This is a genomic window from Burkholderia sp. KL41 (assembly GCF_057005415.2).
The window spans coordinates 57672-964346 of sequence record NZ_CM174446.1 but is presented as its reverse complement, the minus strand read 5'-3'; the positions used below and the strand labels follow the sequence as shown (position 1 = coordinate 964346).

Annotated in this window: 839 protein-coding genes, 13 tRNA genes, 6 rRNA genes, 1 other RNA gene, 5 pseudogenes and 5 riboswitches; of the genes and pseudogenes, 351 read left to right on the top strand and 513 right to left on the bottom strand. The window is 66.2% G+C overall.

The window, feature by feature from the left end:
• Positions 1–571: 571 nt before the first annotated feature.
• The 6 genes from PQB87_RS04550 (at position 572) to PQB87_RS04525 (ending at position 8326) form a co-directional block, all read left to right on the top strand.
• On the top strand, positions 572–2038 hold the full coding sequence (locus PQB87_RS04550; RefSeq protein WP_489242634.1) for a carbohydrate porin: 1467 nt from the start codon (positions 572–574) through the stop codon (positions 2036–2038).
• A gap of 65 nt (positions 2039–2103) precedes the next feature.
• Positions 2104–3237, top strand: coding sequence for a hypothetical protein (locus tag PQB87_RS04545; protein WP_059621502.1), 1134 nt, complete (start codon positions 2104–2106; stop codon positions 3235–3237).
• An 11-nt stretch (positions 3238–3248) separates the two neighbouring features.
• Positions 3249–4547 carry an iron uptake transporter deferrochelatase/peroxidase subunit gene (efeB, locus tag PQB87_RS04540; protein WP_489242633.1) on the top strand — a complete coding sequence of 433 codons (1299 nt, stop codon included), beginning with the start codon at positions 3249–3251 and terminating at the stop codon, positions 4545–4547.
• Between the two features lie 65 nt (positions 4548–4612).
• Positions 4613–5647, top strand: coding sequence for an iron ABC transporter substrate-binding protein (locus PQB87_RS04535; protein WP_489242632.1), 1035 nt, complete (start codon positions 4613–4615; stop codon positions 5645–5647).
• A 2-nt stretch (positions 5648–5649) separates the two neighbouring features.
• Positions 5650–7248, top strand: a complete 1599-nt coding sequence (locus PQB87_RS04530) for an ABC transporter permease (RefSeq protein ID WP_489242631.1) — start codon at positions 5650–5652, stop codon at positions 7246–7248.
• 28 nt (positions 7249–7276) lie between these two features.
• Positions 7277–8326, top strand: a complete 1050-nt coding sequence (locus PQB87_RS04525) for an ABC transporter ATP-binding protein (protein ID WP_489242630.1) — start codon at positions 7277–7279, stop codon at positions 8324–8326.
• Positions 8327–8507: 181 nt separating this feature from the next.
• On the opposite strand, the gene PQB87_RS04520 is transcribed toward PQB87_RS04525, so the two are convergent.
• The 9 genes from PQB87_RS04520 to PQB87_RS04480 all read right to left on the bottom strand — a co-directional run bounded on the left by PQB87_RS04520 (position 8508) and on the right by PQB87_RS04480 (position 17349).
• The gene (locus tag PQB87_RS04520) at positions 8508–9023 is read right to left on the bottom strand and encodes an SRPBCC family protein (protein WP_489242629.1); all 516 of its coding nucleotides are present in this window, start codon (positions 9021–9023) and stop codon (positions 8508–8510) included.
• 44 nt (positions 9024–9067) lie between these two features.
• Positions 9068–9700, bottom strand: a complete 633-nt coding sequence (locus tag PQB87_RS04515) for a LolA family protein (protein WP_027788221.1) — start codon at positions 9698–9700, stop codon at positions 9068–9070.
• A complete protein-coding gene (locus tag PQB87_RS04510) occupies positions 9697–10128 on the bottom strand; it encodes a quinol oxidase (RefSeq protein ID WP_489242628.1) in 432 nt (143 codons plus the stop codon). The genes PQB87_RS04515 and PQB87_RS04510 overlap by 4 nt, the downstream gene beginning before the upstream one ends.
• 28 nt (positions 10129–10156) lie before the next feature.
• Positions 10157–10942: an anti-sigma factor family protein gene (locus PQB87_RS04505; protein ID WP_174414710.1), complete on the bottom strand. Its 786-nt coding sequence runs from the start codon at positions 10940–10942 to the stop codon at positions 10157–10159.
• Positions 10939–11454, bottom strand: coding sequence for a sigma-70 family RNA polymerase sigma factor (locus tag PQB87_RS04500; RefSeq protein WP_027788224.1), 516 nt, complete (start codon positions 11452–11454; stop codon positions 10939–10941). The genes PQB87_RS04505 and PQB87_RS04500 overlap by 4 nt, the downstream gene beginning before the upstream one ends.
• Before the next feature lie 27 nt (positions 11455–11481).
• Positions 11482–11841, bottom strand: a complete 360-nt coding sequence (locus PQB87_RS04495) for a COG4315 family predicted lipoprotein (protein ID WP_059492614.1) — start codon at positions 11839–11841, stop codon at positions 11482–11484.
• Positions 11842–12127: 286 nt separating this feature from the next.
• On the bottom strand, positions 12128–14758 hold the full coding sequence (locus tag PQB87_RS04490; protein WP_489242627.1) for a beta strand repeat-containing protein: 2631 nt from the start codon (positions 14756–14758) through the stop codon (positions 12128–12130).
• Positions 14759–15257: 499 nt separating this feature from the next.
• Entirely contained in the window at positions 15258–16502 is a 1245-nt protein-coding gene (locus PQB87_RS04485; protein WP_420483036.1) for an NAD(P)/FAD-dependent oxidoreductase, read from the bottom strand.
• A gap of 67 nt (positions 16503–16569) precedes the next feature.
• Positions 16570–17349: an ABC transporter substrate-binding protein gene (locus PQB87_RS04480; RefSeq protein WP_489242626.1), complete on the bottom strand. Its 780-nt coding sequence runs from the start codon at positions 17347–17349 to the stop codon at positions 16570–16572.
• A gap of 378 nt (positions 17350–17727) precedes the next feature.
• Here PQB87_RS04480 and PQB87_RS04475 point away from each other — a divergent pair, with 378 nt between their 5' ends.
• The 5 genes from PQB87_RS04475 (at position 17728) to PQB87_RS04455 (ending at position 23108) form a co-directional block, all read left to right on the top strand.
• On the top strand, positions 17728–18690 hold the full coding sequence (locus PQB87_RS04475) for an ornithine cyclodeaminase family protein (protein WP_059685064.1): 963 nt from the start codon (positions 17728–17730) through the stop codon (positions 18688–18690).
• Positions 18687–19481, top strand: a complete 795-nt coding sequence (locus PQB87_RS04470; protein WP_027788230.1) for a helix-turn-helix transcriptional regulator — start codon at positions 18687–18689, stop codon at positions 19479–19481. Before PQB87_RS04475 ends, PQB87_RS04470 begins: the two co-directional genes overlap by 4 nt.
• 231 nt (positions 19482–19712) lie before the next feature.
• Positions 19713–20444, top strand: coding sequence for a DsbA family oxidoreductase (locus tag PQB87_RS04465; protein WP_059685066.1), 732 nt, complete (start codon positions 19713–19715; stop codon positions 20442–20444).
• Positions 20445–20580: 136 nt separating this feature from the next.
• Entirely contained in the window at positions 20581–22020 is a 1440-nt protein-coding gene (locus tag PQB87_RS04460; RefSeq protein WP_489242625.1) for a DHA2 family efflux MFS transporter permease subunit, read from the top strand.
• A 299-nt stretch (positions 22021–22319) separates the two neighbouring features.
• Positions 22320–23108, top strand: coding sequence for a sulfite exporter TauE/SafE family protein (locus tag PQB87_RS04455; protein WP_059685068.1), 789 nt, complete (start codon positions 22320–22322; stop codon positions 23106–23108).
• Positions 23109–23263: 155 nt separating this feature from the next.
• Here the strand turns inward: PQB87_RS04455 and PQB87_RS04450 are convergent, their stop codons facing one another.
• The 3 genes from PQB87_RS04450 to PQB87_RS04440 all read right to left on the bottom strand — a co-directional run bounded on the left by PQB87_RS04450 (position 23264) and on the right by PQB87_RS04440 (position 28306).
• On the bottom strand, positions 23264–25099 hold the full coding sequence (locus PQB87_RS04450; protein ID WP_059685071.1) for a S10 family peptidase: 1836 nt from the start codon (positions 25097–25099) through the stop codon (positions 23264–23266).
• A 614-nt stretch (positions 25100–25713) separates the two neighbouring features.
• Entirely contained in the window at positions 25714–27804 is a 2091-nt protein-coding gene (locus PQB87_RS04445) for a D-(-)-3-hydroxybutyrate oligomer hydrolase (RefSeq protein WP_489242624.1), read from the bottom strand.
• Positions 27805–27940: 136 nt separating this feature from the next.
• On the bottom strand, positions 27941–28306 hold the full coding sequence (locus PQB87_RS04440; protein WP_059685075.1) for a BON domain-containing protein: 366 nt from the start codon (positions 28304–28306) through the stop codon (positions 27941–27943).
• 423 nt (positions 28307–28729) lie between these two features.
• On the opposite strand from PQB87_RS04440, the gene PQB87_RS04435 reads away from it, so the two are divergent.
• The 3 genes from PQB87_RS04435 (at position 28730) to PQB87_RS04425 (ending at position 31921) form a co-directional block, all read left to right on the top strand.
• Positions 28730–30172: a TAXI family TRAP transporter solute-binding subunit gene (locus tag PQB87_RS04435; protein ID WP_489242623.1), complete on the top strand. Its 1443-nt coding sequence runs from the start codon at positions 28730–28732 to the stop codon at positions 30170–30172.
• A 94-nt stretch (positions 30173–30266) separates the two neighbouring features.
• Entirely contained in the window at positions 30267–30905 is a 639-nt protein-coding gene (locus PQB87_RS04430) for a DsbA family protein (protein ID WP_027788237.1), read from the top strand.
• A gap of 68 nt (positions 30906–30973) precedes the next feature.
• Positions 30974–31921, top strand: coding sequence for a LysR family transcriptional regulator (locus PQB87_RS04425; RefSeq protein WP_060066139.1), 948 nt, complete (start codon positions 30974–30976; stop codon positions 31919–31921).
• Between the two features lie 49 nt (positions 31922–31970).
• Here the strand turns inward: PQB87_RS04425 and PQB87_RS04420 are convergent, their stop codons facing one another.
• The 4 genes from PQB87_RS04420 to xdhA form a co-directional block, all read right to left on the bottom strand.
• Positions 31971–32372, bottom strand: a complete 402-nt coding sequence (locus PQB87_RS04420) for a nuclear transport factor 2 family protein (protein ID WP_060066265.1) — start codon at positions 32370–32372, stop codon at positions 31971–31973.
• A gap of 88 nt (positions 32373–32460) precedes the next feature.
• On the bottom strand, positions 32461–33078 hold the full coding sequence (xdhC, locus tag PQB87_RS04415) for a xanthine dehydrogenase accessory protein XdhC (protein ID WP_048023658.1): 618 nt from the start codon (positions 33076–33078) through the stop codon (positions 32461–32463).
• 84 nt (positions 33079–33162) lie between these two features.
• The gene (gene xdhB, locus PQB87_RS04410) at positions 33163–35526 is read right to left on the bottom strand and encodes a xanthine dehydrogenase molybdopterin binding subunit (RefSeq protein WP_489242622.1); all 2364 of its coding nucleotides are present in this window, start codon (positions 35524–35526) and stop codon (positions 33163–33165) included.
• A gap of 18 nt (positions 35527–35544) precedes the next feature.
• Positions 35545–37089 (bottom strand): xanthine dehydrogenase small subunit, encoded by a 1545-nt coding sequence (gene xdhA, locus PQB87_RS04405; RefSeq protein WP_489242621.1) that lies wholly within the window; start codon positions 37087–37089, stop codon positions 35545–35547.
• A gap of 348 nt (positions 37090–37437) precedes the next feature.
• Between xdhA and PQB87_RS04400 the strand changes: the two genes are divergently transcribed.
• A complete protein-coding gene (locus tag PQB87_RS04400) occupies positions 37438–38652 on the top strand; it encodes an MFS transporter (protein WP_027788242.1) in 1215 nt (404 codons plus the stop codon).
• 95 nt (positions 38653–38747) lie between these two features.
• Here PQB87_RS04400 and PQB87_RS04395 read toward each other — a convergent pair whose 3' ends face one another.
• The 3 genes from PQB87_RS04395 to PQB87_RS04385 all read right to left on the bottom strand — a co-directional run bounded on the left by PQB87_RS04395 (position 38748) and on the right by PQB87_RS04385 (position 41028).
• Positions 38748–39470 (bottom strand): RES family NAD+ phosphorylase, encoded by a 723-nt coding sequence (locus PQB87_RS04395; RefSeq protein WP_489242620.1) that lies wholly within the window; start codon positions 39468–39470, stop codon positions 38748–38750.
• A complete protein-coding gene (locus tag PQB87_RS04390; RefSeq protein ID WP_059685089.1) occupies positions 39353–40024 on the bottom strand; it encodes a hypothetical protein in 672 nt (223 codons plus the stop codon). Before PQB87_RS04390 ends, PQB87_RS04395 begins: the two co-directional genes overlap by 118 nt.
• Positions 40025–40137: 113 nt before the next feature.
• Entirely contained in the window at positions 40138–41028 is an 891-nt protein-coding gene (locus PQB87_RS04385) for a DMT family transporter (RefSeq protein WP_059685091.1), read from the bottom strand.
• 137 nt (positions 41029–41165) lie between these two features.
• Here PQB87_RS04385 and PQB87_RS04380 point away from each other — a divergent pair, with 137 nt between their 5' ends.
• Complete coding sequence (locus tag PQB87_RS04380) at positions 41166–42101, top strand: AraC family transcriptional regulator (protein WP_153487906.1); 936 nt, start codon at positions 41166–41168, stop codon at positions 42099–42101.
• An 18-nt stretch (positions 42102–42119) separates the two neighbouring features.
• Here the strand turns inward: PQB87_RS04380 and PQB87_RS04375 are convergent, their stop codons facing one another.
• Entirely contained in the window at positions 42120–43331 is a 1212-nt protein-coding gene (locus tag PQB87_RS04375; protein ID WP_489242619.1) for a pyridoxal-phosphate-dependent aminotransferase family protein, read from the bottom strand.
• A 755-nt stretch (positions 43332–44086) separates the two neighbouring features.
• Here PQB87_RS04375 and PQB87_RS04370 point away from each other — a divergent pair.
• From PQB87_RS04370 to PQB87_RS04350, 5 genes are all read left to right on the top strand, one after another.
• Entirely contained in the window at positions 44087–45070 is a 984-nt protein-coding gene (locus tag PQB87_RS04370; RefSeq protein ID WP_021157144.1) for a LysR family transcriptional regulator, read from the top strand.
• Between the two features lie 30 nt (positions 45071–45100).
• A complete protein-coding gene (locus tag PQB87_RS04365; RefSeq protein ID WP_060359557.1) occupies positions 45101–46099 on the top strand; it encodes a 2-hydroxyacid dehydrogenase in 999 nt (332 codons plus the stop codon).
• 179 nt (positions 46100–46278) lie between these two features.
• Entirely contained in the window at positions 46279–47049 is a 771-nt protein-coding gene (gene bluB, locus PQB87_RS04360) for a 5,6-dimethylbenzimidazole synthase (RefSeq protein WP_489242618.1), read from the top strand.
• Positions 47050–47287: 238 nt separating this feature from the next.
• Positions 47288–48457, top strand: coding sequence for an MFS transporter (locus PQB87_RS04355; RefSeq protein ID WP_489242617.1), 1170 nt, complete (start codon positions 47288–47290; stop codon positions 48455–48457).
• Between the two features lie 103 nt (positions 48458–48560).
• Positions 48561–49721, top strand: coding sequence for an MFS transporter (locus tag PQB87_RS04350; protein ID WP_059685101.1), 1161 nt, complete (start codon positions 48561–48563; stop codon positions 49719–49721).
• Positions 49722–49931: 210 nt separating this feature from the next.
• Here the strand turns inward: PQB87_RS04350 and fahA are convergent, their stop codons facing one another.
• From fahA to PQB87_RS04325, 5 genes are read right to left on the bottom strand one after another with little or no spacing between them, the layout of a single operon-like run.
• A complete protein-coding gene (gene fahA, locus PQB87_RS04345; protein WP_489242616.1) occupies positions 49932–51236 on the bottom strand; it encodes a fumarylacetoacetase in 1305 nt (434 codons plus the stop codon).
• On the bottom strand, positions 51233–52567 hold the full coding sequence (hmgA, locus tag PQB87_RS04340) for a homogentisate 1,2-dioxygenase (protein WP_048026668.1): 1335 nt from the start codon (positions 52565–52567) through the stop codon (positions 51233–51235). Before hmgA ends, fahA begins: the two co-directional genes overlap by 4 nt.
• Positions 52568–52582: 15 nt before the next feature.
• The gene (locus tag PQB87_RS04335) at positions 52583–53944 is read right to left on the bottom strand and encodes an MFS transporter (protein WP_059685105.1); all 1362 of its coding nucleotides are present in this window, start codon (positions 53942–53944) and stop codon (positions 52583–52585) included.
• Positions 53941–54171: a DUF2783 domain-containing protein gene (locus PQB87_RS04330; RefSeq protein ID WP_021157152.1), complete on the bottom strand. Its 231-nt coding sequence runs from the start codon at positions 54169–54171 to the stop codon at positions 53941–53943. Before PQB87_RS04330 ends, PQB87_RS04335 begins: the two co-directional genes overlap by 4 nt.
• A gap of 28 nt (positions 54172–54199) precedes the next feature.
• Positions 54200–55852 (bottom strand): FAD-dependent oxidoreductase, encoded by a 1653-nt coding sequence (locus tag PQB87_RS04325; RefSeq protein ID WP_489242615.1) that lies wholly within the window; start codon positions 55850–55852, stop codon positions 54200–54202.
• A 373-nt stretch (positions 55853–56225) separates the two neighbouring features.
• Between PQB87_RS04325 and PQB87_RS04320 the strand changes: the two genes are divergently transcribed.
• Positions 56226–57029, top strand: coding sequence for an EAL domain-containing protein (locus tag PQB87_RS04320; RefSeq protein WP_021157154.1), 804 nt, complete (start codon positions 56226–56228; stop codon positions 57027–57029).
• 147 nt (positions 57030–57176) lie between these two features.
• Here the strand turns inward: PQB87_RS04320 and PQB87_RS04315 are convergent, their stop codons facing one another.
• Positions 57177–57587 (bottom strand): GFA family protein, encoded by a 411-nt coding sequence (locus tag PQB87_RS04315; RefSeq protein WP_027788255.1) that lies wholly within the window; start codon positions 57585–57587, stop codon positions 57177–57179.
• A gap of 149 nt (positions 57588–57736) precedes the next feature.
• Positions 57737–58528, bottom strand: coding sequence for an IclR family transcriptional regulator (locus PQB87_RS04310; RefSeq protein WP_027788256.1), 792 nt, complete (start codon positions 58526–58528; stop codon positions 57737–57739).
• A gap of 127 nt (positions 58529–58655) precedes the next feature.
• Between PQB87_RS04310 and PQB87_RS04305 the strand changes: the two genes are divergently transcribed.
• Positions 58656–59843, top strand: coding sequence for an acyl-CoA dehydrogenase (locus PQB87_RS04305; protein ID WP_489242613.1), 1188 nt, complete (start codon positions 58656–58658; stop codon positions 59841–59843).
• A 150-nt stretch (positions 59844–59993) separates the two neighbouring features.
• Here PQB87_RS04305 and PQB87_RS04300 read toward each other — a convergent pair whose 3' ends face one another.
• Positions 59994–60632 carry a peroxiredoxin gene (locus tag PQB87_RS04300; protein ID WP_059497291.1) on the bottom strand — a complete coding sequence of 213 codons (639 nt, stop codon included), beginning with the start codon at positions 60630–60632 and terminating at the stop codon, positions 59994–59996.
• Positions 60633–60950: 318 nt separating this feature from the next.
• Between PQB87_RS04300 and PQB87_RS04295 the strand changes: the two genes are divergently transcribed.
• The 3 genes from PQB87_RS04295 to PQB87_RS04285 all read left to right on the top strand — a co-directional run bounded on the left by PQB87_RS04295 (position 60951) and on the right by PQB87_RS04285 (position 62252).
• Positions 60951–61253: an ElaB/YgaM/YqjD family protein gene (locus PQB87_RS04295; protein WP_006494044.1), complete on the top strand. Its 303-nt coding sequence runs from the start codon at positions 60951–60953 to the stop codon at positions 61251–61253.
• Between the two features lie 122 nt (positions 61254–61375).
• Positions 61376–61765 (top strand): phage holin family protein, encoded by a 390-nt coding sequence (locus PQB87_RS04290; protein WP_021157159.1) that lies wholly within the window; start codon positions 61376–61378, stop codon positions 61763–61765.
• 43 nt (positions 61766–61808) lie between these two features.
• The gene (locus tag PQB87_RS04285; RefSeq protein ID WP_021157160.1) at positions 61809–62252 is read left to right on the top strand and encodes a DUF3318 domain-containing protein; all 444 of its coding nucleotides are present in this window, start codon (positions 61809–61811) and stop codon (positions 62250–62252) included.
• A gap of 54 nt (positions 62253–62306) precedes the next feature.
• Here the strand turns inward: PQB87_RS04285 and PQB87_RS04280 are convergent, their stop codons facing one another.
• The 7 genes from PQB87_RS04280 to glyA all read right to left on the bottom strand — a co-directional run bounded on the left by PQB87_RS04280 (position 62307) and on the right by glyA (position 67098).
• Entirely contained in the window at positions 62307–62699 is a 393-nt protein-coding gene (locus PQB87_RS04280; RefSeq protein ID WP_489242612.1) for a type IV pilin protein, read from the bottom strand.
• 50 nt (positions 62700–62749) lie between these two features.
• Positions 62750–63274, bottom strand: coding sequence for a hypothetical protein (locus PQB87_RS04275; protein ID WP_489242611.1), 525 nt, complete (start codon positions 63272–63274; stop codon positions 62750–62752).
• A 140-nt stretch (positions 63275–63414) separates the two neighbouring features.
• A complete protein-coding gene (locus PQB87_RS04270) occupies positions 63415–64248 on the bottom strand; it encodes a PilW family protein (RefSeq protein WP_489242610.1) in 834 nt (277 codons plus the stop codon).
• Positions 64238–64642, bottom strand: coding sequence for a hypothetical protein (locus tag PQB87_RS04265; protein WP_111942311.1), 405 nt, complete (start codon positions 64640–64642; stop codon positions 64238–64240). Before PQB87_RS04265 ends, PQB87_RS04270 begins: the two co-directional genes overlap by 11 nt.
• A gap of 5 nt (positions 64643–64647) precedes the next feature.
• Positions 64648–65211: a GspH/FimT family pseudopilin gene (locus PQB87_RS04260; RefSeq protein WP_051392154.1), complete on the bottom strand. Its 564-nt coding sequence runs from the start codon at positions 65209–65211 to the stop codon at positions 64648–64650.
• A 153-nt stretch (positions 65212–65364) separates the two neighbouring features.
• Positions 65365–65844 (bottom strand): transcriptional regulator NrdR, encoded by a 480-nt coding sequence (gene nrdR, locus PQB87_RS04255; RefSeq protein WP_006476792.1) that lies wholly within the window; start codon positions 65842–65844, stop codon positions 65365–65367.
• A 6-nt stretch (positions 65845–65850) separates the two neighbouring features.
• Positions 65851–67098: a serine hydroxymethyltransferase gene (gene glyA / locus PQB87_RS04250; protein ID WP_021157166.1), complete on the bottom strand. Its 1248-nt coding sequence runs from the start codon at positions 67096–67098 to the stop codon at positions 65851–65853.
• Positions 67099–67235: 137 nt separating this feature from the next.
• Positions 67236–67336: riboswitch (ZMP/ZTP riboswitch) on the bottom strand.
• A gap of 180 nt (positions 67337–67516) precedes the next feature.
• Between glyA and PQB87_RS04245 the strand changes: the two genes are divergently transcribed.
• From PQB87_RS04245 to PQB87_RS04205, 9 genes are all read left to right on the top strand, one after another.
• Positions 67517–68263 carry an SDR family NAD(P)-dependent oxidoreductase gene (locus tag PQB87_RS04245; RefSeq protein WP_489242835.1) on the top strand — a complete coding sequence of 249 codons (747 nt, stop codon included), beginning with the start codon at positions 67517–67519 and terminating at the stop codon, positions 68261–68263.
• 101 nt (positions 68264–68364) lie between these two features.
• Positions 68365–68850: a tol-pal system-associated acyl-CoA thioesterase gene (ybgC, locus tag PQB87_RS04240; protein ID WP_042973175.1), complete on the top strand. Its 486-nt coding sequence runs from the start codon at positions 68365–68367 to the stop codon at positions 68848–68850.
• A 130-nt stretch (positions 68851–68980) separates the two neighbouring features.
• Positions 68981–69658: a protein TolQ gene (gene tolQ / locus PQB87_RS04235; RefSeq protein WP_021157170.1), complete on the top strand. Its 678-nt coding sequence runs from the start codon at positions 68981–68983 to the stop codon at positions 69656–69658.
• Between the two features lie 10 nt (positions 69659–69668).
• On the top strand, positions 69669–70118 hold the full coding sequence (gene tolR, locus PQB87_RS04230; protein ID WP_233343780.1) for a protein TolR: 450 nt from the start codon (positions 69669–69671) through the stop codon (positions 70116–70118).
• On the top strand, positions 70115–71170 hold the full coding sequence (gene tolA / locus PQB87_RS04225) for a cell envelope integrity protein TolA (protein ID WP_060066188.1): 1056 nt from the start codon (positions 70115–70117) through the stop codon (positions 71168–71170). The genes tolR and tolA overlap by 4 nt, the downstream gene beginning before the upstream one ends.
• A 109-nt stretch (positions 71171–71279) precedes the next feature.
• On the top strand, positions 71280–72575 hold the full coding sequence (gene tolB, locus PQB87_RS04220) for a Tol-Pal system beta propeller repeat protein TolB (RefSeq protein ID WP_059685118.1): 1296 nt from the start codon (positions 71280–71282) through the stop codon (positions 72573–72575).
• 17 nt (positions 72576–72592) lie between these two features.
• Positions 72593–73105 carry a peptidoglycan-associated lipoprotein Pal gene (pal, locus tag PQB87_RS04215; protein ID WP_021157174.1) on the top strand — a complete coding sequence of 171 codons (513 nt, stop codon included), beginning with the start codon at positions 72593–72595 and terminating at the stop codon, positions 73103–73105.
• A 19-nt stretch (positions 73106–73124) separates the two neighbouring features.
• Positions 73125–73874 carry a tol-pal system protein YbgF gene (ybgF, locus tag PQB87_RS04210; protein ID WP_021157175.1) on the top strand — a complete coding sequence of 250 codons (750 nt, stop codon included), beginning with the start codon at positions 73125–73127 and terminating at the stop codon, positions 73872–73874.
• Between the two features lie 108 nt (positions 73875–73982).
• Positions 73983–74059, top strand: a tRNA-Lys gene (locus PQB87_RS04205).
• A 98-nt stretch (positions 74060–74157) separates the two neighbouring features.
• On the opposite strand, the gene PQB87_RS04200 is transcribed toward PQB87_RS04205, so the two are convergent.
• The 9 genes from PQB87_RS04200 to PQB87_RS04160 form a co-directional block, all read right to left on the bottom strand.
• Complete coding sequence (locus PQB87_RS04200) at positions 74158–74568, bottom strand: DUF3592 domain-containing protein (RefSeq protein WP_489242608.1); 411 nt, start codon at positions 74566–74568, stop codon at positions 74158–74160.
• A gap of 65 nt (positions 74569–74633) precedes the next feature.
• Positions 74634–75578, bottom strand: coding sequence for a fatty acid desaturase family protein (locus PQB87_RS04195; RefSeq protein WP_489242607.1), 945 nt, complete (start codon positions 75576–75578; stop codon positions 74634–74636).
• The gene (locus PQB87_RS04190; protein WP_059590803.1) at positions 75578–76195 is read right to left on the bottom strand and encodes a phosphatase PAP2 family protein; all 618 of its coding nucleotides are present in this window, start codon (positions 76193–76195) and stop codon (positions 75578–75580) included. Before PQB87_RS04190 ends, PQB87_RS04195 begins: the two co-directional genes overlap by 1 nt.
• On the bottom strand, positions 76192–77349 hold the full coding sequence (locus tag PQB87_RS04185; protein ID WP_226146748.1) for a glycosyltransferase family protein: 1158 nt from the start codon (positions 77347–77349) through the stop codon (positions 76192–76194). The genes PQB87_RS04190 and PQB87_RS04185 overlap by 4 nt, the downstream gene beginning before the upstream one ends.
• A complete protein-coding gene (locus PQB87_RS04180) occupies positions 77346–78095 on the bottom strand; it encodes a hypothetical protein (protein ID WP_489242606.1) in 750 nt (249 codons plus the stop codon). Before PQB87_RS04180 ends, PQB87_RS04185 begins: the two co-directional genes overlap by 4 nt.
• Positions 78092–79108 carry a hypothetical protein gene (locus tag PQB87_RS04175; protein WP_174414687.1) on the bottom strand — a complete coding sequence of 339 codons (1017 nt, stop codon included), beginning with the start codon at positions 79106–79108 and terminating at the stop codon, positions 78092–78094. The genes PQB87_RS04180 and PQB87_RS04175 overlap by 4 nt, the downstream gene beginning before the upstream one ends.
• A gap of 64 nt (positions 79109–79172) precedes the next feature.
• Positions 79173–80237 (bottom strand): glycosyltransferase family 2 protein, encoded by a 1065-nt coding sequence (locus PQB87_RS04170; RefSeq protein ID WP_489242605.1) that lies wholly within the window; start codon positions 80235–80237, stop codon positions 79173–79175.
• Between the two features lie 138 nt (positions 80238–80375).
• On the bottom strand, positions 80376–80819 hold the full coding sequence (yiaA, locus tag PQB87_RS04165; RefSeq protein WP_027788274.1) for an inner membrane protein YiaA: 444 nt from the start codon (positions 80817–80819) through the stop codon (positions 80376–80378).
• A 102-nt stretch (positions 80820–80921) separates the two neighbouring features.
• Entirely contained in the window at positions 80922–81869 is a 948-nt protein-coding gene (locus PQB87_RS04160; protein ID WP_489242604.1) for a cupin domain-containing protein, read from the bottom strand.
• Positions 81870–81999: 130 nt separating this feature from the next.
• Between PQB87_RS04160 and PQB87_RS04155 the strand changes: the two genes are divergently transcribed.
• Positions 82000–82329: a carboxymuconolactone decarboxylase family protein gene (locus tag PQB87_RS04155; RefSeq protein ID WP_027788276.1), complete on the top strand. Its 330-nt coding sequence runs from the start codon at positions 82000–82002 to the stop codon at positions 82327–82329.
• A gap of 214 nt (positions 82330–82543) precedes the next feature.
• A complete protein-coding gene (locus PQB87_RS04150; RefSeq protein WP_489242834.1) occupies positions 82544–83377 on the top strand; it encodes a class II glutamine amidotransferase in 834 nt (277 codons plus the stop codon).
• 24 nt (positions 83378–83401) lie between these two features.
• Here the strand turns inward: PQB87_RS04150 and PQB87_RS04145 are convergent, their stop codons facing one another.
• From PQB87_RS04145 to PQB87_RS04115, 7 genes are all read right to left on the bottom strand, one after another.
• Entirely contained in the window at positions 83402–84076 is a 675-nt protein-coding gene (locus PQB87_RS04145; RefSeq protein ID WP_489242603.1) for a GNAT family N-acetyltransferase, read from the bottom strand.
• Positions 84073–85401 carry an aminotransferase class I/II-fold pyridoxal phosphate-dependent enzyme gene (locus tag PQB87_RS04140; protein ID WP_027788280.1) on the bottom strand — a complete coding sequence of 443 codons (1329 nt, stop codon included), beginning with the start codon at positions 85399–85401 and terminating at the stop codon, positions 84073–84075. The genes PQB87_RS04145 and PQB87_RS04140 overlap by 4 nt, the downstream gene beginning before the upstream one ends.
• Positions 85402–85465: 64 nt before the next feature.
• Positions 85466–86383 (bottom strand): UDP-3-O-acyl N-acetylglycosamine deacetylase, encoded by a 918-nt coding sequence (locus tag PQB87_RS04135; RefSeq protein ID WP_059487189.1) that lies wholly within the window; start codon positions 86381–86383, stop codon positions 85466–85468.
• Positions 86380–94014, bottom strand: coding sequence for a type I polyketide synthase (locus tag PQB87_RS04130; protein ID WP_489242602.1), 7635 nt, complete (start codon positions 94012–94014; stop codon positions 86380–86382). The genes PQB87_RS04135 and PQB87_RS04130 overlap by 4 nt, the downstream gene beginning before the upstream one ends.
• Positions 94015–94017: 3 nt before the next feature.
• Entirely contained in the window at positions 94018–95550 is a 1533-nt protein-coding gene (locus PQB87_RS04125) for an LTA synthase family protein (protein ID WP_489242601.1), read from the bottom strand.
• Complete coding sequence (locus PQB87_RS04120) at positions 95547–96335, bottom strand: SDR family NAD(P)-dependent oxidoreductase (RefSeq protein ID WP_489242600.1); 789 nt, start codon at positions 96333–96335, stop codon at positions 95547–95549. The genes PQB87_RS04125 and PQB87_RS04120 overlap by 4 nt, the downstream gene beginning before the upstream one ends.
• The gene (locus PQB87_RS04115) at positions 96328–97533 is read right to left on the bottom strand and encodes a capsule polysaccharide biogenesis protein (RefSeq protein WP_489242832.1); all 1206 of its coding nucleotides are present in this window, start codon (positions 97531–97533) and stop codon (positions 96328–96330) included. Before PQB87_RS04115 ends, PQB87_RS04120 begins: the two co-directional genes overlap by 8 nt.
• Before the next feature lie 338 nt (positions 97534–97871).
• Between PQB87_RS04115 and PQB87_RS04110 the strand changes: the two genes are divergently transcribed.
• Genes PQB87_RS04110 through PQB87_RS04100 form a run of 3 tightly spaced genes read left to right on the top strand, consistent with a single transcriptional unit; the run spans position 97872 to position 100544 of the window.
• On the top strand, positions 97872–99020 hold the full coding sequence (locus tag PQB87_RS04110; RefSeq protein WP_489242599.1) for a KpsE/RkpR family capsule polysaccharide export protein: 1149 nt from the start codon (positions 97872–97874) through the stop codon (positions 99018–99020).
• A 47-nt stretch (positions 99021–99067) separates the two neighbouring features.
• The gene (locus PQB87_RS04105) at positions 99068–100126 is read left to right on the top strand and encodes a polysaccharide pyruvyl transferase family protein (protein ID WP_489242598.1); all 1059 of its coding nucleotides are present in this window, start codon (positions 99068–99070) and stop codon (positions 100124–100126) included.
• Positions 100092–100544, top strand: a complete 453-nt coding sequence (locus PQB87_RS04100; RefSeq protein ID WP_489242831.1) for a GDP-mannose mannosyl hydrolase — start codon at positions 100092–100094, stop codon at positions 100542–100544. Before PQB87_RS04105 ends, PQB87_RS04100 begins: the two co-directional genes overlap by 35 nt.
• A 60-nt stretch (positions 100545–100604) precedes the next feature.
• Here PQB87_RS04100 and fcl read toward each other — a convergent pair whose 3' ends face one another.
• Together fcl and gmd are read right to left on the bottom strand one after the other, a co-directional pair.
• Positions 100605–101579 carry a GDP-L-fucose synthase gene (fcl, locus tag PQB87_RS04095; protein ID WP_489242597.1) on the bottom strand — a complete coding sequence of 325 codons (975 nt, stop codon included), beginning with the start codon at positions 101577–101579 and terminating at the stop codon, positions 100605–100607.
• Positions 101576–102703, bottom strand: a complete 1128-nt coding sequence (gmd, locus tag PQB87_RS04090; protein WP_489242596.1) for a GDP-mannose 4,6-dehydratase — start codon at positions 102701–102703, stop codon at positions 101576–101578. Before gmd ends, fcl begins: the two co-directional genes overlap by 4 nt.
• Before the next feature lie 494 nt (positions 102704–103197).
• On the opposite strand from gmd, the gene PQB87_RS04085 reads away from it, so the two are divergent.
• A complete protein-coding gene (locus PQB87_RS04085; protein WP_489242595.1) occupies positions 103198–103989 on the top strand; it encodes an ABC transporter permease in 792 nt (263 codons plus the stop codon).
• Complete coding sequence (locus tag PQB87_RS04080; RefSeq protein WP_489242594.1) at positions 103986–104642, top strand: ABC transporter ATP-binding protein; 657 nt, start codon at positions 103986–103988, stop codon at positions 104640–104642. The genes PQB87_RS04085 and PQB87_RS04080 overlap by 4 nt, the downstream gene beginning before the upstream one ends.
• A gap of 24 nt (positions 104643–104666) precedes the next feature.
• Here PQB87_RS04080 and PQB87_RS04075 read toward each other — a convergent pair whose 3' ends face one another.
• The 5 genes from PQB87_RS04075 to PQB87_RS04055 form a co-directional block, all read right to left on the bottom strand.
• A complete protein-coding gene (locus PQB87_RS04075) occupies positions 104667–105956 on the bottom strand; it encodes a glycosyltransferase family 4 protein (RefSeq protein ID WP_489242593.1) in 1290 nt (429 codons plus the stop codon).
• Positions 105957–106015: 59 nt separating this feature from the next.
• The gene (locus PQB87_RS04070) at positions 106016–107983 is read right to left on the bottom strand and encodes a tetratricopeptide repeat protein (RefSeq protein ID WP_489242592.1); all 1968 of its coding nucleotides are present in this window, start codon (positions 107981–107983) and stop codon (positions 106016–106018) included.
• A 22-nt stretch (positions 107984–108005) separates the two neighbouring features.
• Positions 108006–109562 (bottom strand): glycosyltransferase, encoded by a 1557-nt coding sequence (locus tag PQB87_RS04065; protein ID WP_489242591.1) that lies wholly within the window; start codon positions 109560–109562, stop codon positions 108006–108008.
• Complete coding sequence (locus PQB87_RS04060; protein ID WP_489242590.1) at positions 109559–110791, bottom strand: glycosyltransferase; 1233 nt, start codon at positions 110789–110791, stop codon at positions 109559–109561. Before PQB87_RS04060 ends, PQB87_RS04065 begins: the two co-directional genes overlap by 4 nt.
• A gap of 70 nt (positions 110792–110861) precedes the next feature.
• Positions 110862–112037 carry a polysaccharide biosynthesis/export family protein gene (locus tag PQB87_RS04055; protein ID WP_489242589.1) on the bottom strand — a complete coding sequence of 392 codons (1176 nt, stop codon included), beginning with the start codon at positions 112035–112037 and terminating at the stop codon, positions 110862–110864.
• A gap of 138 nt (positions 112038–112175) precedes the next feature.
• Between PQB87_RS04055 and PQB87_RS04050 the strand changes: the two genes are divergently transcribed.
• The 4 genes from PQB87_RS04050 (at position 112176) to PQB87_RS04035 (ending at position 117789) form a co-directional block, all read left to right on the top strand.
• Complete coding sequence (locus PQB87_RS04050) at positions 112176–113327, top strand: glycosyltransferase family 4 protein (RefSeq protein WP_489242588.1); 1152 nt, start codon at positions 112176–112178, stop codon at positions 113325–113327.
• A gap of 179 nt (positions 113328–113506) precedes the next feature.
• Positions 113507–115351 (top strand): capsular polysaccharide export protein, LipB/KpsS family, encoded by a 1845-nt coding sequence (locus PQB87_RS04045; protein ID WP_489242587.1) that lies wholly within the window; start codon positions 113507–113509, stop codon positions 115349–115351.
• Complete coding sequence (locus PQB87_RS04040) at positions 115348–116775, top strand: mannose-1-phosphate guanylyltransferase/mannose-6-phosphate isomerase (RefSeq protein WP_489242586.1); 1428 nt, start codon at positions 115348–115350, stop codon at positions 116773–116775. Before PQB87_RS04045 ends, PQB87_RS04040 begins: the two co-directional genes overlap by 4 nt.
• A 201-nt stretch (positions 116776–116976) precedes the next feature.
• Positions 116977–117789 carry a mechanosensitive ion channel family protein gene (locus PQB87_RS04035; protein ID WP_059649556.1) on the top strand — a complete coding sequence of 271 codons (813 nt, stop codon included), beginning with the start codon at positions 116977–116979 and terminating at the stop codon, positions 117787–117789.
• Between the two features lie 70 nt (positions 117790–117859).
• Here the strand turns inward: PQB87_RS04035 and PQB87_RS04030 are convergent, their stop codons facing one another.
• A complete protein-coding gene (locus tag PQB87_RS04030; RefSeq protein ID WP_059487168.1) occupies positions 117860–118543 on the bottom strand; it encodes a DedA family protein in 684 nt (227 codons plus the stop codon).
• A gap of 183 nt (positions 118544–118726) precedes the next feature.
• Here PQB87_RS04030 and mutL point away from each other — a divergent pair, with 183 nt between their 5' ends.
• Positions 118727–120727, top strand: a complete 2001-nt coding sequence (gene mutL / locus PQB87_RS04025; RefSeq protein ID WP_489242585.1) for a DNA mismatch repair endonuclease MutL — start codon at positions 118727–118729, stop codon at positions 120725–120727.
• The gene (gene miaA, locus PQB87_RS04020; protein ID WP_489242584.1) at positions 120724–121698 is read left to right on the top strand and encodes a tRNA (adenosine(37)-N6)-dimethylallyltransferase MiaA; all 975 of its coding nucleotides are present in this window, start codon (positions 120724–120726) and stop codon (positions 121696–121698) included. The genes mutL and miaA overlap by 4 nt, the downstream gene beginning before the upstream one ends.
• A gap of 3 nt (positions 121699–121701) precedes the next feature.
• On the opposite strand, the gene tetR is transcribed toward miaA, so the two are convergent.
• Positions 121702–122334 (bottom strand): tetracycline resistance transcriptional repressor TetR, encoded by a 633-nt coding sequence (gene tetR, locus PQB87_RS04015; RefSeq protein WP_489242583.1) that lies wholly within the window; start codon positions 122332–122334, stop codon positions 121702–121704.
• Between the two features lie 63 nt (positions 122335–122397).
• On the opposite strand from tetR, the gene tet reads away from it, so the two are divergent.
• Positions 122398–123591, top strand: coding sequence for a Tet(A)/Tet(B)/Tet(C) family tetracycline efflux MFS transporter (tet, locus tag PQB87_RS04010; protein WP_489242582.1), 1194 nt, complete (start codon positions 122398–122400; stop codon positions 123589–123591).
• 34 nt (positions 123592–123625) lie between these two features.
• Here tet and PQB87_RS04005 read toward each other — a convergent pair whose 3' ends face one another.
• Together PQB87_RS04005 and purM are read right to left on the bottom strand one after the other, a co-directional pair.
• Complete coding sequence (locus PQB87_RS04005) at positions 123626–124021, bottom strand: YybH family protein (protein ID WP_059590854.1); 396 nt, start codon at positions 124019–124021, stop codon at positions 123626–123628.
• A gap of 110 nt (positions 124022–124131) precedes the next feature.
• The gene (gene purM / locus PQB87_RS04000; RefSeq protein ID WP_006484927.1) at positions 124132–125187 is read right to left on the bottom strand and encodes a phosphoribosylformylglycinamidine cyclo-ligase; all 1056 of its coding nucleotides are present in this window, start codon (positions 125185–125187) and stop codon (positions 124132–124134) included.
• A gap of 250 nt (positions 125188–125437) precedes the next feature.
• On the opposite strand from purM, the gene hda reads away from it, so the two are divergent.
• From hda to PQB87_RS03960, 8 genes are all read left to right on the top strand, one after another.
• Positions 125438–126172, top strand: coding sequence for a DnaA regulatory inactivator Hda (hda, locus tag PQB87_RS03995; RefSeq protein WP_006484992.1), 735 nt, complete (start codon positions 125438–125440; stop codon positions 126170–126172).
• Between the two features lie 11 nt (positions 126173–126183).
• The gene (locus PQB87_RS03990) at positions 126184–126861 is read left to right on the top strand and encodes a histidinol-phosphatase (protein WP_021162206.1); all 678 of its coding nucleotides are present in this window, start codon (positions 126184–126186) and stop codon (positions 126859–126861) included.
• Positions 126862–126866: 5 nt separating this feature from the next.
• Positions 126867–128402: a polynucleotide adenylyltransferase PcnB gene (pcnB, locus tag PQB87_RS03985; protein ID WP_059685171.1), complete on the top strand. Its 1536-nt coding sequence runs from the start codon at positions 126867–126869 to the stop codon at positions 128400–128402.
• 35 nt (positions 128403–128437) lie between these two features.
• Positions 128438–128980, top strand: coding sequence for a 2-amino-4-hydroxy-6-hydroxymethyldihydropteridine diphosphokinase (gene folK, locus PQB87_RS03980; protein WP_021162208.1), 543 nt, complete (start codon positions 128438–128440; stop codon positions 128978–128980).
• Positions 128977–129663, top strand: a complete 687-nt coding sequence (locus PQB87_RS03975; protein ID WP_027788310.1) for a deoxynucleoside kinase — start codon at positions 128977–128979, stop codon at positions 129661–129663. The genes folK and PQB87_RS03975 overlap by 4 nt, the downstream gene beginning before the upstream one ends.
• A 44-nt stretch (positions 129664–129707) precedes the next feature.
• Complete coding sequence (gene panB, locus PQB87_RS03970) at positions 129708–130523, top strand: 3-methyl-2-oxobutanoate hydroxymethyltransferase (RefSeq protein ID WP_059685174.1); 816 nt, start codon at positions 129708–129710, stop codon at positions 130521–130523.
• Positions 130524–130711: 188 nt separating this feature from the next.
• Positions 130712–131092 carry a BPSL0067 family protein gene (locus tag PQB87_RS03965; protein WP_080981970.1) on the top strand — a complete coding sequence of 127 codons (381 nt, stop codon included), beginning with the start codon at positions 130712–130714 and terminating at the stop codon, positions 131090–131092.
• A complete protein-coding gene (locus PQB87_RS03960) occupies positions 131089–131538 on the top strand; it encodes an STY0301 family protein (RefSeq protein ID WP_233343801.1) in 450 nt (149 codons plus the stop codon). The genes PQB87_RS03965 and PQB87_RS03960 overlap by 4 nt, the downstream gene beginning before the upstream one ends.
• 19 nt (positions 131539–131557) lie before the next feature.
• Here PQB87_RS03960 and PQB87_RS03955 read toward each other — a convergent pair whose 3' ends face one another.
• The 5 genes from PQB87_RS03955 to grpE form a co-directional block, all read right to left on the bottom strand.
• On the bottom strand, positions 131558–133510 hold the full coding sequence (locus tag PQB87_RS03955; protein WP_489242581.1) for a chorismate-binding protein: 1953 nt from the start codon (positions 133508–133510) through the stop codon (positions 131558–131560).
• A gap of 13 nt (positions 133511–133523) precedes the next feature.
• Positions 133524–134660, bottom strand: a complete 1137-nt coding sequence (gene dnaJ / locus PQB87_RS03950; protein ID WP_021162212.1) for a molecular chaperone DnaJ — start codon at positions 134658–134660, stop codon at positions 133524–133526.
• Between the two features lie 266 nt (positions 134661–134926).
• The gene (gene dnaK / locus PQB87_RS03945; RefSeq protein ID WP_060065971.1) at positions 134927–136879 is read right to left on the bottom strand and encodes a molecular chaperone DnaK; all 1953 of its coding nucleotides are present in this window, start codon (positions 136877–136879) and stop codon (positions 134927–134929) included.
• Positions 136880–137026: 147 nt separating this feature from the next.
• Positions 137027–137437, bottom strand: a complete 411-nt coding sequence (locus PQB87_RS03940) for a thioredoxin family protein (protein WP_059528987.1) — start codon at positions 137435–137437, stop codon at positions 137027–137029.
• 10 nt (positions 137438–137447) lie between these two features.
• Entirely contained in the window at positions 137448–137993 is a 546-nt protein-coding gene (gene grpE, locus PQB87_RS03935) for a nucleotide exchange factor GrpE (protein ID WP_059685182.1), read from the bottom strand.
• A 356-nt stretch (positions 137994–138349) separates the two neighbouring features.
• Here grpE and PQB87_RS03930 point away from each other — a divergent pair, with 356 nt between their 5' ends.
• The gene (locus PQB87_RS03930) at positions 138350–138511 is read left to right on the top strand and encodes a hypothetical protein (RefSeq protein ID WP_006476841.1); all 162 of its coding nucleotides are present in this window, start codon (positions 138350–138352) and stop codon (positions 138509–138511) included.
• Here the strand turns inward: PQB87_RS03930 and PQB87_RS03925 are convergent.
• The 3 genes from PQB87_RS03925 to hrcA form a co-directional block, all read right to left on the bottom strand.
• Entirely contained in the window at positions 138483–138890 is a 408-nt protein-coding gene (locus PQB87_RS03925; RefSeq protein ID WP_021162216.1) for an RNA-binding S4 domain-containing protein, read from the bottom strand. The genes PQB87_RS03930 and PQB87_RS03925 overlap by 29 nt on opposite strands.
• Positions 138887–139960, bottom strand: a complete 1074-nt coding sequence (hemH, locus tag PQB87_RS03920) for a ferrochelatase (RefSeq protein ID WP_059685184.1) — start codon at positions 139958–139960, stop codon at positions 138887–138889. The genes PQB87_RS03925 and hemH overlap by 4 nt, the downstream gene beginning before the upstream one ends.
• A gap of 147 nt (positions 139961–140107) precedes the next feature.
• Positions 140108–141130: a heat-inducible transcriptional repressor HrcA gene (gene hrcA, locus PQB87_RS03915; protein WP_021162218.1), complete on the bottom strand. Its 1023-nt coding sequence runs from the start codon at positions 141128–141130 to the stop codon at positions 140108–140110.
• A 131-nt stretch (positions 141131–141261) separates the two neighbouring features.
• Between hrcA and PQB87_RS03910 the strand changes: the two genes are divergently transcribed.
• Entirely contained in the window at positions 141262–142164 is a 903-nt protein-coding gene (locus PQB87_RS03910) for an NAD kinase (RefSeq protein WP_059528978.1), read from the top strand.
• Positions 142165–142183: 19 nt separating this feature from the next.
• Entirely contained in the window at positions 142184–143833 is a 1650-nt protein-coding gene (gene recN / locus PQB87_RS03905; protein ID WP_059685185.1) for a DNA repair protein RecN, read from the top strand.
• Between the two features lie 128 nt (positions 143834–143961).
• Here recN and glnE read toward each other — a convergent pair whose 3' ends face one another.
• Positions 143962–146766, bottom strand: coding sequence for a bifunctional [glutamate--ammonia ligase]-adenylyl-L-tyrosine phosphorylase/[glutamate--ammonia-ligase] adenylyltransferase (gene glnE / locus PQB87_RS03900; protein ID WP_489242580.1), 2805 nt, complete (start codon positions 146764–146766; stop codon positions 143962–143964).
• Positions 146767–146997: 231 nt separating this feature from the next.
• Between glnE and PQB87_RS03895 the strand changes: the two genes are divergently transcribed.
• The 6 genes from PQB87_RS03895 (at position 146998) to PQB87_RS03870 (ending at position 155888) form a co-directional block, all read left to right on the top strand.
• The gene (locus tag PQB87_RS03895) at positions 146998–151197 is read left to right on the top strand and encodes a YhdP family protein (RefSeq protein ID WP_489242579.1); all 4200 of its coding nucleotides are present in this window, start codon (positions 146998–147000) and stop codon (positions 151195–151197) included.
• Between the two features lie 63 nt (positions 151198–151260).
• Positions 151261–152088: a carbon-nitrogen hydrolase family protein gene (locus PQB87_RS03890; protein ID WP_048022322.1), complete on the top strand. Its 828-nt coding sequence runs from the start codon at positions 151261–151263 to the stop codon at positions 152086–152088.
• Positions 152089–152173: 85 nt separating this feature from the next.
• Positions 152174–153640 (top strand): metalloprotease TldD, encoded by a 1467-nt coding sequence (gene tldD, locus PQB87_RS03885; RefSeq protein WP_021163847.1) that lies wholly within the window; start codon positions 152174–152176, stop codon positions 153638–153640.
• Between the two features lie 396 nt (positions 153641–154036).
• Positions 154037–155110, top strand: coding sequence for a 3-deoxy-7-phosphoheptulonate synthase AroG (gene aroG, locus PQB87_RS03880; protein ID WP_059685192.1), 1074 nt, complete (start codon positions 154037–154039; stop codon positions 155108–155110).
• 122 nt (positions 155111–155232) lie between these two features.
• Positions 155233–155502, top strand: a complete 270-nt coding sequence (locus tag PQB87_RS03875) for a type II toxin-antitoxin system Phd/YefM family antitoxin (protein ID WP_489242578.1) — start codon at positions 155233–155235, stop codon at positions 155500–155502.
• Positions 155499–155888, top strand: coding sequence for a type II toxin-antitoxin system VapC family toxin (locus tag PQB87_RS03870; RefSeq protein WP_059487139.1), 390 nt, complete (start codon positions 155499–155501; stop codon positions 155886–155888). The genes PQB87_RS03875 and PQB87_RS03870 overlap by 4 nt, the downstream gene beginning before the upstream one ends.
• A gap of 75 nt (positions 155889–155963) precedes the next feature.
• Here PQB87_RS03870 and hmpA read toward each other — a convergent pair whose 3' ends face one another.
• Together hmpA and PQB87_RS03860 are read right to left on the bottom strand one after the other, a co-directional pair.
• Positions 155964–157172, bottom strand: coding sequence for an NO-inducible flavohemoprotein (hmpA, locus tag PQB87_RS03865; RefSeq protein ID WP_489242577.1), 1209 nt, complete (start codon positions 157170–157172; stop codon positions 155964–155966).
• A 106-nt stretch (positions 157173–157278) separates the two neighbouring features.
• Positions 157279–157830 carry a cob(I)yrinic acid a,c-diamide adenosyltransferase gene (locus PQB87_RS03860; protein WP_027788325.1) on the bottom strand — a complete coding sequence of 184 codons (552 nt, stop codon included), beginning with the start codon at positions 157828–157830 and terminating at the stop codon, positions 157279–157281.
• A gap of 173 nt (positions 157831–158003) precedes the next feature.
• Here PQB87_RS03860 and PQB87_RS03855 point away from each other — a divergent pair, with 173 nt between their 5' ends.
• The 6 genes from PQB87_RS03855 (at position 158004) to proC (ending at position 165484) form a co-directional block, all read left to right on the top strand.
• On the top strand, positions 158004–159413 hold the full coding sequence (locus PQB87_RS03855; protein ID WP_027788326.1) for an FAD-binding oxidoreductase: 1410 nt from the start codon (positions 158004–158006) through the stop codon (positions 159411–159413).
• 41 nt (positions 159414–159454) lie between these two features.
• Positions 159455–160948: an FAD-linked oxidase C-terminal domain-containing protein gene (locus PQB87_RS03850; RefSeq protein WP_489242576.1), complete on the top strand. Its 1494-nt coding sequence runs from the start codon at positions 159455–159457 to the stop codon at positions 160946–160948.
• Positions 160949–161134: 186 nt separating this feature from the next.
• Positions 161135–162223, top strand: coding sequence for a glycolate oxidase subunit GlcE (glcE, locus tag PQB87_RS03845; RefSeq protein ID WP_059685198.1), 1089 nt, complete (start codon positions 161135–161137; stop codon positions 162221–162223).
• A gap of 339 nt (positions 162224–162562) precedes the next feature.
• Positions 162563–163789 carry a glycolate oxidase subunit GlcF gene (gene glcF / locus PQB87_RS03840; protein WP_489242575.1) on the top strand — a complete coding sequence of 409 codons (1227 nt, stop codon included), beginning with the start codon at positions 162563–162565 and terminating at the stop codon, positions 163787–163789.
• Between the two features lie 131 nt (positions 163790–163920).
• Positions 163921–164619, top strand: coding sequence for a YggS family pyridoxal phosphate-dependent enzyme (locus PQB87_RS03835; RefSeq protein ID WP_153487861.1), 699 nt, complete (start codon positions 163921–163923; stop codon positions 164617–164619).
• A 52-nt stretch (positions 164620–164671) separates the two neighbouring features.
• Positions 164672–165484, top strand: coding sequence for a pyrroline-5-carboxylate reductase (proC, locus tag PQB87_RS03830; protein ID WP_027788329.1), 813 nt, complete (start codon positions 164672–164674; stop codon positions 165482–165484).
• A gap of 109 nt (positions 165485–165593) precedes the next feature.
• Here proC and ubiA read toward each other — a convergent pair whose 3' ends face one another.
• From ubiA to PQB87_RS03815, 3 genes and pseudogenes are all read right to left on the bottom strand, one after another.
• On the bottom strand, positions 165594–166466 hold the full coding sequence (ubiA, locus tag PQB87_RS03825; RefSeq protein ID WP_059685202.1) for a 4-hydroxybenzoate octaprenyltransferase: 873 nt from the start codon (positions 166464–166466) through the stop codon (positions 165594–165596).
• A 209-nt stretch (positions 166467–166675) separates the two neighbouring features.
• A pseudogene (locus PQB87_RS03820) lies at positions 166676–166912 on the bottom strand (DNA starvation/stationary phase protection protein); the annotation flags it as partial.
• Between the two features lie 28 nt (positions 166913–166940).
• A complete protein-coding gene (locus PQB87_RS03815) occupies positions 166941–167810 on the bottom strand; it encodes a S66 peptidase family protein (protein ID WP_233343850.1) in 870 nt (289 codons plus the stop codon).
• Positions 167811–168232: 422 nt separating this feature from the next.
• On the opposite strand from PQB87_RS03815, the gene PQB87_RS03810 reads away from it, so the two are divergent.
• A complete protein-coding gene (locus PQB87_RS03810; protein WP_489242573.1) occupies positions 168233–168532 on the top strand; it encodes a transposase in 300 nt (99 codons plus the stop codon).
• Between the two features lie 35 nt (positions 168533–168567).
• On the opposite strand, the gene PQB87_RS03805 is transcribed toward PQB87_RS03810, so the two are convergent.
• The 4 genes from PQB87_RS03805 to recG all read right to left on the bottom strand — a co-directional run bounded on the left by PQB87_RS03805 (position 168568) and on the right by recG (position 175065).
• Positions 168568–168723 (bottom strand): hypothetical protein, encoded by a 156-nt coding sequence (locus PQB87_RS03805; protein WP_489242572.1) that lies wholly within the window; start codon positions 168721–168723, stop codon positions 168568–168570.
• A 102-nt stretch (positions 168724–168825) separates the two neighbouring features.
• The gene (katG, locus tag PQB87_RS03800; RefSeq protein ID WP_111942402.1) at positions 168826–171012 is read right to left on the bottom strand and encodes a catalase/peroxidase HPI; all 2187 of its coding nucleotides are present in this window, start codon (positions 171010–171012) and stop codon (positions 168826–168828) included.
• A gap of 643 nt (positions 171013–171655) precedes the next feature.
• Positions 171656–172615, bottom strand: coding sequence for a LysR substrate-binding domain-containing protein (locus tag PQB87_RS03795; protein ID WP_006483664.1), 960 nt, complete (start codon positions 172613–172615; stop codon positions 171656–171658).
• 125 nt (positions 172616–172740) lie between these two features.
• A complete protein-coding gene (gene recG, locus PQB87_RS03790; protein WP_059675555.1) occupies positions 172741–175065 on the bottom strand; it encodes an ATP-dependent DNA helicase RecG in 2325 nt (774 codons plus the stop codon).
• A gap of 167 nt (positions 175066–175232) precedes the next feature.
• Here recG and queA point away from each other — a divergent pair, with 167 nt between their 5' ends.
• The 6 genes from queA (at position 175233) to PQB87_RS03760 (ending at position 183164) form a co-directional block, all read left to right on the top strand.
• Positions 175233–176300, top strand: coding sequence for a tRNA preQ1(34) S-adenosylmethionine ribosyltransferase-isomerase QueA (gene queA, locus PQB87_RS03785; protein WP_060065939.1), 1068 nt, complete (start codon positions 175233–175235; stop codon positions 176298–176300).
• 236 nt (positions 176301–176536) lie between these two features.
• Positions 176537–177733, top strand: a complete 1197-nt coding sequence (gene tgt, locus PQB87_RS03780) for a tRNA guanosine(34) transglycosylase Tgt (RefSeq protein ID WP_059709672.1) — start codon at positions 176537–176539, stop codon at positions 177731–177733.
• A gap of 233 nt (positions 177734–177966) precedes the next feature.
• A complete protein-coding gene (yajC, locus tag PQB87_RS03775; RefSeq protein WP_006476868.1) occupies positions 177967–178290 on the top strand; it encodes a preprotein translocase subunit YajC in 324 nt (107 codons plus the stop codon).
• A gap of 106 nt (positions 178291–178396) precedes the next feature.
• The gene (gene secD, locus PQB87_RS03770) at positions 178397–180418 is read left to right on the top strand and encodes a protein translocase subunit SecD (RefSeq protein WP_021163786.1); all 2022 of its coding nucleotides are present in this window, start codon (positions 178397–178399) and stop codon (positions 180416–180418) included.
• A 16-nt stretch (positions 180419–180434) separates the two neighbouring features.
• Positions 180435–181385, top strand: a complete 951-nt coding sequence (gene secF, locus PQB87_RS03765; RefSeq protein WP_021163787.1) for a protein translocase subunit SecF — start codon at positions 180435–180437, stop codon at positions 181383–181385.
• A 216-nt stretch (positions 181386–181601) separates the two neighbouring features.
• The gene (locus PQB87_RS03760) at positions 181602–183164 is read left to right on the top strand and encodes a S41 family peptidase (protein ID WP_489242571.1); all 1563 of its coding nucleotides are present in this window, start codon (positions 181602–181604) and stop codon (positions 183162–183164) included.
• Between the two features lie 18 nt (positions 183165–183182).
• On the opposite strand, the gene PQB87_RS03755 is transcribed toward PQB87_RS03760, so the two are convergent.
• From PQB87_RS03755 to PQB87_RS03740, 4 genes are all read right to left on the bottom strand, one after another.
• A complete protein-coding gene (locus tag PQB87_RS03755; protein ID WP_489242569.1) occupies positions 183183–184460 on the bottom strand; it encodes an MFS transporter in 1278 nt (425 codons plus the stop codon).
• 192 nt (positions 184461–184652) lie between these two features.
• Positions 184653–185234, bottom strand: coding sequence for a YceI family protein (locus PQB87_RS03750; protein WP_027788340.1), 582 nt, complete (start codon positions 185232–185234; stop codon positions 184653–184655).
• Positions 185235–185298: 64 nt separating this feature from the next.
• Positions 185299–185859, bottom strand: a complete 561-nt coding sequence (locus tag PQB87_RS03745; protein WP_042972699.1) for a YceI family protein — start codon at positions 185857–185859, stop codon at positions 185299–185301.
• 8 nt (positions 185860–185867) lie between these two features.
• Positions 185868–186428, bottom strand: coding sequence for a cytochrome b (locus PQB87_RS03740; RefSeq protein WP_060065936.1), 561 nt, complete (start codon positions 186426–186428; stop codon positions 185868–185870).
• Positions 186429–186686: 258 nt separating this feature from the next.
• Between PQB87_RS03740 and PQB87_RS03735 the strand changes: the two genes are divergently transcribed.
• From PQB87_RS03735 to PQB87_RS03700, 8 genes are all read left to right on the top strand, one after another.
• Positions 186687–187349 carry a paraquat-inducible protein A gene (locus PQB87_RS03735; protein WP_059685221.1) on the top strand — a complete coding sequence of 221 codons (663 nt, stop codon included), beginning with the start codon at positions 186687–186689 and terminating at the stop codon, positions 187347–187349.
• Entirely contained in the window at positions 187346–187975 is a 630-nt protein-coding gene (locus PQB87_RS03730) for a paraquat-inducible protein A (protein WP_021156371.1), read from the top strand. The genes PQB87_RS03735 and PQB87_RS03730 overlap by 4 nt, the downstream gene beginning before the upstream one ends.
• Entirely contained in the window at positions 187968–189587 is a 1620-nt protein-coding gene (locus PQB87_RS03725; protein WP_027788344.1) for a PqiB family protein, read from the top strand. Before PQB87_RS03730 ends, PQB87_RS03725 begins: the two co-directional genes overlap by 8 nt.
• Positions 189584–190309, top strand: coding sequence for a PqiC family protein (locus tag PQB87_RS03720; protein WP_059487123.1), 726 nt, complete (start codon positions 189584–189586; stop codon positions 190307–190309). Before PQB87_RS03725 ends, PQB87_RS03720 begins: the two co-directional genes overlap by 4 nt.
• 480 nt (positions 190310–190789) lie before the next feature.
• The gene (locus PQB87_RS03715) at positions 190790–192919 is read left to right on the top strand and encodes a site-specific recombinase (protein ID WP_489242568.1); all 2130 of its coding nucleotides are present in this window, start codon (positions 190790–190792) and stop codon (positions 192917–192919) included.
• A gap of 164 nt (positions 192920–193083) precedes the next feature.
• The gene (locus PQB87_RS03710; RefSeq protein ID WP_021164196.1) at positions 193084–194385 is read left to right on the top strand and encodes a THUMP domain-containing class I SAM-dependent RNA methyltransferase; all 1302 of its coding nucleotides are present in this window, start codon (positions 193084–193086) and stop codon (positions 194383–194385) included.
• A 459-nt stretch (positions 194386–194844) separates the two neighbouring features.
• Positions 194845–195261 (top strand): VOC family protein, encoded by a 417-nt coding sequence (locus PQB87_RS03705; protein WP_059649531.1) that lies wholly within the window; start codon positions 194845–194847, stop codon positions 195259–195261.
• Between the two features lie 73 nt (positions 195262–195334).
• Complete coding sequence (locus tag PQB87_RS03700) at positions 195335–196021, top strand: helix-turn-helix transcriptional regulator (protein WP_059685224.1); 687 nt, start codon at positions 195335–195337, stop codon at positions 196019–196021.
• Between the two features lie 72 nt (positions 196022–196093).
• Here PQB87_RS03700 and PQB87_RS03695 read toward each other — a convergent pair whose 3' ends face one another.
• On the bottom strand, positions 196094–197017 hold the full coding sequence (locus tag PQB87_RS03695; protein WP_059685226.1) for a carbon-nitrogen hydrolase family protein: 924 nt from the start codon (positions 197015–197017) through the stop codon (positions 196094–196096).
• An 80-nt stretch (positions 197018–197097) separates the two neighbouring features.
• Here PQB87_RS03695 and PQB87_RS03690 point away from each other — a divergent pair, with 80 nt between their 5' ends.
• From PQB87_RS03690 to mnmA, 3 genes are all read left to right on the top strand, one after another.
• Positions 197098–198018, top strand: coding sequence for a LysR family transcriptional regulator (locus PQB87_RS03690; protein WP_489242567.1), 921 nt, complete (start codon positions 197098–197100; stop codon positions 198016–198018).
• Between the two features lie 304 nt (positions 198019–198322).
• A complete protein-coding gene (locus PQB87_RS03685; protein ID WP_021164203.1) occupies positions 198323–198832 on the top strand; it encodes an NUDIX hydrolase in 510 nt (169 codons plus the stop codon).
• Complete coding sequence (gene mnmA, locus PQB87_RS03680; RefSeq protein WP_111941373.1) at positions 198829–199977, top strand: tRNA 2-thiouridine(34) synthase MnmA; 1149 nt, start codon at positions 198829–198831, stop codon at positions 199975–199977. Before PQB87_RS03685 ends, mnmA begins: the two co-directional genes overlap by 4 nt.
• A 65-nt stretch (positions 199978–200042) precedes the next feature.
• On the opposite strand, the gene PQB87_RS03675 is transcribed toward mnmA, so the two are convergent.
• Positions 200043–200417 carry a winged helix-turn-helix transcriptional regulator gene (locus PQB87_RS03675; RefSeq protein WP_059528874.1) on the bottom strand — a complete coding sequence of 125 codons (375 nt, stop codon included), beginning with the start codon at positions 200415–200417 and terminating at the stop codon, positions 200043–200045.
• A 74-nt stretch (positions 200418–200491) separates the two neighbouring features.
• Here PQB87_RS03675 and PQB87_RS03670 point away from each other — a divergent pair, with 74 nt between their 5' ends.
• A complete protein-coding gene (locus PQB87_RS03670) occupies positions 200492–201256 on the top strand; it encodes an NAD(P)H-dependent oxidoreductase (protein ID WP_174416033.1) in 765 nt (254 codons plus the stop codon).
• A 197-nt stretch (positions 201257–201453) separates the two neighbouring features.
• Positions 201454–203073 carry an FMN-binding glutamate synthase family protein gene (locus tag PQB87_RS03665; protein WP_021162498.1) on the top strand — a complete coding sequence of 540 codons (1620 nt, stop codon included), beginning with the start codon at positions 201454–201456 and terminating at the stop codon, positions 203071–203073.
• A 112-nt stretch (positions 203074–203185) separates the two neighbouring features.
• Here the strand turns inward: PQB87_RS03665 and PQB87_RS03660 are convergent, their stop codons facing one another.
• Positions 203186–203797, bottom strand: coding sequence for a glutathione S-transferase family protein (locus tag PQB87_RS03660; RefSeq protein ID WP_489242830.1), 612 nt, complete (start codon positions 203795–203797; stop codon positions 203186–203188).
• A 187-nt stretch (positions 203798–203984) separates the two neighbouring features.
• Between PQB87_RS03660 and PQB87_RS03655 the strand changes: the two genes are divergently transcribed.
• The 10 genes from PQB87_RS03655 (at position 203985) to PQB87_RS03610 (ending at position 214511) form a co-directional block, all read left to right on the top strand.
• Positions 203985–205370 carry an aminopeptidase P N-terminal domain-containing protein gene (locus PQB87_RS03655; protein ID WP_027788358.1) on the top strand — a complete coding sequence of 462 codons (1386 nt, stop codon included), beginning with the start codon at positions 203985–203987 and terminating at the stop codon, positions 205368–205370.
• Between the two features lie 40 nt (positions 205371–205410).
• Complete coding sequence (locus PQB87_RS03650) at positions 205411–206598, top strand: UbiH/UbiF/VisC/COQ6 family ubiquinone biosynthesis hydroxylase (RefSeq protein ID WP_489242566.1); 1188 nt, start codon at positions 205411–205413, stop codon at positions 206596–206598.
• A gap of 124 nt (positions 206599–206722) precedes the next feature.
• Positions 206723–207790, top strand: a complete 1068-nt coding sequence (gene dusB / locus PQB87_RS03645; RefSeq protein ID WP_042977079.1) for a tRNA dihydrouridine synthase DusB — start codon at positions 206723–206725, stop codon at positions 207788–207790.
• A complete protein-coding gene (locus PQB87_RS03640; RefSeq protein WP_006476892.1) occupies positions 207787–208020 on the top strand; it encodes a Fis family transcriptional regulator in 234 nt (77 codons plus the stop codon). Before dusB ends, PQB87_RS03640 begins: the two co-directional genes overlap by 4 nt.
• A 44-nt stretch (positions 208021–208064) precedes the next feature.
• Positions 208065–209630: a bifunctional phosphoribosylaminoimidazolecarboxamide formyltransferase/IMP cyclohydrolase gene (purH, locus tag PQB87_RS03635; protein WP_021162493.1), complete on the top strand. Its 1566-nt coding sequence runs from the start codon at positions 208065–208067 to the stop codon at positions 209628–209630.
• A gap of 154 nt (positions 209631–209784) precedes the next feature.
• Positions 209785–210327 (top strand): crossover junction endodeoxyribonuclease RuvC, encoded by a 543-nt coding sequence (gene ruvC, locus PQB87_RS03630; protein WP_027788361.1) that lies wholly within the window; start codon positions 209785–209787, stop codon positions 210325–210327.
• A 164-nt stretch (positions 210328–210491) separates the two neighbouring features.
• Positions 210492–211073: a Holliday junction branch migration protein RuvA gene (gene ruvA, locus PQB87_RS03625; RefSeq protein ID WP_113047452.1), complete on the top strand. Its 582-nt coding sequence runs from the start codon at positions 210492–210494 to the stop codon at positions 211071–211073.
• A 108-nt stretch (positions 211074–211181) separates the two neighbouring features.
• Positions 211182–212252 carry a Holliday junction branch migration DNA helicase RuvB gene (gene ruvB / locus PQB87_RS03620; RefSeq protein WP_021162489.1) on the top strand — a complete coding sequence of 357 codons (1071 nt, stop codon included), beginning with the start codon at positions 211182–211184 and terminating at the stop codon, positions 212250–212252.
• A 24-nt stretch (positions 212253–212276) separates the two neighbouring features.
• Positions 212277–213230, top strand: a complete 954-nt coding sequence (locus tag PQB87_RS03615; RefSeq protein WP_059685234.1) for an oxygenase MpaB family protein — start codon at positions 212277–212279, stop codon at positions 213228–213230.
• Between the two features lie 153 nt (positions 213231–213383).
• On the top strand, positions 213384–214511 hold the full coding sequence (locus PQB87_RS03610) for a ParB/Srx family N-terminal domain-containing protein (RefSeq protein ID WP_489242829.1): 1128 nt from the start codon (positions 213384–213386) through the stop codon (positions 214509–214511).
• A 60-nt stretch (positions 214512–214571) separates the two neighbouring features.
• Here PQB87_RS03610 and PQB87_RS03605 read toward each other — a convergent pair whose 3' ends face one another.
• From PQB87_RS03605 to tyrS, 3 genes are read right to left on the bottom strand one after another with little or no spacing between them, the layout of a single operon-like run.
• Positions 214572–215234, bottom strand: coding sequence for a histidine phosphatase family protein (locus PQB87_RS03605; RefSeq protein WP_060065915.1), 663 nt, complete (start codon positions 215232–215234; stop codon positions 214572–214574).
• Positions 215235–215257: 23 nt separating this feature from the next.
• The gene (gene dtd, locus PQB87_RS03600; protein WP_011350959.1) at positions 215258–215716 is read right to left on the bottom strand and encodes a D-aminoacyl-tRNA deacylase; all 459 of its coding nucleotides are present in this window, start codon (positions 215714–215716) and stop codon (positions 215258–215260) included.
• The gene (gene tyrS, locus PQB87_RS03595) at positions 215713–216954 is read right to left on the bottom strand and encodes a tyrosine--tRNA ligase (protein WP_059685236.1); all 1242 of its coding nucleotides are present in this window, start codon (positions 216952–216954) and stop codon (positions 215713–215715) included. Before tyrS ends, dtd begins: the two co-directional genes overlap by 4 nt.
• A 142-nt stretch (positions 216955–217096) precedes the next feature.
• Here tyrS and PQB87_RS03590 point away from each other — a divergent pair, with 142 nt between their 5' ends.
• The gene (locus tag PQB87_RS03590) at positions 217097–218245 is read left to right on the top strand and encodes an anhydro-N-acetylmuramic acid kinase (protein ID WP_060065912.1); all 1149 of its coding nucleotides are present in this window, start codon (positions 217097–217099) and stop codon (positions 218243–218245) included.
• A gap of 107 nt (positions 218246–218352) precedes the next feature.
• On the opposite strand, the gene erpA is transcribed toward PQB87_RS03590, so the two are convergent.
• The 3 genes from erpA to rplM form a co-directional block, all read right to left on the bottom strand.
• Positions 218353–218724 (bottom strand): iron-sulfur cluster insertion protein ErpA, encoded by a 372-nt coding sequence (gene erpA, locus PQB87_RS03585; protein WP_006751888.1) that lies wholly within the window; start codon positions 218722–218724, stop codon positions 218353–218355.
• A 218-nt stretch (positions 218725–218942) separates the two neighbouring features.
• Positions 218943–219335, bottom strand: coding sequence for a 30S ribosomal protein S9 (rpsI, locus tag PQB87_RS03580; RefSeq protein ID WP_011883283.1), 393 nt, complete (start codon positions 219333–219335; stop codon positions 218943–218945).
• Positions 219336–219345: 10 nt separating this feature from the next.
• Positions 219346–219774 (bottom strand): 50S ribosomal protein L13, encoded by a 429-nt coding sequence (rplM, locus tag PQB87_RS03575; RefSeq protein WP_009687896.1) that lies wholly within the window; start codon positions 219772–219774, stop codon positions 219346–219348.
• Positions 219775–220085: 311 nt separating this feature from the next.
• On the opposite strand from rplM, the gene PQB87_RS03570 reads away from it, so the two are divergent.
• On the top strand, positions 220086–220391 hold the full coding sequence (locus tag PQB87_RS03570; protein WP_027788366.1) for a DUF1090 family protein: 306 nt from the start codon (positions 220086–220088) through the stop codon (positions 220389–220391).
• A 410-nt stretch (positions 220392–220801) separates the two neighbouring features.
• Positions 220802–221266 (top strand): OsmC family protein, encoded by a 465-nt coding sequence (locus PQB87_RS03565; RefSeq protein WP_027788367.1) that lies wholly within the window; start codon positions 220802–220804, stop codon positions 221264–221266.
• A gap of 70 nt (positions 221267–221336) precedes the next feature.
• Here PQB87_RS03565 and rnpB read toward each other — a convergent pair.
• From rnpB to pyrC, 3 genes are all read right to left on the bottom strand, one after another.
• Positions 221337–221748, bottom strand: an RNA gene (gene rnpB, locus PQB87_RS03560) — RNase P RNA component class A.
• A gap of 12 nt (positions 221749–221760) precedes the next feature.
• Complete coding sequence (locus tag PQB87_RS03555; RefSeq protein ID WP_174416039.1) at positions 221761–222651, bottom strand: DUF3025 domain-containing protein; 891 nt, start codon at positions 222649–222651, stop codon at positions 221761–221763.
• On the bottom strand, positions 222648–223712 hold the full coding sequence (pyrC, locus tag PQB87_RS03550) for a dihydroorotase (protein ID WP_027788369.1): 1065 nt from the start codon (positions 223710–223712) through the stop codon (positions 222648–222650). Before pyrC ends, PQB87_RS03555 begins: the two co-directional genes overlap by 4 nt.
• Before the next feature lie 205 nt (positions 223713–223917).
• On the opposite strand from pyrC, the gene PQB87_RS03545 reads away from it, so the two are divergent.
• A complete protein-coding gene (locus PQB87_RS03545; RefSeq protein WP_489242565.1) occupies positions 223918–224835 on the top strand; it encodes a class II glutamine amidotransferase in 918 nt (305 codons plus the stop codon).
• A gap of 591 nt (positions 224836–225426) precedes the next feature.
• Positions 225427–230688: an autotransporter outer membrane beta-barrel domain-containing protein gene (locus PQB87_RS03540; RefSeq protein WP_489242564.1), complete on the top strand. Its 5262-nt coding sequence runs from the start codon at positions 225427–225429 to the stop codon at positions 230686–230688.
• A gap of 91 nt (positions 230689–230779) precedes the next feature.
• Here the strand turns inward: PQB87_RS03540 and PQB87_RS03535 are convergent, their stop codons facing one another.
• From PQB87_RS03535 to PQB87_RS03510, 6 genes are all read right to left on the bottom strand, one after another.
• Entirely contained in the window at positions 230780–231505 is a 726-nt protein-coding gene (locus PQB87_RS03535) for an amino acid ABC transporter ATP-binding protein (protein ID WP_111941385.1), read from the bottom strand.
• Positions 231502–232179, bottom strand: a complete 678-nt coding sequence (gltK, locus tag PQB87_RS03530) for a glutamate/aspartate ABC transporter permease GltK (protein ID WP_042977589.1) — start codon at positions 232177–232179, stop codon at positions 231502–231504. Before gltK ends, PQB87_RS03535 begins: the two co-directional genes overlap by 4 nt.
• Entirely contained in the window at positions 232179–232919 is a 741-nt protein-coding gene (locus PQB87_RS03525; protein WP_027788374.1) for an amino acid ABC transporter permease, read from the bottom strand. The genes gltK and PQB87_RS03525 overlap by 1 nt, the downstream gene beginning before the upstream one ends.
• An 84-nt stretch (positions 232920–233003) precedes the next feature.
• The gene (locus tag PQB87_RS03520; protein WP_059687209.1) at positions 233004–233897 is read right to left on the bottom strand and encodes a glutamate/aspartate ABC transporter substrate-binding protein; all 894 of its coding nucleotides are present in this window, start codon (positions 233895–233897) and stop codon (positions 233004–233006) included.
• 218 nt (positions 233898–234115) lie between these two features.
• Positions 234116–235402 (bottom strand): Glu/Leu/Phe/Val family dehydrogenase, encoded by a 1287-nt coding sequence (locus PQB87_RS03515; RefSeq protein ID WP_021163078.1) that lies wholly within the window; start codon positions 235400–235402, stop codon positions 234116–234118.
• 278 nt (positions 235403–235680) lie between these two features.
• Positions 235681–236634 carry a LysR substrate-binding domain-containing protein gene (locus tag PQB87_RS03510; protein WP_059484606.1) on the bottom strand — a complete coding sequence of 318 codons (954 nt, stop codon included), beginning with the start codon at positions 236632–236634 and terminating at the stop codon, positions 235681–235683.
• 230 nt (positions 236635–236864) lie between these two features.
• Here PQB87_RS03510 and purB point away from each other — a divergent pair, with 230 nt between their 5' ends.
• Positions 236865–238253: an adenylosuccinate lyase gene (gene purB, locus PQB87_RS03505; RefSeq protein ID WP_027788377.1), complete on the top strand. Its 1389-nt coding sequence runs from the start codon at positions 236865–236867 to the stop codon at positions 238251–238253.
• Positions 238254–238327: 74 nt separating this feature from the next.
• Here purB and PQB87_RS03500 read toward each other — a convergent pair whose 3' ends face one another.
• Complete coding sequence (locus tag PQB87_RS03500) at positions 238328–239749, bottom strand: NAD(P)/FAD-dependent oxidoreductase (protein WP_174416042.1); 1422 nt, start codon at positions 239747–239749, stop codon at positions 238328–238330.
• Positions 239750–240025: 276 nt separating this feature from the next.
• On the opposite strand from PQB87_RS03500, the gene PQB87_RS03495 reads away from it, so the two are divergent.
• Positions 240026–240673, top strand: a complete 648-nt coding sequence (locus tag PQB87_RS03495) for a TetR/AcrR family transcriptional regulator (protein ID WP_059687155.1) — start codon at positions 240026–240028, stop codon at positions 240671–240673.
• A 73-nt stretch (positions 240674–240746) separates the two neighbouring features.
• Here the strand turns inward: PQB87_RS03495 and PQB87_RS03490 are convergent, their stop codons facing one another.
• The 4 genes from PQB87_RS03490 to edd form a co-directional block, all read right to left on the bottom strand.
• Complete coding sequence (locus PQB87_RS03490; RefSeq protein ID WP_027788380.1) at positions 240747–241250, bottom strand: gluconokinase; 504 nt, start codon at positions 241248–241250, stop codon at positions 240747–240749.
• A gap of 13 nt (positions 241251–241263) precedes the next feature.
• Positions 241264–242625 carry a GntP family permease gene (locus PQB87_RS03485; RefSeq protein ID WP_059687156.1) on the bottom strand — a complete coding sequence of 454 codons (1362 nt, stop codon included), beginning with the start codon at positions 242623–242625 and terminating at the stop codon, positions 241264–241266.
• 220 nt (positions 242626–242845) lie between these two features.
• The gene (gene eda / locus PQB87_RS03480; RefSeq protein WP_011350938.1) at positions 242846–243472 is read right to left on the bottom strand and encodes a bifunctional 4-hydroxy-2-oxoglutarate aldolase/2-dehydro-3-deoxy-phosphogluconate aldolase; all 627 of its coding nucleotides are present in this window, start codon (positions 243470–243472) and stop codon (positions 242846–242848) included.
• Positions 243473–243491: 19 nt separating this feature from the next.
• Positions 243492–245348: a phosphogluconate dehydratase gene (edd, locus tag PQB87_RS03475; protein WP_489242563.1), complete on the bottom strand. Its 1857-nt coding sequence runs from the start codon at positions 245346–245348 to the stop codon at positions 243492–243494.
• A gap of 294 nt (positions 245349–245642) precedes the next feature.
• Here edd and PQB87_RS03470 point away from each other — a divergent pair, with 294 nt between their 5' ends.
• Positions 245643–246491: a MurR/RpiR family transcriptional regulator gene (locus tag PQB87_RS03470; protein ID WP_021158790.1), complete on the top strand. Its 849-nt coding sequence runs from the start codon at positions 245643–245645 to the stop codon at positions 246489–246491.
• 96 nt (positions 246492–246587) lie between these two features.
• Here PQB87_RS03470 and PQB87_RS03465 read toward each other — a convergent pair whose 3' ends face one another.
• The 9 genes from PQB87_RS03465 to PQB87_RS03425 form a co-directional block, all read right to left on the bottom strand.
• The gene (locus PQB87_RS03465) at positions 246588–247010 is read right to left on the bottom strand and encodes a CopD family protein (RefSeq protein WP_011350935.1); all 423 of its coding nucleotides are present in this window, start codon (positions 247008–247010) and stop codon (positions 246588–246590) included.
• Positions 247011–247029: 19 nt separating this feature from the next.
• Positions 247030–248301 (bottom strand): glutamate-5-semialdehyde dehydrogenase, encoded by a 1272-nt coding sequence (locus tag PQB87_RS03460; protein WP_059484648.1) that lies wholly within the window; start codon positions 248299–248301, stop codon positions 247030–247032.
• A gap of 135 nt (positions 248302–248436) precedes the next feature.
• Positions 248437–249531, bottom strand: a complete 1095-nt coding sequence (gene holA, locus PQB87_RS03455; protein WP_027788384.1) for a DNA polymerase III subunit delta — start codon at positions 249529–249531, stop codon at positions 248437–248439.
• 18 nt (positions 249532–249549) lie between these two features.
• Complete coding sequence (locus tag PQB87_RS03450) at positions 249550–250104, bottom strand: LPS-assembly lipoprotein LptE (protein WP_027788385.1); 555 nt, start codon at positions 250102–250104, stop codon at positions 249550–249552.
• A 38-nt stretch (positions 250105–250142) separates the two neighbouring features.
• Complete coding sequence (leuS, locus tag PQB87_RS03445) at positions 250143–252737, bottom strand: leucine--tRNA ligase (RefSeq protein WP_059687160.1); 2595 nt, start codon at positions 252735–252737, stop codon at positions 250143–250145.
• 291 nt (positions 252738–253028) lie between these two features.
• Complete coding sequence (locus PQB87_RS03440; RefSeq protein WP_059484611.1) at positions 253029–253490, bottom strand: ExbD/TolR family protein; 462 nt, start codon at positions 253488–253490, stop codon at positions 253029–253031.
• Positions 253491–253514: 24 nt separating this feature from the next.
• Positions 253515–254183 (bottom strand): MotA/TolQ/ExbB proton channel family protein, encoded by a 669-nt coding sequence (locus PQB87_RS03435; RefSeq protein WP_111941391.1) that lies wholly within the window; start codon positions 254181–254183, stop codon positions 253515–253517.
• Between the two features lie 18 nt (positions 254184–254201).
• A complete protein-coding gene (gene dapB, locus PQB87_RS03430; protein ID WP_489242562.1) occupies positions 254202–254999 on the bottom strand; it encodes a 4-hydroxy-tetrahydrodipicolinate reductase in 798 nt (265 codons plus the stop codon).
• A gap of 62 nt (positions 255000–255061) precedes the next feature.
• Positions 255062–255877 (bottom strand): outer membrane protein assembly factor BamE, encoded by an 816-nt coding sequence (locus PQB87_RS03425; protein WP_027788389.1) that lies wholly within the window; start codon positions 255875–255877, stop codon positions 255062–255064.
• A gap of 142 nt (positions 255878–256019) precedes the next feature.
• Here PQB87_RS03425 and fur point away from each other — a divergent pair, with 142 nt between their 5' ends.
• A complete protein-coding gene (gene fur / locus PQB87_RS03420) occupies positions 256020–256448 on the top strand; it encodes a ferric iron uptake transcriptional regulator (RefSeq protein WP_006400349.1) in 429 nt (142 codons plus the stop codon).
• A gap of 224 nt (positions 256449–256672) precedes the next feature.
• On the opposite strand, the gene PQB87_RS03415 is transcribed toward fur, so the two are convergent.
• The 3 genes from PQB87_RS03415 to PQB87_RS03405 form a co-directional block, all read right to left on the bottom strand.
• Positions 256673–257197: an ureidoglycolate lyase gene (locus tag PQB87_RS03415; protein WP_059687211.1), complete on the bottom strand. Its 525-nt coding sequence runs from the start codon at positions 257195–257197 to the stop codon at positions 256673–256675.
• 14 nt (positions 257198–257211) lie between these two features.
• Positions 257212–258219, bottom strand: a complete 1008-nt coding sequence (gene alc, locus PQB87_RS03410; RefSeq protein ID WP_489242561.1) for an allantoicase — start codon at positions 258217–258219, stop codon at positions 257212–257214.
• Between the two features lie 106 nt (positions 258220–258325).
• Positions 258326–259648: a C4-dicarboxylate transporter DctA gene (locus tag PQB87_RS03405; RefSeq protein WP_060065994.1), complete on the bottom strand. Its 1323-nt coding sequence runs from the start codon at positions 259646–259648 to the stop codon at positions 258326–258328.
• A gap of 213 nt (positions 259649–259861) precedes the next feature.
• Between PQB87_RS03405 and PQB87_RS03400 the strand changes: the two genes are divergently transcribed.
• The gene (locus PQB87_RS03400) at positions 259862–260584 is read left to right on the top strand and encodes a FadR/GntR family transcriptional regulator (protein ID WP_021159281.1); all 723 of its coding nucleotides are present in this window, start codon (positions 259862–259864) and stop codon (positions 260582–260584) included.
• Between the two features lie 36 nt (positions 260585–260620).
• Here the strand turns inward: PQB87_RS03400 and cynR are convergent, their stop codons facing one another.
• Positions 260621–261511 carry a transcriptional regulator CynR gene (gene cynR, locus PQB87_RS03395; RefSeq protein ID WP_059687212.1) on the bottom strand — a complete coding sequence of 297 codons (891 nt, stop codon included), beginning with the start codon at positions 261509–261511 and terminating at the stop codon, positions 260621–260623.
• Between the two features lie 294 nt (positions 261512–261805).
• Here cynR and PQB87_RS03390 point away from each other — a divergent pair, with 294 nt between their 5' ends.
• On the top strand, positions 261806–263005 hold the full coding sequence (locus tag PQB87_RS03390) for an MFS transporter (protein ID WP_489242560.1): 1200 nt from the start codon (positions 261806–261808) through the stop codon (positions 263003–263005).
• Positions 263006–263124: 119 nt separating this feature from the next.
• On the opposite strand, the gene PQB87_RS03385 is transcribed toward PQB87_RS03390, so the two are convergent.
• The 4 genes from PQB87_RS03385 to PQB87_RS03370 form a co-directional block, all read right to left on the bottom strand.
• Positions 263125–264183: an L-idonate 5-dehydrogenase gene (locus PQB87_RS03385; protein WP_059687164.1), complete on the bottom strand. Its 1059-nt coding sequence runs from the start codon at positions 264181–264183 to the stop codon at positions 263125–263127.
• Positions 264184–264193: 10 nt separating this feature from the next.
• The gene (locus PQB87_RS03380) at positions 264194–265150 is read right to left on the bottom strand and encodes a 2-hydroxyacid dehydrogenase (RefSeq protein WP_489242559.1); all 957 of its coding nucleotides are present in this window, start codon (positions 265148–265150) and stop codon (positions 264194–264196) included.
• Positions 265151–265219: 69 nt separating this feature from the next.
• On the bottom strand, positions 265220–266668 hold the full coding sequence (locus PQB87_RS03375) for an MFS transporter (RefSeq protein ID WP_059484618.1): 1449 nt from the start codon (positions 266666–266668) through the stop codon (positions 265220–265222).
• Between the two features lie 154 nt (positions 266669–266822).
• Positions 266823–267596 (bottom strand): SDR family NAD(P)-dependent oxidoreductase, encoded by a 774-nt coding sequence (locus tag PQB87_RS03370; protein WP_027788397.1) that lies wholly within the window; start codon positions 267594–267596, stop codon positions 266823–266825.
• Between the two features lie 151 nt (positions 267597–267747).
• On the opposite strand from PQB87_RS03370, the gene PQB87_RS03365 reads away from it, so the two are divergent.
• Positions 267748–268638 carry a LysR substrate-binding domain-containing protein gene (locus PQB87_RS03365; protein WP_021159274.1) on the top strand — a complete coding sequence of 297 codons (891 nt, stop codon included), beginning with the start codon at positions 267748–267750 and terminating at the stop codon, positions 268636–268638.
• Positions 268639–268713: 75 nt separating this feature from the next.
• On the opposite strand, the gene gap is transcribed toward PQB87_RS03365, so the two are convergent.
• Both gap and tkt read right to left on the bottom strand, forming a co-directional pair.
• A complete protein-coding gene (gap, locus tag PQB87_RS03360) occupies positions 268714–269724 on the bottom strand; it encodes a type I glyceraldehyde-3-phosphate dehydrogenase (protein ID WP_006485712.1) in 1011 nt (336 codons plus the stop codon).
• A gap of 86 nt (positions 269725–269810) precedes the next feature.
• A complete protein-coding gene (gene tkt / locus PQB87_RS03355; protein WP_111941399.1) occupies positions 269811–271838 on the bottom strand; it encodes a transketolase in 2028 nt (675 codons plus the stop codon).
• Positions 271839–272097: 259 nt separating this feature from the next.
• On the opposite strand from tkt, the gene speE reads away from it, so the two are divergent.
• The 3 genes from speE to PQB87_RS03340 all read left to right on the top strand — a co-directional run bounded on the left by speE (position 272098) and on the right by PQB87_RS03340 (position 274318).
• Positions 272098–272955 (top strand): polyamine aminopropyltransferase, encoded by an 858-nt coding sequence (gene speE, locus PQB87_RS03350; protein ID WP_027788400.1) that lies wholly within the window; start codon positions 272098–272100, stop codon positions 272953–272955.
• A 161-nt stretch (positions 272956–273116) separates the two neighbouring features.
• On the top strand, positions 273117–273533 hold the full coding sequence (locus PQB87_RS03345) for a VOC family protein (RefSeq protein ID WP_021159271.1): 417 nt from the start codon (positions 273117–273119) through the stop codon (positions 273531–273533).
• Positions 273534–273550: 17 nt separating this feature from the next.
• A complete protein-coding gene (locus PQB87_RS03340; protein ID WP_059484620.1) occupies positions 273551–274318 on the top strand; it encodes a 16S rRNA (uracil(1498)-N(3))-methyltransferase in 768 nt (255 codons plus the stop codon).
• A gap of 75 nt (positions 274319–274393) precedes the next feature.
• Here PQB87_RS03340 and PQB87_RS03335 read toward each other — a convergent pair whose 3' ends face one another.
• The 15 genes and pseudogenes from PQB87_RS03335 to PQB87_RS03265 form a co-directional block, all read right to left on the bottom strand.
• Positions 274394–275227, bottom strand: coding sequence for a hypothetical protein (locus tag PQB87_RS03335; protein WP_059687168.1), 834 nt, complete (start codon positions 275225–275227; stop codon positions 274394–274396).
• Between the two features lie 286 nt (positions 275228–275513).
• The gene (locus PQB87_RS03330; protein ID WP_146756345.1) at positions 275514–275930 is read right to left on the bottom strand and encodes a hypothetical protein; all 417 of its coding nucleotides are present in this window, start codon (positions 275928–275930) and stop codon (positions 275514–275516) included.
• A gap of 87 nt (positions 275931–276017) precedes the next feature.
• Complete coding sequence (locus tag PQB87_RS03325; protein ID WP_153487830.1) at positions 276018–279293, bottom strand: hypothetical protein; 3276 nt, start codon at positions 279291–279293, stop codon at positions 276018–276020.
• A gap of 163 nt (positions 279294–279456) precedes the next feature.
• Positions 279457–279747, bottom strand: coding sequence for a hypothetical protein (locus tag PQB87_RS03320; protein WP_146756347.1), 291 nt, complete (start codon positions 279745–279747; stop codon positions 279457–279459).
• 385 nt (positions 279748–280132) lie between these two features.
• Positions 280133–280654 (bottom strand): hypothetical protein, encoded by a 522-nt coding sequence (locus PQB87_RS03315; protein WP_146756348.1) that lies wholly within the window; start codon positions 280652–280654, stop codon positions 280133–280135.
• Complete coding sequence (locus PQB87_RS03310) at positions 280617–281132, bottom strand: hypothetical protein (RefSeq protein WP_146756349.1); 516 nt, start codon at positions 281130–281132, stop codon at positions 280617–280619. The genes PQB87_RS03315 and PQB87_RS03310 overlap by 38 nt, the downstream gene beginning before the upstream one ends.
• Positions 281119–281622, bottom strand: a complete 504-nt coding sequence (locus PQB87_RS03305; protein WP_146756350.1) for a hypothetical protein — start codon at positions 281620–281622, stop codon at positions 281119–281121. Before PQB87_RS03305 ends, PQB87_RS03310 begins: the two co-directional genes overlap by 14 nt.
• Positions 281623–281904: 282 nt before the next feature.
• Positions 281905–283143, bottom strand: a complete 1239-nt coding sequence (locus tag PQB87_RS03300; protein WP_489242557.1) for an HlyD family type I secretion periplasmic adaptor subunit — start codon at positions 283141–283143, stop codon at positions 281905–281907.
• Positions 283144–283283: 140 nt separating this feature from the next.
• Positions 283284–285059: a type I secretion system permease/ATPase gene (locus PQB87_RS03295; protein ID WP_489242556.1), complete on the bottom strand. Its 1776-nt coding sequence runs from the start codon at positions 285057–285059 to the stop codon at positions 283284–283286.
• Position 285060: 1 nt separating this feature from the next.
• On the bottom strand, positions 285061–286401 hold the full coding sequence (locus PQB87_RS03290; RefSeq protein ID WP_111941405.1) for a TolC family protein: 1341 nt from the start codon (positions 286399–286401) through the stop codon (positions 285061–285063).
• 260 nt (positions 286402–286661) lie between these two features.
• Positions 286662–286772, bottom strand: a pseudogene (locus PQB87_RS03285) (barstar family protein); the annotation flags it as partial.
• Positions 286773–286941: 169 nt separating this feature from the next.
• Complete coding sequence (locus tag PQB87_RS03280; RefSeq protein WP_111941407.1) at positions 286942–287679, bottom strand: hypothetical protein; 738 nt, start codon at positions 287677–287679, stop codon at positions 286942–286944.
• A 216-nt stretch (positions 287680–287895) separates the two neighbouring features.
• Complete coding sequence (locus PQB87_RS03275; protein WP_021159266.1) at positions 287896–288459, bottom strand: barstar family protein; 564 nt, start codon at positions 288457–288459, stop codon at positions 287896–287898.
• Positions 288460–288475: 16 nt separating this feature from the next.
• Positions 288476–288907 (bottom strand): guanyl-specific ribonuclease, encoded by a 432-nt coding sequence (locus PQB87_RS03270; protein ID WP_006476946.1) that lies wholly within the window; start codon positions 288905–288907, stop codon positions 288476–288478.
• A 376-nt stretch (positions 288908–289283) separates the two neighbouring features.
• The gene (locus PQB87_RS03265; protein ID WP_489242555.1) at positions 289284–291626 is read right to left on the bottom strand and encodes an NADP-dependent malic enzyme; all 2343 of its coding nucleotides are present in this window, start codon (positions 291624–291626) and stop codon (positions 289284–289286) included.
• Positions 291627–291760: 134 nt separating this feature from the next.
• Here PQB87_RS03265 and thiL point away from each other — a divergent pair, with 134 nt between their 5' ends.
• From thiL to PQB87_RS03250, 3 genes are read left to right on the top strand one after another with little or no spacing between them, the layout of a single operon-like run.
• Positions 291761–292759 (top strand): thiamine-phosphate kinase, encoded by a 999-nt coding sequence (thiL, locus tag PQB87_RS03260; RefSeq protein WP_489242554.1) that lies wholly within the window; start codon positions 291761–291763, stop codon positions 292757–292759.
• Positions 292749–293300: a phosphatidylglycerophosphatase A family protein gene (locus PQB87_RS03255; protein ID WP_059687178.1), complete on the top strand. Its 552-nt coding sequence runs from the start codon at positions 292749–292751 to the stop codon at positions 293298–293300. Before thiL ends, PQB87_RS03255 begins: the two co-directional genes overlap by 11 nt.
• Before the next feature lie 31 nt (positions 293301–293331).
• Positions 293332–293832, top strand: a complete 501-nt coding sequence (locus PQB87_RS03250; RefSeq protein ID WP_021161868.1) for a CinA family protein — start codon at positions 293332–293334, stop codon at positions 293830–293832.
• A 36-nt stretch (positions 293833–293868) separates the two neighbouring features.
• Here PQB87_RS03250 and PQB87_RS03245 read toward each other — a convergent pair whose 3' ends face one another.
• The 18 genes from PQB87_RS03245 to mpl form a co-directional block, all read right to left on the bottom strand.
• Entirely contained in the window at positions 293869–294927 is a 1059-nt protein-coding gene (locus PQB87_RS03245; protein WP_048026119.1) for a hypothetical protein, read from the bottom strand.
• Positions 294928–295169: 242 nt separating this feature from the next.
• On the bottom strand, positions 295170–295997 hold the full coding sequence (pyrF, locus tag PQB87_RS03240; RefSeq protein ID WP_021161870.1) for an orotidine-5'-phosphate decarboxylase: 828 nt from the start codon (positions 295995–295997) through the stop codon (positions 295170–295172).
• 39 nt (positions 295998–296036) lie between these two features.
• Positions 296037–297098 (bottom strand): aldose 1-epimerase, encoded by a 1062-nt coding sequence (locus tag PQB87_RS03235; protein WP_111941415.1) that lies wholly within the window; start codon positions 297096–297098, stop codon positions 296037–296039.
• Positions 297099–297147: 49 nt separating this feature from the next.
• Positions 297148–297954 carry an SDR family NAD(P)-dependent oxidoreductase gene (locus PQB87_RS03230; RefSeq protein WP_489242553.1) on the bottom strand — a complete coding sequence of 269 codons (807 nt, stop codon included), beginning with the start codon at positions 297952–297954 and terminating at the stop codon, positions 297148–297150.
• Positions 297955–297983: 29 nt separating this feature from the next.
• Positions 297984–299000 carry an L-arabinose ABC transporter permease AraH gene (gene araH, locus PQB87_RS03225; protein ID WP_060359803.1) on the bottom strand — a complete coding sequence of 339 codons (1017 nt, stop codon included), beginning with the start codon at positions 298998–299000 and terminating at the stop codon, positions 297984–297986.
• A 70-nt stretch (positions 299001–299070) separates the two neighbouring features.
• Positions 299071–300582: an L-arabinose ABC transporter ATP-binding protein AraG gene (gene araG / locus PQB87_RS03220; RefSeq protein WP_489242552.1), complete on the bottom strand. Its 1512-nt coding sequence runs from the start codon at positions 300580–300582 to the stop codon at positions 299071–299073.
• Positions 300583–300650: 68 nt separating this feature from the next.
• Positions 300651–301646, bottom strand: a complete 996-nt coding sequence (locus PQB87_RS03215; RefSeq protein WP_059687181.1) for an arabinose ABC transporter substrate-binding protein — start codon at positions 301644–301646, stop codon at positions 300651–300653.
• Between the two features lie 111 nt (positions 301647–301757).
• Entirely contained in the window at positions 301758–302537 is a 780-nt protein-coding gene (locus PQB87_RS03210) for an SDR family oxidoreductase (protein WP_042976654.1), read from the bottom strand.
• Positions 302537–303214: a 2-dehydro-3-deoxy-6-phosphogalactonate aldolase gene (locus PQB87_RS03205; RefSeq protein WP_059687182.1), complete on the bottom strand. Its 678-nt coding sequence runs from the start codon at positions 303212–303214 to the stop codon at positions 302537–302539. Before PQB87_RS03205 ends, PQB87_RS03210 begins: the two co-directional genes overlap by 1 nt.
• Positions 303215–303236: 22 nt before the next feature.
• Entirely contained in the window at positions 303237–304262 is a 1026-nt protein-coding gene (locus tag PQB87_RS03200) for a 2-dehydro-3-deoxygalactonokinase (protein ID WP_489242551.1), read from the bottom strand.
• Positions 304259–305158 carry an IclR family transcriptional regulator gene (locus PQB87_RS03195; RefSeq protein WP_021161879.1) on the bottom strand — a complete coding sequence of 300 codons (900 nt, stop codon included), beginning with the start codon at positions 305156–305158 and terminating at the stop codon, positions 304259–304261. Before PQB87_RS03195 ends, PQB87_RS03200 begins: the two co-directional genes overlap by 4 nt.
• Before the next feature lie 350 nt (positions 305159–305508).
• Positions 305509–305907: an EF-hand domain-containing protein gene (locus PQB87_RS03190; protein ID WP_021161880.1), complete on the bottom strand. Its 399-nt coding sequence runs from the start codon at positions 305905–305907 to the stop codon at positions 305509–305511.
• A 79-nt stretch (positions 305908–305986) separates the two neighbouring features.
• Positions 305987–307597 carry a S10 family peptidase gene (locus tag PQB87_RS03185; RefSeq protein WP_165843589.1) on the bottom strand — a complete coding sequence of 537 codons (1611 nt, stop codon included), beginning with the start codon at positions 307595–307597 and terminating at the stop codon, positions 305987–305989.
• Between the two features lie 448 nt (positions 307598–308045).
• A complete protein-coding gene (gene mtgA, locus PQB87_RS03180) occupies positions 308046–308783 on the bottom strand; it encodes a monofunctional biosynthetic peptidoglycan transglycosylase (protein WP_042976647.1) in 738 nt (245 codons plus the stop codon).
• Positions 308784–308797: 14 nt separating this feature from the next.
• Positions 308798–309664 (bottom strand): shikimate dehydrogenase, encoded by an 867-nt coding sequence (gene aroE / locus PQB87_RS03175; RefSeq protein WP_048026102.1) that lies wholly within the window; start codon positions 309662–309664, stop codon positions 308798–308800.
• The gene (locus PQB87_RS03170; RefSeq protein WP_489242550.1) at positions 309661–311757 is read right to left on the bottom strand and encodes a ribonuclease catalytic domain-containing protein; all 2097 of its coding nucleotides are present in this window, start codon (positions 311755–311757) and stop codon (positions 309661–309663) included. The genes aroE and PQB87_RS03170 overlap by 4 nt, the downstream gene beginning before the upstream one ends.
• Before the next feature lie 80 nt (positions 311758–311837).
• On the bottom strand, positions 311838–312407 hold the full coding sequence (locus PQB87_RS03165; RefSeq protein ID WP_021161885.1) for a YqiA/YcfP family alpha/beta fold hydrolase: 570 nt from the start codon (positions 312405–312407) through the stop codon (positions 311838–311840).
• Positions 312404–313993, bottom strand: coding sequence for a UDP-N-acetylmuramate:L-alanyl-gamma-D-glutamyl-meso-diaminopimelate ligase (gene mpl / locus PQB87_RS03160; protein ID WP_224052407.1), 1590 nt, complete (start codon positions 313991–313993; stop codon positions 312404–312406). The genes PQB87_RS03165 and mpl overlap by 4 nt, the downstream gene beginning before the upstream one ends.
• A 42-nt stretch (positions 313994–314035) precedes the next feature.
• On the opposite strand from mpl, the gene PQB87_RS03155 reads away from it, so the two are divergent.
• The 10 genes from PQB87_RS03155 to PQB87_RS03110 all read left to right on the top strand — a co-directional run bounded on the left by PQB87_RS03155 (position 314036) and on the right by PQB87_RS03110 (position 322272).
• The gene (locus PQB87_RS03155; protein ID WP_027788425.1) at positions 314036–314680 is read left to right on the top strand and encodes a hypothetical protein; all 645 of its coding nucleotides are present in this window, start codon (positions 314036–314038) and stop codon (positions 314678–314680) included.
• A gap of 7 nt (positions 314681–314687) precedes the next feature.
• Positions 314688–315239 (top strand): TlpA family protein disulfide reductase, encoded by a 552-nt coding sequence (locus PQB87_RS03150; protein WP_021161888.1) that lies wholly within the window; start codon positions 314688–314690, stop codon positions 315237–315239.
• Positions 315240–315433: 194 nt separating this feature from the next.
• A complete protein-coding gene (gene aroQ, locus PQB87_RS03145) occupies positions 315434–315886 on the top strand; it encodes a type II 3-dehydroquinate dehydratase (RefSeq protein ID WP_011350880.1) in 453 nt (150 codons plus the stop codon).
• 66 nt (positions 315887–315952) lie between these two features.
• On the top strand, positions 315953–316426 hold the full coding sequence (gene accB / locus PQB87_RS03140; RefSeq protein ID WP_021161889.1) for an acetyl-CoA carboxylase biotin carboxyl carrier protein: 474 nt from the start codon (positions 315953–315955) through the stop codon (positions 316424–316426).
• An 84-nt stretch (positions 316427–316510) separates the two neighbouring features.
• A complete protein-coding gene (accC, locus tag PQB87_RS03135) occupies positions 316511–317878 on the top strand; it encodes an acetyl-CoA carboxylase biotin carboxylase subunit (protein WP_021161890.1) in 1368 nt (455 codons plus the stop codon).
• A 2-nt stretch (positions 317879–317880) separates the two neighbouring features.
• Positions 317881–318783 (top strand): 50S ribosomal protein L11 methyltransferase, encoded by a 903-nt coding sequence (prmA, locus tag PQB87_RS03130; RefSeq protein ID WP_021161891.1) that lies wholly within the window; start codon positions 317881–317883, stop codon positions 318781–318783.
• A 45-nt stretch (positions 318784–318828) separates the two neighbouring features.
• On the top strand, positions 318829–320178 hold the full coding sequence (locus PQB87_RS03125; protein ID WP_111941431.1) for a zinc-ribbon and DUF3426 domain-containing protein: 1350 nt from the start codon (positions 318829–318831) through the stop codon (positions 320176–320178).
• A 73-nt stretch (positions 320179–320251) separates the two neighbouring features.
• On the top strand, positions 320252–320755 hold the full coding sequence (tpx, locus tag PQB87_RS03120; RefSeq protein WP_011350875.1) for a thiol peroxidase: 504 nt from the start codon (positions 320252–320254) through the stop codon (positions 320753–320755).
• An 85-nt stretch (positions 320756–320840) separates the two neighbouring features.
• Positions 320841–321779 (top strand): carbohydrate kinase family protein, encoded by a 939-nt coding sequence (locus PQB87_RS03115; RefSeq protein ID WP_059687189.1) that lies wholly within the window; start codon positions 320841–320843, stop codon positions 321777–321779.
• A gap of 19 nt (positions 321780–321798) precedes the next feature.
• The gene (locus tag PQB87_RS03110; RefSeq protein WP_021161893.1) at positions 321799–322272 is read left to right on the top strand and encodes an outer membrane lipoprotein; all 474 of its coding nucleotides are present in this window, start codon (positions 321799–321801) and stop codon (positions 322270–322272) included.
• Between the two features lie 258 nt (positions 322273–322530).
• On the opposite strand, the gene PQB87_RS03105 is transcribed toward PQB87_RS03110, so the two are convergent.
• From PQB87_RS03105 to PQB87_RS03075, 7 genes are all read right to left on the bottom strand, one after another.
• A complete protein-coding gene (locus PQB87_RS03105) occupies positions 322531–323199 on the bottom strand; it encodes a histone H1-like DNA-binding protein (protein ID WP_021161894.1) in 669 nt (222 codons plus the stop codon).
• 28 nt (positions 323200–323227) lie between these two features.
• Positions 323228–323554 (bottom strand): hypothetical protein, encoded by a 327-nt coding sequence (locus PQB87_RS03100; protein WP_080982133.1) that lies wholly within the window; start codon positions 323552–323554, stop codon positions 323228–323230.
• Between the two features lie 83 nt (positions 323555–323637).
• Positions 323638–324849 (bottom strand): ribonucleotide-diphosphate reductase subunit beta, encoded by a 1212-nt coding sequence (locus PQB87_RS03095; protein WP_059687190.1) that lies wholly within the window; start codon positions 324847–324849, stop codon positions 323638–323640.
• 365 nt (positions 324850–325214) lie between these two features.
• Entirely contained in the window at positions 325215–328208 is a 2994-nt protein-coding gene (locus PQB87_RS03090; RefSeq protein ID WP_027788430.1) for a ribonucleoside-diphosphate reductase subunit alpha, read from the bottom strand.
• Between the two features lie 451 nt (positions 328209–328659).
• The gene (ampD, locus tag PQB87_RS03085) at positions 328660–329250 is read right to left on the bottom strand and encodes a 1,6-anhydro-N-acetylmuramyl-L-alanine amidase AmpD (protein WP_021161899.1); all 591 of its coding nucleotides are present in this window, start codon (positions 329248–329250) and stop codon (positions 328660–328662) included.
• Positions 329247–329567, bottom strand: a complete 321-nt coding sequence (locus PQB87_RS03080) for a PP0621 family protein (protein ID WP_111941435.1) — start codon at positions 329565–329567, stop codon at positions 329247–329249. Before PQB87_RS03080 ends, ampD begins: the two co-directional genes overlap by 4 nt.
• Positions 329568–329580: 13 nt before the next feature.
• Positions 329581–330474 (bottom strand): cytochrome C assembly family protein, encoded by an 894-nt coding sequence (locus PQB87_RS03075; protein ID WP_027788432.1) that lies wholly within the window; start codon positions 330472–330474, stop codon positions 329581–329583.
• A gap of 89 nt (positions 330475–330563) precedes the next feature.
• Here PQB87_RS03075 and ffh point away from each other — a divergent pair, with 89 nt between their 5' ends.
• Positions 330564–331931, top strand: coding sequence for a signal recognition particle protein (ffh, locus tag PQB87_RS03070; protein ID WP_021159890.1), 1368 nt, complete (start codon positions 330564–330566; stop codon positions 331929–331931).
• Positions 331932–332025: 94 nt separating this feature from the next.
• On the top strand, positions 332026–332577 hold the full coding sequence (locus PQB87_RS03065; RefSeq protein ID WP_060274616.1) for a hypoxanthine-guanine phosphoribosyltransferase: 552 nt from the start codon (positions 332026–332028) through the stop codon (positions 332575–332577).
• 86 nt (positions 332578–332663) lie between these two features.
• Here PQB87_RS03065 and PQB87_RS03060 read toward each other — a convergent pair whose 3' ends face one another.
• A complete protein-coding gene (locus tag PQB87_RS03060) occupies positions 332664–333266 on the bottom strand; it encodes a MarC family protein (RefSeq protein ID WP_009688453.1) in 603 nt (200 codons plus the stop codon).
• A 21-nt stretch (positions 333267–333287) separates the two neighbouring features.
• Entirely contained in the window at positions 333288–335024 is a 1737-nt protein-coding gene (locus PQB87_RS03055) for a proline--tRNA ligase (protein ID WP_059687192.1), read from the bottom strand.
• A gap of 228 nt (positions 335025–335252) precedes the next feature.
• On the opposite strand from PQB87_RS03055, the gene PQB87_RS03050 reads away from it, so the two are divergent.
• Both PQB87_RS03050 and PQB87_RS03045 read left to right on the top strand, forming a co-directional pair.
• On the top strand, positions 335253–335900 hold the full coding sequence (locus tag PQB87_RS03050) for an RNA pyrophosphohydrolase (protein WP_048026088.1): 648 nt from the start codon (positions 335253–335255) through the stop codon (positions 335898–335900).
• A 13-nt stretch (positions 335901–335913) separates the two neighbouring features.
• On the top strand, positions 335914–336522 hold the full coding sequence (locus tag PQB87_RS03045; RefSeq protein ID WP_034195819.1) for a CNP1-like family protein: 609 nt from the start codon (positions 335914–335916) through the stop codon (positions 336520–336522).
• Positions 336523–336626: 104 nt separating this feature from the next.
• Here PQB87_RS03045 and proB read toward each other — a convergent pair whose 3' ends face one another.
• The 4 genes from proB to rplU all read right to left on the bottom strand — a co-directional run bounded on the left by proB (position 336627) and on the right by rplU (position 339736).
• Complete coding sequence (proB, locus tag PQB87_RS03040) at positions 336627–337745, bottom strand: glutamate 5-kinase (protein WP_027788436.1); 1119 nt, start codon at positions 337743–337745, stop codon at positions 336627–336629.
• Between the two features lie 90 nt (positions 337746–337835).
• Positions 337836–338948, bottom strand: a complete 1113-nt coding sequence (obgE, locus tag PQB87_RS03035) for a GTPase ObgE (protein WP_059687193.1) — start codon at positions 338946–338948, stop codon at positions 337836–337838.
• A gap of 188 nt (positions 338949–339136) precedes the next feature.
• A complete protein-coding gene (gene rpmA, locus PQB87_RS03030; protein WP_006476999.1) occupies positions 339137–339400 on the bottom strand; it encodes a 50S ribosomal protein L27 in 264 nt (87 codons plus the stop codon).
• Positions 339401–339424: 24 nt separating this feature from the next.
• A complete protein-coding gene (gene rplU, locus PQB87_RS03025) occupies positions 339425–339736 on the bottom strand; it encodes a 50S ribosomal protein L21 (protein ID WP_006025184.1) in 312 nt (103 codons plus the stop codon).
• Between the two features lie 210 nt (positions 339737–339946).
• On the opposite strand from rplU, the gene PQB87_RS03020 reads away from it, so the two are divergent.
• The 9 genes from PQB87_RS03020 (at position 339947) to PQB87_RS02980 (ending at position 347858) form a co-directional block, all read left to right on the top strand.
• Positions 339947–340942, top strand: a complete 996-nt coding sequence (locus PQB87_RS03020; protein WP_059236288.1) for a polyprenyl synthetase family protein — start codon at positions 339947–339949, stop codon at positions 340940–340942.
• Between the two features lie 177 nt (positions 340943–341119).
• Positions 341120–341196: transfer RNA gene (locus tag PQB87_RS03015), tRNA-Pro, on the top strand.
• Between the two features lie 142 nt (positions 341197–341338).
• Positions 341339–342631 carry an HlyC/CorC family transporter gene (locus PQB87_RS03010; protein WP_021159896.1) on the top strand — a complete coding sequence of 431 codons (1293 nt, stop codon included), beginning with the start codon at positions 341339–341341 and terminating at the stop codon, positions 342629–342631.
• 83 nt (positions 342632–342714) lie between these two features.
• A complete protein-coding gene (locus PQB87_RS03005) occupies positions 342715–343992 on the top strand; it encodes a GspE/PulE family protein (RefSeq protein ID WP_059687195.1) in 1278 nt (425 codons plus the stop codon).
• Positions 343989–345200, top strand: a complete 1212-nt coding sequence (locus tag PQB87_RS03000) for a type II secretion system F family protein (RefSeq protein ID WP_111941441.1) — start codon at positions 343989–343991, stop codon at positions 345198–345200. Before PQB87_RS03005 ends, PQB87_RS03000 begins: the two co-directional genes overlap by 4 nt.
• Before the next feature lie 45 nt (positions 345201–345245).
• The gene (locus tag PQB87_RS02995; RefSeq protein ID WP_489242549.1) at positions 345246–346157 is read left to right on the top strand and encodes a prepilin peptidase; all 912 of its coding nucleotides are present in this window, start codon (positions 345246–345248) and stop codon (positions 346155–346157) included.
• Between the two features lies 1 nt (position 346158).
• Entirely contained in the window at positions 346159–346767 is a 609-nt protein-coding gene (gene coaE / locus PQB87_RS02990) for a dephospho-CoA kinase (RefSeq protein WP_489242547.1), read from the top strand.
• Positions 346768–346876: 109 nt separating this feature from the next.
• Positions 346877–347632 carry a cell division protein ZapD gene (gene zapD / locus PQB87_RS02985; protein ID WP_489242546.1) on the top strand — a complete coding sequence of 252 codons (756 nt, stop codon included), beginning with the start codon at positions 346877–346879 and terminating at the stop codon, positions 347630–347632.
• Positions 347633–347657: 25 nt separating this feature from the next.
• Positions 347658–347858, top strand: coding sequence for a DNA gyrase inhibitor YacG (locus PQB87_RS02980; protein WP_027788444.1), 201 nt, complete (start codon positions 347658–347660; stop codon positions 347856–347858).
• A gap of 60 nt (positions 347859–347918) precedes the next feature.
• Here PQB87_RS02980 and PQB87_RS02975 read toward each other — a convergent pair whose 3' ends face one another.
• The 4 genes from PQB87_RS02975 to secA form a co-directional block, all read right to left on the bottom strand.
• A complete protein-coding gene (locus PQB87_RS02975) occupies positions 347919–348377 on the bottom strand; it encodes an NUDIX domain-containing protein (RefSeq protein WP_059687199.1) in 459 nt (152 codons plus the stop codon).
• Complete coding sequence (locus PQB87_RS02970; protein WP_021159904.1) at positions 348374–349243, bottom strand: ATP-binding protein; 870 nt, start codon at positions 349241–349243, stop codon at positions 348374–348376. Before PQB87_RS02970 ends, PQB87_RS02975 begins: the two co-directional genes overlap by 4 nt.
• A gap of 19 nt (positions 349244–349262) precedes the next feature.
• Complete coding sequence (gene argJ / locus PQB87_RS02965; RefSeq protein ID WP_489242545.1) at positions 349263–350504, bottom strand: bifunctional glutamate N-acetyltransferase/amino-acid acetyltransferase ArgJ; 1242 nt, start codon at positions 350502–350504, stop codon at positions 349263–349265.
• A 142-nt stretch (positions 350505–350646) separates the two neighbouring features.
• A complete protein-coding gene (gene secA, locus PQB87_RS02960) occupies positions 350647–353445 on the bottom strand; it encodes a preprotein translocase subunit SecA (protein WP_059687200.1) in 2799 nt (932 codons plus the stop codon).
• Between the two features lie 256 nt (positions 353446–353701).
• Here secA and PQB87_RS02955 point away from each other — a divergent pair, with 256 nt between their 5' ends.
• Positions 353702–354178: a DciA family protein gene (locus PQB87_RS02955; RefSeq protein ID WP_021159908.1), complete on the top strand. Its 477-nt coding sequence runs from the start codon at positions 353702–353704 to the stop codon at positions 354176–354178.
• 80 nt (positions 354179–354258) lie between these two features.
• Here PQB87_RS02955 and lpxC read toward each other — a convergent pair whose 3' ends face one another.
• From lpxC to coq7, 18 genes are all read right to left on the bottom strand, one after another.
• Positions 354259–355176: a UDP-3-O-acyl-N-acetylglucosamine deacetylase gene (gene lpxC / locus PQB87_RS02950; RefSeq protein WP_027788449.1), complete on the bottom strand. Its 918-nt coding sequence runs from the start codon at positions 355174–355176 to the stop codon at positions 354259–354261.
• A 240-nt stretch (positions 355177–355416) separates the two neighbouring features.
• Complete coding sequence (locus tag PQB87_RS02945) at positions 355417–355923, bottom strand: peroxiredoxin (RefSeq protein ID WP_027788450.1); 507 nt, start codon at positions 355921–355923, stop codon at positions 355417–355419.
• Positions 355924–356111: 188 nt separating this feature from the next.
• Entirely contained in the window at positions 356112–357308 is a 1197-nt protein-coding gene (gene ftsZ, locus PQB87_RS02940) for a cell division protein FtsZ (protein ID WP_021159911.1), read from the bottom strand.
• A 113-nt stretch (positions 357309–357421) separates the two neighbouring features.
• The gene (ftsA, locus tag PQB87_RS02935) at positions 357422–358654 is read right to left on the bottom strand and encodes a cell division protein FtsA (protein ID WP_006487138.1); all 1233 of its coding nucleotides are present in this window, start codon (positions 358652–358654) and stop codon (positions 357422–357424) included.
• 26 nt (positions 358655–358680) lie between these two features.
• Complete coding sequence (locus PQB87_RS02930; RefSeq protein WP_021159912.1) at positions 358681–359433, bottom strand: cell division protein FtsQ/DivIB; 753 nt, start codon at positions 359431–359433, stop codon at positions 358681–358683.
• A gap of 19 nt (positions 359434–359452) precedes the next feature.
• A complete protein-coding gene (locus PQB87_RS02925) occupies positions 359453–360394 on the bottom strand; it encodes a D-alanine--D-alanine ligase (RefSeq protein ID WP_021159913.1) in 942 nt (313 codons plus the stop codon).
• Position 360395: 1 nt separating this feature from the next.
• The gene (murC, locus tag PQB87_RS02920; protein WP_489242543.1) at positions 360396–361793 is read right to left on the bottom strand and encodes a UDP-N-acetylmuramate--L-alanine ligase; all 1398 of its coding nucleotides are present in this window, start codon (positions 361791–361793) and stop codon (positions 360396–360398) included.
• Entirely contained in the window at positions 361790–362893 is a 1104-nt protein-coding gene (murG, locus tag PQB87_RS02915; protein WP_489242542.1) for an undecaprenyldiphospho-muramoylpentapeptide beta-N-acetylglucosaminyltransferase, read from the bottom strand. Before murG ends, murC begins: the two co-directional genes overlap by 4 nt.
• A complete protein-coding gene (gene ftsW, locus PQB87_RS02910) occupies positions 362890–364173 on the bottom strand; it encodes a putative lipid II flippase FtsW (protein WP_021159916.1) in 1284 nt (427 codons plus the stop codon). The genes murG and ftsW overlap by 4 nt, the downstream gene beginning before the upstream one ends.
• Positions 364170–365684, bottom strand: coding sequence for a UDP-N-acetylmuramoyl-L-alanine--D-glutamate ligase (gene murD, locus PQB87_RS02905; RefSeq protein WP_027788452.1), 1515 nt, complete (start codon positions 365682–365684; stop codon positions 364170–364172). Before murD ends, ftsW begins: the two co-directional genes overlap by 4 nt.
• Before the next feature lie 28 nt (positions 365685–365712).
• Positions 365713–366882 carry a phospho-N-acetylmuramoyl-pentapeptide-transferase gene (gene mraY, locus PQB87_RS02900; protein WP_006477019.1) on the bottom strand — a complete coding sequence of 390 codons (1170 nt, stop codon included), beginning with the start codon at positions 366880–366882 and terminating at the stop codon, positions 365713–365715.
• A gap of 16 nt (positions 366883–366898) precedes the next feature.
• Positions 366899–368305 carry a UDP-N-acetylmuramoyl-tripeptide--D-alanyl-D-alanine ligase gene (locus tag PQB87_RS02895; protein WP_489242541.1) on the bottom strand — a complete coding sequence of 469 codons (1407 nt, stop codon included), beginning with the start codon at positions 368303–368305 and terminating at the stop codon, positions 366899–366901.
• Positions 368302–369840, bottom strand: coding sequence for a UDP-N-acetylmuramoyl-L-alanyl-D-glutamate--2,6-diaminopimelate ligase (locus PQB87_RS02890; RefSeq protein WP_111941447.1), 1539 nt, complete (start codon positions 369838–369840; stop codon positions 368302–368304). The genes PQB87_RS02895 and PQB87_RS02890 overlap by 4 nt, the downstream gene beginning before the upstream one ends.
• Entirely contained in the window at positions 369837–371684 is a 1848-nt protein-coding gene (locus PQB87_RS02885) for a peptidoglycan D,D-transpeptidase FtsI family protein (protein ID WP_027788455.1), read from the bottom strand. The genes PQB87_RS02890 and PQB87_RS02885 overlap by 4 nt, the downstream gene beginning before the upstream one ends.
• Positions 371681–372022 carry a cell division protein FtsL gene (ftsL, locus tag PQB87_RS02880; RefSeq protein ID WP_021159919.1) on the bottom strand — a complete coding sequence of 114 codons (342 nt, stop codon included), beginning with the start codon at positions 372020–372022 and terminating at the stop codon, positions 371681–371683. The genes PQB87_RS02885 and ftsL overlap by 4 nt, the downstream gene beginning before the upstream one ends.
• Positions 372019–372960 carry a 16S rRNA (cytosine(1402)-N(4))-methyltransferase RsmH gene (gene rsmH / locus PQB87_RS02875; protein WP_489242540.1) on the bottom strand — a complete coding sequence of 314 codons (942 nt, stop codon included), beginning with the start codon at positions 372958–372960 and terminating at the stop codon, positions 372019–372021. The genes ftsL and rsmH overlap by 4 nt, the downstream gene beginning before the upstream one ends.
• A gap of 23 nt (positions 372961–372983) precedes the next feature.
• On the bottom strand, positions 372984–373412 hold the full coding sequence (mraZ, locus tag PQB87_RS02870; protein ID WP_006487094.1) for a division/cell wall cluster transcriptional repressor MraZ: 429 nt from the start codon (positions 373410–373412) through the stop codon (positions 372984–372986).
• Positions 373413–373798: 386 nt separating this feature from the next.
• The gene (gene coq7, locus PQB87_RS02865) at positions 373799–374425 is read right to left on the bottom strand and encodes a 2-polyprenyl-3-methyl-6-methoxy-1,4-benzoquinone monooxygenase (RefSeq protein ID WP_027788457.1); all 627 of its coding nucleotides are present in this window, start codon (positions 374423–374425) and stop codon (positions 373799–373801) included.
• A gap of 276 nt (positions 374426–374701) precedes the next feature.
• On the opposite strand from coq7, the gene PQB87_RS02860 reads away from it, so the two are divergent.
• A complete protein-coding gene (locus tag PQB87_RS02860) occupies positions 374702–375853 on the top strand; it encodes a porin (RefSeq protein ID WP_027788458.1) in 1152 nt (383 codons plus the stop codon).
• A 279-nt stretch (positions 375854–376132) separates the two neighbouring features.
• On the opposite strand, the gene PQB87_RS02855 is transcribed toward PQB87_RS02860, so the two are convergent.
• From PQB87_RS02855 to PQB87_RS02820, 8 genes are all read right to left on the bottom strand, one after another.
• On the bottom strand, positions 376133–377806 hold the full coding sequence (locus PQB87_RS02855) for a long-chain fatty acid--CoA ligase (RefSeq protein ID WP_489242539.1): 1674 nt from the start codon (positions 377804–377806) through the stop codon (positions 376133–376135).
• Between the two features lie 136 nt (positions 377807–377942).
• The gene (locus PQB87_RS02850) at positions 377943–380018 is read right to left on the bottom strand and encodes a molybdopterin-containing oxidoreductase family protein (protein ID WP_489242538.1); all 2076 of its coding nucleotides are present in this window, start codon (positions 380016–380018) and stop codon (positions 377943–377945) included.
• Positions 380019–380462: 444 nt separating this feature from the next.
• A 5S ribosomal RNA gene (gene rrf / locus PQB87_RS02845) occupies positions 380463–380575 on the bottom strand.
• 155 nt (positions 380576–380730) lie between these two features.
• Positions 380731–383611, bottom strand: a 23S ribosomal RNA gene (locus PQB87_RS02840).
• A 287-nt stretch (positions 383612–383898) separates the two neighbouring features.
• Positions 383899–383974 (bottom strand) — tRNA-Ala (locus tag PQB87_RS02835).
• 87 nt (positions 383975–384061) lie between these two features.
• Positions 384062–384138 (bottom strand) — tRNA-Ile (locus PQB87_RS02830).
• Positions 384139–384201: 63 nt separating this feature from the next.
• A 16S ribosomal RNA gene (locus PQB87_RS02825) occupies positions 384202–385734 on the bottom strand.
• Together the 16S, 23S and 5S rRNA genes with 2 tRNA genes alongside form the textbook arrangement of a ribosomal RNA operon.
• A gap of 566 nt (positions 385735–386300) precedes the next feature.
• Entirely contained in the window at positions 386301–387077 is a 777-nt protein-coding gene (locus PQB87_RS02820; protein WP_059688475.1) for an enoyl-CoA hydratase, read from the bottom strand.
• A 129-nt stretch (positions 387078–387206) separates the two neighbouring features.
• Between PQB87_RS02820 and paaN the strand changes: the two genes are divergently transcribed.
• From paaN to paaK, 5 genes are all read left to right on the top strand, one after another.
• Positions 387207–388913: a phenylacetic acid degradation protein PaaN gene (gene paaN / locus PQB87_RS02815; protein WP_111943144.1), complete on the top strand. Its 1707-nt coding sequence runs from the start codon at positions 387207–387209 to the stop codon at positions 388911–388913.
• Between the two features lie 87 nt (positions 388914–389000).
• The gene (pcaF, locus tag PQB87_RS02810) at positions 389001–390203 is read left to right on the top strand and encodes a 3-oxoadipyl-CoA thiolase (protein ID WP_489242537.1); all 1203 of its coding nucleotides are present in this window, start codon (positions 389001–389003) and stop codon (positions 390201–390203) included.
• A 45-nt stretch (positions 390204–390248) separates the two neighbouring features.
• Positions 390249–391040: a 2-(1,2-epoxy-1,2-dihydrophenyl)acetyl-CoA isomerase PaaG gene (gene paaG / locus PQB87_RS02805; RefSeq protein WP_060060615.1), complete on the top strand. Its 792-nt coding sequence runs from the start codon at positions 390249–390251 to the stop codon at positions 391038–391040.
• A 1-nt stretch (position 391041) separates the two neighbouring features.
• On the top strand, positions 391042–391494 hold the full coding sequence (paaI, locus tag PQB87_RS02800) for a hydroxyphenylacetyl-CoA thioesterase PaaI (RefSeq protein WP_048026362.1): 453 nt from the start codon (positions 391042–391044) through the stop codon (positions 391492–391494).
• 38 nt (positions 391495–391532) lie between these two features.
• Positions 391533–392831: a phenylacetate--CoA ligase PaaK gene (gene paaK / locus PQB87_RS02795; RefSeq protein ID WP_059498650.1), complete on the top strand. Its 1299-nt coding sequence runs from the start codon at positions 391533–391535 to the stop codon at positions 392829–392831.
• A 260-nt stretch (positions 392832–393091) separates the two neighbouring features.
• On the opposite strand, the gene mltA is transcribed toward paaK, so the two are convergent.
• On the bottom strand, positions 393092–394216 hold the full coding sequence (gene mltA, locus PQB87_RS02790; protein WP_063806836.1) for an MltA domain-containing protein: 1125 nt from the start codon (positions 394214–394216) through the stop codon (positions 393092–393094).
• 28 nt (positions 394217–394244) lie between these two features.
• Here mltA and PQB87_RS02785 point away from each other — a divergent pair, with 28 nt between their 5' ends.
• Positions 394245–394391 (top strand): hypothetical protein, encoded by a 147-nt coding sequence (locus tag PQB87_RS02785; RefSeq protein ID WP_027788468.1) that lies wholly within the window; start codon positions 394245–394247, stop codon positions 394389–394391.
• 14 nt (positions 394392–394405) lie between these two features.
• Here the strand turns inward: PQB87_RS02785 and apaG are convergent, their stop codons facing one another.
• The gene (gene apaG, locus PQB87_RS02780; RefSeq protein ID WP_011350820.1) at positions 394406–394780 is read right to left on the bottom strand and encodes a Co2+/Mg2+ efflux facilitator ApaG/CorD; all 375 of its coding nucleotides are present in this window, start codon (positions 394778–394780) and stop codon (positions 394406–394408) included.
• 178 nt (positions 394781–394958) lie between these two features.
• Between apaG and rpe the strand changes: the two genes are divergently transcribed.
• The 8 genes from rpe (at position 394959) to PQB87_RS02740 (ending at position 402273) form a co-directional block, all read left to right on the top strand.
• On the top strand, positions 394959–395645 hold the full coding sequence (gene rpe, locus PQB87_RS02775; protein WP_006482066.1) for a ribulose-phosphate 3-epimerase: 687 nt from the start codon (positions 394959–394961) through the stop codon (positions 395643–395645).
• Between the two features lie 4 nt (positions 395646–395649).
• Entirely contained in the window at positions 395650–396414 is a 765-nt protein-coding gene (locus tag PQB87_RS02770; RefSeq protein WP_060060611.1) for a phosphoglycolate phosphatase, read from the top strand.
• Between the two features lie 357 nt (positions 396415–396771).
• Positions 396772–398265, top strand: coding sequence for an anthranilate synthase component I (gene trpE, locus PQB87_RS02765; protein WP_042973047.1), 1494 nt, complete (start codon positions 396772–396774; stop codon positions 398263–398265).
• Positions 398266–398278: 13 nt separating this feature from the next.
• Positions 398279–398869, top strand: a complete 591-nt coding sequence (locus tag PQB87_RS02760) for an aminodeoxychorismate/anthranilate synthase component II (RefSeq protein ID WP_027788471.1) — start codon at positions 398279–398281, stop codon at positions 398867–398869.
• A gap of 13 nt (positions 398870–398882) precedes the next feature.
• The gene (gene trpD, locus PQB87_RS02755; protein WP_027788472.1) at positions 398883–399914 is read left to right on the top strand and encodes an anthranilate phosphoribosyltransferase; all 1032 of its coding nucleotides are present in this window, start codon (positions 398883–398885) and stop codon (positions 399912–399914) included.
• Between the two features lie 29 nt (positions 399915–399943).
• Positions 399944–400729, top strand: coding sequence for an indole-3-glycerol phosphate synthase TrpC (gene trpC, locus PQB87_RS02750; RefSeq protein WP_174415795.1), 786 nt, complete (start codon positions 399944–399946; stop codon positions 400727–400729).
• On the top strand, positions 400729–401355 hold the full coding sequence (locus tag PQB87_RS02745; RefSeq protein ID WP_048026371.1) for a CYTH domain-containing protein: 627 nt from the start codon (positions 400729–400731) through the stop codon (positions 401353–401355). The genes trpC and PQB87_RS02745 overlap by 1 nt, the downstream gene beginning before the upstream one ends.
• A gap of 12 nt (positions 401356–401367) precedes the next feature.
• Positions 401368–402273 carry a uracil-DNA glycosylase gene (locus PQB87_RS02740; RefSeq protein ID WP_059688471.1) on the top strand — a complete coding sequence of 302 codons (906 nt, stop codon included), beginning with the start codon at positions 401368–401370 and terminating at the stop codon, positions 402271–402273.
• 114 nt (positions 402274–402387) lie between these two features.
• Here PQB87_RS02740 and PQB87_RS02735 read toward each other — a convergent pair whose 3' ends face one another.
• The 4 genes from PQB87_RS02735 to PQB87_RS02720 all read right to left on the bottom strand — a co-directional run bounded on the left by PQB87_RS02735 (position 402388) and on the right by PQB87_RS02720 (position 407035).
• Positions 402388–402984 (bottom strand): FMN-dependent NADH-azoreductase, encoded by a 597-nt coding sequence (locus PQB87_RS02735; protein ID WP_048026373.1) that lies wholly within the window; start codon positions 402982–402984, stop codon positions 402388–402390.
• Between the two features lie 147 nt (positions 402985–403131).
• Positions 403132–404931: a M61 family metallopeptidase gene (locus PQB87_RS02730; RefSeq protein WP_489242536.1), complete on the bottom strand. Its 1800-nt coding sequence runs from the start codon at positions 404929–404931 to the stop codon at positions 403132–403134.
• Positions 404932–405037: 106 nt separating this feature from the next.
• A complete protein-coding gene (locus PQB87_RS02725; RefSeq protein ID WP_489242535.1) occupies positions 405038–405766 on the bottom strand; it encodes a DsbC family protein in 729 nt (242 codons plus the stop codon).
• A 90-nt stretch (positions 405767–405856) separates the two neighbouring features.
• Positions 405857–407035, bottom strand: a complete 1179-nt coding sequence (locus PQB87_RS02720) for a UbiH/UbiF family hydroxylase (RefSeq protein ID WP_027788478.1) — start codon at positions 407033–407035, stop codon at positions 405857–405859.
• 247 nt (positions 407036–407282) lie between these two features.
• On the opposite strand from PQB87_RS02720, the gene ychF reads away from it, so the two are divergent.
• Positions 407283–408377 carry a redox-regulated ATPase YchF gene (gene ychF / locus PQB87_RS02715; RefSeq protein WP_027788479.1) on the top strand — a complete coding sequence of 365 codons (1095 nt, stop codon included), beginning with the start codon at positions 407283–407285 and terminating at the stop codon, positions 408375–408377.
• Between the two features lie 166 nt (positions 408378–408543).
• Here the strand turns inward: ychF and gabP are convergent, their stop codons facing one another.
• The 3 genes from gabP to PQB87_RS02700 all read right to left on the bottom strand — a co-directional run bounded on the left by gabP (position 408544) and on the right by PQB87_RS02700 (position 412087).
• Positions 408544–409935: a GABA permease gene (gene gabP, locus PQB87_RS02710; RefSeq protein WP_027788480.1), complete on the bottom strand. Its 1392-nt coding sequence runs from the start codon at positions 409933–409935 to the stop codon at positions 408544–408546.
• Positions 409936–410347: 412 nt separating this feature from the next.
• The gene (locus PQB87_RS02705) at positions 410348–410692 is read right to left on the bottom strand and encodes an MmcQ/YjbR family DNA-binding protein (protein WP_233345716.1); all 345 of its coding nucleotides are present in this window, start codon (positions 410690–410692) and stop codon (positions 410348–410350) included.
• 81 nt (positions 410693–410773) lie between these two features.
• Positions 410774–412087 (bottom strand): MFS transporter, encoded by a 1314-nt coding sequence (locus PQB87_RS02700; RefSeq protein WP_489242533.1) that lies wholly within the window; start codon positions 412085–412087, stop codon positions 410774–410776.
• Between the two features lie 193 nt (positions 412088–412280).
• On the opposite strand from PQB87_RS02700, the gene gcvA reads away from it, so the two are divergent.
• From gcvA to ettA, 3 genes are all read left to right on the top strand, one after another.
• The gene (gcvA, locus tag PQB87_RS02695; RefSeq protein ID WP_111943122.1) at positions 412281–413198 is read left to right on the top strand and encodes a transcriptional regulator GcvA; all 918 of its coding nucleotides are present in this window, start codon (positions 412281–412283) and stop codon (positions 413196–413198) included.
• A 106-nt stretch (positions 413199–413304) separates the two neighbouring features.
• Positions 413305–413613: a DUF3761 domain-containing protein gene (locus PQB87_RS02690; RefSeq protein ID WP_111943120.1), complete on the top strand. Its 309-nt coding sequence runs from the start codon at positions 413305–413307 to the stop codon at positions 413611–413613.
• A 190-nt stretch (positions 413614–413803) separates the two neighbouring features.
• Positions 413804–415471 carry an energy-dependent translational throttle protein EttA gene (gene ettA / locus PQB87_RS02685; RefSeq protein ID WP_027788485.1) on the top strand — a complete coding sequence of 556 codons (1668 nt, stop codon included), beginning with the start codon at positions 413804–413806 and terminating at the stop codon, positions 415469–415471.
• A gap of 136 nt (positions 415472–415607) precedes the next feature.
• Here the strand turns inward: ettA and PQB87_RS02680 are convergent, their stop codons facing one another.
• From PQB87_RS02680 to PQB87_RS02660, 5 genes are all read right to left on the bottom strand, one after another.
• Positions 415608–416231 (bottom strand): HAD family hydrolase, encoded by a 624-nt coding sequence (locus PQB87_RS02680; protein ID WP_059688464.1) that lies wholly within the window; start codon positions 416229–416231, stop codon positions 415608–415610.
• A complete protein-coding gene (locus PQB87_RS02675; protein ID WP_111943118.1) occupies positions 416228–416779 on the bottom strand; it encodes a cysteine hydrolase family protein in 552 nt (183 codons plus the stop codon). Before PQB87_RS02675 ends, PQB87_RS02680 begins: the two co-directional genes overlap by 4 nt.
• A 54-nt stretch (positions 416780–416833) precedes the next feature.
• Positions 416834–418648 (bottom strand): aminopeptidase P family protein, encoded by a 1815-nt coding sequence (locus PQB87_RS02670; RefSeq protein ID WP_060060599.1) that lies wholly within the window; start codon positions 418646–418648, stop codon positions 416834–416836.
• An 18-nt stretch (positions 418649–418666) separates the two neighbouring features.
• A complete protein-coding gene (locus PQB87_RS02665; RefSeq protein WP_027788489.1) occupies positions 418667–418921 on the bottom strand; it encodes a DUF1129 domain-containing protein in 255 nt (84 codons plus the stop codon).
• A gap of 129 nt (positions 418922–419050) precedes the next feature.
• Positions 419051–419176 carry a hypothetical protein gene (locus tag PQB87_RS02660; RefSeq protein WP_267131051.1) on the bottom strand — a complete coding sequence of 42 codons (126 nt, stop codon included), beginning with the start codon at positions 419174–419176 and terminating at the stop codon, positions 419051–419053.
• A 54-nt stretch (positions 419177–419230) separates the two neighbouring features.
• On the opposite strand from PQB87_RS02660, the gene PQB87_RS02655 reads away from it, so the two are divergent.
• The 7 genes from PQB87_RS02655 (at position 419231) to PQB87_RS02625 (ending at position 425200) form a co-directional block, all read left to right on the top strand.
• A complete protein-coding gene (locus tag PQB87_RS02655; protein ID WP_228395625.1) occupies positions 419231–419854 on the top strand; it encodes a response regulator transcription factor in 624 nt (207 codons plus the stop codon).
• 26 nt (positions 419855–419880) lie between these two features.
• Positions 419881–421179, top strand: coding sequence for a glutamyl-tRNA reductase (hemA, locus tag PQB87_RS02650; protein WP_048023606.1), 1299 nt, complete (start codon positions 419881–419883; stop codon positions 421177–421179).
• 82 nt (positions 421180–421261) lie between these two features.
• Positions 421262–422344 carry a peptide chain release factor 1 gene (gene prfA, locus PQB87_RS02645; protein ID WP_027788492.1) on the top strand — a complete coding sequence of 361 codons (1083 nt, stop codon included), beginning with the start codon at positions 421262–421264 and terminating at the stop codon, positions 422342–422344.
• Between the two features lie 7 nt (positions 422345–422351).
• Complete coding sequence (prmC, locus tag PQB87_RS02640; RefSeq protein WP_489242531.1) at positions 422352–423194, top strand: peptide chain release factor N(5)-glutamine methyltransferase; 843 nt, start codon at positions 422352–422354, stop codon at positions 423192–423194.
• Between the two features lie 67 nt (positions 423195–423261).
• Positions 423262–423573 (top strand): Grx4 family monothiol glutaredoxin, encoded by a 312-nt coding sequence (gene grxD / locus PQB87_RS02635; RefSeq protein WP_021161789.1) that lies wholly within the window; start codon positions 423262–423264, stop codon positions 423571–423573.
• 19 nt (positions 423574–423592) lie between these two features.
• On the top strand, positions 423593–424189 hold the full coding sequence (locus PQB87_RS02630) for a UbiX family flavin prenyltransferase (RefSeq protein WP_059688460.1): 597 nt from the start codon (positions 423593–423595) through the stop codon (positions 424187–424189).
• 219 nt (positions 424190–424408) lie between these two features.
• Complete coding sequence (locus PQB87_RS02625; RefSeq protein ID WP_489242530.1) at positions 424409–425200, top strand: DODA-type extradiol aromatic ring-opening family dioxygenase; 792 nt, start codon at positions 424409–424411, stop codon at positions 425198–425200.
• A 112-nt stretch (positions 425201–425312) separates the two neighbouring features.
• On the opposite strand, the gene PQB87_RS02620 is transcribed toward PQB87_RS02625, so the two are convergent.
• On the bottom strand, positions 425313–426911 hold the full coding sequence (locus PQB87_RS02620) for an APC family permease (RefSeq protein WP_021161792.1): 1599 nt from the start codon (positions 426909–426911) through the stop codon (positions 425313–425315).
• A gap of 420 nt (positions 426912–427331) precedes the next feature.
• Between PQB87_RS02620 and PQB87_RS02615 the strand changes: the two genes are divergently transcribed.
• Positions 427332–427535, top strand: coding sequence for a cold-shock protein (locus PQB87_RS02615; RefSeq protein WP_006477070.1), 204 nt, complete (start codon positions 427332–427334; stop codon positions 427533–427535).
• A 99-nt stretch (positions 427536–427634) separates the two neighbouring features.
• Here the strand turns inward: PQB87_RS02615 and PQB87_RS02610 are convergent, their stop codons facing one another.
• The 3 genes from PQB87_RS02610 to PQB87_RS02600 all read right to left on the bottom strand — a co-directional run bounded on the left by PQB87_RS02610 (position 427635) and on the right by PQB87_RS02600 (position 431126).
• Complete coding sequence (locus PQB87_RS02610) at positions 427635–428885, bottom strand: Hsp70 family protein (RefSeq protein WP_060060593.1); 1251 nt, start codon at positions 428883–428885, stop codon at positions 427635–427637.
• Between the two features lie 186 nt (positions 428886–429071).
• The gene (locus PQB87_RS02605) at positions 429072–429677 is read right to left on the bottom strand and encodes a nitroreductase family protein (protein ID WP_059688458.1); all 606 of its coding nucleotides are present in this window, start codon (positions 429675–429677) and stop codon (positions 429072–429074) included.
• 165 nt (positions 429678–429842) lie between these two features.
• The gene (locus PQB87_RS02600) at positions 429843–431126 is read right to left on the bottom strand and encodes an MFS transporter (RefSeq protein ID WP_489242529.1); all 1284 of its coding nucleotides are present in this window, start codon (positions 431124–431126) and stop codon (positions 429843–429845) included.
• 220 nt (positions 431127–431346) lie between these two features.
• On the opposite strand from PQB87_RS02600, the gene PQB87_RS02595 reads away from it, so the two are divergent.
• Both PQB87_RS02595 and PQB87_RS02590 read left to right on the top strand, forming a co-directional pair.
• Complete coding sequence (locus PQB87_RS02595; protein WP_301863038.1) at positions 431347–431967, top strand: TetR/AcrR family transcriptional regulator; 621 nt, start codon at positions 431347–431349, stop codon at positions 431965–431967.
• A 76-nt stretch (positions 431968–432043) separates the two neighbouring features.
• Positions 432044–432616 carry a DUF1415 domain-containing protein gene (locus tag PQB87_RS02590; RefSeq protein WP_059498636.1) on the top strand — a complete coding sequence of 191 codons (573 nt, stop codon included), beginning with the start codon at positions 432044–432046 and terminating at the stop codon, positions 432614–432616.
• Positions 432617–432675: 59 nt separating this feature from the next.
• On the opposite strand, the gene PQB87_RS02585 is transcribed toward PQB87_RS02590, so the two are convergent.
• From PQB87_RS02585 to PQB87_RS02570, 4 genes are all read right to left on the bottom strand, one after another.
• A complete protein-coding gene (locus PQB87_RS02585; RefSeq protein ID WP_021161799.1) occupies positions 432676–433566 on the bottom strand; it encodes a class I SAM-dependent methyltransferase in 891 nt (296 codons plus the stop codon).
• Positions 433567–433655: 89 nt separating this feature from the next.
• A complete protein-coding gene (locus PQB87_RS02580; RefSeq protein ID WP_111943110.1) occupies positions 433656–434789 on the bottom strand; it encodes a methyltransferase in 1134 nt (377 codons plus the stop codon).
• Between the two features lie 156 nt (positions 434790–434945).
• Positions 434946–435278 carry a YegP family protein gene (locus PQB87_RS02575; protein ID WP_027788501.1) on the bottom strand — a complete coding sequence of 111 codons (333 nt, stop codon included), beginning with the start codon at positions 435276–435278 and terminating at the stop codon, positions 434946–434948.
• A gap of 165 nt (positions 435279–435443) precedes the next feature.
• Positions 435444–435938 (bottom strand): LEA/WHy family protein, encoded by a 495-nt coding sequence (locus PQB87_RS02570; protein ID WP_042976607.1) that lies wholly within the window; start codon positions 435936–435938, stop codon positions 435444–435446.
• Between the two features lie 639 nt (positions 435939–436577).
• On the opposite strand from PQB87_RS02570, the gene PQB87_RS02565 reads away from it, so the two are divergent.
• Positions 436578–438746 carry a M1 family metallopeptidase gene (locus PQB87_RS02565; RefSeq protein WP_111943106.1) on the top strand — a complete coding sequence of 723 codons (2169 nt, stop codon included), beginning with the start codon at positions 436578–436580 and terminating at the stop codon, positions 438744–438746.
• Positions 438747–438900: 154 nt separating this feature from the next.
• Here PQB87_RS02565 and PQB87_RS02560 read toward each other — a convergent pair whose 3' ends face one another.
• Positions 438901–439821 (bottom strand): LysR family transcriptional regulator, encoded by a 921-nt coding sequence (locus PQB87_RS02560; RefSeq protein ID WP_174415804.1) that lies wholly within the window; start codon positions 439819–439821, stop codon positions 438901–438903.
• Positions 439822–439982: 161 nt separating this feature from the next.
• Here PQB87_RS02560 and PQB87_RS02555 point away from each other — a divergent pair, with 161 nt between their 5' ends.
• Both PQB87_RS02555 and PQB87_RS02550 read left to right on the top strand, forming a co-directional pair.
• Positions 439983–440960, top strand: coding sequence for a quinone oxidoreductase family protein (locus PQB87_RS02555; RefSeq protein ID WP_489242528.1), 978 nt, complete (start codon positions 439983–439985; stop codon positions 440958–440960).
• Positions 440961–440984: 24 nt separating this feature from the next.
• Positions 440985–441134: pseudogene (locus PQB87_RS02550) on the top strand (DUF1427 family protein); the annotation flags it as partial.
• A 16-nt stretch (positions 441135–441150) separates the two neighbouring features.
• Here the strand turns inward: PQB87_RS02550 and PQB87_RS02545 are convergent.
• Both PQB87_RS02545 and PQB87_RS02540 read right to left on the bottom strand, forming a co-directional pair.
• The gene (locus tag PQB87_RS02545; RefSeq protein ID WP_059688453.1) at positions 441151–442176 is read right to left on the bottom strand and encodes a transporter; all 1026 of its coding nucleotides are present in this window, start codon (positions 442174–442176) and stop codon (positions 441151–441153) included.
• Positions 442177–442381: 205 nt separating this feature from the next.
• Positions 442382–443356: a phage tail protein gene (locus tag PQB87_RS02540; protein ID WP_489242527.1), complete on the bottom strand. Its 975-nt coding sequence runs from the start codon at positions 443354–443356 to the stop codon at positions 442382–442384.
• Positions 443357–443477: 121 nt separating this feature from the next.
• On the opposite strand from PQB87_RS02540, the gene PQB87_RS02535 reads away from it, so the two are divergent.
• The 4 genes from PQB87_RS02535 (at position 443478) to PQB87_RS02520 (ending at position 450489) form a co-directional block, all read left to right on the top strand.
• Complete coding sequence (locus PQB87_RS02535) at positions 443478–444323, top strand: M15 family metallopeptidase (protein WP_021161809.1); 846 nt, start codon at positions 443478–443480, stop codon at positions 444321–444323.
• A gap of 301 nt (positions 444324–444624) precedes the next feature.
• Positions 444625–448569 (top strand): type VI secretion system membrane subunit TssM, encoded by a 3945-nt coding sequence (gene tssM, locus PQB87_RS02530; RefSeq protein WP_489242526.1) that lies wholly within the window; start codon positions 444625–444627, stop codon positions 448567–448569.
• On the top strand, positions 448566–449555 hold the full coding sequence (gene tagF, locus PQB87_RS02525) for a type VI secretion system-associated protein TagF (protein ID WP_027788508.1): 990 nt from the start codon (positions 448566–448568) through the stop codon (positions 449553–449555). Before tssM ends, tagF begins: the two co-directional genes overlap by 4 nt.
• 4 nt (positions 449556–449559) lie before the next feature.
• The gene (locus tag PQB87_RS02520; RefSeq protein ID WP_489242525.1) at positions 449560–450489 is read left to right on the top strand and encodes an OmpA family protein; all 930 of its coding nucleotides are present in this window, start codon (positions 449560–449562) and stop codon (positions 450487–450489) included.
• An 85-nt stretch (positions 450490–450574) separates the two neighbouring features.
• On the opposite strand, the gene tssA is transcribed toward PQB87_RS02520, so the two are convergent.
• The 9 genes from tssA to PQB87_RS02475 all read right to left on the bottom strand — a co-directional run bounded on the left by tssA (position 450575) and on the right by PQB87_RS02475 (position 461563).
• The gene (gene tssA, locus PQB87_RS02515) at positions 450575–451696 is read right to left on the bottom strand and encodes a type VI secretion system protein TssA (protein ID WP_059699704.1); all 1122 of its coding nucleotides are present in this window, start codon (positions 451694–451696) and stop codon (positions 450575–450577) included.
• A gap of 39 nt (positions 451697–451735) precedes the next feature.
• Positions 451736–454405, bottom strand: a complete 2670-nt coding sequence (tssH, locus tag PQB87_RS02510) for a type VI secretion system ATPase TssH (RefSeq protein WP_059498631.1) — start codon at positions 454403–454405, stop codon at positions 451736–451738.
• Positions 454406–454449: 44 nt separating this feature from the next.
• Complete coding sequence (gene tssG, locus PQB87_RS02505) at positions 454450–455550, bottom strand: type VI secretion system baseplate subunit TssG (protein ID WP_153487788.1); 1101 nt, start codon at positions 455548–455550, stop codon at positions 454450–454452.
• Positions 455514–457349: a type VI secretion system baseplate subunit TssF gene (gene tssF / locus PQB87_RS02500; RefSeq protein ID WP_489242524.1), complete on the bottom strand. Its 1836-nt coding sequence runs from the start codon at positions 457347–457349 to the stop codon at positions 455514–455516. The genes tssG and tssF overlap by 37 nt, the downstream gene beginning before the upstream one ends.
• Positions 457350–457426: 77 nt before the next feature.
• Positions 457427–457912 (bottom strand): type VI secretion system baseplate subunit TssE, encoded by a 486-nt coding sequence (tssE, locus tag PQB87_RS02495; RefSeq protein WP_006477092.1) that lies wholly within the window; start codon positions 457910–457912, stop codon positions 457427–457429.
• A 371-nt stretch (positions 457913–458283) separates the two neighbouring features.
• Positions 458284–458787, bottom strand: a complete 504-nt coding sequence (locus tag PQB87_RS02490) for an Hcp family type VI secretion system effector (RefSeq protein ID WP_006477093.1) — start codon at positions 458785–458787, stop codon at positions 458284–458286.
• Between the two features lie 70 nt (positions 458788–458857).
• Positions 458858–460348, bottom strand: a complete 1491-nt coding sequence (gene tssC / locus PQB87_RS02485; protein WP_006477094.1) for a type VI secretion system contractile sheath large subunit — start codon at positions 460346–460348, stop codon at positions 458858–458860.
• A 15-nt stretch (positions 460349–460363) separates the two neighbouring features.
• Positions 460364–460879 carry a type VI secretion system contractile sheath small subunit gene (tssB, locus tag PQB87_RS02480; protein ID WP_027788514.1) on the bottom strand — a complete coding sequence of 172 codons (516 nt, stop codon included), beginning with the start codon at positions 460877–460879 and terminating at the stop codon, positions 460364–460366.
• Between the two features lie 48 nt (positions 460880–460927).
• On the bottom strand, positions 460928–461563 hold the full coding sequence (locus PQB87_RS02475; RefSeq protein ID WP_489242523.1) for a tetratricopeptide repeat protein: 636 nt from the start codon (positions 461561–461563) through the stop codon (positions 460928–460930).
• A 373-nt stretch (positions 461564–461936) separates the two neighbouring features.
• Here PQB87_RS02475 and tssJ point away from each other — a divergent pair, with 373 nt between their 5' ends.
• From tssJ to icmH, 3 genes are all read left to right on the top strand, one after another.
• On the top strand, positions 461937–462548 hold the full coding sequence (gene tssJ, locus PQB87_RS02470; RefSeq protein WP_027788516.1) for a type VI secretion system lipoprotein TssJ: 612 nt from the start codon (positions 461937–461939) through the stop codon (positions 462546–462548).
• A 102-nt stretch (positions 462549–462650) separates the two neighbouring features.
• Positions 462651–463997, top strand: coding sequence for a type VI secretion system baseplate subunit TssK (gene tssK, locus PQB87_RS02465; RefSeq protein ID WP_011350756.1), 1347 nt, complete (start codon positions 462651–462653; stop codon positions 463995–463997).
• Positions 463994–464776: a type IVB secretion system protein IcmH/DotU gene (icmH, locus tag PQB87_RS02460; RefSeq protein ID WP_059688446.1), complete on the top strand. Its 783-nt coding sequence runs from the start codon at positions 463994–463996 to the stop codon at positions 464774–464776. The genes tssK and icmH overlap by 4 nt, the downstream gene beginning before the upstream one ends.
• A gap of 92 nt (positions 464777–464868) precedes the next feature.
• Here icmH and PQB87_RS02455 read toward each other — a convergent pair whose 3' ends face one another.
• The 9 genes and pseudogenes from PQB87_RS02455 to PQB87_RS02415 all read right to left on the bottom strand — a co-directional run.
• A complete protein-coding gene (locus tag PQB87_RS02455) occupies positions 464869–465564 on the bottom strand; it encodes a DUF7716 domain-containing protein (RefSeq protein ID WP_489242522.1) in 696 nt (231 codons plus the stop codon).
• Positions 465561–465926, bottom strand: a complete 366-nt coding sequence (locus PQB87_RS02450) for an immunity protein Imm33 domain-containing protein (protein ID WP_489242521.1) — start codon at positions 465924–465926, stop codon at positions 465561–465563. The genes PQB87_RS02455 and PQB87_RS02450 overlap by 4 nt, the downstream gene beginning before the upstream one ends.
• Positions 465923–466333, bottom strand: coding sequence for an SMI1/KNR4 family protein (locus PQB87_RS02445; RefSeq protein ID WP_489242520.1), 411 nt, complete (start codon positions 466331–466333; stop codon positions 465923–465925). Before PQB87_RS02445 ends, PQB87_RS02450 begins: the two co-directional genes overlap by 4 nt.
• 82 nt (positions 466334–466415) lie before the next feature.
• Positions 466416–466904 (bottom strand): DUF4265 domain-containing protein, encoded by a 489-nt coding sequence (locus PQB87_RS02440; RefSeq protein ID WP_489242519.1) that lies wholly within the window; start codon positions 466902–466904, stop codon positions 466416–466418.
• 103 nt (positions 466905–467007) lie between these two features.
• Positions 467008–467784, bottom strand: a complete 777-nt coding sequence (locus tag PQB87_RS02435; RefSeq protein WP_489242518.1) for a hypothetical protein — start codon at positions 467782–467784, stop codon at positions 467008–467010.
• A gap of 92 nt (positions 467785–467876) precedes the next feature.
• The gene (locus tag PQB87_RS02430; protein WP_021161827.1) at positions 467877–468200 is read right to left on the bottom strand and encodes a DUF7716 domain-containing protein; all 324 of its coding nucleotides are present in this window, start codon (positions 468198–468200) and stop codon (positions 467877–467879) included.
• Between the two features lie 260 nt (positions 468201–468460).
• Positions 468461–468886, bottom strand: a complete 426-nt coding sequence (locus tag PQB87_RS02425) for a hypothetical protein (RefSeq protein ID WP_489242517.1) — start codon at positions 468884–468886, stop codon at positions 468461–468463.
• 589 nt (positions 468887–469475) lie between these two features.
• The gene (locus PQB87_RS02420; protein WP_489242516.1) at positions 469476–469784 is read right to left on the bottom strand and encodes a hypothetical protein; all 309 of its coding nucleotides are present in this window, start codon (positions 469782–469784) and stop codon (positions 469476–469478) included.
• A 525-nt stretch (positions 469785–470309) separates the two neighbouring features.
• Positions 470310–470444, bottom strand: a pseudogene (locus PQB87_RS02415) (RHS repeat-associated core domain-containing protein); the annotation flags it as partial.
• A gap of 176 nt (positions 470445–470620) precedes the next feature.
• On the opposite strand from PQB87_RS02415, the gene PQB87_RS02410 reads away from it, so the two are divergent.
• Positions 470621–471421, top strand: coding sequence for a transporter substrate-binding domain-containing protein (locus PQB87_RS02410; RefSeq protein WP_021161832.1), 801 nt, complete (start codon positions 470621–470623; stop codon positions 471419–471421).
• Between the two features lie 59 nt (positions 471422–471480).
• Here PQB87_RS02410 and PQB87_RS02405 read toward each other — a convergent pair whose 3' ends face one another.
• Entirely contained in the window at positions 471481–471684 is a 204-nt protein-coding gene (locus PQB87_RS02405) for a hypothetical protein (protein ID WP_027788527.1), read from the bottom strand.
• A gap of 349 nt (positions 471685–472033) precedes the next feature.
• On the bottom strand, positions 472034–472576 hold the full coding sequence (locus PQB87_RS02400) for a hypothetical protein (protein WP_113046980.1): 543 nt from the start codon (positions 472574–472576) through the stop codon (positions 472034–472036).
• Positions 472577–472990: 414 nt separating this feature from the next.
• Here PQB87_RS02400 and PQB87_RS02395 point away from each other — a divergent pair, with 414 nt between their 5' ends.
• The 3 genes from PQB87_RS02395 (at position 472991) to PQB87_RS02385 (ending at position 475591) form a co-directional block, all read left to right on the top strand.
• Positions 472991–474076, top strand: a complete 1086-nt coding sequence (locus PQB87_RS02395) for a sensor histidine kinase (protein WP_301826851.1) — start codon at positions 472991–472993, stop codon at positions 474074–474076.
• 1 nt (position 474077) lies between these two features.
• On the top strand, positions 474078–474812 hold the full coding sequence (locus PQB87_RS02390; protein WP_027788530.1) for a LytR/AlgR family response regulator transcription factor: 735 nt from the start codon (positions 474078–474080) through the stop codon (positions 474810–474812).
• A gap of 164 nt (positions 474813–474976) precedes the next feature.
• Positions 474977–475591, top strand: coding sequence for a hypothetical protein (locus tag PQB87_RS02385; protein ID WP_124536112.1), 615 nt, complete (start codon positions 474977–474979; stop codon positions 475589–475591).
• A gap of 121 nt (positions 475592–475712) precedes the next feature.
• Here PQB87_RS02385 and PQB87_RS02380 read toward each other — a convergent pair whose 3' ends face one another.
• The 4 genes from PQB87_RS02380 to PQB87_RS02365 form a co-directional block, all read right to left on the bottom strand.
• Positions 475713–475970: a PAAR domain-containing protein gene (locus tag PQB87_RS02380; protein ID WP_080741844.1), complete on the bottom strand. Its 258-nt coding sequence runs from the start codon at positions 475968–475970 to the stop codon at positions 475713–475715.
• A 14-nt stretch (positions 475971–475984) separates the two neighbouring features.
• Positions 475985–477328, bottom strand: coding sequence for a virulence factor (locus tag PQB87_RS02375; protein WP_489242515.1), 1344 nt, complete (start codon positions 477326–477328; stop codon positions 475985–475987).
• Between the two features lie 641 nt (positions 477329–477969).
• Entirely contained in the window at positions 477970–478152 is a 183-nt protein-coding gene (locus PQB87_RS02370; protein ID WP_124673535.1) for a pyridoxal-phosphate dependent enzyme, read from the bottom strand.
• Positions 478153–478155: 3 nt separating this feature from the next.
• Positions 478156–478356, bottom strand: a complete 201-nt coding sequence (locus tag PQB87_RS02365; protein ID WP_181523106.1) for a hypothetical protein — start codon at positions 478354–478356, stop codon at positions 478156–478158.
• A 591-nt stretch (positions 478357–478947) separates the two neighbouring features.
• Here PQB87_RS02365 and PQB87_RS02360 point away from each other — a divergent pair.
• From PQB87_RS02360 to PQB87_RS02350, 3 genes are read left to right on the top strand one after another with little or no spacing between them, the layout of a single operon-like run.
• Positions 478948–480354 (top strand): 3'-5' exonuclease, encoded by a 1407-nt coding sequence (locus PQB87_RS02360; RefSeq protein ID WP_489242514.1) that lies wholly within the window; start codon positions 478948–478950, stop codon positions 480352–480354.
• Between the two features lie 5 nt (positions 480355–480359).
• On the top strand, positions 480360–481028 hold the full coding sequence (locus tag PQB87_RS02355) for a DarT ssDNA thymidine ADP-ribosyltransferase family protein (RefSeq protein WP_084900107.1): 669 nt from the start codon (positions 480360–480362) through the stop codon (positions 481026–481028).
• The gene (locus PQB87_RS02350) at positions 480997–482826 is read left to right on the top strand and encodes an ADP-ribosylglycohydrolase family protein (RefSeq protein ID WP_084900104.1); all 1830 of its coding nucleotides are present in this window, start codon (positions 480997–480999) and stop codon (positions 482824–482826) included. The genes PQB87_RS02355 and PQB87_RS02350 overlap by 32 nt, the downstream gene beginning before the upstream one ends.
• A 1266-nt stretch (positions 482827–484092) precedes the next feature.
• Here the strand turns inward: PQB87_RS02350 and PQB87_RS02345 are convergent.
• Genes PQB87_RS02345 through PQB87_RS02335 form a run of 3 tightly spaced genes read right to left on the bottom strand, consistent with a single transcriptional unit; the run spans position 484093 to position 486481 of the window.
• Positions 484093–485211, bottom strand: a complete 1119-nt coding sequence (locus PQB87_RS02345; RefSeq protein ID WP_489242513.1) for a type VI immunity family protein — start codon at positions 485209–485211, stop codon at positions 484093–484095.
• A gap of 11 nt (positions 485212–485222) precedes the next feature.
• Entirely contained in the window at positions 485223–485954 is a 732-nt protein-coding gene (locus tag PQB87_RS02340; protein ID WP_084900098.1) for a VRR-NUC domain-containing protein, read from the bottom strand.
• Positions 485951–486481: a PAAR domain-containing protein gene (locus PQB87_RS02335; protein WP_084900095.1), complete on the bottom strand. Its 531-nt coding sequence runs from the start codon at positions 486479–486481 to the stop codon at positions 485951–485953. The genes PQB87_RS02340 and PQB87_RS02335 overlap by 4 nt, the downstream gene beginning before the upstream one ends.
• A gap of 209 nt (positions 486482–486690) precedes the next feature.
• On the opposite strand from PQB87_RS02335, the gene PQB87_RS02330 reads away from it, so the two are divergent.
• On the top strand, positions 486691–487419 hold the full coding sequence (locus PQB87_RS02330) for a hypothetical protein (protein ID WP_084900093.1): 729 nt from the start codon (positions 486691–486693) through the stop codon (positions 487417–487419).
• Between the two features lie 339 nt (positions 487420–487758).
• Here PQB87_RS02330 and PQB87_RS02325 read toward each other — a convergent pair whose 3' ends face one another.
• The 14 genes from PQB87_RS02325 to PQB87_RS02260 all read right to left on the bottom strand — a co-directional run bounded on the left by PQB87_RS02325 (position 487759) and on the right by PQB87_RS02260 (position 497553).
• Positions 487759–488214, bottom strand: coding sequence for a hypothetical protein (locus tag PQB87_RS02325; RefSeq protein WP_084900090.1), 456 nt, complete (start codon positions 488212–488214; stop codon positions 487759–487761).
• Positions 488215–488216: 2 nt separating this feature from the next.
• A complete protein-coding gene (locus tag PQB87_RS02320) occupies positions 488217–489356 on the bottom strand; it encodes a TrbL/VirB6 family protein (protein ID WP_489242512.1) in 1140 nt (379 codons plus the stop codon).
• 10 nt (positions 489357–489366) lie between these two features.
• Positions 489367–489606 carry an EexN family lipoprotein gene (locus PQB87_RS02315; protein WP_489242511.1) on the bottom strand — a complete coding sequence of 80 codons (240 nt, stop codon included), beginning with the start codon at positions 489604–489606 and terminating at the stop codon, positions 489367–489369.
• 139 nt (positions 489607–489745) lie between these two features.
• Positions 489746–489907, bottom strand: a complete 162-nt coding sequence (locus PQB87_RS02310) for a hypothetical protein (RefSeq protein ID WP_154302346.1) — start codon at positions 489905–489907, stop codon at positions 489746–489748.
• A gap of 5 nt (positions 489908–489912) precedes the next feature.
• Positions 489913–490554: a helix-turn-helix domain-containing protein gene (locus tag PQB87_RS02305; protein ID WP_231716641.1), complete on the bottom strand. Its 642-nt coding sequence runs from the start codon at positions 490552–490554 to the stop codon at positions 489913–489915.
• Positions 490555–490649: 95 nt separating this feature from the next.
• The gene (locus PQB87_RS02300; protein ID WP_038761028.1) at positions 490650–490862 is read right to left on the bottom strand and encodes a hypothetical protein; all 213 of its coding nucleotides are present in this window, start codon (positions 490860–490862) and stop codon (positions 490650–490652) included.
• A gap of 407 nt (positions 490863–491269) precedes the next feature.
• The gene (locus PQB87_RS02295; RefSeq protein WP_489242510.1) at positions 491270–492313 is read right to left on the bottom strand and encodes a tyrosine-type recombinase/integrase; all 1044 of its coding nucleotides are present in this window, start codon (positions 492311–492313) and stop codon (positions 491270–491272) included.
• A 97-nt stretch (positions 492314–492410) separates the two neighbouring features.
• Positions 492411–492486, bottom strand: a tRNA-Thr gene (locus PQB87_RS02290).
• 18 nt (positions 492487–492504) lie between these two features.
• On the bottom strand, positions 492505–493032 hold the full coding sequence (locus PQB87_RS02285) for a ClpXP protease specificity-enhancing factor (RefSeq protein ID WP_111943150.1): 528 nt from the start codon (positions 493030–493032) through the stop codon (positions 492505–492507).
• Between the two features lie 71 nt (positions 493033–493103).
• Positions 493104–493715 (bottom strand): glutathione S-transferase N-terminal domain-containing protein, encoded by a 612-nt coding sequence (locus tag PQB87_RS02280; protein ID WP_006400565.1) that lies wholly within the window; start codon positions 493713–493715, stop codon positions 493104–493106.
• A gap of 93 nt (positions 493716–493808) precedes the next feature.
• Positions 493809–494567 (bottom strand): cytochrome c1, encoded by a 759-nt coding sequence (locus PQB87_RS02275; protein WP_021161843.1) that lies wholly within the window; start codon positions 494565–494567, stop codon positions 493809–493811.
• 21 nt (positions 494568–494588) lie between these two features.
• Positions 494589–495971 carry a cytochrome b gene (locus tag PQB87_RS02270; protein ID WP_091924937.1) on the bottom strand — a complete coding sequence of 461 codons (1383 nt, stop codon included), beginning with the start codon at positions 495969–495971 and terminating at the stop codon, positions 494589–494591.
• Positions 495968–496588, bottom strand: coding sequence for a ubiquinol-cytochrome c reductase iron-sulfur subunit (gene petA, locus PQB87_RS02265; RefSeq protein ID WP_011350741.1), 621 nt, complete (start codon positions 496586–496588; stop codon positions 495968–495970). The genes PQB87_RS02270 and petA overlap by 4 nt, the downstream gene beginning before the upstream one ends.
• 218 nt (positions 496589–496806) lie before the next feature.
• A complete protein-coding gene (locus PQB87_RS02260) occupies positions 496807–497553 on the bottom strand; it encodes a Nif3-like dinuclear metal center hexameric protein (protein WP_111943154.1) in 747 nt (248 codons plus the stop codon).
• Between the two features lie 21 nt (positions 497554–497574).
• Between PQB87_RS02260 and PQB87_RS02255 the strand changes: the two genes are divergently transcribed.
• Complete coding sequence (locus tag PQB87_RS02255; protein ID WP_021161847.1) at positions 497575–498780, top strand: Do family serine endopeptidase; 1206 nt, start codon at positions 497575–497577, stop codon at positions 498778–498780.
• A 204-nt stretch (positions 498781–498984) separates the two neighbouring features.
• Here the strand turns inward: PQB87_RS02255 and tatC are convergent, their stop codons facing one another.
• The 29 genes from tatC to PQB87_RS02110 all read right to left on the bottom strand — a co-directional run bounded on the left by tatC (position 498985) and on the right by PQB87_RS02110 (position 520523).
• Positions 498985–499773: a twin-arginine translocase subunit TatC gene (gene tatC / locus PQB87_RS02250; protein WP_021161848.1), complete on the bottom strand. Its 789-nt coding sequence runs from the start codon at positions 499771–499773 to the stop codon at positions 498985–498987.
• A gap of 41 nt (positions 499774–499814) precedes the next feature.
• A complete protein-coding gene (gene tatB / locus PQB87_RS02245) occupies positions 499815–500345 on the bottom strand; it encodes a Sec-independent protein translocase protein TatB (RefSeq protein WP_059491978.1) in 531 nt (176 codons plus the stop codon).
• A 26-nt stretch (positions 500346–500371) separates the two neighbouring features.
• On the bottom strand, positions 500372–500602 hold the full coding sequence (gene tatA, locus PQB87_RS02240) for a Sec-independent protein translocase subunit TatA (RefSeq protein ID WP_021161850.1): 231 nt from the start codon (positions 500600–500602) through the stop codon (positions 500372–500374).
• 93 nt (positions 500603–500695) lie between these two features.
• Positions 500696–501061, bottom strand: coding sequence for a histidine triad nucleotide-binding protein (locus tag PQB87_RS02235; protein ID WP_111943156.1), 366 nt, complete (start codon positions 501059–501061; stop codon positions 500696–500698).
• Positions 501062–501092: 31 nt separating this feature from the next.
• The gene (locus PQB87_RS02230) at positions 501093–501485 is read right to left on the bottom strand and encodes a DUF4870 family protein (RefSeq protein ID WP_011350734.1); all 393 of its coding nucleotides are present in this window, start codon (positions 501483–501485) and stop codon (positions 501093–501095) included.
• A 69-nt stretch (positions 501486–501554) separates the two neighbouring features.
• Positions 501555–501920 (bottom strand): phosphoribosyl-ATP diphosphatase, encoded by a 366-nt coding sequence (locus tag PQB87_RS02225; RefSeq protein WP_006485344.1) that lies wholly within the window; start codon positions 501918–501920, stop codon positions 501555–501557.
• Entirely contained in the window at positions 501917–502333 is a 417-nt protein-coding gene (gene hisI, locus PQB87_RS02220) for a phosphoribosyl-AMP cyclohydrolase (protein WP_021161852.1), read from the bottom strand. Before hisI ends, PQB87_RS02225 begins: the two co-directional genes overlap by 4 nt.
• On the bottom strand, positions 502333–503106 hold the full coding sequence (gene hisF, locus PQB87_RS02215) for an imidazole glycerol phosphate synthase subunit HisF (protein ID WP_011350732.1): 774 nt from the start codon (positions 503104–503106) through the stop codon (positions 502333–502335). The genes hisI and hisF overlap by 1 nt, the downstream gene beginning before the upstream one ends.
• 106 nt (positions 503107–503212) lie before the next feature.
• A complete protein-coding gene (hisA, locus tag PQB87_RS02210) occupies positions 503213–503968 on the bottom strand; it encodes a 1-(5-phosphoribosyl)-5-[(5-phosphoribosylamino)methylideneamino]imidazole-4-carboxamide isomerase (RefSeq protein WP_021161854.1) in 756 nt (251 codons plus the stop codon).
• Between the two features lie 163 nt (positions 503969–504131).
• On the bottom strand, positions 504132–504773 hold the full coding sequence (gene hisH, locus PQB87_RS02205; protein WP_034189815.1) for an imidazole glycerol phosphate synthase subunit HisH: 642 nt from the start codon (positions 504771–504773) through the stop codon (positions 504132–504134).
• Positions 504770–505390 carry a MarC family protein gene (locus tag PQB87_RS02200; protein ID WP_027788538.1) on the bottom strand — a complete coding sequence of 207 codons (621 nt, stop codon included), beginning with the start codon at positions 505388–505390 and terminating at the stop codon, positions 504770–504772. The genes hisH and PQB87_RS02200 overlap by 4 nt, the downstream gene beginning before the upstream one ends.
• Positions 505391–505456: 66 nt before the next feature.
• A complete protein-coding gene (gene hisB / locus PQB87_RS02195) occupies positions 505457–506044 on the bottom strand; it encodes an imidazoleglycerol-phosphate dehydratase HisB (RefSeq protein ID WP_011350728.1) in 588 nt (195 codons plus the stop codon).
• Positions 506045–506109: 65 nt separating this feature from the next.
• Positions 506110–507183 (bottom strand): histidinol-phosphate transaminase, encoded by a 1074-nt coding sequence (gene hisC, locus PQB87_RS02190; RefSeq protein WP_021161857.1) that lies wholly within the window; start codon positions 507181–507183, stop codon positions 506110–506112.
• A gap of 145 nt (positions 507184–507328) precedes the next feature.
• Positions 507329–508645: a histidinol dehydrogenase gene (hisD, locus tag PQB87_RS02185; protein WP_059688387.1), complete on the bottom strand. Its 1317-nt coding sequence runs from the start codon at positions 508643–508645 to the stop codon at positions 507329–507331.
• A 24-nt stretch (positions 508646–508669) separates the two neighbouring features.
• Positions 508670–509323, bottom strand: a complete 654-nt coding sequence (gene hisG / locus PQB87_RS02180) for an ATP phosphoribosyltransferase (protein WP_060060623.1) — start codon at positions 509321–509323, stop codon at positions 508670–508672.
• Positions 509324–509331: 8 nt separating this feature from the next.
• Complete coding sequence (gene murA, locus PQB87_RS02175; RefSeq protein WP_489242828.1) at positions 509332–510594, bottom strand: UDP-N-acetylglucosamine 1-carboxyvinyltransferase; 1263 nt, start codon at positions 510592–510594, stop codon at positions 509332–509334.
• Positions 510595–510695: 101 nt separating this feature from the next.
• Positions 510696–510935, bottom strand: a complete 240-nt coding sequence (locus tag PQB87_RS02170; protein ID WP_006477131.1) for a BolA family protein — start codon at positions 510933–510935, stop codon at positions 510696–510698.
• A 56-nt stretch (positions 510936–510991) separates the two neighbouring features.
• On the bottom strand, positions 510992–511819 hold the full coding sequence (locus PQB87_RS02165; protein WP_226127385.1) for an ABC transporter permease: 828 nt from the start codon (positions 511817–511819) through the stop codon (positions 510992–510994).
• Complete coding sequence (locus PQB87_RS02160; RefSeq protein WP_021161862.1) at positions 511816–512742, bottom strand: ABC transporter ATP-binding protein; 927 nt, start codon at positions 512740–512742, stop codon at positions 511816–511818. Before PQB87_RS02160 ends, PQB87_RS02165 begins: the two co-directional genes overlap by 4 nt.
• Positions 512743–512934: 192 nt before the next feature.
• Positions 512935–513210 carry an STAS domain-containing protein gene (locus PQB87_RS02155; protein WP_027788544.1) on the bottom strand — a complete coding sequence of 92 codons (276 nt, stop codon included), beginning with the start codon at positions 513208–513210 and terminating at the stop codon, positions 512935–512937.
• On the bottom strand, positions 513207–513836 hold the full coding sequence (locus PQB87_RS02150; protein ID WP_059522369.1) for an MlaC/ttg2D family ABC transporter substrate-binding protein: 630 nt from the start codon (positions 513834–513836) through the stop codon (positions 513207–513209). The genes PQB87_RS02155 and PQB87_RS02150 overlap by 4 nt, the downstream gene beginning before the upstream one ends.
• Positions 513837–513947: 111 nt before the next feature.
• Entirely contained in the window at positions 513948–514886 is a 939-nt protein-coding gene (locus tag PQB87_RS02145) for an MlaA family lipoprotein (protein WP_059688477.1), read from the bottom strand.
• Positions 514887–514917: 31 nt separating this feature from the next.
• Positions 514918–515481, bottom strand: a complete 564-nt coding sequence (gene mlaD, locus PQB87_RS02140) for an outer membrane lipid asymmetry maintenance protein MlaD (protein ID WP_111943194.1) — start codon at positions 515479–515481, stop codon at positions 514918–514920.
• 30 nt (positions 515482–515511) lie between these two features.
• Entirely contained in the window at positions 515512–516279 is a 768-nt protein-coding gene (gene mlaE, locus PQB87_RS02135; protein WP_021164333.1) for a lipid asymmetry maintenance ABC transporter permease subunit MlaE, read from the bottom strand.
• Entirely contained in the window at positions 516276–517097 is an 822-nt protein-coding gene (locus PQB87_RS02130; protein ID WP_006477138.1) for an ABC transporter ATP-binding protein, read from the bottom strand. Before PQB87_RS02130 ends, mlaE begins: the two co-directional genes overlap by 4 nt.
• Before the next feature lie 84 nt (positions 517098–517181).
• Positions 517182–518306 carry a thiamine phosphate synthase gene (gene thiE / locus PQB87_RS02125; protein ID WP_174415298.1) on the bottom strand — a complete coding sequence of 375 codons (1125 nt, stop codon included), beginning with the start codon at positions 518304–518306 and terminating at the stop codon, positions 517182–517184.
• Positions 518303–519118 (bottom strand): thiazole synthase, encoded by an 816-nt coding sequence (locus tag PQB87_RS02120; RefSeq protein WP_059688384.1) that lies wholly within the window; start codon positions 519116–519118, stop codon positions 518303–518305. The genes thiE and PQB87_RS02120 overlap by 4 nt, the downstream gene beginning before the upstream one ends.
• Before the next feature lie 38 nt (positions 519119–519156).
• A complete protein-coding gene (thiS, locus tag PQB87_RS02115) occupies positions 519157–519354 on the bottom strand; it encodes a sulfur carrier protein ThiS (RefSeq protein WP_011350713.1) in 198 nt (65 codons plus the stop codon).
• Between the two features lie 32 nt (positions 519355–519386).
• Positions 519387–520523, bottom strand: coding sequence for an FAD-dependent oxidoreductase (locus tag PQB87_RS02110; protein WP_489242509.1), 1137 nt, complete (start codon positions 520521–520523; stop codon positions 519387–519389).
• Positions 520524–520748: 225 nt separating this feature from the next.
• Positions 520749–520872: riboswitch (TPP riboswitch) on the bottom strand.
• Positions 520873–521141: 269 nt separating this feature from the next.
• Here PQB87_RS02110 and PQB87_RS02105 point away from each other — a divergent pair.
• The 4 genes from PQB87_RS02105 to PQB87_RS02090 all read left to right on the top strand — a co-directional run bounded on the left by PQB87_RS02105 (position 521142) and on the right by PQB87_RS02090 (position 526553).
• The gene (locus PQB87_RS02105) at positions 521142–522911 is read left to right on the top strand and encodes an ABC transporter ATP-binding protein/permease (RefSeq protein ID WP_489242508.1); all 1770 of its coding nucleotides are present in this window, start codon (positions 521142–521144) and stop codon (positions 522909–522911) included.
• Positions 522908–523684, top strand: a complete 777-nt coding sequence (locus PQB87_RS02100) for an SDR family NAD(P)-dependent oxidoreductase (protein ID WP_059688381.1) — start codon at positions 522908–522910, stop codon at positions 523682–523684. The genes PQB87_RS02105 and PQB87_RS02100 overlap by 4 nt, the downstream gene beginning before the upstream one ends.
• Before the next feature lie 246 nt (positions 523685–523930).
• A complete protein-coding gene (locus tag PQB87_RS02095) occupies positions 523931–525193 on the top strand; it encodes an MFS transporter (RefSeq protein WP_489242507.1) in 1263 nt (420 codons plus the stop codon).
• A gap of 25 nt (positions 525194–525218) precedes the next feature.
• On the top strand, positions 525219–526553 hold the full coding sequence (locus tag PQB87_RS02090; protein WP_174415296.1) for a D-amino acid dehydrogenase: 1335 nt from the start codon (positions 525219–525221) through the stop codon (positions 526551–526553).
• A 126-nt stretch (positions 526554–526679) separates the two neighbouring features.
• On the opposite strand, the gene thpR is transcribed toward PQB87_RS02090, so the two are convergent.
• From thpR to PQB87_RS02065, 5 genes are all read right to left on the bottom strand, one after another.
• The gene (gene thpR, locus PQB87_RS02085) at positions 526680–527246 is read right to left on the bottom strand and encodes an RNA 2',3'-cyclic phosphodiesterase (protein ID WP_489242506.1); all 567 of its coding nucleotides are present in this window, start codon (positions 527244–527246) and stop codon (positions 526680–526682) included.
• Positions 527243–528733: an alanine/glycine:cation symporter family protein gene (locus PQB87_RS02080; RefSeq protein ID WP_489242505.1), complete on the bottom strand. Its 1491-nt coding sequence runs from the start codon at positions 528731–528733 to the stop codon at positions 527243–527245. The genes thpR and PQB87_RS02080 overlap by 4 nt, the downstream gene beginning before the upstream one ends.
• 311 nt (positions 528734–529044) lie before the next feature.
• Complete coding sequence (locus PQB87_RS02075; RefSeq protein ID WP_021162703.1) at positions 529045–530511, bottom strand: glutamate synthase subunit beta; 1467 nt, start codon at positions 530509–530511, stop codon at positions 529045–529047.
• A gap of 85 nt (positions 530512–530596) precedes the next feature.
• Positions 530597–535300 (bottom strand): glutamate synthase-related protein, encoded by a 4704-nt coding sequence (locus PQB87_RS02070; RefSeq protein WP_059688376.1) that lies wholly within the window; start codon positions 535298–535300, stop codon positions 530597–530599.
• Between the two features lie 288 nt (positions 535301–535588).
• On the bottom strand, positions 535589–536302 hold the full coding sequence (locus PQB87_RS02065) for a transposase (RefSeq protein ID WP_489242504.1): 714 nt from the start codon (positions 536300–536302) through the stop codon (positions 535589–535591).
• A 193-nt stretch (positions 536303–536495) separates the two neighbouring features.
• Here PQB87_RS02065 and PQB87_RS02060 point away from each other — a divergent pair, with 193 nt between their 5' ends.
• Entirely contained in the window at positions 536496–537227 is a 732-nt protein-coding gene (locus tag PQB87_RS02060; protein ID WP_021162706.1) for an OmpW/AlkL family protein, read from the top strand.
• A 164-nt stretch (positions 537228–537391) separates the two neighbouring features.
• On the opposite strand, the gene ugpQ is transcribed toward PQB87_RS02060, so the two are convergent.
• From ugpQ to PQB87_RS02000, 12 genes are all read right to left on the bottom strand, one after another.
• On the bottom strand, positions 537392–538156 hold the full coding sequence (gene ugpQ / locus PQB87_RS02055; RefSeq protein WP_489242503.1) for a glycerophosphodiester phosphodiesterase: 765 nt from the start codon (positions 538154–538156) through the stop codon (positions 537392–537394).
• A 28-nt stretch (positions 538157–538184) separates the two neighbouring features.
• The gene (locus PQB87_RS02050) at positions 538185–539270 is read right to left on the bottom strand and encodes a sn-glycerol-3-phosphate import ATP-binding protein UgpC (RefSeq protein WP_060233273.1); all 1086 of its coding nucleotides are present in this window, start codon (positions 539268–539270) and stop codon (positions 538185–538187) included.
• A gap of 32 nt (positions 539271–539302) precedes the next feature.
• Positions 539303–540148 carry a sn-glycerol-3-phosphate ABC transporter permease UgpE gene (gene ugpE / locus PQB87_RS02045; protein WP_104768339.1) on the bottom strand — a complete coding sequence of 282 codons (846 nt, stop codon included), beginning with the start codon at positions 540146–540148 and terminating at the stop codon, positions 539303–539305.
• Positions 540145–541029, bottom strand: a complete 885-nt coding sequence (gene ugpA / locus PQB87_RS02040; RefSeq protein WP_027788563.1) for a sn-glycerol-3-phosphate ABC transporter permease UgpA — start codon at positions 541027–541029, stop codon at positions 540145–540147. Before ugpA ends, ugpE begins: the two co-directional genes overlap by 4 nt.
• 96 nt (positions 541030–541125) lie before the next feature.
• Positions 541126–542460: a sn-glycerol-3-phosphate ABC transporter substrate-binding protein UgpB gene (gene ugpB / locus PQB87_RS02035; RefSeq protein WP_048025746.1), complete on the bottom strand. Its 1335-nt coding sequence runs from the start codon at positions 542458–542460 to the stop codon at positions 541126–541128.
• A 90-nt stretch (positions 542461–542550) separates the two neighbouring features.
• Complete coding sequence (locus PQB87_RS02030) at positions 542551–543759, bottom strand: deoxyguanosinetriphosphate triphosphohydrolase (RefSeq protein WP_021162708.1); 1209 nt, start codon at positions 543757–543759, stop codon at positions 542551–542553.
• 41 nt (positions 543760–543800) lie between these two features.
• Positions 543801–544880 (bottom strand): 3-dehydroquinate synthase, encoded by a 1080-nt coding sequence (aroB, locus tag PQB87_RS02025; protein WP_027788565.1) that lies wholly within the window; start codon positions 544878–544880, stop codon positions 543801–543803.
• Positions 544877–545431 carry a shikimate kinase AroK gene (gene aroK, locus PQB87_RS02020; protein ID WP_027788566.1) on the bottom strand — a complete coding sequence of 185 codons (555 nt, stop codon included), beginning with the start codon at positions 545429–545431 and terminating at the stop codon, positions 544877–544879. The genes aroB and aroK overlap by 4 nt, the downstream gene beginning before the upstream one ends.
• Positions 545432–545471: 40 nt before the next feature.
• The gene (locus tag PQB87_RS02015) at positions 545472–547115 is read right to left on the bottom strand and encodes a type IV pilus secretin PilQ (RefSeq protein WP_301863000.1); all 1644 of its coding nucleotides are present in this window, start codon (positions 547113–547115) and stop codon (positions 545472–545474) included.
• Positions 547112–547978, bottom strand: coding sequence for a pilus assembly protein (locus PQB87_RS02010; protein WP_301862999.1), 867 nt, complete (start codon positions 547976–547978; stop codon positions 547112–547114). The genes PQB87_RS02015 and PQB87_RS02010 overlap by 4 nt, the downstream gene beginning before the upstream one ends.
• Positions 547975–548583, bottom strand: a complete 609-nt coding sequence (locus PQB87_RS02005; RefSeq protein ID WP_489242502.1) for a fimbrial protein — start codon at positions 548581–548583, stop codon at positions 547975–547977. Before PQB87_RS02005 ends, PQB87_RS02010 begins: the two co-directional genes overlap by 4 nt.
• Positions 548580–549500, bottom strand: coding sequence for a type IV pilus biogenesis protein PilM (locus PQB87_RS02000; RefSeq protein WP_233345699.1), 921 nt, complete (start codon positions 549498–549500; stop codon positions 548580–548582). The genes PQB87_RS02005 and PQB87_RS02000 overlap by 4 nt, the downstream gene beginning before the upstream one ends.
• A 225-nt stretch (positions 549501–549725) precedes the next feature.
• On the opposite strand from PQB87_RS02000, the gene PQB87_RS01995 reads away from it, so the two are divergent.
• Positions 549726–552113: a penicillin-binding protein 1A gene (locus tag PQB87_RS01995; RefSeq protein WP_153487753.1), complete on the top strand. Its 2388-nt coding sequence runs from the start codon at positions 549726–549728 to the stop codon at positions 552111–552113.
• 79 nt (positions 552114–552192) lie between these two features.
• On the opposite strand, the gene cyaY is transcribed toward PQB87_RS01995, so the two are convergent.
• A complete protein-coding gene (gene cyaY / locus PQB87_RS01990; protein ID WP_021161744.1) occupies positions 552193–552519 on the bottom strand; it encodes an iron donor protein CyaY in 327 nt (108 codons plus the stop codon).
• Positions 552520–552555: 36 nt separating this feature from the next.
• Between cyaY and lptM the strand changes: the two genes are divergently transcribed.
• Positions 552556–552834, top strand: a complete 279-nt coding sequence (gene lptM / locus PQB87_RS01985; protein ID WP_021161743.1) for an LPS translocon maturation chaperone LptM — start codon at positions 552556–552558, stop codon at positions 552832–552834.
• 76 nt (positions 552835–552910) lie between these two features.
• Here lptM and msrQ read toward each other — a convergent pair whose 3' ends face one another.
• The 5 genes from msrQ to PQB87_RS01960 all read right to left on the bottom strand — a co-directional run bounded on the left by msrQ (position 552911) and on the right by PQB87_RS01960 (position 558959).
• Entirely contained in the window at positions 552911–553597 is a 687-nt protein-coding gene (gene msrQ, locus PQB87_RS01980; RefSeq protein WP_111943190.1) for a protein-methionine-sulfoxide reductase heme-binding subunit MsrQ, read from the bottom strand.
• Positions 553598–553617: 20 nt separating this feature from the next.
• Positions 553618–554613, bottom strand: coding sequence for a protein-methionine-sulfoxide reductase catalytic subunit MsrP (gene msrP, locus PQB87_RS01975; protein WP_027788573.1), 996 nt, complete (start codon positions 554611–554613; stop codon positions 553618–553620).
• A 158-nt stretch (positions 554614–554771) separates the two neighbouring features.
• The gene (gene ccsB, locus PQB87_RS01970) at positions 554772–555962 is read right to left on the bottom strand and encodes a c-type cytochrome biogenesis protein CcsB (protein ID WP_021161740.1); all 1191 of its coding nucleotides are present in this window, start codon (positions 555960–555962) and stop codon (positions 554772–554774) included.
• Positions 555963–555966: 4 nt separating this feature from the next.
• On the bottom strand, positions 555967–558183 hold the full coding sequence (locus tag PQB87_RS01965; protein ID WP_233345698.1) for a cytochrome c biogenesis protein ResB: 2217 nt from the start codon (positions 558181–558183) through the stop codon (positions 555967–555969).
• A 122-nt stretch (positions 558184–558305) separates the two neighbouring features.
• The gene (locus tag PQB87_RS01960) at positions 558306–558959 is read right to left on the bottom strand and encodes a c-type cytochrome (RefSeq protein WP_027788576.1); all 654 of its coding nucleotides are present in this window, start codon (positions 558957–558959) and stop codon (positions 558306–558308) included.
• A 214-nt stretch (positions 558960–559173) separates the two neighbouring features.
• On the opposite strand from PQB87_RS01960, the gene yihA reads away from it, so the two are divergent.
• Both yihA and hemB read left to right on the top strand, forming a co-directional pair.
• On the top strand, positions 559174–559833 hold the full coding sequence (gene yihA, locus PQB87_RS01955; RefSeq protein ID WP_021161737.1) for a ribosome biogenesis GTP-binding protein YihA/YsxC: 660 nt from the start codon (positions 559174–559176) through the stop codon (positions 559831–559833).
• Between the two features lie 253 nt (positions 559834–560086).
• Positions 560087–561085, top strand: a complete 999-nt coding sequence (hemB, locus tag PQB87_RS01950) for a porphobilinogen synthase (RefSeq protein WP_021161736.1) — start codon at positions 560087–560089, stop codon at positions 561083–561085.
• Positions 561086–561180: 95 nt separating this feature from the next.
• Here the strand turns inward: hemB and dsbD are convergent, their stop codons facing one another.
• The 49 genes from dsbD to PQB87_RS01705 all read right to left on the bottom strand — a co-directional run bounded on the left by dsbD (position 561181) and on the right by PQB87_RS01705 (position 599292).
• Positions 561181–563031: a protein-disulfide reductase DsbD gene (dsbD, locus tag PQB87_RS01945; protein WP_489242501.1), complete on the bottom strand. Its 1851-nt coding sequence runs from the start codon at positions 563029–563031 to the stop codon at positions 561181–561183.
• Positions 563024–563350 (bottom strand): divalent-cation tolerance protein CutA, encoded by a 327-nt coding sequence (cutA, locus tag PQB87_RS01940; protein ID WP_489242827.1) that lies wholly within the window; start codon positions 563348–563350, stop codon positions 563024–563026. The genes dsbD and cutA overlap by 8 nt, the downstream gene beginning before the upstream one ends.
• A 208-nt stretch (positions 563351–563558) precedes the next feature.
• A complete protein-coding gene (rplQ, locus tag PQB87_RS01935) occupies positions 563559–563954 on the bottom strand; it encodes a 50S ribosomal protein L17 (RefSeq protein WP_027788579.1) in 396 nt (131 codons plus the stop codon).
• 148 nt (positions 563955–564102) lie between these two features.
• Positions 564103–565080: a DNA-directed RNA polymerase subunit alpha gene (locus PQB87_RS01930; RefSeq protein WP_006477176.1), complete on the bottom strand. Its 978-nt coding sequence runs from the start codon at positions 565078–565080 to the stop codon at positions 564103–564105.
• A 124-nt stretch (positions 565081–565204) separates the two neighbouring features.
• The gene (rpsD, locus tag PQB87_RS01925) at positions 565205–565828 is read right to left on the bottom strand and encodes a 30S ribosomal protein S4 (protein WP_021161733.1); all 624 of its coding nucleotides are present in this window, start codon (positions 565826–565828) and stop codon (positions 565205–565207) included.
• Positions 565829–565982: 154 nt separating this feature from the next.
• Positions 565983–566384 carry a 30S ribosomal protein S11 gene (rpsK, locus tag PQB87_RS01920; protein WP_004197937.1) on the bottom strand — a complete coding sequence of 134 codons (402 nt, stop codon included), beginning with the start codon at positions 566382–566384 and terminating at the stop codon, positions 565983–565985.
• Positions 566385–566412: 28 nt separating this feature from the next.
• Positions 566413–566778, bottom strand: a complete 366-nt coding sequence (gene rpsM / locus PQB87_RS01915; protein ID WP_006400641.1) for a 30S ribosomal protein S13 — start codon at positions 566776–566778, stop codon at positions 566413–566415.
• A gap of 38 nt (positions 566779–566816) precedes the next feature.
• Positions 566817–566933, bottom strand: a complete 117-nt coding sequence (gene rpmJ / locus PQB87_RS01910) for a 50S ribosomal protein L36 (RefSeq protein WP_004199844.1) — start codon at positions 566931–566933, stop codon at positions 566817–566819.
• 20 nt (positions 566934–566953) lie between these two features.
• A complete protein-coding gene (gene infA, locus PQB87_RS01905; RefSeq protein WP_004521905.1) occupies positions 566954–567172 on the bottom strand; it encodes a translation initiation factor IF-1 in 219 nt (72 codons plus the stop codon).
• Positions 567173–567180: 8 nt separating this feature from the next.
• The gene (gene secY, locus PQB87_RS01900) at positions 567181–568530 is read right to left on the bottom strand and encodes a preprotein translocase subunit SecY (RefSeq protein WP_006482915.1); all 1350 of its coding nucleotides are present in this window, start codon (positions 568528–568530) and stop codon (positions 567181–567183) included.
• A 41-nt stretch (positions 568531–568571) separates the two neighbouring features.
• Positions 568572–569006: a 50S ribosomal protein L15 gene (gene rplO, locus PQB87_RS01895; protein ID WP_006482880.1), complete on the bottom strand. Its 435-nt coding sequence runs from the start codon at positions 569004–569006 to the stop codon at positions 568572–568574.
• A gap of 26 nt (positions 569007–569032) precedes the next feature.
• Positions 569033–569215 carry a 50S ribosomal protein L30 gene (gene rpmD / locus PQB87_RS01890; RefSeq protein ID WP_006400644.1) on the bottom strand — a complete coding sequence of 61 codons (183 nt, stop codon included), beginning with the start codon at positions 569213–569215 and terminating at the stop codon, positions 569033–569035.
• A gap of 15 nt (positions 569216–569230) precedes the next feature.
• Entirely contained in the window at positions 569231–569749 is a 519-nt protein-coding gene (gene rpsE / locus PQB87_RS01885) for a 30S ribosomal protein S5 (protein ID WP_006482895.1), read from the bottom strand.
• A gap of 14 nt (positions 569750–569763) precedes the next feature.
• Positions 569764–570129, bottom strand: a complete 366-nt coding sequence (rplR, locus tag PQB87_RS01880; protein ID WP_006477183.1) for a 50S ribosomal protein L18 — start codon at positions 570127–570129, stop codon at positions 569764–569766.
• Positions 570130–570141: 12 nt separating this feature from the next.
• A complete protein-coding gene (rplF, locus tag PQB87_RS01875; protein ID WP_006758786.1) occupies positions 570142–570672 on the bottom strand; it encodes a 50S ribosomal protein L6 in 531 nt (176 codons plus the stop codon).
• 18 nt (positions 570673–570690) lie between these two features.
• Complete coding sequence (gene rpsH / locus PQB87_RS01870) at positions 570691–571086, bottom strand: 30S ribosomal protein S8 (RefSeq protein WP_006477185.1); 396 nt, start codon at positions 571084–571086, stop codon at positions 570691–570693.
• A gap of 14 nt (positions 571087–571100) precedes the next feature.
• Positions 571101–571406 (bottom strand): 30S ribosomal protein S14, encoded by a 306-nt coding sequence (gene rpsN, locus PQB87_RS01865; RefSeq protein ID WP_011350676.1) that lies wholly within the window; start codon positions 571404–571406, stop codon positions 571101–571103.
• A gap of 7 nt (positions 571407–571413) precedes the next feature.
• The gene (gene rplE, locus PQB87_RS01860; protein WP_006482882.1) at positions 571414–571953 is read right to left on the bottom strand and encodes a 50S ribosomal protein L5; all 540 of its coding nucleotides are present in this window, start codon (positions 571951–571953) and stop codon (positions 571414–571416) included.
• Between the two features lie 16 nt (positions 571954–571969).
• Positions 571970–572278, bottom strand: a complete 309-nt coding sequence (gene rplX, locus PQB87_RS01855; protein WP_006477187.1) for a 50S ribosomal protein L24 — start codon at positions 572276–572278, stop codon at positions 571970–571972.
• A 9-nt stretch (positions 572279–572287) separates the two neighbouring features.
• On the bottom strand, positions 572288–572656 hold the full coding sequence (gene rplN / locus PQB87_RS01850; RefSeq protein ID WP_006482918.1) for a 50S ribosomal protein L14: 369 nt from the start codon (positions 572654–572656) through the stop codon (positions 572288–572290).
• Positions 572657–572965: 309 nt separating this feature from the next.
• Positions 572966–573238 (bottom strand): 30S ribosomal protein S17, encoded by a 273-nt coding sequence (rpsQ, locus tag PQB87_RS01845; protein WP_006477189.1) that lies wholly within the window; start codon positions 573236–573238, stop codon positions 572966–572968.
• The gene (gene rpmC / locus PQB87_RS01840; RefSeq protein ID WP_006400652.1) at positions 573235–573429 is read right to left on the bottom strand and encodes a 50S ribosomal protein L29; all 195 of its coding nucleotides are present in this window, start codon (positions 573427–573429) and stop codon (positions 573235–573237) included. The genes rpsQ and rpmC overlap by 4 nt, the downstream gene beginning before the upstream one ends.
• 9 nt (positions 573430–573438) lie before the next feature.
• Positions 573439–573855 carry a 50S ribosomal protein L16 gene (gene rplP / locus PQB87_RS01835; RefSeq protein WP_006482873.1) on the bottom strand — a complete coding sequence of 139 codons (417 nt, stop codon included), beginning with the start codon at positions 573853–573855 and terminating at the stop codon, positions 573439–573441.
• Between the two features lie 2 nt (positions 573856–573857).
• Positions 573858–574658 (bottom strand): 30S ribosomal protein S3, encoded by an 801-nt coding sequence (gene rpsC / locus PQB87_RS01830; protein ID WP_006482899.1) that lies wholly within the window; start codon positions 574656–574658, stop codon positions 573858–573860.
• A gap of 11 nt (positions 574659–574669) precedes the next feature.
• Positions 574670–574999: a 50S ribosomal protein L22 gene (gene rplV, locus PQB87_RS01825; protein WP_004199272.1), complete on the bottom strand. Its 330-nt coding sequence runs from the start codon at positions 574997–574999 to the stop codon at positions 574670–574672.
• Positions 575000–575011: 12 nt separating this feature from the next.
• Positions 575012–575287: a 30S ribosomal protein S19 gene (rpsS, locus tag PQB87_RS01820; RefSeq protein WP_004199273.1), complete on the bottom strand. Its 276-nt coding sequence runs from the start codon at positions 575285–575287 to the stop codon at positions 575012–575014.
• Between the two features lie 10 nt (positions 575288–575297).
• On the bottom strand, positions 575298–576125 hold the full coding sequence (rplB, locus tag PQB87_RS01815) for a 50S ribosomal protein L2 (RefSeq protein ID WP_006482900.1): 828 nt from the start codon (positions 576123–576125) through the stop codon (positions 575298–575300).
• Positions 576126–576127: 2 nt separating this feature from the next.
• A complete protein-coding gene (gene rplW, locus PQB87_RS01810) occupies positions 576128–576442 on the bottom strand; it encodes a 50S ribosomal protein L23 (protein WP_004199275.1) in 315 nt (104 codons plus the stop codon).
• Positions 576439–577059 carry a 50S ribosomal protein L4 gene (gene rplD, locus PQB87_RS01805; RefSeq protein WP_006477192.1) on the bottom strand — a complete coding sequence of 207 codons (621 nt, stop codon included), beginning with the start codon at positions 577057–577059 and terminating at the stop codon, positions 576439–576441. Before rplD ends, rplW begins: the two co-directional genes overlap by 4 nt.
• Positions 577059–577709, bottom strand: a complete 651-nt coding sequence (gene rplC / locus PQB87_RS01800; RefSeq protein WP_006482922.1) for a 50S ribosomal protein L3 — start codon at positions 577707–577709, stop codon at positions 577059–577061. The genes rplD and rplC overlap by 1 nt, the downstream gene beginning before the upstream one ends.
• Before the next feature lie 178 nt (positions 577710–577887).
• Entirely contained in the window at positions 577888–578199 is a 312-nt protein-coding gene (gene rpsJ, locus PQB87_RS01795) for a 30S ribosomal protein S10 (protein WP_004199280.1), read from the bottom strand.
• A 284-nt stretch (positions 578200–578483) separates the two neighbouring features.
• Entirely contained in the window at positions 578484–579674 is a 1191-nt protein-coding gene (gene tuf, locus PQB87_RS01790) for an elongation factor Tu (protein WP_057056448.1), read from the bottom strand.
• 39 nt (positions 579675–579713) lie between these two features.
• On the bottom strand, positions 579714–581816 hold the full coding sequence (gene fusA, locus PQB87_RS01785; RefSeq protein WP_021161762.1) for an elongation factor G: 2103 nt from the start codon (positions 581814–581816) through the stop codon (positions 579714–579716).
• A 123-nt stretch (positions 581817–581939) separates the two neighbouring features.
• On the bottom strand, positions 581940–582410 hold the full coding sequence (rpsG, locus tag PQB87_RS01780) for a 30S ribosomal protein S7 (protein ID WP_006477195.1): 471 nt from the start codon (positions 582408–582410) through the stop codon (positions 581940–581942).
• 172 nt (positions 582411–582582) lie between these two features.
• Entirely contained in the window at positions 582583–582963 is a 381-nt protein-coding gene (gene rpsL, locus PQB87_RS01775; RefSeq protein WP_006400662.1) for a 30S ribosomal protein S12, read from the bottom strand.
• Positions 582964–583190: 227 nt separating this feature from the next.
• The gene (gene recQ, locus PQB87_RS01770; RefSeq protein WP_021161761.1) at positions 583191–585038 is read right to left on the bottom strand and encodes a DNA helicase RecQ; all 1848 of its coding nucleotides are present in this window, start codon (positions 585036–585038) and stop codon (positions 583191–583193) included.
• A 317-nt stretch (positions 585039–585355) separates the two neighbouring features.
• Entirely contained in the window at positions 585356–589603 is a 4248-nt protein-coding gene (gene rpoC, locus PQB87_RS01765) for a DNA-directed RNA polymerase subunit beta' (RefSeq protein WP_021161759.1), read from the bottom strand.
• 21 nt (positions 589604–589624) lie between these two features.
• Positions 589625–593731: a DNA-directed RNA polymerase subunit beta gene (rpoB, locus tag PQB87_RS01760; RefSeq protein ID WP_027788581.1), complete on the bottom strand. Its 4107-nt coding sequence runs from the start codon at positions 593729–593731 to the stop codon at positions 589625–589627.
• 377 nt (positions 593732–594108) lie between these two features.
• Complete coding sequence (gene rplL / locus PQB87_RS01755) at positions 594109–594483, bottom strand: 50S ribosomal protein L7/L12 (protein WP_021161757.1); 375 nt, start codon at positions 594481–594483, stop codon at positions 594109–594111.
• Between the two features lie 63 nt (positions 594484–594546).
• Positions 594547–595044 (bottom strand): 50S ribosomal protein L10, encoded by a 498-nt coding sequence (rplJ, locus tag PQB87_RS01750; protein ID WP_027788582.1) that lies wholly within the window; start codon positions 595042–595044, stop codon positions 594547–594549.
• A gap of 296 nt (positions 595045–595340) precedes the next feature.
• Positions 595341–596039, bottom strand: coding sequence for a 50S ribosomal protein L1 (rplA, locus tag PQB87_RS01745; RefSeq protein ID WP_006482906.1), 699 nt, complete (start codon positions 596037–596039; stop codon positions 595341–595343).
• A complete protein-coding gene (gene rplK, locus PQB87_RS01740; protein WP_006477201.1) occupies positions 596040–596471 on the bottom strand; it encodes a 50S ribosomal protein L11 in 432 nt (143 codons plus the stop codon).
• Between the two features lie 141 nt (positions 596472–596612).
• A complete protein-coding gene (nusG, locus tag PQB87_RS01735; protein ID WP_006400672.1) occupies positions 596613–597170 on the bottom strand; it encodes a transcription termination/antitermination protein NusG in 558 nt (185 codons plus the stop codon).
• Between the two features lies 1 nt (position 597171).
• Positions 597172–597552: a preprotein translocase subunit SecE gene (secE, locus tag PQB87_RS01730; protein WP_006482892.1), complete on the bottom strand. Its 381-nt coding sequence runs from the start codon at positions 597550–597552 to the stop codon at positions 597172–597174.
• A 43-nt stretch (positions 597553–597595) separates the two neighbouring features.
• Positions 597596–597671, bottom strand: a tRNA-Trp gene (locus PQB87_RS01725).
• 59 nt (positions 597672–597730) lie between these two features.
• The gene (tuf, locus tag PQB87_RS01720; protein WP_006482910.1) at positions 597731–598921 is read right to left on the bottom strand and encodes an elongation factor Tu; all 1191 of its coding nucleotides are present in this window, start codon (positions 598919–598921) and stop codon (positions 597731–597733) included.
• Between the two features lie 69 nt (positions 598922–598990).
• Positions 598991–599065: transfer RNA gene (locus tag PQB87_RS01715), tRNA-Thr, on the bottom strand.
• Between the two features lie 24 nt (positions 599066–599089).
• Positions 599090–599163: transfer RNA gene (locus tag PQB87_RS01710), tRNA-Gly, on the bottom strand.
• 43 nt (positions 599164–599206) lie between these two features.
• A tRNA-Tyr gene (locus tag PQB87_RS01705) sits at positions 599207–599292 on the bottom strand.
• Between the two features lie 1251 nt (positions 599293–600543).
• On the opposite strand from PQB87_RS01705, the gene PQB87_RS01700 reads away from it, so the two are divergent.
• A complete protein-coding gene (locus PQB87_RS01700; RefSeq protein WP_222157080.1) occupies positions 600544–600738 on the top strand; it encodes a hypothetical protein in 195 nt (64 codons plus the stop codon).
• Between the two features lie 704 nt (positions 600739–601442).
• Here the strand turns inward: PQB87_RS01700 and rrf (PQB87_RS01695) are convergent.
• The 6 genes from rrf (PQB87_RS01695) to PQB87_RS01670 form a co-directional block, all read right to left on the bottom strand.
• A 5S ribosomal RNA gene (gene rrf, locus PQB87_RS01695) occupies positions 601443–601555 on the bottom strand.
• A 155-nt stretch (positions 601556–601710) separates the two neighbouring features.
• A 23S ribosomal RNA gene (locus PQB87_RS01690) occupies positions 601711–604592 on the bottom strand.
• 283 nt (positions 604593–604875) lie between these two features.
• Positions 604876–604951 (bottom strand) — tRNA-Ala (locus PQB87_RS01685).
• 38 nt (positions 604952–604989) lie between these two features.
• Positions 604990–605066, bottom strand: a tRNA-Ile gene (locus PQB87_RS01680).
• 62 nt (positions 605067–605128) lie between these two features.
• Positions 605129–606661, bottom strand: a 16S ribosomal RNA gene (locus PQB87_RS01675).
• A gap of 562 nt (positions 606662–607223) precedes the next feature.
• Complete coding sequence (locus tag PQB87_RS01670; protein ID WP_301863641.1) at positions 607224–608495, bottom strand: SGNH/GDSL hydrolase family protein; 1272 nt, start codon at positions 608493–608495, stop codon at positions 607224–607226.
• A 198-nt stretch (positions 608496–608693) separates the two neighbouring features.
• On the opposite strand from PQB87_RS01670, the gene paaA reads away from it, so the two are divergent.
• The 8 genes from paaA (at position 608694) to PQB87_RS01630 (ending at position 614973) form a co-directional block, all read left to right on the top strand.
• The gene (gene paaA, locus PQB87_RS01665; RefSeq protein ID WP_027788584.1) at positions 608694–609692 is read left to right on the top strand and encodes a 1,2-phenylacetyl-CoA epoxidase subunit PaaA; all 999 of its coding nucleotides are present in this window, start codon (positions 608694–608696) and stop codon (positions 609690–609692) included.
• Between the two features lie 37 nt (positions 609693–609729).
• Positions 609730–610014: a 1,2-phenylacetyl-CoA epoxidase subunit PaaB gene (gene paaB, locus PQB87_RS01660; protein WP_027788585.1), complete on the top strand. Its 285-nt coding sequence runs from the start codon at positions 609730–609732 to the stop codon at positions 610012–610014.
• 10 nt (positions 610015–610024) lie between these two features.
• Entirely contained in the window at positions 610025–610828 is an 804-nt protein-coding gene (gene paaC, locus PQB87_RS01655; RefSeq protein WP_021158570.1) for a 1,2-phenylacetyl-CoA epoxidase subunit PaaC, read from the top strand.
• 23 nt (positions 610829–610851) lie between these two features.
• Complete coding sequence (paaD, locus tag PQB87_RS01650; RefSeq protein ID WP_021158571.1) at positions 610852–611412, top strand: 1,2-phenylacetyl-CoA epoxidase subunit PaaD; 561 nt, start codon at positions 610852–610854, stop codon at positions 611410–611412.
• Between the two features lie 5 nt (positions 611413–611417).
• Positions 611418–612506, top strand: a complete 1089-nt coding sequence (gene paaE, locus PQB87_RS01645; RefSeq protein ID WP_059687836.1) for a 1,2-phenylacetyl-CoA epoxidase subunit PaaE — start codon at positions 611418–611420, stop codon at positions 612504–612506.
• Between the two features lie 128 nt (positions 612507–612634).
• On the top strand, positions 612635–613459 hold the full coding sequence (locus PQB87_RS01640) for a DUF1835 domain-containing protein (protein ID WP_059490190.1): 825 nt from the start codon (positions 612635–612637) through the stop codon (positions 613457–613459).
• A gap of 16 nt (positions 613460–613475) precedes the next feature.
• On the top strand, positions 613476–614081 hold the full coding sequence (locus tag PQB87_RS01635) for a TetR/AcrR family transcriptional regulator (RefSeq protein ID WP_011350658.1): 606 nt from the start codon (positions 613476–613478) through the stop codon (positions 614079–614081).
• 244 nt (positions 614082–614325) lie between these two features.
• On the top strand, positions 614326–614973 hold the full coding sequence (locus tag PQB87_RS01630) for a GNAT family N-acetyltransferase (protein ID WP_021158574.1): 648 nt from the start codon (positions 614326–614328) through the stop codon (positions 614971–614973).
• A 58-nt stretch (positions 614974–615031) separates the two neighbouring features.
• On the opposite strand, the gene PQB87_RS01625 is transcribed toward PQB87_RS01630, so the two are convergent.
• Complete coding sequence (locus PQB87_RS01625; RefSeq protein ID WP_021158575.1) at positions 615032–615556, bottom strand: Lrp/AsnC family transcriptional regulator; 525 nt, start codon at positions 615554–615556, stop codon at positions 615032–615034.
• 212 nt (positions 615557–615768) lie between these two features.
• Here PQB87_RS01625 and hppD point away from each other — a divergent pair, with 212 nt between their 5' ends.
• A complete protein-coding gene (gene hppD, locus PQB87_RS01620) occupies positions 615769–616866 on the top strand; it encodes a 4-hydroxyphenylpyruvate dioxygenase (protein ID WP_059687838.1) in 1098 nt (365 codons plus the stop codon).
• A gap of 132 nt (positions 616867–616998) precedes the next feature.
• Here the strand turns inward: hppD and PQB87_RS01615 are convergent, their stop codons facing one another.
• Entirely contained in the window at positions 616999–617193 is a 195-nt protein-coding gene (locus PQB87_RS01615; RefSeq protein ID WP_027788593.1) for a hypothetical protein, read from the bottom strand.
• Between the two features lie 329 nt (positions 617194–617522).
• Here PQB87_RS01615 and PQB87_RS01610 point away from each other — a divergent pair, with 329 nt between their 5' ends.
• On the top strand, positions 617523–621113 hold the full coding sequence (locus PQB87_RS01610) for an indolepyruvate ferredoxin oxidoreductase family protein (protein ID WP_489242500.1): 3591 nt from the start codon (positions 617523–617525) through the stop codon (positions 621111–621113).
• A gap of 142 nt (positions 621114–621255) precedes the next feature.
• Here the strand turns inward: PQB87_RS01610 and PQB87_RS01605 are convergent, their stop codons facing one another.
• A complete protein-coding gene (locus tag PQB87_RS01605; RefSeq protein WP_027788595.1) occupies positions 621256–623526 on the bottom strand; it encodes an NADP-dependent malic enzyme in 2271 nt (756 codons plus the stop codon).
• Between the two features lie 458 nt (positions 623527–623984).
• On the opposite strand from PQB87_RS01605, the gene PQB87_RS01600 reads away from it, so the two are divergent.
• The 7 genes from PQB87_RS01600 to PQB87_RS01570 all read left to right on the top strand — a co-directional run bounded on the left by PQB87_RS01600 (position 623985) and on the right by PQB87_RS01570 (position 631572).
• Positions 623985–624671, top strand: coding sequence for an orotate phosphoribosyltransferase (locus tag PQB87_RS01600; protein WP_489242499.1), 687 nt, complete (start codon positions 623985–623987; stop codon positions 624669–624671).
• A gap of 240 nt (positions 624672–624911) precedes the next feature.
• The gene (locus tag PQB87_RS01595; protein ID WP_059687839.1) at positions 624912–625532 is read left to right on the top strand and encodes a YbhB/YbcL family Raf kinase inhibitor-like protein; all 621 of its coding nucleotides are present in this window, start codon (positions 624912–624914) and stop codon (positions 625530–625532) included.
• A gap of 256 nt (positions 625533–625788) precedes the next feature.
• On the top strand, positions 625789–626361 hold the full coding sequence (locus PQB87_RS01590; protein WP_021158582.1) for a flavodoxin family protein: 573 nt from the start codon (positions 625789–625791) through the stop codon (positions 626359–626361).
• Positions 626362–626514: 153 nt separating this feature from the next.
• A complete protein-coding gene (gene argC, locus PQB87_RS01585) occupies positions 626515–627465 on the top strand; it encodes an N-acetyl-gamma-glutamyl-phosphate reductase (protein WP_021158583.1) in 951 nt (316 codons plus the stop codon).
• 437 nt (positions 627466–627902) lie between these two features.
• Positions 627903–629330: a DUF2957 domain-containing protein gene (locus PQB87_RS01580; RefSeq protein ID WP_174415934.1), complete on the top strand. Its 1428-nt coding sequence runs from the start codon at positions 627903–627905 to the stop codon at positions 629328–629330.
• 139 nt (positions 629331–629469) lie between these two features.
• Entirely contained in the window at positions 629470–630720 is a 1251-nt protein-coding gene (locus PQB87_RS01575) for a DUF2957 domain-containing protein (protein WP_059687841.1), read from the top strand.
• A gap of 18 nt (positions 630721–630738) precedes the next feature.
• Complete coding sequence (locus PQB87_RS01570) at positions 630739–631572, top strand: OmpW/AlkL family protein (protein ID WP_042974143.1); 834 nt, start codon at positions 630739–630741, stop codon at positions 631570–631572.
• A gap of 184 nt (positions 631573–631756) precedes the next feature.
• Here PQB87_RS01570 and PQB87_RS01565 read toward each other — a convergent pair whose 3' ends face one another.
• Positions 631757–632686 (bottom strand): LysR family transcriptional regulator, encoded by a 930-nt coding sequence (locus tag PQB87_RS01565; RefSeq protein ID WP_233345749.1) that lies wholly within the window; start codon positions 632684–632686, stop codon positions 631757–631759.
• Positions 632687–632783: 97 nt separating this feature from the next.
• Between PQB87_RS01565 and PQB87_RS01560 the strand changes: the two genes are divergently transcribed.
• Positions 632784–634079, top strand: coding sequence for an MFS transporter (locus PQB87_RS01560; protein WP_233345750.1), 1296 nt, complete (start codon positions 632784–632786; stop codon positions 634077–634079).
• 76 nt (positions 634080–634155) lie between these two features.
• Here the strand turns inward: PQB87_RS01560 and PQB87_RS01555 are convergent, their stop codons facing one another.
• Entirely contained in the window at positions 634156–634797 is a 642-nt protein-coding gene (locus tag PQB87_RS01555) for a LysE family translocator (protein ID WP_021158591.1), read from the bottom strand.
• A gap of 75 nt (positions 634798–634872) precedes the next feature.
• Entirely contained in the window at positions 634873–635742 is an 870-nt protein-coding gene (locus PQB87_RS01550; RefSeq protein WP_059687845.1) for an NAD(P)-dependent oxidoreductase, read from the bottom strand.
• Positions 635743–635838: 96 nt separating this feature from the next.
• Here PQB87_RS01550 and PQB87_RS01545 point away from each other — a divergent pair, with 96 nt between their 5' ends.
• Positions 635839–636609 carry a Mut7-C RNAse domain-containing protein gene (locus tag PQB87_RS01545; protein WP_489242498.1) on the top strand — a complete coding sequence of 257 codons (771 nt, stop codon included), beginning with the start codon at positions 635839–635841 and terminating at the stop codon, positions 636607–636609.
• Between the two features lie 79 nt (positions 636610–636688).
• Here PQB87_RS01545 and PQB87_RS01540 read toward each other — a convergent pair whose 3' ends face one another.
• Complete coding sequence (locus PQB87_RS01540) at positions 636689–636922, bottom strand: invasion associated locus B family protein (protein WP_021158594.1); 234 nt, start codon at positions 636920–636922, stop codon at positions 636689–636691.
• 370 nt (positions 636923–637292) lie between these two features.
• Between PQB87_RS01540 and PQB87_RS01535 the strand changes: the two genes are divergently transcribed.
• Genes PQB87_RS01535 through PQB87_RS01520 form a run of 4 tightly spaced genes read left to right on the top strand, consistent with a single transcriptional unit; the run spans position 637293 to position 641555 of the window.
• A complete protein-coding gene (locus tag PQB87_RS01535; protein ID WP_489242497.1) occupies positions 637293–638498 on the top strand; it encodes an efflux RND transporter periplasmic adaptor subunit in 1206 nt (401 codons plus the stop codon).
• Between the two features lie 7 nt (positions 638499–638505).
• Complete coding sequence (locus PQB87_RS01530) at positions 638506–639204, top strand: ABC transporter ATP-binding protein (protein ID WP_027788609.1); 699 nt, start codon at positions 638506–638508, stop codon at positions 639202–639204.
• A gap of 21 nt (positions 639205–639225) precedes the next feature.
• Positions 639226–640380: an ABC transporter permease gene (locus PQB87_RS01525; protein WP_489242496.1), complete on the top strand. Its 1155-nt coding sequence runs from the start codon at positions 639226–639228 to the stop codon at positions 640378–640380.
• Positions 640381–640388: 8 nt separating this feature from the next.
• The gene (locus PQB87_RS01520) at positions 640389–641555 is read left to right on the top strand and encodes an ABC transporter permease (RefSeq protein WP_060062363.1); all 1167 of its coding nucleotides are present in this window, start codon (positions 640389–640391) and stop codon (positions 641553–641555) included.
• Positions 641556–641574: 19 nt separating this feature from the next.
• Here the strand turns inward: PQB87_RS01520 and PQB87_RS01515 are convergent, their stop codons facing one another.
• The 3 genes from PQB87_RS01515 to PQB87_RS01505 all read right to left on the bottom strand — a co-directional run bounded on the left by PQB87_RS01515 (position 641575) and on the right by PQB87_RS01505 (position 643910).
• Complete coding sequence (locus PQB87_RS01515) at positions 641575–642906, bottom strand: carotenoid oxygenase family protein (RefSeq protein ID WP_059687848.1); 1332 nt, start codon at positions 642904–642906, stop codon at positions 641575–641577.
• Between the two features lie 17 nt (positions 642907–642923).
• Positions 642924–643550 (bottom strand): DUF2239 family protein, encoded by a 627-nt coding sequence (locus PQB87_RS01510; protein WP_060062358.1) that lies wholly within the window; start codon positions 643548–643550, stop codon positions 642924–642926.
• Positions 643551–643673: 123 nt separating this feature from the next.
• Entirely contained in the window at positions 643674–643910 is a 237-nt protein-coding gene (locus tag PQB87_RS01505; protein ID WP_502291549.1) for a hypothetical protein, read from the bottom strand.
• Between the two features lie 162 nt (positions 643911–644072).
• On the opposite strand from PQB87_RS01505, the gene PQB87_RS01500 reads away from it, so the two are divergent.
• The 3 genes from PQB87_RS01500 (at position 644073) to PQB87_RS01490 (ending at position 647311) form a co-directional block, all read left to right on the top strand.
• A complete protein-coding gene (locus PQB87_RS01500; RefSeq protein ID WP_489242494.1) occupies positions 644073–645413 on the top strand; it encodes an MFS transporter in 1341 nt (446 codons plus the stop codon).
• Positions 645414–645475: 62 nt separating this feature from the next.
• Positions 645476–646873, top strand: a complete 1398-nt coding sequence (locus tag PQB87_RS01495) for an enolase C-terminal domain-like protein (RefSeq protein WP_489242493.1) — start codon at positions 645476–645478, stop codon at positions 646871–646873.
• 126 nt (positions 646874–646999) lie between these two features.
• Positions 647000–647311 (top strand): hypothetical protein, encoded by a 312-nt coding sequence (locus PQB87_RS01490; RefSeq protein WP_059490215.1) that lies wholly within the window; start codon positions 647000–647002, stop codon positions 647309–647311.
• A gap of 63 nt (positions 647312–647374) precedes the next feature.
• Here the strand turns inward: PQB87_RS01490 and PQB87_RS01485 are convergent, their stop codons facing one another.
• From PQB87_RS01485 to PQB87_RS01445, 9 genes are all read right to left on the bottom strand, one after another.
• Positions 647375–647632: a PAAR domain-containing protein gene (locus tag PQB87_RS01485; RefSeq protein ID WP_081057209.1), complete on the bottom strand. Its 258-nt coding sequence runs from the start codon at positions 647630–647632 to the stop codon at positions 647375–647377.
• 9 nt (positions 647633–647641) lie between these two features.
• Positions 647642–649108, bottom strand: coding sequence for a virulence factor (locus tag PQB87_RS01480; RefSeq protein WP_111943615.1), 1467 nt, complete (start codon positions 649106–649108; stop codon positions 647642–647644).
• Positions 649105–651291 (bottom strand): T6SS effector phospholipase Tle3 domain-containing protein, encoded by a 2187-nt coding sequence (locus PQB87_RS01475; RefSeq protein WP_059620891.1) that lies wholly within the window; start codon positions 651289–651291, stop codon positions 649105–649107. Before PQB87_RS01475 ends, PQB87_RS01480 begins: the two co-directional genes overlap by 4 nt.
• Before the next feature lie 183 nt (positions 651292–651474).
• Complete coding sequence (locus tag PQB87_RS01470; RefSeq protein WP_059687852.1) at positions 651475–654261, bottom strand: type VI secretion system Vgr family protein; 2787 nt, start codon at positions 654259–654261, stop codon at positions 651475–651477.
• 427 nt (positions 654262–654688) lie between these two features.
• Positions 654689–654764 (bottom strand) — tRNA-Ala (locus PQB87_RS01465).
• Positions 654765–654830: 66 nt separating this feature from the next.
• Positions 654831–655193 carry a c-type cytochrome gene (locus PQB87_RS01460; protein WP_059490222.1) on the bottom strand — a complete coding sequence of 121 codons (363 nt, stop codon included), beginning with the start codon at positions 655191–655193 and terminating at the stop codon, positions 654831–654833.
• The gene (locus PQB87_RS01455) at positions 655190–655987 is read right to left on the bottom strand and encodes a BON domain-containing protein (RefSeq protein WP_027788619.1); all 798 of its coding nucleotides are present in this window, start codon (positions 655985–655987) and stop codon (positions 655190–655192) included. The genes PQB87_RS01460 and PQB87_RS01455 overlap by 4 nt, the downstream gene beginning before the upstream one ends.
• Before the next feature lie 17 nt (positions 655988–656004).
• Positions 656005–656589: an SIS domain-containing protein gene (locus tag PQB87_RS01450; protein WP_060062398.1), complete on the bottom strand. Its 585-nt coding sequence runs from the start codon at positions 656587–656589 to the stop codon at positions 656005–656007.
• A 126-nt stretch (positions 656590–656715) separates the two neighbouring features.
• On the bottom strand, positions 656716–657144 hold the full coding sequence (locus PQB87_RS01445) for a YraN family protein (RefSeq protein ID WP_174415947.1): 429 nt from the start codon (positions 657142–657144) through the stop codon (positions 656716–656718).
• Positions 657145–657190: 46 nt separating this feature from the next.
• Between PQB87_RS01445 and rsmI the strand changes: the two genes are divergently transcribed.
• Entirely contained in the window at positions 657191–658072 is an 882-nt protein-coding gene (rsmI, locus tag PQB87_RS01440) for a 16S rRNA (cytidine(1402)-2'-O)-methyltransferase (protein ID WP_059687855.1), read from the top strand.
• A 108-nt stretch (positions 658073–658180) separates the two neighbouring features.
• Here the strand turns inward: rsmI and PQB87_RS01435 are convergent, their stop codons facing one another.
• Positions 658181–658792, bottom strand: coding sequence for a septal ring lytic transglycosylase RlpA family protein (locus PQB87_RS01435; protein WP_027788623.1), 612 nt, complete (start codon positions 658790–658792; stop codon positions 658181–658183).
• Between the two features lie 657 nt (positions 658793–659449).
• Here PQB87_RS01435 and PQB87_RS01430 point away from each other — a divergent pair.
• The 3 genes from PQB87_RS01430 (at position 659450) to PQB87_RS01420 (ending at position 661300) form a co-directional block, all read left to right on the top strand.
• The gene (locus tag PQB87_RS01430; RefSeq protein ID WP_027788624.1) at positions 659450–660094 is read left to right on the top strand and encodes an MBL fold metallo-hydrolase; all 645 of its coding nucleotides are present in this window, start codon (positions 659450–659452) and stop codon (positions 660092–660094) included.
• Positions 660091–660750, top strand: a complete 660-nt coding sequence (locus PQB87_RS01425; RefSeq protein ID WP_027788625.1) for a 3'-5' exonuclease family protein — start codon at positions 660091–660093, stop codon at positions 660748–660750. Before PQB87_RS01430 ends, PQB87_RS01425 begins: the two co-directional genes overlap by 4 nt.
• A gap of 79 nt (positions 660751–660829) precedes the next feature.
• On the top strand, positions 660830–661300 hold the full coding sequence (locus tag PQB87_RS01420; RefSeq protein WP_006477376.1) for an Lrp/AsnC family transcriptional regulator: 471 nt from the start codon (positions 660830–660832) through the stop codon (positions 661298–661300).
• Positions 661301–661345: 45 nt separating this feature from the next.
• Here the strand turns inward: PQB87_RS01420 and PQB87_RS01415 are convergent, their stop codons facing one another.
• From PQB87_RS01415 to PQB87_RS01405, 3 genes are all read right to left on the bottom strand, one after another.
• Positions 661346–662503, bottom strand: a complete 1158-nt coding sequence (locus tag PQB87_RS01415; RefSeq protein ID WP_059493948.1) for a cation diffusion facilitator family transporter — start codon at positions 662501–662503, stop codon at positions 661346–661348.
• A 243-nt stretch (positions 662504–662746) separates the two neighbouring features.
• Positions 662747–663040 (bottom strand): H-NS histone family protein, encoded by a 294-nt coding sequence (locus PQB87_RS01410; protein WP_006491875.1) that lies wholly within the window; start codon positions 663038–663040, stop codon positions 662747–662749.
• Between the two features lie 365 nt (positions 663041–663405).
• Positions 663406–664065 carry a HugZ family pyridoxamine 5'-phosphate oxidase gene (locus PQB87_RS01405; RefSeq protein ID WP_226219380.1) on the bottom strand — a complete coding sequence of 220 codons (660 nt, stop codon included), beginning with the start codon at positions 664063–664065 and terminating at the stop codon, positions 663406–663408.
• Positions 664066–664305: 240 nt separating this feature from the next.
• On the opposite strand from PQB87_RS01405, the gene PQB87_RS01400 reads away from it, so the two are divergent.
• Positions 664306–665523: an MFS transporter gene (locus PQB87_RS01400; protein WP_059493946.1), complete on the top strand. Its 1218-nt coding sequence runs from the start codon at positions 664306–664308 to the stop codon at positions 665521–665523.
• Positions 665524–665617: 94 nt separating this feature from the next.
• Here the strand turns inward: PQB87_RS01400 and PQB87_RS01395 are convergent, their stop codons facing one another.
• Both PQB87_RS01395 and PQB87_RS01390 read right to left on the bottom strand, forming a co-directional pair.
• On the bottom strand, positions 665618–666760 hold the full coding sequence (locus PQB87_RS01395; protein ID WP_489242492.1) for a branched-chain amino acid ABC transporter substrate-binding protein: 1143 nt from the start codon (positions 666758–666760) through the stop codon (positions 665618–665620).
• 415 nt (positions 666761–667175) lie between these two features.
• Positions 667176–668255, bottom strand: a complete 1080-nt coding sequence (locus PQB87_RS01390; protein WP_222155808.1) for an NAD(P)H-dependent flavin oxidoreductase — start codon at positions 668253–668255, stop codon at positions 667176–667178.
• Between the two features lie 282 nt (positions 668256–668537).
• Between PQB87_RS01390 and PQB87_RS01385 the strand changes: the two genes are divergently transcribed.
• Together PQB87_RS01385 and PQB87_RS01380 are read left to right on the top strand one after the other, a co-directional pair.
• Positions 668538–669230 carry a dienelactone hydrolase family protein gene (locus tag PQB87_RS01385; protein WP_027788631.1) on the top strand — a complete coding sequence of 231 codons (693 nt, stop codon included), beginning with the start codon at positions 668538–668540 and terminating at the stop codon, positions 669228–669230.
• A gap of 81 nt (positions 669231–669311) precedes the next feature.
• The gene (locus tag PQB87_RS01380) at positions 669312–670790 is read left to right on the top strand and encodes an amidase (RefSeq protein WP_059709501.1); all 1479 of its coding nucleotides are present in this window, start codon (positions 669312–669314) and stop codon (positions 670788–670790) included.
• A gap of 89 nt (positions 670791–670879) precedes the next feature.
• On the opposite strand, the gene metF is transcribed toward PQB87_RS01380, so the two are convergent.
• The 9 genes from metF to PQB87_RS01335 form a co-directional block, all read right to left on the bottom strand.
• Positions 670880–671710 carry a methylenetetrahydrofolate reductase [NAD(P)H] gene (metF, locus tag PQB87_RS01375; protein ID WP_021164275.1) on the bottom strand — a complete coding sequence of 277 codons (831 nt, stop codon included), beginning with the start codon at positions 671708–671710 and terminating at the stop codon, positions 670880–670882.
• A gap of 25 nt (positions 671711–671735) precedes the next feature.
• Positions 671736–672089 (bottom strand): phage holin family protein, encoded by a 354-nt coding sequence (locus PQB87_RS01370; RefSeq protein ID WP_006477367.1) that lies wholly within the window; start codon positions 672087–672089, stop codon positions 671736–671738.
• Positions 672090–672251: 162 nt separating this feature from the next.
• Positions 672252–673670: an adenosylhomocysteinase gene (ahcY, locus tag PQB87_RS01365; protein WP_226147313.1), complete on the bottom strand. Its 1419-nt coding sequence runs from the start codon at positions 673668–673670 to the stop codon at positions 672252–672254.
• A 32-nt stretch (positions 673671–673702) separates the two neighbouring features.
• Positions 673703–673828: riboswitch (S-adenosyl-L-homocysteine riboswitch) on the bottom strand.
• Between the two features lie 99 nt (positions 673829–673927).
• Entirely contained in the window at positions 673928–674662 is a 735-nt protein-coding gene (locus PQB87_RS01360) for an RNA polymerase sigma factor FliA (protein WP_006484033.1), read from the bottom strand.
• 22 nt (positions 674663–674684) lie between these two features.
• Positions 674685–675503 (bottom strand): nucleotide-binding protein, encoded by an 819-nt coding sequence (locus PQB87_RS01355; protein WP_059687862.1) that lies wholly within the window; start codon positions 675501–675503, stop codon positions 674685–674687.
• Entirely contained in the window at positions 675496–677253 is a 1758-nt protein-coding gene (gene flhF / locus PQB87_RS01350) for a flagellar biosynthesis GTPase FlhF (protein WP_489242491.1), read from the bottom strand. The genes PQB87_RS01355 and flhF overlap by 8 nt, the downstream gene beginning before the upstream one ends.
• Complete coding sequence (gene flhA / locus PQB87_RS01345; RefSeq protein WP_021162676.1) at positions 677250–679349, bottom strand: flagellar biosynthesis protein FlhA; 2100 nt, start codon at positions 679347–679349, stop codon at positions 677250–677252. Before flhA ends, flhF begins: the two co-directional genes overlap by 4 nt.
• A complete protein-coding gene (gene flhB / locus PQB87_RS01340; RefSeq protein WP_060229221.1) occupies positions 679346–680542 on the bottom strand; it encodes a flagellar biosynthesis protein FlhB in 1197 nt (398 codons plus the stop codon). Before flhB ends, flhA begins: the two co-directional genes overlap by 4 nt.
• Before the next feature lie 402 nt (positions 680543–680944).
• Positions 680945–681325, bottom strand: a complete 381-nt coding sequence (locus PQB87_RS01335) for a DUF805 domain-containing protein (RefSeq protein ID WP_021162679.1) — start codon at positions 681323–681325, stop codon at positions 680945–680947.
• Between the two features lie 375 nt (positions 681326–681700).
• Between PQB87_RS01335 and PQB87_RS01330 the strand changes: the two genes are divergently transcribed.
• A complete protein-coding gene (locus PQB87_RS01330; protein WP_153487711.1) occupies positions 681701–682105 on the top strand; it encodes a hypothetical protein in 405 nt (134 codons plus the stop codon).
• A 94-nt stretch (positions 682106–682199) separates the two neighbouring features.
• Here PQB87_RS01330 and PQB87_RS01325 read toward each other — a convergent pair whose 3' ends face one another.
• From PQB87_RS01325 to flhD, 16 genes are all read right to left on the bottom strand, one after another.
• Complete coding sequence (locus PQB87_RS01325) at positions 682200–682697, bottom strand: VOC family protein (RefSeq protein ID WP_021162681.1); 498 nt, start codon at positions 682695–682697, stop codon at positions 682200–682202.
• 170 nt (positions 682698–682867) lie between these two features.
• Complete coding sequence (locus tag PQB87_RS01320) at positions 682868–684106, bottom strand: DUF3443 family protein (RefSeq protein ID WP_060062321.1); 1239 nt, start codon at positions 684104–684106, stop codon at positions 682868–682870.
• Positions 684107–684122: 16 nt separating this feature from the next.
• Positions 684123–684626, bottom strand: coding sequence for a DUF2844 domain-containing protein (locus tag PQB87_RS01315; RefSeq protein WP_059687867.1), 504 nt, complete (start codon positions 684624–684626; stop codon positions 684123–684125).
• A gap of 268 nt (positions 684627–684894) precedes the next feature.
• Positions 684895–685626 (bottom strand): protein phosphatase CheZ, encoded by a 732-nt coding sequence (gene cheZ / locus PQB87_RS01310; RefSeq protein WP_027788643.1) that lies wholly within the window; start codon positions 685624–685626, stop codon positions 684895–684897.
• A 1-nt stretch (position 685627) separates the two neighbouring features.
• The gene (gene cheY, locus PQB87_RS01305; RefSeq protein ID WP_006485893.1) at positions 685628–686023 is read right to left on the bottom strand and encodes a chemotaxis response regulator CheY; all 396 of its coding nucleotides are present in this window, start codon (positions 686021–686023) and stop codon (positions 685628–685630) included.
• Between the two features lie 67 nt (positions 686024–686090).
• Positions 686091–687182 (bottom strand): protein-glutamate methylesterase/protein-glutamine glutaminase, encoded by a 1092-nt coding sequence (locus tag PQB87_RS01300; protein WP_059667679.1) that lies wholly within the window; start codon positions 687180–687182, stop codon positions 686091–686093.
• Positions 687179–687958 (bottom strand): chemoreceptor glutamine deamidase CheD, encoded by a 780-nt coding sequence (cheD, locus tag PQB87_RS01295; RefSeq protein ID WP_059587977.1) that lies wholly within the window; start codon positions 687956–687958, stop codon positions 687179–687181. The genes PQB87_RS01300 and cheD overlap by 4 nt, the downstream gene beginning before the upstream one ends.
• Complete coding sequence (locus PQB87_RS01290) at positions 687955–688947, bottom strand: CheR family methyltransferase (protein WP_059678247.1); 993 nt, start codon at positions 688945–688947, stop codon at positions 687955–687957. The genes cheD and PQB87_RS01290 overlap by 4 nt, the downstream gene beginning before the upstream one ends.
• Before the next feature lie 3 nt (positions 688948–688950).
• Positions 688951–690918 (bottom strand): methyl-accepting chemotaxis protein, encoded by a 1968-nt coding sequence (locus tag PQB87_RS01285; protein WP_153487708.1) that lies wholly within the window; start codon positions 690916–690918, stop codon positions 688951–688953.
• 37 nt (positions 690919–690955) lie between these two features.
• Entirely contained in the window at positions 690956–691471 is a 516-nt protein-coding gene (cheW, locus tag PQB87_RS01280; protein ID WP_021164320.1) for a chemotaxis protein CheW, read from the bottom strand.
• Positions 691472–691522: 51 nt separating this feature from the next.
• Entirely contained in the window at positions 691523–693796 is a 2274-nt protein-coding gene (gene cheA / locus PQB87_RS01275) for a chemotaxis protein CheA (RefSeq protein ID WP_489242490.1), read from the bottom strand.
• 33 nt (positions 693797–693829) lie between these two features.
• Complete coding sequence (locus tag PQB87_RS01270; protein ID WP_021164383.1) at positions 693830–694207, bottom strand: response regulator; 378 nt, start codon at positions 694205–694207, stop codon at positions 693830–693832.
• A 24-nt stretch (positions 694208–694231) separates the two neighbouring features.
• Positions 694232–695251: a flagellar motor protein MotB gene (gene motB / locus PQB87_RS01265; RefSeq protein WP_027788648.1), complete on the bottom strand. Its 1020-nt coding sequence runs from the start codon at positions 695249–695251 to the stop codon at positions 694232–694234.
• A 13-nt stretch (positions 695252–695264) separates the two neighbouring features.
• On the bottom strand, positions 695265–696125 hold the full coding sequence (motA, locus tag PQB87_RS01260; protein ID WP_011350592.1) for a flagellar motor stator protein MotA: 861 nt from the start codon (positions 696123–696125) through the stop codon (positions 695265–695267).
• A gap of 201 nt (positions 696126–696326) precedes the next feature.
• Complete coding sequence (gene flhC, locus PQB87_RS01255) at positions 696327–696881, bottom strand: flagellar transcriptional regulator FlhC (RefSeq protein WP_011350591.1); 555 nt, start codon at positions 696879–696881, stop codon at positions 696327–696329.
• A 96-nt stretch (positions 696882–696977) separates the two neighbouring features.
• On the bottom strand, positions 696978–697298 hold the full coding sequence (gene flhD / locus PQB87_RS01250) for a flagellar transcriptional regulator FlhD (protein WP_027788649.1): 321 nt from the start codon (positions 697296–697298) through the stop codon (positions 696978–696980).
• Positions 697299–697961: 663 nt separating this feature from the next.
• Here flhD and PQB87_RS01245 point away from each other — a divergent pair.
• Complete coding sequence (locus PQB87_RS01245) at positions 697962–699026, top strand: glycosyltransferase family 4 protein (protein ID WP_111941719.1); 1065 nt, start codon at positions 697962–697964, stop codon at positions 699024–699026.
• Positions 699027–699132: 106 nt separating this feature from the next.
• On the opposite strand, the gene PQB87_RS01240 is transcribed toward PQB87_RS01245, so the two are convergent.
• Positions 699133–699429, bottom strand: coding sequence for an H-NS histone family protein (locus tag PQB87_RS01240; RefSeq protein WP_021162849.1), 297 nt, complete (start codon positions 699427–699429; stop codon positions 699133–699135).
• A gap of 304 nt (positions 699430–699733) precedes the next feature.
• On the opposite strand from PQB87_RS01240, the gene aqpZ reads away from it, so the two are divergent.
• Positions 699734–700474 carry an aquaporin Z gene (gene aqpZ / locus PQB87_RS01235; protein WP_021162848.1) on the top strand — a complete coding sequence of 247 codons (741 nt, stop codon included), beginning with the start codon at positions 699734–699736 and terminating at the stop codon, positions 700472–700474.
• A gap of 118 nt (positions 700475–700592) precedes the next feature.
• Here the strand turns inward: aqpZ and PQB87_RS01230 are convergent, their stop codons facing one another.
• Positions 700593–701417: a Cof-type HAD-IIB family hydrolase gene (locus tag PQB87_RS01230; protein WP_048025307.1), complete on the bottom strand. Its 825-nt coding sequence runs from the start codon at positions 701415–701417 to the stop codon at positions 700593–700595.
• 143 nt (positions 701418–701560) lie between these two features.
• Positions 701561–702442, bottom strand: a complete 882-nt coding sequence (locus PQB87_RS01225) for a glucosamine kinase nucleotide-binding domain-containing protein (protein WP_060313919.1) — start codon at positions 702440–702442, stop codon at positions 701561–701563.
• A gap of 142 nt (positions 702443–702584) precedes the next feature.
• Here PQB87_RS01225 and PQB87_RS01220 point away from each other — a divergent pair, with 142 nt between their 5' ends.
• Complete coding sequence (locus PQB87_RS01220; RefSeq protein ID WP_059490251.1) at positions 702585–703187, top strand: DNA-3-methyladenine glycosylase I; 603 nt, start codon at positions 702585–702587, stop codon at positions 703185–703187.
• A gap of 192 nt (positions 703188–703379) precedes the next feature.
• Here PQB87_RS01220 and PQB87_RS01215 read toward each other — a convergent pair whose 3' ends face one another.
• Positions 703380–704615, bottom strand: a complete 1236-nt coding sequence (locus PQB87_RS01215) for a PepSY-associated TM helix domain-containing protein (RefSeq protein WP_489242489.1) — start codon at positions 704613–704615, stop codon at positions 703380–703382.
• Positions 704616–704842: 227 nt separating this feature from the next.
• Between PQB87_RS01215 and PQB87_RS01210 the strand changes: the two genes are divergently transcribed.
• The gene (locus PQB87_RS01210) at positions 704843–706966 is read left to right on the top strand and encodes a TonB-dependent siderophore receptor (RefSeq protein ID WP_489242488.1); all 2124 of its coding nucleotides are present in this window, start codon (positions 704843–704845) and stop codon (positions 706964–706966) included.
• Between the two features lie 151 nt (positions 706967–707117).
• On the opposite strand, the gene rpsU is transcribed toward PQB87_RS01210, so the two are convergent.
• Positions 707118–707330 carry a 30S ribosomal protein S21 gene (gene rpsU, locus PQB87_RS01205; RefSeq protein ID WP_006401410.1) on the bottom strand — a complete coding sequence of 71 codons (213 nt, stop codon included), beginning with the start codon at positions 707328–707330 and terminating at the stop codon, positions 707118–707120.
• Positions 707331–707850: 520 nt separating this feature from the next.
• Here rpsU and PQB87_RS01200 point away from each other — a divergent pair.
• From PQB87_RS01200 to vioA, 5 genes are all read left to right on the top strand, one after another.
• Positions 707851–709020 carry a flagellin gene (locus tag PQB87_RS01200; RefSeq protein ID WP_111941727.1) on the top strand — a complete coding sequence of 390 codons (1170 nt, stop codon included), beginning with the start codon at positions 707851–707853 and terminating at the stop codon, positions 709018–709020.
• Between the two features lie 132 nt (positions 709021–709152).
• A complete protein-coding gene (gene fliD / locus PQB87_RS01195) occupies positions 709153–710661 on the top strand; it encodes a flagellar filament capping protein FliD (protein ID WP_048025301.1) in 1509 nt (502 codons plus the stop codon).
• A 25-nt stretch (positions 710662–710686) separates the two neighbouring features.
• Positions 710687–710986 carry a flagellar protein FliT gene (gene fliT / locus PQB87_RS01190; protein WP_111941729.1) on the top strand — a complete coding sequence of 100 codons (300 nt, stop codon included), beginning with the start codon at positions 710687–710689 and terminating at the stop codon, positions 710984–710986.
• Between the two features lie 246 nt (positions 710987–711232).
• The gene (locus PQB87_RS01185; protein ID WP_153487697.1) at positions 711233–713572 is read left to right on the top strand and encodes a tetratricopeptide repeat protein; all 2340 of its coding nucleotides are present in this window, start codon (positions 711233–711235) and stop codon (positions 713570–713572) included.
• Between the two features lie 28 nt (positions 713573–713600).
• Positions 713601–714743 carry a dTDP-4-amino-4,6-dideoxy-D-glucose aminotransferase VioA gene (gene vioA / locus PQB87_RS01180; RefSeq protein ID WP_059490261.1) on the top strand — a complete coding sequence of 381 codons (1143 nt, stop codon included), beginning with the start codon at positions 713601–713603 and terminating at the stop codon, positions 714741–714743.
• Between the two features lie 10 nt (positions 714744–714753).
• Here vioA and PQB87_RS01175 read toward each other — a convergent pair whose 3' ends face one another.
• From PQB87_RS01175 to PQB87_RS01150, 6 genes and pseudogenes are all read right to left on the bottom strand, one after another.
• A complete protein-coding gene (locus PQB87_RS01175; RefSeq protein WP_060062304.1) occupies positions 714754–715416 on the bottom strand; it encodes an acetyltransferase in 663 nt (220 codons plus the stop codon).
• 92 nt (positions 715417–715508) lie between these two features.
• On the bottom strand, positions 715509–717449 hold the full coding sequence (locus PQB87_RS01170; RefSeq protein WP_489242487.1) for a tetratricopeptide repeat-containing glycosyltransferase family protein: 1941 nt from the start codon (positions 717447–717449) through the stop codon (positions 715509–715511).
• A gap of 39 nt (positions 717450–717488) precedes the next feature.
• Positions 717489–718232: an LbetaH domain-containing protein gene (locus tag PQB87_RS01165; protein WP_489242826.1), complete on the bottom strand. Its 744-nt coding sequence runs from the start codon at positions 718230–718232 to the stop codon at positions 717489–717491.
• A 418-nt stretch (positions 718233–718650) separates the two neighbouring features.
• Positions 718651–720312 (bottom strand): TIGR04222 domain-containing membrane protein, encoded by a 1662-nt coding sequence (locus PQB87_RS01160; protein ID WP_489242486.1) that lies wholly within the window; start codon positions 720310–720312, stop codon positions 718651–718653.
• A 150-nt stretch (positions 720313–720462) separates the two neighbouring features.
• Positions 720463–720791: pseudogene (locus tag PQB87_RS01155) on the bottom strand (helix-turn-helix domain-containing protein).
• On the bottom strand, positions 720788–721057 hold the full coding sequence (locus PQB87_RS01150; RefSeq protein WP_155633573.1) for a hypothetical protein: 270 nt from the start codon (positions 721055–721057) through the stop codon (positions 720788–720790). The pseudogene PQB87_RS01155 and the gene PQB87_RS01150 overlap by 4 nt, the downstream one beginning before the upstream one ends.
• Before the next feature lie 267 nt (positions 721058–721324).
• On the opposite strand from PQB87_RS01150, the gene PQB87_RS01145 reads away from it, so the two are divergent.
• Complete coding sequence (locus PQB87_RS01145) at positions 721325–722371, top strand: hypothetical protein (RefSeq protein WP_489242485.1); 1047 nt, start codon at positions 721325–721327, stop codon at positions 722369–722371.
• Positions 722372–722435: 64 nt separating this feature from the next.
• On the opposite strand, the gene PQB87_RS01140 is transcribed toward PQB87_RS01145, so the two are convergent.
• The 5 genes from PQB87_RS01140 to PQB87_RS01120 form a co-directional block, all read right to left on the bottom strand.
• The gene (locus PQB87_RS01140; protein ID WP_489242484.1) at positions 722436–723653 is read right to left on the bottom strand and encodes an acyltransferase family protein; all 1218 of its coding nucleotides are present in this window, start codon (positions 723651–723653) and stop codon (positions 722436–722438) included.
• A gap of 61 nt (positions 723654–723714) precedes the next feature.
• On the bottom strand, positions 723715–724317 hold the full coding sequence (locus PQB87_RS01135) for a hypothetical protein (RefSeq protein WP_489242483.1): 603 nt from the start codon (positions 724315–724317) through the stop codon (positions 723715–723717).
• Positions 724318–724758: 441 nt separating this feature from the next.
• Positions 724759–725085 carry a helix-turn-helix domain-containing protein gene (locus tag PQB87_RS01130; protein ID WP_059688434.1) on the bottom strand — a complete coding sequence of 109 codons (327 nt, stop codon included), beginning with the start codon at positions 725083–725085 and terminating at the stop codon, positions 724759–724761.
• On the bottom strand, positions 725069–725323 hold the full coding sequence (locus PQB87_RS01125) for a type II toxin-antitoxin system RelE family toxin (RefSeq protein WP_059688433.1): 255 nt from the start codon (positions 725321–725323) through the stop codon (positions 725069–725071). Before PQB87_RS01125 ends, PQB87_RS01130 begins: the two co-directional genes overlap by 17 nt.
• A 48-nt stretch (positions 725324–725371) precedes the next feature.
• Entirely contained in the window at positions 725372–725653 is a 282-nt protein-coding gene (locus tag PQB87_RS01120; RefSeq protein WP_489242482.1) for a hypothetical protein, read from the bottom strand.
• Positions 725654–725750: 97 nt separating this feature from the next.
• On the opposite strand from PQB87_RS01120, the gene PQB87_RS01115 reads away from it, so the two are divergent.
• On the top strand, positions 725751–726452 hold the full coding sequence (locus tag PQB87_RS01115; RefSeq protein WP_489242481.1) for an SOS response-associated peptidase family protein: 702 nt from the start codon (positions 725751–725753) through the stop codon (positions 726450–726452).
• Between the two features lie 26 nt (positions 726453–726478).
• Here the strand turns inward: PQB87_RS01115 and PQB87_RS01110 are convergent, their stop codons facing one another.
• Both PQB87_RS01110 and PQB87_RS01105 read right to left on the bottom strand, forming a co-directional pair.
• Positions 726479–727531, bottom strand: a complete 1053-nt coding sequence (locus PQB87_RS01110; protein WP_489242480.1) for a phage portal protein — start codon at positions 727529–727531, stop codon at positions 726479–726481.
• A complete protein-coding gene (locus PQB87_RS01105; RefSeq protein WP_060222673.1) occupies positions 727531–729282 on the bottom strand; it encodes a terminase ATPase subunit family protein in 1752 nt (583 codons plus the stop codon). The genes PQB87_RS01110 and PQB87_RS01105 overlap by 1 nt, the downstream gene beginning before the upstream one ends.
• 149 nt (positions 729283–729431) lie before the next feature.
• Between PQB87_RS01105 and PQB87_RS01100 the strand changes: the two genes are divergently transcribed.
• From PQB87_RS01100 to PQB87_RS00965, 28 genes are all read left to right on the top strand, one after another.
• On the top strand, positions 729432–730250 hold the full coding sequence (locus PQB87_RS01100; RefSeq protein WP_489242479.1) for a GPO family capsid scaffolding protein: 819 nt from the start codon (positions 729432–729434) through the stop codon (positions 730248–730250).
• Positions 730251–730284: 34 nt separating this feature from the next.
• Entirely contained in the window at positions 730285–731310 is a 1026-nt protein-coding gene (locus tag PQB87_RS01095) for a phage major capsid protein, P2 family (RefSeq protein WP_489242478.1), read from the top strand.
• Positions 731307–731993, top strand: coding sequence for a phage terminase small subunit (gpM, locus tag PQB87_RS01090; RefSeq protein ID WP_059688426.1), 687 nt, complete (start codon positions 731307–731309; stop codon positions 731991–731993). Before PQB87_RS01095 ends, gpM begins: the two co-directional genes overlap by 4 nt.
• Before the next feature lie 104 nt (positions 731994–732097).
• Complete coding sequence (locus tag PQB87_RS01085; protein ID WP_059688425.1) at positions 732098–732580, top strand: head completion/stabilization protein; 483 nt, start codon at positions 732098–732100, stop codon at positions 732578–732580.
• Positions 732580–732792: a tail protein X gene (locus tag PQB87_RS01080; RefSeq protein ID WP_060222668.1), complete on the top strand. Its 213-nt coding sequence runs from the start codon at positions 732580–732582 to the stop codon at positions 732790–732792. Before PQB87_RS01085 ends, PQB87_RS01080 begins: the two co-directional genes overlap by 1 nt.
• A 2-nt stretch (positions 732793–732794) precedes the next feature.
• Entirely contained in the window at positions 732795–733169 is a 375-nt protein-coding gene (locus PQB87_RS01075) for a putative holin (RefSeq protein ID WP_226161328.1), read from the top strand.
• Positions 733169–733489 (top strand): phage holin family protein, encoded by a 321-nt coding sequence (locus PQB87_RS01070; RefSeq protein ID WP_059688422.1) that lies wholly within the window; start codon positions 733169–733171, stop codon positions 733487–733489. The genes PQB87_RS01075 and PQB87_RS01070 overlap by 1 nt, the downstream gene beginning before the upstream one ends.
• On the top strand, positions 733482–734285 hold the full coding sequence (locus PQB87_RS01065) for an N-acetylmuramidase domain-containing protein (RefSeq protein ID WP_489242477.1): 804 nt from the start codon (positions 733482–733484) through the stop codon (positions 734283–734285). Before PQB87_RS01070 ends, PQB87_RS01065 begins: the two co-directional genes overlap by 8 nt.
• On the top strand, positions 734282–734773 hold the full coding sequence (locus tag PQB87_RS01060; protein WP_489242476.1) for a hypothetical protein: 492 nt from the start codon (positions 734282–734284) through the stop codon (positions 734771–734773). Before PQB87_RS01065 ends, PQB87_RS01060 begins: the two co-directional genes overlap by 4 nt.
• On the top strand, positions 734770–735177 hold the full coding sequence (locus tag PQB87_RS01055; protein ID WP_489242475.1) for a phage tail protein: 408 nt from the start codon (positions 734770–734772) through the stop codon (positions 735175–735177). Before PQB87_RS01060 ends, PQB87_RS01055 begins: the two co-directional genes overlap by 4 nt.
• A 4-nt stretch (positions 735178–735181) precedes the next feature.
• Positions 735182–735634: a phage virion morphogenesis protein gene (locus PQB87_RS01050; protein WP_489242474.1), complete on the top strand. Its 453-nt coding sequence runs from the start codon at positions 735182–735184 to the stop codon at positions 735632–735634.
• A gap of 84 nt (positions 735635–735718) precedes the next feature.
• Positions 735719–736180, top strand: coding sequence for a hypothetical protein (locus PQB87_RS01045; protein ID WP_489242473.1), 462 nt, complete (start codon positions 735719–735721; stop codon positions 736178–736180).
• Positions 736181–736290: 110 nt separating this feature from the next.
• Positions 736291–736998: a phage baseplate assembly protein V gene (locus PQB87_RS01040; RefSeq protein ID WP_321966501.1), complete on the top strand. Its 708-nt coding sequence runs from the start codon at positions 736291–736293 to the stop codon at positions 736996–736998.
• Positions 736995–737360: a GPW/gp25 family protein gene (locus tag PQB87_RS01035; protein WP_489242472.1), complete on the top strand. Its 366-nt coding sequence runs from the start codon at positions 736995–736997 to the stop codon at positions 737358–737360. Before PQB87_RS01040 ends, PQB87_RS01035 begins: the two co-directional genes overlap by 4 nt.
• Complete coding sequence (locus PQB87_RS01030; RefSeq protein ID WP_489242471.1) at positions 737357–738262, top strand: baseplate J/gp47 family protein; 906 nt, start codon at positions 737357–737359, stop codon at positions 738260–738262. Before PQB87_RS01035 ends, PQB87_RS01030 begins: the two co-directional genes overlap by 4 nt.
• Entirely contained in the window at positions 738255–738806 is a 552-nt protein-coding gene (locus tag PQB87_RS01025) for a phage tail protein I (RefSeq protein WP_489242470.1), read from the top strand. The genes PQB87_RS01030 and PQB87_RS01025 overlap by 8 nt, the downstream gene beginning before the upstream one ends.
• Positions 738807–738811: 5 nt before the next feature.
• Positions 738812–742321 carry a phage tail fiber protein gene (locus PQB87_RS01020; RefSeq protein ID WP_489242469.1) on the top strand — a complete coding sequence of 1170 codons (3510 nt, stop codon included), beginning with the start codon at positions 738812–738814 and terminating at the stop codon, positions 742319–742321.
• Between the two features lies 1 nt (position 742322).
• Positions 742323–742754 (top strand): tail fiber assembly protein, encoded by a 432-nt coding sequence (locus PQB87_RS01015; protein WP_060286230.1) that lies wholly within the window; start codon positions 742323–742325, stop codon positions 742752–742754.
• 63 nt (positions 742755–742817) lie between these two features.
• Positions 742818–743156 carry a hypothetical protein gene (locus PQB87_RS01010; protein ID WP_226161350.1) on the top strand — a complete coding sequence of 113 codons (339 nt, stop codon included), beginning with the start codon at positions 742818–742820 and terminating at the stop codon, positions 743154–743156.
• Positions 743157–743305: 149 nt separating this feature from the next.
• The gene (locus PQB87_RS01005; RefSeq protein ID WP_226161352.1) at positions 743306–743491 is read left to right on the top strand and encodes a Com family DNA-binding transcriptional regulator; all 186 of its coding nucleotides are present in this window, start codon (positions 743306–743308) and stop codon (positions 743489–743491) included.
• Positions 743464–744213 carry a DNA-methyltransferase gene (locus PQB87_RS01000; RefSeq protein ID WP_226161354.1) on the top strand — a complete coding sequence of 250 codons (750 nt, stop codon included), beginning with the start codon at positions 743464–743466 and terminating at the stop codon, positions 744211–744213. The genes PQB87_RS01005 and PQB87_RS01000 overlap by 28 nt, the downstream gene beginning before the upstream one ends.
• Before the next feature lie 136 nt (positions 744214–744349).
• Positions 744350–745522, top strand: a complete 1173-nt coding sequence (locus PQB87_RS00995) for a phage tail sheath protein (protein ID WP_489242468.1) — start codon at positions 744350–744352, stop codon at positions 745520–745522.
• Between the two features lie 28 nt (positions 745523–745550).
• Positions 745551–746060, top strand: coding sequence for a phage major tail tube protein (locus PQB87_RS00990; RefSeq protein WP_060222653.1), 510 nt, complete (start codon positions 745551–745553; stop codon positions 746058–746060).
• A gap of 59 nt (positions 746061–746119) precedes the next feature.
• A complete protein-coding gene (locus PQB87_RS00985; protein ID WP_489242467.1) occupies positions 746120–746431 on the top strand; it encodes a phage tail assembly protein in 312 nt (103 codons plus the stop codon).
• On the top strand, positions 746431–746550 hold the full coding sequence (locus tag PQB87_RS00980; protein WP_226161360.1) for a GpE family phage tail protein: 120 nt from the start codon (positions 746431–746433) through the stop codon (positions 746548–746550). Before PQB87_RS00985 ends, PQB87_RS00980 begins: the two co-directional genes overlap by 1 nt.
• Positions 746547–749966, top strand: coding sequence for a phage tail tape measure protein (locus PQB87_RS00975; protein WP_489242466.1), 3420 nt, complete (start codon positions 746547–746549; stop codon positions 749964–749966). The genes PQB87_RS00980 and PQB87_RS00975 overlap by 4 nt, the downstream gene beginning before the upstream one ends.
• A gap of 12 nt (positions 749967–749978) precedes the next feature.
• Complete coding sequence (locus tag PQB87_RS00970) at positions 749979–750407, top strand: phage tail protein (protein ID WP_059688406.1); 429 nt, start codon at positions 749979–749981, stop codon at positions 750405–750407.
• Complete coding sequence (locus tag PQB87_RS00965) at positions 750404–751546, top strand: phage late control D family protein (protein WP_060286226.1); 1143 nt, start codon at positions 750404–750406, stop codon at positions 751544–751546. The genes PQB87_RS00970 and PQB87_RS00965 overlap by 4 nt, the downstream gene beginning before the upstream one ends.
• Before the next feature lie 8 nt (positions 751547–751554).
• On the opposite strand, the gene PQB87_RS00960 is transcribed toward PQB87_RS00965, so the two are convergent.
• Positions 751555–751794, bottom strand: a complete 240-nt coding sequence (locus PQB87_RS00960) for a hypothetical protein (RefSeq protein WP_226161366.1) — start codon at positions 751792–751794, stop codon at positions 751555–751557.
• Between the two features lie 226 nt (positions 751795–752020).
• Here PQB87_RS00960 and PQB87_RS00955 point away from each other — a divergent pair, with 226 nt between their 5' ends.
• Positions 752021–752401, top strand: a complete 381-nt coding sequence (locus tag PQB87_RS00955) for a LysR family transcriptional regulator (RefSeq protein ID WP_321966491.1) — start codon at positions 752021–752023, stop codon at positions 752399–752401.
• On the opposite strand, the gene PQB87_RS00950 is transcribed toward PQB87_RS00955, so the two are convergent.
• Positions 752392–752883 carry a helix-turn-helix domain-containing protein gene (locus tag PQB87_RS00950; RefSeq protein WP_059688403.1) on the bottom strand — a complete coding sequence of 164 codons (492 nt, stop codon included), beginning with the start codon at positions 752881–752883 and terminating at the stop codon, positions 752392–752394. The two genes, PQB87_RS00955 and PQB87_RS00950, sit on opposite strands and share 10 nt — an antisense overlap.
• A 75-nt stretch (positions 752884–752958) precedes the next feature.
• Between PQB87_RS00950 and PQB87_RS00945 the strand changes: the two genes are divergently transcribed.
• The 15 genes from PQB87_RS00945 (at position 752959) to PQB87_RS00875 (ending at position 760683) form a co-directional block, all read left to right on the top strand.
• Positions 752959–753186, top strand: a complete 228-nt coding sequence (locus PQB87_RS00945; protein WP_226161370.1) for a hypothetical protein — start codon at positions 752959–752961, stop codon at positions 753184–753186.
• Positions 753187–753202: 16 nt separating this feature from the next.
• A complete protein-coding gene (locus PQB87_RS00940) occupies positions 753203–753394 on the top strand; it encodes a hypothetical protein (RefSeq protein WP_059688402.1) in 192 nt (63 codons plus the stop codon).
• Between the two features lie 28 nt (positions 753395–753422).
• On the top strand, positions 753423–753614 hold the full coding sequence (locus tag PQB87_RS00935) for a hypothetical protein (RefSeq protein ID WP_059688401.1): 192 nt from the start codon (positions 753423–753425) through the stop codon (positions 753612–753614).
• A gap of 27 nt (positions 753615–753641) precedes the next feature.
• Positions 753642–753890, top strand: a complete 249-nt coding sequence (locus PQB87_RS00930) for an Ogr/Delta-like zinc finger protein (protein WP_059688400.1) — start codon at positions 753642–753644, stop codon at positions 753888–753890.
• A gap of 89 nt (positions 753891–753979) precedes the next feature.
• Entirely contained in the window at positions 753980–754174 is a 195-nt protein-coding gene (locus PQB87_RS00925; protein WP_059688399.1) for a hypothetical protein, read from the top strand.
• A gap of 11 nt (positions 754175–754185) precedes the next feature.
• Positions 754186–754383 carry a hypothetical protein gene (locus tag PQB87_RS00920; RefSeq protein ID WP_059688398.1) on the top strand — a complete coding sequence of 66 codons (198 nt, stop codon included), beginning with the start codon at positions 754186–754188 and terminating at the stop codon, positions 754381–754383.
• Positions 754384–754403: 20 nt separating this feature from the next.
• Positions 754404–754595, top strand: coding sequence for a hypothetical protein (locus PQB87_RS00915; RefSeq protein WP_226229778.1), 192 nt, complete (start codon positions 754404–754406; stop codon positions 754593–754595).
• A gap of 4 nt (positions 754596–754599) precedes the next feature.
• Entirely contained in the window at positions 754600–754980 is a 381-nt protein-coding gene (locus tag PQB87_RS00910) for a hypothetical protein (protein WP_489242465.1), read from the top strand.
• 4 nt (positions 754981–754984) lie between these two features.
• Positions 754985–755188, top strand: coding sequence for a hypothetical protein (locus tag PQB87_RS00905; protein ID WP_489242464.1), 204 nt, complete (start codon positions 754985–754987; stop codon positions 755186–755188).
• Between the two features lie 125 nt (positions 755189–755313).
• The gene (locus tag PQB87_RS00900; protein WP_489242463.1) at positions 755314–755676 is read left to right on the top strand and encodes a hypothetical protein; all 363 of its coding nucleotides are present in this window, start codon (positions 755314–755316) and stop codon (positions 755674–755676) included.
• Positions 755673–755921 (top strand): hypothetical protein, encoded by a 249-nt coding sequence (locus PQB87_RS00895; protein ID WP_489242462.1) that lies wholly within the window; start codon positions 755673–755675, stop codon positions 755919–755921. The genes PQB87_RS00900 and PQB87_RS00895 overlap by 4 nt, the downstream gene beginning before the upstream one ends.
• 2 nt (positions 755922–755923) lie before the next feature.
• A complete protein-coding gene (locus PQB87_RS00890) occupies positions 755924–758716 on the top strand; it encodes a toprim domain-containing protein (protein ID WP_489242461.1) in 2793 nt (930 codons plus the stop codon).
• Positions 758717–759036: 320 nt separating this feature from the next.
• A complete protein-coding gene (locus tag PQB87_RS00885; RefSeq protein WP_489242851.1) occupies positions 759037–759399 on the top strand; it encodes a hypothetical protein in 363 nt (120 codons plus the stop codon).
• Positions 759326–759739 (top strand): helix-turn-helix domain-containing protein, encoded by a 414-nt coding sequence (locus tag PQB87_RS00880; protein ID WP_489242460.1) that lies wholly within the window; start codon positions 759326–759328, stop codon positions 759737–759739. Before PQB87_RS00885 ends, PQB87_RS00880 begins: the two co-directional genes overlap by 74 nt.
• Positions 759652–760683 carry a tyrosine-type recombinase/integrase gene (locus PQB87_RS00875; protein WP_230954559.1) on the top strand — a complete coding sequence of 344 codons (1032 nt, stop codon included), beginning with the start codon at positions 759652–759654 and terminating at the stop codon, positions 760681–760683. Before PQB87_RS00880 ends, PQB87_RS00875 begins: the two co-directional genes overlap by 88 nt.
• 54 nt (positions 760684–760737) lie before the next feature.
• On the opposite strand, the gene PQB87_RS00870 is transcribed toward PQB87_RS00875, so the two are convergent.
• A tRNA-Arg gene (locus tag PQB87_RS00870) sits at positions 760738–760813 on the bottom strand.
• 252 nt (positions 760814–761065) lie between these two features.
• Between PQB87_RS00870 and PQB87_RS00865 the strand changes: the two genes are divergently transcribed.
• Entirely contained in the window at positions 761066–761959 is an 894-nt protein-coding gene (locus PQB87_RS00865) for a c-type cytochrome (protein WP_048025223.1), read from the top strand.
• Positions 761960–762123: 164 nt separating this feature from the next.
• Here PQB87_RS00865 and PQB87_RS00860 read toward each other — a convergent pair whose 3' ends face one another.
• Complete coding sequence (locus tag PQB87_RS00860) at positions 762124–764211, bottom strand: UvrD-helicase domain-containing protein (protein ID WP_027788668.1); 2088 nt, start codon at positions 764209–764211, stop codon at positions 762124–762126.
• A 287-nt stretch (positions 764212–764498) separates the two neighbouring features.
• Between PQB87_RS00860 and PQB87_RS00855 the strand changes: the two genes are divergently transcribed.
• The 8 genes from PQB87_RS00855 (at position 764499) to PQB87_RS00820 (ending at position 774810) form a co-directional block, all read left to right on the top strand.
• Complete coding sequence (locus tag PQB87_RS00855; protein ID WP_489242459.1) at positions 764499–765206, top strand: SGNH/GDSL hydrolase family protein; 708 nt, start codon at positions 764499–764501, stop codon at positions 765204–765206.
• Positions 765207–765442: 236 nt separating this feature from the next.
• Entirely contained in the window at positions 765443–766495 is a 1053-nt protein-coding gene (locus PQB87_RS00850; RefSeq protein WP_059490274.1) for an oxidoreductase, read from the top strand.
• Positions 766496–766665: 170 nt separating this feature from the next.
• Entirely contained in the window at positions 766666–767028 is a 363-nt protein-coding gene (locus PQB87_RS00845; RefSeq protein ID WP_021164193.1) for a hypothetical protein, read from the top strand.
• A gap of 113 nt (positions 767029–767141) precedes the next feature.
• Positions 767142–767242: riboswitch (glycine riboswitch) on the top strand.
• A gap of 34 nt (positions 767243–767276) precedes the next feature.
• A riboswitch (glycine riboswitch) is annotated at positions 767277–767410 on the top strand.
• Positions 767411–767494: 84 nt separating this feature from the next.
• Positions 767495–768613, top strand: a complete 1119-nt coding sequence (gcvT, locus tag PQB87_RS00840; protein ID WP_059694458.1) for a glycine cleavage system aminomethyltransferase GcvT — start codon at positions 767495–767497, stop codon at positions 768611–768613.
• A gap of 118 nt (positions 768614–768731) precedes the next feature.
• Positions 768732–769112 carry a glycine cleavage system protein GcvH gene (gcvH, locus tag PQB87_RS00835; RefSeq protein WP_021164191.1) on the top strand — a complete coding sequence of 127 codons (381 nt, stop codon included), beginning with the start codon at positions 768732–768734 and terminating at the stop codon, positions 769110–769112.
• A 63-nt stretch (positions 769113–769175) separates the two neighbouring features.
• A complete protein-coding gene (gene gcvP / locus PQB87_RS00830; protein WP_489242458.1) occupies positions 769176–772103 on the top strand; it encodes an aminomethyl-transferring glycine dehydrogenase in 2928 nt (975 codons plus the stop codon).
• A gap of 151 nt (positions 772104–772254) precedes the next feature.
• Positions 772255–773391: an alginate lyase family protein gene (locus PQB87_RS00825; protein WP_174415863.1), complete on the top strand. Its 1137-nt coding sequence runs from the start codon at positions 772255–772257 to the stop codon at positions 773389–773391.
• A 30-nt stretch (positions 773392–773421) separates the two neighbouring features.
• Positions 773422–774810, top strand: a complete 1389-nt coding sequence (locus PQB87_RS00820; RefSeq protein WP_021164187.1) for an L-serine ammonia-lyase — start codon at positions 773422–773424, stop codon at positions 774808–774810.
• 86 nt (positions 774811–774896) lie between these two features.
• Here the strand turns inward: PQB87_RS00820 and PQB87_RS00815 are convergent, their stop codons facing one another.
• Together PQB87_RS00815 and vapB are read right to left on the bottom strand one after the other, a co-directional pair.
• Positions 774897–775298 carry a type II toxin-antitoxin system VapC family toxin gene (locus tag PQB87_RS00815; RefSeq protein WP_059687888.1) on the bottom strand — a complete coding sequence of 134 codons (402 nt, stop codon included), beginning with the start codon at positions 775296–775298 and terminating at the stop codon, positions 774897–774899.
• Positions 775298–775534 carry a type II toxin-antitoxin system VapB family antitoxin gene (vapB, locus tag PQB87_RS00810; protein ID WP_059528333.1) on the bottom strand — a complete coding sequence of 79 codons (237 nt, stop codon included), beginning with the start codon at positions 775532–775534 and terminating at the stop codon, positions 775298–775300. The genes PQB87_RS00815 and vapB overlap by 1 nt, the downstream gene beginning before the upstream one ends.
• A 413-nt stretch (positions 775535–775947) precedes the next feature.
• Between vapB and PQB87_RS00805 the strand changes: the two genes are divergently transcribed.
• Complete coding sequence (locus tag PQB87_RS00805; protein ID WP_059678233.1) at positions 775948–777651, top strand: thiamine pyrophosphate-binding protein; 1704 nt, start codon at positions 775948–775950, stop codon at positions 777649–777651.
• Entirely contained in the window at positions 777648–778745 is a 1098-nt protein-coding gene (locus PQB87_RS00800; RefSeq protein WP_194290280.1) for a glycosyltransferase family protein, read from the top strand. The genes PQB87_RS00805 and PQB87_RS00800 overlap by 4 nt, the downstream gene beginning before the upstream one ends.
• Before the next feature lie 201 nt (positions 778746–778946).
• Here PQB87_RS00800 and PQB87_RS00795 read toward each other — a convergent pair whose 3' ends face one another.
• The 3 genes from PQB87_RS00795 to exaC all read right to left on the bottom strand — a co-directional run bounded on the left by PQB87_RS00795 (position 778947) and on the right by exaC (position 782615).
• Positions 778947–779978, bottom strand: a complete 1032-nt coding sequence (locus tag PQB87_RS00795) for a helix-turn-helix domain-containing protein (protein WP_059687891.1) — start codon at positions 779976–779978, stop codon at positions 778947–778949.
• A gap of 205 nt (positions 779979–780183) precedes the next feature.
• Entirely contained in the window at positions 780184–780729 is a 546-nt protein-coding gene (locus PQB87_RS00790; RefSeq protein WP_059591617.1) for a hypothetical protein, read from the bottom strand.
• 359 nt (positions 780730–781088) lie between these two features.
• The gene (gene exaC, locus PQB87_RS00785) at positions 781089–782615 is read right to left on the bottom strand and encodes an acetaldehyde dehydrogenase ExaC (protein ID WP_021163584.1); all 1527 of its coding nucleotides are present in this window, start codon (positions 782613–782615) and stop codon (positions 781089–781091) included.
• A 200-nt stretch (positions 782616–782815) separates the two neighbouring features.
• Between exaC and PQB87_RS00780 the strand changes: the two genes are divergently transcribed.
• A complete protein-coding gene (locus PQB87_RS00780; RefSeq protein ID WP_489242457.1) occupies positions 782816–783364 on the top strand; it encodes a pyridoxamine 5'-phosphate oxidase family protein in 549 nt (182 codons plus the stop codon).
• Between the two features lie 108 nt (positions 783365–783472).
• Here PQB87_RS00780 and PQB87_RS00775 read toward each other — a convergent pair whose 3' ends face one another.
• Entirely contained in the window at positions 783473–785086 is a 1614-nt protein-coding gene (locus PQB87_RS00775) for an MFS transporter (RefSeq protein WP_489242456.1), read from the bottom strand.
• A 155-nt stretch (positions 785087–785241) separates the two neighbouring features.
• Here PQB87_RS00775 and PQB87_RS00770 point away from each other — a divergent pair, with 155 nt between their 5' ends.
• Positions 785242–786126: a LysR family transcriptional regulator gene (locus tag PQB87_RS00770; protein ID WP_489242455.1), complete on the top strand. Its 885-nt coding sequence runs from the start codon at positions 785242–785244 to the stop codon at positions 786124–786126.
• A 98-nt stretch (positions 786127–786224) separates the two neighbouring features.
• Here the strand turns inward: PQB87_RS00770 and eutC are convergent, their stop codons facing one another.
• From eutC to PQB87_RS00750, 4 genes are all read right to left on the bottom strand, one after another.
• Positions 786225–787019, bottom strand: coding sequence for an ethanolamine ammonia-lyase subunit EutC (eutC, locus tag PQB87_RS00765; RefSeq protein ID WP_021164100.1), 795 nt, complete (start codon positions 787017–787019; stop codon positions 786225–786227).
• Positions 787016–788413, bottom strand: coding sequence for an ethanolamine ammonia-lyase subunit EutB (locus tag PQB87_RS00760; protein WP_489242454.1), 1398 nt, complete (start codon positions 788411–788413; stop codon positions 787016–787018). Before PQB87_RS00760 ends, eutC begins: the two co-directional genes overlap by 4 nt.
• A 95-nt stretch (positions 788414–788508) precedes the next feature.
• Positions 788509–789921 (bottom strand): ethanolamine permease, encoded by a 1413-nt coding sequence (gene eat, locus PQB87_RS00755; RefSeq protein WP_111941759.1) that lies wholly within the window; start codon positions 789919–789921, stop codon positions 788509–788511.
• 247 nt (positions 789922–790168) lie between these two features.
• Complete coding sequence (locus tag PQB87_RS00750; RefSeq protein ID WP_174415857.1) at positions 790169–791632, bottom strand: mechanosensitive ion channel; 1464 nt, start codon at positions 791630–791632, stop codon at positions 790169–790171.
• Positions 791633–791910: 278 nt separating this feature from the next.
• Between PQB87_RS00750 and PQB87_RS00745 the strand changes: the two genes are divergently transcribed.
• The gene (locus tag PQB87_RS00745; RefSeq protein WP_059490293.1) at positions 791911–792789 is read left to right on the top strand and encodes an AraC family transcriptional regulator; all 879 of its coding nucleotides are present in this window, start codon (positions 791911–791913) and stop codon (positions 792787–792789) included.
• Positions 792790–792948: 159 nt separating this feature from the next.
• On the opposite strand, the gene PQB87_RS00740 is transcribed toward PQB87_RS00745, so the two are convergent.
• Together PQB87_RS00740 and PQB87_RS00735 are read right to left on the bottom strand one after the other, a co-directional pair.
• Positions 792949–793305, bottom strand: coding sequence for a zinc ribbon domain-containing protein (locus tag PQB87_RS00740; protein WP_489242453.1), 357 nt, complete (start codon positions 793303–793305; stop codon positions 792949–792951).
• Between the two features lie 10 nt (positions 793306–793315).
• Positions 793316–795958, bottom strand: coding sequence for a heavy metal translocating P-type ATPase (locus PQB87_RS00735; RefSeq protein WP_489242452.1), 2643 nt, complete (start codon positions 795956–795958; stop codon positions 793316–793318).
• A 91-nt stretch (positions 795959–796049) separates the two neighbouring features.
• On the opposite strand from PQB87_RS00735, the gene cadR reads away from it, so the two are divergent.
• Together cadR and PQB87_RS00725 are read left to right on the top strand one after the other, a co-directional pair.
• A complete protein-coding gene (gene cadR / locus PQB87_RS00730) occupies positions 796050–796481 on the top strand; it encodes a Cd(II)/Pb(II)-responsive transcriptional regulator (protein WP_014895515.1) in 432 nt (143 codons plus the stop codon).
• Between the two features lie 68 nt (positions 796482–796549).
• Positions 796550–797122, top strand: a complete 573-nt coding sequence (locus tag PQB87_RS00725) for a PadR family transcriptional regulator (protein WP_060062282.1) — start codon at positions 796550–796552, stop codon at positions 797120–797122.
• Positions 797123–797167: 45 nt separating this feature from the next.
• Here PQB87_RS00725 and PQB87_RS00720 read toward each other — a convergent pair whose 3' ends face one another.
• The 4 genes from PQB87_RS00720 to PQB87_RS00705 form a co-directional block, all read right to left on the bottom strand.
• On the bottom strand, positions 797168–798598 hold the full coding sequence (locus tag PQB87_RS00720) for an FAD-binding oxidoreductase (protein ID WP_489242451.1): 1431 nt from the start codon (positions 798596–798598) through the stop codon (positions 797168–797170).
• 15 nt (positions 798599–798613) lie between these two features.
• A complete protein-coding gene (locus tag PQB87_RS00715) occupies positions 798614–799402 on the bottom strand; it encodes an ABC transporter substrate-binding protein (protein WP_048026164.1) in 789 nt (262 codons plus the stop codon).
• 72 nt (positions 799403–799474) lie between these two features.
• Positions 799475–800629, bottom strand: coding sequence for a pyridoxal phosphate-dependent aminotransferase (locus PQB87_RS00710; RefSeq protein ID WP_027788697.1), 1155 nt, complete (start codon positions 800627–800629; stop codon positions 799475–799477).
• A gap of 210 nt (positions 800630–800839) precedes the next feature.
• Positions 800840–801508, bottom strand: coding sequence for a TetR/AcrR family transcriptional regulator (locus PQB87_RS00705; RefSeq protein WP_222154649.1), 669 nt, complete (start codon positions 801506–801508; stop codon positions 800840–800842).
• 121 nt (positions 801509–801629) lie between these two features.
• Here PQB87_RS00705 and PQB87_RS00700 point away from each other — a divergent pair, with 121 nt between their 5' ends.
• Both PQB87_RS00700 and PQB87_RS00695 read left to right on the top strand, forming a co-directional pair.
• The gene (locus tag PQB87_RS00700) at positions 801630–803282 is read left to right on the top strand and encodes an acyl-CoA dehydrogenase family protein (protein WP_111941773.1); all 1653 of its coding nucleotides are present in this window, start codon (positions 801630–801632) and stop codon (positions 803280–803282) included.
• Positions 803283–803350: 68 nt separating this feature from the next.
• Positions 803351–804859, top strand: a complete 1509-nt coding sequence (locus PQB87_RS00695; RefSeq protein ID WP_111941775.1) for a class I adenylate-forming enzyme family protein — start codon at positions 803351–803353, stop codon at positions 804857–804859.
• 150 nt (positions 804860–805009) lie between these two features.
• Here the strand turns inward: PQB87_RS00695 and PQB87_RS00690 are convergent, their stop codons facing one another.
• From PQB87_RS00690 to hemE, 4 genes are all read right to left on the bottom strand, one after another.
• A complete protein-coding gene (locus tag PQB87_RS00690; RefSeq protein WP_059527972.1) occupies positions 805010–806149 on the bottom strand; it encodes a branched-chain amino acid ABC transporter substrate-binding protein in 1140 nt (379 codons plus the stop codon).
• Between the two features lie 84 nt (positions 806150–806233).
• A complete protein-coding gene (gene putA / locus PQB87_RS00685; RefSeq protein ID WP_060062274.1) occupies positions 806234–810166 on the bottom strand; it encodes a trifunctional transcriptional regulator/proline dehydrogenase/L-glutamate gamma-semialdehyde dehydrogenase in 3933 nt (1310 codons plus the stop codon).
• Between the two features lie 531 nt (positions 810167–810697).
• Positions 810698–812959, bottom strand: a complete 2262-nt coding sequence (locus tag PQB87_RS00680) for a primosomal protein N' (RefSeq protein WP_027788705.1) — start codon at positions 812957–812959, stop codon at positions 810698–810700.
• 454 nt (positions 812960–813413) lie between these two features.
• Entirely contained in the window at positions 813414–814508 is a 1095-nt protein-coding gene (gene hemE / locus PQB87_RS00675; protein ID WP_279609151.1) for a uroporphyrinogen decarboxylase, read from the bottom strand.
• Between the two features lie 149 nt (positions 814509–814657).
• Here hemE and PQB87_RS00670 point away from each other — a divergent pair, with 149 nt between their 5' ends.
• The gene (locus PQB87_RS00670) at positions 814658–815458 is read left to right on the top strand and encodes a transporter substrate-binding domain-containing protein (protein WP_027788707.1); all 801 of its coding nucleotides are present in this window, start codon (positions 814658–814660) and stop codon (positions 815456–815458) included.
• A gap of 743 nt (positions 815459–816201) precedes the next feature.
• Here the strand turns inward: PQB87_RS00670 and PQB87_RS00665 are convergent.
• From PQB87_RS00665 to PQB87_RS00545, 25 genes are all read right to left on the bottom strand, one after another.
• Complete coding sequence (locus PQB87_RS00665; protein ID WP_060062269.1) at positions 816202–817929, bottom strand: AMP-binding protein; 1728 nt, start codon at positions 817927–817929, stop codon at positions 816202–816204.
• Between the two features lie 254 nt (positions 817930–818183).
• Positions 818184–818609 carry a F0F1 ATP synthase subunit epsilon gene (locus tag PQB87_RS00660; protein ID WP_006477288.1) on the bottom strand — a complete coding sequence of 142 codons (426 nt, stop codon included), beginning with the start codon at positions 818607–818609 and terminating at the stop codon, positions 818184–818186.
• A 153-nt stretch (positions 818610–818762) separates the two neighbouring features.
• Positions 818763–820157 (bottom strand): F0F1 ATP synthase subunit beta, encoded by a 1395-nt coding sequence (atpD, locus tag PQB87_RS00655; protein WP_011350527.1) that lies wholly within the window; start codon positions 820155–820157, stop codon positions 818763–818765.
• A 66-nt stretch (positions 820158–820223) separates the two neighbouring features.
• Positions 820224–821099, bottom strand: a complete 876-nt coding sequence (gene atpG / locus PQB87_RS00650) for a F0F1 ATP synthase subunit gamma (RefSeq protein ID WP_021160445.1) — start codon at positions 821097–821099, stop codon at positions 820224–820226.
• A 69-nt stretch (positions 821100–821168) separates the two neighbouring features.
• Positions 821169–822710 (bottom strand): F0F1 ATP synthase subunit alpha, encoded by a 1542-nt coding sequence (gene atpA / locus PQB87_RS00645; RefSeq protein ID WP_021160444.1) that lies wholly within the window; start codon positions 822708–822710, stop codon positions 821169–821171.
• 44 nt (positions 822711–822754) lie between these two features.
• Positions 822755–823294 (bottom strand): F0F1 ATP synthase subunit delta, encoded by a 540-nt coding sequence (locus PQB87_RS00640; RefSeq protein ID WP_006482713.1) that lies wholly within the window; start codon positions 823292–823294, stop codon positions 822755–822757.
• Between the two features lie 2 nt (positions 823295–823296).
• Positions 823297–823767, bottom strand: coding sequence for a F0F1 ATP synthase subunit B (locus PQB87_RS00635; RefSeq protein WP_021160443.1), 471 nt, complete (start codon positions 823765–823767; stop codon positions 823297–823299).
• 129 nt (positions 823768–823896) lie between these two features.
• Positions 823897–824169: a F0F1 ATP synthase subunit C gene (gene atpE / locus PQB87_RS00630; RefSeq protein WP_021160442.1), complete on the bottom strand. Its 273-nt coding sequence runs from the start codon at positions 824167–824169 to the stop codon at positions 823897–823899.
• Positions 824170–824244: 75 nt separating this feature from the next.
• A complete protein-coding gene (gene atpB, locus PQB87_RS00625) occupies positions 824245–825096 on the bottom strand; it encodes a F0F1 ATP synthase subunit A (RefSeq protein WP_059687911.1) in 852 nt (283 codons plus the stop codon).
• A gap of 109 nt (positions 825097–825205) precedes the next feature.
• Positions 825206–825730, bottom strand: coding sequence for an ATP synthase subunit I (locus PQB87_RS00620; protein ID WP_021160441.1), 525 nt, complete (start codon positions 825728–825730; stop codon positions 825206–825208).
• Between the two features lie 569 nt (positions 825731–826299).
• Positions 826300–827430 carry an SLC13 family permease gene (locus PQB87_RS00615; protein ID WP_048023974.1) on the bottom strand — a complete coding sequence of 377 codons (1131 nt, stop codon included), beginning with the start codon at positions 827428–827430 and terminating at the stop codon, positions 826300–826302.
• Between the two features lie 10 nt (positions 827431–827440).
• Positions 827441–828334: a ParB/RepB/Spo0J family partition protein gene (locus PQB87_RS00610; protein ID WP_027788713.1), complete on the bottom strand. Its 894-nt coding sequence runs from the start codon at positions 828332–828334 to the stop codon at positions 827441–827443.
• Between the two features lie 31 nt (positions 828335–828365).
• Entirely contained in the window at positions 828366–829145 is a 780-nt protein-coding gene (locus tag PQB87_RS00605; protein ID WP_027788714.1) for a ParA family protein, read from the bottom strand.
• A 56-nt stretch (positions 829146–829201) separates the two neighbouring features.
• Complete coding sequence (rsmG, locus tag PQB87_RS00600; RefSeq protein ID WP_048023976.1) at positions 829202–829888, bottom strand: 16S rRNA (guanine(527)-N(7))-methyltransferase RsmG; 687 nt, start codon at positions 829886–829888, stop codon at positions 829202–829204.
• A complete protein-coding gene (mnmG, locus tag PQB87_RS00595; protein ID WP_489242450.1) occupies positions 829885–831855 on the bottom strand; it encodes a tRNA uridine-5-carboxymethylaminomethyl(34) synthesis enzyme MnmG in 1971 nt (656 codons plus the stop codon). Before mnmG ends, rsmG begins: the two co-directional genes overlap by 4 nt.
• A gap of 578 nt (positions 831856–832433) precedes the next feature.
• Entirely contained in the window at positions 832434–833189 is a 756-nt protein-coding gene (locus PQB87_RS00590) for an ABC transporter ATP-binding protein (protein WP_301863761.1), read from the bottom strand.
• Complete coding sequence (locus PQB87_RS00585; protein WP_021160434.1) at positions 833189–834973, bottom strand: branched-chain amino acid ABC transporter ATP-binding protein/permease; 1785 nt, start codon at positions 834971–834973, stop codon at positions 833189–833191. Before PQB87_RS00585 ends, PQB87_RS00590 begins: the two co-directional genes overlap by 1 nt.
• Positions 834974–834977: 4 nt before the next feature.
• Positions 834978–836033 (bottom strand): branched-chain amino acid ABC transporter permease, encoded by a 1056-nt coding sequence (locus PQB87_RS00580; RefSeq protein WP_027788718.1) that lies wholly within the window; start codon positions 836031–836033, stop codon positions 834978–834980.
• Positions 836034–836233: 200 nt separating this feature from the next.
• Positions 836234–837391, bottom strand: a complete 1158-nt coding sequence (locus tag PQB87_RS00575) for an ABC transporter substrate-binding protein (protein WP_021160432.1) — start codon at positions 837389–837391, stop codon at positions 836234–836236.
• 1128 nt (positions 837392–838519) lie between these two features.
• Positions 838520–839494, bottom strand: coding sequence for a branched-chain amino acid ABC transporter permease (locus tag PQB87_RS00570; RefSeq protein ID WP_059490387.1), 975 nt, complete (start codon positions 839492–839494; stop codon positions 838520–838522).
• Entirely contained in the window at positions 839494–840378 is an 885-nt protein-coding gene (locus PQB87_RS00565; protein WP_021160429.1) for a branched-chain amino acid ABC transporter permease, read from the bottom strand. Before PQB87_RS00565 ends, PQB87_RS00570 begins: the two co-directional genes overlap by 1 nt.
• A 130-nt stretch (positions 840379–840508) precedes the next feature.
• Positions 840509–841708 (bottom strand): ABC transporter substrate-binding protein, encoded by a 1200-nt coding sequence (locus PQB87_RS00560; RefSeq protein ID WP_048023983.1) that lies wholly within the window; start codon positions 841706–841708, stop codon positions 840509–840511.
• A gap of 76 nt (positions 841709–841784) precedes the next feature.
• Positions 841785–842540, bottom strand: coding sequence for an ABC transporter ATP-binding protein (locus PQB87_RS00555; RefSeq protein WP_021160427.1), 756 nt, complete (start codon positions 842538–842540; stop codon positions 841785–841787).
• Positions 842537–843316 carry an ABC transporter ATP-binding protein gene (locus tag PQB87_RS00550; RefSeq protein WP_021160426.1) on the bottom strand — a complete coding sequence of 260 codons (780 nt, stop codon included), beginning with the start codon at positions 843314–843316 and terminating at the stop codon, positions 842537–842539. The genes PQB87_RS00555 and PQB87_RS00550 overlap by 4 nt, the downstream gene beginning before the upstream one ends.
• Positions 843317–843764: 448 nt before the next feature.
• Positions 843765–845450: a GMC family oxidoreductase gene (locus tag PQB87_RS00545; RefSeq protein WP_489242449.1), complete on the bottom strand. Its 1686-nt coding sequence runs from the start codon at positions 845448–845450 to the stop codon at positions 843765–843767.
• Positions 845451–845633: 183 nt separating this feature from the next.
• On the opposite strand from PQB87_RS00545, the gene PQB87_RS00540 reads away from it, so the two are divergent.
• Together PQB87_RS00540 and PQB87_RS00535 are read left to right on the top strand one after the other, a co-directional pair.
• Positions 845634–846533: a LysR family transcriptional regulator gene (locus PQB87_RS00540; RefSeq protein ID WP_060062259.1), complete on the top strand. Its 900-nt coding sequence runs from the start codon at positions 845634–845636 to the stop codon at positions 846531–846533.
• 170 nt (positions 846534–846703) lie between these two features.
• Entirely contained in the window at positions 846704–847237 is a 534-nt protein-coding gene (locus PQB87_RS00535; RefSeq protein ID WP_048023987.1) for a class IV adenylate cyclase, read from the top strand.
• Positions 847238–847399: 162 nt separating this feature from the next.
• Here PQB87_RS00535 and PQB87_RS00530 read toward each other — a convergent pair whose 3' ends face one another.
• Positions 847400–847885: an Lrp/AsnC family transcriptional regulator gene (locus PQB87_RS00530; protein WP_006408082.1), complete on the bottom strand. Its 486-nt coding sequence runs from the start codon at positions 847883–847885 to the stop codon at positions 847400–847402.
• 139 nt (positions 847886–848024) lie between these two features.
• Here PQB87_RS00530 and phhA point away from each other — a divergent pair, with 139 nt between their 5' ends.
• A complete protein-coding gene (gene phhA, locus PQB87_RS00525) occupies positions 848025–848918 on the top strand; it encodes a phenylalanine 4-monooxygenase (RefSeq protein WP_059857622.1) in 894 nt (297 codons plus the stop codon).
• Positions 848919–849082: 164 nt separating this feature from the next.
• Positions 849083–849391 (top strand): 4a-hydroxytetrahydrobiopterin dehydratase, encoded by a 309-nt coding sequence (locus PQB87_RS00520; RefSeq protein ID WP_027788725.1) that lies wholly within the window; start codon positions 849083–849085, stop codon positions 849389–849391.
• Positions 849392–849483: 92 nt separating this feature from the next.
• On the opposite strand, the gene PQB87_RS00515 is transcribed toward PQB87_RS00520, so the two are convergent.
• Positions 849484–849714 carry a DUF3717 domain-containing protein gene (locus PQB87_RS00515; RefSeq protein ID WP_021160419.1) on the bottom strand — a complete coding sequence of 77 codons (231 nt, stop codon included), beginning with the start codon at positions 849712–849714 and terminating at the stop codon, positions 849484–849486.
• A 122-nt stretch (positions 849715–849836) separates the two neighbouring features.
• Here PQB87_RS00515 and PQB87_RS00510 point away from each other — a divergent pair, with 122 nt between their 5' ends.
• Together PQB87_RS00510 and PQB87_RS00505 are read left to right on the top strand one after the other, a co-directional pair.
• Positions 849837–850529, top strand: coding sequence for a response regulator (locus PQB87_RS00510; protein ID WP_006401494.1), 693 nt, complete (start codon positions 849837–849839; stop codon positions 850527–850529).
• A 119-nt stretch (positions 850530–850648) separates the two neighbouring features.
• A complete protein-coding gene (locus tag PQB87_RS00505; RefSeq protein ID WP_489242448.1) occupies positions 850649–852133 on the top strand; it encodes a sensor histidine kinase in 1485 nt (494 codons plus the stop codon).
• A 134-nt stretch (positions 852134–852267) separates the two neighbouring features.
• Here the strand turns inward: PQB87_RS00505 and PQB87_RS00500 are convergent, their stop codons facing one another.
• The 7 genes from PQB87_RS00500 to mnmC all read right to left on the bottom strand — a co-directional run bounded on the left by PQB87_RS00500 (position 852268) and on the right by mnmC (position 861178).
• Positions 852268–852798 (bottom strand): SET domain-containing protein, encoded by a 531-nt coding sequence (locus PQB87_RS00500; protein WP_301863766.1) that lies wholly within the window; start codon positions 852796–852798, stop codon positions 852268–852270.
• Positions 852799–852977: 179 nt separating this feature from the next.
• A complete protein-coding gene (locus PQB87_RS00495; RefSeq protein ID WP_174416000.1) occupies positions 852978–854090 on the bottom strand; it encodes an NADH:flavin oxidoreductase/NADH oxidase in 1113 nt (370 codons plus the stop codon).
• A gap of 215 nt (positions 854091–854305) precedes the next feature.
• The gene (locus tag PQB87_RS00490; RefSeq protein WP_059687954.1) at positions 854306–855016 is read right to left on the bottom strand and encodes a glutamine amidotransferase; all 711 of its coding nucleotides are present in this window, start codon (positions 855014–855016) and stop codon (positions 854306–854308) included.
• Between the two features lie 28 nt (positions 855017–855044).
• Positions 855045–855683, bottom strand: a complete 639-nt coding sequence (locus PQB87_RS00485) for a MarR family winged helix-turn-helix transcriptional regulator (RefSeq protein ID WP_027788730.1) — start codon at positions 855681–855683, stop codon at positions 855045–855047.
• A 508-nt stretch (positions 855684–856191) separates the two neighbouring features.
• Positions 856192–857307 (bottom strand): YbdK family carboxylate-amine ligase, encoded by a 1116-nt coding sequence (locus tag PQB87_RS00480; RefSeq protein ID WP_021160413.1) that lies wholly within the window; start codon positions 857305–857307, stop codon positions 856192–856194.
• Between the two features lie 14 nt (positions 857308–857321).
• The gene (locus PQB87_RS00475; RefSeq protein ID WP_027788731.1) at positions 857322–858536 is read right to left on the bottom strand and encodes a cation:proton antiporter; all 1215 of its coding nucleotides are present in this window, start codon (positions 858534–858536) and stop codon (positions 857322–857324) included.
• A gap of 671 nt (positions 858537–859207) precedes the next feature.
• A complete protein-coding gene (gene mnmC / locus PQB87_RS00470) occupies positions 859208–861178 on the bottom strand; it encodes a bifunctional tRNA (5-methylaminomethyl-2-thiouridine)(34)-methyltransferase MnmC2/FAD-dependent 5-carboxymethylaminomethyl-2-thiouridine(34) oxidoreductase MnmC1 (RefSeq protein WP_489242447.1) in 1971 nt (656 codons plus the stop codon).
• Positions 861179–861566: 388 nt separating this feature from the next.
• Here mnmC and PQB87_RS00465 point away from each other — a divergent pair, with 388 nt between their 5' ends.
• The gene (locus tag PQB87_RS00465; RefSeq protein ID WP_006401505.1) at positions 861567–861845 is read left to right on the top strand and encodes an HU family DNA-binding protein; all 279 of its coding nucleotides are present in this window, start codon (positions 861567–861569) and stop codon (positions 861843–861845) included.
• Between the two features lie 118 nt (positions 861846–861963).
• Here PQB87_RS00465 and PQB87_RS00460 read toward each other — a convergent pair whose 3' ends face one another.
• Both PQB87_RS00460 and PQB87_RS00455 read right to left on the bottom strand, forming a co-directional pair.
• A complete protein-coding gene (locus PQB87_RS00460) occupies positions 861964–863277 on the bottom strand; it encodes a GTP-binding protein (RefSeq protein WP_027788733.1) in 1314 nt (437 codons plus the stop codon).
• A gap of 159 nt (positions 863278–863436) precedes the next feature.
• On the bottom strand, positions 863437–863886 hold the full coding sequence (locus PQB87_RS00455) for a lytic transglycosylase domain-containing protein (RefSeq protein ID WP_027788734.1): 450 nt from the start codon (positions 863884–863886) through the stop codon (positions 863437–863439).
• A 367-nt stretch (positions 863887–864253) separates the two neighbouring features.
• Between PQB87_RS00455 and gspD the strand changes: the two genes are divergently transcribed.
• From gspD to gspF, 3 genes are read left to right on the top strand one after another with little or no spacing between them, the layout of a single operon-like run.
• Positions 864254–866599: a type II secretion system secretin GspD gene (gspD, locus tag PQB87_RS00450; protein ID WP_489242446.1), complete on the top strand. Its 2346-nt coding sequence runs from the start codon at positions 864254–864256 to the stop codon at positions 866597–866599.
• Positions 866596–868095 (top strand): type II secretion system ATPase GspE, encoded by a 1500-nt coding sequence (gene gspE, locus PQB87_RS00445; protein WP_489242445.1) that lies wholly within the window; start codon positions 866596–866598, stop codon positions 868093–868095. Before gspD ends, gspE begins: the two co-directional genes overlap by 4 nt.
• 4 nt (positions 868096–868099) lie before the next feature.
• Complete coding sequence (gene gspF, locus PQB87_RS00440) at positions 868100–869317, top strand: type II secretion system inner membrane protein GspF (protein ID WP_021160406.1); 1218 nt, start codon at positions 868100–868102, stop codon at positions 869315–869317.
• Positions 869318–869347: 30 nt separating this feature from the next.
• Here the strand turns inward: gspF and PQB87_RS00435 are convergent, their stop codons facing one another.
• Positions 869348–869758 (bottom strand): type II secretion system protein N, encoded by a 411-nt coding sequence (locus PQB87_RS00435; RefSeq protein ID WP_027788737.1) that lies wholly within the window; start codon positions 869756–869758, stop codon positions 869348–869350.
• 175 nt (positions 869759–869933) lie between these two features.
• On the opposite strand from PQB87_RS00435, the gene gspG reads away from it, so the two are divergent.
• The 8 genes from gspG to PQB87_RS00395 are packed head-to-tail and all read left to right on the top strand — an operon-like array spanning position 869934 to position 875943.
• Entirely contained in the window at positions 869934–870386 is a 453-nt protein-coding gene (gene gspG / locus PQB87_RS00430; protein ID WP_011350483.1) for a type II secretion system major pseudopilin GspG, read from the top strand.
• Positions 870387–870425: 39 nt separating this feature from the next.
• Positions 870426–870995: a GspH/FimT family pseudopilin gene (locus PQB87_RS00425; protein WP_060062249.1), complete on the top strand. Its 570-nt coding sequence runs from the start codon at positions 870426–870428 to the stop codon at positions 870993–870995.
• A 2-nt stretch (positions 870996–870997) separates the two neighbouring features.
• Complete coding sequence (gene gspI / locus PQB87_RS00420) at positions 870998–871432, top strand: type II secretion system minor pseudopilin GspI (RefSeq protein WP_027788740.1); 435 nt, start codon at positions 870998–871000, stop codon at positions 871430–871432.
• The gene (locus tag PQB87_RS00415; protein WP_080982182.1) at positions 871410–872099 is read left to right on the top strand and encodes a PulJ/GspJ family protein; all 690 of its coding nucleotides are present in this window, start codon (positions 871410–871412) and stop codon (positions 872097–872099) included. The genes gspI and PQB87_RS00415 overlap by 23 nt, the downstream gene beginning before the upstream one ends.
• Positions 872100–872101: 2 nt before the next feature.
• Positions 872102–873235, top strand: a complete 1134-nt coding sequence (gene gspK, locus PQB87_RS00410; RefSeq protein ID WP_059687955.1) for a type II secretion system minor pseudopilin GspK — start codon at positions 872102–872104, stop codon at positions 873233–873235.
• Between the two features lie 26 nt (positions 873236–873261).
• Positions 873262–874620, top strand: a complete 1359-nt coding sequence (gene gspL, locus PQB87_RS00405; protein ID WP_153487620.1) for a type II secretion system protein GspL — start codon at positions 873262–873264, stop codon at positions 874618–874620.
• Positions 874617–875123, top strand: a complete 507-nt coding sequence (locus PQB87_RS00400) for a type II secretion system protein M (RefSeq protein ID WP_111941805.1) — start codon at positions 874617–874619, stop codon at positions 875121–875123. The genes gspL and PQB87_RS00400 overlap by 4 nt, the downstream gene beginning before the upstream one ends.
• Before the next feature lie 31 nt (positions 875124–875154).
• Complete coding sequence (locus PQB87_RS00395; protein ID WP_489242444.1) at positions 875155–875943, top strand: type II secretion system protein N; 789 nt, start codon at positions 875155–875157, stop codon at positions 875941–875943.
• 22 nt (positions 875944–875965) lie between these two features.
• Here the strand turns inward: PQB87_RS00395 and PQB87_RS00390 are convergent, their stop codons facing one another.
• Together PQB87_RS00390 and PQB87_RS00385 are read right to left on the bottom strand one after the other, a co-directional pair.
• Entirely contained in the window at positions 875966–877531 is a 1566-nt protein-coding gene (locus PQB87_RS00390) for an efflux transporter outer membrane subunit (protein ID WP_489242443.1), read from the bottom strand.
• 285 nt (positions 877532–877816) lie between these two features.
• Positions 877817–878101 carry a multidrug ABC transporter ATPase gene (locus tag PQB87_RS00385; protein WP_081064836.1) on the bottom strand — a complete coding sequence of 95 codons (285 nt, stop codon included), beginning with the start codon at positions 878099–878101 and terminating at the stop codon, positions 877817–877819.
• 174 nt (positions 878102–878275) lie between these two features.
• Between PQB87_RS00385 and PQB87_RS00380 the strand changes: the two genes are divergently transcribed.
• From PQB87_RS00380 to PQB87_RS00365, 4 genes are all read left to right on the top strand, one after another.
• A complete protein-coding gene (locus PQB87_RS00380; RefSeq protein WP_059687928.1) occupies positions 878276–878767 on the top strand; it encodes a MarR family winged helix-turn-helix transcriptional regulator in 492 nt (163 codons plus the stop codon).
• A 178-nt stretch (positions 878768–878945) separates the two neighbouring features.
• Positions 878946–880508 (top strand): DHA2 family efflux MFS transporter permease subunit, encoded by a 1563-nt coding sequence (locus PQB87_RS00375; protein WP_021162228.1) that lies wholly within the window; start codon positions 878946–878948, stop codon positions 880506–880508.
• Positions 880509–880606: 98 nt separating this feature from the next.
• The gene (locus PQB87_RS00370) at positions 880607–880855 is read left to right on the top strand and encodes a type II toxin-antitoxin system Phd/YefM family antitoxin (RefSeq protein ID WP_321898983.1); all 249 of its coding nucleotides are present in this window, start codon (positions 880607–880609) and stop codon (positions 880853–880855) included.
• On the top strand, positions 880852–881238 hold the full coding sequence (locus PQB87_RS00365; RefSeq protein WP_233345600.1) for a type II toxin-antitoxin system VapC family toxin: 387 nt from the start codon (positions 880852–880854) through the stop codon (positions 881236–881238). Before PQB87_RS00370 ends, PQB87_RS00365 begins: the two co-directional genes overlap by 4 nt.
• 23 nt (positions 881239–881261) lie before the next feature.
• Here PQB87_RS00365 and PQB87_RS00360 read toward each other — a convergent pair whose 3' ends face one another.
• Positions 881262–882188 (bottom strand): LysR family transcriptional regulator, encoded by a 927-nt coding sequence (locus PQB87_RS00360; protein WP_027788749.1) that lies wholly within the window; start codon positions 882186–882188, stop codon positions 881262–881264.
• 140 nt (positions 882189–882328) lie between these two features.
• On the opposite strand from PQB87_RS00360, the gene PQB87_RS00355 reads away from it, so the two are divergent.
• The 17 genes from PQB87_RS00355 (at position 882329) to PQB87_RS00275 (ending at position 900185) form a co-directional block, all read left to right on the top strand.
• Positions 882329–882805 (top strand): CidA/LrgA family protein, encoded by a 477-nt coding sequence (locus tag PQB87_RS00355; RefSeq protein ID WP_021162231.1) that lies wholly within the window; start codon positions 882329–882331, stop codon positions 882803–882805.
• Positions 882806–882818: 13 nt separating this feature from the next.
• Positions 882819–883541, top strand: coding sequence for an LrgB family protein (locus PQB87_RS00350; RefSeq protein ID WP_048024005.1), 723 nt, complete (start codon positions 882819–882821; stop codon positions 883539–883541).
• A gap of 200 nt (positions 883542–883741) precedes the next feature.
• The gene (gene fliL / locus PQB87_RS00345; RefSeq protein ID WP_049097223.1) at positions 883742–884278 is read left to right on the top strand and encodes a flagellar basal body-associated protein FliL; all 537 of its coding nucleotides are present in this window, start codon (positions 883742–883744) and stop codon (positions 884276–884278) included.
• A gap of 22 nt (positions 884279–884300) precedes the next feature.
• Positions 884301–885299, top strand: coding sequence for a flagellar motor switch protein FliM (fliM, locus tag PQB87_RS00340; RefSeq protein ID WP_059687930.1), 999 nt, complete (start codon positions 884301–884303; stop codon positions 885297–885299).
• On the top strand, positions 885292–885783 hold the full coding sequence (gene fliN, locus PQB87_RS00335; RefSeq protein WP_021162235.1) for a flagellar motor switch protein FliN: 492 nt from the start codon (positions 885292–885294) through the stop codon (positions 885781–885783). Before fliM ends, fliN begins: the two co-directional genes overlap by 8 nt.
• Positions 885780–886352 carry a flagellar biosynthetic protein FliO gene (fliO, locus tag PQB87_RS00330; RefSeq protein ID WP_489242442.1) on the top strand — a complete coding sequence of 191 codons (573 nt, stop codon included), beginning with the start codon at positions 885780–885782 and terminating at the stop codon, positions 886350–886352. The genes fliN and fliO overlap by 4 nt, the downstream gene beginning before the upstream one ends.
• A gap of 36 nt (positions 886353–886388) precedes the next feature.
• Positions 886389–887150, top strand: coding sequence for a flagellar type III secretion system pore protein FliP (gene fliP / locus PQB87_RS00325; RefSeq protein WP_027788754.1), 762 nt, complete (start codon positions 886389–886391; stop codon positions 887148–887150).
• Positions 887151–887169: 19 nt separating this feature from the next.
• Positions 887170–887442, top strand: coding sequence for a flagellar biosynthesis protein FliQ (fliQ, locus tag PQB87_RS00320; protein ID WP_021162238.1), 273 nt, complete (start codon positions 887170–887172; stop codon positions 887440–887442).
• A 25-nt stretch (positions 887443–887467) separates the two neighbouring features.
• Positions 887468–888250 (top strand): flagellar biosynthetic protein FliR, encoded by a 783-nt coding sequence (gene fliR, locus PQB87_RS00315; RefSeq protein ID WP_060062239.1) that lies wholly within the window; start codon positions 887468–887470, stop codon positions 888248–888250.
• A gap of 167 nt (positions 888251–888417) precedes the next feature.
• Positions 888418–889422 carry an ABC transporter substrate-binding protein gene (locus PQB87_RS00310; RefSeq protein WP_233345604.1) on the top strand — a complete coding sequence of 335 codons (1005 nt, stop codon included), beginning with the start codon at positions 888418–888420 and terminating at the stop codon, positions 889420–889422.
• Between the two features lie 115 nt (positions 889423–889537).
• Positions 889538–890335: an ABC transporter ATP-binding protein gene (locus tag PQB87_RS00305; protein ID WP_027788757.1), complete on the top strand. Its 798-nt coding sequence runs from the start codon at positions 889538–889540 to the stop codon at positions 890333–890335.
• 38 nt (positions 890336–890373) lie between these two features.
• Positions 890374–891231, top strand: a complete 858-nt coding sequence (locus PQB87_RS00300; protein ID WP_226219529.1) for an ABC transporter permease — start codon at positions 890374–890376, stop codon at positions 891229–891231.
• A gap of 88 nt (positions 891232–891319) precedes the next feature.
• The gene (locus PQB87_RS00295; protein ID WP_060062388.1) at positions 891320–892687 is read left to right on the top strand and encodes a sensor histidine kinase; all 1368 of its coding nucleotides are present in this window, start codon (positions 891320–891322) and stop codon (positions 892685–892687) included.
• A gap of 13 nt (positions 892688–892700) precedes the next feature.
• Complete coding sequence (locus tag PQB87_RS00290; protein ID WP_047851516.1) at positions 892701–893378, top strand: response regulator; 678 nt, start codon at positions 892701–892703, stop codon at positions 893376–893378.
• Positions 893379–893659: 281 nt separating this feature from the next.
• The gene (locus PQB87_RS00285; protein WP_059687933.1) at positions 893660–894790 is read left to right on the top strand and encodes a porin; all 1131 of its coding nucleotides are present in this window, start codon (positions 893660–893662) and stop codon (positions 894788–894790) included.
• 350 nt (positions 894791–895140) lie between these two features.
• Positions 895141–897159: a site-specific DNA-methyltransferase gene (locus PQB87_RS00280; RefSeq protein ID WP_059687934.1), complete on the top strand. Its 2019-nt coding sequence runs from the start codon at positions 895141–895143 to the stop codon at positions 897157–897159.
• Positions 897159–900185, top strand: coding sequence for a type III restriction-modification system endonuclease (locus PQB87_RS00275; RefSeq protein WP_222154670.1), 3027 nt, complete (start codon positions 897159–897161; stop codon positions 900183–900185). Before PQB87_RS00280 ends, PQB87_RS00275 begins: the two co-directional genes overlap by 1 nt.
• A 255-nt stretch (positions 900186–900440) precedes the next feature.
• Here the strand turns inward: PQB87_RS00275 and PQB87_RS00270 are convergent, their stop codons facing one another.
• The 5 genes from PQB87_RS00270 to egtB all read right to left on the bottom strand — a co-directional run bounded on the left by PQB87_RS00270 (position 900441) and on the right by egtB (position 904107).
• On the bottom strand, positions 900441–900815 hold the full coding sequence (locus PQB87_RS00270; protein WP_060159610.1) for a hypothetical protein: 375 nt from the start codon (positions 900813–900815) through the stop codon (positions 900441–900443).
• A gap of 184 nt (positions 900816–900999) precedes the next feature.
• A complete protein-coding gene (locus PQB87_RS00265; RefSeq protein WP_069253099.1) occupies positions 901000–901254 on the bottom strand; it encodes a hypothetical protein in 255 nt (84 codons plus the stop codon).
• A gap of 37 nt (positions 901255–901291) precedes the next feature.
• Positions 901292–901594, bottom strand: coding sequence for a hypothetical protein (locus tag PQB87_RS00260; RefSeq protein ID WP_111943699.1), 303 nt, complete (start codon positions 901592–901594; stop codon positions 901292–901294).
• A gap of 292 nt (positions 901595–901886) precedes the next feature.
• Positions 901887–902900: an L-histidine N(alpha)-methyltransferase gene (egtD, locus tag PQB87_RS00255; RefSeq protein ID WP_489242441.1), complete on the bottom strand. Its 1014-nt coding sequence runs from the start codon at positions 902898–902900 to the stop codon at positions 901887–901889.
• Positions 902884–904107: an ergothioneine biosynthesis protein EgtB gene (egtB, locus tag PQB87_RS00250; protein WP_124544925.1), complete on the bottom strand. Its 1224-nt coding sequence runs from the start codon at positions 904105–904107 to the stop codon at positions 902884–902886. Before egtB ends, egtD begins: the two co-directional genes overlap by 17 nt.
• Positions 904108–904664: 557 nt before the next feature.
• Between egtB and PQB87_RS00245 the strand changes: the two genes are divergently transcribed.
• On the top strand, positions 904665–905141 hold the full coding sequence (locus tag PQB87_RS00245) for a carboxymuconolactone decarboxylase family protein (protein WP_153487599.1): 477 nt from the start codon (positions 904665–904667) through the stop codon (positions 905139–905141).
• The gene (locus tag PQB87_RS00240) at positions 905141–906022 is read left to right on the top strand and encodes a sigma-70 family RNA polymerase sigma factor (protein ID WP_489242440.1); all 882 of its coding nucleotides are present in this window, start codon (positions 905141–905143) and stop codon (positions 906020–906022) included. The genes PQB87_RS00245 and PQB87_RS00240 overlap by 1 nt, the downstream gene beginning before the upstream one ends.
• 119 nt (positions 906023–906141) lie before the next feature.
• Here PQB87_RS00240 and PQB87_RS00235 read toward each other — a convergent pair whose 3' ends face one another.
• The gene (locus tag PQB87_RS00235; RefSeq protein WP_489242439.1) at positions 906142–906657 is read right to left on the bottom strand and encodes a DUF2628 domain-containing protein; all 516 of its coding nucleotides are present in this window, start codon (positions 906655–906657) and stop codon (positions 906142–906144) included.
• Positions 906658–906675: the final 18 nt, after the last annotated feature.

Sequence of the window (906675 nt, the reverse complement as noted above, 5' to 3'; positions counted from 1 at the left end):
GAAGCCTTGCTTCGACAACAGGGCCGTCCGGATCTGAACGAGCCTCGACGTCAGCCGCCGGAACCCGCACGAATACGACAAATAATCCCTTAACAACGCAAACCCTGAGGAGCGCCCGCGGGCCAGGCCGGCAGGCCCGCGCGGCCCAGAAATCTCATCCAGCCCCGTCGGGACACCGGGAAAGCACGGAGTTCCTGCGATCGACGTCATCACACAAAAACTTCCCTAACGGCACCGCTTCCGTCCGCTGACACGCCCCCTCCGGCACCAGCCGGATGCCTCGCGCGCCCCACCGCGCAGATCCATCGACTCGCATCCAAGCATTCATTTTCATTACGCCGATATTTACGGTTTACCTCTGCACTAAACACGCCAAACGCCCTGTCCGTAAGCCTCTGGATTACATTCGGTAATTTAATGCGAATCATTCTCGTTTACATTGACTTTCCCATTTGACACTCCTACGATGCGCCGCGTTGCGCTTTTCTTCGTGCGCCGGCCAATCGGAGCCGAGCGTCCGGACAGCGGCCGACAAGCAGGACTCCACACTAATTAAAACCATGGATTTGATATGAAGTTTGCGTCGTTCCAGGGAGACAGCGTCCGTGCCCGGATGCGCCCCGCCGCCTGCGCGGCCATCCTTGCATGCGCGTCGTTCGCGAGCGGCGCCGCTTTCGCCGACGTACCCGTCGACGCACAACCCGAAGCACCCGAAGCCGACCTCTCGATCCAGGCGAAGCCGACCAACATGTGGACCGGCATCTGGACGCGCCAGAGCCTGCTCGGCGACATGGGCGGCATCCGCCCGTGGCTCGGCAAGTACGGCGCGACACTGCAGATCACCGAAACCAGCGAATACCTCGCGAACCTGCGCGGCGGCCTGAACCGCGGCGGCGCCTACGACGGATTGACGACGGCCACGTTGACGGTCGACACGCAGAAGGCGATCGGCCTGGCCGGCGGCACGTTCAACGTCAGCGCGCTGCAGATCCACGGCACCAACCTGAGCGCGCGGAACCTCGGCACGCTCAACACCGCGAGCGGCATCGAGGCGCAGGGCACGACGCGCCTGTGGGAGCTGTGGTACCAGCAGTCGTTCCTCGACAAGCGCGTCGACGTGAAGATCGGCCAGCAGAGCCTGGACCAGGAATTCATGGTCAGCACGTATGCGAACACGTTCGTCAACACGATGTTCGGCTGGCCCGCGCTGCCGTCGTACGACCTGCCCAACGGCGGCCCCGCGTATCCGCTCGCGGGCCTCGGCGTGCGCGTGCGCGCGCAGATCACGCCGAAGCTCACCGCGCTCGCGGGCGTGTTCGACGGCGACCCGCTCGGCAACAACCCGAACAACCTCAGCGGCACCAACTTCAACGTGCACAACGGCACGCTCTATATCGGCGAGCTGCAGTACGCGCTGAACCAGCCGTCCGACGGCGAAATGGACACCGGCCGCTCGAACGGGCTGCCGGGCACCTACAAGATCGGCGTCTGGTATCACAACGGCCGCTTCGCGGACCAGAACGTGGGCACCGACGGGCTGTCGCTCTCCGATCCCGCGTCGAACGGCAACGCGCAGCTGCGCCACGGCGACTACAGCTTCTACGCGGTGGCCGACCAGATGATCTGGCGCCCCGACCCGACCGGCCCGCGCAGCCTCGGCGTGTTCGCGCGCGTGATGGGTGCGCCGGGCGACCGCAACCTGGTGAGCTTCTCGGCCAATGCGGGGATCGTGCTGAAGGCGCCGTTCGAAGGCCGCGACAACGACAGCGTCGGCCTCGGCGTCACGTACATCCAGGTCGGCAACCACGTGACCGACCTCGACCAGGCCGCGCGAACGTTCGCGACCGGCCCGTACGGCGTGCGCACCCGCGAGACGACGCTCGAGGCGACCTACCAGTACCAGGTGAACCCGTGGTGGATCGTCCAGGCCGACGCGCAGTACACGTTCAACGCGGGCGCCGGCCAGAACCCGAGCGACGCGACGCAGCCGCTGCGCAACACGTTCGTGCTCGGCGCGCGAACGACGATCACGTTCTGAGCGACGCGCCCACGCTACCCGTTTTTCGCGCGCCGCCCGGACGGCGCGCCCTCCAGGAGATTCACATGATTCAATCCGCCCCGCTTCGCCGCCTCGCGACGGGCGCACTGGCCGCCGCCGCACTGACGGCCGCCGCCGGCGCACTCGCCGAGCCGCAAGGTTTCCTCGAGACGCTGCATCGCCACACCACGCTCGTCAACACGGTGCCCGACAACGGCGACCAGAACCCGTACGCGATCGCGGTCGCGCCGGTGTCGGCCGGCACGATCCAGGCGGGCGACGTGCTCGTCGACAACTTCAACAACTCGGCGAACCTGCAAGGTACCGGCAGCACGATCGTCGACTACCGCCCGTCGACGAAGCAGCTGAGCCTGTTCGCATCGATCCCGCGGGACCTGAAGGCGTGCCCGGGCGGCATCGGCCTGTCGACGGCGATGACGATGCTCAAATCCGGCTGGGTGATCGTCGGCAGCACGCCGAGCAACGACGGCACGACGAACACCAAGGGGGCCGGCTGCCTGATCGTACTCGATCCGCAGGGCAAGATCGCATCGACGTGGTCGACCCCGAACATCAACGACCCGTGGGGCAACATGGCCGTGGTCGACCGCGGCGACAGCGCGACGCTGTTCGTCAGCATGGCCGGCTTCGGCGTCGGCCGCGCGGACGGCAACCCGCCCGTCTACAAGCAGGCGACTGTACTGCGCCTCGATCTCGACGTGCCGGCGGGCAAGCCGCCCGTGATCAAGCAGGAAACGGTCGTCGCGAGCGGCCTCGGCGCGCAGGCCGACAAGGGCGTGTTCCTGGTCGGCCCGACCGGCCTCGCGTTGTCCGGCGACCAGAAGAAGCTGTACGTGTCGGACGCGATCGGCAACCGGATCGTCGAGATCGACGATCCGCTCACGCGCGACACCAGCGCGGGCGTCGGCCGCCAGGTCACCGCCGACGGCTTCCTGCGCCGCCCGCTCGCGCTCGCGACCGCACCGAACGGCCACCTGCTCGCGACCAACGCGCAGAACGGCCAGGTCGTCGAGATCGACCCGGTCGCCGGCAAGCAGCTCTACGCGCGCTGGATCAACACCGACAAGGCACAGTCGCCCCCCGGCAACGGCAACCTGTTCGGCATCGCGATGACGCCCGAGGGCGACGGCTTCTACTACGTCGCGGACGACGTCAACACGCTGTTGCTCGCGAAGTAACGGAACGAACCATGGCAGACGATCACAACCAGCCGCCCCGCCCCGCACGGCGCGGCTTCCTGAAGGCGGGCGGCGCCGCGGTGGCCGCCGGCCTCGCGGCGGCGTCGATGCCGGCCGCGAAGGCGGCGGATGCCCCCGCCGCCGCACCGGCCCCCGCGCACGACGGCGTCGAGCCGTTCTACGGCCAGCACCAGAGCGGCATCGCGACGCCGCAGCAGCGCCACGCGTATTTCGCGGCGCTCGACCTGACGACGGCGCAGCGCGCGGACGTCGTCGCACTGCTGAAGACCTGGACCGACGCCGCCGCGCGGATGACACGCGGCGACACCGCGCAACCGCTCGCCGCGACGGGCGGCGACGAAGTCGCGCCGGCCGACGGGGGCGACGCACTCGGCCTCGGCCCCGCGCGCCTGACCATCACGTTCGGCTTCGGGCCCGGCCTGTTCGCGCTCGCGGGCAAGGACCGCTACGGCCTCGCGAAGCATCGCCCCGCCGCGCTCGTCGACCTGCCGCGTTTCAACGGCGACCAGTTGCTGCCCGAGAAAACCGGCGGCGACCTGTTCATCCAGGCATGCGCGGACGACGCGCAGGTCGCGTTCCACGCCGTGCGCCAGCTCGTGCGGCTCGGCGCGAACGCAACGCAGATGCGCTGGGGCCAGGCCGGCTTCACGTCGGGCAAGCCCGGCGAGACGCCGCGCAACCTGATGGGCTTCAAGGACGGCACGATGAATCCGCCGATGTCCGACCCGGCCGCGATGAACGAATTCGTGTGGGCCGGCAGCGAAGGCCCGGCATGGATGAACGGCGGCACCTACACGGTCGTGCGCCGGATCCGCATCACGCTCGAACACTGGGACAACACGGAGCTCGGTTTCCAGGAACAGGTGGTCGGCCGCCATAAGTACAGCGGCGCGCCGCTCGGCCGGAAGCACGAGTTCGAGGCGCTCGACCTCGACGCGGCCGACAAGGACGGCAACCCGGTGATCCCCGACAACTCGCACGCGCGCCTCGCATCGCCGCAGGTCAACAACGGCGCGCAGATCCTGCGCCGCGCGTACTCGTACAACGACAGCACGAGCTTCTACATCGAACGCTGGCCGCCGTGGCGCCAGCAGACCGAGTACGACGCGGGGCTGATGTTCGTCGCGCACCAGCGCGACCCGCGCAAGGGCTTCATTCCGATCAACGAGAAGCTCTCGAAGCTGGACATCATGAACCAGTTCACCACGCACGTCGGCAGCGCGATCTTCGCGTGCCCGCCGGGCGCGCAACCCGGTTCGTACATCGGCGCCGCGCTGTTCGAGGCATGACGTCGCGCCACGCACGCCAACGCACACCTTTCCGGCCCGGCCGGATGCAACCTGCTGAAAACGACATGATCACTACACCCGTTAGCCGCCCGCTGCGGCACCTGATTTCCGCGGCGGCCGCCGCGCTGATGCTGACCGGCGCGCTGCACGCCACCCGCACGCATGCCGCGACGCTCACGCTGTACAACGCGCAGCACGAGCAAGTCGTGAACCAGCTCGTCAAGGACTTCGAAGCGCAGAGCGGCATCACCGTGAAGGTGCGCTCGGGCGAGGGCCCCGCGCTCGCCGCGCAGATCGTCGCGGAAGGCGACCGCACGCCGGCCGACGTGTACTTCACCGAAAACTCGCCGGAGCTCGTGCTGCTCGACCGCAAGGGCCTGTTCGCGAAGACCGACGGCGCCACGCTGCAGTCGGTGCCCGCACGCTTCAACCCGGCCGACGGCAACTGGGTCGGCGTGCTCGCGCGCGAGAACGTGCTCGTCTACAACACCGCGAAAATCCAGCCGCAGCAGTTGCCCGCGTCGCTGCTCGATCTCGCGAAGCCCGAATGGAAGGGCAAGGTCGGCGTCGCGCCGAGCGACGCGGACTTCCTGCCGCTCGTGAGCGCGGTGCTCGCGCTGCATGGCGAGGCCGCGACGCTGCAATGGCTGAAGGGCCTGAAGGCCAACGCGCAGATCTTCGACGACGACGAAGGCGTGACGGCGGCCGTCAACCGCGGCGGCGTGCTGACCGGCATCGTCAACAACTACTACTGGGACCGCCTGCACGCCGAACTCGGCGACAAGTCGACGCGCAGCGCGATCCACCACTTCGGCCACGGCGACGTCGGCGGTGCCGTCAACGTGTCCGGCGCCGCGGTGCTGAAAGCGTCGAAGCACCAGCCGGAAGCGCAGAAGTTCGTCGCGTATCTCGTCGGCGAGCGTGCGCAGAAGCTGATGGCGGGCGGCCATGTCAGCTTCGAGTATCCGCTGCATCCGGGCGTCGCTCCCGATCCGATCCTGAAACCGTTCAACGAACTGAGCCCGCCGGCGCTGACGTTCGAACAGCTCGGCGACGACAGCCAGGCCGGCAAGCTGCTGCGTCAGGCCGGCCTCCTCTGAGCATGAGCGACGCCGTGTCCCGCACGGCGCGCACCGCGCGCGACGGCGAGCGCACCGCGACCCGGCGGCGCCCGTCGCGCGCGCTCGTCGCCGCGGCCGCGTGCGGGCCGCTCGCGATCCTGTTGCCGCTCGGCTTCACGCTGTACCGCGCGGCCACCTTCGGCGTCGACGATGCGATCGAGCTGCTGTGGCGCCCGCTCGTCGGCGAGTTGCTCGTCAACACGCTGTCGATCACGCTCGCCGCGACCCTCGCGTGCACGCTGCTCGGCACGTCGCTCGCGTGGTTCATCGAGCGCACCGACCTGCCGGCCCGGCCGCTGTGGACCGCGCTGGCGGCCGCGCCGCTCGCGGTGCCGCCGTTCATCACGAGCTATGCGTGGGTGTCGCTGAGCCTCGACCTGCAGGATTTCCTCGGCGCGCTGATCGTGCTGACCTCCGCGTACTTCCCGCTCGTCTACCTGCCGGTGGCCGCCGCGCTGCGCGAACTCGACCCCGCACTGGAGGAAAGCGCGCGCACGCTCGGCTGCTCGCCGTGGCATACCTTCTTCCGCGTCGTGCTGCCGCAGCTGCGCCCCGCGCTGTGCGGCGGGATGCTGCTCGTCGCGCTCGGTGTGCTGTCCGAGTTCGGCGCATTCCAGTTGCTGCGCTTTCGCACGTTCACGACCGAGATCTATGCGGAATACCGCACCGCGTTCGACGGCGGCGGCGCATCGCTGCTCGGCTGCGTGCTGATCGCGCTGTGCCTGCTGTGCCTCGCGATCGAGGCTCGCGCACGCGGCCATGCGCGCTACGGTCATACGCACCGCGCCGCACGCCGCGTCGCGATGCGTTATCCGCTCGGCAACCTGCGCGGCCCCGTCACCGTCGCGTTCGCCGCGCTCGCGGCCGCGACGCTCGGCGTGCCGCTCGCGATGATCGGCTACTGGCTCACGCAACAGGGCGCGGCCGCCGTCACGCCGGCCGACGTGTCGCCCGAGCTGCTGTGGCAGGCCACACTCGCGTCGTCCGGCTACGGCCTGATGGCGGCGGCCGTCACGACGCTGCTCGCGCTGCCGCTCGCGTTCCTGCTGGTCCGTTATCCGGGCCGCGTCGCCACCCTCCTCGAGCGCACGGCGATGACCGTGCAGGGCGTGCCGGGCATCGTCGTCGCGCTGGCGATCGTGTCGATCACGGTGCGGCTGCTGCAGCCGCTCTACCAGAGTGCACCCGCGCTCGTCGCCGCGTACGCGATCCTGTTCCTGCCGCTCGCGGTCGTCAGCGTGCGCGCCGCGCTGTCGCACGTGCAGGTCCGGCTCGAGGAAACCGCGCGCTCGCTCGGCCTCGGCTGGCGCGCGACGCTCACGCGCGTGGTGCTGCCGCTCGCGGCACCCGGCCTCGGCGCGGCCGCGACGATGGTGTTCATCTCGGTCGTGACGGAACTCAACGCGACGCTGCTGCTGTCGCCCATCGGCACCCGCACGCTCGCGACGCAGGTGTGGAGCGATACGGCGACGCTCGCGTTCGCCGCCGCGGCGCCCTATGCGGCGCTGCTCGTCGCGCTGTCGCTCGGCGCATCGGGACTGCTGTTCCTGCTGCTCGGCCGCGCGTCGGTGCGCGATTGAGCGCCGCCCTTTTTCCCCGGAACCGCCCATGAGCGAACTACGCATCCACGGCCTGTCCAAATCGTTCGGATCGCATACCGTCCTGCACGACATCGACCTCACGGTGCGGCGCGGTTCGCGCCTCGCGCTGCTCGGCCCGTCCGGCAGCGGCAAGACCACCCTGCTGCGCGTGCTGTGCGGCTTCGAGCGCGCCGAGCGCGGCACCGTCGAAATCGACGGGCGCCGCGTGGCCGCGCCCGACCTGCACCTGCCGCCCGAGGCACGCCGGATCGGCTACGTGCCGCAGGAAGGTGCGCTGTTTCCGCATCTGTCGGTGGCCGACAACATCGCGTTCGGGCTGCCGCGCGCGGCGCGGCGGCGCCATCATCGCGTCGACGAACTGCTCGAGATGGTCGGGCTGCCCGCATCGTATGCGAGCCGCGCGCCGCAGCAACTGTCGGGCGGCCAGCAGCAGCGCGTCGCGCTCGCCCGCGCGCTCGCGCCGGAGCCGTCGCTCGTGATCCTCGACGAACCGTTCTCCGCGCTCGACACGTCGCTGCGCCACGAAACGCGCAGCGCGGTCGCGGATGCGCTCGCCGCGGCGGGCGCGACATCGGTGCTCGTCACGCACGACCAGCCCGAGGCAATGACGCTCGGCGACGAAGTGGCGGTGATGTGGCACGGCCGCCTCGTACAGACGGCCGCGCCGCAGACGCTGTACCGGCAGCCGGTCACGCGCGACGTCGCGTCGTTCGTCGGGCAGGCCGTGCTGCTCGCCGGCCGCGTGCGCAGCGTGCGCATCGCCTGCGCGCTCGGCGAACTGCCGCTCGTCGCGCCGTTGCCCGACGGGCCGGCCGACGCGATGCTGCGCCCCGAGCAGATCGGCATCGTGCCGGTCACGCAGGCCGATGCCGCGCGCGGCCATACGGCGCGCGTCGAAGCCACGCAGTTCGCGGGCCAGGATGCCGACGTGGTCGTGCGCCTCGATACCGATCCCGACGTGCTCGTGCGCGCACGCGTGCCGGGACACCGGTGTCCGGCCGTGGGCGAACGTGTCGCGCTGGTGGTGGATGGCGCGGTGATGGCGTACGCGCGCTGAGCGGCGCGGCGGTTGGCGGTTGGCGGTTGGCGGTTGGCGGTTGGCGGTTGGCGGTTGGCGGTTGGCGGTTGGCGGTTGGCGGTTGGCGGTTGGCGGTTGGCGTTCGGCGTTCGGCGTTCGGCGTTCGGCGTTCGGCGTTCGGCGTTCGGCGTTCGGCGCTTTTACACGCGTTCACGCACGTTCAGGCATCGGCGCAACCCGCATCCGGCAACGGCCGGAAAATCCGGCCGTCCGTCTCGACGGCCACGCCCAGCAGCCGCGCGAGCCCCTTCGCACCTTCGCGCATCACGACGTCGTGATTCCATCGGAACAGCGGCCGACCCAGCGGCTCCAGCCGGTTCATCCAGCGCACGTGCGTGCGGATGTGCCAGTCGTAGCGCACGATGGTGCGCGCGCCGTCGGCGGCGAACGACCAGCATCCGTCGCCCTCGATCGCGCCGCTCGCGCGGCCTTCGAGCGCATGACGCGGCTCGACGCGTCGCACGCGCATGTCGAAGGTCAGCCGGTACGGCAGCGCGCCCTTCCACGTGTACCGGTGCAGCGCGCCGACGCCGCGCACGTCGCCCGGTTCGATCTCGACGGTACGCACGGCGCCCTTCCACCAGTCGGGCCAGCGGTCGACCTGGTAGATCGCGTCCCACACCGCCGCGAGCGGCGCGTCCACGTGCCAGGTCGTCGAGAACCGGTATTCCGCCATGCAGCCTCCGGCATGCCCGTCAGGGGCATGAGTCAGTGCACCGCTCAGGGCGCGAAGAAGCGTTCGGGAAACGCGACGTCGATCTCGACGTCGTCGAGCGTCACGGTTTCGAGCGGCACGTCGCCATCGTCCGCGAAGCTGACGACCTTCAGCGGAAAACCGTCCTCGGTATCCAGCCACAGCCGGTAGCGATGCACGCCGTCGACCGCATGCGCGGGCGCGCCCGTGACCGACACACGCAGCGCGGTCCGGCCGCCGACGGCCTCCTCGCCTTCGGTCACCGTCGAGCCGCCCTCCTGCAGCGCGTGAACGTTGCGCAACAGCTCGCCGACGTCGGACCGGTCGACCCGGTGGCCGCTGCGGTCGCGCACGAGCGGATTGGACGGCGACAGCGTCAGCGCGGGCGGTGCATGCGCGCCGAACGGGCGCAGCCGCACCTTGCCGTCGCCGGGATCGTACGCGAGCACCGCGCCGTGATGCGGCGACACGAAATCCATCCGGACGAAGCCCGGTTTCAGGTACGCGTAACGGAATTCCGTATGTTCGCCGCTGCGCGCGGACGAGCGGATCGTCGCGCGGTACGAGCGGACGTGGTCGAAATGCGCCTGCGCGACGGTCACGGGATCGGCGGTCATGCTCGCTCCTATCAGGCTCGCGGCCAGCAACGCGGCGATCACGGCGCCGCCTCGACATCGAGCACGCCTTCCATCCCGCGCTCGCGATGGCTGCTGAAAAACAGCAGCCGATGCGTGCAATAGTAGGCGAACCGGCCCGGCTGCGCCGGCGTGAAGCGAAACGTCTTCGGCGTCGTGCCGAGGTCCATGTGCACCACGATGCCGGCCTGCGGCGCATCGATTTCGAAGCTGTGCGGCACCAGGCCGGGCTCGGCCGACACGGTCAGCTCGACCGGCACGTGCGCCCGCACGATCACGTGGTTCGGTCGGAAGAAATAACTGCCGCCGACGATCGCGACCCGCTGCACGCCGTCGGCGTCGACGGGCACGCGCACGGGTGCGTCACCCTCCGCCCGGGCAAGCGCGGTGCCCGCGGCGAGTGCCGCCAGCATCGGGATCAGCACGAGCCCCTTCGTCATCGTCATCTTCATCGCGTGCTCCGTAGCGGCGCCGCGCGCGTCACCCCTTCCACGCGTCGGTCTGGCCGCCGAGCTCACCGCACGCTTCGATCGCGAGTTCGCGCAGGCGCCGTTCATCGCCCTGGCCGGACAATGCGTAACCCATCCCGCGATCCGACCAGAAATACGTGTAGCGGTCGCCGGCCGACATCGCCCGCGGTGCGACGCGCCGTGCGTCGTAGGCCGTCATGTACAGCGTCACGCGCTCGCCGTCCGCGCGCTGGTACATGAGTTGCGCGGCCGGCCCCGCGTCGCCCGGGAGCAGCCGGCCGCCGAGCAGCGCGTAGCCGTATTCGTCGAGCGACGGCGCGCGCACGGGCCGCCCGAGACGCGCGGACAGCCACCCGGCGAGGCGTTGCGAGTCGCCTGCTCCGACTTCGACCGGATGTTCGCGATCGGCCACGTACGTCGCGTACGCGACATCCGCGCGCGCGGCGAACGCCGGTTCGCTGTCGAGCGCGACCCAGCCCGCGTGCAGCGCGATGCCGATCAGCAGCCCGGCCGCGAGCCCCGCGAGCGCATAGGCGATCCCGCGCCGACGCGGCGCGCGGCGCTGCACGAACAGCGCGGGCGCGGCACCCGGCAGCGGAAACAGCGCCTGCAGTGCGTCGCGCTGCGCCCGGTAATGCGCGAATCGTTCGGCCTCCTCCGGATCGGCCTGCACCCGCTCGAGCATCTCGTTTCGCTCGCGCCCGGACAGCTCGCCGTCCAGCAATGCGGACAGCAGTTGCGCCGACGCATCGTCGTCCCGCTCGTCGTTCGAAGGTTTGCGCGGTTCGTCCATCATGTCTTCCCGATCACCCGTAACGCGGGCGTGCCGTGCGCCGACGGCTCGTCCGACAGCATCGCGCGCATCTGCCCGCGCGCCCGTGCGAGGCGCGACATCACCGTTCCCACCGGGACCCCGAGCACCTGTGCGGCATCGCGATAACTCAACTCCTCGAGCGCGACCAGCAGCAACACCTCGCGCTGCTCGACCGGCAGCCGGTACAGCGCGCGCTGCACGTCGCGCAGCACCAGCCCGCCGATCTCGCCGGCCGGCGCGGCCATCGTCTGCCACGGCGCCGTCGCATCGTCGACCGCGATCTCGTGCCGCGCGCGCAACTGGTCGATGAAGCGGTGCCGCAGCAGCGTCAGCAGCCACGCGCGCAGGTTGCCGCCATCGCGCGGCGGGCGGTTCAGCGCACGCTCGAGCGTGTCCTGCACGAGATCGTCCGCCCAGGCGCGGTCGCCCGTCAGCGCGCGCGCATAGCGCGTGAGATGCGGCAGCCACACCAGCAGATCCGATTCATAGCTCATCAGGATGCCTCGCGCACCGCCACACGGTCACGGGCGCGCAACGTGCCACATGCCGCCGATCCCGTCGCCGCCCGCGTCGCCGGGCTTGCGATCCTGCTTCCAGCGATACAGCGGGCGCCCGCGATACGCCCATTGCTTGCGGCCGTCGTCGCGCGCGACGAGACTCAGCGCACCCACGGCCTTGTCATACGCGTCGGCGAGCGCGGGCGGCCAGTTGGCCGCGCACGCGCTGTCGCACGCGCTCTTGCCGGGCGCGTCGCGATCGAACACGTAGAGCGTCATGTGATCTTCGTCGACCAGTTTGCCGTCGCCGGCACGGGGCGGTTCCGCGGCGGCCGGCCGCACGATAGCCGCCGTCAGCGCGGCGGCAACGAGTATCCGTTTCATGTCCTTTCTCCTTGGCACGGCATCGCGACACGGCGGCACCGGCAGGGACGATCGGCTTCGTCACGACCATTATCCCGCCGGCCGGCGCTGCCGGGATTCGGTATGTAAACGGACGAAGGAGGCCGATTATTCCGCGTCGGCCGACGCGCGCCGGCCGCGGCCGTTCATGTGACGAAACAAAGCGCGCCCCAAAAAGGACAACGCGGCATGACATCCCTGTCATGCCGCGTTGCGCGACCCGTTGCGCACGGCGGCCGATCTCGCGCCGCCGTGCGTGTCCGGCCGATTACTTCGGCAGTGCGCCCGTCAGCGACTGGAGCAGCGACGACACCGGTGCGAGCGGGTTGCCCGGCGCGCTGTTGCCCGAATGCGGCGTGACCGACAGGCCCGGCGCGGAGCCGAGCGCCGTGCCCACCGTCGTGCCGACCGCGTTGACGACCGTCGCCGTCGCGTTGCCGCCCGTCGTCAGCAGCGAGCCAACCGCACCCGCCGTGCCGCCGGCCGCATTCGCGCCCGAGCCAAGCAGGCTGCCGCCCGCCGCTGCCGTCGAACCGGCCGCGCCCGACAGCGCGCCGGCCGCCTGCCCGAGGGCCACCGGACCGTTCGCGAGTGCGCCCGTCACCGAACCGAGCGCACCGGTCAGTGCGCCGGCCGGGTTGCTGCCGCCCGTCAGGCCGCTCACGAGGTTCGTGATCGGTGCGATCGGGTTGTTGCCCGCCGCGCCCGACAACGTGCCGACGACCTGGTTCACGACGCCTTGCACCGGCGCCAGCGGGTTCGACCCGCCGAGGTTGCCGAGCGTGCCGACCACCTGGTTCACGACGCCCTGCACCGGCGCCAGCGGGTTCGTGCCGCCGAGGTTGCCGAGTGCGCCCACGACGGAGCCGACCGCGTTACCCAGTGCGTTCGTGGCCGTGCCGACCGCATTGCTGTTGCCCAGCGTGCCGACGACCTGGTTCACGACACCCTGCACCGGTGCCAGCGGATTCGAGCCACCGAGGCTGCCGAGGCTGCCGAGTGCGCCCGTCACCGAGCCGAGTGCACCGGTCAGCGCACCAGCCGCATTGCCGCCCGTCGGCAGCGCGTTCTGCAGGCCGTTGACGAGGTTCGTGATCGGCGCGATCGGGCTGCCGCCGCCGGCGCCGGACAGCGTGCCGACGACCTGATTCACGACGCCTTGCACCGGCGTCAGCGGATTCGAGTCGCCGAGCGTGCCCGCGAGCTGCGTGACGACACCTTGCACCGGCGCCAGCGGGCTGCCCGCGCCGCCGACGTTGCCGAGCGTGCCCGTGATCGTGTTGACCGCGTTGCTCAGCGTGCCGGCCGGGTTGCCGCTGCCGAGCGTACCGGTGACCTGGTCGACGACGTTCTGGATCGGGGCCAGCGGGTTCGAGCCGCCGCCGATGCCGCCCAGTGCACCCGTCACCGTGCCGAGCGCGCCGGTCAGCGCGCCGGTCGGGTTGCCGCCGCCGAGTGCGCCGGTGACCTGGTTCACGACACCTTGCACCGGGGCCAGCGGGTTCGAACCGCCGCCGATGCCGCCCAGTGCACCCGTCACCGTGCCGAGCGCGCCGGTCAGCGCGCCGGTCGGGTTGCCGCCGCCGAGTGCGCCGGTGACCTGGTTCACGACACCTTGCACCGGGGCCAGCGGGTTCGAGCCGCCGCCGATGCCGCCCAGTGCGCCCGTGACCGTACCGAGTGCGCCGGTCAGCGCGCCTGCCGGGTTGCCGCTGCCGAGCGCACCCGTTGCGGTACCGAGTGCGTTGCTTAGCGTCCCGGTCGCCGTGTTCAGTGCGCCGGTCAGCGCACCCGCGGGATTGCCGCCGCCGATAGCGCCCAATGCGCCGAGCGCCCCCGTCACGTTGCCGATTGCACCGGTTACCGTGCCGGCCGGATTGCCAGCACCGAGCTCACCCGCCACGGTACCGAGCGCACCCGTCAATGCACTGGCCGGGTTGCCGTTATTGAGCGCAGTCGTTACTTGATTGACGACGCCTTGAACCGCCCCCAGCGGGTACGAACCGCCGCCGATACCGCCCAGTGCGCCCGTCACTTGATTGACGACGCCTTGAACCGGCGCCAGCGGATTCGCGCCACCACCGACATTGCCCAGCGCACCGGTCACCGTGCCGAGTGCCCCCGTCAACGCCCCAGCCGGGTTACCACCGCCGAGCGCGCCCGTCACTTGATTGACGACACCTTGAACCGGCGCCAGCGGATTCGCGCCACCACCGACATTTCCTAGCGCACCGGTCACCGTACCGAGTGCACCCGTCAACGCACCAGCTGGATTGCCACCGCCGAGCGCGCCCGTCACTTGATTGACGACACCTTGAACCGGCGCCAGCGGATTCGCCCCGCCGCCGACATTGCCCAGCGCACCGGTCACCGTGCCGAGTGCCCCCGTCAACGCCCCGGCCGGGTTACCACCGCCGAGCGCGCCCGTGACTTGATTGACGACACCTTGAACCGGCGCCAGCGGATTCGCGCCACCACCGACATTGCCCAGCGCACCGGTCACCGTACCGAGTGCCCCCGTCAACGCGCCAGCCGGGTTGCCGCCGCTCAGCGCACCCGTCACCTGGTTCACCACACCCTGAACCGGCGCAAGCGGCTGCAAGGTGCCACCGCCGAGTGCGCCCGTCACCGCCCCCACGGCGCCCGACAGTGCCTGGCCGGGATCGCCAAGGGACGTCTGGATCGCGCCCGCCCCGCCCGCCGCCACGGTGACCGAACCCAGCGGCGACGTCCCCGTCGCGACCAGCCCGACCGAGACGCTGTTCGTCGGCGGGTTGACGATCACTTGCGGGATCGGCAGCCCATCAAGGGGCCCCGCCACCGCGGAACCCGAAGCCAGTACCCCGAACACCGTCGCGACCGACAGCGCTGCACCCGTCAATTTCAGATTGTGTCCCATCTTTGTTTTTCCCCATCTCGGTTGGCACAACGTTGATAAAGCATGGGGACGGATTGCACGAAGTGTGCCAATTCGAAAAACCGGATTGATTCGTCTGTCTATTGGCGCGCAATAACGCTTTTTTAATCGATTTCAGACGAAAAGCACGACCCCGGCATCGCAATCATCTGATGAAAAAGGACTGCGGAGAACGGATGTAACGTAACGTTTGCGAGCCCCGTGGTAACGTGTTCCGGTACATTCCGCGTAACACCGGAACGCGCTGGCGGCGCGGTGCATCAGACCGTCACGAACGGCGGCCGATTACACATTTCAGCAAAATGAAAATGCATTGATAAATCGCCGATTTGCTTATTTTCTTTATTTGGCGATCATCTTTCTTTCCGATTACGCAGATCATTTCCGATTGCGCGATTTCCGGTAATCCGGATAGCAGAATGAAACATTGTAAAGGCCGCGTCGCAACCGGCGCGCGCGCGAGGCCGCGCGCGCCGCCGGATCAGCCGAAGCGTGCGGGCCGGTACGGATGGGGATCGATATAGGTCGGCGCGCCCGTCATCATTTCGGCGAGCAGGCGCCCGGTCGCAGGGCCGAGCGTGAGCCCGTGGTGACAATGGCCAAACGCGAACCACAGGTGGCGATGGCGCGGCGCGGGCCCGATCACCGGGCGCATGTCGGGCGTGCACGGCCGCATCCCGAGCCACGGCTCGGGATCGAGCCGCTCGCCGATGCCGAACGCGTCGCGCGCCAGCGGCTCCGCACGCGCGAGCTGCACGCCGGTCGGCGGTGCGCCGCGCAGCGCGATCTCGACGCCGGTCGTGAGCCGCAGCCGGCCGCCTTCCATCGGCGCGACGACGAAACCTTCCTCGGTATCGCACACGGGCACGTTCAACGGCGCGCGCGTCGGCCGGTAGTGCATGTGGTAGCCGCGCTTCGCGCGCAGCGGAATCCGGTAGCCGAGCGGCGCGAACACGTGATCGGACCACGGCCCGAGCGCGACCACCGCCGAGCGCGCCGAGATCGGCCCGTGTTCGGTACCGACCTGCCAGCCGTCCTCCACCTGCACGAGCGTCTTGGCATCGCCGAGCACGAACGTGCCGCCGTCGCGCTCGAACAACCGGGCGTAGGCCTTGGTCAGCCCGCCCGGGCTCGACACGGTCTTCGGGTCCTGCCAGTGGAATGCGCCGCAGAACGCGTCGCTGACGCCGGGCTCCGTCGCGCGCAACGCACGTGCGTCGAGCACCGTCATCCGCAGCCCGTGCGCGTCGGCCACGCGCTGCTGCACGCGCGCTTCCGCATCGAACAGCGCGGGCGACCGGAACGCTTCGATCCACCCGCCGTCGTGCACGAGCGGCTGCGCATCGGTACGCGCGAGCAGCGCGTCGTGCTCGACGACGCTCGCCGCGACGAGCGGCAGCAGGTCGCGCGCGGCGGCCGCGAGCCGCTGCGGCGACGATTCGCGCCAGAAGCGCGCGAGCCAGCCCGCATACGCGGGCAGCGCGCGGTAGTCCCAGTAGAGATCGACCGAGCGATTGCGCGCATAGCGCAGCAAAGTACCGAGCCGGCGCGGAAACGCGTACGGCACGACCGACGAGCGTTCGATCAGCCCCGCATTGCCGTGGCTCGTTTCCTCGCCGGGCGCACGCCGGTCGACGAGCGCGACGCGCAACCCGCGATCCTGCAGATGCAGCGCCGACGACACGCCGACGATGCCGGCCCCCAGAACGATGACGTCGAAATCCATGGTTCCCCGTACTGCGTCGAGATTCGATGCGGCACGCACCGGCCCGGCGGCCGACGCGCGGCGGTCATTACTTCGCGACGATGTCGCGCTTGAAGTACTTCTGCGACAGCGCGCCGAGCGTGCCGTCCTTCTTCAGCGCGTCGAGCGCGCCGACGATCTTCGCCTGCAGCGCCTTGTCGTTCTTGCGCATCCCGAAGCCCGTGCCTTCGCCGAGCGTCGCCGGATCCTTCAGCGGCTCGCCGACGATCTGGTAGTCGCGGCCGGCCGGCTTGTCGAGGAAACCGTCCTGCGCGGTCTGCGCTTCCTGCACGGCCGCGTCGAGACGACCCGCGACGAGATCGGCGTAGATCTGGTCCTGATCCTGGTACGACACGACGGCCACGCCCGCGTTGGCCCAGTGCGCCTTCAGGAAATCCTCCTGCGACGAGCCCTGCAGCACGCCGACGTGCCTGCCGCGCAGGCTCGAGACGTCGGGCCGCAGCGGCGAGCCGTGCTTCGCGACCATCACGATCGGCACCACGTAGATCGCCGGCGTGAAGTCGATGCTCTGCTTGCGCTTCGCGGTGATGTTCATCGCCGAATTGATCGCGTCGAACTTGCGCGCCTGCAGCGCCGGAATCAGGCCGTCGAACGAATTCTCGACCCACACGCACTTCATGTTCAGCTTCGCGCACACCGCGTTGCCGATGTCGACGTCGAAACCCTGCAGCTGACCGGCCGGCGTCTTGCTCTCGAACGGCGGATAGGCGGCTTCGATCCCGAAGCGCAACGTGGTCTGTTCGGCGTGGGCCGTGACGGCCGCACAGGCGAGCGCCGCAGCGGCGCAGAGGGAGAGCTTCCAGTTCATGACGGTCCTTCCGTTCTGGATTGAGGCGATGAAGATCGGTACACGACGGCCGCGGCCGGGCGCCGGATCGGCATTCGAAGCAGGCGGTCGCCACGCGGCGGCGGGTCGTGTCCTGCACGCGAAATATAGACTCAAAGTCTACTATAGACTATAGGGGATACGAGAATCGTGCCCCGATACGCGGCATCGGAAATTCTCCCGACATCGAAAACACCCTTGATTTCTCGATGTTTTTCCAGAATCCCGCGATGACGCAAAGTCTCGAAAAGAAAAATTCTCCCGATTTCGTTTGTCTATATTAGACTTTTCGTCCATCACGAACACTGCCGGACACGTCGATCGAGACAGTCCAGTCCGGCCCCGACCGGAGATGTCCTCATGACGCAAACCGCCCCGACCCTGCCGCTGACCGTCGACGAAGCCGCGGTGCGCGCGGCCCTGCCGTCGCTCGACGTGCTCGGCACGCTGCGCAGCATGTTCGCGTCGCTCGCCGCGGCGCGCGCGGTGCAGCCGCCGCAAACACTCACGCTGTTTCCCGGGCAGGCCGGCGACTTCATCACGTATCTGGGCGCGCTCGCCGACGCGCAGGTGTTCGGCGCGAAGCTGTCGCCTTATGTCGTGACGGGCGGCAAGCCCATCGTCACCGCGTGGACCGCGCTGATGTCGATGCGCACGGGCCAGCCGCTGATGTGGTGCGATGCGGGCCTGCTGACGGTCGAGCGCACGGCCGGCACGACCGCGCTCGCGGTCGATTGTCTCGCGCCGGGCAACGCGCGCCATCTCGCGATCGTCGGCGCGGGCGCGGTCGGCCTCGCGCACCTGCGGCACACCGCGGGACTGCGCGACTGGGAAACGATCCGCGTGTACTCGCCCGCGCTCGCCGGCGACGCGGCGCAGCAGGCGGCGCTTGCGCAGCTCGACCCGCGCGCACGCGCCGCCGCGAGCGTCGAAGCCTGCGTGCGCGACGCGGACGTCGTGATGCTGTGCACGTCGTCGGGCACGCCCGTGCTCGGCGACGGGATGCTCACGCGCCCCGCGCTCGTCACGTCGATCAGCACGAACGTCGCGCGCGCGCACGAGATCCCGCCCGCCTGGCTGCCCGGCATGGACGTGTACTGCGACTACCGGCACACGACGCCCGCGAGCGCCGGCGAAATGCAGATCGCGACGGCCGAGCACGGCTGGGAAGCCGCGCGAATCGCCGGCGACCTGCCCGCGCTCGTCGCCGGCACCTGCCCGGCACCGTCGTATGCCCGTCACGCATTCTTCCGCTCGATCGGCCTCGGGCTCGAGGACATCGCGATCGCGCACGCGCTGTACGCGCACCTGACGCGCGCATGAGCGGCACGCGAGCGCGGGGCCGATACAATGGCGCAACCGCCGCGGCGGCCGCGCGCGGGCGCACGGGCATGCCGGCCACCGGCACGCCGCCTCGCCGGCCCGATGGGCCGCCCGGCCCCCGCCCACCCGAGATGGCGACACCGATGCGCAAGAAGAAATCCCCCGTCAAAGACCTGCTGCTCACCCGTTATGCGCCGATCGCCGACGGTATCGCCGCGCTGTTCTTCCCGTACGCGGAAGTCGTGATCCACGACCTGCACGACCAGACCGTGCTGTATCTCGCGAACAACCTGTCGAAGCGCGAGGTCGGCGACGATTCCGCGCTGGAGGAAATCGATCATTCCGCGCGCGAGCGCGTGATCGGCCCGTACGAGAAGCTGAACTGGGACGGCCGGCGGATGCGCTGCGTGAGCAACGTGCTGTTCGACGACGAAGGCCACCCGGCCGGGATGATGTGCATCAACTTCAACATCGCGGTGTTCGACGAGGTGCGCGCGACGCTCGACCTGTTCATCAAGGGTGCGGGCGTGGTCGCGCAGCCGGACGAGCTGTTCCGCGACGACTGGCAGGAGCGCATCAACACGTTCCTGCACGGCTGGCTGCGCGAGCGGCAGGTCGGGCTGAACGGGCTCACGCGCGAGCACCGGCGCGAGCTCGTCGAAGCGCTGTACGCGGAGGGCGCGTTCCGCGGCAAGAGCGCGGCGAACTACGTCGCGAATGTGCTCGGGATGGGCCGCGCGACGGTCTACAAGCACCTCAAGCACCTGAAGGAAACGCAGGGCGACGCGTAAGCGAAACGCGGGGGCGGGCGGGTTCGCCCGTTCGCCGGGACGACGAAACGCCTGTTCGTCGGGACGCGCGGCGGCGGCCGGTATCGGCCATCGCTATCGGTGCGCCGCTTCCGTGTCTATGCTTCGTGATGCGGCGGGCGCCCGTTTCACGCACCCGCCCGGCCTGGACGAAGCGTCGAAGCACAAAGTGATATAGTCCCGGTTACACTTTTTTGCTGCCCGGAACCGCCCATGACGACCGCTCCCGCCCCGATTGCCCGCCCGACCCTGACCGTCGAAATCTGGTCCGACCTGATCTGCCCGTGGTGCTGGATCGGCAAGCGCCGCTTCGACGAGGCGCTCGCCGCGTTCGCGCACGCCGAGCGCGTCGACGTCGCGCTGCGCGCATACCGGCTGATGCCGGGCCAGCCGGTCGAGCCGGTCGAGGCGATGCTCGCCGGCAAGTACCGGATGTCGCCCGCGCAGGTCGACCAGATGCTGCGCCAGGTGACCGATGCGGCCGCGAGCGTCGGGCTGCGTTACGACCTGCCCGGCACGCTCGTCGGCGACACGCTCGACGGCCACCGGCTCGTGAAGCTCGCGGAAGCGACGGGCCGCGCGCACGCGCTGACCGAGCGGCTGTACCGCGCGTACTTCTGCGAGCACGGCTCGCTGTTCGATCACGCCGAGCTGACCGAATTCGCGGTCGAAGCGGGGCTCGAGCGCGCGGCCGTCGAAGACGTGCTGCGCAGCGACCTGTACCGCGACGAAGTCGAAGCCGATATCGCACGCGCCGCGCAGATCGGCGGGCGCGGCGTGCCGCTGTTCGTGTTCGGCGGCCGTTACGCGGTGTCGGGCGCGCAGCCGGCCGACGCGTTCGCGCAGGCGCTCGACCAGGCATGGCGCGACGGCATCGTCGAACTCGACGGCGGCGACGCGGCCGCATGCGGCCCCGACGGCTGCGAACTGCCGGCGCGCGCGTAACGCCCGTCGCATCCGTCACGCGCGTCCCGCCCGGACGCGCGACTACGCATCGCTCCTGCCACAAACCGGCAGGAAGCCCGCGCCGAGGGGGCCTACAATGCATCCTTTCAAATAACTATCAGAAGGCTGCAAGCCCATGACCCACGGGATCCACGGCGAGAAGCGCTGGTACGCGCTGATCGTCCTCTGCCTCGGCGTGCTGATGATCGTGCTCGACAGCACGATCGTGAACGTTGCGCTGCCGTCGATCAGCACCGACCTCCATTTCACCGAGTCGGCCCTCGTGTGGGTCGTCAACGCGTACCTGCTGACGTTCGGCGGCTGCCTGCTGCTCGGCGGCCGGCTCGGCGACCTGTATGGCCAGCGGCGCATGTTCCTCGCCGGCCTCGTCGTGTTCACGCTCGCGTCGCTCGCATGCGGCCTCGCCCAGTCGCAGACGATGCTGATCGCCGCGCGCGCGGTGCAGGGGCTCGGCGGCGCGGTGGTGTCGGCCGTGTCGCTGTCGCTGATCATGAACCTCTTCACCGAGCCCGGCGAACGCGCGCGGGCAATGGGCGTGTACGGCTTCGTCTGCGCGGGCGGCGGCAGCATCGGCGTGCTGCTCGGCGGGCTGCTGACGAGCTCGCTGTCGTGGCACTGGATCTTCCTCGTCAACCTGCCGATCGGCATCGCCGTCTATGCGATGTGCGTCGCGCTGCTGCCGCGCCTGCGCGCGCCGGCCGGCACCGCACGGCTTGACGTCGCGGGCGCGGTCACCGTGACCGCGTCGCTGATGCTGGCGGTCTACGGGATCGTCGGCGGCAACGAAGCCGGCTGGCTGTCGACGCAGACCGTCGTGCTGATCGGCGCCGCGGTCGCGCTGCTCGCCCTGTTCATCGCGATCGAGGCGCGCGCCGCGCATCCGCTGATGCCGCTCACGCTGTTCGCCGCGCGCAACGTCGCGCTCGCGAACGTGATCGGCGTGCTGTGGGCGGCCGCGATGTTCGCGTGGTTCTTCCTGTCCGCGCTGTACATGCAGCGTGTGCTCGGCTACGGACCGCTGCAGGTCGGTCTCGCGTTCCTGCCGGCGAACCTGATCATGGCCGCGTTCTCGCTCGGGCTGTCCGCGCGCATCGTGATGCGCTTCGGGATCCGCGGCCCGATCGCGGCCGGCCTGCTGATCGCGGCCTGCGGCCTCGCCCTGTTTTCGCGCGCACCGGTGGACGGCGGCTTCGCCTGGCACGTGCTGCCCGGCATGACGCTGCTCGGCATCGGCGCGGGCGTCGCGTTCAACCCGATGCTGCTCGCCGCGATGAGCGACGTCGATCCGGCCGATTCCGGGCTCGCGTCGGGGATCGTCAACACCGCGTTCATGATGGGCGGCGCGCTCGGCCTCGCCGTGCTCGCGAGCCTCGCGGCCGCCCGCACCGACGTGCTCGCGGCCGCGAACGCCGCGCCGCTCGACGCACTGAACGGCGGCTACCATGCGGCCTTCGCGTTCGGCGCGGCATTCGCTGCCGCCGCCGCGCTGATCGGGCTCGCGCTGCGCATCCGGCGGCAGGACGCCGTCGAAGGTACCGGCCCCGCGATGCACTGACGCCGAAGAGCCGCAGGCGGCGGATGAATCCGGCCGTTTGCATCGAACCTGGGGCGCGCACCGTCGCGCCCTTTTTCTTCTTCCGGGTGCCGCGCACCGCCCGTCCTGTCGTCGCAGGCCGGCACCGGCCACCACGTTGGCCCTGCCCCGTTCAAACGCCCGTTTCAGCGCCGCCTGCCGCCCGCGCCTTCCCGGCCGATTTTTAACGCAGTCGTACACCGACCCGCCACATTTGCGACAATGGCGGACTTTGACCCACGCGCCGCTACCGCCGAACGCCGCATAACCGCCTCCTTCCGATGTCGCTTCCCCATATCGATCTGCTGTACTCGTTGTCCGGCCTGTTCGTCGGCATCCTCGTCGGCCTGACCGGCGTCGGCGGTGGTTCGTTGATGACGCCGATCCTCGTGCTGCTGTTCGGCGTCCACCCCGCGACGGCCGTCGGCACCGACCTGCTCTATGCGGCCGCGACCAAGGCCACCGGCACGCTCGTCCACGGCCTGAAGGGTTCGATCGACTGGCGCATCACGGGCCGGCTCGCGGCAGGCAGCGTGCCGGCCGCGGCCATCACGCTGTGGTGGCTGCACACGCACGGGATGAATACGCCGGGCACCGCGCGGATGATCCAGCTCGTGCTCGGCGTCGCGCTGCTGCTCACGTCGCTCGCGCTGATCTTCCGGCCGCAGCTCACCGCGTTCGCCGCGCGCAACCCGCTCGCGCCGAGCCCCGCGCGCACGCTGTGGTCGACCGTGCTGACGGGCGCCGTGCTCGGCGTGCTCGTGTCGATGACGTCGGTCGGTGCCGGCGCGATCGGCGTCACCGTGCTCCTGCTGCTGTATCCGATGCTCGCGACGACCCGCATCGTCGGTTCCGACATCGCGCACGCGGTACCGCTCACGCTGGTCGCGGGCATGGGCCACTGGCTGCTCGGCTCGGTCGACTGGTCGATGCTGCTGTCGCTGCTGCTCGGCTCGTTGCCGGGCATCGTGCTCGGCAGCCTGCTGTCGGCGCGCGCACCCGAGCGGCTGCTGCGCAACCTGCTCGCCGCGACGCTCGTCGCGGTCGGCGTGAGGCTCGTGCTCGCGTAGGCAGGCGCCGATCCCGCCCTTCACCCGCGGCTCCGCCCTTTCCCGGCCAGCGCATCCGACGCGCGGCGCCCTCCGCTGCCGATAAAAAACAGCCCGACCGGCCTGCGCCGATCGGGCTGTCGTCCGTCCGGGGCGGCTCGAGCCGCCCGCCGCGCTTACTGCCCCTGCTGCTGCAGTTTCTGCTGCTTGAGCTGCTGCGTGCGCGCCTGCAGTTTCAGCACCCGCTGCAGGGCGGTGCGGTTCGCGAGGATCCCGTCGTAGAAGTTGGCGAGATCGCCCTTCAGCGCGGTCCGCGACGCGTCGTTCAGGTAGATCATGTGGCCCGACGGGTAGTTCTTGATCGTCAGGTTCTGCGCCTTGAGCGTCGGGTCGAGCGGCATCTGCGCGAGCGTCAGCTCCGTCTGGTGGAACGGCGTGACGGCGTCGAAATAGCCGTTCGCCGACAGCACCTTCAGGTCCGGGTTCACGCTCATCGTCGACGCCAGGTCGCCGGCCGTGTACAGCGTGTTGCCGCCGCCCTTGTTCGCGCCGGTCGGGTCGGTGTGGCTGAAGTCCCAGTTGTTGAAGACCTGGTCGTTCAGGTCCACGAACGACGACGTCGACGTGTACTTGAGGTCGGTGTTGATGTAGCTGTTCCACAGCACCGTATACGCGCCGCCGACGTTCGTGATCGACGGATCGTTGCTGCCCGAGTTCGGCAGGATGTACGGCGCGATGCCCTTGCCCGTGAAGTTCGCGCGACCGTCGTACTGGCCGATCTGCGTGCCCGGCACGAGCGTCAGGAAGAACGTGTACGGCGGGTTGTCGTCCGACGACGGCACGTTGCCGAGCGCGGCCGGGTTACCGAACGTCTGGATCAGCGACGTCGGGTCCGTGCCGATGTACGCGCCCATCTGCTGCGCGGTCTGCAGGTTCAGGTTCAGCCGCACGTTCACGAAGCCGCCATCCTGCGGGTTCGGCTTCTGCGCGAGCGGCGCGAGCGTGTTGTCCGCGTAATTGCGGGCCTGGACCATGTACGCGTCGAGATCGGTCGGCGTCGGGTTGAGCGTCGTCTTCTTCCAGTAGAACGCGTCGGCCGCGAGTGTCGGGAACGTGCCCGGCGCGGACAACGCATTCGCGTAGTCGAGGATCGACGACTGCAGCGTGATCCCGTTCAGGTCGATGCCGTCCTCGTGCAGCACCCACGACACGACCGCGCTGCGCGCGGTGCCGTACGACTCGCCGTACAGGAATTTCGGCGAATTCCAGCGCGAGTACTTGGTCAGGTAGCGCTGGATGAAGCGGTCGATCGAGCGGGCGTCCTGGTCGGTGCCCCAGAAGTCCTTGTTCTTCGCCGGGGCGATCGCCGTCGAGTAACCGGTGCCGACCGGGTTGATGAACACGAGGTCGGTACGGTCGAGCAGGCTGTCCGGGTTGTCGAGCAGCTTGTACGGCGCGGGCGGCGTGAAGTTCGGGAACGACGACTGCAGGCGCTTCGGCCCGTACGAGCCGAGCAGCAGGTAGACCGACGACGAGCCGGGGCCGCCGTTGTAGAAGAACGTGACCGGGCGCGGCTTCGACGGGTCCGGATTGTCCTGCGTGTACGCGACGTAGAACATCTTCGCGTTCGGCGCCGACGTGACCGGGTCGATCGTCGTCAGGTGGCCCGTGGTGGCCGTGTACTTGATGGTCTTGCCGCCGATCGTGACCGACCGGTGGACGACGGCCGCCCCTTCCGTGGAATCCGTGACCGCGTCGTTCGGCCCGGTGCCGTACACGTCGTTGTCGACGTACGGCTGGTCGGCCGCCGCGGCCGTTGCGCTGGTGTTGGCCGACGTGCTGGCGCCGGCCGACGTCGCAGCCGCGGCGGCGGCCGAAGCAGCCGGGCTCGGCCCGTCGTCGCCGCCGCACCCCGTGACGAGCAGCGCCGCGGCCGCGGCTGCGGCGAGCGGCACGCTCAGTGTCGTTCCGAATAGCGCGAAACCGTCTTTCAAGGACTTCCGTGTCGTCATTATTGCCTCTCGAACAGAACGATAAATACCGCCGGTCGCAAAGGATCATTTGCGCCGGCGCTCCGCACCAGGAATGCATTCGTTATGCGACGCACTCCGAGTTTTTTACCGGATCGGCGAATACCGATCGGCACGATTTACCCCACCCATGTTTTTTTGCAACCGCACAATGGAATCAATTCCATTGCAAACGGCAATTCAATAATCCGCAGCAATACGAATTCATTGCGCGAATTCGCATGCACACAAAACCGACGGCAAAAACACACCCCGCAAGGCCCGCCCGACAAGGGCACCTCGCTTGGAACAGACGAACAATCCCCCTCGGCGAGATACCGATTAATCGCAGAACAGCGATCTACCGCGACTCGAGCCGATTTAACAAAATCGAAAGGATCGATTAACTAAACGGAAAGGAATATCTTCGTATCTGTAATTTATTAAATTAAGTGAAAATACCGGCGCATATTAGGGTTCTGATTTACCGCCGTAAAGTAAGAATTTGTTACAGCGCTCGCCATTCGGACAAAAGCCAATCCGGGACCGATTCCATTCGCTCAAAGGAAAAAGCCGGACGGCTGTCCGGCTTCGTGCGGGCGGCGCGGTGGGCGCCGTCAGAGCGGCACGTCGATCGTGCCGGCACCGGTCGTGATCGCGTTCGCCCCCGGCGCGGCCGAGATCGGCGGCAGGTTCGCGCTCGTCAGCGCGGGCGCGGCGCCCGGCGTGCCGCCGCGCGGCACCGTACGGATCACCTGCGACGGCGGCAGCGGTGCACCGTTCTTCAGGTGCCGCCACATCAGGTTCAGCGCCTGCACGTTGTAGTAGTGAACCGGCACGAAGCGTGTATCGAAGCCCGGCACCGGCAGGAATGCGTCGAAGTGCTGGCCGTTCGTCACCTCGTAGAACACGAGCCGGCTGCGCCCGCCTTCGCTGATGCCGTTCTGCGCGACGTACGCGCGCGATGCGTGGTTCACGGGCACCAGCGCATCGCTGCGGCCCTGCACGATGATCGCCGGCTTGCCCTGCAGGTTCGCGTTCACGCGCACCGCGTCGACGTTCGCGGGCATCCCGAGCATCCCGTTCGTCCAGAGCTGGCGCAGGCACAGCGCGCCCGCGAAGCTCGCATCGGGTGTCGCGAGCCGGTGGTCGATACCCGCGCCCGTGTTGAACACGAGGTTGATGCCGGCCGTCGGCGGCACGCCGTTGCCGACGCCGAATACGGCCGGCATCGGCGACGTGGCCGGCGCGGCGACGGCGCCCGTTGCCGGGTTCGTCGTCGCGAAGCTGAAATTGCACAGGTTGTCGGTGACGCGCGAGCGCGTGTACGCGTTCGCATACGTGACGGCGATCGCCGGAATCGCCTGCGAATCCCACATCGGCGCTTGCAGCAGGTCGGAATCGGCAAGGTAGCCGGCCGCGTGGAGCTGCGCGAGCGCGTCGGCGGCCTGGCTTTGCGTATCGGCCCCCGACACGAGCCCGGCCGCGGCGAGCGTCGCGCAGCGCTGCGTGCGGATCGACTGCGTGGTCGCCGCCGGCAGCGCGCTCAGGTACGGCGCACCGGCGAGCGACGCCGACGCGGCCGCGCACGGCTGAAGCAGGTTCGCGAGGGTCGCGTAGTCGGCCAGCGGCCGGCCGAACGACGGCACCGGCTGGCCGCCCGAGCGCACGACCGCGTTCGGCGCCATCCGCACGTTGATTTGCGGCTCGCCGACCACGACCGCGGTGATCCAGCCGCGATTGTCCTGCTCGGCCGCCGCGAGCGACGCGCCGCCGCCGTTGCTGACCGACGCGGCGATCGTCGTGATGTCGCCCGCGCGATAGCGCACGCCGTGATGCGAGCTGTCGATCAGCGGGCCGAACTGCTCGTTGAGCGCCCAGTACGCGAACTCGACCGACTGCAGCGTCACACGCCCCCAGTCCTGCTCGGGATTCTGCTGCGAATGCGCGTGCTTGAACGCGTAGCGGTTCGGGAAGCGGGAATTGAAGGTGGCGAGATCGCCGCTCGTCACGTTCGCGGTGAACAGGCTCGCGGTGCCGGCCAGCACCGCGTTGGCGAGCGTGCCGTCGATCAGCGTGACGGTGTCCGACATGAGTTCGTGCGCGCCGTTGCCGCCGCCCTTGTCGTTGTAGGCAACCGCGCAGCCGCGCTTGAGCGCCCATTCGCCGGCCGCGGAAATCGCGCCGTACACGCCGCGCGAGCCCGACGACGTCGCGGTGACGATGCACGGCTGCGCGGGATTGAAGCTGGCGGGCACCTGCACGAGCAGCGTCACGTTCTTGCTGCCGCTGCCGTCGTCGGAATACGCGAGATATTCGGTGCCGGGGATCTTGCCTTCGCCGAGCGTGTCGTTGCCGTCGAGATCGACGTTCGGCCCCCAGAAGCGGCCGTAGCCGCCGTTCGCGCTCATGTCGACGAGCGCGCGGTAGTTCGACCAGATCGCCAGGCGGCGCAGCTCGGCGCCCGTCGGCCGGGCGGCGTTCGCGAAGCCGGGGGCGGTGGCCGAGCCGAGGCCCGTCTTGCCGAGGCCGGCCGTCAGCAGGTCGTCGCTCGCGCCGTCATAGGCTGTCGTGCGCACGCTGCCGGACACGAAACCGGGCAACCGGTTGCGCTCGGCCGATTCGTCGCCGTTGCAGGCGCCGAGTAGCGCGATCGCGGCCAACGCCGCGCCGAAAACCATCCGCCTGCCCCACCCGAGCCTCGTCATCGCCGCCCTCTCGATATCGTTATCGGTCCGCCGCCGCTTCATGCGGCTTGCGGCCTCTCAAGCGCAAACGGGCCCCGGCATGCCGGGGCCCGCCTGGAAACGGGCGCACGCGGCGCTCGCGCGCCGCCGCCCGGCATCACTGCTGCTGAACCGTCAGCCTGTTCGTGACCGACGTCACGCCCGCCACGCCCTTGGCTGCAGCTTCGGCCTTGTCGATCTGGTCCTGGGCCGGCATCGTGCCTTCCAGCGTGATCGCGCCGCCCTTCGAACGCACGACGAGGTTCGACACGTTGACGCCCGATTCCTTCGAAATCGCCTTGCGCACCGTATAGCCGAGCTTGCGGTTCGCCTTCTTCGCGGTTTTCGCGGCGGCCTTCGGCGCGCTGGTCGCTGCCGCGGGCGCTTCCGTTGCCGCCGCATCGCTCGACTGCGCATACACGCTGCCCGACAGACAGGCCGCCACGGCGGCGACACCCAACGCTCTCAACACGATCGACTTCATGCTATCTCCTTATCACTCCGGAACGGCCGTGCACAGTACGGCCGGATACCCCCAAAAACAGCCGGCCCGCGCGCGAACGGGCGGGACAGCCGGTGTTTTCCACGGCGATACGAGAGAGGCAAGACGGGCTGGCGGACGGCGCACGCGAGTGCGGGCCGGCCGGGCCGGACAGCCGCCGGCCGGACGCGCCCGGTCTCATTGCGTGCCGGGTCGCGCGCGAATCGGGCGCGGCTGCGTCGCACAATGTAATCCAGCGCCCGCGGAAGCGCAAAGCTTTTGACGCGGCGGCCCCCGCCGCTGTCGTCGCGCCGCCGCGCCGCACTCGCGCACGCACCGCGAAACCGGGTACCATCGCCGCGAGAATCCGCATCGTCCGCGCCGACCGTCACCGATACGTCACGCCAGCGTCATCCGCCGCCCCCCATGAAGCCAGCCCGCCCCCGCCCGCCTCGCCGCATCCTCGCCCGCTTCGTCGCGGTGTCGTGGCGCGACCTCGCGCTGTCGATCGGCCCCACCGTGCTACTCGCCGCCACAGCCGTCTGGCTCGCGGTCAAGCTGATCCAGCCGGCCCCGCCGTCCACGCTCGTGATCTCGTCCGGGCCGCCCGGCAGCACGTACTGGAACGCCGCGCAGAAATACAAGACGATCCTCGCGAAGAACGGCGTCACGCTCGACGTCCAGTCGTCCGAAGGGTCCGCCCAGAACCTCGCGCGGCTGTCGAACCCGGACGCGCCGGTCGACGTCGGCTTCGTGCAGAGCGGCATCGGCCCGAAGGAGCGCGACGAGCACCTCGTGTCGCTGGGCAGCATCGGCTACGTGCCGCTCGCGATCATGTACCGCGGCCCGGTCGTCGCGCGCCTGTCCGACTTCAAGGGCAAGCGGCTCGCGCTCGGCGCAGAAGGCAGCGGCGCGCGCGAACTGAGCCTCGCACTGCTGAAGATGAACGGCATCGTGCCGGGCGGGTCGACCGAGCTGCTGCCGACCGCCGGCGAGGATGCGGCCACCGCGCTGCTCGACGGCAAGATCGACGCGGCATTCCTGTCCGGCGACTCGACGCAGATCCCGGTGATGGCGAAACTGTTCCGCGCACCGGGCGTGCACGTGTATTCGTTCACGCAGGCCGAGGCGTACGCGCGGCGCTTCCCGTACCTGACCGCGATCACGCTGCCGATGGGCGTCTACGATCTCGGCCGCAACCTGCCGCCCGCCGACATCCACACGGTCGCGCCGACCATCGAGCTGGTCGCACGCGACTCGCTGCACCCCGCGCTGTCCGACCTGCTGATCGAGGCCGCGCGCGAGGTGCACGGCCACGCGACGATCCTGCAGCACGCGGGCGAATTCCCGTCGTCCGTCACGCGCGGCTTCCCGCTGTCCGACGATGCCGCGCGCTACTACAAATCCGGCAAGAGCTTCCTGTACCGGCGGCTGCCGTTCTGGGTCGCGAGCCTCGTCGACCGGCTGCTCGTCGTGGTCGTGCCGCTGATCGTCGTGCTGATCCCCGGGCTGCGGCTCGTGCCGTCGCTGTACGGCTGGCGCGTGCGCTCGCGCATCTACCGCTGGTACGGCGCGCTGATCGCGCTCGAGCGCCGCGCGCTCGGCGAGCACACGGCCGACGAGCGCGTGCAGTTGCTCGACGAACTCGACGACATCGAGGAAGCTGTGAACCGGATGAAGATGCCGCTCGCCTATGCGGGCCAGTTCTACGTGCTGCGCGAGCACATCGGCTTCGTGCGCGAACGGCTCACCGCGCACGACCACGACACGCCGGCCGGCCCGCCGGGCACCGGCGGCCCGCCGCAGGCACGTGCCGACGCCGCGCCGCCGGCCGGCACGCCCCCTCGGGCGACTCCCGGTTCCGCTTGACCGGACGATCCGCGATCATTGCCGCATGCGTGCGCCGCCGCGTAACATGGAGGCCGCCGCCAGACGCCGCACGCCCCATCCACTGGAGATCGACATGACAACCGGCCTCGATATCGCCCAGCCCGCCTGGTTCTTCGACTTCGTGTCGCCGTTCTCCTACCTGCTCCTCGAACAGCACGACAAGTGGCCGGACGTGCCGTTCGAACCCGTCGCCGTGTCACTGCCCGACCTGCAGCGACACTGGGGGCAGCGCCCCAGCGCCGACGTGCCGGCCAAGCGCGTGTTCACGTACCGTCACGCGCTGTTCCGCGCCGAGCAGCTCGGCATCCGCTTCAAGATGCCGCCCGCTCACCCGTTCGAGTCCGACAAGGTGCTGCGCCTCGCGATCGCGCTGCGCGCCGACATCGCGACCGTGCTGGAGATGTTCCGCTTCATCTGGCGCGACGGCAACGATCCGTCGACGCCGGAAGGATTCGCGGCATTGTGCGAACGGGTCGGCGTCGGCCACGGCGACGAGCTGATCGAATTCGAGGAGACCGCCGCGCAACTGGCGCGCAACAACGCCGACGCGATCGCGCTCGGGGTGTTCGGCGTGCCGACGTTCTGGATGAACCAGCAGCTGTTCTGGGGCGAGGACGCGCTGCCGATGGTGCTGTACTGCGCGCGCACGCCGAACTGGCTCGAATCGCGCGAGGTCAAGCGGATCAGCGCGCTGCCGAAGGGCCGCGCGTGATGGCCGGTATCACGCACGGCAACGCGCGATTACGGTAACGTTACGCGTCACCCGAATCACCCCCACCGATGGAAGACGACGACCGTACCGCCTCGCTCGATATCTGGCTCGTGCGTGTGCTGCGCACGCTGCTGCTCGAGCGCAGCGTCACGCAGGCCGCGCTGCGGCTGAACCAGACCCAGCCCGCGATCAGCACCGCGCTGCGCAAGCTGCGCGAGACGCTGAACGACCCGATCCTCGTGCGCGGCAAATCCGGCATGGTGCCGACCGAATACGGCGCGTCGCTGCTCGAGGCCGCGCAGCGCGCGCTGCGCGAGGTCGATTTCATCGCGACGCCGCACGGCGACTTCGATCCGTCGTCCGCACGGCGCACGTTCCGCGTCGCCGCGCCCGATTACCTGAACGATTTCTTCATGCCGACGCTGATCGAGCGCTTTCGCGACGCGGCGCCGCATGCGCACCTGGAAATCGATTCGCTGAATCCCGCGCTCGATCACGCGGGCGCGCTCGAATCCGGCGCGCTCGATCTCGTGATCGGCAACTGGCCGAAGCCCGACCCGCAGTTCGCACGCCAGGACCTGTTCTCCGACACGATCGTGTGCCTGATGCGCGAGGCGCACCCGCTCGCGCACGGGCCGCTCACGCGCGAAGCGTACGCGTCGGCCGCGCACGTCGCGCCGACGCCGTACACCGGCGACAAGCGCAACGCGATCGAGATCGGCCTTGCCCGCGCGCACCTCACGCGGCGCATCGTGACGACGCTTCCGTACTTCGGGATCGTGCCGCAGGTGCTGCTGCAATCGGACCTGATCTTCACGACGACGCGCCGCTTCGCGACGCATTACGCGCAGTTGCTGCCGCTCGTCGTCGTCACGCCGCCGGTGCCGTTTCCGCGCATCAAGAGCTACCTGCTCACGCATCCGCAACCCGACCGGCCGACCGACATCGCGTGGCTGTGCGCGCTGATGCAGAGCGTGTCCGACGAGCTGACGGTCGCCCGCGGCCGCAAGCGCTGAGCCGCGAACGTCGAGCCGAGCTGAGCCTCGGCTCGGCCGCTCAGGCCGCTCAGGCCGTGCAGAAGGTTTCCTGCAGATGGGTCCAGCGCACGACGCCCGCCGCGTCACGTTCGAACACGGCGGTCGCACGGCGCGCGGGCAGCTCGCCCGAGGCCGCGTGCTGCGCTTCGAGATAGGTGAGCGTCGCATGCGACGCGTCGGCCGTGAGCACGCGGGTGTCCGACAGCGTGATGCGCAGCCCCGGCTTCGCGCCGGCGAGCTTCGCGAACAGCGCACGCGTGCCGTCGTGGTCGACCTCGCGGCCGTCGGTCAGGATCATCGTGAAATCGGCGGAAAACGAAGCGAGCAGCGCGTCGAGCGCCCCGGGCGCGGTATCGACGCCGGACAGCCAGCGCTCGATGGCGACGAGGCTCGCATCGAGCGTGTCGAGATAAACCTGGTGATCGGACATGGTGCGTGCACGGTAAGGCGCGGCCCGGTGCCGCGCGTCGTCGTGCAGTGTATGCAAAAACGCGCGGCCATGCGCCGGCCGCGCGGGGCTACCGCGCGCAGGACACGTCGTCGCGCGCACGCCCCGCCGCCGCGGCCTTCGCATCGGCCACCGGCATGCCCGAGCGCGCCTGCAGCAGCTCCGCGCACACGGCCACCGCGATCGCGCCCGGCGCCTTGTCGACGATACCCGCGACGCCGATCGGGCACACCATCTCGACGAGCCGCGCCGGATCGACGCCGCGCGCGGCAAGCCGGCGTTCGAACTTCACGCGCTTGGTGCGCGAGCCGATCATCCCGAAGTACGCATAGTCGCGCCGCCGCATGATCTGCGCGGCGAGCGAGAAGTCGAGCGCGTGGTTGTGCGTCATCACGAGGAAATATGCGCCGGGCGGCGCCGCGTCGACGACGGCCTCCGGCGTGTCGGTCGGCTCCGGCTGCACGTTCGGCGGACATTCGTCCGGGAACAGCTCGTCGCGCGTGTCGACCCACTGCACGACGCACGGCAGCGCGCCGAGCAGCGTGACGAGCGCGTGACCGACGTGCCCGGCGCCGAACAGCACGATGTGCATCGGCGCCCGCGTGCCGCTCGCGCGGTTGCGCTGGCCGGTGCCCTGCGCGAACGCTTCCGGCGGCGCGGTGCGAAGCGAGCGTGCGGGGCCGTTCATGTCAGCCTCCGCCGGGCCGCCCCAAGGAGGCTGACCGCCTCCATCGGAAGCAGCGAACGAAGCGAGCGTGGGAGCCGTTTCATCTCAGCCTGCCTGACCGGCGCGCGCCGCACGCACCGCGCTGACCGCGCGCAGGATCGACTCGCCGGTGGCCGGCGCGTCGAGCGGCGGGTTCACCTGGTAGTCGCCGACCGCGGCCACCGCGTCGCGCACCGCGAAGAACACCGAGAACGGCAGCAGCAGCGGCGGCTCGCCGACGGCCTTCGAACGGTGGATGCTGTCCTCGACGTTGCGGTTCTTGAACAGCCGCACGTTGAACTCGGGCGGCGTGTCGTTCACCGTCGGGATCTTGTACGTCGACGGCGCATGCGTCATCAGCTTGCCGCCCTTGTTCCACCACAGCTCCTCGGTCGTCAGCCAGCCCATCCCCTGGATGAACGCGCCTTCGACCTGGCCGATGTCGAGCGCCGGGTTCAGCGATGCGCCCACGTCGTGCAGCGCATCGACGCGCAGCGTGCGCATCTCGCCCGTCAGCGTGTCGATCACGACTTCCGACACGGCCGCGCCGTACGAGTAGTAGTAGAACGGCCGGCCCTGCAGCTTCGACTGATCCCAGTACAGCTTCGGCGTCGCGTAGAAACCGTCGGACCACAGCTGCACGCGCGCGAGGTACGCCTTCGCGACCACGTCGCCGAACGGCACGCCGTTGCCGCCGACCCACACGAAGTCGTTGCCGAACTTCACGTCGGCCGCATCGACCTTGCCGTCGCCGAACTGCTTCGCCGCGAACACCGCGAGCCGTTCGCGCAACTGGCGCGCCGCATCCTGCGCGGCCTTGCCGTTCAGGTCCGAGCCCGTGGAAGCGGCCGTCGCGGACGTGTTCGCGACCTTGCTGGTGTCGGTCGCCGTCACGCGGATCCGGCCGAAGCGGATGCCGAGCTCGTGCGCGACGACCTGCGCGACCTTCGTGTTGAGCCCCTGCCCCATCTCCGTGCCGCCGTGGTTCACGAGCACCGAGCCGTCGGTATAGATGTGCACCAGCGCGCCGGCCTGGTTGAAGTGCGTGACGTTGAACGCGATGCCGAACTTCACCGGCGTGAGCGCGATGCCCTTCTTCAGCACCGTGTTGCGTGCATTGAATTCGCGCACGCCCGCACGCCGCGCGCGGTAGTCGCTCGTCGCCTCGAGTTCGCCGAGCAGCTCCTGCAGCACGTTGTCCTCGACCGTCTGCCCGTAAGGCGTCACGTTGCGTTCGGTCTTGCCGTACAGGTTCGCGTAGCGCACGTCGAGCGGATCGCGATCGAGCGAACGCGCGATGTCGTCGAGGATGTACTCGATCGCGAACGCGCCCTGCGGGCCGCCGAAGCCGCGGAACGCGGTGTTCGACTGCGTGTTGGTCTTGCCGCAGTAGCCGGCGATGTTCACGTCGCCGAGCCAGTACGCGTTGTCGAAATGGCATACCGCGCGCGTCATCACCGGGCCCGACAGGTCGGCCGAGAAGCCGCAGCGCGACGTCATGTCGAGCGCGACGCCGTCGATGCGGCCGTCGTCGTCGTAACCGACGTCGAAGCGGTAATGGAAGTCGTGGCGCTTGCCGGTGATCATCATGTCGTCGTCGCGATCCGGACGCAGCTTCACCGGGCACAGCAGCTTCCACGCGGCGAGCGCCGCGCAGCACGCGAACAGGCCCGACTGCGATTCCTTGCCGCCGAACCCGCCGCCCATCCGGCGACACTCGACGAGCACGTTGTGCGACGCGACGCCGAGCACGTGCGCGACGAGGTGCTGCATCTCGCTCGGGTGCTGCGTCGAGCAGTACACGTGCATCCCGTCGTCGTCCTTCGGCACCGCGTACGCGATCTGCCCTTCGAGGTAGAACTGCTCCTGGCCGCCGAGCAGCATTTCGCCCGACTCGCGGTGCGGCGCGACGGCGAGCCGTGCGGCCGCGTCGCCGCGCGCGAGCTTCAGCGGCGGGATCACGTAGGTTTCGGCCGCGCGCGCTTCCTGCGCGGTGAGAATCGCCGGCAACTCCTCGTAGTCGACCTGTGCGCGGCGCGCGGCGAGCCGCGCGGTTTCATGCGACGTCGCGACGACGATGAACATCGGCTGGCCGACGAACTGCACGATGCCCTTCGCGAGCACCGGGTCGTCGTGGATGATCGGGCCGCAATCGTTGACGCCCGGAATGTCGTCGGCCGTGAACACGGCGACCACGCCCGGCGTCGCGCGCACCGCGTCGAAGTTCATCGACACGATCTTCGCGTGCGGCTTCGCCGACAGGCCGAGCGCCGCGTGCAGCGTGCCCGCGACGATCGGGATGTCGTCGGTGTAGGTGGCACGTCCGCTGACGTGCAGGTGCGCGGATTCGTGCGCGCGCGAGACGTGGACCTGCGCGGCGTCGGCTTGCGGATCGAGGGTGTTCAGGAACGGTTCTGCTTGCTGGTTCATGTTCGGGGTTCTCCGTCTTCAGACGCGCGCCGCGTCGGTGCCGGTTTCGGCGGCCACTTCACGCACATTCAGGGCTTGCGGCGGCAGCGGGTCGTGCGGGCGCGTCTCCAGCCAGAATCGGTACATCAGGTTCTTCGCGGTATCGAGGCGGTACGTGCTCGTCGCGCGCATGTCGGACAGCGGCTGGTAGTCGCGCTCGAGCGCCTGCATCGCGGCCTGCGCGGTGGCTTCGTGCCATTGCGCGCCGTCGAGCACGCTCTCCGTGTGCGTCGCCCGCTTCGGCGTCGCGGCCATCCCGCCGAACGCGATGCGCGGCTCGCGGATCGTGTCGCTGTCCGCGATGAACGCGAACGCCGCGCACACGGCCGAGATATCGGAGTCGAACCGCTTCGACAGCTTGTACGTGCGGAACTGCAGCTTCGCGCGCGCGCCGGTGCGGGTCGGCACCTTCAGGCCGACGACGAATTCGTGCGGCGCCATGTCCTTCTGCTGGTAGCCCGTGTACAGCGCCTCGAGCGGCAGCTCGCGCACCGTGTCGCCGCCGCGCAGCACCACGCGCGCGCCGAGCGCGATCAGGCCCGGCATCGAATCGCCGATCGGCGAGCCGTTCGCGACGTTGCCGCCGATCGTGCCGGCGTTGCGGATCGGCAGCGACGCGAAGCGCTTCCACATCTCGGTCAGCTCCGGATACGTGCCGGCCAGCGCCGCATACCCGTTCTCGACCGTCACGCCCGCACCGATCTCGATCCAGTCGTCGCCGTGCACGACGCGCTGCAGTTCGGCGATCTGGCCGACGTAGATCAGGTCGTCGAGCCGGCGCATCTGCTTCGTGACCCACAAGCCGATGTCGGTGCTGCCCGCCAGAATGCGCGCGTCGGGCCGCTCGGCCTTCAGCGCGGCCAGCGCGTCGAGCGTGCGCGGCGCCGCGAAGCGCGCGCCGTCGAGCGTCGTGTAGTCGAACGTGTCGTCGCGCTTGAGCGACGCGAGCGTGCGGGCCAGCGCGGCCGTGTCGACCGGCGCCGACGGCGCCGGCCCATCGAACATCTGCACGGCCGCGTCGACGATCGGGCGATAGCCGGTGCAGCGGCACAGGTTGCCGGTGAGTGCATCGGCGATCTCGGTGCGCGTCGGTACGTCCTTCGCCTTCGCGCACGCGCTGCCGCAGCCTTCGTGGCCGTGCTTCTCGTACAGCGCCCACATCGACATCACGAAGCCCGGCGTGCAGAACCCGCATTGCGAACCGTGGCAGTCGACCATCGCCTGCTGCACCGGATGCAGCGCGCCGTCCGGCTGACGCAGGTCCTCGACCGTCAGCAGCGCCTTGCCGTCGAGCGTCGGCAGGAACTGGATGCATGCGTTGACGGCCTTGAACTCGACCGCGCCGGTGTCGGTCAGCTCGCCGACGACGACCGTGCATGCGCCGCAGTCGCCTTCCGCGCAGCCTTCCTTGGTGCCGGTGCAATGCGCGTCCTCGCGCAGGTATTGCAGCACGGTGCGGGTGACGTCCGCGCCGCTGACTTCGCGGATCGCGTGACGATGGTAGAAGCGAATCGGCTCACTCATGTCTCGAGGGTTCTTCAAATGGGGGGCAAGGCGGCCTGCGCAGTGCGCTCGACCGACGTTTTTCTGACAGTTTGCACGCTATCACCATCAAATTTCGCAACCCATAGCCCATCACGCATGGGGCCCATATAACTGCCGCGATATGAACGCCGGGGAGCGCCGGGGCCGCCCGCAGCCCTTTCCGCACGGTGCCCTGCCCCCGTTCCCGATGTCTTCGACACCGTCCGTCATCGTCAAAAACGGGGCGCGACTAACTAAATGGTACCTGCGTGAAAACCGGTTCCATGGGAAAATCCCGATTCCCTTTTTCGCCGTCTTCCGTTCGTTTCGTTCATTCGTTCCGACCCCATGTCAACCGATTCCGCCACACCGCCGCGCAGCGGGTTCGCGGTCACGCTGCAAATCGTGTCCGTCGTCTGCTTCACGTTCATCTGCTACCTGACCATCGGCCTGCCGCTCGCGGTGCTGCCGGGCTTCGTCCATGACGACCTCGGTTTTTCCGCGATCGTCGCGGGCGGCGCGATCAGCGTCCAGTATTTCGCGACGCTCGCATCGCGGCCGCTCGCGGGGCGCTTCGCCGATACGCTCGGGCCGAAGCAGACGGTGCTGCGCGGGCTGGTCGGCTGCGGGGTGTCGGGCGTGCTGCTGCTCGTCGCGCTGCTGCTCGCGCACTGGCCGGTCGCGAGCCTCGTGCTGCTGGTCGCGAGCCGGCTCGTGCTCGGCGTCGGCGAGAGCCTGTGCGGCACCGGCGCGATCCTGTGGGGCATCGGCCGGGTCGGCGTCACGCACAACGCGAAGGTCATCTCGTGGAACGGGATCGCCACCTACGGCGCACTCGCGCTCGGCGCGCCGGTCGGCGTCGCGATCGCGCATACGCTGAATCCGGCGCTGATCGGCGTGATCGTGATCGCGCTCGCCGCGACCGGCTTCTATCTCGCGCGCCTGATCGATTCCGTGCCGCTCGTGCACGGCGAACGGATGTCGTATGCGAGCGTGTTCACGCGCGTGCTGCCGCACGGCCTCGGCCTCGCGCTCGGCTCGGCCGGCTTCGGCTCGATCGCCACCTTCGTCACGCTGTACTACGCGGCGCGCCACTGGCCGAACGCCGCACTGTCGCTGACCGTGTTCGGCACGCTGTTCATCGGTGCCCGCCTGCTGTTCGCGAACACGATCAAGACCTACGGCGGCTTCCGCGTCGCGATCGTGTCGTTCGCGTTCGAATGCTCGGGCCTCGTGCTGCTGTGGCTCGCGCCGGTGCCGCACGTCGCGCTCGTCGGCGCCGCGCTGACGGGCTTCGGCTTCGCGCTGATCTTCCCGGCACTCGGCGTCGAGGCCGTCGCGCTCGTGCCGCCCGCGAGCCGCGGTGCGGCGCTGTCCGCGTACTCGGTGTTCCTCGACCTGTCGCTCGGCATCACGGGCCCGCTCGCCGGCTATGTCGCGGGCGCGTTCGGTTATCCGCAGGTGTTCCTGTTCGCGGCGGTGGCCGCCGCCGCGGGCGTCGCGCTGTCGATGGTGCTGTACCAGCGGCAGGCGCGGGTTGCGGGGAGCGGCGCGGCGGCATGAGCACCCGGGCCGCGGGATATCGCGCGAGCCCTCCTTCCGATGAAAGCCGCGCGGGGCCATTCGTCGGCGTCCGGCGAGACACGGCTTGACGTGACTTAACGCGGCAATATGTTGAAGTCCCGCAGCACGCGGGCAGCGTCGACGTGGTGCCGGAACGGCACGGCGCGCTCGAGCGTGAGCTTCGGTTCGGCACGATCGAAAAGCACGAGCGCTTCCGACGTGTTGAGATGGCGTGACATATACAGAAAACCGTCGACCCGGCGGCCATGCCCGTGCACGGCGAGCGACCATTGCTGCGGGATGTCGTACGGTACGACGGTCGACAGCGCGCCGTCGCCGCCAAGGTTTTTCAGCGGCAAGCCGTGCAGGACGGCCACCGTCAGCGGCGAGCCGGTAAACGACAGCACGAAGCGCTCAAGCTCCGTCGTCACGAGCGGAAAGCCGCCAACGGCGAGATCGGCGATTTCGTCGTGCAGCACCGTCTCGGCGAACGCACAGTGCAGGTCGAAACCGAAATAGCTGGTGCCATACCGGCGCCGCTTGCGCGGGTCGTCGAAACGGTTGCCGCCCGACTTGCCGAAGTACGGCTCGCGCGTCTCGTACCGGAAACGCGCACCAGCGCCGCCGGCGGAATCGTCCGCGTAACCAGCGTCGCATTCGCGAAGTGTTCGCTCGGCGGCCTCAACGTCAACCGCGCCTCCTAGCGTTCCGCGAACGCCGCCGCGGCACGCTCGACCTCGGCAAGCTTCCCCTGCGACAGCGCCTTCAGCGGCGTGACGTTGCCGAGGGACGCCTTGGGCGTCGTGAAGAATTGCCATTTGCTCCACCCCGGCAACCCGCCCAGGCATTGCGTCACCTTTCCGAGCGTCTTGCGATCGATATCGCCCGTCAGATAAAAGGCCGGGTAGTACTGCGCCGCCCCCACGTCGACCGCGAAGATGCGCCCCGACACGACCGCCTTGCTGAGCGCCTGCCGTGTCATGCCGAGCCCCGCCCAGATCTCCGCGGCCGGCAGCAGCGCGCCCTTCGCGACGAGCGCCCGCCGTTCGGCCAGCGCACGCTGCTCGAAATCGGCGGCCGCGGCATCCGCGCGGGCCACCGGCCTCGCAGGCGGTTTCCTGCGAACGGACGGTTGCCTGTCGCGGGTCGCGGCGGCAGCGATGCCGAACGTGATCGTGCCGGCCAGATCGATGACCTGGGCGATGCCGACCTTGAACAAGTGCCCCAGCTGTTCGTCCGACAGCCTGAGCAGCGCCCGGGCCCGATCGGGCCCGAGCATGGTCGCGGCGCCGACGGCGCTGCGCAGCGCCTCCTCGGTCTCGACATCGAGAACCGCAGCCACGCCTTCAAGCGCATGAGCCTGCCTGACCATCGCTACCTCCTCGCACGACCGGAAGCTCGAGAGTAGATCCGATTCGAAACCAAGTCAACCATGACAACCAAACTGACGACCGGGCAGGCGACATCGGGCAGCCCGCTCATCCGTCACGCCGTCCTCGGAAACAGCCTCCGCGTCAGGTCGAACGCGACCAGGTTGCCGGCCACCACCAGCAGCAGCCCGACCACCGAGAGCGGCGACCACTGGTAACCCTCGAACACCGTCGACACCGCCAGCGCGACGATCGGGAACAGCACCGTGCAGTACGCGGCACGCTCCGGCCCGATCCGGCCGACGAGGGTCAGATAGGCGGTGAAACCGATCACCGAGCCCGGCACGGCCAGGTAGACGAGCGCGCCGAGATAACGCGGGCTCGTGTCGAGCGTGAACGGCAAGCCGGCCGCTGCGCTGCCGACGGTCAGGATCGCCGCGCCGATCAGCATCGCCCAGCCGTTGGTCGCGAGCGGGTGCAGCCCCATCGACTGCATCCGGCTCGACAGCAGGTTGCCGGCCGAGAAGCACATCGTGCCCGCCAATGCGATCGCGAGCCCCGTCCAGGTCGCGTGGTCGTCGAGATGGCCGGCCATCTGCTGCCAGAACAGGCACGCGATGCCGGTCAGGCCGAGCAGCGCGCCGGCGATCGCCGACGGACGCAGCGGGCGGCCCATGAACAGCCGGCCGTTGATCGAATTCAACAGCGGCGCGGTCGAGAAGATCACCGCGACGAGGCCGCTCGGGACGACCTGTTCCGCGTAGTAGAAGCACAGGAAGTTCAGGCAGAACAGCGCGAAGCCCTGCGCCAGCAGGAAACGCCACGCTTCGCGCGGCGGGCGCACCGGCCGGCGCATCACGCGCAGCAGCGCGAACAGCACGGCGGCCGCGAGCCAGAAGCGCCATGCGATCGACACGGGCGGCGGCACGGAGCCGAGCTGCCACTTGATCGCGATCCAGGTGGTGCCCCAGATCAGCACGGTGACGAAATAAAGCGACAGGTTCATGGCGGCAACGATCCAAAAAAGCGGGTGAAACGGGACTCCGACTATGCCGCCGCCCGGCGCGCGCCGATTGTCCGGAATTGCGGTCTTTTTCGGGCTGCCGCCCGCGGCACCGCCCGCCCGCTTATACTCGGCCCATCATGAGCCTCACCCTTTCCGCGCCCCCCATCGACCACCCCGCCGCCCTGGCCGGCGGCGATCTGCCGTTCGGCCTGCAGTCGGTCTGCCGCACGCTCGCCGACGCGAACGCGACGCTCGAGCGCTTCGCGTGGCTCGGCGACCATCTCGCGATCGCCGAATGGACGCGGATCACCGACGAAAGCGAGACGATCTACGAGCAGCCGGGCCACCACACGCTGTCGTGCTACCTCGACGGCGGCTACCAGACGGAACGCCAGCGCGTGCCGCGCTACGGCGCGCCGAGCCTGCTGTGCGCGCTGCCGGGTGACCACGAATCACGCTGGTGGGTGCGCGGCGAGATGCACTTCGTCCATCTGTATTTCCTGCCCGAGCACTTCACGCAGCGCGCGATCCGCGAACTCGACCGCGAGCCGCGCGAGCTGAAGCTCGCCGACCGCACCTACTTCGAGGATGCGCGCGTCGCCGCCCTGCTGCGCTCGCTCGCGCTGGACGGCTGGGACGATGCCGACGAGCGGCTGCGCGTGAACGAGACCGCACACGAGGTGCTGAGCCTGCTGCTGCGCGGGCAGAGCACGACCCGCACCGACACGTCGTTCCGCGGCGGGCTCGCGCCGGCCGTGCGCCGCCGCGTGCGCGACTACATCGACACGTACCTGACGCAGCCGCTGACGCTCGGCGAACTCGCCGACGTCGCCGCGCTGTCCGAGTACCACTTCTCGCGGATGTTCCGGTTGTCGTTCGGCCGGGCGCCGCACGCGTGGGTGGCCGAGCAACGGCTGGCGCGGGCGCGCGAGCTGTTGCGCACGACGGCGCTGCCGCTCGCGCAGATCGCGGCCGACTGCGGCTATGCGAACGCCGGCCATTTCAGCCATCGCTTCCGCGACGCTCACGGTACGACGCCGATTACCTACCGGCGTGCGATGCAGGGCCGCTGAGCGCGGCCCCGTCGCGGCTTACGCGCCGCGCCGCGACAGTTCCTGTTCGAGCGCCGCGACGCCGGCCGGCAGGTCGACCGGCACCTTCAGGTCGACCATCGTGCGACCGAACGCATGCAGCGTACGGAACAGGTTGTGTTCACGGCACTGCTCGCCCATCTGTCCGATCCGCACGATCGGCAACCCGAACGAGCCCGAGATCTCGACCTGGTACTGCTTCGAGATGTGGCCGCAGACCATCCCCGGTGTCAGCCCTTCCGGCGTCTCGATCCCGACGACCGAGTTCAGCCGGCAATGCTTCGGCGCATAGAGCTTGAGCCCCATCGACTCGACACCTGCCTGCAGCGCAAGCGAGCAGCGCAGGTGGCGCGCGAAGCGGCTTTCGAGCGTCTCCGCGCAGACGAGCCGCAGCGCTTCGTGCAGCGCGAGCACGCCCGACACGGGCGCCGTGTAGTGATAACCCGCGTTGTGCCAGAAATTCTCCGCGAGCGCCATGTCGAGGCACCAGTGCGCGTTCGGTTCGGGGCGCTGCTTCATCCGGTTCCACGCGGCGTCGGAGAACGCGATCAGCGACACGCCGGGAATCGACGACAGCCCTTTCTGGCCGCCCGTGATCACCGCGTCGATGCCCCACGCGTCCATCTCGAGCGGCATCGTCGACAGCGTGCACACCGCGTCGACCACGACCAGCGCACCGGCCGCCTTCGCGAGCGCCGCGATGTCGCGCAGGTCACGATTCCACACGGTGTTCGACGTCTCGCCCTGCACGATCGTGACGATCTCGGGCCGCTCGCGCGCGATCGCGTCCGCGATCTCGTCGAGGCTCGCGATCGCGCGGTCGGCCACTTCGAGCGTCGCGACGTCGGCGCCGACGCGCGTGGCCATCTCGGCCATCCGCGCGCTGAAGAAGCCATTGCGGATCGACAGCACGCGGGTACCGCGCCACGCGAGGTTCGAGATCGCCATTTCCATCGCGGCCGAACCGGGGCCCGCGACGCCGAGCACCCACTTCGTGCGGGTCTGGAACACGTAGCGCGCCATCTCCTTCACCTGCTCGATGATCTTCGCCATCGTCGCGCCGAGGTGGTTGATCACGATCGTGTTCGCCTTCGCGACGGCGGCCGGGATCGGAACCGGGCCGGCCCCCATCATCAGCAGCGGTTCTTCGGGCAGGATCGCGTCGAGCGGCACGACGACGGGACAGGGAATCGGCGAGTAATCGATGGACATGGCGGGTAAAAGGTGAGGAAAGGAAGTGCACGGACGCTCGCCGCGCTGCATGGCGAACTGATCGATCATTCCGTGTTCCGCCGCCTTGCGCAAGAGGCACGCACGGCCGGACAGCGCAACGCTGGCCCGGTCGCCGGACCGGGCCAGCCAGCCGTGCGCGTGCCGCACGCCAGCCATTCGAAATGAGAAACGATTGCGGGCCAGGTTGTGAAACGGTTCCATTCGTACGCCAAGCGCACGATTTTCTCCGTCAATAACACTGCGATTCGTCGAAACCGCCGCTTCAACGCGACTTCTGCATCAAAAAAATAGGCCGAATCCGCCCTAAAAATCGCTTCACGGAATCCGGCACGCAAAATCGACGTGCAGCCCCAAAAAACATCTATTACTTCTGCATGTATTGGGGTACGCTTCCCTTCAATACCGGAACAAGCGCGCCAGAATTGCCGACAACCCATTGATTAACATAGGAAATACTCGAACCACCGCGCTTATTCTAATACCCTGCCGCCTTTGAACGGCAGGCATCGATACAGCACCGTGTTTAACGCGTTACTCCCTATTTCGATTTTCCGCAACCCGCCCCTTTTCTCAGGTTGACGGATATCGCTTCTGTATTGAACAATCGTCTGCGGAATCGAAAAAAACGATTTTTCGATACGAAGGAAAACTGGGTGCCGCGCGATACGCTTTCGAGGTTGCGCGGCGAAAAGCGTCAACCATAATCAATCAACCGGGCCAGAAATACGCAAGCCATGAACCAGATTCAGACCATGCGTGTATTCGTCTGCGTCGCCGAGCAGCAGAGCTTTCGGCGCGCGGCGCACCATCTCGGCGTGTCCAATGCACTCGTCACGCGTTCGATCGCGATGCTCGAGGGCCACCTGAACACACGGCTGATCCACCGCACCACGCGCAACCTGTCGCTTACCGAGGCCGGCGTGCGCTACCTCGACGGGTGCCGTGCGCTGCTCGAGGAATTCGACCACCTCGAATCGTCCGTCGCGCATGCCGTGCGCGAACCGGCCGGCACGCTGCGCGTCGTCGCGTCGGGCCTGCTGTCGCCGCTCGCACTGACGCCGCTCGTCAGCAGCTTCCGGCACCGCTACCCCGAGTTGCGCGTGCAGCTGACCGTCTCCGAGGGGCCGCTCGACGTGCTCGATTCGGGTTACGACGTCGGCATCGTCACGGGCAACCGGCTCGACGGCAACCCGACGCTGATCGGCCACGCGCTCGCGCCGAACCCGTTCGTCGCGTGCGCGGCACCGGCCTATCTCGAGCGACGCGGCGAACCGCGCTTGCCCGACGACCTGCCGGGCCACGACTGGGTCACGCTCGCATCGCACCAGCATGCGCCCGCGTGGCAACTGGTCGGCCACGACGGTATCGCGCATTCCGTCACGGTGCGCCCGACCTGCACGGTCAACCAGCTCGCGCTCGTCCAGGCGGCCGCCGTGGCCGGCGCCGGCATCGCGGTGCTGCCCGAGCCGTGCGTCGCCGGCGCGCTCGCGAGCGGCACGCTCGTGCGGCTGATGGCCGGCTACCGGATCGACGATCCCGACACGCAACTGTCGCTCGTCTACCCGAACCGCCAGTACGTGCCGGCCCGCACGCGCAGCTTCGTCGAGCACGCGCTCGACCACTTCAGTGCGCAGCCGGCCCGCGAACGAACCGACTACGGCTTCCTGCGGCCGCCGCGCGGGCCCGACCGCTCCGACATCGTCACGGGCCTGCAGTAAACTGCGCGCGTCAGCCTTCGGAGGTGCAGCGTGCGCGTGATCCTGTTCAGCAGCCGGCAGTACGACGACGATTCGTTCGCTGCCGCCAACCGGCAGTTCGGCTATCGGCTGCACTTCCAGCCGTCGCACCTCGACGCGGAAACCGCGATCCTCGCGCACGGCTATGAGGTCGTCTGCCCGTTCGTCAACGACACCGTCGACGCGGCCGTGCTCGAACGGCTGGCCGACGGCGGCACGCGCCTGATCGCGCTGCGCTCGGCGGGCTTCAACCATGTCGACCTGGCCGCCGCCGAGCGGCTCGGCATCACGGTCGTGCGCGTGCCCGCCTATTCGCCGCACGCGGTGGCCGAGCACGCGGTCGCGCTGATCCTCGCGCTCAACCGCCGCCTGCCGCGCGCGGTCGCGCGCACCCGCGAAGGCGACTTCTCGCTGAACGGCCTGCTCGGCTTCGACTTGCACGGCAAGACCGTGGGCGTGATCGGTACCGGCATCATCGGCAGCGTGTTCGCGAAGATCATGATGGGCTTCGGGATGCATGTGCTCGCGCATTCGGTGCCGCCGTACAACGACGAACTGATCGCGTTCGGCGCGCGTTATGTCGAGCTCGACGAGCTGCTGCACCACGCCGACATCGTCAGCCTGCACTGCCCGCTGCTGCCGTCGACGCACCACCTGATCAACGAGCGGACGCTCGCGCGGATGAAGCATGGCGCGATGCTGATCAACACCGGGCGCGGCGGCCTCGTCGATGCGCAGGCGCTGGTCGATGCGCTCAAGAGCGGCCAGCTCGGCCATCTCGGGCTCGACGTGTACGAAGAGGAAAGCGGGCTCTTCTTCGAGGATCACTCCGACCTGCCGCTGCAGGACGACGTGCTCGCCCGGCTGCTGACGTTCCCCAACGTGATCGTCACGTCCCACCAGGCGTTCTTCACGCGCGAAGCGCTGGCCGAGATCGCGCACACGACGCTGCTGAACATCGAGGCGTGGCATGCGGGCACGCCGCGGAACGTCGTGACCGCGAATCGCTGACAAACCGACGAAAACGGCTCATTTGACGGTTGCCGGCGCCACCGCAATCGTTTGCTTGTGGCCATCGCCGCAAACGACGCGCGTTTCATCAACAATTTCGCGCTTTGTTTCGACTGATGTAACGATTCCGGTGCGCCGTCTGCTATCGTTGCGCCGACGTTATCCCGCCCCTCCCGCTCATGCGTTTCGACGATTCCGACATCGCCGCCGTCTACCGCGCCATTTTCGAACGGCGCGACATGCGCCACTTCACGCCGGCGCCCGTCGATCCCGCCGTGCTCGCGCGCCTGCTGCGCGCGGCGCATCACGCGCCGAGCGTCGGCTTCATGCAGCCGTGGCGCTTCATCCGCATCAGCGATCCCGCGCTGCGCACCGCGATCCACGCACTGGTCGAGGCCGAGCGCCGCGCGACCGCCGACGCACTCGGCGAGCGCCAGGACGAATTCATGCGACTGAAAGTCGAAGGCGTGCGCGAATGCGGCGAGCTGCTGGTCGTCGCGCTCGCCGACGGCCGCGAGCGTCACGTGTTCGGCCGCCGCACGCTGCCGGAGATGGATCTCGCGTCCGCCGCGTGCGCGATCCAGAACATGTGGCTCGCGGCCCGCGCCGAAGGGCTCGGGATGGGCTGGGTCTCGCTGTTCGACGTCGACGCGCTGCGCGCGCTGCTGCGCATGCCCGACGGCGCGAAGCCGATCGCCGTGCTGTGCGTCGGGCACGTCGACGCGTTCTATGCGAAGCCGATGCTCGAGCAGGAGCGTTGGGCCGCACGGATGCCGATCGAAGCGTGCCTGTTCGAAAACGGCTGGGACGATCCGGCCCCGATCGATGCCGCCGGCACGCCTTCGTCGCGCGCGGACACGACAGCAGGCACCGGCACGGCCCCCGGCTCGGCAAGCAGCCCGGGCGCGTCGACCACGAGCGTCGACGGCTCCCCCGAACGCATCGCCTGACGAGCACGCGGTCGCCGGCATCGTGCCGGCACCGGCACATTCACCGCGGCAAGCCCCATTGAATCCCACACTGTGAGCTTCACGCGCGCAGCCTCGTCGCACGCCGGCAACATCCGTTTTGGCCCCGAGCATAGGGGTTTTCACTGAAGTAGAATCGCGACTGTCGTTCGCCTTCCCGCCCGCCCGTCCCGCGCATCCTGCGCCAGCCCGAGCGGCGGCTTTTCCCGAGCCCACCGCGATGCCCTTACCTCTTTTCGCCCTCGCCGTCGCCGCATTTGGAATCGGTACCACCGAATTCGTGATCATGGGGCTGCTGCCCAACGTCGCGCGCGATCTCGGCGTGTCGATCCCGGCCGCCGGGATGCTCGTGTCGGGTTACGCGCTCGGCGTGACGATCGGTGCGCCGATCCTCGCGATCGTCACCGCGAAGATGCCGCGCAAGCGCGCGCTGATGGGCCTGATCGGATTGTTCATCGCGGGCAACCTGTTCTGCGCGATCGCACCGGGCTACGCGGTGCTGATGGCCGCGCGCGTCGTCACCGCGTTCTGCCACGGCGCGTTCTTCGGGATCGGCTCGGTGGTCGCGAGCAACCTCGTCGCGCCGAACCGCCGCGCACAGGCGATCGCCCTGATGTTCACCGGCCTCACGCTCGCGAACGTGCTCGGCGTGCCGCTCGGCACCGCGCTCGGCCAGGCATTCGGCTGGCGCGCGACGTTCTGGGCCGTCACCGGCATCGGCATCGCCGCGGCCGCCGCGCTCGCCGTCTGCCTGCCGAAGCACCTCGCGATGCCCGACACCAGCATCACGCGCGAATTCAGCGTGCTGAAGCACCCGCAGGTGCTGATGGTGCTCGGCATCAGCGTGCTCGCGTCGGCAAGCCTGTTCAGCGTGTTCACCTACATCACGCCGATCCTCGAGGACGTGACGGGCTTCTCCCCGCGCCAGGTCACCTACGTGCTGCTGCTGTTCGGCCTCGGGCTGACGGTGGGCGGCACGCTCGGCGGCAAGCTCGCCGACTGGCGCCGGATGCCGTCGCTGATCGCGACGCTCGCGCTGATCGGCGTGGTCCTCGCGCTGTTCGCGGGCACGATGCACCTGCCGTTCGCCGCGCTCGCGACGATCTTCGTGTGGGGCATCCTCGCGTTCGCGATCGTGCCGCCGCTGCAGATCCTGATCGTCGACCGCGCAAGCGATGCGCCGAACCTCGCATCGACGCTGAACCAGGGCGCATTCAACCTCGGCAACGCGACGGGTGCGTGGCTCGGCGGGATGGCGATCGGCTCGGGCGTGTCGCTCGTGAGCCTGCCGTGGGTCGGCGTCGCGATGGCCTTCGCCGCGCTGGCGCTCACGCTGTGGTCGGCGTCGCTCGAACGCCGCCCGGTGACCGTGCCGACCGAATACGTGTAACGCCGCCCCGCGCGCATTCGTTGCGCGCGCAACGCCAGCAACACCATCCGAACCTGATGGCCTTCATGGACCTTTCAAGGTCCGCGGTGTAGCATCCCGGCCGATGAAAGCCATTCTTAATCGCGATTTCCTCGCGCTGATCCTGAGCGTCGCGGTCGTCGGCCTCGGCACCGGCGCCACGCTGCCGCTCACCGCACTCGCACTGACCGAGGCCGGGCACGGCACCAACGTCGTCGGCATGCTGACCGCCGCGCAGGCCCTCGGCGGCCTCGCGATCGTCCCGTTCGTCACCGCGCTCGCACGCCACATCGGCTCGCGCCGCGCGATCGTCGTATCGGTCGTGCTGCTCGCGGCAGCCACGGCGCTGATGCAGTTCACGTCGAACCTGATCCTGTGGGGCACGCTGCGCGTGCTGTGCGGCGCCGCGCTGATGCTGCTGTTCACGATCGGCGAGGCGTGGGTCAACCAGCTCGCCGACGATTCGACGCGCGGCCGCGTCGTCGCGATCTATGCGACCAATTTCACGCTGTTCCAGATGGCGGGGCCCGTGCTCGTGAGCCAGATCGCCGGTGCGACGAGCATCCGCTTCGCGCTGTGCGGCGCGCTGTTCCTGCTCGCGCTGCCGACGCTCGCGACGATCCGGCGCGCGCCGCTCGCCGGCGACGACGCGCATCACGAAGCGCACGGCCGCTGGCTCGACGTGCTGCCGCGCATGCCCGCGCTGATCATCGGCACCGGGTTCTTCGCCCTGTTCGATACGCTCGCGCTGTCGCTGCTGCCGCTCTACGCGATGGATCACGGCGTCGCGAGCGCCACGGCCGTGCTGCTCGCGTCGATCATGCTGTTCGGCGATACCGCGATGCAGTTCCCGATCGGCTGGCTCGCGGACAAGCTCGGCCGCGAACGCGTGCACCTCGGTGCGGGCTGGATCGTGCTGGCCGGCCTGCCGCTGCTGCCGCTCGTCATCGCGAACCCGTGGCTGTGCTGGCCGCTGCTGTTCGTGCTCGGCGCGGCGGCCGGCAGCATCTACACGCTGTCGCTCGTCGCGTGCGGCGAACGCTTCCGCGGCGCGGCGCTCGTCACCGCGAGTTCGCTCGTGTCGGCGTCGTGGAGCGCCGCGAGCTTCGGCGGCCCGCTGGTCGCCGGCGCGTTGATGGAGCAACTGGGCAGCAACGCGCTGGTCGGCGTGCTGGTCGTCTGTGTCGCCGCGTTCGTCGCGGCCGCGCTGTGGGAGCGCCGCGCCGCGTTGCAGCGCGCGGTCTGATACCGGCGATGTCGATGTCGATGTCGATGTCGATGTCGATGTCGATGTCGATGTCGCAAACGCAAACGCAAACGCAAACATTGACGCTCATACTCGGCGCCCCACACGGACGCACACGCGCCGCCCCCGGCCTGCCAAACGAAAACGGCCCGCGCAATGCGGGCCGCCCTGTCCTTCCGGACGATCTGTTGCGTGTCGCGCCGAGCCCCGTCACGCGCTCCGCGCGGGCAGGATCTTGCCGGCACACGTGCCGAAGCCGACGCGATAGCCGTCGCCCTGGCACCATCCGGCGAGCGTGAGCTCGTCGCCGTCCTCGATGAACGCGCGACTGCCGCCGCCGTTCAGCGCAACCGGCTCCTTGCCGTTCCACGTCAGTTCGAGCAGGCTGCCGAACGAATCCTTCGTCGGCCCGCTGATCGTGCCCGAACCCATCAGGTCGCCCACGCGCGTGTTGCAGCCGGCCACCGTGTGATGCGCGAGCTGCTGCGCCATCGTCCAGTACATGTGCCTGAAATTCGTGCGGCAGATCGACGTCGCCTCCGCCGCCCCTTCCGCGCGCAGCGTCACTTCGAGCGCGATGTCGAACGCATGCTTGCCCGCGTGCTGCAGATATGCGAGCGGCTGCGGCGACTGCTCGGGCTGCGCGACGCGGAACGGTTCGAGCGCATCGAGCGTGACGATCCACGGCGAGATCGTCGTCGCGAACGTCTTCGCGTTGAACGGGCCGAGCGGCACGTATTCCCACTGCTGGATGTCGCGCGCGCTCCAGTCGTTCAGCAGCACCATCCCGAAGATATGTGCTTCCGCGTCCTCGCACGCGATCGGCTCGCCGAGCGCATTGCCGCGGCCGACGATGAAGCCCGTCTCCAGTTCGATGTCGAGCTTGCGGCATGCGCCGAACACCGGACGCTCCTGGTCGGGCAGCTTCAGTTGCCCGTTCGGGCGCCGCACCGGCGTGCCGCTCACGACCACCGACGACGCACGGCCGTTGTAGCCGATCGGCATCTCCGACCAGTTCGGCAGCAGCGCGTTCTTCGGATCGCGGAACATCGACCCGACATTGGTCGCATGCTCCTTCGACGAATAGAAATCGGTGTAGCCGGGAATCTCGACCGGCAGATGCAGCGTCGCGTCGCGCTGCGCGACGAGCACCTGCGCGCGCAGCGCCGCATCGTCACGCAGCCGCGGGTTGTCGCGCGAGAACAGGTCCGACAGCTGCACGCGCACGCTGCGCCATGCGTCGCGGCCGAGCGCGATGAACGGATTGAGCGTCGGCGCGACGAACACGTCGGCGCCGGCCGGCAGCGTCACGAGGCCCGCGCGTGCGAGCGCGGCGAGATCGACGATCCGGTCGCCGAGCGCGACGCCCGCGCGGCGCGCCGTCTGCTTCGCATCGCTGAAGATCCCGAACGGCAGGTTCTGGATCGGGAAATCGCAGGCGGGATCGTTCGCCGTCTCGACCCAGCTCTTGCGGGCCGGGTCGAGCGTCGCGCGCCAGTCTTGGGTATCGCTCATCGTTGCTCCGGGTTGAAGTGTTTCCTGATGCCTTGCCAGCATTCGAAGTAGTCGGCCTGCAGCTGTGCGGTGTCGAGCGCGTAGCGCGTCGGCCGGATCAGCGTGCGGGTCTCGAACATGAACGCCATCGTCGCGTCGACCTTGTGCGGCTTGCTCGTATCGCTCGCGGACGCCTTCTCGAACGTGTCCGCGTCGGGCCCGTGCCCCGACATGCAGTTGTGCAGGCTCGCGCCGCCCGGCACGAAGCCTTCGGCCTTCGCGTCGTACGCGCCGTGCACGAGCCCCATGAACTCGCTCGCGACGTTGCGGTGGAACCAGGGCGGGCGGAACGTATCCTCGGCCGCGAGCCAGCGCGGCGGGAAGATCACGAAGTCGATCGTGTCGACGCCCGGCGTGTCGCTCTGCGACTGCAGCACCAGGAAGATCGACGGATCGGGATGGTCGTAGCTGATCGAGCCGATCGTGTTGAACAGGCGCAGGTCGTATTTGTACGGCGCGTAGTTGCCGTGCCATGCAACGACGTCGAGCGGCGAATGACCGATGTCCGCGCGCCACAGCCGGCCGTTCAGCTTCGCGATCAGCTCGAACGCGCCTTCGCGGTCTTCGTAAGCGGCCTGCGGCGTCAGGAAGTCGCGCGGGTTCGCGAGACCGTTCGAGCCGATCGGGCCGAGGTCCGGCAAACGCAGCAGCGCGCCGAAGTTTTCGCAGATGTAGCCGCGCGCATCGCCGTCCGGCAGGGCGACGGAGAAACGCACGCCGCGCGGGATCACCGCGATCTCGAACGGCTCGACGTCGAGCCGGCCGAATTCCGTCGCGATGAACAGGCGCCCCTGCTGCGGCACGATCAGCAGTTCGCCGTCGGCGCTGTAGAAAAAGCGGTCCTGCATCGAGCGGTTCGCCGCGTACAGGTGGATCGCGCAACCGTTCATCGCGGCGGCCGACCCGTTGCCGGCCATCGTCACCAGCCCTTCGACGAAATCGGTCGGCTCGACCGGCATCGGCAGCGGGTCCCAGCGCAGCTGGTTCGGCGGCGTCGGCGGCACGTCGGCCGAGTCGCCGAATTCCGACACGAGCCGCTGCGGGCCCGCGTACGGCTCGAACGGCCGATGCACGGCCGCCGGGCGGATGCGGTACAGCCACGAGCGGCGGTTGTGGCCACGCGGCGCGGTAAACGCGGTGCCCGACAGTTGCTCCGCATACAGCCCGTACGGCGCGCGCTGCGGCGAGTTGCGGCCGTGCGGCAGCGCGCCGGGCAGTGCCTCGGTCGCGAATTCGTTCGCGAAACCGCTCAGGTAGCCGGCATTTGCCGGTTTCGACAGGTCAAGCGTCATCGTTTCCTTTCTCCCTCAATTCGTGGCGGCGGTCGGCGCCTGCACGCCGTTGCGCCGCGTTACGCCCGCAAGCCCGAGGACGAACAGCGCCGAGCACAGCACGGGCACCGCGGCCGCGTGGAACAGCGCGCCGTTCGACCAGTTGAGCGCAATCAGTTGCCCGCCGACGAGCGGCCCGAGCACCGAGCCGATCCGGCCGATGCCGAGGCTCCAGCCGATGCCCGTCGAGCGCAGCGACGTCGGGTAATACTGGCCCGCGAGCGCGTTCACGGCCGGCTGCCCGCCGACCACGCAGAACCCGCCCGCGAACACGACCGCCAGCAGCCACGGCAGCGCATGCGCGACCGAGCCGATCAGCCCGACCGACACCGCGGCGCATGCAAAGCAGGCGAACAGCACGCGCACGAAGCCGTAGCGTTCGATGAACCAGCCGAGCGACAGCGTGCCGATCACGCCGCCCGTCTGCAGCACCGTGCCGACGATCACGGCCGTACCCGGCGAATAACCGGCATCGCGCATCACCGTCGGCAGCCAGTTCGACAGGAAATACAGGTCGATCAGGTTCATGAAGCTGATCGCCCACAGCAGCAGCGTGACCGGCAGGCGGCCATGGCTGAACAGCTCGGCGACCGGCGCGCCGGTCGCGGCCCGCTCGCGCACGACGAGCCGCGTGTTCGCATCGATGCCGGCCTGCGGCGCGAAACCCGCGAGCCAGTCGCGCGCCTGCGCGACGCGCCCTTTCAGCACCAGAAACTGCAGCGATTCGGGCAGCCGCGCGACCATCGCGATCGTGAGCACGAGCGGCACCGCGCCGCCGACGAAGAACACCGAGCGCCAGCCGAGCGCCGGAATCAGCGCGGCGCTGATGAAGCCGCCGAGCGCCGCGCCGAGCGTGAAGCCGCACGATACGATCATCATCCGCTTCACGCGATGCGCGGCCGGGCTGAACTCGCCGACCAGCGCCATCGCGTTCGGCATGATGCAGCCGAGGCCGAGGCCCGTGACGAAGCGCAGCGCCATCAGCACCGGGATCGAACCCGCGAACGGCGTCGCGAGCATCGTCACCGCGAAGAACAGCGTCGAGCCGATCAGCACCGGGCGCCGCCCGATCCGGTCGGCCAGCACCGACAGCCCGAGCGCGCCGAGCAGCATCCCGAACAGGCTCGCGCTGAACACCGGCCCGAGCGCCTGCTTCGGCACGCCCCATTCGGCAATCACGCTCGGGGCGACGTAGCCCATCGCCTGCGCATCGAACCCGTCGATCACGAGGCACAGCCCGCACAGCACGAGCAGCATCCAGTGAAAACCCGGGCGATGGGTTTCGTCGATCACGTGCTCGACTTCGAGCACGCGCGCGTCGGCCGGCGCCGCGCTCATTGCGCGACCTCGGCGGCCGGATGCACGGGCGGCGTCACGCCCTGGCGCGCGAGCGCCATCGCTTCGCGCAGCACGTCGGCGTCGCCGATCTGGTTCGCGAGCAGCAGGATCAGCTTCGCGTTGACGAGCTGGCTGTCGGCGTCGGACAGGTCGCGATGCATGTCGATCAGCGCTTCGTAGAACGCGTCCGGGTCAGCCAGGCGCGGGCGGGTGTCGAGTGAGGGCATGACGGAGTCTCCGGTGTCTTTATCGTATTCAGCGTGCGCAGGTCGCGCGCGCCAGTGCGTCGGCAAGCGCCTGGCGCTCGAGCGTGCGCATGCGGGCGCAGACATGCTGGTCGGGGCGCAGCAGGTAGAACGTGCCGGGCTTCGCGTCGTAGCGTTGCGCGGCGAAACCGTCGACGTCCTCCACGACGTCGACACCCGCGACCGGCTGCGCGTGCCCGGCCGGCACCACGAGCACGGGCCGCACCGGCAGCGCGAGGCCGTCGAGCGCCTGCGCGAGCGCGCCCGCATCGCCCGGCAGCCCGAACAGCACGCCGGTGAAGCCGCTGCCCAGATGCTGCAGCAGCCAGCCCGACGCGCCCTGCGCACGCACCGGCGCATCGGCTGCCGCCGCGCCCGGGCGCATCGCACCCGCGAATGCGTCGCCATTGCGGTCCGGCGTGTTCAGCGGCGAATCGGCCAGCACCGACGGCACCGACAGGCGGCCGCTGTTCACGAGCTTGCGCGCGAACTCGCAGTCGCGCGCGAGCTTCAGCGTCGCGTCGCGGAATACGCGCGACACCGGGCTTTTCGGCGTGATGAAGTCCGTCGAGCGCGTCGAGTTGCGGATGTTCTCGTCGGCCGCGAACTCGCGCTCGCTCGCATACGTATCGAGCAGGCTGTCGGCCGAACGCCCGTCGAGCACGAGCTTCAGCTTCCAGGCGAGGTTGTCGGCGTCCTGCACGCCGCTGTTCGCGCCGCGCGCGCCGAACGGCGACACGCCGTGCGCGGAGTCGCCCGCGAACAGCACGCGGCCGTGACGGAACGTATCCATCCGCTGGCAGCGGAACGTATAGACGCTCACCCATTCGAGCTCGAACTCGACGTCCGGCCCGAGCAGCGCGCGCACGCGCGGGATCACGCGCTCCGGCTGCTTCTCGGCGACCGGATCGGCATCCCAGCCGAGCTGGAAGTCGATGCGCCACACGTTGTCGGGCTGGCGATGCAGCAGCACCGACTGATTGGGGTGGAACGGCGGGTCGAACCAGAACCAGCGCTCGGTCGGAAACTCCGCCTTCATCCTCACGTCGGCGATCAGGAAGCGGTCCTTGAACGTGCGGCCGTGGCTTTCGAGGCCCATCATCGTGCGCATCGGGCTGCGCGAGCCGTCCGCCGCGATCACGTACTGCGCGCGCAGCGTCGCGAGGCCGTCCGGCGTCTCGATCGTCAGCACCGCGTGTTCGGCCGCCTGCTCGATGCCCGTCACCTTGTGCTTCCAGCGGATATCGATGTTCGGCAGCTCGAACGCGCGATCGGCCAGATAACCTTCGACGTAGTACTGCTGCAGGTTGATGAACGCGGGGCGCGCATGCCCTTCCTCGGGCAGCAGGTCGAATGCGTACAGCTGCTCGTCCTGCAGGAACACCTTGCCGACGTGCCAGCTGACACCCTTGTCGACGAAGCGCTCGCCGCAGCCGAGCCGGTCGAAGATCTCGAGCGTGCGCTTCGCGAAACAGATCGCGCGCGAGCCGGTGGACAGCGTGTCGTCGTCGTCGAGCAGCACGACGGGCACGCCCTGCTGCGCGAGGTCGATCGCCGCCGCGAGGCCCACCGGGCCCGCGCCGACGACGATCACCGGGTGAACGGTTGCGTCCTGCGCACGCGGACGGTATTCGAACTTCAGCGTCTGGTAATCGATGCTCATGGTCGCCGTCCGCCCCTCAACCCTGCCGGGCGCGCGCCGGCTCGCCGGTCATCCCGCCCGTCGCCTGCCGGCGCGCCGCGCCGCCGTCCCGCGTGCAATTCCTGTCAACCGCCACGTCTCGCTCCTTGCTTCCTGTTGATTCGCGAACGGCGCCGTTTCGCGGCGCCCGCCTGCCGCATTTCTTGATCGGCGACAAATTCTGGATTTACGAATAGTAAAACCAATTACGAATAGTGAAATTAACGTAAACCCTAGGCGAAGGCTCGAAGACGGGATAACCATATAAGTGAAACGCCGAGCCGAGCTTGGCCGGCGCTGCTAATATCAAGCTACGAGGCGGCCCGTTCGGCCGCCGTTTTTCCTTCTTACGCCGATGATTCCGCCCACCATTCCCGAGCTGGTCGCCCGTGCCGGGCAACTGCCGTATCTGCGGGATCACCTCGCGCTCGCCGATGGCGGCACCGCAAGCGCGAACCTGCCCGAGCGCACGCTCGGGAGCGCCTACGAACCGATCTACGACGTGACGATGCCGGGCGCACCGCAATCGACGTCGTTCGCCGACGCCATCGAGCGCTATGGCGACGAACTCGGCTTCCAGGCCGTGACGGTCGTCACGGGCGCGCCGCACGATCCGGTCGACTCGGCCGTCGACGACCAGACGCTCGTGGCGATCGACCGCCTGTCGCGCGCGCTGCACGCGATCAATTTCTTCGGCGCCCAGCGCCACGGGCTGTTGTTCCTGCGCGTGCACGAACGCCTGCTGAAGAGCGTGAAGTACGACCACGGCAAGCATTTCTCGTCGGTGCTGCAGCGCTTCGGGCTGCCGCCCGAGCGGATCGTGATCGAGCTGCCGGCGGTCGCGGTCGCGCACAAGACCTTCCTCGGCTACCTGACACGCAGCTACCAGCATCACGGCTTCAAGGTGGCGGACAAGCTGCCCGACCCGGGCCGCATCCTCGCGGTCGAATCGGACATGGCGCGCCCCGACTACATCAAGATGGATGCGGGCATCGCGTTGCGCGACGGGATGGTCAAGGCGCTCGTCGCGTATGCGCAGCGCGTGCGGATTCCGCTGATCTTCGACGGCGTCGTCGACGAAACGCAGTGCGAGCTGCTGCGCCAGCACGACGTGCGGTTCATGCAGGGGCCCGTGTTCGCGAAGGTCGTGACGGCCTGAACGGATAGGCGGTAGCCGGCGCACGCGGGGAGCGGCGCGCCGGATGCGCGGCGAGGGTGTGGCGCCGCTTGAAGAAGGACGAAGCGATCGGGTGGCCTGGCGTGACCCGCGGCTCGACGCCTGCCCGTCAGTGCAGACGGTTACCGCTTACGCGCTTCCACCATCGTCGTACTTGGGCAGATCGTCGTCGATCTCGATGCCCGGGAAACGATCCCCATACCAGACGTGCCACGCCGGACGTAGCCGCGACGGCTCATCGAGCGTGGCGTAATTGATCTCGACCGTTTTCGGCGCGTCGATCAGCCGGTATTCGAGCTGCGCGCCGCAACGGCCGCAGAAGCGCCGCTCGCCCCACGCGCTCGACGCGTAGACGGTCGGTTCGCCCTGCAGGTATTCGAACGCGTCGATCGGCACCGATGCCGATGCGACGACCGCCGCACCGGTCGTGCGCTGGCAGAGCCGGCAGTGGCAGAAGCCGGCGTCGGTCGGGACCTGGGCGATACGGTAACGGATCGCGCCGCACGCGCATCCGCCTTCCATGGATTCCGGGTGAGACATCGCAGACCTCGTCGTCGGGAAGCTGGCGAACGATGATGAGCGCGGTTCGAGCGCGGCACAAGAGCCGGCGGCAGCCGCCGCCCGGCGTCACCATCACCATCACCGACGACGACGCGGTTGCGGTGCGAGGGCAACGGGCGCCGCGTTTCTCAGGCCGTCTGCCCGAGCCGCTGCGCGAGCGCCTTCAGCTTCGGCCCGACCTGCGTGCGAAACACCTCCTCGTCCATCGACGATGCGGGGCCGCTGCAGCTCAGGATCAGCCAGCGCCCCTCGCGCGGCTCGCGAAACGGCACGGCCGCCGCGTTGACGTCCATGTGCCACGCCCGGAACGAATAACAGCAACCGCCCGCCGAGAACTCGGCCACCGCGTGCTGCGCGGCGGCGACGAGCGCATCGGCGTCGGCCGCGCCGCCGGCCGCGCGGTGCAGCTCCGCATAGAGCGCGCGGCGCACGTCCTCCGGCTGTACGGCCAGGTACGCGCGCCCCATCGAGCTCGTCAGCATCGACAGCCGCGAACCGGGCGCGAGCCCGAGCGTCAGCGCGGTCTCGCTGCGGATCGTCTCCAGATAGATCATGTCGAGCCCGTCGCGGCAGCCGAGCGACACGGCCGCGCCGATGTCGCGCGCGAGCGCCTGCATGTGCGGCCGCGCGAGGTCGAGCGTCCCCGAGCCGGACAGCAGCGCGTAGCCGAGCGACAGCACGCCGGCGTCGAGCGCATACTTTCCGAGCGTCTCGTCGTAGCGCAGGTAGCCGAGCACGGTCAGCGTATAGGCGAGCCGGTTCACCGTCGCTTTCGGCAGCCCCGTGCGCTCCGCGAAGTCGCGGTTGCCGAGCATCGTCTCGCCGGGCCGGAATGCGCGCAGCAGGTCGAGCCCGCGCGCGAGCGCGACGACGAACTTGCGCTCGTCGATCGTGGTTTCGTCGATGGTTGAAAGTGTCATCTGGTGCTACACTGGGTTCGATTTGCAAAACATTGTTCCGCACAGCGGAACGCGAGTCAAGCGAACTTTTGGCATGGGGCCAGAGTAAGCGCTGAAGCGCCAACTCTGCCCGACAGGAGATGAGACGATGAGTGCTGCAACTTTTCATTGGGACGATCCGCTGCTGCTCGACCAGCAACTGACCGAAGAAGAGCGGATGGTGCGCGACGCGGCGCAGGCGTATGCGCAGGACAAGCTCGCCCCGCGCGTCACCGAGGCGTTCCGCCACGAGCGCACCGACGCCGAAATCTTCCGCGAGATGGGCGAAGTCGGCCTGCTCGGCCCGACGATTCCCGAGGAATACGGCGGCCCCGGCCTCAATTACGTGAGCTACGGACTGATCGCACGCGAAGTCGAACGCGTCGATTCGGGCTACCGGTCGATGATGTCCGTCCAGTCGTCGCTCGTGATGGTGCCGATTTACGAATTCGGCTCCGACGCGCAGAAGCAGAAATACCTGCCGAAACTCGCGACCGGTGAATGGATCGGCTGCTTCGGGCTGACCGAGCCGAACCATGGCTCCGACCCGGGCAGCATGGTCACCCGCGCGAAGAAGGTGCCCGGCGGCTACTCGCTGTCCGGCGCGAAGATGTGGATCACGAACTCGCCGATCGCCGACGTGTTCGTCGTGTGGGCGAAGCTCGAGGAGAACGGCAAGGACACGATCCGTGGTTTCATCCTCGAGAAGGGCTGGAAGGGCCTGTCGGCGCCCGCGATCCACGGCAAGGTCGGGCTGCGCGCATCGATCACCGGCGAGATCGTCCTCGACGAGGTGTTCGTACCGGAAGAGAACCTGATGCCGAACGTGAGCGGCCTGCGCGGCCCGTTCACGTGCCTGAACTCGGCCCGCTACGGGATCGCCTGGGGCGCGCTGGGCGCCGCCGAATCGTGCTGGCACACCGCGCGCCAGTACGTGCTCGACCGCCAGCAGTTCGGCCGGCCGCTCGCCGCGAACCAGCTGATCCAGAAGAAGCTCGCGGACATGCAGACCGAAATCACGCTCGGCCTGCAAGGCGTGCTGCGCCTCGGCCGGATGAAGGACGAAGGCACGGCGGCCGTCGAAATCACGTCGATCATGAAGCGCAACTCCTGCGGCAAGGCGCTCGACATCGCCCGGCTCGCGCGCGACATGCTCGGCGGCAACGGCATCTCCGACGAATTCGGCGTCGCGCGCCACCTCGTGAACCTCGAAGTGGTCAACACGTACGAAGGCACGCACGACATCCACGCGCTGATCCTCGGCCGCGCGCAGACGGGCATCCAGGCGTTCTTCTGACCGGCCGGATGCGGCGCGCCCGGCAGCCATGCCGCGCCGCGCACGCATAAACGACACGGCCCGCCCGGCATCACTGCCGGGCGGGCCGTTTTTCATCGGGTCCGCGCTCCGGGCCGGCGGCCCGGTATCGCGCTCACGTGCCGCCGATGCTTACTTGTTCGGCTGCGGCGTGAGGCGCAGATACGGACGCACTGCGTTGAAGCCCTTCGGGAAGCGCTTCTTCAGCTCTTCCGGATCCTGCAGCGACGGCACGATCACGACGTCGTCGCCATCCTTCCAGTTGCCGGGCGTCGCGACCTTGTAGTTGTCGGTCAGTTGCAGCGAGTCGATCACGCGCAGCACTTCGTCGAAGTTGCGCCCCGTGCTGGCCGGATACGTGATGATGAGCCGCACCTTCTTGTTCGGGTCGATCACGAACAGCGAACGCACCGTCAGCGTTTCGTTCGCGTTCGGGTGGATCATGTCGTACAGCTGCGAAACCTTGCGGTCCGCATCGGCGATGATCGGGAAGCCGACGACCGTCGACTGCGTTTCGTTGATGTCGTTGATCCAGCCCTTGTGCGATTCGACACCGTCGACCGACAGCGCGATCACCTTCACGTTGCGCTTCTCGAATTCGCCCTTCAGCTTCGAGGTCAGCCCGAGTTCGGTCGTGCATACCGGCGTGTAGTCGGCCGGATGGGAGAACAGGACGCCCCAGCCGTCACCCAGCCACTCGTGAAACTTGATCGGGCCCAGGCTCGATTCCTGCTCGAAATCCGGTGCGATGTCGCCAAGACGCAGACTCATGATGTTCCCTCCTCGAACGATGCTGGTTGAAACCGCGCCCGGGTCGGCGCGGGAAAGTGTGTCAGCTTACGGGAAGCAATGGGGCATGCGAACGATTATTCCGTTTGATATTCATACTTTTTTGTCATTTTTGCCCGGTGTCGGTGCAGCGCGGGCAGCCCTGCGGGAAACTTTTCACCCCGTTTGCCGCTCTGTTGATGATTACAAGTCGTTTACCATGCGGTCTTGCGCTGCCGTCGTGTTTCTTCCCGGCTCGCCAGCAGGCAGGCGTTTCGCTACGATGTGAACCTGCAGCATGACAGCATGAAGGGAGTTGCAATGTCGGAAATCAACAAGGAGAAACTGATGTCGGATATCAAAACCGTTCTCTCGGACGCCGAAGACCTGCTCAAGCAAGCTGCGAGCAGCACGGGCGACCGTGCGGCCGAGCTGCGCGAGAAAGCCATGTCGCGCCTGAAGCAGGCCAAGGAAAAGGCAGCCGACGTCCAGGTCGTCGTGGTCGAGAAAGGCAAGAAGGCCGCCCGCGCGACCGACGATTACGTGCACGAGCATCCGTGGACGTCGATCGGCGTCGCCGCCGGCGTCGGCGTGCTGATCGGCCTGCTGATCAACCGCAAGTAACGCGCCCTGCGCGTTCCGTCCCGCGGGCCGCTTCACGCGGCCTGCGGGCGTCGAAGCCAGCCGGCGGTTTCCGCCGGCCGGCTTTGTCCTAGCTGCACACTGCACGCGCACGCACCTCACCCATGACGACAGACACCACCTCGCAGCCGTCCGGCCAAGGACCGCTGCGCCGCCTCGTCGGCTCCGCGATCGGGCTTTTGCAAACGCGCCTCGAACTGGTGGGCATCGAGCTTGCCGAGGAGAAGGAGCGCCTGATGGGCGTGCTGTTCCTCGGGCTCGCCGCGATGATGCTCGCGACGATGGCACTCATCAGCCTGACCGTACTCGTCGCGATCGCGTTCTGGGATACCTACCGCTGGCAGTCGCTCGCGGCGATCACCGCGCTCTATGCCGCAGGCGGGATCGCGTGCGCACTGAAAGCCCGTTCGGGCCTGCGCGACGCGCCGACCGTATTCGAGGCGACGCTCGCCGAACTCGAGAAAGACCGCGAACTGTTCCGCGGCAAGCCGTGAACGCAGTCGCGCTCACCCCTCCCACCTACTTCGCCGACGCGCCATGAGCCAGAACGTCACGGGCAATTCCCCCCGCTCCCATTCGTCGCGATCGAACTGGAGCGCGTCGCAGCATCGCGCGCTCCGCAAGGAACTGTTGATCCTGCGATCCGAAGTCGAGCGGCTCGAACTCGCGGAAGCCGCCGGCGAAATGCGCCAGGCCGTCACGCGCTTCAGCTGGCTCAAGGTGTTCATCCCCGGCCTGTCCAGCAACAAGTTCGGCCAGTCCGCCAGGAACCTCAACGCGAGCCTCGGCCAGCTCGTCAACCAGTATCCGATGCTGAGTTCGCTCGCATCGCTCGTGCTCGCCAAACCCGTTCGCTCGCTGCTGCGCGCGAGCGCGGGGCCCGCGCTGAAGTGGGGCACCCTCGGTTTCGCTGCATGGGAGGTCTACCGGATCTGGAAGGCGTCACGCGACGAGCGCGGGCTCGACGCGCACGACGACTGATCGTCGGCATCCTGCGCGCACGGCCATCCGCCGTGGCACGCCTTTCGTTCGAACTCAACGCACACCCCAGCACGCGGCGTCCTGTCCGTCGACGGCATCACTTCGGACATTGCCTTTCGCCCCGTCCGAGCGCAACGTGAACGCGCCGCATGCATCGCCGTGCATCGGGCCGGTGTCGAGCGGGATGGCTTCCAGCTCATAGCTCACGGCCGAATCGTCGCCGTCCGGCCGCCGGAGCGCCAAACGATAGACCGCGCGCCCGTCCGGCGGCGCTTGCGCGAGTGCCGTGGGCAATGCCGAAGGCGGTACGCCCTCGAGTGCTTCGAGATATTGGGCCGCCCGGTACAGCGCGGCGACTGCCGATGCGCGATGAGCGCGCGCCACATGCTCGCGATACGACGGGATGCCCCATCCGGCCAGCACCGCGACGATCGCGAGCACGATCATCAGCTCGATCAGCGTGAATCCCGCCGAGCGGTACGTTGACGGGCAACCGCTCATCGAAGCACCGTCGCGACGTGACGCCAGCGCAAGGCGACGATGTGCCCGTCGCGGATCGCGACCTGATGCTGCAGCCAGACGACGCTCGATGCATGCGCACCGACACCGCGCGCGGTGACCACGTACGCACGGGCGTCGGCCGGCCCGGCCCCGCCCCACGCTTCGATCATGCATCGCGGCGGTTGCACGACCGCCGGCCATCCTGCGACCGGCGCGAACGCTTCGGCCGCCGCCAGCGCCGGCGCGCGCCGCCACGCGTCGGGCTCCGCGTGCGACTCTCCTTCGCTTACGTAGGACGCCGAGCCCCGGCGCAATCGCGCGGTGCACGCAGCAAGCGCGGCATCGGCCGCGTGAAATGCGACCAGCCGATCGGACAACGCGCGCGTGCGGCGCGATTCCGTCAGTGCAGCCTCGAACCACGTGCCTGTCAACGCCGCAACCGCCGCGCCGACCGCGATCACCGCGGGCAATGCAAGGCCCGCTTCGCGACGCCGATCGCGGCTGGTTGGCCGCAAGCGCATGTGCAACACTCGCCGTCTCGACGCCAGGGCCTCCGCACCCGCAGCCCGCCGCAGGTCTTCGCCACTTGTCGCGACACGCTCGTGCGTGTTGCCTGCCGCGCCGCATCCCGACCGCTGCGGCGCGTACCGCCCCGCTCCGCTCATCGCAGCACCTCGCGTTCATCCGTTGCATCGCGCGGCGTATCGTCGAATGCGCCCGCGGCATTCCTCAACGCGACGATGCGATCGAGCGTCATGCGCGCGCGGCCGTCTTGTGCAACGACGGTGCGGCCATCGCAGTCGACGTGCCGCGCCGGCTCGCCCGACGGTTCGCCGCGCGCCCGCACGCAGACATGCACGGCCACGACCTCGTGCCAGTCGTCGACGCCCATGGCATCGGCATCGACGAACTGCGTGCCGCCGCGACGAAGATAGCGCACCCGCAACTGATCGATTCCCGACACGACCGGCTGTGGCGTGCCCGGACGGCCGTTTCCTTCGCAGTACAGTTCGGGCTCGCCCGTCGACGGACTAACGTGCACATCGAAGCGGTTCTCCACCGGCGCACGTTCGCCGGCCCCGCCAATACCCTGCCCGAGGCAATCCGACACCTGGCCGCTAACGGTGGGCCACGTCGACACGGCGTCGCCGACATACCGGACCAGCAGCGCGTCCGATACAGCGCGCACGGGCTCGCACCGCACTTGCGCGCCACTTCCCCTCACACGCGCCATCGAACAGCCGAACACCGGCGGCAACGACGACACGCCCCCTGCATCGAGCGGCCGGAATCCTGCCATCTGGATCTGCTGGCCGATCAGCATCAGTGCGGTGCCGGCCGCATCGCGCATCCGGAACCCATCGTCCGCACGCCGCTGGGCGATGCGCTGCGCGTGGAGCAGCGCACCGGCCGCCGCGAGCACGAGCAGACCGACGGTCATCGCAATCAATACTTCAAGCAGCGTATGCGCACGCATGCGGCGATCAGCGTTCATCGGCGTCAGTCTCCCGATACGGAATCCGGACGCAAGGCGGCGGCTGCGCCGGCCTGCCCGTCGCATCGCATCGCGGCCCGGTAGCCGCATGACCGCCGCGCCAGCCGACAACCGCGTAGCTGACGCCACCCGGCCCATCGCCACGCATCATCGCGCCGCCGGGCAGCGACGCCGCGGCCCGCGCCGCGAGGCCATCGTCAGCCTGCGCGGCCACGTGCAAGCGCTCGATACGCGCATCAGCTAGCCACAGCGCGCGTTCACGCCAGATCGTCGCGCGCTGCGCACGCGCCATCGCAAGCTGGCTGCCCGCCACGGCCAGCATTACGGCCGCGAGGAGCGCGACGGCCAGCATCGCTTCGAGCAGCGACGTGCCGCGCATTGCGTTGCGCATCATGACACTCACGCCGCGTCGCAGCGGCCGGCGACAACCCGCGCCCGCCCACCTGCCGCGATCCGCACGCAACGCGACGCACGTGTGGCGTCAGCTCCCGATATGTCGCGTCGTGGACTCAATTCGAAGCGCCGGATACCACCGATTGCCTGACCGACCGGCGGCGCAAACGCGAGATCGTGCGCCGCACCCGCGACGGCCACTTCGACATCGCGCGGATAGCGCCTCAGCACGCGTGACTGCCCGTCGACCTGCCCGCTGACGATCCAGTCGCACGACCATTCGGCCGGATCGCACCGCTCACCCGCACGCAAACAGGTGCCGCCGCTCCCGGCCCTGCACAGCGTGACGCGCACGCCGAGGCGCATCGCCTCGGTACGTGCAAACGACAGCGCGCCGAGCAACGCGCGCGAGCGTGCATCCACACGTTCACGCATGCGCCACTGATCGAACGCGGGCGCCGCATGGAGCGCGAGCCCGGCCGCCAGCGAGAGGGCGACCATCAGCTCGACGAGCGTGAACCCGCCCGAGCGGCGCAACACATTATTCAGGGGTAAAGCGTGCAGTCCCATCGCAGCCGTCCTTCGCCAAGGTGATGCGACGACTGTAGCGACGCGTGCGGACGCGCGCCATTTGCCGAACGGCCGACTGGCGGCATGCGGTCGCGACCGACACAATCGGCGCGAACTGATCCAACGGAGAAGACGATGAACGGACGCAGCGCGTCAGCGCTTACGCGGAGTCTTGGCGGGAGAGGCGCGACGGAACTCTTCGATCACGTCGGCAAATTCGGAAACGTCCTCGAACCGGCGATACACCGATGCGAAGCGGACATAAGCGATCGTATCGAGGCCACGCAACTCGTTCATCACGAGTTCGCCGAGCTTCTCGCTACGCACTTCGCGCTCGCCTGTCGCGAGCAGTTGATACTCGATGCGGGCGACCGCCGCGTCGATCGCGTCGGCAGCAACCGGCCGCTTGCGCAGCGCGAGTTGCATGCTGGCAACGATCTTGCGACGGTCGAATTCCGTGCGGCTGCCGTCCTTCTTCACGACGAACGGCAGGGACAGCTCGACCCGCTCGTACGTCGTGAAGCGCTTGTCGCAAGCCGAGCAGCGACGGCGCCGCCGGATCGCGGCGCCATCTTCGGACACGCGCGAGTCCACGACCTGCGTGTCGTCATGCCGGCAGAACGGGCAGCGCATCGTCGATCAGCGATAGACCGGGAAACGCTTGGTCAGCTCGGCGACCTGCGCGCGCACGCGCTCGATCGTCGCTGCATCTTCCGGGTTGTCCAGCACGTCAGCGATCAGGTTGCCCACCTGTTCCGCTTCTGCCGGACCGAACCCGCGCGTCGTCATCGCCGGCGAGCCCAGGCGCACGCCGCTCGTCACGAACGGCTTTTCCGGATCGTTCGGGATCGCGTTCTTGTTCACCGTGATGTGCGCGGCGCCGAGCGCGGCTTCCGCTGCCTTGCCGGTAATGTTCTTCGCGCGCAGGTCGACCAGCATCACGTGGCTTTCCGTGCGGCCCGACACGATCCGCAGCCCGCGCTTCACCAGCGTTTCGGCCAGCACACGTGCGTTCTCGACCACCTTCTCCTGGTACGCCTTGAATTCCGGCGACAGGGCTTCCTTGAACGCCACCGCCTTGCCCGCGATCACGTGCATCAGCGGGCCGCCCTGGATCCCCGGGAAGATCGCCGAATTGATCGGCTTCTCGTACTCCGCCTTCATCAGGATCACGCCGCCGCGCGGGCCGCGCAGGCTCTTGTGCGTCGTCGTCGTCACGAAGTCCGCGTGCGGCACCGGGTTCGGGTACACGCCTGCCGCGATCAGGCCGGCGTAGTGCGCCATATCGACCATCAGGTACGCACCGACCGACTTCGCGATCTTCGCCAGACGCTCGAAATCGATCTTCAGCGAGAACGCCGACGCGCCCGCGACGATCAGCTTCGGCTTGTGTTCCTGCGCAAGCTTCTCGGCCGCTTCGTAATCGATGTCTTCATTCTCGTTCAGGCCGTAGCTCACCACGTTGAACCACTTGCCCGACATGTTCACCGGCGAACCGTGCGTCAGGTGGCCGCCGTGCGCGAGGCTCATGCCCATGATCGTGTCGCCCGGCTTGAGCATCGCGAAGAACACGCCCTGGTTCGCCTGCGAACCCGAGTTCGGCTGCACGTTCGCCGCTTCCGCGCCGAACAGCTGCTTCACGCGATCGATCGCCAGTTGCTCGACCACGTCCACGTATTCGCAGCCGCCGTAGTAGCGCTTGCCCGGATAACCTTCCGCGTACTTGTTCGTGAGCTGCGAACCCTGCGCGGCCATCACCGCCGGGCTCGTGTAGTTTTCCGACGCGATCAGCTCGATGTGATCTTCCTGGCGGCGGTTTTCCTGCTCGATCGCAGCAAAGATTTCGGGATCGACGTTCGCAATGGTGCTTTGGGCTCTGTCAAACATACGGTTTCCGTTAAGTGTGTACAGGTTGACCGAAGTGGCCGAGTACGGTGCGCTGCTGGCGGGACCAGCTCGACGTGGCGGAAGAATCCGTATGACGCGAGGCAGGACAGCCACCGGCGATGCACGCGACGGCGCACAACGGCTGCCCAGGCGAACGGCAAAAACGGCGCCCCGCGCTTCACGGTGGGATGCTCCACCTTGAACCCGAAGGGTTCTATCGCCAGTCACGCAGGGGTGATGAGCGCGTTAGTGTATTGGATGCGTCATGAATAGGCAACCGCACGGCGGTGCGCCCAGAGCAATTGGGGCCAGACTCTACGCGCCCGTGCCGGAACGCTTTGCCGCCTTGCCGCGGTGCGGCATTCTCAGTAGGCTTGCGGGATATCACCCGCTATTTTGTCTTCGACCAGGAGCAGCAATGATCGTGTTCGTCACAGGCGCGTCCGCCGGCTTCGGCGCCGCCATCGCCCGTGTCTTTGTCAACGGAGGCCACCGCGTCGTCGCGACCGCGCGTCGCAAGGATCGTCTCGATGCGCTCGCCGCCGAACTCGGCGATTCCCTTCTGCCGCTCGAGCTCGACGTACGCGATCGCGCGGCCGTCGAGGCCGTGCCGGCCGCCCTTCCCGCCGAATTCGCGGCGCTCGACGTGCTCGTCAACAACGCCGGCCTCGCGCTCGGCGTCGAGCCGGCCCAAAAGGCCAGCCTCGACGAATGGCACACGATGATCGACACGAACTGCACGGGCCTCGTCACGGTCACGCACGCGCTGCTGCCCGGCATGATCGAGCGCGGCCGCGGCCATATCTTCAACCTTGGCTCGGTCGCAGGTTCGTACCCTTATGCAGGCGGAAACGTCTACGGGGCGACCAAGGCTTTCGTCAGACAATTCAGCCTGAACCTGCGCGCCGACCTGCTCGGCACGCCGTTGCGCGTCACCGACATCGAGCCCGGCCTGTGCGGCGGCACCGAATTCTCGAACGTCCGCTATCGCGGCGACAACGAAAAGGCGGCTAACGTCTACAACAACGTCCAGCCGCTCATGCCCGAGGACATCGCCGACACGATCTACTGGATCGCGACGCGCCCGGCGCATGTCAACGTCAACACGATCGAGCTGATGCCGATCGCGCAAGCACCCGGCGGCCCGACCGTCCAGCGCGGCTGAAGCCCCGCTGGCCGGCCCCTTCGGGCCGGCCAGCAGTGTGCTACCGCATACTACATTCCGTTACGAATCGGTTACGAATCAGGCTCCTGCCTTCCGGTAGAATGCGCGCCATGACCCAGCCTACCCGCTCCCCGGAAGCGCCATCCGGCTTCATCTGGCCGGTGCGCGTGTACTACGAGGATACCGACGCAGGCGGCATCGTCTTCTATGCCAACTACCTGAAGTTCTTCGAACGCGCCCGCACCGAGTGGCTGCGCGCATGCGGCATCGACCAGCGTCGGCTCGCCGACGATACCGGTGCGATCTTCGTCGTCCGCAGCACGTCGCTCGACTACCGCGCACCGGCGCGACTCGACGACACCCTGGCGATCACGAGCCGGCCCGGACGCATCGGCCGCGCATCGGTGGAGTTCACGCAGGAAGCCTGGTGCGGAGACACGCTGCTCGTGGCCGGGCACATCCGCCTCGGTTGCGTCGACCGTACCGGCATCCGGCCCGCGGCGATCCCGCCGGCCGTGCTCGACGCGCTGGAACGCGGGCCCGTCATCGACGACGGGCAGACTGCGCTGTCAACGAAGCTCGCATGAGCGCCGTTTAGACACAGCCTATGAACTTGCCTTTCTGATTCGATACTAAGCAAGGTTCGGCGCCAGGCATGGCCGGCGCGCCGCGCCGCACGCATACCGGGCGCCCCGAAGGGACGTTACTCAAACCTCTATGAACACTTCTCAAGACCTGTCGATCATTTCCCTCGTCCTCAACGCGAGCGTGCTGGCCCAGGCCGTGATGGGGCTGCTGCTGCTGCTGTCGCTGATGTCGTGGACCTTCATCTTCCGCAAGTGGTTCGCGATCCGCCGCGCACGCGCGCAGACCGAACGCTTCGAGAAGGATTTCTGGTCGGGCGGCGACCTGCAGGCGCTGTACCAGAGCGCAGCCAACAACCGCCACACGATCGGCGCGCTCGAGCGGATCTTCGAATCGGGCATGCGCGAGTTCCTGAAGGCGAAGGAAAAGCGCATCAGCGATCCGGGCCTCGTGCTCGACGGCGCACGCCGCGCGATGCGCGCGTCGTTCCAGCGTGAGATGGACGTGCTCGAAGCGAACCTCGCGTTCCTCGCGTCGGTCGGCTCGGTCAGCCCGTACATCGGCCTGTTCGGCACGGTCTGGGGGATCATGAACTCGTTCCGCGGCCTCGCGAACGTGCAGCAGGCCACGCTCGCGAACGTCGCGCCAGGCATCGCCGAGGCGCTCGTCGCCACCGCGATCGGCCTGTTCGCCGCGATTCCGGCCGTGGTCGCGTACAACCGCTACGCGCACGACATCGACCGCCTCGCGATCCGCTTCGAGACCTTCATCGAAGAGTTCTCGAACATCCTGCAGCGTCAGGCCCAGTAAGGAGCGCGCCATGGCAGGAAGCCCCATCCGATCCAGCATGCGCGGCGGCCGCTCGCGCCGTGCAATGGCCGACATCAACGTCGTGCCGTACATCGACGTGATGCTGGTGCTGCTCGTGATCTTCATGGTCACCGCACCGCTCGTCGCCCCGTCGATCATCAACCTGCCGACCGTCGGCAACGCCGCGCCGCAGGAGCAGGCGCCGCCCGTCGTCGTCAACATCAAGGCCGATCGCACGATGAGCGTCAAGTACAAGGGCGACTCGGGCGCGACCCAGGAAGACACGATGACGAAGGCCGAGCTCGACAGCTTCATCGTGGCCCGGCAGGCCGATCATCCCGACCAGCCGGTCGTGATCGCGGCCGACAAGACCGTGCAGTACGATGCAGTCATGACCGTGATGTCCGATCTGAAGGCGCGCGGCGTCAAGCGCGTCGGCCTCCTCGTCAAATCGCAATGAACCGGCAGCAATCCACGCGCAGCTCCGCCTACCCGCCTCAGCCTCCCCGCGAGCGCGGTACCTGGCGCGCATTCGCGCTCGCCGCGCTGATGCACGTGCTGCTCGCGCTGTTCCTCTATCACGGCGTGCAGTGGCAGAACAGCACGCCGGCCGGCGCCGAAGCCGAGCTGTGGACCGAGGTGCCCGACGTGCCCGCACCGCGGCCCGTCGTCACGCCCACGCCGCCCGCGAAGGTCGCGCCCCCCGCTCCCCCCGTGCGCGACGAGCAGGCCGACATCGCGCTGCAGCAGAAGAAGCGGCAGCAGGAAGCGGCCGCGCGTGAAGCGCTGCTCGAGCAGCAGCGCCGCGCACAGCAGTTGAAGGCGCAACAGGAAGAGGAAGCCCGGCGCGCGCAGCTTGCCGCGCAGCAGGCAGCCGCACTCGCCGCGCAAAAGGCCGCGGAACGCGACCGGCAGAAACAGGCCGACAAGCTCAAGCAACAGCAGCTCGCCGAGCAGCAGAAGCTCGAACAGCAGAAACTCCAGCAGCAGAAGCAGGCGCAGCTCGAAGCGCAGCAGGCGGCGAAGGCGAAGGCCGACGCGGCCGCGAAGGCAAAGGCGGAAGCCCAGGCCAAGGCGAAGGCCGAAGCCACGGCGCGCGCGAAGGCCAATGCGGCGGCGAACGCGAAGCTCGACCGCGAGCGCAGCGCGCGTCTCGCGCAGATGCAGGGCCTGTCCGGCGCCGGTGAAGGCGGCGGCGAAGGCCTCGCGAAAAGCGGCACCGGTACGGGCTCCGGCGGCAATGCCGCGACGCCCGGCTATGCCGACAAGGTGCGCCGCCGCGTCAAGCCGAACATCGTTTGGGGCGGCGAGCGGGCAGGCCTGACCACCGTCGTCAAGATTCGGTGCACGCCGTCCGGTGACGTATTGAGCGCATCGGTCTCCCGCTCCAGCGGGAATTCGGGGTGGGATCAAGCCGTGGTCAATGCGATCCACGCATCGGTCCCGTTGCCGCCCGATTCTAACGGTCGTACCCCGTCTGACATTACGATTACCTTCAAGGCGGCGGAGTGAAACGAAATGCGCTTACACTCCGGGCGTCGCTGTCGGACGGGAACGAATCGGGTATTTTTACTGTCTCTGCCGTTGCGCAGCGATCCAAGCCATACGGGAAGCAAGAAGCATGAGTTTGATGACAAAGCTAGGTTTCAGGGCACTCGTGGCCTCGTGTCTGATTACGGCGGGCAGCGCCGCTAACGCTCAGGTCAACGTGCTGATCACCGGTGTCGGGTCGACCCAGTTCCCCATCGCCACCGCGAATTTCGCGAACGAGGCGAACCTGCCGCAGCAGGTCACGTCGATCGTCCGCGCCGACCTCGCCCGCAGCGGCAAATTCACCAACATCGACGCAGGCAGCACGCCCGTGCCGGAAACCGCATCGGTCGATCTCGGCGCATGGAAGGCCAAGGGCGCCAATGCGTTCGTCGCCGGCAGCGTGAACCGCGAGGCGAACGGCCAGTACAAGGTCAACTTCATCCTGTACGACACCGTGAAGCAGCAAAGCCTCGGCGGCCTGTCGCTGACGGCCACCGACACCACGCTGCGCACGGCCGGCCACAAGATCGCCGACTACATCTACCAGAAGCTGCTCGGCGTGCGCGGCGTGTTCGCCACGCGCCTGTCGTACGTGATCAAGACCGGTAACCGCTACCAGTTGCAGATCTCGGATTCGGACGGCCAGAACGCGCGCATCGCGCTGTCGAGCACCGAGCCGATCATCTCGCCGTCGTGGTCGCCGAGCGGCACGAAGGTCGCGTACGTGTCGTTCGAGCGCAAGAAGCCGATCGTCTACATCCACGACCTGCCGACCGGCCGCCGCTACATCGTCTCCGACCAGAAGGGCAACAACAGCGCACCGGCATGGTCGCCGGACAGCAACACGCTGGCCGTCGCGCTGTCGCTGACGGGCAATACGCAAATCTATACGGTCAACTCGACGGGCGGCGGCCTGCGCCGCCTCACGCAGAGCAGCTCGATCGACACCGAGCCGTTCTACTCGCCGGACGGCCGCTGGATCTACTTCACGAGCGATCGCGGCGGTGCGCCGCAGATCTACCGGATGCCCGCACAGGGCGAGAGCGCCGGTGCCGCGCAGCGCGTGACCTTCACCGGCAGCTACAACACGAGTCCGCGTATCAGCCCGGACGGCAAGCTGCTCGCTTACATCTCCCGCACGGGCGGGGGCTTCAAGCTGTACGTTCAGGATCTGCAATCGGGCGCGGCGAACGCCATCACGAATACGAATCGCGACGAATCGCCGAGCTTCGCGGCAAACGGCCAGTACCTTCTGTACGCTACCCAGTCGGGTGGTCGCAATGTTCTGGCAGCAGTGCCCTCCGACGGCAGCGCGCCGCCGCAAATCCTGTCCGTCCAGGGCGGCTCCGTACGTGAGCCGTCGTGGGGGCCCTTCATGCAATGACCACAAGGAGAGTAACCATGATGTCGAATAAAGCTCGTCTGGCCCTGGCCGTGATGATGATCAGCGCGCTCGCAGCGTGCAAGTCGGGCGTGAAGCTCGACGACAAGGCCAACAACGCGGGTGCGGTCAGCACGCAGCCGAGCGCCGACAACGTCGCGCAAGTGAACGTCGATCCGCTGAACGACCCGAACAGCCCGCTCGCGAAGCGCAGCATCTACTTCGACTTCGACAGCTATTCGGTGAAGGACGACTACCAGTCGCTGATGCAGCAGCACGCCCAGTACCTGAAGAGCCACCCGCAGCGCCACGTGCTGATCCAGGGCAACACCGACGAACGCGGCACGAGCGAGTACAACCTCGCGCTGGGCCAGAAGCGTGCGGAAGCCGTCCGCCGTGCGATGGCACTGCTCGGCGTGAACGATTCGCAGATGGAAGCCGTGAGCCTCGGCAAGGAAAAGCCGCAGGCAACGGGTCACGACGAAGCATCGTGGGCGCAGAACCGTCGCGCCGACCTCGTCTACCAACAGTAAGTAACGGAAGAATCGCCGTATGACGCACCGTGTATCCCTGCTGCGCGTTGCCGCAGCATTCTGCGTCGCGGGCGCGGCGTGGTCGGTCGCGCCGGCGCACGCCGGCGTGTTCGACGACAACGAAGCGCGCCGCGCCGTGCTCGATCTGCGCACCAAGACCGACAACCTGGCCAGCCAGTTGTCGGCCGCCCAGCGTACGATCCTCGATCAATCCGGCCGTCTCGACCAGCTGAACCAGCAGGTCGCGACGCTGCGCGGCGAGAACGAGGATCTGACGAACCGGCTGACGACGCTCGAACGGCAGCAGAAGGAGTACTACCAGGATCTCGACACGCGGCTCAAGAAGTTCGAGCCGCAGCAGGCGACGATCGATGGTGTCGAAGGCACCGTGCAGCCGGGTGAAACGGATGCGCTCAATGCGGCGCAACAGCAGTTCCGCAACGGCAACTTCAAGGCGGCCGCGGCTTCGTTCCGCGCGTTCATCGCGAAGTATCCGCAGAGCCCCTACCAGCCGACCGCGCAGTACTGGTACGGCAATGCGCAATACGCACTGCGCGACTACCGCGGTTCGACTGCAACGTGGCAAGGGATCGTCAGCAAGTTCCCGCAGCACCCGCGCGCGGCCGACGCCCTCGTGGCAATCGGCACGAACCAGCTCGAGCAAGGCCAGAAGGCGGCCGCGAAGAAGACGTTCGAGCAGGTCGTTTCGCAGTACGCCGGGTCGAATGCTGCACAGACGGCGCAGGGCAAGCTTGAAACGATCAAATAATTATCGCGGCGGAATGTTGACAGCCTGACATTCCGTCGCTATAATATTTTGCTCTTTGGGTCGTTGCCCAAGTTGTTCAAGCAACGAACCGACAGGTTTCAAGAACGTGGGGTGGTAACTCAGTTGGTTAGAGTATCTGACTTTTAATCAGAGAGTCGAGGGTTCGAGTCCCTCCCACCCTACCAACTATCTTTGATAGTGCAAATAAAGCCTCCCAAGCGGAGGCTTTTTTGCGTCTGTCGCATCCGTGTCGATGGCAGGCATCTCCGCGATGCCTGCCGCACTACTCGGCGCCTCCCCCCGGCTTCGGCAGAAGCGACTTTCCCTTCAAGCCGGCGTAAGGAAACGCCATCGTGAACGCGATCGAGATGATCGACTCGAGCCACATGTTCGTGAACGTGTCGACTGTTGCGCTGGCTCGCGGCCTGGCCGGGTCGTAGCGCACCGGCACCGTGTCGCCGAACTCCACCGTCACGAAGCTCCCCGGAAACGATACGCGTTCGCCGCTTTTCGACACGAACTCGATCGACGGGTGATGCGCGCCGTGGGTCAACCGGACGACCGCCCCCTGCACGGCAACGGACGATCCGATAAACGCGAGCCGTTCGTCGATCGTTTCCGCACCCCACCCCGCCAGGATCGCGCCGATCGCCAGCGCCACGTAATTGAACCTCGCAGGCTTGTCGACCACCATGTTCCCGGTATCGATCCGCTCATGATTCCCGCCCCGGACGGGGCCGGCAATGCCCTTTTCGCGCGTCAATGCACGCTGACGTCGCGCAGCACCTCACCGTATCCCGCGTACAGATTGCCGTCAGGCAGCAACTGCCGCTGCACGAGCTGCCGATGCACGGCCGGCAGGTGATGAAACGGCATCCGCATGAACAGGTGATGCTCGATATGAAAATGAATCGCGTGCGGGCCGAACAGGAACGTCTGCCACGAACGCCGGGCGATCGTGCGCGCGTTGCGGCTCTGGTCGGCGCCTGCCGGCAGCCCCGCGTGCTCGAAGATCGCGCGCACCTGCCCGGCGAGCGGCAGCAGCGTGACGGACGGCACGATCCACAACGTGACGTACAGCAGCGGATGTCCGGCCCACGCGAGCGCACCGAACAGCACACCGTTGCCTGCGAGCATCGACACGACCTCCCACGCGGCATACGCGCGCGACTTCCCGACCTTTGGCAACGCATGGGCGAACTCGCCGCGTGCGAGCTTCACGACACTCGTCACGTAGCCGATCCCGCACGCGTACGCGAGCAGGCGGCCGATCAGGCGCCTGCGCGTCACCGGATAGTCGTGCACGCCGAACAGCAGCGCGACGGGATCGTCCGGCCGCATCGGCGCGCGATGGTGCTTCAGATGGCCTGCGCGATATGTGCGCAGCGACAGCCACAGCGGGCCGGCCGCGAACAGCTGGCCCAGCGCGTCGTTGACGCGCCGGTTCCGCGCCAGCAACCCGTGCGCGCCTTCGTGCATCATGACCGCGAGCGCCAGCTGGCTGCGCGCGATCACGACCGCGGCCAACGCGTACACGAGCGGATGCGCAAACGCGATCGCAACGGCGAACGCAGCGGCAATCATCAGCCAGTCGCCCGCCAGCGCCGCACCGACACGCGACGCGCTCACGCGAAACAACGCGGGATCGGGCACGAACCTGGCAAGCTCGGCATTCGGCCCGGCCGGGTGAACGCGGGTATCCATCAAGCGAGCCTCCTGCGCAGCGAACGCCGCTCGACCCACAGCGCACTGACCATCGCGAGCGCCACGCCGCCCAGTACATCGGCGACCGTATGCTGCTTGAGCGTCAGCGTCGACGTGCAGATCAGCAGGCCGACCGTCACGGTCGCGAGCCGCCGCCGGTCCGCCAGCATCCGGCAGGCCAGACACGTCACCGCGACATGCAGGCTCGGAAAGCCGTTGGCGGCGAGATCGAGCTGCCACATGCGCGCGAGGCGGTGGCGTACGAACGCGTTGCCGATCTCCGCGACGTCGGGCCTCGGCACGGCTTCCGGAAACAGCAGAAAACACACGACACCGAGCACGAACGCGATCAGCACCGCTTCCTTGAACGCGGCAAACGCGGGCGGCCGGGCATACCCGGCAAGCGCAATCACGAACGGAAAGAAGCCGACATAGACGAACCACGACCACGCGATGAACGGAATCCGCGCATCGATCGCCGTGGCGAACACATGGCGCGGCGTGACGCCGCGCTCCAGCAGGAAGAAAATCGCGAGACCGGCCGCCATGCCGAACGTCGCGGCCAGCATCTGCCGGATATCGGGCCGGCGATCGTCACGAAACGACAGCGAATTCATCGTGGCGCCGGCGCCTCGCATCGCGTATCGGAATCGGCCACCTGCGCACACGGTCGCAGCGCGAGGAGGCGCGACGTCCATGCGTCCACGCGCGCACGCGCATGCTCGCGGCCGGCAATCGTTCCTGCCTGCGTACCGGGATCGCGCATCAGCTCGGCCGCGGCCTGCCCGACTTCCCGCCGGAACGCGGCCGCATCGCCGCGCCATGTGACAACGCGGTGCACGAGCTGCAGCTGTGCAGCGCGCGCAGCGTTGCTCGCCTGCTCGGGCTGGTCGGACTGCACGAGCAGGATCGGACGGCGATACACGCGCGCGATCGACAGCGCAGCCATGCCGGGTGCCGACACGATCAGCGGTGCATGGGCGGCCCGCGTCACCCAGTCGGCGTCGACGCCGGTCCAGCCGTCGTGCCCCGCATAGCCCTCGCCCACACGGTGTGCGGCGAGCCCCGCGTCGCGCATGCCGGCCGACAACGCATCGGCGAGCGCGATATCGCGGAAGTGCGGATTCAGATAGACGGCTGCGGCGGCCGGCTCCGAGGCCGGCCGTTCGGCGACGATCGGCACCGGAGTCGGCAGCCGGCAATACGCGTGGGCCCGCCGGACTTCGTCGGCCGCATCGTATGCAAAATCGTGTTCGATGCAGCATCGCGCCGAATCGATCTGCCAGTCGACGATCCGTGCGAAAGCACGCGCCAGCACGCGCGGCAGCCGCGCATCGAAATTCGCGGTCAACGCGCGGCGCAGGCTGCCGCCGTACACGTGAACGACGCGGCGCCGCCAACCCGGCATCGCGCCCATGAACAGCAGCGCCGGATGAAACGAGTCGTTGATCACGAGATCGGCATCGCGACCGATCGCACGCAGCCGCGCGATGTCGCGCAGCATGCGCGTCGGCCGGAACACGTAATGCGCGACATTACGATCGGTCGCATCGCGCAGCATGTTCTGCCGTTCGTCGAACTGCACCGCGTAGTGACGGGACAGCACGGCTGCGTCGATGTCGAACGCGGCCAGAAACGCCTGCCCCGCATCGGACGTCGTCAGCACGTCGACCTGCGCGCCGGCCGCGCGCAACGCATGCACGAGCAGTTGTGCGCGCATCAGGTGGCCGCGCGCGTCGGCCGTCGCGAGATAGACGATCCTCGGCATCATGCGCGCGGACGAAGCGACTGGAGCCAGCCGGCCGCGTACATCGCCAGCGCGCCCGTCACGCCGAAACCGGCTTCGATCGCGCGGATCTCGTCCAGCAACGCGGCGAGCCGCGCAAGCTCGGACGGCGCGACGAGACGGCGCAGCGTGTCCGCGCAGAGCCGGACGTGCCGCGTCTCGTCCGCGAGCACGCGCGAAAGCAGCGGATACAGCGGATGGGCAGCGCCGATCGTCGCGCAGTGGCGCGCGAGCACGCGCATCGCCATCTGCTCCGCGCACAGCCCCGTCGCATAGGCCGGCACGAGCACGCCTTGCGCGAAATGCGGCGCATGGCGCTGCGCGAGCCGGCGCCACCGCATGATCTTGCGCCGGCTCAGCCAGTCCGGCTCGTGCGGCGCGGTCGACGGCGCGACGCCGCGTGCGCGCAGCGCTTCGGCGAACGCGGCCGCGTGGCGACGCTCGTCCGCGAGATGCTGCTCGATCCGCGGCGCGAGCCAGTCCGGCGGCTGGCCGGTCCAGTCCTCGTGCAACGCGCACTCGGTCGCTTCCTCGCCGATCAGGTACATGCGCAGCACCCAGCGCTCGCCATGCGTGCTGCGATGAAGCTGCCGGATCGCCGCCCGCTTGATGCGATCGACGAGGTACGCACGCACCCGCGCCGCACCGCGCGGCTCGGGCGCATCGAGACAGTCGAAGCGCCCATCGGGCGACGCCGGCGGCGACGCGGGCAGCTCGCCTGCCGCAGTCATGCCGGCACGCCCCGTGCGGACGCGGATTTCGTCGCGGATGCCGCGGCGGCGGCCGGATCGCGACGCCATCCGAGGATCAGGCCGATGAAGCTTTCCTGCATGAACGCATGCGCGGACGCGGTCGCCCCCGCGAATGCCTCCTCGCGGCCGTTCACGCGCAGATAACCGTTGCCGTCGCGCGCGCCGAACTCGATCCGGTCGCTCTTGCGGAAACCGCGCTCGCGCACGTCTTTCAGCAGCGCACTGCCGTCGAGACCGAACAGGAACAGCTCGCGCTGCGCGACCCACACCGGAATGTGATTGCTCAGTGCGTCGAAACGGATCGACCACGTGCCCGATGCCAGTGCGCGATCGACGTCCGCATCGTGCGGCGCGCTCGACGTGAAGCTCGCGCGCGCGACCGACTTCGTCAGGCCGCCGACGCCGAGTGCGATCGTGATGTCGTCCGCGGACGGCTGCTTCGGATCGGTCGCGCTCACCTTCACGAGATGCCGCGCGAGCCGCGATGCCAGCGACGGATGCGCGAACAGTGCCGGCGTTTCGTCCGGCGTGAGCACGTCGCGTTCGCCATCGCCCTCCTTCACGCGCACGCGATACGGATCGATCCGGACATCGGTAAACGTGCCGTGCACGGGCGCATGGACGTACACGTCACGGTCCCATTTCGCGCCGTCGCGACGCAGCAGCACGTGCACGCTCAACGGCACGCGCCGGCCGTCGCGGTCGACGCCCGTGCCCTGAAGCAGCACGTCGCCGAGCACGTCCTTCGTGCGGCGCGTCGCATCGCTCGAGAAGACGATCGCGTGCGCATCGGTATCGATGCTCGCGTGAACGTCGGGCGCATCGAGCGCGACGCGATTGCAGTCGGCGGCGGCCGCGTTCGCGAACGGGCAGCCGCTTTGCGACGCGAAGTGGTAGATCCCGCGCCCCGCGTGATCGACCGGCGCGGCATGGGCGCCGATGCTGGCGGCAAACAGGGCGATGCTGGCAACACGGGTGGCGAGAGAAGGCATGGTCGTGGTCGGAATGAAGGCAGGGTGCGGCGTGTCGTGGCCGCGCGCGATGCGCGGCGCCGGTTCAATGACGGTGATAGGACAGCGCCTCGAGATCGCGCCGGGCCGATGCGCGCCCGGCGAGACCGAAACCGCGCGCGAGCGCACCGAGCGTATCGACGGCGGACGCCGCGATCGTGACGCCGACGGCCGCGAGATAACGAATGGCGCCGAGCCGCGGCAGCTGCTGGCGATCGAGCGCGCGCAGGCTGTAGCCGAGCCGCATCGCCATCACGCAGAACGGGCCGAGCGGGCCGCTGCGTCCGAGCCACTGCCATCCGCGCGGCAGGTACGCGTTCACGAGATACGGCGTCAGCCCGACGCTGTCCTCGCCGCGCATCCAGCGCAGCTTCAGCGATTCGCGATGCGTGTCCGGCAGCCGATGTTCGGTATGCGCGGCCGGCGCGAATTCGACGGCCACACCGGCCGCCTGCATCCGCAGCCCCATCACCTGGCAGTGCGCGCGATAGACGCCGTCGAGCGGCTCGTAGCGAAATTGCGCGAACACGTCGCGCCGGAACGCGACGTTGTTCGCGTAGAAGTTGCGCGTCGCGCCGGCGCGCAGCGGGCTCGGGAAATACATAAAATCGATCGACGTCAGCGCGATGCCGAGCACGTTCGGCGCATAGCTGGTGCGCCCCGCCACCGCGACGGGTGCATCGCCGGCTTCACGTGCAAACGGCGCGAGCAGGTGCTCGAGCCAGTCGTCGGCCGGCCGGCAATCGGCATCGCCGAACACGACGATGTCGCAGCGATCCGCGTCGACGCGATCGAACCCGTCGTTCTTCGCATCGTAGTAGCCGGTGCTCGCGCCGATCTCGACGAAGTCGATCGGGCGGCCGGCCAGCGCGACGATCTCCGCGCACGCATCGGCCGGCAGCCCGTCGTGCGTGATGATCCATTGCGCGAGTGCCGCGGGTGGCACGGTCTGCTTCGACAGCGCCGAAACGAGGCGCTTCAGGCTATCGACGGCCTGCGCGAGGCCGGCACCGCCGCGCAGGTTGTTCGTTTCCAGCACGAGCGCGGCCTTCGCCGCCACGGCGTGAGCCGCCGTGCGCGTGCGCGGCGAGGTTTCCGTGATGTCCGGCATCCTGAATGTCTCCATCGTCATGCGCGACGGCATGGATGAAACGAATGGGCGACGAACCCGCGCGCATTGGCGGGTGCGGGTCGCCCGCGACCGTCGTCGCAAAACGGGCGGCCCGGAAGGCGCCCGCCTCGCGCGTGGTCACTCCTGGACGGACGGCGCCGATTCGGCGTCGGTATAGCGCGGCTTTGCGTTCTGCAGGTCGCGCGTGTTCTTCTGCACGGCCACCGAGCCGAACAGCGCGAGCACGAACGACATCGCGTAGAAGCCTTTCTCGCTCAGTTGCAGCGTTGCATTGAAGAGGCCGACGATCAGCAGCGCGATCGACAGCAGCAGCGCGATCCAGCTGAGGCCGTAGTAGATGCCGGTGACGGGAATGCCTTCCGCGCGGTCGCGCACGCTCTTCTGCAGCGAGATCGCCGCGTAGAGGCCGAACACCAGCACGGTGAAGTAGTAGCCCTTCTCGTTGAGCTGCATGCCGGCGTTCCAGAGACCGATCAGGAATGCTGCGAAACCGGCGAGCAGCGCGGCCCACGACGCGGCCACGAACGCGAACGACGGTTGCTGGATGGTGGTCTGGTTCATTGCTTTGCCCTCTCTTTCTTCTTGTTCGAAATCGTTTTCGTTGAACTGCGTTTCGCGCATGGTAGCAGCTTTGGCACGCGGCAAGACGGCTTGCTTGCAGTCTTACGATTCGCGCTGCGCGCGTCGCCAGCGCCCCGGCGTCGTGCCGAGCACCGCGCGAAACGCCTTGCCGAACGCGGCTTCCGACTGGTAACCGACCGCCTGCCCGATCTCCGCCTGCCCGCGCTGCGTGTCCTGCAGCAGCGCGCACGCATGCATCATCCGGATCTGCGCGACGAACGCGCCGACGCTCATTCCGGCCCGCTCGCGGAAATGCCGGGCGTACGTCGCACGCGACATCGCGGATGTGTCGCCGAGCGACTCGACCGTCCACGGCTTCTCCGGCGCCTGCAGGACGGCCTGTACCGACGGGCCGAGCCGCGCATCGGCAGCGAGCGCAAGCCAGCCGGACGGCACGCGCGCGCCACGGCCGTATGCGCGCAACGCATACGCGAGCAGCGCCTGCCCGAGCGCGTTCACGATCGCGCCGGCGCCCGGCTGCCCATTCGACGCCTCGGTACGCAGCACGCTCGTCAGCAGTTGCAGCGGTGCGAACCCCGACGCCTCGCGCAGCCCGACATGCAGCACGTGCGGCAGCGTGCGCATCAGCAGTTCGCCCGCGCCGCGCGCATAGACGAACCGTCCGCAGAGCAGATCCACGCTCGCGCCGCCCGGTTCGGCCGGATCGAGATTCGACTTGACCGGCAGCACCGCGCCGCCGCCGGCGCCGTGTTCGCGCAGCGCCGCAACCGGCCGCGACCGGCCCGCGCCAGCGTCGAGCAGCTCGTGCGCGCCGCCCGCGGGCAGCAGCACGAAATCACCGTCGGCGAGCTGCAGCGTGCGCCCTTCCGCGGTATGCAGCCGGCACGTCCCGGCCAGCACCAGGTGAAACGCCGCCTCGCCCGGCGGCAGCGGGTCGTGCAGCATCGCGAACGGCCCGCCGAGCAGGCAGCGCACGTCGAGCTCGACATGGCTGCGGCCCAGCGACAGCAGTTGACTCAGGGCATCCATGAGACGATTGCGCTAAAAATTGACACTCTAGCGTATCGAAACCCTCAGCGCGAACGATCAGAATAAGCCTGCATCGCCCGAGATCGCGGCGCCCGCCGCCCTCCTCACCTCTTCTCGAAAAGGACGCATCATGCTGAACTGGAACGAATACCGGAAGGAACTCTCGACGCGCATCGGCGACATCGCCAAGCTGTCGCCGGACACGCTGGCCGGCTACCAGGCGCTGGCCGGCGCCGGCGCCAAGACGGGCCATCTCGACGCAAAGACGCGCGAGTTGATCGCGCTCGCGGTGGCGGTCACGACACGCTGCGACGGTTGTATCGCCGTGCACACCGCCGAAGCGGCCAAGCATGGCGCGACGAAGGAGGAAGTAGCGGAAGCGCTCGGCGTCGCGATTGCGCTGAACGCGGGTGCGGCGCTCGTCTATTCGGCGCGCGTGATGGACGCGCTCGGCGACTGAACCTGACGGCCGCGGCGCTGCCGTCGCGTGGCGGCGCCCGGCTGTATGGTTTCATGGCTGCATGTCTGCCCGGTTGCGCACCGCGCATCCGGGCAAATGACGTATGACGATTGGCCAGTGTACCCGCCCGAATGGCTGGCTTGGCGCACGCAGGCGAGGATGCGCTGCGAAGTCGGCTACCATGCGCGAACGATCCATCGTGAAGGAGCGCCCCATGTGCCGCTGGCTCGCCTATACGGGTAATCCGATCCATCTGGAGACCGTGCTGTTCCGCGCGAAGCATTCGCTGATCGACCAGAGCCTGCATTCGGAGCTGGGGGCGACGACCACCAACGGCGACGGCTTCGGCATCGGCTGGTACGGGCGCCCCGACGAACTGCCGTTCCGCTACCGCTCCGTGCATCCCGCGTGGAACGACCGCAACCTGCGCGAAGCCGCACGCGCGATCCGCTCGCGGATGTTCATCGCGCATATCCGCGCGGCCACCGACACGCCGGTGCAGGAAACCAACTGCCACCCGTTCCGCCACGGCCGCTGGCTGTTCGCGCACAACGGGCTGATCCGCGACTTCCACAAGCTGCGCCGCGACCTGACGATGAAGGTCGATCCCGCGCTGTTCCCGACGCTCGAAGGCTCGACCGACTCCGAACTGATGCTCCGCCTCGCGCTGACCTACGGCCTCGAGCAGATGCCGCTGCCCGCGCTCGAGCGGATGGTCGGCATGGTCGAGGAAACGGCCGCGCGCCACCGCGTGGCCGAACCGCTCAACATGACGATCTGCGCGACCGACGGCGAGCGGATCATCGCGGTGCGTTACTCGAGCGAACGGCAGTCGCGTTCGCTGTTCCACAGCACGTCGTTCAAGCACCTCCATGAGCTGTATCCGCACAACCCGCGCATCGCCGAAGCCGGCGACGACGCATTCATGGTCGTGTCCGAGCCGCTCGTCGACCTGCGCGGCGCGTGGGAGGAAGTGCCGGAGAGCATGGCGATCGTCGCGCAGGGTGCTGATGTGCAGCAGCGGCCGTTCGCGCCGCGGCGGAAATAGCGCGGCAGGCTGCCATACGCGCCGTCAGGCGCGGCGCGAAAAACGCATCCGAACCGAATCAAGTCCGGCGGGCAGCCGGCGCGAACGGGCGCGCGGCCGCGGCAGTGCGGTGAACCCGAGCCGTTCGTACAGCGCGCGGGCCCTCGCGTTGCGGGTCAGCACGTCGAGGACGACATCGCGGCTGCCGTCGGCCGGCAATGCCCCCGTGTCCAGCGCGTCGCGGAACAACGCACTGAAGATCCCCGTGCCGCGCTGTCGCTCGTCGGTTGCGCAATGCGCGACGAGAATCTGCGAACGCTTCGGCGCCGGAATTTCCGTTTCGAGAATCAGCCCGCGCAACAGCTGCCCGATCGTGCGGCGCACGCCGAAAAAGCGCGCCAGCGCCCACACGACATGCACGTCGTCGAACATCGTCCGTTGCCCGTCGTGAATCGCCATCACGGCGAGCACGCTGCCGTCGTCAGCGACCGCGACGCGATGCCGGCGCCACGAGAAGCGCCCATGGCGCGACCGGAATGCCTGCTGCAGGAAAGCGATGCAGCGCGCATCGCTTTCGCCGAGAAAAAAACCGAATTCCGCCACGCCGGACGCAAACACGAGCGGCCCGCACGACGCCGCGTCATTCGCCTCGGCCGCACGAAACCGCACGCGCTCGCCGGCACGCGGAGCCGCTTGCGCGAACGCACCGGCCAGCGTCATCCGCTGCGCCCCGCGAGTCGCGACAACACGGCGACCGTCCGGCTGATCTGTTCCGGCTCGTGCGTCGAGCAGATGAAGAAGCGCAGGCGCGCAGCCTTTTCCTCGACGGCCGGGTAGAAGATCGGCTGCACGTTGATCCCTTCGTCGAACATCGCATTGGCCCATTGCGCGGCCTTCAGCGAGCTCCCCGTGATCACCGGCACGACCGCGAACCCGGCACTCGTGCCCGTATTCAGCCCGGCGGCGCGCGCTTCGTTCAGGAACTGCCGCCCGCGCGCCTGCAGTCGCGCGACGCGCTCCGGCTCGGCCTGCAGACGCTCGAGCGCGGCCAGCGACGCTTCGGCGAGCGTCGGCGCCAGCCCGACGCTGTACAGGAAGCCCGGCGCCAGATGGCGCAGCATGTCGACGAGCGGCTGGCAGCCGGCGATGAAGCCGCCGCAGCCGGCCAGCGTCTTGCTCATCGTGCCCATCCACATGTCGACCTGGTCGGGCGCGACGCCGCAATGCTCGCGGATGCCCTTGCCCGTCGCGCCGAGCACGCCGAGCGAATGCGCCTCGTCGACCAGCAGGAATGCACCGTGGCGCGTTTTCACGTCGACGAAGCGCTGCAGGTCGGGGAAATCGCCGTCCATGCTGTACAGCCCTTCGATCGCGATCAGCACGTGCCGGTATTCGCGGCGCACGCGCGCGAGCAGCTCGTCGAGCGCCTGCCAGTCGTTGTGCGCGAAGCTCAGCCGCTTCGCGCCGCTCAGCTGCGCGCCCTGCACGATGCTGTTGTGCGCGAGCGCATCGTGGACGATCAGGTCGCCCGGGCCGAACAGGGCGCCGATCACGGTCACGTTCGTCGCGTGGCCGCTCACGAACGCGACGCAGTCGTCGGTTTCGTAGAACGTGGCCAACGCGCGTTCGAGATCGCGCTGCACCGGGCGTTCGCCCGCGACCATCCGGCTCGCCGATGCCGACGTGCCGTACCGGTCGATCGCGGCTTTCGCGCGCGCGGACACGTCCGGATCGCCAGCCAGGCCGAGGTAGTTGTAGTTCGCGAAGTTAAGGTATTCGCGCCCGCCGATCTGCGTCGTCGCACCGGCGACGCCGTCGTGCACGCGGAAAAACGGCGAGTCGACGCGCAGCTTCTCGCCCATCTCGCGCATGATCCGGACCTGCTGATACTGCGGCATCGATTCGAAGCGGCTGCGCGCCGATGCGGTCTGCGCTGCCTGCGTGCCGGGCACGCCCGGTGCCGCGGCAGCATCCGTCGCGCGCTCCAGCTGCCGTTTCAGCGCTTTCGCCGCCAGTTGCTGGCGAAGATGCTCTCCCAGTGCCATTGCTTCCTTCGCTTAATCTCGAAAAGACGCTATGTTACGCCGCGCGTCATGAAAAGACGCGGTGTCACGCGTCGGAAAACTCGGCCCACTGCCACGCGTCGGGTGCGGCCAGCAGCGCGTCGACCAGCCGGAAATTCATCTCGTGGCTCGGCCGCAACGCACTCACGCGCGCCAGCAGCGGCGCGCCGGCCAGCGCGAGATCGCCGACCAGGTCGAGCACGCGGTGCCGGACGAATTCATCCGGCAAGCGCATCCCGCCCAGCACGCGGCTGCCGACGATGGACGCGGTGCACGACGGCCGTGCGCCGCGCAGGATCGGCACGCCGCGCAGATAGCCGGCGACGATCGCCGGCACGGCCCATTTCACGCGCCCGTACGAGCGCGACGGCGCGATTTCGGTTTCGAATGCGGCCGGCGTCAGCGCACCGTCCCAATGCATGTCGCCGAAGCCGCGCAGGTCGTTGCGCACGCTCAGTTCGTAACGCGGTGCCGGCTCGATCCGCATTTCGCGCCGCTGATCACCCTCGCCATCCCCGACGACGACGGGCCGCAGCACGCGGATGAAGCGTTTCGGCGCATCGAGCGCGACCCGGCCGCACGCACGGATGGCATCCACCCACGGCGTGGCGCTGCCGTCGAGAATCGGCACTTCCTCGGCGTCGATCTCGACGATCGCGTGATCGATCTCGCACGCGAGCAGCGACGCGAGCAGATGCTCGATCGTGCGAACGCCGACGCCGTCGGCATTGCGCAGCATCGTGCAGAGCGGCTGGGCGCGGCGCAGCGCGGGATCGACCGGCAGCGTCGCGAGCGTGCGCCCCTGCGCGACGCGACGGAACACGATTCCCGTCACGCCGTCTTCCGGCCGCGCGGGCAGGATCCGTACACCCACCCGGCGCCCCGTGTGCAGCCCGTGGCCGTCGATCGCCAGCGGACCTGCCAGCGTGCCCTGGCGCGTCGCCCAGCCGGACGGCGCGCTCATCGCGCGACCTCCAGCGTCGGCGACACCTGGCCCGCCACGGGCGCCGGCCGCGTATCGAGCATCGCGCGCGCCTCGCCTTCGATCGCGTGTTTCGCGGCAAGCGCCGCGACGGCCTCCTGAGCGGCATCGGTCGCCGCCCCGGCGTCGGACGCATCGGCCGACGCGCCGATCGAATCGACGATGCGTCCGGCCAGCGTCGTCACCGACGCGCCCTCGGCAATCGCCATCACCGACAGCTTGACCTCGAACGCTTCCTCGACCGCCAGGCCGAGCTCCATCCCCATCAGCGAATCCATGCCCATGTCGAGCACCGACTTGTCGAGCGCGATGCGATCCGGCGTCATGTGCAGGATCCGCGCGATCTGCGCCTGCAGCGTCCGGGCAACCAGCGCGATCGCTTCGTCGCGCGGCAAGGCCAGCACTTCTTCCCGCAACTGCGTGCCGCCGTCGCGCGCATCGCCGCCCTTCGCATGCGATTGCAGCAGCGAATACCGGCGTGCCTTCGCGGCGGGCATCCCGCGCGCCACGGCATGCCAGTCGAGCCGGACCACGGCTTCGCCGGCCGCGCCCGCGACCAGCGCGCGCTCGAGCGCGGCCATCGCCTCGTCGGACGTGATCGATGCACCGCCGATCCGCGACTGCAACGCCTCGCGCGTATCCGCGTGGCGCGCGAGGAAGCCGACGTCCTCGAGCGGGCCCCACGCCATGAACGTGCCGGGCAACCCGGCCGCGCGGCGATGTTCGACGAGTGCCTCGAGGAAGGTGTTGGCCGCGACGTAGTTCGACTGCCCGGGATTGCCGAGATAGGTCGTCGCCGACGAATAGACGACGAACAGGTCGAGCGGCAGCGCGCGTGTCGCGCGGTGCAGGTTCCACGCGCCGGCCACCTTCGGTGCGAGCACCGCGGCCATCCGCGCATCGTCGAGATTGCGCACGAGACCGTCGTCGATCGACATCGCGGAATGCAGCACGCCCTTGAGCGGGCTGCCGCGCCGCACGATCGCGGCAATCATCGCATCGACCGCCGCGGCATCGGTCACATCGCACGAGACGACATCGACCGTGACGCCGAGCGTCGCGCGCCAGCATTCGACCTCCTCGCGGGCCGCACCGGCAAGCTCGCCGGAACGGCTCGCCAGCGTCAGCCGGCGAGCGCCGCGCTCGACCATCCAGCGCGCGCTCGCAAACCCGAGCCCGCCCGTGCCGCCGACCACCAGGTACGTGCCATGCGGATCAAGCGCGAGCGAGCCCGCGCGCGTGACGCCGCGCGTCGGGGCCGGCGTGCCGGACGGATAGGTCACGAGTACCTTGCCGATCTGGCGCGCCTGCTGCATGTAGCGGAACGCATCCTCCGCCCGTTCGGCGGGGAACGCGCGATACGGCAGCGGATGCAGCACGCCTGCGGCGAACAGCGCCATCACTTCGCCGAACAGGCGTTCGGTCAGCTCCGGCAACGCACCCATCAACTGGTCGGCATCGATGCCGAAATAGCTGATGTTGTTGCGGAACGGCCGCAGCCCGATGTGGCTGTTTTCGTAGAAATCGCGCTTGCCGAGCTCGAGGAAACGACCGAACGGACGCAGCGTGTCGATGCTGCGCACCATGGCCTCGCCGGCGAGCGAATTCAGCACGATGTCGATGCCCTGCCCGCCCGTCAGCACGCGAATGTCGTCGGCGAACGCGAGGCTGCGCGAATCGAGCACGTGGTCGGCACCGAGCAGGCGCACGAACTCGCGCTTCTCGTCGCTGCCGGCCGTCGCGAACACTTCCGCGCCGAAGTGGCGCGCAAGCTGGATCGCGGCGATCCCGACGCCGCCCGCGCCGCCGTGCACGAGCACGCGCTCGCCGCGGCGCAGCCGCGCGAGTTCGACGAGTGCGTAATACGCGGTGAAGAACGTGGTCGGTACGGTCGCCGCTTCCTCGAACGTCAGACGCTCGGGTTTCAGCGCGATCGCCTGCGCGCGCGTCCTGACGCGCGTCGCGAACGAGGCCGGCGCGAAGCCGAGAATCGCATCGCCCGGCGCGAATGCCGTCACGGCGCCGCCCACCCGGACGACGCGGCCGGACAGTTCCATGCCGATCGTCGCGCCCGCGAAACCGGTCTCGACCGCTTCATCGGACAAGAGCCCCATCGCATACATCACGTCGCGGAAATTGAGGCCGGTCGCAACCGGCTCGATCTCCACCTCGTCCGCGCCCAGCGCGCTTTCCGGCAACGCGAACCATTCGAGATTGCGCAACGAGCCCGGGGCATCGAACGCGAGCACGGCCGCACGCGCAATCGCGCCATCGCTGCGGGCTGCGGCCTGCGCGGCCGTCAGCATGCGCGGCACCAGGCGCCCGTGTGCGCCCAGGACGACTTCTTCCTCGACTGCCGAGCCGGTCAGCTCGCGAATCAGTGCGTCGGAAATCCCGTCCACCGCGCGATCGACGTCGATCAGGCGGCACGCGAGTTCGGGATGCTCGTTCGCCAGCACGCGACCGAGGCCCCATAGCGTTGCCTGTTCCGGATGCGCATTCGCGGCCCCGGCGAACGGCGCACTGCCGCGCGTGACGACGGTCAAGCGCGTGGCCGCGTTCGGCTGCGCGCCGAGCGCGCGGACGAGCGCCGCCAGCGCGATCGCGCCGTGACGCTGCGCAGCCATCAGGCCGTCGCCCGTCGCCGATTCGGCCAGCGGCGTTTCCGGTGCGCAGAACACCACGTGCGCCGGCTGCCCGGCCGGCAACGACGCAATCGCGTCGGCCGCATGCGTGATGTCCACGATGTCGGCCGGATAACCCGCGCGCGCCAGCGCATCGGCCAGCTGCCCGCCGAAACCGCCGGCGGCACCCGGTGCGTGCATCACGAGCCATTGTTCGTTGCGTGCGAGCGTATCGAGATCGCTCGCGTCGCTGCCGCGCTGCGTGGCCGCGGTGCTCCTAGGGTTGCGCGCGATGACGAACGTCGGCGTACCGTCCAGATCGAGCGATTGCTCGACGTGCCGCACGACGTCGACGTAACCCGCGCGTGCGAGCGCTGCCTCGAGATCCGCCGGCGCCAGCGGCGCGGGGGCAGCGGCTTCCGTCGACGTTGCCTGCGAGGCGAACACGATGTCGGAGAAGCGGCCGTGACGCGACTCGGCCAGCAGCAGCAGTCCGCCCGGCGCCAGCCACGACCGCATCGCATTCAGTGCATCGACCACATCATGACGGTCGCTCAGTGCGCGGTTCGCGACGATCAGGTCGTAAGGCCCGGCGTCATCGGCCGACAGCGACAGCCGCTCGCCCGACTGCAGCGCCACCGTGCGCACCACCGCTTCCGCATCCGTGTCGAAACCGGCCAGCTGGCCGGCCGTCGCCGCGATCGTGTGGTCGCAGCGCGCGGCAGCGAGATGCATGCCGAGCGTCTGCAGCACGTCGCCGTCCGTCGCGCCCAGTTCGAGCACGCGCAGCCGGCGTGCCGGCTGCCATGCATCGACCGCCTGCTCGACGCTTGCGGTCAGCAACGCGTGCACGTGCTGCCACGTCGGCGACGCGGCAAGGAGCTGCTCGACCAGGCTGTGCCCGGTCGGCGACAGCAAGCGCGCGCCATCTTTCGCGCCGCCCAGCACGTCGGGCAACGCCGCGCCGCAATGCGCGAGCAGCGTCAGTTCGGCCACGTGCCCCGGCGATTCGGCCAGCAGCCCGCGCCACAGCTCGTCGAGCGGCGGCAGCGCCGCGCACGCTGCGTCGTCGCGCACGAGCAGCGCGCCGTCGCGATGAGCGAGACCATCCTCGACCAGCATGTCGGCAAGACGCGCGGCCAGCGCCGCACGCCCGGCCGCCGGCTGCCACGTGCCGGCGAATGCGCCGAGCGTATCGAACGCGCGCAGCGCGTAGAGGCTCGCCAGCACGTCGAGCAGCGGCAGGATTTCGGTCAGATGCTGCGTCCGGCGGACGTCGTTACCGGTTGCCTCCAGCCGCGCGACGGCCTTCGCAAGCAGCGCGTCGGGAGCCGGCAAACCGGCTGCATCGACGTCGCCCGGCAGCGGCATGTCTTCAAGGCGATAGACGAAGCGTGCAGGCAGGTTCTGCCGACGGCCGACGAGATCGACGCGCCGGAACCGGCAACCGCCGAGCCGTGCGACGATCGCGCCCCGCGCGTCGAGGAATTCGAAATGCGCGACGATCGAATGCGGGCTGTGCCGGTCGATCTGCACGCGCACCCGCTCGACCGTGTCGCCGCGCAGATAGTCGACCCGGCCGATCTGCACCGGCACGTACGCCGGATGCTCGCCTTCGCGTGCGTGCGCCGCCAGCAAGGCGAACAGCGGATGAAACCCGCTGTCCATCAGCGCCGGATGCAGCAGATACGCGGACAAGGCCCGCGCATCGCCGCATGCGGCCGGCGCGGCGACGTCCGCCAGCGCCGCGCCGTCACTCGCGGCAACCCGCACGGTGCGAACCCAGCGGAACGCTGGCCCGTAGCCGAGGCCGATGGCCGCGGTGTTTGCGTACAGCGTGTCGCCGTCGGCCGCGGGCAGCGCGAGCAGACGATCGAGCGCGGCGGACGGCACGACGCTCGTATCGCCGAGCGCGTTGCCGCTTTCCAGCATTCGCCCTGTTACGTTCAGCGTCCACGCGCTGTCGGACATCCGGTCGCGCGTCTCGATCGTGAAGGTCGCGGTGCGCGGCTCGATCACGAGCCGGAACAGTTTCGCCTGCTGCGGCTGGAATACGACCGGCGTGCGGATCTCGACGTTTTCGAGTGCCGCATCCGGCGTATCGAAGAAGGTCCGTGCCGCGGCGAGGGCCATTTCCACGTAACCCGCGCCCGGGAACGCCACGCCGCCGTCGACGACGTGATCGGCCAGCATCGGCAGCTTCGCCGGATCGAGCTGGTTTTCCCACGCGAATGCGTGCTCATGCAGGCGATAACCGAGCAGCGGATGCTCGCGGCGGCGATTGACGAGGCCATAGCCTTCGACGGTCGGCGTCAGCCAGAAGCGGTCGCGCTGCCACGGATAGGACGGCAACGCAGCACGCGATTGGCCCGGCGCAAAGCGGTCGGGATCGACGCTCGCGCCGTGCGCGATCGCCGCGAGAATCGCCTGCCGCAGCGTCGCCGCGCTGCCGTGACCGCGCTTGAGCGTCGGCAGCGCCGTGCCGGTTGCACCGGCGGCCGTGAGCGCCTGCTTCACGTACGTACGCAGGATCGAATGCGGCGAAACCTCGACGAACAGGCGCACGCCCTGCTCGATCAGATGCGCGATGCCGTCGCCGAAGCGCACCGGCTCACGGATATTGCGCCACCAGTAGCGCGCATCGAGCTCGGTGCCGGCAAGCGCGCCGCCGGTCACGGTCGACACGAACGTGCCGTTGCCCAACTGCGGCCTCAGGCTCGCCAGTTCGGCCAGCACGACTGGCTCGATGCGATCCATGTGGCTGCTGTGGAACGCGTAGTCGAGATCCAGCATCTGGAAGAACTTGCCGCTGCCGCGCAGCGCCGCTTCCAGTGCCTGCAGACCCTGCAGCTCGCCCGCAAGCGTCACCGCATCGGGACTGTTGATGCCGGCGATCTCGACACGGCGCGCAAGCCCGTGGCGCGCGATCAGTTCGCGCGCCGCTGCATCGCCGATGCCGATGGCCGCCATCCGGCCGCTGCCGCGCGTCATCGCCTGCGCGCGGCTGCGGATCTTGATCACGCGCACCGCATCGGCGAGCGACAGCGCGCCCGTCACCCACGCCGCCGCAATCTCGCCGACGCTATGGCCGACCGCCGCGTCGTAACGCATCCCGTGCGCGTCGATCACGCGGATCATGCCGACCTGGATCGCGAACAGCAGCGGCTGCGCGTTCTCCGTCGCGGCCAGCCATTCGGCGCCCTCGCCGGCCAGCCATTCCGCGCTCGGGCCACCGCGCATCACGTCGACCAGCGACGGGCTGCCGTCGGCGCACCACAGCGCGTCGACTTCGTCGAGCGCCGCGCGGAAGACGGCGTTCTCGGCATAAAGCTCGTTGCCCATCCCGACCCACTGGCAGCCGTTGCCCGAGAAGACGAGCGCGGTGCGTGGCGTATCGGCCGGGGCCTGGCCGGTCGCCACGCAGGCGGGCAACCCTTCCGGTGCCGGCTGGGCCAGCGCCGCGAGTGCCGCACGGCCTTCGGCCGCATCGGCCGGTGCAACGATTGCGCGATGTTCAAGCCATTGGCGGCGACGTGCGGCCGCGGCGGCAAGCGCCTGCCAGTCGCCGCCGTTGTCGAGCATCGACAGATAGCGGCCCGCGAGCGCGCCGAGCGCATTCGCGCTGCGCGCGGTCAGGACGAGCGGAGACAACTGCGCGTGAGTCGGCTCGGGCGCGGCCGCCGACGCCTCGTTTGCAGCCGGCGCCTCGGTCAGCACGACGTGTGCGTTCGTCCCGCCGAAGCCGAACGAGTTGACGCCGACCGTCAGCGGCGCGTCGCCCGCGTCGAGCGGCATGAAGCGATCGACGACACGCAGACGCCCGCCGTCGAAATCGATCCCGGGATTGGGTGTAACGAAGTGCAGCGAGCGCGGTACCGCGCGATGCTTCAGGCACAGCACGGCCTTCAGCAGCCCGGCCATGCCGGACGCCGTTTCGAGGTGGCCGATATTGGTCTTCACCGAACCGATGAGCAACGGACGATCGGCCGGGCGCTCGCCCGACACGACGTCGATCAGCGCACGCGCCTCGATCGGATCGCCGACCGCCGTGCCGGTGCCGTGTGCCTCGAGATACGCCAGGGACTGCGGATCGATGCCCGCGCGCGCGTAGACGCTGCGCAGCAGCGATGCTTGCGCGGCCGCGCCCGGCACGCTGATACCGCCCGGCGAGTGGCCGACCGAGTTCACGCCGGAGCCGGCGATCACCGCATGGATCGTGTCGCCGTCGGCGAGCGCGCGATCGAGCGGCTTGAGCAGCACGAACGCGCCGCCTTCCGAGCGAACGTAACCGTCGCCGGTTGCATCGAACGCGCGGCAACGGCCGCGCGGCGACAACATCGACGCCTTGGAGAAGCTGACGAAACCGAACGGGTGCAACAGCAGGTTGACGCCGCCCGCGAGCGCCACGTCGGCTTCGCCGGACTGCAGCGCCTTGACGGCCTGGTGGAGTGCGACGAGCGACGACGAGCAGGCCGTATCGACGGACATGCTCGGGCCGCGCAGGTCGAACAGGTAGGACACGCGGTTCGACGCGATACTCAGGGTGTTGCCGGTCGCCGAATACGGATCGATCACGTTCAGATCGTCCATGTTGCGGTTGCCGTAATCCATGCTGGCGGCGCCGACGAAGACGCCGCAGTTGCTGCCGCGCATGTCGGCCGGGCGCACGCCTGCGTCCTCGAACGCTTCCCACGCGAGTTCGAGCAGCAGGCGCTGCTGGGGGTCCATCTGGGCCGCTTCGCGCGGGGAAATGCCGAAGAACGCGGCATCGAAGCCGGCGACGTTGTCGACGACGCCGGCCGAGAACGTGTAGCTCTTGCCCGGTTCGCGCTTGGACGGGTGCTGGTAGAAATCGGTGCCGAAGCGATCGGCGGGGATTTCGGTCACTGCGTCGCGTTCGTCGCGCAGCAGTTGCCAGAAGCCGCCAAGATCGTTAGCGCCCCCGGGAAACCGACAAGCCACCCCAATTATTGCAATCTTACTGTTCATCTTTTATGTCGCTTTCTCGGATGCGCACGGCTGTTTCGTGCGGTTTCCGTCATCTTGTACCACATGCAGCAGTGCCGATCCGAGTTCCTCGGCCGCCAGATTTCGGCATTCGGGGGTATCTGCGCCGTAATTCCGCCAAATGAAGTAGTCGCTGGTTTGCGGTGTGACGCCCAGCTTCTGGAACACATGAGGCAACGCGGGAACATGGTCGCCGTAAAAGCAAACGACTGTTTCACGATCGCTGGTACGCAAGTAATCGAGCAAGCGCCCGATCATTGCGTCAGCATTTTCAATGTGCCGCAAGTATGCGGTCAGGTCGCGCCAAGACTCGTCTTCGCCAAGAGTATGCCGCGAAGACGATTCCCCAGGCAAAACCTGCTCCAGGTGAAGCGGGCCGTGGTTCTCCATCGTCATAGCGAAAATGAAGCGCGGCCGCTCCTCGCCCGCCGCCTCCAGTTCCGCAATGATCGCGCCGGCGACAGCCGCATCTGCGACGTAAGGCCCTGCCCGTGGCGCCGACGAAAAATGTCGAATATCAAGAAAACGCGTAAAACCAAACAACGGGAATACACGATTCCGTCCGAAGAAGTCGGCGTAATAGGGATGAATCGCCACTGTCTCGTAGTCGCAACGAGCAAACCACGATGCAAGTGAGGTAATTTTTTTTCTTACAAATGCGTAAGGGTAAAATCGCGCATACCCGAGCGACAATGATTCAATGCCAGTCAGCACCGCGAATTCCGTTCGCATCGTGTTTGCGCCCCACGCAGGCACCGTCATCTCGCCATGCCGAACCGCCTCGTGACGCGCTTCATCGAAATTCCTGAAGAGTTCCGGGGCGACCGCTTCGCCGAGTCGACGCGCATCAAAGAACGATTCGCTCTGGATCATGATCACGTCCCGATGCTGCACCGGCTTGCCGGCTGCGAACGCGCCGGCCGCCATGACCTCATTGAACCGCCTAAACGTGGCGGGCCGCAGACCATTGAGCAGGTAGGCAACGAACACGGAAAAAAAACCGCTTCTCCGTTGGTCGACATCCGGATCAAGCGTGAGCGGCACGCGTGCAGCCAACAGCACGGCAAGCGTGAACGGCAGCGCCGCTGCAAACCACGCCAGTGCACGAGAGCCTGACGACACCGGTCGCTCGACGACGAAGCCAGCGATCACCAACACGATGCCGGCACCGATCGCGACGACCTTGTCGACGCTCAAGAACGGCAGGTAAAGACGGGGGTACGAAAACAACTGGCTGAAAAGGCTCAGATCGGTAAAGACGAACGGTTCACGCAGTGACTCGTACTTCGCATTGCTGACCGCGGCGACGAGACCGACGAGCGCGAGCGACGCGCCGGCCGAGAACAGCGGTCGCGAGGTGGCAGCGAACACCAAGTCGAATATGAAGAGTACGGAAAGAATATGAAGTACTGACGACAGCCACGGCCGCCGTATCGGTGCACGCGGAACTGCGATCGCGTCGACCGCGTACGACAGCGCGATGGTGGCCGCCAACGTCACGACGAGACATGCGCTCAATTGACGCGGTCCTTCGGTGGCAGATAGGACAGACGGTCGAGAATCGCGTCGGCAATCGCAACGGGCAAGAGCGACAGGAGCCGCATGCCGAACGCAAGCAATCCCGGGAATGCAATCTCGCTGCGACCCAAGTCGAGGCGCTTCTGAATGTATGCGGCCGAACGCTCTGCACTCCAGAGAAACGGCTTCTCGCCGGGAAACACATCGCTCATCGCCGTCTTCACGAAGCCTGGCAGGATAACCGTGACCCCCACACCATCGCGAGCCAGCAGTGGGCGTACGGAATCGCCGTAGGCCTTGATTGCGGCCTTGCTCGCACAATAGGAGGGCGAGATCGCCATGCCGCGCAACGCAGCGATCGAACTTACCATCGCGATTCGACCTCGCTTGCGCTCGCGCATCCGGTCAATGATCGGCAGGACCGTATGCAACGTTCCGTAGAGGTTCGTGTCGATGACGCTGGCGGTGCGCTCGAGGCCTTCCCAATCGTTCGCGTCGGCGATCGTGCTGGCCAGACCCGCGTTCGCAATCAGCAGGTCGATCGGATAACGAGCGTCGAAATCGGACAACCACGCGGCAGTGGCCGCGGCGTCGCGCACATCGATCGTGCCCGCCTCGGCCGTCGCACCGTTCGCGCGGCAGGCCGCTGCCGTTATATCGACCTCGGTGGTGTTGCGCCCCACGATCCCGAGCGTCGCGCCCGGCCGCGCATAGGTGAGTGCGAGCGCACGGCCGAGCCCGGCGCTGGCGCCGGTAATAACGACATTACGGTGCACACTAGCCATGCTCGGCCTCGAGTCGCTGAACCGCGCCTGCGGTTGCCATTGCGATACCTTGACGCGTATAGAAATCGCCATTGATCTGCGTGTGATACATCACGTAGTCAAGAAACGCCTGATAGAGAGCCAGTTGCGGAGGTACGCAACCCCTCCAGAATTCGTCCAGTCCACCCTGCCAGGTCAACCCCGGCATCGCGTAGATTGCATCGCCGAGCGCGATCAGCGGACGTCCGTGGTGCAGCGCCGACAACCCCACCGTACTATTGACGACCACGACGCCACGGGCACGCTCGAGCAGGGTCGGCAAGTGTCCCGCGTCGACAAAGCGATACCGGTCCGCCATCCCCAATTCGTTCGCAAGATCGAGCGCAAAGCGCCGGTAATCGATCAAACCTGTATCGAGCGGATGATTTTTGATCACAAGCCAGGTATCTGCCGGCGCATGCCGCGCAAACGAACGCAGCACCTTTTCGATCGCGTCTCGTACGCCATTGAACGGCGAATGAACCGTGATTTGTGTATCGGAATTTAGTTGCAACGGGAACAGGTAATACTGGCGCGCGGCACCCAACAGGTCACGAGTGACGTCATTCGCCTGCCTTTCGTATTCGTGCTGGCGCAGCATCCGCCACGCCAAGCCTGCGTATTCGACCGCACCGTTTCTCGGGCGGTGACTACGGTAATGAGGAAAACGGCTCCCATAGAATACGTTAGCGCCGCGATAACGAATGTCGTGAAAGGCTCGCTCATACAGGTTGTAGCCGGTTGGCTGCCCCGGCCGGCTGGATGGCGTCACCGCGCGTTGCTCAAGATACCAAACTGGATCCTTCGGCAGCAGCGAGCGACCATTCACGCCATAGCGCTCGAGCGTCAGCCAGTATGGGCGAATATAGCCCTCTTCGAAAACATGCACGCGGATGCCATTTGCGCCCGCCACCACATGCATGTCGCGATGAATGTCCCGGCAATCGCCAAACATGACGACGTCTGTAACCGAATCCGCACGCACTCGTGCCACATACCAATCCGTCAGGTCTTCAATCCGGCCGCTATAGTCGAGCGACCGGTTCGTATCATCATACAATACGTCGCCGCCGCAAAAATTCACTTTACGGACATCATGTCCACGCGAGGTCAATGCGCGCGACAGGTGACTGAAAAATGGGGAAGCCGTGCCTTGCAGCACAAGAAATGAGCGAGGCATCGGAAACGTGATCGACGAAACAGCTGTCACGGCGGCAGGTCACACCTGTCAGCGGAAACGTGCGGCAAGCCTTTTTAATAAACGCCGGACTGTGGGCGAGAACGCCCCCTTCTAGGGGAGCAAATATAACACCACGGTCAGGATAAGAATACTGGCTGTTCCAAAAAGCGCCACGCGATGGCGAATTTAACTGTCACTGGCTATAATCAGCCGCCTCTAGACGGACACGTTCAGACGTGTCTATTACAGCGCCAGCCGCTGTAACAGACCGTCATCTGACTCTCTTGACGTCGTCATTTCGGCGTCACAGAGAAACCAATCGGCATGGAAGACGAAAGTTGGAAAACGCACCTGGCAGCATGCAAGCCTCGCCCGAGGCCAAACGCAGTTTGTTTGACCGGCTCAAAGGCATCAATCGGCTTTTCGCCGCGACCGTCGTCATTCCCACGACCATCGCCATTGTCTATTTCGGCGCAATCGCATCCGACGTCTACGTTTCGGAGTCGCGCTTTGTGGTTCGTAGCCCACAACGCCAGAGCCAGGTAAGCCTGGTCGGAGCATTACTGCAGGGAAGCGGCTTCTCGCGCGCCCAGGACGACACCTATCCAGTCATCGACTATATACAGTCGCGCGACGCACTCGCAGCACTCAACCAGAACGGCCGCATCGCCAACGCGTACGGCGATCACGGCGATATCCTTAGTCGCTTCCATCGCAGCCTCGACGACAGCTTCGAAGCGCTGTGGAAGTACTACGATAAACACGTCGTGTCGGTCGACTTCGATCCGACCTCATCGATCACCACGCTGCAGGTGCGCGCCTTCACGTCTGAAGGCGCCCGCGAGATCAACAACTCGCTGCTTTCGCTCAGCGAACAGCTGATCAATCGGATGAACTCACGAGCAGCGGCAGACTCTGTCGATTTTGCGCAACAGCAGGTCGACGTCGCCGCGGCGAAATCGAAGGATGCGGCTGCCGCGCTCGCGACTTACAGAAATTCGAACACCGTATTCGATCCCGACCGACAATCCGCGCTGCAACTGCAACAGATCACCAACCTGCAATCGCAGAGATTCGCAGCACAGGCTCAACTGCAGCAGCTGCTGGCGATTTCACCGCAGAATCCGGAGATTCCGGTACTGAAAACGAATATCGCCTCGCTGGACAAGCAGATCCAGGCGTCGACGGGCGACGTCACGGGTGGCAAAGGAGCTCTCTCCAACAAGGCTGCCACTTATGCGCGCTTGCAGCTCGACGCAGAGTTTGCGAACAAGCAGCTCGCATCGACCATGACTGCGCTCGAAAACGCTCGCGCCGAGGCACAGCGCAAGCAGTTGTACCTCGAACGCCTAGTACAAGCCAACCAGCCTGACATCGCCGTCGAGCCGAAGCGGCTCAAATCGATTGTCATCGTATTCGCGCTCGGCATGATCACCTGGGGCGTACTGAGTCTCCTGATCGCCGGCGTGCGCGAACACAACGACTAACCAAACACTGTTGCACACGACGGACCAGTATTTTCAGGCAAGATACCGTGAAAACTATTTTAATCGGCGGCTTCGGAGCGGGCAATCTCGGAGATGACCTCATTCTCGCCTCGATGCTTGATATCGATGCGAACGCGACGGTCGTCGCTTATGGTCAGCCGCTCATCGAGCGACGGATCGAGTACATTGCGTTCGACACATTCTTTCGCAACGCTCAAGCGATTCTCGGCGCACATGACCGAGTGATCCTCGGCGGCGGGGGCATTTTCTGGTCGCAGGAACACATCTACGAACTACTCGTCATCGCCCTCATTGCAAAAGGGCTGGGGCAACGCGTCGAACTGCGGCGCGTCGGCCTGCACGGCTTCCACTACGCGATGGATGCATCGCGGCATCTGATGCGGATCGCGGATGTAGTGACGTTCCGCGAACATGACTCCCTCGACCTTGCGCACCGCCTGCTGGACTGCCCAACGGCCACTTTTGAGCAGGACTATGCATGTGCTCGGCTGAGTCCCACGACTCCCCCGCGAAACGCACGACTCCGGGTGGGCATCAACATCGCCAGCACCCGCTTTATCGACGACCCCTCATTCTCGAATCACCTGCAGCAGATCTACGCTCATCTTGCGCACCGTTACCACGGCACCGCTGACTTCCACTACGTTCCGTTCTGCTCGCACATGTCGTCACACAATCAAAACGACTTTGCAAAGGCCGATCTGCTGTTCGCCGCATCAGAAGGCCGTATCAAATGTCGGAGTATCGCGACGACCGTGGAGCGCCTAATTACGGAATGCGCAACAATGGATCTTTTCCTGGGCGAGCGCTTCCACATGCACACGATCGCGCACGTACTGGGACGTCCGATCATTCCGTTCATTCAGAATGAGCAGACCAAGTATCGCGCGCTGGCACTGGAATATGGTGATGCTCCCGTGTTCTACGAAATGTCGCAGGCAATGATCGTCGACCAGCTTACCCACCGACTCGACGCCGCCATTTCATCTGTGCTGGCATCCCAGCACGCCGCCGCCCCGACCATTACCGAAGTCCTGCAACATGAACTCACTGCTTCCGACCAAAACATTCCTGCAAGTTATTGATGCCACCCCCCTCGTCGCGATCGACTTGATCGTCGGCGACGATGCTGGCGGCTATCTGCTTGGGCAGCGCACCAACCGGCCCGCCCAACACTTCTGGTTCGTACCGGGTGGCCGCATCCGCAAGAATGAACGTCTTGACGACGCGTTTCAGCGCATCGTGGAAATGGAACTCGGGATCGCCGGCGTCACGCGCGAGAGTGCGACACTGCTCGGCGTGTACGAACACCTGTACGAAGACAACTTCAGCGGCACACCCGATATTTCGACCCATTACGTCGTGCTCGGATACCGCCTTCCACATCCGGCGAATCTCTTGTCCCTGCCCGATGAACAGCACGATGCATATCGCTGGATGCATTCGGGGGATATCCTTGCAGATGCAACAGTCCACCCGAACACTCAGGCCTATTTCCGCTAATCACGATGTTCCGACGCCAGCCCGTCGGTAACCGAACTGGCGCCGTCTCCCGCGCGGCGCTCAGGAGCGATAGCGGTCCTGATTGTCCAGGAACCACTGATAGCTGCCACGCAGACCATCCTCGAGACTGATCGTCGACATCCAGCCGAGCGAGCCCAAGCGGCTCACATTCATCAGCTTGCGCGGCGTGCCGTCCGGCTTGGTCGCATCGAATACCAGGCGGCCGCGATAGCCAGTCACCTTGGCGACTGTCTCGGCCAGCTCTCGGATTGTGCAATCAACGCCCGTACCCACATTGATATGCGACAGCATTGGCTGCGTGTTCGCCGCATAGGTCGGCGTGTCCAGCTCCATCACGTACACGCTGGCGGCTGCCATGTCGTCGACATGCAGGAACTCCCGCATCGGCGTACCACTGCCCCAGATAACCACCTCGGGCGCATCCGCGTTCACTGCCTCGTGGAAACGCCTCAACAGCGCCGGAATGACGTGGCTGTTCTCCGGATGATAGTTGTCATGCGGTCCGTACAGGTTCGTCGGCATCACACTCCGATAATCGCGCCCGTACTGACGGTTATAGCTTTCGCACAGCTTGATGCCTGCAATTTTCGCCACCGCGTACGGCTCGTTGGTCGACTCGAGCGTCCCCGTTAACAATGCCGTCTCGGCCATCGGCTGCTCAGCCATTCGGGGATAAATGCACGATGAGCCGAGGAATAGCAGCTTGTCGACGTTCGCCTGATGCGCCGAATGGATGACATTCGCCTGCACCATCAGGTTTTCGTAAATGAACTCCGCCGGATAGTCGTGATTTGCCTTGATGCCCCCGACCTTCGCTGCCGCGAGATATACTTGGTCGATACGGTGCCTGCGAAAGAACGCCTCGACGTCAGCCTGCCTCGTGAGATCCAGCTCGGCATGCGTAGCCGTGACCAAATTGCGATAGCCCAGTGACGTCAGCCTTCGAACAATCGCGGAACCCACCATGCCACGGTGTCCCGCGACAAAGATGACTTGATTGCAATCACCGCTCATACACCGCTCTCCAGCGACACCGGCACCGGATAGCCGTGCTCGATCAGCAGCGCCTGACGCTTCGCGATCTTAAGATCCTCCATTACCATCTCCTCGCACATCTCGGGTAGCGTGATTTCCGGCACCCAGCCGAGCTTATTGGCGGCACGCGACGGATCACCGAGCAGCGTCTCGACCTCGGCCGGCCGGAAGTAGCGCGGATCAACGCGCACGATCACATCGCCCGGCTTAACGCTCGGGGCATGCTCACCCGTCACTGCCGTCACCGTGCCGACTTCATCGACACCCACGCCAGAGAACTCCAGCGTGACGCCGAGCCGGGAAGCCGCCATTGCCATGAATTCGCGCACCGAATACTGAAGGCCGGTGGCAATAACGAAGTCTTCAGGCTGCTCCTGCTGCAGCATCAGCCACTGCATCCGCACGTAATCTTTCGCGTGCCCCCAATCTCGCAATGAATCGAGATTACCCATGTACAGGCACTTTTCGAGTCCTTGCGCAATATTCGCAAGGCCGCGCGTGATCTTGCGCGTCACGAATGTTTCACCGCGTCTCGGCGATTCGTGATTGAACAAGATGCCATTACACGCATACATCCCGTAAGCCTCACGATAATTCACCGTAATCCAATATGCGTAGAGTTTCGCCACTGCATACGGGCTGCGCGGATAGAAAGGCGTGGTTTCACGTTGCGGGGTCTCTTGAACGAGGCCATACAGCTCAGAAGTCGACGCTTGGTAGAAGCGGCAGGATTTTTCGAGCCCCAGCAGACGAATGCCCTCCAGGAGTCGCAAGGTTCCCAGCGCATCGACGTCCGCCGTGTATTCCGGCGCCTGAAAGCTGACCGCGACATGAGATTGTGCGCCCAGGTTATACACTTCGTCCGGCCGGACGTCCTCCAGGAGGCGGATGAGATTCGACGAGTCCGTCAAATCACCGTAGTGAAGAATAAAGCGATGATCGACGGTATGTGGATCTTCGTAGATGTGATCGACCCGCTGCGTATTGAACTGGGAAGCGCGCCGCTTGATGCCGTGCACCTCATAACCCTTTTCGAGCAACAGCTCCGCCAAATAAGATCCGTCCTGTCCGGTAACACCGGTAATTAGTGCCTTTTTACTCATCGTTTTCGCTTCAACATTAATGGCAACAGACTCACGCGCGGGGCTTCCCCCGTTCGCGCACCTCTCGATTACAACGAACCACCAAAAACGAGCATCCTCATTTCATTTCGTGGCGCAGACACGTGATGCTAAACGCTTAGCCAACGCAGCGCCACAAAAAAACTCCTACGCATAACGGTATCTGACACTGACTGCTTCGCGCCCCTTCGCGCGCGGTGGAACGACAGAAAATGCTCGATCTGATTCTCAAAGCCCCCGCGATACCCTAAAATGTGCATCCGACGTGCGCCTTGCGTCCGGGTCGAGCCGGCAAATAAAGTCGCCCTGCCACATCCAGACGTATCGCGGTCCGCACTGCCCGGCTGGCGGTATTTTTTTGCCGACTTCACTGGCTACATTTTTCTGTCACACATTCGTGACCTACCGGGATTCAAAAAATCAGGTCGTGATGCAACATAGAGACACCTGTCATGCGCTCATGGAACGGGACAGCCATGCAACTTGAAGGCTCTTTCCTGAATTCACTGCGTATTCAACTACGCGTAGTGGGCGCGCTACTCATGCGCGAAATCCTGACACGCTACGGTCGGCACAACATCGGCTTCCTGTGGGTGTTTTTCGAACCGATGCTGTTTACACTCGGCGTGACCGCATTGTGGACCGCCACAAAGGCCACGCACGGATCCAATCTGCCGATCACTGCATTCGCGGTCACTGGCTATTCGTCGGTGCTGCTGTGGCGAAACTGCGCCAATCGCTGCGCGCTCGCCATTCTACCCAATCAAAGCCTGCTGTATCACCGCAACGTGCGCGTCGTCGACCTCTTCTGGGCACGCGTCACGCTCGAGATCGCCGGCGCAACCACGTCCTTCGTGTTTCTGATGCTGCTATTCATGACGATGGGCCTGATGGCGCCGCCCGTCGATCTCGGACCCATGCTGGTTGGCTGGGTGCTGCTTGCACTCTTCGGCATCGGACTCGGGTTCACAGTCGGCGCGCTAAGCGAGCGCAGCGAGACGGTCGAACGCGTGTGGCATACGATTTCTTATCTATTTTTCCCATTTTCCGGTGCACTCTTCATGGTCAACTGGCTTCCCCCGCTAGCGCAGAAAGTGGTCTACTGGTTCCCCATGGTGCACGGCACGGAAATGATTCGTGGCGGCTATTTTGGCGCGCAGGTCAGGCCGAAATATGATTTCGCGTTCCTGTGCGCGGTCGATATCGTGCTTCTTTTGGTTGGCCTGTTCCTGGTCCGCGAAGCAGGCAAGCGCGTGGAGCCGGAATGATTGAACTCGTGAATCTCGGCAAAGGCTATCACACGCGCCAAGGTTGGCGGCAGGTGCTCGATGGTATCAATCTGAATGTTCGTCGCGGCGAAAAAATCGGTATCCTTGGGCGAAACGGCGCCGGCAAATCTACGATGATCCGCATGATCAGCGGGGCTGAATTGCCGACCACCGGGCGTGTTCGACGCCTGATGAGCGTATCGTGGCCGCTCGCGTTCGGCGGCGCGTTCCAGAGCAGCTTGACCGGGATGGACAATCTGCGCTTCATTTGCCGCGTCTACGGCTCAGATCCGACGCTCGCCGAGCCCTTCGTCCAGGAGTTCTCGGAACTAGGCTACTACCTGCGCGAACCCGTAAAGACGTACTCGGCAGGGATGCGTGCACGCCTCGCGTTTGCGATCTCGATGGCTATCGATTTCGAGTGTTTTCTGATCGACGAAATCGTCGCGGTGGGCGACAGCCGGTTCCATGCGAAATGCCACGACGAACTCTTCGTGAAGCGCAAGGACCGGTCATTCATTATCGTCAGCCACGACCCCGGCTATATTCGCGAGCATTGCGACCATGCCGCAGTGCTAGTTGGCGGAAAGCTTCAAACGTTCGACTCCATCGACGCAGCCTATGCGTTCTATGCAGATCCGCCGCCAGCCTGAGCAGTACGCGGCACCGCCACCCGATTACAGCAGCGACCGGTAGACTGCCTGCACCCGCTGCGCATAACGCTCTGGGCTGAACAATTCCGCCTGGATCAACCCCTTTTGCTCAAGCGACAGGCGCAGCGCGTCATCCGACTCCAACGTCTTCATCGCAGCACCAATCGAACGGATGTCATATGGATCGACGTAGCACGCCGCGTCGCCGGCCACCTCGATCAGACTGCCGACCCGCGACGTAATCACTGCAGTCCCACAAAGCATCGACTCCAGCACCGGCAATCCGAATCCCTCATACAGCGACGGAAACACGGTCGCCTTTGCGCCCCTGATCACACTCACCAGCAACTGGCGCGGCAGATATTCGAGCCGCAGCACTCGCTCGCGCACCTTGCCCGGTAACGATGCCAACATCTTGAGCAAGCGTAGTTCGTCCTCAGATTTCCAGCCTGGTGCACCGACCAGCACAAGCGGAGTCCGGATACCGGAGGCCAAATATGCTTCCAGCAGCCGATTCAGGTTTTTCTTCGGCTCCACCGCGCCAAAAAACAGAAAGTAACCCTTGAACGGCAAATTGAATAGGCCCCGCAGCTCCTCCTCGACCTGCTCATCGCTACGCTCAAGCGCCCCGGGTGGCAGCGAGACAGCCTGGAACGTATTGGTCACCTTAGCGGGATCGGCATCGAGCAGGTTGACGATGTCCTGCCGCGAAGTTTCGGACACCGTGATGATGTGATCTGCGGTGTCGACGAGTTCCTTGCACATCCGGTAGTAACGGCGCTTGTGATCGAGCGTCGTGTGCGGCAAGCGCAACGGTACTAGATCGTGCAGCGTATAGACATTCCGCGCGCCATGCGCGCGAATCGGCAACGGATAGGTCCAGTGGGCAATGTCCGTACCGAGCAGGTCAACTCGCGCAAATGCGCCGAACCAGCGAAACGAACGATGCGCGCGCTTATAGAGTTCTGAGCTGTTCCACAGACGATCGAACTGCGGGAGGCGCGCCTTGAGCGAGTCATAAATCACCCGCCCGGAAATCGGCACTTCATCGACCCGGCACCCATAGGGCGACACCATGGCCCGCCCCAGCATGCGAGGTATGTCAGCGACCGATGGACGGCGTGCAACGGTAGCATCGAAGAACGCCACCTCGCTCAGCAGTGCATTGCGCGAACGCGTTGAACGGCCGCCATACAACACGCCGACCTGGTATCCGAGCTGTTTGGCCGCATGACAGAGGTTATGCCCATATGTCGCCACCCCGGTGCCCTTTTCCAGGCTCAGGTTGTAGGCATCCACCATGATAGACGGCATTGCGATTGATTCCTTGCGTGGCGCCACGGGCGCCGGGTGTCAGGTTGGTAATCCACCACTCAGTCGAGCCAACGATAGTCGACCGCATTCCTGAACGAGTGGACGCTCCGCGAAATCCGGTCCAAGCATTCATGCCAATAGTGATCCAGCTCGCGCGGAAACGCGACCATGCCACCAATAGCATAGCGCCGATCGCTCGCCAGTCGTGCCGGCAGCTGCGCAACGTCGAGCACGGCCACGTAGCGCTGCTGCGCATATTCGCGCTCATGCTCCTTCGGCGCAGCATCGCACGTGTGCCAAAAGGTCCGAACGACACGCCAGTCACGTCCATTCTCCGCAGGCGCCACCTCGTGAATTGCAAAACGACATATGATGTCATCCCGCACGTCGAAGGTCGGACGGAAGTCCACGCTCGCCTGCTTAGCCGCCAAGAACGTGCCAAACGAATGGGTCATGCCCCAGCCTTCGCCGGTCAGCATCTCGAGCCCATCTGCCTCGCTAAACTGACGATGTCCCGCCCTCATCCGCTCGAAGCCATAAAACATACCGTAATCGAGTAGCGCCACGGATTCCGCGCCGCGAAAATCGCCAGCAGGATCCGCCACCAGTCGCTTGAGCGCAGCGCTCCATGGTGCGAGCAGGGGGGCACTCACATCCGCACCCTCGAGCTCCGAAGCCGCCCTGAACCCATCCGCTGCCGCAGAAAAATAGCGCACGTTGGCACCAAGCGTATCGAAGACCCCTCGATGCCGCGCATGGCTGATCACTGTCGCGCCGCCACGCAATGCATGCGCCGCCCAGATCTCGCCATCCGACCTGTGCTCCGGGATCAGGAGCGTTGCGACTTCGCCGTTTGCGATTTGCGACCACGCCACCTCGGAACGAACGGGGGTGCATGAATCTCGGCCATGAGGCACGGAAGCCTCTCCCCCGCACGGCAGGTCCGCCACGCCCACCTGCGGCGGATCCTTGAGCATACCGATCTGCGCGTCGAGCGCGTGCCAATCACGGACGCGCTCCGGCGCCAGCACGATTACCCCCGTGCCAAGCGCCCGCTTGACGACCGGAAGTACCATGGGTGCGACACGTTCAATCGTTGCGACGCCAGCCTGGGTCCGCGAGGTCTCGCGCACAAGGCCTTCAAGCCAATCCCGGTCTGAACCGGGACGAGTTAGCAAGACATTCGCATGTCGAGCCAGCAGGCGCAGCTTGTCGAGTTCGCTGGCCCCATGCGCGGAATCGGAACCCGACGTGTCACAATTCGCGCGCACGATGCCGATCACGGACATCCGGGCATGCCGCCGGACCGCCGCCAGATGCCGGACCCACTCGCTCACGGCAGGTGCGACGGACACGCTCGTCACCCACGCAGCATGGCCATGAGGCGGCACGAACACGGGGGCGCCCGGCGATGCGGTCACATCGAACGCGTATTGATGGAACCAACCGCTCGTCACATCAAACACGACGGGCTGTACCTTGAAAACGTCCGCAAACGCCCGGCCGAGATCATGAAACCACTGTGCTTCTGCCGAAAACTCCGTACGCCCCTCACGAAACGCGTGCTGCGCCGAACAGTCCCACCACACCGACTGGATAGGCTGCGTGTGCGTCGCATCGTCGACGTTGGCAAACACGTTCCGCAGCATGGCGGGATCGAAGGCACCCAGTTCGCGCCGCGCGTGAACGTTGTTCCGGTCAAGATTCAGCGCCTTCACATACCATTGAGCGGCGGCATCGCTCCGGCCACACACCTTATGCAGATGCCCCATTTGCAGCGCAGTGTCGGACACGGTCGGCTCTAGTTTTAACGCGGTCAAGTAGGCCTGCTCCGCACCCGCAAGGTCACCACTCTCCTTGCGCATGTTGCCCAGTTGCACCCAGATCCCCGTCAGCCCGGGTTTGACCAACACAGCTTTCTCATAGAGAAGCGCCGCTTCCTTCCAGTTTCTTTCGTCGCGCGCGCGATCGGCCGAACGAATCCATTCGCTGGCGCCATCACGAAAGCCGAACATCCTTTTGATCATGCCCGTTCCATTCCGTTATGCGTCACGCAAATTCAACGCCCGCGAGACCCCACAGACCGCGCGCGGGTGCGCTGCCCTTATCGGAGGAGCGAAGGATCTGGATTCGCAGCACGTTGTTACGTTTAAGTGTGTGTGCCGGCACGGTGTGAACGAGGTCGCCCTCGGCGTCGCTCAACATTCCGATACCAATCGACCACCCGTTCAGCATCAGCAAATACTGTGCGCCATCAGCCTGTTCGTCAACGCGACGGTAACTCACACGCAATGAGTCCGTCACGCCCAGCGATGGGTCTAGCGCGAAACCGAAGGTCAAGCCGTCGCCCGCAATCCACGCGCAATCGTCTTCAATGTGGAAATTGCCTTCCATCACATATCGCCCGCTGCCCGGCACCGATGGGTCAAAGCGGTTCTGTTCGAGCCACGGCATCGAGGTAGCGCGTTGCAGATGCCTCTTCGCGACCGCGCTCCGCGCATCGATGCGTTGCATTGACAACATACCGTTTTCGAGCACCCGCGAGCTGACTTCATCGTCGTAGAGCACGTCGAGATAGTGCATGTTGCTCATCAAGAACGACTTGTACTGCTCGATCCCTGCTTCATAGTGCGCGATCAGTGAGCGGGCGAAGTCGGCTGGATCCGGACGCTTATCGAATACCGGCTTGGGCGTCGTCCGGATGAATTCCACGATCTCTGCCTCGGCCGCCAGCCAGCGCTCGTAGCCCTGCTGAGCGGTCTTCCACGCCATGCGGCCCAGTCCGGCCTCGCGCCCATGCATTTCCACGTGGCCTACATTATCCGGATTGAATAGCACCCCGTTGACCCAGTTCGCAATGTATTCGTCGTGTGTCGCATCATCCGACGCGAACACCAGGCAACCCCGGCTCATCGCCTCGATAAATGCCATGCCGATCCCTTCCGAGCGGCGCGGCGCAATGAACACGTTCGCAGCATCGAGCAGACGCGCATATTCACCAGACGACTTGAACCACGTCGACGTGGTCAGCGCGTAGCTGGACAGGGTCGGTTTCAGGTAGGGCGCCGAATCGATCAGTTCGTCATCCGGCGTATCGTGCACATGCAGCGTGCTGATCTGGTCACCCAGTAAGCGCTCGATGGTGTGCAGATTGATGCCGTGTTCCGGACGTCGCTGCCACAACAGAACGTTCAACTTGTCGAACGTCTTGATTTGGTTTTCGCGAACAGGTGGCTTGAAATACTTGACCAGCAGCGATTCCGAACCGCATCGCGTCACCTTCGCATGGATCTGTCGGCTGAAGTTAACGAAACGGGCCTGCTTCGCCCACAGCCAGTGAACATCAGGCATGTTGGCCGAGCCGTCATACATCGGAATCACAACGACCCGCAATCCCATCGCAAGAAAGATCGGCGCGAGATAATCCATCTGCCACAGCACGACAAGATCGCGCGTACCCTCGCCAAGCCCCTCAAGAAGGCGAGCGGGATCGTCGGGATCGACATAGATGGTCCGGACATCGAAGAATCGCTTCAGCAACGAACGGAAGAATTCACTCGAGCGCGTTTTCTGATGAAAGATGTGATCGACGAAAAGGATCTTCATAGGGCGATTTGCAACCATTTATCGTAAGTACCGTCCATGTCGGCCGTCAATCGATGGCGAGCCTGCAACGCACGCTGCGCGATCTGGTTTCGGTCCTCTTTCGCGAGTGACAAGACGGTGTCCGCCATCTCGCCGAGCGAACCGCACACGGTGCCGAGCGCGTAGTAGCGGATCTGGTCGCAAAACGACATGTGGTCAAGCGATACCACGGGACGACCGAAACACGCCGCCTCCATGAGCGCCGCCGAACCCCGCCATTTATAGACCGTGTGATCGTACGGCAGCAGCACGACCGACGCCTTACGATAGTGCGCGAGCATGTCCTCTTCCGAAATCATCGACGGCAACACATCGACGCCCGGCAGCGCGTACAACTGTGACAAGTACTTCTGGAAAGGTGCCGCCTCACGATCAGGCAGGCTCTGCATAACGAAGCGGATCGTCAGATCAGGATCCCGCGCACGGATCGATGAAAACAGTTCGAAAAGATGCAGGACGCCTTTGTCAAAGCGCGCCGACCCCGGACAGAAGCAAGTCATCGGGCCGCTCTTCGGATATGGGAATGCCTCACCGATCGCAGGATATGGCGTCACTGCAACCGGCATCTCAAGCATGCTCGCAAGGCGATCTGCCAGTTTCGGGGTCTCGGCGGACAGCGCGAGGCGCGCGCCGTTCTCGGCCGCGACGATCAGCCGGCGAACGAGTTCGATTTCCGGGTCGCGATAGGTATGCGATGCATTCTCCATCACCCCGATGAAGCGCAGGAAAATACGGGGTTGCCTGTTGACGGGCTGCTCGGCAAGCGCGTTAAGCAAACCGATAACGCCGTAGATGTCCAGACTCGGAAAGAACAGCGTGTCGTCCCGGCCGAGCGCGTAGCGGCTGATCAGCGTCCGCGCATCTTCGGTCGCCTGCGCTTCAAGCGGATCCGCATAGCCATGCGACAACAGCGCGTGATCTTCGCCGCCACGACGAGGCACCGCAATGTAATCGTGATAGTAGAAGTCATACAACGGCGCGAAGCCGTACTGCTTCACCGTCTTTTCCGGTAGCAATCGACTGCATAGCGGAATGATTTCATCGAAAATATGCCGGAATGCGTTAGCAAAATAATTAAGCGCGACGACATTGTGGCCGAACGGCTGCACGCAAACCGGATCGCAAATAAACAGGCGCACTGTCAAACCCCAGTGTTTAATGTCATGTGTAATATGAGAACGTCGCGCCATGCACCAAATTCATGCATTGCGTCGCGTGCGCCCCTCAGATCATGCTCATGGTGCGCAGATCAGATCGTTGTCATTTGAAAGATTGCACCCCGGTCACCACCGGATACGCGACCGAGAAAACGAGATTCAGGACCTTCTGCAATTCGGTAATCGGCGCATTCGATACGTACAGCAAGTCCTTGTTGTCCATCATGAAGCTTTGCGCAACAAAAAACGAATTGGGATCGCGCAAATTTACCCTGTAAATGACCGGCACGCGGCCGTCGGCGGTGGTCCGGACTGGTGAGGTCGGCCACTGCAGTGCACGGGCATCCTCGAGACGGAAGATAAAGATGCCTTGCGCATCGGAGCGCGAATCCTGCAGGCCTCCCGAGCGTGCGAGAGCCTGCGCGAGAGTGATGCCCTGCGCCTCGAAGTTGATTTCCTGATTCTTGCCGGTCGCACCGAGCGCCAGGAAACTGTAAGGTTGGAACAGCGCCGTCACCACGTCACCGGCTCGCAACGGGACATTCTGACGCGGATCCTTGATCACCGACTCAAGCGGCAACGACGTGACCGAATTGCCTCGAGTGATCTGAATCGTAATCTTGTCGACAGGCTGCCGCACGCCTCCTGCGACCGCCAGCGCATCCAGCAGGCGCTCGCCACGCGCGGTCAACGGCATGCGAGTATTGTTCACCACGTCGCCGACAATCGTCGTATACGACGTCACATTCTTTGACAGTTTGACGAGCACCTGAGGGTCGTGCGCAATGTTCTTCAAGCGCCCGGCAATATCCCGCTGCAGCTGGCTGGGCGTGCGCCCAGCCGCCTTGACCGCCCCCGCGAACGGCACGTTGATCAAACCGTCCCCGTCGATCACCTGATCGGGCAGCACGGTCACGCGCGCATTGCTCGAACCGACCGTACGGGCATCCCCCACGCCCGCACCAAACAGTGTGGCGGGAGGAGCCTCCCATATCGATACCTCAATAGTGTCGCCGATGCCGAGTTGCTGACGGAACAGCGCACCATCGCCGAGGACGCTCGCAAAATCCCCGGAGCGACGCTCCGCGAGTAGCTGGCGCGCGACGCCATCGGTGAGATCGACTACCTGAATTCCTGTCGCAACCGCGTCGACTCCTTTCGATGCTTGGCCGATCTGCGCGGCGCTCGGACCAGATGTTGGAATGCTGGAGCATCCCGCCAATGCAAATGCGCCCAAAGCGCACACGATTCCCAACGAACCCAATGACAGACGCTGCATGTAATGACAGAGAGAAGATACGAATTTATCGCGAATTGTCGCACGAGGTCGGGTAGAATGCTATGCTGCAAGAAAAAAATGCGTGCGAGTTGACGCGCGATAGAATCTTGCGAGCTAACAAACGCGCGTGTCACTTTCGTGTCGACCATTTTTCTTGATGTGAGTCGTCTCTTGACTCGGCTCTACAACGGGCAGCTTCCAACAGGCGTCGACCGGGTCGGACTCGCCTATATTCAACGATACTGCACCAATGCACGCGCCGTACTCAGCGAACGCGGCTTTCTTCGTGTTTTAACGGAGAAAGATTCGAAACGGGTGTTTTCGTGGCTCATGTCTTCAGCACGCAGCAAGCATGAAATACGTGGCCTCGTCGCACGTGGCCTGTTGAGCCGCTTCGACAGCACACATATGAGGCGTGGCGTATTACTGCATACCAGTCACAATGGCATGGAGTATCCACGTTATTATCAGATACTGAAACAATATCAAATTCGTACCGTATTCATGGTACACGATCTGATTCCGATCACTCATCCCGAGTACTGCCGGCCGGGCGTCGGTGACACGCATCGGCGGCGCATCCATACAACGCTACGGCATGCGGACGGCCTCATAGCAAACTCCCGCTTTACGCTTGACTCGCTGACAGATGAAGCGCATCGCGCCAATCTGCCGCTGCCACCTCACGTCATCGCGCATCTCGCACCTGGTGTACATGGGCGTTCGGATAGCCCGCCACCACTCCAAGCGCCCTACTTTGTGATAGTCGGCACGATCGAACCACGTAAGAACCACTGGTTCATCATGCACGTGTGGCGACGGTTGGTGGAGCTTCATGGTGCCGACGCCCCGAAGCTCGTCGTGATCGGACGACGAGGTTGGGAATGCGAGAACGTCATCGACATGCTCGAACGCTGCGACACGCTGCGCGACACCGTGATTGAAGTGCCCGACTGCAGCGACTCAGCATTGCAGTCCTGGATCGCACATGCGCGTGCACTGGTGTTCCCGTCATTTGTCGAAGGCTACGGCATGCCGCTCATCGAGGCACTCGGCGCGGGCGTTCCGGTACTGGCAAGCGATCTCGACGTATTCCGCGAAATCGCAGACCACATCCCTGATTACCTCGATCCGCTTGACGGCCCCGGCTGGCTGGCCCGCATCAACGCTTATGCGCAAACCGACAGTCCCGAGCGCGCAGCGCAGATGAATCGCCTCCGCGACTTCCGGCCGCCGACCTGGTCGAATCATTTTGACCGGATCGACGCCTTCCTCTCGGGACTGGCTTGACCATGCGTGCAGCATCGACTTCCCTCCACGTTGCACGCGTTTCAAGCCGCGCTTACCTACGGCGGGGCGCGACGCACCTTCCAGGCCCAGTCTGGTCGACACGCGAAGCGGGTGCCTTACCGCTATCGTGGATCGAACCACCTGTTCCGTGCACGAGCTTCACGTCGTTCATTGACGCATTGAACGCCCACCTTTCGCACTATCCGGATGCGCAGAACCTCGCGGCTACGACGCGACTGATGGCGCGCGTCGCACAAATTGGCGCCACGCCGGCGCGGCAGGTGTCCTGGGCATGCCCAGCAGCGCTGCGCGAGCATGGCGCTGTCCCCCGCGTCTTGCTGATCGATCAGCGCCGCGTATCACGAGGATTTGGCGCCTACCGGGAACGTCACGCAGCACGCGCATTCGAGCGCATGGTCGACACCGCGCAACGCGCACATCCGGACGCGGAATTCTGGCTTGCGCGTTCAGGTGATGCTGGCACGGGACGCTGGCTGTCCGAGCTCAGCACAGCCGCGTTGCCCGCATGCAAGCGCATCGACACGGACGGCGCTTTGTGTAATGCGTTGCGCCACGTCGATCACGTATATACGGTCAGCGCCTCCGAAGGCATGCACGCGCTATTGGCCGACGCCACGCTGCACGTGTTCGGGCAGCCGTACTATGCCGGCTGGGGGCTATCCGACGACGCCATCGACTTGCCCCACCGAACTGCGCGCCCCACGCTCGCTGCGCTATTCGAGGCAGTTTTCGTCTGCATGGCGAAATATCCGGACCCCGTGACTCACGGCCCCGGCACACTCGACGCGATACTCGATTGCCTTGAACTGCAGCAAGCGGTTCGCCAACGCTATGCCGACCTGCGACACATCGCCGGCATGCGGTTCCAATACTGGAAGCGCCCCTTCGCCACCCCATTCCTGCTGGCAGGCGGCGGCGCACTGCGCTGGCTGCACGATACAGGGCAACTAGCCGAGACCGAATACGCGGCCCTGTGGGGCGGCCGGAATGAACACTCGTTGCCCGCCAGTACCCCCCGCATTCGGATCGAAGACGGCTTCCTGCATTCGGCGGGCCTCGGCTCCGACATAAGCGCGCCGCATAGCCAAGTACTCGACCGATGCGGCCTGTATTTCGATGCCACTCGCCCGAGCGACCTCACCGCGATTCTCAACGATACGCAATTCGATGAAACGGAACTCCAGCGGGCCGCTAACCTGAGACGCCGCATCATCGAATGTGGCGTGACCAAATACAATCTGGGTAGACGACCGGTCAATTGGACGGCGCCGAAAGGCCGACCAGTCGCGCTCGTCATTGGCCAGGTTGCCGACGACGCATCGATCCAGCTCGGCACTCGCGGCATCACCACGGCCGACGAACTGCTGCGTGAAGTGCGCGCGCGCCGCCCCGAAGCATTCGTCGTATACAAGCCGCATCCCGACGTCCTGTCAGGTAACCGACGAGGAGTTATCGGCACCGCTGATGCAGATATCGTGGACGACAAAGCCGACGTACTGTCGCTGATCGACATGGCCGACGAAGTGCATACGCTGTCATCGCTTGCTGGCTTCGACGCGTTGCTGCGCGGCAAGCCGGTTTTCACGTACGGCCTACCCTTTTACGCCGGATGGGGACTGACACATGATGCGCTGGCGCCACTGCCTTGGCGAACGCGCACGCTTAACCTGGACATGCTGACGGCAGGTGCACTGATCCGCTATCCGGTCTATTTCGACTGGGCGCTGCGCATCTATACGACGCCAGAAGCGGTCGTCGCCGCACTCGCTCCAGGCGCGAGCCGGAAACTCGAGCCGATACGGGGCAACCCGATTCGCCTTCCATTGAAGATGTTTCGATGGAGCCGAAACGTCATCAAACATGTGCTCTGGCGATATGGACCGGGACATGCATCATCGCCCCCCCTCCATACCCTATCAGCCCGGGCCACGGACTGGTGTGACAGAGAGGGCACGCTTGAATCAATCATCGAAGTAACACGCAACGCGAGGGAAATTAAATGAATATTCATCCAGTGATTCTGTGCGGCGGCAGCGGCACCCGCCTATGGCCGATGTCGCGCGGCGGCTATCCGAAGCAATACCTGAAGTTGACGGGCGATCAGACGCTTGTCCAGCAGACGGCAGTCCGCCTTCAACACATTCCCCACGCGGCGGCACCCATCGTTGTTACCAACAACGAACAGCGCTTCCTGGTCGCAGAACAACTCCGTCAGGTCAACATCAAGCCTTCGTCGATCGTGCTTGAGCCGGTAGGTCGCAATACCGCCCCCGCAATCGCAATCGCTGCACTGCTCGCAATGCACGAGTCGCCCGACGCGCTACTGCTGGTACTGCCGTCGGATCACGTCATTCTCAACGAACCGGTATTCATCTCGGCCGCCATCGAGGCGGCTGCAATCGCGGACGACAAGTATCTCGTCACTTTCGGTATTACGCCGACCGAAGCCAATACTGGTTTCGGCTATATTCACCGTGGTCCGGCCATTGTCGACGGCCGACAAGTCTACAAAGTAGAGGCGTTCGTCGAAAAACCTGACGCGGCTACCGCCGAACGTTTCGTCGCGGATGGCAACTATTACTGGAATAGCGGCATGTTTATGCTGAAGGCCTCCACGTACATGGAGGAATTGCACCGTCATGCACCCGAGATTGCCCGCCAGGCTGAACTTGCCATTTCGTCTGCCAAGCGTGACAACGACTTCGTCCGTCTCGACGCTGACGTGTTCGCATCCTGCCCAAACGTCTCGATCGACTACGCGGTGATGGAAAAGACCGAGCGCGCAGCCGTCGTCGCGGCGGCCGACCTCGGCTGGAACGATATCGGATCGTGGAGCGCGCTTGCGGACATCGCGGACGCAGACGATCAGGGCAACGCGCTCATCGGCGACATCTTCACCGACGCGGTGAAGAACTCGTACATCCGCGCGGAACACCGCATGGTTGCCGCCCTCGGCCTCGACAACATCGTGATCGTGGAAACCGCCGACGCCGTGCTGGTCGCGCATCGCGACAAGGCCCAGGACGTCAAGAAAATCGTCGAATGGCTCAACGCCTCAGGCCGCCACGAATCGGTCACGCACCGCCGCGTGGTCCGTCCGTGGGGCTCGTACGAAGGCATTGACCAAGGCGACCGCTTCCAGGTCAAACGCATCATCGTGAACCCCGGCGCGCAGTTGAGTCTTCAGATGCACCACCACCGCGCCGAACACTGGATCGTCGTCAAGGGCACGGCGATGGTCACGAACGGCGACAAGGAAATCATGCTGACCGAGAACCAGTCGACCTACATCCCGCTCGGCGCGACCCACCGGCTGACGAACCCCGGCAAGATCCCACTCGAACTGATCGAAGTCCAGTCTGGCGCGTACCTCGGCGAGGACGACATCGTCCGCTTCGAAGACACCTACGGCCGCGCAGCGTCGTAATCACGGCAAAATCCGGCTCGCGCGCCGTGCACAGCCGCGCGCCAGATACGTCTCCAACGGGCAGCACGCACCCGCGTCCTGCCCGTTTTCCATTACGTCAAGCAGTGTCAGACAGGTTGCCGCCCCTCCCGGCTCGGGTTATAAAAGCGCCACCCACCCGGTGCATGCGCCGCCCTTTCTACCCCTGACTTCGGAGAACGCATGATCGATCTCGCCACCGCCCAGCAATTCCTGATGACCCGCGGCCTCGACTTCGGCCTCAACCTCCTCGCCGCGATCGTCTTGTGGTTCGTCGGCCGCTGGGCGATCCGCATCGGTACCCGCCTGCTCGGCAAGGTCGTGCGCCGCAGCGGCAAGGTCGACCCGACACTCACCGACTACCTGACCTCCGTCGTCGGCGTGCTGTTGACGATCCTGCTGATCCTCGCGATCCTGCAGATCTTCGGCGTGCAGACCACCTCGTTCGCCGCGCTGCTCGCCGGCCTCGGCCTCGCGATCGGTACCGCCTGGGGCGGCCTGCTCGCGCATTTCGCCGCTGGCGTGTTCATGCAGGTGCTGCGTCCGTTCAAGATCGGCGACGTGATCAACGCGGGTGGCGTCACGGGCACGGTCAAGGAACTCGGCCTGTTCGGCACGACGATCGTCACGCCGGACAACATCGTGACGATCGTCGGCAACAACAAGATCTTCTCGGACAACATCGCCAACTACAGCGCAACGTCGTATCGTCGCGTCGACCTGACCGCGAAGATCGCGAACGGCGTCGATGCGGTCGACGCGATCAACCGCCTGAAAGCGTCGATCCAGCAGATCCCGAACGTGCTGACCAGCCCGGCGCCGGACGTCGGCGTGCTGCAGTTCACGCCGGAAGGCCCGCTGCTGTTCGTGCGCCCGTCCACGCAACCGGAAAACTACTGGCAGGTGTACTGCGACACCAACCGCGTGATCCTCGAGACGTTCCGCGACGCGCAATACCCGACGCCCGAAACACCGCTCTTGCATCGCAGCGCATGACGGCGGCACCGGACGAAAAAAAAGCGTGGCACCCGCCACGCTTTTTTATTGACTGAAGCAAAGCCCCCGCTCAACGCCCGCCCGTCTTCTGCGCGTTATCCGACTGCTTCCCGCGCACCAGCTTCCACACCGCGCCGAGCGCGACCGGCACGATCGCCGCACCGATCCCGACCAGCACGATCACGTTCAGGTACTGGCGGATGAACGGGATGTTGCCGAAGAAATACCCGAGCAGCACGAGCAGCAGCACCCACACCAGCGCGCCGATCACGTTGAAGAGCTGGAAGCGCGCGGCGCTCATCGACGAAGCGCCCGCGACGAACGGCGCGAACGTACGCACGACCGGGATGAAGCGCGCGAGCACGATCGTCTTGCCGCCGTGCTTGTCATAGAACGAGTGGGTTTTCTGCAGCGCGGCGCGGTCAAGGAAGCGCTCGAGCACCGGGATATGCGTATTGAACACCTTCGGGCCGACCCAGCGGCCGATCAGGTAGTTCACGGTGTTGCCGGCGATCGCCGCGACGAGCAGCAGCACGATCAGCGCGCCGACGTTCATTTCGCCCGTCGCCGCGAACGCGCCGCCGATGAACAGCAGCGAATCGCCCGGCAGGAACGGGAACACGACGAGCCCCGTCTCGCAGAACACGATCAGGAACAGCACGAGATAGACCCACGCGCCGTACTGCCGGATGAAATCGCCGAGGAAGGCGTCGATATGCAGGACAAGGTTGACGAAATGAAGCAGCGTATCCAAATGCGATTCCTCGAAGGCGATAGGGCCGGAACGGCCGAAACAGGCCAGACTTGGCGGAAGCGCCCGCCGGCCAAGGCGGCGCGCGAAACGGAGTCATGATACCGAAACTACCTTAAGGCTCCGTGAAAAAACGTAACGCTCCGCCGCCCCGGCACGCATCCGCCGCCTCGCTATAATTCGGCCATGTCCGAAATCACCGAAACGGCCGCGGGCGACACGCCCGCCCCTGCTCCGCGCCCGCTGCGCGCGATCCAGCCCCTGCCCGACCAGCTGATCAGCCAGATCGCCGCCGGCGAGGTCGTCGAACGTCCGGCGTCGGTCGTCAAGGAACTGCTCGAGAACGCGATGGACGCCGGTGCCACGACGCTGCGTATCGTGCTGGAAGAAGGCGGCGTCAAGCGCATCTCGATCACCGACGACGGCTGCGGGATTCCGCCCGACGAGCTGGCGCTCGCGCTGATGCGCCATGCGACCAGCAAGATCCGCTCGCTCGAGGAGCTCGAGGCGGTCGCCACGCTGGGTTTCCGCGGCGAAGCGCTCGCGTCGATCGCATCGGTCGCCGAGATGTCGATCACGAGCCGGACGGCCGATGCCGCGCATGCGATGAAGATCGACGCGCAGACGGGCGTGCTGTCGCCCGCCGCCGGTGCGACCGGCACGACGATCGAGGTGCGCGAGCTGTACTTCAACACGCCCGCGCGGCGCAAGTTCCTGAAGAGCGAGCAGACCGAGTTCGGCCACTGCCTTGAAATGATCCGCCGCGCGGCGCTCGCGCGGCCGGACGTCGCGATCTCGGTGCTGCACAACGGCAAGGCCGTCGAGCACTGGAATGCGACCGAGCCCGCGCAGCGCGTCGCGAAGATCCTCGGCGACGGCTTCGCGACCGCGCACCTGCCGCTAGACGAGCAGGCCGGCCCGCTCGCCGTCTACGGCTGCGCCGGGCTGCCGACCGCAAGCCGCGGGCGCGCCGACCAGCAGTATTTCTTCGTGAACGGCCGCTTCGTGCGCGACAAGCTGCTGACGCACGCGGTGCGCGCGGCCTATGAGGACGTGCTGCACGGCGACCGCTACCCGTCGTATGTGCTGTTTCTCGACCTGCCGCCGGAGGCCGTCGACGTGAACGTGCATCCGTCGAAGATCGAAGTACGCTTCCGCGATTCGCGCTCGATCCACCAGTACGTGTTCCATGCGGTCCAGCGCGCACTCGCGCGCCATGCGGGCGCGTCGCCGGAAACCACGGCGGGCGGCCATGCCGCGCATATCGAACCGGCACCGCGCGGGCCGTCGTCGTTCCTCGACACGCCGCTCGGGCAGAGCCAGGGCCACGCGAGCGGCGGCATCGGTGGCACGGGCGGCAGCGGCTTCTCGTCGCCGTCGTCCTCGTCGGCAGGCAACACCTGGATGCGCCAGGCACGGATGACGCAGGGCACGCTGCCCGTCGCGCAGCCGCTCGCGCTCTACGACGCGATGTTCGGCCGCAAGGATAGCGGCGCCGGCACACCGGACGGCACGACCACCATCGCGCGCGATTCGGCCGACACGCCGCTCGCACCGCTGCCCGGCTTCACCGTATCGCCGATCGCCGCCACCGCGCACGACGAGCAGCCGCTCGGCTTCGCGCTCGGCCAGATCCACGGCATTTACGTGCTCGCGCAGAACGCGCACGGGCTCGTGATCGTCGACATGCACGCGGCACACGAGCGGATCCTGTACGAACAGTTCAAGAACGCGCTCGCCGACCGTTCGGTCGCCGTGCAGGCGCTGCTGCTGCCGATCTCGATGACGGCCACGCCGGTCGAGATCGGCACGGTCGAGGAAGAGCGCGACACGCTCGAATCGCTCGGTTTCGACCTGGCGGTGCTGTCACCGACGACGCTCGCGATCCGCGCGGTGCCGGCGCTGCTGAAGGATGCCGACCTGCAGTCGCTCGCGCGCGCGGTGCTCTCTGACCTGCACGCGTTCGGCGGCTCGCGCGTGCTTACGGAGCGCCAGCACGAGCTGCTCGGCACGCTCGCCTGCCACCACGCGGTGCGCGCGAACCGGCGCCTGACGCTCGACGAGATGAACGCGCTGCTGCGGCAGATGGAGGCGACCGAACGCGCGGACCAGTGCAATCACGGCCGGCCGACGTGGTATCAGCTCACGCTGAACGATCTCGACCGCCTGTTCATGCGCGGACAATGAGCGCTTCACCGCAGTCCTCTCCGACGACGATCGCCTGCCTGCTCGGCCCCACCGCATCGGGCAAGACGGCCGCGGCGCTGGCGCTCGCCGCGCGCCGCCCGATCGAGATCGTCAGCGTCGATTCGGCGCTCGTCTACCGCGACATGGATATCGGCACCGCGAAGCCTTCGCGCGAAGAACGCGCGAGCGTGCCGCACCATCTGATCGACATCATCGATCCAGCCGACGCGTATTCGGCCGCGAGTTTCCGCGCCGACACGCTGCGCCTGATCGGCGAGATCGCCGCGCGCGGCCGCACGCCGCTGCTCGCGGGCGGCACGATGCTGTACTACAAGGCGCTGACGCAGGGGCTCAACGACCTGCCCGGCGCCGATCCGGACGTGCGCGCGACTCTCGATGCCGAAGCCGCGCGCGATGGCTGGCCCGCCCTGCACGCGCGACTCGCGCAGGTCGATCCCGACACGGCCGCGCGGCTCGCGCCGAACGATTCGCAACGGATCCAGCGGGCGCTCGAAGTGTTCATGCTGAGCGGGCAGCCGATGTCGGTGCTGCTCGCCGCCCCGCGACGCAGTGACGATGCGGCCGCCGCTTACCGCTTCGTGCCGGTCGCGCTCGAACCGTCCGATCGCGCGGTACTGCACGCACGGATCGCGCAGCGCTTCGACGCGATGCTCGACGCGGGCTTCATCGACGAAGTCGAGCAGCTGCGCCGTCGCGAGGATCTCCATCCCGACCTGCCGTCGATGCGCTGCGTCGGCTACCGGCAGGCATGGGAATTCCTCGACGGCGACACCGATTACCGGACGATGCGCGACAAGGGCATCTTCGCGACGCGCCAGCTCTGCAAGCGCCAGATCACCTGGCTGCGCGCGATGCCGGAGCGGATCGTCGTCGACTGCATCGCGCCGGACGCCACGGCCCGCGCGCTCGACGCGCTCGAACGCGTGCTCGACGGCGGCACGCCGGCCTGACCGTCAGCCGCGCCCGCGTGCTGCCAGGCGCGCGCGGGCGCCGTCGACGATCAGCGCGACGCCGCGCTCGAACGCTTCGTCGCCGCCGCGCGCGCGCAGCGCGGCCCAGCCCTTGGCGAGCAACGGATAGTCGGCCGCGTCCGGCAGCGGCGCATCGGCCTCGCCTTCGGGTTCCGCCTGTTCCTCCAGCACCCATCCAACCACGAAGCGGCCCAGCGCATACATCACGTCGACCGCCTCGTCCGGCGCGAAACCCGCTTCGCCGAGCAGCGCGACCTTGCGTTCGATCGAGCTGAAATGCAGCGCCCGCGGCCGCGTACCGGCATGCAGGCGCGCGCCGTCGCGATAGGCCAGCAGCGCGCGGCGAAAACTGCGCGCGTTGTCGAGAAGCCACGCATCCCACGCCTCGCCCTGCCGCGGCAGCGACGCATCGTGCCGCTCGAGCATGATCGCCTCGGCCATCGCGTCGAGCAGTTCGGCCTTGTTCCGGAAATGCCAGTAAAGCGTCGGCGACTGCACGCCGAGCCGCTCGGCGAGCCGCCGCGTCGACAGCCCGTCGATGCCGACCTCATCGAGCAGGTCGAGCGCCGCGCGCAGTACCGTGTCGCGCGTCAGCCGCGCTCCTGTGTCCTTCATCTCTATCACCGATAGGGAAAGCTGTGGAATAATTGCCACTCTATCACCGATAGAGTCACACCCTTGAATCCGTCCCTGATTGCCATTCTGGCCACGGTCCTGCTCGACGCGATCGGCGTCGGGATCGTGATGCCAATCCTCCCCGGGCTCCTGCGTTCGCTCGCCGATGCGGGCAGCACCGACACCCACTACGGGATCCTGCTCGCGCTGTACGCGTTCGCGCAGTTCCTGTGCGCACCGCTGCTCGGCGCGCTGAGCGACCGCTTCGGCCGCCGGCCCGTCCTGCTCGTGTCGCTCGCGGGCGCCGCGCTCGACTACCTGTTGATGGCGCTCGCGCCGACGCTCGCCTGGCTCTACGTCGGGCGGCTGATCGCGGGCATCACCGGCGCGAACGTCGCGGTAGCGACTGCATACGTCACCGACGTCACGGCCGAACCCGACCGCGCACGACGCTTCGGCCAGCTCGGCGCGATGATGGGCATCGGCTTCATCGCGGGCCCCTTGATCGGCGGCCTGCTCGGCGCGCTGCATGTGCGCGCGCCGTTCGTCGCGGCCGCCGTGCTCAACGCGCTCAATCTCGTGCTCGTCTGGCGCGCGCTGCCGGAATCGCGGCCGCGTTCGGCCCGCGAAGGCCAAACGGCCGGCGCGCTCAACCCGTTCGCCAGCCTGCGCCGGCTGACCGGCTCAGCGGCGCTCGTGCCGCTGATCGGCATTTACGTGATCGTGGCGCTGGTGTCGCAGGCGCCCGCCACGCTGTGGATCCTGTACGGCCAGGAACATTTCGGGTGGTCGACACCGATCGCGGGGCTGTCGCTGGCGGGCTACGGTGCGTGTCACGCGCTCGCGCAGGCTTTCGCGATCGGGCCGCTGATCGCGCGGCTCGACGAGCGCCGCGCGCTCGCACTGGGCCTCGCGGGCGACGCGCTCGGGCTCGTGGCGATTGCGTTCGCGACCGCCGCGTGGGTGCCGTTCGCGCTGCTGCCGCTGTTCGCGGCGGGCGGCATGACGCTGCCGGCGCTGCAGGCGATGCTCGCGCGGCAGGTCGACGATGCGCGCCAGGGTGAACTGCAAGGCGCGCTCGCGAGCGTGGCGAGCCTGATCGGTGTCGCGGGGCCGCTGGTCGTCACCGCAACCTATGCGGCGACACGAGCGACCTGGCCGGGGCTCGTCTGGGCCGCGGCCGCGCTGCTTTATCTGCTCGTCCCGCCGTTGCTGGCCGGTGCCCGGCCGGCGGGCGCGGCGCGGCCGTCCGCATGAGCGCCGGCCGGCACCGTCACGCCCGCCGCCGCGCTCAATGCGCGAGCGTCACGAGATTGGCATCGCGGACGAGCCGCCAGCGGCCGTCGGCCTTGCGGAAGATCGTCAGCGTATGGCCGGAACGGCGGATCGTCTCGCCGCCCGGCGGAGTCGCCTCGATCTCGATGAAATTGCGCATGTACGCCCAATCGCCCAGCACGCGCAGTTCGTCGATCCGGTAACGGCCGTCGATCGTCGGCGCGGGCCCGCCCCCGGCGTTCGCGTCACGCGACGCGGCCGCAAACGCCGCCTTGTCGAACGGCGGCCTGCCGGCCACCATGAAGATCGCGTCGTCGGCGATCAGGTCGAGCACGGTCGCCAGGTCGCCGCGGCGGCTCGATACGAACCAGTTGTCCACGAGTTCCCGGATCGCGCGTTCGTCTTCGGTCATCGTCGCTCCTCCTTCATCGGCGCGCGCCCGCACGCCGCGCGGCGCCCGAAAAAAAAGCCGCCCGGATCGACTCCGGGCGGCTTTCCTTGCTGCATCTTGCTGGCCGTGCGTCAGACCACGACGGTCTGCGCCTCGCCTTCGCGGGTCGCACGCACGGTGCCGATCTTCCACACCTGTTCGCCGGCGGCGGTCAGGTCGGCGATCGCTGCGTCGGCATCGGCCGCCGAAACGATCACGGCCATGCCGATCCCGCAGTTGAACACGCGGTGCATTTCCGCGTCGGCGACGCCGCCGTGCTCCTGCAGCCACTTGAACAGCGGCGGCAGCGGCCACGCGTTCTGGTCGAGCTCGGCGGTGAGGCCTTCGCGCAGCACGCGCGGAATGTTCTCGACGAGGCCGCCGCCGGTGATGTGCGCCATGCCCTTCACCGACAGCTTCTGCATCAGCGCGAGCAGCGGCTTCACGTAGATGCGCGTGGGTGCCATCAGCGCATCGGCGAGCGAGCGGCCATGGAAATCGGCCGACAGGTCGGGGTTCGCGCGCTCGATGATCTTGCGCACGAGCGAGAAGCCGTTCGAGTGGATGCCGCTCGAAGCGAGGCCCAGCACCACGTCGCCCTCGGCGATCGTGCTGCCGTCGATGATCTTGCTCTTCTCGACCGCGCCGACCGCGAAGCCGGCCAGGTCGTATTCGCCGTCCGGGTACATGCCCGGCATTTCGGCCGTTTCACCGCCGATCAGCGCGCAGCCGGACAGTTCGCAACCCTGCGCGATGCCCTTGACGACCGTTGCCGCGGTATCGACGTCGAGCTTGCCGCACGCGAAGTAGTCGAGGAAGAACAGCGGCTCGGCGCCCTGCACGAGGATGTCGTTCACGCTCATCGCGACGAGATCCTGGCCGACGGTGTCGTGTTTGTTCAGATGAAAGGCCAGCTTGAGCTTGGTGCCCACGCCGTCGGTGCCCGACACGAGCACGGGCTCCTTGTACTTCTTCGGTACTTCGAACAGCGCGCCGAACCCGCCGATGCCGCCGAGCACGCCGTCGCGCAGGGTTTTCTTCGCAAAAGGCTTGATCTTGTCGATGAGCGCGTCGCCCGCGTCGATGTCGACGCCTGCGTCGCGATAGGACAGACCTTGGGCGTCGGGAGCGGATTTCGGAGGATTCATGGGGGAATGCGAGAAGGTCGGTAAAATGCGATTTTACCCGAAGCCGGCCCGTTGGCCGGAATTCCCAGCACCGAATCGTCAGGGATTGCATCTTGGTCAACACGTCCCCGTTTTCATCGCCGAGCGAACCGCGCCGAAACCGGCGTGGCGCCGTGCGTGCGGGCGCGCGTGAAGCCCGCGAAGGCGCAGTTCCCGGCGCGTGCCCGGCGTATGGCACGCGTATTTTCAACCGACCCGCATTGTGACTGTTGTGTCCCGTCAACTGACGCTCGATCTCGGCACGCCGCCGCCCGCCACGTTCGACAACTTCATCATGAACGAGGAGAACGACGAGCTCATCTCGCGCCTGCAGAAGCTCGACCTCGCGCTCGCGGCGGGCCCCGTGCCGGACCGGTCGTTCTATATCTGGGGCGAGCCCGGATGCGGCCGCACCCATCTGCTGCAGGCGCTCGTGAGCGACGCCTCGTACGGCTATGCGCGTTATCTCACACCGCAAAGCCCGCTCGGCGCGTTCACGTTCGACCCGCGCATCGGCATCTACGCGATCGACGACTGCGACCGGATGAGCGACACGCAGCAGGTCGCGCTGTTCAACCTGTTCAACGAAGTGCGCGCGCACCCGTCGAGCGCGTTCGTCGCGGCGGGCCCCGCGGCACCGCTCGCGCTCGACGTGCGCGAGGATCTCCGCACGCGCCTCGGCTGGGGGCTCGTGTTCCACCTGTCGCCGCCGTCCGATGCCGGCAAGATCGCCGTGCTCAAGCTCGCAGCGAAGGAGCGCGGGATCGCGCTCACCGACGACATCGCCGCGTACCTGCTGACCCATTTCCGCCGCGACATGCCGAGCCTGATGGCGCTGCTCGACGCGCTCGACCGCTTCTCGCTCGAGCAGAAACGCGCCGTCACGCTGCCGTTGCTGCGCCGCATGCTGGCGCGTCCCGGCGACGACATCACCCCACCGGGCACGGGCCCGAACCGCTTCGAGTAAAATGCGCTTCCATGACTAATCTGGCACTCTTTGACCTCGATCACACGCTGATCCCGACCGATAGCGACCACGAATGGGGTCGCTTCATGGTGAAGCTCGGCATCGTCGACGCGGAAAGCTTCTCGCGTCAGAACGACCAGTTCTTCGCCGACTACAAGGCCGGCAAGCTCGACATCCACGCGTACCTCACGGCGATGCTCACGCCGCTCGCGAAGTATTCGCGTGCGCAGCTCGCGCAATGGCACGAGCAGTACATGCACGAGGTGATCCGGCCCGCAATGACGCCCGCCGCGCTCGAACTCGTGCGCAAGCATCTCGATGCGGGCGACCTGTGCTGCGTCGTGACGGCGACCAACGAATTCATCACGCGCCCGATCGCCACCGCGTTCGGCGTCGACACGCTGATCGCCTGCGAGGTCGAGACGACCGACGGGCATCCCGATTCGCCGTACACGGGCCGGCCGACCGGCACGCCGAGCTATCGCGAAGGCAAGATCGTGCGGACCGAAGCGTGGCTCGCGTCGCTCGGCAAGCAATGGAGCGACTTCACGCACACCTACTTCTACAGCGACTCGCACAACGACATCCCGTTGCTCGAGAAAGTCACCGACCCGATCGCGACCAACCCTGACGACACGCTGCGCGCGCATGCAAGCAACCGCGGCTGGCGCATCCTCGATCTCTTCTGAACGTCGTGATCAAAAAATTCATTCGCAAACTGCTCGGCCAGGACGAAACCGAGCAAACCTCTCCCGCAGCGGCCCCGGCCGACGAAGCGGCCCCTGCTACCCCGCGTGCCCCGAAAGGCGCCCGCGGCGGCACGAAAAAGCCGCGCAGCAACCATGAACCGACCGTCGTGCCGGCCAGCGTGCACGGCATCAACCCGGCGCTGATCTCGAAGAATGCCGTGCGCGTGACCGACACGCTGCAGCAGGCGGGCTTCCGCGCCTTCATCGTCGGCGGTGCGGTACGCGACCTGCTGCTCGGCATCGCGCCGAAGGATTTCGACGTCGCGACCGATGCAACGCCCACCGAGGTGCAGCGCCTGTTCCGCCGCGCGCGCCTGATCGGCCGCCGCTTCCAGATCGTCCACGTGCAGTTCGGCCAGGAGCTGATCGAGGTGTCGACGTTCCGCGCGCTGGTCGATGCGCCGCCCGAGGCGGCCGCTGCCGAGCCGCCGAAGCGCCTGAAGCGCGACGAACTCGATCGCCGCACCCACGCGGTCGACGCGAGCGGCCGCGTGCTGCGCGACAACGTGTGGGGCGAGCAGCACGAAGACGCCGCACGCCGCGACTTCACGATCAACGCGATGTACTACGACCCGTCGACGCAGACGGTGCTCGACTACCACGACGGGATGGCCGACGTGCGCGCCCGCCTGTTGCGGATGATCGGCGATCCGGCCACGCGCTTCCGCGAGGATCCGGTGCGGATGCTGCGCGTCGTGCGCTTCGCGGCGAAGCTCGGTTTCGAGATCGAGCCGCACACGCGCGAGCCGATCAACGCGCTCGCCGACCTGATCAACAACGTGCCGGCCGCGCGCCTGTTCGACGAAATGCTGAAGCTGCTGCTGTCGGGCCACGCACTCGCGTGCCTGCAGCAGCTGCGCAAGGAAGGCCTGCACCACGGGCTGCTGCCGCTGCTCGACGTCGTGCTCGAACAGCCGCAGGGCGAGAAATTCATCACGCTCGCGCTGAACAACACCGATGCACGCGTGCGCGCCGGCAAGCCGGTTTCCCCGGGCTTCCTGTTCGCGACGCTGCTGTGGCACGACATGCGCCAGCGCTTCGAGCAATACACGGCCGAAGGCGAAATCCCGGTGCCGGCGCTCCATCGCGCGATGGACGACGTGCTCGACATGCAGACCGAGAAACTCGCGATCCACAAGCGCTACTCGGCCGACATGCGCGAGATCTGGGGCCTGCAGCTGCGCCTCGAGAAACGCTCGGGCCGCAGCGCGATGAGGCTGCTGGAACACCAAAGGTTTAGAGCGGGGTATGATTTCCTCCTGTTACGCTGCGAATCCGGCGAGCTCGATACGGAAGTCGGACAGTGGTGGACGGATTTCATCGAAGGCGACGCGGCCGCTCGCGAGGCATTGCTCACGCAGGGCGGCTCGAAGGAAAAATCGCCCCGCAAGCGGCGCCGCCGCGGCGGTGCGCGAAACCGCAAGCCGGGTGAAGGTGCCGCCGAGCAGGCACCGGACACCTCGGGCGGTTCCGACGACTGACGCGCACGACGGCGAACGACGTAGGAAGTGATGCCATGACGGTTGCATATATCGGACTGGGGGCGAATCTCGGCGATGCGCGCCAGACCCTGAAGGACGCGGTGGTGTGCCTCGCGCAGCAGCGCACCATCTCGATCCTCGGCAAATCGAGCCTGTATCGCACGGCGCCCTTCGAAGCGGGCGGCGACGACTACTACAACTGCGTCGTCAAGCTCGACACGACGCTGTCGGCGCGCGAGCTGCTCGCGCTCTGCCAGAAGATCGAACATCACTTCGGCCGCGAGCGCCCGTATCGCAACGCGCCGCGCACGCTCGACCTCGACATCCTGCTGTTCGGCGCCGACTCGATCGACGAACCCGACCTGATCGTCCCGCACCCGCGCCTCACCGATCGCGCGTTCGCGCTCGTGCCGCTCGTGGAGATCGAGCCCGCACTCGACATTCCCGCGCGCGGCCGTGCCGAAACCTTCCTCGCCGCCGTCGCGGATCAGCGTGTCGAGAAGGTGCAGACCTGCCAGTGCCTGATGCAGAAGGCACTCGCCGCCAGCGAAGACGCCGACAAGAACCGCTGCCGATGACCCCGACACCCCTCACCGTCACTGCGCCCGACCTGCGCGCCCCGCACCGCTATCTCGTGATCGAAGGCCCGATCGGCGTCGGCAAGACGACGCTCGCGCGCCTGCTCGCCGAACGCTGGTCGATGCAGACGCTGCTCGAGCGCCCGCAGGACAACCCGTTCCTCGAACGCTTCTATCGCGATACCGCGCGCTACGCGCTGCCCGTGCAGCTGTCGTTCGCGCTGCAGCGTGCGCAGCAGGCACGCGAGCTGATCGGTGCGCTCGAAACGGGCCGCCCGGTCATCGCCGATTTCATGCCGCAGAAAAACGACATCTTCGCGCGGCTGAACCTGCCGGAAGACGAGTGGCAGCTCTACCGTTCGGTCGCCACGCACGTGGACGTGCCGCAGGCGCCGTCGCCCGACCTCGTCGTCTACCTGCAGGCGAGCCCCGAAGTGCTGTTCTCGCGCATCCAGAAGCGCGGGCTGCCGATGGAGCTGCAGATCAGCGACGCGTACCTGCGCTCGCTCGTCGACGCGTACAACGAATTCTTCTACCACTACGACCGCACGCCGGTGCTGACGGTCGCCGCGGAACACCTGAACCCGCAGGATTCCCCCGAAGATCTCGCCCTGCTGGTCGAGCGCATCGAGACGATGCGCGGCCGCAAGGAATTCTTCGTCAAGGGCGAGACGACGCGCTGACGCGTCCTCGCCTGTCGTTCCTTACCATCCGAACCGGATTTCCCATGACCTATCTCCAGGAATCGAGCCGGCCTGCCGTCACGGTGCCCAAGCTGCAGGCAATGCGCGTCGCCGGCGAGAAGATCGCGATGCTCACCTGCTACGACGCGAGCTTTGCCGCCCTGCTCGACCGTTCGGGCGTCGACGTGCTTCTGATCGGCGATTCGCTCGGCAACGTGCTGCAGGGCCACACGACCACGCTGCCCGTGTCGCTCGACGACATCGCGTATCACACCGCCTGTGTCGCCCGCGCGCAGCCGCGCGCGCTGGTCGTCGCCGATCTGCCGTTCGGCACGTACGGCACGCCGGCCGAGGCGTTCGCGAGTGCCGTCAAGCTGATGCGTGCCGGTGCGCAGATGGTCAAGCTCGAAGGCGGCGAATGGCTCGCCGAGACGATCCGCTTCCTCGTCGAGCGCGCGGTGCCCGTATGCGCGCACGTGGGCCTCACGCCGCAATCGGTGCACGCGTTCGGCGGCTTCAAGGTGCAAGGCAAGACCGAAGCCGGTGCCGCCCAGTTGCTGCGCGACGCGCGCGCGATCGAGGATGCGGGCGCACAGCTCGTCGTGCTCGAAGCCGTGCCGACGCTCGTCGCCTCCGAAGTCACGCACATGCTCAAGATTCCGACGATCGGCATCGGCGCGGGCGTCGACTGCTCGGGCCAGGTGCTCGTGCTGCACGACATGCTCGGCGTGTTCCCCGGCAAGCGGCCACGCTTCGTGAAGGATTTCATGCAGGGTCAGCCGAACATCCAGGCGGCCGTCGAAGCGTATGTGCACGCGGTGAAGGATGGTTCGTTCCCCGGGGCGGAACATTCGTTCTGATCGGGAGGGCAGCGCCGCGGGCGCGCTGTCGGCGATCGCCGACGCACACTCGCTGACGTGGCCGGCAATGCGGTACGCCGCTTCTCATACTGCATTGTCGGACAACGTGTACTTTCTAACTCGTCCTATTTCCGCTCTTCTTCGTCGCTGCGACCATCAAGCCTTCGTCAATCGAAGGCGTGTGAAAGATGGCTCATGTGTATGAAAAGGCAGCTGACCTCGTCGGGCAAAAGCTGGCAGGCGACGGAGAATGCGTCGCACTGGTCAAAATTTATACGTCCGTCGGCCCCACCGCCATCTGGCGACCGGAAAGGAAGGCAGCAGGCGACCGGAGTATCCGCGTCGGGACCGTCATTGCAACTTTCGAGAACGATCGCTACCCAAGCCGATCGCATGGCAATCATGCTGCGTTCTATCTGAGCCAGGATGTACGCGGTATCTACGTCGTTGAACAATGGCGCTCACTCAAGGCAATTCAGAGACGATGCATTCCGTTCAAAGGCAAGGACAAAAATGGCCGTTACATCGATCCGAGCAATAACGCCGATGCATTTTCGGTCGTGAAATGACGATGCGCATCCGCCAAGCACCGTATCGGCTGCTCGCCATCGCCATGCTCGCATACGGTCCGCTCATCACGTTACCTGCGTCCGCTGCGACAACAGATTGCCCCGCACGCGTCGCCGTTACTCAGCAGCTCGACGGTCAACCGCCCGACGGCTGGAAAAACTTCGACGCGCAAAGCACCTATCCGCTTGCCAGCGTCACCTTCTGGTCGGGGCCACCGGACCGGATGACATCGTTGCTGCCGAACCGCTCGCGCTCCGAGTCCCAGAGCGACATTTATGTCTGGTCGCTCGCCGAAAACCGTGAAGACTACTGGGTCTCATGTGACTACGCCAATACGAGCGTCGTGATCGCACGGCCGCTCGGCAAACAGGCACAGACTTGCGTCGCGCGTTACAGGCACGGGCACGCCATCGTGCAAAGCTGGCAATGTACGCCGCGGAAATAATCCGCGTTCAGGTCGGTGTTCAGCCGTGAATCAGCCGCGCCACCATCGGCCCGCGCAACGCGTTGCAGATCATCAACTCATCCGCGTTCAGCACATCGTCGAGCGTCAGCGCACGCTCTTTTGCGCCTAGTGCCGGATCGTCGAGCAGTACACGACGCATCACGCCCGGCAGCACGCCGGACGCCAGCGGCGGCGTTACCCACTGGCCGTCAAGCTTCACGAACACATTCGAGCGCCCGCCTTCCGTCACCTCGCCGCGTTCGTTGACGAACAGCATGTCGAAACCGCCCAGCGCCTCCGCCGCCTGCCACGCGCGATCGTATTCGGCGCGGCGCGTGGTCTTGTGCAGCAGCAGCGCATCGCTCGCGCGGGTCGGCGCGAAACCGTGCGCGGACGCCAGCAACACGCCGACCGGCCCCGCCGGCAGCGGCTTGAGCGGTGCCGCGACGATCTCGATCGTGCCGTCCTTCGCGAGCGCGAGCTTCATCCGGTAGATGTCGTCGCCGTCGAGCGCCGCGCAGCGCGCGTCGATCTCGCGGCGTAGCGCCTCGGGGTCGAAGCGGAAGCCGAACGCATCCGCGCTACGCTGCAGCCGCGCGAGATGGCGATCGAGGTGCCGGATGCCGTCCGCACGCGTGGCAGCGGTCGTTTCGAACAGCTGGAAGCCGGGATCGGCATCCGTCAGGAATCGTGCTTTCAATTCGCACTCCGCATATTCGTCGGCCGCGACACTGTCGAGCACGATGCCCGCGCCGACGCCCATCGTGCCACGGCGCCGGCCGGCGATTGCCGTCGCCGGACTGCGTGCTTCGGCACCGGTCGCACCTTCGCGGTCAGCGCCTTCGCCGGCCGCACCTTCACCGGTAGCATCGAGCGTCAGCGTCCGGATCGCGACCGACAGGCAAAAATCGCCACACCCGGACAGGCGCTCACCCTGCACGTCGGAATCGACGCCTTGCTTCGCGGCGTCAAGCCAGCCGATCGCGCCCGTATAGAGGCCGCGCGGTGTCGACTCGATCGCATCGATCAACTGCATCGTCTTGTACTTCGGCGCGCCCGTGATCGATCCGCACGGAAACAGCGCACGCAGCATCTGCGCGAACGTCGTCCCTGCGCGCCAGCCGGCCTCGACCGTCGACGTCATCTGCCACACCGACGCATACGGCTCGACGGAGAACAGCGCCGGCACGCGAACCGTCCCGGTGCGTGCGATCCGCGATATGTCGTTGCGCAGCAGGTCGACGATCATCACGTTTTCCGCGCGGTTCTTCGGATCGTTCGCGAGGAACGCGGCCGCCGCCGCATCGTCGCGAGGGTCGGCCGAACGGGGCGCGGTGCCCTTCATCGGCCGCGCGCGCAGCACGTCGCCGTGCTTCTCGACGAACAGCTCGGGCGAACACGACACGACCCACGCCCCGTCGGACAACGCAACCAGCGCGCCGTAGCGCACCGGCTGGCGCGCACGCAGCCGCCGGTACAGCGCGAGCGGCGTGCCGAACACGTCGAAGTTCAGCCGGTACGTGTAGTTGACCTGATACGAATCGCCCGCGCGCAGCGCGTCGTGCACCGCGGCGATCGCCGCATCGAACGCATCGCGCGACACGCTCTTCGCGACATGTGCGACACCCGCGATCGACGGCGCATCGCTGCCGCCGTCCTGCTGCGCGAGCCACGCGTCGACTTCGTCGCGCGACAGGCATTCGCAGCGCGCATACAGCAAAAAGCGCAGCGGGGCATGGCCCGGCTGCGCCCGTTGCAGGTTGCGTCCGAATTCGTAATCGCCGACGACGACCGCATGCAGCCCGTCGCGCAGGTCCTGCGCTACCGCCGCATCGACTGCGTCGAGCCGCGCCGGATCCGTGCACACGCGTTCGCGCACGAATCCCGAATACAAACGACTCGACCGCGCGGACGCGGTCGAGTCGCAATCGTCCAAGAGCGCGAACGACGCGCTCTCGTTGCCTTCAGTCATGCTGTTACTCGAGTTACTCGAAGAAGCTCTTCACACGATCGAACCAGCTCTTGCTCTGCGGGCTGTGACGCGCGCCGCCTTCGGCCAGCGACTTCTCGAACTGCTTGAGCAGGTCGCGCTGGTTGTCGGTCAGCTTCACGGGCGTCTCGACCTGCACGTGCACGTACAGATCGCCCGCGATGCTCGAACGCAGCCCCTTGATGCCCTTGCCGCGCAGCCGGAACGTCTTGCCCGACTGCGTGCCTTCCGGCACCGGGAACGATGCACGGCCGGCCAGCGTCGGCACCTCGATCTCGCCGCCGAGCGCGGCGGTCGTGAACGGGATCGGCATCTGGCAGTGGAGATCGTCGCCGTCGCGCTCGAACACCGAGTGCGGCTTGATGTGGATCTCGACGTACAGGTCGCCCGGCGGCCCGCCGTTGATGCCCGGCTCGCCGTTGCCGGCCGAGCGGATGCGCATCCCGTCGTCGATCCCGGCCGGGATCTTCACTTCGAGCGTCTTGGTTTCCTTCACCTTGCCCGACCCGTGGCAATGCACGCACGGCTCGGGGATGTAGGTGCCCGTGCCGTGGCACTTCGGGCAGGTCTGCTGGATGCTGAAGAAGCCCTGCGACATGCGCACCGTGCCCTGGCCATGGCAGGTCGGGCAGGTTTCCGGCTTCGTGCCGGGCTTCGCACCCGACCCGTGGCAGACCTCGCACGACACCCAGCTCGGCACGCGGATCTGCGTGTCGTAGCCGTGTGCGGCCTGCTCGAGCGTGATTTCCATGCTGTAGCGCAGGTCGGCACCGCGATACACCTGCGGGCCGCCACGGCCGCCGCGCGCGGCGCCGCCCGCGGCCTGGCCGAAGATGTCGCCGAAGATGTCGCCGAACGCATCCGCGAAGCCGCCGAAGCCCTGTGCGCCCGCACCGCCCATGTTCGGATCGACGCCCGCATGGCCGTACTGGTCGTACGCGGCCCGCTTCTGGCTGTCCGAGAGCATTTCGTAGGCTTCCTTCACCTCCTTGAAATGCTCTTCCGCATCCTTGTTGTCCGGATTGCGGTCAGGGTGATACTTCATCGCAAGCTTGCGATATGCCTTCTTGATTTCGTCGTCGCTCGCATTCTTCGCGACGCCCAGAACCTCGTAGTAATCCCGTTTCGCCATATCGATTCACTGTGCCGCCACGCATCGCGCACGCGGCGGCTCCTTTCGCCCGCAGTAAAGTCTCTCGACTCGTCTGGCGCTGCGCCCGTCCGCGGACGGCTCGTGCAGCACCCGCCAAAAAACAAATGTGCCCGGAGGGCCGCAAAGCCCGCCAGGCGTGGAGTCGATCCGGCCATCCGGAAGGAAAGACAGACCGCTTGTCAGCCAGCCCGCCAGCCGCGCCGCGCGCGTGTTGCGCGCGGCGTGCGGCACCGGGGCAACCCGGCTTAGTCCTTCTTCACTTCCTTGAACTCGGCGTCGACGACATCGTCGGCAGCCTGTTGCGCGCCGCCCGCGTGGGCCGCGCCTTCCGCTGCACCCGCTGCGCCGGCCGCACCCGCTTGCTGGGCCTGCATGTCGGCGTACATCTTTTCGCCGAGCTTCTGCGAAACCTTGCCGAGTTCCTCGACCTTCGCGTCGATCGCAGCCTTGTCGGCCGACGTGTCCTTCAGCACTTCCTCGAGCGACTTCAGCGACGCTTCGATCGCTTCCTTCTCGCCCGCGTCCAGCTTGTCGCCGTACTCGGTCAGCGCCTTCTTCGTGCTGTGGACCAGCGCGTCGCCCTGGTTGCGCGAATCGGCCAGCTCGCGCAGCTTGTGATCTTCCGCTGCGTTCGCTTCCGCGTCCTTGATCATCTGGTCGATTTCAGCCTCGGACAGACCCGAGTTCGCCTTGATCGTGATCTTGTTTTCCTTGCCGGTCGCCTTGTCCTTCGCGCCGACGTGCAGGATGCCGTTCGCGTCGATGTCGAAGGTCACTTCGATCTGCGGCACGCCACGCGGTGCGGGCGGGATGCCTTCGAGGTTGAACTCGCCGAGCAGCTTGTTGCCGGCTGCCATTTCGCGTTCGCCCTGGAACACCTTGATCGTCACGGCGCCCTGGTTGTCGTCCGCCGTCGAATACACTTGCGCGTGCTTCGTCGGGATCGTCGTGTTCTTGCTGATCATCTTCGTCATCACGCCGCCGAGCGTCTCGATACCGAGCGACAGCGGGGTCACGTCGAGCAGCAGCACGTCCTTGCGGTCGCCCGACAGGACCTGGCCCTGGATCGCCGCGCCAACCGCGACGGCTTCGTCCGGGTTCACGTCACGGCGCGGATCCTTGCCGAAGAACTCCTTCACCTTCTCCATGACCTTCGGCATGCGCGTCTGGCCGCCGACCAGGATCACGTCGTCGATGTCCGACACCTTGACGCCTGCGTCCTTGATCGCGATGCGGCACGGTTCGATCGTGCGCTCGACGAGGTCTTCCACCAGCGCTTCCAGCTTCGCGCGGGTGATCTTCAGGTTCAAGTGCTTCGGGCCCGACGCGTCCGCCGTGATGTACGGCAGGTTGATTTCGGTCTGCTGGCTCGACGACAGCTCGATCTTCGCCTTTTCGGCGGCTTCCTTCAGGCGCTGCAGCGCGAGCACGTCCTTCGACAGGTCGACGCCCTGCTCCTTCTTGAACTCGCCGATGATGTAATCGATGATGCGCTGGTCGAAGTCTTCGCCGCCGAGGAACGTGTCGCCGTTGGTCGACAGCACTTCGAACTGCATTTCGCCGTCGACGTCCGCGATCTCGATGATCGACACGTCGAACGTACCGCCGCCGAGGTCATACACGGCGATCTTGCGGTCGCCCTTCTCGGCCTTGTCGAGGCCGAACGCGAGCGCGGCTGCGGTCGGCTCGTTGATGATCCGCTTGACTTCGAGGCCCGCGATGCGGCCGGCATCCTTGGTTGCCTGGCGCTGGCTGTCGTTGAAGTACGCCGGCACCGTGATCACGGCTTCCGTGACCGGCTCGCCGAGGTAGTCTTCGGCCGTCTTCTTCATCTTGCGCAGCACTTCCGCCGAAACCTGCGGCGGCGCGAGCTTTTCGCCGTGCGCTTCGACCCATGCATCGCCGTTGTCAGCCTTGATGATGGTGTACGGCATCAGGCCGATGTCCTTCTGGACTTCCTTCTCTTCGAAGCGGCGGCCGATCAGGCGCTTCACCGCGAACAGCGTGTTCTTCGGGTTGGTCACCGATTGACGCTTGGCCGGCGCGCCGACGAGCACTTCGTTGTCGTCCATGTAGGCGATGATCGACGGCGTGGTGCGCGTGCCTTCCGAGTTCTCGATGACCTTGACCTGGTTGCCTTCCATGATGGCGACGCACGAGTTCGTGGTGCCGAGGTCAATACCGATGATCTTTCCCATTTTTCCTAATCTCCAGAAATGCTTGTTTGCTGCGCAAAACCCCGCGTTTTGGGGCGGTTTCGCGCGCCAGAATTCAACTCTGTTCCCGAAATGCGTCCGGCCGGTCCGTTTTCAAGACCCGCCGAGCGATGCGGATATTAAATTTTTTCAATCGCCGCCGGCTAGGGGATCGCTGCCCGCCGCCGCGATTTTCGCGCGTGCCGCCGACACGGCCGCCTGGAACTGCGCGAGGCCATGCCAGCCCGTCGCACGGCCGAGCCGCTTGCCGCGGTGGAAGAAGAACCACGTCGGCACACCGTGCAGCCCGAAGCGGCGCCCCAGCTGGTGGTGTTCGTACACGTTGCAATGGAACCACTTCAAGCCCAGCGCGCGGATGGCGTCGGGCTGGGCGAGCATCGCCTTCTTCGCGATCTCGCAGTTGAAGCAGTCGACGCCCCAGAAGAACACCACCGCAAGCGCGTCCCCCGCGCCGTCGATCGCCGCGTCGAACGTACCGGCGTCCAGCGCCTGCATGTCGAACGCGTCAAATGCGGCCGGATCGACGCCGGCGGGCACCATCGCGACGCCCTTACTTCGGCTGCGCGACGGTGACGAGCGCCGGACGCAGCACGCGGTCGGCGATCGTGTAGCCCTTCTGCAGCACCGTGACGACGGTGTTCGGCTCCTGCTCGGCCGGCACCATCGAAATCGCCTGGTGCTGGTGCGGATCGAACTTCTCGCCGACCGGGTTGATCGCGACGACGCGGCCCTTCTCGAGTGCGCTCGTCAGCTGGCGCAGCGTCAGCTCGACGCCTTCGCGCACCTTCGCGATATCGCCGGACGTATCGTTGACGGCCGCTTCCAGGCTGTCCAGCACGGGCAGCAGGTGCTCCGCGAAGCTCTCGATCGCGAACTTGTGCGCCTTCGAGACGTCGTCCTGCGCGCGGCGGCGGACGTTCTCGGTCTCGGCCTTCGCCCGCAGGTAGCTCTCCTGCAGCTCGGCGACCTTGGCTTGAGCCTCCGCGAGCGCCGCGTCGGCTGCTTCGGCGGCGGGAGCAGCGCCTTGCGCCGCCTGCTTCTCGCTGCCGATATCTTCGGCCGATTGGGTAGCCGGGTTCTCTTGCGTGTTTTCCATGTCGCTGAAAGTCGATTAGAGGTTGAAGCCAAATCGGCAACCGCCGGACCGTATACCCGGCGGCACCGCACATTGCTGGTGCAAATAAGGGTGAAAACTGCGATTTCAAGAGGGTTATTCGCCGGCATTCTCCAATGCCGCGAAACAACCGCGCGTCGCACCGGTGCATCGCCCGCATAGTCCGCCACGGCAGGCGAAACGGGCTGTAACAACGCTTACCTGGCAAGTACTAGCTTGGCACAGTCCCGCTGCACTACACTCCACTCAAGCGTCGGAAAAGCGTGTTTACCCTTAGCTGACCGACGCCTTACAACCACCACCTGGCGCCGTTTTCACCCCTTCTCGAGGGGAGTACCGTGAAACTGACCTTTGCGATATCGGTGGTCGCGCTGGTACTCATTGCCGGCACCACCACCATCTGCCTGTCGGGAGCCGTGACCGACCGCACGACCGAATACGGGAGCGCGCGGGCGACGTTCGACCAGATGTTCAGCTCCCACCAGAAAATCTGTCGATGATGCGCCGGTCGCGCTTCGTCGGCCGGCCGTGCAATTCGGCCGCCGGCTCGCGATACGTGCGACGCCGCTCCAGTTCGGCGAGCCGCGCGGCCCGCCCCGCTTCCGTTTCCTCGTAAAGCGTCTGCGCGACGCTCGCCGGCCCGCGCACGTCGCACACGCCGAGGACGGCAATGTGCCAGACGATGCCGTCGATCGCAATTTCGACCTCGTCGCCCACGCGCACTTCCTTCGCCGGCTTGACTGCAGCCCCGCCGATCTTCACGTGCCCCTTGTCGACCGCGTCGGTCGCAAGCGAGCGCGTCTTGAAGAACCGGGCCGCCCACAGCCATTTGTCGATGCGCAGCTTCGCGCCCGGTTCGGTCGAAATCTTGTAATTCATCGCACCTCACCCGCCGTTTCCGGCTGCGCGGCCTTGACCGGCCAGCCCTGCAGATTTTCGGCGACGATCTCGCCGAGCGCGCCGATCCACGCGGGCGCGCCGTTCAGGCACGGAATCCGGTGGAACGCCTTGCCGCCACCGGCGAGGAACTCGTCGCGCACTTCCATGCCGATCTCCTCGATCGTCTCCAGGCAATCGGCCGTGAAACCGGGACAGAACACGTCGGCCCGCTGTACGCCGGCCTCGCCGAACTCGCGCAGCGTCGGCGCGGTATAAGGCTGCAGCCATTCGGCCTTGCCGAAACGCGACTGGAACGTGACGCGGCACTCGGTTGTCGACAGCCCGAGCGCGGCCATCAGCAGCGCACCCGTCTGCTGGCACTGGTCGTGATAGGGATCGCCGAGGTCGAGCGTGCGCTTCGGCACGCCGTGAAAGCTCAGCACGAGCTTGTCGCCGGCCGCGAAGTCCGGCCGGCCGTGCTGCGCCCAATACTGGCGCACCTGCTCGGCCAGCGCGTGGATATAGGCCGGATGGTCGGCGTAGTGCCGTATCGTGCGCACCTCCGGCTGGTTGCGCATGCGCGAAAGCGCGTCGAATGCGGCGTCGAATGCGGTGGCCGTGGTCGACGCCGAGTATTGCGGATACATCGGCATCAGCAGCACGCGCTCGACGCCGGCGCGCTTGAACTGCGCGAGCGCGTGCGAAATGTTCGGACTGCCGTAGCGCATCGCGTAGTCGACCTGCACTTGATAACCGTTCGACGCGAGCAGGTGCCGCACGCCGTCGGTCTGGCGCACGGTATGCACGCGCAGCGGCGAGCCCTCGGGCATCCAGACGGCCGCGTATTTCTTCGCGGACGCACGGCCGCGCAGCGGCAGGATCAGCGTGCGCAGCAGCACCTGCCAGATGGCCTGCGGAATCTCGACGACCCGCGGATCCGACAGGAATTCGGCCAGATAGCGCCGCACGGCACGCGGCGTGGGCGCATCGGGCGTGCCGAGATTGATCAGCAGCACACCGATGCGATGGGCGGCCGCGATACTCGAAGGCGGCTCAAGATCGAAACGCATGGGCAAGAACGTGCTCGGGGCACGGGACCGGACGGCTCTCAATTATAGCGGGCCGCCTCGCGCCGGTCGGCTGGCCGTTCGGCCGACTGTCGGCGCACGCGGCGCCGCGGCACGATGACGGGGCGGGATCGGGCTGGCGCTCGCAGGCTACTGCTGGCTCAGCGTGAGCGACAGCAGCCGCGCGGTGATGTCGACGATCGGGATCACGCGGTTGTACGCCATGCGGGTCGGGCCGATCACGCCGAGCGTGCCGACGATCTGCCCGTTCACCTCGTAAGGGGCGGTAACGACGCTCATTTCCTCGATCGGCACGAGTGTCGATTCGCCGCCGATGAAGATCTGCACGCCCTGGGCGTGGCTCGACACGTCGAGCAGTTGCAGGAGGCCCGTCTTTTGGTCGAATACGTCGAACAGCTTGCGCAGCCGGGCCATGTCGGACGACAGATCCGCCACCTCGAGCAGGTTGCGCTCGCCGGAAATCAGCACGGTGTCCTCGGTGTCGGGCACCTCGGTGCTGGCCGTCACGGCCGCATGCATCAGCGTGGTCATGTCGCCGCGCAACTGGTCGATCTCGTCGCGCAGGCGACGGCGCACCTCGTCGAACGACAGCCCGGCGAAATGCGCGTTGATGTAGTTGGACGCCTCGGTCAGTTGCGACGGCGAGTAGTCGCGCGGCGTCGCGAGCATCCGGTTCTGCACGTCGCCCTCGGGCGTCACGATGATCAGCAGGATGCGCTTGTCCGACAGGCGCATGAACTCGATCTGCTTGAACACGTGGCTGCGGCGCGGCGTCAGCACGACGCCCGCGAACTGCGACAGGTTCGACAGCACGCTCGCCGCGGCCGCCACGACGCGCTGCTGCGGCTCGCCGGCCTGCAGCGTGTTCTGCACCTGCCGCGCGACGGCCTCTGCGTCGATCGGCACCTCGACCGTCAGCATCGTGTCGACGAACAGCCGGTAGCCGCGCGGCGTCGGCACGCGGCCGGCCGACGTGTGCGGGCTCGACACGAGGCCGAGCTCCTCCAGGTCGGACATCACGTTGCGGATCGTCGCCGGGCTCAGCTCGAGCCCGGAGTAACGGGACAACGTGCGCGATCCGACTGGCTGACCGTCGGCGATATACCGTTCGATCAGGGTTTTCAGGAGGGTTCGTGCGCGAGGATCTAGCATGGTGGAAAATTTTAGCGCAACCGCGCGACCGCGGCGAGTGGCGTCAGCCACCGATGCGCGGGCCGACCCGATCCGGCCCCGTCAGCGAACAGCCGGTTCTTTTCGTCAACGAGCTATGGTGTAATGCCGGCATGAAAACCGGTAATCAGTTCAACACTGTCGCGCTCGTCGGCCGGAGCAACACGCCGAACATCGCCGAGCCGCTCGCCACGCTGGCCGCCTGCATTGCCAAGCGGGGCTTCGAGGTCGTCTTCGAAGCCGAGACCGCGCGCGAGATCGGCATCACCGGCTACCCGGCGCTGACCCCGGCCGAAATCGGGGCGCGCGCCGACGTGGCGGTCGTACTGGGCGGCGACGGGACGATGCTCGGCATCGGCCGTCAGCTCGCGCCGTACAAGACACCGCTGATCGGGATCAACCACGGGCGGCTCGGCTTCATCACCGATATCGCGGCGGCCGACATGCAGGCACTCGTCCCGGTGATCCTGTCGGGCAAGTTCGAGCGCGAGGAGCGCTCGCTGCTCGAGGCCCGGATCATGCGCGACGGCGAACCGATCTACCACGCGCTCGCGTTCAACGACGTCGTCGTGAACCGCAGCGGTTTCTCCGGGATGGTCGAGCTGCGCGCGTCGGTCGACGGCCGGTACATGTACAACCAGCGTTCGGACGGCCTGATCGTCGCCACGCCGACCGGCTCGACCGCTTACGCGCTGTCGTCGGCCGGCCCGATCCTCCATCCGCAGCTGCAGGGCATCGTGCTCGTGCCGATTGCGCCGCACGCGCTGTCGAACAGGCCGATCGTACTGCCCGACGATTCGAAGATCGCGATCCAGATCGTCGGCGGGCGCGACGTCAACGTGAACTTCGACATGCAGTCGTTCACGTCGCTCGAACTGAACGACACGATCGAGGTGCGCCGCTCGAAGCACACGGTGCCGTTCCTGCATCCGATCGGCTACAGCTATTTCTCGACGCTGCGCAAGAAGCTGCACTGGAACGAACACGCCTCGAACGAAGACGACAAGGCGTCCTGACGCCGCTCCGCCCGACACCATGCTCCGCCACCTCTCGATCCGCGACTTCGTCATCGTCGCCGCGCTCGATCTCGAATTCGACAGCGGCTTTTCCGTCTTTTCCGGTGAAACCGGCGCCGGGAAATCGATCCTGATCGACGCCCTCGCCCTCGCGCTCGGCGAACGTGCCGACGCGAGCGTCGTGCGCACCGGCTGCGGCCGCGCCGACATCACCGCCGAATTCACGCCGCACGACCGCGTCGCGCGCTGGCTCGACGAACACGCGTTCGACACCGAGGACACCGTGATGCTGCGCCGCGTGATCGACGCGAACGGCCGGTCGCGCGCGTTCATCAACGGCACCAGCGCGACGCTCGCGCAGCTGCGTGAACTCGGCGAAATGCTCGTCGACATCCACGGCCAGCATGCGCACCAGCTGCTGATGCGGCCCGACGCGCAGCGCGAGCTGTTCGACACGCACGCAGGGCTCGTCGCCGATGCGGCGAACGTCGCGCGCGCGTGGCGCGTGTGGCGCGACGCGACGCAGGCGATCGAGGCCGCGAAGGCGCACGAGCGGGAGCTGCAGCTCGAACGCGAAAAGCTCGCGTGGCAGCTCGCCGAGCTCGACAAGCTCGCGCCGCAGCCCGGCGAATGGGACGAAGTCAGCAACGAGCACAAGCGCCTGTCGCATTCGGCGAACCTGATCGACGGCGTGCGCGGCGCACTCAACGCGTTGTCCGAGGCCGACGACGCGATGCTCGCGCAGCTCGGCGCGATCGTGTCGAAGCTGCGCAGCCTGGCCGACTACGACACCTCGCTCGGCGACGCGCTCGCGTCGCTCGAACCAGCCGAGATCCAGCTGCAGGAAGCCGTCTACTCGCTGTCGCACTATGCGCAGCGCGTCGATCTCGATCCCGAGCGGCTCGCGCAGGTCGAAACGCGCCTCGATGCGCTGCACTCGACCGCCCGCAAGTTCCGGTTGCCGCCCGACACGCTGCACGAAGAACACGCGGCACGCCGCGCGCAGCTCGCCGCGCTCGACGCGGCCGCCGATCTCGGTGCGCTCGAGGCGACGCAGGCCAAGGCGCGGGAAGCCTATCTCGCCGATGCCAGGCATCTGTCGAAGGCGCGCGCGCAGGCCGCCAAGGCGCTCGGCACGGCCGTCACGGCCGGCATGCAGGAACTGTCGATGGCGGGCGGAAGCTTTGAAGTCGCGCTCGTCCCGCTCGCCGACGGCGGCCCGCACGGGCTCGAGCAGGTCGAATTCCGGGTCGCCGGCCACCCCGGCGTGCCGCTGCGGCCGCTCGCGAAGGTCGCGTCGGGCGGCGAACTCGCGCGGATCAGCCTTGCGCTCGCAGTGATCGCAAGCGCGGCGAGCCCGACGCCGACGCTGATCTTCGACGAAGTCGATACGGGGATCGGCGGCGGCGTCGCCGAAGTGGTCGGCCGCCTGCTGCACCAGCTCGGGCGCGATCGCCAGGTGCTGTGCGTGACGCACCTGCCGCAGGTCGCCGCGCGCGGCGACCACCACTTCCAGGTCGCGAAGGGCGCCGACGAGCGCGGCGGCACGGTGTCGACGGTCGTCGCGCTCGACCGCGCCAACCGGATCGAGGAAGTCGCGCGGATGCTCGGCGGGCTCGAGATCACGGCCACGACGCGCAAGCACGCGAAGGAAATGCTGGCGGCCTGACGCGGGCACCGCGTCGGCCGAATGCAAAAAGACCGGCGCATGCGCCGGTCTTTTTTTACCGCACGGCCGCTCGCCCGACCGCGCCCGCCCTGCTCCGCGAGTTCGAACGCCCGATTCGAACACCCGACTCAAACGCCCGTTTCAGCCGTCCCGAACACGCGCGCCCACAGCGCCGTCACGGCTGCGCGCTCGTCGGCCACCACGGCCGGATCGACCCGCGCCTTCTCCATCCCGTCGAGCCGCAGCTTGTGCTGCAGCTTCCGGTACTTCCGGTAGGCCGCGCCGACGCGCTCGGCCTCGTCCTCGCCCATCAGCCCGAAGCGCGCGACCTCGCGCAGCAGCGCGATGTTGCCCGTGTTGCGGATCAGCTCGGCGTCGCTCGACGCGTGCAGCAGCACCCAGTACTGGACGATGAATTCGATGTCGACCATCCCGCCGCGATCGTGCTTCAGGTCGAACAGGTCGGTCTGGTTCGGATGGCCGGCAAACACCTTGCCCCGCATGTCGACAATCTCCTTCGCGAGCACGCCGCCGTCGCGCGGCGTCGTCAGCACCTGCTGGCGGATCGCCTCGAAGTCAGCGCCGATCTGCGCGTCGCCCGCGCTGTAGCGGGCACGCGTCAGCGCCTGGTGCTCCCACACCCACGCGGTGTTCGCGGCATCGCCCTCGCGCAGCTGGTAGCGGCGGAACGCATCGAGATCGGTGACGAGCAGCCCGGCCTCGCCGTTCGGCCGCAGCCGCAGGTCGATGTCGAACAGCGCGCCGGCCCCGGTCGCCGTGGTGAGCCACGTGATGAGCCGCCGCGTGAAGGTCGTGTAGACGTCCGCCGAGCGCTCGTCCGCGTCGTCGTACAGGAAGATCAGGTCGAGATCGGATGCGTAGCCGAGCTCCTTGCCGCCCAGCTTGCCGTACGCGATCACCGCGAACTTCGGCACGTCGCGATGGCGCTTCGCGAGCTGGGACCAGACGACTTCGATCGTCACGTCGAGCACCGCGTCGGCCAGCTCGGACAGCCGGTCGCTCACGTGCTCGACCGACAGCTGCCCGGCCAGGTCGATCAGCAGGATCCGGAACACCTCCGCGTGCTGCGCGTGCCGCAGCAGGTCCATCTGCTGCTCGGGGCCGTCGGCCGCCGCGAGGCGCGCGCGCAGCGCGTCCTTGAACGCAGGCCAGTCGAACGGGCTCGCGATCGCCTCGTCGTCGAGCAGCTCGTCGAGCAGCTGCGGGTGGCGGATCAGGTAACCGCCGCCCCAGCGCGTCGCGCCGAGCACCGACAGCACGCGGTCGAGCGCGGCCGGATACTCGGTCAGCAGCGCGAGATAGACGCCGCGCCGGCTGACCGTCTCGAGCAGGTCGAACAGGCGCACGATCGTGTCGTCGCGGCGTGCGGCGTCGATGTTCGGCGCGGCCTCGAGCGCCCGCTGCGCGACGCTGTCGAAGCGCTGCCGGCTCTTTTCCGGCAGGCCCATGTAGCGCGTCGATTGCCAGATCGCACGCAGCCGCGCGAGCACGGCGGCCGGATCGGCAAAACCGAGGCCGTCGAGGCGTGCGACCAGCGCATCGTCCTCGCCGTCGTCGCCCAACGCGCCGCTCCAGATCCATGCGGCGGCCGTGTCGTCACCCGCCGCGCAAGGGCCGCCGCCCTTCACCTTGTCCGCGAAGATCTGGTCGAACTGCGCCTCGACGAAGTTCCGGTGCTCATCCAGCACCGTCATCAGCGCCGCATAGTCGGCAAAGCCGAGCGACGCGGCCAGCGCCGCGCGTTCATCCGGCTCGACCGGCATCGCGTGCGTCTGCGCGTCGTTGCGGTACTGCAGCCGGTGCTCGAGCGTGCGCAGGAAGTTGTAAGCATCGGCCAGGCGCGCGCGCACGTCCTCGCCGATCAGCCCGCGCGCCTGCGCATGGCGCAGCACCGCGAGCGTCGGCCGCACGCGGAATTCCGCATCCTGGCCGCCCCGGATCAGCTGGAATACCTGCGCGCTGAACTCGATCTCGCGGATCCCGCCGCGCCCGAGCTTGATGTCGTCGGACTTGTCGGGCCGCATCGACGCGCGGCGCGCGGCTTCCTGCCGGATCTGCTGGTGCAGCGAGCGGATCGCGCCGATCACGCCGAAATCGAGATAGCGGCGATACACGAACGGCTTGACGATCGACTCGAGCTGCGACTCCAGCCGTCGCGCCGCGTCGCTGTCGCCTTCCGACACGAGCCGCCCCTTGATCCACGCGTAGCGCTCCCACTCGCGCCCCTGCACGTAGAAATATTCCTCGAGCATGCCGAGGCTGCAGACGAGCGGACCCGAATCGCCGTTCGGACGCAGCCGCATGTCGACGCGAAACACGTAGCCGTCGGCCGTGACCTCGGACAGCACGCCGATCAGGCGCCGGCCGAGCCGCGTGAAGTATTCCTGCGTGGACAGCGGCGAACGCGCGCCGCCGGTCGTCTCGCCGTCGTCCTCGTAGACGAAGATCAGGTCGATGTCCGACGACACGTTCAGCTCGCGGCCGCCCAGCTTGCCCATCCCGACCACGCCGAGCACGACGCGCTGGCCGTCGGCGCCGCGCGGCTCGCCATACAGCGCCTCGAGTTCAACCGACAGCAGCGCGAGCGAGCGCTGCACGGCCACTTCGGCGAGATCGGTCATCGCGCCCGTGACCTCGGCGACGTCCGCCAGCCCGCGCAGGTCGCGTTCCGCGACCGCGCCGAACGCCTCGGCACGCAACTGCCGCAGTGCGCGCTTCAGTTGCTCCTCGGACGGCGCGGCCGTGCCGGCCGGCGTCGCCAGCAGCTCGGTGAGGCGCGCGTCGAGCTGCGCGCGGCCGAGCGGCGCGGCGGCCCACGCGGCAACCTGTTCGGCCAGCGCGGGACGCGCGGCAGCCGCGCGAGCAAGGTATCGGGAATAGGACGTGCTGATCAGGGCGGAAGCGTCGGTCATCGAGAAGCGGGCCTGGCGGAAAGGCCGGCCGGCAGCGGGCCGGCGCGTGCGCGCCCCGCTACCGGCCGGCCCCATGGATTCGGCGCGGCATCGCGGGGCGCGCGTGCGCCCGCCGCGAAACCGCGCGCCGGAAAGCCCGTGCCGCGCTGCCGCAACGGCCGCCGGCACGAACCCGTGTGATACATTTCAACGTCAGTCTGCAAAACTACCATATCGCCGCCCGTCCGCCGCATGTCCGACCGTCAGGAATCCGCCGTAGCTGCGCCCGAAGCGGGACCTCCGAAGCACGATCATCCGGTCCTGCGCCGCGTGTTCCGGGTGACGCTGGCAGTCGGGCTCGGCACCTACTTCGTCGCGTCCGGCGCGTTCCTCGGGCTGCGCTACGTACTGCTGCCCCGCATCGACGAATTCCGCCCGCGCATCGAGCGCGCGGTGTCCGACAAGCTCCACGCGCAGCTTTCGATCGGCAAGCTTTCCCCGAACTGGTCCGGCATGCAGCCGGGCGTCGAACTCACGAACCTGACGATCCGCGGCCACGACGGCAAGGTCGCGCTGTCGGTGCCGCATGCAACGGCCGCGCTGTCGTGGATGTCGCTGCTGCGGCTGTCGCCCGCGCTGTCGAGCCTGATCGTCGACCAGCCCGACCTCGTCGTCGCGCGCGCGGCCGACGGCTCGCTGAGCATCGCGGGCGTCGGCGTGGCAACCACCCATGGCGGCAACGACACGTTCGGCACGTGGCTGCTGAAGCAGGAAGCGATCGTGCTGCGCGGCGGCACGCTGCGCTGGCGCGACGCGCAGCACGACGCGCCGGAGCTCGTGCTGTCGGGCATCCGGCTCGCGGTGCTCAACAACGGCCGCGTGCACAAGGCCGCGCTGCAGGCGCCCGCGAACGGCACGCTGCTGCTCGGCCCGCTCGATTTCCGCGCGCGCTTCAGGCACAAGCCGCTCGCCCCGGTCGGCAAGCCGTCGAACTGGTCGGGCGACGCGTACCTGTCGACGGGCCCGGTCGACCTGCAGACGCTCGGGCGCTACCTCGACATGCCGCTCACGATTCACGCGGGCCGAATCGACAACGCGATCTGGGCCACCTTCAGCGACGGCCACCTGCATTCGGCGGGCGGCGACCTGCAGGGCGCGGACGTCGCGCTGCGCGTGCGCCCGACGCAGCCGCGGCTCGACGTGCCGACGGTCGGCTTCGGCTGGGACATGCAGCTCGATGCCGGCCACGACTACACGCTGCACCTGACGCGCTTCAACGCGGAACTCGGCCAGCCGCCGCTGCCGGACGGCACGCCGCTCGCCCGCTCGCTCGCGCTGTCGACGCTGACGGCCCGCTACCGTGTGCCGACCGCCAGCCAGGGGCAGCTGTTGAGCGTCGTCGGCGACCGCGTCGATCTCGGCATTCTCAGCGAGTTCATTCGCGGGCTGCCGCTGCCGGCGCGCCTGCGCAACGAGCTGATCAAGATCGACCCGCGCGGGATGGTGTCGAACTATCACATCGAGGTCGAACGCGCGAAGCCTGCGCGGGCCGACCTCGCCGACGAGGAGCGGCGCATGGGCGCCGCGCCGATCGTCCGCTATCGTTTCCTCGGCGATCTGCAGGGCATCAGCTTCGCCGCGCAGGAGCCGCCGCCCGGGCTGTCGCCGCGTGGCCACCCGCGGGCCGGCTGGCCGGGCGTCGAGAACCTCTGGGGCCGCGTCGATGCGAACGAAACGGGCGGCAGCGCGCATTTCGATACGGTCAACGCGGCGGTCACGGTACCCGGCGAATTCGACGAGCCGCGCCTGACGTTCGACCGGTTACGCGGCAACGCAAGGTGGGCGATCACGCCCGCGGCCGGCGAAAAGCATGCGCGCGTCGACGTGACCCTGCCCGACCTGCTCGTCTCGAACCCCGATGCCGAAATCGCGGTGTCCGGCTCGTACACGAACCCCGGCCACGGCCGCGGCTCGCTCGACCTGCGTGCCGATTTCGCGCGTGCGTCGGTGGCGCGCATTCCGCGCTACCTGCCGACCGGGATGTCCGAACACCTGCGCGACTATCTCGGCCACGCGCTGCAGGCCGGCCAGGTGACCAAGGGTGCGTCGATCGTCGCCCGCGGCCCGCTCGAGAAATTCCCGTTCGAACACGAGCCGGACGCCGGCGTGTTCCACATCGTCGCGCCGTTCACCGGCGGCCGCTTCGAACCGACGCCGTACCCGCCGCGCAAGCTCGCGAACGGCACGCCGAGCGTCTGGCCGGCGCTCGACGGGATCGACGGCGTGTTCGAACTCGCGCAGAACAAGCTGCGCTTCGACATCGATCGTGCGCACTACAAGCGCGTCGCGCTGACGAAGGTCGCGGGCCGCATCGACGATCTCGGCAACCCGAGCCACTCGCCGCTCATCATCGACGGTCATGCGCAGGGCCCGCTCGCCGACCTGATCGACTACGCCGACAACAGCTCGCTCGGCACGATGAGCGGGCATATCGGCCAGCGGATCGATGCGCAGGGGCCCGCGTCGCTCGCGCTCAAGATCACGATTCCGCAGCACGTCCCGCATCCGCACACGCACATCGAAGGCGCGCTCGCATTCGGCGGCAACACGCTGACGACGAGCGGCGTGCCGCCGCTGTCCGCGCTGCGCGGCAGTGTCCGGTTCACCGAGGCCGGCGCATCGCTGCGCGACCTGTCGGGGCGCTTCCTCGGCGGCCCGGTGCGCGCGAGCGGCAACTTCCAGTCGCACGGCCCGTATACGGTGGACGTCGACGGCCGGCTCGCGCTCGACGCCGCGCGCGGCCTGAACCTGCACGGCCCGGCGGCCGCGCTGCTCGAGCACGTGGTCGGCGACGCGCCGTACAAGGTCGCCGTGCGCGGCGCGCCGGGCCGCCTGCCCGACATCAGCGCGCATTCCGACCTGACCGGCGTGGCATTGAATTTCCCCGCGCCGTTCGCAAAACCGGCCGGCACGCCGATGCCGTTCAGCTTCACGCTGCAGCCGGCGCCGCAGGCGGACGGCAAGCGCCTCGAGCACGCCGACCTGACGCTCGGCCCCGTGTCCGCAACCTACCTGCTCGACGCGACGCGCGGCCAGCCGCTGCGTGCGGTGCGCGGCGCGATGGGCATCCACCGGATGCCCGACATGCCGCAGGACGGCGTGAGCGCGGCCGTCGACGTCAACGAACTGGACGCCGATGCGTGGCTCGCGCTGGCCCATACGCTGAAGCCCGACACGCCGCGCGAGCAGGAGCCGCAAGCCGCGCCGCACGTCGATTTCGCCAGCTTCGCGCCGAAGCGTTTCGCGCTCCATTTCGGCACGCTGAAGCTGCTCAAGCGCAACTGGGAAAACGTGATCGTCGGCGCGTCGCACGTCGACGAGCTCTGGCAGGCGAACATCGCGTCGAACCAGGTGTCGGGCTACCTGTCATGGGCGCCGGGCGGCGGCCACAACGGCGCGGGCGTACTGAATGCGCGGCTCGCGAAGCTCGTGGTGCCCGACAGCGCGCAGCACGATCTCGTCGGCCGCGCGATGAACCTGCCGACGCCGACCGACCGCCCGATGCCGTCGATCGACCTGATCGTCGACCAGGTCGTCGCGCGCAACCACGACATCGGCCGTCTCGTCGTCAACGCGCGCAACATCGACGAAGCCGGCACGCCGGTCTGGCAGCTCGACAAGCTGGAGCTGTCGAACCCGGCCGCGAAGCTGACGGCGACCGGCAACTGGCGCACCTCGCGCCGCGCACTTGCCCGCGGTGCCGATGAAAACGACGCACCGCGCCGCACCGTGTTCGACTTCAAGCTCGACATCGACAACGCGGGCGCGCTGCTCGACCGCGTCGGCCTGCCGCGCACGCTTGCGGACGGTCACGGCACGGTCACCGGCAAGGTCGGCTGGCGCGGCGGCCCGACCGCGGTCGACTTGCCGTCGCTCGGCGGCCAGATCGCGCTCGACCTCGAACACGGCCAGATCCTGAAGGTCGATCCGGGCGCGGCGAAGCTCCTCGGCGTGCTGAGCCTGCAGAGCCTCGCGCGCTTCCTGACGCTGAATTTCCGCGACGTGATCGGCAAGGGGCTGCCGTTCGACAAGATCACGGGCACCGGCCGGATCTCGAACGGGATCGCCCGCACCGACGACTTCTCGATGATGACCGGGCCCGCGAACGTCACCGTGCGCGGCGCAGTGGATCTCGGCACCGAGACGCAGGACCTTCACGCGCACGTCGCGCCGAAAATCAGCGCGGGTGCGGCCGCGATCGGGGCGGCCATCGTCAACCCGCTGCTCGGCGTCGGCGTGCTGGCCGCGAACTACGCGCTGTCGGAGACGCTGTCGCGCGCGTTCGCGCTCGACTACACGATCACCGGCTCGTGGGCGCACCCGCACATCGAGCGGGTGCGGGGCGATCAGGGTAAGATGAATCACGGTCCGGCCGATGCGGCGAGCCATTGAGCCGCGCGTCGGGCCGCGCACGGTGCCGGGCCGCACCCCATTTATGACGCAACCGATCCAGCGATGACCGACCACACCCGTTCCGCCACGCCCTTCCAGGTCGCCGCGCTGCAGATGGTGAGCACGCCGGACGTCGCGCGCAATCTCGCCGAGGCGCGCCGCCTGATCGCGGAAGCCGCCGGCGAAGGCGCGCAGCTCGTGCTGCTGCCCGAGTACTTTTGCTTCATGGGTCACCGCGACACCGACAAGCTCGCGCTCGCCGAACCTTACCGGGACGGCCCGATCCAGCATTTCCTCGCGGACGCCGCGCGTCGCCACGGCATCTGGGTGATCGGCGGCACGCTGCCGCTGAAGGCCCCGGAGCCCGATCGCGTGCTCAACACGACGCTCGTGTTCGACCCATCCGGCAACGAAGCCGCGCGCTACGACAAGATCCACCTGTTCAACTTCGAGAAAGGCGACGAGTCGTTCGACGAGGCGCGCACGATCCGCGCGGGCGATACGGTCGTCACGTTCGACGCGCCGTTCGGGCGGGTCGGCCTGTCCGTCTGTTACGATCTCCGCTTTCCGGAGCTGTATCGCAGGATGGGCGACTGCGCGCTGATCGTCGTACCGTCGGCATTTACGTATACGACCGGCCGCGCGCACTGGGAAACGCTGCTGCGCGCGCGGGCCGTCGAGAACCAGTGCTACGTGCTCGCGGCCGCGCAGGGCGGCAAGCACGAGAACGGCCGGCGCACCTGGGGCCACAGCATGCTGATCGACCCGTGGGGCGAGATCGTCGCGGTTCGCGACGTGGGCGCAAGCGTCGTGCTCGGCGCGCTCGATCCGCAGCGCATCGCCGACGTGCGCCAGAGCCTGCCCGCGTGGCGGCACCGCGTGCTGACCTGAATCGGCCGCACCGCTTGAAACACCGCGCGGCCAACCCATCTGCCCAGAAGCACCCGACAACTTTTTGAGAAACCCCGATATCCGCATGAACATCATCGAACCCGGCATCCGCAACCTCGCGCTGGCGAAGGACATCCTGCTCACGCCGTACGGCCTCGACGAAAGCCTGCTCACGCGCACGATAGCCGACATCTTCACGCATCGCGTCGACTATGCGGACCTGTACTTCCAGGCGACCCGCAGCGAAGCGTGGAGCCTCGAGGAAGGCATCGTCAAATCGGGCAGCTTCAGCATCGACCAGGGCGTCGGCGTGCGCGCGGTCGCGGGCGACCGCACCGCCTTCGCGTACTCGGACGACCTGTCCCCGGAAGCGATCGCGCAGGCGGCCGCGGCCACCAAGGCGATCGCGGCGGCCGGCGGCGGCCGCCAGAAGATCAAGGCGGCCACGTCGCTGAAGGGCATCTCGGGCCGCGACCTGTACCTGCCGTCCGATCCGCTCGCGTCGCTCGACGCGACGGCCAAGGTCAAGCTGCTCGAGCGCATCGAGCAGATGGCGCGCGGCCGCGACCCGCGCGTCACGCAGGTGATGGCCGGCCTCGCCGGCGAATACGACGTCGTGCTGGTCGCGCGCAGCGACGGCGCGCTCGCCGCCGACATCCGCCCGCTCGTGCGCGTGTCGGTCACGGTGATCGCCGAGCAGAACGGCCGCCGCGAGATCGGCTCCGGCGGCGGCGGCGGCCGCTTCGACTACGGCTACTTCACCGACGAAGTCCTGTCGCGCTACGTCGACGACGCCGTGCATGCGGCGCTCGTGAACCTCGACGCACGCCCCGCGCCGGCCGGCGCGATGACGGTCGTGCTCGGGCCGGGCTGGCCGGGCGTGCTGCTGCACGAAGCGATCGGCCACGGCCTCGAGGGCGACTTCAACCGCAAGGGTTCGTCCGCGTTCGCGGGCCGGATCGGCGAGCAGGTCGCCGCGAAGGGCGTGACGGTGGTCGACGACGGCACGCTGCCGAACCGCCGCGGCTCGCTGAACATCGACGATGAAGGCAACCCGACGCAGTGCACGACGCTGATCGAGGACGGCATCCTGAAGGGCTACATCCAGGACACGCTGAATGCGCGTCTGATGAAGATGCCGGTCACGGGCAACGCGCGGCGCGAATCGTACGCGGCGCTGCCGATGCCGCGCATGACGAACACGTACATGCTGAACGGCGACAAGGATCCGCAGGAAATCATCGCGTCGGTGAAGAACGGCCTGTACGCGGTGAACTTCGGCGGCGGCCAGGTCGACATCACGAACGGCAAGTTCGTGTTCTCGGCGTCCGAGGCGTACATGATCGAGAACGGCAAGATCACCTACCCGGTGAAGGGCGCGACGCTGATCGGCAGCGGCCCCGAATCGCTGAAGTACGTGAGCATGATCGGCAACGACATGTCGCTCGACACGGGTGTCGGCGTGTGCGGCAAGGAAGGCCAGAGCGTGCCGGTCGGCGTCGGCCAGCCGACCCTGCGGATCGACAAGATGACGGTCGGCGGTACGGCATAACCGCATCGCGGCGCAGACATTCCGCGCATTTTGAAGAAAACGCGCGGAATGTCCGCATTTTCGACGCTCCCCGGTTGCCAGCCGCCCGGCGACGGGGTATAAATTCCGAATCAACTTTTTTGACGAACCGAATCTCCGTCATGTCCGCCAAGTTTTACTTTTACTTTTTTTGGCATCTCAGACCGCTGGCGGATCGAGAGGGTTGATGGCGCGTAAAGCGCAACCGAAATTCCCGAAAAAACCGCCGGCGAACCCGGCGGTTTTTTTTCGCCCTTCGCTACCCGGTCGCCGCCGCAGCGGTTCCGCGGCCCCGACCGAAATCACTGAATTGCTTGAATTGATGAATCTGCCGCACGCCCACTGATCGAACGGCGCCCGGAACCAAGGAGAAACAGCATGCCCCCGCACAACACCGACGACGTCCGCATTCGCGAACTCAAGGAACTGACGCCGCCCGCCCACCTGATCCGCGAATTCGCGTGCTCCGAAGCCGCGTCCGAGCTGATCTACAACTCGCGCCAGTCGATGCACCGCATCCTGCACGGGATGGACGACCGGCTGATCGTGGTGATCGGGCCGTGCTCGATCCACGACACGAAGGCGGCGATCGAGTACGCGGGGCGGCTCGTGAAGGAGCGCGAGCGCTTCAAGGGCGAGCTGGAAATCGTGATGCGCGTGTACTTCGAGAAGCCGCGCACGACGGTCGGCTGGAAGGGGCTCATCAACGATCCGCACCTCGACAACAGCTTCAAGATCAACGAAGGGCTGCGCACCGCGCGCGAGCTGCTGCTCCAGATCAACGAGATGGGCCTGCCGGCCGCGACCGAATACCTCGACATGATCAGCCCGCAGTACATCGCCGACCTGATCTCGTGGGGCGCGATCGGCGCGCGCACGACCGAATCGCAAGTGCACCGCGAGCTCGCGTCGGGGCTGTCGTGCCCGGTCGGCTTCAAGAACGGCACCGACGGCAACGTGAAGATCGCGGTCGACGCGATCAAGGCCGCATCGCAGCCGCACCATTTCCTGTCGGTGACGAAGGGCGGCCATTCGGCGATCGTGTCGACGGCCGGCAACGAGGATTGCCACGTGATCCTGCGCGGCGGCAAGACGCCGAACTACGACGCGGACAGCGTGAACGCCGCGTGCGCGGACATCGGCAAGGCCGGCCTCGCCGCACGCCTGATGATCGACGCGAGCCACGCGAACAGCTCGAAGAAGCACGAGAACCAGATCCCCGTCTGTGCCGACATCGGCCGCCAGATCGCGGCCGGTGACGCCCGCATCGTCGGCGTGATGATCGAGTCGCATCTCGTCGAGGGGCGCCAGGACCTGAAGGAAGGCTGCGAACTGACCTACGGCCAGAGCATCACCGACGCGTGCATCGCATGGGACGACAGCGTGAAGGTGCTCGAAGGCCTCGCGGAATCGGTGAAGGCACGCCGCGTCACGCGCGGCAGCGGGAACTGACGGACGCAAACCGGCCGGTCGCATGGCACCGCCCCGTGGCGGGTTGGCCATGCGGTTAGCTGGCGGTCGTCGCGTCGCCCTGCTAGACTAGCTAACGTTATCTAGCTAACCAAGGGGCGCCCATGGCGACCGTCAACATGCACGATGCCAAGTCGCGGCTCTCAAGCCTCGTCGAAGCGCTTGAATTGGGGCGCGAATCGGAAGTCGTCATCGCCCGCAACGGTCATCCGGTCGCCCGGATTGTTCCTTATGCCGCACCGAAGCGGATCGGCGCAGCCCGTCAGTTGCTTGCCGGGTTGAACATCCCGACAACCGTCGAGGCATTCAATGCCGGCGATGAATCGATCGCCGCCGACTTCGATGCCAGCTCGGAACAGCGACTCGCCCCGTGAAGCTGCTGCTCGACACGCACATCGCGCTATGGGCAGCCGAAGGCGCACCTCAACTTTCCGCGACTGCGGCCGCGTTGATCGAACATCCCGAAAACACGCTGTACGTCAGCGCCGCGTCCATCTGGGAGATTGCGATCAAATACCGCAAAGGCAATCTGCCGGTCCATCCGCGCGATGCACGTTCGGCATTCCGACTCGCAGGTTTTGCGGAGTTGCCAATCAGCAGCGATCACGTCGAAGGCGTCGCCGCACTGCCGGATTTTCCGGATCACGCCGATCCGTTCGACCGCGTGATGGTCGCTCAGGCACTCCATGAAGGCATGCCGCTCATCAGCGCCGATGCCAAAATATGGCGCTATCACGCGACGCTGATGCTGCGAGCATGACGCTCATCCCGCTACAAAATCAAAGCCCGGCCCGCACCGGGCTTTTTCATGCACCGCAGGTCTTGCGCGCAAGCATCACTCGAGCGCGCCCGAACCGAAGATCTCGGTGTTGATGCGTTCCGGCGCGACGCCGAGCGCGACCAGCGCATCGCGTTGTGCCTTCATGAAAGCGATCGGGCCGCAGACGTAGTAGTCGGCGTCTGGCACCAGCGCGTAGTGCCGCACGCGCTCCGGCGTGAGGCGCCCTTCCAGATCGTGGTCGACGCCGACGCGATCGTTCGGGCCGACCAGCTCGTACAGCACCGTGCGTTTGACGTTCGCATGCTCGCGCACCGTGTCGTTCAGCCAGTCGCGGAACGCGTGCACCGCGCCCGAGCGGCATGCATGGACGAACCGCACGTCACGCTTGCTGCCTTCGTCGACCAGCGTCGACGCCATCGACACCATCGGCGTCAGGCCGACGCCGCCGGAAATCAGCACCACCGGCGTCTCGACGCCACGCTTCAGCGAGAACTCGCCCATCGGCGCGGTGACCTCGACGATCGCGCCCTCTTCCACGCCGTCGTGCATCAGCGTAGACACCTTGCCGGCCGGAATGACTTCCGGCTTGCCGGCTTCGCGCTTCACCGAGATGCGCAGCCACTTGCCGTGCGGCGCGTCGGACAGGCTGTACTGGCGCGGCTGGTCGACGCCGAGATCGCCGACGAAACGCTTCACCGTGATGTACTGGCCGGGCTCGAACGTCGGCGCCGCGCCGCCGTCGGCGGGCGTCAGGTAGAACGACGTGATCTCGTCGCTTTCGCGCACCTTGCGCTCGACCTTGAACGGGCGGAACCCGCTCCAGGCGGCACCCGCGTACAGGTCGGCCTCGGCGCCGATCAGGATTTGCGCGAGCTGGCCGTAAGCCACGCGCCACGCCTCGAGCGTGTCGGCATCGACCGCGTCGCCCAGCACCTCGACGATCGATGCGAGCAGGTTCTCGCCGACGATCGGGTAATGCTCGGGGCGGATGTTCAGGCTCGCGTGCTTGTGCGCGATGTGCGACACCGCCCCGCCCAGCGCACCGAGATTGTCGATGTTCGCCGCATACGCGTAGACGGCCTTCGCAAGCGTTTCCGGCTGGCTGCCCGTCGTCTGGTGCGTCTGGTTGAACAGGTTCTTCAGTTCCGGATGGCGCGCGAACATGCGCTGGTAGAAGTGCTTCGTGATCGTCGCGCCGTGCACGGCGAGGACAGGGGCAGTGGCCTTCACACGAGCCATCTGGTCAGCGGTGATGTGGGTCATGTTCGTTCTCCGTTAAACATGCACACACAATACCTTTTTAAGAATTCGATGCCCCTCGGGCAAATTGTCGCAGCGCGCCAAGGGTAAGGGGGCGAATCGTCAGCGGTCAGCGGACACGGCCGCGTTCCCACAGCACGTCCGATCCGCCGTCGGCACGGTTCAGCACGCGCGCCAGCACGAACAGCAGGTCCGACAGCCGGTTCACGTAGCGCCGCGGCGCATCGTTGAGCGTTTCGGTACGCCCGAGCGCGACGATCGAACGCTCCGCGCGACGGCATACGGTTCGGCACACGTGCGCGAGCGACGCCGCGCGCGAGCCGGCCGGCAGGATGAATTCCTTCAGCGGCGGCAGCGTCGCGTTGTAGTCGGCGAGCCAGCGATCGAGACGCGCGAGATGCGTGTCGTCGAGCACCGTATGGCCGGGAATGCACAATTCGCCGCCGAGATCGAACAGGTCATGCTGGATCGTCACGAGCGCCGTGCGGATATCGTCCGGCAGCGTTTCGGCGAGCAGCACGCCGAGGTTCGAGTTCAGCTCGTCGACGTCGCCGATCGCGGCGATCCGCGTATCGTCCTTGCCGATACGCCGGCCGTCGCCGAGGCCGGTGGTGCCGTCGTCGCCGGTACGCGTGGCGATCTTGCTCAAGCGGTTGCCCATGCGGATGTCCTCTCGTGCGCGGCCGCGATGCGGCCCGGTTGCGTTCGAACGCGATTATCGCAGCCCGCGACGGCAGGCGCAGCAGGCGTTACAGCGTAGAATGGGCCGAAACCCAGCAGCACGGGAGCCGGGTCGGCGCCAACGCGCTCATCCGGATCGACAAGGAGACGTTCGTGAATCACCCTGCCCCGCCGGCCGCCACGCGCCGCCCCCTTCCCCCCGCCATGCTCGATGCGCTGCGCGCCGCCTTCGGCGAGCGCGTGTCGACCGCCGACGCCGTCCGCGCCCACCACGGCCGCGACGAATCGCCGTTCGATCCGCAACTGCCCGACGCCGTCGTGTTCGCGCACAGCGCGGACGACGTGCGCGAAGTCGTGTCGCTGTGCTCGCTGTACAGCGTCCCGCTGATCCCGTACGGCGCCGGTTCGTCGCTCGAAGGCCACCTGCTCGCGGTGCGCGGCGGCATCTCGCTCGACCTGTCGGAAATGAACCGCGTGCTGTCGATCAACGCCGAAGACCTGACCGTGACGGTCGAGCCGGGCATCACGCGCAAGGCGCTCAACGAGGCGCTGCGCGACACCGGCCTGTTCTTCCCGATCGACCCGGGCGCCGACGCCAGCATCGGCGGGATGACCGCCACGCGCGCGTCGGGCACCAACGCCGTGCGCTACGGCACGATGCGCGAGAACGTGCTCGGCCTGACCGCCGTGCTCGCCGACGGCCGTGTGGTGAAGACCGGCTCGCGCGCCCGCAAGTCGTCGGCCGGCTACGACCTCACGCGCCTGTTCGTCGGCTCCGAAGGCACGCTCGGCGTGATCACCGAGATCACGCTGCGCCTGCATCCGCTGCCCGAAGCCGTATCAGCCGCGATCTGCACGTTCCCGTCGATGGGCGACGCGGTGCGCACCGTGATCGAGACGATCCAGATCGGCGTGCCGATCGCGCGCGTCGAATTCGTCGATGCGCTCGCCGTGCGCTCGATCAACCGCCATTCGAACCTGACGCTCACCGAAGCGCCGACGCTGTTCTTCGAATTCCACGGCACCGAGGCCGGCGTGAAGGAACAGGCGGAGCTCGTGCAGGCACTCGCGGGCCAGAACAACGGCCAGGGTTTCGAATGGGCAACCCGCCCCGAAGACCGCACGCGTCTCTGGGCCGCACGCCACAACGCGTATTTCGCGATGCTGCAATTGAAACCCGGCTGCCGCGCGGTGACCACCGACGTCTGCGTGCCGATCTCGCAGCTCGCCGCGTGCGTCGAGGAAACCGAAGTCGACCTGCGCGCCTCGTCGCTGCCCTGCCCGATCGTCGGCCACGTCGGCGACGGCAATTTCCACGTCGCGATCCTGATCGACCCCGACAAGCCCGAGGAAATCGCGGAAGCCGAGCACATCAACGACCGGATCGTCGAGCGCGCGCTGCGCCTCGGCGGCACCTGCACGGGCGAGCACGGCGTCGGGCTGCACAAGATGCGCTTCCTGCCGAAGGAGCACGGCGACAACGCGATCGACACGATGCGTGCGATCAAGCTCGCGCTCGATCCGCGCAACCTGATGAATCCGGGCAAGATTTTCACGTGCTGACACGGCGGCGCGACGCCGCGCCGCCTGCTGCAGGAGACCCAATGAACGCTCCCGTCGAACTGTCGAGCGCGGCACGCGCGCAGCGCCAGCGCGAAGTCGTGCAGGCGCTGATGGCCGTGCTGCCGACACACTGCCTGCTGTACCGCGACGAAGACACGGCGCCGTACGAATGCGACGGCCTGTCCGCGTACCGCCGCCTGCCGCTCGCGGTCGCGCTGCCCGAAACGGAATCGCAGGTGCAGCGGATCGTGCAGATCTGCCGACGCATGGAAGTGCCGATCGTGCCGCGCGGCGCGGGCACGAGCCTGTCGGGCGGCGCGTTGCCGATCGCGCTCGGCGTCGTGCTGTCGCTTGCGCGCTTCACCCGCATCGTCGAAGTCGATCCCTACGCGCGCACGGCGACCGTGCAGCCCGGCGTGCGCAACCTCGCGATCTCGGAGGCCGCCGCGCCGTACGGCCTGTACTACGCGCCCGATCCGTCGTCGCAGATCGCGTGCACGATCGGCGGCAACGTCGCGGAAAATTCCGGCGGCGTCCATTGCCTGAAATACGGGCTGACCGTGCACAACGTGATGCGCGTGCGCGCGGTGACGATCGACGGCGAGATCGTCGAATTCGGTTCGCTTGCGCTCGACATGCCGGGCCTCGACCTGCTCGCCGTGATGATCGGCAGCGAAGGGATGTTCGCGATCGTCACCGAGGTCACGGTGAAGCTGATCCCGAAGCCGCAGACGGCGCAGCTCGTGATGGCGAGCTTCGACGACGTCGTCAAGGGCGGCGAGGCCGTCGCGGCGATCATCGCGTCGGGGATCATCCCGGCCGGGCTCGAAATGATGGACAAGCCGGCCACGCAGGCCGTCGAGGCGTTCACGCACGCGGGCTACGATCTCAAGGCGAAGGCGATCCTGCTGTGCGAATCGGACGGCACGCCGGAAGAAGTCGCGGAAGAGATCGTGCGGATGACGGCCGTGCTGCGCGAACATGGCGCGACACGCATCCAGGTATCGCGCAACGAGCACGAGCGGCTGCGCTTCTGGTCGGGCCGCAAGAATGCGTTCCCGGCCGCCGGCCGCATTTCGGCCGACTACTACTGCATGGACGGCACCGTGCCGCGCCGCGCGATCGGCCCGCTGCTCGCGCGCATCGAGCAGCTCGAAACGCAATACGGGCTGCGCTGCATCAACGTGTTCCACGCGGGCGACGGCAACATGCATCCGCTGATCCTCTACAACGCGAACGATCCGGACGAACTGCACCGCGCCGAGCAGTTCGGCGCGGAAATCCTCGAGTGCTGCGTGGAATTCGGCGGCAGCGTGACGGGCGAGCACGGCGTCGGCATCGAGAAGCTCAATTCGATGTGCGTACAGTTCTCGCCGCAGGAGCGCGACGCGTTCTTCGCGGTCAAGCGCGCCTTCGATCCGGCGGGGCTGCTGAACCCGGACAAGGGCATCCCGACCCGCGCGCGCTGCGCCGAATACGGTCGCCAGCACGTGCGCGGCGGGCTGCTGCCGCACCCCGACCTGCCGCGCTTCTGAGCGGCCCGTGCGGGTCGCGGCCGGTGCCCGCGGCACGAGCCGCGGCATTCGACCGTGCCCGCGGCGCCCGTTCATGCGGCGACGCGGGCAGACGCCCCGCGATACCGGGCTTAGGGATAGTCGCGATGTGGAATCGCGCCACCCCGGTACAATCGACCGAACAACAAGTCGAGGCAGCAACAGAACATGGAAGAGGACGACATCGTCGCCGGATGGGCCGACCGCGTCCGCGCCGCCAGCGCCGACGGCCGGCCGCTGCGGATTCGCGGCGGCGGCACCAAGGACTGGTACGGCCAGGCGCTCGAGGGCGAAATTCTCGACACGCGCGCATTTCAGGGCGTCGTGTCGTACGACCCGGCCGAACTCGTCGTCACGGTCCGCGCGGGCACGCCGCTCGCGCAGCTTGAAACCGTCCTCGCCGAGTGCGGCCAGATGCTGCCGTTCGAGCCGCCGCACTTCGGCCGCGCGGCCACCGTCGGCGGCTGCGTCGCGGCCGGCCTCGCGGGCCCGCGGCGGGCCACCTGCGGCGCGCCGCGCGATTTCATGCTCGGCGTCACGCTGATGAACGGCCGCGGCGAAGTGCTGCGCTTCGGCGGCCAGGTCGTGAAGAACGTCGCCGGCTACGACGTGTCGCGGCTGATGGCCGGCGCGCTCGGCACGCTCGGGCTGATGCTCGACCTGTCGCTCAAGGTGCTGCCGATGCCCGTCGCCGAAGTCACGCTGAAGTTCGAGATGACCGCGACCGACGCGGTGCGCAAGCTCAACGAATGGGGCGGCCATCCGCTGCCCGTCAGCGCGAGCGGGTGGCGCAACGGCACGCTCGTCCTGCGCCTGTCGGGCGCCGAAGCGGCCGTGAAATCCGCGAAGACGCTGCTCGGCGGCGAAGTCGTCGACGCGGTCGAGGCCGAGCGCTTCTGGGCCGGCCTGCGCGAGCATACCGACCCGTTCTTCCACGGCATCCCGCCCGGCTATGCGCTGTGGCGTCTCGCGCTGCCGTCGATCACCGAACCGATGCACCTGCCCGGCACCCAGTTGATGGAATGGGGCGGCGCGCAGCGCTGGTGGATCACCGACGCCGATGCGCAGACCGTGCGGATGAGCGCCAAGCAGGCCGGCGGCCACGCGACGCTGTTCCGCGCGGGCGACGCGTACGACCGCAGCGCGGGCGTGTTCACGCCGCTCCCCGCCCCGATGATGAAAATCCACCGCGGGTTGAAAGCCGCGTTCGATCCCGCGCGCATCTTCAACCGCGGCCGGCTCTACCCGGATCTTTAGGGTCTGTTTACCTATGGAACGTACATGCGAATGCCCGAAATCGCTCGTCCCCCAAGGGGACTTCCTAACGGGGCGCAGGCAAGAAGTGAGGAGCGCCGTTTGGCCGAGCCAAACGCCCCGCAGGAAGTCCCCTTGGGGGACAAGGGACGAGCGACGCCGCCATGCGGGCGATTTCGGGCATTCCCGTGACATGGATTTTTTAAATTGGGGTTGCCACGAGAACGGCCGCTCGCCGCGTTGCGCTCCTTGCGAATACGTCAGTATTCGCGGCGTCACGCGCCTCGCGAGCGGCCGTTCTCGTGGCAACGCATGCGCGCTCCATAGGTAAACAGACCCTAAATGCAGACGAACCTCGCCGATTTCATCCGCAATACGCCCGACGGCGACGAAGCCGACGCGATATTGCGCAAGTGCGTGCATTGCGGGTTCTGCACCGCGACCTGCCCGACCTACCAGTTGCTCGGCGACGAACTCGACGGCCCGCGCGGCCGCATCTACCTGATCAAGCAGATGGTCGAAGGCGCGCCCGTCACGCGCAGCACGCAGCAGCACCTCGACCGCTGCCTCACGTGCCGCAGTTGCGAGACGACCTGCCCGTCCGGCGTCCAGTACGGCCGGCTCGTCGAGATCGGCCGCAAGCACGTCGAGGCACAGGTTCAGCGCCCCGTGCAGCAGCGTCTCGTGCGCCGCGTGCTCGCGAGCCTCGTGCCGAACGCCGCGCTGTTCTCGCCGGTGATGCGGCTCGGCCAGCACGTCCGTCCGCTGCTGCCGAAGCGGCTGCGCGACAAGGTGCCGCCGCGCACGCGGCTGCTCGAATGGCCGCACCTGACGCATACGCGCAAGATGCTGATGCTCGGCGGCTGCGTGCAGCCGTCGATGCTGCCGAACATCAATATCGCGACCGCGCGCGTGCTCGACGCGCTCGGCATCGAGACCGTCGTCGCGCCCGATGCCGGCTGCTGCGGCGCGATCCGCCTGCACCTGAACTATCACGACGAAGCGCTCGACGACGCGCGCCGCAACATCGACGCGTGGTGGCCCCATGTCGAACAGGGTGTCGAGGCGATCGTGATGAACGCGTCGGGCTGCGGCGCGACGGTGCTCGAATACGCGCACCTGCTGCGCGACGACCCGGCCTACGCGGAGAAGGCGCAGCACATCGTATCGCTGACGCGCGACATCTCCGACGTGCTGCTCGCGTTCGAGGCCGAGCTCGCGACGCTCGCGCGCCGCCGCGCGGTCCATACGGTCGCGTACCACCCGCCGTGCACGTTGCAGCACGGCCAGCAGTCGCGCGGCAAGGTCGAACGCCTGCTCGAGACCCTCGGCATCGACGTGCGGCTGCCGGCGGACAGCCATCTGTGCTGCGGCTCGGCCGGCACCTATTCGCTGACGCAGCCGTCGCTGTCGTACCGGTTGCGCAAGCAGAAGCTGCTGAAGCTGCAGGCGCTCGAACCGCAGATGATCGTCTCCGGCAACGTCGGCTGCATCGCGCACCTGCAGAGCGGCACGCAGATTCCGGTGGCCCACTGGATCCAGCTCGTCGAGCACCTGCTGTATGGCTAGGGCCTGTTCATACGAATGACGGGCGGGCCCTGGGCCTCACGCCCGGCGTCCGTATAATGGGCGGATCGATGCGCCGCGTGCCGCGGCGCATCCGCTACATGCCTGCTTCCGTGCCTGCTTTCGTGCCCGTCATGTCCGATCTCGCCGCCCGCCTCGAATCCGTTCATCGCCGCATCGCCGACGCCGCCCGCGCGGCCGGCCGCGATCCCGCCACCGTATCGCTGCTCGCCGTCTCGAAGACGTTTCCCGCCGCCGACGTGCGCGCCGCGCATGCGGCCGGGCAGCGCGCATTCGGCGAAAACTACGTGCAGGAATCGATCGACAAGATCGACGCGCTCGCCGACCTGCGCGCGGGCCTCGAATGGCATTTCATCGGGCCGCTGCAATCGAACAAGACGCGCCCGGTTGCCGAACGCTTCGACTGGGTCCATTCGGTCGACCGGCTGAAGATCGCGCAGCGCCTGTCGGAACAGCGCCCCGCGCACCTGCCGCCGCTCAACGTGTGCGTGCAGGTGAACATCAGCGGCGAGGCGTCGAAGAGCGGCGTCGCACCGGCCGACGTGGCCGAGGTCGCGCGCGCGGTCGCCGCGCTGCCGTCGCTGCGGTTGCGCGGCCTGATGGCGATTCCCGAACCGGCCGGCGACACCGACGCGCAACGCATGCCGCATCGCGCGCTGCGCACGCTGTTCGACGCGTTGCGCGCCGACGGCCTGCCGCTCGACACGCTGTCGATGGGCATGTCCGCCGATCTCGACGCGGCCGTGCTCGAAGGCGCGACGATCGTGCGCGTCGGCACCGCGATCTTCGGCGCGCGCGATTATTCGCACTGAACGCCGCGCCCTTTTCCGCCTTTCCGTTCACTCACTCGCTCATTCGGACATCATGAAAATCGCATTCATCGGCGGCGGCAACATGGCCGCGGCCCTGATCGGCGGCCTGATCAAGCGCGGCGTCGCCGCTGACGGCCTGTATGCCATCGACGTCAACGAAGAGGTGCGCGCACGTGCCGCGCAGCAATTCGGCATCCGCACCGGCGCGGCCGTCGACGCAACGCTCGCCGACTACGACGCGATCGTGCTCGCGGTGAAGCCGCAGGTGCTGAAGGACGTCGCGCAGGCGCTCGCGCCGCACCTGAAGACACAGCTCGTGATCAGCATCGCGGCCGGCATCCGCGGCAGCGATCTCGCGCGCTGGCTCGGCGACTACGCACGCGTCGTGCGCACGATGCCGAACACGCCCGCGCTCGTCGGCATGGGCGTGACGGGCCTCGCCGCCCTGCCGGGCGTCGATGCGGCGGGCCGCGAACTCGCATCGAACGTGCTCGGCGCGGTCGGCGAGATCGTGTGGTTCGACGACGAGTCGAAGCTCGATGCCGTCACGGCCATTTCGGGCAGCGGCCCCGCTTACGTGTTCTATTTCATCGAAGCGCTGCAGGAAGCCGCGCGCCAGCTCGGCATGAACGACGAACAGGGCCGCGCGCTCGCGGTCGCGACGTTCACGGGCGCCGCGCAACTCGCCGCGCAATCGGGCGAGCCGGCGAGCGTGCTGCGCGAGCGCGTGACGTCGAAGGGCGGCACGACGGCCGCCGCACTCGCATCGTTCGACGCGCAGGGCGTGAAGGACGCAATCGTGCGCGGCGCGCTCGCGGCCGAAGCGCGTGCGAAGGAAATGGGCGACGAACTCGGTCGCGCATAAGCGTCGCGCCCGCCCCGGGCCTCCCTTCCGGCACCGCCAACAAAAAAGCGGCCTCGGCCGCTTTTTTGTTGGCATCGCGCATCGCGTCGCGCGCCGGCGCGCGGCCGCTTCAGTTGGCCGCCGGCCCCGCCAGCAGGTAATGCGCGGCGATCCCCGCGAACAGCACGCCGCCGAGCCAGTTGTTGTGCCGGAACGCGGCGAAGCACGGCATCCGCTCGCGGCCCTTGATCAGCGTGTAGTGATACAGCGCGCAGCCGACCGCCGCCGCCCAGCCGGCCCAGTACGCGAGGCCGAAGCCGAGCGTCACGCCGATCCACACGTAGATGCCGAGCGTCGCCGCATAACACGCCATCACGGCCGCGACGTCGAAGCGGCCGAACGTCAGCGCCGACGTGCGGATGCCGATCTTGATGTCGTCGTCGCGATCGACCATCGCGTATTCGGTGTCGTACGCGACCGACCAGAAAATGTTCGCGACCAGCATCACCCACGCGATCGCCGGCACCGTGTCCTGCACGGCCGCGAACGCCATCGGAATGCCGAAGCCGAACGCGATGCCGAGATACGCCTGCGGAATCGCGAAGAAACGCTTCATGAACGGATACGAACCCGCGACGAACAGCGCGACGACGGACAGCTCCTTCGTCAGCGTGTTGAGCGGCAGGATCAGCAGGAACGAGATGAATGCGAGCCCGACGGCGATCGCAACGGCTTCCCACGCACGGATCTTGCCCGACGTCAGCGGCCGGTCGGCCGTGCGCTTCACGTGGCGGTCGAAATCGCGGTCGGCGTAGTCGTTCATCGCGCAGCCGGCCGAGCGCATCAGCAGCGTGCCGAGCGAGAAGATCACGAGCAGCGGCCAGCGCGGATGGCCGTCGGACGCGATCCACAGCGCGTTGAGCGTCGGCCACAGCAGCAGCAGGCTGCCGATCGGCTTGTCCATCCGGACGAGCCGCAGATACAGGGGAAAGCGGGCAAGCATGGCGAGGCACCGGGAAGATAACCCCGGCATTTTAGAGCCGAGCGGTGCTTCGCGTCATGTCGGGGCGGCCCGCGGCCGGCAGCCGCCCGGCGCGCCCGGGCCGCCCGGGCCCGCTGCGCAGGGCCGGGCCACGATTTGCGCCAATCAAGGGACGGATTCGATCACTCCGGATCGGGCGAGTCAACGCGCCCTCTCCGGCCGCACCGCACTTACGCGAGCGGCGAGCGCAGCATCCTCGCGGTTTTCATGCGTCTGCAGGCGCTGCGCCAGCAGGTCGGCAGGTCGGCGGTGGGCTCGTCGCTCGCCGCGTCGGCGATCGGGAAGATCGGGCGCGCGGTTCGCACGACGGCCTCGTGCCCTTCGACGAGCGGGCGGATCATGTCTTCCGCCGCCGGCACGCCCTTCGCTTCCGGCACCGACGACAGTTTCGCGAAATCGCCGAAGGTACGCATTCCTGTCCTTCCGGATTCGACGCTACGCGCCGAACCGGATCGCGCCGTTCTCGATGGCAGCCTGGCTGCCGTATTGCCAGGTGATGTTGCGGTGTTCATGTCCGATCGGCAGACCCGAGTAGATCGGCAGGCCGAAGCCGCCCAGCACGTCGACAAGCATCTGCTCGAGCGTGAAATCCGCGCCGTCCGGGATCGGGCAGCGCGTGAATTGCCCGAGCACGAACGCACGGGCTCCGTCGAACGCGCCGCTCAGACGCAGTTGCGTCAGGCTGCGGTCGAGCCGGTAGCCGAACTCCGTCACGTCCTCCAGCAGTACGATCGCGTCGCGTGAGCGAAGCGACCAGCGCGTACCCGCGACGCTCGCGAGTACCGTCACGTTGCCGCCGCACAGACGTCCCCGCACGGCACCAGGGGCGCCGGACAAATGCCGCAGACTCAGCGCGGCGCGTTCGTCGCCGGTCAGCACAGCGCGAATGTCGGCGCGCGTCGCGTCGTCGACCTTGGTCGCCAGACTGTGAAATGTCGGGCCATGCAGCAAACGCACGCCGGGCCGATCCGCGAGTGCGCAGAACAGTGACGTCGCGTCGGAAAAGCCGATGATCGTCTTCGGCGTTGCGATCTCGTCGGGCAAGTGCTCAAGCAAATGCGCGCAACCGAATCCCCCCCGCGCGAGCCACACGATATCGATCGACGGATCCATCAGGGTGCGCCGCAGGTCGTCCGCGCGCTCCTCGGCGGTACCGGCGAAATAGCGGTACCGGCTGCCGAGGTGCGCGCCCGCCCTGACCTCGAAGCCCCAACTTTCGACGAGCGCAATGCCACGCGCGATGCCTTCCGGATCGGGCACCCCCGCAGGCGCGACCACGCCCACTGCCTTGCGTCGTGATTCCATTGAATGGCTACCTGGATGATGGAGAACCTGCTGAATATATCCGACACCGCTTGCTGACGGCTCAGCCTTGTCGCGCAGCGTCGTGCGCGCGGGGATGACGATCGCCGGCGCCCGCGAAACCGCCGCGTTGCCGGCGCCGCCCGAGAATCACCGTCGCGGCAAAATCGCCAACCGATCGATGCGGATCCCGTTCGATCAACGAACCAGGCAGCACATCGAGCGGATGCACCTCGGAGCCGCCGGCGTTGCGGGCCCTTCCCGGCCTCAACGCGTCGGTCGGTACCGCGGCGATCGCATCGCTGTCGAATCCGCGAAACCACGACAGCGCACGCTTCATCGCAAGCGCCTCGACCGGACCGTTTCCCGATGCTCATTTTTCCAAAGCACGATGGGCACGTTTGGATTGACGGAGCCAGTCAGCCATGTCGAACGCAGGGATTCGTGCCCATCCCCATCGGATGTACACGCAAGCATTCAGGCAGCAGGTGATCAGGGAAACATTGGAGCCCGGCATGCCGGTGTCGATTGTTGCGCGCCGGCACGACATCAACGCCAATGTGGTGTTCGGACGGCGCAAGCAATATCGTCAGGGCACCCTCAACCGGGTAGATCTGGATGGATCGCGGGTCTTTATGGACATGTTGCGGACTCCTCACTCAATCAACCGGAGCAATCCAGGCGAACCTGTTGACCTGCATGCCGACACCGCACCACCCGTATGACTCGCCACTGCAGCGTGGCGTGCGATCCGCCGCGCTCAGGCGGCGGCGATCGCGTGCAGCGCCTGCGACACCAGTTCGGCCGCACCGCCCACGACGATCGCGAATCCGACTACGTACCGCGCGATCTCGGCCGGCGCCCGCAACTTCGGTGCCGCCAGCGCGGCACGCATGTTCAGCATCATTTGCGTCATGATCGTCACTCCTTCAACGAAATCCAGGATCGGGACGAAACGGCCGGCCGGACGACCGGCCGTTTCCCGTTACTGCCTCACCGTGCTACTGCACGGCAACGCTCACGCGAGGTCGAAGCGGTCGAGGTTCATCACCTTGTTCCAGGCCGCGACGAAGTCGCGCGCGAACTTCTCCTTCGCATCCGCGCTGCCGTACACCTCGGCCAGCGCACGCAGCTGCGCATGCGAGCCGAAGATCAGGTCGACACGCGTGCCGGTCCACTTCACCTTGCCCGTCGCGCGATCGCGCCCTTCGAACACGTCGTTCGCGGCCGACGCCGGCTTCCATTCCGTGCCCATGTCGAGCAGGTTCACGAAGAAGTCGTTCGTCAGCGCTTCCGGACGGTCGGTGAACACGCCATGCTTCGCCTCGCCGGCGTTCGCGCCGAGCACGCGCAGGCCACCGACGAGCACCGTCATCTCGGGCGCGCTCAGCGTCAGCAGTTGCGCCTTGTCGACCAGCAGCGCCTCGGCCGGCGTCTTGTACGCGTGCTTCAGGAAGTTGCGGAAGCCGTCCGCGACCGGCTCGAGCACGGCCATCGCTTCGATATCGGTCTCTTCCTGCGATGCATCCGCACGGCCCGGTGCGAACGGCACCGTCACCGCGACGCCCGCGTTCTTCGCGGCCTGCTCGACGCCGGCCGCACCGGCCAGCACGATCAGGTCGGCGAGCGACACCTTCTTGCCGCCCGTCTGCGCGTCGTTGAACGCCTTCTGCACGCCTTCGAGCGTCGCGAGCACCTTCGCGAGCTCAGCCGGACGGTTCACTTCCCAGTCCTTCTGCGGCGCCAGGCGGATACGCGCGCCGTTCGCGCCGCCGCGCTTGTCCGATCCGCGGAACGTCGCGGCCGACGCCCATGCCGTCGACACGAGCTGCGACACCGACAGGCCCGTGGCCAGCACCTTCGCCTTCAGCGCGGCAACGTCGGCATCGTCGATCAGCGGGTGATCGACTGCCGGGATCGGGTCCTGCCACAGCAGGTGTTCCGCCGGCACTTCCGGGCCGAGATAACGGGAGCGCGGGCCCATGTCGCGGTGCGTGAGCTTGAACCACGCACGCGCGAACGCATCGGCGAACTCGGCCGGGTTCTCGTAGAAACGGCGCGAGATCTTTTCGTAGGCCGGGTCGAAACGCAGCGACAGGTCGGTCGTCAGCATCGTCGGGCGATGCTTCTTCGACGCGTCGAACGCATCGGGAATCACTTCGCCGGCGTCCTTCGCGACCCACTGATGTGCACCGGCCGGGCTCTTCGTGAGCTCCCACTCGTAGCTGAACAGGTGCTTGAAGAAGTCGTTGCTCCACTTCGTCGGCGTCGACGTCCACGTGACTTCGAGGCCGCTCGTGATCGCGTCCTTGCCCTTGCCCGTGCCGAACGTGCTCTTCCAGCCGAGACCCTGCTCCTCGAGGCCCGCGGCTTCCGGCTCGGGGCCGACGTTCGACGCCGGACCGGCACCGTGCGTCTTGCCGAACGTGTGGCCGCCCGCGATCAGCGCGACCGTTTCTTCGTCGTTCATCGCCATGCGTGCGAACGTCTCGCGGATGTCATGCGCGGCGGCGACCGGGTCGGGGTTGCCGTCCGGGCCTTCCGGGTTCACGTAGATGAGGCCCATCTGCACGGCAGCGAGCGGGCTTTCGAGCTCACGCTTGCCCGAGTAGCGGCTGTTCGGGCCGCCGCTCAGTTCCAGCCAGATCTTTTCCGAGCCCCAGTAGACGTCGTCCGGTTCCCACGTGTCGACGCGACCGCCGGCATAGCCGAAGGTCTTGAAGCCCATCGATTCGAGCGCGACGTTGCCGGTCAGGATCAGCAGGTCGGCCCACGAGATGTTGCGGCCGTACTTCTGCTTGATCGGCCACAGCAGCCGGCGTGCCTTGTCGAGGCTGACGTTGTCCGGCCAGCTGTTGAGCGGCGCGAAGCGCTGCTGCCCGCCGCCCGCGCCGCCCCGGCCGTCGGCCGTGCGATACGTGCCGGCGCTGTGCCAGGCCATGCGGATGAACAGGCCGCCATAGTGGCCGAAGTCGGCCGGCCACCAGTCCTGCGACATCGTCATCAGTGCGTGCAGGTCCTTCTTCACCGCCGCGAGGTCCAGCTTGCTGAACGCTTCCGCGTAGTCGAAATCCTTGTCCATCGGATCGGACAGCGCCGAATGGCGGTGCAGGATGTTCAGGTTGAGCTGATTCGGCCACCAGTCCTTGTTCGTCGTGCCGCCACCAGCGGTGTGGTTGAACGGGCACTTCGTTTCGTTCGACATGCGATTTCTCCTTGGCTTGCTCGTATGACTCCATCGGTTCGCTCCGGCGGCATGCCGGGTGCGGTTGGTGGAGTGTCATTGCGGGGATGGGAAACGGAACAGGTTGATTCTCCTGTCGTACTACGGGATGTCGCGCGGGGCCTGTAACGCGCGTTCCCGCTGCGACGCGCCGCGGGCGGGACGCTCGGGGAACCGGCTGCCGGCAGGCGTCGTGACGACGCCGCGGGCGGAACTCCAGCTTTCGGACATGCGATGCTCCCTCATGGCTTGATGGCGGGTGAATCGGGGGAACACTGAACCGGCGCGCGGCGGCGTTCAACCGCCATACACACGGTCCGCGAGGTACGCGAACGCAATCGGACGCAGGCTGCGAACCGCCGCCCTGGCGCGATGTACGACCGCGTCGCGCGGCGGGATGTTCCGCTGCGCGTGCTGCAATACCGACCGCATCATGACATCCTCCTTTGACGCTTGCACTCAACGTGCAGACCGGTCGTCGACAGGACACCGATCCATATAGAGGATTCTATATACGTCTATCGATTACTTGAATTTAATTAATTTCATCTATGCGATAGAGAAAAATAAACGGGGTCGCAAGACCCCGTTCATCGGGCTGCCACACGCGCATGCCGCAGCGCGCTCAGTTCATCGTCGCCGGCATGTCGAGCTTCGCGACACCCGGCAGCTCGCAGGCGGAAATCGCGTCGCTGATCGCGTCGATCGCGGGCATCCGCGTGAAGCTCTTGCGCCACACGAGCACCACGCGGCGGTCGGGCACCGGCTCGTTGAACGGCACGTACGACAGCAGTTCGGCATCGGGGCCGTTCGCGCGCGGGCCGATCTCGGCAACCGACATTCGCGGCAGCACCGTGATGCCGACGCCGCTCGCGACCATGTGGCGGATCGTCTCGAGCGACGAGCCCTCGAAGGTCTTCTGGATGCCGTCGGCCGTCTGCGAGAAGCGCATCAGCTCCGGGCACACGCCGAGCACGTGATCGCGGAAGCAGTGACCGTTGCCGAGCAGAAGCATGGTTTCCTGCTTCAGGTCCTCGGCGTCGATCTCGTCGCGCTTCTCCCACGGATGGCCGGCCGGCAGCGCGACAACGAACGGTTCGTCGTACAGCGGGCGCACCATCAGGCCGGTTTCCGGAAACGGCAGCGCCATGATCGCGGCGTCGATCTCGCCCTGCTTCAGCAGTTCGAGCAGCTTGAGCGTGTAGTTTTCCTGCAGCATCAACGGCATCTGCGGGACACGCTGGATCATCTGCTTGACGAGCGTCGGCAGCAGGTACGGCCCGATCGTGTAGATCACGCCGAGGCGGAACGGGCCGACCAGCGGATCCTTGCCCTGCTTCGCGATCTCCTTGATCGCGAAAGTCTGCTCGAGTACGCGCTGCGCCTGCGTGACGATCTGGTCACCGATCGGCGTCACGCTCACTTCGCTCGCGCCGCGCTCGAAAATCTGCACGTTCAGCTCGTCTTCGAGCTTCTTGATCGCCACCGACAGCGTCGGCTGGCTCACGAAGCAGGCTTCGGCCGCACGGCCGAAATGCCGTTCGCGCGCGACCGCGACGATGTATTTCAATTCAGTCAGCGTCATTGTGGGTCAATCAGAGATATACAGGCGATAGGTTTAATTTATACACCCTGTGACACCGGTTCGCCAAGTTTCTCTGCATCGGCATGCGTCGAATGGCGATTCCGGATCCGGCCCCAACCCGCGGATCAGGCCTTCAGATACTGCTCCCGCGCGCCGAGCCAGCGCGCGAGATGCTGCGTGACGATTTCGGGATACGCGGCAATCAGCCGCGTCGCGGCTTCGCGGGCCGGATCGATCAGCCAGCCGTCGGTCTCAAGGTTCGCGAAGCGCAGCATCGCCGCGCCCGACTGGCGGGCGCCGAGGAATTCGCCGGGGCCGCGGATCTCGAGGTCGCGCCGCGCGATCTCGAAGCCGTCGGTCGTCTCGCGCATCGTCTTCAGCCGCTCGCGGCCGGTGAGCGACAGCGGCCCCGTGTACAGCAGCACGCACACCGACGCCGCGGTGCCGCGCCCGACCCGGCCGCGCAACTGGTGCAGCTGCGCGAGGCCGAAGCGCTCCGCGTGCTCGATCACCATCAGCGACGCGTTCGGCACGTCGACGCCGACCTCGATCACGGTCGTCGCGACGAGCAGCTGCACTTCGTTGCGCGTGAACGCTTCCATCACGGCCGCCTTGTCGGCCGGCGACAGCCGGCCGTGCACGAGCCCGACCTTCAGCTCCGGAAGCGCGGCGGCCAGCGTCTCGTAAGTCTCGACGGCCGTCTGCAGCTGCAGCGTCTCGCTCTCCTCGATCAGCGGGCACACCCAGTACACCTGGCGCCCGGTCAGCGCGGCCTCGCGCACGCGGGCGATCACCTCCTCGCGCCGCGCATCACCGACGAGGCGCGTCAGCACCGGCGTGCGGCCCGGCGGCAGCTCGTCGATCGTCGAGACCTCGAGGTCCGCGTAATACGTCATCGCGAGCGTGCGCGGAATCGGCGTGGCCGACATCATCAACTGGTGCGGCTGGAAGTCGCGCGCGCCGTTGGCCGCGTTCGCGGCCTTCGCCCGCAGCGCGAGCCGCTGCTCGACGCCGAAGCGGTGCTGCTCGTCGACGATCACGAGGCCGAGCCGGGCGAATTCGACCGTGTCCTGGATGATCGCGTGCGTGCCGATCACGAGCTGCGCGGTGCCGAGCGCGGCCGCCTCGATCGCCGCGCGCTTCTCTTTCGCCTTCAGGCTGCCCGCGAGCCACGCAACCGTGACGCCGAGCGGCTCGAGCCACGCGCGCAGCTTGCGCGCATGTTGCTCCGCGAGGATTTCGGTGGGCGCCATCAGCGCGGCCTGGTAGCCGGCGTCGATCGCCTGCGTGGCGGCCAGCGCCGCGACCACCGTCTTGCCGCTGCCGACGTCGCCCTGCAGCAGGCGCTGCATCGGGTGCGCGAGCGTGAGGTCGCGCGCGATCTCGTCGACGACGCGCGCCTGCGCGCCCGTCAGCGTGAACGGCAGCGCGGCATAGAGCCGGGTCGTCAGCGCATCGGCATCGCTCGCGGTGCGGCGCGGCATCGCGGGCGCCGCGCGCGTGCGGCGCTCCTCGTGCGCGCGCTTGAGCGACAGTTGCTGCGCGAGCAGTTCCTCGAACTTGATGCGCGTCCACGCCGGATGCGAGCCGTCCATCAGCGCGGCTTCGTCGGAATCGACGCGCGGGTGGTGCAGGATGCGCACGGCCTGCTCGAGCGTCGGCACGTCGAGCGGCTTCAGGTAGTCGCGCTGGATCTCGGGCGGCAGCAGCTCGGGCAGCGGCGTGCGCTCCACCGCGTTCTCGATCGCCTTGCGCAGGTACGCCTGCGACACGCCGGCCGTGCTCGGATAGACGGGCGTGAGCACCTGCGGCAGCGGCGCATCGGCTTCGACGACGCGCACGGCCGGATGCACCATCTCCATCCCGAAGAAACCGCCGCGCACGTCGCCGCGCACGCGCAGCCGCTGGCCGACGGCCATCTGCTTGACCTGCGAGCCGTAGAAATTGAGGAAGCGCAGCACGAGCTGCTCGCCGTCGTCGTCCTGGATCTTCACGACGAGCTGGCGGCGCGGGCGATACGCGACCTCGTTGTCGAACACGACCCCTTCGGTCTGCGCGATGCCGCCCGGCAGCAGCTCGCCGATCGGCGTGAGCGTGGTTTCGTCCTCGTAGCGCATCGGCAGATGCAGCACGAGATCGATCGAACGCGTGAGGCCGAGCTTCGCGAGCTTGTCGACGGTCTTCACGGGCTTGTCGGCGGCCGGCTTCTTCTTGCGCTTCGTGCCGGATGCGCCGGCCTCGCCCGCTGCATCGCCCGCGGCGGCACCGTCGGCATCGGGCGCGGCGGCTGCCGGCTGCGCGAGCCTGCCGTCGGCGCCGCGCTTCGGGCCGGCACGGCGCGGCACGGTGCGCGCCGCCGTGTCGTGCACGGGCGGCGCGGCATCCTCCGCGTCGAACGGATCGGCGGAATCGGCAACGGCAGCGGAGGAGCGGCGTGGTGACACAGGCATCGGATCGTCTGGGTGCTTCACAAGGCAAGTACAATAGCGGCTTTCACGTCGTCCGAACGAACGACGCCGGCCAGGCCGCGCATCCCGCCATCATAGCGGCTCGCGCGCCCCATTCATGCGTTTCCGCCCTGTCGGCGGCGCCCGCCGGCCGTTTCGAACCAGCCCGCATGTTCACGCTTTCCGATTTCGATTTCAATCTGCCGCCCGAGCTGATTGCGCAAACCGCGCTGCCCGACCGCACCGCGAGCCGCCTGCTCGAGGTCGACGGCACCGTCGAGCCCGCGCGCCTCGTCGACCGCCGCTTCGCCGAGCTGCCGTCGTGCATCGCGCCCGGCGACCTGCTCGTGTTCAACGATACCAAGGTGCTGAAGGCGCGGTTCTTCGGCCAGAAGGCCAGCGGCGGCAAGATCGAGGTGCTGGTCGAGCGCGTGACCGGCACGCACACGGCGCTCGCGCAGATCCGCGCAAGCAAGTCGCCGGGTGCCGGCACGACGCTGCGTCTCGCCGATGCGTTCGACGTGACCGTCGGCGAGCGCGTCGAGCCGTTCTTCACGCTGGTCTTCCCCGAGCCGTGCCTCGATCTCATCGAGCAGTACGGCCGCCTGCCGCTGCCGCCCTATATCGAGCACGATCCGGATGCGACCGACGAGACGCGCTACCAGACCGTCTACGCGAGCAATCCGGGGGCGGTCGCCGCACCCACGGCCGGGCTGCACTTCGACCAGCCGATGCTCGACCGGCTCGACGCGATGGGTGTCGAGCGCGCGACGCTGACGCTGCACGTCGGTGCCGGCACGTTCCAGCCGGTGCGCGTCGACAACATCGCCGAGCACAAGATGCACAGCGAGTGGTACGACCTGCCGCAGTCGCTCGTCGACAAGATCGCCGCGACCCGCGCGCGCGGCGGCAACGTGATCGCGGTCGGCACGACGTCGATGCGCGCGCTCGAAGCCGCGGCGCGCGCGGCCGACGAAGCGGGCCGCCCGCTCGCGGCGACGCAGGCCGAGACCGACATCTTCATCACGCCGGGCTATCGTTTCCGCGTGGTCGACCGGCTCGTCACGAACTTCCACCTGCCGAAGTCGACGCTGCTGATGCTGGTGTCCGCGTTCGCGGGCGTCGAGACGATCCGCTCCGCGTACCGGCATGCGATCGAACAACGCTACCGCTTCTTCAGCTACGGCGACGCGATGCTGCTCACGCGGCGCGACACGCCGGAGACGCCGCGCGCCTAGCACGACAGGCGCGAACATGCAGCGGCCCGCGATTGCGCGGCGGCCGTTGCGCTTCGCGCTGCCGCACGCCGCGTGGGTGTCTCCGCGCTGTTGCCCCGCGCGGTTGCCCCCGCGGTTGCCCCTTTTCCCACGGTACGCGCTACGATGGCGCGCACCTGTTTTTCCCCGCCGCCGGCCTGCCGGCGGCGTTTCCAACATGCGCCGGACTGTTCTCCGGTGGCAAGGAGAATAAAGCGATGACCGAAGGTTCATCCCACGATACGCACGATGCACACGCCCCCGTGCAGGACCGCCCCGCAAACGGGCTCGAATTCGAACTGCTGACGACCGACGGCCATGCGCGCCGCGGCCGCGTGAAGCTCAATCACGGCGTGGTCGAGACGCCGATCTTCATGCCCGTCGGCACGTACGGCACCGTGAAGGCGATCCAGCCGCGCGAGCTGCACGAGATCAAGGCCCAGATCATTCTCGGCAACACGTTCCACCTGTGGCTGCGCCCGGGCCTCGACACGATCGACGCGCACGGCGGCCTGCACGGCTTCATGGGCTGGAACAAGCCGATCCTGACCGACTCGGGCGGCTTCCAGGTGTTCTCGCTCGGCGACCTGCGCAAGATCACCGAGGACGGCGTCACGTTCGCGTCGCCGATCAACGGCGACAAGCTGTTCCTGTCGCCGGAAGTGTCGATGCAGATCCAGAAGGTGCTGAACTCCGACGTCGTGATGCAGTTCGACGAGTGCACGCCGTACGCGACCAACGGCGTGCCGACCACGCACAAGGAAGCGGCCGACTCGATGCGCATGTCGCTGCGCTGGGCGAAGCGCTCGCTCGACGAATTCAACCGGCTCGGCAACCCGAACGCGCTGTTCGGGATCGTCCAGGGCGGCATGTTCGAGGACCTGCGCGACGAATCGCTCGCGGGCCTCGCGGAACTCGGCTTCCACGGCCTCGCGATCGGCGGGCTGTCGGTCGGCGAACCGAAGGAAGACATGATGCGCGTGCTGCGCCACGTGGGCCCGAAGCTGCCGGCCAACAAGCCGCACTATCTGATGGGGGTCGGCACGCCGGAGGACCTGGTCGAGGGCGTCGCGAACGGCGTCGACATGTTCGACTGCGTGATGCCGACCCGCAATGCCCGCAACGGCTGGCTCTTCACGCGCTTCGGCGACGTGAAGATCCGCAACGCGACGCACAAGAACTCGCTGAAGCCGCTCGACGCGAGCTGCTCGTGCTACACGTGCCAGAACTTCTCGCGCGGCTACCTGCATCACCTGCACCGCGTCGGCGAGATCCTCGGCGCGCAGCTCAACACGATCCACAACCTGCACTACTACCTGCAGCTGATGAGCGAGATCCGCGACGCGATCGAGACCCACACGTTCGACGCGTTCCGCCAGCGCTTCGCGGAGGATCGCGCGAGAGGCGTCGACTGACGGGCCGGCTGCCCGCGCCGCGGCCCGTCACATAGGACGAGTACTAAATAATGCGTCCCAACTGTCGAATCCGGTCGCCAAACATTACAATTGCCTTTCCAAACGAGTCGCAACGGTACCGGTTCGCGCTTTAACAGCTTGATCCGAAAGCGCATTTGCCGAGCCGTTTGCGCATGGGGCCGGTGGTAGAATAACCGGCTTATTTTTCGATCTTCCCCTACGGAGAGACCAACGTGCCGTTCATTTCCAACGCGTTCGCCCAAGGTGCCGGTGGCGCCGAATCGAGCCTGATGAGCTTCCTGCCGCTCATCCTGATGTTTGCCGTGCTCTACTTCATCATGATCCGTCCGCAGATGAAGCGTCAGAAGGAGCACCGCAACATGCTCGCGGCCATGGCCAAGGGCGACGAAGTCGTCACGAGCGGCGGCCTCGTGGGCAAGGTGACGAAGGTCACCGAAGGCTACATCGGCGTCGAGATCGCCGAGGGCACCGAAATCACCGTGCAGAAGGCCGCGGTCACGACCATTCTGCCGAAGGGCACGATCAAGTCGCTGTAAGCCCTTCACCGAGCGTCCGGCTCCCCGCGCCGTGCCCGCCTGAGAGAGCGGGCCGCCGCGGCGCCGGACGCGACGCTTTCACGCCAACCACCCGTTCGGCTCCCTCATGAATCGTTATCCACTCTGGAAATATGTCGTGATGGTCGTGGCGCTCGCCATCGGCCTTCTGTACACATTGCCCAACTTCTTCGGCGAAGCGCCGGCGGTGCAGGTGTCGAGCGGCAAGGCCACGGTCAAGCTCGACTCGACCACGCTGACCCAGGTCGAATCGGCGCTCGCCGCCGCGCAGATCACGCCGGACGACGTCACCTTCGAGAACACGGCGACCAACGCGAACATCCGCGTGCGCCTGAAGGACACCGATACGCAGCTGCGCGTCAAGGACCTGCTGCAGAAGTCGCTGAACGCCGACCCGAACGATCCGCAGTACGTCGTCGCGCTGAACCTGCAGAGCGCGTCGCCGCGCTGGCTGACCGCGCTGCACGCGCTGCCGATGTATCTCGGCCTCGACCTGCGTGGCGGCGTCCACTTCCTGCTCCAGGTCGATATGACGGGCGCGCTCACGAAGAAGCTCGATTCCGACGCGTCCGACGCGCGCACGCTGCTGCGCGACAAGAACATCCGCGACGGCGGCGTGAGCCGCGTCGACCAGTCCGTGGTCGTCAATTTCAGCGATGCGCAGACGGCGGAAGACGCCCGCAAGGTGCTCGCGCTGTCGATCACCGAACTGCAATGGGCGACCCAGCCCGGCGGCGGCGGCACGCAGGTCGTCGGCACGTTTACGCCGGCCGTGCAGAAGTCCGTCGAGGACGCCGCGCTCAAGCAGAACCTGACGACGCTCCACAACCGCGTGAACGAACTCGGCGTGTCGGAGCCGATCCTGCAGCAGCAGGGCAGCGACCGTATCGTCGTCGAGCTGCCGGGCGTGCAGGACACCGCGAAGGCGAAGGACATCATCGGCCGCACCGCGACGCTCGAAGCGCGCCTCGCCGACCCGATCAACACGCACCCGAACCCGAACGACCCGGTGCCGCCGGGTGAAGAACTGTTCACGCAGGGCAACCAGGCGCCGGTGCTGCTGAAGAAGGAAGTGATCTTCACGGGCGACCGCATCATCGATGCATCGGCCGGTTTCGACGATCACCAGCGTCCGTCGGTCAACATCCGCCTCGATTCGGCGGGCGGCCGCTCGGTGCGCGCGGTGTCGCGCGAGAACATCGGCAAGCCGATGGCGATGGTGCTGTTCGAGAAGGGCAAGGGCGAGGTGCTGACGGTCGCGACGATCCAGTCGGAGCTCGGCGACCGCTTCCAGATCACGGGCCAGCCGACGCCGCAGGCCGCGGCCGACCTCGCGCTGCTGCTGCGCGCCGGTTCGCTCGCCGCGCCGATGGACATCATCGAGGAACGCACGATCGGCCCGAGCCTCGGCGCCGACAACATCAAGATGGGCGTCCACTCGGTGATCTGGGGCTTCTGCGCGATCGCCGTGTTCATGATCGCGTACTACATGCTGTTCGGCGTGATCTCGGTGATCGGCCTGTCGGTGAACCTGCTGCTGCTCGTCGCCGTGCTGTCGCTGATGCAGGCCACGCTGACGCTGCCCGGTATCGCCGCTATCGCGCTCGCGCTCGGTATGGCGATCGACTCGAACGTGCTGATCAACGAGCGCGTGCGTGAGGAACTGCGCGCGGGCCAGCCGCCGCAGCTCGCGATCCAGTCGGGCTACGCGCACGCATGGGCGACGATTCTCGACTCGAACGTCACGACGCTGATCGCCGGCCTCGCGCTGCTCGCGTTCGGCTCGGGCCCGGTTCGCGCGTTCGCGATCGTGCACTGCCTCGGTATCCTGACGTCGATGTTCTCCGCGGTGTTCTTCTCGCGCGGGATCGTCAACCTCTGGTACGGCGGCCGCAAGAAGCTGAAGTCGCTCGCGATCGGCCAGGTGTGGAAGCCGGAAGGCGCCGCTGCCGCCGCACCGTTCGCCGAGGCGGACGATGCGACCGACACCGCGCGTGCCGCGAAGCTCGCCGCGCCCGCGAAGGGCAACGCGCCGCGCACCGGCAAGCCGCAGCTGCGCAACCGCGCGCAGCAAGGCGTGTCGCCGAAGAAACCGGGCTCGACCCAATAAGGCCCCGGAGAAGACCATGGAATTTTTCCGCATCCGTAAAGACATTCCGTTCATGCGGCACGCGCTGGTGTTCAACGTGATCTCGCTGGTCACGTTCCTCGCCGCCGTGTTCTTCCTGTTCCACCGCGGGCTGCACCTGTCCGTCGAATTCACCGGCGGGACGGTGATCGAGGTGCAGTACCAGCAGGCCGCCGAACTCGAACCCGTGCGCGCGACGCTCGGCAAGCTCGGCTACGCCGACGCGCAGGTGCAGAACTTCGGCACGTCGCGCAACGTGCTGATCCGGCTGCAGCTGAAGGAAGGCCTCACGTCCGCTCAGCAGAGCGACCAGGTGATGAGCGCGCTGAAGGCACAGAGCCCGGACGTCACACTGCAACGCGTCGAATTCGTCGGCCCGCAGGTCGGCCGCGAACTCGCGACCGACGGCCTGCTCGCGCTCGCGTGCGTCGTGATCGGCATCGTGATCTACCTGTCGTTCCGCTTCGAGTGGAAGTACGCGGTGGCCGGCATCATCGCCAACCTGCACGACGTCGTGATCATTCTCGGCTTCTTCGCGTTCTTCCAGTGGGAGTTCTCGCTGGCGGTGCTCGCGGCCATCCTCGCGGTGCTCGGCTACTCGGTCAACGAGTCGGTCGTCATCTTCGACCGGATCCGCGAAACGTTCCGCCGCGAACGCAAGATGACCGTGCAGGAAGTGATCAACCACGCGATCACGACCACGATGTCGCGTACGATCATCACGCACACGTCGACCGAAATGATGGTGCTGTCGATGTTCTTCTTCGGCGGCCCGACGCTGCACTACTTCGCCCTCGCGCTGACGGTCGGCATCATGTTCGGCATCTACTCGTCGGTGTTCGTCGCGGGCTCGCTCGCGATGTGGCTCGGCATCAAGCGCGAAGACCTGATCAAGGAAAAGAAGACCGCGCACGATCCGGACGATCCCAACGCAGGCGCGCAGGTTTAAGCGCCGCGCTGCTTCGGCACCGACGAAAAACCGGCCCGGTTGGGCCGGTTTTTTTTCGCCCGTATTTTCGCCCGTACCGCCGGCGTGGAGCGCGCGGCCCGCTCGCCCTGCCCGGCCACGCGCGTCGGCTACAATCGTGACCGTCCCGCCGCGCCGCCCGCCGGCCGTGCGCCGGCGGGACAGCACCTTCGCCCTCCGTTCCAACGTGCGGTCCCGATGATGCCTTCCACGCGTACCGTTCTTCGCCTTGCCGTTTGCGCAGCCGTCACGGCCGCGTTCCTGCCGTGCGCGTCACCGGTCGGTGCGCAACAACCGGCACCCGCCCCGCCCGCCGCTGCTCCCGCCACTTCATCCTCGTCCCCCGCCTCACCCGCCACCGCCCGGCCGCCTTCGCCCTGCCCGCCCGACTGGGAGCCGCAGATCTGCGAGCTCAAGGCGGCGGTGGAAGTGCTGAAGCGGCAGCACCTGACCGACGTCGACATCGGCGCGCTGCTCGACGCCACGACCCACGCGGGAATCAGGACGCTGCCGTACGCGCGTTTCTTCGATGCGAAGGAGGAGCAGGAGCGGAGCGAAGACGAACGGCGCGCCCGCGACGGCACGCCCGGCATCGGCATCGTCTTCGAGACGCGGCCCGACGGGCTGCACATCGTCGACGTGATTCCCGACGCGCCCGCGGAACAGGCCGGCGTGCGCCCCGACGATCTCGTCGTCGCGATGAACGATACGAGCGTCGTCGGCATCGACGCCGCCGACCTGACCAAACTCGCCAAGGGCGACGCGGGTGTGCCGCTGAAGCTCACGGTACAGCGCGGCCCGTCGCACGCGATGCTGAGCTTCGCGCCCGTGCGGACGATCCTCAAGCCGCACCCCGCGACCGCGAAACGGCTTGCCGGCGACGTCCTGTACACGCGGCTGTCGAGCTTTCCGGAGCCCGCGGTCGGCGCCTACGTCGACGCGGTGCAGGCCGCACGCCGCGCGGGGCCGCCCGTGAAAGGCGTGATTCTCGACCTGCGCATCAACGGCGGCGGCGCGCTCAACGCGGCGATCGGCATCACCGCGCTGTTCGCGGGCCGCGATCGCACCGCGATGGTGACGGTCGAGCGCGGCGACGCCAACCGTCGCCGCTACACGACCAACTGGCCCGATTACGCGTTGCCGGTCATGCACGGACAGGATCCGCTCGCGCCGTTGCAGGCCGACGACTGGTGGCGCACCGTGCCGCTCGTCGTGCTCGTCGACGGACAGAGCGCGTCGGCCGCCGAAGCGACCGCGGCGGCACTGAAGGATCTCGGCCGCGCGAAGCTGCTCGGCATGCCGACCTACGGAAAGGGGCTCGCGCAGACGGGCGTCGACCTGATCGACGGTACGCGCCTGAATTTCACGTTCGCGCGCAACCTGCGGCCGAACGGCTGCCCGATGGATGGCTACGGCGTCGTGCCCGACTGGCTGGTGCCGCCGCGCCGCGACTCGGACGTCGACGGCGTGCTGCTGTGGTACCGCGAAGCCGATCTCCCGCGCGCGCCGTATGCCGACCGGCTGGCGCCCGACCCGTTCGCGAAGGTGCGCAAGGAACGGCAGAAGCTGCGCGAGCAGCGTGCGCTTGCAAAGATCGGCTCGGCGAAAAGCGCGGCGCTGCCGCAGCGCGAGTTCGGCACGGCCTCCGACTGGCAGCTCGGGCAGGCCCTTGCCGCGCTCGCGGGGCGCCCCGTGCGAACGGTCGACGCCAAGCCGCAACTGATGCCCGCGCAACCTGTATGCGAGCGCGCCGGCAACTGACGCGCGCCGCCTGCCCTGTTACCGGAAGCCGAACCGCCGGCGCAGCACGACCAGCGCCGCGAGGCTCAGCACGGCCGCGAACATCAGGTAGAAGCTCGGCACCGTCTTCATCCCGGTCGCCTTGATCAGCCACGCGATGATGAACGGCCCGAAGCCGCCGAAGATCGTCACCGCGACGTTATAGGCGAGCGACATCCCGGTCGTGCGCGTCTGCACCGGAAACACTTCGGACAACAAACCCGGCAGCGCCGCGAAGTAACCCGTCATCAGGAATGCGAGCAGCACCTGCAGGGCGATCAGCGTGCCGAAGCCCGGATGGGCGACCAGGTACGCGAATGCCGGATAGATCAGCACGAGGATGCCGATCGCCGGCGCGATCATCACGCGCACGCGGCCGTAAGTGTCGGACCAGTGGCCGACGAGCGGTGCGAACACCATCTGGATCACGCCGACGACGAGGATCGCCGCGAACGCGGCCGACGGCGCGAGGCCGAGCTGCTTCACGCCGTAGGTCGGCATGAACAGCACGAGATAGGTCGCGACGGTGCCGAGCACGACCACGCCCATCGCGGCGACGAGACGCGCCTTGTGCGACGCGAACGTGTCGCGCAGCGGGTTCGCGGTGCCTTCCGCGGCAAGGAATTCGGGCGTCTCGTCGACCTTCGTGCGGATGTAGTAAGCGACGGGCCCGAGCAGCAGGCCGAAGAAGAACGGCACGCGCCAGCCCCACGACGCCATCTGCGCGGCCGAGAGCTGCGCGTTCAGCACGGTGCCGAAGCCGGCGGCGAGCAGCGTCGTGAGCCCCTGGCTCGCGACCTGCCAGCTTGCGAAGAAGCCGCGCCGGCCCGGCACGTGTTCGGCGAGGAACGCGGTCGCGCTGCCGAATTCGCCGCCGGCCGAGAAGCCCTGCATCAGCCGCGCGGCGACGAGGATCACCGGCGCCGCGACGCCGATCGCCCCGTAGGTCGGCAGCACCGCGATGATCAGCGTGCCGGCCATCATCAGCAGGATCGACAGCGTGAGCGCGGCCTTGCGGCCCGCGCGGTCGGCGTACGCGCCGAGCACGATCGCGCCGAGCGGGCGCATGAAGAACGACACGCCGAACGTGCCGAGCGTGAGCAGCAGCGACACGGTGTCGTTGCCGGCCGGGAAGAACAGCTTCGAGATCGTCACCGCGAAAAAACCGTAGACGACGAGATCGAACCACTCGAGCGCATTGCCGATCGACGCGGCGACCACCGCGCGCCACACGCGCGGCGACGAGGCAATGGGACGGGACTGCGTGACGGCATGCATCGGCGATCTCCTTGTCGTTGTACGTTCTGTTCGAGGCGGCCGCGGCCACGCGCGCGCCGTCGGCGCCGCCCGGGCGCCGCAAGCGGCGCTCGGGCGATTATAGGCGCGCAAAAAAACCGCCGCGCCCGTGGAACGGGAACGCGGCGGTTGGCGCGCGACGGGCCGGCGCGGCGGCCGGCCCGGCTGGCGGTATTACTGCTGCTTGACGGCTTCGGCCGTGATCAGCAGCTTCGTCTTCATCTTGAAGCCGTACTGCTTGCCGTAGTCGAGGCCGAAATCGTCGCGGCTGAATTCGCCGACCGCGTCGACGCCGCACACTTCACGCTTGAGCATCGGATGCGGCATGCACTTGAACGAGTCGATCTTCAGCGTCAGCGGCTTCGTGACGCCATGCAGCGTCAGGTTGCCGACCACCGACACCGGCTTGTCGCCGTCGAACTTGATCGTGCCCTTGTAGTTCGCCTGCGGGAACTTCGCGACGTCGAAGAATTCGTTCGTCTGCAGGTGCTCGTCGAGCTTCGCGCTGCCGGTGTGGATCGACGCGATGTCGGTCGTCACGTCGACCGTACCCGTCTTCGCCGCGCGATCGAGCGTCACGGTGCCGCTCGACTTGTCGAACTTGCCGCGCCAGACCGACAGGCCGCCGAAGTGGTCGGCCTCGAAGCTCGGGTACGTGTGCGACGGATCGAACTGGTAGGTTGCGCTGTCGGCGAATGCCGAGAACGACAGCGTGGCAGCCAGTGCGCCTGCGGCGATCATCAGATGCTTTTTCAACTCTTTCTCCTTGGAACGGCGCCGCGCCCTCGCGCGGCATTCGGGTGATGCGATGGTTCGCCGCTTACTTCGTGGCGACGAGATGGAACTTGATCTGCACTTCGTCCGCGACGACCGACGTGTCCTTCCATTCGCCGGTGCCGACGTTGAAGGCCGAACGCTTGATCGGCAGCACGCCGTCGAACGTCTGCGTCGCGCCGTTCTGCGTGACCGTGACGGGCACCGTGACGGTTTCGGCCTTGCCCTTGATCGTCAGCTTGCCGGTCACGTTGTACTTGTTGCCACCGGCCGGTGCGATCGCCGACGACACGAACGTCGCCTGCGGGAAAGCCTTCGCGTCGAACCAGTCCTTGCCGGCGACCTGGTCGTTGTACATCTTGTCGCCGAGGTCATAACTCGCGACGTCGATCGTCATCTGGGCGCTGCCCTGCGCGGCCTTCGCCGGATCGAACTTCACCTGCGCGGAAAACTTCTTGAACGCGCCTTCGGTCGGCACGTTCATCTGCTTCGACACGGCGGACACCTTGCTCTTCGCGAGATCGACATCGGCGTGCGCCGCGCCCGACGCGACAAGTGACACCGCGGCGAACGCGGTCAGCATGGAGCGGGAGAAAGACACTTTCATGGGATCCTTCATTTGGCAAAGGGAAGCATCCGCGACAACAGGCCGTCGCGGTCCAACAACTGGTGCTTGAGCGCCGCGAGCACGTGCATCGCGACGAGCGCAAGCAGAATGTAATTCAAGGACACGTGGAGCGTCTTGAAGATTTCCTTGAGCGCCGGATCGGGGTCGATCAGCCGCGGCAGCGGCACGATGCCCAGGTAGACGACCGGGATGTTCGAGGCCGAGCTGTACAGGTAGCCCGTCACGGGGATCACGATCATCAGCACGTACAGCAGCATGTGCACGCCGTGCGATACCACGCGCTGCCAAGCCGGCGTGTCGGCCGGCAGCGGCGGCGGCACGTGCGTCGCCCGCCACAGCACGCGGATGACGGCCAGCGCGAACACCGTCACGCCGATCCACTTGTGCCACGAGAAGTACTTCAGCTTGGTCGGCGTGAAGCCGGGGATGTCGGTCATCACCCAGCCGAGCGCGAAGCCGCAGATGATCAGCAGCGCGATCAGCCAGTGCAGCGCGATCGCGGTATGCGCATAACGTGCCGGCACGGCCGGCGGCGATTTCGATACCATCCTGGATTCCTCAGTTCAGCGAACAGCCGCGCCGGCCGTTCGTCCGACGCTTGTCAAGGGCGCCATGCTACCGCAACCTTTTGACGCGCGCGGACTCTGAGGACAGGCATGTCAGCCGGCTGACGGCTTCCCGTCATGTTACCGGCCGGTCACAAACCGCACGATCCTTGACACGCCGAAAAGGCCCTTTTGGTAAGATTGGCGCGGGTTCCGGCCCCGTCGACGCGTGTCCCCAGCCGTCGCACAACTGCCTTTTCCATGCAACGATACGACCTGATTGCCTGTCACGAGTGCGACGCACTGTTGCACAAACCGCGCCTGAGCGGCCGCGAAATCGCGCGTTGCCCGCGCTGCGACGCGCTGCTTTATCGCAACAGCGCGGCGCAGATCGAGCGGATCTGCGCGCTCGCGCTCGCGGCACTGATCACGTTCACGATTGCCCAGGCGTTCCCGATCCTCGAAATGGACGTGAACGGCAACCGCGTGCAGACCACGCTGATCGGTGCGATCGACTCGCTGTGGCGCCAGGACATGGCGATCGTCGGCGTGATGGTGTTCTGCTCGACCGTGCTGTTCCCGCTCGTCGAGATGTCCGCGCTGCTGTACCTGCTGCTGCCGATCCGCCGCGGCGTCGTGCCGCCCGGTTTCAACCTCGTGCTGCGCGCGATCGAGCTGGTGCGGCCGTGGGGGATGATCGAGGTGTTCATGCTCGGGATCCTCGTCACGATCGTCAAGATGGTGAGCCTCGCGCGCGTCGTGCCGGAAGCCGCGCTGTTCGCGTTCGCCGCGCTCACGCTGATGATCGCCGTGGTGCTGATGTTCGATCCGCGCACGCTGTGGGACATCGCCGACGACCTGCGCGCCGGGCGCTCGCCCGGGCAGCCCGACGCCGCCCCGCTGCCGGAAGCCGCCCGCCGATGACGATCCCGACCGCCGCCCGCGAGGGCTACGTCAGTTGCCACACATGCGGGCTCGTGCAGACGCTCGACCATCCGCACGCGCATTGCGCGCGCTGCGGCAGCGCGCTTCATTTCCGCACGCCGAACAGCCTGATGCGCACGTGGGCGCTGCTGCTCGCGGCCGCGATCCTGTACATCCCGGCGAACCTGCTGCCGATCATGCGCACCGCGTCGATCGTCGGCTCGCAGGAAGACACGATCATGAGCGGCGTCATCTATTTCTGGGTGTCGGGCGACTGGCCGCTCGCCGTCGTCGTGTTCGTCGCGAGCATCCTCGTGCCGATGCTCAAGCTCGGCGTGCTGCTGATCCTCGTGATCAGCGCGCAGCGCCGCACCGCATGGCGGCCGCAGCAGCGCACGCGGCTGTTCCGGATCGTCGAGCGCATCGGCCGCTGGTCGATGCTCGACATCTTCGTCGTGACGCTGACCGTCGCGCTCGTCCATTTCCGTTCGCTCGCCGTCATCACGGCCGGCCCCGGCGCGCTCGCGTTCGGTTCGGTCGTGATCCTGACGATGCTCGCGTCGATGCAGTTCGATCCCCGCCTGATCTGGGATCCAGTCGAAACCTCAGGGAATCACCATGAATAGTCCACAAGGCCCGCAGCACGACGCGCCCCGGCCGCCCGATCCGACGATCTCGACGAAAAGCGGCTGGCTGCCGTCGCTCGTCTGGCTCGTGCCGCTGATCGCCGCGCTGATCGGCATCGGCCTCGTGATCAAGTCCGTGCGCGAACGCGGCCCGGAAATCACGATCAGCTTCCACAGCGCCGAAGGGCTCGAGCCCGGCAAGACCCAGGTCAAGTACAAGGACGTCGAGATCGGTATGGTCAAGACGATCAAGCTGTCGAAAGACCTGTCGCGCGTGCTCGTCCAGGTGCAGCTCAAGAAGGAAGCCGAGGACTTCGCGGTCAAGGGCTCGCGCTTCTGGATCGTGCGGCCGCGCGTCGGCGCGACCGGCGTGTCGGGGCTCGGCACGCTGCTGTCAGGCGCGTACATCGGCGTCGACGCCGGCCGCGGCCAGGACACGCTGACCGATTTCACGGGCCTCGAGACGCCACCGGCCGTCACGGGCGACCAGAAAGGCACGCAGTACGTGCTGCGCGGCGATTCGCTCGGCTCGGTCGACATCGGCTCGCCGGTCTACTACCGCCGCGTGCAGGTCGGCCAGGTGGTCGGCTTCTCGCTCGACAAGGACGGCACGGGCGTCACGTTCAACGTGTTCGTCAATGCGCCGTACGACCAGTACGTCGGCATCAACTCGCGCTGGTGGCAGGCGAGCGGCGTCGACCTGCGGCTCGATTCGAGCGGCCTGAAGCTGAACACGCAGTCGCTCGCGACGGTAATCCTCGGCGGCATCGCGTTCCAGACGCCGCCGAACCAGGGCTCCGGCACGACGGCGCCGAACAACACGACGTTCCGCCTCGCGTCCGACGAGGGCGACGCGATGCGCGACCCGGACGGCCAGCCGCTGCAGGTCGTGATGAACTTCAACCAGTCGCTGCGCGGGCTCGCCGTCGGCGCGACGGTCGACTTCCGCGGCATCGTGCTCGGCGAAGTGACGAACATCGGCATCGACTTCGATCCGAAGACGAAGAACTTCCTGATGCCGGTGACGATGAACATCTATCCGGAACGCCTCGGCCGGCGCTTCCGCGAAACGATCGAGAGCAAGGGCGAACCGGCACGCCGCGAGATCGTCGAGCGGCTCGTCCAGCACGGGCTGCGCGGCCAGCTGCGCACCGGCAACCTGCTGACGAGCCAGCTGTACGTCGCGCTCGACTTCTTCCCGAAGGCACCGGCCGTGAAGATCGACACGGCACGCCAGCCGCTCGAGCTGCCGACCGTGCCGAACACGCTCGACGAGCTGCAGCTGCAGGTCGCCGACATCGCGAAGAAGCTCGACAAGGTGCCGTTCGACCAGATCGGCGCGAACCTGAACAGTGCGCTCGCGAACGCCGACAAGCTGTTCAAGCAGCTCGACACGCAGGTCGCGCCGGAAGCGCGCGACACGCTGTCGGCCGCAAAGCAGACCTTCTCGACCGCCGAAGCGACGCTGCAGCAGGATTCGCCGCTGCAGTCCGACGTGCGCGGCGCGCTGAAGGAACTCACGCGCACGCTGCAATCGCTGAACGCGCTCGCCGACTACCTCGAGCGTCACCCCGAATCGCTGCTCAAGGGCAAGCCAGGAGATCAACCATGACGACACGCGTGAACGGTTTCGCGAGCGGCGCGGCGGCGGTTGCCGCCGCCCTCGCGCTCGCCGCGTGCAGCTCGCCGCCCGCGCGGTTCTACACGCTCAGCCCGGCCGACGCCGCGGCGCCGCTGCGCACCGCGCCGGCCAACCCGGCGTTCCTGATCGAGGTGCCGTCCGTCGGCGTGCCCGAGCAGGTCGCGAAAAACCAGCTGGTCGTGCAGAAGAACGCCGCGCAGGTCGACGTGCTCGAGCAGGAACGCTGGGCATCGCCGCCCGCCGACGAGATCCGCCGCGCGCTGTCGGACGATCTCGCCGCGCAGCTCGGCACGATCGACGTCGCGAATTCCGCGACTCCGCCCGGCGTGCCCGTGTATCGCATCAGCGTGAACGTGCAGCGCTTCGAGTCGTGGCCGGGCAAACGGGCGGCGGTCGATGCCGTGTGGAGCGTGCGCTCGCTCGCCACGCAGGCCGTGATGACCTGCCGCACGAGCGTCGCCGAACCGGTCGCCGACGGCTACGACGCACTCGTCGCCGGCCACCGGCGCGCGCTCGACGTGATCGCCACGCAAGCCGCGGCCGGCGTGCGTGCCATGGCCGCGCGCCGTGGCGCATCGGCTGCCACGGCACCCGCGGCCGGCGGCAAGACGGCCGCCGCGCCGGTCGTGCCGTGCCCGGCCAATCCGGCGCCGGGCGGCGGCGCCGGCGCGACGGGCAAGTCCGGCGCATAAGCGGGCGGCGGGCGTGCGGCGCGCAGGCGAACGCTCGACGGCGTACACGCCTGCGCGGCTTCGTCCAGCGCGGCGCGTCCGATAGCGCCCGCCGGCCGCCACCGGCGATGCGCTGTCGCGGCCGGCCCCGGCCCCGCATCGCGCTCCCCGGCCGGACGGCCATGACATTGTTTGTCAAAGTCGGCCGGAACCGGCTTCGTGCAACGCGGTCGGCTTGCGTTTTCCGGCCCGATTGACGATCCTACGCACTTTCAGGCCCGCGCCGCTCGTCGTGCGCGCCAGCCAGCGGCGCCGGGCCGCGTTCGGCCCGACCGCCGTGCCGCCCGGCGCCCGCACCGTGCACCGCAGCAGGGCAGCCGCATCGCGGGTCGCCTCGCATCGTCCGGCAACCTGCCCCGTCTCACCCGTTCTCCCCGGCGCCGCGCCGTTTCCCGGCCGGCATCCCGAACCCGCCCGCCGAGGGCTTTCGCTATTCCGTTTATGTTTCGTTCCCTGACGACCCTGATCAAGAAGTGGCGCGCGTCGCGCAATGCCGGTCACCAGCTCGATGCGCTGCTCGCGCACGCCGACGCCGATGCGTCGTACGCCGAGCGCAGCGAATGGCTGATCGAGCTCGTGCACTGGCTGCGCCGCACCGGCACGATGCAGGACGCGCCGGCCGATCGCGACGCCGATGCGCGCGCGTATCCGGCCCACGCGCGGTTGCGCTACCTGTTCCACGTGCTCGATCGCAACCCCGCATGGAAGGCGCATGCCGCGCGCATCCTGCGCGGCATCCTGCGCGAGTGCGACGGCATCTCGCTCCTGTGCGACGCCGGCATGCCCGTGCACTCGGGCTTCTTCGGCGCGCTGTTCGAGCGGATCGACTCGTCGCTGATCCCGCCGGCGCCGAACCGCCGCGAGCTGTCGGCGCTCTTCACGCTGATGTTCCCGACGCCGGAAGACGCGCAATGGATCGACGCGCTGCCCGACGATCTCCTCACGCGCCTCGCCGACCTGTTCTCGTTCGACGTCACCGACGAAGAGCGCCACGAGCCTGGGTCGTTCTCGCGCGACCTGCTGGCCGCGCTGCACAACCTGACCTGCCAGATCAGCTCGACCGGCCTGTCGCAGACGGTGCGCAGCCGGCTCTCCGACGACGACGCGCGCAAGCCGCTGGAACGCCAGCCGCTGGAAACGCAGCCGTTCTATCGCCTCACGCGCGCGATGCTCGCGGTCGAGACCGCGCACGCGGCCGTCGAGGACGGCGGCGACCCGAGCAAGCTATTGCACGAGGTCAACTACCTGCGCGTGCTGCTCGACGAATGCCGGATCGCCGTCGACGAGGTGTTCTCGCACCTGTACCGCAACGGCGTGTCGGTCGACATCGTGTTCCAGGTCGAGCGGATGCGCATGCGCATCCTGCGCGCCGAGATGCTGCTCAACGCGTGGATGGCGCGCGACGACCTGCACGGGATGGCGCACCTGACGGCCGAGCTCGTCGACGCGAACCACAACAGCCAGAGCGTGTCGCACCTCGTGCGCAGCAACTTCTCGCTGTTCGCGCGCAAGCTCGTCGAAACCAACGCGGACACCGGCGAGCACTACATCTCGCGCGGCCGCGCCGAGTACCTGAAGATGCTGCGGATGGCCGCGGGCGGCGGCCTCGTCACCGTCGTGACGGTGTGCGTGAAGTTCGCGATCACGGGCGCGCACCTGCAGTCGATGCTCGAAGGGCTGCTCGCGGGCATCAACTACGCGGCCAGCTTCATGCTGATGCACTTCCTGCACTTCACGCTCGCGACCAAGCAGCCTGCGATGACCGCGCCGACGCTCGCGCGCGAGCTGGACGACACGGGCCACGACGAAGGCGTGAAGGCGTTCGTGGCATCGGTGATCGCGCTGATCCGCACGCAGGCCGCCGCGATTTCGGGCAACGTGCTCGTTGTGCTGCCTGTGTGCCTGCTGGTGCAGCTGTTTGCCGGCAACCTGCTGCATGCGAACCTGATCTCGCCGGAGAAGGCGCACGCGACGCTGCACTCGTTCTCGCTGCTCGGCCCGACGCCGCTCTACGCGGCGCTGACCGGCGTGCTGCTGTGGGCATCGAGCCTGCTCGCGGGTTGGGCCGACAACTGGTTCGTGCTGCACCGGGTCGGCGACGCGCTCACGTACAACCGCCGGCTGCGCCTCACGCTCGGCGCGGCCGGCGCCGCGAAGCTCGCGCATTTCTGCCGGTCGAACGTGGCCGGCGTGGTCGCGAACGTCGGCCTCGGCCTGATGCTCGGCCTCATCCCCGCGATCGTCACCGTGTTCATGTTCCCGTTCGAGGTGCGGCACGTGACGCTGTCGGCCGGCTCGATCGGGATCGCGCTCGGCGTGCTGGGCAAGGGCGCGCTGGGCACCCCCGAGCTGTGGTGGGCCGGCGCCGGCGTGCTCAGCATGGCGATCCTCAACGTGCTCGTGAGCTTCGCGCTCGCGTTCACGATGGCCGTGCGCTCGCGCAGCCTGCGCCCGACCAAGGTGCGCGCGCTCGTCGCCGCGATCGTCCGCACGGTGCTGTCGAATCCGCTCGCGCTGTTCTGGCCGGGCAGCAGCCCGGCCGCCCGCGCCGGCCAGCCGGGCTCGCACTGAGCCCACGGCGGCCTGGCGGTGCCCGCCCGGGTGCCGCCGGGCCGCCCCCGGCACGCACGCGCGGCGCCCGGGCCCGCGCCGCGGCACCGAAACGCGACGCAACGCCGGCCCCGGCCGCCCGCGCCGCGTACAATAGTGGACTTTTGCACGTCCTCACCCGCCTTATGTCCTCGCCCACCCTGTACGAATTCTTCGCCCCCTGCCCGCGCGGCCTCGAAGCGGCGCTTGCCGCCGAGCTGGCCGAAATCGCCGGCCGCCACCTGAACGGCGCGCCGTTCACCGCGGGCGCGCAGGTGCCGGGCGGCGTCCACTTCAGCGGCGGCTGGGCCGCCGGCATGGCCGCGAACCTCCATTCGCGGATCGCGAGCCGGGTCCTGCTGAAGATCGCGCACCGCGCCTACCGCAACGAGCAGGACGTCTACGCGCTCGCGCTCGAGCAGCCGTGGGAGCGCTGGTTCGCGGCGACGCAGACGCTGCGCGTCGACATCACCGCGATCAAGTCGCCGCTGAAGAGCCTCGAATTCGCGACGTTGCGCGTGAAGGACGCGATCTGCGACCGGATGCGCGAGAAGACCGGCGCGCGCCCGAGCATCGATACCGGTGCACCCGACGTGCGCGTGTTCGCGTTCCTGACGGCCAACGAGTGCACGCTGTACCTCGACACGTCGGGCGAGCCGCTGTTCAAGCGCGGCTGGCGTCTCGACAAGGGCGCGGCGCCGCTGCGCGAGAACCTCGCGGCCGGCATCCTGCGCCTGACGGGCTGGACGCCCGGCACGGCGCTGTACGACCCGATGTGCGGCAGCGGCACGTTCCTCGCGGAAGCCGCGCAGATCGCGCTCGGCGTGGCACCCGGCGTCGAGCGCCGGTTCGGCTTCGAGAAACTCAAGCAATACGACATCACCGCATGGCAGGGGCTGAAGGTCCCGGCGCTGGACGCGAAGCGCGCGGCGCGCGGCAAACGCGGCGAAGCGCTCGGCGTGTACGGCAGCGACATCTCCGGCGACATGCTCGAGAAGGCACGCGCGAACCTCGAGCGCGCGGGCGTGCCGTCGGTGTGGCTCAAGCAGGTCGACGCGCGCGGGATGACGCCGCCGTGCGACGGCCCGGGCATCATCCTCGCGAACCCGCCGTACGGTGAGCGGATCGAGGTGCGCGGCCGCAGCGCGCGCGGCGAGGTGCGCGAGACGGGCCGCAACCGCGGCAACGACGACGCGTTCCGCCGCACCCACACCGACGCACCGGACAGCGAGTTCTTCAACGCGCTCGGCGATGCGCTGAAGCAGCGCTTCACGGGCTGGCAGGCGTTCCTGCTGACGTCCGACCGTTCGCTGCCGGGCCAGCTGCGGCTGCGCGAATCGGCCAAGACGCCGCTGTTCAACGGCGCGCTCGAATGCCGGCTGTTCCGCTTCGACCTGATCGCCGGCAGCGTGAAGGCGCGCCCGGCCACGCCGGAAGGCGACGCGTAATCCGCATCATGGTCGCGACGGGGCCGCCGATACGGCCCCTGCGCGGCAACCGGAACGCCGCCGTTACCGCATCCGCGGCAACGGCGGCGTTCCGTTTTCAATGCTTCGACTTCTCCCGGCGCCCCGTCGTGAACGGCAGCGCCTGCCCCGTCTCGAGCAGCGTCTTGCGACTCGACAGCACGACCGGCCACCCGCCGCGAATCCCGCGATCCATCTTCCATCTCCGAGCCCGGCACCAGCCCGTCGTGCGTGACGGTCGGCTTCACGACGCAGGTCACGCGCGATTCCCCACTCTCCCCCGACGGCGGGCGCCACGTGACGGCCAACCGGTGCGGCGGATCGTTCCCGACCTCTACTGACAATACGGTGTCAGCAGACCGCGATCACACTGCAATCCCGGCGCAATGCAAGGCTGGTTTCCGCACCGAACCCGAACAACAACGCAACAAGGAACTCGTCATGACGTCCGCAACTGCAACTGCCACCGCCACTGCCACCCCCGAGCGCGCAATCGCGTGGTTCGACATTCCGTCCCTCGATTTCGACCGGGCGATCCGCTTCTACGAAACCGTGCTGCAAACGACGCTGCAGCGCGAAGTCATCGGCGGCGTGCCGATGGCCACGTTCGACCGCGACGCATCGAGCACGGGCGGCAGCATCGTGTTCGATCCGCAGCAGATCAAGCCGAGCGCGAACGGCGTGCTCGTCTACCTGAACGCCGGCGAATCGGTCGTCGCGGCGCTCGAACGCGCGAAGCGCGCGGGCGGCGTCGTGCAGGGCTCCGTCGTCGAGCTGCCGAACAACTACGGCTACGTCGGCTACCTGATCGATACCGAAGGCAACCGCGTCGGCCTGCACGCGCCGAAATGCCACTGAGCGCAGCGGCCATCGGGCGCGCGCGGCGCTATCATCGCGAAGTCCCCATTGCCGTTGGAGCCGAGGTGCCGTCATGACGCGCCGTGCCGACCGCCTGTTCCAGATCGCCGAGCTGCTGCGCGGGCGTCGTCTCACGACCGCACAGCAACTGGCCGACTGGCTGTCGGTGTCGCCGCGCACGGTCTACCGTGACGTGCGCGACCTGCAACTGTCAGGGGTACCGATCGAAGGTGAAGCCGGCATCGGCTACCGGCTGAACCGCAACGCGAGCCTGCCGCCGCTCACGTTCACGGCCGAGGAGCTCGCGGCGCTCGCCACCGGCGCACGCATGCTCGAAACCTGGGGCGGTGCGCGCTTCGCGAGCGGCGCACGCTCGGCGCTCGCGAAGATCGCGTCGGCGATGCCGGCCGACAAGCGCACGACGCTCGACCGCCTGCCCGTGTTCGCGCCGTCGTTCCACATCGACGAGACGTTTTGCGCGAAGGTCGATGCGATCCACCAGGCCATCGATACGCGCCACGTCGTCAGCTTCGACTATCGCGACCGGCTCGGCGCGCATTCGCAACGCCGCGTGTGGCCGCTCGGGCTCGTCTACTGGGGCGGGCGCTGGACGATCGGCGCGTGGTGCGAGCTGCGCGGCGATTTCCGCACCTTCGACATCGCGCGGATGGGCGACATCGTCGTGCACGAGCAGTTTCCGGACATGGAAGGACGGCGGATCGCCGATTACATGCGGATCGCGGAAGCGCCGATGCGCTGACGCGGCACGGCGGCGGGCGCACCGCCGCCGTTCACGTTCCGGGCCGCCGTGCGGCGCCCGGCCCGCCTTACCCTACGCGCCGAACACCACCGTGCGCTTCGGCCGCTCGTCGACGTGCAGCGAGAACACGTCGGGCCGCGCGTAATGCCCGACCACGTCGAAGTCGTAGCGCGCCCGCACGAGTTCGTCGGTATCGATACGCGCGGTCACGAGCCCGGCCGTGCCGATCAGCGGCTCCGTCAGCAGGTCGCCGAGCGGCCCGACGATCACGCTGCCGCCGCGGATCAGCGGCCGCTCCGGATCCCAGCCCGGCACGTCGATGCCGAGCGCGCGCGGCGACGGCTGCACCTGGCACGCGCTGACGACGAAGCAGCGCCCCTCGTGCGCGATATGCCGCATCGAGCTCTGCCACACGTCGCGCTCGTCGACGGTCGGCGCGCACCAGATCTGCACGCCTTTCGCGTACATCGCGCAGCGCAGCAGCGGCATGTGGTTCTCCCAGCAGATCGCGGCGCCCGCGCGGCCCGCGGCCGTCTCGACGACGGGCAGCGTCGAGCCGTCGCCCTGCCCCCAGATCAGCCGCTCGGTGCCGGTCGGCATCAGCTTGCGGTGCTTCGCGACGAGCCCGTCGCGCGGATCGAAGAACAACGCCGTGCAGTACAGCGTGCTGCCGCCGCGCTCGATCACGCCGACCACGAGGCTCGCACCCGTGCGCTGCGACAGCGCGGCCAGCTCGTCGGTTTCCGGCCCCGGCACGTCGATCGCCTGCGCGGCGTAGCGCGCATACGCGTCGCGGCCCTCGGGCAGCCGGTAGCCGAGCCGCGTGCCGAAGATCTCGCCTTTCGGATAGCCGCCGAGCACGGCCTCGGGCAGCACGACGAGCGACGCGCCGCTGTCGCGGATCGCGGTTTCGTAGCCGAGGATCGTGTCGAGCGTGGCGCGCGTGCCGGCGGGCGATGCGCCGATCTGCAGCGCGGCGATGACTGACGTGGACATGAAGGCGTCTCCGGTGAATGGGATAACGCCATCTTTATCGATATGATGTCATCGATCAAATCGATAGAACGATAAGTGTCATGAATGCGGATGATATCGCCGGCCTCGACCTGAACCTGCTGAAAGTGTTCGAGGCGCTGTACGAGGAAGGCGGCGCGAGCCGGGCGGCGCTGCGGCTCGGCCTCACGCAGTCGGCGGTGAGCGCGGCGCTCGCGCGGCTGCGCGTGATCTATGCCGATCCGCTGTTCGTGCGCACCGGCCGCGGGCTCGCGCCGACGCCGCGCGCGGACGAACTGAAACCGATCCTGTCCGACGCGCTCGACCGTTGCCGCGAAAGCCTCGCGATCGCGGCCGACGGCGGCGACCGCATCGGCCGCACGATCTCGATCGGGCTGTCGGACGACTTCGAGATCGCGCTCGGCCGCGCGCTGATCGACGCCGTTGCACGGGAAGCCGCCGGCATCCGGCTGATCTTCCGGCAGACGCACAGCGGCATCGCCGGCGACGCGCTGCTGCGCCACGGCGTCGACCTCGCGATCGCATCGGGAGGCTTCTCGGCGAACGGGCTCAGTCGGCGCGCGGTCGCGACGGGCGGCTACGCGTGCCTGATCGACCCGGCCGCCCGCCCACGGCCGCCGCGCACGCTTACGCTCGCCGATTTCCTGCAGCGCGACCACCTGCTCGTGTCGTCGGGCGGCGTGATCGGGATCGTCGACGAGGCGCTGGCCACGCTCGGCCACAAGCGGCGCGTCGCGGCGTCGACCACGCATTTCGCCGCGTTGCCGTACCTGCTCGCCGGCTCCGACGCGGTGGCGACGATTCCCTCGCACGCGGCGCACGCGATCGCGCGATCCACGCCGCTGCGCGCGCTCGCCTGCCCGGTCGACTTGCCGCACTACCCGGTCGAAATCGGCTGGCGCACGAGCACGCAGCGCGACCCGGCGATCGTGCGCGTACGCGACACGATCGCCGCGTGCATCGCGAACCTCGTCGCACCATGAAACGGCCCGGCCGGCTTGCGCCGGTCGGGCCTGTCCTTCGAGGCTGCCCGTGAATCGAGGCAGGCGGCCTGCGTTGCCGGCGCATGCGTCAGTCGACTGCCTTCACCATGTCCTCGATGACCTTCTTCGCATCGCCGAACTCCATCACCGTCTTGTCCATGTAGCTTTGCACACGATCGCGCGAGATCGACGCGTCAGCCTGGCCGGCGTGGCCGCGCCTCGGCGCGACGGACGATTACGAGGGTCGGATTCGTCTGACCGAACGCCGGGCAGCGTTCGGGCGCAACCGGTAAAATGCCGAACCATGAAACCCGAAATCTGGACCCCGCATGTGACGGTCGCGGCGCTCGTCGAGCATGCCGGCCGCTTTCTCGTGATCGAGGAAGAAACCTCGTCGGGCCTGCGCATCAACCAGCCGGCAGGCCATCTCGAAGCCGGCGAAACGCTGGCCGACGCCGTGATCCGAGAGACGCTCGAGGAAACCGCGCACCCGTTCACGCCCGACGCGCTCGTCGGCGTCTATCTGGCGCACTACGACCGTCCCGGCACCGCCGGCGCGACCTACCTGCGCTTCACGTTCTGCGGCACGGCCGGCGAGCCGGTCGCGGGCCACGCGCTCGACGACGGCATCGTCCGCACGCTGTGGATGACCGCCGACGAACTGCGCGCGTGCAGCGAGCGCCATCGCTCGCCCGCGGTGATGCGCTGCGTCGACGATTACCTCGCCGGGCGGCGCATTCCGCTCGATTTCGTGCATACGCATTCGGTCGCGCCGCGCCCCGAAGCATTCGAACGTCAGGCGGTCAACAAATGAGCAAGCGCCGTGTAGTGGTGGGCATGTCGGGCGGCGTCGATTCGTCGGTGACCGCGTGGCTGCTGAAGGAACAGGGTTACGACGTGGTCGGCCTGTTCATGAAGAACTGGGAAGACGACGACGACGGCGAATACTGCTCGACGCGCCAGGACTGGATCGACGTCGTGTCGGTGGCCGACCTGATCGGCATCGACGTGGAAGCCGTCAACTTCGCGGCGGAATACAAGGATCGCGTGTTCGCCGAGTTCCTGCGCGAATACTCGGCCGGCCGCACGCCGAACCCCGACGTGCTGTGCAACGCCGAAATCAAGTTCAAGGCGTTCCTCGATCACGCGATGTCGCTCGACGCGGAAATGATCGCGACGGGCCACTATGCGCGCGTGCGCGAACGCGACGGGCGTTTCGAGCTGCTGAAGGCCTTCGACCATACGAAAGACCAGTCGTACTTCCTGCACCGGCTGAACCAGGCGCAACTGTCGAAGACGATGTTCCCGCTCGGCGAGATCCCGAAGACGACGGTGCGCGAGATCGCCGCGCAGATCGGGCTGCCGAACGCGAAGAAGAAGGATTCGACCGGCATCTGCTTCATCGGCGAACGGCCGTTCCGCGATTTCCTGAACCGCTATCTGCCGACCAAACCCGGCCCGATGAAGACGCCGGACGGCAAGGTCGTCGGCGAGCACATCGGCCTCGCGTTCTACACGTTCGGCCAGCGCAAGGGCATCGGCCTGGGCGGCAGCAAGAGCGGCAGCGGCGAACCGTGGTTCGTCGCCGCGAAGGACATCGCGTCGAACACGCTGTACGTCGTGCAGGGCCACGATCATCCGTGGCTGCTGTCGCGCGAGCTCGTTGCCGGCAACGTGAGCTGGGTCGCCGGCGAGCCGCCGGCCGAGGGCTTCGCGTGCGGCGCGAAGACGCGCTACCGGCAGGCCGACGCGGCATGCGCCTTCGGCGCCGCCGTGCCCGGCCCGGCAGGCGAAGCACGCTTCTCGCTCGCGTTCGACGATGCGCAGTGGGCCGTCACGCCCGGCCAGTCGGCCGTGCTGTACGACGGCGAGATCTGTCTCGGCGGCGGCATCATCGAAAGCGCGGCAACCAGCGACCGGCAGGCGCTCGACGCGCCGGCGCTCGCGGCCGCGCGCTGACGCGCCGCCGGTGCCGCGCGGGCGGTGCCGGCCGAAAGCGGCCGCGCCCGCGGCCACCCGCCTGTTCAACGCATGTGCTGCACGGCCGCGTCGTAGCGCTCGCGCGCCGCGTCGAGCACCGGGAAATGGCGCTCGGCCCAGCGATCGAGCGCCACGAGCGTGTCCACCAGCGATTCCGCCACCGGCGTCAGCCGGTATTCGACATGCGCACGCCGCGCGGCGATCGCGATCCGTTCGATCAGCCCGTTGCGCTCCAGCTCGCGCAGCGTCTGCGTGAGCACCTTCTGCGAGATGCCGCCGATGCGCCGCAGCAGCTCGCCGTTGCGCAGCGGCCGCTCGGCCAGCGCCGGCAGGATCAGCAGCGTCCATTTGCCGGCGATCAGCGCGAGCGCGTCGCGCGCCGAACAGTCCGCCGCATAGACGTCGCCGGGAAATGCCATGGTTACCTCCGGGTGCGTGATTGCGCGGCCCCGCTGCCGCCGGCCATCATCGTCGCACACTCACGGAGCCCGCCATGCATGCGCTGATCGTCGTCGCCCATCCCGAACCGCAGTCGTTCAACGCGGCCCTCTCCCATGCGGCGGCCGATACGTGGCGCGCCGCCGGCCACACAGCGACCGTCGCAGACCTGTACGCCGACGGGTTCGACCCGAGCGAGGCGCCGCGCCATTACGCCGATCGGCTCGACACGGCACGCTTCGACGCGCAACGCGAGCAGCGCCACCACTGGGAGCGCGGCACGCTCGCGCCGGAGGTCGGGCATCACGTCGGGCTGCTGCAACAAGCCGACGCGCTGATCCTGCAGTTCCCGCTGTGGTGGTTCGGCGCACCGGCGATCCTGAAGGGCTGGATGGATCGCGTGTTCGTCTACGGCGGCCTCTACAGCAGCCGCCGGCGCCATGACAGCGGCGTGTTGCACGGGCGCCGCGCGCTGCTGAGCGTGACGACCGGATCGTCGGCCGCCGCCTGCGCGCCCGACGGCCGCGAGGGCGACACGCGCCTGCTGCTGTGGCCGCTCATGCATGCGCTGCGCTACGTCGGCTTCGACGTGCTCGAACCGCACCTGATCCACGAGGTTCGCAGCGATCCGGCCGGCGACGCCGCGCGGCACCGCGACGCGCGCCTCGCGCAAGCGCTCGCGGACTACCGCGCGCGGCTGCGCGCCTGGCACACGTGGCCGCGGGTGCCGTTCAACCGCGACACGGACTTCGAAGCCGGCGTCAGGCTGAAGCCCGACGCGCCCGCATACGGCCCGTTCATCCGTCACGCGGGCACCTGACGCGGCGGGCCGGCTCGGCAACGCGAGCTTCACGGGACCCGTAGTAGACTCTCGACCATCGTGGGCGCCGGCGGCGGCCAGGCACGGCTCGGGCACCCTGCCCGCCGGCCCGGCGCGACGCCGAGGGCGCCGACCTGCCGGCCGCCGCGCGACCGCTCGCGAGCGATGGCCATCCAGATAATTACGACGGAGTCCCCATGTTTTCCCGACGCTATCTCGCGATGTGGTGCGCGGTCCTGCTGTTCGTGGCCGTCGCGGCGCTCGCCGCGCGGCACGCGATCGCGTGGCTGTGGATCCTGATTCCCGCCGCCCTCGTCGCGCTCGGCCTGTACGACCTGAAGCAGGACCGCCACGCGATCCTGCGCAACTACCCGCTCTGGGGCCACTTCCGCTTCCTGTTCGAATTCATCCGACCTGAAATCCGCCAGTATTTCGTCGAGGACGACACCGACGAAAAGCCGTTCTCGCGCGCGCAGCGCAGCCTCGTCTACCAGCGCGCGAAGAACGTCGCAGACAACCGCCCGTACGGCACCGAGCTGAACGTGAAGGCCGTCGCGCACGAATGGATCAGCCACTCGCTCGCGCCGACGAAGCTGCCGAACCATGATTTCCGCGTCCGCGTCGGCGCGAATCGCGCGCAACCGTACGACATTTCGATCTTCAACATCTCGGCGATGAGCTTCGGCTCGCTGTCCGCGAACGCGATCCGCTCGCTGAACCTCGGCGCGAAGAAAGGCGGTTTCGCACACGACACGGGCGAAGGCTCGCTGTCGAAGTACCACCGCGAGAACGGCGGCGACATCATCTGGGAAATCGCGTCCGGCTACTTCGGCTGCCGCAACGACGACGGCACCTTCAACCCCGACAAGTTCGCGAAGCAGGCCGCCGATCCGCAGGTCAAGATGATCGAGGTCAAGCTGTCGCAGGGCGCGAAGCCCGGCCACGGCGGCGTGCTGCCGGCCGCGAAGATCACGCCGGAGATCGCCGAGACGCGCGGCGTGCCGATGGGCAAGGACTGCATCTCGCCCGCGACGCACTCGGAATTCTCGACCCCGCGCGGGCTGCTCGAATTCGTCGAACGGCTGCGCACGCTGTCGGGCGGCAAGCCGACCGGCTTCAAGCTGTGCGTCGGCCATCCGTGGGAATTCTTCGGGATCGCGAAGGCGATGCTCGAGACCGGCATCGTGCCGGACTTCATCGTCGTCGACGGCGCGGAAGGCGGCACGGGCGCGGCGCCGCTCGAATTCACCGACCACGTCGGCGTGCCGCTGCAGGAAGGGCTGCTGCTCGTGCACAACACGCTCGTCGGGATCGGCGTGCGCGACCGCGTGAAGATCGGCGCGAGCGGCAAGATCATCACCGCGTTCGACGTCGCCCGCACGCTCGCGATCGGCGCGGACTGGGTGAACTCGGCGCGCGGCTTCATGTTCGCGGTCGGCTGCATCCAGGCGCAGACCTGCCACACGGGCCGCTGCCCGACCGGCGTCGCGACGCAGGACCCGGTGCGCCAGCGCGCGCTCGTCGTGCCCGACAAGGCCGACCGCGTGTACAACTTCCACCGCAACACGCTGCACGCGCTGCAGGAGCTCGTGCAGGCGGCCGGCCTCGCGCATCCGTCGGAGCTGCGCGCGCATCACATCGTGCAGCGCATCGCGCCGCACGAGGTCCGGCTGATGTCGCAGCTGCTGAAGTACCTGAAGCCCGGCGCGCTGCTCGACGGCAACACCTGCGGCTTTACGCTGTACGACAAGTGGTGGCCGATTTCGCGCAGCGATTCGTTCACGCTCGGCGAGGCCGTCTACGCGTCGATCGAATGATGCAGGCGAGCGCCCCCGCCGCGGGGGCGGCCCGGCAAAAAGAAAAGCGCCCCGCGGGGCGCTTTTCTTTTGTCTGCCGAATGCGTGAATGCGCGTACGCGTCGCGTGCGGCTCAGTTCTGCGGCAGCGTGTCGGCGAACGACTGGCGCTGCACCAGCTTCACGAAGTGCTTGTCGAGGTTCGGGTGGCGGTCGCGCCAGTTGAGCTCGGGCATCCGGAAGTCGAGATAGCCGAGCGCGCAACCGAGTGCGATGTCGGCGAGCGTGTAATGATTACCGACGCACCACGTCTTGCCGCCGAGCCCTTGCGACATCGCGACGAGCGCGTCGTCGATCTTGCGCTGCTGGCGCGCGATCCAGCTCGCGCTGCGCTGCGCTTCGTCCCGCAGCGTGTATTCGAGACGAATCGCCACGGCCGCGTCGAGCACGCCGTCGCCCAGTGCTTCCCAGCAACGCACTTCGACGCGCTCGCGCCCCGACGGCGGAATCAGCTTGCCAACCGGCGACAGCGTGTCGACGTATTCGCAGATCACGCGGGAATCGAACACCGCGGCACCATCCTCCATCACGAGGCACGGGACCTTGCCGAGCGGATTCGAAGCATGAATATCCGTCTCCGGCGCCCACACGTTCTCGAGCTCCAGCTTGTAGTCGATCTTCTTTTCAGCCAGCACGATCCGCGCCTTGCGGACGTACGGGCTGCTGAGCGAACCGATTAATTTCATCATCTGCCTTTTTAAGGGAACCGCCGAGAGTATACGTTGTCGCCGATCATAACCGGCCGGCGTCGCGCGACAGAAAATCGCCCGACCGGCCTGTGGATGGTTTGCAACAACCGTCACGCGGGCCGCCCGGCGCGGCTTCCCGCCCCCTCTCTCACGCGCGGCGTCACGCGGCGCTACAATCGCACGAATGAACGCGCCCCTCGATACCGCCATCGCCGTCGACGTCTACCGCCAGCGCCGTGAACGCGTGCTTGCCGCACTGCGTGCCGCCGGCGGCGGCGTCGCCATCGTCCCCACCGCGCCGGAACTGCTGCGCAACCGCGATACGGCCTACCCGTACCGGTACGACAGCTACTTCCATTACCTGACGGGCTTCACCGAGCCGGATGCGGTGCTCGTGCTGAACGCGGCCGCGCCGCACGGCGCGCCGGAGTCGATCCTGTTCTGCCGCGGCAAGAATGCCGACCGCGAGATCTGGGAAGGCTTCCATTACGGGCCCGAAGCCGCGCGCGATGCGTTCGGCTTCGACGCGGCGTTCGCGGTCGACGTGATCGATACGGAGATGCCGCGCCTGCTCGCCGACTCCGGCACCGTGCACTACCGGTTCGGCGCATCGGCCGACTTCGACCGCCGGCTCGCGGGCTGGATCGACGCGGTACGCGCGCTGGCGCGCACGGGCGTCGCCGCACCGGACGCGATGCTCGACCTCACGCCGCTCCTCGACGACATGCGGCTCGTGAAGGACGAGCACGAACTCGCGATCATGATGCGCGCCGCGCACATCTCCGCGCTCGCGCACCGCCGCGCGATGCAGGCATGCCGCCCCGGCATCCGCGAATACGAACTCGAAGCGGAGCTGCTGTATGTGTTCCGCAAGCACGGCGCGCAGTCGCCCGCGTACGGTTCGATCGTCGCGGCCGGCGCGAACGCGTGCGTGCTGCACTACCCGGCCGGCAACGCAACCGCGAAGGACGGCGACCTGATCCTGATCGACGCCGCGTGCGAACTCGACGGCTACGCGTCGGACATCACGCGCACATTTCCGGCCAACGGGCGCTTCTCGCCCGCGCAACGCACGCTGTACGACATCGTGCTCGCCGCCCAGCAGGCCGCGATCGACGCGACGCGCGCCGGCGTGCCGTTCGAAGCACCGCACGACGCCGCCGTGCGCGTGCTCGCGCAGGGGCTGCTCGACACCGGCATCATCCCGAAAACGCGCTTCTCGAACGTCGACGACGTGATCGCCGAGCGTGCGTACACGCGCTTCTACATGCACCGCACCGGCCACTGGATCGGCATGGACGTGCACGATTGCGGCGACTACCGCGAGCGGCTCGCCGAGCGCGACGGCAACGGCGCGCTGCCATGGCGCACGCTGAAGGCCGGCATGACGCTGACGGTCGAACCCGGCCTGTATGTGCGCGCCGCCGACGACGTGCCGCCCGAGTACTGGAACATCGGCATCCGCATCGAGGACGACGCGATCGTGCGCGAGCAGGGCTGCGAGCTGATCACGCGCGGCGTGCCCGTCGCGGCGGACGAGATCGAAGCGCTGATGCGCGCACTCGCATGACCGGCTGCCGCCGACCGTTACCTCCGTTTCACGAATCAAGATGACGACCGCCTCCTCCCCGGCCACGCCGGACTACGACCTCGCCATCGTCGGCGCGGGCCCCGTCGGGCTCGCGCTCGCCGGCTGGCTCGCGCGCCGCAGCGCCACGCAGCACGCATCGATCGCGCTGATCGATGCGCGTGAACCGGCCGCGAGCGCAAACGATCCGCGCGCGATCGCCGTGTCGCACGGCAGCCGCGTGCTGCTCGACACGCTCGCGTGGCCCGCCGACGCGACGCCGATCGAGCACATCCACGTATCGCAGCGCGGCCATTTCGGCCGCACGCTGATCGACCGCGACGAACACGACCTCGCGGCGCTCGGTTATGTCGTGCGCTTCGGCTCGCTCGTGCAGGCGCTCGCGGGCGCCGTGCGCGGCACCCGCGTCGACTGGCTCACGTCGACCACCGCGCGCGCGCCGCAGCAGGATGCCGACGGCGTCACGCTGACGCTCGATGGCCCACAAGGCGAGCGCACGCTGCGCGCACGCATCGTCATCAATGCCGAAGGCGGGCTGTTCCACGAACAGCGGGCCGATACCGGCAAGCATCGCCGCGACTACGGCCAGACCGCGATCGTCGGCACGGTCACGGTATCGGCGCCGCGCCCGAACGTCGCGTGGGAACGCTTCACGCACGAAGGCCCGCTCGCGCTGCTGCCGCTCGGTGGCCCGCGCCAGGCCGAGTATTCGCTCGTGTGGTGCTGCTCGCCCGACGAAGCGGCGCGCCGCGCCGCGCTGCCCGACGACGCGTTCCTGCGCGAGCTCGGCAGCGCGTTCGGCGAGCGCATGGGCGACTTCGTCGCGATCGCGGGCCGCGCATCTTTCCCGCTCGGCCTGAACGCCGCGCAGACGCTCGTCAACGGGCGCGTCGCGATCGTCGGCAATGCCGCGCAAACCCTGCACCCCGTCGCGGGCCAGGGGCTCAACCTCGGGCTGCGCGATGCGCATACGCTCGTGGACACGCTGTCCACGCAAGGCTTCGAAGCGACCGCACTCGCCACCTTCAACGCGCGCCGCGCACTCGACCGGCGCTTCACGATCGGCGCGACCGACACGCTGGCACGCCTGTTCACGATCGACTCGGGCCCGCTCCCGCTGCTGCGTGGTGCCGCGCTCACCGCGCTCGAGTTCGTGCCGCCGCTCAAGAAGGTGATCGCGCGCCAGATGATGTTCGGCCAGCGCAACTGACACCCGGCGCGCACAGTCGCGCCACTCAAACCGGGTCAAATCGGCGGGGCATGGGAATACGGTAAAATGCGCGTTTCCGTCTGCCCTTTCCATGCCCGCGCCCGCCGCGGGCGGTGCCATTGCGATGCCCGTTATCGGCTCTCACGTATTGCGTAACAACCTGTTCGTCGCCCCGATGGCCGGCGTGACGGATCGTCCGTTCCGCCAGCTCTGCAAGCGGATGGGGGCCGGTTACGCCGTGTCCGAGATGGTCGCGTCCAACGCGCAGCTGTGGAAAAGCGCGAAGACGATGCGGCGCGCGAACCACGAAGGCGAGGTGGAGCCGATCGCGGTCCAGATCGCGGGCGCCGATCCGGCGATGATGGCCGAAGCGGCCCGCTACAACGTCGACAACGGCGCGCAGATCATCGACATCAACATGGGCTGCCCGGCGAAAAAGGTCTGCAACGTCGCGGCCGGCTCCGCGCTGCTGCAGAACGAGCCGCTCGTGCAGCGCATCGTCGAGGCGGTCGTCGCGGCGGTCGGCACGGGGCCCGATGCGGTGCCCGTCACGCTGAAGATCCGCACCGGCTGGGATCGCGAGCACAAGAACGCGATCACGGTCGCGCGCCTGGCCGAAGCCGCCGGCATTTCGATGCTCACCGTGCACGGCCGCACGCGCGCCGACCTGTACCGCGGCGACGCCGAGTACGACACCATCGCGGCCGTGAAGGCGGCGGTGCGGATTCCGGTGGTCGCGAACGGCGACATCACGTCGCCCGCGAAGGCGAAGGCCGTGCTCGACGCGACCGGCGCCGATGCCCTGATGATCGGTCGCGCCGCGCAAGGTCGGCCATGGTTGTTCCGCGAAATCGATCATTTCCTGCAAACCGGCGAGCTGCTGCCCCCGCCGCGGATCGACGAGATCCAGCACGTGATGAACGAACACCTGGAAGACCACTACGCGTTCTATGGTGAATTCACGGGAGTCCGTACTGCGCGCAAGCACATCGGCTGGTACACTCGCGGCCTTTCCGGTGCCAACGGGTTCCGGCACAGGATGAACACGCTCGATTCCACCCGCGAGCAGCTCGCCGCCGTCAATGCATTCTTCGAGGCGCAAAAAGCGCTGTCGGACCACCTCGTCTACGTCGACGACGAAGAGGAAAACGGCCAGGGCGAGTCGGACGACCATAACCAGTTAGCAGCATGAGCAAGCACAACATCGAACAATGTGTCCGCGAGAGCCTGGACGTGTATTTCCGGGATCTAGACGGCTCCAATCCGCACGACGTCTATGAAATGGTGATGTCCTGCGTCGAAAAGCCGATGCTCGAGGTCGTGCTCGTACAGGCAGGCGGCAACCAGTCGCTCGCCGCGGAGTACCTCGGCATCAATCGCAATACGCTGCGCAAGAAGCTGCAGCAGCACGGCCTGCTGTAGGCAGCCGTCCCGTCCCCGTTTCCCTGGCTATTGGTGGTTCCATCATGATCAAGCAAGCGCTCATTTCCGTTTCCGACAAGACCGGCATTGTCGACTTCGCGAAGTCGCTGTCCGACCTCGGCGTCAAGCTGCTGTCGACGGGCGGCACCGCGAAACTCCTCGCCGACGCCGGCCTGCCCGTGACCGAAGTGGCCGATTACACGGGCTTCCCGGAGATGCTCGATGGGCGCGTGAAGACGCTCCACCCGAAGGTGCACGGCGGCATCCTGGCCCGCCGCGACCTGCCCGAGCACATGCAGGCGCTGGAACAGCACGGCATCCCGACGATCGACCTGCTCGTCGTGAACCTGTATCCGTTCGTCGCGACGATCGCGAAGGACGACTGCACGCTCGCCGACGCGATCGAGAACATCGACATCGGCGGCCCGACGATGCTGCGCTCGGCCGCGAAGAACCACCGCGACGTGACGGTCGTCGTCGATCCGGCCGACTACGCGGTCGTGCTCGACGAAATGAAGGCGAACGGCAACGCGGTGGGCTACGCGACCAACTTCCGCCTCGCGACGAAGGTGTTCGCGCACACCGCGCAATACGACGGCGCGATCACGAACTACCTGACGAGCCTGACCGACGAGCTGAAGCACGCGTCGCGCAGCACGTACCCGGCCACGCTGAACCTGGCGTTCGACAAGGTGCAGGACCTGCGCTACGGCGAGAACCCGCACCAGAGCGCGGCGTTCTACCGCGACCTCGCGACGCCGGCCGGCGCGCTGGCGAACTACCGCCAGCTGCAGGGCAAGGAACTGTCGTACAACAACATCGCGGATTCGGACGCGGCGTGGGAATGCGTGAAGACGTTCGACGCACCGGCCTGCGTGATCATCAAGCATGCGAACCCGTGCGGCGTGGCAGTGGGCAACGATTCGGCCGACGCGTACGCGAAGGCGTTCCAGACGGATCCGACTTCCGCATTCGGCGGCATCATCGCGTTCAACCGTGAAGTGGACGAAGCGGCTGCCCAGGCCGTCGCGAAGCAGTTCGTCGAAGTGCTGATCGCCCCGTCGTTCTCCGATGCCGCGAAGCAGGTGTTCGCCGCGAAGCAGAACGTGCGCCTGCTCGAGATCGCGCTGGGCGACGGCCATAACGCATTCGACCTGAAGCGCGTGGGCGGCGGCCTGCTCGTGCAGTCGCTCGATTCGAAGAACGTTCAGCCGAGCGAACTGCGCGTCGTCACGAAGCGCCAGCCGACCGCGAAGGAAATGGACGACCTGCTGTTCGCATGGCGCGTCGCGAAGTACGTGAAGTCGAACGCGATCGTGTTCTGCGGCAACGGCATGACGCTCGGCGTCGGCGCCGGCCAGATGAGCCGCGTCGATTCCGCGCGCATCGCGAGCATCAAGGCGCAGAACGCGGGCCTGACGCTGGCCGGTTCGGCCGTCGCGTCGGATGCGTTCTTCCCGTTCCGCGACGGCCTCGACGTCGTCGTGGCGGCCGGCGCGACCTGCGTGATCCAGCCGGGCGGCTCGATGCGCGACGACGAAGTGATCGCCGCAGCCGACGAGCACGGCATCGCGATGATCCTGACGGGCGTGCGTCACTTCCGTCACTGATCGCGGCATGCGGCCCGCGCGGCCGCTGCACGACAACCCGGCGGCATTGCACCCGCCGGGTTTTTTATTGCGTTGCGCCGGCGCACGCAACCGTGCGGCCGGCGCCGCGCACCATTCGTTGTAGTATCGCTGCATCAGGTTTTTCTCCTCACTCATGCGAATTCTCGGCATCGACCCCGGCCTGCGCGTCACCGGTTTCGGCATCATCGACGTCAGCGGCCACCGGCTCGCCTATGTCGCGAGCGGCGTGATCCGCACGCCGACCGCCGACCTGGCCACCCGGCTCGGCACGATCTTCCAGGGCGTCTCGACCATCGTGCGCGAGCACGCACCCGACCAGGCCGCGATCGAAAAGGTGTTCGTCAACGTGAACCCGCAGTCGACGCTGCTGCTCGGCCAGGCGCGCGGCGCCGCGATCTGCGGCCTCGTCGCGGGCGGCCTGCCCGTCGCCGAATACACGGCGCTGCAGCTCAAGCAGGCCGTGGTCGGCTACGGCCGCGCGACCAAGACGCAGATGCAGGAGATGGTCACGCGGCTGCTCAATCTCTCCGGACAGCCGGGCTCCGACGCGGCCGACGCGCTCGGCATGGCGATCTGCCACGCGCACGGCGGCGACACGCTCAACACCCTCGGCGGCCTCGCGCCGGCGCTCGCGAAGAAAGGGCTGCGCGTACGGCGCGGGCGGCTGGTCGGCTGACATCGCGCGTGCCAGCGTGCGGTCTGCCGGATCGACCGTGTCGACCATTTCGACCGCACGCGGCACACCCACGACACCCGTTGCCCCGGCCTGACGGCCGATCCCGTCGGCATTGCGCCGCACGTGCGCTACACTCGCGCTTTATTCCTCGCATCCCGCCCTCCATGATCGGTCGCATCGCCGGCATCCTGCTCGAAAAGAACCCGCCTCACCTGCTCGTCGACTGCAACGGCGTCGGCTACGAAGTCGACGTGCCGATGAGCACCTTCTACAACCTGCCGCAAACGGGCGAGCGCGTCGTGCTGCTCACGCAGCAGATCGTCCGAGAGGACGCGCACCTGCTGTACGGCTTCCTGACGCCTCAAGAGCGCACGACCTTCCGCGAACTGCTGAAGATCACCGGCATCGGCGCGCGCATGGCGCTCGCCGTGCTGTCCGGCATGAGCGTGCAGGAACTCGCGCAGGCCGTGACGATGCAGGACGCCGCACGCCTCACGCGCCTGCCCGGCATCGGCAAGAAGACGGCCGAACGCCTGCTGCTCGAACTGAAGGGCAAGCTCGGCGCCGATCTCGGCGCGCTCGCCGGCGCCGCGTCGCCGTCCGACCACGCAACCGACATCCTCAACGCGCTGCTTGCGCTCGGCTATTCCGAAAAGGAAGGCCTGGCCGCGATCAAGAACGTGCCGGCCGGCACCGGTGTATCCGAAGGCATCAAGCTCGCACTGAAGGCGCTGTCGAAGGCGTAACGCGCGTTCAATCCGGCCGTCGAAACCAGTGTCGCGCGGCGCGGCATTGCGCGCCAGTCGGCCGTTCGGCCAGGTGGGCCCGAGTGCGGCGCGCGGTACAATGGCCGCATGATTGAAACCGACAAACTCGCCACCGAGCAGCGGATCATCGCCGCCACGCCCGCCTCGTCGCACGAGGAGGTGTTCGAACGTGCGCTGCGGCCGCGCCAGCTCGACGACTACGTCGGCCAGGAAAAGGTGCGCGGCCAGCTCGAGATCTTCATCGAAGCCGCCAAGCGCCGCTCCGAGCCGCTCGACCACGTGCTGCTGTTCGGGCCGCCGGGCCTCGGCAAGACGACGCTCGCGCACATCATCGCGCGGGAGATGGGCGTGAACCTGCGCCAGACGTCCGGCCCCGTGCTCGAGCGCGCGGGCGATCTCGCCGCGCTGCTGACGAACCTCGAGGCGAACGACGTGCTGTTCATCGACGAAATCCACCGGCTGTCGCCGGTCGTCGAGGAAATCCTGTATCCGGCACTCGAGGATTACCAGATCGACATCATGATTGGCGAAGGCCCGGCCGCGCGCAGCGTGAAGCTCGACCTGCAGCCGTTCACGCTGGTCGGCGCCACCACCCGCGCCGGGATGCTGACCAACCCGCTGCGCGACCGTTTCGGGATCGTCGCGCGCCTCGAGTTCTACGACGCCGATCAACTGTCGCGCATCGTGCGGCGCTCGGCATCGCTGCTGAACGCGCAGATCGATCCGAACGGTGCGCTGGAAATCGCGAAGCGCTCGCGCGGCACGCCGCGGATTGCGAACCGGCTGCTGCGCCGCGTGCGCGACTTCGCGGAAGTGAAGGCCGACGGCCAGATCACCGCGGCCGTCGCCGATGCCGCGCTCGCGATGCTCGACGTCGATCCGGTCGGCTTCGACCTGATGGACCGCAAGCTGCTCGAGGCGATCCTGTACAAGTTCGACGGCGGCCCGGTCGGTATCGACAACCTCGCGGCGGCGATCGGCGAAGAGCGCGACACGATCGAGGACGTACTCGAGCCCTACCTGATCCAGCAGGGCTTCCTGCAGCGCACGCCGCGCGGGCGCGTCGCGACGCTGCTCACGTATCGCCACTTCGGGCTTTCCGTGCCCGACGCCGGCCGCACCGAACGCGGCGAGTGGGATACCCCCGACGGGAAGTAACCCGTCGCCCGAGCCGCACCCGCCATGACGACGCCGCCCAGCCGCCACCCCGCCGCACCCGCACCGGGCCCGCGCTGGGCCGAGCCGATCCGCAAGCGGCTCGTGGCCGGCGTCACGCACCTGACGGCGGGCGGCGGCGGCCCGTCGCTCGACCTCTCCTCTCCGCCCGGAGACCCGGGGCTGTTCGGCCCCGACGCCGTCTGCTGGCGCGTGCATGCCGACTTCACGTCGATGATGACAGGCGGCATCGCCGCACTGCTGCTGCAGGCGCTCCATCCGCTCGCCCTCGCGGGCGTCTGGGATCACTCGTCGTTTCGCACCGACATCCTGGGTCGCTTGCGGCGCACCGCCACGTTCATCACCGGTACGACCTTCGGCAGTCGCGCGGACGCACTCGCACTGATCGAGCGCGTGAAATCGATCCACGCGCACATATCGGGCACCGCACCGGACGGCCGGCCGTATCGCGCCGACGATCCGGCGTTGCTGACCTGGGTGCACGTCGCGGAAGTATCGAGTTTCCTCGCCGCGCATCTGCGCTACGTGAATCCGGCGCTGCCGGGCGAATTGCAGGATCGCTACTACGCCGAGACCGCACTGGTCGCCGAACTGCTCGGTGCACACGAGGTTCCCCGTTCGCGTGCCGAGGTGGCCGCGTATCTCGCGCGCATGCAGCCCGAACTCGAGGCCGGGCCGCGTACGTTCGACGTGATGTCCATCCTGCTGAACGTGCCGGTCGCGAAGCCTGCGCTGCGGCCGGCCGCATCGCTGGTGATGCATGCCGGAATCGACCTGCTGCCGCCGTGGGCGCAGCGCATGCTCGGCGTGTCGACGTTCGCGCCGCTGCGGCGCGCGGTGGTCCGGCCCGGCATACGGGTCGTCGCGCCCGTGCTGCGCTGGGCGCTCGTGAACGGCGCGTCAAAACGTGCGCGCCGCCGCGCGGCCGCAGCACCGCCCGACGGCACCCCGCCCGCCTGACGATCCGCTTCTTTCCGCCATTTCAATTTGCTGTCAAATACCTGTGACAAGCTGACGGGCTTGCACCCGCGCACGGTCGCACGCGCCGTCCGTCCCGCCTGTCCGTGACCCGCGCGGTGCTCCCGCCAATCCGACCGACACCCGATGCCCGCGATGCCACGCCTGCCGATCCGTTTCGCCCTCGCCGCCAGCCTGTCCACCGTCCTCGCCCTCGGCGCCTGTGGAGGCGACGATGTCGCCGCCGTCGCGCGTTCGGACGCGCAAACGCCGTCCGGCGGCACCCCGACTGCGCCTGCCCCGGCGCCGCCCGCTACCGTCACGCCGCAACCGGGCAAGTGGAAGGCCGCCCGTGCGGGCGACCTGATCGACGTGACGCTCGGCGACCTCCATCCGACGCAGGGTGCAATCGGTTACGACCAGATCTACTACAAGCTCGGCCGCTACGAACTGCAGCCCGACAAGAAATTCGACGACTTCTGTGCGGACGAAGGCCTCGGCGGTATCGCTTCGGCGGGCTACACGGCCAGGTCGGTGCTGCGCGATCCCGCCAGCTACGCGTGCAAGACGACCGACGCGAACGCCCGCGACCGGTCGGTGCTGAACCCGGTCGTGATCGGCCCGAACGGCGATGCGCTGTACCTGACCGACGGCCACCACGGCCTGTCGACCTACTACGAGACGCCCGACGGCGGCCCGGCGCTGCACGTGCACGTCGTCGTCAAGGACAACCTCAGCGACTACTCGGGCGACGCGTTCTGGCAGCAGATGCAGAGCCGCGGTTATCTGCGCCTCAAGAATGGTGAAGGCAAGCCGATCACGACCGCCCAACTGCCGACCGGGCTCGGCCTGAAACTCGGGATGACGAACGACCGCTACCGCTCGCTCATCTATTTCACGCGCGACATCGCCTACAGCAAGCCCGCACAAGCCACCGACTACCTCGAGTTCTACTGGGCCGACTGGCTGCGCGCGCAACCGGGCACGTTCTCGCTCGACGGCTACGACCTGACGCGCGCCGGCGCAACCGATCCCGATCCGGCAAAGGCCGACACGGGCTACCTGAACGCAGTCTGGAATGCGTCGGCGCGCATGGTCGCGGCCACGGACCCCGTGATCGACGGCAAGACGGGCGCCGACCTCGGGCGCGCGGACGCGATCAACGGCGGGAAGAAATACAACAAGGGGGAATTCGACAAGCTGCGCCAGCCGATCGCGGCGGACAAGCCCGGCAAGGTCGCGTACGCGCTCGACTACAAGACCCGCCACGCACTGCCGCAGTAAGCGGCGAGCGCCACGCGGGAAGGAAGCCCCGGCCGGCCATGCCGGACGGCGCCTGTCGGTTCAGAGCACCTTGCGGTACCCGTCGTCGTCGCTTGCGGCGTCGAGGTGCGACACGTCGGCCCACTGCACGACCTGCGCACGGCCATCCACGTAATCGACGACGTTGATGCTCGTGTTGAGCAGCTGATAACTGCGCGGCGCCGACAGTTCGATGCCGTTCGCAAACCGGTACACGCTGTCGAGCACGCCGCCGTGCGCGACACACGCGATCCGGCCGCCCGGGTGCGCGGCCACGATCGGCTCGAGCGCGTGCAGCACGCGGTGATAGAACACACGCTGCGACTCGCCGCCTTCCGGCGCGAAGCCCGGATCGCGCGTCTGCCACGCCGCGTATGCGTCCGGAAACAACGCCTCGATCTCGGTACTGTCGTGCCCCTGGAATGCGCCGTACGAGCGTTCCCGCAGCCCTTCCCGCAGCAGCAGCGGCAACCCGAGCGCATCGGCGAAGGGCTGCGCGGTCTGTTGCGCGCGCATCAGGTCGCTCGAATAGACCGCGTCGATCCGTGCACCATCACGCGCGTCGCGTGCGAGCCGCGCGGCCAGCTTTTGGGCCTGCGCGAGCCCCGTGTCGGCCAGCGGGATGTCGATATGACCCTGGATGCGCTTGATGCGATTCCAGGCCGTCTCGCCATGGCGGATGAAAAGAATCTGCGTGGTGGCCATCGCGGGGCGTCTCCGGGGAAGAATCAGGGCCGCACTTGCAGCCAGAATGTCACGGGGCCGTCGTTGACGAGCGACACCTGCATGTCGGCGCCGAACTCGCCCGTCTCGACGACCGGATGGCGCGCACGCGCGGCCGCGACGAAATAGTCGAAAAGCCGCGCGCCTTCGTCGGGCGGCGCGGCCGGCGTGAAGCTCGGACGCAGCCCGCTGTTGGTATCGGCCGCCAGCGTGAACTGCGACACGAGCAGCAGGCCGCCTGCGCGGCCCTCGCCGTCGATATTCGACACCGGCAGGTTCATCTTGCCGGCGGCGTCGCTGAACACGCGGTAGCCGAGCATTTTCGCGAGCAGCTTGTCGGCCGCTGCGTCGGTGTCGCCGCGCTCCGCGCAGACGAGCGCAAGCAGGCCCGCGCCGATCTCGCCCGTCGTGCGGTCGCCGACGCGCACGTCGGCGCGCTTCACGCGCTGGATCAGCGCGATCATGCGGTCAGCGTGACGCGCGCGAAGCGGCGCTTGCCGACCTGGACGACGAACTCGCCGGCTTCGACCTTCAGGCCCTTGTCCGACACGGTCGCGCCATCGATCTTCACCCCGCCCTGCTCGATATTGCGCAGCGCTTCGCTCGTCGACGGCACGAGGCCCGCCTGTTTCAGCAGCTGGCCGATCGCGAGCGGTGCGCCCGCGAGCGTGACCGACGGGATGTCGTCCGGCACGCCGCCCTTCGCGCGGTGGTTGAAATCCTCGAGCGCACGTTCGGCGTCGGCCTGCGAGTGGAACCGCGCGACGATTTCCTGCGCGAGCAGCACCTTGAAGTCGCGCGGGTTGCGGCCGCCTTCGGCCTCGCGCTTGAAGCCGGCGATCTCGTCGAGGCCGCGGAACGACAGCAGTTCGAAGTAACGCCACATCAGCGTGTCCGAGATGCTCATCAGCTTGCCGAACATGTCGGTCGGCTTCTCGCTGATGCCGACGTAGTTGCCCTTCGACTTCGACATCTTCTCGACGCCGTCGAGCCCTTCGAGCAGCGGCATCGTGAGAATGCACTGCTGTTCCTGGCCGTACTGCTTCTGCAGCTCGCGGCCGACCAGCAGGTTGAACTTCTGGTCGGTGCCGCCCAGCTCGAGATCGGCGTTCAGCGCGACCGAATCGTAGCCCTGCATCAGCGGGTACAGGAATTCGTGGATCGAGATCGGCACGCCGCCCTGGAAGCGCTTCGTGAAATCCTCGCGCTCGAGGATCCGCGCAACCGTGTAGCGCGATGCGAGCTTGATCATCCCGTCCGCGCCGAGCGGCATCGACCATTCGCTGTTGTAGCGGATCTCGGTCTTCTCGCGATCGAGCACGAGCGCGGCCTGCTCGAAATAGGTCTTCGCGTTCGACTCGATCTGCTCGCGCGTGAGCGGCGGGCGCGTCGCGTTGCGGCCCGACGGATCGCCGATCAGCGACGTGAAATCGCCGATCAGGAAGATCACCGTGTGGCCGAGGTCCTGCAGCTGACGCATCTTGTTCAGCACGACGGTGTGGCCGATGTGGATGTCGGGTGCGGTCGGGTCGAGGCCGAGCTTGATGCGAAGCGGCGTGCCCGTGGCCGCGCTGCGCGCGAGCTTCTGCGCGAACTCTTCCTCGATCAGCAGTTCGTCGACGCCGCGCTTCGTGACGGCGAGCGCATGCCGGACTTCGTCGGTGATCGGGAAAACAGGCTTGGAACTGGGTTCGGTGCTCATCGGTGCCAGGAAGAATGTCGCAAAAACAGGGATTTTCCCATAACTTGCGCGCCCATCGCTTAACGGCGCGCCGCGTTGCGCGGATAATCGGGCGCAAGGCGCGCGGCACCGGCCCGCGCCGCACGATCCAGGAGAACCCAACGTGCCGCAACGACAGCCGCAAAACGCCCATCCGGCCGACGGCATCTACTTCGGGCTGATGTCGGGAACCAGCATGGACGGCGTCGATGGTGTCGCCGTGCGTTTCGAGGCCGGCAAGGCGCCGGTCGTGCTCGCGGAAGCGTTCGTCGGCTTCGCGCAATCGCTGCGCGACGTGCTGTTCGCGCTGCAGCAGCCCGGCGACGACGAGATCGACCGCGAATCGCTCGCCGCGAACGCGCTGGTCGCGCGCTATGCGGTGTGCTGCCACGAATTGCAGCGCACGGCCGGGCTGTCGCGCGACGAGATCCGCGCGATCGGCGTGCACGGCCAGACCGTGCGCCATCGCCCCGAGCGCGGTTATACGCGGCAGATCAACAACCCGGCACTGCTCGCCGAGCTGACCCAGGTCGACGTGATCGCCGATTTCCGCAGCCGCGACGTCGCGGCAGGCGGCCACGGGGCACCGCTCGCGCCGGCCTTCCATGCCACGGTGTTCGGCGCCGCGGGCGAGACGCGCGTCGTCTGCAATCTCGGCGGAATCAGCAACATCACGATCCTGCCCGGCGAAGGCGGCGACGTCCGCGGTTTCGACTGCGGCCCCGCGAATGCGCTGCTCGACGAATGGGCGACCCGCCATCTCGGCAAGCCGTACGACGACGGCGGCAAGTTCGCGGCGCGCGGCACCGTCCATGCAGCGCTGCTCGACGCGCTGCTCGACGAGCCCTATTTCGCCGCACCGCCGCCGAAAAGCACCGGGCGCGACCTGTTCAATCCCGCCTGGCTCGACGCGAAGCTCGCCACGTTCTCACACGTCGCGCCGCAGGACGTGCAGGCCACCCTCACCGCGCTCACGGCCGTTTCGGTCGCGCGCGAGATCGCCCAGCATGCAGCGGGCTGCAAGGCCGTGTTCGTATGCGGCGGCGGCGCACGCAATCCGGTGCTGCTCGATGCGCTCCGGCACGCGCTGCGCGAGGCCGGCGTGCCGGCCACGGTCGATACGACAGCGGCACTCGGCGTGCCGCCTCAGCAGGTCGAGGCACTCGCGTTCGCGTGGCTCGCGTACCGTTTCACCGCGCGCCAGCCCGGCAATCTCGCGACGGTCACCGGTGCGGCCGGCAACCGCGTGCTCGGCGCGCTCTATCCGCGCTGACGCGATGCCGCCCGCGCGGCGAGCGCCGCGTGGAAAACGGGCACAAAAAAACGGGGCATGATGCCCCGTTTTTCATTCCGGCGAACCGGCGTGAATCTGTCGTGCGCTCAGACCGAGAACGACGAGCCGCACCCGCAGGTGGTGGTCGCGTTCGGGTTCTTGATCACGAACTGGGCGCCGTTGAGGTCGTCCTTGTAGTCGATCTCGGCGCCGACCAGGTACTGGTAGCTCATCGAGTCGATCAGGAGCTGGACGCCGTTCTTGTTCATCACGGTGTCGTCCTCGTTGACTTCCTCGTCGAACGTGAAGCCATACTGGAAGCCGGAGCAGCCACCGCCCTGCACGAACACGCGCAGCTTCAGGTCGGGATTGCCCTCTTCGTCGATCAGTTGCTTGACCTTGTCGGCTGCGGCGTCGGTGAAGACGAACGGAACCGGCATTTCGGCCGTCGTTGCTGCGGATTCGGTAACAGCGTTCATTGCGAACTCTCCAAAAAGCTTTAGCCGCTATTGTAGGGCCGATCAGAAGATCGTGCTGAAGTCCATGAAATCAATAGGTTCTTGTCGATTTCATCAAACACGCATGCGCAGGCCGCGGCAGCACGCGCCTGGAAACGGACATAAAAAAACCGCCAGCGCAAAAGCTGGCGGTTTTTCCGGCGGACGCCGCCCGGGAGCGGCGCGGCCATGAAGCGGAATTAACGCTTCGAGAACTGCTTGGCGCGGCGTGCCTTGCGCAGACCGACCTTCTTACGCTCGACTTCACGTGCATCGCGCGTGACGAAGCCTGCGTTCGACAGCGACGGCTTCAGCGTCGCATCGTAGTCGATCAGTGCACGGGTGATGCCGTGGCGCACTGCACCTGCCTGACCCGTTTCACCGCCGCCGTTCACGTTCACCTTGATGTCGAACGTCTGGCCGTGGTTCGTGAGTTCCAGCGGTTGACGCACGATCATCAGCGACGTTTCGCGCGAGAAGTAGTCAGCGATGGGCTTGCCGTTGACGATGATGTCGCCCTTGCCAGCCTTGATGAAGACACGTGCGACTGCGCTCTTGCGGCGGCCCGTACCGTAGTTCCAGTTACCGATCATGTGGGTCCCCTTAGATCTCGAGCGCCTTCGGCTGTTGAGCCGAGTGCGGATGCGTCGCTTCTGCGTAGACCTTCAGCTTCTTGATCATCGCGTAACCGAGCGGGCCCTTCGGCAGCATGCCCTTGACCGCCTTCTCGAGCGCGCGGCCCGGGAAGCGTTCCTGCATCTTGCCGAACGTCGTTTCATAGATACCGCCCGGGTAGCCCGAGTGACGGTAGTACTTCTTGTCCAGAGTCTTGTTGCCCGTGACCTTCAACTTGCTCGCGTTGATGATGATGATGAAATCACCAGTGTCGACGTGCGGGGTGAACTCAGGCTTGTGCTTGCCGCGCAGACGGCGTGCCACTTCGCTGGCAACACGGCCGAGAACCTTATCCGTCGCGTCAATCACGTACCATTCGCGCGTCACCTCATGGGCTTTTGCGGAAAACGTCTTCATGATCGATCCAAAAAAATTGCTTTGCCCGATGTGTTCTTCCTGCTTGTCTGTGTGCGCTTCGAGGCGCGGTGCAGGCTCTCCCTGTTCTTTTTCCGTGGGCATGAATGCGGAAAAGCCCTGAATTATAAAGGAAATACCGCAACGCGGTCAAAGGGAATCCGCTCCCCGTGTCCACGGCGGCCGAAATGGGCCAAAATCCGGTCGTGCCCCGACACGCCAGGCGAACCGAGCGCCCGGGGAGGCACCCAGCGAAGCGCGGCACATGACCTTGCCGCGCCAGACCGGCCGAACACGGAAAACAACAAACAAGCATGATGAATCAACGACTTACACCCTTCCTCGCGGCCGTGATGCTGGCCGCCGCGGCACCTGCCGTCGCCGCCCGCGCCGACTGCGAAGCCAAGCTCGAAGCCCTCGATACACGCCTTGCCGAAGCCCGTGCCGCGCATGCCGAGGATCGCGTCGCCCGCCTGCGCGCGGTGCGCGAACGCGTCCGCCACTTCTGCGCACGCGGGCACGGCCATGCGTCGGCCGTCCACGCGCCGGCGCCCGATGCGCGCCCGCGCGGCACGCCGCCCGACGCGACCTCGCAGCCTGCCGCCAGACAGCCCGCGTAACCTTGTCGGAGCGCGCAAACCGCGCGCCGATGTTTGCATGGGACGAAAAAAAGCCCGAACGGCTGGTTCGGGCTTAATCCACCATAGGAGGAGGGTGGAGGAGACATTCGGAGGTTGCCGCAGCGCGACAACCAATGAGGCTCATTATACGAACGCGTCGTCGACTCCACAAGAAAATTTGCATTGCGAAATCAAACGCCACAATATGAAATTTAATGCGGCGCGTTTGAATCACCGCTTTTCTCTTTGAAATCAATGGCCTGATTCCGGAAAGCACGATCAGGCGCCGCCCTCGTCTAGAGCAAAACCCCTAAGTCCGAAGGGGAATTGAATGTCCGGGGCGCCGCTCGCGCGGCGCCCGCGTTGCGCGTCGTGCACCGCATCAGCCGGCCGTTGCGCCGCGGGCTACAATGCCGGATCGAATCCGAATCAGGCAACGCTGGAGTGCAAGCATGGAATGCAAAGTAAGCTGGATGGGCCAGGACGGCATGGCGTTTTCCGCCGAGACCGGCAGCGGCCACCTCGTCGCGATGGACGGCGCGCCCGAAGGCGGCGGTCACAACCTGGCGCCGCGCCCGATGGAGATGGTGCTGCTCGGCACCGGCGGCTGCACGGCCTATGACGTCGTGCTGATCCTGAAGAAGAGCCGCCAGGAAGTGAGCGGCTGCTCGGTCACGCTGAAGGCCGAACGCGCGAGCGAAGACCCGAAGGTGTTCACGAAAGTGCACTTCCACTTCACCGTCACCGGCCGCAACCTGAACCCGGCCACGGTCGAACGCGCGATCAACCTGTCGCACGACAAATATTGCTCCGCGTCGATCATGATCGCGAAGACGGCCGAGCTCACGCATTCGTTCGACATCGTCGCCGGCTGAACGCACGGCAAGCGCACATGAAAAAAGGGCCGGCGCTCCGTTGGGAGACGCCGGCCCTTTCGCATTCGAACGGCAAAGCAGGCCGATAAGCCGGATTCTGTGCACGCTGCGCGCCGAAGCACGCAACGCGTGGCAGCCATTCCTCTAGGCGCGCCATTGCTGACGCGCTCAAGCTTCCTACCCGCAGACGAGACGGGGGCCCCGTCCTGCATCCGAAGATGCGCGCCTGCCTACTTGGAATTGCTCCGGGTGGAGGTTACCGTGCCGGCGAACGTCGCCGTCGCCGCGGTGCGCTCTTACCGCACCGTTTCACCCTTACCTGATCCCGGCTTGCGCCGGGCCATCGGCGGTTTGCTTTCTGTTGCCCTGTTCCGCGTGTCGCCACGGATGGCCGTTAGCCATCACCCTGCCCTGTGGAGTCCGGACTTTCCTCGCCCCCGCGCGCCCGAAGGCGGCGAGGCCGCGACTGCCTGGCCTGCTTTGCGACGCGCATTCTAGCACTGCGCGCCGCCGCCGGCAGCGCGCGAACGGCGGCCGCTGCGAAATACGGCCGGATCGTCGTAGAACGCGGGCTCGGCATTCGCATCGCACCAGCCCGGCACGCCTAGCACCGGGAGCGGCGCGAAATCGCGGCTCGTCAGCGCGCGCGTCGCGAGTTCCGCGGCGACACAGGCGTCGACATGCGCGATGCGTTGCGCGTCGGGCCACGAAAAATAGTCGGCGCCCACTTCGACGATCCATGTGTGCGCGGTGCAGGATTTGTAAGGCGCGACGAGTTTCTCGAGCAGCGCATGGCCGACCAGCCGCGCCTCGCAGCGCGTGCCCCACGCATCGCGCGCGGCGACCAGCAGCTGCAGCCAGTCGAACCCGCGCAGCGCGTCGGCGAGCGCACGGTCGGCCGTCACGAACAACGCGGCGTTCTCGTCGAACAGCGTGAGCGCGTCGCGCAACGTGCCGCGCACGGGGCCGACCCCGCCCGCCGCGTCGATCGCCGCGGCCTGGCGCGCGTTCAGTGCGGCCTTGATGCGCGGATATGCGAACCAGACGAGCGCATTGAAGAAGTCGTGCAGATTGTGGCGGGTCGGGACACCGCCCGTCTCCGCGATATGGGTCTCGTACGCGACGCCGGGCGGCAATGCTGCCTGCGGCACGAACCGCAGCGGCCGGCCACGGCCGCTGATGCGCGGGCCGTCGGGCCCGGTATCGCTCAGGGCGCCATTCAGCGCGTCGAGCAACGCGGCCTCGCCCGCCCTTGCGGCCGCCTGTACAACGCGGCCGGGGCCCGCGTAAGGCGCGAGCCACGGCACGGACCAGTCGATCCGCGCAAAATCCGCCGCCCCGCTACCGGCCGCTTGGCCAGGTTCGCGCGGCGGCGCGAAGGTCACGCCAGTTTCCAGCCGATCGTCTCGCCGCCGCGCAGCGGCACAACAGGCGTATCACCCGCGAAGATCTCGCGCGGCAACTCCCATGCCTCGCGACGCAGCGTGACCGTCTCGGCGCTGCGCGGCAGCCCGTAGAAATCGGCGCCGAAGAAGCTCGCGAAGCCTTCCAGCTTGTCGAGCGCACCGGCGTGGTCGAACGCTTCCGCATACAGTTCGAGCGCATGCAGCGCCGTATAGCAGCCCGCGCAGCCGCACGCGGTTTCCTTCGCGTCGCGCGCATGCGGCGCGCTGTCGGTACCGAGGAAAAAGCGCGGGTTGCCCGACGTCGCGGCCTCGACCAGCGCGACGCGATGCGTCTCGCGCTTCAGCACCGGCAGGCAGTAGTAATGCGGGCGAATCCCGCCGACGAACAGCGCATTGCGGTTGTACAGCAGGTGATGCGCGGTGATCGTCGCGCCGAGCAGGCCGGGCGCCGCATCGGCGTCGCGCACGTAGTCGGCCGCGTCCTTCGTCGTGATGTGCTCGAACACGACCTTCAGACCCGGGAAATCGCGGCGCAGCGGCGTCATCACGCGGTCGATGAAGACCTTCTCGCGGTCGAACAGGTCGATCGATGCATCGGTCACCTCGCCGTGCACGAGCAGCGGCATGCCGGTTTCCTGCATCGCCTCGAGCGTCTTCGCGCATTTCGCGAGATCGGTGACACCGTGGTCGGAATTCGTCGTCGCACCGGCCGGATACAGCTTCACGCCGTGCACGAAGCCGCTTTCGCGCGCGCGGCGGATCTCGTCGGGCGGCGTGTTGTCGGTCAGGTACAGCGTCATCAGCGGCTCGAACGTCATCCCGGCCGGCAGCGCGGCGAGGATGCGCTCGCGATAGGCCTGCGCCTGCGCGGTGGTCGTCACCGGCGGCTTCAGGTTCGGCATGACGATCGCGCGGCCGAACTGGCGCGCGGTGTGCGGCAGCACGGCGGCCAGCATGTCGCCGTCTCGCAGGTGCAGGTGCCAGTCGTCGGGACGGGCGAGCGAGAGCGTCGCCGGGGAGGAAGCGTTCGAGGCAGTCATAGGAGGCGTCGTGAGGAACGGCCGGGCCATCGGCGGGGCCGGAACGCGCGTGCGCGGGCCGACTGACGGCAAACCGCAACACGGGGCCTTTGGCCAGCGGAATCCGCTTTTTACCGCTCAGGGCTCGGTGATATGCTAGAAGCCGCATTGTACCGGGGTTCGCCCGGTTCGTTACCCCCCGCCTGAGCCTGCTGCCCCAAGTAAAATGTGCCAACTCTTAGGAATGAACTGCGCCGCGCCGACGGACGTCACATTCTCCTTCACAGGTTTCGCGGCCCGGGGCGGGCTCACCGATCACCATGCCGACGGCTGGGGCATCGCGTTCTTCGAAGACAAGGCCTGCCGCCTGTTCATCGATCACCAGGCATCGGCCACGTCGCCGATCGCCGAAATGGTGAAGCGCTACCCGATCAAGTCCAAGAACACCATCGCGCACATCCGCAAGGCGACGCAGGGCCACATCCTGCTCGAGAACAGCCATCCGTTCATGCGCGAGCTGTGGGGCCGGCACTGGATCTTCGCGCATAACGGCGACCTCCAGGACTACGCACCGGACATGGACGGCAGCGTCTATCATCCGGTCGGCACGACCGACAGCGAACAGGCGTTCTGCGTGCTGATGCAGGGGCTGCGCGAAACGTTTCCCGGCGCGCAACCGCCGTTGCCCGAACTGTTCGAGCGCGTCGGCGAGCTGACACGCGGCATCACCGATCACGGCGTGTTCAATTTCCTGATGTCGAACGGCCAGGCGCTGTTCGCGCACTGCTCGACGCGGCTGCACTACCTCGTGCGGCGCTGGCCGTTCTCGACCGCGCATCTCGTCGACGAAGACCTGTCGATCGACTTCGCGAAATACACGACGCCCGAGGATCGCGTCGCGGTGATCGCGACGCAACCGCTCACCGACAATGAAGTCTGGACCGCGTTCGAGCCGGGCGAACTGATCATGTTCCAGTGCGGCGACGTCGCCGCGCGGATGCGGATCCCGGTGCCCGAACGCGTGCTCGAGAAGCTGCGCAATCCGGCGCTCGACGCATCGGCGTCGGCGCCGCGTGACACACGCGAGGCGCTCGCCGCCGCCGCCGACGTCGACGTCGATTCCGACGACGCGATCGACTTCTGAGCCCGGCGCGCCAGCGCCCCTCCCCTGTCAGCCACTGTCAGCCACTGTCCGGCAAGTCGACGGCTCGCCGCCGGGTCATATCGCTCGCCGGGTGCCGATTCCGGTTCATCCGGGCCAAATTCCCGTATATCGAAGCGAAGCAACACGACATTCGCCCGATTCGATTCGTTTCAATATAAAACGATCCAGGCGGGAAAATAATAAATCACTCAATCGGAATGCAGACAATCCGGAAACCGCATTTTAACGTATCGACCTGACGCAAACCGTGCGCCACCCCACTGATCCGGCGATCACGAACCGGCACGTAAATAATCGGCAGAATCCTTACCCCACAAGGCTTTCAGTTCGATTCGTCACACAATCAAGAAATACAGAATAAAAACAGCACTATTGCCGCATTTGTTAGCTTCCCGACAATTCACCTCCTTCCCGATCAGTAGAGTCCGCTCATCCTCGGTGTAACGAATCGCGAATGGCGGAGATACGGCCACAACCGCCGCGCATCCATTCACGCCATTCCTCACCGCGGATTGCGATTTCACTGCACCGCGGTGAAAACCACATGAAAACAAGAGAGAGGGGCTTGTCGTGAATCACTCATTTCGATCGATATGGAGCGAGACCACCGGCTGCTGGGTCGCGGTTGCGGAAACGGCGCGGGCGCGCGGCAAGCGGTCGGGCAGCCCATCCGGCGCAGGCCTGCGCGCCGCCCACACGGCAGCGCGCCGGACGCCGCTTCGCGCCGCGGCACTCGGTGCCGTGCTGGCCATGCTGTCGGCAAGCTCCGCGTACGCATCGACGTGCGGCAGCGGCGCGGCCGTCGCGAGCGGCGGTACCTGCGCGCTCGGCAGCTTCAGCCCGACCGTCAATGACGACCTCGCCGGCGCCACGACCGTGTCGGGCGGCGACCGCGTCGGCCTGACGGGCGCATGGACCGGCGCAACCGGCGACATGGGCTACACGCCGATGCCGTTCGCCAACACGCCCATCATTTCCGGCAATCCGGATCAGCCGCTGGTGTCGCTCGGCGGCAAAACGCAGAGCGTCGGCACCCCCGACTCGATCACGGGCGGCCATACGTCCGTCGCCACTTACGACTCGGCCGCGTTCGTCGCGTCGAACGCGGGCTCGACCGTCGTGCAGGTCTATCACGACGTGAACGGCGACCAGTACGTGAACACGCGCATCGGCACGGTCGCGAATTCGGGCGGCACGCTCGACATATCGATCGGCAATCCCGCGAACGCGCCCGCGGCGACCGGCAACGCAATCACGATCGCGGCCAAGCAGACCGACCTGACCTACGCGGACGGCACCGGCTCGACACCGAGCGTCATCAACTGGAATTCGCGGAACCAGGTCTGGTTCATCACCGGCGACTATCTGGCAAGCGGCGGCCCCATCGGCCGCGTCGAGCTCGACGTGCCGACCTACGCGGGCACCTTCACCGCGTTCGACGGCAGCAAGTGGACCGTCACCGACGCTGCGTCGCTCGCCGCGTACAACAACTTTCTGGTGCGTTCGGTCCAGAACGGCGCACTCGGCTCGCAGGCAGCCTACGACAATGCGTTCGGCCAGGCCGTGACGTTCGCCACGCAAACCTTCGAGTATGCGAACAACGTGTCGCCCGACGACAAGAACGCGCTCCCCAGAAACTATCCGTCGGCGATGCACGGCACGGGCGCGAACGCGACGCTGCATATCGGCAAGGACGGCCAGATCGACTTCCGCGGCGCCAATACGATCGACGCGAGCGCGGCCGTCGTCGCGGAAAACGACGCGCACTTCGTCAACGACGGGCGCCTGTCGGGCGACTTCAACCTGGTGCGCCTGTTGAGCGGCGCGAGCGGCGTCAACAACGGCGTGATTTCGTCCGGTTACACGGCGGGCGACAATGTCAGCACGGGCGGCACTGCATCGCCCGACAATTTCGGCCTCAATACGTACGTCGAAGGCAGCGGCGTGTATGCCAACGGCACGGGCACCACGTTCGTCAACAACGGCGTGATGAACGTCGGTGCGTGGAATCTGGACCGCAACCGGCTCGACCTGCAGAACTACGCGATCGCCGCGACCGACGGTGCGAGCGCATCGAACGCCGGCACGATCAACGTCGGCGTCAACGCGACGACGCTCGACAGCCAGGTGATCGGCGGCCTCGTCGCCGGCGGCAGCTTCACGAACGAAGCCGGCGGGACGATCTATCTCGGCCGCGCGGCCCAGTACGATGCCGGCACGCCGGAGGCCGCGAACGACGTCGCGCTGTCCGCGCACGCATACGGCATCCTGCTCGGCCCGTCGGGCACCGCGAACAACCTCGGCACGATCGTGATCGGTTCGCTGACGCAAAACGGCGCCGCCATGGCGAGCATCAACTCGTCGTCCGGCACGCTGACCAACGCGGGCTCGATCGTCGTCAATGGTGCCGCGCCCGGCACGCCGCTCGCCGACGTCGGCATGCTCGCGGCCAACACGGCGGCGACCGTGACCAACACCGGCACCATCACGCTGAACGGCGTAAACGGCATCGGCATCATGGTCGTCGGGACCGGCACGAACGCGACGGCCGCGACCTCGACCGGCACGATCAACGTGGCCGGCGGCCTCGATCCCGCATCGGGCACACGAAACTACGGCGTGTGGGCCGAGGGGCCGCACGCGAAAGCCACGCTCGACGGCGCACTCAACCTGACGGGCACCGGCGCGATCGGCGTGCACGCGCGCTCGGGCGCGACGATCGACGTCGGCGCCAACGCGGTGCCGGCGTTCATGTCGGGCACCAGCCAGATCGGCTTCTATGCCTATGGCGCCGGCTCGAAGATCAACGTCGCCGCGCAGCACCTGAGCGTCGACACCGACGATTCGACGCTGTTCCGAGTCGCGGGCGGCGCTGCCTACACGGGCGCGTCGGCAGCCGGAACGCTGACGACCGACGTCAACGGCCAGCGCGCGCACGGCGTGCTCGCGACCGACGCCGGCACCGTGCTATCGACCGGTAACGCGATCTACAACGTCAACGGCGCGAACGGGATCGCGATCGGAGTCGAGGGCGGCGCGCAAGGCACGATCGACACGGGCGCGACGATCAACCTGAATGCCGCAGGCGCGATCGCAGGCGTCGTCGACGGCCAGGCGCACGACCTCGCCGGCGCCAATGCCGGCGCGCCGGTCGCGACGACGCTGACCAACGACGCGGCCGTTACGTCGTCGACCGCGGGCGTGACGGGCTTCGTCGCGCAGAACCTCGGCACGCTCGAGAACCGCGACTCGGTGCTGCTGACGGGCGCCGGCTCGACGGGCGTCGTGGTCGGCACGCTCGGCACGGTGAACAACGCGTCGACGATCCGCGTATCGAACGGCACCGGTGCGCTCGTGCAGGGCGCGTCGGCCACGCTGGCCAACGCGGGTTCGATCGAAGCCGATGACGGCGTCGCGGGCGTGCGTCTGACGGGTGCCGGCGCATCGGTCGCGCTGTCGGGCACCGGCACCGTGATCGCGAACGGCAGCGCCGACGGCGTGCTGATCGACTCGACCGTATCGGGCGGCGGGATCGCGGCCGGTGCGACGTCGATCGCGGCCGGCGGCTCGGGCAGCGGGATTCACAACCTCGGCACGAATACGACGATCGCGCTGTCCGGCACACAGGTCACGACGACCGGCGGCGGCGCGAACGGCATCGTGTCGACGGGCGGTGGCGCGCGCATCGCGGCCGATGCGGCGACGGTCGTGCGCACCGCCGGCAGCAACGCGCTCGGCATCCACGTGACGGGCGCGGATTCGACGCTCACGGCGACCGGCACGACCGTCGCGACGACGGGTGCCGGCGCACACGCGATCGTCATGGATGGCGGCGCGACGGCCCTGCTGTCGGCCGCGAAGATCGCCGCATCGGGCAGCCTGGCCGACGGCATCGTCGCACGCAACGGCGGCCGCATCGGCGATACGGGCTCGACGATCGCCAGCGCCGACGGCAACGGCGCAACCGCCGACAGCGGCGGCGTGCTCGCACTGACCGGCACGACGCTCAAGGGCGCGGCGGCCGGCGTGCTGACGTCGGATACGCTCGCAAACGGCGCGACGAGTTCGGTGCTCGTCGACGGCGGCAGCGTGACGTCCGCGACCGGCCCGGCCTTCGCCGCTCGCGGCGGCACGGCCGACATCGCGGTGCGCAACGGCACGGTCGTGACGGCCGGCAACGGTACGCTGCTCGACCTGTCGAACGGCAGCAACGCCACCTTCACCGCCTCGGCCGTGAACCTGGCCGGCGACATCGTCTCGGACGCCTCGAGCACCGGCAACGTGCTCCTCGCGAACGGCACGACACTGACCGGCAAGATCGACCCGGTCGCACTGACCGTCGACCCCACCAGCACGTGGCGCATGACGGGCAGCTCCGTGCTGAGCAGCCTGAACAACGCAGGCCTGGTCGCATTCGCCGCGCCGACCGGTTCGCCGACGCTCGCGGGCAGCTACAAGACGCTCACGACCGGCAGCTACGTCGGCAACGGCGGCACGATCGCGCTCAACACGTTCCTCGGCGCCGACGCATCGCCGACCGACCGGGTGATCGTGAACGGCGGCACGGCAAGCGGCACGACGGGCCTGAAGATCGCCAACACGGCCGGCACCGGCGCGCAGACGAAGGGCGACGGGATTCCGGTGGTCGTCACGACCAACGGCGGCACGACCACCGCATCGGCATTCCAGCTCGCCGGGCCCGTGCAGGCGGGCGCGTACGAATACCGGCTCTATCGCGGCGGGCAAGGCGACGCGAACGGCTGGTACCTGCGCTCGCAACTCGATCCGTCGGACCCGGGCGACCCGATCCACCCGTCCGGTGGCGGCGACGGCGGCGGGAACGGCAACGGCGGCACGCTCGCGTATCGCCCCGGTGTCGCCGGCTACGCGCTCACGCCGCTGCTGAACGCCGACTACGGCTTCTCGACGCTCGGCAAGCTGCACGAGCGCGTCGGCGACATCGCCAACCTCGACAAGCAGCAGCCCGGCAATCACGACGGTGTGTGGGGGCGCATCGGCGGCCAGAGCCTCGACGCGAACGCGGGCCGCTTCTCGGCCGACGAGCGCACCTTCTTCGCGCAGTTCGGCAAGGACTGGACGCTCGACCAGGCGCCGAACGGCGGCGCCAGCACGCATGCGGGCGTGACGGCCAGCATCGGCGTGTCGAACGCGAGCTTCAGCGACATGGCGCGCGCCGATACGGCCAACCTGTCGACGTCGACGGGCTCGGTCGAGATGCACGCGCAGAGCGTCGGCGGCTACTGGACGAAGTACCTGTCCGACGGCACGTACTTCGACAGCGTCGGGCAGGTCACGCACTATGGCAACCGCTATCGCGACAGCTACGGCAACGAGGCGTCGCAAAACGGCTTCGGCGTCGCGCTGTCGCAGGAAGTCGGCAAACCCTTCGCGATCGGCGGCCTGCCGGTCGCGGTCGAGCCGCAAGCGCAGCTGATGTACCAGTACCTGAAGCTGAACGGGTTCAACGACAACGTATCGGCGGTATCGGGTACGACGACGAACGCGCTGCGCGGCCGCGTCGGGGTACGCATCTTCCGGCCGAACCTGCAGTCCGGTTCGGGCGGCAGCGCTGCCACGCCGTATTTCACGGCCGACGTGCTGCACGACTTCCTGTCGCCGGGCCAGACCGTCGTCGGCGGCACGCCGTTCGCGACGCATCTCGGCCGCACGTGGTACGAGCTCGGCGTCGGCGTGACCGCGAGCTTCGGCAAGTCAGGCGAGCTGTACGCGAACGCGAAGATCGCGCGCAACATCGGCGGCGACTATCGGCGCGGCATCGTCGGGCAGGTCGGCTACCGCTACAGCTGGTAACGCCCGCGAGCGGCGGACAGCGAACGAAAAAAAACCGCCCGGCGCTCGGCCGGGCGGTGTTCGCATCGACGCGCTTGAAGCGCGTGAACGCTCAGTGCAGGATCTTCGCGAGGAAGTCCTTCGCGCGTTCCGATTTCGGATTCGAGAAGAAATCGTCCTTGCGATCGTCCTCGACGATCGCGCCCTTGTCCATGAAGATCACGCGATGCGCGACCTTCTTCGCGAAGCCCATCTCGTGCGTGACGACCATCATCGTCATCCCTTCCTGCGCGAGTTCGACCATCACGTCGAGCACTTCGTTGATCATCTCGGGGTCGAGCGCGGATGTCGGCTCGTCGAACAGCATCGCGATCGGATCCATCGACAGCGCGCGCGCGATCGCGACACGCTGTTGCTGGCCGCCCGACAGCTGGCCCGGGAACTTGTGCGCATGCGCCTTCAGGCCGACGCGGTCGAGCAGCTTCAGGCCCTTGTCGTTCGCCTCGTCCTTGCCGCGGCCGAGCACCTTGATCTGCGCGAGCGTCAGGTTCTCGGTGATCGACAGGTGCGGGAACAGCTCGAAATGCTGGAACACCATCCCGACCTTCGAGCGCAGCTTCGACAGGTTCGTCTTCTTGTCGCCGACCGACTGGCCGTTCACGAGGATCTCGCCCTGCTGGAACGGCTCGAGGCCGTTGACGGTCTTGATCAGCGTCGACTTGCCCGAGCCCGACGGGCCGCACACGACGACCACTTCGCCTTTCTTGACCTCGGTCGTGCAATCGGTGAGGACCTGAAACTGGCCGTACCACTTCGAAACGTTCTTGATGGAAATCATCTTGTGACCTTTTTCTGGAGACCCTTGACGAGAGCAGACGCCAACGAGCAAATCACGAAATAACATGCGCCGGCGAACAGGACCATCTCGACGGTCGTGCCGTCGCGATCGCCGACGTTGGCGGCCGTGCGGAAGAAGTCCGCGAGGCTGATCACGTACACGAGCGACGTATCCTGGAACAGGACGATCGCCTGCGTGAGCAGCAGCGGCACCATCGCGCGGAACGCCTGCGGCAGGATCACGAGGCGCATCGCCTGCGCGTAGTTCATGCCGAGCGCGAACGCGGCGTTCACCTGCCCGCGCGGCACCGCCTGGATACCGGCGCGGATGATCTCGGAATAATACGCGGCTTCGAACAGCGAGAACGCGACCATCGCCGATGCAAGCCGGATGTCGATCGTCGGCGACAGCCCGAGCACGCCCTGCAGCACCTGCGGCACGATCAGGAAGAACCACAGCAGCACCATCACGAGCGGGATCGAGCGGAACACCGTCACATACGCCTTCGCGAACCACGCGAGCGGCTTCACGCCGGACAGCCGCAGCAGCGCCAGCAGCGTGCCCCAGACGATGCCGACAACGATCGCGATCAGCGTGATCTTGAACGTGACGATCGCGCCCGTCCACAGCGTCGGTATCGCGCCGGGAATACTACTCCAGTCGAACTGATGCATCACTTGCCTCCGATATAGCCGGGCAGCCGCGTGCGGCCTTCGATCCAGCGCATGAACGCCATCACGACGAGGTTGATGATCACGTAGGCGAGCGTCACCGCGATGAAGGATTCATACGTCTGCGCGGTGTAGTCGACGAGCTGGCGCGCTTGCGCGGACAGGTCGAGCAGGCCGATCGTCGACGCGACCGCGGAGTTCTTGAAGATGTTCAGGAATTCCGACGTGAGCGGCGGCACGATGATCCGGTACGCAACGGGCAGCAGCACATAGCGGTACGTCTGCCATTGCGTGAAGCCCATCGCGAGGCCGGCGGCGCGCTGGCCCTTCGGCAGCGCGTTGATCCCCGAGCGCACCTGTTCGCACACGCGCGCGCCCGTGAACAGGCCGAGACAGATGATCGACGCGGTGAAGAACTGCGTGGTGGGCGGCAACTGCTTGATCCAGGTGCCGATCGACGCGGGCAGCAGCTCGGGTATCACGAGATACCAGACGAAGAACTGCACGATCAGCGGAATGTTCCGGAAGATCGACACGTACACGGTGCCGATCGCGGACAGCCATTTGTTCGGCACGGTGCGCAGCACGCCGAACAGCGATCCGACGATCAGCGCGATGACCCAGGCGACGAGCGACACTTCGATCGTCACCCAGAAGCCGGACATCAGCCATCCGAAATAAGTCGTCGGCTCGCCGGTCGACACGGGGCTCAGGAAGATGCCCCAGTTCCAGTGGTAAGACATGGGCAAGACTCCAGCAAAAAGAGACGGAAGAAGCGTGGCCTCTTCCGTCTCATTAGCGTCATTTCTGCATCAACGGCCCTGCGGTCAGTCGAGTGCCTTGTCGTTCGGGTTCGCGTACAGCTTCTTCATCGAATCGGACAGCGGGAAGTTCAGGTTCAGCCCCTTCGGCGGGATCGGGTTCTCGAACCACTTCGCGTAGATCTTCGCGGCTTCGCCCGACTTCTCGACTTGCGAGATCGCGTCGTCGACGACCTTCTTGAAGTCCGCATCGCCCTTGCGCATCATGCAGCCGTACGCTTCTTCCGATTGCGGCGTGCCGACGATCACCCACTCGCCCGGCTGCTTCGCCTTCGCGCGCTCGCCCGCGAGCAGCGCGTCGTCCATCATGAACGCGACCGCGCGGCCCGATTCCAGCGTGTTGAAGGAATCGCCGTGATCCTTCGCGCTGATGATGTTCATGCCGAGTTGCTTGTCGTTGTTCATCTTGCGCAGCAGGCGCTCCGACGTCGTGCCGGCAGTCGTCACGACCGTCTTGCCCTTCAGGTCGGCGAAATCCTTGACGCCCGAATCCTTCTTCGTCATCAGGCGCGTGCCGATCACGAAGATCGTGTCGGAGAACGCAGCCTGCTGCTGGCGTTCGGTGTTGTTGGTCGTCGAGCCGCACTCGATGTCCACCGTGCCGTTCTGCACGAGCGGGATGCGGTTCTGCGACGTGACCGGGATGTTCTTCACCTGCAGGTTCGGCAGGTTCAGCTTCTTCTTCACCGCGTCGACCACCTTCAGCTGGAATTCGCGCGAATAGCCGACCACCTGCTGGTTCTGGTCGTAGTAGGAGAACGGAATCGACGATTCGCGATGGCCCAGCGCGATCACGCCCGTGTCCTTGATCTTCTTCAGCGTGCCCGTCTCCTGAGCGTGCGCGCCGCTTGCGAACGCGCAAAGCGCCGCGACCATCAGGACTGCCTTTTGGTATTTCATTTTGGTCATCTCCTTGGCTAAAACCCGCGCCAGTGTATCAAAGTAATATTTTTGAAAGTACTGTTGTTTACCGCACGTCGCAGCGCCCCTGGCAAAGCCTTCCTCCCGGCTCCAGGCGCCCCGAATGCGCGCGCGGGCGATGCCGGATTCGGCACCGCCCGCGAAGGTTCATATCCGCAACCGGGTGGATTGCGTCATGAATGGATCATAGTCAATGATCAGGGGTAGAGGCCACGCATTTCGCGCGCCATCAGGATGCGCTTGCACGCCACGATGAACGCCGCCGTACGCACCGACACCTTGTGCTCTTCCGCAACCGCCCACACGCCGGAGAACGCTTCGCGCATCACGCGCTCGAGACGGTGGTTGATCTCGTCTTCCGTCCAGAAGAAGCTCGAGAAATCCTGCACCCACTCGAAGTACGACACGGTCACGCCGCCCGCATTCGCGATCACGTCCGGGATCACGAGCACGCCGTTCGCGGTCAGGATGTCGTCGGCCGCCGTCGTCGTCGGGCCGTTCGCGCCTTCGACGATGATCTTCGTGCGGATCTTCGCTGCGTTCTTCTCGGTGATCTGGTTTTCCAGTGCCGCCGGGATCAGGATGTCGGTTTCGACCGTCCAGAACTCGTCGTTCGGCATCGGCTCCGCGCCTTCGAAGCCCGCGACGCCGCCCGTGCGGGCAACGTGGTCGAGCAGCTTGTTCGAATCGAGGCCGGCCGGCTGGTAGATCGTGCCCGTGTGATCCTGCACCGCGATCACCTTCGAACCCGCTTCCTGGAACAGCTTCGCCGCGATGCCGCCGACGTTGCCGAAGCCCTGCACCGCGATGCGCGCGCCTTCGATTTCCAGGCCCTTCTTCTTCGCCGCTTCGGAGCCGACGACGAACACGCCGCGGCCCGTTGCTTCCTTGCGGCCGAGCGAACCGCCGAGCGCGATCGGCTTGCCGGTCACGACGCCGGTCGACGTCTGGCCCTGGTTCATCGAGTACGTGTCCATCATCCACGCCATCACCTGTTCGTTGGTGTTGACGTCCGGTGCCGGAATGTCGGTGTTCGGGCCGATGATGATGCCGATTTCGCTGGTGTAGCGGCGCGTGACGCGCTCGAGCTCACCACGCGACAGCTTGCGCGGGTCGACGCGGATGCCGCCCTTCGCGCCGCCGTACGGCACGTTCACTGCTGCGTTCTTCACGGACATCCACGCCGACAGCGCCATCACTTCCGACAGCGTCACGTCCTGGTGGTAGCGCACGCCGCCCTTGCCCGGGCCGCGCGACACGTTGTGCTGCACGCGATAGCCTTCGAAGTGCGCGACGGTACCGTTGTCGAGCTCGATGGGGCAGTCGACGATCAGGATGCGCTTCGGACGCTTCAGCGTTTCGAGCCAGCGCGACAGCGAGCCGAGGTACGGTGCGACGCGATCGACCTGCTGAAGGTAGTTGCCCCACGGGCCGAGATCGTCGGCGTGCAGGTAGGACGGGATGGACTGCTGTTGCGAAGACATGGATGCTCCAACGTTCAACGAAGTGCGCACATTGTCGAAAAACCCGTTTTTTTTATCCAATGCCGTTTGCTTATTCGATTATGCGTTTCTTGCATGATCGCGATTTTTCGCAAATCTGCGGTCGATTTGCGCAAGAACGCCCGCGATCGGCCGTGCATCGCGTGCTTGAATAATCGTGTTGCGCGGGCGCGGGCCGGCCGCCGGGCAGGCGCCCGACAGGCGCCGCAAGCCCGACGTCAGCCGGCCGGGCCGGACGATCGACGGTTAACCGCCCACGGTTAACCCGCGGATTCGCGCAGTTCGTCGCGCACGACGTCCCACAGCGCACGCACGAGCTTCTGTCGTGGATCGTCGCCCTGCAGCGCGAGCTTGTCGCAGTACAGCCGGATCTCCATCGTCAGCGTGAACGGATGCGCGCCGCCGCGCACCGACCGGTCGAGCCGGATCAGGCGGCCGCCCGCCACCGCATCCTCGACCGCGCTGTGCGGCAGGAACGCGATGCCGTGGCCCGCGAGCGCCATCGCCTTCAACCCTTCGGCCATGTCGGTTTCATAGACGCGATCGAGGAACAGCGGCGTCGACGCATTCGCGACGATGACCTCCGTCATCCGGCCGAGATACGCGTTCGGCGTATATGACAGGTACGGCACGCGCGCATCGGCCGTGCCGGGCAGCGTATAGCGCGGCCGGCCCGCACGGCCCGGCGCCGAGAACGGGCTGATCGGCTCGCTGCCGAGGATCAGCATGTCGTAGCGCGCCGGGTCGAGCGCGACGGGGTGGCTCGGGTGGTGGTAGCCCATCACGAGATCGCAGCCGCCCTCGACGAGCGACAGCACCGCGTCGTGCACGTTCAGCGCGCGCAGCCGCGTGTGAACCTGGCCCATCTTCGCCTCGATCCGCTGCAGCCAGCGCGGGAAATACGTGAGCGACAGCGTGTGCGGCACCGCGAACTCGATCGTCGGCACCGGCGCACCGACATGGCCGCGCAGCAGCGTGCGCGCCTCGTGCGCCTGCGACAGCATCGTCAGCGCCTGCTCGTAGAAGATCTGCCCGGCCTGCGTCAGCCGCGTCGGATAGACCGAACGATCGATCAGTTCGGTCGCGAGCCATGCCTCGAGCGCCTGGATGCGCCGCGAAAACGCCGGCTGCGACACGTGCCGCAGCTCGGCGGACCGGCTAAAGCTGCGCGTTTCCGCGAGCGAAACGAAGTCTTCGAGCCATTTCAGTTCCATGCAGGCGGGCGCGGCGGGCGGCGGTCGGGAAGAAGCCTGCATTCTACCGGCGGGCGGGCCCGGCCGGCGGCCGCGCAAGCGGCCCGGCGCGCGGCCGGATGCGGGCGCCGGCATGGCGGCGGCGCGCGGCGGCGGCGGCTCGCCGGGCGCGGCCGGAATCGTCCCGCGCCGATGGTAAAATGCCGGATTCTCCCTCCTCGCTCGACCCGGCCCTCAAAGCCCGCCCGATCATGTCCGACACTCGTCCCGATACGCTTTTCGCCCTCACCGCGCTCTCGCCCATCGACGGCCGCTACGCCAGCAAGACCGAAGCGCTGCGCGACTGGCTCTCCGAAGCCGCCTTCATGCGCCACCGTGTCACCGTCGAGGTGCACTGGCTGATCGCGCTGTCGCGCGCCGGCTTCGCGGAAGTCCCGCGCTTCTCGGAAGCCTCCGAGCAGTTCCTGCTGCAGCTCGCCGAGCGCTTTACCGCCCACGACGCCGCGCGCATCAAGGAAATCGAGCGCGTGACGAACCACGACGTGAAGGCCGTCGAATACTGGCTGAAGGAATCGGTGAAGGGCCAGGAAGAACTCGAAAAGGCCAGCGAATTCATCCACTTCGCGTGCACGTCCGAGGACATCAACAACACGTCGCACGGGATGATGCTCGCCGGTGCGCGCACGCACGTGATCGTGCCGGCGCTGCGCACGGTCCACCAGCGCCTCGTCGCGCTCGCGCACGCGCTGGCCGACCAGCCGATGCTGTCGCGCACGCACGGCCAGCCGGCCAGCCCGACGACGCTCGGCAAGGAGCTCGCGAACGTCGCGGCCCGTCTCGACCGCGCGATCGCGCGCATCGAGAAGGTCGAGATCCTCGGCAAGATGAACGGCGCGGTCGGCAACTTCAACGCGCACCTGTCCGCGTATCCGGAATTCGACTGGGAAGCGTTCTCGCGCGACGTGATCGAAAACCGCCTGAAGCTCACGTTCAACCCGTACACGATCCAGATCGAGCCGCACGACTACATGGCCGAGCTGTTCGACGCGGTCGCACGCGCGAACACGATCCTGCTCGACCTCGACCGCGACGTGTGGGGCTACATCTCGGTCGGCTACTTCAAGCAGAAGACGAAGGCCGGCGAGATCGGCTCGTCGACGATGCCGCACAAGGTCAACCCGATCGACTTCGAGAACTCGGAAGGCAACCTCGGCCTCGCGAACGCGACGCTGCGCCACCTCGCCGACAAGCTGCCGGTGTCGCGCTGGCAGCGCGACCTGACCGACTCGACGGTGCTGCGCAACATGGGCGTCGCGCTCGGCTACTCGCTGCTCGCATACGACTCGCTGATCCGCGGCCTCGACAAGCTCGAAGTGAACCCGCAGCGCCTGAACGAAGATCTCGACAACTGCTGGGAAGTGCTCGCCGAGCCGGTGCAGACGGTGATGCGCCGCTACGGCATCGAGAACCCGTACGAGCAGCTGAAGGAACTGACGCGCGGCAAGGGCATCACGCGCGAAGCGCTGCAGGAATTCGTCGGCACGCTCGCGATCCCGCAGGACGCGAAGGATCGCCTGCTCGCGATGACGCCTGCGTCGTACATCGGCAAGGCCGTCGAACTCGCGAAGCGGATCGCGTAAGCGCCCGTCTCCGTACGTAAAAAAGCCCGATGCGAGCAATCGCATCGGGCTTTTTCATTGCGTGCCGCGTCCGCTCAGAACGAAATCATCCGCCCCGGATTGAGCGCGCTCATCACGCTCATCGCCGCCTTCGCCGCCGGGATCGCGATCGGCGACAACTGGCGGCCGAGCGGAATCGCGCGATGGTCGATGCCGGTCAGCATCGAGAAATCGTCGTTGCGTCCGACGAAATCGTCGCAGATCGCCTTGCCGATCCGCACCGTCTGCGCGACGCCGTGGCCGCTCCAGCCCTGCACCATGTACATCGGCACGCGGCCGTCGGTCTTGCGGCTGTCGGTCGCGCCGTTCAGCGTGAAGTCGCTGACGCCGCTCCAGCAGTAATCGAGCGCGAACTGGCCGTCGACCTGCGGGAACACCGTGTTCAGCCGCGTCAGCAGATACGCGTTGACGTCGGGCTGCGCCCAGCACGTGCCGGTGCCCTGCCCGCCGAACAGCAGGCGGTTGCCGCGTACCGGCCGGTAGTAGTCGATCTGGAACTGCGTGTCGTACACGGGCATGCCGGCCGGCATCAGCGTCGCGACGTCGACGTCGAGCGGTGCCGTCACGCTTACGTAGGTAAAGAACGGCACGGTCGTCGCGGCGCCGTCGTCGAGCAGCCGGAACGTCGTGTTGTGCAGCGCGAGCACGACACCCTTGCGGGCGGTGATCGTGCCGCCCGGCGTCGTCGCGACGATGCCCGCGGGCGTCTCGTCGAGCTCGACCACCTCGGTGCCTTCGTACAGCGTGCCGCCGTTAAGCCGGAAACCATGGACGAGCCCGCGCACCAGTGCGAGCGGATGGATCTGCCCGCCGATCGCATCGATCGCCGCGCCGTGGTACAGCCCCGAACGCACGTATTCGTCGTGCAGCTGATGGCGGCCGACGAGCGTCACGCCCGCGTCGCCGAGATGACGGCGCGCATCCGCGCCGTCCAGCAGCGCACTCATGTGGCCGGGGTGGACGGCCGCCGTGATGTGCCCGCGTTTGCGGTCGAGTTCGAGCGCGTAACGCGCACCGATCGTATCGATCAGGTCCATCGATTCGGCCGACGCGAAGCGCCACAGCCGCTTCGCGTCGTCGTGCGACAGGTGGTCGATCATGTCGGCCGCTTCCCAGCGCGCGAGGCCGGGCGTCAGTTGCCCACCGTTGCGCCCCGATGCGGCCGAGCCGACGTGGTGCTTGTCGACGAGGATCGTGTCGACGCCCGCTTCGGCGAGATGCAGTGCGGCCGATGCGCCGAGCAGACCCGCGCCGATCACGAGCACGTCGCATACCGCGTCGTGCGCGAGCGGCGCGGTGTTTTCATGGCGCGACAGCGACGCCTCGTACCAGTTCGCCGGGCGCTCGCCGTCGTAGCGGGCCGGATCGCACCAGTTCCAGTTGTCTTTTTCGATGTTCAGTTGCGTTTGCTCGAAACGCGATTCGCCCTGGATCAGGGGTTGATTGTTGAAAGTCATGATTGCACTTGCATGGTCTTGGGCCGCCTGTCGAAGAGCCTTCTGGCTTCGCGGGTGGGGCAGCCGGTTCCACATGGGTGTCAACGAGAAAAGAGGCGCGATGGCCCGTGTTGACGGCGGGCACGCTCGTGCCGCCTGGATCCCGGACTGTGCGAAAGCACGTATTGAAAGGTGCCGGGACACCCAATTTCTACACCGCAGAAATAATTCTACAGTGTAGAATCAGCTTTCGTCAAGTTTACAACCGGTGCCGCACCGGCACACCGGCCCGTATCGATGAAAGACAAACCCGCCCAGGGCCCGCGCGGCCTCGACAAGGATGCGATCGTCGCGGCAGCGCTCGCGCTGCTCGAGGACGTCGGCGAAGCCGCGTTCAGCGTGCGCAAGCTCGCGCAGTCGGTCGGCTGCGACCCGATGAGCGTGCTGTACCACTTCAAGTCGAAGGAAGGCCTGAGCCGCGCGATCGCGAACGCGCTGTCGCGCTCGCTCGTGCCGGTCGACGCCACGCTGCCGTGGCGCGAACGGCTGCGAGATCTCGCGCGCCAGTACCGCGCGCTCGCGCTGCGCTACCCGGCCGCGTTCGCACTGCTGCAGCGGCACATGAGTACCGGGCCGGCCGATCTCGCGCACATCGAGGCCGTGCATCGCGCGCTGGCCGACGCCGGCATCCCGCGCGCGGCGCTGCCATCGGTATGCGTCGGCTGGTATGCGAGCGTGATCGGGCTTGCCGCGGCCGAAGCCGGCGGCCTCACGCGCGCCGCGAACGACGTCGAGCTCGCGGAAATGGAGGCGCTGTCGGACGCCGCGCATCCGCTCGTCAAGGCGGCCGCCCCGCTCTATGCGCAGCTCGATCCGGCAGCCGTGCACGACACGATGCTCGACGTGCTGCTCGACGGCATCGCGAAGCAGGCGCCCACCACCTGAGCGGCCCGCCGGCCACCAACGCAAAAGGCGCCCCGAGGGGCGCCTTTTGCGTGATGATTGCCGCGAACCGCGCTCAGTGCTGCTGCGCGATGCCGATCTTCAGCATGACCTGATCGACGATCTGTTCGGGCGTCAGCTCGATGCTGACCTCGATCGCTTCGTCCGGGCCCGGTTCCTCGAGCGTGTCGAGCTGGCTCTTCAGCAGCGACGGATCGAAGAAATGGCCGGTGCGGCTCTTCAGGCGCTCGTGCAACACCTCGAACGAACCCTTCAGATACACGAACCGCACGTCGGTGTCGGTGCCGCGCAGCACGTCGCGGTACGACCGCTTCAGCGACGAGCACGTGAACACGGCCGTCTCGCCCGCGCGCTGCTTTTCCTCGATGGCCGCGCGAATCGTGCGCAGCCACGGCCAGCGGTCGTCGTCGGTCAGCGGAATGCCGTGGTGCATCTTTTCCTTGTTCGCCGCGCTGTGAAACGCGTCGCCGTCGGTATAGCTGCACGACAGGCGTTCCGCCAGCATTTCGCCGATTCGCGACTTGCCCGCGCCCGACACGCCCATTGCGATCAGAATCATTGACTACCCCTTGTTACAAAACCATGCTCAGCAGCAGCGTGAAGCTCAGGCCGAGCACCGAGATGATCGTTTCGAGCAGCGTCCAGGTCTTGAACGTCTGGCCGACCGTCATCCCGAAATATTCCTTGATCAGCCAGAAGCCGCCGTCGTTCACGTGCGAGAAGATCAGCGAGCCCGAGCCCGTTGCGAGCACCAGCAGTTCCGGACGGACCGCCGCCCCCGATGCCGCCGCGATCGGCGCGACGATGCCGCAGGCCGTCGTCATCGCGACCGTTGCCGAGCCCGTGGCCAGACGAATCAGCGCGGCGACGAACCAGCCGAGCAGCAGCGGCGACAGGTGCGCCTGCGTGGCCGTTGCGACGATCTGCTGCGAGATCCCGCTATCACGCAGGATACCGCCAAAGCCGCCGCCCGCGCCGACGATCAGCGTGATCCCGGCGATCGGCGCCAGGCACTCGCCGCAGAACTTCTGGATCTGGTCGCGGTTGAAGCCCTGCAGCTTGCCGAACGTGAAGAAGCTCACGAGCACGGCGATCAGCAGCGCGACGTCCGAGTTGCCGGCAAAGCGCAGCAGGTTGTTCGGCAGCGTCTTCGGCGCGAACAGCAGGTCGGCCCAGCTGCCGACCAACATCAGGATCACCGGCAGCAGGATCGTGAACAGCGTGATGCCGAAGCCCGGCAGTTCGCGCTTCTTGCCTTCGGTGTGCGTGTCGACGAATTGCGCGGCGAGCGGGTTGTTCTCCGGCAGCTTCACGAACTTCGAGATCGTCAGCGCGAACAGCGGGCCCGCGACGATCGCGGTCGGCACGCCGACGATCAGGCCGAATGCGATCGTCTTGCCGATATCGGCGCCGTACTGCTGGACCGCGAGCAGCGCGGCCGGGTGCGGCGGGATCAGCCCGTGCACGACCGACAGGCCGGCCACCATCGGCAGGCCGACGACGAGCAGCGACTTGCCGGTGCGCTTCGCGACGTTGAACGCGATCGGGATCAGCAGCACGAAGCCGACTTCGAAGAACACCGGCAGGCCGACGATGATCGCGACGAACATCATCGCCCAGTGGATGTTCTTTTCACCGAACCAGTCGATCAGCGTGGTCGCGATCCGTTCGGCGCCGCCCGATTCGGCCATCATCTTGCCGAGCATCGTGCCGAGGCCGACGACGATCGCGATGTGGCCGAGCGTATTGCCGTTGCCCGTCTCGAACGACTTGACGATCTTGTCCATCGGCATCCCGACCACCAGGCCGAGGCCGAGCGACACGATGATGAGCACCAGGAACGGATAGATCTTGAACCGCGCGATCATCACGATCAACGCCACGATCGCGATCACGGTATAGATGAGCAGCATGCTGCCTTGGACAGCCCCCATGTGGACTCCTCCTTGGGATTATTCGAACCGGGCGGATCGTTGCGAGTATGCCCGGCTATGCAGGTCTCCGAAACAGCGGGGAGACCCCCACCGTCAGGACGCTGAATTTTACTTATCTTTACGGTTCGCGGATAGAACCGGTTCCATCAGCAAAAACCCTCGGTAAAACAAGCACTAAGCGCTTGTCTTCCGAGGGTCAAACCATCATTCCGTACAAGTCTTAACGGGGAAGCTGGCTCGCGGCTTGCGCGAGACGCGTGACTTCGGCCCAGTCCTGCGCGGCGAGCGCGGCCTTCGGCGTGAGCCACGAGCCGCCGACGCACACCACGTTCGGCAGCTTCAGGAAATTCGGGGCGGTTTCGACCGTGATGCCGCCGGTCGGGCAGAACTTCAGCGCCGGGAACGGGCCGTGGAACGCCTGCAGCATCGGCACGCCGCCCGCTTGTTGAGCGGGGAAGAACTTCACGATCTCGTAGCCGAATTCGAGTGCCTGGATGATGTCGCTCGGCGTCATCACGCCCGGCAGCAGCGGCAGGCCCGCGTCGAGCGACGCGAGGTGCAGCTCTTTCGTCAGGCCCGGCGACACGCCGAACTTCGCGCCCGCGCGCTTCGCCTGCTCGCAATGCTCGGGCTTCGTGATCGTGCCGACGCCGACGACGATGTCGTCCGCGAGCTGGCTCGCGCGCTGGATCGCTTCCAGGCCAGCCGGCGTGCGCAGCGTGATCTCGAGTACCTTCACGCCGCCCGCGTGCAACGCGCGCGACACGTGTTCACCCTGCTCGACCGAGTCGAACGCGAGCACCGGGATGACCGGGCCCAGCTTCACGATTTCAGCAATCGTCTTCATTGAATTGGCTCCTTGAAATTCATGCGGCGACGTGGGCGGCCGATTCGCCGACCAGCGCGCCGAAAACCGATGCGCCCTGCTCGGCCGGCGCGGCGGCCGCGCGGAACACGCCGAACAGTTCACGCCCGAAACCGACCTCGTTCTCGGCCTGGTGCAGCGGCTGCGCGACCGGACGCGCGTGCCACTCGGCGTGCTCGACCTCGATGTCGAGCACGCCGGCTTCGGCGTCGATCACGAGCGTATCGCCCGTCTTCACCTTGCCGAGCGGGCCGGCCAGCAGCGCTTCCGGCGACACGTGGATCACGGCCGGCACCTTGCCCGACGCGCCCGACATGCGGCCGTCGGTGACGAGCGCGACGTGGAAGCCCTGATCCTGCAGCACGCCGAGCAGCGGCGTCAAACGGTGCAGCTCGGGCATCCCGTTCGCGCGCGCGCCCTGGAAGCGCACGACCGCGACGAAATCGCGCTTCAGCTCGCCGCGATCGAAGGCTTCCTGCACGGCTTCCTGCGAATCGAACACGATCGCGGGCGCCGTCACCTTGCGGTGCTCGGGCGCGACCGCCGAAATCTTGATCACGCCGCGGCCGAGCCGGCCCTGCATCAGGCGCAGGCCGCCGTCCGGCTGGAACGGGTCGCGGATGCCGCGCAGCACCTTCGTGTCGTGGCTCTCGGCCGCGCCGTCGACCCACGTCAGCTTGCCGTCGATCAGCTTCGGCTCCTTCGTGTAGTGCGACAGTCCCTTGCCCGCGACGGTCGTCACGTCTTCATGCAGCAGCCCGCCTTCGAGCAGGTTGCGCACCAGGAAGGCCACGCCGCCCGCCGCGTGGAAGTGGTTCACGTCGGCCTTGCCGTTCGGGTAGATCTTCGCGAGCAGCGGCACGACGGCCGACAGTTCGTCGAAGTCGTCCCAGTCGATCAGGATGCCGGCCGCGCGTGCGATCGCGACGAGGTGCAGCGTGTGGTTGGTCGAGCCGCCCGTCGCGAGCAGCGCGACGATCCCGTTGACGATCGCCTTCTCGTCGATCACATGGCCGATCGGCGTGTAGTGGCCGCGCTCGACGGTCAGGTCGAGCACGCGGCGCGCGGCCTCGGCCGTCAGCGCGGTGCGCAGCGGCGTGTGCGGATGAACGAATGCCGAGCCCGGCAGGTGCAGCCCCATCAGCTCCATCAGCATCTGGTTGCTGTTCGCGGTGCCGTAGAACGTGCAGGTGCCGTGGCCGTGATACGCGGCCGATTCGGCTTCGAGCAGTGCGTCGCGGCCGACCTGGCCGGTCGCGAACTGCTGGCGGATCTTCGCCTTGTCGTCGTTCGACAGGCCGCTTGTCATCGGGCCGGCCGGCACGAAGATCGTCGGCAGGTGGCCGAACTGCAGCGCGCCGATCAGCAGGCCCGGCACGATCTTGTCGCAGATGCCGAGGCAGAGCGCCGCGTCGAACATGTTGTGCGTGAGCGCGATCGCCGTGCCCATCGCGATTGCCTCGCGCGAGAACAGCGACAGCTCCATCCCCGGGTTGCCCTGCGTGACGCCGTCGCACATCGCCGGCACGCCGCCCGCGAACTGCGCGACACCGCCGTTCTCGCGCGCGGCCGCCTTGATGATCTCGGGAAAATCCTTGTACGGCGCGTGCGCGGACAGCATCTCGTTGTACGAGGACACGATGCCGATGTTCGGCTCGCGGATCGCCTTGATCGAGAACTTGTCGTTGCCCTCGAGGCCCGCGAAACCGTGCGCGAGGTTCGCGCACGACAGCGCGCCGCGTGCCGGGAACTTGCCCTGCGCGCCGTCGATGCGCTGCAGATAGGCGGAACGGATCGATTGGCTGCGGGCGATCACGCGTTCGGTGACCTTCGCCAGAGTGGGGTGCAGCGATGTCATGCTGGGCGCTCCTGTATGCCGGCCGACACCGGCGGTTGGAATCGTGGGGACGATCGAGTGCATCGAACGAACGAAGCCAGTCTAGTAGAAAAACTACAAGCGCGCAATGTCGATCCGCATGCGCGCAACCCTTATTCCCGCCACCAGCAAGGCCTTACCTAGTGAAAACCCTAATCATCGGTATCCCGCATGCCATGAAATGCCGACAAATCAGCTAGTAATTTCATGTAGATTTTCTACAATTCGATTGCGATACACTCGCTCATCCGAACCCGATTTCTGCCTGCCCGTCCCATGCTGCCCCGCATTGAAGCGATCCGCGCCGAGTTGCGCCCGTCCGAGCGCAAGCTCGCCGACTACATCCTCGCCGCGCCGCGCGAGGTGCTCGACCTCGCGATGACCGAGCTGTCGACGCGCGCGGGCGTCAGCCAGCCGACGATCGCGCGGTTCTGCCAGGCGCTCGGCTGCAGCGGTTTCCGCGAATTCAAGATCCGGCTCGCGCAGAGCGTCGCGCCGGGCGTGTCGTCGGTCTATCGCGACGTCGAGCCCGACGAACCGGCGCCCGGCATCATCGGCAAGGTGTTCGACCGCACGATCGGCGCGCTGATCGAAGTGCGCAACAGCCTGTCGGCCGGCAGCGTCGCCGAAGCGATCGCGCTGCTGTCGAACGCATCGCGGATCGAGTTCTACGGCGCCGGCGGCTCCGGCATCGCCGCGCAGGACATCCAGCACAAGTTCTTCCGGCTCGGCGTGCCGAGCGTCGCGTATTCGGACCCGCACACGTTCTCGATGTCGTCGGCGCTGCTCGGGCCGCACGACGTCGTCGTCGCGATCTCGAACACCGGCCGCACGCGCGACATCGTCGACGCCGCGCGCTCCGCGCTCGCGTGCGGCGCGAAAGTCGTCGCGATCACGCAGAGCCATTCGCCGCTCGCGAAGCTCGCGACGGTGAGCCTCGCGTCGAACGTCGCGGAGGAAACCGACGTGTTCTCGCCGATGACGTCGCGGATGTCGCATCTCGCGATCGGCGACATCCTCGCGGTCGGCGTCGCGCTGTCGCGCGGCCCCGCGCTCATGGAACGGGTCGGCCGCGCGAAGGAGGCGATCACGCGCCGCCGGATCGACGACGGCACGAAGGACTGAGCAGGCGGCAGGCAGAGCGCACGTAAACGACGAACGGCGCCCCGAGGGGCGCCGTTGCGCAGGGTTCCGCACCGGCAACCGCGCCGGCCGCGCCGCTCAAAACGGCTTGATCACGACCAGCGCGACCGCCGCGAGCATGCCGAGCACCGGCAGCTCGTTGAACACGCGATACCACTTGTCGGTGCGACGGTTCTCGCCACGCTCGAACACCCGCAGCAGGTGCCCGCAATAGGCGTGATAGACGATGAGCAGCAGCACGACCGTCACCTTCGCGTGGATCCAGCCCTGCCCCTGCCCGATGCCGATCGAAAGCCACAGCCACAACCCGCAGGCCAGCGCCGGCACCGCGATCATCGTCATGAAGCGGAACAGCTTGCGCGCCATCAGCAACAGGCGCCGCACGGCGGCCGGATCGGTTTCCATCGCCAGGTTCACGTAGATGCGCGGCAGGTAGAAGAGCCCCGCGAACCACGCGGCGATCAGTACGATATGGAACGTCTTGACCCAGAGCATCGCCATCGGTTGTGTGCCTCGCTTGTTATTGGCGGCCTTCGCCGTGCCCGAGCACGACGTACTTCAGCGACGTCAGCCCTTCCAGGCCGACGGGGCCGCGTGCGTGCAGCTTGTCGTTCGAGATGCCGATTTCCGCGCCGAGGCCGAATTCGAAACCGTCCGCGAAACGCGTCGACGCGTTGACCATCACGCTCGCCGAATCGACTTCGCGCAGGAACCGCATCGCGCGGTCGTGATCCTCGGTGACGATCGCATCCGTGTGATGCGAGCCGTAATGGTTGATGTGCTCGATCGCGGCATCGAGGCCGTCGACGACCTTGATCGCGAGCACCGGCGCGAGATACTCGGTGTGCCAGTCTTCCTCGGTGGCATCGACGAGCGGGCCGACGCCCGCATCGGCGAGCACCGCGCGCGCGGCCGCATCGACACGCAGCTCGACCTGCTTGTCGCGATACAGCTTGCCGAGCGGCGGCAGCAGCTTCGCCGCGACACCGCTCGCGACGAGCAGCGTCTCCATCGTGTTGCAGGTGCCGTAGCGGTGCGTCTTCGCGTTGTCGCAGACGGTCAGCGCCTTGCCGAGGTCGGCGCGATCATCGACGTACACGTGGCAAATGCCGTCGAGGTGCTTGATCATCGGTACGCGCGCCTCGTTGATCAGGCGCTCGATCAGGCTCTTGCCACCACGCGGCACGATCACGTCGACGTATTCGGTCATCGTGATCAGCTTGCCGACCGCCGCGCGATCGGCCGTTGCGACCACCTGCACCGCGTCCTGCGGCAGGCCGGCGGCTTCGAGCCCTTCGCCGATCAGCTTCGCGAGCGCCGCGTTCGACTCGAGCGCTTCGGAGCCGCCGCGCAGGATCGTCGCGTTGCCCGACTTCAGGCACAGCGCGGCCGCGTCGATCGTCACGTTCGGGCGCGATTCGTAGATGATGCCGATCACGCCGAGCGGCACCCGCATCTGGCCCACCTGGATTCCGCTCGGGCGGTACTTGAGGTTGCCGATCTCGCCGATCGGATCGGCCAGCGACGCAACCTGGCGCAAGCCCTCGACCATCGTCTTCAGCGCCTTGTCCGACAGCGTCAGGCGATCGACGAACGCTGCATCGAGCCCCTTTTCACGGGCACGGGCGACGTCGCGGGCATTCGCATCCTTCAGTGCCTGCGCGTCGCGTTCGATCGCGCGAGCCACGGCGTCGAGTGCCGCGTTCTTCGCGGCCGTGCTGGCGCGCGCCATCGCGCGGGAAGCGTGCCGGGCGCGACGGCCCAGGTCGGTCATGTACTGATCGATATCCATCGTGTGACTCGAGAAGCGCGCCGCGCTGGGCGGCATGAATTCGTGGGGAAGCGTGGACGGCGGCCGGAGAGCCGCGCCCGTGATCGAAACATTGTATGCGGGTTGCGCAGCGCGCGCTGAAGGCCCGGACGGGACTTAGCGTCGCACGCGACCCGCGGTCGGCGGTCGCTCGCCGCGGGCACCGGCCACCGTCATCGCGAGCTGGAACAGCCCGTCCCACGGATCGGGCGGCGGTTCGTCCTGCGTGCGGCGGCCCGGCACGACGGCCGTGAGCCCCTTGACCTGCCGGTCGAGCTTCGCGGCAAACGCGAGTGCCTTCTCGAGCACGGCTTCCGACACCCGGTTCAACGCGGGGCCGATCAGCCGCTCGCGCGGCCCCCATACGCGGTTCTCGCGCAGCAGCGTCGCCAGCGGCTTGCCGGCCGTCGTGCCGCGCTTGATCCGCAGCAGCGTGCGCAGTTCCTCGACGACGGCCCACATCACCAGCACGATCGCCTCGCCCTCGCCCTTCAGCCCGTCGATCATCCGCGCGAGCCGCGCGGCGTCGCCGGCGAGCATCGCTTCGTTCAGCTTGAAGACGTCGTAACGCGCGACGTTCAGCACCGCATCGTGCACCTGTTCGAACGACAGCGCGCCCTGCGGATACAGCAGCCCGAGCTTCTGGATTTCCTGGTGCGCGGCGAGCAGGTTGCCTTCGACGCGCTCGGCGATGAACTGCAGCGCGCGCCGTCCGTCCTCGCCGGGCGCGGCGCGCTGGCCCTGCATCGCGAGACGCTGGCCGATCCAGTTCGGCAGCTGCGCGCGGTCGACCGGATCGATCTTCAGCGCGACGCCACCGTTCTGCAGCGCGGTAAACCAGGCGGATTTCTGCGTGGCCGCATCGAGGCGCGGCAACGTGACGAGCATCAGCGCGTCGGGGTTGGGCGTGGCCGCGAGCGTCTTCAGTGCGTCGGCGCCTTCCTTGCCGGGCTTGCCCGACGGAATGCGCAGCTCGATCAGCTGGCGCTCGCCGAACAGCGACATCGCCTGGGTCGCGCCGAGCAGCACGCTCCAGTCGAAACCGCGCTCGACCGTATGCACCGAACGCTCGGTGAAGCCGGCCGCGCGTGCGGCCGCACGAATGCGGTCGCACGCCTCCTGCGCGAGCAGCGGCTCGTCGCCGTACACGGTATAGAGCCCGGCCAACCCCTTCGCGAGGTGCGGCTCCAGTGCATCAAGTCGCAATTGCATCGGTGCGTATGCCGTCGATCAGAGCGGCGGCGGCGGCAACGGCGCGCGCGGTGCGACGCCCGGCACCACGTCTTCCGGCGCCGGCGTCAGCGAGTGGACGATCGCGAGACGCCGCATCAGCTGGTCGACCGCGTCGTTCTGCATGTCGCCGTACAGGATGTCGGCTTCCTGCGCCTTCGCGTTCGTGTACTGGTCGCTGTACGTCATCGCGCGATTCAGCGCGATCGCGCTCGGCGGGATCAGCACGGTGCCGTCCTTGCTCGTGAGCGTGTAGCTCAGCGTATAGAACAGTGCGTATTCCTGCGCCGAGCCGAACTTGTTGAGCGTCAGCGTATTCTGCCCGCGCGACTCCCACATGCGCAGCACGGCATCGGCGTCGTCCGCCGACTTGACGATCTTCGTGTCGCTGCCGGCCTCGACGAGGCGCACGAAGCGCGCCTCGACCGGCGCCGGCGCGCCGACGATCAGCAGGTGCTTGAACGCGTAGTCCTGCTGGCCGCGCAACTGGAAGCCGCATGCCGACAGCGCGACCGCGCTGCCGACGGCGAGCATCAAAAACGATCTGCGGATCACCTTCGCTCCTTCTGGGTACGTCCGACGGCCGACGGCCGTCAGACGACGATGTTCACGAGGCGGCCCGGCACGACGACGATCTTCTTCGCCGGCTTGCCGTCGCTGAACTTCGCGAACGCGTCGTCGGCCACCGCCGCAGCTTCGATCGCCTCGCGGCTCGCGTCCTTCGCGACCTTCAGCGCGCCGCGCACCTTGCCGTTCACCTGCAGCACGAGTTCGATCTCGGCCTGCTCGAGCGCGGCCTCGTCGACCTTCGGCCACGGTGCGTCGAGCAGCGGGCCGAATTCGTCCGCATAGCCGAGCGCCTTCCACAGCTCGAACGTGACGTGCGGCACGACCGGGTACAGCACGCGCAGCAGCACGCCGTATGTTTCGCGCAGCACGCCGGGCGTCGCGCCCTTCGCGCCGTCGATCGCGTTCAGCATCTTCATCGCGGCCGACACGACCGTGTTGTATTGCAGGCGCTGGTAATCGAAATCGGCCTGCTTCAGCACGCTGTAGATTTCGCGGCGCAGCGCCTTGTCGGCTTCGCCGAGCGCGGCCGCATCGAAGCCCGCGCGCGCGGCGAGCGCTTCACGGTTCGTCGCACCGAAGCTCCACACGCGGCGCAGGAAGCGGCTCGCGCCCTCGACGCCCGCACCCGACCATTCGAGCTGCTGCTCGGGCGGCGCGGCGAACATCGTGAACAGGCGCGCGGTATCGGCGCCGTACTGGTCGATCAGCACCTGCGGATCGACACCGTTGTTCTTCGACTTCGACATCTTCTCGATGCCGCCGAGCACGACCGGCTGGCCGTCCGTGTTCAGCGTCGCGCCGACCGGGCGGCCCTTGTCGTCGTGCGTGACCGTCACGTCGGCCGGGTTGTACCAGGTCTTCTTGCCGGAAGCGTCTTCACGGTAGAACGTCTCGTTCAGCACCATCCCCTGCGTGAGCAGGTTCTTCGCCGGCTCGCCGAACTTCACGAGGCCGAGGTCGCGCATCACCTTGGTCCAGAAGCGCGAATACAGCAGGTGCAGGATCGCGTGCTCGATGCCGCCGATGTATTGATCCATCGGCATCCAGTAATCGGTGCGCGCGTCGACCATCGTCTCGGCGTCCGGCGCCGTGTAGCGCGAGAAGTACCACGACGAATCGACGAAGGTGTCCATCGTGTCGGTTTCGCGCTTCGCGGCCGCGCCGCACTTCGGGCACGAACAGTTCAGGAACGCTTCCGACTTCGCGAGCGGGTTGCCCGAGCCGTCCGGCACGAGGTCTTCCGGCAGCACGACGGGCAGATCCTGCTCGGGCACCGGCACGTCGCCGCACGACGGGCAGTGGATGATCGGGATCGGCGTGCCCCAGTAGCGCTGGCGCGATACGCCCCAGTCGCGCAGGCGCCACGTGACCTGCTTGTCGCCGAAACCGCCGGCGTTCAGGTCGGCCGCGACCGCGTCGACGGCTTCCGTGTAGCGCAGGCCGTCGTACTTGCCGCTGTTCACGCAGACCGCGGTTTCCTTGTCGCCGTACCACTCCTGCCATGCGTCGAGCGAGTACTGCTGGCCTTCGGCCGAGATCACCTGCCTAATCGGCAGGTCGTATTTCTTCGCGAACGCGAAATCGCGCTCGTCGTGGCCCGGCACGCCCATCACCGCGCCTTCGCCATAGCTCATCAGCACGTAGTTGCCGATCCACACCTCGACCGGCTCGCCGGTCAGCGGGTGCGTGACCGAGAAGCCCGTCGCGACGCCCTTCTTCTCCATCGTCGCGACGTCGGCCTCGGCGACACCGCCGCGCTTGCATTCGTCGATGAACGCGAGCAGCTCGGGCTTGTCCTGCGCGAGGCGCGTGGCCAGCGGATGCTCGGCCGCGATCGCGCAGAACGTGACGCCCATGATGGTATCGGCGCGGGTCGTGAACACGCGCAGCAGCTTCTTCTCGCCGTCGAGTTCGTACGGGAAGCCGAAGTTCACGCCGAAGCTCTTGCCGATCCAGTTCTGCTGCATGATCTTCACGCGCTCGGGCCAGCCGAGGCCGTCGAGGTCGTTCAGCAGCTCATCCGCGTACTGCGTGATGCGCAGGTAGTACATCGGGATCTCGCGCTTCTCGACGAGCGCGCCCGAGCGCCAGCCGCGGCCGTCGATCACCTGCTCGTTCGCGAGCACGGTCTGGTCGACCGGGTCCCAGTTCACGGTGCCCGTCTTCTTGTACGCGATGCCCTTCTCGAGCATCTTCAGGAACAGCCACTGGTTCCACTTGTAGTAGTCCGGCTTGCACGTCGCGATCTCGCGCGACCAGTCGATCGCGAGGCCCATCGACTGCATCTGGCCCTTCATGTAGTCGATGTTGTCGTAGGTCCACTTCGCGGGCGGCACGCCGTTCGCCATCGCGGCGTTCTCGGCCGGCATCCCGAACGCGTCCCAGCCCATCGGCATCAGCGTGTTGTAGCCGTTCATCCGCAGATAGCGGTACATCACGTCGTTGATCGTGTAGTTGCGCACGTGACCCATGTGCAGCTTGCCGGACGGGTACGGCAGCATCGACACGCAGTAGAACTTCGGCTTCTGCGAATCTTCCTGCGTCTTGTAGGCATCGGCTGCGCGCCAGTCGCCCTGGGCGGCGGCTTCGACGTCGGCGGGTACGTATCTCTCGTGCATGGTGTGGTTCGGACTAGGCTTTAAGCGGCGCGACGGCGCGCGCGCAGGAGTGGATCGAAAATCGTGCTTGCCCGGCGGACCTGCAGGTTCGCTGTTGCCGACCTGTTCACGGTTTCCGGGAATTTTCCGGGTAACCCGCAGCATGCCCGGGTAGCCTGGAAAATTCCGGGTTACCTGAAAAGAGCCTGCCAACCGGGAAAAACGTTGATTATACCGCCCGCGCCGGCCCATTCGACCGGTCTTGCGGCGTGCGGCCCGATCCCGCGCCAGGGACGGGCCCGCCGGATCCGCTCAGCGGTTGGCCGGCACGGCAGGCGCCGCCGCGGCACCGCCCGCCTGCGGCGGCACGTCGGTCACGAAGCCGATCCGCGTGAGGCCGGCGGCCTGCGCGGCGCCCATCACCTGCGCAATCACGTCGTAGCGGGTCGCGCGCGACGCTCGCAGCCGCAGCTCGGGCGGCGCACCGCCCGCGGCGGCGGCCCGGAAGCGCGCGGGCAGCGCGTCGAGCGCCACCGGCGCGTCGTCCCAGTACAGCTTGCCCGCGTCGTCGATCGACAAGGTGACGGATTGCGGTGTGTCGCGCGCGACGCTGGCCGCGACCTTCGGCAGGTCGAGCCGGATCGCATGCGTCATCAGCGGCGCGGTGATGATGAAAATGACGAGCAGCACCAGCATCACGTCGATCAGCGGCGTCATGTTGATCTCCGCCATCGGCGCGGACGTCTTGTGGTGCTCGAGTCCGCCGAATGCCATGGTCGCTCCTCCGGAATGGACGCGTCAGGCTTCCTGCGCGCACACGAACACGTGCAGGTCGCGCGCGAAACCGTCGAGTTCCTCGGCGAGCTGCCGCACGAGCCGCCCGAGGATGTTGTAGGCCAGTACCGCGGGAATCGCGACCACGAGCCCGAACGCGGTCATGATCAGCGCCTCGCCGACCGGCCCCGCGACGTTCTCGATCTGCGCCTGCCCGCTCGCGGCGATGCTGCCGAGCGCGTGATAGATACCCCACACGGTGCCGAGCAGCCCGACGAACGGCGCGGTGCTGCCGATCGACGCGAGCAGCACCTGCCCGAATTCGAGGCGCCGCTGCGAGCGCAGCATCGCGTGCCGCAACGCACGCAGCACGCGTTCGCCGCGCTCGACGCGCGCGGCCAGCGCGGCCGGGTCGTGGTCGTCGGCCGCATCGCGCGCGGCTTCGGCGAGCGGCACGAACACGCGCTCGCGATCGGCGCCGGCGAGCGCGGTTATGCCCGCGTCGAGCGACGGCGCGCGCCAGAACGCGGCGAGCGCGCGCGGCCCCTGCCGCTTCGCGCGGACCAGCAGCCAGGCTTTCATGAGGAGGAAGCACCAGCTGGCGACGGACATCGCCAGCAGTACATAGGCGACGGCATGCGTGATCGCATCGCCGCTTTCGAGGTAGTGGACAACGCCGGTGGGTATCGCCATCGGAGTTTCCCCGTGGGGTCAGCGCAGGCCGAGCACGTCCTGCATGTCGAACAGGCCGGCGCCGCGCGCCGACAGGAAGCGGACCGCGCGCAGCGCGCCCTGCGCATACGACACGCGGCTCGACGACTTGTGCGTGATCTCGATGCGCTCGCCGATCCCGGCGAACAGCACGGTGTGATCGCCGACGATGTCGCCGCCGCGCACCGCCGCGAAGCCGATCGACGACGGATCGCGTTCGCCCGTCACGCCGTGGCGGCCGTACACCGCGCAATCGTCGAGCGAGCGCCCGAGCGCGCCGGCGACCGCTTCGCCCATCATCAGCGCGGTGCCCGACGGCGCGTCGACCTTGTGGCGGTGATGCGCCTCGATGATCTCGATGTCGTAGCCGTGCGAGAAGTGCTTCGCCGCGAATTCGAGCAGCTTCAGCGTGACGTTCACGCCGACGCTCATGTTCGCCGCGAACACGATGCCGATCTTGCCCGCCGCGGCCTGCAGCCCGGCCTTCTGCTCGGCGGTGAAGCCGGTCGTGCCGATCACGAGCTTCACGTCGTGGCGCAGCGCGGCCTCGATATGGGCCATCGTGCCTTCCGGACGCGTGAAGTCGATCAGATAGTCGGCCTGCGCGAACACGGCGTCGAGATCGGCGGTCAGCCTGATCCCGGTTTCCTTGCCGAGGAACGCGCCGGCGTCCTGGCCGAGGAACGGCGAATCGGCGCGGTCGAGCGCGCCGACGAGCTGCGCGTCGGAATCGTTGAGAACGGCTTCGATCAGCATCCGGCCCATACGGCCCGATGCGCCGGCAATCGCAATCTTCATGGCTTTCTACACGACAGGTCTAAAGGCGGGCGGCGCATGCCGCCCTGTTTCCGCGCGCGGGCTTACTGCGCCGGCGCGGTGAGCGGCTGGTTCTGCAGCGTGTCGGAACCTTGCGGGCCGACCGGCGGCGACGCCTCGTTCGACGCGTTCGGCGGCGGCGGACGATGGAACTGGAACTGCGGCTGGATCGCCGGAACCGCGCCCGGCGGCTGGCCGCCCGGCACCGGCGCACCGCCGGAAGCCTGTGTGGACGGCGTGAACCGCCGCGCGGCCGAGCCCTGGCCCGACACCTGGTTGGTCGCGCGGTTCGCCGCGCGGGCGGCCTGCGCGTTCGCATCCTGGTCGACCACCGCGCCGGACGCCGGCACGGTGGACGGGCTCGCGACCGTCTCCGGCGCCGGCGCGCTCGCCGCCTGTGCGGCGCTCGCGGCGGCGGCAGCCTCGGCGGCCTTCTTCGCCGCTGCGGCCGCCTTCGCCTTCTTGCCGCCGCGGTCGCCGTCGATGTCGGCCAGCAGGTCGAGTTCCGAAGGCAGGTTGTCCGCCCCCGTCCAGCCCGCGACGCGATCGCCCGAGAACGTCACGACGAGATCGCGCTGCTGGACGACCGCCGTCGAGCCGCGCTTGAAGTAGAAGAGGTAATCCCAGCGGTCGGCGTGGAACATGTCCGCCAGCAGCGGGGTGCCGAGCAGCGCGCGTACCTGCTCGCGCGACATGCCGACCTGCAGCTGCGAGGCTTTCTCCTGCGACACGAAGTTGCCTTGCACGACGGTGATCCGGTAGGGGGTGATGCTCTGCGCGATGCGCTGCGTCACGCTGTCGTACGACGAACAACCAGCCAGCGCGGCAACGGCGGCGGCAGCGATGATGACACTCCGCATGCGGCTCCTCTGAAAGTGCGAAAGAGATTCTGGAATCATTTCCCTCACCGTGCAGGCCCGCGTCGCAGGCCGCGCGTGTTTCTGGAACGGCGAAAAGCCGGTAACATTGAAGCCCTGCATTGTACTCTAGGGATGCCTAGCCATGACCAATCCGACGGATCTCAAGAATATCGGGCTAAAGGCCACCCTACCGCGCCTCAAGATTCTCGAGATCTTCCAGCAAAGCCCGGTGCGCCACCTGACCGCAGAAGACGTCTACCGGAACCTGCTCAACGAGCAGCTCGACATCGGGCTTGCCACCGTCTACCGCGTGCTGACGCAGTTCGAGCAGGCCGGCCTGCTGTCGCGCAGCAACTTCGAATCCGGCAAGGCCGTGTTCGAACTGAACGAAGGCTCGCACCACGACCACCTCGTGTGCCTCGATTGCGGCCGGGTCGAGGAATTCTTCGACGCCGAGATCGAAAGCCGCCAGCAGGCGATCGCGAAGGAGCGCGGCTTCCGGCTCCAGGAGCACTCGCTGGCGATGTACGGTTCCTGCACGACCGAGAACTGCCCGCACCGCAAGCACTGAGATCCAGCCGCGCGCGCGGCGCATGCAGGACGGCCCGGACGGCGATTCGCCTTCCGGGCCGTCTTCTTTTCGGAATACGCAAGAGGCGCCCGCCCGGGGAAACCGGCTGCACGCCGCCGCCCCACGGGCGGGCCCGCCCAGGCTTTCGCCTCCCCTTCGCGTTGCCTGCCCGGGCGGCCCCGGGCGACATCAGGCCGCCGGAGGGGTCCGCCTGCCCGCCCTCGTCATGCCGCGCCCGCGCAGGCCGGCTCGAACTCGAGCGCCCATGCGCGCTCGAGCGGGATTTCGTCGCAGTTCGGCTGCGGGCCGCCGCGATCGACGATCACGAAATCGCTGACCGCATCCAGCGCGAGCAGCGGATGGTGCCAGACGCCCTTCGCATAGTTCACGCCCTGCCAGCCTTCCGCGAGGAACGCGCGCATCGCGTCGGGCCGGAACTCGCCGGCCGGCGCGACGACGATCGCGTAACGCGACACCGCCGCGAGCGGGATGAACGCCTGGCTGCCGTGCGGATGGCGCTCCATCAGCGTGACCGCGACCGGCAGCGCACGCGGCTGCGCGCGGAATACGCTGACGAGCGGGCGGCCGCCGTCCGCGCACACGTCGATCGTCGCGAGATCGTGGAAGCGCTCGGTCGTGCCGCCGTTGATCGGGAAATGGCGCGCGCCTTCGAGCGCGATCACGTCGCCGAACGGCGCGAACGCTTCGCGGGTCAGGCGCTCGACGCGCAGGATACGGGATCCGCTCATGCCGTTGCCCTCCTTCAAGCCGGCTCGCCCCACAGACGCAGGCGCGACACGCCGCCGTCCGGGAAGATGTTGAAACGCACGTGCGTGACGGGGCCGAGCGCCGCAAGCTGGTCGAACGTGTGGACGTGGTCCATCGACAGCTTCTGCTCGCCGAGCAGTTCGGCCCAGAACATCGCCTGCGTGACGAGCGAGTCGTCGGTGCCGCCCGCCACCCTCGCGGCCTGCAGCGAGCAGCGGTCGGGGAAATTGCCCTTGAAGAACGCGGTATCGACCTCGACGCGCCGGATGATGCCCGGCCTCGCGAGCGCGACGATCGCCCAGTCGTTGCCGGGCTCGCGGCGGCGCCGCGTTTCCCAGCCGTCGCCCATGTTCGCGCCGCGCCCCGGCATCAGCATCTGCGATGCCAGGCCGAAGTGCTGGTTGTTCGCGGCCACCAAGTAGCCGCCGTTCTCGATCGCCGCGAGATCGACGAGCTCGCCGGCCGGCACCTGGCGCCAGTCGCGCTGCGGCTGGCCGTACACGCGCAGCCGCGCGAGGCCGCCGTCCGGGTACAGGTTCACGCGCAGGTGCGTATAAGGCTGCGCATCGTCGACGCTCACGTAGTGATGCGAATTGCCCTGCAGCGTCGTCGCCGGGACGATCGTGCGCCACTCGGCGTTGTCGGACGGCGTGTCGCCTTCGGCGACGCACGCGTCGATCGACGCGGCCGGCGGGAAGTTACCGGTGAAATGGCTCGTGTCGAGGTCGACGCCGTGGATCACGCCCGGCCGCGCGAGCCGCACCACGCAGAAGTCGTGGCCGGTCGTGCGCTTGCGGCGCGTTTCCCAGCCGTCCATCCACTTGCCGTGGTCGTCGTACTTGCCGGGGATGAACACGGCCGGCTCGGGATTCAGCATGCGCTCCTTCGGCGCGAAGAACTCGTCGCTGGCAAAGAGCGCCTGCGCCCCGAGGCGCGGGTCGGCGAGGTTCATGTAACGCCGCGTAAACGCCGGCGCATCCGGATCGAGGATGGGGGCTGCCATGTCGTCTCCTGTAGTTTGATGAAGGGCCGGCGCATCGAGGCGCCGGCCACATGAATGCCAAGTGCGCGGGGCGGCCTGGGGCAAAGCCGCCCGCGCGGGGTCGCGCTCAGAGCGCGTGAGCCTGGTCGCCGGCAACCGGTGCCGCGCGGTCTTCCTCTTCGGCCGGCACGTAGCGCAGCTCGCGGTTCAGCACGCGCTTCGCGCGGGCCCGGTCGATGTCGTTCTCCCACACCGCGACGACCACCGTCGCGACGCAGTTGCCGATCAGGTTGGTCAGCGCACGGGCGATGCCGACGAACCAGTCGACCGGCAGGATCAGTACGAGGCCGAGCACGGGAATCGCGGGGATCGCCGACAGCGTCGCCGCGAGGATCACGATCGCCGAACCCGGGATCCCGTGTGCGCCCTTCGACGTGACGAGCGACACGAGCAGCACGACGATCAGGTCGTGCGTCGACAGCGGCGTGTTGGTGGCCTGTGCGATGAACAGCACGGCGAGCGTCAGGTAGATCGAGAAGCCGTCGAGGTTGAACGAATAGCCGGTCGGGATCACGAGGCCGACCGTCGAATCCTTCACGCCCATGTATTCGAGCTTGCGCATCACCTGCGGCAGCACCGCGTCCGACGACGCCGTGCCCAGCACGATCGACAGTTCCTCGCGCAGGTAGCGGATCAGCTTGAACACCGAGAAACCCGCGAGCCGCATCACCACGCCGAGCACGACCGTGACGAACACGAAGCAGCTCAGGTAGAACACCGCGACCAGGTAGCCGAGCTGCTTGAGCGACGCGACGCCGTACTTGCCGGTCGTGAACGCGATCGCGCCGAGCACGCCGAGCGGCGCGAGCTTGATGATGAAGCCGATGATCCGGAAGAACACGTGCGACAGTTCCTCGATCAGCGAGTTGACGCGTTGCGCCTTGTCGCCGAGCAGCGACAGCGCGGAACCGAACAGCACCGCGAACACGAGGATCTGCAGGATGTCGCCCTTCGCGAACGCGTCGATCGCGGTCTCGGGGATGATCTTCATCAGGTAGCCGGCCGTGTCCTTCAGGCTCTCGGCGTTCTTCGCGTACGACGCGAGCGACGACGCGTCGAGCGAGCGCAGGTCGATGTTCATCCCGACGCCCGGGCGCGTGAGCCACGCGAGCACGAGGCCGATGCCGAGCGCGAGCGTCGTCATCACCTCGAAGTAGATGACGGCCTTCAGGCCGACCCGGCCGACCTTCTTCAGGTCGCCCGCGTTCGCCATCCCGCTGACCACGACGCAGAACACGATCGGCCCGATCACCATCTTGATGAGCTTCAGGAAGCCGTCGCCGAGCGGTCGCAACGACTCGGCGAAATGCGGGAAGAACGCGCCTAGCGCGATCCCCAGGATCAATGCGACGACTACCCGGCCAAACAGCGAATTGAGGAATTTCGACACGGCGCTCTCCCGATCCAACGGTTGCAGTTTCGTCTGTTCATACTGGTAAGACCAGTGATGTTATGGTGGATAGTAGGAAGCCGATATAGTGGCGTCAAGGACGGACAAAATAGGGATTTCCCACCCCCTCCCCGCCCGCCTGACACGCACCGGACAGGGGCAGATCGTGGCTTTCCCGTAGGGCGTTCATGCACCGCCTGCGTGCGGATTACAATGCCGGTCAGACCGGCCAAAGTTCACCTCATGAAAAACGTTCCGCATACCGTGACCGACGCCGCCATCGCGACGATCCGCGACCGGATCGAGGCAGGCGTGTATCCGGTCGGCAGCCTGCTGCCGGCCCAGCGCCAGCTCTCCGAGGAGCTGGAGATCAGCCGCGCGTCGCTGCGCGAGGCGCTGTCGACGCTCGAGGCGCTCGGGATGCTGCGCATCCGCGCGGGCAAGGGCGTGTATGTCGAAAGCGCGCAGGCCACGGCTGCCCATGCGTGGCGGTTCGCCGAGCAGTCGTCGCCGCCCGATACCTACCAGATGCGCTACGCGCTCGAAGGATTCGCCGCGCGAATGGCCGCGCACGTCGTCACCGACGACGACATCGCGTGGTTCGAGGACAATCTCGCCGACCTGCACGTCGCGCTCACCGAAAGCGAGCTCGACGCGGCATCGCAGCTCGACTTCGACTTCCACATGCGGATCATCCATCTCGCGGGCAACGCGGCGATCGAATCGATCCTGCGCAGCAGCGCCGACATCATGAAGGAAAGCCAGCGCATGCCGTTCTACCGGCGCGAGCTGCTGCTGTCGACGTGGACCGAGCACCGCGCGATCGTCGACGCGCTGATCGCACGCGATGCGGCCGCCGCGGGCACCGCGATCGAAACGCACATCGCGAACGCCGCGCAGCGCGCGGGCATCTTCTTCCCGACACCGCGCACCTGACGGCCCGGGCGGCCGCGCGCCGCCCCGTCGTACCGGTCAACCTCCCGACGGATCCCGATACGCGAGCGCACGCTCGATGAACGCGCGCGCCGCGACGCTGCGGTACGCGCCCTTGCGTGTCAGCAGCGCAGCCGTGCGCGCGGGCAGCGGCGGATCGATCTCCAGCGCGCACAGGTCGGCACTCTCGCGCGCGACCGCGTCGGGCAGCACCGTCGCGAGCCGGCCGCACCGCACGAGCTCCAGCACCGCGCTGACCGTATTCGTCTCGATCGCGATCTTCGGCCTCGCGCCGTGCTCGATGAAATAGCGGTCGATGCTCTCGCGCGTCGCGAACGCGCGGCTCAGCAGCACCAGCGGCTCGCCGCCGAGCTCGGCCGGCGTCAGCGCGCGGCGGCGCCGCGCAAGACGGTGCGTGCGGCCCGTCACGAGCGCGAGCGGCTCGTCCCACAGCGGCAGTGCGTCGACGTCCGGCGCGCGCGGCGGCATGAACGCGAAGCCCGCGTCGAGCCGGTCGTCGGCGAGCAGCGCCTCGATGCGTTCCTGCGGCATCGCGTCGATCGTCAGCGCGACGTTCGGATAGTCGGCATGGAACGCGTCGATCAGCGAGCCGCTCAGGTAGGCCGCGAAGGTCGGCATCATCGCGAGCCGCAACGACCCGCTGCCGAGGCCGGCGACGTCGTGCAGCGCGCGCTGCCCCGTATCGAGCTCATGCAGCGCGGCACGCGCGTGGCGCGCATAGACCTCGCCGAACTCGGTGAGCTGCACCATGCGGCCCGAGCGGTCGAACAGCTGCACGCCGAGCGTTTCCTCGAGCTGGCGGACCTGCTGCGACAGCGTCGGCTGCGACACGTGCAGCGCGTCGGCCGCGCGCGTGAAACTGCGCTGCTCGGCGACGGCCAGGAAATAGCGGATGTGGCGGAGTAGCATGGCGGCCGTTGTATTGGTTTTGCCAATGAAGACCATAACGATCCAGTCTTGGACGCTATGGTTCGATTCCCGCATCATACGCACATCCGTTCCGGCGCATCGCACCTGTTTCCCGCACCGGAACGGCCCGCCGGGCCCGCCTGCCTGCGCCCGCCGCACGACGATCCGCCGCCCGCCCGATCCGGGCCCGGCCGCGATCCGCCCGGCGCGCATCGGTTCACCGCCGATCCGTTGACGCCGGCCCCGATTTCCGTCACCCCGTGCCGCCGGCCGGCGCCGCTGTTTTTCGCAACCATGGAACCGCATCAAGACAACCATCCTCCCCTGACCCGCGGCATGACGCTGCTGTTCGCGTGCGCGTGCGGCATCGTCATCGGCAACATCTACTACGCGCAGCCGCTGCTCGCCGCGATCGCGCACAGCTTCGGCCGCGCGCCGACCGAACTCGGCTATCTCGTCACGCTGACGCAGCTCGGGTATGCGGCGAGCCTGCTGCTGATCGTCCCGCTCGGCGACGCGGTCAACCGCCACACGCTGATCGTGCGGCTGCTGATGCTCAACGTCGTCGCGCTGGCCGCGGTCACGTTCAGCACGAACTTCACGATGTTCGTCGTCGCGAACGTCGCGGTCGGCTTCGTCACCTGTTCGACGCAGCTGCTGGTGCCGTTCGCGGCGTCGCTCGCCGACGCGCGCTCGCGCGGCCGCGCGGTCGGCACCGTGATGAGCGGGCTGCTGCTCGGCATCCTGCTCGCGCGCGTCGCGGCCGGGGCGATCGCCGACGGGTTCGGCTGGCGGGCCGTGTACGGCATCGCCGCGGTGATGGTGCTCGCGCTGACGGCCGTGCTCGCCGTGAAGCTGCCGAAGGATCGCCGCGACACGCGCGTCGACTATGCGGCGCTGATGCAGTCGCTCGTCGCGCTGGTGCGCGCGCAACCGCTGATCGCGCTGCGCTCCGCCTACGGCGCGCTCGTGTTCGCGTGCTTCAGCCTGCTGTGGACGGGCCTCACGTTCCTGCTGAGCCAGCCGCCGTACAGCTATTCCGAAGGGCAGATCGGCCTGTTCGGCGTCGTCGGCGCGGTGGGCGCGCTCGCGGCGACGTCGGCCGGCCGGCTGGTCGATCGCGGACACGGCAATGCGGCGACGGGCTTGTTCGCGGCGGCCGTGCTCGCGTCGTTCGCGCTGATCGCGACCGGCGCGCACTCGCTCGCGGCGCTGATCGCGGGCATCCTGCTGCTCGACGTCGGCGTGCAGGGCGTCCACATCTCGAACCAGAGCGTGATCTATGCGCTGGCCGGCAACGCGCGCAGCCGCGTGACGACGATCTACCTGACGAGCTACTTCATCGGCGGCGCGCTCGGGTCGTTCGCGGCGAGCGTCGCGTACGGCATCGACGGCTGGCGCGGCGTGTGCATCGCGGGCGCGGCGCTCGCGGGCGTGCTGGTCGTGTTGTGGCTCGCGTCGCAGCGCGTCGGCGTGCGGCAGGTCACGCAGTAATTCAGCGGGGCGTTTTCTCGTCACCATGAAAAAGGGCACGCCCCGCGAAGCGCGGGCGTGCCCTTTTCACGATCGCGTCGAGACAGTCGCGCGCTAGTACGCGACCGTCTCGCAGACCGTCACGCAGCCTCGTCGGCGAAATCGATCAGCACCTTCATCGCACGCTGCCGGTCGCCGGCCAGTTCGAACGCGAGGTTCGCGTCGCGCATCGGGAACACGCGCGTGACGGCCGGCCGCAGGTCGACGCGCCCCGCATTGATGAGCTGCACCGCGAGCGCGAATTCCGCGTGAAAGCGGAACGAACCGCAGATCGACAGCTCCTTCGCGACCACGACGTTCTGCGGCAGGCTGACGTCGCCGCCGAGCCCGAGCTGCACGACGACCCCGCGCGGACGCATCACGTCCAGCCCGTCGCGCAGCGCGCGCGCATTGCCCGAACACTCGATCATCACGTCGAACGTGCCCTTGTCGGCGCTGTAACGCTCGACCCATCCGGCGTCGGCCGCCGCGTTGATCGTGCGGTCGGCGCCGAGCGCGCTCGCCACTTCCAGCGGCGCCTCGACGACGTCGGTCGCGACGATCTCCGCCGCGCCGTGCACGCGCGCCGCCGCGACCGCGAGCACGCCGATCGGCCCGCAGCCCGACACGAGCACGCGCTTGCCGATCAGCGGGCCCGCGCGCGACACCGCATGCAGCCCGACCGCGAACGGTTCGGCGAGCGCCGCGAGCGACATCGGCACGTGATCGGCAACCTTCACGCACTGCACCGCGTCGCACACGAGCGCGTTGCGGAATGCGCCCTGCACGTGCGGCATCCGCATCGCGCTGCCGTAGAAGCGCATGTCGAGGCACTGGTTCGGCAGCCCTTCGAGGCAGTAGCGGCACGCACCGCACGGCCGGCTCGGATTGACCGCGACGCGATCGCCGACCTTCACCGACGTCACGTCCGGCGCGACTTCCGCGACCGTGCCGGCGACCTCGTGGCCGAGCACCATCGGCTGCTGCAGCCGGATCGCACCGAAGCCGCCGTGCCGGAAGTAATGGAGATCGGAGCCGCAGATGCCGCCCATCGCGACCTCGACGCGCACCTGACCCGGGCCGATCTCGCCCGCGTCCTGCTCTTCCACCCGCAGGTCGTTCGGCCCGTGGATCACGACACACATGCAACGCATACGCATGACAGCCTCCTCAGACGACCGGCGTGACCAGCGGCGCGCCGGCGAAGTGCGCGGCAAGGATGTCGCGCACCAGCCAGCCCATCGCCTGGCGCGTCTCGATCGTGCCGCTCGCATGGTGCGGCTGCAGCAGCACGTTCGGCAACGCGAGGAAACGCGGGTCGATGCGCGGCTCGTTCCAGAACACGTCGAGCGCCGCACCGGCGATCGCACCGCGCTCGAGCGCGTCGAGCAGCGCGGGTTCGTCGACGGTCGTGCCGCGCGACACGTTCACCAGATAACCTTGCGGCCCGAGCGCGTCGAGCACGGCGGCGCCGACGAGGTGACGCGTCGCCGGCCCGCCCGCGAGCGTGACGATCAGCAGGTCGCACCAGCCGGCCAGCTCGGCGAGGTCGCCGAAAAAGCGGTGCGGGCTGTCCGCGCGCGGCGAGACGTCGAAGTAGCCGAGCTCGACGTCGAAGCCCGACAGCCGGCGCGCAACCGTCGAGCCGATCCGGCCGAAGCCGACCACGCCGACGCGCTTGCCATACAGCCGCGTGACGAGCGGCATGTCGCCGTCGCGCCAGGCACCGGAACGCACGTACGCGTCGCCGGCGCCGATGCGGCGCATCATCGCGAGCGCGAGCCCGACACCGAGGTCGGCCACGTCGCCGGTCAGCACGTCGGGCGTGTTCGTCACGCGGATGCCGCGCTCGCGCGCGGCGGCCAGGTCGATCGCATCGGTGCCGACGCCGTAGCACGCGATGATCTCGAGCTTCGGCAGCGCGGCGATCAGCGCGGCATTCGCGCCGAGATCGCCGCGTGTCGCGATCGCGCGCACGCCGGCGCCGTGTTCGGCGAGGAACGCCGCGCGGTCGGCGGCTTCCCACAGCCGGTGGACGTCATAGCCTGCCGACAGCCATGCGTCGTCCCACGGCTGGTAAGGGCCCGTCATCAGCAGTTCGGGCCGCTGGGTCGATTCGTGCGCCATCTGCGCTTGCTCCTGTCGAGGTAAGTTGAATGCGAAGGCAGGCCGGGCCGCGTCAGCCGCCCGGCCCGTTCATGCGTGACGCGCGAGCGCATCGGCGCCCGGGGCCTGCGCCACCTGTGCCGCGTCGAGCGGATCGTCGAGATCGCGGTTCAGCGTTTCGGGCATCCGCGACGTCGTGAACAGCGTGATCAGCGTCAGCAGCACCAGGTACGCGGCGATCGGCACCCAGGCGCGCACGCCGGCCGCGTGATCGCCGCCGTGCAGCGCGATCACGGTCGCGATGATCGTCGCGCCGACGAGCGGCGCAATCCCGCCCGCGAGCACGGCCGACACTTCGCGCGAGAACGACACACCCATGTAGCGATGGCGCGCGCCGAACAGTTCGGGCAGCAGCGCGGCCTGCGCGCCGAGCATCCCCCAGTTCGCGAAGCCCTGCGCGACCGAGATCGCGATCACGCTCGCGACCACGTTCCCCTGGCTGAAGATCCACCACACCGGGAACGCGAGCGCGAGCTGCAGCCACGCGAACGTGCGATACACGCGCACGCGGCCGAAGCGGTCGCTGAGCCGGCCCGCCAGCGGCACCGTACACGCGCCGACGGTCGCCGCGCACACCAGCGCGAGCGCGCCGATCGGCCCCTTCATGCCGATCACGCCCGCGAGATAGCTGACGGCGAGCGCCTGGTAGATCGACGAGCCGCCGTTCTCGGCCATCCGCAGGCCGATGCCGATCAGCAGCGAGCGCTTCGAATGCTGCACGGCGCTTTTCAGCGGATTCGCCGATACCTGCGCGCGCTTCTCGAGCCGCACGAAGGTCGGCGACTCGTGCAGCCGCACGCGCATGTAGATCCCGACCGCGACGATCACCGCGCTGAACAGGAACGGCACGCGCCAGCCCCAGCCGTCGGTGACGCGATCGAGGTTGGCGAGCAGCAGGAAATAGACCGCGGCCGCCAGCACCGTGCCGAGCTGGATGCCCAGGAACGGCAGCGACGCATAGAAGCCGCGCTTGCCGGGCGGCGCGTATTCGGTCATCAGCACCGCGGCGCCGGCCTGCTCGGCACCGGCACCGAGGCCCTGCAGGATGCGCAGCAGGACGAGCAGCCCGGGGGCCCAGTAGCCCGCCGTTTCGAAGGTCGGCAGTACGCCGATCAGCGTGCTCGCGACGCCCATCAGCAGCACCGTCGCCGTCAGCACGAACTTGCGGCCGATCCGGTCGCCGAGCACGCCGAACACGACCCCGCCGAGCGGGCGCACCGCAAAGCCGACGAAGTAGGTGCCGAAGCTCGCGATCAGCCGCATCTCGGCGGTCTGCGCGGGAAAGAACAGCGGCCCGAAAACCAGCGCCGATGCGAGCGTGTACAACGCGAAATCGTAGTATTCGAGCGCGCTGCCGAGCGAGCAGGTCCATGCCGCGCGGTTGAGCTGCTTCGTGTCGACGCCGCGGCGCTCGACGGTTTCGCCCGGCGCACCGGACCCTGCATCGTGCCGCGCGGGCGGCGGGGAAATGCGATCCATCGTTGTCTCCTGTCTCCTGCCTTCCGTTCCGGAACCCGGCCGCGTACCGCGACCGGGACATCGGCCCGCTCGTGCGGCGGGCTCTTCTGGGAATTCGGATGCCGGCCGCAGCCGGCGCAACGGCGCTGCGCGCATGGCGCGCTCGCGCCGCCGCTCAGACGGCGCTGGTCAGGCCGCCGTCGACGAACAGCGTCTGGCCGTTCACGAAATCGGACGCGGCCGATGCGAGGAAGATCGCCGCCCCGCACAGCTCGTCGACGCGCCCCCAGCGGCCGGCCGGCGTGCGCTTGCACAGCCAGTCGGAGAACGCGGCGTCGTCGACCAGCGCGCGGTTGAGTTCGGTTTCGAAATAGCCGGGCGCGAGGCCGTTCGCCTGGATGCCGTGGCGCGCCCAGTCGGCGCACATCCCTTTGGTCAGCATCCGCACCGCGCCCTTGGTCGCGGCATACGGCGCGATCGTCGGCCGCGCGAGCTCGCTCTGCACCGAGCAGATGTTGATGATCTTCCCGCGGCCGCGCGCGATCATGTGCCGCGCCACCGCCTGCGCGACGTTGAACACGCCGTCGAGGTTCACGCGCATCAGTGCCTGCCAGTCGTCGGGTTCGAATGCGTCGAGCGGCGCGCGGCGCTGGATGCCCGCGTTGTTCACGAGGATGTCGATCGCGCCGACGCGCGCCTCGAAATCGTCGATCGCCGCACGCACCTGCGCGTGCTCGGCGACGTCGAATACCGCGTAGTCGGCCGTGAAGCCTTCCTCGCGCAGATGCCGCACGAGCGTCGCGGCCTTCTCCTCATTGCGATCGTTGATGACGATCGCCGCGCCGGCTTCGGCCAGCCCGCGGGCGAGCGTCAGCCCGATCCCGCGTCCGGAACCGGTAATCAGTGCGCGGCGGCCGTCGAGGCGGAACCGTTCGAGCGCGTGGGTCATGCGTGTCTCCTCATGCCAGTCGAGCCGGCGGCCCATCGCGGCCGGTCTCGCGTTGACGGTATCTTCGGCCGCCGGCCGGGCACTGCGCCAATGGTCTTTTTTGATCCGGTTATCATGAAATCTGATTACCGCCCACGCCTGCCCGCCGCCCATGGAACTCAAGCAATTGCGCGCCTTCGTCACGCTCGCGGAAGAACTGCATTTCGGGCGCGCCGCGCAGCGCCTCTTCATCGTGCAACCCGCGCTGAGCATGCAGATCAAGGCGCTCGAGGAGGAACTCGGCGCGCGCCTGTTCGAGCGCGACCGGCACAAGGTCGAACTGAGCGAGACGGGGCGCGTGTTCCTGCCCGAGGCACGCGCCACGCTGCAGCAGGCCGCGCGCGCGGAACAGATGGCGCGGCTGTCGAGCCGCGGCGAGATCGGCACGCTGCGGATCGCGTTCGTGTCGTCGGTGCTGCCCGCGCTGCTGCCGGCCGTGCTGCGCACGATGCGCGAGCGCTATCCGCTGATCACGCTCGAACTGAAGGACATGCCGACGCCCGACCAGGTCGCCGCGCTGCGCGACCGGCGGATCGATTTCGGGATGATCCGGCTGCCGGCCGCGTATGCGGGCATCGACACGCGCGTGGTGCTCGAGGAAGGCTTCGTCGTCGCGCTGCCGCTCGACCATCCGCTCGCCGCGCACGACGCCATCCCGCCGGCCGCGCTGCGCGGCCAGCCCGCGTTCGTGCTCGCGCGCCGCTACGCGCCGGGCTTTCACGACGACATGCTGCTCGCGCTGAGCCGCGCGGGCACGACGCTCGAGATCGCGCAGGAGTTCGGGGAGTTCACGACGATGCTCGCGCTCGTCGCGGCGGGGATGGGAATCGGGCTGATGCCGGCGGAGGCTGCCAGCGCGCTGCCGCCGAACGTGCTCGCGCGGCCGCTCGACCTGGCCGGGCACCGCACCGGTATCGGCCTCGCGTGGACCGATCTCGACAGCCCGCTGAAGCGCGCGTTCGTCGACGCGCTCGAACACGTGACGGCGAACGCCGGGCAATAAAAAACCCGGCCGGAAAACCGGGCCGGGCTCGTTCGCCACGCCGGCCGCCTTGCGGCGGCCGCGCAACGTGCGGGATTACTTCGCGTTCGCGAATGCGACAGCCGTATCCAGCATGCGGTTCGAGAAACCCCACTCGTTGTCGTACCAGCTCGACACCTTCACGAGGCGGCCCGACACCTTGGTCAGCGTTGCGTCGAACGTCGACGAAGCCGGGTTGTGGTTGAAGTCGATCGACACCAGCGGTGCGTCGTTGTAGCCGAGGATGCCCTTCAGCGCGCCTTCCGATGCTTCCTTCATGATCGCGTTGACTTCCTCGACCGTCGTGTCGCGCTTCGCGATGAACGACAGGTCGACGATCGACACGTTGATCGTCGGGACGCGGATCGCGTAACCGTCGAGCTTGCCGTTCAGTTCCGGCAGCACGAGGCCGACGGCCGAAGCCGCGCCCGTCTTCGTCGGGATCTGGCTGTGGGTAGCCGAACGCGCGCGGCGCAGGTCTTCGTGATAGACGTCCGTCAGCACCTGGTCGTTGGTGTAAGCGTGGATCGTCGTCATCAGGCCGGTTTCGAGGCCGATCTTGTCGTTCAGCGGCTTGACGAGCGGCGCGAGGCAGTTCGTCGTGCACGATGCGTTCGAGATGACGGTGTGCTCGGCCTTCAGCACGTCGTGGTTCACGCCGTAGACGATCGTCGCGTCGACGTCCTTGCCGCCCGGTGCCGAAATGATGACCTTCTTCGCGCCGCCCTTCAGGTGCGCGCTCGCCTTTTCCTTCGTCGTGAAGAAGCCCGTGCATTCCATCACGACGTCGACGCCCAGCTCGCCCCACGGCAGTTCTGCCGGGTTGCGGTTCGCCAGCACGCGGATCTTGTCGCCGTTCACGACGAGGTAATCGCCGTCGACCGACACTTCGCCCGGGAACTTGCCGTGTGCGGTGTCGTACTGGGTCAGGTGCGCGTTGGTCTTCGCATCGCCCAGGTCGTTGATCGCGACGATCTCGAGATCGTGCTTCTTGCCGTTTTCATAAAACGCGCGCAGCGTGTTGCGGCCGATACGGCCGTAGCCGTTGATTGCGACGCGAATCGTCATGGTCTATCTCCTGATGGCTGAAAAAATTCGTTTCGTGCAGCTTCACGTGCGACGCGCGCGAGGGGTGGCGCGCGTCGCGTATGTCTTTAGGCCAGCACGGCCTTGGCGGTTTCGACGACGTGCTCGACGGTGAAGCCGAAGTACTTGAACAGTACGCCGGCCGGTGCCGATTCGCCGAACGTGTCGATCCCGACGACGCCGCCTTCGAGGCCGACGTACTTGTGCCAGAACGCGGTCACGCCCGCTTCGATCGCGACACGGCGCACGCCGTGCGGCAGCACGCGTTCACGGTATTCGGCGTCCTGGCGGTCGAACACGTTGGTCGACGGCATCGACACGACGCGTGCCGCGATGCCTTGCTGCGCGAGCGGCTCGACGGCCTTCATCGCGAGTTCGACTTCCGAGCCCGTCGCGATCAGGATGATCTTGCGCGCGACGATCTCTTCGTCCCAGTCCTTCAGCACGTAGCCGCCCTTGTCGATGTTCGCGATCTGCGCATCGGTACGCGGGTTGAATGCCAGGTTCTGGCGGCTGAAGATCAGGCTCGACGGACGGTCGGCGGCGACCGCGTGGGTCCACGCGACGGCCGTCTCGACCGTGTCGGCCGGACGCCACACGTCGTGGTTCGGGATCAGGCGCAGGCTCGACACGTGCTCGATCGACTGGTGGGTCGGGCCGTCTTCGCCGAGGCCGATCGAATCGTGCGTGAACACGAAGATCGACGGCACCTTCATCAGCGCGGCCACGCGCAGCGCGTTGCGGCTGTAGTCGGAGAACGTCAGGAACGTGCCGCCGAACGGCTTGTGGCCGCCATGCAGCGCGAGGCCGTTGATCGCGGCGCTCATGCCGAATTCGCGCACGCCGTAGTTGATGTGGTTGCCCAGCACGACGCCCGGGCCTTCCGGATTCGCGCGGACGGCCTTCGACGCCTTCCAGTTGGTCAGGTTCGAGCCGGTCAGGTCGGCCGAGCCGCCGAGCAGCTCCGGCAGCGCGGCAGCCAGCCCTTCGATCGCCTGCTGCGACGCCTTGCGGGTCGCGACCGTCTCGGCGCGCTCGTTCGCGCCGGCGATGATCGCCGCGGCCTTTTCAGCCCAGTCGGCCGGCAGCTTGTTGGCCATCCGGCGCTCGAATTCGGCGGCTTCTGCCGGGAACTTCGCGCGATAGGCGGCGAACGTCGCGTCCCATTCGGTTTCGGCGCGCTTGCCGGCTTCCTTCGCATCCCATGCCGCGTAGACTTCCTGCGGGATCACGAACGGCCCCCACTTCCAGCCGAGCGCTTCGCGCGTCTTCGCGATTTCTTCCGCGCCGAGCGCCGCGCCGTGCACGTCGTGGCCGCCGGCCTTGGTCGCCGCGCCCTGGCCGATCACCGTCTTGCAGCAGATCAGCGTCGGCTTGTCCGACAGCTTCGCCTTCGCGATGGCCGCGTCGACCGCGTCGACGTCATGGCCGTTCACGTTCGGGATCACGTTCCAGCCGTAGGCTTCGAAGCGCTTCGGGGTGTCGTCGTGGAACCAGTTCACGACGTCGCCGTCGATCGAGATGCCGTTGTCGTCGTACAGCGCGATCAGCTTGTTCAGCTTCAGCGTGCCGGCGAGCGAGCAGGCTTCGTGCGAGATGCCTTCCATCAGGCAGCCGTCGCCGAGGAACACGTACGTGTGGTGATCGACGATCTTCGCGCCGTCACGGTTGAACTCGTCGGCCATCAGCGCTTCGCCGAGCGCCATGCCGACCGCGTTCGCGAGACCCTGGCCGAGCGGGCCGGTGGTCGTCTCGACGCCCGGCGTGATGCCGTATTCCGGGTGGCCCGGCGTCTTCGAGTGCAGCTGCCGGAAGTTCTTCAGCTCTTCCATCGGCAGGTCGTAGCCGGTCAGGTGCAGCAGCGAGTACAGCAGCATCGAGCCATGGCCGTTCGACAGCACGAAGCGGTCGCGGTCCGCCCAGTGCGGGTTCGTCGGGTTGTGCTTCAGGTGGCGCGACCAGAGCGCGACGCCGATTTCGGCCATGCCCATCGGCATGCCGGGGTGGCCGGAGTTCGCTTGCTGGACGGCGTCCATCGCGAGCGCGCGGATCGCGTTGGCCATCAGGGTGGTAGAGGCGGGAGACGAAGTCGTCATGTCGAGTCCGGAGAACGAGTCGAGGAAACGGGGCACGGCGGCATCCGGAAGCTCGGGCGTCGATCGTTCCCGGCGCGCGGTGCGGCGCCTGACGGACGCGAAGCGGACGGAGCCTACGGACGAGGCTGCAAAGCTCGTCATTTTAACAGATGGCCTGACATTTCCCTTGTCGGCGCGTAGTGTTCAGGCACGGTTTTCCGTCAAACCGCCCGCCTCCTATAATTCAGACGTCGGAACTCCCTGCCCTGGCGGCCCGCCCGTGAGCACGACCCTTCTCTTTCATCCCACGCCCGACGCCGCGTACGGCTTCCCGAACGCCCGTCGGCTCGCGCACGTCGCGTCGCCGCACCAGCAGATCGAAGTCTGGGAAACGCCGCAGCTCGGCCGCCTGTTTACGCTCGACGGTCGGCCGATGACGTCGGTCGGCGACGAATACGTGTACCACGAGTGCATGACGCACCCGGCCGCGCTCGCGCATCCGTGCCCGAGGAAGGCGCTCGTGCTCGGCGGCGGCGACGGCGGCGCCGCGCGCCAGTTGCTCAAGCACGCATGCATCGAGCGGATCGTCGTCGCGGAGCTCGACGACGAAGTGGTCGGCATGGCGCGCCGTTATCTCGACGACGTGCACCAGGGCGCGCTCGACGACCCGCGCGTCGAGGTCGTGATCGGCGACGCCGCGCATTTCGTCACGTCGACCGTCGAGCACTTCGATCTCGTCGTGTTCGACCTCACGCCGCCCGATTCGCCGGCAGCCGGCCTCTATACGCGCGAGTTCTATGCGCGACTCAAGCGGATCCTCACGCCGTGCGGCGCGATCTCGATGCACCTCGGCTCGCCGCTGTTCCACACGGCGCGCATCGCCGCGCTGCTCGACGACCTGCGCGCGAGCTTCTCGGTCGTCGATCCCTTGTCCGCGCACGTGCCGCTGTACGGCTCGCAGTGGCTGATGGCGATCGCGAGCGACACGCTCGACGCGGCCGCGCTGTTCGCACACGACGTCGACGAACGGCTCGCCGCCCGCCGCGTCCAGGGTTTGCGCTACTACGACGCCCGGCTGCATGCGTCCCTCTTTGCCCTGCCGCGCGCGCTGCGCGATACACTGGGCGTTCGCCGCTGAGCGTCGGCGCGGCCGCCTCGCTTCGCTTTCCCGTCGTGTCTTCGCAAAATGCGTGACGTGCAGCACCGGGGCGAGTCGCCCCGGACGCCGCGCCGCCCCCTGAACGAACGCCGAAGCATGGAATCAGCGCAAGCGCCGAAGCGCCCACACAGGAGATTTTCATGACCGATCCACGTCCGGCCAACGTGCCTTGGTTGACACCCTACCTGGCCGTACGCAACGCGCGCGCGGCCATCGATTTCTTCAAGGCCGCATTCGGCTTCGAGCTGCGCGACGTGCACGACGAGGACGGCGCGATCATGCACGTCGAGATGGCCTACCGCGGCCAGCTGATCGTGATGTTCGCGCCCGAGGGTGCGTTCGGCTCGACCGCGCTCACGCCGAAGAGCGCGAACGCCACCGCGCCGCAGTCGTTCTACCTGTATGTCGACGACGTCGACGCCACCTGGCAGCGCGCGCTCGACGCGGGCGCGAAATCGCTGAGCCCGCCGCAGGATCAGTTCTGGGGCGACCGGTTCGCGCAGATCGAGGATCTCGACGGCTACCGATGGGCGCTCGGGCGCCGTCTCGACGCATGACCCCAACCGCTACACGCATGAACGAAGCCACCACCACCGCGGCCGTGCCGCGCTTTTTCGTCGACGCGGCACTGCGCGCCGACGCCACGCTCGCGTTGCCGGCCGATGTCGCGCGCCACGCGCAGGTGCTGCGCCTGCAGCCCGGCGACGTGCTCGCGCTGTTCGACGGCACGGGCGGCCAGTACCGCGCGCGGCTCGTCGAGATCGACAAGCGCAGCGCGCTCGCGCAGATCGACACGTTCGAGCCGGCCGAAGCCGAGCCGCCTTATCGCGTGACACTCGCGCAGGGCATCGCCGGCGGCGACAAGATGGACTGGGTGATCGAGAAAGCCGTCGAGCTCGGCGTTGCGGCGGTCGTGCCGCTGTCGACCGCGCGCGGCGTCGTGAAGCTCGCGGGCGAGCGCGCGGACAAGCGTGTCGCGCACTGGCGCGGCGTCGTGCGCGCGTCGTGCGAACAATGCGGGCGCAACCGCGTGCCCGACGTCGCGCAGGTCACCGGCTTCAACGCGTGGCTCGATACGCTGCCGGCCGCACCGGCCGACGGCGAGCTGCGGCTGCTGCTGTCGCCGCGCGCGAGCATCCCGTTCGCGTCGCTGCCCGACGCGCCGCCTGCGGCAACCGTCACGCTGCTGATCGGGCCGGAAGGCGGGCTGTCGCCGGACGAGGAAAACGCGGCCCGCGCACGCGGGTTCACCGCGCTGTCGCTCGGGCCCCGCGTGCTGCGCACCGAGACGGCCGGCGCGGCGGTGCTCGCGGCGCTCGCGGCGCGGTGGGGCGGGTGGTGATACGTGGCGACGAGGCAATACGGGCCTGCCCTGCCCCAGCCAGCGCGGGCCGATTCCCCCGTCGAATGACACCGGTCACGGTTTCAAATTCATCGGTTGAATATCGATCAGTTGGCTCTCCTGTAGCGCCGATGCCATCGCGTCGACGTTTTTCGCATCGTAAGGAATAGACGCGGATTCCATTCGTAATTTGCGATCGGGAGAAGCCGCCGTGACCGCTTTGAGCAACGGGCTTCGGTATCGCAAGTTCATCATCAGCGCGTTGCCCTGCGCGGCCGTGAGCGGGACACCGCGATTCCGGTGAACGGCGGCGTCCACGACGTCATTCCAGCCCTGAATGAATGCGCCGGCGTCGATCCGGATATTCACCGCAACAAACTGCTGCATCGCTGCCGCGGGAGTGCTGGCCGACTCACGCATTGCACTGATCGCCTTCCTCACGCCGTCGTCGTGTTTTGTCCGCCAAGCCATGAATCCGAGAGCGAATACCATGTTGTCCGGCAATACGTCGTCGTCGGACACGACATCATAAATACGACGAGGAACCTGACCCTCGACGAACGACGGCGTAAACATCCATGAGCTGCCCACTCGCGTGGCGCCAAAGGATCGCCCCTGGCTTGCTTCGCTCGAGTCGATCGAAATCCGCGTCAGCAAGCCAGAACGAACAAGTTCATTCAGTTGTTCGGTCAAGGCAGGCGAATCCTGTACCGCGTTGGCAAATACTTTGTACTGCTGCTCTGTCGATCGACGACGCAGATCGCTCAGAATGGTTTCGATCGAAATACTCGAGGATTCGACACTCGGCACACGATGCAGCGAATCTGCGGCCGTGGCCGCCAGAGGCGAGGTGAAAAACAAAAAAAGCGCCAACCACATGCCTACACCGAATCGATTAAAATTTTCCATTCGTTACTCCGCTATGCCATTTCAAAGAAATGGCCAACCAATCAAAATAATTCAACACCCTCACTTGAAAATCTCGTGTCACCCCGAGACTTTTTGGCGCATGATGTTGTCGAACCCAAAAAAGCAAGGATCGTCACTGCGTCATGGCCGGCCAAGACGCCTCACTCATCGAATCGACATAAATAATTCCGGCCCCTTCCAAATCGATGAAGGTCGCGCGCGCATTGCTCGTGCTTGTTGACCACCGGATTTAGCGCGCATGAAGGAACTCGCGGGTAACTTGAATTCACTCCGCGGCGATAAATTGTATTGTTGTGTTTGGAGGCAGTCCGTGCAGGCGCATGATCGCGCGTACCGTGACGCCGATCTGTCCGTCATGCATATCGGCCTTGTACTCGCAGTAATCTTCCGGGATATTCATGACGGCCGCCGTATCGCCCATTGCCATCACGAGAGAGCGCTTTCGCTGGGGACCGACTGACGAGTTCTCTTGTCGCGATGTCCCGGGCACCACGGTTCGGGGCTCGGATGCGTCGGCTCGACTAGTGGATATGACAAGAACGCCTTGCTTCGATCGAAAATCGATTTTCACACCACCGTCAACACGACTTACTTGATCGATCCAGCAAATGTGCGCAGCCTCTGCGCGACCGACATGCAAGCACATTGCGAAGACTAACGTCATCAGAAAGGAAATTTTCATATCGTTGAAACTCCATCAGGCAAAACTGATATCGACCTGCTAGCAGGAATCATCCAGCCGGCCTTACGGCGGCACGTGATCAATCCCTCAGAATGACATGGCCCACCCGACGGAACCCCACGGCGAGGTAATCGGCCCTTTGTAGCCCCAACTGCTGCCGCCGCTGACATAGATCGAGGCATTCGAGATCCATTGCCCGTCACCGCTAAATTGCGATTTCGCAGTCATGTAGCCGGACGCGTTGTAATCGCTCGCCCAGTATGTGCCGTCATTGTTGTAGGCGTACTTCGTGAATCCGGTCACCGCTCCCGTCGTTGTGTTGAAGCGATCCATTTCGACCTGGCGTCCGGCTTTGTCGAAGAAACCGCGCTCGTACAGTTTCCCACCCGAAAGCTTGTAATAGTCGTAGATGATGTTGTTCACGCCGAACAGCGCCGCCGTTTCATAGTAACCGTCGAAAGTTCGAGCGACATAGCTCTTGTCGACCGAAAAATCGTATTGCTTCGCTCTGGCGCCGTTGTTATAGAACACGTATTTCGTATTGAATCCGCTTGCGTCGAATGCCGCGTACTCGATCATCTTGCCGTTACTGCCGAACAGCGCGCCCGCCTGTGTGCCGTCATGATTGAACACGTGTGACATGTACGTGCCGTCCGGATTGAATTCGAATTTCTTCTCGACCTTGCCATTCGCGCCGTAGAAAAGATCGAGCGTCTTCTTGCCGGCGGCGTTGAATGTCGCGTGTTCGGTCATCTGGCCGTTTGCGCCGAACAGCGCCGCCGTCTGGGATCCGTCGGAGTTGAACGTGTACGCGGTGAAACTGCCATCGAGCTTGAAATCGAACTGCTTGGCCTTGCTGCCATCGGCGCCGTAGTAAATACCTTGCGTCTTGAAACCATTCGCATTGAACGCCGCGTACTCCGTGATCTGGCCGTTCGCACCGAACAGCGCGACCGTCTGCGAGCCGTCCGTACCGAACACATACTTCGTCAGGCTCTTGTCGGCGTGGAAATCGTATTGCTGCGTCTTGGCGCCATTCACCGCGAAGTAAATCGCCTGGGTCTTGGTGCCTGCCGCATCGAACGATGCGTATTCCTTCATCTGGCCGTTCGCGCCAAACAACGCCACCACCTGCGAACCGTCGTCGTTGAACAAGTACTTCGTGAAACTCTTGTCGGTACGGTAGTCGTATTGCTCCGTCTTCTTGCCGTTCGATGCGTAGAAGATATCGTGTGTCTTGAAACCGTTCACGTCGAACAGCACGTATTCGGCCATCTTGCCGTTCTTGTCGAACACGGCAACCGTCTGTGAGCCGTCGATGTTGAACACGTATTTCTTCGTGGTTCCGTCGAGACTGAATTCATATTGCTGCGTCTTCTTGCCGTTCGACGCGTAGAAGATGTCATGCGTCTTGAAGCCATTCACGTCGAACAGCACGTATTCGGCCATCTTGCCGTTCTTGTCGAACACGGCAGCCGTCTGCGAGCCGTCGATGTTGAACACGTATTTCTTCGTGGTTCCGTCGAGACTGAATTCATATTGCTGCGTCTTCTTGCCGTTCGACGCGTAGAAGATATCGTGTGTCTTGAAGCCGTTCACGTCGAACAGCACGTATTCGACCATCTTGCCGTTCTTGTCGAACACGGCGGCCGTTTGCGAACCGTCAATGTTGAATACGTATTTCTTCGTGGTTCCGTCGAGACTGAATTCATATTGCTGCGTCTTCTTGCCGTTCGACGCGTAGAAGATGTCATGCGTCTTGAAGCCGTTCACGTCGAACAGCACGTATTCGACCATCTTGCCGTTCTTGTCGAACACGGCAGCCGTCTGCGAGCCGTCGATGTTGAACACGTATTTCTTCGTGGTTCCGTCGAGACTGAATTCATATTGCTGAGTCTTCTTGCCGTTCGACGCGTAGAAGATATCGTGCGTCTTGAAGCCGTTCACGTCGAACAGCACGTATTCGACCATCTTGCCGTTCTTGTCGAACACGGCGGCCGTTTGCGAACCGTCGATGTTGAACACATACTTCCTGAAGGTTCCGTCGACGCTGAACTCGTACTGCTGCGTCTTCTTGCCGTTCGACGCGTAGAAGATATTGTGCGTCTTGAAACCGTTCACGTCGAACAATGCGTACTCGACCATCTTGCCGTTCTTGTCGAACGCGGCGGCCGTTTGCGAACCGTCGATGTTGAACACGTACTTCTTGAAGGTTCCGTCGACGCTGAACTCGTACTGCTGAGTCTTCTTGCCGTTCGACGCGTAGAAGATATCGTGTGTCTTGAAGCCGTTCACGTCGAACAATGCGTACTCGACCATCTTGCCGTTCTTGTCGAACGCGGCGGCCGTTTGCGAACCATCGATGTTGAACACGTACTTCTTGAAGGTTCCGTCGACGCTGAACTCGTACTGCTGAGTCTTCTTGCCGTTCGACGCGTAGAAGATATTGTGCGTATTAAAACCGTTCACGTCGAACAATGCGTACTCGACCATCTTGCCGTTCTTGTCGAACGCGGCGGCCGTTTGCGAGCCGTCGATGTTGAACACGTATTTCTTCGAGGTCCCGTCGACGCTGAACTCGTACTGCTGCGTCTTCTTGCCGTTCGACGCGTAGAAGATATCGTGCGTCTTGAAGCCGCTTGCGTCAAACAACGCGTGCTCGACGAGCTTGCCGTTCGCACCAAACAGCGTCGCAGTATTCAGACCATCGCCGTCGTACTTGTTCGTTTGGCTCTCGCCGTTCGAAAAGGTCAATGTTGCGAACTCTATGAGTCCGGTGACAGGATTCAGCGCATACTTGACGTCGACGACAGGTGCTTTAGACAAGCGCTTTGGCTCCGCGCCATAGAGCGGCATGCAATACTCGTAGTAGGTCTGACCAGGCGTTCCCCCGGGGTTCGTTTGTGCAATGAAGCTTCCCGCTGCTGCGACCATCGACTGCTCCAGCGCTTCTGCCGGCATCTTTCCGACGTTCGCGTCGTACATCTTGCTGAGCATGTTGTAGATGTCGTAACCAGGTGCGGTGGGATAGTCCGGACGGTCTCCCAGCATGGCGATCGGTGCACCACCATTTTTGACTATTTCGCGGGCAACTCTCCAGTTGTTATAGGCTGCGTCTCCCTCCCTCGCGATACAAACCATTGCGGCAATGTCAGGATCAGTTTTGATGAGCGATGCGTACTGTTTTTCTCTAGCCTCGTTGCGTGCATCGTAGACATAGTGCCCAATTTCATGGCTCAAAATACCCACAAAAAGCCACGGTTCAAGCTGGTCGTAGGTTCTGCCATCATAGATGCCAAACGTTATCACCCGTGCGCTAGAATTCCATGTCATTCCAGATGGTTCATTTTCTACGGCAATCATCTTGGCCCTTCCATCCAGCACCTCTTGACTATAATTCAACAGTTGCCGCACGAGAATAGGGCTCTTATTGATCAAGTCCATCACCTCTTGCGTCAACTTGACATTCCCGAAAATCAATTCTTGGCCGGTAATGAACGACATAGTTTCCACCTCTCAGATTATTTCAACGATTATCAACATTGTGAAGACTGCACACATAAAATCCACCACCGCTCAACGTCAGCGCTCTCAACCACAAATCAATCACAGCATTTTTCGCCCCCTTGATGCATGAAAATATTAGAAAGGCAACATTCAACTGATCTTTTTCATTATCGGCGCCCCCAGCTATACCCGACCATCTCATCGCCACCCAGAATTTGCCCCAGCGCAGCTTACAGAACTGCCGCCCAATTGACTCGAGCTGCGCATTAACAGGAATTGCGTTTATAAATCTCTCACCTTGATTCACCATCGCCAACTTTGCTAGCCGCGACTGGATCGCACCAGTACATTAACCGGCGCGCATCCATTTCCGATCACGAAATAGCCTCACGCGCCGTGGTCAATGCTCGATCAAACAAACGACAACAACTCGGCATACCGATCCACGCCCCCGGATCACCGTTTCGTTGAGACGAACGATCGATAACACTTATCAAATTCCTGGCAAGGCCAAATGCAACTTCATTGCTCTTCCTGTTTCTCCAGATACCTCGTCACGCCGAATTTTCGCTTCCATCGGGCTCCACTGCCCTTGAGGGAAGTCACTTGTGACCAGTCGACATGACGCACCGGCGAAAGCCCCACCTAACAATGAAACCAGATTATCGAATTCGATTACCTCAACCTACTCATCACTAAAAATCCCCCTGACGCAGTCCAAATTTATAGAGACACCCATCATTAAAAAATTGGAAATACAACAAGACAGCCTTCTCTCCGCACCCTTGATACGAATACTCCCACCCAGATCCATGACCGTAAGGACGACGACGTGCCCCCTTAAATATCCCGCTTACATCAGATGATGAAACACAGATCATCTTCCGGTTGACTCGCGCCGACACGAAAATCCTCCTAATTTCACCACCTCGCAAAAAGAACATCGAATACGAAAAATTCTCACTCCCGTCATACTCCTTTGCGACTGCAACAGCCCTCAAACTCACCTTATACCCCAACACCTCCCTCTGATTCTCGGAATAAATATTTCGCTCATCCTCCACATCGAAATCAACCCTCAGCCATTTCGAAGTAGTCGCAACATCAGCCAGATCACCCGCATCCACAACTTTTTTGATGTTGCGCAAAAAATCCCTCTGTTCTCGAACCGGTATTTGGTCAACAGATAATGGCGAGCACGCGGAAAGCAGCGCCAACGTCATCACCTCCACCCCGATCCGTCTTTTTGACTTTGATCTTCTTTCCATAACGACTTTTCTCCCTGTTCCAATCACCGAAACCGATCTGGATGGCCACGATGTATTCCGAAATCACCGCGACTGCTTCGGACGTTAACCCGTTGTCAATGGCCTGCTGCACATTTAGTTCGATCGCTCCGCCCAGTCCGCCCTTCAGCAAAACATGCCCTAGTTCATGCGCCAAGCCGGACGCGAAAACTTTGGAAGTTGACGACCACTCCGATGCCACCTCAATAAATTTTCCAGACGAATTAACAAATGTTCCGGAATCTTTATCTGCAAGCCTAAATCTCCAATCTTCGAGCGCGCCAAACCCATTTATCAATTCAGAAAGAAATTTCGAATTTTCAGCAAAAGTCAGAATTTCCCCATAGGCATCTGAAGCCCCACCAAATCCATCCATCAACTTCGATTTTGCATCCTCACTCAGCAACATATCCGCCTCCACTATCAACCTCGACAATGATCGAACTCAAATACCCCGCAGGATTAAAACTCAGCCTCACGAATCTCTTCACTCCCTCAACTTCCTCCCTGTATATCCAGCTCTCGTTACCATGAACAGCCGTCGGTTTAGGAACCCTCTCCGGATGCGAATACCTCCCTCTTTCGTCTTCACGCAAAAAATTCAGACCAAATATCGATATCGACGCATCAAAATCCACATCACTGCGCCTCACGCCGAAATTTACCGAAGCCTTTATCGATCCATTTCCGAAAACACTTACCCCACCCACAATGGAAGCCCCCGGGACAACAGAATTAGTCCCCGCAATTTCCACAAATGGAAATATTTTTCGAGATAGAGGCCCGATAATTGACACCCCGCTCTTTACGCCGCCCCGCTCCCTTTTATTAAAAATATCAAGCCGCTCAAAATTGAACGTTTCCGCGAGCCCGTTCCTCGAATAGAACCCCTCGTCCAAGAGAAGGTTTCGGCGAAAAATAAATTCCAGATTTTCAATAATCTCGATGGCCGTACGCGGCCTCAATATCAAGGCATCGATACGGCCACTCGACGACACATGATTTCGCTCCACTGCCGGTGGCCGCGCCACCGAGACTTGTCCATTGCCGTCTACCTGCCCGCGAGCCGGTACGTGACCACCGGTCAATGGCGCGCAAGCCGAGAGTGAAATGGCCATCACCATCGCGGCACCGCAGCTCCTTCTCATCAACGTCGCCCCTCCTTCCCCATATCCCTCCCCTCAGTCCCGCATCGACCGCCGCATCCCGTCCACAATCGGCTCCAACAAATAATCCAGCGCAGACCGCGCCTGCTTGCGGATATAAACCTCCGCACGCAACCCAGGCCCCAGCGACACCGGCTGTGCAGCCAGCCGGTTCGCTCTCGCCACCGCATCCGCCGGCACCTCGACCCGCACCACATAGAAATGACTGCGCGCCTCCTTGTCGGTCAGCGCATCGGCGGACACATACGCCACCCGGCCCTCGAGCATCGGCGTCGTGCGCGAGCTGTACGCGGTCAGTCTCACGTCCGCCTGACCGCCTGGAACGATTGCCCGCACGTCGTCAGGACGCACGTTCGCCTCGACGATCAGCGGCGCGCCTGCGGGCACCACGTCCACGATCGGCTCTCGCGGCCCGACGACCGCGCCGATCGTATGAACCCGCAATCCGACGACGGTCCCGTCGACGGGAGCCGTCACGCGCGCTCGGATCGACGCGTCCTGCGCGGGGCGCAGGCGCTCGCCGAGCTGGAACGCGCGACTCGTCGCCTCCTTCAGTTCGTCGTCCGCCATCCGCACGTATTCATTGCGCAGGCCCGCGATCTTCATTTCGAGATCGACCTGCCGCTGCTTCGCCCGACTCAGCTCAGCCTTCGCGGACTGCATGCGCGACAGCGCATCGGCCTCGACCCGCCGCGTATCGAGCACCTTCATGTCCGCGACGAAACCTTCGCGGTTCAACGTTTCGTTCGTTTCGCGCTGGCGAACGGCCATCGCATGACTGCCGCCCATCGTCTGCACCAGCTGCGCGCTGACCGCGATTTCCTGCCGCGCATGTGCAAGCTCCGCCCGCAGCATCGACATCTGGTCCTGGAAGGTGCGACGCCGCGTCGCGAACAGCGTGGATTCCCGCTGCAACAGCTCGGCGACGTGCGGGTCGTGCTGCCTGCCGGTCAAGTCGGCGGGGAACGCCAGCCGATCCTTGAGATCGCGCTCCGCAGACAGGCGGGAGATCCGCGCATGTTCCGCGTCGCGCTGCGCGCGCAACGCAGCGAGTTCCGCCGCCGGGCTCACGTTGTCGAGCACGACCAGCACCTGTCCGGCCTTCACGCGATCGCCGTCCTTCACCCGGATCGCCTTCACGATCCCGCCTTCCTGGTGCTGCACCGTCTTGCGCTCGCCTTCCGTCCGCACCACGCCTTCCGCGACGACCGCGCCGGACAATGGCGCAAGCGACGCCCAGAGTGCGAGCAGCACAAGTCCAACCGCGCCACCGACGCAACTCCACGCGATCAGCCGACGCGGCAGCGGTAGCGCATCGCCCGCAGACGCACGCGGGCGTGTAGACAATCTGTTCCGAATGACCGTACCGGCGCACCGAATCCAGTTCCCCGCTTTCATCGCGCCACCCATTTCGGTTCGTCGTCCAGATGCTGCCGCGCCGGCGCGAGCGACGACGGTGGCACCGCCCTGAGCAGCCCTTCGTCCGGCATCGTCGATTCGTCCGACACGCCGCCAGTGCCTCCGCCTTCCTCGACGCGCACCGGCGGCCCGAAACGTTCGACCGCGCCGTCATGCAGATGCAGCACCCGATCGGCCAGCGCGAGCATCGCCGGGCGGTGCGTGACCGCGATCACCGTCACGCCGTCGTCCTTCAGTCCGCGCAGCGCCGTTTCGAGCACCGCCTCGCCGGACACGTCGAGGCTGGCGTTCGGCTCGTCGAGCAACACGACGGACGGTTCGCCATACAGCGCCCGCGCCAGCGCGATACGTTGCCGTTGACCGCCCGACAGCGTTTCGCCGCCGTCGCCGATCTGCGTTTCATACCCTTCGGGGAGCGCGAGGATCATGTCGTGTACCCCGGCGCGCTGCGCGGCCCGAACGATCGCCTGCGAGTCGAGCGGCAGCGGCTTCGCGGTGCGGCCGATGTTCTCCGCGACCGTGCCGGCGAACAATTCGACGTCCTGCGGCAAATAGCCGAGATGAGGGCCGAGTGACGCGCGCGGCCACTGCGCCGTGTCCGCACCGTCGAGCCGCACGACGCCGGCCTGCGGCCGCCACAAACCGGCAATCAGGCGCAGCAGCGTGGATTTGCCGGACGCGCTCGGTCCGGTAACGACCAGCGTCTGCCCGGCGGCCAGCTCGAAACTCACGCCGCGCAACAACAGGCGTCCCGATCCCGGGACACGCGCGGGTACGCTGAACGTCGCGTGCTCGACGCAGAGGTGGCCTTTGGGCGGCGGCAATTCGAGGAGCGGCACGTCCGGTGCCTCGGCCAGCAATGCGTTCAGCCGCGGCCACGCTTCGCGCAGTTCTCCCGCCAGCTTCCAGCTGCCGATGAGCTGCTCGATTGGTGCGAGCGCTTTCCCGAGCAGAATCGTGGTTGCGAGCATCACACCCGGCGTCGCATGTGCGTCGATCACGAGCCACGCGCCCGCAGCCATCATCACCACCTGGATCGTCTGGCGCAGCATCTTCGTCACGTCGCGATAGAGCGCATTGGTATCGGCCAGCTCGCGTTGGGCATCGATATAGCCGCGCTTGCGCCGGTCCCACGCGTCGACGATGTCGTCAGTCATCCCGAGCACCGTCAGCACTTCGGCGTTGCGCATGATCTGCTGATGCGCCGCTTCGCCTTCGCGCTGGCGCGGCAGATACGCTTCGATCGCACGGCGGGCGTGCCGCTCGTTGATCAGGGCGATGCAGAACAGCACGACGGCGCTGGCAGCGGCGATCGCGCCCAGACTCCAGTGGAACAGGCCGATGACGACCAGGTAGAACGGCAGCCACGGCGCATCGAGAAACGCGATCACGCCGGGGCCCGCCATGAACGCGCGCAGCACGTTGACATCGCCCTGGGTCGCGATGAACGCACCCGGCAAGCGACGTGCGCGGGCCGACACATGCGCGGCCAGTGCGAGCCTGTCCAGCCGGTCGCCGATCCTGAGGCCGAGATCGGACAGGATTCGACTGCGCGCGATATCGGTGACGAGCATCGTGGCGAGCGCGATCGCCATCATGATCGTCAGCATCGCCAGGGTTTCGAGGCTGCGGCTCGGCAGCACCCGGTCGTAGACTTGCAACAGGTAGATGGTCGGCGCGAGCAGCAGCAGATTCGAGCCGATACCGAACGCGGTCGCGGCGAGCAGATGGGATCGGACGAGCCGGAACATGCTATCGGCCTCCGTTTTGATCTACGGCCGCGCGTTGCAGAAGGCTGGCGTCGACGGCGGCCAGTTCGGCCGTGTCGAGCGCGCCGACGCTCGCCTTGAGCCGCAAGCCGTGCATCAGGGTTTCGTAGCGGGCGCGAGCAAGGTCGCGTTGTGCGCGATAGAGCTTGTCGCCGGCCTCGAGTACATCGGCATTGACGCGCACCCCGACGCGATAGCCGGTCTGGTTGGATTTCAGCGCGACGGCGGCAGACTTCACGGCCGTGCCGAGCGCATCGACGCGCGTTCGGCCGCTCGTCACCCCAAGGAACGCATCGCGCGCGACCAGCGCGGCGTTGTCTCGCGCGTCGGCGAGATCGTGCCCGGCCTTCTCTTCAAGCGCGAGCGCCTCGCGCGTCCGGCTGCGGGTCATCAGGCCGTCGGTCAGCGGCAACGCGATCTGGATGCCGATCGCGCCCGCAGTGCCGCGATTGCCGCCCGTGTAGAAGTTGGCCTGACCGTTGATAAATGCAGCGTTGCCGTTGTTCAGGTTGCCGACGAGGGACACCGTCGGAAAATGCCCCGCGCGCACCTTGGCCCGCTCGCGACGCGCGATCTGCACCGCGATCTCCTTTCTGCGCACGTCATGGCTCGACAGCCGAGCGGCCTCCAGCCACGGTGCCAATTGCGCCGGCTCGATCGGCGGCAGGCGCGCATCGTCGCGAAACGTGTCGATGCGCGCGACCGGATGACCGACCTTCTTCTCCAGCGCCGCGACCTTCACGTGCCGCTGGTTGTCGGCCGCGACCTGGTCGGCAACCGCGGCATCGACCGCTGCCTGCGCCTCGTTCACGTCGACGATTGTTGCGTCGCCGGTGGCGAAACGTCGTCGCGCCAGCACGAGTTGTGCCGCCACCGCGTCCTTGTGCCCGGCGGCAAGCGTCGCATCGTCGCCCGCTCCGAGCACGTCGACATAGGCCTGCGCAACCTGCAGCAGCAATTCCTGTCGTGCGGCGGCGAGTGCGAAATCGGCATCGGTCGCATACAGCCGGCCCTGCTGGTAGGCTTCCCATGCGTCGAGCTTGAAAATCGGCTGGTTCAGCGTGACCGTGAAGCCGACCGTCGAGTAGCCAGGCACCGACATCCCCGGAATACGCACGCCGTTGCGATAGACGGATTGCTGCACGCCCAGTTGGGGCAGCAGTCCCGCCCGCCCCTGCGGCATTTTCTCGATGCCGGCGCGCCATGCGGCCTCCGCGCTCCGATAGGCGGGATCGGCCGCAAGCGCATCGGCCGCCAGATCCGCCAGCCCCGCAGCCTGCGTGGTGCCTGCCGCAATCGTCAGAATTCCTGCGATTCGCTTCATGAATTTCGGTAGACAAATGAATTGGCGAAAATGGTATTTCGCCTACCGAAAGGAATTCGTCAGGTTGTCTCGTACGGACAACAGATCAGTAAAATCTACGTTGTCCGATTGCGCCGATGCACTGCTGCTGCCAGTCTCGCGACGATTTGACTTGCACCGGCAGACGCAAAAAAAACCCGCTCGATGGCGGGTTTCTTTGGTGTTACCAGTATGACGCCGGCAGGAAAACGTATCCGAGCCGGTAGCCTGCAGTCTCGCGCTTACGCGAACGAGTAGAACACGCGGAACGCGACCTTGCGCTCGACCCGGAATTCGGCCGCCTCGCAGAACACGTCGAGCGGCGTCTCGCGCCCTTCCTTGTCGAATTTCTCTTCGGGCGTCAGCACCGCCGCGTGCGCGGCACCGGCCACGGCGAGCGCAGACAGCACGGCCGCGCGCGTCGCGCGGAACAACGGACAACGCGCGCCGCGGCGCGCATGAAGGGAAACGTCCCTCGGTCGGGTCATGTCGGTATCGAATCGATCGGCCGGCGCGGCAGCGTCATTGCTGGCTGACGGCGACCGCCGCGACAACCGGGCCGGACAGCGCATCGACGACGGGCTTCAGCAGGCTTTCGGGGCTGTCGGTCGTCCAGCCCTTGCTGTCCGAACCGACCATCTCCACCTGCCCGTTGATGCGCCGGCTGACCGGAGCGTCGTTGAACGCGCGCGCCACGTCCGTGAACATCGTCCTGGCCGCCGCGAAGCGCTGCTGGTCGGTTTTCGCGTTCGCGCGCGCTTTCGTGGCCGCGTCGCCCGGTGGCGTGACGTCGGCCACCTTGCACTCGAAACCGACCGTGGCGCGTTCCTGCCCCTTCCCGCCTGCACCCGGCGTGCGCTTGACGCCGGTGACGTTGCATTGCGAGCGCCGCAACGCGCCCGTGTACGCGACCAGCATCGAGTCGAGCGACGGCGCCAGCGCCTCGCGCGCGGATTCCGACATCAATGCCAGCGTCTGCCCGAGCATCTGTTCGCGCATGTCGCCGTACATGTCGGCCGGCAGCAGCATGTTCCGGGCCTCCTTCGGATCGGCGGTCTCGCGCACCGTGTCGTTGAATTGCTCGACCTTGGCCGCGTCGTTGTTGACGATGGCGCCCAGATAAACGTCGACGGTCTGTTCGGGTGTGAGCGCCGCGGCCTGCGCGGCAAGCGGGATGCCGAGCGACAGCACGCACGCGGCCAGCGCGCGGACGAGCGGGCGGCGCGCACGGGCGCGCGCCGCAAATCGGGTAGCGGTCATGGGAAAACGGCCCTCTCTCGAATGATTGGTGTTGTGCGCCCGGCGCGGCGGCCGCGGCCGGGCTGACCGATTGTCGCGGAAAAAGGTGCGCGATGAAAGGCATTTGTCGGGCCGGGCGCGGCGCGTGCACGCGCATCGCGCGCGGACGCAAAAAAGCCCGCTCGAAGCGGGCTTTGGGCGAGTGTTTCGCCGGATCGGCCGTTGGCCGACCCGTGCTTACGCGAACGAGTAGAACACGCGGAACGCGACCTTGCGCTCGGCCCAGAACTCGGCCGCCTCGCGGAACACGTCGAGCAGCGTCTCACGCCCTTCCTTGTCGAACTTCTGCGCGATCGGCAGCCCTTCGAGGACGATCACGAAACCGGGCTGTGCGCCGGCCTTCGCGACGAGGTCGGTCAGGCAGTCGTACAGCGCGTCGTAGTTCTTCCCGAAATGCTTCGGGAACAGGAACGACGTCGCGATCGTTTCCATCACTTCCTGCTTCGACTGCGCGGCGCCGCAATACGCATACAGGAAATGCTGGCCGAGCCGGCCGGCTTCGTCGGCAAGATCCTGCACGCGGAACGCGCGGATCGACTGCACGAGATTGGGTCGCACGGTCGTGAAAAGGCTCATAGGCTCCTCGTTCGATGAAAGCCCGGGCTCGGCTTCCTGTTGCTCCGGCGTGCCGCCGGCCTGCGCCGCCGCGTGCAGTTGAATCACGCGCTGAAACAGATTGCCGTCGCCGGCTGCGAACAGTTCCGCCGCCGCCGTTTCGTGCGCGTAGATGGAGTCGCTCATGCCATTCGTCCCGAAGTCATTCAACAATACGTTTAAAACTGTTGTAGTGGTCGCCCGTGTAATAACAGTTGTCGATCCGGCGCAACGGCCCGCCACAGACGATCCGGCGCGCGCCGCGATTGCGGGCACGCGGCGTCGGTACCGTGTACTCATGGTAGTAGCCGCGCTTCGCTTTTGGCAGGATCCGCTCGCGGTTGCCAAACACGACGCCGTCTTTCTCGTACGGATAGGGGCCGCCAGCGCCGATCAGGCCCAGCGTGGTCACGGCCTCGCGCGGAAGACTGGCGGTCGGAATCGTATCGAGCCCGCTCGCCGCGACGTCGGCCGGAACGGCCTCCCGTGCGTAAGCGGCGGAAACCAGACTGCCCGTCGGCGTACCGACGATACCCATCGCGAACATCGCGAAGACGGACGCGAGCGCGCCGTTGCGGAGCCACTTGCGTGCCATGAACCAGGGTTCCCGCTGTTAAATCAAGTAGTTGACGACCAACAAAGGCGTTAGCGTAGCGTTATTGGCCGCGCGAATCAATGTCCGTTTGGGAATCGAAAGCATCGCGATGCCCGGAATGGCGCATTTTTTACCGAAATTACACTACATTTATCTTATGCGAGATAGAATAAAGGCGGCATCTCTCGTATGGCAAGACCTGCCTCCTTGCCGCGCTCGCTACCAGGAGTGGAGAGATGCTGCTGTTGCCTTGAGGGAAGCGCGTTTGCGCCCTGCCCGCGGCGTGCCCATTGCGGGCACGCCTCTTTTTGCTTTTGTTTACAATTTCGCCCGACGCGCCACGCCGGTTCGATCGGCCTGGCGCGTTCGTTTTGGCTCAGCGCGCGGCGTTCACGTCGGCGACCAGCAGCGCCGCCATGTTGACGATGCGACGAACGGTCGCCGATTCGGTCAGCACGTGCACCGGCTGTGCGGCACCCAGCAGGATCGGCCCGATCGCGATGTTGTTGCCCGCAGCCGTCTTCAGCAGGTTGTACGCGATGTTCGCGGCGTCGATGTTCGGCAGGATCAGCAGGTTCGCTTCGCCTTCCAGCGTCGATTCCGGCAGGATTTCCTTGCGCAGCGCCGCGTCGAGCGCGACGTCGCCGTGCATCTCGCCGTCGACCTTCAGCTCCGGCGCACGTTCCTGCAGGATCGCGAGCGTATCGCGCATCTTCTTCGCCGAAGGTGCGTTGCTCGTGCCGAAATTCGAGTGCGACACCAGCGCGACCTTCGGCTCGATGCCGAAGCGGCGCACTTCTTCCGCGGCCATGATCGTGATCTCGGCCAGTTCTTCCGGGGTCGGATCGACGTTCACGTGCGTGTCGACGAGGAAGATCTGGCGGCCCGGCAGCACGAGGCCGTTCATCGCCGCGTACACGCTGCAGCCCGGGCGCTTGCCGATCACCTGGTCGATGAAGTGCAGGTGGCGGTGCGTGGTGCTGATCGTGCCGCAGATCATCCCGTCCGCTTCGCCCTTCTTCACCAGCATCGAGCCGATCAGCGTGGTGCGGCGGCGCATCTCGACGCGCGCGAGCTGCTCGCTGATGCCCTTGCGCGCCATCATCTTGTAGTACGTCTGCCAGAAGTCGCGGTAGCGCTCGTCGTGCTCGGTGTTGACGACCGTGAAATCGGTGCCCGGCGTCAGGCGCAGGCCGTAGCGCTGGATACGGTGCTCGATCACCGACGGGCGGCCGATCAGGATCGGCTTCGCGAGTTTTTCGTCGACGATGATCTGAACGGCACGCAACACACGCTCTTCTTCGCCTTCCGCGAATACAACGCGCTTCTTCTCTTCCGGCGCGGCGCGCGCGATCTGGAAGATCGGCTTCATCGTCGTGCCGCTGTGGTACACGAACTGCTGCAGGTGCTGCTTGTAGGCGTCCATGTCCTCGATCGGGCGCGTCGCGACGCCGCCGTCCATCGCGGCCTGCGCGACGGCCGGCGCGATCTTCACGATCAGGCGCGGATCGAACGGCTTCGGAATCAGGTATTCGGGCCCGAACGACAGATCCTGGATGCCGTATGCGGTCGCGACGATGTCGCTCTGCTCGTGCTGCGCGAGCTCGGCGATCGCGTTGACGGCCGCGATCTCCATTTCACGCGTGATCGTCGTCGCGCCGACGTCGAGTGCGCCACGGAAGATGAACGGGAAGCACAGGACGTTGTTGACCTGGTTCGGGTAGTCGGTGCGGCCGGTCGCGAGGATCGCGTCGGGGCGCACTTCGAGCGCCGCTTCCGGCAGGATTTCCGGCGTCGGGTTCGCGAGCGCGAGGATCAGCGGGCGCTCGGCCATGCCCTTCACCATCTCCGGCTTCAGCACGCCTGCGGCCGACAGGCCGAGGAAGATGTCCGCGCCGTCGATCACTTCAGCCAGCGTCCGGGCTTCCGTTTCGCGGGCGAAACGCTCCTTGTCCGGGTCCATCAGCTCGGTGCGGCCCTTGTAGACGACGCCGGCCAGATCGGTCACCGTGATGTTCTCGAGCGGCAAGCCGATGTCGACCAGCAGGTCGAGACACGCGAGCGCGGCCGCGCCCGCGCCGGACGCGACGAGCTTGACCTTCTTGATGTCCTTGTTGACGACCTTCAGGCCGTTCGTGACGGCCGCGGCCACGACGATCGCGGTGCCGTGCTGGTCGTCGTGGAACACAGGGATTTTCATCCGCTTGCGCGCTTCGCGCTCGACGATGAAGCAGTCAGGCGCCTTGATGTCTTCCAGGTTGATCCCGCCGAAGGTGGGCTCCAGCGCGGCGATCACGTCGACGAGCTTGTGCGGATCCGACTCGTTCAGCTCGATGTCGAACACGTCGATGCCCGCGAACTTCTTGAACAGCACCGCCTTGCCTTCCATCACCGGCTTCGACGCGAGCGGCCCGATGTTGCCGAGACCGAGCACCGCCGTGCCGTTCGTGACGACGCCGACCAGGTTGCTGCGCGCGGTGAAGCGTGCCGCGTTGAGCGGATTCTCGACGATCTCCTCGCACGCGTACGCCACACCCGGCGAGTACGCGAGCGCGAGGTCGCGCTGGTTGATCATCTGCTTGGTCGGGGCGATCGCGATCTTCCCGGGCGTCGGGAATTCGTGATAGTCGAGGGCGGCTTCGCGGAGCTTGGCTTTGGAGGAGGATTGGGTGGACATGTGTCTCGTGACGGGCGGATTAGAATAACTGTTCGACGGCATTGTAGCGCCAATCATCGGCCGCCAGACCGGCGATTCGGGTGCAACAGCCGCGACAAAAATGGTCCGGATGGTGCAGAAGCGCCGCCGTTCGCCTCGTACAATGCCGTTCCTTCAACCGTTCCGGATCGCCCGCCGTGCCAGCCGCCCTCTCCGAGTTTTCACTGATCGAACGCTTCTTCACGCGCCGCGCCGCGCAGGGCGCGCGCGCGTCGACGCTCGGTATCGGCGACGATTGCGCGCTGATCACGCCTCGATCCGGGAAATTGCTGGCCATTTCGACGGACATGCTGGTGGAAGGCCGCCACTTCTTTCCCGATGTCGCGCCCGATGCGCTCGGCCACAAGACGCTCGCGGTCAACCTGTCCGACCTCGCGGCGATGGGCGCCGAACCGCGTGCCTTCACGCTCGCGTGCGCGCTGCCGCGTGCCGACGCGGCGTGGCTGGAAGCGTTCAGCAACGGGCTGTTCGCGCTCGCGGAGCGCTACGGCTGCGAGCTGATCGGCGGCGACACCACGAGCGGCCCGCTGAACCTGTGCGTCACCGTATTCGGCGAAGTCGCGCCCGACGCCGCACTGCGGCGCGATGCCGCGCGCGACGGCGACGACGTCTGGGTGTCCGGCACGCTCGGCGCCGCGCGCGCCGGCCTCGGCGTCGCGCGCGGCGAATGGGCGGCCGGCGCGGCCGAAGCGGCTGCGTTCCGGCACGCGCTCGAGCGCCCCGAGCCGCGCATCGCGCTCGGCCTGGCGCTCGCGGGCGTCGCGCACGCGGCGCTCGACATCTCGGACGGCCTCGCCGGCGACCTGCAGCACATCCTCGCCCGCTCGCACGTATGCGCCGAGATCGATGCCGACGCGGTGCCGCGCTCGGCCGCGCTCGCGACGCTGCCGCCCGACGTGCAGCGACGCTGCACGCTGGCCGGCGGCGACGACTACGAACTGTGCTTCACCGCGCCGGCGGCGGCCCGCGCGGCGGTCGAAGCGGCCGGCCTGACGGCCGGCGTGCCGGTCACGCGAATCGGTACAATACGCGCGTTGTCCGCGCCGTCGGAACAGCCCGCGATCGCGTGGCGCGACGCCGCCGGCGCGCCCCTCGCCCTCACGTTGCACGGCTTCGACCACTTCCATGCAGACTGACCCGACGCCCGCGCACGCCGCGGCCGAGCCCGGCGCCGCACCTGGCGGACACGCGCCGCAGCGCGCGACCGCGCGCTTCATGCTGTCGCACCCCGCGCACCTCGTGTCGCTCGGCTTCGGCAGCGGGCTCGCGCCGCTCATGCCCGGCACGTTCGGCTCGCTGTTCGGCTGGCTCACGTTCGTCGTGCTCAACCGCTACCTGACGGTGCCCGAATGGTGGGCGCTGATCGCGGTCGGCTTCGTGGCGGGCACGTGGCTCACCGGTTTCACCGCGAGAAAGATGGGCACGTCCGATCCGGGCGCCGTCGTCTGGGACGAAATCGTCGCGATCTGGCTCGTGATGCTGTTCGTCACGCCCGCGACCTTCATCGGCCAGCTATGGGCGTTCGTCGCGTTCCGCATCTTCGACATGCTCAAGCCGCCGCCGATCCGCTATTTCGAGCGCCGCCTGAAAGGCGGGCTCGGCATCATGGTCGACGACCTGGTCGCCGCGTTCATGACGCTGCTCGTGATCGCCCTGTGGCGCTCCGTCGTCGGCTGACCGATTTCCCGACTCCCGTTTCCCGACGCGCATGCCAACCGATTCCGTCGTCCACCAGCTTGCGATCCGCGCAGGCAACAAGCTGCGTGACGAGCACCTGACGCTCGCCACCGCCGAATCCTGCACCGGCGGCATGATCGCAACCGCGATCACCGACATCTCCGGCAGCAGCCAGTGGTTCGAGCGCGGCTTCGTCACGTACTCGAACCAGGCCAAGATCGACATGATCGGCGTGCCGCCCGACCTGATCGACAAGCACGGCGCCGTCAGCGAGCCCGTCGCGCGCGCGATGGCCGAAGGCGCGCTGCGCAACAGCCGCGCGCAGGTCGCGCTGTCCGTCACCGGCATCGCGGGCCCGGCCGGCGGCAGCGAGAAGAAACCGGTCGGCACCGTGTCGTTCGGCTGGAGCAACCGGCTGCATACCGACGTCGAGACGCTCGTGTTCAAGGGCGACCGCGATCAGATCCGCACGCAGGCGGCCGCGCATGCCCTGCGCGGGCTGCTGAAGCTGCTCGACGAGCGCGAGGGCTGACCGGCCGGGGCGCCCGCCGCGCCCCTGCCGGCCCGCTTACTGGATCGCGTCGGGCTTCACGACGATCCAGTTCTTGTCCGCCGTGACCGGCAGGCCGAGCGACTTCTGCCGCGCGGCCGATTCATCCGACCACGCGCGGATCTGCGCCATCTGCTTGTCCTTCTTGTTCACCCACACGCGCACGCCGCCGCGCGCGACGTCGGTCGCGTTCAGCAGCATGTAGCCGTCGGACGTCGGCGTGTCGCCCGCGACGAGCACCGGCTTCTTCCACTGGTCGATCCAGCCGACGATCGAGCCGAGCTTGCCTTCGTACCACGTCATCGGGTTCATCAGGAACGGCGTGATCACGAGGCTGCGGTTCGCGGCCTCGTCGTACTTGCCGGCCTTGATCTGCAACCGGGACGTCGTCAGCGCGCCGGTCGCCGGGTTGCGCAGCAGCGTCGTCACGCCGATCACGTTCTGCGGCTTCACGTTGTAGCCGTACTTCGGGTCGGACAGCACGAGCCGCGCGAGCTCCTCGTGCGCGGCCGTCATCACGTAGACCTCGATCCCGTTCTCGCGCAGCGCGTTGTACAGCTCCTGCATCCCGCGGAAGAAACGCGGCGGGTTCACCGTGCCGTCGGCCACCTTGTCGCCCTGCCAGTAGCGGATCGGGATCGGCTTGCCGTCGGCGAGCATCGCGTCGACGTGGCGCTTCAGGTCGGCCAGCGACTGCCCGGCGAACGCCTGCGCGATCCACGGGTAGCAGACCAGGTCGTCGATCTCGCAGAGCCGGTAGTAATAGCTCGTCAGCGATTCCTTGTAGTCGGCGGAATCCTTGAACGGGATCAGCTTCAGCGACGGGTCGAGCGTGTCGCGCGTCAGCACGCCGCGGTTCTCGAGGTACGGCAGCAGCGACTCCTCGAGGTCGTAGCGGTAGGTCGTGTTGTCGGCGTCGAACACCGCGTAGTCGCCGCGATGCGCGTGCGCGGCGATCATCGCGTTCAACGCCTTCGCGCTGTCGGCCGGCCAGTGCGACAGGTCCGCCGCGTGGGCGAAGCTCATGCACAACGACGCGGCAAGCGCGCTCAGAAGACGTCGGGACAGCTTGGGCATGGCATCACTCCCTTTCTTGACAGTTTCGTTACAGACCGATGACAAGCGGGAGCATCGCGCGATTGGCGCGCGGGCATGCAGTGCGGAAACGACGGGAAGTTGCCCGTGCGCGTCAGTGCGGCGGCCGGGAAGGTGGGGAAACGGAGGCGGTAAAGCGGAGAACGCGGAGAACGCGACACGGGCCCGCGAACGCGGGCCTGCCGGAACCGGCTGCCCGCGCGGGCAGCCGGCGCCCTTCTCGATCAGCGATGCGCGTTGATCGTGTCGCGGGTCTTCTGCGCGGCGAGCGCCGCGGCTTCGGCGAAATCCTCGCCCTTGCTCGCGTACAGGATCGCGCGCGACGAGTTGATCATCATGCCGGTGCCGTCGGCCGTGCGGCCTGCGTTGACGGTCGCCTGCACGTCGCCGCCCTGCGCGCCGATGCCGGGGATCAGCAGCGGCATGTCGCCGACGATCCCGCGCACGATCTCGATTTCCTTCGGGAACGTCGCGCCGACCACGAGGCCGAGCTGGCCGTTCTTCGCGTTCCACTTGTTCGCCGCGAGATCGGCCACGACCTGGTACAGCGGCCGGCCGTTCGTGTCGAGGAACTGCAGGTCGGAGCCGCCCGGGTTCGACGTGCGGCACAGCACGATCACGCCCTTGCCTTCGTGCTCGAAGTACGGCTCGACCGAGTCGTAACCCATGTACGGGTTCACCGTGACGGCGTCCGCGCGATAGCGCTCGAACGCTTCGCGCGCGTACTGCTCGGCCGTGCTGCCGATGTCGCCGCGCTTCGCGTCGAGGATCACGGGCAGGCCCGGGTGCTGGAGGTGGATGTGCGCGATCAGGCGCTCGAGCTGGTCTTCCGCGCGATGCGCGGCGAAGTAGGCGATCTGCGGCTTGAACGCGCTCGCGTATTGCGCGGTCGCGTCGACGATCTGCCGGCAGAATTCGAAGATCGCGTCGGGCTGGCCGTCGAACTGCACGGGAAAGCGCGACGGCTCGGGATCGAGGCCGACGCACAGCAGCGAATTCGTGCGCTGCCACGCGGCGCGCAGCGATTCGATGAAACTAAGCGGGGAAGACATGGCGGGTACTCGCGGCAAACCGTTGGTAGACCGCGTATTTTACCCGCGTCGCCGGCGCGCCTCGCGTGTCGCGCCATTGCCGCGCGCATCGGCGCGTTCCACGGTGAACGCGAACCGCCGCGTGAGCCGCTCGCCGGGCGCGAGCAGCGTCATCCCGTGCGCAGTCGCGCCGCCCGGCAGGTTCACCGCATTGATCGGATGATCGACCGGCTCGAAGCAGAAGAAATCCTCGCCGGGCGGTGTATAGAGCACGTACGCATCGGCGTCGGCCGCCACCGTCAGCGACAGTCCGCGGCGCGGCCAGCTCACCGTCGCGTGGCCGCCCCAGCCGGTGAATGCGTGATTGACGAGCGCGGCCGGCAGCGGATACGCGACGCCGAACTGCCAGGCCGGCGGCACGCTCACGTGCCGCACCGGCAGGAAATCGGCGCCCGACAGCCACAGCCCGCCGGCGGCCGCGGCCAGCTCGGTCACGTCGTCACGTACCAGGAACGGATGCACGCCGAGCCCGAACGGCAATCGCGCGCGCCCCGCATTCTCGATCGTCAGCGCGATCGACAGCGTCGTATCGTCGAGCTCGAACGACTGGATCGCGCGAAACGCATACGGCGCACCGGCGGTGCGATCGAGCGACAGCTGCAGCGACGTGGCGGTCGCATCGTCCACCTGCCATGGCGCGAGCCAGCCGTCGCCATGGATCGGCAACGGCTCGTCGCGGCGGTTGCGCGGCACCGCGACGCTGCGCCCGTCGCATTCGAAACGCGCACCGCCGATGCGGTTCGAGTAAGGCAGCAGCGGATAGCACGCGAGCTGGTTCGGGTCCGTCGCCGTCTCCGGGTGTTCGCAGCGGCGGAACACCGGCATCAACGCGCCGTTGTCGCCGCGCCAGTCGAAGCGCGCGATGCCGCCGCCGAGATGCGGCAGCACGTCGAGCCGCAGCGCCGCGTTCGACAGCGTGACGGCCGCCGCATGCGCGGCGCCGACGCCCTGCGCGAAGGCGGCCGTCTGCGGGCCGGGGCTGACCGGCTGCGCGGCGGCGGCCAGGCGCGCGCGGCGCGACTGGCTGGTGGACGACGATGCGCGCGAGGACGTGGCGGTCATGATGAACTCCTTTCCTTCGTCGAAGAAACGATGCGGGTCGTGCGAACGGTCAGGCCCAGCCGCCGTCGACGATCACGTCCTGCGCGGTGATCATCCGGCTGTCGTCGGCCGCGAGGAACAGCGCCATCCGCGCGAGATCGGCGGGCAGCAGTTCGGCGTCGATGCACTGGCCGGCCTTGATCGCCGCGCGGCCCGCGTCGTCGAGCCACAGCCGGCGCTGCTTGTCGGTCATCACCCAGCCCGGCACCAGCGAATTCACGCGGATGCCGAACGGGCCGAGGTCGCGCGCGAGACCGCGCGTCAGCCCCTGCACGGCCGCCTTCGCCATCACGTAGACGGGATAGCCGCCGTTCTTCAGCATCCAGCTGATCGAGCCGAGATTGATGATCGCGCCGCCGCCCTGCTGCTTCATGTCGTCGATCACCGCCTGCGCGGCGAAGAACTGGTGACGCAGGTTCACTGCGATGCCTGCGTCGAACGATTCGGGTGTCACGTCGCCGATCGCGTGGCGCGCGTCGTTCGCCGCGTTGTTCACGAGCACCGCGATCGCGCCGATGCGCGCGCGGATCGCGTCGATCGCATGGCGCAGCGCGCCGACGTCGGTCAGGTCGCACTGGATGAACAGCGGCGCATGGCGTACGTGCGCGAGGCTGTCCGCCAGCGCGGCGCCGGCGGCCGCGTCGAGATCGACGAACGCGACGCGTGCGCCCTGCAACGCGAAGTGTTCGACGAACGCCGCGCCGATGCCGGTCGCGCCGCCCGTGATCAGCACCGCGCGATCCTCGAGGCTCGGGTAGCGTGCGTAGCGCGCGAGGCTCGCTGCGTGCGGGCCGGACGCGGAAGTGTCGATGGTCATGCGGTTCGTCTCCGTGGAAACAGGTCGGGTCAGTCGCGAACGCCGCGGTTCTTCAGCTGGTCGAGCAGCACGGCCGCGAGCAGGATCGCGCCGCGCACGAGGTACTGGTAGAACGCGTCGATGTTCAGCAGGTTCATCACGTTCTCGACCGTGCCCATGATCAGCACGCCGATCACGACGCCGGAGATCGTCGCGCGGCCGCCCATCAGCGACACGCCGCCGAGCACGCACGCGGAGATCACGTTCAGCTCGAAGCCCTGCGCGGCGTTCGGCTGGCCCGACGTGATGCGCGACGCGAGGATCACGCCCGCGAGCGCCGTCACCGCGCCCTGGATCAGGAAGATGTACACGCGCGTGCGTTCGACGTTGATCCCCGCGAGACGCGACGCCTCGGGGTTGCCGCCGATCGCGAGCGTGTTGCGGCCGTACACCGTCTGATTCAACAGCACGCCGAACGCGATGAAGCACAGCAGCGTGACCCAGATCGGCAGCGACACGCCGAACAGCGACAGCCCGCCGAGCGCGATGAACGTATCCGACGACACGCCGACCGCCTGCCCCTTCGACACGATGAAGCCGAGCCCGCGCACGATCTCCATCGTCGCGAGCGTCGTGATCAGCGCGTTGATGCGCAGGTAGGCGATCACCGCGCCGTTCACGAAGCCGATCGCGGCGCCGGCCGCGACCGCCGCGACGATCGCGACGAACGTGTTGTCGGTCGCGTTCAGCACCATCGCGCACAGCACGCCCGAGAACGCGACGGTCGAGCCGATCGACAGGTCGAAGTCGCGCGACGCCAGACAGAACATCATCGTGCACGCGACCATGCCGATCTGCGAGATCGACAGCGCGAGGCCGAGCATGTTGTCGATCGAGAAGAAGTGATCGACCGTCAGCGACATCGTGATGAACATCACCGCGAAGATCGCGATCAGGCTGTATTCGGTCAGGTGCTGCCACCACTTCTGGCGGTCGCTCTGCTGCGGCACCAGCGCGTCGGCCGTGGGCTTCACGGCGGCGCTGCCGAGGTTTTCGTTGACTTGCATGATTGTGTCTCCTGCTCCTGCATCGCGCGGCCCGCGCCGCGCGTGTTCGATTCGATTGTCGTGTCCCGCGTCAGGCTGCCTCGACGGCGCTCGTCTGCGGCAGCGCCAGGCTCAGCACCGCGTGCTCGTTCGCCTGTTCGCGCGGCAGCTCGCCCGCGATCCGGCCTTCGCGCATCACGACGATGCGGTCGGACACGCCGAGCACTTCCGGCAGCTCCGACGACACCATCACGATCGCGCAGCCGCGTTCCGCGAGCCGGTAGATCACGTCGTAGATCTCGTGCTTCGCGCCGACGTCGATGCCGCGCGTCGGCTCGTCGAGGATCACGACCTTCAGGTCGGGCTCCGCCAGCCAGCGCGACAGGATCGCCTTCTGCTGGTTGCCGCCCGACAGGAAGCGGATCTTCTGGCGCCGGTTCGGCGTCTTGATCTTGAGCCGCTGGATGAAGCGGTCGGCGGTCTCGCTTTCGGTCTTGCGGTTGATGAACAGCCCCGCGCGCAGCGAATGGCGGCGGCAGCTGATGTTGATGTTCTCCGCGACCGACGCGATCGCGATGATCCCTTCTTCCTTGCGGTCCTCGGGGCACAGCACGATGCCGTGGCGGATCGCGTCGCCGGTGCGCTTCACGTCGATGCGCGCCCCGTCGAGCGTCAGCACGCCAGCGCGCCGGTGATCCGCGCCGTACACGAGCCGCATCAGCTCGCTGCGGCCCGCGCCGACCAGCCCGAAGAAGCCGACGATCTCGCCCGCGCGCACCGAGAAGCTCGCGGGTTCGCGCAGGGCATGGCCGTCGACGCCTTCGGCGGAGAACCGCACGTCGCCGAGCGCGCGCGGCGCGTAATGGTAGATGTCCGAAATCTCGCGCCCGACCATTTCGGCGACGAGCCGTTCGCGCGGCACGTCGGCGAGCGATTCGTGCGACGCGATCTTGCGCCCGTCGCGGAAGATCGTGCACGCATTGCAGAGCCGGTAGATCTCGTCCATCCGGTGCGAGATGTAGATCAGCGCGCGGCCCTGCGCGCGCAGGTCGTCGACGAGCTTGAACAGCACCTCGGTCTCGCGATGCGACAGCGAACTGGTCGGTTCGTCGAGCGCGATCACGCGCGCATTGCGCATCAGCGCCTTGCAGATCTCGACCATCTGCCGCTGCGCGATCGACAGCCGCCCGAGCTTCGCATCGGGATCGAGATCGACACCCATCGCCGCGAGCCGCTCGCGCACATAGCGCTTCGCCTCGCGCTTCCTCACCCAGCCGAACGCATTCGGCAGGCGGCCGAGCAGCAGGTTTTCCGCGACCGTCAGGTCGGGCACGTACTGCAGCTCCTGGTGAATCACCGCGATGCCGGCCGCGATCGACGCGGCCGCATTCGCGAACTGCACGGGCTGGCCGTCGACCAGCACGCTGCCCGCATCGGGCTGGTATTCGCCGCCGAGAATCTTCAGCAGCGTCGACTTGCCCGCGCCGTTCTCGCCCATCAGGCCATGCACCTCGCCCGCATGCACGTCGAACGAGATGCCGTCGAGTGCGCGCACGCCGGGAAATACCTTGCCGATATTGTCAAAACGCAGTGCCGCTGACACGTCGCCTCTCCACTTCCGGAATCGATCGACCGCCGGCCGCCGCATCGCCGCGGCGGCCGGCGGGCCGCTTACTTCGACGCGAGCCCCATCTCGTCGCGCACCTTCGACACGTTGTCGCGCGTCGCGAGCATGCCCGTCGTCAGCGTCAGCGCCGGCGGTGCCTTGCCCTGCGTGATCCACGCGTACATCAGGTCGGAGGTTTCCTCGCCGTGGCGCTTCGGGCTGATGATCACGGTGCCGTAGAAGCCCGTCGGCTGCGGCTTCTTGAACTCGTTCAGCGCCGAATCGGAGCCGCCGATGCCGATGCCGATCATGTTGTCGGCCTTGAAGCCGCGCCCTTCGGCCGCGCGCACCGCGCCGAGCACGGCCTCGTCGTTCAGGCCGTACGCCACCCAGTGCTTGAACTGCGGGTTCTTCGTGAGCGCGATGTTCGCCGCGTTGAACGCATTCTCCGTGTCGGTCTTCGCCTGCGGCGCGGCGATCACGTTCGCCTTCGGGAAGCCGGCGGCCACCAGCGCGTCGGTCGCGCCGCTCGTGCGGTCGTGCGCGGTCGGCAGCTGCTCGTAGGTGATGTCGATCGCGCCGACATCCTTCATGTCCCAGCCGCGCTTCCTGATCTCGGCCGCGATGCCGTCGCCGACCTGCTTGCCGATGTTGTACGCGGAGATCCCCATGTGCGGCACCGACTCGATCGGCTTGCCCGCGCCGTCGACGAGGCGGTCGTCGACCGTCATCATCTTCAGGTTGTGCGACTTCGCCTTCGCGACGATGCCCGGCCCGAGCTTCACGTCGGGCGTGCAGATGATGAAGCCCTGCGCCTTCTGCGCGGACAGGTTGTCGATCGCGCTCATCACCTTTTCGCCGGACGGCGCACCGATCTTCACGAGCGTGAAGCCTTTCGCCTTCGCCGCCATCTCGGCGAACTTCCACTCGTCCTGGAACCACGGCTCTTCCGGCTGCTTCACCAGGAAGCCGATCTTGACCGGATCGGCCGCATGCGCAACCGGGCTCCCGATCACCACCGCGGCCGCGGCGGCCAGCGTTACGAACGTTCTGCGTTTCATCTCCAGTGTCTCCTTGTCTTCATCGAACAGGATGCAGCCGCTTGTTGGTTTCGACGCAGCGTGCGCGCGGCCGTCGCACGTGCGGTCTTTCGAATCGCTACGTCAATCGTGTCAGTCGTGGTACAGCGCCGCACGCCCGCCGTCGACGGTGATGCATGCGGCATTGATGAACGGCGCCTCGTCGGACGCCAGGAACACGGCCGTCATCGCGACCTCCTCGGGCCGGCCGATCCGCTTCATCGGCTGCAGCGCGAGCGTGTCGGCGCGCGCGGCGGCCGGATCGGGCTGCGCGTCCCACCAGTCGCGCGTGAGCTGCGTCTCGATGTAGCCCGGCGCGATCGCGTTCACGCGCACGTTGCGCGCCGCGTATTCGATGCCGAGCGCACGCGTTAGACCGAGCACGCCGTGCTTCGCGACCGGGTACGGAAAGCAGCCCGGGATGATCCTGAATGCATGCGTCGACGCGATGTTCACGATGCTGCCGCGACCGCGTTCGACCATCCCTTCCAGCGCCGCGCGGCAGCCGTGCCACACGCCGTCGAGGTCGACCGCGAAGCAGCGGCGCCAGTCGTCGTCGGTCATCGTCAGCGGATCGGCGAACACGTTGATCCCCGCGTTGTTCACGAGCACGTCGAGCGGGCCGAACGCCGCCTCGGTCCGCGCCACGGCATCGCGCACCGCATCCTGGCGCGCGACATCCGCCTGCAGCGCCAGGACGCGCGCGCCGGCGATGTCGTGCGCAATTCCGGCGGCGGTGCGCTGCGCCTGCGGGAGGTCGAGATCGACGAGCGCGACGGCCGCGCCCTCGCGAACGAACGCGCGGGCGATCGCGGCGCCGATGCCTCGGCCCGCGCCCGTCACCATCGCGACCTTGTCCGCGAGGCGGCCCATCATGCGGCTCCGCCGCGCGCCGCGCGCAGGCCGGCCTGGAACGCACGCGCGTTCGCGGCAGTCTCGTCGGCCGGCTGGCCGGGCCGGTACAGCGCCGAACCGAGCCCGAAGCCGTTCGCGCCGGCCGCGAGGAACGGCTGCATGTTGTCGGGTGCAATCCCGCCGACCGGGATCAGCGGCACCGCGCGGTCGATCACCGCGCGCCACGCCTTCACGACGATCACGCCCAACTGCTCGGCCGGGAACATCTTCAGCACGTCCGCACCGTTCGAAAGCGCCGCGAACGCTTCGGTCGGCGTCGCGACACCCGGCGCGCTCGCGAGGCCGCGCTCGCGTGCGCGGCGGATAACGGCCGCGTCGCTGTGCGGCATCACGATCAGTGAACCGCCCGCATCCTGCACGCGATCGACGTACTCCGCGCGCAGCACCGTGCCCGCGCCGACGATCGCGTCGTCGGGCAGCGCGCGCCGCAGCGCCGCGATGCTGTCGAACGGGTCCGGCGAATTGAGCGGCACCTCGACGATCCGGAAACCGGCTTCGTACAGCGCACGGCCGTGGTCGGCCGCTTCGGCGGGCGTGATCCCGCGCAGGATCGCGATCAGCGGACACGCGTCGAACGCGCGCATCAGTGCGGCGTGAGGCGTGTACGGCGCGGGTAACGTAAGGTCGGACGGCATCAGGGGTTCCTCTGCAATCGGTTCATTGGTCGGCGCAGACGGGCTCGCCGTCCGCGCGCACGAGCCCGGCGCGTGACGCGATCCGCCACAGGCCGCGCTCGGTCGCATGCGCGACGACTCGCGCGTGCGGGTGGCCGAATTCCTGAAGCGCATCGGCGTAGCGCGCGCACAGGCCGTCGTCGCCGATCAGCAGCAGCGGCTGGTGTGCGAGCGCGATGCCGCGCTCCGCGAGCATCGCGTCGAGCGCGTTGAGCTCATGGCCGATCAGCAGGCCGGACAGGTAGTCGCCCTGCGCATCGGGCGCGAGCCGGTCGGTCAGGCCGAGCGTGCGCGTGCTGAAAATCGTCGCGAGCAGCCCCGTGTGCCGCGCGCCGCGCGCGACCGATACGCCGCGCACGAACGCCGCGCGATCGGGCGACGCACCGGCGCGCATCGTGCGGCCGAGGATCGTGTGGTCGCGCAGCACCGCGAACAGCTCGCCGGTCATGAAGGTCTGGAACCGCTCGATCAGCCCGTCCGTCACCCACGCCCATTTCGCATGCGTGCCCGGCAAGCCGATCAGTACCCCTGAACGATCGGCGCCAAGCGTGGGATCGCTCGCGAGTGCGCCGACTATCTGCGTCTCTTCGCCGCGCATCACGTCGGGCAATTCGCCCGTGGCGATCACACCCGGCACGATCGAGATCGTCGCACCGCGCGAGGTCGTCACCGTGATGAGGCCCGCGACGAGCGCGTCGGCGCCGGCCGGCACCGCGACATACGGCGCCTCGCGCCAGCCCTGCGCGCTGCCGACCATCCCGGCGGCGAGCACCGGCAGGCCGGGCGAGCGGTCGAGCCAGTCGCCGCAGGCTTCCTCGAACACCGCGTCGAACGCGCGCGCGCCGCCGCCCGGCACATGCATGACGCCCGCCGGACGGCTGCGCGTGTCGATGAGCGCGCCGTGCGCGTCGTACAGATACGCGCGCAGCGAGGTCGTGCCCCAGTCGAGCGCGATCAGCGACGGGGTGGCGGAGGTGGCGTCCGGAACGGGCCGGGTCGAAGTCGTCATCGTTTGATCCTGCGGGTACCCTGCGGCGGGCTCCAGCCCAGTTCCGCGGAAATGGCTCGCGCTTCGCGCTGCACGAGCGGAATCAGTTCGTCCATCCGGTCGTGCGGCATGTACGGAATCGTGCTCGCCACCGACACCGCCGCGACGACCGCGCCCGATGCGTCACGGATCGGCGCCGCCACGCAGCGGATCGACGCCTCGTTCTCCTCGAGGTCGAACGTATAGCCGCCCGCTGCGTAATGGGCCATGCGCTGCAGGAACGCGCTCGTCTCGGGCCGGTTGTCGGGCTTGAAATTGACGCCGGCCAGCGCGCGCCGTGCGGCCTCGAACAGCGAGCGCCACAGGTCGGGATCGAGGTCGAGCATCATCGCCTTGCCGATGCCGGTCGACGCGAGCGGCATCCGGTGGCCCACGCGCGAGCGCATCTCGAGGCCGCGCGTACCGGGAATCTTGTCGATGTACAGCACGTCGTCGCCGTCGCGCACGCCGAGATGGATCGTGTCGAGCGTCGCTTCCGCGAGCGCTTCGAGGTGCGGGCGCGCGACCGCGGTGAGCGGCATCTGCTCGAGCGCGATCGTGCCGAGCTCGATCAGCTTCGGGCCGAGCAGGTAGCCGCCCTGCACCTGGCGCAGGTAGCGCGCCTGCACGAGGCTGCTGACGAGGCGGTGCGTCGTGCTGCGCGTCGTGCCGAGTGCGGCGCCGATCGCGCGCATGTCGCGCGCGCCGTTCGCGATCGCCTCGAGGATCGCCAGACCGCGCAGCAGCGTCTGCGTACCGGCCTGCTGGGCAGCGAGATCGAGCGGCGTGCTGGTCGCGCCGATGCTGTCGGTCAGCGACGCATCGTCCGGCGTCGCGCGCCGGGCGTCGAGGGCAAGGGAGTCGGGCATCTTGGTCATGGGGCGGGCTTCTTCAACGGAACCGGTGAAGCCGTTCGCGCGACGCCGGAACTGCGTCCGGCATCGCGGCGAGGCGGCGGTCGATGCACCGAATAAAGCGCCCTGCGAACTTCATGGAAGGTGTCTCCGTGTGCGTCGGGCGCCGCGCGATGCGTGGGTCCGAAGCTGTCGATGTGCTTCGGATTGTAGGAGCGCACGCACTCGCCTCCAATATTTGAATGCGTTGCCCAGATAATGAGAATTCGACGGGAATCCGCGGCAGGCACGCCGTAACGGCCGCGCCATGTGCACGGGGGCGGAACCCGCCGTGTCGCAGGTTCCGCCCCCCGTTGGTTCACCGCGCGCCGCGCTTACTGCTGGCTCGTGCTGCGTGCCTGCATGTAGCGCTGTACGTCCGCGAACGACACGCGGCCGTTGCCGCTCGAGTCGATCTGCCGGAAGTGGTTCGCGACATAACCGAGGCCGGCCGCGCGCGCCTGCGATTCGGTGATCGAACCCGTGTTCTGCGAGTCGGCCGCGCTGAACTGCCGCGCGAGCTTGCGCACCACCTGCGCATGCAGTGCGGCGCCCGTCGTCTGCGTGCCGGCGGTCGGCTTGCGCGCGGCCGGCGGCACGTACGGATCGCCGAGCTGCGCCTGGCGCGCGCGCGTCGGCGCGGCGGCGTCGCTCGCCTGCGCGAACGCGGATACGGATGCTGCGGCGCCGACACATGCGAGCGCCGCGGCAACGACGATGAAACGATTCTTCATATCAGGCTCCAGTCTGGAATGAGGTCGTCGACGGCCGGCGCGGCGCCACCGCGGGCGCCGGTCGCCGGCCAGCGCAGCATCAGTGCGCGGCCGCGTTGTAGAACGTCACGAGGTCGGCTTTCTCCTGCGGACGCGACGTATCGTCGAGATAGACCATGTGTCCGCCCTGATAGTCCCTGATCGTCAGGTTCGGTTGCGTCCCGAGCCGCGCGAGGTCGAGCTCGGTCTGGTAGAACGGCGTCGCGATGTCGTGATACCCGTTCAGCGACAGCACCTTCAGTTGCGGGTTCAGCGCCAGCGCCGCGGCGAGATCGGGGATCGTGTCGGGCATCGCGAGCCCGTCGTGCGTCCAGTCCCACGTGTTGATCGCGTTGCTGCTCAACGAATACGCCGACTGCGCGGTGTACTTCAGCTCGTTCGGCAGGTACTGGCCGATCGTGTCGGTGAACGGCTTCGTGATGAACGAGCTCGACGGATCGCCGTCTGCGGCAAGCGGGCTCGACACCGGCACGTTCACGCGCGCGTCGTAGCGGCCGATCAGCGTGCCCGGGATCAGCGACAGCTGGAAGCTGTTGTCGAAGAAGGTCGGGATCACGTTGAAGTCCGCATTCCACAGCGACTGCTTCACGCCGGTCGAATTCACCATCGTCGTGACGAGGGCCGGCGGCGGCGGCGTATGGCTTGCCAGGTACGCGTTCACGGCGGGCGCGTAGCTGCCGGCCGTCAGCAGGCGCATCTGGTCGGCATACTGCGGCAGGTTCGACGGGTTCGGGTTGTCGAGCTGGTAGTACGCACCGACGGTGCCATACGACGGCACGAAACCCGCGCAACTCACCGGGCTCGACCCGTTGTTCGAGTTGCCGATGTAGTCGCTCGCCATGTCGCAGTTCGTGTTGTAGTTCAGGATCGACGACTGCAGCACGATGCCGTCGAGCTTCACGCCCGCCGTCTCGAGCAGGTTCGCGAGCACGTCGGTGCGCGGCGTGCCGTACGACTCGCCGAACAGGTATTTCGGCGATGCGCTGCGCTGGTTCACGGCGAGGTAGCGCGTGACGAAATCGCGGAACGCGCCGCCGTCCTGGTCGACGCCCCAGAACGTCTGGTTCGTGTTCGGCGCGATCGCTTCGGAGAAGCCGGTGCCGATCGCATCGACGAACACGAGGTCGGTCGTGTCGAGCAGGCTTTCCTGGTTGTCGACGAACGGGAACGTCGACGTGTTCGCGTTCGGGTCGCCCGTCTGGATCCGGCGCGGGCCGAACGAGCCGAGGTGCAGCCACACCGATGCCGAGCCGGGGCCGCCGTTGTACAGGAAGGTGACGGGCCGCTTCGCCGCGGGCTGGTTGTCGGCCGTATAGGCGACATAGAAGAACGAGGCTTCAGGTGCGCCCGTCTGCGGATTGCGCGCGACGAGGTGGCCGGCCGTGGCCGTGTAGCGGATCGTCTTGCCGTTCAGCGTGATCTGGTGATGCGTGACGGCGGCCTTTTCAACCGCGGCGGAGGCGTCGAGCGACGCGTTCGCGCTCGACGAATAACTGTTCGGATCGTTGTACGCCCTGTCCACCTGACCGGCGGGATCGGCTGAGTTGTCGGCGCTGGCAGCAGCGGACGATGTCACGTCGTCGTTGCAGGCCGTCAGAATCAGCGAAGAAAACACCACTCCCAACAACAGCTTCGCTTTGCTCGCTGGCATCGTTGCTTTCCTTCTCTCGGATGTTTTTTGTATCGAGCAGCCGGATAAGCCGCCCCCCGCCTCGATCGCGGCCGATAAGCCGAGGCGCTGGCCAATATACGCGAGGCCGTCAGCTTTGAAAAATTTTGAAATATTTGGCCGGCGACCGGTGCGGCGCACACCTTTCAGGAATGCTTCGGTTCGCGAAACGTTGCATTTCACGTGCCTTTCACAGACTTTCGCGTTTACCCGGGAATACTAAAAATTCCAGGATTTCGTGCCATATCGGCCAACAAACGCCCGTGATCGCGAGCATTGCTCAGCAAAGCGAAATAGACGGATTCGTCTAATGGATGTGACCCGAAATGCGCGTGACGCGCATGCGCTGCAGCGCACAAACGGCCCGCAAGCGACCCGCGTGCGGCGCACGGGCATCGAAACGGTCAATGTGACGGCGCGCTCGCGCCGTTCACTCCGATTGCGGCAGTTCGGCCGCGCCCATCCGGCGGGCGATGACTGCCGCGCGCTGCGCCTGGTAAGCCGAGCCGCGGTGCGCGTCGAACCAGCGCGGCTTCGGCAGCATCACCGCGAGGCGCGCCGACTGCCACGCGCCGAGCCGGCTCGCGGGAATCCGGTAGTAATAGCGTGCGGCCGCCTCGGCACCGTACACGCCGCGCCCCCACTCGACGGAATTCAGGTAGATCTCGAAGATCCGCTCCTTGTCGAGCACCGTTTCGAGCATCCACGTGATGATGAGCTCCTGCCCCTTGCGGATGTAGCTCTTCTCGCGCGACAGGAACAGGTTGCGCGCGAGCTGCTGCGTGATCGTCGAGCCGCCCGCGACGATCCGGCCGCGCGCCTTGTTCTTCTCCCACGCCTGCAGGATCGCGTCGACGTCGTAGCCGTTGTTGGTCGCGAAGGTCGAGTCTTCCGACGCGATCAGCGCGCGCTTCAGGTTGCGCGAGATCTGGTCGTAAGGCACCCACTGGTGCTGGATCTGCGCGGGCGGCTTGTCGCGCGACAGCCACCACGCGTCGGTGCGCATGAACGCGGTCGAGCCCGGGTTCACGAACGACCACAGCGCGATCTGCACGAGATAGAACAGTTGCGTCGCGAGCCACGCACCCGCGAACACCGATCCCGCATAGACGATCCAGCGCGTCGGGCTCACCGTCCGCGTGTGCTGCGTGCCGCTCACCGCCACCACGTGCCGCGCCCCGTTCAGCTCGCCGCGAGCGCCTGGCGCAGCGCGGCCAGCACCGGTGCGCCGTCCGGACGCACGCCGCGCCAGATGAAGAACGATTCGGCCGCCTGCTCGACGAGCATTCCGAGCCCGTCGGCGGTGCGCGCGCCGAGCGACGCCGCATGCTGCATGAACACCGTCGGCTGCGCGCCGTACATCATGTCGTACGCGAGCGTGCCCGCGCCGAACGCGGCCGCGTCGCACTCCGGCAGCGCGGCATCGAGGCTGCCGGCCGTCGCGTTGATCACCACGTCATATGGCTCCGCGCGCACGACGTCCGGGCCGCCGCCCGCGAGCGTGCAGCCCGCATCGTGGGCGGCCTGCATGAACTGGCCGACGAGCGCCTCGGCCTTGCTCGCGGTGCGGTTCACGATCGTGATCGACAGCGGCGCGCGGTCGAGCAGCGGCAGCACGACACCGCGCGCCGCACCGCCCGCGCCGAGCAGCAGGATGCGCGCGCCCGCCAGCGACACGCCGAGATTCGCCTCGATGTCGCGCACGAGGCCGACGCCGTCGGTGTTGTCGCCGTGGATACGGCCGTCGGCGTCAATGCGCAGCGTATTCACCGCGCCCGCCGCCGCGGCGCGCGGCGACAGCGTGTCGGCAAGCGCATGCGCCTCGAGCTTGAACGGCACCGTCACGTTCGCGCCGCGACCGCCTTCGGCGACGAAGGCGCGCACGGCGGCTTCAAAGCCGTCGACCGGCGCGAGCCGGTGTGCGTAGTCGACCGGCTCGCCCGTCTGCGCGGCGAACTGCGCGTGGATGAACGGCGACTTGCTGTGCGCCACCGGGTTGCCGAACACGACATAGCGGTCGGCGCCACTCGTCGACGCAGCTGCGGTCATGATGCGCGCCCCTCTTCTTCGGCGTTGCCGCCCGTGGCTTCGCCGCCTTCACCACCTTCGCCGGCTGCCGCGCCGTCCGCCTCCGCCAGCGCTTCCGCCTCGGTTTCGGCCGTTGTGTCTTCGGCGTCGATCAGCGTGTCGTCGCCGCCTTCGGCGTCATCCTCTTCGTCGGCCGCGTCGCCGCTCGTCACGGTCGGCGCATCGAGCACGTTCAGCAACCGCACCGATGCCTCGATCGTCAGCTCGTCGAGCGACATCACGTCGAGCAGCACGCGCGTGCCGCGCGCATGCACGCCGAGCCCCGGCACGTGCAGCAGCAGCGGAATTTCCTCGAGGCGCACGAGATCGCCCTTCACCACGCTCGCGACGACCTGCTTCTTCTGCTCCTGCGCGAGCCAGCGCAGGCACCAGAAGTACTCCATCCGGCGCTGGTAGTCGGCGTAGGCCGTATACGTGTCGTCGAAGCCCTGCACGACCGCGTACAGGTCGGCGTCCTTCGGCTTGAACGGTGCGGCGAGCTTCGCGGTGACGCCGTGCTGCACGCACGCGAGCAGTTGCCACTGGTTCACGAGGTCGACGTAGCGGCGCAGCGGCGACGTGCTCCATGCGTACTGCGCGACGCCGAGACCTTCGTGCGGCGCGGCCGTCGTCTGCATCCGCGTGCGCTTCGGGCCCGGTGCGCCGAAGCCGCGCTGCGAGCGGTAGATGCCCGGCACCGTGTGATCGTGCAGGAACGCGCCCCACGTCGAGTTCGCGAGGATCGCCAGCTCCGACACGATCAGGTCGAGCGGCGAGCCGCGGCGGCGCGGCGTGATCGTCACGTGCTCGCCTTCGACGTAGAAGTTGTAGTCGGTGTTGCGCTGCACCTCGCGCTTCAGGCCGTAACCCGCGCGCGCGACCTGGCGCTTCTCGAACAGCGCCTGAGCGAGCGGCCACAGCACGGCGATGTCGTCCTTGTGCGGATAGTCGCCGGTGCCGGCCGCGAGCGTCTCTTCGTTGACGAGCTCGTCGAGGTTGTTGTGTCGCAGGTTGTTCTTCACGAACACGAGCTCGGCGCGCGTCTCGTTCGCGACGATCTCCTGCGTTTCGCGGTTGACGATGATGTACAGCGACAGTGCCGGGCGGTAGTCGCCCTCTTTCAGCGTGAACACGTCGACGACGTCGTCCGGCAGCATCGTGATCTTGTCGCCCGGCATGTAGACGGTCGACAGGCGCGTGCGCGCGATCGCGTCGATCGCGTCGCCGCGCACGATGCCGAGCGCCGGCGCCGCGATGTGCACACCGATGCGCACGCGGCCGTCGGAGAGATGCTCGACCGAGAATGCGTCGTCGATTTCGGTCGTCGTGATGTCGTCGATCGAGAACGCCTCGACGTCCGCGCGCGGCAGGTCGTCCGGCAGCGGGCCGACCGTGACGGCCGGAAAGCCCGTGCCGTGCGGGAAGAACTCCGCGAGGAAGCGCGCCTCGTGCAGCGCGCGCGGCGACGCGATGCCGCCGCAGTCGAGCATCAGCCGCGCCGGCGACACGCCGCGCGCACCGGCCGCCGCTTCCATCGCCTTGTATTCGATCGCGTTCTTGTCCGGCCGCGTCAGCAGCCCGAGCACCTTGCCCGTGAACGCTTCCGGCAGCTTGCCGGCCTTCAGCTCCTCTTCGTACTGCGCCTGGACGAGCGCCTGCTGGCGCTTGCGCTCGAGCGATGCGAGCGCCATCTTGAGCTGCTCTTCCGGCGCGCGCTGGTACTGGCCGCGCCCCTTGCGGCGGAAGTAGACGGGCGAGCCGTGCAGTCGCAACACCAGCGCCGCACGCTCCACCGGGCCGTACGTCGCGCCGAAGTATTCCGCGGCCAGCGCCGTATACGCGAACTCGTCGGTCGGCGCGCATTCCCACAGGAAATCCAGGTCGATCTGCTGCGCGGCCGTGTCGGCTTCCTGCATCAGTTCGCCCGCGGCCGGCTTGTCGAATTCGATCAGCACGTCTTTCGCGCGCACCTTGGCCCGCCGCCCGCCGGGCAACTCGACCTGAAATGCGTCGCCCTGGCGCGACAGCACGCTGCCCGCCTTGAAACTGCCCGATTCCTCGAAGAAAACGTTCACTCAGTACTCTCGTTCAGACTGCCGGGCACCGCGTCCGCGGCGCCGCATGATGATGGGAATTCGATCGGCACATGGCCGGATTAAGACGTCTTTCCGTCGCAAAACGCGAGAACGTCGTCGACATAGTCGGCAAATTCGCTGATCCCGTGATCGCTGCCTTCGATCACGCGCGTCTTCGCGCCCGGGTAATGCGCGAGCATCTCGCGGTAATCGAGCACTTCGTCCCCGGTCGCCGCGAACAGATAGTAGCGTTCGGCACGCGTGATTGCCGGCACGCGCAGCGCGTCGAGTTCATGCAGGTGATGACGCTCGACGACGATCGTGCCGCCGCCGTGCCACAGCGGCTGTTCGCCCAGGTGCTGCTCGAGATCGCGCTGCGGCACGATGGCCGGATTCAGCAGCACGGCCTTCCAGCCGTGTTTTTCGGCCAGCCAGGTGGCGTAATAGCCGCCGAGCGAGCTGCCGATGACGGTCACGTCGCGCGCGCCGGCCACCTCGGCTTCCGCGACCGCGATCGCTTCGAGCGGCGACACCGACAGCGACGGGCACCGCCACTCGCCGCTGCGGCCGAGCTCGGCCATGCGCGCGGCGAGCTGGCGCGACTTCTGCGATTCCGGCGACGACCGGAAGCCGTGCAGATACAGGATCACGAGCGGCTCCCGAGCGCATCGAGCAGCTTCTGATGGACACCGCCGAAGCCGCCGTTGCTCATCACGAGCACGTGGTCGCCCGGGCGGGCGGCTGCGACGACGGACTTCACCAGCAGGTGCAGGTCGTCGAACGCATGCGCGCGGTCGCCGAGCGGCGCCAGCGCCTCGGCCAGATTCCAGCCGAGCGCGTCGCGCCCGGCCGGCGCGCCGTAACCGAACACGAGATCGGCGTCGGCCAGGCTCGCCGGCAATTGCGACTTCATCACGCCGAGCTTCATCGTGTTCGAGCGCGGCTCGAGCACGGCGAGAATGCGGGAATTCTGACGGCCGATGCGTGCACGAAGGCCGGCGATCGTGGTTTCGATCGCGGTCGGATGGTGCGCGAAGTCGTCGTAGACGGTCACGCCGTCCACGCTGCCGCGCACTTCCATGCGGCGCTTCACGTTGCGGAACGACGCGAGGGACGCGGCGGCCTGCGCGGGCGGCACGCCGACGTGGCGCGCGGCCGCGATCGCCGCGAGCGCGTTCATCCGGTTGTGATCGCCCTGCACCTGCCATGCGACTTCGCCGACGCGTTCCGCGTGCGAATACACCGCGAAACGCTCGTCGACCGGCACGCCGTCCTCGGCCGGCAGCGCCTGCCAGCCGCCGTCGACACCGAACCGCTCGACCTCGCTCCAGCAGCCGCGCGCCAGCACGCGCTCGAGCGCGTCGGAACGGCCGTTCGTGACGATCCTGCCGACACCGGGCACGGTACGCACGAGATGATGGAATTGCGTCTCGATCGCGGCGAGATCAGGGAAGATGTCGGCGTGATCGAATTCAAGGTTGTTCAGCACCGCGGTGCGCGGCCGGTAGTGGACGAACTTCGAGCGCTTGTCGAAGAACGCCGTATCGTATTCGTCGGCCTCGATCACGAAGAAGCTCGAATCGGTGAGCCGCGCCGACACGCCGAAGTTCAGCGGCACACCGCCGATCAGGAAGCCCGGGTTCAGACCGGAGTCTTCCAGCAGCCACGCGAGCATCGACGACGTGGTCGTCTTGCCGTGCGTGCCCGCGACCGCGAGCACCCACTTGCCGGCCAGCACGTGCTCGCCGAGCCATTGCGGGCCGGATACATAAGGCAGGCCGCGATCGAGGATCGCCTCCATCAGCGGATTGCCGCGCGTGACGACGTTGCCGATCACGAAGAGATCCGGTTTCAGGTCGATCTGCTCGGCGCCGTAGCCCTCGATCAGCGTGATGCCCTGCGCCTCGAGCTGCGTGCTCATCGGCGGATAGACGCCCGCGTCGCAACCCGTCACCGTGTGGCCCGCCTCGCGCGCGAGTACGGCGAGACCGCCCATGAAGGTGCCGCAGATGCCAAGAATGTGGATGTGCATAGATGAATGCTTTCGCGCCGCCGGGCGCCGTCGATTCGGAAAGGATGTGTGTGCGGCGCGCCGGACGGGCCGCGCGGCCGGCGCCCGGCCAACGGCTTTTGCCGCGACACAAAGAGCACTATTGTAACTGACGGCCTGCCGTGCCCGGCGGCCCGAACGATGCGCGCGAGCGGCGCCGGCACGCCGGGCGGCAGGCCGCCGCACCCGCGCTCGGGCGCCGCGGCGATCGAGTATGATTGCCGGATCATGTCTCGCAAACCTCTTGTCGACCCGCGGCGCCTCCGCGAGGAAATTGCCCAGTCCGCCGCCCGCCTGATCGCGGAGGACGGCCTCGACTATGCCGGCGCAAAACGCAAGGCCGCGCGCCAGTTGCTGGGCGACTCGCGCGTTGCAGGCGAATGGCTGCCGGATAACGACCAGATCGAGGAAGAACTGCGCGAATATCTCGCGCTGTTCCAGAGCGACACGCAGCCGGACGAACTGCGCCGCCTGCGCGAAGTCGCGCTCGACTGGATGCGCCGGCTCGCCGAATTCCATCCTTATGTGACGGGTGCCGTGTTGAACGGCACCGCGAACGCGCATTCGGATATCCATTTGCAGGCATTCACCGACAACCCGAAGGACGTCGCGATCTACCTGCTGAACCAGAACGTCCAGTACGACGTGTCCGAGACGCGGCATTTCGCGGGCCGCGCCGACGTCGAGACGCTCAGTTTCCTGTGGCGCCCGCGGCGCGACGTGGATGCGATCGGCATCCATCTCGCGCTCTATGCGAGCGACGACCTGCGCGGCGCGGTCAAGGCCGACGCGCGCGGCCGGGTCGCCCGTGCGGATGCCGCCGCGCTGCGCGCGCTCGTCGAAGCAGGCAAGGCCCCTTCCGAACCGGAATGATTCAACGATGATGATGAAACGCATGTTGGCGCTCGCGGTCGTCGCGGCCGCCGCCGTTGCCGGCGGGCTCGCCGCCGGCCATTGGTTCCGCGGCACCGCCGATGACGGGGTCGCCGTCGCCGCGCCCGCCGCACAGGGCAGCCCGGTCGAACAGTTGTGGGCGGCCTCCCTGACGGGTGTCGACGGCAAGCCGGCCACGCTGTCTGCCTTCAAGGGCCAGAAGGTCGTCGTCAATTTCTGGGCGTCATGGTGCGGCCCGTGCGTCGAGGAGATGCCGGAACTCGTCGCGCTGTCGCACCAATACAAACAGAAGGGCATCCGTTTCATCGGGATCGGCGTCGATTCCGAACAGAACGTGAAGAACTTTCTGCAGAAGGTGAAGGTCGACTATCCCGTCTTCGTCAGCGGTTACGCGGGTGCCGATCTGGCCCGCAATTTTGGGAATACCGCCGGCGCGTTGCCGTTTACGGTCGTCATCGACCAAACAGGCAAGATTCGCGAGACAAAATTGGGACAAATCCAGCCGGCCGAGCTGAAAAAGACGCTCGACGCGCTGTAACCTGTCCGAACGGCAGCCCGGACGTTGTCGGCGATTTACCCGTCGATCGCCGCAATTTCGCGTGAATTCGCCGATACTTTGCATGCGCGCCGGTAATTCTTGCAGGTCCCGCGCGCTCGGCCGCTCGGCAAAACTAGACAAATTTCTCTAAATAGCGCTAAAGTTCGCGCAATTCCGCAGAAATAGAAGCGACCATGACACGATTGCTGGTGCTGCACGGCCCCAACCTGAACCTTCTCGGCACCCGGGAACCGGAGGTGTACGGCCGCGTCACGCTCGCACAGATCGATCAGGCGCTTGCCGCGCGTGCCCGGGAAGCCGGCGCCGAACTGTCGTCGTTCCAGAGCAACCATGAAGGCGCGCTGGTCGACCGCATCCAGGCCGCGCGGGAGGAACAGACCGATTTCATCCTGATCAATCCGGCCGCGTATACGCACACGAGCGTCGCGATCCGGGACGCGATCGCCGGCGTTGGCATCCCGTTCGTCGAGGTTCACTTGTCGAACGTGCATCGCCGCGAAGCGTTCAGGCACCACTCCTACTTTTCCGACCAGGCCGAAGGCGTGATCTGCGGGCTCGGCTGGAAAGGTTATCTGTACGCGCTCGAGTACGCGCTGGACAAGCTGCAAGGCACGTCGCGCGGCTGAATTCGCGATCTAGATTCAGCGCCGGCCCCTAACCGGCGCTTTCACGTATTGAAAGGGGAATTCCCGATGGATCTTCGTAAGCTGAAAACTCTGATCGACCTCGTTTCCGAATCCGGCATCTCCGAGCTGGAAGTGACGGAAGGCGAAGGCAAGGTGCGCATCGTCAAGAACGCGCCGCCGGTCTACGTGCAGCCGACGGCTGGGTATGCCCCGCAAGTCAGCGCGCCCGCTCCGTCGGTCGCGCTGCCGACCGAAGGCGCTGCCGCGCCGGCCGCTGGCGGCGCTGCCGCACCGGCTGCCCCGCAGGGCCACGTCGTGACGTCGCCGATGGTCGGCACGTTCTATCGCGCGCCGTCGCCGGGCGCGGATCCGTTCGTCCAGGTGGGCGACACGGTCAAGGAAGGCCAGACGATCTGCATCATCGAAGCGATGAAGCTGCTCAACGAGATCGAGTCGGACAAGGCCGGCGTGATCAAGGAAATCCTCGTCGAGAACGGCCAGGCCGTCGAATACGGCCAGCCGCTTTTCGTGATCGGCTAAATCCGCCGCGCGGCCCGCGGGCCGCGCACCGCCGATGCTCGCCAGGCGCCGTTCGCGCGCCCCTCGAAGAGACGAATACTCGCTATGTTTGAAAAAATCCTCATTGCCAACCGCGGTGAAATCGCGCTGCGCATCCAGCGTGCGTGCCGCGAGCTCGGCGTCAAGACGGTGGTCGTCTACTCGGAAGCCGACAAGGAAGCCAAGTACGTGCGCCTTGCGGACGAAGCCGTCTGTATCGGCCCGGCCCCGTCGAACCTGAGCTACCTGAACATGCCGGCGCTGATCAGCGCCGCGGAAGTCACCGACGCCGAAGCGATCCACCCCGGCTACGGCTTCCTGTCGGAGAACGCCGATTTCGCGGAACGCGTCGAGCAGTCGGGCTTCACGTTCATCGGCCCGCGCCCGGAAACGATCCGCATGATGGGTGACAAGGTCACCGCGAAGCAGACGATGATCAAGACCGGCGTGCCGTGCGTGCCGGGCTCGGAAGGCGCGTTGCCGGACGATCCGAAGGAGATCGTCAAGATTGCGCGCGCGATCGGCTATCCGGTCATCATCAAGGCGGCGGGCGGCGGTGGCGGGCGCGGGATGCGCGTCGTGCACACCGAGGCCGCGCTCGTCAACGCGGTCAACATGACCCGCGAGGAAGCCGGCCGTGCGTTCGGCAACCCGCAGGTGTACATGGAGAAGTTCCTCGAGAACCCGCGCCACATCGAAATCCAGGTGCTGTCCGACGCGTACAAGAACGCGATCTGGCTCGGCGAACGCGATTGCTCGATGCAGCGCCGCCACCAGAAGGTGATCGAGGAAGCGCCGGCGCCCGGCATTCCGCGCCGCCTGATCGACCGCATCGGCGACCGCTGCGCGGACGCCTGCAAGAAGATGGGCTATCTCGGCGCGGGCACGTTCGAATTCCTGTACGAAAACGGCGAGTTCTACTTCATCGAGATGAACACGCGCGTGCAGGTCGAGCATCCGGTATCGGAGCTGATCACGGGCGTCGACATCGTGCAGGAACAGATCCGCATCGCGGCCGGCGAGAAGCTCACGCTGCGCCAGCGCGACATCCAGTTCCGCGGACATGCGATCGAATGCCGGATCAACGCCGAAGATCCGTTCAAGTTCACGCCGTCGCCGGGCCGGATCACGTCGTGGCATACACCGGGCGGCCCCGGCGTGCGCGTCGATTCGCACGCCTACAATGGCTATTTCGTGCCGCCGAACTATGATTCGATGATCGGCAAGCTGATCACCTACGGCGCGACGCGCGAGCAGGCGATCAGCCGGATGCGCATCGCGCTGTCCGAAATGGTCGTCGAAGGCATCCAGACCAACATCCCGCTGCACCGCGAGCTGATGATCGATTCGAAGTTCGTCGAAGGCGGCACCAGCATCCACTACCTCGAAAACCGGCTCGCCCAGAAGCAGCAGGTCGCACCGGAAGAAGCGTAAGCATGAGCTATCGCGAACTCGTCGTCGAACTGGCCCGTGAGCATGCGGAGGCACTGTCCGACGCGCTGCTCGAACTCGGCGCGCTGTCGGTGTCCGTGGAAGACGCCGACGCCGACACGCCCGACGAACAGCCGCTCTTCGGCGAGCCGGGCCTCGTGCCCGACCGCACCGCGTGGCAGCACTCGCGCGTGGTCGCGCTGCTCGCGGCCGAGCATGAGCCGGCCGTGCTGCTCGCCGCGGCTGCCAACGAGATCGGCATCGCTGAAACGCCGACGTTCGTCGTCCGCGAAGTCGAGGAACAGGACTGGGTGCGACTCACGCAATCGCAGTTCGAGCCGATCCCGATCGGCGAGCGGATCTGGGTCGTGCCGTCGTGGCACGATGCGCCCGATCCCGATGCGCTCGTCCTCGAACTCGATCCGGGCCTCGCGTTCGGTACCGGCAGCCATCCGACCACGCGCCTGTGCATGGAATGGCTCGAGCAGTCGGTGAAACCCGGCCAATCGGTGCTCGACTACGGTTGCGGTTCGGGCATTCTCGCGATCCTCGCGAAGAAATGCGGGGCGAACCCCGTCATCGGCATCGACATCGATCCGCAAGCCGTCGAATCGGCACGGCAGAACAGCGAACGCAACCGTGCGGAAGTCACGTACGGGCTGCCCGATGCGTGCCCGGACGGCGAATTCGACATCGTCGTCGCGAACATCCTGTCGAATCCGCTGAAGCTGATGGCGTCGATGCTCGCATCGAAGGTCAAGCCGGGCGGGCGCATCGCGCTGTCGGGCGTGCTCGCGCGCCAGGCGGACGAAGTCGCGGCCGTCTACGCGCGCTACGTCGACATCTCGGTCTGGCGTGAACACGAAGGTTGGGTATGCCTCGCCGGAACCCGGCGCGAAAGCCATTAGAATAGCGCTGTCCTTCACTCTGGCCAGCAGGCCGCCCGGCTCGACATGCTTCTTGCGACGCGCTGCCCTCATTGCGAAACCGTCTTCCGGCTGCAGCAGGAACAGCTCTCGCTGCATCAAGGGCTCGTGCGCTGCGGGCATTGCCACGAAGTCTTCAACGCATCCGAGTCGCTCGTTCACGAGCACGTGCAGCAGCCCGAGCCGGCCCTGACCGAACCGGCTGCCGCGCCGGACGAAGGCAACGCGCACCATCCGGCCCCGCCGGCCCGGCTGTTCACTGCCGATGCGCCGGCCGGGGTATCTTCCGACACCGATTACAAGCCGGAAGGCTGGGACATGTGGGCGCCGTGGCTCGACGCCGGCGTCGACCCGTCGCTGCAACACAACGTGCAGACCGTGCGCACCGAGCCGCTGATACCGCTCGCCCTTCCGTCCACCGACGCCGGCGTCGTTCACTTGTCGGGTACGCCCGCGCCGTTCGCCCCCTCCCCGACCGAGCTGGACACTTCCGCGGCCGTCGTGCAACCAGCCGAATCGCTGCAGACACAAACACCGCGGGATACCGAATCATCGGCCGCGCCCGTCGAGCGCGACCCACGTGAGCCGCGCTTCGTCGCGCACCGTCCGTCGGACGCAGATACCGCTCACGATGCCGCCGAACCCGTCGGCACCGCGCACTTCGCCGTGCCGGACGACGAACGCGCGCCGCGCGAACCGCGTTTTGCATTCGCGCCGGCACCGGCCATCGCAACAGCCGGATCCGAACCCGACACCGGTACCGACGCAAAGGCACCGCACGACGAGAAACCAGCCGCGGCCGCCAGCGCGCCGGCCGCACCGTTCCCCGCTGCGCTGACCGACGACGATCGTCCTCACTTCGCCGTCACGCGCGAGACGCGCGCCCCGCAGCGGCGCGGAATGCTCGGCGGCTTTTTCGGCGGCCTCGTCGCCGCCGTGCTGGCCGTGCTGCTCGTCGCGCAACTCGCGTGGTGGCAACGCGAAACGCTGATGATCCACTGGCCGGTCACGCAGGGCTGGTTCCGGCAGGCCTGCGCGCCGCTCGGCTGCGCGGTCGCGCCGCCGCGCGCGATCGACGGCCTGCGGCTCGACGCGACCGACCTGCGCCAGCTCGACGGCCCGCGCGAGCTCGAGCTGAAGGTACCGCTGACGAACCGCTACCGCGTCGCGCTCGCCTACCCGTCGCTCGAACTGACGCTGCTGGACGACACCAACCACGTGACCGTGCGCCGCGTACTCGCGCCGCGCGACTACGTGCGCCCGGGCACGCCGATCGACGCCGGGTTGCCGCCCGGCACGACGCAGACGATGGTCGTCCGCCTCGAAACGAACGGCACGCCCGCCTCGAATTTCCGCGTCCAGATCTTCTATCCGTGACGCACCGCGGCGCGCGCATGCGCGCCCGTCTCAACCCGCGCGCCCGAGCGGCGCGCTCATTCGGAGCACGAACATGAGCAAAGTTACGCTGGGTGGCAACCCGATCGATCTCGCCGGCACGTTCCCGGCCGTCGGCGCGCAAGGCGCCGATTTCAAGCTGGTCGGCAAGGATCTCGCCGACCTGTCGCTCGCCAGCTTCGCCGGCAAGCGCAAGGTGCTGAACATCGTACCGAGCCTCGACACGCCGACCTGCGCGACGTCGACCCGCAAGTTCAACGAAGCCGCATCGTCGCTCGACAACACGGTTGTCGTCGTCGTGTCGGCCGACCTGCCGTTCGCCGCGACGCGCTTCTGCACGACCGAAGGCCTCGAGAACGTCGTGACGGCTTCGACGTTCCGCACCGGCCGCGCATTCGCGAACGCGTACGGCGTCGACGTGACGAGCGGCCCGCTGAACGGCCTGACCGCCCGTGCGGTCGTCGTGCTCGACGCGCAGGACAAGGTGATCCACGCGGAACTCGTCGGCGAAATCAAGGACGAGCCGAACTACGATGCAGCGCTCGCCGCACTGAAGTAAGCTTTCTTTCGCTTTCCCCTGCCGCGCCGCGCCTTTCGCGCGGCGTTGTCGCGCAGGGTCCCTCATTTCTACAGGAACGCACACCTTGGCTACGTTGATTTGCGGCTCGATCGCCTACGACTCCATCATGACCTTCGAAGGGCGGTTCCGTGAGCACATCCTGCCCGACCAGGTGCACCTCATCAACCTGAGCTTCCTGGTGCCGACGATGCGCCGCGAATTCGGCGGCTGCGCGGGCAACATCGCGTACGCGCTGCACCAGCTCGGCGGCGATGCACGCATGATGGGAACGGTGGGCGCGCTCGACGCGCAGCCGTATCTCGACCGGCTCGACCAGCTCGGCCTGCGCCGCGACCACGTTCGCGTGCTGCCCGATACCTATACGGCGCAGGCGATGATCACGACCGATCTCGACAACAACCAGATCGCGGCGTTCCACCCGGGCGCGATGATGCAGTCGCACCTGAACCACGCGGGCGACGCGCCGGACATCAAGCTCGCGATCGTCGGCCCTGACGGCTTCGACGGGATGGTGCAGCACGTGGAAGAGCTCGCCAAGGCCGGTGTGCCGTTCGTGTTTGATCCGGGCCAGGGCCTGCCGCTGTTCGACGGTGCGACGCTGCGCCGCAGCATTGAACTTGCGACCTATGTAGCGGTCAACGACTACGAGGCCAAGCTGGTGAGCGACAAGACGGGATGGTCCGAAGATGAAATCGCCAGCCGGGTCGACGCCCTCGTCATCACGCGTGGCGAGCACGGCGCGACCATCCGCCACAAGCAGGGTGCGGAGCAGATTCCGGTCGTACCGGCCGAGCACATCGCCGATCCGACCGGCTGCGGCGATGCCTTCCGGGGCGGCCTGCTGTACGGCATCGAGCATGGCCTCGACTGGGCAACCACGGGCCGCCTCGCGAGCCTGATGGGCTCGATCAAGATCGCCCACCAGGGGCCCCAGACTTACGTACTGACGCGCGCCGAGATCGACGCGCGCTTCGAGACTGCATTCGGTTACAGTCTCAAATGAATATTGTGGGAGAGCAAAGATGTTGACGAAAAAGACCCTCACGCTCGCGGCCATGCTGACGGCCTCGCTGACGCTCACCGGTTGCTTCACCGCGCCGGGCTCGGCGGATGTCTATAGCGTCGGCCAGGCGCAGCGCGAACAGACGGTTCGCATGGGCACGGTCGAAAGCGTCCGTGCAGTGCGCATCCAGTCCGACGGCGGCGGCAGTGCGATCGGCACGCTCGGCGGCGGCGCACTCGGTGCGGTGGCAGGCAGCGCGATCGGCGGCGGCAAGGGATCGATCCTGACCGCGATCGCGGGCGGTCTCGTCGGTGCGGTCGCGGGCAACGCGGTCGGCGAAAACCTCAGCACGGCGAACGGTGTCGAAATCACCGTGCGCCTCGACAACGGCGATCTGCGCTCGATCACGCAGGCAGCAAGCGGCGAAGCGTTCCGCGCCGGTGAGCGGGTGCGACTGCTGTCGAGCGGCGGCGTCACGCGCGTCACGCACTAACAGGTACCTCAGCTCGCGGCGCAAGCCGCGGTCGAACGCATGTGCGAAGCTGCACATGCGTTTTTTTTCGTCCGTACTCGCCGCGGCCCGCATACGGGCAGCCGGCATACGGGCAGCCGGCACACCGGCTCCCCGGCACATCGGCAAACACGGACGAAAAAAATCCCGCCACCTGAGCCAGATGGCGGGACTGATTGAGTAGCGCTACTCAACCCACGGACACCATGTGAGTGTCCGGGTGGTACGGGTCAGCCTCGATTACGGACGGCTGCCGGTCGGGAACGGCCATGCCGCTGCCGGGTTGAGCGCGGTCTTCACGCCCGATGCCGGCGCAACCGATGCGGTCGACGCGGTCGTTGCCGGCGCAGCCTTCTTCACGACGGCCTTCTTCGGAGCTGCAGCCTTCTTGGCCGGTGCAGCAGCCTTCTTCGCCGGAGCAGCGGCCTTCTTCGCAGGAGCAGCGGCAGCCTTCTTCGCAGCAGGCGCAGCCTTCTTCGCGGCAGCCTTCTTCGCAGGCGCGGCCTTCTTCGCAGCAGCCTTCTTAGCAGGCGCGGCCTTCTTCGCAGCAGCCTTCTTCGCCGGTGCGGCCTTCTTCGCAGCAGCCTTCTTCGCCGGTGCGGCCTTCTTCGCAGCAACCTTCTTCACTGCGACTTTCTTGGCTGCGACCTTCTTCGCTGCGGCCTTCTTCGCCGGTGCTGCCTTCTTCGCAGCAACCTTCTTCACCGCGACCTTCTTGGCTGCAACCTTCTTCGCTGCGGCCTTCTTCGCCGGTGCTGCCTTCTTCGCGGCAACCTTCTTCACCGCGACCTTCTTCGCAGCAACCTTCTTCACTGCAGCAGCCTTCTTCGCCGGAGCAGCAGCCTTCTTCGCAACGGTCTTCTTGGCAGCAACTTTCTTAGCAGCCGGTTTCTTCTTGGCGGTAGCCATGTTGTTCTCCTTCAGGTTCAGATGAGAGTCAGTTCAAACTACACCCTTCGTCAAAACCCGCTTCCCGCGGACGCTGTTCAGGACGTGCGCTTCGAAGCGGGCTATTCATCGGCGTACGCGGATACCACGCGCTTACGCTAATGAATACGGTATGGCGCGCGTGACCACCCGGCCTCGCGCGCCAAATCAAGTCGGTAGCCGGCGCACCTCGCGCCGCTACCCCTAATCGCTTGATCAAGCGGACCGCCACACGGCCGTCCGCTTTTTCCGGAGGGAAGTTTGCCCATCCCACTGAAGGGTTCGCAAAGTGCCTGTCGTGTCGTTGGGCCGTTAAGGCACCGGGCATGCTTTGCATCAGGCGTTCTTGCTCCTAAACCTTGGGCCGGGGCCGAGAGGCCACCGGCTGCTCACATCATGTGACAGGTTCGCTGCTGCGGGTTATTCCCAGGACAGCGCACCGCCCGTCTGATACTCGATCACACGCGTCTCGAAGAAGTTGCGTTCCTTCTTCAGGTCGATCATCTCGCTCATCCACGGGAACGGGTTTTCCTCGTTCGGGTACAGCGGATCGAGGCCGATCTGCTGGCAACGGCGGTTGCTGATGAAGCGCAGGTAGCTCTTGAACATCGACGCGTTCAAACCCAGCACGCCGCGCGGCATCGTGTCTTCGGCGTAGCGGTATTCGAGTTCGACAGCCTGCTTGAACAGCTCGCGGATCTCGGCGCGGAATTCCGCGGTCCAGAGATGCGGGTTCTCGAGCTTGATCTGGTTGATCAGGTCGATGCCGAAATTGCAGTGCATCGACTCGTCGCGCAGGATGTACTGATATTGCTCTGCAGCACCCGTCATCTTGTTCTGGCGGCCGAGCGCGAGGATCTGCGTGAACCCGACATAGAAGAACAGGCCTTCCATGATGCAGGCGAACACGATCAGCGACTTCAGCAGCTTCTGGTCCGCTTCGAGCGTGCCGGTCTTGAAGGCCGGATCCGTCAGCGTGTGGATGAACGGGATCAGGAATTCGTCCTTCGCGCGGATCGACGCGACCTCGTGGTACGCGTTGAAGATCTCGCCTTCGTCGAGACCGAGCGATTCGACAATATATTGGTACGCGTGCGTGTGGATCGCTTCCTCGAACGCCTGGCGCAGCAGGAACTGCCGGCACTCGGGCGCCGTGATGTGGCGGTACGTGCCGAGCACGATGTTGTTCGCCGCGAGCGAATCGGCCGTCACGAAGAAGCCGAGGTTGCGCTTCACGATGCGGCGCTCGTCCTCGGTCAGACCGTTCGGGTCCTTCCACAGTGCGATGTCGCGGGACATGTTGATTTCCTGCGGCATCCAGTGGTTCGCGCAACCGGCCAGATACTTTTCCCACGCCCACTTGTACTTGAACGGCACCAGCTGATTCACGTCAGTCTGGCCGTTGATGATGCGCTTGTCGGCGACATTGACCCGCGCTTCCGAACCGCCGGCGGGAACAGCCGATGCTTGCGGCGGCACCGCAAGATCGCCTTCGAAAATGTCACGGACCTGATGGGCGGCAGGCGTTGCAGCCTGCATTCCGACAGCCATCCCGGCGGAGGTGCGCATTGCGTTTTGCTGCGCTCCGCTCGCGGGGGTTACGGCAGTCTTCTCGTCATCCCAGTTGAGCATAAATTCTCACCATCAATTTAGAACGGTTTGTACCATCTTTTCCTGAGCGATAAAAGGGTTCGCTCACGAAAAATCCTTTTTTCGATTCGCGTTGCGACCTCGATACAACACTTTGAGCAACGCATCGTCATTCATGCAGCGCGCGATGTGAGTCGCGCGTGTATCGCGAGGTGCGCTCGACGCATCGAACGCTGATCGAAACGCGACGTCGTCGGGGATGTTTCGATCGCTTGTCACTGCCTGCAACGCAGGTGCCGCGTTACAGATTCCTTATCATTTTTTTAGTTGAGAGCGGCGCACACTTCAACCTCGATCGGTCGTCGTGTGCGCCGCCCTTGCCTGCTTCTCAGGTCAGGCGCACTGCGTTACTGGCACGCTTCGCATTCGTCGAAGCCAGGATCGCCCGGACGCATCGTGCACACCGGACCATCCGCCTCGACCGGCGCGAGTGCCGGCGCTGCGTTGACCGCGCCCGACGACGCATCGCCGCCCGCCGCACCAAAGCCGCCCGCTGCGCCTTGCGCGCCGCCGCTGCTCGAGCCGCCGCTCGTCGGCACTGCGTTCAGTGCGCCGTGCGCGACCGTCGATTTCTCGACGTGCGTCGCCGCCATCGTGCGGAGGTAGTAGGTCGTCTTCAGGCCGCGCAACCATGCGAGCTTGTAGACCTCGTCGAGCTTCTTGCCCGACGCGCCGCCCATGTAGATGTTCAGCGACTGCGCCTGGTCGATCCACTTCTGGCGACGCGATGCCGCTTCGACCAGCCACGTCGGGTCGACTTCGAACGCGGTCGCGTAGATCGCGCGCAGGTCGGCCGGGATGCGGTCGATGCGCGACAGCATGCCGTCGAAGTACTTCAGGTCGGCGACCATCACTTCGTCCCACAGGCCGCGTTCCTTCAGGTCGCGGACGAGGTACTCGTTGACCACCGTGAATTCGCCCGACAGGTTCGACTTCACGTACAGGTTCTGGAAGGTCGGCTCGATACAGGCCGACACGCCGATGATGTTCGAGATCGTCGCCGTCGGCGCGATCGCGACGCAGTTCGAGTTGCGCATGCCGTGTGCGGCGATCCGCGAACGCAGCGACGTCCAGTCGAGCGACTCCGACGTGTCGACCTCGACGTAGCCGCCGCGCGCTTCCGTTAGCAGCTTCAGCGTGTCCTGCGGGAGGATGCCGCGATCCCACAGCGAGCCGCGGTAGCTCGAGTAGCGGCCGCGCTCTTCGGCCAGCTCGGTCGACGCGTAGTACGCGTAGTAGCAGACCGCTTCCATCGAACGATCGGCGAACTCGACCGCCGCTTCCGACGCGTACGGCGTGCGCAGCAGGTGCAGGCAGTCCTGGAAGCCCATGATGCCCATGCCGACCGGACGGTGCTTCAGGTTCGAGTTACGCGCCTTCGGCACCGCGTAGTAGTTGATGTCGATCACGTTGTCGAGCATGCGCATCGCGACGCTGATCGTGCGCTTCAGCTTCTCGTGGTCGAGCGCGTAGCTGCCGTCGGCCTGCTTCACCAGGTGGGCGACGAGGTTCACCGAGCCGAGGTTGCACACCGCGATTTCGGTGTCGCTCGTGTTCAGCGTGATTTCCGTGCACAGGTTCGACGAGTGGACGACGCCGACGTGCTGCTGCGGCGAGCGCACGTTGCACGGATCCTTGAACGTGATCCACGGGTGGCCCGTCTCGAACAGCATGCCGAGCATCTTGCGCCAGAGCTGCTGCGCCGGGATCTTCTTGAACAGCTTGATCTCGCCGCGCGCGACCTTCTCTTCGTAAGCCGTGTAAGCCTTCTCGAAATCGGCGCCGAACTTGTCGTGCAGGTCCGGGCAGGTCGACGGCGAGAACAGCGTCCAGTCGGCGCCTTCCATCACCCGCTTCATGAACAGGTCGGGAATCCAGTTCGCCGTGTTCATGTCGTGCGTACGGCGGCGGTCGTCGCCGGTGTTCTTGCGCAGCTCGAGGAATTCCTCGATGTCGAGGTGCCACGACTCGAGGTACGCGCAGACCGCGCCCTTGCGCTTGCCGCCCTGGTTGACCGCGACGGCCGTGTCGTTCACGACCTTCAGGAACGGGACCACGCCTTGCGACTTGCCGTTCGTGCCCTTGATATGCGAGCCGAGTGCACGCACGCGCGTCCAGTCGTTGCCCAAGCCGCCGGCGAACTTCGACAGCAGTGCGTTTTCCTTCAGCGCTTCATAGATGCCGTCGAGATCGTCCGCGACCGTCGTCAGGTAGCACGACGACAGCTGCGAGCGGTGCGTACCCGAGTTGAACAGCGTCGGCGTCGAGCTCATGAAGTCGAAGCTCGACAGCACGTTGTAGAACTCGATCGCGCGCGTCTCGCGGTCGATCTCGTTCAGCGACAGGCCCATCGCGACGCGCATGAAGAATGCCTGCGGCATTTCGATGCGGGTGCCGTCGACGTGCAGGAAGTAACGGTCGTACAGCGTCTGCAGGCCGAGGTAGCCGAACTGCAGGTCGCGGTTCGCGTCGAGCGCTTCGCCGAGACGCTTCAGGTCGAACTGCAGCAGCTTGTCGTCGAGCAGGCCGGCGTCGACGCCGCGCTTCAGGAACTGCGGGAAGTATTCCGCGTAACGGGCCGGCATCTCGGCCTGGACGACTTCCTCGCCGAGGATCTCGCGACGGATCGTGTGCAGCAGGATGCGGGCCGTGACCTGGCTGTATGCCGGGTCCTTCTCGATCATCGTGCGCGCCGCGAGGATCGCCGAGTCGTAGACCTGGCTCATCGGCACGCCGTCGTACAGGTTCTTCACCGTTTCGGCGACGATCGGGTCAGGGTTAACCGCAGCGCCGAGGCCGTCGCATGCCGACACGATCAACGCGCGCAGCGCGTTCAGGTCGAGCGGACGCGTGACGCCGTTGTCGACGACGTTGATACCGGTGCTCGATTCGCCGCCCGCTGCCGCTGCTTCCTCGCCCGCATGCTGGCGCTCCAGGTGACGCTTCTCGCGATACAGCACGTACGCACGCGCGACGTTGTGCTCGCCGCCGCGCATCAGCGCGAGTTCGACCTGGTCCTGGATGTCTTCGATATGGAACGTACCGCCGTTCGGGCGGCTGCGCACGAGCGCGCGCACGACGTTGTGCGTCAGCTGTTCGACCTGCTCGCGCACGCGCGCCGATGCCGCGCCCTGCCCGCCGTTGACGGCCAGGAAAGCCTTGGTCACCGCGATCGCGATCTTCGAAGGTTCGAACGATACGACGCTGCCGTTGCGGCGGATCACCTTGTAGTCGGCGAACGTGGCCTGCGGCGCGAGCGCCTTCGCGCCCTGTTCGGTCCCGCCGAGCGGACGGCTCGAGGCGCTCTCGTACTGGGACGTCGCGTTGTCGGTGGTTTGCATGTGCAAAGCTCCTGGTGTTGGATGGTGCGGAGAGAACCGCGGATTAAAACGAACGCTGCGCAACGCGGTGCGCGAGCGGTAAGAGGCGAGCGATGCGCCGGGGAAGCCGGTTCGGTCGATGCGCGACAACCGAGCCGGTCGTGTGCTTCGTCATGTATCCCCTGCCCCGTCGAAGTTCGCTGCGCTGATCGCGACGCCTGGACCGTCCGGCCTGACGCGCCGCCCTGAGAACCCTGTCCGCCGGCGTTGGCCGCCGGCCGGTGCCGCTCGGGTTTCCCCTGCGACACACACTATATCTAGTGCAGAACCGCTCAACTGGCACCAAGTATAGTGGACATTCGGAGGACGTCCAAACGGATAATTTGCGGTGGAGGTCTTGACATCGCTCACGCGCAGACACGACAAGGCATTGGTCGGAGAAAAAACTTTCTCCGGTCAAAAAACCCCGCGATCAGTGCTGACGGAAAGGAAAGTATTCGGCGGAAAACCCGGCATCGCTCGCGAAGCGTTGCCAATCGAAATGCGGGCCCGGGTCGGTCTTGCGGCCCGGCGCGACGTCCGAGTGCCCCGCGAATGCGTCGACCGGGTAGCGTGCGGCGAGCGCGCGGGAGAGTGCGGCGAGCGTCGCGTACTGCGCGTCGTCGAACGGCACGTCGTCCGCGCCCTCGAGCTCGATGCCGATGGAGAAGTCGTTGCAGCGCGGCCTGCCGAAGAATTCGGACGAGCCCGCGTGCCACGCGCGCTCGTCGCACGACACGAACTGCACGAGTTCGCCGCTGCGGCGGATCAGGAAGTGCGCGGACACGCGCACGCCGCGCAGGTGGCTCTGGTAATAGGGGTGCGCATCGCAGTCGAGGCGATTCAGGAACAGCGCCTCGATCGCGTCGCCGCCGAACTCGCCGGGCGGCAAGCTGATGTTGTGGACGACGACGAGCGTCGGCACCGCGCCTGCGGGCCGCACCTCGTAATTCGGCGACGGCGCGTGGCGCGCTTCACGCACCCAGCCGTGTGCGTCGACCGACAGTCGTGCTGCGTCGTTCATCGGGCGTCGTGGCCGCTCGCGCGTGCGCCGTGGCGCTGCGCGTGCTCGGTGCTGCAGAAGTATTCGCCGCCCGCGACGACGGCATCGCCCTTCGGCGCATGCACGCCGCATTCGGCGCAGCGCACCATCGGCTCGGGCAGCGAGCGAGCGGCGTCGCCGTTCGGCCGTGCAGCCCCGGGGCCACTGGTGCCGGGCGCGCCGTCGTAACCGGCGCCGCGGCCGGTGCGCGCCTGCGCGTGCTCCTGCGCCTGGCGCAGCTTGCGCGCGAGCCACGAACCCGCGAAGAAGAGAAGGATCAGGAGAAGAATCTGTCGCATCGGAAACCTGCGTTCAAACCACGGAACGGTGCAGCAGCACCTCGAAAACGAACCGGCTGCCGACATACGCGAGCAGCAGCGCGGCGAACGACACGAGCACCCAGCGCGCGGCACCGCGGCCACGCCAGCCCGACGTCTTGCGGGCGACCAGCAGGCCGCCGAACATCAGCCACGACAGGATCGCGAATACGGTCTTGTGGTCGAGCCGCAGCGCGCGCGCGTCGACCTGCTCGCTGAACAGGATGCCCGACGCGAGCGTCAGCGTGAGCAGCACGAAGCCGGCGCCGATCAGGCGGAACAGCAGCTTCTCGAGCGTGAGCAGCGGCGGCAGCGTCTCGAGCCAGCTCGCGATCCAGCCCGTCGAGCCGTCGCGTCCGCCGCTCCTCAGCGACTGCAGGCGCCGCTCGACCATCAGCATCAGGATCGCGTGCAGCGCGGCGATCGCAAACAGCCCGTACGCGATGTTCGCGATCAGGAAGTGCAGCTTGAACAGCGGCGCTGCGGCATAAGGAAGCACCCGCACGCCGCCGAACACGAGCGGCAGCAGCGACGCACCGCACGCGAGCGGCAGCACGAGCAGTCGCAGGCTGTCGAGCGGGAAGAAGAAGCTCTCGATCCAGTAGATGCCGGCGCCGAGCCAGAACATCGCGGACAGCGCGAACGCGAAGCCGAACACCATCGCGTCGTGCGGGAAGATGGTCGTATGGAGCAGCACGCCGTGCGCGACGAGCGCGGCGAACAGCAGCGCGCGGCCGGCCCCGCTCATCCCGGACGCGGCGGACGCGGGAACCGGCACGGCCGGCACGCTCGCGACGAGCGGCGTCGCGCCCTGGCGGTGCGTGCGCCAGCCTGCGACGGCAAGGCCGCCGTACAGGAATGCGGTGAGGGCATACAGTACAATATCCATGTTCGAAGTTTACACTAGGCCCCCTTCCCGCGACGGCTCCCTTTGTTCGGTTCCGCCGCGCCTTCGGGCCCCACTGTCCATCGCTCCCCATGCTCGACAATCTCACTCAACGGATGGCGCGCGTCGTCAAGACGCTGCGCGGCGAGGCCCGGCTTACCGAGGCGAACACGCAGGAGATGCTCCGCGAGGTGCGTCTCGCGCTGCTGGAGGCCGACGTTTCGCTGCCGGTCGTCCGCGAATTCATCGCCAAGGTCAAGGAAAAGGCGCTCGGCGAAGAAGTGATCAGCAGCCTGTCGCCGGGTCAGGCGCTCGTCGGCGTGGTCCAGAAGGAACTGACCGCCGTGATCGGCGGCGACTACGAAGGCAAGGCCGCCGAGCTGAACCTCGCGGTCACGCCGCCCGCGGTGATCCTGATGGCCGGCCTGCAGGGCGCGGGCAAGACCACGACCGCCGGCAAGCTCGCGAAGCTGCTGCGCGAGAAGTACAAGAAGAAGGTGCTGACCGTGTCGTGCGACGTGTATCGCCCGGCCGCAATCATGCAGCTGAAAACGGTGAGCGAACAGGTCGGCGCCGACTTCTTCCCGTCCACGCCGGACCAGAAGCCCGTCGACATCGCGGTCGCGGCCGTCGACTGGGCGAAGCGCCACTACCATGACGTGCTGATCGTCGATACGGCCGGCCGCCTCGGTATCGACGAGGCGATGATGCAGGAAATCGCCGCGCTGCACGGCACGCTGAAGCCGGCCGAAACGCTGTTCGTCGTCGACGCGATGCTCGGCCAGGACGCGGTCAATACCGCGAAGGCGTTCAACGACACGCTGCCGCTCACCGGCGTCGTGCTGACCAAGCTCGACGGTGATTCGCGCGGCGGCGCCGCGCTGTCGGTGCGTCACGTCACGGGCAAGCCGATCAAGTTCGTCGGCGTGGCCGAGAAGCTCGACGGTCTCGAGGTGTTCCACCCCGACCGGATGGCAAACCGGATCCTCGGCATGGGCGACATCCTCGCCCTCGTCGAGGAGGCGCAGCGCGGCGTCGACGTGCAGGCCGCGCAGAAGCTCGCCGACAAGGTCAAGAAAGGCGGCGACTTCGACCTGAACGATTTCCGCGCGCAGATCTCGCAGATGAAGAACATGGGCGGCCTGTCGTCGCTGATGGATAAGCTTCCGGCGCAGTTCCAGCAGGCGGCGGCCGGCGCCGACATGGGCCAGGCCGAGAAGTCGATCCGCCGGATGGAAGGCATCATCAGCTCGATGACGCCCGCCGAGCGCGCGAAACCCGAGATCATCAAGGCGACGCGCAAGCGCCGCATTGCAGCCGGCGCGGGCGTGCCGGTGCAGGAAGTCAACCGGATGCTGAACCAGTACGACCAGATGCGTACGATGATGAAGAAGCTGAAGGGCGGCAACATGCAGAAGATGATGCGCGGCCTGAAGGGCATGATGCCCGGCATGCGCTGATTCCGCCGATCGGCCGGCGCGCGGGTTTTTGCTGTAGCGCGCGCCGTCCGTTCTGCTTCATTCTTATTTGTATACCGACTGCCCGCCAGAACACATGAACCGCGAAGAAGCCCTCCACATTTTCAACCACTCCGAAGAGATCGTCTCGGCCGACGCCGTCAATGCGTCGATCTCCCGGATGGCCGACGCGATCCGCGCCGAGATCGGCGATGCGTTCCCGCTCGTTCTCTCGGTGATGGGCGGCGCCGCGGTGTTTACCGGGATGCTGCTGCCGCATCTCGATTTCCCGCTCGAATTCGACTACATCCACCTGACCCGCTACCGCAACACGACGCAGGGCAGCCCGGAAATGCACTGGCGCGTCGCGCCGCGCGAATCGGTGAAGGACCGGATCGTGCTCGTGCTCGACGACATCCTCGACGAAGGCGAGACGATGGCCGCGATCCGCGACCGCATCCTCGACATGGGCGCGAAGCGCTTCATGTCGGCCGTGCTGTGCGAGAAGACGCTCGCCAAGGCGAAACCGCTGCACCCCGACTTCTGCGGCTTCTCGGTGCCGGATCGCTACGTGTTCGGCTGCGGGATGGATGCGAAGGGCTACTGGCGCAACCTGCCGACGATCCGCGCGCTGACCACGAACGTCTGAGCGCCCCGCTCCGCACTATATAAATAGAAAGCGGCGCTCCGGTTTCCCGGAGCGCCGCTTTTTTTTGTGGGCACGCGCCGCGCCGCCTACAGCTGGTGCACGAATGCGCGGATGCCGCCCAGCATCATCTCGACCGAAATCGCGACGAGCACGAGGCCCATCAACCGCTCGAACGCCGCGACGGTCCGTTCGCCGATCCATTGCTGGATCCGCTCGGCCAGCACCAGCGTCACCGCGCAGACGATCATCGTGACCGTCAGCGCGCCGACCCACTCGAGCATCTTGCCGGGCCCCTGCGACGTCAGCAGCATCACCGTCGCGAGCGCCGACGGCCCGGCGAGCGCCGGAATCGCGAGCGGCACGATGAACGGCTCGCCGCCCGCGCGCGGATCGTTGCCGAGTGCGCCGTCCGGATGCGGGAAGATCATCCGCAGCGCGATCAGGAACAGCACGATCCCGCCGCCGAGCCGCAACGACAGGTCGGTGAGGCTCATCATCCGCAGGAAGCGGTCGCCGACCAGCATGAAGAACAGCAGGATCACGAACGCGATCCCCACTTCACGCAGGATCAGCTTCACGCGCCGCTCGCGCGGCACATCCCGCATGGCCGAAATGAACAGCGGGATGTTGCCGAGCGGATCGGTGATCAGCACCAGGAGCACGGTGGCCGACAGGAAGGTGTATTCCACCGCGTTCCCCGGTCGGTGCGCTTAGCGCGCGAGCGCGGCGCGGATCTTCTCCGCGACCGTCGCCGCAGCCGCGTCGGCCGGCAGCAGCGTCGCTTCGGCGTCGCGGCGGCCCTGATACTCGATCTTGCCTTCCTTCAGGCCGCGCTCGCCGATCACGAGACGATGCGGCACGCCGATCAGCTCCCAGTCGGCGAACATCACGCCCGGGCGCTCGCCGCGATCGTCGAGGATCACGTCGATGCCGGCCGCGGCGAGTTCCGCGTACAGCTTGTCGGCGGTCTCGCGCACCATGTCGCTGCGGTCATAGCCCATCGGGCACAGCACGACTTCGAACGGCGCGATCGATTCGGGCCAGATGATGCCGCGGTCGTCGAAGTTCTGCTCGATCGCCGCGCCGAGGATACGCGTGACGCCGACGCCGTAGCAGCCCATCAGCATCGGCTGCGGCTTGCCCGACTCGTCGAGGAACGTCGCGCCCATCGCTTCCGAATACTTGGTGCCGAGCTGGAACACGTGGCCGACCTCGATGCCGCGGCAGATGTCGATCACGCCCTTGCCGTCCGGCGACGGGTCGCCCTTCTTCACGTTGCGCACGTCGGCGACGTCCGGCTCGGGCAGGTCGCGGCCCCAGTTCACGCCGGCGATGTGATAGTCGACCTCGTTCGCACCGACGACGAAGTCGCTCATGTTCGCGACCGTGCGATCGGCGATCACCTTCACCGGCTTCTTGGTGCCGACCGGGCCGAGATAGCCCGGCGGCGTGCCGAACCACTCGACGATTTCCTGCTCGGTCGCGAAGCGGTGGTTCTTCAGGCCCGGCAGCTTCGACACCTTGATCTCGTTCAGGTCGTGGTCGCCGCGCAGCATCACGAGCCAGATGGTCGGCTCGGCGCCTTCGTTGTCGGTCGCGAGCACGATCGACTTGATCGTGCGCTCGAGCGGGATGGCCAGCAGTTCGGCGACGGCTTCGCACTTCGCCTTGCCCGGCGTCGCGACCTTCGCCATCGCCTCGGCCGGCGCCGCGCGTTCGGTGCTCAGCGGCAGCGCTTCGGCCGCCTCGACGTTCGCCGCGAACTCGGATGTCGGGCAGTACGCGATCGCGTCCTCACCGGTGTCGGCGATCACGTGGAATTCGTGCGAGAAGTTGCCGCCGATCGAGCCGCTGTCGGCCGCGACCGCACGGAACTCGAGGCCGAGGCGCGTGAAGATGCGCACGTACGCGTCGTACATCTTGCGATACGACTCGTTCAGGCCGGCCGCATCCTTGTCGAACGAGTACGCGTCCTTCATGATGAATTCGCGGCCGCGCATCACGCCGAAGCGCGGACGGATCTCGTCGCGAAACTTCGTCTGGATCTGGTAGAAGTTCACCGGCATCTGCCGGTAACTCTTGATCTGGTTGCGCGCGATGTCGGTGATGACTTCCTCGTGCGTCGGCCCGATCACGAAGTCGTTGTCCTTGCGGTCCTTGAAGCGCAGCAGCTCGGGGCCGTACTGTTCCCAGCGGCCCGACTCCTGCCACAGTTCGGCTGGTTGCACGGCCGGCATCAGCAGCTCGATGGCGCCCGCCCGGTTCATTTCCTCGCGCACGATCGCCTCGACCTTGCGAATCGAACGCAGGCCGACTGGCAGGTAGTTATAGATGCCGCCGGCGACGCGACGGATCATGCCGGCGCGCACCATCAGCTTGTGGCTGACGATCTCTGCGTCGGCGGGTGCTTCTTTCAGGGTGCCGATAAAGAAACGGGAAGCTTTCATGCGGACGGTTCCAAAAACGGCGCCCCCAGGCGGGGCGCCCGAAAAAGTTTCAAGGTGAAAAAGCTGCGCGCGGCGAACAGCAATGGACGACGATGGCGCAGACGACGTAGCAGACTAATCAGGGACAATTCAGCCGGTGTACCCCGCGCGGATTCGCTCCGCTACGGTGCGCAGCGCCCGTTATCTGTTTATAATCAAAGCAATTTTAAAGGATTCGAAGGTGGTTGTATGCTGGATCGTGAAGGCTTTCGCCCGAACGTCGGCATCATCCTCTTGAACGCGCGCAACGAGGTGTTTTGGGGCAAGCGGCTCCGCGAGCATTCCTGGCAGTTTCCTCAAGGTGGGATCAAGTACGGCGAGACCCCCATGCAGGCGATGTACCGGGAGCTGCACGAGGAAACCGGCCTGCATCCGGAACACGTCAAGATAATCGGCCGCACTCGCGACTGGTTGCGTTATGAGGTGCCTGACAAGTTCATCAAACGCGAAGTACGCGGTCATTACCGCGGCCAGAAGCAGATCTGGTTCCTGCTGCGGATGGTCGGACGCGATTGCGACATTTGCTTGCGCGCGACCGACCACCCGGAGTTCGATGCGTGGCGCTGGAACGAGTACTGGGTGCCGCTCGATGCGGTGATCGAGTTCAAGCGGGATGTCTATCAGTTGGCGCTGACGGAACTGTCGCGCTTCCTGCGCCGCCCGGCGCAGCGAGCCGAGAAGCCGCGTGGGCCGCGTCTGTCGCGCTATCCGCGCGTCATTGGCGCACAGGCCCAGCAGACGCTGACGATTGTCGACGCATCGGTAGTCTGTTCGGAGATCGAAGTGGAAGCGAGCACGCTCGACGAGATGCCGCCCCACGTGATCGTCGGCAAATGACGAATCGAACTGCATGACCGGGCGCGACCTTGGTGTCGCGCCCTTTTTTTACGAGGAATGCATATTGAAAGCGATTGCTCTCGCGCTCGCATCGATTGCCGCGGTGGCCACGCTGGCAGGTTGCGCGAATTCGAAGACGCCGACCAACAAGGATGACAGCGAGTTCGTGTATCTGCTGGACCGCCAGGGAACCTGGAAGGAAAACACGGTCGACTCGCTGCCGCCGCTGCCGCAGGCGAGCGACCTGCTGCCGTTCAACGTATCGCAGAACACGCCGCTCAAGTTCTTCGTCGATGCGAAGTCGCTCGCGGTCGGCACCGACGGCGTCGTGCGCTACGCGGTCGTCGTCACGAGCCCGGCCGGTGCGCGCAACGTGAACTACGAGGGCATCCGCTGCGACACCTACGAATGGCGGCAGTATGCAGGCCTGAATTCGGACCACGACGGCTGGGATCGCACGGTCGAGAACGATTGGCAGCGCATCGAGAACGGCGAGCTGAATGCCTACCACTCGGCGCTGTATCAGGATTACTTCTGCGCGAACAAGATGCCGCAAGGCTCGACCCGGCAGATCCTGGAGAACATCCGGTTTCACCGTACCGCGATGAGCCAGTTGCGCTGATGGCGCGCGGCGCGCGGCGCCGCACTTTCTGCCGTCCGCTGCATGAAAAAGCCCGCATCACGCGGGCTTTTTCATTTGACGGCCTGAACCGGCACGGCAAATGATCACACCAGCACCAGATTGTCGCGATGGATCAGTTCGGGCTCCAGCATGTAGCCGAGCACGGATTCGATCTCGCCGCTCGGCTTGCGGTGAATCAGTTTCGTCTCCGCGCTGCTGTAGTTCGTGAGCCCGCGCGCCACTTCGCGCCCGTCGGGGCCGACACACGCGATGACTTCGCCACGCGCGAACGCACCCTGTACGTCGATCACGCCGATCGGCAGCAGGCTCTTGCCGCCGGCCGTCAGTTTCTCGACCGCGCCCGCATCGATCACGACATGGCCGCGCACCTGCAGGTGGTCGGCCATCCACTGCTTGCGTGCCGCCATCCGCGCAGTACGTGCGATCAGCTGCGTGCCGATCGCCTCGCCGGCCGCCAGACGCACGAGCACGTCGGACTCCCGGCCGCTCGCGATCACCGTATTTGCACCGCTGTGCGCCGCGCGCTTCGCCGCGAGGATCTTCGTCAGCATCCCGCCGCGGCCAAGGCTCGAGCCCGCACCGCCCGCCATCGCCTCGAGTTCCGGCGCGCCCGCATTCGCTTCCGCGACGAGCGTCGCGTTCGGATCCTTGCGCGGATCGGCCGTAAACAGCCCCGACTGATCGGTCAGGATGATCAGCGCATCGCCTTCGATCAGGTTTGCAACGAGCGCGCCGAGCGTGTCGTTGTCGCCGAACTTGATTTCATCGGTGACGACCGTGTCGTTCTCGTTGATGATCGGCACGACGCCGAGCCGCAACAGCGTCAGCAGCGTCGATCGCGCATTCAGGTAGCGCTCGCGATCCGCCAGGTCGGCATGCGTCAGCAGGATCTGCGCGGTGCGGATGTCGTGCTCGGTGAAGCGGCTCTCGTAGACCTGCGCAAGCCCCATCTGGCCGACCGCGGCCGCCGCCTGCAACTCGTCGATTTCCCGCGGCCGCTTGCTCCAGCCGAGCCGCTGCATCCCTTCGGCGATCGCGCCCGAGCTGACGAGCACGACTTCCTTGCCCTGGGCGCGCAGCGCGGCGATCTGGGCCGCCCAGCGGCCGATTGCAGCATGATCGAGCCCCTTGCCGTCGTTGGTCACGAGGCTGGAGCCCACCTTCACCACCAATCGCTTCGAATCCGCGATGATCGAACGCATCCTGCACTGTCTCCTGTATCTGATGCCTGCCCGGCCGGGCGCGATTGAGCGCCGACGCCGGGCGGCACACCCAGCGCGCTCCGGAACCACTCAGTCGTCGTCGCCCGGCGCGGCCTCGCCCTTCGCAGGCGGCGCGTCGCGGAAACGCACGTCCGCTGCGAGATCTTCCGCCTCCGCCGCGCGATGCGCGTCCGAATGTTCGGAGAGGTAGTCGTAGATCGCGTAGCACAGTGCTTCACAGCCCTGGCCCGTCAGTGCCGAAATCTCAAACACCGGGCCGTCCCACTCGAAGCGCTCGAGGAAATCCGCGACGCGCGCCTTGCGCTCGTCTTCCGGCACCATGTCGAGCTTGTTGAGCACGAGCCAGCGCGGCTTCTCGTAGAGCGCCTCGTCGTATTTGCGCAGCTCGCCGACGATCGCCGTCGCTTCGGCAACCGGATCGACGCTTTCGTCGAACGGCGCGAGATCGACCAGATGCAGCAGCACGCCGGTGCGCTGCAGGTGGCGCAGGAACTGATGGCCGAGGCCCGCGCCTTCGGCGGCACCCTCGATCAGCCCCGGGATGTCGGCGATCACGAAGCTCTTGCTCGGGCCGACCCGCACCACGCCGAGATTCGGCGCAAGCGTCGTGAACGGGTAGTCGGCGATCTTCGGCCGCGCATTCGACACCGACGAGATGAACGTCGACTTGCCTGCGTTCGGCATGCCGAGCAGGCCGACATCGGCGAGCACCTTCAGCTCGAGCTTCAGCATGCGACGTTCGCCGGGCTTGCCGTCCGTCTTCTGGCGCGGCGCGCGGTTCGTGCTCGACTTGAAATGCAGGTTGCCGAGCCCGCCGGCACCGCCCTGCGCAAGCATCACCTGCTGGTCATGCTCGGTCAGGTCGGCGATCAGCTCGCCGGTATCCATGTCGCTGATGATCGTGCCGACCGGCATGCGCAGCGTGACGTCGTCGCCACCCTTGCCGTAGCAATCCGAGCCTCGCCCGTTTTCGCCGTTGCGCGCCAGATGCTTCTTCGCGTAACGGTAGTCGATCAGCGTGTTGATGTTGCGGTCGGCGATCGCGTACACGCTACCGCCCCGACCGCCGTCGCCGCCGTCCGGCCCGCCGAACGGGACGAATTTCTCGCGGCGCATCGACGCACTGCCATCGCCTCCGTCGCCGGCGATGACTTCGATTCGTGCTTCGTCAATGAACTTCATTCGTCACTCCGCCCAGTATTTCCGCTATTGTGCCGCGCGCCGGCACGCTTGAACAATCTGCCGTTCGGCCGATCGTACGCCGGTTGCGCAACGGTCGCCGGAACGCGCATGCGCCCGGCGGCCAAATAAAAAAAGGCCCCGCGAAGACTGCGGGGCCTTTCGGCTACGAAGCCCGTGGGTGCCTGAACTTAGGCAGCCGCCGGGACGACGATGACCAGATGCTTCTTGTCCGCGCCCTTCGTCGCGAACTTGACGTGACCGTCGACCAGCGCGAACAGGGTGTGATCCTTGCCCATGCCGACGTTCTCGCCTGCGTGCATGCGCGTACCGCGCTGACGCACGATGATGCCGCCGGCATTGATTGCCTGGCCGCCGTACACTTTCACGCCGAGACGTTTCGACTCGGAGTCGCGGCCGTTCCGGGAAGAGCCGCCTGCCTTTTTGTGTGCCATCTGATTGCTCCTTTACCGAGGCGCTTACGCGTTGATCGCGTCGATGCGCAGCTCAGTGTAGTTCTGGCGGTGGCCGCCGTGCTTTTGGTAGTGCTTCCGGCGACGCATCTTGAAGATGGTGACCTTGGCATGACGACCGTGCGACACAACGGTGGCCTTGACGGAAGCCCCACTGACCAGCGGCGTACCGAACTTAATCGATTCGCCTTCGCCCACTGCGAGAACCTGGTCGAGCGTGATTTCAGCGTCAATGTCAGCCGGTATCTGTTCTACTTTGAGTTTTTCGCCAACGGCAACCTTGTACTGCTTGCCGCCGGTTTTTATGACCGCGTACATTGAGAACCTCACTCTGGATCCAATTTTTCCGCACACCACGCGCGGAAAACACGTGATTATACATGGGGTTAGCACCGAAGTCAAAACCGATCGACGATTGCCACGCGCGGGCCTCGGCCGAACGGCCAAATTCGCGGCTGCGGCACGTGTGACAGACCGGGATATCTCGGATTCGACTTATAATCCGCGGCATCACCCAATTCCATCATCATGTCGTCGTCCACCGCCTCCCCCACCCTCAGCGCCGCCCACCTGCTCGCTCCGATCACCAGCGACATGGAGCAGGTGAATCGCGTTATCCGGCAAAGCCTCGCGTCCGACGTGCTGTTGATCAACCAGATCGCCGAGTACATCATCGGCGCGGGCGGCAAGCGGCTGCGCCCGGCGTTGCTGCTGCTCGTCGCCGGTGCACTCGGCGAGACGTCGCACCAGCGGCACGTGCTGGCCGCCGTCGTCGAGTTCATCCACACGGCCACGCTGCTGCACGACGACGTCGTCGACGAATCCGAGCTGCGCCGCGGCCGCCAGACCGCCAATGCGCTGTTCGGCAACGCGGCGAGCGTGCTGGTAGGCGACTACCTCTATTCGCGCTCGTTCGAGATGATGGTCGGCGTCGGCAAGATGCGCGTGATGGAGATCCTGTCCGAAGCAACGACGATCATTTCCGAAGGCGAGGTGCTGCAGCTCCTCAACATGCACGACGCGGACGTCGACGAAACGCGCTACATGCAGGTGATCCGCTACAAGACGGCCAAGCTGTTCGAGGCATCGGCACGCCTGGGCGCGGTGCTCGCGGGCGCCGATGCGCCGACCGAGGCCGCCGCCGCCGAATACGGCCGCCGGATCGGCACCGCATTCCAGATCATGGACGACTGGCTCGACTACGCGGGCACCGTCGAGGCAATGGGCAAGAATGCCGGCGACGACCTCCGCGAAGGCAAGCCGACGCTGCCGCTCATCTATCTGATCGAGCGCGGCACGCCCGAGCAGGCAGCGCTGGCACGCGAGGCGATCGAACAGGGCGGCACCGATCGCTTCGACACGATTTTCGAAGCGATCACGCGCTCGGGCGCACTGGATCACACGCTCGAATGCGCGCGCCAGGAAGCGCAGGCGGCAGCGGCCGCGATCGCCGCATTCCCCGATTCGATCTACAAGGAGAGCCTGCTCGCGCTGTGCTCTTACTCGACGTCGCGGCAGTCCTGATTGCATGTCATGTGTCGCCGCCACGGCTGCGACACATGTTCGACACGGGAAAATCACCTGTCTCGAAAAATTTTTTCTCCAAGGGCTTCCCTTCTTGAAGAAACGTCGTTATAGTTATGTTCTTGCTTGACGACGCAGCGGTCTTGAAGAAGACGGCGAAATCGGAAGAGTACAAATCGGGGTGTAGCTTAGCCTGGTAGAGCGCTACGTTCGGGACGTAGAGGCCGGAGGTTCGAATCCTCTCACCCCGACCAGATTTTGAAAAAACCGTGCACCCTGTGCACGGTTTTTTTTCGTCCGGCCGCCGCGGCCCCCTCGTGTCGCGCACGACACATCACGGTCGCCGGCCTCTGCTATATTTCCCCCATCCCTGTCCTTCACTGCTCCTTCCAACGCGTGGACCAAATTCCCTTATGGGCGCAAATCGGCGCCGTCTTCCTGCTTCTCCTCTGTTCCAGCTTCTTTTCCATTTCCGAGACCGCGATGATGGCGCTCAATCGCCATCGGCTGAAGCATCTCGCCGGCCAAGGCGCGCTCGGTGCGAAAACCACGCAGGGGCTGCTGACGCGCACTGACCTGCTGCTCAGCGTGATCCTGATCGGCAACAACCTGTTCAACACGATCATCCCGGTCCTGACGACGTCGCTCGCGCTCCATACGTTCGGCCGCAACAATCTCGCGCTGTCGATCGCGACCGGCATCGTCGCGTTCCTGATCATCGTGTTCGCCGAAATCGCGCCGAAGATCGTCGGCGCGACCTTCCCCGAACGCATCGCACTGCCCGCGAGCCTCGTGATCGCGCCGCTGATGCGCGTGTTCAAGCCGGTCGTCTGGTTCGTCAACGCGCTCGCGAACGGCGTGCTGTGGGTGCTGCGCATCAACACGAAGAAGGGCCGCGACCAGCGGATGTCGGCCGACGAGCTGCGGGCCATCGTGCTCGAGTCGAGCAGTTTCATGCCGACCAAGCACCGTAGCATCCTGCTCAACCTGTTCGACCTCGAGAACATCACGGTCGACGACGTGATGGTGCCGCGCCGCCAGATCGAGTCGCTCAACTTCTACGCGCCGCTCGACGACGTCCTGCACCAGCTCGAAACCTGCTATCACAACCGGCTTGTCGTCTACGAAGGCGACATCGACAAGGTGCTCGGCGTGCTGCACGTCCGCAAGACGCTGACCGCGCTGCACAACCAGGAGTTCGACCGCGAGACGCTGCGCACGCTGCTGGCCGAGCCGTACTACGTGCCGTCGGGCACGCCGGTGGTCCAGCAGCTCCAGTTTTTCCAGGAAACGCGGCAGCGGACCGCGCTCGTCGTCAACGAGTACGGCGAACTCGAAGGGCTCGTCACGCCCGAAGACATCATCGAGGAGCTGATCGGCGAATTCACGACATCGATGCCGCGCAGCGAACGCGCGGGCGGCTGGGACGAGAACGGCGAATGCATCGTCTCGGCGAGCATGCCGCTGCGCGAACTGAATCGGTGGCTGCACCTGAAGCTGCCGACCGACGGGCCGAAGACGCTGAACGGGCTGGTCCTCGAAATCCTCGAGGAAATTCCTGAAGACGACGTGTGCCTGAAAATCGGCGACGTGATGCTCGAGGTGATGCGCAGCGACGATCAGGCCGTGCGCACCGTCAAGCTCTTCAAGCCGCGCGGCTCGCGCACCGCACGCGCCGCCGCGCGTTAGCCGAACGGCCGACTGCCGGCGCCGCCCGCGACGCGCGACCATCTGCTGGTCACGGTCAACTGGCGGCCAGCGTGCCGGCTCACATGCATTTCACTCCTCCCGGGGCGCCGCTGCGCACGCAGCCGCCGCCCGCTCATTCCGATGCAGCGCCCGTCACCGCACCGCGCGCGCTCGACGCGGCCCAGCTCGACGACGCGCCGGCTGTGCGGCTGCTGACGGACACGCTTCACGCAGCACGCGTGCGCGACGCATCCGACATCCACGTCGAACCGTTCGAAGCCGGCTGGCGCATCCGCCTGCGCATCGACGGCGTGCTGCACGAACATGCGCGGCCGCCTCTTCATCTGCGCGACGCGCTCGTCACGCGGATCAAGGTGCTCGCACGCATGGACATCGCCGAGCGACGGCTCCCGCAGGACGGCAGGCTGCGTATCGCGATCGACGGCGGTACGCGCGGCGACTACCGGGTCAGTTCGCTGCCGACGTTGTTCGGTGAAAAACTCGTGCTGCGGCGCCTCGAAACCCTGCCGACCGACCTCACGCTCGCCCGTCTCGGCTTCGACGCGCAACAGGCGGCCGCGATGGAAGCCGCGATACGCGCACCGCATGGCCTCGTGCTCGTCACGGGCCCGACCGGCAGCGGCAAGACGCTGTCGCTCTACTGCGCGCTGCAGATGCTCGATCGCGACGCGCACAACGTCTGCACGGTGGAGGATCCCGCCGAGATCCAGCTCGACGGCATCAGCCAGGTCGGCGTCGCCGAAAAGGCGGGGCTCACGTTCGCGACGGCACTGCGCGCGCTGCTGCGGCAGGATCCGGACATCATCATGGTCGGCGAGATTCGCGATGCGGAGACGGCCGACGTCGCGATCAAGGCCGCGCAGACCGGCCATCTTGTGCTGTCGACGCTGCACACGAACGACGCGCCGGCCGCCGTCGCGCGGCTGCTCGACATCGGGGTCGCCCCGTACAACCTCGCGGCCGCGCTGCACCTCGTCACCGCGCAGCGCCTCGTCCGGCGGCTGTGCACCGCCTGCCGCATGCACTCGGACGCACCGGTGCCCGTATTGCACGAAGCCGGCTGCGACCCGGCTGCTCTCGCCGCAGGATGGCGGCCGTTCGTCGCGCGAGGCTGTTCGGCCTGTCACGGCATCGGCTATCGCGGCCGTATCGGCCTGCATCAGACGATGCCGGTATCGCCCCGGCTGGCGGAACGCATCGTCGCCCGGGCAAGCGTCGGCGAACTCGCGCAATGCGCGGCGGCCGAAGGCGTGCGCAGTCTGCGCGACGCGGCGTTCGCGCGTGTCCGGGACGGCACGACGAGCATCGCGGAGGCCATCGCCGCGACACCTGCTGCATGAGCATGCGCACAACGCCGCGCGAAAGTCGCTTCGCATGGCGCGGCCGCCATCGCGACGGCACACCACGCCGCGGGATCATCATCGCGTTCGACGCCGCGAGTGCACGCGCCGCGCTCGCACGCGACGGCATCGCAGTCCTGTCGCTCGACATCCGCGGGCCGGCCCGGCCGCCAACGGCCGGCACGCGGGACGTCACGCGCTTCACGCGCCAGCTCGCGAGCCTCCTGCAGGCCGGGTTGCCGCTCGCGCCGTCGCTCGAGATGCTCGCGCGCACGCGGCCACGCGACGGCCTGCCGCGCATCGCCGCCGGTCTCGCCCGCGAGATCGTCGGTGGCCATCGCTTCGCCGATGCACTCGCACGCTATCCGGCGCAGTTCGGCACACTGTATCGCCAGCTGATCGAGGTCGGCGAAGCGTCAGGCTCGCTCGGCGTCGTGCTGACACGGGTCGCGGAGTACCGCGAGCGCACCGACGCGCAATGGCGCAAGCTGCGGGCCGCGCTTGCCTATCCGGCGGCCGTCATCCTGTTCGGGCTCGCGATCTCGGCCGCGTTGATGGTGTGGGTCGTACCGACGTTCCGCCAGATCTTCGACGGTTTCGGCGCCGCACTGCCGGCACCGACCCGTGCGCTGCTCGCGTTGTCCTCGGCACTGTCGGCGTGGGGCGGTGTGCTGGTTGCCGGTACGGCGGCAGCCGCGCTGGCCGCCGATCGCGCGCTACGGCTATCGGCACCGCTGCGCCACGCCGTCGCGCGGCGCCTGCTGCACGTCCCGCTCGCGGGGAGCGCGATGAGCCGGTTCGCGGCCGCGCGCTGGTGCCGATCGCTGGCGACGCTGCTCGGCGCCGGCGTGCCGCTCGCAGACGCCTTCGCCACGCTCGAACGCACGGCCGGCCATCCCGTGTTCGAGCGCGCCACCACCCACATCGCCGCCCACGTGCTGCGCGGCGCGCGTCTCGCGGACGCGATGCAGTCGGCCGGCTGCTTTCCGGACGACGTCGTGCAGCCGATCGCCGTCGCCGAGGAGACCGGTACGCTCGACACGATGCTCGCCGACATCGCCACGCTGTGCGAGCGCCAGCTCGACGCGCATCTCGACACGCTCGCCGCGCTCGGCGAACCGCTGATCGTGATCGTACTGGGCGCACTCGTCGGCGGCCTCGTGATCGCGATGTACCTGCCCATCCTTCAGCTCGGCAACGTGGTGTAGCATCGCAACCGATTCTGTCGCCTTTTAGCCCGAACCTTGAGCCTCATGACACCCGCGCCCCTGTACGCTGTTACCGATTCGCCCGAGAGCACGCTGCTCGCGCTGGCGATGCTGCCGCCCGCGCTGCAGTACGCGTTCGCGGTCGTCATCGGCCTGTGCGTCGGCAGCTTCCTGAACGTGGTCGTGCACCGGCTGCCCGTGATGATGCAGCGCGCATGGCAGGCCGAGATCGACGAAGCGACCGGCAACACGAGTGCCACTCCCGAAGACGGCTACCCGCCGCGCTACGATCTGTGGCACCCGCGCAGCACCTGCCCGCATTGCGGCCACGTGCTGCGTGCATGGGAAAACATCCCGCTCGTCAGCTACCTGATCCTGCGCGGGCGCTGCCGACGCTGCAGCCACGCGATCGGCATCCGTTATCCGCTCGTCGAGCTTGCGTGCGCGCTGCTCGCCGCCGGCTCGCTCGCGGCATTCGGCCCGACCGTCGCCGCGCTCGCCGCGTTCGTGCTGTGCGCCGCGCTGCTCGCGATGAGCGCGATCGATGTCCGGACCGGCTACCTGCCCGACTCGATGACGCTGCCGCTCCTCTGGGCCGGGCTCGTGCTGAACCTCGGCGGCACGTTCACATCGCTGCGCTCGGCCGTGATCGGGGCCATGGCCGGCTACCTGTTCCTGTGGTCGGTCTACTGGCTGTTCAAATGGCTGCGCGGCATCGAGGGCATCGGTTTCGGCGACCTGAAACTGCTCGCCGCGCTCGGCGCATGGATGGGCTGGGCCGCACTGCCGCAGGTCGTGCTGTTCGCCGCGGTGACGGGCGCGGTCGTCGGGCTCGTCGCGACCTGGCGCGGTCGCATGCGCTTCGAGGAGCCGATTCCGTTCGGCCCGTTCCTTGCGGCGGGCGGTGTTGCGACGCTGTTTTTCGGCACCCCTTTCTATTCGGCGCTCGGAGGCTGACATGTTCGCAATCGGACTCACCGGCGGCATCGGCAGCGGCAAGACGACCGTCGCCGACCTGTTCGCCGCCCGAGGCGCATCGCTGATCGATACCGATCTGATCGCCCATCGCATCACCGCGCCGGGCGGCCTCGCGATGCCCGCGATCGAACAGGCATTCGGCCGCGGCTTCGTTGCCGTCGACGGCTCGCTCGACCGCGCGCAGATGCGCGCACTGATCTTCAGCGACGACGACGCGCGTCGGCGCCTCGAAGCGATCACGCACCCGCTGATCCGGGCGGAGACCGATCGTGAGGCGCGCGAAGCGCAGGGCCCATACGTGATGTTCGTCGTGCCGCTGCTCGTCGAATCCGGCAACTGGAAGGCGCGCTGCGATCGCGTGCTCGTCGTCGACTGTCCGGTCGAAACGCAGATCGCACGCGTGATGCGGCGCAACGACTTCACGCGCGAGCAGGTCGAGGCGATCATCGCGCGGCAGGCGTCGCGCGAGGCCCGCCTCGCGGCGGCCGACGACATCATCGTCAACGACGCGACGACGCCCGATGCGCTCGCCGCGCAGGTCGATGCACTGCACCAACGCTATCTCGGGTTCGCGGCCGCCGCGCACTGAGCCTCGCGCGCGATCGTGATGGTGTACGAAATTGGCGCGTTGCTAGGGTAGAGCGTGGGCATTAGAATGTCCTGCATTGTTTCAATCCCTACCCAAGAGGCGAGCGCGCTTGATTCTTTACGAGTATCCGTTCAACGAGCGAATTCGCACGCTGTTGCGCCTCGAAGATCTCTTCGAGCGCTTCGCGTTCTTTTTGGCTCAGGAGGACCCGCGTGAACACCACGTCGCGCTGACGACGCTGTTCGAAATCGCCGAGGTAACGGGCCGCGCGGACCTGAAATCGGATCTGATGAAGGAGCTCGAACGTCAACGCCAGACGCTCGCCCCCTTTCGCGGCAATCCGGGCATCGAGCAGAACGCGCTCGAAGCCGTGCTCGGCGAAATCGAGCAGACGCTCGCGAATCTCGCGCAGATGCAGGGCAAGACCGGGCAGCACCTCGTCGACAACGAATGGCTCGCCAGCATCCGCAGCCGTGCGGTGATTCCGGGCGGCACGTGCAAGTTCGACCTGCCGTCGTACTACGCATGGCAGCAATGGCCCGCCGAGCAGCGGCGCCAGGACATCGCGAAATGGATCCTGCCGATGCTGCCGCTGCGCGATGCCACTGCGATCGTGCTGCGGCTCGCGCGCGAATCGGGTCAGGCGTCGAAGGTCATGGCGATGCAGGGCAGCTACCAGCAGATGCTGTCCGGCCGCACCTACCAGTTGATGCAGGTGCGCGTGGCACCGGAATTGCGCGTCATCCCCGAGGCAAGCGCCAACAAATACATGTTGTGGGTACGATTCACCATGCAGGACGGCGATGTGCGGCCGCGCGCGGTGGACATCGACGTGCCGTTCCATCTGACACTGTGCAATCTGTAACGGCCGCGTGCCGGATCGCTTTCGTATGACTACCGTTGTGAAATGCCCGTCGTGTGGCGCCGAAGTGCGCTGGACGCCCGAAAATCAGTTCCGTCCGTTCTGCTCGGCCCGCTGCAAGCAGCTCGACCTCGGCGCCTGGGCCGCGGAAAAGTACCGGATCGGGGGATCCTCCGACGAAGGGCCCTCGTCGGAAGAAGACGGCACGGACGGCCGCCGCGACAGCTGAGCGGCGCTCGGCACCGTCAGCCAGTGATGTGGCCCGCCTTTCCGGCAGGCCATCGTGGCGTCAGATCGACGCGGCTTCCTTCTCGAGCAGTTCAAGCACCGGCAGCGCGGCCGGCAGCAACGGCGCGACCTCGACCGGCAGTTGCTGCCACACGAACGCCTGCCCTTCCTTGCTGTGCGGCTCGCCCGTCCAGCCCGTCACCTTGCAGAAATAGAGCCGCACATAGGCATGCGGATAATCGTGCTCGAGCGTGTGCCAGCGATGGCTGGCCGTGACCTGGATGCCGAGTTCCTCGTGCAGTTCGCGCGCAAGCGCGTCCTCGACGCTTTCGCCGGCCTCCAGCTTGCCGCCCGGAAATTCCCAGTAGCCTTCGTACGGTTTGCCTTGCAGCCGCTGCGCAAGCAGATAGCGGCAGCGGCCGACCGGGCCATCAGGCTGCACCATCACGCCGACCGCCACTTCCGTCACCTTGCGGCCATCGGGCGCGCGTACGGCGCCTTGTGCGAGATCCGCGCTCATGCTTGCTCCTTGCGACCCGACCAGTCCCGCGCAAACTGCCACGCGACGCGCCCCGACCGCGAGCCGCGCTCGAGCGCCCACACGAGCGCATCGCCGCGTGCGGACTCGATCTCCGCATCCGGGCAACCGAAATGACGCAGCCAGTGCCCGACGATGTCGAGATAGTCGTCCTGCTTGAACGGATAGAAGCTGACCCACAGACCGAAGCGCTCCGACAGCGAGATCTTCTCCTCGACGACTTCGCCGGGGTGAATCTCGCCGTCCGGGAGATGCTTGTACGTCTCGTTGTCGCTCATGTACTCGGGCAGCAGATGGCGGCGGTTCGACGTCGCGTAGATCAGCACGTTGTCCGACTGCGCGGCGATCGAGCCGTCGAGCGCCACCTTCAGCGCCTTGTAGCCCGACTCGCCTTCCTCGAACGACAGGTCGTCGCAGAACACGATGAAGCGCTCGGGACGCTGCGAGATCAGGTCGACGATGTCGCCGAGATCGTGCAGGTCGTCCTTGTCGACTTCGATCAGACGCAGCCCGTCCTTCGCATACGCGTTCAGGCACGCCTTGATCAGCGACGACTTGCCGGTACCGCGCGCGCCGGTCAGCAGCACGTTGTTCGCCGGCTTCTGCTGCACGAACTGCCGCGTGTTCTGGTCGATCAGCCCTTTCTGGCGATCGATGTTGTGGAGGTCGTCGAGCGTGATCGACGACACGGCCGGCACCGGCTGCAGATAACCGCGCCCCTGGCGCTTGCGCCAGCGGAATGCGTGTGCGGCATTCCAGTCGACCGCTGCCTGCGCGGGCGGCAACATCCCCTCGAGACGACCGAGCAGCGCTTCCGCGCGCGTCAGAAACTGTTCAAGCTTGTCCATGTCGTTCAGGCACTCCCGATCAGGAGCGGTAATCCGCGTTGATGCTCACGTAGTCGTGCGACAGGTCGCACGTCCAGATGGTGGCCTGTGCGTCGCCGCGGCCAAGCAGCACGCGGATCGTGATTTCGCTCTGCTTCATCACGCGCTGGCCGTCCTCTTCCTGGTAAGCCGGGTTGCGGCCGCCCGCCTTCGCGACGAGCACATCGTCGAGATAGAGGTCGATCTTGCCGACGTCGAGATCCGCGACGCCCGCATAGCCGATCGCCGCGAGAATCCGGCCGAGGTTGGGGTCGGATGCATAGAAGGCGGTCTTCACGAGCGGCGAATGGCCGATCGCGTAAGCGATCTGGCGGCATTCCGCGACGCTCTTGCCGCCTTCGACCTGCACCGTCATGAATTTCGTCGCACCTTCGCCATCGCGCACGATCAGCTGCGACAGCACCTGCGCGACTTCCGTCACCGCATCGCGCAGCGCCGCATAGGCCGGCGAATCCGTCGACGTGATCGCCGGCAGCGTGCTCTTGCCCGACGCGATCAGGACGAACGAGTCGTTCGTCGACGTGTCGCCGTCGATCGTGATGCAGTTGAACGAGCGGTCGGCCACTTCCTTCACGAGCGTGTCGAGCACCGGCTGCGCGACGTTCGCGTCGAACGCGAGGAAGCCCAGCATCGTCGCCATGTTCGGCTTGATCATGCCGGCGCCCTTGCTGATGCCCGTCAGCGTGACCGTGTGACCGTCGATCGTCACCTGGCGGGACGTGGCCTTCGGCAGCGTATCGGTCGTCATGATCGCCTGCGCGGCGTCGAACCAGTTCGCGGCCTTGCGGTTCGCGAGCGCGGCCGGCAGCCCGGCCTTCAGGCGGTCGATCGGCAGCGGCTCGAGGATCACGCCGGTCGAGAACGGCAGCACCTGCGCCGGCTCGATGCCCGCGAGACGCGCGAGTTCCGTGCAGGTCTCGCGTGCGTTCACGAGGCCCGGCTCGCCGGTGCCCGCATTTGCATTGCCCGTATTCACGACCAGCGCGCGGATGCCCGCGCCGCCCGCGCGCACCTTCGCCAGATGCTCGCGGCAGACGGTGACCGGCGCTGCGCAGAAACGGTTTTCGGTGAATACGCCCGCGACCGTCGCGCCCTCGTCGACGGAGATGACCAGCACGTCCTTGCGATTCGGCTTGCGGATGTTCGCTTCCGCCCAGCCGAGCGTGACGCCGGCGACGGGATGCAGTTGGGCGGGATCGATCGACGGAAAATTGACAGCCATGGGGCACACCTGCCGGATGGAAAATGCCGGCACGTGCCGGCATCGATTGGAAGAACCGGCGGCCCCACGCGGGCCGCCACAACTCACATCACTGACTCGAAGCTGCGAACGACGCGGCACGCGTCACGCGCGCCGCCGCCGATCATGACAGCTTCCCGTGACATTGCTTGTACTTCTTGCCGCTGCCGCACGGGCACGGGTCGTTGCGGCCGACCTTCGGCATTTCGCCGCCGGGGCCGCTGTGCGTCATCGCGCTGCCGACCATGTCGGCCGTTGCCGTGGCCGCCGCGGCAGCCGTGACGTTCGCCACCGGCGCACCGGTTTCCGCATAGTCGGCGTGCTGGTACTCGACGTTCTCGAGGTGACCTGCGCGCTCCTCGATCTGCTCGGCCGCTTCCTCGAGCTGTTCCGGCGACTGGATCTGCACGTTCATCACGACGCGCGTGACTTCCTGCTTGATCGCCTCGAGCATCGCGGCGAACAGTTCGAACGCTTCGCGCTTGTATTCCTGCTTCGGGTTCTTCTGCGCATAGCCGCGCAGGTGGATGCCCTGGCGCAGATGGTCGAGCGCCGCGAGGTGCTCGCGCCACAGGCGGTCGACCGTCTGCAGCATCACCGAGCGCTCGAACGCGCTGAACGATTCGCGGCCGACCATCGCGACCTTCGCCTCGTACTGCTCGTCGGCGGCCGTCATCACGGCGTCGAGAATCTCCTCGGCCGTAATCGACGACGACTCGTTCACCATTTCCTGGATCGCGAGGTCGAGCTGCCAGTCGTTGCGCAGCGCTTCCTCGAGCTCGGGCACGTCCCACTGCTCCTCGATGCTGCCTTCCGGCACGAACTGGCGGACGACTTCGGCGATCACGCCGTGACGCATCGCGGAGATCGTCTCGGTGATGTCGTGCGCTTCGAGCAGCTCGTTGCGCTGCTGGTAGATGACCTTGCGCTGGTCGTTCGACACGTCGTCGTATTCGAGCAGCTGCTTGCGGATGTCGAAGTTGCGCGCTTCGACCTTGCGCTGCGCGGACTCGATCGAGCGCGTGACGATGCCGGCCTCGATCGCCTCGCCTTCCGGCATCTTCAGGCGATCCATGATCGAACGCACGCGGTCGCCCGCGAAGATGCGCAGCAGCGGATCGTCGAGCGACAGGTAGAAGCGCGACGAGCCCGGATCGCCCTGGCGGCCCGCACGGCCGCGCAGCTGGTTGTCGATCCGGCGCGATTCGTGGCGCTCGGTGCCGATGATGTGCAGGCCGCCAGCGGCCTTCACCTGCTCGTGCAGCGTTTCCCACTCGTCGTGCAACTGCTGGATGCGGCGCGCCTTTTCGTCGGCCGGGATCGCGTCGTCGGCCTCGATGAACGCGGCCTGCTTCTCGGCATTGCCGCCGAGCACGATGTCGGTACCGCGGCCGGCCATGTTGGTCGCGATCGTGACGCGCTTCGGACGGCCGGCTTCCGCGACGATCGCCGCTTCGCGCTCGTGCTGCTTCGCGTTCAGTACCTCATGCGGCAGCCCGGCCTGCTTCAGCAGGTGCGACAGCAGTTCCGAGTTCTCGATCGACGTCGTGCCGACCAGCACCGGCTGGCCGCGCTCGTGGCATTCGCGGATGTCGCGGATCACCGCGTCGTAGCGCTCCTTGGCCGTCTTGTAGATCTGGTCCTGCTTGTCGATCCGCTTCGGCGGGCGATTGGTCGGGATCACGACCGTCTCGAGACCGTAGATCTCGTTGAATTCGTACGCTTCGGTGTCCGCGGTACCGGTCATGCCCGCGAGTTTCGCGTACATCCGGAAGTAGTTCTGGAACGTGATCGACGCGAGCGTCTGGTTCTCGCTCTGGATCTTCACGTGTTCCTTCGCCTCGACTGCCTGGTGCAGGCCGTCGGACCAGCGGCGGCCGGCCATCAGGCGGCCCGTGAATTCGTCGACGATGACCACTTCGCCGTTCTGCACGACGTAGTGCTGATCCTTGTGGAACAGCGTGTGTGCGCGCAGCGCCGCGTACACGTGGTGCATCAGCGTGATGTTCTGCGGCGCGTACAGGCTCTCGCCCTCGCCGATCAGGCCCCATTCGGCGAGCAGGCGCTCGGCCTTCTCGTGGCCCGATTCCGTCAGGAACACCTGGCGGGCCTTCTCGTCGAGCGTGTAGTCGCCCGGCTTCTCGACACCCGTGCCGTCGGCCTTCTCTTCGCCGATCTGGCGCTCGAGCAGCGGCGGCAGTGCGTTCATCCGCACGTACAGCTCGGTGTGATCCTCGGCCTGGCCCGAAATGATCAGCGGCGTGCGCGCTTCGTCGATCAGGATCGAGTCCACTTCGTCGACGACCGCGAAGTTCAGTGCCCGCTGCACGCGCGCGTCGGTCTCGTAGACCATGTTGTCGCGCAGGTAGTCGAAGCCGAACTCGTTGTTCGTGCCGTACGTGATGTCCGCCGCGTAGGCCTGCTGCTTCTGGTCGTGCTCCATGCCGGACAGGTTGATGCCGACCGACAGACCGAGGAAGTTGTAGAGGCGCGCCATCCATTCGGCGTCGCGCTGCGCGAGGTAATCGTTGACGGTCACGACGTGCACGCCGCGGCCGGCCAGCGCGTTCAGGTACACGGGCAGCGTCGCGACGAGCGTCTTGCCCTCGCCGGTGCGCATTTCCGCGATCTTGCCGTAGTGGAGCACCATGCCGCCGATCATCTGCACGTCGAAGTGCCGCATCTTCAGCACGCGACGGCTGGCCTCGCGACAGACCGCGAACGCCTCGGGCAGCAGCTTGTCGAGCGACTCGCCGGCCGCGACCCGCTGGCGGAATTCGTCCGTCTTGCCGCGCAACTGGTCGTCCGTCAGCTTCTCGATCTGCGTTTCGAGCGCATTGATCGTCGTGACGGTCTTTTGGTATTGCTTGACGAGCCGCTGGTTGCGGCTGCCAAAAATTTTCTGGAGAAAACCGGTTGTCATCGGATCGGATCCTGCGTCGCAGCACCGGCGCCCGGCGCGTGTTGCGCGCCCCGACGCCCGAGCCTCGGCGGCTTAGCGAATTAGTGGACTCAAACGTCGAATTTTAGCACGCGGGGAAGCGCGCGCCCGTGTCTCGGCCGGACGGGCACTGCGCGCCGACGGCCGGGCCCACGGGGCGAAAGCCGCCCGTGCACGGGCCCGCGCGGGTACAATCGGCGTCAACGTCCGCGCGCGTGCGCGCCCGAAGAATGTCTCGATGAACCGATTTTCCAAGCGTTTCGGCCCGCTCGCCGCCTATCGCCCGCAACCCGTGTCCGAAGTGCTCGGCCGCACCGACGCGTTCGCGGCACTGCGCGCCGGCGTCGAGCAAATCGCGTCGCTGCAGCGCGATCTTGCCGCGCTCCTGCCCGATTACCTTGCGAACCACGTCGAACCCGGCTTCGTGAAGGACGGCACCCTGACCCTCTTTGCCGCGCACAACGCGCTGGCCGCGCGGCTGCGGCAGGTCGAGCCGCGGCTGCTCGGCGATCTGCAAAAGCGCGGCTGGCCGGTCTCGACGCTGCGCGTGCGCGTGCGCCCGAAGGATGCGCCGGAGCCGCCGCACGTGAAGCAGGCGCGGATGACGTCGGTCGGCGCGGCCGCGTTGCGGGATCTGGCCGACCATCTCGAACCGTCGCCGCTGCAGGCCGCGCTTGCGCGGATGGCGGCCCGGCACGGCGCAAAGCCGCGCTGACGGCTTGCGCCGCCGGCATCGTCCGGCCAACAAAAAAGCAGCCCGAAGGCTGCTTTTTTGTTGCTTGCGCCGAACGCAGTTCAGGCGAAGGCCGTCTGCGCGTCGAACGCGAAACCCTTCGGCGCGGCTTGCGGATCGTCGAACGTGACGATCTCGTACGCATCTTCGTTCGCGAGCAGCTCGCGCAGCAGCGCGTTGTTCAGCCCGTGGCCCGACTTGTACGCCGTGTACGACGCCAGCAGCGGATGACCGATCACGTACAGATCGCCGATCGCGTCGAGCATCTTGTGCTTCACGAACTCGTCGTCGTAGCGCAGCCCGTCGTTGTTCAGGATGCGGTACTCGTCGAGCACGATCGCATTTTCCATGCTGCCGCCGCGGGCGAGGCCCATCTCGCGCAGCATCTCGGCCTCGTGCGCGAAGCCGAACGTGCGTGCGCGCGCGATCTCGCGCACATACGACGTATTCGCGAAATCGACCTCGAGCTCCTGGCCGGTCTTGTCGACGGCCGGGTGACGGAAGTCGATCGAGAATTTCAGCTTGAAGCCGAAGTACGGATCGAGACGCGCGAACTTGTCGCCGTCACGGATTTCGACCGTCTTCTTCACCTTGACGAAACGCTTCGGCGCGTTCTGCTCCTCGATCCCGGCGGACTGGATCAGGAACACGAAGGTCGCCGCGCTGCCGTCCATGATCGGGATTTCCTCGGCCGTCACGTCGACATAGAGGTTGTCGATGCCGAGGCCGGCACATGCCGACATCAGGTGCTCGACGGTCGACACACGCACGCCATCCTTCTGCAGCACCGACGCGAGCCGCGTATCGCCGATCGACGTCGCCGCGGCGGGAATGTCGACGGGCGTGGGAAGGTCGACGCGGGAGAACACGATGCCCGTGCCCGGTGCGGCGGGACGGAGCGTCAGCTCGATCTTGCGGCCCGAGTGGACACCGATACCCACGGTCTTCACGATGGATTTGATGGTGCGCTGCTTCAGCATGATGTTCTTCGTCGTGATTGAATATATCAATCAGGAGTTATATTCGATAGGAGGGATTATAGCGTAATTCCCTATTCAACGCAGTTTGAAACTGCGTATCAATCTGTTTCGGCTGTTTACCCCTGCCGATACGGGACGGGCCGATGCCCGGAACGGAGGCGTTTCCGGTCATCAGCCCGTGTTACAACTGCCCTGAGGCCGGTGAGCAGCGTTGCCGGCAGGCAACGGCGCACCGCACGATCAGGACGTCAACGTCGCGAGAACACTCGCCGCATCGCTCACTTCGAATTTGCCCGGCGCCTCGACGGCCAGCGTCTTGACCACACCGCCGTCAATCACCATCGCGTAACGCAGGGAACGAATCCCCATGCCACGCGCGGACAAATCCTGTGTCAGCCCCAGCGCATGAGTGAAAGCCGCGCTGCCGTCCGCCATCATGCGCACCTTGCCCGCGGTGTGCAGATCACGTCCCCATGCGCCCATCACGAATGCGTCGTTGACGGACACGCACCAGATCTCGTCGATACCCGCCGCGCGCAGTTGCTCGGCGTGTTCGACGTAGCCCGGCACATGCTGCGCCGAACAGGTCGGCGTGAAAGCGCCCGGCAATCCGAAGATCACCACCCGCTTTCCCGCAACCTGATCGCGCACGCTGCAGGCGTTCGGCCCCAGCGTGCACCCTTCGCGCGCGTCGTCGATGTACTCGAACAGTTGCGCGTCGGGCAGCGCGTCGCCCACTTGAATCATGGCTGGTCCCTCATAGCGATACGGTTTTTCAGCGTGTCGCGGACAGCACGGCCCATCCCGCCCCGCTTCTGCGGAGAGGGCACGTTTCCCGGCCCGGCGTCGCAGCCGACGCGGCCTGTCGTGGTCCGTAGCATCCGTCACGCCGGCGATACCGCGGCAGTTTCGCCGCGGCTTCGCCTGTGTTTGCGTCAGTCAGCCTGCTTGCGCAGGAAAGCCGGGATGTCGTACGTGTCGACACCCTTCTCCTGCAGCGCCTGCACGTGCGATGCCGCGGTTTCACGCGAATTGCGCCACACCGCCGGCGTATCGAGTGCGCCGTAGTCGGCCGTGCTGACGTGATGCGCCGGTGCATAGCCGTGCGACACCGCGCTGACCGGCTGGTTGTCCGTACCCGTGCGCAGCAGCGTCATCGGTGCCGACTGCTGCTTCTTCGCCGCACGGCCCAGACCCGTTGCCACGACCGTCACGCGCAACGCATCGCCCATCGCGTCGTCGTACACCGCACCGAAGATCACCGTCGCATCTTCCGCCGCGTAGCTCTTGATCGTGTTCATCACTTCGCGCGTTTCCGACAGGCGCAGCGAACGGCTCGACGTGATGTTGACCAGCACGCCGCGCGCGCCCGACAGATCGACGCCTTCGAGCAGCGGGCTCGCCACGGCCTGTTCCGCCGCGAGGCGCGCGCGATCGACGCCGGCGACCGTCGCCGTGCCCATCATCGCCTTGCCCTGCTCGCCCATCACCGTCTTCACGTCTTCGAAGTCGACGTTCACGAGGCCATCGACGTTGATGATTTCAGCGATGCCTGCAACCGCGTTGTTCAACACGTCGTCCGCGCACTGGAAGCACTTGTCCATCTCGGCGTCGTCGCCCATCACGTCGAACAGCTTGTCGTTCAGCACGACGATCAGCGAGTCGACGTGATCCTCCAGTTGCTGCGAACCTGCTTCAGCGACGCGCATGCGCTTGCCGCCTTCGAACTCGAACGGCTTGCTGACGACACCGACCGTCAGGATGCCCATCTCCTTCGCGATCTGCGCGACCACCGGTGCCGCGCCCGTGCCCGTCCCGCCGCCCATGCCGGCCGTGATGAACACCATGTGCGCGCCGCGCAGTGCGTCGGCGATGCGCTCACGCGCTTCTTCCGCTGCCGCACGGCCCATTTCCGGCTTCGCACCGGCGCCGAGGCCCGTGTTGCCGAGCTGGATCACCGACGACGCGCGCGAACGCGACAGCGCCTGCGCATCCGTGTTCATCACGATGAAATCGACGCCCTGCACGCCGCGGTTGATCATGTGCTGGACGGCATTGCCGCCAGCGCCGCCAACGCCGACCACCTTGATGATGGTGCCGTTGGTCTCGGTTTCCAGCATTTCGAATTCCATGTTGCCTCCGTCAAGAGAAAAACTGCTAATCGGCCGTTATTCGGCAGGAGATCGGGCAACCCCCTGTCGCGCGCCAGCCGCCGGCACCAGCGCGAATTTCGAGATTCGGTTTGTCAGAAGTTGCTCAGGAACCATTCCTTCATCCGCGAGAACACCTGCCCCGCGTTGCCGGACTGCACGGCGACCTTGCGGCCGCGCATGCGCTGGGCACTGCCTTCGACGAGCAGCCCCATCGCCGTCGAGTAGCGCGGATTGCGCACGACGTCGGAAAGGCCGCCTGCATACTCCGGCGCGCCGATGCGCACCGGTTTCAGGAAAATGTCTTCGCCGAGCTCGACCATGCCGGGCATCATCGACGCACCGCCGGTAATGACCACGCCGGAGCTCAGGAGTTCTTCGTAACCGGATTCGCGCACGACCTGCTGCACGAGCGAGAACAGTTCCTCGACGCGCGGTTCGATCACGGCCGCGAGCGCCTGGCGCGACAGCGTGCGCGGGCCGCGTTCGCCGAGGCCCGGCACTTCCACCATTTCGTCCGGATCGGCGAGCGCCTGCTTCGCGATCCCGTAGCCGACCTTGATGTCTTCCGCATCCGGCGTCGGCGTGCGCAGCGCCATCGCGATGTCGCTCGTGATCTGGTCGCCGGCGATCGGAATCACCGCGGTGTGGCGGATCGCGCCTTCGGCGAAGATCGCGATGTCCGTCGTGCCGCCGCCGATGTCGACCAGCACCACGCCGAGATCCTTCTCGTCTTCCGTCAGCACCGCCAGCGACGACGCGAGCGGCTGCAGGATCAGGTCGTTCACTTCCAGCCCGCAGCGGCGCACGCACTTGACGATGTTCTGCGCGGCGCTCACCGCGCCCGTCACGATGTGCACCTTCACCTCGAGGCGGATGCCGCTCATCCCGATCGGCTCGCGCACGTCTTCCTGGCCGTCGATGATGAATTCCTGCGTGAGGATGTGCAGCACCTGCTGGTCGGTCGGGATGTTGATCGCCTTCGCGGTCTCGATCACGCGCGCGACGTCGGTCTGCGTGACTTCCTTGTCCTTGATCGCGACCATCCCGCTCGAGTTGAAGCTGCGGATGTGGCTGCCGGCGATCCCCGTGAACACGTTGGTGATCTTGCAGTCCGCCATCAGCTCGGCTTCCTCGAGCGCGCGCTGGATCGACTGCACGGTGGCCTCGATGTTGACCACCACACCTTTCTTCAGACCCTTCGACTCGCTCTGGCCGAGACCGATCACCTCGTAGTGACCTTCGCCCTTCAGCTCGGCGACGATGGCCACCACCTTCGACGTGCCGATGTCGAGGGAAACCAGCAGATCCTTGTAGTCTTTGCTCATAAAGTGCTCTTGCGTGTGATCTCTCGTTACTTCTTGCGCTTGTCGGTATCGGTCAGGAACCGCATGCCTGCCGCGCGAATCGCGAATCCGTTCGGATAACGCAGGTCCGCGTACTCGATGTCGTTGCCCCAGCGCTCCGTGACCGCCGGCCAGGCGGCGACCAGACGCTGGCTCCGGTCATGCAGCGATTCGCTGTTGCGTTCCTTGCCCAGCTCGACCTGCATGCCGTTCGACAGCTTCACCGTCCACGCGTACCGCGCCGACAGCGTCACTTCTTCCGGCGCCGCCTTCAGCGGCGCAAACCATTTCCCGAAGTCGCGATACCGCGTGACGACTTCCTTCGCACTGCCCTCCGGGCCGTCGAACGCCGGCAGTTCCTGATCCAGCTCGCCCTGGTTCGCGGTGAACAGCTCGCCGTCGACGCTCACGAGCTGGTCGCTGCCCCAGGTCCCGAGCGGTTTGTACTCCTCGAGCGTGACAGCCAGCGCATTCGGCCACACCCGGCGCACGCTCGCATGGCGCACCCAGGGCATCTGCTCGAACGCGGCGCGCGCGGCGTCGAGATCGACCGTGAAGAAATTGCCCTTCAGCCGGCCGACCACGCCCGCGCGCACCGTCGGCGAATTGATGTGCTCGGTGTCGCCGTCGATCCGGATTTCCCGCAACGCGAACGTCGGGCGCTGGATCAGCCAGTAGCAACCGGCCGCCGCCAACACGAGCAGCAGCAGCGCGTACAGCGCGCTGGCGGCAAGGTTGAGTTGGCGAACGTTGTTCCACATACGTCGTTCCGTTCCTGCGTCAGTCGTTGAGCGTGAGCGACAGCACCTTCACGACCAGCTCCGAATAGCTGATGCCGACCGCGCGCGCGGCCTTCGGCGGCAGCGAGTGGTCGGTCATGCCCGGCGCGGTGTTCACTTCCAGGAAGTACGCATTGCCGTCGGCGTCGAGCATGAAGTCCGCGCGGCCCCAGTCGGTGCAGCCGAGCACGTCGAACGCGCGGCGCGCGACGCGCTTGAGCTCCGCTTCCTTGTCGGCGGGCAGCCCGCACGGGATCAGGTATTGCGTGTCGTTGGCGATGTACTTCGCGTGATAGTCGTAGAACTCGCCGGCCGGCACGATCTTGATCACCGGCAGGTCGAGATCGCCGGCGATGCATGCGGTGTATTCGCCGCCGCCTTCGATACTCTTCTCGACGATCACGATCGGGTCGTGCTTCGCGGCTTCCTCAAGCGCAGCCGGCAGCGCATCGGCCGTCTTCACCTTCAGCACCGCGACGCTCGAGCCCTCGCTCGCCGGCTTCACGAACAGCGGCAGGCCGAGCTTCGCGACGATGTCCGTCGCGCGCGCCGCGAGGTCGTCGCCGCGCAGCACTGTCTCGAACGGCGGCGTCGGCACGCCCGTCTGCTGCCAGACGAGCTTCGTGCGGAACTTGTCGAGGCCGAGCGCCGACCCGAGCACACCGCTGCCCGTGTAACGGATCCCGTAGAAATCGAGCGCGCCCTGGATCTGGCCGTTCTCGCCGTAACCGCCGTGCAGCGCGTTGAACGCACGCACGAACCCTTCGTCCTTCAGCGCCGCCAGCGGGCGCTCGGCCGGGTCGAACAGGTGCGCGTCGATGCCTGCGTCGCGCAGGCCCTGCAGCACGAGCTGGCCGGACGTGAGCGAGACCTCGCGCTCCGAGGACTCGCCGCCGAACAACACCGCCACCTTGCCGAAACGTTTCGGATCAATCCCGCTCATGTCATGCCTTCTGTTGAGTGTGCTGCGCGACCTTCGCCGGCACGCCGCCGATCGAACCCGCGCCCATCGTGATCACCACGTCGCCGTTCTGCGCGACCTTCGCCAATGCGTCCGGCACGTCGTCGACCGTCGCGACGAACACCGGGTCAACCTTTCCAGCCGTGCGTAGCGCGCGCGACAGCGCTTCGCCGTTGGCGGTCAAGATCGCGGCCTCGCCGGCCGCGTAGACTTCCGTCAGCACCAGCGCATCGACCGTCGACAGCACGTTGACGAAATCGTCGAAGCAATCGCGCGTGCGCGTGTAGCGGTGCGGCTGGAACGCCAGCACGAGGCGACGCCCCGGGAACGCGCCGCGCGCGGCCGCGATCGTCGCGGCCATCTCGACCGGGTGATGGCCGTAGTCGTCGATCAGCGTGTACTGGCCGCCGTCAGCGGTCGGCACCTCGCCGTAGCGCTGGAAACGCCGGCCGACGCCGTTGAATTCGGCCAGCGCCTGCTGGATCGCGTCATCCGTCACGCCGAGGTCGGTTGCGATCGCGATCGCCGCGAGCGCGTTCTGCACGTTGTGCAGGCCCGGCATGTTCAGTACGACCGCAAGCGGCGCGCGACCTTCGCGGATCACCGTGAAGTGCATGCGGCCATCGCGCGCGTCGATGTCTTCCGCGCGCACCTGCGCGTCCGGCGACAGCCCGTAGCGCACGACCGGCTTCGAGATGAACGGGATGATCTGCCGCACGTTCGGATCGTCGACGCACACGACCGCGCTGCCGTAGAACGGCAGGCGCTGCGTGAATTCGATGAACGCCTGCTTGAGCCGCGCGAAATCGTGGCCGTAGGTGTCCATGTGGTCGGCATCGATGTTCGTGATGACTTCGATCACCGGATACAGGTTCAGGAACGAAGCGTCCGACTCGTCGGCCTCGGCGACGATGAAGTCGCCCGTGCCGAGCCGCGCGTTCGCGCCGGCGCTGATCAGCCGCCCGCCGATCACGAAGGTCGGGTCGAGGCCGCCCGCGGCGAGCACGCTCGCGACGAGGCTCGTCGTGGTGGTCTTGCCGTGCGTGCCGGCGATCGCGATCCCCTGCTTCAGCCGCATCAATTCCGCCAGCATCACCGCGCGCTGCACGATCGGCACGCGCTTCGCGCGCGCGGCCAGCACTTCCGGGTTGTCCGAGCGTACGGCCGTCGATACGACGACCGCGTTCGCGCCCTCGATGTTCGCCGCGTCGTGGCCGATCGCGATCCGTGCGCCGAGCGCCTGGAGTCGATCGGTCACTGCGTTACGCGAGAGATCCGAGCCGCTGACCTCGTAGCCGAGGTTGACGAGCACTTCGGCGATGCCGCTCATGCCCGCGCCGCCGATCCCGACGAAATGAATGTGTTTGACGATGTGTTTCATTGCAATATTTCCAGGTTCGCGCCGGCCGCCGTCGCGCACACGCGCGCGACTTCGTCGGTGGCTTCGGGCTTCGCCAGCGAGCGCGAACGTTCCGCCATGTCCGCGAGCGATGCCCGCGACTGGCCGCGCAGCCAGTCGGCGAGCAGTTCCGCCGACAGGTCGCGTTGTTGCACCAGCACGGCCGCGCCCGCATCGGCGAGGAACGCGGCGTTGCTCGTCTGGTGATCGTCGACTGCGTACGGGAACGGCACGAACAGCGCCGCCACGCCCACCGCCGCGATCTCCGACACCGTCATCGCGCCCGACCGGCAGATCACGAGATCCGCCGCCGCATACGCGGCCGCCATGTCGTCGATGAACGGCACGAGCCGCACGTCTTCGCCGGCCGCGAAACCGGCCGCTTCGTAATTCGCCTTCAGCGCGTCGATGTGCTTCGCGCCGGCCTGATGCACGATGCGCGGGCGTTCACCCGGCGTCAGCATCGCCAGCGCGCGCGGCACGACTTCGTTCAGCGCGGCCGCACCGAGGCTGCCGCCGACGACCAGCACGTTCAGCGGGCCGCTGCGCGATGCGTAGCGTGCTTTGGGCGCTTCGGTGCCGGCAAGTTCCGCGCGAATCGGGTTTCCGGTCCATTCCGCGTGCGGCAGCGCGCCGGGGAACGCGACGAGCACGCGTTTCGCGAATTTCGCGAGCACCTTGTTCGTCAGGCCCGCGATCGAATTCTGTTCATGCAGCACGAGCGGACGCCCCGACAGCGCCGTCATCACACCCGCCGGGAACGTGATGTAGCCGCCCATCCCGAGCACGACGTCGGGCCGCACGCGGCGCAGCGCGGCGAGGCTCTGCCCGCATGCGCGCAGCAGGTTGAACGGCAGCGTCAGCTTGGTCTTCAGACCCTTGCCGCGCAGCCCGCCGAACCGCACGTATTCCATCGGAATGCCGTGCTTCGGCACGAGCGTCGCTTCCATCCCGGCCGGATTGCCGAGCCACACGACGCGCCAGCCCGCCGCCTCCATCCGGTGCGCGACCGCGAGCCCCGGGAACACATGGCCCCCGGTGCCGCCTGCCATCACCATCAGCGTGCGTTGCGACGCGGTCATACCTTCCCTCCGCGCATCAGCACCCGGTTTTCATAGTCGACCCGCAGCAGCACCGCGAGCGCCACGCAGTTCAGCAGAATGCCGGAGCCGCCGTAGCTCACGAGCGGCAGCGTCAGGCCCTTGGTCGGCAGCAGCCCGAGGTTCACGCCCATGTTGATGAAGGTCTGCGCGCCGAACCAGATGCCGATGCCCTTCGCCATCAGGCCCGCGAACGTGCGATCGAGTGCGAGTGCCTGGCGGCCGATCTCGAACGCGCGGCGCACGATCCAGTAGAACAGCAGGATCACGACCAGCACGCCGACGAAACCGAGTTCCTCGCCGATCACCGCGAGGATGAAGTCGGTATGCGCTTCCGGCAGGTAGTTCAGCTTCTCGACGCTGCCGCCGAGGCCGACACCGAACCACTCGCCGCGTCCGAACGCGATCAGCGAGTGCGTGAGCTGGTATGCCTTGCCCTGCGCGTAGCGCTCGTCCCACGGATCGAGGTACGCGAAGATCCGCTCGCGACGCCACGGCGACAGCCATACGAGCATCGTGAAGGTGCCGACCGCCGTCGCGACGAGGCCGCCGAACAGCTTGCCGTTCACGCCGCCGAGGAACAGCACGCCCATCGCGATCGCCGCGACGACCATGAATGCGCCCATGTCCGGCTCGAGCAGCAGCAGCGCACCGACCAGGCCGACCGCGAACGCCATCGGCAGGAAGCCCTTCGCGAAGCTCTGCATGTATTCCTGCTTGCGCACCGTGTAGTTCGCCGCGTAGATCGTCACCGCGAGCTTCATGATTTCCGACGGCTGCATGTTCGTGATGCCGAGCGGAATCCAGCGGCGCGCGCCGTTCACGCCCTTGCCGACGTGCGGGATCAGCACGATCACGAGGCCGACCAGCGCGATCAGAAAGAGATGCGGTGCGTATTTGTCCCACGTCGACACCGGCACCCGGAACGCGATCACCGCCGCGATGAACGCGACGACGAGCGACACGCAGTGGCGCATCAGGAACGCGTAATCGTGATACGCCGCGTATTTCGGCGAATCGGGCATCGCGATCGACGCCGAATACACCATCACGACGCCGAGCCCGAGCAGCGCGATCGCGACCCACAGCAGCGAGTAGTCGAAGTCGAGCATCCGCGAACGGCTCGGGCGCACGCCGTTGACGACGCTCGCGAGGCCGCCGGTCGCGGCGCGCGTGGCCGACGCGACGCGGCCGCCCGCGGCATTGCCGCCGGTGTCGCGCCGATCGTTGAAACGGGAGACGAGGCGATCGGACCAGCTCATGGCGTCGCTCCTTTGTCGATGGCGATTTCGTCGACCGCCGCGCGGAACACATCCGCGCGATGGGCGTAGTTCCTGAACATGTCGAGGCTCGCGCATGCCGGCGACAGCAACACCGCATCGCCCGGCTCGGCGAGGTCGGCCGCCGCGTGCACCGCGCCTTCGAGCGTCGTGTGGTCGGCAAGCGGCACGCCCGTTTCGGCGAGCGTGTCGCGGATCGCCGGCGCGTCACGGCCGATCAGCATCACCGCGCGGCACCAGCGCGCGACCGGCGCGACCAGCGGCGCGAAGTCCTGGCCCTTGCCGTCCCCGCCCGCGATCAGCACGATCTTCTGGGCGAGCCCGTCGAGCGCGGCAACCGTCGCGCCGACGTTCGTGCCCTTGCTGTCGTCGACGTAGTCCACGTCGTCGATCGTCGCGATCACTTCGACGCGATGCGCTTCGCCGCGGTACTCGCGCAGCGCGTGCAGCAGCGGCGCCGCCGGCAGGTCGATCGCGCGTGCGAGCGCGAATGCGGCCAGCGCGTTCGCCGCGTTGTGCAGCCCGCGGATACGCAGTGCGTCGGCCGGCATCAGGCGCTTCTGCGCGATGTCGGGCGTGTGCGCGGCATCGCGCTTGCGCCGGCGGCTCGTCGTCGCCGCCTCGTCCGGTGCATCGCGATCGACGGCTTCCACCAGCCACGCGATGCCGTTGTCGCGCGACAGCCCGTAGTCGCCGTCCTGCACCGGTTCGTTCAGGCCGAACGTGACCGTACGCGGCGCGTCGGCCGCGCCGGCTGCCGGCGCGAACTTCATCACGGCCGCGTCGTCGCGGTTCAGCACGCGCGTCGTCGTCGCGCCGAAGATCCGGCCCTTCGCCTGCGCGTACGCTTCGAAGCTGCCGTGCCAGTCGAGGTGGTCCTGCGTGATGTTCAGGATCGCGGCGGCATCGGGCGCGAACGTGCGCGCGGTCTCGAGCTGGAAGCTCGACAGTTCGAGCACCCATACGTCCGGCAGCGCGGTTTCGTCGATCGCGCCGGCGAGCCGGTCGAGCATCGCCGGGCTGATGTTGCCCGCGACCGCGACCTTCTTGCCCGAGCGCTGGCACAGCAGGCCCGTGAGGCTCGTCGTCGTGGTCTTGCCGTTGGTGCCCGTGATCGCGAGCACCTTCGGCTGGTAGCCGCTCGTGCCGAGCGCACGCAGCGCCTGCGCGAAGAATTCCAGCTCGCCCCACACCGCGATGCCGCGCTCGTTCGCGGCCGCGACCAGCGCCGCGAGCGCCGGTTCGAGCGGCGACAGCCCGGGGCTCAACCCGACGAGCTCGATGCCGCCGTCGAGCAGCGCAGGCGTGAACGCCCCGCCGACGAATTCCGCATCGATGCCTTCGGCCTGCAGCGCGGCAAGGTTCGGCGGCGCCTCGCGGGTATCGGCAATGCGCAGCCGGCACCCGTGCCTCGCGCACCATCGCGCGATCGCGAGACCCGATTCCCCGAGCCCCAGTACGAGCACCATCGGCCGTTGCCGATCTCCAAACATCTCGCCAGACATCCTTGTTACCTTTCCTTTACCGCAGCTTGAGGGTGGTCAGACCGAACAGGCACAGCATCAGCGTGATGATCCAGAAACGCACGACCACCTGCGTTTCCTTCCAGCCGGACAATTCGAAATGGTGATGCAGCGGCGCCATCTTCAGCAGGCGCCGCCCTTCGCCGTAGCGCTTTTTCGTGTACTTGAACCACGACACCTGCAGCATCACCGACAGCGTTTCCGCGACGAAGATGCCGCCCATGATGAACAGCACGATTTCCTGGCGCACGATCACCGCGACCGTGCCGAGCGCGCCGCCGAGCGCCAGCGCGCCGACGTCGCCCATGAACACCTGCGCGGGGTGCGTGTTGTACCAGAGGAACGCGAGCCCTGCCCCGCCCATCGCGGAACAGAAGATCAGCAGTTCGCCCGCGCCCGGGATATGCGGGAACAACAGGTATTTTGAATAAACCGCGCTACCCATCACGTACGCGAACACACCCAGCGACGCGCCGACGAGCACGACCGGCATGATCACGAGGCCGTCGAGGCCGTCGGTCAGGTTCACCGCGTTGCTCGCGCCGACGATCACGAAGTACGTCAGCACGATGAAGCCCCACACGCCGAGCGGATAGCTGATCGACTTCAGGAACGGCAGCATCAGGTCGGCGCGTGCCGGCAGCCCCATCGACAGGCCGCTCCTCACCCACGCCATGAACAGGTCGAACACGCGCACGTTGTTCGCCTCGGACACGCTGAAGGCGAGGTAGACGGCCGCGAACAGCCCGATCACCGATTGCCAGAAATACTTCTCGCGCGACGACATCCCGCGCGGGTCCTTGTGGACGACCTTGCGGTAATCGTCGACCCAGCCGATCACGCCGAAACCGAACGTGACGAGCATCACGATCCAGATGAAACGGTTCGTCAGGTCGCCCCACAGCAGCGTCGCGACCGCGATGCCGATCAGGATCAGCACGCCGCCCATCGTCGGCGTGCCGGACTTGACGAGGTGCGTCTGCGGGCCGTCCTTGCGCACGGCCTGACCGACCTTCATTTGCGTCAGCTTGCGGATCACCCACGGTCCGCACACGAGCCCGATCCCGAGCGCGGTGATGGTGGCCATCACCGCCCGGAACGTGAGGTACGTGAACAAGCGCAAAAAGCTTGCGTCTCCTTGCAGCCATTGCGCCAGCGCCAGCAGCATGCTTCCTTCCTTCTACTCAGTGTGCAGCGGGCGCCGTGCCCGCCGCGGGTTGGTTCGTCAGCGCGTCGACCACGCGCTCCATCTTCATGTACCGCGAGCCCTTCACGAGCAGCGTCGCCTGCGCGCCGTAACCGGCCGCGAGCAGCGCCGCCACAAGCGCGCCGACGTCGTCGAAGTGGCGTGCCGTGTCGCCGTACGCCGTGCACGCATCACGCGATGCGTCGCCGAGCGCGAACAGCGCGTCGATCCCGCGCTCGCGCGCATATGCACCGACCTCGCGATGGAAAGCCGGCCCTTCGTCGCCGACCTCGCCCATGTCGCCGATCACCAGCACGCGCGGCGCCGGTTGCGTGGCGAGCACGTCGATCGCGGCACGCATCGAATCGGGATTCGCGTTGTACGTATCGTCGACGACCGTCGCACCCGCGAGGCTGCCCGCGATCGCCTGCTTCACCTGCAGCCGGCCCTTGACCGGCTCGAACGATTCGAGACCCTGCTTGATCGCCGACAGCGCGACGCCGGCACCCAGCGCCGCGGCCGTGGCGGCCAGCGCGTTGCGCGCGTTGTGCTCGCCGAGCGCGCGCAGCCGCACCGTGACGGCGCCCGCGGGCGTATCGATCGCGAGTTCGCCGCCGTGAAGACGGCCCGTGACCTGCGCGTCGTTCTGCCGTTCGGCGTCGTGCAGCGCGAAATCGAGGATCCGGTTGCCGGTCGCCGCGACGCGCCAGATGCCCGCATACGCGTCGTCGGCCGGGAACACCGCAACGCCGTCCGGCGGAAGCGCGTGAATCACGGCAGCATGTTCGAGCGCGACCGCTTCGACCGTCGCCATGAACTCCTGGTGCTCGCGCTGCGCGTTGTTGACGAGCGCGACCGTCGGCGCCGTGAGGCGCGCGAGGACTTCGGTCTCGCCCGGATGGTTCATCCCGATCTCGATCACCGCGAGACGATGTGCGGCCGACAGGCGCAGCAGCGTCAGCGGCAGGCCGACGTCGTTGTTCAGGTTGCCGGACGTCGCGAGCCGCGCGTCGGCGCCGACCGCCGCCGCGAAGATCGACGCGATCATTTCCTTGACGGTCGTCTTGCCGTTGCTGCCCGTCACCGCGACGAGCGGCAGCGCGAATCGTTTGCGCCAGCCATGTGCCAGTGCGCCGAGCGCGGCACGTGTTTCGCCGCCTTCGATCGCCGGCATCGTGACGCCCGCCGGCACGTGCGCGACGAGCGCCGCCGCCGCACCGCGCGCAGCGACATCGCCAAGGAAGTCGTGCGCGTCGAAGCGCTCGCCTTTCAGTGCGACGAACAGGTCGCCGGGGCCGACGGTGCGGCTGTCCGTCGACACGCGGTCGAACGTGACGCCCGCATCGCCGTGAACGGTTGCGCCGGGAATCAGGCGAGCGGCTTCGCCAAGGCTGAGCATCGTCATTCGGCGCCTCCCTTGCCGTGCGTCGCGCGTGCTGCCAGCGCGAGCCGCGCGTGATCCTGGTCGGAGAACGTACGCTTCTTGCCCATGATTTCCTGCGTGGCCTCGTGGCCCTTGCCGGCCAGCACGACGACATCCTCGCGTGCGGCGCCGCGCACGGCCTGCAGGATCGCGCTCGCGCGATCCTCGATACGACGTGCGTGATCGGCCGCGGTCATGCCCGCGACGATCTGGTCGATGATGCGCTGCGGATCCTCGCTGCGCGGGTTGTCGCTCGTGACGACGGTTTCATCGGCGAGCCGCTCCGCGATCGCGCCCATCAGCGGGCGCTTCGTCGCATCGCGATCGCCGCCGCAGCCGAACATGCAGACGAGCCGGCCGCCGCGCGCCGTGGCGATCGGGCGCAGCGCGTCGAGCGTCTTTTCGAGCGCGTCGGGCGTGTGTGCATAGTCGATCACGACGAGCGGTTCGTCGTTCTGCAGCCGGCCGCCGAGCCGCTGCATCCGTCCGTTGACGGACTCGAGCCGCGCGATCTCGGCGAGCGCCGCGTCGAACGGCAGGTCGGCCGCGAGCAGCGAGCCGAGCACCGCGAGCAGGTTGCTGACGTTGAACGTGCCGAGCGTGCCGACCTCGACGTCCGCTTCACCCCACGACGAGCGCAGGTGGAACGCCGTGCCGGTCGCGGTGGCACGCACGTCGAGCGCGACCAGTTCGCGATCGGCGTCAGGCGCCGGTGCGTCGCCGATCCCGTACGCGATCGTACGCACGCGGCCGGCGAGCTTCTCGAGCAGGCGCCGACCGGCTGCATCGTCGCGGTTGACGACTGCCGCGCGCAGGCCGCGCCACGCGAACAGCTTCGCCTTCGCGGCCTCGTACGCATCGAACGTGCTGTGATAGTCGAGGTGATCCTGCGTGAGGTTCGTAAACACCGCGATGTCGAAACCCGTGCCGTTCACGCGCCCCTGGTGCAGCGCGTGCGACGACACTTCCATCGCCACGGCCTTCGCGCCCGCGTCGCGCAACTGCGCGAGACTGCGCTGCAGTTGCGGCGCGTCGGGCGTCGTGAACCCCGTCGGCACGAGCTGGCCGGGCATCCCGGTGCCGAGCGTGCCGATCACCGCGCACGGCTGGTGCAGCGCCGTCAGCGCGGCGGCGATCCATTGCGTGCACGAAGTTTTGCCGTTCGTGCCGGTCACGCCCACCGCAAGCAGGCTGTCGCTCGGATTGCCGTACCAGCCGCTGGCGATCTCGCCGGCGAGCTGGTCGAGCGCCGGCACGGCCAGCGCAACGGGCACCGCCGGCGCCGTAGTCAGCCCTTCCGGCTGATACAGTACGGCGGCCGCACCGCGCGCGACGGCATCGACAATGAAAGCGCGGTTGTCGGCCCCGTCGACCGCATAGGCAAAAAACACGTCGCCGGCCTTGAGGCTGCGCGTGTCGGCATGCAGTTGCGCTGCAGGGGCCACATGCTGATGCAGCCACGCAAGCGCGGCTGCGATCTGCTGATGCGCCGGATGGGAACTGCGAGCGGCGCTCATCGAACAACTCCTGGTGAATTACGCGTCGTGCTGGACACGATCATATGCTTCGCACCGCCACCCGCGGCCAGCTTTTGCGGCCCCGCTGCGGAAGGTGCTGCCGGCGAATCGTCAGACACGACAAGCTGCTTGATCGGCATGTTCGGCGGCACGTTCAGCGCACGCATCGTGTCGCCGGCGATCGCCGAGAATACGGGGCCGGACACCTGGCCGCCGAAGTGGCTGCCGGCGGTCGGCTCGTCGACCGACACCGCAACGACAATGCGCGGATTCGGCATCGGCGCCATCCCGACGAACGACGCGCGGTACTTGCGCGTGTAGCCGTGCCCCTCATGCTTGTACGCGGTACCGCTCTTGCCGCCGACGCGATAGCCCGGCACGGCCGCATCGGGCGACGTGCCGCCCGGCGCCACCACCGTTTCCAGCATCGCGCGCACTTCGCGGGCGGTGGTCGGGTTGAATACCTGCGTGCCCACGACCGGCTGATTGGGGTCGGTCTTGAAAATGGTCACGGGCATCAGCTCGCCGTCATGCGCGATCGCCGTGTACGCGCGCGCAAGCTGGAACAGCGACACCGAGAGGCCGTAGCCGTACGACATCGTCGCCTGCTCGATGCGACGCCAGCTCTTCCACGGACGCAGGCGGCCGGCCACCGCGCCCGGGAACCCGACCTTCGGCGCCTGGCCGAGGCCGATGCTCGTATACATATTCCACATTTCCTCGGGCCGCATCGTCATCGCGATCTTCGTCGCGCCGATGTTGCTCGACTTCTGGATCACGCCGCCGACCGTCAGCGTGCCGAAACCCGCGTCGTCGGTGATCGGTGCGCCGTCGAGCACGAAATGCCCGTTGCCCGTCTCGACGAGCGTGTTCGGCGTCACGCGGTGCAGGTCGAGCGCGAGCGACACCGTAAACGGCTTCATGATCGAGCCCGGCTCGAACACGTCGGTCATGATCCGGTTGCGCAACTGCTCGCCCGTCATGCGCGAGCGGTCGTTCGGGTTGTACGTCGGGTAGTTGACGAGCGCGAGCACCTCGCCGGTGCGCACGTCGACGACCATCGCCGCGCCGGCCTTCGCCTTGAACTTCTCGACGGCGGCCTTCAGGTTCGCGTACGCGATGTACTGGATCTTGCTGTCGATCGACAGGTCGACGTCGGTGCCGTTGTGCGGCGGGATCTGCTCGGCGACGTCCTCGACGATGTGCCCCAGCCGGTCCTTGATCACGCGACGCACGCCCGACGTGCCGGACAGCATCTTCTGGTCGCCGAGCTCGACGCCCTCCTGCCCTTCGTCCTCGACGTTCGTGAAGCCGATCAGGTGAGCGGTGATCTCGCCTTCCGGATAGAAGCGCTTGTATTCGTTGCGCTGATAGATACCGGGAATGTCGAGCGCGGCAACCTTGTCCGCGACGTCGATCGGCACCTGGCGCTTCACGTAGACGAAACCCTTGTCTTCCGACAGCTTCACGCGCAGCTCCTTCGACGTCATGCCGAGGAGCTTGCCGAGCTGGTTGACCTTGTCGGCATCGAGATCGTCCGGCACCGCGTCGGGAATCGCCCAGATCGCGCGCACGGGCAGGCTCGTCGCGAGCACGAGCCCGTTACGGTCGAGAATCTTGCCGCGCGTCGCCGGCAGCTCGAGCGTGCGCTGGTAGCGGCTTTCGCCCTGCTTCTGGTAGAAAGCGTTGCCGGGCCCCTGGATCCAGAACGCGCGCGCGGCCAGCGCGACGAACGCCATGAACAGCAGGAACACGACGAGCTTCGAGCGCCACATCGGCAGATGCACGCCCAGCACCGGGCTCGACGAGAACTTCACGTTCTGGCGCTTCTGGGACGGCTTCATCGCGCGCCTCCCTTGCCCTTGCCGGCCGTGTCCGCCGATGCCGGGATCGGCGCATCGATCGCCTTCGCCGCGCCCGGCGGCAGCGTCAGGTATTGCGTGCGGCCGGTCGAGATCGGCTGCATCTTCAGCGAATCGTTCGCAAGCTGCTCGATGCGCGACGTCTTCGACAGCGCGCTCTGCTGATATTGAAGCTGCGCGTAGTCCTGCTGGAGCTGACGCTCCTGCGACTGCGCGCGCTGCAGCTGGATGAAGATCTGGCGCTGCTGGTTCGTCGAATTGACGACCGACAGCGCGCAGCCCATCACGATGATCAGCAGGAAGATATTGAAGCGGCTCATGGCGTGACGCGCTCCGCAATGCGCATCACGGCCGAGCGGGCGCGCGGGTTCGCGGCGACTTCCGCTTCACTCGGAAACTGGCGGCTGATGATCTTGAGCGGCGGGCTCGGGAGATCGACGGCGCGGATCGGCAGGCGACGATCGACCGCAGGCGCACTCGCGTGCGCCTGCATGAATCGCTTGACGATCCGGTCCTCGAGTGAATGAAAGCTGATGACCACCAGCCGCCCCCCTTGCTCCAGCAGCGACAGTGCCGCGTCTAGTACGACTTGCAGGTCCGCAAGCTCTTGATTGACGTGAATCCGTATAGCCTGAAAGGTGCGGGTTGCCGGATCCTTGCCCTTCTCACGGGTTTTGACGACGTGACCCACGATTTGGGCAAGCTCGCCCGTGGTGTCGAGAGGCCCAAGACGGTCGGACTCTGCCCGGCGAGCAACAAGCGCCTTTGCAATCTGAAAAGCAAACCGTTCTTCCCCATAATCCCGTATCACCTCCGTCAATTCCTTCACCGAAGCCCGTGCGAGCCATTCCGCCGCCGACTCGCCGCGCGTCGGATCCATCCGCATGTCCAGCGGGCCATCGGCGCGGAAGCTGAAGCCGCGCGCCGGATCGTCCACCTGCGGCGAGGACACGCCCAGGTCCAGCAACACACCCGACACCTTCTCGACGCCGCGCGCCGCAAGCGCGTCGCGCATCGATGCAAAGCTGTCATGCACGATCGAGAAGCGCGCATCCTCGATGCCCTGCGCCGTCTCGATCGCTCGCGGGTCCTTGTCGAACGCAATCAGCCGCCCGGCTGTCGCCAGCCGCGCGAGCACCGCGCGGCTATGACCGCCGCGCCCGAACGTGCCGTCGACATAAACGCCGTCCGGCCGCGTCACGAGCGACTCGACCGCTTCATCCAACAGCACCGTCCGATGCCGCAATTCGTTTCCCATCGCGGGCGTCTCCGTCACCGCAATCAGAACGTGAAATTCTTCAGCGCGTCGGGCATGCCCTGCGCCATCGCCGCCTGCTCCTTCGCGTTGTAGGTCTGCGAATCCCACAGCTCGAAGTGACTACCCATTCCCAACAACATGACTTCCTTTTCCAGTCCAGCTGCCATGCGCAGCTCGGGCGATACAAGAATCCGGCCGGCGCTGTCGAGATCGACATCCATCGCATTGCCGAGAAAAATGCGCCGCCACCAGTGCGCGTCCATCGGCAGCGCGGCGATCTTGGCGCGGAATACTTCCCATTCGGGACGCGGAAACAGCAACAGGCAGCCGTCCGGGTGCTTGGTCACAGTCACCCGTCCTTCTGCCTGTCCTTGCAGCGCTTCGCGATAGCGAGCCGGCACCGACATCCGCCCTTTCGCATCGAGCGTCAGCGCCGACGCCCCTTGGAACACTTTCCGCTCTCCCGTTCAGGGCACCGAAGCACCCGCTCAATGCTGAGAATTTAGCCGGAATAGCCCGCCAAATCACACAAAAATACACTTTCTCACACTGTCTCCCACTTTAGAGGAAGGGTGTGGCACGGTCAAGGGAGCGGCCCGCTTTTTTGACGAATTTTGTTAGTTAGAACAAGGACTTACGCGCACATGCTCATGCGCCCCCTCATTCCAAAAACCGTTATAAATGAATGAGCTAGTGCAACTTGTGAAGGTGATACGTGAGAAAGACGGGCCAGACGGGTGTGCGGACGGGGCTTTCGGGGGCGGGAAAACGAGGAATAAACGGGCGGTATCAGCGGCGGGGAACCGGGGCGACGTCACGCATCGCCCCGGTGCGAATCTTACAGATAGTACGCAGTGCTCGTCATGACTTTCGACGCGGCGCGCATCAGCATTCGCGCGGGCAGCGGCAGTTCGATCCCGCCTGCGTCGGCGGCGGCCTTGCCGTGCTTCACCTCGTCGATACGCATCTGGTCGACGATCGCGCGCGACGCGGTATCGGCCGCCGGCAACTCCGACATATGGCCTTCGAGATGGCTCTCGACCTGCCGTTCGGTCTCGGCCATGAAGCCGAGACTGACCTTGTCGCCGAGCGCGCCAGCCGCCACGCCGATCGCGAGCGAACCCGCATACCAGAGCGGGTTCAACAGGCTCGGGCGCGAGTCGAGCTCTTTCAGGCGGTGCGCGGTCCACGCGAGGTGATCCTCCTCCTCGCGCGCGGCTTCCTCGAACATCGCCTTCGCGGATGCGGTGCGCGCGGTGAGCTTCTGCGCCTGGTACAGCGCCTGAGCGCAGACCTCGCCGACGTGGTTCACGCGCATCAGCCCGGCGGCATGCGTACGCTCCGCGGGCGTCAATTCGACGGCGGGCGCCTCGGCCGGCGCGGGCACCGGCCGGCTCATCCGGCTAATGCCCGTCAGCGACCGCAGGCCGCGATCGAATTCGCTGATCAGTTCATCAAACACCATCCTGTTCTCCTGGCTGCATGTGCCGCCGCGAGCGGCAAGGGCACGAGTCCGCTGCGTAACCGACTTGATTATTCAGCGGAAATTGCGGTTAACCCGTGATTTTAACCATTGTTGCATAAAGGAAACATGGCGGCCTTGAGCTGCGGCATTTCGCTTTGTGGCAAAAACCGGTTTTGCTACATTACGTGCGACTTCTTGCGAAGTTGATGGGGCCCGTCAACAGAACATAACTATCCGCCCCGCCAGAAAAATTCAGTGATTTTTGGAGATCCGTTAATGAAAAAGTCGCTTCTCGCGCTCGTCGCGCTGGGCGCGTTCGCTGGCGCTGCCCATGCGCAAAGCAGCGTGACGCTTTACGGCATCATCGATGAAGGCCTGCTCTTCAACAACAATGCGGGCGGCAAGCACCTGTACAGCATGGCCAGCGGTGTGATGCAAGGCAGCCGCTTCGGCCTGCGCGGCACCGAAGACCTCGGTGGCGGCCTGAAGGCGATCTTCACCCTCGAAAATGGTTTCGACGTGAACAGCGGCAAGCTCGGTCAGGGCGGCCTGATGTTCGGTCGTCAGGCTTACGTCGGCCTGTCGAGCCAGTACGGTACGGTCACGCTGGGTCGTCAATACGACTCCGTCGTCGACTTCGTCGGCCCGCTCGAGGCAGGCGACCAGTGGGGCGGCTACATCGCCGCTCACCCGGGCGACCTCGACAACTTCAACAACGCCTATCGCGTGAACAACGCGGTCAAGTTCACGAGCCAGACCTACGGCGGCTTCTCGTTCGGCGGCCTGTACAGCTTTGGCGGTCAGGCAGGCCAGTTCTCGAAGAACCAGGTCTGGTCGCTCGGCGCAGGCTACAACAACGGCCCGCTGGTCTTGGGCGTCGGTTACTTGAACGCACGTACGCCGAACCAGTTCGGCGGCATGTTCAACAACGGTTCCGCGTCTTCGTCGGTCTCGTCGCCGATCTACGGCGCGTACGCGAACAACGCGAACACGTACCAGGTCATCGGTGCAGGCGGCGCATACACGTTCGGCGCAGCAACGATCGGCGCGACGTACTCGAACACGAAGTTCAAGGGCTTCTCGGCAGGCCCGTTCGTGAACCAGACCGCGACGTTCAACAACGGCGAAATCAACTTCAAGTATCAGTTGACCCCGGCGCTGATTCTCGGCGCGGCGTACGACTACACGCAAGGCAGCAAGATCGACGGCAACTCGGCAGCCAAGTACCACCAGGGCTCGCTGGGCGTCGACTACTTCCTGTCGAAGCGCACCGACGTCTACGCGATCGGCGTGTACCAGCACGCATCGGGCAACGTGCTCGACGCGAACGGCGACGTGATCAAGGCAACCGCATCGATCAACGGTCTCGCCGGTTCGAGCACCAGCAACCAGGTCGCGGCACGCGTCGGCATCCGTCACAAGTTCTAATCAGCTTGCCTGACAAGCCGCAGCATATTGAAGGCGCCTCCGGGCGCCTTTTTCTTTTGCGGTGCAGAACGGCAAAGCCGGAGTGCGGCGAATCGCGCCGGGCGTTGCGCGCTCGTCGTGGGGGTCATGCCGCCTGCCTCTGCAGCCATCGAAACGCACGGCCGCCGCCGCAAGCCCATTCCGGAGGCAGCCTCGTTCGGAGACAAACCTCCTCGGGGCCGCACTGCAAACAAAAAAGCCCGGCATGTGCCGGGCCTTTCCCTTCGATCGACCGCGACGTTACGCGCGTCCGTCGCGCAATTCGCGCCGCAGGATCTTGCCGACGTTCGTTTTCGGCAGCTCCGTACGGAACTCGACCAGCTTCGGCCGCTTGTAGCCAGTGAGGCGTTCCTTGCAGTAGGCGAGGATGTCCTTGTCGGTGAGCGCCGGGTCCTTCTTCACGATGAACAGCTTCACGGCTTCGCCGGAATGCTCGTCGGGCACGCCGACCGCCGCCACCTCGAACACGCCCGGATGCGACGCCACCACGTCCTCGACTTCGTTCGGGTACACGTTGAAGCCCGATACGAGAATCATGTCCTTCTTCCGGTCGACGATCTTCACGTAACCGCGCGCATCCATCACGCCGACGTCGCCCGTCTTGAAGAAGCCGTCCGCGAACATGACCTTCGCGGTCTCGTCCGGCCGGTTCCAGTAGCCGACCATCACCTGCGGCCCGCGGATGCAAATCTCGCCGGGTTCGCCGAGCGCGACGTCGTTGCCGGCATCGTCGCGAATCGCCACTTCGGTCGACGGCAGCGGCAGGCCGATCGTCCCGCTGTATTCGGTCGCCGTCACCGGGTTGCAGGTCGCGACCGGCGACGTTTCGGACAGCCCGTATCCTTCGATGATCGCCGTATGGGTCTTTTCATACCAGCGTTTCGCGACGCCTTCCTGGATCGCCATGCCGCCGCCGTTGGCGATCACGAGCTTCGACAGGTCGAGCTGATTGAATTCGGGGTGGTTCAGCAGTGCGTTATACAGCGTGTTGACCGCCGGGATCGTCGAGATCTGGTAGCCCTTCAGCTCCTTGATCATGCCGGCGATGTCGCGCGGGTTCGGGATCAGGATGCCCATGCCCCCGGTACGCATCGTCAGGAATCCGCAGACGGTCAGCGCGAACACGTGATACAGCGGCAGCGCGACAACGGTCACGAACTGTTTCACCTCCGGGAACTTCTCGTGAGCCGGATGGTGCCAGGCGCCGGCCTGCAGCACGTTCGACACGATGTTCCGGTGCAGCAGCGTCGCCCCCTTCGCCACGCCGGTCGTCCCGCCCGTGTATTGCAGGAACGCGACGTCATCGGGGCCGATCTTCTGCGCCTTGAATGCCTGCCGCGCGCCTTCCGAAAGCGCGGCCTTGAAGCGCGTGAACGATGGCAGTTGCCAGGCCGGCACCATCTTCTTCACGTTGCGCACGACGTAGTTGACGAGCCATCCCTTGATGCCCAGCAGATCGCCCATCGACGCGACGACGATGTGCTTGACGCTCGTATTCGCAATGACAGCCTGCAGCGTCGACGCGAAGTTCTCGAGGATGACAATCGCCTCCGCGCCGCTGTCCTTCAGCTGATGTTCGAGCTCGCGTGGCGTATAGAGCGGATTGACGTTGACGACGGCGTAGCCCGCGCGCAGTACTGCGGCGATCGCCACCGGATACTGCAGCACGTTCGGCATCATGATCGCAACGCGCGCCCCGCGCGCAAGACCGCGCGATTGCAGCCAGGCGCCGAACTGGCGCGACAGCTTGTCGAGTTCGCCGTACGTGATGCCCTTGCCCATGCAGACGAACGCCGTGCGGTCGCGGTACTGGCGAAAGCTTTCGTCGAGCAGGTCTGGAACAGAGGGATAAGGAGACGCGTCAATTTCGGCTGGAACGCCGGGTGGGTACGATTTCAGCCAAATTTTGTTCATACTGCGCGTCTCCTCACGGATTTTCGAATGATCGTGCTAAAACGCATCGTAACGGCTCGCCCGTCCCGATACAACAGGGTTAGATGTCCACTTCGAACTTCCGTGGAGATTCGTCGGATGATACGGTGATATTCGGTCAAATGCGTTCTACTTCCACAAGGCAATCGTAGAACGTCGCCGAATTGCCGAGATCGGTGAGCGCCTGGCTCGTCACCTCGTTCGCGTTCCTGCCGTCCGGCGATAGCTTCTTCCACCAGATCGACAGCCCGACGACGAGCCCTGCACGTGCGCGATCGGTAATTCTCGCGAGCGCCTGCATCGATCCGCGGTCGTTGAAGATGCGAACGAGATCGCCCTCCGCGATGCCCCGTGCATCGGCATCCGACGGGTGAATGTCGAGATGCGGCTCGCCTTCGGTATGACGCAGGCTGTCGACGTTCACGAACGTGCTGTTCAGGAAGTGACGGGCCGGCGGCGAAATCATCGCGAGCGGATAGCGCGCGGCGAGCTCGGGTGCCGCCTCGGCCGATTCGAATGGCGGCAGGTAGTCGGGCACTGGGTCCACGCCCATCTGCTCGAGCCGCGGGCTGTAGAACTCACACTTGCCGGATGGGGTACGAAAACCGCCGTTCGCGAACGGCGCCTCCGGCAGCTTGAGTTTCAGCCAGCCGTCGCGCTTCAGCGTGTCCCAGTCGCTGTCGAGTGCCGGATCGTCCCAGCGGAGGGCCGCACGCGCGACCTCTTCGTCGCTGTGATAGAGCGCGGGCTCGTCCAGCCCCATGCTGCGCGCGATCCCGCGGAAGATCTCCGTATTCGGCCGCGCGTCTCCCACCTGAGGAATCGACGGCAGGTTCGCCATCACGTAGGTGTGGCCGTACGATTTGTGGATGTCCAGATGCTCGAGTTGCGTGGTTGCCGGCAGCACAATGTCGGCAAAATCGACGGTATCTGTCTTGAAATGCTCAAGAACAACCGTGAACAGGTCGTCACGTGCGAACCCCGCTGCCACTTTCGAGGAATCAGGCGCGACCGCCACCGGATTCGAGTTGTACACGATCACCGCTTCGACCTTCGGTCCGAAGGTGGCATCGCCCGGGTGCAACAGCGCGTCGCCGATCGCGTTCATGTTGATGATGCGCGGCAGCTTGTGCGGCCAGCCCGGCATCAAGTCCGGACGCAGCAGCGCAGCCTGGTTGACCGGCGCGGATTCCGACGAAGAGAGCAACAGCCCACCGGCCCGATCGCGCCATGCACCCGTCAGCGCCGGCAGGCTTGCGATCGCCCGTACCGCGTTGCCACCGCCGCGGACGCGCTGCATGCCGTAGTTCAGGCGGATCGATGCCTTCCGGGTAGCGCCGTAACGACGCGCAAGATCGATCAACTCCGACGCGTCGATGCCGCAGATCTGCGCGACACGATCCGGCGGATAGGACATCGCCCGTTCCTTGAGTGCGTCGAAACCGAGCGTATGGCTGGCGATGTAGTCGTGATCGAGCAGGTCTTCGGTAATCAGCACGTGCATCATGCCGAGTGCGAACGCGCCATCGGTGCCCGGTTTCAACGCAATATGCTGATGACACTTCTCCGCTGTCAGCGAACGATACGGATCGATGGCGACAAGACGGGCGCCTCGGCGCTTCGCTTCCTGCGCTCGCGTCCAGAAGTGCAGACTCGACGCGATCGGGTTCGCTCCCCATATCAGAATCAGTTCGCTTTCCTCGAAATGCTCGAGATGCATACCGAGACTGCCACCATATGTGTACCGTAACCCCGCAGCACCGGCCGCCGCGCAGATCGCGCGCTCGAGCCGTGAGGCGCCCAGTTTGTGGAAGAACCGCTGGGCGATGCCCTCCCCTTGCACGAGCCCCATCGTCCCCGCATAGCTGTACGGCACGATCGCTTCCGGGGCGCGCGCCGCAATTTCACCGAGACGACGGCCGATCTCGTCGAACGCCTCGTCCCAGCTGATCGGTACGAAATGCCCTTCCCCTTTGGCGCCGATGCGCTTGAGCGGAACGGTGAGGCGATCGGGATGATGAACACGATCGGCGTATCGGCTGACTTTCGTGCACAACACGCCTTGTGTCGGCGGATGATCGGGATCGCCCGTGACCTTGATCGCCTTGCCGTTCTCGACGGTCACACGCATTGCACACGTGTCCGGACAATCGTGCGGGCAAACGGCCCGGGTTACCTGAATCGCGGCGTTCATCGTTTTGAGTGCATAGATGGGGGTTCGCAAATTTTACGTGGACGCGCCGAATAAAGCGTTCATTTCGTTCGGATTCTGGGTTATCTGACCAAAAAGCGATTGGAGGAAGCCAGGGTAGTTTCGGTTGCACCACGCGTCATCTGCGGGGGAGGCCTGTATGGCCCGTCCGATATGCGTTGTCGACGACGGAAGGCAGAACGTGCACGACGTCGCTAACCGGTACACGGAGAGGAGGGAGTTGGGGTTTTGATCGGAGATACGATCAATAGATCAGGGGATCGCGAATGATCCCGGTCATTTCGAAAAACCGGGCGTTGCGATCGGGGCACCTTGGAGGAGTAATGTGAAAGTTCCGGCCAGGCCACCGATCCCGATCACTCGCGCATTTCCGTCGTGCCAATGCAAAAACCCCCGCCTTTCGGGCGGGGGTTTCTGGCTTAGGGAGCCTGACGATTACCTACTTTCACACGGGAATCCGCACTATCATCGGCGTAGAGTCGTTTCACGGTCCTGTTCGGGATGGGAAGGGGTGGGACCGACTCGCTATGGTCATCAGGCAAAGAGGGTTGTTGTGCTGGCTTCGCAGCACAACCAATCTTGGAAGAAGCAGTAATTTAGGTTGTGTGTATCACACACGAGAATCCAACTTGTCGCTCTGGATCCTGCGGCCGGTGCTGTCGCACGGCGCCGATCTACAAGGCAGACTTGTTATAGGATCAAGCCTTACGGGCAATTAGTATCAGTTAGCTGAACGCATTACTGCGCTTACACACCTGACCTATCAACGTCCTGGTCTCGAACGACCCTTCAAGGGGATCTAGTCCCCAGGGATATCTCATCTTAAGGCGAGTTTCCCGCTTAGATGCTTTCAGCGGTTATCTCTTCCGAACATAGCTACCCGGCGATGCCACTGGCGTGACAACCGGTACACCAGAGGTTCGTCCACTCCGGTCCTCTCGTACTAGGAGCAGCCCCCTTCAAATATCCAACGCCCACGGCAGATAGGGACCAAACTGTCTCACGACGTTTTAAACCCAGCTCACGTACCTCTTTAAATGGCGAACAGCCATACCCTTGGGACCGGCTACAGCCCCAGGATGAGATGAGCCGACATCGAGGTGCCAAACACCGCCGTCGATATGAACTCTTGGGCGGTATCAGCCTGTTATCCCCAGAGTACCTTTTATCCGTTGAGCGATGGCCCTTCCATACAGAACCACCGGATCACTATGACCTGCTTTCGCACCTGCTCGACTTGTCGGTCTCGCAGTTAAGCACGCTTATGCCATTGCACTATCAGCACGATTTCCGACCGTACCTAGCGTACCTTCGTACTCCTCCGTTACGCTTTGGGAGGAGACCGCCCCAGTCAAACTGCCTACCATGCACTGTCCCCGACCCGGATCACGGGCCAAGGTTAGAACCTCAAACAAACCAGGGTGGTATTTCAAGGACGGCTCCACCGAAACTAGCGTTCCGGTTTCATAGCCTCCCACCTATCCTACACAGATCGGTTCAAAGTCCAATGCAAAGCTACAGTAAAGGTTCATGGGGTCTTTCCGTCTAGCCGCGGGTAGATTGCATCATCACAAACACTTCAACTTCGCTGAGTCTCGGGAGGAGACAGTGTGGCCATCGTTACGCCATTCGTGCAGGTCGGAACTTACCCGACAAGGAATTTCGCTACCTTAGGACCGTTATAGTTACGGCCGCCGTTTACCGGGACTTCAATCAAGAGCTTGCACCCCATCATTTAATCTTCCGGCACCGGGCAGGCGTCACACCCTATACGTCCACTTTCGTGTTTGCAGAGTGCTGTGTTTTTATTAAACAGTCGCAGCCACCAGTTTATTGCAACCCCTTCACCCTCCTGGCGCAGGCCAGTCAAGCTACAAGGGCGTACCTTATCCCGAAGTTACGGTACCAATTTGCCGAGTTCCTTCTCCCGAGTTCTCTCAAGCGCCTTAGAATACTCATCTCGCCCACCTGTGTCGGTTTGCGGTACGGTCATCGTTAGACTGAAGCTTAGAGGCTTTTCTTGGAACCACTTCCAATTGCTTCGCTCCCTAAGGAGCTCGCGCCACACCCTTGAATTGCGCACCCGGATTTGCCTAAGTGCCTTCTCCAATGCAGCGACCGGGACTTCCAACACCCGGACAACCTTCCGCGATCCGTCCCCCCATCGCATCTAACAATGGTGCAGGAATATTGACCTGCTTCCCATCAGCTACGCATTTCTGCCTCGCCTTAGGGGCCGACTCACCCTACGCCGATGAACGTTGCGTAGGAAACCTTGGGCTTACGGCGAGGGGGCCTTTCACCCCCTTTATCGCTACTCATGTCAGCATTCGCACTTCCGATACCTCCAGCACCCTTTACAAGGCACCTTCGCAGGCTTACGGAACGCTCTCCTACCATGCGTGCAAGCACGCATCCGCAGCTTCGGTATATAGCTTAGCCCCGTTACATCTTCCGCGCAGGACGACTCGATCAGTGAGCTATTACGCTTTCTTTAAAGGGTGGCTGCTTCTAAGCCAACCTCCTGACTGTTTTAGCCTTCCCACTTCGTTTCCCACTTAGCTATATTTGGGGACCTTAGCTGGCGGTCTGGGTTGTTTCCCTCTTGACACCGGACGTTAGCACCCGATGTCTGTCTCCCGTGATTGCACTCTTCGGTATTCGGAGTTTGCTATGGCGGGGTAATCTGCAATAGACCCCCCAACCATGACAGTGCTCTACCCCCGAAGGTGAGACACGAGGCACTACCTAAATAGTTTTCGGAGAGAACCAGCTATTTCCAGGTTTGTTTAGCCTTTCACCCCTATCCACAGCTCATCCCCTAACTTTTCAACGTTAGTGGGTTCGGACCTCCAGTACGTGTTACCGCACCTTCATCCTGGCCATGGATAGATCACCTGGTTTCGGGTCTACGCCCAGCAACTGAACGCCCTATTCGGACTCGCTTTCGCTACGCCTGCCCTATACGGTTAAGCTTGCTACTGAACGTAAGTCGCTGACCCATTATACAAAAGGTACGCCGTCACCCCTTACGAGGCTCCGACTGTTTGTATGCATGCGGTTTCAGGATCTATTTCACTCCCCTCCCGGGGTTCTTTTCGCCTTTCCCTCACGGTACTGGTTCACTATCGGTCGATCACGAGTATTTAGCCTTGGAGGATGGTCCCCCCATCTTCAGACAGGATTTCACGTGTCCCGCCCTACTTGTCGCACACCTAGTTCTTTCATACTGTTTTCGCCTACAGGGCTATCACCTGCTATGGCCGCACTTTCCAGAGCGTTCGGCTAACAATACAAATAAAGAGTGCAAGGCTCATCCCATTTCGCTCGCCACTACTTTGGGAATCTCGGTTGATTTCTTTTCCTGCGGTTACTTAGATGTTTCAGTTCACCGCGTTCGCTTCGCATGGCCTATGTATTCAGCCATGGATACTCCAAAAGGAGTGGGTTTCCCCATTCGGACATCTACGGATCAAAGCTTGTTTGCCAGCTCCCCGTAGCTTTTCGCAGGCTACCGCGTCCTTCATCGCCTGTGATCGCCAAGGCATCCACCACATGCACTTGTTCGCTTGACCCTATAACGAGTCTGTCTCGTCGACAGTCGCTACAGGTTGAGTTCTCGCGTTGTGCCGTATTCCAATTGAGTCAAACATAGAGTTCGAATCATCTTGAGATACATCGATACAATCACAACCCGGATAGTTTCCACGTCCATCTCAAGACGCTTCCGCTATCCAAATTACTTACTTCTTCCAGATTGTTAAAGAACGACAGCCGATACTTTCGTACCGCTCTGACTGGCTCAATCGCCAATGCAAAATTCTCGGTTCATCGTATGAACCAAGCACTTAGCGTTGGTGATTGGTGGAGGCAGACGGGATCGAACCGACGACCCCCTGCTTGCAAAGCAGGTGCTCTCCCAGCTGAGCTATGCCCCCATGTACAGAATATCCTCAGGTGTAAGCCTGTCGGCTTGGGGTACTCGTAAGCGCTAAAGCGCTAACGATCACCGACACGTCAGACAATGGTGGGTCTGGTTGGATTCGAACCAACGACCCCCGCCTTATCAAGACGGTGCTCTAACCGACTGAGCTACAGACCCCTGAGTCTGTCTTTAATTTACAGCCGATAAGCGTGAGCGCTCAACTTCGCGAGATAGCTCTGGAAAGGAGGTGATCCAGCCGCACCTTCCGATACGGCTACCTTGTTACGACTTCACCCCAGTCATGAATCCTACCGTGGTGACCGTCCTCCTTGCGGTTAGACTAGCCACTTCTGGTAAAACCCACTCCCATGGTGTGACGGGCGGTGTGTACAAGACCCGGGAACGTATTCACCGCGGCATGCTGATCCGCGATTACTAGCGATTCCAGCTTCATGCACTCGAGTTGCAGAGTGCAATCCGGACTACGATCGGTTTTCTGGGATTAGCTCCCCCTCGCGGGTTGGCAACCCTCTGTTCCGACCATTGTATGACGTGTGAAGCCCTACCCATAAGGGCCATGAGGACTTGACGTCATCCCCACCTTCCTCCGGTTTGTCACCGGCAGTCTCCTTAGAGTGCTCTTGCGTAGCAACTAAGGACAAGGGTTGCGCTCGTTGCGGGACTTAACCCAACATCTCACGACACGAGCTGACGACAGCCATGCAGCACCTGTGCGCCGGTTCTCTTTCGAGCACTCCCACCTCTCAGCAGGATTCCGACCATGTCAAGGGTAGGTAAGGTTTTTCGCGTTGCATCGAATTAATCCACATCATCCACCGCTTGTGCGGGTCCCCGTCAATTCCTTTGAGTTTTAATCTTGCGACCGTACTCCCCAGGCGGTCAACTTCACGCGTTAGCTACGTTACTAAGGAAATGAATCCCCAACAACTAGTTGACATCGTTTAGGGCGTGGACTACCAGGGTATCTAATCCTGTTTGCTCCCCACGCTTTCGTGCATGAGCGTCAGTATTGGCCCAGGGGGCTGCCTTCGCCATCGGTATTCCTCCACATCTCTACGCATTTCACTGCTACACGTGGAATTCTACCCCCCTCTGCCATACTCTAGCCTGCCAGTCACCAATGCAGTTCCCAGGTTGAGCCCGGGGATTTCACATCGGTCTTAGCAAACCGCCTGCGCACGCTTTACGCCCAGTAATTCCGATTAACGCTTGCACCCTACGTATTACCGCGGCTGCTGGCACGTAGTTAGCCGGTGCTTATTCTTCCGGTACCGTCATCCCCCGACTGTATTAGAGCCAAGGATTTCTTTCCGGACAAAAGTGCTTTACAACCCGAAGGCCTTCTTCACACACGCGGCATTGCTGGATCAGGCTTTCGCCCATTGTCCAAAATTCCCCACTGCTGCCTCCCGTAGGAGTCTGGGCCGTGTCTCAGTCCCAGTGTGGCTGGTCGTCCTCTCAGACCAGCTACTGATCGTCGCCTTGGTAGGCCTTTACCCCACCAACTAGCTAATCAGCCATCGGCCAACCCTATAGCGCGAGGCCCGAAGGTCCCCCGCTTTCATCCGTAGATCGTATGCGGTATTAATCCGGCTTTCGCCGGGCTATCCCCCACTACAGGACATGTTCCGATGTATTACTCACCCGTTCGCCACTCGCCACCAGGTGCAAGCACCCGTGCTGCCGTTCGACTTGCATGTGTAAGGCATGCCGCCAGCGTTCAATCTGAGCCAGGATCAAACTCTTCAGTTTAAACCTGTTACTGTTTTCGGTTCGGTTAAGAACCGGTCGCTCACTCAAAGCTGACAGGAATATGAATTGCTTCATAAACCTGACTTACTTTAGTGTGAGACTCTTGATACTTTCGCTATCTGATCCGAGGATCAGCTCGCTTCCATCAAGCGCCCACACTTATCGGCTGTTAATTTTTAAAGAGCAATCTGCGAGGAACTTCGTGTTTCTCAGCAGCGCTGCGTTTTCAGCAGCAGAGAAGCGAGATTATGAACCGTGTTTCGCAGCTCGTCAACAACTTTTTACACTGCATCGTTGCGACTGCGGGGTTCAACTTCCAAGCCAGCCGCGCACCCGACACTGCAGCACACCACCAGCTTTGCTTCCCCCTTCCGCGCCGCGTTTCCGTTAGCGCGAAAGAGGCGTGATTCTAAGCACCGGCCCCCATCTACGCAAGCCCTTTGTGAAAATATTTTGAAAAGCCCCCGTGCGCTGGCGCGCACGGGGGCTGGGGGCTCAGTGGGCCGGGTTATTACAACGACGACCGATACCAACCAAGCACCGGCCACCAACCTCGGGCAGCTCAATCAGCGGTGCTTGAACACCGGCTTCCGCTTTTCAACGAATGCTGCCATCCCCTCCTTCTGGTCTTCGGTCGCGAACAGCGAATGGAACAGCCGGCGCTCGAAGTGAACGCCCTCGGCCAGCGTCGTCTCGTACGCACGGTTCACCGACTCCTTGACCATCATGACCGCCGGCAGCGAAAACTCGGCGATCGTCGCCGCGGCGGCAATCGCCTCGTCGAGCAGCGTGTCGGCCGGCAGCACACGCGATACGAGCCCCGCACGCTCCGCTTCGGCTGCATCCATGAAGCGGGCCGTCAGACACATGTCCATCGCCTTCGCCTTCGACACCGCGCGCGGCAGACGCTGCGTACCGCCCGCCCCCGGCATGACGCCCAGCTTGATTTCCGGCTGACCGAACTTGGCCGTGTCCGCTGCGAAGATGATGTCGCACATCATGGCCAGCTCGCAGCCACCGCCCAGCGCAAAGCCCGACACCGCCGCAATGATCGGCTTGCGGATTTCGCGAACCGTCTCCCAGTTACGCGTGATGTAGTCGCCCCGGTAGACATCCATATAGGAATAGGTCGCCATCATGCCGATGTCCGCGCCAGCCGCGAACGCCTTCTCGCTCCCGGTCACGACGATCGCGCCGATGCCATCGTCCGCATCGAACGCCTTCAGCGCATCACCCAGTTCATCCATCAGCGCATCGTTCAGCGCATTCAGCGCCTTCGGACGGTTCAGCGTGACCAGCCCGACACGCCCCCGGGTCTCCACCAGGATGTTCTCGTAAGCCATCTATTTCTCCTCGATCAATGAAATGAGAAACGCCTCGCACATGCGAATAGTTTGATGCTACCATTCTCCGACCAACCGGTCGGTTAATTAATCGATTCAACCCCTCTCATCGTCCATCAGGCTGCCGCCATGACCCATGCACTGTTCACGAAGCACGAAGACACGCTGAAGCACGCACTCGCCGCCATCGAGAGCCGCGGGTACTGGAGCCCGTTCGCCGAAATGCCGAGCCCCAAAGTGTACGGGGAAAGCGCGAACGCAGATGGCGAGGCCGCGTTCAAGTCCTACCTCGACAAGACGTTCGCGCTCGACCAGCCGGCGTCCGGAGAAACCGTCGGCGCGGAACGGTCGCCCTACGGCATCGCACTGGGCATCCGGTATCCGAAGTCGACGCCCGACGAACTGATCGCCGCCGCTGCCGCCGCGCAGCGTTCATGGCGTGAGGCCGGCCCGAGCGCCTGGATCGGCGTCAGCCTCGAAATCCTCGCGCGCCTGAATCGTGCGAGCTTCGAGATCGCCTACAGCGTGATGCACACCACGGGGCAGGCATTCATGATGGCATTCCAGGCCGGCGGCCCGCACGCGCAGGATCGCGCGCTCGAGGCCGTTGCCTATGCGTGGGACGAACTGCGCCGCATTCCGGCCGACGCGCACTGGGAGAAGCCGCAAGGCAAGAACCCGCCGCTCGCGATGCACAAGCGCTACACGATCGTCCCGCGCGGCACCGGCCTCGTACTCGGCTGCTGCACGTTCCCGACCTGGAACGGCTACCCGGGATTGTTCGCCGATCTGGCCACCGGCAACACCGTGATCGTCAAACCGCATCCGGGCGCGATCCTGCCTCTCGCGATCACGGTCCGGATCGCTCGCGACGTGCTGCGCGAAGCCGGCTTCGACCCGAACGTCGTCACGCTCCTCGCGACCGAACCCAACGACGGCGCACTCGTTCAGCATCTCGCGCTGCGCCCCGAGATCAAGCTGATCGACTTCACCGGCAGCACGCAAAACGGCACGTGGCTCGAGCGCCATGCCCACCAGGCACAGGTCTACACGGAGAAGGCAGGCGTCAACCAGATCGTGATCGACTCGACCGACGACCTGAAGGCCACCGCCAAGAACATCGCGTTCTCGCTGGCGCTGTACTCCGGCCAGATGTGCACGGCACCTCAGAACATCTACGTGCCGCGCGACGGCATCCGGACGGCGGACGGCCATGCGAGCTTCGACGAAGTCGCACAGGCAATCGCCGTTGCAGTACAAAAACTCACCGGCGATCCGGCCCGCTCGGTCGAACTGATCGGCGCGATCCAGAACGAAGGCGTGACCGCACGCATCGACGACGCCCGCCAGCTCGGCCGCGTGCTCGCCGACAGCCTGACCCTCCAGCACCCCGCGTTCCCCGATGCCCGCGTGCGCACACCGCTCGTGCTGCAACTCGACGTGGCCGATCGCGAGAAATTCACGCAGGAGTGGTTCGGCCCGATCTCGTTCGTGATCGCAACCGACTCGACCGCGCAGTCGCTCGATCTCGCCGGTGAAATCGCGGCAGAACATGGCGCGCTGACGCTCTCCGTCTACAGTACCGACGAAGCTATCGTCGACGCCGCACACGACGCGGCGGTGCGCGGCGGCGTCGCGCTGTCGATCAACCTGACCGGCGGCGTGTTCGTGAACCAGTCGGCAGCGTTCTCGGATTTCCACGGCACGGGCGCGAACCCGGCAGCCAACGCGGCGCTGGCGGATCCGGCATTCGTCGCCAACCGGTTCCGCGTCGTGCAAAGCCGCGTCCATGTTGCGCCGAAAGCGGCACCCGCGGAAGCCGGTCAACCTGCATAACCCGAATGGTCGACGTGCAAACGCCGCCACGTTCTCTACCATGAACGAATCCGCTACCCGGCGGGTTCGTTGCTCATCGATACGCCCATGACAGACGCCTATATCTGCGACGCGATTCGCACCCCCATCGGCCGCTACGGCGGCGCCCTGAAAGATGTCCGCGCCGACGACCTCGGTGCGGTACCGCTCAAGGCGCTCGTGGAGCGCAACCGCGACGTCGACTGGACGGCGATCGACGACGTGATCTACGGCTGCGCGAACCAGGGCGGTGAGGACAACCGCAACGTCGCCCGGATGTCGGCGCTGCTCGCGGGGCTGCCGACCGACGTGCCCGGCACGACGCTGAACCGCCTGTGCGGCTCCGGGATGGACGCGGTCGGCACTGCTGCGCGCGCGATCAAGGCCGGGGAGGCGCGCCTGATGATCGCGGGCGGCGTCGAGAGCATGACGCGCGCGCCGTTCGTGATGGGCAAGGCCGCGAGCGCATTCGCGCGCCAGGCCGACATCTACGACACGACGATCGGCTGGCGCTTCGTCAATCCGTTGATGAAACAGCTGTACGGCGTCGATTCGATGCCGGAGACGGCCGAGAACGTCGCGGTCGACTACAACGTCAGCCGTGCCGACCAGGATCTGTTCGCGCTGCGCAGCCAGCAGAAGGCCGCGCGTGCGCAGCAGGACGGCACGCTCGCCGAGGAAATCGTCGCGGTCACGATTCAGCAGAAGAAAGGCGATCCGGTGGTCGTGTCGCGCGACGAGCATCCGCGCGAAACGTCGCTCGAAGCGCTCGCGAAGCTGAAAGGCGTCGTGCGCCCGGACGGTTCGGTAACGGCCGGCAACGCATCGGGCGTCAACGACGGTGCGTGCGCACTGCTGCTCGCCAATGCACAGGCAGCGGACCAGTACGGCCTGCGCCGCCGCGCACGGGTCGTCGGAATGGCGACGGCCGGCGTCGCGCCGCGCGTGATGGGCATCGGGCCCGCACCGGCCACGCAGAAACTGCTGCGCCAGCTCGGCATGACCATCGACCAGTTCGACGTGATCGAGCTGAACGAGGCGTTTGCGTCGCAAGGTCTGGCGGTGCTGCGCATGCTCGGCGTCGCCGACGACGATCCGCGCGTGAACCCGAACGGCGGCGCAATCGCACTGGGCCATCCGCTCGGCGCATCGGGCGCGCGTCTCGTGACTACCGCGCTCCACCAACTCGAGCGTACGGGCGGCCGCTTTGCGCTCTGTACGATGTGCATCGGCGTCGGCCAGGGTATCGCGCTCGCGCTCGAACGCGTGTAACCCACGCACCGCGCGCCTATAACGAAGTCATGAAGGAGACACTGCATGTCCTATCAGGCGATTCAGCTGGATATCGATCGCGCCTCGAACGTGGCCACGATTACCCTCAACCGCCCCGACAAGTTGAACAGCTTTACGCGGGCGATGCATCGCGAACTGCAGTCGGCCCTCGATGATGTCGAAGCGGCCGGTGCGCGCGCGCTGATCCTGACTGGCGCGGGGCGCGGCTTCTGCGCGGGCCAGGACCTGGCCGATCTCGACTTCACGCCGGGCGCGTCCACCGACCTCGGCGCGCTGATCGACGAGCACTTCAATCCGCTGATCCGCCGCCTGCAGCGTCTGCCGATTCCGGTCATCGCCGCCGTCAACGGCACCGCAGCCGGCGCCGGCGCGAACCTCGCGCTCGCGTGCGATCTCGTGTTCGCCGCCCGCTCGAGCAGTTTCATCCAGGCCTTCGTCAAGATCGGGCTCGTACCCGATTCGGGTGGCACATGGTTCCTGCCGCAACGCGTCGGCATGGCACGCGCGCTGGGGCTCGCGCTGACCGGCGACAAACTCGGCGCCGAACAGGCCGAGCAATGGGGCTTGATCTGGCGCGCGGTCGACGACGACACCCTCGTTGCGTCAGTCCGCCAGCTCGCCACCCAGCTTGCGCAGCAGCCGACGCTCGCGATCGCATCGATCAAGCAATCGATGCGCGACAGCGTCACGAACACGCTCGACCAGCAACTCGACCAGGAACGCGACCTGCAGCGCAAGCTCGGTCAGTCGTACGACTATGCGGAAGGCGTGAAGGCGTTCATCGAGAAGCGCGCACCGCGCTTCGAGGGGCGTTGACATGACGGACGCCACTGCCACGCTCGACCCCGACTCGCTCGCCCGTGCCGCCGCGCGAGCCATGTACGACGCCGACGCATGCAGCCGCGCGTTCGGGATGGAAATCGCCGAAGTACGCGCCGGCTACGCGCGCCTGCAAATGCGCGTGCGGCCCGAATTCCTGAACGGACATCAGACCTGCCATGGCGGGATCATCTTCACGCTGGCCGATTCGACGTTCGCGTTCGCATGCAACTCGTACAACGTGAACGCAGTCGCGGCCGGCTGCTCGATCGAATTCCTGCGCCCCGTGCACGGCGACGACGTGCTGACGGCCGAGGCGATCGAGCAGGCACGCGCCGGCCGCCAAGGGATCTACGACATCCGCGTCACGAACCAGGCCGGAGAAACCGTCGCGATGTTTCGCGGCAAATCCGCCCAGATCAAGGGTACGGTCATCCCGGAAGACCGCTGACGTCGACGGCTCGCACATAACAAACACTGGAGACATGCATGACTACCCCGCTACCGCTCGAGCCGATCGAGACCGCCTCACGCGACGAGCTGACCGCGCTGCAGCTCGAACGCCTCAAGTGGTCGCTCCGGCATGCGTATGACCACTCTCCCGTCTATCGTCGCAAGTTCGACGACGCGGGCGTCCATCCGGACGACCTGAAGACGCTCGCCGACCTGTCGCGCTTCCCGTTCACGACGAAGAGCGACCTGCGCGACAGTTACCCGTTCGGGATGTTCGCGGTGCCGCAGGACCAGATCTCGCGCATTCATGCGTCGTCGGGCACGACCGGCAAGCCGACGGTCGTCGGCTATACGGCCGGCGACATCGACACATGGGCGAATCTCGTCGCACGCTCGATCCGCGCCGCCGGTGCGCGCCGCGGCGACAAGGTGCACGTGAGCTACGGCTACGGCCTGTTCACTGGCGGACTCGGTGCGCACTATGGCGCCGAACGCGCAGGGCTGACCGTGATCCCGTTCGGCGGCGGCCAGACCGAAAAGCAGGTGCAGCTGATCCAGGATTTCCGGCCCGACATCATCATGGTGACGCCGAGCTACATGCTGTCGATCGCCGATGAAATCGAGCGCCAGGGTCTCGATCCCGTGCAGAGTTCGCTGCGCATCGGCATCTTCGGCGCGGAACCGTGGACCAACGACATGCGCGTCGCGATCGAGCAGCGGATGGGCATCGACGCGGTCGACATCTACGGGCTTTCCGAAGTGATGGGCCCCGGCGTCGCGTCCGAATGCGTCGAGACCAAGGACGGCCCGACCATCTGGGAAGACCACTTCTATCCGGAAATCATCGACCCTGAAACCGGCGAAGTGCTTCCGGATGGCGAACTCGGCGAGCTCGTGTTCACGTCGCTGACGAAGGAGGCACTGCCGATCGTCCGCTACCGGACCCGCGACCTCACGCGGCTGCTGCCTGGCACTGCCCGCACGATGCGCCGGATGGAGAAGATCACGGGGCGTTCGGACGACATGATGATCGTGCGCGGTGTCAACGTGTTCCCGACGCAAATCGAGGAGCAGTTGCTCAAGCAGCGCGCGCTCGCACCGCACTATCAGATCGTACTGACGAAGGAAGGCCCGCTCGACGTGCTGACGCTCAATGTCGAGCCCTGTCCGGAGACTGCGCCCGATACGGCGGCGATTCATGCGGCCAAACAGGCGCTCGCACACGACATCAAGTCGCTGATCGGCGTGACGGCCGTAATCAACGTGCTGCCCGTGAACGGGATCGAGCGTTCGGTCGGCAAGGCGCGACGCGTCGTCGACAAGCGCAAGGGCTGACGGCAATCACTGCGCGTGCATGACGTGCGGTGAATCTGCGGCTGCAAATGAAACAGCCCGATCGGCCAACGCCGATCGGGCTGTTTCATTCCGGGCCGCCTCTGGGGCACCCGTCGAGGCGAAAGGCGCGTCACGAAAACTGACGCCGCGCGTGGCGCCCTCGCGATCGGCACGACACGCCCCACACACTCCATCGCGCCCACGAATGCACCATCCGATGCATCGGCAGCGGCGGCCCGGACAACCCGGGCCGCCTCAAGTCACGAGTTCGGGAACAGCAGCCACATCCGGCCGACCTGCTTCATCCGCCCGGCCTGATCGCCTGCGTCGTCGCCGAGCCCCCAGAAATAGTCGGCCCGCACGCCGCCCTTGATCGCGGAGCCCGTATCCTGCGCGAACACGAGCCGGTTCATCGGCGTATTCGTCAGCGGGCGCGTGGTCTGCAGGAACACCGGCGTGCCGAGCGGGATCGACGACGGGTCGACCGCGATCGAGCGTTCCGGCGTCAGCGGCACGCCGAGCGCGCCGATCGGGCCGTCCGCGCCGCCGTGCGGCGCATCCTCCTTGGTCGGCATGTCGCGGAAGAACACGAACCGCGGGTTCGTGTCGAGCAACGCGTCGACGCGATTCGGGTTCGCCTTCGCCCACGCCTTGATGCCCTGCATCGTCGCCTGGGCGGGTGTCAGTTCGCCGCGATCGAGCAGCCACTTGCCGATCGAACGGTACGGCTGGTTGTTGGTGCCGCCGAAGCCGACCCGCATCACCGAACCGTCGTCGAGCAACACGCGCCCCGAGCCCTGCACCTGCAGGAAGAACGCCTCGATCGGGTCGTCGACCCACACGAGTTCGTTGCCGTTCAGGATGCCGGCGCGTTCGAGCTGCGCCCGTGCCGGCAGCGCGGCGCCCGCGCGATAGCCGGCCGGCCAGCGGTACAGCGCGTACTGATACGGGCCACGACGCACGCGCGAACCATGCAGCAGCGGCTCGTAATAGCCGGTCACCAGCCCGTCGAGCGTACCGTCGGTGTTCGCGAACTGGAACGGCGTGAAATACGTTTCGAAGAATGCCCGCGCACTGCTGACGTCAAGCTCGTCGAGCCGGTCGGCAGCCGCACACGCACGCTGCCAGGCCGGCTGGCGTGCGAGCCGCACACAGTTCTGCCGCAACGCGGCCGTCGCGCCGATCAGCGAATCATCCTGCCAACCCGGCACCTGCTGCCACGCGACCGGCGTGAGTCGCTTCGCGGCGACCTGCCCCGGCACGATCGCCGCGCCGGCCGGCGGCTTCAGCGACGAAGTCCGCGTCGGCGTGCCGCCGCACGCCGCAAGCAGCGCCGCCGCCGCGACCGCTGCCGCCCACCCGGCCAACCGGGGCCCAAACCACATACAATGTCCGTTCTTGATGGAAACCGCCATGTCAGATTTTCTCGACCAATATCCGATGCTCATCTTTGCGCTCGAAGCCTTCGTAGCGCTTGCCCTGCTGATCTTCATCGTCGTGTGGACGTCGTCGGGCAGAAAGAAGCACGCCCGCGGCAACAACGACCGCCAGCCGCGCTGACGCGCTTCGCACGCTCAATGCAGCGTGCGCGGCATGTGGAGTGCGAACTCGTCGACCGGCGCCTCGAAACGCTCGCCGTCTTCCGCCACGCAGAAGTACGCGCCCCGCATCGTGCCGACCGGCGTCGCGATCACGGCCCAGCTCGTGTATTCGAAGTGCTCGCCCGGCTGCAGCAGCGGCTGGTGCCCGACGACGCCGAGCCCCTTCACTTCCTGCACGTGGTTCTCGCTGTCCGTGATGATCCAGTGACGCGCGATCAGCTGCGCCGCGACTTGTCCCGTGTTGCGGATCGTCAGCGTGTACGCGAATGCGTATTGACGGCGATCGGGGTCGGATTGTTCCGGCAAGTAGCTGGTTTTCACCGAAACGGTGAACTGATACTGACTCATGATGTTTCCGGTGGAAGGTGACTGTCCGTGCCGGCATGGGCAACGGGGCCGCGGGCGCGCCGCATTGGTTCGGCATTCTATGCGCAATCGGGCCTCGGCCGCACGGCCCGCCGCCGCGCACCGGGTCGCCGGACGGTAGAATGACGGTTTTGCGCCGCAACGTCCCCGCTCCCCTGCCATGACCCAATTCCGTATCGCTCCCAGCATCCTGTCGGCCGATTTCGCACGGCTCGGCGAAGAAGTCCGCAACGTCGTCGCTGCCGGCGCCGACTGGATCCACTTCGACGTGATGGACAACCATTATGTGCCGAACCTGACGATCGGCCCGCTCGTGTGTGAAGCGATCCGCCCGCACGTGCAGGTGCCGATCGACGTGCACCTGATGGTGCGCCCGGTCGACCGGATCGTGCCCGATTTTGCGAAGGCCGGTGCCAACCTGATCAGCTTCCACCCGGAAGGCTCCGACCACATCGACCGCACGCTGTCGCTGATCCGTGACCACGGCTGCAAGGCCGGTCTCGTGTTCAATCCGGCGACGCCGCTGAACTACCTCGATCACGTGATGGATCGCCTCGACTTCGTGCTGCTGATGTCGGTCAACCCGGGCTTCGGCGGCCAGTCGTTCATCCCGGAAACGCTGAACAAGCTGCGCGAAGCACGCGCACGCATCGACGCGTACACCGAGCGCACCGGCCGCGAGATCCTGCTCGAAGTCGACGGCGGCGTAAAAGCCGACAACATCGCGGAAATCGCGGCGGCCGGGGCCGACACCTTCGTCGCGGGTTCGGCGATCTTCGGCAAGCCCGACTACCGCAAGGTGATCGACGAGATGCGCGCCGCGCTCGCTACCGTCGAGCGGAGCTGACGCCGTGGCCGATTCGTCGCTCGCCGGCCATGCGCCGGCCGGGGCCGCAACCGAAGCCGCCCCGATCCGCTTCGCCGCGCCGCGCATCGACGCGGCGCTGATCGATCTCGACGGCACGATGGTCGACACGGCCGACGATTTCACGGCCGGCCTGAACGGGATGCTCGCGCAGCTCGGCGCGCCGGCCACGTCGCGTGACGAGGTGATCGGCTACGTCGGCAAGGGCTCCGAACACCTGATCCAGAGCGTGCTGAAACCGCGCTTCCCGGCCGACGAAGCGCACGCGCGCTTCGACGATGCACTGGCGATCTACCAGACCGAATACGCGAAGATCAACGGCCGCCACACGCGCCTTTATCCGGACGTAGCCGCCGGCCTCGACGCGTTGCGTGCGGCCGGCATCCGGCTCGCATGCGTGACGAACAAGCCGCATCGCTTCGCCGTCGAACTGCTCGAGCAATACGGGCTGGCCGATTGCTTCGGCGTCGTGCTCGGCGGCGACAGCGTCGCGCGCAAGAAGCCCGATCCGCTGCCGATGCTGACGGCCTGCAGCGCGCTCGGCGTCGCTCCGGATGCGGCAGTCGCGATCGGCGACTCGGAAAACGATGCGCTGGCCGGCCGCGCGGCCGGGATGGCGACGCTGACTGTGCCGTACGGCTACAACCACGGCAAAGCTATACAAACGATAAATTCGGATGGTATAGTCGATTCGTTGCTGGTCGCAGCTCGCGCAATTACCGCGCACAACACCGGCCGGCCAACCATCTGATTATTTCTTCCATCTGCATGTTTCTGAATAAAAAACGGAGTCTGAGCAGCATCGACCGGGGAGCCTGGCCCTGGCGTCGCTGGTCGCGCTAACCTCTTCGATGAGGTACGCTGAAGCACGTCTTCAGCGCCGTTTTTTATCTCGCTGCGCATCCGCGCGCCGACCGTCGCACCACCTCGAGTTCCACCGCGTCCGAACGCTTGCGTTCAGGATCGGCCGCAGGCTCGCGACGTTCACGCCCGGAGTGCCGGCCGGCAACAGGCACTTCTCGATCGACCGCCCTTTCGCCGACGGCAACCCGCGCAGCGTCAAGTGATCCCTGGCGCACGCGCCGCTCGTCCCGAACAGGACCGGAACATGACCGAACTCGAATTCCAATCGCTCGCGAACGAAGGCTACAACCGCATCCCGCTGATCGCGGAAGCCCTCGCCGATCTCGAAACGCCGCTGTCCCTCTACCTGAAGCTGGCCCAGCCCGAACGCGCGGGCGCCAACTCGTTCCTGCTGGAATCGGTGGTCGGCGGCGAACGCTTCGGCCGCTACTCGTTCATCGGCCTGCCGGCCCGCACGCTCGTCCGCACCCGTAACGGCGTGTCGGAAGTCGTGCGCGACGGCCAGGTCGTCGAGACGCATGACGGTGACCCGTTCCAGTTCATCGAATCATTCCAGGCGCGCTTCAAGGTGGCGCAGCGCCCGGGCCTGCCGCGCTTCTGCGGCGGTCTCGCCGGTTATTTCGGCTACGACGCGGTGCGCTACATCGAGAAGAAGCTCGCGAACACCGCGCCGCGCGACGATCTCGGCCTGCCCGACATCCAGTTGCTGCTGACCGAGGAAGTCGCGGTCATCGACAACCTCGCCGGCAAGCTGTACCTGATCATCTACGCGGACCCGAGCCAGGCCGAAGCCTACACGAAGGCGAAACAGCGCCTGCGCGAACTGAAACAGCGCCTGCGCACGACCGTGCAGCCGCCCGTCACGTCGGCGAGCGTGCGCACCGAAACCTTCCGCGAGTTCAAGAAAGACGACTATCTGGCCGCCGTGCGCCAGGCGAAGGAATACATCGCGGCCGGCGAGCTGATGCAGATCCAGGTCGGCCAGCGTCTGACGAAGCCGTACCGCGATAATCCGCTGTCGCTGTACCGCGCGCTGCGTTCGCTGAACCCGTCGCCGTACATGTACTACTACAACTTCGGCGATTTCCACGTGGTCGGCGCGTCGCCGGAAATCCTCGTGCGCCAAGAGAAGCGCGGCGAAGACCAGATCGTCACGATCCGTCCGCTCGCCGGCACGCGCCCGCGCGGCAACACGCCCGAGCGCGATGCCGAACTCGCGACCGAACTGCTCAACGATCCGAAGGAGATCGCCGAGCACGTGATGCTGATCGACCTCGCGCGCAACGACGTCGGCCGCATCGCGGAGATCGGCTCGGTGCAGGTGACCGACAAGATGGTCATCGAGAAATACTCGCACGTGCAGCACATCGTCAGCTCGGTCGAAGGCAAGCTGAAACCCGGGATGACGAACTACGACGTGCTGCGCGCGACGTTCCCGGCCGGCACGTTGTCCGGCGCGCCGAAGGTGCGCGCGATGGAACTGATCGACGAGCTCGAGCCGGTCAAGCGCGGGTTGTACGGCGGTGCCGTCGGCTACCTGTCGTTCTCGGGCGAGATGGATCTCGCGATCGCGATCCGCACGGGCCTGATCCACAACGGCAACCTGTATGTGCAAGCGGCGGCCGGCGTCGTCGCGGATTCGGTGCCCGAATCCGAATGGCAAGAGACCGAGAACAAGGCGCGCGCGGTGCTGCGTGCGGCCGAACAGGTCCAGGACGGCCTCGATAGCGACTTCTGACCGGAGACTGACCATGCTGCTCATGATCGACAACTACGACTCGTTTACCTACAACCTGGTCCAGTACTTCGGCGAACTCGGCGAGGACGTACGCACCTACCGCAACGACGAAATCACGCTCGACGAGATCGCGCGCCTGAATCCCGACGCGATCTGCCTGTCGCCCGGCCCGAGCAACCCGCAACACGCGGGCATCACGCTCGACGTGCTGCGTGAATTTTCGGGCAAGAAGCCGATCCTCGGCGTCTGCCTCGGCCATCAGGCGATCGGCGAGGCATTCGGCGGCCGCGTCGTGCGCGCGAAGACCATCATGCACGGCAAGGTAAGCAAGATCGAAACCGACTGCCGCGGCGTGTTCGCCGACCTGCCGAAGCATTTCGACGTCACCCGCTACCACTCGCTCGCGATCGAGCGCGAATCGCTGCCCGACTGCCTCGAGGTGTCCGCGTGGACCGACGACGGCGAAATCATGGGCGTACGCCACAAGACGCTGCCGATCGAAGGCGTACAGTTCCACCCGGAATCGATCCTGTCCGAGCATGGCCATGCACTGCTCGAGAATTTCCTGAAACAGGCACGCGCCGCAGCCGCGCAAGCCGCCTGACGGGAGCCTCACGATGACGATTACCCCACAGGAAGCGCTGCAGCGCACGATCGAACACCGCGAGATCTTCCACGACGAGATGCTGCACCTGATGCGGCTCATCATGCGCGGCGACATGTCGCCCGTGATGGCGGCCGCGATCATCACCGGGCTGCGCGTGAAGAAGGAGACGATCGGCGAGATCGCCGCCGCCGCGACCGTGATGCGCGAATTCGCGAACCACGTCGAGGTGCAGGACAACTCGAACTTCGTCGACATCGTCGGCACCGGCGGCGACGGCTCGCATACGTTCAACATCTCGACCGCGTCGATGTTCGTCACGGCCGCGGCCGGCGCGAAGGTCGCGAAGCACGGCAACCGCGGCGTGTCGAGCAAGTCCGGCAGCGCCGACGTGCTCGAGGCGCTCGGCGTGAACATCGACCTGCAGTCGGAGCAGGTCGCCGCGTCGATCGCCGAAACCGGCATGGGCTTCATGTTCGCGCCGAACCATCACCCGGCGATGAAGAACATCGCAGCCGTGCGCCGCGAGCTCGGCGTGCGCACGATCTTCAACATCCTCGGCCCGCTGACCAATCCGGCCGGCGCGCCGAACCAGCTGATGGGCGTATTCCACCCCGACCTCGTCGGCATCCAGGTGCGCGTGATGCAGCGTCTCGGCGCGCAGCACGTGCTCGTCGTGTACGGCAAGGACGGGATGGACGAGGTTTCGCTCGGCGCCGCGACGCTCGTCGGCGAATTGCGCGACGGCAAGGTGCACGAATACGAGATCCATCCGGAAGATTTCGGCCTGCAGATGGTGTCGAACCGCACGCTGAAAGTGGAAAATGCGGACGAATCGCGCACGATGCTGCTCGGCGCGCTGGACAACCAGCCGGGCGTCGCGCGCGAGATCGTTACGCTGAACGCGGGCACCGCACTCTATGCGGCGAACGTCGCCGAATCGATCGCGGACGGCATCCAGCTCGCCCGCGAAGCGATCGCGAGCGGCAAGGCCCGCGCGAAAGTCGACGAACTCGTGCGCTTCACGCAGCAGTTCAAGCGCTGACTCCCCTTACGAATCAAGCAGGAACCCACATGAGCGACATTCTCGACCGAATCATCGCCGTCAAGCGCGAAGAAGTCGCGGCGGCCATGCGCAGCGCGCCGCTCGAGGCACTGAAACTGGAAGCCTCTGCGCGCGACCTGCGCGACTTCGTCGGCGCACTGCGCGCGAAACACGCAGCCGGCCACGCGGCCGTGATTTCCGAAATCAAGAAGGCCAGCCCGTCGAAGGGCGTGCTGCGCGAGCATTTCGTGCCGGCCGACATCGCCCGTTCGTATGCGGAGCACGGCGCCGCGTGCCTGTCGGTGCTGACCGACGAGCAGTTCTTCCAGGGCAGCGTCCGCTATCTCGAGGAAGCACGCGCGGCCTGCACGCTGCCGGTGCTGCGCAAGGACTTCATCGTCGACACGTACCAGATCGTGGAAGCGCGCGCGATGGGCGCGGACGCGATCCTGCTGATCGCCGCCGCGCTCGACACGCCGCTGATGCAGGATCTCGAAGCGTATGCTCACTCGCTCGGCCTCGCGGTGCTGGTCGAAGTGCACGACCGCAACGAGATGGAACAGGCGCTGACGCTCAAGACGCCGCTGCTCGGCATCAACAACCGCAACCTGCGCACGTTCGAGACGTCGATCCAGACCACGCTCGACATGCTCGACATGATTCCGGCGGACCGCATCGTCGTGACCGAGTCGGGGATCCTGTCGCGCACCGATGTCGACACGATGCGCGCGGCGAACGTGAACACGTTCCTCGTCGGAGAAGCGTTCATGCGTGCCGACCAGCCGGGCGAGGAACTCGCACGGATGTTCTTCTGATGGCGATCGAAAAGGAAATCAAGCTCGCGCTGCCGGCCGGCCAGGCCGAGGCCGCGCGACGCTTCTTCGAGACGCTGACCGGCGAACCCGGCCACGACATCACGCTCGCGAACGTCTACTACGACACGCCCGATCTCGCGCTGGCCCGCTCGAAGAGCGCGGTGCGCGTGCGCCGCGCGCCGCAGGGCTGGCTGCAGACGTTCAAGACGGTCGGCAGCGCGGAAGGCGGCCTGCACCGCCGCCACGAATGGGAGCTGCCGGTCGCCGGCGACGCGCTCGAGATCGATGCGCTCGTCGCGGCCTGCGACGTGCCGGAGGCCGCCGCCGCGCTGAATGACGCGGCCGGCGCGCTGCGTGCGCTGTTCCGCACGGATTTTTCGCGTACGCTGTGGCGCATCGCAATCGGCGGCGCAACCGTCGAAGCCGCGGTGGACATCGGCGAGATCGTCGTCCAGGCGGAACACGAAACGCGCCGCGAACCGATCAGCGAAATCGAACTCGAACTGATCGACGGCCCGGAAGCGGCGCTCGCAACGCTCGCCGCCGAACTGCAGCAGGCGCTGCCGGGCCTCGCTCCCGAAAACATCAGCAAGGCGCAGCGCGGCTACCGGCTGCGCGCGCAATAACACGCATCACGCATGGCAACCCGCAAGACTTCCCGCGCGCCGCAACAGGCGTCGCTGTTCGACGATCCCGTGCCGGAAACGGCACCGGCCGATCTTCCGTCCCCGCCTTCCGAACCGCCCGCGGCCGGGCGCAAGCCTGCCAAGAAAGCCGCTGCATCGGCTGCGGCACCGGCGGCCCCGCAGCCTGCCGCCGCCAACGTTCCGCACCTCGCCGCGCAATTCGACGCGCTGCCTGCCGTCTGGCGCGACGTGCTGAAACCCTTTACCGACAGCGACGCGTATGCGCCGCTGTGCCGCTTCGTCGACGACGAGCGTGCGGCCGGCAAGACGGTCTACCCGACCGACGTGTTCCGTGCGCTGCGCCTGACGAGCCCGGACGACGTGAAAGTCGTGATCCTCGGCCAGGATCCGTATCACGGCGACGATCGCGGCACGCCGCAGGCGCACGGGCTCGCGTTCTCGGTGCCGCCCGCCGTGCGCACGCCGCCGTCGCTGCGCAACATCTTCAAGGAAATCGCCGCGAACTTCGGTCATGACACGCCGCGCCACGGCTGCCTCGACACCTGGGCGCGCCAGGGCGTGCTGCTGCTCAACACGGTGCTGACGGTCGAGCGCGGCGCGGCCGCGAGCCATGCGAAGCGCGGCTGGGAGCAGTGCACGGACACGCTGATCCGCGAACTCGCCGGCCGTCATCGCGGGCTCGTGTTCATGCTGTGGGGCGCACACGCGCAGGCGAAGCGCGCACTGTTCGACGCAAGCGCGCATTGCGTGCTCGAGGCGCCGCATCCGTCGCCGCTGTCCGCGCACCGCGGTTTCCTCGGTTGCCGCCATTTCGCGCTCGCGAACGATTATCTGGTCGATGCCGGCCGCGAGCCGATCGACTGGCGCCTGCCGGAAGTCGCCGAAACGCTCGCGTAACGCGCTGCCGGTTCCTTCGAGCCGGCAAGCATGCAAAAACGCCGCGTCCCTTTCGGGAACGCGGCGTTTTTTATTGGCGATGCAGCAGGTGCGTCGCACCCGCGTCGGCCTTCCTTACGCGGCGGCGATCGCTTCGCGTGCGCTGGCGAGCGCGGCGCTCTGCGCGTCCGGCCCGAGGTTCAGGCCTTCAGCGTGAATGAAGTTCACGTCGGTCAGGCCGATGAAGCCGAGGAACGAGCGCAGGTACGGCGTCTGGCTGTCGTTCGGCGTACCCAGGTACTTGCCGCCGCGGGCCGTCACCACGTGAACCTTCTTGCCCTTGATCAGGCCTTCCGGACCGTTCTCGGTGTAGCGGAACGTGACGCCTGCACGGGCGATCCAGTCGAAATACGCCTTCAGTTGCGACGACACGCCGAAGTTGTACATCGGTGCGCCGATCACGATGATGTCGGCCGCTTGCAGTTCGGCGATCAGTGCATCGCTCTTCGCGACGATCGCATTCTGTTCCGCGGTGCGCTTGTCGGCCGGCGTGAAGAACGCGCCGAGCACCGATTCGTCGAGGTGCGGCAGCGCATCGGCCAGCAGGTCGCGAACCACGACATTCGCGCCGGGGTTCGATTGTTGCAGCTTTGCCGTCAGTTCGTTGGCCAGCAGCGTGGATTGCGCACCTTGCGAACGCGCCGCGGAATTGATTTGCAGAATGGTCGTCATGTCAGGCTCCAGTAGGGTTGCGCTTCGGTAGCGCGAGTGACGCCATTGTGCGTGGCCGCATGACCGCGAAAAAGCGGGTTCAGGGCGACGGATTGTTGCAACAACAGAACAATCCTCGATCGCGCCCCGATACCCGCCTTCGTAGGATCAGCCCTTCAGCCAGGCTTCCCGGGCCTTCGATACCGCCGCCGGCTTCGCGGCCGCCGTCAGCCGGTAGCGCGTGACTTCGGGGCCGTCGAGCTTCAGTTTCGCGGTGCGCAGCTCGTCGCGACGGAATGCGTGAACCTCGACCTTGTCGCCCGGCCGGTAGCGCGCGAGCAGCGCGTCGAGGTTGGTGCCCGTGACGCGCAGCCCGTCGACCGCGATCAGCGTGTCGCCGGCCGACAGCCCCGCGCGATGCGCGGCGCCGCCTTCGTAGACCGCCGCGAACGTGCAGTCCGCACCGCCGCGCAGGCGTGCGCCGATCGTCGGTTTCGCGGCCGCGCCGTTCGCGACATCCGGCGTGAGCGTCACGCCGAACGGTGCGAGCAGCTCGGCGAGCGGCAGGTCGCGCGTGCCGTGCACGGCATCGGTGAACAGGCGGCCGAGCGCGACGCCCGTCGCTTCCTCGATCAGCGTCTCGACTTCGTTCTCCTCGACACCCACCTGCTTGCCGCGGTAGAAATCGCGGCCGTAGCGCTGCCACAGCAGGCGCATCACATCGTCGAGCGACTTCCGGTTGCGCGTCTGCGCGCGGATCGCGAGATCGAACGCGAGCGCGACCAGCGAACCCTTCGTGTAGTAGCTGACGATCGCGTTGGTCGCGTTCTCGTCCTGGCGGTAGTACTTGATCCAAGCGTCGAACGAGCTTTCCGCGACGCTTTGCTTGAGCCGGCCCGTGCCGCGCAGCACGCCGCCGACCGTGCGGCCGAGCGCCGCGAAATATTCGTCCTGCGACATCAGCCCGCTGCGCACCAGCATCAGATCGTCGTAATACGACGTGAAGCCTTCGAACAGCCACAGCAGCGACGTGTAATTCTCGCGCGTCAGGTCGTACGGCACGAAGGCCGCCGGCTTGATGCGCTTCACGTTCCAGGTATGGAAGTACTCGTGACTGCAGAGACCGAGGTACGTGCGATAGCCTTCCGTCGTTTCGGGCCGCCCCTTCACCGGCAGGTCGGTGCGGTTGCAGATCAGCGCAGTCGACGCGCGATGCTCGAGGCCGCCGTAACCGTCGCTGACCGCAAGCGTCATGAACACGTAGCGGTCCATCGGCGCCGTCTTCGATTTCGGCTCGAACAGCGCGATCTGTGCTTCGCATACGCGCTTCAGGTCGGTGCGCAGGCGCTCCATGTCGAGCTGCGTCACACGCCCCGCGATCACGATGTCGTGCGGCACGCCGTGCGCGTCGAACGTCGCCAGCGCGAATTCGCCGATCGTCACCGGATGGTCGGAAAGCTCGTCGTAGTTCGACGCGCGGTACGCGCCGAACCCGTAGCGCTTCGTGCCGCGCGCCTCGGGCAACGCGGTGCCGACGCGCCACGCGCGGAACGCCGCGCCGGCCGGCTTCCCGATGTCGACTTCACACGGCGCGTCCTCGCGGCCGGCAACGCTCAGGAACACGGCCGTCGCGTTGAAGAAGCCGCCCGATTCGTCGAGATACGCGGAGCGCACCGACAGGTCCCACGCGTACACGTCGTAACGCAGCGTCAGCGTGCCGTTCACGGGTGCGGCCTGCCACGTATGCTTGTCGGTCTTTGCGATCCGCACCTTGCGGCCCGCGTCGTTGAATGCGCCGAGCGTCACGATGTTGCGCGCGAACTCGCGCACGAGGTAGCTGCCCGGAATCCACACCGGCAGTGAAAAGCGCTGGCCTTCGGGGTCGGGATCGGTGACCGTCACCGACACTTCGAACAGGTGCGCGGCAAGATCTTTCGGGACAATCGAATAGCGGATCGGCTGGGTCATCGTGGCAATCGGACGGTCGAATACGGCGGCGGAAACGAAGATAGGCGCCGGCAGGTCACGCGGGCGCCCCTCGCTGGCCGGGCCATGCGGCCCGGCGGATGGTCGGTTACTTGCTCGACGCGAGCGCCTGGTTGAGCTGGTCGGCCGATACGGCGCCCGGCAGGCGGCGGCCGTCCGGCAGGAAGATCGTCGGTGTACCCGTGACGTTCATCCCGCGGCCGAGCGCGAGGTTCTTCTCGAGTGCGGCGGTATCGCAGGTACCGGCGCCGGTCGGTGCGCGATGGTCGAGCATCCAGCTCTCCCACGTTTTCGCGCGGTCGGTCGCACACCAGATCGCCTTCGACTTCGCGGTCGAATCCGGCGACAGCACCGGGTACAGGAACGTGTAGACGGTCACGTTGTCGACCGACTGCAGCGTCGTCTCGAGCTTCTTGCAGTACGGGCAGTTCGGATCGGAGAACACCGCGATCTTGCGGGCGCCGTTGCCCTTGACGACCTTGATTGCATTCGCGAACGGCAGGCTCGCGAAGTCGATCTTGTTGATTTCGGACAGGCGGGCGTCGGTCAGGTTCTTGTGCGTCTTGGTGTCGACGAGATCGCCGAGCAGCACGTAGTCGCCCGCCGCATCGCTATAGATGATCTGCGAGCCGAGGTTCACTTCGTACAGGCCCGCGACCGGCGATTTCGACACGCTCTTGATCGGCGCATCGTTGCCGAGGCGGGCCTGCAGCGTGGCTTTCAGCTTGTCGGTGGTCTGGTCGGCCTGCGCGGTGCAGCCAAGCGTCGCCATCGTGACGGCCAGCGCCAGCGACGCGATGCGGATCGTTTTTTTCATCGAAATCTTCCTTCAGCTCAATCGGTGTTCACGGCACAGTGTACGCCGTAACGGAACCGTGTCCGACCGGCGAAGCGGCCGAAGGTTCGATCAGCCGAGCGCGGCCGACACGAGCCAGCGCTTCACAAGCGGCTGCGCACCGACGAAGGCCATGCCCGCATTGCGCACGGCCTTCGCGAGCGAGCCCGGCACCGCGAACAGCCGCTGCAGGCCGTCGGTTGCGACCATCAGCGCGCGGATGTCCTCGCGGCGCGAACGCTCGTAGCGGCGCAGCAGCACCGTATCGCCGAGGTTGCGGAAGCTTTCCTTGCCGGCGATCGCATCGGCAAGCGCCGCCACATCGCGCAGGCCGAGGTTCATCCCCTGTCCCGCGAGCGGGTGGATCAGGTGCGCGGCATCGCCGACCAGCGCGACGCGCGGCGCGATCAGCTTGTCGACCGTCTGCAGCGCCAGCGGGAAGCCGGCGGCCGGCGTCACGCAGTCGAGCGTGCCGACCTGACCATGAGACACGCGCTCGACCTCGGCCGCGAGCTGCGCCGGATCGAGTGCGAGCAATTCATCCGCATGCGCGGTGTGCGCGGACCAGACGAGCGACACATGGCCGTCCGGCAGCGGCAGCAGCGCAACGATCTCGCCTTCGTGGAACCACTGGTAGGCCGTCTCGCGATGCGGCAGCGACGCCTTGAAGTTCGCGACGACTCCGGTTTGCCGGTAGTCGCGCCGTTCGACTTTGGCCCCCATTTGCGAGCGCACCCACGAATGCGCGCCGTCCGCGCCGACGACGAGATCCGCTTCCAGCACCTGCCCCGACGACAGCGTGAGCACGGCTGCGTCGTCGTGTACGTCGAAGCCCTGCGCGCGCGCCTCGAACCACGTGAGGTTCGGCTGGAACCGCAGCGCGGCGTCGAGCGACGCCTCGACCAGCGACGATTCGGCGATCCACGCGAGCTGCGGCACGGATGCCTGGTACGCGGAGAAATGCAGTTCCGCGTGCGCATCGCCGTACACGCGCATGTCGTAGACCGGGGCGAGGCGGCCATGGTCGAGCGCCTGCCAGACCCGCAGCCGCTCGAGCAACGCCTGCGAACTGGAAGACAGCGCGTAGACGCGCGTGTCGAATACGAGATCGGCGGGGCGCGGCGCGGCCGGCTGGGCGAGCAAGGCAGTCTTGTAGCCGGACTGGGTCAGCGCGAGCGCGGCAGTCTTGCCGACGAGCCCGCCGCCGACCACGGCGACGTCGAAGGAGTGGTGGGCAGTCATGGCGGGCATTATAGCCGCGGGGCCAAACCCTTACGCGGCCGGACTTTGCGGGAAATCAGCAGAATCGCAGGCGGCCGATGCAGCGCGGCGGCCCGCCGCATCGGCCGTTCGGCGCCGGCCCGCAATCCGGGGGCGTCGGCACGGTACAATAGCGTCTTTGACCGTCGGCCCGCTGCGCCCCAAGCGCCGGCCGCCCTTTTTTCCCGCGCCGCCGTGCCCTGTCCGGCCGCGCCGCCTTACCCGTCCGAAGGATTCCATGAGTCTCAAATGCGGCATCGTCGGCTTGCCCAACGTCGGCAAGTCCACCCTGTTCAATGCGCTGACCAAGGCCGGCATCGCCGCCGAGAACTACCCGTTCTGCACGATCGAGCCGAACGTCGGCATCGTCGAAGTGCCCGATACGCGCCTGAAGGCGCTCTCCGAGATCGTCAAGCCGGAGCGTGTCGTGCCGGCCGTCGTCGAGTTCGTCGACATCGCGGGCCTCGTCGCCGGCGCGAGCAAGGGTGAAGGCCTCGGCAACCAGTTCCTCGCCAACATTCGCGAAACCGATGCAATCACGCACGTCGTGCGCTGCTTCGAGGACGAGAACGTCATTCACGTCGCCGGCAAGGTCAGCCCGATCGACGACATCGAAGTGATCAATACCGAACTCGCGCTCGCCGACCTCGGCACCGTCGAGAAGGCGCTCACGCGCTATTCGAAGGCCGCGAAGTCGGGCAACGACAAGGAAGCGGCGAAGCTCGTCGCCGTGCTCGAGAAGGTGCGCGCGCAGCTCGACCAGGGCAAGGCCGTGCGCGGCCTCGCGCTGTCGGACGACGAAGAGGCGCTGCTCAAGCCGTTCTGCCTGATCACCGCGAAGCCGGCGATGTACGTGGCCAACGTGAAGGACGACGGCTTCGAGAACAACCCGCACCTGGATGCCGTGCGCAAGTACGCGGAAAGCGAGAATGCGCCGGTGGTCGCCGTGTGCGCGGCGATCGAGGCGGAAATCGCCGATCTCGACGATGCCGACAAGGAAGCATTCCTCGCCGACATGGGCATGGAAGAGCCGGGCCTCGACCGCGTGATCCGCGCGGGCTTCAAGCTGCTCGGCCTGCAGACCTACTTCACCGCGGGCGTGAAGGAAGTGCGCGCGTGGACGATCCATATCGGCGACACGGCGCCGCAGGCGGCCGGCGTGATCCATACCGACTTCGAGCGCGGCTTCATCCGCGCCCAGACGATCGCGTTCGACGACTTCATCACGTACAAGGGTGAACAGGGCGCGAAGGAAGCCGGCAAGATGCGCGCCGAAGGGAAGGAATATGTCGTGCACGACGGCGACGTGATGAACTTCCTGTTCAACGTCTGACCCTTGCATCGGCCGATGCCGTGTGAATCACGCGGCATCGCGCACTGCGTGCCCGGCACGAAAAACGAATGGCCCGACGGCAAGCGCCGTCGGGCCATTTTTCATTGCGGGACGTTCCGCCAGCCGGCGGCGAACACCGTGCGTCCGCCGCCGCTTCGTCACGGCATCACGTCGCCGACACTCGCCGCCCCGCGCTCGCCTGCGCATCGCGGCCGCGCTTGTTCAGCCACGATGCCAGCAGCACGATCAGCGCCAGCACGGCCGTCGCGCCCACTTCCATCCTGTGATCCTCACTCACGAGCATCACGGTCAGCGTGCCGCAGATGAACAGGATCACCAGCCACGTGAGCCAGGGGAACAGCCACATCCGCAGCGTCAGGTCGGCGCCGGTCGCTTCGAGCGTCTTGCGCATCCGCAGCTGCGAGATCGCGATCACGAGATACACGAGCAGCGCGATCGCGCCCGACGTCGCGAGCAGGAAGCCGAACACCTGTTCCGGCATCAGGTAGTTCGCGATCACGGTCAGGAAACCGAATGCGGTCGATGCGAGCACGGCCGCACGCGGCGTGCCGGTCGAATCCGTGCGGTGCAGAAACGCGGGCGCGTCCTTGCGCTTCGACAGCGAGAACAGCATCCGCGACGCCGTGTACAGCGCTGAATTCAGGCAGCTCGCGACCGACACGAGCACGATCACGTCGATGATCGCCTTCGCGTTCGGGATGCCGATCAGCTCCATCGCACGCTGATACGAGCCGTGCTTCGGCAGCAGCGGATCGTTCCACGGCACGATGGCCGCGACGATCAGGATCGAGCCGAGATAGAACAGCGTGATGCGCCAGATCACCGAGTTGGTCGCGCGCACGATCTGGCGTTGCGGGTTGTCCGATTCGGCGGCCGCGATCGTCACGATCTCCGTGCCGAGGAACGAGAACATCGTCGTCAGCATCGCCGCGAGCACCGCACCGGCACCGTGCGGCATGAAGCCGCCGTGCACGAACAGGTTCGACACGCCCGACACGGCAGGCGCGGGAATGATGCCGACGATCGCCGCGCCGCCGATGCACAGGAACACGACGATCGCGACGACCTTGATCAGCGCGAACCAGAATTCGAATTCGCCGTAGTTCTTGACCGAGAAGAGGTTGGTCACCGTCAGCACCAGCGTGATGCCGAGCGCGAAGACCCAGGTTGCAACGCCGGGGAACCATGCATTGAGGATGGTCGCGGCGGCGGTCGCCTCGATCGGGATCACGAGCACCCAGAACCACCAGTACAGCCAGCCGATCGAGAAACCGGCCCAGTGGCCGATCGCGCGATCGGCATAGGTGGAGAACGAACCGCTGTCCGGATGCGCGACGGCCATCTCGCCGAGCATGCGCATCACCAGCACGACCAGCACGCCCGCGATCGCATACGCGAGGATCGACGCCGGGCCGGCTTCCGCGATCGCGTGGCCGGAGCCGACGAACAGGCCCGCGCCGATCACGCCGGCAATCGACATCATCGTCACGTGCCGCTGCTTCAGGCCCGTACCGAGGCCTGTGTTGCTTCCACTCATCTGTCTCTCTCCAAAAAACGGTTCCGGTATGGCCGGGTGTCGCGTGAAGGCAGCAGGGGGAGTTGTCGTTCTTGAATCCGGCTGCGAGCGCGCGTGCATCGCACGCGGCCATGCGGCCGGATGGGACCGTTCGGATCGGCGCGCCGCGCAGTCTGCGAAGCTGCGGGTGCGATGCGGCGCGCGGTGCGCCGACGCATCGCGTGCGCCGTTTCCGTCGGCTTTCGTCAGCTGCCTTCGAAGCGAAGGAGTGTAAGCACCAAACGGTTCTTCACTAAGAACCAATTGAAGAATTTCGATGGAACCACTCGTTGCATCGACATCGATCGATGCAACGCTTGTACCCGTTCGTGCCGGCGCGCGAGCCGCGCCGAAAGCGCCCGGCGACGCCGGGCAGCAGGCCGCGACCGGCGTGTCAGTTCGCGCCGTGCACCCTCTCGTCGCGCCATTTGGCGGGAACGACGGCCAGCCATTCTCGCAGAAGCAGTTTTTTCACGGCGTCCGGACGGGCCGCCGACAGCCGCACCAGCACGATCGGCCAGCCGACGTAGTGATCCGTCACGTAATACACGTCCGGTTCCGATTCGATCAGCCACGCGCGCTCGTCGGGGCCGACACCTTTCACGACGAGCGTGTCGCCGTCCTCGCGCAGCCGCGCGAGCATCTTGCCCCTCACCTTGAGCGCAGGCGTGCCGTACGACGTACCTTCCTCGACGCCGCGCCATGCCAGCGCGATCTGGCGGACTTCGTCGAATGTCATGAGGCCTCCCGGCTGCACTTCTTCGGTTCACGATCCGGCCACCGTACCGGAATTCGCGAAGGCACGCCGCGGGACGTGCGCCTATCCGCGCGCCACACGTGCGACCACCGGCGCACGCCCCGTCGTCGCGACGATCGCGAAGGCGATCGCATTCGCGGCGGCGCTGGCCAGAATCGGCACGAGATAGCCGCCGCCCGCGTCGTAGATGAAACCGGCCGCGGCCGGCCCGATCAGCGTGCCGAACGCGACGCTCGTATAAAGCACGCCGATGATCCCGCTCACGTTGCGCCCGCCGAAGTAGTCCATCACGACCGCCGGCAGCACGGCGACCCAGCCGCCGTAGAACACGCCGAACACGAGCGCGAACGCGGCAAGCGTCGCGACGGTGCCGGCACCGGCCCACGCGACGAGCGCGACGGCCATGCCCGCGAACATCGCGAGCAGCGACGCACGGCGGCCGAAGCGGTCGGCGAGGCCGCCGAGGAAGAAGCGGCCGGCCGTGCTGCCGACGCCGATCGCGCCGAGCAGCAGCACGGCCGTCGACGGCGCGACGCCATGATCGAGCGCGTACGGCACGAGGTGAACGAACGGGACGAACACGCCGAACGAGCAGGCGAGGCATGCGGCGTACAGGCTTGCGAACGGCCGCGACATGACGGCTTCGCGCACCGTCGCGCCGGCAGGCACAGAAGCGGCGACCGGCTGGCACCCCGCGGCGGCGGACACCGGGGCCCCCGCACCGTGCCCGGTGACTTGCGCCCCGCCGCCGGGCTCACGCGCAGCCTCCCCGTCCGGCAGCAGCCCCCGCCCGCGCGGGTCGTTCTCGATCAGCAGCGACATCCCCGCGCCGATCACGACCGCGATCACGGCCAGCGTGAAATACGCGCCGCGCCAGCCGACCTGCGCGATCAGCGTGGACGCGAGCGGCGGCATCACCAGCGTGCCGACTCCGATCCCCGCGACCGCGAGCCCCGATGCGAAGCCGCGCCGGCGCACGAACCAGCGCTGCACGGCGCCGACCGCCGGTACGTATGCGCAGCCGACGCCGAAACCGACGCCGAGCCCATACGCGACATAGACCTGCATCAGCGTGTGCGCGGCGCCGGCAGCCGCGAGCCCGGCGGCCGTCAGCAACATCCCGGCGACGGCGAGCCGCCGCGAGCCGAAGCGGTCGGCCAGCGGCCCGCTGACGATGCCGAAACCGAAATACAGGAAGCCGGCGAGCGAGAACACGAGCGAGATCTGGCCGCGCGACGCGGCGAAGTCCCGCTGCAGCGACTCGACGAACGCACTGAACGTATAGGCGCTGCCGAACCCGACGAACGTGACGGCGAACGCGGCCGCGACCACGTACCAGCCATAGAAGAAATGGCGCGACGCGCCCGGGCGGTTCATGACGATGCTCCTCTCAGGTCCCGCCGGGCACCTCACGGCGTCCGGTTTGCCTCGTGGATATAGTTGAACTATGTTGATCGCATTGGCCGCTGCAATGCAGCCGCAAAGCACGCAATCGGATGCGACAACGGTACTCGCGCACACGCGCCGCCTCAAACGATATTTCATCGGTCATTCGCTTTAGAAAAACTCAATGAATCGTTCCCGCCTGCCGCCGCTCAACGCGCTGCGTGCATTCGAAGCAGCCGCCCGCCACCTGTCGGTGAAATCGGCGGCCGAGGAGCTGTCGGTCACGCCCGGCGCGGTGAGCCAGATGATCCGCACGCTCGAGACGCACCTCGGCGTGCAGCTGTTCGAGCGCGTCAACCGCGGCATCCTGCTGACGGCCGCCGGTCGCGATTACCTGCCACCGGTGCGCAATGCGTTCCGGCAGATCGCCGACGCGTCGCAGCGCGTGTCGGGCGCCGCCGACAGCAGCGTGCTGACGGTGAGCGTCACCCCGTTCTTCGCATCCGCGTGGCTCGTCCCGCGCCTCGCGCAATTCCGGCACGCGTGCCCTGACGTCGACCTGCAGGTCGTCACGAGCCACGCACTCGCGAATTTTTCGCGCGACGGCGTCGACGTTGCAATCCGTCATGGCCTCGGGCGCTACATCGGCCTGTGCAGCGAGCGCCTGCTGACGGTGGAGATCGTCGCGCTCGCGTCGCCCGACCTCGTCGAGCGGCTCGGCATGCCGGCGACGCCCGCCGATCTCGTCGGCTGGCCGCAGCTGCACGACGCCGAGCGCAAGGGCTGGCACATCTGGTTCGGCGCGCAGCGGATCGACGATATCGGCCCGCCGCGCGGCCCCGCGTTCGACGACTCGGGCCTGTTGCTGCAGGCGATCGTCGCCGGCCAGGGCGCCGGGCTGCTGCCGGCCGCGATGGTGCGCGGCGAGCTGGCAAGCGGCCGGCTCGTGCAGCTCGCCGACGTCGCGTGGCTCGACGATTTCGCGTACTACCTCGTCTATCCGCCGCATCACGCCGAGCGGCCGAAGGTCGCCGCTTTTCGCCGGTGGATCCTCGAGGCCGCGCAGGCCGACGGCGCGGCCTCGATGTCGGGCGCGGCGTAGCGTCACGCCGCCGCGCGGCGCCGGCACCGGTCGGGCGCCGATCCGCTAACATGCAGCGCGGGCCACCTGCCCGACATCGATAACAACAAACCGACCGGGAGAGACCATGCGTGCCCTGTTCTGCCGCACGACACGCATCGCGGCACTGTCCGCCGTCTTCTTCGTCGCCTGCGCCGCGTTGCCCCAACCCGCACACGCGTACCGCGCACCGCCCGGCTACGGCAACGAAGCCGATCTCGACCGTCACGACACGTATCGCAACCGCGACGGCGAAACCGTGCACGCACCCGCGCATTCGAAATCGGGCCGCGTGCCCGAAGGCGCGAGCGCGCGCTGCCGCGACGGCACCTACAGCTTCAGCCGCCATCGGCGCGGCACGTGCTCGGGGCACGGCGGCGTCGCCGCGTGGCTGTGAGCGCGGCCCCGGCCAAAAGGCCAGGTGTCGCGCCAGCGGCGGCCGGCGGCGAAGTACAATAGCCGCTCGCGCCGCCGACACCCGGCGACGCCGCCGCGCCGTGCGCGGCACGCTCCGTACCGAATCACCCGACGCCGCCACGCCCGCGCGCTGCGCGGCAGTCTCAACCACTTCTGACTTTCACACCCAAATGGCCCAATACGTTTTCACGATGAACCGGGTCGGCAAGATCGTGCCGCCCAAGCGCCAGATCCTGAAGGACATCTCGCTGTCGTTCTTTCCCGGTGCGAAGATCGGCGTGCTCGGCCTGAACGGCTCGGGCAAGTCGACGCTGATCCGCATCATGGCGGGCGTCGACAAGGACATCGAAGGCGAAGCGACGCCGATGCCGAACCTGAACATCGGCTATCTGCCGCAGGAGCCGCAGCTCGACCCGACGAAGACGGTGCGCGAAGCCGTCGAGGAAGGCCTCGGCGACCTGTTCCAGGCCAACAAGAAGCTCGAGGAAATCTACGCGGCCTACGCGGAGCCGGACGCCGACTTCGACGCGCTCGCCGCCGAGCAGGCGAAGTACGAAGCGATCCTCGCGTCGAGCGACGGCGGCAGCCCCGAGCAGCAGCTCGAAGTGGCCGCCGACGCACTGCGCCTGCCGTCATGGGACGCAAAGATCGAGCACCTGTCGGGCGGTGAGAAGCGCCGCGTCGCGCTGTGCAAGCTGCTGCTCGAAAAACCCGACATGCTGCTGCTCGACGAACCGACCAACCACCTCGACGCGGAATCGGTCGACTGGCTCGAGCAGTTCCTGGTGCGCTTCCCGGGCACCGTCGTCGCGGTCACCCACGATCGCTACTTCCTCGACAACGCGGCCGAGTGGATTCTCGAACTCGACCGCGGCCACGGCATTCCGTGGAAGGGCAACTACAGCAGCTGGCTCGACCAGAAGGAAGAGCGCCTGAAGCAGGAAGAAGCGTCGGAATCGGCGCGCCAGAAGGCGATCAAGAAGGAACTGGAGTGGGTGCGCCAGAACCCGAAGGGCCGGCAGGCGAAGTCGAAGGCACGTATCGCGCGCTTCGAGGAGCTGAACAGCCAGGAATACCAGAAGCGCAACGAGACGCAGGAAATCTTCATCCCGGTCGGCGATCGCCTCGGCAATGAAGTGATCGAGTTCAAGAACGTCAGCAAGGCGTTCGGCGACCGTCTGCTGATCGACAACCTGAACCTGAAGATCCCGGCCGGCGCGATCGTCGGCATCATCGGCCCGAACGGCGCCGGCAAGTCGACGCTGTTCCGGATGCTGACGGGCAAGGAACAGCCGGATTCGGGCGAAGTCGTGATGGGGCCGACCGTGAAGCTCGCGTACGTCGACCAGAGCCGCGACGCGCTCGACGGCACGAAGACGGTGTTCGAGGAAATCTCGGGCGGCGCCGACGTGCTGACGGTGGGCAAGTACGAAACGCCGTCGCGCGCGTACATCGGCCGCTTCAACTTCAAGGGCGGCGACCAGCAGAAGATCGTCGGCAACCTGTCCGGCGGTGAACGCGGCCGCCTGCACCTCGCGAAGACGCTGATCTCGGGCGGCAACGTGCTGCTGCTGGACGAACCGTCGAACGACCTCGACGTCGAAACGCTGCGCGCGCTGGAAGACGCGCTGCTCGAATTCGCGGGCTCGGTGATGGTGATCTCGCACGATCGCTGGTTCCTCGACCGGATCGCGACGCACATCCTCGCATTCGAAGGCGATTCGCAGGTCACGTTCTTCGACGGCAACTACCAGGAATACGAAGCCGACAAGCGTGCGCGCCTCGGCGAGGAAGCCGCGAAGCCGAAGCGTCTGCGCTACAAGCCGATCAGCCGCTGAGCGGCGCGGCCCGGGCGCCCGGCACTGCGGTAACGCAGGAACGGGCACCGAGGCTGGTCTCGCTCCGGAAGCGGAACAACAAAAAACGGGCCGCTGGCCCGTTTTTTTATCCGGCGGCTGGCTGCCCGCCTGGCGCTTACGCCAGCGCGCCCAGTTCGCGCAGCCGTGCCTCGGTCGCCGCCGCACTCGTGTGATGAATGCCGTGCCAGCCGAGCGCCGTCGCGGCCGCGGCGTTCTTCGCGTTGTCGTCGATGAACACGAGTTCGTGCGGCGCGATGCCCGGCAAGTGCGGCTCGATCCGCGCATGCATCTCGCGGTAGATCGCCGGATCGGGTTTCACGAGCTTCACACGGCCCGACACGACGATATCCCTGAAACGCCGCAGCACCGGGAAGTTGTCCCACGCATACGGAAACGTCTGCGCGGACCAGTTCGTCAGCCCGAACAGCGGCATCCCCTGCGCGTCGAGCCGGTCGACGAGCGCGGCGCCTTCGTCGAGCACGCCGCCGATCATCTCCTGCCAGCGCGCATAGAACGCGCGGATCAACCCTTCGTGCGCCGGAAACTTCGCGACGAGCTCGGCCGTCCCCTCTTCGATCGTCTGCCCGCCGTCCTGGCGGACCACCCAGTCCATCGTGCACACATGCGTGAAGAACCAGCGACGTTCGGCGACGTCGGGAATCAGTTCCCGGTAAAGGTACTCGGGGCTCCAGTCGATCAGCACGCCGCCGAAATCGAACACCACGGCCTTGATCGTCATGCGAACTCCGTCGCAAGGACGTCCGAGAGCGGGCGCGGCGTCACCGGGTTGCCCGACAGCGAATTGTTTTCCCATACGAAGTGATGATGCGCGACGATCTGCGCGGCCGACAGGTGCGTGCGCTCGTTCGTGGTGTGCAGGTCGGACACGACGGTCGTCCGGTAGCCGAGCAGCGCTGCGCGGCGCGCGGCCGAATCGACGCAGAACTCGGTCGCATAACCGCAGATCAGCACCGAACGGATGCCGTGGCGCTCGAGTTGCGCCGCGAGCGGCGTATCGTGAAACGAATCGCTCATCTGCTTGCGCACCCGCCAGTCATCGTTCCCGACGATCAGCCCCGCGTGCAGCTCCCAGCCCGGCGTGCCGGGCACGACGTCGTCGTCTGCGTCGCCGTCGTGCTGCACGAAGCACACGGGCGCGTTCGCCGCACGCGCCGCCGCCGTCAACCGGTTGATGCCCGACACCACGTCATCGAGCCGGTACGCGGGCCTTGCCCGCTCCACCAGCCCGCGCTGCATGTCGACCACGATCACTGCCGTGTCCGCCATCGTCGCCCTCGCTGTTGTTGTTCGGCCGGCGCCCGGCCGCTTTCCTGCGTTGCGTCAGATCGGCTGCGTGCGCGCGTCGAGCCACGCCTTGGCATCGCCGCTCAGATGGCGGCCGACGCGCTCGCGCACCGTTGCGTGATACGCGTTCAGCCACGCGCGTTCTTCTTCATGCAGCATCTCGATCAGCACGCAGCGCGTGTCGATCGGGCACAGCGTCAGCGTCTCGAACGCGAGGAAATCGCCGAACTCGGTCTGCCCGGCCGCGCGGTTCACGACCAGGTTCTCGATCCGGATGCCCCACTGGCCGGGACGGTACACGCCCGGCTCGATCGACGTGATCATGCCCTCTTCCATCGCCGTGTACGGCTCGGCCGGCGCGTAGTGCGAGATCACCTGCGGGCCTTCGTGCACGTTCAGGAAGTAGCCGACGCCGTGCCCCGTGCCGTGCCCGTAGTCGAGCCCGGCCGCCCACATCGGCGCGCGCGCGATCGCGTCGAGCATCGGCGAGCGAATGCCGCGCGGGAATCGGGCGCGCGACAGCGCCATCATCGATTTCAGCACGATCGTGAAATCGCGCCGCTGCAGGTCGCCGACGGTGCCGACCGGCACGACGCGCGTGATGTCGGTCGTACCCGTCACGTACTGGCCGCCCGAATCGATCAGCAGCAGCCCGTCGCCGGCGATCGTCGCGTGCGACTCCGGCGTCGCGCGGTAATGCGGCATCGCGCCGTTCGCGTTGAAGCCCGCGATCGTCGCGAAGCTCGGCGACACGTAGCCGGGGCGTCGCGCGCGCGCGGCAGTGAGCTTCTCGTCGATCGTCAGTTCGGTGATCGTCTCGCGGTTCACGGCCTGTTCGAACCAGGTGAAGAATTCCGCGAGCGCGGCGCCGTCGTGCTCCATCGTCACGCGCACGTGCTCGATCTCGGTGGATGTCTTGCGCGACTTCGCGAACGTCGACGGATTCACGGCCTCGACGAGCTTCACGCCGGCCGGCACGGCCTCGAGCGTGCCGAACGTCACGCGGCGCGGGTCGATCAGCAGCGTCGCGCCGTCGGGCAGTGCCGCGAGCGCGGCGCGTGCGGCGTCGTAGGCGCGGACGTCGACGCCGTCCTGCGCGAGCGACGCGGCCAGTGCCGGCGACACCTTGCCGTCGGCGACGAACAGCGTCGCGCGATCGGCGCCGATCATTGCGTGCGCAACGAATACGGGATTGAAGTTGACGTCGGCGCCGCGCAGGTTGAACAGCCATGCGAGGTCGTCGAGCGTCGAGACGAAATGCCACTGCGCGCCCTGCGCACGCATCGCGCGGCGCACTTCGGCCAGCTTGCTCGCGCGCGTCGTGTCGGCCTGCGGCGCCGCGTGCTCGAACACCGCGTCGCCGGGCAGCCCCGGCCGCTCGGGCCAGATCGCGTCGAGCAGGTCGAGGTCGGTACGCAGCGCGATGCCGCGCGCGTTCAGCGCGGCCGTCAGCCCGCGTGCGGCCGCGACGCCGAGCACGGCGCCGTCGACGCCGACCGTCGTACCCGCCGCCACGTTCTGCGCGAGCCAGTCGACGTGCGGCGCGCTCTGCTGCCCGCCCGTCATCTTCATCAGTTGCACGCCCGTGCCGGCCAGTTCGGCGTCGGCCTGCACCCAGTAGCGGCTGTCGACCCACAGCCCTGCGAAATCCGCGGTTACAACCAGCGTGCCGACCGAGCCCGTGAAGCCGGACAGCCAGCGGCGGGCCTGCCAGCGCTCCGGCAGGTATTCGGACAGGTGGGGATCGGCGGACGGCACGAGATAGGCGGCCAGGTTCTCGCGGGCCATCGCGCCACGCAGCAGCGCGAGACGGGCCGGCACCGGCGAGACTTCGGGAAGACGGGCATTCATGATTTCACCTGAGAGCATTCAGCGACGGGCCGACAGCGCAACCGTCACGGCTACTGCGAGGAACGCGACGCCGGTGCAGACCGGCCATTCGAGCGTCTCGCCATCGTAAAACAGTCCAGAGAGATTGCCGGCCATGCGGGCCGCGGCCGCACCGACGATACCGGCGAGCACCGCGATCCACCACGCCGGCCGGCCCGTGCGCCGCATCGGATGCAGCCATCGGCCGAACAGCCCGACGGCCGCTCCCAGGACAAGGATTCCAAACCAGTTCATTCGACGCCTTCCATAAATTCGGATTCGTCCCATAGGCGTGAACGTTGCCAGCGGCTAGCATCGATTCATCCATCGAACCCGAGACCAGCCGGGTGCCGCGAACATTCGAGTGTAGGGGCCGACTCGACGTTATGGCAAGCGCGCACCAGCTGCCGTATTGAAGAAATTCTCATGCGAATCGCTCTGATCGATCCGGACGCGCGCCATGCCGCGCTCCTGAACCGCCTGCTCTTTGCGGGCGGTCACGTATGCCACGCGTTTCCGTCCAGTACGGCGTTCTTCGAGTGGCTCGCCGCCAATACCTGCGACATGCTGATCACCGGCCACTGGGCCGGCGACCAGCCGGCCGAGGAAGTCATTCCGCGCGCGCAGACAGTCCTGCCCGGGCTGCCGGCGATCGCCGTGATGCACATGCCGCGCGAAAGCGAGATCGTATCGTGCCTGCACGCGGGCGCCGACGATTGCCTAGTGCGCCCGGTGAGCGGGCCCGAGCTGCTCGCGCGCGTCAACGCGCTGAGCCGGCGCGCCGGCGTGCGCCGGCCGCCGGCCCGCTCGCGCGAAATGTATGGCGAATACGCTTTCGACGCCACGCACTGCCTCGTTCGCTTCGGCAACGCAATCGTTTCACTCACGCCGAAGGAGTTCCGTTTTGCGCAGTTGCTGTTCGCGAACCTGTCACGACCCGTGTCGCGTGCCCATATTCTCGAAACGGTGTGGGCGTGCCGCCGCGACATGAAGTCGCGCACGCTCGATACCCACGCGTCCCGGCTGCGCAGCAAGCTGCACCTGCTTCCGGAGCGCGGCTACCGGCTGCTGCCCCTCTACGGCTATGGCTATCAGCTCGACCGCGTGCCGATCGAGCCCCCAAATTCCCGGCCCCGCCACGCCGATGCCCGGTACGCCGCGAGTGAGGAAATCATTGAAACGCTATAATATGGGGCTAAACGATAGCCCTCGATATGCAACTCCTCACGATCGGAATCAATCACCACACTGCGCCTGTCGCCCTGCGCGAACGCGTGGCGTTTCCGCTCGAGCAGATCAAGCCGGCTCTCGTCACGTTCAAGAACGTGTTTCTCGGCCCCCAGGCGCCCAATACGCCCGAAGCGGCGATCCTCTCCACCTGCAACCGCACCGAACTGTATTGCGCGACCGATGATCGCGCCGCACGCGAAGGCGCGGTTCGCTGGCTGTCGGAGTATCACCGGATTCCGGTCGACGAGCTCGCACCGCACGTCTATGCGCTGCCGCAGTCGGAAGCAGTCCGGCACGCGTTCCGCGTCGCATCCGGCCTCGATTCGATGGTGCTGGGCGAAACCCAGATTCTGGGCCAGATGAAGGATGCCGTCCGCACCGCGACGGAAGCCGGCGCGCTCGGCACCTACCTGAACCAGCTGTTCCAGCGCACGTTCGCGGTGGCGAAGGAAGTGCGCGGCACGACCGAAATCGGCACGCAGTCGGTGTCGATGGCCGCCGCCGCGGTGCGCCTCGCGCAGCGGATCTTCGAAAAAGTGTCCGATCAGCGCGTGCTGTTCATCGGCGCCGGCGAGATGATCGAGCTGTGCGCGACGCACTTCGCCGCGCAAGGCCCGCGCGAACTCGTCGTCGCGAACCGCACGGCCGAACGCGGCCAGCGCCTGGCCGAACGCTTCAGCGGCCGCGCGATGCCGCTCTCGGATCTGCCGACCCGCATGCACGAGTTCGACATCATCGTGTCGTGCACGGCGTCGACGCTGCCGATCATCGGCCTCGGCGCAGTCGAGCGCGCGGTGAAGGCACGCCGCCACCGGCCGATCTTCATGGTCGACCTCGCGGTGCCGCGCGACATCGAGCCCGAAGTCGGCAAGCTGAAGGACGTGTTCCTCTACACCGTCGACGATCTCGGCGCGATCGTGCGCGAAGGCAACGCATCGCGCCAGGCTGCGGTCGCGCAGGCCGAATCGATCATCGAAACGCGCGTGCAGAATTTCATGCAGTGGCTCGACACGCGCAGCGTCGTGCCGGTGATCCGTCACATGCATACGCAGGCCGACGCATTGCGCCGGGCCGAAGTCGACAAGGCGCAGAAGCTGCTCGCGCGCGGCGACGATCCGGCCGCCGTGCTCGAAGCGCTGTCGCAGGCGCTGACCAACAAGCTGATCCACGGCCCGACAAGCGCGCTCAATCGCGTGAACGGCGCCGATCGCGATTCGCTGATCGACCTGATGCGCGGCTTCTACCAGCACGCACCGCGCTCGAACGACCAGTCCGGCCACTAGCGCCGGCCGGTCGCCCTGCCGCCGGCCGCGCGCCGGCCTATCCTTTCCGAATACCCCTTGCCCGGGAGCGCCGCTCCACACCATGAAGACGAGCATGCAACGCAAGCTCGACCAGCTGTCCACACGGCTGGCCGAACTGAACGACCTGCTGAGCCGCGAAAACGTCACGGCCGACCTCGACCAGTACCGCAAGCTGACGCGTGAACATGCGGAACTCGGCCCGGTGGTCGAACAGTACGCGCTGTGGCGCCAGTCGCGCAGCGACGAGACGGCCGCGCAGGAGCTGCTCGGCGATCTGTCGATGCGCGACTTCGCGGAAGACGAAATCCGCAGCGCGCGCGAGAGCATGACCCGCCTCGAGACCGAGCTGCAGAAGATGCTGCTGCCCAAGGATCCGAACGACGACCGCAACATCTTCCTCGAAATCCGTGCGGGCACGGGCGGCGACGAATCCGCGCTGTTCGCCGGCGACCTGCTGCGCATGTACCTGCGCTTCGCGGAACGCCAGCGCTGGCAGGTCGAAATGATGTCGGAGAGCGCATCGGATCTCGGCGGCTACAAGGAAGTGATCGTGCGGATCGCGGGCCAGGGCGCGTATTCGCGCCTGAAGTTCGAATCGGGCGGCCATCGCGTGCAGCGCGTGCCGGCAACCGAGACGCAAGGGCGCATCCACACGTCCGCGTGCACGGTCGCGGTGATGCCGGAAGCCGACGAAATCGGCGAGGTCGAGATCAATCCGGCCGACCTGCGGATCGACACGTTCCGTGCGTCCGGCGCGGGCGGCCAGCACATCAACAAGACCGATTCGGCGGTGCGCGTCACGCACATCCCGACCGGGATCGTCGTCGAGTGCCAGGACGACCGTTCGCAGCACAAGAACAAGGATCGCGCGCTGAAGGTGCTCGCCGCGCGCATCAAGGACAAGCAGTATCACGAGCAGCACGCGAAGGAAGCCGCGACACGCAAGAGCCTGATCGGCTCCGGCGACCGCTCGGAACGGATCCGCACGTACAACTTCCCGCAGGGCCGGATGACCGACCACCGGATTAACCTGACGCTGTACCGGCTAGAGGCGATCATGGACGGCGACCTCGACGAACTGATCAGCGCGCTGGTCAGCGAGCACCAGGCCGAACTGCTCGCGTCGCTCGGCGACGCCGACTGAGGTCACGATGCCCGACACGACCGCCGACGAACTGCTGCGCGCGTCCGCGCTCGACGCGGTCGATGCGCGCGTGCTGCTCGCGCACGCGCTTGGCTGGACCCGCACGCAACTGATCACGCGCGGCGACGCGCCGCTCGACGCGGTCGCGGTCGAACGCTACCGCACGCTCGAGGCGCGCCGCATGGCCGGCGAGCCGGTCGCGCAGCTCGTCGGGATGCGCGAATTCTTCGGCCGGCCGTTCGACGTGACGCCCGACGTGCTAATCCCGCGCCCTGAAACCGAACTGCTCGTCGAAGCCGCACTCGATGCGATCGACGGGCTGCCGCATCCGGCGGTGCTCGATCTCGGCACGGGCAGCGGCGCGATTGCCGTCTCCATCGCCGCCGAGCGGCCCGACGCCCGCGTGTGGGCGCTCGACCGTTCGCCGGCCGCACTCGAGGTCGCGCAACGCAACGCAAGCAAGCTGCTCGACGCGCACCGCCCCGGCGGCCCGCTGCACTGGCTGCAGAGCGACTGGTACGCGGCGCTCGATCCTGCGCTCGCCTTCGACACGATCGTCAGCAATCCGCCGTACATCGCGCAGCACGATCCGCACCTCACGCAGGGCGACCTGCGTTTCGAGCCGCGCGGCGCACTCACCGACGATGCCGACGGCCTCAGCGCGATCCGCACGATCGTCGCAGGCGCCGGCACTTACCTGAAACCGGGCGGCACGCTCTGGATCGAGCACGGTTACGACCAGGCCGAGGCCGTGCGCGCCGTACTCGCGTCGCACGGCTTCGTCGCGGTCGAATCGCTCGCCGATCTGGCCGCAATCGAACGCACGACAGGCGGCCGCCTGCCGGGCTGATGCCCGGCCCGTCCGGTTGAAATCCGCTATCATTTCGATCTAACGCCCCGCAAACGCAAGGTCAGTCATGGACACCCAACAACGTATCAAGCAAATCGTCGACGAAAACCAGGTCGTGCTCTTCATGAAGGGCAACGCGCAATTCCCGATGTGCGGCTTTTCGGGCCGCGCCATCCAGGTGCTGAAGGCCTGCGGCGTCGATCAGTTCAAGACGGTCAACGTGCTCGAAGACGACGAGATCCGCCAGGGCATCAAGGAATTTTCGAACTGGCCGACCATCCCGCAGCTCTACGTGAAGGGCGAATTCATCGGCGGCTCGGACATCATGATGGAGATGTACCAGTCGGGCGAACTGCAGCAACTGTTCGCCGCCGCGTAATACGCCCCGCCCCTTTTTGATGGCATCTCCCAGCGCGCCGCCACGCCGGTTGATCGTCGCGATCACCGGCGCCACCGGCGCGATCTACGGCGTACGGCTGCTCGACCTGCTGCGCGCCGCCGGCGGCGTCGAAACGCACCTGCTGATTTCGAACGCCGGCTGGCTCAACATCCAGCACGAACTGAAGCTGTCGAAGGCCGAGGTCGAAAGCCGTGCGGACGTCGTGCATTCGGTGCGCGACGTCGGCGCGACGATCGCATCGGGGTCGTTCGCGACCGACGGGATGGTGATCGCGCCCTGCTCGATGAAGACGCTCGCGAGCGTCGCGCACGGGCTGTCCGACAACCTGATCACGCGCGCGGCCGACGTCACGTTGAAGGAGCGCCGCCGCCTCGTGCTGATGGTGCGCGAAACGCCGTTCAACCTCGCGCATCTGCGCAACATGACCGCCGTGACCGAAATGGGCGGCATCGTCTTCCCGCCGCTACCCGCGTTCTACGCGATGCCGAAGACGATCGAGGAACTTGTCGACCAGACCGTCACCCGCGTGCTCGACCTGTTCGCGCTCAGTGCACCGATGACGACGCCGTGGGCCGGCATCCGGCCGGCGCAGTAAGCCGCTCGCCGCGGCGCTTCTGTGCCGTTCTTCGCGCATCTTCGCCGAATCACCTGCCTTCCGGCCTGATTCGGCCACCTCGAGCCCCCGTCCGCCCTCGCGTTCGTGAAATCGGCCCGATTATCAACCAATACGACTCAATCAAATTCCGCGCGACGGATTTATCAATTCCCGGTGCGCGCCTATAGTCACAGGCAAATCCCTTTGCAGGCCACCACCATGAACCGCTTGCCTTCGCTCTACCTGTCCCACGGCGCCCCGACGCTGCCGATCGACCCGACGCTGCCGTCCGCCGCGTTCACCCACCTTGGCGCCGAATTGCCGCGCCCGCGCGCGGTACTGATGCTGTCCGCGCACTGGGGCACGCAGCGTCCCGTCGCCAGCGTCGCCGCGCATCCTGAAACGATCCACGACTTCTACGGCTTTCCGCAGGCGCTGTACGACATCCGCTACCCGGCGCCCGGCGCGCCCGACGTCGCCGAGCGCGCGGCCGGACTGCTGAATGCGGCCGGCATCGCCACCGCGACGACCGAGCATGGCCTCGACCACGGCGCGTGGGTACCGATGCTGCTGATGTTCCCGGAAGCCGACGTGCCGGTGGCACAGCTGTCGATCCAGCCGCGCGCGGATGCGGCGCACCACTTCGCGCTCGGCCGCGCGCTGCGACCGCTGCGCGACGAAGGCGTGATGGTGATCGGCTCCGGCCAGATCACGCACAACCTGCGCGCCGCCGATTTCGGTGCGGCACCGGAAGATGCGGACCCGCGCGTCGCGGAATTCACCGACTGGTTCGAGGCGAAGCTGGCCGCACGCGACGTCGACGCGCTGCTCGACTACCGTCGGCAGGCGCCGCATGCCGCGCTGATGCATCCGACCGACGAGCATCTGCTGCCGGTGTTCACGGCGCTCGGCGCGGCGGACGACGACTACCAGCTTGGCATCCAGTCGCTCGGCACGTACCAGCGCGTGCTCGCGATGACGAACTACGTGTTCGCGAGCGCGGCCGCCTGAGCGTCGCGCGACAACCGTCGACCGGCCAATAAAAAGCCCGCCCGAGCGATGCTCGGGCGGGCTTTTTTTCCGCTGCTGGCTGCCGCCGCCGAATCCGGCGACAGGTCACGCGTCAGGCACCGACCCCCTCGAGGATCTCGTCGTGCGATTCACGCTCGTCGAGATACTGGGTCCGGTAGCCGGTATTCACGCCCCAGAAGTAGAACACCAGCGAGATTGCGGCGACGATCAGCATGTCCCAGCCGTACGGCAGCACGCCGTAACCGCCGAACTCCTTGCTGCCGATCAGCGACAGCACGGCCATCGTCGGCAGGTACGCGACCAGCCACCATGCGGCCTTCAGGTCGGCACCCCAGCCGGTCCAGCCCGACTTCGCCTGGAAGTAGAAGTACACCGGCAGCGCGACGATCATCAGCAGGATGATCTCGCCCGTCAGCGGCCACTTCGCCCAGTAGAGGATCAGCGACGCGCAGACGAACGCGAACGGCGCGATCAGCTTCATCAGCGGAATCGACAGCGGACGCTCGATGTCGGTCGCCGAGCGGCGCAGCGCCATCAGGCTGATCGGGCCGGTCAGGTACGAGATCACCGTCGCGACCGAGATCACCGCCGCGAGCGAGCTCCAGCCGCGGAAGAAGAACAGGAAGATGAACGAGACCAGCAGGTTGAACCACATCGCCTGGCGCGGCACGCCGTAGAGCGGGTGCACGTTGCCGAACATCTTCGGCATCGTGTTGTTGCGCTCCATCGCGTAGATCATGCGGGTGGTGGTCGCCATGTACGTCGTGCCGGTGCCGCTCGGGCTGACGAACGCGTCGACGTACAGCAGGATCGCGAGCCAGTTCAGGTTCAGCGCGATCGCCAGTTCGGCGAACGGCGACTTGAAGTTGAAGTGCGACCAGCCCTGCGCGACGTCAGCCGGATTCACCGAGCCGATGTACGCCATCTGCAGCAGTACGTAGATCACGAGCGCGATCAGGATCGACGTGATCACCGCGAACGGCACGCTGCGCGACGGGTTGCGCGCTTCGCCCGCGAGGTTCACCGGGCTCTGGAAGCCGTTGAACGCGAACACGATGCCGCTCGTCGCGACCGCGGTCAGCACCGCCGACCAGCCGTACGGCGCAAAGCTTGCATTGGATGCGGTGCCGAGGTTTTCCGGATGGTAGCTCGTCAGCATCAGGCCGAGGATCGTGAGGCCGGGGATCAGGAACTTGAAGATCGTGATCGTGGTGTTCGCCCGGGCAAACGCCTTCACGCCCCAGTAGTTCAGCAAGAAGTAGATGACCACCAGCACGGCCGACAACAGCAGGCCGGGTGTCGTCAGCTCGCCGTTCACGAACAGCGCATGCGCCCACGGATACGGCCACGTGCTCATGTACTGGATCGACGCTTCAGCCTCGATCGGGATCACGGATACGATCGCGATCCAGTTCGCCCACGCGCTGATGAAACCGACCAGCGAGCCATGCGAGTAGCGCGCGTAGCGCACCATGCCGCCCGACTCGGGGAACATCGCACCCAGTTCCGCGTACGTCAGTGCAATCGCGAGAATCACGACCGCGCCGATGATCCATGCGCAGATCGCTGCCGGACCGGCGATCTTTGCGGCCTTCCAGGCGCCGAACAGCCAGCCCGAGCCGATAATCGAACCCAGCCCCGTCAGCATCAATGCAAACGGGCCGATGTTCCGTTGAATAGAACTCTTCACATCCTCTCCTGTGTCTCAAAAAGCATGGTCGGCCCGCGGTCCGGGATCGGCTCGGACTGCACCGCGCACGCATTCTTGGGGGGACGCGTCACCCGATCAGGGCAACCCGTCCGCGCGGCGCGTAGTTTAACGGTTGCACCTCGGGCGTGGCGCCAAAATCGTTCGGCCCCTACAAAAAATTCGCATCGTTTGCAAGCTTTGTAAACCTGATATACGCAATAACCCTGAGTCCATGGAAATACGGTTGACCACGCGGGTGATAAGCCGTATAAAGGACTTCGCAGGATTTCAAGTGGCGAGTGAATTGGTTCTTTCGTAGTTCGCCCATCAACGGTACTCCGGTTGGTCCTATTACCCCTTCCTTGATTTTCCGCACACCATGGGCTTCGGCCCCGTTTTATCTTTTTAGGAACAAGTAACATGGCAACCGGTACCGTCAAGTGGTTCAATGACGCAAAGGGCTTCGGCTTCATCACCCCGGAAGGCGGCGGCGACGATCTGTTCGCGCACTTCTCGGAAATCCGCGTCGAAGGCTTCAAGACGCTGCAAGAAAACCAGAAGGTTGAATTCGAAGTGAAGACGGGCCCGAAGGGTCTGCAAGCTGCGAACATCCGTCCGGTCTAAGCTTGGCGCGATAATTCGTGTAAAAAAGCCCCGCTTCGGCGGGGCTTTTTGTTTTGCGGCGCCGGTCGCCCGGCATGACGGCCTTTCAGCCGCCCGCATTCAGCCGAACAATCGCTGCGCGTGAATGCCGAGCCCCGTCGCGACACTCGCGAGGCGGTCGCCGAACACCGGCTGCGCATCCGGGAACGCACCTGCGAGCGCACCCGACAGGAACGCGAGCCCCGTCGAGCCGCCGGTGAAATACAGTGCGCCGACATCGCGCGGCGCGACACCCGCGAGCCGCACCGTCTCGCGCGCGGCATCGACGATGCGGGCGGTGTCGTCGTGGCTCGCATCGACGAGGCGCTCGGCATCGAACGCGATCTGCAGATCCTCTTCCACGTCGTTCAGGTCGATCATCGTCTCCCCGCCCGCCGCGACCCCGATCTTCGCTTCCTCCGCGCGCGCCATCAACGCATGCCCGAGCCGCTGCTCGACCACGCTCGTGAGCCGGTCGTACTGCTGCACATCGCGGTACAGGTGCTTCATCAGCTTCAGCTCGCCGAGCCGCTTCGGCGTGTAGACCGTGTTGATCAGGTGCCAGGTCGCGAGATCGAAGTAGATCTTGTTCGGCAGCTCGCGCCCTTCGGGATCGAGCGAACGGTAGCCGAATGCGGGCAGGATCGCGGCCAGCTCGACACGCCGGTCGTAGTCGGTACCCGCGACGTGCACGCCGTGGTGGGCCAGCACGTCGTCCTTGCGCTCGAGCCGCGCCATCCGCTCGGGCCCGACGCGCACCAGCGAGAAGTCGGACGTGCCGCCGCCGATGTCGGCAACGAGCACGAGGCGCTCCGCCTGCTGACGCGATTCGTAGTCGAACGCGGCCGCGATCGGTTCGTACTGGAATTGAACGTCCGTGAAGCCGACCGATCGCGCGGCAGCCTCGAGCTGGTCCTGCGCAAGGCGGTCGGCGCGCGGATCGTCGTCGACGAAGAACACGGGCCGGCCGAGCACCGCACGACCGATCGGCGCAGCCGCGCGGGTTTCGGCCTTGCGCTTCAGGTGCGTCAGGAAGCGCGCGATGATGTCGGTGTACGCGATCGCGCTGCCGTCGCCGAGATCGGTCGTCGTTTCCGCGAGCGGCGAGCCGAGAATGCTCTTCATCGAGCGCATCAGCCGGCCGTCGAAACCGTCGATGTAGGAAGCCAGCGCCGCACGGCCGTATTCGACCGTCTCTTCGTCGTTGTTGAAGAAGATCGCGGTGGGCAGCGTCAGGTGGTCGCCCTCGACGGGCGCGAGGCGCATGCCATCGCCGTCGGGCAGCGCCACGGCGGAATTGGACGTGCCGAAATCGATCGCGCAGTAAGTCATGGGAAATTGCCGCAGCAGGGCCGGCGCGAAAACGGAAAGGACGGGCTTTTTAACATGAAGCCCGCGGGATCACAACCGGGGCCGGCCACCGGTGCCGCGCAGCGGGCCCCGGTGGCGACGGCGCGCAGACGGGCGCGCCGGGAAGACAGGCGGACGGGACGCGCGACGCAGCCCCCTCCAGGCAGGTCAGGCCGCCGCGTCGAAGCCCTTCTTCCACGCGCCCGCATAGACGACCTCGCCGATCGCATGACGCGTGCGCGGCGCCTTCTCGCGATCGCGCAGCACGGGATCGAGCTTGTCGACGTTGCCGTAGTGACCGAGCGAGATGATCGCCGGAATCGCGACGTCGGCCGGGATCTCAAACGCGTCGCGGAACGCCTTCGCGTCGAAGCCGCTCATCTGGTGGGCGGCCAGGCCCAGCGCGTGCGCCTGCAGCACCAGCGACATCGCGGCGGCGCCCGCGTCGTACAGCGCGGTCGGTGCCGGTTCCCCCTTCGGCGTGAGCGTATGCGCGGTCACGGCGATCAGCACGGGCGCCGGCGCATTCCAGCCCTGGTTGAACGGCACCAGCGTCGCGAACGCGCGCTTGAATGCGTCTTCGTCCTGCGTGCGGTCGAATACGATGAAGCGCCACGGCTGCGCGTTGTACGCAGACGGTGCCCAGCGGGCAGCCTCGAGCACCGCGTGCAGATCGCCGGCGCTGACGGGTTCATCCGAATACGCGCGCGGGCTCCAGCGGCCCGCGATCAGATCGTGAATCGAAACAGTGGTGGGAGCAGGTTTGACGGACATGCGGATCCTCGCTGACATCGATGAAGGGGCGCGAACGCCTGGCGAACCGCAAGCATACCCGCTTGAGCCGATCCGCGCCCGATCCTGCCGCGCTATGCAAATCTCCGTGCGTGCAATGGCCGGCCGCCCGCCGCGCGGGCCGGCCGGACTGCCGGCTTGCCGCGATCAGGCCGCCTGCGCAGCCGCGCGCGACGGGCCGCGGTTGATGCGCAGCACGATCAGCGCGCCGACGATGCACAGCCCGCCCGAAATCATCGATGCGATCGTGTAGGTGCCGAGGCTCGCGCGCAGCAGCCCCGCGCCGAGCGCCGCGAACGCCGCGCCGAGCTGGTGGCCGGCGACGATCCAGCCGAACACGACCGGCGCCGCGGCCTTGCCGAACACGTCGGTCGCGAGGCGCACGGTCGGCGGCACGGTCGCGATCCAGTCGAGCCCGTAGAACATCGCGAACAGCGGCAGCCCGAAGAAATCGATCCCGAACGCGTGCGGCAGGTAGATCAGCGACAGCCCGCGCAGCCCGTAGTACCAGAACAGCAGCACGCGATTGTCGTAGCGGTCGGACAGCCAGCCCGACAGCGTCGTGCCGAACAGGTCGAACACGCCCATCGCCGCGAGCAGCGATGCGCCCTGCACTTCCGTCATCCCGTAGTCGCTGCACATCGCGATCAGGTGCGTGCCGACGTAACCGTTGGTGCTCGCGCCGCAAATGAAGAAGCTGAAGAACAGCAGCCAGAAATCGCGCGAGCGGCTCGCCATCAGCAGCGTACGGAACGCGACCGCGAGCGGGTTCTCCTTGGTCGCATCGGGCGCGGGCGGCGCATCGGCCGGCTCGCCGTAAGGGCGCAGCTGCACGTCGGCCGGCCGCTCGGGCAACAGGAACGCAACGAGCGGAATCACGATCGCGGCCGCCACCGCGACGACCAGCACGACCGGCCGCCAGCCATGGCGCTGCGCGATCGCCGCGAGCATCGGCAGGAACACGAGCTGGCTGGTGGCCGTGCTCGCGGTCAGGATCCCCATCACGAGGCCGCGCCGCGCATGGAACCAGCGCGTGACGAAGGTCGCGGACAGCGTCAGCGCGACGACACCCGTCGAGCAACCGACCATCAGGCCCCAGATCACCACCATCTGCCAGCTCTGCGTCATCATCGACGACAGCGCGACGCCCGCGCACATCGTCACGAGCGCGGTGAGGATGGTCGGGCGCAGCCCGAAGCGCTGCATCGCGGCGGCCGCGAACGGGCCGGTCAGGCCATACAACGCGATGTTCACCGAGATCGCCAGCGAAATCGCCGCGCGGCTCCAGCCGAGCTCGCGTTCGAGCGGCACCATCAGCACGCTCGGCGTCGCGCGCGTGCCGGCGGCCGCCAGCAGGATCAGGAATACCACCGCCGCCGCGAGCCATCCGTAGTGGAAGCGCCCGCCGATTCGTGTCACCGCCCAGTTCATCTTCGCGTTCTCCAGTTGGCGGCGCCGGCACCTCCGCGCCCGCTCCGCCTCACCCAGCCAGGCCACCTCCGCCGCACGCTGCATCGGCTGACCCGGGCCGACGCTTGGCATTTGTCTGTCGATCCGGTCGGCATTGTTACCGACCGGTCACAAGTGTGTTGCGATCGTAGTGACCAATCGGTAACATGTCAAGCAATCCAATATGCAGTCGAGGGTCATCATGTCGGGCATCGAGATCGCCAAACCGACGGCGCGCCGTACGCGCCGGCCGATCGACGGCGCCACCGCGCAGGAGCACCTGCTGCGCGCCGCCGAGGAGCTGTTTTACAGGGAAGGCGTTCGGACGGTGGGCGTCGAGGCGGTCGTGGAACGCGCGGGCGTCAACAAGATGAGCCTGTATCGGCAGTTCTCGTCGAAGGACGACCTGATCCTCGCGTATCTGGAGCGGATGGATGCGTGTTTCTTCGAGCGTCTCGACACAAGCACCGCGAAGCATCCGGGCCAGCCGAAGGCGCAACTGATCCAGTATTTCGTCGACCTGGCCGAGCGCGCGACGCAGAAGGACTATCGCGGCTGCCCGTTCGTCAACGTCGCGGCGGAGTTTCCGGATGCATCGCACCCGGCGCGCGAGCGCGTCGCGCAGAACAAGGAACAGTTGATGAAGCGGCTCGTCGCGCTTTGCGAAGGCGCCGGCGCGCGGCAACCGCAGGCGCTCGCCGATGCGCTCGCGCTGGTGGTCGAGGGTATCTACGCGGCGAGCCAGACCTATCGGCACGGCGAAACGCCGATCGGCACCGCGCCCGCGCTCGCCACGCAATTGATCGAAGCCGCGTGCGCGTGACGGGCCGCGCGCGTCCGCACCCTGCGCGCCCGCTACAATGCGGCCCTCGCCGCCCTTCCGCCCGACTGGTTTCACGATGACCGACACCCGCCCCGAATCGCACGACGACATCCTCGCCGCCACGCGGCACTGGCTCGCGCGCGCGGTGATCGGGCTCAATCTGTGCCCGTTCGCGAAAAGCGTCTACGTGAAGGAACAGGTGCGCTACGCAATCAGCGAAGCGACGACGCTCGAAGACGCGCTCGCCGAACTCGAAACGGAACTGCGCGCGCTCGACGCGGCCGACCCGCAGCAGGTCGACACGACGCTATTGATCTTCCCGCATGCGTTCGCCGATTTCGTCGACTACAACGATGCGCTGTTCTTTGCCGACCGCCTGGTGCGGCAACTGCGGCTCGACGGCGTGCTGCAGATCGCGAGTTTCCACCCGCACTACCGGTTCGAAGGCAGCGAGCCCGACGACATCGAGAACTACACGAACCGCGCGCCGTATCCGATCCTGCACCTGCTGCGCGAGGACAGCATCGCGCGCGCGGTCGACGCGTTCCCGGACGCGTCCGCGATCTACGAAAGGAATCAGGAAACTCTGCGCCGCCTCGGCCACGACGGCTGGCGCGAATGGATGCGCCGGCCGGGCGACGACGTCTGACGCGGCGTGCAACGTGCGGCGTGCAACGTGCGCCGCGCCGCGCGCCCGCCGCCCGCGCGTCAGCCTTCGGCCGGCTCCGCGACCTCGCCGCCCGCCGCCGCGGCTTCCGGCACGAAGAAGCGTGCGTTCAGCTCGGCAAGCCCGAACATCCCCAGGATCTCGTTCAGCCGCTCGCCGGGCCGCCGACGCGGCAGGTTCTTGTACTGCGCGATGATCAGCTCGTTCTTCATCGAATGCTCCCAGCCGACCAGCTCGGTCACGCTGACCTGGTAGCCGTGCGCTTCGAGCTGCAGGCAGCGCAGCACGTTGGTGATCTGGCTGCCGAATTCGCGCGTATGCAGCGGATGCCGCCACACTTCCGTCAGCGCGTTCGCGAGCGATTTGCCCTTGTTCTTGCGCAGCACGCCCGCGACTTCCGCCTGGCAGCACGGCACGAGCACGATGTGCTGCGCGCGCTTCGCGAGCGCGAAGCGGATCGCGTCGTCGGTCGCCGTGTCGCACGCATGCAGCGCGGTGACGACGTCGACCGTTTCGGGCAGCTTCGGCGACGTGATCGAATCGGCGACCGACAGGTTCAGGAACGACATGCCGCCGAACCCGAGCCGCGCGGCGAGCTCGGCCGAACGCGTGACCAGCTCCTCGCGGGTCTCGATCCCGTACACGTGCGACGCAAACGCCGCCGTGCCGTGCCCCGGCTGCTGCTTGAAGAACAGGTCGTACAGGATGAAGCCGAGATACGACTTGCCGGCGCCATGATCGACGAGCGTCACGCTGCCACGGTCGGCCTGCACGCCGGCAAGCAGCGGCTCGATGAACTGGAACAGGTGATAGACCTGTTTCAGCTTGCGGCGGCTGTCCTGGTTCAGCTTCCCGTCGCGGGTGAGGATGTGCAGTTCCTTCAGCAGCTCGACGGACTGCTCCGGGCGGATTTCGTGGGTCTTGTTCGACATCGTGAAGCGGCGCCGGGCCACGGTCGGCAGACCACGGCCCGGCGGCGGGAATTCGTGAGGAATGGCGATAGTTTACCGAAAATGCGCGGTCAGGCTCGTGCGCCGAGCCGCCAGAGCGACGTGACCTCGGCGCGGCGTGCCGCGTGCAGCGGATCGTCGGCGTCGGCGGACTTCGGGTGCGCGGGGCGGATGTCTTCGCGGCCGAGCACGACGAGGCCGGCTTCGTCGATCCACTGCAGCAGGGTGTCGCGCGGCCGCAGGCCGAGATGTTCGGCGAAATCGGACAGGATCAGCCAGCCTTCGCCGCCTGGCTCGAGATGGTCGGTAAGCCCCGCGAGGAAACCGCGCAGCATGCGGCTGTCGGGATCGTAGACCGCGTATTCGATCGGTGCGCTCGGACGAGCCGGCACCCATGGCGGGTTGCAGACGACGAGCGGTGCGCGGCCGGCCGGAAACAGATCCGCCTCGACGACCTCGACGCGGCCCGCGTGGCCCAGCCGCTCGACGTTCTCGCGCGCACAGGCGAGCGCCCGCGGATCCTGATCGGTCGCGACGATGCGCTCGACGCCGCGCGACGCCAGCACGGCCGCGAGCACGCCGGTGCCCGTGCCGATGTCGAACGCGAGCGACGTCGCCGGCAGCGGCGCGCGCGCGACGAGTTCGACGTATTCGCCGCGTACCGGCGAGAACACGCCGTAGTGCGGATGAATCGGCGCGCCGCCCAGCGCCGGGATCGGCACACCCTTCTTGCGCCATTCGTGCGCGCCGACGAGGCCGAGCAGCTCGCGCAGCGACACGACCGACGGTTCGCCCCCCGGGCCGTAAGCTTCCTCGCATGCGGCGCGTACGTCGGGCGCGCGGCGCAGCGGGATCGTGTAGTCGGCATCGAGCGGGATCAGCAGCATCCCGAGCGTGCGGGCACGCTGCGATTGCGCAAGACGATGCAGGTTGAATGCGTCGACGCCCACCGCGGCCTTCGCCTTCTTCGGCTTGCGCTCGACGCGGCGCGCCATCGCCTGCACGAGCTGGCGCGCATTCTGGAAGTCGCCCTGCCAGACGATCGCGGTGCCCTCGCAGGCCAGGCGGTAGGCCGCGTCGGCGGTGAGACGGTCGTCGGCGGGCACCGCGCGCTTCGGCGGCTGCACGCCGGCTTCGGAGCGCCAGCGCACGGCATGTTCGGCGCCGTCGGCGTCGGTCCAATGGAAAACGGGGAAATCGGTCACGCGAGCTCGGCTACGGTTGGCTTCAGACAGGCGGCGCTACAGGCGTGCGCCGCGCGGACCACACCATACCGCGCTTTGCCCGCGCGGCAAAGCGCGGGCGACCGCCCCGACTGCCACCCGCGCGATGCCCGCGGCGTATTGGCGCTACCGGGCCGCTCAGCTCTGGTCGTCGAGCGCGGCATCCGGCGCGTTCTGCTTGACCGACGCGATGCCGTTCTCGCGGCTCGCTTCGGCCTTGTACAGCTCGCTCGTGCCGATGATCTCGTGATTGCCGGCCTTCAGGTTGAACATGAACTGGCCGTTGCTCGCGGTCTTGCGCTCGTAGCGCGCGTCGTCCGGCGCGTTCTTGCGCACCGACGCGACGCCGTTTTCCGCCGACGCCTTGGTCTTGTACAGCTCGCTGCGCAGAATGATCTCGCCGTTGGCGGCCTTCAGGTGGAACAGGAACTGCCCGTCGCTCGCTTTCTTGATGACGAATTTCGCTGCCATGGTGCCCTCTCGAAAAAGTCGCCCGGCCCTCCGGACTGAGGCAGTCTAAACGCGATTGACGCGCAAAACGTAAGGCACGCGAAGCTCGATCGTCAGGAATCGTCAGACGGCGCCGCGATCGCGACGCTTCGTCCGGCCCGGCATCCGGCATCGCGCCGGCATCATCTACCCGCCCCACCCGGGCGTCGCCGGCATGCGCAGCGTGCCCGCATCGCTGAAGCGCACGGTGCCGAGCACGCCGCCCGCGAGCCGGCCGCGCAGCGCATACGGCAACTCGCCGCTGGCAGCCGCGCCGGGAAGGTTCCACGCCTGCCGCGCGGCGGCGAACGCCGACACGGAAACCGGCACGTCGAGCACGGCCTCGCCGAAGCGCGGCACGACGCCCGAGCGGTCGCTCACGCCGCTCGCGAACGGCGTGCCGTTCAGGTCGAGCGCCACCGAGATGCCGTCGTATTCGATCGGCGTGTCGTTCGGGTTCTGCACGCGCAGCTTCAGGTTGAAACGCATCTCGAGGCCCTGCCCGACGAGCGGGTCGAGCCCGGCGACCGACACGCGCACGGAATCGCGCGTGAGCCCCGCGCAGCCGCCGAGCAGGAGCACGGCGGCGAACAGCAGCAGCACGGCGCGCAGCGGCGCGATTCGGAACAGGGTTCGTGGCATGGGGGCCTCCTCGCGGCAATCGGTGAGCGGATCGTCGCTGCATTGTACCGAGCGCGCCCCGCACACCGGGTTTCGTAGTTTTCGCGGCCGCGCCGGATCGTTAATAGATTAAAACTACGAAAATACCAGCCAAACGGAAAGCGCATTAATGCTTTCCAGCATTCAATGAAGCGCGGCGAATTCAATAGATGCAATTTCTAAATTTTTCGTTTCCTTTACCTAAAACCATCAAGTATATTTACGCATCCTTCGTGCAAGCCGACAAAGCTTGAAGCCGCATGACGGCGATTTTACGGAACGGCGACACGCCTTCCTGCCATCCTGCGGCCCGGCCCGGCCAGCCCCGTAGGTCGTCGGTTCAAGGGAATCGCGCGCCCGCGCAGGGCGTGCGGCTCCGTGTCGTGCGCGCGAAATCAACTCAGTACAACACGCGCCCGGCCATTTTGAACCGGCAAGTTAACCGACATCCGGAAATCCAGAGGGGGCAGTAAACCATGATTACCTTCACGTAGTCGGCCGCCGTCTTTTCGAATAATCCGTCATTGGCATTTTCATCGCTGTTGATTAACGGCGAGGGGATTGTTTTTGCCGGCGTTTTCGCAGCACTGAACGATTCTTTCAACAATCGAGGTTTCAGTCATGTCGATCGATATTCGCAAGATGCGTTATCTGCCGCTCGTCGCCGCGCTCGCACTCGCCGGGTGCGGCGGTGACGACGGCGGTGCAGGCTCCGCTTCCGCGCTCAGCTCCGCCGGCGCGCCGCACTCGGGCTCGTCGCCCACCGTCAACGCGCCGCCGAGCGCATCCAACGTCGACAAGAGCGTGTCGCCTGTCGAGTTGCCGGACACCGTGGTGCCCGTGAACTACCGGCTGTGGTTCCGCCCGAACGACGCGCTGAACGCGTTCGACGGCCGCGCCGACGTCGAGATCAAGGTGCTGAAGCCGGTCAACAACATCGTGATCGCCGGCCACCGGATCAAGTTCACGAACGGCCGCATCACGCTGCAGCCGGGCAACATCCAGCTGATCGCGACGCCGCAGGACAAGGGCGACTTCTACCAGCTGCGCCCCGTGAGCGGCACGATCTCGCCGGGCAACTATTCGCTGCACATGGAGTGGTCGGGCATCATCAACTTCAAGTCGTATGACGATCCGGGCACGAAGACGGGCGGCAGTTGCGGCGACGATCCGTATCCGGGCTGCTCGGCCGCGGAAGGCGTGTTCCGCGTCGACCTGAAGGGCACCGACGGCAAGACGAGCGGCGCGATCCTCACGCAGGGCGAAACCAACCTGTCGCGCCAGTGGTTCCCCGGCTGGGACGAGCCGGCGTTCCGCCCGACCTATGAAGTGACGGCCGAAGTGCCGTCGAACTGGCGCGTCGTGTCGAACGCGGCCGAGAAGCCGTCGACCAACGTCGGCGGCGGCTACAAGCTCGTGCAGTTCGAGAAGACCCCGCCGATGCCGTCGTACCTGCTGTTCTTCGGCGGCGGCCAGTTCGACACCTATGAAGACGACTTCACGAGCCCGCTGCCGGGCGGCAAGGGCGGCCTGCACCTGCGCGTGTTCACGCCGCCGGGCATGAGCGACTGGGCGAAGCCGGCGATGGACCGCACCAAGCAGGCACTCGACTTCTACTACCGCTACACGGGCATTGCGCTGCCGCTCACGAAGTTCGACACGGTGGCCGCGAACGACGCGTTCAAGGAGCAGAAGGACCTGAACTTCGGCGGGATGGAGAACTGGGGGTCGATCCTCGAGTTCGCCGACGACATCCTGCCGCAGCCGGGCCAGCCGATGTCGCACTACGGCAACGAGGTGCTGACGCACGAAGTCGCGCACCAGTGGTTCGGCGATCTCGTCACGACCGACTGGTGGGACAACGTATGGCTCAACGAGTCGTTCGCGACGTTCTTCGAGACGAAGACGACGATCCAGTTCTTCCCCGACGAGTTCAGCTGGCTCGACCAGGTGAAGAACAAGTACCGCGTGATCAATCGTGACATCGGCCCGAACGCCTTCCCGGTCGCGCCGAACTTCAACGGCTGGGCCTCGAACGACTTCGTGCTGAGCGCCAGCGCGTTCACGTACGACAAGGGCGGCCACGTGCTGAAGACGCTCGAGAACTATCTCGGCGAACAGACGCTGCGCAAGGGTCTGCAGCAGTACCTCGTCGACTACTCGTTCGGCAACGGCACACCGAAGCGCCTGTGGGATGCGCTGTCGAAGGAAAGCGGCCAGGCGATCGGCGCGATCGGCGACAGCTACGTCCGACAGACCGGCGTGCCGCTGATCTCGCTCGACACGCAGTGCGACCTGACGAAGAACCAGACGGTCGTCACGCTGAAACAGCAGCCGTTCCCGAACAAGAACGCGTATCCGGGCCTGCAGTGGACGGTGCCGATCACGCTCGCGTACGGCCAGGGTCTCGCGAAACGCGCGACGCTCGCGCTGAAGGATACGCAGACGCAAACGCGGATCGACGGCTGCACGGGCGTGGTGGCCGACCCGAGCGGGCTCGACTACTACGTCGTGAACTACAGCGACGCGGCCTGGAGCGGGCTGCTCACGCAGGTCAACGGCTCGACCGATCCGGTGCTGCTCGCGAACCTGAAGAGCGAAGCCGCGCTGCTCGTCGCGAACAACCTCGCGCCGGCATCGCGCTCGACGTCGATCGGCTCGGTCGCTTCGCCGGCTGCGATGAAGCTGCGCCAGACGCCGACCTTCGGCGGCATCGAACCGGTGACGAAGGAACGCCCGGCACTGCAATACCAGGGCATCTTCAAGCCGCGCAAGGTAGTCACGCAGTAACGGTGCGCGCCCGGCCGGTGCCGCGCAGCCTGCGGCGGCCGGCCGGCGTACCGGCTTCTCCGACCTTTGACGGGCCTCGCGTGCGAGGCCCTTTTTCATGCCCGGCGTGCGTCGGGCCCGGCGATACGTCGCCGACCGCCGCCCGCCGTCGTCGTCACGCCCACGCGGCATCCCACGCCGGCTGCGCGAACCACGTCGCGAGGAACGCGACGAGCCGCGACGCGCGTGCGGTGCCGCGCGCCGGCTGGCGCAACACGTGGATCGTCGCCGGCTCGGGCGCCGCCGCGAACTGCGGCAGCACCGCGCGCAAGCGGCCGTCGCGCAGCGCGTCCCCCGCGAGCCAGGTCGGCAGGTGCGCGAGACCGAGCCCGTCGATCGCGGCTTCCAGCAACGCTTCCGAATGATTGCTGCGAAACCGCGGCCGCGCCGGCGCGTGGCGGCGCTCGCCGAAGCGCCACGCGCCCGGCGGCGGCACCCCGTGCCACGCGAGGCAGTCGTGTCCGGCGAGCGCGTCGGGCGTATCCGGCTCGCCGCGCCGCGCCAGATACGCCGCGCTCGCGCACAGCACGCGCCGCTGCGGCGCCAGCACGGTTGCGACGAGGCGCGTGTCCTCGAGCGGGCCGATGCGCACCGCGAGATCGACGTCGGAGCCGAGCCGCGCGCCCTGCAGATCGACCATGCTGTCGGTCAGCACAAGGTCGACCTGCAGCGCCGGATGACGCTGCATGAACGCGGCCAGCGCGGCCACCAGGTGCCGCCGGCCGAACGGCGCCGGACAGTCGACGCGCAGCAGCCCGCTCGGCTCGTCGTGCTGGCTGTGCAGGTCTTCCTGCAGGCCGCGCAGCTCGGCCAGCATCCGCGTCGCGCGCCCGTACAGCAACTGCCCGGCCTCGGTGGGCCGCAGCGCATGCGTGGTGCGATGCAGGAGGCGGATGCCGAGCTGTGCCTCGAGCCGGTCGATGCGCCGCGTGACCGACGACGCGGCGACACCCAGCCGGCGGGCGGCCGCCGAGAAGCTCTGCTGGTCGACCACGTCGACGAACAGCGCCAGGTGCGGGGAGAGGAAATCGTCCATTCGGTGCCTTCGGATTTGGCTATGCGTTCTTCGCAAAACAATCATCCGCCTTTGCGGGTTTCCGCGTCAAACCGGGCCGACTAGACTGCGTTCATCCATTTCACTCGCTGCACGCCCCGCCCCACCGGGTCGCGCGGCAGCCAACCGCCACGGAGATCACCATGCGCAGCATCCGCTTCGACGCCCCCGCCGCCGACATCGAGTCGCTCGACGCGCGGGTCAGGGAAATCGACACGCCCGTACCGGCCGACGGCCAGATGCTGATCGAGGTGCACGCGGCCGGCGTGAACCCGAGCGACGTGAAGGCCGCGCTCGGCCGCATGCCGCACGCGGTGTGGCCGCGCACGCCCGGGCGCGACTGGGCCGGCATCGTGCGCAGCGGCCCGGAAGGCTGGATCGGCGCGCCGGTGTGGGGCTCGGGCGGCGATCTCGGCGTCGGGCGCGACGGCTCGCACGCCCAATGGCTCGTGCTCGACGCGGCACTGGTGCGCCGGAAGCCCGCCGTGCTGACGCTCGACGAAGCGGCCGGCATCGGCGTGCCGTTCGTCACCGCCTACGAGGGCTTGCGCCGCGCCGGCATGCCGGCGGCCGGCGACGTCGTGCTCGTGTTCGGCGCGAACGGCAAGGTCGGCCAGGCCGCGATCCAGCTCGCGACCGCGCACGGCGCAACCGTGATCGGCGTCGAGCGCAGCGCCGGCGGCTATCGTGGCCATGCCTCGGGCGACGTGCACATGATCGACGCGTCGAAAGAACCGGTGGCCGACGCGGTGCGCGCGGCAACCGGCGGCCGCGGCGCGGACATCGTCTACAACACGGTCGGCAGCCCGTACTTCGAAGCGGCGAACGCGTCGATGGCGATCGGTGCGCGGCAGATCTTCATCTCGACGATCGAGCGCAGCGTGCCGTTCGACATCTTCGCGTTCTATCGCGGCCAGCACACGTTCGTGGGCATCGATTCGCTGCAGCTCGGCGGCGCCGCGGTCGCGCAGATCCTCGACACGCTCGCGCCCGGCTTCGGCAACGGCACCCTGCGCCCGTTCCCGATCGGCGACGACTACATCTATCCGCTCGAGCGCGCGCACGATGCGTATCGCGCGGTGCTGGCCGGTGCGCGCGAGCGCGTCATCCTCAAACCCTGACGCCGGATCACACGGGAGACCGCCATGACGGATTACGTGACTTCGCTCGCGGTGGGCCTCGGCGTCGGCGTGTTGTATGCGCTGCTGCACGTGCGCTCGCCGGCCCCGCCGCTCGTCGCGCTCGTCGGGCTGCTTGGAATGGTGATCGGCGAACGCGCGATCGCGCTGTTGCGCTGACGGGTCGATGCCGCTAGCGGTCGTCGCGCCGGCGGAATGCCCACCACGCGGCGAGCGCCGTGAAGCCCGCCACGAGCAGCACCATCAGCCAGAAGCCGTGCTTGTTCTCGGAGAACGGCACGCCGCCGACGTTCATCCCGAAGAAGCCGGCGACGATGTTGATCGGCAGCGCGATAACGGTCACGAGCGTCAGCGTGAACAGCGTCCGGTTGTTCTGCTCGTCGAGACGCGAGCCGATCTCTTCCTGAAGCAGCTTGATCCGCTCGTTGAGCCCGGCCAGGTCGGCGAGCACCAGCGAAAACTCTTCGGTCGACTCGCGCAGCTCCTGCACGTCTTCCACGTGCAGCCAGGCGGGCGGTTTCGCGAGCAGCCGGAAGATCGACCCGGGCTCGGGCGCGAGCATGCGCTGCAGACGCGTCAGCGTGCGGCGCATTGCGCCGAGCTCGATGCGGCTCGACGTGAGCCGCTGCGACAGGAAGCGGTCCTCGATGCGATCGACGTCGACGCTCGTGCGCCGCATGATCTGGATCAGCAGGTCGGCCTGGTCGCGCAGCAGGTGCACGAGCAGCTCCGCCGGCGACCGGAACTGCTCGCCGTCGCGCACGCACGCGCGCAGCGTGTCGACCGAGCGCAGCGGCTTGAGCCGCGCGGTGACCATGATGCGCCGCTCGACGTGGACGAACAGCGTCGCGATTTCCGACGGCGTCAGTTCGAGGTTGAACATCACGTCGTTGACGATCGCCCGCAGTGCACCGTCCTCCTGCTCGATGCGCGTCGAGCGCGACCCTTCGTGGAGGAATTCGAAGAAGCTGTCGGGCAGATCGAGGTGCGTGCGCATCCAGCGCTCGCTCGCGCCGTGCGCGAGATTGAAGTGCAGCCAGACGAAATCGTCCGACGCGCCATCGTGCTCGCGGCACGAGCGCAGCCACGCGGCGGCCGTGTCGGCATCGAGCGTCGCGCCGGAACCACCCGGATCGAAGCGGAATCCGCACACCATGCCGGACGTATCGGCGCCGTAAGTCTGTACGATCAGGTCCATCGTGTCGAAGGTCATGCGGCGCGCGGCGCGCCGCGCATCGCGGGTCGCGAGCCCGCGCCGGAAAAGGAAAGGAAACGTATGCCCGACGGGCGTGACGCGCCGGTGACAGCGTCACGCCGCATCATACCGGCCGATTCCGCGCCCAAAAGCAACGCGCCGCCCAACGGGCGGCGCAGGTGCGGCAGGCCGGCAAACGCGAGACGCGTTACTGCCGCGTCTCCGACTGCGCGGCACTCGGGCACGCGGGATCCTTGCCCCAGTGACCTTCGCAGACGCGCCAGCGGCACAGTTGATCCTCGAAGAAACCGCGCTCCGAACATTCCTTCACGCGCGACGCCAGCGAGCCGGCCGTCGCGGCCGTCTTGGTCGGCACGGCCTGCGCCTTCTGCGCGGCGAGTTTCTTGTCGGCGGGCTTCGTGCGCGCGACGAGCGCCGCGAGCAGATCCGCATCCGGATCGTCCTTCCCGGCCGCCTTCGCACTCGCGGTGCGGGTCGACGTCGCGTCGCGACGCTTCTTCGCCTGCGCGAGCTCGGCCTGCTGATCCTTGCGATGCTTGCGGGCCTCGGCCTTTGCGTCAGCCTTGGTATCGGCCTTCGTGTCGGTCTTGCCGTGCGCCGCGACCTTCGCGTTCTTCGCTGCGTCGGCCTTCGCGGTCTTGGTCGAAGCAGCAGCAGCGGCGGCGGCAGCAGCAGCCGCACCGGCCGTGGCCGTGCCCGATGCATCGTCGGCGCCGTTGGCGAGCGCACGCGACAGGCGGCTGTTGTCCGCGGCGGACGCGGACGATGCGGAAGCAACGGTTCGGGAAGCTGCGTCGTCGTTGACGATCGTGGCCGGCTGCGCGGCGGATGCCGCATTTTGCGCGACCTGCACGGCAGCGTCGCTGGCCGCTGCGGCCTTCGCCGGCGCGGCGGCCGCGGGTGCAGCCTCGGCCGTGACGGCGGCGGCCTGCTCGCTCGAATGCTGCATGCGCCATGCGCCCCAGCCACCGACGGCAACCACCAGTGCAACGACGGCCGCGATCGGCGCCTTCAGCGAACGGCGCGGCGGTTCGGCCTGCCGCGTGACACGTCCTTCCAGATTCGCGAGAATGCGCGACTGCTGAGCTCCGTCGCCTGCCGGTTTGGTATCGGACAGCAGGCTGGGCGGAGTTTTCGAATTTGAATTTTCCGGCGCACTCATTCAGCGTCTCATTGAATCCTGGTTTAATTCACCGCGATAATATAGCCCGGCCTCTCGAAGCAGCCTGATTCTAAGAGCAAGCATTGCAAAACACAATCAATTCCAATTTCCGGGGATTTCGTTGATTGCCGTCGCACTCGTCGCCTATTTCGCCCTTGCCGTAGCAGTTGCGGCACTGTTGCTTTTACCGGGTATCCGCGCGACCGTTTTCGAATCCGTCGCCCAGTTTCACGGCCGTCTAACACGCCGTGCGAACGATCGCGCCGCGCGTACGCGAAGTCAGATTGTTAAATCGGCAAGCGTTACGCGCGGTGCTTTAAACGATGTGCAAAATTTACTGGTTCGGCGGCGCTTGATGATTATGGTATCGGCAGGTATTCTTGCGACGCCGCCATTGGTCGCCATTGCGTTACGCGGCCGGCAATTGTTCCAGTACGACGACACGGCGCGCGTGCCCGACGAGAAGATCGCCGCCCTGCTGCAGGGCGAACAGCTCGTACCGCCCCCGCCGCTGCCGCCGGAAGTCTTCGCCACCAAGGAAGTCGAACAGGTACGTCCGGCGCTGAAGGATGCGAGCCGCGACTGGAACCTGCTGGATCCGGATTTCCGTACGCGTTTGCTGCTGGTCTACAAGATCATGCACGAACAATATGGATATGAAATGGCGTTGCTGGAAGGTTACCGGAGCCCGGAACGGCAGAACCGGCTGGCGGCAATGGGCGGCAACGTGACCAACGCGGCGGCCTTCCAGAGTTATCACCAATTCGGGCTGGCGGCCGACAACGCATTCCTGCGCGACGGCAAGCTGGTCATTTCCGAGAAAGATCCGTGGGCGATGCGCGGCTACCAGTTGTACGGCCAGGTCGCTGAACAGGTTGGCCTGACCTGGGGGGGCCGCTGGAAAATGATGGATCTCGGGCACGTGGAATACCATAAACCCGGTTTTAAACTGGGACGCGGCAGCTAGCCAGGGCTGCCGGACAGGAAATAATGAGGGCGGCATGGGGCTTTTTAATATCCCGGCAGGAAACGATATGGGCGGCGCAAAAAATCATGCATTCCGGTGCGCGATTTTTTCCGGCCGCCGCTTCCGTTTTAAATCTCACAGCGTCCTTTCGTTAATGCGCGCGCCTTCTCCGATGCCGCGGGCGCATTGATGCCAGCCCCCTTCATCCCGTTTGACAGCATGGCGACACATCGCGGCGCCACCCTTGCCGCTCGACGCGCCTGCGTCGCCTCACCGAATCGCACCGGAACCTGAACGTCCTATGCAACGCATCCTCAACGTGCTGACTCATCCGCGTACGCTCTCGATCGTCGGGATCGTCGCGCTAGCGGCCATCCTCTTCATCGTCGCCGACATGCTGCAGCTGCCGCTCCTGTGGGCGGCGATCGCGTTCGCGGCGATCCTCGCGCTGTGGCTCGTCGTCGCGCTGTGGCGCCGCTGGCGCGTGAAGCGCGCGAACCAGCAGCTCGGCCAGGTGCTGGAGGAGCAGGCGGAAACCGGCAAGATCGCCGCGCCCGCCGCCGCCGCGCTCGCCCCCGACGCGAAGACAGCCGACCTCGACGTGCTGCGCACGCGCCTGTCGGACGCGGTGAAGACGATCAAGACGTCGAAGATCGGCCAGGTGTCGGGCGGCTCCGCGCTGTACGAACTGCCGTGGTACATCGTCATCGGCAACCCGGCCGCGGGCAAGAGCAGCGCCGTGCTCAATTCCGGCCTGCAGTTCCCGTTCGCGGACAAGAACAGCGCCGTGATCCACGGCATCGGCGGCACGCGCAACTGCGACTGGTTCTTCACGACCGAAGGGATCCTGCTCGACACGGCCGGCCGTTATTCGGTGCACGAGGAAGATCGCAGCGAATGGCTCGGCTTCCTCGGCCTGCTCAAGCGCTATCGCCCGAAGGCGCCGATCAACGGCATCATCGTCACCGCGAGCATCGCCGAACTCACCGGCAACCGCCCCGAATTCGCGATCAACCTCGCGAAAAACCTCCGCCAGCGCGTTCAGGAGCTGACGGAGAAGCTCGAGGTGTTCGCGCCGGTCTACGTGATGTTCACGAAGGCCGACCTGATCACCGGCTTCACCGAATTCTTCAGCAGCAGCGACAAGCACGAGTACGACCGCGTGTGGGGCGCCACCCTGCCCTACGAGCCCGACGACAAGCGTGACGTGGTCGCGCAGTTCGACACGCACTTCGAGGAACTGTACGAAGGGCTGAAGGAAATCAGCGTCGCGCAGCTGTCGCTGTCGCGCGGCAACCAGCTGTCGCCGGGCCAGCTGAGCTTCCCGCTCGAATTCTCGACGATCAAGCCGTCGCTGCGCGCGTTCCTCGCGACGCTGTTCGAGAACAACCCGTTCCAGTACAAGCCGATCTTCCGTGGCTTCTACTTCACCAGCGCGTTGCAGGAAGGCGAAACCAACAGCGCGGCCGCGCAGCGCATCGCGCAGCGCTTCGGCCTCGACGGCAGCGCGCTGCCGAAGCCGCACAGCGCGTTCTCGAAGAACGGCTTCTTCCTGCGCGACCTGTTCTCGAAGGTGATCTTCGCGGACCGCCAGACGGTGCGGCAGTTCGCGAGCCCGACCAAGACCCGGTTGCGCTACGCGACCTTCTTCGGCTTCGTCGCGGCGCTCGCGCTCGCGCTGGGCGGCTGGACCTGGTCGACGATCGGCAACCAGCAGCTCGTCGCGAACGTGCAGGCCGACCTCGACAACGTCACGCGCCTGCAGCAGGGCCGCAACGACCTGCAGTCGCGCCTGCAGGCGATGGACATCCTCGAGGACCGGATCGAGCAGCTCGAGCAGTTCCGCCGCGACAAGCCGGTCTCGGTGTCGCTCGGCCTGTACCAGGGCGATCGTCTCGAGCAGCACCTGCTGACCGAGTATTACAACGGCGTGCGCCAGATCCTGCTGGCCCCCGTGTCGCAAAATCTCGCGTCGTTCATGAAGGACGTGAACGCGCACCCCGAGCAGCTCGTGCCGATGACGCGCCCGCCCGAATCGGGCGCCGTGCAGGGTGGCGCGATTCCGGTCTCGACGAACGCGGCAGGCGCCGCGCCGCAGGCCGGTGCCGCACTGGCCGCGTCCGGCACCGCGCCGGCCGCAGCGCAACAGCCGGCCGCTCCGCAGGGCGGCCTCTACAGCGACGCGTCGCCGACCAACGTGCAGGACGCGTACAACGCGCTCAAGACGTACCTGATGCTGTCCGACAAGCGTCACGTCGAACAGGCACACCTGACCGACCAGCTCGCCCGCTTCTGGCGCGGCTGGCTCGAGACGAATCGCGGCAACATGCCGCGCGACGAGATGATCAAGAGCGCGGAGCGCATGATCTCGTTCTACCTGTCGCGCGTGAACGACGACGACTGGCCGATGATCGACGCGAACCTCGCGCTCGTCGACCAGACCCGCGAGAACCTGCGCCGCGTCGTGCGCGGCATGCCGGCCCGCCAGCGCGTGTACGAGGAAATCAAGGCACGCGCGTCGACCCGCTTCGCGCCGATGACCATCGCGCGCATTGTCGGCGACGGCAACCAGGGGCTCGTGGCAGGCAGCTACGCGATTCCGGGCACGTTCACGCGCGAAGCGTGGTTCGACTACGTGCAGCCGGCGATCCGCGACGCGGCGACCAAGGAACTGCAGGCGAAGGACTGGGTGCTGAACACGTCGACGCAGGACGACCTGACGCTCGAGGGCAGCCCCGAGCAGATCCAGAAGACGCTCGTCGGCATGTACAAGACCGAGTATGCGCAGCACTGGCAGAAGTTCATGCAGGGCATCGCCGTGCAGGGCTTCAGCAGCTTCGGCCAGGCCGTCGACGGGATGAACCGCCTCGGCGACCCGCAGGATTCGCCGATCCGCAAGATCCTCGAGACCGCGTACGACCAGACGTCGTGGGACAACCCGTCGCTCGCGAACGTGACGATCAAGAAGGCGCAGACGGGGGTCGTGAACTGGGTCAAGCAACTGTTCTCGCGCTCGCCGGCCGGCCAGGTGGCGGCCGCCAACATCGACATCAACGGCAATCCGGCCGAGGTGCCGATGGGTCCGATCGGCCAGGAATTCATCGGGCTCGCGCGGATCGTCGCGGTGCATGACGGCACGTCGATGCTCAAGGGCTACATGGAGTCGCTGTCGAAGGTCCGCACGCGCTTCAACGTGATCAAGAACCAGGGCGACCCGGGCCCGGGCGCGCGCCAGCTGATGCAGCAGACGCTCGACGGCAACGGTTCGGAACTCGCCGATTCGCTGAAGCTCGTCGACGAACAGATGCTGACCGGCCTCACCGATTCGCAACGCAAGTCGCTGCGTCCGCTGCTCGTGCGGCCGCTGATGCAGGCGTTCGCGGTCGTGATCCAGCCGGCCAGCGCCGAAGTCAACAAGGTGTGGAACGCGCAGGTCTACCAGCCGTTCCAGAACTCGCTCGCGACGAAGTACCCGTTCGCGGCGAGCGCGAAGGTCGAGGCCGGCGCCGGTGAAATCGCGCAGGTGTTCGGTCCGGACGGCTCGATCGCGAAGTTCGTCGGCACGACGCTCGGGCCGCTCGCGGTGCGCCGCGGCGATACCCTCGCCGCCCGCACGTGGGGCGACATGGGCATCGGCCTCACGCCGGACTTCACGAACGGCTTCGCGCGCTGGGTCGCGCCGCTCGCGGGCGGTGCGGCAGGCGGTGCGGCCGCGTCGTCCGAGCCGCAGACGGTGTTCCAGATCCTGCCGCAGCCGAGCACGGGCACGACGGAATACACGATCGCGATCGACGGCCAGCAACTGCGCTACCGCAACACGCCGCCGCAGTGGACCAACTTCGTGTGGCCGAACCCGCAGGGCTCGCCGGGCGCGACGCTGTCCGCGACGACCTTCGACGGCCGCACGGTGCAGCTCGTCAACGAGCCGGGCCGCTACGGCCTCGAGAAGCTGATCAACTCGGCGCAACGCAAGCGCCGTCCGGACGGCACCTTCGACCTGACGTGGACGCAGGGCAGCGTGAACGTGTCGGTGACGATGCGCATCATCAGCACGTCGCAACCGTCCGGCGGCGGGGGCAGCGACCAGCCGCAGCAGCAGAGCCTGCGCGGCCTGCAGCTGCCGTCGTCGGTCGCCGACGCGAGCGCGGGCGCCGCGCAGAACGCGACCCAGTCCGGCACGGGTACGCCGGGCGCAGCGCCGGCCGTCGCGGCCGCCAACGCAACGAATGCACAGGGGGCGCAATGACGCAAACCGTACAGGCGCAAATCGCCTACTTCGGCAAGATTCCGTCGCGCGGCGACTTCGTGAAGAGCCCGCACAATCCGCAGTTGCTGCAGACGCTCGACCGCTGGATCGCGCAGGCGCTCGAACTGCTCGCGGAAGATCCGCGCTGGAAGCTCGTCTACGAGGATGCGAAGCCGATGCATTTCGCGTTCCTCGGCTCGCGCAGCAAGCTCGCGATCGCGGGCCACATGGTCGCGAGCCACGACGTGTCGATGCGCCGCTTCCCGTTCCTCGGCGCAACGGCGCTCGAGGTCGACCGGCCGCTCGCGTTCCTCGCGCGCAGCCCGCTGGCGTTCGCGCGGCTGTGGTCGCGCGTCGCCACGCAGATCCCGCCGCTGCTGGGCAAGGACGAGCCGCCCGGCGCGCTGCAGGCGCTCGGCGACACGCAGGTGCCGATCGACGTCGGCGGCCCCGGCACGTCGCATGACGGCACCTTCAACGATTTCGTCGAACACCAGTCGCTGTACGGCCTCCAGGAGATGCTGCTCGACAGCGGTCATCCCGTGCGGCTGCGCGGCGCGATGCTCGCGCTCGGCTCGCTGCTGCGGCCGGTGATGCAGAGCGGCTCGTCGCACATCGAGCGCGGCCTCACGCTGCCGCTGCCGGTCGATCCGTTCTACCGCAGCCTCGTCGCCGCGTTCTGGCTCGAACTGATCGCGCCGTTCGTCGCGCAGGCCGACTTCGAGCTCGCGATCTTCATCGGCACGATCGCCGAGCGCGAACGGCTCATCATCGGCTTCAACGGCGCGTCGGCCAAGACGCTGCTGAGCGTCGTCGACCCGCAGACCTACGCCGCCCACAACATCGACATCGACGATCCCGAGTGGATCGACGCCCATGCGCAAAACGATCACCAGATCAGCAAGCTCGTCAGCTACCTCGACCAACCGCAACTCTCGCTGCGCGTCGCCATCGACGCGTTCCGCGAAGCGTTCATCGGAGGCTGACGGGATGCATCGCATGAATCACGTCCTCGCCGCCCTCCTCGCCTCCGGCCTGTTCATCGGCAGCGGCACGGCTTTCGCGCAGAACACGGGCGCGACGGTCACGCCGATCGGCAACGGCACGGTCGCGACGACCGCGCTGCCCGCGAACACCGGTGCCGCACCGGGGACGGCGTCAGGCGCCGTCGTGCACGGCACGGCCGGCACCGCGAGCACCATCACGCCGCCGCCCGCAGCCGCGACACCCGGCCAGGTGGTCGTCGGCGGCAAGGTGCCCGACGAGGCGACCAAGGCCGCCGTGCTGCAGAAGCTGCGCGATACCTACGGCGCGACGAACGTCGTCGACCAGATCGAGGTCGGCGACGTCGCAACGCCGCCGAACTGGAGCGCGAACGTGCAGAAGCTGCTCGGCGCGCAGCTCAAGCAGATCAGCAAGGGGCAGCTGAAGATCAACGGCACGCAGATCGAGATGAAGGGCGAGGTGCACAACGAAGCGCAGCGCCAGCAGCTCGCGAGCGACATGGCGAACACGCTGAACCCGACGTATACGATCAGGAACGGGCTGCGCGTATCGGCATCCGAACAGGGCGTGCTCGACCAGACGCTCGCGAACCGGACGATCGAGTTCGAGACGGGCAGCGCAACGCTCACGCCGCAGGGCAAGCTGATCCTCGACCAGATGGCGGCCGCGCTCGCGAAGATGCAGAACCGCACGGTCGACATCATCGGCCACACCGACAACTCGGGGAACCGCACGTCGAACATCGCGCTGAGCCAGGCGCGCGCGGATGCGGTGAAGGGTTACCTGATCACGAAGAGCATCCCGCCGCAGCAGATGACGACGACGGGCGTCGGGCCGGATCAGCCGATCGCGCCGAACGATACGGCGGACGGGCGGGCGCGGAACCGACGGATCGAGTTCCGGGTGGGGCAGTAAGCGTAGAGGGATGTCACGGGCCGCTTCGTGCGAAGCGGCCCGGCAGGCGACGGGCGGCGGCAGCGATGCGCCGCCCGTTTCGCGTTTACGACTGCTCGTCCGGCCTCACGCCCAGCAGTTCGCGAATATGCGACAGCGAGCCGTCGTCCTTCACGACGCTCTCGAGCCACTTGTGCAGCGGCATGTCGGCCCATTCGGCCGCCTTGTCGGCAAGATACGCGACCGGGCTGTGCGGCTCGGTCTGGCGGAAATAGCGGGCGACCGCGCGCAACTGGTCGACGGCCTGCGCACGGTTCTGGATGCCGGCGATCATCTGCGTCACCGGGGCGCGCGGAACGGGCTGCGGCTGCACGTGAGTCTCCTCGGTCTGAATCGGATTGCCGAACACCGGCTCGATGCGCTCGGGTTGCGCCTGCGGTGCCGACTGTGTGTGCGGCGCGCTGCCCGTATAACCCTGCTCGCGCGCAAAGCGCTCGGCGAGCCGGTACACGGTCTCGAACGCGTCGCGCGCCTGCCGGAAGCTCGGCGCCGAATCGCCCGCGCGCTCGACGAGCCGCTCCTCGAACGCATCGAGCGCGAATTCGAACGCCTTCAGGTTCGCGAGCAGCGCCGTGTAGAACGCGATCGACGTCACGCGCCGCGACGAATCGATCTGCTCGATCGACGGCTTGCCGCGTGCGATGTCGTCCGCGTGTTCGGGGTCACGCTTGATGGCCTGCGCGACGTGCTGCGCCACTTCCCAGTCGAGCGTGCTGAACGCGTTCGACGCGCCGTCCGTCAACGGCACCGCGCGCAGCAGCTCGGCCGTGCGGCCGGACAGCCACGCGACGTTGCCGAGCCGGTGCTCGATGTCGTCGTCTTCGGGCAGCGGGTGCACGGTGTCCCAGAAGTCGCGGCACAGGCCCTCGAGCAGCGCATAGCCTTCGGTGAGGCCGGTGATGCCGTCCTCGAGCGCGAGCGCCTCGGTCAGCCACACGGCGAGCCGCAGGTCCTTCGTGCGCGTGCGCAGCAGCTCGCCTGCGTGATCGACGACGAAGCCCCAGTCGGCCTCCTTGATCTCGGTCACCCATTCGCCCTGGTCGAGCGTCGGATCGTCGTAGCGCCGCGCGTCCTGGATCGCGTCGAATTCGTTCGAAAACAGCAGGTCGTCGCCGCTGGGCGACGCATCGCTGATCGGCGTCAGCAGCTCGGGGAGATTGATCGGCATGGTTTCAGTTCATCAATGCTGGGTGATGCGCGGCCGCGCTCATTCGACGGTGTACGTGAATTCGCCGGCCTCGTCCGCGCGCACCGCGATGCGCGCGATGGCCGCGCCGTCGGCGATCCGGCCGAGCACGTGGCCCGCGATCTCCGGCAGCAGCGTGCCGTTCAGGATATGGTCGACGTTGCGGGCGCCCGAATCGACTTCGGTGCAGCGCGCGAGCACCGCGTCGACAAGCGACTCGTCCCATTCGAACGCCGCCTTGTGGTTCGCCTCGATCCGGCGGCGGATCCGCTCGAGCTTCAGCTCGATGATCTCGGCCAGCACGTCGTCGGAAATCGGGTAGTACGGCACGACCTTCATCCGCCCGAGGAACGCGGGCTTGAACGTCTTGTACAGCTGCGGGCGCAGCGTCTCGGCAAGGGCATCCGGATCGGGCAGTTCCTCGGCCGGCTTGTTCAGGCACGCCTGCATCACCGCGGCGGAACCGACGTTCGACGTCAGGATGATCAGCGTGTTGCGGAAGTCGATCTCGCGCCCTTCCGCATCGTCCATCGCCCCCTTGTCGAACACCTGGAAGAACATCTCGAGCACGTCGGGGTGCGCCTTCTCGACCTCGTCGAGCAGCACGACCGAATACGGGTTGCGGCGCACGGCCTCGGTCAGCACGCCGCCTTCACCGTAGCCGACGTAGCCCGGCGGCGAGCCCTTCAGGCCCGACACGCTGTGCGCTTCCTGGTATTCGCTCATGTTGATCGTGACCATCTTGCGCTCGCCCCCGTACAGGATGTCGGCCAGCGCGAGCGCCGTCTCGGTCTTGCCGACACCCGACGGCCCGACGAACATGAACACGCCGCGCGGCTTGTTCGGATCCTCGAGGTTCGCGGTCGCGGTACGCACGCGCTGCGCGATCGCGTCGAGCGCATGGTCCTGGCCGATCACGCGCGCGGTGAGCAGCGGCTGCAGGTTCAGCACGGTGTCGATCTCGTCCTTCACCATCCGGCCGAGCGGAATGCCCGTCCACGCGGCGACGATCTCGGCGACGACATGGCCGTCGACCTGCAGCGGCACCATCGGCTCGCCGCCCTGCAGCGCGTGCAGCGCCGCGACGCGCTCGGCGAGCTTGTCGCGGGTCGCCTGCACGTCGACCGGCTGGCCGTCTTCCGACGGGCCGCGTGCCTTGTCGAGCGTGTCGCGCAGTTCGGTGATTTCGGCGACGATCACGCGCTCGGCTTCATAACGCGCTTCGTCCTTCGCCAGTTGTTCGAGCGCCGTGTCGCGCGCGCCGCGCAGCTCGCCGAGCCGCTCGTCGTGCGCCGCGCCGCCGGCCGCCTCGCGCTCCAGCGACGCGATTTCCGCGTCGATCCGCTCGATGCGCTTCTTCGTGTCGTCGATCGCCGCCGGCGTCGCGCTGTGCGCGAGCGCGACCTTCGCGCACGCGGTGTCGAGCACGCTGATCGCCTTGTCCGGCAGCTGGCGGCCGCTGATGTAGCGGTGCGACAGACGCACGGCCTCGGTGATCGCATCGTCGAGGATCCGCACGTTGAAGTGCTTTTCCATCAGGCCGGACATCCCGCGCAGCATCGCGGCCGCGAGCGGCTCGCTCGGCTCCTCGACCTTCACGACCTGGAAGCGTCTCGCAAGCGCCGCGTCCTTCTCGAAGTACTTCTTGTATTCGCTCCACGTCGTCGCGGCGATCGTGCGCAGCTCGCCGCGCGCGAGCGCCGGCTTCAGCAGGTTCGCCGCGTCGTTCTGGCCGGCCTGGCCGCCCGCGCCGATGATCGTATGCGCCTCGTCGATGAACAGGATGATCGGGTGCGCGCTCTTCTTCACCTCGTCGATCACGCTCTTCAGGCGATTCTCGAACTCGCCCTTCACGCTCGCGCCGGCCTGCAGCAGCCCCATGTCGAGCACGTGCAGCGCGACGCCGCGCAACGGCGGCGGCACGTCGTCGGCCGCGATGCGCAGCGCGAGGCCCTCGACGACCGCCGTTTTGCCGACGCCGGCCTCGCCGGTCATGATCGGGTTGTTCTGGCGGCGACGCATCAGGATGTCGATCGCCTGGCGGATCTCGGCTTCGCGGCCGATCACCGGGTCGATCTTGCCGTCGCGTGCGCGCTGCGTGAGGTTGGTCGTGTACGTGTCGAGCGCGGGCGTCTTCGACGGACCCGCCGCGGGCGCCGCGCCGTCGGCTGCCGGCGCGAGGCCGCCGTCTTCCGTATCGCCCTGGCGCGGTTCGGCCTCGCTCGATCCGGCCATGATTTCGTCGAACTTGTGCTTCAGGTCCGTCACGTTCACTTCCGCGAACTGCGACGACATCCGCTGCGCGAACTGCGCGAGATCCGGCGCGGTCAGCAGCGCGAGCAGCAGGTGCCCGGAACGGATGCGGCCGAGCTGCGAATCGAGCGACGCGATCAGCCACGCCTGCTCGAACAGCGCGATCAGGTGCACGGAAAACACCGGCGTGCGCGTGTTGCCGGTCTTCAGGCGCGTGAGCTCGCGCTCCAGATCGGCGCGCAGCGCATGCGGATCGACACGGCTCGCGCGCAGCGCGAGCGGCAGGTCGCCCGCCGGCTCCTCGAGCAACGCGAGGAACAGGTGCTCCAGATCGACTTCATAGTGGCCGCGCGCCAGGCACGCGCTCGCCGCACGCTCGGTCGCGTGGCGGCACAGCGGGTTCAGTTTCGTGATCAGGGTCTTCAGAGGCGTGCTCATGGCGTCGATCTCAGGTTCGATTGCGTGTTTGTTGTCGTTCGGAATCAGTGAATCACGTGCAGTTCGTAGCGCGCGTCGGAGCGATCCTCAAGCGCGTCTCGCGTGCACAGGAACGCGTCCCAGCCGAGCCGCGAGCCGGCGCCGAGCACGCTCGCGCCGACCTCGGTGCGCTTGAGCACGAGCTTCACCTCGTATTCGAGCGTGACGCCGGCCAGCAGCGTCAGCATCCGCTCCAGTGCGATGGCCTGCGCGCCGCCGGGCAGGAACGCCTCGTAGTCGCGCTTGGACAGCGGGCCGACGACGATCCGCGCGCGCATGTCGCGCTGCCATACGCGTTCGCCGACCAGCGCCGTCGCGCCGAGCACCGCGTTGACCTCGCCGAGCACGCTCAGCTGGTCGGGCGGCACGTCGTACCACTTGCCGACGAACTGGTCGATCTTCACCGGCACGCGGAAATAGTCGGACAGCGTGCGCTGCAGGTATGCAGCCGACATCGGCCGGTGCCGCGCGGCCAGCGCATAACCGGCAACGGCCTCGTCGAGCACGCCGCCCACGCCGGCCGCGAGGCTGTCGCGCACTTCGTCGCTCGGCACGCCCGCGATCGCGAGCAGCAGCGGCAGATAACGTTCGTCGCGATCGAGCTCGTAATGGAACGGCAGCCGGTATTTCTTCCACGCGGCATAGAACAGCGCGGTCGCTCGGTTCGAGAACACGTCGAAGAATGCGCGCGCCGCGTGGTCGCGCTTCAGATGCTCGCGCGCGATGATCTGCTCGGTGTAATGCAGCGGCAGCGCGCCCTGCCCGCCCAGCAGCCCGAAGAACGCGGGCGTCAGCTCGACGTGGCCGAGCTCGCCGGCCGCGAGCGCGGCGCCGCGCTGCTCGTCCGTCTTCAGTTGCGTGCCGTCGCCGTCGAACGAGCGCGCGCCTTCGATCTCGCTCGGCGGAAAGCCGAGCGACAGCGTGTTGCGGAATTCGATGCGCTGCGCGACCACGTCGCCCTGCCGCCACGCGCCGGGCGCATCCGACGCCTGCCGCGCGAACAGCCCTTCGAGCACGCGCACGGCCTGGAAGAACTCGAAGCGGTGCGGTTCGTCGAGCAGTACGTCGACTACGCCAGGATCGATTCGCCGGTCCGGGGCTTGCATCGGATGATCTCCTCGCCGGTGCGCTTCGACACGACGACTAGTTGAACGAAACTGTTGAGGTGGACGTACAGCCCGAAGAAGCTGTCGAGCACGCGCACGAACGAGGCCAGGCTCGCGCCGACGAAGTGCTCCTCGTCGATCGTCAGGCGGATCTCGATGCCGCGCACGAAGGTCGCGAACGGCTTGCCGGGCAGCCACTGCACGGCGCCGCGCTGCTCGACGCCGGCGAGGCCGTCGATCTGGCGCATCGACACGGCGGTGCGCCGCAGGTCGTACAGCGTCAGCATTTCCTTCAGCGGCGCGAGGCCGTGCGCGACCAGCGACACGTGATTGAGCGCGAGGTGCGACACGAGCCGCCAGTGCGCGGCGCGGCCGCGCTCGAAGCGCACGCTCTGCGTCGGGCGGCGCAGCATCGAGATGCCGCTCGTCTGCGCGCCACCTTCCTGGAACAGGTCGCCGCCGTCGAGCCCGAACGCGAGCATGGCCGGCAGGTCGCGGTTCGTGCAGGTGAGGTCGAGGCTCAGCGTGTCGGTCTGCGGCGACGTCGGCTCGAAATCGATGTCGACGATCGAGATTTCGGTTTCATAGCCGGGGCTCTTCTGCGCGACCCAGTCGTTGCGGCGCGCGAACCAGTAATGGCCGATCCGCGCCGATTCGCCGTGATGCAGCGAGTAGAACGGCCGGAATTCGATCACCGATTCCTCGTGCGCCTGCTGCCTGACGAGCTTCACCGAATCGATCGAGTACACCTCGTATGCGAACGCGCGCCGCGCCTCGGCGATCACCGGGTAGGACACCGCGCGGTGCGTGATGCGGATCGGCTCGCCGTGCTGGCGGAACAGGTTGACGATCGGCGTGCAGAACAGGCGGAAGTGGCTCGCCGTCAGCAGCTCGAGCAGCCGCGCGACGTGCGAATCGCTGCGCACGTCCTGCAGCACGAGATGCAGCGTCGCCCGCTGGCAGCGGCCCGTCGCGCGCGCGATCGCCGCGATGTCGAAGTCGACGAAATCGAACTTGTCGGGGAACGCGAAGTATTCGGTAAGCAGGCGATACGCGGGATGCGATTTCGCCGGGTAGTCGATCAGCGCGTCGTCCTCGTCGAAGCCGGCGTGCGCGATCGGCAGCTTGCGCAACGCGGTCCAGCGGCCGTTGCGTTCGGGCTCGACATACGCGCCGAGCACGTTGACGAACAGGCAGTCGGTCAGCGCGGCGACGAACGACTGCTCGCCGTGCAGGTGCGCGCGCAGCGTCGGCAGCTTCAGCGCTCCGAGATCGAGCTGCGCGGCGAGCGACTCGAACGTGATCGAGATCACGCCCGTCGCGTTCGACGGCAGCACCGTCGCGCTCGGCGCGAGCGCGACCGGCGTGTAGCGCGCTTCCGAGATGCGGATCGGCGCGAGCGTCACGTCATAGGCGGTGCGGAACCGGCACTGCACGCCGCGGATCGGGCGGCTCTTCAGCTCGGTACCGCGATCGATCACGACCGGCTCGGTCTGCTGGCCGGGCGAGGCCGGCGTGAACTGCGCGATCGAGCACGACGGGAACGGCCGCAGATAGTGCGGATAGAGCACTTCCAGCAGCGCTTCGGTGAATTCGGGGTAATCGTCGTCGAGCTTCTTGTTGATGCGCGCACCGAGCAGCGCGAACGACTCGATCATCCGCTCGACGTGCGGATCCTCGCAATGCTCGCCGGACAGCGCGAGCCGCGCCGCGATCTTCGGATAGCGTTCGGCGAAATCTCGCGAATAGCGCCGCAAAAACGATAATTCGCGCTCGTAATACGGCAGCAATTCTTCCATCGACGACCCCGAACCTCAATATTTCCTGCCGGACCCTGAACCATCACCGGGCGGTCCGGCCCGCTCGGCGGCTTGATTTACTGCATTCTAGCGGCGCGTGCGCGCGTGACCGAATACTGCAGCGTCGACGGCTGCAGCATCGCGTCGAAACTCACCGGCTCCTCGGCCGGGTGCACGACGAGCAGCGCCTGGATCGCGAAATAAAGCGCGTTGGTGGCCTGCTCGTTCAGCTCGAACGTCACCTGCACCTGCTGCAGGCGCGGCTCGTGGCGCGCGATGGCCTGCTGGATCGACTTGCAGATGAACGCGCGGTCGTAGTGACTCGCCAGGCTCAGCCCTGCAAAATCGTTCAGCCCGTAGGTCAGCACCGACTTCTGGCACTCCGGCAGCGCGGCCAGCTCGTTCTCGGTGTGGGCGATACGGGTGTTGAGGATCGCCTCGACGTCGCGGGCGACCGTGTTCTTGAGCTCGTCCAGCGACAATTGCCGCATCGCTGCCGACGCCGGCAGGTGCGGTTCGTCGTCGAACAGCTTGTCGAGAAAACTGGGTTCGAATCGTTTCATAAGGGCCTGTTTCCGCTAATAACGGGCTTGCGAACGTGTGTTGCCGGTCGTAGTGCAAGGAGTGAGGAGCGCCGTTTGGCCGAGCCAAACGCCCCGAAGGAAGTCCCCTTGGGGGACAAGCGACGAACGACGCCGCAATACGGCCGGCAACGCACGTTCCCCTGTTTGAAAAAATCATTCGTGGGGCTGGCCCCCAGAAGGGCCGATCGCCGCGTCACGCTCCTCGCGAATACGTCGAGTATTCGCTTCGTCGCAATCCTTGCGCTCGGCCCTTCTGGGGGCCAGCGCAAGCCCGTTATTAGCGGAAACAGGCCCTGATTCACAGCGAAAACGGCAACGGGACGACGAGCGCCCCGTTGCCGCAACCGACCTTAGACCGCGTAGGTCTTGTCGTTCTTCGTCAGACTCCAGGCGCCTTGCGTGTTGCCGCCCTGGTTGCCGCCGATCTTCTGCTGGGTTTGCTTCCACTGCACGGCTGCGTACTTCAGCGAGAACGTCTCGAGCGGCAGACCTTCCTCGCGAACGCTCGGGGCGATGCTCGAGATGATCACGTACTTGAGCTTGACTTCCAGATACTGCACGCGCTTGCCTTCACCGTCAGCGCGCGAGAAATGAACCGTCACCTCGTCGAACGTGGTACCGCCCGAAGCGTGCTGGTACAGCAGCGGGCTCGACGAATCGATTTCCTTCGTGAAAATCATGTCGCCGTGCTCGCAACGCGTCATCGTGTGACCGCCAGCGGTCGATGCGGTTGCCGAACGCGGCTGAACGATCGAGTGATCCCACGATTTCAGTTCGATCCAGCCCTGGTGGTCCTTGTCCGCGGACTCGCCCTTCACCGCGGGACTACCAAACTGCAAGTGCATATGTAACATGGCCCTTCGACTCCCCAAAGAGGTGGTTTTAACGTCCTACCCAGGCGGCCCGCCCGGGCGATTTACTCGCTTATGAATTTGCCGGTTTGGGCAGATCAGCGACAAGTCGCAGAGAAATCGAGAGTTCGTCGAGCTGAAAGTGCGGGCGCAGGAACGCGACCGAACGATACGAGCCCGGCTTGCCCGGAATCTCCGACACTTGTATGGATGCCTCGCGCAGCGGGAATTGCGCCTTCTGTTCCTGCGACGCGTTGTCGTCGAGCAGGACGTACTGCGAAATCCACCGGTTGAGGAAAGTCTCCACGTTCTGCGCCGATGCGAAGCTGCCGATCTTGTCCCGCATCATCGCCTTCAGGTAGTGCGCAACGCGCGACACCGAGAAGATGTACTGAAGCTGGGCGGACAGGACGGCGTTCGCATTCGCGCTGTCGGTGCTGTATTTTTTCGGTTTCTGCACCGATTGCGCGGCGAAAAACGCAGCGTAATCCGAGTTCTTGCAATGAACGAGCGGAATGAAGCCGAGGTCGCTCAGTTCCTTCTCGCGGCGATCGGTGATCGCGATTTCGGTCGGGCACTTCAGCGCGACTTCACCGTCGTCGGTCTTGAACGTGTGGGTCGGCAGGTCCTCGACGAGGCCGCCGCCTTCGACGCCGCGGATCGCCGCGCACCAGCCGAAGTCGTCGAATGCGGCCGTCAGGCGTGCGGCGAACGCCCACGCGGCGTTGCACCACAGGTACTTGTCGTGGTCGGTGCCGTCGACGTCTTCGACGAAGTTGAAGTTCTCCGCGGTCTGGCCGTCCTTCGGATTGAACGGCAGGCGACCGAGGAAGCGCGGCAGCGTCAGGCCGACGTAGCGCGAATCCTCGGCGTCGCGGAACGACTTCCACTTCGCATATTCGACCGTGTCGAACACCTTGCCGAGATCACGCGGCTTGCCGAGGTCGGAGAACGACTCGAGGCCGAGCAGCTCGGGCGACGCCGACGCGATGAACGGCGCATGCGCGGCCGCCGCGACGTGCGACATCTGCTCGATGAAGTACATGTCTTCCGGCTGGCGCGAGATCTCGTAATCGCCGATCAGCGCACCGAACGGCGAACCGCCGAACGTGCCGAATTCCTCTTCGTAGACCTTCTTGAACAGCGCGCTCTGGTCGAATTCGCTCGCGCCCTTGAAGTCGCGCACGAGGTCGCGCTTCGGTGCGTGCAGCGCCTTGATCTTGATCGTCTGGCCGGTGTTGCTTTCCTTGACCAGATAGTCCATCCCGCGCCACGTGCTTTCGAGGCGCTGGAATTCCGGTGCGTGCATCACCGCGGAAAGCTGCGTGGAAATCAGGCGGTCGAGTTCCGCGACGCGCGCGTCGATCGTGGCCGACAGGTTGTCCGACACGATCACCGTGCCGTCGAGCACCTGGTGCACGAGTTCGCCGATCAGGTCCTTCGCACGCGCATGCTCGGAATCGGATTTCGCGACCTTGCTCTTCTCGACGATGTCGTCGAGCAGCGAAGTCCCGGCGGCGTATTCCGCGCCGCTCGCTTGGGCCGCAGCCGTTTGCTGGTTCATCTCAACACTCCGTCGTCATTCGCCGTCTTTGTCGCCGCCGGTGCCCTTCGCGAGCTCCTGCAGCTGCTGCGTGTTCTTCAGCACCTCGGACAGCAGATCCTCGAGCTTGTCGTTGCCGGCGAGCTTGTTGCGCAGGTCGGCGAGCTTCGAGCGCGCCTCGAGCAGGCGGCGCAGCGGCTCGACCTGTTCGACGACTTCGTCCGGGCTGAAATCCGACAGCGAACGGAACTTCAGGTCGACCGCAAACTTGCCGCCCCCCTCGCTCAGGCGGTTTTCCACCTGGAACGCGGCACGCGGCTCGATCGCCTTCATCACGTCGTCGAAATTGTCGCGATCGATGTTGACGAACTTGCGGTCGCGCAGCTTCGGCTGCTCGATTTCGGACTGGCCCGCCAGATCGCCAACGACCCCGACGACGAACGGCAGCTCCTTCACCTCGATCGCATCGCCCTTCTCGACCTCATAGGTCAATTGGACGCGCGGCGGCCGTATTTTCTGCAAGCTTTTCTGAATGCTTTCTTTCTTGGCCATCTCGACGGCTCCCAGGTTAGTTGTGGTTATCGCGTCAGTTGCGGTCAGTTAGTTGCGCAGTGCGCCGAACGGATCGCCGCCCTTCGCCGCGCCGCCCGACGACGTGTTCGTCGGCGGCACCGTAGCGGTGGTTTCAGCACCCGGTGTCGTGACCTTCTTGTGCACGACCGTGCGGGTCTTCTTGATTCGGCCACCGGTGCGAGTATTCGTCTCCGGCGGGAACAACGCCGATTCGCCCAGCGTGTCGCGCAGTTGCTTCGCGAGCGCCTGCGCATCGGACTTCGCGTCACCCGCGAGCGACGAATCCTGACGCAGCTCGCCGAGCGACTGCGTCGCGATCCGCAGGCCGGCCACGGCCAGCACGCTCTTCGCCTGACGGTCGGTCGCGTCGCGCTGCAGCGCTTCCTGCGCGGCAACGATTGCCTGACCGTAGTGGTTCTGTGCGAACTGGATTTGCGCGATGCGCGACCACGGCTCCTCGCGCGTCGGATCCGACTTCGCGAGCTGCTGATACAGGCCGAGGGCCTTGTCCTGGTCCCCCGCCTTCGCAACTGCGTCCGCATCGGCCAGCGACTTGTTGAACACCTCTGCAGTCGGCGGCGCGGGAGGCTGGCTCGCACAACCGGCGATCACGCCGCAAGCCACTACTACCCCAGACAGTTTTGCGAAGAGACGGTCTTTCATCGTTATATCCACCGGCGCGTGAGTTTTAAATCGTTGAGAATCTGGTTCTTTTGCTTTGCAAGAAGCGCGCGGGTATAGTACCGATCAATTTTTCATAATTCAATCGTCGTGTGAAGAGTAATTCCTTTTAAAACCGGGCGCTACCCCCTCCAATGGCCGCTCGCCGCGGGCTCGCAGCGATTTTTCTTTCGGCCGGAATGGGCAAGTTTTACTGGTTGCACGACGCGCCGCCGGGGTGGCGGAAAAAATTTCCGGACGCTCGCCACGACGCGGGCGTGCTTAATAGTTGAACAGTGCAATGCCGGGGATACGCAACGAGCGCGGAAATACCCGGCAGATTTGACAGGGATAAAGGCAGCACGCCGGAAATACGATGAGATCGTTGATGATTCGCTACGCGCTGCCGCTGGTTGCCTGCGCCCTTCTGGCCGGATGCGCGGCCGCCCCGCTGCTCGGCTCGGCCGCGAGCGCCGTGATGTCCGCGGCCGGCATCGGCAAACCCGAGGTGCCCGACGCGCAGAAGCCGCCGCGCAGCCTCGGCATCACGCTCGCCGCGGCGCCGAACCTGAACGCCGCGACCGACAACAAGCCGCTCGCGCTCGTCGTGCGGCTCTATACGCTGAAGGACCCGACGTCGTTCCAGCAGGCGCCGTTCGACGCATTTACGGATCCGACCAAGGAAAAAGCCGCGCTGGGCGCGGATTTGCTGAACGTGCGTGAAATCACGCTGATTCCGGGCCAGCGCTATACGGCAACCGAAAAGGTTTCGCGCGAAGCGCAAGCGTTCGGCATCGTCGCGCTGTTCCGCGATCCCGCACTACAACGATGGAAACTGACGTTCGATCCGGTGAAGTCGGAGAAATCCGGCATAATCATCGGCCTGCATAATTGCGCGATGACGGTCACCGATGGCACCGTCATCGCACCGCAACAGGGTGCGCCTTCGCAACCGCTGAATTTGCTTTCTTCGGTCTCCTGCGGTTAAACATGACGCACGAATGTCAATTAACAAGAGTTAACAATTGGCGATTTAATTCGGGCACGAACGAATCGATTACATCGCAACGCGACATTAACCGGATTTGACATGAGTTATTCGGCCAAGGTGCTGTGGGGGGAAGGGCTGTTCCTCCGGCCTCAACACTTTCAGCGACAGGACGCGTACCACGAAGCGCGCCTGTTCGAATCGATCCAGGCGATCCAGCCGTACAACTGGGGCGTGCGCTCGGTGCGCATCGACCGCGACGCGCTCGGCAGCAACGTGCTGCGGGTGGCCGAGCTCGCGCTCGTGTTCCCGGACGGCGCGCTGTATGCCGCGCCGCAGGCCGACGACCTGCCGCCGCCGATCGCGCTGGACACGCTGCCTGACGGCATCAACGAATTCGTGTTCTATCTCGCGCTGCACCCGCTGCGCGAGAACGGCACCAACTACAGCGACGATCCGGCCGCCGGCTTCATGACGCGTTTCGTCAGCGAGCAGACCAGCGTCGGCGACAATTTCACCGACGCAGCCGAAGCCGACATCACGTTCCTGAAGACGCAGGTCAAGCTGATCGCGCACAGCGAACCGCGCGACCAGCTGCTGTCGGTGCCGCTCGTACGCGTGCGCCGCACCGCGACGTCCGGTTTCGAGATCGACGACAGCTTCGTGCCGCCGTGCCTCGCGATCGACGCGTCGCCGATCCTGCACCAGCGGCTGCGCCAGCTCGTCGATGCGCTGCAGGCGAAGGTGAACGCGCTGTACGGCTTTCACCGCGAGCCGTCGAAGAACATCATCGAATTCCGCTCGGGCGACATCGCGTCGTTCTGGCTGCTGCACACCGCGAACGCCGCGTTCGCGACGCTCGCGCACCTGCACCAGCATTCGGCGCTGCATCCCGAGCGGCTGTTCCAGGAACTGCTGCGCCTCGCGGGCCAGCTGATGACGTTCTCGAAGGGCTACACGCTCGCGGACCTGCCGGTGTACCGCCACGACGATCCGGGCCCGAGCTTTGCGCGTCTCGACCTGATGCTGCGCGAGCTGCTCGACACCGTGATCTCGACGCGCTACTTCGCGATCACGCTCGACGAGGTGCGCCCGTCGTTCCACCTCGGCCGCCTCGATTCCGGCAAGATCGACGACAAGACCGAGTTCTACCTCGCGGTGTCCGCGGACATGCCGAGCGTCGAGCTCGTCGATGCGGTGCCGGCCCGCTTCAAGGTCGGTGCGCCCGACGACGTCGACAAGCTCGTGCTGTCGGCCATGCCCGGCGTGCGGCTGTCGTATACGCCGCAGGTGCCGCCCGCGATTCCGGTGCGCCCCGGCGCCTGCTACTTCGCGCTCGATTCGCGCGGCGCGCTGTACGAGCGCATGCTGCAGGCCCAGTCCGCGATGATCTATGCGCCGACTGGCATCAATGACCTGAAGTTCGAACTGATCGCGGTCACATCATGAGCTACGCGCCTTCCCTGTTCGGCGACAACGCGCCGCCTCCCCTGCATACCCCGGCGTCGACGGATGCCTCGTTCCAGGCCCGTTCGCTGCTCGACCTGCTGTACGACGGGTTCTTCATGCTGTTCCTGCTCAAGAACAGGCGGGAGCCGGATAGCGCGAGCGAGTTCAGCACGCGGATCCAGGAATTCCTGTCGGACTTCGAGCGCGGCGCGAAAAAGCTGAATATCGCGGCCGAGGATGTGTACGGCGCGAAGTTCGCGTTCTGCGCGGCCATCGACGAGATGGTGCTGTCGTCGCAGTTCAAGATCCGCGCGGACTGGGAACGCCGGCCGCTGCAGCTCGTGCTGTTCGGCGAGCAGCTCGCGGGGGAGAAGTTCTTTCAGTATCTCGAGGAAGGTCGCGCGCAGGGTGCGGCGCGGCTGCAGTCGCTCGAGGTGTTTCATATGTGCCTGCTGCTCGGGTTCCAGGGCAAGTATCTGCTCGAAGGGCCGGAGAAGCTGGCTTACCTCACCGCGCGGCTGGGGGACGAGATCGCGCATATGAAGGGCAAGCGGGCGCCGTTCGCGCCGCATTGGCCGTTGCCGGATCAGATCGCGCATCGACTCAAACGCGAAGTGCCGGTTTGGGCGATCGGGGCGGTTTTTGCGCTGGTGGCGCTGCTCGGGTATCTCGGGCTCAATACGTATCTGAAGGACAAGACGCTGCAGGCGTTGGCGCCTTATTCGCAGGTCATCAAGGTCGGGCCGGAGTCGGCCAATTTGACGATTTCGCTGCCTTGAGGGGCGGAGGTTTCTCGGCCTCGCTTCACGATGAGAAAGGACCGCCCCGGCGGTCCTTTTTTGTTGCGACGTCCCGTTCGTCGTGCTCGCGGCTACTCGCCGTTCGAATCCAGATCGAGGAAGTCGTCGTGACGATCGAAGTGGTTGAGACAGCGGACGAGGTCGTCGATCGATGCGCCCGGTTTCTGACGACAGGCCTGATCGACGACGTCCTGGAAGTGCTCGCACGAGTAGCGGAATACGTAACCGAGCTCGGTGACCCGCTCGGGGTAGCGCTCGCGATCGTCGTCGTCGACCTGTACCTTGTCGCCGATATAGATCGTCTGCCGCGGACACCAGTCTGCATCGCCGTCATTTCCATACACATCGTATTGCCACGCCGGATCGTAGCCCTCCGGCCGTTCGGCCTTCGCTCGCACAACCGTGATGAAGTCGGCAAGCGTGAACGTCCTGTCCTTGAAATCTTCCGGGCCGCGAATCTGCAATCCGATGCGCTCGCATTCGATACGCGCCAGCAATCGTTCGGCCCTGTCACGCTCGCACGCAAGCAGGCCGGCATCGAGGTCTCGTGCCGCCGCAAGCGCCCGCTCCAGGAACGGACGCGCCGATCCACTGCGTGACGTCTCGCACATCAGGTCGCCCAGCGCGACGAGCGACTGGGCGAGTGCAACGCGATCGCCCTCCTGCTCGGCCTCGGTCAGCGCAAGATGCAGCACGGCTTCGCCTCGATCCGTCATGCCATGATCGAGCAGCATCAGCGCCTTGCGAAAGGTCTGCCGCGCACTCACCGCGACGCCTCGTTTCCGGGCAAATCCATCCAGACGTCTTCGTAGCCGGCGTCGTCGATGATGAAACGCGCGCCGGGCGGCAGCATCAAGTAGGGCAAGACCAGCGGCAGGTAGGTGGGCAGATGTGCGGCGTGCAGCGGCCGGTAGAAATCGGGCGCGTCCGAATATTCGCCGCAGTGGAAAAACCAGCCGATGTCATCGCCTTCCGACAGCGCGATGCGCGTGCCATAGACAGGCATCCGCCCGAGCGTCGATATCGCGACCGCGACCTTGTGCCCGGGTTCGGCAGCGCGCAGAGCGTATCGCGCACACACGGCCTCCTGGCGTTCACGCCACTCGGCCGGATCATCCGTCAGGTTCATTTCCCACCCCCCTCCATGCCGTCCTGCATCGACAGAAAAGCCGTGAAACCGTCGGATACCGGCGTCGTCTCGCCCGTCTCATGCGACCAAAGGACGACGGCCGGCTCGCACGATGCCCCTGTCCGGTCGTAGTCAAAGCAGTAGTAGTCACCTGTCCCGAACTCGGCAAACGGCAACAAGTGCGAGAAATCGGCATCCGTATGGTCGAAATTGTCTCGCCACGCGCGCCAGTCTTCGTCGTAGCGCCGCACGATCGAATTCCACGTCCTGCGCGGATTGCGCGCATCGAAGACGGGGAACACGGACAATCCGCCAAGTGACCTGCCGTTGTTGAGCAGCAGCCATGTCGCGAACGAATGCGGCAACGCGCGGCCGAGTGAGGTTTCGGCTGCTTCGATTTCGGCCACGGTCGTGCCGATGGTCGGTGTGCGGGTCATCGGTTGATCTTCCTGTCGGCATCCCCGACATGCACGTGTTCGATTTTGCGCGTCACGACTCGAGCCACCAGTCGAGCAGCGTTTCGTCGTCCGGATCCTCGAAGTTCCGGTAGATGTTCGCGTAGTACCAGGCAAGGCCGGTTCTTGCCGTGAAGCCGTCGAAGACGGTACGAATTCGCTCGCCTCCCGCACCGGACGGCACCGATAACGCGAGCGAGCCGCCGTAACGACCGTCGAGCGTACCGCCCAGTCCGGATTCGACCTCATGCGCAAGCCGGTCGATGTCGCGATCCGGAATCGCGTCGCCATAGATCTGGATGCAGTAGTTTCCGCCGCGCTTCAGCACCGTGGCAGGACGATCGGGGTCATCCATGCGGACAAGATCGCCTTTCGCGAGATTCAGCGCCAGGCCGGGCGATGCCAGCAATTCGTAGATGCCCGGCTCGATCTGACGCGCGGGAAGTTCTTCATGAACCGGTGCATCTCCGGAGCTACCTGCGTAGACGTGGATCAGGTCGTCATCCTGGTCGGGGTCAAGCATTTCGTTCTCGCCGTAAGTAAGACCGTGCTTCAGTCAATCACTTGTGTCACCCTGGGCTGCCTGCGTATTGGTCTCCGCATTGCTCGAGACTGCTCGCCCGCACTCACCCGCCGACCATCTCCAGGAACACCACCGCTTCCGCATCGGGCAGCGCCTCGCCTATCCGCGCCCGGACTTCAGCAAGGAATGCCGGGCGGATTTCATACGTGTCGTCGAAGATATCGCGTGAGTACCTTCCAACGTACAACTCGCACCAGATACACAGCGCGTGGGCGAAGTGCGTGAGGGATGACGCAACGCGCGATGGTGCCCAGGAGCCCGCGCCGTGGCGGTCGAACAGCACATCGCCTCCCGGGACGACGATCACGGGATCGCCGCCCATCTGACCCAGCACGATCCAGTCGTCGTGCCATCCGGACAGACGCCGGCCAGATGCGTCGACACGATAGCCGGTCTGGCCACGCGCGAGACTCGCCTGGTTGCGGTACAACAGGAGGTCGTCAGCGGTCCAGGGAATCGACAGATCGACATCGTCGAGTGCGCTGAACCATGCGGCAATTTCATCGCTCACGGAGAGGGAACTCGCGTGCATTGCATGATCGGGCGCAGGTGCGCCGATGCTTGCGTGCACGCCCACAGTGTCGCGAATTTCGACGAGGAACTGCTTCAGATCCCGATTGTGCATCGTGCCTCCCGGCGACATGGCGCCTTGTCGAATCGATTGCGAACGATAGCGGTCTCGCGTCTCTCTGTCAGCCGCATGCCGGCACTTGAATTCACCGAAATCGTCGATGGAGTCATCGGTCGCTAAACGACTTGCGACCATCGCATCCCGGACAACGTAATGGGCCGCTGGACGACCGAGATAGGCGGTGCCCAAAATGCATCCTCCTCGAGAAATCGAACGAGCGGATTGGCTGCAATCAGGATGTCCCGCCAGGACTTCAAAACGACGTGTGGCAAACCACGTCGTCAGAACAGGATGAATTCATCGTTCTCTACGTAAAAGACGAATGCGTCGAGCAACTGCGAAACGCTCGGTTCGTCGATTTGGTCGTGGGCGTTGATCACGATATCTTCGATCGTCGCACTGTTCAGCGTGATGCTCCAGTCGGGTTGCAGCGCGATCGAGGACGATGCATCGTCTTCGGCATGTTGCGCGTCTGCCGAGAATGCGCCCTCTGTATCGAGCGTCCACGGCTTCGGCGGCAGATGGAGCCAACCAGAGAAGTCGCCGGGCGTTTCGAGGATCTGCTTCAGGCTGACTGTGGTCGTCAGGTCGGTTGTTGCGAGCATCGGTTGTAGGGGTGGGAGTAACGTTTGGAGGCGCGGATGGCACGGCGTCGTGACATGCACGTGCGATATCGTCGGTAGATTCGTGTGAGCGCCGCAAAGCGCGTACGTAGTTCGTCAGCATCACGGAATCGGACATCAGCGCTCGCGCACGATACCGCAAAAGGTCGTGATTATGCCAATGAAGCGAGGGGCGAAACCTGCCACCATTTTTTTGCCGGGGCGATTGAACAACATGTTGGCTGCCCGCTGCGGCCTGCCTCTCAAACAGGTTGACCGAAATAAACGACCTCGAACATGTCGACCCATCGGTGGAATGGTTCCGGCAGCGTGTTCAGCAAATCGCTTTTCCCTGCAATTTTCGCATCGGACGCGAACACGACTTCATTGACTTTGGGATCGCCGTAGACGGTCAGCACGACGAGGCACCCACCGCTTCCCGTGAACGCTGCGCGCCGACAATGCCCCGGGTCTTCCACATCGTCGAAGAATTCGACACCCGATGCAGTCAGGTCCGCCTCGCAGCATATGAAGTATCCCCAGTCCGCAATCCGGACCGGACGATCCCGAAAAGCCGCTTCGAGGGATGGGTAGTGAGTCGTCATATATCTCAAAGATGTGCGCTCGCAATGCCGGATCGCGACCATCAGGTTCAGGCGAGGCGTGTATAGGCCGACGGTCTGCAGCACCCCGTCGGCACGCTAGTCGCACTATCCCATCCCAAAGAGCGAATCGACGACGTTCCTGATCCACGTCTTGACATCACCCCAGGCGATTTTCTTTTGCGTCGTAATTTTTCCGATAAAAATTATCGACCACACGACGGCAAGACCCACGGCGAAACATAGGCTTAAAAATGAAAATTCACTCATTGGAATGAAAGCGTTCCAATTTCTTCGCGATGTATGCATGCGACATGAGTGTACGTGAGGTCCAGAGGTCTCTAGCCGGCACTATGGCATCGATGTATCACCCGACCTCATCGACACGGTTACTGAAGGGGGATCGCCAAAGCGCTGAGTTGGCAGAACCGTCCGCTTGACGCGATGCATCAGGTATTGCTCTTCGACTCACTGCGAATCGAGGAGACCGACGGCGCTAAGTTCCGGCTTCAGGCGGGTACCCGGAATCCGCAGCACTTCGATGGCAATACTTCGAGGCTCGGCGCTGTCGGCCAGTTAACGTGTCCGACGCCACGTCGCCTTGTCGGCTTCGATATCGACTCCCCATCCGTAGGCTCGCTTCGCCACATGGCCAGTACATGATGAGCCCAACCGGTCAAACAGCTCTGCTCTGATACTCGCCAAAACACTTGTCGCAAACAACAACGAGCCCGTCGAAGACGGCCGCATGCTGATCCTCGAAATCCGATCCAAACGGCGCATCACCAGGCTCCGGCAAACCGAACTGTTTCGCGACCTCGGTCGAAACAAAGTACGAAATGTCGGCGAGTCCGTCTCCCAGCCAGTCGATGTCGTAACGGAGAATCTTCAAGCGCCTCGCGTCCGTTTTCATGTCGGCGGCAATATCGCTTGAAACATGTATCACCCCGGTTGCGCCATGCGATTTACACAGTATCCGGCCCATGTCTCATCCTATTGTCGTTTCCCATTCGCAACTAGAGCGAATCGATGACGTTCCTGATCCACGTCTTGACATCACCCCAGGTGATTTTCTTTTGCCTCGTAATTTTTCGCATAAAAATTATCGACCACGCGACGGCGAGACCCGCGGCGACACATAGGCTTAAAAATGAAAATTCACTCATTGGAATGAAAGCGTTCCAATTTCTTCGCGATGTATGCATGCGACTATTTTTTCGACTCACTGCGGATCGAGATCAGCGACGACGGCGTAGTCGGCAACAAGGCCGTCTATCCAGACCGACGGGCAGGAGCTTATCCGATCTTTTGTGTGAGGCATAAACCGAGAGCCAAGGAACCACTTTTAGGCCACGCAAACGCAAGGATGAAGTGACGATTGAACCAGGCACGACGGCTTGAACCTTGACCCGGCACTGATCAAGCAACTGGTGCCCGGACGCTGAACCGGTCGACGATCAACGAACGGCTTGCAGCAGGCCAGCCAATCCGCGTCCAGGCGTCCAACTCCGTGCAATCCACTTTCATCATCAATTTGCTGACCCTGAAATCGGAGTGAATTTCGAGTGATTTCGCCCGTCACTCGCGATACCCGCGCAACAACTTCTTGCGCGACTCCCCACGCCTTGTACGACGCCTCCCACACGCCAATCACGCGGCCGGCCGCCCCCGCCCTGCTGAAATCGATCTCAATCAGGGCCAATTCGACTTCCGGCGCGGCGCGGTTGCGAGTAGTGTCTACATGCCCGTATTCCGGCCGCCCCCGGGTTCGACCGATACCCGGCGCTCACCACACACGACACTGACCTCTGGAGATCTGCGATGAAACGTTCGAAGTTCCTGCTGTCGGGCCTGCTGCTCGCGTCGGCCCTCGGCTTCACGGCCGTCGCCGCGCACGCCGACGACCTGCTCGACTCGGTCAAGAAAGCCGGCGTGCTGCGCGTCGGCCTCGAGGGCACGTACCCGCCGTTCAACTCGCGCGGCACGTCCGGCCAGCTCGAGGGTTTCGACGTCGACGTCGCGAACGCCGTCGCCGGCAAGCTCGGCGTGAAGACGCAGTTCATCCCGACCGAATGGAGCGGCATCATCGCCGGCCTGCAGGCCGGCAAGTTCGACGTGATCGTCAACCAGGTCACGATCACGCCGCAGCGCAAGGAAGCGCTCGACTTCAGCGAGCCGTACACGTACTCGGCCGCCCAGCTGATCCAGCGCAAGGACGACACGCGCAACTTCAAGTCGCTCGACGATTTCAAGGGCAAGAAGCTCGGCGTGACGCTCGGCACCAACTACGACCAGATGGCGCGCACCGTGCCGGGCATCGAGGTGCAGACGTATCCGGGCGCGCCGGAGAAACTGCGCGACCTCGCCGCCGGCCGGATCGAGGCGACGCTCGACGACCGCCTGATGCTGCCGTACATGATCAAGACGTCGAACCTGCCGCTGCGCGCGGGCGCAGTGCTGAACGGCGGCAAGCAGGAAATGGCGATCCCGTTCCGCAAGGGCAACCCGAAGTTCGAGAAGGCGATCAACGACGCGCTCGACTCGCTGCACAAGGACGGCACGCTGAAGAAGATCTCGATGCACTGGTTCGGCAGCGATGTGACCGTGCCGGTCGCGCAGTAAGCGGCCCGACACTTCAACGCGTCACACCATTCGTTTCGGTGAATGCGTGACGCGTCCCCTCAAGCCGCTTCGTCGAAGCGCGCCAGCAGCATCTGGCCGACCGGTGTCAGCGCCGGGCGCGCGGCCACGGCGTTCATGCGCATCTGCGTATCGTCGACCAGCCGCTTCTCGACCAGCACGGCAAAAGCCGGATTCGACGGATCGACGCTGTCCGGCGCACGTGCAACGCGCAACAGCATCGAGAATTCATGCGGGCTCAGCATGGTCCCTGTCTCCTGATCGTCCGCGATCCGGTTCGAACCGGCGTCGATCGTATTTTCGAATGTAATGGCGCGTGGCATGACTGCCGCGCCGCCGGGAGCGAGATCCCGGCGGGCCTGCCTGCGACGCGGGCACGTCGTCGCGAGCGGGTTGCGCACGTCCCGGCTCCGGCGATGCCGCCGCGACGGGAACGTGCAACGTTATGGGCGCACCATGACGCGACCATGACAGGAAAACGGGGCGCAAGACAGCGCGCGTTACATGCCGCTTCGATTCGATGCCGATCCAATTGACGAAGACGGATCGCATGCTCGGCCGGCGGTTACCTGCTCGCCGGTTGTTTCGCGCCCTTCATCGCGGGTCGGCCGAATACGGGAACCCGCCGCTTGCCGATCCGCTCGCATGGCGCATGCAGCGCACGACCACGTTCACCGCGCGCCCGAGCGTCATCCCGACGAGCACGCCCCATACCGCGAACGACAGCATCACGAAGCCGCTCGTCGCCGCCCACGCCGCGTGCACGGCGACCGCGTAATGGATGCCGGTCTCGGCGACGAACGTCAGCATCAGCGTGACGAGCAGGCTGGCGTCGCCGGGCAGGCGCACGCGCAGGCCCGACGACGCCGGACGATACTCGAGCCGCCACCGACTCGCGTGCAGCCAGCCCAGCGCTGCGCCGCCCAGGACGGCCGCCAGCGCAATCGCGTTCGCGTCGATGCCGGCATGCGGAAAAAGCCCGTTCAGGCTGACGATGCCGAGCATCCCGAACGCCACCGGCGAGATCAGCGGTCGGGCCGCCGGTACCTCGCGCGGGAAACAGCGCTTGATGCCGATGTAGAGCAGCACGCAGAACATTACGTACACGTAAGGCTTCAGGTGAAGGAGCGCGGACATGGTCGAAGTCGCCTGGTCGGAGTGGACACGGCAACACCGTACTGCGCCGCTCAGGCGGACGGCACGGCTTGCGACGGGCGGCCGGAATTTGCGGACGAGTTGCGCATCGCGGCGATGATCGTCCGGCGAATCGGAACGAATGACGCGCCACCGAATCCGGCCGCCGGCGACGTCCGAGCTGAATGGTCCACGCTCCCCCGCCGGCCGGCGCTTCGTGCTCGACGCGCAACCGGCAACACCCCGTGTCCTTCCGCAGCACCTTCCACTACACTCGTGGCGGAAACCGGCCAACCGTCGGCAGCCGAAGCGCTTCGTCGAAGCCGCGCGCCGTTCGTCGCAACGCGCGCGTTATCGGCCGGTCCGGCAGTAAGGTCAGGCCATCGGCGCATCGCGCGCCCACCTTCACCCGACACCATGCGAGCCACGTCCGACCCGTCGCCGATTCCGCAGCCACCCGCCGGCGCCCCGCCGCCGCGGCTGCGCGATCCGTCCGCGCTGCTCGCGTTCGCGTGCTTCAACTCGGTCGTCGGCCTCGGGTTCTGGGCGATCCATTTCAACGAACCGCTGTTGCCCTACCTCGTCGTCGCCAACACGATCGGCTTCTGCGCGCTGCTGTTCAGCCACGCCGCCGACCGGCTGCTGCCGCGCAAGCCGGGGCTCGCGCTGAAGACCGTCGTGGTTGCGCCGGCCAGCGTGCTCATCGGTTTCGAGATATCGGCAGCGATCGTCCGCGGGAACGTGCCGCACGTGTTCGGGCGTGCCCGCCTCGGAACGTGGGACAACTACGGGCCGTCGTTGCTCATCTCGGCGATCCTGTTCGTGTGCGTATCGTTGTTCCTGCAATCGATGCGCATGCGTGCGACGCTCGAGACCGAGCGCCGCGAAGCCGCCGAAGCGCGCCAGTCCGAGACCGCCGCGCGCCTGGCACTGCTGCAGGCGCAGATCGAGCCGCACTTCCTGTTCAATACGCTCGCGAACGTGCAGAGCCTGATCGAGCGCGACCCGGCCCGCGCATCGACGATGCTCGACAGCCTGAACCGCTACCTGCGCGCGAGCCTGCGGCGCACGCGCGATGCGACGTCAACGCTCGGCGAGGAACTCGAACTCGTTGAAGCACTGCTGAAGATCGCATCGATCCGGCTCGGCGAGCGGCTTTCTTATACGATCGACGTGCCGGCAGACCTGCACGCGCTGCCGTTCTCGCCGCTGCTGCTGCAACCGCTCGTCGAGAATGCACTGCTGCACGGGATCGAACCGTCCATCGACGGCGGCGTAATCGTGATTCGCGGCAGGATGCGTGGCGACAAACTCGAACTCAACGTGATCGATACGGGCGTCGGCCTCGGTAAAAGCGACACGCGCCTGCATGGCGGCGTCGGGCTCGCCAACGTCGCGGCGCGCATCCGGACACTACACGGCGAGCGCGGCCGCGTCTGCGTCGAAACGAACGCCGCCGCCGCGCATGGCGTCACCGCTACCCTGCTGATCCCGATCGACTGACATGCCGACCGCCCTCATCGCCGACGACGAACCGAACCTGTCCGCCTCGCTCGCGCAGCGGCTGGGGCAGCTCTGGCCCGAACTGGAAATCGTTGCGATGCCGCGCAACGGCATCGAAACGCTGGCCGCGCTGAACGCGTCGCCACGCCCGGACATCGCGTTCCTCGACATCCGGATGCCCGGCATCGACGGGTTGAAGCTGGCCGCGCTGGCGCCGGACGTGCATGTCGTGTTCGTCACGGCCTACGACGAATATGCGGTCGATGCGTTCGATCGCGCGGCCGTCGACTACCTGTTGAAGCCGGTGACGGACGAGCGGCTGCTGCGGTGTATCGCGAAGCTTCAGCGCGGCGGGCCGGCGCTTGCGCAGGCCGATGCGCTCGCGCAGGCGGCGCAAGCAAGAGAAGCGGTGCCGATCCGCTGGCTGACGGTAGGCGTGAAGGATGCGACGCGGCTCGTATCGGTCGACGATGTGCTGTATTTCCAGGCATCGGAGAAATACACGGAAGTCGTCACGGCTGGCGAACGGCTCGTGATTCGCACGCCGCTGAAGGAGCTGATGCAGCGGCTCGATCCGGAGCGGTTCGCGCAGGTGCATCGCGGCGTGATCGTTGCGTATGCAGCGATCGATCGCATCGAGCGCGATCTGCTGGGACGGTTGCGGATTCGCGTGCATGGGCAGCGGGAAATGCTGCCCGTCAGTCGTGCGTATGCGGGGTTGTTCAGGCAGATGTGAGGGGCGTCTGCTTGCGGCACGCTTAACAAGGTTACGTTCCGACCACGCGTGAACGACACGTTGTCAAACCGCACACCATCCAACACAATCGCGCGATCAGGTTGCACTCGGCTGTATTGCCCCAAGTCGACAAGACACCCTCCCCACTAGCCGGCGCTGAAACGATGAAAACACTGCGTGGATTAACGACATGCGTGGTTGCAACGCTCGTAAGCGGCTGCGTCGCCACGCCTGATCTCATCGGCGAAAACACCGCGGGCATCGCGCCGACAGAAGCGACCGCGATCCTGGTCGTCGTGGACGGCAAGGCATTCGACAGGCCCGAGTACGGCAGCGAAGGGCACGCGTATCTCGCCGGACTGGGTGAAGGCATCCAGGCTGCACTGGCCGGTGTGCCGACGAGAATCGTCGAGCTGGACGAGATGAAGTTCGTGAATCCGGTACCTGCGGCACTGCGGGCCATGAGGCCGAGTCATACGATCCGCCTGTTCACGGAGTCCGGGACCACGCGTAACGGCACGCCCATCAGCGCGACGTGGCAAATGGAGGTATCGAATGTGACGACAACCCTCGTCCCGGCGACCGGCGACAAGCCGGGCGGTACCCGCTACACGATCAAACCGATCTACAAGGCGCGCGCCGATGGGGAGACATGTCTCGATTCGGACAGCTTCGCGAAAAAGTGCGGTGCGGCGATGGGAAAGATGTTTGGCGATACGCTGCGCGCCGCGCATGTGGTGCAGATGAGTGCGGGGACGGCCGCTCAGCCGGCCAACTGAAGGGCCGCGCGGGAATGACGAAGGGCTGCGCCATGCATCGCGCAGCCCTTCGCTGGACAGCGTGGCGGGTAACCGGGCCGAACCCGCTGTCACCTCGACTCGGCCGTCCCGGTCGTTCGAATCACGAGCGCCCCGAAGTCGGCAACGATGAAATCAGAACGGCACCACATGAGGTCTTGTGACCTTCGAACGCCGCATGCGCCCCCTCGATATCGAACTGCCCGTCGCCCTCGACGACGACGCACGGCCCATGTAACGGGCACGTGCAGCGGTCACCGACACGTGCGGGCGCACGCCCCATGACATCGCTGTTCGACGCGCCCGTCTCGACATAACCGCCGTGACTGTGAACATCGCCCACTCGAATGATTCCTCGCATGATCGGTTATCCGGTCAGTAGGAGTAGCCCTGCATGCCATAGCTGGTGTCGTGACGACGGCCCCACCACGGCAGGTACGCATTGTTCTCGCCACGCGCGCGGAACCAGTCCTTGTCCGCATCGATCGGCACGACTTTCGACGGTGGCAACACCACCACCGCTGTCGGGTGCTGCGCATCCGTCGTCCCCGCCACCAGCACCTTCTCGCCAAGGTGATTCGCCCGGCCGATCGCCAGCACCACGTCCGTCAGCGCCGTACCCGCTCCCATCGGGCCCAGCAGCGCCGGCGTATTGAACGTCTGCTTGCTGAAGTTGTAGTCCGGCAACACTTCCGTCAGCGTCTGCGACAACGCGCCGATCCGCTCCGACGCCGCTTCGCCGCCCCGGCCCGCGTCATGCACCACGAAGTTCAGCGACGGCACCGGCACGCCCGCGTTGCGCGCCGCGCCGTCGATCGTGGCTTTCCACGCCTGCACCGTGCGCGTGGTGCCGGCCTTCGCCTCGTAGTCCTTGACGTTGCCCGTCGCCGCGCGGCCGATCCAGGCCAGCGGTTCGCGCTCCGTCTTGAAGTTCGGCCCGACGAGGAACAGCACCACCATGTTCTCGTTGATCTGCGCGTCCTTCGGCGGGAAGCTCGGGGCGTCCCAGTTCATCACCCACGCGCTCTTGTCCGGGTTCGCCTGCAGGTAATCCAGTGCGCGGTTCAGCGATGTGAATCCGGCGTTTGCGCCGCCTTGGTTGACGTGGACGTCGGGCGGGGTGTCACGGCTCCAGAGATCTTTGGCGGACGGATTTCCAATCTCGTAATTGTCGACGAACTCGCCTTGGAAGTACGTCTTCGCCTCTATCGGATCAAGTCGTTGCGGGATGGCAAACTCGATACGCATTCCCGCCAGTTCACGCCAGTCATCCTTATTCTTGGACTTGACCGTGTAGAAATACTTGGCGTTCATCACATAGCGATCGCCGAACAGGCCAAGAAGCTTACTGACGTATTTGTGGTAGAAGCCCTTGAACGTTTCCGCCCCTTGGTTACCGTATACGAGCGCGCCTATTGACTGGAGCTTCGAAAATTTCTGCGGCATCGTCCGAACCATATCGTCGTTCTTGTTCGGCTGAACAAGACCCATTGTCCAGAGAATCTGCCACTCCGTCGGATAGTCGCGCCTCTGCAATGGATTCAGCCACTCCAACCCGACAACTTGTACGATGAACGGCTGAGCGCTTTCGCTCGTATCCAACGCAGCGGCATCTTTCTGAATCACAGTATCGGCCTGCACCGGCACCACCATCACGACGGCCAACACAACAAACGCCAGAAGCGCACCCAGGAACGATCCTGTAGACAATCGATTCACCCATTCCCCCGAACTCTATTCGTCACGAAACCCGCGTGCAGCAAAAACACTCGAGCTGCACATCATACCCATCGTGGCAATCAATCCACGGAACGGAGTCAAGATCAGCCGGAGTGTTACCCATCCGATCATTGGAAAAATCTCACCGATATCAAGCAAACAACTTGAAAGCCAGTATCAGAAACAGCCTTTACCCATAAACTCGATGCAAGTTGTCAGACACGTCGCAAGGAAATAAACTCTGGATATAACAAAGGGCCAAGCGAATATCGCATAGCCCTTTGTTTCGAAACGTGACGCCCGGGTACGACAATCGCCACTCGCGAAGCCGCCCCCTTCCGCACACAATCAGCCGCTCCAGCGGTTCTTCGACAAATACTTCATTCCCGAATCGCAGACCACCACTGCAATCGTCCTGCCACGCATCTCGCCGGCCAGCAGCTGCAGCGCCGACACGACGTTCGTGCCTGACGAAAATCCGCCGAAGATCCCTTCCTTCTACTCAAGCTCGCGTGCGATCCGCAGCGGTTCGTCCCCCCTGCAACCGGCAGAAAACCGTCTGCGCGCATGTCGTTCAGAAACGGAAGATCGCTGATCGAATAGGCGCTACCCTGGATCGGATGCTCGGGTCGCGTGACAGGTTACCCCGCGATCGGCACCGCCCCAACCGGCTCGACGGCATAACAGCGAACTGCAAAATTCCGTTCCTTGAGCGCCTTGCCGACACCGACAAAGCTACCGTCCGAACAGACAAAATCGACGAACCCGTCGATACGGCCATCGGTCGCCTCCCGGATTTCCGCCCCGGTCGTCCTGTAGTGCACGAGTCAGTTGCCGTCGCGATGAAACTGATCGGAGCGAAACGCACCGCGCTCGGCTTCGATACGCTGAGCTTCGCGGTCGATGAGTTCGAGATCGCCTTGCGACACCTGCCCGGGAACGGAGTCCGCCAACTGATCGACCCGCATGACTTCCGCGCCCAACGCGCGCATCATCCTGGCGCGCTCCTCGGAGTTGACCTTCGACATCACCGCGACGAACGGTATGTTCTTGCTATGGAGATTTGCCGGACAGATCGGGCAATGCCGAAGCGATTGGCCGGGCTAACTGTCGCTGCACAGAACAAACGACAACCCATGGGCCAGTAAAGTGAGCGCTGAAACGACGAAGGGCCGGGAGGAAAACCTCCCGGCCCTTCGTTCAATTTGGTGCCGGCTGCAGGACTCGAACCCGCCACCTGATGATTACAAATTTCCTTGTGAATCAATAAGTTACTGATAAACCAGAGAATCCACCCGAAACCTACCGAAATGAAAAGTTATTTATATTCAAGCATTTAGCGAAACTAAGCGCAACCAACCGAAACTGCGATTTGTACCGCTCGTGTACCGCATACGATACAGGTGGGTCCAGGCAAATGGCAGCGTGGGCTGTCCGGATCGCGACACGTCAGCGTCCGCCAGCACGTCATCCGGATGTAGAAACCGCCGCCCCGCCCCCGATTGTTCGAGACATCGGATATGATCGAGAGCGAAAAAAATCAACGCCTGCGCCAACGAGGTCAAAGCTAGAAAATGACAATCAGCCGGCGCCAGGCACGACCTCCCGGGGGAAAGTACATGCTGGCCTTAAGTAATCGCGGCGCGACGCCTGAGCAACTGCCGATCATAAGCGGTACGCGCATGGGGATCGAAATGATCCGAGGCGCTGCAGGCAGCGGAAAGACGTCGACAGCGCTGTTGCGACTCGAATCGTTAGCCCATACCTTTGTTGCACGCCGAAAACGCCTAGGATTGGCGGAACCCGTAAAGGTCCTCGTACTTTCCTTTAACCGCACTTTGGCTGGGTATGTGGAACATCTCGCCGCCAGCCAGCTCGCGGCGTTTACCGACGTCACTTGCGAGATCGATACGTTCGCCGCTTGGGCCCATCGATGTTTGGGCGCACCATCAATCATTGACGACGACGAACGTGAACCCATGCTGCGACGTCTGGGAGCCGGTGTGGCCCTAGCCCCTGACGCCCTGCTCAACGAGATCGAGTACGTCTGCGGACGGTTTCGGCCGGCAGAACGGGCGAATTATATCCCCCTCGAGCGTACGGGGCGCGGAAATGCGCAGGCCGTCCCGCGGACACTACGTCCGGCTATCCTGCAGGTGATCGACCGTTTTTATACGGAACTCGCTGCATATCAAGGCGGTGGTTGGTTGGATTGGCATCTCTTGGCAGAACAGATGCTGACGATCCCTTCGCGCCAATATGACATTGTCATCATTGATGAAGCACAAGACTTTTCGGCGAACCAAATTCGAGCTGTGCGGCATCATCTCTCGGATCCGTATTGCCTTACGCTAGTCCTGGACACCGCACAAAGACTGTACCCAAGGGGATACACGTGGGCAGAGACTGGCTTAGATTTACAGCTCGCTCGATACCATCGGCTGCGGGAAAATCACCGCAACACGGTTGAAATTGCTCAGTTTGCCGCAGGCATTGTCGATGGCCTGGCAGTTGACGACGATGGCACTCTTCCAGATTTCTCTGCTGCTACTCGCCACGGAGAGAAACCCCTCGTCTGTGCTGGACGTTATAAAAATCAATTAACGTTCGCCATCGACTGGATTAAGGCGAATGTAGATCTGACAACTGAGACGGTAGCATTTCTCAAGCCGCGCGGTGGAAACTGGTTCAAAGACATACGATCAGCGCTCAATAGCAATGGGCTTGGCTTCGTCACGATTACACGCGATCGAAAATGGCCAACTGGCCCAGAAAACATCGCGCTGTCCACGATGCACTCGGCTAAGGGCTTGGAGTTTGACCACGTCATTATTTTGGGCCTGAACGCGGAGAACACGCCGCACGGAGATGGCGCGGACGATGAAGAACTACTCTTGCTTCGCCGCCTACTAGCCATGGCTTTGGGACGGGCGCGCAAGTCAGTAATCGTAGGCTATAAACCGACCGAGGCATCTGACCTTGTGACGTTCTTCAAGCCCGACACGTTCAATCTTCTTGCTGTGTGATAGCGATGACCGACGCAATCCAACAAATCATCGCACAGCGCGGCATTACTGAGGTCGTGCACTTTACGTCGAACCACGGCCTCGTCGGCTCGCTTGAATTGGGTGCCACTGTATCCCGCCGCCAACTGCCTGCGGAAAAGCACCTGGCGCATATCCTGGCTCCTACATCAGCGACGCGTCGTGAAGCGGAAGCGTATTTCGATAAGAAAGAAGACTGGTTAGATTTCGTGAATCTTTCGATATCGGAGATTAACGAAAATTACTTCCGCTTTGCGTCTAAACGGTGGCACGTCGGTGGCGATCGGTGGTGGGCGATTCTGTCGTTTTCGCCCGCGATCTTGACGCACGACGGCGTCTACTTCGCGACCACCAATAACATCTACGACCTCGTGGTACGTCAAGCTGGCGCGGATGGGCTTCAAAATCTGTTTGCACCATCGGTGAGGCGCAAGCCTGGGTGGACGGTCACACGCAAGAGTCGGACCGACCGCTTGCCGACATGCGAGCAAGCGGAGGTGCTATACCCCAACAGACTCTCACTCGACTATCTGGAGAAGATCTACGTCGGCACGGGCGACGATCATGACTGCGTTTCGGGATGGTTGAACTATTACAAACGGCCGAATGTGCAAGTGGTAATCGATGAGGCAAAATTTGCCGGTCAACCAAACTAGTGGGGTCCCTGTGAGTTCTGTTTTGGAAAATGCGATAGTCAATTCGGCGTTATGGGCTGCCGCAGGGGACGCCCTTGGCTGGATAACGGAGCTCGCAGATAGCCGAGCCGTCCGTCGTCGCGCCGGAGCCGAGATGGTCCACGAACCGATTGAATGGAAGCGGAAGATCGGAGGGGTGAGTGGGGCGCAAGTGACCCTCCCTGCTGGCACCTACTCAGACGATACGCAGTTGCGGTTGGCGGTGTCGCGCGCAATTCGCGGGGACGGCACGTTTGACGTAGAACTGTTTGCGAAAGTCGAACTCACCGTATGGCCGGCCTACGCACTCGGCGCAGGCAGAGGAAGCAAGGCCGCTGCCGCGAATTTGGCAAAGCGCGACGTCAATTGGTTCTCCAACTTTTTCTCTAGCGGAGACCGGCGGACCTACATTGAGGGAGGCGGGAATGGCGCAGCGATGCGCATCCAACCTCATGTATGGAAATGGGGCGCCGGCACTGCACGCGAATATTTAACCGACGTAATTCGAGATTCCCTGACGACCCACGGACACATGCTAGGGGTTTGTGGTGCCGTATTTCATGCAGACTGCCTCTCCTTCGCTCTTCGCAATCGAGAGGTACCCGGACCCGAGGAATGGATGCGCTTTGTCGACGGATGGGCCGACATTGAGGACATCGTCAACGAAGACTACCAACTCGGGCGATTCTGGCTATCCGCTTGGGAACAGGCGAGCAACGTTAAGCTTCGCGCAGCAATCGAGTCTGTGTCGAAAGAAACCCAACAGTACATCCTGAAACTTCGAGAGCTGTCTCCGAACTGGGGAAGAACCTACTCGGAATGCCTCAAAATAGTAGACGGATTTGGTAGCCGACAGGGCGCCGGTACAAACACCGCGTTGGCTGCGGCCTTCTTGGGATGGACTGGTCAAGATGCACCTGCCGCAGACGTATTGCGCTGCGCGGCGAATACGCTCGGGTCGGACACGGACACCATTGGGACGATGGTTGGTGCAATGCTGGGCGCTGTTTCTCAAGAAGAGCCCTCGTGGCATATTCAGGATCGCGACTATATTGCCTCTCAGGCCCGTCGAATGGCCGCTCTGGCCCGTGGGGAGGGCGATTCAAGTTTCGCTTATCCCGACCTGATAGATTGGCAGCCACCCGCAACCCAAAGCGACGCTGTAGCAGAGGTCAATGGTCGCCCCGCACTTGCTGGTCTGGGATACTTGGACTCTCGTGGAAGCAGCTGGAAGAGCGGAGATTTCGCTTATGAGTGGTTCGCCCTCGAATTCGGGCAGACGGTGCTTTGCAAGCGGCGCGCGAAAGCTCTGAAACCTATGGATGAGAAGCTGATGCCACCAGTAACTATGGAAAGCGCTGTGCCGACGACGCTTATCGCGAAAGACACATCATCTTTCGAGCGGGGTGCCAAATTCGCCAGAGATGAGCGAGTTCTCCCTGAGCGCCAACCCCACATCGAAAACAAGTCCCCGTCGCAAAGGACAAACACGCACGCTCGTCCGACGCGTGACCTGTTCGATGAAGTTGCCCCCCCGTCTGCACAGCAGCCGCAGCCTCAGTTGGTAGAGAAGGACCTCGCTAACGCATCGCCTGAAAAAACACTACCGTACGACTTAGATGCGCTTACGGACGTGGCGATACGTAGCGGCTTTGATCCAACTGTAATCGGCGAATGCCTCTTGAAGTGCGTCGATGCTCAAGGTGGCGTGGAACGCGGAATCGCTTTCTCGAGCATCGTTGCAAAAGCATTTCTTGCTAGAAAGCGCCGACGCTCATAGAAATTTTTGAGATCTGCTAGAGACAGCTACAGTTGGCATGAAGGCCGGGGCATCCACGCGCCGGCCACTGCCCCGGCCCGGAGGCCGCATGGACGCTGTACGAGCGGCTCACCGCACTGAACATCAGCGCCGCGCTCGTCGACCCAGGCTGGCTCGCTCGCAACCCTCGTGGACGGCGAGACGACGGCGAACCCCATCAATGACGTGAACGACTACCGTCCTACACAGTCAGAGCGCATCCGCCGCCGTTCGGCCCTCATCTGGGCCGTTACAACTTGCCGCTGCCACTAGTAGCCTCGTCGAAGCTGCTCAAAAGATGGGCAATGTATCAGGCGGTGATACGCTCTCGTTCGGTATCAGTGCATGATACGTGCTAGTTCTGTATCACCGGCTGACACAGAACGATGTTAACGAATGAGAACAATACTGCCGAGGTTGTTGATATCTTTGCGAACAAGCCCAACCCGTCCGCAATGTGCCGAAACTGGCGAGCAATCGCAGGAGCTGAGAGGGATCAGCAATGAACTCACGGGGTACTGCGCGCGATCCCAATAGGGCTCACAGCCGATCAGCGCAAAGACAAAAATCGGGCCTTTTCTGTCTTTTGACCGGCAACGGTTGTCTTTCGAGGTTCAATTCTTTTGACCCACAAGCGTTCCGAAAACGAAGGGGCTACGCACCACGCGCTATGACGGCCCTAGCCCGCCAGTTTGCCCAAGCCTGCGGAGCCTTGGTCTAAGCCATTGACGGGGCAAGCCCCGCCAACGGCTAAGACCGGGATAAATCGCGGTCGGGCCGTCCTGCGGCCGTCCCGATCGCTCAACCCGGCCCCTGTGAGGGCCACCGGCTAACCAGTTCGGGGACCGCCAGCGCCGGAAATGGCTACAAAAAGGGGGGCAGGCCTACGGGGGGCAAATGCTCTAGCGACTCGAAATCCGGCCCGTGGCGCCGATTTCGGCGACGCGGCAAAGGGGTAATGTACCTTCGCACAATCAGCGGCTCAGAGCGTCTGATTTTCGCGAAATTTGACAACAGCGCTCGATTGAGAGTTTTTTATCTTATCGAGGCAAGCCGCGCAGCGGCGCGTCAGGCCCGAAGGGCTCCATCGCGGGGAGCCGGTGGGCGGGTGCGGTATCCCGGCCGCGAAGGCCGGGACTGTCCACACCCTCGCGGTGTGGGCAGCGCAGCCATCCACGGGCGGGCGCGGGTGGACCTCGCACCAAAGGGGGCATCAGCGATCTAGCAGATGGCCGATGCTAGTGACCGCTACGTCCCGGCTGCCGGGAGTTTGGGCGTCTTGTGCAGTTCGACCCAATATTCGTTGATACGGTCTGGCTCGACATCAAGCCGACGAAGCCAAGCCTCGGTCGCAACCTGTGTGTTCAGCAGGGGAGCGGTGCTAGTCGCCGTCCCGGTTTGTAACGTGCCGAGCGCATCAGCAATGATCGGACGCAGAGCGCTGTTCAACAGCACATACGCAGGCGGGGGCTCAGGAGGATGGCCTGGTTCGCCTGCAATACCCGTCTGCGGCGCAACGCCAGCCTGAATGATCAGGCCGCCGTCGTCGTAGCGCTGCTTGCGGAACCAGTCCGGTGGCAGGCCCAGTTTGTCTACTCCCCCCAGTTCCCGCACGAGATCGGCATTGATTGCCGTCAACCAGTCCACCGTCTTGATGTGATCGGTGAGCCGGCGGAGGTTCCGTCGCATCGGGTCGCCGACGTCCAGACCAGGGCCGAATTTCCGCGCCCAAAAATATTCCGACGCCTCATTCGGGCCCCGCTGCAACAGCGACAGGTTCGCGGCATATCCCGCGTGCCCGTGCACCACGTCAAGCTCGTCGACAGCTTGCGCGAAGAGCGCTTGGAACACGTCCGGACAGAGCGTCAGGAAAGCTTGCGGCACAGAAAACGTCGCGACGTCGATGCCTCGGTTCATCGACGCCTGCCAGTCCTCGAGACAGAAAGTCGAAAATTCCATCGTGCCGGCCTCTTGTTTGTCCTCCGCGTTAGAGAGGGCCAGTACGAACGGAGCATCAGCCGGGATGCTCGTCGCCAAGGAGGCGAACGAAGGCCCCTTTTCGAACTCAACCGGCTGCTTGCCATCTTGGTACAGCCATCGCAGCGGAGAGCCTTTGGACGGGTCACGGCCGGCGGCCTTTTCGGCCGCGCGCTGATAAGTCAGCAGCGCATCGGTGTACCGCTGGAAGCAGGCGCTAAGCGCCTTGCGTTTGGCCGGCGCGTGGCCGCCCTTGAAGTAGATAACGGCACGCACGGCGAGGGCCGCGCCTACGATCGCCCGCTGGTGCTTCGGCTCGAATGCGCCGAACGGAAGCGTGCCCGCTCGGTTCGGGTCGTTGGCCCACGCGATCAGTTCGTCCTTCGTCATTGGCATTATGCTTAAAAGGGAAACGGAGTCGGCGGCAGCGCCGGGGGGATGAGCGGCGGGAACAGACTGCCCGAGCGTGCATTGGAGCCGCCGCCAAGGATGCTCTCAAGGTCCGTTTGAGTCTGCTTTGCAGTCGATCGCTGAGATTGCTCATCGGCGTCACCGCAACCGCAATCATCCGGCGTGATGCCGGAGTATTTCGATTCGTCGCCGGCGATGTCCATGTACGCGGCTTCCTGCGTCTTCGAAAACTCGTCGGGCGGGAACTTCATTTCCACCACCTTCCTAATGTTCGACTGTACAGGAGGCTTGGACGGATCGTTCACGATCACGACGTCGGGCCGTCGAAACCAGGTTTTGTCCTCTTGCTTGTATGCATCCATGCCGCCCGGCCAGTATTTCTGAATCCACGCCGGAAGCCACGGATGCGGGGTCGACGGGTCCGATGCGCGCATGATCGGCGTCGGGGGCTCATTCCGCATGTCGTAGGAAACTTCCGGCAGGTACGGCGTCGTTTCGCCGGTCAATACCTTCGAGGCGAGGTTCTTTGCTCGCAGTCGCTGTGCGACGCACGATTGGCGGAGGATCTTCGCATCGCGGCTGTAGACGCCTATCGATTTGCAGCGACATAGAGCGTCGCAGAGCACCGCGCGGTCTTCCGGGGACAAGTTGCCCTTGGTCATCCCGACCTGCGTGGTTTTCCCCTGGCCGGCCCCCATGTTGCCCGATGCCGAATTCGTCATTGATCGCTCGCCGGGACATGTTCGAAGGTCAGCGACGACGCCTGGTGGCTGCTCAGCCAGTCGGTATGGCCGCTCGCGTCCGTTGTGCCTCGGATCGCTTGGCCGTCGGCAGACGTAACGGTGTATGGGTGATTCGCGAGGGGTTCGCGCGACTGGTCGTCGACGAGTTGGAAGCGCCCGCGATATGCGCCGTCGTCTTGCGCGATGGTCTGTGAGACAACGCTTTTGCCCGCGCCGACCGACGCGCCTGCGCCAGACGTCGGCTCCACCGTCGCCATGCCTTGTGACGCGATCAGCGTCGCGCCGCAGGCTGTCTTGTCGCCTTCTGTCGCTACGGCTCGGCCACCGAATGTCATGCTGCGCACTCGGACGCCAACAATAGGATAGACGCCGCCACACTTCGGACACGACACCATGTCGCCCTCGAGCGCGAGCGGCTTACCGAAAACGATATTGGTCGACGTGCAGGCGAGCACTCGACCACCATGGCTGGTCGTGTCGCCTTCGCGAATGAATGCAGAACTCATGCAGAATCCTCACAGGAAATCTGCGGCGAATGTAGCACATCCGCATTTTCTTGTTCCTACCGTGCTTCTATTGGTGACGTGTCATTTCTAGCGCATTGCCTCGCGCGGAATCTCTTATAATTAGCAATCAATCGGTAACGCAGAAAATTCCCGTAAAGCCTTATCCAGCAAGGCTTTGACTTGCTGCTGAATCAATTGCCGGAGAGGACATGAGCATGGTCGTAATCAAAGACCGTGCGGCGCTCATGCAGCGCCTCATGGATGCGGTCATTCAGGGCTATCACAGCTATACATTCGGCACCGTCAAAACAGAGCGTGTACACGCTCTCTGCGAAAAATTCTCTGAACGTTATCTGGTTGCGTTGAATCGCAACCAGCTTGCCTATCGACGCGCGAAAGGCTTTGGGAATGCGCGGCTGATACTCGCAGATCTCGGCGATCCAAATAGCCTGCATTGGTGGCTACTAGTCACGGATGGAGCGCACCCAGCTCGAGAAAGGGAGAAAGGCTCACGAAAAACGCGCGAGGACCTGAAAGATGCGCTGAAACCTGGGGAGCGCATCCATGTCTCCGGTTACGAATTGCTGAAGATGGCGCACTCGAAGGCTGTCGGCGGCGGCGTTCGCTTGACGTGGCGCATGACGGATGAAACCAAACGGCAGTGGCGTTATCAGATCCGCGTTGCGGTTCGCGCCCGACACGCGGATGATGCAGTAGCTCGAGTTACGCGGCTGATATACAAGGCTCCGCGCTTCGATTCCATCAAGGCACAGGTCGATAAACTTACGGATTTTCTACGTGCAGAGTGGGGCAGAACTGGGCACGATGTGCAGCTTCTGAGCATTCCTGCAGCGCTAAAACCCATTCCCCGTGTCGCAAGCGACGGGATACCGGTAGCCGAATGGATCGCCGCGCAGATGCCAGAACAAGCGGCTTGACGAAGGTGAAAAATGAACGCCGGAACGGTTTCCAACCTGATTTCCTGTGGCATCCTGATCGCGGGTCTCGCGTTCGCTTTCTGGTTCACGGTGGTGCTGCCAGATCGTGAAAGACGAGCTAAAAGGCGGTCGGGGCCAACCGAGAAATCGACCGAGAATGGAGGGAGTGACACGTGAAGCTGGCGAGGCTTCGCACACCTCGGACAGGATTTTTTCGTCGCCAGAGACGTCCTTTCGGTATGTGAACGAACGACAGCGCGAAGAGTATTGGACGTCAAAGACAGCTTGCGCTACCGCGCGATCAGAGACTAATCGCCGCCCGGAAGCGGCGTTGTGCAGTCAACGCATGAGCGATCGGACGACGTTTATCGGCCACAGCCAGACATAGAAGAGGCGCAGCTGGAGCCGGCTATTCCAGTTCAGGCAGTGGAATTTCTCGTCCGGAATCACCTTCGCCCACCAGCAAAAGCCCATTCCAACGGCGACGTACAGGACGAAGTACACGACAAGATGGCTGGTTGGGAAGCGCGACAGCAGCCACATCACCGTGAGAGCGATCGCAATATTCACCACCCTTATCGATAATGCTTCTCGCGGCGACGTGTTCAAATTGGACTGGAACAACCGCTTCTCCCGTTGCTCGCCTTCGACCCGAGTGACGTGGTCGGCGATGGTTTCTCCGCGCAATCTGCTCCCGATGAAGGGGACTACGAATCTAAAGATTACCGTCGCGGCCACAACAGCCATGCCTGCAATCACAACCGTTCGAAGTGCGTCATTCGATACCTCGATCATCGTTACGTCCCCCTGCTTTGTGAGCCTTGCGATCCTTGAGCGTAGCTGTATCCGCTTCCACTAGACGAGTTGCCACCGGCACTACCGGTCCCAGAATTCGAGCCGCTATCCGTGCCTGCACTGCCTTGCGATCCTCGAGCGTAGCTGTATCCGCTGCCACTCGACGAGTTGCCACCGGCGCTCCCGGCTCCGGAATTCGAGCCGCTGCCCGCCCCTGCACTGCCGCCGTTGTTACCCCCGGACGGGCTCCCCCCGCCTCCGCCGGGGGCTGCGGAAGACGAGCTTGGCTGCGGCAGGAAACGATCGAAATTTGTCTTGACACCACTCGTCCATCGCGCCGCGAGGTCGGGCAAGACCTTCAACAAACCAAGTGCCATAACGGTGACAAGGCCGGCCGTGATTATCGGGCCAATGATGGCCGCGTCCGGGTTCGGCTTGGCCGCGGCCGAGATGGCGCTGTCGTAGAAGTGCATGAAAACACCGAAGCTCATCGCCGTTATCGCTATGAGGATGACGTAGTTCAAGACCGAACCGAGCCAGTTCCCGAAGAGATTGGCGAGCGGCGGGGCCAGCAACATGAAGATGAAGAATGGGCCGAAGCAAACTGAAAGCGCGAGCAGGAACTTCGCAATCAGAATCGAGACAGCGCCCACGCCGCAGATCAGTAGAGTGGAAAGCACAAGTACAATGCCGAGAATGAAAGCCCCAACCCCGGTGCTCGTCAGTAGGCTCGAATTCGCGAAAACCGTCCGCATGACGGTCAGACTGTGGTCGATCGCGCCATCGATCAGGCTTGCTATGGCGCTGTTACTCGCACCCAGGCTCCCGTGTATCAGCAGCTTGGACGCCAGTTCATCGGGCAAGTGGATGGCTGTACTGGCCAGCGTTGTTTCATACAGGCCTCCGGCGCCGGCGATCCCCACAATCGCGTAATACTTGAGGAACTTCTCCACGAGGTGCGTGAGCGGTACGCCGCTCGGCCGCAGCATTGTTGCCACGCCATCTATGACGAGCATAATGGTCAGGCCAAGCGCCGCGAGCGGCGTGACCCATGCAATCATCCGGCTAACGTTTTCGGCGACGATCTGGAGCGTCACAGCATCCATGTAGTCGAATATCTGTGTTACCGCATCGAAGGCCATGGTTCGCTCCTTATTTCTCGCGGGCCGCTTTAAGCGCCGCTTCCTTGCCGTAGAAAGCAACCATCGCGTTTGCTTCTTTCGCGTTCAGGCAGTCTGAACCTTGCCGCAGGTATTGGGCGGGATCGTTCTCGCATACCTTGAATCTGCCGGCTCGCTCCGCGTCATGCTCGATATACCAAGCCTTGGTGTGATATTCCTGCCCACAGGCGGCCAAAACGCAGGCAACCAGGACGTAGAGGCATTTCTTCATATTCACATCCTCCGTGTAACGTTTTAACGTCGTGATGTTGTAGCGTTGTGACGTCGTAACTTTATAACTTCACGACGTTGTAACGTTAGTAGTTCTACTTAAATTTTCTCTGGCTCGAGATTTTTTCGCTGACCTGCTTCTAGCGCAGATTAACCATGCAGGTCTTCACGCCGTCTTTCAGCGAATGGGACAGCAGATCAAGCATCGTGAAATACGCCTCTTGATCGCTCGGATCGACGAAACTGCTCAAGTTGATGAGAAGCTGGAATGCTTCCTGTGTCCTGGAGATGTTGTGCAGCAAGCCTCTCAGACGAGCGACGTTAGCCGCTTCGTGTTGCTGTGAGTTGCAGGTACACTCAGTTCTAGCCATGATTCACCTCGTGGAAGGTGGGTTGTGGTCAGGCCCGTCTTGGTGTTGGTGCACCTTGGCGGGCCGCTTGCTGCGTTGTCCGGGCCTCGCATTGCATTCGCCCCTATCTCCGCAACGCGTGCGGCTAGCAGCGAAAGCGGCTTGTCAGATGGTGGCCCGGCTGCCTGAGGAGTAACGCCAACAGGGATGGCCGCACGTAACTCTCCGGTCTTCGAGTCCCACGTAAGTCCCGCGCCGGGAACGACTTCGACACGAGCGAATGCGTCCGGATCGTGCTCGCCGGTTTCCAATGCGGCCTTGATCCGTGCGATCCATTTCGACAGGCTCCTGGGTACGTAGTCGATGACGATCGAACAGCACTTTCCCTGTTCCGACGTCACATCCAAGCGCTCACGCGCTAGGTAGCATTGCGCCCGTCCCTTCTTTCCTACTTTCTTCAGCAAATGAGCCGCTTCGAGCCGCATCAAGGCTTTTTGAACAGTGGCAGATGCCAGCTTCGTTAGATCCATAAGGCGACGAATACTCGGATACCCCACTCCGGTATTGAAATCGGCATGCCATTTGATTGCGAGCCACACGTTTATCGCATCCGACCCAAGCTCCCGAGCGAGACCTGACGTGTATAACTCTCGCTGGACGGTGATGAAGGTAGTATCAACGCGCCCGTGCATACTTATTCCGCGAACAAGTGCGCAACTGCAGCCGTTTTGAACAAGACACGCCGACCGATCTTGATCCGTGCTGGTAGCAACTTGCGAGACACATCGTTATCTCGCGTGAGCGTCACCCGAAGTCCCTCAGGGCTGCGATGCAATAACTCCGCCACCTGAGGAAGAGTCAGCAATGCTCCGTAACGCTCGATGATGTTTTCTTCCGTTGAAGTCACCTGAATAACTCCTTGCTTTTATGCGCAACGGAAGATTACGGTTAATCAAAACAAACAACAAGCTCAAACCAACATCAACACCAAACATACCATAACTTTATAAAGTTATAACTTCAAATCAGCGCAAAATAAATACATAATAATCAATGATTTATAAAAATCTCGAGAACGAGACTTATCGACAATTAATTTGTATCTTTTTGTAAATAAAAACGCAAAGTTATAACTTTATAAATCAACAAAGTTATAGCGCCTTGACACTACAGCACCACAACATCGCTCGCCGAATAAGAACAAAGGAACGTGCACATATAATCGGAATTTAGAAAGAGAGCGTGTACACGCTCTCGATAACATCGATCGCGGCTCTCCGCGCGATGGCCGTCCAAACCACGCCGGCGGCTGAATCAGGCGCGTCGAAGAGTGTCGAGCTTCTGCACCAGATCTTCAGCTCGTAGGTGCGTGTAACGCTTGAGCATTTGCATCGACTTATGGCCGCTGATCGAGGCCACCTCCTGATCACTCAACCCCGCCTCAACAAGCCGACTGACTGCCTCATGTCGCAGATCGTGGAAATGCAGATCGACCATCCCGAGGTCGCGAACGATGCCGGTCCAGAGCTTCTGGAACACATACGGCTTACGCTTTCCGTCTCGCCCTGGCTCGCCGAAGAACACGAGATCGGTGTCAATGGGCCGTATCGGATTGTCCAGGGCTGCGCGGAGGACTTCGGCTGCCTCACGCGTCAGCGGCACCACACGACTGGAACCGTTCTTTGTATCCCTGAGGGTCACGACTCGCCTATCCAAATCTACTTGCGAGCGACACAAGCCCGTGATCTCGGACGATCGCATGCCGGTTTCGACGGCAAGTCGCACGATCCAGCCGAGCATCGGGTTGCTATGGGCGTCGGTGGCCGCGAAGAGACGTTGGTGTTCATCACGACTCAATCGCCGGTCCCGGCCGGCACCGGGACTCGGCTTGCGAACGTTGGCGACGGGATTGAAAGTCAGGCCAATTCCCCACTCCTGAATCGCCATCCGGAAGAGATGCCCGAGCATCGCAAGCTCGAGGCGAACCGTGTTGTTTGATTTGCCGGCCGCGAGGCGTTCGTCGCGATACTTGGCAACGAGCTCGGCACTAACTGCCGCCATCGAATACTTCCCGAAGAACGCCTCCAGGTGCTTCGCAGAAAAGCTCTCGCTGCGCTGCGTGGTCGCCTTCTTGGTAACCGACACCTCTTCCATATACCGCTTCAGCGCGGCTGACACCGTGAGTTTTTCGGAGGGAGCACGCGACAGATAGACACCCCGAACCATCTCATCTTCGGTCCGGCGCCCCCAATCCTCGGCGTCACGTTTGGTGCGGAAGGTCTTGGCCGTGGTCGGCCAGCCGATCTTGCGGATGACGGCCTTCCACGTGCCGGAAGGCGTCTTGACGATGGTTGCCATGTACCTGTTCTGAGAGCTGACTGTACCGAAAATGTACTTTTCAGCACCCAGAAAGCACAAGGGGTTACGTGAAATTCACGTAACCCCTTGATTCATATGGTGCCGGCTGCAGGACTCGAACCCGCCACCTGATGATTACAAATCAACTGCTCTACCAGATGAGCTAAGCCGGCGTAGCGCGAGATTCTACCTCATTTCACGATCTTGAGGCGAGGTCTGTTGCCACCTTTCGAACCGTCGCCATCGCCGTCGGTTTTCGGCGGTTCGTCGGCGCCTTCGGAGGGTTCCTCGTTCGCACCACGGTCGGCAACCGGCGTCAACGCAGCAGGCGACTCGTCGCGCTGCGCGTCATCCGCCTGCGCGGCTTCTTCTTCGAACGCGCCCGAATCCTCGCCTTCGCCCGCAACCGCATCGACCTGGAACGCCATCCCCTGCCCGTTCTCGCGCGCATAGATCGCGAGCACGTTGGCAACCGGAATCTCGATCTTGTGCGCCTTCCCGGAGAACCGGGCCGTGAACTCGATCCACTCGTTGCCCATCTGCAACTGGCTCGTCGCCTCGAAGCTGATGTTGAGCACGATCTCGCCGTCACGCACGAACTGACGCGGCACGCGCGTCGAGTTGTCGACCCTCACCGCGATATGCGGCGTGTAACCGTTATCGGTGCACCACTCGTACAGCGCGCGCAGCAGATAAGGCTTCGTTGAAATCTCTTGCATCACAATCCTCGAACCCGGAGCGGGCGCGCGGCACGCCGCGCCGCCCTCCCCGTCTTGCCTTCATTGCATCATCAACGACGCATGACCTTTTCGGACGGCGTCAGTGCTTCGATATAGGCCGGACGGCTGAAGATCCGCTCGGCGTACTTCATCAGCGGCGCGGCGTTCTTCGACAGCTCGATGCCGTAGTGATCCAGACGCCACAGCAGCGGCGCGATCGCGACGTCCAGCATCGAGAATTCCTCGCCGAGCATGTACTTGTTCTTCACGAAGATCGGCGCGAGCTGCGTCAGGCGATCGCGGATCGCGAGACGTGCCTTCTCGTGATTCTTCTCCGCTGCCTTGCCCTTCTCGTTCTCGAGCGTGCTGACGTGGACGAACAGTTCCTTCTCGAAGTTGAGCAGGAACAGGCGTGCACGTGCGCGCTGCACGGGGTCGGCCGGCATCAGTTGCGGGTGCGGGAAGCGCTCGTCGATGTACTCGTTGATGATGTTCGATTCGTACAGGATCAGGTCGCGCTCGACCAGGATCGGCACCTGACCGTACGGGTTCATCACCGAAATGTCTTCCGGCTTGTTGAACAGGTCGACGTCACGGATTTCGAAGTCCATGCCCTTCTCGAACAGCACCAGCCGGCAACGCTGGGAGAACGGGCAAGTTGTGCCGGAATACAGAACCATCATGTTTGCGTTTCCTCAAAAAAGCCGAGGGCCGGCACGCGGCGAACCTCCTTCCGGGGTTCCACCTTGCGCCGGCCCCACGCCGGTCAGGCGTGATTACTTGATATCTTTCCAGTACGCGGCATTGAGCCGCCAGGCCAGGAAAGTCAGGACACCGAGAAAGATCAGCACCCATACGCCGAGGCGTTTGCGGGTCTGCTGAGCCGGCTCGGACATCCAGGTCATGTACGCCACCAGGTCGGCAACCGCAGCATCATAATCCACCGCGGACAGTGTCCCCGGCGTGACCTGCTGGAAGCCGACGAGCGTATGGACCTTCTCGCCCGTCTCCTCGTCCGTCTTGTCTTCGAATTTGGCGGTGCGCTGCCCCTGCAGCTGCCACAGTACATGGGGCATGCCGACGTTCTCGAACACCGCGTTGTTCCAGCCGGTCGGCCGCGTATCGTCGCGATAGAAGCTGCGCAGATACGTATACAGCCAGTCGCGGCCGCGCGCGCGCTCCTCGACCGACAGGTCGGGCGGCGAGGTGCCGAGCCAGTTCTTCGCGTCTTCAGGCCGCATCGCGACGGACATCGTGTTGCCGACCTTGTCGGTCGTGAACAGGAGATTCTTTTCGATCTCCTTCTGGGATATGCCCAGATCCGTCAGACGGTTGTAGCGCATCAGGTTCGCGCTGTGGCAGTTCAGGCAATAGTTTACAAACAATTGCGCGCCGTGCTGAAGCGAAACGAGATTTTCCGTGTTATCGGGCGCCCGGTCGAGCGGAAAATTACCTTCCGCCCGCACCGCCGGCGCCACCAGCAGCGCACACGCGGTCGCCCCGATCAGCGCGAGTGTCGAAAGCAGTTTCTTCATGTCGTTCTCTCCTCGCTCACGTTAATGGGGCTTGAAGCGCACCCGCTCCGGCGGCTGCTTGAACGTGCCAAGCGGCGTCCAGACGGGCATGCCGAGGAAGAACGCGAAGTAGATCAGCGCGCAACACTGCGCGATCAGCGTGGCCGCCGGCGATGGTGGCCGCGTGCCGAGGAACGCGAGGGTCAGGAACGCCGCGACGAAGATCCCGAGGAACACCTTGTGGAACAGCGGCCGGTAGCGGATCGACTTCACCGGGCTGCGGTCGAGCCACGGCAGGAAGAACAGCGTGATCACCGCCGAACCCATCACGACGACGCCCCAGAACTTCGACTCCGTCAGATACATGAAGACGACGATCGCCGCGGCCAGCACCGGCAACCCGGCTTTCCACTTGCCGCGCGCGCGGATCAGCGCGAGCACGCCGAGCAGCGCGATGACGATCATCAGGACGATCTTGAACGGGTCGGTGGTCGCGCGCAGCATCGCGTAGAACGCGGTGAAGTACCAGACCGGCGCGATCTCGGGCGGCGTCTGCAACGGGTTCGCCGGGACGAAGTTGTTCGCCTCGAGGAAGTAGCCGCCCATCTCCGGCGAGAAGAACACGATCAGTGCGAACACCATCAGGAACACGCACACGCCGAGGAAATCGTGCACCGAGTAGTACGGGTGGAACGGGATGCCGTCGAGCGGAACGCCGTTCTCGTCCTTCTTCGCCTTGATCTCGATGCCGTCCGGGTTGTTCGACCCCACTTCGTGCAGCGCGACGAGGTGCGCGATCACGAGGCCGACCAGCACGAGCGGAATCGCGATCACGTGGAACGCGAAGAAGCGGTTCAGCGTGACGTCCGACACGACGTAGTCGCCGCGAATCCACAGCGACAGGTCGGGGCCGACAAAGGGAATCGCCGAGAACAGGTTCACGATCACCTGCGCGCCCCAGAACGACATCTGGCCCCACGGCAGCAGGTAACCGAAGAACGCCTCGGCCATCAGGCACAGGAAGATCGCGCAGCCGAAGATCCACACGAGCTCGCGCGGCTTGCGGTACGACCCGTAAAGCAGCCCGCGGAACATGTGTAGGTAGACGACCACGAAGAACATCGACGCGCCCGTGGAGTGCATGTAGCGGATCAGCCAGCCCCACGGCACCTCGCGCATGATGTACTCGACCGACGCAAACGCGAGCGTCGAGTCGGGCTTGTAGTTCATCGTCAGGAAGATGCCGGTGACGATCTGGTTGACGAGCACCAGCAGCGCGAGGGAGCCGAAGAAGTACCAGAAGTTGAAGTTCTTCGGCGCGTAGTACTCGGAAACGTGCTTTTTCCAGGTGGACGTGAGCGGGAAGCGCTGATCGATCCAGCCGGTGAGACCTGTCGTGGAGACTTCCTTGTTGTCGGCCATCACGCTTCTCCTTTCTCGTCCTTGCCGATCACGAGGGTCGTCGCCGACGTGAACATGTAGGGCGGGATGTCGAGATTCTGAGGCGCCGGCTTGTTCTTGAACACACGGCCGGCGAGGTCGTAGGTCGAACCGTGGCACGGGCAGAGGAAACCGCCCGGCCAGTCGTCCGGCAGGTTCGGCTGCGGACCCGGCGTGAAGCGCTGGCTTGGCGTGCAGCCGAGGTGCGTACACACGGCCATCACGACGAGAATGTTCTTGCGATCGGCCCGCGAGCGATATTCGTTCGCACAATACGCGGGCAACGGCATCGTATAGGGCTTTTCGGTGGTCGGATCGGCCACTTCCTTGTCGGCCTTGACCACGTCGGCAAGCATCGCGTCGGTGCGGTTCAGGATCCACACCGGCTTGCCGCGCCACGGCACGGTCACCATTTCACCGGGCTTCAGCCCGCTGATGTCGACCTCGACCGGTGCTCCGGCCGCTTTCGCTTTCGCGGACGGCGCAAGCGACGCCGCGAAAGGTATGACGGTGGCTACGCCTCCTACGCCACCTGCTACGGATGTCGCAATCAGCCAGGTACGGCGGCCGCTGTCGACGCGTTTCTCTTCCTTGTCTCGCATCACACGCCCCACTTCTGAGTTGGATTTTCCGTCACGACTTTCCATTCCGCCGCTAGTTTGCTCGAATGGAGTCGCCATTTACAAGGCCCGGAGATGAAAATCCCTTCGAAGTGATTGATAGTTAAGGGTTTCCCCCCACTATCGGAGCGATTAAATCATTTCGCTATTAAGCATCCGCTACATTGAGAAATTTCGATGCGCTGCCGCAAATCCGGCACTCAGACCGGGTTATGGATATCGATAAAAAGGTGTTCGATACCGAATTCTTCGGACAAGTGGGTGCCGAGTGCCTGGATTCCGTAGCGTTCGGTCGCATGGTGCCCTGCCGCAACGAACGCGACGCCGCTCTCCGCGGCCGTGTGCGTCACGTATTCGGACACCTCGCCGGTCAGGAACACGTCCGCGCCGGCATCGATCGCCGCGTCGAAATAACTCTGCGCGGCGCCCGTGCACCACGCGATGCGCCGCAGCTGCATGTCCGGATCGCCGAGCACGAGCGGCGTGCGGCCGAGCGTGCGCTCGACCTTCGCGACGAAGTGCTCGAGCGAGACGGGCATCGGCAGCGTGGCCATCCAGCCGAGGTCGCCTTCGCCGAAACGCTGCTCGCCGATGAGCCCGAGCTTCTCACCGAGCTGCGCGTTGTTGCCGAATTCGGGATGCGCGTCGAGCGGCAGGTGGAACGCGAACAGGTTCAGGTCGTTCGCGAGCAGCAGCTTCAGGCGCTGATACTTGCGGCCCGTGATCTGCGGCGGCTCGTTGCGCCAGAAATAGCCGTGATGGACGAGCACGGCATCCGCCCCCCATTCGAGCGCGGCTTCAAGAAACGCGACCGACGCCGTCACGCCGGTGGCGATCTTCTCGATCTTGCGACGCCCCTCGACCTGCAGGCCGTTCGGGCAATAGTCCTTGAAGCGCGCGGTTTCAAGGGTATTGTTCAAGTACAATTCAAGTTCGATCCGATCCATATAAACCTCTAATCCATTCAGATGCTTAGACGCTTCTGGCTGTTCTTCGCGCAGGCGGTTACCGTGCTGCTCGCGCTGATGTTCATCGTCGTGACGCTCAAGCCGCAATGGCTGCAACGGCAAGGACAGCTCGGCAAGCAGCTCGCCACGCCGATCGTTGCGCTGCGGGAAGTCGCGCCGGGCATCGGCGGTGCGCCGGCGACCACGTCGTACGCGGAAGCCGCGCAAAAGGCGATGCCGGCCGTCGTCAACGTCTTCTCCAGCAAGGACGGCTCGCTGCCGCCCGATCCGCGCGCGAAAGATCCGCTGTTCCGCTACTTCTTCGGCGACCGCAACGCCCGCAAGCAGCAGGACGAACCGGCCGCCAACCTCGGCTCGGGCGTTATCGTGAGCCCTGAAGGTTACATTCTAACGAACCAGCACGTCGTGGACGGCGCCGACCAGATCGAGGTCGCGCTCGCCGACGGACGCACGGCCACCGCGAAGGTAATCGGCAGCGATCCCGAAACCGACCTCGCCGTGCTGAAGATCAACATGACGAACCTGCCGACGATCACGCTCGGCCGCTCCGACCAGTCGCGGGTCGGCGACGTCGTGCTCGCGATCGGCAACCCGTTCGGTGTCGGCCAGACGGTCACGATGGGGATCATCAGCGCACTGGGCCGCAACCACCTCGGCATCAACACGTTCGAGAACTTCATCCAGACCGACGCGCCGATCAACCCCGGCAACTCGGGCGGCGCACTGGTCGACGTGAACGGCAACCTGCTCGGCATCAACACCGCGATCTACTCGCGCTCGGGCGGCTCACTCGGCATCGGTTTCGCGATTCCCGTGTCGACCGCGCGCACGGTGCTCGAAAGCATCATCACGACGGGCTCGGTCACGCGCGGCTGGATCGGCGTTGAGCCGCAGGACGTCACGCCGGAGATCGCCGAATCGTTCGGGCTTCAGCAGAAATCGGGCGCGATCGTCGCCGGCGTGCTGCAGGGCGGCCCGGCCGACAAGGCCGGCATCAAGCCGGGCGATATCCTGGTCTCGGTCAACGGCGAGGACATCACCGACACGACGAAGCTGTTGAACACGGTCGCGCAGATCAAGCCGGGCACGCCGACCAAGGTGCACGTCGTCCGCAAGGGCAAGGAGTTCGACATGAACGTCGTGATCGGCAAGCGCCCGCCGCCGCCGAAGCAGACGCTCGACGAGCAGGACAGCGATACCGAATAACGTCGGGCGGGCGGCACACAGCCGCGTGCCGAACTCCGCCGGAAACGAAAAAGGGCAGCCTCCTGGCTGCCCTTTTGCTTTGCATCGAAAGACCTTCGTTGCCGGGACGCCGGCCTCGCCGCACGCGCTCCGGCCGGCCATGCCGCATGGCCGCTCAGGCCTGGCCGGAAACCCGCCTGCCGTGCATCGCCCGGCACGCCCCCATCAGCTGGCGGCTTCGCCGTTCCCCGCCTCGCCTTCCTCGGCCGGCTTCTTCGGCACGAAGAACCGCGCGGCCAGCAACCCGATCTCGAACAGCACGATGAGCGGCAACGCGAGCATCAGTTGCGAGAATACGTCCGGCGGCGTGACGACCGCCGCGACGATGAACGCGCCGACGATCACGTACGGCCGCATCTCCTTGAGCTTCTTCAGCGACAGCACGCCCATCCGGACGAGCAGCACGACGACGATCGGCACCTCGAACGTGACCCCGAACGCGATGAACATCCCGAGCACGAAGCTCAGGTAGTTGTCGATGTCGGTGGTCATTTCCGCCCCGAGCGGCGCGTTGTAGTGCGCCATCACGCGGAAGATCGTCGGGAACACGAGGAAGTACGCGAATGCCATCCCGCACAGGAACAGGAAGTAGCTGCTGCCGACGAGCGGCGCGACGAGCTTTTTCTCGTGCTGATACAGCCCCGGCGCGACGAACGCCCAGATCTGGTACAGCACGATCGGCAGCGCGATCACCAGTGCGACGAGCATCGTGACCTTCATCGGCACGAAGAACGAGCCGGTGACGTCGGTGACGATCATCTTGCCGTCCTTCGGCAGGTTCTCCATCAGCGGCCGCGCAAGCAGCCGGAAGATGTCGGGCGCCCAGTAGACGAGCCCGAGGAACACGACGATCACGGCCGCCCCCGCGCGAATGATGCGATCGCGAAGCTCGACGAGATGGGAAATGAAAGTTTCTTCCGGGGCGTCGCCCGGGTTCTGCTGGGGGTCGCTCACACCGGCCCTCGGTAGGATTGACGAGCGAGCATGCGCTCGGCTCAGAAGAAGCGCGTCGGCCGGCGCAGGCTGGCCGGCTGGTGGCGCGCGACGCGCGCGGCGCCCGACTGCACGTGCGTGCGGCGGGTGGTCGCGCGCTTGTACCAGACAGGCGCAGCCGCCTGCTTGACGCGCCAGTTGCGGCGCTTGGGCGCGAGCGCGGCCGTACTGCCTCGCCACGACGGCGCCGCGGGCGTGTCGGAATCATGGGACCCGGTGCTGCCCGACGCTTCGTCAAGGCCGCCAACCGCGGAATGCCACGTGTCGTTCAGTTCCTTTTCGTGCTCGCGCAGGTTGTCGTGAATCGTCGTCTCGACATTGCGCGCGGCCGATTCGAAATCGGTCTTCATCGTCCGCAGCGCGTCGAGTTCGATTTCGCGCGAGACCTCGGCCTTCACGTCGTTGATGTACCGCTGCGCGCGGCCGAACAATGCGCCTGCCGTACGCGCGACGCGCGGCAGGCGCTCGGGGCCGAGCACCACGAGCGCGACGACGCCGATCAGCGCCATCTTCGAAAGACCGAGATCCAGCATCGCGAATGCCTGTCAGCGTGCCGGCGTTACGCCTTGTTCGAATCGGAACGCGTCGTTTCCTTCGCGTTGACGTCGACCGAGCCCGAGCGCGGCAGTTGCTGCGCGTCAGCCGGCGCTTCACCGTCCTTCATGCCGTCCTTGAAACCCTTCACGGCGCTGCCGAGATCGTTGCCGATATTGCGCAGCTTCTTCGTACCGAAAACCAGCGCGACGATCAGCAGCACGATCAGCCAGTGCCAAATGCTCAATCCACCCATGATGAAACCTCTCCTCAACCACGCCGCTACGCGGCGCAAATCGCCGGCAACGTGCCGGCTTCGACTATCGATGCGGGGAAACGCCCCGCGCCGTCAACCCATCCGCTGCCAGGGGCGCGGGCCGGCCAGGATATGCGCGTGCAGGTGGTAGACCTCCTGCCCGCCGCCCGGGCCTGTATTGATCACCGTACGGAAACCCGTTTCGCCGCCCGTATAGGCGACGCCGAGCTGGCCGGCGAGACGCGAGACGAGCAGCATCAGCCGGCCGAGCATCGGCGCATCGGCCTCGCTCGCCGCCGACAGCGTCGGCAGGTGCTGGCGCGGAATCACGAGCACGTGCGTTTCGGCCGCCGGGCGGATGTCGCGGAACGCGACGAATTCGTCATCCTCGTGCACCTTCGTGCTCGGGATCTCGCCTACCGCGATCTTGCAGAACAGGCAATTCGGATCGTGACTCATGTTGCTCCTGCAGACACCCGAACGCGGCCGGTCAGAACCAGGCCTGCGGATCGAGCGGCTTGTTGTCGTTCAGGTACAGCCAACCCTTGATGATACGGTACAGCGTCCAAATCCACGTGACAAACATCACTGCGAATCCGATCACCACGAACATCAGCGCGAACCCGATCACATACGCGATCAGCGCGCGCCAGAACGTGCGGATCTGCCACTCGAAGTGGGCGGCATACGGCGTACCGGCCACATCGTCGCGCTTCACGTAGTTGATGATGATCGCGATGATGCCCGTGACGCCGCCCGTGAGCCAATGAAACGCGTAGAGGCCGTAGAGCACGTGAGTCAACGTGCGCAGCCCGTTCAGGCGTTCGGCGTCCGCGGCCCCCGGCACCGACGGCGGCGGAAACTGACTTGGCGTATCGGTCATGATGCTACCCCCGTTAGATGACAATTCTTACAGCTTACCGCACTGTGGCCATCCCGCGACAAGGGTCTGTCACCCGCCGTTTTCCTCGCGCTCGCGACGCTTGCGCAGGGCCTTCTCCTCGATCCCCGACAGCCCTTCGCGGCGCTCGAGCTCGGCGATCACGTCGGCCGGGCTCAGGTCGAAATGCGACAGCATCACGAGGCAGTGGAACCACAGGTCGGCCACCTCGCCGACCAGCGCGGTCGGCGCGCCGCCCTGGCGCACGTCCTTCGCGGCCAGCACGACTTCCGTCGCCTCTTCGCCGATCTTCTTCAGCACCGCGTCGTCGCCCTTGTGGAACAGGCGCGATACGTACGATTGATCGGGGTCGCCGCCCTTGCGGCTATCGATCACGGCCGCGAGGCGCAGCAGCGTGTCTTCGGTCGATTGCGTCATTTGTAGATGTGTTCGGGATCTTTCAGCACCGGCTCGACCGCGACCCAGTCGCCGCTGTCGACGGTGCCTTCGAATTTCTGGAAGAAGCACGAATGCCGGCCGGTGTGGCACGCGATGCCCGACACCTGCTCGACCTTCAGCAGCACGACGTCCTCGTCGCAATCGAGCCGCACTTCGTGCACGTGCTGCACGTGGCCCGACTCCTCGCCCTTGAACCACAGGCGCTTGCGCGAACGCGAATAGTAGACCGCGCGGTGCGTCTCGATCGTCTTCGCCAGCGCCTCGCGGTTCATCCACGCGAACATCAGCACGTCGTTCGTCGACGCCTCCTGCGCGATCACCGGCACGAGGCCGTTGTCGTCCCAGCGGACCTTGTCGAGCCACGCGGGCAATGCATTCGTTTCCGTATTCATCACAGCCTCACCGGGATGCCTTGGTCGGCCATGAAGCGCTTCGCCTCGCCGACCGTGTGCTCGCCGTAGTGGAAGATGCTCGCGGCCAGCACCGCATCGGCGCGGCCGTCCTTGATGCCGTCGGCCAGGTGCTGCAGCGAGCCGACACCGCCCGACGCGATCACCGGCACCGGCACCGCATCCGACACGCCGCGCGTGAGCGCGAGGTCGAAGCCCGACTTGGTGCCGTCGCGATCCATGCTCGTGAGCAGGATCTCGCCCGCGCCGAGCTCGGCCATCTTGCGCGCCCATTCGATCGCGTCGAGGCCCGTGTTCTTGCGGCCGCCGTGCGTGAAGACTTCCCAGCGCGGCGTCTCGCCGTCGGCCGACACGCGCTTCGCGTCGATCGCGACGACGATGCACTGCGAGCCGTACTTGTCGGCCGCGTCGCGCACGAGCTGCGGGTTCGCGACCGCCGACGAATTCATGCTGACCTTGTCCGCGCCCGCGTTCAGCAGGCGCCGCACGTCCTCGACGGCGCGCACGCCGCCGCCGACGGTCAGCGGAATGAAGACCTGCGACGCGACGGCTTCGATGATCGGCAGGATCAGGTCGCGCTGGTCGGATGTCGCGGTGATGTCGAGGAACGTCAGTTCGTCGGCGCCCTGGTCGTCGTAGCGGCGGGCGATCTCGACGGGGTCGCCGGCATCGCGCAGTTCGACGAAGTTGACGCCCTTGACGACACGCCCGGCAGTCACGTCCAGGCAGGGGATGATGCGTTTAGCTAGAGCCATGATGTTGCGCCAAATGCCGCGATGGGACGGCCGGTTGCGGAAAGCCTCGCGCGAGGCTTCCGTTGGGGCCGCCTGCTGGCAGCCCCGGCGAGCGGGACAACCGCGCTTACGCGTTGTCGAGTTCGCCGTTCAGTTCGTCCGCGCGCTTTTGCGCGGCCGCGAAATCGAGATCGCCGGAGTAGATCGCACGGCCGCAGATCACGCCTTCGACGCCGTGCTCTTCCACTTCGCACAGATTCTCGATGTCCGTGAGGTTCGACAGGCCGCCGCTGGCAATCACCGGGATGCCGACCGCCTGCGCGAGCTTCACGGTCGCCTCGATGTTGATGCCCTGCAGCATCCCGTCGCGGCCGATGTCCGTGTAGACGATCGATTCGACGCCGTAGTCCTCGAACTTCTTCGCGAGATCGACCACCTCGTGGCCCGTGAGCTTGCTCCAGCCGTCGGTCGCGACCTTGCCGTCCTTCGCGTCCAGCCCGACGATGATGTTGCCCGCGAACGCGGTGCACGCGTCCTGCAGGAAACCCGGATCCTTCACGGCCGCGGTGCCGATGATCACGTAGGACAGGCCCGCGTCGAGATACTTCTCGATCGTCTCGAGGCTGCGGATGCCGCCGCCGAGCTGTACGGGGATTTCATCGCCGACTTCGTCGAGGATCGCTTCGATCGCCTCGAGATTCTTCGGCTTGCCGGCGAATGCGCCGTTCAGGTCGACCAGATGGAGCCGCCGGGCGCCGAGATCGACCCACTTGCGGGCCATCGCCGCCGGGTCCTCGGAGAAAATCGTGGCCTGGTCCATATCGCCCTGTTTGAGGCGCACACACTGACCGTCTTTGAGATCGATGGCCGGAATCAGCAACATAGCAATCGGGTGTCGTCGTGGAAGAAGAAAAGAATCCGGCGCGTACCGGCCAATCCGGTACCGCGCCGTCTCGCTAGTTTAGTACAACTCTTTCGGCGCTTAGGCGCGCGAGCCCCGTAAGACGGGCCTCTGCGGCCCGCCGACTGTGGCACGCACGCGACGTTCACGGTTTCCAGTGTACGAAGTTGCGATACAGACGCAACCCGACCTCCGCGCTTTTCTCGGGGTGGAATTGGGTCGCGAAGAGGTTGTCCCGCGCGACCGCGGACGTAAACGGCGCGCCATAGGCCGTTTCGCCGACCGTATGCGCCGGGTTGTCCGGCGTCACGTAGTAGCTGTGCACGAAGTAGAAATACGCGTCGTCGGGCACGCCGTCCCACAGCGGATGCGGCTGCGACTGGCGCACGCGGTTCCAGCCCATCTGCGGCACCTTGAAGCGCGAGCCGTCGTCCTGCACACGGCCGTCGAGTTCGAAACGCACGACCTTGCCGGGCAACAGGCCGAGGCCCTTCGTGTCGCCTTCGGCGCTCCAGTCGAACAGCATCTGCTCGCCGACGCACACGCCGAGCAGCGGCTTCGTGCGCGAGGCCTCGATCACGGCCTCCTGCAAGCCCGACTCGCCGAGGCAGCGCATGCAGTCGGGCATCGCGCCCTGGCCGGGCAGCACGACACGGTCGGCCGCGCGGATCGCGGCCGGCGTGTCGACGATCGCCACGTCGGCGGCCGGTTCGGCCTTCTTGAGCGCCTGCGCGACCGAGCGCAGGTTGCCCATCCCATAATCCACAATCGCAATCGAAGTTTTCATCTCAGTGCAGGCAGTAGCGCCCTCAGTCCATTGACGATGAATTCCACCGCCAGCGCCGACAGCATCAGACCCATCAGCCGCGTGGCGATGTTGATGCCCGTGCGGCCGATCCAGTTCGCGATCGGCTCGGCGAGCCGCATCGCGACGAAACACAGAAAAGCCAGGGCCGCGCCGATCGCGACCAGCCCGGCCCGCTCATACCAGTGACGCGAGTTCGCCGCGTAGATGATCACCGTGCTGATCGAGCCGGGGCCCGTGAGCAGCGGAATCGCCAGCGGCACGACCGCGATGTTGTCCTTCAGCTCGGCCTCGTGGCGCTCCTCCGGCGTCGATCGCGTGTTGCCGATCTGCGCGTTCAGCATGTTGATCGCCATCAGCAGCATGATGATCCCGCCGCCCACCTCGAGCGACCCGACCGAAATGCCGAAGAAGTCGATGATCTGCTGCCCGAGCAGTGCCGTCACCGTCATCACGCAGAACACCGACACCGACGCGATCCGGATCGTACGCCGCCGCTCGATGTCCGTCTGCTGCGCCGTCAGGCTCAGGAAGAACGGCACCGCGCCGATCGGGTTGATCAGCGCCAGCAGCGAAATGAACGATTTGAGCAGATCCATCGCAAGCCGGCGCCGCGCGCCGAAGCCGTGAGGTTGTCCTAGACGCTCCGTCCGGTCAGTTCAGGTTCAGAGGCTGCCCTTCGTCGACGGGATCTGCCCCGCCGCACGCTCGTCCAGCTCCACCGCCGCGCGCAGCGCACGGCCGAAGGCCTTGAACACGGTCTCGAGCTGATGGTGCGCGTTGATCCCGCGCAGGTTGTCGATGTGCAGCGTGACACCCGCGTGGTTCACGAAACCGCGGAAGAACTCGATCGACAGGTCGACGTCGAACGTGCCGATCCGCGCACGCGTGAACGGCACGTGGAATTCGAGGCCCGGCCGGCCGGAGAAGTCGATCACGACGCGCGACAGCGCCTCGTCGAGCGGCACGTACGAATGGCCGTAGCGACGGATGCCCTTGCGGTCGCCGATCGCCTTCGCGACAGCCTGCCCGAGCGTGATGCCGACATCCTCGACCGTGTGGTGGTCGTCGATATGCGTATCGCCATGCGCTTCAACCTCGAGATCGACCAGACCGTGTCGAGCGATCTGGTCGAGCATATGGTCGAGGAACGGCACGCCGGTAGCCAGCTTCTGCTGGCCCGTGCCGTCGAGATTGAGCTTCACACGGATCTGCGTTTCGCTGGTATTGCGAACGACTTCCGCCACACGCATGGCAATTCCTTGACTGAGTCGATGTAAATGGGGATTGATCGTTTCGCGCCGCGGCGCCCGCAGGCTCAACCGGGCAGCGCGAGTTTCAAAGCGGCCAGCAGGCGCGCGTTTTCGTCGGGAGAACCGACGGTGAGCCGCACGCATTCAGCCAGCAACGGATGCATTTTACTCACGTTTTTGACCAAAACCCGCTCGGTGAGCAGCGCGTCGAACACGGCGGCCGCGTCCGGCACCCGCACCAGCAGGAAATTGCCGGCGCTCGGGAACACCGTCGCGCCCGGCAGCGCGGCCACGGCCTGCGCGAGACGCGCGCGTTCCGCCCGCAGATCGGCCGCCTGCGCGTCGAGCACGCCGAGGTGGTCGAGCAGGAAATCGGCGGTCGCCTGGGTCAGCACGTTGATGTTGTACGGCGGGCGCACCTTGTCGAATTCGGTCAGCCATGCGGGCGAACCGACCAGATAACCGAGGCGGATGCCCGCGAGGCCGAGCTTCGACACCGTGCGCATCACGACGACGTTGTCGAATTCGGCGGCGCGCGGCAGCCACGAGCGCCCGGCGAACGGCTGGTACGCCTCGTCGATCACGATCAGGCTGTGCCGCGCGGCCGCGACGATCCGTTCGATGTCGGCATCGTCGTACAGCGTGCCGGTCGGGTTGTTCGGATAGGCGAGATAGACGAGCGCCGGACGATGCTCGGCGATCGCCGCGAGCATCGCGTCGACGTCGAGCGTCAGGTCGGCCTTCAGCGGCACGCCGACGAATTCGAGCTGCGCGAGCTTGGCGGACAGTTCGTACATCACGAAGCCCGGCACCGGCGCGAGCACCTTCGCGCCCGGCTTCGCGCACGCCACCGACATCATGCTGATGATTTCGTCCGAGCCGTTGCCGAGCAGCACGTCGCAGGCGGCCGGCACGCCCATCGCGTGGCGCAGCTTGTCGATCAGCGCGGCCGGGCGCGGCGCCGGGTAGCGGTTCAGCGCGACCTGCGCGAGACGCTCGCCGAGCGCCGCGGCGAGCGGTTCGGGCAGCGGGTACGGGTTCTCCATCGCGTCGAGCTTCACGAACCCGCTCGCGTCCGGCACCGGATAGCTCGTCATCGCGAGCACGTCGCGGCGAATGATGTCTTGTGGCGTCGTCATGATCTCAAGCCGGCGTGCGTCGCGCCGGCGTCAAATGATCGGCAAGGCGGAGGCCGCCGCCCTGCACAGGTGTCTCCAGCCCCGGCCTTCGGGGTGCGAGCCGGGCGGCACATCCGCGCCTGCCCCGGCCCCGCGCTGCGTGCGCTCAGTTCTTCATCCGGAATTCGGCGCTCTTCGCATGCGCCTGCAGCCCCTCGCCGTAAGCGAGTTCGGATGCGATCTCGCCGAGCGTCTGCGCGCCTTCGGCGCTCACCTCGATCAGGCTCGAGCGCTTGATGAAGTCGTACACGCCGAGCGGCGACGAGAAACGCGCGGTGCGCGACGTCGGCAGCACGTGGTTCGGGCCCGCGCAGTAGTCGCCGAGGCTCTCGCTCGTGTAGCGGCCGAGGAAGATCGCGCCCGCATGGCGGATCTGCTGGCCCCACTGCTGCGGCTCCAGCGCGGAAATTTCCAGGTGCTCGGGTGCGATGTCGTTCGCGATCCGGCAGGCTTCGGCCATGTCGCGCACCTTGATCAGCGCGCCGCGGCCTTCGAGCGACGCGCGGATCACGTCCTGGCGCGGCATCGACGGCAGCAGCTCGTTGATCGCCTTCTCGACGCGATCGAGGAACGCACTGTCCGGACACAGCAGGATCGACTGCGCGAGCTCGTCGTGCTCGGCCTGCGAGAAGAGATCCATCGCGACCCAGTTCGGGTCGGTCGTGCCGTCGCACAGCACGAGGATTTCCGACGGCCCGGCGATCATGTCGATGCCGACCGTGCCGAACACGCGGCGCTTCGCCGACGCGACGTACGCGTTGCCGGGGCCGCAGATCTTGTCGACGGCCGGCACCGTCGCCGTGCCGTACGCGAGCGCGCCGACCGCCTGCGCGCCGCCGATCGTGAACACGCGATCGACGCCGCCGAGCAGCGCCGCGGCGAGCACGAGGTCGTTCTTCACGCCGTCCGGCGTCGGCACGACCATCACGATCTCGCCGACGCCCGCAACGCGCGCGGGAATCGCGTTCATCAGCACCGACGACGGATACGCGGCCTTGCCGCCCGGCACGTACAGGCCGACGCGGTCGAGCGGCGTGATTTTCTGGCCGAGCACCGTGCCGTCCGCTTCCGTGTACTGCCAGCTATGCGTGCCGCACTCGATCTTCTGCTTCTCGTGGTACGCGCGCACCCGCGCAGCCGCCGCTTCCAGCGCCGCGCGCGCCTTCGGCGCGAGGCCGTCGAGCGCCGTCTGCAGCGCGTCCTGCGGCAGCTCCAGCGCGGCGACGCTGTTCGCGCTCAGCCGGTCGAAGCGGTTCGTGTACTCGAGCACCGCGGCGTCGCCGCGCGACTTCACGTCGGCGAGGATCTGCGCGACCGATTGCTCGATCGCCGCGTCTTCGCTTGCCTCGAATGCGAGCAGCGCGCGCAGCTCGGCGCCGAAGCCTTCGCTCGTCGAATCGAGCTTGCGAATGGTGATGGACATGGGAGTTCCGTTACGGTGATGCGCTCAACCGCCATTCTGCGACGCGCGTTCGAACGCGTCGAGGATCGGCTTGAGTGCCGTGCGCTTCAACTTCAGCGCAGCCTGGTTCACGACGAGGCGCGACGAGATCGCCATGATCTCCTCGACCTCGACCAGATTGTTCGCCTTCAGCGTGCCGCCCGAGCTGACGAGGTCGACGATCGCGTCGGCCAGCCCCACCAGCGGCGCGAGCTCCATCGAGCCGTACAGCTTGATCAGGTCGACGTGCACGCCCTTCGCGGCAAAGTGTTCGCGCGCCGTTTCGACGTACTTCGTCGCGACGCGCAGCCGCGCACCCTGGCGCACGGCGTTCGCGTAATCGAAGCCGGCCGATACGGCCACCGACATCCGGCAGCGCGCAATGTTCAGGTCGATCGGCTGGTACAGGCCCGAACCGCCGTGCTCGACCAGCACGTCCTTGCCGGCCACGCCGAAATCGGCCGCGCCGTATTCGACATAGGTCGGCACGTCGCTCGCGCGCACGATGATCACGCGCAGGTCCGGGTTCGTCGTCGGCAGGATCAGCTTGCGCGACGTTTCCGGATCCTCCGTCACCTGCACGCCGGCGGCGGCGAGCAGCGGCAGGGTTTCCTCGAAAATCCGGCCCTTCGACAACGCAAGGGTCAACGGCGGGGTCAGCGGCGCGGTCATGCTTGGCTCCCGGAAAGGCGGCGCACGTTCGCGCCGACGGCGGTCAGTTTGGCTTCCATGCGGTCGTAGCCGCGGTCCAGGTGATAGATGCGGTCGACGAGCGTTTCGCCGTCGGCACGCAGCCCGGCGATCACGAGGCTCGCCGACGCACGCAGGTCGGTCGCCATCACGTTCGCGCCCGACAGCTTCTCGACGCCCGTCACGAGCGCGGTGTTGCCGTCGATCGTGATGTTCGCGCCGAGCCGGTTCAACTCCTGCACGTGCATGAAGCGGTTCTCGAAAATGGTTTCGACGACCTGCGCGGTGCCCGTCGCGACCGTATTGAGGGCCATGAACTGCGCCTGCATGTCGGTCGGGAACGCCGGGTATTCCGACGTGCGGATCGTGACCGCCGACGGCCGGCGATCCATCTTCACGCGCAGCCAGCTGTCGCCTTCCTCGATCGACACGCCGGCTTCGCGCAGCTTGTCGATCACCGCGTCGAGGATGTGCGGGCGCACGCCCGTCAGCATCACGTCGCCGCCCGCCGCCGCGACCGCGCACAGGAACGTGCCGGCCTCGATGCGGTCGGGGATCACCGAATGGCGCGCGCCGTGCAGCCGCTCGACGCCCTGGATCACGAGGCGATCGGTGCCGATGCCGGCGATTTTCGCGCCCATCGCGACCAGCAAGTGTGCGAGATCGCTCACTTCCGGCTCGCGCGCCGCGTTTTCGATCACCGTCTCGCCGTCTGCCAGCGTCGCGGCCATCAGCAGGTTCTCGGTGCCCGTCACCGTGATCATGTCGGTCACGATGCGCGCGCCCTTCAGCCGCTTCGCGCGCGCTTCGATGAAACCGTGCTCGATGCTGATCTCGGCGCCCATCGCCTGCAGGCCCTTGATGTGCTGGTCGACCGGCCGCGCGCCGATCGCGCAGCCGCCCGGCAGCGACACCTTCGCCTCGCCGAAGCGTGCGAGCAGCGGCCCGAGCACGAGGATCGACGCGCGCATCGTCTTGACGAGCTCGTACGGCGCCACGAGGTTGTCGACGCGCGACGCGTCGAGCTGCACGCGGCAGCCGTCGGTCTCGCTCTTCACGCCCATCTGGTTCAGCACCTTCAGCGTGGTGCGCACGTCCTTGAGATTCGGCACGTTGTCGAGGTCGACCGGATCGGCGGTGAGCAGCCCCGCGCACAGGATCGGCAGCGCGGCATTCTTCGCGCCCGACACGACGATCTCGCCCGACAGGCGGTGTCCGCCTTCGATCACGAGCTTGTCCATCCCATGGCCATGCGATTCCCCGTTGGCGGCCGGGTGTGCCGTGGCGACGCTCTGGACGGCGTCGCGCTCGTTGACGGTGACTTGCACTCAGTGAGTTCCGGTTATGCGTTCTGCCATTCGGCGGGCGTCAGCGTCTTCATGCTGAGCGCGTGAATTTCCTGCTTCATGCGATCGCCGAGCGCCGCATAGACGAGCTGGTGCCGCTGGATCGGACGCTTGCCTTCGAAGGCCGCCGACACGATCGTCGCGAAGAAATGCTGGCCGTCGCCTTCGACTTCCAGATGCGTGCAGGCGAGACCGCCGGCGATGTATTGCTTGACCTGTTCGGGAGTCGGCAACATGGTGTAAGGCTCCTGTCGGCGCGCGCCGCCTGGATGGCGGCCGCTGCCTGTCGATATCAATGACGCAGTTTGTAGCCGGTCGCGAGCAGCCGCATCGCGATCAGCGCGAGCAGCACGAAGAAACCGGTGACGATCGCGAGGCTCGCGAACGGGTTGATGTCGGACGCGCCGAAGAACCCGAAACGGAAGCCGTCGATCATGTAGAAAAACGGATTGAGACGCGAGATCTCGCGCCACACGGGCGGCAGCGAGTGCGTCGAATAGAACACGCCGGACAGGAACGTCAGCGGCATGATCAGGAAGTTCTGGAACGCGGCGAGCTGGTCGAACTTCTCGGCCCAGATCCCGGCGATCAGGCCGAGCGTGCCGAGGATCGCCGAGCCGAGCAGCGCGAACGCAATGATGAACAGCGGCGCCGCGAAATGCATCGGGATAAACCAGATCGTCACGACGAACACGCCCGTGCCGACCGCGAGGCCGCGCACCACGGACGCGAGCACGTACGCGCCGAAGATGTCGCGGTACGACAGCGGCGGCAGCAGCACGAACACGAGATTGCCGGTGATCTTCGACTGGATCAGCGACGACGAGCTGTTCGCGAACGCGTTCTGCAACACGCTCATCATCACGAGGCCCGGTACGAGAAAACTCACGTACTCGACGCCCGGATAGACCTCGACGCGGCCCGACAGCGCGTGGCCGAAGATCGTCAGGTACAGCAGCGCCGTCACGATCGGCGCGAGCACCGTCTGGAACGACACCTTCCAGAAACGCAGCAGCTCCTTGTAGAACAGCGTTTGAAACCCGCTACCCGACACTCGCCCGATAGCGCCCGGCTCAGGAGTTTGGAGGGAACGCAGTTCGCGTGGGGGTTGTTGATTCATGCCAGTCCCTCGATCACCTCGGCCCCGTTCATCACCTGGACGAACACGTCTTCGAGGTCGGCCTTGCGGACCTCGATCTCGTCGAATGTGCAGCCCGCCGCGCGGCATTGCGCGAGGATCCGCTCGACATCGTCGTAGCTCGTCAGGCGCAGCAGGTGCTCGCCCGGCGCGCGCGCGGCCGGATCGGTCTCCAGCCCGCGCAGCTCGGTGGGCAGCGCGCCCGTTGCCAGCCGCAGGTACAGCTGCAGCCCCGCGAAGCGGCGCAGCAGCGCGTCGGTGCGGTCGAGCGCGACGACTTCGCCACGGCGCAGCATCGCGATGCGGTCGCACAGCGACTCGGCTTCCTCGAGGTAGTGGGTGGTCAGCACGATCGTGTGACCTTCGCGGTTCAGGCGCGAGATGAATTTCCACAGCGTCTGGCGCAGCTCGACGTCGACGCCGGCGGTCGGCTCGTCGAGCACGATCACGGGCGGCCGGTGCACGAGCGCCTGCGCGACCAGCACGCGGCGCTTCATCCCGCCGGACAGCGCGCGCATGTTCGCGTCGGCTTTCTCGGTGAGGTCGAGATTGGCCATCACTTCATCGATCCAGTCGTCGTTGCGGCGCAGCCCGAAATAGCCGGACTGGATCCGCAGCGTCTCGCGGACGGTGAAGAACGGGTCGAACACGAGTTCCTGCGGCACGACACCGAGCGCGCGGCGCGCGCCACGGAAGTCCTTGACGACGTCGTGACCGCGCACCGAGATACTGCCTTCGTCGGCCCGGGCGAGCCCGGCGAGGATACTGATGAGTGTGGTCTTGCCTGCGCCGTTGGGGCCGAGCAGACCGAAAAACTCGCCTTCCTCGACCGACAGGCTGACGCCCTTGAGCGCCTGAAGCGATTTGTAGCGCTTCTTGACGTGACGGATTTCTATGGCTGACATGACTGTGCGCGGCGCAAGGGCCGCGACGCCTATTCTGTGCTTGCTGCGAATAAAAATGGGGGCCGGACGCCGATTGGCTGCCCCGCAAAACGCTTGATTATAGGGCAAACCGGCTGGTGGAGCCGGTGCCGGAGGCACGCGGCCTGAAGCGTGCGCGCGCCGGCTGGCGCGGCAGGCTCCGGTCGGACAGGGTCAATGTCGCCCGGTGCCTTCGATGAGCGCGTCGACGCCGTAGGCGCGCGCGAGGCTGGCGAGCTTCGGGGGGAGATTGAGGATGTCGAGGGTCGCGCCGCGCGCTTTGGCGGCACGTTGCCATGCGAGCAGCACGGCGAGCGCGGACGAGTCGAACTGCGTCAGCGCCGCGCAATCGACGGCGGTCGCGCCCGCGCCGATGCGCGCAAGACCGTCCGCGAGCGCGGACTTCGCGCTCGCGACGGTCAGCGAGGAGCCGGCTTCGAAACCGCTCACGACGCTTGCTTGCCGGCGGCAAGTTGCTGGTTGCGCTGCGTGAGGAACTGGATCAGGCCGTCCACGCCGCTTTGCTGGATCTTCTCGTTGAACTGCTGCTGGTACGTCTGGATCAGCCATGCGCCGAGCACGTTCAGGTCATACACCTTCCAGCCGTTCGCCGTCTTGTACAGGCGATAGTCGATCTGGACCGGCTGGCCGTTGTTCATCGCGACCGTCTTGACCACGACGTCGGTATCGGCCGGATCGGCGCGGAACGGCGGGTACTGGATCTGCTGGTCCGGCTTCAGTTGCGCCAGCGCGCCCGAATACGTGCGGATCAGCAGCAGCTTGAACTGCTCCTGAACCTGCTGCTGCTGTTCGGCCGTCGCCGTGCGCCAGTTGCGGCCCATCGCGAGCTGCGTGGTGCGGCGGAAATCGGTGTACGGCAGGATGTCCTTGTTGACGATCGTGATGATGCGGTTGGTGTCGCCCTGCTTGATCGTCTGCTGCTTGACTTCGTCGAGCACCTGCTGCGTCGCCGTCTTGATCAGCGCCTGCGGGTTCGACTGGTCGACTTGCGCGTGGGCTGCGCTGCCGAACGAGAACAGCGCCGCGAAAACGGGGATCAGGAACAGTTTTTTCATCATAGTGACCTGCATGAATAAGTCGATGCGAAGGTTGGAGCAGGTAGCTTACGCGCAAGTTCGCGCACGCTACCGACTGAATCGTTTCCGGCTGTAACGAATGTAAATCCGTCAGTGCAGACGAATGCTCGGGAAGCGGAACCCGCCCGGCGACGGCGGCGCCACCTGCATCGGCGGCACGTTCGTCTCGCTGGCCGGGTTCGGCGATTCGGCCGCGCCCGATGCACCTGCCGGCGCCGTCGCGCCGCCCACCGCTGCCGCGCCCGCCGTACCGGCCGCGCCGGCTGCCGCCGGTGCCGCGCCGTCGTCCGGCAGGTCGTACTTCGGCAGCGCGTCGTTGCTCGACGTCGCGGCCGCCTCGCCGCGCGCGTTGCTGATCAGCATCTGGCGGCGCTGCAGGTACGCGTTACGCACGAACGAATACTTGTCGAGTGCCGCGGCATCCAGCACGTCGCCCGCGCCGAGCAGGTTCGAACGCGTGTTGACGAGGTTGACGCCGAACAGGCCCCAGCTCAGGCCATCCGGCTTCACGTAGGTGAGCGGGTTGCCGACGTAGTCGACGCCCAGGCCGGCCGTGTCGCGCAGCGTGCTCGGGCCGAGCAGCGGCAGCACCAGATACGGGCCCGACGGCATGCCGTAGCGGCCCATCGTGATCCCGAAGTCGGCCGTGTGCTTCGGCAGCTTCGCGATCGTCGCGACGTCGAACAGGCCGCCGACGCCGAACACCGTGTTGATCACGACGCGCATGATGTCGCCGACGCCGTCCGCGATCCGCAGCTGCACGATGTTGTTCGCCGCGATGTAGACGTCGCCGATGTTCGAGAAGAAGTTCGTCACGCTGTCGCGCACCGGCTGCGGCACCACGTACTGGTAGCCCTTCGCGACCGGCTTCAGCGCATACGTATCGACCGTGTCGTTGAACTTGTACATCGTCCGGTTGAAGCCTTCGAGCGGATCGCCCTTGGTCGGCGTCTGCACGGTCGCGCAGCCGCTCAACGCGGCGACTGCCGCTACCGCCAGCGCGGCGTGCCTGATGCGGATCGTCTGCATGGTCATTACCCTCTTCTATTCTCTCGTGTGGTTATTGGGCCGCGGAACCGGACGCGGCGGGCGCAGCGGACACCGCCGACGCCGGCACCGCCACCGGTGCAGGCGCGGCCGGCGCGCCGGCTGCCGGCTTCGCACCGCCCGCATCGGCTGCCTTGCTGTAAAGGAACTGGCCGATCAGGTTCTCGAGCACGATCGCCGATTGCGTCATCGTGATCGTATCGCCCGACTTCAGCATTTCGGTGTCGCCGCCCGGATCGAGGCCGATATATTGCTCGCCGAGCAGGCCCGACGTCAGGATCTTCGCCGACGAATCCTTCGGGAACTGATACTGGCCGTCGACATCGATCGTGACAAGCGCCTGGTACGTGTTCGTGTCGAAACCGATCGTCTTCACGCGGCCGACCACGACGCCCGCGCTCTTCACGGCCGCGCGCGGCTTCAGCCCGCCGATATTGTCGAATTTCATCTTCACCGAGTAGGTCGGCTGAAACGAGAACGAGCTCATGTTGCCGACCTTCAGGGCCAGGAACAGCACCGCAAGGAAGCCCACCACCACGAACAGGCCGACCCAGAAGTCGAGAGCAGTCTTTTTCATCGTCATCCCAAAATTTGGCTTGGCTGAGGCTTAGCTGAACATCAGCGCGGTCAGCAGGAAATCGAGGCCGAGTACGGCGAGCGACGCGAACACGACCGTCTTGGTCGTCGCGCGCGACACGCCCTCGGGCGTGGGCTTCGCTTCATACCCTTGAAACAGTGCAATGAAGGTCACGGCGAACCCGAACACGATGCTCTTGATCACGCCGTTGCCGACGTCGGCCCAGACCTGGACCCCGCCCTGCATCTGCGACCAGAACGCACCCGGATCGACGCCGATCAGCACGACACCGACGAAGTAACCGCCGAGCACGCCGACCGCGTTGAAGATCGCGGCCAGGAGCGGCATCGCGATGATGCCCGCCCACAGGCGCGGCGCGATCACGTTCTTGATCGGGTCCACCGCCATCATCTCGAGCGCGGTGAGCTGCTCGCCGGCTTTCATCAGACCGATCTCGGCCGTGAGCGACGTGCCCGCGCGGCCCGCGAACAGCAGCGCGGTGACGACCGGCCCGAGCTCGCGCACGAGCGACAGCGCGACCAGCAGGCCGAGCGCCTGCTCGGAACCGTAGCGGTTCAGCGTGTAGTACCCCTGCAGGCCGAGCACGAAGCCGACGAACAGCCCCGACACGGCAATGATCACGAACGAATAGTTGCCGAGGAAGTGGATCTGCTTCGTGACCAGCCGCGGCCGGCGCAGCAGCGGGAAGAATTCCAGCACGAGGCGCACGAACAGCCGCGTGCCGTAGCCCGCGCGCTCGAGGCCGCCGATGACGTAACGTCCGATCGCGCTGATCATGCGCGCCCTCCGCCGAGCCCGAAATCCGCCGCCAGCGGCGGGCTCGTGTAATGAAATTTGAACGGGCCGTCCGGCGCGCCGTCGATGAACTGCCGCACGCTCGGGTCGGTCGACGCGCGCAGCTCGTCGGGCGTACCCTGCGCGAGCACGCCGCCGTTGGCCAGGAAATACACGTAGTCGGCGATCGCGAACGATTCCGGCACGTCGTGCGTGACGAGGATCGACGTGGCACCCAGCGCCTGGTTCAGCGTGCGGATCAGGTTCGCGGTGATGCCGAGCGAGATCGGATCGAGGCCGGCGAACGGCTCGTCGTACATGATGAGCTGCGGATCGAGCGCGATCGCGCGTGCCAGCGCGATGCGGCGCGCCATCCCGCCCGACACCTCGGACGGCATCAGGTCGCGCGCACCGCGCAGCCCGACCGCGTTGAGCTTCATCAGCACGAGGTCGCGGATCAGGTCTTCGGGCAGGTCGGTATGCTCGCGCAGCGCGAACGCGACGTTCTCGAACACCGACATGTCGGTGAACAACGCGCCGAACTGGAACAGCATGCCCATCTTGCGGCGCAGCGCATACAGGCCGTCGCGCGTTTGCGCGCCGACATCGGCGCCGTCGAACAGCACCTGGCCTCGGCGCGCACGCACGAGGCCGCCGATCAGGCGCAGCACGGTCGTCTTGCCGCAACCCGACCCGCCCATAACCGCGACGACCTGCCCACGCCCGAAGCGCAGGTTCAGGTTGGACAGGACGAGGCGGTCGCCGTAGCCAAAGTCGACGTCGCGAAGTTCCAGCAGGGTCTCGGTAGGAGTGGGGCTCACGGAGCTGACAGTCCTTTTACGCAGAACGCCGAATTATAGGGCCTGCATTGGAATGATGTCGTGACGCCGTTCCGGGCCCTGCGGTCAATGATTGTCAAATTGTCCGGGAAAACATTGCTGCAACGCAACAACGGCAGCCCGATAGTCGGCCGCGCCCGTCACCGCACTGACCACCGCGACACTGCCGACACCCGTCGCCAGCACGGCCGGCAGCGCGTCGAGCCCCACCCCGCCGATCGCGACGAGCGGCGCCCGCGCCCCGGCGAAGCGCGCATAGCGGGCAATCCGCGCCAGGCCCTGCGGCGGCGCCGCGACGGCCTTGGTCGCGGTCGCGTACACGGGGCCGAGCGCGAGGTAGCTCGGGCGCTCGTGCAATGCGCGCAACATTTCGTAATAACCGTGGCTCGAAAGTCCGAGCCGCAGGCCAGCGCGCGCGATCGCGGCCAGATCGGCCGTTTCGAGGTCTTCCTGGCCCAGATGAACGCCGTACGCCCCCTCTTCCACGGCGATCTGCCAGTGATCGTTGATGAACACGCGCGCATCGGGATGGCGGCGCCCGGCCGCGACCGCGCGTGCGATTTCCCGCCGCAACGTGTCCGGCGTCGCGCCTTTCACGCGCAGTTGCACGGTCCGCACACCGCAATCGAGCACGCGCTCGACCCATTCGGCGTCCGGCACGACCGGATAGAGGCCGAGCTGCGCGGGGCACGGCGCGAACGCGGGTTCCGGCGCGGCCGGCAGCCCGGCGACACGCGGGAACCGCGCGGCGTCGACCGGCCACGCATCGGCGGCGCGCGTTTCGTCGCCGTCGCGCCAGGCCAGCGCCAGCACCAGCGCGTCGACCGGCGCAAAACCGCAGTCGAGGAACGCGGCGAGCGCGGCAATCCAGTCGTCCGCGAGCGGGTGCGCGGCGTCGAGCGCGTAGCGCGCGCCCGCCGTGTGCAGCACCGCCCCCTGCTCGTCGAATTCGATCGCGACCGCGCCCGGCGCCGCGGGCCGCGACGCGGCCGACGCGCGTGCCTGCGCGGCGCGGTCGCCGGCCGATACGATCAGCACGTCGCCCTCGGCCGGCGCATCGGGCACCGCGACGCAAAGCCGCCACGGCGCGGCGACGCCCGGCCAGTCGCCCAGCCGGGCGCGAATCCGTTCGGCCGCTTCGGCCAGTTCGTCGGCCGGCGGCCAGAATGCATCGGCGAAACGCACGCTCATGCGCCGCCCCCGTCCTGGTGCCAGAACGGCATCCCGACGACCGGCGTGCTGGCGTGCGCGGTCTCGCGCGCGTCCATCGGCCCGGCGAGATACGCGGCACGGCCGGCCTCGACGCCCTGCGCGAACGCACGCGCCATGATCTCCGGGTGCGTGGCCTGCGACACGGCGGTGTTCAGCAACACGCCGTCGAAGCCCCATTCCATCACCTGGCACGCGTGCGACGGCACGCCGAGCCCCGCGTCGACGATCAGCGGCACGTCCGGCAGGCGCTCGCGCAGCACGCGCAGCCCGTACGGGTTCACGACGCCCTTGCCGGTGCCGATCGGCGCGCCCCACGGCATCAGCGCCTCGCAGCCGGCGTCGAGCAGGCGCCGGCCGATCACGAGATCCTCGGTGCAATACGGCAGCACCTTGAAACCGTCCTTGACCAGTTGCGCGGCCGCCTCGATCAGGCCGACCGGGTCGGGCTGCAGCGTGTAGTCGTCGCCGATCAGCTCGAGCTTGATCCAGTCGGTGCCGAAGACCTCGCGCGCCATGTGCGCGGTCGTCACGGCTTCGGCGACGGTCTGGCAGCCGGCCGTGTTCGGCAAGAGCGGCACCGCGTGGCGCTTGAGCAGGTCGAAGAAGCCGGCTTCGGCCGTGCCGCCCGTCATCTGGCGGCGCAGCGCGACCGTCACCATCCCGGGGCGCGACGCGTCGATCGAATCGGACAGCGACTGCAGCGACGGATAGCGCGACGTGCCGATCAGCACGCGGCTTGCGAAGGTTTCGCCGTACAGCGTCAGCGCGTCGGCGGAGGTGAGGGACGTCATGTCGTTTTCCTGAAAGAGCGGGGACGAACCGGCGGCGCTCAGCCGCCCGCGACCGGGTGCACGACGTCGAGCTTGTCGCCCGCCGCGAGTGCGCGCGCCGCATGCTGCGTGCGCGCGACGAAGTTGCCGTTCAGCGCGACCGCGTACGGCGGACGCGCGCCGTACGCGGCGAGCGCGTCGGCCACCGTTGCGCCGTCGGGCAACGTCAGGTTCTGTTGGTTGATCTGGATGTCCATGAGGCTTCGTCGAATTCGGTCGGCGGTGCGCGTCAGGCCGGCTGGCGCGCGTCGTTGCGGTGATGAAGGAGCGTCGGCCAGCGCTCGGCGCCGCGCCACGCGGCGAACGCGTCGGGATCGCCGAACGCGCCGCCGAGCGCGGCTTCGGCAAGCGCGACGGCCGCATGCGCGACTTCCGGCGCGATCATGAAGCCGTGCCGGTACAGGCCGTTGACGGCGAGCGTCGACGCACCATCCCAGATCACCGCCGGGCGATGATCGGGCAGCGTCGGCCGGCACTGCGCATTGAGTTCCAGGATGCGCGCCTCGCCGAACGCCGGATGCACGGAGAACGCCGCGCTCAGCAGTTCGAGCGCGGAGCGCACGCTGACGGGCGACATGTCCTCGCCCTCCACCTCGGTCGCGCCGATCACGTAGAGATCGTCCTGCTTCGGTGCGATGTAGAGCGGGTAGCGCGGATGCAGCAGCCGCACGGGCCGGGTGAGCCCGATGCCGGGCGCGTGCACGCGCGCGACTTCGCCGCGGATGCCGCGCAACGCGGGCAGCGCGGGTTTCGCGCCGAGCCCGCGGCAATCGATCGTGAAATGCGCGGCGGGCAGGTTCGCATCGTCGATCGTGACGTGCCAGTGCAGGTCGACGCCGCGCTCGGCGAGGCCGGCCGCGAGCGCGCGCAGCGCCTGGCGATTGTCGAGCTGGCCTTCGTTCGGCAGCAGCAGGCCGCGCGCGAAGCGGCCCGCGAGCACCGGCTCGGCCGCGTCGACCTGCGCGCCGGCGAGGGTCACGAAACCGTTGTCGAACAGGCCGGCCGGCGCGTTCGCGCGCACGCGCCGCTCGAACAGCGGCGCCTCCGCGCGGTCCGCGTGATGCCAGACGACGAGCGTGCCGTGATGCTGGAAGAAGACGGGTTCGGGCAGTTCAGCGAGCCACTGCGGCCAGCGCGCGAGCGACGCGGCGCCGAGCTCGGTGATCAGCAGCTCCGCGCTCGCCGCTTCCGCGAGCGGTGCGAGCATGGCGGCCGCAATCCACGCGGCCGACTGCTCGCCGTCCGGGCCGCCGCGCTCGTAAAGCGCGACGCGATGGCCGTCGCCTGCGAGCCGCCATGCGATCAGGCGGCCGACGAGGCCGCCGCCGAGCACCGCGAAATCGGGGTGGGTGTCCCGGACGTTCATCGCGCCCCCTCCGCGCGGGCGCGCCCGACGAACGTCGACGCGCACGCGCCGCCGCATGCGAACGCACGCGACATCGGGCCGGGAACCATGCAAAAGACTGAAGATTGTGCGGTCATCATTCCTTCCGTAACGCGCAATGCGCGTACCCAAAAGGACGAAACCGGCAGCAAAGGCCGGCCGGGCGGGACTCGGGCGCTGACCATGTGGGATGGCAGCCAGCGCGACCCGGCGGGATCAGAAACTTCCCTCGCCGGTATTACCCGGATCGGGTGCGAAGGGTCTTTCTCAGCCTCATTGCGCTGCCCGGAACATCCGCCGGCCGCGCTACAAAGCACCCCTGTTTCGTCGTCGGCCATTAGACCATAAAAGCGGAAAGCGCCGCAAACTGTCCCCCTTGCGGCAAATTCGCCGTCGTGCCGCGCCGCTCTGGCACAATGCCCGCAGGCCGGCCGCGCGAGCGGCCGGTTGCCGCGTCACCGCCGGCCTTAAGTGCCGTTTAAGGCGCGCGGGCGACCATCCGGACGCCCGCCGTCAGTCGGCGCCGCGTCCCGGCATGCCGTATCGCGGCGCGCGCCCGGCTTCGCCCGGCCCGCGCGCCGGCTACTCATCAGGAAGCACATGACCCAATCGATCGATCCCGTCCGCTCCGCCTCAGACGCGCCGCAGGACGAGCGCCCGGTATCCGCATGGAGCCTCATCAAGCCCTACTGGGTATCGTCCGAATGGAAAATCGCATGGGGCCTGCTGGTCGCGATCATCGCGATCAACCTCTGCGTGGTCTGGATCAACGTCCGGCTCAACAAGTGGAACGCGGAGTTCTACAACGCGCTGCAGTCGAAGGACGTCCACGACTTCCCGAACCTGCTGATGCAGTTCTCCGCGCTCGCGTTCGCGTTCATCATCCTCGCCGTGTACGGCCGCTACCTGCGGCAGATGCTCGGCTTCCGCTGGCGCCAGTGGCTCACCGACCGTTTTCTCGGCCAGTGGCTCGGCGATCGCGCGTTCTACCGGATCGAACGTGACCGTCTCGCCGACAACCCCGACCAGCGGATCACCGACGACCTTCAGTCGTTCTCGACGACCACGCTCGCGCTGTCGCTCGACCTGCTGTCGACGGTCGTCACGCTCGTGTCGTTCATCACGATCCTGTGGTCGCTCGCCGGCGCGCTGACGCTCTCGCTCGGCGCGACGCCGATCACGATCCCCGGCTACATGGTGTGGGCGGCGGCGCTGTACGCGGTGGTCGGCTCGCTGATCATCCAGAAGGTCGGCCACCCGCTCGTGTCGATCAACTACCAGCAGCAGCGCGTCGAGGCCGACTTCCGCTTCGGGCTGATCCGCGTGCGCGAGAATGCCGAGCAGATCGCGTTCTACGACGGCGAGAAGACCGAGACCGGCAACGCGCAAAACCTCTTCATGCGCATCCGCGACAACTGGTGGCGCGTGATGAAGTACACGAAGCGGCTCACGTTCGTGCTGAGCTTCTACGGGCAGATCGCGATCATCTTCCCGCTCGTCGTCGCCGCACCGCGCTATTTCGCGGGCGCGTTCTCGTTCGGCGTGCTGATGCAGATCTCGTCCGCGTTCGGCACCGTCAGCGATTCGTTCTCGTGGTTCATCAACAGTTACTCGACCCTCGTCGAATGGCGCGCCACCGTCAACCGTCTGCGCGAATTCAAGCGCGTGATGGGCACGTCGCACCTGAAGGAAAGCCTGTCGCCCGCGACCGAGCACGGCGGCATCAACCTGCATTACGTCGACGGCGCGAAGCTGTCGACGTCGTCGCTCAAGCTCGCGCTGCCGAACGGCAATGCGCTCGCGAACATCGGCAGCGTTACGATCGAGCCCGGCTCGCGCTGGCTCGTGATCGGCAAGTCGGGTTCCGGCAAGAGCACGTTCATGCGCGCGCTCGCGGGGCTCTGGCCGTTCGGCGACGGCGCGATCGATGCGCCGGTCGGCGCGCGGATGATGTTCGTGCCGCAAACGAGCTATCTGCCGATCGGCACGCTGAAGGCCGCGCTCACCTATCCGGCGACAGCCGACGCGTTCAGCGACGAAGCCTGCCGCGACGCGCTGCGCGCATGCCGCCTCGACGATTATGCCGAGCGCCTCGACGAGACCGCGCACTGGACCCGCGTGCTGTCGCCGGGCGAACAGCAGCGCCTTGCCGGCGCGCGCGTGCTGCTGCACAAGCCCGACTTCCTGTTCCTCGACGAAGCGACGAGCGCGCTCGACGCCGACAACGAGGCGCGCCTGTACCACCTGTTCGCCGAACGGCTGCCGAAGGCCGCGATCGTCAGCATCGCGCACCGCGAGTCGCTGGCCGCGTTCCACGTCGGCACGATCAACGTCGAGCGCGTGAACGACAGCGACAAGGTCGCCGCGTGAGGCCACGCGCCGCGCACGTCGCCCGGATCGCGCTGATCACCGGCGCCGGCTCGGGGATCGGCGCGGCACTCGCGCGGCGGCTCGCGGCGCCCGGCATCGCACTGGCGCTGCATGCACGCGGCGCGGACGAAGCGGCACGCGTGCGGCTCGCCGAAGTCGCCCGCGCGTGCACGGCGGCCGGCGCGGAGTGCGTCACGCTCACCGGCGATCTCGGCGAGCCCGGCGTGGCCGCGTCGCTCGTCGATGCCGCCGCCACGCGCTTCGGCGGGCTCGATCATCTCGTCGCCAACGCCGGCTTCGCCGCGCGGCAATCCTTTTCCGGTCTTTCCACGGACGCGCTCGCGTCCGCCTTCGCGGCGATGCCCGGCGCGTTCTCCGCGCTCGCGGGCCGCGCGCGGCCGCTGCTCGAGGCGTCGGCCGCGCCGCGGATCGTCGCGGTCAGTTCGTTCGTCGCGCACCGCTACCGCGCCGACGCGCCGTTCGCGGCCACCGCTGCCGCGAAGGCCGCGCTCGAATCGCTGGTGCGCACCGCCGCCGCCGAATTCGCCGCGCGCGGCATCACCGTCAACGCGGTCGCGCCGGGCTTCACGCGCAAGGACCACGGGCCGAGCGCCGGCAACGCCGACGCATGGGCGCAGGCCGAACAGGCGACACCGCTCGGCCGGATCGCCGAACCCGACGACGTCGCCGCGCTGATCGCGTTCCTGCTGTCGGATGCGGCGCGACAGATCACCGGGCAGATCGTCCACATCGACGGCGGCCTGACGCTCTGAATCGAGCGGCCGTACGTCGTGCGGTCGCGCGGGACGTCGCTGCCACCGACGTTGGCGTGGCACGCGAGCGCGATCGGCGCCCGCACGTTCGCGGAACACCCGCCGTTGCACGCCGCCCTCCCCCCCTCGCCGCCCGCCGCGCCATCGCGCTCTCGCTCCCGTCTTTTTGGCGCCCCGCTCCCCGCCCGTAAAATAACCGCCACGCGGCAGCGCGAGACAGGACGAGACAACAGGGGGACGGCAAGCATGCAGGCATTCCAGTGGTTCGACGAGCTGTCGACACGCGAACGCAGGACGCTGTATGCCGGATTCGGCGGCTACGCGGTCGATGCGTTCGACTTCATGATCTATTCGTTCCTGATTCCGACGCTGATCGCAGCCTGGGGCATGACGAAGAGCGAGGCCGGGATGATCGCGACGAGCTCGCTGATCTCGTCGGCGCTCCGCGGCTGGGTCGCCGGCATCCTCGCCGACCGCTACGGCCGCGTGCGCGTGCTGCAGTGGACGATCGCGACGTTCGCGCTGTTCACGTGCCTGTCCGGCTTCACCGATTCGTTCTGGCAACTGCTCGCGACACGCACGCTGCAGGGCTTCGGCTTCGGCGGCGAATGGTCGGTCGTGACGATCATGATGGCCGAGACGATCCGCTCGCCCGAACACCGCGCGAAAGCCGTCGGCACCGTGCAGAGCAGTTGGTCGTTCGGCTGGGGCGCGGCCGCGATCCTCTACTGGGCGTTCTTCGCGCTGCTGCCCGAGCAGGTCGCATGGCGCGCATGCTTCTGGATCGGCATCGCGCCCGCGCTGTGGATCCTGTACATCCGCCGCAACGTCAGCGATCCGGACATCTACACGGCCACCCGCCGCGCGCGCGACGAAGGCCGCGTGTCGGGCCACTTCCTCGAGATCTTCTCGCCGCCGCACCTGCGCGCGACGCTGTTCGGCAGCGCGCTGTGCACCGGGATGCTGGGCGGCTACTACGCGATCACGACGTGGCTGCCCACCTACCTGAAAACCGTCCGCCACCTGTCGGTGTTCAACACGAGCGGCTATCTCGTCGTGCTGATCGTCGGCTCGTTCGTGGGCTACGTGGTCGGCGCGATCCTGTCCGACCGGCTCGGCCGCCGCGCGTCGTTCATCCTGTTCGCGATCGGCTCGTTCTCGCTCGGCATGGCGTACACGATGCTGCCGATCACCGACACCGCGATGCTGCTGCTCGGCTTCCCGCTCGGGATCGTCGTGCAAGGAATCTTCGCGGGCGTCGGCGCGTACCTGTCGGAGCTGTATCCCGGTGCGATCCGCGGCTCGGGCCAGGGCTTCTGCTACAACCTCGGGCGCGGGCTCGGCTCGTTCTTCCCGATCCTCGTCGGCTCGCTGTCGCAGTCGATGTCGCTCGTGAAGGCGATCGGCCTCGTCGCGGGCGGCGGCTACCTGCTCGTGATCGTCGCCGCGCTCGTCCTGCCGGAAACGCGCGGCAAGTCGCTCGTCGACGATCCGGCCGTCGCGTCCTGAGCAACCGTCACGTTCCGGAAACCGCATGCACGTGATCGTTCTCGGCGCCGGCGTGATCGGCGTCACCACTGCCTGGCACCTGCGCGAAGCAGGTTGCGAGGTCACCGTGATCGAACGCGAGGCCGATGTCGCGCAGGCGACGAGCCTCGGCAACGCCGGCGTGATCGCGCCCGGCTACGTGACGCCGTGGGCCGCCCCCGGGATGCCCGGCAAGATCCTCAAGTACCTGTTCGAGCCCGCGTCGCCGCTGATCTTCCGGCCGACGCTCGAAGCCGCGCAGTGGCGCTGGATCGCGCGCTGGCTGCGCGAATGCGAATTCGAGCGGTTTCGTGTGAACAAGCAGCGGATGCAGCGCATCGCCTATTACAGCCGCGCATGCCTGCACGCCTTTCGCGACCGACATCCGTTCGACTACGGCGCGAGCCGGGGCTACCTCCAGCTGCTGCGCGGTGCGTTCGACGTGCAGATGGTGCAGCCCGCGCTGAAGGTGCTGCGCGACGCCGGCATCGCGTTTCGCGAGCTCGATGCGGCCGGCTGCACGGCGATCGAGCCGGGCCTGCGCTGGGCGCGGCAGGCACCCGTCGGCGGCATCTACCTGCCCGACGACGAAGCGGGCGACTGCGCACGCTTTACGCGTGAACTGCGGGCGCTGTGCGAAGCAAACGGCGTGACGTTCCGCTTTCACACGGACGTGCAGGCGCTCGACGTTGAGGCGGGCCGGGTGCGCGGCGTGCGGATCGTCGGTAACGGCAACGAGGATGGCGATACGCCGGATCGCGCACGAGCGCATCCGCACGCATCGAGCGCCGGCAGCAAGCAACGCGACGCGCGACTCGCCGCCGACGCGATCGTCGTCGCGCTCGGCGTCGACAGCGCCGCGCTGCTGCGGCCGCACGGCATCGACGTGCCGCTCTATCCGGTGAAGGGTTACTCGGCGACGCTCTCCGTCGTCGACGACGAAAAAGCGCCGCACGCCGCGCTGATGGACGAATCGCTGAAGACGGCGATCACGCGCTTCGGCCCGACGTTGCGCGTCGCGGGTACCGCGGAACTCGGCAACCGGCACGCAGCGCTGCGCCGGCAGGCGCTCGATACGCTGATGAAGGTGCTCGACGACTGGTTCCCGCACGCGGCCGATCGCGCATCGGCGCGCTTCTGGGTCGGCCGCCGGCCGATGACGCCCGACGGGCCGCCGCTGCTCGGCGCGAGCGGGATCGACGGGCTCTGGCTCAACGTCGGCCACGGCTCGACGGGCTGGGCGATGTCGATGGGGTCGGGGAAGGTGGTGGCGGATCTCGTCACGGGGCGGGAACCGGAGATCGACTTGTCGGGCCTGACGCTCTCGCGCTACGGCCGGTAGGCCCGGTGGCCCGGTGGCCCCGCAGGCCCGGCAGGCCCGGCAGGCCCGGCAGGCCCGGCAGGCCGGACGATATCGCCGACGTGATACACATCGCATCCGGCAATCACACCGCGGCGCGCAAGCCGCTCACTGCGGCGCCAGACCGTCCGCCCATGCGATCGGCGCGGACGCGACCGGCCGATGCGACACGCCCTCGTGCGACAGCCGGCTTTCGAACAACGTCAGCGCTTCGACACGCACCGCGACCGCCCGCCCGGGCGCACCGCCGTGCGCGGGCTGGCCGACCGCCTCGCGCGGCAGCCGCGCGAGCGTCACGTGCGGCCGGAACGGCCGCCGGTCGGCCGGCACGCCGAGTTCGCCCAGCAGCGCAACCAGCCCGGCATTCAGCGCCAGGCAGGCCGGATCGGCCGCGAGCTCCGCGACGATCAGCCTCGCGCGCGGCAGGCTCGGCCACCACGCGATCCGCTCGACCGGCAGCAACGGCAGCGCATGGGCGGCCGCGAGCGCGGGCAGATGCGCGGCCAGCGCCTCGCATCGGTCCCGTTCGATCGCGCCGATGAACGCGAGCGTCATGTGCAGTTGCGCGGACTGCGTGCGCCGCGCTCCGCGGGTGACCGGCAACGCGTGCAGCGCGTCGCGCGAGGCCGCATCGGGCATCAGCGCGACGAACGCACGGAGCCGGTCGCCGTTCATGACTCGCTCACCGCGGCACGCGGGGCGCGTGCCGTTTGAGCCGAAGCGGGACGCTGCGGCAGCGGGCCGTGCTCGCCCCACACGTCGGGCGGCAGCACACGCGCGAGCTCGGGGATCGTGTTGCGCGTGAACACCGGATCGGCGATACCCGCCGCGCGCTGGCGACGATAGTCGGCCCACGCGGCGTGCGCATGCTTGCCGAGCGCGAGGATCGCGATCAGGTTGATGATCGCCATCAATCCCATGCTCGTATCGGCCATCGCCCAGACGAGCGGCAGTTGCCCGACGCTGCCGAACATCACCATGCCGAGCACCGCGACACGGAACAGCGGCAGCACGCCGCGCCGCTTCGTGATGAATTCGACGTTGCCCTCCGCATACGCGTAGTTGCCGATCACCGACGAAAACGCGAGGAAGAAGATCGCGACGGCCATGTAGATGCCGCCCCAGTCGCCGACGTGGCTCGAGATCGCGCGCTGCGTGAGCGCCGCGCCTTCCATCCCCGTGCCGACTTCGTACTGGCCCGACAGCAGGATCACGAACGCGGTCGCGCTGCAGATCACGATCGTGTCGACGAACACGCCGAGCATCTGGATCAGCCCCTGCGTGACGGGGTGCCGCGTGCTCGCGGTCGCGGCCGCGTTCGGCGCGCTGCCCATCCCCGCTTCGTTCGAGAACAGCCCGCGCTTCACGCCGATCGCGATTGCCTGGCTGACCGCGTAGCCGGTCAGGCCGCCTGCCGCCTGCTCGAGACCGAACGCGCTCTTCACGATCAGCGCGATCACGTCCGGCACGAGCGCGATGTGCGTCGCGACCGCATAGACCGCGAGCGCGAGATAGCCGATCGCCATCAGCGGCACGATCACCTGCGCGACCGTCGCGATGCGGCGGATGCCGCCGAAGATGATCGGTGCGGACAGCAGCACGAGGCCGAGGCCGACCGTCTCGCGGCTCCAGCCGAACGACGTATGGAATGCGTCGGCGATCGCGTTCGCCTGCACCGCGTTGAACACGAAACCGAACGCGAGGATCAGCGACAGCGAAAACAGCACGCCGAAGCCGCGCGAGCGCAGGCCCGTCTGGATGTAGTACGCGGGGCCGCCGCGATAGCTGCCGTCCGGGTGCGACACCTTGAAGATCTGCGCGAGCGTCGCCTCGACGAACGCAGACGACATCCCGACCAGCGCCGTCATCCACATCCAGAAGATCGCGCCCGGCCCGCCGACCGTCAGCGCGACCGCGACGCCCGCGATGTTGCCGGTGCCGACACGGCTCGCGAGCCCGGTCGCGAACGCCTGGAACGACGAGATGCTGCCCGGCTCGCCCTTGCTGCCGACCAGTTTCATGCTGAGGAACAGCGCCTTCAGCTGGATCATCCGGAACCGCAACGTGAACCACGCACCGGCGCCGAGCAGCAGCGCGATCAGCACGTAGTTCCACAACACGCCGTTGACGGCGTCGATCAGCCCATGCAGGAGTGCTTCCATCCGGTTTCCTTGTAAATAGGGTCAGTCATGAGCGTCGACCGCGAATGCGGCCCGAGGGGCGACATGATATGACAGTTTTCAAGGATTATTACAAAACGAAAGGATTTGGGATGACGAGAAATCGCGTCCGGATGTCATCAGGTTAGACGACGCTTCGCGAAAATGATGCGTGTCGGCACGGCAAGGCAGCCCGATCGGACGGCGCCGTCTCGCACGTGAAACCGGGGCACCCCGGCTGGCGCCAGCCATAAAAAAACCGGGCGCCCTTTCGGACGCCCGGCTTCCGTCGAAACCCGCTCGCGGTATTCAGCTCAGCGCGGCAGGTTCGAATGCCCCATCAGGTACGCATCGACCGAGCGCGCGCACTGGCGGCCTTCGCGGATCGCCCACACCACGAGCGACTGGCCGCGACGCATGTCGCCTGCGGCGAACACCTTGTCGACCGACGTGTAGTACGAGCGATCGCCTTCGGTCGCCGCACGCGCGTTGCCGCGCGCGTCCTTCGCGACGCCGAACGCTTCGAGCACCGGCGCCGCCGGCTGCGTGAAGCCCATCGCGAGCAGGACGAGATCGGCCTTCAGTTCGAACTCGGAGCCCGGCACTTCCTGCATCTTGCCGTCCTTCCACTCGACGCGCGCAGCGATCAGCTTCTCGACCTTGCCGTTCTTGCCTTCGAGACGCTTCGTCGCGACCGCCCAGTCGCGCTCGCAGCCTTCCTCGTGCGACGACGACGTGCGCAGCTTGATCGGCCAGTACGGCCACACGAGCGGCTTGTTCTCCTCTTCCGGCGGCTGCGGCAGCAGCTCGAACTGCGTGACCTGCTTCGCGCCGTGACGGTTCGACGTGCCGACGCAGTCCGAACCCGTATCGCCGCCGCCGATCACGATCACGTGCTTGCCCTTCGCGAGCAGCTGGTCGGCGAGCTTGTCGCCCGCGTTCACGCGGTTCTGCTGCGGCAGGAAGTCCATCGCGTAATGCACGCCGGCGAGCTCGCGGCCCGGCACCGGCAGGTCGCGCGGCGTTTCCGAACCGCCCGCGATCACGACCGCGTCGAATTCTTCCTTCAGCGTGTCCGGAGAAATGGTTTCCTTCGCGAGGCTGCCGATCGACTCGGGCAGCGGATCCTTGCCGATGAACACGCTGGTGCGGAACGTCACGCCTTCCGCTTCCATCTGGCGCATGCGGCGGTCGATCAGCCACTTCTCGAGCTTGAAGTCGGGAATCCCGTAACGCAGCAGGCCGCCGACACGGTCGTTCTTCTCGAACACCGTCACGTCGTGGCCCGCGCGCGCGAGCTGCTGCGCGGCGGCGAGGCCCGCGGGGCCCGAACCGACGACCGCAACCTTCTTGCCCGTCTTGTGCTCGGCCGGCAGCGGCTTCACCCAGCCTTCCGCCCAGGCCTTGTCGATGATCGCGTGCTCGATCGACTTGATGCCGACCGGGTCGTTGTTGATCCCGAGCGTGCACGCCGCCTCGCACGGCGCCGGGCAGATACGGCCCGTGAACTCCGGGAAGTTGTTGGTCGAGTGCAGGACTTCGATCGCCTGCTGCCAGTCCTGGCGGTAAACGAGATCGTTGAAATCCGGAATGATGTTGTTGACCGGGCAGCCGTTGTTGCAGAACGGGATGCCGCAATCCATGCAGCGCGCGCCCTGGACCTTCGCGTCCGCGTCGGTCAGCGCCGCGACGAATTCCTTGTAGTGCTTCACGCGCGTGAGCGGTGCTTCGTACGCCTCGTGGCGGCGTTCGAACTCCAGAAAACCGGTTGCCTTGCCCATAAGGTGCTCTTCTGTTCGGTGTATCGGGTGGGGGAGCCGCGCGCGGCCGTCAGGCGCGCGCGGCATTCGCTATGTCGTTCGTCGCTCAGGCGGCCAGTTCTTCCTTCGCCGCCTTCTTCGCACCGATCTCGCCTAGCGCGCGCTTGTATTCGTGCGGGAACACCTTCACGAACTGGCGGCGCGCCGCGTCCCAGTTTTCCAGCAGCGACTTCGCGCGCGGCGAACCCGTGAACTGGAAATGACGCTCGACGAGCCCCTTGAGCAGCGCTTCGTCCGTCGTGCCTGCATGCCAGAGTGCGCGGTCGACCGTGCGCTCCTGCTCGGCCTGCTGCAGCACCGGCTCGAGCGCGACCATCGACTTGTTGCACTTCGCCGCGAACGTGCCTTCCGGATCGTAGATGTACGCGAGACCGCCCGACATGCCGGCCGCGAAGTTGCGCCCGGTCTCGCCGAGCACGACGACCGTACCGCCCGTCATGTATTCGCAGCCGTGGTCGCCCGTGCCTTCGACGACCGCCGTCGCGCCCGAGTTGCGCACGCAGAAGCGCTCGCCCGCGACGCCGCGGAAGAACGATTCGCCTTCGATCGCGCCGTACATCACCGTGTTGCCGCAGATGATGTTTTCCTCGGACTTGCCGCGGAAGTCGTTGGTCGGACGGATGATGATCCGGCCGCCCGACAGGCCCTTGCCGACGTAGTCGTTGCCGTCGCCGACGAGGTCGAGCGTCACGCCCTTCGCGAGGAACGCGCCGAAGCTCTGGCCGGCCGTACCCTTCAGCTGGATATGCACCGCGTCGTCGGCCAGGCCTTCGTGGCCGTGCTTCTTCGCGATCACGCCCGACAGCATCGCGCCGACCGTGCGGTTCACGTTGCGCACCGGCTGGATGAACGACACGTGCTCGCCGTTCTCGATCGCCGCCTTCGCCTTCTCGATCAGCACATGGTCGAGTGCGCGCTCGAGGCCGTGATCCTGCACGTCGACGTGACGCGGCGCGACGTCCTCGCACTCTTCCGGCTGGTAGAACACGCGCGAGAAGTCGAGGCCCTTCGCCTTCCAGTGCTCGATGCCCTTGCGGGTGTCGAGCAGGTCGGCGCGGCCGATCAGGTCGTCGAACTTCGCGACGCCGAGCTGCGCCATGATCTCGCGCACTTCCTCGGCGACGAAGAAGAAGTAGTTCACGACGTGCTCGGGCTGGCCCTTGAACTTCGCACGCAGCACCGGATCCTGCGTCGCGACGCCGACCGGGCACGTGTTCAGGTGGCACTTGCGCATCATGATGCAGCCCTCGACGACGAGCGGTGCCGTCGCGAAGCCGAATTCGTCCGCGCCGAGCAGCGCGCCGATCACGACGTCGCGGCCCGTCTTCATCTGGCCGTCGGCCTGCACGCGGATCCGGCCGCGCAGGCGGTTCAGCACCAGCGTCTGCTGCGTTTCGGCCAGGCCGAGTTCCCACGGCGTGCCCGCGTGCTTGACCGACGACAGCGGCGACGCACCCGTGCCGCCGTCATGGCCGGCGATCACGACGTGATCGGCCTTCGCCTTCGCGACACCGGCCGCGACCGTGCCCACGCCCACTTCCGACACGAGCTTCACCGAGATGCTCGAACTCGGGTTCACGTTCTTCAGGTCGTGGATCAGTTGCGCCAGATCCTCGATCGAGTAGATGTCGTGGTGCGGCGGCGGCGAGATCAGGCCGACACCCGGCACCGAGTAACGCAGCTTGCCGATGTACTCGGACACCTTGTGGCCCGGCAGCTGGCCGCCTTCGCCCGGCTTCGCGCCTTGCGCCATCTTGATCTGGATCTGGTCGGCCGATGCCAGGTACTCGGCGGTGACGCCGAAGCGGCCCGACGCGACCTGCTTGATCTTCGAGCGCAGCGAATCGCCGTCCTTCAGCGGAATGTCGCTGACGATCTCGTCGCCGATCACCGACTTCAGCGTCTCGCCCGACTTGATCGGAATGCCGCGCAGCTCGTTGCGGTAACGCTTCTCGTCTTCGCCGCCTTCGCCGGTGTTCGACTTGCCGCCGATCCGGTTCATCGCGATCGCGAGCGTCGCGTGCGCTTCGGTGCTGATCGAACCGAGCGACATCGCGCCCGTCGCAAAGCGCTTGACGATGTCCTTCGCCGGCTCGACGTCGTCGATCGGGATCGCCTTGGTCGGCTCGACCTTGAACTCGAACAGGCCGCGGAACGTCATGTGACGCTTGGTCTGGTCGTTGATCAGGTGCGCGTATTCCTTGTACGTCTGGTACGAGTTGCTGCGCGTCGCGTGCTGGAGCTTCGCGATCGAGTCCGGCGTCCACATGTGGTCTTCGCCGCGCACGCGGTACGCATACTCGCCGCCCGCGTCGAGCATGTCGCGCAGGACCGGGTTGTCGCCGAATGCGTCGCGGTGCAGGCGGATCGCTTCTTCCGCGACTTCGAACAGGCCGATGCCGCCGACCTTCGACGCGGTGCCCTTGAAGTACTTCTCGACGAGGTCGCTCGACAGGCCGAGCGCTTCGAAGATCTGCGCGCCCGTGTACGACATGTACGTCGAGATGCCCATCTTCGACATCACCTTCTGCAGGCCCTTGCCGACCGCCTTCGTGAAGTTGTAGACGGCCTTCTCCGGCGACAGGTCGCCCGGCAGGCCTTCGGCCATCTTCGCGAGCGTTTCCATCGCGAGGTACGGGTGCACGGCTTCCGCGCCGTAGCCCGCGAGCAGCGCGAAGTGGTGCGTCTCACGTGCGGAGCCCGTCTCGACGACGAGGCCCGTGCTCGTGCGCAGCCCTTGCTGGACGAGGTGCGTGTGGATTGCCGACGTGGCGAGCAGCGCCGGGATCGCGACATGCTCGGCGTCCGTCTTGCGGTCGGACACGATCAGCATGTTGTAGCCCGACTTCACCGCGTCGACGGCTTCCGCGCACAGCGACGCGAGACGCGCCTCGATGCCTTCCTTGCCCCAGGCGACGGGATAGCAGATGTTCAGTTCGTACGCGCTGAACTTGCCGCCCGTGTACTGGTCGATCGCGCGGATCTTCGCGATGTCCTTGAAGTCGAGCACCGGCTGCGACACTTCGAGACGCATCGGCGGGTTGATGTTGTTCGTGTCGAGCAGGTTCGGCTTCGGGCCGATGAACGACACGAGCGACATGACCATGTTCTCGCGGATCGGGTCGATCGGCGGGTTCGTGACCTGCGCGAACAGCTGCTTGAAGTAGTGATAGAGCGTCTTGTTCTTGTTCGACATCACCGCGAGCGGCGAGTCGTTGCCCATCGAACCGACGGCCTCTTCGCCCTGCTGCGCCATCGGCGCCATCAGGAACTTCAGGTCTTCCTGCGTATAGCCGAACGCCTGCTGGCGGTCGAGCAGCGCGGCGCCCTGCGTACGGCCGGCCGCGACTTCCTCGGCCTTCGGCTCGATCTCGTCGAGCTTGATGCGCACCGCGTCGATCCAGCTCTTGTACGGCTTCGCGTTCGCGAGGTTGTCCTTGAGCTCCTTGTCGTCGATGATGCGGCCGTGTTCCATGTCGATCAGGAACATCTTACCCGGCTGCAGGCGCCACTTCTTGACGATCTTCGATTCGGGGATCGGCAGCGTGCCGGCTTCCGACGCCATGATGACGAGGTCGTCGTCGGTCACGATATAGCGCGCCGGGCGCAGGCCGTTACGGTCGAGCGTCGCGCCGATCTGGCGGCCGTCGGTGAACGCGATCGCGGCCGGGCCGTCCCACGGCTCCATCATCGCGGCATGGTATTCGTAGAACGCGCGACGGTTCTCGTCCATCAGCGTGTGCTGTTCCCACGCTTCCGGGATCATCATCATCACCGCGTGCACGAGCGGGTAGCCGGCCATCACCAGCAGCTCGAGACAGTTGTCGAACGAGGCCGTATCGGACTGGCCCGGGTAGATCAGCGGCCACAGCTTCGGAAGATCGTCGGCGAGCACGTGCGACGCGATCGCGCCGGTACGCGCGTTCAGCCAGTTCACGTTGCCCTTCACGGTGTTGATCTCGCCGTTGTGCGCGATCATCCGGTACGGGTGAGCCAGTTCCCATGCCGGGAACGTGTTGGTCGAGAAGCGCTGGTGCACGAGCGCGAGCGCCGACACGACGCGCGTGTCCTGCAGGTCGCGGTAGTACACGCCGACCTGGCCCGCGAGCAGCAGCCCCTTGTAGACGATCGTGCGCGCCGACATCGACGGCACGAAGTATTCCTTGCCGTGCTTGAGCTTCAGCGCCTGGATGCGGTGGCTGGCCGTCTTGCGGATCACGTACAGCTTCCGCTCGAGCGCGTCCGTCACCATGATGTCCTTGCCGCGGCCGATGAAGATCTGGCGGATCAGCGGCTCGCTCGCCTTCACGGTCGGCGAAATCGGCATCGCGTGGTCGACCGGCACGTCGCGCCAGCCGAGCACGACCTGGCCTTCGGCCTTCACCGTGCGCTCGAGCTCCTGCTCGCACGCGAGACGCGATGCGTTTTCCTTCGGCAGGAAGATCATGCCGACCCCATATTCGCCGGCCGGCGGCAGGTTCACGCCCTGCTTCGCCATTTCCTCGCGATAGAACGCGTCCGGAATCTGGATCAGGATGCCCGCGCCGTCGCCCATCAGCGGATCGGCACCGACCGCGCCACGGTGATCGAGGTTCTCGAGGATCTTCAGGCCCTGCTGAATGATCTCGTGGCTCTTCTTGCCCTTGATGTGAGCGACGAAGCCGACGCCGCAGGCGTCGTGTTCGTTTTGCGGGTCATACAGACCTTGTGCGGCGGGCACCGCGGCGAGCGGCTGCTGGTGGTCGTTCATGGGGACACCGTCGTAAAGGGGGCCTGGAGGCCGTTGAACCATTTTCTTGTTGCCGTCGATCCCGCTCCCGACGGGAGACGGCGCGGCCGACAGTGGGTGGGCATGCTTCGCCCGGGCCACCGGAATTCGGAATATACGCGACGAATCAAGGGAATAGCAACAAAAACCGCTTGATCGAACCCCAATTAAACAGATGCTTCGATCTGGTGCCATTTTATTGGGGCTGTATCGCTTTGGTGCAAAAAGAAGCGGCGCCCGCAGCGCCGCTTCTGGCCCGCCTTTCCCGCGTTACTGCTGGATCGGCGGCGTGTTCTCGCGCACCTTTCTGGGGCGTCCGCGCGGCAGCGGCGATACGCGCCGGTTTGCCGTGCGCGCCGCCCACTCGCGATAGTTCTCGCCGCCGAGCACCCAGCCTTTCAGCGTCGCCTGCTGCAACTGGTCGGCCTGCCGCTCGTCGAGCGGCTGCTCGCACAGCTCCTTGTACGCGCGCTGGCGGTCGAACGGCGTATTGCCGAGCGCCCAGTAGAGCGGATGGTCGGTGATCAGGCTGTCGACGGTGAGCCCGACGTGATGCCGGTAGCTCGACCAGCGATAGGCCTCCGCCGTCGCGACCAGCTGCGCGCGCACCGGGCTCATCTCGACGACGCGGCTCGCGAGCAGGAAATAGCGCTCGCCTTCGATCACGGTCGCGCGATAGCGGCCTTCCCACAGGGTGCCGCGCCGCGAATAGCGCCGGTTGAAATGCGCGACGTAGCGGCGGCCGACAGCCTGCATCGCTTTCGGCAGGCTCGCCTCGTCGCTCGGCGTGACGAGCAGTTGCACCTGGCGCGGCAGCAGCACGTAGGCGTGCACCGACAGGTGATGATCGCGCGCGGCGGCCTTCAGGCAATCGATGAAGAGTTCGTAGTCCTGGTCGTCGACGAACGCGGGTTGCTGATCCAGGCCGCGCAGTATCACGTGCTGCGGCTGGTCGGGAACGTAGAGTCGTGCTAACCGTGCCATGCTGAATGTCCGTTTGAACGCGTTAGGAAATACCCGAGGGTCCGGAAGTGCGCACTTGCACAGAATGCCCGTCCTGTCGGTGCGCGGATGCGTACGGTCGTACTAATCCTAGGGTGAAAACTCTAACTTACGAGCTTGTTTGGTTTTAAACGCAGTCGTCATAATGAGCACGCCTTAGATCGGAGGAGACACAATGAAACGAAAACTGGCCATTACGGGGGCTGCAGCGCTCGCATTTACGTTTGCGGGCGGTACGGCACATGCACAATCCGCAGGTGATTTCTACGTCAGCACCGGCTGGCTGCACCTTGCGCCGCAGGACAGCAGCGACCCGCTGTTCCTGTACGGCGTAGGCGGCACGCCGATCAACCAGTCGGTTCCCAACACCGGCGCCGGCATCAGCGACGCCGACACGCTCGCACTGGCAACCGGTTACTTCGTGACCGACCACATCGCCACCGAGTTCATCGCCGGCATCCCGCCGAAGTTCGACATCACCGGCAAGGGCCAGTTCTCGCGTTTCGGTACGCTCGGCCGTGCGTACCAGTGGAGCCCCGCGCTCCTCCTGAAGTACTACTTCAACGACGCCAACGCGAAGTTCCGTCCGTATGTCGGCATCGGCGCTTCGTATATCTGGTTCACCGGCGCAAAGATCACGAACAGCGCGTTCGAGAACGGCGTGCTCGGCGGCCCGACCAGCGCGCAGACCAGCAACCAGTGGGCGCCCGTCTTCAACGCCGGCTTCACGTACAACTTCACGAAACACTGGTTCGCCGGCTTCTCGATGTCGTACATCCCGGTGAGCGTGACCGCAACCTTCACGACGGCCAAGCGGACCCAGGTCGGCACGCTGACCGAAACGTCGAAGGCTCACATCTCGCTGAACCCGATCGTCACGTACCTGAACGTCGGCTACCGCTTCTAAGCGTAGTCGAATATTTGGGGAATGGTTAATCCTGCTGCAATTTGTAGCGGATTTTTCCTGACGTAACGTCTCCACGATGTAAAACGCCCCGGCGAAAATCCCGCCGGGGCGTCGTTTTTTTGTCTCAGGGTCTTCCCGTACACGCCGTCGCGCGGGGCATTCCGCTACGCGATGTCGTCCAGCGCATCGGGGGCAATCAGGTCGATCCGGTCCGTGCAGACCGCATCGACACCCCAGCGCGCAAGTTCGCGAGCGCGTTCGAGGTCGTTCACCGTGTAAACCAGGATGCGCAGGCCGGCCGCCTTGATCGCGCGCACGAGCGGTTCATCCAGCCGTTTGTGGTCTGCATGCAACGAAACGCAGCCGAGCGCGCCGACAACCTGCGCATGCCAGTCGTCCGGCACGGCCTCGTAAAGCATCCCGCGCGGCAGCGCCGGCGAAGTCGCGCGCGCCTGTTGCAGCGCATCGAACGAGAACGACGACAAGAGCGGCGCCACCGCGGCATCGCGCCAGTACGCGGCCGCGTCGGCCGCCACGCGCTGCCCGGTCTCGCGCTCGCGCCCCGGGCACGGCTTGATCTCGACATTGGCGGCCAGCCCGTGCGCGATGCAGCGCGCCGCCGCCGCCTCGAGCGTCGGCATCCACTCGCCCGCGAAGCGCGCGTCGCGCCACGCGCCGGCATCGAGTGCGGCCAGCGCCTCATATCGCATGCCCGCCGCCGGCCCGTGACCGTTCGACGTCCGGTCGACCGTGTCGTCGTGCAGCAGGAACGTCACGTCGTCGGCCGACAGCTTCGCGTCGAATTCGACCATCCGGTGGCCACGGCGCGCGCCCTCGTCGAGCGCGGCGAGCGTGTTCTCCGGCGCGAGCGTGCCGCCGCCGCGATGGGCGACGACGCGCGGATAGGGCCAGTCGGTACGGGTTGTCATCGTCGGTCTCCCGGCAGGTGCAGCAGGTTCAGCCGGCACGCTTGCCGGTCTCCGGATCGAAGAAATGCAGCCGGTGCGCGGGCAGTGCGGCGGCCAGCGCCGTGCCGCGCGCGGGGCGGTCCGCGTGCGGCAGGCGCACCGCGACGTCGTGGTTACCCCAGCGGCCGTGCGCGAGGTTGTCCGCGCCGAGCAGCTCGCACGAGTCGACCGGCAGCGTCGCCTGCGCGACGCCCGGCTGCGGGGTCATGTGCTCCGGACGCACGCCGAGCACCCAGTCGCGCCCGGTGGCGATCGCCGCGCCGATGCCGGGCGAACCGGCGACCGGCAGCGCGGGGCCGCCGCCCGCGACCGTAAACGTCGCGCCGTCGTCCGACAGCCGGCCGTGCATCAGGTTCATCGCGGGCGAGCCGATGAAGCCCGCGACGAACACCGTTGCCGGCTTCTCGTACACGTCGACCGGCGCGCCGATCTGCTCCGCGTAGCCGCGGTTCATCACGATCACGCGCTGCGCGAGCGTCATCGCCTCGATCTGGTCGTGCGTCACGTAGACGCTCGTCGTCGCGAGCCGCGCATGCAGCCGCTGGATCTCAAGCCGCATCTGCACGCGCAATTTCGCGTCGAGGTTCGACAACGGCTCGTCGAACAGGAACACCGACGGCTCGCGCACGATCGCGCGCCCCATCGCGACGCGCTGCCGCTGGCCGCCCGACAGCTCGCGCGGGCGCCGCGCGAGCAGCGGCTCGAGTTCGAGGATCTTCGCGGCCGCCGCCACCCGCGAGTCGATCGTCGCGCGCTCGATCCCGCGGATCTTCAGCCCGTAGCCCATGTTCTGCGCGACCGTCATGTGCGGATACAGCGCATAGTTCTGGAACACCATTGCGATGTCGCGATCCTTCGGCTCCAGCGTGTTGACGACGCGCTCGCCGATCGCGATCTCGCCGTCCGTCACAGTCTCGAGCCCCGCGATCATCCGCAGCAGCGTCGACTTGCCGCAGCCCGACGGGCCGACCAGCACGATGAATTCGCCGTCGGCGATCTCCACGTCGATGCCATGCAGCACGTGCTGCTTGCCGTCGTAGGATTTCCTGACGCCCTTCAAGCTCAGCGCAGCCATACCTGGTCCTTCTCCCGGTTACCGTCCGTGGTTCATTTCTCGGAATCGACGAGGCCGCGCACGAACCAGCGCTGCATCGCCAGCACGACGACGAGCGGCGGAATCATCGCCAGCAGCGTCGCCGCCATCACGTATTGCCATTCGGTCGCGGCGTCGCCGCTCGCGATCATCATCTTGATGCCCACCACGGCCGTCGACAGCGATGCCTCCGTCGTGATCAGGATCGGCCACAGGTACTGGCTCCAGCCGTAGATGAACGTGATCACGAACAGCGCCGCGATGCTCGTCTTCGACAGCGGCAGCACGACGTCCCAGAAGAAGCGCATCGGCCCCGCGCCGTCGATGCGCGCGGCGTCCATCAGTTCGTCGGGCAGCGTCATGAAGAACTGCCGGAACAGGAACGTCGCGGTGGCCGACGCGATCAGCGGCAGCGTCAGCCCGGCGTAGGTGTTCGTCAGGTGCAGCGTCGACACGACCTGCACGGTCGGGAAGATCCGCACTTCCACCGGCAGCATCAGCGTGACGAAGATCAGCCAGAACGCCGTGTTGCGGAACGGGAAGCGGAAATAGACGATCGCGTAAGCGGACAGGATCGATACCGCGATCTTGCCGACCGAGATGCCGAGCGCCATCGCGAAGCTGTTGACGAGCAGGCGGCCGAACGGCGCCGTCGCGGCGCCGCTGCCGTGGCCCCAGATATACGCGATGTTCTCGAACAGGTGCGTGCTCGGCACGAGCGACAGCGGCACCGTGAGCACTTCCTGCGCGCTCATCGTCGCCGCACAGAACGCGACGTAGACGGGGAACACGATCAGCACGACGCCCCCGATCAGCACCGCGTGGCAGAACAGGTCGAAACCCTTGCGATTTTCGATCATGCGTATTGCACCCTGCGTTCGACGAAACGGAACTGGATCACCGTGAGCCCGACGACGATGATCATCAGCACGACCGACTGCGCGCCGGAGCTGCCGATGTCGAGCCCCTGGAAGCCTTCCGCGTAGATCTTGTAGATCAGCGTCTTCGTGCTCTGCGCGGGGCCGCCGCCGGTGGCCGCGTCGATCACCGGGAACGTGTCGAAGAACGAATAGACGAGGTTGACGACGAGCAGGAAGAAACTGGTGGGCGACAGCAGCGGCAGCACGAGGTTGAAGAAACGTCGCACCGGCCCCGCGCCGTCGATCGCCGCCGCCTCGATCAGCGAACGCGGAATCGCCTGCAGGCCCGCGTAGAAGAACAGGAAGTTGTAGCTCACCTGCTTCCACACCGACGCGAGCACGACGAGGAACATCGCCTGCCCGCCGTTCAGCGCGTGATTCCATACGATACCGCCCTTCGCGAGCGCATAGGTGATCAGGCCGATGCTCGGATTGAACAGGAACGCCCACAGCACGGCGGCGATCGTCGGCGCGACCGCGTATGGCCAGATCAACAGCGTGCGATATGTGCGCGCGCCACGGGTCACGCGGTCGGCGCACGCGGCGAGCAGCAGCGACACGACGAGCCCGCTCACCGTGACGAGCGTGCTGAACACGAGCGTCGTGCGGAACGAATCGAGATACAGCGGATCGGCGAACAGGTGCGTGAAGTTCGCGAAGCCGACGAATTCACTCGACGTGCCGAACGCGTCCTGCATCTGCGTCGACTGCCACAGCGCGACGCCGGCCGGCCACAGGAAGAACACGGCGGTGATCGCGAGTTGCGGCGCGATCAGCAGGTACGGCAGCAGGCTCGTGCCGAAACGGGAACGGGATTGCATCGCGGATATCCGGTCAGGCGAAACGGAAAGGAAACCGCGCCGCCGGCCGGCCCGCGCACTGCGCGGCGCGGCCGGCGGCACGAACGCGATGCGCGCTCAGCTGCCCGACTTCTCGAAGCGGCGCAGCAGCTCGTTGCCGCGCGAGGCCGCCGAATCGAGTGCGTCCTTCGGCGATTTCTTCTGCGCCCAGACCTGTTCGAACTCCTCGTCGACGACCGTGCGGATCTGCGGCATGTTGCCCAGGCGCAGCCCCTTCGTGTACGGCAGCGGCGGCTTGTTCAGCATCTGCTTGATCGCGGTTTCGGCGCTCGGGTTCTTCGCGTAGAAGCCCTGTTCGCGCGTCAGGTCGTATGCCGCCTTGGTGACCGGCAGGTAACCCGTGTCCTGGTGCCACTTCGCGGCGACGGCCGGCGATGCGAGAAACGCGAGGAATTTCGCGACGCCCTTGTAGGTCGCCGGATCCTTGCCCGCCAGCACCCACAGGCTCGCGCCGCCGATGATCGCGTTCTGCGGCGCGCCCTTCACGTTCGCGTCGTACGGCATCATGCCCGTGCCGAAGCTGAACTTCGCGAACTTCTGCAGGTTCGCGAGCGCGCCCGACGACGTCGTCATGATCCCGCAGTCGCCGCTGTAGAACTTCGCCGATGCTTCGTCCTTGCGGCCCGCGTAAGTGAACGTGCCGTCCTTCGCCATCTGCTGCAGGAACGACACGTGCGCGATCTGCTGCGGCTTGTTGAATTCGAGCACGGCGTCCGTACCGTCGAAGCCGTTGTTGCGGCTCGCGAACGGCAGTGCATGCCACGCGCTGTAGTTTTCGAGCTGGATCCAGCCCTGCCAGCCGGTCGTGAAGCCGCACGCCATCCCCGACTTGCGCAGTTTCTCGGCATCGTCCTTCACGTCGGCCCACGTCTTCGGCGGCTGGTTCGGATCGAGACCGGCCTTCTTGAACGCGTCCTTGTTGTAGTACAGCACCGGCGTCGAGCTGTTGAACGGCATCGACACGAGATGGCCCGTCTTCGCGTCGCTGTAGTAGCTCGCGATGGTCGGCACGAACGCCTTTTCGTCGAGCGGCACGCCGGCCTGCCTGAACACGTCGTAGACGGGCACGACGGCCTTCTTCGCCTGCATCATCGTGGCCGTGCCGACTTCATAGACCTGAAGGATCGCCGGCGCATTGCCGCTGCGGTAGGCCGCGATGCCGGCCGCGAGCGCCTGGTCGTAGGTGCCCTTGAAGACCGGCACGATCTTGTAGTCGCTCTGCGACGCGTTGAACTGGTCGGCGATCGCGTTGACCCGCTCGCCGAGTGCGGCCTCCATCGCATGCCAGAACTGGATTTCCGTCGCGGCGAGCGCCACGTGCTGCACCCCGAACATCAGCGCGCCGCCGAGCGCGATCGAACGAACCAGTGTCCCCGCAGGCTTCTTCTTCATCGACCTTTCTCCTATGAAAACGTTACCAACAGCGTGTGCAACATTCCCATCGCCATTGAACCGGCGAAGTCTAGTGATCGTTTGTGACAGTCAGTTGTCGTTGATGACGAACAGGCGCTGATACTCCTTCAGCGCGAAGCGGTCGGTCATGCCGGCGATGTAGTGCGCGACGAGGCGCGGCTGCTGCGCGGCGTCGTCGGACTGGTACGGCGGCGGCAGCAACCGCGGATCGTCGATGAACGCATCGAACAGCCCGGTGACGACGCGCTGCGCCTTGCTCGCCATGCGCATCACCTTGTAGTGGCGATAGAGGTTCTTGAAGAGGAAACGCTTGAGGGCGGCCGCCTGGGCGGCAACGGATTCGCTGTGCGACACGAGCGGCGGCGCCGCGCGCACGTCGTCGAGCGATGCCGGCGCGACGCGCGCGAGATTGCGCGTGGTTTCGTCGATCAGGTCGACGATCAGCGTGTTGATGATGCGGCGCACCGTCTCGTGCACGAGACGGCGGCCTTCGAGGTGCGGGAACTCGGCGAGCGCCGCCTCGTAGTGGCGCTGCCACAGCTCGACTTCCGCGAGCTGCTCGATCGTGATCAGGCCGGAACGCAGGCCGTCGTCGACGTCGTGGTTGTTGTACGCGATCTCGTCCGCGATGTTGGCGAGCTGCGCTTCGAGCGACGGCTGGCGGCCCTGCAGGAAGCGCTCGCCGAGCGCGCCGAGCTTGCGCGCATTCTCGCGCGAGCAGTGCTTCAGAATGCCTTCGCGTGTCTCGAAGCACAGGTTCAGCCCGTTGAACGCGCCGTAGTGCTCCTCGAGCTCGTCGACGACCGCCAGGCTCTGCAGGTTGTGCTCGAAGCCGCCATGCTCGCGCATGCAGGCGTTCAGCGCGTCCTGCCCGGCATGGCCGAACGGCGTATGGCCTAGATCGTGCGCGAGCGAGATCGCCTCGACGAGATCCTCGTTCAGGCGCAGGTTGCGCGCGACCGAGCGGGCGATCTGCGCGACTTCGAGGCTGTGCGTGAGACGCGTGCGGAACAGGTCGCCTTCATGATTGACGAAGACTTGTGTCTTGTATTCGAGCCGGCGAAACGCGGTCGAATGGACGATGCGGTCGCGGTCGCGCTGGAATTCGGTGCGCGCCGCCGGTGGTGTTTCCGGATGGCGGCGGCCGCGCGACTGCGACGCGTGTGCGGCATATGGAGCGAGATGGGCTTCCAGCGCCGCCAGTGTCGGCGGCTCGGCCACCGGCGCAGCGGATACGCGGCCGGCTTCGGGCAGTGTGCTGCTGGATGTCTCGCTCACGTCTCCTCCATGTCAGGGGCGCCGGGCATCCGGGCCGCCCGTTAGCGGGTCGTCTGCGCCAGTGTAGCGAATACGGCTTCGTCCGGCGCCTGCGTGATCAACGTATCGCCGAATCGCTTCAGCAGGATGAACTTGATCGCGCCGGCCTCCGCCTTCTTGTCGACGCGCATCAGGTCCATGTAGCGCGCGTCGCCGAGCGCGGGCCCGCGGGTCGGCAGGTGCGCAGCCGCGATCACCGCATCGAGGCGCTGCCGCGACGCTTCGTCGAGCAGGCCGAGCCGCACCGACAGGTCGCCCGCCATCACCATCCCGCAGCCGACCGCCTCGCCGTGCAGCCACTCGCCGTAGCCGAGCCCGGCCTCGATCGCATGACCGAAGGTGTGGCCGAAGTTCAGGATCGCGCGCAGGCCGCCTTCGCGTTCGTCGGCCGCCACCACGCTCGCCTTGATCTCGCACGAGCGCTTCACCGCGTGCGCGAGCGCAGCCGGGTCGCGACGGTTCAGCGCGTCGACGTTCGCCTCGATCCAGTCGAAGAATGCCGCATCGGCGATCGCGCCGGTCTTGATGATCTCGGCGACACCGGCCGCCAGTTCACGGTCGGGCAACGTCGTCAGCGCGCCGATGTCCGCGATCACGGCCTGCGGCTGGTAGAACGCGCCGATCATGTTCTTGCCGAGCGGGTGGTTGATGCCCGTCTTGCCACCGACCGACGAATCGACCTGCGACAGCAGCGTCGTCGGCACCTGGATGAACGGCACGCCGCGCATGTAGCATGCGGCCGCAAAGCCCGTCATGTCGCCGATCACGCCGCCGCCGAGCGCGACGAGCGTCGTCTTGCGGTCCGCGCGGTCGGTCAGCAGGCCGTCGAAGATCAGGTTCAGCGTCTCCCAGTTCTTGTACGCCTCGCCGTCCGGCAGCACGACCGTCGACACGCGCTTGCCGAGCGGCGCGAGCGCCGCGCGCAGCGCGTCGCCGTAGAGCGGATCGACCGTCGTGTTCGTGACGATCGTGACGGAAGAACCCTTGATGTGAGGTGCGAACAGCTCGGCGCGGCCGATCAGGCCGGCGCCAATGTGAATCGGATAGGCGCGGTCGCCCAGGTCGACGTTGACAGTAATCATGCTTGTAGCGGCTTGGCGATGACGCCCGCCAGTTCGAGTTGCATCAGCACCATGTTGACGAGACCGTTGACCGACGGACGGCCGGTCTCGATGACGAAATCCGCGCATTCGCGGTACAGCGGGTCGCGCACTTCATACAGCGCTTCGAGGCGCCCTTTCGGGTCTTCCGTCTGCAGCAGCGGGCGGTTCTTGTCCTTGCGCGTGCGCAGCCACAGGTCGTGCGGGTTCGCGCGCAGGTAGACGACGATACCGTTGCTCTTCAGGCAGTCGCGATTTTCCGGGCGCAGCACCGCGCCGCCGCCCGTCGCGAGCACGATGTTCTCGCGCTGCGTGAGATCGGCGATGACCTGCGTTTCGCGATCGCGAAACCCGGCCTCGCCCTCCAGCTCGAAGATCACCGGAATGCGCGCGCCCGTGCGGGCCTCGATTTCGTGGTCGGAGTCGAAGAACGTCCTGTCGAGACGACGCGCGACCGCACGGCCCACGGTGGTCTTACCCGCTCCCATAAGGCCGACGAAAAATACGTTTGCATGTGGGTCCCGCGCTTGCAACGGCTTCCTCTGCTTCAATCTTGCTGGTGTGTGGCGCAGCTTACTGGCAAAGCGGCTGCCTTGTCGAGCCTGCGCCGGCGGCTTCCGGCCCCGTTTTTTCGGCATCCGCGCTGCCCATGCCGCGTGCATCGCAGCGCGCATCGACGACGGTCGGCGTGATGAAGACGACCAGTTCGCTGCGCTGGTCGCGTTGCGCGCGGTGCCGGAAAAGCGCGCCCAGAAACGGTATTTTGCCCAAGAGCGGCACGCGCGTCACATCGTTCCGGTTCAGTTGCTCGTAGATCCCGCCGATCGCGACCGTCCCGCCGTTCTCGACCTCGACGCGCGTCTGTACGTGCTTCGTATGAATCGCCGGGCCGGCTGCCGTCGGCTCGCCGACGCTGTCCTTCGTCACGTCCAGGTCGAGCACGACGCGCCCGTCCGGCGTGATCTGCGGTTCGACCTCGAGCTTGAGCGTCGCCCGGCGGAACTGCACGCCGCTCACGCCATTGCCCACCTTCGCCTGGTACGGCAGCTCCGAACCCTGTTCGACGATCGCCTTGACGCGATCGGCGGTCACCACGCGCGGGCTCGAAACGATCTGGCCCCGCCCCTGTGCCTCGAGCGCGCTCAGTTCGACGTCGAGCACACGGCTGAGCGGCGCGGCAAACAGCGTGAAGCCGGCGGTCGCCGCTTCGAAGCCGCCGAGCGGCCGCCCAGCAAGGTCGAGCGCGTTGCGCGCCCCGGTCGTGAACGAGGCGCTTTCGCTGGTGCTCTCGCCCGACGGCGGCCGCGCCTGCGCCCTCAGCGCGACACGTGCACCGAGATTGCGCGAAAAGCCTTGCTCGCCCTCGACGATGCGGGCCTCGATCCGGACCTGTCGCGACGGCCGGTCGATCGCCTCGATCAGGCTTGCGATCTGGTCGAGGCGCGGCGCGAGATCGGTGACGAACAGCAGGTTCGTCCGCGGATCCGCCGCCGCGGCGCCGCGCTTCGACAGCAGGCGCTGGCCGGTCGCGCCGGCCAGCAGCCGTTGCACGTCCTGCGCGCGCGGATAACGCAGCGCGAACGTCCGGCTCGCAAGCGGCTCCAGATCCGCGGCCCGCGCGTGCATTTCGAAGCGCTCGCGTTCGCGCGCCGCCAGCTCGGCCGCCGGCGTGACCCATATCACGTTACCCCGCCGCGACATCGCGAGCCCGTGCGTGTCGAGCAGCGTGTCGAAGGCGTCGCGCCAGCGGACATTGTTCAGACGTAACGTGACGGTGCCGCGCACCTGCTCGCCGACGACGATATTGAGCCCGGTGAACCGCGCGAACGCGTCGAACGCGGCCGCAAGCCCCGCTCCCTGCAGATTCAGCGAAATCCGCCGTGCGTCGTCCGCATCGCCCGGTTGCCGCGCCGCGGCGTCGCCCATCCGGGCCGGCGGCGCCAACGGGATCGGCGGCCCCTCCAGCCCGGGTGCCGGGGCGGCGGCCTCCGCCTGAAGCGCCGTGCGCGCCGCCTGGTCGAACGGCGGCGGGCCGGCCTCCGCAGATGCGGGGCCCTCCGCCCCGTCCACCGCGCCTTGGGGCAACGGCAGGCCCGGCACCGGCATCTCCGTCGATGCTGCAGGCCAGACGGCCGGCAGCGGCGGCAACGAGGCGCTTGCACCGGCCGCCGTCAATCCGGCCCAGACGGCGAGCGCCCGACATCCCTGCTTCATCATGGGCGCCTCCCGTCGTCCAGGGCGACTCGGTACGCACCATCCGCCGTCGCGAGCGTCACGGCGACGGGATCGACTCGCACCACCCGCGCGGCTCCGAGGGCTTCGCCGGGCACCAAGGCAGCGAATGCGCCGTCACCGTCGTCGAACAACGCGAGACCGGCACGCCTGTCGCGAATCGTGCCGGCCAGGCGGGCAGCCGCCCCCTCCGTTTCAGGCGAGCCGGCCTCGCCGAACGGATCGGCGCCGGGCGCGTCGGCCAGAACCGGCGCCTCCCCGCCCTTGGACGTCGTCGCCGGTAACCCCGGAAACACGTCGACCGCCATTTCCACACGCGCGGCCTCCCTTCCTCGTTCGACGCGCAGCGTGGTCGGCACCGCCAGCACCGGGAAACGCGCCAGCCATCCGACCATCTGCAGCAACGCGCGAAACCCGCCATCCGCGACGATGCGCACCGAGCGCGGCCCTTCCGGCACTGCCCCCTCAGCGCGCAGCGGTTCGATCGATACGCCGCGCAGCCCGCTCGACGCGGCGCGATCGGCCAGCTCCAGCATCAACGCGGCCCATTCCGGCTCACGCGACGAGCGATCGCCGTCGGCCGCCGCCGGATGCGCGTCGTGTTGCCGTGCAGCGGCTGCGAGAACACGCTGCGCGTCGGCCTCTTGCTTCTGCGCCGCCGCCAGCAACGCGCGGCTGCGCGCGAGCCCGCTCCAGTCCGCGGCATTCGCCAGATGAATGCCGCCCGTCAGCACGGCCGCGAACGCGAGCACGCAGCCTGCGACATGCGCAGTCGCCGGCGACACGCGCCGCACGCCGCTCCGCCATCCGCCGCGATGCGGTGCGGGCCGATGCGCGAGCGCCGTCATGCGCCGCCTCCCGATGCTTTCCGGGACGGCATCGCGTCGTGCCAGCGCAACTGGATCGAGAACCGGAACGGCATCCCGCCGGCAGCGACCGGTGCATCCGGGGCTGGCTTCAACGCATCGATATCGATCCGCCAGCCACGCTGCTCGCGCGCCATCCCAGCGAGCCATCGCGCGGCCGCCCGGTAGCTCACGGCGCGGACATCGAGCACGGCACCCGCCGACGTCGTGCGCAGCGCATCGAGCCGAACCGTGCCGTCGTGCACCTGCGCCAGGGTCGCCAGCAGCCCCGCGACGTGCCGATAAGGTGCGGCACGCGCGGCCGCCTGCGCGTCGCGCTGCGCGACGACGGCCGCCGCATTGGCGGCGCGTGTCGCAGCACCCACCTGTGGCTGCAACTGCCGCAGCCGCGCCTCCGCAATTACGCGCTCCGCATCCACACGCCACCGCGCCCCGCCGGCGGCGCCCGTCCACAGGCCGGCGCCGAGTACGCCGAGCAGAATCGCCGTACCGCACTGCGCGGCCCGACGACGTCGCAACGCCCGCGCCAGCCGCTCCCGGTACGGCAACAGGTTGAAGCCGCCCGGCTCCGCACGGAGGGCCGTCATTCCCACACTCCGCGCAATGCCAGCCCGAACGCAACAGCCAATGCCGGGCCGCCCGGCATGCCGGTAGACAGGCACGATTGCGCGCTCCAGCCCGTGCAGTCGAACGGCACCGCAACCGCGCCGACCACGTCGCCGATCTCGGCGACGGACGTTTCGAAGCGGGCGATACACCGCTCGTCCCCGGCCACGAGGACACAGCACACGGCCCCGAGCGCGCGCCGGCGCAATGCATCGGAAAACACCCCCGGCACCGCGCCGGACAGCGTCAGCACCGGTACGGCCGACGGACCGTCGATTCGCCAGCCTTGCACGCCCGAGTCATGGAACCAGAGCGCCGCGCAGGGGCCCGCCTGCGCGTCGAGTTCGCATTGCGCCGCATAGCGCAACGCACGCAGCGCTGCGGCCGACTCGCCATCGACCACCGTCAGATCGACACCAGCCTGCGCGGCCACATCGACCCGCCGTTCGAGCAGCGCCAGCGAGGCCACGGCAACCTCGATCTCCCCCGCACCGCCGTCCTGCCGCCAGTCGAACGCGAGACTGTCCGGCGCGAGCCCCGAAATGCGTTCGGCCGCCTGCCGCGCGGCGTCCTCGATGTCGTCCCGCCCGGCCAGGTCCAGCATCGCGGTGCGCATCTCGTCATCGTGCAACGCCATCACGCCGCGCGCGCCGCACCGCACGTCGGCCGCCGACAGTCTCGACACGGCCGCGGCCAGCGCCCGCGCAACCGCCGCCCAACGCGCATCCTCCGGACCGCCCGCCAACCCGACCGGCTCCCGCTCCAGCCCCTCGACGCACACCTCGGCGCCCCGGCCGCGCCGGCTCAGCACGACCACCCTCACCTCGTCCGCACCGACGTCGATTCCCGTCGACCGGTGCCCGCCCTGCGCAAACCGCGCTCGCCATCTTCCCGCCATCCCAGCCTCCCGAGATCGTCGCGGCCCACGCCGCGTTTCCGAGACTGATTCTGCAAAACGGCGCGTCGGGCCGACAGTCGGCCTAACGGCCAGCATCCGCTCGCGACGGCCGCGCGCGGGCTATGCTGGAAGTACGCCGGCCCGCGGCTTCAGGGCGGGCGGCCCCCGCGTCAGGACCGGTCTTACCGGGCAGCTATAATCGCGGGACTGTTTTCCGGTATGCCTATGCAATCCACGACTCCTACGTCCCCGCCTCCCGCCCCGGAGCCGAAGAAGCGGCCCTGGTGGCAAAAAGTCCTGCTCGGATTCGCCACGATGTGCGTGGCGCTCGTCGTGGCCGGCGGCCTTGTGCTCGGCTACGCGCTCGTCGTCGCGTGGCCGAACATGCCGTCGCTCGACGCGCTGACCGACTATCGCCCGAAGGTGCCGCTGCGCATCTATACGTCCGATCACGTGCTGATCGGCGAATTCGGCGAAGAACGCCGCGACGTCGTCCATTTCAAGGACGTGCCCGACTCGCTGAAGAAGGCGATCCTCGCGATCGAGGACGCGCGGTTCTACGATCACGGCGGTGTCGACCTCACCGGCATCGTGCGCGCCGGCTTCGTCGCGCTGACGAACGGCCATGCGTCGCAGGGGGCGAGCACGATCACGATGCAGGTTGCGCGCAACTTCTTCCTGTCGAGCGAGAAGACCTACACGCGCAAGATCTACGAGATGCTGCTCGCGTACCGGATCGAGCGTGCGCTGACGAAGGATCAGATTCTCGAGGTCTACATGAATCAGATCTATCTCGGCCAGCGCGCATACGGCTTCGCGAGCGCCGCGCGGGTCTACTTCGGCAAGGACCTGAAGGACATCACGCTCGCCGAAGCGGCGATGCTCGCGGGGCTGCCGAAGGCGCCGTCCGCGTACAACCCGGTCGTGAACCCGAAGCGCGCGAAGGTGCGCCAGGAATACATCCTGCAACGGATGCTCGAGCTGAACTTCATCTCGCGCGAGCAGTACGACGAGGCCGTCGCGCAGCCGCTCGTCGTCAAGGGTCCGGGCCGCGATTTCAGCGTGCACGCCGAGTACGTCGCGGAAATGGTCCGGCAAATGATGTACGCGCAATACCACGAGGAAACCTACACGCGCGGCTTCAACGTCGTCACGACGATCGACTCCGCGGATCAGCAGGTCGCCTATACCGCGCTGCGCAAGGGCATCATGGATTACGAACGCCGGCACGGCTATCGGGGGCCGGAAGGCTTCATCGAGCTGCCGGCCGGCGCCGACGACCGCGAACAGGCGATCGACGATGCGCTGCTCGAACACCCCGACAACGGCGAACTGATTGCAGCGGTCGTCACGGCCGCAAACCCGCGCCAGATCACGGTCGCGTTCATCGACGGCAGCAATACGACGATCGAAGGCGACAACCTGCGCTTCGCGTCGGGCGCGCTGTCGGCCAATGCGCAGCCGAATCGCCGCATCCGCCCGGGCGCGATCGTCCGCGTCGTGAAGAACGACGCCGGCAAATGGTCGATCACGCAGTTGCCGCAGGTCGAGGGGGCGTTCCTGTCGATCGTCCCGCAGGACGGCGCGATCCGCTCGCTCGTCGGCGGCTTCGACTACAACAAGAACAAGTTCAACCACGTCACGCAGGCGTGGCGGCAGCCGGGTTCGTCGTTCAAGCCGTTCATCTATTCGGCGTCGCTCGACAAGGGCCTCGGGCCGGCAACGGTGATCAACGACGGTCCGCTGTATTTCAGCGCGGCCGAAACGGGCGGCCAGCCGTGGGAGCCGAAGAACTACGGCGGCGGCTTCGAAGGCCCGATGTCGATGCGCACCGCGCTGCAGCGTTCGCGCAACCTCGTGTCGATCCGGATCCTGAACCACATCGGCACGAAGTACGCGCAGCAGTACATCACGCGCTTCGGCTTCGACGCGGAACGCCATCCGGCGTACCTGCCGATGGCACTCGGCGCGGGCCAGGTCACGCCGCTGCAGATGGCGGGCGCGTATTCGGTATTCGCGAACGGCGGCTACCGTGTCAATCCGTACCTGATCGCCGAAGTCACCGATCCGAACGGCGCGATCGTCGTGCGCGCGCAGCCGCTCGTCGCCGAACAGAATGCGCCGCGCGCCATCGACGCGCGTAACGCGTACGTGATGAACAGCCTGCTGCAGAGCGTCGCGCAACGCGGCACGGGCGCACGGACCAACGTGCTGAAGCGCACCGACCTCGCGGGCAAGACCGGCACGACGAACGACTCGCACGACGCGTGGTTCGCCGGCTACCAGCACACGCTCGCCGCGATCGCGTGGATCGGCTACGACAATCCGCGCAGCCTCGGCGATCGCGAAACGGGCGGCGGCCTCTCGCTGCCCGTCTGGATCGACTACATGGGTGCCGCGCTGAAGGGTGTGCCCGAGTTCAAGCCGACGATGCCGGACGGCGTCGAATCGCTCGGCGGCGAGCTGTACTTCACCGAGTTCGCGCCGGGTCACGGCTTCGTGTCGACGGTCGGCGTGCCGCAGGCACCGGCCGCGCAAAACGTCGATGCGACCGTGCCGCACGTCGACGAGCAGGAAAAGCAGGACATCATGAACCTGTTCCAGGCGCACTGACCGTCGGCCCGGACATGAAAAAAGCGCCCCGCGGGGCGCTTTTTTCGTTGGGTCACGCATCGGGGCGAGGCCCCGATCGTCATGCGCTGAACGTGATCGGCAGGCCGGCCTGCTGCGTCGCGTATTCGGTGAGCGCCGAGAAGAACTCGGTGCCCGTGCGCGTATCGCGCCATGCGCCGTCGATGAAACGGTAATGGAAACCGCCGGCCTTCGCGGCAATCCACACCTCCTTCATCGGCGGCTGCAGGTTGACGATGATCTTCGAGCCGTTCTCGAACGTCAGCGTCAGGACGCTGCCGTTGCGCTCCAGATCGATGTCGTGATCGCCGTCGTTGGCGTCGTCGACGGTACGCTCGACGGCCGCCAGCACGGCCTCGGCACGGGTCAGGTATTCGGTATCGGACATGCTAAACTCTATCGGTTCAATTGTTCAGGGACGATCATGCGAGTCGTTTTCCGGATGAGCGCGATTGTAGCGGCTTTGGCGATTCTTGCCGGCTGCGGTCAAAGCGGCGCGCTCTATCTGCCCACCGTGCCTCCGCTGCCCAAGCCACTCCAGCAGCAGGACACACCGCCGTCGGACGTGAAGCCGACCGATGAAAACGCGTCGTCCGACAGTGTGCCCGATTCGTCCGGCACGCCGCTCATGCTGTCGCCCGAATTGTCGAGCGGGGCATCCGCCACGGCTGCACCGGCATCGAGCCCGGCTGTCGCGAAGTAACGACGCGCCGTCTGCGCAGGCTCGCGAAACGAGGCGATGACTTCCCGGTCATCGCCTTTTGTTTTTGGCTGCGCCGTCACGCGCGCACGCGCCGCCATCCCCATGCAACCAGCCGCCAGCCGAGCAGCGCGACGACGATCGCCGCATACAGCCTCGGCTGCGCGAGATTGTGCTTGCCGGCCCTCATCCACCAGAAGTGCAGCACACCGAACAGCGCGATCGCGTAGATCGCGCTGTGCAGCGTCGCCCAGTGGCGGCCGAGCCGGCGCACCATCGCGCGCGGCGACGTTGCCGCGAGCGGAATCAGCAGCACGAACGCGGCGAAACCGACCGTGATGAACGGGCGCTTGCCGACGTCCTTCAGGATCGCGACGACGTCGAACCACTTGTCGAACCACAGGTAAGTCGTGAAGTGCAGCGTCGCATAGAAGAACGCGAACAGCCCGATCATGCGGCGAAAGCGCAGCAGCGTGGCGAACCCCGTCATGCGCCGAAGCGGCGTGACGGCGAGCGTGACGCACAGCATCACGAGCGTCCAGAGGCCCGTCGAGCGCGTGATGAACTCGATCGGATTCGCGCCGAGCCGGTCGGTCAGCCCGAACAGCACGAGACGCGTGAGCGGATAAAGGCCTGCCGCGAATACCAGCACCTTGGCCGGCGCGAGCCAGCGCGGCGCAGCGGGGCGAGCAGAGCCGGCCCGCACGGCACGTGCAGCCGGGCCGGCGCCCGCTGCACGCGCGGGCGTCAGCGTCGAAGGAGGCATGTCGTTTCTCACCTTCGCCCTCAGAAATTCTTCTTCAGGTCCATGCCCTGATACATCGACGCGACCAGGTCGCCGTAGCCGTTGAACATCAGCGTCTTGCGCTTCGGCGTGAAAAAGCCGTCCTCGCCGATGCGCCGCTCGGTCGCCTGGCTCCAGCGCGGATGATCGACGTTCGGGTTCACGTTCGAATAAAAGCCGTACTCGTTCGACGCATACGTGTTCCAGCTCGTCTTCGGCTGCTTGTCGACGAAGCGAATCTTCACGAGCGACTTCGCGCTCTTGAAGCCGTACTTCCACGGCACGACGATACGCACCGGCGCGCCGTTCTGGTTCGGCAGCACCTGCCCGTAGACGCCCATCGTCAGCAGCGTCAGCGGATTCATCGCCTCGTCCATCCGCAGCCCTTCCGAGTACGGCCAGTCGAGCACGGGTGTCGACAGGCCGGGCATCTGCGACGGGTCGGCCAGCGTGATGAACTGCACGTATTTCGCATTGCCGGTCGGCTGCACCCGCTTGATCAGCTCGGACAGCGGCACGCCGATCCACGGGATCACCATCGACCATCCCTCGACGCAGCGCAACCGGTACACGCGCTCCTCGAGCGGCGCGAGCTTCAGCAGTTCGTCGAGATCGAACACCTTCGGATGCAGCACCTCGCCCTCGACGCTCACGCGCCACGGGCGCGGCCGCAGCGTGCCCGCATTCTGCGCGGGGTCGCTCTTGTCGGTGCCGAATTCGTAGAAGTTGTTGTAGGACGTGATGTCCTTGAACGGCGTCACCTTGTCGGCCGCGACGAACTTCGGGTTCGTTTTCGCCGCGAGCTTCGCCGCCCGCGCGTCGGGCGACGCATAGGCGGCAAATGCCGCGCCGCTGCCGCCGAGCAGCCCGCCCGCCGCCGCGAGGCCGGCCGCCTGCAACACGCGCCGCCGGTTCTCGAAGACCGCGCGCGGCGTGATTTCGCCGGGCGCGATATCGCCACCGGTCAGTACGTTCAGCAAAGGGCGTTTGATCCACATCGTGCTGCTCCTCCTGCCTGCGCCGCGCGCAGCTTCATGGGCGTTCGACCGGCCTCATCTTGCGCCGTTCGATGGCCGGACCGCCCGTCCGTTACAAAAGAAAACCGCCGGGCACGCAGTGCACCGGCGGTCTCATAGTCGGACGAGCAGCGGGAATCTTACAGCTTGCCGTAGCTGTGCAGCCCGGACAGGAACATGTTGACGCCGAGGAACGCGAAGGTCGTCACGAGCAGGCCCGTCAGCGCCCACCACGCGGCCACCGTCCCGCGCAGGCCCTTCATCAGGCGCATGTGCAGCCACGCCGCATAGTTGAGCCACACGATCAGCGCCCAGGTTTCCTTCGGGTCCCAGCTCCAGTAGCCGCCCCATGCCTCGGCCGCCCACAGCGCACCGAGGATCGTCGCGATCGTGAAGAACGCGAAACCGACCGCGATCGACTTGTACATCACGTCGTCGAGCACGTCGAGCGTCGGCAGGCGATCGGCGAGCACGCCGCGCTCCTTCATCAGGTACGCGACCGACACCATCGCCGACAGCGCGAAGCTGCCGTAGCCGATGAAGTTCGCGGGCACGTGGATCTTCATCCACCAGCTCTGCAGCGCCGGCACGAGCGGCTGGATCTGCTGCGCATCGCGCGCGACCGAGTACCACATCAGGAAGCCCACCGCCGCGCTGATCACCAGCAGCACGAACGCGCCGAGCGAACGCGTCCCGTAGTGGCCTTCGTAATACAGATAGAGCAGCGCGGTGATCAGGCTGAACAGCACGAACACTTCATAGAGGTTCGACACCGGAATGTGCCCGACATCCGCGCCGATCAGGTAGGACTCGTACCAGCGCACCATCAGGCCGGTGAAGCCCATCAGCACGGCAACCCACGTGAGCTTCTGGCCGATCGCGGAGCCCGATTCCGAACGCGCGAGCAGGCCGATCCAGTAGAAGATCGTCGCGAGCACGAACAGCGCGCTCATCCACAGGATTGCCGACTGGCTCGACAGGAAGTACTTGAGGAGGAACGCCGAATCGGCGCGCGCGAGATCGCCCTGGTAGATCTGGATCGACAGCAGCGCCAGCACGGCGATCGACGCCATCATCAGCCGCGCGGGCTTCCAGCGCCAGCCGAGCGCGATGAGCGCCGGCACGGTGCCGATCATCACCGCCTTGTCGTAGTAATCCATGTGCGCGTTGTAGTGCACGAGCGCATAGCCCGCGCCCACCACGAGCGCCAGTGCGAACAGCCAGTCGAGCAACGACAGGCGCGCGAGGAACGGACGATCGTCGAACAGCGGTGCCGTGACCGGCGCCTGGGCCGACGCCCGATGGGAAGAGGAAACTTGCGTGAGATCCATGATGTTACCGGGTGGAATTCTCGGAATCGGAACCGCCGCCGGCAGGCGAACGGGCCGTCGATGCCGCACCGGCCGGCGCGACATCGCGAGGTGCGGCGTGCAAGACGGCACCGGCCGCGTCGCGCGTCTGCACGTATTCTTTCTCGAAATCGAAGGTCTTGCGGGCCGTGGACATTGCCATCACCACATCGACGCCCGAACCGGCGTCCTTCAGCCAGAACCAGAGGCGCCGCTCGCGCACGTAGAACATCGAGAAGATGCCGGCGACCAGCAGCAGGCTGCCAAGATACACCAGATTCTTGCCGGGTGCGCGCGTCAACTGAAATACCGAAGCTTGCACCTGCTTGAATGAGTCAAGCTGCAAATAGACCGGCGATCCATACAAAAAGCTGTCGGATAGCGCGTTGATCGCGTTCTGTACGAAACGGATCGTGTCGGTGCCCTGCTGCGCCGCCGGCTCCCCCGCACGCTCGCGCGCGATCTGCCAGACCTCCCACATCGAGCCTTCGAGCATCCGCAGCAGCAGGCTCGCGGCCTTCTCCTGCTCGGCCTTGGGCACCGAGCGGTCGATGAACGTCGCCACGGCCTGGAAGCCGCCGATCGGCTGGCCGTCGGCGCCGCGGCCGACGCTGTCGTCGCTCGCCGCAAACAGGGTCAGCACCTTCAACGCGCTGTCCTGCAGGCGGCCGCGCAGCGATGCGTCGGTGCCCGGCAGCGAACGCTGCGCGAAGCGCGCGGCGGCTTCGGCGCGCACGGAGGGATCCTCGAGCGCGGCGCGCAGGTGCATCCATTCGCCGATCGAATCCTGGCTGTCGGCCGGAATCCGCATGTAGCGGAACGGGTCGTTCGGGCTCGTGCGCACGCCGGCGAGGAACACGCGCTCGCCGTTCATGTCGACGGGCAGCATGTAGTTGTTGAATTCGCGCGCCTGGCCGTCCTTGCCGCGAATCTTGTACTGCACGGACGGGCCGATGTTGTGGAGCTGCGTCGGCTTCGACGTCTTCGCGCCGGAGCCGAGCCGTTCGTCGAACACTTCCTTCAGCGAGCTCGTCGTCGCCACACCACGCACGTCCGGCTTGCCGTTCGCGTCGGCCATGTTCTCGACGTTGATCGCGCGGAAATCGGCGAACTCGATCGTGTCGCCGTCGGCGCCCGGCATCTGCAGCGGCGCCGAACTGCCGATCGTGCCCTGCACGGGGAAGGTCTTCGCGTTGCCGCCCGTCATCGGATAGGCCGTCATCTGCATCTGCGAGCCGCCGTCCTGGAAGCTCGACTGGTAGATCGACACACCCTTGTACGTGAACGGCTTGTTGACCTCGACGCGCGCCGGGATTTTCCGGCCGGTCTCGCGATCGATCACGACGATGTCGCTCGCGAACAGTTTCGGCATGCCCGTCGTGTAGTAGTCGACGATGAACTTGTTGAGCTGGATCGAGAACGGCAGGTCCTGGATCAGCGAGCCGCTCGGCTGGTTCAGGATCGCGGTCGACACGAACTGGCCCTCGGGCACCCACGCGTAGCCGCGGAACGTCGGGTTCGACGCGGACAGGCGATGGTCGGGCGAGATCTCGCTGATCGTCGCGCTCGTGTTGACCGGGCTCTTGCCGAACATCCACATCTGGAATTTGATCGGCAGGTTGCTGTCGAGCAGGCCGCCGATACAGATCACGACGATCGCGAGATGCGCGGAGATGTAGCCCCACTTGGTCATCGCGCCGCGCTTCGCGGAGATCAGCGTCGCGCCGTCGTTTTCACGCACGACGTGCTTGTAGCCGGCCTTGGTGACGAAGGTGGCGAGCGTTGCCGTGACGGTCGCGCGCGTGCCGGAAGCCGTGTACTCGGCCTTGTGGTGGAAAGCCCGCAGGCTGCCTTCGCGAACCTTGTCCTTCCAGCTCTTTGCATCGGCGAGCATCTTCGGCGCGTTGCGGATCACGCACAGCGAGATCGACACGACGAGGAAGATCAGGATCAGCATGAACCACCACGCGCTGTACACGTTGTACAGGCCGAGCGAGCGGAAGATGTCCGCCCAGAACGGCCCGAACTGGTTCACGTAATTCGGATACGGATCGTCTTGGGTCAGGACCGTGCCGATGATGCTCGCAATCGACAGCACCACCAGCAACGCAATCGCGAAGCGCATCGAGCTCAGCAGCTCGACTGCGCGCTTCGACGCACCCTGACTCGACTTCGACTGCAACCCCGACGTGGTAACGCTCATTCAAACTCCGACTGACAACAAAAAAGGGCAAGGCGGCCGCGACTGCGCGGCGCCCCACCCTTTTCTTGTTCTGACTCCGGCCGCCCTTCGGGCGTCCGGTCATTTCATTCGCGGCTGACCGCTCAACGCAGGCCCGCGATGTAATCCGCGACGGCCTTGATCTCGTTGTCCGACAGCCGCGTCGCGATCTGATGCATCGCCTCGTTGTTGTTGCGCGCGCCGGCACCCTGCTGGAACGCGGTCAACTGCGCGACCGTGTAATCGGCCCACTGCCCCGACAGACGCGGGTACTGGACCGGGAGACCCTGCCCTGTCGGCCCGTGGCAGCTCGCGCAGGCGGGTACGCCCTTCTCCGCGATGCCGCCGCGATAGATCTTCTGGCCGATCGGCACAGTCGCCGCATCGCGTGCGGTGCCGAGCTTCGTCGTCTGCGACCCGTAGTACGCGGCGACGTTGCGCATGTCGTCCGCGCTCAGCGCGCTCGCGAATCCGACCATCACCGCGTTGGTCCGCACCGGCCCCTTCGCGCCCGGCTGCGTCTTGAAGTCGTTCAACTGCTTGACCAGATATTCGGGATGCTGGCCGGCAAGCTTCGGGAAACTGCCCGACGCGCTATTGCCATCGGCACCGTGACACGATGCGCACACCTGCCCGGCAATCGCCTTGCCGCGGTCGAGATCCGGCTTTGCCGCCTCCGCCGCGTTTGCCTCCGCTACGAAACCTACGAACCCTGCTGCAACCTGAAGCACCATCAGAGACTTGCACAGTCGATTCATTCGCACACCCTGTTTCGTCTTGTGGGAATTTGAGGTTCTGCAAAAAACGACGGCGTTCAGTCTACCGCAGAAGCCACATAAAAGCGCGAGGCAGGCGCCCGGTGGCCTTCGGTAAAACCGCCGTATTGTACAATATCGTGTTGAAAGCTCCCGCGCCTATCGGGGCTACCCCGCCTCCACCAAGCGGCTCGCGCCGCCCGTCCTTCCGGTTCCCATGGCCTTTCTGCTCCATCAAGCCCGCTTCTACACGACCGTCAACCATCTGCGCGACCTGCCGCCGACGGTCCAGCCGGAAATCGCGTTCGCGGGCCGCTCGAATGCCGGCAAGTCGACGGCGATCAACGTACTGTGCAACCAGAAGCGGCTGGCCTTCGCGTCGAAGACCCCCGGCCGCACGCAGCATATCAACTACTTCTCCGTCGGCCCGGCCGCCGAGCCCGTCGCGAATCTCGTCGACCTGCCCGGCTACGGCTACGCGGAAGTGCCCGGCGCCGCCAAGGCCCACTGGGAAATGCTGCTGTCGTCCTACCTGGCAACCCGCTCGCAGCTTTGCGGCCTGATTCTGATGATGGATTCGCGCCGCCCGCTGACCGACCTCGATCGCCGCATGATCGAGTGGTTCGTGCCGACCGGCAAGCCGATCCACACGCTGCTGACGAAGTGCGACAAATTGACGCGGCAAGAAAGCATCAATGCGCTGCGGACCACGCAAAAGGGGCTCGATGCGTATCGTGACCAGGGCGTCCAGGGCAAGCTGACGGTCCAGCTGTTCTCCGCGATGAAGCGCACGGGGCTCGACGAGGCGCACGAACTGATCGAGAGCTGGGTGCGGCCGTCCGCCGCCGACGAAAAAAGCGAGCCTGTAGCACAATGATCGGGCAACGCGCGGCCGGGATCGGCGGCGCGCACCTGACGGCGCCTGCGGATTCGGCCGGCTCATAAAAAAACCCGCCGTTGAACGGCGGGTCAAACAGCCTAATCGAAAAACGACAGGCACCCGCTCAGGGAGGAGAAGCGGGGAGCAGCACGCGACGCGTGCCGCTCGATCGCTATCATATACCAACGCTCCCGAAAATGACCGAAGGGTTCCGTAAGGTCCTTCTTGCCCTGATTTCTACCCAATCGCCATGAGCTTTCATCCGCTTCATCGTCCGCGCCGGATGCGCCGCGACGACTTCTCCCGGCGCCTGATGCGCGAAAACCGCCTGACCACCGACGACCTGATCTATCCGGTATTCGTCGTCGAAGGCACCAACGAACGGCAGCCGGTGCCGTCGATGCCCGGCGTCGAACGCGTGTCCGTCGATCTGCTGATGCATGTCGCCGAGCAATGCGTCGAACTCGGCGTGCCGGTGCTGTCGCTGTTCCCGGCCATCGAGCCGTCGGTGAAAACGCCTGACGGCCGCGAGGCAGCCAACCCGGAAGGCCTGATCCCGCGCGCGGTGCGCGAGCTGAAGAAGCGCTTCCCCGAGCTCGGCGTGCTGACCGACGTCGCACTCGATCCGTATACGAGCCACGGCCAGGACGGCGTGCTCGACGAGAACGGCTACGTGATCAACGACGACACGATCGAGATCCTGATCGATCAGGCACGCGCACAGGCGGAAGCCGGCGTCGACATCGTCGCGCCGTCGGACATGATGGACGGCCGCATCGGCGCAATCCGCGAGATGCTGGAAAGCGACGGCCATATCCATACGCGCATCATGGCCTATTCGGCCAAGTTCGCATCGGCGTTCTATGGCCCGTTCCGCGACGCGGTCGGCTCGGCGTCCAACCTGGGCAAGGGCAACAAGATGACCTACCAGATGGATCCGGCGAACAGCGACGAAGCGTTGCGCGAAGTGCGCCTCGACATCGACGAAGGCGCCGACATGGTGATGGTCAAACCCGGCATGCCGTACCTCGACATCGTGCGCCGGGTGAAGGACGAGTTCCGCTTCCCGACCTACGTGTATCAGGTGAGCGGCGAATACGCGATGCTGAAGGCCGCCGCGATGAACGGCTGGCTCGACCACGACAAGGTCGTGCTCGAATCGCTGCTCGCGTTCAAGCGTGCGGGCGCCGACGGCGTGCTCACGTACTTCGCACTCGACGCCGCACGCCTCCTGAAAGCGCAGCGCTGAGCCACGCGCCGGCAGCGCCACGAAAAACGGCGGGACACTTCGGTGTCCCGCCGTTTTCATTTGCAGTCGGTGTACAAGCCACCGACAAGCGTGCGCTACACCGTTGGTACCGCCGCGCGATCGAGACTGCGCAGAAACGTCTCGGCCGCCTGATAGCCGACCACACGGCCGATTTCGTTGCCGTTGCGATCGAAGAAGATGATGCCGGGCGGCCCGAACAGGTTGAAGCGCTTGAGCAGCGCCTGGTCGTCCGGATTGTTCGCGGTGACGTCCGCACGTACCAGATGAAGCTGCGCGAGCCGCGCCTGCACGCGTGAATCCGTGAACGTCAGATGCTCCATCTCCTTGCAGCTCACGCACCAGTCGGCGTAGAAGTCGAGCATCACGGGCTGGCCCGACGTTTTCAGCAGCGTGTCGAGTTCGCCGCTGGAGCGCACCGAAGCGAACGCCGGCCCCTGCTGCCCGGCAGCCGCACCGGCTGCCGACACATCGCCCGACGCGACCGTGCGCGCAGCAAGGACAGCCAGCGGTTTCACGGGGTCGTTGGAGCCCGCTGCAAGACCGACGAGCAGCGTCGCCGCCCAGATCGCGAGCGCAGCACCGAGGCCGCGGCCGAGGCGGCGCCAGATCGACGCGGCGCCGGCATGCGGCGTGAACAGGCCAAGCGCCGCGGCCGCGATGAGCAGCCACAACGCAGCGAGCACCATCTTCAGGCCGCCGGCCAGCACCGGCCACACGATCCACAGCGCGGCCGCGAGCAGCACGATGCCGAAGAACACCTTCACGCCGTCCATCCATGCACCTGCGCGCGGCAGCACCGTACCCGCACCGATGCCGACCACGAGCAACGGCACGCCGAGCCCCAGCCCCATCGCAAACAGCGCGGCACCGCCGAGCAGCGCATTGCCCGTGTGTGCGATGAAAGCGAGCACCGCGAACAGCGGCGCCGTCATGCATGCGCCGACCACCAGCGCCGACAACGCGCCCATCGCGGCAACCGCGACGAAGTGACCGCCCTGTCGCGCGCTCGACACTTCGGCTGCACCGTTCTGCCAGCGCGCGGGCAGCGCGATGTCCTTGCCCGAAATCAGCGACACCGCGAACGCGGTGAGCAGCACGCCGAACGCGCCGAGCACCCAAGGGTTCTGCAGCCACGCGCCGAGGCTCTGGCCGACCAGCGCCGCGGCGATGCCCAGCACCGTATAGACGAGCGCCATGCCGACCACGTACGCCAGCGACAGCGCAAAGCCACGCGCATGCGTCGCGCGCGTGCCCTGGCCGATGATGATCGCCGACACGATCGGGATCATCGGGTACGAACACGGCAGGAGGCTCAGCACGACGCCCGCGACGAAATACAGCGCGACGATCGTGAAGAAGCCATGCCCCTCGAGCAGCGACTGCGCGAAATCGGCGCTCGTGACCTTGTCGAACCAACTGCCCTCGGCAGCCGCATCGCCGGAAGACGAGGCTGCACCCAGTGCGGCGCCGTCGACCTTCACGACGTGCTCGGCGGGCGGATAGCAGATCCCTTCGTCGGCGCAGCCCTGCGACGTCACCGCGAGCTCGAACGGCCCCTGCGCCTGCTTGACGGGCACGTGAACGACGACTTCGTCGCGGTAGGTCTCGACGTTCTTCTGGAACGTCTGGTCGAACTTCACATGGCCGGCGGGGAACTGCGGCTCGCCGAGCGTCGCCTGCCCGCTCTTCACCGCGAACGCGAACCGCTCGCGGTACAGGTAATAGCCGTTGGCGACCTTGAAGCGGACGTCCACCTGCCCCGGCGATTCGCTCGCGCTGAACTTGAACGCCACCGACGGATCGAGGAAATCGTCGGCCGCGCGCGCGACCGACAGGCCGCCGCCCAGCACGAGCATGAACGACAACAGGACTGCGAGGAACCGCAGCGCGCGCACGCGCACGGAAAGCGCCATACCGTTAAACATGAAATAGACGTTGAGTTTCGCTGGTCACCCACTGGCCGTAAGCGGCCGAGGCCGTCGCCTGCCACGAGACGATTTCAGGTGTCTCGTATGGATGATGCGCGAGAATAAATCGCTCCAGTTCGAGCGCCCGCACGGGGCTCGTCTTGAACCGCAACTGGATCTCGTCGGCCGTTTCGACCTTGCCCTGCCAGTGATAGCGCGACCTGATCGCACCGAGCTCCGACACACACGCGGCAAGCCGCGCATCGAGCGCACCGGCGGAAAGCGCTTCGGCGGTCGCGGCATCGGGCACCGTCGTCAGCATCAGCACCACTATCATCCGCGCCCTCCTGGCTGGTCTATCGGCACCTGGCTCCTGCCGACGCGCATTGCCCACCCGGGGGCGCACCGGCTGCCCCGTATCGTAGCGCAGCCCGCGCAACACTGCCGGCACCACCCTGCGACAATCGATCGCAGCCGCCGCTTCAAAAACAAAAAGGGCCAAGCAATTGCTCGGCCCCTTTCAGATACTGCTGCGTACCGGAAGCTTATTCAGCTTCTTGCACGGTTTCCGTTTCGTCGACTTCCGGACGATCGAGCAGCTCGACCAGTGCCATCGGTGCGTTGTCGCCCACGCGGAAGCCGAACTTCAGCACGCGCAGGTAGCCGCCCGGACGGTTCGCGAAACGCGGACCGAGCACGTCGAACAGCTTCGCCACCGAGTCACGGTCGCGCAGGCGGTTGAACGCCAGGCGACGGTTTGCCAGCGACGGCTTCTTGCCGAGCGTGATCAGCGGCTCGACGACTTTACGGAGTTCCTTCGCCTTCGGCAGCGTCGTCTTGATGACTTCGTGCTCGATCAGCGAGTTGGACATGTTACGGAGCATAGCCAGACGGTGGCTGCTCGTGCGGTTCAGTTTCCGCAGACCATGACGATGGCGCATTTCAGTTTCCTTGATTCAAAGTTTTGATCCAGCTCTTCTATCGCACCTCGATGGGTGCACGGGCCGGTAACGAAAAAAGCAAGATGCGGATTTTAAAGGAAAATCCGCATCTTTGCCAACTACAGCAACAGCAGCGCTACAAGCGGGCTTACTTGTCGAGACCAGCCGGCGGCCAGTTTTCGAGCTTCATGCCCAGCGTGAGACCGCGCGAAGCGAGCACTTCCTTGATCTCGTTGAGCGACTTGCGACCGAGGTTCGGCGTCTTCAGCAGCTCGTTTTCCGTGCGCTGGATGAGATCGCCGATGTAGTAGATGTTCTCGGCCTTCAGGCAGTTCGCCGAACGAACCGTCAGCTCGAGATCGTCCACCGGACGCAGCAGGATCGGATCGATCTGCGGTGCACGCGACGGCGCTTCGGCTGCCGTTTCCGTGCCTTCCAGCGCCGCGAACACGGACAGCTGGTCGACCAGGATGCGGGCCGATTGACGGATCGCTTCTTCCGGCGTGATCACACCGCTCGTTTCGATGTTCATCACGAGCTTGTCGAGGTCGGTACGCTGCTCGACACGTGCGCTTTCGACCGCATAGCTCACGCGGCGAACCGGCGAGAACGATGCGTCGAGGACGATGCGGCCGATGATCTTGGCCGTGTCTTCGCCGTAGCGACGGACGTTGCCGGGCACATAGCCGCGACCCTTTTCGATCTTGATCTGAACGTCGAGCTTGCCGCCCTTCGACAGGTGCGCAATCACGTGATTCGGGTTGATGACTTCGCAGTCGTGAGCCAGCTCGATATCGCCGGCCGTGACAACGCCTTCACCTTCCTTGCGCAGCGTAACCGTCACTTCGTCACGGTTATGCAGCTTGAACACCACGCCCTTCAGGTTCAGCAGCAGGTTGACGACGTCTTCCTGCACGCCATCCAGCGTCGAGTACTCGTGCACCACGCCCGCGATCGTCACTTCGGTCGGCGCGTAGCCAACCATCGACGACAGCAGCACGCGGCGAAGCGCATTGCCCAAGGTATGGCCGTAACCGCGTTCGAACGGTTCCATGACCACCCTCGCGTGGTTCTCGCCCAGCGATTCCACGGCGATGATCTTGGGTTTCAGCAAACTGGTTTGCATGGGCTTTCCTTTTCAATACCCTCGGCTCGTTACACCGATAAGGCTGACCGGTAACAACCAGAAAATAAACAGCCGAGGCCCCTCCTTGCGCAACGCAATCGGGGTACCTCGGCCGTCAATCGGATTAACGCGAATACAATTCGACGATCAGGCTTTCGTTGATGTCGCCTGCGATTTCAGCGCGTTCCGGCATTTGCTTGAACGTGCCTTCGAACTTCTTCGCATCGACTGCAACCCAGCTCGGCATGCCGCCTTGCTCGGCCAGCGACAGCGCTTCGACGATACGCGCTTGCTTCTTCGCCTTTTCGCGGATCGCGACGATGTCACCCGCCTTCACTTGCTGCGACGGGACGTTTGCGACGACGCCGTTCACGGTGATCGACTTGTGGCTCACCAGCTGACGCGCTTCAGCGCGGGTCGAGCCGAAGCCCATGCGATACACGACGTTGTCGAGGCGCGACTCGAGCAGTTGCAGCAGGTTTTCACCCGTGTTGCCCTTGCGGCGGTCGGCTTCAGCGAAGTAGCGACGGAACTGACGCTCCAGCACGCCGTAAATGCGCTTGACCTTCTGCTTTTCACGCAGCTGCGTACCGTAGTCGGACGTACGTGCGCCCGAGGTACGGCCGTGCTGGCCCGGCTTGCTGTCGAGCTTGCACTTGTCGGCGAGCGAGCGGCGCGCGCTCTTCAGGAACAGGTCGGTGCCTTCACGGCGGGACAGCTTGGCCTTAGGGCCGATATAACGTGCCACTTTGCATTCCTTTATCAATCAGTCACGCGGATCGAAATCCGCGCTAGTTCGCTCCCTTTGGGGCGAACGGTGGGCTTAGTCAATCAAAAAAGCAACGCCCGTCGACGCTACGCGGCGACAGGCAATGTGCCAGCACGAACGTGCCAGCACATCTTTAGATACGACGACGCTTCGGCGGACGGCAGCCGTTGTGCGGAATCGGGGTGACATCCGAAATCGCGGTGATCTTGATGCCGAGGCCGTGCAGTGCGCGCACTGCCGACTCACGACCCGGGCCCGGGCCCTTGATCCGCACTTCCAGATTCTTCACGCCGTATTCCATCGCGACGCGGCCAGCCGACTCGGCTGCGACCTGGGCAGCGAACGGCGTCGATTTGCGCGAGCCCTTGAAGCCCTGACCGCCCGACGTCGCCCATGCCAGTGCGTTGCCTTGGCGATCGGTGATCGTGATGATCGTGTTGTTGAACGACGCGTGAACGTGAACCACGCCTTCAGCGACGTTCTTCTTAACCTTCTTGCGAACGCGTTGCGCCGCGGTGTTCGAAGCCTTAGCCATTACGTTTTCCTGTAACTGTCAGTTCCGCTTACTTCTTCAGCGCTTGCGCTGCACGACGCGGACCCTTGCGAGTACGTGCGTTCGTACGCGTACGCTGACCGCGCATCGGCAGGCCCTTGCGATGACGAACACCACGGTAGCAACCGAGGTCCATCAGGCGCTTGATGTTCATCGTCACTTCACGGCGCAGATCGCCTTCGACGACAAACTTGCCCACTTCTTCACGCAGCTTTTCCAAGTCTGCGTCGGTCAAGTCCTTGACCTTCTTCGAAAAATCGACGCCAGCTGCCACGCAGATGCTGCGCGAACGGGTGCGGCCGATACCGAAGATAGCCGTCAGGCCAATCTCGGTATGCTGGTGATTCGGGATGTTAACCCCTGCGATACGAGCCATTGTTTTTCCTCAAACAAAAAGCGCAAACAAACGCGCGGTCAGCCTTGGCGCTGCTTGTGGCGCGGATCCGAGCTGCAGATCACGCGAACGACGCCTTTGCGCTTGATGATCTTGCAATTGCGGCAAATGCGCTTAACCGATGCCATCACTTTCATGATAATACCCTTTTTTCAAATCACTTCGCCCGGAACACGATCCGCGCACGAGACAGATCGTAAGGCGTCAATTCAACCGTCACCTTGTCGCCCGGGAGAATGCGGATGTAGTGCATCCGCATCTTTCCGGAGATATGCCCCAACACGACATGGCCGTTTTCCAGCTTCACGCGGAAGGTAGCATTCGGGAGGTTTTCGATCACCTCGCCTTGCATCTGGATTACATCGTCTTTGGCCATAGTCCTTATTAACGCATTGGGATGTTGCCGCCCTTGAAGTTAGCCTTCTTGAGCAGTGACTCATACTGTTGCGACATAACGTACGACTGCACCTGCGCCATAAAGTCCATCGTGACGACGACAATGATCAGCAGCGACGTTCCACCAAAATAAAACGGCACGTTCCAGCGCAGCACCAGGAATTCCGGCAGCAGACACACGAAGACGATGTAGATCGCACCGGCCAGCGTCAGACGCGTGAGGATGCGGTCGATATATCGTGCGGTCTGATCGCCCGGACGGATACCCGGAACAAACGCGCCGCTTTTCTTCAGGTTGTCTGCGGTTTCCCTGCTGTTGAACACCAGTGCGGTGTAGAAGAAGCAGAAAAACACGATCGCCAGCGTGTACAGCAACACATAGACCGGCTGGCCCGGCTTCAGCGCTTCCGCAACGTTATGCAACGTGTTGGAAATCCAGCTTCCCGTCGGCTGACCGGTACTGAACCAGCCGAGAATCGTTGCCGGGAACAGAATGATCGACGATGCGAAGATCGGCGGAATCACACCCGACATGTTCAGCTTCAGCGGCAGATGCGACGACTGCCCACCGTAGATCTTGTTGCCGACCTGGCGCTTCGCGTAGTTCACGAGGATCTTGCGCTGCCCGCGTTCGATGAACACGACCAGGTAAGTCACCGCCGCAATCAGGACGACGATGATGATCGCCGAAATGATGCTCATCGAACCCGTACGCACCAGCTCGAACAACCCACCGACGGCATTCGGGAACCCTGCTGCGATCCCGCCGAAGATGATGATCGAGATACCGTTGCCCAGACCACGCTCGGTAATCTGCTCGCCGAGCCACATCAGGAACATCGTGCCGGTAACCAGCGTCACGACCGTCGTCAGACGGAACAGCATGCCGGGATCGGTGACGAGGCCCGGCTGGTTTTCCAGCGCAGCCGCGATACCGAACGCCTGGAAGGTCGCGAGCACGACGGTGAAATACCGTGTGTACTGCGTGATCTTCCGTTGCCCTGCCTGCCCTTCCTTCTTCAGCGCCTCGAGCTGCGGCGATACGATCGCCAGCAACTGCATGATGATCGACGCCGAAATGTACGGCATGATCCCCAGCGCAAAGATCGTGAAGCGGGAAAGCGCGCCACCCGAGAACATGTTGAACATGCCCAGGATGCCGCCCGCCTGGCTCTGGAACAGCTTAGCCAGTTGATCCGGATCGATGCCCGGCACGGGAATGTGCGCGCCGATGCGATAGACGATCAGCGCCAGGAGCAGGAACATCGCTCGCCGGCGCAGATCGCCGAATTTCGCCGTGCTTCGACCGGGTTTTGCAAGACTCGGGCTGTTAGCCAAGTACCTTCTCCGATGAATGCAAATGACGACGCGCTAGCGTGTCACTCGGCGAACGAACCGCCAGCCGCTTCGATCGCAGCACGCGCACCCTTGGTGGCACCGAGACCCTTCACGACGATCTTGCGCTTCAGTTCGCCCGTCGCGATGATCTTTGCGCTCTTCGTCAGCTCGCCGACCAGGCCGGCTTGCTTCAGTGCGAGCAGATCGATCTCATCGACCGGCAGCTTCTCGAGGTCGCCCAGGCGCACTTCACCGACGAATTCCTTCGTCAGCGACGTGAAGCCGCGCTTCGGCAGACGACGTTGCAGCGGCATCTGACCGCCTTCGAAACCGACTTTGTGGAAGCCGCCCGAACGCGATTTCTGACCCTTGTGACCACGGCCAGCCGTCTTGCCGAGGCCCGAACCGATGCCACGGCCGACGCGACGCTTGGCGTGCTTGGCGCCAGCTGCCGGCTTCAGGTTATTCAATTCCATATCAACTCCTTGATCCGTAGGGCCGCTTACGCGATGACCTTAACGAGGTACGAGACCTTGTTGATCATGCCGCGGACCGCCGGCGTGTCCTGAAGCTCGCTGACCGAGTTGAGTCGGCGCAGGCCCAGGCCACGCACGGTCGCGCGGTGCGATTCGCGGGTCCCGATCAGGCTCTTAACGAGCTGAACCTTGACAGTTTTTTCAGACATGGTGACCACCCGGGCTTAGCCCAAAATTTCTTCGACGGACTTGCCGCGCTTCGCCGCGATGTCTGCCGGGGTGGACTGCTTGCGCAGACCGTCCAGCGTGGCGCGAACGAGGTTGTACGGGTTCGTCGAACCGTGGCTCTTTGCCACGACGTTCTGAACGCCCATCACGTCGAACACTGCGCGCATCGGGCCGCCGGCGATCACGCCCGTACCTGCCTTCGCCGGAGCGAGGAGGACAGCGGATGCGCCATGCTTGCCGTGCACTTCGTGTTGCAGCGTGCCGTTCTTGAGCGGCACCTTGAACATGTTGCGGCGAGCTTGTTCCATTGCCTTCTGGACAGCGACCGGCACTTCCTTCGCCTTGCCCTTGCCCATACCGATGCGGCCATCGCCGTCGCCAACCACGGTCAGTGCGGCGAAGCCGAGAATACGGCCACCCTTCACGACCTTGGTCACGCGGTTGACCGAAATCATCTTTTCGCGAAGGCCGTCGTCGCGCTCGTCAGCCTGAACTTTCGCTTGCATCTTTGCCATGACGAATTCCTTCCTTAGAACTTGAGCCCAGCTTCGCGAGCTGCCTCAGCCAGCGCCTTGACGCGGCCGTGGTAGCGGAAGCCCGAGCGGTCGAAGGCGACGGATTCGATGCCGGCAGCCTTTGCCTTCTCGGCAATACGCTTGCCGATCAGCGTCGCGGCATTAACGTTGCCGCCCTTGCCCGACTTGTCGGCCAGTTCAGCGCGCACTTCTGCTTCGAGCGTCGACGCGCTGGCGAGCACCTTGGTGCCGCAGGGCGAGAACACTTGAGCGTAGATGTGCGTGTTCGTGCGATGCACGGCGAGACGCGCGACCTGCAGCTCAGCGATCTTGATACGCGTCTGGCGAGCGCGGCGCAGGCGAGATTGAGTCTTATCCATGATTGCGCACCCTTACTTCTTCTTCGTTTCTTTGAGGATCACAACCTCGTCGGAATAGCGCACGCCCTTGCCCTTGTAGGGCTCCGGCGGACGGTAACCGCGAACTTCCGCAGCTACTTGACCGACTTGTTGCTTGTTGATCCCCTTGATCACGATTTCGGTTTGCGTCGGGGTTTCTGCCTTGACGCCTTCCGGCATCTGGTGCACCACCGGGTGCGAGAAACCCAGCGACAGGTTCAGCTTGTCGCCTTGCGCTTGCGCACGATAACCGACGCCAACCAGCGTCAGCTTGCGCTCGAAACCCTTGGTCACGCCGTGCACGGCATTCGCGATGATCGCGCGCATCGTGCCCGACAGTGCATTTGCTTCGCGGCTTTCATCCACCGGCGACAGGTTCAGCGTGCCGTCGTTGTTCGCCACGTTCACGAGCGGATTGATCGCTTGCGTGATGGTGCCCAGCGGGCCCTTGACGGTGATCGCACCGTCGGCCAGCTTGACTTCCGCGCCTTGCAGCGCGATCGGGCTCTTACCTACTCGAGACATGTTTCTCTCTCCTCGGCTTTAAGCGACGTAGCAGATGACTTCGCCGCCGACGCCGGTAGCGCGCGCCTTGCGGTCGGTCATCACGCCCTTCGGCGTCGACACGATTGCCACGCCCAGGCCGTTCATGACCTGCGGAATGTCGTTACGGCCGCGGTACACGCGCAGACCAGGCTTCGACACGCGCTCGAGGCGTTCGATGACCGGGCGACCTGCGTAGTACTTCAGCGCGATATTCAGTTCGGACTTCGCACCTTCCGCCTTGACGGCGAAATCGTCGATGTAACCTTCGTCCTTCAGGACTTGCGCGATTGCAACCTTGACCTTCGACGAGGGCATCGCAACCGATACCTTCTCGACCATCTGCGCGTTGCGGATGCGAGTCAGCATATCGGCGATAGGATCACTCATGCTCATTTACGTTTCTCCTATTACCAGCTCGCCTTGGTCAGGCCAGGAATCTCGCCACGGAATGCGATTTCACGAATCTTGTTACGCGCGAGGCCGAATTTACGGAACGTGCCACGCGGACGGCCCGTGATCGCGCAGCGGTTACGCTGGCGGGTCGGGTTTGCGTTGCGGGGCAATTGCTGCAGCTCAAGGCGTGCTTCGTAGCGCTCTTCTTCCGACTTGCTTTGGTCTTCGACGATCGCCTTCAGCGCATCGCGCTTTGCTGCGAACTTCGCGACCAGGCGGGCGCGCTTCTTTTCACGTTCGATCAGTGCCAGTTTAGCCACGGTAACCTCAGTTTCTGAACGGGAACTTGAAGCTGGCGAGCAGAGCCTTTGCTTCGTCGTCGGTCTTCGCAGTCGTCGTGATGCTGATGTTCAGCCCACGCAGTGCGTCGATCTTGTCGTAGTCGATTTCGGGGAAAATGATCTGCTCTTTCACACCGATGTTGTAGTTGCCACGGCCATCGAAAGCACGACCCGACACACCGCGGAAGTCACGCACGCGGGGCAGGGCAACCGTCACGAAACGGTCGAGGAATTCGTACATTGCACGGCCACGCAGCGTCACCATCGCGCCGATCGGGTAACCCTGGCGGATCTTGAAGCCTGCGATTGCCTTGCGTGCCTTCGTCACGACCGGCTTCTGACCAGCGATCTTCGTGAGGTCGCCAACGGCGTTCTCGATGATCTTCTTGTCAGCGATCGCTTCGCCAAGACCCATGTTCAGCGTGATCTTGGTGATGCGCGGCACTTCCATGACCGACTTGTAACCGAACTTCTCGATCAGGCCGGGCACAACCTTTTCTTTGTAAAACTCTTGAAAACGAGCCATTTTTTACTCCGCTGCGTCAGGCGCTCAGTACGGCACCGGTCGTCTTCAGGAAGCGAACCTTCTTGCCTTCCTCGACCTTGATGCCAACACGCGACGCCTTGCCATTCGCGTCGACCAGTGCGACGTTCGAAATATGCAGGGGCATCGTCTTCGCTTCCACGCCACCCGTCGTACCCTTCATCGGGTTCGGCTTCACATGCTTCTTGACGAGGTTGATACCTTCAACCGTCACATGCTCTGCACCGACAGCCAGCACGACGCCGCGCTTGCCCTTGTCCTTGCCAGTGACGACGATGACTTCGTCACCTTTGCGAATCTTGTTCATCGCGACTCCTTACAGCACTTCCGGCGCCAGCGAAACGATCTTCATGAATCGTTCGCTACGCAGCTCACGCGTCACCGGCCCGAAGATACGGGTGCCGATCGGCTCGAGCTTGTTATTCAAAAGCACAGCGGCGTTGCCGTCGAACTTGATCAGCGAGCCGTCTTGACGGCGCACGCCCTTGGCGGTGCGGACCACCACGGCGTTGTAAATTTCGCCTTTCTTCACGCGCCCGCGCGGCGTTGCCTCTTTGACGCTCACCTTGATGATGTCGCCAATGCCGGCATAACGACGCTTCGAGCCGCCGAGCACCTTGATGCACAGGACTTCACGTGCACCCGTGTTGTCGGCTACTTCGAGCCGAGATTCGGTCTGGATCATGGTTTGTCTTTCCCAACTTAATCCGGATGCACCACCATGATGCATTCGGTCAGTCTTGGTCCCGTCAGCCAATCGGCTGCTTGGGTTGGAACAGCAGCGACGGCAAACGAAACCCGCCATCGCAATTCGGTGAATCTTTCGGACAGGCAGGCGCCAGTCCGCTTCCCCCACCAACTTCGCCCGCGACGGGGCTCCCATAAAGAGGGAAGACCAGGATTATAACAAATAACCCTGGTCACGCAAGCAAAAACTTTGCGATTTCAAGCACTTCGTGGAGAAGTGCCCGTTACTGCCTACTGCGCTGCCCGCTTAGATGACGCGAGCTGCTTCGACGAGGCGCGACACCGTCCAGGCCTTCGTCTTCGAAACAGGACGAGTTTCCTGGATTTCGACGAGATCGCCTTCGTTGTAGGTGTTCGCTTCATCATGCGCGTGGTACTTCTTCGAGCGCACGACATACTTGCCGTAGATCGGATGCTTGACGCGGTGCTCGATCAGCACGGTGACGGTCTTGTCCATCTTGTTGCTGACGACCCGACCGACCAGCGTCCGCTTCAGCGAGGTTTTCACGCTATCGTTCATTTCTGGTTCGCCTTCTGAGTCATGACGGTCCGCACACGTGCGATGTCGCGACGAACCTTCTTCAGCTGGCTCGTGTTCGTGAGCTGCTGGGTCGCGAGTTGCATGCGCAGGCCGAATTGCGCCTTCAGCAGGTCCGCCAGCTCCTTGTTGAGCGCGGCCTGGTCTTTCTGGAGAAGTTCGGAAGCCTTCATGTTTTCTCCTTAGGCGCCGAGCTGGCGCACGATGAATGCCGTCTTGAGCGGCAGCTTGGCTGCAGCCAGACGGAACGCTTCGCGTGCCAGTTCTTCGGTTACGCCGTCCATTTCATAGAGCATCTTGCCCGGCTGAATCTCGGCGACGTAGTACTCCGGGTTACCCTTACCGTTACCCATACGCACTTCGGCCGGCTTCTGCGAAATCGGCTTGTCCGGGAAGATCCGGATCCAGATGCGGCCGCCACGCTTGATGTGACGCGTCATTGCACGACGCGCCGCTTCAATCTGGCGTGCGGTCAAACGACCGCGACCGATCGCCTTCAGGCCGAATTCACCGAACGACACTGCGTTGCCGCGCGTCGCCTTGCCGGTGTTACGACCCTTCTGCTCTTTACGATACTTTCTGCGTTTCGGTTGCAGCATCGTTATTCTCCAGTCTTGCCGTCTTCGGGCTTGCCGGCGCCGCGGCGCGGTGCGCCACGACGAGCACCCGGAGCGCCGCCTTCGCCGTCACGGCGCGGACGACGGTCGCCCGGACGCGCATTGCGACGCGGACGCTTGTCTTCGGCTACTTCTTCCACCACCGGTGCGTCGTTGCGGCCGAGCGTGTCGCCCTTGTAAACCCACACCTTGACGCCGATGATCCCGTAGGTCGTCTTCGCTTCCGAAGTCGCGTAGTCGATATCAGCACGCAGCGTGTGAAGGGGCACGCGACCTTCGCGGTACCACTCCGTACGAGCGATTTCGATACCGTTCAGACGGCCCGCGCTCATGATCTTGATGCCCTGGGCACCCAGACGCATAGCGTTCTGCATCGCACGCTTCATCGCGCGACGGAACATGATCCGGCGCTCGAGCTGTTGCGTGATCGAGTCAGCGATCAGCTGAGCATCGGTTTCCGGCTTACGGATTTCTTCGATGTTGACGTGAACCGGAACGCCCATGCGGCGTTGCAGTTCCGTCTTCAGCTGCTCGATATCCTCGCCCTTCTTGCCGATGACCACGCCCGGACGCGAGCTGTAAATCGTGATGCGCGCGTTCTTCGCCGGACGCTCGATGACGACCCGACCGACCGAAGCGTTCTTCAGCTTCTTCTTCAAGTATTCACGAACACCGATGTCTTCCTGAAGCATCGCCGCGAAATTGTTGTTGTTCGCGTACCAACGCGAAGCCCAATTACGGCTGACAGCCAGGCGGAAGCCAGTCGGATGAATTTTCTGTCCCATCGTATGGCTCCTTAATTCCCGACCGTCACAGTGATGTGACAGGATTGCTTCTCGATGCGGTTACCGCGGCCCTTGGCGCGCGCGGTGAAACGCTTGAGCGATGCAGCCTTGTCGACGTAGATGCTCTTGATCTTGAGCTCGTCGATATCGGCGCCTTCGTTGTGCTCCGCATTCGCGATTGCCGACAGCACAACCTTCTTCACGATGCCAGCCGCTTTCTTCGGCGAGAACGTCAGAACGTTCAGCGCCTTGTCGACCGGCAAACCGCGGATCTGGTCAGCCACAAGGCGCGTTTTTTGCGCCGAGATGCGGGCACCGCGATGAATTGCTTTCACTTCCATCTTGATTGCCCCTTATTTCTTGGCCTTCTTGTCGGCCGCGTGACCCTTGAACGTACGGGTCAGTGCGAACTCGCCAAGCTTGTGGCCGACCATGTTTTCCGAGATGTACACCGGAACGTGTTGACGGCCGTTGTGAACAGCGATCGTCAGGCCGATGAAATCCGGCAGAATCGTCGAGCGACGCGACCAGGTCTTGATCGGCTTTTTGTCGCGCGAAGCTGCAGCCGCCTCAACTTTCTTCAGCAAATGGGCGTCGCAGAACGGACCTTTTTTTACAGAACGTGCCATTGCCTACTCCTTAACGCTTGTGACGGCGCTGGACGATCATCGTCGTCGTGCGCTTGTTGCTACGGGTGCGATAACCCTTAGCCGGCGTACCCCACGGGCTAACCGGATCGCGACCTGCAGCCGTCTTGCCCTCACCACCACCGTGCGGGTGATCAACCGGGTTCATCGCAACGCCACGCACCGTCGGGCGGATACCGCGCCAGCGGTTCGCGCCAGCCTTGCCGATCTGGCGCAGGCTATGCTCTTCGTTGCCGACTTCACCGATCGTTGCACGGCACTCGATGTGCACGCGGCGGATTTCGCCCGAACGCAGACGAACCTGCGCGTAGACGCCTTCACGTGCGAGCAGCATGGCCGACGTACCAGCCGAACGCGCCATTTGCGCGCCCTTGCCCGGCAGCATCTCGATGCAGTGGATCGTCGTACCGACCGGAATGTTGCGGATCGGCAGCGTGTTGCCTGCGCGGATCGGCGCTTCCGAACCCGACATCAGCTGTTGGCCGACGGTCAGGCCCTTCGGGGCGATGATGTAGCGACGTTCGCCGTCTGCGTAGAGCACCAGCGCGATGTTCGCGCTACGGTTCGGGTCGTACTCGAGACGCTCGACCTTTGCCGGGATGCCATCCTTCGTGCGACGGAAATCGACGATACGATAGTGTTGCTTGTGACCACCACCCTTGTGACGCGTGGTGATACGGCCATTGTTGTTACGGCCGGCGGTCGAGCTCTGCGAGTCGAGCAGTGCCGCGAACGGCTTGCCCTGGTGCAGGTTCTTGTTGACCACCTTGACCATCGCGCGGCGACCCGGCGATGTCGGCTTAACTTTAACGATTGCCATGATTACTTGGCCTCCGCTTCAAAGTTGATTTCCTGGCCGGGCTTCAGGCAAACGTACGCCTTCTTCACGTCCTTGCGGCGGCCCATCGAACGGCCAAAGCGCTTTTGCTTGCCCTTCTGAACCAGCACGTTGACGGAATCAACTTCAACCTTGAACAGCAGCTCGACAGCCGCCTTCACTTCCTGCTTCGTGGCATCCGGTGCGACTTCGAACACGACTTGCTCGTTCTTGTCGGCAACCAGCGTCGCCTTTTCCGAGATCACCGGTGCGAGCAGGACCTGCATCAAACGATGATCGTTCTTGCGAATCTCGCTCATGACAGCAACTCCTCGATCTGGGCGACCGCAGCCTTCGTGACCAGCACTTTCTTGAAGTAGATCAGCGACAGCGGGTCAGCGTAGCGCGGCTCGACAATTGCCACGTGCGGCAGGTTGCGCGATGCCAGGTACAGGTTTTCGTCAACCGTGTCGGTGATGATCAGCACGGAGTCGAGACCCATGGTCTTGAATTTGTCGGCCAGCAGCTTGGTCTTCGGCGCTTCGAGGATGATGTCCTCGACGACCGACAGACGGCCTTCACGGGCCAGCTGCGAGAAGATCGAGCAGAGACCTGCGCGATGCATCTTCTTGTTGACCTTGTGCGAGAAGTTTTCTTCCGGCGAATTCGGGAAGATACGACCACCGCCACGCCACAGCGGGCTCGACGACATACCGGCACGAGCACGGCCCGTACCCTTCTGGCGCCACGGCTTCTTGGTCGTGTGCTTGACTTGCTCACGGTCCTTCTGTGCGCGGTTACCCTGGCGAGCATTCGCCTGGTAAGCGACGACGACCTGGTGGATCAGCGCTTCGTTGTAGTCACGACCGAACACGACGTCCGATGCGTTGACCACTGCACCTTCCTGACCATTTTCGTTCAGGAGCTTGAGTTCCATTATTTCGCCCCCTTGGTCTTGACGGCCGGCGTCACGAAGACCTTGCCGCCCTTCGCGCCCGGAATCGCACCCTTCACGAGCAGCAGCTTGCGCTCTGCGTCGATACGAGCGATTTCGAGGTTCTGCACCGTCACCGTCACGTCACCCATGTGACCCGTCATGCGTTTACCCGGGAAAACACGACCCGGATCCTGCGCCATACCGATCGAGCCCGGCACGTTGTGCGAGCGCGAGTTACCGTGCGTTGCACGGCCGGAGGAGAAGTTGTAACGCTTGATCGTACCGGCGTAGCCCTTACCGATCGACACGCCTTGCACGTCGACCTTCTGGCCCACTTCGAAAAGATCAGCACCGACCACGGCGCCATTCGACAGCTCAGCTGCCTTGGCCGCGTCAATGCGGAATTCCTTGAGGATTTCACCGGCTTCGACACCGGCTTTGGCGAGATGACCTGCCAGCGGCTTCGTCACGCGCGATGCACGACGGGAGCCGAATGCAACCTGCACGGCCGTGTAGCCGTCGGTTTCAACAGTCTTGATCTGCGTCACGCGGTTGTCCGACACGTCCAGCACGGTGACGGGAATCGAATCCCCTTCAGCCGTGAAGATACGGGTCATGCCAACCTTGCGACCTACGAGTCCAAGGCTCATCATTTTCTCCATTCCCGACTGCGATTGGTCGGGGCTGATTTACAAAATGCCGGGCACGCAAGGCCCAACTTTTTTACGCGAATACGCGAAAAGCCAAGCAGTATAGCCCGACTTCTCGATTTCCGCAAGCAATACAAAGACTTAGCGCCACCCGGCAAGCCGGTAGGCGCCGAAAGCCTTACTGCAGCTTGATTTCCACGTCGACGCCAGCCGGCAGGTCGAGCTTCATCAGCGCGTCAACCGTCTTGTCGGTCGGATCGACGATGTCCATCAGGCGCTGGTGAGTACGGATTTCGAGCTGATCGCGCGACGTCTTGTTGACGTGCGGCGAACGCAGGATGTCAAAACGCTGAATGCGCGTCGGCAGCGGCACCGGGCCACGGACGATTGCGCCAGTCCGCTTCGCGGTATCGACGATTTCGGCAGCCGATTGATCGATCAGACGATAGTCGAAAGCCTTCAGGCGAATGCGGATTTTCTGTTGCTGCATGACGATTCCTTGAAAAGAGCGAGGCGATGTTGCACCGCCGGACACCAAAAGAACGCGAAACCTGCTGCCTGCGGGGAGCGAAGCGACAGGTTCCGAACGGTACTTCCACTGCTAAGCCCGCGATTCTACACGAAAAATCGGAGAGGTGGTGCGGGTTTGTCAATGTGCGAACGGCACGCCATAAAGAAAAACCGGGTGCCAGCGCAAGCTGAACACCCGGTTTCGACGGTACAACTGCATACCGTGGGATCGCGGATCCCGAAAGGACCCGCGGATCGTCGATCTTAGTCGAGGATCTTGGCGACGACGCCGGCGCCGACCGTACGGCCGCCTTCGCGGATTGCGAAGCGCAGACCTTCTTCCATCGCGATCGGTGCAATCAGCTTCACCGTGATCGACACGTTGTCGCCCGGCATCACCATTTCCTTGTCCTTCGGCAGCTCGATCGAGCCCGTCACGTCCGTCGTACGGAAGTAGAACTGCGGACGGTAGTTGTTGAAGAACGGCGTGTGACGGCCGCCTTCGTCCTTGCTCAGCACGTACACTTCAGCCGTGAAGTGCGTGTGCGGCGTGATCGAACCCGGCTTCGCCAGAACCTGGCCACGCTCCACGTCTTCACGCTTCGTGCCGCGCAGCAGGATACCAACGTTGTCGCCTGCCTGACCTTGGTCCAGCAGCTTGCGGAACATTTCAACGCCCGTGCAGGTCGTCTTCACCGTCGGCTTGATACCGACGATTTCGATTTCTTCGCCGACCTTCACGATGCCGCGCTCAACACGACCCGTCACCACCGTACCACGGCCCGAGATCGAGAACACGTCTTCCACCGGCATCAGGAACGCGCCGTCAACTGCACGCTCCGGCGTCGGGATGTACGTGTCCAGCGCGTCTGCCAGGCTCATGATCGCCACTTCGCCCAGCTCGCCCGTGTCGCCTTCCAGCGCCAGCTTGGCCGAACCCTTCACGATCGGCGTGTCGTCGCCCGGGAAGTCGTACTTCGACAGGAGTTCGCGAACTTCCATCTCGACCAGCTCGAGCAGTTCAGCGTCGTCCACCATGTCGCACTTGTTCAGGAACACGATGATGTACGGAACGCCAACCTGACGCGCCAGCAGGATGTGCTCACGCGTTTGCGGCATCGGGCCGTCTGCTGCCGAGCAAACCAGGATCGCGCCGTCCATCTGCGCTGCGCCCGTGATCATGTTCTTCACATAGTCAGCGTGGCCCGGGCAGTCGACGTGTGCGTAGTGGCGGTTAGCCGTTTCGTACTCGACGTGTGCCGTGTTGATCGTGATGCCGCGCGCCTTTTCTTCCGGTGCCGCGTCGATCTGGTCGTACGCCTTCGCTTCGCCGCCGAACTTCTTCGTCAGAACCGTCGTGATCGCTGCCGTCAGCGTCGTCTTGCCGTGGTCAACGTGACCAATCGTACCAACGTTCACGTGCGGCTTGGTCCGCTCGAATTTACCTTTTGCCATGATTCTCTTCTTTCAAAAATTATCGATTGAGATAGCGAATTACTTCGACTTCGCGCTGATGATCGCATCAGCAACGTTGCGCGGAGCTTCAGCGTAGTGCTTGAACTCCATCGTGTACGTTGCACGACCTTGCGTCAGCGAGCGCAGCGACGTCGAATAGCCGAACATTTCCGACAGCGGCACTTCGGCGCGCACGATCTTGCCGCCGCCAACCATGTCTTCCATGCCCTGGACGATACCGCGACGGCCCGACAGGTCGCCCATCACGTTGCCCATGTAGTCTTCCGGCGTCTCGACTTCGACAGCCATCATCGGCTCGAGGACGACCGGGTTCGCCTTGCGCATTGCTTCCTTGAACGCCATCGAACCGGCCATGCGGAACGCGTTTTCGTTCGAGTCAACGTCGTGGTACGAACCGAACGTCAGGTGAACCTTCACGTCGACGACCGGGAAGCCGGCCAGCACGCCCGACTTCAGCGTGTCCTGGATACCCTTGTCGACCGCCGGGATGTATTCACGCGGAATCACACCACCCTTGATCTCGTCGAAGAACTCGTAGCCCTTGCCTTGTTCGTTCGGCTCGAGCGTGATGACCGCGTGACCGTACTGGCCGCGACCACCCGACTGCTTGACGAACTTGCCGTCGACGTCCTTCGCCGTCGAACGAATCGTTTCGCGGTATGCAACCTGCGGCTTGCCGACGGTCGCTTCCACGCCGAATTCACGCTTCATCCGGTCGACCAGAATTTCGAGGTGGAGCTCGCCCATGCCCGAAATGATGGTCTGGCCCGACTCTTCGTCGGTCTGCACGCGGAACGACGGATCTTCCTGTGCCAGACGGTTCAGCGCCAGGCCCATCTTTTCCTGGTCAGCCTTGGTCTTCGGCTCGACAGCCTGCGAAATCACCGGCTCCGGGAACACCATGCGCTCGAGCACGATCGGGTTTGCCGGATCGCACAGCGTGTCGCCGGTGGTCGCTTCCTTCAGGCCGACCGCAGCAGCGATGTCGCCTGCACGGACTTCCTTGATTTCTTCACGCTGGTTCGCGTGCATCTGCAGAATACGGCCGAGGCGTTCCTTCTTGCCCTTGGTCGAGTTCAGCAGCGTGTCGCCCGAGTTGACGACGCCCGAGTACACACGGAAGAAGATCAGCTGGCCGACGAACGGGTCGGTCATGATCTTGAACGCGAGCGACGAGAACTTCTCGTCGTCCGACGCCTTGCGCTCAGCTTCTTCACCGTTTTCGAGCTCGCCCTTGACCGGCGGGATGTCGACCGGCGACGGCAGGAAGTCGATCACGGCGTCGAGCATACGCTGCACGCCCTTGTTCTTGAACGCGGTACCGCACAGCATCGGCTGGATTTCGCACGCGATCGTACGGTCACGCAGCGCCTTGACGATGTCGGCTTCCGGCAGATCGCCTTCTTCCAGGTACTTGTTCATCAGGTCTTCGCTGGCTTCAGCAGCCACTTCGACCATCTTTTCGCGCCATTCCTTGCAGGTCTCTGCGAGTTCGGCCGGGATGTCGACGTAGTCGAACTTCGTGCCTTGCGACGCTTCGTCCCAAATGATCGCCTTCATCTTGATCAGGTCGACGACGCCCTTGAAGTTTTCTTCCGCGCCGATCGGCACCACGACCGGAACCGGGTTCGCCTTCAGGCGCAGACGGAGCTGGTCGTAGACCTTGAAGAAGTTCGCGCCGGTACGGTCCATCTTGTTGACGAACGCGAGACGCGGCACCTTGTACTTGTTAGCCTGGCGCCACACCGTTTCCGACTGCGGCTGCACGCCGCCCACTGCGCAGTACACCATGCACGCGCCGTCGAGCACGCGCATCGAACGCTCCACTTCGATCGTGAAGTCGACGTGGCCCGGGGTGTCGATGATGTTGATGCGGTGTTCCGGATAGTTGCCGCCCATGCCCTTCCAGAAGGCCGTGGTAGCAGCGGACGTGATCGTGATGCCACGCTCCTGTTCCTGCTCCATCCAGTCCATCGTGGCTGCGCCGTCGTGGACTTCACCGATCTTGTGGTTCACACCGGTGTAAAACAGAATGCGCTCGGTCGTCGTCGTTTTGCCGGCGTCGATGTGAGCGCTAATACCGATATTGCGGTAGCGCTCGATAGGAGTCTTGCGAGCCACTTTGATCCTCTACTGGGATGACACGATGCAGCCCTGCTGCATCATGCTTCAACACAAACGGGCGAGGCGCCTGAAAAGCGCACCCGCCCGGAATTTATTTCCGCAAACAGCCCAGCCAGGCGCTTAGAAACGGAAATGCGAGAACGCGCGGTTGGCTTCTGCCATGCGGTGAACTTCATCGCGCTTCTTCATCGCGCCGCCACGGCCTTCGGCCGCTTCGGAGAGTTCACCTGCCAGGCGCAGAGCCATCGACTTCTCGCTGCGCTTCTTCGCAGCCTCACGCAGCCAGCGCATCGCCAATGCCATACGACGCGACGGGCGCACTTCGACCGGAACTTGATAGTTGGCACCACCAACGCGACGGCTCTTCACTTCGACCACCGGCTTGACGTTGTTGAGCGCAACCGTGAACACTTCCAGCGGGTCCTTGCCACCCTTGGTCTGGATCTGTTCGAATGCGCCATAAACGATGCGCTCTGCGACCGACTTCTTGCCGGACAGCATCAGCATGTTCATGAACTTGGCTACATCAACGTTACCGAACTTCGGATCCGGCAACACTTCCCGCTTGGGGACTTCGCGACGACGCGGCATGATTCTTCCTTTACTTGTTCAGTTGGAGCTGGTTCCAGCTCCGCGGCCACCAACAAACCCGATCACATCTTCACGACTAACCAGCTTGGCCGGGTGACCACTTACTCGACAGCACCGGCAATCCGGCACTCCCGCCTTGACCGCCCTGCGGCGATCCCTGATCAAAAACTGCTTACTTGGCAGCCTTTGCACGCTTCGCGCCGTACTTCGAGCGCGCTTGCTTACGGTCCTTGACGCCCTGGGTATCCAGCGAGCCGCGAACCATGTGGTAACGCACACCCGGCAAGTCCTTCACACGGCCGCCGCGGATCAGCACAACCGAGTGTTCCTGCAGGTTGTGGCCTTCACCGCCGATGTACGAAATCACTTCGAAGCCGTTCGTCAGACGAACCTTGGCGACCTTACGGAGTGCCGAGTTCGGCTTCTTCGGCGTCGTCGTGTACACACGGGTGCACACGCCGCGACGCTGGGGGCAGTCCTGCAGGGCCGGGCTCTTGCTCTTCGTCGTTTCCGACTGACGGCCTTTGCGAACCAGTTGGTTGATGGTTGGCATTGTTTATTCCTGAAATTGAACAAAATCTGCACATCGATTTCGGGCAAAGCGAGAATCGGCGCACAGTTGACTTCCGAACCGGCGAAACGGGTGCGAGCTTTCGAACGCAACTCGGCCCACCGAATACCGGAACCCAGCATCATATTCCGGAAATACCAACTAAGTCAACGGCTTGCGTGATTCGCCGGCCGGACGCGTGGTTTACCGGAAGGGTCGGAACGCCTGTGTCAGGCAGACTCGACGACGTCGATGATCTCGTCGCCGAAGCGCTCCAGCTTGCGCACCCCCATGCCGGGGATATGGCGCAGGTCGTCGATCGTCTCCGGCGCGTTGCGTGCGATCTCGGCGAGCGTCGCGTCGTGGAAGATCACGTAGGCCGGCACGCCGTCCGTCTTCGCCGTTTCCGCGCGCCACGCGCGCAGCGCATCCCACCTTGCGCGCTCGCGTGTGCCCATGCCGGCCGTCGGATCGACGCGCGTGCCGCTGCGGCCCGACGACTGACGCGTGCGCTGCGGCTTCACGTAGCGGCGCAGCGTGACCTTCTCTTCGTTCTTCAACACCGGCTTCGCGGCCTCGGTCAGCACGAGTGCGCCGAAGCCGCCGTGATCGACGGCCAGGTAGCCGTACGCGACGAGCTGCCGAAATATCGCGCGCCACTCGGGCTCCGACAGCGACGCGCCGATCCCGAACGTCGTCAGCTGGTCGTGGCCCCGCTGCAACACCTTCTCGGTGCGCCCGCCGCGCAGGATCTCGATCAGGTGGCTCGAGCCGAAATTGAAACCGCTCGCGCGCTGCGCGCGGAACACGCACGACAGCGCCATCTGCGCCTCACGCGTCGCGTCCCATGAAGCGGGCGGCTCGAGGCACGTATCGCAGTTGCCGCACGGCTTGCTCTCCTCGCCGAAGTAGTTCAGCAGCCGCACGCGGCGGCACGAGATCGTCTCGCACAGCCCGAGCAGCGCGTCGAGCTTCGACGTCTGGACACGCTTGTGTGCGTCGTCCGCATCCGATTCGTCGATCATCTTGCGCTGCTGGACGACGTCGCCGAGCCCGTACGCCATCCACGCATTCGCGGGCATCCCGTCGCGGCCGGCGCGGCCCGTTTCCTGGTAGTAGCCTTCGACGCTCTTCGGCAGATCCAGGTGCGCGACGAAGCGCACGTCCGGCTTGTCGATGCCCATGCCGAACGCGATCGTCGCGCACATCACGATGCCTTCCTCGCGCTGGAACATTTCCTGGTGCTTCTGCCGCACCTCGAACTCCATCCCCGCGTGATACGGCAGCGCGCGCACGCCTTGCGCCTTCAGCCATTCGGCCGTTTCCTCGACCTTGCGACGCGACAGGCAATAGACGACACCCGCATCCGTCGTGCCGTCGGCATTCGTGTGTTCGGCGCGGATGAAATCGAGCAGCTGCGATCGCGCGTTGTCCTTTTCGACGATCCGGTAGCGGATGTTCGGGCGGTCGAAGCTCGACACGAACACGCGTGCGTCGTCGAGCGCGAGACGGTGGATGATCTCGTCGCGCGTGATCGCATCGGCCGTCGCGGTCAATGCGATGCGCGGCACCGACGGAAATCGCTCGTGCAGCACCGACAGCTGGATGTATTCCGGGCGGAAATCGTGCCCCCATTGCGACACGCAGTGCGCTTCGTCGATCGCGAACAGGCCGATCTTCGCGCGCTCGAGCAGGTCGAGGAAGCGCCCCGTCATCAGCCGTTCGGGCGCGACATACAGCAGGTCGATTTCGCCTTCGCGCAGCGCCCGCTCGGTCGCCGCGGCCTCGGCGCCCGACAGTGTCGAATTCAGGTACGCCGCGCGCACGCCCACTTCGCTCAGTGCGGCGACCTGGTCCTGCATCAGCGCGATCAGCGGCGACACGACGATACCGGCACCCTGTCCGGCCTCGCGACGCAGCAGCGCCGGAATCTGGTAGCACAGCGACTTGCCGCCGCCGGTCGGCATCAGCACGAGACAATCGCCGCCGCCGGCGACGTGTTCGACGATTTCGCCCTGCTGGCCGCGAAAAGCGGGATAACCAAATACTTCGTCGAGGATTTCGAGGGCGCGGGACATGGAAGAGGACGGGGACGGCTGGACGATGACCGCAATTTTAACAACCCGCTCGCGGGACGCGGGGCGAATCGTGCGGTTTTGGCCAATCGGCCAGGGTTCGTTCGCGTGCATGACGAGCCTGCCACGACCCTGCCGCAAGTGATTGCGATGGCTCCGGAGGCGCTTGCAGCCAGGCCGCACGTCCGTCGCGATCAAGCGAGGCCGGCACGGCACAGGCGGGTCATGCACGCGAACGACAGATGAAAAAAAACCGCCCGGCAAAACCGGGCGGTCTCGGTGACAGCGTGGTGAGACAAGGCGGCTCGCGCCGCCCGCGCTTACTCGGCTGCCGGGTGCTGTTGCGGCTCTTCCGCAGCAGGCGTGCTCGGCGTACCGAAATCGAACGCCTCTTCCGCTGCGATCTGGTCGAAACGCTCGCGATCCGACGATTCCTTCGCCTTGCGTGCCTTGTGGAACGCGAGACCCGTACCGGCCGGAATCAGGCGGCCGACGATCACGTTTTCCTTCAGGCCGCGCAGATCGTCGCGCTTGCCCATGATCGCCGCTTCGGTCAGCACGCGGGTCGTTTCCTGGAACGATGCCGCGGAGATGAACGAGTCGGTCGACAGCGATGCCTTCGTGATACCGAGCAGCACGTTGTCGTACGAAGCCGGACGCTTGTCCTCGGCGATCATGCGATCGTTCTCGTCCAGCATGTCGGAACGCTCGACCTGTTCGCCCGGGATGAAGCGCGTATCGCCGTTGTCGGTGATCTGCACACGACGCAGCATCTGGCGAACGATCACCTCGATGTGCTTGTCGTTGATCTTCACGCCCTGCAGACGATACACGTCCTGCACTTCGTCGACGATGTAGCGCGACAGCGCCTCGATACCCTGCAGACGCAGGATGTCGTGCGGATCGGCCGGACCGTCCACGATCATTTCGCCCTTGTTGACGACCTGGGCATCGTGAACCAGAACCTGCTTTTCCTTCGCGATCAGGAACTCGTGCTGGTTGCCCTCGAGATCCGTGATGACGAGACGCTGCTTGCCCTTCGTGTCCTTACCGAACGACGTCGTACCGGTGACTTCCGCGAGAATGCCGGCATCCTTCGGCGAACGCGCTTCGAACAGTTCCGCCACCCGCGGCAGACCGCCGGTAATGTCACGCGTCTTCTGCGCTTCCGTCGGGATACGTGCGAGCACTTCACCGACCTGCACCTGCTGACCATCCTTCACGGTGATCAGTGCGCCGACCTGGAAGCCGATCTGCACCGCGTGCTCCGTGCCCGGAATCTTCACTTCGTCGCCGTTCGCGTCGAGCAGCTTGACCTGCGGACGCACGCTCTTCGAAGCCTGCGAACCACGACGCTTCACGTCGATCACGACCAGCGTCGACAGGCCGGTCACGTCGTCGATCTGCTTCGCGACGGTCACGCCTTCCTCGACGTTCTCGAACTTCACCGTACCACCGTACTCGGTGATGATCGGACGCGTCAGCGGATCCCACGTGGCGAGCTGCGTGCCTGCCTTGATCGTCGCGCCGTCGAGTTGCAGCAGCGTCGCGCCGTACGGCACTTTGTGACGCTCGCGCTCGCGACCGAAATCGTCGGTGATCATCGCTTCGCCCGAACGGGAAATGACGATCTGCTCGCCCTTCGCATTCGTGACGTAACGCATCGTCGCCGTGAAGCGGACGATACCGTTGCTCTTCGCTTCGACCGACGAAGCCACTGCCGCACGCGACGCCGCACCACCGATGTGGAACGTACGCATCGTCAGCTGCGTGCCCGGTTCACCGATCGACTGTGCCGCGATCACGCCGACTGCTTCGCCGACGTTCACGAGCGAGCCGCGGCCGAGGTCACGGCCGTAGCACGATGCACACAGACCGTAGCGCGTTTCGCAGGTCAGCGGCGTGCGCACGCGCACTTCGTCGATGCCGAGGCGTTCGATTTCCTCGACCGCCGTTTCGTCGAGCAGCGTGCCCGATTCGTACACCGTTTCCTGCGTTTCCGGGTTCACGACGTCCGCAACCGCAACGCGGCCGAGGATACGGTCGCGCAGCGCCTCGACGACTTCACCGCCTTCGACGAGTGCCTTCATCGCCACGCCGTTCGACGTGCCGCAATCGTCTTCCACGACAACCAGATCCTGCGTGACGTCGACGAGACGACGCGTCAGGTAACCCGAGTTCGCGGTCTTCAGTGCCGTATCAGCCAGACCCTTACGTGCACCGTGGGTCGAGATGAAGTACTGCAACACGTTCAGACCTTCGCGGAAGTTCGCGGTAATCGGCGTCTCGATAATCGAGCCGTCCGGCTTCGCCATCAGGCCACGCATACCGGCCAGCTGACGAATCTGAACCGCCGAACCCCGGGCGCCCGAGTCGGCCATCATGTAGATCGAGTTGAACGACTCCTGGCGCGTCTCGTTGCCGTCGCGGTCCGTCACCGGCTCCGTCGACAGCTGCTCCATCATCGCCTTGCCGACCGCTTCCGACGTTGCCGACCAGATGTCGACCACGTTGTTGTAGCGTTCCTGCGCGGTGACGAGACCCGACATGTACTGGCGGTCGTACTCCTTCACCTTCTTCGCGGCGTCGCCGACGATCGTTTCCTTCTGCGGCGGCACGAGCATGTCGTCCACGCAGATCGAAATACCGGCGCGCGTCGCGAGACGGAAACCCGACTGCATCAGCTGGTCGGCAAACACCACCGTCGCACGCAGACCGCACTTGCGGAACGCCGTGTTGATCAGGCGCGAGATTTCCTTCTTCTTCAGCGGCTTGTTCAGCACCGAGAACGGCAGGCCGTGCGGCAGGATCTCCGACAGGATCGCGCGGCCGACGGTCGTCGCGTACAGCGAGATCTTCGGCACGAACGGCGGCGCGCCTTCCGACGTGTCTTCGTTGTGGACCATTTCGGTGATCCGCACGTTGACGCGCGATGCGAGCTCGACTTCCTTGTTCTCGTACGCGCGGATCACTTCCGACACGCCCGTGAACGACAGGCCTTCGCCCTTGCCGTTGACCGCTTCGCGGGTCGCGTAGTACAGACCCAGCACGATATCCTGCGACGGCACGATCGACGGATCGCCGTTGGCCGGGAACAGCACGTTGTTCGACGCCAGCATCAGCGTACGCGCTTCCATCTGCGCTTCGAGCGACAGCGGCACGTGAACGGCCATCTGGTCACCGTCGAAGTCGGCGTTGAACGCCGCGCAGACGAGCGGGTGCAGCTGAATTGCCTTGCCTTCGATCAGCACCGGCTCGAACGCCTGGATACCGAGACGGTGCAGCGTCGGCGCACGGTTCAGCATCACCGGGTGCTCGCGGATCACCTCTTCGAGGATGTCCCACACCACCGGCGTCTGGTTCTCGACTTCCTTCTTCGCAGCCTTGATGGTCGTCGCGACGCCCATCACTTCCAGCTTGTTGAAGATGAACGGCTTGAACAGCTCGAGCGCCATCAGCTTCGGCAGACCGCACTGGTGCAGCTTCAGCGTCGGGCCGACCACGATGACCGAACGGCCCGAGTAGTCGACGCGCTTGCCCAGCAGGTTCTGACGGAAACGACCGCCCTTGCCCTTGATCATGTCGGCGAGCGACTTCAGCGGACGCTTGTTCGCACCCGTCATCGCCTTGCCGCGACGACCGTTGTCGAGCAGCGAGTCGACGGCTTCCTGCAGCATCCGCTTTTCGTTGCGGACGATGATTTCAGGTGCCTTCAGCTCGAGCAGACGCTTCAACCGGTTGTTACGGTTGATCACGCGGCGGTACAGGTCGTTCAGGTCCGACGTCGCGAAACGGCCGCCGTCCAGCGGCACGAGCGGACGCAGTTCCGGCGGCAGCACCGGCAGCACTTCGAGGATCATCCACTCGGGCTTGATGCCCGAGCGCTGGAATGCCTCGAGGACCTTCAGGCGCTTCGCGTACTTCTTGATCTTCGCTTCCGAGCCGGTGTTCTTCAGCTCGGTGCGCAGCGTCTCGACCTGCTCGTCGATGTTGATCGCGCGCAGCAGTTCACGCACGCCTTCCGCGCCCATTTCGGCACGGAATTCGTCGCCGTATTCCTCGACCTTGTTGTAGTAATCCTCTTCGGTCATGATCTGCCGCGCCTTCAGCGGCGTCATGCCCGGTTCGATCACCACGTATGCTTCGAAGTACAGCACGCGTTCGATGTCGCGCAGCGTCATGTCGAGCACCATGCCCAGACGCGACGGCAGCGACTTCAGGAACCAGATGTGCGCGACCGGCGAGGCCAGTTCGATGTGGCCCATCCGTTCGCGACGCACCTTCGCCAGCGTCACTTCGACACCGCACTTCTCGCAGATCACGCCGCGGTGCTTCAGGCGCTTGTACTTGCCGCACAGGCACTCGTAGTCCTTGATCGGCCCGAAGATCTTCGCGCAGAAGAGACCATCGCGTTCCGGCTTGAACGTACGGTAGTTGATGGTCTCCGGCTTCTTCACTTCGCCGAACGACCACGAACGGATCTTGTCAGGCGAAGCCAGACCGATCTTGATCGCGTCGAAAACTTCTTCCTGTTGGACTTGCTTGAATAGATCGAGCAGAGCTTTCATTGCTTTCTCTCCGTAGTCCGATTAATTGCGGTCGAGATCGATGTCGATACCGAGCGAGCGGATTTCCTTCACGAGCACGTTGAAGGATTCCGGCATGCCTGCATCGATCACGTGGTCGCCCTTGACGAGGTTTTCGTACACCTTCGTCCGGCCGGTCACGTCATCCGACTTCACCGTCAGCATTTCCTGCAGCACGTAGGACGCGCCGTACGCTTCGAGTGCCCACACTTCCATTTCACCGAAACGCTGGCCACCGAACTGCGCCTTACCACCCAGCGGCTGCTGCGTGACGAGCGAGTACGGGCCGGTCGAACGCGCGTGCATCTTGTCGTCGACCAAGTGGTGCAGCTTCAGGTAGTGCATGTAGCCCAGCGTCACGCGACGCTCGAACATTTCACCCGTGCGGCCGTCGTACAGACGGACCTGGTTCTTCGACGGGTTCATGCCGAGCTGTTCAGCGATGTCGTCCGGGAACGCGAGGTCGAGCATCTTGCCCATTTCTTCCTCGGTCGCACCGTCGAACACCGGCGTCGCGAACGGCACGCCTTCGCGCAGGTTCTTCGCGAGTTCGAGGATCTCGTCGTCGGTGAAGCTTTCCAGGTCTTCCTGGCGGCCCGACTCGTTGTAGATCTTCGTCAGGAACACGCGCAGTTCCTCGATCTTCGCCTGACGCTGCAGCATTTCGCCGATACGCCAGCCGAGGCCCTTCGCAGCCCAGCCGAGGTGCACTTCCAGAACCTGACCCACGTTCATCCGCGACGGAACGCCCAGCGGGTTCAGCACGACGTCTGCCGGACGGCCGTCGGCCATGTACGGCATGTCTTCGATCGGGACGATCTTCGACACGACACCCTTGTTACCGTGACGGCCTGCCATCTTGTCGCCAGGCTGCAGACGGCGCTTCACCGCGAGGTACACCTTGACCATCTTCAGCACGCCCGGCGGCAGTTCGTCGCCTTGCGTGAGCTTCTTGCGCTTCTCTTCGAACGCGAGGTCGAACTGGTGACGCTTCTCTTCGATCGAGTTCTTGATCGCTTCGAGCGATGCCGCTGCTTCGTCGTCCGCGAGGCGGATGTCGAACCAGTGGTAGTGGTCGAGGTCTTCCAGGTAAGCCTGGTCGATCTTCGTGCCCTTCGCGAGCTTCTTCGGACCGCCGTTCGCGACCTTGCCCACGAGCATGCGCGCGAGACGCTGGAACGCGTCGCCTTCCACGATGCGCAGCTGGTCGTTCAGGTCGAGACGGTAGCGCTTCAGTTCGTCGTCGATGATCTGTTGCGCACGCTTGTCGCGCTGGATGCCTTCACGCGTGAACACCTGGACGTCGATCACGGTACCGCTCATGCCCGACGGCACGCGCAGCGACGTGTCCTTCACGTCCGAAGCCTTCTCGCCGAAGATCGCGCGCAGCAGCTTCTCTTCCGGCGTCAGCTGGGTCTCGCCCTTCGGCGTGACCTTGCCGACCAGCACGTCGCCTGCTTCGACTTCAGCACCGATGTACACGATGCCGGATTCGTCGAGACGGCCGAGCTGGACTTCCGCCAGGTTCGAGATGTCGCGCGTGATTTCTTCCGGCCCGAGCTTCGTGTCGCGTGCAACGACGTTCAGCTCTTCGATGTGGATCGACGTGTAGCGATCGTCCGCAACCACCTTCTCCGAGATCAGGATCGAGTCTTCGAAGTTGTAGCCGTTCCACGGCATGAACGCGATCAGCATGTTCTGGCCGAGCGCGAGCTCGCCCAGGTCCGTCGAGGCGCCGTCGGCCAGCACGTCGCCGCGCGAGACCTTGTCGCCCATCTTCACGATCGGACGCTGGTTGATGTTCGTGTTCTGGTTCGAACGCGTGTACTTGATCAGGTTGTAGATGTCGACACCGACTTCACCTGCGACCGCTTCGTCGTCGTTCACACGAATCACGATACGGCCTGCGTCGACATAGTCGACGACGCCGCCGCGGAACGCCTGAACCGTCGTACCCGAGTCAACCGCGCAGGTGCGCTCGATACCTGTCCCGACGACCGGCTTCTCCGGACGCAGACACGGCACGGCCTGACGCTGCATGTTCGAACCCATCAGTGCACGGTTCGCATCGTCGTGCTCGAGGAACGGAATCAGCGAGGCTGCAACCGACACGATCTGCGACGGCGCGACGTCCATGTACTGGATACGGTCCGGCGTGACCATCATCGTTTCGCCGGCTTCACGCGACGACACGAGTTCGTCGATCAGCGTGCCGTTCTCGTCGATCGCGGCGTTCGCCTGAGCGATCATGTAGCGGCCTTCCTCGATCGCCGACAGGTAGTCGATCTGGTCGGTCACCTTGCTGTCCACGACCTTGCGGTACGGCGTCTCGAGGAAGCCGTACTCGTTCAGGTGCGCGTACAGTGCGAGCGAGTTGATCAGGCCGATGTTCGGACCTTCCGGCGTTTCGATCGGGCACACGCGGCCATAGTGGGTCGGGTGCACGTCACGAACTTCGAAGCCTGCGCGTTCGCGCGTCAGACCGCCCGGGCCCAGTGCGGAAACACGGCGCTTGTGCGTGATTTCCGACAGCGGGTTGGTCTGGTCCATGAACTGCGACAGCTGCGACGAACCGAAGAACTCGCGGATCGCCGACGAAATCGGCTTCGAGTTGATCAGGTCGTGCGGCATCAGGTTTTCGCTTTCGGCCTGGCCGAGGCGTTCCTTGACCGCGCGCTCGACACGCACGAGACCGGCGCGGAACTGGTTTTCCGCCAGTTCGCCGACGCAACGCACGCGACGGTTGCCGAGGTGGTCGATGTCGTCCACTTCGCCCTTGCCGTTGCGCAGCTCGACGAGGATCTTGATCGTCGCGAGGATGTCGTCGTCCTGCAGCGTCATCGGGCCGGTGATCTCGTCACGGCTGACGCGGCGGTTGAACTTCATGCGGCCGACCTTCGACAGGTCGTACGCTTCTTCGCTGTAGAACAGACGGTTGAACAGGGCCTCGACCGCTTCTTCGGTCGGCGGCTCGCCCGGACGCATCATGCGGTAGATCGCGATGCGCGCGGCCGTCTTGTCGGTCGTTTCGTCGACACGCAGCGTCGACGAGATGTACGGGCCCTGGTCCAGGTCGTTCGTGTAGAGCGTCTGGATGTCCTTGATGCCCGCTTCGCGCAGCTTCTCGAGCACGCTTTCCGTGACTTCGTCGTTCGCGCTCGCGATCACTTCGCCGGTGTCGCCGTCGACGACGTTCTTCGCCAGCACGCGGCCGAGCAGATAGTCTTCCGGCACCGAGATGAACTTGGTCTTCGCGGCTTCGAGATCGCGAATGTGCTTCGCGTTGATCCGCTTGTCCTTCTGGACGATGACCTTGCCATCACGATCCGTGATGTCGAAACGCGCGACTTCACCACGCAGGCGCTCGGGCACGAACTCGAGTTGTGCGCCTTCGTCCATCAGCGTGAAGTTGTCGAACACGAAGAAGTTCGCGAGGATCTGTTCCGGCGTCAGGCCGATGGCCTTCAGCAGGATCGTGACCGGCATCTTGCGGCGACGGTCGACGCGGAAGTACAGGATGTCCTTCGGATCGAATTCGAAGTCGAGCCACGAGCCGCGGTACGGAATGATCCGTGCCGAGAACAGCAGCTTGCCCGAGCTGTGCGTCTTGCCCTTGTCGTGTTCGAAGAACACGCCCGGCGAACGGTGCAGCTGCGAGACGATGACACGCTCGGTGCCGTTGATGACGAACGAGCCCGTCGGCGTCATGAGCGGAATTTCGCCCATGTACACTTCCTGCTCTTTCACTTCCTTGACGACCGGCTTGTTCGGCGATTCCTTGTCGAGGATGACAAGGCGGACCTTCGCGCGCAGCGCGGAGCAGTACGTCAGGCCGCGCTGCTGGCATTCCTTGATGTTGAATGCCGGCGCGGACAACGCGTAGCTCACGAACTCGAGACGCGCAAAGCCGTTGTGCGAAACAATGGGAAATACCGATGTGAACGCGGCCTGCAAACCTTCAGGCTTGCGTTGCGTGGCCGGCACATCGGCTTGCAGAAACGTGCTGAATGATTCAAGCTGGGTAGCCAGCAAGAAAGGAACTTGGTGAACGATGGGGCGCTTCGCGAAACTCTTGCGAATGCGCTTCTTCTCGGTGAAGGAATATTGCATACGATCTCCGAATCACGGCGGGTGCTATCGAGGCGGAATACCTGGACGTTTCAAACCCGAGTGTTCACCGACTGAGACCCGATGGCCGTCCGACGGCTTGAACGAGCCGAGAAGCTTGGTGGTTGGCCGCTACCAACCGCTGGCTGACGGCAGCGGATGCCTGTGTTGCCCGCTACCCGACCAAACTTGCCTTCTGCAGTCGCTTCAGAAGACAAAGAGAACCGCCATTCGTGACCAATCACAACGATCAGGCGGTTTTCTTTGGCTTCTGGGGCCGATTATTCGGGCTCCCGAATGAGTGCCAGAATAACGTCCCCACAAAGCACAAAAAGGCCGGCGGTGAAAATACCGCCAGCCTTCGCACAGCGCGCCGAAACTTACTTGACTTCGACCTTCGCGCCTGCTTCTTCCAGCTTCTTCTTGGCTTCTTCAGCAGCAGCCTTGTCGACGCCTTCCTTGACAGCCTTCGGTGCGCCGTCAACGACGTCCTTCGCTTCCTTCAGGCCCAGGCCCGTCAGTTCGCGAACTGCCTTGATGACTGCAACCTTGTTGCTGCCTGCTTCAGCCAGAACGACCGTGAATTCGGTCTTTTCTTCTGCAGCAGCAGCAGCGCCGCCGCCTGCCGGGCCAGCGACTGCCACTGCAGCTGCCGACACGCCAAACTTCTCTTCGAACGCCTTGACCAGTTCGTTCAGTTCCAGAACGGTCATCCCTTCGACTGCTGCCAGGATGTCTTCTTTTGCGATTGCCATTTGAAATACTCCTAAATTGAATTCGGATACAGCCAGCGATCAATGACGCTGATGCACGTTCGATTACGCAGCTTCCGCTTGCTTCTTCTCTGCCAGCGCGGCCAGGGCACGCGCGAAGCCCGAAACAGGCGATTGCATAACGAACAGCAGCTTCGAGAGCAGTTCTTCGCGGCTCGGGATGCTTGCCAGCGCTTGCACGCCAGCCTTGTCCATCACCTTGCCATCGAACGAACCAGCCTTGATGACCAACTTGTCATTGCTCTTGCTGAAGTCGTTGACGACCTTAGCAGCAGCAATTGCATCTTCCGAGATGCCGTAGATCAACGGGCCAGTCATCTGCTCTGCCAGCGGAGCAAACGGCGTACCTTCAACGGCGCGGCGCGCCAGCGTGTTCTTCAACACGCGCAGGTAAACCTGTTGCTCACGCGCTTGCGCGCGCAGCTTGGTCAGATCGCCAACCGCAATTCCACGATACTCAGCCAGCACAACGGTCTGGGCCTTCGCGACTTGCGCGGAAACCTCAGCGACGACGGCTTGCTTGTCTTCTCTATTAAGCGGCACGGTTAGCCTCCAGAAACGATACGTTCGGCACGAAACCTCACGTACCTCGTTCAACAACGGCGTCCGACCTCGTTAGGAGTATTTCCACCTCATGCCGCGAATCGCTTCACGGCCTGCGGCTTCACCACTGCAAAACTTTTTCGGGTTCGCCATCTGCGTTGGCTTGAATTAAGGGATCACCTGACTGCTGCGCCCCACCAACGGTCTTTGATAACCGGTTGCCCGCCCTACCTGCACGAACAACCGCCCAAAGCCCATGTAGGCCGCTTCGCGAACGAAGCGGCCCGAAATCTTGCTTACTGTGCTGCCAGCGTAGCCTGGTCGACACGCACGCCGACGCCCATCGTGCTCGACAGTGCGATCTTGCGCAGGTAGACGCCCTTGCTCGTTGCCGGCTTTGCCTTCTGCAGCGCTTCGATCAGCGCCGACAGGTTCGAACGCAGTGCGGTCGGCTCGAACGATGCACGGCCGATGGTCGCGTGGATGATACCGGCCTTGTCGACACGGAATTGCACCTGACCAGCCTTCGCGTTCTTGACGGCGGTTGCGACGTCCGGCGTGACCGTACCGACCTTCGGGTTCGGCATCAGGCCGCGCGGGCCGAGGATCTGACCCAGCGTACCGACGATACGCATCGTGTCCGGCGAAGCGATCACGATGTCGAAGTCCATCTGGCCAGCCTTGATCTGCTCAGCCAGGTCTTCCATACCGACGATTTCCGCGCCTGCTGCACGCGCTTGCTCAGCCTTCTCGCCTTGCGCGAACACGGCAACGCGAACCGACTTGCCCGTACCTGCCGGCAGAACGACCGAACCACGAACGACCTGGTCCGACTTCTTCGCATCGATGCCGAGCTGGACTGCGACGTCGATCGACTCGTCGAACTTCGCGCTCGCGCATTCCTTCACGAGGCTCAGTGCGTCTTCGATCGCGTACAGCTTCTGACGATCGACCTTGGCGGCAAATGCCTGACGGCGCTTGGAGATCTTAGCCATTTACACGCCCTCCACAGTGATGCCCATCGAGCGTGCGCTACCAGCGATGGTGCGAACGGCTGCGTCCAGATCAGCTGCCGTAAGGTCCGGCATCTTGGTCTTCGCGATTTCTTCGGCTTGAGCGCGCGTGATCGAACCGACCTTGTCGGTGTGCGGCTTGCTCGAGCCCTTGTCCACCTTCGCCGCCTTCTTGATCAGGACGGTCGCCGGCGGCGTCTTCATCACGAACGTGAAGCTCTTGTCAGCGAATGCCGTGATGACCACCGGCACCGGCAGACCCGGCTCCATGCCTTGAGTCTGCGCGTTGAACGCCTTGCAGAACTCCATGATGTTCAGGCCGCGCTGGCCCAGTGCCGGACCGACCGGCGGCGACGGGTTGGCTTTACCTGCAGGGATCTGCAGCTTGATAAAGCCGATAATCTTCTTTGCCATTTGTGAACCTCATTGGAACGCCGGAAGGGCGTTCGGTGAGTGATAACGCGCTTTCGCCTCTGGCTACTGACGCTCCTCAACGGCCATGACGCGGGCCGTAAGCGCGAAGGTGGGCAGCCTAGGCTGCCCACCGAATCGGGATCAAACTTTTTCGACCTGGCCGAACTCGAGTTCGACCGGGGTGGATCGGCCAAAGATGGTGACCGACACACGCACGCGCGACTTTTCGTAGTTGACTTCTTCGACGGTGCCGTTGAAGTCCGTGAACGGACCTTCCTTCACACGCACCATCTCGCCGACTTCGAACAGGGTCTTCGGGCGCGGCTTCTCGACGCCTTCCTGCATCTGCGACATGATCTTCTCGACTTCCTTCGGGGAAATCGGGGTCGGGCGGTTACGTGCACCGCCGACGAAACCGGTAACCTTCGCGGTGTTCTTCACGAGGTGCCACGTTTCGTCCGTCATTTCCATCTCCACCAGCACGTAGCCGGGGAAGAATCGACGCTCGGTTACTGCCTTGTGGCCGCCTTTGACTTCGACCACTTCTTCGGTCGGAACCAGGATCTGACCGAATTTGTCCTGCATGCCAGCACGTTCGATGCGCTCCTGAAGCGCACGTTGCACGCTCTTCTCCATACCGGAGTAGGCGTGCACGACGTACCAACGCTTTCCGCTCGGGGATGCCGGAGTATCGCTCATATCATTTCCAACCCAGAATCGCCGAGAAAATCACCCATTCGATCGATTTGTCACTCAACCAGAGGAAAATCGCCATCACGAGCACGAAACCGAACACGACGAGTGTGGTTTGCGTTGCTTCTTTGCGGGTGGGCCAAACGACCTTCCGGACTTCCTTGTACGAATCCTTGGCAAAGGCGATGAGGCTCTTGCCAGGGGCGGACATCAGCCCGACGGCCACGCCGGCGATGATCCCTACCGCCAACGCGGCACCGCGGACATACCACTGCTGATTGGCCAGCCAGAAGAAGCCCACGAATCCGGCCAAGACCAGCAATACGCCCAGGGCCAGCATCAGCTTATCGCCGGAGGTATTTACAGTTTCGACGGATGGATTCGCCATAACACCTTAAAACAAATGCCACGTAGGACACGTGGCTATTTTTTGGCAGGGGCAGAGGGAATCGAACCCCCAACCTTCGGTTTTGGAGACCGACGCTCTGCCAGTTGAGCTATACCCCTAAACCATACTGGGGCTGGCTGTTGCCAGCCCCAAAACTGTCGATCAACGAATAACTGGCTTACTCGATGATCTTGGCGACGACGCCGGCGCCGACCGTACGGCCACCTTCGCGGATTGCGAAGCGCAGACCTTCTTCCATCGCGATCGGAGCAATCAGCTTCACCGTGATCGACACGTTGTCGCCCGGCATCACCATTTCCTTGTCCTTCGGCAGCTCGATCGAGCCCGTCACGTCCGTCGTACGGAAGTAGAACTGCGGACGGTAGTTGTTGAAGAACGGCGTGTGACGGCCGCCTTCGTCCTTGCTCAGCACGTACACTTCAGCCGTGAAGTGCGTGTGCGGCGTGATCGAACCCGGCTTCGCCAGAACCTGGCCACGCTCCACGTCTTCACGCTTCGTGCCGCGCAGCAGGATACCAACGTTGTCGCCTGCCTGACCTTGGTCCAGCAGCTTGCGGAACATTTCAACGCCCGTGCAGGTCGTCTTCACCGTCGGCTTGATACCGACGATTTCGATTTCTTCGCCGACCTTCACGATGCCGCGCTCGACACGACCCGTCACCACCGTACCACGGCCCGAGATCGAGAACACGTCTTCCACCGGCATCAGGAACGCACCGTCAACTGCACGCTCCGGCGTCGGGATGTACGTGTCCAGCGCGTCTGCCAGGCTCATGATCGCCACTTCGCCCAGCTCGCCCGTGTCGCCTTCCAGCGCCAGCTTGGCCGAACCCTTCACGATCGGCGTGTCGTCGCCCGGGAAGTCGTACTTCGACAGGAGTTCGCGAACTTCCATCTCGACCAGCTCGAGCAGCTCAGCGTCGTCCACCATGTCGCACTTGTTCAGGAACACGATGATGTACGGAACGCCAACCTGACGCGCCAGCAGGATGTGCTCACGCGTTTGCGGCATCGGGCCGTCTGCTGCCGAGCAAACCAGGATCGCGCCGTCCATCTGCGCTGCGCCCGTGATCATGTTCTTCACATAGTCAGCGTGGCCCGGGCAGTCGACGTGTGCGTAATGGCGGTTAGCCGTTTCGTACTCGACGTGTGCCGTGTTGATCGTGATGCCGCGCGCCTTTTCTTCCGGTGCCGCGTCGATCTGGTCGTACGCCTTCGCTTCGCCGCCGAACTTCTTCGTCAGAACCGTCGTGATCGCTGCCGTCAGCGTCGTCTTGCCGTGGTCAACGTGACCAATCGTACCAACGTTCACGTGCGGCTTGGTCCGCTCAAACTTTTCCTTGGCCATTTTCAACTCCCAAAAGGAATTTCACAGGTTGCGCCGCGCGCAAACAACAAGACACTGACTTTTTACTGCTGGTGCCCATGGGCAGGATCGAACTGCCGACCTCTCCCTTACCAAGGGAGTGCTCTACCACTGAGCCACATGGGCGCTTTACGCTTCAACTTCGCGGTCTGGAGCGGGTGAAGGGAATCGAACCCTCGTCGTAAGCTTGGAAGGCTTCTGCTCTACCATTGAGCTACACCCGCACGGGCCACAAACGATTCCTTACCGCTCACTGCGCTGATATCTTGGTGGAGGAGGTTGGATTCGAACCAACGTAGGCGTAAGCCAACAGATTTACAGTCTGCCCCCTTTAGCCACTCGGGCACCCCTCCGTAGAGAACTGACGATTATGGGGGTACATCGCACCCCTGTCAAGCACATCCGGAAGATTATTTTCATCCTCTTCCCGATATCTGCCTGACTACCGACCTCCCGCCCTTGCCCGGCTAAGGCAAGCATGGGTGCTACCGATCAGTGCCACATCTTCGTCAGACTCCGCTTTCAGCGTCGATCTGCATCTGCGCTGAAAACGAAAGACCGCCATCATACGATCTCTTGAGCACTCTGCCAAGCGGGTAGATGCAAAATTTCCGCAAATTTCGTGCCGGGCGGCTGCCATGATCTGTTTTTAGATACCTCCCGGGAGTCCGTTGCTGGTTTCTAGGGTTGTCTGGCCCGACCCGCCAGCGATTGACGCGACACGACTTCCGAACGCTTTTCAGCAATCGCATCATGAGTTTGAGCAACGCGTCCAACGAGAAATCGCGATGGCGGCGCTGGACTTTTCCGGCTTCAGCGACCGGGGAGCCATACTATCCCGAGCCACCTGCCCGCCCTGGTTCGGATCTTCATGCGTCTGCTTGATCTTTTTCAGTGATTCATGGTTTTGACCGCACATGCCGCCGGGCCGGCAGACGCCAGTGTCGCCCGAGCACGATCGCTTGGCCCCGTCAGGAGGCGCGGGCTGATAGCCATGCCCCGGGACGCCCGGCAGCAGCCGCGCCGTCGCATATGACAGGTTGAAGCCCACGCGCAATGCCTGGGGCTCGGTTCGGTACACGTCGGGTAGGCCGGGCCCCCTTGTGGAGTCAGGATGCGATCGCCTACGCATGGCTGATCAACGATGCCGCAATGTGCGTCATCGCCGCCGGTGCCGGTGATGGCGCGTGGGCAGACGAATCCTGCAGCCCAGAGCCTCCATCGACAGCGACGACATACGGCCGTGCCGGGAACTGCCGCGCAGGTTGGCCGCGGTAATCTCGGCGCACGTTCTTTAGCGCGCGGCCGCTGCACTTCGCCCCCGCGCAAGCCGACCAACATCAGCGTCTGGCCGACCTATCGAGGCGATTCCGCCGTATATACAAGACATCCCCCATGCCCCTGCGATGCCCGCCTCGAGCAGCTGAACGCCGATACCTTGGCAAGATTCGACGCCTGCGCGTTTTCCGCACGACATCCATCCGAGGACGCGAGAAAGCAGGCCTGCAACTTCCGATACTCTACGACCGCTGCGAGCTGCCCGGCATTGCGCGCGCCGACCGGGGATCAAGGCCTGAATACGACGCACCGGTTCGTGCCAGGCAATGGCTCCGCACTCTGCGATCTGGATTCCCCAGGCAGGGCGCGATCTACTGGCGTCGATGCGGGGCACGCCCTTCGCGTCGATAGGCGAAGGGCGGGACTGTTTTCGCGGCACCGGCTATTCGCTCATCGAAGAAGTCTACGTGTTTCAAGACGGCCGGCCGGTGCCCATCAAAAGAACCGGCGTGAATTTTTGATGGCATCTGGTTGAGGAACTCGCGTACGTCCGGTTCGCACTATGCATCAACGACTTCCATGTGGCGCGCCGCAAGCGCCCATCTTTTTTGCACGGATCGATTTGAGAGAAGATGCGACGAGTTGAGAAACAAACAAGCCTAGATCGCTACAAGATGCTGTCTTGGACAAAATCTGACTTCGTGCGCTCGATTGGCAGCAGTCGCCTGGAGCTTTCGGCATAAGGACGCCGAAGGGCGGATTTTCGCCACTCGCTGCCCAGGTCACACTGATGGCTCATGTCGTGACGGGAACCGCCAGGCGTGCCCCCCCCGGATACGGCAACGATGATTTTGGGCGTAGAAGTGCTCAATACGCAGAGGAACTGCGCGCAATAACGGGCATTCTTGCAGCTGGCCATGCCACTCCTGGCCGCGACGAGAAGTGGTCAGAAATGCGGTGGAGTCGCGACTCGATCCGATCGTCGTCTCCGTGAACAGCAAGTAGATGAATGTTTGGATGGTAGGTCTTGGTCGGTGCCAGCTAGCGGTGCAAGGCCAACCCGATCGGTCTGATCTGCGTCAGTCTCGCAGAGGCAATCCTGGAGAATCGGCACCCCGGCCCCAGCTCGAGTAGCAGCCAGGCCAGCGATCCCGATCACTCGCGCATTTTGTCTGCGCCAATGCAAAAACCCCCGCCTTTCGGGCGGGGGTTTCTGGCTTAGGGAGCCTGACGATTACCTACTTTCACACGGGAATCCGCACTATCATCGGCGTAGAGTCGTTTCACGGTCCTGTTCGGGATGGGAAGGGGTGGGACCGACTCGCTATGGTCATCAGGCAAAGAGGGTTGTTGTGCTGGCTTCGCAGCACAACCAATCTTGGAAGAAGCAGTAATTTAGGTTGTGTGTATCACACACGAGAATCCAACTTGTCGCTCTGGATCTTGCGGCCGGTGCTGTCGCACGGCGCCGATCTACAAGGCAGACTTGTTATAGGATCAAGCCTTACGGGCAATTAGTATCAGTTAGCTGAACGCATTACTGCGCTTACACACCTGACCTATCAACGTCCTGGTCTCGAACGACCCTTCAAGGGGATCTAGTCCCCAGGGATATCTCATCTTAAGGCGAGTTTCCCGCTTAGATGCTTTCAGCGGTTATCTCTTCCGAACATAGCTACCCGGCGATGCCACTGGCGTGACAACCGGTACACCAGAGGTTCGTCCACTCCGGTCCTCTCGTACTAGGAGCAGCCCCCTTCAAATATCCAACGCCCACGGCAGATAGGGACCAAACTGTCTCACGACGTTTTAAACCCAGCTCACGTACCTCTTTAAATGGCGAACAGCCATACCCTTGGGACCGGCTACAGCCCCAGGATGAGATGAGCCGACATCGAGGTGCCAAACACCGCCGTCGATATGAACTCTTGGGCGGTATCAGCCTGTTATCCCCAGAGTACCTTTTATCCGTTGAGCGATGGCCCTTCCATACAGAACCACCGGATCACTATGACCTGCTTTCGCACCTGCTCGACTTGTCGGTCTCGCAGTTAAGCACGCTTATGCCATTGCACTATCAGCACGATTTCCGACCGTACCTAGCGTACCTTCGTACTCCTCCGTTACGCTTTGGGAGGAGACCGCCCCAGTCAAACTGCCTACCATGCACTGTCCCCGACCCGGATCACGGGCCAAGGTTAGAACCTCAAACAAACCAGGGTGGTATTTCAAGGACGGCTCCACCGAAACTAGCGTTCCGGTTTCATAGCCTCCCACCTATCCTACACAGATCGGTTCAAAGTCCAATGCAAAGCTACAGTAAAGGTTCATGGGGTCTTTCCGTCTAGCCGCGGGTAGATTGCATCATCACAAACACTTCAACTTCGCTGAGTCTCGGGAGGAGACAGTGTGGCCATCGTTACGCCATTCGTGCAGGTCGGAACTTACCCGACAAGGAATTTCGCTACCTTAGGACCGTTATAGTTACGGCCGCCGTTTACCGGGACTTCAATCAAGAGCTTGCACCCCATCATTTAATCTTCCGGCACCGGGCAGGCGTCACACCCTATACGTCCACTTTCGTGTTTGCAGAGTGCTGTGTTTTTATTAAACAGTCGCAGCCACCAGTTTATTGCAACCCCTTCACCCTCCTGGCGCAGGCCAGTCAAGCTACAAGGGCGTACCTTATCCCGAAGTTACGGTACCAATTTGCCGAGTTCCTTCTCCCGAGTTCTCTCAAGCGCCTTAGAATACTCATCTCGCCCACCTGTGTCGGTTTGCGGTACGGTCATCGTTAGACTGAAGCTTAGAGGCTTTTCTTGGAACCACTTCCAATTGCTTCGCTCCCTAAGGAGCTCGCGCCACACCCTTGAATTGCGCACCCGGATTTGCCTAAGTGCCTTCTCCAATGCAGCGACCGGGACTTCCAACACCCGGACAACCTTCCGCGATCCGTCCCCCCATCGCATCTAACAATGGTGCAGGAATATTGACCTGCTTCCCATCAGCTACGCATTTCTGCCTCGCCTTAGGGGCCGACTCACCCTACGCCGATGAACGTTGCGTAGGAAACCTTGGGCTTACGGCGAGGGGGCCTTTCACCCCCTTTATCGCTACTCATGTCAGCATTCGCACTTCCGATACCTCCAGCACCCTTTACAAGGCACCTTCGCAGGCTTACGGAACGCTCTCCTACCATGCGTGCTAAGCACGCATCCGCAGCTTCGGTATATAGCTTAGCCCCGTTACATCTTCCGCGCAGGACGACTCGATCAGTGAGCTATTACGCTTTCTTTAAAGGGTGGCTGCTTCTAAGCCAACCTCCTGACTGTTTTAGCCTTCCCACTTCGTTTCCCACTTAGCTATATTTGGGGACCTTAGCTGGCGGTCTGGGTTGTTTCCCTCTTGACACCGGACGTTAGCACCCGATGTCTGTCTCCCGTGATTGCACTCTTCGGTATTCGGAGTTTGCTATGGCGGGGTAATCTGCAATAGACCCCCCAACCATGACAGTGCTCTACCCCCGAAGGTGAGACACGAGGCACTACCTAAATAGTTTTCGGAGAGAACCAGCTATTTCCAGGTTTGTTTAGCCTTTCACCCCTATCCACAGCTCATCCCCTAACTTTTCAACGTTAGTGGGTTCGGACCTCCAGTACGTGTTACCGCACCTTCATCCTGGCCATGGATAGATCACCTGGTTTCGGGTCTACGCCCAGCAACTGAACGCCCTATTCGGACTCGCTTTCGCTACGCCTGCCCTATACGGTTAAGCTTGCTACTGAACGTAAGTCGCTGACCCATTATACAAAAGGTACGCCGTCACCCCTTACGAGGCTCCGACTGTTTGTATGCATGCGGTTTCAGGATCTATTTCACTCCCCTCCCGGGGTTCTTTTCGCCTTTCCCTCACGGTACTGGTTCACTATCGGTCGATCACGAGTATTTAGCCTTGGAGGATGGTCCCCCCATCTTCAGACAGGATTTCACGTGTCCCGCCCTACTTGTCGCACACCTAGTTCTTTCATACTGTTTTCGCCTACAGGGCTATCACCTGCTATGGCCGCACTTTCCAGAGCGTTCGGCTAACAATACAAATAAAGAGTGCAAGGCTCATCCCATTTCGCTCGCCACTACTTTGGGAATCTCGGTTGATTTCTTTTCCTGCGGTTACTTAGATGTTTCAGTTCACCGCGTTCGCTTCGCATGGCCTATGTATTCAGCCATGGATACTCCAGAAGGAGTGGGTTTCCCCATTCGGACATCTACGGATCAAAGCTTGTTTGCCAGCTCCCCGTAGCTTTTCGCAGGCTACCGCGTCCTTCATCGCCTGTGATCGCCAAGGCATCCACCACATGCACTTGTTCGCTTGACCCTATAACGAGTCTGTCTCATCGACAGTCGCTACAGGTTGAGTTCTCGCGTTGTGCCGTATTCCAATTGAGTCAAACATAGAGTTCGAATCATCTTGAGATACATCGATACAATCACAACCCGGATAGTTTCCACGTCCATCTCAAGACGCTTCCGCTATCCAAATTACTTACTTCTTCCAGATTGTTAAAGAACGACAGCCGATACTGACTACGTATCACTCTGACTGGCTCAATCGCCAATGACAAAGATTCGACTCAAGTCGAACGCTTGTCATTGAAGATTGGTGGAGGCAGACGGGATCGAACCGACGACCCCCTGCTTGCAAAGCAGGTGCTCTCCCAGCTGAGCTATGCCCCCATTGAGTACAGATACCCTCAGGTGTTACCGCCAGACAATGGTGGGTCTGGTTGGATTCGAACCAACGACCCCCGCCTTATCAAGACGGTGCTCTAACCGACTGAGCTACAGACCCCTGAGTCTGTCTTTAATTTACAGCCGATAAGCGTGAGCGCTCAATTTTGCGAGAAGCTCTGGAAAGGAGGTGATCCAGCCGCACCTTCCGATACGGCTACCTTGTTACGACTTCACCCCAGTCATGAATCCTACCGTGGTGACCGTCCTCCTTGCGGTTAGACTAGCCACTTCTGGTAAAACCCACTCCCATGGTGTGACGGGCGGTGTGTACAAGACCCGGGAACGTATTCACCGCGGCATGCTGATCCGCGATTACTAGCGATTCCAGCTTCATGCACTCGAGTTGCAGAGTGCAATCCGGACTACGATCGGTTTTCTGGGATTAGCTCCCCCTCGCGGGTTGGCAACCCTCTGTTCCGACCATTGTATGACGTGTGAAGCCCTACCCATAAGGGCCATGAGGACTTGACGTCATCCCCACCTTCCTCCGGTTTGTCACCGGCAGTCTCCTTAGAGTGCTCTTGCGTAGCAACTAAGGACAAGGGTTGCGCTCGTTGCGGGACTTAACCCAACATCTCACGACACGAGCTGACGACAGCCATGCAGCACCTGTGCGCCGGTTCTCTTTCGAGCACTCCCACCTCTCAGCAGGATTCCGACCATGTCAAGGGTAGGTAAGGTTTTTCGCGTTGCATCGAATTAATCCACATCATCCACCGCTTGTGCGGGTCCCCGTCAATTCCTTTGAGTTTTAATCTTGCGACCGTACTCCCCAGGCGGTCAACTTCACGCGTTAGCTACGTTACTAAGGAAATGAATCCCCAACAACTAGTTGACATCGTTTAGGGCGTGGACTACCAGGGTATCTAATCCTGTTTGCTCCCCACGCTTTCGTGCATGAGCGTCAGTATTGGCCCAGGGGGCTGCCTTCGCCATCGGTATTCCTCCACATCTCTACGCATTTCACTGCTACACGTGGAATTCTACCCCCCTCTGCCATACTCTAGCCTGCCAGTCACCAATGCAGTTCCCAGGTTGAGCCCGGGGATTTCACATCGGTCTTAGCAAACCGCCTGCGCACGCTTTACGCCCAGTAATTCCGATTAACGCTTGCACCCTACGTATTACCGCGGCTGCTGGCACGTAGTTAGCCGGTGCTTATTCTTCCGGTACCGTCATCCCCCGGCTGTATTAGAGCCAAGGATTTCTTTCCGGACAAAAGTGCTTTACAACCCGAAGGCCTTCTTCACACACGCGGCATTGCTGGATCAGGCTTTCGCCCATTGTCCAAAATTCCCCACTGCTGCCTCCCGTAGGAGTCTGGGCCGTGTCTCAGTCCCAGTGTGGCTGGTCGTCCTCTCAGACCAGCTACTGATCGTCGCCTTGGTAGGCCTTTACCCCACCAACTAGCTAATCAGCCATCGGCCAACCCTATAGCGCGAGGCCCGAAGGTCCCCCGCTTTCATCCGTAGATCGTATGCGGTATTAATCCGGCTTTCGCCGGGCTATCCCCCACTACAGGACATGTTCCGATGTATTACTCACCCGTTCGCCACTCGCCACCAGGTGCAAGCACCCGTGCTGCCGTTCGACTTGCATGTGTAAGGCATGCCGCCAGCGTTCAATCTGAGCCAGGATCAAACTCTTCAGTTTAAACCTGTTACTGTTTTCGGTTCGGTTAAGAACCGGTCGCTCACTCAAAGCTGACAGGAATATGAATTGCTTCATAAACCTGACTTACTTTAGTGTGAGACTCTTGATACTTTTGCTATCTGATCCGAGGATCAGCTCGCTTCCATCAAGCGCCCACACTTATCGGCTGTTAATTTTTAAAGAGCAATCTGCGAGGAACTTCGTGTTTCCCGGCAGCGCTGCGTTTTCAGCAGCAGAGAAGCGAGATTATGAACCGTGTTTCGCAGTTCGTCAACAACTTTTTACACTACATCGTTGCGACTGCGGGGTTCAACTTCCAAGCCAGCCGCGCGCCCAAGACTACAGCACACCACCAGCTCCGCTTCCCCTTCCGCGCTGCGTTTCCGTTAGCGCGGAAGAGGCGTGATTCTAAGCACCTGCCCCCATCCACGCAAGCCCTTTGTGAAAATATTTTGAAAAGCCCCCGTGCGCTGGCGCGCACGGGGGCTGGGGCTCGGTGGGCCGCCGGAGGCAATCGACCACCAGGGCGCCGGCAACACTTCCCTCTATATATAGAAGCTCACTACTTGCCGCCCACCGCGGCCTGCAGTTGCTCGACCGGTACCGCGTCGGCCATCGCCGTGTATCCCGCGTCGCTCGGATGAATGCCGTCGCCACTATCGAATCGACGCTGCAGCACGCTCGGGCGCGCCGGATCGCGCAGCACCGCGTCGAAGTCCACTACGCCGTCGAACCCGCCACCGCTCCGGATCCACCGGTTCACCTCGAGCCGGATCGCCTCGCGCCCCGCCGGCAGCCCGGCCGGCGTCAGCGTCGCGCCGAAGACCTTCACGCCCTGACGGTGTGCCGCGTCGATCAGCCGGCGGTAGCCGTCGATCAGCGATGCAGCCGTGACCTGCGTATGCGGGTGGTCGCAATCGAGCCCCGCGCGCGGCGGCATCGCCGCAAAGTTGATGTCGTTGATCCCGATCAGCACGATCGCCGCCTTCACGCCCGCGCGCGACAGCGCATCGCGCTCGAACCGCGACGCCAGCGACGTGCCATAGCACGCCGAATCGCTGAGCAGCCGGTTTCCGCTGATCCCGAGATTCGCGACGCCGATCGATTCCGCGCCCGAGGCGGCCAGCCGACGCGCCAGTGCGTCCGGCCAGCGGCGGTTCCGGTTCACGCTCGAGCGCAGCCCGTCGGTGATCGAATCGCCGATCGCGGCTACGCTGGCGCGCGCGGAACCGGTCTCGACCGCGAGCTCGGTCACCCATGCAAATTGGGTAAAGCGGGTGCGGAACGCGGCAGCCCCCGGATCCCTCACGTGCTCGCCCGGCACCGACACATAATTGAACTGGTTCGACACGCGGTGCCAGACCGTCATCCGCTGGTTCGGCCCCATCTGGAGGCTGATCGCATACGGCTGCCCGGCCCTGACGTCGATCCCCACCGGATCGCTTTCGAGTTCCTGGCCCGGCGCAAGCGTCACCGACACCTTGCCGCCGAACCGGACCGGCACGGCCGCATCGCCGGACAGCGCCGCGCCCTCGCCAGCGCGCGCGAGGCTCGCCGCCTCGACGACGAGGGGGAAACGACCGTATGCATTGCTGACGCGGATCCGCGCGGCGCGCCCCGACACTGTCGGATAGACGATCTGGCGCACGGTGCGACCGGCAACGTCGGGCGCGCGATAAAGCGGCGGCGGTGCGGCAAGGTCGGGAATCGGCTGCAACGCGGTCGCCCACGCGGCAACCCATCCTGCCGGCGCGGCCGAAGCCGACGCCACGAGCGGCGAGACAAAAGCGGCCGCACCCAGCACGGCCGCGGCGATACTGCTTCGGAATGACATCGGCAAAATCCTCGTCGGAAAGCGGGCATTGTGCCGCAGAAGGCGCGGCTCCCGCTTGCCGGCCACCATCACGCAGCACCATCGCGCCCCGATGTCCCTCGTTTACCCGAGTCTTTCCGCAAATCCGCAAGAAATTTATTAACCGACCGGTCGGTTGGTTTATACTTCGCACACATTCAACCGGACGAGAGCCTCGCCATGTACACGCAATCCCTCGACATCCCCGGCAACGTCGCGCCGCTCGACGCCGCAGCCGAGTCGCCCGAGCAGGCGCGGTTCGATGCGGTGATGGCCGCCGACGGCAAGATCGAACCGCAGGACTGGATGCCCGATGCCTATCGCAAGACGCTGGTTCGCCAGATCTCGCAGCACGCGCACTCGGAAGTCGTCGGCATGCTGCCGGAAGGCAACTGGATCTCCCGCGCGCCGAGCCTGAAGCGCAAGGCGATCCTGCTCGCGAAGGTCCAGGACGAAGCCGGCCACGGCCTCTATCTTTATAGCGCGGCCGAAACGCTCGGCGTCTCGCGCGACTCGCTGATCGACGCGCTGCACGCCGGCAAGGCGAAATACTCGAGCATCTTCAACTACCCGACGCCGACCTGGGCCGACGTCGGCGTGATCGGCTGGCTGGTCGACGGCGCGGCGATCATGAACCAGATCCCGCTGTGCCGCTGCACGTACGGCCCGTACGCGCGCGCGATGATCCGCGTGTGCAAGGAAGAATCGTTCCACCAGCGCCAGGGCTTCGACGCGCTGCTGTCGATGATGAAGGGCAGCGACGCGCAACGCGCGATGGTCCAGCAGGCAGTGAACCGCTGGTGGTGGCCGGTGCTGATGATGTTCGGCCCGAGCGACGCCGATTCGGTCCACAGCAACCAGTCCGCGAAATGGGGCATCAAGCGGATCACGAACGACGACCTCCGGCAAAAATTCGTCGACGCGACGGTCGACCAGGCGAAGGTGCTCGGCGTGACGCTGCCCGATCCCGACCTGAAGTGGAACGAAGCGCGTGGCCACCACGACTACGGCACGATCGACTGGGACGAATTCTGGCGCGTGGTCAACGGCGACGGCCCGTGCAACAAGGAACGCCTCGCGACCCGCGTGAAAGCGCACGAGGACGGCGCATGGGTGCGCGAAGCCGCCCTCGCCCACGAAGCAAAGCGCCGCGCGCGCGCCGAACAGCACGCCGCCTGAGCGGCACACCATCGAATTCAGGATTCAGGAGAAAGTGATGAACAAGGAATGGCCGATCTGGGAAGTGTTCGTGCGCAGCAAGCAGGGGCTCGACCACAAGCATTGCGGCAGCCTGCACGCCGCCGACGCGTCGATGGCGCTGCGCATGGCGCGCGACGTCTACACGCGCCGCCAGGAAGGCGTGAGCATCTGGGTGGTGCCGTCGTCGGCGATCACCGCGTCGGATCCGAGCGAGAAGGCCGAGCTGTTCGAACCGGCGGGCGACAAGATCTACCGTCACCCGACGTTCTACACGCTGCCCGACGAAGTCAACCACATGTAACGCCCGCGCCATGACGATCACGCCCGAACACCTCTCCTACGTGCTGCGCCTCGCGGACAACACGCTGATCCTCGGTCAGCGCAATGCCGAATGGTGCGGCCACGGCCCGATCCTCGAGGAAGACATCGCGCTCACCAACATGAGCCTCGACCTCATCGGCCAGGCGCGCATGCTGTATACGCATGCGGCCGAGCTCGAGCGCCAGCTCACCGGCGCGACGAAGACCGAGGACGATTACGCGTACTTCCGCACCGAGCGCGAGTTCGCGAACTTCACGCTCGCCGAACTGCCGCATTACGGCCCGCTCGCCGGCACCGCGCACGCCGACAAGGACTACGCGGTGACGATCGTGCGCAACTTCCTGTACTCGGCGCTGATGCTGCACGTGTGGACCGCGCTCGAAACGTCGGCCGACACGCAGCTCGCCGCGATCGCCGCGAAATCGGTGAAGGAAACCCGCTATCACGTGCAGCACGCACGCGAGTGGCTCGTGCGCCTCGGCGACGGCACCGACGAATCGCACCGTCGCGCGCAGGACGCGCTCGACTACCTGACGCCGTATACGCGCGAATTCTTCGCCGCCGATGCGATCGACGACGCAGTCGCGGCCGAAGGCATCGCCCCGGCACCGGCCACGCTCGAAGCGGCGTGGCGCGCGGACGTGGACGACGCGCTCGCGGAGGCGACGCTCACGCTGCCGGCCCCCGTGCAGCATGTGACGACCGGCAAGCAGGGCGAGCATTCGGAACACATGGGCTACCTGCTCGCGGAACTGCAAAGCCTCGCACGCCAGCACCCCGGCGCAACCTGGTAACCCCGACGCCACGGAGCCCGACGATGTCCGTCCAGACCGCCCCCGCCAACGCCGTGCCTGCCGCGCGCCGCGACGATCCGCTGCTCGCCCGCGCATGGGACGTGCTCGAAGCCGTGCCCGATCCCGAGATCCCGGTCGTGTCGATCCGCGAGCTCGGCATCCTGCGTGACGTCCGCCGCGCGGACGACGGCCAGCTCGAGGTCGTGATCACGCCGACCTACTCGGGCTGCCCGGCCATGTCGCAGATCGCCGAAGACATCGCCGCCGCGCTGCAGGCCGCCGACCTGCCGCCGCACCGGATCGAGACGGTGCTCGCGCCCGCGTGGACGACCGACTGGATCACGCAGGAAGCGCGCGACAAGCTGCGTGCGTACGGCATCGCGCCGCCGGTCGGCCAATGCGGCACCGCCGCGCCGCGGGAAAACGTCGTGCGTTTCGTGCCGCGGCCCGTCGCGGCGCCCGCGTGCCCGCGCTGCGGCTCGGCACGCACCGAGCGTCTCGCGCAATTCGCGTCCACGGCCTGCAAGGCGCTGTATCGCTGCGTCGACTGCCGCGAACCCTTCGACTACTTCAAACCCTATTAATCGATATGGCGACCCCGCAATTTCATCCGCTGCGTATCCGCGACGTGCGGCCCGAGACCGCCGACGCCGTGACCGTCTCCTTCGACGTGCCGCCCGAGCTGCGCGACGCGTACCGCTTCACGCAAGGCCAGTTCGTCACGCTGAAGACCCACATCGACGGCGAGGAAACGCGCCGCTCGTATTCGATCTGCGTCGGCACGACGGACTACGACCGTGACGGCGAACTGCGCATCGGCATCAAGCGCGTGCGCGGCGGCCGCTTCTCGAACTTCGCCTTCGATACGCTGAAGCCGGGCCACACGATCGACGTGATGACGCCGGACGGCCGTTTCTTCACGCACCTGAACGCCGACCACGGCAAGCAGTACGTCGCGTTCTCCGGCGGCTCGGGGATCACGCCGGTGCTCGCGATCGTGAAGACGACGCTCGAACTCGAGCCCCGCAGCACGTTCACGCTGATCTACGGCAACCGCAGCGTCGACGCGATCATGTTCGCCGAGGAACTCGAGGACCTGAAGAACCGCTACATGAACCGCTTCGTCCTCTATCACGTGCTGTCGGACGACCAGCAGGACGTCGAGCTGTTCAACGGCGTGCTCGACCAGGCGAAATGCGCGGAATTCCTCGGCTCGCTGACGCCGGCCGACGCGATCGACGAAGCGTTCATCTGCGGCCCGGCGCCGATGATGGACGCGGCGGAAGCCGCGCTGAAGGCAGCCGGCGTGCCGCAGGCGAAGGTACACGTCGAGCGCTTCGGCACGCCGCTGCCGCAAGCCGGTGCGCCGGTCGTCGAAATCACCGACCAGACGCCGGCGGCCGACCTCGAAATCGTGCTCGACGGCAAGAAGCGCAAGCTGCGGCTGCCGTACGAAGGCGTGAGCCTGCTCGATATCGGCCTGCGTGCGGGCCTCGCGCTGCCGTACGCGTGCAAGGGCGGCGTGTGCTGCACGTGCCGCGCGAAGGTGCTCGAGGGCGAAGTGCGGATGGAGAAGAACTACACGCTCGAGGAGCATGAAGTGAAGGACGGCTTCGTGCTCACGTGCCAGTGCCACCCGATCAGCGACAAGGTCGTCGTGAGCTTCGACGAGCGTTGAGCGACGTCGCGTCGCGGCGCCGGACGGTTTCTCGCCGTCACACATCTCGCTTACACTAGGGGCCGCCGGCCGGCTGGACATCGCAACGTCCGCCCGGCCGGCGGTTTTCTTTTGTTGACGACAGGCCGATGAGTACCATTCATGTGATTCAGGGCGGCACCGCCGCCGCGTCGCTGCGCGAGGCACTCGCGCAAGCCGGGCGCGACGAGCACGTCGTCGGATTGCTCGACGATCTCGGCGTCGGGCCGCTCAAGGGCGCCGACGAGACGCCCGACACGCGCGCAGCCTTCTGGCAGCGCGTGCTCGGCGACCAGATTCCCGACTGGAACGCAGAGATCGAAGCCGAATTCGCACGCCTCGACCAGTTGGCGACGGAGACGGGCCAGGTGGTGGTGTGGCATGCGCCGAGCGTCGGCGACAAGCTGCTGCTGCGGCGCGTCGCCTATCACCTTCGCAATGTCCCGCAACGCCTGAACGAAGTGCGGCTGTCGGCCGCCGACCTCGATCCGGCGCAGCGCGCGTCGCTGTCGCGCACCGACCAGGCATGCGCGACCGGCATGTTCTCGCCCGCCGAACTGGCGCGCAAGCGGCCGGTGGCCGCGCCGATCTCGGTGCTGCGCATTGGCCGCCTCGCGCTCGAATGGCAGGAGGCGAAGCACCAGAACGCCGAACTGCGCTACTGGGTCAGCAACACGATCAAGAGCGGCCACTATGAAGAACTCGACGCGCTGATCCTCGCGCGCGCGGAAACCGACTGGCTGCCCGCGCGGCGCCTCGTCGGCAGCATCATGGCCGACGCCGATCGCGGCGGGCTGTTCGTCAGCGACTCGATCGCCTGGTGGCGCTGCCGCGAACTCGCGGCGGCCGGCCGGCTCGAGTTGCAGGACGACACGCCCGACGCCCTCTCCTCCACGCAGGTGCGCGCGGCCCGCGCGGCCGCCACGCACCGCTAATCTTCCGCATTCGACCATGGCCCGTACCCGAGCGCCCGACCACGAATCCCAGCGCGAGCAGATCCTCGATCTGGCCGCCGACAAATTCGCGCAGACGAGCTACCCGAGCACGTCGATGTCCGATCTCGCGACCGCGAGCGGCACGTCGAAAGCACGCCTCTATCACTATTACGAGAGCAAGGAAGCGATCCTGTTCGACCTGCTCGACCGCTACACGAAACGGCTGATGCTGATCATCGCCGAGGTCGAGGGGGCGAGCCAGCGGCGCGGCCTCAGCGAGCGCGACGCGTTCGCGGAGCTCGTGCGCGCGTTCCTCGCCGAATACGAGACATCGCACAGCCGCCACGTCGCGCTGCTCAACGACGTGAAGTATCTCGAGGACGCGCAGCGCGAAATCGTGCTCGACCGCCAGCGCGATATCGTCGCGGCATTCACGCGACAGCTGGCGCGCGCGTACCCGGACCGCATCTCGAAGGAAAACCAGACTTCCGTGACGATGATGGTGTTCGGGATGATCAACTGGACGTTCACGTGGCTGAAGCCCGGCGGCCGCCTCGGCTACCGCGACTTCGCCGAGCAGGTGATCGACCTGATCGAACGCGGGCTGTCGACGGCCGCCTGATTGCCGCGCAGCAGCAAACGTTGCGCGACGGGCACACTGCGACCGCCCGCCGCGCGTTTCATATGATGAATTTTAAATCCATTGAAAATCAAATAGATAGCCGATTAACTAAGCGGATTTAGAATTCATCCTCCAGCTCAAACATCGTTAAATACGGGTTTTCCCCAATCCGAGGGCTGACGGTCGGGTAAAATGCTGCTGCATTGCACAACCCGCTGTACGGTCACACATTGAGGAACCCACGATGAACACGCGATTCAACGGCACTGCCGATGTCGTCGGCACCGCCGGTACTGCGCCGGTTCTCGTCAGGGAACTGGCTTCCAAAGACCGTGAGCAGATGCTCACCCACTTTCTCTCGCTCGACGAAGAGGACCGCCTGCTGCGCTTCGGCCAGATGGTGCCCGACCACGTGATCGAGAACTATGTCCGCACGATCGACTTCGGTCGCGACACCGTGTTCGGCGTGTTCGACCACGACCTCGAACTGATCGGCGTCGGCCACCTGGCCTACCTGCCGGCCGAGGGCGACAAGCGCACGGCCGAATTCGGCGTGTCGGTGCTCGAAAGCGCACGCGGCCGCGGTGTCGGCTCGAAGCTGTTCGAACGCGCGGCGATCCGCAGCCGCAACACGCACGTGACGATGCTGTACATGCACTGCCTGTCGCGTAACGCGACGATGATGCACATCGCGAAGAAATCCGGGATGCGGATCGAGTATGCGTACGGCGAAGCCGATGCGTACCTGTCGCTGCCGCCGGCCGACCACTCAACGATCATCGCCGAGATGCTGCAGGAGCAGGCCGCGGTGTTCGACTACGCGATGAAGCGCCAGGCGCGCCGCACCACGAAGTTCATCGAATCGCTGATGCCCGCCGCCCTGACGGCGTAACGTCGGCCAGCCGGGCCGCGCCCTCCGCGCGCCCGGCCCCTCCCTCCCCCGCCGCGCACTAGCGCACCGACCGAATCGGCAACGCCGTCGTCTCCTTGAAGCATTCGAGCGAAAAGCTCGTCTTCACGTCGATCACCGACGGGTGATGCAGCAAATGCTCCTGCACGAAGCGGGAGAAATGCGCCATGTCCTCGACCTGCACGCGCAGCAGGTAATCCATGTCCCCCGTCATCGCGTGGCACGCGACCACTTCCGGCCAGGTCTGCACGGCCGCGCGAAACAGCTCCGCATGGGTCGCGCCCGCGCGCGCCGACGTTTCGTCGACCCGCACCGGTGCGAGGCCGCCGCGTTTCTCGAGCCGCACGCTCACGTACGCGAGCAGGTCGAGCCCGAGCTTCTGCGGATTCAGCAGCGCGACATAACCGGTGATCACGCCGATCTCCTCGAGCCGCCTGATCCGCCGCAGGCACGGGCTCGGCGACAGGTTCACGCGCTCGGCGATCTCCTGGTTCGACAGGCGCCCGTTCTCCTGAAGAATCGCGAGAATCCGCCGGTCGATGGCATCCAATTCGGCGTGCGCCATCTTCTGCCCTCCAATGATTATTTCGAGACTGGAAATTGCGCCATCGTAGGTTCGGGCGATCAAGTTCGCAAGTTTACGCTCGCGACTGCCCGCTACACTCTGTCGCACATACCGATTCGTCGCGCACGCCACCGCGTGTGCCACGTTCGACATCGACCCAGGCCGGACAGGCGCACGTCGCCGCGGCCGATCGCCCCCACAGGAGACACGCCATGCAGATCCCGAACTGGGACAACCCCGTCGGCACCGACGGCTTCGAATTCATCGAATACACGGCACCGGACCCGAAAGCGCTCGGACAGCTGTTCGAACGGATGGGTTTCACCGCGATCGCGCGCCACCGCCACAAGGACGTGACGGTGTACCGCCAGGGCGACATCAACTTCATCATCAACGCCGAACCCGATTCGTTCGCCCAACGCTTCGCGCGCCTGCACGGCCCGTCGATCTGCGCGATCGCGTTCCGCGTGCAGGATGCCGCGAAGGCGTACAAGCGCGCGCTCGAACTCGGCGCATGGGGCTTCGACAACAAGACGGGCCCGATGGAGCTGAACATCCCGGCGATCAAGGGCATCGGCGATTCGCTGATCTACTTCGTCGACCGCTGGCGCGGCAAGAACGGCGCGCAGCCGGGCGCAATCGGCGACATCAGCATCTACGACGTCGACTTCGAGCCGATCGCCGGCGCGAACCCGAACCCGGTCGGCCACGGCCTCACCTATATCGACCACCTGACGCACAACGTGCATCGCGGCCGCATGCAGGAGTGGGCCGAGTTCTACGAGCGCCTGTTCAACTTCCGCGAAGTGCGCTACTTCGACATCGAAGGCAAGGTGACGGGCGTGAAGTCGAAGGCGATGACGTCGCCGTGCGGCAAGATCCGCATCCCGATCAACGAGGAAGGCTCGGATACGGCCGGCCAGATCCAGGAATACCTCGACGCATACCACGGCGAAGGCATCCAGCACATCGCGCTCGGCGCCAACGACATCTACCAGGCGGTCGACGGCCTGCGCAGCAAGGAAGTGAAGCTGCTCGACACGATCGACACGTATTACGAACTGGTCGACCGCCGCGTGCCGAACCACGGCGAATCGCTGGACGAACTGAAGAAGCGCAAGATCCTGATCGACGGCGCGCGCGACGACCTGCTGCTGCAGATCTTCACCGAGAACCAGATCGGACCGATCTTCTTCGAGATCATCCAGCGCAAGGGCAACCAGGGCTTCGGCGAAGGCAACTTCAAGGCGTTGTTCGAATCGATCGAGCTCGACCAGATCCGTCGCGGCGTCGTGCAGGACAAGGCCTGACGCATCCGGCGGGCGGCTGCCCGGGGCAACCCGGCAACCCGCCCGACCCGGCGGCACAAAGAAAAAGGGCGGGAATCCGAGGATTCCCGCCCTTTTTGCATTCCGGCGCGGCCCGCCGGCCGCGCGAACGGATCAACGCGCGTTCGCCTTCGACGCGACGGCGCGCTCGGCCGACGGCTGTGCGACGGCGTCCTGGGCCGGCGCGATCTGTTGCATCTGCGCGCCGGCTGCCGCCAGTGCGCTCGCGCCTCGCGCGTGCACCGGGCCGGTCATCGAGAAAAACGCGGCGGACACGATCAGGAAACTCTGGATATGACGTGTGTTCATTGCACCTCCTGTAAAACTGCCGGCGCCTCCCCGATGCGTCGAAACAGACCGACGCGACCGGGCACCTCCGGCAGGCCGACAAGATTAACGGCATTTGCGCGCAGATGAACGCGGCCTTACATGCTTTTACATGATGTAACGCATGATTCAGCCCTTTTTCGCGGTGCGCCGCCGCGGTTCTCCCCGCATTCCAACCGATGGGCGGCGGGTTTGCCCCAGTGCTACCATCGCTTAAAACCGGCGAACATGCCGGCCACTGCCGACGCGTCCAAAAGATGCCGACGCAACCGAAGTTTTGGTGATCCCAGACCGGGTGGAGGAGACAGTTAATGAATGCCCCGCTAGACGCAGACCAACGCGCGTCGCTAGAAGCCGCGCTGAAGTCCGTCACGCTTGACGACAAATACACCCTTGAGCGCGGTCGCGCGTACATGAGCGGCATCCAGGCCCTCGTGCGCCTGCCGATGCTCCAGCAGGAACGCGACCGCGCCGCCGGTCTCAATACGGCCGGCTTCATCTCCGGCTACCGCGGCTCGCCGCTCGGCGGCCTCGATCTGTCACTCTGGAAAGCCAAGCAGCACCTGGCCGCCCACCAGATCGTCTTCCAGCCCGGCCTCAACGAAGATCTCGCCGCCACCGCCGTGTGGGGCTCGCAGCAGGTGAACCTGTACCCCGGCGCGAAGCACGACGGCGTGTTCGGCATGTGGTACGGCAAGGGCCCGGGCGTCGACCGCACCGGCGACGTCTTCAAGCACGCGAACTCGGCCGGCTCGTCGCAGCACGGCGGCGTGCTGGTGCTCGCCGGCGACGACCACGCGGCGAAATCGTCGACGCTCGCGCACCAGTCCGAGCACATCTTCAAGGCCTGCGGGCTGCCGGTGCTGTTCCCGTCCAACGTGCAGGAATATCTCGATTTCGGCCTGCACGGCTGGGCGATGAGCCGCTACTCGGGCCTGTGGGTCGCGCTCAAGTGCGTGACGGACGTGGTCGAATCGTCGGCATCGGTCGACATCGACCCGCATCGCACCGAGATCGTGCTGCCGACCGACTTCATCCTGCCGGAAGGCGGCCTGAACATCCGCTGGCCCGACCCGCCGCTCGTGCAGGAAGCGCGGCTGCTCGACTACAAGTGGTATGCGGCGCTCGCCTATGTGCGCGCGAACAAGCTCGACCGGATCGAAATCGATTCGCCGAACGCGCGCTTCGGGATCATGACCGGCGGCAAGGCCTACCTCGACGTGCGCCAGGCGCTGACCGACCTCGGCCTCGACGACGAAACCTGCGCGCGGATCGGCATCCGGCTCTACAAGGTCGGCTGCGTGTGGCCGCTCGAAGCGCAGGGCGCCCAGGCGTTCGCGCGCGGCCTCGACGAAATCCTCGTCGTCGAGGAAAAGCGCCAGATCCTCGAATACGCGATCAAGGAAGAACTGTATAACTGGCCCGACGGCCAGCGGCCGCGCGTGTTCGGCAAGTTCGACGAAAAGGACGGCGCCGGCGGCGAATGGTCGGTGCCGATGGGCAACTGGCTGCTGCCCGCGCACTACGAGCTGTCGCCCGCGATCATCGCGAAGGCGATCGCGACGCGCCTCGAGAAGTTCGAGCTGCCGTCCGACGTGCGCGCGCGCATCGCCGCGCGGCTCGCGGTGATCAACGCGAAGGAAATGGCGCTCGCGAAGCCGCACGTGCAGACCGAGCGCAAGCCGTGGTTCTGCTCGGGCTGCCCGCACAACACGTCGACCAACGTGCCGGAAGGCTCGCGTGCGATCGCCGGCATCGGCTGCCACTACATGACCGTGTGGATGGACCGCAACACGAGCACCTTCAGCCAGATGGGCGGCGAAGGCGTGCCGTGGATCGGCCAGGCGCCGTTCACGGACGAGAAGCACGTGTTCGCGAACCTCGGCGACGGCACCTATTTCCACTCGGGCCTGCTGGCGGTGCGCGCGGCGATCTCGTCGAAAGCGAACATCACCTACAAGATCCTCTACAACGACGCCGTCGCGATGACGGGCGGCCAGCCGGTCGACGGCGTGCTGACGGTGCCGCAGATCACGCACCAGCTCGCGTCGGAAGGCGCGAAGAAGATCGTGATCGTCACCGACGAGCCGGAGAAGTACGACAGCCAGAAGGCGCTGCTCGCGCCGGGCGTGCCGATCCATCATCGCGACCAGCTCGACGACGTGCAGCGCGAGCTGCGCGAGATCGAAGGCACGACGATCCTGATCTACGACCAGACCTGCGCGACCGAGAAGCGCCGCCGCCGCAAGCGCGGCACCTATCCGGACCCGGCGAAGCGCGTCGTGATCAACGACGCGGTGTGCGAAGGCTGCGGCGACTGCTCGGTGCAGTCGAACTGCCTGTCGGTCGAGCCGCTCGAAACCGAATTCGGCACGAAGCGCCAGATCAACCAGTCGAGCTGCAACAAGGACTTCTCGTGCGTGAAGGGCTTCTGCCCGAGCTTCGTCACGGTCGAGGGCGGCCAGTTGAAGAAGCCGAAAGCCGTGTCGGTCGACGGCAACGCACTGCCGCCCATTCCCGAACCGACGCTGCCGGACATCGACCGCGCATACGGCGTGCTCGTCACGGGCGTCGGCGGCACGGGCGTCGTCACGATCGGCGCGCTGCTCGGGATGGCCGCGCACCTGGAGAACAAGGGTGTGACCGTGCTCGACGTCACCGGCCTCGCGCAGAAGGGCGGCGCCGTGATGAGCCACGTGCAGATCTCGCACGCGCCGACCGACATCCACGCGACGCGGATCGCGATGGGCGAAGCCGACCTCGTGATCGGCTGCGACGCGATCGTCACGGCCGGCGACGAGTGCACGTCGCGGATGCGGCACGACACGACGCGCGTGGTCGTCAACAGCGCGCAGACGCCGACCGCCGAGTTCATCAAGAACCCGAACTGGGCGTTCCCGGGCCTGTCCGCCGAGAACGACATCCGCGCGGCGGCCGGTGAAGCCGTCGATTTCATCGACGCGAACCGCTTCGCGGTCGCGCTGCTCGGCGACGCGATCTACACGAACCCGTTCGTGCTCGGCTACGCATGGCAGAAAGGCTGGCTGCCGCTCACGCTCGCGTCGCTCGAACGCGCAATCGAGCTGAACGCCGTGTCGGTCGAGAAGAACCGTGCGGCATTCGACTGGGGCCGCCGCGCCGCGTACGACCTGGCCAGCGTGAAGCAGGCCGCGGCCGGCGACGCGCGCCCCGCGCAAGGCGCCACGGTGATCGCGCTGCACACGAAGAAGGCCGTCGACGCACTGATCGCGAAGCGCGTGGAATCCCTCACCGCGTACCAGAACGCCGCGTATGCCGCGCGCTATGCGGCGTTCGTCGACAAGGTGCGCGCCGCCGAGCGCGCACTGGCGGACGGCGACACGGTGCAGGAGCAGTTGACTGAAGCAGTCGCCCGCAACCTGTTCAAGCTGATGGCGTACAAGGACGAATACGAGGTCGCGCGGCTGCAGTCCGATCCCGCGTTCCTCGCGCGCCTGTCCGCGCAGTTCGAAGGCGACTGGAAGCTGAAATTCCACCTCGCGCCGCCGCTGTTCGCGAAGACGGACGCACACGGCCACCTGGTGAAGAAGGCGTACGGCCCGTGGATGATGACGGCCTTCCGCTGGCTCGCGAAGGCGAAGTTCCTGCGCGGCACGGGGCTCGACCCGTTCGGCCGCACCGAGGAACGCCGCTCCGAGCGCGCGCTGATCGGCGAGTACGAAGCGCTGATCGACGAAGTGCTGGCCAGGCTGAACGCGGCCAACCGCCCGCTCGCCCTCGAGCTCGCGGCGCTGCCGGACGGCATTCGCGGCTACGGCCACGTGAAGGAGAACAACCTGCGCGCGGTACGCCAGAAGTGGAGCACGCTGCTCGCGAAGTGGCGAGCGCCGGCAGGCGGCCAGTCGCACCAGCAGGTCGCGTAACGGCCAGCCGACGGACGCGGGCATTCGCGGTTCGAACGCCCGCCCCGGCCGGCGATTCGCAATAAAAAAACGCCACGGAACGCAGGTTCCGTGGCGTTTTTCCTTGCGCCGCGCCTGAAGCGCGGCACACGCGGGCGTGGACTTACTTCGTGTTCACGTTCGCGGCGGCAACGGCCGTCATGTTGATGATCCGGCGCACGGTCGCAGCCGGCGTCAGGATGTGGACCGGCTTCGCCGCGCCGAGCAGGAACGGACCGACCGTCACGCCTTCGCCGCCGACCATCTTCAGCAGGTTGTACGCGATGTTCGCCGCTTCGACGTTCGGCATGATCAGCAGGTTCGCTTCACCCGACAGCGTCGTGCCGGGGAACGCCTGCTTGCGGATCATTTCCGACAGCGCCGCGTCGCCGTGCATTTCGCCGTCGACTTCCAGGTTCGGCGCACGTTCGACGATCAGCTTGCGAGCCTCGCCCATCCGGCGCGACGACGCCGACGGCGCGCTGCCGAAGTTCGAGTTCGACAGCAGCGCGGCCTTCGGCGCGATGCCGAAGCGCTCGATCTCGGCCGCGGCCTGGATCGTCATGTCGGCGAGCTGTTCGGCGCTCGGCAGCTCGTTCACGTACGTGTCGCACACGAACAGGTTGCGGCCCGGCAGCATCAGCAGGTTCATCGCGGCGAAGTGCTCGGCGCCCTTCGCGCGGCCCAGCACCTGCTCGATGAACTTCAGGTGGCTGTGGAACGTGTCGATCATCCCGCAGATCATCCCGTCCGCATCGCCCAGGTGCACGAGCATCGTGCCGATCAGCGTGTTGAACTTGCGCATCGCGGCCTTCGCGACTTCCGGCGTCACGCCGTCGCGCGCGCCGATCTCCTGATACGCCTGCCAGTAGCGGTGGTAGCGCGCATCGTCTTCCGGATCGACGATTTCGAAATCGGTGCCGGCCTTGAGCTTCGAGCCGATCTTCTGCAGGCGCATGTCGACGACCGACGGACGGCCGATGATGATCGGCTTCGCGATCTTTTCCTGCAGCACGAACTGCGCGGCGCGCAGCACGCGCTCGTCTTCACCTTCGGCAAACACGATGCGCGCCTGCTTCTGCTTCGCGGTCGCGAACACCGGGCGCATCACCATGCCGGTGCGGTAGACGGTCGCGCCGAGCTGCTCGCGGTAGGCGTCCATGTCCTGGATCGGACGCGTGGCGACGCCCGAATCCATCGCGGCTTGCGCGACGGCCGGCGCGATCTTGATGATCAGGCGCGGATCGAACGGCTTCGGAATCAGGTAGTCCGGCCCGAATTCGAGCGAGTGGCCTTCATACGCCTTCGCGACTTCCTCGCTCTGGTCGGTTTCTTCCGCCAGTTCGGCGATCGCGCGCACGCACGCGAGCTTCATTTCTTCCGTGATCGTCGTCGCGCCGACGTCGAGCGCGCCGCGGAAGATGAACGGAAAGCACAGCACGTTGTTGACCTGGTTCGGGTAGTCCGAACGGCCGGTCGCGACGATCGCGTCCGGGCGCACGGCCTTCGCGTCTTCCGGGCGGATTTCCGGTTCCGGGTTCGCGAGCGCCAGGATCAGCGGCTTGTCGCCCATCGTCTTGACCATGTCCTGCTTCAGCACGCCCGCGCTCGAGCAGCCGAGGAACACGTCCGCGCCGACGATCGCGTCGGCGAGCGTGCGTGCGTCGGTGGTCGCCGCATAGCGCTGCTTCGACGGATCGAGATTGCCGCGCCCTTCGTAGATCACGCCCTTCGAATCGGCGACGAGGATGTTCGACTTCGTCAGGCCGAGGTTGACCAGCAGGTCCAGGCACGCGATCGCTGCGGCGCCCGCGCCCGAGCACACGAGCTTCACTTCGGCGAGCTTCTTGCCGACGACCTTCAGGCCGTTCAGGATCGCGGCCGACGCGATGATCGCGGTGCCGTGCTGATCGTCGTGGAAGACGGGGATCTTCATGCGCTCGCGCAGCTTCTGCTCGATGTAGAAGCATTCCGGCGCCTTGATGTCCTCGAGGTTGATGCCGCCGAGCGTCGGCTCGAGCATCGCGATCGCCTCGACGAGCTTGTCGGGGTCGGATTCCGACAGTTCGATGTCGAACACGTCGATGCCCGCGAATTTCTTGAAGAGGCAGCCCTTGCCTTCCATCACCGGCTTCGCGGCCAGCGGGCCGATGTTGCCGAGGCCCAGCACGGCCGTACCGTTCGTGATGACGCCGACGAGGTTGCCGCGCGACGTGTACTTCTGCGCATCGAGCGGATCGGCGTGGATCGCTTCGCACGCAGCGGCGACGCCCGGCGAATACGCGAGCGACAGGTCGAGCTGGTTCGACAGCGGCTTGGTCGGGGTGACCGAAATCTTGCCGGGTTTCGGGTTCTGGTGATAAGCCAGTGCGGCCTGCTTCAGTTGTTCGTCCATGATTGACCTGCGAGAGACATGCGAAATATTGACGGTTCAGTACACAGCACCTTGGGCCGCGTCTGCTTGAATCGAGGGGATGGTCGACTGCGAGACGGCACGCAGCGCGCCGGGTCGGCACGCCATCGAACCTTGGCGGATGGCAAGAGGAAAGTACAAAGTACTGAACGATTTCTAAGGGTCGCCTAGTGTACACCCCCTAAATGACCTCCGTTGGTGCAGCGCCGCATCCTCCGCATCAGCGCAAGCGGTCCCGCCCCGTTTGTTTCGCCGGTGGCGAGCCGAGCGGCGAACCCGCGCGAATTCCGCCGAAAACCGGCCTGAATCGGGTAAAATAGCCGGCTACGCGCGCAGCGATGCGATTGGCCCTCCGATCGCGCCCCGGCCCCCAGGGCAGGTTCCCCTTGCTGCGCCACCGGGCCCGCGCCCGCTCTTCGCTCATCACCCAAGGAATGCCCATGACAGGCTACGATCGTCAGTCGATCTCGGATACGACCGCCAAAATCCTGCTCGAAGTGCAGGCAGTGCACTTCAACGCAGAAAAACCGTACATCTTCACGTCCGGCTGGGCGAGCCCCGTCTATATCGACTGCCGCAAGCTGATTTCGTATCCGCGCGTGCGCCGCGCGCTGATGGAAATGGCTGAAACGACGATCACGCGCGACATCGGCTTCGAGCAGATCGACGCGGTGGCGGGCGGCGAAACGGCCGGCATCCCGTTCGCGGCATGGATCGCGGACCGGATGATGGTGCCGATGCAGTACGTGCGCAAGAAGCCGAAGGGTTTCGGCCGCAACGCGCAGATCGAAGGCCATCTGGAAGAAGGCTCGCGCGTGCTGCTCGTGGAAGACCTGACGACCGACAGCCGCAGCAAGATCAACTTCGTCAACGCGCTGCGCACCGCGGGCGCGACGGTGAACCACTGCTTCGTGCTGTTCCACTACGACATCTTCAAGGAAAGCGTGTCGGTCCTGAAGGACATCGACGTCGACCTGCACGCGCTCGCCACGTGGTGGGACGTGCTGCGCGTCGCGAAGGCTTCGGGCTACTTCGAGACGAAGACGCTCGACGAAGTCGAGAAATTCCTGCACGCACCGGCCGAGTGGTCGGCGGCGCACGGCGGCGCGACGGCCCCGAAGGAATGACGCCGCGCCGGCCCGCAGGCCGGCGTCCTGGCTGAACAAGCCGCCCGCTTCATCGCGGGCGGTTTTTTTTCGTCCGCCGATTCGCGCAGCAAACGATCGCGGCGATGGGTCGCGGTGTGCATCGCTCATCGAACCCTAATGCTAGACTTGATCCATCGTCGCCATCAGCTGCGCGGGCAACGCACAACGCCAACAACGCCGGAAGCATCGGTCCGGCCCACGTGACGGGAGAAGCGCCATATGCGTGTGGATCGCCGGATCACTCCGCCTGCGCCATCGGGTCGCCCGTCGCCGTTCCTTGCCGCCCTCCTCGCTCTCTTCGCCCACCTCGCCCTCCTTTATGCCGCCGCGTTTAGCGCCGTGCCCGCGCATGCAGAAGGCGCGTTCACCGTGACGAGCGACGACCTGACGCCGGGCGGGCGCGTCCGTGCCGCGAACGTGTTCGACCGCGGCGACTGCAAGGGCGGCAACCACTCGCCGCAGCTCGCCTGGCACAACCCGCCGCCCGGCACGCGCGGCTACGCGGTCACGATCTTCGATCCCGACGCGCCGGGGCACGGCTGGTGGCACTGGGCCGTGGCGGGCATTCCCGCGACGGTCACGAGCCTGCCCGCCGACGCGAGCGCATCCGGCTTCCTGCGGCGCATCGGTGCAAGCGAAGCGCGCAACGACTTCGGAATCGACGGTTACGGCGGCCCGTGCCCGCCGCCCGGCAAGCCGCACCGCTACGTGGTCACCGTCTACGCGCTGAAGGGCGACGACCTGCGCGTCGCGCAGGGGCGCCCCGCGCCGATGTTCGAGCACGAGATCGGCACGCTGGCGATCGGCACCGCGCAACTCACGGTCAACTACGGGCAATAACGGGTGACGGGCATCCGGCGACGGGCATCGCCCCCTGCCGCGCGCCGCCGCGATTGCCTGCCGCCGCGCACTGGCGTACTCCGGGCGCATTCCAGGCGTATTCCGCGCCCGCGTGTTTTCGCGTCATTTCGGCTTGCTAGACTCGTCGTCACCGGTCGCGGCGCCACGCCGCGCATCCGTCGCGTCGCCGGCCGGCGACGCGTGACGCGGCGTGCCGCTGCGGCCGCCGTTCCCGTTCCTTTCCGGAGAACGCCTCATGTCGAACATCGTCATCGTCTATCACAGCGGCTACGGTCACACGCAGAAACTGGCCGAGGCCGTTCACGCGGGCGCGCAGGACGCCGGCGCGACCGTGCGCCTGCTCGCCGTCGGCGACGTCGACGACGCGGGCTGGGCCGCGCTCGACGCGGCCGATGCGATCGTCTTCGGGGCACCGACCTACATGGGCGGCCCGTCGGCGCAGTTCAAGCAATTCGCCGATGCAACGTCGAAAGCGTGGTTCACGCAGAAATGGAAGGACAAGATCGCCGCGGGCTTCACGAACTCCGCGACCATGAACGGCGACAAGTTCTCGACGATTCAATACTTCGTCACGCTGTCGATGCAGCACGGGATGGTGTGGGTCGGCACGAGCCTGATGCCGGCCAACTCGAAGGCGGCGACGCGCAACGACATCAACTACCTGGGCGGCTCGACGGGCCTGCTCGCGCAGTCGCCGGCCGATGCGACGCCCGACGAAGGCCCGCTGCCGGGCGACCTCGAAACCGGGAAGGCATTCGGCCGGCGGGTCGCCGAAGCGACGGCCCGCTGGGTCGCCGGCCGCGGCTGAGCACGCGCCGGCGAGCGCGCCGGTGAACGTCAAAGGGACACAAGACGGCCCGCCGGCCGTCTTTTTTTCGACCCGCGCGATGCAGGCCCGCCGGATGACGTCTTAAAATGGCGGATTCAGGGCGCGGGCCCCGTTTCATTCAGTGAGAGCGAAATGAGCACCAAAGTTTTTGTCGACGGCCAGGAAGGCACGACCGGCCTCAAGATCTTCGAATACCTGTCGGCACGCAGCGACATCGAGATCCTGCGCATCGATGAAGCGAAGCGCAAGGACGTCGAAGAGCGCCGCCGCCTGATCAACGCGTCGGACGTCACGTTCCTGTGCCTGCCGGATGTCGCGTCGCGCGAATCGGCGTCGCTCGTCGAGAACCCGAACACGACGCTGATCGACGCGAGCACCGCGTTCCGCACCAGCGCCGACTGGGCCTACGGCCTGCCGGAACTGACCCGCGCGCAGCGCGAGAAGATTCGCACGTCGAAGCGCATCGCGGTGCCGGGCTGCCACGCATCGGCCTTCGTGCTCGCGATGCGTCCGCTCGTCGATGCGGGCATCGTCGCACCGACGTTCGCCGCGCACAGCTACTCGATCACCGGCTACAGCGGCGGCGGCAAGTCGATGATCGCCGACTACGAAAGCGCGGCGCCGGGCGGCAAGCTCGCGAGCCCGCGCCCGTACGCGCTCGGCCTCACGCACAAGCACCTGCCGGAAATGGCCGCGCACACGGGCCTCGCGAACCCGCCGATCTTCACGCCGATCGTCGGCCCGTTCCTGAAGGGCCTCGCGGTGACGACCTACTTCACGCCCGGGCAGCTCGCGAAACGCGCGACGCCGCAGGACGTGCAGCGCGTGTTCGCCGAGTACTACGCGGACGAAGCCTTCGTGCGCGTCGCGCCGTTCGATGCGGACGCGAACCTCGACGGCGGCTTCTTCGACGTGCAGGCGAACAACGACACGAACCGCGTCGACCTGTTCGTGTTCGGCAACGAAGAGCGCTTCGTCACGGTCGCGCGCCTCGACAACCTCGGCAAGGGCGCATCGGGCGCCGCGATCCAGTGCATGAACCTGAACATCGGCGCGGCCGAGGATGCGGGTCTCAAACGCTGATTCAACATCGCATGCAATGCAAAGCCGGCCACTGGCCGGCTTTTTATTTACCGGTATCACGCAATATATAAAAAAATTACCGATCGCGCATTTACAAATATTTACAAGCTTTCGATTGCGCGATTACCAGTGAATTAATTCCACCCCCTCTTTATCCAGTCAATCCCGAATAGGGATAAACCGGATACCGACCGCTTTAAACGCTGCCGTTATACGCAGGAAGGCTCTTCGCCGGCCTGTCCGGCGTCGCACATCCCCCACTCCGGCAGCTTCAGGCAGCCTGTCGCACGTTTTAATTCTTACTGAATACCGTGTCGGACAAGGATTCAAAACACGATGCCCGTTTCAATCGCCTTTTTTAGACGGGTTCATCAATTGACAGCAAAAATCCAGGCAGCGACATTAGCTCGCACAATTAAACGATTGGAGACAGCGGCATGTCGCACGCCTTATCGAAGGGGGTGGCAACGGCCTTTGCCATTGCCCCTTTCCTGGTTGCATGTGGTGGGGGGGACGGCGGCGCACCCGCGCCGATCAATGCGCCCCAATGTTCCGGATCGAGCTGCGGCACGCAAGGGCCGCCGCCTTCGCAGCCCGTCAACGGCGCGCTGTGCCCGGCCAACGCGGACATCGTGAAGAGCACGTACCTCGGCGGCGCCGGTAGCGGCGAGATCGTCAGCGTCAACATCGACGCCGTGGCGATGACCTATACGCTCAAGTGGCTCGAATCGCCGATTCCGCTCGCGACCGGCACGGTCACGCCGAGCCGCGCCGGCACGACGATCACCGGTGCGGTCATGCACCCGCCGGCCGGCACGCTGCCGACCGCCGAACAGACGCGCTGCGCGTTCATCCTGACGCCGGGCACGGGCAAGGCGCCGAGCGGCGCCACCTATTCGACAGCCGCCGACTTCAACCGGGCGAACCCGCCGATGCTGCTGGTCGGCATGGGCGTCGCGGGCGGCGGCATTCCCGGCGCGACGATCCAGTACGACGGGCTGACGATCGCCGTCGGCCCGATCGTGGTGGCAAAGGACGTCGGCAAGGTGCCGAACCGTCACTTCGACTTCTATCCGTTCCTCGGCTTCGCGAACACGACGACCGACCTGTCGAAGCTGCCGGGCACGTACAACGCGCTGATCTACCACCTGGTGCCGTCGGGCGACTACGCGACGAAAGGCACGAACTCGAGCGAGACGTTCGATGCGAACGGCGCGTGCACGTCGAGCGGCTCGGGCGGCTGCCAGACGACCGGCGACCCGTGGAAGACGAGCGCGAACGGCGGCTACTTCGACAGCACGAAGGCGCCGCAGACGCTGCCGCAGACGCAATTGCCGATCGTCGGCGCGACCGGCAAGTCGGCCACCGCGCATATGGTGATCGGCCAGCTCAACGGCGCGACGGTGCCGGTGATCGTGCGTACAGGCAACGTGAACCTCGGCACGCCGCCGCTGCATACCGACGCGCAGGTCGACGACGAATCGGGCATCGCGGTGCTCGGTGCGGCAACGGCGATCCAGTCGGGCGCGATCGACGGCGGCTACGCGGGCGCGGACTCGAACTTCAAGTACACGGCGGCCCTGATCCGCGGCAGCAACGCGTCGTTCATCAACCCGAGCACGCAGGTCGAGGAAGACGGCTTCACGCTCGACTACGGCCAGGCGACGCCGGGCCTGCTGAACGCGACGACGACACCGCCGAGCGGCGCGTCCTACCCGTCCGCATCGGGCGTGGTGATCGCGACGGGCGGGCTGTACGCGGCGCTGATCCAGGGCACGGTGAACGGCGGCGTCACGTCGACGTCGGCGAACTCGACGACTTCGTCGACACCGTACTTCGGCGTGGGCGCGCAGATCAGCAAGTAGCGGACGAGGACGCGACGGCGGGCTGGCCGCCGTCGCGTGACGCACGAGCGCGCGGCACGGCGCAGGCAGGACGAGCACAAGCAACAGAAGCGGCCGACAGGGAGCTGGCCGCCGCACAAGACAAATCTGGAGGAGCAACATGAAGCGCAACCTCATTCTGGCGGCGGCCCTTGCCGCCCCCCTTCTTTCTGCCTGCGGCGGCAGCGGCAGCGGCGGCGACAATCCGCCCCCGCTCGTCGAAGACCGGCTCTGCCCTGCCTCGCTCGACTACACCACCGTGTTTACGGGCGGCGCGGGCAGCGGCGAGCTCGCCAAGGTCCAGCTCGACACGACCAAGATGACCTGGCAGGTCACCTATGTCGAATCGCCGGTTCCGCAAACGACCGGCACCGTCGTGCCGACCCGCGCGGGCACCGTCGACAGCGGCACGCTCACACAGGAAACGCTGCTGCCGACCAACAAGCTGAACCAGTGCGCATTCCGCCTGAACGGCGCGAGCCTCGATCCGTCGCGCCCGGCGCGCATCTTCGTCGGCATGGGCGTCGCGGGCGGCACGATTCCCGGCAAGGAGATCCAGTTCAACGGCGTGCTCGGCCAGGCCGCGGTGCCCGACACGAAATTCCCGTACTACCCGTTCATCGGCTTCTCGTCGATCGAAACCGACATCACGAAGGTGGCGGGCACGTACAGTCACACGGGCTTCGGTGAAGTGCCGTCGCAGAACTTCGCGCCGGCATCGATCGACGCGAAGGTGACGATCAACGCCGACGGCACCTGGACCAAGTGCGACTCGACCGGCCAGTTCGCCGGCGGCGCGTGCACGCAGCGAGGCACGAACTTCGTGCAGTCGGCGGACGGCAGCGGCGCATTCCAGTCGAACAACTATGCGAGCCAGCTGAAACCGACGCTGTCGACGACGCCGCAGGGCAAGGCCTTCATGATCGTCGGCAAGCTGCGCAACCAGCTCGTGCCGATCCTCGTGCGCACCGGGGTGGCGAACCCGAACCCGACGCCCGACAGCAACGGGGTGCCGGGCCTCACCGCCGACGACGAATCGAGCATCTCGATCCTCGCGCCGCAGACGACGGTCGCGGTCGGCTCGCAGAACGGCGAGTACATCGGTGTGGACAGCCAGTTCGACTACCGCACCACGGCGCTGGCGAACAACCAGGCGACGCTGCTCGATCCGTTCAACGCGTCGCAGGCCTCGCTCGCGACCCCGCTGGATCTCGACTACACGCAGAAGGTGCCGGGCACGGTCACGACGATCCACACGGGTGCCAGCAGCACGACGCCGACCGGCAAGTTCATCTTCACGGGTGGCGTGTTCGGGTTCCTCGACAACGCAGGATCGACGCCGTATTTCACGATCGGCGCGTTCGTCCAGTAAGCGGAGGGGAATGCCGTGATGAAGAGAACCCTACGCTGCGCGGCGGCCGGCGCCGCCGTGCTGGCGCCGCTCGCGGCGCACGCGCAGAGCGCCGGCAGCAACGTCGTCACGCTGGGCTGGTTCCACGTGATGCCGCAGCAGAGCAGCACGCCGATGACGACCAACGTCGCACCGACACCGATCAACACACCGCTGCGGCTGCCGCCGTCGTTCACGTCGCCGGGCACCGGGCTGCACACGAGCGGCGCCGACACCGTCGGCCTGACGGTCAGCCACTTCCTGACCGACCACATCGCGGTCACGTCGGTGGCCGGCGTGCCGCCGGTGTTCAAGGTGTCGGGCCAGGGCACGATCAAGCCGCCCGGCCCGGCCGGCGCGCTCGGCACGCAGAACATCGGGCTCGCGTCGGTCAACCCGATCGTGAAGAGCGTGCGGCAGTGGAGCCCGGCCGTGCTGCTGCAGTACTACTTCGGGCAGGCCACCGCGAAGTTCCGGCCGTTCCTCGGCCTCGGCGTGTCGTACAACTGGTTCAGCGACCTTCAGCTCAACACGAACTTCATCAAGCAGACCCAGGACAACCTCGGCGCGATTCTCGCGGCGGGCGCGGGCAAGCCGGGTACGACATCGGTGGAGGCGAAGGCGTCGTCGTCATGGCAGCCGGTGTTCAACGCCGGCCTGCAGTACAACATGACCGAGCATTTCGGGCTGATCGCGTCGGTGACGTACATCCCGCTGAAGACGACGTCGACGGTGACGATCAAGGCGGCCGACGGCACGGTGCTCTCGGAATCGAAATCGGACCTGAAGGCCGACCCGATCATCAGCTACGTCGGGATGACGTACAAGTTCTGAGCGCCGCGACGGACGACGCATGGCATGCCGCGGCAAAATCGCAGGCAAAAAAAAGCCCGCCTAAGAGGCGGGCTGAATCCATATCAGAGGAGACATGGAGGAGACAGGTGCAATTCTAGCGAATCGGTTTCCGCAATGCAACATTTCCGTAGAGAAAATACGGACTTTCCCTCGAATGCCGACTCTAGATCGCCTTCACTGCATCTGACCCCACCCTGTTTTCCCGGTCGAGCACTTCGCCGAGCGCATCGCGCAGCAGCGCGACGGGCCGCACCAGCCGGCCCGGCAGCGCGCCGTGCACGATCCACACGTTGATCCGCGTCTCGAGTCCCGCCGTTTCCACCACCCTCAGCGCGTCGCGGTGCGCGCTGCGCGCCAGCGCGTTCGGCGCGGCGATGCCGATGCCCGCGCCGCGCGCGACGAGCGACAGCTGCAGCTCCGAGCCGAACGCCTCGACCGCGACGTCGAACGGCAGCCCGGCCGCGCCGAGCGTGCGGCTCAGCGCCGAACGCATCCCGCAGCCGTCCTGGCTCAGCACCCACGGAAAACGCGACAGCGTGTCGATCGACAACGGGCCGTCGGGCAGCGGAAAGTCGCGCGCGGCGACGAGCACCGTCGGCTGGGTGCCGAGCAGAGTCGACGTGAACGTATCGGGCAGTACCGAACTCGCCGGCACCATCACGGCCGCGACGTCGAGCGTGCCGCGCTCGACGCCCTGCATCAGCGCCGGCGACCAGCCGGCCGTCACGCGCAGCGTGAGGCGCCCGAACGCGTCGCGCAGCCGGTCGATCGGCTGCTCGAGCGCCAGCTCGGACAGGAACGGCGGCACGCCGATGCGCAGCTCGCCGGACGGCTCGCTGTCCGGCGAGCCCGCCGCCATCAGCTCGTCGACCGCGCCCAGCACGTTGCGCGCGAGCGCGTAGACGTCGCGCCCGGCGGCAGTCGGCTTCAGCGGCTTGCTTTGCCGTTCGAGCAGCGACATGCCGAGCAGCGTTTCGAGATTCTGCACGCGCCGCGTCAGGCCCGGCTGCGTCAGGTGGAGCTTCGCGGCCGCAGCGACCATCGACCCGCTGTCGACCACCGCGACGAACGCCTGGAGATCACGCGTATTCAAAACAAACTCGCATAATCATGTTAGAGATATTTCAATTGTCGCATAAACATCGGGCACCTACGATGGGGACTCCTTCGACCCACTCGCCAGGCTTCCGATGAACTGCCCCGCCAACCGTTGCCGCGCCGCCGTCCACACGCCCGAAAGCACGCCCGCCGGCACGCCGCCCGCGTTGAGCTCGGGCATGACGCTGTTCTTCGCCGCGACGGTCGGCGTGATCGTGATGGACCTGTTCGCCGCGCAACCGCTGACGGGCCCGATCAGCGCCGATCTGCATCTGCCGCCCGGCCTTGCCGGCCTCGTCGCGATGTTGCCGCAGCTCGGCTACGCGGCCGGGCTCGTGCTGCTCGTGCCGCTCGTCGACCTGCTCGAGAACCGCCGCCTGATCGTCGCGACGCTGGCCGCATGCGCGGCTGCACTCGCGCTGCCCGCGTTCACGCGGTCGGGCACCGTGTTCCTGCTCGCCACCCTCGTGGCCGGTGGCGCGTCGAGCGTGATCCAGATGCTCGTGCCGATGGCCGCGGCGATGGCACCCGAGGCGCAGCGCGGCCGCGCGGTCGGCAACGTGATGAGCGGGCTGATGCTCGGCATCCTGCTGTCGCGGCCGCTCGCGAGCCTGATCGCGGGCTCGGCCGGCTGGCGCGGCTTCTATCTGCTGGCCGCGCTTGCGAACGCTGCAATCGCCGTCGTGCTGGCCCTGCGCCTGCCGTCGCGCACGCCGTCGATCATGGCCGGCTACCGCGCGCTGCTCGCGTCGATGGGGCGCCTGCTGGCCGACGAGCCGGTGCTGCGCCGGCATGCGCTGTCGGCCGCGCTCGCGATGGCCGCGTTCAGCGCATTCTGGACCGCGGTCGGGCTGCGGCTCGCGCAGCCGCCGTTCGGCCTCGACCTGCACGGGATCGCGTGGTTCGCGTTCGCCGGCGCGAGCGGCGCAATCGTCACGCCGCTCGCGGGCCGCGCCGGCGACCGTGGTCACGGGCCGGCCGCGCAGCGGATCGCGCACGGCACGATGCTCGTGGCACTCGCCCTGCTCGGGATCGCGGGTGCCGGCTGGTTCGGCTTCGACGCGCACGCGCATCGCGGCCTCGCGCTCGCGCTGCTGGCCGGCGGCGCGGCGCTGCTCGACGCGGGCGTGATCGTCGACCAGACGATCGGCCGCCGCGCGATCAACCTGCTGAACCCGGCCGCACGCGGCCGCCTGAACGGGCTGTTCGTCGGGCTGTTCTTCATCGGCGGCGCGCTCGGCGCGGCGCTCGCAGGCAGTGCGTGGGCGTGGGGCGGGTGGAGCGCGGTGTGCGGCGTCGGGTACGCGTTCGCCGGCGCGGCCGCCGTCTTCGGGCTCTCGGCCGGACGCGACGCCGGCGCAGCGGCGTTGACTCGCCCGCGCGCGTGAAGCGAGTCCCAAAAAGCCGAACGCCCCGCCCTCTGGCGAGGGACGGGGCGTTCGGCGCACCGGCGCCGGATCGAAATCAGTGACGGACCAGCGCCATCATCGCACCGAAGCCGACGAACAGCCCGCCCGTCAGCCGGTTGAAGATCTTCGCAACGCTCTGGCTCTTCAGCGTCGCGCCGATGCGCGTGCCGAACGACGCGTAGACGAGATACCAGCTCACCTCGATCACCGCGAACGTGACGACGAGAATGCCGAATTGCGGCAACGTCGGCTCGGCCGCGTTGATGAACTGCGGCAGCAGCGCGGCCGCGAACAGGATCGCCTTCGGGTTGCTGCCCGCGACCAGGAAACCGTTGCGGAACAGCACCCCGCGCGATGCCGGCGTGGCCTGGCGCGACACGGTTTCGACGTCGGCGGCAGGCTGCTCGTCGTCCACGCGTGCGCGCCACGCCTTCACGCCGAGGTAGATCAGGTAGGCCGCGCCCGCGAAGCGCAACGTGTTGAACATCGCCGGCCAAGCCTCGAGCACGGCCCCGAGGCCCGCCGCCGACACCGACAGCATCAGTACCAGCGCGGAGAGGCAGCCTGCCATCGTCCATGCCGAACGCCGCAGCCCGTGGCGCGCGCCGTGCGTCATCACCAGCAGCATGTTCGGGCCCGGAATCGCCGACACGACGAACACCGTCGCCACGAAAAGCCACCACGTATGCAAGTTCATGACCGCCTCTGCCTCGATGCAAGGAAAACGAAACGTCGATTATGCCGGTGCGCCCGACTTCTGTCGCGGGGCGGATCAGCGGCCCGCGCGGCGCAGCGCGACTTCGCCGAGCACCGCGAAATCCTGTTCGCCGCCGCCGTGCGCAAGCGCGTCGAGCAGGTTGTCGCGCACGACGCTCGCCACCGGCAGCGGCACCGACACGGCGTCGCCGGCTTCCAGCGCCAGGCGAACGTCCTTCAGCCCGAGGCGCGCCTTGAAGCGCGCAGGCTCGTAGCGCCGCTCGGCGATCATCGAGCCGTAACCCTCGTAGACGGGCCCCGGAAACACGCTGCCGGTGATCACGTCGAGGAAGTCGCGCATCGCGACGCCGTGCGCGCCCAGCAGCGCGGACGCCTCGCCGAGCGTCTCGATCGCCGACGCGAGCGTGAAGTTCGCGGCGATCTTCGCGACGTTCGCGTGCTGCGGCAGCGAACCGAACCGCCAGGTCTTCTGGCCGATCGCGTCGAACAGCGGCTGCACGCGGTCGATCGCCTCGGCCGGGCCGCCCGCCATGATCGTCAGGCGCGCGGCGGCCGCGACATCGGGGCGCCCCATCACCGGCGCGGCGACGTAATGGATGCCACGCGACGCATGCGCGTGCGCGAGCGATTCGGCCAGCGCGACCGACACCGTCGCCATGTTGACGTGGATCAGGCCGCGCGGCGCCTGCGCGAGCAGCGCATCGTCGAAGATCTCGCGCGCGGCGGCATCGTCGGCCAGCATCGAGAACACCGCGTCGCCGCGAAACGCGTCGGCCGGCGTGTCGACGATCTGCGCGCCGATCGCGGCCAGCGGCTCGGCGCGCTCGCGCGACCGGTTCCAGACCCGCACCGTGTGTCCGGCCTTCAGCAGGTTCGTCGCGATTGCCTGCCCCATTTCGCCCAGCCCGATAAATCCGAGATCCATTTCCCGCTCCTTCGCTCCGTGAAGCGGGGAGTTAAACACAGATGCGGGGTGCCTGCAGGGCACGCGGCCGGCCATGCGCGGTGCCATACTGCGCGCATGGCGACCGCGACCTTCCGCTTCCACGACGAACTGAACGCCTTTCTCCCGCGCGCGCAGCGCGACCGCGCGTTCGGGCACGCCTGCGCGCGCGACGCGACGGTGAAACACGCGATCGAGGCGCTCGGCGTCCCGCATACCGAAATCGGCCGGCTGTGCATCAACGACGTGCCGGCCGCGCTCGACCAGCCGCTCGACGACGGCGACCGGGTCGAAGCCTTTCCGGAGCGCGCGCAACCGGCAGCCCGCGGAGTCGCCGCGCCGCCGCCGGCGCAATGGCGCTTCGTCGCCGACGCGCATCTCGGCGGCCTCGCGCAACTGCTGCGCCTCGCGGGCTTCGACACCTGCTACGACAACCACTACCGCGACGACGAACTGGCGGCGCTCGCCGCGCGCGAGGGCCGGATCGTGCTGACCCGCGACCGCGAGCTGCTCAAGCGGCGTGCGGTCGAGCGCGGCTGCTACCTGCACGCGCTGCAGCCGGCCGACCAGCTGCGCGAACTGTTCGAGCGGCTCGATCTCGCGCCGCACATGCGCCCGTTCCGGCTATGCCTGCGCTGCAACGCCCCGCTGCATCCGCTCGACGCGGCCGCCGCCGCGCCGCGCGTGCCGGCCGGCGTCCGGCAGCGGCACCGGCGCTTCGCCGCGTGCGACGTGTGCCGGCGCGTGTTCTGGGAAGGCTCGCACTGGCGGCGCATGCGCACGGTGGTCGACGCGATGCGCGCGCCGCCGCCCGGCCGGCTCGACGAACCGGGCGCATCGAGCCCCTGAAAAAACAAAACCCCGCATGCCGGAGCATGCGGGGTTGGCCAACCGATGACCGGCAACGCCGGCCGTGGCGGCGAGCCGCTCAGTTCTGCGCGCCTGCGTCGTTCGTGCCGGCGGCCGATGCGGCTGCAGCCTTCGCCTGGCCCTTCTTCGAACCGTGGTGCTTCAGCTGGTGCTTCGGCTTGCTGTGATCCTTCTTGGCGGGTGCGGCAGCCGACGTGTCGCCTGCCGGTGCCGATGCTGCTTCCTGTGCGAATGCCGAAACCGATGCGAGCGCGAATGCTGCAGCGATGATCGAAGCGAGCGTCTTCTTCATTGTTCTTCCTTTAGCGGAGAAAAAATCAAACGTACCGGTAAGTAAAGATGCGAGGCATTCGCATCGGAGCCCCAGGCCGCGAGGCCGGCTTCCGCCGTTCCGTCGCGACAAAACCTGACGCACTGGTTCCATAACGCACCGCATTCGCAGCGAGTTGACACGTTGCTTGCACCCTTCGGGTTTCCCCGGAGGCGTACCCGTATTTCCCTGTCCGTGACCGGTTCGGCCGCCGCCGCCGCGGCGCCGCAACCCGCTCGCACGCCGCCGGGGCGACGCTTATACTGGCGTCCATCCGTCCCTTTCCCCGGAAACCGGATCGCGGCCGGCCCCGATACCGACACGGGGCCGCCGCCGTCTCGAGGCGCTCAAATTGCCCGATCACAATCTGGACAAACTGAAAATCGACCGGCGTCCGCTCGCATCGGCGCCCCGCCCGCGCCGGTGGCCCCGCTATGCGGCCGCCGCCGCGATCGTCGTCGTCGCGATCGCCGCCGGCCTCGCGCTGACCGGCCGGCCGGCCGTCGACACCACCACCGTCACGTCCGCCTATCCGTACCAGAACGACACGCAGCTCAATGCGACCGGCTACGTCGTGCCGCAGCGCAAGGCCGCGGTCGCGTCGAAGGGCCAGGGGCGCGTCGAATGGCTCGGCGTGCTGGAAGGCACGCGCGTAAAGAAGGACGAAATCATCGCGCGGCTCGAAAGCCGCGACGTCGAGGCGTCGCTCTCGCAGGCGCTCGCCCAGGTGAAGGTCGCCCGCGCGAACCTCGGCGTGCAGCAGGCCGAGCTGAAGGACGCCGAAATCGCGCTGCGCCGCACCGCGGCGCTCGCGCCGAAGGGCGCCGTGCCGGCCGCGCAGCTCGACATCGATACGGCCCGCGTGAACAAGGCGCGCGCATCGCTCAGCAGCGGCGAGGCCGCGATCGCGTCCGCCGACGCCAACGCGCAGGCCGCGCAGGTCGCGGTCGACCAGACGGTGATCCGCGCACCGTTCGACGGCATCGTGCTCGCGAAACACGCGAACGTCGGCGACAACATCACGCCGTTCTCGTCCGCGTCGGACAGCAAGGGCGCGGTCGTGACGATCGCCGACATGGACACGCTCGAGGTCGAGGCCGACGTCGCCGAATCGAACATCGCGAAGATCCGCGCCGAGCAGCCGTGCGAGATCCAGCTCGATGCGCTGCCCGACATGCGCTTCGCGGGCCGCGTGTCGCGCATCGTGCCGACCGTCGACCGCTCGAAGGCCACCGTGCTCGTGAAGGTGCGCTTCGTCGACCGCGACGAGCGCGTGCTGCCCGACATGAGCGCGAAGATCGCATTCCTGTCGAAGCCGGTATCGGCGCAGGACCGGCAGCCCGTGACGGCCGTGCAGGCGAGCGCGGTGGTCGAGCGCGACGGCCGGCCGGTCGCGTTCGTCGTGAAGGACGACGTCGTGCATGCAACGGCCGTGACCGCCGGCATGCGGATCGGCGAGCTCGTCGCGATCCGCGGCGTGAAGCCCGGCGACACGGTCGTGCTCGCGCCGGGCACGAAGCTGAAGGACGGCGCGAAAGTGACCGTCGCGAAGAAGTAGCGCACGCGTGAACGACGCCCCGCCGCCCCTCGTCGAGCTCAGCCACGTCGCGAAGTCGTACCGGCGCGGCAACCAGATCGTGCCCGTGCTGACCGACATCACGCTCGACATCGGCGAAGGCGACTTCGTCGCGCTGATGGGGCCGTCCGGCTCCGGCAAGAGCACGCTGCTGAACCTCGTGGCCGGCATCGACCGACCCGACAGCGGCGAGCTGCGCGTGGGCGGGCTCGACATCTCGCTGCTCGCGGAGGCGCAACTGGCCGAATGGCGCGCGGCGAACGTCGGCTTCATCTTCCAGTTCTACAACCTGATGCCGGTGCTCACCGCGTTCGAGAACGTCGAGCTGCCGCTGATGCTCACGCACCTGTCGCGCCGGGAGCGGCGCGAGCGCGTCGAGCTCGTGCTCGACATGGTGAACCTCGGCGACCGCACGAGCCACTACCCGTCCGAGCTGTCGGGCGGCCAGCAGCAGCGCGTCGCGATCGCGCGCGCGCTGATCACCGACCCCGTGCTGATCGTCGCCGACGAGCCGACCGGCGACCTCGACCGCGCGTCGGCCACCGACGTGCTCGCGATGCTGCAGCGGATGAACGCCGAGCTCGGCAAGACGATCATCATGGTGACCCACGACGCGCATGCGGCCGGCGCCGCGCGCTCGCTCGTGCACCTGGAAAAAGGGGAGCTGATCGATGGGCACGCCGGCTGACCGGCTGCGGGAGCGCGTGCGATGTACGTGCTGAAGCTGATCGCGCGCAACGCGCTGCGGCACCGGCTGCGCACGCTGCTGACCGTGCTCGGGCTCACCATCGCGGTGCTCGCGTTCGGGCTGCTGCATACGGTGGTCGACGCGTGGTACGCGGGCGCGGCCGCCGCGTCCAGCGGGCGGCTCGTCACGCGCAACGCGATCTCGCTCGTGTTTCCGCTGCCCGTGAGCTACGAGAACCGGATCCGCGGCATCGAAGGCGTGACGGCCGTGGTGCGCTCGAACTGGTTCGGCGGCATCTACCGCGACCCGAAGAACTTCTTCGCGAGCTTCGCGGTATCGGACAACTACCTCGACCTGTACCCGGAATTCATCGTGCCCGGGCAGCAGCGCGCCGACTACAACCGCGACCGGCGCGGCTGCCTGGTCGGGCGCCAGCTCGCGGATCAGTTCGGCTTCAAGGTCGGCGACGTGATCCCGCTGAAGGGCACGATCTATCCGGGTACGTGGGACTTCGTCGTGCGCGGGATTCTCGACGGCCGCGACGATTCGACGATCACGCGCCAGCTGGTGTTTCACTGGGAATACCTGAACGAGACGGTGCGGCAGCGCACGCCGAAGCAGGCCGACCAGGTCGGCGTATTCGTGCTCGGCGTCGCGAACCCCGACGACGGCGCGGCGATCGCACGCAACGTCGACGCGGTGTTCAAGAACTCGCTCGCCGAGACGCTGACCGAAACCGAGCAGGCGTTCCAGCTCGGCTTCGTCGCGATGTCGAACCAGATCATCGCGGCGATCCGCCTGGTGTCGTACGTGGTGATCCTGATCATCATGGCCGTGATGGCCAACGCGATGGCGATGAGCGCGCGCGAACGCACGGCCGAATACGCGACGCTGAAGGCGCTCGGCTTCGGCCCCGGGTTCCTCGCGCTGATCGTGTTCGGCGAATCGGTCGTGATCGCGGTGGCCGGCGGCGGGCTCGGGATCCTCGCGACACCGCCCGCCGCGAGCCTGTTCAAGCAGGCGGCGGGCGGCATCTTCCCGGTGTTCAAGGTGTCGACCGGGACGGTCGCGCTGCAGGCCGCGTGCTCGGTCGCGGTCGGCTTCGCGGCCGCGATCGTGCCGGCGTGGCAGGCGGCGCGCGTGCGTGTGGTCGAAGGCCTGCGGGCGATCGGATAACGACACGCATGGCCATCCCGCTCAACTACATCGCGCGCAACCTGTGGACCCGGCGGCTCACCACCGCGCTGACCGCCGGCGGGATGGCGCTCGTGATCTTCGTGTTCGCGACGGTGCAGATGCTCGACGCGGGGCTCACGAAGACGCTCGTCTCGACCGGCGAACCCGACAACGCGGTGGTGATCCGCAAGGGCGCCGAAACCGAGATCCAGAGCTCGATCGACCATCAGCAGGCCAATGCGCTCGAGATGCACCCGGCCGTCGCGCCCGGCCCCGACGGCCGGCCGCTCGTGTCGAAGGAAGCGGTCGTGCTGATCTCGCTGGTGAAGACGTCGACCGGCAAGCCGTCGAACGTCGTGATCCGCGGCGTGTCGCCGGCCGGCCTCGCGCTGCGCCCGCACGTGACGCTCGCCGCCGGCCGCATGTTCGCGCCCGGCTCGTCGGAAATCATCGTCGGCAGCGCGATCGCTAAAGGCTTCAGCGGCACGCAGCTCGGCGACAGCCTGCATTTCGCGCAGCGCGACTGGACCATCGTCGGCATCTTCGACGCGGGCGGCAGCGGCTTCGATTCGGAGATCTGGGGCGACGTCGACCAGCTGATGCAGTCGTTCCGGCGCACCAGCTATTCGTCGATGGTGCTGCGCATCCCGAGCGCCGACGGCTTCGCGCGCTTCAAGGCCGACATCGACGTCGACCCGCGGCTGACCGACGAGGCGAAACGCGAGCAGACCTTCTACGGCGACCAGTCGAAGGCGCTGTCGAAGTTCATCAACATCCTCGGCATCACGCTGTCGACGATCTTCTCGATCGCCGCGATGATCGGCGCGATGATCACGATGTACGCATCGGTCGCGAACCGCGTCGCCGAGATCGGCACGCTGCGCGCGCTCGGCTTCAAGCGCACGAACGTGCTCGCCGCGTTCCTGCTGGAAGCGCTGCTGCTCGGCTTCGTCGGCGGCGTCGCGGGGCTCGCGTGCGCGTCGCTGATGCAGTTCGCGTCGTTCTCGACGACCAACTTCCAGACCTTCGCGGACCTGTCGTTCCGCTTCGTGCTGACGCCCGCGATCGTCGTGAAGACGCTGCTGTTCTCGCTCGTGATGGGGCTCGTCGGCGGGTTCCTGCCGGCAATGCGCGCCGCGCGGCTGAAGATCGTCGACGCGCTGCGCGCGCAGTGACGCGCGCCGCCGCTCACGTTCAACGCTCGCGCGGCACCCACGCGCCGTGGAACCCGGCCGGCACGCGGCGCGGCAGGTGCACGGTCGCGACCGGCCCCGCGTCGATCGCGCGCGCATCGAGGATCACGACGTCGCTGGTATCGGTCGCCGCGCGGTAGACCATCACCAGCAGCCAGCCGTCGTCCTCGTCGACGCCACCCGGGCGCGGCACGAACACTGGCTCGCTGTTCTGGTCGCCGGCCGGCACCGCATAGCGCGTCGTCGTGCCGCTCGCGTGGTCGAAGCGCATCACGCCGCGCATTTCCGCATTGTTCGGCTGTTCCACCGCATACAGGTAGCGGTAGCGGCGCCCCGTGCGGCTTTCGTTGATGCGCGGCATCTCGATGCCGCCGTCGGCCAGCGGCCCTTCGTCGATCAGCCCGTTCGCCGTATCGATCACGTAGCGCCACAGCTCGCCGACCGGGTTGTCGGCGAAGCGGCCCGTGCGCGCGTCGAGCCGCAGGAACCACGGATAACGCACCGCATCGAGCACGATGCACGATGCGTCGCAGTCGTATGCGTTCACGACGTGCTGGATGAAGCACGGCTCGATGCCGAACCAGCGCACCGCGCCGCCGTGGCGCGGGATCACGCCGATGCGCGCGGGCCGGTCGTCGTGCCAGCGCAGCGGCATCCGGTGGCCCTGCTTCAGCAGCGAGAAGTCGTAGCCGACGTTCAGGTCGAGCAGCAGGCTGCGGGTTTCGGTGATCGCGAGGTCGTGCATCATCGACGGCGCGCTCAGGTCGATTTCGATCTCGACGCGCTGCACGCCCTGCGCGTCGGCCACGCCGTAGCGCAGCCACGGCGCACGCCAGTCCGCACGAAAGGCAATCAGCTCGCCCGTTACCGGATCGACCTTCGGATGCGCGGTCATCCCGCCGCCGAAGCCCGCGTGCCGCGCCGGCGCGCCGAGCGAATCGAGCGCGGCCGTGATTGCGAGCGGCGCGCCGCCCTCGGCCAGCGCGAGCAATTCGCCCGCATGCTGCAGCACGTTCACGTTCGGATTGGTGTCGGGAAGATGCGGCGCCTGCCCGGGTGCATGCACGGCGGCCCAGCGCTGCGTGCGCGCCCAGCGGTTCCGGTAGCCGGTCGCGCGGCCGCCTTCGAATGCGATCGCGTGCAGCATCGCGGCTTCCGGCCACCACGACAGCATGTCGTTCCCTTCGAAGCGGCCGCCCGGCGGATTCGGGCCGTTGCGCAGCAACGTGCCGTCGAGATCGTGCGGGACGGCGCCGGTCACGCGCAGGTCGACGAGATCGGCCTCGTCGGCCACCGGCGCGATCGCGCCACGGTTCAGGTCGAATACGGTCATTGCGTCGGAAGCTCCTTTCAGCAGTCGTCGGTGGACGGCGGCAGATCGCCGCGCGACAGCGCGAGCGCATGGTCGCGCACGTCGTCCGGCCAGCCGGCGATCAGCCCGGCGAGCCGCGCCAGGTCGTTCGCATACAGCGCGCGCGCGGCCTCCTCGAAACCGGGCAGGTCGCCCGCCATCGCCGACATGAAGTGGTAGGCGCGCGCCTGCGCGTCGCGCAGACGATCGGCCGCCGCATGCGTGCGCCGCGCGTCCTCGACGAGCTTGCGCAATGCGACGGACGCGCCGCCCGGCTGCGCGGCAAGCCATTCCCAGTGACGCGGCAGCAGCGTGACCTCACGCGACACGACGCCGAGCTTCGGCCGGCCGCGGCCGCGCGGTTCGCCCGCGCCGGCCGGCTCGCCGACGGTTGCGGATGCGTCGCCGCCCGACGGCGGCGCGAAGCGCGCGCGGATCTCGTCCGGCGTGCCGCGCAGGTCGAGGTCGATCGAGCGGCCGGTCGCGTCGTCGAAGATCAGGATCGTGCCGGCGGTCGCGTCGCCGGCCTGCCGGGCCGCGAGCGCGACCGACACGAGCGGGCCCGTCGCGAGCCGCCGGTGGCCGTCGAACACCGTGTACGAAGGAAGAAGCGTGGAGGTTGTCATCGTGGTCGCCTGCAGGCAGGAGTCGGAGTGGCACTATTTTCATCCGGGTATAAATTGAATGTCAATATCATCCGGGTAAAAATATCGCCAGCGTCCCGCCGTGCGGGCGACCGCGTGGCGCGGTCAGTTCCTCAGTGCCGGTGCCGGCGTCGCCGCGCCGCGCACGCTCGCGAGCACGTCGTCGAGCGACACATGGCCTCCGAACGCCGACGAAGCCGGCAGCGGCAGGCCTTCCTCGACTGCGTGCGCGAATTGCACGCCGGCATCCTCGGCGAGCCGCGCCCGCAGCGCGGCGATGCGCGGGAACGCGTCGCGGCCGATCGATTCAAAGACTGAATCGATCAAGTCAGTAATTGGCATGAAAGCGCAAATATCGACATGACAGAATGATCCGGACGCCCCGCTCCGGCCCGCACGGGCCTCGGCGTCCGGCCTCCGGCCGGCAGCACCGTCACCCAGAAACGCGCGCTTTCGACGCGCCAGCCGCACGACGGCACCTTCCGCCCTTCGGAGGAGACAGTCATGAATCCGCTTCACGCGCTGCCGGCGTCCGCGTCGGCAACGGCCCGGCGCACCCGCGTGCGCTGGCTGGTGCTGGCCGTCCTGTTCGCGGTCACGACGATCAACTACGCAGATCGCGCCGCGATCGCGATCGCCGGCCCGAGCCTCGCCCGCGCACTGCACCTGAGCCACGTGCAGATCGGCTTCATCTTCTCCGCATTCGGCTGGTCGTACGTGGTCGCGCAACTGCCGGGCGGCTGGCTGCTGGACCGCTATGGATCGAGCATCGTCTATGCGTTCAGCATCTTCTTCTGGTCGCTGTTCACGCTGCTGCAGGGCACGATCGGCTTTTTCGGCGGCGCGGCCGCGTTCGCGCTGCTGTTCGGGCTGCGCTTCCTGGTCGGCGCGGCCGAAGCGCCTTCCTTCCCGGCCAACAGCCGGATCGTGTCCGCGTGGTTCCCGGCCGCCGAACGCGGCACCGCATCGGCGATCTTCAATGCCGCGCAGTACGCGGCGACCGTCGTGTTCGCGCCGCTGATGGGCTGGCTCGTGCACGCGTTCGGCTGGCAGTCGGTGTTCGCGGTGATGGGCGTGCTCGGCTTCGCGTTCGTCCTGGTGTGGAACCGCACGATGTACGACCCGAAGGACCACCCGACCATCAACCGCGCGGAACTCGACTACCTCGCCGAAGGCGGTGCGCTCGTCAACATCGACCAGGCGACGGGCGGCCGCGACGGCGGCCCGTCGATGCGCCACGTCAAGGCGCTGCTGGGAAACCGGATGCTGATCGGCGTGTACGTCGCGCAGTACTGCATCAACGCGCTCACCTATTTCTTCATCACGTGGTTTCCCGTCTATCTCGTGCAGGCGCGCGGGATGTCGATCCTCAACGCGGGGCTCGTTGCGTCGATCCCGGCCGTGTGCGGGTTCCTCGGCGGGATTCTCGGCGGCATCGTGTCCGATGCGCTGCTCAGGCAGGGCCGCTCGCTGTCGGTCGCGCGCAAGGTGCCGATCGTGTTCGGCATGCTGCTGTCGATGTCGATGATCGTCTGCAACTACACCGATTCGCACGTGCTCGTCGTGCTGTTCATGGCGCTGTCGTTCTTCGGCAAGGGACTCGGCGCGCTCGGCTGGGCCGTCAACGCCGACACCGCGCCGCGCCAGATCGCGGGATTGAGCGGCGCGCTGCTCAACACGTGCGGCAACCTCTCCAGCATCACGACGCCGATCGCGATCGGCTACATCGTCGACCGCAGCGGCTCGTTCAACGGCGCGCTCGTCTATGTGGTCGCGCACGCGCTCGTCGCGGTGATCTGCTACGTGTTCGTCGTCGGCGAGATTCGCCGCGTCGAGCTTCGATGAACGGCGCGGGCCGCGCCGGCTCGGCCAGCGGCCCGTGCACCACCGGAACCAGGAGCGAACCGATGTCCGAATCCCGCCATGCCGGCACCCCGCGCGTCACGCGCATGCAGGTGATTCCCGTTGCCGGCCGCGACAGCATGCTGCTCAACCTGTGCGGCGCGCACGCGCCGTATTTCACGCGCAACCTCGTGATCCTCGACGACAGCAGCGGGCACACGGGCGTCGGCGAAGTGCCGGGCGGCGAAGGCATCCGGCATGCGCTCGAGCGCATGACGGATCTCGTGGTCGGCCAGTCGATCGGACGCTATCAGGCCACCCTCAACGCGGTGCGCGCGGCGCTGTCCGGCACGGGCCCGAGTGCGGGCCGCACGATCAGGCACGAGGTGACGTCGGCCGGCGAGGCGGCGGTACTGCGCCAGCCGCACGAGATCAACCTGCGGCTCGACAACGTGATCACCGCGATCGAGGCGGCGCTGCTCGACCTGCTCGGGCAGTTTCTCGACGTGCCCGTCGCCGCGCTGCTCGGCGAAGGCCAGCAGCGCGACGCGGTGCCGATGCTCGCTTATCTGTTCTATATCGGTGATCGCGGCCGCACCGACCTGCCGTATCGCGACGAGGCGCAGGCGCGCTCCCCATGGTTCCGGCTGCGCAACGAGGAAGCGCTCACGCCGGCCGCGATCGCGCGGCAGGCGGAAGCCGCCGTCGAGCGTTACGGCTTCGCCGATTTCAAGCTGAAGGGCGGCGTGATGGCCGGCGCCGACGAGATGGAAGCGATCGCCGCGATCAAGGCGCGCTTCCCCGACGCACGCGCGACGCTCGACCCGAACGGCGCGTGGTCGCTCGACGAGGCCGTCGCGCTGTGCCGCGGCCAAGGCCACCTGCTTGCGTATGCAGAGGACCCGTGCGGGCCGGAAGGCGGGTATTCGGGCCGCGAGGTGATGGCCGAATTCCGCCGTGCGACGGGGATTCCGACCGCGACCAACATGATCGCGACCGACTGGCGGCAGATGGATCACGCGGTGCGGCTGCAGGCGGTCGACATCCCGCTCGCCGATCCGCATTTCTGGACGATGCAGGGCTCGGTGCGGCTCGCGCAGCTGTGCCGCGACTGGGGGCTCACGTGGGGCTCGCATTCGAACAACCACTTCGACGTGTCGCTCGCGATGTTCACGCATGCGGCGGCGGCCGCGCCCGGCACGATCACCGCGATCGACACGCACTGGATCTGGCAGGAAGGCGACGCGCGGCTCACGCGCGAGCCGCTCGCGATCGTCGGCGGCAAGGTGGCCGTGCCGGAGCGGCCGGGGCTCGGGATCGAGCTCGACATGGCGCAGGTCGAGGCCGCGCATGCGTTGTACAACGCGGTCGGCGGGACGGCGCGTGACGACGCGGTCGCGATGCGGTATCTCGTGCCGGGGTGGACTTACGATCCGAAGCGGCCGAGTTTCGGGCGGGGGTGACGGGAATGCTGGATGGCGGGTGGTTGTTGTCAAACGCGGAAAACGCCCGCATCCTGCCGGCTGCCTGAACGGGCCCGCGCGGCGGACGGTCGGGCTCCCCGTCCACTCGAAGGAAAAGCGCTCGCCATGACGTCTCCCGATCCGACACCGCGACAGATCATCGTCTTCGTCCTGTATTCGGTGCTGTGCCTGCCCGCGAGCATGACCGTTGCTGGTTATGCCGCGACCCGGATCACGCAGAACGTATCGAATTTCGAAGGCGGCGCAGGCTACGCAGCGCTTTGGTGGATCATCATTCTGACCGGTGTGTTCTACGGACTCTCGATCGCCCTCTTCGCGCTACTGCGGAAGAGGATTGCGATTCTCGCGGCCATCACGGTGGCCTTCGCCGTGATGTCGGTGCCGGCGGTCAGGTTGATCTACGAGTTGTTGACCTGATCGCCGTCGGTCGTCGCAATACACTGGCCGCATTACTTCGAAAACCGGAATAACGCGACCCGTTCAGGAAAGCCCCGAGGTGGGCACCGACGAAATGAGCACAGCTCCGCACGATGTCTTGTGTCCATCGAACGACGCGGGCGCCCCCTCCACATCGAAACCGGCCTCGCCGTCGACGATCACGACCTCGCCATGCAGCGGGCACGTGCAGCGATCTCCCTGACGGGCGACTGCGCGTCCCATGACTTCACTGGTTGCCGCGCCGGTTTCCACACGGCCGCCATGGCTATGCACATCGCCTACCCGAATGATCCCGCGCATGGATGCTCCTCAGTACGAGTAACCCTGGATGCCGTAGTTCGTGTCGTGTCGACGTCCCCACCACAGCAGATAGGCATTGTTCTCGCCGCGCGCACGGAACCAGTCTCCGTCCGGGTTGATTGGTGTGAGCTTCGACGGCGGCAGCACGACAACCGCAGTCGGGTGACCGGCGTCCATCGTACCCGCAACCAGTGCATTGCCGCCGAAATGGTTGATCCGGCCGATCGCGAGTGCAACGTCCGTCAGCGCCGTGCCCGCGCCCATGTCGCCAAGCAGCGCAGGCGTGTTGAAGACCTGCTTCGTGTAGTCGAATTCCGGCAGCGTTTCCGTGAGCGTCTGCGACAGCGAGGCCAGACGGGCCGATGCCGCGTCGCTGCCCTTGCCTGCATCGTGCACGACGAACTGGATGCTTGAAGTGTCGACGTTTGCGTTTTGAGCAGCCTGCGCAATCGTCGCCTTCCATGCCTGGACCGCACGCGTCGTGCCCGCCTTCGCCTCGTAGTCGCTAACCTTGCCCGTTGCCGCCTTGCCGATCCATGCGAGTGGCTCACGGTCGGTCTTCAGATCAGGGCCGGCCAGAAACAACACGGTAAGGTTTTCGTTCATCTGCGCATCCCTGGGTGGAAAGCTCGGCGCGTCCCAGTTCATCACCCACACGCTTTCTTGCGGATGCTTCTGCAGATAGTCGAGTGCAGCGTTCAGCGACGTGAAGCCGGCATTTGCACCGCCGACATGGATCTGAATGTCAGAAGGCAGATCCTTGCTCCATAGATCCTTTGCGGACTGATTGCCAATTTCGAAATAATCCTTGATCTGATAGGCCAAATAGTCTTTCGCCTCCTTCACCCCAAGTCGCTGCGGTATCGCAAACTCGACACGAATACCCGCCAGCTCTCGCCATTGATGCGGGTCGTGTGGCTGGACTGTATAGAAATAGTGACCATTCATCACATATTTCTCGGCAAACAAACCCAGAAACTTAGAGATATATTTTTCATAGAACCCGTCGAAGCTTTCCGCTCCGTTGTTGCCATAGGCAACTCCAGCGACAGGGCGAACAGTACCGAACGCCTTGGGGTCCTTTTTGACCATATCGTCATTCTTGTTTGGCTTGACGAGCCCCAACGTCCACAATAATTGCCATTCCGTCGGATAGTCACGGCGTTGGAGAGGATTGAGCCATTCCAGACCGACCACCTGTGCGAGAAACGGCTTCTCCTGGGCAGGTGCAGAAGGTGTCGGCACAGAAACAGGCTGAGCGGCCTCCGCGGTCGAAGATGACCAAGCCGTGGCAAATGCAAAAACAGCGATCCCAGCCAGGGCCGGCAATCCAATCCATCGTGTCATTTCCTCTCCCATGCTTCGCGTCTGTGAACCGTGACCAATCGCTTCGATAGCAACGACACCTATCACAAGTAGTACTCCAACCAATGCCAGTGCAAGACGTCGTGACCGGGAGGCAAAAAGTGATCTCATCCGACTCTCCCCATACCGAGCAACACCCCCCCCTGACGCTTGTCGTTTATCGATTCAGGCAGAGTCGCTTCGGGGTCTTTAAGCACCCAATTCTGCAAAAAGTCCCCATTCATCTTTCCTTTCTCGAAGTAAGCCGAATAAATCTTGTTCGGATTGACCTTATCCAGACTCTCACCGAATCTCCAGTCGGCCTCAATCCTGAACTGGTTCAGTTGCTCATTCGAAATTCGACAGATGCCGATCGCAACATCGTATGTCAGTGCCAACCTGGCGTGCTTCGGATTGGTCATGATCGTCGAATGGTTCGTTGGGTTATTCACTGCCGCATCGAGAATATGCACGATCTCCTTGTTTCGCCATTTCTGGTACCCATCGGGCATCTGTGCATTGGGGCCAGCCTCACCAACGACCTCACCGTCCTTGACCCATTCCGGGTTGCCTTTGTGACGCGCCTCCATGCGCGCGATCGCATGATCCTCATAACGCTGTGACGCCTCGGTGCTGGCATCCCCATGCGGTGCCATCTCCTCAGCATGCTCATCGTCGTTGGATTTGTAAGTGTCGTACGGATCGGTCTTGTCGATGCTTGCCTTATTCTTGTTACGCTGAGCCGCCACCGGATCGTTATCCTCGTTGAAATCGCTCTCCGCATCGCCATCCTTTACGTGCACGACCGCCCCATAGCGAATCGCCTGCGGGAAGAACGGTTCCGGCAGGCCAGGAGCATCGCAAATCACGTGCCAGCCCTCCTGCGTCTTACCGCATTTCTTGGGCGGATCGGCATTGACGCGCATCAATCCCATCGCCGATGTCGCCATCGTCACGATATACAGCACGGGGGCAAACGCTATGGTGCCGACCTTGCCGTACCAGTGCGGGTTGCCCCGCAATGCTTTGACCAAGTTGTATTTGGCCGGGGGCGACGTCGGATAAAAGAACAGTTCCGACGAACCCTTGCCATAACGCCAATCGTGCTTCCACGTGTCGTAGGTCACGGGCTCCGCCTGACCAACCTGAAAGTTGGTTGCGAAGACACGTTGCGTGAAAAGGCTCGAACCTTTGACAAGTTCAACCTCGTCCGGATGCAATCCTCGCCAGCCCATTCCCTGCACCGGAGCGGCGGAAATCACCTGGTCGTGCGGGCATGAATACAGCGTGACGCGGCCGTAGGTATGGTTCTGAACCCCGTACTGTTTCCGGTCCTGGTCCGGATCGTAAGCAGGCTTCCCGTCTTCGCCCGGCTTCATGTTTGCCATCGTCATCCGGATATCTAGCGGGTCGCGCTTGTCCTCTGCATCCTTGCTCTGCGCAATCAGTTCGAAGAACGCTTTCAGAGTATTCGCCCGCGCCTGCGATTCCACGCGCCCACGGTTACCCTGCGGGTCCTTGTCGTTGCGTTCGGTCCAGTCCTCCATAAAAGGCGAGTTGTCGCCTTCGATAGATCCGACGATCCCGTAGGGCGGATTGGCCAGCACATACGTGTCGGCCACGCATCTCACGCCCGCCCGCCCCGACAGCCGGTCCCCGAGGAACGCGGCTGCAATGCCGACCATGTTGCCCTGGCTATGGCACACCACCGTGATGGGCACGTCCTTCTGTACCTTGCGGATGGAGCCGATGAGTTTTGCGAGACGCAACGCGCCCACTACGTTGTACGCGCGCGGTGGCGTCTCGAAGAGCGGACGTTGTGTCGGATTGAGTCCCTGCACATTGATGAAGCCGAATATCCGTGGATCGACACCAGCGTTCCACAAATCCGGCAGGCTACCGCAGCCGTTCGCGAAAGGTCCGCCACCCCAGTAGTTCTTTTCATTCAGGAAGATCGACTCGCCGTAGCGCTTCAACTCCTCCTTGTTCGCTTTGTAACCCCAGCGGAAATGAATGACGGGCGAGAACGTATTTTCATCCGGTTGCATATATGTACCGGCCCACAACTGTGGGTTAATAAAACCATCGTCCGTCAGACTCGCCGTGTAACGCATCGGACCCATCTGGCCGCCCTTCGGCCCGCAATGTGTCAAATGCTCATCCTCTCGTCCAAGCCGTTTGTTCAAACCTGCGCAAAGCCCCTCTTCACCCGGCTCGAACCACTCTCCCTCCGAGTTGACTCCGTGCACGAAAATCACGATGCCCGGCAACGGCATCTGCATCACGCACAGGTAGTCCGATTGATTGAGCGTCATCACGCCATTGCCGTTGGCGACCAGGTAGCGATTCTGCGAATCGTCACCCCCGCCCGCTGGCGTGCGCGGATCGAAACCGCCACCGTCGCTCGCTGCGGCCTGCGCTGACGGATTGTTTTCAGATGCACCCGGACTAGCCGGTGCAGTAGCGGCCGTGTCTGCCATGATTATTTTTATCCCCGGTCAGGTCTTGTTCTTGAAGAAATTCACGACGAACGGTTCGAACTGGTTGCTCTGGAGAGGAGCAAGCTTGCCCGCGGCGTCTGATTGCCCCTTGATCACTTCGCCCGACGCTTTCGTGATCTCCGCATGCATGCCCTCTACGGCCTGCCCATCGGTCGCCCGCACAAGCTTCGGCACGCGTCCGAGCGGCGCATGATCGAACTTCGGCATGTCCGTGCCCATGCTCGCCGGCCCCTGCCATGAATGCCCGGCGGACTTCACCGTGAATGTGCCCGGGCATCCCAGCTCGATATCGCTGCCGTGCAGTTTCAGGTACGCGCCGCCGGACGTCGTGAAGACCACCTCGTCGCTCGCCATGCCCGCGAGCTTGCCGCCGGCCGCCGTGAACTGAATGTTCTTCGCGGAATCGATCTGCGTGTCGTCGTTCTGGCTCTGCAGCGTCACCTTGCCCTGATTGGCGATCGCCGACACGCCATCGCTGTGCGCGAACATCGCGACGCCGCGGCCGCCGTGCAGCGTGATGTGCTGACCGCTGGTCAGCTGGACATGTTGCTGCGCGACCTGATCGATGTTCTCGCCGGCGTACGTCACGTGGGTCTTCGGCGTGATCGCGACCGAGCCGGCCTGCGCGCCGAACGCCATCAGCGCCTGCGATCCGGCCGCATCACCAGCGCCAGTGCCCGACGCGCCGCTACCGCTGCTGGGCGTCCACCCCTTGAATGCTGCGGCGACGGCCTGCTGGCCCGCCGTGTCGCTCGCCTGACCGCCATGCTGACCCGCGTAGTCGCCCAGCGACTTGAACAACTCGGTGCACTCGCCGAGCAACCGCAGCAACTCGTCGCGATCGAGCTGCCCGCCGCTCGCCTGCGAGCGTGCGTAGGTCGTCAGCAGAATCCCCTGCGCGGCCCGCAACGCGGCGGCCGCGTCGGTGCGCAATTCCGCGCCTTCTCCGCGGTCCTGGCCCCGGCCCTCCTGGCGCGGCTGCGTCAGGTACCCCAAGTTCAGTTGAGAATGGGCGTGCTCGCTCGCCAGCTGACTGGAAATTTGCCCCGGCGTATCGTCGAGACGCAGCTGGTTATACCGGCGCCCCTTGATTTCCTTGGTCTTGATCCCCGACACGTAGCGGTTGCCCGGGAGGTTGCCAATGTGGGTGAAGGCCGCCGGCGGATTCACGCCGTTGCTCAGCACGTTGATGATGACCAGCCGGTCCGGATCGCCGCCAAGGCTGCCGATCAGCACTTCCATGCCGACACGCGGCAGAAAGAGCGCACCGAAGCTTCCGCCGGCGAGACTCGCCCCGACACGGATGGGCGCGCTGTCGCCGGCATTGTCGTTCGTGCCCGCGCCCTGCGCATGCGCGTGGTCGGCCGGATCGAGCCCGTGAATTCGCACGCGTACGCGGCCGTCGGCATCGCAAAATACTTCCTCGCCCTGCTGGCCGACGATCGTGCCGGTCAGCAGATGCACGGGGGGTAGGTCGATCTTCGGATCGTATGCGGGCGCGAGCGGTACGCCGCGCCGCACGCAGGTGAAATGATTTTCGTAGCGCGTGTCGGGTTCGGCCGCTGCGGCAGGCTGCTGCAATGGCGACGGATAGGCCAGGTGCCGGCTCGCGGCAAACAGCGCCTGCACGCGGTCGGTCAGCCCCTTCGGCAAATTGTTCCAGACGTCGTGGTCAATCGCCGTGATCACGAACTGCCGCTGGTCGGAAGGCTGCATGTCCCGCTCAGGATCGCCGGTCAGCGTGATCCATGCACCGACGGCAAGGTCGCGTACACTGCTCACACCGTCGTAACGCTCGGCTTCGAACTGATGCGCGAGCATCCGGGCGCGCGTGAGGCGCTCGTGATCGTTCCACGAATCGCCCGCATGCGGGATGTCGATCGCGACATCGGTCAGCAATTGCGCCAGGTCGTTGCCGGCCTCGCCCTGATTGAGGCTCGTCGCAACCATCGACTCGTCGATACGCGCTTTCTTGTAATCCCACGACGGGCGGCCGACCTGGCCGGGCGCCAGACGCTGATGCAGTGCGAACAGCGTGACGGTGTCGCGCTCCTCGGTCGCGGCGTCGCGCGGATGCAGTCGTACCGTACCGGCCGGTGCCTGCGGCAGCGACATCGGATCGTCGCAGCACACGAGCGTATGCGCGGGCGTGTCGTCGTGACTGTTGCCCTCGCCCTTGACCGGGCCGGCCTTGGCGAACACTGTGATGCCTTCGCGCCGCAACAGGCGGCGCACGAACTTCGCATCCGATTCGTTGACCTGGCGCGTCAGTTCGCGCGGCGGATATCGGTCGCGACTCAAGCCGGACAGGTCGAATTCGAACGCCGCCGCCAGCGCCGGGCTGCGCTGACGCCATTCGGTGAACAGCGTCGAGAGGATTTCGACGACGCTACTCTGACGGAATACGCGGGAATTCGTGCGCTTGTCCATCAACGACAGGGCGTCGCACACGGTCAGTTGATACACGCACAGCTCGCCGTCGCTCTGGCCGATCTGCACGTCCTGGATGATCGCGTTGACGAAGTGCAGCTGCCCCCGATCGGTGACGAGCCGGATCGAGACAGGCACGCCGAGGAACAGCCGCGGCGGCAGGTTGTGGCGGGCCGATACACAGGTCAGATGCCCGCGAATGCCGGTCATCAACCCTTCGTGCACATGCGCATGCTGCAGCGCAAGCAAGTGCCCCAGTCCGTCTTGCGCCTTGCCGAAATTCAAGGCGACCGGCCGACGGTTCCAGTCGACCACCCCCGATGCAAAGTTGCTTATTGTTTCGCTTATCGACACAGCCGTTCTCTCAATATTGTTGTCGACCTGCTGGCTTCGGCTTTGCGACGCGCGTCATGTCACGGTCGCACTACCGATTTGTGACAGCGAGCATATCAAATTCACGGAAATATTTCGGCACCCTATGTGGATCCATGCCGGTTGCCGACACAATCTGACAAAAAAGTCGGATTCCGGCATCACGAGGAGGCGCCGGCCGCCACTTGAGAAGCTTGAGCGATTCGCGCGGAAGAACACGCGACCGAAGAAGAAGTCGACGAAGCAACGTGCACGCACGCCGTGTCGAGCAGAAAAGCAAAAAGCCGGCACGAGGCCGGCTTTTTGTTTGCGATGCATAAAGGCTGTGCGCCCGGGCGGAAGCACAACGCCGCACCCGGTGCAGCATTACCCGTCCTGTCCCAAGACGATCGAGCCTTTCGAATTCCGTTGGTGGAGCGGAGGAGGATCGAACTCCCGACCTTCGCATTGCGAACGCGACGCTCTCCCAGCTGAGCTACCGCCCCAACAGTCGACCATCATACACACGCATTTCTGCGCTTGGCAATAGGGGTTGAGTCACCCCCGAAGCGTTACTTTGACGGCGCGCCAGCCAGTACCCATTCGACCACCGAACGCGCGTCGGCGTCGCTCATGCGCGGATGCGCCGGCATCGGAATCGCGCCCCAGACGCCGGAGCCGCCCTCCTTCACCTTCTTCGACAGCTTTGCCACGGCCTGCGGATCGGCCTTGTAGCGGGCGGCGATTTCCTTGAACGACGGGCCGACGAGCTTGCGGTCGACCGCGTGGCAGCCCATGCACGCATTGCCGCGCGCCACCTTCAGGCCGTCGCCGACATCCGCGTGCGCGGCGCCCAGCGTACCCGCCACGAGCGCCGCGGCTGCGGCGCCCTGCATCATCCACTGTTTCAATTGCTTCATCTGCATGCTCTTCATTGCGACGGTGCCTTCGGGTTGCCCGGGTGCACGCTCGACGAATTCGAGATCGGCGCGGGCGGCTGCAGCGGCGTGGACTGCACCGACGCGTCGGGCACGGCGCCCACCGTCGCGGTATCCGCCGGCGCGGCGGCCTGCGCACCGGACGCGCCGCTCGCGGGCGACGCCGCCTGCAGCGCCTGCGCGTCCTGCGGCTTCACGTACTGGAACACCTTCACGACCTTCTCGACGCCGGGCACCTGGCTGGCGGCTTCCGCGCCGCGATTGCCCTCGTCGACCGTCACAAGCCCCATCAGGTAAAGGTTGCCGCGTTCGCTGACCACCTTGTAGTAGTTCGCCGAGATGCCCTTCGTCGCGATCAGCTCGGACTTCACGCGCCCCTCGAGGTACGAGTCGTTCGCGCGCGACGACAGCGACGACGCCGGCTCGACCGACAGCTCGTTGACGATGCCGTTCACGTTGTTGATGCCGCGCACGATTTCCTCGGCGCGCTGCTTCGATGCATCGTTCGGCACCTCGCCCGTCAGCAGCACGCGGCGGTTGAACACCGTGACGTTCACGTGCGACTGGTCGGGCAGCCCGTTGTTGATCTGCGTGAGCGACTTGACCTGGATCTCCCGATCCTCCGTCTGCGCGCCGAGCGTACGGCGGTCGGTCGCGACCAGCGCGCCGCCGCCGGCCGCTGCGCCGACGATCCCGAGCACACAACCCTGCAGCGACACGGCGAGGCCCGCCGTCAGCGCAGCGAGCAGCGTGGTTCTGACGAGCGTCTGTTTGACGCGGCTTTGATTCATCGACGGCTCTCCTTCGTTCAATCCTCACCCAGCAGCATCGCGTCGATGCCGTCGCACAGGCAGTGGATGGTCAGCAGATGGACTTCGTGGACGCGCGCCGCACGAGCGGCGGGCACGTTGATCGGAATATCGGTGTCGGACAGCGCGGCCGCGACCGCATGGCCGCCGCCGCCCGTCAGCGCGACGACGGTCATCTCGCGCTCGTGCGCTTCGTCGATCGCCGCCAGCACGCGCGGCGACGCGCCGCCCGGATCGAGCACCAGCAGGATGTCGCCGGTCTGGCCGAGCACGCGCACCTGCTGGGCGAACAGTTGCTCGGCGGACACCGCACCCGCGAGGCCGCCCTGCGACGCATCGGTGGCCAGCGCGATCGCGGGCAGGCCCGGACGCTCGCGCTCGAAGCCGCCGACGAGCGACACGGCGAGGTAGTGCGCGGCGGCGGCCGACGGGCCGTCACCGCACGCGACGATCTTGTTGCCGTTCGCCAGCGCGGCGAACATCGCATCGACCGCGGCTGCGATCGGCAGCGACAGTGCGTCGGCCGCTTCGGCGTGAAGCGCGGCGCTGTCGTGGAAATGTTGCTGAATACGTTCGACTGACATCGATTCCTGGTGAACTGGGCGCGCGGCACGCATCGCGCGACATCGTGGGTGCGGCGAGTTTACCGTACTCCGGCACGCTCTCCGGGGGTCCGGCAAGAACTCTTTACATCTCGTCACAGCTCGCGGCTACGCATCGTCGGCACGAAATGCGTCGCGCAGCCACACGAGCCGCCCGGCCTCGAACGCGACGACGTCGAAGCGGCACGCGGCACCGGCGCCGTGGCGCGCCCAGAACTGGAGCGCGGCCGCCACCAGGCGCCGCCGCTTGCGCCAGCCGACGCTCGCGGCCGCGCCGCCATGCCGGACGCTGCGCCGCGCGCGCACCTCGACGAACACGAGCATGCCGTCGGCCTCGCGCATCACGAGATCGAGCTCGCCGCCGCGCATCGTCACGTTCGCCGCGACGAACACGAGGCCGCGGCGTTCGAGAAACTGCCGTGCACGCTGCTCGAACGCCGCGCCGACCGGCCTGGATCGCGCCGCGCCGGAAAAGTTGTCGCCCGCGCGCGGCAAACCACGCCCGTCGCCCGGCCGCGCCGGCGCCGCGTGGCACAATGCCGTCCTTGTTCCGCTTGCGCCGCGATTACGCGCATTGCCTGCCATGACTGCCCTCCTCGAACTCGCGCAAACGCAGCACTACCCGGAAGCCGCGCTCTACGTGGTTGCCACGCCGATCGGCAACACCGCCGACATCACGCTGCGCGCGCTGCACGTGCTCGGCCTCGCCGACCGCATCGCGGCCGAAGACACCCGCAACACGGGCCAGCTGCTCGCCCGCTACGGGATGTCGAAGCCGCTCGTCGCCGTGCACGAGCACAACGAACGCGAAGCCGCGCAGCGCGTGATCGAACTGCTGCGCGGCGGCGAACGCGTGGCCTACGTATCGGACGCCGGCACGCCCGGCATCTCGGACCCCGGCGCGCGGCTCGTCGACGCGGTGCGCGCCGCCGGCTTCGCGGTGATCCCGCTGCCGGGTGCGAGCGCGGCGGTGACCGCGCTGAGCGTGGCCGGCGACTGGGCCGGCGCGTTCACGTTCGCGGGCTTCCTGCCGCCGAAGGCCAGGCAGCGCGCGACCGCGCTGCAGGCGCTGGTATCGCACCCGTATGCGCTGGTGTTCTACGAAGCGCCGCACCGGATCGCCGAAACCGTCGCCGCGCTCGCCGACGCATTCGGCCCCGCACGCCGGCTGCTGATCGCGCGCGAACTCACCAAGCTACACGAGCAACTGTTCCAGGGCACCCTGGCCGAAGGACAGACCTGGCTCGCCGGCGATGCGAACCGGCTGCGCGGCGAATTCGTGCTGGTCGTCGAAGGCGCGCCGGCGACGAGCGGCGAAGCCGACGACACCGCGCACGACGCGCTGCTCAGGCTGCTGCTGGAAGAGGTGCCGGTGAAGAGCGCGGCGAAGCTCGCGGCCGCGCTGACGGGCGCATCGCGCAACACGCTGTATGCGCGTGCGCTCGCGCTGAAGGATGAAAGCTGACGCGCGAGCCGGCCGGCACCGGGACACCGGTGCCGACGTCGCGCCGTGCAGGAAAGACAAAGGGCTGCCCTCGGGCAGCCCTTTTGCATGAGCGGTCGAACCGCCGCGTTACTTCGTCGAGACCGACGCGAGCATTTCGTCGCGTGCCTCGCGCGCTTCCTGCGGCGACAGCCCTTCGATCTTCACGCGGCCCGTGCCGGCGTGCACGAGGCCGATCATCTTGGCAGCGGCATACGACAGGTCGAGCACGCGGCCGCGCTTGAACGGCCCGCGATCGTTGACCTTCACGACGACCCACTTGCCGGACGACGCGTTCGTCACCTTGATGTACGACGACAGCGGCAGCGTGCGGTGCGCGGCGGTGAGCGCGTTCATGTTGAAGCGCTCGCCGTTCGCGGTGCGGCGGCCGTGGAAATCCCGCCCGTACCACGATGCGCGGCCCGTCTGACGGAAGTCGGACACATCCTTGCCGTCGATCGGCTCGGCGTCCGCCAGCGACGACTTCTTCGCGTCCTTGGCGTCGGCAGCCGGCATCGACGCCAGTGCGGAATCGAAATTCAGTTGCTGCTTGTCGTTGTCCGCCTTCGCGGCACCGGCCGTCTTGTCGACCGCGTTCTTCTGGTTCGCGCTTCCGGTGGTCTGGCTGGGTGGCACCGCGCAGCCCGTCAACGCGAAAAATAATGCAATGGTCCCGAAACGAGTCGGAAATCGTACGTTCATCGACGTGTCGCCTTCTGGTTCGGGCCGCTCCTTCGTCACGCTGCTTCACAGCGCGGACACGCGGCCCGGACGGCAAATGCGTGCACGCCCCGCTCGGATGCGAGCAGGCGGCTAGCATGGGCGCGGCTTTCGTCTATGCCGCAACCGTCCTGATTAGCTTTCACGTCTGGCGCAACCTGTCCCCAACAGCCTGACCAGACCCCACATGCCGCCATCGAACATGGCTTTCACGTTCGCGCGCGTCGAAACGACCAACGCACAGGAACGGCGGCACAGGCCTCATCCGGCGGCGCGGCAGCAGGGCCGCAGGCGGGCGCGCAGCACCCGGCCGGACAAGACGTGAGCACCGAATGCTCGGTGCTGGATACACCGCCGGACTCCCCGGCGGCTGATGCTTGACGGTGCTTCCGACGCCCCTTTTTAACGGGGCCGAAACACCAGCGAATGGCGTGAAATTCACGCGCAATGGAGCGCATTATACATAAATCAAAACGCTGTCCTGAAAAGCACCGCCGGCGGACCATTGATTCTCACTATGGCTGTAACAATCGACATGCTCCGGGAATGCCCGGAGGCGCGCACCGCGACGCGCGTCGCGCGGCCGGCAAGCGGCACGCGCGACCGGTACAATCGCTCCTTTTAGCCGCCGGTGCCTCCATGAAAGTCACGCTCATTCCGGTCACGCCGTTCCAGCAGAACTGCTCGCTGCTCGTCTGCGAGAAGACGGGCCGCGCCGCCGTCGTCGATCCGGGCGGCGACCTCGACCGGATCCAGCAGGAAGTCGCGCGGCAGAACGTGCAGGTCGAGAAGGTGCTGCTCACGCACGGGCACATCGATCACTGCGCGGGCGCGAAGACGCTCGCGACGCACTACGGCGTGCCGATCGAAGGGCCGCAGGAAGAAGAGCGCTTCTGGATCGAGAAGCTGCCGATGCAGAGCGAGCGCTTCGGCTTTCCGGCCGCCGAAACCTTCGAGCCGGATCACTGGCTGAACGACGGCGACACCGTGCAGTTCGGCGACGAGACGCTCGAGGTCTATCACTGCCCGGGCCACACGCCCGGCCACGTCGTGTTCTTCAGCCGCGCGCATCGCGTCGCGATCGTCGGCGACGTGCTGTTCGCCGGCTCGATCGGCCGCACCGATTTCCCGCGCGGCAATCACGAGGATCTCGTCCGCTCGATCAAGGAGAAGCTGTGGCCGCTCGGCGACGACGTGACGTTCGTGCCGGGCCACGGCCCGGTGTCGACGTTCGGCGACGAGCGCCGCACGAACCCGTTCGTGTCCGACAAGGCATTCGGATGAACCAGACCGCCATTCCGGAAATCTACGTCAGCACCGACGTCGAGGCCGACGGCCCGATCCCCGGCCCGCACTCGATGCTGAGCTTCGCGTCGGCCGCCTATACCGAGGACAAGCAGCTGATCGCGACCTTCTCGGCCAACCTCGAGACGCTGCCGGGCGCGCAGGCGCACCCGGTGCAGGAAGCGTGGTGGAAGACCGAGCCCGAAGCATGGGCCGCGTGCCGCCGCGACCTGCAGGCGCCCGAGGCGGCGCTCGTCGCGTACGTCGACTGGGTCGAGGCGCTGCCCGGCAAGCCGGTATTCGTCGCGATGCCGGCCGGCTTCGATTTCACGTTCATGTTCTGGTACATGATGCGCTTCGCCGGGCGCTGCCCGTTCTCGTGGTCGGCGCTCGACATCAAGACGCTCGCGTTCGCGATGACGGGCCTGCCGTACCGCAAGGCGATCAAGCCGCGTTTTCCGAAGCACTGGTTCGACGACCATCCGCACACGCACGTCGCGCTCGACGACGCGATCGAGCAAGGCGCGCTGTTCTGCAACATGCTCGCCGACCTGCGCCGCCAGCAGGCCGCGCTCGCGGGCCTCGCGGTGTCGGACACCGATCGGTCGGAAAACGCGGGGGCGGGACAAAACCCCACGGATCCGCGAGCAAATTAGCGAATCTCGCTCAGCAACGCGACGCCAGATTGCCTTTCCTTTCCCGGCCCTCTAACATTCAGCATGTTGTTGCTGCCGCATGGAGGCGCAGGTGACGCTCGATTCCTTTTCGCAAAAAATCCTTCGCCTGTTGCAGCTCGACGCGCGCCGTTCCGTTCAGGAAATTTCCGACCAGGTCGGCCTGTCGAGCACGCCGTGCTGGCGCCGCATCAAGGACATGGAACAGTCGGGCGTGATCCAGCGCTACACGGCGCTGCTCGATCGCGAGAAGCTCGGCCTGCACGTCTGCGCGCTCGCGCACGTGCACCTGACCCGCCACAACGAAGGCGGCGTCGAGCAGTTCGAGCGCGAGATCGCGACCTGCCCGGAAGTCACCGAGTGCTACAGCACGACCGGCGAGGCCGATTACATCCTCAAGATCGTCGCGCCGGACATCAAGGCCTACGACGTGTTCCTGCACGAACGCATCTTCAAGATCCCCGCCGTGTCGCAAGTGCGCACGAGTGTCGTGCTGCGCGAGATCAAGTTCGACACGCAGCTGCCGCTGTAACGGCTGTAACGCGCACGCCCGCGCGCACGGCCCGCCGGCGGCAGGTCACGCCTGCGCGGGCATCGTGCGCGTGAAGCCGATCCGGCGCGCGCCGAACTCGCGCTTCAGCGCGTCGACGTCGAGCCGGCCGGCCAGCGCCGCATCGGTGTCGTGCGGATCGCACGCCAGCGTCACGTCGATCTCGAGCCCCGTGCTCAGGTAATGCAGGTTGATCGCCGCCGCATGCAGCCCGCGCTGCGCGAGCGCGGCCTCGAGCCGCGCCGCGATCTCGCCGCGCGGCGGCAGCGCGAGCGCCGGACGGCGCGCCGCGTCGTTCTCGGGGTCGACGTGGATCAGCGCGTCGAGCACGCGCGGGTCGCGCAGCACGCGTGCACGTGCGGTTTCCGCGATGTAGTGCCCTTCGGAGACGGAGATCATCGGATCGACGAGGATGTGCGCGTCGACGAGCGCCGCATCGCCCATCTTGCGCGTGCGCAGGTCGTGCACGTCGCGCACGCCCGGCGTCGCGGCGAGCAGCGCGCGGATCTCGGCCGTGTCGGTCGTATCGAGCGCGCGGTCGGAGAGGTCCTGCAACGCGTCATAGCCGAACGTCCAGCCCATGCGCGCGACCATGAAGCCGACGATCGCCGCCGCGATCGGATCGAGCAGCCGCACGCCGGCCAGGCTGCCGACGATGCCGATCGCGACGACGAGCGACGAGGCGGCATCCGAACGCGCATGCCATGCGTTCGCGACGAGCATCGCCGAGCGCACGCGCCGCGCTTCGCGCAGCATGTAGCGAAACAGCGCCTCTTTCGACACGAGCACCGTCAGCGCGACGACCAGCGCGGAAAAATGTACCGCCGGAATATTTTCGAGATTAACGAGACGGTCGCCGGCCCGCCACAGCATGCCGACGCCGACTGCAATCAGGATTGCGCCGAGAAACAGCGACGCGACGGTCTCGTAGCGGCTGTGCCCGTAATTGTGGTCGGCGTCCGGCGATGCGCCGCTATGCCGATTCGCAACCAGCACGACGAAATCCGAGATCAAATCGGAAATCGAATGCACCCCGTCGGCAATCAATGCTTGCGAATGCGCAATCGTGCCGACGACGATCTGAAATGTCGCAAGCACGACATTCAGCACAATACTGACGAACGTGCTCTTGCGTGCAACCGCGTGCTTATCTGCGCTCTGCGCGTCGCCGGAAAACGTGGACATGAAATATGAGATATCGGTGTGCGGTACCCAATTCTATCAAGGGCGCCCCGCGAATCCCGCCAATACTCGTAAATTTCTTATTCAAATCAATCGCTTATGCGAACAGGTCGTATTTCCATTCGCACCCTCGATTATTACATTTTCATGACAACGCCATGCGCGCGGCGGCCGCTGAAAACAAAAAAGCCGCGCTCCTGAACGGACACGCGGCTCTTTTGAAGCTCAGGTGACTTAAACAAACGTTTAAATCGCAAACTGTTCGCGGTTCTTGCCAGCGATCCAGCGCGGCGGCTTGCCGCGGCCCGACCACGTCGCGCCCGTTTCCGGATCGCGGTATTTCGCGGCGACGCCAGCACGCGGACGGCCAACCTTGCCTGCCTTCGCGCGGCTGAGACCGAGTTCGGCGAGCGAAAAGCCGTAGTCGGCAATTTTCTGCTTCACGTCATTCAGCACTTCAGCGTATTCACGCGACTTCGCTTCTTCGATTTGCTTCTCCAGCTTCTCCCGCTGGGCCAGCAGGTCCTTGTAAGAAGACATAGTTTCCCTTTCTATCTGACTAATGGCGCCGGTCTGCAGCCAGCTCACCATTCATGAAATATATGTGCCTCGGATTTTCGAAGGCAGAGATTAGCACAAAAAAGATTTGATAGAAGCGAGATTCATGAAAATCCCGAGATCAATTGAAATTCACTCGTGTCATTTTGACCGGCCGCGGCCTTTTCTCAAATTTTTACGTTCCTACACAGAGATTAGGACATTAGCCATTGGCTATTAGGTCTATCAACATACGCAATTACCCTGCATTCGGAAAAATAGAAGCTTTCATCGGACGACAGTTTTACGAAAATCGGACGGCGCCACACGCTAAACGGACAAACCGCGGACAAGCCCGCGCCGCGACGTCACGCCACATCCCGCGCGCACGCAATCAGCCGCTCGTGCAACGCGCCCGCGTCGGCCAAAGGCGTATCGAACGGCGTGCGCACGCGGCGGCCGTCGTGTCGCCAGTCGGCGCCGTGACGATCGACGCCGAGCAATTCGAGCCCGTCGCGGCGCGCCGCGCCGCCGTCGTACGCGTCCCATAACGCCTGTTCCTCGTCGAAGGCGAGCGGCGGCAGCGCATCGAGATGCGTGCCGTCGACCCAGCCCATGCGCCCGAAACCGCCGATATAGCGCAGCCGCTCGACGTCGAGCGCCCAGAACGTGAAATCGCCGAGCGCCAGATAGCGCGCGGCGTCCGGCTCGTAGCGCAGGTAGCGCGCGGTGACGTGCGGATCGTCGCCGAGCGGCACGAACCGGCCGAGCAGCGTCGCGCGCTCGGCGTTCAGCACGTCGCCGCCGGACGCGTCGACCACGAGGAAGCCCGCGCGCGGATCGGCGGCCAGGTTGCGCGTGTGCTCCGCGAGGCCGCTCACGAGGATCACCGGACGATGGCTTGCATCGGGTGCAAACGGAACGACCGTCGGATACGGGAAGCCCTGCGGATCGCGCGCATGGGTGGCGAGCGTGCCGAGCGCGCAGCGGTGCAGCAGATGCAGGGCGAGAGCGGGATCGATGTTCAAGAGGACTCCTGCGGTCGAAGGGCGGCGCGCCGGGCACGCCATGCGCTTCGATGTTACCCGCGGGCGCGGTACGCCGCGCATCGGTCGAACGGCCGATGCGGCGAATACCGGAGGGCACCTCGGCCGCCCGATCGTCGGCCAAGCGGCCATCGCCCGGCAGGATCGTAAGCGGTTCGATAGAATCGGACGGGTCCGACGGGCGCCGCGTGCGTCCGCGCGTTTCCTTTGACGAGCCTTTCCGTGTCCGAATCCTCCTCCCCCGAATCGTCGTCCCCGTTCGCCGCGCCGCCCGACGCGCATCGCGTGCTGCCGCTGCCGGCCCGCCAGCGCGCGCGCACGGCGTCGATGGCGCTGTTCTTCGTCGCCGGCATGATGTACGCGTCCTGGGGCGTGCACGTGCCAACCGTGCGCGACAAGTTCGCGCTGAGCCCCGGCCTGCTGTCGATCGCGCTGTTCGCGGTCGCCGGCGGCTCGATCGCCGCGATGCTGACCATCGCGCGCTGGATCACCCGCGTCGGCTCGCGCACCGCGTGCCTCGCCGGCGGGCTCGTGATGTCCGCGTGCGCGGCGCTGATCCTCGTCGTGCCCGACTACTGGATGCTGCTCGCGGTGCTCGCGCTGTTCGGTTTCTCGATGGCCACGCTCGACGTCGCGATGAACGCCGAGGCCAGCGCCGTCGAGATCGCGCTCGGCAAGCCGATCATGTCGTCGCTGCACGGGATGTTCAGCATCGGCGGGATGGCGGGCGCGGCCGCCGGCGGCGCGCTGCTGTCGGCCGGCATGGCGCCGGTCGTGCACCTCGCGCTCGCGGCCGCCGTGAGCGCCGCGGTGCTCGTGGCCGCCAGCCCGGCCGTGTTGCCGCACGTGCCGCACCACGAACACGCGCATGGCGGCGGCAACCGCTGGCGCTCGCCCGCGTTGTGGATGCTCGGCGGCATCGCGCTGATTGCACTGGTCGCCGAAGGCGCGATGTACGACTGGGCGACGGTCTACATGCGCGACGTCGTCGCGGCGAGCCCCGCGCTCGCGAGCGCCGCGTATGCGGCATTCTCGGGCGGGATGGCCATCGCGCGCTTCGCGGGCGACGCCGTGCGTGCGCGCTTCGGCGCGCCGCAGCTCGTATTCGCGAGCGCGTCGCTCGCATGCGCGGGGATGATCGGCGCGCTGCTGCTGCCGAACCCGGTCGCGGTGCTGACCGGCTTCACGCTGATGGGCCTCGGCCTCGCGAACATGATGCCCGTGCTGTTCGCAGCCGCCGCGCGGGTGAAAGGCATCCACGCGGCCGAAGGGCTCGCGCACGTGGCGGGGCTCGCGTATTTCGGGCTGTTGTTCGGCCCGGTCGTGATCGGTGCGGTCGCGCAGGCCGCGAACCTGACGATCGGCCTGTCGGTCGTCGCGCTGTGCGCGGCGCTCGTCGCGCTGGTCGCGCCGAAGGTGCTCGCACATCTGAAGATCTGACGGTACGGCGCTCGCCGGGCCGAACCGCCAAAAAGAAAACGCGCATGCGTTGCCGCATGCGCGTTTTCACCCCTTCTGTTGACCGCCTGTTGCGTTACATCTTCACTTCGTCGAGCAGCGACTTCTTGCCGCCCTTGTAGTTGTACAGCGAGATCACGCCGTGCTGCAGGTCGCCCTTCGAGTCGAAGGTCGTCGTGCCGATCACGCCCGAGTAGTTCGTCGCCGGCATCGCCGCGAGGATCTTCGCCGGGTCGGTCGAGTTCGCGCGCTTCATCGCGTCGACGATGATGTACACGGCGTCATACGTGAACGGTGCGTAGATCTGGATCGGCTGGCCGAAGCGCTTCTCGTACTTCGCCTTGAACGCCGCGCCGCCCGCCATTTTCTCGAGCGAGGCACCGGCTTCCGAGCACACCACGTTGTCGGTCGCGTCGCCGGCCAGGTCGGCCAGCTTTTCCGTGCACACGCCGTCACCCGCGAAGATCTTCGCGCGCAGGCCGAGCTGCTTCGCCTGTTTCGCGAACGGGCCGCCGGTGGCGTCCATGCCGCCGTACATGATCGCGTCCGGATTCTCGCCCTTGATCTTGGTCAGAATCGCGCGGAAGTCGACCGCCTTGTCGTTCGTCGCGTCATGCGACATCACCTTCAGGCCGAGCGCCTTGGCCTTCTTCTCGAACTCGTTCGCGAGACCCTGGCCGTAGGCGGTCGAATCGTCGACCACCGCCACGCTCTTGATGCCCTTCGAGTGCGCGTAGTTCGCGAGTGCCGGGCCCTGCTGCGCATCGGTGGCCACCACGCGGTACGTGGTCTTGAAGCCCTGCTGCGTGTAGGCCGGGTTCGTGGCCGACGGCGAGATCTGCACGATGCCCGCATCGCTGTAGATCTTCGACGCCGGGATCGACGTGCCCGAGTTCAGGTGGCCGACCACCGCGACGACCTTGTCGTCGACGAGCTTCTGCGCAACCTGCGTGGCCTGCCGCGGGTCGGCCGCGTCATCCTGCGGGTCGAGTTGCAGCGTGATCTTCTGGCCGCCGACCGTGAGACCCTTCGCGTTGATCTCCTCGACTGCGAGACGCGCGCCGTTTTCGTTGTCCTTGCCCAGGTGTGCAATGCCGCCCGTCAACGGCGCGACGTGGCCGATCTTGACGACTTGATCGGCTGACGCGTTGCTTGCAGCTGCAGCGCACAGCATCACTGCGGCGGTGATCGGCAACAGCTTTTGCATCTTGATATTCATGTAAGTCTCCAGTTCGGTCCCAAAAAACGCCATCGCCCGGTGCCCCGCTGCCATCCCTGTGTTTGCAATCACTGGACGATTCGCCGGATGCATCGTTCATGCACTTGGCCTCAAGCACGTGAAAACCGCCGCTTTTAGCAGCCGCCCGTCCGTACTTGCGCGCAAGTGTAGGTGATCAAATTAATTTGTGGGACTTTTTTGGGGTAGTGGTAACACTACCGATATGCGCACTTTGGAACGACTACTCGAATATCGCTGCAAGCCCCGCCGGATAAGGGTTTCCGCTAATTCCCGAGGTCTCGCCGAAAGGTCGCTTCAAAGTATTCCCGGGGCATTTCGATTCGGTATTTTGTGCCCGGGATCATTGAATGAAACGCGCGTGACAGCGCGCGTTTCGTCGTCCGGCATGAACGATTCAGGCAGCCGCGGCACGCCATTCGGCGTCGAGCGCGGCGACGAGCTGCGACGTCGTCGGCGCATCGCCGCGCCGCCGCGCGAGCGGCGCGCCCTGCCCGGCCCACAGCGACAGGTAGTCGCCGTCGTTCGCGCGCGCGGCGGCCTGGCGCAGCGGCTGCGTCAGCGCGTTCTGCACCGGGTACGGCGCGACGTCGGCCACGCGTTCGCCGAGCCGCGCCATCAGCGTATTGCGCAGCCCGCGCGCGTGGCGGCCGGTGATCGCGCGCGTGACCTGCGTCGACGTATCGGTGCTCGCGAGCAGGCGCGCCTTCCAGTCCGCCGCGATCGCGCTTTCCGTGCAGGTGAGGAACGCGGTTCCGAGCTGCGCGCCCTGTGCGCCGAGCGCAAGCGCGGCCGCGATCCCGCGGCCGTCCATGATGCCGCCGGCGGCGAGCACGGGCAGGCCCGTCGCGTCGACCAGTTGCGGCACGAGCGCGAACGTGCCGATCAGCGCATCGTCGGCGGAACCGATGAACGTGCCGCGATGGCCGCCCGCCTCGGCGCCCTGCGCGGACAACGCGTCGGCGCCGGCCGCCTGCCATGCGAGCCCCTCGGCCACGTGCGTCGCCGTGCCGATCACGTAGGTGCCGGCGGCCTTCAGGCGCGCGACGTCGGCCGCGTCGAGCACGCCGAACGTGAAGCTTGCAACGGGCACGCGCAGCGCCACCAGCGCATCGAGTTGCGCACGGAAATCCGGCGCGTAGCGCGCGGGCGCGGTGCCCGGCGGCAATCCGAGCGCCGCGTTCAGCGGGTCGATCGCGGCCAGCGCACGCGCGACGGTCGCCGCGTCGGGCGTCGCGTCCGGCAGCACGAACAGGTTGATCGCGAACGGGCGGGCGGTCGCCGCGCGGATGGCTTCGACTTCGGTCGCGAGGCGCTCGGGCGCGAACGCGGCGGCGCCAAGACTGCCGAGCGCGCCGGCATTCGATGCGGCGGCGACCATCGCAGCCGTGGTCGCGCCGACCATCGGCGCCTGCACGAGCGGCAGGCGCAGGCCGAAGCGTTCGGAAAAGGGCGTGGAAAACAGGCGGGCAGACATGGCGAATCCTTCGATGACGATGCGCGAAAGCGCTTTGTAAAGGCTGGCACATCGACTCTATCGAAGCGGCGCCGCGCCGAAAAATGAATAATCGAGATCGAAACGATCGCTGCGCGAGAAGCAGGCGCGCGTCCTGCGCCGATACACGACCGGTGGCACATGAGGCCGCCTCCCTCGCCCCGGGGCGCGCGTCCTGCACCGTCACACGATCGGTGGCACACTAGGCCGCCTCTCTCACCCCGGGGCGCGCATCGCGCACCCCGTTCGCCAGGAGTTCAGAACGTGACTGCCCAATGGATCGACATCCCGACCGGTAACGACAGCTTCGGCGGCTATCTTGCGCTGCCCAAGCGCGGCACTGGCCCTGCCGTCATCATCATCCAGGAGATCTTCGGCGTGAACTCGCACATCCGCGCGGTCGCCGACCAGTACGCGTCCGACGGCTTCGTCGCGCTCGCGCCGGACGTGTTCTGGCGCACGCAGCCGCGCGTCGAGCTGACCTATGAAGGCGCGGATCGCGACAAGGGCATCGAGCTGATGAAAAAGACCGATGTGGGCCTCGCGGTCGCGGACATCGGCGCGGCCGCCGACGCGTTGCGCGCGCGCCCCGAAGTGGCCGGCAAGATCGCCGCGATCGGCTACTGCTTCGGCGGCCAGCTCGCGTACCGCGCGGCCGCGACCGGCAAGATCGACGCGGCCGTGGCCTACTACGGCGGCGGCATCCAGAACGCGCTCGACCTCGCCGGCAAGGTCACGCAGCCGATCCTGTTCCACTACGCCGAAAACGACCACGGTATCCCGCTCACGGCCGTCGACCAGGTGAAGGCCGCGTTCGCCGGCCACGGCCATGCATCGTTCCACGTCTATCCGGGCGCCGAGCACGGCTTCAACTGCACGGATCGCGCGTCGTACAACCAGCGCGCATCGGCGCTCGCGCACGGCCGCACGCTGACCTTCCTCGCCGAGCACCTCTAAAAACGGCCGGCAGCGGGCCCCTTGCAGCGGGCCCGCGTTATGCTGCCGACATCGCCACGCGTCACAACGGGGGTGACTGCGATGCACTCGGACTATCTCGCGCACGACGCGATCGGCCTCGCCGCACTGGTACGCGAACGCAAGGCGAGCCCGCGCGAACTGCTCGACGCCGCGATCGGCCAGGCCGAAGCGGTCAACAGTGCGATCAACGCGATCGTGCTGCAGGACTACGAAGCCGCACGCCAGCGTGCGGTCGCCACGCCGGACGGCGGCGCCGACGCGCCGTTCGCCGGCGTGCCGTATCTGGTCAAGGATCTCGGCGCGGCGGTGGCCGGGCTGCCGCTGTCGATGGGCAGCCGGCACTACCGGTATTTCGTGCCTGACGACGATTCGCCGGTGATCGCGCGAAGCCGCGCGGCCGGGCTCAACGTGTTCGGCAAGACCAACACGTCGGAAATCGGCCAGATGCCGTACACGGAACCCGAACTGTTCGGCGCGTGCCGCAATCCGTGGAATCTCGACCACACGCCCGGCGGCTCGAGCGGCGGCGCGGCCGCGGCCGTCGCGGCCGGCATCGTGCCGCTCGCGCATGCGTCCGACGGCGGCGGCTCGATCCGCATTCCGGCGTCGTGCTGCGGGCTGTTCGGCCTGAAGCCGACCCGCAACCCGGTCCTCGTCGACCGGCCGTCGAACGGCGAGCTGGTCGTCCAGCATGCGGTCACGCGCAGCGTGCGCGACAGCGCGCTGCTGCTCGACGTGACGACCGGCCAGACCTTGCCGGCCGGCGCGCCCGGCACGTTCCTCGGCGAGCTCGACACGCCGCCCGGCCCGCTGCGGATCGGCCTCGTGCTCGACCCGATGCTCGCGCCGGCGCTCGCCGACGACACCCGCGCGGCGCTCGACGACGCGGCCGCGCTGCTCGAATCGCTCGGCCACCACGTCGAGCCGGCGACGCTGAACGTCAACTACGCACGCACGGCCGAAACCTTCCTCACGCTGTGGGCAACGATCGCTGAGGAGATGGTGCTCGGCGCACGCGCGCTGACCGGCCGCACGCCGAAGCGCGGCGAATTCGAAGCGGCGACGTGGGCGATGGCCGTGGTCGGCCGGCGCCTCGCGCGCACCCGCCTGCCGGACGTGCTCGAATGGCAGCGCCAGCTCACCGTGCAGGTCTCCGGCCTCGTGTCGCGTTACGACGCGATCCTGTGCGCGTCGCTCGCGGGGCCGCCGGTGAAGATCGGCGAATTGCAGCCGACGCCGTTCGAATCGGCGCAGATGAAGGTGCTCGCCGCGCTGCCGGTGAAGCCGCTGCTGAAGGAAATGCTCGCGAGGTCGTCGGAAAAGGCGTTCACGTGGGCCGGCTGCACCGAGCTGTTCAACCTGACCGGCCAGCCGGCGATGTCGGTGCCGCTCTACTGGAACGCGCGCGGGCTGCCGATCGGCGTGCAGTTCGCCGCGCGCCACACCGACGACGCGCTGCTGCTCAGGCTGGCACGGCAGCTCGAACAGGCGCGGCCGTGGTTCGATCGCCGCCCGCCGCTGATGCAGGCGCAGCGCTGACGCGCGCGGCCCCGCTCCGCAACCCTCGAAAAAAAGCCCCGCCGGCAGAAACCGGCGGGGCTTTCACGCATGCAGTCGCGTGACCGCGCCTACACGTCGAGCCGTTCACAGATCGTCCGCGTCGCGGCCGCCGTGTTCAGCGTATAGAAATGCAGCCCGGGCACGCCCGCGTCGACCAGACGCTGGCACAGGCCCGTGACGACGTCCGCGCCGAACGCGCGGATCGACTCGCGATCGTCGCCGAAGCTCTCGAGCCGGCGCGCCACCCAGCGCGGCACTTCGGCACCGCACATCTCGGAGAAGCGCATCAGCTGCGAGAAGTTCGTGATCGGCATGATGCCCGGCACGATCGGCACGTCCACGCCCAGCTTGCGCGCATCGTCGACGAAGCGGAAATACGCGTCGGCGTTGAAGAAGTACTGCGTGATCGCGGAATTCGCGCCGGCTTTCACCTTGCGCGCGAAATTCTCGAGATCGGCCTTCGGCGAACGCGATTGCGGGTGGTACTCCGGGTAGCCGGCGACCTCGATGTGGAACCAGTCGCCATGCTCGGCGCGGATGAAGCTGACGAGCTCGGACGCATAGCGCAGCTCGCCGACCGCGCCCATCCCGGACGGCAGGTCGCCGCGCAGCGCGACGATGTGCCGGATGCCGTACGAGCGGTACTGGTCGAGGATCGCGCGCAGGCTGTCGCGCGACGAGCCGATGCACGACAGGTGCGGCGCGGCCTCGAGGCCGTCCTTCTGCATGTCGAGCACGGTATCGAGCGTGCCCTGCTGCGTCGAGCCGCCGGCGCCGAACGTCACGGAGACGAATTTCGGCTTCAGCGGCATCAGTTGCGCACGCGTGGCGCGCAGCTTCTCGACGCCTTCCGCCGTCTTCGGCGGGAAGAATTCAAACGAGAGTTCGATCGGTTTCATGATTCGGTGGGAACAGGCTCAGGCCTCAGCCGATGTCGCGCTGACCGAAGATCAGGGCGGACAGCAGCCACGACACGATGCTGTACAGGATCGAACCGAAGAACGCGGACCAGAACCCCGACACCTCGAAGCCCTTCAGCAGCGACGACGCGAACCAGAAGCACAACGCGTTCACGACGAGGATGAACACCCCGAGCGTGACGATCGTGACGGGCAGCGTCAGCAGGATCAGCACCGGGCGGATCACCGTGTTGATCAGGCCGAGCACGACCGCGATGATCAGCGCCGTGCCGAAGCTCTTGATGTGGATCGACGGCACGAGGTACGTGATGATCAGCAGCGCGAGCGCGTTGATGACCCAGGTGAGGATGACGCTCATGGAGTGCTCCGGTTCGGTTGTCGATCGGTACGATCAGTGGCCGCCGCCGGCCGCCGCGGGTGCCCGAAGGCGCGCCGCGGCAGCCGGCGATCCCGCGCCGTGCCGCCGTGCCGGGTGCGCGTCGGCGACGCGCGCACGGCACCGCGGCGGCGGCGCATCGGATCAGTAGCGGTAGTGGTTCGGCTTGAACGGGCCGTCCTTCTGCACGCCGATGTACGAAGCCTGCTCGTCGGACAGCACGGACAGGTTCGCGCCGATGCGCGCGAGGTGCAGGCGCGCAACCTTTTCATCGAGGTGCTTCGGCAGCACGTACACCTTGTTCTCGTACTCGTTGCCGCGCACGAACAGTTCGATCTGCGCGAGCGTCTGGTTCGCGAACGAGTTCGACATCACGAACGACGGGTGGCCGGTCGCGCAGCCGAGGTTCACGAGGCGGCCTTCCGCCAGCAGGATCACGCGCTTGCCGTCCGGGAAGATGATGTGGTCGACCTGCGGCTTGATGTTTTCCCACTCGTACTGGCGGGTCGACGCGACGTCGATTTCCGAGTCGAAGTGACCGATGTTGCAGACGATCGCGTTGTGGCGCATCGCCTTCATGTGATCGTGGTTGATCACGTGGAAGTTGCCGGTGGCCGTCACGAAGATGTCGGCCTTGTCGGCCGCGTATTCCATCGTCACGACGCGGTAGCCTTCCATCGCCGCCTGCAGCGCGCAGATCGGATCGATTTCGGTGACCCACACGGTCGCGCCCAGGCCGCGCAGCGACTGCGCGCAGCCCTTGCCCACGTCGCCGTAGCCCGCGACGACCGCGACCTTGCCCGCGATCATCACGTCGGTCGCGCGCTTGATGCCGTCGACCAGCGATTCACGGCAGCCGTACAGGTTGTCGAACTTCGACTTCGTGACCGAGTCGTTCACGTTGAACGCCGGGAACGGCAGGCGGCCGTCCTTTTCCATCTGGTACAGGCGGTGCACGCCGGTCGTGGTTTCTTCGGTCACGCCCTTGATGTGCGCGAGGCGCGTCGAGTACCAGGTCGGGTCCGCGTCGAGGTGCTTCGCGATCGACTTGTACAGCGCGACTTCTTCCTCGTTGGTCGGCTTCGCGATCACCGAACGGTCCTTCTCGGCCTTCGCGCCGAGGATCAGCAGCAGCGTTGCATCGCCGCCGTCGTCCAGGATCATGTTCGCGAATTCGCCGTTCGGCCATTCGAAGATGCGGTGCGAGAACTCCCAGTATTCGTCGAGCGATTCGCCCTTGAACGCGAACACCGGCGTGCCGGCTTCGACGATCGCGGCAGCCGCGTGGTCCTGCGTCGAGAAGATGTTGCACGACGCCCAGCGGACGTCGGCGCCGAGCGCCTTCAGCGTCTCGATCAGCACGCCGGTCTGGATCGTCATGTGCAGCGAACCCGCGATGCGCGCGCCCTTCAGCGGCTGCTGCGCCTTGTATTCGTCGCGGATCTGCACGAGGCCCGGCATTTCGGTCTCGGCGATGTTCAGTTCCTTGCGGCCCCAGCCGGCCAGCGCCATGTCGGCGACGACGTAATCGTTGGAAGCCTTGGAATCGATAATGGCGTTCATCACGCCCTCCTTTCTAAAAAGTTTCTAGATTGGTGACGTGAGCGCCGTTCAGGAAGCGGGGCCGGTGCGACGGTCGCGATACGCGCGCCGCACGGCTGCTTGGTGAAGCTTTCCGAGCCTGGCGGACGCAGAAGTCCGTCGCAACGCTCCTCGGAAAACGGAGGGGATTGTAGCAAATCGGCGCGCAGAATGCGCACACAGATGCAGACGCCAAACGCGCGGCGTCGACGCGCGCGGCCGTCAGGAACGGTAAAGGGTCAGGATTCCGCGCCGACCCACGCCTGTTCGCGCAGCCGCGCGCGCAGGCGCGCGACGGCCTGGCTGTGCAGCTGGCATACGCGCGATTCGCTCACTTCGAGCACCGCGCCGATCTCGCGCAGATTCAGACCCCGTTCGTAGTACAGCGACATCAGCAGCTTCTCGCGCTCCGGCAGCCGCTCGATCGCCTCGACGAGCGCTTCGCGCAGGTGCTCGTCGAGCAGTGCCGACAGCGGGTCCGCGTGGTCGACGCGGTAGCGGTCGAGGAACGGCTCGTCGTCGGCCGCGCGGTCGAAATCCTCGTAGTAGATCAGCTGGCTGCCGTGCAGGTCCTGCAGCATCCCCTGGTACTCGTCGAGCGGCATGTTCAGGTGCTGCGCGATCTCGGTCTCGCTCGCCGAGCGGCCGAGATGCTGCTCGACCTGGTGCACCGCGTGCTCGACCTCGCGCGACGTCTTGCGCAGGCTGCGCGGCAGCCAGTCGTTGCTGCGCAGCTCGTCGAGCATCGCGCCGCGGATGCGCTGCGTCGCGTAGGTCTCGAACTGCGCGCCCTGGTCTTCCTTGTAGCGGCCGGCCGCGTCCATCAGGCCGATCATGCCGGCCTGGATCAGGTCGTCGAGGTCGACGCTCGCCGGCATCTTCGCGACGAGCTGCAGCCCGAGGCGACGCACGAGCGGCGCATATTGCGCGAGCACGTCGGCCTGGGACATCTTTCCTTGAGCGTTGTACATCATGGCTCTCTCCTTCCGGTGGCGCTCATGCGGCGTGTGCCGCGCCCGCCTCATACGACGGCTTGCCGCCCGCGTGCACGGCGCGGCCCGCACCCGAACGCGGGCGCATCGGCCAGTACAGCAGGTCGGCGGCGATCTGCCGGTAGTCGCGCGCGGCGGCCGACGACGGGAACGCGTCGACCGCGGCGCGCGTCAGCTCGCGCGCATGCTCGACGAGCGGATCGGCGCTCACGCAGCCCGCGTCGTCGATCGACACCGTCAGGTAGCGGCTCGCGACGCCCGCGAGGTTGTCGAATGCGACCTTCGCGTCCGCGTGGCTGCCGACGTGATTGGTCAGCACGCGGAACTGCGCGAACGCATGCGCGAAATGCAGCCGCTTCATGCACGCGTATGCCTCGGTGATCGCCTGCGCGGCGACCCGCGTGACGACCAGTACGTCGTGCGCTTCGCGGGCGAGCGCCGAGAACGAACCGTCGGCGCCGAGCTGCGCGTCGACGAGGACGATGTCGGCCGGCCCGTCGATGAAATCGCTGAGCTGCGCGTCGGTGTAGCCGGCGCGCGCGAGCCGCGCGGCGGCGCACAGGCCGAAGCCGGCCGCGACCCGCGTGCGCTCGCCGTCACGCAGCCACGCGCCCGCGAGCGTCGCGCTGGCCGAATGCACGTCGGCGCGCTCGTCGACGACGAGCACGTCCTTGCCGAGCGACGCGAGCGCCGCCGCGAGGTTCACGACGGTGGACGTGCAGCCGACACCCGCCGGCCCGCCCGTCACCGCGACGATGCGCGACGCGCGCCCGGCCAGCAGGCGCCGCAGCCCTTCGGCCTGGTCGATGATTCGTTTATCCAAATCGCACCTCGTGCAGCTCGGCGGTGGAACGTGCGGTCAGTGCGGAAAGCAGCGTCGGCATGTCCTCGTCTTGCGGCACGAAGGGCGAGCCGTCGCGCGGCACACAGAACGCGCTCTTCAGCAGGAATCGGGTCGATGCGACGTACAGGTTCTCCGGCACCTTCTGGCCGGTCGACACGTAGTGGATCGGCAGCTTGTAGCGGATCACCGTGTCGAGCACGCCGCCGAGGTGGGTCGCCTCGTCGAGCTTCGTGAGGATGCAGCCGGCCAGGTCGGGATGCTCGCCCGCGCTGCGGTACGCCTGCACGACTTCGTTGAGCGTGTCGCCATGGCTCGTCGCATTGAGCAGCAGCAGGCGCTGCACCGGCGCGTTCGCGCCGTGCAGCATCGCGATCTGGTCGGATACCGCGCGGTCGCGCTGGCTCATGCCGATCGTGTCGATCAGCACGATGTGCTTGTTGCGCAGCTCGGACAGCGCGAGCGCGAGATCGCCCGCATCCTTCACCGCGTGCACGGGCACGCCGAGGATCTTGCCGAAGATGCGCAGTTGTTCGTGGCCGCCGATCCGGTAGCTGTCGGTGGTCAGCAGCGCGACCTTGCTCGCGCCGAAGCGCATCACGCAGCGCGCGGCCAGCTTCGCGGTGGTGGTCGTCTTGCCGACGCCCGTCGGCCCCATCAGCGCGAACACGCCGCCGCGCTCCATCAGCGCGTCCTCGCTGTCGAGCACCGGCAGGTTCGCCGCGAGCACCGACTGCGCCCATTCGGCCGCCTGTTCGAAGCTCTGCGCGCCGTCGCCGGACGGCATGTTGTCGACCAGCATCCGCACGAGCTGCGCGGAGAAACCGGCCGAGAACAGGTGCTTCGTCAGCGCGCCATGCACGGCGCTGCGACGCTGGCGGTCGTGCCACATCAGGCTGTCGAACTGTTCTTCCATCATCCCGCGCAGCTCGCCCAGCTCCTGCATCACCGTATCGTTGACGATCCGTTCGATGCGCGACTTCACCGCATCGGCCACCGCGGCGGCGGCGTCGGCGGACAGGCGCGTGCGCTCGGCCGCCTTCGCGGCCTGCGCAGCGCCCGGGTCCGGCACGCGGGTCGCGGCGGCCGGCATCCGGCGTTCGGCGTCGCGCACGATGTCGCGCGCCCAGCCGGGCGGCGTCGCGCTCGCGGCGGCCTGCGGGGCCGGCGGGCTCGGCTGCGGCGCGGCGGGCGCCGCCTGCGTGCGCGCCATCAGCGCATCGCGCTGCTGGGTCAGGCGCTTCGCGTGCTCGACCAGCCACGGTGCGGGTTCGGAAGCGGCGGCCGGCGCACCGGCGGCGGGAGCGGCTGCCGACGGCATGCCGGCCAGCGGGTCCGCATCGAGCGTCGAAGCTGGCGCGGCCGTGTCGTCCGAGTCCGCGTCCGTATCGGCGCTTGCGCCGAACATCGACGAGAACACGTCCGGCAATCCGCCTTCGCCTGCCGCATACGGATTGACGGCCGGGCGGGCGAGCGCCGCGCCCGGGCGCGACACGATGCCCGGCACCGCGGCGGCGGGCACCGATTCCGGCACGCGCGGCGCGGCCATGCGTGCGCGCGCCGCAGCCGGCGGCGTCACGGCGGCCAGGTCCGAATCGGCGAGGGCGACGATTTCCACGCTGCCGTCATCGAGCGTGCGGTTCGACAGCACGACCGCGTCGGCGCCGAGCGCCTCGCGCACGAGACGAAGTGCGTCGCGGCTCGTTGCGCCGGTGAATTTGCGAATGTTCAAGCGGAACCCCCGATGACGTTAACGACTTTGATCGTGCGTGTGTCCGGCACTTCGGCGTACGACAGCACTTTCAATTGCGGCAGGCTGCGGCGCAGGAAACGCGCGAGCATCGCGCGCAGCGCGTGCTGCACGAGCAGCACGGGCGGCAGCCCGAGATTCTGTTGACGCAGCATCGCCTGCTGCGTGCCGGTCAGAAGGTTGTGCGCGAGGCCGGGTTCGAGGCCCGGGTTCGCGCCGGTGGCGAGCGCCTGCGACAGCACGCGTTCGAGATTCGCGTCGAGGCCCATCACCTGCATCTCGCCCGCGCCCGGATACCACTGCTGCGTGATCGCACGGCCGAGCGCGAGCCGCACCGCGGCCGTGATCTCGAACGCGTCGCCGCGGCCCGCGTGTTCGGACACGGCCTCGAGGATCGTGCGCATGTCGCGGATCGGCACGCCTTCCTCGAGCAGGTTCTGCAGCACCTTCTGCAGCGTCGTCAGCGAGATCGTCTTCGGCACGAGGTCCTCGACGAGCGACGGCGCGTCCTTGCCGGTGCGCTCGACGAGCGCCTGCACTTCCTGGCGGCCGAGCAGCTCGGCCGCGTGCTGGACGACCAGATGGTTCAGGTGCGTCGCGACGACCGTGCTCGCGTCGACCACGGTGTAGCCGTACACCTGCGCCTGTTCGCGCATCGCGACGTCGATCCACACGGCCGGCAGCCCGAACGCGGGGTCCTGCGTGACGGCGCCCGGCAGCGCGGCCGTCACCTGGCCGGGGTTGATCGCGAGCCACTGGCCCGGGAACACTTCGCCGACGCCGATCTCGACGCCCTTCAGCGCGATCCGGTACGCGTTCGGCCGCAGTTCGAGGTTGTCGCGGATATGGATCACGGGCGGCAGGAAGCCGATTTCCTGCGCGAATTTCTTGCGGATGCTCTTGATGCGCTTGAGCAGTTCGCCGTCGCTGTTCTTGTCGACGAGCGGGATCAGCCGGTAGCCGACTTCGAGGCCGAGCGGGTCGATCAGCTGCACGTCGTCCCAGGTCGCCTCGTGGCTGTCGGACGGCAGCACGGCGGGCGGTGCGATGTCGGTCAGGTCGCCGGCCGCCTTGCGGGCCGCCGCGCGCTTCGTCTGCGTGCGGGCCAGCCAGATCGCGCCGCCGCCGAGCGCGAGGAACGCGAAGTGCGGCATGCCCGGGATCAGCCCCATCAGCACGATGATCGCGCCGGTGATGTTCAGCACGCGCGGGTTCGTGAACAGCTGGCCGGTGATCTGCGTGCCGATGTCCTCGTCGGTCGCGACGCGCGACACGATCACGCCGGCCGCCGTCGAGATCACGAGCGACGGGATCTGCGCGACGAGGCCGTCGCCGATCGTCAGCAGCGTGTAGTTCGTGCCGGCCGCGGCGAACGTCATGTCGTGCTGGACCATCCCGACGATCAGCCCGCCGATCACGTTGATCGCCATGATGATCAGGCCGGCGATCGCGTCGCCGCGCACGAACTTCGACGCGCCGTCCATCGACCCGTAGAACTCGGCTTCCTGCGAGACGGCCAGGCGGCGCTTGCGCGCCTGTTCCTCGTTGATGAGGCCCGCGTTCAGGTCGGCGTCGATCGCCATCTGCTTGCCGGGCATCGCGTCGAGCGTGAAGCGCGCGGACACTTCGGCGATCCGCCCCGCGCCCTTCGTGATCACCATGAAGTTGATGATCATCAGGATCACGAACACGACGATGCCGACCGCGAAGTTGCCGCCGACGAGGAAGTGGCCGAACGCCTCGATCACCTGGCCGGCCGCGTCCGGCCCGGTGTGGCCCTCGAGCAGCACGACACGCGTCGATGCGACGTTCAGCGACAGGCGCAGGAGCGTCGAGAACAGCAGCACGCTCGGGAACGCCGCGAAGTCGAGCGGCTTCATCGTGTACATGCTGACGAGCAGCACCATCACGGACAGCGCGATGTTGAACGTGAACAGCAGATCCAGCAGCATCGGCGGCAGCGGCAGGATCATCATCCCCAGGATCATGCAGATGAGGATCGGGCCCGCGAGCGCGCGCAGGTTGGTGCCCGCGAACGGATTCTGGCGCTTCGCGAACAGGCCGGTCGGGGTGCTCATGCCGCGCCTCCGTTACCGAGCGTGTCTTCGGCTTCCTCGCGTTCGTCGTCGGCGGAGACCGACGCGCCCTTGTCGAGGTCGGCCGGTACGTCCAGGTCGACCGGCACCGCCGGGAACGCGCCGCCTTCCGAACGGAAGCGCTTGAGCTGGTAGACCCACGCGAGCACTTCGGCGACGGCCGAGTACAGCGAGCCGGGAATCTCGCGTTCGAGTTCGACGTTGTGATACAGCGCACGCGCGAGCGGCGGCGCTTCGAGCAGCGGCACGTTGTGTTCGGCCGCGAGTTCGCGGATGCGCGCGGCGACGAGGTTCACGCCCTTCGCGACGACCTTCGGCGCGCGCATCTCGCCGTCCGTGTATTGCAGCGCGACGGCGAAGTGCGTCGGGTTCGTCACGACCACGTCGGCCTTCGGCACGGCCGCCATCATCCGGCGCCGCGCGATCGCGCGCTGCTGCTGGCGGATCCGCCCCTTCACGTGCGGATCGCCTTCGTTCTCGCGATGCTCGCGCTTCACTTCTTCCTTCGTCATGCGCAACTTCTTGTTGTACTGCCAGATTTGGTAAGGCACGTCGAGCGCGGCGACCACCAGCATCCCGGCGACCGTCGTGCCGCAGCACACGGCGACCAGGTGCAGCGCATCGGGCAGCGCCACGCCGAGCGGCTGCATCGCGAGACCGAGCAGCTCGTCCTTGCTGCGCCAGATCGCGACGCCGCCGATCACGCCGACGACCAGCGTCTTCGCGAGCGACATCCCGAGCTGGATCGGCCCCTGGATCGAGAAGATCCGGCCGAGGCCCGAGATCGGGTTCAGGCGGTCGAACTTCAGTTCGAACGTCTTCTGCGAGATCAGCCAGCCGCCGAGCGCCATCGGCGCGAGCAGCGCGGCGACACCGGTGAACGCGAGCAGCGGCAGCAGCGCGGCGAAGCCTTCGAGGCTCGCGCTGCCGGCCGCCGACAGCATCCGGTTCGTGTCGAACGCGGTCGCGCGATCGAACAGGAACGCGCCGCGCAGCATTGCCTGCAGATGGCCGCCCGACGGGCCCGCGAGCAGCCAGGCACCGTAGAACCCGGCCGCGAGCAGCGCGAACGAAGCCAGTTCGCGCGAACGCGCGACCTGCCCCTCCTCGCGCGCCTTCTCGCGGCGCCTGGGAGTGGCGGCTTCGGTCTTGTCGAGATCGCTCTCGTCTGCCACGGGGCCTCCAGTCGGGTACGGCGGAATGCCGCTTTCCAGTGACACCGATTATTCATGGAGGCGTCAAACACCGATCGGTCGAGCAAAGCCGGGAAAGGGGGGTATTTCGGGGAATCGGGCGAGCCGGTGCAAACGCGGCCGGACGGGGCCGGAAGGGGGACGGAACGGGGTGCGGCGCGGCGGCGAAACGGGCCGGCCGGTGCGATGGCGGGGGTGGGCGCGGGGCTTGGGGCTTGGGGCTTGGGGCTTCGGGCTTGGGGCTTGGGGCTTGGGGCTTGGGGCTTCGGGCCGAGCGACGACGGCGCGAAGCCGGAAAATGGTGAAGCGGTGAAGCGGGTGTAGCGGGTGCGGCGCAAAACCAAGCCCCGACGCGACAGCGTCTCGCGTCGGGGCAGGCGTCGGTCAGGCCGCCGCGATCGGGTCCGCGCCGAAGCGGTTCGGGCCTTCGGTGCCGCGCGAGCACATCCACACGAGCAGCAGGATGCCGCCGACGATCGGGATCAGCGCCAGCAGCAGGAACCAGCCCGAGCGGCCCGTATCGTGCAGCCGGCGCACGCTGACCGCGATGCTCGGAATGATCAGCGCGAGCGAAATCAGGCCGAGCACGACGAGCAGCAACAGCGTGATCAGGCCCGCATCGTGGCCCGCCGCGCCGACGACCTGCGCGACGATCGACAGCACGCAGGTGAGCAGCGCGAAATACCAGTATTCGGCACGGCGCGCACGGCCTTCGAATGTCGCGTACTTATTGAGTACGGAACGAACGGCTTCTGAAAAATTCATCTTATTACCCTCCTGTTTTATATTGACGACCCCGGAAACAACGCCGGCATTATATGTTTGAATTTCGGCGGACTCCAATCTATTTTCACATGGCGGGCAATGCGCACGCCCGGCCGCAGCGCCCGCCGGCACGGCGCGGGAACGGCTGCCGCAGCGGAATGCGGCGCCGCAGGCTTGCATGCCGCGTCATTTTAATAATCTTGAACACCTGACATAAACGACAGCCCAGGATAATCCGGCACTTGATTGCAACCGAATGAAACCCGGTGCGATCGATAATCGCTGCGAGTGACGCATTCGATTAACCTGCCGGTATTACGCCGGCGCGCAAGGCGCGCTACGCTTCGTCATTCCCGATTTCGGTCTAACCGCACCATGCTCCGTCGTCCATTCGTTCCGTCGCTGTCGCTCGCCTGCGCGCTGGCAGCCGGCTGCGCGGGCACGCCGGCCCTGCCGCCCGGCGCGCAGGCGCCTGACGCACCGCACCCCGGCACGATCGCCTTGCACCATGCGTGGAACGGGTCGACGCAAACCCTGCGCGCGCAGGATGTCCCCGCGAGCGTCGCTTTCCGCTGCGCCGACGCGCGCGGCGAACCGTCGGAACGCGCCCGCGCGGCCTGGTGCGTGCCGGTCGTCGAGATCGAATCGGTGTCGGTCGATGCCGTCGGGCGCCCGGTCGCGCCGGCCGACGCCGTCCGGATCGAAAGCACCGCGTACGGGCCCGGCCACCGCTTCCTCGACCATACGCAGTTGATGCGTGCCGGCCGGCCGCCGGTCTAGCGCCCGTATGCGGCGATTACGGGCTTCTCGGCCCGTGCCGGCCATAGGGCCCCGCGAGGCCCCGTTCACGCCGACAACGGGCCGGCGCACGCGCCTAGCCCGCCGCCGCCCGCTGCAGCGCGGCGAGATCGAGCTTCTTCATCGTCATCACCTGCGCCATCACGCGCTCGGCGCGCGCGGGATCGCCCGCCATCAGTTCCGGCAGCTGCACCGGCACGACCTGCCACGACACGCCGAACCGGTCGCGCAGCCAGCCGCACTGTTGCGCGCGCTCGTCGCCGCCTTCGGACAGGCGCGCCCAATAGCGGTCGATTTCGTCCTGGTCCCGGCAGTTGACGACGAACGACACGGCCGGCGTGATCTGGAACACGGGGCCGCCGTTCAGCGCGATGAACGCCTGCCCGTCGAGCTCGAACGCGACGGTCATCACCGCGCCCTCCGCGCTGCCGGATGCGTGCGCGCCGGCCTTGCCGTAGCGCGCGACGTGCACGATGCGCGCGTTGTCGAACACCGACACGTAGAAACCGGCGGCCGCCTCGGCGTCGCGGTCGAACCAAAGGAACGGGGTGATGCGTTGTATGCGCGGGCTCATGGCGCTGCCTCCTCGATGTCGTGCCGGCACGGCCGCCGGTATTACATCGTAGGCGCTGTGCCCGCACGCGGCGGTGCTCCGGGCCGCCCCGTCGTGCCGTGCGCGGCCGCCGGATAAAAAAAGGGGGCGATTTCTCGCCCCCGTTCCCTTCAGCGTGCGGCCCTGCCGCGTCAGAACGCGACGAAAGGCGCCGCGCCGCCGGTCGAGGTCTTGTCCATCCCGAAGTAGATCGTCCTGCCGTAGAAGTGCGGCATGCCGATGTCGAGCCAGCTGGACGAACCGAACGGACCCGCGATGTCGTTGAACGCGTATGTCGACGGGTTCGAGAACAGCGAATCCGCGTTCGCGATCGACATCGACACGGTCGCGGCCACACCGTTCTGGCCACTCAGCGTCGCCGAGTAGCTGGCCGGCGGCGACGACGGGCAGTAGAACTGCGTGTTCTTCGAGCAAACCGTCTGCCCCGAATCGTTGAAGAAATACGCGTTCGAGCCCGTATCGAAGAACGCGGTCACGTTGCGCCCGAGGAACGTCGCGTTGACGTCGCCCGTCGTGGTCGACGTCATCACGGTCTTCCCGGTCAGGTCGGGCAGGCCGAATGTCAGCGTCCCGGAGGAGCTGGCCTGCCCGCTGTTCGAGATGCTCGGCATCGTCACGCTCACCCCGCTGCTGTCGGCGAAACGATGAACCGGGTTGGCCACCTGCTGCGCCACCGGCACGAGCGCGACCGCGCAGTTCGCGTTGTCGCCGTTCGGGCACGCGTAGTAGTTGTTGCTCGACGACGTCGACGTCGCGCAGGTCGTGCCGCAGTCGACCGGCGCCGGCCCGATGCCGAGAATCCCGTTCGCACCGAGCGCGCTCGCCGAGTTGGCCGACGCACCGCCGTTCGTGCACGAGGCCGGCACGTTCGTCGTGCCGAGGTCGCCGATGATCTGCACGGGCAGCGAGCTGGCCTGCTCGGCGCCGATCGACAGGTCGACCGTGCGCACCGAACCCCACGTATAGCTCGACACGAACTTGCCGCACTCGGCGACCGGCGCGCCGCCGCTCGTCACCTGCGGGAGGCTGCCGAGCACGCCCGACACCGCACTGCCGACGAGCCGCAGCCCGTAGGACGCGGTATCGACGAGCACGTTGTTGACCACCTGGCAGTTCGACGTGCCCGGCGCGCAGACCTTCACGCTGATGGTCGGGATGTTGATCACGTTCGCCACGCCGGCGTTGACGTTGATGACGGCCGTGTTCCCGGAATTGCCGTCCGAGCCGCCCGAACCGTTGTTGCCGTTGTTGCCCGAGTTGCTGCTGCCGCCGCCGTCGCCGCCGCCACCGCATGCGGTCACGAGGATGGCCGTCGCCGCCGCGAGGCCCAGCACGCCGAGCCAGCGCTTGAATGTACGAGGAATGCTCAAGGTCGCTCTCCCGCTGTCACTGGATGTCGGTGCCGGCCAGGCCGGCGGGCAGCGCCGCCGGCAGCCAGGCCTGGCCCGAGAAGGCGCCCATGTGGCCGCCCGTCCGGATCACGAGGCCGCTCGTGTCGACGGACACGGGCGCGCGCCAGCCGCGCGCCTTGTGCGCCGCCTGGACGCCAGCGGTGTACTGCGGGAAATAGCTGCCGAGCAGCGATGCGAGATCCGGCATCGTCGGCCCTTGCCACGCGAGGCCGAACACGGTGCCGGCGGCCGACGTGTATTCGTGAATGACGGTGCCCGACCCGAGCGTGATTTCGCGGACGGTATAGGCGGCGGTACTCGCCTGCACGCCGTCCGCCGAACGCATCGCGCGCTGCAGCGCGCGCACGCTTGCGGCCTGATCGTCCGCCGGCGGCGACATCGGTGCGCCGCCCAGTTCGGCGTGCGCGTGGACGGCCCACAGCACACCCGTTGCAGCCGTCGCGCACGCGACGGCCCGGCCCAAGCGTTTCAGCTTCACATTCCCTCCCACGGGACTGGCTTCGTGGCAGCGTGCGCGGCGATCGTGCCCGCGCCGCCCGCCGACATATGAGTCGTATGAATGACGCTTCGTTGCTGCTGACGCGTAGTATGCCTGCTGAGTGTGCCGACGTGTCAATTCGGCGCTGGCCGACCGGCGCGTGCGCACGCGGTGAGCACGGGTAAACGTGGTGGACGTTGTGGAAACGGCGCGACGCATGCATCGCGCAGCCCCGCGAAACGGAGGCGCGCCGATGCACGCGGCAGGGTCAGAAACCCAGGCTGGCGAGCAGGTCGTCGACCTGCCCCTGGTCCTGGACCACGTCGGATTTGCCTTCCGGCGCGATCTGCGGGCCGTTCAGCAGCGACTCGGGGCTGCCGGTCGAGCTCATCTGCTCGGCGGCGAGCGCGGCCGCGGTGGCCGCGAACTGCTCGCGCCGCTCAGGCGCGATGTTCTCGACGAGCACCGTGAGGAGCTGCTGCTCGATCAGGTAGACCATGTCCATGATCTTCTTGATCACCTGCCCGGTCAGGTCCTGGAAATCCTGCGCGAGCATGATCTCGAGCAGTTGCGCGCTGGTCGCCGACGTCGATTCGGGCAGCGTGCGCAGGAACGTGCGCGTATCGTCCATCAGCTCGCGCACTTCCGCGTGCTCGATCGGCGCCGCATACCACTGCGCCCAGCGCGCATCGAGCGCTTCGGCTTCGTTCTGGAGGCGCGCCTGCATCGGCTTGGCCACCTCGATCGCATTCAGCACGCGCTCGGCGGCCTGCTCGGTCATCGTCGCGACGTAGCGCAGCCGGTCGCGCGCATCGGGCACGGCTTCGGCCGCCCGCTCGACATGCTTGTCGAGCCCGAGCTCGCGCATCGAATCGCGCAGCGTGCGCGTGACATGGCCGATGCGCGCGAGGATGCGGTCGCTCGCGTAATCGGCACCTTCGGCCTGGCCGTCGGCGCTGAACCCGGCGCCCGTCAGCGCGGCATGGATCGGCTCGTTCACGTCAGCTCCCGGCCTTCGCCATCTTGTCGATGATCTTGTTCAGCTTCTCGTCGAGCGTCGCGGCCGTAAACGGTTTCACGACGTAGCCGCTCGCGCCGGCCTGCGCCGCCGCGATGATGTTCTCCTTCTTCGACTCGGCCGTGACCATGAGCACCGGCAGGTGCGTGAGCGTCGCGTCCGCGCGGATTTCCTTCAGCATCGCGAGGCCGTCGAGGTTCGGCATGTTCCAGTCCGAGATCACGAAGTCGTAGCCGCCGCCGCGCAGCCGCGCGAGGCCGGCGAGGCCGTCCTCGGCCTCGTCGACGTTCGAGTAGCCCAGTTCCTTGAGCAGGTTGCGGACGATCCGGCGCATCGTCGGGAAATCGTCCACCACCAGGATTTTCATGCTCTTGTCCATCGTCGTTCCTTTCCAGATTCGTTTCCGTCGGGACGCGTATCGTGGCACGCGCCCCGTGACATTCCATTCAAACGCGCTGCACGCGGTCGCCCATCGTCGCCAGGCGCGCCATCACGCGGCGGCTCATGTCGGCGAGCGGCGCGATCTCGTCCGCGCCGCCGAGCGCGATCGCCTCGCGCGGCATCCCGAACACGATGCAGCTTGCTTCGTCCTGCGCGAACGTGTGGGCGCCCGCGCGTTTCATTTCCAGCAGGCCGGCCGCGCCGTCGCGGCCCATCCCGGTCAGGATCACCCCGATCGCGTTCTTCCCCGCGTGCGTCGCCGCCGAGCGGAACAGCACGTCGACCGACGGGCGGTGCCGGTTGACCGGCGGCTCGTCCGACAGTTGCGCAATATAGTTCGCCCCGCTCCTCGCAAGCAACAGGTGCGCATGGCCCGGCGCGATATACGCGTGGCCCGGCAGCACGCGCTCGCCGTGCTCGGCTTCCTTCACCGCGATCCGGCACAGGCCGTTCAGCCGCTGTGCGAACGATTTCGTGAAGCCCGGCGGCATGTGCTGCGCGATCAGCACGGCCGGCGCGTCCGGCGGCAGCGGCGTCAGCACTTCGCGGATCGCCTCGGTGCCGCCCGTCGATGCGCCGATGATGATCAGCTTCTCGGTACTGACGAGCGGGTTGTTGATCATCGGCGCGGCCGCGTGGCTGTCCGCCGCGCGCGCGACGGCCTGCGGCTGCGGCGCCTGGCGCACGCGCGCACGCGACGCCGCGCGGATCTTGTCGGCGAGCTTTTCCGCGTAGTCGAGCATCCCGTCGCGAATCCCGACGCGCGGCTTCGTGACGAAATCGACCGCACCGAGCTCGAGCGCGCGCAGCGTGATTTCCGAGCCGCGCTCGGTCAGCGACGACACCATCACGACCGGCATCGGCCGCAGGCGCATCAGCTTCTCGAGGAAGTCGAGCCCGTCCATGCGCGGCATTTCGACGTCGAGCGTGAGCACGTCGGGGTTGTGCTGCTTGATGAGCTCGCGCGCGACGAGCGGATCGGGCGCGGTCGCGCACACCGTCATGTCGGGCTGGCTGTTGATGATCTCGGTCATCAGGCTGCGGATCAGCGCCGAATCGTCGACGCACAATACTTTGATCTTCTGCACTGCGGTCATGCCTCCTGCTTTCTTGATAGGTTCGCCGCATACGGGCTGCCGGCTTGCGGGTTCGCTGCCCGCAAGCCACTGGAGCCGCTGGAGCCGCCGGCACCGCCCGGCGCCGCGCCGCGTGCGCCGAACAGCTCGATACGCGGGCGCGCCGGCTGCGGCGCGGCCGGCCGTTTCGCCGCAAACAGCTCGACGTGGGGGCGCGGCCGCGCGGCGCGCAGGCGGTCGGCCTCGCGCGCGAGCGCGGCTTCGCGCTCGGTCACGCCCGGCACCTGCAGCCGCAGCTTCTTCACCATCGCGCGACCCGTGCGCGGCATGAATGCGACCTTGCGCGGATGGACGTCCTGCAAGTCCTCCGCGGTGATGCGGATGCGTTCGAGCGCCAGGTAGCGGCGCACGAAATCGGCGTTGCGATCGCCGATGTTGATCGTCGTCATGCCGGCCAGCACGGCCGCGCCGCCGAACACCTTCGCCTCGAAGCGCTCGCGGCGCCCGCCGGCCTTGATCAGCTCGTTGATCAGCACTTCCATCGCGTACGCGCCGTAGCGCATCGAGTCGGACGCGGCCGCGCCCGCATCGGCGCCGTCGTCGGGCAGCATGAAGTGGTTCATCCCGCCGATGCCCGCGTACGGATCGTGAATGCACGCGGCGACGCACGAGCCGAGCACGGTCATCAGCACCATGTCCTCGGACGTCGTGTAGAACTCGTTCGGCAGCAGCTTCACGCCCGGCAGGCCGAAGTGGTTGTCGAAGTAGCGATTGGTCGCGATCGGCAGTGCGCTCATCCGCGCTCTCCAAAGGCGGGCACGGCGCCCGCGGCCCGCGCACGCACCGGCGACGCCGTCGCGGCCGCCGCGGGTGCCTGCGCGCCGCGCGGCCGCGCGCCCTGCGCGGCGTCGCGGGTCAGTTCGTACACCGTCTGCCCGCGCAGCCGGAACGCCTGCGTGACGTACGTGAAGTTTTCCGAATGGCCGGCGAACAGCAGCCCGCCCGGCTTCACGAGCGGCTCGAAGCGCGACAGCACCTGCCCCTGCGTCGGCTTGTCGAAATAGATCATCACGTTGCGGCAGAAGATCGCGTCGAACGGCTTCGCGATCCCGTAATCCGCATCGGTCAGGTTCAGTTGCTCGAAGCGGATCATCGCGCGCAGCTCGGGGCGCACCTTCACGCGGCCGGCCTGCGCGCCCGTGCCCTTCAGGAAGAAGCGCTTCAGCCGCTCCGGCGCCAGGTGCTTGACCTGGTCATACGTGTAGATGCCGGCCTCCGCCTTCGCGAGCACCTGCGTGTCGAGGTCGGTCGCGAGGATCGACGCGCCGCGCGCGGCCGATTCGCCGAGCGCCTCGATCAGCGTGATCGCGATCGAATAAGGCTCCTCGCCGGTCGACGCCGCCGAACACCAGACCGATACGGGCGCCGGGCGCCCTTTCACGAAATCCGCCAGGATCGGGAAATGGTGCGACTCGCGGAAGAAGGCGGTCAGGTTCGTCGTCAGCGCATTGGTGAACGCTTCCCACTCGAGCGGATCGTCTTCCTGCTCGAGCAGGTCGAGGTAGTCGCGGAACGTGTCGAGGCCGCGTGCCCGCAAGCGTCGCGCGAGACGGCTGTACGCCATGTCGCGCTTGTGCTCGGACAGCGAGATCCCCGCGCGTTGATGGATCAGCGCGCGGATGCGTGCGAAATCCGCGCCCGTGAACGCGAAGTCGCGCCCCGGCTCGCCCGCGCGAGGCGAGGCATCCGGTGCATCGGGTCGAAACGGCGCGCGCGCGTGCGACATGATTTAGAAGGTCTCCCAATCGTCATCGGACGTGCCGGACGTGGCCGGCGCCGGCTTCTCGCCGTTCAGCGCCGGGCGCACGAGCGCGGGCTTCGCGGCCGGCTTGTCGGCCGGCGCGGCGGTTTTCGCGAGACGCGGCCCGTAGCCGCCCGCGGCGGCGCCGCGGGAAGCCGGCGCGTCCTTCTGCGCATGCGCACCGGCATCGGCCGCGCGCTTCGGTTCGTGACCGGCGCCCGACGCGGCCGCGGCACGCGGCGCCGGCGCGGCGCGCCGTGCCGGTTGAGCGGCGGCCTGCGGGGCCGGCAGCGCGGCGACCGGCGCCGCGTCGAAACGCGGCTCCGACGTCAGCGCCGGCGCGGCCGCCGGTTCATGCGCGACCGGCCGCGCGACACCGCGCGACGGCGCGAGCACGATGCCGCCCGCGACGCGCCAGCCTGCGACGACCGTCTTCATCTGGCGCGTCTGCTCTTCGAGCGACGCGGCCGCGGCGGCTGCCTGCTCGACGAGCGCCGCGTTCTGCTGCGTGACCGAATCCATCTGGCCGACCGCGCGGTTGACCTGCTCGATGCCGGTCGACTGCTCGTCCGACGCGGCGCTGATCTCGCCCATGATGTCGGTCACGCGGCGCACGGCCTGCACGATCTCGTCCATCGTCGAACCGGCGCGCGACACGAGCGCCGACCCGCTTTCGACCTTCTCGGCCGAATCGCCGATCAACTGCTTGATTTCCTTCGCGGCGCTCGCGCTGCGCTGCGCGAGCGAGCGCACCTCGCCCGCGACCACCGCGAAGCCGCGGCCCTGTTCGCCCGCGCGCGCGGCTTCGACCGCTGCGTTCAGCGCGAGGATGTTGGTCTGGAACGCGATGCCTTCGATCGTGCCGATGATGTCGACGACCTTGCCCGAGCTCGCCGCGATGTCCTGCATCGTCGACACGACCTGGCCGACCACGTCGCCGCCCTGCGTCGCGATGTCCGACGCGTTCACCGCGAGCTGGCTGGCCTGCCGCGCGTTCTCCGCGTTCTGGCGCACGGTGCCCGTCAGCTGCTCCATGCTCGACGCGGTTTCCTGCAGCGACGCGGCCTGTTCCTCGGTACGCTGCGACAGGTCGGTGTTGCCGGTCGAGATCTCGCGCGCGCCGACGTCGATCGATTCGGTGCCGCGATGCACGGCCTGCACCATCGTCGTGACGGCGTCCTGCATCCGCTTGATGCCGCCGAACAGGCGGCCGATCTCGTTGGTGCTGAACACGTTCACCGGCTCGGTGAGGTCGCCGCCGGCGATGCGCTCGAAGTGCGCGATCGCGTCCTCGAGCGGCTGCACGATCAGCCCGCGCAGCGCGAAGCGGATCGCGACCACGACGACGAACGCGATCGCGATGCCGGCCGCGATCAGCCCGATCATCAGCGAGATCTGCGATTGCGTCGCGGCCTGGCGATCTTCCGCGCGCTTCTGCAGCGAAGCGACCACGGCCGACGCGGCCTGATCGTACGCGACGAACATCGGGCTGATCTTGGTATCGGCGACCGCGTGGTACGCGGCCATGTCGCCCGCGCGCGCGGCCGCGAACTCGGGCTCGACGCCTTCCTTCACGATCGTCGTGTAGCGCGCGGTCAGGTCGTCGACGAGCGCCTGCTCGACGCCGAGCTTCGGCGTGGCCTGGAACGCCTGCCAGTTCTGGTTCGACTTCGCGTACAGCTCCTGCGCGCGGTCGAGCACCTTGGCCGCGTCGGCCGTGTTGCCGGCTTCCGTCAGCGAACGGAAGCGGTCGAGCGACACGCGCGCGCGCAGCAGGTACGACGACGTGTCGTCGAGCGTATGGATCGCCGGCAGGTCGACGTGCGCGATCTCGTCGAGCGAGCGGCTCGCTTGATTCAGCGCGTACAGGCCGAGCCCGCCGACGGCTGCGGCCAGCGCCACGAGGATGAGTCCGACCGCCGTGAGCGTCGTGCGGATCGACCAGTTATGCAACATTGCAGATTCTCCCGAAATTCCTGCGCGCGCGGCGCGCTTACCCGCCGAGCGTCTCGATCAGCGCCATTTCACGGCTCGACATCAGCTTCTCGATGTCCATCAGGATCAGCATCCGGCCGTCGACCGTGCCGAGGCCCGTCAGGTACTCGGTCGTCAGCGTCGCGCCGAATTCCGGCGCCGGCATGATCTGGTCGGTCTGCAGCGTCAGCACGTCCGACACGCCGTCGACCACCATCCCGACCACGCGATGCGCGACGTTCAGGATGATCACGACCGTCTGGTGGTCGTACTCGACGCGGCCGAGATGGAACTTGATCCGCATGTCGACGATCGGCACGATGATCCCGCGCAGGTTGATCACGCCCTTGATGAAATCCGGCGCGTTCGCGATGCGCGTGACGCTGTCGTAGCCGCGGATTTCCTGCACCTTCAGGATGTCGATCCCGTATTCCTCGTCGCCGAGCGTGAACACGAGGAATTCCTGGCCCGTCGCGTCGCCTTGTTCCGCGTCGCGGCGGCTCGTTGCCGCGTTCGCCGCGGCCGGATTGATCATTTGGACTTCAGCAGACACGTTTGCCCCCAATCGGTTGAATGGCGAGAGACATCAGAACATCGCGAGCTCGGCGCCGGCACGGGCGCCGTGCGTCGCACGGGTTTCACGGTTCAGCGCCGCGACGTCGACGATCAGCGCGACGCTGCCGTCGCCGAGGATGGTCGCCGCCGAGATGCCGTGCACCTTGCGGTAGTTGGTTTCGAGGTTCTTCACGACCACCTGCTGCTGGCCGACCAGTTCGTCGATCAGCATCGCGAAGCGGCGCCCCTCGGTTTCCATGATCGTGACGATCCCCTGCGTCGGGTCGGTGCGCGCGTCATCGACCGAGAACACCTCGTGCAGCGCGACGAGCGGCAGGTATTCGCCGCGCACGCGCACCACGCGCTCGCCGTTGCCGACCGTGTAGATGTCGTCGTTCGACGGCTGCAGCGACTCCATCACGAAGTTCAGCGGCAGGATGAAGATCTCGTTGCCGACCTTCACCGACATCCCGTCGAGGATCGCGAGCGTGAGCGGCAGCACGATCCGCGTGGTCGTGCCGCGGCCGGCCTGCGACGTGATCTCGACGTGGCCGCCCATCGACTGGATGTTGCGCTTCACGACGTCCATCCCGACGCCGCGGCCCGACACGTCGGTCACCGTCTCGGCGGTCGAGAAGCCCGGCGCGAAGATCAATTGCCAGACTTCGTCGTCGCTGATGTTGTCAGACACCTGCATGCCCTGTTTCGCGGCCTTCGCGAGAATGCGTTCGCGGTTCAGGCCCGCGCCGTCGTCGCTCACCTCGATCACGATGTTGCCGCCGTGATGCGCGGCCGACAGCACGAGCTGGCCGACCGCGTCCTTGCCGGCGGCGACGCGCTTGTCGACCGTCTCGATCCCGTGGTCGAGGCTGTTGCGCACGAGGTGGGTGAGCGGATCGATGATCCGTTCGATCAGGCTCTTGTCGAGCTCGGTCGCCTGGCCGAACGTGACGAGCTCGACCTGCTTGCCGAGCTTGCCGGCGAGGTCGCGCACGAGCCGCGGGAAGCGGCTGAACACGTAGTCCATCGGCATCATCCGGATCGACATCACCGCTTCCTGCAGGTCGCGCGCGTTGCGCTCGAGCTGCGCCATCCCGTTGAACAGGCGGTCGTGCAGCGCCGGATCGAACGCGCTCGCGGTTTCCGCGAGCATCGCCTGCGTGATCACGAGTTCGCCGACGAGGTTGATCAGCTGGTCGACCTTCTCGACGCCGACGCGGATCGAGCTGCCTTCGGCGCCCGATGCGGCCGCGGCGGCCGGGCGCGCGCGCTTGTCGTCGTGATGCGCGGCGGCCTGCGGCGCGTGGTCGGCGTGCGCTTGCTGGGCCGGCTGCGGCGCTGGCGCGGCGGCGGCGGGCGCGGCGGGCGCGGGCGCGGGCGGCGGTGCCGATGCCGGTGCGGCCGGTTGTGCGGCGGCCTGCGGCGCGAAGACCTCGGCGCGTACCGGTTGCGCGGCGGCGGCCGGTTCCGCAGCGGGAGCGGATGCCGCGGCTTCATGAGCGGCTTCATGAGCGGCGGCCGGCGCGGCCGGCGCCGTGCCGTGCGCGACGCGGATCTGGCTTTCGTCGATCACGAAGCAGCACACGGCGACGATGTCGTCGGACGGCACGTCCGATTCGACCCACAGCGTCAGGTCGGCGCCCGCTTGCTCGCGGCCCACGATCCGGCCGAGGTTGCCGAGTTCTTCGGTCAGCAGCTCCTGGTCCTTCGCGTCGACGCCCACGAGCGTGATCTTCAGGTGCGGGCCGCCTTCGTCCGCGCCGGCATCGGCTGCCGGATGCGCAGCCGCGACGGCCTGCTCGACCACGTGGTCGGGCGCACGATCGTCGCCGACTGCCGTCTCCACGGCCGGAGCGGCCGGTTCAGCGGCGACAGCGGCGACCGGCGCGGCAGCGGCAGCCGGCGCATCCGCCCCGCTCTCGGCCTTCAGCCGCTCGAGCTTCGCGCAGATCGTCGCGGCGGCGGCGGCGTCCGGTTCGGCGCTCGCGCGGTAGTCGACGAGCTGGTCGGACAACACGTCCTTGGTCTCGAGGAACGCGTCGACCATTTCCTTGGTCAGCGTCAGCTCATGGTTGCGTGCGCGGTCGAGCAGCGATTCGAGGATGTGCGTCGTATCGGTCAGCGCGGAAAAGCCGAACGTCGCGGCGCCGCCCTTGATCGAATGCGCGGCGCGGAAGATCGCGGCCAGATCCTCGGGGTCGGGCGAACCGACGTCGAGGTTCAGCAGCAACTGCTCCATCTGCGCGAGCAGCTCGTCCGCTTCGTCGAAAAATGTCTGGTAGAACTGAGTGATGTCGAGAGTCATGCCCGGTCCCGGGTTGAATGCGTCGCGTGAATGTCAGGAGGCGGCCGGTTCGGACAGCGTCGCGACCAGGTCGACCAGCACGGCGGGGTCGATCGGCTTCTCGATCCAGCCGGTCGCGCCCGCGTCGCGCGCGGCGTCCTTGAATGCGTCGCTGCCTTCGGTCGTCAGCACGAGGATCGGCGTTTCCGTATAGGCGGTCAGCTTGCGCAGCGCGGCGATCACTTCGAGCCCGCTCTTGCGCGGCATGTTCTGGTCGGTCAGCACCAGGTCGTACGGCACGGTGGCCGCCAGGTCGAAGCCGGCCTCGCCGTCCGGCGCCACCGTCACGTCGTAGCCGGCCTGCGCCAGCGTTGCCTGGAGCAGCGCACGCATGGTCGCGGAGTCGTCGATGGCGAGAATGGTTCGGATCATGTCTGTCTCGGAATCTTTTAAGCGTCAGGGTTTCGGCACGGCGACGGCGGACGCCGCGAGCGCCGGCCGCGCGGCCGGCGCCGGGCCGGCCAGCTGCTGCGCGAGCTGCTGCGAGCCGGCCGCATCGGCCGACAGCGTCGTGGTCGTCGCATCGTCGCGCATCAGCGCCTCTTCGGATTTGCGGTTCAGCACGATCACGCTGATCCGGCGGTTTTCCGGATCGAGCGGGTCGGCCTTGTTCAGGTTCTGCGTCGACGCGAGGCCGAGCACCCGCAGCACCTTCGCCTCGTCCATGCCGCCGGAGATCAGCTCGCGGCGCGACGCGTTCGCGCGGTCGGCCGACAGTTCCCAGTTGCTGTAGCCGCCCTCGCCGCCCGCATACGGCACGGCGTCGGTATGGCCCTGGACGATGATCCGGTTCGGCACGTCGTTCAGCGTCTTGCCGATCTCGCGCAGGATGTCGCGCATGTACGGCTCGACGTTGTCGCTCGACATCGCGAACATCGGCCGCTTCTGCGAATCGACGATCTCGATGCGCAGCCCCATCAGCGTGGAATCGATGCGGATCTGCTGCTTGAACTGGCGCAGCGTCGGGTTGGCCTCGATCGCGGCCATCAGCTTGATCTGCAGGTCGTGCAGGCGCGCCTGCTCGAGCCGGTCCTGCGCACCCTGCGCCTGCGACCGGGAATTCTCGTCGCCCGCTTTCGCGAGGCGCTCGGCGAGCTGCGTCATGCCGTCGGTGCGGCGCAGCGTGCCGGCGTCGACGCTCGACAGGTCGCGGCCGCCGCCGTTGATGATGCTGGAATCCTGCGAGCTGCGGTCGCCGCTGCCGAACAGCGCGGCCTTCAGCGGCGTGTTGAAGTATTCGGCGATCCCCTTCAGCTGCACCGGCGTGACCGAGCTCAGCAGCCACATCAGCAGGAAGAACGCCATCATCGCGGTCATGAAGTCCGCGTACGCGAGCTTCCATGCGCCGCCGTGGTGGCCCTTCTTCGCCGGGGCCACCCGCTTGACGACGATTGCGCGGTCCTTGCTCTTGCTCATCGGGGGCTCCGCGTCACTTCGCCTTCACGCGGCGCACGTGCTCTTCGAGCTCGGAAAACGACGGGCGCTCGGTCGAGAACAGCACCTTGCGGCCGAACTCGACCGCGATCGCCGGCGCATAGCCGTTCAGCGTCGCGAGGATCGTCACCTTGATGCACTGGAACATCTTGGTCGACTCGGCGACGCGCTGCTCCGCGAGGCTCGCGAGCGGCCCGATCAGCCCGTACGACAGCAGGATCCCGAGGAACGTGCCGACCAGCGCCTGCGCGATCATCGCGCCGAGCACCGCGGGCGGCTTGTCGGCGGACGCCATCGTGTGCACGACGCCCATCACGGCCGCGACGATGCCGAATGCCGGCATCGCGTCGCCGACGCGCATCAACGCATGCGCGGGGCCTTCGCCTTCCGCGTGGTGCGTCTCGATCTCCTCGTCCATCAGGCTCTCGATCTCGAACGCGTTCATGTTGCCGCCCACCATCAGGCGCAGGTAGTCGGTCAGGAATTCGACGATGTGGTGATCGGCGAGGATCTTCGGGTATTGCGTGAAGATCGGGCTCTTTTCCGGATCGTCGATGTCGGCCTCGAGCGTGAGCGTGCCTTCCTTGCGTGCCTTCGCGAGCAGCACGTAAAGAAGCGCCATCAGCTCCATGTAGACATCCTTCGTGTATTTCGAGCCCTTGAAGAGCGTCGGCAGCACGCGCAGCGTCGCCTTGATGGTCTTGCCGCCGTTGCCGAGGATGAATGCGCCGACGCCGGCACCCACGATCATCAGGATCTCGACGGGCTGGATCAACGCGCCCAGATGCCCGCCTGCCAGCGCATAACCGCCGAAGACGGACAACAGCGTCACGAGTGTTCCCACGATAATCAGCACTGCCTGTCCCTCACGAATGACCGGCGGGGAGACCGCCGTTAAACAGGTTTACGGCAGTCGGCAGGAAAACTTTCGCGGCCGCCCGGCGGCGGCCCGACGGTGTTTACCAGCAATTCACAGACGATTCGCGGGCGATTCACGGGCGATTCGCGCCGCCCGGCGCGGCCGCTCGCGCCCGCCCGGCCTTGCCCGGCCCGGCGCTCAGGCCGCGGCGGCAGCCAGTTCGGCGCGCGCGGCGGCGGCCTTGCGGGTCTTGCCCGCGCGCGACGGCGGCTGGCAAAGGCCGCAGACGAAACCTTGATGCGGATCATGCGCATGCGCGACGAAGTGGCCGCCGCAGCGCGTGCAGGGGGTCATCTGCAGCATCCCCGAATCGAAGAAACGCACGAGCGTCCACGCGCGCGTGAGGCTCAGCGCGGCTTCGTCGCCGGACAGGTTCACGTGCTCCTGGTAGAGCCGGTACGCCTTCACGATCGACTGGATCGGCTCGCAGCGGCCGTGGTCCTGCATGAACCGGTAGATGTTGTAGAACAGCGACGAGTGGATGTTCGGCTGCCACGTCATGAACCAGTCGGTCGAGAACGGCAGCATCCCCTTCGGCGGCGACACGCCCTTCAGTTCCTTGTACAGCTTGATCAGACGATCCCGCGACAGGCTCGTCTCCGCTTCCAGCAACTGCAGCCGGGCGCCCAGTTCGATCAGTTCGATGGCGAGGGTGATTTCCTTCACCTCGATCACGACGCTTTTGCTTGCCATGGTGATAACCGTCCGCTTGACGTGATTCGGATGGATGGCCAGTACGCTGCCCGCCGGCGCGACACGCCGGGACTCAACGCAAGGCGGGGTGATGGATCAGCGGACGCCTTCGACCTGCTGCCCGGCCATCAGGATGGCCGAGTGGGCGTGCGCGACGACATCGCTGCGGCCCTTGTCGGCGAGCGACGACAGCAGCGCGTGATCATCGAAGCGGAAGCGGCACAGCATCTGGTTGGACGCGGCGAGTTTCACGGTCTGTGCGAGCGTGAGGTTCCCGAGCACGTCGGCCAGTTCCTGGGAAATTCCCATGCGGAACATGCCCATCGCCTTATCTTCCCGCAGCAGGCGTTGCGCGAGGAGGAGGTACGACAGGTTGACCTCTTTGATCTCACTGAGCATTTCGCTGGTAGCGCTCATGATTCCCCCGTTAAAGAGCTTTCTTTGGCCATTCGTGTTATGAAAACGTTTGCTCGATCAGGGCGCTCTTGGCGCGCAGTCGGCTCGTTTATAGTCTTACAGGGCGAATTTTGGCCAAACGGCATTTATGCCGGTATCAGCGAAGTGGCGTATGCCATGCAGGATTTGTCTGTAAACCGTGTAGGAATTTTTCCGACAAGGCGAATTGAAAGCTTCAATCGGGGAAGCAAGTGCCGGCGCGGGTTCGGCTGTGATGGATCCAATGGCCTCGGTGCAATAACGAAAGGCTTTCCGGACAAGGCTGCCGGCAATCGGATCGGTAAAAATTATAGTGCTTTTTCACGATGACGCAACAATAGTTGCATCTGTCTCCATTCCTGATTCCACGCCCTTTTTCTCGGGGTTTTTGCGTATTTCATCGTGTAACAAGCCTTAAGTGTTTGAAAAAACACTCGAACCCCGCAGGGCGATATCGATAATGGACTCCAATGGGCGGCGGCGCGAGCCGTGCCGGCCCGCCCCGCAGCTTGCCGTCCGGCGCCCCGCGCACCCCGCCCAGGGCACGGCCACGTACCGCCAACCGCGTGCGTCGGCGAGTTCCGCAACCTTGCACGGGATCCGCATCGGCACCCTCGTGCCCCCGGATCAAACAGGAGAACACCCATGCGAATTGCCCAGATCGCGCCGCTTTACGAAGCCGTTCCGCCGAAACTCTACGGCGGCACCGAGCGTGTCGTGTCCTACCTCACCGAGGCGCTCGTCGAACTCGGCCACGACGTGACGCTGTTCGCCAGCGGCGACTCCGTCACGTCGGCCCGTCTCGAGGCGGCCTGGCCGCGCGCGCTGCGGCTCGATCCGTCGATCCGCGATTCGATGGCGCCCCATATGCGCCTCCTCGAGCAGGTCGCCCGGGTCGCGCACGAATTCGACGTGCTGCACTTCCACCTCGACTACCTGCCGTTCCCGCTGATGTCGCGCCTCGACACGCCGTACGTGACGACGCTGCACGGCCGCCTCGACCTGCCGGAACTGCAGCCGGTGTTCGACGCGTTCCCCGACGCGCCGGTCGTGTCGATCTCGAACAACCAGCGCAAGCCGCTGCCGCAGGCCGCGTGGGCCGGCACCGTGTATCACGGGCTGCCCGACACGCTGCTCACGCCGCAGCCGGACGTGAAGCCCGAATACCTCGCGTTCCTCGGCAGGATCTGCCCCGAAAAACGCGTCGACACCGCGATCCGGATCGCCGCGCAAAGCGGGCTGCCGCTGAAGATCGCCGCGAAGGTCGACAAGGCGGACGCCGACTATTTCAAGGAAGTGATCGAGCCGCTGCTCGGCGAGGCGCACGTCGAATTCATCGGCGAGATCAACGAGGCGCAGAAGCCCGCGTTCCTGTCCGGTGCGAAGGCGCTGCTGTTCCCGATCGACTGGCCGGAGCCGTTCGGCCTCGTGATGATCGAGGCGATGGCCTGCGGCACGCCGGTCGTCGCATTCAATCGCGGCTCGGTACCGGAAGTGATCGAGGACGGCGTCACGGGCTTCATCGTCGAGGACGTACAGGGTGCGGTCGGCGCGCTGCACCGGATCGACAGCCTGTCGCGCACCGCGATCCGCGAACGTTTCGATACGCGCTTCAGCTCGAAGGCAATGGCGCAGCGTTATGTCGAAACTTACGAATCGCTTTGCACGGGAGCGCGCCAACCGGTATTGCGCCGCGTCGCCGGCGCCTGATACGGAAATCCGCGAAGAAATATTTCGTAATCCAATCCGCGCCGCAATCGGCGCGCCAAACAAAAGAGCCGCATCTCGATGCGGCTCTTTTGTTTGGGGTTTTCGATCATTCGATCAGGAAACGATCGCGGTTTTTACCGACGATCCAATTCGGCGGCTTGCCGCGCCCGCTCCAGGTCGCGCCCGACTTCGGATCGCGGTATTTCGGCGGCAGCGGCGCCTTCTTCGGCGGGCGCCCGCGCTTCGCTCGCTCCGCGAAGCCCAGATCCTGGGCAGTCAGTCCATATTCGGCAATCTTTTGCTGGACTTCGGCAATCACTGCCGCCACTTCCTGGCGGCGCACATCATCCGCCTGGGCCTGCAGATCCGCGATCTGCGCCTTGAGTTTCGCGTATTGAGACATTTTTCGACTCCCCTTTTGATGATGCGGCCCCGGCGAATCCGGCCGGGACACCAACATCCGTTACGCCATCCGCACTGCCGCCCTGCCCTTCGAAATTAATGCTGCCATCTTTAACCGATTCGACTATATCGAGAATGCGGACTTATTCTAATAAAGGCATTCGTCAGCCATTAAAATTTAACAATCGTTGACCCTCCCCCACCCGATTCATTTCCTATAATCCAGACCAATTCCGGATGACGGTTTAAATGCGTCGCGTCGTCCGGTCGCCTTCAATCCACTTGAACTTGAACGAGGTCCTTACATGAATCTTTCTCAGCGTCTCGCTGCAGAGGCATTCGGCACGTTCTGGCTGGTGCTCGGCGGGTGCGGAAGCGCCGTGCTGGCCGCCGCCTTTCCGGGCCTCGGCATCGGCTTTGCCGGCGTCGCACTTGCCTTCGGCCTGACGGTGCTGACGATGGCATTCGCAATTGGCCATATTTCGGGCTGCCACCTGAATCCCGCGGTGAGCGTCGGCCTGACGGTCGCCGGCCGCTTCCCCGCACGCGATCTCGTGCCGTACATCGTCGCGCAGGTTGTCGGCGCGACGCTCGGCGCATTCGTGCTGTACCTGATCGCGACCGGCAAGCCGGGCTTCGACGTCGTCGGCAGCGGCTTCGCGACGAACGGCTTCGGCGAGCGCTCGCCCGGCCACTACGCACTCGGCGCGGCGTTCATTTGCGAAGTCGTGATGACGGGCTTCTTCCTGTTCGTGATCCTGGGCGCCACCGACAAGCGCGCACCGGCCGGCTTCGCGCCGATCGCGATCGGCCTTTGCCTGACGCTGATTCACCTGATCTCGATTCCGGTCACCAACACGTCGGTGAACCCGGCCCGCTCGACCGGCCCCGCGCTGTTCGTGGGCGGCGAAGCGATCGGCCAGCTCTGGCTGTTCTGGGTGGCGCCGATCATCGGCGCGGCACTCGCCGGGATCATCTACCCGCTGGTCGCGGGGCGTGACAACGCCGTCGACCTGCTGCCGGCATCCGCTCGCACAAGCGAATAAATCACTACGGGGTCAAGCGAGCAGAGCAGCGAGCCTCACGCTGTCCAAGAAGATCGAGGCAGGTAATTTCGACGGGCGCCGCTGGCGCCCGTTTTTCATTTCCACCCGAGCAGGACGCTCAGGACGCGGCGGCGTTGCCTTCGAGCGAGAACAGCGTGCGCAGGTGGCGGGCGACGCCCGCGTCGAAGTTGTTGCCGATCCGCGGGATGTGCGGCAACCGCGCGACCAGGTCGGGGTTCGCGTTGTTCATCATGAACGCGTGGCCGGCGGTTTCGAGCAGGTCGATATCGTTCATGTTGTCGCCGAACGCGATGCAGTGGCCGGTGTCGACACCGAGCCGCGCGAGCACCGAGCGCAGCGCGCGGCCCTTCGACACGTTCGCGGTCATCACTTCCAGGCAGTCGGGCAGCGAGTACGTGACATACAGCGCATCGCCGAAGCGCACGCGCATCTGCTCGGCGACGACCGCCAGATCGGCCGGATCGCCGATGTACAGCACCTTCGCGATATCCGTGCCGTCGTGCGCGGCCATGTCGATCACGTCGTAGCGGAAGCCCGAATCCTGGTGGAATTCGAGCAGGTGCGGCGCGTCGCGGTCGATCAGCCAGCCCTGGTCGGTGAACAGGTTGACGATCACGCGGCCGTGCGCACCGACGATATCCGGCTGCACGAGGCCGCGGACGATTGCCGGATCGATGTCCTGCGCGTGGATCGTCGTGTCGTCCGGCGCATGCACGCGCGCGCCGTTCGACGTGATCAGGTACGGCCGGATGCCGAGCACGTCGCGGATGCCGGCGACGTCCGCGTAGTGGCGCCCGGTGGCGATCACGAACTGCAGGCCGTCGCGGTCGAGCCGGCGGACGGTGTCGATCGTGTACGGATCGAGCTGGTGGTCGCTGTTCAGCAAGGTACCGTCGAGATCGGTGGCGATGACTTTGTACATGGGACGGAAGAATGGCGCTCAGGGCTCTGCGGAACGGCCATTCTAACGTCGTGCCCGGTTGCCCGCCGGACGGTTCCCGGTCGATCGCCGCCGTCGGCCCGGTTTCGGTGCGCGTTCAGCTGCCCTCGAATGCCTTCAGTTGCTCAGTTGCCTTCCGCCTCGCGCAGCGCCTGCAGCGCGAGGCGCAGCGCGCCGTGCGCCGAATCGTCGAGCGGCGCGCGCAGCCGGGCGGCGTGGCGCGCCGGCACGGCCGGAGCCAGTGCGTCCGCCAGGCCGCCGCACAGCGCGACCGGCAGCGCCTGCTGCGGATCGAGCGCGTCGATCATCTTGCCGATCTCGTCGCCCGCCTGCGCGATCAGCGCGCCCGCGACCGGATGCGAACGGTGCGCGAACACGATCGGCGCAAGCCGCGCGTAGATCGTCTGGTTCGCATCGCACGACCACTGGACGAGCGCGTCGCGATCCTGCGCGCCCGTTTCCGCGAGCAACGCGTTCGCGAACGCATCGCGCGGTACGCGGCCGTCGAGCGCCTGCTGCGCATACGCGAGCGCGCGCACGCCGAGCCATGCACCGCTCGCCTCGTCGCCGGACGGAAAGCCGAAGCCGCCCGCGATCCGGCAGGCGCCGGCCGCATCGAGCGCCGCCGCAATGCTGCCGGTGCCGAGCGCGACGATGAGCCCCGGCGCGCCGCCGTGTGCGCCGACGACGGTCGTATACGCGTCGCTCTCGACCGCGAGCGCGCCGAGCGGCGCCTGCGCGCGGAACGCGGCGAGCCACGCGGCATTGTTGACGCCCGCGAGCCCGCAGCCGAGCGCGCACTGCGGCCAGTCGAATGCGAGGCCGGCCTGCGTGAACGCGTCCGCGCAGGCCGCGCCGATCGATGCCCACGCGCGCTCGATGCCGAGCCCGAGCCCCGACGGGCCGCCGCGCCCCTGCGCAAGCTCGCGCCCGTGCCGGTCGGCCAGCACCGCGCGCGTGCCCGTGCCGCCACCGTCGATCCCGATCGCAAAAAGTAATGCCGCCATGCCTTCATCCCGCTGATTCGAACAGGCGCCAAGCTTAACCGGATCGGCGCCGCGCGCCCATCTGCCGTTCGGCCGGCTGTTCCGTGAAAAAGGCTTCCGCTATGCTGGCACGATCGAATCGACACTGAAAACGAGGCAGACGATGTCGCAGCGGTGCAACTGGGTGAAGACTGAAGCGGATGCTCACTATCACGATACCGAGTGGGGCGTGCCGTCGCACGACGATCGCCACCTGTTCGAAATGCTGATCCTGGAAGGTGCGCAGGCCGGGCTGTCGTGGTCGACGATCCTGAACAAGCGCGCGGGCTATCGCGACGCCTTTGCGGATTTCGACGTCGATGCCGTCGCGCGCTTCACGCCGAAGCGCATCGAAAAGCTGCTCGAGAATCCCGGCATCGTGCGCAATCGCGCCAAGGTCGAATCGGCGGTCACCAATGCGCGTGCCGTGCAGCGCATCCGGGAAGAACACGGGTCGCTCGCCGCGTTCCTGTGGTCGTTCGTCGGCGGCACGCCGGTCCAGAACGCGTGGCAGTCGTACCGCGACGCGCCCGCATCGACCGAGCAGTCCGACGCGCTCAGCAAGGCGCTGAAGGCATACGGCTGCAAGTTCGTCGGTTCGACGATCTGCTATGCGCTGATGCAGGCCACCGGCATGGTCAACGATCACGAGGTCGGCTGCCCTTGCCACGCGCAATGCGCGGCGCTCGGCGGCAAGCAGCCTGCACGCCGGCGCAAGGCGGGCTGACGGCGCGGGCATCCGCCGGCCGCTCATCGTTCGCCGCGGTTCTGCGGCGGTTCTGCGGCGGTTCTGCGGCGGTTCTGCGGCGGTTCTGCGGCGGTTCTGCGGTGATTCTGCGGCGGTTCTGCCGGTTATGCCGGTTATTCCGATGAGGCCGCCCGCTGCCCCCTCACGAAACGATGCTCAACGCGCAACCGCTCACCTGGCGGCGCGCGACGGCGCTGGCGCAACCGCCCGCGCACCGCGTGCGGCCCGCACGCGCGCGCTGCGCTTCTTCACCCAGATGCAGATGCCCGTCACGCTCAGCATCGCGATGACGAGCCCGAGCACGCTCACCGCGGCGCGGCCCGCGACGCCGGCGATCCGCCCCGAGTGCAGCGGAAACTGCGCCTGCATGAACAGGTCGCCGGCCGAGCCGCGGCCCGGCACCTGGGTGGCGACGGGTTTGCCGGTCACGGCGTCCCAGTAGAGCCACGCGTTGCCGAGCCCGACGTCGCCGTGATCGTTGCCGGGCGTGAAGAACCCGACCGCGTAGGCATTCATCGCCGGCGCGAACAGCAGCGCGCCGGGCGGCGCGGCGATCCCCGCGTCGCGCCCGGCCGCGCGCGCGATCTCGACGATCCGCTCGCGCGGCAGCATCGTGCTGCCCGGCGGCGCGGGCGGGAAGTGTTCGGGGTTCGTGTACGGCGTCTCGGCGAGCGGCGACACCAGCGATACCAGCGGCCGCACGACGGGCACGGCGAGATTCATCGAGATCGACGTGACCGCGACGACCAGCAGCAGCCCCCACACCCACACGCCGCCCGAGCGGTGCAGGTCGAACACCAGCGGATAGCCGCCGCGCCGCACGCGGAACGCGAACGACTTGCGCCAGCTTTTCAGGTTCGGAAACGCGAGCACGAGCGCGATCAGGCTGTCGATCGCCCACACGATGCCGACGACGCCCATCACCCAGAACCCGAAATTGATCCCGCCGTACACCGGCAGGAACAGCGAGTAGTGCAGCCGGTAGATGAACGGCATCAGGTCGAGCCGCGCGAGCGACAGCGCGCCCCATTCGCGGCGCCCCTGCACCGCGCCGGTCGCGGGATCGACGGCGATCTGGCTGAAGTCGAGCGCATACGGCTGGCCGGTCGCCGGATCGGTGCGCGGCATCACGCCGGCCTGCAGCGTATGCCCCGGTTCGATCGCGAGCGGCAGATAAGTCACCTGCACGCGCGGGTCGGCGGCCTCGATGCGCGCCGCGAGCGCGAGCGGATCAAGCGGCGCCGCATCGCTGCGTGCGGTGTAGAAGTCCGGGTTCAGCAGCGCGTCGAGCTCGTGGTCCCACGCGATCAGTGCGCCGGTCAGCCCCGCGACGAACAGGAACAGCGCGATCGCGAGGCCGAACCAGCGATGCAGTCGGACGAGAAACGGTCGCAGGAACGCATTCATCGCGCACCCGGCAAAGGGAAAGCGGGCCGGCACGAGCGGCCCCGGATCAACGGAATGCAGGTCATTTGAGGTCACGCGCCGCGCACGAGCGGTGCCGGCCGTCGCTGGCGAGGCCGGATGCCCTTGCACGCGGCATGGAATTGTTGCGCGTTCGACGGGTTTTGATACGATGCGCGACATTTTATCGCAATGCGAATGATTCTTACTTGCATTTTTACTTATCCACGATGACCGCCAGCCTCGCCCGCCCTCCCGTCCGTCCACGTCGCATGGCCGCCGCCCTTGCCTGCGTTGCCGCGTCGCTCGCGCACGCGGACGATTCGCCCGGCGGCGCCACGGTGCTGCCTGCCGTCAACGTCACCGCCGCGCACGACTCGCCGCAGCACCTGACCGACACGGTCTCCACCGGCGCGCTCGGCACGCGCCGCCAGCTCGACACGCCGTTCTCGACGACGATCGTCACGTCGGAGGAGCTCGAGGCACGCCAGCCGTACAAGCTCGGCGACGTGTTCGCGAACGACGCGTCGGTGTCCGACAACAGCGGCGCGTACAGCGCGTGGGCCAGTTACATGACCGTGCGCGGCATGCAGCTCGACTGGCAGAACGGCTACAAGATCGACGGGCTGCCGTTCGTCACGTACGGGATCACGATGCCGTACGAGCAGCTCGATCGCGTCGAGTTGCTGAAGGGGCTCGGCGGTTTCCTGTACGGCTTCGTGACGCCCGGCGGCGTCGTCAACTACGTGACGAAGCAGCCTGGTGCCGAACCCGTGCGCAGCGTCGACGTCGGCTACCGGAGCACCAATGTGTGGACCGAGCACGTCGATCTCGGCCAGCGCTTCGGGCCGGACGGCAGGTTCGGCGCGCGGCTGAACGCGACGCACGAGGAAGGCAGGACGTACAACGACGGCAACCTCCGCCGCGACAGCGTATCGCTCGCGCTGCAGGCGAACCTGACGCGCGACCTGTCGGTGAATGTCGGCGCGCTGTACCAGGATCGCCGCACGGCGGGCCAGACGCCGTCGATCTTCACCGGCAGCTATCCAGGCGGCGTGCTGCCCGCGACGATCAGCGGCGGCACGACGAACCTCGGCGGCAAGGACCAGTACCTGAACACGAACCTGCAGCTCTATACGGCCGGGCTGCAGTACCAGCTCGCGCCCGACTGGCAGCTCGACGTCGCGTACAGCTACAGCAAGGCGACGCGCCGCCGCAACGAAAGCACGCTGTACCTGCAGGATGCAGCCGGCAACTACACCGACAGCCGCTACGTCGGGATGGAGGATCACCGCTTCAGCCAGTGGCGCGCGATGGTCGAGGGCAAGGTACGCACGGGGGCGTTCAGCCACCAGATCGTGATCGGTGCGTCGTGGCAGAAGCAGGCGAACGACTATTCGGCGAACAGCGTGTTCGTGCCGCTCGGCGCCGGCAACCTGTATGCGCCGAATCCCTACCGCTACGACAGCCCGCACGGCTTCATCCAGTACCGCACGAGCGAGATCGTGCAGAAATCACTGTTCGCGAGCGACACCGTGCAGCTCTCGGCGCGCTGGTCGGTGCTCGCCGGCGTGCGCTACATGAACTACGAGCAGCGCTCGTTCCAGGCGAGCGGCGCAGAGGATCCCGGCTATCGCCAGAACGGCGTGGTGACGCCGACGTTCGCGGTGATGTTCAAGCTCGCGCCGACGACCACCGCGTACGCGAGCTACGCCGAATCGCTCGAGCCCGGCAGCCGCGTGAACGACGTCTACGCGAACGCCGGCCAGGTGCTCAAGCCGCTGCGCAGCAAGCAGTACGAACTGGGGATCAAGAGCGAGCACGCGCGCTGGAGCGCGACGGCCGCGTTGTTCCGCATCGAGCGCAGCGCCGAATATGCGAACGCGGCGAACGTCTACGTGCAGGACGGCGAATCGGTCATTCAGGGGATCGAGTTCGGTGCGCGCGCGAAAATCGGCGCGCGCTGGAACGCGGGCGTCGACGCGATGCTGCTCGACGCGTGGTACGCGAACGGGATCGGCAACAACGGCAACCGCGTCGCGGGCGCACCGCGTTTCGTGCTCGCCGGCGACATCGGCTATGCGGTGCCCGGCGTGCCGGGGCTGACGCTCGGCGTCGATGCGAAATTCACCGGCGCGACGCCGCTGCGCGCGGCCGGCGGCCTCGACGCCCCGGGCTTTCTCGTCGTCAATGCGGGGGCGCGTTACCTGACGCGGATCGGCCGCCACGACGTGACGCTGCGCGCGTCGATCGACAACGTGCTGAACCGCCGTTACTGGGAATACCAGTACGCGGACTACGTGAAGCCGGGCGACCCGCGCACGGTGAGCCTGAGCGCGAAGATCGACTTCTGAGCGCCGCGCCGGCGGCCGCAAGCCGTCGGCGGCCGGCCGGCATGGCCGCACCGCGGCGGCCCCGGGATTTTCCCGAACCACAAAAGCAAAACGGCGGAGCGGCTTCTTTCGAAGCTCGCTCCGCCGTTTCGCGGCGAACCGTCAGACGCTCTTAGTGGAGCTTCTTCGGCAGCATCTGGCTGCGCAGGCGCTTGTGCAGGCGCTTGACGGCTGCTGCCTTCTTGCGCTTGCGGACTGCGGTCGGCTTTTCGTAGGACTGGCGTTCGCGCAGTTCAGCGATCAGGCCATTTTTTTCGATAGCACGGCGAAAGCGGCGAATCGCCACTTCGAACGGCTCGTTTTCTTTCAGAAGAATCGTCGTCATGTCGTTCCTAAATTGCTTAAACGGTCAAAAACGTAGCGGCCAAGCGCCACGCACCGGCCATCCGAGCGTCCCCACAAACAGGCGAAACGAGCGGAAATACGGCCTCGGAGGCCGGAAAAGAGAGGCGGAAAGCACCGCGAGTACGCTTCACAAGCCGCGTGCAGCGCCGCGTTTGACTGCCAGCAGACACGCCGAAAACGGCAGAGGCTTGACAGAAATCTCAATTCAGCCCGCCATCATAGCAGGGAATCACAGACAAAACCACCCTTTTGTCGATTGCGTGTGCACAGGCGAACGACTGCGTGCCGGGACCGCTCTCCGGCCCCTTCCATCCGGCATCGCGCCGGGATGGTCCGAAATGACAAAGAAGGATAAAAAATCGGGCCGAATCTCAACGCGCCCCTCAAGTTTTGTTTTGGTGCGCCGAAATCCTGCTCTGAGGCGGCCAGCAATGAACGAGTGCTTCCGCCGACGCCAAAACGGCTTTCCAGGGCTTTCGGCTTACACAGGAGATTTTTCCATGCTCGGAATTAACAGCAACATCAACTCGCTGGTTGCACAGCAGAACCTCAACGGCTCGCAAAACGCCCTGTCGCAGGCAATCACCCGCCTGTCGTCGGGCAAGCGCATCAACAGCGCGGCAGACGACGCAGCAGGCCTCGCGATCTCGACCCGGATGCAGACCCAGATCAACGGTCTGAACCAGGGCGTGTCGAACGCGAACGACGGCGTGTCGATGATTCAAACGGCATCGAGCGCACTGTCGTCGCTGACGAACAGCCTGCAACGTATCCGCCAGCTGGCCGTCCAGGCGTCGACGGGCACGATGTCCACGACCGACCAGGCAGCACTGCAACAGGAAGTCGCGCAGCAGATCCAGGAAGTGAACCGTATCGCGTCGCAAACGACGTACAACGGCACGAACATCCTGAACGGCAACGCAGGCATCGTGTCGTTCCAGGTTGGCGCGAACGTCGGTCAGACGATCACGCTGGACCTGAGCCAAAGCATGTCGGCAGCACAGATCGGCGGCGGTCTGGTGCAGAAGGGCCAGACGGTCGGCACGGTGACGGGCCTGAGCCTCGACGCCACCGGCGCGTACACGTCGGCGGCGGCGGCTGTAACGGTTACCGCGATCAACGTGCTGTCGGACGGCAAGGGTGGCTACACGTTCACCGACCAGAACGGCGGCACCATCTCGCAAACCTATGCCCAGTCCGTGTTCGGCGCAAACGCAACGGGCGGCACGGGCGCGGCAGTCGGCACTCTGACGCTCCAGACGACCGCAACCAGCGCCGGCGGCGCCAGCATGTCGGCAGCGGCGCTCACCGCGGCCACGAACGCAGTTGCGCAAATCAACGCCGTCAACAAGAATGCAACCGTGTCTGCCCTCGACATCAGCACCGTCAGCGGTGCGAACGTCGCGATGGTGTCGATCGACAACGCGCTGCAGACGGTGAACAACGTTCAGGCGCAGCTCGGTGCGGCACAAAACCGCTTCACGGCGATCGCCACGGCGCAGCAAGCAGAATCGACCGACCTGTCGTCGGCACAGTCGCAGATCACCGACGCGAACTTCGCGCAGGAAACCGCGAACATGTCGAAGAACCAGGTGCTGCAACAAGCTGGCATCTCGGTGCTCGCACAGGCGAACTCGCTGCCGCAGCAGGTCCTGAAGCTCCTGCAGTAATCGCGTAGCAACCCACGGCCGGGCCCCGCATAACGCGCGGCCCGGCCGTAGTCACTTGGCGCGCGGGGCGTTGCCCCGCCGCCAGGTCCTTATCCAGAATTTCACGGACTACCCGCCGCACGGAGCACTACGATGTCGACGATCAATCCCGCCGTCACCGCCGCCAACAGCTCGGCCAACAGCGCGCTGCAACAGGCTGCCCAATCGATCATCAGCGGATCGACCGGCAACTCGTCGATGGACGTCAACTCGCTCGTGACGGCACTCGTCAATGCGAAGACCGCCGGCCAGACCGCCGCGCTCAGCGCGCAGCAGGCCAGCGACAACACCCAGATTTCCGCGTACGGCGCCCTTTCGGCCGCGCTGAGCGCACTCCAGGCCGGCGTCACGACACTGTCGAACGGCTCGCTGCAAAACACCTTCACCGCCACCGCGAGCGGCACCGGCCTGACCGCGACCGCGGGCGCCGGCGCCGTCGCCGGCAGCTATTCGGTCGGCGTCACGCAGATCGCGACGTCGCAGTCGCTGTCGTCGGCCGCGTTCGGTGCGTCGACGGCGCTCGGCACCGGCACGATGACGCTGTCGCTCGGCAGCAAGTCGTTCACGGTCAACGTAGGCAGCAACAACAACACGCTGTCCGGCATCGCCGCCGCGATCAACAACACGACCGGCAACCCGGGCATCGTCGCTTCCGTCGTCAACGGCAGCGACGGCGCGCACCTCGTGCTCAGCTCGACGCCGACCGGCGCGGCGAATGCGATCAGCGTCACGGTCAGCAACGTGACCGGCGACAACGGCCTCTCCAGCCTCGGCGTCACGTCGACGGCCAGCACGACGGGCGGCCAGTCGTCCATTGCGTCCGCCAACAGCAGCGCCGCCTGGAAGCAAAGCACGGCCGCGCAGGACGCCGCCTTCACGATCAACGGCATCGCCGCGACGAGCGCGAGCAACACCGTGACGGGCGCGATCACCGGCGTCACGCTGAACCTGACCTCGGCCGCCGTCAGCGGCACGCAGCCGCAGACGCTGACGGTCGCCACCGACACGAAGACGCAAGCGTCGGCGATCAACAACTTCGTGACGCTCTACAACACGCTCGTCACGACGATGGGCTCGCTGTCGAGCTTCACGGCCGGCGCGTCGTCGCAAGGCCCGCTGCTCGGCGACTCGACGCTGAACACGATCCGCAACGCACTCGCGTCGGTCGTCGCGGGCGGCGTGAGCAGCAACGGCTCGACGGTCAACCTCGCGTCGATCGGCGTCACGCTGCAGGCCGACGGCACGCTGCAGGTCGACAGCACCGCGCTCAACTCCGCACTGCAGAACAACCCGACCGGCGTCGCGTCGCTGTTCAACTCGACGAACGGGATCGGCCAGCAGCTGACGAAGGACATCACGAACTACACGCAGACGGGCGGGCTGATCGCCGCACGCACGACCGCGCTCAACAACGACCTGAAAAGCGTCGCCACGCAGCAGACGAACCTGTCGAACTACGTCGCGCAACTGACCAGCCAGTACCAGGCGCAATTCACCGCGCTCAACACGCTGATGGCGACGATGAACAGCAACTCGCAGTACCTGACGCAGCTGTTCGGCGGCACGAACAGTGCCGGCGCGCTGTCGAGCAACAAGAGCTGACCGCTGGCCGGACAGGAGAGCCACGATGGAACAGACCGAACTGATCGCCCAGCTCGACGCGCTCACCGACGCGATCGAACATGCGGCCGCGATGGCCGACTGGATCGAGGCGGCGCGCCTCGTCGACCTGCGCGAGCCGCTCGTTGCGTCGCTCGCGGCCGATCAGCCGCCGGCCGGCATCGCCGCGATCCGCCGGATTCAGGCCAGCAACGCGCACATCTTCGCCGACGCGCAACGCGCGCAGCAGGAGCTGACCAACGAATACCAGGCGGCGATGGGCCGCGTGCAGGCCGTCGGCCAGTACCAGAGCATCGCGAGCCGTTAAATCGCGCCACGCGGCGCCCGACACGCGCGCGCCGCCAACCTGACAACAAGAACTACGCGCTGATGTGAGGGCGTGCTCGTTCGCCTCCGCCCGCCTCGTGCGGGCGTTTTTTTTGGGGGCGCCGCCCGGCCCCGCGGCGGGCCGTTCAATCGGCCAAACTGACCAGGCTTTTACCGTCATCTCATGGCATCGGCGCAGCGGCGCGCTACCCATAATGGTATCGACCGACTTTCCGCAGATTCCATCATGCTCTCGCTCGACCTGTCCGCCTCCGCCACGCTTACGCCCGAACAGCAGCTTGCGCAGGACATTGCGCTCGTCATGGGCAACGCGCTCGAGCGCCATCGCAGCGGCGCGTTCGACGACGCCCGGGCGCTGTACGAGGCCATCCTCGACGCGATGCCCGCGCATGGGGATGCGCATTACAACCTCGCGGTGCTGCTGGCCGATATGGGCCAGGCGGCTGATGCGGTACCGCATTTCGAAGCCGCCCTCGGCGCAAGCCCGGACAACGGCAACTACTGGGTCAGCTACATTCACGCGCTGCATCGCAGCGGGCAGACGGCCGCCGCGTGGATCGCGGTCGAAATCGCGCAACAACGCGGCGTGCACGGGCCCGCGCTGAACAGCCTGATCGCCCAGTTGGCGTCACCCGATATCGTGCTCGCAACTGCAGCGGTCGCGACCGCCCCAAGCGGCATCGACGCGGCGATCGTCCTGGAAACCGCGGCCGGGCGAAGCGACTCCGGCAAGTCTGCCCGCCGCCCCAATCAGACGCTGCTGCAAAAGCACGCAGCGCTGTACACCAAGAACAGGCACGCGGAAGCCACCGCGCTTGCGCGGAAACTGGTCGCCGACTACCCGGAAGACGGTGCATGCTGGCGAGCGCTGTCCGCATCGCTTCATCGGGAAGGCCGCTTCGCGGAAGTGATCGAGGCCGGCTTTCGCACGGTCGAATTGCTGCCGGATGAAGTCCTCGTGCGCATCCTGCTCGCCGATACGCTGCGGGCGATGAACCGTCTCGCGGAAGCCGACGAGCAGTGCACGCGCCTGTACCAGCTTCAGCCGGATCACCCGGAGGCCATGCGGATTCGCGGTCTCGTGCTGTTCGCGCTGCGCCGCACGGATGAAGCGCTCGCGGCCTGCCGGCGCGCGGTCGAACTCGCGCCCGGGACGGCCGCGCCATGCGGCACGCTCGGCTTCGTGCTACTCGAACTGGGCGCAACGCAGGACGCGATAAGCTGGCTGAAGCGCGCGATCGAAATCAACCCGACCGACAGTGTCACTCACAGCAGCATGCTGTTCTGTATCGCGCACAGCACCGAATTCGATCCGCAGGCACTCGTGGCAGAGCACCGCAAGTTCGGCAAGCGCTACGACAATCAAAAGCGCAAGCGTGCGGCCGTGTTCTCGAACCCGCGCGATCCGGCGCGCAAGCTGCACGTCGGCTTCGTGTCGGGCGACCTGTTCAGCCACGCGGTCGCCTCCTACGCGGTGCCCGTGATCGAGCATCTCGCGGCCGACCCCGGCATTGCGATGCACTTCTATCACAATCACTTCGAGGAAGATTACACGTCGGAACGCTTCAAGGCCCACGCGACGACCTGGCGCAACGTCGCCGGCATGAGCGACTCGGCCTTCCTCGAACGCGTGCGCAACGACGGCATCGACATCGTGATCGACCTGTCGGGCCACACCGGCCGCAACCGGCTCGTTGCGCTGGCGCAGCGCGCCGCGCCGGTTCAGGCGTCGTGGATCGGCTATCCGGCCACGACCGGCCTCGCCGCGATGGACTACTACCTGACGGACCGCTTCGTCGCGCCGCACGGCGCATTCGACGACCAGTTCGTCGAGCAGATCGTGCGGCTGCCCGCGATCGCGCCGTTCATGCCGGCGCCGAACTGCCCGCCCGTCAACGTGCTGCCGGCGCTGCACAACGGCTATACGACGTACGCCAGCTTCAACCGCATGAACAAGCTGAGCCCGCACGTGATCGAGGTCTGGGCACGCGTGCTGCACGCGGACCCGACCGCACGCATGGCGCTCGGCGCGATCGGCAGCGACGGCGATCAGCAGACGCTGACCGAATGGTTCGCCGCCGCCGGCATCGATTCCGGCCGACTGACGTTCCACCGGCGCTCGAGCATCCCCGTCTACATGCAGCAGCATCACGGCGTCGACCTCTGTCTCGACGCGTTCCCGTACACCGGTTCGACGACCACGCTGAACGCGCTGTGGATGGGCGTGCCGACCGTGACGATCCCCGGCGCGACGATGGCCGGGCGCGGCAGCGCGGGCTGGCTGCAGCATGTCGGGCTCGACGCGTACATCGCGACCGACGAGGACGACTTCGTCGCGAGGGCGCTGGCGCTCGGCCGCGACACCGCCGCGCTGCAGGCACTTCGCGCCGGCCTGCGCGCGCGCTGCGGAGAGTCCGCCGCGTTCCGGCCGGCTGTCGTCGCGGCCGGGCTGTCGTCGGCGCTGCGCACGATGTGGACCCGCTGGTGCGCGGGCGAACCCGCGACCGCATTCGACACGCCGCTGTTCGACGACACGACCACCGCACAGGCCGCGGCAGAGGCCTGAACCTCACGTCAGATCGAGAGAGACCATCATGACCGCCAGCCTGCCCGCGTCGTCCGTCGCGCAACTGCCGCACGAACGCATCTACGTCACGCAGCCGCACCTGCCGCCGCTCGACGAATTCCTGCCGTACCTGGAGAAGATCTGGGAGAGCCGCACGCTGACCAACGGCGGCCCGTTCCACCAGCAGTTCGAGCGCGCGCTGTGCGAGTATCTCGGCGTGCCGCACCTGTCGCTGTTCGCGAACGGCACGCTCGCGCTCGTCACCGCGCTGCAGGCGCTGCGCATCAACGGCGAAGTGATCACGACGCCGTATTCGTTCGTCGCCACCGCGCATTCGCTGCTGTGGAACGGCATCAAGCCGGTATTCGTCGACGTCACGCCCGGCACGCTCAACCTGGACCCCGCGCGCATCGAGGCGGCGATCACGCCGCAAACCACCGCGATCATGCCCGTGCACTGCTACGGCAATCCGTGCGACGTCGAAGCCATCCAGAAGATCGCCGACAACTACAACCTGCGCGTGATCTATGACGCCGCGCATGCGTTCGGTGTGCAGAACACCACCGGCAGCGTGCTCACCCACGGCGATCTGTCGGTGCTGAGCTTCCACGCGACGAAGGTGTTCAACACGTTCGAAGGCGGCGCGATCATCTGCCCCGACGCGAAGACCAAGCAACGGATCGACCACCTGAAGAACTTCGGTTTCGTCGACGAAGTCACGGTCGTCGCGCCCGGCATCAACGGCAAGATGAGCGAAATCAACGCCGCGTTCGGGATGCTGCAGTTGCAGCACATCGACGGCGCACTCGCGCGCCGCCGCGAAATCGACACGCTGTACCGCACGCTGCTCGCCGACGTGCGCGGCATCCGCTGCGTGCCGCTCGGCGGCCAGACCGTCGCGAACCACGCGTATTTCGCGATCCTCGTCGACGAAGACTACCCGCTCGATCGCGACGGGCTGTACCGGAAGCTGCGCGACTACGACGTGTACGCGCGCCGCTACTTCCATCCGCTGATTTCGGAATTCCCGATGTACCGAGGGCTGCCGTCCGCCAACCGCGACAACCTGCCCGTCGCGACCGAGGCCGCGCGCAAGGTGCTGTGCCTGCCGATCTACCCGGCGCTCACCGACGACATGGTCCGCCGTATCGTCGAGCTGATCGCGCGCTGACGCGCGACGCCTACAGGTAACGCTCGCCGGCCGCGCGCGCGCGGATCCGGCGGGCCGGGTTGCCGTACACGACGGTGTACGGCTCGACGTCGCGCAGCACCACCGCACCCGCGCCCACGACGCCGTGCTCGCCCACCGCGATCCGGTGCCGCAGCATCGCGCCGAGGCCGATCGCCGCGCCGCGGCCGATCCGGCAGTTGCCGCCCGTGACGACGCCTGGCGCGAGGCTCGAGAAATCCTCCATCGTGCCGTCGTGATCGAGCGACGCGTTCGTGTTGACGATGCACCCGTTGCCGATCGCGCAGCACGGATTGATCACTGCGCCGGCCATCACGACCGTACCCGCGCCGATCGTCGACGCCTTGCCGATGCGTGCGGCCGGATGCACCGCCGACACGCACGGCAGGCCCGGCACGAGCGCCGCGAGAGCGGCCGTCACGTTCTCGCGCGCGTGGTTGTCGCCGATGGCGACCAGCAGCCCGGCGATGCCGTGCGCATCGACCAGATCCGGCAGGTCGCGTTCGGCGCCCAGTACCGCGTAGCCGAGGGTCTCCTCGCCGCGGGGCCGGAACGAATCGATCAGCCCGGCGATCCGGTACCGGCCAGCCTGTTCGACGATGTCGATCACGACCTTGGCGTGACCGGACGAGCCGACGATGACGATGTTTTCCACAAGGGCCTCGATTGATCTGAAAGCAGGGGCGGCCTTGCCGCGATCCCCGCAGTATGCCGCGTCGCCGCACTCGCGCGGCGCGCGCCGTCACGTCAGACGACCTGCGCCGTCTCGTCCGCCGTCACGCGACCCGCTGCGAAATGCGCGGCAAACGCCGCCCGCACGCGCTCGGCCATCCGGATCCAGCTTTCGTCGCGCCCGCGCCGGAACAGCCGCACCGTGCCCGGATACCACGGCGAATCGTCGCGGCCGTGCATCCAGCGCCAGTCCACGTCCTGATTCGGCAGCAGCACCCAGCAAGGCTTGCCGAGCGACGCGGCCAGATGCACGGTGGACGTGTCGACGCACACCACGAGATCGAGTTGCGCGACGATTGCGGCCGTATCCGCGAAATCGTCGAGCTCCGAGCCCAGGTGCAGCAGCGGCAGGCCGCCCGGCGGCTGACGCGCCTCGTCCTCGCCCTGCCCTTTCTGCAGGCTCACGAAATTCACCCCCGGCACGCTCCAAAGCGGCGTCAGCAACGCAAGCGACGGCAGCGAGCGGTGCGCGTCGTTGTGATGCTTCGGGTTGCCTTTCCACACGAGGCCGACGCGCGGGCCGGCCGGCAATACATCGACGCGTGCGCGCCAGCGCGCGACGCTGGCCGGATCGGGCGCGAGCCGCACCGGCGGCGGGATCGTGTCGAGTGTCGTGCCCGTGTGCATCGGCGCGCTCAGCAGGCTCGTCCAGTAATCGAACTGCGCGGCTTGCGCCGTCGCCGTCTCGTGATCGAGCACCGCGTCGACGCCGTCGACCGTCGCCATCAGCCGATGCAGCGCGGGCTGGCACGCGAACACCACGCGCGCCGCGTGCCGCGCCCGGAATTCCGCGAAATAGCGGCTGAACTGCAGCATGTCGCCCAGGCCGTCTTCCTGCCAGACAAGCAGCGTCTTGCCGGCGAGCGGCTCGCCCTGCCACTGCGCGCACCGCAGCACCTCGCGGGTCCGGCGGTGCACGAACGCCGCTTGTTCGTAGCGTGATTCGTAGCGCCGCCAGCCTTCTTCGAACCGGCCCAGGCCGAGCAACAGCGTCGCCAGGCCGAAACGCGCATCGCCATAGTCCGCACGCAGTTCGAGCGCGCGGCGGTACGCGCGTTCGGCGTCGTCGTGGCGGCCGGCATGCGCGAACGTGGTGCCGAGGTTGTAGTGCACTTCGGCCATGTCCGGAGCGAGCGACAGCGCCTCGGCGAACACGGCCATCGCTTCGTCGTGGCGCCCCTGCGCGCGCAGGACGCAGCCGAGATTGTTGTGCGGCTGCGGCAGGCCGGGACGGCAACGGATCGCGTCGCGATAGGCCGCTTCGGCTTCCGGCAGGCGATCGAGGTTCTGCAGCGCGACGCCGAGGTTGTAGTGCGCCTCCGGGTGATCCGGGCACAGCACGAGCGCCTGGCGGCTAGCGGCTTCCGCTTCCGGCAGCCGCTGCATGTCGACGAGGATCGCGCCGAGATTGGCGTGCGCGAGCACGGAGTCCGCACGCACGGCAATCGCGAGCCGGTAGGCGAGTTCCGCTTCGGCGTGGCGGCCGAGCACACGCAACAGGTTGCCGAGATCGGTCAGCACGTCGGCCGACTGCGGCTCGATCAGCAGCGCCTGCCCGAATGCCTGTTCCGCTTCATCGAGCCGGCCGAGCGCTTCGAGCACCTTGCCGAACCGGTGATGGTGCGACGCCCGCAACGGCGTGACGGACGCGAGCTGCCGGCGCAGGAGTGCCTCGGCATCGGGCAGGCGCCCTTGCGACACGAGCAGCGCGCCGAGGCCGTCGCAGGCCGGCTCGAACGCCGGCATCGCGTCGATCGCGCGCCGCCACCATGCTTCCGCGTCGGCCAGCCGGTTCAGGCCGAGCGCGCAGACGGCCGCGATGTGCAGCGCCGCGACTGCCGGCGCCGGCCGGTCGAGCAGGGGCGCGACGAGCGACAGTGCGTCGGCGAATTGTCCGTTCTGGCACAGGGTCGCCGCGTGTTGAACCAGCGCGGATTCGTCGGAAGCAGGGGTCATGTCATGCGGCGCCGCGCGGCGCGCGGCGCGAACGGACGGTCAGACGGACGCCGGCACGGCGGCCGGTTGGCCCGGCTGGCTGACGGCCCGGCCCCTGGCTTCCTGGAGCGCTGCGAGCGTGTCGAGTGCGCGCCCTTCGTCGGCGGTGAGATCGACCAGAAATGCGTCGTTGTTCTGCTTGATCCAGTCGAGCGGCATGTCCCACCACGCGAGCTGCAGCAGTCGTTCGCGCACTTTTTCCGTGAAGCGGAAGCGCACCAGACGGGCCGGCGAGCCGGCATAGATGCCGTACGCCTCGGTGCGGAAATTGGGCGGGATGACGGCCCGCGCGCCGATCACGCATCCGCTCTCGATCTGGCTGCCACCGAGAAACAGCGCTTCGTCGCCGATCCAGACGTCGTTGTGGATCACGGTGTCCGCGTATTGCGGCATCGGCGGATTCTCGAGGCCGTTACCGTAGAGGCTGAGCAGGCTCGTGGAAATGGTCCGGATCTCGTGCTGGCCATTCAACAGGAACCGCAGACGCATTCCGCCAGCCACGTGCTTGCCGATCACGAGTTTCTGAACGTCCCGATCGTACTTTGCGATCGAGCCCACACCGATCGACGAGCACCGGCCGATATGAAACGTACCGACCTGCGCCTCTTCATCGACCCAGTTGCGGAAAAAATTGTTCGGAATCGCCGAAAAGGCGCCATCCCGGTAGCCGAGCACGATGAAATGCTTCGCCCACGGATGGTCAGGCAGCACGCCAATACAATCGTCGGAGGTCGTAACGTTCATTCGCAGTCGCAAGTGTGCCGCTGCGGCGGCTCGATGCCGGGCCGCTCGATACGGCGGTGGAAAACGTCGCGGCACATCGGCCACGAGCATGGACGATGCAGTATAGAAAGCCGGCGACGGCAACCGACAACGAATAAGAACGGCGTTCTGGCTTCTGTTCCGGAGATAGGGGCTGGTGGGGTCTCGCGTCCGTGGCCCGGATGCGCCGCACGTGGGCGTGGAATTGCCGTCGCCGGCCGATGACGGGTGCGTGCATCATTCGGCGCTCGGGCGTTGACGCCCGGTTTTCCTTCGTGATGCTCACACGTCGGCAGAGTCGCCGCTTCGATCCGGCCGGCCCGTTCCGTCACCGGAGCCGGCCGCCGTGGTGATGTGCTGCCGCCTTCACCAACGGTGCGCACCGCTCACTCCCCCGCACTCAATTGCTCGACGAACACCCGCCGCAACTACTCGAACTGCACGAGCTGGAACTGCACGAACTCGACGAACTGCAGCTCGACGACGAGCAACTGCTGTCCGATGCATCGAACGAACCGCTGCCCGCTTTCAGGGCGGCGAGCGACGACATCCGCGACGCGGTCTGCACGGTTTGCGAATACACCGACCAAGCGGTGCCGGCCAGCGCACCCGCACCGAACAGCGCGGCAGTCCACAGCAACGGGTCCGGGTCGTCGCGTTCGCGGTCCTGCGTCTGCTGCGCCTGCTGTGCTGCGTGCGCATCGGGTTGGTAGGGTTGCGGGCGCTGCGGATTTCGCGCGGCGCGCGGATCGTGCGCGATCCGGCGCGCAAGCAGCGCGGCCCGCCCGGCGGCCGTCGCCCCACCGCGCCCGAAACCGGTCAGCCGCCGCACGACGATCCGGTACGCGACCGCGAACACCACCATGCAGACCGCGAGCAGCAACACGGGCCGCCCGCGGCTCAGGCCGATCGCGAGCTTCGCGGCCCCCGTGCCCAGTACGATCAGCACGATCGCACGCGCGGCAAGGCGCGACGCGCGCATCTCGCCGGGTGCCCACAGCCAGCCTTGTGCGCGCATTCCGTCGACGACCTCCTGCGCATACCCGGCGAGTCGCTTGCGAAACACGTCGTAGCTCACGGTGCCGGACGGCTGCTCCTTGAGCCACGCGCAGTGGTCGTCATGGCGCCCCGCACGTTCCAGGTCGGCGATCTGCACGTAGCCACCCTGCCCGGGGGCGGTCCACAGGTCGACCGCGCCCGCCTGCGCGAGCGACATCGTCACGACCTGGGCGACCCGTGCTTCGCCGCCGGTGAGATAGGCGACTTCGTCGGTGCTCAGGTCGGCCGACGCCTTGCGCGTACGTCCGCCCCAGCGTCGATAGCGGAACTCGATCGCCTGAAGCACGACGATCAACAACAACGCGACGACGCACGCAGGCACATAGAACGCGAGAAACTGCGGCCCCGCGTAGTTCAGCACGTTGAAGTCCTGCGCCGATGCGCAGGTCGCCCCGACGCTCGCGGCGGCAGCCGGCCAGGCGAGTTTCGGCAGCCGGTCGCGCCAGGTTCTGCGCGCCTGCACGGCGGCCGGCGAACTCGCGTCCCCCGCCCCGTTCGCGGCCGACGGTTCCGGGGGCGGCGATCCGGATGCGGCACGCAGGCCGGCAGGCCGCGGCCAGATCGACTCCGGCGGCTCGCAGCCGAACAGCCGGCGATAGCTGTCCAGCGTGTCGCGATAACGCTGCGCGTACACGGCGGCTTCGTCCGGCGCGCCCGTGTCGGGCATGTGATGCAGCCGCGCGCGCAGCACGCCGGCGCAGAAGACGTCCCAGTATTCGAGCGTGTATTGCAGGTGGAAATGCCACGCGGCATCGACCGCGACCGACGGCGTGACCGGGTGTCCGGCCGCCTGTGCGAGAAACGCGAAGCGCTTGTATTCGTCGATCACGGCCAGCGCGTGCGCATGCGACCAGCCTTCGGCTTCGGCAAGACGCCGGCTGTACGGCAGCGGCGCGTTCGGGTCGTCAGGGGAATACGCGTGCAGACGCGCGAGCAGCGCGTGCTGAGCATCGGTCAGCGCGCGGGCATCGACTGCGGTCGAGGTAGACGGAATGGCAGCCATCGGGAGTCGGCGCGATGCGCGGACGGCCGCCGCGATCGACGCTTGGAGTTGTCATTGCGCGGGATTCTCGCACATCGGCGAGGCGGCGCGACGGCGTGCCGGCCACCTGCATCCGGGGCCGCTCGCCGCGCTGCGCCGCGGGTCGGAAAGTCAGAAATCGAGCTGCGCGATCGTGATGTCGAGCGCGGCCGCGACCTTCTTGCGCATCGACTTGCGCAGCTTCCCGTGCTTTTCCTGTTTGGCGTAGTCCGAGCGACTGATGCCGATCCGCCGCGCGACCTCGGCCCGCGTCAGGCGAGATGCTCGCGCCACGCACGCGCGGGCGAGCTTCCGTCGAACACGACGCGCGTCACGAGCTCGTGCGGAATCAGGTCGCGTGCGGCGCACCGCTGCGCGACATAGTCCGCGTACGGAATCACGACGAAGGCTGGCGCGCCGTCCGGGCCGTTGATGATCTGGACTGGGAGGGATTTGCTCATGCGGTGATCGCGGCGCCGGCTTCCGGGCGGCTGTTCGTCGTTTCGGTCGACATGTTCAATCGGCGTTTCAGGCGGGCTTCGGGTGCATCGAACGACATCGGTGCAAGGTTTCGCTCGGTCGGATGCACGCGATCGGAAACCGCCATGCGGATAGCCGGCCGGAATATTACTGCAAGCGGGGAAATGGTAATGCGGATGAGACGGCGAAACCGCCGGACGCCTGAACAGGCATGTTTTGGCGCGCCCGGCTGGGATCGAACCAGCAACCCCTGCCTTCGGAGCTTTACCGGCGCACAATACATCCTTTTAAATCAAAGCCTTACGCAACTCGCAAACTGTAAAACCAAGGCTACACAAGGCCAATCAAGGCCAATCCACCTCGTCCAAGCTGCAATTTAGCTGCACGCGATGGCGCAGTCTCTTGTCCGTCTTGCCTTCACGTGAACCTATGCATGATGATAGCGAAGCACTAAACGGCCGAGGGTGTCGTTGTGACACCCTGCAGAACCACCACACGAGACCACTATCGCGACATGCCACCTAAAGAACTAAAAGCAAGCGCAAACATCACATTCATCGAACAAAACGCCCCGATCGACGAGTACGGCCGTGCTCTCTATGCTGTGTCGCGGTCGATCCTACGGGCACACATCGACTCGCTTTCAGATGAGGATCTCCGCGATCTCAACACGCCGTTGAAGGAGGTCAGGATGCGCCAGTTGGCGAAAGTCGCTCGCATCGAGCGTGACAAGGGCGTGCGCGGCGACGGATTCGAATGGGCTGTTCATGAGGCCATTCTCGGCCGCGAGCCGTCTGTTACCAACCCTGTCGCTGAAGCATTGCGCCGGGCGTCGAAGTACGTAAAGGACGCTGAGCCGCGCTCCATGCTCTTCGGTCAGGAGCGGGCGAAATATCTCGGGTTCACCGATGCCATGATCGATGAAGCTGGTACCGACGCTTACTTGCTGCCCCAGGGCACGGGAAGGCCCTTTCGCTTCGGGCCGTGGGTGCAATTGGCCGCGCAAGGTCACACCGCAGAGCACGCACTGAACGAGCGAATCAAGAAAATTTGGAAGACCGACCTATTCCTATCGGCTGAGGACGATCCGCGCTACTTTGCGGCGACGGTGAAATCGAACTTCGGGTTGCTCGAAGGCGGTAAGGGACTTCGCGTCGGTATCGTTCCAGAATCTGCCGACCGTCGTAACCGTCAAGGCGTATCGTTCAGCCAAGACCACGGGTTATGGGTCGTGACGCTTGCGGATCCGAACGGCTTCATGGGGCTGTTCAATGACGCATACCACGCCGTCGCGCGCGCGATCTGTACGCTCGGCAAGCAGCCGACGCCCCCCTACTACACGAAACCTTCTGCAAAGGCGCAGCTCGTCCAGCAGCAGCTCGAAAGATATCCCGATGCCTTGGCGATTGAGATCGAAGATGCTCTCAATGAGGCCGCGCAGCAGGATCTGGTTGAAAGCAATCACCGTCTCGTCAGCGTCAACGCCCCCGACTGGCTGCACGTCAAGGCTATGGCTCCGAAAATCATCTCGCCGAAGCCAAAGTTTGTGAGATTGGACTAGCAGAAGGGGAAAGAATTAAGCGCCGAGACAGTGAAACCAAGCTGCAATTTCGCTGCTCGGCCTTCTACGAACGCGGCACGCGGCCAGCCATTCCACCGCGCTGTATTTTGCCCTGCCGCCAACGCGTAACGCGCGCAGGAACGTAGCGTTGCAGTGCGTCGAGTGCATGAAACACGCCCCGCTTCAGCGGCCCCGCGGCGGGCTTCTCGACCGCAACGTGCACCAGCAGCGCCGCCCCGATCGCCGCGGCGACAACACTCCAAAACATCACGACCTGATCGACAGCCGAACCGGCTTCATTGAACAGCATGTAACCGACGTTCTGGTGGATCAAGTACAGCGGATAGCTGACCGCACCGAACCAAACCCATCGCGAGCTGGCGAGCATCGGCGTGCGGCGCAACGCCAGCACAAGCATCACAACGAAGAACGTGCTCATCACGGCCGCGACGACAGCCGGATTCAGAGGCTTCCCGAAGTGCTCACTGAAGTACGGCAAGAGCTGGAATTCGTGATAAAGCGACAGACCCCACGCGGCGCAGACGAGCGCGACGCGCGATCGCGACAAGCCGTGTGCACGGATTAAAAAGCACGCGGCGCCGGCGATGAAGAAGCCCGCATAGTCCGTCACCAAGAAGCCCTTGAGCTTGATGAACGGGAACAGCTCGACGAGCACCGTACCAATCAGCCACACGTAGAGCCAGCGCTCGGCCCGGTGGATCTGGCCGATGATGAGCAGAATGCCGACCAGGCGGTAGAACCGCAGCTCCGCTCCGAGCGACCAGTACGCGCCGTCGATCGGATCGGCGCCGAAGCCACCGCCGAGCGTCACCAGGTTCATCAGGTATTGCGGCCACGTCGCGGTGAATCGATCGCCGCCTATCGCGAGCGTCACGAAAAAAGTGATCGTGCAGCAGACCCAGAACGCGGGTAGGAGGCGAGATGCGCGTGACGCAATGAAGCGCTTGATGCTTTCGTCGCCCGCCGTCATCAGGATCACGAAGCCGCTGATCATAAAAAACAGGTGCACGCCCAGAAACCCGTACTGCGCGATGGGCTCAAGCGCCGGATAGTGCATGGTCGTCATGTCGTCGCCGGCGTAGCCGCGGAAAGCGTAGTGAAAGAACACGACGGCAACGGCGGCGATGAAGCGGAGAACATCAAGCTCTGGAATACGGGAAAACTTCACGATCGAGATTTGTTGGATTTGTCGTTGCGGACTGCGCCAGCTGGCGCTGGCAATTTGATCGCGCTCGACGGCCCATTCGTGCGCGCTCGTCATTATGGACGAGGTGGTCGACGGGCATCGGTACACGCTTTGGCAAACGCGCAACTTCCGCCCTTCAACGCCACTCTTCAAAATTCAGGTACTCGCCGAACCGTTTCCTAACGCCATGCAGCGCCTCGCCAGCAAACCATTTCATCAGTTCAAGGTGCTCTTGAACGTGCTCCTCCGGCATTACGTCGTTGTTTCGCGCGACGGCATTGTTAATCGACCACAAGGAAGCGTGCCGTGAATTGATTTCTCGCACGTATTCCGCGAGGTCATGCCCGAACAAGAACTCCATCTTGGGTAAGAGGTTAATCATCGCGATCCGCTCCTGCGAGTTGAACCGTTGCTCCGAGCCCTGCACAACGCCAGATACAAACGTCCAGACGACCATAAACAGGTCGTAGCGCTTCTCGAACAGGTCGAGGTTCAGTTTCGCCCGCGCGACGCGGTATTGCCGCCACGCAATCAGGCCGCCGACGATTCCGACCACAAGCGCTACGATCGCAGCCGGCACCCCCTTCACCAATTCAAACCAGATGGATTGCGCCCCAGACATGCCCGACGATGTCGATGCGCTGACATCGATGTGACCGATTGGAAATGTGATCGTCGAAACAGGCGCACGACCCGTCAGTGCAAAGTAAATGGCTTTCGCCTCGCACGCTGCCAACATATTCCCCCCGGCTCATATTCGAATGGCCGGAGCGTACAGGAAATTGGCAAACGCGCGCGACTGCATAATCACGGTGCATAAAAGCGCATAGAAGAATCGGGCCGCCGACCGCCGCGCGGCCCGCGCCGGCCGGCCCCGAGCCGCCGGTGCATGCGTGCATAAAAACCACTCGTTTTTGCGGGCAGGTGGGGCGGGGCTACAACTGCGCGCGACGGGTCGGCGCCAGCCTCTCAGGGGGGCGATCCGACCCCAGGACGACCCCTGGCATGCGTCAGCAGCGCCGCTACGGGGCTGCCGCATGCTGACGCACATGCGCGGCACGGGCCGCCGGCCAGCCGCTCTGAGGGCGCCTGAGCCCGCCGAAGCCAACACATCGGTACGGACGAAAAAAAGCCGCCAGGCACCGAAGTACCTGGCGGCTTTTTGCTGGCCGACCGCTCGTCAGACGTCGAGTTGCGCGACCGTGATGCCGAGCGCGGCGGCGATCTTCTCGAGCGTCGACCGCCGCAGCTTCTCGCTGCTCTCCTGTTGAGCGTAGGCGGACTGGCTGATGCCGAGTCGCGTTGCGACTTCAGCCTGCGTCAGCCCGAGATATTCGCGCCACGCGCGCAGGGGCGTTGCCCCGTCGACCGTTGCGCTGACGACTGCGTGCGGAATCAGGTCGCGCTCCTCGTCGCGCTGCGCCATGTATTCCGCGTAGGGGATCACCACAAAGGCCGGCGCTCCGTCCGGCCCGTTGATGATTTGGATGTTAGTACGTGCGTTCATCGCGTTTCTTTACCTCCTCGATTTCGACTACCTTGATCTCACCGTCCCAGTTGAACAGAACCCGGTAGTTGCCGACCCTGAGCCGGTAATCATATTCGTGATTGGTCAGGGACTTCACGTTATGGCAGTTCGGCATGGCTTCTAAGGTAACTACGCTGTCACGAATGACCTTCTGGACTTGGTGATCCAGCTTACGCAGTTGCTTGAATGCTTTGGCAGTCCATTTGATCGAGTTCATGCAAACAATTATAAGTTTTCTTATAAGTTTGCACAAGCATTTTATAAGTTATTTTCGCTGCCAGAGGGGGCGCTTCGGGCGCGGATATTCCGGCCGGTATTGCTGCACGAACGCGTCGCATTGTGCGTCCGTCAGTTCGTCCAGTCCGATCGCTCGAACCCAGAATGCACAGCCCGATACCGCGATCGCGCGCACGTGCTCGGCGCCCGGCTGGAAGCATACGGCCGTCCTGTCACTGCCCATGATGTACCCGCTCCAGTGCTCGCACGTCCAGCACGGGCCGTCGAGTTTCGGCTGGAAGAGGCCATAGCCTGATCGTTCGCTACCCATCATCAACGCCTGTATATTTATACAGTGTAGCTGCACGCGGCGAATACCGATACGGTGCGATCAGCCGCGTCAGTCCGACGAGAAAAGGGGGACAGTGATGTGCACCAACTACAAAGCACCGAACGAAGATCCGGGCATCAACGAGCTGAAGATTGGCATCGGCGACCTGTTCCGCCGCGATCCTTGGGATGTCGACGTGTGGCCCGACTATCGGGCACCGGCCATACTGCCGGACGGCGACGGCTCGGCCGTCACCGAGGCCGTGTTTGGCTTCTGGCCAAAGTTCATGCAGCCAGACAGGCTTGACGAGAAGGGCAAGAAGCGAAAGAAGTTCGACACCGTCAACGCGCGTGGCGAAGAGGTTGCCGAGAAGCGCCTTTATCAGCGCGCGTGGCGCGAAGGGCAGCGCTGCCTCATCCCTGCGCAGTATGTCGTCGAGCCGTCATACCCGCATGCGACGCAGAAAGCTGGCGGCGGATGGGATCGCGGGCCGTGCGTGTGGCAACGCATCGGCCTTGCCGACTGGAGCGCTTACTGCGTCGCCGGTATCTGGCGACGCTACCAGAGCGACGACGGCCGCGTCCTGATCGGCATGACCATGCTCACGCTCAACGCCGACGAACACCCGCTGTTCAGGCTGATGCACAGGCCCGAAGATGAGAAGCGCGGCGTCGTGATGCTGCGGCCGGCTGACTACGACGAATGGTTGCACACGAAAAACGTCGAAGCTGCGCGCGCGATGCTGCAGCTCTACCCGGCCGACGAAATGGCTGCTGCGCCTGATCGGCCGGCGAAGTAGCCGGCAGGCACGCGCGCGGCGGCGCGTCACGTCACCGGCGGCGCGTAAGGACGAAAGCGCACGACCTCAGTCCCGAGCCAGTCGTTCACCTCCCGCAGCCTCGCTTTCAACGGTTCGATCTCAAGGCCGTTGAACACCCCGGCCGCCTTCTCTACGTCGCCGAATCCGCCTGCGTTCGACGGGATGATCCCCATGAGCTGCGGCGGCACGCGATGCGCCGCGAGCTGATCCTCCACCGTCACCTTCTTGATGTTCCAGAATTCGTCCTTCGCTGCGACCTCGCCGATCGGCAAAAGCTGGATCCCGTCCTTTTTCCCCTTCGGCGCGTACATGAACAGATTGCGGAAATTGCCCGGCCCCTTCGCGTTCTTCAGCGCCGCGCGCAGGTTGTCGACGTCCTCCTGTCGGTCGGCCGCATCGGTCATGTACATGATGAACCCGGCGTGGCTCCCGTTCTTGTAGTAGCGCCGGCGGAACAGCGTCGCGCTCTCGTTCAGCCACGTCGAGTTCAGCGCTGATAGGTATTCGGGTAGGCCGTAGATCTCCTGATTCAGGTCGGGCTCGCGCAGGTGATACACCGAGCCCGGCGCAAACGCGTAGGGCTCGCGCACGTTCGTCACGAACCAATACTGGCCGGGATCGACACCCGCTCGGGTGTACTTCGCCAACGGCGCCGTCAACGCCAGTATGTCGCCGAGGCGGTTTGTGCGCCGCTCGAGGTAGCTGTTCGCGAACACGAGGTACTCGAGCACAAATCGGCTGAATTCCGCGCGAGGCAACAGCGGATGCTCGATGTACGACTGCACCAGGATGTTGCGCTTAACGTAGATGGCCGAACTGTGATGCGGCGCCGCACGGAACGATCGAGCCAAGCCATCGAGCGGCAGCGGCGGCTCGTACCACTGACCCATTCGCATGCACTCGACGTAATCGAGCAGCTCACGCCGATCCAGCACTTCCATCGGATCGCCGAACGAGAAAACCTCGGCACGCGTGGCCGGCGCCGCTGGCGACTCGGGCGCAGCCTCTGCGCGGTTGTGCGCGCGCCGCGCGGCGGCGCGTCCATACTTGCGGGACATCAGAAAATCTCCATGAATCCAGAATTGGTACTGGTCGCGCCCTCGAGCGGCTCATTTGCAAGCGCGTGCATGCACGCCCACGCCAGGTCGCCGTGGCTCGCCTCTTCCGACCGCGTCGTCGTGTACGTCACCTGCAGCCCGCTCGGCGTGATCGTCTTCTTGATCGCCATGAACGACGCGGTCAAATCCGTCCATCCGGCGTCGTATTCGAGCCGGCCCTTACGGATCACGTTCTGCGCCTTCATCACCAGCATGGCCTTCACCTCCACCGAGTAGCGGATCGGCGTCGCGGCCGGGAAAAACTTGCTGACCAGCTCGTAGACGCCCTGCCCCATGCCGGTTGTGTCGATGCCGATGTAGGTGACGTTGTAGCGCTGCGTGATCGCCTCGATCTTCGCGGCCTGCGCCTCGAAATCCAGCCCGTTCCACTGGTGCCGCTCGAGCACTCGAAACTTCCCGCCGGGGGAGCGCGGCGGCGCGATCACCACGCAGCCCGCGCTGTCGCGCGTGCGTGACGGGTCATAGCCGATCCACACCTCGTCGTCGCCGAACGGGCGCAGATACAGCGGCTTGAAGTCGTGCCACACCTCCCACGTGTCGACCAAGCACGACTGCATCATCGACAGCGGAAACACCGACAGCGAATCGTCGATGAACTGACACAGCAGCAGGTTCGCGTACTCGTCCGTGCTGTACTCAAGCTTCAGCCGCTCGAGGTCGAACAGGTTGCAGCCGCCGCGCACGGCATCCTCGACGGTCACGATCTGGCGATACTGGCCGTCAGCACACGCGCGGCCCGCTGCGAGCACCTCGTGCGTGACATCGAAGTCGACGCGCTGATCTTTCGGACGGCCCTTGTTGAACTGCGCGCCAGACCAGAACGGATAGGCGTCGTGCGCGAGGCTCGACGGCGTCGAGAAATACGTCTGGCGCCACTGCGAATGGATCGCCATGCCCGACGCCACTTTTCGCAAATCCTGAAAGCGCGGCACCCAGAAGTACTCGTCGAAATACAGGTTGCCGTGGTAGCTCTGCGCCGTGCGCGCGTTCGTCCCGAGGAAGTACAGCGTCGCACCGTTCGGCAACACCATCGGGTCGCCGCGCAGCTCGACACCGACCGCGTCCTTCGCGAACTGGACGATGTACTGCCGGAAGACGTGCGCCTGCGCCTTGCTGGCCGAAAGGAAGATCTGGTTCCGGCCGGTATTCAGCGCGTCGAGCAGCGCTTCGCGCGCGAAGTACCACGTCGCGCCGATCTGCCGGCTCTTCAGGATGTTCCGGATCCGTTCCTTGAATCCCGCGCGATACCAGCCACGTTGATAGTCGAAGATCGACTCGAGGAACGCGTCGTTGAGCTTCTCGATCTGCTCTTCGCTGAACGCGTTGCGGTCTTCCGCGTTGCGCGCCCGACGCGAGCCGCCCGCGCTCCCGGAATCGCTCACCTTCGACTCGTTCGCGGGGCGCTTGCGTAACCGATCGAGCTGCCGAGTCAGCAGGTCGATATCTCTGCAGTCGCGCCCCTCCTTTTTCTCCTTCATCACGAGCCGGATCAACTGCGCTTCCATCGACAGTGTGACGCGGTCAATCGGCTCCGTGTCGTCCCATTGGTCGCGCCGCTTCCAGCTATAGAGCGTGGCCGGCTTCTCGCCGAGCAGCTCGGCAATGCGCGCGATGCGATACCCCTGCCAGTACAGGTCGCGTGCACGCCGACGCGGATCGACGTCGGATGAATCGATGGGAAGAGCAGTCATGCAGCAAGGCTACCGACGCGCGCGCGCGAGCCCTACTCGATCCGGTTGTATCGGTTGCGGGCACAACCAACATTCATTGCGACGCCTGATCGAACTGCCGAAACTGGAATCCCTGAACAAAGCACCACGCCCTCTCAGAGGATTCGCACATGGCACAGGATTCGAAGACGACGAAATTTTTCTGCATCGCGACCGAAGGCGCGACGACGGACGGCCGCAAGATCGACCGCAAGATGCTCGAAGAGATGGCGAGCAACTACGACCCGAAGAAGTACGGCGCCCGAATCAACATGGAACACATTCGCGGCATGTACCCGGATAGCGCATTCCGCGCATACGGCGACGTGGTCGCCTTGAAGACCGACGAGCAGGAAGGCAAGACCCGACTGCTCGCGCAACTCTCGCCGACGAAAGACCTGGTCGCACTGACCACCGAGCAGCGCCAGAAGATTTACACGTCGATGGAAGTCGATCCGGATTTCGCTGGCTCGGGCGAGGCGTACCTGGTCGGCCTGGCCGTCACCGACAACCCGGCCAGCCTCGGCACCGAAATGCTTGAGTTCAGCGCGAAGAGCAAGGCATTCGATTCCCGCAAGCAGCGTCCCGAAAACCTGTTCAGCGCCGCGCTTGCAGCGGACATCGAGCTCGACGAAGAAGCACCGCGCACCGGCGGCGCCGGCCGGACATTGTTCACGATGGTGAGCAACCTCCTGAGCCGCAAGGACGCGTCCGACGACCAACGCTACTCCGACATCTCCAAGTCGGTCGTCGCGATCGCAGAAAGCCAGGGCAAGGTGGTCGACCAGGTCGAGAAGTTCAACGACGACGTCGCCGATCTACAGCGCGCGCTGACGGACGCCAACAAGCGCCACGACGAGCTGGTCATGAAGCTCTCGCGCACCGACAGCAGCACGCAGCAACGCCCGACCTCGAAGGGCGGCGATACCGCCGCGCAGACCGACTGCTAAGCCGCCCCACCACTCTTTCGCCAACGGAGAACCCATGCGGAACGATACCCGCGAGCACTACGCCCGATACGTCGGTCGCATCCAGGAACTGAACGGCGTCGCCGACGCGACGGTGAAGTTTTCGGTCGCGCCGAGCGTGCAGCAAACCCTCGAAACCAAGACGCAGGAATCGAGTGCATTCCTGAAAAGCATCAACATCTACGGCGTGTCCGAGATGGAAGGCGAGAAGATCGGACTTGGCGTTTCCAGCCCGATCGCGAGCCGCACCGACACGTCGAAGAAGGAGCGCCAAACTCGAGACGTCTCGGCGCTCGAGAGCCACCGCTATCGCTGCGAGAAGACCGACTACGATACACACCTGCGTTACCAGCTTCTCGACGCATGGGCGAAGTTCCCCGACTTCCAAGCGCGCGTGCGCGACTCGATCATCCAGCGACAAGCACTCGATCGCATCATGACAGGCTGGAACGGCACGAAGGCTGCGACCGACACCGATCTCGCGGCAAACCCGCTGCTGCAGGACGTCAACATCGGCTGGCTGCAGCAGTACCGAAACAACGCGAACGAACGCGTCATCACTGGCGCAAAGGTCGGTAAGGGCGAAGAGTTCAAGAACCTCGACGCCATCGTCGTCAACGCGACGAACGAGCTGCTCGACCCGTGGTTCGTCGAGGATCCGAATCTTGTCGTGATCTGCGGCCGCGAGCTGCTCCAGGACAAGTATTTCCCGATCATCAACAAGGATCAGGCGCCGACCGAAACGCTCGCGGCCGACATCGTCACGTCGCAGAAGCGGATCGGCAACCTCCCGGCTGTGCGCGTGCCGTACTTCCCGCCGCGGGCGCTGATGGTCACGCGTCTCGACAACCTGTCGATCTACTGGCAAATCGAGGCTCGCCGGCGCGCCCTGATCGACAACCCGAAGCGCGACCGCATCGAGAACTACGAAAGTTCGAACGATGCGTACGTGATCGAGGAATACGGTGCAGGCTGCGTCGTCGAGAACATCCAGTTCGTCGACATCGACCACGCTCCGGACGCTCCCAAGGCCGGCGCATGACGAACCGCTTCCGCCAGCATTTCCAACGCAGTGTTGCGGCGAAAGCCGCGCGCGGCGCGCCGGCGGGTGTCGGCACCCTGCGCGACGACTCAGCCTACACGCTGATGCTCGCGCAGCTCGACGACCACCGGCGTGCGTTGAAGGCCGTAGAGTCAGTCGAGCGCAAGGCCGCATTGAAGCGCCAGTTCCTGCCCGCGTATGACGCGTGGGTGGACGGCGTCCTGGCCGGCGGCGCCGGCGCCCAGGACGATGTCCTCATGACGATCATGGTGTGGCGCATCGACGGCGGCGACTACCAGGGCGCCCTCAAGATCGGCGCCTATGCGTTGCAGCACGGCCTCACGCTGCCCGACCAGTTCAAGCGCAGCACGCCCTGCCTGCTCGTCGAGGAATTCGCCGACGCGGCGCTGCGCGCGAACCGCGCGGGCGAATCGATCCAGGTCGAACCGCTCGTCGAGATTGGCCGGCTCACGGCCGATGCCGACATGCCCGACGAGGTGCGCGCGAAGCTGAACAAGGCGATCGGTTACGGCCTCACCGAAACGGATCCGCCGCGCGCGCTTGAGCACCTGCGCCGCGCGCTGCAGCTCTTCGCGAATGTCGGCGTGAAGAAGGACATCGAGCGGCTCGAGCGCGAGCTGAAGAACACGGCCGCCGGCGACCAGTCCGGCCCTGGCGGCTGATACCGAGCGTAGCCCACGCACCAGGCGGCACGGGGCCGAAGCCGGCACAGTCCGCGCGAAAGCCCCGTCCACCGCCTCCTTCTATTCACCAGACGAGCCCGATCATGTCCTTTGTCTCGACGCCCCCACTGCCGCGCGCACCGGCGGAAGCGGAACCGGCGAAGCCGATCAAGAACGATCCGTTCTATCCCGATGTGGCGCTCGAGCAGGCACGCGACACGATGCGCCTCGACGGCACCGTGACGGACACACGCCTGCGCCACGAACTGCTCGACGCGATCGCCAGCGTGAACGACGAGTTGCGCGACACGCGCGCGACCTGGCAGGCCGCCGGCGCCGCTCGGCTCGCCGACGTGCCGGGTGACCAGCTCGACGGCGAAAGCGCACTGCTGCATCACTACCGCCGCGCCATCTACTGCCTGGCAAAAGCCACGCTCATCGAGCGGTATCGCGACTACGACACGACCAGCGAAGGAGCCAGGCGCGCCGACGAACTCGAGCCGCAGGGTGACGAGCTGCGCCGCGACGCGCGATGGGCCATCAGCGCCCTGCTGCGCCGGCCGCGCGTCACGGTGGAGCTGATCTGATGGAAGTGCGCGCGCTGCAGGGCGAAACGGTTGACGGGCTTTGCTGGCGGGCACTCGGCCGCACGCGCGGCGTCGTCGAGCTCGTCCTGGATCTCAACCCGGATCTCGCGCAGTACGGCCCGATCCTGCCTCACGGGCTGCTCGTCGAGCTGCCCGACGAAGTACCGCAAGCGGCGCAATCCAGCGCCGAGCGGCTCCAGTTATGGGACTGAAGATGGCTGAACCTATTTCCACGTCGTCCGCGACGGCCGCGGCACTCGGTGTCGCAACGCTGTCGCTCTTTCCCGGCGTCGACGCCAACGTCGTCATGGGCGCTTTCGCCGGCTCGCTGCTGTTCGTCATGACCGCCGCGGATCCGTCGATCCCGAAGCGCATCGCGTTCTTCGTGATCTCGTTCGTCGCCGGTTGCCTCACGGCCGATCTGTTCGCGGCCGCGCTCGACGCCGTGCTGCCAACGCGCATCGAAGTGCACGCCGGCATCGGCGCGCTGATCGCCTCCGCGCTCGTCGTGAAGCTGCTGCTCTGGCTGATCGCCCAGGCCGACGCGCCCGATCGCCTACTCAACGCGTTCAGGGGGAAGGAAAAGTGATGCTCACGTACGTCTACGCCCTGCTCTGCGCGGCGCTCGCACTGCGCCTCGTGACATTCCGCCGCGGCACCGGCGCGCACCGGCCGCTCGCGTCGTGCCTGGCCTACGCGCTGGCCGTCGCTGCCGGCGCCGCGCCGATCCGCGCAGCGTTCGGCACGCTGCCGCCGGCGAGCCTCGGCGATACCTTTCTGGTCGCCGTTCTCTGCCTGGCCGTCTTCGGGGTGCGCGGCAACGTGGTCGAGCTGTTCCATTGCGGTGATCCGCGCGGGTCGCTGATCGCGCGCGTGCTGCAGTTCAAACTCTGGGGGCGCCATGTATAAGACCCTTCGCCTCGGCGACCGCGGCGCCGACGTCAGCTATCTGCAGCGCCAGCTCATCAACGCCGGCGCGCGCATCGACGCAGACGCAATTTACGGAAACGCGACTCGCGGCGCCGTCTTGGCGTTCCAGGCATCGCACGGCCTGGTAGCGGACGGAATTGCCGGCGCGAAGACCTGGTCAACTCTCGCGGCCGGCCAGCGCGATCCGCGGCACCTTACCGATGCGGATCTGCAGCGCGCGGCCGAGCGGTTGCAGGTGGACGTCGCATCGGTGCGCGCCGTCAACGAAGTCGAATCGCGGGGCTCGGGATTCCTCCCGGACGGGCGGCCCGTGATCCTGTTCGAACGGCACATCATGTACCGCCAGCTCGCGGCCGCTGGCATGGACGCCGACGCGCTCGCTGCAAGGTACCCCGCCCTGGTCGACCCGAAGCGCGGCGGCTACGCCGGCGACTCGGCGGAATATGGGCGCCTGGCGAACGCGCAGCAGATATCCGCCGCTTGTGCGCTCGAGGCGACGAGCTGGGGCGCCTTTCAAATCATGGGCTTCCACTGGTCGACGCTCGGCTACCCCGACGTGTTCGCGTTCGTGGAGGCGATGAAGGTGAGCGAGGCCGAGCAGCTCGAGGCGTTCGTCCGCTTCATCCTGGCCGACAAGACGATGCTCGCCGCACTCCGGGCCAAGAAGTGGGCGAAGTTCGCCGAGCTTTACAACGGGAAGGCGTACGCCGAAAACCTGTACGACGTGAAGCTTGAGCGGGCATATGGCCGCTACAGCCAGGCGAAGGCAGCATGATCGGTACCGCGCGCGCCCTGGTCGTCTGCCTCATTGCGCTCTGCGCGGCGGCCGCCGCGATCGCGATTCAGCACGCGCGCCTGGTCGACGCCGGCGAGCATGCGGCCGACCTCGCGCGCCAGATCCATGACCGAACGGCGGAACGCGATCAGGCGCGCCTCAATGTCCAGGTCGTCACGAAGTACGTCGACCGCGTCCAGGTCGTCCGCGGCAAGGGCGACACGATCATCAAGGAGGTTCCTGTCTATGTCGATCGCGAAGCCGATCGTGCTTGCACTGTCCCTGTTGGCTTTGTGCGCGTGCACGACGCAGCCGTCGCCAACGTGCAGGTTGGAGATCCCGGAAGCACTGATGCAGCCCCCGCGGGAATTGCACTCTCTGCCGTCGCCGGCACTGTCGCCGGCAACTACACGACCTGTCACGAAAATGCCGAGCAACTGATCGCGCTGCAGGCACGCCTGCGCGGCGCGGAGGAGTCGAAGCCATGAACAAGCCCGACAGCCTGCGCGCGGCGCTGACCGCCGCGATCCCCGAGTTCGCACGCAATCCCGATCGCCTGCACGTGTTCATCGAACACGGCTCGATCGCGACCACGGCGGCGAACTCCCTGTCATTCGAGTACGCGTACACGCTCGACGTCGTCGTGACGGACTACGCTGGCCACGCGGATCACCTCATCGTCCCGGTGATCGCCTGGCTGAAGGTGAACCAGCCCGAGATGCTGCTCAATCGCGAGCTATGCCGCGACGGCTTCCGCTTCCAGGCCGAGCTGCTCGACAATGGCAAATCCGACGTCGAGATCCTGTTGAAGCTGACCGAACGCGTGGGCGTGCTCGAGAAGCCGGATGGCTACGAGATCCGCCACTTCGCGGAACCATCAATCCCAGGCTGACCGCATGGCCGATCGACTCTCACGGGCCGAAGACTGGGCGGCCGGCCTGCTCGGCCAGCTCACGAGCCCGCAGCGCGCGCTCCTGGCGAAAGGGCTGGCCGCCGAGCTGCGTCGACGTCATTCCCGGCGAATCGGCGAGGCGCGCAATCCTGACGGAAGCCCATACGAGCCGCGGAAGCCGCAGGCGCGCCGCAAGAAGGGGCTGATCCGCCGCGCCATGTTCGCGAAGCTGCGCACTGCGCGATTCCTGAAGACCGAGTCGAGCGCGGACGTAGCCGCACTGCACTTCACGAAACAGGTAGAGCGCATCGCGCGCGTGCACCAGGAGGGGCTACGCGATCGCGTGCGGCGCAACAAGGGGCCGATCGTGAAGTATCCCGCGCGTGAGTTGCTCGGCCTGGCCGACGCTGACATCGATCGGATCGCCGACGACATCCTCGATTTTCTGGCACGGTAATCTCGCCGCTTGAGCAGCGGATTTACTCACTTGTTAGGAAGTTGACAGGTCGTCAGAATGGAACCTCCACGCAAGGAGACCATCTTGGAATTTCTAACCACCAGTGATGTAGAAGAGGTATTCACCACCCTGTCACGAGCGGAGACGTTGAACAAATCCATCCACTCGTTCTTCAACTTGATTGGCACCGAAATCAATGGCGCCGACCTCAAAGGCTGCTCCGCTCGAGTGACCGGGGACGAAGAGGCCATCACCGTCACGACCCCTCATGCAAACGTCATCGGTATTGCCGATCACTTCCGCGACGGCAACCTCTTATCCGCGCGCATCGCGTTCTCTGTCGTTCGCACTGGAGTAGATGGCAAGAAATCTGCGTCGGAAATCCTATCCGTTGCCATGACTGGTAACGGCTTCATCACCGCGCTTAACGGTACTCGATTGACTCGAAGCGTGCGCTGCGATACCGAAATCGCTTACGAGCTGGCAATACTGCTGATTTCCGCGGTCCAAAGCACACTCCCAAGTATTTCCGACCACATCTTGTAAGCCATCACTAAGGCCCGCCGAGAAGTATCCGGCGGGCCTTTTCGTTGTGCGACCTTCCGGCACAACCACATCCGCGTGACCCCCTCCCGCGCGCGCGGCATCCTCGCCGCATGGATGATTTTGCCGACCTGAACCGCCGTCTCGAGAGCATGCTTCGCGAGGGCACCGTGATCGCCGTTGACCACGACGCCCGCCGCGTGCGCGTTGAATCGGGTGGCCTGCAAACCGACTGGATCCGCTGGCTCACACCGCGCACCGGCAGCAGCATCACCTGGGATCCGCCCTCGATCGGCGAGCCGGGGCTGTTGCTCTGCCCGTCTGGCGAGCCGACGACCGCCCTCTTCCTCCCTGGCGTCTACTGCGACGGCCACGATGCGCCCAGCTCCAGCCCGACGCAGCACGTCCGCGTCTACCCCGACACCGCCCGCGTGACATACGACTTCGCCACGCACGCGCTCTCTGCCGAGCTGCCGGCTGGCGCGACCGTGCATGTCGTCGCACCCGGCAGCGTCACGGTCGAAACCAACACTGCGACCGTCAAAGCGAAATCCGTCACGCTCGACGCGGACGATACGACCGTGACCGGCGCGCTACTCGTGAAGGGGCCGCTTACGTTCGAATCGGGCGCGACCGGCAAGGATGGGCGCGGCGCGAGCGGCGGTGGCTCCGTTATCGAAATTCAGGGTAGTGCGCACTTCACTGGCGCGGTGACTGCTGACGTCGACGTACGCTCGCGGAATGTCAGCCTCGTGGAACACCCGCACAAGGCACAAGGCGAATTCGCTCCCACGTCGAAACCTATTCCGGGTGCCGCATGATCGGCATGAACGCACGCACCGGGCGCGCGATCGCCGGCCAGGCCCATATCGAGCAGTCCGTCGCCGACATCCTGTTCACGCCGCTCGGCACGCGCGTGATGCGCCGTGAATACGGTTCGCTTCTTCCCGAGCTGATCGACGGCCCCGTCAATCCTGTGATGCGCATGCGCGTCATGGCTGCGACCGTCATGGCCCTTACCCGCTGGGAACCCCGCATCCAGATCAACCAGGTCGACTTCGATAGCACGGGCATCGACGGCGGCGCCGTGCTCGAGCTGCAAGGCGACCGCACGGACGGCCCGCGCGCGGGCGCGTCCTTCTCGATGCGTCTGCCGGCGACGAACGGGCGAGGTGCGGCATGAGAACCACGCCGATCGATCTGTCTCAGCTCCCGGCCCCGGACATCGTCGAAGAACTCGACTACGAAACGATCCTGGCCGAAAAGAAGGCACGCCTGGTGTCGCTGTACCCCAAGGAACAGCAGGCCGAGATCGCGGCCGCGCTCGAGCTCGAATCCGAGCCGATGGTGAAGCTGCTGCAGGAAGCCGCATACGAAAAAATGCTCCTGCTCGCGCTGATGAACGAGAAGGCGCGCGGCATTCTGCTCGCGTACGCGAAACGCACCACGCTCGAGCACATCGGCGCTCTCTTCGACGTCGACCGTCTGCAGATCTCGCCGGGCAACCTGGATGAGGGAATCGATCCTGTCTACGAGGACGACGACAGCCTGCGCGAACGCATCCAGCTCGCGCCTCGCGGCTTTTCCGTCGCTGGGCCTACGGACGCATACGTGTTCCATGCGCGCGCCGCTGACGGGCGCGTGAAAGCGGCCACCGCCTACAGCCCGTCGCCGTGCGTAATGATCGTCACGGTTCTGTCGCGCGAAGGTGACGGCACTGCCAGCCAGGAGCTGCTGGACATCGTCAAGAAGACGCTCGAGAAGAAGAGGCCGCAGGCCGACGAAGTGATCGTGCAGAGCGCGAAGATCGTCCCGTACGCAATTCGCGCGACGCTGCGCTTCTTCGATGGCCCGGATCGGGCGGTCGCGCTCGCAGAAGCGCAGAAAAGGACGCAACAGTTCGCCGAATCGATGCACCGCCCTGGCTCCGAGATTACGAAAGACGGCCTGTACGCGTCGATGCGCGTCGCCGGCGTCCAGAAGGTGCTGCTCGACACGCCGGCCGAAGGCGTGCCGATCGCAATCGACCAGGCACCGTATTGCACGGGAATCGAACTGAAGGACGGCGGGGTCGCGGATGACTAAGTTCGCCCCCTCCCTGCTGCCACGGAACGCGACGGCGCTCGAGCGGCGCCTGGCTGAAACCAATGCGGACGTTCTCGACATCCCGGTCGAGATTGACACGCTGATGGATCCCGAACGCATCCCGCTGCGCTTCCTCCCCTGGCTCGCCTGGCACATGGGCGTCGACACCTGGCGCGATGAATGGCCCGAGCAGGTGAAGCGCGCGCGCGTGAAATCCGCGATCCGAATCGCCCGCAAAAAGGGCACGGCCGACGCTGTTCGCGACGTCTGCGCGTCGTTCGGCGCGAACGTCGTCATGCGTGAGTGGTTCGAGAAAACGCCGCGAGGCGTGCCGGGCACATTCGAGATCGTGATGACGGTCGGTGCGCGTGACGGCGTGCCGGCCACCGCGCAGTACGTCAACGACATCCGGGCCGAGGTCGATCGCGCGAAGCGGGGAACGGCCCATTACACCTTCACGCAGGGCTTCAGCATGCACGGCTCGATCGGCGTCGCGTGCGGCGTGCGCGCGGCCGTCTACCGCCGCCTTTCTCTCACGGACTAACCGACATGGCTGGAAACCTCATTTACATCACGGACGCCGGCCGCGCCGCACTGGTGGCGCCCGGCAACACCGGAACCACTGCGCGCCAGGTCACGCAGATTGGCCTCGCCACGGCACCATTCGCGTACAAGCCGGACATGGCCGCATTGCCGAGTGAGCTGAAGCGCATCACCACGTTCGGCGGCGACACGGTTGCGAAGGACACGATCCACATCGTGATCCAGGACGACAGCGTCGACCAGTACAAGCTGTACGGGTTCGGGCTTTACCTGGACAACGGCGTGTTGTTCGGCGTCTATGTGCAGAACGATCCGATCCTCGAAAAAGCGCCGGCCTCGATGCTGCTGCTGGCTGCCGATACTGTGTTCGCCTCGATCGACGTGTCGAAACTGGTGTTCGGGTCGACGTCGTTCCTCAATCCGCCGGCGACCACCGAGCGCAAGGGCGTCGTCGAGCTGGCGACGCAAGCCGAAGTCGACGACGGCACAGACGACACGCGCGCCGTGACGCCGAAGACTGCAGCCTCACGATATGCGCCGCTCGTGCGCCCGCAGCTCACCGGCCCCGTCAGCATCACGTCGACGTCGACCGACCAGGACGCGCAGCTCACCGTTGCCGGGGCATCCGGCGCGTTGAATCGCGAGGCGAAGATCCGCTTCCACGGGACATTCGCAGCCGGAACGGCGGACACCAACAAACGGTTCATTGCGTCGATGCGCGCCGGCTACGACGCGGGTACGTGGGGTCGTGAATACCTGGATTTCTGGATCAACCGCGCGCCGAACGACTCCAACAGCGACGCGAATCAGGTTCGCGCCATGCGGATCACGTACGGTGGCCGGATCGTCGTCGGCAATCGGAACGATGACACCGCAAATGCGTTTCAGGTCGGTGGCAATGGTGCCTTCAGTGGTGGGGTTTCCTCCGGCGGGCTCGACGCAGGTGGTGCGAACTTCCGGTTGATGAACAGCAAGGATGTGCTGCTGCGAAACGACGGATCGAATTTCTACGTGCTGCTCTCGAACGGCAGCGGATACGGTGCATCCTGGAACGACTTCCGGCCGATCACGGTCAACGTCGCCACTGGGGTCTTGTCGCTCGACGACACGGGGGCCGGGACATACGTCGGCGGTCGTTTGAACGTCAAGGGCGATCTCAACGTTAGCAATGGCGGAAACGAGGGGCACGTACTCCTCGGCCCGAGCGGAGGCTACTTCTTCGCTAGCGCCACGAAGGCCGGATTCTATCTTCCGTCTGCCGACGCGATGTTCGCTTTCGATTTCGCGACAAAGAACCTGTTCGTCGGCAATGGCGAGGTGTGGCATTCGCGGAACCTGCCGAACCCGGCGCAAACGACCGGGATCACCATGTCCGGGCAGATTCTTGCCGCCGAAGGCACCGTGAGCAGACCCGGATATTCGTTCGTGAACGACGGCGCGCCGGACACTGGCTTTTTCCACATTTCCGACGGCGTGTTTGCGGTCACGAACAACGGGCGAGAAACCATGCGGTTTCTTGCCGTCGACGGCAGCTATCAAAATAATCGCGTCCTGATCGGCCAGCCAGCCGACGACGGCAGCATGTTGCAGGTTGCGGGCAACGCGAGCACGCGCGGCTTGCATCGTTTCGGCAACGGCGCGACGACCGCATGGGTGAACAGTGATGCTGCGTGGGGCTACTTTCGCTCCAACGGCAACGTTTCGGTTGGCAGTGAAGGCGCGACGGGCACATTGCAACTGATTGCAGGCAAGGCCGAAGTCGCCCGCTTCTTTCCGGGCGGTCGGATGACGCTGGGCGGGCTCGCGGACGACGGTTCTACCGCGCTGCGCGGGGCTGGCAACGCTCGGTTTACGGGCGAACTCCAGTCAACGAGCCCGAACGGGCTTCGTATCGCATACGGCGACTTTGGCGTCTTTCTGCGAGCAGACGGGGCCAATGCGTTCCTCATGCAGACAGCCGCGAAGGATCAGTACGGCGCAGGCAATGCCTTTCGTCCCTTCCAGTGGGGGCTTAACGACGGCGTCGTGGCGATCGATGGAACTGGCGCAGGCGCGAATTTCGGTGGCGCGGTCAACGTGGCCAAGGGTCTGTCGGCTGGCGGTTCGGTCAAAGGGGTTAGTAGCGTCGGAGCGCTCATCGCGTCCAATGGTGGCGGAACAAGCCAAACGTCGCTCCTCCTGCGTCGTGAAGGCGGCGCAGTCGATCAGAAGCAATGGGAAGTTCTTCATGGCGGCGACGGCGCGTTCACGATTCGCACCGTAAACGATGCGTATAGCAGCTCAAAGGACGTGCTTTACGTTACACGCGGCGCGGGCATTGCAGCAGGGAATATGGGGTTGATGCCGAACGGCGGTCGCGTGTTGATCGGAGGCGCGGCCGACGACGGTTCCATTCTCAATGCAGAAGGACTGATTCGCGGGCGTGGATACGCAGTGGACGGCGGATCTTCGTGGGCGACCATTTACTTCAAGAACGGCGCAAAGACGCGCTTCGCCGTCGGAAAGACGGACACGGATGATTTTGCAGTGACCGCATGGGCTGACGACGGTGTCGGTCAGAGCCGTGTGCTCGATATCTCGCGCGGGAATCAAGTCGTGAGCTTCATGAAGCGCCCATCATTCGCTGGTGCGACGCCGTGGGACAGCATGAACCTCACCCCGCTCGACAAGAACGTCGGCGGCACGATGCAGGCCGCGCTGTACGTGCAGTCATACGGCGGGTCGAAGAATGGCTTCGAGATCGGCAACGGAGACGGCGCAGCATACGACAAGCACAACTTCGCGATGTTCGGCTGGAACGGCATGGGGATGAAAGCCTATGACGGATCGGTGAACGGCTACTACGACTTCCGCGCGGGCAAGTGGGACGTCAAAGGCGGCTTCTATGTGAACGGCGCACGAGTGTGGGATCAGAATACCTTCGATCCGAATGCAAAGGTCAATCGCGGCGGCGACACGATGACGGGGCGCTTGACGCTCGCGAAGGACGGGTGGGATGCAGATATCGGGATGCGTGCAGCGGACGGGTGGGTGACGTTCTTGCGTGCGAGACGCGGTGGCGGCCTCGAACTCATAAACAGCGCGTACAACAACGTGCCGGCCTTCTTCGAGGATAACGGCACGCTCCATATCGGCGGATCGACTTACCAGGGCAACGGCGACATCTGGATGCAGTGGGCTGGAAAGTATTTGAGCGCCCTCTTTGGCGGGAGCCTTGATCTTGCATTCAACCGAAGCGGAAACGGTTTCTGGCGCCACCCTAGCGGCTTCATTATTCAATGGGGCTATGTGGGCGGCGACATGGGCGAAGGGGCTCCGGGCGCGATCACGTTCCCCGTTCGATTCCCCGGCGCGATCGTGAGCCTCAACGCTACGGGCTGCAATACGAGCGCCACGATTCAATCAGACGAGTGGGTTCAGGCCGTGTGGTGGAACAACGATCAATGGCAACCGTTCGTTCAATCGTCTGGATCCGGACGAATTAACGGCTTCTTCTGGACTGCAATGGGGTGGTGACATGGGACAAAAATACGCACGACTGGACGATGAACGGCGCATCGTCTCCTTCTACGACGAGGCGTTTCACTCGAAGGCCGAGATTCCCGAAGGGGTGGTCAAAATCAGTGACGACGACCATGCCGCGCTGCTCGACGGGCAGTCGCAGGGGAAGTGCATGGCGCTTTGTGAGCAGGGCCGGCCCGCGTTCGTCGAGCATCGGCCGCGCTCGATCGAGGAAGTTCTCGACGTCGCACGAAGGAAGCGGAAGCGCCTGCTCGATGAAAGCGATCGCATCGTCACGAGACATCGCGACCAGGTTGACGAAGGAATCGCCACCACTTTGACCGACGAGCAATACCGCGATGTCCTGCGGTATCGCCGCGAACTGCGCGACCTGCCCGACCAGCCCGGGTTTCCGAATATCGAATGGCCCGCGGCACCTGGCACGTAACAGTGCGCTGACGAGTTTGAACAACCGGGCATCCGCCCACTTTGACACTGAGAAGGGAACAACATGGCAATCAAGAAAGCACTCGTTCTGGAATCGACCGGCGCGCCGGTGAGCTACCACGTCGTGGGCAACGTATCGATCGATGCAACGGCGAAAGTGACGATCGCGACCGTCCAGAGCTACGTCTCGGAAGAAGCGTTCAAGGCGGGCAAGCTTCCGCTGCAGGGCGGTCAGTCGATTTCCGTTTCGGGTATGCCGAAAGACAACGAGGGCGCGTTCGCGTATGTCCAGAAGCGCCTGGTCGAGCCGAAACCCGAGGGCGACAGCAAGACTACCGACGTGCCGGCGCCCTACGGCACGTTCGACCGGTATATGTTCGCCGATGGGGAGATCGTCGCGTAACGCGACGTAGGAAGGAAAGGACGCGGCGACGTGCGAGATGCAGGAACATCTTGCACGCCCCGCACCCGCAGAGCAGACCTGCAGGATTGGCCAGGGCCGCGACACCTCTCGAGAGGCGCCGGCATCCTAGCACAGGCAGGAATCACCCAATGGAAGACATTCGCTGCGGAAGCTGTAACCGCAAACTCGGCGCCGGCGAGTACATCCGGCTCAACATCAAATGCCCGCGCTGCGGCGCGATGAACGTCATGAGGGCCGAGCGCCCCTTACCCGCAGGCCACCGAGCCTCCGACAAGGGAACCGCCCCATGCAACACAACATCCCCGCTGAACTGATCAACCGACTCCACCGCGCGGACGCGCTGAACGTCATGCGCGAGCTGCCCGACGACAGTGTTGACCTGGTCTTCACTGATCCGCCCTACTCGTCCGGCGGCACGACGAGCGCCACACGCAGCCAAGCGCCATCCAGCAAGTACGTCCGAACCGACACGAAGACGGTGTATCCGGACTTCCAGCACGACAACAAAGACCAACGATCCTGGACGTTCTGGTGCATGACGTGGCTCGCTGAAGCCTATCGCGTCTGCCGCAACGAGGCGCATCTGGCGTGCTTCGTCGACTGGCGCCAGCTCCCGAGCCTGACGGACGCCATCCAGGCGGCCGGGTTCACCTGGCGCGGCGTCGCCGTATGGGACAAAACCGGCGGCCGCACTCGGCCGCGCGCGGGCGGCTTCGCGCAACAGTCCGAGTTCCTGGTCTGGGCCACGAAGGGCGCCGTGCGCCGTGCCGACGTGTATCTGCCCGGCGTGTTCGCTGAACGACTCGCGCACCCGAAACGCCACATGACCGAGAAGCCGTCGCAGCTCGCGCGCGACGTCGTGCGCCTGGCGCCGGCTGGCGGCGTCGTCCTCGATCCGTTCGCCGGGTCGGGCACGTTCCTCGCCGCGGCGAAGAGCGCCGGCCTGAACTGGATCGGTTGCGAACTCGAGCCCGCGTATCACGAGATCGCGAGCGCGCGCCTGGCCGAACTCGACGAGCTGCCGGCGGCCGCGTAACTACCGCTGCAGCCGCCGCCGGCGATCGCGCGCCGGCGGCTGTTTCGGTTGTGCCGCTTCCGTGTACAACCTCCCGCACGTGATCTCCGCGCGCGCGAAGGGCAATCTTTCAGGACGCTCACTTCCGGAAGATTGCATGCCTAACGATTACCACCACGGCGTACGCGTCATCGAGGTCGATGACGGAACGCGCCCCATCCGAACGGTCAGTACGGCCGTGATCGGTATGGTCTGCACCGGCGACGATGCCGATGCGTCCACCTTCCCCGAGAACCGTCCGGTTCTCATCACGAACGTCCAGTCCGCGATCGGCAAGGCCGGCACGAAGGGCACGCTCGCGCGCTCCCTCGACGCGATCGCAGCGCAGACTTCGCCCGTGATCGTCGCCGTGCGTGTGCCGAGCGGCAAAAGCGCCGACGAGACGAATTCGGCCGTGATCGGCGGAACGACTGCGGACGGCCAGTACACAGGCATGAAGGCGCTGCTCGCGGCCAACAGCAAGCTCGGCGTGAAGCCGCGCGTACTCGGCTGTCCTGGCCTCGATACGCTGCCGGTCGCGACCGAACTGGCGACCATTGCGCAGAAGCTGCGCGGCTTCGGCTACGTCAGTGCGGGCGACTCGAAAACGAAGGAGGACGTGACTGCGTACCGCCAGAACTTCGGGCAACGCGAGCTGATGACGATCTGGCCCGACTTCGTGAACTGGAACACCTCGAAGAACGCGGAAGACATCACCTGGGCGACGGCCCGCGCGCTCGGCATGCGCGCGAAGATCGACGAAGAGATCGGCTGGCACAAGACGATCTCCAACGTGCCCGTCAACGGCGTCACCGGCATCAGCCGCGACGTGTTCTGGGATCTGCAGGATCCGAACACTGACGCGGGTTACCTCAACAGTCATGACGTCACGACGCTGGTGAACGCAGACGGCTACCGCTTCTGGGGCTCGCGCACCTGTTCCGCCGACAAGCTGTGGGCGTTTGAGAACTACGTGCGCACCGCACAGGTGATCGCCGACACGATGGCCGAGGCGCATATGTGGGCGGTCGACAAGCCCATGAGCCGAACGCTGATCCGTGACATCGTCGACAGCGTCAACGCGAGGTTCCGCTCGTGGAAAACCGCCGGCTACATCATCGACGGTCAATGCTGGTTCGACCCGTCCGCCAACGACAAGGATTCGTTGAAGGCCGGCCAGGGCTTCCTCGACTACGACTTCTGCCCGGTTCCGCCGCTCGAGGATCTGACGTTCCGCCAGCGGATCACCGACCGCTACCTGCTCAAGTTCGCGGAAAGTATCGCCGTCTGACGGCGCCCGCTCACCATAGGAAATCGCAATGGCTCTGCCATCCAAACTGAAGGCTTTCAACGTGTTCGAGGACGGCGTCTCGTACGTCGGCCAGGTGCCCGAGATCGAGCTGCCGAAGCTGTCGCGCAAGATGGAGGAATATCGCGGTGGCGGCATGAACGGCCCGGTCGATATCGACCTTGGCAACGAGAAGCTCGAGCTCGGTGTGACGATGGGCGGCTTCGTCGCTGCCACGTTCAAGACTTGGGGCACGTCCAAGCACGACGGTGTCACCGTGCGCTTCGCCGGCGCCTACCAACGCGACGACACCGGCGATGTTGACGCCGTCGAGGTGTACGTGCGCGGGCGCTACAAGGAGATCGAACAAGGCACTGCGAAGGCTGGCGACAACGCCGAGCAGAAGGGCTCGATGTCCCTCTCGTACTACCGGCTGGTCGTAAACGGCGAAACGCTCGTCGAGATCGACTTCGTCAACTTCGTCGAAATGGTCGGCGGCGAGGATCGCCTGGCGCAGCAACGCAGCGCAATCGGCCTGTAATCGCATTGGCGGGCCAGCTCACTGTGCCCGCTAACCCCTCTCCTACCAGGAACCACACCATGCAGAAAAACCAATCCGCAAGCGTCACCCTCGATACGCCGATCCAACGCGGCGAGCAGACGATCGCCGAGGTCACGCTGACCAAACCGCTCTCGGGCGCGCTGCGCGGCGTCACGCTCACCGATGTGCTGCAGCTCGACGTTATCGCGCTGTCGAAGGTTATCCCACGCATCAGCATTCCGACGCTGACCGAGCAGGACGTCATGCGACTGGATCCGGCCGACCTGGTGCAGCTCGGCACGGAAGTCGCCGGTTTTTTGGTGCCCAGCTCGTCGAAAATGGACGCATCCCGCGAGACGTCGACGACGTGATGGCTGACATCGCCCTCGTGTTCAACTGGACGCCCGCCGTCATGGACGCCATGCCCCTGCCTGAACTGATGGGTTGGCGCGAGCGTGCGCGCGTCCGTTACGAACGGGGCGACGAATGAGCGCCGGCCGCTCTCTGCGCCTCGAGGTCGTCCTCAAGGCGCTCGACCAGGCGAGCCGGCCGATCAAGCAGGTTGTCGGTAGCAATCGGCAGCTCGTGAACAATCTGCGCGACACGCGCGCGCGCCTCAAGGAACTCGGCGACGCGCAGAAGCGTGTCGGCGAATTCCGTGACCTGCGCCGCGGCATGCAGGCGACTGAAGCCAAGGCGCGCTCCGCGCAAGAACGCATGCGCCAGCTCGCGCGCGAAATGCAGGCCGCCGAGAAGCCCTCGCGGGCTCTCACGCGCGAGCATCAGCAGGCCGCCCGCGCCGCGAAGGCGCTCACCACACAGCTCGACCAGGAGCGCGCGCGCCTCGACCGCGTCCGCTCGAGCCTCTCAGAAAGCGGCATCAGCACGCGGAATCTGGCGCAACATCAGCGCACGCTGCGCTCGAACGTCGCGGCCACGAACGCGACGCTGTCGGAACAATCCCGTCGCCTCGACGCAATGAACGACCGGCAGCGGCGCATCGCCAGCGCGCGCACGAAAATGCAGGACGCGCGCGGCGCCGCGGCCGAAATGGCGATCGGCGGCTATGCCGCGCGCGCGACCGGTTCGCACATCCTGAACGATCTGCGCGAGCCGATGGCCGAAGCGAAGAAAGTCCAGAACGAGCGCGGCCGTATTGAAGCGCTCGGCCTCGGCGCCCAAGCCACGCGGGACGCCGAGCAGTACGTGCGCGCGATGAAGTCGGTAGGCACGACCACGTCCGACAACATGACACTGATGCGCGACGCTCTCTCGATTTTCGCGGACGAGCATCACGCGCAGATGGTCATGCCGACCCTCGCAAAAATGAAGTTCGCGAACGAAGCGATGTTCGGTGGCGAAGACGGCCACGAAAACGAAGAGAAGTTCATGAACATGCTCAAGGTGATCGAGCTGCGGGGCGGCACCAAGAGCGAAGCAGCGTTTCGTAACGAAGCGAACATGGTTCAGAAGGTGCTGTCGGCGACGGGCGGCCGGGTCGGCGGCGACGAGTGGCGCAACTTCATCCAGACAGGCGGCGTCGCTGCAAAGCAGATGCGCCAGGACGCGTTCTACTACCAGATGGAACCGCTCATTCAGGAAATGGGCGGACACCAGGTCGGTACGGGCCTCATGTCTGCGTACAGCAACGCGTACCAGGGAAAGACCACAAAGCGAGCCGCGAACCAGATGATCGACCTCGGCCTGCTCGACAGGAAGAAGGTCGTCGACACCAAGATCGGGACGATCAAAGAGATCAAGCCGGGCGCGCTGACCGGCGGCGACTTGTTCAAGGCATCGCCGCTCGAGTGGCTCGAGAAAGTGCTGCTGCCGAAGCTCGCCGCAAAAGGGATCACGGATCCCGACCGAGTGAAGGACATGATCTCGACAATCTTCACGAATCGAACTGCGGCGAACCTCTTCTCGACGATGTACATGCAGCGCGAGCAGATTCACAAGAACGAGAAGCTCAACGCCGGCGCGTACGGCATCGACGAGATGCATGTGCTCGGCCAAAAGCAGACCGAAGGCAAGGAGCTGATCGCGCTGGCGAAGGTGCGCAACTTGCGTACCGAGATCGGTGAGCAGGTGCTACCCGTCTACAACCGGGCGCTCGAGATCACCGCAACTATCCTGGATCGGATTCTCGGGTTCACGAAGGAATATCCGAATTTCACGCGTGCCGTCGCGATCGGTACCGCCGCCCTCGGCGTGCTGCTCGCCGTCCTCGGCACGCTGACGATCGCGCTCGCGGGTGTCATCGGCCCGATGGCGATCGTGCGATACGGCCTGACGATGCTTGGCATGCGAGGCGGTTTGCTGTCGGTGGGCGTGCGCTTGGCTGCGGCGTCGTTCCAGGTACTCGGCCGAACGCTCGTGCTCGTCGGGCGCGCATTCCTCACGTCGCCGATCGGGTTGGTCGCCGCCGCGATCGCGCTCGCGGCCGTGCTGATCGTGAAGTATTGGGAACCGATAAAGGCGTTCTTCGCCGGCATGTTCGCTGGAATCTCGTCGGCCCTTGCCCCTCTCCGTGCAGCGTTCGCGGAAGCACTGGCACCGCTCGGCCCCGCACTCGCCGCAGCGAAGCCGGCGTGGGACTGGCTCGTGTCTGCGGTATCCGCCGTCGTCGGTTGGTTTGAGCGCCTGCTGTCGCCCGCTTCTACAACGGCCGGCGAACTACAGGCTGCAGGCCAGGCGGGCAGACGGTTCGGCGAGATCCTTGGTGCAGCGCTTCGCTTCTCGCTGCGACCACTCACGCTGGTTGCCCGCGGAATTGGCGCACTCGCGGGGCTGTTCGGCGATGCCATGCGCGACGTGCGTGCCGCGTTCGACGATGGGCTCGCCAGCATCGGCGCGCTGATCCTCAACTGGTCGCCCGTCGGCCTCTTCTATCGCGCGTTCGCCGGCGTGCTCTCCTGGTTCGGCATCGACCTGCCGGCGAAATTCACGACGTTCGGCCAGTCGATCCTGCAGGGGTTCGCCAATGGGATCGCATCAGCCCTGCGGTCGCTCGCACCGGTGCTCGCCGCAGCGAAGCCAGTGTGGGACTGGCTCGTGTCGACGGTATCGACCGCGGCGCGATGGTTCGACAACCTATCGTCGCGCGCGTCGGCGATCGCCGATAGGCTGCAAGCGGCCGGTGCGGCCGGCAGTGGGTTCGGTTACGTCGTCGACTCCGCGTTACGCGTCGCGTTGCTACCGCTCACGCTGCTCGTACGCGGCATAGGCGCTCTGGCTGGGCTGTTTGGAGCCGCCATGCGTGGCGCGCGTGCCGCGTTCGATGGTGGGCTTGTCGGCATCGGCGCGCTGATCCTCAACTGGTCGCCGGTCGGCCTGTTCTATCGCGCATTCGCCGGCGTGCTGTCCTGGTTCGGGATCGATCTGCCGACGAAATTCACGACGTTCGGTCGGCAGATTCTGCAGGGGCTCGCCGATGGGATCACGAACGGCCTGAGCAACGTGAAGACCGCAATCCAGTCGGCGGGCGAAAGCGTGATCGGCTGGTTCAAGGAAAAGCTCGGCATCCATTCGCCGAGCCGCGTGTTCGCCGCGCTCGGCGGCTTCACGATGGCCGGGCTCGAGCAGGGGCTGCGCGAAGGCCAGGACGGGCCGCTATCGACCGTATTGGAGGTGAGCAAGCGGATCGTCGCCGCCGGCGCCGGCATCAGCATCACGGGCGCGGCAATCGCCGGCGGTGCGCCGCTCACCGTCGACAACCGGCCCCCGCTCACGGCCGCGTCGTCCGCAGCGCGTGCGCCGGCGGCATCGGCACCGGTCACGATCAACGTGTACGCGGCGCCAGGGATGGACGTCGAGGCGCTTGCGCAGCAGGTTCGCCAGGTTATTCGCCAGGAACAGGCCGCACAGGCCGCGCGCGAACGCTCGCGCCTGCGCGATCGGGATTAAGGAGAGGTAGTCATGATGATGGCGCTCGGGCTGTTCGTGTTCAGCCTGTCGACCCTGCCGTATCAGGAACTGCAGCGGAAACGGGGCTGGCGGTATGCAAGCAACAACCGCGTCGGCAAGCGGCCCGCACGGCAGTTTGCAGGCGAGGACGACGAAACGATCCAGCTTTCCGGCGTGCTGCTGCCCGAGCTGACGGGTGGCGACCTTTCCCTGTCCGTCCTGGAGTTGATGGCCGATCAACACACGTCCTGGCCTTTGATCGAGGGCACCGGGCACATCTACGGCATGTTCACGATCGACAGCATCAGCACGACGCGCACGCTCTTCTTCTCGGACGGCGCTGCCAGGCGGATCGAATTCACGATCGCGCTCACGCGATCGGACGATCTGGACATGCTCGGCATCGTGACGGACGCGATCAAGGGGGCGATCTCGTTATGAACCTCTCCGACATTCCGGGCGCCGACCTGGTGCAGAAAGTCGTCTTGGCCGACGACCGCCTGCCGCGCGCGATCTACTCGATCACGCTCGACGGCAAGGACATATCGCGGAAGTTCGACGGCCGCCTGATCTCGATGACCCTGCAGGACAACCGCGGTTTCGACGCGGATCAGCTCGACATCAGCCTGGACGACCATGACGGCGCGCTCGAGATCCCGAATCGCGGCGTGAAACTGAAGGTCGCGATCGGCTGGGCCGGCGCCGCTAACGGCCTCGTGGAAAAAGGCGTGTTCGTCGTCGACGAGGTGGGGCACTCCGGCACGCCCGACGTGTTGACGATCCGCGCGCGCAGCGCCGACTTGCGCGCCGGCCTCTCGATCAAGAAAGAGCGGTCGTGGCACCGGCAAACGGTCGGAGCGATCGTGCGCGCGATTGCGAGCCAGAATGGGATCCAGGCACGCATCACGAAGGCGCTCGACGGCCAGCTCGTCGACCACATCGACCAGACTGCAGAATCCGACGCGAACCTCCTGTCACGCCTGGCGAAAATGTTCGATGCGATTGCGACCGTGAAGAACGACATGCTGCTGTTTATCAAAGCGGGCGAGGCGACAACTGCGAGCGGCAAGCCGATGCCAGCGGTCACGATCACGCGCGACGTCGGCGATCGGCACAACTTCACCGTCGCCGATCGAGATACGTACTCTGGCGTCCAGGCGTACTACCTGAACACGCGCACGGCGAAGAAACAGTCGACAACAGTTAAGCGGCGCCGACGACGCACGACGAAAAAGAAACCGATCGACAAGAGCGGTGACGTGCTGTTCGGCACGGCCGAGAACGTCAAGACGTTACGGCACACGTATGCGAACAAGGGGAATGCAACGCGCGCGGCGAAGGCGGAATGGGAGAAGTTACAGAGGGGAGTTGCGGAATTCAGCATCGTCCTCGCGCTGGGAAGGCCCGAGCTGATGACAGAGCTACCTGTAACCGTGCGTGGTTACAAACGTGTCATCGACGATTGCAAGTGGATCGTCGCGCGCATCACGCACACGATCGACGGTAACGGCGGTTACACGTCGGATCTTGACCTCGAGGTCAAGGCCAGCGAGGTGCCGGAGATCGACACCTCGGAGTGAGCGCGACGTTACGTCAGTAGCAAATTGCGTATGTTCGACAGGCTCAACATCACGCTCGTTACCTGCGCGAGCAACGCGGCACGCTCGGTTGCTGTCAGCTCGCGCACTGCACGCGCTTCGCGGTTCCCCGCTACAGTGGCGTTGCCGCGCACAGAACGAGCGGCGATCGTGGCGTCGGTACAGCGTCGGATTACCCCGTCCTCGGCTGTTTCAATTTGGAATTGCGGGTCTTGCGGCTTGTTACTCACTGCGGCTTCCTCTTCGGATATTTTCAGAGGCGCTACGACGTGACACGGCATTCACGGGTGCTGTAACGCTGCACCATTCTCGTGCTTTTTTCATACGATTGGAATGTAGGAGAAAGCCCTCTGAAAGTTAGGAAATCGCCTAACTTTTGCTGGCTGTCTCCGGAATACCCGTCCCTCTGCCAATGCGAATGGCGCATCACGGCCAATAACAACTCTCGCTTGAATCATGGTTTCCCGGACGACTCCCCCTCGGCTCAACTGGAATTTGCTGCGCTCGTATAGCGAGATCGCGCGGTATCGCAGCATTTCTGAGGCGGCGCAGGCGATGGGCCTGCAGCGGCCCACCGTGAGCGAAAAGGTGTCCGCGCTCGAGCGCGTGCTCGGCCAACCGCTGATGGTTCGCAGGTCGGGGAGTGATGGATTCCGGCTCACACGCTACGGCGCGCAGCTTCGAGATGTTGTAGCGCGCTTCGATCGTGAACTCGCAGCGTTGTGCGAGCAGCCAGTGGGTGAATCGATCGCCGTGACGACGATCGACGTGTTGAGCGAAGTGGAAGCGGCGATGGCGGCACTCGAGCGCGCCGCAGATTCTCTTCGTCAGTCCTGAGCTTTTCCGCCGCTCTTCCGCGGCGACCGCACACGCTTCGTAAGCTGCGCGTCGGCCTGCGCGTCCTTCAGCGCCTCGAGCGCGACTTCATCCAGCTTCGCCGCACGGTTCTCAGCGAGCCTCGGGAGTCGCTTCGCGGGCTCACCGGAAATCGTCATTGCGCCGGCGAGCAGGAAGCCGTTGATCGACGCCTGCACCGCTGTACGGCCAACATCGTTCAACTGGCGGAACCCCTCAAGCAGCGCGGCCTCGTCTTCCGGCACCGTCGACGGATGCGCACGCTCACCGGTTATCACGTACAGCGGGTCGACGCCGACCTTGGCGAGCGCGGCAAGGTAGTTCGCGTCAGGCGATCGCGCACCGGATTCGTAGTTGAGCTGCGCCTGTTTCCCGAGCCCTCCGAGCGCCGCGAATTCCGCTTGGCTCAGGCCGATGCGCATCCGCTCATCTTTCAGACGGTTTCCGATTGAGTTATCCGACATCTTGCGGTTTCGTTTTGATTACCTTACACTTCACCTATCCCTAGTGAAGCACTATCGAAATTGAGTATACCCGCCATGACTACCCACAAAGGCCCGCGGCGTGCGCCGCCGGGCGTCATGTCCAGCAAGACCGTTTCGCTGCGCCTCCTTCCTGCAGAACGAGCCCAGCTCGAGCTGCTCGGCCATCAAGGACGGCGCTCCCTGTCGAGCCTCGCGCGCCTCATCTATCTCGAAGGGCTCCCCCTCTACCTCGCCAAGATGTCCTCATTTGAGGACACCACGGGCAACGTTTCCGCAAGCTGAACCCGAGGTGACAACCATGTATCCGGATCCCAAGCGCGTCCGTGAAAGACGCCTGATGGTGCGGTTCGACGACTACGAATACGCCCTCATCACTGCGCTCGCCAACTACCAGGGCGAGCAAACCGCCACGCTGATTCGCCAGATGGTTTTGCGCGAAGCCGCAGAGGCTTTGTTGCCATCGGGCAATGTAGCCCACGAGCGCGGCTAAAGGCAGCAACTGAGAAGCAGCCGATTCCATGCCCGAACTCGAAATCACATTCACCGAGCAGGACGCCGAACTACTCGAGCGCGTGCGCCAGCAGGAAGGTCTCGCGACGATTCAGCAGGCGGCCGAATGGCTCGTGAAGCGACGACTACGCCAAGGTGCGCGTCGCCTCACCGGACGAGACCGGGCTCTCTACGTCGTCCCTAACACCAGCCGTTCCTAACGCGGCAGTCTCCGACAGGAAGTCACGATGAAATTGAAGTGTCACCACTGCGGCAGCCGCGCCGTCATTCGAACCAGCCGCACACTGTCCGCGCTCGTCCGCGAGGCGTACTGCCAGTGCACCAACATCGAATGCGCGACGACCTACAAGATCCACGTCGCGACCGTCCACACAATCGCGCCGAGCCTTTCGCCGAATCCGCACGTCTATGTGCCGCTTGGCAAGGTTGATCGGCTCCCGGCCGATTCGCGTCAGCTTCCGCTGCTCGACGCCTAAGCCCTAACCCGCCTTTTCGCTGAACGCCCATCGCTCCCGCTCTCGCGGGCGCGGGGGACTCCTTTTGCCTGAAATTTTTTGGAGGCCGCATGCAAACGCTGATCCACGCTCCGCTCGCCGCGCTCGCTGCATCGATGTCCTACGACGAACGCGTCGCCTACCTCAAGAAGATCTCCCTGGCCGACGTGCGCGCCGACGTGTTCGTGCGCTCGGCGACCGCGCTCGGGTTCCACGTCACCTGGGATCACGCGAACGGCACACCGATCCTCGCATGGCTGCACTGAGCGTCCGCGCCATGCGTCCCGCCCTCACGGAGATCGAGCTGCGCGCGACCTGGCGCCGGCTTCGGATGGTCGGCGACTACGACCAATCCATGCGCCGGCCAGCCGTGCGCGTCGCTATCGAATCCGCTGCGCGCGCACATGCAAGCCGCGCCGCATCACAGCCGCCGCGCGACCTCAAGCGCCTCGCGAGCGGCGACACCGACCACTGAACACCAACCGAGGATCCACCATGAACGACTACCTGTTCGCCGTCAGCGTCCTGCTGATGCTCATTTCCGCCGGCGCCGGCCTGGCGCGCGGCGCCGACGCAGCGCTGCAGCGCTGCAACGTCCGCTCGCGCCTGGTCGCGCTGTCGATCGGCGCCGGCGCGCTGCTCGCGCTGATCGTGGCGCTCGCCGTCACCGTCCCGCCGCGGGGGTGATGACATGAACGCCCAAAAATTCGAAATCGTGAATGCCATCGACATACCGCGCGATATGTACTTCTGCGCCACTGCCAATTCAGCTTGGAACGACCCGGACGTCATCCTCCACGTTGACGGCCGTATCACGGTCGCCGATCGCATGACGGTCGATGAAGGTGCTCGTGCATTCTGGATCGCGGTGCGACGCTTCAATCCGTTCCTGCCGAAACTCGATCGCGAGCAGTGCGTTCGCGTCATCGTCGCGAAGCTCATGTCGCACCACGGATTCGAGCTCGCCAACCCAAACGCGGACGTCGTCGAGCTCGAGAACCCGCGCGCTCGCGCCTGGGTAGCACTGGCGCGCGAAATCGTCGATGTGCTGTTCGCCGACAAGCAGGGGTGACGCAATGAAAAAGACCTTCGCATTCGAATTCGACACTGACCGCCTGTCCACCTTCTCCGACGACTATCTCGCGGCGTACTGGTACGTCGCGCAATTCCTGCCCGTCGCGCTTGGCGACTGCGACGCTGGCGAAGTAGTCGGCGCTGTTGGAGTTGAAATCATCCGGCGCTGGACGCGCGATCAGCCGATCCCGATGTTCAACGTCTAGGAGGGCGACCATATGCATCAGCAAATTCGCCACTTTGCCCGCTGGAATGGCACCGAGTGGTTTGCGGCCACTACGCTCGACGAGTCGCACGCGACTGTTAGCGATCAACCTGACGGGCGGAACGCATGAAACACGAACCGACAATCCGCTACGAACTGCTGACGCCGGCCGGTCTGCGCACTGTCACCGGCGATCACGTCTTCATCCCGAACAGTGCCGACGCCGCATTCGGCATTCATGCCGAGCCGCTTGTGCGCGACGGCGACCCCGAAAAGTGGATCGTCACGCACCTGATATCGGGCATGCGCATCGGCCACGGCGCGACGGCCACCGCAGCAGTCGCAAACGCGACATCGAACGCGGATCGCAACCGCCGCCGACTGCGCGAGATCTTCGAGCAGGCGACGGCGTCCCGTTACGCGCTGCAGCACGCCGTTCAACGCCTGCAGCAAAACCATCACGACATCCTCGGAGACGCCGCAGCATGACGCACACGACCACCCCTCACGACGCAGCGCTCGCGGCCGCCATTTCGGCGGCCGCCGATGCCCTGCGCTTTGACCACGCGCCCGGCAGCATGCGGCGCGTCGCAACGATCGCGCTGTTCGTCACCCTGCTCGGCGATCGTCTGGCGCTCGGATTCCCTTCGTCGGCCGCCGCGCTGAAGGCGATCGTCGACAGCCCCGCGACACCCGGCAACCCTGCCGCCCTCTCCCTGCATCAAATTCAATAACGATGGCCTCGATCGACGAACTTAAACAACGCATCGACCTGCACGACCTCGCCGATCGCCTCGGCTTGAAGCGAGGTCGCGGCGGCGACCGCGCGCTGTACCACTCGCCGCAGCACGGCGACAAAAGCCCGTCCCTGTCGATCTACGTGAACCACCCGAAGCACGGCACCGGCTGGCGCGACCATAGCGCCGACGCCGGCGGCTCGTGCATCGACCTGGTCATCCATGCGCGCGGCGGCACCGTCGCCGACGCGGTGCGCTACCTGCACGACGCGTACGGCATCCCTCTCGATCGGCAGGCGCCGGCCGAGCGCCGCGAAAAAACGACGGTCGAATACATCGCCGATCGGTGCTTCGCCGAACGCGACCAGGTGCGCGAATACCTGGGCGGCCGTGGCATTTCCGCCGGCGCGATCGACGCCGCGATCGCCGCGCGCACGCTCGGCTTCAACACGTGGACGAGCACCAAGGTCGCCGCCGGCGAAGTCGGCCACGCCGGCCCGGCCGCCGCGTTCATCGTCCGCGCATCGGGCGATGCGCGGGTCGTCGCCGTCGACATGCGCTACGTCGATCCGACGCTCAACGGTGGCGTCAAGACGCAGACCCAAGGCGACAAGGCCGGCTACGGCTGGACGGCCGATCCCCGCCGGCTCGACAAGGCGAAGCGCGTCATCATCGTGGAAAGCGCGATCAACGCGCTGTCGATCGACACCTGTGCGATGCCCGGCACCGCCGCCCTCGCACTGCGCGGCCTGGCGAACGTCGACGACATCGACTTCACGTTCCTGCGCGGGAAACAAGTCATCGTCTGCCTGGACAACGACGAGCCGTTCGCAGATGGCCATCCGCGCGCCGGCCATCGCCCCGGCCCGGAAGCCGCATGGACGCTTTACGAGCGGCTCACCTCGCTCAACATCAGCGCCGTGCTCGTCGACCAGTCCGGCTGGCTGGCCGACCTCGCGGACGGCGAGAAAATCGCCAAGCCGATCAACGACGTCAACGACTACCTGCAGCTGCGTGGCCCGGCCGAACTGTCGCGCGCGCTCGAGCAGCTCGAGCCCTGGCTCATCGCCGGCCTGGCCGGCGACGCCACGCGTCGCGGCCGGCCGCGCATCTTCCTGCCCTCGCACGACTTCGCGCAGTATTGGCGCTTCCGTGTGCGGCCAGACTTCACCAGCTACATCACGAAGATGGATCGTAACGAGGACTCGGGCGTCGAAACGCCGGTCATAACGGATCTGTGCGGCTTCCGCATTGCCGGGATCAGCCGCGTGTCGGTCGCAAGCGCGACGTCGACGATGACGGGCGACGCCGACCAGGCGCCCACGGTCTACTTCGCCGTGGCCGTCCAGGCACCGCGCCACGGCGCGCAGCTCGTGCGCCGCGTGATGCTCGACGACCAGCTCCACAACGTCGACCAGTGGGGCAAGTTCGGCCCGATCTGGGCGCCGGCGCCATTCAAACGCATGGTGAACATCCTCGAGCGCGGCGCCGACCTCGGTGCGCGCCAGGCGGCAAACTTCGTCGGGCTCGCCTGGCGCGATGGCCGCCTGATCGTCAACGAAGGCCCGGACTGCTACTTCACCGAAGCCGACAAGCAGTGCCCGTATCACAACCTGACCTTCCCGGCCGGCCCGGCCAGCGACGCGCGCCGCGTCATCGCCGCGTACCAGGCGACGTTCAAGCAGAATGCCGCGACGATCCCGCTCGTGTGGGCGCTCGGCGGCCACCTGAAGGCGCTGCTCGGCTTCTGGCCGCACATCACCATCCAGGCGAACAAAGGCGCAGGTAAGTCGACGCTCATCAAACGGCTCGAGCGTTCACTCGCGTTCACGATGTTTTCCGGGCAGTCGCTGCAGACCGAGTTCCGCCTGCTCACCAGCATCAGCCACACCAGCCATCCGGTCGGTTGGGAGGAACTGTCGGCACGCCGGCAGGACGTGATCGACAAGGCCGTCGGGCTGCTGCAGGAAAACTACCAGTACACCGTGACGCGTCGCGGCAGCGACATGACCGAATATCTGTTGTGCGCGCCTGTGATGCTGGCCGGCGAAGACGTGCCCGTGCGCAGCCTGCTCGGCAAGCTCGTGCGCACGACTCTGACCGGCAAGCGCGGCCCGCTCATGCCCGACGACCTGCCCCGCTTCCCGGTTCGGCAGTGGCTCGAATTCCTCGCCAGCCTGGACAAGCGCGCCGTGGGCGACCAGTACGCGACTCTGCGCGACAAGGCGCTGGCCAACTGCCGCGCGAGCGGCGAGGACGACGGCGCAAAACGCATGGCCGGCAACTACGCGGCGGTCGCGCTCGCTTGGCGCTACCTGTGCGAGTTCGCCGGCATGGATCCCAGCGAAGGCGACTTCGCGCGCGACCTGCTCACCGAGATGAACGGTCACATCCGCGAAACGAGCGCGGATCGGGAACCGTGGGTCTGGATCATGGAAACCGTGCTGTCGGAGATCGACGGCGGCAACTACAAGCACCCATTCACGTTCGATACCGTCGACGGGGAGTTCTGCCTGCTGCTGCGCACTGGCCACGTGATGGATCACATCGCCCACACGAGCGCGCTGCGCGACAAGTGGAACGGCCTGCCGGTCAAATCCGACCGCGTGTTCAAGGCGCAGCTCAAGCACGCCGGCGTCGTGGTCGGCGAGAAGGAAGTCGAGCGGCGCATCTACACCCGGCGCGTGCCGTACCTCACCCCGATCTCGCTGGATCGCCTGGTCGGCTTCGGACTGCACGTCTCGGTGCGCGAGGATCTGGCGACCGACGCGCGGCAAGGGGCCGCAGCGTGACGCCCTCTCAGCCGATGCGGCCGCCGTGCGGCCGTACCCCTTACCTCATTCTTTCCGGCCGCGTAGCGGCCCTGTATTCGGGTTTCCGGTGCGTGCGTCGATGCGCGCAGCAGTCGGCGCACGCCGTCACACGGCCGCCGTGCTGTCCTGTTCCCCCCGTCCCCCCCGCAAGTCGAATCGGCCGGGCAACAGCGCGGGCCTTGAGGGAGGGGGGCCACGCGGGCCGCTTTTTCCACAGGGGACGGGCAGGCAGTGCGCGCGAATCGTGGTTTTCGGCGGTATCCGCTCGTAAGTCTTTGATTGTTGAGAAGTGTGCCGCCATGAATCGCATTCAATTTGCCACTAGTCGGGCCTTTTTTGCCACTAGTCCCGTTTTTTCGCCGGCCGCCATCGCCCCTTTTTCTCTTCTCTCTAATTCATTGAAAAAGAAGAAGAAAGAATACGGGGAAGGGCCGGAAATCATCGGGAAATCCACGCCACGAGTCGGGCGCGCTTTGCCACGAGTCGGAAACGCTGCCTATTTTTTAGGCCACGAGTTAGAAGGGCATGCCACGTGCTTTTCGTGGCAAATGATGGCAAACGAAAACCTTAAAAATCAAATGGTTGCGTATGGAAAACAGGGCATGCCACGAATCCACGAGTTGTTTTGCCCTTCCCCCCGCCGCGTCACGCTCGGGAGATAGCCCGATGCACACCATCAACCTCGAGCAAGCCGCCGCGCTGCTCGGCGCGCATCCGGAAACGGTGCGCTTGAAGGCAAAGGCCGGCGACGTACCGGGCCGCAAGGTCGGGAAGCGCTGGATGTTTTCGACGGTTGCCCTGCAGCGTTACCTCGCCGGAGAATGGATCCCGCGAGTTGTGCAGGGCGAACGTCCTGGAGAAGTTGAAAAATGTCGCTCTACAAACGGAAGACCAGTCCCAACTGGCAATACAAGCTGTACCCCCCTGGCGGCGGAACGCCGCTACAAGGCAGCACTGGAACCAGCAACAAAACGCAGGCCCAGGAGTTTCACGATCGACTGAAGGTCGACCTTTGGAACCAGGCGCGGCTCGGCACGAAACCGCGCTACACCTGGAACGACGCCGTCGTCCGATACATCAGCGACCGTGACGGACTGTCGAGCCTGGAAACGTCGAAAACGCACCTACGATGGCTCGACCAACACCTGTCCGGTGTCCCGCTGGCAGACATCGACCGCGACAAAATCGACGCAATCGCTCAGGCGAAAAGGAGGGAACCGAAGGTCATCCGCACGAAGCGCGGAATCGTCACGACCGACCAGTGCGTGAGCGCCGGCACCGTGACGCGTGTGATCGGCGTGTTGAAGGCCGTGCTGAACGCTGCAGTCGAGTGGGAATGGTTGGATCGCGTGCCGGTGACGAAACGCGCGAAAGTCGTGCAGAAGCGGATCCGGTGGCTCACGCAGGCAGAGGCCGAACGGCTGCTCGCCGAGCTGCCCGATCACCTGGCCGACATGGCGCGCTTCGCGCTCGAGACGGGGTTACGCCGCTCGAACGTGACAGGACTGCAGTGGTCGCAGGTCGACATCGTCCGGCGCGTCGCATGGATCCATCCAGACCAGGCGAAGGCGAAGAAGGCGATCACGGTGCCCCTGTCGGATACTGCGATCGCGGTGTTGCGCCGGCAGCTCCCGAAGCGACGGGATCCCGACTTCGTCGACAGCGTGTTTGTGTATCACGGCCGGCCCGTCTATCAAACCGTGACCGAAGCCTGGCGCAAGGCTCTGAAGCGTGCTCGTATCCGCGATTTTCGGTGGCACGATCTGCGCCACACCTGGGCGAGCTGGCATGTGCAGCGCGGCACGCCGCTACAAGTCTTGAAGGAGCTGGGCGGGTGGGAAACGCTGGAAATGGTGCAGCGGTACGCGCACCTGTCAGCAGACCACCTGGCGCATTGGGTCACGCCGCTGACGGCCGAGCCGGCGCCGATCCTAGCTGCAATTTAGCTGCAATGAGTCTGTCCGACGAAGGGAGGAAACCGCTGAGAGCCTTACTAGGCTTGGCGCGCCCGGCTGGGATCGAACCAGCAACCCCTGCCTTCGGAGGGCAGTACTCTATCCATTGAGCTACGGGCGCGTGTGACAGTGAAACGACCCCAATATACAGGCCGCCCACGATTGGCAAGACGGCAAGGATACCCGGTTTCCCATGACGCGTCCACCTTGCCCGACGAATCCCCGCCGCACCGTGCTGCGTGCGGGTAAACACGCGCCATCGCACCGCTCGCCGTGATGTAAACGTTCCGTCTATAATCGTCCGTGCTTCATTGGACTGCCATTTTGCCGTTGCACCGCGCTCACAATTCCTATTCACGGAGACGAGGCAAGCATGAGCGAAGCACCCCACGAATCTCCCGTCAAAACCCCCGGGCAGCTGATTGCCGTCATCATCGCGTCGTTCGCGATTCCGATCATCCTGATCGTCCTGTTCGCCAATTATGCGAACCATGCGTTCCGCGCCGGCGCCGGCACGGACGCGCTATCCGACGAGCAGGTCGCCGCGCGTATCGCCCCGCTCGCGCAGGTCGAAGTGAAGGACGCCAACGCGCCCCGCACGTACAAGACCGGCGAGGCTGTCTACAAGGCCGTCTGCGTGACCTGCCACGGCACGGGCGCCGCCGGCGCGCCGAAATTCGGCAACAAGGACGACTGGGCGCCGCGCATCTCGCAAGGCTTCGACACGCTGCTGAAGACGGCACTGGCCGGCAAGGGCGCGATGCCGCCGCGCGGCGGCACGAGCCCCGACGACGTCAGCGACTATGAAATCGCCCGCGCGATCGTCTACATGGCGAACAACGACGGCGCGAACTTCCCCGAACCGGCCGCACCGGCCGCCAACGCGGCGCAGCCCGCCAGCGGCGCGGCAGGCGCATCCGGCCCGGCCGACGCCGCGAGCGCGCAGATCGCCGCCGCGCAGGCCGCGATCGCCGCGATCCCGAAGGCCGGCGAACAACCGGCGGCCGCCCCGGCCAGCGCCGATGCCGCAACCGCCGGCAAGGCACTGTACTCGTCGACCTGCGTGGCCTGCCACGGAGCCGGCGTGCTCGGCGCGCCGAAGTTCGGCAGCAAGGAAGACTGGGCGCCGCGCCTGAAGGACTCGATGGACACGGTCTACAACTACGCGCTGCACGGCAAGGGCGCGATGCCGCCGAAGGGCGGGTCGAACGCATCCGACGCCGACGTGAAGGCCGCCGTCGACTACATGGTCAACTCGGCGAAGTAACACCGGCCGGCCAGAAAAAACCCCCGCGGCGCACGCGCACCGCGGGGGTTTGTTTTTTGCCTGGCCGGCTGACCGGCTGACCGGCTGACCGGCTGACCGGCTGACCGGCTGACCGGCTGACTGTCAGATCGTCGAAACACCGCACACCCGACGGCGCCGCGGCGTCACTTCTGCAGCAACGCCTTCAGGCTGGCGAGCCGGTCCTTCGGCGACATCGGCGCCTCTTCGGGGGTAGGCGGCGGCGCATCGTCGAGCCCCATCTCCGGAATGAAGCGCGACGGCTCGCACACGACCGTCTCGCGCGCCCGCTTGCGCTTCTTGCACCAGTTCAGGTGCAGGCTGCGCTGCGCACGCGTGATCGCGACGTACATCAGCCGGCGCTCCTCCTCGATCCGCTCGTTGTCGATCGGGCCGTCGTCCTCGCTGCCGCCGCGGTGCGGCATGATGCCTTCCTCGACACCGACCAGGAACACGTGCGGATACTCGAGCCCCTTCGACGCATGGACGGTCGACAGCCGCACGGCGTCCGGATCCTCGTCCTTGCCCTCGAGCATCGACATCAGCGCGACGGTCTGGATCAGGCCGAGCAGGTTCTTGCCGGTATCGGCGAGCCCGTCGGCGTTGTGGAAGCCTTCGGCCTCGCCGTCGACGGCTTCCGTCTCGGGCTTGGTGCCCTTGCGCTTCAGCCATTCGAGGAATTCGAGCACGTTCTGCCACTTCGACTGCGCCTGGCGCTCGTCGAACGCGTCGTACAGGTACGCCTCGTAGTGGATCGCCTCCATCATGTCGTCGAGCACGACGGTCGCGGGCTCCTTGTCCGCGCGCTCGGTCAGGCGCTGGATGAAGTCGCAGAACATCCGCAGCGGCTCGACCTGGCGCGCCGACAGCCGCGCCTCGATGCCGCCCATGTACACCGCTTCGAACAACGACACCTTCGCCTGGCCCGCGAACGAGCCGAGCGCCTCGAGCGTCGTGTTGCCGATCCCGCGGCGCGGCGTCGTGACCGCGCGGATGAACGCGGGATCGTCGTCGGCGTTCGCGATCAGCCGCAGGTACGCGCACAGGTCCTTGATCTCGGCCTTGTCGAAGAACGACTGGCCGCCCGACAGCACGTACGGAATGCGTTCGCGCCGCAGCACCTGCTCGAAGATGCGCGCCTGGAAGTTGCCGCGATACAGGATCGCGTAGTCGCGGAACTGCGCGCGCCGCTCGAACTTGTGCGCGGACAGCCGGAACACGACCGATTCGGCTTCATGCTCCTCGTCGTTGCACGGCGTGACGGTGATCGAATCGCCCATCCCGTGCTCGGACCACAGCTTCTTCTCGAACAGTTTCGGGTTGTTCGCGATCACGTTGTTCGCGGCGGTGAGGATGCGCACCGTCGACCGGTAGTTCTGCTCGAGCTTGACCAGGTGCAGCTTCGGGAAATCCTTGCCGAGCTGCGCGAGGTTCTCGAGCGTCGCACCGCGCCAGCCGTAGATCGCCTGGTCGTCGTCGCCGACCGCCGTGAACGCGGCGCGCGGGCCCGCGAGCAGCTTCAGCAGTTCGTACTGGCACGCGTTGGTGTCTTGGTACTCGTCGATCAGCAGGTAGCGCAGCTTGTTCTGCCAGCGGTCGCGCACCTGCTCGTTCTTCGCGAACAGCTCGGCCGGCAGGCGGATCAGGTCGTCGAAGTCGACCGCCTGGTACGCGTGCAGCGTCGCGACGTAGTTGCGGTAGACCAGCGCGGCCTGGTGCTCGTCCTCGTTGGCCGCGATCGCCATCGCCTCGTCGGGCATGATCAGGCCGTTCTTCCACAGCGAGATGATGCTCTGGATCTTGCGGATCAGCCCCTTGTCGGTCGTGCCGAGCTGCTCCTGGATCATCCCGAAGCAGTCGTCCGAATCCATGATCGAGAACTGCGGCTTCAGGCCGACGTGCTCGGCCTCCTGGCGCAGGATCTGCACGCCGAGCGAGTGGAACGTGCAGACGGTGAGCTGGTTGACGGGCACCTTGCGCCCTTCCTTGCCGGGCGTGGTGAGCGTCTTGCCCTCGAGCAGCTTCCCCACGCGCTCGCGCATTTCGGCGGCCGCCTTGTTCGTGAACGTGACGGCCGCGATGTGGCGCGGCTCGAAGCCTTTCGCTTCGATCAGGTGCGCGATCTTTTGCGTGATCACGCGGGTCTTGCCGCTGCCCGCGCCGGCGAGCACGAGACAGGGACCGTCGAGATAGCGCACCGCTTCGTTCTGGGCGGGATTGAGGCCTGCGGACATGATGGCGGATGGTGTTGCTGGTTGACGGCGGAATGCCGGGAGGATGCCGTGCGCGACAGGCTGGCGAAGCAGGCGGACACGCGGGGCAGGACGCGCATGTTAACACGTCGGCGGCGCGCTTTTCGGGAGCGCCGCCGGACGGGGCCGCGCGGGCGGATTCCGCCGCCGCCCCTTGTCCGTGCGGCCAATCCGGCCCCGTTCGCGCAGCGATCGGCCACAATATCTCCACCCGGCGCCGCCCCGCGCCCAACCGCCTGAATCGCCTGAATCGCCACCGGATCGACATCATGGGATACCCGTTCGCCACCGCCGCCCTTGGCCCGCTGCTGTTCGCGCAGGGGCGCTACGTGCGCCGCGTCACACCGCGCCTGCCCGAGGCGGCCGGCCCGCGCGACGGCGTGGCGGGCGACGGCCCGCCGCTGCGCGTGCTGGTGGTCGGCGATTCGGCCGCCGCAGGCGTCGGCGTCGCGACGCAGCGCGACGCGCTGTCCGGGCAGCTGGCGAACGCGCTCGCGGCCACGCACCGCGTGCACTGGAAGCTGCTCGCGCGCACGGGCCTGACCACGCGGGAGCTCGTCGACTGGCTCGCCGCCGAACCGGCCGAGCCGTTCGACGTGGCCGTCACGTCGCTCGGCGTCAACGACGTGACGGGCGGCGTATCGCCGGCCCGCTGGCAGGCGCAGCAGGCCGAGCTCGTCCGGCTGCTCGTCACGCGCTTCCGGGTCGGCCACGCGATCCTGTCGGCGGTGCCGCCGATGGAGCGCTTTCCGGCGCTGCCGCAGCCGCTCGCGTGGTATCTCGGGTTGCGCGCGAAACGGCTCAACACGGCGCTCGCCGGCTGGGCCGCGACGCAGCCGCACTGCACGTTCCTGCGCGTCGAGCTGCCGCTCGAGCGCCATCTGATGGCCGCCGACGGCTTCCACCCCGGTGCCGCCGCCTGCACGGTGTGGGCCACGCAGGTCGCCGCCGCCGTGCTGCGCCGGACGGCCGCATGACGTACCACGACGCCCCGGCACCGGCCTTTCACCGCGCGGGCCGGCAGGCGAAACCCCGCACGGACGGCACACGGGCGCGCGCAAAATGCCGGCCTTGCTTGCGCAAGCGCCGCATCGCACGGCGCGTTTCGCCCGAACGCCCCGGTACGAGCGGCGGCGCCATGCCAAAATAGCCGGTCGTCTTCGCGCCGTCTCGGCGCACCATCCTTTAGTTTCCTTCGCAGCCAGGGATTGCCATGTCGTCATTGCTCAGGATTGGTTTGATGGGTTTCGGTTTCGCCGGCGCGACGTTCCACGCGCCGGTCATCGCCACGAGCGGCCGCACTGAAGTCGCCGCGATCGCGACGGGGCAGCCCGATCGCGCGCAGGCCGCGTATCCGGGCGCGCGCGTCGTCCCCGATCTCGACACGCTGCTCGGCCTCGACGACATCGAATGCGTGGTGATCGCCACGCCGAACGACACGCACTTCACGCTCGCGCGCCAGGTACTCGAAGCCGGCCGCCACGTGGTCGTCGACAAGCCCGTCACGCTCACCGCCGACGAGGCGCTTGCGCTCGCGCGGCTCGCGAACGCGCGCAGCCGGCTGTTCGCGCCGTTCCACAACCGCCGCTGGGACGGCGATTTCCTCACCGTGCGCCGCATCGTCGAATCGGGCGAGCTCGGCCGGCTCACGTATTTCGCGTCGCACTTCGACCGCTTCCGCCCGACGCCGCGCACGCGCTGGCGCGAGGAACCCGCCCGCGGCGGCGGCCTGCTGCTCGACCTCGGCCCGCACCTGATCGACCAGGCGCTCGCGCTGTTCGGCCTACCCGAAACGGTGGGCGCGACCGTCAAGACCCGTCGCGACAACGGCACGGCGCCCGATTTCGTGCACCTGCAGCTCGGTTATCCGGACAAGGAAGTGGCGCTGCATGCGAGCGCGCTGTCGGCGATCGAACCCGCGCGCTTCACGCTGCACGGCACGCGCGGCAGCTACCAGAAGTTCGGGCTCGACACGCAGGAAGACCAGCTCAAGGCCGGCCTCACCGCGGACGACGTCGAATTCGGCGGCGGCAATCCGCCGGGCCTGCTGCGCGTGCTCGACGGCGAGGTCGAGGTCGAACGCCCGGTGCCGACACTCGACGGCCAGTACGCGGAGTTCTACCGCGCGCTCGCCGCGTCGATCCGCGACGGCGCGCCGTTCCCCGTCACCACGCAGGATGCCGTCGACGTGATGACGATCATCGAGCTCGCCGCGCAGAGCGAGCACGACGGCCGCCGGCTGCCGTTCGTGCGCCGCACGATCTGACACCGCGCGCGTGCCGGTCGCGGCCGGCCGGCACGCGCGCGGCCGGCCCGGCGGATTCGATTACAGGAACATTCGGTTACAAATGCCGGGGGAACGAAAGTCAGCGTCCGACCGGTCTGACGCGTTTCTCGAAAAAGTCGATCCGACACCAATCCGTCTGGAGAATGTTGATGCAACGGTTGATTCGCGCAGCAGCGTGCTGCGTCCTGGTTTCCTCGCTTGCGGCCTGTATCGTGCAGCCGCAGCAGCCGGTTCGCCCGGCCCCTCCGCCGCGGCCGAATCCGCAGGTCGTCGCGAACGAGCGGATGCAGCAGATCCAGGGCCGGATCGAGAACCTGCACCGCCGCATCGATGCGCGCGTGAACGGCGGCTACTACCCGCCGCCGTACGGCGCGCAGCTTCACCACCGCCTCGACGTGATCCGCCAGGAAGCGAACGACATGTCCGCGCAGCACAGCGGCGGCCTGTCCGGCGACGAGCAGCGCGTGCTGAACCAGGAACTCGACACGGCCGCGCGCGCGATCGGCGAGTAACGCACCGGCGCCCGCCGGCGCGGAAAAAGCGGCGGCGCCGGTTGCCGCCGCTTGTCGCGAAGCGACATTCTTTTGCTCAAATTGACAAGGCCCACCTGCTCGCGTACAGTCGCCCGCACGCGTCGGGAGAGCGTGTGACCGTGCTGTTTCAGCCGGTTGCGCCGCCGAAGGGGCACACCCGCAAACTCTCAGGCAAAAGGACCGACCGCGTCGGGGAACCTCGTCCGTGCATCGCGCGGGCCACACACTCCCCGCACTCTGGAGAGCGGCAGTAGCCCGCAGCGCATAGGCTGCGCGGGCAGGCTGCCCACCGAAGGGGCGCGCGTTCGCCAGGCCAGGCCGGCAGCGCAATCTCTCAGGTATCGAGGACAGAGGGGCATGTACCGGATCGCTCGCAGGCCGTCGGCCGCGGTGGTCGGCACATGGCCGTTCTGATCCGCGCGCAAGCGCCTTGCCTGAGGCCTCGATGACTGCACTGAATCACACCCCGCTCAACGCCGCGCACCGCGCGCTCAATGCCCGCATGGTCGACTTCGGCGGCTGGGACATGCCCGTCAACTACGGCTCGCAGATCGAAGAACATGAAGCCGTGCGCACCGACGCCGGCATGTTCGACGTGTCGCACATGTGCGTCGTCGATTTCACCGGCAGCCGCGTGCGCGCGTTCTTCGAGCACGCGATCGCGAACAACGTCGGCAAGCTCAAGACGCCCGGCAAGGCACTCTACTCGTGCCTGCTCAATCCGCAGGGCGGCGTCATCGACGACCTGATCGTCTACTACTTCACCGAAGAATTCTTCCGCGTCGTCGTCAACGCCGGCACGGCCGAGAAAGACATCGCGTGGTTCAACCAGCTGAACGAGCAAGGCGGCTACGGCGTCACGATCGCGCCGCGCCGCGATTTCGCGATCATCGCCGTACAGGGCCCGAACGCCCGCGAAAAGGCCTGGGCGACCGTGCCCGCCGCGCGTGCCGCGACGAGCGAGCTGAAGCCGTTCAACGCCGCGCAGGTCGCCGGCACGCCGTTCGGCGATCTCACCGTCGCACGCACCGGCTATACCGGCGAAGACGGCTTCGAAGTGATCGTCCCGGCCGTGCACGTCGAAGCGCTGTGGAACGCGCTGCAGCAGAACGGCGTGCGCCCGTGCGGGCTCGGCGCGCGCGACACGCTGCGCCTCGAGGCCGGCATGAACCTGTACGGCCAGGACATGGACGACACCGTCTCCCCGCTCGACGCGGGCCTCGCGTGGACGGTCGACCTCGGCGCGCCGCGCGACTTCGTCGGCCGCGCCGCCCTTGAAGCAAACGGCACCCGCGCCGCGTTCGTCGGCCTGATCCTGCAGAAGGAAAACGGCAAGGCGGGCGGCGTGCTGCGCGCGCACCAGAAGGTCGTCACGCCGCACGGCGAAGGCGAGATCACGAGCGGCACGTTCTCGCCGTCGATGCAGGAATCGATCGCGTTCGCGCGCGTGCCGGCGGCCGTCCAGATCGGCGACGTGGTCCAGGTGCAAATTCGAGACAAGAATCTTCCCGCGCGCGTGGTAAAACTGCCGTTCGTGCGCAACGGCAAGGTCCTCGCTGCGTAACGGCCGGGAGGCCCGCCTCCCGGGAAGCCGGGAGATGGCGCCCGGCGCAACACCACACCCGGCGCGCCCCGACGGGCGCGCCAGCAAAACGAACAAACCCTTTTATCAGGAGCATCCGATGAGCAACGTCCCGGCCGATCTGAAGTACACCGACGAACACGAGTGGATCCGCACTGAAGCCGACGGCACGCTGACGGTCGGCATCACCGATCACGCGCAGAACACGCTCGGCGACATCGTTTTCCTCGAACTGCCGGCCGTCGGCAAGCAGGTGAAGGCGGGCGACGCGATCGGCGTCGTCGAATCGGTGAAAGCGGCGTCGGACATCTATTCACCGGTGTCGGGCGAGGTGGTCGCGATCAACGCGGACGCCATCGACACGCCGGAAGAGGTGAACAGCGACGCGTACGACACGTGGCTGTTCAAGATCAAGCTCGCCGCCGGCGCATCGACCGACGGCCTGCTCGACGCCGCCGCCTACAGCAAGCTGATCGACTAATTCCCTTACCCGAACCGCGCGACGCCGGCCGCCGGCCGGCCCGCGCGGGACCAGAGTCACGCCATGAAGCTCGAACACCCGGACCGCCTGATGAACCGCACGCCCCTCTCGCTCGCCGCGCTCGAAACGCACGACGCGTTCGCCGAACGCCACATCGGCCCCGACGCCGCCAGCCAGCAGGCCATGCTCGACACGCTCGGCTTCGCGTCGCGCGCCGCCCTGATCGACGCCGTGATCCCGGCCTCGATCCGCCGCGCCGAAACGCTGCCGCTCGGCCCGTTCGCGCAGCCGAAGAGCGAGGCCGAAGCCCTCGCCGCGCTGCGGGTTCTCGCGGACAAGAACCAGGTGTTCCGCTCGTATATCGGTCAGGGTTACCACGACACGCACACGCCGGCCGTGATCCTGCGCAACGTGCTCGAAAACCCGGCGTGGTACACGGCCTACACGCCGTACCAGCCCGAAATTTCCCAGGGCCGCCTCGAGGCGCTCCTGAACTTCCAGCAGATGGTCGCCGACCTGACGGGCCTCGCGATCTCGAACGCGTCGCTGCTCGATGAAGCCACCGCCGCCGCCGAAGCGATGACGCTGCTGCAGCGCACCGGCAAGCCGGCATCGAACGTGTTCTACGTCGCCGACGACGTGCTGCCGCAAACGCTCGAAGTGATCCGCACGCGCGCGCTGCCGGTCGGCATCGAGGTCAAGACGGGCCCGGCCGCCGACGCAGCGCAAGCGAATGCATTCGGCGTGCTGCTGCAATACCCGGGCGTGAACGGCGACGTGCGCGACTACCGTGCGCTCACCGAAGCGATCCATGCGGCCGGCGGCCACGTGGTCGTCGCGGCCGACCTGCTCGCGCTGACCGTGCTGACGCCGCCCGGCGACTGGGGCGCGGACGTCGCGATCGGCAACACGCAGCGCTTCGGCGTGCCGATGGGCTTCGGCGGCCCGCACGCCGCGTATCTCGCGGTGCGTGACGAATTCAAGCGCCAGATGCCGGGCCGCCTCGTCGGCGTGACGGTCGACGCGCAGGGCAAGCCCGCGCTGCGCCTCGCGCTGCAGACGCGCGAACAGCACATCCGCCGCGAGAAGGCGACGTCGAACGTGTGTACCGCGCAGGCGCTGCTCGCGATCATGGCGAGCATGTACGCGGTCTACCACGGCCCGCACGGCCTGAAGACGATCGCGCTGCGCGTGAACCGCATCGCGGCCCTCTTCGCCGCCGGCGTGAAGCAGCTCGGCTTCACGACCGTCAACGACACGTTCTTCGACACGCTGACGATCGATACCGGCGCGCGCACCGCGCAGGTCCACGAATTCGCGAAGGCCAGGCGCATCAACCTGCGCCGCGTGAGCGACACGCAAGTCGGCGTGTCGGTCGACGAAACGACGACGCGCGATGACCTCGCCGATCTCCTCGCCGTGTTCGCGCAGGCCGCGGGCGGCACCGCACCGGCCATCGACGCCCTCGATGCGGGCCTTGCCGGCGTTGCCGCGCTGCCGGCCGGCCTCGAGCGCACGAGCGCGTACCTGACGCACCACGTGTTCAACCGCCACCATTCCGAAACCGAAATGCTGCGCTACCTGCGCAGCCTGTCGGACAAGGATCTCGCGCTCGACCGCTCGATGATCCCGCTCGGCTCGTGCACGATGAAGCTGAACGCGACGTCGGAAATGCTGCCGGTCACGTGGCCCGAATTCGGCGGCATCCACCCGTTCGCGCCGGCCGAGCAGACCGTCGGCTACCGCGAGATGATCGACCAGCTCGAGCAGATGCTCGTCGCGGCCACCGGCTACGCGGCCGTGTCGCTGCAGCCGAACGCCGGCTCGCAGGGCGAGTACGCGGGCCTGCTGATCATCCACGCTTACCACGCATCGCGCGGCGAAGCGCACCGCGACGTGTGCCTGATCCCGGCATCCGCGCACGGCACGAACCCGGCCTCCGCGCACATGGCCGGCATGAAGGTCGTGGTCGTCGCCTGCGACGCGCAGGGCAACGTCGACATCGCCGATCTCAAGGCCAAGGCCGACGAGCACGCGAAGGACCTCGCGGCGATCATGATCACGTATCCGTCGACGCACGGCGTGTTCGAGCAGAACGTCCGCGAGATCTGCGAGATCGTGCATGCGCACGGCGGCCAGGTGTACGTCGACGGCGCGAACATGAACGCGATGGTCGGCCTGACCGCGCCGGGCCAGTTCGGCGGCGACGTGTCGCACCTGAACCTGCACAAGACCTTCTGCATCCCGCACGGCGGCGGCGGCCCGGGCGTCGGCCCGGTCGCGGTCGGCGCGCACCTCGCGAAGTTCCTGCCGAACCAGCGTTCGACCGGCTACTCGCGCGACGAAAACGGCATCGGCGCGGTGTCGGCCGCGCCGTACGGCTCGGCGTCGATCCTGCCGATCTCGTGGATGTACATCGCGATGATGGGCGCGAAGAACCTGACCGCCGCGACGGAAACCGCGATCCTCAACGCGAACTACATCGCGAAGCGCCTCGCGCCGCACTACCCGGTGCTGTATTCGGGCCCGGGCGGGCTGGTGGCGCACGAGTGCATTCTCGACCTGCGCCCGATCAAGGAATCGAGCGGCATCACCGTCGACGACGTCGCGAAGCGCCTGATGGATTACGGCTTCCACGCGCCGACGATGAGCTTCCCGGTGCCGGGCACGCTGATGGTCGAGCCGACCGAATCGGAATCGCAGGAGGAACTCGACCGCTTCATCGCCGCGATGATCGCGATCCGCGAGGAAATCCGTGCGGTCGAGGAAGGCCGCACCGACCGCGAGGACAACCCGCTGCGTCACGCCCCGCACACGGCGGCCGTCGTCACCGCGAACGAATGGCCGCACGCGTACTCGCGCGAGCAGGCCGCGTACCCGGTCGCGTCGCTCGGCACGAACAAGTACTGGCCGCCGGTCGGCCGCGCGGACAACGTCTACGGCGACCGCAACCTGTTCTGCTCGTGCGTGCCGATGTCGGAATACGCATAACGCACACGAGGCCAGGAGCCGTCCGATGGTGCCCGCACCGCACGCAACCCGGGGTTGCGTGCGGTTTTTTTGTTCGCCGCGCGAACCCGTGCACGTTCGTGCGCCAATCCAGCTAACATCACACGCGATCCAGCCAATGAAGGAGTTCCGCATGGTGCGTCCGATGTTTCCGGGCCATGGTGCACTGCAAGGGCGGCCGCGCGCGCGCCGCTTCGTGCCGATGTTCGTCGCGTCGCTGTCGTTGGCCGCTGCCGGCCTCGGCGCGTGCGGCAGCGCGCGCGCGGCGATGAATTTCTGCGCGGCGCCGGCCCTGCAGGCGAGCGAGACGACGCAGGCCGAGCCGGGCGTCCAGGCGCTGATCCGCAGCGTCGACGCACGCATCGGCGAGCAGCCGAAGGCGATGGCCCGCGTGCACACCGAGGGCACGCTGCCGCACGAAGGCATCTACGACCAGAGCGCCGCCGCGCTGAAGGATCTCGACCTGATGCGCGATGCCGCGCTCGCGTGGCGCGTGACGAACGCGCCGCGCTACCTGCAGCTCGTCGACCGCTTCCTGTCCGCGTGGGTCGGCACCTACCAGCCGAGCTTCAACCCGATCGACGAGACGCGTTTCGACAGCCTGATCGTCGCGTACGACATGACGGCAAGCGCGCTGCCGGTGAAGACCCGCAACGCGACCGCGGCGTTCATCGCGAAGCTCGGTGCCGGCTATGTCGCGCAGATCGACGCGCAGAAGCGCCCGCTCACCGGCACCTGGCGCAACAACTGGCAGAGCCACCGGATCAAGCTGATCGCGCTGTCCGCGTTCACGCTCGGCGACCGCAGGATGATGAACGCCGCGCAGCGGCTGTTCGTCGAGCATCTCGCCGACAACATCGGCCCGGACGGCAAGACGTGGGACTTCGAGGAGCGCGATGCGCTGCACTACGCGGTCTACGACCTGCAGCCGCTGGTGACGGCCGCGCTCGCCGCGCGCCGCTTCAACCGCAACTGGCTCCGCGAGCGCGGCACGAACGGTGCGACGCTCGCGGCCGCGCTCGACTGGCTCGTGCCGTACGCGCTCGGCGAGAAAACGCACGAGGAATTCGTGAATTCGCCGGTGCCGTTCGACGCGAAGCGCCGCGAAGCCGGCCTGCCGGGCTACACGGGGCAGTGGGACCCGAAAAACGCCACCGAACTCTTTCATCTGGCCGCGCGGCTCGACGGGCGCTATGCCCGCGTCGCGCAGCAACTTTCCCCAACGCCGCCCGCATGGCTCGCCGCGTGCCTGCCATTGCAGGCGCGCTAGCACTACTCTTAAAGCAAGGCAGGAATCGAAATGGCAGTCAGCGTCTTTGACCTCTTCAAGATCGGTATCGGTCCATCCAGTTCGCATACGGTCGGGCCGATGCGCGCGGCGCTGATGTTCGTCCAGGGCCTCGAGCGCGACGGGATGCTCGACGCGACCGCCCACGTGAAGGTCGAGCTGTACGGCTCGCTCGGCGCCACCGGCAAGGGCCACGGCACCGACCGCGGCGTGATGCTCGGCCTGCTCGGCGACGCGCCCGACACCGTCGATCCCGACACGATCGACGCGCGGCTGGAAGACGTCCGCAAGTCGAAGAAGCTCGCGCTGCTCGGCACGCATCCGGTGCCGTTCGTGCTGAAGGAGAACATCGCGTTCTACCGCCAGGCGCTGCCCGAGCATCCGAACGGGATGAAGCTGCGCGCCAGCGACGCGAACGGCGCGGTGCTGGTCGAGCGCACCTACCTGTCGGTCGGCGGCGGCTTCGTCGTGACGGCCGGCGCGCCGAACACAAAGGTGCTGAGCGCGGCCGAGCAGATGACGCACCCGTTCCGCACCGGCGCCGAGCTGCTCGCGCTGACCGAGTCGACCGGCAAGTCGATCGCGCAGCTGATGTGGGAAAACGAGCGCGCGTGGCACACCGAGGAAGAGACGCGCGACGGCCTGCTGAAGATCTGGGCGGTGATGCAGTCGTGCGTGTCGCGCGGCTGCGGAATCGGCAACCCGGATGCCGACGGCAACCTGCCCGGCCCGTTCCAGGTCAAGCGCCGCGCGCCGCAGCTGTACCGCACGCTGACGGGCAGCCCGGAGCGCGCACTGCAGGATCCGCTGTCGATGATCGACTGGATCAACCTGTACGCGATCGCGGTCAACGAGGAAAACGCGGCCGGCGGCCGCGTCGTGACCGCGCCGACCAACGGCGCGGCCGGCATCATCCCCGCCGTGCTGCACTACTACACGCGCTTCACGCCGGGCGCGAACGAGCAGGGCGTGATCGACTTCCTGCTCACCGCCGCCGCGATCGGCATTCTTTACAAGCTGAATGCGTCGATCTCCGGCGCGGAAGTCGGCTGCCAGGGCGAAGTGGGCGTCGCGTGCTCGATGGCGGCGGGCGCGCTCGCGGCCGTGCTCGGCGGCACGCCGCAACAGGTCGAGAACGCGGCCGAGATCGGGATGGAGCACAACCTCGGCCTCACCTGCGACCCGGTCGGCGGGATGGTGCAGATTCCCTGCATCGAGCGCAACGCGATGGCGTCGGTGAAGGCGGTCAACGCGGCGCGCATGGCGTTGCGCGGCGACGGCTCGCACTACGTGTCGCTCGATTCGGTGATCAAGACGATGCGCGAGACCGGTGCCGACATGAAGACGAAGTACAAGGAAACGTCGCGCGGCGGGCTCGCGGTGAATATCGTCGAGTGCTGATGCGGTAACGGCGGTCATGCGGGGCGAATCGATACCCTGCATGACCGCCGGACATGGCGAGCGCTTGCGTCACGCCCGCCGGCACGCTAGTCGCTCAGCCAGTTCTCCAGCCGCACGCCCGGGTAGCTCGCGAAATCCCGCTCGTTGTTGGTCACGAGCACGACGTCGAGCGACACCGCATGCGCCGCGATCAGTTTGTCGAGATGATCCTTCTTCCGGTCGCGGGCCGCTTCGCGGACAGGGCCGTACGCTTGCGCGGCCGGCGCGTCGAACGGCGCAACCGGGATATCCTCGATCAGCGCGGCCAGATTGCTGCGCTCCCGGGCCGGACTTGCACACGCGGTCACACCGTACTCGAGCTCGGCATAGGTAATCGCCGACATCACGACGTCCCCCGTGTAGCACTGTGCAAATCGTCTCGCGACCTGTTCCGGCTGATTCTTCATCAGGTAGATGCACATGTTGGTGTCGAGCATGTAGCGCGCCATCACAAGCCCTCGCGGTCGGCCTGCTCGTGGTCGCCACGCCCTTCGGCCATGAAATCCGGCCCGAATTTCGCGAACTTCTCGAGCACGCCGGTCAACGGCCGCCGCATGGGCCGAATACGGATTTCGTCGCCGATCCGTTCGATTTCGAGCTCGATATCGCTGCGCTCGTAAGCAAGATCCGCCGGAATCCGTACGGCCTGCGAGTTGCCGTTCCGAAACACCCTCGTGGTATGCATGTCGATCTCCCATGCGTGTGTACGATGGATGTACTTTAGGGTGTTTCCAAGGCAATGTAAATCCATGTGTGTACACGACTCCGAAGTGATCACGCGGGCGGCTTGCGAAATGCCGGAGATATCCACTGCCAGCGGCCGGTCAATTGCGGCGAAAAGACACGTGGTTCGACGCAATTCGCCACCCGCCTGACCGTGGCGGCGGATCGTCCTGTCCGGCTCGATGCTGGCAGCCTCCACTGTCCACCGTCCGGCAATCACGCACCAGTCGTCCTTTCGGCCAGCCGAACCCGGCGAGCATGCAAGACGCGCCGCCCGACCCGCTCCGGGTTCCGACACTTTTCACCGGCCGGCGTACCGGCGCCCCGCCGACAGGCGTAAGCTGTACGTCCCGCTACCCAGGGAGACGGCAGCCCATGTCGCATTCCAAGGATCTCGAGCAGCCCGCCACCACCGGCGCGCGACTGCTCGTCGATGCGTTGCTCGCCAATCACGTCGAACGCGTGTTCTGCGTGCCCGGCGAGAGTTTCCTCGCCGTACTCGATGCGCTGGCGGACGACACCGCACGCATCCAGACGGTCGTCTGCCGCCACGAGGCGGCCGCCGCGAACATGGCCGAGGCGGTCGGCAAGCTGACCGGCCGCCCCGGCATCGCGTTCGTCACGCGCGGGCCCGGCGCGACCCATGCGTCGATCGGCGTGCACACCGCATTCCAGGATTCGACGCCGATGATCCTGTTCGTCGGCCAGTGCGCGCGCGAGCACCTCGACCGCGAAGCCTTCCAGGAAATCGACTACCGCCGGATGTTCGGCCAGATGGCGAAATGGGTCGCGCAGATCGACGATCCGCGCCGCATTCCCGAGTACCTGAGCCATGCGTTCCACGTCGCGACCGCCGGCCGGCCCGGCCCGGTCGTGCTCGCGCTGCCGGAGGACGTGCTGTCCGAAGCCTGCGCGCCGCAGCCCGTCGTGCCGGCCGCGAAACGCGTCGCGGCCGCGCCGTCGGCCGCGCAGCTCGACGAGCTGCGCGAGCGGCTCGCGCGCGCCGAACGTCCGTTCGCGATCGTCGGCGGCAGCGGCTGGACGCCCGACGCGTGCGCGAACCTGCGCACCTTCGTCGAGCGCTGGCAGTTGCCGGTGGCCTGCGCATTCCGCTACCAGGACACGATCGACAACGCGCACCCGAACTATGCGGGCGACGTCGGGCTCGGGATCAACCCCGCGCTCGCGAAGCGCATCCGCGACGCCGACCTGCTGCTCGTGATCGGGCCGCGCCTCGGCGAAGCGACGACCGGCGGCTACACGCTGCTCGACATCCCGAAGACACGCCAGACGCTGGTTCACGTGCACCAGGGCGCGGACGAGCTCGGCCGCGTGTATGCGGCCGACCTGCCGATCGTGTCCGGGATGCCCGAGATCGCCGCGCCGCTCGCCGCGCTCGAGCCGCCCGAGCACCCCGCGTGGGCCGGCAGCGCCGCCGACGCGCATCGCGCGTATCGCGAATGGCATGCGCCGCTGCCAATGCCGGGCGACGTCCAGCTCGGCGACGTGATGGTGCAGTTGCGCGAGCGCCTGCCGCACGACGCGATCCTCACCAACGGCGCCGGCAATTATGCGATCTGGCTGCATCGCCACTTCGCGTACCGGCACTTCCGCTCGCAGCTCGCGCCGACGAGCGGCGCGATGGGCTACGGGCTGCCGGCCGCGCTCGCCGCGAAGTCGCTGTACCCGTCGCGCGCCGTCGTCGCGCTCGCGGGAGACGGCTGCTTCATGATGGCCGGCAACGAGCTCGCGACCGCGATGCAGTACGGGCTGAACATCGTGGCAATCGTCGTCAACAACGGGCATTTCGGTACGATCCGCATGCATCAGGAGCGCAACTACCCGGGCCGCGTGCACGGCACGGGGCTCACGAATCCCGATTTCGCCGCATATGCGCGCGCATTCGGCGCGCATGGCGAGACCGTCGAGCGCACCGCCGATTTCGCGCCCGCGCTCGAACGCGCGCTGACCTGCGGGCTGCCCGCGCTGATCGAGATCCGCATCCCGCAGGACGCCAGCACGCCGGCCGCGACCCTCGAACAGATCCGCGAACAGGGCCGCCGCGCGCGCGGCGGATGACGGTGAGCACGCACGCCGCGCCGCCTGCCGTCGCGCTGTCGCACGACGACGCGCTGGCGCTCCCCGGCACGCTGCTCGCACCGGACGGCACGCTCGTCGCGCCTTACGACCTCGAGCACGGCGACACGCGTGCCGCCGGCCACGTGGCGGCCGCGCCCGCGCGCGGCCTGCTGCACGCGGCGCACCGGCCGTTCCGGCTCGACTATGGCCGCGCCCGGCAGGTGCACGTGATCAACGGGATGGGGGTCACGCTCGGCGATTCGGTGATCGGGCTCACCGCCCTCGCCGCGCTGCGCGCAGCACACCCGGGCCTGGGCTTCACGCTGTACCGGCCTGCCCGCGCGCCGCGCTACGTCGATGCGCTGTACGCGCTCGCGGCCGACATCGTCGCGCCGTCGCGCGCGCTGCCGTACCCCGCCGACGCGCTGCCGGCGGACGCGCCCTGCATCGACGTCGGCAATCACCTGTACTGGCCCGCGTTCGCGCGGTTGCCGATGATCGATTTCTTCCTCGACGCGCTCGGCGTGGAACCTGCCTCGGTGCCGGCGTCGGCCAGGCGCAACCGCTGGCTCGCGCGGCTGCCGTTGCCCGCGTTGCCCGCGCAATGGCAGCGTCCGTACGTGCTGTTCTGTCCGAACGCGAGCACCGCGTTGCGCAGCGTGCCGCCTGCCCTCCGGGCTACGTTCGTCGAACAGCTGGCCCGGCGCTACGGCTTGCCGGTGGCCGGGTTCGGGCCGGTCGCGCATCCCGCGTATGTCGACGTGAGCGCCGATGCGGCAGGCGATACGGCCCGGTTCATCGCATGGGTCAAGGGCGCCAGCCTGCTGTTCGCGCCCGACACGGCCGCGCTGCACCTTGCCGACGGTTTCGACGTGCCGACGCTCGCGTGCTTCACGACGATCGGGCCGGCGCTGCGCGTGCGCGACTATCCGCATTGCGTGCCGGTCGCGCTCGACGTGCCGGCCGAATTGCACGGGCTGCATCGCAGCGAGCGGCCGGCCGATCTCGCGGCGGTCGAGGCCGCTTACCGGGCGATCGACTGGGACGCGCTGGCCTGGCCCGCGCCGCGCAAAGCCACGGCGACCGCCGCATAGGAAAACCGGACTGCGTGGCCGAAAGCGCAATAGCGAGCCCGCACCGCCTGAGCCTGAGCCTGAGTCCGAGCCAGAGTCCGAGCCTGAGTCCGAGTCCGAGTCCGAGCCTGAGTCCGAGTCCGAGTCCGAGTCCGAGTCCGAGTCCGAGTCCGAGTCCGAGTCCGAGCCCGAGCCAGGCTCACCCCGACTGCCGCCCCGCGCTCACCCCGCCACCATCACCGCGCGATCGCGCAGCGTCTCCGACGGCCGCTTGCCGAACAGTCGCCGGTAATCGGTCGCGAACTGGCTGAGATGCCAGAAGCCCCACGCCTCCGCAACGTCCTGCACCGAACCGGCCGCGCGGCCGCACAGGTCGCGCCGCGCACCGTTCAGCCGCAGCGTGCGCAGGTAGGTGGCAGGCGCCATGCCGAGCACGTCCTGGAAGCAGTACTGCAGCGTGCGCCGGCTCACGTGCAACTGCTCGCACAGTTCGGGCACGCCGACCGGGCGCGTGCGGTGCGCGAGCACGTAGTCACGCGCCTGTTCGACGATCCAGCGGCGCATCGACGGCGCGCGGCCGGCATCGTCGTCGGCCGGTTGCGCGCACACGTCGAACAGCGCGGCCAGCACCTCGGCCTGCAGGTCGTCGCGCTGCGCATCGGCCAGCGGGCCGGCCATCGCCACCGCCCCGTCGAGCCGGCGGCCGAGCAGCGCGCACAGGCGCGCGAGCCGCGCATCGCCGACCTGCATCACGCGCTGCGTGAACAGCCGCTCGTCGAGCGCACGGTGCTCGACCTCCTCCGCATAACGACGCAGCACGTCGCCGCGCACGACGATGCCGTAGATCGAGAACTGCGCGGGCGTCACCAGTTCGAATTCGACGTTGCCGGGCCGGAACGCGAGCGCGCCGGGCCCGATGCGGCACGCATCGACGCGCGCGGTGCCGTCGCTCACGAGCGGGATGCCGAACCAGTACGCATCACCGCGCACCTCGCAGGCCTGGCGCAACAGGTGGCTCGTCGATTCCCGAAACAGTTTCATCGTGTCGAGCGGCAGCTCGGTCAGCGTGCCGACGAAACGGCCGGCCGCGAGCTGGTCGTAGGTCTGCCGCCAGCCGATCAGGTTGCGCGCCTGCTCGTCGGCGTCATGCGCGACGCTGACGACCGCCTGCCCGGCCAGCGCATCGTCGCCCTGCGCGTTGCGCCGCGTGTCTTCGGCCGTCGGTTCTTCGCTACACGCCACGTATTGATCCATCGTGTCCTCCCTCACCTGCCCGGAACCGCGTCTGTCACGCAAGTCCCGTGCCGAACCGCGCGATTCGGCGAACGGCCCGTCATTCCACGTTGTCCGGCCGTTGCGCGCCATCCGGGCGCACCCGAAGGCGGCGTGCCGCGCACGCCGCCGGTGCGATCCGCGCGACGACCGCGCATCTCGACCGCCGCCGGCCACCGAATCCCGGCTACCCGGCCGGCTTCAGCCGCACGACCCGCGTGCCGCAATTGCCATACGCCTGCGCGACCGCCAGCTCGACGATCGCGCTTCCGGCCGGCCAGGGCGCCGCGTCGGCTTCGGGCAAATCGGCGCGCAGCGTCGCGCGACCGTTGATCCGGTAGCGGATGCCGCGCACGAAGTCGACGAACAGCAACCCGACGCCGCTGCCGTCGCATGCCGCCGCATCGATCCGGCCACCGTCGCCGGGGGCGGCAGGCAACGCGAACCGCAGCGTCTTCGTGTCGATCACGCGGACGACCGGCAGCAGATCGCCGTTCGCGTCGCGCATGCCCGGCACGATGTCGCAGGTCACGGATGTGCGCGAGCCGCCCGCAGTGGCGATGAACATGAACGGCTGAGATTCGACGAACTGCCGCACGCCGATGCTCACGCGTGTCGTCACCACGTCGCTCATCCGCTCGGCTTCGTCGGCCACGCCGAAGCGGTGCTGCGCGTCGAGTTCGCCCGCATGGAACACGGGGTGACGCGGAAAGGATCGGGGCAGTTCTGCCATGCTGGTTTTCGTTACACGCATCGGCGCGCCGTGCCGCAGCGACGACACGACGGCCGGTATCGTTTCCGGCGCCGGCCGCGACGATGCTCGGCCGACACCGGGGGTCGGATGTCGAAGTCGAAAATGGCGAAGTGCCGAGTGACCGGATGGGACGACGGCCACCCGCCGATAGCCGATAGCCGCCGCATCGCACCCGCATGGGCAACGCCCGACGGACGGGCAAACGTCACCCGGCCGTCGAACGTTGAACGCAGCCCGCGCGCCACGCGCCCCGCCAACGAACCCCGGCGATCGTCCCGGCCGGCGCTGCCCTGCCGGCCGGGCGACCCCGGCGCTCCGCCACTGCGTCGACGCCCCGGTCAGAAGAACCCGAGCGCCTCGGCCTGGTAGCTGACCAGCAGGCACTTCGTCTGCTGATAGTTCGACAGCGCCATCTTGTGCGTCTCGCGGCCGATCCCCGACTGCTTGTAGCCGCCGAACGCCGCGTGCGCGGGGTACAGGTGGTAGCAGTTGGTCCACACGCGGCCGGCCTCGACCTCGCGGCCCATCCGGTACGCCCGCGTGCCGTTGCGCGTCCACACGCCCGCGCCGAGCCCGTAGAACGTGTCGTTCGCGAGTTCGATCGCTTCCTGCTCGTCCTTGAACGTCATCACCGACGCGACCGGCCCGAAGATCTCTTCCTGGAACACGCGCATCTTGTTGTTGCCGAGCAGCATCGTCGGCTTCACGTAGTAGCCCGTGTCGAGGCCGGCAGCCGGCGCCGTGCGTTCGCCGCCCGTCAGGCATTGCGCGCCTTCGCCGCGGCCGATGTCGATGTACGACAGGATCTTGTCGAGCTGCTGCTGCGACGCCTGCGCGCCGATCATCGTCTGCAGGTCGAGCGGGTGGCCGGCCTTGATGCGCTCGACGCGCGCGACCGCCTTCTCGATGAACTTCTCGTAGATCGATTCCTGGATCAGGATCCGCGACGGGCACGTGCACACTTCACCCTGGTTCAGCGCGAACATCGCGAGCCCTTCGAGCGCCTTGTCGAGGAACGCGTCGTCCTGGTCGAGCACGTCGGCGAAGAAGATGTTCGGGCTCTTGCCGCCCAGTTCGACCGTCGACGGGATCAGGCTGTCGGCCGCCGCGCGCAGGATGTGCTTGCCGACCGGCGTCGAGCCCGTGAACGCGATCTTCGCGATCCGCTTGCTGGTCGCGAGCGCTTCGCCCGCTTCCTTGCCGAAGCCGTTCACGATGTTGATCGTGCCGGCCGGGAACAGGTCGCCGATCAGCTCCATCAGCACGAGCACCGACGCGGGCGTCTGCTCGGCCGGCTTCATCACGACGCAGCAGCCGGCCGCGAGCGCCGGCGCGAGCTTCCACGCGGCCATCAGCAGCGGGAAGTTCCACGGGATGATCTGGCCGACGACGCCGAGCGGCTCGTGGAAGTGGTACGCGACGGTGTTGTCGTCGATCTCGGAGATGCCGCCTTCCTGCGCGCGGATGCAGCCCGCGAAGTAGCGGAAGTGGTCGATCGCGAGCGGCAGGTCGGCCGCCATCGTCTCGCGCAGCGGCTTGCCGTTGTCGATCGTCTCGGCCACGGCCAGCAGCTTCAGGTTCTTTTCCATCCGGTCGGCGGCGGCGAGCAGCAGGTTCGCGCGCTCGGCCACGGACGTCTTGCCCCACTTGCGGCGCGCGGCATGCGCGGCGTCGAGCGCCAGCTCGATGTCGTCGGCGCCCGAGCGCGGAATGCGGCAGAACGGCTGGCCGTTGATCGGCGACACGTTCTCGAAATACTCGCCTTTCACCGGCGGAACCCACTTGCCGCCGATGTAGTTGTCGTATTGCTGACGGTACGGGTATTCGACGTCGAGGCCCAGTTGCTTCAGGTCAAACGGGTTCATACATGTCTCCTGTTCATCGTGCTTGTGTGCGTACAGCGCCGGTTGGATCGCGCTGCATCCGTTTACGCAACATGCGTGCCAAACGGGACGGAAGCACGGCGACCACGGCCGGCCCGCGTGCGCACCGTGCCCTGTTCACCCACGCAGCACGGCGGGTGTACCCATTCTGAACAGCGCGATTGCGCAGCAGCCGGGCCGGTGTGCGAAATTTCCACAGTGCGCGGGCACGCCCGCAGGCGGACGCCGGCCGCGACGCGTGGCATGTCGCTTGCGTGCGCATCGTGCGTTCCCACGCAACGGCGAGTGCGCCGACCGACACCATGAACGACCGCGGCCCCCTGACCGACGACGCCATCGCGTTCATCCGCGAGCAGGCGTTCCTGATCGTCGCGACCGCCGACGAAGGCGGCAACAGCGACTGCTCGTACCGCGGCCGCCAGCCGCGCGCCGACGGCTCGTTCGAGCCGCTCGTCGACATCCCCGATCGCCGCACGCTCGTGCTGCCCGACTTCGCGGGCAACAACCTGTTCAACACGATCGGCAACCTGCTCGTGAATCCGGCCGTCGCGCTGCTGTTCGTCGATTTCGTGCGCCAGACGACCTGGCTCGTGCAGGGCCGCGCGACGATCGACGAGGATGCGCCAGGCCGCGCTCACCTGTGGCCGGACGCGCGGCGCTATGTGGTGGTTGACGTGGAACGGACGCAGGCGCGCGCGGATGCGGCGCTGCCGCCGCTGGTGCTGGCGTGATTCACGCGATGCGCTGAACGAATCGTCGACTTGCGATGCAAACGACGATGAAACGACGCGGCGCTCCGGCTGCCGTGGCCGAAACGCCCGTGCATGGCGATACGCCGCTCAACGCCCGTGCGTTTCCGTGCAGGCCGCATCGATCCGGCTGCGCACCGGCACGTCGGCATGGGCGTGCGCGTCGGTGCCGTCGCCCGCTTCGGCAGCCACCCGCCGCCCGCCGAGAAACACGAACACCACCACCGCACACAGCACGGTGACGACCGCCAGCCCGATCAGCAACCGGTCGAATGCATGCGCGTAACTCGCGAGCAGCGCCGCATGGCCGACACCCGGCAATGCAGCCGCCGCGCCCGCGAGATCGCCGGTCGCGAGCCGCGCGGCCGCACGCAGCGTTGCCTCGGGCGTGCCGGCGGCGCCCGCCGCCTGTCGCAGCCCCGTCTGCGCGAGTGCGGCCAGTACCGCACCGACGATCGCGAGCGCGATCCCTTCGCCGGCCACGCGCGTCGTGCTGAAGATGCCCGTCGCCATCCCCGCGCGCTCCTTCGGCACGACGCTCACCGACAGCCCGTCCATCAGCCCCCACGGCATGCCGGCCCCGACGCCGATCGCGAGCATCGGCGCGATCGCCGCCGGCCCCGCGCCGCCGCGCAGCGCGACGTCCAGCCACACGAGCCCGGCCGCCGCGATCAGCAGCCCGAGCCCCGAGATCACGCCGGCCGTCAGCCAGCGCGTGAGCGTCGCCGCGACCAGCGGCACGACCAGCATCGGCGCGGAAATCGCGAGCATCAGCCAGCCGGCGTCGATCTCGCTGAAGCTGTCGATGCCGATGAAGCGCAGCGGCAGCACGACGAGCAGCACGATGTAGCAGCAGCAGGTCGACACCGGCAGCACCTGCACGCCGACGAAGCGCGCGATCCGGAACAGCGACAGGTCGAGCATCGGCCGCGCGACCCGCGTCTCGATCGCGACGAACGCGCAGGCGCCGAGCGCCGCGCCGGCCAGCAGCGCGATCACGAGCGCGTTCGACCATCCGCGTGCGGGGGCCTCGATCACGCCGAACGTGAACAGCGTCAGCGCGGTAGTGAACGCGGCCGTGCCGGGCCAGTCGAGCCCCGTCGCGTGCGGGTCGCGCGACTCGTGCATGCGCGGCAGCCCGAAGCCGAGCGACAGCCCGCCGGCCACCGCGCTCGTCACGAAGATCGTGCGCCAGCCGCCGTGCCCGATCAGCGCGCCGGCCAGCACGGGCCCGAACGCGAGCCCGATGCCGAAGGTCGTGCCGAGCAGGCTGAATGCGCGCGTGCGCGCCGCGCCGTCGAACTCCTGCGCGAGCGCGGCCGTGCCGCCCGCGAGCGCCGCGGCCGCCGCGAGCCCCTGCGCGGCGCGCAGCAGGTCGACCGCGAGCATCGACGGCGCGAACTCGAGCGAGACCGACATCAGCGTGAAGCCGCCGACGCCGATCGCGAACACGCGCTTGCGACCGAACTGGTCGGCCAGCGCGCCCGCCGCCATCAGGCAGCTGCCGAACGCGAGCATGAACGCGTTGGTGATCCAGTTCATCGCGACCGTGCCGCCGTGCAGGTCGCGGCCGATCGCGGGCGTCGCGACCGCGCCGCCCGAAAACGACAACGGCAGCGCGACGGCGGCCATGCAGACGGCGGCCAGCACCCACGCGCGCCGGCGTGCCGACTGCGTCGATGCGGCTGAAAAAGGCTGATCCATCATCGCTCCTCAAAGGGCCGGCGCGGATGCGCCGTCAGAGCGACAGACGATAAATCCGATTCAATCGAAGAAAAACCACGCGAAGTTCCGCATATACCGGACTAGAATTCCGCAATTCACTTCACAGCGCGCGTCGTCGTGCGCGCTTCGATTCGATGGAAAACCTGTCCGGCATCGTCGCGTTCGTCCGCACCGCCGAAGCGCTGAGCTTCGTCGCGGCCGGCCGCGCGCTCGGCATCTCGGCGTCGGCGGTCGGCAAGACGATCGCGAAACTCGAACAGTCGCTGGGCGTGCGCCTGTTCAACCGCACGACCCGCCGCGTCACCCTCACCGAAGAGGGGCGGCACTTCTACGAACGTTGCCAGCGGATCCTCGAGGATTTCCGCGACGCGGAAGCGACCGTGACGGCGTCGGCGCAGCGCCCGCGCGGCAGGCTGCGCGTGAGCCTGCCGGTGATCGGCTACCGGTTCCTGCTGCCGGTGCTGCCCGAGTTCCGGCAGCGCTACCCGGACGTCGAGCTCGATCTCGATTTCAACGACCGGATGGTGGATGTCGTCGAAGGCGGCTTCGACGTGGCGATCCGCAGCGGCCCGCTGTCCGATTCGAGCCTGATGTCACGGCGGCTCGGCCCGTTTGCGTTCGTGCTGTGCGCGACGCCCGCGTATCTCGCGCGGGCCGGCACGCCGCGCACGCCGCGCGATCTCGAAGCGCACGAATGCGTGCGCTACTGCTTCCCGACCAGCGGCAAGCTGCAGGACTGGGCGCTCGCGGCCGCCGACGGCACGCCGCCTAAGCTGCGCACCGCGCTGACCTGCAACAACATGGAAGCCCTGCGCGGCACCGTGCTCGCGGGGCTCGGCATCGGCTACATGCCCGACTTCCTCGCGCGCGACGCGCTCGAACACGGCGCGCTCGTCACCGTGCTCGACGACTACCGGATCGCGCCGGGGCAGTTCTCGATCGTGTGGCCGTCGAGCCGGCAGTTGTCGCCGAAGCTGCGCGTGTTCGTCGATTTTCTGTGCGAGCGGCTGTTCAGGTAGCCGGGTAGCGGGCGCCTCGACAGCCGCCCCTCTTGCCGCTCATGCCGCTCGAACGGCACGCACACCGCGATGCGGGAGCGGCCCGCGTGCGACCGTTTTCAGTCCGCCCCGATCCGCTCCGCTTCCGCCTGCGGCAACAGCGCATCGCTGTCGTCCTTCAGCCCGACGCCCGTCAGCTGGAGCCTGCGCGCATGCGTCATCAGGTAATGCAGCTTGTGCGCGGCCGCCGCGTACGGCAGCCCTTCGGGCCGCACGTTCGAGATGCAGTTGCGCAGCGCGTCGTGGCAGCCGACCTTCGGCGCCCACGTCAGGTACACGCCGAGGCTGTCCGGCGAGCTGAGCCCCGGCCGTTCGCCGATCAGCATCGCCACGACCTTCGCGCGCAGCAGCTCGCCGATCTCATCGCCGAGGGCGACGCGCGCCTGCGTCGCGACCACCACCGGGCCGATCCGCCAGCCGTCCGCGTCGAGGCGCGGCCGCACGGCCTGCAGCAGCGGCAGCGCCTGCTTCGCGGCCGCGAACGCCGAGAGCCCGTCGCCGACCACGAACACGACATCGGGCGCGTCGTCGAGCGCCGCGCCGTAACCGGCGAGCAGCCCCCGGCTGTCGTCTGACAGCTTGCGGCCGAGATCGGGCCGGCGCAGATAGTGGTCGCGGTCCGGCGCGGCGCTCTGCACGCCGAGCGTCGGCAGCAGGCCGGCCGCCTCGATCTCGCGCCGCAGCGCGTCCGAGTCGAGCGGCTGGTGCACCGCGTCGCGCGCCTGCGCGTGCGACAGGTTGAAGGCCAGCAGCGGCGCGGTCGGCAGGCTGTTGCCCGCGCGGCCGAGCGCGATCCGCGCGTTCGTGAACGACTTCAGTTGGCCCCACGGATTCTTTTCGACGGCGTCGCTCATGCCGAAATCCCCATCCAGTCGTTCGCGCCCGCGAGCAGCGGCACGCGTGCGCTCGCGGCGCGCAATGCACCGTGCGCGTCGGCGATCTCCATCGTCTCCAGCCACTCCTCGAATTCCGGCGCGCGGCGCAGGCCGAGCACCTCGCGCACGTAGAGCTGGTCGTGGAACGACGTGCTCTGGTAGTTCAGCATCACGTCGTCCGCGCCCGGAATCCCCATGATGAAGTTGATGCCGGCCGCGCCCAGCAGCGTCAGCAGCGTGTCCATGTCGTCCTGGTCGGCTTCCGCGTGGTTCGTGTAGCAGATGTCGCAGCCCATCGGCACGCCGAGCAGCTTCCCGCAGAAGTGATCCTCGAGCCCCGCGCGGATGATCTGCTTGCCGTCGTACAGGTATTCGGGCCCGATGAAGCCGACCACCGTGTTCACGAGGAACGGCTCGAACTTGCGCGCCACCGCATACGCGCGCACTTCGCAGGTCTGCTGGTCGACGCCGAAATGCGCGTTCGCCGACAACGCGCTGCCCTGGCCCGTCTCGAAGTACATCAGATTGTTGCCGACGGTGCCGCGCTTGAGCGACAGCGCGGCCTCGCGCGCCTCGCCGAGCAGCGCGAGCGAGATGCCGAAGCTCGCGTTCGCCTTCTCGGTGCCCGCGATCGACTGGAACACCAGATCGACCGGCGCCCCCTTCTCGACCGCCGCGATCGTGTTGGTCACGTGCGTGAGCACGCACGACTGCGTCGGCACGCCGTAGCGTTCGCGGAACCCGTCGATCATCGCGAGCAGCTTCACGATCGCCGCGAGGCTGTCGGTGGCCGGGTTGATGCCGATCATCGCGTCGCCGCAGCCGTACATCAGCCCGTCGAGCATCGACGCGGCGATCCCCTTCACGTCGTCGGTGGGGTGGTTCGGCTGCAGCCGCACCGACATCCGGCCCGGCAGCCCGACCGTGTTGCGAAAGCGCGTGACGACGCGGCGCTTTCTCGCCGCCGCGATCAGGTCCTGGTTGCGCATCAGCTTCGACACGGCGGCGACCATCTCGGGCGTGAGGCCCGGCGCGATCCGTTCGAGCGCGGCGCCGTCGGCGGCGGGCGACAGCAGCCAGTTGCGGAAGTCGCCGACGGTGAGGTGCGAGATTTCCGCGAACGCGAGCGCGTCGTGATCGTCGACGATGAGGCGCGTGACCTCGTCGTCTTCATACGGGATCACTGCCTCGTTCAGGAACGCCTTCAGCGGCACGCCCGCGAGCGCGATCTTCGCGGCCACGCGCTCCTCCTCGCTCGCCGCCGCGACACCGGCGAGCTGGTCGCCGGAACGCAGCGGGCTCGCCTTCGCGAGCAGTGTCTTCAGGTCCGCGAAACGGTACGTGCGCGGGCCGATCGTCTCCGTATAGGACATCGTGCGAGTCTCCTTGCCTTGCCAAAAGCCGACGGCGCGCCCGTTCGACGGGGCGCGCCGGATGCCGTCAGGAACGGCCGTTCACCTTCACCTGCTCACTCCTCCAGCAGCGCGTCGCCCGGCGCGCTCGCCCGCTGCGAACGCGTCGCGAGGAAGTACGCGTAGCCGACCGCGAGGAAGCCGACGAACACCAGCGCGACCAGCCCGTTGAAATACACCATCGTACCGAGGCAGACGAGCGCCGCCAGGATCGCGAAGGCCGGGAAGATCGGGTACAGCGGCGCGCGGAACGGCCGCGCCATGTTCGGCTGCGTGCGGCGCAGCTTGAACAGCGACGCCATGCTCACGATATACATCACGATCGCGCCGAATACCGACATCGTCACGATATTCGCGGTCAGCGTCTGCCCGCCGAACTGGATCAGCTCGTCGCTGTAGATCGCCGCGATGCCGACCACGCCGCCCGCGAGAATCGCACGGTGCGGGGTCTTGAAGCGCGGATGCACCTTGCCGAGCCACTCCGGCAGGTAGCCTTCGCGGGCCAGCGCGAAGATCTGGCGCGAATAACCGAGGATGATCCCGTGGAACGACGCGACGAGGCCGAACAGCCCGAGCCACACGAGCATGTGCATCCAGCCGCTGTTCGCGCCGACGATGTACTTCATCGCCTGCGGCAGCGGGTCGTTGATGTTCGCGAGCTTGGTCCAGTCGCCCGCGCCGCCGGCGAACACCATCACGCCGATCGCGAGTGCCACGAGGGTCAGGATCCCGGCCACGTACGCGATCGGGATCGAGCGCTTCGGGTTCTTCGCCTCTTCGGCGGCCATCGCGACGCCTTCGATCGCAAGGAAGAACCAGATCGCGAACGGGATCGCCGCGAACATCCCGTGGAACGCGCCCATGCTGAAATGATCGGCGCCCGACCAGCCGCCCTTCATGAAGTTGCTCCACGCGAAGCCCGGCGACACGACGCCCATGAACACCAGCAGCTCGAAGATCGCGAGCAGCGTGACGACGAGCTCGAAGGTCGCCGCGATCTGCACGCCGACGATGTTCAGCGCCATGAACACGAGATACGCGCCCATCGCCGCATGCTTGGGCTCGAGGCCCGGAAACTGCACGTGCAGGTACGCACCGATCGCGAGCGCGATCGCGGGCGGCGCGAACACGAATTCGACGAGCGTCGCCGCGCCGGCGAGATAACCGCCGGTCGGGCCGAACGCGCGGCGCGCATACGCGAACGGGCCGCCCGCGTGCGGGATCGACGTCGTCAGCTCGGTGAAACTGAAAATGAAGGTCGTGTACATCGCCGCGACGAACAGCGCGGTGACGACGAAACCCAGCGTGCCGGCGCTCGCCCAGCCGTAACTCCAGCCGAAGTATTCGCCGGAGATCACGAGGCCGACCGCGATGCCCCACAGTTGCCAGGTCCCGAGCGTCTGCTGCAGCGCGGGCTGGCCGGACGACTTGGCGCCGGCGGCGGGCCGGCCATTCGACTCTGCTTTCATCGGACTCTCTCCTCAAATGCGCCGGGCCTGGCGGCCTGCGCGACTGAGAATCGATGCTAGAGAGTCATTAAACGACGTGTTATCGAAATTCGGCAAAGATCGCGGCTGACATTTCGCTGACGGAAACGCCTGTTCCGGGCTTGTGTGGCCTCCCGCTGCGCGAAAGGCACCGATGCCGGGCCCGCCCCGCTGCGACCGCCGCCGCCGGCCGCACGCAGCGGCCGGACGGACGATCGACGCGAAAGACTTATTGCCCGCCGCCGCGCTGGTTGAACCAGCGGTCGAGCAGCTTGCCGGCCGCTTCGCGGCCGCCGAGGCCGAACGACAGCGCCACCGCCACCGCGATCGCACCGAGCACGAGGCCGAACGCGAGCTGCACGATCTCGTTCGCGATGCCCATCGCGCGCAGCCCCATCGCGAACACGAGGCCGAGGATCGCGAATTGCGCGATGCGCGCGAACAGCACGCTGTGCTCGCGGTCGGCCTGCTCGATCACGCGGCGCGCGAGGCCCGCGAGCCACACGCCGATCACGAGGATCACGCCGCCCATCAGCACGTGGCCGCCGAATTCGATGAACAGCGTGACGACGTCGCGCACCTGCGAGAAGCCGAGCCGGTTCGCCGCTTCGACCGACGCGAACAGCATTGCGAAGAACACGATCAGCCGCGCCACCAGCACCGACGGCTGCAGCATCCCCGAGAACACGCGCTCGACGCCGAGCACGGCCGGGAGCCCGTCGGCGCCCGCGGCTTCCAGCAGCTTCTGCGCGAGCGACGCGACGAAGCGCGCGAAGTAGAACGTCACCAGCACGATCACGATCGCCGCGACGATGTCCGGCACCGCGCCGAGGAACTGGTTCAGCATGTTGGTGGCCGGCACCGAGATCGCGTCGATCTTCAGCGCGTCGAGCGCGGAGATCAGCGTCGGCACGAACACGAACACGTAGACGACCGTGCCGATCAGGCTCGACACGCGCACGGGCGTCGGGCTGTCGAGACGCTGCGTGAGGCGGTCGGCGCCGGCGGCGACGAGCAGGTTCGTCACGAGGCCGCGCAGCACGCGCGCGACGATCCAGCCGACGATGCCGATCACCGCGGCCGCGAACAGGTTCGGCACGATCGCGAGCAGCTTGTCGACCATCCCCTGCACGGGCGTCAGCAGCCCCGACAACGCGAACGACGCGAGGATCGCCGGCAGGAACATCAGGATCACGAGCCAGAACAGCACGTCGCCGAGATAACCGCTCATCGGCTGCAAGCCGGCGCCTTCGGACAATTTGTCGTCGATCTTGCTCGCCTTCAGCGCGCGGTTCGCGAGGCTGCGCAGCAACGACGCGATGAGCCACGCGATCAGCGTCAGCGCCGCGCCGCCGATCAGGTTCGGCAGGTAGTTGACGATGTGGGTGACGAGCAGCGAGAACGGGTTGGAGACCGCATACAGGTTGAGCACGTTGAAGATGCCCACCGCGGTGACCAGCAGCACGAGCCAGAACAGGCCGCCGGCGATGATGCGCTCGACGCATGCGCCCTGGCCGGTGCTTTCGTTGATCCGCTGATCGACCTTCAGCGCGCCGAGCAGACGCATCGCGCCGGCCCGCACCACGACGGCGATCAGCCAGCCGATCACCAGGATGCCGATCGCGCCGGCAATCTTTGGCAGATACCCCCCTAGCGTGGTCTGCAGCGACGTGATGAAGCTGGAAGCATCCATTTCTTCTTCTCCCGAAAACGTGGTGTTGCGATTGGACATCGACGAACTACCTGCGTACTTCGAAAAGCGTGCTGCCCCGACGGAGCAACTTACCCGAGAAAAATGACGCGATCACCCGATTTCACCGTCTTTAACTTTAGTCATAGATCGCAGAGGGGCAAGACCCCATTTCGTCAAAATGAAAAAGGGCCTGACGGGTCGGCGCGCCTGCGTATTTCCGCAAGATTTATCAATTCGCACCGTGCTACCGTGGCGTCGGTTCCTGCCCGGATACGCCGATGACCGTCGAAACGAAACCCGACCAGCCTGCCTGGGCCCGCTACGCGGCAAGCGTGGCGCGCGTCCACGAATACATCCGCGCGCACCTCGACGGCCCGCTCGACCTGAACCGGCTCGCCGAAGTCGCGTGCCTGTCGCCGTATCACTGGCAGCGCGTCTATCGCGCGCTGTACGGCGAATCGATCGTGCTGACGGTGCGGCGGATGCGGATCGTGCGCGCATCCGAGGATCTCGTGTGCACGGCGCGTCCGATCGACGAGATCGCGCGGCGCGCGGGCTACGGTTCGACGCACGCGTTCGCGCGGGCGTTTCGCGACGCATACGGTGTGCCGCCCGCGCAGCACCGGCGCACGGGCAGCCACCGGCCCATCTATCCACTACAGAGAGGAGAGGAAGACATGTTCAAGCATGAAGTCGAAATCCGGCGGCTGCCGGAACTGCGTGGCTACGCGGTGGCGCACACGGGCGCGTACATGAAGGTCGGCGACGCGTTCGGGCGGATCGGCGCCTGGGTCGGGCAGCACGGGCTGATCGGCCCGGGCGCGAAGATGATCGGCATTTTCTACGACGATCCGGACACGACGCCCGAAGCGCAACTGCGCGCGAAGGCGTGTTTCATGCCGGCCGACGGCGCGCCGGACGTCGAGCCCGTGCCGCCGGTCGAACGCGCGACGGTCGCGGGCGGCGAATACGCGGTGCTGCTGCACACGGGGCCGTACGCGGACCTGAAGACGGCCTACCAGTGGCTCTACGGCGACTGGCTGCGTCATTCGGGCCGCGAAGCCGCCGACGCGCCGCCGTTCGAGCTGTACCTCAACACGCCGATGGATGCGGCGCCGGCCGACCTGCGTACCGAAATTCATCTGCCGCTGCGCTGAGCAAAAGGTACGTCGTGGAGCCGTGTATCTGGACGGACCGCGACGATATTGCCGGCGCGAGCTGGCCCGGGACGATATCGGGCAGGCTGGTGCGCCGGCCGTCGAACGAAGCGCGCCGGCCGGTGCTTTTGCGCAGCCGGCACGAGCGCGCGGACCTCTTCAAGCCGCCTGCGTCCCGCAGCCGGGACAGAACCGCGCGTCGGCCGCCAGCGCCGCATGGCAGCGGCTGCAGGCCTTGCCGCGTTGCGCCGCGCCGCACTGCGCGCAGAAGCGCGCATCGGCCCCATTGAGCGCGCCGCAGCCGGCGCACGCGAGCTGGCTCAGCGGCACGTTGCCGCCGTGGCCACCTCGCCCGCCACTGGTGTCGGCCGGCGCCTGCCAGCCCCAGCCGTGGCGATCGCGGCCGCGCGCATCGTGGCCGCCGTATGCGTCCCGGCGCTGCCCGCCGTGATGCCCGCCTCCGCCGCCGTGGCCGCCATTGCCGTGGCCGCCCAGGATTCGCCTCAGAAAGCTCATCGCCCGCTCCTCAACGCTTGGCCTGCGCGCCGCCGAACGCCCCGGAGGACGACAGCAGCCGCAAGCCGTTGGCCACGACGATCAGGCTGGCGCCCGCGTCGGCAAAGACCGCCATCCACATCGTGCCGAGCCCCGCGACCGTGAGGCCGAGGAACACGACCTTCACGCCGAGCGCGAAGCCGATGTTCTGCACCAGGACGCGATGCGTCGCGCGCGACAACCGCACGAACGCGGGAATCTTGCGCAGGTCGTCGTCCATCAGCGCGACGTCGGCGGTCTCGATCGCCGTGTCGGTGCCCATCGCCCCCATCGCGAAGCCGATGTCGGCACGTGCGAGCGCCGGTGCGTCGTTGATCCCGTCGCCGACCATCCCGACCGCGCCCGCGCTGCCTGCCGACAGCTCCTCGACCGCCGCGAGCTTGTCTTCCGGCAACTGGTTGCCGCGCGCGTCGTCGATGCCGGCCTGCTTTGCGATCGCCCGCGCGGTATGCGGGTTGTCGCCCGTCAGCATCGCGGTGCGGATGCCGAGCGCGTGCAGATCGGCGATCGCTTCACGGCTCGTGTCCTTGATCGTGTCGGCCACCGCGAAGATGCCGAGCACACGCGCTTCGTCGACCAGCACCACGACGCTCTTGCCCTGCCGCTCGAGCGCATCGAGCTTCGCTTCGAGCGCCGTCGAGCAGCGTTCGAGCTCCTCGACGAGCCGGTGGTTGCCGAGCCAGTAGCGCGTGCCGTCGATCGTGCCGCGCACCCCGCGCCCGACGATCGCTTCGAAGTCCTGCACATCGGCGAAGGCCGTCGTGCCGGCGTCACGGGCCGCGGCGGCGATCGCCTGCGACACCGGGTGATCGGAGCGCGCCGCGAGGCTCGCACCGAGGTGCCGCACCCGCACCGCATCGGCATCGGTCGCATGCAGGTCGAAGTCGGTCTGCACCGGCTTGCCGTGCGTGATCGTGCCGGTCTTGTCGAGCGCGAGCCAGGCGAGCTTGCGCCCTTCTTCCAGATAGACGCCGCCCTTCACGAGAATCCCGCGTCGCGCCGCGGCCGCGAGCCCCGACACGATCGTCACCGGCGTCGAGATCACCAGCGCGCACGGGCACGCGATCACGAGCAGCACCAGCGCACGATAGATCCAGTCGTGCCACGCACCGCCCATGACGAGCGGCGGCACCACCGCCACCAGCAACGCGACCGCGAACACGATCGGCGTGTAGACACGCGCGAACTGGTCGACGAAGCGCTGCGTCGGCGCCTTCGCGCCCTGCGCTTCCTCGACCGCGTGGATGATCCGCGCGAGCGTCGAGTTGGCCGCCACCGCCGTCACGCGGTATTCGAACGAACCCGATTCGTTGATCGTGCCCGCGTACACGGCGTCGCCGGTCGCCTTTTCGACGGGCAGGCTCTCGCCGGTGATCGGCGCCTGGTTCACCGTCGAGCGGCCGGCGACGACCTCGCCGTCCAGCCCGATCCGCTCGCCCGGCTTCACGCGCACGACCGCGCCGAGCGCCACCTGCGCGGCCTCGATCGTGCGCCACGAGCCGTCGGCGTCCTGCACGGTCGCGGTGTCCGGCGCGAGCTGCATCAGGCCCTGGATCGCATTGCGCGCGCGGTCGAGCGACTTCGCCTCGATCAGCTCGGCAATCGTGAACAGCACCATCACCATCGCGGCTTCGGGCCACTGGCCGATCGCCATCGCCCCCGTCACCGCGATGCTCATCAGCGCGTTGATGTTCAGGTTGCCGTTGCGGATCGCGATCCAGCCCTTCTTGTACGTGGTGAGCCCGCACGCGAGTACCGCGGCGAGCGCGAGCGCCGCCGCGAGCCACACCGGCAGCCCGGCCCACGTCGCGCCCTCGGATGCGATCGCGGCGACGCCGGCCAGCGCCAGCGGCCACCACGGCTTCGCGGGTGCGTCGACGACGCGCGACGCCGGCGCGCCGGCCGCCGCGGCCTCGGGCGTCATCCCGAGCGTGCGGATCGCGCCTTCGATCGCCGGCTGGGCGCCCGGCACGTGTTCGACGGTCAGCATCCGCTGCATCAGGTTGAATTCGAGCGCCGACACTTCGCTCATCCCGCCGAGCTTCTTGCGGATCAGCGTTTCCTCGGTCGGGCAGTCCATCTGCATGATCCGGAACGCGGAGCGCACGTGGCCCGACGCGGTCGCCTGCGCGACCGGCAGCGGCGCGAGCGTCAGCGCGGCAGGCGCGCAGCAGTCGCCGGCCGCGTGGTCGTGGTCGTGGTCGTGGTCGTGGTCGTGGTCGTGGTCGTGGTCGTGGTCGTGGTCGTGGTCGTGGTCGTGGTCGTGGTCGTGGTCGTGGTCGTGGTCGTGGTCGTGGTCGTGACCGGCATGGTCGTGCTTGCCGTGGTCGTGAGAGCACGCGTCGCCGTGTACGTGGCCGTTGCCTTCAGCATGATCGTGGCCATGACCCGAATGGTCGTGCGTGCACGCCGCGCCGTGCCGATGTGCGTCGCCGTGGTCGCCGTGGTCGCCGTGGTCGCCGTGATCATGGTCGTGGCCGTGCGCGCGCTCGCCGGCCGCCGGCACCGCGTCGGCAACGGTCGCCGACTGCGTGTCGCGCGAATCGGCGCAGCACGCATCGGCGCCGCCGGCATGACGGTGTCGTGGGTCGTGGGTACGCTGGGCATCGGTCATGACAACCTCCTCAATGGCTTTCAATGGCTTGACGGAGTAGAGTTAACACCCTGAAGCCACTACAAGGTCAACCCTTGCACGGGAGAAAGACATGAAGATCGGCGAACTGGCCAAGGCGGCCCGCTGCACACCCGAGACGATCCGTTTCTACGAGAAAGAGGGGCTGATGCCGGATGCGGAGCGCACCGACTCGAACTACCGCAACTACACCGACGTGCATGTCGAACGGCTGCGCTTCATCCGCAACTGCCGCGCACTCGACATGGCCCACGACGAAATCCGCGCGCTGCTGCAGCTCACCGACACGCCGGCCGATCCCTGCGATTCGATCAATGCGCTGCTCGACGAACACATCGGCCACGTCGATGCGCGCCTCGCGGAACTCACGCATCTGCGCGACCAGCTCACCGAATTGCGCCGGCAATGCGTCGGCGAGCATTCGGTCGAGGATTGCGGCATCGTGCACGGTCTCGCGACGATGGAAACCGTCGCACCGGCCGCGAAACGCTCGCACCTCGGCTGAAACCCTTGTGAAATATGATAGTTTCGTCGAGAATAGTTATATTCTTACTAGATATGCGATAACTATTCATGTCCGCTAGTCGCCCGTCCCCGCTCGCGCTGGCCGTCCTCGCGACGCTCACCGAAACGCCGATGCATCCGTACGGGATGCTGCAGCAACTGAAGGCCCGCGGGTACGACGAAGTCGTCAACGTCCGGCAGCGCACGAGCCTCTACCAGACGATCGACCGGCTGCTGCGCGACGGGCTGATCGCCGTTCACGACACCGAGCGCGATGGCGCGTTTCCCGAGCGCACGCTGTATGCGCTGACCGAGGCCGGGCACACGGCCGGGCAGGCATGGCTGCATGCGCTGCTCGCGGAGCCCGCGCGCGAATTCCCGGCGTTCGGCGCCGGCCTCGCATTCCTGCCGCTGCTCGACGCCGAAGATGCCCGCCACCAGCTCGAGCTTCGGATCGCCCGGCTCGACGCCGAGCGCGAGCGCCTCGAATCGCTGCGCAACGCCGCGCAGGCCGACCAGGTGCCGCGCCTGTTCCTGCTGCAGAACGAACATGCGCTCGTGCTGCTCAATGCCGAGCTCGGATGGGCGCGCAGCGTCGTCGAACACCTGAAGATCGGCGCGCTGCGCTGGGTGGACGGCTGACGAATCACGCAGGCGGGCGCCCGGCTGCGGCAGGCAACGCCGCCGTCAAAGCACCTTGCCGGGATTCAGGATGCCGCCCGGATCGAGCGCGGCCTTCAGGCGTCGCATCAGCCCGATTTCCGCGTCGCTGCGCGTGTGCGCGAGATAAGGCCGCTTGAGCACGCCGATGCCGTGCTCGGCCGACACCGAGCCGCCCATGTCCCGCACCACCGCGTACACGCAGTGATCGAGCGCATCGGCGTCCGCATCGCTCATCCCGGCCAGCGACACGCCGATATGCACGTTGCCGTCGCCGACGTGCCCGAAGAACAGGCACACGGCATCCGGCCATTGCATGCGCAGCGCCGCTTCGCAGCGTTCGGCGAACACGCCGAGCTCGCCGGTCGGCAAACTCACGTCGAAGTTGACCAGATGCGGCAGCGCGTCGATCGCGAGGCCTTCGCGCAGCGTCCACAAGTCCCGCGCCTGCCGCTCCGACGTCGCGAGCACCGCATCCTCCACGAGCCCGGCCTCGATTCCCGCCGCGAGGCCGGTTTCCAGCGCTTGGTGCGCATCGCCGCCCGGTGCGCTCGTCGCGCATTCGATCAGCACCGCGAAGCCGTCGTCGCCGACAAACGGCGCCGAGACGCCCGGCGTGTGGCGCGCAACGTAGTCGTAGAACGCCGGCCACATCGCCTCGAAACTGACGACCTCCGGCAGCGTGCGCACGCGATTCCACAGCGCGATGACCGCGCCGTAGTCGCGCACTCGGCAGAGCGCCGTGGCCGGCGCGGCGAGCAACGGATGCAGCCGCAGCACGGCACGCGTGACGACGCCGAGCGTCCCCTCGCTGCCGATGAACAGCTGCTTCAGGTCGTAACCCGCGTTGTTCTTCAGCATCCGGTTCATCGACGACACGACCGTGCCGTCCGCGAGCACGGCCTCGAGCCCGAGCACCTGCTCGCGCATCATCCCGTAGCGGATCGCGCGCGTGCCGCCCGCGTTGGTCGCGAGCATCCCGCCGATCTGGCACGAGCCGCGTGCGCCGAGATCGACACCGAACGTGAAACCCGCCGCTTCCGCGGCTTCCTGCACCGTCTGCAGCGGCGTCCCGGCGCGCACGGTCATCGTGCCGGCCGCCGCGTCGAGCGCCTCGACACCCGCGAAGCGTTCCATCGACAGCACGACCTCGCCGCCGAGCGCGACCGCGCCGCGCGCGAGCCCCGTCAGGCCCCCCTGCGGCACGACCGTCTGGCCGAGCCGCGCGCACAGCGCGAGCGTGCGCGACACGTCGTCGACACTGCGCGGACGCACCAGCGCGCGCGGCCGCGCGCCGGCCGGCTCGTTGTAGGCGGTGAAATAACGCGGATCGATGTCGGCCGCGCGCGTGACGAGCGCATCGCCCAGTTCGGCGACGAGCACGGCTTCGAGCGCGTCGCCCGACAGCGGCGTGCCCGCCGGTTCGCCGCCCGCGGCGGTCGTGTTCCGGTTCTGCATCGCGCGCTGCCCCGCTTACTTCGCCGAAATGTCGATATCGCCGAAATACTTCAGACCGAGCGACTTCACCGTGCCGTCCGCCTTCAGCTTGTCGATCGCCGCATCGAGTTTCGCCTTCAGCGCGCTGTCGCCCTTGCGCAGCCCGAATGCGATGCCGCTGCCGAGAATCCGGTCGTCGTGCACGGGCTGGCCGACGAACGAAAAACCGTTGCCGTCCGGACGCGACAGGAAGCCGCGCTGGCCGGACGGTGCGAGCACGAGCGTCGCGTCGAGACGGCCCGCGACCAGATCCGCATACGCCTGGTTCTGGTCCTGGTACGCGACGACCGCGACGCCGGCCGGCTCCCAGTGCGCCTTCGCGAAGGTTTCCTGGATCGACGCCTGCAGCACGCCGACCCGCTTGCCCTTCAGCGATTCCGGCGTCGGCAGCAGGCCGCTGCCGGTGCGCGCGATCAGCTGGGTCGGCACGCGATAGATGATCGTCGTGAAGTCGATCGCCTGGCGCCGCTGCTCGGTCGCATTCATCGCCGAGTTGATCGCGTCGAACTTGCGGCCCTTCAGCGCGGGAATCAGGCCGTCGAACGACGTCTCGACCCATTTGCACGACAGCTTCGCCGTCTGGCAGACGGCGTTGCCGACGTCGATGTCGAAGCCCTGCAGGTCGCCGTTCGGCGCTTTCGATTCGAACGGCGGGTATTGCGCCTCGAGGCCGAAGCGCAGCGTCTGCGCATCGGCGAGCGCCGCGCCGGAACCGATGGCGCACGCGAGTGCGAACGCGAGTTTCAGGGTGGCCGTGTGCTTCATCGTGATCTCCTGTGTCTGGTCGATGCGACGTACCCGTCGCCGGATGCCCGTGGCCGGATGCCGTACGGGGGGTTACAGCGAACGCAGCCGCCGCGCGCCTTCGACCAGCGTCGCGTCGTCCTTCGAAAAGCTGAGCCGGATCACGCCGGCGTCGGTGCCGTCGGTGTAGAACGCCGACAGCGGAATCGTCGCGACGCGCGCGTCGCGGATCAGGCGCAGCACGAAATCGCTGTCGCTTTCGTCCGAGAAGTGCCGGAAACGCGCGAGCATGAAGAACGAGCCCTCGCTCGGCAGCAACTCGAAACGCGAATCGGCCAGCTCGCGCGCGAGCAGGTCGCGCTTGGCCTCGTAGAACGCCGACAGGCCGAGATAACTGTCCGGCCGCGCGAGGATCTCCGCGAACGCGATCTGCATCGGCGTATCGGCCGAGAACACCATGAACTGGTGCACCTTGCGGATCTCGTCCATCAGTTCGGCCGGCGCGAGGCAATGGCCGACCCGCCAGCCGGTCACGTGGAACGACTTGCCGAACGACGACACGATCACGCTGCGCTCGGCCAGCTCGCGGTGGCGCGCGACGCTCTGGTGCTGCGCGCCGTCGAACACGACGTGCTCGTAGACTTCGTCGGACAGCACGACGATGCCCGTGTCGCGCGTGAGCTGCGCGAGCCGCTCGAGATCGTCGGCCGAGAACACGGTCGCGGTCGGGTTGTGCGGCGTGTTGACGATGATCATCCGCGTGCGCGGCGTGATCGCGGCCGCCACTTCATCCCAGTTCACGCGGAAATGCTCCGGCGACAGCTTGATCGCGACGGGCGTCGCGCCCTGCAGCCGCACGATCGGCGCATAGCTGTCGAACGACGGCTCGAAGTAGATCACCTCGTCGCCCGGGTGCACGAGCGCGCTGATCGCCGCGTACAGCCCCTCGCTCGCGCTCGCGATCACCGTGATCTCGGTGGCCGGGTCGTAGCGCGCGCCGTACAGCGCCTCCGTCTTTTCCGCGAGCCGCTCGCGCAGCGCCATCACGCCGGCCATCGGTGCGTACTGGTTGTGCCCGTCGCGCATCGCGCGCGCGACGCCTTCGACGAGCGCCGGATCGGGCGCGAAATTCGGCGCTCCCTGCGACAGGTTCAGCGCATCGTGCCGGGCGGCCAGCTGGCCGATCACCGTGAAGATCGTCGTCCCGACGTCGGGCAGTTTCGAACGGGGCGCGGTGGCACTTCGCATGACTCCTCCTTCTGATGTCCTTCGGGCGGCCCCGCGCGACGCGCGCGGCCTGCATCTGCCGCATGATTTAGCCCGAGCCAATATCGGTGGACAAACGAAAGTTCGTCATGGCGGCCATGTATTTTTCTCATGGCCCATGGAGAGAAGCACACGGCGGCAAGGCTCGCCTGCCCGGCCGACATGCGAATCAGGCATTTCCCTAAAGGGATGCTACCGGCCGGCCGCCGCCAGATAGGCGAGCAGCACGGCCCGCAGTTCATCGCGCAGCGCGGCGAGGTCGAACGCGGGCCCGAGCGTCAGCAGCGCCTGCGAGAGCCCGCCGTAGCAGAGCGTGTGCGCCATCCGCGCGATCCCGTCGAGCCGCGCGGCCGGCGGCGGATCGGCCGCGTGCGCGAGCGCGTCGCGCCACAGCGCGACGTACGCGTCGTAATGCCGGCGGTAGGCGGCGAGCGGCGACACCTGCCGCTCCAGCGCGAAGAGCGCGCCCCACAGCGCCGCGTCGGCGCCGATCGCGTCGACCTGCAGGTCGACCAGCGCGGCGGCGAGTTCGGCCCGCGGCGCGCCGCGCAGCCGCGCCACCGCGTCGCGCAGCCGGTCGGCCAGCGCCAGCACGTGCCGATGGATGCAGAGCGCCGCGAGGCTCTGCTTGTCGCCGAAATACTCGTAGAAGGTGCCGATGCTGACGCCCGCGACGGCCGCGATCTCGCGGATCGTCGCTTTCGCGTAGCCGCGTTCGAGCAAAAGCTGAACGAACGCCTGCTGCAGCGCGTCGGAACTCGCCTGCGCGCGCGACTGACGCGGCCGGCGGCGCAACGCGGGCGCGGGTTGCGCCGCCGGCTGGCCGGGCGGCGCCGGAACCTGAACATGTCGCGGCGGCATATTTGCTACTCTGGAAATCAGCAGGGCATGCGTTTTACCGGGGGCCGGAACCGGCGCCGAAGCGTCATCCGTGCGGCATGACGCCGGCCGCCCGCGAAGCATGAGACCGGAGACAACTTCGATGACCGAATCGACTCACGCCGTCACGAACCAGTTCGACGAACTGGTCGACTATAACCTCTTCACGACGGACATCGCGCTGCGCGACGCGCTCACCCGCGCGGGCGCCGACTGGGCCGTGCCGCAGCTCGACGCATACGGCGCGTGGCTCGGCAGCGCCGACACCGCGCGGCTTGCCGACGAAGCGAACCGTCACACGCCGGAACTGAACACGTTCGACCGGCGCGGCCGGCGCATCGACCGCGTCGACTTTCACCCGGCGTGGCACGCGCTGCTCGGCCGGTATCGCCAGGAAGGCTTCGTGTCGCTCGCGTTCCGCGAGTCGCGCCGCGGCCGCTGGGCCGCGACCGCGGCCGGCTTCTACCTGCATGGCCAGATCGAGGCCGGCACGCTGTGCCCGGCGACGATGACGCAGGCCGCGATCCCCGTGCTGCAGAAGGAGCCCGCGCTGTGGGCGCTGCTGCGCGACAAGCTCTACAGCGACGACTACGATCCGCGCGACGTGCCGGTCGCCGACAAGCGCTCGATCTGGTTCGGCATGGGCATGACCGAGAAACAGGGTGGCTCCGACGTACGCGCGAACACGACGCTCGCGACCGCCGTCGGCGCGGGCGGACGCGGCGGCGAATACCGGCTGCGCGGCCACAAGTGGTTTTTCTCCGCGCCGATGTGCGACGCGCACCTCGTCGTCGCGCAGACCGAAGGCGGCGGCCCGTCGTGCTTCTACGTGCCGCGCTGGCGGCCGGACGGCACGAAGAACGCGGTCGAGATCCAGCGGCTGAAGGACAAGGTCGGCAACCGCAGCAACTCGAGCAGCGAGATCGAGCTGAACGACGCGTGGGGCATCATGCTCGGCGACGAAGGCCGCGGCATTCCGACCATCATCGAGATGGCCACCTACACGCGGCTGAACTGCGTGCTCGGCAGTGCGGCGATGCTGCGCCAGGGCGTCGTGCAGGCGATCGCGTACACGCGCCAGCGCCATGCATTCGGGCGCGCGCTCGCCGAACAGCCGCTGATGCGCACCGTGCTGGCCGATCTCGCGCTCGAAAGCGAAGCCGCGCTCGTGCTGGCGATGCGTCTGGCCGACGCGTTCGAGCGCGACGACTCGCCGCGCGAACGCGCCTGGAAGCGCATCGTCACGCCTGCCGCGAAATTCTGGGTGTGCAAGCGCGCGGTCGAGCTGACCGGCGAGGTGATGGAAGTGTTCGGCGGCAACGGCTATGTCGACGACGGCCCGATCGCGCGGCTGTTCCGCGAGGCGCCCGTCAACTCGATCTGGGAAGGCTCGGGCAACGTGATGTGCCTCGACGTGCTGCGCGCGGTGTCGCGCGAGCCCGACGCGGCTGCCGCGCTGTTCACCGAACTCGCCGACCTCGGCGCGGGCGAACCGCGCATCCGCGCGGCGCTCGACGCGCTGCGCGCGATGCTCGACGCACCGGCCGACACGCTCGAGGCATCGGGCCGCGTGTTCGCGCAGCGCCTCGCGCTCGTCGCGCAGGCGTGCCTGCTGCGCCGCGACGCGCCGGCGGCCGTCGCCGACGCGTTCGTCGCGACACGGCTTGCCGCGCCCGACTGGGGCCGCGTCGCGGGCGGCTTCGACCCGCACGCGATCGACGTCGCCGCGCTGCTGCAGCGCGCGTACCCGGCCTGACGCCCGTTCGTCCGGCCCGGTTCCCCCGTTCGCCCCCGCTCGCCTTCGTTCGCCCGCCCGGAGCCCCGATGAACCTCGTCGCCGCCCTCGACCGCGCCGCCCGTGCGACGCCCGACAAGCCGTTCCTCGTCAGCGAATCCGCGACGATCACCTATGCCGCCGCGCGCGAGCGCTCGCACCGCGCGGCGGCCGTGCTGAGCGCGCTCGGCGTCGCGGCCGGCGACCGTGTCGCCGCGATGTGCTTCAACACGCCGGCCTTCGTCGACCTGATGTTCGGCGCGTGGCGGCTCGGCGCGACGTTCGTGCCGATCAACCACAAGCTGCAGGCGCCGGAAGTCGACTACGTGCTCGAACACAGCCGCAGCAAGGCGCTGCTGTTCGACGTGACGCTCGCGCCGGTGGTCGAGCGCATCGTGCATCCCGCGCGACGGCTCGTGACTGAAGGCGAGCTCGACGGCGTGCCGTGCTTCGACACGCTATGCGCAACGATGGACGGCCTCGCGGGCATCGAGCCGGCCGACGGCGACATCGCGCAGATCCTCTATACGTCCGGCACGACCGGCCACCCGAAAGGCTGCGTGCACAGCCACCGCACCGTGACGCTCGCCTCGATGCAGGCGGCCCTCGCGACCGGCATCGGCCGCAACGAGCGCACGCTGATGGCGATGCCGATCTGGCATTCGTCGCCGCTCAACAACTGGTTCGGCGGCACGCTGTATGCGGGCGGCACCGTCGTGCTGCTGCGCGAATACCATCCGCTGCGGTTCCTGCAGACCGTCGAGCGCGAGCGCGTGACGCTGTATTTCGGCGCGCCGGTGTCGTACCTGCTGCCGCTCGACACGATCGAGGGTTTCGCGGCGTTCGACCTGTCGAGCGTGCGCGCATGGCTGTACGGCGGCGGCCCGATCGGCGCCGCGCAGGCCGAACGGCTCGCGCGCGCGTATCGCAGCGACGCGTTCTTCCAGGTGTACGGCATGACGGAAGCGGGCCCGGCCGGCACGACGCTGTATCCGGACGAGCAGATCGCGAAGGCCGGTTCGATCGGCCGCCACGGCGGCCCGGGCGTCGACCTGCGCGTCGTGCGGATGGACGGCATCGACGCGCAGCCGGGCGAGACCGGCGAGATCTGGCTGAAGACCGACAGCATGATGCTCGGCTATCTCGACGATGCGGCCGCGACCCGCGCCGCGTTCGCGCCGCACGGCTGGTATCGCACCGGCGACATCGCGCGAATCGATCAGGATGGCTACCTGTTCATCGTCGACCGGCTGAAGGACATGATCGTGACGGGCGGCGAGAACGTCTATTCGAAGGAAGTGGAGGACGTGCTCGGCGCGCATCCGGACATCGCCGAGGCGGCCGTCGTCGGTGTCCCGCACCCCGACTGGGGCGAGACGGTCGTCGCGCACGTCGTGCCGCGCGCGGGCACGGTGCCCGACGCGGACGCGCTGCGCGCGTTCTGCGGCGAGCGGCTTGCCGCGTACAAGATTCCGCGTGAGTTCACGTTCGTGCAGGCGCTGCCGCGCACGCCTACGGGCAAGCTGCAGAAGTTCCTGCTGCGTGTGCGTCGCGAATAGGCGCATATGGCCGCTTGAATCCGCTTGTAGCCGCTTGCCCGGCCGCGGAAAAAAAGAAAAAGCCACCCGGCCCGACGGCCAGGTGGCTTTTTCGCATGACCGGCGGGGCAGCGACGTGCGCCGCCGCCCGTTCGTCACGTCACGGGCTGCTTACTTGCCGCCGATGCTCTTCAGCGGCTTCCACTCGCCCTTCTCGACCTTGTACATCGTGATGCCGCCGTTCTTCAGGTCGCCCTTCGCGTCATACGCGACGTGCGTCGACGTCACGCCGGCCATGTCGGTCTTCGCGAGCACCGGCAGGTACTTCGCCGGATCGGTCGAATCGGCCTTCTTCATCGCGTTGAACAGCGCCATCGCGCCGTCGTATGCATACGGCGAGTAGGTCTGCACGTCTTCGCCGAAGCGCTTCTTGTACTTGTCGGCGTACGTCTTGCCGCCCGGCATCTCTTCGAGCGGCAGGCCTGCCAGCGAGGCGATCGTGCCGTCGGCCGCGTTGCCCGCGATCTTCAGGAACGTCGGCGTCTTCACCATTTCGCCGCTCATCAGCGGGGCGGTGATGCCGAGCGTCTTCATCTGCTTGACCATCGGTGCAGCCTGCGAATCCGCGCCGCCGTAGTAGACGAGATCCGGCTTCGCCGCCTTCAGCTTGGTCAGGATCGCCTTGAAGTCCACGGCCTTGTCGTTCGTGAATTCACGGTCGACGATCGTCGCGCCGCCGGCCTTCGCGGCCTTCTCGAACTGGTCGGCGAGACCCTGGCCGTAGGCCGTGCGGTCGTCGACGATCGCAATCTTCTTCATGCCGAGATCCTTCGACGCGAACGTGCCGGCCACCGAGCCCTGCTGCGTGTCGGACGTCATCATGCGGAAGGTCGTCTTGTAACCCTGCTGCGTGTATTCCGGTGCGGTCGCCATCGCGATCTGCGGAATGCCCGCGTTCGCGTAGATGCGCGAGGCCGGAATCGTCGTGCCCGAGTTGAAGTGGCCGAGCATGCCCTTGATGCCGTCGTCGACGAGCTTCTGCGCGACCGTCGTGCCGGTGCGCGGGTCGGCCTGGTCGTCTTGCGTGTCGAGTGCGAACTTCACCGGCTTGCCGCCGATCTTCGGGCTCGTCGCGTTGAAATCCTCGATCGCGAGCACGATCCCGTTCTGCATATCCTTGCCGTAGTGCGCTTGCGCGCCCGTCATCGGCCCTGCGTAACCGATCTTCACGTCATCCGCATGGGCCGTCCCCGCCAGCGACATGACCGCGACGAACGTCGCGCCTGCCAGCTTTTTCATCGTGTGTTGCATAGCATCTCCTTGGTACCAGGGTAAATGGAGCGGCTTCGGGATCGCCTAGCCGCTTCCTTTGTTTGATCCGAACGGCAAGGATGATCAGCCGATCGTCATCAAATTCGCATTGCCGCCCGCCGCGGCCGTGTTCACGCTCACCGAGCGCTCCGTCAGCAGCCGTTCCAGCGCGTAATCTTCCGCATCGCCGTTCTCGAACGCACCCACCGACACGCCCTGCACCGACACGATCGGGCCCGGCCGCTGCGCGACGTCCTTCACGAGCGTCTGCAGTTCGTCGCTGTCGCCTTCGAACAGCACCGCGTCGAACGGCGTATCGGCCTGCTTGCGCACGGTCGCATGCGCCTTCAGCGACGCCGGCAGCGCGGCGACCAGCGCCTCGCCGGCCGCGCCCGCGAACAGCGCGCGGTTGCCGGTCGCCAGCACCGCCGCGAACTGCGCACGCGCGCCGCCCGGCGTCGCCGCGACACACAGCACCGTGCCGCGCGGGCCGAGTGTATACGTGTTTCGCTCGCCCGTCGGGCCGGTCAGCACGGCGGTCGCACCGGCCGGCACCTGCGCCAGGTAGCCGTCGCAACGCGCGGCCAGTGCCGGCTCGCGCTGCTCGATCAGCCAGTCGCGCAGCGTCGTGAGCGCTGCCGCCGGGTTGCCGCGCGCATCGCCTTCGACCGCGCCGTCCGCGATCAGCGTCTGCGCGAGCGAACGCGGCAGGCCCGACGGACGCGTCGCGAGCAGGCGCTGCAGGTACAGCGCGCCGCCGGCCTTCGGGCCCGTGCCCGACAGCCCTTCGCCGCCGAACGGCTGCACGCCGACCACTGCGCCGATCACGTTGCGGTTCACGTAGATGTTGCCGACGTGCGCATTCGAGATCACGTGCGCGATCGTCTCGTCGATCCGCGTGTGGATGCCGAGCGTCAGGCCGTAGCCGGTCGCGCGGATCTGCTCCAGCAGCTTGTCGAGCTGGCTGCGGCGGTAGCGCACCACGTGCAGCACGGGGCCGAACACTTCGCGCTTCAGCTCGTCGATGCTGCCGATCTCGATCAGCGTCGGCGGCACGAACGTGCCGTGCGCGCAGGCTTCCGGCGCCGGCAGCTGCGTGACCGCGTGGCCCTTCTCCTTCATCGCCGCGACGTGCGTGTCGATCGTCTGCTTCGCTTCACCGTCGATCACCGGGCCGACGTCCGTCGACAGCCGGTCGGGGTTGCCGAGCGCCAGCTCGTGCATCGCGCCCTTCAGCATCGTCAGCGTGCGGTCCGCGACATCGTCCTGCAGACACAGAACGCGCAGCGCCGAACACCGTTGACCGGCCGAGTCGAACGACGACTGCATCACGTCCGCGACAACCTGCTCCGCGAGCGCCGACGAGTCGACGATCATCGCGTTCTGGCCGCCCGTTTCCGCGATCAGCGGGATCGGCTTGCCGTCCGGGTCGAGGCGCGCCGACAGCGTCTTGTTGATCAGGCGCGCGACTTCGGTCGAACCGGTGAACATCACCGCACGCGTGCGCGGATCGGCGACCAGCGCCGCACCGACGGTCTCGCCGTCGCCCGGCAGCAGCTGCACCGCGCCGGCCGGCACGCCGGCCTCGCGCAGCAGGCGCACGGCCTGGGCGGCGATCAGCGGCGTCTGTTCGGCCGGCTTCGCGAGCACCGTGTTGCCGGCCGCGAGCGCGGCGGCCACCTGGCCCATGAAGATCGCGAGCGGGAAGTTCCACGGGCTGATGCAGACCACGGGACCGAGCGGGCGGTGCGTGTCGTTCGAGAATTCGTCGCGGATCTGCGCGGCGTAGTAGCGCAGGAAGTCGACCGCTTCGCGGATCTCGGCGATCGCGTTCGGCAGCGACTTGCCGGCTTCGCGCACGATCAGGCCCATCAGCGTGTGCATCTGCGCTTCGAGCAGGTCGGCCGCGCGCACCAGGCAATCGGCGCGTGCGTCGACCGGCGTCGCCTGCCAGATCGGCGCGGCGGCCACCGCATGCGCGAGTGCCGCGCTCACGTGTTCGGCCGTCGCTTCGCTGACGGTGCCGACCGTGTCGCGCTGGTCGGCCGGGTTGCGCACGTCGCGGGCCGGCGCGTCGGCGAGCGTGTCGTCGGCGAGCATCGGCGCCGCGCGCCACGGGAAGTGCGCGCTCGCGAGCAGCGCGGACGACAGCGACGCGAGGCGGTGTTCGTTCGACAGGTCGAGGCCCATCGAGTTGGGACGTTCGTCACCGTACAGGTTGCGCGGCAGCGGGATCTTCGCGTGCGGCGCGCCGAGCGGCACGACCTTCGCCGCTTCGTCGACCGGATCGGCGACCAGTTCCTTCACCGACACGGTCTTGTCCGCGATGCGGTTCACGAACGACGTGTTCGCGCCGTTCTCGAGGAGGCGGCGCACCAGGTAGGCGAGCAGCGTCTCGTGCGTGCCGACCGGCGCGTACACGCGGCACGGCCGGTTCAGCTTGTCGCGGCCGGTGACTTCCTCGTACAGCGGCTCGCCCATCCCGTGCAGGCACTGGAATTCGTACTGGCCCGGGTAGTAGTTCTGGCCCGCGAGCTGGTAGATCGCGGCGAGCGTGTACGCGTTGTGCGTCGCGAACTGCGGGTAGACGGCGTCGGGTGCGGCGAGCAGCTTCTTCGCGCACGCGAGGTACGACACGTCCGTGTAGATCTTGCGCGTATAGACCGGATAACCTTCGAGGCCGTCGACCTGCGCACGCTTGATCTCGGTATCCCAGTACGCGCCCTTGACCAGACGGATCATCAGGCGGTGACGGCTGCGGCGCGCGAGATCGATCAGGTAGTCGATCACGAACGGGCAGCGCTTCTGGTAGCCCTGCACCACGAAGCCGATGCCGTTCCAGCCTGCGAGATCCGGATCGAAGCACAGCGCCTCGAGCAGGTCGAGCGACAGTTCGAGGCGGTCGGCTTCTTCCGCGTCGATGTTCAGGCCGATGTCGTAGCGGCGGGCGAGCAGCGCGAGCGCGCGCACGCGCGGCAGCAGCTCGCTCATCGTGCGGTCCTGCTGCGAACGCGAGTAGCGTGCGTGCAGCGCCGACAGCTTGATCGAGATGCCCGGGCCTTCGTAGATGCCGCGGCCGCCGGCCGCCTTGCCGATCGCGTGGATCGCCTGTTCGTAGGACGCGTAGTAGCGCTGCGCGTCCTCTTCGGTCGTCGCCGCTTCGCCGAGCATGTCGTACGAGTAGCGGAAGCCGCGCGCTTCGTACTTGCGGCTGTTCGCGAGCGCTTCGGAAATCGTCTCGCCGGTGACGAACTGCTCGCCCATCAGGCGCATCGCCATGTCGACGCCCTTGCGGATCAGCGGCTCGCCGCCGCGGCCGATCAGGCGCGTGAGCGCCGACGACAGCCCCGCTTCGCTGTTGGTCGTCACGAGCTTGCCGGTGATCATCAGCCCCCAGGTCGCCGCGTTCACGAACAGCGACGGCGCGTGGCCGACGTGCGAGCGCCAGTCGCCCTTGCTGATCTTGTCGCGGATCAGCGCATCGCGCGTCGCGCGATCGGGAATGCGCAGCAGCGCCTCGGCGAGGCACATCAGCGCGACGCCTTCCTGGCTCGACAGCGAGAATTCGTGGATCAGCCCTTCGACGCCGCCGCCCGAACTCTTCTCGCGCAGCGCCTCGACGAGCTTCGTCGCGAGCGCCTGCACGTCCGCCTGCAGGTTCGCGGGCAGGCGCGCCTGGCCGAGCAGGAACGGCACGCATTCCGGCTCGGGGCGGCGATACGCGGCCGTGATCGCCGCGCGCAGCACCGATTGCGGCTGCACGTTCTGCGCGAATTCGAGGAACGGGTGCGGCGAGTTGTCGTCGTCGCCGTCCGCGGCCTGGCCGTCGGCGAGCTCCGTGACGCCGCTGTGGCCCGACAGCTCGGGCGGCAACTGGCCGTGCTCGATCCGCTCGAGATACGCGAAGATCGCCTGCTTGATCAGCCAGTGGGGAGTGCGCTCGAGACGCGCGGCTGCGTCCTTGAGGCGCGAGCGGAGAAGGTCGTCGACCTTGACGCCGAGAGTCGTGCTTGCCATGGTGGGTTCGTGCGCCGGTGCGAGCCCGGCAATGTGGTGTGAGAGGATGCGCGAAATCCTACGGCACGCAATAAAAAGGTGCAACCAAATTGCGAGATGGGTTGCACCCTTGGGTTAGTCAATATAATCAGCCGCTTATGAGGTTGCAACCTAGGAGTTGCCCGTGGTCGGGGGATCGGTGTTTTCCCTGAGCAGGCCGATTTGGCATGCGCGCGCAACCTTCCCCGCGCGTGGCGGCTGACGAAAACGGGTTGCACTGGGGTGGCGGTGGATGGGGCGCCCGGGGGTAGCCGTGCGGCAAGAGGCGGTTCGGGGCTGCCCGACGGCACGGGCGTCGACGCAGCGGCACGTGGCGTGCGGTGCTCGGTGCTCGGTGCTCGGTGCTCGGTGCTCGGTGCTCGGCACTCGGCACTCGGCACTCGGCACTCGGCACTCGGCACTCGGCACTCGGCACTCGGCACTCGGCACTCGGCACTCGGCACTCGGCACTCGGCACTCGGCACGCCGCACGAAGGCCGCATGGCGCGCCGCTCAGATATCCAGCGGATCGACCTCGACGCTCCACCGCAGCACGCCCTTCAGCGCGCGCAGCTCCGGCTGCCATGCGCGCAGCGCATGCTGCAGCGCCGCCCGCGACGCGCTTTCGAGCAGCAATTGCGCGCGGTGGACGTTCGCGACCTTGACGATCGTCATCGGCACCGCGTCGTACACGGTCACGCGATCGGCGCCCGGCAGCCCCGGCAACGCGGCCGCGGCTTGCAGCAGGAACGCGAGCGCCGCGTCGAGCGTGCGCCCCTCGGCGCGCAGCAGCGCCTGGTAGACGAACGGCGGCAGGTGCGCGTCGCGGCGCTCGCCGAGCGTCGAATTCGCGAAACCGACGTAGTCCTGCCGCCCGAGCGCGTGATACAGCGCGTGACGCGGGTAGCGCGTCTGCACGAGCACCTCGCCCGGCAGCCCGGCGCGCCCCGCGCGGCCGCTCACCTGCATCAGCTGCGCGAACAGCCGTTCGCTCGCGCGGAAGTCATGCGAGAACAGCGCCGTGTCGGCATTGAGCACACCAACGAGCGACACGCGCTGGAAGTCGTGCCCCTTCGCGATCATCTGCGTGCCGACGAGGATATCGACCTCGCCCGCATGCACATCGGAGAAAAGCGCCTGCGCACTGCCCTTGCGGCGCGTGCTGTCCGCGTCGATCCGCAGCACGCGCGCGCCCGGCACGGCCTCGGCGAGCGCCTCCTCGATGCGTTGCGTGCCGCGCCCGAGCGGCGCGATGTCGACGTTCCCGCACTCGGGGCACGATCGCGGAATGCGGGCTTCCCAGCCGCAGTGATGGCAGCGCAGCGCATGCTCGGGCTTGTGCAGCACGACGTACGCGCTGCAGCGCGGGCAGCCCGCGACCCAGCCGCATGCGTCGCACGCGAGCTGCGGCGCGTAACCGCGCCGGTTCAGGAACACGAGACTCTGCTCGCCGCGTTCGAGCCGCGCCTTCAGCGCCGCGACGAGCGGCCCCGACAGCCCGCCCATCGACGCGCGGCCGCGCCGCCGCTCCTCTTCGAGGTCGATCAGCCGCACGGTCGGCAGCGTCGCGTCGGCCACCGCGCGGCGCGACAGCGTGAGGCGCGTGTAGCGGCCCTGCTCCGCCTGCCACCAGCTTTCGAGCGACGGCGTGGCGGAGCCGAGCACGACCGTGATGCCGAGCTGCTTCGCGCGCCACACGGCGAGATCGCGTGCCGAATAGCGCAGCCCTTCCTGCTGCTTGTACGCGGGCTCGTGCTCCTCGTCGACGACGATCAGCGCGAGCGCCGGCATCGACGCGAGCACCGCGAGGCGTGTGCCGAGCACGATCCGCGCTCGCCCCGTATGTGCGGCGAGCCAGTTGCGCGCCCGCTCGCCCTCGGCGAGCCCGCTGTGCAGCGTGACGATCGCGTCGTCGGCGAGCGCACCCGCGAAGCGCGCGCGGAACGCGGCCTCGAACTGCGGCGTCAGGTTGATTTCGGGGACGAGCACGAGCGCCTGCGCGTCCGGCCGGGCGTCGAGCAGCGACGCGAGCGCGTGCAGATAGACCTCGGTCTTGCCGCTGCCCGTCACGCCGTGCAGCAGGAACGGCGCAAAGCCCTGCGCGGCGCGGATCGCGTCGAGCGCCTCGGCCTGCTGGTCCGTGAGCGCCGGCGGCACAGTTCGTCCACCGGCTGCCAACAGGTTATCCACAGCTTTGGGCACAGGCGCATCGGCCCAGCCGATCTCCTCGACGTCGACCCAGCCGCGCGCCGCCCAGTCGTCGAGCGTCGCGGCCGCCTTCGGGTGCAGCGCGCGTGCATCGGGCAGCGCGAGCGAGCCGGTGTCGACCAGCGCCTGCGCGAGGCGCCGCAGCGCGGCCCCGCGTGCGGGCAACGCATCGGGCAGCGCCGCGCGGCCGGCCTCCGTCGGCCGGTAGCGCACCTCGGGCGCGAGCAGCCGCCCCCAGCGCCCCGCATCGCGCAGCGCCTGCGGCAGCGCCGGCAGCGCGACCTCGCCGCGCCCGCGCTGGTAGTAATCGGCGGCGAACGACACGAGCGCGAGCCAGTCCGGCGACAACGGCGGCAGGTCGGTGCAGATCGCGTCGACCGCGCGCAGCCGGGACGGCGGCACGTCGGTGTGAGTCGTCACTTCGCAGACGAGCCCGACCGCCTGCCGCTTGCCGAACGGCACCTGCACGAGCGTGCCCGGCACAGGCGCCGGTTGCGCGTCGCAGCGATAGTCGAACAGGGTGGCGAGCGGATGGTCGAGCGCGACGCGCAGGTAGGTGCCGCTCATCGCGGCGCTCCGGCGGCGGCATGCACCGCATCGAGATGGGCGGCCGGCATCCGCGCCCGCATCGTGGCGGCGGACTTAAAGTAAAACGTCAGATTCGGCGCTAAGTTTTGGATTCGCATTAGGAATCGCCGTATACCCTGCCCAGCCTGTGGATAACTTTGTTGAGAACTCGCCGCTCACGGGCCGCAACGCACGCGGGGCCGCGCTTTCCGCTGATTTTCGCCGCTTGTGGCGGTTCCCCGCGGAGCCTTATTCCATAAGGCTGCTATTCAAATTACCGAACCATAGCGAGGCAATTTGACCGACACAGGGCTCTACCGCGCTGCAACGAGGAAAATGTGTATAAGTCAAGTCTTGACAAGCACTGAATCGGCAACCGGTGCGGGGTTGCGCCCTGTTTAGCGCCGATAACGAAACGCTGTCACCCCGCAGTGCAGCATGACAGCGCTTGCGTTCAGCCGGCGGCTCCGCTACGGATCGCGCGGCTGTGGGTATGCACCTCGTCGACGAGTTCGGCGACGTGATCGGGCGACGTGAATTGCGAAATACCGTGCCCGAGGTTGAATACATGGCCCGGATGGTTGCCGTAGCTGTCGAGCACCGCGCGCGCCTGCTCGCGCACCGCGGCGGGCGGCGCAAACAGGATCGTCGGGTCGAGGTTGCCCTGCAGCGCGACACGCCCCGCGACGCGCTCGCGCGCGGCGCCGAGGTTGACCGTCCAGTCGAGCCCGACCGCGTCGACGCCGGTCGCCGCGATCTCCTCGAGCCACAGCCCGCCGCCCTTCGTGAACGTGATGACCGGCACGCGCTCGCCGTCATGCTCGCGCTTGAGCTGCGCCACCACGCGACGGATGTAGTCCAGCGAGAAGCGCTGGTACGCGCCGTCCGCCAGCGCGCCGCCCCACGTATCGAAGATCATCACGGCCTGCGCGCCCGCTTCGATCTGCGCGTTCAGGTAGGCCGCCACGGCCTGCGCGTTCACGTCGAGAATCCGGTGCATCAGGTCGGGGCGCGAATACGCCATCGACTTCACCGTGCGGAAATCGTCCGACCCGCCGCCTTCGACCATGTAGCACGCGAGCGTCCACGGGCTGCCCGAAAAGCCGATCAGCGGCACGCGCTGGCGGCCCTGGCCGTCGGTGAGCGCGCGGCGGATCTCGCGCACCGCGCCCGTCACGTAGCCGAGCGTCTCTTCGATGTCCGGCACCGCGAGCCTGGCGACGTCGGCCTCGGTACGCACCGGATGCGCGAACTTCGGCCCTTCGCCGACCTGGAAGTCGAGGCCGAGGCCCATCGCGTCCGGAATCGTCAGGATGTCCGAGAACAGGATCGCGGCGTCGAGCGGAAAGCGCTCGAGCGGCTGCAGCGTCACTTCGGTCGCGTAGTCGGGATTCTTCGCGAGACCGAGGAAGCTGCCGGCGCGTGCGCGCGTCGCGTTGTATTCGGGCAGGTAGCGGCCGGCCTGGCGCATCAGCCAGATCGGCGTGTAGTCGGTCGGCTCGCGCAGAAGCGCACGCAGGAAGGTGTCGTTGAGCAGGGTATGGGCCACGGTAGGAGCGACGGTGCGAAGGCAAAGCGGCATTTTACCGGACAGCCGCCGCAAGGCTGCGCATGCCGACACGATGGCGGCCATATGACGCGCGCGATGGCTCCGTTATGATCGGACGCTCATATCGAACGAAACGAAGGAGGAGACCGATGAAACCATTCGCCACGCTCGCCGCCGCCGCGTTGTTTTGCTGCGCCGCCGCGCACGCGCAGACCGCGGCGGGCGCAGCCGCTGCCGCACCGGGCGCCGGCTCGCGGCTCGACGACGTGCTCGCGCGCGGCACGCTGCGCGTCTGCACGACGGGCGACTACAAGCCGTATTCGTACTACCGTGCGGACGGCCGCTTCGAGGGCATCGACATCGACATGGCCGAATCGCTCGCGAAGTCGCTCGGCGTGAAGACCGACTACGTGAAGACGAGCTGGCCGAACCTGACCGGCGACTTTGTCGCGAAATGCGACATCGCGGTGGGCGGCGTCTCGACGACGCTCGAGCGCCAGAAGCGCGTGTTCTTCACGCAGCCGTACGTCGTGGACGGCAAGACGCCGATCGTGCGCTGCGCGGACGCCGACAAATACCAGACCGTCGCGCAGATCGACCGGCCGGAAACGCGCGTGATCGTGAACCCGGGCGGCACCAACGAGCGTTTCGCGAAGCAGTATTTCACGCACGCGAACCTCACGGTCTATCCGGACAACGTAACGATCTTCAAGCAAATCCTCGCGGGCAAGGCGGACGTGATGGTGACGGATGCGTCCGAGACGCTGCTGCAGCAAAAGCTGAATCCGGGCCTGTGCTCGGTGCATCCGGACAAGCCGTTCCAGTTCGGCGAGAAGGCGTACATGGTGCCGCGCGGCGACGTCGCGTTCCAGCAGTACGTCGACCAGTGGCTGCATCTCGCGCTGTCGACCGGCGAATACCAGGCGATTTCGGACAAATGGCTGAAGTAAGCGGGCTCGCACGCGGCGTCCCGCAGCGACTTTAGCGGGCACCGACCCCGCGGCCGCCGCCCGCGAAAATCGCTGCACGGCGGCGGCCGAATCGCCGCCGTTACACTTCGACGCAGCTCGCCGGCGCCGGCAAAATCGGCCCGATGCCGGCGAACTGGCCGAACGGTCGACTTCCGCGCCGGCCAATCACGTTTCAAAATCTTTCTGACGAATGAATCGTCATGCGCGGCATCTGCCGAACCGCGCATTTTCTCGCGTGCAAATCGGCAATTCGTCGAGCCTGATACGCATGAAAAACGCATCGTGCGCACGCGCTGAAAACGCTGCGGAAAATATGGGTAAAAATGACCTTTTTCGGGCCCTCAAAAACAGCAAAAAATCCCGGAAAGCCTTATCTGGCGGGCGTTACAACCTGAAACACTTTGTTACCGCGAGGGGTCATTAATTCGCCCACAATGGCCTCAACGGTTTCAACACGGATGCGGTCTCGTGTGCCAAGTGTGAGCGGACGCGAAGCGCTGCGAGCCAGTCGGTCACGTACCGAAGCCCTTCCGAGGGGCATCCCTGTTGGAGTCGTTTCCGGCCCCCCGCCGGACTCGGTTTCATCTTTGGTCTCCTCGCGCTAACCCCGTAGCGTGTGGTTTTTAGCGGGCTAATAAGCCCGCTTTTTTTCGTCCATCGAAAACGCAACGGCCCGCAGGCCGCCGCGTTCTTCCAGCGCGTTTCCCCTTCTTCATGCCGCGCTAAGCGGTCTTCTGCACGTCGAGCTTCAACTCCTCGATCATCCGGTCGCGCATCACGAACTTCTGCACCTTGCCCGTCACCGTCATCGGCAGCTCGTCGACGAAGCGGATGTAGCGCGGGATCTTGTAGTGCGCGATCTGCCCGTTGCAGAACGCACGCACGTCGTCTTCGGTCATCTGCTCGTCCGCGCGCAGCACGATCCACGCGCACAGCTCCTCGCCGTACTTCGCATCGGGTACGCCGAATACCTGCGCGCTCTGAATCTTCGGATGCCGAAACAGGAACTCCTCGATCTCGCGCGGATAGACGTTCTCGCCGCCGCGAATCACCATGTCCTTCAACCGGCCGACGATGTTGCAGTATCCGTCCGCGTCGAGCGTCGCGAGGTCGCCCGTATGCATCCAGCCGTCCACGAGCACCTCGCGCGTCTTCGTGTCGTCGTCCCAGTAGCCGAGCATCACCGAATAGCCCTTCGTGCACAGCTCGCCCGTCGCGCCGACCGGCACGATATCGCCGCCCGGATCGACGATCTTCACTTCCAGGTGCGGCTGGATGCGGCCGACCGTCGTCGTGCGCTTTTCGAGCGGGTCGTCGGTCGAGCTCTGGAACGACACGGGGCTCGTCTCCGTCATCCCGTACGCGATCGTGATTTCAGACAGGTGCATCTGCGACACGACGCGCTTCATCGTCTCGATCGGGCACGGCGAGCCGGCCATGATCCCGGTGCGCAGCGTCGACAGGTCGAATTGCGCGAACGCCGGATGATCGAGCTCCGCGATGAACATCGTCGGCACGCCGTGCAGCGCGGTGCAACGCTCGTCGGCCACCGCCGCGAGCGTCGCGACCGGGTCGAATGCTTCGCCCGGGAACACCATCGCCGCCCCCTTCGACACGCACGCGAGCACCGCGAGCACCATCCCGAAGCAGTGATACAGCGGCACCGGGATGCACAGCGTGTCCTGCTCGGTGAAACGCATCGCGGTCGCGATCGAGCGCCCGTTGTTGACGACGTTGCGATGCGTGAGCGTCGCGCCCTTCGGGCTGCCCGTCGTGCCGCTCGTGAACTGGATGTTGATCGGCTCATGGGCCGCGAGCGTCGCGCCGATCGCATCGAGCAGCGCGGGATCGACGGCCTGGCGGCCGCGCGCCATCACGTCCGCGAAGCGGAACATGCCGGCCGGCGCGACGTCGCCCATCGACACGACCGTGCGCAAGCTCGGCACGCGCGCCGCATGCAGGTCGCCCGGCGTCGCGGTCGCGAGTTCCGGCGCGATGGTCTGCAGCATCTCGACGTACGCGGACGTCTTGAAGCGCTCCGCGGCGATCACGGCTTTACAGCCGACCTTGTTCAGCGCGTATTCGAGCTCCGCGAGCCGGTAGGCCGGATTGATGTTGACGAGCACCGCGCCGATCCGCGCGGTCGCGAACTGCGTGAGCAGCCATTCGCTGCGGTTCGGCGACCAGATGCCGACGCGATCGCCCTTCACGATGCCGAGCGAGGCCAGCCCGGCCGCCAGCACGTCGACCTCGTTCGCGAACTCGCGCCAGGTCCAGCGCACCTGCTGCTCGCGGAACACGACGGCCGGCCGATCGGGAAAGCGGCCGGCCGTGTCGAGCAGGAACCGGCCGATCGTCGCTTCGGAGAGCGGCACGTCGGTCGTGCCGCGCACGTACGACAATCCGTTTTCGGGCGCGATCAGCGCCCCCACGCCAAGGTCTGCTGCCATGAATGTCTCCGTCCGTTTTTGTCTGACCGGCCCGACATGCGGCTCACGCGTGTCTGCTCCGCCGACGTCGCGACGGATAGCCTCTCTGCGGATGATGCCGTGCGCGGCTGACGACACTCTGACATCGAATTGCGGCGGACGGGTGAAATAGCACGACCGGACGGTATGATCCGACCCGTAAAAACAGATGAAAACGACGGGCGAAAAAAAAGCAGCCCGAAGGCTGCTTTCTTTCGCGGGATACGCGGCGCGGCTCAGTGCCGGCTGCGGATCTTCGCCAGACGCTGGATCGCTTCGAGCTGCGCCATCGCGGTCGCGAGCTCGGATTGCGCCTTCGCGAGGTCGAGATCCGACTTCGCGTTCTGCAGCGTTTCCTCGGCACGCTTGCGTGCTTCCTCGGCTTTCGCCGCGTCGAGGTCCTTGCCGCGGATCGCGGTGTCGGCGAGCACCGTCACGGCACCCGGCTGCACTTCGAGAATGCCGCCCGCGACGAACACGAATTCGTCGTTGCCGCCCTCGACTTCGATGCGCACCGCACCCGGACGAATCCGCGTGATCAGCGGCGTGTGACCCGGCAGAATGCCCAGCTCACCCGTTTCGCCCGGCAGCGCGACGAATTTCGCCTCGCCCGAGAAGATCTGCTCTTCCGCGCTGACGACGTCTACTTTGATGGTTGCCATATCGACTCCTGTCGATCGGAACGAGCGCTTCAGCGCCTGCTCCGATCCCATGCACGGCGGGTTGAGCGTATTACGTGAGCGCCTGTCCGCGAACGGATACCATCAAGGTATCCCTCACGGACGTAGCGGCGCCCGCTGCGTTACGCCTGACCCTTACGAGATCTTCTTGGCCTTTTCGAAGGCTTCGTCGATCGTGCCGACCATGTAGAACGCCTGTTCCGGCAGGTGGTCGCACTCGCCGTCGACGATCATCTTGAAGCCACGGATCGTTTCCTTCAGCGGCACGTACTTGCCCGGCGAGCCCGTGAACACTTCAGCGACGTGGAACGGCTGCGACAGGAAACGCTGGATCTTACGCGCGCGTGCGACCGACAGCTTGTCTTCCGGCGACAGTTCGTCCATGCCCAGAATCGCGATGATGTCGCGCAGTTCCTTGTAGCGCTGCAGCGTCTGCTGAACGCGACGGGTGATCGAGTAGTGCTCTTCACCGATCACGTTCGGGTCGATCTGGCGCGACGTCGAGTCGAGCGGGTCGACCGCCGGGTAGATACCCAGCGAAGCGATGTCACGCGACAGAACGACGGTTGCGTCCAGGTGGCCGAAGGTCGTAGCCGGCGACGGGTCGGTCAAGTCGTCCGCAGGGACGTACACGGCCTGGACCGACGTAATCGAGCCCTTCTTGGTCGACGTGATGCGCTCTTGCAGCTTGCCCATTTCTTCAGCCAGCGTCGGCTGATAGCCCACTGCCGACGGCATACGGCCGAGCAGTGCCGACACTTCGGTACCGGCCAGCGTGAAACGGTAGATGTTGTCGACGAAGAACAGCACGTCGAGGCCTTCGTCACGGAAGTGCTCGGCCATCGTCAGGCCGGTCAGCGCGACGCGCAGACGGTTGCCCGGCGGCTCGTTCATCTGGCCGTACACCAGCGCGACCTTGTCGAGAACGTTCGAGTCCTTCATTTCGTGGTAGAAGTCGTTCCCTTCACGGGTACGCTCGCCCACGCCCGCGAACACGGAGTAACCGCCGTGTTCCTTCGCGATGTTGTTGATGAGCTCCATCATGTTGACGGTCTTGCCCACGCCTGCACCACCGAACAGGCCAACCTTGCCGCCCTTTGCGAACGGGCAGATCAGGTCGATAACCTTGATACCCGTTTCGAGCAGTTCGGTCGACGGCGACAGTTCGTCGAACGCCGGAGCCTTCTGGTGGATCGAACGCGTCGTTTCGCTTTCGATCGGGCCGGCTTCGTCGATCGGACGACCGAGGACGTCCATGATCCGGCCGAGGGTCGGCTTGCCGACCGGCACCGAGATCGGCTTTGCCGTGTTCTTCACGGTCAGGCCGCGGCGCAGGCCGTCGGATGCACCCAGACAAATGGTACGGACCACGCCGTCGCCCAGCTGCTGCTGGACTTCGAGCGTCAGTTCCGAGCCATCGAGAATGAGCGCGTCGTAGATCTTCGGCATGCTGTCGCGCGGGAATTCCACGTCGATAACGGCGCCGATGCACTGTACGATCTTGCCTTCTACCAAAGCAGCAGTACTCATCGCTTTTCCTTTAAATACCTGATTCTTTACTCGCGCAAAGGCGCAGTTGTCGTCCGTGGCGCGCGCTTAAACAGCGGCTGCGCCGCCGACGATCTCCGACAGTTCTTTCGTGATCGCGGCCTGGCGGCTCTTGTTGTACACGAGCTGCAGTTCGCTGATCACCGTCTTCGCGTTGTCGGACGCGGCCTTCATCGCGACCATGCGAGCCGATTGCTCGGACGCCATGTTTTCCGCGACGGCCTGGTACACCAGCGCCTCGACGTAACGCACGAGCAGTTCGTCGACGACTGCCTGCGCGTCCGGCTCGTAGATGTAGTCCCACGACGTGGCCGGCGTACCGTCATCGGCTTCGAAGTGTTCCGACGACAGCGGCAGCAACTGCTCGATCACGGCTTCCTGCTTCATCGTGTTGACGAAGCGCGTGTAAGCGATATAAACCGCCGACAGCTTGCCTTCCGAGTACAGATCGAGCTGCGTCTTCACGGCGCCGATCAGCTTGTCCAGATGCGGGGTGTCGCCGAGGTGCACGACCTGCGACATCACCTTCGCGCCGAAGCGGTTCAGGAACCCGAGGCCCTTGCTACCGATCGCGGTAGCTTCGACCTTCTGGCCCTTCTCTTCCAGCTCCTTGAACTTCTGAACCGTCGCACGCAGCACGTTGGTGTTCAAACCGCCGCACAGACCCTTGTCCGTCGTGACGAGAATGATGCCGGCCGTGTTCGCACCTTCGTTCGCCACCATGAACGGGTGACGGTACTCCGGGTTCGCGCGGCTCATGTGCGCGGCGATGGCACGGACCTTGTCCGCATACGGACGAGCGGCGCGCATGCGTTCCTGCGCGCGACGCATCTTCGATGCGGCCACCATCTCCATCGCCTTCGTGATCTTGCGCGTGTTCTGCACGCTCTTGATCTTCCCGCGAATTTCCTTCATTCCAGCCATAGCTTGCTCCTTGACCGAAGCGGCGCGGGCGCATCAGCACCCGCGCGGCCTCAGTGTGTCACTCGCGGATCAATAGGCACCGGACTTCTTGAAGGATTCGATCGCCGAGCGCAGTGCGCCTTCGTCGTCCTTCGAGAGATCCTTGGTGTCTTCGATGCGCTTGATGAGGTCAGCGTGGCTGGTCTTCAGGTTTTCGCGCAGGCCCTTCTCGAACGACAGCACTTGCTTGACGTCGAGGTCGTCGAGGTAGCCGTTGTTCGCCGCGTACAGCGACACGGCCAGTTCCCAGACCTGCAGCGGCTGGTACTGCGGCTGCTTCAGCAGTTCCGTCACGCGGCGGCCGCGCTCGAGCTGCTTGCGGGTCGCTTCGTCGAGGTCCGATGCGAACTGCGCGAATGCCGCCAGTTCACGGTACTGCGCGAGGTCGGTACGGATACCGCCCGACAGCTTCTTCACGACCTTCGTCTGAGCGGCGCCACCGACTCGCGACACCGACACGCCGGCGTTGATTGCCGGGCGGATGCCTGCGTTGAACAGGTCGGTTTCCAGGAAGATCTGGCCGTCGGTAATCGAGATCACGTTCGTCGGAACGAACGCGGTCACGTCGCCAGCCTGCGTTTCGATGACCGGCAGTGCCGTCAGCGAGCCGCTCTTGCCCTTCACTTCGCCGTTCGTGAACTTCTCGACGTACTCTTCCGACACGCGAGCCGCACGCTCGAGCAGACGCGAGTGGAGATAGAACACGTCGCCCGGGTACGCTTCACGGCCCGGCGGGCGGCGCAGCAGCAGCGAGATCTGACGGTATGCCCAAGCCTGCTTGGTCAAGTCGTCATAGATGATCAGCGCGTCCTGGCCGCGATCGCGGAAGTATTCGCCCATCGTGCAGCCGGCGTACGGTGCGAGGTACTGCATCGCTGCCGAATCCGAAGCCGAAGCGGCGACGACGATCGTGTATTCCATCGCGCCCGTTTCTTCGAGCTTGCGAACCACGTTCATGATCGACGAAGCCTTCTGGCCGATCGCGACGTAGATACAGATCAGGTCCTTGCCCTTCTGGTTGATGATCGCGTCGAGCGCCACCGCGGTCTTGCCGCACTGACGGTCGCCGATGATCAGCTCACGCTGGCCACGGCCGATCGGCACCATTGCGTCGATCGACTTGATGCCCGTCTGCACCGGCTGCGACACCGACTTACGCCAGATCACGCCCGGGGCGATCTTTTCGATCGCGTCGGTCAGCTTCGCGTTGACCGGGCCCTTGCCGTCGATCGGGTTGCCGAGCGCATCGACCACGCGGCCGACGAGTTCCGGGCCAACCGGGACTTCGAGAATGCGGCCCGTCGTCTTGACGATGTCGCCTTCCGAGATGTGTTCGTATTCGCCGAGAATCACCGCGCCGACCGAGTCGCGCTCGAGGTTCAGCGCGAGGCCGAACGTGTTGCCCGGAAACTCGAGCATTTCGCCCTGCATCACGTCCGACAGGCCGTGGATACGCACGATACCGTCGGTCACGGAGATCACGGTGCCCTGGTTGCGAACGTCTGCGCTCGCTTCAAGGCCCTGGATCCGGCTCTTGATCAGCTCGCTGATCTCAGAGGGATTGAGTTGCATTATTCGCTCCTGATAGTCAATTCTGTTGCGTGCCGGCGTGGCGCTCAGGCGGTCAAGGCAGCCTGCATCGATGCGAGGCGCGCGCGAACCGAGGTGTCGAGCACTTCGTCGCCGACCGTCACGCGCACGCCGCCGATCAGCGACGAATCGACTTCGACCGTCGGTTTCAGCTTGCGCTTGAACTTGCGTTCGAGGCCCGAGACGAGACTGTCGAGATCCGCGCCGTTCAGCGGGAACGCGCTCACGATCTCGGCGTCGGCTGCACCTTCACGTTCGTTCTTGAGCGCCTCGAACTGCTCGGCAATTTCCGGCAGCAGCGCGATGCGATGATTGTCGACCAGCATCTGCACGAAGTTCTTCGCTTCGGCGCCGGCCGCGAGCGGCGACTTCGCAGCAGCAAGCAGCAACTCGGCTACTTGCGTGCGCGTCACCTTCGGGCTCGACGCGACCGACAGCACTTCCGGCAGACGCGCAACCTGGGCCAGCTCTTGCACGAGCGTGGACCAGGCGGCGATGTCACCGCCCTCGGCCACGCGGAACAGCGCTTCTGCGTAAGGGCGGGCGATGGTTGCAAGTTCGGCCATGATCAGAGCTCGGCTTTCAGTTGATTCAGCAGTTGGGCGTGGGCCGTTTGATCGACTTCGCGCTTCAGGATCTGCTCGGCGCCCTTCACGGCCAGCGTAGCGACTTCGCCACGCAGCGCTTCGCGCGCCTTCACGATTTGCTGTTCTGCTTCCGCCTTCGCCTGGGCGACGATGCGGGCGGCTTCAGCCTGGGCGTTGGCCTTGATTTCCTCGGCGACCGCCTGGGCACGCTTTTCAGCGTCGGCGATGCGCTGCTGGCCGTCATTGCGGGCCTGCGCGAGTTCCTGGTCCACGCGCTTGTGCGCTGCGTCGAGTTCTGCCTTGCCCTTCTCGGCGGCGGCGAGGCCGTCGGCGATCTTCTTCGAACGTTCGTCGAGGGCGTTGATCAACGGCGGCCACACGAACTTCATCGTGAACCACGCGAGGACCAGGAACACGACCATTTGCGCAAACAGAGTTGCGTTGAGATTCACGGTGTTTCCTTATCTGCTATTCCGGAAAAATGAAACGGTAAGGCGCTCATCGAGTTGCATTCGATCAGCGCCCCAAGTCTCCGTTCCGCCCTGCGCCGGCTCACGCCGGACGCATATTTCCGAGGAACCTTAGCCTGCGACGAGCTTCGACAGGAGCGGGTTCGCGAACGCGAACAGCATTGCAACACCCACGCCGATCAGGAATGCCGCGTCGATCAGACCAGCCAGCAGGAACATCTTCGTTTGCAGCGGGTTGATGAGTTCCGGCTGACGTGCGCAGGCTTCGATGTACTTACCACCCATCAGCGCGATACCGATACAGGCGCCGATTGCACCCAGGCCGATGATGATGCCGATACCGATGGCGGTCAGACCCTGGATGTTGGCGATGTAAGCTTGCATGATCACTCCTTTGTGAAAAGACTTGGAACTGAGATTTAAAAAACTAAAACGGAAACTCTTTTTTGCACGCCGCGCTTAGTGCTTGTCGTGCGCCTGGCCGAGATACACCAGCGTCAGCATCATGAAAATGAATGCCTGCAACAGAACAATCAGGATGTGGAAGATTGCCCAGACGCTGCCCGCGATCACGTGGCCAACGAAGCCGAGGAACGTTGCGTCGCCACCGAAGCTCCACATGCTGCCGAGCAGGGCGATCAACAGGAACAACAGCTCACCCGCGTACATGTTGCCGAACAGCCGCATACCGAGGGAGACGGTCTTGGCGAGATATTCGACGATGTTGAGCGCGAGGTTAGGGATCCACAGCAGCGGGTGGGCGCCGAACGGCGCCGACAGCAGTTCATGCACAAAGCCGCCCGCGCCCTTGATCTTGATGCTGTAGTAGATCATCAGGACGAACACGCCGAGCGCGATGCCGAGCGTGCCGTTCAGGTCGGCCGTCGGGACGATGCGATGGTGGGAAATCACGTCCGACAGACCGAGCAGGCCGATCACGCGGCCCGGCAGGTCGACCGGGAGGAAGTCGAGGGAGTTCATCAGCGCGACCCACACGAACACCGTGAGCGCGAGCGGAGCGATGAAGGTACGATTGCCGTGAACGATGGCCTTCGATTGGTCTTCGACCATCTCGACGAGCATCTCGATCGCGCACTGGAAACGGCCCGGCACGCCCGACGTCGCCTTGCGGGCAGCCAGACGCAGCACGACGATCGTCACGATGCCGCAAACGATCGACCAGAACAGCGTGTCGAGATTCCAGACGTGGATGTCGAAAATCGACGTCTGATGCGAGGTGGAGAAATTCTGCAAGTGGTGCGCAATGTACTCGGACGGATCCGGACCGCGCGTGCCTTCGCTAGCTGCCATATCGTTAATGCCACCCAAATTGTCGAAAATCGTTTTGCCAGTTCCGCAACACGCTATTGCGGGAACGGGCCGGTGCGGTTCGTTGTCGAAACCGCACGCTGCTTGTTCCTTACCGCCAGGCCAGTGCGATCCAGTACGTCTTCAGCACGACGAGGTACGTGACGAGGAACGGCACCCAGTGCACGCCGGCCCAGCCGAACGCCACTGCAGTGAACATCCCGATCGTCAGAGCGAGCTTCAGGGCTTCGCCCATCACCCAGCTCATCACGGTGGCCGAACCACCTGCCTTCAGTCGTGCCACGAATACCGCACTTGGCACCCAGCCGATCGCTCCGCCCAGAAACGCGGATTGCGCAGCGGCGCCCGGCGACTTCGAAAACAGCCACCACGCCAGCGTTGCAACCAGGGACAGAACCACTTGCGCGAATACCACCTTATAGGGGGTCACGCGCGAGGGCTTGCTCACGTTCGGGCCGAACAGCTTTTCGGCTTCTGCCCGCGTGAGCGGAACGATGTTGTTATCTTGCTGCTCGGCGTCCCAGTCATCGTCGGATTCGCGCCGCTCGCCGGCCGCCGAAGCGGTGCGTTGCGTGCGCTGATCATCGTGCCTGTCGTCCGGCGCCTGACCCGCCATCGCAATCTTCCGCAAAATCCTTGAACCCGGCCCCAAGCTTTCTGAAAGCTTTCAGGGGTGCCTAGCTAACAAATCCGGGCGATTGTAAGCGATAGTTGCAAGTGATTCAAGGCTTTAGACGCGACAAAAACCTGCGTAAAACGACGCCTCATCATGTGAAAAAACACGCGATTCGACGATGTACGATGACAGTTGTAAGGTCGCTTTTTTGTACCGGTATTTCTTGCTCGAAAAAATCCGGCGACGAGGAATTGACAAGGAAACGAGGCCCGATGCGGGTGCCGGCGGGACGGCTCGAACGCCATCCGGAATCCACGCCGTGACGCGGCCCCGGGCTCGCACCCGGCACGATGCACCGAGCAGACAAAACCCTGTGACCACCCGGCAGCTCCGGATGCACGAAATCCGGGCCGACGCCGACGCGCCGAATCATCCAATCAGTTGTCATGCCACCACAGGCAATCGACTGTGAATTGCCGGACTTATCAACAACCCCGCAACCAGCGCGAATACCGTGCACCCGCCCCGCCACCCGAATCGCACGGCTGTGCCGCGCGCAGCCGCGTCACTTAACCATGAACGAGCAGCCACGCGCCGACCGCCGCGCTGGCGAGTGCGAACGGAATCGAGACCAGATGGAACGGCAGCCACATGCGCGGCTCCTTCGCGAGACGCACCGCGATCAGGTTCGCAAGCGAGCCGATCGCGAAGCCAAAGCCGCCGACCGACACGCCGAACGCGAGCGCACGCCAGTCGTGCGTGAATTCCGACAACAGGATCGCGGCCGGCACATTGCTGATGACCTGTGACAACAGCGCGCCGGCCGCGTAGACGCGCAGCGGCGAATCGAGCTGCGCATTCGCAATCGTGTCGTGCACGACGGGCAGCGCAGCCGCGGTACGCAGCACGACGAACATCAGTACGAAGATCAGCAGCAGCAGCCAGTCGATCTTCAGGACTGCGTCGCGTTTGACGGCGAGCAGCACGATGGCGACACCGACGAGACCAGGCAGCGGATGATGCGCATCGGCGAGCAGCACGAACGCGGCGAACAGCGCCGCCGCGATCAGCGCGTGCATGCGTTGCACGGGCAGCGCAGTGGCATCACCGGACAAGTCGAGCGGCTTTGCGCGAAACGCGCATGCGGTCAGCACGAGCAGCAGCGCCATCAGCGCGATCGCGAGCGGCCCGAGCGTGACCACGAAGCGGCCGAACGACACGCCGCTCAATTGCCACAGGAAAAGATTCTGGGGATTGCCGAGCGGCGTCGCGACGGACCCCGCGTTGACCGCCAGCGCGACGACGATCACGAGCCGCCGGAACGGCAGTGGCGTCAGCGCACGCAACGAGACCATCAACGGCACGACGACGAACAGCGCGACGTCGTTGGTGAGCCACATCGATAACAACGCGGCGAACCCCACGAGCAACAACGCGAGCCCGCGTTCGGAATGCACGTGATGCACGATGCGGTGTGCGAGCCACATCAGGCAGCCGGACAACTCGAGCGCCTTGGTCAGCATCAGCAGGCCAGCCAGCGTCGCGACCGTCTGCCAGTCGACGCGACCGGCCAACACGGAAAATGGTTGCGGACGCACCCATTGCAGCACGATCAAGCCAAGTACGAGAACCGACAGCACCGGCTCCTGCGCAAGCCATCCCAGCCACCGGCGCGGCGTCGGCGCGCCCGTCTTCTCCATCGGCACCGCGTTACTCTTCGGTCGCGACGTTGCCGCGCAGCCGCACGAGAATGCCCTCGAGCGCGTCGAGGTTGCCGAAGTCGATCGTGACCTGCCCTCGCCCGCGGCGGCCGAGCTTGATCTTCACCGTCGACGCGAGCAGATCGGACAACTCCTCCTCGAGACGGCGCGTATCGCGCCCGCCGTCGTCCTTCGCGCGCGCCTTCACGGCCGGCGCTTCCTTCGTCGTGTGCGTGACGAGCTTCTCGGTCTCCCGCACCGACATGCGCTTGTTGACGACCTGATGGGCGAGCGTGATCTGCGTGGCCGCATCGACGGCGAGCAGCGCGCGTGCGTGCCCCATGTCGAGATCACCGGCCAGCAGCATCGTCTGCACCGGCGAAGCCAGGTTCAGTAGGCGCAGCAGGTTCGACACCGCGCTGCGCGAACGGCCGACCGATTCGGCCGCCTGTTCGTGCGTGAAACCGAACTCGTCGAGCAGGCGCTGGATACCGTGCGCCTCTTCGAGCGGGTTCAGATCCTCGCGCTGGATGTTCTCGATCAGCGCCATCGCCGCGGCGGCCTGGTCGGACACATCCTTCACGAGCACCGGCACTTCATCGAGGCCCGCCAGGCGTGCCGCGCGGAAACGGCGCTCACCCGCGATGATCTCGTATTTGTCTGACGAAATGGGCCGTACCAGGATCGGCTGCATCACGCCCTGTGCGCGAATGCTCGCCGCGAGCTCCTGCAGGCTGCCTTCGTCCATCCGCGTCCGCGGCTGGTACTTGCCGGCCTGCAGCTTGCCGAGCGCGAGCGTGTTCGGTGCCCCTTCGATCTTCACCGCTTCGGTGATATCGGCACTGCCGCCGAGCAGCGCTTCGAGGCCACGTCCCAAGCCCTTCTTCTTTGGTACCGCGTTCATGTCTTTCTTCCTCGCTTCGCTCATGTCCGGATCACGACACCTCGAACGCGCGAACGCGGTCGATCATCTCGGCACCGAACTGGAGATACGCTTGCGCACCGCGCGAGCTGCGGTCGAACACGACGCCCGGCAGCCCGTAGCTCGGCGCTTCCGCCAGGCGCACGTTGCGCGGAATCACCGCGTCGAACACCTTGTCGCCGAAGTGCGCTTTCAGTTGATCGGAGACTTGCTGCTGCAGCGTGATGCGCGGATCGAACATCACACGCAGCAAGCCGATGATCTTCAGGTCGCGGTTCATGTTCGCGTGAACCTGCTTGATCGTGTTGACGAGGTCCGACAACCCCTCCAGTGCAAAGTATTCGCACTGCATGGGGATCACGACGCCATGCGCCGCGCACAAGCCGTTCAGCGTCAGCAGCGACAGCGTCGGCGGGCAATCGATCAGCACGAAATCGTAGTCGTCGGCCACGTGCTCGAGCGCGGCCTTCAGCCGGCGCTCGCGGTTGTCGATGCTGATCAGTTCGATCTCGGCACCGGACAGCTCGCGGTTCGCGGGCAGCACGTCGTAGGTGACGCCGTCCGGCCGGATGCGCGCGTCGGTCACCGACACGCCGTCGACCAGCACCTCGTACACGGTCGCTTCGCAAGCAGCCTTGTCGATCCCGCTGCCCATCGTCGCGTTACCCTGAGGGTCGAGATCGATCAGCAGGACTCGTTGCTCCTGCGCTGCAAGGCTTGCGGCGAGATTGACCGATGTCGTCGTCTTGCCGACGCCCCCCTTCTGGTTCGCAACGCAGAAGATCTTTGCCATCGTTGGTGTGTTCCCTTTACCTTCAAACAAACGGCGCGCCATCGCGCGCCGGCCCTTCAATTCGCTTCGTCGACGGCCACTTCGATCAGATGCCGTTCGGCATCGAGCAGCGGCACCGCCAGCCGTATCGTCTGCTTCACGCGACTGCCTTCCGGCAACCGCGCAATCTCGTCGTCCGGATGAACACCCTTCATTGCCCAGATCGATCCGCCCGGCGCAACCAGGTGTCGAGCAAGTTTAACGAAGTCGGACAGGTCCGCGAAAGCGCGGGATACGATCATGTCGAATTTTTCCGGCACTTCGACACCCGGCTGCAGCGATTCGACCCGCCCCGTGACCACCGACAGGTTCGCGAGCTTCAGCTCCGCACGCATCTGGGTCTGGAATGCAGACTTCTTCTGCACGATATCGTTCAGCGTGATCTGCCAATCCGGCTCGACGATCGCCAGCACGATACCGGGCAACCCGCCGCCCGAACCGACGTCGAGCACGCGGGCCGATGCACGGCCACGCAGATGCGGAACGATGGAAAGCGAATCGAGGATGTGCTGGATCAGCATCTGCTTCGGGTCGCGGATCGCGGTCAGGTTGTAGACCGCGTTCCACTTGCCGAGCAGCGCGACATAGTCGAGCAGCTGGTTGCGTTGTGCATCCGTCAGCGTGAGGTCGAGCGCCGTCGTGCCTTCGACGAGCATCTGTTCCAGTACGTCCCGATTAACCGCCGGCGCGCGACGCGCCGTCATTGTTGCGTCGGGACGGCGCCGCCCCCCTGCTCCGCTGCCGCTTCGGCCGTGCCATTACGGCGGCCCAGGCCGCGACGCTTCAGGTGCACCATCAGCAGCGAGATTGCCGCCGGCGTGACACCCGAGATGCGCGACGCCTGCCCGATCGTTTCCGGCCGGAACTCGTTGAGCTTCTGGCTCACCTCGAACGACAGGCCGCGGACTTCGCGGTAATCGATACCGTCGGGCAGGCGCGTGTTCTCGTTCGCATCGTTGCGTTCAATTTCCGATGCCTGGCGCTCGATGTAGCCCTGATACTTGATGCCGATCTCGACCTGCTCCTTGATCTGCTCGAGCAGCACCGGATCGTCGGCCAGCGGCTCAGCGGGGCCGCACTCGCCGCCCTTCAGTCCGCACACACCGTCATAGCTGATACCCGGACGGCGCAGCAGTTCGGCGAGGCTGTATTCGTGGTCGATCGCCTTGCCGAGGAGCGCGGTCGCCTCTTCCGGCGGCAACGTCTTCGGCGTGACCCACGTCGACTTCAGGCGTTCGGTTTCACGTGAAACAGCGTCGCGCTTCCGGCTGAATGCGTCCCAGCGTGCGTCGTCGACGAGCCCCAGTTCGCGGCCGATCTCGGTCAAGCGCATGTCGGCATTGTCTTCACGCAGGCTGAGGCGATACTCGGCGCGGCTCGTGAACATCCGGTACGGCTCGGCCACACCGCGCGTCACGAGATCGTCGACCAGCACGCCAAGGTAGGCCTGATCACGGCGCGGGCACCATGCGTCCTTCTCCTGCACGTAGCGGCCAGCGTTGAGACCGGCCAGCAGACCCTGCGCGGCCGCTTCTTCATAGCCCGTCGTCCCGTTGATCTGGCCCGCAAAGAACAGCCCGTTGATCGCCTTCGTTTCGAGCGACGCCTTCAGCGCACGCGGGTCGAAGTAGTCGTACTCGATCGCGTAGCCGGGGCGCAGGATATGCGCGTTCTCGAGGCCGCGCATCGAGTGCACGAGCTCGAGCTGGACGTCGAACGGCAGGCTCGTCGAGATCCCGTTCGGGTAGAACTCGTTGGTCGTCAGCCCTTCCGGTTCCAGGAAGATCTGGTGCGATTCCTTCGAGGCGAACCGGTGAATCTTGTCCTCGATCGACGGGCAATAGCGCGGCCCGACGCCTTCGATCACGCCTGTATACATAGGCGAACGGTCGAGGCCGCCACGAATGATGTCGTGCGTGCGCTCGTTCGTATGCGTGACCCAGCACGGCAGTTGCTGCGGATGCTGCTCCGCACGGCCCAGGAACGAGAAGACGGGGATCGGATCGAGATCGCCCGGCTGTTCGTCCAGCTGCGAGAAGTCGATCGAGCGACCATCGATACGCGGCGGCGTACCGGTCTTCAGGCGGCCTTGCGGCAGCTTCAGCTCCTTCAGGCGCGACGACAGCGACACGGCCGCCGGATCGCCCGCACGGCCACCCGTATAGTTGTTCAGGCCGACGTGAATCTTGCCGTCGAGGAACGTACCGGCGGTCAGCACGACCGCACGCGCACGGAAGCGGATGCCGATCTGCGTGACGGCGCCCACCACCCGGTCGCCTTCGACCATCAGGTCGTCGACAGCCTGCTGGAACAGCCACAGGTTCGGCTGATTCTCGATCCGGTGGCGAATCGCGGCCTTGTACAGGATGCGATCGGCCTGCGCACGCGTCGCGCGCACGGCCGGCCCCTTCGACGAATTGAGGATCCGGAACTGAATACCGCTCTCATCGGTCGCGGCTGCCATTGCGCCGCCCAGCGCATCGACTTCCTTGACCAGATGGCCCTTGCCAATGCCGCCGATCGACGGATTGCAGCTCATCTGCCCAAGCGTTTCGATGTTGTGGGTCAGCAGTAATGTCTTTGCGCCCATGCGGGCGGACGCCAGCGCGGCTTCCGTGCCGGCATGACCGCCACCGACGACGATGACGTCAAATTCTGTGGGAAAAAGCATGGTGGATTCCGTACGCAGGACGGCGCACGAACCTATCTGAGAAATGTATGGGGCGAATTATAGCGGGTTCGCTTTTCACCCGAAGGCCGTCCGAACGGTAGGGTCTGTGCATTTCGGCGATTTTTCTGTGCTCGGCTGCAGAATCCGTGGCGCAGAGCCCGCTCCGGTAACGCTTCCGGCCCGCCGGCAACACATCGCTGGGCCTGTGCAAAAAATTCGCTTGCCGGGAAATTTCACGTGGAACACATACCTGTTCGATACCTGTGCCCCGCGCGGCAACCTGGACGGAACACCCTGTGCGACCGCGCCCACCCTCTCCCTCACAGAATTTCGGACGGCTCGCCTGACACTTATCCCCTGTGACCCGGCACAACATCCCCAGTGTGTGGAACAGGCGGCAGCCACCCGCGAACGATGCTCCGGATCGTCATCCGCTTGCACAGAGCTTCCGACTGTTTCCGTAGCACTTATCCCCTGGTCACTAGCTGTCGTGTGCCGGGGTCGCATCTCACCCAAAAACAAAAACGGCGTGTTTCACGTGAAACACGCCGCCCGTTTCCCGCCCACCACGCCACCGATCAGGCCGTTTTCTTCGCTAGCCCGAGGTACGTTTCGATCACGCGTGGATTCTGCGCGAGTTCAGCCGCCGGCCCTTCCAGCGCAAATTCGCCTGTCTCCAGCACATAGCCGTAATCGGAGATCTGCAGTGCAGCCCGTGCGTTCTGCTCGATCAGCAGCGTCGCCACGCCCGTACCGCGCAACGCGCTGATGATATGAAAAATCTCCTTCACGATCAGCGGCGCCAGCCCGAGGCTGGGCTCGTCGAGCATCAGCAGATCGGGCTTGCCCATCAGCGCGCGTCCAACCGCAAGCATCTGCCGCTCGCCGCCGGATAGCGTGCCGGCCGCCTGCTTGCGGCGCTCCTTCAGACGCGGAAACAGGGCGAACACGTGGTCGAGCTGGTCGAGGAAGTTCGCGTCACCGGCCTGCTTGCGCCGATACGCGCCCAATACGAGGTTGTCTTCGACCGTCATCGTGCTGAACAGCTCACGCTTTTCCGGTACGAGGCACATCCCGCGTGCGACGCGCTGCTCGACCGGCAACGCACCGACGTCGTGACCGCGGTACACGATCGCACCCGATGCATGCCCGGTCACCGGCAGCGCGCCCATGATCGCGTTCAGCAGCGTCGATTTGCCGGCGCCGTTCGGGCCGATCACGCTGACGATCTGCCCCGCGCCAACCTTGATCGCCGCGCCGTGCAGTGCCTCCACCTTCCCGTACCGGACCGCCAGCCCGCGCACTTCGAGAATCGGTATCGTCGTGTCCGTCATCACTCCACCCCGCCCAGATACGCTTCCAGCACCGCCGGATCCTGCTGCACGTCCTGCGGCAGTCCTTCCGCGATCCGCGTGCCGAACTCCATCACCACCAAACGATCGGTGAGATTCATCACGAAATCCATGTCGTGTTCCACGAGCAACACGCTCATGCCTTCCGCCTTCAGCCGCCGCAGCAGATCGGCGAGTTGCTGCTTCTCCTGGTAACGCAGCCCGGCGGCCGGCTCGTCGAGCAGCAGCAGCGTCGGATCGCAGCACAGCGCCCGCGCGATTTCGAGAATCCGCTGCTGCCCCAGCGCAAGGCTGCCCGCTTCGTCGTACATGTGCTTTTCAAGCCCGACGCGGCGGATCTGGCGTGCGGCCTCAGCCAGCAGCTGCGCTTCCTCATGGGCATTGAGCCGCGCGACGCTGCGCCACACGCCCGTACGGCCACGCAGGTGCGCACCGATCGCGACGTTCTCGAGCACCGTCATCGCCGGCAACAGCTTCACGTGCTGGAACGTCCGGCCGATGCCGCGGCGGACGATCTGGCGCGACGTGAGCCCGTCGATACGCTCGCCACGGAACGTGATCGTGCCGCCCGTCGGCTTCAGCACCCCCGTCACGAGGTTGAACGTGGTCGACTTGCCGGCGCCGTTCGGGCCGATCAGCCCGATGATCTGCCCCGCTTTCACGTCGAAGCTGACGTCGTTGACGGCCACGAGCCCGCCGAACTGCTTGCGCGCGTTGTCGACGACGAGCAGCGGCTCGCCGGCCGTCGGCTTCGCGCGCTGCGGCAACGGATCGGCGTGCTCGGGCACATGCGCGCGCGGCCCGCGCGGGAACAGCCTCGCGACGAACGGCCACACGCCCTGGCGCGCGTACTGCAGCAGCAGCACCATCAGCACGCCGAACACGATGATCTCGAAGTTGCCTTCCGAGCCGAGCAACTTCGGCAGCAGCGTCTGCAGATAGTCCTGCAGCACGGTCAGGATCGCCGCGCCGAGCACCGCGCCCCACACGTGCGACACGCCGCCGACCACGGCCATGAACAGGAACTCGATCCCGTGGTTCAGCCCGAACGGCGTCGGGTTCACCGCGCGCTGCAGGTGCGCGTACAGGAAGCCCGATACGGCCGCCAGCACGGCCGCATAGACGAAGATCACGACGCGCATCCACGCGGTATTCACGCCCATCGCCTCGGCCATCACGCCGCCGCCGCGCAGCGCGCGGATCGCACGGCCCGGGCGGCTGTTCAGCAGGTTCTGCACCGACACGATCGCGGCCAGCACGACGGCCCAGATCAGGAAATACAGGCTGCGCCCGCTTCCAAGCTCGATACCGAACAGGTTCAGCGCCGGAATCCCGTTGATGCCGTCGTACTTGCCGAGCAGTTCGAGGTTGCCGAACAGGTAGAACAGCGCGAGGCCCCACGCAATCGTGCCGAGCGGCAAGAAGTGGCCGGACAGCCGCATCGTGACCGCGCCGAGCACGAGCGCGACGAGCGCCGTCAGTACGACGCCGACGATCAGCGCGAGCCACGGCGACACGCCATATCGTGTCGTCAGGAACGCGGTCGCATAGGCGCCGATGCCGACGAACGCGGCCTGCCCGAAGCTCGTCATCCCGCCGACGCCCGTCAGCAGCACGAGCCCGATCGCGACGATCGCATAGAGGCCGATGTAGTTCAGCAGCGTGATCCAGTATTCGGGCACCTGCAGCGCACCAGGCAGCACCGGCAGCGCGAACAGCACCACGAGAAACACCCAGAAGGTCTTGTTGCGTACCATCGTCTTCATCGTGTCACTCCTCTTCCTCTTCCGCGTGCGGCGTCGCGAAACTCCGCCACAGCAGCACCGGAATGATCAGCGTGAACACGATCACCTCCTTGTACGCGCTCGCCCAGAACGACGAATACGATTCGAGCACGCCGACGAGCAGCGAGCCGGCTGCCGCGAGCGGATAGCTGACGAGCCCGCCGATGATCGCGCCGACGAAACCCTTCAGGCCGATCAGGAATCCCGAGTCGTAGTAGATCGTCGTCAGCGGGCCGACGAGGATCCCGGACAGCACGCCGAGCCCCGCCGCGAACGTGAACGCGAGCCGCCCTGCCTCGGTCGTGCCGATGCCGACGAGCCGCGCGCCGAGCCGGTTCACCGACGTCGCGCGCAGCGCCTTGCCGGCGATCGTGCGGCCGAAGTACACGTAGAGCGCGCCGATCAGCACGAGTGCCGTCACGACGACCAGGATGCTCTGCACCGACACGGTCATGCTGCCGATCGCGAGCGACGCATCCGAGAACCCGTTGGTGCGCGAGCCTTCCGCGCCGAACATCACGAGCCCGAGGCCGACCATCGCGAAGTGGACGGCGACCGACACGATCAGCAGCAGCAGCGTCGTGCCTTCGGCGATCGGCTGGTACACGAGCCGGTAGACGAACGGCCCCATCGGCACGACGATCGCGAGCGTCAGCGCGATCTGCGCGAGCATCGGCAGAGGCTGCGCGGCAAAGCTGCGCGTGATCGCGAACACCGCGAGCGGCAGCAGGACGTAGCGGCTGCCGAGTGTCGCGAGTGTGCGGCCGAGCTGATGGCGCCGTTCGCGATGCCGGATCAGGCCGCCGACTTCGAGCAGGAAGCACGCGATGCCCATCACGAACAACAGCCAGCAGGTGGCGGGAAATTTCTGCGCCTGCAACGCGGCAAGCGTCAGCGCACCGTAGGCGACGAATTCGCCCTGGGGAATGAAGATCACCCGCGTGACGGAAAATACCAGCACGAGCGCCAGCGACAGCAATGCATATATGGCGCCGGTCGTGATGCCGTCTTGCGCGAGGATCGCTGCAATCGAGAGATCCATACGTTTCGTGTATCGAGAATGCTGCGGAGAAACGAAAGACGGAAACGGCCGGGGCGCGCGGACGGCAAGACCGGTGCGCAGGCACCCGGTGACGGGCCCCGGCGGTTCCAGGCGGCACGGGCGCGACCCGTCGGGCCCCGCACCCTGCCGACGGCACGCACGGCGCCGTTCGCGCCGCACACGCCGGTTTCACGTGATGCTTACTCGGCCTGCAGCTTCCACTTGCCGTCGACGATCTGCACCATCACGCGCGCACGCGTATCGAAGCCGTTGTGATCGGTCGGCGTCATGTTGATCACGCCGTGCGACACGGGCAGGTCCTTCACGCTTTCGAGCGACGCGCGCAGCGCTTCGCGGAACGCCTCGGTGCCCGGCTGGCCCTTCTTCAGCGCTTCCGGAATCGCACGCTGCAGCAGTAGCCCCGCATCCCACGCATGGCCGCCGAACGTCGCCAGCGAGCCCGCGCCGTAGGCCTTCTCGTACGCGGCCTTGTACCCGAGCGCCGGCTTCTTCACCGGATTCGAATCGGGCAGCTGGTCGGTCACGAGCACCGGGCCGGCCGGCAGGATCTCGCCTTCGCAGTCCTTGCCGCACACACGCAGGAAGTCGTTGTTCGCGACGCCGTGCGTCTGGTACACCTTGCCCTTGTAGCCGCGCTCCTTCAGCGTCTTCGCCGGCAGCGCCGCCGGCGTACCCGAGCCGGCGATCAGCACCGCATCCGGATTCGAGCCCATCAGCTTCAGCACCTGCCCCATCACCGACGCGTCGGTACGGTTGAAGCGCTCGTTCGACACGACCTTCAGGCCGTTCTTCGCGGCCGCCGCGTTGAACGTGTTGTACCAGCTGTCGCCGTACGCATCGGCGAAGCCGATGAAGCCGACCGTCTTCACGCCGTGCTTCGCCATGTAGCCGGCGATCGCGTCGGCCATCAGCTGGTCGTTCTGCGGCACCTTGAACATCCAGGCGCGCTTCGCATCCATCGGCGAGATGATCTGCGCGCTCGCCGCGAGCGAGATCGTCGGCGTCTTGCCCTGCGACACGGGATCGAGCATCGCGAGCGAGTTCGGCGTGACGGACGAACCGATGATCGCGTCGACGTGATCCTCGTCGATCAGCTTGCGCACGTTCTGCACCGCGCGGCTCGTGTCGGATGCGTCGTCGAGCACGATGTACTGCACGCTCTTGCCCGCGATTTCCTTCGGCAGCAGCGCGATCGTGTTCTTTTCCGGAATCCCGAGCGACGCGGCCGGCCCGGTGGCCGACAGCGTCACGCCGATCTTCACCTGCGCCGACGCCGTGGCGGCCGCGCACACGAGGCCCGCGGCAAGCAGAACTTCCATCCATCGATTCATCTTCATTTATGTCGTCTCCAAACGCTGCTCGAAAAAGCCACGGGTCGCTCGGGCGGCTCCCGGTCTCCAAACAAGTTAATAATTTAACTATCTCGCCTTGCCCCGCCTACACTCGTTTTCCCGTGACACGCCGGCGCCGCCATCGAGCCCCGGCGATACCGCACATGCACGCGCCGCGGCGCGTGCCGATACGGTCGTTCGGCCGCCACGATGCGCGGCGGCAATGTCGTCAGGATGAAGGGAACGGAGAAAAGCGGCGCTGCGCGAAACGCGATCGATGCGGGCGCAACGATCGCCGGAAGGTCGGCCGGCCGGGCCTGATACGGCTCCACGCGCGGGCAATGCGGGATCGGAAAAACGGCCGTTCATGCGAATGCGAACGACCAATCGGATGCGAACGCAACGACCGGGCACACCATCGTGCCGGCAGATTGCATCGGAACGCACATGCCGGCCGCAGGGCGGCTCGTGAAAGCCCGGGCATACCGATGCACGTCCGCCCCCGAACGAGCGGCGCCAGCCGCCCCTCCCGCCCCGATCCTTCGTCCCGCGCTTCTCATCCAACCGCACTCCCTCTTCTGCATTTTGCTTGTAGGAGAACTGCCGACCGTTTTCCCGACCGCACGGTCGGCGAAAGCTGAGTGTAACGGACGCTTTTTGTGCACGCCAACCGGGTAAGCCCGGACGGCATGCGCACGGCTGCGCGCCGGCGGCGATCGACCGGCAGGTATGGATGAAATCGGGGGACGGGATGACGCGCGAGTGACGCGAGGCAGAACACGGGCGCGCGGAACGCGGCGCGATTCGCCTGCACCGTCGATGGAAATTCGTGCACCAAATGAAAAAGCGCTGTTGGATTCCGTCCAACAGCGCTTTAGGGTCCGGGCACTTTGTGCCTCGATTGTCTCCTCGTTCTCCACCTGCAAATTCGTTTCGCGGTGCATCAGAACTGAAGTGAATCTTAAAGAGGCTTAAGCACCACGGCAACTTAGCATTTACCCCTATGGTGCATCGCCGCACGAAAATGGGGCAGCAGCCAGCCGCGCGGTGCCGCCCCGAGCGCGCTGCGACGCGCTTCACGAGCATGCCGGATGGTGCTTCGCATCAACCCGCGGCGACGTGCGCGGCATGCGCTCAGGAGGCCCTGAGCGGCTTGATCCGCGCAACCATCTCGCCGACGATGCCACGCCGGAAGGCGAGCACGCACACGATGAAGATCAGCCCCGTGACGATCGTCGCCGATTCGCCGAGCGAATGGAACCACGCGACGCCCGTCGCCGATGCGAGCCATTCGCCGATGTCGCCGAGCCGGTCTTCGAGCGCGACGATCAGCGCCGCGCCGAGCAGCGGCCCGAACAGCGTGCCCATGCCGCCGACGAGCGTCATCAGCACGACGAGGCCCGACATCGTCCAGTACGCGTCCGACAGCGTCTCGAAGCCGAGCACGAGCACCTTCAGCGAGCCGGCCAGCCCCGCGATGCCTGCCGACAGGATGAACGCGAGCAGCTTGAAACGATCGGTGTCGTAGCCGAGCGAGATCGCGCGCGCCTCGTTCTCCTTGATCGCGACGAGCACCTGGCCGAACGGCGAATGCACGACCCGCACGATGAACGCGCACGCGGCGACGACCACCGCCACCACGACGTAGTACAGCGCGACGTCGTTCGACAGGTCGAGCAGCCCGAACAGGTGGCCGCGCGGCACGCCCTGCAACCCGTCTTCGCCGTGCGTGAACGGCGCCTGCAGGTAGATGAAATAGACCATCTGCGCGAACGCGAGCGTGATCATCGCGAAGTAGATGCCCTGCCGGCGGATCGCGAACAGCCCGACGACGAGCCCGAGCAGCGTCGCGGCAACGGTGCCGACGAGCACCCCGAGTTCCGGCGTGAAGCCGAGCGTCTGCATCGAATAACCGGTCGCATAACCGGCGGTCGCGAGGAACATCGCATGGCCGAACGACAGCAGCCCCGTATAGCCGATCAGCAGGTTGAATGCGGCCGCGAACAGCGCGAACGTGAGCACCTTCATCACGAACACCGGGTACGCGCCGATGAACGGCGCGGCGAGCAGTGCGGCAAGCAGCACGCCGTAGAGCACTTTTCTCTGCATCATTTTTCCTTGCCGAAGAGGCCCGCCGGGCGGAACAGCAGCACGATCGCCATGATCACGAACACGACGGTGGCCGACGCTTCGGGGTAGAACACGCGCGTGAAACCCTCGATCACGCCGAGCATCAGGCCCGTGACGATCGAGCCGAGGATCGACCCCATCCCGCCGATCACGACCACCGCGAACACGGTGATGATCATCGGCTGGCCCATCAGCGGCGACACCTGGATCACCGGCGCGGCCAGCACGCCCGCGAACGCCGCGAGCGCGACGCCGAAGCCGTAGGTGAGCGTGATCATCATCGGCACGTTCACGCCGAATGCCTCGACGAGCTTCGGGTTCTCGGTGCCCGCGCGCAGGTAGGCGCCGAGGCGCGTCTTCTCGATCACGAACCAGGTCACGAGACACACCGCGAGCGACGCGACGACCACCCACGCACGGTAGTTCGGCAGGAACATGAAGCCGAGGTTGGTGGCGCCGGACAGCTGCGACGGCACGTCGTACGGCTGGCCGGACGAGCCGTAGATCGACCGGAACACGCCCTCGACGACCAGCGTGAGCCCGAACGTGAGCAGCAGCCCGTACAGGTGATCGAGCTTGTACAGCCAGCGCAGCATCGAGCGTTCGATCAGGATCCCGAACGCACCGACGACCAGCGGCGCGATCACGAGCATCGCCCAGTACGGCAGCCCGAAGTACGACAGGCCCATCCACGCGAGCATCGCGCCCAGCATGAACAGCGCGCCGTGCGCGAAGTTGATCACGTTGAGCAGCCCGAAGATCACCGCGAGCCCGAGGCTCAGGATCGCGTAGAACGAGCCGTTGACGAGCCCGAGCAGCAACTGGCTCAGCATCGCCGGCAACGGAATGCCAAAGATTTCCATCGACTTAGCCGTCAGTATGAGTTTCGTTGCGCGCGCAACCTTCCAGGGACACGCACGCGGGCGGCGCAGCGGGGCACATCGCTGCGGCCGCCACCGTGCGGCGCGCAACTCGCGCGCCGCCAAGCCCCGCTTACTTCCACAACGCGCAGCGCGATTCCTGCTTGGTCCCGAACGCCTGTTCGCCCGGAATCGTCGCGAGCACCTTGTAGTAATCCCACGGCTCCTTCGATTCAGCAGGCTTCTTCACTTCCATCAGGTACATGTCGTGGATCATGCTGCCGTCCGTGCGGATGTAGCCCTTCGCGTAGAAGTCGTTGATCTTGATCTTCTTCAGCTCGGCCATCACCTTGTCGGAATCGGTCGTGCCGGCGGCCTGGACCGCCTTCAGGTAGGTCGTCACCGACGAGTAGTCGGCCGCCTGCAGGCTCGACGGCATCTTCTTCATCTTGCCGAAGTAGCGTTGCGCCCACTGGCGCGACGCCGCATCGCGGTTCCAGTACCAGCTGTCGGTCAGCACGAGGCCCTGCGTCGTCTCGAGGCCGAGGCTGTGCACGTCGTCGATGAACATCAGCAGCGCGGCGAGCTTCATCGTCTTCGTGATGCCGAACTCCTTCGCGGCCTTGATCGAGTTGATCGTGTCGCCGCCCGCGTTCGCGAGGCCGAGGATCTGCGCCTTCGACGCCTGCGCCTGCAGCAGGAACGACGAGAAGTCCGACGCGGACAGCGGGTGACGCACCGTGCCGAGCACCTGCCCGCCGTTCGCCTTCACGACATCCGACGTGTTCTTCTCGAGCGCCTTGCCGAACGCGTAGTCGGCGGTCAGGAAGAACCAGCTCTTGCCGCCCTGCTTCACCACCGCCGAACCGGTGCCCTTCGCGAGCGCCATCGTGTCGTATGCGTAGTGGACCGTGTACGGCGTGCACTGCTCGTTCGTCAGCGTGTCGGCGCCCGCGCCGATGTTGATGTAGACCTTCTTCTTCTCGCCCGCGACCTGGTTCATCGACAGCGCGGTGGCCGAGTTCGTGCCGCCGACCAGCAGGTCGAGCCCGCCGCGGTCCATCCATTCGCGCGCCTTCGACGCGGCGATGTCGGCCTTGTTCTGGTGATCGGCATAGACGACCTCGATCGGCTTGCCGAGCACCTTGCCGCCGAAATCGGCGACCGCCATGCGGATCGCCTCGAGGCCGCCCTGCCCGTCGATATCCGCGTAAAGCCCCGACATGTCGGTGATGAAGCCGATCTTCACGGTATCCGCGGCCTGCGCGGCGCCGGTGGTGAACGCGGCGGCCGCGAGCGCGAGACAGGCGTGTGCGAGGGTCTTCATTTTCATTGACGTCTCCTGTTGTTCTGATGCGTTGTGGTTGTTCGAAGCCGCCACGGCTAGCGGCGAGAGAGACGGGGCGGCGTCACACCCCGAGCAGGTCGTGCAGGGTCGGCATCTTGCTTTCCAGTTCGGCCGCCTGGAAATGTTCGACGATGCTGCCGTGCTCCATCACGTAGAACCGGTCGGCAAGCGGCGCCGCGAAGCGGAAATTCTGTTCGACCATCACGATCGTGTAGCCGCGCGCCTTCAGCGCGACGATCATCCGCGCCAGCGACTGCACGATCACCGGCGCGAGGCCTTCGGAGATCTCGTCGAGCAGCAGCAGGTTCGCGCCGGTGCGCAGGATCCGCGCAACCGCGAGCATCTGCTGCTCGCCGCCGGACAGCCGCGTGCCCTGGCTCTGCCGGCGCGACGCGAGGTTCGGGAACATCGTGTAGATCTCGTCGATCGACATCGCGTGATCGCGCGGCCCGATCGGCGGCGGCAGCATCAGGTTCTCCTCGCACGACAGGCTCGAGAAGATCCCGCGCTCCTCCGGGCAGTAGCCGACACCGAAATGCGCGATGCGGTGTGTCGCGAGGCCGATCGTCTCGTTGCCCGCGACCTTGATCGACCCGCTGCGGCGGCCCGTGAGGCCCATGATCGCGCGCAGCGTCGTCGTGCGGCCCGCGCCGTTGCGGCCGAGCAGCGTGACGACCTCGCCGCGATGCACCGTCAGGTCGACACCGTGCAATATGTGGGATTCCCCGTACCAGGCCTCCAGGCCCGTGATCTCCAGCGCGGGCGTACCGCTTTCGACGCCGCTCAATTCGCGTTCCTCCCGTTCGCTGTGCTTCATGCGTGCGCCCCCGCGAGCGCCGCGTCGGCGCTGCCCATGTAGGCTTCGATGACGAGCGGATTCTTCGACACTTCCGCATACGAGCCTTCGGCCAGCACCTCGCCGCGCTGCAGGACGGTGATCGTGTCGGAGATGCCCGCGATCACGTTCATGTTGTGCTCGACCATCAGTATCGTGCGGCCGCTCGCGACCTTCTTGATCAGTGCGGTCACGCGATCGACGTCCTCGTGGCCCATCCCTTGCGTGGGCTCGTCGAGCAGCATCAGCTCGGGCTCCATCGCGAGCGTGGTCGCGATCTCCAGCGCGCGCTTGCGGCCGTATGCGAGTTCGACGGTCGGCACCTGCGCGAAATCGGTGAGGCCGACCTGCGTGAGCAGATCCATCGCACGGTCGTCGAGCCGCTTGAGCGTGCGTTCGCTGCGCCAGAAATGGAATTCGGTGCCGAGCGCGCGCTGCAGGCCGATGCGCACGTTCTGCAGTGCGGTCAGGTGCGGGAAGACGGCCGAGATCTGGAACGAACGGATGATGCCGCGCCGCGCGACCTGCGCGGGCCGCTCGTCGGTGATGTCGATCCCGTTGAAGACGATCTGGCCGGCCGTCGGCGTCAGGAATTTGGTGAGGAGGTTGAAGCAGGTCGTCTTGCCCGCGCCGTTCGGTCCGATCAACGCATGGATCGCACCGCGACGCACACGCAGGTTCACGCCGTTGACGGCCGTGAAACCCCTGAATTCCTTGGTCAGTCCGCGTGTTTCCAGAATCGTGTCGCCGAGAATCATGTTCCCTTCCGTACGAAGTCAGGCGAAGCACCGGGAAGATTCGCGCGAAGCGGCCGCGAAACACGTCAGCGGATGAGCAGGCTGCCCCGGGCGCCGTGTTACGCCTCGAGGGTGGTCTCCCGCGCCGACGCGTATTCACACTGCGCCACATTGTCTCGCCGTTGGTGCAGTGCAATCATCGGGATTTGCACTTATAGGGCTGGCCGCCATGTCGCACGCGGCTGTGCACGGTTTCGCGCCACGTTTTTTTTGACACGTGCATCATCGACCGTTGCCTCTTCGCACGGCGCGGCAGGCACGCAACAGGAAAGCCGTGCGGCTGCACGGCTTGCATGGATCTTGCCGGTGAAGCGACGCAATCGACACGATCTGCACCGGCAGCTTGTTTCGCATATCGAACCAGCGGGCGTCATCATGACGGCTCGCGGTCGTGCGCGTCAGCGTTCCGTCACACGGCCGTCGCCGCGGGCTCCGTTCGCACCGTCGTTGCTTCGCGCGCCGCGCGGCGATCGGCACGGATCATGTCGCTCGCGCGCTCGGCGATCATCAGCGTCGGCGAATTGGTATTGCCCGATGTAATGAAGGGCATCACCGACGCATCGACGATCCGCAGCCCGGCGATCCCGCGTACACGCAGCCGGCTGTCGACGACCGCACGCTCGTCGTCGGTCCGCCCCATCCGGCAGGTGCCGACCGGGTGGAAGATCGTCGTGCCGACGGCGCCCGCCGCTTCGATCAGCTCGGCTTCGCTGCGGTACTGCGTGCCGGGCAGGATTTCCTCGGGTCGATAACGCGCGAGCGCCTGCGCGGACGCGATCCGGCGCGTGAGGCGCAACGCGTTCGCGGCGACGTGGCGATCGTGGTCGGTCGACAGATAGTTCGGCGCGATTGCGGGTGCGACACCCGGATCGGCGCTCGCGACATGCACGCTGCCGCGCGACGTCGGCCGCAGATGGCACACGGACGCCGTAAATGCATTGAAGCTGTGCAGCGGCTCGCCGAAACGTTCGAGCGACAGCGGCTGCACGTGGTATTCGAGATCGGGGCGCGTGAGTGCCGGATCGTCGGGATCGGATTTCGCGAATGCGCCGAGCTGCGACGGCGCCATCGACATCGGCCCGCGCTGCAGCAACGCATATTCCGCGCCGATCATCAGCTTGCCCCACCAGTGCGCGGACAGCGTGTTGAGCGTGCGCACGCCTTCGACGCGAAACGCCATCCGCAATTGCAGGTGATCCTGCAGGTTTTCGCCGACGCCCGGCAGATCCTGCACGACGTCGATGCCGAGCGCCTGCAGCCGCCGGCCGTCGCCGATGCCCGACAGTTCGAGCAGCTGCGGCGAATTCACGGCGCCGGACGTCAGCAGCACCTCCGAGCGCGCCCGCGCAACGTAATCGGTGCCGCCGCCGCGATATTCGACGCCGACCGCGCGCCGCCCGTCGAAAATCACGCGCTGCGCGTGCGCGCCGGTGATCACGGTCAGGTTCGGGCGCGCCATCGCGGGCCGCAGGAACGCCTTCGACGTATTCCAGCGCACGCCGCGCTTCTGGTTCACCTCGAAATAACCGACCCCGGAATTGTCGCCGCGGTTGAAGTCGTCGGTTGCCGGGATGCCCGTCTGCTGCGCGGCCTGCGCGAACGATTCGAGGATCTCCCAGCGCAGCCGCTGCTTCTCGACGCGCCAGTAACCGCCCGCGCCGTGTGAGTCGCTCGCGCCCGCATGGTGATCCTCGCTGCGCTTGAAGATCGGCAGCACGCTGTCCCACGACCAGCCGGCGTCGCCGGTTTCCTGCGCCCAGCTGTCGTAATCCTCGCGCTGGCCGCGCATGTAGATCATCCCGTTGATCGACGAGCAGCCGCCGAGCACGCGGCCGCGCGGATACGACAGCGCCCGGCCGTTGAGCGCCGCTTCGGGTTGGGTCTTGTACAGCCAGTCGGTGCGCGGGTTGCCGATGCAATACAGGTAGCCGACCGGGATGTGGATCCAGTGATAGTCGTCCTTGCCGCCTGCTTCGAGCAGCAGCACGCGGATGTCGGGATCCTCGGTCAGGCGGTTCGCGAGCACGCAGCCCGCAGTGCCCGCGCCGACGATCACGTAGTCGAATTCGCCTTCGAGCGTGCGTGGAGTACTCACGGCGTGTCCCCTTCTTCGTTGTTGTGCGCCGCGCGGCGCGGTGCCGCGCGCATTTTCAGCATAGTGCGTCGCGGCCCGCGCTGGCGGCCGCGCGACACGACCGATGAAGCGTACTCCCGCCGCCGGCCGCCGATCCAATGAGTTATGCTGAACTGCGTTATAAGCCGCGCTCATATCACGACGATGGATCTCACCCTGCTCCGTGCGTTCGCGACGGTCGCACGCGAAGGCAACCTGACACGCGCCGCCGTGCAGCTGCACCTGACGCAGCCGGCCGTCAGCCTGCAGATCAAGCATCTGCAGGAAACGCTCGGCGTCACGCTGTTTACGCGCACGTCGCGCGGGCTCGCGCTCACGCGCGACGGCCAGACCCTGCTGCCGCATGCGGAACGCGCGCTCGCCGCGGCCGCCGACGTGCAGCGCGCCGCTGCTGCGCTGCGGCACGAGGTGCGCGGCCGGCTGCGGATCGGCACGATCCTCGATCCGGGCTTCCTGCGGCTCGGCGGCTTCCTGCGCGCGCTCGTCGAAACCCATCCGCAGATCGAAACGGCGCTGCGGCACGGGATGTCGGGTTGGGTCATCGAACAGGTGCGCACGCAGGCGCTCGACGTCGGCTACTACATCGGCCGGCCGGGCGAGGACGATCCGCTCGACGGCGCACTGTTCCACACCGTCACGCTCACGCATTTCGAGTACCGCGTGCTCGCGCCGGCCGGCTGGAAGGAGCGCGTACAGCGCGTAAACGACTGGCGCTCGCTGGCCACGCTGCCGTGGATCTGGACGCCGCCGGCGTCCGCGCACCACCGGCTGCTGTCGCGGCGCTTCGCCGACGCCGGCGCGCAGCCGCTCAAGGTTGCCGAGGTCGACCAGGAGCAGTCGATGCTCGATCTCGTCAAATCGGGCATCGGATTGACGCTCGCGCGCGACTCGACCGCGCTGGCCGAAGCGCACGCGCATGCGCTGACGATCGTCGAACGCGTGACGGTGCCGACCGAACTGACGTTCGTGACGCTCGCCGAGCGGCGCGACGAACCGGCGATCGCGGCGGCGCTGCGGCTGATCGAAGCGCAATGGGCGATATGAGCGGTGCTGATGAAAGTGCGCATGCCGGGCGTCGGGCGTCGGGCATCCCGCTGCCGGGCACGACACGCGTCATCGCGCCGCACCCCGCCCCTGCCGTCACGCCACCGTCTCCGCGTTTTTGCTAGATTGTGCGTTCGCACACCGCGAGACCCCGATTGAAGGAGACCCGCATGGCCCGCAACATCGAGATCAAAGCCCGCGCCCGCGAATTCGACCAGCTGCGCGAACAGGCGGCCAAACTCGCGACCGAAGCGCCGCTCTTCTATCGCCAGCAGGATTTCTTCTATGACGTGCCGCGCGGCCGGCTGAAGCTGCGCCGCTTCGAGGACGGCACGCCGGCCGAACTGATCTTCTACCAGCGCGACGACCGCGACGGCCCGAAGGCGTCGTACTACACGCGCAGCCCGGTGACGAACCCCGACGCGATGCACGCGCTGCTCGCCACCGCGCTGACCACGCGCGGGATCGTGACGAAGGAACGGCACGTGTACCTGGCGGGCCGCACGCGCATCCATCTCGACCGCGTCGACGGCCTCGGCGATTTCATCGAACTGGAAGTCGTGCTCGGCCCCGACGACGACGAAGCCGGCGGCGAAGCCGAAGCGCACGCCGTGTTCGCGAAGCTTGGCGTGTCGCCGGACGATCTCGTCGCGGTCGCATACGTCGACCTGCTGAACGCCGACACGCAGCCCGAAGCGGCCTGATCCGGCCCCGCCCCGGGGCGGCGCAACCCGCGCCGCCTTCGACCCTGCCGCCCCGCCGCCGCCCTGTCGCCCTGTCGCCCTGTCGCCCTGTCGCCCTGTCGCCCTGTCGCCCTGTCGCCCTGTCGCCCTGTCGCCCTGTCGCCCTGTCGCCCTGTCGCCCTGTCAGGCCGCGCCGGGCGCCAGGTGCGCGAGCGGCAGCGCGCCGTTACGCTTGAAGGTCGTCAGCACGATGTTCGAGCGCACGCTGTCGACGCCCGGCACGCGCATCAGCTTCTTCATCACGAACTGCGACAGCGCGTTCAGGTCGGGCGCGACGATTCGCAGCAGGTAGTCCGCGTCGCCCACCACCGCATGGCATTCGAGCACTTCGGGCAGCACGTCGATCTGCTGCTGGAACTGCTCGATGATCGAATCGCCGTGGTGCTTGAGCTTGAGGCTCGTGAACGCGGTGACGCCGAGCCCGAGCTTTTCGGGCCGGAGCATCACGCGGTAGCCTTCGATCACGCCGGCCGCCTCGAGCCGCTGCAGCCGCCGGCCGATCTGCGACGGCGACAGCGGCACCTCCTCGCCGAGCTGCTGATGCGTCGCGCGGCCGAAGCGCTGCAGCACGTCCAGCAGCGCGAGATCGAAGTGATCGAGTTCCAGCATGAGCATTCTCCGCATTGATCCTTGATTTGATGCGCGATTATCGCATCATCGTCCGAATCAACGCCAATATTGCGCCCATTTCGCGCGCAGCCCGCTCTACACTTGCATGGTTCACAACCGCCACGTGCAGAGCCAGATCATGTCCACCGTCGTCACCGCGAAACTGCAGGAGCAGTTCGATGCGGGCCTCGAAACCCGCGCCGATTTCACCATCGACCAGCCGCTCGCGCGATACGGCCAGGTCGACCACGCGGTGTGGAAGCAGCTCTATGCACGCCAGTCGGCGCTGCTGCGCGGGCGCGCGTGCGACGCGTTCGTCGCGGGGCTCGGGAAGATCGACCTGCCGGCCGATCGCGTGCCGTCGTTCGCCGACGTGAACCGCCAGCTGAAGCCGGCAACGGGCTGGGAGATCGTCGCCGTGCCAGGCCTCGTGCCCGACCGCGTGTTCTTCGAGCATCTCGCGAACCGGCGCTTCCCGGTCACCTGGTGGATGCGCCGCCCCGACCAGCTCGACTACCTGCAGGAACCCGACTGCTTCCACGATCTCTTCGGCCACGTGCCGCTGCTGATCGACCCGGTGTTCGCCGACTACATGCAGGCGTACGGCCGCACCGCGCTCGCGGTCGCCGACGACGAAGCGGCGCTGGCGCGGCTCGCGCGACTCTACTGGTATACGGTGGAATTCGGGTTGATCCGCGATCCGCGCGGCACGAACGGCCTGTCGATCTACGGCGCCGGGATCGTGTCGAGCAAGGGCGAAAGCCTGTACAGCCTGGAAAGCGCGGCGCCGAACCGGCTCGGCTTCGACCTCGAGCGCGTGATGCGTACGCAGTATCGGATCGACACGTTCCAGAAGACCTACTTCGTGATCGACGATTTCGCGCAGCTGTTCGCGCTCGCCGACGTCGACGGCCGCGCGCTGGCCGACCGGCTGGCGGCGCTGCCCGAGTTCGCGGCCGGCGCGGTGCTCGATACCGATCGCGTGCTGCATCGCGGCACCGGCGAAGGCTGGCCCGACGACGCCGACGCGTGACCCGCGAGCGGGCGCCGATGGTCGCCGGATGGCCGTCCCCGGATGGCCGTCGCCGGATGGCCGCCCCCGGATGGCCGTCCCACAACTATGAAACAATGACCGGTGCCGGCTTCGTCGCGCGGCGCAGCCGCGCGCGGGCGCCGTTACCGAACGAGAGGTGCAAGATGATCCACAAGCTCACATCAGAAGAACGCAAGACCCGGCTCGAAGGCCTGCCGCTCTGGTCGGCCGTACCGGGCCGCGACGCGATCCAGCGCAGCCTGCGCTTCGCCGATTTCAACGAAGCCTTCGGCTTCATGACGCGCGTCGCGATCAAGGCACAGGAGATGAACCACCATCCGGAATGGTTCAACGTGTACAACCGCGTCGACATCACGCTGTCGACCCACGACGCCGACGGCCTGACCGAACGCGACATCGAACTGGCGCTTTTCATCGACCTTGCCGGCGCGCACGCGAAACCGGCCGCCTGACACTTTCCTCTACCGCCGCGCGTCCTTCGATGCGCGGCGCGTCAACTTTTCATTTCGATGAACGTTTTCTAGGATGTAGTCAGCGAAAGCCTTCAGCTTTCCAAGCCATCCTTAAGGCGCACGTAAGTCTCGTACGCATTCCGTGCCTTGGGGTCCAAACCTTCCAGTTGCAGCGCGCCTTGGCGCTGTACAATCAGCAGCGCATACGGCTTGGAAAGCGCGCTGGCCTCTTCGCAGAGTTTGAGTTCGTCGCCGCTCGACGGCGAGCGGGCGCGCCAGAAATTGATCGCGGCTTCTAGGTCGTTGATCGAAATATCGGACATGATTGGATTTAATCGTTCGCTGGCCGCCATGCTTGATGTCAGGTGTCGCGGCACCCCTGTGGAAACGGCGTCGTGCTGTCCGCGTGCCTGAACCGCCAACCCATTGTACTTGAGCGAACTTCATGCGACTCCTTCTGATCGAAGACGACCGCCCCATCGCACGCGGTATCCAGAGCAGCCTCGAGCAGGCTGGCTTCACCGTCGACATGGTGCATGACGGCATCTTTGCCGAACAGGCGCTGGCACAGAATCGCCACGAACTCGTGATCCTCGACCTCGGCCTGCCGGGCATCGACGGGATGACGCTGCTCACGCGCTTCCGCCAGACCAACCGCCACACGCCCGTCATCGTGCTGACCGCACGCGACGAGCTGAACGACCGGATCCAGGGCCTGAACTCCGGCGCCGACGACTACATGCTCAAGCCGTTCGAGCCGGCCGAGCTCGAAGCGCGCATCCGCGCGGTGATGCGCCGCAGCGGCCCGCACAGCGACATGCCGCGCCCGGAAGTGTCGCTCGGCGGCGTCCGCCTGTCGGGCGTCGATCGCCGCATCTTCAACGACGACAAGCCGCTCGAACTGTCGCCGCGTGAATTCGCGGTGCTCGAGATGCTGCTGCTGCGTCACGGCCGCGTCGTCAGCAAGGCCCAGCTGCAGGATCACCTCACGCACTTCGGCGGCGATCTCGGCGACACCGCGATCGAAGTCTACGTGCACCGCGTGCGCAAGAAACTCGAGCAGTGCCGCGTCGAAATCGTCACGGTGCGCGGCTTCGGCTACCTGCTGCAGGAAATCCGCCAGACGGCGAGCGTCTGAACGGCGGTGCGGCGCACCGGCCGGCCTGGCCCGCCGGCGCGCCCACCCTGCCCGCATCGCCGCCCGGCGTACGACCGCGCCGCTCCCCGTGAGCGGCGCTTATCCATTTGCCCGTCGAAATGTCACCTGATCCGGCTGTGACCACCAGCCTGCGCCGCTCGCTGCTCCGGCGCCTCGCCGCCCCGTTGTCGATGCTCGCACTGATGAGCGGCCTGATCGCCTACTGGCTCGCGTGGCAATACACGCAGCACGTGATCGACCGCTCGCTCGCCGATCTCGCGACCGCCATTTCCAAACAGATCCAGATCGCCGGCCCCGACGCGCCGTTCACGGTGCCGCCGCTCGCGCAGGCGATGTTCTCCGATCCCGCCGAAGCGCTGATCTACCGGATCAGCGACGGCGAACAGGAACTCGCCGGCGATCCGAAGCTGCCGCTGCGGGGCATCAACGTGCGCCGCATGCATCACGCATACGTGTTCGAGGCCGAATACGACAACCGCGCGGTACGGGTCGCGCAGGTGCGCGTCGACAACGTCGAAGGCGGCAAGCCGATGGTCGTCGAGGTCGCGCAGCCGGTGCGGCACCGCTACCGGATCGCGGCCGAATTCCTCGTCGCGATCATGATGCCGCTGCTGCTGCTGCTGCTCGCGGGCTGGGGCATCGTGTGGCGCGTCGTCAACCAGCAGCTCGGCCCGCTCACGCATCTGGCCGATTCACTGAACCGGCAGACCCACACGTCGCTGGAACCGGTCGACGAAACCGAGGTGCCGCTGGAAATCCGGCCGCTGACGAGCGCGATGAACGCCCTGCTCGGCCGCCTGAAAACCGCGCTCGACGCGCAGCGCAAGTTCATCGCCGATGCCGCGCACCAGTTGCGCACGCCGCTCACGGCCGTGAAGCTGCACGCGGAGCAAGCGGCCGTTGCACGCGATCCGCACCAGACCTTCGCCGCGGTGCGCGAGCTGCGCGCGGCCGCCGACCGCGCGGTACGACTGTCGAACCAGTTGCTGTCGCTCGCTCGCGCGGAACCGGGCGAGCAGGCCGCACGGTTCGTCAACGTCGACCTCGCGGCGATGGCATTCGAGACGGGCGCCGAATGGGTGCCGCGCGCACTCGCGTCGCATGTCGACCTCGGCTTCCAGCGTACCGACGATCCGGGTGACGACGAGAAGCTGGTCGTGCGCGGCAACCCCGTGCTGTTGCGCGAGGTGATCGCGAACCTGCTCGACAATGCGCTGAAGTACGTGCCGCTCGCGCGGCCGGACGGTGCGCGGATCACGGTGAACGTCGCGCGCGGCGTGCTCGAGGGCGGCCAGCCGGCCGCCGAGATCGTCGTCGAGGACAACGGCCCCGGCGTGCCCGCCAACCAGCAGGCCGACCTGTTCAAGCGATTCTTCCGCGGCGACGCGCAAAACGGCAACGGCGTCGAGACGGGCGCCGGGCTCGGCCTCGCGATCGTGCACGACATCATCGCGATGCACGGCGGCACCGTATCGTACGAGGATGCGTCGGAAGGCGGCTCGCGCTTCGTGGTGAGGGTGCCGCTGACTGCACGCACGGACAAGCCGGCCAGCGAAACCCCGGCCGCCGCGTCGACGCACTGAGCGATTCGCGGCGGGCGGCCCCTGGCCGGGCCGCGCGCCGGATGACGAAGGCGGAAAACCCGGCAGCAAGCCGCATGATGCGGCAGCCGGGCGCTGAAACGGCAACGGCAGCGCACGATGCGCCGCCGCCTGCGTCACTTCTTGTTTTTCTTGTCCTTCGAACGGGACTCGGACTTGCCGTCCTTCTTGTCCTTCTTCTTTTTCTTCTTGCCGCCGTCGTCGGGCGTCGCGAGCAGCGTGCCGCGGCACGACGTTGCGCCGCAATGGCACGCGTATTCACGCTTGAGCGACTTCGTCAGCTTCGCGTCGATCACGAGGCCGTAGTCGTAGAACAGCTCCTCTTCCGGCCCGATGTCGCGCAGCGCGTGAATGTACACGCGGCCTTTGACTTCCTCGGCTTCGCAGTTCGGTGCGCACGAGTGGTTGATCCAGCGCGCGCTGTTGCCGTCGATCTTGCCGTCGATCACCCCGCCCTCGTCCAGTGCGAAGTAGAACGTATGGTTCGGTTCGCTCGGGTCGTGCGGATGGCGACGCAGCGCTTCCTTCCACGAAATTCGTTCGCCCTTGTATTCCACTACGCGCTCGCCGGCCTTGATCGGCGCCACGGCGAACACGCCCTTGCCGTGTACTCCCGAGCGGCGCACCGCGATCCTGCGTGAACTCATCGACCGAATCCTTGTGAAAACGACTTGAATGGGGGCGGCCGCGATCGCGGCCTCGCGCCGCGCAAAACGAAAACGCGGCACCGGTCGGTGCCGCGTCGGGGCATGCGGCGAATCACCCGCATCCTACACGTTCACGATTGCTTCGTTCAACATCACACGCAATATTGCGCGTGCGATGCTCAACGCTGGCCGAAAGCGACGTCGCCGAACAACGCCTTGTGCTCGCGCGGCTGCGAACGCCAGTACTGCGGCGGCGCCGTCACCTGCGCACCGAGCTCGGCCGCCGCGTGCCACGGCCAGCGCGGGTCGTACAGCATCGCACGCGCCATCGCGACGAAATCGGCATCGCCGGCCTCGATCAGCCGGTTCGCATGCGCGGGCTCGTTGATCAGCCCGACGGCAACCGTCGGCATGCCGACCGCGCGCTTCACCGCCTGCGCGAACGGCACCTGGTAGCCAGGCGACAGCGGGATTTTCTGCAGCGGCGACACGCCGCCGGACGACACGTCGATCCAGTCGCAGCCGCGGCGCTTCAGTTCGTGCGCGAACACGATCGTATCGTCGAGCTCCCAGCCGCCTTCGACCCAGTCGGTGGCCGACACGCGCACGCCGACCGGCCGGTCCTCCGGAAACGCCGCGCGCACGATCTCGAAGATCTCGAGCGGAAAGCGCATCCGGTTTTCGAGCGAGCCGCCGTATTCGTCGGTGCGCTGGTTCGCGAGCGGCGACAGGAACTGGTGCAGCAGGTAGCCATGTGCCGCATGCACCTCGATCGCGTCGATGCCAAGCCGTGCGGCACGCTTCGCCGAGGCCGCGAACGCTTCGCGGATCCGGTTCAGGCCGGCGGCATCGAGGGCGAGGGGCGGCGTCTCGCCGTCCTTGTGCGGCACCGCCGACGGCGCGTGCGGCAACCAGCCGCCGTCGGCGACCGGCACGAGCTGACCGCCCTGCCACGGCACGTTGCTCGACGCCTTGCGCCCCGCATGCGACAACTGCATCGCGACGCGGATCGGCGAATGCTTGCGGATCGCGGCCAGCACGGGCTTCAGCGCGGCTTCGGTCACGTCGTCCCAGAGGCCGAGGTCGCCATGCGTGATGCGCCCGTCGGGTTCCACCGCGGTCGCCTCGATGCAGAGCAGCCCCGCGCCCGACAGCGCGAGATGACCGAGGTGAATCATGTGCCAGTCGGTCGCTTCACCGCGCTCGGCCGAATACTGGCACATCGGGGAGATCACGATCCGGTTCGGAAGAGTCACGCCGCGCAGCGTGAACGGGGAAAACAGCGCAGTCATGGAGGCCGCTCGCCAGGAAAGGAAAGAGCGAACGAGCGTAGCACGCAGGCCGCAAGCGTGCTGACGGTGCACGCGGCAGTAAGCGGATGGTCAGGTACGGCCCACGACGGGTTGCCGGCGACGCGGCAAACGGCGCGCATACGGCAATGCGCCGGCCTGCAGCGGACGCGGGCCGGGCAACCGCTTCGCGGCAAACGGCGGCGCCGCTTGCCGTGTCAGAGTCCGACGCCGTCGAGCCACTCCGCGAACATCCGTCGCGCGGCCGCCTCGAGCGCGGGGCCGTGCTGCGCGGTATCGGCGCGCAACTGGCGCGCGTCGATGCCGGGCGTGGCCGCGATTTCGCCGGCGTTGGCGATCAGCCACGGTTCGAAGCGGTCGGTGCGGATTTCCGGATGGCATTGCAGCGCCAGCACGTGCTGGCCCCACGCGAATGCCTGGTGGCGGCAGGCCGGTGTCGACGCGAGATGAATCGCACCGCCCGGCAGGTCGAACGTGTCGCCATGCCAGTGCAGCATCGACGTCGCCGCGCCATCGAGATGGCGCAGCGGCGATGCGCGGCCGGCATCGGTGAGCGTCAGCGGCGCCCAGCCGAGTTCGTGCTGAGCGGCCGGGTAGACGCGCGCGCCGAGCGCCCGGGCGATGAACTGCGCGCCGAGGCAGATGCCGAGGATCGGCAGCCCGGCGTCGATGCGCGTGCGCACGAGCGCCGCGAGCGGCGCGATCGTCGGATACTGCGCGTCGTCGTACACGCTGAGCGGCCCGCCGAGCACGACGATGAGCGACGGCTCGAGTACGTCGAGCACCTCGAAGCGCGACGACCCGACGTCGACGTAGCGCACCCGCCGACCCCGTTCGCCGAGCACCTGCTCGAAGCTCCCGAGATCCTCGAAGTGCACGTGGCGGATCGCCACGACTTCAGCGTTCATCATCGGCCTCCCGGTCGATCGACGGACGTCAGCCGGCGAAAATCTTCCAGGTCTTCTTCTGCGTCGCCGCGTCGGCTTCTTCCTGCACCGAGCAGTCGAGACGCAGATCGCTGTCGGACATCGAGATGTCGAGCGCCGCGCAGTGATGCACGGTCTTCTTCGACAGCTTGCCCGGCTGGAAGTGGGCGCACGTCAGGCACATGCGCTGCGGCGGCGTCGCACCGGCCACCTGCAGTTCGCGCAGCGTCTTCAGCAGCGCGCGATACAGTGCGCCCTGCTCGTCCGCGCCGAGCTTGCCGACGGCTTTCGTCAGGAATTCAGGCCATTGCAGCGCCTTCTTCGCGGCCGTGCGGCCACGGGCCGACAGGCGCACGGCCAGTGCACGGCCGTCGTCCAGCGCGCGGCGCTTCTCGACGAGACCCTTCGTCTCGAGCGTGCTGACCGCATCGCTCGTGGTCGCCGCGGTCAGCTGCGTCTCGCGCGCGATCTCGCCGAGCCGCATCGGGCCCTTGCGTTGCAGCAGCAGCACGAGAATCTCGCCCTGCGTCGGCGTGAGGCCAGCGCCTTCCGCCCAATCCCATGCCTGGCTTCGCATGGCCGTACTCAACCGCAGCAGGCTGTGGGTCACACGTCCCGAAGCCTGATTCCCGTAAACGCCTTCGCTCATAGTCTTTTCGCTTTGCCGCCGCCCGGTTTGCCGAGCGGCCGTAGTGTGGAGATCGAATGTCTATCTCAAAACAGACGCGCTCTTACGAGTGCGTCAGCACGGCCGTCGCGAGGGCACACGCGGCGGTCGCGTTCGCGGCGACCGGTAAGACACGCATCGTTCCGGTGTCCGCAAAGCCGACATTCTAAGCGAGAGCGGAAAATCGCACAGCTAAGTTATCCCCTTCATTCTGTGGAAAATCACTGGATAACCAAAATTTTTCGTTGTGCCTGCAATGCCGAACGCCCGCGCAGCGGGGTGTCGGGACATTTTCCTGTTCGGATCGGCCATCGGGCCGACCGCAATGATCCACCGGGTTATCCCGTGCACAGATCGTTGACTTTGCAGCGGAATATCGGGTTATCCACAGATTTTCCGGACAACCGGCAACGATTTCGGCGTCAATCGAGGCCGCCAGCCATTCAGTGAATCGCGACTCGGTCGACCCCGTAATCTGCAAAACATTTTTTCATTCGCGCCAACGTAAGCACTGCTGGCGGACCGTCTCGTTGAGCGATTTTTCCTGTTTGAAAACGGTTCTCAACCACGAGGCGTCGTTCACGCGCGCCTGGGCCAGTGCGCCGATCTCGTCGAGCGCCGCGCGTGAACCGAGCGCGGCCGCATGCGGCGCGATCCGGTCGAGCGTGTCGAGGATGTCTTCGGCGATGGTACGGCGCTCACCCGTCTGAGGATTCACGCAGGTGCCCTCGAGCCCGAAGCGGCACGCCTCGAAACGGTTGAACGTGTAGACGAGGTAGTCGTCCTCCGACAGCTTCAGCGGCCGGTCGGTCAGCAGGTAGCGCGCGAGCGTCTGGATGTAGCAGGCGATCGCCGCCGCGCGGTCGACCGACAGCGGCGTGTCCATCACGCGCACCTCGATCGTCCCGTAGCCGGGTTTCGGGCGGATGTCCCAGTAGAAGTCCTTCATCGAGTTGACGACACCCGTGTTCACCATCTTCGTGAAGTACTCCTCGAAGCTGTCCCAGGTCAGCACGAACGGCGCGCGGCCCGACAGCGGGAACGCGAACACCGAATTCAGGCGTGCCGAATGGAAGCCGGTGTCGACGTTCTGCACGAACGGCGACGACGCGGACAGCGCGATGAAGTGCGGAATGAAGCGCGACATCGAGTGCAGCAGGAACAGCGCACTGTCGGGATCGGGACAGCCGATGTGCACGTGCTGGCCGAACACGGTGAACTGTTTGGCCAGATAACCGTACAGTTCGGAGATGTACTGGAAGCGCGGCGCATCGTAGATCTGCCGGTCGCTCCATTGCTGGAACGCATGCGTGCCGCCGCCGGCCAGCCCGACGTTGAGCTGGTCGGCCGCCTTCACGAGCACGTCGCGGATCGCGTGCAGCTCGCTCACCGCCTGCTCGTGCGAATGGCAGATGCCGGTCGACAGCTCGATCATGCTCTCGGTGATTTCCGGCGTGATGTTGCCCGGAAAGGTCTCGCCCTGGATCAGGCGCATCAGGTCGGATGCCGCTTTGGTCAGGTCGTAGTTGTGCGTGTTGACGACCTGGATCTCCAGTTCGACGCCGAACGTGAACGGCTCGGAATTGACGAAGGTTTCGAGTGCCATGGCAGGTTCCGGAATCAGTTGCTGTCGCTGCGCTCACCGACCGCCGACAGGCAGCGGTAGACGATGAACGGGCTGACGAGCTGCAGGATCACGATCGTGCACATCACGATCGCGCGCAGGTGCGGGTCGAAATTCGGATAGAGCTGGTAGGTGTCGTCGACGAGCAGGTACGACAGCGCGGACATCGGCGTGAGCGCGATGCCGAGCGCGATGCCCTGCTTCATCCCGATGCCGCTCGGCTTCGCGAACGCGACGACACCGGCCAGCTTCGCGACGAGCCGCGTGACGATCAGCACGATCGCGAGCAACCCGCCGAGCGCGATGTCGCCCCACGTGAACGACGTGAGCGTGAGCACGAACAGGACCACCGTCAGCAGCCAGCCGGCCGTGCCGAAATGCTCGGGCCACAGCTGCGGGCGGGCCTCGAGGTTCTTCACGATGATGCCGGCGAGCAGCAGCGTGAGCAGCGTCGACAGCTTCAGTGCCTGGGCCACCGCGATCGCGAGCATCACGAGCCCGAACAGCGCGACGAACGAATGCTCGTCACGCATCGTCGACGTCATGTGGCGGAACAGGAAATTGCACGAACGCGCGACGAGATACGCGACGATGAACGAACCGGCGAGCAGGTAGAGCGGCTGCAGGATCGTCGCGAAAACGTTGCCGTACGCTTCCTGGTGGAGCCAGCTCGTCACGAGCTTGGTCAGCACGATCGCATAGACGCTGTTGAGCGCGGTGAGCGTGATGAGTCGTTGCGACACCTGCCCTTCCGCGCGCAGTTCGGTCTTCAGCTGGATCACCATCGATGGCGAGGTCGCGATCGCGATCGCCGACAGCACGAGCGCGACCATCCCCGATACGCCGAGCGCCAGCATCACGAACAGCACCAGCACGAACGTCAGCGTGGCTTCGGCGAGGCTCGACGCGACGAGCCACGGATTGCGCCGGATCCAGCGCAGGTCGAGACGGCTGCCGAGCTCGAACAGCAACAGGCCGAGCGCGACGTCGATCAGCAGCCGCGAGGTTTCGTCGGTGCTTGCATCGATCACGCCGAATCCGAACGATCCGGCGACGAGACCGATCACCGCATAACCGGTGATGCGCGGCAGCCGCCATGCGCGATAGCACAGTTCGCCGCACAGGCCGGCCGCGAACAGCGCGAGCCCGGCCCAGAACACGGCATCCGGCGTAAGCGGCCAGTTGGGCAGGAATGAGAACGCCGACTTCATCGTGGTGACTTCTCCTTTGGAAGCGACCGCCAGCGACACAGGATCAAGCGTCAGAAATGGATGCGCGCCGGCTGGGTATCGCCCCGAATGTGATTGTTGTGTCGACGACGGCGGGACATGGGATCCGCCTGTTCCGCCACAGGGCGGAAAGTCGCTCAGGTTGCCGATCTGGATTGTCGGCCTGGTGTGTGAACGGACTGCGCAGTCTCGAAGATTCAGATTCGAAATCGTGCCGACCGTTCCATTGAAGCATGTCCGGCGCCTGGCCGGATGAACGCGAAGGAAACCGATTGTGCCACAGCTTTTTCGGTCTGGAACCCATTGATTCGACTCGCGGCGCTGTGCGACACCCCAGGTCTTTGGTTTCAAAGGTTTACTTGTATATATACGTAGTAGAAGTTAACAAGGCTCGCACAGTTCTGTGGATAACTTCGGTTTACGTCGACGGATCAAGGTGTTGGAGAGTCCATAACCCGTTGCACAGGCTGTTCGTGCACAGAAGTTTCGATTGAGCAACTTTCGGGCCGTTTCACAGCTGTGCCGAGTTGCCCAGTTTACGTCCACTGTGATTGCACACGAAGTGCGCGCGGATTCCGCGCGGTTATCCACAGCGTCGAGTGGATAACCTTGCGCGAAAAAATCGGGAAACTGTGATCGGCTCGGGTGGGCGGTCAGCCGGCCTGGCTGACGCGGCGCGCGCGCAATGCGCGGATCAGGAAGCGTGCGGGATCGACGGCATCGGCGAGTTCGCGTTCGAGCGGCCACGGCTCGCCTTCGAGTTGCGAGGCGATCAGTTCGGCGCCGAGTGCGGCCCATACGAGGCCGCGCGAACCGAAACCGAATGCGCCGTAGAGTCCGGGCATGCGCGGCAGGTCGCGCGCTTGCGCACCGCTCAGCGCGCGTGCCTTGGCGACGGCTCCCGCTTCGTCCGCGAGCGGGCCGATGAGCGGCAGACGATCGCCGACGACCCAGCGGAACGCAACGCGGCCGCGCAGCGTGCCTGGGTCCGGCACGTCGCCAATCAGGCCCGGCAGCAGATGGCGCACGCGCTCGAGGTTTTCGGCGTGACCGGCCGCGCGCATCGCGGGATCGACATCGTCGGGCTCGAACGTCGCGCCGATCAGCAGCGTGCCGTCGTCGAGCGGTACCGCGTAACCGTCGCCGATCGCCGGGCACGGCAGCGGTGCCGTGCTGCCGGGGGGCAGCAACGTGAGCTGGCCACGCACCGGTTGCAGTGCGACGTGCTGCAGCCCGGCGAGGCGCGCGGCATCGCCGGCATTCGCGAGCACGACGACGGGTGCTTCGGCCAGTGTGCCGCCCGCATCGTCGAGCGCATGCCATGCATCGCCCCGCCGTTCGAGTCGTGCCACGGCGGTGGACGCGAGCAAGCGCACGCGCTCGCCGGCCGCCTCGTACTGGGCCGCGCAAAGGCCGGCCGGCCAGACGGCGCCGCCGTGCGGAAACAGCAGGCCGCCGTGCGCGATCGGCAGGTTCAGATGGGCGCGCGCGGCATCGGCGTCGAGCAGCGATACGTAGTCGGACGGTGCGCCGAACGCATCGAAAGCATCACGCATCCGCGCGAAGTCGTCGGCCGATTCGGCGAGATGAATCATCCCGTGCGTGCTGCGCGCGAATGCATGGCCCGCGCGTTCGAGTGCGCGCCAGCGTGCGATCGCGTGCAGGAAGCCGCCGCGCGTGAGCCGGCTCGCGACGTTGTCGTCGCGCGTCATCAGCGGATGGAACACGCCGGCCGGATTGCCCGACGCCTCGCTCGCAATCCGGTCGTGCCGTTCGATCAGCGTGACCTCCCAGCCGCGCGCGGCGAGACGTTCGACGACCGCGCAGCCCGCCAGGCCCGCACCGATCACGATCGCGCGGCGTGCCGCAACGGGCAATGCGAGCGGCGGCTCGTGCCGCCGCGCGCGCCAGCGCGGCGCGTATTCGCCGACGAGCATCACGAACTTGCCGGCAAACCCGTCGACCTTGCGATACGTGAAACCCGCGTCGGTGAGCGCCTGTTTCACGACGCCCGAACTCGAATACGTCGCGAAGGTCGCGCCTTCGGCAGCGAGGCGTCCGAGTGCGCGGAACACGTCGGCCGACCACATGTCCGGGTTTTTCGCCGGCGCAAAACCGTCCAGATAAAACGCATCGGCACGTGCAACGAGTTTCGGCAGCATCTCGCGCGCGTCGCCGAATGCAAGCGTGAGCACGACCCGCCCGTCGTCGAATTCGAGCCGGTGCAAACCCGGCACGAGCGTCGGCCACGCATCGGCAAGCATCGCGGCTTCGGCCGACATGGTTGTGTTCGCAACGATATGGGAAAGCGCCTTGCGCAAGTCGTCGCGCGAGAACGGGTGCTTCTCGACCGACACGAAATGCAGCCGCTCGCAGCGTGCGGGATCCTCGCGCCACGCGGCCCAGGTCGCGAGGAAGTTGGCGCCCGTGCCGAACCCCGTCTCGACGATCGTGAACGTGCGGCGGCCTTGCCAGCGCGCCGGCAGCCGGTTGCCCGCGACGGACACGTAGTTCGCCTGCGCGAGCGCGCCCGCGACGTTGTGATAGATGTCGCCGAACTCGGGCGACACGAGCGTGCCGTCGTCGCGGATGGCGAGCGTGGCGGGAACAAGTCGGTCGGTCATGCGAAACAAAAAACGTGGCAGCCAAGCCTGGCAAGGGATTGCGCGGGGCCGTCCGTCCGTCCGTTGGAAAAAGCCAACGGGGCGGCGCATGGACGGACCGCGCTGCGTATCCTGTCCGGTTGGCGCTGGTCAAAAAATGGGCAGTCCGTGATTCATTCGGCGAAATACCGATGAAAATCTTTGAAACCCTTGTCGTTATTGGGTTTGCGCTGCGCTATCATAGCAACGCCGTACCGCGGGGTGGCCGCCGGCATACCGGAGGGCGCGTCGCGCGGGCCAGGATTCGGCGCTGTGTCGTCGGAGTCTGACTCTCGACGGCACGGTTCGCGCACGTATAATCGGCGCGTTCGCGCTGTTCGTGTCAACCTAACCTGATAAAGGAACCTTAATGAACAAACAGGAACTGATCGACGCCGTCGCCGCCCAAACCGGCGCCAGCAAGGCTCAAACCGGCGAAACGCTGGACACGCTGCTCGAAGTCATCAAGAAGGCCGTGTCGAAGGGTGATGCGGTTCAGCTGATCGGCTTCGGCAGCTTCGGTTCGGGCAAGCGCGCAGCACGTACGGGCCGCAACCCGAAGACGGGCGAAACCATCAAGATCCCGGCAGCCAAGACGGTCAAGTTCACGGCTGGCAAGGCGTTCAAGGACGCCGTCAACAAGCGTTAATCCAGCGCCTGTTCCAAGAAAAACCCGCCTTTCGGCGGGTTTTTTGTTGGGCGCGCGCGGCATTTTCGCCACAGTCCGCGCCCCTCTTGCAAGATTTAACGGTTGTTTTTACAACGCGTTACACGTGCACGATCTGCGTGTCGCCGTGATCGTCGTCGTCGTGCGAATCGATGTCCCACACCGGGAACGGATCGTCGAACGCGTGCCATCCCGCCGCGCCGAGCGCGAATTCCGCATCGGTCAGCAGGCACGCATCGAGTTTCTCGCGCCATGCATCCGCGTCGAGCGCGATGCCGATCAGCACGAGTTCCTGCCGGCGATCGCCCACCGCGCGATCGTCGAGATCGCCGTGCCATTCGGCGCGGATTTCCGCGAGCAGTTCGTCGTCGTCCGGCCATTCCGCGCGATCCTGCGCAGCCCACCACAGACCCGCCGGGCCATGCCGGCATACGCCGCCCGCCTGCGACAGCGAGCCCGCGATGTCGTTGCGCGTCGCGAGCCAGAAGAAGCCCTTGCTGCGCAGCACGCCCGGCCACTCCTGGTGCAGCAGCGCCCAGAGCCGTGCCGGATGAAACGGCCGGCGCGCGCGGTAAACAAAATTGCCGATGCCGAATTCGTCGGCTTCGCCGTGTACGTGCGCATGATGTTCGTCATGGCAGTCCGGGTCGTCGCAATGCGTGTGATCGTGGTCGAGCGATGCGAGCCAGCCCGGCGCGTTCGCGGCCTCGTCGAAATCGAAACGTCCCGTGTTCAGCACTTCGTCGAGCGGCACGTTGCCGAACGTCGACACGACCTGGTGTGCGCGCGGGTTGAGTCGCGCGAGGATGTGCTGCAGGCGTGCGAGTTCGTCGGCGCCGACGAGGTCGGCCTTGTTGATCACCAGCACGTCGCAGAATTCGATCTGCTCGATCAGCAGCTCGACGAGCGTGCGGTCGTCCTCTTCCGAGGCGGCGATGCCGCGGGTTGCGAGCGCGTCGTCCGAGCCGTAGTCGCGGAGGAAGTTGTACGCGTCGACCACGGTGACGAGCGTGTCGAGCCGCGCGATCGCGGACAGCGACGTGCCGTCGTCGTCGACGAACGTGAAGGTTTCGGCGATCGGCATCGGCTCCGCGATACCGGTCGATTCGATCATGATCGCATCGAAGCGGCCTTCGGATGCGAGGTTCCGGATCTCGACGAGCAGGTCGTCGCGCAGCGTGCAGCAGATGCAGCCGTTCGACATCTCGACGAGGCGTTCCTCGACGTGCGACAGCGCCTGCGCGTCGCGCACGAGCGATGCGTCGATGTTGACCGCTGCGAGATCGTTGACGATCACGGCGACTTTCAGGCCCGCGCGGTTCGCGAGGACATGGTTGAGCAGCGTGGTCTTGCCGGCGCCGAGGAAACCGGACAGCACGGTGACGGGCAACGGCTGGTTCATAGCCGGATTCATAGCGATACGCACCAACGGAAAAATTGAAAAAGCGGCCGCGGCGCCCTTCCGGGGCGCGATCGTCCCGCGGACGGGCGAAATTGCGGCGTGAGATCCGCATTGTGCATCAAACGCGCGCCGGCCGGCCGGTACGGCGTCAGGCCGCGCCGGGCCGTTGCGTCACTGCACGGGCGGCAACAGCTTCCATTGCGTCAGGATGGCGGCGATCTGCCGCGCGTACTTGTCGCGCAGCGACGGTGTTTCCGAATGATAGGCGCCGACCGCCTGCCACGTGTTGCCGTAGCGGTTCATCTTCTGCTTGAGATGCCACGCGGCGATGTAGACGTTCTTGCACGGCTCCATCAGCGTGTCGCGGCCGATCCCGTAGCGCGACAGCGTCGGCAGGTGGATCGAATTGATCTGCATCAGGCCGTAGTCGACCGAGCCGTTCGTGTTCTTGTTCAGCGCGCCGGGCCGGTTGCGCGACTCCTGCCACGCGATCGCGCGCAGGATCAGCGGATTGACCTGCTGATATTTTGCCGCCTCGTCGAAACAGTCCGCGCGAGCGTTCGCGCTGGCGAAACACGCGCCGGCGGCGATCAACGCAATCGAGGCGAACCGTCTGTTCATGGTGCGGTATCGATAATAAATTGCGCGAAGGTCGGGAAAACCCGTGCCTGTTATTCGTGCGATGAGAAACGCGCCGCCCGTATCATACCGACAGTCCGTCAGCTTGCGACATACAGGAATACGGCAGCCCGGTTATACCGCATTTCCGTGTCGGTTCATCGTGAAACGGGGGCGATGGCCGGGATGCAGAGCATAGCGCCGAACATTACATATTGCATACGGCTCGCAGAATACATGTCGTATGTGAGACAGTCCTCGGGTCAATGTGATATTTCGGACATGAAAAACTGCTAATGTCGCCTCTTTAGGACTTGGATCCCAGCACTACCGCCGGAAGTGGCCTGAGCCGGCATCGACCCATTCATCCATGACAAGAAATCGCTTCGTTATGCGGCGTGTCGCCACGACCCTGATCGTCGCCGGCATCATCGTTTCGCAGGCCGCCTACGCTCAGGTCACGCTCAACTTCGTGAATGCGGATATCGACCAGGTCGCCAAGGCGATCGGCGCCGCAACCGGCAAGACCATCATCGTCGACCCCCGTGTGAAGGGGCAGCTCAACCTCGTGGCCGAACGGCCGGTGCCGGAAGACCAGGCACTGAAGACATTGCAGTCGGCGCTGCGGATGCAGGGCTTCGCGCTCGTGCAGGATCACGGCGTGCTGAAGGTCGTGCCCGAGGCCGACGCGAAGCTGCAGGGCGTGCCGACCTACGTCGGCAACGCGCCGCAGGCGCGCGGCGACCAGGTGATCACGCAGGTATTCGAGCTGCACAACGAATCGGCGAACAACCTGCTGCCCGTGCTGCGGCCGCTGATCTCGCCGAACAACACGGTGACGGCCTACCCGGCGAACAACACGATCGTCGTCACCGACTACGCGGACAACGTGCGGCGCATCGCGCAGATCATCGCCGGCGTCGACAGCGCCGCGGGCGCGCAGGTGCAGGTCGTTCCGCTGCGCAACGCGAACGCGATCGACCTCGCCGCGCAGCTGCAGAAAATGCTCGACCCGGGCGCGATCGGCAACAGCGACGCGACGCTGAAGGTGTCGGTCACGGCCGACCCGCGCACCAACTCGCTGCTGCTGCGTGCGTCGAGCGCGTCGCGCCTCGCGGCCGCGAAGCGGCTCGTGCAGCAGCTCGACGCGCCGAGCGGGGTGCCCGGCAACATGCATGTCGTGCCGCTGCGCAATGCCGATGCGGTGAAGCTGGCGAAGACGCTGCGCGGCATGCTCGGCAAGGGGAGCGGCAGCGACAGCGGTTCGTCGGCATCGTCCAACGATGCGAACAGCTTCAACCAGAACGGCGGCTCGTCGTCGAGCGGCAACTTCTCGACCGGCACGTCGGGCACCCCGCCGCTGCCGTCGGGCGGCCTCGGTGGTTCGTCGTCCTCGTCGGGGTACGGCGGGTCGTCGGGCAGCGGCGGTGGTCTCGGCAGCGCCGGCCTGCTCGGCGGCGACAAGGACAAAGGCGACGACAACCAGCCGGGCGGCATGATCCAGGCCGACGCGGCGACCAACTCGCTGATCATCACCGCGTCGGATCCGGTGTACCGGAACCTGCGCTCGGTGATCGACCAGCTCGACGCGCGGCGCGCGCAGGTCTATATCGAGGCGCTGATCGTCGAGCTGAACTCGAATACGTCCGGCAACCTCGGTATCCAGTGGCAGGTCGCGAGCGGCCAGTTTCTCGGCGGCACGAACCTGAACCCCACTGGCGGTCTGGGCAACAGCATCGTCAACCTGACGGCGGGCGGCGTGGCCAACGCCGCCGGCGGCATCACCGGCGGCGGGCTGGTCAACAATCTCGGGGCGCTGAGCCAGGGGCTCAACATCGGCTGGCTGCACAACATGTTCGGTGTGCAGGGGCTCGGCGCATTGCTGCAGTATTTCGCGGGCGTGAGCGACGCGAACGTGCTGTCGACACCGAACCTGATCACGCTCGACAACGAGGAAGCGAAGATCGTCGTCGGCCAGAACGTGCCGATCGCGACGGGTTCGTATTCGAACCTGACGAGCGGCAACACGAACAACGCGTTCAACACCTACGACCGTCGCGACGTCGGCCTGACGCTGCACGTGAAGCCGCAGATCACCGACGGCGGGATCCTCAAGCTGCAGCTCTATACCGAGGATTCGGCGGTGGTCGCCGGCACGACCAGCGCGCAGACCGGCCCGACCTTCACGAAGCGCTCGATCCAGTCGACGATCCTGGCCGACAACGGCGAGATCATCGTGCTCGGCGGCCTGATGCAGGACAACTACCAGGTGTCGAACAGCAAGGTGCCGCTGCTCGGCGACATCCCGTGGATCGGCCAGTTGTTCCGCTCCGAAACGAAGCTTCGCTCGAAAACCAACCTGATGGTATTCCTGCGCCCGGTGATCATCTCCGATCGCAGTACCGCGCAGGAAGTGACGGCCAATCGCTACGACTACATCCAGGGCGTGACGGGCGCATACAAGTCGGACAACAACGTGATGCGCGACAAGGACGATCCGGTCGTCCCGCCGATGCCGATCGGCCCGAGCCAGGGTGGCACGGCCGCGGGCAACCTGTTCGATCTCGACAAGATGCGTCGCCAGCAGCTGCAGCGCCAGGTGGTGCCGGTGCCGGCCCAGCCGTTGCCGGAGGCGACGCCCGCGCAGCCGCAGAGCGTGCCGCAGCAGGCGGTGCCGCAACAGCCGCTGACCGCCACGCCGGGAGCCTCGCAGTGAGCGACGTGCTCGCCTCTTCCGCCCACGACGGCGCGCCGGGCGAACGCCAGCCGCCGTCGCCGCTCGCCGCGCGGCTGCTGCCGTACGGCTTCGCGAAGAGCGGCCAGGTGCTGATCGCGCACCAGCTCGACGATACGCTCGAGGTGTGGATCAGCGAACGCACGAGCGATGCCGCGCTCGCGGAGATCGCGCGCAACTTCGGCTCGATCTCCGTGCGTCGCGTGCCGGCCGACGAGCTCGCGCAGGCGATCAACCACGCGTACGCGCGCCAGGACGGCAGCGCCGCGCAGGTGGTCGGCGAGGTCGAAGGCGAAGTCGACCTGTCGCGGCTGATGCAGGACATCCCCGAGGTCGAGGATCTGCTCGAATCGGAAGACGATGCGCCGATCATCCGGATGATCAACGCGCTGCTCACGCAAGCGGCGCGCGAACAGGCGTCGGACATCCACATCGAGCCGTTCGAGAACGCCTCCGTCGTGCGGTTTCGCGTCGACGGCACGCTGCGTGACGTCGTGCGGCCGAAGAAGGCGCTGCACGGTGCGCTGATCTCGCGGATCAAGATCATGGCGCAGCTCGACATCGCGGAGAAGCGCCTGCCGCAGGACGGCCGCATCACGCTGCGTGTCGGCGGCCGGCCGGTGGACGTGCGCGTGTCGACGCTGCCGACGGGCCACGGCGAGCGTGCGGTGCTGCGTCTGCTGGAAAAGGATGCGCAGCGGCTGAACCTCGAAGCGCTCGGGATGGGCCGCGACACGCTCGTCCAGTTCGACAAGCTGATCGCGCGCCCGCACGGCATCGTGCTCGTCACGGGCCCGACCGGTTCGGGCAAGACGACCACGCTGTATGCGTCGATGTCGCGGCTCGAAACCGCGACGACCAACATCATGACCGTCGAGGACCCGATCGAATACGACCTCGGCGGCATCGGCCAGACGCAGGTGAACGAGCGGATCGGGATGACCTTTGCCCGTGCGCTGCGCTCGATCCTGCGCCAGGATCCGGACGTGATCATGATCGGCGAGATCCGCGACCTCGAAACCGCGCAGATCGCGGTGCAGGCGTCGCTGACGGGCCACCTCGTGCTCGCGACGCTGCACACGAACGATGCGGCATCGGCCGTCACGCGTCTGACCGACATGGGCGTCGAACCCTACCTGCTCGCGTCGTCGCTGCTCGGCGTGCTCGCGCAGCGGCTCGTGCGCCAGCTCTGCCCCGTCTGCAAGGAAGAACGCCAGGAAGAAGGCCGCACCGTGTGGCATCCGGTCGGCTGCGACAAGTGCGGGCATTCGGGTTATGCGGGCCGGCGCGGGGTATACGAACTGCTGCTGGTCGACGAGTCGATCCGCTCGCTGATCCACCGCAACGCGGCCGACGCGGAGATTCTCGCCGCCGGTCGTGCGGAAGGGATGCGCACGCTGCGCGACGACGCCGAGCGCTGGCTCGCGTCCGGCGCGACGTCGCTCGAGGAAGTATTGCGCGTGACGGGAGGCGCATAGCGCGATGCCGGCATTCCGTTTCGAAGCAATCGATTCGGCGGGACGCGCGCAGAAGGGCGTCATCGACGCCGACAGCGCGCGTGCCGCGCGCGGCCAGCTGCGCACGCAGGGGCTGACGCCGCTCGTCGTCGAGCCGGCCGCCAGCGCGACGCGCGGGGCGCGGTCGCAGCGGCTCGCGTTCGGCCGCAAGCTGTCGCAGCGCGAACAGGCGATCCTCACGCGCCAGCTCGCGAGCCTGCTGATCGCAGGGCTGCCGCTCGACGAGGCGCTCGGCGTGCTGACCGAGCAGGCCGAGCGCGACTACATCCGCGAACTGATGGCCGCGATCCGCGCGGAAGTGCTGGGCGGCCATTCGCTTGCGAATGCGCTGGGCCAGCATCCGCGCGACTTCCCCGAAATCTATCGCGCGCTCGTCGCGGCCGGCGAGCACACCGGCAAGCTCGGCATCGTGCTGTCGCGCCTCGCCGACTACATCGAGCAAAGCAACGCGCTGAAGCAGAAGATCCTGCTGGCGTTCACGTATCCGGGGATCGTCACGCTGATCGCATTCGGCATCGTCACGTTCCTGCTGAGCTATGTCGTGCCCCAGGTCGTCAACGTGTTCGCGAGCACGAAGCAGCAGCTGCCCGTGCTGACGATCGTGATGATGGCGCTGTCGGATTTCGTGCGGCACTGGTGGTGGGCGATCCTGATCGCGGTCGTGCTCGTCGTGTGGTTCGTGAAGGCGACGCTGTCGCGTGACGGCCCGCGGCTGCGCTTCGACCGCTGGGTGCTGACCGCGCCGCTCGCGGGCAAGCTCGTGCGCGGCTACAACACGGTGCGGTTCGCGAGCACGCTCGGCATCCTCACCGCGGCGGGCGTGCCGATTCTGCGCGCGTTGCAGGCGGCCGGCGAGACGCTGTCGAACCGCGCGATGCGCGCGAACATCGACGATGCGATCGTGCGCGTGCGCGAAGGCTCCGCGCTGTCGCGCGCGCTGAACAACGTGAAGACGTTTCCGCCGGTGCTCGTGCACCTGATCCGTTCCGGCGAAGCGACGGGCGACGTGACGACGATGCTGGATCGCGCGGCCGAAGGCGAAGCGCGCGAGCTCGAGCGCCGCACGATGTTCCTGACGAGCCTGCTCGAGCCGCTCCTGATCCTGGCGATGGGCGGCATCGTGCTCGTGATCGTGCTGGCCGTGATGCTGCCGATCATCGAGCTGAACAACATGGTGCAGTAACGGCCCGACAGTCGATCAGGCCGCGACCGTTCAGCGCATGTAGATCGCGGGGGACGGCGTGTTCGCCGGCAGCTGGATTTCGGCGCGGGCGCCGTTGCGGTCGACGACGATCGAGCGGGGGCGGACTTCGGCGAGCTTCGCGCCGGGCGTGACCTCCGCACCGAGCGACACGGCGCGCGGCGGTTCGCCGCCGACGCCGACGATCGCGGCGGCACCGCGATCGAGCGAGAGGATGCCGAACAGGTGGATGTCCTGCACGGGATTCTTGTCGAGCTGACCGCCGAAGAGCGCCGCGGCGTCCTCGGTACGGATCGGCAGCCGCGCGGCGGCGGCGGGCAGCGGCGCTTCACGGGCTGACAGCGTGACGACCCAGTAGGTGGCCGTCGCGCACAAACCCGCGAAGAGGGCTAGGGAGAGGATCCGGATCGAGAGCGCGTTCATGCGCGCTATTGTACGGATCTATGTGAAATTTGCGTTGGGTGAAAGCCCTCGGCAATGCGCGCCTTACAATGCGTGCTCCGCGCCCGCGGGTCCGGAAGGTTGCCGTCAGGCAATCGTCCGGTGCACCGGGTGCGTCACCCAACCAACGACATTTTTTGGAAAGAGGTAGTCAGTCATGCAAACGTGGATCACTCGCCGCAACGCGGCCGTGCGTCGTCAGCGCGGTTTCACGCTGATCGAGATCATGGTGGTGGTCGCGATCCTCGGGATCCTGGCGGCGCTGATCGTGCCGAAGATCATGAGCCGCCCGGACGAGGCGCGCCGCATCGCCGCGAAACAGGACATCGGCACGATCATGCAGGCGCTCAAGCTGTACCGTCTCGACAACGGCCGCTACCCGACCCAGGATCAGGGCCTGAACGCACTGATCCAGAAGCCGTCCACCGATCCGATCCCGAACAACTGGAAAGACGGCGGTTATCTTGAGCGCCTGCCGAACGATCCGTGGGGCAACGGGTACAAGTACCTGAACCCGGGCGTGCACGGCGAGATCGACGTGTTCAGCTACGGCGCCGACGGCAAGGAAGGCGGCGAAGGCAACGATACCGACATCGGTTCGTGGCAATAAGCGCTCACTGACCGGCCCGACGCTTCGTTCCCGTTCTTCATGCTCGCCATTCGCACGACCTCCCGCTGCGGTCGCGACCGCCGTGTGCGTCGCGGCGCGGCTTCGTCCGTGCCGGCGCGTGCCGACGGCGGGCCGACGAAGCACGGTGCGCGGCGGCGTCGCACGCGCGGCTTCACGCTGCTCGAAATGCTGGTCGTGCTCGTGATCGCGGGCCTGCTCGTGTCGCTCGCGTCGCTGTCGCTCACGCGCAATCCGCGTACCGACCTGCGCGAGGAAGCGCAGCGCATCGCGCTGCTGTTCGAGACCGCCGGCGACGAGGCGCAGGTGCGTGCCCGCCCGATCGCGTGGCAGCCGACCGAACACGGCTTCCGTTTCGACGTGAGCTCGCCCGACGGCTGGCGCACGCTGCGCGACGACCTGCTGCGCCCGCGTGACTGGGACGGCGGCGTCACGGGCGCCGACATCGACTATCCGGGGTCCGACACGCGCGCGAGCCGCGTCGTGTTCGGCACCGAGAGCATCGACACGCCGGTGCGCGTGACGCTGCATTCGGCCGCCGGCAGCGCGACGATCGTCGGCACCGGCAACGGCCGCTACGAGGTGCAATGACGATGCGTCGTCGCCTGCCCTTCCCCGTTGCTTCATCGCACCGCCATGCCCCAACGGGACTTCATGCGCGGCGCGGTTTCACGATGATCGAGGTGCTGGTCGCGCTCGCGATCATCGCGGTCGCGCTCGCCGCGTCGATCCGCGCGGTCGGGACGATGGCGACCAACGCCTCCGATCTCCATCGCCGGCTGCTCGCCGGCTGGAGCGCCGACAACGCGCTCGCGCAGATGCGGCTCACGCATGCGTGGCCGGAGATCGGCGAGCAGAGTTTCGACTGCTCGCAAGGCAACGTGCAGCTCGTCTGCACGCAGCGCGTGAGCACCACGCCCAACCCGGTGTTCCGGCGCGTCCGGATTTCGGTGAGCACGCCCGGGCAGGCCGGCGTGCTCGCGCAGATGGTGACGGTGGTCGCGAATGAAACCAGCCGTCCGCTCTGACGCGCCGATGCGACGCCCGTTCGCCCGCCCCGCCCGCGGCTTCACGCTGATCGAGCTGATGATCGCGATCGCGATCCTCGCGGTGGTCGCGATCCTCGCGTGGCGCGGGCTCGACCAGATCATGCGCGGTCGCGACAAGGTCGCGGCCGCGATGGAAGACGAACGCGTGTTCGCGCAGATGTTCGACCAGATGCGCATCGACGCGCGGCTCGCCGCGACCGACGACGAAGCCGGCCAGCCGGCGATCGGCGTCGCCGGCAACACGCTGCAGATCGTCCGCGAACTCGAGGTGCCGGGCGTCGCGCCGCGGCTGCAGGTGGTCCGTTACCGGATCGCCGGCGGGCGGGTCGTGCGCTACGCGTCGCCGCCGATCGACGACGCGAACCGGCTGCGCGGCATGCTGAAGGACAGCAGCGTCGAAGGCTGGAGCTGGGTCGCGCTGATGGGCGGCGTCGGCGCGATCGACGCGAAGCTGTACGTGCCGCGCGTGGGCTGGACCACCAACCTGCAGACGGCCGACGACGCGCTCGCGCAGAACAACGATGCGCTCAAGGTGCCGCAGCTCGGCAATGCGCCGCCGACGCGCGCGGTGACGGGGCTGCAGGTCAGCATCGGTGCGACGTCGCTGCGCGTGCCGGTCACGCGCATCTTCCTCGTCGGGGAATGACGATGCGCGCGCGCCCTCCCCGTTCATTGCCTGCCGCCCGTGCTGCCGGTCACGCACGGGCACGCGGCCGCCAGCGCGGCGCGGCGATCATCACCGCGCTGCTCGTCGTCGCGCTGTCGGCGATCCTCGTCTCGGGGATGCTGTGGCGCCAGCAGGTGCAGATCCGCCGCATCGAGAACCAGCGCGAGATCGCGCAGGCGCAGTGGGTCGCGCGCGGCGCGCTCGACTGGACGCGGATGATCCTGCGCTCCGAAGGCGATACGGCGCCCGGCATCACGTACCTCGGCGGCATCTGGGGCGTGCCGATCGCGAAGACGAAACTGTCGGACTTCCTCGGGCGGATCGGCGCGCCCAACGACACCGGCGGCGAAGACACCTATATCTCCGGCTCGATCGAGGACGCCCAGGCGAAGTTCAACCTGCGCAACCTCGTGGCGTCGCCGGCGCCCGGCGTGCTGCAGTTGAACGTCACGCAGGTCCAGGCGTTCCAGCGCCTGCTGACGACACTCGGCTACGACGGCGCGTTCGCGAAACGCGTCGCGCTGCAGGTGCGCGCGGGCCTGCTGCATTCGGCGACGCGTTTCCAGATGCCCACGCTGCCGGGCGGCGGCACGGCGCCGCCGGTCACCGCGCCGGTGGCGACCGATCAGCAGGGCGGCGGCGGCTTCACCGACGATCCCGGCATGACGGGCGGCGACCGCGGGCCCGCGCCGCTGATGATGACGGGTGTCGACAGCCTGCTCGACGTCGACGGCGTGACGCCCGAGATGGTCGCGCGGCTGCGCCCGTTCGTCACCGTGCTGCCGACCACGACGCCCGTGAACATGAACACCGCGCCGGCCGAGGTGATCGCGGCACTGATCCCGGGGATGAGCGTGTCGTCCGCGCAGGCGCTCGTGTCGCGCCGCGAGACCGTGTTTTTCCGCAACGTCGCCGATGTGCAGCTCGCGCTGCGCGGCGCCGGTGCGCCGCCGAACGTGACGCTCGACTCGAGCCTCGTCGACGTCAATTCGAGCTATTTCATCGTGCATGGCCGGATCCAGCACGAACGCGCGGAGGTGGATCGCACCTCGCTCGTGTATCGTGATCCGACCACGCACTCGACACGGGTCGTGCGCATTCGCGACCAGCTATAACGACGCCATTCGGGAGAGGAGCTCTTGTGAGCACGTTGATTGTTTCTTTGCCGCCGCGCGAGCCTGCCGTGCCGTTGCAGGAATGGCAGTGGCCCGAGCTGCCGTTCACGCTCGTCGACAAGGCCGGCCACGTGCAGCGCGCCGGCCGCGCCGCGCTGGCGCTGCTGCCGCGCGCGAATGCGACGGTGCTGATCGTCGCCGCGCGCGACGTGCTGCTGCTGGCCGCGACCGTGCCGCCGCTCAAGGGTCCGAAGCTGCGCCAGGCGCTGCCCAACATCGTCGAGGATCAGCTGATCCAGGATCCGCTCGGCTGTCACATCGCGCTCGATCCGGATGCGCTGCCCGACGGGCGCCGCGTGCTGGCCGTCGTCGATCGCGCGTGGTTCCGCACGATCTGCGAAGCGTTCACGGCGGCCGGCCACCGGCATCTGAGCGCGGTGCCCGCGACACGCTGCCTGCCGGCGCCGCACGCACCCGCCGCGCCGGCCGACGGCGAGGTCGATGTCGCGGCGGTTGCCGCGGACGCCGTCGACACGCCGCCGGCCCGCCCGGCGACGGTGGCCGCGGTGCTCGGCCTCGCGACGGCGGTCGAACCGGTGCTCGTCGAGGCCGGCGCGCTGCCGGCCGCGGCCGGTGCGCCGCGCCTCGAACTCGCGGTCGCGCGCGGTGTGCTCGGCGAAGGCTTCGCGGCGCCCGCGTCGCGCGCGGCCGGCACGCTGGCCGCGCTCGCGGGCGGCGGCGACGTCGAACTGTACGAACTCGGCGAGCCGGGCGCGGAGCCGCGGCTCGCGTCGGTCGGCCGCGCCGACGGCCCGCTGCTGCCGGGTGCCGCGCCGCTGTCGTTCGACGCATTCGCGCGGCGCGCGCTGACCGAGAAGTTCGACCTGTGCCAGTTCGAATTCGAATCGCAGCCGTGGCGCTTCGACCGCGCGACGGTGAAGCGCCTGCGCGTGCCGCTCGCACTGGCCGCGGCGACGCTCGGCGTGGCGGTGATCGGGATGAACCTGCACTGGTGGAAGCTGTCGCGCGAGCGCGATGCGCTGTCGGCGCAGATCACCGAGACGCTGCTGTCCGCATTCCCGAAGACGACGACGGTGCTCGATCCGCCCGCGCAGATGCAGCGGCAGCTCGACCAGTTGCGCGTGGCGGCCGGCGAGCTGTCGCCGAACGATTTCCTCGCGCTGTCGAGCGGGCTGTCGCGATCGATGGGTGCGCTGCCGTTGAACGGCATCGCGTCGCTCGACTATCACGACCGGCGGCTCGACGTCGGCTTCAAGCCGGAGGTCAAGGTCGATCCCGATTTCACGCAGCGCCTCGCGCGTAACGGACTGTCCGGCGAAGTCGACAGCAACACGGGCAAATGGACGATCCGGAGCCGCTCATGAAGACGGAACAACTGAACCAGACGCTGGCCCAGTTCTGGGGCGAGCGCTCGCCGCGCGAAAAAATGCTGCTCGGCTGGGGCGGCGCCGTGCTGGCGGTCGCGATCGCGTATTCGGTGCTGTGGTCGCCCGCGCAGGAAGGCCGCGCGCGGATCCAGCGCGAACTGCCGACGATGCGCCGCGAGCTTGCGCAGATGACCGCGCAGGCGAACGAGGCGAAGTCGCTGGCGGCCGCCGCGCAAGGCGTGGCACCGACCGGCCTCGCGCTGAAGGACGCGCTGACCGCTTCGCTGTCCGATCACGGGATGCAGGGTGCGCAGGTACAGATCGTCGGCAACGGCGTGCAGGTCCAGATGAAGAACGTGTCGTTCCCGGCGTGGACGCAGTGGCTCGACGATGCGCGCCGGCAGTTCAAGGTGCAGGTCGGCGAGGCGCATGCCACTGCGCTGAAGGACGACGGCCAGGTCGACCTGACGGCCGTGATGCAACCGTCGACGCAGAAATGACGCAGTGGATGACGCAAGTGGCGGTCGGCCGATGAGGCCGGGGATGAAGCGGCTCGCCACCGCATTGCCGTGGGTACTGGCGGGCGGGCTGGCGACGGCGATGACGCTCGTCGCGCTCGCGCCGGCCGCGTGGATCGCGCCGCAGTTCGCGCGCGCGACCGGCGGGCACGTGAATCTCGTCGATCCGGACGGGTCGCTGTGGCACGGTTCGGGCACGCTGATGCTCGCGCCGGGGGCCGACCAGAGCGCGGCGACGCTGCTGCCGGGCCGGGTCGAATGGACCACGGGCTTCTGGCCGCTCCTGACAGGACGCGTGCAGATGCGCATGCGGCAGACCGAGGCGATGCCGGATGCGGTCACGCTCGATGCGACGTGGCGCGGCGCGGTGCTGTCGGCGGGCACGATGGCCGTGCCGGCGTCGCTGCTCGCGGGGCTCGGCACGCCGTTCAACACGCTCGACCTGCAAGGCGACGTGCGGCTCGGCTGGAGCGACTGGCGCCTGATCGGCAACAACGCGTTCGGCCAGCTGACGGTGACCATCGACTCGATGAGTTCGCGCATCTCGCGCGTGAAGCCGCTCGGTTCGTACCGCGCGGTATTGCAGGCGAAGGGCGCGGGCGCCGATCTCGACCTGTCGACGACGCAGGGCCCGCTGTTCCTCGACGGGCACGGCAACTTCGGCCCCGGCCAGGGATCGTTCCGCGGCACCGCGCATTCGGCGCCCGAGCAGCAGGCGAACCTCGCCGGGCTGCTGAACCTGCTCGGTCATCCGATCGGGAACAACGAGGTTTCGCTGATCTTCGGCGACGCGCAGCGCTGACGCGCGCGTCGCCCTTTCCTTCCTACTTCTGCGCGAGCGGCGCGGTGGCCGACGGTGCCGAGGCCGCCGGCGCGGCCGCACCGGACGCCGGCACGGGTGCGGGCGCCGCCATGTCGCCGTTCTCGCGCGCCATCTCCGCGACGTTCCACCCGCCGCCGAGCGCCTTCACGAGCCCGACCGACGACACCATCCGCTGGCCGGCGATCGTCGCGAGCTTCTGCTGCGCGGTGAACGCGGTGGTCTGCGCGGTCAGCACGTTCAGGTAGGCGACCGTGCCGGCCTTGTACTGGTTCGTGACGATCGCGAGCGCGTGCTCGGCGCTGTCGACGGCCTGCCGCTGCACGTCGATTTCCTGCGCGAGGATGCGTTGCGACGCGAGGTTGTCCTCGACGTCCTGGAATGCGGTAAGCACCGCGAGGCGGTACGCGGCGACGTCCTGGTCGTAGGTTGCACGCGCGGCGTCGGTCTGCGCGGCGCGCAGCCCTGCGTCGAACAGCGTGGCCGCGAGCTGCGGGCCGACCGTCCAGAAACGGGCCGGCAGCGTGAACAGCTGCGACCACACCGAGCTCTGGAAACCGCCGGTGGCCGACAGCGTGAGAGTCGGGAAGAACGCCGAGATCGCGACGCCGATCTGCTCGTTCGCGGCCGCCGCACGGCGCTCGGCTGCCGCGATGTCGGGCCGGCGTTCGAGGATCGCGGACGGTACGTCGACCGGCGTGATCGGTGGCTCGGCCGCGAGCGGATTCGGCGGCAGCGAGAAGGTCGACGCCGGTTCGCCGATCAGCGTCGCGATCGCATGCTCGTACTGCGCGCGTGCGACGCCATTGTCGATCGACGCCGCCTGCGCGCTCTGCAGCTGCGTCTGCGCCTGGATCACGTCCGCGCGCGCGGCGACGCCCTGCGCGTACTGGTTCTGCGTGAGCGTCAGCGACCGCTGGTACGACTTCACGGTGTCGTCGAGCAGCTTCTGCAGCGCATCGGACGTGCGCAACTGGTAATAGGTTTGCGCGAGCAGCGCCTGCTGCGACAGCCGCGCGTTCGCGAGATCGGCCGCGGCCGCCGCTTCGCCGGCGCGCTGCGCGCTGACGGTACGGCTCACCTTGCCCCACAGGTCGGGTTCCCAGCTCGCGTCGAGGCCGACGCTGTAGCTGTTGTTGATCGAACCGGACGAACCGATGCCGAAACCCGACGACGAACCCGACGACACCGACGTGCGCGGCGTGCGGGCGCGCGAGCCCGACGCGGTCAGCCCGACGGTCGGGAAATACGCGGCACGCGCCTCGGTGACGAGCGCGCGCGCCTGCCGGTAAGCGGCCGCCGATTGCGCGATGGTCTGGTTCGATGCGTTGAGCTTGCCGATCAGCGCGTCGAGCTGCGGATCGTTGTAGACCGTCCACCACGGGCCGCGATCGGTGCGGTCGGCGGGTTGAGCGACCTTCCAGCCGGCCGGCGCTTCCTTGTATGCGGCGGGGATCGACGTGTCGGGCCGGTGATAGTCGGGCCCGACGGCGCAGCCGGCGAGCAGCACGGCCGTCGCGACGGCGACGCTCAGCGGGCGAAGGGCGCGCGGGAGGGAGGCGTACGGCATGGTGATTTTCCTGTCTGGGCGCGACGTCCGGCGAGCGGCGTCGCGCGATGCGGTCGTCGTGCCGCTGGCGGACAAATGGTAACTGACGGCGGGATAGCTGCGCAGCCCAAAGGGTACGGTGCGCGGCGACAGGAATGTGTTACCGGCGCGAGCGGCCGGTTTACCGGCCATTACGGCTCGCTGGCCGGAAGACGGGCTGGCGGTGCCGGCCGTGCGGGGCACCGCCGGGGTTCGGGACTGAACCCGGACGAAACAGTCAGGAAGGCAGGCGGAAGGCGCGCGCCGTCAGTGACAGCGCGCGGGCAGCGGGAGCGGTTCGGCGGCGGGCCGCCATGTCGACGGCTCCGTCGCGGCCGGCTGGCCCGTGCGGCGCGCACCGTCTTTCGCGTTGCGCTGCCGGCGATGATCGAACCATGCCACCCCGAGCGCCGCGAGCGAACCGCCCGGCAACACCAGCATCGTCACGTACAGCGCGATCTTCCAGCCGCGGTGCGGCCCGGAAAACACATGGTGAGCGGTATCGGTCAGGTTGCGGCGCAGCGCGCCGGCGGCATTTTTCAGGAACAGCATCGCGAACATCCTCGGGTGCCCGGCAGCGCGGGCGAATCGGTCAGAACATAGTCTCCGGCAGTGCAACATGCACGTCGTAACTGGTAGTCTCGAATAATATTGACTAAGCAATCAATTTTCAAGATACTGGGCGCGTCCAAATCCGAAACGCACTATTGCTGCGCGCGCAATCGCATGACCGGCGGCCTCTACGATCCCGAGAACATCACGCTGGAAACGAGCCTCGGCTATTACCTGTCGAAGGCGAAGCAGGCGCTCGTCGAGCGGATGGATCGCGCGCTCGAGCCGCTCGACCTCACCGCGCAGCAGATCGGCGTGATCCTGCTGCTGGCACGTGGTTATGCGCGTACACCGTTCGAGTTGTCCCGCAAGATGTCGTACGACAGCGGCTCGATGACCCGAATGCTCGACCGGCTCGAACGCAAGGGGCTGATTGCCCGCTCGCGCAGCGAGCAGGACCGCCGGATGATCGAGCTGACGCTGACCGAACGCGGCGCCGAAGCCGCCTGTGCGCTGCCGTCGCTGATCGCGACCGCGCTCAACGCGCAGCTCGACGGTTTCTCGGCCGACGAGCTTGCGACGCTCACCGGCCTGCTGCAACGCTTCATCGCCAACGGGCCCGGCACGGCCGGCTGCCCGAAACCCGACGACGAAGCGGACTGCTGATGTGCGCGGAGGCCCCCATGTCTAGGTTAAGCGTTCGCTTATTTATCTGTCTGGGCAGAAGATGACAGGGCACGCGCTCCCCTTTTTCCTTTATCCGTTCCACCCGGCCGGGCTGCGCTGCGGCGCACACCCGTGCGTTGTGCCGGCGCGTCGCGCGCGCCGCGTCTAGGAGATTTCGATGTCCGCCACCACGGCATCCGCCGCCTCCCCCGCCGCCGAACCCGCGCCGCTGTCCGGCGGCGCACTCGCGCTGCTCACCGTCGGGCTGGCGCTCGGCACCTTCATGGAAGTGCTCGACACGTCGATCGCGAACGTCGCGGTGCCGACCATCTCGGGCAGCCTCGGCGTCGCGACGAGCGAAGGCACCTGGGTGATCTCGTCGTACTCGGTCGCGTCCGCGATCGCGGTGCCGCTTACCGGCTGGCTCGCGCGGCGCGTCGGGGAGGTGCGGCTGTTCACGCTGTCGGTGCTCGCGTTCACGATCGCGTCGGCGCTGTGCGGCCTCGCGACCAACTTCGAGACGTTGATCGCGTTCCGGCTGCTGCAGGGCCTCGTGTCGGGGCCGATGGTGCCGCTGTCGCAGACGATCCTGATGCGCAGCTACCCGCCCGCGAAGCGCGGGCTCGCACTCGGGTTATGGGCGATGACGGTGATCGTTGCGCCGATCTTCGGCCCGCTGCTGGGCGGCTGGATCAGCGACAACTACACGTGGCCGTGGATCTTCTACATCAACCTGCCGATCGGCATCTTCTCGGCGACCTGCGCGTATTTCCTGCTGCGCGGCCGCGAGACGAAGACGACGAAGCAGCGGATCGACGCGATCGGCCTCGCGCTGCTCGTGATCGGCGTGTCGTGCCTGCAGATGATGCTCGACCTCGGCAAGGACCGCGACTGGTTCAACTCGACGTTCATCGTCGCGCTCGCGCTGATCGCGGTCGTGTCGCTCGCGTTCATGCTCGTGTGGGAGGCGACCGAGAAGGAGCCGGTGGTCGACCTGTCGCTCTTCAAGGACCGCAACTTCGCGCTCGGCGCGATGATCATCTCGTTCGGCTTCATGGCGTTCTTCGGCTCGGTCGTGATCTTCCCGCTGTGGCTGCAGACGGTGATGGGCTACACGGCGGGCAAGGCCGGCCTCGCGACCGCGCCGGTCGGGCTGCTCGCGCTCGTGCTGTCGCCGCTGATCGGCCGCAACATGCACCGGCTCGACCTGCGGATGGTCGCGAGCTTCGCGTTCATCGTGTTCGCCGGCGTGTCGATCTGGAACTCGACGTTTACGCTCGACGTGCCGTTCAACCATGTGATCCTGCCGCGTCTCGTGCAGGGGATCGGCGTGGCGTGCTTCTTCGTGCCGATGACGACGATCACGCTGTCGAGCATCTCCGACGAGCGGCTCGCGAGCGCGTCGGGGCTGTCGAACTTCCTGCGCACGCTGTCGGGCGCGATCGGCACCGCGGCCAGCTCGACGTTCTGGGAGAACGACGCGATCTACCACCACGCGCGGCTGTCGGAATCGGTGAGCGTGTATGCGCAGAGCACGACCGACTACCAGGGCGCGCTGTCGCAGCTCGGCATCGTCGGCCAGACGGCCAACGCGCAGCTCAACCAGCTCGTCACGCAGCAGGGCTTCATGATGGCGACCAACGACTTCTTCCTGCTGTCGGCCTTCATGTTCGGCGCACTCGCGGCGCTCGTGTGGATCACGAAGCCGAGGAAGGGGGCGGGGCCGGCGATGGGGCATTGAAATCGATGGGGCTGTCGGCGGAGGGGCTGGCCTTGCTTGATTTGCTTGATTGAACTAAGCCAACAAAATATTTGAACTTGGTTCAATTGGGGGATGCGATGCACACCTACGACATGCATGACGCGAAGACGAACCTGTCGCGTTTGATCGACGAAGCCGTTCATGCCGGCGAACCGTTCGTGATCGCGAAAGCGGGCAAGCCGCTCGTCAAGGTGGTGCCGATCGATACGCCGGATCCCGTCCGGCCGAGCCGGATCGGCTTCATGAAGGGGCAGATCCGTGTTCCGGACGATTTCGACACGATGGGGAGCGACGAAATCGGCAAGCTGTTCGAGGGTGACGCATGAAGTTGCTGCTCGATACACGCCTGCTTCTTTGGGCGGCAGCCGGTGCGGCCGAACTGCCCGCCCGCGCCGGTGCGTTCATCGAGGATCCCGCCTGTACACCGCTTTTCAGCGTCGCGAGCCTCTGGGAGATCGTCATCAAGCGTGGCCTGGATCGCGACGATTTCCAGGTGGACCCAAACGTGCTCCGTCGCAATCTCCTCGATGTCGGCTACGTGGAATTGCCGATTACGAGCGCACATGCACTTGCAGTCGAACAACTGCCGTCGATCCATCGAGATCCGTTTGACCGTCTCCTGGTCGCGCAGGCGATCTCGGAAGGCATTACGCTGTTTACGCACAACCCTACCATCGCCTGCTATCCGGGCCCGATCAGGCACGTCTGAGTGCGCCGGGCATCGCCCGGCCGTCACGCCCTCGCCCGCAACCCGCCGAACGCCAGATCGTCGCCGGGCGCGATGGGCAGCGTCGCCCGCGCGACGTCGAGCCACGCGCGCGCCGCGTGCGACAGATACCCCTTCTTCAGCCAGCCGAGCGCGATCGCCCACGTGATCTCCGGCTCGACGATCGGCCGGCACGTGAACTGGCCCGCGTCGAGCCGCCGGCAGTACGGCTCGGGCAGCAGCGCGATGCCGACCCCCGCATGCACGAGCGCGGCCATGAAATCCCAGTGGCCGCTGCGGCTCACGATCGACGGCGTGAAGCCGGCCTGCCGGCACGCGTCCAGCACCGCGTCGTGCAGCGCGAGGCTTTCCGCGTAGAACACGAACGACTCGCGCGCGAGATCCGCGAGCGGCACGGCCGCGTGATCCTCCCAGCGCGACTCGCGCGGCGCGACGAGCCACAACGGCGCGCGCACCATCGGCAGCCGCTCGAAGGTGCCGGGATCCACCGGCTCCAGCAGCCCGCCGAGTTCCAGTTCGCCCGACGTCAGCGCGGCCTCGATCATCCGCGCGCCCTGCTCGAACAGCTTCAGCTCGATGTTCGGGTAGCGCTGCTTGTACGCGGCGATGATCGGCGTGAACAGTGAGCCGCCGAGCGGCGGGATGCCGATCGTCAGCTCGCCGCGCCCGAGCGTGCCGAGATCGTTCAGCTCCGACTGCAGCTGCGCCTGTGCGGCGAGCACGTCCTGGCCGCGCTGGAACACGATCCGCCCCGCGTCGGTCAGCACCATCTGCCGACCGTCCCGCAGCAGCAGCGGCGAACCGATCTCGTCCTCGAGCGCCTTCACCATCTTGCTGATGGTCGGCTGGGTCACGAACAGCCTGTCGGCGGCCGCCGTGAAGCTCTGCTGGCGAACCACCTCGACGAAGTACCGCAGTGCGCGCAATTCCATCGATCACTCCCCAGATTGGTGCAACAAACACAATCAGAATTCCGAATTGGAATGATAAGGATAGAGACAAGTCATTTTATTTATGGTTAGGGGAAACCCTATACTCCTCCCATCAACGCAATATCTGTATGGAGCCCGCCATGACCAAGCCGACCGCTACTGCCGCCGCCCGCCCCGCCGCTTCGGGCAGCATTGCGCACACGGGCCGGATCGTGCTGCAGGCCGCCGCGCTCGGCGTGCTGTGGATGGCGGTCGACTGGGCCGTGCGCAGGATCGGGCTGCCGATTCCGTCCGGCGTGATCGGCCTCGCGGTGCTCCTCGTGCTGCTGTTCTCGGGCCGCGTCGCGCCCGCGTGGGTCAAGGACGGCGCGAACTGGCTGCTGTCCGACATGCTGCTGTTCTTCGTGCCGGCCGCCGTCGCGGCCGTGCAGTACGGCGGGTTGTTCCGCGAGGACGGCTGGCGCATCGCGCTGGTGATGCTCGCCGGCACCGCGTTCGTGATGGTCGCGGTGGCCGTCGCGGTCGACCTCGCCGCAAAGCTCGAGCGCCGGCTCGCCGCGCAGCGCGTGTTCGCCGAACGCCGCCGCGCGCGCCTCGCCACCGTGTCCGCCCACTGAGCCGGAGCCTGCCATGTTGCCGCTGCTGTCGAGCCTGTCCGCCGACCAGGTGAATACCGCGATCTCCGTCGGCTGCTTCGTGCTGACGGTCGCGCTGTATTTCGCGTCGAAGCGGCTCTACGCGTACAGGAAGACGCTGCTGTTCTCGCCGCTCGTGTTCGTGCCGGGCGTGCTGGTGCTGCTCGTGCTGCTGACCGGCATCCCGTATTCGGTCTACTTCCGCGACACGCGCTGGCTGATGTGGCTGCTCGGCCCGGCGACGATCGCGTTCGCGGTGCCGATCTACGACTATCGCGACCTGATCCGCCGCCACTGGCTGTCGCTGTCGGTCGGCGTCGCGGTCGGGATCGGCGCGGGCGTGTGCGGCTCGCTGCTGCTCGCGAAGCTGCTGCACCTGTCGCCCGAGCTGCAGCGCTCGCTGATGACGCGCTCGGTCTCGACCCCGTTCGCGCTCGCCGTCTCCGACAAGATCCATGCGCCGAAGGACCTCACCGCCCTCTTCGTGATCGCGACCGGCATCTGCGGGATGCTGCTCGGCGAGATCGTGCTCGCGCTGGTGCCGATGCGCACGCGGCTCGCGCGCGGTGCGCTGTTCGGCGCGGCCGCCCACGGCGTGGGCACCGCGAAGGCGCGCGAGATCGGCAGCGAGGAAGGCGTCGTGTCGAGCCTCACGATGATGATCGCGGGCGTCGCGATGGTGCTGATCGCGCCGCTGCTGTCGCTGTTGCCGATCTGACGTTGTCCGGGCGGGCGCCACGGCTCGCCCTCCCCACCGCTCCTCGCCTTTCCCGCCTGACGGAGCGCCGGCCCGCCGCCCCCGGCCGGTTTCCCCCGCCGTTCCTGCCCTGCATCGAGCCGCGCCGGCCGACAATCGGCTGAGATAGCCGCAAATCCCCCCTCTTTTCCGCCCATCAGGCTCGGCCCGGATGCCGAACAATGCATGCTACGAGACATCACGCACGCATCCACATGGCCTCCACGACCGCAAACCCGACCGCCGACAAGCCGGCTTCGTCCGGCAAGTTCAAGCGCATCGCGCTCATCGCCGTCATCGCGCTGGGCGCGGCGGCCGCCGCAGCCGGCGGCATGTACGTGTTCCTGAGCAAGGAAGGCGTCGGCCATGCGAGCGCGCCCGCCGAGCCGGCGCCCCTCGCCGCGCCCGTGTTCTTCCCGCTCGACCCGCTGACCGTGAACCTGCAGTCCGACGACGGCGCGCAGCACTACCTGCGTGTCGGCCTGTCGCTGAAGCTCACCGACCCGAAGGCGCAGGAGCAACTGACCGCGCGGATGCCGGAGATCCGCAGCCGGATCCTGCTCGCGCTGTCGAACAAGCATCCCGAGGATCTGGCGACGCCGGACGGCAAACGTTCGCTCGCGAAGGAACTGCGGGAACTGATCGAACAGCCGACGCAGCCGGGCAACCAGCGCGCGAAGGTCGACGACGTGCTGTTCACCGAATTCGTCGTCCAGTAACGCGGCCGCGAAAGGAGCGCGTATGGGCCACCAGGAGTTCATGTCCCAGGAGGAGGTCGATGCCCTCCTCAAGGGCGTCACGGGCGAAACCGATTCAGTCGACGAGCAGCGCGACACGTCGGGCGTCCGCCCCTACAACATCGCGACGCAGGAGCGGATCGTCCGCGGCCGGATGCCCGGCCTCGAGATCATCAACGACCGCTTCGCGCGCCTGTTGCGGATCGGCATCTTCAACTTCATGCGGCGCACGGCGGAAATCTCCGTCAGCCAGGTGAAGGTGCAGAAGTACAGCGAGTTCACCCGCAACCTGCCGATCCCGACGAACCTGAACCTCGTGCACGTGAAGCCGCTGCGCGGCACGTCGCTGTTCGTGTTCGACCCGAACCTCGTGTTCTTCGTCGTCGACAACCTGTTCGGCGGCGACGGGCGCTTCCACACGCGCGTCGAGGGCCGCGATTTCACGGCCACCGAGCAGCGGATCATCGGCAAGCTGCTGAACCTGGTGTTCGAGCACTACACGACCGCGTGGAAGAGCGTGCGGCCGCTGCAGTTCGAATTCGTGCGCTCGGAGATGCACACGCAGTTCGCGAACGTCGCGACGCCGAACGAGATCGTGATCGTCACGCAGTTCTCGATCGAGTTCGGGCCGACGGGCGGCACGCTGCACATCTGCATGCCGTACTCGATGGTCGAGCCGATCCGCGACGTGCTCGCATCGCCGATCCAGGGCGAGGCGCTCGAAGTCGACCGCCGCTGGGTGCGCGTGCTGTCGCAGCAGGTGCAGGCCGCCGAGGTCGAGCTGACCGCGAATCTCGCCGAGATCTCGTCGACCTTCGAGAAGATCCTGAACCTGCGCGCGGGCGACGTGCTGCCGCTGGAGATCGAGGACACGATCACCGCGAAGGTCGACGGCGTGCCGGTGATGGAATGCGGCTACGGAATTTTCAATGGTCAATATGCGTTGCGCGTGCAGAAGATGATCAGCGCGGGCGACTCGATGAAGGAAGGTGGATATGAGTGAGCTGAACCAGACGCCCGAGGACGACGCGCAAGCGATGGCCGACGCGGCCCTCGCGGCCTCGGCCGCCGCCGCGCAGGCGGCACCGGCCGCAGCGGAGGAAGATCCGGGCATGGACGACTGGGCCGCCGCGCTCGCCGAGCAGAACCAGCAGCCGGTGCAGCCGGGCGCGACGGGCGCCGGCGTGTTCCAGCCGCTGTCGAAGGCCGCGGCCAGCTCGACGCACAACGACATCGAGATGATCCTCGACATCCCGGTCAAGATGACCGTGGAGCTCGGCCGCACGAAGATCGCGATCCGCAACCTGCTGCAGCTCGCGCAGGGTTCGGTCGTCGAGCTGGACGGCATGGCCGGCGAGCCGATGGACGTGCTCGTGAACGGCTGCCTGATCGCCCAGGGCGAGGTGGTGGTCGTCAACGACAAGTTCGGCATCCGCCTGACCGACATCATCACGCCGGCCGAACGCATCCGGAAGCTGAATCGATGAACGTGGCGAAGCCCGGCCGCCGTGCGCGCGTCGCGGGCGCGGTGGCGGCTGTCGCGGCCATCGCGGCGTCGCTCGCGTGCGCACCGGCCGGTGCCGCCGACATGAACGCGGTGAACAACGCCGGGGCGATCGCGTCGAGCGTGACCGTCGGTTCGGCCGCGCCGACGCTGGGCATCGGCGCGGTGCTGCAGACCCTCGTCGGGCTCGCGGTCGTGATCGGTCTCGTGTTCGCGTGCGCGTGGCTCGCGCGCCGCTTCGGCTTCCAGCACGTGCGCCGCGGCGGCCCGCTGAAGGTCGTGTCGAGCGTCGCGGTCGGCGCCAAGGAAAGCGCGACGATCGTCGAGATCGGCGACACCTGGCTCGTGCTCGGCGTCGCGCCGGGCAACGTGCGGCTGCTGCATGCGCTGCCGGCCGGTTCGGCGGCGGCTGGCGCGACGACCGCCTCGACCGGCGCACCTTCCGGCGCCGCACCGTCCGAAGGCGGCCTGCCCGGCACGTTCGGCTCGCGGTTTCGTGACGCGCTCGCGGGCGAAGCCGCGAAGCGCCTCGGTCGCGGCAAGGACCGCTGACATGGCGCCGCGCCCTCTTTCCGATCCCGCATTCCGATGAAACACGCATTCCTGCATCGCGCGGCGCGCTTCGCGCCCGTGCTGATCCTCTGCCTCGCCCCCGCGCTCGCCTGCGCGCAGGCGAACGGCCTGCCCGCGTTCAACGCGAGCCCGGGCCCGCACGGCGGCACCACCTATTCGCTGAGCGTGCAGACGATGCTGCTGCTCACGATGCTGTCGTTCCTGCCGGCGATGCTGCTGATGATGACGAGCTTCACGCGCATCATCATCGTGCTGTCGCTGCTGCGCCAGGCGCTCGGCACCGCGACGACGCCGCCGAACCAGGTGCTCGTCGGCCTCGCGATGTTCCTCACCTTCTTCGTGATGTCGCCGGTGCTCGACCGGGCCTACAACGACGGCTACAAGCCGTTTTCCGACGGCTCGATGCCGATGGAGCAGGCCGTGCAGCGCGGCGTCGCGCCGTTCAAGACCTTCATGCTGAAGCAGACCCGCGAGACCGATCTCGCGCTGTTCGCGAAGATCTCGAAGGCGGCGCCGATGCAGGGCCCGGAAGACGTGCCGCTGTCGCTGCTGGTGCCCGCGTTCGTCACGAGCGAGCTGAAGACCGGCTTCCAGATCGGCTTCACGGTCTTCATCCCGTTCCTGATCATCGACATGGTCGTCGCGAGCGTGCTGATGTCGATGGGGATGATGATGGTGTCGCCGTCCACCGTGTCGCTGCCGTTCAAGCTGATGCTGTTCGTGCTGGTCGACGGCTGGCAGCTGCTGATCGGCTCGCTCGCGCAGAGCTTCACGTAAGCCGCGGAGGAAACGCACGATGACGCCCGAACAGGTGATGACCCTCGCGCACCAGGCCATGATGGTCGGCCTGCTGCTCTCCGCCCCGCTGCTGCTGGTCGCGCTCGCGGTCGGCCTCGTCGTGAGCCTGTTCCAGGCCGCGACGCAGATCAACGAAGCGACGCTGTCGTTCATCCCGAAGCTGCTCGCGGTGGCCGCGACGCTCGTGATCGCCGGCCCGTGGATGATGACGACGATGCTCGACTACCTGCGGCAGACGCTGCTGCACGTCGCGACGCTCGGCGTCGGCTGAGCCGCGCGCGCACGATCCGGCGGCGATGTTCTCGGTTACCTACGCGCAGCTCAACGGCTGGCTCACGGCGTTCCTGTGGCCGTTCGTGCGGATGCTCGCGCTCGTCGCGACCGCGCCCGTCGTGGGCCACGCATCGGTGCCCGCGCGCGTGAAGATCGGCCTGGCCGCGTTCATGGCGCTGGTCGTCGCGCCGACGCTCGGCGCGATGCCGGACGTCACCGTGTTTTCCGCGCAGGGCATCTGGATCGTCGTCACGCAGTTCCTGATCGGCGTCGCGATGGGCTTCACGATGCAGATCGTGTTCGCGGCCGTCGAGGCGGCCGGCGACTTCATCGGGTTGTCGATGGGGCTCGGCTTCGCCACCTTCTTCGATCCGCACACGAGCGGCGCGACGCCCGTGATGGGGCGGTTCCTGAACGCGGTCGCGATGCTCGCGTTCCTCGCGGTGGACGGCCACCTGCAGGTGTTCGCCGCGCTCACCGCGTCGTTCCAGTCGCTGCCGGTGTCGGCCGACCTGCTGCACGCGCCCGGCTGGCGCACGCTCGCCGCGTTCGGCACGACGGTGTTCGAGATGGGGCTGCTGCTCTCGCTGCCAGTGGTCGCGGCGCTCCTGATCACGAACCTCGCGCTCGGCATCCTGAACCGCGCGGCACCGCAGATCGGCGTGTTCCAGATCGGCTTTCCCGTCACGATGCTCGTCGGGCTGTTGCTCGTGCAGCTGATGGTGCCGAACCTCGTGCCGTTCGTGTCGCACCTGTTCGACATGGGGCTGGATGCGATGGGGCGGGTGTTGATCGGCTGGCGGTGATGCGCATCCCGCCCCCGTTGGCTGCCCGTTCCGGCCCCCCGTTGCTGGAAAACCCCTAAAGGTTCCACTGTCCCGCGAAAGGTTGCAGAAGGTTTCGCCTCCCTATACTCGTCGTGACGATGCAGCAAGCATCGCGCCAGACGAATACAACGAACGGAGACGACCCGATGCGACCCATCCTGCGCACCCTCGCCGTGGCAGCCAGCCTGAGCTGCGCGCTTGCCGCTCACCCCGCCTTCGCCGACGACGGCGGCAAGATCACGATCATGGTCGGCGGGATCGCGAAGCTCATCTACCTGCCCGCGCGGCTCACGCAGGAACTCGGCTACTTCAAGGCCGAAGGCCTCGATGTCGAGCTGCTGTCGCAGCCGGCCGGCGTCGACGCCGAGAACGAGCTGCTCGCGGGCGCCGTGCAGGGCGTCGTCGGCTTCTACGACCATACGATCGACCTGCAGAGCAAGGGCAAGGACGTGAAGGCGATCGCCGTGTTCGGCCAGGTGCCGGGTGAAGTCGAGATGGTGTCGACCAAGGCCGCGCCGACGTTCAAGTCGATGGCCGACGCGAAAGGCAAGACGCTCGGCGTGACGGGCCTCGGCTCGTCGACGAGCTTCCTCACGCAATACCTCGCGCTCGCGCACGGCGTGCCGTCGACGCAGTACACGATGCTGCCGGTCGGCGCCGACGCGAGCTTCATCGCCGCGATCAAGCAGGGCCGCATCGACGCCGGGATGACGACCGAACCGACGGTGTCCGCGCTCGAGAAGATGGGCGACGCGAAGGTGCTGGTCGACCTGCGCACGCTGGAAGGCACGCGCGCGGCGCTCGGCGGCACCTACCCGGCCGCGAGCCTGTACGTACAGTCGGCCTGGGCCGATTCGCACAAGGCTGAAGCGACCAAGCTCGCGCACGCGTTCGCGAAGACGATGCAGTTCATCCACACGCACAGCGCCGATGACATCGCCGCGAAGATGCCGGCCGACTACCAGAAGGACAAGGCGCTGTACGTGAGCGCGCTGAAGGCGTCGCTGCCGATGTTCACCGCAGACGCGAAGATGCCGGCCGACGGCCCGGCGACCGTGCTGAAGGTGCTGTCGGCGTTCAACCCGTCGGTGAAGGGCAAGCACATCGACCTGGCGCGTACCTACACGAACGATTTCGTGAACGCGAAATAAGCAGCGGCGCCGGCGGCGGCGATCCCGCCGCCGTGCGCTCCCCCGTTCCGGCCCGGTTGACCGGCCCGGCGTTGCGTCACGATGCGACGCCCTCATCACCCGCAGGACGAATGCGATGAACCAGGCAGTCTCCCCGAGCACACCGGCGATCGAGTTTCGCAACGTGTCGTGCCGCTTCATTTCGCCGGAAGGCAAGGCCACCGTCGCGCTGCGCGACTTCAGCATGAGCGTCGCGCGCGGCGAGTTCATCGCGATCGTCGGGCCGACCGGCTGCGGCAAGTCGACGACGCTGAACCTGATCACCGGGCTGCTCAAGCCCGCGTCGGGCGAAGTGCGCGTGATGGGCCGCCCGGTCGACGGGATCGATCCGCGCATCGGCTTCGTGTTCCAGGCCGACGCGGTGTTCCCGTGGCGCAACGTGATCGACAACGTCGCGGCGGGCCCGCTGTTTCGCGGCCGCTCGAAGGACGTCGCGTATGCGCAGGCCGAGGAATGGATCCGCAAGGTCGGCCTCGACAAGTTCACGAAGCACTACCCGCACCAGCTCTCAGGCGGGATGAGGAAGCGCGTCGCGCTCGCGCAGACCTTCATCAACCAGCCGGAAATCCTGCTGATGGACGAGCCGTTCTCCGCGCTCGACATGCAGACGCGCACGCTGATGCAGGACGAGCTGCTGCAGCTCTGGTCCGCGAACAAGGGCTCGGTCGTGTTCGTCACGCACGATCTCGAGGAGGCGATCGCGCTCGCCGACCGCGTGTTCGTGCTGACCGCGCGCCCCGCGACACTCAAGCGCGTGTACGAGATCGACCTGCCGCGCCCGCGCGTCACGTCGGAAATCCGCTACGACACGCGCTTCATCGAAATTTCCAAGGACATCTGGCACGACCTGCGCGAAGAAGTGCAGATCGGCTGACGCATACGCCGCACGGCAAGGACAGCAAGGACAGGAGCATGACCGACATGACGCTTCCCCCCACCGCCATTCCGGCGACGACGCTCGAGGACGAGTCGCGCGCCGCTCAAACCCGGCTGCGCCGCCGCCGGCAACTGATCATCGGCCTGCGGATCGCCGTGCTCGTCGTCGCACTCGGCGGCTGGGAACTCGCCGCGCGGCTCAAGTGGATCGATCCGTTCTTCTTCTCGCAGCCGACGCTGATCTTCGCGCAGATCCAGGACTGGTTCGTCAACGGCACGTCGCAAGGGCCGCTGCTCACGCAGGTGTGGGTGACGCTCGAGGAAACCACGATCGGCTTCCTGATCGGCTCGGTCGCCGGCGTGATCTGCGGGATCGTGCTCGGCCGCAACAAGCTGATGGCCGACGTGTTCGGCCTGTACATCCAGATCGCGAACTCGATCCCGCGCGTCGTGCTCGGCTCGATCTTCGTGATCGCGCTCGGCCTCGGGATGGCGTCGAAGATCGCGCTGGCCGTCGTGATGGTGTTCTTCGTCGTGTTCGGCAACGCGTTCCAGGGCGTGCGCGAAGCCGACCGCTACCTGATCGCGAACGCTCAGATCCTCGGCGCGTCGCGCCGGCAGATCACCACGTCGGTCGTGATCCCGTCCGCGCTCTCGTGGATTCTCGCGAGCCTGCACGTGAGCTTCGGTTTCGCGCTGGTCGGCGCGGTCGTCGGCGAATTCCTGGGTTCCAAGCAGGGCATCGGTTTGCTAATCTCCACCGCCCAGGGCGCGTTCAACGCGAGCGGCGTGTTCGCGGCGATGATCGTGCTGGCCGTGGTCGCGCTGGCCGCCGACTACCTGCTGACGTGGCTCGAGAAGCGGCTGCTGAAGTGGCGCCCCGCGGCGTTCTGAACACCGCCGGCGCACGCCTGACATGACACTTCCGACCGCGCCGGCGCTCCCGGCGCGGTTCGGCATTCCGGAGAAGGAGCGCAACAGGATGGCGCACAGCCTGCGCGGGCGATTGCTGTGGTGGCTGCTGCTGCCGCTCGCGGTGTTCGTGCTGATCGCGGGCGCGATGTCGTACGACACCGCGCGGACCACGGCCGCGCTCGTGCAGGACAGCGCGCTCGTCGCGTCCGCACGCACGATCGGCGAGGACGTCGAATGGCGCAACGGGCTGCCGGTCGCCGACGTGCCGCCGGCCGCGCTGGAGATCTTCGAGTCGCCGTCGGGCGATTCGGTGTTCTACAAGGTGATCGACGGGCACGACCGCCTGCTCGCCGGCACGCCGGCGCTCGACGTGCCCGCGCGGCACGGCGTCGAGCCGACGCTGTACGACACGTCGCTCGACGGCGTGCCGCTGCGCGCGGTGGCCTACGATCGCCAGCTGTACGACGAAGGGCAGGTCGAGACGGTCACGGTGGTCGTCGCGAAGACGACGCGCTCGCATCGCGCGATGGTCGCCACGATCTGGCGGCCGCAGCTCGTGCGCCTGTCGCTGATGCTGATGCTCGCGATGGGGCTCGTGTACCTCGGCCTCACCTTCGAGATGCGCCCGCTGATGAAGCTGAAGGACGACGTGGCCGACCGCGGGCCGATGGAGCTGGAGCCGATCCGCCCCGAGCGGCTGCAGAACGAGCTGCGGCCGATCGTCGATGCGATCAACCAGTGCATCGCGCGCCTGAACATGCACACGGCCACGCAGCGCCGCTTCATCGCGGATGCCGCGCACCAGTTGCGCACGCCGATCGCGGTGCTCGACACGCAGATCCAGTACGCGCAGCGGCGCGGGCACGACGATCCGGAGCTCGCGTCGGTGCTCGACAGCATGCAGCGCAGCAGCCGCAAGATGGCCGACGTGACCGACAAGCTGCTGCTGCTCGCGCATGCGGAGGCCACGCCGTCGACGCTGCTGACCCAGCGCGTCGATCTCGCGGCCGTCGTATCGAGCGTGCTCGAGGAAACGATCGTGCTCGCGCAGCGGCGCCATATCGATCTCGGCGCCGATCTCGGCGAGCGGCTCGACGTCGCGGGCAGCGACAGCCTGCTGACCGCGCTGGTGATGAACCTCGTCGACAACGCGGTGCGCTACACGCAGCCCGGCGGCTGCGTGACGGTGGCCGCACGCCGCGACGGCGACACGATCGTGCTCGACGTGATCGACAACGGCCCCGGCATCCCGGCCGAAGCGCGGCCGCACGTGTTCAAGCGGTTCTACCGCGTGTCGGCCGACACCGAAGGCTCGGGCCTCGGGCTCGCGATCGTCCGCGAGATCGCGCAGGCGCACGGCGGCAGCGCGTCGCTCGCGCCGGGAGCCGGCAATCGCGGTATCGTCGTGACCGTGCGGCTGCCCGCCTACGATTGAAGAGAAAGCCGTCATGAAACTCCTGCTGGTCGAAGACAACGCCGAACTCGCGCACTGGATCGTGAACCTGCTGCGCGGCGAGGACTTCGCGGTCGATTCCGTCGGCGACGGCGAGCGCGCCGACACGGTGCTGAAGACCGAACGCTACGACGCGGTGCTGCTCGACATGCGCCTGCCGGGCATCAGCGGCAAGGAAGTGCTCGCGCGCCTGCGCCGCCGCAACGACAACGTGCCGGTGCTGATGCTGACCGCGCACGGTTCGGTCGACGACAAGGTCGACTGCTTCGGCGCGGGCGCCGACGACTACGTCGTGAAGCCGTTCGAATCGCGCGAGCTGGTCGCACGGATTCGCGCGCTGATCCGCCGGCAGGCCGGCGTCGGCACGACGCAGCTCGTGTGCGGCGATCTCGTCTATGCATTCGGCACGCGCGAATTCCGCTGCGGCGAAACGGTGCTCGCGCTGCGCCGCCGCGAGCACGCGATCCTCGAGACGCTGATGCTGCAGCAGAACAAGACGGTGTCGAAGGCGCGGCTGATGGACAGCGTGTTCGCGCTCGACGACGAGCCCAGCGCCGACGCGATCGACATCTATATTCACCGGCTGCGCAAGCATCTCGCGGGCAGCACGGCCGAGATCATCACGCTGCGCGGGCTGGGTTACATCCTGCGCATGAAAAGCGCGCAGGACTGACGGGCACGCACCCGCCGCACGGAACATCGATTCGTAGCACGAAAAGTCGTTCAGGCCAGCCGGATGCCCGGCAGGCCCGCTTGCGCACGCCTGCCTGATCCGCGATGGTTGCGCGTTCGGTGTTTTCACCGATCCGATTCCTGCGTCCGGGAAAGCGTCGTGAAGGATTGCACGCTCTACGATGCTACGCGTCGGCCCTCTCGCTGTGGCCGGCAAGAGTCGGCATACATTACGTACTGCAAACGACAAGATTTCAATGCGGCAGCTCGGAGGAGACGATCTTGAAACGAAAAACCCTTGCCCTTTCCATCGCGGCGGCTGGCCTGTGCGCCGGCACCCAGGCACATGCGCAGTCGAGCGTGCAGCTCTACGGCCTGATGGACCTGAGCTTTCCGACCTACCGGACCCACGCCGACGCGAACGGCAAGCACGTGATCGGGATGGGCAACGAAGGCGAGCCGTGGTTCAGCGGCAGCCGCTGGGGCCTGCGCGGCGCCGAAGACATCGGCGGCGGCACGAAGATCATCTTCCGCCTCGAAAGCGAATTCGTGGTCGCGAACGGCCAGATGGAAGACGAAGGCCAGATCTTCGACCGCGACGCGTGGGTGGGCGTCGAGGACGAGCGCTTCGGCAAGCTGACGGCCGGCTTCCAGAACACGATCGCCCGCGATGCGGCCACGATCTACGGCGATGCGTACGGCTCCGCGAGGCTGTCGACCGAGGAAGGCGGCTGGACCAACTCGAACAACTTCAAGCAGATGATCTTCTACGCGGCCGGCCCGACCGGCACGCGCTACAACAACGGCGTCGCGTGGAAGAAGCTGTTCAGCAACGGCATCTTCGCAAGCGCCGGCTACCAGTTCAGCAACTCGACCTCGTTCGCGACCGGCTCCGCGTATCAGGCCGCGCTCGGCTACAACGGCGGCCCGTTCAACGTGTCGGGCTTCTACAACCACGTGAACCACAACGGCTTCAGGAACCAGACGTTCTCGGTCGGCGGCAACTACACGTTCGACATCGTGCGCCTGAACGCCGGCTACTTCCGCTACAACGGCGACCAGGGCCCGCTCGGCCAGCGTCACGACGATTCGTGGACGGTGTCGATGAAGATCGCGCCGAAGGGCGCGCTCGACTACGAGCTCGGCTACCAGCAGATGCGCATCAAGAACGCCGCGAACAATGCGGACGGCTTCACGCCGAACGCGAACCTCGGCGCGTTCAGCCTGACCAACGGCGTCGCCAACGGCTTCAAGGAGACGATCTACGGGTCGGTGTTCTATCACCTGAGCAAGCGCACCGAGGTGTACCTGGCCGGCGACTACATGAAGCTGCACGGCGGCTACACGGTGTCGTCGACGTTCGGCGCGAAGAACCAGCTCGAACTGACGTCGGGCATCCGCACGCGTTTCTGACCTGCGGGCCGGCCATCCGGGCGGGGCTTGCGGTACCCCGCCTTTCCCTCCCTCCGGGATTTCTCCATGCAGGCACGCCGGCGCTTTGCGCCGACCGTGCCCTTTTTTTCGTCCTTTCCGCGGCGCTCCGGGGTGCCCGGACAACGGCCGCCGGCCGCCCGTGCGACAACCGGCCCGAAGCCGCTTGCGGCCCGTGGGGCGGGCGATCGCGGCCGATGCACGCACGCTCGGCCCACATCGGCGCTTGACCTCCGCCGGTCGACTCGATAGCGTTTCGGGTTTGCCCGGGTGGCCATTGCCGCCGGTGCCGTGAGCGCGCCCGACGTCCTGGCGCGCGCGGCCGGGCTCCGATGGAAAAGACGATGCAGAAACTCGATGCGGCCAGCCCGCAGGCGATGTCGACCGATTTCACCGCCGACAACGTCGCGCGCCTGAAGGCGCTGTTCCCCGAACTCGTGACCGAAGGCCCCGGCGGCGCGTCGGTCGACATCGACGTGCTGAAGGCGCTGGTCGGCGAACGCACGGTCGGCGACGCCGAAGAACGCTACGGCTTCCACTGGCATGGCAAGCGCAGCGCGCGCCAGGCCGCGCTCACGCCGTCGACCGGCACGCTGCGGCCCTGCCCCGACGACAGCGTCGCATGGGACGACACGCGCCATCTCGTGATCGAGGGCGACAACCTCGACGTGATGAAGCTGCTGCACAAGAGTTACGCCGGCAAGGTGAAGCTCGTCTACATCGACCCGCCGTACAACACCGGCAGCGATTTCGTCTATCCGGACGACTTCAGCGACAGCATCCGCCACTACCTGGCGATGACCGGGCAGACCCAGGGCGGCGTGAAGCGCAGCACCAACACCGAGGCGAACGGCCGGTTCCACACCGACTGGCTGAACATGATGTATCCGCGCCTGAAGCTCGCGCACGCGCTGCTGTCCGACGAAGGGCTGATCGCGGTGCACATCGACGAGCACGAAGTGCACGCGCTGGTGCTGATGCTGCGCGAGATCTTCGGCGAGGAGAACGAGCTCGGCGTCGCCGTGTGGGACAAGCGCAACCCGAAGGGCGACGCACGCGGCGTCGCGTACCAGCACGAATCGCTGGTGCTGTTCGCGCGCAACGCCGAGACGCTGCTCGAACGGGCGCCGCTCAAGCGCCCGAAGCGCAATGCGCAGCGCATGCTCGACGCCGCGCACGACGCCGTGTACCGCAGCGGCAACGCGAAGGACGCGCAGAAGGCGTACCGCGCGTGGATGAAGGCGCAGACCAACCTGTCCGGCGGCGAGGCGATGTACGACCGGCTGTCGGCCGACGGGCGCGTGTACCGTCTCGTGTCGATGGCCTGGCCGAACAAGAAGAAGGCGCCGGAAGAGTATTTCACGCCGCTGATCCACCCGGTCACCGGCAAGCCGTGCGCGATGCCGGCGCGCGGCTGGCGCAACCCGCCCGCGACGATGCAGGCGCTGATCGAGCGCGGCCAGATCGAGTTCGGCGCGGATGAAACCACGCAGCCGCAGCGGATCTACTACCTCGACGAGAACATGTACGAGAACGTGCCGTCGGTGCTGCCGTTCGCCGGCTCCGACGATGCGCTCCTGAAGACGCTCGGCATCCCGTTCGACCTGCCGAAGCCGGTCGATTTCGCGGCGGCCGTGATCGGCTGGTGCACGCGCGGCGACGACATCGTGCTCGACTGCTTCGCGGGCTCCGGCTCGACCGGCCACGCGGTGATGCAGGTGAACGCGACCGACGGCGGCGCGCGCCGCTACGTGCTCGTGCAGTTGCCCGAAGCGCTCGACCGCCGCGACAAGACGCAGCTGGCGGCCGCCGATTTCTGCGCGAAGCTGAAAAAGCCGCTGACGCTCGCCGAAATCACCAAGGAACGCCTGCGCCGCGCCGCGCAGCAGGTCGCGCGCGATTACCCGGAAAGCTATGGCGACCTCGGTTTCCGCGTGTACCGGCTCGACACGACCAACGTGATCGAGTGGGACCCGCGCCGTGACGACTTCGACCATGCGCTGTTCGCATCCGTCGAGCACGTGAAGACCGGCCGCACCGAAGACGACCTGCTCGCCGAACTGACGCTGAAGCTCGGCCTCGACCTGTGCACGCCGGTCGAGCATCACCAGGTGGCGGGCAAGACCGTGCACCTGATCGGCCGCGCGATCGTCGCGTGCTTCGATGCGCGCATCTCGCGCGACGACGCGGGCCCGCTCGCCGACGGCATCGTCGACCTGCTCGATGCGACCGGCACGACGCACGACGTCACGTGCCTGTTCCGCGATAGCGGCTTCGTCGACGACGTCGCGAAGCTCAATCTCGCCGCGCTGCTCGAACAGCACGGCGTGAAGCGCGTGCGGAGCCTGTGATGCGGCTGCATTTCGAAGCGGATCTCGACTACCAGCGCGAGGCGATCGACGCCGTCTGCGACCTGTTTCGCGGCCAGGAATCGTATCGCGGCGACTTCAGCGTGCTCGCGAACGCCGCGCCCGGCACCACGGCCGCCGCGCAGGGTTCGCTCGGCTTCGCGGTATCGGAGCAAGGCGTCGGCAACCGGCTGTCTCTGACCGACGACGCGCTCGCGCGCAATCTCGCCGACGTGCAGCTGCGCGGCGGGCTGCCGCCGTCCGGCCTGCCCGGCTCGCGCGACTTCACCGTCGAGATGGAGACCGGCACCGGCAAGACCTACGTGTACCTGCGCACGATCTTCGAGCTGAACCGCCGCTACGGCTTCACGAAGTTCGTGATCGTCGTGCCGTCGATCGCGATCAAGGAAGGCGTGCACAAGACGCTTTCCATCACCGAGGATCACTTCCGCGCGCTGTACGCGGGCGTGCCGTACGACTACTTCCTGTACGACTCCGCGAAGCTCGGCCAGGTGCGTCACTTCGCGGCGAGCGCGGCGATCCAGATCATGGTGATGACGGTTGCCGCGATCAACAAGAAGGAAATCAACAACCTCTACAAGGACAGCGAGAAGACCGGCGGCGAGAAGCCGATCGACCTGATCCGCGCGACGCGGCCGATCGTGATCGTCGACGAGCCGCAAAGCGTCGACGGCGGGCTCGAGGGGCGCGGGCGCGAAGCGCTCGCCGCGATGGCGCCGCTCTGCACGCTGCGCTATTCGGCCACGCACGTCGACCGTCACCACATGGTGTACCGGCTCGACGCGGTCGACGCTTACGAACGCAAGCTCGTGAAGCAGATCGAGATCGCGTCGGCGATCGTCGAGGATGCGCACAACAAGCCGTATGTGCGGCTCGTCGGCGTGTCGAACCGGCGCGGCGCGATCAGCGCGCGCGTCGAGCTCGACGTCGCGACGGCGGCCGGCGTGAAGCGCCAGATCGTGACGGCCACCGACGGCGACGATCTCGAACGCCTGACCAGGCGCGCGCTGTATGCGGGGCTGCGGATCGGCGAGGTGCATGCGGTGAAGGGCGCCGAGTACGTCGAGCTGCGCCATCCGGAAGGCGAGGCGTTCCTGTCGCTCGGCGAGGCGTTCGGCGACATCGACACGCTCGCCGTGCAGCGCGAGATGATCCGCCGCACGATCCGCGAGCATCTCGACAAGGAACTGCGCCTCGCGGAGCGCGGCGTGAAGGTGCTGTCGCTGTTCTTCGTCGATTCGGTCGAGCGTTATCGCCGCTACGACGAGAACGGCATGCCCGCGAAGGGCGACTACGCGCTGATCTTCGAAGAGGAATATGCGCGTGCGGCACGCGTGCCGGCCTACCGCGCGCTGTTCGACGGCGTCGACGTGGCGCTCGAAGTCGGGCGCGCGCACAACGGCTACTTCTCGATCGACCGCAAGGGCGGCTGGACCGATACGAGCGAAAGCAGCGCGGCGGCCCGCGAAAATGCGGAACGCGCGTACGGCCTGATCATGCGCGAGAAGGAGGCGCTGCTGTCGTTCGACACGCCGCTGAAGTTCATCTTCTCGCACTCGGCGCTGAAGGAAGGCTGGGACAACCCGAACGTGTTCCAGATCTGCACGCTGCGCGACATCCAGACCGAGCGCGAGCGCCGCCAGACGCTCGGCCGCGGGTTGCGCCTCGCCGTTGACCAGGACGGCGAACGCGTGCGCGACCCGGGCGTGAACACGCTCACCGTGATCGCGACCGAGCGCTACGAGTCGTTCGCGGAGAACCTGCAGAAGGAAATCGAGGCCGATACGGGCATCCGTTTCGGGATCGTCGAGGAACACCAGTTCGCGGCGCTGCCCGTACAGGAAGGCGACGCGCCCGCGCATGCGCTCGGCATCGAGCTGTCGCGCGTGCTGTGGAATCATCTGCACGAGCAGGGTTACGTCGATGCGCAGGGCAAGGTGCTCGACCGGCTGAAGGATGCGCTGCGCCAGAGCGCGCTGGTGCTGCCCGAGGCGTTCGAGATGCTGCGCGCGCCGATCGTCGCGACGCTGCGCAAGCTGTCGGGCCGTTTTGCCGTGCGCAACGCGGACGAGCGCCGTGCGATCGCGCTGCGGCGCGATGCGTCGGGCAAGGCCGTCGTGTTCGGCGAGGATTTCCGCGCGTTGTGGGACCGCATCCGTCATCGCACCGTGTACCGCGTCGAGTTCGACAACGCGAAGCTCGTGCGCGACTGCGCGGCCGCGCTGCACGATGCGCCGGACATCGCGCGCGCACGGCTGCAGTGGCGCAAGGCCGAGATCGATATCGGCAAGGCCGGCATCGAGGCGATCGAGGTGGCCGGCGCCGGCACGGTGCTGCTCGACGAAGGCGAGCTGCCGCTGCCCGACCTGCTCACCGAGCTGCAGGACCGCACGCAGCTCACGCGCCGTTCGCTTGCGACGATCCTGGCCGACAGCGGCCGGCTCGACGATTTTCGCGTGAATCCGCAGCAGTTCATCGCGGTCGCGGCCGATGCGATCAACCGCTGCAAGCGGCTCGCACTCGTCGCCGGCATCGCGTACCGCAAGCTCGGCGAGCGCCATGTGCATGCGCTCGAATCGTTCGAAAGCGAGGCGCTGACGGGTTACCTGCGCAACCTGCGGCCCGACGCGCGGAAGTCGATCCACGAAGCGGTCGTGTGCGAGACGGACGCGGAGCGCGCGTTCGCCGATGCGCTCGAGGCGCACGACGGCGTGAAGCTGTACGCGAAGTTGCCCGCGTGGTTCCGCGTGCAGACACCGCTCGGCAGCTATCACCCCGACTGGGCCGTGCTCGCGGAGCAGGACGGCGGCGAGCGGCTGTACTTCGTCGTCGATACGCCGAATACGGACGGCCATGTGCCGAGCGAGCACGAGCGTGCGAAGCTCGCGTGCGGCGAAGCGCATTTCCGTGCACTGGTGGACGGCGACGGCGCGGCGCGCTTCGTGCGCGTCAGGCAGGCCGATGCGTTGTTCGAACCTGCGGTGCCGCTGGCAGGCGCCGGGCGGTGATACGAAGGGCGGCGATGAGCCGCCCTTTTTTCTGCGTCGATCGATCGCGCCGGATACCGTTGCGACGCGCACGCCGCGTATCGATTCCGCTCGTACCGTCCGCGTGAAAGCGATCCGTATTCTTGCCCGGGCGCAGTGCGGTTACGGCTGGTTGCAAATCGGGTCGGCACGACGTTTTCGCGCGACGGCGGCAATGCGTTGCCTCGATGAAAAAAGGGCGCCGAAGCGCCCTTCTCCCGCATGCGTGCGCCGCGCTTACAGCGTGCGGCCGAATGCGTCGTGATGCGAACGATGCGTGGACGTCGACGCATGCGTGGTATGGCCATGCGCATGCCCGTGCGTGTGACCGCGGCCCGGCTGCACGCCGGCGCGATCGGCGATCGTATCCGAGCGGTCGGCAGCGCGCGACAGGCCCTTGTCGCGGTCCCCCGCGTGCATGCCGTTCGAGTTGCTCAGCGCTTGGCCGCTCATGTGGCCGCCGGACATACCGCCCGCGTTGCCGCCCGAGCCGCCTGCGCCATGACCGCCACCGTTGCCACCGCCATTGCCGCCGGCCGCCGCGTACGCGGACACCGAGCCGAGCGCGAGCAGCGCGGCCGTCAATACGGACAGATATCGTTGCTGTTTCATCTTGTGCTCCCTGGAGCGCGTTCGTGTGACTGCATTCTATGAACGCACAAAATTCGCGCCACACGACGTTGTAAATGATCGTAACGATGCGCGCGGTGCGCATTCGTCGGATCGATCCGGGTGTTGCATGAACGGGGAGCGAAGCAGGCGGCGGCGCCTCGGCGCCGCCCCGGTGATGAAGTGCTTACTGCGCCGGCTGCATGCCCTGCGCGGCGGCCTTGTGTTGAGCGGCCTGCTCCTGCGCCTGCTTCTTCGCCATGTGGTGGCCGACGATACAGCCACCGACCGCACCGACGACCGCGTGGTGCCCCGCATAGTGGCCGGCGACCCCGCCGACCACCGCACCCTTCATGCAGCCCGCCGCATGCGCGCTGCCGATCGTTGCGAGCGCGACGACAGTGGCGGCGGCGCACAGCCTGATGTGACGAATGGGCATCATGTTGTCACTCTCCTCTCGTGGTGATCAGCCGGGCCGCTCAGTCCCAGCGGCCGCCGCGCCAGCCGCCGCGATCGCGCCACTCGTGCTCGCGCCATTCACGGCGGCGCCACTCGTGTTCGCGCCATTCGCGCCGACGCCAGCCATCGTCACGCCAGCCGTCATCGCGGTAGCCGACCGGCGCGTACATGACAGGCGGCGGCGCGACGTAGACCGGTGCGGGCGCCGCGTAGACGCCCGGCACGCCGATGCCGACCGACAGGTCGACGTGGGCCGACGCGACGCCCGAAGCTGCCAGCGCCGCTACACCGAGAACTGCACCGAGAATAAGTTTCTTGCTCATCTCGCGACTCCCTGCACGTGTCGTGCGTCATGTGAATACGGTTCGGAGTCTAGGCACCGGGCACAGACACAGGTGAAACGGGTATGCGAGACCGGTAACGGACGTTTACGGATGCCCGCAAAGCCTTGCGGGACAAGGGAGAGGCCGTACTCGAAACACCGTTGCGGCGATGCATCGGGCCGGTAAAAAGGGCGTTTCGGCACGAATCCGGGCGATTCGATCGAGCTCGCCGGCGTGCGCGGGAAGCGAACCGCCCGCACCGCGCGGCGCGAGCGGTTCGCAACAGCGGGCGTTACGCGCGGATATCGTCGACGCTGCGCAGCCAGTGCACGCTGAACAGGTTGTCCGCGTCGGTCCACACGGTATCGGGCTCGAATCCCGCGCGGCGCGCGATCGCATGGAAGCCGTCGATCGTGAACTTGTGCGAATTCTCCGTGTGGATGCGCTCGCCGGCTTCGAAGCGGAACGTGTGGCCGCGCACGTGCACCGTCTGCGCGACATCGCTGACGAGATGCATCTCGATGCGCTGCCGCTCGCGGTCGTAGAACGCGCAATGCGAGAACGCGTCGACGTCGAAATCCGCGCCGAGCTCAGCGTTCGCGCGCACCAGCAGGTTCAGGTTGAACCGCGCGGTCACGCCCTGCGCATCGTTGTACGCGTCGTGCAGCGTGCGCGCGTCCTTCACGAGATCGGCGCCGACCAGCAGGCCGCCGCCGCGCAGCAGCCGTGCGGCATCGCGCAGGAACGCGTCGGCTTCTTCCGGCGAGAAATTGCCGATCGTCGAGCCGGGAAAGAAACCGATGCGCCGCGCCGGTGTTGCGGTCAGCGCGGCCAGTTGCTCGGCCTTCGTGTAGTCGGCCGCGAGCGGCGCGACGTCGAGCCATGAATAGGCCGAACGCAGTCGCGCGGCCGCGCCGTGCAGGTAGTCCGCAGAGATGTCGACCGGCACGTAGCGCGCCGGCGCGTTCGTATAGTTGCCCGCGAACGCATCGAGCAGCACGCGGATCTTCTCGAGCGAGCCGGCGCCGAATTCGACGAGTTCCGCATGCGGGCCGACGCGCCGCACGATCTCGGCCGCGCGGTCGCGCAGGATGCCGAGCTCGGTACGGGTCGGGTAATACTCGGGCAGTTCGCAGATGCGATCGAACAGCGCGGAGCCGGCCGCATCGTAGAAGTATTTCGGCGGAATGCTGCGCGGCGTACGCGACAGTCCGTCGATCAGGTCGCGCTCGAACGCGCTCGGCCGCGAATCGCGGGCGGGTTGCTGGCCACCGCTCGTGGCCGTCTGGTCAGACGTCTCGCGCAAGTCGCACCCCCGTGAATTGCCAGCGCGCGGCCGGCGGAAAGAAGTTGCGGTACGTCGGCCGTTCGTGCCCGGGCGGCGTCGCGATGCTGCTGCCGCGCAGGACCTGCTGGCCGACCATGAACTTGCCGTTGTATTCGGCGGCGACGCCCGCGAGCGGCCGAAAGCCCGGGTACGGCTCGTAGGACGAGCGCGTCCATTGCCACACGTGCCCGAGCATCTGCCGAATGCCTTCGGCGGGGAACGCGGCTTCCCATTCGAATTCGGTCGGCAGGCGGGCGCCGGCCCATTCCGCGTACGCAGCCGCTTCATAGAAGCTCACGTGGCACACCGGTGCGTCGGGCGCGAGCGGTTCGATGCCGTGCAGGCCGAACGTGCGACGTACGCGCGTGGCGGCCGCATCGTCGTCGTCGGGCATCCAGTACGCGGGCCCTTGCCACCCTTCCCGCTGCACCGTGGCCCAGCCGTCGGACAGCCAGAACTCGGGGCGGGTGTAACCGCCGTCGGCGACGAACGCCGCGAACTCCGCGTTCGTCACGAGGCGGTTCGCGATCTCGTACGGCCGCACGAGCGCCGTATGACGCGGCCGTTCGTTGTCGAACGAGAACGCATCGCCGTCGTGGCCGATCTCGACGAGCCCGCCCGGCTGGTGAAGCCAGTGCAGCGCGCCCGCATCGCCCGCGGCCATCGCGTCCGCGTCCGTCCCGTTGCGCGGCCGGAACGCCGGCTTCAGCGGGTTGCACGAGAACGCGTGCAGCATGTCGGTGACGATCAGTTCCTGGTGCTGCTGCTCGTGATGCAGGCCGAGCACGATCTCGGGCGCGATCGTATCGAGCAGCGCCGCATCGGCACCGGCCAGCGCGCGCAGCATCGCGTCGTCGACGTATTGCCGGTACGCATGCACCTCGTCGAGCGACGGGCGCGTGAGCAGCCCGCGCTGCGGCCGCGGATGGCGCGGGCCGAGCGCTTCGTAATAGGAATTGAAGAGGAACTGGAATGCGTCGTCGAACGGCGCGTAGCCGGGCACGCGGCGCATCAGCACGACGGTTTCGAAGAACCAGGTCGTATGCGCGAGATGCCATTTCGTCGGACTCGCGTCGGGCATCGACTGCACGGCCTGGTCTTCGGCGGACAGCGTCGCGGTCAACGCGACGCTATGGGTGCGCACGTCCTGGTAACGGCGCTGAAGCTGTGATGCAAGGAGGCTCATCGGTTTACCGTCCACGTCGCGATTCGCTGCGTTGCGTTGCCGGAAAAGGGAAAGCCTTGCGCGTGATGCGCGCGGCTGACGTGCAACCTGCTGCTGCGTCGACGGGCAGCCGGCGCGCGCGCCGGGCCGCGAATGCGGCGTCACTTCATCTGCCCGTGCAGAACAGTATGGTCCAGAAATGTGAATGCTGCGAATCGGGATGCCGGTGAAACGCGAACGAAAGAAAAATGAAAGTGTTGGCTGCGCGCGTGTCGCACGCGTGACACGCCGGGCAGGCCTGCCGGTTCGGGCGTGAACGCCATCCACGACGCGCCGGTCCGCGCCGGCGGGCTGCTGACGCCCCATGACTTCCGCGCGGCGATCGTGAGTGAATGCCCCGAGATGCGTGAATTTGTCTGATGAACGTGTGCGTGCGCCGCGACCGGCACGACGGTGAACCGCCCCGCCCTTCGTCCGGGTCCGCGGCCAAACGCGCTTCGAAAAAATTTTCGCCGATGTCACACACACGGGGGGCTCGCTCGTCATGTCACCGGAACCCACACGAAAGGAGAAGGACCATGACTGCGAAACTCAATCCGTTTGCCGCCGCCCCCGCACTGATGAAGCACTGGATGACCGTATCGGTCGCCGCTGCCGGGAGCCTCGAGCCGACGCTGATCGAGCTCGTCAAGATCCGCGCATCGCAGATCAACGCGTGCGCGAACTGCATTAACATGCACACGGCCGAGGCGCGCGAGCAAGGCGAGACCGAGCAGCGCATCTATCTGCTCGCCGCGTGGCGCGAAGCGCCCTGCTACACCGACCGCGAACGCGCGGCGCTCGGCTGGACCGAAGCGCTCACGCGGCTGTCGGAGGGCCACACCGCACACGAAGCAGCCTACGCGGCGCTGAACGACCACTTCAGCCAGGAGGAACAGGTGAAGCTCACGCTGATGATCAACGTGATCAACGGCTGGAACCGGCTCGCCGTCGGCTTCGGGCTGTGGATCGACCCGGCCGACGCGAAGGCCGCCGCCGCGAAGATGGTGGCCTGATGCCGACCCTCGACCCGGCCGGGGGCAGCGCCGAGGAACGGGCCGACGCGGCCGCGAGCTTCGACCCGTTGCGTCGCACGCTGATCCGCGTCGCGTACCGGATGCTCGGTTCCGTCGCGGATGCCGAGGACATGGTGCAGGAAGCGTTCATCCGCTGGATGGACGTCGACCGTACCGAGGTGCGCGTGCCCGAGGCGTTCCTGCGCCGCATGGTGATGCGCATGTGCCTCAACCAGCTGAAGTCCGCGCGGCACCAGCGCGAGACCTATATCGGCCCGTGGCTGCCCGAGCCGGTCGTCGAGGAAGACGAACAGGAAGACGTCACGCTGCCGCTGCTGCTTGCGCTCGAACGGCTCTCGCCGCTCGAACGCGCGGCGTTCCTGCTGCACGACGTGTTCGGCCTCGAGTTCGACGAAGTGGCCACGACGATCCAGCGCGACCCGGCCGCGTGCCGGCAGCTCGCCGCGCGGGCCCGCACGCATGTGCGCGAGGCGCGACCGCGCTTCCATGTCGAGAAACAGCGCGGGATCGAATTGGCGGAAGCGTTTTTTGCCGCGTCACGTAGCGGTGACATGCGCACGCTCGGCGCGATGCTCGCCGAGGACGTGAGCCTGCATTCGGACGGTGGCGGCAAACGCTCGGCGGCGGGCAAGCCGGTGCTCGGCTTCGAACGCGTGATGAAGGTGCACGAGTATCTCGCCGAGCTGTTTGCGACACATGCATCGAAGCTCGTGCGTGCCGGGTTCGTCAACGGGCTGCCGGGTTTCGTCACGCTGGAATCCGACGGCGAGCTGCAGACCACGGCGCTCGAGATCGAGGACGGAAAGATCGTCGCGATCTATGTCGTGCGCAATCCTGACAAGTTGAAGCATCTTCACTGAAGGCGGCGGGATCGCGCGCCGGGTGCCGTGCGCAGGCACGGCCGCGATGCGCGCTGTTCACCGTCCTGCCGCCCTGCTTTACCGGCCGCCCGTTCGTGCTCGTGCTCGTGCTCGTGCAATCAATACGTCCCGACCACGACGTTGCGGATCATGATCATCAGGAAGCCGAGCAACGGCGTCGCGATCGCGAAACCGGTCGCCGCGAGCCAGTTCGTGCCGCCCTGCGCTTCCAGCAACGCGAGAAACGATTCGCGCGACGTCGCGTTCGGGCGCAGCTTGTCGATCCTGCGCTCGACGTGCGCCTTGTAGAGGCCGTTCCCGTACCAGCCGAGCGAAACCGCGATCCCGATCGTGACCGGGTCGAGCGTGCTCGATTCGAAGTATGTCGGGAAGAACAGCAGCTCGACCAGCGTGATCGCGAGCGACGCGCCAAGGACGGCCGCGGCCGGCCAGTACATGCATCGATATGCCATCCAGACCGGGCCCAGGAAACAGGCTGCCCAGTTCCACGACTGCCGGTTCTTGCGTGACGCGGCGATCGTCCATTTCCGCTCGAACCAGGCCGCCTTCTTGCCGACATAAGCGGCGATTTCGTCGTTGCTCGCGGACGATGCAGCGGTCGTGACGTCGGACATGGTCGGGTGCTCTCAGTT

Excerpts from the sequence above, each read along its gene's own strand:
- PQB87_RS04550 (WP_489242634.1), top strand. The coding sequence starts at position 572 with ATGAAGTTTGCGTCGTTCCAGGGAGACAGCGTCCGTGCCCGGATGCGC.
- PQB87_RS04545 (WP_059621502.1), top strand. The coding sequence starts at position 2,104 with ATGATTCAATCCGCCCCGCTTCGCCGCCTCGCGACGGGCGCACTGGCC.
- efeB (WP_489242633.1), top strand. The coding sequence starts at position 3,249 with ATGGCAGACGATCACAACCAGCCGCCCCGCCCCGCACGGCGCGGCTTC.
- PQB87_RS04535 (WP_489242632.1), top strand. The coding sequence starts at position 4,613 with ATGATCACTACACCCGTTAGCCGCCCGCTGCGGCACCTGATTTCCGCG.
- PQB87_RS04530 (WP_489242631.1), top strand. The coding sequence starts at position 5,650 with ATGAGCGACGCCGTGTCCCGCACGGCGCGCACCGCGCGCGACGGCGAG.
- PQB87_RS04525 (WP_489242630.1), top strand. The coding sequence starts at position 7,277 with ATGAGCGAACTACGCATCCACGGCCTGTCCAAATCGTTCGGATCGCAT.
- PQB87_RS04520 (WP_489242629.1), bottom strand. The coding sequence starts at position 9,023 with ATGGCGGAATACCGGTTCTCGACGACCTGGCACGTGGACGCGCCGCTC.
- PQB87_RS04510 (WP_489242628.1), bottom strand. The coding sequence starts at position 10,128 with ATGAAGATGACGATGACGAAGGGGCTCGTGCTGATCCCGATGCTGGCG.
- PQB87_RS04505 (WP_174414710.1), bottom strand. The coding sequence starts at position 10,942 with ATGATGGACGAACCGCGCAAACCTTCGAACGACGAGCGGGACGACGAT.
- PQB87_RS04500 (WP_027788224.1), bottom strand. The coding sequence starts at position 11,454 with ATGAGCTATGAATCGGATCTGCTGGTGTGGCTGCCGCATCTCACGCGC.
- PQB87_RS04495 (WP_059492614.1), bottom strand. The coding sequence starts at position 11,841 with ATGAAACGGATACTCGTTGCCGCCGCGCTGACGGCGGCTATCGTGCGG.
- PQB87_RS04490 (WP_489242627.1), bottom strand. The coding sequence starts at position 14,758 with ATGGGACACAATCTGAAATTGACGGGTGCAGCGCTGTCGGTCGCGACG.
- PQB87_RS04485 (WP_420483036.1), bottom strand. The coding sequence starts at position 16,502 with ATGGATTTCGACGTCATCGTTCTGGGGGCCGGCATCGTCGGCGTGTCG.
- PQB87_RS04480 (WP_489242626.1), bottom strand. The coding sequence starts at position 17,349 with ATGAACTGGAAGCTCTCCCTCTGCGCCGCTGCGGCGCTCGCCTGTGCG.
- PQB87_RS04475 (WP_059685064.1), top strand. The coding sequence starts at position 17,728 with ATGACGCAAACCGCCCCGACCCTGCCGCTGACCGTCGACGAAGCCGCG.
- PQB87_RS04470 (WP_027788230.1), top strand. The coding sequence starts at position 18,687 with ATGAGCGGCACGCGAGCGCGGGGCCGATACAATGGCGCAACCGCCGCG.
- PQB87_RS04465 (WP_059685066.1), top strand. The coding sequence starts at position 19,713 with ATGACGACCGCTCCCGCCCCGATTGCCCGCCCGACCCTGACCGTCGAA.
- PQB87_RS04460 (WP_489242625.1), top strand. The coding sequence starts at position 20,581 with ATGACCCACGGGATCCACGGCGAGAAGCGCTGGTACGCGCTGATCGTC.
- PQB87_RS04455 (WP_059685068.1), top strand. The coding sequence starts at position 22,320 with ATGTCGCTTCCCCATATCGATCTGCTGTACTCGTTGTCCGGCCTGTTC.
- PQB87_RS04450 (WP_059685071.1), bottom strand. The coding sequence starts at position 25,099 with ATGACGACACGGAAGTCCTTGAAAGACGGTTTCGCGCTATTCGGAACG.
- PQB87_RS04445 (WP_489242624.1), bottom strand. The coding sequence starts at position 27,804 with ATGACGAGGCTCGGGTGGGGCAGGCGGATGGTTTTCGGCGCGGCGTTG.
- PQB87_RS04440 (WP_059685075.1), bottom strand. The coding sequence starts at position 28,306 with ATGAAGTCGATCGTGTTGAGAGCGTTGGGTGTCGCCGCCGTGGCGGCC.
- PQB87_RS04435 (WP_489242623.1), top strand. The coding sequence starts at position 28,730 with ATGAAGCCAGCCCGCCCCCGCCCGCCTCGCCGCATCCTCGCCCGCTTC.
- PQB87_RS04430 (WP_027788237.1), top strand. The coding sequence starts at position 30,267 with ATGACAACCGGCCTCGATATCGCCCAGCCCGCCTGGTTCTTCGACTTC.
- PQB87_RS04425 (WP_060066139.1), top strand. The coding sequence starts at position 30,974 with ATGGAAGACGACGACCGTACCGCCTCGCTCGATATCTGGCTCGTGCGT.
- PQB87_RS04420 (WP_060066265.1), bottom strand. The coding sequence starts at position 32,372 with ATGTCCGATCACCAGGTTTATCTCGACACGCTCGATGCGAGCCTCGTC.
- xdhC (WP_048023658.1), bottom strand. The coding sequence starts at position 33,078 with ATGAACGGCCCCGCACGCTCGCTTCGCACCGCGCCGCCGGAAGCGTTC.
- xdhB (WP_489242622.1), bottom strand. The coding sequence starts at position 35,526 with ATGAACCAGCAAGCAGAACCGTTCCTGAACACCCTCGATCCGCAAGCC.
- xdhA (WP_489242621.1), bottom strand. The coding sequence starts at position 37,089 with ATGAGTGAGCCGATTCGCTTCTACCATCGTCACGCGATCCGCGAAGTC.
- PQB87_RS04400 (WP_027788242.1), top strand. The coding sequence starts at position 37,438 with ATGTCAACCGATTCCGCCACACCGCCGCGCAGCGGGTTCGCGGTCACG.
- PQB87_RS04395 (WP_489242620.1), bottom strand. The coding sequence starts at position 39,470 with ATGGCAATTCTTCACGACGCCCAAGGCGTCCCTCGGCAACGTCACGCC.
- PQB87_RS04390 (WP_059685089.1), bottom strand. The coding sequence starts at position 40,024 with ATGGTCAGGCAGGCTCATGCGCTTGAAGGCGTGGCTGCGGTTCTCGAT.
- PQB87_RS04385 (WP_059685091.1), bottom strand. The coding sequence starts at position 41,028 with ATGAACCTGTCGCTTTATTTCGTCACCGTGCTGATCTGGGGCACCACC.
- PQB87_RS04380 (WP_153487906.1), top strand. The coding sequence starts at position 41,166 with ATGAGCCTCACCCTTTCCGCGCCCCCCATCGACCACCCCGCCGCCCTG.
- PQB87_RS04375 (WP_489242619.1), bottom strand. The coding sequence starts at position 43,331 with ATGTCCATCGATTACTCGCCGATTCCCTGTCCCGTCGTCGTGCCGCTC.
- PQB87_RS04370 (WP_021157144.1), top strand. The coding sequence starts at position 44,087 with ATGAACCAGATTCAGACCATGCGTGTATTCGTCTGCGTCGCCGAGCAG.
- bluB (WP_489242618.1), top strand. The coding sequence starts at position 46,279 with ATGCGTTTCGACGATTCCGACATCGCCGCCGTCTACCGCGCCATTTTC.
- PQB87_RS04355 (WP_489242617.1), top strand. The coding sequence starts at position 47,288 with ATGCCCTTACCTCTTTTCGCCCTCGCCGTCGCCGCATTTGGAATCGGT.
- PQB87_RS04350 (WP_059685101.1), top strand. The coding sequence starts at position 48,561 with ATGAAAGCCATTCTTAATCGCGATTTCCTCGCGCTGATCCTGAGCGTC.
- fahA (WP_489242616.1), bottom strand. The coding sequence starts at position 51,236 with ATGAGCGATACCCAAGACTGGCGCGCGACGCTCGACCCGGCCCGCAAG.
- hmgA (WP_048026668.1), bottom strand. The coding sequence starts at position 52,567 with ATGACGCTTGACCTGTCGAAACCGGCAAATGCCGGCTACCTGAGCGGT.
- PQB87_RS04335 (WP_059685105.1), bottom strand. The coding sequence starts at position 53,944 with ATGAGCGCGGCGCCGGCCGACGCGCGCGTGCTCGAAGTCGAGCACGTG.
- PQB87_RS04330 (WP_021157152.1), bottom strand. The coding sequence starts at position 54,171 with ATGCCCTCACTCGACACCCGCCCGCGCCTGGCTGACCCGGACGCGTTC.
- PQB87_RS04325 (WP_489242615.1), bottom strand. The coding sequence starts at position 55,852 with ATGAGCATCGATTACCAGACGCTGAAGTTCGAATACCGTCCGCGTGCG.
- PQB87_RS04320 (WP_021157154.1), top strand. The coding sequence starts at position 56,226 with ATGATTCCGCCCACCATTCCCGAGCTGGTCGCCCGTGCCGGGCAACTG.
- PQB87_RS04315 (WP_027788255.1), bottom strand. The coding sequence starts at position 57,587 with ATGTCTCACCCGGAATCCATGGAAGGCGGATGCGCGTGCGGCGCGATC.
- PQB87_RS04310 (WP_027788256.1), bottom strand. The coding sequence starts at position 58,528 with ATGACACTTTCAACCATCGACGAAACCACGATCGACGAGCGCAAGTTC.
- PQB87_RS04305 (WP_489242613.1), top strand. The coding sequence starts at position 58,656 with ATGAGTGCTGCAACTTTTCATTGGGACGATCCGCTGCTGCTCGACCAG.
- PQB87_RS04300 (WP_059497291.1), bottom strand. The coding sequence starts at position 60,632 with ATGAGTCTGCGTCTTGGCGACATCGCACCGGATTTCGAGCAGGAATCG.
- PQB87_RS04295 (WP_006494044.1), top strand. The coding sequence starts at position 60,951 with ATGTCGGAAATCAACAAGGAGAAACTGATGTCGGATATCAAAACCGTT.
- PQB87_RS04290 (WP_021157159.1), top strand. The coding sequence starts at position 61,376 with ATGACGACAGACACCACCTCGCAGCCGTCCGGCCAAGGACCGCTGCGC.
- PQB87_RS04285 (WP_021157160.1), top strand. The coding sequence starts at position 61,809 with ATGAGCCAGAACGTCACGGGCAATTCCCCCCGCTCCCATTCGTCGCGA.
- PQB87_RS04280 (WP_489242612.1), bottom strand. The coding sequence starts at position 62,699 with ATGATCGTGCTCGCGATCGTCGCGGTGCTGGCCGGATGGGGCATCCCG.
- PQB87_RS04275 (WP_489242611.1), bottom strand. The coding sequence starts at position 63,274 with ATGCGCTTGCGGCCAACCAGCCGCGATCGGCGTCGCGAAGCGGGCCTT.
- PQB87_RS04270 (WP_489242610.1), bottom strand. The coding sequence starts at position 64,248 with ATGAACGCTGATCGCCGCATGCGTGCGCATACGCTGCTTGAAGTATTG.
- PQB87_RS04265 (WP_111942311.1), bottom strand. The coding sequence starts at position 64,642 with ATGATGCGCAACGCAATGCGCGGCACGTCGCTGCTCGAAGCGATGCTG.
- PQB87_RS04260 (WP_051392154.1), bottom strand. The coding sequence starts at position 65,211 with ATGGGACTGCACGCTTTACCCCTGAATAATGTGTTGCGCCGCTCGGGC.
- nrdR (WP_006476792.1), bottom strand. The coding sequence starts at position 65,844 with ATGCGCTGCCCGTTCTGCCGGCATGACGACACGCAGGTCGTGGACTCG.
- glyA (WP_021157166.1), bottom strand. The coding sequence starts at position 67,098 with ATGTTTGACAGAGCCCAAAGCACCATTGCGAACGTCGATCCCGAAATC.
- PQB87_RS04245 (WP_489242835.1), top strand. The coding sequence starts at position 67,517 with ATGATCGTGTTCGTCACAGGCGCGTCCGCCGGCTTCGGCGCCGCCATC.
- ybgC (WP_042973175.1), top strand. The coding sequence starts at position 68,365 with ATGCGCGCCATGACCCAGCCTACCCGCTCCCCGGAAGCGCCATCCGGC.
- tolQ (WP_021157170.1), top strand. The coding sequence starts at position 68,981 with ATGAACACTTCTCAAGACCTGTCGATCATTTCCCTCGTCCTCAACGCG.
- tolR (WP_233343780.1), top strand. The coding sequence starts at position 69,669 with ATGGCAGGAAGCCCCATCCGATCCAGCATGCGCGGCGGCCGCTCGCGC.
- tolA (WP_060066188.1), top strand. The coding sequence starts at position 70,115 with ATGAACCGGCAGCAATCCACGCGCAGCTCCGCCTACCCGCCTCAGCCT.
- tolB (WP_059685118.1), top strand. The coding sequence starts at position 71,280 with ATGAGTTTGATGACAAAGCTAGGTTTCAGGGCACTCGTGGCCTCGTGT.
- pal (WP_021157174.1), top strand. The coding sequence starts at position 72,593 with ATGATGTCGAATAAAGCTCGTCTGGCCCTGGCCGTGATGATGATCAGC.
- ybgF (WP_021157175.1), top strand. The coding sequence starts at position 73,125 with ATGACGCACCGTGTATCCCTGCTGCGCGTTGCCGCAGCATTCTGCGTC.
- PQB87_RS04200 (WP_489242608.1), bottom strand. The coding sequence starts at position 74,568 with ATGGTGGTCGACAAGCCTGCGAGGTTCAATTACGTGGCGCTGGCGATC.
- PQB87_RS04195 (WP_489242607.1), bottom strand. The coding sequence starts at position 75,578 with ATGGATACCCGCGTTCACCCGGCCGGGCCGAATGCCGAGCTTGCCAGG.
- PQB87_RS04190 (WP_059590803.1), bottom strand. The coding sequence starts at position 76,195 with ATGAATTCGCTGTCGTTTCGTGACGATCGCCGGCCCGATATCCGGCAG.
- PQB87_RS04185 (WP_226146748.1), bottom strand. The coding sequence starts at position 77,349 with ATGATGCCGAGGATCGTCTATCTCGCGACGGCCGACGCGCGCGGCCAC.
- PQB87_RS04180 (WP_489242606.1), bottom strand. The coding sequence starts at position 78,095 with ATGACTGCGGCAGGCGAGCTGCCCGCGTCGCCGCCGGCGTCGCCCGAT.
- PQB87_RS04175 (WP_174414687.1), bottom strand. The coding sequence starts at position 79,108 with ATGCCTTCTCTCGCCACCCGTGTTGCCAGCATCGCCCTGTTTGCCGCC.
- PQB87_RS04170 (WP_489242605.1), bottom strand. The coding sequence starts at position 80,237 with ATGCCGGACATCACGGAAACCTCGCCGCGCACGCGCACGGCGGCTCAC.
- yiaA (WP_027788274.1), bottom strand. The coding sequence starts at position 80,819 with ATGAACCAGACCACCATCCAGCAACCGTCGTTCGCGTTCGTGGCCGCG.
- PQB87_RS04160 (WP_489242604.1), bottom strand. The coding sequence starts at position 81,869 with ATGGATGCCCTGAGTCAACTGCTGTCGCTGGGCCGCAGCCATGTCGAG.
- PQB87_RS04155 (WP_027788276.1), top strand. The coding sequence starts at position 82,000 with ATGCTGAACTGGAACGAATACCGGAAGGAACTCTCGACGCGCATCGGC.
- PQB87_RS04150 (WP_489242834.1), top strand. The coding sequence starts at position 82,544 with ATGTGCCGCTGGCTCGCCTATACGGGTAATCCGATCCATCTGGAGACC.
- PQB87_RS04145 (WP_489242603.1), bottom strand. The coding sequence starts at position 84,076 with ATGACGCTGGCCGGTGCGTTCGCGCAAGCGGCTCCGCGTGCCGGCGAG.
- PQB87_RS04140 (WP_027788280.1), bottom strand. The coding sequence starts at position 85,401 with ATGGCACTGGGAGAGCATCTTCGCCAGCAACTGGCGGCGAAAGCGCTG.
- PQB87_RS04135 (WP_059487189.1), bottom strand. The coding sequence starts at position 86,383 with ATGAGCGCGCCGTCCGGCTGGGCGACGCGCCAGGGCACGCTGGCAGGT.
- PQB87_RS04130 (WP_489242602.1), bottom strand. The coding sequence starts at position 94,014 with ATGAACAGTAAGATTGCAATAATTGGGGTGGCTTGTCGGTTTCCCGGG.
- PQB87_RS04120 (WP_489242600.1), bottom strand. The coding sequence starts at position 96,335 with ATGGCTAGTGTGCACCGTAATGTCGTTATTACCGGCGCCAGCGCCGGG.
- PQB87_RS04115 (WP_489242832.1), bottom strand. The coding sequence starts at position 97,533 with ATGCCTCGCTCATTTCTTGTGCTGCAAGGCACGGCTTCCCCATTTTTC.
- fcl (WP_489242597.1), bottom strand. The coding sequence starts at position 101,579 with ATGAGCGGTGATTGCAATCAAGTCATCTTTGTCGCGGGACACCGTGGC.
- gmd (WP_489242596.1), bottom strand. The coding sequence starts at position 102,703 with ATGAGTAAAAAGGCACTAATTACCGGTGTTACCGGACAGGACGGATCT.
- PQB87_RS04085 (WP_489242595.1), top strand. The coding sequence starts at position 103,198 with ATGCAACTTGAAGGCTCTTTCCTGAATTCACTGCGTATTCAACTACGC.
- PQB87_RS04080 (WP_489242594.1), top strand. The coding sequence starts at position 103,986 with ATGATTGAACTCGTGAATCTCGGCAAAGGCTATCACACGCGCCAAGGT.
- PQB87_RS04075 (WP_489242593.1), bottom strand. The coding sequence starts at position 105,956 with ATGCCGTCTATCATGGTGGATGCCTACAACCTGAGCCTGGAAAAGGGC.
- PQB87_RS04070 (WP_489242592.1), bottom strand. The coding sequence starts at position 107,983 with ATGATCAAAAGGATGTTCGGCTTTCGTGATGGCGCCAGCGAATGGATT.
- PQB87_RS04065 (WP_489242591.1), bottom strand. The coding sequence starts at position 109,562 with ATGAAGATCCTTTTCGTCGATCACATCTTTCATCAGAAAACGCGCTCG.
- PQB87_RS04060 (WP_489242590.1), bottom strand. The coding sequence starts at position 110,791 with ATGGCGCGACGTTCTCATATTACACATGACATTAAACACTGGGGTTTG.
- PQB87_RS04055 (WP_489242589.1), bottom strand. The coding sequence starts at position 112,037 with ATGCAGCGTCTGTCATTGGGTTCGTTGGGAATCGTGTGCGCTTTGGGC.
- PQB87_RS04040 (WP_489242586.1), top strand. The coding sequence starts at position 115,348 with ATGAATATTCATCCAGTGATTCTGTGCGGCGGCAGCGGCACCCGCCTA.
- PQB87_RS04035 (WP_059649556.1), top strand. The coding sequence starts at position 116,977 with ATGATCGATCTCGCCACCGCCCAGCAATTCCTGATGACCCGCGGCCTC.
- mutL (WP_489242585.1), top strand. The coding sequence starts at position 118,727 with ATGTCCGAAATCACCGAAACGGCCGCGGGCGACACGCCCGCCCCTGCT.
- miaA (WP_489242584.1), top strand. The coding sequence starts at position 120,724 with ATGAGCGCTTCACCGCAGTCCTCTCCGACGACGATCGCCTGCCTGCTC.
- tetR (WP_489242583.1), bottom strand. The coding sequence starts at position 122,334 with ATGAAGGACACAGGAGCGCGGCTGACGCGCGACACGGTACTGCGCGCG.
- PQB87_RS04005 (WP_059590854.1), bottom strand. The coding sequence starts at position 124,021 with ATGACCGAAGACGAACGCGCGATCCGGGAACTCGTGGACAACTGGTTC.
- purM (WP_006484927.1), bottom strand. The coding sequence starts at position 125,187 with ATGAATCCTCCGAAATCCGCTCCCGACGCCCAAGGTCTGTCCTATCGC.
- PQB87_RS03990 (WP_021162206.1), top strand. The coding sequence starts at position 126,184 with ATGACTAATCTGGCACTCTTTGACCTCGATCACACGCTGATCCCGACC.
- folK (WP_021162208.1), top strand. The coding sequence starts at position 128,438 with ATGACGGTTGCATATATCGGACTGGGGGCGAATCTCGGCGATGCGCGC.
- PQB87_RS03975 (WP_027788310.1), top strand. The coding sequence starts at position 128,977 with ATGACCCCGACACCCCTCACCGTCACTGCGCCCGACCTGCGCGCCCCG.
- panB (WP_059685174.1), top strand. The coding sequence starts at position 129,708 with ATGACCTATCTCCAGGAATCGAGCCGGCCTGCCGTCACGGTGCCCAAG.
- PQB87_RS03965 (WP_080981970.1), top strand. The coding sequence starts at position 130,712 with ATGGCTCATGTGTATGAAAAGGCAGCTGACCTCGTCGGGCAAAAGCTG.
- PQB87_RS03960 (WP_233343801.1), top strand. The coding sequence starts at position 131,089 with ATGACGATGCGCATCCGCCAAGCACCGTATCGGCTGCTCGCCATCGCC.
- PQB87_RS03955 (WP_489242581.1), bottom strand. The coding sequence starts at position 133,510 with ATGACTGAAGGCAACGAGAGCGCGTCGTTCGCGCTCTTGGACGATTGC.
- dnaJ (WP_021162212.1), bottom strand. The coding sequence starts at position 134,660 with ATGGCGAAACGGGATTACTACGAGGTTCTGGGCGTCGCGAAGAATGCG.
- dnaK (WP_060065971.1), bottom strand. The coding sequence starts at position 136,879 with ATGGGAAAGATCATCGGTATTGACCTCGGCACCACGAACTCGTGCGTC.
- PQB87_RS03940 (WP_059528987.1), bottom strand. The coding sequence starts at position 137,437 with ATGGTGCCCGCCGGCGTCGATCCGGCCGCATTTGACGCGTTCGACATG.
- grpE (WP_059685182.1), bottom strand. The coding sequence starts at position 137,993 with ATGGAAAACACGCAAGAGAACCCGGCTACCCAATCGGCCGAAGATATC.
- PQB87_RS03925 (WP_021162216.1), bottom strand. The coding sequence starts at position 138,890 with ATGAATTACAAGATTTCGACCGAACCGGGCGCGAAGCTGCGCATCGAC.
- hemH (WP_059685184.1), bottom strand. The coding sequence starts at position 139,960 with ATGCGTTTCGATCTTGAGCCGCCTTCGAGTATCGCGGCCGCCCATCGC.
- hrcA (WP_021162218.1), bottom strand. The coding sequence starts at position 141,130 with ATGCTAGATCCTCGCGCACGAACCCTCCTGAAAACCCTGATCGAACGG.
- PQB87_RS03910 (WP_059528978.1), top strand. The coding sequence starts at position 141,262 with ATGAAAACCGGTAATCAGTTCAACACTGTCGCGCTCGTCGGCCGGAGC.
- recN (WP_059685185.1), top strand. The coding sequence starts at position 142,184 with ATGCTCCGCCACCTCTCGATCCGCGACTTCGTCATCGTCGCCGCGCTC.
- glnE (WP_489242580.1), bottom strand. The coding sequence starts at position 146,766 with ATGACCGACGCTTCCGCCCTGATCAGCACGTCCTATTCCCGATACCTT.
- PQB87_RS03895 (WP_489242579.1), top strand. The coding sequence starts at position 146,998 with ATGTCCGACCGTCAGGAATCCGCCGTAGCTGCGCCCGAAGCGGGACCT.
- PQB87_RS03890 (WP_048022322.1), top strand. The coding sequence starts at position 151,261 with ATGACCGACCACACCCGTTCCGCCACGCCCTTCCAGGTCGCCGCGCTG.
- tldD (WP_021163847.1), top strand. The coding sequence starts at position 152,174 with ATGAACATCATCGAACCCGGCATCCGCAACCTCGCGCTGGCGAAGGAC.
- aroG (WP_059685192.1), top strand. The coding sequence starts at position 154,037 with ATGCCCCCGCACAACACCGACGACGTCCGCATTCGCGAACTCAAGGAA.
- PQB87_RS03875 (WP_489242578.1), top strand. The coding sequence starts at position 155,233 with ATGGCGACCGTCAACATGCACGATGCCAAGTCGCGGCTCTCAAGCCTC.
- hmpA (WP_489242577.1), bottom strand. The coding sequence starts at position 157,172 with ATGACCCACATCACCGCTGACCAGATGGCTCGTGTGAAGGCCACTGCC.
- PQB87_RS03860 (WP_027788325.1), bottom strand. The coding sequence starts at position 157,830 with ATGGGCAACCGCTTGAGCAAGATCGCCACGCGTACCGGCGACGACGGC.
- PQB87_RS03850 (WP_489242576.1), top strand. The coding sequence starts at position 159,455 with ATGAACGCTCCCGTCGAACTGTCGAGCGCGGCACGCGCGCAGCGCCAG.
- glcE (WP_059685198.1), top strand. The coding sequence starts at position 161,135 with ATGGAAGAGGACGACATCGTCGCCGGATGGGCCGACCGCGTCCGCGCC.
- glcF (WP_489242575.1), top strand. The coding sequence starts at position 162,563 with ATGCAGACGAACCTCGCCGATTTCATCCGCAATACGCCCGACGGCGAC.
- PQB87_RS03835 (WP_153487861.1), top strand. The coding sequence starts at position 163,921 with ATGTCCGATCTCGCCGCCCGCCTCGAATCCGTTCATCGCCGCATCGCC.
- proC (WP_027788329.1), top strand. The coding sequence starts at position 164,672 with ATGAAAATCGCATTCATCGGCGGCGGCAACATGGCCGCGGCCCTGATC.
- ubiA (WP_059685202.1), bottom strand. The coding sequence starts at position 166,466 with ATGCTTGCCCGCTTTCCCCTGTATCTGCGGCTCGTCCGGATGGACAAG.
- PQB87_RS03815 (WP_233343850.1), bottom strand. The coding sequence starts at position 167,810 with ATGGAATCACGACGCAAGGCAGTGGGCGTGGTCGCGCCTGCGGGGGTG.
- PQB87_RS03810 (WP_489242573.1), top strand. The coding sequence starts at position 168,233 with ATGTCGAACGCAGGGATTCGTGCCCATCCCCATCGGATGTACACGCAA.
- PQB87_RS03805 (WP_489242572.1), bottom strand. The coding sequence starts at position 168,723 with ATGACGCAAATGATGCTGAACATGCGTGCCGCGCTGGCGGCACCGAAG.
- katG (WP_111942402.1), bottom strand. The coding sequence starts at position 171,012 with ATGTCGAACGAAACGAAGTGCCCGTTCAACCACACCGCTGGTGGCGGC.
- PQB87_RS03795 (WP_006483664.1), bottom strand. The coding sequence starts at position 172,615 with ATGACGCTGACTGAATTGAAATACATCGTCGCGGTCGCGCGCGAACGG.
- recG (WP_059675555.1), bottom strand. The coding sequence starts at position 175,065 with ATGCCTGTGTCACCACGCCGCTCCTCCGCTGCCGTTGCCGATTCCGCC.
- queA (WP_060065939.1), top strand. The coding sequence starts at position 175,233 with ATGTTCACGCTTTCCGATTTCGATTTCAATCTGCCGCCCGAGCTGATT.
- tgt (WP_059709672.1), top strand. The coding sequence starts at position 176,537 with ATGACCGAAGGTTCATCCCACGATACGCACGATGCACACGCCCCCGTG.
- secD (WP_021163786.1), top strand. The coding sequence starts at position 178,397 with ATGAATCGTTATCCACTCTGGAAATATGTCGTGATGGTCGTGGCGCTC.
- secF (WP_021163787.1), top strand. The coding sequence starts at position 180,435 with ATGGAATTTTTCCGCATCCGTAAAGACATTCCGTTCATGCGGCACGCG.
- PQB87_RS03760 (WP_489242571.1), top strand. The coding sequence starts at position 181,602 with ATGATGCCTTCCACGCGTACCGTTCTTCGCCTTGCCGTTTGCGCAGCC.
- PQB87_RS03755 (WP_489242569.1), bottom strand. The coding sequence starts at position 184,460 with ATGCATGCCGTCACGCAGTCCCGTCCCATTGCCTCGTCGCCGCGCGTG.
- PQB87_RS03745 (WP_042972699.1), bottom strand. The coding sequence starts at position 185,859 with ATGAAAGTGTCTTTCTCCCGCTCCATGCTGACCGCGTTCGCCGCGGTG.
- PQB87_RS03740 (WP_060065936.1), bottom strand. The coding sequence starts at position 186,428 with ATGGTATCGAAATCGCCGCCGGCCGTGCCGGCACGTTATGCGCATACC.
- PQB87_RS03735 (WP_059685221.1), top strand. The coding sequence starts at position 186,687 with ATGCAACGATACGACCTGATTGCCTGTCACGAGTGCGACGCACTGTTG.
- PQB87_RS03730 (WP_021156371.1), top strand. The coding sequence starts at position 187,346 with ATGACGATCCCGACCGCCGCCCGCGAGGGCTACGTCAGTTGCCACACA.
- PQB87_RS03725 (WP_027788344.1), top strand. The coding sequence starts at position 187,968 with ATGAATAGTCCACAAGGCCCGCAGCACGACGCGCCCCGGCCGCCCGAT.
- PQB87_RS03720 (WP_059487123.1), top strand. The coding sequence starts at position 189,584 with ATGACGACACGCGTGAACGGTTTCGCGAGCGGCGCGGCGGCGGTTGCC.
- PQB87_RS03715 (WP_489242568.1), top strand. The coding sequence starts at position 190,790 with ATGTTTCGTTCCCTGACGACCCTGATCAAGAAGTGGCGCGCGTCGCGC.
- PQB87_RS03710 (WP_021164196.1), top strand. The coding sequence starts at position 193,084 with ATGTCCTCGCCCACCCTGTACGAATTCTTCGCCCCCTGCCCGCGCGGC.
- PQB87_RS03705 (WP_059649531.1), top strand. The coding sequence starts at position 194,845 with ATGACGTCCGCAACTGCAACTGCCACCGCCACTGCCACCCCCGAGCGC.
- PQB87_RS03700 (WP_059685224.1), top strand. The coding sequence starts at position 195,335 with ATGACGCGCCGTGCCGACCGCCTGTTCCAGATCGCCGAGCTGCTGCGC.
- PQB87_RS03695 (WP_059685226.1), bottom strand. The coding sequence starts at position 197,017 with ATGTCCACGTCAGTCATCGCCGCGCTGCAGATCGGCGCATCGCCCGCC.
- PQB87_RS03690 (WP_489242567.1), top strand. The coding sequence starts at position 197,098 with ATGAATGCGGATGATATCGCCGGCCTCGACCTGAACCTGCTGAAAGTG.
- PQB87_RS03685 (WP_021164203.1), top strand. The coding sequence starts at position 198,323 with ATGAAACCCGAAATCTGGACCCCGCATGTGACGGTCGCGGCGCTCGTC.
- mnmA (WP_111941373.1), top strand. The coding sequence starts at position 198,829 with ATGAGCAAGCGCCGTGTAGTGGTGGGCATGTCGGGCGGCGTCGATTCG.
- PQB87_RS03675 (WP_059528874.1), bottom strand. The coding sequence starts at position 200,417 with ATGGCATTTCCCGGCGACGTCTATGCGGCGGACTGTTCGGCGCGCGAC.
- PQB87_RS03670 (WP_174416033.1), top strand. The coding sequence starts at position 200,492 with ATGCATGCGCTGATCGTCGTCGCCCATCCCGAACCGCAGTCGTTCAAC.
- PQB87_RS03665 (WP_021162498.1), top strand. The coding sequence starts at position 201,454 with ATGTTTTCCCGACGCTATCTCGCGATGTGGTGCGCGGTCCTGCTGTTC.
- PQB87_RS03660 (WP_489242830.1), bottom strand. The coding sequence starts at position 203,797 with ATGAAATTAATCGGTTCGCTCAGCAGCCCGTACGTCCGCAAGGCGCGG.
- PQB87_RS03655 (WP_027788358.1), top strand. The coding sequence starts at position 203,985 with ATGAACGCGCCCCTCGATACCGCCATCGCCGTCGACGTCTACCGCCAG.
- PQB87_RS03650 (WP_489242566.1), top strand. The coding sequence starts at position 205,411 with ATGACGACCGCCTCCTCCCCGGCCACGCCGGACTACGACCTCGCCATC.
- dusB (WP_042977079.1), top strand. The coding sequence starts at position 206,723 with ATGCCCGTTATCGGCTCTCACGTATTGCGTAACAACCTGTTCGTCGCC.
- PQB87_RS03640 (WP_006476892.1), top strand. The coding sequence starts at position 207,787 with ATGAGCAAGCACAACATCGAACAATGTGTCCGCGAGAGCCTGGACGTG.
- purH (WP_021162493.1), top strand. The coding sequence starts at position 208,065 with ATGATCAAGCAAGCGCTCATTTCCGTTTCCGACAAGACCGGCATTGTC.
- ruvC (WP_027788361.1), top strand. The coding sequence starts at position 209,785 with ATGCGAATTCTCGGCATCGACCCCGGCCTGCGCGTCACCGGTTTCGGC.
- ruvA (WP_113047452.1), top strand. The coding sequence starts at position 210,492 with ATGATCGGTCGCATCGCCGGCATCCTGCTCGAAAAGAACCCGCCTCAC.
- ruvB (WP_021162489.1), top strand. The coding sequence starts at position 211,182 with ATGATTGAAACCGACAAACTCGCCACCGAGCAGCGGATCATCGCCGCC.
- PQB87_RS03615 (WP_059685234.1), top strand. The coding sequence starts at position 212,277 with ATGACGACGCCGCCCAGCCGCCACCCCGCCGCACCCGCACCGGGCCCG.
- PQB87_RS03610 (WP_489242829.1), top strand. The coding sequence starts at position 213,384 with ATGCCACGCCTGCCGATCCGTTTCGCCCTCGCCGCCAGCCTGTCCACC.
- PQB87_RS03605 (WP_060065915.1), bottom strand. The coding sequence starts at position 215,234 with ATGGCCACCACGCAGATTCTTTTCATCCGCCATGGCGAGACGGCCTGG.
- dtd (WP_011350959.1), bottom strand. The coding sequence starts at position 215,716 with ATGATCGCGCTGATCCAGCGCGTGAAGCGCGCCGACGTGCGCGTCGGC.
- tyrS (WP_059685236.1), bottom strand. The coding sequence starts at position 216,954 with ATGAGCACCGAACCCAGTTCCAAGCCTGTTTTCCCGATCACCGACGAA.
- erpA (WP_006751888.1), bottom strand. The coding sequence starts at position 218,724 with ATGAACGCTGTTACCGAATCCGCAGCAACGACGGCCGAAATGCCGGTT.
- rpsI (WP_011883283.1), bottom strand. The coding sequence starts at position 219,335 with ATGATCGGTAACTGGAACTACGGTACGGGCCGCCGCAAGAGCGCAGTC.
- rplM (WP_009687896.1), bottom strand. The coding sequence starts at position 219,774 with ATGAAGACGTTTTCCGCAAAAGCCCATGAGGTGACGCGCGAATGGTAC.
- PQB87_RS03570 (WP_027788366.1), top strand. The coding sequence starts at position 220,086 with ATGATGAATCAACGACTTACACCCTTCCTCGCGGCCGTGATGCTGGCC.
- PQB87_RS03565 (WP_027788367.1), top strand. The coding sequence starts at position 220,802 with ATGCCGGATCGAATCCGAATCAGGCAACGCTGGAGTGCAAGCATGGAA.
- pyrC (WP_027788369.1), bottom strand. The coding sequence starts at position 223,712 with ATGACTGCCTCGAACGCTTCCTCCCCGGCGACGCTCTCGCTCGCCCGT.
- PQB87_RS03545 (WP_489242565.1), top strand. The coding sequence starts at position 223,918 with ATGTGCCAACTCTTAGGAATGAACTGCGCCGCGCCGACGGACGTCACA.
- PQB87_RS03535 (WP_111941385.1), bottom strand. The coding sequence starts at position 231,505 with ATGATTTCCATCAAGAACGTTTCGAAGTGGTACGGCCAGTTTCAGGTC.
- gltK (WP_042977589.1), bottom strand. The coding sequence starts at position 232,179 with ATGCATCAGTTCGACTGGAGTAGTATTCCCGGCGCGATACCGACGCTG.
- PQB87_RS03525 (WP_027788374.1), bottom strand. The coding sequence starts at position 232,919 with ATGTCTTACCACTGGAACTGGGGCATCTTCCTGAGCCCCGTGTCGACC.
- PQB87_RS03520 (WP_059687209.1), bottom strand. The coding sequence starts at position 233,897 with ATGAAATACCAAAAGGCAGTCCTGATGGTCGCGGCGCTTTGCGCGTTC.
- PQB87_RS03515 (WP_021163078.1), bottom strand. The coding sequence starts at position 235,402 with ATGTCTTCGCAACAGCAGTCCATCCCGTCCTACCTGCACGCCGACGAT.
- PQB87_RS03510 (WP_059484606.1), bottom strand. The coding sequence starts at position 236,634 with ATGGAACTGAAATGGCTCGAAGACTTCGTTTCGCTCGCGGAAACGCGC.
- purB (WP_027788377.1), top strand. The coding sequence starts at position 236,865 with ATGTCCGACACTCGTCCCGATACGCTTTTCGCCCTCACCGCGCTCTCG.
- PQB87_RS03500 (WP_174416042.1), bottom strand. The coding sequence starts at position 239,749 with ATGACTTTCAACAATCAACCCCTGATCCAGGGCGAATCGCGTTTCGAG.
- PQB87_RS03495 (WP_059687155.1), top strand. The coding sequence starts at position 240,026 with ATGAAAGACAAACCCGCCCAGGGCCCGCGCGGCCTCGACAAGGATGCG.
- PQB87_RS03490 (WP_027788380.1), bottom strand. The coding sequence starts at position 241,250 with ATGATTCTGATCGCAATGGGCGTGTCGGGCGCGGGCAAGTCGCGAATC.
- PQB87_RS03485 (WP_059687156.1), bottom strand. The coding sequence starts at position 242,625 with ATGGGGGCTGTCCAAGGCAGCATGCTGCTCATCTATACCGTGATCGCG.
- eda (WP_011350938.1), bottom strand. The coding sequence starts at position 243,472 with ATGAAGACGATTGCTGAAATCGTGAAGCTGGGCCCGGTCATCCCGGTG.
- edd (WP_489242563.1), bottom strand. The coding sequence starts at position 245,348 with ATGACATCGCTGCACCCCACTCTGGCGAAGGTCACCGAACGCGTGATC.
- PQB87_RS03470 (WP_021158790.1), top strand. The coding sequence starts at position 245,643 with ATGCTGCCCCGCATTGAAGCGATCCGCGCCGAGTTGCGCCCGTCCGAG.
- PQB87_RS03465 (WP_011350935.1), bottom strand. The coding sequence starts at position 247,010 with ATGGCGATGCTCTGGGTCAAGACGTTCCATATCGTACTGATCGCCGCG.
- PQB87_RS03460 (WP_059484648.1), bottom strand. The coding sequence starts at position 248,301 with ATGGATATCGATCAGTACATGACCGACCTGGGCCGTCGCGCCCGGCAC.
- holA (WP_027788384.1), bottom strand. The coding sequence starts at position 249,531 with ATGCAATTGCGACTTGATGCACTGGAGCCGCACCTCGCGAAGGGGTTG.
- leuS (WP_059687160.1), bottom strand. The coding sequence starts at position 252,737 with ATGCACGAGAGATACGTACCCGCCGACGTCGAAGCCGCCGCCCAGGGC.
- PQB87_RS03440 (WP_059484611.1), bottom strand. The coding sequence starts at position 253,490 with ATGGCATTCGGCGGACTCGAGCACCACAAGACGTCCGCGCCGATGGCG.
- PQB87_RS03435 (WP_111941391.1), bottom strand. The coding sequence starts at position 254,183 with ATGGCGATACCCACCGGCGTTGTCCACTACCTCGAAAGCGGCGATGCG.
- dapB (WP_489242562.1), bottom strand. The coding sequence starts at position 254,999 with ATGAAGATTGCGATTGCCGGCGCATCGGGCCGTATGGGCCGGATGCTG.
- PQB87_RS03425 (WP_027788389.1), bottom strand. The coding sequence starts at position 255,877 with ATGCGGAGTGTCATCATCGCTGCCGCCGCCGTTGCCGCGCTGGCTGGT.
- fur (WP_006400349.1), top strand. The coding sequence starts at position 256,020 with ATGACCAATCCGACGGATCTCAAGAATATCGGGCTAAAGGCCACCCTA.
- PQB87_RS03415 (WP_059687211.1), bottom strand. The coding sequence starts at position 257,197 with ATGAGCGGATCCCGTATCCTGCGCGTCGAGCGCCTGACCCGCGAAGCG.
- alc (WP_489242561.1), bottom strand. The coding sequence starts at position 258,219 with ATGGCAGCCCCCATCCTCGATCCGGATGCGCCGGCGTTTACGCGGCGT.
- PQB87_RS03400 (WP_021159281.1), top strand. The coding sequence starts at position 259,862 with ATGCCGGTCAGACCGGCCAAAGTTCACCTCATGAAAAACGTTCCGCAT.
- cynR (WP_059687212.1), bottom strand. The coding sequence starts at position 261,511 with ATGCTACTCCGCCACATCCGCTATTTCCTGGCCGTCGCCGAGCAGCGC.
- PQB87_RS03390 (WP_489242560.1), top strand. The coding sequence starts at position 261,806 with ATGGAACCGCATCAAGACAACCATCCTCCCCTGACCCGCGGCATGACG.
- PQB87_RS03385 (WP_059687164.1), bottom strand. The coding sequence starts at position 264,183 with ATGCGTATGCGTTGCATGTGTGTCGTGATCCACGGGCCGAACGACCTG.
- PQB87_RS03380 (WP_489242559.1), bottom strand. The coding sequence starts at position 265,150 with ATGGCGCACGAATCGACCCAGCGGCCCGAACTGCTGATGACGGGCCCT.
- PQB87_RS03375 (WP_059484618.1), bottom strand. The coding sequence starts at position 266,668 with ATGGATCGCATTTCCCCGCCGCCCGCGCGGCACGATGCAGGGTCCGGT.
- PQB87_RS03370 (WP_027788397.1), bottom strand. The coding sequence starts at position 267,596 with ATGACCCACGCGCTCGAACGGTTCCGCCTCGACGGCCGCCGCGCACTG.
- PQB87_RS03365 (WP_021159274.1), top strand. The coding sequence starts at position 267,748 with ATGGAACTCAAGCAATTGCGCGCCTTCGTCACGCTCGCGGAAGAACTG.
- gap (WP_006485712.1), bottom strand. The coding sequence starts at position 269,724 with ATGACGATTCGCGTCGCAATCAACGGCTACGGCCGTATCGGCCGCAAC.
- tkt (WP_111941399.1), bottom strand. The coding sequence starts at position 271,838 with ATGACGACTTCGTCTCCCGCCTCTACCACCCTGATGGCCAACGCGATC.
- PQB87_RS03345 (WP_021159271.1), top strand. The coding sequence starts at position 273,117 with ATGACCGATCCACGTCCGGCCAACGTGCCTTGGTTGACACCCTACCTG.
- PQB87_RS03340 (WP_059484620.1), top strand. The coding sequence starts at position 273,551 with ATGAACGAAGCCACCACCACCGCGGCCGTGCCGCGCTTTTTCGTCGAC.
- PQB87_RS03335 (WP_059687168.1), bottom strand. The coding sequence starts at position 275,227 with ATGGAAAATTTTAATCGATTCGGTGTAGGCATGTGGTTGGCGCTTTTT.
- PQB87_RS03330 (WP_146756345.1), bottom strand. The coding sequence starts at position 275,930 with ATGAAAATTTCCTTTCTGATGACGTTAGTCTTCGCAATGTGCTTGCAT.
- PQB87_RS03325 (WP_153487830.1), bottom strand. The coding sequence starts at position 279,293 with ATGATTGCCGTAGAAAATGAACCATCTGGAATGACATGGAATTCTAGC.
- PQB87_RS03320 (WP_146756347.1), bottom strand. The coding sequence starts at position 279,747 with ATGGTGAATCAAGGTGAGAGATTTATAAACGCAATTCCTGTTAATGCG.
- PQB87_RS03310 (WP_146756349.1), bottom strand. The coding sequence starts at position 281,132 with ATGTTGCTGAGTGAGGATGCAAAATCGAAGTTGATGGATGGATTTGGT.
- PQB87_RS03295 (WP_489242556.1), bottom strand. The coding sequence starts at position 285,059 with ATGTTCCGGCTCGTCCGATCCCATCTGCTCGCCGCGACCGCGTTCGGT.
- PQB87_RS03290 (WP_111941405.1), bottom strand. The coding sequence starts at position 286,401 with ATGAAGCGAATCGCAGGAATTCTGACGATTGCGGCAGGCACCACGCAG.
- PQB87_RS03280 (WP_111941407.1), bottom strand. The coding sequence starts at position 287,679 with ATGACCGCTACCCGATTTGCGGCGCGCGCCCGTGCGCGCCGCCCGCTC.
- PQB87_RS03275 (WP_021159266.1), bottom strand. The coding sequence starts at position 288,459 with ATGAGCGACTCCATCTACGCGCACGAAACGGCGGCGGCGGAACTGTTC.
- PQB87_RS03270 (WP_006476946.1), bottom strand. The coding sequence starts at position 288,907 with ATGGCACGCAAGTGGCTCCGCAACGGCGCGCTCGCGTCCGTCTTCGCG.
- PQB87_RS03265 (WP_489242555.1), bottom strand. The coding sequence starts at position 291,626 with ATGCCGTCGAACAGTTATTCTAATCCGCCCGTCACGAGACACATGTCC.
- PQB87_RS03255 (WP_059687178.1), top strand. The coding sequence starts at position 292,749 with ATGCAGACTGACCCGACGCCCGCGCACGCCGCGGCCGAGCCCGGCGCC.
- PQB87_RS03250 (WP_021161868.1), top strand. The coding sequence starts at position 293,332 with ATGCCAACCGATTCCGTCGTCCACCAGCTTGCGATCCGCGCAGGCAAC.
- PQB87_RS03245 (WP_048026119.1), bottom strand. The coding sequence starts at position 294,927 with ATGCCCAAGCTGTCCCGACGTCTTCTGAGCGCGCTTGCCGCGTCGTTG.
- pyrF (WP_021161870.1), bottom strand. The coding sequence starts at position 295,997 with ATGTCTTCCCCGCTTAGTTTCATCGAATCGCTGCGCGCCGCGTGGCAG.
- PQB87_RS03235 (WP_111941415.1), bottom strand. The coding sequence starts at position 297,098 with ATGACCGCCACGTCCTCGCGCGCATCGTCGTCCACCAGCCAGTCGCGC.
- PQB87_RS03230 (WP_489242553.1), bottom strand. The coding sequence starts at position 297,954 with ATGACCATCGACACTTCCGCGTCCGGCCCGCACGCAGCGAGCCTCGCG.
- araH (WP_060359803.1), bottom strand. The coding sequence starts at position 299,000 with ATGCAAGTCAACGAAAACCTCGGCAGCGCCGCCGTGAAGCCCACGGCC.
- PQB87_RS03215 (WP_059687181.1), bottom strand. The coding sequence starts at position 301,646 with ATGAAACGCAGAACGTTCGTAACGCTGGCCGCCGCGGCCGCGGTGGTG.
- PQB87_RS03210 (WP_042976654.1), bottom strand. The coding sequence starts at position 302,537 with ATGGGCCGCCTCGCGGACAAGGTCGCGATGGTGACGGGCGCGGGCCGA.
- PQB87_RS03205 (WP_059687182.1), bottom strand. The coding sequence starts at position 303,214 with ATGCCGTCCGACCTTACGTTACCCGCGCCGTACACGCCTCACGCCGCA.
- PQB87_RS03200 (WP_489242551.1), bottom strand. The coding sequence starts at position 304,262 with ATGACGACTTCGACCCGGCCCGTTCCGGACGCCACCTCCGCCACCCCG.
- PQB87_RS03195 (WP_021161879.1), bottom strand. The coding sequence starts at position 305,158 with ATGACCAAGATGCCCGACTCCCTTGCCCTCGACGCCCGGCGCGCGACG.
- PQB87_RS03190 (WP_021161880.1), bottom strand. The coding sequence starts at position 305,907 with ATGAAGAATCGTTTCATCGTCGTTGCCGCGGCGCTCGCATGTGTCGGC.
- PQB87_RS03185 (WP_165843589.1), bottom strand. The coding sequence starts at position 307,597 with ATGCCAGCGAGCAAAGCGAAGCTGTTGTTGGGAGTGGTGTTTTCTTCG.
- aroE (WP_048026102.1), bottom strand. The coding sequence starts at position 309,664 with ATGACCGCAGCTGCGTCGACGAGTGGCGCCGACCGCTATGTCGTGTTC.
- PQB87_RS03155 (WP_027788425.1), top strand. The coding sequence starts at position 314,036 with ATGTCTCGCAAACCTCTTGTCGACCCGCGGCGCCTCCGCGAGGAAATT.
- PQB87_RS03150 (WP_021161888.1), top strand. The coding sequence starts at position 314,688 with ATGATGATGAAACGCATGTTGGCGCTCGCGGTCGTCGCGGCCGCCGCC.
- aroQ (WP_011350880.1), top strand. The coding sequence starts at position 315,434 with ATGACACGATTGCTGGTGCTGCACGGCCCCAACCTGAACCTTCTCGGC.
- accB (WP_021161889.1), top strand. The coding sequence starts at position 315,953 with ATGGATCTTCGTAAGCTGAAAACTCTGATCGACCTCGTTTCCGAATCC.
- accC (WP_021161890.1), top strand. The coding sequence starts at position 316,511 with ATGTTTGAAAAAATCCTCATTGCCAACCGCGGTGAAATCGCGCTGCGC.
- prmA (WP_021161891.1), top strand. The coding sequence starts at position 317,881 with ATGAGCTATCGCGAACTCGTCGTCGAACTGGCCCGTGAGCATGCGGAG.
- PQB87_RS03125 (WP_111941431.1), top strand. The coding sequence starts at position 318,829 with ATGCTTCTTGCGACGCGCTGCCCTCATTGCGAAACCGTCTTCCGGCTG.
- tpx (WP_011350875.1), top strand. The coding sequence starts at position 320,252 with ATGAGCAAAGTTACGCTGGGTGGCAACCCGATCGATCTCGCCGGCACG.
- PQB87_RS03110 (WP_021161893.1), top strand. The coding sequence starts at position 321,799 with ATGTTGACGAAAAAGACCCTCACGCTCGCGGCCATGCTGACGGCCTCG.
- PQB87_RS03105 (WP_021161894.1), bottom strand. The coding sequence starts at position 323,199 with ATGGCTACCGCCAAGAAGAAACCGGCTGCTAAGAAAGTTGCTGCCAAG.
- PQB87_RS03100 (WP_080982133.1), bottom strand. The coding sequence starts at position 323,554 with ATGCAAAGCATGCCCGGTGCCTTAACGGCCCAACGACACGACAGGCAC.
- PQB87_RS03095 (WP_059687190.1), bottom strand. The coding sequence starts at position 324,849 with ATGCTCAACTGGGATGACGAGAAGACTGCCGTAACCCCCGCGAGCGGA.
- PQB87_RS03090 (WP_027788430.1), bottom strand. The coding sequence starts at position 328,208 with ATGCAAACCACCGACAACGCGACGTCCCAGTACGAGAGCGCCTCGAGC.
- ampD (WP_021161899.1), bottom strand. The coding sequence starts at position 329,250 with ATGAACGACGCAGCACGACTGTCGGTCGACGCACACGGCTGGGTGCGT.
- PQB87_RS03080 (WP_111941435.1), bottom strand. The coding sequence starts at position 329,567 with ATGCGACAGATTCTTCTCCTGATCCTTCTCTTCTTCGCGGGTTCGTGG.
- PQB87_RS03075 (WP_027788432.1), bottom strand. The coding sequence starts at position 330,474 with ATGGATATTGTACTGTATGCCCTCACCGCATTCCTGTACGGCGGCCTT.
- ffh (WP_021159890.1), top strand. The coding sequence starts at position 330,564 with ATGCTCGACAATCTCACTCAACGGATGGCGCGCGTCGTCAAGACGCTG.
- PQB87_RS03065 (WP_060274616.1), top strand. The coding sequence starts at position 332,026 with ATGAACCGCGAAGAAGCCCTCCACATTTTCAACCACTCCGAAGAGATC.
- PQB87_RS03055 (WP_059687192.1), bottom strand. The coding sequence starts at position 335,024 with ATGAAAGCTTCCCGTTTCTTTATCGGCACCCTGAAAGAAGCACCCGCC.
- PQB87_RS03050 (WP_048026088.1), top strand. The coding sequence starts at position 335,253 with ATGCTGGATCGTGAAGGCTTTCGCCCGAACGTCGGCATCATCCTCTTG.
- PQB87_RS03045 (WP_034195819.1), top strand. The coding sequence starts at position 335,914 with ATGACCGGGCGCGACCTTGGTGTCGCGCCCTTTTTTTACGAGGAATGC.
- proB (WP_027788436.1), bottom strand. The coding sequence starts at position 337,745 with ATGCGTTCGATCATCGCGGATTCGAAGCGATTGGTGGTGAAGGTGGGC.
- obgE (WP_059687193.1), bottom strand. The coding sequence starts at position 338,948 with ATGAAGTTCATTGACGAAGCACGAATCGAAGTCATCGCCGGCGACGGA.
- rpmA (WP_006476999.1), bottom strand. The coding sequence starts at position 339,400 with ATGGCACACAAAAAGGCAGGCGGCTCTTCCCGGAACGGCCGCGACTCC.
- rplU (WP_006025184.1), bottom strand. The coding sequence starts at position 339,736 with ATGTACGCGGTCATAAAAACCGGCGGCAAGCAGTACAAGGTTGCCGTT.
- PQB87_RS03020 (WP_059236288.1), top strand. The coding sequence starts at position 339,947 with ATGTCGTCGTCCACCGCCTCCCCCACCCTCAGCGCCGCCCACCTGCTC.
- PQB87_RS03005 (WP_059687195.1), top strand. The coding sequence starts at position 342,715 with ATGCATTTCACTCCTCCCGGGGCGCCGCTGCGCACGCAGCCGCCGCCC.
- PQB87_RS03000 (WP_111941441.1), top strand. The coding sequence starts at position 343,989 with ATGAGCATGCGCACAACGCCGCGCGAAAGTCGCTTCGCATGGCGCGGC.
- PQB87_RS02995 (WP_489242549.1), top strand. The coding sequence starts at position 345,246 with ATGACACCCGCGCCCCTGTACGCTGTTACCGATTCGCCCGAGAGCACG.
- coaE (WP_489242547.1), top strand. The coding sequence starts at position 346,159 with ATGTTCGCAATCGGACTCACCGGCGGCATCGGCAGCGGCAAGACGACC.
- PQB87_RS02980 (WP_027788444.1), top strand. The coding sequence starts at position 347,658 with ATGACTACCGTTGTGAAATGCCCGTCGTGTGGCGCCGAAGTGCGCTGG.
- PQB87_RS02975 (WP_059687199.1), bottom strand. The coding sequence starts at position 348,377 with ATGAGCGCGGATCTCGCACAAGGCGCCGTACGCGCGCCCGATGGCCGC.
- PQB87_RS02970 (WP_021159904.1), bottom strand. The coding sequence starts at position 349,243 with ATGGACAAGCTTGAACAGTTTCTGACGCGCGCGGAAGCGCTGCTCGGT.
- argJ (WP_489242545.1), bottom strand. The coding sequence starts at position 350,504 with ATGGCTGTCAATTTTCCGTCGATCGATCCCGCCCAACTGCATCCCGTC.
- secA (WP_059687200.1), bottom strand. The coding sequence starts at position 353,445 with ATGACAACCGGTTTTCTCCAGAAAATTTTTGGCAGCCGCAACCAGCGG.
- PQB87_RS02955 (WP_021159908.1), top strand. The coding sequence starts at position 353,702 with ATGAACCGATTTTCCAAGCGTTTCGGCCCGCTCGCCGCCTATCGCCCG.
- lpxC (WP_027788449.1), bottom strand. The coding sequence starts at position 355,176 with ATGCTGAAGCAGCGCACCATCAAATCCATCGTGAAGACCGTGGGTATC.
- PQB87_RS02945 (WP_027788450.1), bottom strand. The coding sequence starts at position 355,923 with ATGATTCAAGTGGGCGACGCGCTGCCCGACGCGCAACTGTTCGAGTAC.
- ftsZ (WP_021159911.1), bottom strand. The coding sequence starts at position 357,308 with ATGGAATTCGAAATGCTGGAAACCGAGACCAACGGCACCATCATCAAG.
- ftsA (WP_006487138.1), bottom strand. The coding sequence starts at position 358,654 with ATGAGCAAAGACTACAAGGATCTGCTGGTTTCCCTCGACATCGGCACG.
- PQB87_RS02930 (WP_021159912.1), bottom strand. The coding sequence starts at position 359,433 with ATGTGGAACAACGTTCGCCAACTCAACCTTGCCGCCAGCGCGCTGTAC.
- PQB87_RS02925 (WP_021159913.1), bottom strand. The coding sequence starts at position 360,394 with ATGAGCGGGATTGATCCGAAACGTTTCGGCAAGGTGGCGGTGTTGTTC.
- murC (WP_489242543.1), bottom strand. The coding sequence starts at position 361,793 with ATGAAACACATCGTCAAACACATTCATTTCGTCGGGATCGGCGGCGCG.
- murG (WP_489242542.1), bottom strand. The coding sequence starts at position 362,893 with ATGACCGCGTCGCAACGCACGCTGATGGTGATGGCAGGCGGCACCGGG.
- ftsW (WP_021159916.1), bottom strand. The coding sequence starts at position 364,173 with ATGAGCTGGTCCGATCGCCTCGTCTCCCGTTTCAACGATCGGCGCGAC.
- murD (WP_027788452.1), bottom strand. The coding sequence starts at position 365,684 with ATGTTTGGAGATCGGCAACGGCCGATGGTGCTCGTACTGGGGCTCGGG.
- mraY (WP_006477019.1), bottom strand. The coding sequence starts at position 366,882 with ATGCTGCTGGCGCTGGCGCAATGGCTGCAAGGAGACGCAAGCTTTTTG.
- PQB87_RS02895 (WP_489242541.1), bottom strand. The coding sequence starts at position 368,305 with ATGACGATGCTCAGCCTTGGCGAAGCCGCTCGCCTGATTCCCGGCGCA.
- PQB87_RS02890 (WP_111941447.1), bottom strand. The coding sequence starts at position 369,840 with ATGAGCGCCGCTCGCAGTTCCCATCCGGCGCATCAGCAGATCGCAGCC.
- PQB87_RS02885 (WP_027788455.1), bottom strand. The coding sequence starts at position 371,684 with ATGAAGCCGTCCCAGAAGCGCCAGAACGTGAAGTTCTCGTCGAGCCCG.
- ftsL (WP_021159919.1), bottom strand. The coding sequence starts at position 372,022 with ATGAGCCGCTTCAATATCTTCCTGCTGATCATCGTGATGGGCTGCGCG.
- rsmH (WP_489242540.1), bottom strand. The coding sequence starts at position 372,960 with ATGGGAAACGAATTGCGGCATCGGACGGTGCTGTTGGATGAAGCGGTC.
- coq7 (WP_027788457.1), bottom strand. The coding sequence starts at position 374,425 with ATGGTGTTTGATGAACTGATCAGCGAATTCGATCGCGGCCTGCGGTCG.
- PQB87_RS02860 (WP_027788458.1), top strand. The coding sequence starts at position 374,702 with ATGAAAAAGTCGCTTCTCGCGCTCGTCGCGCTGGGCGCGTTCGCTGGC.
- PQB87_RS02855 (WP_489242539.1), bottom strand. The coding sequence starts at position 377,806 with ATGAACAAAATTTGGCTGAAATCGTACCCACCCGGCGTTCCAGCCGAA.
- PQB87_RS02850 (WP_489242538.1), bottom strand. The coding sequence starts at position 380,018 with ATGAACGCCGCGATTCAGGTAACCCGGGCCGTTTGCCCGCACGATTGT.
- PQB87_RS02820 (WP_059688475.1), bottom strand. The coding sequence starts at position 387,077 with ATGGCTTACGAGAACATCCTGGTGGAGACCCGGGGGCGTGTCGGGCTG.
- paaN (WP_111943144.1), top strand. The coding sequence starts at position 387,207 with ATGACCCATGCACTGTTCACGAAGCACGAAGACACGCTGAAGCACGCA.
- pcaF (WP_489242537.1), top strand. The coding sequence starts at position 389,001 with ATGACAGACGCCTATATCTGCGACGCGATTCGCACCCCCATCGGCCGC.
- paaG (WP_060060615.1), top strand. The coding sequence starts at position 390,249 with ATGTCCTATCAGGCGATTCAGCTGGATATCGATCGCGCCTCGAACGTG.
- paaI (WP_048026362.1), top strand. The coding sequence starts at position 391,042 with ATGACGGACGCCACTGCCACGCTCGACCCCGACTCGCTCGCCCGTGCC.
- paaK (WP_059498650.1), top strand. The coding sequence starts at position 391,533 with ATGACTACCCCGCTACCGCTCGAGCCGATCGAGACCGCCTCACGCGAC.
- mltA (WP_063806836.1), bottom strand. The coding sequence starts at position 394,216 with ATGTGGTTTGGGCCCCGGTTGGCCGGGTGGGCGGCAGCGGTCGCGGCG.
- PQB87_RS02785 (WP_027788468.1), top strand. The coding sequence starts at position 394,245 with ATGTCAGATTTTCTCGACCAATATCCGATGCTCATCTTTGCGCTCGAA.
- apaG (WP_011350820.1), bottom strand. The coding sequence starts at position 394,780 with ATGAGTCAGTATCAGTTCACCGTTTCGGTGAAAACCAGCTACTTGCCG.
- rpe (WP_006482066.1), top strand. The coding sequence starts at position 394,959 with ATGACCCAATTCCGTATCGCTCCCAGCATCCTGTCGGCCGATTTCGCA.
- trpE (WP_042973047.1), top strand. The coding sequence starts at position 396,772 with ATGACCGAACTCGAATTCCAATCGCTCGCGAACGAAGGCTACAACCGC.
- PQB87_RS02760 (WP_027788471.1), top strand. The coding sequence starts at position 398,279 with ATGCTGCTCATGATCGACAACTACGACTCGTTTACCTACAACCTGGTC.
- trpD (WP_027788472.1), top strand. The coding sequence starts at position 398,883 with ATGACGATTACCCCACAGGAAGCGCTGCAGCGCACGATCGAACACCGC.
- trpC (WP_174415795.1), top strand. The coding sequence starts at position 399,944 with ATGAGCGACATTCTCGACCGAATCATCGCCGTCAAGCGCGAAGAAGTC.
- PQB87_RS02745 (WP_048026371.1), top strand. The coding sequence starts at position 400,729 with ATGGCGATCGAAAAGGAAATCAAGCTCGCGCTGCCGGCCGGCCAGGCC.
- PQB87_RS02740 (WP_059688471.1), top strand. The coding sequence starts at position 401,368 with ATGGCAACCCGCAAGACTTCCCGCGCGCCGCAACAGGCGTCGCTGTTC.
- PQB87_RS02735 (WP_048026373.1), bottom strand. The coding sequence starts at position 402,984 with ATGACGACCATTCTGCAAATCAATTCCGCGGCGCGTTCGCAAGGTGCG.
- PQB87_RS02730 (WP_489242536.1), bottom strand. The coding sequence starts at position 404,931 with ATGACCCAGCCGATCCGCTATTCGATTGTCCCGAAAGATCTTGCCGCG.
- PQB87_RS02725 (WP_489242535.1), bottom strand. The coding sequence starts at position 405,766 with ATGAAAAAAACGATCCGCATCGCGTCGCTGGCGCTGGCCGTCACGATG.
- PQB87_RS02720 (WP_027788478.1), bottom strand. The coding sequence starts at position 407,035 with ATGCCCGCCATGACTGCCCACCACTCCTTCGACGTCGCCGTGGTCGGC.
- ychF (WP_027788479.1), top strand. The coding sequence starts at position 407,283 with ATGAGTCTCAAATGCGGCATCGTCGGCTTGCCCAACGTCGGCAAGTCC.
- gabP (WP_027788480.1), bottom strand. The coding sequence starts at position 409,935 with ATGAGTGGAAGCAACACAGGCCTCGGTACGGGCCTGAAGCAGCGGCAC.
- PQB87_RS02705 (WP_233345716.1), bottom strand. The coding sequence starts at position 410,692 with ATGACATTCGACGAAGTCCGCCAGATCGCGCTGGCATGGCGCGGCGTC.
- PQB87_RS02700 (WP_489242533.1), bottom strand. The coding sequence starts at position 412,087 with ATGAACCGCCCGGGCGCGTCGCGCCATTTCTTCTATGGCTGGTACGTG.
- gcvA (WP_111943122.1), top strand. The coding sequence starts at position 412,281 with ATGAATCGTTCCCGCCTGCCGCCGCTCAACGCGCTGCGTGCATTCGAA.
- PQB87_RS02690 (WP_111943120.1), top strand. The coding sequence starts at position 413,305 with ATGCGTGCCCTGTTCTGCCGCACGACACGCATCGCGGCACTGTCCGCC.
- ettA (WP_027788485.1), top strand. The coding sequence starts at position 413,804 with ATGGCCCAATACGTTTTCACGATGAACCGGGTCGGCAAGATCGTGCCG.
- PQB87_RS02680 (WP_059688464.1), bottom strand. The coding sequence starts at position 416,231 with ATGACGATCAAGGCCGTGGTGTTCGATTTCGGCGGCGTGCTGATCGAC.
- PQB87_RS02675 (WP_111943118.1), bottom strand. The coding sequence starts at position 416,779 with ATGGCGGACACGGCAGTGATCGTGGTCGACATGCAGCGCGGGCTGGTG.
- PQB87_RS02670 (WP_060060599.1), bottom strand. The coding sequence starts at position 418,648 with ATGAATGCCCGTCTTCCCGAAGTCTCGCCGGTGCCGGCCCGTCTCGCG.
- PQB87_RS02665 (WP_027788489.1), bottom strand. The coding sequence starts at position 418,921 with ATGAACTGGTTTGGAATCCTTGTCCTGGGAGCGGCCGTCGGGCTGTTC.
- PQB87_RS02655 (WP_228395625.1), top strand. The coding sequence starts at position 419,231 with ATGCTGATCACCGGCCACTGGGCCGGCGACCAGCCGGCCGAGGAAGTC.
- hemA (WP_048023606.1), top strand. The coding sequence starts at position 419,881 with ATGCAACTCCTCACGATCGGAATCAATCACCACACTGCGCCTGTCGCC.
- prfA (WP_027788492.1), top strand. The coding sequence starts at position 421,262 with ATGAAGACGAGCATGCAACGCAAGCTCGACCAGCTGTCCACACGGCTG.
- prmC (WP_489242531.1), top strand. The coding sequence starts at position 422,352 with ATGCCCGACACGACCGCCGACGAACTGCTGCGCGCGTCCGCGCTCGAC.
- grxD (WP_021161789.1), top strand. The coding sequence starts at position 423,262 with ATGGACACCCAACAACGTATCAAGCAAATCGTCGACGAAAACCAGGTC.
- PQB87_RS02630 (WP_059688460.1), top strand. The coding sequence starts at position 423,593 with ATGGCATCTCCCAGCGCGCCGCCACGCCGGTTGATCGTCGCGATCACC.
- PQB87_RS02625 (WP_489242530.1), top strand. The coding sequence starts at position 424,409 with ATGAACCGCTTGCCTTCGCTCTACCTGTCCCACGGCGCCCCGACGCTG.
- PQB87_RS02615 (WP_006477070.1), top strand. The coding sequence starts at position 427,332 with ATGGCAACCGGTACCGTCAAGTGGTTCAATGACGCAAAGGGCTTCGGC.
- PQB87_RS02610 (WP_060060593.1), bottom strand. The coding sequence starts at position 428,885 with ATGACTTACTGCGCGATCGATTTCGGCACGTCCAATTCCGCCGTGGCG.
- PQB87_RS02605 (WP_059688458.1), bottom strand. The coding sequence starts at position 429,677 with ATGTCCGTCAAACCTGCTCCCACCACTGTTTCGATTCACGATCTGATC.
- PQB87_RS02600 (WP_489242529.1), bottom strand. The coding sequence starts at position 431,126 with ATGAACTGGGCGGTGACACGAATCGGCGGGCGCTTCCACTACGGATGG.
- PQB87_RS02595 (WP_301863038.1), top strand. The coding sequence starts at position 431,347 with ATGTCGGGCATCGAGATCGCCAAACCGACGGCGCGCCGTACGCGCCGG.
- PQB87_RS02590 (WP_059498636.1), top strand. The coding sequence starts at position 432,044 with ATGACCGACACCCGCCCCGAATCGCACGACGACATCCTCGCCGCCACG.
- PQB87_RS02585 (WP_021161799.1), bottom strand. The coding sequence starts at position 433,566 with ATGTCGAACAAGACCCACGAAATCCGCCCGGAGCAGTCCGTCGAGCTG.
- PQB87_RS02575 (WP_027788501.1), bottom strand. The coding sequence starts at position 435,278 with ATGGCAGCGAAATTCGTCATCAAGAAAGCGAGCGACGGGCAGTTCCTG.
- PQB87_RS02570 (WP_042976607.1), bottom strand. The coding sequence starts at position 435,938 with ATGCCACGAACCCTGTTCCGAATCGCGCCGCTGCGCGCCGTGCTGCTG.
- PQB87_RS02565 (WP_111943106.1), top strand. The coding sequence starts at position 436,578 with ATGTCGATCGATATTCGCAAGATGCGTTATCTGCCGCTCGTCGCCGCG.
- PQB87_RS02560 (WP_174415804.1), bottom strand. The coding sequence starts at position 439,821 with ATGGACGATTTCCTCTCCCCGCACCTGGCGCTGTTCGTCGACGTGGTC.
- PQB87_RS02555 (WP_489242528.1), top strand. The coding sequence starts at position 439,983 with ATGCGCAGCATCCGCTTCGACGCCCCCGCCGCCGACATCGAGTCGCTC.
- PQB87_RS02545 (WP_059688453.1), bottom strand. The coding sequence starts at position 442,176 with ATGGACCTGATCGTACAGACTTACGGCGCCGATACGTCCGGCATGGTG.
- PQB87_RS02540 (WP_489242527.1), bottom strand. The coding sequence starts at position 443,356 with ATGAGTGCGCCGGAAAATTCAAATTCGAAAACTCCGCCCAGCCTGCTG.
- tssM (WP_489242526.1), top strand. The coding sequence starts at position 444,625 with ATGCAACGCATCCTCAACGTGCTGACTCATCCGCGTACGCTCTCGATC.
- tagF (WP_027788508.1), top strand. The coding sequence starts at position 448,566 with ATGACGCAAACCGTACAGGCGCAAATCGCCTACTTCGGCAAGATTCCG.
- PQB87_RS02520 (WP_489242525.1), top strand. The coding sequence starts at position 449,560 with ATGCATCGCATGAATCACGTCCTCGCCGCCCTCCTCGCCTCCGGCCTG.
- tssA (WP_059699704.1), bottom strand. The coding sequence starts at position 451,696 with ATGCCGATCAATCTCCCCGAGCTGCTGACGCCGATCAGCGATGCGTCG.
- tssH (WP_059498631.1), bottom strand. The coding sequence starts at position 454,405 with ATGAGCACGCCTCTGAAGACCCTGATCACGAAACTGAACCCGCTGTGC.
- tssG (WP_153487788.1), bottom strand. The coding sequence starts at position 455,550 with ATGCAAGCCCCGGACCGGCGAATCGATCCTGGCGTAGTCGACGTACTG.
- tssF (WP_489242524.1), bottom strand. The coding sequence starts at position 457,349 with ATGGAAGAATTGCTGCCGTATTACGAGCGCGAATTATCGTTTTTGCGG.
- tssE (WP_006477092.1), bottom strand. The coding sequence starts at position 457,912 with ATGAAACGATTCGAACCCAGTTTTCTCGACAAGCTGTTCGACGACGAA.
- PQB87_RS02490 (WP_006477093.1), bottom strand. The coding sequence starts at position 458,787 with ATGTTACATATGCACTTGCAGTTTGGTAGTCCCGCGGTGAAGGGCGAG.
- tssC (WP_006477094.1), bottom strand. The coding sequence starts at position 460,348 with ATGAACCAGCAAACGGCTGCGGCCCAAGCGAGCGGCGCGGAATACGCC.
- tssB (WP_027788514.1), bottom strand. The coding sequence starts at position 460,879 with ATGGCCAAGAAAGAAAGCATTCAGAAAAGCTTGCAGAAAATACGGCCG.
- PQB87_RS02475 (WP_489242523.1), bottom strand. The coding sequence starts at position 461,563 with ATGAAAGACCGTCTCTTCGCAAAACTGTCTGGGGTAGTAGTGGCTTGC.
- tssJ (WP_027788516.1), top strand. The coding sequence starts at position 461,937 with ATGAGATCGTTGATGATTCGCTACGCGCTGCCGCTGGTTGCCTGCGCC.
- tssK (WP_011350756.1), top strand. The coding sequence starts at position 462,651 with ATGAGTTATTCGGCCAAGGTGCTGTGGGGGGAAGGGCTGTTCCTCCGG.
- icmH (WP_059688446.1), top strand. The coding sequence starts at position 463,994 with ATGAGCTACGCGCCTTCCCTGTTCGGCGACAACGCGCCGCCTCCCCTG.
- PQB87_RS02450 (WP_489242521.1), bottom strand. The coding sequence starts at position 465,926 with ATGAACCTGACGGATGATCCGGCCGAGTGGCGTGAACGCCAGGAGGCC.
- PQB87_RS02440 (WP_489242519.1), bottom strand. The coding sequence starts at position 466,904 with ATGCTTGACCCCGACCAGGATGACGACCTGATCCACGTCTACGCAGGT.
- PQB87_RS02430 (WP_021161827.1), bottom strand. The coding sequence starts at position 468,200 with ATGCTCGCAACAACCGACCTGACGACCACAGTCAGCCTGAAGCAGATC.
- PQB87_RS02420 (WP_489242516.1), bottom strand. The coding sequence starts at position 469,784 with ATGGGCCGGATACTGTGTAAATCGCATGGCGCAACCGGGGTGATACAT.
- PQB87_RS02410 (WP_021161832.1), top strand. The coding sequence starts at position 470,621 with ATGAAACGTTCGAAGTTCCTGCTGTCGGGCCTGCTGCTCGCGTCGGCC.
- PQB87_RS02405 (WP_027788527.1), bottom strand. The coding sequence starts at position 471,684 with ATGCTGAGCCCGCATGAATTCTCGATGCTGTTGCGCGTTGCACGTGCG.
- PQB87_RS02400 (WP_113046980.1), bottom strand. The coding sequence starts at position 472,576 with ATGTCCGCGCTCCTTCACCTGAAGCCTTACGTGTACGTAATGTTCTGC.
- PQB87_RS02395 (WP_301826851.1), top strand. The coding sequence starts at position 472,991 with ATGCGAGCCACGTCCGACCCGTCGCCGATTCCGCAGCCACCCGCCGGC.
- PQB87_RS02390 (WP_027788530.1), top strand. The coding sequence starts at position 474,078 with ATGCCGACCGCCCTCATCGCCGACGACGAACCGAACCTGTCCGCCTCG.
- PQB87_RS02385 (WP_124536112.1), top strand. The coding sequence starts at position 474,977 with ATGAAAACACTGCGTGGATTAACGACATGCGTGGTTGCAACGCTCGTA.
- PQB87_RS02380 (WP_080741844.1), bottom strand. The coding sequence starts at position 475,970 with ATGCGAGGAATCATTCGAGTGGGCGATGTTCACAGTCACGGCGGTTAT.
- PQB87_RS02365 (WP_181523106.1), bottom strand. The coding sequence starts at position 478,356 with ATGTCGAAGGTCAACTCCGAGGAGCGCGCCAGGATGATGCGCGCGTTG.
- PQB87_RS02360 (WP_489242514.1), top strand. The coding sequence starts at position 478,948 with ATGCTGGCCTTAAGTAATCGCGGCGCGACGCCTGAGCAACTGCCGATC.
- PQB87_RS02355 (WP_084900107.1), top strand. The coding sequence starts at position 480,360 with ATGACCGACGCAATCCAACAAATCATCGCACAGCGCGGCATTACTGAG.
- PQB87_RS02350 (WP_084900104.1), top strand. The coding sequence starts at position 480,997 with ATGAGGCAAAATTTGCCGGTCAACCAAACTAGTGGGGTCCCTGTGAGT.
- PQB87_RS02345 (WP_489242513.1), bottom strand. The coding sequence starts at position 485,211 with ATGACGAAGGACGAACTGATCGCGTGGGCCAACGACCCGAACCGAGCG.
- PQB87_RS02340 (WP_084900098.1), bottom strand. The coding sequence starts at position 485,954 with ATGACGAATTCGGCATCGGGCAACATGGGGGCCGGCCAGGGGAAAACC.
- PQB87_RS02335 (WP_084900095.1), bottom strand. The coding sequence starts at position 486,481 with ATGAGTTCTGCATTCATTCGCGAAGGCGACACGACCAGCCATGGTGGT.
- PQB87_RS02330 (WP_084900093.1), top strand. The coding sequence starts at position 486,691 with ATGAGCATGGTCGTAATCAAAGACCGTGCGGCGCTCATGCAGCGCCTC.
- PQB87_RS02325 (WP_084900090.1), bottom strand. The coding sequence starts at position 488,214 with ATGATCGAGGTATCGAATGACGCACTTCGAACGGTTGTGATTGCAGGC.
- PQB87_RS02320 (WP_489242512.1), bottom strand. The coding sequence starts at position 489,356 with ATGGCCTTCGATGCGGTAACACAGATATTCGACTACATGGATGCTGTG.
- PQB87_RS02315 (WP_489242511.1), bottom strand. The coding sequence starts at position 489,606 with ATGAAGAAATGCCTCTACGTCCTGGTTGCCTGCGTTTTGGCCGCCTGT.
- PQB87_RS02295 (WP_489242510.1), bottom strand. The coding sequence starts at position 492,313 with ATGGCAACCATCGTCAAGACGCCTTCCGGCACGTGGAAGGCCGTCATC.
- PQB87_RS02285 (WP_111943150.1), bottom strand. The coding sequence starts at position 493,032 with ATGCAAGAGATTTCAACGAAGCCTTATCTGCTGCGCGCGCTGTACGAG.
- PQB87_RS02280 (WP_006400565.1), bottom strand. The coding sequence starts at position 493,715 with ATGATGGTTCTGTATTCCGGCACAACTTGCCCGTTCTCCCAGCGTTGC.
- PQB87_RS02275 (WP_021161843.1), bottom strand. The coding sequence starts at position 494,567 with ATGAAGAAACTGCTTTCGACACTCGCGCTGATCGGGGCGACCGCGTGT.
- petA (WP_011350741.1), bottom strand. The coding sequence starts at position 496,588 with ATGCGAGACAAGGAAGAGAAACGCGTCGACAGCGGCCGCCGTACCTGG.
- PQB87_RS02260 (WP_111943154.1), bottom strand. The coding sequence starts at position 497,553 with ATGGATCGGATCGAACTTGAATTGTACTTGAACAATACCCTTGAAACC.
- PQB87_RS02255 (WP_021161847.1), top strand. The coding sequence starts at position 497,575 with ATGCTTAGACGCTTCTGGCTGTTCTTCGCGCAGGCGGTTACCGTGCTG.
- tatB (WP_059491978.1), bottom strand. The coding sequence starts at position 500,345 with ATGCTGGATCTCGGTCTTTCGAAGATGGCGCTGATCGGCGTCGTCGCG.
- tatA (WP_021161850.1), bottom strand. The coding sequence starts at position 500,602 with ATGGGTGGATTGAGCATTTGGCACTGGCTGATCGTGCTGCTGATCGTC.
- PQB87_RS02235 (WP_111943156.1), bottom strand. The coding sequence starts at position 501,061 with ATGAGTCACGATCCGAATTGCCTGTTCTGCAAGATCGCGGTAGGCGAG.
- PQB87_RS02230 (WP_011350734.1), bottom strand. The coding sequence starts at position 501,485 with ATGACCGATACGCCAAGTCAGTTTCCGCCGCCGTCGGTGCCGGGGGCC.
- PQB87_RS02225 (WP_006485344.1), bottom strand. The coding sequence starts at position 501,920 with ATGACGCAATCGACCGAAGACACGCTGCTGCGCCTCGCGGCCGTGATC.
- hisI (WP_021161852.1), bottom strand. The coding sequence starts at position 502,333 with ATGAATACGGAAACGAATGCATTGCCCGCGTGGCTCGACAAGGTCCGC.
- hisF (WP_011350732.1), bottom strand. The coding sequence starts at position 503,106 with ATGGCTCTAGCTAAACGCATCATCCCCTGCCTGGACGTGACTGCCGGG.
- hisA (WP_021161854.1), bottom strand. The coding sequence starts at position 503,968 with ATGTTGCTGATTCCGGCCATCGATCTCAAAGACGGTCAGTGTGTGCGC.
- hisH (WP_034189815.1), bottom strand. The coding sequence starts at position 504,773 with ATGAAAACTTCGATTGCGATTGTGGATTATGGGATGGGCAACCTGCGC.
- PQB87_RS02200 (WP_027788538.1), bottom strand. The coding sequence starts at position 505,390 with ATGGATCTGCTCAAATCGTTCATTTCGCTGCTGGCGCTGATCAACCCG.
- hisB (WP_011350728.1), bottom strand. The coding sequence starts at position 506,044 with ATGCGTGTGGCGGAAGTCGTTCGCAATACCAGCGAAACGCAGATCCGT.
- hisC (WP_021161857.1), bottom strand. The coding sequence starts at position 507,183 with ATGACGACGCCACAAGACATCATTCGCCGCGACGTGCTCGCGATGACG.
- hisD (WP_059688387.1), bottom strand. The coding sequence starts at position 508,645 with ATGTCCATCACCATTCGCAAGCTCGATTCGACGAGCGAAGGCTTCGGC.
- murA (WP_489242828.1), bottom strand. The coding sequence starts at position 510,594 with ATGGACAAGCTCGTGATCGAAGGCGGACACCGCCTGTCGGGCGAGATC.
- PQB87_RS02170 (WP_006477131.1), bottom strand. The coding sequence starts at position 510,935 with ATGTTGCCGACTCCCGAACAGGTCAAGCAATACATCGCCGGCGGTCTC.
- PQB87_RS02165 (WP_226127385.1), bottom strand. The coding sequence starts at position 511,819 with ATGAATCAACAACCCCCACGCGAACTGCGTTCCCTCCAAACTCCTGAG.
- PQB87_RS02160 (WP_021161862.1), bottom strand. The coding sequence starts at position 512,742 with ATGTCAGCCATAGAAATCCGTCACGTCAAGAAGCGCTACAAATCGCTT.
- PQB87_RS02150 (WP_059522369.1), bottom strand. The coding sequence starts at position 513,836 with ATGAAAAAACTGTTCCTGATCCCCGTTTTCGCGGCGCTGTTCTCGTTC.
- PQB87_RS02145 (WP_059688477.1), bottom strand. The coding sequence starts at position 514,886 with ATGCAGACGATCCGCATCAGGCACGCCGCGCTGGCGGTAGCGGCAGTC.
- mlaD (WP_111943194.1), bottom strand. The coding sequence starts at position 515,481 with ATGAAAAAGACTGCTCTCGACTTCTGGGTCGGCCTGTTCGTGGTGGTG.
- mlaE (WP_021164333.1), bottom strand. The coding sequence starts at position 516,279 with ATGATCAGCGCGATCGGACGTTACGTCATCGGCGGCCTCGAGCGCGCG.
- thiE (WP_174415298.1), bottom strand. The coding sequence starts at position 518,306 with ATGAGCGTGCGTTTCGCCGATGCATTCTGGCCGCCGGCCGACGAACTG.
- PQB87_RS02120 (WP_059688384.1), bottom strand. The coding sequence starts at position 519,118 with ATGACGTCCCTCACCTCCGCCGACGCGCTGACGCTGTACGGCGAAACC.
- thiS (WP_011350713.1), bottom strand. The coding sequence starts at position 519,354 with ATGGACATCCAGATCAACCAACAGAACCTGACGTTGCCCGACGGCGCA.
- PQB87_RS02110 (WP_489242509.1), bottom strand. The coding sequence starts at position 520,523 with ATGAACGTCCGGGACACCCACCCCGATTTCGCGGTGCTCGGCGGCGGC.
- PQB87_RS02105 (WP_489242508.1), top strand. The coding sequence starts at position 521,142 with ATGACCCAATCGATCGATCCCGTCCGCTCCGCCTCAGACGCGCCGCAG.
- PQB87_RS02095 (WP_489242507.1), top strand. The coding sequence starts at position 523,931 with ATGCAGGCATTCCAGTGGTTCGACGAGCTGTCGACACGCGAACGCAGG.
- PQB87_RS02090 (WP_174415296.1), top strand. The coding sequence starts at position 525,219 with ATGCACGTGATCGTTCTCGGCGCCGGCGTGATCGGCGTCACCACTGCC.
- thpR (WP_489242506.1), bottom strand. The coding sequence starts at position 527,246 with ATGAACGGCGACCGGCTCCGTGCGTTCGTCGCGCTGATGCCCGATGCG.
- PQB87_RS02080 (WP_489242505.1), bottom strand. The coding sequence starts at position 528,733 with ATGGAAGCACTCCTGCATGGGCTGATCGACGCCGTCAACGGCGTGTTG.
- PQB87_RS02075 (WP_021162703.1), bottom strand. The coding sequence starts at position 530,511 with ATGGGCAAGGCAACCGGTTTTCTGGAGTTCGAACGCCGCCACGAGGCG.
- PQB87_RS02070 (WP_059688376.1), bottom strand. The coding sequence starts at position 535,300 with ATGAACGACCACCAGCAGCCGCTCGCCGCGGTGCCCGCCGCACAAGGT.
- PQB87_RS02065 (WP_489242504.1), bottom strand. The coding sequence starts at position 536,302 with ATGGCACGGTTAGCACGACTCTACGTTCCCGACCAGCCGCAGCACGTG.
- PQB87_RS02060 (WP_021162706.1), top strand. The coding sequence starts at position 536,496 with ATGAAACGAAAACTGGCCATTACGGGGGCTGCAGCGCTCGCATTTACG.
- ugpQ (WP_489242503.1), bottom strand. The coding sequence starts at position 538,156 with ATGACAACCCGTACCGACTGGCCCTATCCGCGCGTCGTCGCCCATCGC.
- PQB87_RS02050 (WP_060233273.1), bottom strand. The coding sequence starts at position 539,270 with ATGGCTGCGCTGAGCTTGAAGGGCGTCAGGAAATCCTACGACGGCAAG.
- ugpE (WP_104768339.1), bottom strand. The coding sequence starts at position 540,148 with ATGATCGAAAATCGCAAGGGTTTCGACCTGTTCTGCCACGCGGTGCTG.
- ugpA (WP_027788563.1), bottom strand. The coding sequence starts at position 541,029 with ATGCAATCCCGTTCCCGTTTCGGCACGAGCCTGCTGCCGTACCTGCTG.
- ugpB (WP_048025746.1), bottom strand. The coding sequence starts at position 542,460 with ATGAAGAAGAAGCCTGCGGGGACACTGGTTCGTTCGATCGCGCTCGGC.
- aroB (WP_027788565.1), bottom strand. The coding sequence starts at position 544,880 with ATGATTACTGTCAACGTCGACCTGGGCGACCGCGCCTATCCGATTCAC.
- PQB87_RS02015 (WP_301863000.1), bottom strand. The coding sequence starts at position 547,115 with ATGATGAAGCAGGGATGTCGGGCGCTCGCCGTCTGGGCCGGATTGACG.
- PQB87_RS02010 (WP_301862999.1), bottom strand. The coding sequence starts at position 547,978 with ATGACGGCGCTCGCGCATCGGCCCGCACCGCATCGCGGCGGATGGCGG.
- PQB87_RS02005 (WP_489242502.1), bottom strand. The coding sequence starts at position 548,583 with ATGACGGCCCTCCGTGCGGAGCCGGGCGGCTTCAACCTGTTGCCGTAC.
- PQB87_RS02000 (WP_233345699.1), bottom strand. The coding sequence starts at position 549,500 with ATGGCGGGAAGATGGCGAGCGCGGTTTGCGCAGGGCGGGCACCGGTCG.
- PQB87_RS01995 (WP_153487753.1), top strand. The coding sequence starts at position 549,726 with ATGCAATCCACGACTCCTACGTCCCCGCCTCCCGCCCCGGAGCCGAAG.
- cyaY (WP_021161744.1), bottom strand. The coding sequence starts at position 552,519 with ATGTCCGATACCGAATACCTGACCCGTGCCGAGGCCGTGCTGGCGGCC.
- lptM (WP_021161743.1), top strand. The coding sequence starts at position 552,556 with ATGCGAGTCGTTTTCCGGATGAGCGCGATTGTAGCGGCTTTGGCGATT.
- msrQ (WP_111943190.1), bottom strand. The coding sequence starts at position 553,597 with ATGCCTCCTTCGACGCTGACGCCCGCGCGTGCAGCGGGCGCCGGCCCG.
- msrP (WP_027788573.1), bottom strand. The coding sequence starts at position 554,613 with ATGTGGATCAAACGCCCTTTGCTGAACGTACTGACCGGTGGCGATATC.
- ccsB (WP_021161740.1), bottom strand. The coding sequence starts at position 555,962 with ATGGATCTCACGCAAGTTTCCTCTTCCCATCGGGCGTCGGCCCAGGCG.
- PQB87_RS01965 (WP_233345698.1), bottom strand. The coding sequence starts at position 558,183 with ATGAGCGTTACCACGTCGGGGTTGCAGTCGAAGTCGAGTCAGGGTGCG.
- PQB87_RS01960 (WP_027788576.1), bottom strand. The coding sequence starts at position 558,959 with ATGAATCGACTGTGCAAGTCTCTGATGGTGCTTCAGGTTGCAGCAGGG.
- yihA (WP_021161737.1), top strand. The coding sequence starts at position 559,174 with ATGGCCTTTCTGCTCCATCAAGCCCGCTTCTACACGACCGTCAACCAT.
- hemB (WP_021161736.1), top strand. The coding sequence starts at position 560,087 with ATGAGCTTTCATCCGCTTCATCGTCCGCGCCGGATGCGCCGCGACGAC.
- dsbD (WP_489242501.1), bottom strand. The coding sequence starts at position 563,031 with ATGTTTAACGGTATGGCGCTTTCCGTGCGCGTGCGCGCGCTGCGGTTC.
- cutA (WP_489242827.1), bottom strand. The coding sequence starts at position 563,350 with ATGATAGTGGTGCTGATGCTGACGACGGTGCCCGATGCCGCGACCGCC.
- rplQ (WP_027788579.1), bottom strand. The coding sequence starts at position 563,954 with ATGCGCCATCGTCATGGTCTGCGGAAACTGAACCGCACGAGCAGCCAC.
- PQB87_RS01930 (WP_006477176.1), bottom strand. The coding sequence starts at position 565,080 with ATGCAAACCAGTTTGCTGAAACCCAAGATCATCGCCGTGGAATCGCTG.
- rpsK (WP_004197937.1), bottom strand. The coding sequence starts at position 566,384 with ATGGCTAAGGCTTCGAACACCGCGGCGCAACGCGTTCGCAAGAAGGTT.
- rpsM (WP_006400641.1), bottom strand. The coding sequence starts at position 566,778 with ATGGCTCGTATCGCAGGGGTTAACATCCCGAATCACCAGCATACCGAG.
- rpmJ (WP_004199844.1), bottom strand. The coding sequence starts at position 566,933 with ATGAAAGTGATGGCATCGGTTAAGCGCATTTGCCGCAATTGCAAGATC.
- infA (WP_004521905.1), bottom strand. The coding sequence starts at position 567,172 with ATGGCCAAAGACGATGTAATCCAGATGCAAGGCGAGGTGATCGAAAAC.
- rplO (WP_006482880.1), bottom strand. The coding sequence starts at position 569,006 with ATGGAATTGAATAACCTGAAGCCGGCAGCTGGCGCCAAGCACGCCAAG.
- rpmD (WP_006400644.1), bottom strand. The coding sequence starts at position 569,215 with ATGTCTGAAAAAACTGTCAAGGTTCAGCTCGTTAAGAGCCTGATCGGG.
- rpsE (WP_006482895.1), bottom strand. The coding sequence starts at position 569,749 with ATGGCAAAGATGCAAGCGAAAGTTCAGGCTGACGAGCGCGACGACGGC.
- rplR (WP_006477183.1), bottom strand. The coding sequence starts at position 570,129 with ATGGATAAGACTCAATCTCGCCTGCGCCGCGCTCGCCAGACGCGTATC.
- rplF (WP_006758786.1), bottom strand. The coding sequence starts at position 570,672 with ATGTCTCGAGTAGGTAAGAGCCCGATCGCGCTGCAAGGCGCGGAAGTC.
- rpsH (WP_006477185.1), bottom strand. The coding sequence starts at position 571,086 with ATGAGCATGAGTGATCCTATCGCCGATATGCTGACTCGCATCCGCAAC.
- rplE (WP_006482882.1), bottom strand. The coding sequence starts at position 571,953 with ATGGCTCGTTTTCAAGAGTTTTACAAAGAAAAGGTTGTGCCCGGCCTG.
- rplX (WP_006477187.1), bottom strand. The coding sequence starts at position 572,278 with ATGAACAAGATTCGCAAAGGTGACGAAGTCATCGTCGTCACTGGCAAG.
- rplN (WP_006482918.1), bottom strand. The coding sequence starts at position 572,656 with ATGATCCAGACCGAATCTCGGCTCGAAGTAGCCGACAACACGGGTGCA.
- rpsQ (WP_006477189.1), bottom strand. The coding sequence starts at position 573,238 with ATGAACGATAGCGTGAAAACCTCGCTGAAGCGGACGCTGGTCGGTCGG.
- rpmC (WP_006400652.1), bottom strand. The coding sequence starts at position 573,429 with ATGAAGGCTTCCGAACTTCTCCAGAAAGACCAGGCCGCGCTCAACAAG.
- rplP (WP_006482873.1), bottom strand. The coding sequence starts at position 573,855 with ATGCTGCAACCGAAACGCAGAAAGTATCGTAAAGAGCAGAAGGGTCGT.
- rpsC (WP_006482899.1), bottom strand. The coding sequence starts at position 574,658 with ATGGGACAGAAAATTCATCCGACTGGCTTCCGCCTGGCTGTCAGCCGT.
- rplV (WP_004199272.1), bottom strand. The coding sequence starts at position 574,999 with ATGGAAGTGAAAGCAATTCATCGCGGTGCCCGCATCTCGGCGCAAAAA.
- rpsS (WP_004199273.1), bottom strand. The coding sequence starts at position 575,287 with ATGGCACGTTCTGTAAAAAAAGGTCCGTTCTGCGACGCCCATTTGCTG.
- rplB (WP_006482900.1), bottom strand. The coding sequence starts at position 576,125 with ATGGCAATCGTTAAAGTTAAGCCGACATCGCCGGGTCGCCGCGCGATG.
- rplW (WP_004199275.1), bottom strand. The coding sequence starts at position 576,442 with ATGAGCGAGATTCGCAAGAACGATCATCGTTTGATGCAGGTCCTGCTC.
- rplD (WP_006477192.1), bottom strand. The coding sequence starts at position 577,059 with ATGGAACTCAAGCTCCTGAACGAAAATGGTCAGGAAGGTGCAGTGGTC.
- rplC (WP_006482922.1), bottom strand. The coding sequence starts at position 577,709 with ATGAGCCTTGGACTCGTAGGTCGCAAGGTTGGCATGACCCGTATCTTC.
- rpsJ (WP_004199280.1), bottom strand. The coding sequence starts at position 578,199 with ATGCAGCAACAGAAAATCCGCATTCGCCTGAAGGCTTTCGACTATCGT.
- tuf (WP_057056448.1), bottom strand. The coding sequence starts at position 579,674 with ATGGCAAAAGGTAAATTCGAGCGGACCAAGCCGCACGTGAACGTTGGT.
- rpsG (WP_006477195.1), bottom strand. The coding sequence starts at position 582,410 with ATGCCGCGTCGTCGCGAAGTCCCCAAGCGGGAAGTGTTGCCGGATCCG.
- rpsL (WP_006400662.1), bottom strand. The coding sequence starts at position 582,963 with ATGCCAACCATCAACCAACTGGTTCGCAAAGGCCGTCAGTCGGAAACG.
- recQ (WP_021161761.1), bottom strand. The coding sequence starts at position 585,038 with ATGTCCCGCGCCCTCGAAATCCTCGACGAAGTATTTGGTTATCCCGCT.
- rpoC (WP_021161759.1), bottom strand. The coding sequence starts at position 589,603 with ATGAAAGCTCTGCTCGATCTATTCAAGCAAGTCCAACAGGAAGAAGTT.
- rpoB (WP_027788581.1), bottom strand. The coding sequence starts at position 593,731 with ATGCAATATTCCTTCACCGAGAAGAAGCGCATTCGCAAGAGTTTCGCG.
- rplL (WP_021161757.1), bottom strand. The coding sequence starts at position 594,483 with ATGGCAATCGCAAAAGAAGACATCCTGGCAGCAGTCGAAGGGATGACC.
- rplA (WP_006482906.1), bottom strand. The coding sequence starts at position 596,039 with ATGGCTAAGATCTCCAAGCGCCGTCAGGCATTTGCCGCCAAGGTCGAT.
- rplK (WP_006477201.1), bottom strand. The coding sequence starts at position 596,471 with ATGGCAAAGAAGATTATCGGCTTTATCAAGCTGCAGATCCCTGCAGGT.
- nusG (WP_006400672.1), bottom strand. The coding sequence starts at position 597,170 with ATGAGCGATACTCCGGCATCCCCGAGCGGAAAGCGTTGGTACGTCGTG.
- secE (WP_006482892.1), bottom strand. The coding sequence starts at position 597,552 with ATGGCGAATCCATCCGTCGAAACTGTAAATACCTCCGGCGATAAGCTG.
- tuf (WP_006482910.1), bottom strand. The coding sequence starts at position 598,921 with ATGGCCAAGGAAAAGTTTGAGCGGACCAAGCCGCACGTGAACGTTGGT.
- PQB87_RS01700 (WP_222157080.1), top strand. The coding sequence starts at position 600,544 with ATGGCTCCGCACTCTGCGATCTGGATTCCCCAGGCAGGGCGCGATCTA.
- PQB87_RS01670 (WP_301863641.1), bottom strand. The coding sequence starts at position 608,495 with ATGTCATTCCGAAGCAGTATCGCCGCGGCCGTGCTGGGTGCGGCCGCT.
- paaA (WP_027788584.1), top strand. The coding sequence starts at position 608,694 with ATGTACACGCAATCCCTCGACATCCCCGGCAACGTCGCGCCGCTCGAC.
- paaB (WP_027788585.1), top strand. The coding sequence starts at position 609,730 with ATGAACAAGGAATGGCCGATCTGGGAAGTGTTCGTGCGCAGCAAGCAG.
- paaC (WP_021158570.1), top strand. The coding sequence starts at position 610,025 with ATGACGATCACGCCCGAACACCTCTCCTACGTGCTGCGCCTCGCGGAC.
- paaD (WP_021158571.1), top strand. The coding sequence starts at position 610,852 with ATGTCCGTCCAGACCGCCCCCGCCAACGCCGTGCCTGCCGCGCGCCGC.
- paaE (WP_059687836.1), top strand. The coding sequence starts at position 611,418 with ATGGCGACCCCGCAATTTCATCCGCTGCGTATCCGCGACGTGCGGCCC.
- PQB87_RS01640 (WP_059490190.1), top strand. The coding sequence starts at position 612,635 with ATGAGTACCATTCATGTGATTCAGGGCGGCACCGCCGCCGCGTCGCTG.
- PQB87_RS01635 (WP_011350658.1), top strand. The coding sequence starts at position 613,476 with ATGGCCCGTACCCGAGCGCCCGACCACGAATCCCAGCGCGAGCAGATC.
- PQB87_RS01630 (WP_021158574.1), top strand. The coding sequence starts at position 614,326 with ATGAACACGCGATTCAACGGCACTGCCGATGTCGTCGGCACCGCCGGT.
- PQB87_RS01625 (WP_021158575.1), bottom strand. The coding sequence starts at position 615,556 with ATGGCGCACGCCGAATTGGATGCCATCGACCGGCGGATTCTCGCGATT.
- hppD (WP_059687838.1), top strand. The coding sequence starts at position 615,769 with ATGCAGATCCCGAACTGGGACAACCCCGTCGGCACCGACGGCTTCGAA.
- PQB87_RS01615 (WP_027788593.1), bottom strand. The coding sequence starts at position 617,193 with ATGAACACACGTCATATCCAGAGTTTCCTGATCGTGTCCGCCGCGTTT.
- PQB87_RS01610 (WP_489242500.1), top strand. The coding sequence starts at position 617,523 with ATGAATGCCCCGCTAGACGCAGACCAACGCGCGTCGCTAGAAGCCGCG.
- PQB87_RS01605 (WP_027788595.1), bottom strand. The coding sequence starts at position 623,526 with ATGGACGAACAACTGAAGCAGGCCGCACTGGCTTATCACCAGAACCCG.
- PQB87_RS01600 (WP_489242499.1), top strand. The coding sequence starts at position 623,985 with ATGACAGGCTACGATCGTCAGTCGATCTCGGATACGACCGCCAAAATC.
- PQB87_RS01595 (WP_059687839.1), top strand. The coding sequence starts at position 624,912 with ATGCGTGTGGATCGCCGGATCACTCCGCCTGCGCCATCGGGTCGCCCG.
- PQB87_RS01590 (WP_021158582.1), top strand. The coding sequence starts at position 625,789 with ATGTCGAACATCGTCATCGTCTATCACAGCGGCTACGGTCACACGCAG.
- argC (WP_021158583.1), top strand. The coding sequence starts at position 626,515 with ATGAGCACCAAAGTTTTTGTCGACGGCCAGGAAGGCACGACCGGCCTC.
- PQB87_RS01580 (WP_174415934.1), top strand. The coding sequence starts at position 627,903 with ATGTCGCACGCCTTATCGAAGGGGGTGGCAACGGCCTTTGCCATTGCC.
- PQB87_RS01575 (WP_059687841.1), top strand. The coding sequence starts at position 629,470 with ATGAAGCGCAACCTCATTCTGGCGGCGGCCCTTGCCGCCCCCCTTCTT.
- PQB87_RS01570 (WP_042974143.1), top strand. The coding sequence starts at position 630,739 with ATGAAGAGAACCCTACGCTGCGCGGCGGCCGGCGCCGCCGTGCTGGCG.
- PQB87_RS01560 (WP_233345750.1), top strand. The coding sequence starts at position 632,784 with ATGAACTGCCCCGCCAACCGTTGCCGCGCCGCCGTCCACACGCCCGAA.
- PQB87_RS01555 (WP_021158591.1), bottom strand. The coding sequence starts at position 634,797 with ATGAACTTGCATACGTGGTGGCTTTTCGTGGCGACGGTGTTCGTCGTG.
- PQB87_RS01550 (WP_059687845.1), bottom strand. The coding sequence starts at position 635,742 with ATGGATCTCGGATTTATCGGGCTGGGCGAAATGGGGCAGGCAATCGCG.
- PQB87_RS01545 (WP_489242498.1), top strand. The coding sequence starts at position 635,839 with ATGGCGACCGCGACCTTCCGCTTCCACGACGAACTGAACGCCTTTCTC.
- PQB87_RS01540 (WP_021158594.1), bottom strand. The coding sequence starts at position 636,922 with ATGAAGAAGACGCTCGCTTCGATCATCGCTGCAGCATTCGCGCTCGCA.
- PQB87_RS01525 (WP_489242496.1), top strand. The coding sequence starts at position 639,226 with ATGTACGTGCTGAAGCTGATCGCGCGCAACGCGCTGCGGCACCGGCTG.
- PQB87_RS01520 (WP_060062363.1), top strand. The coding sequence starts at position 640,389 with ATGGCCATCCCGCTCAACTACATCGCGCGCAACCTGTGGACCCGGCGG.
- PQB87_RS01515 (WP_059687848.1), bottom strand. The coding sequence starts at position 642,906 with ATGACCGTATTCGACCTGAACCGTGGCGCGATCGCGCCGGTGGCCGAC.
- PQB87_RS01510 (WP_060062358.1), bottom strand. The coding sequence starts at position 643,550 with ATGACAACCTCCACGCTTCTTCCTTCGTACACGGTGTTCGACGGCCAC.
- PQB87_RS01505 (WP_502291549.1), bottom strand. The coding sequence starts at position 643,910 with ATGCCAATTACTGACTTGATCGATTCAGTCTTTGAATCGATCGGCCGC.
- PQB87_RS01500 (WP_489242494.1), top strand. The coding sequence starts at position 644,073 with ATGAATCCGCTTCACGCGCTGCCGGCGTCCGCGTCGGCAACGGCCCGG.
- PQB87_RS01495 (WP_489242493.1), top strand. The coding sequence starts at position 645,476 with ATGTCCGAATCCCGCCATGCCGGCACCCCGCGCGTCACGCGCATGCAG.
- PQB87_RS01490 (WP_059490215.1), top strand. The coding sequence starts at position 647,000 with ATGACGTCTCCCGATCCGACACCGCGACAGATCATCGTCTTCGTCCTG.
- PQB87_RS01485 (WP_081057209.1), bottom strand. The coding sequence starts at position 647,632 with ATGCGCGGGATCATTCGGGTAGGCGATGTGCATAGCCATGGCGGCCGT.
- PQB87_RS01480 (WP_111943615.1), bottom strand. The coding sequence starts at position 649,108 with ATGAGATCACTTTTTGCCTCCCGGTCACGACGTCTTGCACTGGCATTG.
- PQB87_RS01475 (WP_059620891.1), bottom strand. The coding sequence starts at position 651,291 with ATGACGCTCAATCAATCGGACTACCTGTGCGTGATGCAGATGCCGTTG.
- PQB87_RS01460 (WP_059490222.1), bottom strand. The coding sequence starts at position 655,193 with ATGAAGAGCATGCAGATGAAGCAATTGAAACAGTGGATGATGCAGGGC.
- PQB87_RS01455 (WP_027788619.1), bottom strand. The coding sequence starts at position 655,987 with ATGAATCAAAGCCGCGTCAAACAGACGCTCGTCAGAACCACGCTGCTC.
- PQB87_RS01450 (WP_060062398.1), bottom strand. The coding sequence starts at position 656,589 with ATGTCAGTCGAACGTATTCAGCAACATTTCCACGACAGCGCCGCGCTT.
- rsmI (WP_059687855.1), top strand. The coding sequence starts at position 657,191 with ATGACTGCCCTCCTCGAACTCGCGCAAACGCAGCACTACCCGGAAGCC.
- PQB87_RS01435 (WP_027788623.1), bottom strand. The coding sequence starts at position 658,792 with ATGAACGTACGATTTCCGACTCGTTTCGGGACCATTGCATTATTTTTC.
- PQB87_RS01430 (WP_027788624.1), top strand. The coding sequence starts at position 659,450 with ATGAAAGTCACGCTCATTCCGGTCACGCCGTTCCAGCAGAACTGCTCG.
- PQB87_RS01425 (WP_027788625.1), top strand. The coding sequence starts at position 660,091 with ATGAACCAGACCGCCATTCCGGAAATCTACGTCAGCACCGACGTCGAG.
- PQB87_RS01420 (WP_006477376.1), top strand. The coding sequence starts at position 660,830 with ATGGAGGCGCAGGTGACGCTCGATTCCTTTTCGCAAAAAATCCTTCGC.
- PQB87_RS01415 (WP_059493948.1), bottom strand. The coding sequence starts at position 662,503 with ATGTCCACGTTTTCCGGCGACGCGCAGAGCGCAGATAAGCACGCGGTT.
- PQB87_RS01410 (WP_006491875.1), bottom strand. The coding sequence starts at position 663,040 with ATGTCTTCTTACAAGGACCTGCTGGCCCAGCGGGAGAAGCTGGAGAAG.
- PQB87_RS01395 (WP_489242492.1), bottom strand. The coding sequence starts at position 666,760 with ATGAATATCAAGATGCAAAAGCTGTTGCCGATCACCGCCGCAGTGATG.
- PQB87_RS01390 (WP_222155808.1), bottom strand. The coding sequence starts at position 668,255 with ATGTCTGCCCGCCTGTTTTCCACGCCCTTTTCCGAACGCTTCGGCCTG.
- PQB87_RS01380 (WP_059709501.1), top strand. The coding sequence starts at position 669,312 with ATGCACTCGGACTATCTCGCGCACGACGCGATCGGCCTCGCCGCACTG.
- metF (WP_021164275.1), bottom strand. The coding sequence starts at position 671,710 with ATGAAACCGATCGAACTCTCGTTTGAATTCTTCCCGCCGAAGACGGCG.
- PQB87_RS01370 (WP_006477367.1), bottom strand. The coding sequence starts at position 672,089 with ATGAGCGTCATCCTCACCTGGGTCATCAACGCGCTCGCGCTGCTGATC.
- ahcY (WP_226147313.1), bottom strand. The coding sequence starts at position 673,670 with ATGAACGCCATTATCGATTCCAAGGCTTCCAACGATTACGTCGTCGCC.
- PQB87_RS01360 (WP_006484033.1), bottom strand. The coding sequence starts at position 674,662 with ATGATGTACAACGCTCAAGGAAAGATGTCCCAGGCCGACGTGCTCGCG.
- flhA (WP_021162676.1), bottom strand. The coding sequence starts at position 679,349 with ATGAGCACCCCGACCGGCCTGTTCGCGAAGCGCCAGAATCCGTTCGCG.
- PQB87_RS01335 (WP_021162679.1), bottom strand. The coding sequence starts at position 681,325 with ATGAATTTTTCAGAAGCCGTTCGTTCCGTACTCAATAAGTACGCGACA.
- PQB87_RS01330 (WP_153487711.1), top strand. The coding sequence starts at position 681,701 with ATGCTCCGTCGTCCATTCGTTCCGTCGCTGTCGCTCGCCTGCGCGCTG.
- PQB87_RS01325 (WP_021162681.1), bottom strand. The coding sequence starts at position 682,697 with ATGAGCCCGCGCATACAACGCATCACCCCGTTCCTTTGGTTCGACCGC.
- cheY (WP_006485893.1), bottom strand. The coding sequence starts at position 686,023 with ATGGACAAGAGCATGAAAATCCTGGTGGTGGACGATTTCCCGACGATG.
- PQB87_RS01300 (WP_059667679.1), bottom strand. The coding sequence starts at position 687,182 with ATGACCGCAGTGCAGAAGATCAAAGTATTGTGCGTCGACGATTCGGCG.
- cheD (WP_059587977.1), bottom strand. The coding sequence starts at position 687,958 with ATGAGCGCACTGCCGATCGCGACCAATCGCTACTTCGACAACCACTTC.
- PQB87_RS01290 (WP_059678247.1), bottom strand. The coding sequence starts at position 688,947 with ATGTCGCACGCGCGCGCGCCGTTTCGACCCGATGCACCGGATGCCTCG.
- PQB87_RS01285 (WP_153487708.1), bottom strand. The coding sequence starts at position 690,918 with ATGTTGCATAACTGGTCGATCCGCACGACGCTCACGGCGGTCGGACTC.
- cheW (WP_021164320.1), bottom strand. The coding sequence starts at position 691,471 with ATGATCAATCCGGCCGCGGCGAACGCGGCAACGAGCCGCCGCGACGCG.
- cheA (WP_489242490.1), bottom strand. The coding sequence starts at position 693,796 with ATGACTCTCGACATCACTCAGTTCTACCAGACATTTTTCGACGAAGCG.
- PQB87_RS01270 (WP_021164383.1), bottom strand. The coding sequence starts at position 694,207 with ATGATCCGAACCATTCTCGCCATCGACGACTCCGCGACCATGCGTGCG.
- motB (WP_027788648.1), bottom strand. The coding sequence starts at position 695,251 with ATGAGCAAGAGCAAGGACCGCGCAATCGTCGTCAAGCGGGTGGCCCCG.
- flhC (WP_011350591.1), bottom strand. The coding sequence starts at position 696,881 with ATGGCAAGCAAAAGCGTCGTGATCGAGGTGAAGGAAATCACCCTCGCC.
- flhD (WP_027788649.1), bottom strand. The coding sequence starts at position 697,298 with ATGAGCGCTACCAGCGAAATGCTCAGTGAGATCAAAGAGGTCAACCTG.
- PQB87_RS01245 (WP_111941719.1), top strand. The coding sequence starts at position 697,962 with ATGCGAATTGCCCAGATCGCGCCGCTTTACGAAGCCGTTCCGCCGAAA.
- PQB87_RS01240 (WP_021162849.1), bottom strand. The coding sequence starts at position 699,429 with ATGTCTCAATACGCGAAACTCAAGGCGCAGATCGCGGATCTGCAGGCC.
- aqpZ (WP_021162848.1), top strand. The coding sequence starts at position 699,734 with ATGAATCTTTCTCAGCGTCTCGCTGCAGAGGCATTCGGCACGTTCTGG.
- PQB87_RS01230 (WP_048025307.1), bottom strand. The coding sequence starts at position 701,417 with ATGTACAAAGTCATCGCCACCGATCTCGACGGTACCTTGCTGAACAGC.
- PQB87_RS01225 (WP_060313919.1), bottom strand. The coding sequence starts at position 702,442 with ATGGCGGCATTACTTTTTGCGATCGGGATCGACGGTGGCGGCACGGGC.
- PQB87_RS01220 (WP_059490251.1), top strand. The coding sequence starts at position 702,585 with ATGTCGCAGCGGTGCAACTGGGTGAAGACTGAAGCGGATGCTCACTAT.
- PQB87_RS01215 (WP_489242489.1), bottom strand. The coding sequence starts at position 704,615 with ATGAATGCGTTCCTGCGACCGTTTCTCGTCCGACTGCATCGCTGGTTC.
- PQB87_RS01210 (WP_489242488.1), top strand. The coding sequence starts at position 704,843 with ATGACCGCCAGCCTCGCCCGCCCTCCCGTCCGTCCACGTCGCATGGCC.
- rpsU (WP_006401410.1), bottom strand. The coding sequence starts at position 707,330 with ATGACGACGATTCTTCTGAAAGAAAACGAGCCGTTCGAAGTGGCGATT.
- PQB87_RS01200 (WP_111941727.1), top strand. The coding sequence starts at position 707,851 with ATGCTCGGAATTAACAGCAACATCAACTCGCTGGTTGCACAGCAGAAC.
- fliD (WP_048025301.1), top strand. The coding sequence starts at position 709,153 with ATGTCGACGATCAATCCCGCCGTCACCGCCGCCAACAGCTCGGCCAAC.
- fliT (WP_111941729.1), top strand. The coding sequence starts at position 710,687 with ATGGAACAGACCGAACTGATCGCCCAGCTCGACGCGCTCACCGACGCG.
- PQB87_RS01185 (WP_153487697.1), top strand. The coding sequence starts at position 711,233 with ATGCTCTCGCTCGACCTGTCCGCCTCCGCCACGCTTACGCCCGAACAG.
- vioA (WP_059490261.1), top strand. The coding sequence starts at position 713,601 with ATGACCGCCAGCCTGCCCGCGTCGTCCGTCGCGCAACTGCCGCACGAA.
- PQB87_RS01170 (WP_489242487.1), bottom strand. The coding sequence starts at position 717,449 with ATGACCCCTGCTTCCGACGAATCCGCGCTGGTTCAACACGCGGCGACC.
- PQB87_RS01165 (WP_489242826.1), bottom strand. The coding sequence starts at position 718,232 with ATGAACGTTACGACCTCCGACGATTGTATTGGCGTGCTGCCTGACCAT.
- PQB87_RS01160 (WP_489242486.1), bottom strand. The coding sequence starts at position 720,312 with ATGGCTGCCATTCCGTCTACCTCGACCGCAGTCGATGCCCGCGCGCTG.
- PQB87_RS01145 (WP_489242485.1), top strand. The coding sequence starts at position 721,325 with ATGCCACCTAAAGAACTAAAAGCAAGCGCAAACATCACATTCATCGAA.
- PQB87_RS01140 (WP_489242484.1), bottom strand. The coding sequence starts at position 723,653 with ATGACGAGCGCGCACGAATGGGCCGTCGAGCGCGATCAAATTGCCAGC.
- PQB87_RS01135 (WP_489242483.1), bottom strand. The coding sequence starts at position 724,317 with ATGTTGGCAGCGTGCGAGGCGAAAGCCATTTACTTTGCACTGACGGGT.
- PQB87_RS01130 (WP_059688434.1), bottom strand. The coding sequence starts at position 725,085 with ATGAACGCACGTACTAACATCCAAATCATCAACGGGCCGGACGGAGCG.
- PQB87_RS01125 (WP_059688433.1), bottom strand. The coding sequence starts at position 725,323 with ATGAACTCGATCAAATGGACTGCCAAAGCATTCAAGCAACTGCGTAAG.
- PQB87_RS01120 (WP_489242482.1), bottom strand. The coding sequence starts at position 725,653 with ATGGGTAGCGAACGATCAGGCTATGGCCTCTTCCAGCCGAAACTCGAC.
- PQB87_RS01115 (WP_489242481.1), top strand. The coding sequence starts at position 725,751 with ATGTGCACCAACTACAAAGCACCGAACGAAGATCCGGGCATCAACGAG.
- PQB87_RS01110 (WP_489242480.1), bottom strand. The coding sequence starts at position 727,531 with ATGTCCCGCAAGTATGGACGCGCCGCCGCGCGGCGCGCGCACAACCGC.
- PQB87_RS01105 (WP_060222673.1), bottom strand. The coding sequence starts at position 729,282 with ATGACTGCTCTTCCCATCGATTCATCCGACGTCGATCCGCGTCGGCGT.
- PQB87_RS01100 (WP_489242479.1), top strand. The coding sequence starts at position 729,432 with ATGGCACAGGATTCGAAGACGACGAAATTTTTCTGCATCGCGACCGAA.
- PQB87_RS01095 (WP_489242478.1), top strand. The coding sequence starts at position 730,285 with ATGCGGAACGATACCCGCGAGCACTACGCCCGATACGTCGGTCGCATC.
- gpM (WP_059688426.1), top strand. The coding sequence starts at position 731,307 with ATGACGAACCGCTTCCGCCAGCATTTCCAACGCAGTGTTGCGGCGAAA.
- PQB87_RS01085 (WP_059688425.1), top strand. The coding sequence starts at position 732,098 with ATGTCCTTTGTCTCGACGCCCCCACTGCCGCGCGCACCGGCGGAAGCG.
- PQB87_RS01080 (WP_060222668.1), top strand. The coding sequence starts at position 732,580 with ATGGAAGTGCGCGCGCTGCAGGGCGAAACGGTTGACGGGCTTTGCTGG.
- PQB87_RS01075 (WP_226161328.1), top strand. The coding sequence starts at position 732,795 with ATGGCTGAACCTATTTCCACGTCGTCCGCGACGGCCGCGGCACTCGGT.
- PQB87_RS01070 (WP_059688422.1), top strand. The coding sequence starts at position 733,169 with ATGCTCACGTACGTCTACGCCCTGCTCTGCGCGGCGCTCGCACTGCGC.
- PQB87_RS01065 (WP_489242477.1), top strand. The coding sequence starts at position 733,482 with ATGTATAAGACCCTTCGCCTCGGCGACCGCGGCGCCGACGTCAGCTAT.
- PQB87_RS01060 (WP_489242476.1), top strand. The coding sequence starts at position 734,282 with ATGATCGGTACCGCGCGCGCCCTGGTCGTCTGCCTCATTGCGCTCTGC.
- PQB87_RS01055 (WP_489242475.1), top strand. The coding sequence starts at position 734,770 with ATGAACAAGCCCGACAGCCTGCGCGCGGCGCTGACCGCCGCGATCCCC.
- PQB87_RS01050 (WP_489242474.1), top strand. The coding sequence starts at position 735,182 with ATGGCCGATCGACTCTCACGGGCCGAAGACTGGGCGGCCGGCCTGCTC.
- PQB87_RS01040 (WP_321966501.1), top strand. The coding sequence starts at position 736,291 with ATGGATGATTTTGCCGACCTGAACCGCCGTCTCGAGAGCATGCTTCGC.
- PQB87_RS01035 (WP_489242472.1), top strand. The coding sequence starts at position 736,995 with ATGATCGGCATGAACGCACGCACCGGGCGCGCGATCGCCGGCCAGGCC.
- PQB87_RS01030 (WP_489242471.1), top strand. The coding sequence starts at position 737,357 with ATGAGAACCACGCCGATCGATCTGTCTCAGCTCCCGGCCCCGGACATC.
- PQB87_RS01025 (WP_489242470.1), top strand. The coding sequence starts at position 738,255 with ATGACTAAGTTCGCCCCCTCCCTGCTGCCACGGAACGCGACGGCGCTC.
- PQB87_RS01020 (WP_489242469.1), top strand. The coding sequence starts at position 738,812 with ATGGCTGGAAACCTCATTTACATCACGGACGCCGGCCGCGCCGCACTG.
- PQB87_RS01015 (WP_060286230.1), top strand. The coding sequence starts at position 742,323 with ATGGGACAAAAATACGCACGACTGGACGATGAACGGCGCATCGTCTCC.
- PQB87_RS01010 (WP_226161350.1), top strand. The coding sequence starts at position 742,818 with ATGGCAATCAAGAAAGCACTCGTTCTGGAATCGACCGGCGCGCCGGTG.
- PQB87_RS01005 (WP_226161352.1), top strand. The coding sequence starts at position 743,306 with ATGGAAGACATTCGCTGCGGAAGCTGTAACCGCAAACTCGGCGCCGGC.
- PQB87_RS01000 (WP_226161354.1), top strand. The coding sequence starts at position 743,464 with ATGCAACACAACATCCCCGCTGAACTGATCAACCGACTCCACCGCGCG.
- PQB87_RS00995 (WP_489242468.1), top strand. The coding sequence starts at position 744,350 with ATGCCTAACGATTACCACCACGGCGTACGCGTCATCGAGGTCGATGAC.
- PQB87_RS00990 (WP_060222653.1), top strand. The coding sequence starts at position 745,551 with ATGGCTCTGCCATCCAAACTGAAGGCTTTCAACGTGTTCGAGGACGGC.
- PQB87_RS00985 (WP_489242467.1), top strand. The coding sequence starts at position 746,120 with ATGCAGAAAAACCAATCCGCAAGCGTCACCCTCGATACGCCGATCCAA.
- PQB87_RS00980 (WP_226161360.1), top strand. The coding sequence starts at position 746,431 with ATGGCTGACATCGCCCTCGTGTTCAACTGGACGCCCGCCGTCATGGAC.
- PQB87_RS00975 (WP_489242466.1), top strand. The coding sequence starts at position 746,547 with ATGAGCGCCGGCCGCTCTCTGCGCCTCGAGGTCGTCCTCAAGGCGCTC.
- PQB87_RS00970 (WP_059688406.1), top strand. The coding sequence starts at position 749,979 with ATGATGATGGCGCTCGGGCTGTTCGTGTTCAGCCTGTCGACCCTGCCG.
- PQB87_RS00965 (WP_060286226.1), top strand. The coding sequence starts at position 750,404 with ATGAACCTCTCCGACATTCCGGGCGCCGACCTGGTGCAGAAAGTCGTC.
- PQB87_RS00955 (WP_321966491.1), top strand. The coding sequence starts at position 752,021 with ATGGTTTCCCGGACGACTCCCCCTCGGCTCAACTGGAATTTGCTGCGC.
- PQB87_RS00950 (WP_059688403.1), bottom strand. The coding sequence starts at position 752,883 with ATGTCGGATAACTCAATCGGAAACCGTCTGAAAGATGAGCGGATGCGC.
- PQB87_RS00945 (WP_226161370.1), top strand. The coding sequence starts at position 752,959 with ATGACTACCCACAAAGGCCCGCGGCGTGCGCCGCCGGGCGTCATGTCC.
- PQB87_RS00940 (WP_059688402.1), top strand. The coding sequence starts at position 753,203 with ATGTATCCGGATCCCAAGCGCGTCCGTGAAAGACGCCTGATGGTGCGG.
- PQB87_RS00935 (WP_059688401.1), top strand. The coding sequence starts at position 753,423 with ATGCCCGAACTCGAAATCACATTCACCGAGCAGGACGCCGAACTACTC.
- PQB87_RS00930 (WP_059688400.1), top strand. The coding sequence starts at position 753,642 with ATGAAATTGAAGTGTCACCACTGCGGCAGCCGCGCCGTCATTCGAACC.
- PQB87_RS00925 (WP_059688399.1), top strand. The coding sequence starts at position 753,980 with ATGCAAACGCTGATCCACGCTCCGCTCGCCGCGCTCGCTGCATCGATG.
- PQB87_RS00920 (WP_059688398.1), top strand. The coding sequence starts at position 754,186 with ATGCGTCCCGCCCTCACGGAGATCGAGCTGCGCGCGACCTGGCGCCGG.
- PQB87_RS00915 (WP_226229778.1), top strand. The coding sequence starts at position 754,404 with ATGAACGACTACCTGTTCGCCGTCAGCGTCCTGCTGATGCTCATTTCC.
- PQB87_RS00910 (WP_489242465.1), top strand. The coding sequence starts at position 754,600 with ATGAACGCCCAAAAATTCGAAATCGTGAATGCCATCGACATACCGCGC.
- PQB87_RS00905 (WP_489242464.1), top strand. The coding sequence starts at position 754,985 with ATGAAAAAGACCTTCGCATTCGAATTCGACACTGACCGCCTGTCCACC.
- PQB87_RS00900 (WP_489242463.1), top strand. The coding sequence starts at position 755,314 with ATGAAACACGAACCGACAATCCGCTACGAACTGCTGACGCCGGCCGGT.
- PQB87_RS00895 (WP_489242462.1), top strand. The coding sequence starts at position 755,673 with ATGACGCACACGACCACCCCTCACGACGCAGCGCTCGCGGCCGCCATT.
- PQB87_RS00890 (WP_489242461.1), top strand. The coding sequence starts at position 755,924 with ATGGCCTCGATCGACGAACTTAAACAACGCATCGACCTGCACGACCTC.
- PQB87_RS00885 (WP_489242851.1), top strand. The coding sequence starts at position 759,037 with ATGAATCGCATTCAATTTGCCACTAGTCGGGCCTTTTTTGCCACTAGT.
- PQB87_RS00880 (WP_489242460.1), top strand. The coding sequence starts at position 759,326 with ATGGAAAACAGGGCATGCCACGAATCCACGAGTTGTTTTGCCCTTCCC.
- PQB87_RS00865 (WP_048025223.1), top strand. The coding sequence starts at position 761,066 with ATGAGCGAAGCACCCCACGAATCTCCCGTCAAAACCCCCGGGCAGCTG.
- PQB87_RS00860 (WP_027788668.1), bottom strand. The coding sequence starts at position 764,211 with ATGTCCGCAGGCCTCAATCCCGCCCAGAACGAAGCGGTGCGCTATCTC.
- PQB87_RS00855 (WP_489242459.1), top strand. The coding sequence starts at position 764,499 with ATGGGATACCCGTTCGCCACCGCCGCCCTTGGCCCGCTGCTGTTCGCG.
- PQB87_RS00850 (WP_059490274.1), top strand. The coding sequence starts at position 765,443 with ATGTCGTCATTGCTCAGGATTGGTTTGATGGGTTTCGGTTTCGCCGGC.
- PQB87_RS00845 (WP_021164193.1), top strand. The coding sequence starts at position 766,666 with ATGCAACGGTTGATTCGCGCAGCAGCGTGCTGCGTCCTGGTTTCCTCG.
- gcvT (WP_059694458.1), top strand. The coding sequence starts at position 767,495 with ATGACTGCACTGAATCACACCCCGCTCAACGCCGCGCACCGCGCGCTC.
- gcvH (WP_021164191.1), top strand. The coding sequence starts at position 768,732 with ATGAGCAACGTCCCGGCCGATCTGAAGTACACCGACGAACACGAGTGG.
- gcvP (WP_489242458.1), top strand. The coding sequence starts at position 769,176 with ATGAAGCTCGAACACCCGGACCGCCTGATGAACCGCACGCCCCTCTCG.
- PQB87_RS00825 (WP_174415863.1), top strand. The coding sequence starts at position 772,255 with ATGGTGCGTCCGATGTTTCCGGGCCATGGTGCACTGCAAGGGCGGCCG.
- PQB87_RS00820 (WP_021164187.1), top strand. The coding sequence starts at position 773,422 with ATGGCAGTCAGCGTCTTTGACCTCTTCAAGATCGGTATCGGTCCATCC.
- PQB87_RS00815 (WP_059687888.1), bottom strand. The coding sequence starts at position 775,298 with ATGGCGCGCTACATGCTCGACACCAACATGTGCATCTACCTGATGAAG.
- vapB (WP_059528333.1), bottom strand. The coding sequence starts at position 775,534 with ATGCATACCACGAGGGTGTTTCGGAACGGCAACTCGCAGGCCGTACGG.
- PQB87_RS00805 (WP_059678233.1), top strand. The coding sequence starts at position 775,948 with ATGTCGCATTCCAAGGATCTCGAGCAGCCCGCCACCACCGGCGCGCGA.
- PQB87_RS00800 (WP_194290280.1), top strand. The coding sequence starts at position 777,648 with ATGACGGTGAGCACGCACGCCGCGCCGCCTGCCGTCGCGCTGTCGCAC.
- PQB87_RS00795 (WP_059687891.1), bottom strand. The coding sequence starts at position 779,978 with ATGGATCAATACGTGGCGTGTAGCGAAGAACCGACGGCCGAAGACACG.
- PQB87_RS00790 (WP_059591617.1), bottom strand. The coding sequence starts at position 780,729 with ATGGCAGAACTGCCCCGATCCTTTCCGCGTCACCCCGTGTTCCATGCG.
- exaC (WP_021163584.1), bottom strand. The coding sequence starts at position 782,615 with ATGAACCCGTTTGACCTGAAGCAACTGGGCCTCGACGTCGAATACCCG.
- PQB87_RS00775 (WP_489242456.1), bottom strand. The coding sequence starts at position 785,086 with ATGGATCAGCCTTTTTCAGCCGCATCGACGCAGTCGGCACGCCGGCGC.
- PQB87_RS00770 (WP_489242455.1), top strand. The coding sequence starts at position 785,242 with ATGGAAAACCTGTCCGGCATCGTCGCGTTCGTCCGCACCGCCGAAGCG.
- eutC (WP_021164100.1), bottom strand. The coding sequence starts at position 787,019 with ATGAGCGACGCCGTCGAAAAGAATCCGTGGGGCCAACTGAAGTCGTTC.
- PQB87_RS00760 (WP_489242454.1), bottom strand. The coding sequence starts at position 788,413 with ATGTCCTATACGGAGACGATCGGCCCGCGCACGTACCGTTTCGCGGAC.
- eat (WP_111941759.1), bottom strand. The coding sequence starts at position 789,921 with ATGAAAGCAGAGTCGAATGGCCGGCCCGCCGCCGGCGCCAAGTCGTCC.
- PQB87_RS00750 (WP_174415857.1), bottom strand. The coding sequence starts at position 791,632 with ATGGATGCTTCCAGCTTCATCACGTCGCTGCAGACCACGCTAGGGGGG.
- PQB87_RS00745 (WP_059490293.1), top strand. The coding sequence starts at position 791,911 with ATGACCGTCGAAACGAAACCCGACCAGCCTGCCTGGGCCCGCTACGCG.
- PQB87_RS00740 (WP_489242453.1), bottom strand. The coding sequence starts at position 793,305 with ATGAGCTTTCTGAGGCGAATCCTGGGCGGCCACGGCAATGGCGGCCAC.
- PQB87_RS00735 (WP_489242452.1), bottom strand. The coding sequence starts at position 795,958 with ATGACCGATGCCCAGCGTACCCACGACCCACGACACCGTCATGCCGGC.
- cadR (WP_014895515.1), top strand. The coding sequence starts at position 796,050 with ATGAAGATCGGCGAACTGGCCAAGGCGGCCCGCTGCACACCCGAGACG.
- PQB87_RS00725 (WP_060062282.1), top strand. The coding sequence starts at position 796,550 with ATGTCCGCTAGTCGCCCGTCCCCGCTCGCGCTGGCCGTCCTCGCGACG.
- PQB87_RS00720 (WP_489242451.1), bottom strand. The coding sequence starts at position 798,598 with ATGCAGAACCGGAACACGACCGCCGCGGGCGGCGAACCGGCGGGCACG.
- PQB87_RS00715 (WP_048026164.1), bottom strand. The coding sequence starts at position 799,402 with ATGAAGCACACGGCCACCCTGAAACTCGCGTTCGCACTCGCGTGCGCC.
- PQB87_RS00710 (WP_027788697.1), bottom strand. The coding sequence starts at position 800,629 with ATGCGAAGTGCCACCGCGCCCCGTTCGAAACTGCCCGACGTCGGGACG.
- PQB87_RS00705 (WP_222154649.1), bottom strand. The coding sequence starts at position 801,508 with ATGCCGCCGCGACATGTTCAGGTTCCGGCGCCGCCCGGCCAGCCGGCG.
- PQB87_RS00700 (WP_111941773.1), top strand. The coding sequence starts at position 801,630 with ATGACCGAATCGACTCACGCCGTCACGAACCAGTTCGACGAACTGGTC.
- PQB87_RS00695 (WP_111941775.1), top strand. The coding sequence starts at position 803,351 with ATGAACCTCGTCGCCGCCCTCGACCGCGCCGCCCGTGCGACGCCCGAC.
- PQB87_RS00690 (WP_059527972.1), bottom strand. The coding sequence starts at position 806,149 with ATGCAACACACGATGAAAAAGCTGGCAGGCGCGACGTTCGTCGCGGTC.
- putA (WP_060062274.1), bottom strand. The coding sequence starts at position 810,166 with ATGGCAAGCACGACTCTCGGCGTCAAGGTCGACGACCTTCTCCGCTCG.
- PQB87_RS00680 (WP_027788705.1), bottom strand. The coding sequence starts at position 812,959 with ATGAGCGGCACCTACCTGCGCGTCGCGCTCGACCATCCGCTCGCCACC.
- PQB87_RS00670 (WP_027788707.1), top strand. The coding sequence starts at position 814,658 with ATGAAACCATTCGCCACGCTCGCCGCCGCCGCGTTGTTTTGCTGCGCC.
- PQB87_RS00665 (WP_060062269.1), bottom strand. The coding sequence starts at position 817,929 with ATGGCAGCAGACCTTGGCGTGGGGGCGCTGATCGCGCCCGAAAACGGA.
- PQB87_RS00660 (WP_006477288.1), bottom strand. The coding sequence starts at position 818,609 with ATGGCAACCATCAAAGTAGACGTCGTCAGCGCGGAAGAGCAGATCTTC.
- atpD (WP_011350527.1), bottom strand. The coding sequence starts at position 820,157 with ATGAGTACTGCTGCTTTGGTAGAAGGCAAGATCGTACAGTGCATCGGC.
- atpG (WP_021160445.1), bottom strand. The coding sequence starts at position 821,099 with ATGGCTGGAATGAAGGAAATTCGCGGGAAGATCAAGAGCGTGCAGAAC.
- atpA (WP_021160444.1), bottom strand. The coding sequence starts at position 822,710 with ATGCAACTCAATCCCTCTGAGATCAGCGAGCTGATCAAGAGCCGGATC.
- PQB87_RS00640 (WP_006482713.1), bottom strand. The coding sequence starts at position 823,294 with ATGGCCGAACTTGCAACCATCGCCCGCCCTTACGCAGAAGCGCTGTTC.
- atpE (WP_021160442.1), bottom strand. The coding sequence starts at position 824,169 with ATGCAAGCTTACATCGCCAACATCCAGGGTCTGACCGCCATCGGTATC.
- atpB (WP_059687911.1), bottom strand. The coding sequence starts at position 825,096 with ATGGCAGCTAGCGAAGGCACGCGCGGTCCGGATCCGTCCGAGTACATT.
- PQB87_RS00620 (WP_021160441.1), bottom strand. The coding sequence starts at position 825,730 with ATGGCGGGTCAGGCGCCGGACGACAGGCACGATGATCAGCGCACGCAA.
- PQB87_RS00615 (WP_048023974.1), bottom strand. The coding sequence starts at position 827,430 with ATGGAGAAGACGGGCGCGCCGACGCCGCGCCGGTGGCTGGGATGGCTT.
- PQB87_RS00610 (WP_027788713.1), bottom strand. The coding sequence starts at position 828,334 with ATGAACGCGGTACCAAAGAAGAAGGGCTTGGGACGTGGCCTCGAAGCG.
- PQB87_RS00605 (WP_027788714.1), bottom strand. The coding sequence starts at position 829,145 with ATGGCAAAGATCTTCTGCGTTGCGAACCAGAAGGGGGGCGTCGGCAAG.
- rsmG (WP_048023976.1), bottom strand. The coding sequence starts at position 829,888 with ATGACGGCGCGTCGCGCGCCGGCGGTTAATCGGGACGTACTGGAACAG.
- mnmG (WP_489242450.1), bottom strand. The coding sequence starts at position 831,855 with ATGCTTTTTCCCACAGAATTTGACGTCATCGTCGTCGGTGGCGGTCAT.
- PQB87_RS00590 (WP_301863761.1), bottom strand. The coding sequence starts at position 833,189 with ATGACGGACACGACGATACCGATTCTCGAAGTGCGCGGGCTGGCGGTC.
- PQB87_RS00585 (WP_021160434.1), bottom strand. The coding sequence starts at position 834,973 with ATGAAGACGATGGTACGCAACAAGACCTTCTGGGTGTTTCTCGTGGTG.
- PQB87_RS00580 (WP_027788718.1), bottom strand. The coding sequence starts at position 836,033 with ATGGATCTCTCGATTGCAGCGATCCTCGCGCAAGACGGCATCACGACC.
- PQB87_RS00575 (WP_021160432.1), bottom strand. The coding sequence starts at position 837,391 with ATGAAGATGAATCGATGGATGGAAGTTCTGCTTGCCGCGGGCCTCGTG.
- PQB87_RS00570 (WP_059490387.1), bottom strand. The coding sequence starts at position 839,494 with ATGCAGAGAAAAGTGCTCTACGGCGTGCTGCTTGCCGCACTGCTCGCC.
- PQB87_RS00565 (WP_021160429.1), bottom strand. The coding sequence starts at position 840,378 with ATGGAAATCTTTGGCATTCCGTTGCCGGCGATGCTGAGCCAGTTGCTG.
- PQB87_RS00560 (WP_048023983.1), bottom strand. The coding sequence starts at position 841,708 with ATGAAAATGAAGACCCTCGCACACGCCTGTCTCGCGCTCGCGGCCGCC.
- PQB87_RS00555 (WP_021160427.1), bottom strand. The coding sequence starts at position 842,540 with ATGAAGCACAGCGAACGGGAGGAACGCGAATTGAGCGGCGTCGAAAGC.
- PQB87_RS00550 (WP_021160426.1), bottom strand. The coding sequence starts at position 843,316 with ATGATTCTCGGCGACACGATTCTGGAAACACGCGGACTGACCAAGGAA.
- PQB87_RS00540 (WP_060062259.1), top strand. The coding sequence starts at position 845,634 with ATGGATCTCACCCTGCTCCGTGCGTTCGCGACGGTCGCACGCGAAGGC.
- PQB87_RS00535 (WP_048023987.1), top strand. The coding sequence starts at position 846,704 with ATGGCCCGCAACATCGAGATCAAAGCCCGCGCCCGCGAATTCGACCAG.
- PQB87_RS00530 (WP_006408082.1), bottom strand. The coding sequence starts at position 847,885 with ATGCTGGAACTCGATCACTTCGATCTCGCGCTGCTGGACGTGCTGCAG.
- phhA (WP_059857622.1), top strand. The coding sequence starts at position 848,025 with ATGTCCACCGTCGTCACCGCGAAACTGCAGGAGCAGTTCGATGCGGGC.
- PQB87_RS00520 (WP_027788725.1), top strand. The coding sequence starts at position 849,083 with ATGATCCACAAGCTCACATCAGAAGAACGCAAGACCCGGCTCGAAGGC.
- PQB87_RS00515 (WP_021160419.1), bottom strand. The coding sequence starts at position 849,714 with ATGTCCGATATTTCGATCAACGACCTAGAAGCCGCGATCAATTTCTGG.
- PQB87_RS00510 (WP_006401494.1), top strand. The coding sequence starts at position 849,837 with ATGCGACTCCTTCTGATCGAAGACGACCGCCCCATCGCACGCGGTATC.
- PQB87_RS00505 (WP_489242448.1), top strand. The coding sequence starts at position 850,649 with ATGTCACCTGATCCGGCTGTGACCACCAGCCTGCGCCGCTCGCTGCTC.
- PQB87_RS00500 (WP_301863766.1), bottom strand. The coding sequence starts at position 852,798 with ATGAGTTCACGCAGGATCGCGGTGCGCCGCTCGGGAGTACACGGCAAG.
- PQB87_RS00495 (WP_174416000.1), bottom strand. The coding sequence starts at position 854,090 with ATGACTGCGCTGTTTTCCCCGTTCACGCTGCGCGGCGTGACTCTTCCG.
- PQB87_RS00490 (WP_059687954.1), bottom strand. The coding sequence starts at position 855,016 with ATGAACGCTGAAGTCGTGGCGATCCGCCACGTGCACTTCGAGGATCTC.
- PQB87_RS00485 (WP_027788730.1), bottom strand. The coding sequence starts at position 855,683 with ATGAGCGAAGGCGTTTACGGGAATCAGGCTTCGGGACGTGTGACCCAC.
- PQB87_RS00480 (WP_021160413.1), bottom strand. The coding sequence starts at position 857,307 with ATGGCACTCGAAACCTTCGTCAATTCCGAGCCGTTCACGTTCGGCGTC.
- PQB87_RS00475 (WP_027788731.1), bottom strand. The coding sequence starts at position 858,536 with ATGAAGTCGGCGTTCTCATTCCTGCCCAACTGGCCGCTTACGCCGGAT.
- mnmC (WP_489242447.1), bottom strand. The coding sequence starts at position 861,178 with ATGACCGACCGACTTGTTCCCGCCACGCTCGCCATCCGCGACGACGGC.
- PQB87_RS00465 (WP_006401505.1), top strand. The coding sequence starts at position 861,567 with ATGAACAAACAGGAACTGATCGACGCCGTCGCCGCCCAAACCGGCGCC.
- PQB87_RS00460 (WP_027788733.1), bottom strand. The coding sequence starts at position 863,277 with ATGAATCCGGCTATGAACCAGCCGTTGCCCGTCACCGTGCTGTCCGGT.
- PQB87_RS00455 (WP_027788734.1), bottom strand. The coding sequence starts at position 863,886 with ATGAACAGACGGTTCGCCTCGATTGCGTTGATCGCCGCCGGCGCGTGT.
- gspD (WP_489242446.1), top strand. The coding sequence starts at position 864,254 with ATGACAAGAAATCGCTTCGTTATGCGGCGTGTCGCCACGACCCTGATC.
- gspF (WP_021160406.1), top strand. The coding sequence starts at position 868,100 with ATGCCGGCATTCCGTTTCGAAGCAATCGATTCGGCGGGACGCGCGCAG.
- PQB87_RS00435 (WP_027788737.1), bottom strand. The coding sequence starts at position 869,758 with ATGAACGCGCTCTCGATCCGGATCCTCTCCCTAGCCCTCTTCGCGGGT.
- gspG (WP_011350483.1), top strand. The coding sequence starts at position 869,934 with ATGCAAACGTGGATCACTCGCCGCAACGCGGCCGTGCGTCGTCAGCGC.
- PQB87_RS00425 (WP_060062249.1), top strand. The coding sequence starts at position 870,426 with ATGCTCGCCATTCGCACGACCTCCCGCTGCGGTCGCGACCGCCGTGTG.
- gspI (WP_027788740.1), top strand. The coding sequence starts at position 870,998 with ATGCGTCGTCGCCTGCCCTTCCCCGTTGCTTCATCGCACCGCCATGCC.
- PQB87_RS00415 (WP_080982182.1), top strand. The coding sequence starts at position 871,410 with ATGAAACCAGCCGTCCGCTCTGACGCGCCGATGCGACGCCCGTTCGCC.
- gspK (WP_059687955.1), top strand. The coding sequence starts at position 872,102 with ATGCGCGCGCGCCCTCCCCGTTCATTGCCTGCCGCCCGTGCTGCCGGT.
- PQB87_RS00400 (WP_111941805.1), top strand. The coding sequence starts at position 874,617 with ATGAAGACGGAACAACTGAACCAGACGCTGGCCCAGTTCTGGGGCGAG.
- PQB87_RS00395 (WP_489242444.1), top strand. The coding sequence starts at position 875,155 with ATGAGGCCGGGGATGAAGCGGCTCGCCACCGCATTGCCGTGGGTACTG.
- PQB87_RS00390 (WP_489242443.1), bottom strand. The coding sequence starts at position 877,531 with ATGCCGTACGCCTCCCTCCCGCGCGCCCTTCGCCCGCTGAGCGTCGCC.
- PQB87_RS00385 (WP_081064836.1), bottom strand. The coding sequence starts at position 878,101 with ATGCTGTTCCTGAAAAATGCCGCCGGCGCGCTGCGCCGCAACCTGACC.
- PQB87_RS00380 (WP_059687928.1), top strand. The coding sequence starts at position 878,276 with ATGACCGGCGGCCTCTACGATCCCGAGAACATCACGCTGGAAACGAGC.
- PQB87_RS00375 (WP_021162228.1), top strand. The coding sequence starts at position 878,946 with ATGTCCGCCACCACGGCATCCGCCGCCTCCCCCGCCGCCGAACCCGCG.
- PQB87_RS00370 (WP_321898983.1), top strand. The coding sequence starts at position 880,607 with ATGCACACCTACGACATGCATGACGCGAAGACGAACCTGTCGCGTTTG.
- PQB87_RS00365 (WP_233345600.1), top strand. The coding sequence starts at position 880,852 with ATGAAGTTGCTGCTCGATACACGCCTGCTTCTTTGGGCGGCAGCCGGT.
- PQB87_RS00360 (WP_027788749.1), bottom strand. The coding sequence starts at position 882,188 with ATGGAATTGCGCGCACTGCGGTACTTCGTCGAGGTGGTTCGCCAGCAG.
- PQB87_RS00355 (WP_021162231.1), top strand. The coding sequence starts at position 882,329 with ATGACCAAGCCGACCGCTACTGCCGCCGCCCGCCCCGCCGCTTCGGGC.
- PQB87_RS00350 (WP_048024005.1), top strand. The coding sequence starts at position 882,819 with ATGTTGCCGCTGCTGTCGAGCCTGTCCGCCGACCAGGTGAATACCGCG.
- fliL (WP_049097223.1), top strand. The coding sequence starts at position 883,742 with ATGCATGCTACGAGACATCACGCACGCATCCACATGGCCTCCACGACC.
- fliM (WP_059687930.1), top strand. The coding sequence starts at position 884,301 with ATGGGCCACCAGGAGTTCATGTCCCAGGAGGAGGTCGATGCCCTCCTC.
- fliN (WP_021162235.1), top strand. The coding sequence starts at position 885,292 with ATGAGTGAGCTGAACCAGACGCCCGAGGACGACGCGCAAGCGATGGCC.
- fliO (WP_489242442.1), top strand. The coding sequence starts at position 885,780 with ATGAACGTGGCGAAGCCCGGCCGCCGTGCGCGCGTCGCGGGCGCGGTG.
- fliP (WP_027788754.1), top strand. The coding sequence starts at position 886,389 with ATGAAACACGCATTCCTGCATCGCGCGGCGCGCTTCGCGCCCGTGCTG.
- fliQ (WP_021162238.1), top strand. The coding sequence starts at position 887,170 with ATGACGCCCGAACAGGTGATGACCCTCGCGCACCAGGCCATGATGGTC.
- fliR (WP_060062239.1), top strand. The coding sequence starts at position 887,468 with ATGTTCTCGGTTACCTACGCGCAGCTCAACGGCTGGCTCACGGCGTTC.
- PQB87_RS00310 (WP_233345604.1), top strand. The coding sequence starts at position 888,418 with ATGCGACCCATCCTGCGCACCCTCGCCGTGGCAGCCAGCCTGAGCTGC.
- PQB87_RS00305 (WP_027788757.1), top strand. The coding sequence starts at position 889,538 with ATGAACCAGGCAGTCTCCCCGAGCACACCGGCGATCGAGTTTCGCAAC.
- PQB87_RS00300 (WP_226219529.1), top strand. The coding sequence starts at position 890,374 with ATGACCGACATGACGCTTCCCCCCACCGCCATTCCGGCGACGACGCTC.
- PQB87_RS00295 (WP_060062388.1), top strand. The coding sequence starts at position 891,320 with ATGGCGCACAGCCTGCGCGGGCGATTGCTGTGGTGGCTGCTGCTGCCG.
- PQB87_RS00290 (WP_047851516.1), top strand. The coding sequence starts at position 892,701 with ATGAAACTCCTGCTGGTCGAAGACAACGCCGAACTCGCGCACTGGATC.
- PQB87_RS00280 (WP_059687934.1), top strand. The coding sequence starts at position 895,141 with ATGGAAAAGACGATGCAGAAACTCGATGCGGCCAGCCCGCAGGCGATG.
- PQB87_RS00275 (WP_222154670.1), top strand. The coding sequence starts at position 897,159 with ATGCGGCTGCATTTCGAAGCGGATCTCGACTACCAGCGCGAGGCGATC.
- PQB87_RS00270 (WP_060159610.1), bottom strand. The coding sequence starts at position 900,815 with ATGAAACAGCAACGATATCTGTCCGTATTGACGGCCGCGCTGCTCGCG.
- PQB87_RS00265 (WP_069253099.1), bottom strand. The coding sequence starts at position 901,254 with ATGATGCCCATTCGTCACATCAGGCTGTGCGCCGCCGCCACTGTCGTC.
- PQB87_RS00260 (WP_111943699.1), bottom strand. The coding sequence starts at position 901,594 with ATGAGCAAGAAACTTATTCTCGGTGCAGTTCTCGGTGTAGCGGCGCTG.
- egtB (WP_124544925.1), bottom strand. The coding sequence starts at position 904,107 with ATGAGCCTCCTTGCATCACAGCTTCAGCGCCGTTACCAGGACGTGCGC.
- PQB87_RS00245 (WP_153487599.1), top strand. The coding sequence starts at position 904,665 with ATGACTGCGAAACTCAATCCGTTTGCCGCCGCCCCCGCACTGATGAAG.
- PQB87_RS00240 (WP_489242440.1), top strand. The coding sequence starts at position 905,141 with ATGCCGACCCTCGACCCGGCCGGGGGCAGCGCCGAGGAACGGGCCGAC.
- PQB87_RS00235 (WP_489242439.1), bottom strand. The coding sequence starts at position 906,657 with ATGTCCGACGTCACGACCGCTGCATCGTCCGCGAGCAACGACGAAATC.